This window comes from Methylophilus sp. (assembly GCF_052173275.1).
Taxonomy (GTDB): Bacteria; Pseudomonadota; Gammaproteobacteria; order Burkholderiales; family Methylophilaceae; genus Methylophilus.
This window is the reverse complement of sequence record NZ_JBQMUL010000002.1, coordinates 1,084,410-2,007,155: the sequence shown is the minus strand read 5'-3', so window position 1 is coordinate 2,007,155 and position 922,746 is coordinate 1,084,410. Positions and strand designations below refer to the sequence as shown.

842 protein-coding genes, 9 tRNA genes, 6 rRNA genes, 1 other RNA gene, 2 pseudogenes and 1 riboswitch (2 of these 861 running past the window's edge) are annotated in these 922,746 nt (G+C 51.1%); of the genes and pseudogenes, 301 read left to right on the top strand and 559 right to left on the bottom strand.

The genetic code is table 11. From position 1 onward, the window contains the following. From edd to ACTS9Y_RS10930, 3 genes are all read right to left on the bottom strand, one after another. Positions 1–122 carry the 5' portion of a phosphogluconate dehydratase gene (gene edd / locus ACTS9Y_RS10940; RefSeq protein WP_442585959.1) on the bottom strand. It extends 1,693 nt beyond the left edge of the window, so only the first 122 of its 1,815 coding nucleotides appear in the window; it begins with the start codon at positions 120–122; its stop codon lies beyond the left edge, outside the window. A 219-nt stretch (positions 123–341) separates the two neighbouring features. Next, a complete protein-coding gene (locus ACTS9Y_RS10935; RefSeq protein ID WP_442585958.1) occupies positions 342–2,060 on the bottom strand; it encodes a carbamoyltransferase family protein in 1,719 nt (572 codons plus the stop codon). A 20-nt stretch (positions 2,061–2,080) separates the two neighbouring features. Continuing rightward, complete coding sequence (locus ACTS9Y_RS10930; protein WP_442585957.1) at positions 2,081–3,559, bottom strand: lipopolysaccharide kinase InaA family protein; 1,479 nt, start codon at positions 3,557–3,559, stop codon at positions 2,081–2,083. A 159-nt stretch (positions 3,560–3,718) separates the two neighbouring features. Here ACTS9Y_RS10930 and ACTS9Y_RS10925 point away from each other — a divergent pair, with 159 nt between their 5' ends. Further along, a complete protein-coding gene (locus tag ACTS9Y_RS10925) occupies positions 3,719–4,603 on the top strand; it encodes a lysophospholipid acyltransferase family protein (protein WP_442585956.1) in 885 nt (294 codons plus the stop codon). A 13-nt stretch (positions 4,604–4,616) separates the two neighbouring features. Here the strand turns inward: ACTS9Y_RS10925 and ACTS9Y_RS10920 are convergent, their stop codons facing one another. Continuing rightward, the gene (locus tag ACTS9Y_RS10920; RefSeq protein WP_442585955.1) at positions 4,617–5,327 is read right to left on the bottom strand and encodes a type 1 glutamine amidotransferase; all 711 of its coding nucleotides are present in this window, start codon (positions 5,325–5,327) and stop codon (positions 4,617–4,619) included. A 45-nt stretch (positions 5,328–5,372) separates the two neighbouring features. Next, a complete protein-coding gene (locus tag ACTS9Y_RS10915; RefSeq protein WP_442585954.1) occupies positions 5,373–5,903 on the bottom strand; it encodes an rRNA large subunit pseudouridine synthase E in 531 nt (176 codons plus the stop codon). A 10-nt stretch (positions 5,904–5,913) separates the two neighbouring features. On the opposite strand from ACTS9Y_RS10915, the gene icd reads away from it, so the two are divergent. Further along, a complete protein-coding gene (icd, locus tag ACTS9Y_RS10910; protein WP_442585953.1) occupies positions 5,914–7,149 on the top strand; it encodes an NADP-dependent isocitrate dehydrogenase in 1,236 nt (411 codons plus the stop codon). A gap of 117 nt (positions 7,150–7,266) precedes the next feature. Here icd and ACTS9Y_RS10905 read toward each other — a convergent pair whose 3' ends face one another. Then, on the bottom strand, positions 7,267–7,470 hold the full coding sequence (locus ACTS9Y_RS10905) for a cold-shock protein (protein WP_015831543.1): 204 nt from the start codon (positions 7,468–7,470) through the stop codon (positions 7,267–7,269). Between the two features lie 341 nt (positions 7,471–7,811). On the opposite strand from ACTS9Y_RS10905, the gene pilB reads away from it, so the two are divergent. Continuing rightward, entirely contained in the window at positions 7,812–9,533 is a 1,722-nt protein-coding gene (pilB, locus tag ACTS9Y_RS10900) for a type IV-A pilus assembly ATPase PilB (protein ID WP_442585952.1), read from the top strand. Between the two features lie 35 nt (positions 9,534–9,568). Next, entirely contained in the window at positions 9,569–10,792 is a 1,224-nt protein-coding gene (locus ACTS9Y_RS10895; protein ID WP_442585951.1) for a type II secretion system F family protein, read from the top strand. 81 nt (positions 10,793–10,873) lie between these two features. Here the strand turns inward: ACTS9Y_RS10895 and ACTS9Y_RS10890 are convergent, their stop codons facing one another. From ACTS9Y_RS10890 to ACTS9Y_RS10865, 6 genes are all read right to left on the bottom strand, one after another. Next, a complete protein-coding gene (locus ACTS9Y_RS10890) occupies positions 10,874–11,638 on the bottom strand; it encodes a DsbC family protein (RefSeq protein ID WP_442585950.1) in 765 nt (254 codons plus the stop codon). A 29-nt stretch (positions 11,639–11,667) separates the two neighbouring features. Next, positions 11,668–12,894 (bottom strand): FAD-dependent monooxygenase, encoded by a 1,227-nt coding sequence (locus ACTS9Y_RS10885; RefSeq protein WP_442585949.1) that lies wholly within the window; start codon positions 12,892–12,894, stop codon positions 11,668–11,670. After that, positions 12,884–14,098, bottom strand: a complete 1,215-nt coding sequence (locus tag ACTS9Y_RS10880; protein ID WP_442585948.1) for an FAD-dependent monooxygenase — start codon at positions 14,096–14,098, stop codon at positions 12,884–12,886. The genes ACTS9Y_RS10885 and ACTS9Y_RS10880 overlap by 11 nt, the downstream gene beginning before the upstream one ends. After that, positions 14,091–15,416 carry a Xaa-Pro aminopeptidase gene (gene pepP, locus ACTS9Y_RS10875; protein WP_442585947.1) on the bottom strand — a complete coding sequence of 442 codons (1,326 nt, stop codon included), beginning with the start codon at positions 15,414–15,416 and terminating at the stop codon, positions 14,091–14,093. The genes ACTS9Y_RS10880 and pepP overlap by 8 nt, the downstream gene beginning before the upstream one ends. Positions 15,417–15,502: 86 nt before the next feature. Next, positions 15,503–16,276 carry a DUF2927 domain-containing protein gene (locus ACTS9Y_RS10870; protein ID WP_442585946.1) on the bottom strand — a complete coding sequence of 258 codons (774 nt, stop codon included), beginning with the start codon at positions 16,274–16,276 and terminating at the stop codon, positions 15,503–15,505. Beyond that, on the bottom strand, positions 16,269–16,499 hold the full coding sequence (locus ACTS9Y_RS10865) for a DUF3820 family protein (RefSeq protein ID WP_442585945.1): 231 nt from the start codon (positions 16,497–16,499) through the stop codon (positions 16,269–16,271). The genes ACTS9Y_RS10870 and ACTS9Y_RS10865 overlap by 8 nt, the downstream gene beginning before the upstream one ends. A 172-nt stretch (positions 16,500–16,671) precedes the next feature. On the opposite strand from ACTS9Y_RS10865, the gene ACTS9Y_RS10860 reads away from it, so the two are divergent. Then, entirely contained in the window at positions 16,672–17,706 is a 1,035-nt protein-coding gene (locus tag ACTS9Y_RS10860) for a GGDEF domain-containing protein (protein WP_442585944.1), read from the top strand. 28 nt (positions 17,707–17,734) lie between these two features. Here ACTS9Y_RS10860 and ACTS9Y_RS10855 read toward each other — a convergent pair whose 3' ends face one another. From ACTS9Y_RS10855 to ACTS9Y_RS10845, 3 genes are read right to left on the bottom strand one after another with little or no spacing between them, the layout of a single operon-like run. Beyond that, on the bottom strand, positions 17,735–18,163 hold the full coding sequence (locus tag ACTS9Y_RS10855) for a phosphate-starvation-inducible protein PsiE (RefSeq protein ID WP_442585943.1): 429 nt from the start codon (positions 18,161–18,163) through the stop codon (positions 17,735–17,737). Beyond that, positions 18,160–18,843: an N-acetylmuramate alpha-1-phosphate uridylyltransferase MurU gene (gene murU / locus ACTS9Y_RS10850; RefSeq protein ID WP_442585942.1), complete on the bottom strand. Its 684-nt coding sequence runs from the start codon at positions 18,841–18,843 to the stop codon at positions 18,160–18,162. The genes ACTS9Y_RS10855 and murU overlap by 4 nt, the downstream gene beginning before the upstream one ends. Before the next feature lie 2 nt (positions 18,844–18,845). Further along, positions 18,846–19,817 (bottom strand): aminoglycoside phosphotransferase family protein, encoded by a 972-nt coding sequence (locus ACTS9Y_RS10845; RefSeq protein WP_442585941.1) that lies wholly within the window; start codon positions 19,815–19,817, stop codon positions 18,846–18,848. 201 nt (positions 19,818–20,018) lie between these two features. Here ACTS9Y_RS10845 and ACTS9Y_RS10840 point away from each other — a divergent pair, with 201 nt between their 5' ends. The 5 genes from ACTS9Y_RS10840 (at position 20,019) to adk (ending at position 26,296) form a co-directional block, all read left to right on the top strand. Next, complete coding sequence (locus ACTS9Y_RS10840; protein WP_442585940.1) at positions 20,019–22,400, top strand: LPS-assembly protein LptD; 2,382 nt, start codon at positions 20,019–20,021, stop codon at positions 22,398–22,400. After that, positions 22,397–23,716 (top strand): peptidylprolyl isomerase, encoded by a 1,320-nt coding sequence (locus ACTS9Y_RS10835; protein ID WP_442585939.1) that lies wholly within the window; start codon positions 22,397–22,399, stop codon positions 23,714–23,716. The genes ACTS9Y_RS10840 and ACTS9Y_RS10835 overlap by 4 nt, the downstream gene beginning before the upstream one ends. A 21-nt stretch (positions 23,717–23,737) precedes the next feature. Next, complete coding sequence (gene pdxA, locus ACTS9Y_RS10830; RefSeq protein ID WP_442585938.1) at positions 23,738–24,733, top strand: 4-hydroxythreonine-4-phosphate dehydrogenase PdxA; 996 nt, start codon at positions 23,738–23,740, stop codon at positions 24,731–24,733. Between the two features lie 44 nt (positions 24,734–24,777). Then, positions 24,778–25,560 (top strand): 16S rRNA (adenine(1518)-N(6)/adenine(1519)-N(6))-dimethyltransferase RsmA, encoded by a 783-nt coding sequence (rsmA, locus tag ACTS9Y_RS10825; RefSeq protein ID WP_442585937.1) that lies wholly within the window; start codon positions 24,778–24,780, stop codon positions 25,558–25,560. 82 nt (positions 25,561–25,642) lie between these two features. After that, entirely contained in the window at positions 25,643–26,296 is a 654-nt protein-coding gene (adk, locus tag ACTS9Y_RS10820) for an adenylate kinase (RefSeq protein WP_442585936.1), read from the top strand. 79 nt (positions 26,297–26,375) lie between these two features. On the opposite strand, the gene ACTS9Y_RS10815 is transcribed toward adk, so the two are convergent. After that, the gene (locus ACTS9Y_RS10815) at positions 26,376–28,574 is read right to left on the bottom strand and encodes a TonB-dependent receptor family protein (RefSeq protein WP_442585935.1); all 2,199 of its coding nucleotides are present in this window, start codon (positions 28,572–28,574) and stop codon (positions 26,376–26,378) included. Positions 28,575–28,877: 303 nt separating this feature from the next. On the opposite strand from ACTS9Y_RS10815, the gene leuS reads away from it, so the two are divergent. The 5 genes from leuS (at position 28,878) to nadD (ending at position 35,138) form a co-directional block, all read left to right on the top strand. Beyond that, entirely contained in the window at positions 28,878–31,493 is a 2,616-nt protein-coding gene (gene leuS, locus ACTS9Y_RS10810; protein WP_442585934.1) for a leucine--tRNA ligase, read from the top strand. Between the two features lie 35 nt (positions 31,494–31,528). Beyond that, complete coding sequence (locus ACTS9Y_RS10805; RefSeq protein WP_442585933.1) at positions 31,529–32,062, top strand: LPS-assembly lipoprotein LptE; 534 nt, start codon at positions 31,529–31,531, stop codon at positions 32,060–32,062. A 3-nt stretch (positions 32,063–32,065) separates the two neighbouring features. Next, positions 32,066–33,109 (top strand): DNA polymerase III subunit delta, encoded by a 1,044-nt coding sequence (gene holA, locus ACTS9Y_RS10800; protein WP_442585932.1) that lies wholly within the window; start codon positions 32,066–32,068, stop codon positions 33,107–33,109. Between the two features lie 39 nt (positions 33,110–33,148). Continuing rightward, positions 33,149–34,405: a glutamate-5-semialdehyde dehydrogenase gene (locus ACTS9Y_RS10795; RefSeq protein ID WP_442585931.1), complete on the top strand. Its 1,257-nt coding sequence runs from the start codon at positions 33,149–33,151 to the stop codon at positions 34,403–34,405. Positions 34,406–34,496: 91 nt separating this feature from the next. Continuing rightward, complete coding sequence (gene nadD, locus ACTS9Y_RS10790; RefSeq protein ID WP_442585930.1) at positions 34,497–35,138, top strand: nicotinate-nucleotide adenylyltransferase; 642 nt, start codon at positions 34,497–34,499, stop codon at positions 35,136–35,138. Positions 35,139–35,246: 108 nt separating this feature from the next. Here nadD and ACTS9Y_RS10785 read toward each other — a convergent pair whose 3' ends face one another. Further along, positions 35,247–35,816, bottom strand: a complete 570-nt coding sequence (locus tag ACTS9Y_RS10785; protein WP_442585929.1) for a hemerythrin domain-containing protein — start codon at positions 35,814–35,816, stop codon at positions 35,247–35,249. A 381-nt stretch (positions 35,817–36,197) separates the two neighbouring features. On the opposite strand from ACTS9Y_RS10785, the gene ACTS9Y_RS10780 reads away from it, so the two are divergent. Next, positions 36,198–38,450 (top strand): EAL domain-containing protein, encoded by a 2,253-nt coding sequence (locus ACTS9Y_RS10780; RefSeq protein ID WP_442585928.1) that lies wholly within the window; start codon positions 36,198–36,200, stop codon positions 38,448–38,450. A gap of 79 nt (positions 38,451–38,529) precedes the next feature. Here ACTS9Y_RS10780 and ACTS9Y_RS10775 read toward each other — a convergent pair whose 3' ends face one another. Together ACTS9Y_RS10775 and ACTS9Y_RS10770 are read right to left on the bottom strand one after the other, a co-directional pair. Then, a complete protein-coding gene (locus ACTS9Y_RS10775; protein ID WP_442585927.1) occupies positions 38,530–38,979 on the bottom strand; it encodes a YaiI/YqxD family protein in 450 nt (149 codons plus the stop codon). After that, positions 38,979–40,532 (bottom strand): DEAD/DEAH box helicase, encoded by a 1,554-nt coding sequence (locus tag ACTS9Y_RS10770; protein WP_442585926.1) that lies wholly within the window; start codon positions 40,530–40,532, stop codon positions 38,979–38,981. Before ACTS9Y_RS10770 ends, ACTS9Y_RS10775 begins: the two co-directional genes overlap by 1 nt. Before the next feature lie 311 nt (positions 40,533–40,843). Between ACTS9Y_RS10770 and ACTS9Y_RS10765 the strand changes: the two genes are divergently transcribed. Both ACTS9Y_RS10765 and ACTS9Y_RS10760 read left to right on the top strand, forming a co-directional pair. Further along, positions 40,844–41,041 carry an AbrB/MazE/SpoVT family DNA-binding domain-containing protein gene (locus ACTS9Y_RS10765; RefSeq protein ID WP_442585925.1) on the top strand — a complete coding sequence of 66 codons (198 nt, stop codon included), beginning with the start codon at positions 40,844–40,846 and terminating at the stop codon, positions 41,039–41,041. Further along, positions 41,038–41,415 carry a type II toxin-antitoxin system VapC family toxin gene (locus ACTS9Y_RS10760; protein WP_442585924.1) on the top strand — a complete coding sequence of 126 codons (378 nt, stop codon included), beginning with the start codon at positions 41,038–41,040 and terminating at the stop codon, positions 41,413–41,415. Before ACTS9Y_RS10765 ends, ACTS9Y_RS10760 begins: the two co-directional genes overlap by 4 nt. 5 nt (positions 41,416–41,420) lie before the next feature. Here the strand turns inward: ACTS9Y_RS10760 and ACTS9Y_RS10755 are convergent, their stop codons facing one another. From ACTS9Y_RS10755 to ACTS9Y_RS10740, 4 genes are all read right to left on the bottom strand, one after another. Next, on the bottom strand, positions 41,421–43,613 hold the full coding sequence (locus ACTS9Y_RS10755; protein ID WP_442585923.1) for an OsmC domain/YcaO domain-containing protein: 2,193 nt from the start codon (positions 43,611–43,613) through the stop codon (positions 41,421–41,423). 146 nt (positions 43,614–43,759) lie between these two features. After that, positions 43,760–44,014 (bottom strand): RlmF-related methyltransferase, encoded by a 255-nt coding sequence (locus ACTS9Y_RS10750; RefSeq protein WP_442585922.1) that lies wholly within the window; start codon positions 44,012–44,014, stop codon positions 43,760–43,762. 276 nt (positions 44,015–44,290) lie between these two features. Next, a complete protein-coding gene (locus ACTS9Y_RS10745; RefSeq protein WP_442585921.1) occupies positions 44,291–45,133 on the bottom strand; it encodes a DNA adenine methylase in 843 nt (280 codons plus the stop codon). A 20-nt stretch (positions 45,134–45,153) separates the two neighbouring features. Next, positions 45,154–46,848, bottom strand: coding sequence for an AAA family ATPase (locus ACTS9Y_RS10740; RefSeq protein ID WP_442585920.1), 1,695 nt, complete (start codon positions 46,846–46,848; stop codon positions 45,154–45,156). Positions 46,849–47,208: 360 nt separating this feature from the next. Here ACTS9Y_RS10740 and ACTS9Y_RS10735 point away from each other — a divergent pair, with 360 nt between their 5' ends. Then, positions 47,209–47,421, top strand: coding sequence for a hypothetical protein (locus ACTS9Y_RS10735; protein WP_442585919.1), 213 nt, complete (start codon positions 47,209–47,211; stop codon positions 47,419–47,421). Between the two features lie 97 nt (positions 47,422–47,518). Here ACTS9Y_RS10735 and yfaE read toward each other — a convergent pair whose 3' ends face one another. From yfaE to ACTS9Y_RS10655, 16 genes are all read right to left on the bottom strand, one after another. Next, positions 47,519–47,932, bottom strand: a complete 414-nt coding sequence (yfaE, locus tag ACTS9Y_RS10730; RefSeq protein WP_442585918.1) for a class I ribonucleotide reductase maintenance protein YfaE — start codon at positions 47,930–47,932, stop codon at positions 47,519–47,521. A gap of 24 nt (positions 47,933–47,956) precedes the next feature. Next, positions 47,957–49,090 (bottom strand): class Ia ribonucleoside-diphosphate reductase subunit beta, encoded by a 1,134-nt coding sequence (nrdB, locus tag ACTS9Y_RS10725; RefSeq protein WP_442585917.1) that lies wholly within the window; start codon positions 49,088–49,090, stop codon positions 47,957–47,959. 276 nt (positions 49,091–49,366) lie between these two features. After that, positions 49,367–51,646 (bottom strand): class 1a ribonucleoside-diphosphate reductase subunit alpha, encoded by a 2,280-nt coding sequence (nrdA, locus tag ACTS9Y_RS10720; RefSeq protein WP_442585916.1) that lies wholly within the window; start codon positions 51,644–51,646, stop codon positions 49,367–49,369. Positions 51,647–51,779: 133 nt separating this feature from the next. Further along, a riboswitch (cobalamin riboswitch) is annotated at positions 51,780–52,001 on the bottom strand. 348 nt (positions 52,002–52,349) lie between these two features. Further along, complete coding sequence (locus ACTS9Y_RS10715; RefSeq protein ID WP_442585915.1) at positions 52,350–54,821, bottom strand: TonB-dependent siderophore receptor; 2,472 nt, start codon at positions 54,819–54,821, stop codon at positions 52,350–52,352. Positions 54,822–54,940: 119 nt separating this feature from the next. After that, on the bottom strand, positions 54,941–55,909 hold the full coding sequence (locus tag ACTS9Y_RS10710; RefSeq protein ID WP_442585914.1) for a FecR domain-containing protein: 969 nt from the start codon (positions 55,907–55,909) through the stop codon (positions 54,941–54,943). A gap of 10 nt (positions 55,910–55,919) precedes the next feature. Continuing rightward, entirely contained in the window at positions 55,920–56,459 is a 540-nt protein-coding gene (locus ACTS9Y_RS10705; RefSeq protein WP_442585913.1) for a sigma-70 family RNA polymerase sigma factor, read from the bottom strand. A gap of 208 nt (positions 56,460–56,667) precedes the next feature. Next, positions 56,668–58,062, bottom strand: a complete 1,395-nt coding sequence (locus tag ACTS9Y_RS10700; protein ID WP_442585912.1) for an efflux transporter outer membrane subunit — start codon at positions 58,060–58,062, stop codon at positions 56,668–56,670. Next, complete coding sequence (locus ACTS9Y_RS10695; RefSeq protein ID WP_442585911.1) at positions 58,055–60,010, bottom strand: MacB family efflux pump subunit; 1,956 nt, start codon at positions 60,008–60,010, stop codon at positions 58,055–58,057. The genes ACTS9Y_RS10700 and ACTS9Y_RS10695 overlap by 8 nt, the downstream gene beginning before the upstream one ends. Positions 60,011–60,012: 2 nt before the next feature. Then, positions 60,013–61,179: an efflux RND transporter periplasmic adaptor subunit gene (locus ACTS9Y_RS10690; RefSeq protein WP_442585910.1), complete on the bottom strand. Its 1,167-nt coding sequence runs from the start codon at positions 61,177–61,179 to the stop codon at positions 60,013–60,015. Then, positions 61,180–61,806: a hypothetical protein gene (locus ACTS9Y_RS10685; protein ID WP_442585909.1), complete on the bottom strand. Its 627-nt coding sequence runs from the start codon at positions 61,804–61,806 to the stop codon at positions 61,180–61,182. Between the two features lie 237 nt (positions 61,807–62,043). Continuing rightward, positions 62,044–64,500: a TonB-dependent siderophore receptor gene (locus ACTS9Y_RS10680; protein ID WP_442585908.1), complete on the bottom strand. Its 2,457-nt coding sequence runs from the start codon at positions 64,498–64,500 to the stop codon at positions 62,044–62,046. 86 nt (positions 64,501–64,586) lie between these two features. Further along, positions 64,587–65,603 carry a FecR domain-containing protein gene (locus ACTS9Y_RS10675; RefSeq protein ID WP_442585907.1) on the bottom strand — a complete coding sequence of 339 codons (1,017 nt, stop codon included), beginning with the start codon at positions 65,601–65,603 and terminating at the stop codon, positions 64,587–64,589. After that, positions 65,579–66,130 carry a sigma-70 family RNA polymerase sigma factor gene (locus ACTS9Y_RS10670; RefSeq protein ID WP_442585906.1) on the bottom strand — a complete coding sequence of 184 codons (552 nt, stop codon included), beginning with the start codon at positions 66,128–66,130 and terminating at the stop codon, positions 65,579–65,581. The genes ACTS9Y_RS10675 and ACTS9Y_RS10670 overlap by 25 nt, the downstream gene beginning before the upstream one ends. Positions 66,131–66,342: 212 nt before the next feature. After that, positions 66,343–68,742 (bottom strand): TonB-dependent siderophore receptor, encoded by a 2,400-nt coding sequence (locus ACTS9Y_RS10665; protein ID WP_442585905.1) that lies wholly within the window; start codon positions 68,740–68,742, stop codon positions 66,343–66,345. Positions 68,743–68,827: 85 nt separating this feature from the next. Next, the gene (locus ACTS9Y_RS10660; protein ID WP_442585904.1) at positions 68,828–69,808 is read right to left on the bottom strand and encodes a FecR family protein; all 981 of its coding nucleotides are present in this window, start codon (positions 69,806–69,808) and stop codon (positions 68,828–68,830) included. Positions 69,809–69,812: 4 nt separating this feature from the next. After that, a complete protein-coding gene (locus ACTS9Y_RS10655) occupies positions 69,813–70,340 on the bottom strand; it encodes a sigma-70 family RNA polymerase sigma factor (RefSeq protein ID WP_442585903.1) in 528 nt (175 codons plus the stop codon). 458 nt (positions 70,341–70,798) lie between these two features. Here ACTS9Y_RS10655 and ACTS9Y_RS10650 point away from each other — a divergent pair, with 458 nt between their 5' ends. Then, positions 70,799–72,046, top strand: a complete 1,248-nt coding sequence (locus tag ACTS9Y_RS10650; RefSeq protein WP_442586943.1) for an OmpP1/FadL family transporter — start codon at positions 70,799–70,801, stop codon at positions 72,044–72,046. A gap of 29 nt (positions 72,047–72,075) precedes the next feature. Here ACTS9Y_RS10650 and ACTS9Y_RS10645 read toward each other — a convergent pair whose 3' ends face one another. Then, positions 72,076–73,302, bottom strand: coding sequence for a PepSY-associated TM helix domain-containing protein (locus ACTS9Y_RS10645; RefSeq protein WP_442585902.1), 1,227 nt, complete (start codon positions 73,300–73,302; stop codon positions 72,076–72,078). Between the two features lie 51 nt (positions 73,303–73,353). Further along, positions 73,354–75,588, bottom strand: a complete 2,235-nt coding sequence (locus ACTS9Y_RS10640) for a TonB-dependent receptor domain-containing protein (protein WP_442585901.1) — start codon at positions 75,586–75,588, stop codon at positions 73,354–73,356. 228 nt (positions 75,589–75,816) lie between these two features. Here ACTS9Y_RS10640 and ACTS9Y_RS10635 point away from each other — a divergent pair, with 228 nt between their 5' ends. From ACTS9Y_RS10635 to ACTS9Y_RS10625, 3 genes are all read left to right on the top strand, one after another. Next, positions 75,817–76,323 (top strand): sigma-70 family RNA polymerase sigma factor, encoded by a 507-nt coding sequence (locus ACTS9Y_RS10635; protein ID WP_442585900.1) that lies wholly within the window; start codon positions 75,817–75,819, stop codon positions 76,321–76,323. A 3-nt stretch (positions 76,324–76,326) separates the two neighbouring features. Next, positions 76,327–77,280 (top strand): FecR domain-containing protein, encoded by a 954-nt coding sequence (locus ACTS9Y_RS10630; RefSeq protein ID WP_442585899.1) that lies wholly within the window; start codon positions 76,327–76,329, stop codon positions 77,278–77,280. Positions 77,281–77,381: 101 nt separating this feature from the next. Further along, the gene (locus ACTS9Y_RS10625; protein WP_442585898.1) at positions 77,382–79,823 is read left to right on the top strand and encodes a TonB-dependent siderophore receptor; all 2,442 of its coding nucleotides are present in this window, start codon (positions 77,382–77,384) and stop codon (positions 79,821–79,823) included. A 66-nt stretch (positions 79,824–79,889) separates the two neighbouring features. On the opposite strand, the gene ACTS9Y_RS10620 is transcribed toward ACTS9Y_RS10625, so the two are convergent. From ACTS9Y_RS10620 to metE, 3 genes are all read right to left on the bottom strand, one after another. Beyond that, a complete protein-coding gene (locus tag ACTS9Y_RS10620; RefSeq protein WP_442585897.1) occupies positions 79,890–80,735 on the bottom strand; it encodes a FecR family protein in 846 nt (281 codons plus the stop codon). Then, positions 80,732–81,244 (bottom strand): RNA polymerase sigma factor, encoded by a 513-nt coding sequence (locus ACTS9Y_RS10615; RefSeq protein ID WP_442585896.1) that lies wholly within the window; start codon positions 81,242–81,244, stop codon positions 80,732–80,734. The genes ACTS9Y_RS10620 and ACTS9Y_RS10615 overlap by 4 nt, the downstream gene beginning before the upstream one ends. 198 nt (positions 81,245–81,442) lie before the next feature. Then, entirely contained in the window at positions 81,443–83,734 is a 2,292-nt protein-coding gene (gene metE / locus ACTS9Y_RS10610; RefSeq protein WP_442585895.1) for a 5-methyltetrahydropteroyltriglutamate--homocysteine S-methyltransferase, read from the bottom strand. Between the two features lie 107 nt (positions 83,735–83,841). On the opposite strand from metE, the gene ACTS9Y_RS10605 reads away from it, so the two are divergent. Then, positions 83,842–84,738, top strand: coding sequence for a LysR family transcriptional regulator (locus ACTS9Y_RS10605; protein WP_442585894.1), 897 nt, complete (start codon positions 83,842–83,844; stop codon positions 84,736–84,738). Between the two features lie 40 nt (positions 84,739–84,778). Here the strand turns inward: ACTS9Y_RS10605 and ACTS9Y_RS10600 are convergent, their stop codons facing one another. The 17 genes from ACTS9Y_RS10600 to ACTS9Y_RS10520 form a co-directional block, all read right to left on the bottom strand. Continuing rightward, on the bottom strand, positions 84,779–85,111 hold the full coding sequence (locus ACTS9Y_RS10600) for a hypothetical protein (RefSeq protein ID WP_442585893.1): 333 nt from the start codon (positions 85,109–85,111) through the stop codon (positions 84,779–84,781). A 1-nt stretch (position 85,112) separates the two neighbouring features. Then, positions 85,113–85,916 (bottom strand): DUF3325 domain-containing protein, encoded by an 804-nt coding sequence (locus ACTS9Y_RS10595; RefSeq protein WP_442585892.1) that lies wholly within the window; start codon positions 85,914–85,916, stop codon positions 85,113–85,115. Beyond that, positions 85,913–86,227, bottom strand: coding sequence for a hypothetical protein (locus tag ACTS9Y_RS10590; RefSeq protein ID WP_442585891.1), 315 nt, complete (start codon positions 86,225–86,227; stop codon positions 85,913–85,915). The genes ACTS9Y_RS10595 and ACTS9Y_RS10590 overlap by 4 nt, the downstream gene beginning before the upstream one ends. Beyond that, complete coding sequence (locus tag ACTS9Y_RS10585) at positions 86,224–87,843, bottom strand: PepSY-associated TM helix domain-containing protein (protein WP_442585890.1); 1,620 nt, start codon at positions 87,841–87,843, stop codon at positions 86,224–86,226. The genes ACTS9Y_RS10590 and ACTS9Y_RS10585 overlap by 4 nt, the downstream gene beginning before the upstream one ends. 293 nt (positions 87,844–88,136) lie before the next feature. After that, complete coding sequence (locus ACTS9Y_RS10580; RefSeq protein WP_442585889.1) at positions 88,137–90,551, bottom strand: TonB-dependent siderophore receptor; 2,415 nt, start codon at positions 90,549–90,551, stop codon at positions 88,137–88,139. A gap of 103 nt (positions 90,552–90,654) precedes the next feature. Next, entirely contained in the window at positions 90,655–91,518 is an 864-nt protein-coding gene (locus ACTS9Y_RS10575; RefSeq protein WP_442585888.1) for a FecR family protein, read from the bottom strand. After that, a complete protein-coding gene (locus ACTS9Y_RS10570) occupies positions 91,515–92,093 on the bottom strand; it encodes an RNA polymerase sigma factor (RefSeq protein ID WP_442585887.1) in 579 nt (192 codons plus the stop codon). The genes ACTS9Y_RS10575 and ACTS9Y_RS10570 overlap by 4 nt, the downstream gene beginning before the upstream one ends. A gap of 212 nt (positions 92,094–92,305) precedes the next feature. Then, a complete protein-coding gene (gene hflX, locus ACTS9Y_RS10565) occupies positions 92,306–93,646 on the bottom strand; it encodes a GTPase HflX (RefSeq protein ID WP_442585886.1) in 1,341 nt (446 codons plus the stop codon). Positions 93,647–93,869: 223 nt separating this feature from the next. Further along, positions 93,870–94,046, bottom strand: coding sequence for a hypothetical protein (locus tag ACTS9Y_RS10560; protein ID WP_442585885.1), 177 nt, complete (start codon positions 94,044–94,046; stop codon positions 93,870–93,872). After that, entirely contained in the window at positions 94,043–95,188 is a 1,146-nt protein-coding gene (locus ACTS9Y_RS10555) for a PepSY-associated TM helix domain-containing protein (RefSeq protein ID WP_442585884.1), read from the bottom strand. The genes ACTS9Y_RS10560 and ACTS9Y_RS10555 overlap by 4 nt, the downstream gene beginning before the upstream one ends. 36 nt (positions 95,189–95,224) lie before the next feature. Further along, positions 95,225–97,666 (bottom strand): TonB-dependent siderophore receptor, encoded by a 2,442-nt coding sequence (locus tag ACTS9Y_RS10550; protein WP_442585883.1) that lies wholly within the window; start codon positions 97,664–97,666, stop codon positions 95,225–95,227. 97 nt (positions 97,667–97,763) lie between these two features. After that, positions 97,764–98,726: a FecR domain-containing protein gene (locus tag ACTS9Y_RS10545; protein WP_442585882.1), complete on the bottom strand. Its 963-nt coding sequence runs from the start codon at positions 98,724–98,726 to the stop codon at positions 97,764–97,766. Further along, positions 98,723–99,220, bottom strand: a complete 498-nt coding sequence (locus tag ACTS9Y_RS10540) for a sigma-70 family RNA polymerase sigma factor (protein WP_442585881.1) — start codon at positions 99,218–99,220, stop codon at positions 98,723–98,725. Before ACTS9Y_RS10540 ends, ACTS9Y_RS10545 begins: the two co-directional genes overlap by 4 nt. 221 nt (positions 99,221–99,441) lie before the next feature. Continuing rightward, entirely contained in the window at positions 99,442–100,956 is a 1,515-nt protein-coding gene (locus tag ACTS9Y_RS10535) for a tetratricopeptide repeat protein (protein ID WP_442585880.1), read from the bottom strand. A gap of 245 nt (positions 100,957–101,201) precedes the next feature. Continuing rightward, on the bottom strand, positions 101,202–102,584 hold the full coding sequence (locus tag ACTS9Y_RS10530) for an efflux transporter outer membrane subunit (protein ID WP_442585879.1): 1,383 nt from the start codon (positions 102,582–102,584) through the stop codon (positions 101,202–101,204). After that, on the bottom strand, positions 102,581–105,682 hold the full coding sequence (locus tag ACTS9Y_RS10525) for a multidrug efflux RND transporter permease subunit (protein ID WP_442585878.1): 3,102 nt from the start codon (positions 105,680–105,682) through the stop codon (positions 102,581–102,583). Before ACTS9Y_RS10525 ends, ACTS9Y_RS10530 begins: the two co-directional genes overlap by 4 nt. A 28-nt stretch (positions 105,683–105,710) precedes the next feature. Then, positions 105,711–106,868 (bottom strand): efflux RND transporter periplasmic adaptor subunit, encoded by a 1,158-nt coding sequence (locus tag ACTS9Y_RS10520; RefSeq protein ID WP_442585877.1) that lies wholly within the window; start codon positions 106,866–106,868, stop codon positions 105,711–105,713. Positions 106,869–106,990: 122 nt separating this feature from the next. On the opposite strand from ACTS9Y_RS10520, the gene ACTS9Y_RS10515 reads away from it, so the two are divergent. From ACTS9Y_RS10515 to ACTS9Y_RS10440, 16 genes and pseudogenes are all read left to right on the top strand, one after another. Beyond that, the gene (locus ACTS9Y_RS10515) at positions 106,991–107,587 is read left to right on the top strand and encodes a TetR family transcriptional regulator (protein ID WP_442585876.1); all 597 of its coding nucleotides are present in this window, start codon (positions 106,991–106,993) and stop codon (positions 107,585–107,587) included. A 423-nt stretch (positions 107,588–108,010) separates the two neighbouring features. Beyond that, positions 108,011–109,708 carry a YbaL family putative K(+) efflux transporter gene (gene ybaL, locus ACTS9Y_RS10510; RefSeq protein ID WP_442585875.1) on the top strand — a complete coding sequence of 566 codons (1,698 nt, stop codon included), beginning with the start codon at positions 108,011–108,013 and terminating at the stop codon, positions 109,706–109,708. Between the two features lie 201 nt (positions 109,709–109,909). After that, the gene (locus ACTS9Y_RS10505; RefSeq protein WP_442585874.1) at positions 109,910–111,103 is read left to right on the top strand and encodes an efflux RND transporter periplasmic adaptor subunit; all 1,194 of its coding nucleotides are present in this window, start codon (positions 109,910–109,912) and stop codon (positions 111,101–111,103) included. 56 nt (positions 111,104–111,159) lie between these two features. Continuing rightward, positions 111,160–114,303: an efflux RND transporter permease subunit gene (locus ACTS9Y_RS10500; protein ID WP_442585873.1), complete on the top strand. Its 3,144-nt coding sequence runs from the start codon at positions 111,160–111,162 to the stop codon at positions 114,301–114,303. Further along, positions 114,300–115,760, top strand: a complete 1,461-nt coding sequence (locus ACTS9Y_RS10495; RefSeq protein WP_442585872.1) for an efflux transporter outer membrane subunit — start codon at positions 114,300–114,302, stop codon at positions 115,758–115,760. The genes ACTS9Y_RS10500 and ACTS9Y_RS10495 overlap by 4 nt, the downstream gene beginning before the upstream one ends. 128 nt (positions 115,761–115,888) lie before the next feature. Continuing rightward, complete coding sequence (locus ACTS9Y_RS10490; protein ID WP_442585871.1) at positions 115,889–117,163, top strand: nitrate- and nitrite sensing domain-containing protein; 1,275 nt, start codon at positions 115,889–115,891, stop codon at positions 117,161–117,163. 334 nt (positions 117,164–117,497) lie between these two features. Next, positions 117,498–118,820 (top strand): CmpA/NrtA family ABC transporter substrate-binding protein, encoded by a 1,323-nt coding sequence (locus ACTS9Y_RS10485; RefSeq protein WP_442585870.1) that lies wholly within the window; start codon positions 117,498–117,500, stop codon positions 118,818–118,820. 18 nt (positions 118,821–118,838) lie between these two features. Beyond that, the gene (gene ntrB, locus ACTS9Y_RS10480; RefSeq protein ID WP_442585869.1) at positions 118,839–119,765 is read left to right on the top strand and encodes a nitrate ABC transporter permease; all 927 of its coding nucleotides are present in this window, start codon (positions 118,839–118,841) and stop codon (positions 119,763–119,765) included. 16 nt (positions 119,766–119,781) lie between these two features. Then, positions 119,782–120,588 carry an ABC transporter ATP-binding protein gene (locus ACTS9Y_RS10475; protein ID WP_442585868.1) on the top strand — a complete coding sequence of 269 codons (807 nt, stop codon included), beginning with the start codon at positions 119,782–119,784 and terminating at the stop codon, positions 120,586–120,588. 84 nt (positions 120,589–120,672) lie between these two features. Further along, the gene (locus tag ACTS9Y_RS10470; protein WP_442585867.1) at positions 120,673–122,109 is read left to right on the top strand and encodes an alginate export family protein; all 1,437 of its coding nucleotides are present in this window, start codon (positions 120,673–120,675) and stop codon (positions 122,107–122,109) included. Positions 122,110–122,142: 33 nt separating this feature from the next. Then, positions 122,143–122,913: pseudogene (gene cobA / locus ACTS9Y_RS10465) on the top strand (uroporphyrinogen-III C-methyltransferase); the annotation flags it as partial. A gap of 116 nt (positions 122,914–123,029) precedes the next feature. Further along, positions 123,030–124,241: a nitrate/nitrite transporter gene (locus tag ACTS9Y_RS10460; protein WP_442585866.1), complete on the top strand. Its 1,212-nt coding sequence runs from the start codon at positions 123,030–123,032 to the stop codon at positions 124,239–124,241. A gap of 63 nt (positions 124,242–124,304) precedes the next feature. Beyond that, positions 124,305–125,993 carry a protein kinase domain-containing protein gene (locus ACTS9Y_RS10455; RefSeq protein ID WP_442585865.1) on the top strand — a complete coding sequence of 563 codons (1,689 nt, stop codon included), beginning with the start codon at positions 124,305–124,307 and terminating at the stop codon, positions 125,991–125,993. A 494-nt stretch (positions 125,994–126,487) separates the two neighbouring features. After that, positions 126,488–129,070, top strand: coding sequence for a nitrite reductase large subunit NirB (gene nirB, locus ACTS9Y_RS10450; protein ID WP_442585864.1), 2,583 nt, complete (start codon positions 126,488–126,490; stop codon positions 129,068–129,070). A gap of 16 nt (positions 129,071–129,086) precedes the next feature. Further along, positions 129,087–129,473: a nitrite reductase small subunit NirD gene (gene nirD / locus ACTS9Y_RS10445; protein WP_442585863.1), complete on the top strand. Its 387-nt coding sequence runs from the start codon at positions 129,087–129,089 to the stop codon at positions 129,471–129,473. Between the two features lie 23 nt (positions 129,474–129,496). Next, entirely contained in the window at positions 129,497–133,681 is a 4,185-nt protein-coding gene (locus ACTS9Y_RS10440; protein WP_442585862.1) for a molybdopterin-dependent oxidoreductase, read from the top strand. Here the strand turns inward: ACTS9Y_RS10440 and ACTS9Y_RS10435 are convergent. The 6 genes from ACTS9Y_RS10435 to ACTS9Y_RS10410 all read right to left on the bottom strand — a co-directional run bounded on the left by ACTS9Y_RS10435 (position 133,678) and on the right by ACTS9Y_RS10410 (position 139,439). Beyond that, a complete protein-coding gene (locus ACTS9Y_RS10435) occupies positions 133,678–133,848 on the bottom strand; it encodes a hypothetical protein (RefSeq protein ID WP_442585861.1) in 171 nt (56 codons plus the stop codon). The two genes, ACTS9Y_RS10440 and ACTS9Y_RS10435, sit on opposite strands and share 4 nt — an antisense overlap. Positions 133,849–134,124: 276 nt before the next feature. Continuing rightward, positions 134,125–136,467 carry a TonB-dependent siderophore receptor gene (locus tag ACTS9Y_RS10430; protein WP_442585860.1) on the bottom strand — a complete coding sequence of 781 codons (2,343 nt, stop codon included), beginning with the start codon at positions 136,465–136,467 and terminating at the stop codon, positions 134,125–134,127. Positions 136,468–136,592: 125 nt separating this feature from the next. Further along, complete coding sequence (locus ACTS9Y_RS10425; RefSeq protein WP_442585859.1) at positions 136,593–137,447, bottom strand: FecR family protein; 855 nt, start codon at positions 137,445–137,447, stop codon at positions 136,593–136,595. A 52-nt stretch (positions 137,448–137,499) separates the two neighbouring features. After that, on the bottom strand, positions 137,500–138,012 hold the full coding sequence (locus tag ACTS9Y_RS10420) for an RNA polymerase sigma factor (protein ID WP_442585858.1): 513 nt from the start codon (positions 138,010–138,012) through the stop codon (positions 137,500–137,502). Positions 138,013–138,154: 142 nt separating this feature from the next. Further along, positions 138,155–139,018 carry a DMT family transporter gene (locus tag ACTS9Y_RS10415; RefSeq protein WP_442585857.1) on the bottom strand — a complete coding sequence of 288 codons (864 nt, stop codon included), beginning with the start codon at positions 139,016–139,018 and terminating at the stop codon, positions 138,155–138,157. Positions 139,019–139,124: 106 nt separating this feature from the next. After that, complete coding sequence (locus tag ACTS9Y_RS10410) at positions 139,125–139,439, bottom strand: ArsR/SmtB family transcription factor (RefSeq protein ID WP_442585856.1); 315 nt, start codon at positions 139,437–139,439, stop codon at positions 139,125–139,127. A gap of 106 nt (positions 139,440–139,545) precedes the next feature. On the opposite strand from ACTS9Y_RS10410, the gene ACTS9Y_RS10405 reads away from it, so the two are divergent. Beyond that, positions 139,546–140,736, top strand: coding sequence for an MFS transporter (locus ACTS9Y_RS10405; protein ID WP_442585855.1), 1,191 nt, complete (start codon positions 139,546–139,548; stop codon positions 140,734–140,736). 33 nt (positions 140,737–140,769) lie between these two features. Further along, positions 140,770–141,876: an NADH:flavin oxidoreductase/NADH oxidase gene (locus tag ACTS9Y_RS10400; protein ID WP_442585854.1), complete on the top strand. Its 1,107-nt coding sequence runs from the start codon at positions 140,770–140,772 to the stop codon at positions 141,874–141,876. Between the two features lie 68 nt (positions 141,877–141,944). On the opposite strand, the gene ACTS9Y_RS10395 is transcribed toward ACTS9Y_RS10400, so the two are convergent. From ACTS9Y_RS10395 to ACTS9Y_RS10375, 5 genes are read right to left on the bottom strand one after another with little or no spacing between them, the layout of a single operon-like run. Then, a complete protein-coding gene (locus tag ACTS9Y_RS10395; RefSeq protein WP_442585853.1) occupies positions 141,945–145,019 on the bottom strand; it encodes an efflux RND transporter permease subunit in 3,075 nt (1,024 codons plus the stop codon). An 8-nt stretch (positions 145,020–145,027) separates the two neighbouring features. Then, entirely contained in the window at positions 145,028–146,266 is a 1,239-nt protein-coding gene (locus tag ACTS9Y_RS10390) for an efflux RND transporter periplasmic adaptor subunit (protein WP_442585852.1), read from the bottom strand. Then, entirely contained in the window at positions 146,266–147,654 is a 1,389-nt protein-coding gene (locus ACTS9Y_RS10385; protein ID WP_442585851.1) for a TolC family protein, read from the bottom strand. Before ACTS9Y_RS10385 ends, ACTS9Y_RS10390 begins: the two co-directional genes overlap by 1 nt. A 39-nt stretch (positions 147,655–147,693) precedes the next feature. Further along, positions 147,694–149,055, bottom strand: coding sequence for a sensor histidine kinase (locus ACTS9Y_RS10380; RefSeq protein WP_442585850.1), 1,362 nt, complete (start codon positions 149,053–149,055; stop codon positions 147,694–147,696). Further along, positions 149,052–149,711, bottom strand: coding sequence for a response regulator (locus ACTS9Y_RS10375; protein WP_442585849.1), 660 nt, complete (start codon positions 149,709–149,711; stop codon positions 149,052–149,054). The genes ACTS9Y_RS10380 and ACTS9Y_RS10375 overlap by 4 nt, the downstream gene beginning before the upstream one ends. 412 nt (positions 149,712–150,123) lie before the next feature. Here ACTS9Y_RS10375 and ACTS9Y_RS10370 point away from each other — a divergent pair, with 412 nt between their 5' ends. The 3 genes from ACTS9Y_RS10370 to ACTS9Y_RS10360 all read left to right on the top strand — a co-directional run bounded on the left by ACTS9Y_RS10370 (position 150,124) and on the right by ACTS9Y_RS10360 (position 152,041). Further along, positions 150,124–150,885: an SDR family oxidoreductase gene (locus tag ACTS9Y_RS10370; protein WP_442585848.1), complete on the top strand. Its 762-nt coding sequence runs from the start codon at positions 150,124–150,126 to the stop codon at positions 150,883–150,885. Between the two features lie 37 nt (positions 150,886–150,922). Further along, on the top strand, positions 150,923–151,330 hold the full coding sequence (locus ACTS9Y_RS10365; protein WP_442585847.1) for a cupin domain-containing protein: 408 nt from the start codon (positions 150,923–150,925) through the stop codon (positions 151,328–151,330). A 75-nt stretch (positions 151,331–151,405) separates the two neighbouring features. Beyond that, complete coding sequence (locus ACTS9Y_RS10360) at positions 151,406–152,041, top strand: FMN-dependent NADH-azoreductase (RefSeq protein ID WP_442585846.1); 636 nt, start codon at positions 151,406–151,408, stop codon at positions 152,039–152,041. Here the strand turns inward: ACTS9Y_RS10360 and pdxR are convergent. The 12 genes from pdxR to ACTS9Y_RS10300 all read right to left on the bottom strand — a co-directional run bounded on the left by pdxR (position 152,038) and on the right by ACTS9Y_RS10300 (position 168,573). Next, positions 152,038–153,477 carry a MocR-like pyridoxine biosynthesis transcription factor PdxR gene (gene pdxR, locus ACTS9Y_RS10355; protein WP_442585845.1) on the bottom strand — a complete coding sequence of 480 codons (1,440 nt, stop codon included), beginning with the start codon at positions 153,475–153,477 and terminating at the stop codon, positions 152,038–152,040. The genes ACTS9Y_RS10360 and pdxR overlap by 4 nt on opposite strands. 102 nt (positions 153,478–153,579) lie before the next feature. Beyond that, positions 153,580–154,731 (bottom strand): LLM class flavin-dependent oxidoreductase, encoded by a 1,152-nt coding sequence (locus ACTS9Y_RS10350; protein ID WP_442585844.1) that lies wholly within the window; start codon positions 154,729–154,731, stop codon positions 153,580–153,582. Between the two features lie 27 nt (positions 154,732–154,758). After that, positions 154,759–155,871, bottom strand: coding sequence for an LLM class flavin-dependent oxidoreductase (locus ACTS9Y_RS10345; protein ID WP_442585843.1), 1,113 nt, complete (start codon positions 155,869–155,871; stop codon positions 154,759–154,761). Between the two features lie 82 nt (positions 155,872–155,953). Further along, positions 155,954–157,771, bottom strand: coding sequence for a dipeptide ABC transporter ATP-binding protein (locus tag ACTS9Y_RS10340; RefSeq protein WP_442585842.1), 1,818 nt, complete (start codon positions 157,769–157,771; stop codon positions 155,954–155,956). After that, complete coding sequence (locus ACTS9Y_RS10335) at positions 157,764–158,681, bottom strand: ABC transporter permease (RefSeq protein ID WP_442585841.1); 918 nt, start codon at positions 158,679–158,681, stop codon at positions 157,764–157,766. Before ACTS9Y_RS10335 ends, ACTS9Y_RS10340 begins: the two co-directional genes overlap by 8 nt. Before the next feature lie 31 nt (positions 158,682–158,712). Further along, positions 158,713–159,843, bottom strand: coding sequence for an ABC transporter permease (locus tag ACTS9Y_RS10330; protein ID WP_442585840.1), 1,131 nt, complete (start codon positions 159,841–159,843; stop codon positions 158,713–158,715). Between the two features lie 8 nt (positions 159,844–159,851). Continuing rightward, positions 159,852–161,450 (bottom strand): ABC transporter substrate-binding protein, encoded by a 1,599-nt coding sequence (locus ACTS9Y_RS10325; RefSeq protein WP_442585839.1) that lies wholly within the window; start codon positions 161,448–161,450, stop codon positions 159,852–159,854. After that, entirely contained in the window at positions 161,450–162,667 is a 1,218-nt protein-coding gene (locus tag ACTS9Y_RS10320) for an LLM class flavin-dependent oxidoreductase (protein ID WP_442585838.1), read from the bottom strand. The genes ACTS9Y_RS10325 and ACTS9Y_RS10320 overlap by 1 nt, the downstream gene beginning before the upstream one ends. 43 nt (positions 162,668–162,710) lie before the next feature. Then, positions 162,711–165,404 carry a TonB-dependent receptor gene (locus ACTS9Y_RS10315; RefSeq protein WP_442585837.1) on the bottom strand — a complete coding sequence of 898 codons (2,694 nt, stop codon included), beginning with the start codon at positions 165,402–165,404 and terminating at the stop codon, positions 162,711–162,713. Between the two features lie 176 nt (positions 165,405–165,580). Then, a complete protein-coding gene (locus tag ACTS9Y_RS10310) occupies positions 165,581–165,952 on the bottom strand; it encodes a hypothetical protein (RefSeq protein WP_442585836.1) in 372 nt (123 codons plus the stop codon). Positions 165,953–166,488: 536 nt separating this feature from the next. Beyond that, a complete protein-coding gene (locus ACTS9Y_RS10305; RefSeq protein ID WP_442585835.1) occupies positions 166,489–167,679 on the bottom strand; it encodes an ammonium transporter in 1,191 nt (396 codons plus the stop codon). A gap of 219 nt (positions 167,680–167,898) precedes the next feature. After that, positions 167,899–168,573 carry a hypothetical protein gene (locus ACTS9Y_RS10300; protein WP_442585834.1) on the bottom strand — a complete coding sequence of 225 codons (675 nt, stop codon included), beginning with the start codon at positions 168,571–168,573 and terminating at the stop codon, positions 167,899–167,901. Positions 168,574–168,688: 115 nt separating this feature from the next. On the opposite strand from ACTS9Y_RS10300, the gene ACTS9Y_RS10295 reads away from it, so the two are divergent. The 3 genes from ACTS9Y_RS10295 to hslO are packed head-to-tail and all read left to right on the top strand — an operon-like array spanning position 168,689 to position 170,769. Further along, positions 168,689–168,997, top strand: coding sequence for a DUF3301 domain-containing protein (locus ACTS9Y_RS10295; protein WP_442585833.1), 309 nt, complete (start codon positions 168,689–168,691; stop codon positions 168,995–168,997). Beyond that, positions 168,998–169,900: a tRNA glutamyl-Q(34) synthetase GluQRS gene (gluQRS, locus tag ACTS9Y_RS10290; protein WP_442585832.1), complete on the top strand. Its 903-nt coding sequence runs from the start codon at positions 168,998–169,000 to the stop codon at positions 169,898–169,900. Next, positions 169,897–170,769: an Hsp33 family molecular chaperone HslO gene (gene hslO / locus ACTS9Y_RS10285; protein WP_442585831.1), complete on the top strand. Its 873-nt coding sequence runs from the start codon at positions 169,897–169,899 to the stop codon at positions 170,767–170,769. The genes gluQRS and hslO overlap by 4 nt, the downstream gene beginning before the upstream one ends. A gap of 72 nt (positions 170,770–170,841) precedes the next feature. On the opposite strand, the gene ACTS9Y_RS10280 is transcribed toward hslO, so the two are convergent. After that, entirely contained in the window at positions 170,842–171,633 is a 792-nt protein-coding gene (locus tag ACTS9Y_RS10280) for a TrmH family RNA methyltransferase (protein ID WP_442585830.1), read from the bottom strand. Between the two features lie 100 nt (positions 171,634–171,733). Here ACTS9Y_RS10280 and ACTS9Y_RS10275 point away from each other — a divergent pair, with 100 nt between their 5' ends. Further along, entirely contained in the window at positions 171,734–172,447 is a 714-nt protein-coding gene (locus ACTS9Y_RS10275) for a pseudouridine synthase (protein WP_442585829.1), read from the top strand. Positions 172,448–172,522: 75 nt separating this feature from the next. Continuing rightward, positions 172,523–172,843, top strand: a complete 321-nt coding sequence (gene sugE / locus ACTS9Y_RS10270; RefSeq protein ID WP_442585828.1) for a quaternary ammonium compound efflux SMR transporter SugE — start codon at positions 172,523–172,525, stop codon at positions 172,841–172,843. Positions 172,844–173,011: 168 nt separating this feature from the next. Here the strand turns inward: sugE and ACTS9Y_RS10265 are convergent, their stop codons facing one another. Next, positions 173,012–173,455 carry a glycine zipper domain-containing protein gene (locus tag ACTS9Y_RS10265; protein WP_442586942.1) on the bottom strand — a complete coding sequence of 148 codons (444 nt, stop codon included), beginning with the start codon at positions 173,453–173,455 and terminating at the stop codon, positions 173,012–173,014. A 158-nt stretch (positions 173,456–173,613) separates the two neighbouring features. Here ACTS9Y_RS10265 and ACTS9Y_RS10260 point away from each other — a divergent pair, with 158 nt between their 5' ends. Beyond that, positions 173,614–174,147 (top strand): lipocalin family protein, encoded by a 534-nt coding sequence (locus ACTS9Y_RS10260; RefSeq protein WP_442586941.1) that lies wholly within the window; start codon positions 173,614–173,616, stop codon positions 174,145–174,147. A 69-nt stretch (positions 174,148–174,216) separates the two neighbouring features. Here the strand turns inward: ACTS9Y_RS10260 and ACTS9Y_RS10255 are convergent, their stop codons facing one another. From ACTS9Y_RS10255 to ACTS9Y_RS10245, 3 genes are all read right to left on the bottom strand, one after another. Then, positions 174,217–174,615 (bottom strand): BON domain-containing protein, encoded by a 399-nt coding sequence (locus tag ACTS9Y_RS10255; protein WP_442585827.1) that lies wholly within the window; start codon positions 174,613–174,615, stop codon positions 174,217–174,219. A gap of 141 nt (positions 174,616–174,756) precedes the next feature. Next, the gene (locus ACTS9Y_RS10250; protein WP_442585826.1) at positions 174,757–175,272 is read right to left on the bottom strand and encodes a BON domain-containing protein; all 516 of its coding nucleotides are present in this window, start codon (positions 175,270–175,272) and stop codon (positions 174,757–174,759) included. 151 nt (positions 175,273–175,423) lie between these two features. Further along, positions 175,424–176,773, bottom strand: a complete 1,350-nt coding sequence (locus ACTS9Y_RS10245) for a sensor histidine kinase (protein WP_442585825.1) — start codon at positions 176,771–176,773, stop codon at positions 175,424–175,426. Between the two features lie 459 nt (positions 176,774–177,232). Here ACTS9Y_RS10245 and ACTS9Y_RS10240 point away from each other — a divergent pair, with 459 nt between their 5' ends. The 5 genes from ACTS9Y_RS10240 to ACTS9Y_RS10220 all read left to right on the top strand — a co-directional run bounded on the left by ACTS9Y_RS10240 (position 177,233) and on the right by ACTS9Y_RS10220 (position 179,854). Next, positions 177,233–177,649 (top strand): glycine zipper domain-containing protein, encoded by a 417-nt coding sequence (locus ACTS9Y_RS10240; protein WP_442585824.1) that lies wholly within the window; start codon positions 177,233–177,235, stop codon positions 177,647–177,649. A 75-nt stretch (positions 177,650–177,724) separates the two neighbouring features. Beyond that, positions 177,725–178,156: a phage holin family protein gene (locus ACTS9Y_RS10235; RefSeq protein WP_442585823.1), complete on the top strand. Its 432-nt coding sequence runs from the start codon at positions 177,725–177,727 to the stop codon at positions 178,154–178,156. 13 nt (positions 178,157–178,169) lie between these two features. Beyond that, entirely contained in the window at positions 178,170–178,802 is a 633-nt protein-coding gene (locus tag ACTS9Y_RS10230; protein ID WP_442585822.1) for a response regulator, read from the top strand. 118 nt (positions 178,803–178,920) lie between these two features. Beyond that, on the top strand, positions 178,921–179,301 hold the full coding sequence (locus tag ACTS9Y_RS10225; protein WP_442585821.1) for a response regulator: 381 nt from the start codon (positions 178,921–178,923) through the stop codon (positions 179,299–179,301). A 58-nt stretch (positions 179,302–179,359) separates the two neighbouring features. Then, positions 179,360–179,854 (top strand): hypothetical protein, encoded by a 495-nt coding sequence (locus tag ACTS9Y_RS10220; protein WP_442585820.1) that lies wholly within the window; start codon positions 179,360–179,362, stop codon positions 179,852–179,854. Here ACTS9Y_RS10220 and ACTS9Y_RS10215 read toward each other — a convergent pair whose 3' ends face one another. Continuing rightward, positions 179,855–180,703, bottom strand: coding sequence for a TraB/GumN family protein (locus ACTS9Y_RS10215; RefSeq protein ID WP_442585819.1), 849 nt, complete (start codon positions 180,701–180,703; stop codon positions 179,855–179,857). Positions 180,704–180,917: 214 nt separating this feature from the next. Here ACTS9Y_RS10215 and ACTS9Y_RS10210 point away from each other — a divergent pair, with 214 nt between their 5' ends. Both ACTS9Y_RS10210 and ACTS9Y_RS10205 read left to right on the top strand, forming a co-directional pair. Continuing rightward, entirely contained in the window at positions 180,918–183,383 is a 2,466-nt protein-coding gene (locus ACTS9Y_RS10210) for a patatin-like phospholipase family protein (protein WP_442585818.1), read from the top strand. Between the two features lie 75 nt (positions 183,384–183,458). Further along, on the top strand, positions 183,459–184,502 hold the full coding sequence (locus tag ACTS9Y_RS10205) for a DUF2235 domain-containing protein (RefSeq protein WP_442585817.1): 1,044 nt from the start codon (positions 183,459–183,461) through the stop codon (positions 184,500–184,502). Between the two features lie 35 nt (positions 184,503–184,537). On the opposite strand, the gene ACTS9Y_RS10200 is transcribed toward ACTS9Y_RS10205, so the two are convergent. Further along, a complete protein-coding gene (locus tag ACTS9Y_RS10200) occupies positions 184,538–186,760 on the bottom strand; it encodes a YgiQ family radical SAM protein (RefSeq protein WP_442585816.1) in 2,223 nt (740 codons plus the stop codon). Between the two features lie 212 nt (positions 186,761–186,972). Here ACTS9Y_RS10200 and aat point away from each other — a divergent pair, with 212 nt between their 5' ends. The 3 genes from aat to ACTS9Y_RS10185 are packed head-to-tail and all read left to right on the top strand — an operon-like array spanning position 186,973 to position 188,980. Continuing rightward, positions 186,973–187,707: a leucyl/phenylalanyl-tRNA--protein transferase gene (aat, locus tag ACTS9Y_RS10195; RefSeq protein WP_442585815.1), complete on the top strand. Its 735-nt coding sequence runs from the start codon at positions 186,973–186,975 to the stop codon at positions 187,705–187,707. After that, positions 187,694–188,422 carry an arginyltransferase gene (locus ACTS9Y_RS10190; RefSeq protein ID WP_442585814.1) on the top strand — a complete coding sequence of 243 codons (729 nt, stop codon included), beginning with the start codon at positions 187,694–187,696 and terminating at the stop codon, positions 188,420–188,422. The genes aat and ACTS9Y_RS10190 overlap by 14 nt, the downstream gene beginning before the upstream one ends. A gap of 39 nt (positions 188,423–188,461) precedes the next feature. Next, complete coding sequence (locus tag ACTS9Y_RS10185) at positions 188,462–188,980, top strand: hypothetical protein (RefSeq protein WP_442585813.1); 519 nt, start codon at positions 188,462–188,464, stop codon at positions 188,978–188,980. 10 nt (positions 188,981–188,990) lie between these two features. Here the strand turns inward: ACTS9Y_RS10185 and ACTS9Y_RS10180 are convergent, their stop codons facing one another. From ACTS9Y_RS10180 to ACTS9Y_RS10145, 8 genes are all read right to left on the bottom strand, one after another. Beyond that, entirely contained in the window at positions 188,991–189,641 is a 651-nt protein-coding gene (locus tag ACTS9Y_RS10180; RefSeq protein ID WP_442585812.1) for a class II aldolase/adducin family protein, read from the bottom strand. Further along, positions 189,638–190,726 (bottom strand): S-methyl-5-thioribose-1-phosphate isomerase, encoded by a 1,089-nt coding sequence (mtnA, locus tag ACTS9Y_RS10175; RefSeq protein WP_442585811.1) that lies wholly within the window; start codon positions 190,724–190,726, stop codon positions 189,638–189,640. Before mtnA ends, ACTS9Y_RS10180 begins: the two co-directional genes overlap by 4 nt. A 273-nt stretch (positions 190,727–190,999) precedes the next feature. Continuing rightward, positions 191,000–191,800, bottom strand: coding sequence for a TatD family hydrolase (locus ACTS9Y_RS10170; protein ID WP_442585810.1), 801 nt, complete (start codon positions 191,798–191,800; stop codon positions 191,000–191,002). 12 nt (positions 191,801–191,812) lie between these two features. Further along, a complete protein-coding gene (gene ribD, locus ACTS9Y_RS10165) occupies positions 191,813–192,913 on the bottom strand; it encodes a bifunctional diaminohydroxyphosphoribosylaminopyrimidine deaminase/5-amino-6-(5-phosphoribosylamino)uracil reductase RibD (RefSeq protein ID WP_442585809.1) in 1,101 nt (366 codons plus the stop codon). Positions 192,914–193,996: 1,083 nt separating this feature from the next. Then, positions 193,997–194,374 carry a hypothetical protein gene (locus ACTS9Y_RS10160; protein ID WP_442585808.1) on the bottom strand — a complete coding sequence of 126 codons (378 nt, stop codon included), beginning with the start codon at positions 194,372–194,374 and terminating at the stop codon, positions 193,997–193,999. A gap of 32 nt (positions 194,375–194,406) precedes the next feature. After that, entirely contained in the window at positions 194,407–194,856 is a 450-nt protein-coding gene (gene nrdR, locus ACTS9Y_RS10155; RefSeq protein WP_442585807.1) for a transcriptional regulator NrdR, read from the bottom strand. Between the two features lie 25 nt (positions 194,857–194,881). After that, positions 194,882–196,129 carry a serine hydroxymethyltransferase gene (gene glyA / locus ACTS9Y_RS10150; protein ID WP_442586940.1) on the bottom strand — a complete coding sequence of 416 codons (1,248 nt, stop codon included), beginning with the start codon at positions 196,127–196,129 and terminating at the stop codon, positions 194,882–194,884. 418 nt (positions 196,130–196,547) lie between these two features. Then, entirely contained in the window at positions 196,548–198,623 is a 2,076-nt protein-coding gene (locus ACTS9Y_RS10145; RefSeq protein WP_442585806.1) for an AsmA family protein, read from the bottom strand. A 151-nt stretch (positions 198,624–198,774) separates the two neighbouring features. Here ACTS9Y_RS10145 and iscX point away from each other — a divergent pair, with 151 nt between their 5' ends. The 3 genes from iscX to ACTS9Y_RS10130 are packed head-to-tail and all read left to right on the top strand — an operon-like array spanning position 198,775 to position 200,936. Further along, entirely contained in the window at positions 198,775–198,969 is a 195-nt protein-coding gene (gene iscX / locus ACTS9Y_RS10140) for a Fe-S cluster assembly protein IscX (RefSeq protein ID WP_379035354.1), read from the top strand. After that, positions 198,970–200,370, top strand: a complete 1,401-nt coding sequence (locus ACTS9Y_RS10135) for a phosphomannomutase/phosphoglucomutase (protein WP_442585805.1) — start codon at positions 198,970–198,972, stop codon at positions 200,368–200,370. A gap of 11 nt (positions 200,371–200,381) precedes the next feature. Continuing rightward, the gene (locus ACTS9Y_RS10130) at positions 200,382–200,936 is read left to right on the top strand and encodes a retropepsin-like aspartic protease family protein (RefSeq protein ID WP_442585804.1); all 555 of its coding nucleotides are present in this window, start codon (positions 200,382–200,384) and stop codon (positions 200,934–200,936) included. Here ACTS9Y_RS10130 and ACTS9Y_RS10125 read toward each other — a convergent pair. From ACTS9Y_RS10125 to ACTS9Y_RS10115, 3 genes are all read right to left on the bottom strand, one after another. Further along, a complete protein-coding gene (locus ACTS9Y_RS10125) occupies positions 200,933–201,205 on the bottom strand; it encodes a hypothetical protein (protein ID WP_442585803.1) in 273 nt (90 codons plus the stop codon). The two genes, ACTS9Y_RS10130 and ACTS9Y_RS10125, sit on opposite strands and share 4 nt — an antisense overlap. Before the next feature lie 118 nt (positions 201,206–201,323). After that, positions 201,324–202,877 (bottom strand): M48 family metalloprotease, encoded by a 1,554-nt coding sequence (locus ACTS9Y_RS10120; protein ID WP_442585802.1) that lies wholly within the window; start codon positions 202,875–202,877, stop codon positions 201,324–201,326. A gap of 149 nt (positions 202,878–203,026) precedes the next feature. Beyond that, a complete protein-coding gene (locus tag ACTS9Y_RS10115; RefSeq protein ID WP_442585801.1) occupies positions 203,027–204,661 on the bottom strand; it encodes an alpha-D-glucose phosphate-specific phosphoglucomutase in 1,635 nt (544 codons plus the stop codon). A 236-nt stretch (positions 204,662–204,897) separates the two neighbouring features. Here ACTS9Y_RS10115 and pqqA (ACTS9Y_RS10110) point away from each other — a divergent pair, with 236 nt between their 5' ends. Next, entirely contained in the window at positions 204,898–204,969 is a 72-nt protein-coding gene (gene pqqA, locus ACTS9Y_RS10110) for a pyrroloquinoline quinone precursor peptide PqqA (protein WP_081624291.1), read from the top strand. 73 nt (positions 204,970–205,042) lie between these two features. Here the strand turns inward: pqqA (ACTS9Y_RS10110) and ACTS9Y_RS10105 are convergent, their stop codons facing one another. After that, on the bottom strand, positions 205,043–205,858 hold the full coding sequence (locus ACTS9Y_RS10105; RefSeq protein WP_442585800.1) for a sulfite exporter TauE/SafE family protein: 816 nt from the start codon (positions 205,856–205,858) through the stop codon (positions 205,043–205,045). 182 nt (positions 205,859–206,040) lie between these two features. Between ACTS9Y_RS10105 and ACTS9Y_RS10100 the strand changes: the two genes are divergently transcribed. Continuing rightward, complete coding sequence (locus ACTS9Y_RS10100; RefSeq protein ID WP_442585799.1) at positions 206,041–206,670, top strand: LexA family protein; 630 nt, start codon at positions 206,041–206,043, stop codon at positions 206,668–206,670. Positions 206,671–206,723: 53 nt separating this feature from the next. On the opposite strand, the gene pqqA (ACTS9Y_RS10095) is transcribed toward ACTS9Y_RS10100, so the two are convergent. Next, positions 206,724–206,795, bottom strand: coding sequence for a pyrroloquinoline quinone precursor peptide PqqA (gene pqqA / locus ACTS9Y_RS10095; protein ID WP_081624291.1), 72 nt, complete (start codon positions 206,793–206,795; stop codon positions 206,724–206,726). Positions 206,796–206,928: 133 nt separating this feature from the next. Between pqqA (ACTS9Y_RS10095) and ACTS9Y_RS10090 the strand changes: the two genes are divergently transcribed. Then, positions 206,929–208,263: a Y-family DNA polymerase gene (locus ACTS9Y_RS10090; RefSeq protein ID WP_442585798.1), complete on the top strand. Its 1,335-nt coding sequence runs from the start codon at positions 206,929–206,931 to the stop codon at positions 208,261–208,263. Positions 208,264–208,316: 53 nt separating this feature from the next. Here ACTS9Y_RS10090 and ACTS9Y_RS10085 read toward each other — a convergent pair whose 3' ends face one another. Then, entirely contained in the window at positions 208,317–208,610 is a 294-nt protein-coding gene (locus tag ACTS9Y_RS10085; protein WP_442585797.1) for a DUF1330 domain-containing protein, read from the bottom strand. Next, on the bottom strand, positions 208,607–209,299 hold the full coding sequence (locus tag ACTS9Y_RS10080; RefSeq protein WP_442585796.1) for a type 1 glutamine amidotransferase domain-containing protein: 693 nt from the start codon (positions 209,297–209,299) through the stop codon (positions 208,607–208,609). The genes ACTS9Y_RS10085 and ACTS9Y_RS10080 overlap by 4 nt, the downstream gene beginning before the upstream one ends. A gap of 125 nt (positions 209,300–209,424) precedes the next feature. Between ACTS9Y_RS10080 and ACTS9Y_RS10075 the strand changes: the two genes are divergently transcribed. Continuing rightward, a complete protein-coding gene (locus tag ACTS9Y_RS10075; RefSeq protein WP_442585795.1) occupies positions 209,425–210,321 on the top strand; it encodes a LysR substrate-binding domain-containing protein in 897 nt (298 codons plus the stop codon). 23 nt (positions 210,322–210,344) lie between these two features. On the opposite strand, the gene ACTS9Y_RS10070 is transcribed toward ACTS9Y_RS10075, so the two are convergent. The 17 genes from ACTS9Y_RS10070 to ACTS9Y_RS09990 form a co-directional block, all read right to left on the bottom strand. Further along, the gene (locus tag ACTS9Y_RS10070; RefSeq protein ID WP_442585794.1) at positions 210,345–210,983 is read right to left on the bottom strand and encodes a response regulator; all 639 of its coding nucleotides are present in this window, start codon (positions 210,981–210,983) and stop codon (positions 210,345–210,347) included. Continuing rightward, a complete protein-coding gene (locus ACTS9Y_RS10065) occupies positions 210,980–212,374 on the bottom strand; it encodes an ATP-binding protein (protein ID WP_442585793.1) in 1,395 nt (464 codons plus the stop codon). The genes ACTS9Y_RS10070 and ACTS9Y_RS10065 overlap by 4 nt, the downstream gene beginning before the upstream one ends. A 230-nt stretch (positions 212,375–212,604) precedes the next feature. Next, positions 212,605–213,567, bottom strand: coding sequence for a beta-propeller fold lactonase family protein (locus tag ACTS9Y_RS10060; RefSeq protein ID WP_442585792.1), 963 nt, complete (start codon positions 213,565–213,567; stop codon positions 212,605–212,607). A gap of 226 nt (positions 213,568–213,793) precedes the next feature. Continuing rightward, on the bottom strand, positions 213,794–214,792 hold the full coding sequence (locus tag ACTS9Y_RS10055; protein WP_442585791.1) for a YVTN family beta-propeller repeat protein: 999 nt from the start codon (positions 214,790–214,792) through the stop codon (positions 213,794–213,796). 132 nt (positions 214,793–214,924) lie between these two features. Beyond that, positions 214,925–215,314, bottom strand: a complete 390-nt coding sequence (locus ACTS9Y_RS10050; RefSeq protein ID WP_442585790.1) for a thioredoxin family protein — start codon at positions 215,312–215,314, stop codon at positions 214,925–214,927. 3 nt (positions 215,315–215,317) lie between these two features. Then, positions 215,318–215,695 carry a hypothetical protein gene (locus ACTS9Y_RS10045; RefSeq protein ID WP_442585789.1) on the bottom strand — a complete coding sequence of 126 codons (378 nt, stop codon included), beginning with the start codon at positions 215,693–215,695 and terminating at the stop codon, positions 215,318–215,320. Positions 215,696–215,727: 32 nt separating this feature from the next. Beyond that, a complete protein-coding gene (locus tag ACTS9Y_RS10040; protein WP_442585788.1) occupies positions 215,728–216,321 on the bottom strand; it encodes an SRPBCC family protein in 594 nt (197 codons plus the stop codon). Between the two features lie 30 nt (positions 216,322–216,351). Further along, positions 216,352–217,446: a vWA domain-containing protein gene (locus ACTS9Y_RS10035; protein WP_442585787.1), complete on the bottom strand. Its 1,095-nt coding sequence runs from the start codon at positions 217,444–217,446 to the stop codon at positions 216,352–216,354. Continuing rightward, on the bottom strand, positions 217,446–218,048 hold the full coding sequence (locus ACTS9Y_RS10030) for a hypothetical protein (RefSeq protein ID WP_442585786.1): 603 nt from the start codon (positions 218,046–218,048) through the stop codon (positions 217,446–217,448). The genes ACTS9Y_RS10035 and ACTS9Y_RS10030 overlap by 1 nt, the downstream gene beginning before the upstream one ends. Next, the gene (locus ACTS9Y_RS10025) at positions 218,045–219,079 is read right to left on the bottom strand and encodes a vWA domain-containing protein (protein ID WP_442585785.1); all 1,035 of its coding nucleotides are present in this window, start codon (positions 219,077–219,079) and stop codon (positions 218,045–218,047) included. The genes ACTS9Y_RS10030 and ACTS9Y_RS10025 overlap by 4 nt, the downstream gene beginning before the upstream one ends. 2 nt (positions 219,080–219,081) lie before the next feature. Continuing rightward, positions 219,082–220,011: a hypothetical protein gene (locus tag ACTS9Y_RS10020; protein WP_442585784.1), complete on the bottom strand. Its 930-nt coding sequence runs from the start codon at positions 220,009–220,011 to the stop codon at positions 219,082–219,084. Beyond that, positions 220,008–220,955 carry a DUF58 domain-containing protein gene (locus ACTS9Y_RS10015; RefSeq protein ID WP_442585783.1) on the bottom strand — a complete coding sequence of 316 codons (948 nt, stop codon included), beginning with the start codon at positions 220,953–220,955 and terminating at the stop codon, positions 220,008–220,010. The genes ACTS9Y_RS10020 and ACTS9Y_RS10015 overlap by 4 nt, the downstream gene beginning before the upstream one ends. A 28-nt stretch (positions 220,956–220,983) precedes the next feature. Further along, complete coding sequence (locus ACTS9Y_RS10010) at positions 220,984–222,003, bottom strand: AAA family ATPase (RefSeq protein ID WP_442585782.1); 1,020 nt, start codon at positions 222,001–222,003, stop codon at positions 220,984–220,986. A gap of 271 nt (positions 222,004–222,274) precedes the next feature. Then, positions 222,275–222,550 carry a methanol dehydrogenase gene (locus ACTS9Y_RS10005; RefSeq protein WP_442585781.1) on the bottom strand — a complete coding sequence of 92 codons (276 nt, stop codon included), beginning with the start codon at positions 222,548–222,550 and terminating at the stop codon, positions 222,275–222,277. Between the two features lie 83 nt (positions 222,551–222,633). Next, entirely contained in the window at positions 222,634–223,209 is a 576-nt protein-coding gene (gene moxG, locus ACTS9Y_RS10000; RefSeq protein WP_442586939.1) for a cytochrome c(L), periplasmic, read from the bottom strand. A gap of 69 nt (positions 223,210–223,278) precedes the next feature. Continuing rightward, on the bottom strand, positions 223,279–224,121 hold the full coding sequence (gene moxJ / locus ACTS9Y_RS09995; RefSeq protein ID WP_442585780.1) for a methanol oxidation system protein MoxJ: 843 nt from the start codon (positions 224,119–224,121) through the stop codon (positions 223,279–223,281). Between the two features lie 95 nt (positions 224,122–224,216). Continuing rightward, on the bottom strand, positions 224,217–226,013 hold the full coding sequence (locus tag ACTS9Y_RS09990; protein WP_442585779.1) for a methanol/ethanol family PQQ-dependent dehydrogenase: 1,797 nt from the start codon (positions 226,011–226,013) through the stop codon (positions 224,217–224,219). Positions 226,014–226,435: 422 nt separating this feature from the next. Between ACTS9Y_RS09990 and ACTS9Y_RS09985 the strand changes: the two genes are divergently transcribed. Genes ACTS9Y_RS09985 through ACTS9Y_RS09965 form a run of 5 tightly spaced genes read left to right on the top strand, consistent with a single transcriptional unit; the run spans position 226,436 to position 230,961 of the window. Further along, positions 226,436–227,806, top strand: coding sequence for a histidine kinase (locus tag ACTS9Y_RS09985; protein ID WP_442585778.1), 1,371 nt, complete (start codon positions 226,436–226,438; stop codon positions 227,804–227,806). After that, complete coding sequence (locus ACTS9Y_RS09980) at positions 227,793–228,146, top strand: hypothetical protein (RefSeq protein WP_442585777.1); 354 nt, start codon at positions 227,793–227,795, stop codon at positions 228,144–228,146. Before ACTS9Y_RS09985 ends, ACTS9Y_RS09980 begins: the two co-directional genes overlap by 14 nt. A gap of 12 nt (positions 228,147–228,158) precedes the next feature. Further along, positions 228,159–228,791: a response regulator transcription factor gene (locus ACTS9Y_RS09975; protein WP_379035294.1), complete on the top strand. Its 633-nt coding sequence runs from the start codon at positions 228,159–228,161 to the stop codon at positions 228,789–228,791. Between the two features lie 21 nt (positions 228,792–228,812). Continuing rightward, on the top strand, positions 228,813–229,559 hold the full coding sequence (locus tag ACTS9Y_RS09970) for an ABC transporter permease (RefSeq protein ID WP_442585776.1): 747 nt from the start codon (positions 228,813–228,815) through the stop codon (positions 229,557–229,559). Continuing rightward, positions 229,552–230,961, top strand: coding sequence for a DUF4350 domain-containing protein (locus tag ACTS9Y_RS09965; RefSeq protein ID WP_442585775.1), 1,410 nt, complete (start codon positions 229,552–229,554; stop codon positions 230,959–230,961). The genes ACTS9Y_RS09970 and ACTS9Y_RS09965 overlap by 8 nt, the downstream gene beginning before the upstream one ends. Before the next feature lie 234 nt (positions 230,962–231,195). On the opposite strand, the gene ACTS9Y_RS09960 is transcribed toward ACTS9Y_RS09965, so the two are convergent. The 12 genes from ACTS9Y_RS09960 to ACTS9Y_RS09905 all read right to left on the bottom strand — a co-directional run bounded on the left by ACTS9Y_RS09960 (position 231,196) and on the right by ACTS9Y_RS09905 (position 245,649). After that, entirely contained in the window at positions 231,196–232,179 is a 984-nt protein-coding gene (locus tag ACTS9Y_RS09960; RefSeq protein WP_442585774.1) for an EpsD family peptidyl-prolyl cis-trans isomerase, read from the bottom strand. A gap of 122 nt (positions 232,180–232,301) precedes the next feature. Then, positions 232,302–232,988 (bottom strand): CAAX prenyl protease-related protein, encoded by a 687-nt coding sequence (locus ACTS9Y_RS09955; RefSeq protein WP_442585773.1) that lies wholly within the window; start codon positions 232,986–232,988, stop codon positions 232,302–232,304. A 51-nt stretch (positions 232,989–233,039) separates the two neighbouring features. Next, positions 233,040–233,711 (bottom strand): hypothetical protein, encoded by a 672-nt coding sequence (locus ACTS9Y_RS09950; protein ID WP_442585772.1) that lies wholly within the window; start codon positions 233,709–233,711, stop codon positions 233,040–233,042. A gap of 9 nt (positions 233,712–233,720) precedes the next feature. Then, a complete protein-coding gene (locus ACTS9Y_RS09945) occupies positions 233,721–235,358 on the bottom strand; it encodes a putative porin (protein ID WP_442585771.1) in 1,638 nt (545 codons plus the stop codon). 81 nt (positions 235,359–235,439) lie between these two features. After that, entirely contained in the window at positions 235,440–236,156 is a 717-nt protein-coding gene (locus ACTS9Y_RS09940) for a TonB C-terminal domain-containing protein (protein WP_442585770.1), read from the bottom strand. 3 nt (positions 236,157–236,159) lie between these two features. Then, positions 236,160–236,564, bottom strand: coding sequence for an ExbD/TolR family protein (locus ACTS9Y_RS09935; RefSeq protein WP_379035278.1), 405 nt, complete (start codon positions 236,562–236,564; stop codon positions 236,160–236,162). Between the two features lie 2 nt (positions 236,565–236,566). Further along, positions 236,567–236,977: an ExbD/TolR family protein gene (locus ACTS9Y_RS09930; RefSeq protein ID WP_442585769.1), complete on the bottom strand. Its 411-nt coding sequence runs from the start codon at positions 236,975–236,977 to the stop codon at positions 236,567–236,569. Positions 236,978–236,986: 9 nt separating this feature from the next. Then, positions 236,987–238,624, bottom strand: a complete 1,638-nt coding sequence (locus ACTS9Y_RS09925) for a DUF2341 domain-containing protein (protein WP_442585768.1) — start codon at positions 238,622–238,624, stop codon at positions 236,987–236,989. Positions 238,625–238,845: 221 nt separating this feature from the next. Beyond that, complete coding sequence (locus tag ACTS9Y_RS09920; protein ID WP_442585767.1) at positions 238,846–239,367, bottom strand: PEP-CTERM sorting domain-containing protein; 522 nt, start codon at positions 239,365–239,367, stop codon at positions 238,846–238,848. 30 nt (positions 239,368–239,397) lie between these two features. After that, positions 239,398–241,695 (bottom strand): 5'-nucleotidase C-terminal domain-containing protein, encoded by a 2,298-nt coding sequence (locus tag ACTS9Y_RS09915; protein WP_442585766.1) that lies wholly within the window; start codon positions 241,693–241,695, stop codon positions 239,398–239,400. A 48-nt stretch (positions 241,696–241,743) separates the two neighbouring features. Then, positions 241,744–242,511 carry a PEP-CTERM sorting domain-containing protein gene (locus ACTS9Y_RS09910; RefSeq protein ID WP_442585765.1) on the bottom strand — a complete coding sequence of 256 codons (768 nt, stop codon included), beginning with the start codon at positions 242,509–242,511 and terminating at the stop codon, positions 241,744–241,746. Positions 242,512–242,610: 99 nt separating this feature from the next. After that, a complete protein-coding gene (locus ACTS9Y_RS09905) occupies positions 242,611–245,649 on the bottom strand; it encodes an ExeM/NucH family extracellular endonuclease (RefSeq protein ID WP_442585764.1) in 3,039 nt (1,012 codons plus the stop codon). A 394-nt stretch (positions 245,650–246,043) separates the two neighbouring features. Here ACTS9Y_RS09905 and ACTS9Y_RS09900 point away from each other — a divergent pair, with 394 nt between their 5' ends. Continuing rightward, a complete protein-coding gene (locus tag ACTS9Y_RS09900; protein ID WP_442585763.1) occupies positions 246,044–247,120 on the top strand; it encodes an alpha/beta hydrolase in 1,077 nt (358 codons plus the stop codon). 71 nt (positions 247,121–247,191) lie between these two features. On the opposite strand, the gene ACTS9Y_RS09895 is transcribed toward ACTS9Y_RS09900, so the two are convergent. From ACTS9Y_RS09895 to epsA, 5 genes are all read right to left on the bottom strand, one after another. After that, positions 247,192–257,349, bottom strand: a complete 10,158-nt coding sequence (locus ACTS9Y_RS09895) for a filamentous haemagglutinin family protein (protein WP_442585762.1) — start codon at positions 257,347–257,349, stop codon at positions 247,192–247,194. 39 nt (positions 257,350–257,388) lie between these two features. Further along, positions 257,389–259,026, bottom strand: coding sequence for a ShlB/FhaC/HecB family hemolysin secretion/activation protein (locus tag ACTS9Y_RS09890; RefSeq protein WP_442585761.1), 1,638 nt, complete (start codon positions 259,024–259,026; stop codon positions 257,389–257,391). Positions 259,027–259,290: 264 nt separating this feature from the next. Further along, positions 259,291–260,703 (bottom strand): hypothetical protein, encoded by a 1,413-nt coding sequence (locus tag ACTS9Y_RS09885; protein WP_442585760.1) that lies wholly within the window; start codon positions 260,701–260,703, stop codon positions 259,291–259,293. Positions 260,704–260,789: 86 nt separating this feature from the next. Further along, positions 260,790–261,608 (bottom strand): PEP-CTERM sorting domain-containing protein, encoded by an 819-nt coding sequence (locus ACTS9Y_RS09880; RefSeq protein ID WP_442585759.1) that lies wholly within the window; start codon positions 261,606–261,608, stop codon positions 260,790–260,792. Positions 261,609–261,908: 300 nt separating this feature from the next. After that, positions 261,909–262,739 carry an XrtB/PEP-CTERM-associated transcriptional regulator EpsA gene (gene epsA, locus ACTS9Y_RS09875; protein ID WP_442585758.1) on the bottom strand — a complete coding sequence of 277 codons (831 nt, stop codon included), beginning with the start codon at positions 262,737–262,739 and terminating at the stop codon, positions 261,909–261,911. A gap of 279 nt (positions 262,740–263,018) precedes the next feature. Between epsA and ACTS9Y_RS09870 the strand changes: the two genes are divergently transcribed. Continuing rightward, positions 263,019–263,684: a lytic transglycosylase domain-containing protein gene (locus tag ACTS9Y_RS09870; protein WP_442585757.1), complete on the top strand. Its 666-nt coding sequence runs from the start codon at positions 263,019–263,021 to the stop codon at positions 263,682–263,684. A gap of 11 nt (positions 263,685–263,695) precedes the next feature. Here ACTS9Y_RS09870 and ACTS9Y_RS09865 read toward each other — a convergent pair whose 3' ends face one another. From ACTS9Y_RS09865 to htpG, 24 genes are all read right to left on the bottom strand, one after another. Beyond that, positions 263,696–264,217, bottom strand: coding sequence for a type II secretion system protein (locus ACTS9Y_RS09865; RefSeq protein WP_442585756.1), 522 nt, complete (start codon positions 264,215–264,217; stop codon positions 263,696–263,698). Positions 264,218–264,220: 3 nt separating this feature from the next. Further along, positions 264,221–264,619, bottom strand: a complete 399-nt coding sequence (locus ACTS9Y_RS09860) for a type II secretion system protein (protein ID WP_442585755.1) — start codon at positions 264,617–264,619, stop codon at positions 264,221–264,223. After that, positions 264,606–265,136, bottom strand: coding sequence for a type II secretion system protein (locus ACTS9Y_RS09855; RefSeq protein WP_442585754.1), 531 nt, complete (start codon positions 265,134–265,136; stop codon positions 264,606–264,608). Before ACTS9Y_RS09855 ends, ACTS9Y_RS09860 begins: the two co-directional genes overlap by 14 nt. Continuing rightward, positions 265,136–267,169 (bottom strand): secretin N-terminal domain-containing protein, encoded by a 2,034-nt coding sequence (locus tag ACTS9Y_RS09850; protein ID WP_442585753.1) that lies wholly within the window; start codon positions 267,167–267,169, stop codon positions 265,136–265,138. The genes ACTS9Y_RS09855 and ACTS9Y_RS09850 overlap by 1 nt, the downstream gene beginning before the upstream one ends. Before the next feature lie 18 nt (positions 267,170–267,187). Continuing rightward, positions 267,188–267,841 (bottom strand): hypothetical protein, encoded by a 654-nt coding sequence (locus ACTS9Y_RS09845; RefSeq protein ID WP_442585752.1) that lies wholly within the window; start codon positions 267,839–267,841, stop codon positions 267,188–267,190. Continuing rightward, positions 267,831–268,457: a hypothetical protein gene (locus tag ACTS9Y_RS09840; protein ID WP_442585751.1), complete on the bottom strand. Its 627-nt coding sequence runs from the start codon at positions 268,455–268,457 to the stop codon at positions 267,831–267,833. The genes ACTS9Y_RS09845 and ACTS9Y_RS09840 overlap by 11 nt, the downstream gene beginning before the upstream one ends. Then, complete coding sequence (locus ACTS9Y_RS09835) at positions 268,454–269,071, bottom strand: PilN domain-containing protein (protein WP_442585750.1); 618 nt, start codon at positions 269,069–269,071, stop codon at positions 268,454–268,456. Before ACTS9Y_RS09835 ends, ACTS9Y_RS09840 begins: the two co-directional genes overlap by 4 nt. Next, entirely contained in the window at positions 269,061–269,912 is an 852-nt protein-coding gene (locus tag ACTS9Y_RS09830) for a hypothetical protein (RefSeq protein WP_442585749.1), read from the bottom strand. The genes ACTS9Y_RS09835 and ACTS9Y_RS09830 overlap by 11 nt, the downstream gene beginning before the upstream one ends. Further along, on the bottom strand, positions 269,893–271,578 hold the full coding sequence (locus ACTS9Y_RS09825) for a GspE/PulE family protein (RefSeq protein WP_442585748.1): 1,686 nt from the start codon (positions 271,576–271,578) through the stop codon (positions 269,893–269,895). Before ACTS9Y_RS09825 ends, ACTS9Y_RS09830 begins: the two co-directional genes overlap by 20 nt. After that, entirely contained in the window at positions 271,575–272,750 is a 1,176-nt protein-coding gene (locus tag ACTS9Y_RS09820) for a type II secretion system F family protein (RefSeq protein ID WP_442585747.1), read from the bottom strand. Before ACTS9Y_RS09820 ends, ACTS9Y_RS09825 begins: the two co-directional genes overlap by 4 nt. Positions 272,751–272,755: 5 nt before the next feature. Beyond that, positions 272,756–273,178 (bottom strand): type II secretion system major pseudopilin GspG, encoded by a 423-nt coding sequence (gspG, locus tag ACTS9Y_RS09815; RefSeq protein WP_442585746.1) that lies wholly within the window; start codon positions 273,176–273,178, stop codon positions 272,756–272,758. A 187-nt stretch (positions 273,179–273,365) separates the two neighbouring features. Continuing rightward, complete coding sequence (locus ACTS9Y_RS09810; RefSeq protein ID WP_442585745.1) at positions 273,366–275,195, bottom strand: ABC transporter ATP-binding protein; 1,830 nt, start codon at positions 275,193–275,195, stop codon at positions 273,366–273,368. A gap of 2 nt (positions 275,196–275,197) precedes the next feature. Beyond that, complete coding sequence (gene ispF, locus ACTS9Y_RS09805; RefSeq protein WP_442585744.1) at positions 275,198–275,683, bottom strand: 2-C-methyl-D-erythritol 2,4-cyclodiphosphate synthase; 486 nt, start codon at positions 275,681–275,683, stop codon at positions 275,198–275,200. 33 nt (positions 275,684–275,716) lie between these two features. Next, positions 275,717–276,409 carry a 2-C-methyl-D-erythritol 4-phosphate cytidylyltransferase gene (gene ispD, locus ACTS9Y_RS09800; protein ID WP_442585743.1) on the bottom strand — a complete coding sequence of 231 codons (693 nt, stop codon included), beginning with the start codon at positions 276,407–276,409 and terminating at the stop codon, positions 275,717–275,719. Between the two features lie 363 nt (positions 276,410–276,772). After that, positions 276,773–276,886, bottom strand: a 5S ribosomal RNA gene (gene rrf / locus ACTS9Y_RS09795). Positions 276,887–277,128: 242 nt separating this feature from the next. After that, a 23S ribosomal RNA gene (locus ACTS9Y_RS09790) occupies positions 277,129–280,017 on the bottom strand. A gap of 371 nt (positions 280,018–280,388) precedes the next feature. Continuing rightward, positions 280,389–280,464: transfer RNA gene (locus tag ACTS9Y_RS09785), tRNA-Ala, on the bottom strand. A 9-nt stretch (positions 280,465–280,473) separates the two neighbouring features. Next, positions 280,474–280,550 (bottom strand) — tRNA-Ile (locus tag ACTS9Y_RS09780). Between the two features lie 86 nt (positions 280,551–280,636). Beyond that, positions 280,637–282,175: ribosomal RNA gene (locus ACTS9Y_RS09775) — 16S ribosomal RNA — on the bottom strand. Together the 16S, 23S and 5S rRNA genes with 3 tRNA genes alongside form the textbook arrangement of a ribosomal RNA operon. A 328-nt stretch (positions 282,176–282,503) precedes the next feature. After that, a tRNA-Met gene (locus ACTS9Y_RS09770) sits at positions 282,504–282,580 on the bottom strand. 184 nt (positions 282,581–282,764) lie between these two features. Continuing rightward, positions 282,765–283,511: a DUF4197 domain-containing protein gene (locus ACTS9Y_RS09765; RefSeq protein WP_442585742.1), complete on the bottom strand. Its 747-nt coding sequence runs from the start codon at positions 283,509–283,511 to the stop codon at positions 282,765–282,767. A gap of 119 nt (positions 283,512–283,630) precedes the next feature. After that, positions 283,631–286,132: a glycogen/starch/alpha-glucan phosphorylase gene (locus tag ACTS9Y_RS09760; protein WP_442585741.1), complete on the bottom strand. Its 2,502-nt coding sequence runs from the start codon at positions 286,130–286,132 to the stop codon at positions 283,631–283,633. A gap of 206 nt (positions 286,133–286,338) precedes the next feature. Continuing rightward, the gene (locus ACTS9Y_RS09755) at positions 286,339–287,601 is read right to left on the bottom strand and encodes an OmpP1/FadL family transporter (protein WP_442585740.1); all 1,263 of its coding nucleotides are present in this window, start codon (positions 287,599–287,601) and stop codon (positions 286,339–286,341) included. Positions 287,602–287,756: 155 nt separating this feature from the next. Continuing rightward, the gene (gene htpG, locus ACTS9Y_RS09750; RefSeq protein WP_442585739.1) at positions 287,757–289,670 is read right to left on the bottom strand and encodes a molecular chaperone HtpG; all 1,914 of its coding nucleotides are present in this window, start codon (positions 289,668–289,670) and stop codon (positions 287,757–287,759) included. A 256-nt stretch (positions 289,671–289,926) separates the two neighbouring features. Here htpG and ACTS9Y_RS09745 point away from each other — a divergent pair, with 256 nt between their 5' ends. Then, the gene (locus ACTS9Y_RS09745) at positions 289,927–290,562 is read left to right on the top strand and encodes a diguanylate cyclase (RefSeq protein WP_442585738.1); all 636 of its coding nucleotides are present in this window, start codon (positions 289,927–289,929) and stop codon (positions 290,560–290,562) included. Between the two features lie 1,000 nt (positions 290,563–291,562). Here ACTS9Y_RS09745 and ACTS9Y_RS09740 read toward each other — a convergent pair. Further along, a complete protein-coding gene (locus tag ACTS9Y_RS09740; protein ID WP_442585737.1) occupies positions 291,563–292,261 on the bottom strand; it encodes a hypothetical protein in 699 nt (232 codons plus the stop codon). Positions 292,262–292,434: 173 nt separating this feature from the next. Here ACTS9Y_RS09740 and ACTS9Y_RS09735 point away from each other — a divergent pair, with 173 nt between their 5' ends. Together ACTS9Y_RS09735 and ppx are read left to right on the top strand one after the other, a co-directional pair. Further along, on the top strand, positions 292,435–292,707 hold the full coding sequence (locus tag ACTS9Y_RS09735; protein ID WP_442585736.1) for a hypothetical protein: 273 nt from the start codon (positions 292,435–292,437) through the stop codon (positions 292,705–292,707). An 18-nt stretch (positions 292,708–292,725) separates the two neighbouring features. Further along, entirely contained in the window at positions 292,726–294,204 is a 1,479-nt protein-coding gene (gene ppx / locus ACTS9Y_RS09730; RefSeq protein WP_442585735.1) for an exopolyphosphatase, read from the top strand. Positions 294,205–294,297: 93 nt separating this feature from the next. On the opposite strand, the gene ACTS9Y_RS09725 is transcribed toward ppx, so the two are convergent. Then, positions 294,298–294,543 carry a hypothetical protein gene (locus ACTS9Y_RS09725; RefSeq protein ID WP_442585734.1) on the bottom strand — a complete coding sequence of 82 codons (246 nt, stop codon included), beginning with the start codon at positions 294,541–294,543 and terminating at the stop codon, positions 294,298–294,300. A 101-nt stretch (positions 294,544–294,644) separates the two neighbouring features. Beyond that, positions 294,645–295,268: a nucleotide-binding protein gene (locus tag ACTS9Y_RS09720; protein ID WP_442585733.1), complete on the bottom strand. Its 624-nt coding sequence runs from the start codon at positions 295,266–295,268 to the stop codon at positions 294,645–294,647. Between the two features lie 141 nt (positions 295,269–295,409). On the opposite strand from ACTS9Y_RS09720, the gene ACTS9Y_RS09715 reads away from it, so the two are divergent. After that, positions 295,410–295,778 (top strand): hypothetical protein, encoded by a 369-nt coding sequence (locus ACTS9Y_RS09715; RefSeq protein ID WP_442585732.1) that lies wholly within the window; start codon positions 295,410–295,412, stop codon positions 295,776–295,778. Positions 295,779–295,893: 115 nt separating this feature from the next. Here the strand turns inward: ACTS9Y_RS09715 and ACTS9Y_RS09710 are convergent, their stop codons facing one another. From ACTS9Y_RS09710 to pdxJ, 8 genes are all read right to left on the bottom strand, one after another. Further along, complete coding sequence (locus ACTS9Y_RS09710; RefSeq protein WP_442585731.1) at positions 295,894–296,358, bottom strand: SixA phosphatase family protein; 465 nt, start codon at positions 296,356–296,358, stop codon at positions 295,894–295,896. Between the two features lie 8 nt (positions 296,359–296,366). Then, positions 296,367–298,409, bottom strand: coding sequence for a polyphosphate kinase 1 (gene ppk1 / locus ACTS9Y_RS09705; protein WP_442585730.1), 2,043 nt, complete (start codon positions 298,407–298,409; stop codon positions 296,367–296,369). A gap of 80 nt (positions 298,410–298,489) precedes the next feature. Further along, positions 298,490–299,317: a triose-phosphate isomerase gene (tpiA, locus tag ACTS9Y_RS09700; protein WP_442585729.1), complete on the bottom strand. Its 828-nt coding sequence runs from the start codon at positions 299,315–299,317 to the stop codon at positions 298,490–298,492. Positions 299,318–299,459: 142 nt separating this feature from the next. Beyond that, the gene (fba, locus tag ACTS9Y_RS09695; RefSeq protein ID WP_442585728.1) at positions 299,460–300,500 is read right to left on the bottom strand and encodes a class II fructose-bisphosphate aldolase; all 1,041 of its coding nucleotides are present in this window, start codon (positions 300,498–300,500) and stop codon (positions 299,460–299,462) included. Positions 300,501–300,511: 11 nt separating this feature from the next. After that, positions 300,512–301,489, bottom strand: coding sequence for a class 1 fructose-bisphosphatase (locus tag ACTS9Y_RS09690; RefSeq protein WP_442585727.1), 978 nt, complete (start codon positions 301,487–301,489; stop codon positions 300,512–300,514). Positions 301,490–301,741: 252 nt separating this feature from the next. After that, complete coding sequence (locus tag ACTS9Y_RS09685; RefSeq protein WP_442586938.1) at positions 301,742–302,527, bottom strand: tRNA threonylcarbamoyladenosine dehydratase; 786 nt, start codon at positions 302,525–302,527, stop codon at positions 301,742–301,744. A gap of 2 nt (positions 302,528–302,529) precedes the next feature. Beyond that, positions 302,530–302,919 (bottom strand): holo-ACP synthase, encoded by a 390-nt coding sequence (gene acpS, locus ACTS9Y_RS09680; protein ID WP_442585726.1) that lies wholly within the window; start codon positions 302,917–302,919, stop codon positions 302,530–302,532. A gap of 121 nt (positions 302,920–303,040) precedes the next feature. After that, on the bottom strand, positions 303,041–303,769 hold the full coding sequence (gene pdxJ, locus ACTS9Y_RS09675) for a pyridoxine 5'-phosphate synthase (protein ID WP_442585725.1): 729 nt from the start codon (positions 303,767–303,769) through the stop codon (positions 303,041–303,043). A 226-nt stretch (positions 303,770–303,995) separates the two neighbouring features. On the opposite strand from pdxJ, the gene ACTS9Y_RS09670 reads away from it, so the two are divergent. Both ACTS9Y_RS09670 and ACTS9Y_RS09665 read left to right on the top strand, forming a co-directional pair. Then, positions 303,996–305,645, top strand: a complete 1,650-nt coding sequence (locus ACTS9Y_RS09670; protein ID WP_442585724.1) for a hypothetical protein — start codon at positions 303,996–303,998, stop codon at positions 305,643–305,645. Positions 305,646–305,728: 83 nt separating this feature from the next. Then, the gene (locus ACTS9Y_RS09665; protein WP_442585723.1) at positions 305,729–306,214 is read left to right on the top strand and encodes a PEP-CTERM sorting domain-containing protein; all 486 of its coding nucleotides are present in this window, start codon (positions 305,729–305,731) and stop codon (positions 306,212–306,214) included. 178 nt (positions 306,215–306,392) lie between these two features. Here ACTS9Y_RS09665 and recO read toward each other — a convergent pair whose 3' ends face one another. From recO to rpoE, 10 genes are all read right to left on the bottom strand, one after another. Next, positions 306,393–307,145 (bottom strand): DNA repair protein RecO, encoded by a 753-nt coding sequence (recO, locus tag ACTS9Y_RS09660; protein ID WP_442585722.1) that lies wholly within the window; start codon positions 307,143–307,145, stop codon positions 306,393–306,395. Between the two features lie 23 nt (positions 307,146–307,168). Further along, entirely contained in the window at positions 307,169–308,074 is a 906-nt protein-coding gene (gene era, locus ACTS9Y_RS09655; RefSeq protein ID WP_442585721.1) for a GTPase Era, read from the bottom strand. Then, positions 308,071–308,742, bottom strand: coding sequence for a ribonuclease III (gene rnc / locus ACTS9Y_RS09650; protein WP_442585720.1), 672 nt, complete (start codon positions 308,740–308,742; stop codon positions 308,071–308,073). Before rnc ends, era begins: the two co-directional genes overlap by 4 nt. 5 nt (positions 308,743–308,747) lie before the next feature. Continuing rightward, positions 308,748–309,113 (bottom strand): DUF4845 domain-containing protein, encoded by a 366-nt coding sequence (locus ACTS9Y_RS09645; RefSeq protein WP_442585719.1) that lies wholly within the window; start codon positions 309,111–309,113, stop codon positions 308,748–308,750. Positions 309,114–309,160: 47 nt separating this feature from the next. Further along, a complete protein-coding gene (gene lepB / locus ACTS9Y_RS09640; RefSeq protein ID WP_442585718.1) occupies positions 309,161–309,976 on the bottom strand; it encodes a signal peptidase I in 816 nt (271 codons plus the stop codon). A 78-nt stretch (positions 309,977–310,054) separates the two neighbouring features. Continuing rightward, a complete protein-coding gene (gene lepA / locus ACTS9Y_RS09635) occupies positions 310,055–311,848 on the bottom strand; it encodes a translation elongation factor 4 (protein ID WP_442585717.1) in 1,794 nt (597 codons plus the stop codon). A 138-nt stretch (positions 311,849–311,986) separates the two neighbouring features. Then, the gene (locus ACTS9Y_RS09630) at positions 311,987–313,411 is read right to left on the bottom strand and encodes a DegQ family serine endoprotease (RefSeq protein WP_442585716.1); all 1,425 of its coding nucleotides are present in this window, start codon (positions 313,409–313,411) and stop codon (positions 311,987–311,989) included. 292 nt (positions 313,412–313,703) lie between these two features. Further along, positions 313,704–314,657: a MucB/RseB C-terminal domain-containing protein gene (locus ACTS9Y_RS09625; protein WP_442585715.1), complete on the bottom strand. Its 954-nt coding sequence runs from the start codon at positions 314,655–314,657 to the stop codon at positions 313,704–313,706. A gap of 17 nt (positions 314,658–314,674) precedes the next feature. Next, complete coding sequence (locus ACTS9Y_RS09620) at positions 314,675–315,136, bottom strand: sigma-E factor negative regulatory protein (RefSeq protein WP_442585714.1); 462 nt, start codon at positions 315,134–315,136, stop codon at positions 314,675–314,677. 99 nt (positions 315,137–315,235) lie between these two features. Then, positions 315,236–315,865, bottom strand: coding sequence for an RNA polymerase sigma factor RpoE (gene rpoE / locus ACTS9Y_RS09615; protein WP_379057947.1), 630 nt, complete (start codon positions 315,863–315,865; stop codon positions 315,236–315,238). A 207-nt stretch (positions 315,866–316,072) separates the two neighbouring features. On the opposite strand from rpoE, the gene nadB reads away from it, so the two are divergent. The 3 genes from nadB to ACTS9Y_RS09600 all read left to right on the top strand — a co-directional run bounded on the left by nadB (position 316,073) and on the right by ACTS9Y_RS09600 (position 318,700). Continuing rightward, a complete protein-coding gene (gene nadB, locus ACTS9Y_RS09610; protein WP_442585713.1) occupies positions 316,073–317,683 on the top strand; it encodes an L-aspartate oxidase in 1,611 nt (536 codons plus the stop codon). 1 nt (position 317,684) lies between these two features. Next, positions 317,685–318,158 (top strand): thermonuclease family protein, encoded by a 474-nt coding sequence (locus tag ACTS9Y_RS09605; protein ID WP_442585712.1) that lies wholly within the window; start codon positions 317,685–317,687, stop codon positions 318,156–318,158. Positions 318,159–318,220: 62 nt separating this feature from the next. Then, a complete protein-coding gene (locus ACTS9Y_RS09600) occupies positions 318,221–318,700 on the top strand; it encodes an FKBP-type peptidyl-prolyl cis-trans isomerase (protein WP_325241464.1) in 480 nt (159 codons plus the stop codon). Positions 318,701–318,714: 14 nt separating this feature from the next. On the opposite strand, the gene ACTS9Y_RS09595 is transcribed toward ACTS9Y_RS09600, so the two are convergent. The 7 genes from ACTS9Y_RS09595 to ybeY form a co-directional block, all read right to left on the bottom strand. Next, on the bottom strand, positions 318,715–319,377 hold the full coding sequence (locus tag ACTS9Y_RS09595) for an ATP-binding cassette domain-containing protein (RefSeq protein ID WP_442585711.1): 663 nt from the start codon (positions 319,375–319,377) through the stop codon (positions 318,715–318,717). Further along, the gene (gene modB / locus ACTS9Y_RS09590) at positions 319,377–320,066 is read right to left on the bottom strand and encodes a molybdate ABC transporter permease subunit (RefSeq protein WP_442585710.1); all 690 of its coding nucleotides are present in this window, start codon (positions 320,064–320,066) and stop codon (positions 319,377–319,379) included. The genes ACTS9Y_RS09595 and modB overlap by 1 nt, the downstream gene beginning before the upstream one ends. A gap of 21 nt (positions 320,067–320,087) precedes the next feature. Then, positions 320,088–320,882: a molybdate ABC transporter substrate-binding protein gene (gene modA, locus ACTS9Y_RS09585; RefSeq protein ID WP_442585709.1), complete on the bottom strand. Its 795-nt coding sequence runs from the start codon at positions 320,880–320,882 to the stop codon at positions 320,088–320,090. 108 nt (positions 320,883–320,990) lie between these two features. After that, positions 320,991–321,338: a winged helix-turn-helix domain-containing protein gene (locus tag ACTS9Y_RS09580; protein ID WP_442585708.1), complete on the bottom strand. Its 348-nt coding sequence runs from the start codon at positions 321,336–321,338 to the stop codon at positions 320,991–320,993. A 7-nt stretch (positions 321,339–321,345) separates the two neighbouring features. Beyond that, positions 321,346–321,894, bottom strand: coding sequence for an SMC-Scp complex subunit ScpB (scpB, locus tag ACTS9Y_RS09575; protein ID WP_442585707.1), 549 nt, complete (start codon positions 321,892–321,894; stop codon positions 321,346–321,348). Beyond that, positions 321,894–322,691 (bottom strand): segregation and condensation protein A, encoded by a 798-nt coding sequence (locus ACTS9Y_RS09570; RefSeq protein WP_442585706.1) that lies wholly within the window; start codon positions 322,689–322,691, stop codon positions 321,894–321,896. Before ACTS9Y_RS09570 ends, scpB begins: the two co-directional genes overlap by 1 nt. A 37-nt stretch (positions 322,692–322,728) precedes the next feature. Beyond that, positions 322,729–323,163 carry an rRNA maturation RNase YbeY gene (gene ybeY, locus ACTS9Y_RS09565; protein ID WP_442585705.1) on the bottom strand — a complete coding sequence of 145 codons (435 nt, stop codon included), beginning with the start codon at positions 323,161–323,163 and terminating at the stop codon, positions 322,729–322,731. A 64-nt stretch (positions 323,164–323,227) separates the two neighbouring features. On the opposite strand from ybeY, the gene tpiA (ACTS9Y_RS09560) reads away from it, so the two are divergent. Beyond that, positions 323,228–324,010 carry a triose-phosphate isomerase gene (tpiA, locus tag ACTS9Y_RS09560; RefSeq protein WP_442585704.1) on the top strand — a complete coding sequence of 261 codons (783 nt, stop codon included), beginning with the start codon at positions 323,228–323,230 and terminating at the stop codon, positions 324,008–324,010. Between the two features lie 84 nt (positions 324,011–324,094). Here the strand turns inward: tpiA (ACTS9Y_RS09560) and ACTS9Y_RS09555 are convergent, their stop codons facing one another. From ACTS9Y_RS09555 to ACTS9Y_RS09535, 5 genes are all read right to left on the bottom strand, one after another. Beyond that, positions 324,095–324,313: a hypothetical protein gene (locus ACTS9Y_RS09555; RefSeq protein WP_055827555.1), complete on the bottom strand. Its 219-nt coding sequence runs from the start codon at positions 324,311–324,313 to the stop codon at positions 324,095–324,097. 210 nt (positions 324,314–324,523) lie between these two features. Then, positions 324,524–325,681, bottom strand: coding sequence for a JmjC domain-containing protein (locus ACTS9Y_RS09550; protein ID WP_442585703.1), 1,158 nt, complete (start codon positions 325,679–325,681; stop codon positions 324,524–324,526). Between the two features lie 9 nt (positions 325,682–325,690). Further along, a complete protein-coding gene (locus ACTS9Y_RS09545) occupies positions 325,691–326,401 on the bottom strand; it encodes a hypothetical protein (RefSeq protein ID WP_442585702.1) in 711 nt (236 codons plus the stop codon). 26 nt (positions 326,402–326,427) lie between these two features. Next, positions 326,428–327,726: a phosphate regulon sensor histidine kinase PhoR gene (phoR, locus tag ACTS9Y_RS09540; protein ID WP_442585701.1), complete on the bottom strand. Its 1,299-nt coding sequence runs from the start codon at positions 327,724–327,726 to the stop codon at positions 326,428–326,430. 94 nt (positions 327,727–327,820) lie between these two features. Then, positions 327,821–328,909: a TIGR03790 family protein gene (locus tag ACTS9Y_RS09535; protein ID WP_442585700.1), complete on the bottom strand. Its 1,089-nt coding sequence runs from the start codon at positions 328,907–328,909 to the stop codon at positions 327,821–327,823. A 124-nt stretch (positions 328,910–329,033) separates the two neighbouring features. Between ACTS9Y_RS09535 and ACTS9Y_RS09530 the strand changes: the two genes are divergently transcribed. Then, positions 329,034–329,729 carry an SDR family oxidoreductase gene (locus tag ACTS9Y_RS09530; protein WP_442585699.1) on the top strand — a complete coding sequence of 232 codons (696 nt, stop codon included), beginning with the start codon at positions 329,034–329,036 and terminating at the stop codon, positions 329,727–329,729. Here the strand turns inward: ACTS9Y_RS09530 and ACTS9Y_RS09525 are convergent, their stop codons facing one another. Continuing rightward, positions 329,730–330,935, bottom strand: a complete 1,206-nt coding sequence (locus ACTS9Y_RS09525; protein WP_442585698.1) for a GNAT family N-acetyltransferase — start codon at positions 330,933–330,935, stop codon at positions 329,730–329,732. A 131-nt stretch (positions 330,936–331,066) separates the two neighbouring features. Continuing rightward, the gene (locus ACTS9Y_RS09520) at positions 331,067–331,633 is read right to left on the bottom strand and encodes a hypothetical protein (protein WP_442585697.1); all 567 of its coding nucleotides are present in this window, start codon (positions 331,631–331,633) and stop codon (positions 331,067–331,069) included. A 452-nt stretch (positions 331,634–332,085) separates the two neighbouring features. Between ACTS9Y_RS09520 and ompR the strand changes: the two genes are divergently transcribed. Both ompR and ACTS9Y_RS09510 read left to right on the top strand, forming a co-directional pair. Next, positions 332,086–332,811: an osmolarity response regulator transcription factor OmpR gene (ompR, locus tag ACTS9Y_RS09515; RefSeq protein WP_442585696.1), complete on the top strand. Its 726-nt coding sequence runs from the start codon at positions 332,086–332,088 to the stop codon at positions 332,809–332,811. Positions 332,812–332,838: 27 nt separating this feature from the next. Then, positions 332,839–334,152 (top strand): ATP-binding protein, encoded by a 1,314-nt coding sequence (locus ACTS9Y_RS09510; protein ID WP_442585695.1) that lies wholly within the window; start codon positions 332,839–332,841, stop codon positions 334,150–334,152. Positions 334,153–334,211: 59 nt separating this feature from the next. On the opposite strand, the gene cysG is transcribed toward ACTS9Y_RS09510, so the two are convergent. Beyond that, positions 334,212–335,603 (bottom strand): siroheme synthase CysG, encoded by a 1,392-nt coding sequence (gene cysG / locus ACTS9Y_RS09505; protein ID WP_442585694.1) that lies wholly within the window; start codon positions 335,601–335,603, stop codon positions 334,212–334,214. Positions 335,604–335,721: 118 nt separating this feature from the next. Between cysG and miaB the strand changes: the two genes are divergently transcribed. Beyond that, positions 335,722–337,059 carry a tRNA (N6-isopentenyl adenosine(37)-C2)-methylthiotransferase MiaB gene (miaB, locus tag ACTS9Y_RS09500; RefSeq protein ID WP_442585693.1) on the top strand — a complete coding sequence of 446 codons (1,338 nt, stop codon included), beginning with the start codon at positions 335,722–335,724 and terminating at the stop codon, positions 337,057–337,059. 2 nt (positions 337,060–337,061) lie between these two features. Then, on the top strand, positions 337,062–338,012 hold the full coding sequence (locus ACTS9Y_RS09495) for a PhoH family protein (protein ID WP_442585692.1): 951 nt from the start codon (positions 337,062–337,064) through the stop codon (positions 338,010–338,012). Positions 338,013–339,078: 1,066 nt separating this feature from the next. Here the strand turns inward: ACTS9Y_RS09495 and ACTS9Y_RS09490 are convergent. Together ACTS9Y_RS09490 and ACTS9Y_RS09485 are read right to left on the bottom strand one after the other, a co-directional pair. Then, positions 339,079–339,693, bottom strand: a complete 615-nt coding sequence (locus ACTS9Y_RS09490) for a glutathione S-transferase (RefSeq protein ID WP_442586937.1) — start codon at positions 339,691–339,693, stop codon at positions 339,079–339,081. 129 nt (positions 339,694–339,822) lie between these two features. Next, on the bottom strand, positions 339,823–340,848 hold the full coding sequence (locus ACTS9Y_RS09485) for a quinone-dependent dihydroorotate dehydrogenase (RefSeq protein ID WP_442585691.1): 1,026 nt from the start codon (positions 340,846–340,848) through the stop codon (positions 339,823–339,825). A gap of 155 nt (positions 340,849–341,003) precedes the next feature. On the opposite strand from ACTS9Y_RS09485, the gene ACTS9Y_RS09480 reads away from it, so the two are divergent. Next, positions 341,004–341,126 carry a DUF3149 domain-containing protein gene (locus ACTS9Y_RS09480; RefSeq protein WP_442585690.1) on the top strand — a complete coding sequence of 41 codons (123 nt, stop codon included), beginning with the start codon at positions 341,004–341,006 and terminating at the stop codon, positions 341,124–341,126. 289 nt (positions 341,127–341,415) lie between these two features. Beyond that, positions 341,416–342,639 (top strand): phosphoglycerate dehydrogenase, encoded by a 1,224-nt coding sequence (gene serA, locus ACTS9Y_RS09475; RefSeq protein WP_442585689.1) that lies wholly within the window; start codon positions 341,416–341,418, stop codon positions 342,637–342,639. 84 nt (positions 342,640–342,723) lie between these two features. Here the strand turns inward: serA and dld are convergent, their stop codons facing one another. Beyond that, entirely contained in the window at positions 342,724–344,424 is a 1,701-nt protein-coding gene (gene dld / locus ACTS9Y_RS09470; protein WP_442585688.1) for a D-lactate dehydrogenase, read from the bottom strand. Between the two features lie 341 nt (positions 344,425–344,765). Here dld and ACTS9Y_RS09465 point away from each other — a divergent pair, with 341 nt between their 5' ends. The 8 genes from ACTS9Y_RS09465 to ACTS9Y_RS09430 all read left to right on the top strand — a co-directional run bounded on the left by ACTS9Y_RS09465 (position 344,766) and on the right by ACTS9Y_RS09430 (position 350,456). Continuing rightward, positions 344,766–345,272, top strand: a complete 507-nt coding sequence (locus tag ACTS9Y_RS09465; RefSeq protein WP_442585687.1) for a TlpA disulfide reductase family protein — start codon at positions 344,766–344,768, stop codon at positions 345,270–345,272. Continuing rightward, on the top strand, positions 345,272–345,682 hold the full coding sequence (locus ACTS9Y_RS09460; protein ID WP_442585686.1) for a CopD family protein: 411 nt from the start codon (positions 345,272–345,274) through the stop codon (positions 345,680–345,682). Before ACTS9Y_RS09465 ends, ACTS9Y_RS09460 begins: the two co-directional genes overlap by 1 nt. A 3-nt stretch (positions 345,683–345,685) precedes the next feature. Beyond that, positions 345,686–346,447, top strand: a complete 762-nt coding sequence (locus ACTS9Y_RS09455) for a hypothetical protein (RefSeq protein WP_442585685.1) — start codon at positions 345,686–345,688, stop codon at positions 346,445–346,447. A 93-nt stretch (positions 346,448–346,540) separates the two neighbouring features. Then, positions 346,541–347,107, top strand: coding sequence for a TetR/AcrR family transcriptional regulator (locus ACTS9Y_RS09450; protein WP_442585684.1), 567 nt, complete (start codon positions 346,541–346,543; stop codon positions 347,105–347,107). Positions 347,108–347,214: 107 nt separating this feature from the next. Further along, positions 347,215–348,186, top strand: a complete 972-nt coding sequence (locus ACTS9Y_RS09445) for a carbohydrate kinase family protein (RefSeq protein ID WP_442585683.1) — start codon at positions 347,215–347,217, stop codon at positions 348,184–348,186. A 44-nt stretch (positions 348,187–348,230) separates the two neighbouring features. Continuing rightward, the gene (locus tag ACTS9Y_RS09440; protein WP_442585682.1) at positions 348,231–348,689 is read left to right on the top strand and encodes a glycine zipper 2TM domain-containing protein; all 459 of its coding nucleotides are present in this window, start codon (positions 348,231–348,233) and stop codon (positions 348,687–348,689) included. 152 nt (positions 348,690–348,841) lie between these two features. Beyond that, the gene (locus tag ACTS9Y_RS09435) at positions 348,842–349,645 is read left to right on the top strand and encodes a GNAT family N-acetyltransferase (protein WP_442585681.1); all 804 of its coding nucleotides are present in this window, start codon (positions 348,842–348,844) and stop codon (positions 349,643–349,645) included. A 1-nt stretch (position 349,646) separates the two neighbouring features. Further along, the gene (locus ACTS9Y_RS09430; protein WP_442585680.1) at positions 349,647–350,456 is read left to right on the top strand and encodes a lysophospholipid acyltransferase family protein; all 810 of its coding nucleotides are present in this window, start codon (positions 349,647–349,649) and stop codon (positions 350,454–350,456) included. On the opposite strand, the gene ACTS9Y_RS09425 is transcribed toward ACTS9Y_RS09430, so the two are convergent. From ACTS9Y_RS09425 to ACTS9Y_RS09405, 5 genes are all read right to left on the bottom strand, one after another. Next, positions 350,457–351,218: a sulfite exporter TauE/SafE family protein gene (locus ACTS9Y_RS09425; protein WP_442585679.1), complete on the bottom strand. Its 762-nt coding sequence runs from the start codon at positions 351,216–351,218 to the stop codon at positions 350,457–350,459. 12 nt (positions 351,219–351,230) lie between these two features. Then, entirely contained in the window at positions 351,231–352,067 is an 837-nt protein-coding gene (locus ACTS9Y_RS09420; RefSeq protein WP_442585678.1) for a symmetrical bis(5'-nucleosyl)-tetraphosphatase, read from the bottom strand. 130 nt (positions 352,068–352,197) lie between these two features. Beyond that, entirely contained in the window at positions 352,198–352,701 is a 504-nt protein-coding gene (locus ACTS9Y_RS09415; protein WP_442585677.1) for a c-type cytochrome, read from the bottom strand. A gap of 167 nt (positions 352,702–352,868) precedes the next feature. After that, positions 352,869–354,353 carry a choice-of-anchor I family protein gene (locus ACTS9Y_RS09410; RefSeq protein ID WP_442585676.1) on the bottom strand — a complete coding sequence of 495 codons (1,485 nt, stop codon included), beginning with the start codon at positions 354,351–354,353 and terminating at the stop codon, positions 352,869–352,871. A gap of 155 nt (positions 354,354–354,508) precedes the next feature. After that, a complete protein-coding gene (locus tag ACTS9Y_RS09405; protein WP_442585675.1) occupies positions 354,509–355,648 on the bottom strand; it encodes a sugar phosphate nucleotidyltransferase in 1,140 nt (379 codons plus the stop codon). 156 nt (positions 355,649–355,804) lie between these two features. Between ACTS9Y_RS09405 and ACTS9Y_RS09400 the strand changes: the two genes are divergently transcribed. The 3 genes from ACTS9Y_RS09400 to ACTS9Y_RS09390 all read left to right on the top strand — a co-directional run bounded on the left by ACTS9Y_RS09400 (position 355,805) and on the right by ACTS9Y_RS09390 (position 357,218). Further along, positions 355,805–355,881, top strand: a tRNA-Arg gene (locus ACTS9Y_RS09400). A gap of 338 nt (positions 355,882–356,219) precedes the next feature. Continuing rightward, positions 356,220–356,615, top strand: a complete 396-nt coding sequence (locus ACTS9Y_RS09395) for a YccF domain-containing protein (RefSeq protein ID WP_442585674.1) — start codon at positions 356,220–356,222, stop codon at positions 356,613–356,615. 27 nt (positions 356,616–356,642) lie between these two features. Next, entirely contained in the window at positions 356,643–357,218 is a 576-nt protein-coding gene (locus ACTS9Y_RS09390; RefSeq protein ID WP_442585673.1) for an MOSC domain-containing protein, read from the top strand. A 131-nt stretch (positions 357,219–357,349) separates the two neighbouring features. On the opposite strand, the gene ACTS9Y_RS09385 is transcribed toward ACTS9Y_RS09390, so the two are convergent. From ACTS9Y_RS09385 to ACTS9Y_RS09375, 3 genes are read right to left on the bottom strand one after another with little or no spacing between them, the layout of a single operon-like run. Continuing rightward, positions 357,350–358,000 (bottom strand): phosphatase PAP2 family protein, encoded by a 651-nt coding sequence (locus tag ACTS9Y_RS09385; RefSeq protein ID WP_442585672.1) that lies wholly within the window; start codon positions 357,998–358,000, stop codon positions 357,350–357,352. 4 nt (positions 358,001–358,004) lie between these two features. After that, positions 358,005–358,802 (bottom strand): metallophosphoesterase family protein, encoded by a 798-nt coding sequence (locus tag ACTS9Y_RS09380; protein WP_442586936.1) that lies wholly within the window; start codon positions 358,800–358,802, stop codon positions 358,005–358,007. Positions 358,803–358,804: 2 nt separating this feature from the next. After that, positions 358,805–359,818, bottom strand: coding sequence for a diacylglycerol/lipid kinase family protein (locus ACTS9Y_RS09375; RefSeq protein WP_442585671.1), 1,014 nt, complete (start codon positions 359,816–359,818; stop codon positions 358,805–358,807). A 268-nt stretch (positions 359,819–360,086) separates the two neighbouring features. On the opposite strand from ACTS9Y_RS09375, the gene ACTS9Y_RS09370 reads away from it, so the two are divergent. The 10 genes from ACTS9Y_RS09370 to ACTS9Y_RS09325 all read left to right on the top strand — a co-directional run bounded on the left by ACTS9Y_RS09370 (position 360,087) and on the right by ACTS9Y_RS09325 (position 370,313). After that, on the top strand, positions 360,087–360,326 hold the full coding sequence (locus ACTS9Y_RS09370) for a hypothetical protein (RefSeq protein WP_442585670.1): 240 nt from the start codon (positions 360,087–360,089) through the stop codon (positions 360,324–360,326). Positions 360,327–360,363: 37 nt separating this feature from the next. Further along, on the top strand, positions 360,364–360,600 hold the full coding sequence (locus tag ACTS9Y_RS09365) for a hypothetical protein (RefSeq protein WP_442585669.1): 237 nt from the start codon (positions 360,364–360,366) through the stop codon (positions 360,598–360,600). Positions 360,601–360,710: 110 nt separating this feature from the next. Continuing rightward, positions 360,711–361,145, top strand: a complete 435-nt coding sequence (locus ACTS9Y_RS09360) for a GlcG/HbpS family heme-binding protein (RefSeq protein ID WP_442585668.1) — start codon at positions 360,711–360,713, stop codon at positions 361,143–361,145. A 237-nt stretch (positions 361,146–361,382) separates the two neighbouring features. Then, positions 361,383–362,486, top strand: coding sequence for a ligase-associated DNA damage response exonuclease (locus ACTS9Y_RS09355; RefSeq protein ID WP_442585667.1), 1,104 nt, complete (start codon positions 361,383–361,385; stop codon positions 362,484–362,486). Continuing rightward, a complete protein-coding gene (locus ACTS9Y_RS09350; RefSeq protein ID WP_442585666.1) occupies positions 362,483–364,231 on the top strand; it encodes an ATP-dependent DNA ligase in 1,749 nt (582 codons plus the stop codon). The genes ACTS9Y_RS09355 and ACTS9Y_RS09350 overlap by 4 nt, the downstream gene beginning before the upstream one ends. Positions 364,232–364,233: 2 nt before the next feature. Then, positions 364,234–367,002, top strand: coding sequence for a ligase-associated DNA damage response DEXH box helicase (locus ACTS9Y_RS09345; protein ID WP_442585665.1), 2,769 nt, complete (start codon positions 364,234–364,236; stop codon positions 367,000–367,002). 283 nt (positions 367,003–367,285) lie between these two features. After that, the gene (gene pdeM, locus ACTS9Y_RS09340) at positions 367,286–367,975 is read left to right on the top strand and encodes a ligase-associated DNA damage response endonuclease PdeM (RefSeq protein WP_442585664.1); all 690 of its coding nucleotides are present in this window, start codon (positions 367,286–367,288) and stop codon (positions 367,973–367,975) included. 169 nt (positions 367,976–368,144) lie between these two features. Then, positions 368,145–368,792, top strand: a complete 648-nt coding sequence (locus ACTS9Y_RS09335) for a pyridoxamine 5'-phosphate oxidase family protein (RefSeq protein ID WP_442585663.1) — start codon at positions 368,145–368,147, stop codon at positions 368,790–368,792. Between the two features lie 283 nt (positions 368,793–369,075). Beyond that, positions 369,076–369,618, top strand: a complete 543-nt coding sequence (locus ACTS9Y_RS09330; RefSeq protein ID WP_442585662.1) for a hypothetical protein — start codon at positions 369,076–369,078, stop codon at positions 369,616–369,618. A 32-nt stretch (positions 369,619–369,650) separates the two neighbouring features. Beyond that, positions 369,651–370,313 (top strand): hypothetical protein, encoded by a 663-nt coding sequence (locus ACTS9Y_RS09325; protein WP_442585661.1) that lies wholly within the window; start codon positions 369,651–369,653, stop codon positions 370,311–370,313. Between the two features lie 30 nt (positions 370,314–370,343). Here ACTS9Y_RS09325 and ACTS9Y_RS09320 read toward each other — a convergent pair whose 3' ends face one another. From ACTS9Y_RS09320 to ACTS9Y_RS09300, 5 genes are all read right to left on the bottom strand, one after another. After that, positions 370,344–372,350, bottom strand: coding sequence for a hybrid sensor histidine kinase/response regulator (locus ACTS9Y_RS09320; protein WP_442585660.1), 2,007 nt, complete (start codon positions 372,348–372,350; stop codon positions 370,344–370,346). Positions 372,351–372,570: 220 nt separating this feature from the next. After that, entirely contained in the window at positions 372,571–372,996 is a 426-nt protein-coding gene (locus ACTS9Y_RS09315; protein WP_442585659.1) for an RDD family protein, read from the bottom strand. A 199-nt stretch (positions 372,997–373,195) separates the two neighbouring features. After that, positions 373,196–374,341 carry a tetratricopeptide repeat protein gene (locus tag ACTS9Y_RS09310; RefSeq protein WP_442585658.1) on the bottom strand — a complete coding sequence of 382 codons (1,146 nt, stop codon included), beginning with the start codon at positions 374,339–374,341 and terminating at the stop codon, positions 373,196–373,198. A gap of 164 nt (positions 374,342–374,505) precedes the next feature. Continuing rightward, a complete protein-coding gene (locus ACTS9Y_RS09305; RefSeq protein ID WP_442585657.1) occupies positions 374,506–374,874 on the bottom strand; it encodes a DUF6232 family protein in 369 nt (122 codons plus the stop codon). Between the two features lie 214 nt (positions 374,875–375,088). Then, positions 375,089–375,508: a DUF6232 family protein gene (locus ACTS9Y_RS09300; RefSeq protein WP_442585656.1), complete on the bottom strand. Its 420-nt coding sequence runs from the start codon at positions 375,506–375,508 to the stop codon at positions 375,089–375,091. A gap of 237 nt (positions 375,509–375,745) precedes the next feature. Between ACTS9Y_RS09300 and ACTS9Y_RS09295 the strand changes: the two genes are divergently transcribed. The 3 genes from ACTS9Y_RS09295 (at position 375,746) to ACTS9Y_RS09285 (ending at position 377,072) form a co-directional block, all read left to right on the top strand. Then, positions 375,746–376,135: a hypothetical protein gene (locus tag ACTS9Y_RS09295; protein WP_442585655.1), complete on the top strand. Its 390-nt coding sequence runs from the start codon at positions 375,746–375,748 to the stop codon at positions 376,133–376,135. Between the two features lie 287 nt (positions 376,136–376,422). After that, entirely contained in the window at positions 376,423–376,596 is a 174-nt protein-coding gene (locus tag ACTS9Y_RS09290; RefSeq protein WP_442585654.1) for a DUF1328 domain-containing protein, read from the top strand. Positions 376,597–376,700: 104 nt separating this feature from the next. Continuing rightward, positions 376,701–377,072 (top strand): YidH family protein, encoded by a 372-nt coding sequence (locus tag ACTS9Y_RS09285; RefSeq protein ID WP_442585653.1) that lies wholly within the window; start codon positions 376,701–376,703, stop codon positions 377,070–377,072. A gap of 24 nt (positions 377,073–377,096) precedes the next feature. On the opposite strand, the gene ACTS9Y_RS09280 is transcribed toward ACTS9Y_RS09285, so the two are convergent. The 6 genes from ACTS9Y_RS09280 to ACTS9Y_RS09255 all read right to left on the bottom strand — a co-directional run bounded on the left by ACTS9Y_RS09280 (position 377,097) and on the right by ACTS9Y_RS09255 (position 386,096). Continuing rightward, positions 377,097–378,272 carry an efflux RND transporter periplasmic adaptor subunit gene (locus tag ACTS9Y_RS09280; RefSeq protein ID WP_442585652.1) on the bottom strand — a complete coding sequence of 392 codons (1,176 nt, stop codon included), beginning with the start codon at positions 378,270–378,272 and terminating at the stop codon, positions 377,097–377,099. Beyond that, positions 378,262–381,441 carry an efflux RND transporter permease subunit gene (locus ACTS9Y_RS09275; RefSeq protein ID WP_442585651.1) on the bottom strand — a complete coding sequence of 1,060 codons (3,180 nt, stop codon included), beginning with the start codon at positions 381,439–381,441 and terminating at the stop codon, positions 378,262–378,264. The genes ACTS9Y_RS09280 and ACTS9Y_RS09275 overlap by 11 nt, the downstream gene beginning before the upstream one ends. Then, positions 381,434–382,402 carry a VTT domain-containing protein gene (locus tag ACTS9Y_RS09270; protein WP_442585650.1) on the bottom strand — a complete coding sequence of 323 codons (969 nt, stop codon included), beginning with the start codon at positions 382,400–382,402 and terminating at the stop codon, positions 381,434–381,436. Before ACTS9Y_RS09270 ends, ACTS9Y_RS09275 begins: the two co-directional genes overlap by 8 nt. Before the next feature lie 114 nt (positions 382,403–382,516). After that, entirely contained in the window at positions 382,517–383,641 is a 1,125-nt protein-coding gene (locus ACTS9Y_RS09265) for a calcium:proton antiporter (protein WP_442585649.1), read from the bottom strand. A 220-nt stretch (positions 383,642–383,861) separates the two neighbouring features. Continuing rightward, the gene (locus ACTS9Y_RS09260; protein ID WP_442585648.1) at positions 383,862–384,929 is read right to left on the bottom strand and encodes an NAD(P)-dependent alcohol dehydrogenase; all 1,068 of its coding nucleotides are present in this window, start codon (positions 384,927–384,929) and stop codon (positions 383,862–383,864) included. A gap of 213 nt (positions 384,930–385,142) precedes the next feature. Continuing rightward, positions 385,143–386,096 carry an AraC family transcriptional regulator gene (locus ACTS9Y_RS09255; RefSeq protein WP_442585647.1) on the bottom strand — a complete coding sequence of 318 codons (954 nt, stop codon included), beginning with the start codon at positions 386,094–386,096 and terminating at the stop codon, positions 385,143–385,145. Between the two features lie 185 nt (positions 386,097–386,281). Here ACTS9Y_RS09255 and ACTS9Y_RS09250 point away from each other — a divergent pair, with 185 nt between their 5' ends. The 3 genes from ACTS9Y_RS09250 (at position 386,282) to ACTS9Y_RS09240 (ending at position 390,533) form a co-directional block, all read left to right on the top strand. Then, positions 386,282–388,231 carry an SMP-30/gluconolactonase/LRE family protein gene (locus ACTS9Y_RS09250; protein WP_442585646.1) on the top strand — a complete coding sequence of 650 codons (1,950 nt, stop codon included), beginning with the start codon at positions 386,282–386,284 and terminating at the stop codon, positions 388,229–388,231. A gap of 175 nt (positions 388,232–388,406) precedes the next feature. Continuing rightward, on the top strand, positions 388,407–388,694 hold the full coding sequence (locus tag ACTS9Y_RS09245) for a PsiF family protein (protein WP_442585645.1): 288 nt from the start codon (positions 388,407–388,409) through the stop codon (positions 388,692–388,694). A gap of 225 nt (positions 388,695–388,919) precedes the next feature. Next, the gene (locus tag ACTS9Y_RS09240) at positions 388,920–390,533 is read left to right on the top strand and encodes a putative bifunctional diguanylate cyclase/phosphodiesterase (protein ID WP_442585644.1); all 1,614 of its coding nucleotides are present in this window, start codon (positions 388,920–388,922) and stop codon (positions 390,531–390,533) included. A 13-nt stretch (positions 390,534–390,546) separates the two neighbouring features. Here ACTS9Y_RS09240 and cyoE read toward each other — a convergent pair whose 3' ends face one another. Genes cyoE through ACTS9Y_RS09220 form a run of 4 tightly spaced genes read right to left on the bottom strand, consistent with a single transcriptional unit; the run spans position 390,547 to position 393,762 of the window. Then, positions 390,547–391,443: a heme o synthase gene (gene cyoE, locus ACTS9Y_RS09235; protein WP_442585643.1), complete on the bottom strand. Its 897-nt coding sequence runs from the start codon at positions 391,441–391,443 to the stop codon at positions 390,547–390,549. A 19-nt stretch (positions 391,444–391,462) separates the two neighbouring features. Next, positions 391,463–392,437, bottom strand: a complete 975-nt coding sequence (locus tag ACTS9Y_RS09230) for a COX15/CtaA family protein (RefSeq protein WP_442586935.1) — start codon at positions 392,435–392,437, stop codon at positions 391,463–391,465. Positions 392,438–392,439: 2 nt separating this feature from the next. Further along, on the bottom strand, positions 392,440–393,057 hold the full coding sequence (locus tag ACTS9Y_RS09225; protein WP_442585642.1) for an SCO family protein: 618 nt from the start codon (positions 393,055–393,057) through the stop codon (positions 392,440–392,442). A 12-nt stretch (positions 393,058–393,069) separates the two neighbouring features. Next, positions 393,070–393,762 carry an SURF1 family protein gene (locus ACTS9Y_RS09220; RefSeq protein ID WP_442586934.1) on the bottom strand — a complete coding sequence of 231 codons (693 nt, stop codon included), beginning with the start codon at positions 393,760–393,762 and terminating at the stop codon, positions 393,070–393,072. A 111-nt stretch (positions 393,763–393,873) separates the two neighbouring features. Here ACTS9Y_RS09220 and ACTS9Y_RS09215 point away from each other — a divergent pair, with 111 nt between their 5' ends. Further along, the gene (locus ACTS9Y_RS09215; RefSeq protein ID WP_379034886.1) at positions 393,874–394,074 is read left to right on the top strand and encodes a twin transmembrane helix small protein; all 201 of its coding nucleotides are present in this window, start codon (positions 393,874–393,876) and stop codon (positions 394,072–394,074) included. Positions 394,075–394,195: 121 nt separating this feature from the next. Here the strand turns inward: ACTS9Y_RS09215 and ACTS9Y_RS09210 are convergent, their stop codons facing one another. The 27 genes from ACTS9Y_RS09210 to ACTS9Y_RS09080 all read right to left on the bottom strand — a co-directional run bounded on the left by ACTS9Y_RS09210 (position 394,196) and on the right by ACTS9Y_RS09080 (position 425,483). Further along, positions 394,196–395,128, bottom strand: a complete 933-nt coding sequence (locus ACTS9Y_RS09210) for a cytochrome c oxidase subunit 3 (RefSeq protein WP_442585641.1) — start codon at positions 395,126–395,128, stop codon at positions 394,196–394,198. A gap of 192 nt (positions 395,129–395,320) precedes the next feature. Continuing rightward, complete coding sequence (locus tag ACTS9Y_RS09205; protein WP_442585640.1) at positions 395,321–395,860, bottom strand: cytochrome c oxidase assembly protein; 540 nt, start codon at positions 395,858–395,860, stop codon at positions 395,321–395,323. Positions 395,861–396,072: 212 nt separating this feature from the next. Next, entirely contained in the window at positions 396,073–397,665 is a 1,593-nt protein-coding gene (ctaD, locus tag ACTS9Y_RS09200) for a cytochrome c oxidase subunit I (protein WP_442585639.1), read from the bottom strand. A 29-nt stretch (positions 397,666–397,694) separates the two neighbouring features. Then, the gene (gene coxB, locus ACTS9Y_RS09195; RefSeq protein WP_442585638.1) at positions 397,695–398,861 is read right to left on the bottom strand and encodes a cytochrome c oxidase subunit II; all 1,167 of its coding nucleotides are present in this window, start codon (positions 398,859–398,861) and stop codon (positions 397,695–397,697) included. A gap of 21 nt (positions 398,862–398,882) precedes the next feature. Beyond that, positions 398,883–399,344, bottom strand: a complete 462-nt coding sequence (locus ACTS9Y_RS09190) for a DUF2244 domain-containing protein (protein WP_442585637.1) — start codon at positions 399,342–399,344, stop codon at positions 398,883–398,885. Between the two features lie 459 nt (positions 399,345–399,803). Beyond that, positions 399,804–400,613, bottom strand: a complete 810-nt coding sequence (locus tag ACTS9Y_RS09185) for a TonB family protein (RefSeq protein ID WP_442585636.1) — start codon at positions 400,611–400,613, stop codon at positions 399,804–399,806. A 42-nt stretch (positions 400,614–400,655) separates the two neighbouring features. After that, entirely contained in the window at positions 400,656–401,069 is a 414-nt protein-coding gene (locus ACTS9Y_RS09180) for an ExbD/TolR family protein (RefSeq protein ID WP_442584493.1), read from the bottom strand. 10 nt (positions 401,070–401,079) lie between these two features. Next, entirely contained in the window at positions 401,080–401,718 is a 639-nt protein-coding gene (locus tag ACTS9Y_RS09175) for a MotA/TolQ/ExbB proton channel family protein (RefSeq protein ID WP_442585635.1), read from the bottom strand. Between the two features lie 278 nt (positions 401,719–401,996). After that, positions 401,997–402,488, bottom strand: a complete 492-nt coding sequence (locus ACTS9Y_RS09170) for a type II secretion system protein (RefSeq protein ID WP_442585634.1) — start codon at positions 402,486–402,488, stop codon at positions 401,997–401,999. Continuing rightward, entirely contained in the window at positions 402,475–402,861 is a 387-nt protein-coding gene (locus tag ACTS9Y_RS09165) for a type II secretion system protein (protein WP_442585633.1), read from the bottom strand. Before ACTS9Y_RS09165 ends, ACTS9Y_RS09170 begins: the two co-directional genes overlap by 14 nt. Continuing rightward, entirely contained in the window at positions 402,851–403,321 is a 471-nt protein-coding gene (locus tag ACTS9Y_RS09160; protein WP_442585632.1) for a prepilin-type N-terminal cleavage/methylation domain-containing protein, read from the bottom strand. The genes ACTS9Y_RS09165 and ACTS9Y_RS09160 overlap by 11 nt, the downstream gene beginning before the upstream one ends. A 25-nt stretch (positions 403,322–403,346) precedes the next feature. Continuing rightward, on the bottom strand, positions 403,347–405,278 hold the full coding sequence (locus ACTS9Y_RS09155; RefSeq protein WP_442585631.1) for a type II and III secretion system protein: 1,932 nt from the start codon (positions 405,276–405,278) through the stop codon (positions 403,347–403,349). A gap of 47 nt (positions 405,279–405,325) precedes the next feature. Continuing rightward, complete coding sequence (locus ACTS9Y_RS09150) at positions 405,326–405,826, bottom strand: hypothetical protein (protein ID WP_442585630.1); 501 nt, start codon at positions 405,824–405,826, stop codon at positions 405,326–405,328. Then, complete coding sequence (locus ACTS9Y_RS09145; RefSeq protein ID WP_442585629.1) at positions 405,823–406,374, bottom strand: hypothetical protein; 552 nt, start codon at positions 406,372–406,374, stop codon at positions 405,823–405,825. The genes ACTS9Y_RS09150 and ACTS9Y_RS09145 overlap by 4 nt, the downstream gene beginning before the upstream one ends. Beyond that, complete coding sequence (locus ACTS9Y_RS09140; protein ID WP_442585628.1) at positions 406,362–406,883, bottom strand: hypothetical protein; 522 nt, start codon at positions 406,881–406,883, stop codon at positions 406,362–406,364. The genes ACTS9Y_RS09145 and ACTS9Y_RS09140 overlap by 13 nt, the downstream gene beginning before the upstream one ends. Further along, positions 406,883–407,785, bottom strand: a complete 903-nt coding sequence (locus ACTS9Y_RS09135) for a hypothetical protein (protein WP_442585627.1) — start codon at positions 407,783–407,785, stop codon at positions 406,883–406,885. Before ACTS9Y_RS09135 ends, ACTS9Y_RS09140 begins: the two co-directional genes overlap by 1 nt. Next, positions 407,766–409,466, bottom strand: a complete 1,701-nt coding sequence (locus ACTS9Y_RS09130) for a GspE/PulE family protein (protein WP_442585626.1) — start codon at positions 409,464–409,466, stop codon at positions 407,766–407,768. Before ACTS9Y_RS09130 ends, ACTS9Y_RS09135 begins: the two co-directional genes overlap by 20 nt. Positions 409,467–409,593: 127 nt before the next feature. Next, complete coding sequence (locus ACTS9Y_RS09125; protein ID WP_442585625.1) at positions 409,594–410,787, bottom strand: type II secretion system F family protein; 1,194 nt, start codon at positions 410,785–410,787, stop codon at positions 409,594–409,596. A gap of 43 nt (positions 410,788–410,830) precedes the next feature. Then, a complete protein-coding gene (gene gspG / locus ACTS9Y_RS09120) occupies positions 410,831–411,262 on the bottom strand; it encodes a type II secretion system major pseudopilin GspG (protein ID WP_442585624.1) in 432 nt (143 codons plus the stop codon). Positions 411,263–411,283: 21 nt separating this feature from the next. After that, complete coding sequence (locus ACTS9Y_RS09115) at positions 411,284–412,630, bottom strand: TolC family outer membrane protein (RefSeq protein ID WP_442585623.1); 1,347 nt, start codon at positions 412,628–412,630, stop codon at positions 411,284–411,286. Further along, the gene (locus ACTS9Y_RS09110) at positions 412,630–413,994 is read right to left on the bottom strand and encodes an HlyD family type I secretion periplasmic adaptor subunit (protein ID WP_442585622.1); all 1,365 of its coding nucleotides are present in this window, start codon (positions 413,992–413,994) and stop codon (positions 412,630–412,632) included. The genes ACTS9Y_RS09115 and ACTS9Y_RS09110 overlap by 1 nt, the downstream gene beginning before the upstream one ends. Positions 413,995–414,004: 10 nt before the next feature. Beyond that, complete coding sequence (locus tag ACTS9Y_RS09105) at positions 414,005–415,714, bottom strand: type I secretion system permease/ATPase (RefSeq protein WP_442585621.1); 1,710 nt, start codon at positions 415,712–415,714, stop codon at positions 414,005–414,007. After that, positions 415,711–417,435: a type I secretion system permease/ATPase gene (locus tag ACTS9Y_RS09100; protein WP_442585620.1), complete on the bottom strand. Its 1,725-nt coding sequence runs from the start codon at positions 417,433–417,435 to the stop codon at positions 415,711–415,713. The genes ACTS9Y_RS09105 and ACTS9Y_RS09100 overlap by 4 nt, the downstream gene beginning before the upstream one ends. 96 nt (positions 417,436–417,531) lie before the next feature. Next, a complete protein-coding gene (locus ACTS9Y_RS09095) occupies positions 417,532–419,589 on the bottom strand; it encodes a calcium-binding protein (protein WP_442585619.1) in 2,058 nt (685 codons plus the stop codon). A 78-nt stretch (positions 419,590–419,667) separates the two neighbouring features. After that, entirely contained in the window at positions 419,668–420,654 is a 987-nt protein-coding gene (locus ACTS9Y_RS09090; RefSeq protein WP_442585618.1) for a hypothetical protein, read from the bottom strand. Between the two features lie 182 nt (positions 420,655–420,836). Further along, entirely contained in the window at positions 420,837–421,799 is a 963-nt protein-coding gene (locus ACTS9Y_RS09085) for a hypothetical protein (protein ID WP_442585617.1), read from the bottom strand. Positions 421,800–421,979: 180 nt separating this feature from the next. Then, positions 421,980–425,483, bottom strand: a complete 3,504-nt coding sequence (locus ACTS9Y_RS09080; protein ID WP_442586933.1) for a TonB-dependent receptor domain-containing protein — start codon at positions 425,481–425,483, stop codon at positions 421,980–421,982. A gap of 251 nt (positions 425,484–425,734) precedes the next feature. Between ACTS9Y_RS09080 and ACTS9Y_RS09075 the strand changes: the two genes are divergently transcribed. After that, positions 425,735–427,726 carry a tetratricopeptide repeat protein gene (locus ACTS9Y_RS09075; RefSeq protein WP_442585616.1) on the top strand — a complete coding sequence of 664 codons (1,992 nt, stop codon included), beginning with the start codon at positions 425,735–425,737 and terminating at the stop codon, positions 427,724–427,726. Positions 427,727–427,834: 108 nt separating this feature from the next. Here ACTS9Y_RS09075 and ACTS9Y_RS09070 read toward each other — a convergent pair whose 3' ends face one another. The 3 genes from ACTS9Y_RS09070 to ACTS9Y_RS09060 form a co-directional block, all read right to left on the bottom strand. Further along, positions 427,835–428,812 (bottom strand): FecR family protein, encoded by a 978-nt coding sequence (locus ACTS9Y_RS09070; RefSeq protein ID WP_442585615.1) that lies wholly within the window; start codon positions 428,810–428,812, stop codon positions 427,835–427,837. Between the two features lie 18 nt (positions 428,813–428,830). Continuing rightward, positions 428,831–429,334 carry an RNA polymerase sigma factor gene (locus ACTS9Y_RS09065; protein ID WP_442585614.1) on the bottom strand — a complete coding sequence of 168 codons (504 nt, stop codon included), beginning with the start codon at positions 429,332–429,334 and terminating at the stop codon, positions 428,831–428,833. 331 nt (positions 429,335–429,665) lie between these two features. Continuing rightward, a tRNA-Leu gene (locus tag ACTS9Y_RS09060) sits at positions 429,666–429,750 on the bottom strand. A gap of 54 nt (positions 429,751–429,804) precedes the next feature. Here ACTS9Y_RS09060 and queA point away from each other — a divergent pair. Together queA and ACTS9Y_RS09050 are read left to right on the top strand one after the other, a co-directional pair. Continuing rightward, positions 429,805–430,884 carry a tRNA preQ1(34) S-adenosylmethionine ribosyltransferase-isomerase QueA gene (gene queA / locus ACTS9Y_RS09055; protein WP_442585613.1) on the top strand — a complete coding sequence of 360 codons (1,080 nt, stop codon included), beginning with the start codon at positions 429,805–429,807 and terminating at the stop codon, positions 430,882–430,884. A 160-nt stretch (positions 430,885–431,044) separates the two neighbouring features. Continuing rightward, a complete protein-coding gene (locus ACTS9Y_RS09050; RefSeq protein WP_442585612.1) occupies positions 431,045–431,917 on the top strand; it encodes a hypothetical protein in 873 nt (290 codons plus the stop codon). A gap of 72 nt (positions 431,918–431,989) precedes the next feature. Here ACTS9Y_RS09050 and ACTS9Y_RS09045 read toward each other — a convergent pair whose 3' ends face one another. The 9 genes from ACTS9Y_RS09045 to tsaB all read right to left on the bottom strand — a co-directional run bounded on the left by ACTS9Y_RS09045 (position 431,990) and on the right by tsaB (position 439,279). Further along, a complete protein-coding gene (locus ACTS9Y_RS09045; protein WP_442586932.1) occupies positions 431,990–432,592 on the bottom strand; it encodes a lytic transglycosylase domain-containing protein in 603 nt (200 codons plus the stop codon). A gap of 94 nt (positions 432,593–432,686) precedes the next feature. After that, positions 432,687–434,396: a proline--tRNA ligase gene (locus tag ACTS9Y_RS09040; protein ID WP_442585611.1), complete on the bottom strand. Its 1,710-nt coding sequence runs from the start codon at positions 434,394–434,396 to the stop codon at positions 432,687–432,689. A gap of 278 nt (positions 434,397–434,674) precedes the next feature. Beyond that, a complete protein-coding gene (locus tag ACTS9Y_RS09035) occupies positions 434,675–435,271 on the bottom strand; it encodes a hypothetical protein (protein ID WP_442585610.1) in 597 nt (198 codons plus the stop codon). A gap of 19 nt (positions 435,272–435,290) precedes the next feature. Continuing rightward, positions 435,291–435,800 (bottom strand): TPM domain-containing protein, encoded by a 510-nt coding sequence (locus ACTS9Y_RS09030; protein WP_442585609.1) that lies wholly within the window; start codon positions 435,798–435,800, stop codon positions 435,291–435,293. Further along, the gene (locus ACTS9Y_RS09025) at positions 435,800–436,678 is read right to left on the bottom strand and encodes a TPM domain-containing protein (protein ID WP_442585608.1); all 879 of its coding nucleotides are present in this window, start codon (positions 436,676–436,678) and stop codon (positions 435,800–435,802) included. Before ACTS9Y_RS09025 ends, ACTS9Y_RS09030 begins: the two co-directional genes overlap by 1 nt. Before the next feature lie 6 nt (positions 436,679–436,684). Continuing rightward, positions 436,685–437,278 (bottom strand): LemA family protein, encoded by a 594-nt coding sequence (locus ACTS9Y_RS09020; RefSeq protein ID WP_442585607.1) that lies wholly within the window; start codon positions 437,276–437,278, stop codon positions 436,685–436,687. Between the two features lie 112 nt (positions 437,279–437,390). Further along, positions 437,391–438,065, bottom strand: a complete 675-nt coding sequence (locus ACTS9Y_RS09015) for a hypothetical protein (protein WP_442585606.1) — start codon at positions 438,063–438,065, stop codon at positions 437,391–437,393. A 40-nt stretch (positions 438,066–438,105) separates the two neighbouring features. Then, positions 438,106–438,567 carry a ribosomal protein S18-alanine N-acetyltransferase gene (gene rimI, locus ACTS9Y_RS09010; protein ID WP_442585605.1) on the bottom strand — a complete coding sequence of 154 codons (462 nt, stop codon included), beginning with the start codon at positions 438,565–438,567 and terminating at the stop codon, positions 438,106–438,108. 10 nt (positions 438,568–438,577) lie between these two features. Next, complete coding sequence (tsaB, locus tag ACTS9Y_RS09005) at positions 438,578–439,279, bottom strand: tRNA (adenosine(37)-N6)-threonylcarbamoyltransferase complex dimerization subunit type 1 TsaB (RefSeq protein WP_442585604.1); 702 nt, start codon at positions 439,277–439,279, stop codon at positions 438,578–438,580. A gap of 280 nt (positions 439,280–439,559) precedes the next feature. Between tsaB and ACTS9Y_RS09000 the strand changes: the two genes are divergently transcribed. Continuing rightward, positions 439,560–440,252 (top strand): PEP-CTERM sorting domain-containing protein, encoded by a 693-nt coding sequence (locus tag ACTS9Y_RS09000; RefSeq protein WP_442585603.1) that lies wholly within the window; start codon positions 439,560–439,562, stop codon positions 440,250–440,252. Between the two features lie 124 nt (positions 440,253–440,376). Here ACTS9Y_RS09000 and panB read toward each other — a convergent pair whose 3' ends face one another. The 5 genes from panB to ACTS9Y_RS08975 form a co-directional block, all read right to left on the bottom strand. Continuing rightward, positions 440,377–441,186, bottom strand: coding sequence for a 3-methyl-2-oxobutanoate hydroxymethyltransferase (panB, locus tag ACTS9Y_RS08995; RefSeq protein ID WP_442585602.1), 810 nt, complete (start codon positions 441,184–441,186; stop codon positions 440,377–440,379). Positions 441,187–441,261: 75 nt separating this feature from the next. Continuing rightward, the gene (locus ACTS9Y_RS08990; RefSeq protein WP_442585601.1) at positions 441,262–441,900 is read right to left on the bottom strand and encodes a deoxynucleoside kinase; all 639 of its coding nucleotides are present in this window, start codon (positions 441,898–441,900) and stop codon (positions 441,262–441,264) included. A gap of 26 nt (positions 441,901–441,926) precedes the next feature. Then, positions 441,927–442,424, bottom strand: coding sequence for a 2-amino-4-hydroxy-6-hydroxymethyldihydropteridine diphosphokinase (folK, locus tag ACTS9Y_RS08985; RefSeq protein ID WP_442585600.1), 498 nt, complete (start codon positions 442,422–442,424; stop codon positions 441,927–441,929). After that, positions 442,424–443,788, bottom strand: coding sequence for a polynucleotide adenylyltransferase PcnB (pcnB, locus tag ACTS9Y_RS08980; RefSeq protein ID WP_442585599.1), 1,365 nt, complete (start codon positions 443,786–443,788; stop codon positions 442,424–442,426). The genes folK and pcnB overlap by 1 nt, the downstream gene beginning before the upstream one ends. Positions 443,789–443,818: 30 nt before the next feature. Continuing rightward, positions 443,819–444,370, bottom strand: coding sequence for a cob(I)yrinic acid a,c-diamide adenosyltransferase (locus ACTS9Y_RS08975; protein ID WP_442585598.1), 552 nt, complete (start codon positions 444,368–444,370; stop codon positions 443,819–443,821). Between the two features lie 62 nt (positions 444,371–444,432). Between ACTS9Y_RS08975 and murI the strand changes: the two genes are divergently transcribed. Continuing rightward, a complete protein-coding gene (gene murI, locus ACTS9Y_RS08970; protein WP_442585597.1) occupies positions 444,433–445,245 on the top strand; it encodes a glutamate racemase in 813 nt (270 codons plus the stop codon). Between the two features lie 53 nt (positions 445,246–445,298). Here murI and ACTS9Y_RS08965 read toward each other — a convergent pair whose 3' ends face one another. Both ACTS9Y_RS08965 and ACTS9Y_RS08960 read right to left on the bottom strand, forming a co-directional pair. Further along, positions 445,299–445,487, bottom strand: a complete 189-nt coding sequence (locus tag ACTS9Y_RS08965; protein WP_379034784.1) for a zinc-finger domain-containing protein — start codon at positions 445,485–445,487, stop codon at positions 445,299–445,301. A 37-nt stretch (positions 445,488–445,524) separates the two neighbouring features. Then, the gene (locus ACTS9Y_RS08960) at positions 445,525–446,442 is read right to left on the bottom strand and encodes a branched-chain amino acid transaminase (protein ID WP_442586931.1); all 918 of its coding nucleotides are present in this window, start codon (positions 446,440–446,442) and stop codon (positions 445,525–445,527) included. A 129-nt stretch (positions 446,443–446,571) separates the two neighbouring features. Between ACTS9Y_RS08960 and ACTS9Y_RS08955 the strand changes: the two genes are divergently transcribed. The 6 genes from ACTS9Y_RS08955 (at position 446,572) to ACTS9Y_RS08930 (ending at position 450,316) form a co-directional block, all read left to right on the top strand. Beyond that, entirely contained in the window at positions 446,572–447,162 is a 591-nt protein-coding gene (locus tag ACTS9Y_RS08955; RefSeq protein WP_442585596.1) for an SCO family protein, read from the top strand. A gap of 169 nt (positions 447,163–447,331) precedes the next feature. Further along, on the top strand, positions 447,332–447,823 hold the full coding sequence (bfr, locus tag ACTS9Y_RS08950; RefSeq protein WP_442585595.1) for a bacterioferritin: 492 nt from the start codon (positions 447,332–447,334) through the stop codon (positions 447,821–447,823). 9 nt (positions 447,824–447,832) lie between these two features. Next, positions 447,833–448,309 (top strand): bacterioferritin, encoded by a 477-nt coding sequence (gene bfr / locus ACTS9Y_RS08945; RefSeq protein ID WP_442585594.1) that lies wholly within the window; start codon positions 447,833–447,835, stop codon positions 448,307–448,309. A 134-nt stretch (positions 448,310–448,443) separates the two neighbouring features. After that, complete coding sequence (locus ACTS9Y_RS08940) at positions 448,444–448,671, top strand: (2Fe-2S)-binding protein (protein ID WP_442585593.1); 228 nt, start codon at positions 448,444–448,446, stop codon at positions 448,669–448,671. A gap of 161 nt (positions 448,672–448,832) precedes the next feature. Beyond that, entirely contained in the window at positions 448,833–449,741 is a 909-nt protein-coding gene (locus ACTS9Y_RS08935; protein WP_442585592.1) for a DMT family transporter, read from the top strand. 68 nt (positions 449,742–449,809) lie between these two features. After that, the gene (locus ACTS9Y_RS08930) at positions 449,810–450,316 is read left to right on the top strand and encodes an SRPBCC family protein (RefSeq protein ID WP_442585591.1); all 507 of its coding nucleotides are present in this window, start codon (positions 449,810–449,812) and stop codon (positions 450,314–450,316) included. Here ACTS9Y_RS08930 and ACTS9Y_RS08925 read toward each other — a convergent pair. Next, positions 450,300–451,184: a LysR family transcriptional regulator gene (locus ACTS9Y_RS08925; protein WP_442585590.1), complete on the bottom strand. Its 885-nt coding sequence runs from the start codon at positions 451,182–451,184 to the stop codon at positions 450,300–450,302. The two genes, ACTS9Y_RS08930 and ACTS9Y_RS08925, sit on opposite strands and share 17 nt — an antisense overlap. A gap of 104 nt (positions 451,185–451,288) precedes the next feature. On the opposite strand from ACTS9Y_RS08925, the gene ACTS9Y_RS08920 reads away from it, so the two are divergent. Next, entirely contained in the window at positions 451,289–451,888 is a 600-nt protein-coding gene (locus ACTS9Y_RS08920; RefSeq protein ID WP_442585589.1) for a short chain dehydrogenase, read from the top strand. 24 nt (positions 451,889–451,912) lie between these two features. Here the strand turns inward: ACTS9Y_RS08920 and ACTS9Y_RS08915 are convergent, their stop codons facing one another. The 12 genes from ACTS9Y_RS08915 to phoB all read right to left on the bottom strand — a co-directional run bounded on the left by ACTS9Y_RS08915 (position 451,913) and on the right by phoB (position 463,898). Further along, positions 451,913–452,626, bottom strand: coding sequence for a M48 family metallopeptidase (locus ACTS9Y_RS08915; protein ID WP_442585588.1), 714 nt, complete (start codon positions 452,624–452,626; stop codon positions 451,913–451,915). Between the two features lie 10 nt (positions 452,627–452,636). Beyond that, entirely contained in the window at positions 452,637–453,353 is a 717-nt protein-coding gene (locus ACTS9Y_RS08910) for a lysophospholipid acyltransferase family protein (RefSeq protein WP_442585587.1), read from the bottom strand. Further along, a complete protein-coding gene (gene gmhB / locus ACTS9Y_RS08905; RefSeq protein WP_442585586.1) occupies positions 453,353–453,895 on the bottom strand; it encodes a D-glycero-beta-D-manno-heptose 1,7-bisphosphate 7-phosphatase in 543 nt (180 codons plus the stop codon). Before gmhB ends, ACTS9Y_RS08910 begins: the two co-directional genes overlap by 1 nt. A 42-nt stretch (positions 453,896–453,937) precedes the next feature. Further along, a complete protein-coding gene (gene glyS / locus ACTS9Y_RS08900; RefSeq protein ID WP_442585585.1) occupies positions 453,938–456,037 on the bottom strand; it encodes a glycine--tRNA ligase subunit beta in 2,100 nt (699 codons plus the stop codon). After that, positions 456,034–456,975, bottom strand: coding sequence for a glycine--tRNA ligase subunit alpha (glyQ, locus tag ACTS9Y_RS08895; RefSeq protein WP_442586930.1), 942 nt, complete (start codon positions 456,973–456,975; stop codon positions 456,034–456,036). The genes glyS and glyQ overlap by 4 nt, the downstream gene beginning before the upstream one ends. Positions 456,976–457,061: 86 nt before the next feature. Next, positions 457,062–457,466 carry a hypothetical protein gene (locus ACTS9Y_RS08890; protein ID WP_442585584.1) on the bottom strand — a complete coding sequence of 135 codons (405 nt, stop codon included), beginning with the start codon at positions 457,464–457,466 and terminating at the stop codon, positions 457,062–457,064. 29 nt (positions 457,467–457,495) lie between these two features. Continuing rightward, entirely contained in the window at positions 457,496–458,974 is a 1,479-nt protein-coding gene (gene lnt, locus ACTS9Y_RS08885; RefSeq protein ID WP_442586929.1) for an apolipoprotein N-acyltransferase, read from the bottom strand. Positions 458,975–458,985: 11 nt separating this feature from the next. After that, complete coding sequence (locus ACTS9Y_RS08880) at positions 458,986–459,816, bottom strand: ChbG/HpnK family deacetylase (protein WP_442585583.1); 831 nt, start codon at positions 459,814–459,816, stop codon at positions 458,986–458,988. Further along, the gene (locus tag ACTS9Y_RS08875; protein ID WP_442585582.1) at positions 459,809–460,183 is read right to left on the bottom strand and encodes a GtrA family protein; all 375 of its coding nucleotides are present in this window, start codon (positions 460,181–460,183) and stop codon (positions 459,809–459,811) included. Before ACTS9Y_RS08875 ends, ACTS9Y_RS08880 begins: the two co-directional genes overlap by 8 nt. A 5-nt stretch (positions 460,184–460,188) precedes the next feature. Further along, complete coding sequence (locus tag ACTS9Y_RS08870; RefSeq protein ID WP_442585581.1) at positions 460,189–461,211, bottom strand: glycosyltransferase family 2 protein; 1,023 nt, start codon at positions 461,209–461,211, stop codon at positions 460,189–460,191. Between the two features lie 233 nt (positions 461,212–461,444). Further along, positions 461,445–463,088: a hypothetical protein gene (locus ACTS9Y_RS08865; RefSeq protein ID WP_442585580.1), complete on the bottom strand. Its 1,644-nt coding sequence runs from the start codon at positions 463,086–463,088 to the stop codon at positions 461,445–461,447. Between the two features lie 105 nt (positions 463,089–463,193). Continuing rightward, positions 463,194–463,898 carry a phosphate regulon transcriptional regulator PhoB gene (phoB, locus tag ACTS9Y_RS08860; RefSeq protein ID WP_379057720.1) on the bottom strand — a complete coding sequence of 235 codons (705 nt, stop codon included), beginning with the start codon at positions 463,896–463,898 and terminating at the stop codon, positions 463,194–463,196. Between the two features lie 171 nt (positions 463,899–464,069). On the opposite strand from phoB, the gene ACTS9Y_RS08855 reads away from it, so the two are divergent. The 3 genes from ACTS9Y_RS08855 (at position 464,070) to nusB (ending at position 466,858) form a co-directional block, all read left to right on the top strand. Next, positions 464,070–465,737 carry an OFA family MFS transporter gene (locus tag ACTS9Y_RS08855; RefSeq protein ID WP_442585579.1) on the top strand — a complete coding sequence of 556 codons (1,668 nt, stop codon included), beginning with the start codon at positions 464,070–464,072 and terminating at the stop codon, positions 465,735–465,737. A 147-nt stretch (positions 465,738–465,884) separates the two neighbouring features. Beyond that, on the top strand, positions 465,885–466,334 hold the full coding sequence (gene ribH / locus ACTS9Y_RS08850) for a 6,7-dimethyl-8-ribityllumazine synthase (RefSeq protein ID WP_442585578.1): 450 nt from the start codon (positions 465,885–465,887) through the stop codon (positions 466,332–466,334). Continuing rightward, a complete protein-coding gene (gene nusB, locus ACTS9Y_RS08845) occupies positions 466,331–466,858 on the top strand; it encodes a transcription antitermination factor NusB (protein ID WP_442585577.1) in 528 nt (175 codons plus the stop codon). The genes ribH and nusB overlap by 4 nt, the downstream gene beginning before the upstream one ends. A gap of 110 nt (positions 466,859–466,968) precedes the next feature. Here nusB and ACTS9Y_RS08840 read toward each other — a convergent pair whose 3' ends face one another. The 5 genes from ACTS9Y_RS08840 to ACTS9Y_RS08820 all read right to left on the bottom strand — a co-directional run bounded on the left by ACTS9Y_RS08840 (position 466,969) and on the right by ACTS9Y_RS08820 (position 471,275). Next, positions 466,969–467,715, bottom strand: a complete 747-nt coding sequence (locus ACTS9Y_RS08840) for a UDP-2,3-diacylglucosamine diphosphatase (protein ID WP_442585576.1) — start codon at positions 467,713–467,715, stop codon at positions 466,969–466,971. Next, positions 467,716–468,210, bottom strand: a complete 495-nt coding sequence (locus tag ACTS9Y_RS08835) for a peptidylprolyl isomerase (RefSeq protein ID WP_442585575.1) — start codon at positions 468,208–468,210, stop codon at positions 467,716–467,718. 82 nt (positions 468,211–468,292) lie between these two features. Further along, on the bottom strand, positions 468,293–468,862 hold the full coding sequence (locus ACTS9Y_RS08830) for a peptidylprolyl isomerase (RefSeq protein ID WP_442585574.1): 570 nt from the start codon (positions 468,860–468,862) through the stop codon (positions 468,293–468,295). Further along, positions 468,862–470,109, bottom strand: a complete 1,248-nt coding sequence (locus ACTS9Y_RS08825) for a L,D-transpeptidase family protein (protein ID WP_442585573.1) — start codon at positions 470,107–470,109, stop codon at positions 468,862–468,864. Before ACTS9Y_RS08825 ends, ACTS9Y_RS08830 begins: the two co-directional genes overlap by 1 nt. 83 nt (positions 470,110–470,192) lie before the next feature. Continuing rightward, positions 470,193–471,275: a tetratricopeptide repeat protein gene (locus tag ACTS9Y_RS08820; RefSeq protein WP_442585572.1), complete on the bottom strand. Its 1,083-nt coding sequence runs from the start codon at positions 471,273–471,275 to the stop codon at positions 470,193–470,195. 257 nt (positions 471,276–471,532) lie between these two features. Between ACTS9Y_RS08820 and cysS the strand changes: the two genes are divergently transcribed. Both cysS and argJ read left to right on the top strand, forming a co-directional pair. Beyond that, positions 471,533–472,894 carry a cysteine--tRNA ligase gene (cysS, locus tag ACTS9Y_RS08815; protein ID WP_442585571.1) on the top strand — a complete coding sequence of 454 codons (1,362 nt, stop codon included), beginning with the start codon at positions 471,533–471,535 and terminating at the stop codon, positions 472,892–472,894. A gap of 43 nt (positions 472,895–472,937) precedes the next feature. Continuing rightward, positions 472,938–474,164, top strand: coding sequence for a bifunctional glutamate N-acetyltransferase/amino-acid acetyltransferase ArgJ (argJ, locus tag ACTS9Y_RS08810; RefSeq protein ID WP_442585570.1), 1,227 nt, complete (start codon positions 472,938–472,940; stop codon positions 474,162–474,164). A 1,049-nt stretch (positions 474,165–475,213) separates the two neighbouring features. Here the strand turns inward: argJ and arfB are convergent. Further along, a complete protein-coding gene (gene arfB / locus ACTS9Y_RS08805; protein ID WP_442585569.1) occupies positions 475,214–475,615 on the bottom strand; it encodes an alternative ribosome rescue aminoacyl-tRNA hydrolase ArfB in 402 nt (133 codons plus the stop codon). A gap of 5 nt (positions 475,616–475,620) precedes the next feature. Continuing rightward, positions 475,621–477,585, bottom strand: coding sequence for an ATP-dependent DNA helicase (locus ACTS9Y_RS08800; protein WP_442585568.1), 1,965 nt, complete (start codon positions 477,583–477,585; stop codon positions 475,621–475,623). Positions 477,586–477,758: 173 nt separating this feature from the next. Between ACTS9Y_RS08800 and ACTS9Y_RS08795 the strand changes: the two genes are divergently transcribed. Then, positions 477,759–478,313, top strand: a complete 555-nt coding sequence (locus ACTS9Y_RS08795; protein ID WP_442585567.1) for a C40 family peptidase — start codon at positions 477,759–477,761, stop codon at positions 478,311–478,313. Between the two features lie 28 nt (positions 478,314–478,341). Here the strand turns inward: ACTS9Y_RS08795 and ACTS9Y_RS08790 are convergent, their stop codons facing one another. Next, complete coding sequence (locus ACTS9Y_RS08790; protein WP_442585566.1) at positions 478,342–478,638, bottom strand: SelT/SelW/SelH family protein; 297 nt, start codon at positions 478,636–478,638, stop codon at positions 478,342–478,344. A 185-nt stretch (positions 478,639–478,823) separates the two neighbouring features. Here ACTS9Y_RS08790 and ACTS9Y_RS08785 point away from each other — a divergent pair, with 185 nt between their 5' ends. From ACTS9Y_RS08785 to ACTS9Y_RS08775, 3 genes are all read left to right on the top strand, one after another. Beyond that, complete coding sequence (locus tag ACTS9Y_RS08785) at positions 478,824–480,332, top strand: S41 family peptidase (RefSeq protein WP_442585565.1); 1,509 nt, start codon at positions 478,824–478,826, stop codon at positions 480,330–480,332. A 67-nt stretch (positions 480,333–480,399) separates the two neighbouring features. After that, positions 480,400–481,044, top strand: a complete 645-nt coding sequence (coq7, locus tag ACTS9Y_RS08780; protein WP_442585564.1) for a 2-polyprenyl-3-methyl-6-methoxy-1,4-benzoquinone monooxygenase — start codon at positions 480,400–480,402, stop codon at positions 481,042–481,044. A gap of 38 nt (positions 481,045–481,082) precedes the next feature. Then, positions 481,083–481,400, top strand: coding sequence for a DUF2322 family protein (locus ACTS9Y_RS08775; protein WP_442585563.1), 318 nt, complete (start codon positions 481,083–481,085; stop codon positions 481,398–481,400). A gap of 76 nt (positions 481,401–481,476) precedes the next feature. On the opposite strand, the gene ACTS9Y_RS08770 is transcribed toward ACTS9Y_RS08775, so the two are convergent. The 5 genes from ACTS9Y_RS08770 to bioA all read right to left on the bottom strand — a co-directional run bounded on the left by ACTS9Y_RS08770 (position 481,477) and on the right by bioA (position 485,687). Further along, the gene (locus ACTS9Y_RS08770) at positions 481,477–481,890 is read right to left on the bottom strand and encodes a VOC family protein (RefSeq protein WP_442586928.1); all 414 of its coding nucleotides are present in this window, start codon (positions 481,888–481,890) and stop codon (positions 481,477–481,479) included. Between the two features lie 3 nt (positions 481,891–481,893). Beyond that, entirely contained in the window at positions 481,894–482,319 is a 426-nt protein-coding gene (locus ACTS9Y_RS08765; protein ID WP_442585562.1) for an OsmC family protein, read from the bottom strand. A 77-nt stretch (positions 482,320–482,396) separates the two neighbouring features. After that, entirely contained in the window at positions 482,397–482,849 is a 453-nt protein-coding gene (locus ACTS9Y_RS08760) for an FKBP-type peptidyl-prolyl cis-trans isomerase (RefSeq protein WP_442585561.1), read from the bottom strand. 100 nt (positions 482,850–482,949) lie between these two features. Beyond that, a complete protein-coding gene (dacB, locus tag ACTS9Y_RS08755) occupies positions 482,950–484,371 on the bottom strand; it encodes a D-alanyl-D-alanine carboxypeptidase/D-alanyl-D-alanine endopeptidase (protein WP_442585560.1) in 1,422 nt (473 codons plus the stop codon). Continuing rightward, a complete protein-coding gene (gene bioA, locus ACTS9Y_RS08750; RefSeq protein ID WP_442585559.1) occupies positions 484,362–485,687 on the bottom strand; it encodes an adenosylmethionine--8-amino-7-oxononanoate transaminase in 1,326 nt (441 codons plus the stop codon). Before bioA ends, dacB begins: the two co-directional genes overlap by 10 nt. Before the next feature lie 89 nt (positions 485,688–485,776). Between bioA and ACTS9Y_RS08745 the strand changes: the two genes are divergently transcribed. From ACTS9Y_RS08745 to ACTS9Y_RS08725, 5 genes are all read left to right on the top strand, one after another. Beyond that, a complete protein-coding gene (locus ACTS9Y_RS08745; RefSeq protein WP_442585558.1) occupies positions 485,777–487,711 on the top strand; it encodes a peptidase U32 family protein in 1,935 nt (644 codons plus the stop codon). An 82-nt stretch (positions 487,712–487,793) separates the two neighbouring features. Continuing rightward, entirely contained in the window at positions 487,794–488,429 is a 636-nt protein-coding gene (locus tag ACTS9Y_RS08740; protein WP_442585557.1) for a MarC family protein, read from the top strand. A 157-nt stretch (positions 488,430–488,586) separates the two neighbouring features. Next, entirely contained in the window at positions 488,587–489,018 is a 432-nt protein-coding gene (locus tag ACTS9Y_RS08735) for an NUDIX hydrolase (protein WP_442586927.1), read from the top strand. Then, complete coding sequence (mnmA, locus tag ACTS9Y_RS08730) at positions 489,015–490,109, top strand: tRNA 2-thiouridine(34) synthase MnmA (protein WP_442585556.1); 1,095 nt, start codon at positions 489,015–489,017, stop codon at positions 490,107–490,109. Before ACTS9Y_RS08735 ends, mnmA begins: the two co-directional genes overlap by 4 nt. Positions 490,110–490,202: 93 nt before the next feature. Next, positions 490,203–490,535 carry a hypothetical protein gene (locus ACTS9Y_RS08725; protein ID WP_442585555.1) on the top strand — a complete coding sequence of 111 codons (333 nt, stop codon included), beginning with the start codon at positions 490,203–490,205 and terminating at the stop codon, positions 490,533–490,535. Between the two features lie 57 nt (positions 490,536–490,592). Here ACTS9Y_RS08725 and ACTS9Y_RS08720 read toward each other — a convergent pair whose 3' ends face one another. The 4 genes from ACTS9Y_RS08720 to ACTS9Y_RS08705 all read right to left on the bottom strand — a co-directional run bounded on the left by ACTS9Y_RS08720 (position 490,593) and on the right by ACTS9Y_RS08705 (position 495,039). After that, positions 490,593–492,887 (bottom strand): TonB-dependent receptor domain-containing protein, encoded by a 2,295-nt coding sequence (locus ACTS9Y_RS08720; RefSeq protein ID WP_442585554.1) that lies wholly within the window; start codon positions 492,885–492,887, stop codon positions 490,593–490,595. A 253-nt stretch (positions 492,888–493,140) separates the two neighbouring features. Further along, positions 493,141–493,812 carry a PEP-CTERM sorting domain-containing protein gene (locus ACTS9Y_RS08715; RefSeq protein WP_442585553.1) on the bottom strand — a complete coding sequence of 224 codons (672 nt, stop codon included), beginning with the start codon at positions 493,810–493,812 and terminating at the stop codon, positions 493,141–493,143. A 149-nt stretch (positions 493,813–493,961) separates the two neighbouring features. After that, positions 493,962–494,156, bottom strand: coding sequence for a hypothetical protein (locus ACTS9Y_RS08710; protein ID WP_442585552.1), 195 nt, complete (start codon positions 494,154–494,156; stop codon positions 493,962–493,964). A gap of 259 nt (positions 494,157–494,415) precedes the next feature. After that, positions 494,416–495,039 (bottom strand): glutathione S-transferase family protein, encoded by a 624-nt coding sequence (locus tag ACTS9Y_RS08705; RefSeq protein WP_442585551.1) that lies wholly within the window; start codon positions 495,037–495,039, stop codon positions 494,416–494,418. Between the two features lie 151 nt (positions 495,040–495,190). Between ACTS9Y_RS08705 and nadC the strand changes: the two genes are divergently transcribed. Together nadC and ACTS9Y_RS08695 are read left to right on the top strand one after the other, a co-directional pair. Beyond that, positions 495,191–496,063: a carboxylating nicotinate-nucleotide diphosphorylase gene (gene nadC / locus ACTS9Y_RS08700; RefSeq protein WP_442586926.1), complete on the top strand. Its 873-nt coding sequence runs from the start codon at positions 495,191–495,193 to the stop codon at positions 496,061–496,063. Positions 496,064–496,150: 87 nt separating this feature from the next. Further along, positions 496,151–497,941: a GspE/PulE family protein gene (locus ACTS9Y_RS08695; protein ID WP_442585550.1), complete on the top strand. Its 1,791-nt coding sequence runs from the start codon at positions 496,151–496,153 to the stop codon at positions 497,939–497,941. A 30-nt stretch (positions 497,942–497,971) separates the two neighbouring features. Here the strand turns inward: ACTS9Y_RS08695 and ACTS9Y_RS08690 are convergent, their stop codons facing one another. The 7 genes from ACTS9Y_RS08690 to ACTS9Y_RS08660 all read right to left on the bottom strand — a co-directional run bounded on the left by ACTS9Y_RS08690 (position 497,972) and on the right by ACTS9Y_RS08660 (position 504,833). Continuing rightward, positions 497,972–499,198 (bottom strand): ABC transporter permease, encoded by a 1,227-nt coding sequence (locus tag ACTS9Y_RS08690; RefSeq protein ID WP_442585549.1) that lies wholly within the window; start codon positions 499,196–499,198, stop codon positions 497,972–497,974. 42 nt (positions 499,199–499,240) lie between these two features. Next, a complete protein-coding gene (locus tag ACTS9Y_RS08685; protein WP_442585548.1) occupies positions 499,241–499,951 on the bottom strand; it encodes an ABC transporter ATP-binding protein in 711 nt (236 codons plus the stop codon). 13 nt (positions 499,952–499,964) lie between these two features. Continuing rightward, the gene (locus ACTS9Y_RS08680) at positions 499,965–501,239 is read right to left on the bottom strand and encodes an efflux RND transporter periplasmic adaptor subunit (protein ID WP_442585547.1); all 1,275 of its coding nucleotides are present in this window, start codon (positions 501,237–501,239) and stop codon (positions 499,965–499,967) included. Between the two features lie 14 nt (positions 501,240–501,253). Then, positions 501,254–502,678 (bottom strand): TolC family protein, encoded by a 1,425-nt coding sequence (locus tag ACTS9Y_RS08675; RefSeq protein WP_442585546.1) that lies wholly within the window; start codon positions 502,676–502,678, stop codon positions 501,254–501,256. Positions 502,679–502,934: 256 nt separating this feature from the next. Then, on the bottom strand, positions 502,935–503,480 hold the full coding sequence (locus tag ACTS9Y_RS08670; RefSeq protein WP_442585545.1) for a cytochrome b/b6 domain-containing protein: 546 nt from the start codon (positions 503,478–503,480) through the stop codon (positions 502,935–502,937). 15 nt (positions 503,481–503,495) lie between these two features. After that, entirely contained in the window at positions 503,496–503,774 is a 279-nt protein-coding gene (locus ACTS9Y_RS08665) for a PepSY domain-containing protein (protein WP_442585544.1), read from the bottom strand. Between the two features lie 18 nt (positions 503,775–503,792). After that, a complete protein-coding gene (locus ACTS9Y_RS08660) occupies positions 503,793–504,833 on the bottom strand; it encodes an alpha-hydroxy acid oxidase (RefSeq protein WP_442585543.1) in 1,041 nt (346 codons plus the stop codon). Positions 504,834–505,064: 231 nt separating this feature from the next. Between ACTS9Y_RS08660 and ACTS9Y_RS08655 the strand changes: the two genes are divergently transcribed. Next, positions 505,065–507,302, top strand: coding sequence for a TonB-dependent receptor (locus tag ACTS9Y_RS08655; protein ID WP_442585542.1), 2,238 nt, complete (start codon positions 505,065–505,067; stop codon positions 507,300–507,302). Between the two features lie 87 nt (positions 507,303–507,389). On the opposite strand, the gene ACTS9Y_RS08650 is transcribed toward ACTS9Y_RS08655, so the two are convergent. From ACTS9Y_RS08650 to ACTS9Y_RS08545, 22 genes are all read right to left on the bottom strand, one after another. Further along, a complete protein-coding gene (locus ACTS9Y_RS08650) occupies positions 507,390–508,070 on the bottom strand; it encodes a Fe2+-dependent dioxygenase (protein WP_442585541.1) in 681 nt (226 codons plus the stop codon). Positions 508,071–508,078: 8 nt separating this feature from the next. Continuing rightward, on the bottom strand, positions 508,079–510,271 hold the full coding sequence (locus ACTS9Y_RS08645; RefSeq protein ID WP_442585540.1) for a TonB-dependent receptor: 2,193 nt from the start codon (positions 510,269–510,271) through the stop codon (positions 508,079–508,081). Between the two features lie 116 nt (positions 510,272–510,387). Next, positions 510,388–511,653, bottom strand: a complete 1,266-nt coding sequence (locus ACTS9Y_RS08640) for a HAMP domain-containing sensor histidine kinase (RefSeq protein ID WP_442585539.1) — start codon at positions 511,651–511,653, stop codon at positions 510,388–510,390. Further along, positions 511,646–512,320 (bottom strand): response regulator transcription factor, encoded by a 675-nt coding sequence (locus tag ACTS9Y_RS08635; RefSeq protein WP_442585538.1) that lies wholly within the window; start codon positions 512,318–512,320, stop codon positions 511,646–511,648. Before ACTS9Y_RS08635 ends, ACTS9Y_RS08640 begins: the two co-directional genes overlap by 8 nt. Positions 512,321–512,323: 3 nt before the next feature. Continuing rightward, positions 512,324–512,620 (bottom strand): hypothetical protein, encoded by a 297-nt coding sequence (locus ACTS9Y_RS08630; protein WP_442585537.1) that lies wholly within the window; start codon positions 512,618–512,620, stop codon positions 512,324–512,326. Then, positions 512,586–513,890 carry a PepSY-associated TM helix domain-containing protein gene (locus tag ACTS9Y_RS08625; RefSeq protein WP_442585536.1) on the bottom strand — a complete coding sequence of 435 codons (1,305 nt, stop codon included), beginning with the start codon at positions 513,888–513,890 and terminating at the stop codon, positions 512,586–512,588. Before ACTS9Y_RS08625 ends, ACTS9Y_RS08630 begins: the two co-directional genes overlap by 35 nt. A gap of 17 nt (positions 513,891–513,907) precedes the next feature. Then, entirely contained in the window at positions 513,908–516,124 is a 2,217-nt protein-coding gene (locus tag ACTS9Y_RS08620) for a TonB-dependent receptor (RefSeq protein WP_442585535.1), read from the bottom strand. A 191-nt stretch (positions 516,125–516,315) separates the two neighbouring features. Next, on the bottom strand, positions 516,316–518,397 hold the full coding sequence (locus ACTS9Y_RS08615; RefSeq protein WP_442585534.1) for a TonB-dependent siderophore receptor: 2,082 nt from the start codon (positions 518,395–518,397) through the stop codon (positions 516,316–516,318). Between the two features lie 202 nt (positions 518,398–518,599). Next, on the bottom strand, positions 518,600–520,708 hold the full coding sequence (locus ACTS9Y_RS08610; RefSeq protein ID WP_442585533.1) for a TonB-dependent siderophore receptor: 2,109 nt from the start codon (positions 520,706–520,708) through the stop codon (positions 518,600–518,602). Positions 520,709–520,879: 171 nt separating this feature from the next. After that, positions 520,880–521,680 (bottom strand): ATP-binding cassette domain-containing protein, encoded by an 801-nt coding sequence (locus ACTS9Y_RS08605; RefSeq protein WP_442585532.1) that lies wholly within the window; start codon positions 521,678–521,680, stop codon positions 520,880–520,882. A gap of 2 nt (positions 521,681–521,682) precedes the next feature. Next, entirely contained in the window at positions 521,683–522,750 is a 1,068-nt protein-coding gene (locus ACTS9Y_RS08600) for a FecCD family ABC transporter permease (protein WP_442585531.1), read from the bottom strand. Then, positions 522,747–523,679 (bottom strand): heme/hemin ABC transporter substrate-binding protein, encoded by a 933-nt coding sequence (locus ACTS9Y_RS08595; RefSeq protein ID WP_442585530.1) that lies wholly within the window; start codon positions 523,677–523,679, stop codon positions 522,747–522,749. The genes ACTS9Y_RS08600 and ACTS9Y_RS08595 overlap by 4 nt, the downstream gene beginning before the upstream one ends. Next, entirely contained in the window at positions 523,667–524,758 is a 1,092-nt protein-coding gene (locus ACTS9Y_RS08590) for a hemin-degrading factor (protein WP_442585529.1), read from the bottom strand. Before ACTS9Y_RS08590 ends, ACTS9Y_RS08595 begins: the two co-directional genes overlap by 13 nt. Before the next feature lie 17 nt (positions 524,759–524,775). Further along, complete coding sequence (locus ACTS9Y_RS08585; protein ID WP_442585528.1) at positions 524,776–525,324, bottom strand: HugZ family pyridoxamine 5'-phosphate oxidase; 549 nt, start codon at positions 525,322–525,324, stop codon at positions 524,776–524,778. Positions 525,325–525,744: 420 nt separating this feature from the next. Then, complete coding sequence (gene azu, locus ACTS9Y_RS08580) at positions 525,745–526,218, bottom strand: azurin (RefSeq protein WP_442585527.1); 474 nt, start codon at positions 526,216–526,218, stop codon at positions 525,745–525,747. A 116-nt stretch (positions 526,219–526,334) separates the two neighbouring features. Beyond that, a complete protein-coding gene (locus ACTS9Y_RS08575; RefSeq protein WP_442585526.1) occupies positions 526,335–526,520 on the bottom strand; it encodes a hypothetical protein in 186 nt (61 codons plus the stop codon). A 5-nt stretch (positions 526,521–526,525) separates the two neighbouring features. Continuing rightward, entirely contained in the window at positions 526,526–527,662 is a 1,137-nt protein-coding gene (locus ACTS9Y_RS08570) for a PepSY-associated TM helix domain-containing protein (RefSeq protein ID WP_442585525.1), read from the bottom strand. 36 nt (positions 527,663–527,698) lie between these two features. Continuing rightward, entirely contained in the window at positions 527,699–528,118 is a 420-nt protein-coding gene (locus ACTS9Y_RS08565) for an ExbD/TolR family protein (protein ID WP_442585524.1), read from the bottom strand. Beyond that, entirely contained in the window at positions 528,115–528,858 is a 744-nt protein-coding gene (locus tag ACTS9Y_RS08560) for a MotA/TolQ/ExbB proton channel family protein (protein ID WP_442585523.1), read from the bottom strand. The genes ACTS9Y_RS08565 and ACTS9Y_RS08560 overlap by 4 nt, the downstream gene beginning before the upstream one ends. Positions 528,859–528,889: 31 nt before the next feature. Then, positions 528,890–529,705: a TonB family protein gene (locus ACTS9Y_RS08555; protein ID WP_442585522.1), complete on the bottom strand. Its 816-nt coding sequence runs from the start codon at positions 529,703–529,705 to the stop codon at positions 528,890–528,892. A 765-nt stretch (positions 529,706–530,470) separates the two neighbouring features. Beyond that, positions 530,471–531,085, bottom strand: a complete 615-nt coding sequence (rpsD, locus tag ACTS9Y_RS08550) for a 30S ribosomal protein S4 (protein ID WP_442585521.1) — start codon at positions 531,083–531,085, stop codon at positions 530,471–530,473. A gap of 78 nt (positions 531,086–531,163) precedes the next feature. Continuing rightward, the gene (locus ACTS9Y_RS08545; RefSeq protein WP_442585520.1) at positions 531,164–531,472 is read right to left on the bottom strand and encodes a hypothetical protein; all 309 of its coding nucleotides are present in this window, start codon (positions 531,470–531,472) and stop codon (positions 531,164–531,166) included. Between the two features lie 200 nt (positions 531,473–531,672). On the opposite strand from ACTS9Y_RS08545, the gene ilvB reads away from it, so the two are divergent. The 4 genes from ilvB to asd all read left to right on the top strand — a co-directional run bounded on the left by ilvB (position 531,673) and on the right by asd (position 536,089). After that, complete coding sequence (gene ilvB / locus ACTS9Y_RS08540; protein ID WP_442585519.1) at positions 531,673–533,436, top strand: biosynthetic-type acetolactate synthase large subunit; 1,764 nt, start codon at positions 531,673–531,675, stop codon at positions 533,434–533,436. Then, positions 533,436–533,927, top strand: a complete 492-nt coding sequence (gene ilvN, locus ACTS9Y_RS08535) for an acetolactate synthase small subunit (RefSeq protein WP_055828089.1) — start codon at positions 533,436–533,438, stop codon at positions 533,925–533,927. The genes ilvB and ilvN overlap by 1 nt, the downstream gene beginning before the upstream one ends. Positions 533,928–533,983: 56 nt before the next feature. Further along, positions 533,984–535,000: a ketol-acid reductoisomerase gene (ilvC, locus tag ACTS9Y_RS08530; protein ID WP_442585518.1), complete on the top strand. Its 1,017-nt coding sequence runs from the start codon at positions 533,984–533,986 to the stop codon at positions 534,998–535,000. 240 nt (positions 535,001–535,240) lie between these two features. Next, on the top strand, positions 535,241–536,089 hold the full coding sequence (gene asd, locus ACTS9Y_RS08525) for an archaetidylserine decarboxylase (RefSeq protein WP_442585517.1): 849 nt from the start codon (positions 535,241–535,243) through the stop codon (positions 536,087–536,089). Between the two features lie 69 nt (positions 536,090–536,158). On the opposite strand, the gene pepN is transcribed toward asd, so the two are convergent. The 4 genes from pepN to ACTS9Y_RS08505 form a co-directional block, all read right to left on the bottom strand. Continuing rightward, a complete protein-coding gene (gene pepN / locus ACTS9Y_RS08520; protein WP_442585516.1) occupies positions 536,159–538,765 on the bottom strand; it encodes an aminopeptidase N in 2,607 nt (868 codons plus the stop codon). 382 nt (positions 538,766–539,147) lie between these two features. Next, entirely contained in the window at positions 539,148–540,986 is a 1,839-nt protein-coding gene (locus tag ACTS9Y_RS08515; RefSeq protein ID WP_442585515.1) for a YbhB/YbcL family Raf kinase inhibitor-like protein, read from the bottom strand. A gap of 66 nt (positions 540,987–541,052) precedes the next feature. Further along, positions 541,053–541,313, bottom strand: a complete 261-nt coding sequence (locus tag ACTS9Y_RS08510; protein ID WP_442585514.1) for a hypothetical protein — start codon at positions 541,311–541,313, stop codon at positions 541,053–541,055. Between the two features lie 62 nt (positions 541,314–541,375). Continuing rightward, positions 541,376–541,555, bottom strand: coding sequence for a hypothetical protein (locus ACTS9Y_RS08505; protein WP_379057618.1), 180 nt, complete (start codon positions 541,553–541,555; stop codon positions 541,376–541,378). A 695-nt stretch (positions 541,556–542,250) separates the two neighbouring features. On the opposite strand from ACTS9Y_RS08505, the gene ACTS9Y_RS08500 reads away from it, so the two are divergent. Continuing rightward, on the top strand, positions 542,251–543,534 hold the full coding sequence (locus tag ACTS9Y_RS08500; protein ID WP_442585513.1) for a reverse transcriptase domain-containing protein: 1,284 nt from the start codon (positions 542,251–542,253) through the stop codon (positions 543,532–543,534). Here the strand turns inward: ACTS9Y_RS08500 and ACTS9Y_RS08495 are convergent. After that, entirely contained in the window at positions 543,531–543,866 is a 336-nt protein-coding gene (locus ACTS9Y_RS08495; RefSeq protein WP_442585512.1) for a zinc ribbon domain-containing protein YjdM, read from the bottom strand. The two genes, ACTS9Y_RS08500 and ACTS9Y_RS08495, sit on opposite strands and share 4 nt — an antisense overlap. Before the next feature lie 194 nt (positions 543,867–544,060). On the opposite strand from ACTS9Y_RS08495, the gene ACTS9Y_RS08490 reads away from it, so the two are divergent. Further along, complete coding sequence (locus ACTS9Y_RS08490; protein ID WP_442585511.1) at positions 544,061–545,479, top strand: phospholipase D-like domain-containing protein; 1,419 nt, start codon at positions 544,061–544,063, stop codon at positions 545,477–545,479. 73 nt (positions 545,480–545,552) lie between these two features. On the opposite strand, the gene ACTS9Y_RS08485 is transcribed toward ACTS9Y_RS08490, so the two are convergent. Together ACTS9Y_RS08485 and tkt are read right to left on the bottom strand one after the other, a co-directional pair. Then, a complete protein-coding gene (locus ACTS9Y_RS08485; protein WP_442585510.1) occupies positions 545,553–546,428 on the bottom strand; it encodes a PA4780 family RIO1-like protein kinase in 876 nt (291 codons plus the stop codon). 143 nt (positions 546,429–546,571) lie between these two features. Further along, the gene (gene tkt / locus ACTS9Y_RS08480; RefSeq protein ID WP_442585509.1) at positions 546,572–548,554 is read right to left on the bottom strand and encodes a transketolase; all 1,983 of its coding nucleotides are present in this window, start codon (positions 548,552–548,554) and stop codon (positions 546,572–546,574) included. A 272-nt stretch (positions 548,555–548,826) separates the two neighbouring features. Between tkt and fae the strand changes: the two genes are divergently transcribed. After that, positions 548,827–549,378 (top strand): formaldehyde-activating enzyme, encoded by a 552-nt coding sequence (fae, locus tag ACTS9Y_RS08475; RefSeq protein WP_442585508.1) that lies wholly within the window; start codon positions 548,827–548,829, stop codon positions 549,376–549,378. A gap of 159 nt (positions 549,379–549,537) precedes the next feature. On the opposite strand, the gene ACTS9Y_RS08470 is transcribed toward fae, so the two are convergent. The 11 genes from ACTS9Y_RS08470 to ACTS9Y_RS08420 form a co-directional block, all read right to left on the bottom strand. After that, positions 549,538–549,885: a c-type cytochrome gene (locus ACTS9Y_RS08470; protein ID WP_442585507.1), complete on the bottom strand. Its 348-nt coding sequence runs from the start codon at positions 549,883–549,885 to the stop codon at positions 549,538–549,540. A gap of 120 nt (positions 549,886–550,005) precedes the next feature. Next, positions 550,006–550,854 (bottom strand): quinol dehydrogenase ferredoxin subunit NapH, encoded by an 849-nt coding sequence (gene napH, locus ACTS9Y_RS08465; RefSeq protein ID WP_442585506.1) that lies wholly within the window; start codon positions 550,852–550,854, stop codon positions 550,006–550,008. A gap of 14 nt (positions 550,855–550,868) precedes the next feature. After that, the gene (gene napG, locus ACTS9Y_RS08460; RefSeq protein ID WP_442585505.1) at positions 550,869–551,549 is read right to left on the bottom strand and encodes a ferredoxin-type protein NapG; all 681 of its coding nucleotides are present in this window, start codon (positions 551,547–551,549) and stop codon (positions 550,869–550,871) included. Beyond that, a complete protein-coding gene (locus ACTS9Y_RS08455; protein ID WP_442585504.1) occupies positions 551,506–552,009 on the bottom strand; it encodes a methylamine utilization protein in 504 nt (167 codons plus the stop codon). The genes napG and ACTS9Y_RS08455 overlap by 44 nt, the downstream gene beginning before the upstream one ends. Positions 552,010–552,030: 21 nt before the next feature. Then, a complete protein-coding gene (mauG, locus tag ACTS9Y_RS08450) occupies positions 552,031–553,032 on the bottom strand; it encodes a tryptophan tryptophylquinone biosynthesis enzyme MauG (protein WP_442585503.1) in 1,002 nt (333 codons plus the stop codon). 41 nt (positions 553,033–553,073) lie between these two features. Continuing rightward, positions 553,074–553,637 carry a methylamine dehydrogenase (amicyanin) small subunit gene (gene mauA, locus ACTS9Y_RS08445; RefSeq protein WP_442585502.1) on the bottom strand — a complete coding sequence of 188 codons (564 nt, stop codon included), beginning with the start codon at positions 553,635–553,637 and terminating at the stop codon, positions 553,074–553,076. Positions 553,638–553,674: 37 nt separating this feature from the next. Further along, on the bottom strand, positions 553,675–554,310 hold the full coding sequence (mauD, locus tag ACTS9Y_RS08440) for a methylamine dehydrogenase accessory protein MauD (protein WP_442585501.1): 636 nt from the start codon (positions 554,308–554,310) through the stop codon (positions 553,675–553,677). Next, the gene (locus tag ACTS9Y_RS08435; protein ID WP_442585500.1) at positions 554,303–554,875 is read right to left on the bottom strand and encodes a MauE/DoxX family redox-associated membrane protein; all 573 of its coding nucleotides are present in this window, start codon (positions 554,873–554,875) and stop codon (positions 554,303–554,305) included. The genes mauD and ACTS9Y_RS08435 overlap by 8 nt, the downstream gene beginning before the upstream one ends. Before the next feature lie 7 nt (positions 554,876–554,882). After that, a complete protein-coding gene (gene mauB / locus ACTS9Y_RS08430) occupies positions 554,883–556,103 on the bottom strand; it encodes a methylamine dehydrogenase (amicyanin) large subunit (RefSeq protein ID WP_442585499.1) in 1,221 nt (406 codons plus the stop codon). Positions 556,104–556,156: 53 nt separating this feature from the next. Further along, the gene (locus ACTS9Y_RS08425) at positions 556,157–557,017 is read right to left on the bottom strand and encodes a methylamine utilization protein MauF (protein WP_442585498.1); all 861 of its coding nucleotides are present in this window, start codon (positions 557,015–557,017) and stop codon (positions 556,157–556,159) included. A gap of 284 nt (positions 557,018–557,301) precedes the next feature. Further along, positions 557,302–558,141, bottom strand: coding sequence for a TorF family putative porin (locus ACTS9Y_RS08420; RefSeq protein ID WP_442585497.1), 840 nt, complete (start codon positions 558,139–558,141; stop codon positions 557,302–557,304). A 528-nt stretch (positions 558,142–558,669) separates the two neighbouring features. Between ACTS9Y_RS08420 and ACTS9Y_RS08415 the strand changes: the two genes are divergently transcribed. Further along, the gene (locus ACTS9Y_RS08415; protein WP_442585496.1) at positions 558,670–559,680 is read left to right on the top strand and encodes a helix-turn-helix domain-containing protein; all 1,011 of its coding nucleotides are present in this window, start codon (positions 558,670–558,672) and stop codon (positions 559,678–559,680) included. A 61-nt stretch (positions 559,681–559,741) separates the two neighbouring features. On the opposite strand, the gene tatC is transcribed toward ACTS9Y_RS08415, so the two are convergent. The 4 genes from tatC to ACTS9Y_RS08395 all read right to left on the bottom strand — a co-directional run bounded on the left by tatC (position 559,742) and on the right by ACTS9Y_RS08395 (position 562,033). Next, the gene (gene tatC / locus ACTS9Y_RS08410; protein WP_442585495.1) at positions 559,742–560,485 is read right to left on the bottom strand and encodes a twin-arginine translocase subunit TatC; all 744 of its coding nucleotides are present in this window, start codon (positions 560,483–560,485) and stop codon (positions 559,742–559,744) included. A 10-nt stretch (positions 560,486–560,495) separates the two neighbouring features. Beyond that, the gene (gene tatB, locus ACTS9Y_RS08405; RefSeq protein WP_442585494.1) at positions 560,496–560,816 is read right to left on the bottom strand and encodes a Sec-independent protein translocase protein TatB; all 321 of its coding nucleotides are present in this window, start codon (positions 560,814–560,816) and stop codon (positions 560,496–560,498) included. Then, entirely contained in the window at positions 560,809–560,982 is a 174-nt protein-coding gene (tatA, locus tag ACTS9Y_RS08400; RefSeq protein ID WP_442585493.1) for a Sec-independent protein translocase subunit TatA, read from the bottom strand. Before tatA ends, tatB begins: the two co-directional genes overlap by 8 nt. A 262-nt stretch (positions 560,983–561,244) precedes the next feature. Beyond that, entirely contained in the window at positions 561,245–562,033 is a 789-nt protein-coding gene (locus ACTS9Y_RS08395) for an SDR family oxidoreductase (RefSeq protein ID WP_442585492.1), read from the bottom strand. Positions 562,034–562,166: 133 nt separating this feature from the next. Here ACTS9Y_RS08395 and ACTS9Y_RS08390 point away from each other — a divergent pair, with 133 nt between their 5' ends. Then, on the top strand, positions 562,167–563,090 hold the full coding sequence (locus ACTS9Y_RS08390; RefSeq protein ID WP_442585491.1) for a LysR family transcriptional regulator: 924 nt from the start codon (positions 562,167–562,169) through the stop codon (positions 563,088–563,090). Positions 563,091–563,153: 63 nt separating this feature from the next. Here ACTS9Y_RS08390 and ACTS9Y_RS08385 read toward each other — a convergent pair whose 3' ends face one another. Together ACTS9Y_RS08385 and ACTS9Y_RS08380 are read right to left on the bottom strand one after the other, a co-directional pair. After that, positions 563,154–564,170: a Gfo/Idh/MocA family protein gene (locus ACTS9Y_RS08385; protein WP_442585490.1), complete on the bottom strand. Its 1,017-nt coding sequence runs from the start codon at positions 564,168–564,170 to the stop codon at positions 563,154–563,156. A 72-nt stretch (positions 564,171–564,242) separates the two neighbouring features. After that, the gene (locus ACTS9Y_RS08380; protein ID WP_442585489.1) at positions 564,243–565,241 is read right to left on the bottom strand and encodes a HEAT repeat domain-containing protein; all 999 of its coding nucleotides are present in this window, start codon (positions 565,239–565,241) and stop codon (positions 564,243–564,245) included. A gap of 691 nt (positions 565,242–565,932) precedes the next feature. Between ACTS9Y_RS08380 and ACTS9Y_RS08375 the strand changes: the two genes are divergently transcribed. Beyond that, positions 565,933–567,060: a hypothetical protein gene (locus ACTS9Y_RS08375; RefSeq protein WP_442585488.1), complete on the top strand. Its 1,128-nt coding sequence runs from the start codon at positions 565,933–565,935 to the stop codon at positions 567,058–567,060. A gap of 227 nt (positions 567,061–567,287) precedes the next feature. Next, positions 567,288–568,502 (top strand): NnrS family protein, encoded by a 1,215-nt coding sequence (locus ACTS9Y_RS08370; protein WP_442585487.1) that lies wholly within the window; start codon positions 567,288–567,290, stop codon positions 568,500–568,502. Here the strand turns inward: ACTS9Y_RS08370 and ACTS9Y_RS08365 are convergent, their stop codons facing one another. Continuing rightward, entirely contained in the window at positions 568,503–569,054 is a 552-nt protein-coding gene (locus ACTS9Y_RS08365) for a thioredoxin family protein (RefSeq protein ID WP_442585486.1), read from the bottom strand. 261 nt (positions 569,055–569,315) lie between these two features. Between ACTS9Y_RS08365 and ACTS9Y_RS08360 the strand changes: the two genes are divergently transcribed. From ACTS9Y_RS08360 to ACTS9Y_RS08305, 12 genes are all read left to right on the top strand, one after another. Continuing rightward, entirely contained in the window at positions 569,316–570,050 is a 735-nt protein-coding gene (locus ACTS9Y_RS08360) for a 16S rRNA (uracil(1498)-N(3))-methyltransferase (protein WP_442585485.1), read from the top strand. Then, entirely contained in the window at positions 570,050–570,685 is a 636-nt protein-coding gene (locus ACTS9Y_RS08355; protein ID WP_442585484.1) for a hypothetical protein, read from the top strand. Before ACTS9Y_RS08360 ends, ACTS9Y_RS08355 begins: the two co-directional genes overlap by 1 nt. A gap of 53 nt (positions 570,686–570,738) precedes the next feature. Beyond that, positions 570,739–571,668: an AEC family transporter gene (locus tag ACTS9Y_RS08350; protein ID WP_442585483.1), complete on the top strand. Its 930-nt coding sequence runs from the start codon at positions 570,739–570,741 to the stop codon at positions 571,666–571,668. Between the two features lie 146 nt (positions 571,669–571,814). Next, positions 571,815–572,987, top strand: coding sequence for a cyclopropane fatty acyl phospholipid synthase (cfa, locus tag ACTS9Y_RS08345; protein WP_442585482.1), 1,173 nt, complete (start codon positions 571,815–571,817; stop codon positions 572,985–572,987). Positions 572,988–573,111: 124 nt separating this feature from the next. Further along, positions 573,112–574,683 (top strand): amino-acid N-acetyltransferase, encoded by a 1,572-nt coding sequence (gene argA / locus ACTS9Y_RS08340; RefSeq protein ID WP_442585481.1) that lies wholly within the window; start codon positions 573,112–573,114, stop codon positions 574,681–574,683. A 279-nt stretch (positions 574,684–574,962) separates the two neighbouring features. Then, positions 574,963–575,847, top strand: a complete 885-nt coding sequence (argB, locus tag ACTS9Y_RS08335; RefSeq protein WP_055828162.1) for an acetylglutamate kinase — start codon at positions 574,963–574,965, stop codon at positions 575,845–575,847. Positions 575,848–575,897: 50 nt separating this feature from the next. Beyond that, positions 575,898–576,569, top strand: a complete 672-nt coding sequence (locus ACTS9Y_RS08330) for a pyrimidine 5'-nucleotidase (protein WP_442585480.1) — start codon at positions 575,898–575,900, stop codon at positions 576,567–576,569. 51 nt (positions 576,570–576,620) lie between these two features. Then, positions 576,621–577,214: a nucleoid occlusion factor SlmA gene (gene slmA / locus ACTS9Y_RS08325; protein ID WP_442585479.1), complete on the top strand. Its 594-nt coding sequence runs from the start codon at positions 576,621–576,623 to the stop codon at positions 577,212–577,214. Positions 577,215–577,253: 39 nt separating this feature from the next. Next, complete coding sequence (locus ACTS9Y_RS08320; RefSeq protein ID WP_442585478.1) at positions 577,254–577,478, top strand: DUF2788 domain-containing protein; 225 nt, start codon at positions 577,254–577,256, stop codon at positions 577,476–577,478. A gap of 19 nt (positions 577,479–577,497) precedes the next feature. Then, positions 577,498–577,872, top strand: a complete 375-nt coding sequence (locus ACTS9Y_RS08315) for an excalibur calcium-binding domain-containing protein (RefSeq protein WP_442585477.1) — start codon at positions 577,498–577,500, stop codon at positions 577,870–577,872. 24 nt (positions 577,873–577,896) lie between these two features. Beyond that, positions 577,897–578,538, top strand: coding sequence for an SGNH/GDSL hydrolase family protein (locus ACTS9Y_RS08310; protein WP_442585476.1), 642 nt, complete (start codon positions 577,897–577,899; stop codon positions 578,536–578,538). A 74-nt stretch (positions 578,539–578,612) separates the two neighbouring features. After that, complete coding sequence (locus tag ACTS9Y_RS08305; protein WP_442585475.1) at positions 578,613–579,551, top strand: GGDEF domain-containing protein; 939 nt, start codon at positions 578,613–578,615, stop codon at positions 579,549–579,551. Positions 579,552–579,655: 104 nt separating this feature from the next. Here ACTS9Y_RS08305 and ACTS9Y_RS08300 read toward each other — a convergent pair whose 3' ends face one another. From ACTS9Y_RS08300 to mraZ, 22 genes are all read right to left on the bottom strand, one after another. Continuing rightward, entirely contained in the window at positions 579,656–580,294 is a 639-nt protein-coding gene (locus ACTS9Y_RS08300) for an outer membrane beta-barrel protein (protein ID WP_442585474.1), read from the bottom strand. Positions 580,295–580,537: 243 nt separating this feature from the next. Beyond that, on the bottom strand, positions 580,538–581,752 hold the full coding sequence (locus ACTS9Y_RS08295; protein WP_442585473.1) for a multifunctional CCA addition/repair protein: 1,215 nt from the start codon (positions 581,750–581,752) through the stop codon (positions 580,538–580,540). A gap of 34 nt (positions 581,753–581,786) precedes the next feature. Beyond that, on the bottom strand, positions 581,787–582,746 hold the full coding sequence (locus tag ACTS9Y_RS08290; RefSeq protein ID WP_442585472.1) for a complex I NDUFA9 subunit family protein: 960 nt from the start codon (positions 582,744–582,746) through the stop codon (positions 581,787–581,789). A gap of 61 nt (positions 582,747–582,807) precedes the next feature. After that, on the bottom strand, positions 582,808–584,808 hold the full coding sequence (locus ACTS9Y_RS08285) for a transglycosylase SLT domain-containing protein (RefSeq protein ID WP_442585471.1): 2,001 nt from the start codon (positions 584,806–584,808) through the stop codon (positions 582,808–582,810). Positions 584,809–584,915: 107 nt separating this feature from the next. After that, positions 584,916–585,098, bottom strand: coding sequence for a hypothetical protein (locus ACTS9Y_RS08280; protein ID WP_442585470.1), 183 nt, complete (start codon positions 585,096–585,098; stop codon positions 584,916–584,918). A 15-nt stretch (positions 585,099–585,113) separates the two neighbouring features. Continuing rightward, positions 585,114–586,049 carry a UDP-3-O-acyl-N-acetylglucosamine deacetylase gene (gene lpxC, locus ACTS9Y_RS08275; protein WP_442585469.1) on the bottom strand — a complete coding sequence of 312 codons (936 nt, stop codon included), beginning with the start codon at positions 586,047–586,049 and terminating at the stop codon, positions 585,114–585,116. An 80-nt stretch (positions 586,050–586,129) separates the two neighbouring features. Further along, positions 586,130–587,299 carry a cell division protein FtsZ gene (ftsZ, locus tag ACTS9Y_RS08270; RefSeq protein ID WP_442585468.1) on the bottom strand — a complete coding sequence of 390 codons (1,170 nt, stop codon included), beginning with the start codon at positions 587,297–587,299 and terminating at the stop codon, positions 586,130–586,132. Positions 587,300–587,361: 62 nt separating this feature from the next. Then, positions 587,362–588,600 carry a cell division protein FtsA gene (gene ftsA, locus ACTS9Y_RS08265; RefSeq protein WP_442585467.1) on the bottom strand — a complete coding sequence of 413 codons (1,239 nt, stop codon included), beginning with the start codon at positions 588,598–588,600 and terminating at the stop codon, positions 587,362–587,364. A 26-nt stretch (positions 588,601–588,626) separates the two neighbouring features. Then, complete coding sequence (locus tag ACTS9Y_RS08260; protein ID WP_442585466.1) at positions 588,627–589,331, bottom strand: cell division protein FtsQ/DivIB; 705 nt, start codon at positions 589,329–589,331, stop codon at positions 588,627–588,629. A gap of 11 nt (positions 589,332–589,342) precedes the next feature. After that, complete coding sequence (locus tag ACTS9Y_RS08255; protein ID WP_442585465.1) at positions 589,343–590,260, bottom strand: D-alanine--D-alanine ligase; 918 nt, start codon at positions 590,258–590,260, stop codon at positions 589,343–589,345. A gap of 4 nt (positions 590,261–590,264) precedes the next feature. Then, positions 590,265–591,146: a UDP-N-acetylmuramate dehydrogenase gene (murB, locus tag ACTS9Y_RS08250; RefSeq protein WP_442585464.1), complete on the bottom strand. Its 882-nt coding sequence runs from the start codon at positions 591,144–591,146 to the stop codon at positions 590,265–590,267. Further along, the gene (gene murC / locus ACTS9Y_RS08245; RefSeq protein ID WP_442585463.1) at positions 591,143–592,537 is read right to left on the bottom strand and encodes a UDP-N-acetylmuramate--L-alanine ligase; all 1,395 of its coding nucleotides are present in this window, start codon (positions 592,535–592,537) and stop codon (positions 591,143–591,145) included. Before murC ends, murB begins: the two co-directional genes overlap by 4 nt. Beyond that, positions 592,534–593,631, bottom strand: a complete 1,098-nt coding sequence (gene murG / locus ACTS9Y_RS08240) for an undecaprenyldiphospho-muramoylpentapeptide beta-N-acetylglucosaminyltransferase (RefSeq protein ID WP_442585462.1) — start codon at positions 593,629–593,631, stop codon at positions 592,534–592,536. Before murG ends, murC begins: the two co-directional genes overlap by 4 nt. Beyond that, on the bottom strand, positions 593,628–594,794 hold the full coding sequence (gene ftsW, locus ACTS9Y_RS08235) for a putative lipid II flippase FtsW (protein WP_442585461.1): 1,167 nt from the start codon (positions 594,792–594,794) through the stop codon (positions 593,628–593,630). The genes murG and ftsW overlap by 4 nt, the downstream gene beginning before the upstream one ends. Further along, on the bottom strand, positions 594,779–596,149 hold the full coding sequence (gene murD / locus ACTS9Y_RS08230) for a UDP-N-acetylmuramoyl-L-alanine--D-glutamate ligase (protein ID WP_442585460.1): 1,371 nt from the start codon (positions 596,147–596,149) through the stop codon (positions 594,779–594,781). Before murD ends, ftsW begins: the two co-directional genes overlap by 16 nt. Positions 596,150–596,186: 37 nt before the next feature. After that, positions 596,187–597,290, bottom strand: coding sequence for a phospho-N-acetylmuramoyl-pentapeptide-transferase (gene mraY, locus ACTS9Y_RS08225; protein WP_442585459.1), 1,104 nt, complete (start codon positions 597,288–597,290; stop codon positions 596,187–596,189). Positions 597,291–597,298: 8 nt separating this feature from the next. Continuing rightward, positions 597,299–598,660, bottom strand: coding sequence for a UDP-N-acetylmuramoyl-tripeptide--D-alanyl-D-alanine ligase (locus ACTS9Y_RS08220; protein ID WP_442585458.1), 1,362 nt, complete (start codon positions 598,658–598,660; stop codon positions 597,299–597,301). Continuing rightward, on the bottom strand, positions 598,657–600,084 hold the full coding sequence (locus ACTS9Y_RS08215; protein WP_442585457.1) for a UDP-N-acetylmuramoyl-L-alanyl-D-glutamate--2,6-diaminopimelate ligase: 1,428 nt from the start codon (positions 600,082–600,084) through the stop codon (positions 598,657–598,659). Before ACTS9Y_RS08215 ends, ACTS9Y_RS08220 begins: the two co-directional genes overlap by 4 nt. Next, positions 600,081–601,808: a peptidoglycan D,D-transpeptidase FtsI family protein gene (locus tag ACTS9Y_RS08210; protein WP_442585456.1), complete on the bottom strand. Its 1,728-nt coding sequence runs from the start codon at positions 601,806–601,808 to the stop codon at positions 600,081–600,083. The genes ACTS9Y_RS08215 and ACTS9Y_RS08210 overlap by 4 nt, the downstream gene beginning before the upstream one ends. Positions 601,809–601,832: 24 nt before the next feature. Further along, a complete protein-coding gene (gene ftsL / locus ACTS9Y_RS08205) occupies positions 601,833–602,132 on the bottom strand; it encodes a cell division protein FtsL (RefSeq protein ID WP_442585455.1) in 300 nt (99 codons plus the stop codon). Positions 602,133–602,141: 9 nt separating this feature from the next. Further along, positions 602,142–603,128 (bottom strand): 16S rRNA (cytosine(1402)-N(4))-methyltransferase RsmH, encoded by a 987-nt coding sequence (rsmH, locus tag ACTS9Y_RS08200; RefSeq protein ID WP_442585454.1) that lies wholly within the window; start codon positions 603,126–603,128, stop codon positions 602,142–602,144. Then, the gene (gene mraZ, locus ACTS9Y_RS08195) at positions 603,125–603,571 is read right to left on the bottom strand and encodes a division/cell wall cluster transcriptional repressor MraZ (protein ID WP_379058004.1); all 447 of its coding nucleotides are present in this window, start codon (positions 603,569–603,571) and stop codon (positions 603,125–603,127) included. Before mraZ ends, rsmH begins: the two co-directional genes overlap by 4 nt. A gap of 331 nt (positions 603,572–603,902) precedes the next feature. Between mraZ and ACTS9Y_RS08190 the strand changes: the two are divergent. Further along, a pseudogene (locus tag ACTS9Y_RS08190) lies at positions 603,903–604,181 on the top strand (glutaredoxin family protein); the annotation flags it as partial. Between the two features lie 107 nt (positions 604,182–604,288). Here ACTS9Y_RS08190 and rnpB read toward each other — a convergent pair. After that, an RNA gene (rnpB, locus tag ACTS9Y_RS08185) (RNase P RNA component class A) lies at positions 604,289–604,654 on the bottom strand. Positions 604,655–604,746: 92 nt separating this feature from the next. Between rnpB and ung the strand changes: the two genes are divergently transcribed. Further along, a complete protein-coding gene (ung, locus tag ACTS9Y_RS08180; RefSeq protein WP_442585453.1) occupies positions 604,747–605,430 on the top strand; it encodes a uracil-DNA glycosylase in 684 nt (227 codons plus the stop codon). Positions 605,431–605,573: 143 nt separating this feature from the next. Here ung and pyrC read toward each other — a convergent pair whose 3' ends face one another. Continuing rightward, positions 605,574–606,608, bottom strand: coding sequence for a dihydroorotase (gene pyrC, locus ACTS9Y_RS08175; protein ID WP_442585452.1), 1,035 nt, complete (start codon positions 606,606–606,608; stop codon positions 605,574–605,576). Between the two features lie 25 nt (positions 606,609–606,633). Continuing rightward, positions 606,634–607,482 carry a 16S rRNA (cytidine(1402)-2'-O)-methyltransferase gene (rsmI, locus tag ACTS9Y_RS08170; protein WP_442585451.1) on the bottom strand — a complete coding sequence of 283 codons (849 nt, stop codon included), beginning with the start codon at positions 607,480–607,482 and terminating at the stop codon, positions 606,634–606,636. Positions 607,483–607,594: 112 nt separating this feature from the next. Here rsmI and ACTS9Y_RS08165 point away from each other — a divergent pair, with 112 nt between their 5' ends. The 3 genes from ACTS9Y_RS08165 to ACTS9Y_RS08155 all read left to right on the top strand — a co-directional run bounded on the left by ACTS9Y_RS08165 (position 607,595) and on the right by ACTS9Y_RS08155 (position 608,988). Beyond that, a complete protein-coding gene (locus ACTS9Y_RS08165; protein ID WP_442585450.1) occupies positions 607,595–607,951 on the top strand; it encodes a YraN family protein in 357 nt (118 codons plus the stop codon). Positions 607,952–608,079: 128 nt separating this feature from the next. Next, positions 608,080–608,664, top strand: coding sequence for a BON domain-containing protein (locus ACTS9Y_RS08160; protein ID WP_442585449.1), 585 nt, complete (start codon positions 608,080–608,082; stop codon positions 608,662–608,664). Positions 608,665–608,694: 30 nt separating this feature from the next. After that, positions 608,695–608,988 (top strand): DUF3579 domain-containing protein, encoded by a 294-nt coding sequence (locus ACTS9Y_RS08155; RefSeq protein ID WP_379034482.1) that lies wholly within the window; start codon positions 608,695–608,697, stop codon positions 608,986–608,988. Here ACTS9Y_RS08155 and ACTS9Y_RS08150 read toward each other — a convergent pair. Continuing rightward, entirely contained in the window at positions 608,975–609,481 is a 507-nt protein-coding gene (locus ACTS9Y_RS08150) for a TlpA disulfide reductase family protein (protein ID WP_442585448.1), read from the bottom strand. The genes ACTS9Y_RS08155 and ACTS9Y_RS08150 overlap by 14 nt on opposite strands. Before the next feature lie 259 nt (positions 609,482–609,740). Here ACTS9Y_RS08150 and trxA point away from each other — a divergent pair, with 259 nt between their 5' ends. From trxA to ACTS9Y_RS08130, 4 genes are all read left to right on the top strand, one after another. Continuing rightward, positions 609,741–610,067, top strand: a complete 327-nt coding sequence (gene trxA, locus ACTS9Y_RS08145) for a thioredoxin TrxA (RefSeq protein ID WP_019883507.1) — start codon at positions 609,741–609,743, stop codon at positions 610,065–610,067. Between the two features lie 83 nt (positions 610,068–610,150). Next, positions 610,151–611,410 (top strand): transcription termination factor Rho, encoded by a 1,260-nt coding sequence (gene rho / locus ACTS9Y_RS08140; protein ID WP_379034478.1) that lies wholly within the window; start codon positions 610,151–610,153, stop codon positions 611,408–611,410. Positions 611,411–611,514: 104 nt separating this feature from the next. Next, positions 611,515–611,715 carry a 50S ribosomal protein L31 gene (gene rpmE / locus ACTS9Y_RS08135; protein ID WP_379034476.1) on the top strand — a complete coding sequence of 67 codons (201 nt, stop codon included), beginning with the start codon at positions 611,515–611,517 and terminating at the stop codon, positions 611,713–611,715. Between the two features lie 127 nt (positions 611,716–611,842). Further along, positions 611,843–613,510, top strand: a complete 1,668-nt coding sequence (locus tag ACTS9Y_RS08130; protein WP_442585447.1) for an ArnT family glycosyltransferase — start codon at positions 611,843–611,845, stop codon at positions 613,508–613,510. A 21-nt stretch (positions 613,511–613,531) separates the two neighbouring features. Here the strand turns inward: ACTS9Y_RS08130 and ACTS9Y_RS08125 are convergent, their stop codons facing one another. The 5 genes from ACTS9Y_RS08125 to ACTS9Y_RS08105 are packed head-to-tail and all read right to left on the bottom strand — an operon-like array spanning position 613,532 to position 619,673. Beyond that, positions 613,532–613,750 carry a formate dehydrogenase subunit delta gene (locus ACTS9Y_RS08125; RefSeq protein WP_442585446.1) on the bottom strand — a complete coding sequence of 73 codons (219 nt, stop codon included), beginning with the start codon at positions 613,748–613,750 and terminating at the stop codon, positions 613,532–613,534. Between the two features lie 59 nt (positions 613,751–613,809). After that, positions 613,810–614,709, bottom strand: coding sequence for a formate dehydrogenase accessory sulfurtransferase FdhD (gene fdhD / locus ACTS9Y_RS08120; protein ID WP_442585445.1), 900 nt, complete (start codon positions 614,707–614,709; stop codon positions 613,810–613,812). After that, the gene (fdhF, locus tag ACTS9Y_RS08115) at positions 614,709–617,630 is read right to left on the bottom strand and encodes a formate dehydrogenase subunit alpha (RefSeq protein WP_442585444.1); all 2,922 of its coding nucleotides are present in this window, start codon (positions 617,628–617,630) and stop codon (positions 614,709–614,711) included. The genes fdhD and fdhF overlap by 1 nt, the downstream gene beginning before the upstream one ends. Positions 617,631–617,647: 17 nt before the next feature. Beyond that, positions 617,648–619,213, bottom strand: a complete 1,566-nt coding sequence (locus ACTS9Y_RS08110; RefSeq protein WP_442585443.1) for a formate dehydrogenase beta subunit — start codon at positions 619,211–619,213, stop codon at positions 617,648–617,650. Then, complete coding sequence (locus ACTS9Y_RS08105; RefSeq protein ID WP_442586925.1) at positions 619,206–619,673, bottom strand: formate dehydrogenase subunit gamma; 468 nt, start codon at positions 619,671–619,673, stop codon at positions 619,206–619,208. The genes ACTS9Y_RS08110 and ACTS9Y_RS08105 overlap by 8 nt, the downstream gene beginning before the upstream one ends. A gap of 133 nt (positions 619,674–619,806) precedes the next feature. Between ACTS9Y_RS08105 and moaA the strand changes: the two genes are divergently transcribed. The 8 genes from moaA to lplT all read left to right on the top strand — a co-directional run bounded on the left by moaA (position 619,807) and on the right by lplT (position 628,332). Beyond that, a complete protein-coding gene (gene moaA, locus ACTS9Y_RS08100; protein ID WP_442585442.1) occupies positions 619,807–620,817 on the top strand; it encodes a GTP 3',8-cyclase MoaA in 1,011 nt (336 codons plus the stop codon). After that, positions 620,818–621,366, top strand: coding sequence for a molybdenum cofactor guanylyltransferase MobA (gene mobA / locus ACTS9Y_RS08095; protein ID WP_442585441.1), 549 nt, complete (start codon positions 620,818–620,820; stop codon positions 621,364–621,366). 136 nt (positions 621,367–621,502) lie between these two features. After that, positions 621,503–622,786 carry a molybdopterin molybdotransferase MoeA gene (gene moeA / locus ACTS9Y_RS08090; RefSeq protein WP_442585440.1) on the top strand — a complete coding sequence of 428 codons (1,284 nt, stop codon included), beginning with the start codon at positions 621,503–621,505 and terminating at the stop codon, positions 622,784–622,786. Between the two features lie 88 nt (positions 622,787–622,874). Beyond that, entirely contained in the window at positions 622,875–623,660 is a 786-nt protein-coding gene (locus ACTS9Y_RS08085) for an energy transducer TonB (RefSeq protein WP_442585439.1), read from the top strand. 11 nt (positions 623,661–623,671) lie between these two features. Continuing rightward, positions 623,672–625,150 (top strand): ATP-binding protein, encoded by a 1,479-nt coding sequence (locus tag ACTS9Y_RS08080; protein WP_442585438.1) that lies wholly within the window; start codon positions 623,672–623,674, stop codon positions 625,148–625,150. A gap of 124 nt (positions 625,151–625,274) precedes the next feature. Beyond that, positions 625,275–625,736, top strand: coding sequence for a peroxiredoxin (locus tag ACTS9Y_RS08075; protein ID WP_442585437.1), 462 nt, complete (start codon positions 625,275–625,277; stop codon positions 625,734–625,736). Between the two features lie 11 nt (positions 625,737–625,747). Next, entirely contained in the window at positions 625,748–627,142 is a 1,395-nt protein-coding gene (locus ACTS9Y_RS08070) for a PhoH family protein (RefSeq protein WP_442585436.1), read from the top strand. Positions 627,143–627,162: 20 nt separating this feature from the next. After that, positions 627,163–628,332, top strand: coding sequence for a lysophospholipid transporter LplT (gene lplT, locus ACTS9Y_RS08065; protein WP_442585435.1), 1,170 nt, complete (start codon positions 627,163–627,165; stop codon positions 628,330–628,332). A gap of 108 nt (positions 628,333–628,440) precedes the next feature. Here the strand turns inward: lplT and ACTS9Y_RS08060 are convergent, their stop codons facing one another. The 5 genes from ACTS9Y_RS08060 to ACTS9Y_RS08040 all read right to left on the bottom strand — a co-directional run bounded on the left by ACTS9Y_RS08060 (position 628,441) and on the right by ACTS9Y_RS08040 (position 634,193). Beyond that, positions 628,441–629,766, bottom strand: a complete 1,326-nt coding sequence (locus ACTS9Y_RS08060; RefSeq protein WP_442585434.1) for an NAD(P)/FAD-dependent oxidoreductase — start codon at positions 629,764–629,766, stop codon at positions 628,441–628,443. Between the two features lie 69 nt (positions 629,767–629,835). Next, positions 629,836–630,348, bottom strand: a complete 513-nt coding sequence (locus ACTS9Y_RS08055) for a c-type cytochrome (RefSeq protein WP_442585433.1) — start codon at positions 630,346–630,348, stop codon at positions 629,836–629,838. A gap of 145 nt (positions 630,349–630,493) precedes the next feature. Further along, a complete protein-coding gene (locus tag ACTS9Y_RS08050) occupies positions 630,494–630,976 on the bottom strand; it encodes a c-type cytochrome (RefSeq protein ID WP_442585432.1) in 483 nt (160 codons plus the stop codon). Positions 630,977–631,196: 220 nt separating this feature from the next. Further along, positions 631,197–632,075 (bottom strand): quinoprotein dehydrogenase-associated putative ABC transporter substrate-binding protein, encoded by an 879-nt coding sequence (locus tag ACTS9Y_RS08045; protein WP_442585431.1) that lies wholly within the window; start codon positions 632,073–632,075, stop codon positions 631,197–631,199. Between the two features lie 252 nt (positions 632,076–632,327). After that, positions 632,328–634,193 (bottom strand): PQQ-dependent dehydrogenase, methanol/ethanol family, encoded by a 1,866-nt coding sequence (locus ACTS9Y_RS08040; protein WP_442585430.1) that lies wholly within the window; start codon positions 634,191–634,193, stop codon positions 632,328–632,330. 322 nt (positions 634,194–634,515) lie between these two features. Between ACTS9Y_RS08040 and ACTS9Y_RS08035 the strand changes: the two genes are divergently transcribed. From ACTS9Y_RS08035 to ACTS9Y_RS08005, 7 genes are all read left to right on the top strand, one after another. After that, the gene (locus ACTS9Y_RS08035) at positions 634,516–635,559 is read left to right on the top strand and encodes an alpha/beta fold hydrolase (RefSeq protein WP_442585429.1); all 1,044 of its coding nucleotides are present in this window, start codon (positions 634,516–634,518) and stop codon (positions 635,557–635,559) included. A 28-nt stretch (positions 635,560–635,587) separates the two neighbouring features. Next, the gene (locus tag ACTS9Y_RS08030; RefSeq protein ID WP_442585428.1) at positions 635,588–636,874 is read left to right on the top strand and encodes a YhjD/YihY/BrkB family envelope integrity protein; all 1,287 of its coding nucleotides are present in this window, start codon (positions 635,588–635,590) and stop codon (positions 636,872–636,874) included. Between the two features lie 156 nt (positions 636,875–637,030). Then, positions 637,031–638,536, top strand: a complete 1,506-nt coding sequence (locus tag ACTS9Y_RS08025; RefSeq protein WP_442585427.1) for a tetratricopeptide repeat protein — start codon at positions 637,031–637,033, stop codon at positions 638,534–638,536. Between the two features lie 166 nt (positions 638,537–638,702). Further along, complete coding sequence (locus tag ACTS9Y_RS08020; RefSeq protein ID WP_442585426.1) at positions 638,703–639,419, top strand: YfiR family protein; 717 nt, start codon at positions 638,703–638,705, stop codon at positions 639,417–639,419. A 6-nt stretch (positions 639,420–639,425) separates the two neighbouring features. Then, on the top strand, positions 639,426–641,501 hold the full coding sequence (locus tag ACTS9Y_RS08015) for an EAL domain-containing protein (protein ID WP_442585425.1): 2,076 nt from the start codon (positions 639,426–639,428) through the stop codon (positions 641,499–641,501). 49 nt (positions 641,502–641,550) lie between these two features. Continuing rightward, entirely contained in the window at positions 641,551–642,801 is a 1,251-nt protein-coding gene (locus tag ACTS9Y_RS08010; RefSeq protein WP_442585424.1) for an OmpP1/FadL family transporter, read from the top strand. Positions 642,802–642,978: 177 nt separating this feature from the next. Next, positions 642,979–644,451, top strand: a complete 1,473-nt coding sequence (locus ACTS9Y_RS08005; protein ID WP_442585423.1) for a porin — start codon at positions 642,979–642,981, stop codon at positions 644,449–644,451. A gap of 95 nt (positions 644,452–644,546) precedes the next feature. On the opposite strand, the gene ACTS9Y_RS08000 is transcribed toward ACTS9Y_RS08005, so the two are convergent. From ACTS9Y_RS08000 to ACTS9Y_RS07990, 3 genes are all read right to left on the bottom strand, one after another. Next, positions 644,547–645,458, bottom strand: a complete 912-nt coding sequence (locus ACTS9Y_RS08000; protein ID WP_442585422.1) for a choice-of-anchor A family protein — start codon at positions 645,456–645,458, stop codon at positions 644,547–644,549. A gap of 136 nt (positions 645,459–645,594) precedes the next feature. Further along, positions 645,595–648,201, bottom strand: a complete 2,607-nt coding sequence (locus ACTS9Y_RS07995; protein WP_442585421.1) for an EAL domain-containing protein — start codon at positions 648,199–648,201, stop codon at positions 645,595–645,597. 344 nt (positions 648,202–648,545) lie between these two features. Then, positions 648,546–649,187 (bottom strand): hypothetical protein, encoded by a 642-nt coding sequence (locus ACTS9Y_RS07990; protein ID WP_442585420.1) that lies wholly within the window; start codon positions 649,185–649,187, stop codon positions 648,546–648,548. A gap of 370 nt (positions 649,188–649,557) precedes the next feature. Here ACTS9Y_RS07990 and ACTS9Y_RS07985 point away from each other — a divergent pair, with 370 nt between their 5' ends. After that, positions 649,558–651,642, top strand: coding sequence for an EAL domain-containing protein (locus ACTS9Y_RS07985; protein WP_442585419.1), 2,085 nt, complete (start codon positions 649,558–649,560; stop codon positions 651,640–651,642). Beyond that, a complete protein-coding gene (locus ACTS9Y_RS07980) occupies positions 651,626–653,710 on the top strand; it encodes a diguanylate cyclase domain-containing protein (RefSeq protein ID WP_442585418.1) in 2,085 nt (694 codons plus the stop codon). Before ACTS9Y_RS07985 ends, ACTS9Y_RS07980 begins: the two co-directional genes overlap by 17 nt. Before the next feature lie 12 nt (positions 653,711–653,722). On the opposite strand, the gene ACTS9Y_RS07975 is transcribed toward ACTS9Y_RS07980, so the two are convergent. Continuing rightward, on the bottom strand, positions 653,723–655,021 hold the full coding sequence (locus ACTS9Y_RS07975; RefSeq protein WP_442585417.1) for a diguanylate cyclase domain-containing protein: 1,299 nt from the start codon (positions 655,019–655,021) through the stop codon (positions 653,723–653,725). A 361-nt stretch (positions 655,022–655,382) separates the two neighbouring features. Here ACTS9Y_RS07975 and ACTS9Y_RS07970 point away from each other — a divergent pair, with 361 nt between their 5' ends. Together ACTS9Y_RS07970 and ACTS9Y_RS07965 are read left to right on the top strand one after the other, a co-directional pair. Then, on the top strand, positions 655,383–655,883 hold the full coding sequence (locus ACTS9Y_RS07970; RefSeq protein ID WP_442585416.1) for a cupin domain-containing protein: 501 nt from the start codon (positions 655,383–655,385) through the stop codon (positions 655,881–655,883). A 292-nt stretch (positions 655,884–656,175) separates the two neighbouring features. Beyond that, positions 656,176–658,068: a PAS domain S-box protein gene (locus tag ACTS9Y_RS07965; protein WP_442585415.1), complete on the top strand. Its 1,893-nt coding sequence runs from the start codon at positions 656,176–656,178 to the stop codon at positions 658,066–658,068. Positions 658,069–658,106: 38 nt separating this feature from the next. Here ACTS9Y_RS07965 and ACTS9Y_RS07960 read toward each other — a convergent pair whose 3' ends face one another. From ACTS9Y_RS07960 to ACTS9Y_RS07945, 4 genes are all read right to left on the bottom strand, one after another. Continuing rightward, on the bottom strand, positions 658,107–661,241 hold the full coding sequence (locus tag ACTS9Y_RS07960; protein ID WP_442585414.1) for an efflux RND transporter permease subunit: 3,135 nt from the start codon (positions 661,239–661,241) through the stop codon (positions 658,107–658,109). Between the two features lie 10 nt (positions 661,242–661,251). Then, on the bottom strand, positions 661,252–662,484 hold the full coding sequence (locus ACTS9Y_RS07955) for an efflux RND transporter periplasmic adaptor subunit (protein ID WP_442585413.1): 1,233 nt from the start codon (positions 662,482–662,484) through the stop codon (positions 661,252–661,254). A gap of 13 nt (positions 662,485–662,497) precedes the next feature. Next, the gene (locus ACTS9Y_RS07950; RefSeq protein ID WP_442585412.1) at positions 662,498–663,799 is read right to left on the bottom strand and encodes a TolC family protein; all 1,302 of its coding nucleotides are present in this window, start codon (positions 663,797–663,799) and stop codon (positions 662,498–662,500) included. A 72-nt stretch (positions 663,800–663,871) separates the two neighbouring features. After that, positions 663,872–664,219: a hypothetical protein gene (locus tag ACTS9Y_RS07945; RefSeq protein ID WP_442585411.1), complete on the bottom strand. Its 348-nt coding sequence runs from the start codon at positions 664,217–664,219 to the stop codon at positions 663,872–663,874. A 240-nt stretch (positions 664,220–664,459) separates the two neighbouring features. Between ACTS9Y_RS07945 and ACTS9Y_RS07940 the strand changes: the two genes are divergently transcribed. Further along, entirely contained in the window at positions 664,460–664,687 is a 228-nt protein-coding gene (locus ACTS9Y_RS07940) for a hypothetical protein (RefSeq protein ID WP_442585410.1), read from the top strand. 71 nt (positions 664,688–664,758) lie between these two features. On the opposite strand, the gene ACTS9Y_RS07935 is transcribed toward ACTS9Y_RS07940, so the two are convergent. Together ACTS9Y_RS07935 and ACTS9Y_RS07930 are read right to left on the bottom strand one after the other, a co-directional pair. Then, positions 664,759–664,929 carry a DUF3309 family protein gene (locus ACTS9Y_RS07935; protein ID WP_442585409.1) on the bottom strand — a complete coding sequence of 57 codons (171 nt, stop codon included), beginning with the start codon at positions 664,927–664,929 and terminating at the stop codon, positions 664,759–664,761. Positions 664,930–665,132: 203 nt separating this feature from the next. After that, the gene (locus ACTS9Y_RS07930) at positions 665,133–665,324 is read right to left on the bottom strand and encodes a hypothetical protein (RefSeq protein WP_442585408.1); all 192 of its coding nucleotides are present in this window, start codon (positions 665,322–665,324) and stop codon (positions 665,133–665,135) included. Between the two features lie 342 nt (positions 665,325–665,666). Here ACTS9Y_RS07930 and ACTS9Y_RS07925 point away from each other — a divergent pair, with 342 nt between their 5' ends. Continuing rightward, on the top strand, positions 665,667–665,843 hold the full coding sequence (locus ACTS9Y_RS07925) for a hypothetical protein (RefSeq protein ID WP_442585407.1): 177 nt from the start codon (positions 665,667–665,669) through the stop codon (positions 665,841–665,843). A gap of 50 nt (positions 665,844–665,893) precedes the next feature. Here the strand turns inward: ACTS9Y_RS07925 and ACTS9Y_RS07920 are convergent, their stop codons facing one another. Both ACTS9Y_RS07920 and ACTS9Y_RS07915 read right to left on the bottom strand, forming a co-directional pair. After that, positions 665,894–666,202, bottom strand: a complete 309-nt coding sequence (locus tag ACTS9Y_RS07920; protein ID WP_442585406.1) for a hypothetical protein — start codon at positions 666,200–666,202, stop codon at positions 665,894–665,896. Positions 666,203–666,204: 2 nt separating this feature from the next. After that, the gene (locus ACTS9Y_RS07915) at positions 666,205–666,357 is read right to left on the bottom strand and encodes a DUF3309 family protein (protein WP_442586924.1); all 153 of its coding nucleotides are present in this window, start codon (positions 666,355–666,357) and stop codon (positions 666,205–666,207) included. 285 nt (positions 666,358–666,642) lie between these two features. Here ACTS9Y_RS07915 and ACTS9Y_RS07910 point away from each other — a divergent pair, with 285 nt between their 5' ends. Further along, positions 666,643–667,122, top strand: a complete 480-nt coding sequence (locus tag ACTS9Y_RS07910; protein ID WP_442585405.1) for a DUF421 domain-containing protein — start codon at positions 666,643–666,645, stop codon at positions 667,120–667,122. A 348-nt stretch (positions 667,123–667,470) separates the two neighbouring features. After that, positions 667,471–669,063: an EAL domain-containing protein gene (locus tag ACTS9Y_RS07905; protein WP_442585404.1), complete on the top strand. Its 1,593-nt coding sequence runs from the start codon at positions 667,471–667,473 to the stop codon at positions 669,061–669,063. A gap of 85 nt (positions 669,064–669,148) precedes the next feature. Here the strand turns inward: ACTS9Y_RS07905 and ACTS9Y_RS07900 are convergent, their stop codons facing one another. The 3 genes from ACTS9Y_RS07900 to ACTS9Y_RS07890 all read right to left on the bottom strand — a co-directional run bounded on the left by ACTS9Y_RS07900 (position 669,149) and on the right by ACTS9Y_RS07890 (position 670,799). Beyond that, positions 669,149–670,114 carry a PA2778 family cysteine peptidase gene (locus ACTS9Y_RS07900; protein WP_442585403.1) on the bottom strand — a complete coding sequence of 322 codons (966 nt, stop codon included), beginning with the start codon at positions 670,112–670,114 and terminating at the stop codon, positions 669,149–669,151. Between the two features lie 47 nt (positions 670,115–670,161). Then, on the bottom strand, positions 670,162–670,554 hold the full coding sequence (locus tag ACTS9Y_RS07895; RefSeq protein WP_442585402.1) for a PA2779 family protein: 393 nt from the start codon (positions 670,552–670,554) through the stop codon (positions 670,162–670,164). Positions 670,555–670,643: 89 nt separating this feature from the next. After that, the gene (locus tag ACTS9Y_RS07890; RefSeq protein WP_442585401.1) at positions 670,644–670,799 is read right to left on the bottom strand and encodes a DUF3309 family protein; all 156 of its coding nucleotides are present in this window, start codon (positions 670,797–670,799) and stop codon (positions 670,644–670,646) included. Positions 670,800–671,011: 212 nt separating this feature from the next. Between ACTS9Y_RS07890 and ACTS9Y_RS07885 the strand changes: the two genes are divergently transcribed. From ACTS9Y_RS07885 to ACTS9Y_RS07875, 3 genes are all read left to right on the top strand, one after another. Further along, positions 671,012–671,464 carry an RrF2 family transcriptional regulator gene (locus ACTS9Y_RS07885; protein ID WP_442585400.1) on the top strand — a complete coding sequence of 151 codons (453 nt, stop codon included), beginning with the start codon at positions 671,012–671,014 and terminating at the stop codon, positions 671,462–671,464. Between the two features lie 80 nt (positions 671,465–671,544). After that, complete coding sequence (locus ACTS9Y_RS07880; protein WP_442585399.1) at positions 671,545–672,726, top strand: globin domain-containing protein; 1,182 nt, start codon at positions 671,545–671,547, stop codon at positions 672,724–672,726. A 224-nt stretch (positions 672,727–672,950) separates the two neighbouring features. Next, positions 672,951–674,798 (top strand): GGDEF domain-containing protein, encoded by a 1,848-nt coding sequence (locus ACTS9Y_RS07875; RefSeq protein ID WP_442585398.1) that lies wholly within the window; start codon positions 672,951–672,953, stop codon positions 674,796–674,798. 351 nt (positions 674,799–675,149) lie between these two features. On the opposite strand, the gene ACTS9Y_RS07870 is transcribed toward ACTS9Y_RS07875, so the two are convergent. Beyond that, positions 675,150–676,145, bottom strand: a complete 996-nt coding sequence (locus ACTS9Y_RS07870; RefSeq protein ID WP_442585397.1) for a hypothetical protein — start codon at positions 676,143–676,145, stop codon at positions 675,150–675,152. A gap of 92 nt (positions 676,146–676,237) precedes the next feature. Continuing rightward, entirely contained in the window at positions 676,238–676,450 is a 213-nt protein-coding gene (locus ACTS9Y_RS07865; protein WP_442585396.1) for a DUF3309 family protein, read from the bottom strand. Positions 676,451–677,124: 674 nt separating this feature from the next. Between ACTS9Y_RS07865 and ACTS9Y_RS07860 the strand changes: the two genes are divergently transcribed. Then, complete coding sequence (locus ACTS9Y_RS07860; protein WP_442585395.1) at positions 677,125–677,634, top strand: DUF6232 family protein; 510 nt, start codon at positions 677,125–677,127, stop codon at positions 677,632–677,634. A gap of 84 nt (positions 677,635–677,718) precedes the next feature. Here ACTS9Y_RS07860 and ACTS9Y_RS07855 read toward each other — a convergent pair whose 3' ends face one another. Both ACTS9Y_RS07855 and ACTS9Y_RS07850 read right to left on the bottom strand, forming a co-directional pair. Then, complete coding sequence (locus ACTS9Y_RS07855) at positions 677,719–678,132, bottom strand: CBS domain-containing protein (RefSeq protein ID WP_442585394.1); 414 nt, start codon at positions 678,130–678,132, stop codon at positions 677,719–677,721. Between the two features lie 164 nt (positions 678,133–678,296). After that, entirely contained in the window at positions 678,297–679,502 is a 1,206-nt protein-coding gene (locus tag ACTS9Y_RS07850; protein WP_442585393.1) for a zinc-dependent alcohol dehydrogenase, read from the bottom strand. A gap of 297 nt (positions 679,503–679,799) precedes the next feature. Between ACTS9Y_RS07850 and ACTS9Y_RS07845 the strand changes: the two genes are divergently transcribed. Then, a complete protein-coding gene (locus tag ACTS9Y_RS07845; RefSeq protein WP_442585392.1) occupies positions 679,800–680,327 on the top strand; it encodes a DUF4142 domain-containing protein in 528 nt (175 codons plus the stop codon). A gap of 145 nt (positions 680,328–680,472) precedes the next feature. On the opposite strand, the gene ACTS9Y_RS07840 is transcribed toward ACTS9Y_RS07845, so the two are convergent. The 4 genes from ACTS9Y_RS07840 to ACTS9Y_RS07825 all read right to left on the bottom strand — a co-directional run bounded on the left by ACTS9Y_RS07840 (position 680,473) and on the right by ACTS9Y_RS07825 (position 683,345). After that, positions 680,473–680,964, bottom strand: coding sequence for a TIR domain-containing protein (locus ACTS9Y_RS07840; protein WP_442585391.1), 492 nt, complete (start codon positions 680,962–680,964; stop codon positions 680,473–680,475). A gap of 142 nt (positions 680,965–681,106) precedes the next feature. Next, the gene (locus ACTS9Y_RS07835; protein WP_442585390.1) at positions 681,107–681,694 is read right to left on the bottom strand and encodes an SLOG domain-containing protein; all 588 of its coding nucleotides are present in this window, start codon (positions 681,692–681,694) and stop codon (positions 681,107–681,109) included. A gap of 2 nt (positions 681,695–681,696) precedes the next feature. Next, the gene (locus tag ACTS9Y_RS07830; protein ID WP_442585389.1) at positions 681,697–682,839 is read right to left on the bottom strand and encodes a toll/interleukin-1 receptor domain-containing protein; all 1,143 of its coding nucleotides are present in this window, start codon (positions 682,837–682,839) and stop codon (positions 681,697–681,699) included. A gap of 350 nt (positions 682,840–683,189) precedes the next feature. Next, a complete protein-coding gene (locus tag ACTS9Y_RS07825; RefSeq protein ID WP_442585388.1) occupies positions 683,190–683,345 on the bottom strand; it encodes a DUF3309 family protein in 156 nt (51 codons plus the stop codon). A gap of 598 nt (positions 683,346–683,943) precedes the next feature. On the opposite strand from ACTS9Y_RS07825, the gene ACTS9Y_RS07820 reads away from it, so the two are divergent. The 7 genes from ACTS9Y_RS07820 (at position 683,944) to ACTS9Y_RS07790 (ending at position 691,112) form a co-directional block, all read left to right on the top strand. Further along, positions 683,944–684,516, top strand: coding sequence for a hypothetical protein (locus ACTS9Y_RS07820; protein WP_442585387.1), 573 nt, complete (start codon positions 683,944–683,946; stop codon positions 684,514–684,516). A 522-nt stretch (positions 684,517–685,038) separates the two neighbouring features. After that, entirely contained in the window at positions 685,039–685,902 is an 864-nt protein-coding gene (locus ACTS9Y_RS07815; protein ID WP_442585386.1) for an STAS domain-containing protein, read from the top strand. Positions 685,903–685,911: 9 nt separating this feature from the next. After that, the gene (locus ACTS9Y_RS07810) at positions 685,912–686,265 is read left to right on the top strand and encodes an STAS domain-containing protein (protein ID WP_442585385.1); all 354 of its coding nucleotides are present in this window, start codon (positions 685,912–685,914) and stop codon (positions 686,263–686,265) included. A 40-nt stretch (positions 686,266–686,305) separates the two neighbouring features. After that, complete coding sequence (locus tag ACTS9Y_RS07805; protein WP_442585384.1) at positions 686,306–686,722, top strand: anti-sigma regulatory factor; 417 nt, start codon at positions 686,306–686,308, stop codon at positions 686,720–686,722. Then, positions 686,719–687,732: an ATP-binding SpoIIE family protein phosphatase gene (locus tag ACTS9Y_RS07800; protein WP_442585383.1), complete on the top strand. Its 1,014-nt coding sequence runs from the start codon at positions 686,719–686,721 to the stop codon at positions 687,730–687,732. Before ACTS9Y_RS07805 ends, ACTS9Y_RS07800 begins: the two co-directional genes overlap by 4 nt. 6 nt (positions 687,733–687,738) lie before the next feature. After that, a complete protein-coding gene (locus tag ACTS9Y_RS07795; protein WP_442585382.1) occupies positions 687,739–689,571 on the top strand; it encodes an ATP-binding protein in 1,833 nt (610 codons plus the stop codon). A gap of 26 nt (positions 689,572–689,597) precedes the next feature. Continuing rightward, positions 689,598–691,112, top strand: coding sequence for a response regulator (locus ACTS9Y_RS07790; RefSeq protein ID WP_442585381.1), 1,515 nt, complete (start codon positions 689,598–689,600; stop codon positions 691,110–691,112). Positions 691,113–691,174: 62 nt separating this feature from the next. Here ACTS9Y_RS07790 and ACTS9Y_RS07785 read toward each other — a convergent pair whose 3' ends face one another. The 12 genes from ACTS9Y_RS07785 to ACTS9Y_RS07730 all read right to left on the bottom strand — a co-directional run bounded on the left by ACTS9Y_RS07785 (position 691,175) and on the right by ACTS9Y_RS07730 (position 699,111). Continuing rightward, a complete protein-coding gene (locus ACTS9Y_RS07785; RefSeq protein WP_442585380.1) occupies positions 691,175–691,828 on the bottom strand; it encodes a hypothetical protein in 654 nt (217 codons plus the stop codon). A gap of 103 nt (positions 691,829–691,931) precedes the next feature. Next, positions 691,932–692,075, bottom strand: coding sequence for a hypothetical protein (locus ACTS9Y_RS07780; protein WP_442585379.1), 144 nt, complete (start codon positions 692,073–692,075; stop codon positions 691,932–691,934). Between the two features lie 355 nt (positions 692,076–692,430). After that, positions 692,431–692,985, bottom strand: a complete 555-nt coding sequence (gene pal, locus ACTS9Y_RS07775) for a peptidoglycan-associated lipoprotein Pal (RefSeq protein ID WP_442585378.1) — start codon at positions 692,983–692,985, stop codon at positions 692,431–692,433. A gap of 86 nt (positions 692,986–693,071) precedes the next feature. After that, positions 693,072–693,425 (bottom strand): hypothetical protein, encoded by a 354-nt coding sequence (locus tag ACTS9Y_RS07770; protein ID WP_442585377.1) that lies wholly within the window; start codon positions 693,423–693,425, stop codon positions 693,072–693,074. 68 nt (positions 693,426–693,493) lie between these two features. Continuing rightward, the gene (locus ACTS9Y_RS07765) at positions 693,494–693,649 is read right to left on the bottom strand and encodes a DUF3309 family protein (RefSeq protein WP_379034328.1); all 156 of its coding nucleotides are present in this window, start codon (positions 693,647–693,649) and stop codon (positions 693,494–693,496) included. A gap of 326 nt (positions 693,650–693,975) precedes the next feature. Further along, positions 693,976–695,622, bottom strand: a complete 1,647-nt coding sequence (locus tag ACTS9Y_RS07760) for a hybrid sensor histidine kinase/response regulator (protein ID WP_442585376.1) — start codon at positions 695,620–695,622, stop codon at positions 693,976–693,978. Further along, positions 695,622–696,248: an MEDS domain-containing protein gene (locus ACTS9Y_RS07755; RefSeq protein WP_442585375.1), complete on the bottom strand. Its 627-nt coding sequence runs from the start codon at positions 696,246–696,248 to the stop codon at positions 695,622–695,624. Before ACTS9Y_RS07755 ends, ACTS9Y_RS07760 begins: the two co-directional genes overlap by 1 nt. A 268-nt stretch (positions 696,249–696,516) precedes the next feature. Continuing rightward, on the bottom strand, positions 696,517–696,936 hold the full coding sequence (locus ACTS9Y_RS07750; RefSeq protein WP_442585374.1) for a hypothetical protein: 420 nt from the start codon (positions 696,934–696,936) through the stop codon (positions 696,517–696,519). A 73-nt stretch (positions 696,937–697,009) separates the two neighbouring features. Then, the gene (locus ACTS9Y_RS07745; protein WP_442585373.1) at positions 697,010–697,720 is read right to left on the bottom strand and encodes an MBL fold metallo-hydrolase; all 711 of its coding nucleotides are present in this window, start codon (positions 697,718–697,720) and stop codon (positions 697,010–697,012) included. Between the two features lie 148 nt (positions 697,721–697,868). Beyond that, positions 697,869–698,126, bottom strand: coding sequence for a hypothetical protein (locus ACTS9Y_RS07740; protein WP_442585372.1), 258 nt, complete (start codon positions 698,124–698,126; stop codon positions 697,869–697,871). Between the two features lie 123 nt (positions 698,127–698,249). Beyond that, positions 698,250–698,624 carry a hypothetical protein gene (locus ACTS9Y_RS07735; protein ID WP_442585371.1) on the bottom strand — a complete coding sequence of 125 codons (375 nt, stop codon included), beginning with the start codon at positions 698,622–698,624 and terminating at the stop codon, positions 698,250–698,252. A 151-nt stretch (positions 698,625–698,775) separates the two neighbouring features. Continuing rightward, the gene (locus tag ACTS9Y_RS07730) at positions 698,776–699,111 is read right to left on the bottom strand and encodes a hypothetical protein (protein ID WP_442585370.1); all 336 of its coding nucleotides are present in this window, start codon (positions 699,109–699,111) and stop codon (positions 698,776–698,778) included. Between the two features lie 377 nt (positions 699,112–699,488). Here ACTS9Y_RS07730 and ACTS9Y_RS07725 point away from each other — a divergent pair, with 377 nt between their 5' ends. After that, positions 699,489–700,328 carry an EAL domain-containing protein gene (locus ACTS9Y_RS07725; protein ID WP_442585369.1) on the top strand — a complete coding sequence of 280 codons (840 nt, stop codon included), beginning with the start codon at positions 699,489–699,491 and terminating at the stop codon, positions 700,326–700,328. Positions 700,329–700,392: 64 nt separating this feature from the next. On the opposite strand, the gene ACTS9Y_RS07720 is transcribed toward ACTS9Y_RS07725, so the two are convergent. The 4 genes from ACTS9Y_RS07720 to ACTS9Y_RS07705 all read right to left on the bottom strand — a co-directional run bounded on the left by ACTS9Y_RS07720 (position 700,393) and on the right by ACTS9Y_RS07705 (position 702,543). Then, a complete protein-coding gene (locus tag ACTS9Y_RS07720) occupies positions 700,393–700,908 on the bottom strand; it encodes a class IV adenylate cyclase (protein WP_442585368.1) in 516 nt (171 codons plus the stop codon). Between the two features lie 148 nt (positions 700,909–701,056). After that, positions 701,057–701,533, bottom strand: coding sequence for an acyloxyacyl hydrolase (locus ACTS9Y_RS07715; RefSeq protein ID WP_442585367.1), 477 nt, complete (start codon positions 701,531–701,533; stop codon positions 701,057–701,059). A 2-nt stretch (positions 701,534–701,535) separates the two neighbouring features. Further along, on the bottom strand, positions 701,536–701,955 hold the full coding sequence (locus ACTS9Y_RS07710) for a CBS domain-containing protein (protein ID WP_442585366.1): 420 nt from the start codon (positions 701,953–701,955) through the stop codon (positions 701,536–701,538). A 354-nt stretch (positions 701,956–702,309) separates the two neighbouring features. Beyond that, complete coding sequence (locus ACTS9Y_RS07705; RefSeq protein WP_442585365.1) at positions 702,310–702,543, bottom strand: hypothetical protein; 234 nt, start codon at positions 702,541–702,543, stop codon at positions 702,310–702,312. 397 nt (positions 702,544–702,940) lie between these two features. Here ACTS9Y_RS07705 and ACTS9Y_RS07700 point away from each other — a divergent pair, with 397 nt between their 5' ends. The 14 genes from ACTS9Y_RS07700 (at position 702,941) to ACTS9Y_RS07635 (ending at position 717,121) form a co-directional block, all read left to right on the top strand. Beyond that, positions 702,941–704,590 carry a histidine kinase famiy protein gene (locus ACTS9Y_RS07700; protein WP_442585364.1) on the top strand — a complete coding sequence of 550 codons (1,650 nt, stop codon included), beginning with the start codon at positions 702,941–702,943 and terminating at the stop codon, positions 704,588–704,590. A 628-nt stretch (positions 704,591–705,218) separates the two neighbouring features. Next, positions 705,219–706,358, top strand: coding sequence for a diguanylate cyclase domain-containing protein (locus ACTS9Y_RS07695; protein ID WP_442585363.1), 1,140 nt, complete (start codon positions 705,219–705,221; stop codon positions 706,356–706,358). A gap of 360 nt (positions 706,359–706,718) precedes the next feature. After that, entirely contained in the window at positions 706,719–706,901 is a 183-nt protein-coding gene (locus tag ACTS9Y_RS07690) for a Flp family type IVb pilin (protein ID WP_442585362.1), read from the top strand. Between the two features lie 50 nt (positions 706,902–706,951). Continuing rightward, a complete protein-coding gene (locus ACTS9Y_RS07685; RefSeq protein WP_442585361.1) occupies positions 706,952–707,401 on the top strand; it encodes a prepilin peptidase in 450 nt (149 codons plus the stop codon). Further along, positions 707,398–707,889 (top strand): TadE/TadG family type IV pilus assembly protein, encoded by a 492-nt coding sequence (locus tag ACTS9Y_RS07680; RefSeq protein ID WP_442585360.1) that lies wholly within the window; start codon positions 707,398–707,400, stop codon positions 707,887–707,889. The genes ACTS9Y_RS07685 and ACTS9Y_RS07680 overlap by 4 nt, the downstream gene beginning before the upstream one ends. A gap of 26 nt (positions 707,890–707,915) precedes the next feature. Beyond that, positions 707,916–708,824: a Flp pilus assembly protein CpaB gene (gene cpaB / locus ACTS9Y_RS07675; protein WP_442585359.1), complete on the top strand. Its 909-nt coding sequence runs from the start codon at positions 707,916–707,918 to the stop codon at positions 708,822–708,824. A gap of 22 nt (positions 708,825–708,846) precedes the next feature. Beyond that, positions 708,847–710,199, top strand: coding sequence for a type II and III secretion system protein family protein (locus ACTS9Y_RS07670; RefSeq protein ID WP_442585358.1), 1,353 nt, complete (start codon positions 708,847–708,849; stop codon positions 710,197–710,199). 3 nt (positions 710,200–710,202) lie between these two features. Then, positions 710,203–711,411, top strand: a complete 1,209-nt coding sequence (locus ACTS9Y_RS07665) for an AAA family ATPase (RefSeq protein ID WP_442585357.1) — start codon at positions 710,203–710,205, stop codon at positions 711,409–711,411. Next, a complete protein-coding gene (locus tag ACTS9Y_RS07660; protein ID WP_442585356.1) occupies positions 711,398–712,687 on the top strand; it encodes a CpaF family protein in 1,290 nt (429 codons plus the stop codon). The genes ACTS9Y_RS07665 and ACTS9Y_RS07660 overlap by 14 nt, the downstream gene beginning before the upstream one ends. Beyond that, the gene (locus ACTS9Y_RS07655) at positions 712,684–713,601 is read left to right on the top strand and encodes a type II secretion system F family protein (RefSeq protein ID WP_442585355.1); all 918 of its coding nucleotides are present in this window, start codon (positions 712,684–712,686) and stop codon (positions 713,599–713,601) included. Before ACTS9Y_RS07660 ends, ACTS9Y_RS07655 begins: the two co-directional genes overlap by 4 nt. 2 nt (positions 713,602–713,603) lie before the next feature. Beyond that, positions 713,604–714,521: a type II secretion system F family protein gene (locus tag ACTS9Y_RS07650; RefSeq protein ID WP_442585354.1), complete on the top strand. Its 918-nt coding sequence runs from the start codon at positions 713,604–713,606 to the stop codon at positions 714,519–714,521. Then, the gene (locus ACTS9Y_RS07645; RefSeq protein ID WP_442585353.1) at positions 714,518–715,207 is read left to right on the top strand and encodes a tetratricopeptide repeat protein; all 690 of its coding nucleotides are present in this window, start codon (positions 714,518–714,520) and stop codon (positions 715,205–715,207) included. The genes ACTS9Y_RS07650 and ACTS9Y_RS07645 overlap by 4 nt, the downstream gene beginning before the upstream one ends. Before the next feature lie 17 nt (positions 715,208–715,224). After that, on the top strand, positions 715,225–715,515 hold the full coding sequence (locus tag ACTS9Y_RS07640) for a DUF3613 domain-containing protein (protein WP_442585352.1): 291 nt from the start codon (positions 715,225–715,227) through the stop codon (positions 715,513–715,515). Continuing rightward, a complete protein-coding gene (locus ACTS9Y_RS07635) occupies positions 715,493–717,121 on the top strand; it encodes a TadG family pilus assembly protein (protein WP_442585351.1) in 1,629 nt (542 codons plus the stop codon). The genes ACTS9Y_RS07640 and ACTS9Y_RS07635 overlap by 23 nt, the downstream gene beginning before the upstream one ends. Before the next feature lie 49 nt (positions 717,122–717,170). Here the strand turns inward: ACTS9Y_RS07635 and ACTS9Y_RS07630 are convergent, their stop codons facing one another. Next, a complete protein-coding gene (locus ACTS9Y_RS07630) occupies positions 717,171–717,572 on the bottom strand; it encodes a VOC family protein (protein ID WP_442585350.1) in 402 nt (133 codons plus the stop codon). 77 nt (positions 717,573–717,649) lie between these two features. Here ACTS9Y_RS07630 and ACTS9Y_RS07625 point away from each other — a divergent pair, with 77 nt between their 5' ends. Next, on the top strand, positions 717,650–718,390 hold the full coding sequence (locus tag ACTS9Y_RS07625) for a hypothetical protein (protein ID WP_442586923.1): 741 nt from the start codon (positions 717,650–717,652) through the stop codon (positions 718,388–718,390). Between the two features lie 73 nt (positions 718,391–718,463). On the opposite strand, the gene ACTS9Y_RS07620 is transcribed toward ACTS9Y_RS07625, so the two are convergent. Both ACTS9Y_RS07620 and ACTS9Y_RS07615 read right to left on the bottom strand, forming a co-directional pair. Further along, positions 718,464–719,444: a GlxA family transcriptional regulator gene (locus ACTS9Y_RS07620; RefSeq protein WP_442585349.1), complete on the bottom strand. Its 981-nt coding sequence runs from the start codon at positions 719,442–719,444 to the stop codon at positions 718,464–718,466. A 106-nt stretch (positions 719,445–719,550) separates the two neighbouring features. Continuing rightward, entirely contained in the window at positions 719,551–721,653 is a 2,103-nt protein-coding gene (locus ACTS9Y_RS07615; protein ID WP_442585348.1) for a putative bifunctional diguanylate cyclase/phosphodiesterase, read from the bottom strand. A 166-nt stretch (positions 721,654–721,819) separates the two neighbouring features. On the opposite strand from ACTS9Y_RS07615, the gene ACTS9Y_RS07610 reads away from it, so the two are divergent. Beyond that, a complete protein-coding gene (locus ACTS9Y_RS07610) occupies positions 721,820–722,029 on the top strand; it encodes a hypothetical protein (protein WP_442585347.1) in 210 nt (69 codons plus the stop codon). A 478-nt stretch (positions 722,030–722,507) separates the two neighbouring features. Here ACTS9Y_RS07610 and ACTS9Y_RS07605 read toward each other — a convergent pair whose 3' ends face one another. Further along, positions 722,508–723,605 carry a mechanosensitive ion channel family protein gene (locus ACTS9Y_RS07605; RefSeq protein ID WP_442585346.1) on the bottom strand — a complete coding sequence of 366 codons (1,098 nt, stop codon included), beginning with the start codon at positions 723,603–723,605 and terminating at the stop codon, positions 722,508–722,510. Positions 723,606–723,908: 303 nt separating this feature from the next. On the opposite strand from ACTS9Y_RS07605, the gene ACTS9Y_RS07600 reads away from it, so the two are divergent. The 3 genes from ACTS9Y_RS07600 (at position 723,909) to ACTS9Y_RS07590 (ending at position 727,061) form a co-directional block, all read left to right on the top strand. Next, a complete protein-coding gene (locus ACTS9Y_RS07600) occupies positions 723,909–724,427 on the top strand; it encodes a DUF4823 domain-containing protein (protein WP_442585345.1) in 519 nt (172 codons plus the stop codon). 190 nt (positions 724,428–724,617) lie between these two features. Then, positions 724,618–725,424, top strand: a complete 807-nt coding sequence (locus tag ACTS9Y_RS07595) for an alpha/beta fold hydrolase (RefSeq protein ID WP_442585344.1) — start codon at positions 724,618–724,620, stop codon at positions 725,422–725,424. After that, the gene (locus ACTS9Y_RS07590) at positions 725,421–727,061 is read left to right on the top strand and encodes a hybrid sensor histidine kinase/response regulator (RefSeq protein WP_442585343.1); all 1,641 of its coding nucleotides are present in this window, start codon (positions 725,421–725,423) and stop codon (positions 727,059–727,061) included. Before ACTS9Y_RS07595 ends, ACTS9Y_RS07590 begins: the two co-directional genes overlap by 4 nt. Before the next feature lie 1,149 nt (positions 727,062–728,210). Here ACTS9Y_RS07590 and ACTS9Y_RS07585 read toward each other — a convergent pair. From ACTS9Y_RS07585 to rpsU, 6 genes are all read right to left on the bottom strand, one after another. After that, positions 728,211–728,786 carry a hypothetical protein gene (locus ACTS9Y_RS07585; RefSeq protein WP_442585342.1) on the bottom strand — a complete coding sequence of 192 codons (576 nt, stop codon included), beginning with the start codon at positions 728,784–728,786 and terminating at the stop codon, positions 728,211–728,213. 95 nt (positions 728,787–728,881) lie between these two features. After that, positions 728,882–728,960, bottom strand: a tRNA-Ile gene (locus ACTS9Y_RS07580). A 20-nt stretch (positions 728,961–728,980) separates the two neighbouring features. Beyond that, on the bottom strand, positions 728,981–730,927 hold the full coding sequence (rpoD, locus tag ACTS9Y_RS07575) for an RNA polymerase sigma factor RpoD (RefSeq protein ID WP_442585341.1): 1,947 nt from the start codon (positions 730,925–730,927) through the stop codon (positions 728,981–728,983). A 159-nt stretch (positions 730,928–731,086) separates the two neighbouring features. Continuing rightward, the gene (gene dnaG / locus ACTS9Y_RS07570; protein ID WP_442585340.1) at positions 731,087–732,826 is read right to left on the bottom strand and encodes a DNA primase; all 1,740 of its coding nucleotides are present in this window, start codon (positions 732,824–732,826) and stop codon (positions 731,087–731,089) included. 81 nt (positions 732,827–732,907) lie between these two features. Further along, on the bottom strand, positions 732,908–733,351 hold the full coding sequence (locus ACTS9Y_RS07565) for a GatB/YqeY domain-containing protein (protein WP_442585339.1): 444 nt from the start codon (positions 733,349–733,351) through the stop codon (positions 732,908–732,910). Between the two features lie 113 nt (positions 733,352–733,464). Then, on the bottom strand, positions 733,465–733,677 hold the full coding sequence (rpsU, locus tag ACTS9Y_RS07560) for a 30S ribosomal protein S21 (protein WP_055828694.1): 213 nt from the start codon (positions 733,675–733,677) through the stop codon (positions 733,465–733,467). Positions 733,678–733,816: 139 nt separating this feature from the next. Here rpsU and tsaD point away from each other — a divergent pair, with 139 nt between their 5' ends. Beyond that, positions 733,817–734,839 (top strand): tRNA (adenosine(37)-N6)-threonylcarbamoyltransferase complex transferase subunit TsaD, encoded by a 1,023-nt coding sequence (gene tsaD / locus ACTS9Y_RS07555; RefSeq protein ID WP_442585338.1) that lies wholly within the window; start codon positions 733,817–733,819, stop codon positions 734,837–734,839. A 1-nt stretch (position 734,840) separates the two neighbouring features. On the opposite strand, the gene plsY is transcribed toward tsaD, so the two are convergent. Continuing rightward, entirely contained in the window at positions 734,841–735,458 is a 618-nt protein-coding gene (gene plsY, locus ACTS9Y_RS07550; RefSeq protein WP_442585337.1) for a glycerol-3-phosphate 1-O-acyltransferase PlsY, read from the bottom strand. A gap of 115 nt (positions 735,459–735,573) precedes the next feature. Here plsY and folB point away from each other — a divergent pair, with 115 nt between their 5' ends. After that, a complete protein-coding gene (folB, locus tag ACTS9Y_RS07545; RefSeq protein WP_442585336.1) occupies positions 735,574–735,924 on the top strand; it encodes a dihydroneopterin aldolase in 351 nt (116 codons plus the stop codon). 1,079 nt (positions 735,925–737,003) lie between these two features. Here folB and xerD read toward each other — a convergent pair. The 22 genes from xerD to ACTS9Y_RS07435 form a co-directional block, all read right to left on the bottom strand. Further along, positions 737,004–737,918, bottom strand: coding sequence for a site-specific tyrosine recombinase XerD (gene xerD / locus ACTS9Y_RS07540; protein ID WP_442585335.1), 915 nt, complete (start codon positions 737,916–737,918; stop codon positions 737,004–737,006). Between the two features lie 8 nt (positions 737,919–737,926). Beyond that, positions 737,927–738,403 carry a methylated-DNA--[protein]-cysteine S-methyltransferase gene (locus ACTS9Y_RS07535; protein ID WP_442585334.1) on the bottom strand — a complete coding sequence of 159 codons (477 nt, stop codon included), beginning with the start codon at positions 738,401–738,403 and terminating at the stop codon, positions 737,927–737,929. 103 nt (positions 738,404–738,506) lie between these two features. Continuing rightward, complete coding sequence (rplS, locus tag ACTS9Y_RS07530; RefSeq protein WP_379057305.1) at positions 738,507–738,896, bottom strand: 50S ribosomal protein L19; 390 nt, start codon at positions 738,894–738,896, stop codon at positions 738,507–738,509. A gap of 67 nt (positions 738,897–738,963) precedes the next feature. Further along, positions 738,964–739,707, bottom strand: a complete 744-nt coding sequence (gene trmD / locus ACTS9Y_RS07525) for a tRNA (guanosine(37)-N1)-methyltransferase TrmD (protein ID WP_442586922.1) — start codon at positions 739,705–739,707, stop codon at positions 738,964–738,966. An 18-nt stretch (positions 739,708–739,725) separates the two neighbouring features. Beyond that, positions 739,726–740,262 carry a ribosome maturation factor RimM gene (gene rimM, locus ACTS9Y_RS07520; protein ID WP_442585333.1) on the bottom strand — a complete coding sequence of 179 codons (537 nt, stop codon included), beginning with the start codon at positions 740,260–740,262 and terminating at the stop codon, positions 739,726–739,728. A gap of 36 nt (positions 740,263–740,298) precedes the next feature. Continuing rightward, positions 740,299–740,754, bottom strand: coding sequence for a 30S ribosomal protein S16 (gene rpsP, locus ACTS9Y_RS07515; protein ID WP_442585332.1), 456 nt, complete (start codon positions 740,752–740,754; stop codon positions 740,299–740,301). 92 nt (positions 740,755–740,846) lie between these two features. Next, positions 740,847–741,560 carry a 7-cyano-7-deazaguanine synthase QueC gene (gene queC / locus ACTS9Y_RS07510; RefSeq protein ID WP_442585331.1) on the bottom strand — a complete coding sequence of 238 codons (714 nt, stop codon included), beginning with the start codon at positions 741,558–741,560 and terminating at the stop codon, positions 740,847–740,849. A gap of 1 nt (position 741,561) precedes the next feature. Next, positions 741,562–742,203 (bottom strand): 7-carboxy-7-deazaguanine synthase QueE, encoded by a 642-nt coding sequence (gene queE / locus ACTS9Y_RS07505; RefSeq protein ID WP_442585330.1) that lies wholly within the window; start codon positions 742,201–742,203, stop codon positions 741,562–741,564. Positions 742,204–742,285: 82 nt separating this feature from the next. After that, positions 742,286–743,149 (bottom strand): YbgF trimerization domain-containing protein, encoded by an 864-nt coding sequence (locus ACTS9Y_RS07500; protein ID WP_442585329.1) that lies wholly within the window; start codon positions 743,147–743,149, stop codon positions 742,286–742,288. Next, complete coding sequence (gene pal / locus ACTS9Y_RS07495; protein WP_442585328.1) at positions 743,136–743,687, bottom strand: peptidoglycan-associated lipoprotein Pal; 552 nt, start codon at positions 743,685–743,687, stop codon at positions 743,136–743,138. Before pal (ACTS9Y_RS07495) ends, ACTS9Y_RS07500 begins: the two co-directional genes overlap by 14 nt. Positions 743,688–743,729: 42 nt before the next feature. Then, positions 743,730–744,980: a Tol-Pal system beta propeller repeat protein TolB gene (tolB, locus tag ACTS9Y_RS07490; protein WP_442586921.1), complete on the bottom strand. Its 1,251-nt coding sequence runs from the start codon at positions 744,978–744,980 to the stop codon at positions 743,730–743,732. A gap of 185 nt (positions 744,981–745,165) precedes the next feature. Next, a complete protein-coding gene (locus tag ACTS9Y_RS07485) occupies positions 745,166–745,984 on the bottom strand; it encodes a TonB C-terminal domain-containing protein (protein WP_442585327.1) in 819 nt (272 codons plus the stop codon). 20 nt (positions 745,985–746,004) lie between these two features. After that, positions 746,005–746,397: an ExbD/TolR family protein gene (locus ACTS9Y_RS07480; RefSeq protein ID WP_442585326.1), complete on the bottom strand. Its 393-nt coding sequence runs from the start codon at positions 746,395–746,397 to the stop codon at positions 746,005–746,007. Between the two features lie 11 nt (positions 746,398–746,408). After that, positions 746,409–747,095, bottom strand: coding sequence for a protein TolQ (gene tolQ / locus ACTS9Y_RS07475; protein WP_442585325.1), 687 nt, complete (start codon positions 747,093–747,095; stop codon positions 746,409–746,411). Further along, the gene (gene ybgC / locus ACTS9Y_RS07470) at positions 747,092–747,487 is read right to left on the bottom strand and encodes a tol-pal system-associated acyl-CoA thioesterase (RefSeq protein ID WP_442585324.1); all 396 of its coding nucleotides are present in this window, start codon (positions 747,485–747,487) and stop codon (positions 747,092–747,094) included. The genes tolQ and ybgC overlap by 4 nt, the downstream gene beginning before the upstream one ends. 1 nt (position 747,488) lies before the next feature. Continuing rightward, on the bottom strand, positions 747,489–748,535 hold the full coding sequence (gene ruvB, locus ACTS9Y_RS07465; protein WP_442585323.1) for a Holliday junction branch migration DNA helicase RuvB: 1,047 nt from the start codon (positions 748,533–748,535) through the stop codon (positions 747,489–747,491). A 152-nt stretch (positions 748,536–748,687) separates the two neighbouring features. After that, positions 748,688–749,263 carry a Holliday junction branch migration protein RuvA gene (gene ruvA / locus ACTS9Y_RS07460; protein ID WP_442585322.1) on the bottom strand — a complete coding sequence of 192 codons (576 nt, stop codon included), beginning with the start codon at positions 749,261–749,263 and terminating at the stop codon, positions 748,688–748,690. Further along, complete coding sequence (ruvC, locus tag ACTS9Y_RS07455; RefSeq protein ID WP_442585321.1) at positions 749,260–749,820, bottom strand: crossover junction endodeoxyribonuclease RuvC; 561 nt, start codon at positions 749,818–749,820, stop codon at positions 749,260–749,262. The genes ruvA and ruvC overlap by 4 nt, the downstream gene beginning before the upstream one ends. Before the next feature lie 26 nt (positions 749,821–749,846). After that, on the bottom strand, positions 749,847–750,575 hold the full coding sequence (locus ACTS9Y_RS07450) for a YebC/PmpR family DNA-binding transcriptional regulator (RefSeq protein ID WP_442585320.1): 729 nt from the start codon (positions 750,573–750,575) through the stop codon (positions 749,847–749,849). 167 nt (positions 750,576–750,742) lie between these two features. Next, positions 750,743–751,654 carry a DMT family transporter gene (locus ACTS9Y_RS07445; RefSeq protein WP_442585319.1) on the bottom strand — a complete coding sequence of 304 codons (912 nt, stop codon included), beginning with the start codon at positions 751,652–751,654 and terminating at the stop codon, positions 750,743–750,745. Between the two features lie 42 nt (positions 751,655–751,696). Beyond that, entirely contained in the window at positions 751,697–752,074 is a 378-nt protein-coding gene (locus tag ACTS9Y_RS07440) for a YybH family protein (RefSeq protein ID WP_442585318.1), read from the bottom strand. 28 nt (positions 752,075–752,102) lie between these two features. After that, positions 752,103–752,615: a MarR family winged helix-turn-helix transcriptional regulator gene (locus ACTS9Y_RS07435; RefSeq protein WP_442585317.1), complete on the bottom strand. Its 513-nt coding sequence runs from the start codon at positions 752,613–752,615 to the stop codon at positions 752,103–752,105. A 110-nt stretch (positions 752,616–752,725) separates the two neighbouring features. Between ACTS9Y_RS07435 and ACTS9Y_RS07430 the strand changes: the two genes are divergently transcribed. Further along, on the top strand, positions 752,726–753,157 hold the full coding sequence (locus ACTS9Y_RS07430; RefSeq protein ID WP_442585316.1) for a CBS domain-containing protein: 432 nt from the start codon (positions 752,726–752,728) through the stop codon (positions 753,155–753,157). Positions 753,158–753,237: 80 nt separating this feature from the next. Here the strand turns inward: ACTS9Y_RS07430 and ACTS9Y_RS07425 are convergent, their stop codons facing one another. The 7 genes from ACTS9Y_RS07425 to ACTS9Y_RS07395 all read right to left on the bottom strand — a co-directional run bounded on the left by ACTS9Y_RS07425 (position 753,238) and on the right by ACTS9Y_RS07395 (position 758,560). Next, complete coding sequence (locus ACTS9Y_RS07425; RefSeq protein WP_379057272.1) at positions 753,238–753,657, bottom strand: secondary thiamine-phosphate synthase enzyme YjbQ; 420 nt, start codon at positions 753,655–753,657, stop codon at positions 753,238–753,240. Positions 753,658–753,800: 143 nt separating this feature from the next. Then, complete coding sequence (locus ACTS9Y_RS07420; protein ID WP_442585315.1) at positions 753,801–754,604, bottom strand: quinoprotein dehydrogenase-associated SoxYZ-like carrier; 804 nt, start codon at positions 754,602–754,604, stop codon at positions 753,801–753,803. 105 nt (positions 754,605–754,709) lie between these two features. Beyond that, positions 754,710–755,141, bottom strand: a complete 432-nt coding sequence (locus ACTS9Y_RS07415) for a VOC family protein (protein WP_442585314.1) — start codon at positions 755,139–755,141, stop codon at positions 754,710–754,712. 64 nt (positions 755,142–755,205) lie between these two features. After that, entirely contained in the window at positions 755,206–755,733 is a 528-nt protein-coding gene (locus ACTS9Y_RS07410) for an adenine phosphoribosyltransferase (RefSeq protein ID WP_442586920.1), read from the bottom strand. Positions 755,734–755,844: 111 nt separating this feature from the next. Then, positions 755,845–757,635 (bottom strand): aspartate--tRNA ligase, encoded by a 1,791-nt coding sequence (aspS, locus tag ACTS9Y_RS07405; RefSeq protein WP_442585313.1) that lies wholly within the window; start codon positions 757,633–757,635, stop codon positions 755,845–755,847. 31 nt (positions 757,636–757,666) lie between these two features. Then, positions 757,667–758,266: a DUF502 domain-containing protein gene (locus ACTS9Y_RS07400; protein ID WP_442585312.1), complete on the bottom strand. Its 600-nt coding sequence runs from the start codon at positions 758,264–758,266 to the stop codon at positions 757,667–757,669. Between the two features lie 18 nt (positions 758,267–758,284). Beyond that, on the bottom strand, positions 758,285–758,560 hold the full coding sequence (locus tag ACTS9Y_RS07395; protein WP_442585311.1) for an FmdB family zinc ribbon protein: 276 nt from the start codon (positions 758,558–758,560) through the stop codon (positions 758,285–758,287). Between the two features lie 130 nt (positions 758,561–758,690). Here ACTS9Y_RS07395 and ACTS9Y_RS07390 point away from each other — a divergent pair, with 130 nt between their 5' ends. Then, a complete protein-coding gene (locus ACTS9Y_RS07390) occupies positions 758,691–758,885 on the top strand; it encodes a hypothetical protein (RefSeq protein ID WP_442585310.1) in 195 nt (64 codons plus the stop codon). A 45-nt stretch (positions 758,886–758,930) separates the two neighbouring features. Here ACTS9Y_RS07390 and ACTS9Y_RS07385 read toward each other — a convergent pair whose 3' ends face one another. Next, on the bottom strand, positions 758,931–759,290 hold the full coding sequence (locus ACTS9Y_RS07385; RefSeq protein ID WP_442585309.1) for a glycine cleavage system protein H: 360 nt from the start codon (positions 759,288–759,290) through the stop codon (positions 758,931–758,933). A gap of 240 nt (positions 759,291–759,530) precedes the next feature. On the opposite strand from ACTS9Y_RS07385, the gene pbpG reads away from it, so the two are divergent. Beyond that, a complete protein-coding gene (pbpG, locus tag ACTS9Y_RS07380; RefSeq protein WP_442585308.1) occupies positions 759,531–760,595 on the top strand; it encodes a D-alanyl-D-alanine endopeptidase in 1,065 nt (354 codons plus the stop codon). 811 nt (positions 760,596–761,406) lie between these two features. Here the strand turns inward: pbpG and ACTS9Y_RS07375 are convergent. The 3 genes from ACTS9Y_RS07375 to ACTS9Y_RS07365 form a co-directional block, all read right to left on the bottom strand. After that, positions 761,407–761,802, bottom strand: coding sequence for a DUF3106 domain-containing protein (locus ACTS9Y_RS07375; protein ID WP_442586919.1), 396 nt, complete (start codon positions 761,800–761,802; stop codon positions 761,407–761,409). Between the two features lie 160 nt (positions 761,803–761,962). Beyond that, on the bottom strand, positions 761,963–762,334 hold the full coding sequence (locus ACTS9Y_RS07370; RefSeq protein ID WP_442585307.1) for a DUF3619 family protein: 372 nt from the start codon (positions 762,332–762,334) through the stop codon (positions 761,963–761,965). Next, positions 762,331–762,915 carry an RNA polymerase sigma factor gene (locus ACTS9Y_RS07365; protein ID WP_442585306.1) on the bottom strand — a complete coding sequence of 195 codons (585 nt, stop codon included), beginning with the start codon at positions 762,913–762,915 and terminating at the stop codon, positions 762,331–762,333. The genes ACTS9Y_RS07370 and ACTS9Y_RS07365 overlap by 4 nt, the downstream gene beginning before the upstream one ends. Positions 762,916–763,191: 276 nt before the next feature. On the opposite strand from ACTS9Y_RS07365, the gene ACTS9Y_RS07360 reads away from it, so the two are divergent. Both ACTS9Y_RS07360 and ACTS9Y_RS07355 read left to right on the top strand, forming a co-directional pair. Next, positions 763,192–764,805, top strand: a complete 1,614-nt coding sequence (locus ACTS9Y_RS07360; protein ID WP_442585305.1) for a two-component system sensor histidine kinase NtrB — start codon at positions 763,192–763,194, stop codon at positions 764,803–764,805. Beyond that, complete coding sequence (locus tag ACTS9Y_RS07355; RefSeq protein ID WP_442585304.1) at positions 764,805–766,310, top strand: sigma-54-dependent transcriptional regulator; 1,506 nt, start codon at positions 764,805–764,807, stop codon at positions 766,308–766,310. The genes ACTS9Y_RS07360 and ACTS9Y_RS07355 overlap by 1 nt, the downstream gene beginning before the upstream one ends. A gap of 92 nt (positions 766,311–766,402) precedes the next feature. Here ACTS9Y_RS07355 and ACTS9Y_RS07350 read toward each other — a convergent pair whose 3' ends face one another. Then, a complete protein-coding gene (locus ACTS9Y_RS07350; protein WP_442585303.1) occupies positions 766,403–767,413 on the bottom strand; it encodes a sodium:calcium antiporter in 1,011 nt (336 codons plus the stop codon). Positions 767,414–767,539: 126 nt separating this feature from the next. On the opposite strand from ACTS9Y_RS07350, the gene ampD reads away from it, so the two are divergent. Further along, a complete protein-coding gene (gene ampD, locus ACTS9Y_RS07345; RefSeq protein ID WP_442585302.1) occupies positions 767,540–768,088 on the top strand; it encodes a 1,6-anhydro-N-acetylmuramyl-L-alanine amidase AmpD in 549 nt (182 codons plus the stop codon). A 64-nt stretch (positions 768,089–768,152) separates the two neighbouring features. Here the strand turns inward: ampD and ACTS9Y_RS07340 are convergent, their stop codons facing one another. The 7 genes from ACTS9Y_RS07340 to purM all read right to left on the bottom strand — a co-directional run bounded on the left by ACTS9Y_RS07340 (position 768,153) and on the right by purM (position 776,704). Beyond that, positions 768,153–769,091 carry a DMT family transporter gene (locus ACTS9Y_RS07340; RefSeq protein WP_442585301.1) on the bottom strand — a complete coding sequence of 313 codons (939 nt, stop codon included), beginning with the start codon at positions 769,089–769,091 and terminating at the stop codon, positions 768,153–768,155. 1,289 nt (positions 769,092–770,380) lie between these two features. Beyond that, complete coding sequence (locus tag ACTS9Y_RS07335) at positions 770,381–770,908, bottom strand: GNAT family N-acetyltransferase (RefSeq protein ID WP_442585300.1); 528 nt, start codon at positions 770,906–770,908, stop codon at positions 770,381–770,383. 10 nt (positions 770,909–770,918) lie between these two features. Next, complete coding sequence (locus ACTS9Y_RS07330; RefSeq protein ID WP_442585299.1) at positions 770,919–772,163, bottom strand: dicarboxylate/amino acid:cation symporter; 1,245 nt, start codon at positions 772,161–772,163, stop codon at positions 770,919–770,921. A 365-nt stretch (positions 772,164–772,528) separates the two neighbouring features. Continuing rightward, the gene (locus ACTS9Y_RS07325) at positions 772,529–773,836 is read right to left on the bottom strand and encodes an RsmB/NOP family class I SAM-dependent RNA methyltransferase (RefSeq protein WP_442585298.1); all 1,308 of its coding nucleotides are present in this window, start codon (positions 773,834–773,836) and stop codon (positions 772,529–772,531) included. A 29-nt stretch (positions 773,837–773,865) separates the two neighbouring features. Continuing rightward, positions 773,866–774,933 (bottom strand): DUF3108 domain-containing protein, encoded by a 1,068-nt coding sequence (locus ACTS9Y_RS07320; protein WP_442585297.1) that lies wholly within the window; start codon positions 774,931–774,933, stop codon positions 773,866–773,868. A 26-nt stretch (positions 774,934–774,959) separates the two neighbouring features. Beyond that, positions 774,960–775,658: a DUF3108 domain-containing protein gene (locus tag ACTS9Y_RS07315; RefSeq protein ID WP_442585296.1), complete on the bottom strand. Its 699-nt coding sequence runs from the start codon at positions 775,656–775,658 to the stop codon at positions 774,960–774,962. Continuing rightward, positions 775,658–776,704, bottom strand: a complete 1,047-nt coding sequence (gene purM / locus ACTS9Y_RS07310; RefSeq protein WP_442585295.1) for a phosphoribosylformylglycinamidine cyclo-ligase — start codon at positions 776,702–776,704, stop codon at positions 775,658–775,660. The genes ACTS9Y_RS07315 and purM overlap by 1 nt, the downstream gene beginning before the upstream one ends. Before the next feature lie 174 nt (positions 776,705–776,878). Here purM and ACTS9Y_RS07305 point away from each other — a divergent pair, with 174 nt between their 5' ends. Beyond that, positions 776,879–778,009 carry an AI-2E family transporter gene (locus tag ACTS9Y_RS07305; RefSeq protein ID WP_442586918.1) on the top strand — a complete coding sequence of 377 codons (1,131 nt, stop codon included), beginning with the start codon at positions 776,879–776,881 and terminating at the stop codon, positions 778,007–778,009. A gap of 26 nt (positions 778,010–778,035) precedes the next feature. Next, entirely contained in the window at positions 778,036–778,641 is a 606-nt protein-coding gene (locus tag ACTS9Y_RS07300; protein WP_442585294.1) for an HdaA/DnaA family protein, read from the top strand. Positions 778,642–778,645: 4 nt separating this feature from the next. On the opposite strand, the gene ACTS9Y_RS07295 is transcribed toward ACTS9Y_RS07300, so the two are convergent. After that, a complete protein-coding gene (locus tag ACTS9Y_RS07295; protein ID WP_442585293.1) occupies positions 778,646–779,746 on the bottom strand; it encodes a diguanylate cyclase domain-containing protein in 1,101 nt (366 codons plus the stop codon). Between the two features lie 187 nt (positions 779,747–779,933). On the opposite strand from ACTS9Y_RS07295, the gene ACTS9Y_RS07290 reads away from it, so the two are divergent. Continuing rightward, positions 779,934–781,565 carry an NAD(P)/FAD-dependent oxidoreductase gene (locus ACTS9Y_RS07290; protein ID WP_442585292.1) on the top strand — a complete coding sequence of 544 codons (1,632 nt, stop codon included), beginning with the start codon at positions 779,934–779,936 and terminating at the stop codon, positions 781,563–781,565. A gap of 73 nt (positions 781,566–781,638) precedes the next feature. Here ACTS9Y_RS07290 and ahpF read toward each other — a convergent pair whose 3' ends face one another. The 4 genes from ahpF to ACTS9Y_RS07270 all read right to left on the bottom strand — a co-directional run bounded on the left by ahpF (position 781,639) and on the right by ACTS9Y_RS07270 (position 786,419). Continuing rightward, entirely contained in the window at positions 781,639–783,204 is a 1,566-nt protein-coding gene (gene ahpF / locus ACTS9Y_RS07285) for an alkyl hydroperoxide reductase subunit F (protein WP_442585291.1), read from the bottom strand. Between the two features lie 186 nt (positions 783,205–783,390). Continuing rightward, positions 783,391–783,954, bottom strand: a complete 564-nt coding sequence (ahpC, locus tag ACTS9Y_RS07280) for an alkyl hydroperoxide reductase subunit C (protein WP_055828833.1) — start codon at positions 783,952–783,954, stop codon at positions 783,391–783,393. A 158-nt stretch (positions 783,955–784,112) separates the two neighbouring features. After that, positions 784,113–784,919, bottom strand: a complete 807-nt coding sequence (soxZ, locus tag ACTS9Y_RS07275; protein WP_442585290.1) for a thiosulfate oxidation carrier complex protein SoxZ — start codon at positions 784,917–784,919, stop codon at positions 784,113–784,115. A gap of 18 nt (positions 784,920–784,937) precedes the next feature. Next, a complete protein-coding gene (locus tag ACTS9Y_RS07270) occupies positions 784,938–786,419 on the bottom strand; it encodes a beta-barrel assembly-enhancing protease (RefSeq protein WP_442586917.1) in 1,482 nt (493 codons plus the stop codon). Positions 786,420–786,613: 194 nt separating this feature from the next. Here ACTS9Y_RS07270 and moaC point away from each other — a divergent pair, with 194 nt between their 5' ends. Further along, the gene (gene moaC, locus ACTS9Y_RS07265) at positions 786,614–787,105 is read left to right on the top strand and encodes a cyclic pyranopterin monophosphate synthase MoaC (RefSeq protein ID WP_442585289.1); all 492 of its coding nucleotides are present in this window, start codon (positions 786,614–786,616) and stop codon (positions 787,103–787,105) included. A gap of 1,136 nt (positions 787,106–788,241) precedes the next feature. Here the strand turns inward: moaC and ACTS9Y_RS07260 are convergent. Next, on the bottom strand, positions 788,242–789,252 hold the full coding sequence (locus ACTS9Y_RS07260) for an NAD(P)/FAD-dependent oxidoreductase (protein WP_442585288.1): 1,011 nt from the start codon (positions 789,250–789,252) through the stop codon (positions 788,242–788,244). A gap of 97 nt (positions 789,253–789,349) precedes the next feature. Next, positions 789,350–791,326 (bottom strand): cation:proton antiporter, encoded by a 1,977-nt coding sequence (locus ACTS9Y_RS07255; protein WP_442585287.1) that lies wholly within the window; start codon positions 791,324–791,326, stop codon positions 789,350–789,352. A 219-nt stretch (positions 791,327–791,545) separates the two neighbouring features. On the opposite strand from ACTS9Y_RS07255, the gene ACTS9Y_RS07250 reads away from it, so the two are divergent. Genes ACTS9Y_RS07250 through ACTS9Y_RS07230 form a run of 5 tightly spaced genes read left to right on the top strand, consistent with a single transcriptional unit; the run spans position 791,546 to position 796,213 of the window. After that, positions 791,546–792,547 carry a KpsF/GutQ family sugar-phosphate isomerase gene (locus tag ACTS9Y_RS07250; RefSeq protein WP_442585286.1) on the top strand — a complete coding sequence of 334 codons (1,002 nt, stop codon included), beginning with the start codon at positions 791,546–791,548 and terminating at the stop codon, positions 792,545–792,547. Between the two features lie 20 nt (positions 792,548–792,567). Beyond that, the gene (lptC, locus tag ACTS9Y_RS07245; RefSeq protein ID WP_442585285.1) at positions 792,568–793,209 is read left to right on the top strand and encodes an LPS export ABC transporter periplasmic protein LptC; all 642 of its coding nucleotides are present in this window, start codon (positions 792,568–792,570) and stop codon (positions 793,207–793,209) included. 32 nt (positions 793,210–793,241) lie between these two features. Continuing rightward, positions 793,242–793,895, top strand: coding sequence for a lipopolysaccharide transport periplasmic protein LptA (lptA, locus tag ACTS9Y_RS07240; RefSeq protein ID WP_442585284.1), 654 nt, complete (start codon positions 793,242–793,244; stop codon positions 793,893–793,895). Between the two features lie 11 nt (positions 793,896–793,906). After that, the gene (gene lptB, locus ACTS9Y_RS07235; RefSeq protein WP_442585283.1) at positions 793,907–794,653 is read left to right on the top strand and encodes an LPS export ABC transporter ATP-binding protein; all 747 of its coding nucleotides are present in this window, start codon (positions 793,907–793,909) and stop codon (positions 794,651–794,653) included. A 6-nt stretch (positions 794,654–794,659) separates the two neighbouring features. Beyond that, positions 794,660–796,213 (top strand): RNA polymerase factor sigma-54, encoded by a 1,554-nt coding sequence (locus tag ACTS9Y_RS07230; protein WP_442585282.1) that lies wholly within the window; start codon positions 794,660–794,662, stop codon positions 796,211–796,213. A 67-nt stretch (positions 796,214–796,280) separates the two neighbouring features. Here ACTS9Y_RS07230 and tyrS read toward each other — a convergent pair whose 3' ends face one another. Then, entirely contained in the window at positions 796,281–797,507 is a 1,227-nt protein-coding gene (gene tyrS / locus ACTS9Y_RS07225) for a tyrosine--tRNA ligase (RefSeq protein WP_442585281.1), read from the bottom strand. A 130-nt stretch (positions 797,508–797,637) separates the two neighbouring features. Here tyrS and ACTS9Y_RS07220 point away from each other — a divergent pair, with 130 nt between their 5' ends. Both ACTS9Y_RS07220 and gltA read left to right on the top strand, forming a co-directional pair. Beyond that, positions 797,638–798,765, top strand: a complete 1,128-nt coding sequence (locus tag ACTS9Y_RS07220; RefSeq protein ID WP_442585280.1) for an anhydro-N-acetylmuramic acid kinase — start codon at positions 797,638–797,640, stop codon at positions 798,763–798,765. 185 nt (positions 798,766–798,950) lie between these two features. Next, complete coding sequence (gene gltA, locus ACTS9Y_RS07215; RefSeq protein ID WP_379058937.1) at positions 798,951–800,240, top strand: citrate synthase; 1,290 nt, start codon at positions 798,951–798,953, stop codon at positions 800,238–800,240. A gap of 91 nt (positions 800,241–800,331) precedes the next feature. Here gltA and erpA read toward each other — a convergent pair whose 3' ends face one another. The 6 genes from erpA to rplM all read right to left on the bottom strand — a co-directional run bounded on the left by erpA (position 800,332) and on the right by rplM (position 803,577). Further along, on the bottom strand, positions 800,332–800,694 hold the full coding sequence (gene erpA, locus ACTS9Y_RS07210; RefSeq protein ID WP_442585279.1) for an iron-sulfur cluster insertion protein ErpA: 363 nt from the start codon (positions 800,692–800,694) through the stop codon (positions 800,332–800,334). 52 nt (positions 800,695–800,746) lie between these two features. After that, on the bottom strand, positions 800,747–801,142 hold the full coding sequence (locus tag ACTS9Y_RS07205; RefSeq protein ID WP_442585278.1) for a bactofilin family protein: 396 nt from the start codon (positions 801,140–801,142) through the stop codon (positions 800,747–800,749). Between the two features lie 58 nt (positions 801,143–801,200). Then, complete coding sequence (locus ACTS9Y_RS07200; RefSeq protein ID WP_442585277.1) at positions 801,201–801,500, bottom strand: hypothetical protein; 300 nt, start codon at positions 801,498–801,500, stop codon at positions 801,201–801,203. A gap of 62 nt (positions 801,501–801,562) precedes the next feature. After that, a complete protein-coding gene (argC, locus tag ACTS9Y_RS07195) occupies positions 801,563–802,609 on the bottom strand; it encodes an N-acetyl-gamma-glutamyl-phosphate reductase (protein WP_442585276.1) in 1,047 nt (348 codons plus the stop codon). Positions 802,610–802,733: 124 nt separating this feature from the next. Further along, positions 802,734–803,126 (bottom strand): 30S ribosomal protein S9, encoded by a 393-nt coding sequence (rpsI, locus tag ACTS9Y_RS07190; RefSeq protein ID WP_379034087.1) that lies wholly within the window; start codon positions 803,124–803,126, stop codon positions 802,734–802,736. Positions 803,127–803,148: 22 nt separating this feature from the next. Further along, positions 803,149–803,577: a 50S ribosomal protein L13 gene (gene rplM, locus ACTS9Y_RS07185; protein WP_055828872.1), complete on the bottom strand. Its 429-nt coding sequence runs from the start codon at positions 803,575–803,577 to the stop codon at positions 803,149–803,151. Between the two features lie 427 nt (positions 803,578–804,004). Here rplM and ACTS9Y_RS07180 point away from each other — a divergent pair, with 427 nt between their 5' ends. After that, on the top strand, positions 804,005–805,522 hold the full coding sequence (locus ACTS9Y_RS07180; protein WP_442585275.1) for a type IV pilus assembly protein FimV: 1,518 nt from the start codon (positions 804,005–804,007) through the stop codon (positions 805,520–805,522). Here the strand turns inward: ACTS9Y_RS07180 and ubiA are convergent. The 6 genes from ubiA to thiS form a co-directional block, all read right to left on the bottom strand. After that, complete coding sequence (gene ubiA / locus ACTS9Y_RS07175; RefSeq protein WP_442585274.1) at positions 805,514–806,377, bottom strand: 4-hydroxybenzoate octaprenyltransferase; 864 nt, start codon at positions 806,375–806,377, stop codon at positions 805,514–805,516. The genes ACTS9Y_RS07180 and ubiA overlap by 9 nt on opposite strands. A gap of 4 nt (positions 806,378–806,381) precedes the next feature. Next, positions 806,382–806,954, bottom strand: coding sequence for a chorismate--pyruvate lyase family protein (locus tag ACTS9Y_RS07170; RefSeq protein WP_442585273.1), 573 nt, complete (start codon positions 806,952–806,954; stop codon positions 806,382–806,384). A gap of 5 nt (positions 806,955–806,959) precedes the next feature. Further along, a complete protein-coding gene (gene mltA / locus ACTS9Y_RS07165) occupies positions 806,960–808,231 on the bottom strand; it encodes a murein transglycosylase A (RefSeq protein ID WP_442585272.1) in 1,272 nt (423 codons plus the stop codon). A 55-nt stretch (positions 808,232–808,286) separates the two neighbouring features. Then, positions 808,287–808,670 carry a Co2+/Mg2+ efflux protein ApaG gene (gene apaG, locus ACTS9Y_RS07160; RefSeq protein WP_442585271.1) on the bottom strand — a complete coding sequence of 128 codons (384 nt, stop codon included), beginning with the start codon at positions 808,668–808,670 and terminating at the stop codon, positions 808,287–808,289. 2 nt (positions 808,671–808,672) lie between these two features. Further along, on the bottom strand, positions 808,673–809,455 hold the full coding sequence (locus tag ACTS9Y_RS07155) for a thiazole synthase (RefSeq protein ID WP_442585270.1): 783 nt from the start codon (positions 809,453–809,455) through the stop codon (positions 808,673–808,675). A 68-nt stretch (positions 809,456–809,523) separates the two neighbouring features. Then, positions 809,524–809,727 (bottom strand): sulfur carrier protein ThiS, encoded by a 204-nt coding sequence (thiS, locus tag ACTS9Y_RS07150; protein ID WP_442585269.1) that lies wholly within the window; start codon positions 809,725–809,727, stop codon positions 809,524–809,526. 313 nt (positions 809,728–810,040) lie between these two features. Here thiS and ACTS9Y_RS07145 point away from each other — a divergent pair, with 313 nt between their 5' ends. Further along, a complete protein-coding gene (locus tag ACTS9Y_RS07145) occupies positions 810,041–810,226 on the top strand; it encodes a hypothetical protein (RefSeq protein WP_442585268.1) in 186 nt (61 codons plus the stop codon). 215 nt (positions 810,227–810,441) lie between these two features. Here ACTS9Y_RS07145 and gndA read toward each other — a convergent pair whose 3' ends face one another. After that, positions 810,442–811,956 carry an NADP-dependent phosphogluconate dehydrogenase gene (gndA, locus tag ACTS9Y_RS07140; protein ID WP_442585267.1) on the bottom strand — a complete coding sequence of 505 codons (1,515 nt, stop codon included), beginning with the start codon at positions 811,954–811,956 and terminating at the stop codon, positions 810,442–810,444. A 141-nt stretch (positions 811,957–812,097) separates the two neighbouring features. After that, positions 812,098–812,838: a dienelactone hydrolase family protein gene (locus tag ACTS9Y_RS07135; protein WP_442585266.1), complete on the bottom strand. Its 741-nt coding sequence runs from the start codon at positions 812,836–812,838 to the stop codon at positions 812,098–812,100. A gap of 150 nt (positions 812,839–812,988) precedes the next feature. Here ACTS9Y_RS07135 and ACTS9Y_RS07130 point away from each other — a divergent pair, with 150 nt between their 5' ends. The 5 genes from ACTS9Y_RS07130 to hemE all read left to right on the top strand — a co-directional run bounded on the left by ACTS9Y_RS07130 (position 812,989) and on the right by hemE (position 823,303). Then, positions 812,989–814,005, top strand: a complete 1,017-nt coding sequence (locus ACTS9Y_RS07130) for a trypsin-like peptidase domain-containing protein (protein WP_442585265.1) — start codon at positions 812,989–812,991, stop codon at positions 814,003–814,005. Between the two features lie 80 nt (positions 814,006–814,085). Continuing rightward, complete coding sequence (hemL, locus tag ACTS9Y_RS07125) at positions 814,086–815,366, top strand: glutamate-1-semialdehyde 2,1-aminomutase (RefSeq protein ID WP_442585264.1); 1,281 nt, start codon at positions 814,086–814,088, stop codon at positions 815,364–815,366. A 498-nt stretch (positions 815,367–815,864) separates the two neighbouring features. Next, positions 815,865–820,535, top strand: coding sequence for a glutamate synthase large subunit (gene gltB, locus ACTS9Y_RS07120; RefSeq protein ID WP_442586916.1), 4,671 nt, complete (start codon positions 815,865–815,867; stop codon positions 820,533–820,535). An 88-nt stretch (positions 820,536–820,623) separates the two neighbouring features. Then, positions 820,624–822,051 carry a glutamate synthase subunit beta gene (locus tag ACTS9Y_RS07115; RefSeq protein WP_442585263.1) on the top strand — a complete coding sequence of 476 codons (1,428 nt, stop codon included), beginning with the start codon at positions 820,624–820,626 and terminating at the stop codon, positions 822,049–822,051. Positions 822,052–822,238: 187 nt separating this feature from the next. Continuing rightward, complete coding sequence (hemE, locus tag ACTS9Y_RS07110; protein ID WP_442585262.1) at positions 822,239–823,303, top strand: uroporphyrinogen decarboxylase; 1,065 nt, start codon at positions 822,239–822,241, stop codon at positions 823,301–823,303. Positions 823,304–823,361: 58 nt separating this feature from the next. Here hemE and ACTS9Y_RS07105 read toward each other — a convergent pair whose 3' ends face one another. After that, positions 823,362–823,955 (bottom strand): cytochrome b, encoded by a 594-nt coding sequence (locus tag ACTS9Y_RS07105; protein ID WP_442585261.1) that lies wholly within the window; start codon positions 823,953–823,955, stop codon positions 823,362–823,364. Between the two features lie 91 nt (positions 823,956–824,046). Here ACTS9Y_RS07105 and ACTS9Y_RS07100 point away from each other — a divergent pair, with 91 nt between their 5' ends. The 8 genes from ACTS9Y_RS07100 to ACTS9Y_RS07065 all read left to right on the top strand — a co-directional run bounded on the left by ACTS9Y_RS07100 (position 824,047) and on the right by ACTS9Y_RS07065 (position 833,615). Continuing rightward, positions 824,047–824,976: a quinoprotein relay system zinc metallohydrolase 2 gene (locus tag ACTS9Y_RS07100; RefSeq protein WP_442585260.1), complete on the top strand. Its 930-nt coding sequence runs from the start codon at positions 824,047–824,049 to the stop codon at positions 824,974–824,976. Between the two features lie 112 nt (positions 824,977–825,088). Continuing rightward, positions 825,089–825,772: a two-component system response regulator CreB gene (gene creB / locus ACTS9Y_RS07095; protein ID WP_442585259.1), complete on the top strand. Its 684-nt coding sequence runs from the start codon at positions 825,089–825,091 to the stop codon at positions 825,770–825,772. Between the two features lie 8 nt (positions 825,773–825,780). Further along, on the top strand, positions 825,781–827,220 hold the full coding sequence (gene creC, locus ACTS9Y_RS07090; RefSeq protein WP_442585258.1) for a two-component system sensor histidine kinase CreC: 1,440 nt from the start codon (positions 825,781–825,783) through the stop codon (positions 827,218–827,220). A gap of 97 nt (positions 827,221–827,317) precedes the next feature. Beyond that, positions 827,318–828,646, top strand: coding sequence for a cell envelope integrity protein CreD (gene creD / locus ACTS9Y_RS07085; protein ID WP_442585257.1), 1,329 nt, complete (start codon positions 827,318–827,320; stop codon positions 828,644–828,646). 73 nt (positions 828,647–828,719) lie between these two features. Further along, positions 828,720–829,226, top strand: coding sequence for a M23 family metallopeptidase (locus ACTS9Y_RS07080; RefSeq protein WP_442585256.1), 507 nt, complete (start codon positions 828,720–828,722; stop codon positions 829,224–829,226). A 224-nt stretch (positions 829,227–829,450) separates the two neighbouring features. After that, positions 829,451–831,157, top strand: coding sequence for a phosphoethanolamine transferase CptA (gene cptA, locus ACTS9Y_RS07075; RefSeq protein WP_442585255.1), 1,707 nt, complete (start codon positions 829,451–829,453; stop codon positions 831,155–831,157). Further along, complete coding sequence (locus tag ACTS9Y_RS07070) at positions 831,127–831,852, top strand: phosphatase PAP2 family protein (RefSeq protein WP_442585254.1); 726 nt, start codon at positions 831,127–831,129, stop codon at positions 831,850–831,852. Before cptA ends, ACTS9Y_RS07070 begins: the two co-directional genes overlap by 31 nt. Continuing rightward, on the top strand, positions 831,849–833,615 hold the full coding sequence (locus tag ACTS9Y_RS07065) for a phosphoethanolamine transferase (RefSeq protein ID WP_442585253.1): 1,767 nt from the start codon (positions 831,849–831,851) through the stop codon (positions 833,613–833,615). Before ACTS9Y_RS07070 ends, ACTS9Y_RS07065 begins: the two co-directional genes overlap by 4 nt. Here the strand turns inward: ACTS9Y_RS07065 and ACTS9Y_RS07060 are convergent. Together ACTS9Y_RS07060 and ACTS9Y_RS07055 are read right to left on the bottom strand one after the other, a co-directional pair. Further along, complete coding sequence (locus ACTS9Y_RS07060; protein WP_442585252.1) at positions 833,589–834,041, bottom strand: hypothetical protein; 453 nt, start codon at positions 834,039–834,041, stop codon at positions 833,589–833,591. The genes ACTS9Y_RS07065 and ACTS9Y_RS07060 overlap by 27 nt on opposite strands. A gap of 35 nt (positions 834,042–834,076) precedes the next feature. Beyond that, positions 834,077–835,099 carry a hypothetical protein gene (locus ACTS9Y_RS07055; RefSeq protein ID WP_442585251.1) on the bottom strand — a complete coding sequence of 341 codons (1,023 nt, stop codon included), beginning with the start codon at positions 835,097–835,099 and terminating at the stop codon, positions 834,077–834,079. 61 nt (positions 835,100–835,160) lie between these two features. Here ACTS9Y_RS07055 and ACTS9Y_RS07050 point away from each other — a divergent pair, with 61 nt between their 5' ends. Next, positions 835,161–836,819: a sensor histidine kinase gene (locus tag ACTS9Y_RS07050; RefSeq protein ID WP_442585250.1), complete on the top strand. Its 1,659-nt coding sequence runs from the start codon at positions 835,161–835,163 to the stop codon at positions 836,817–836,819. A gap of 29 nt (positions 836,820–836,848) precedes the next feature. After that, positions 836,849–838,204 carry a sigma-54-dependent transcriptional regulator gene (locus ACTS9Y_RS07045; protein ID WP_442585249.1) on the top strand — a complete coding sequence of 452 codons (1,356 nt, stop codon included), beginning with the start codon at positions 836,849–836,851 and terminating at the stop codon, positions 838,202–838,204. A gap of 40 nt (positions 838,205–838,244) precedes the next feature. Here the strand turns inward: ACTS9Y_RS07045 and ACTS9Y_RS07040 are convergent, their stop codons facing one another. The 3 genes from ACTS9Y_RS07040 to ACTS9Y_RS07030 form a co-directional block, all read right to left on the bottom strand. Continuing rightward, a complete protein-coding gene (locus tag ACTS9Y_RS07040; protein ID WP_442585248.1) occupies positions 838,245–839,015 on the bottom strand; it encodes a DODA-type extradiol aromatic ring-opening family dioxygenase in 771 nt (256 codons plus the stop codon). Between the two features lie 54 nt (positions 839,016–839,069). Next, on the bottom strand, positions 839,070–839,459 hold the full coding sequence (locus ACTS9Y_RS07035; protein ID WP_442585247.1) for a DoxX family protein: 390 nt from the start codon (positions 839,457–839,459) through the stop codon (positions 839,070–839,072). 206 nt (positions 839,460–839,665) lie between these two features. Further along, positions 839,666–840,076, bottom strand: a complete 411-nt coding sequence (locus ACTS9Y_RS07030; protein WP_442585246.1) for a DoxX family protein — start codon at positions 840,074–840,076, stop codon at positions 839,666–839,668. 265 nt (positions 840,077–840,341) lie between these two features. On the opposite strand from ACTS9Y_RS07030, the gene ACTS9Y_RS07025 reads away from it, so the two are divergent. The 8 genes from ACTS9Y_RS07025 (at position 840,342) to ACTS9Y_RS06990 (ending at position 848,828) form a co-directional block, all read left to right on the top strand. Then, positions 840,342–840,968: a TetR/AcrR family transcriptional regulator gene (locus ACTS9Y_RS07025; RefSeq protein WP_442585245.1), complete on the top strand. Its 627-nt coding sequence runs from the start codon at positions 840,342–840,344 to the stop codon at positions 840,966–840,968. Next, the gene (locus ACTS9Y_RS07020; protein WP_442585244.1) at positions 840,961–842,037 is read left to right on the top strand and encodes an efflux RND transporter periplasmic adaptor subunit; all 1,077 of its coding nucleotides are present in this window, start codon (positions 840,961–840,963) and stop codon (positions 842,035–842,037) included. Before ACTS9Y_RS07025 ends, ACTS9Y_RS07020 begins: the two co-directional genes overlap by 8 nt. Next, a complete protein-coding gene (locus ACTS9Y_RS07015; protein WP_442585243.1) occupies positions 842,037–845,213 on the top strand; it encodes an efflux RND transporter permease subunit in 3,177 nt (1,058 codons plus the stop codon). Before ACTS9Y_RS07020 ends, ACTS9Y_RS07015 begins: the two co-directional genes overlap by 1 nt. A 115-nt stretch (positions 845,214–845,328) precedes the next feature. Then, positions 845,329–845,985 (top strand): protein-L-isoaspartate O-methyltransferase family protein, encoded by a 657-nt coding sequence (locus ACTS9Y_RS07010; RefSeq protein WP_442585242.1) that lies wholly within the window; start codon positions 845,329–845,331, stop codon positions 845,983–845,985. Between the two features lie 13 nt (positions 845,986–845,998). Next, positions 845,999–847,342, top strand: coding sequence for a TolC family outer membrane protein (locus ACTS9Y_RS07005; RefSeq protein ID WP_442585241.1), 1,344 nt, complete (start codon positions 845,999–846,001; stop codon positions 847,340–847,342). 12 nt (positions 847,343–847,354) lie between these two features. Next, positions 847,355–847,909 (top strand): isochorismatase family protein, encoded by a 555-nt coding sequence (locus ACTS9Y_RS07000; RefSeq protein ID WP_442585240.1) that lies wholly within the window; start codon positions 847,355–847,357, stop codon positions 847,907–847,909. A 58-nt stretch (positions 847,910–847,967) separates the two neighbouring features. Then, complete coding sequence (locus ACTS9Y_RS06995; RefSeq protein WP_442585239.1) at positions 847,968–848,306, top strand: tRNA-binding protein; 339 nt, start codon at positions 847,968–847,970, stop codon at positions 848,304–848,306. Positions 848,307–848,327: 21 nt separating this feature from the next. Beyond that, the gene (locus ACTS9Y_RS06990) at positions 848,328–848,828 is read left to right on the top strand and encodes a GNAT family N-acetyltransferase (RefSeq protein WP_442585238.1); all 501 of its coding nucleotides are present in this window, start codon (positions 848,328–848,330) and stop codon (positions 848,826–848,828) included. Between the two features lie 57 nt (positions 848,829–848,885). Here the strand turns inward: ACTS9Y_RS06990 and ACTS9Y_RS06985 are convergent, their stop codons facing one another. The 4 genes from ACTS9Y_RS06985 to ACTS9Y_RS06970 form a co-directional block, all read right to left on the bottom strand. Then, positions 848,886–849,410, bottom strand: a complete 525-nt coding sequence (locus ACTS9Y_RS06985; protein WP_442585237.1) for a GNAT family N-acetyltransferase — start codon at positions 849,408–849,410, stop codon at positions 848,886–848,888. Between the two features lie 164 nt (positions 849,411–849,574). Continuing rightward, the gene (gene pnp, locus ACTS9Y_RS06980) at positions 849,575–851,695 is read right to left on the bottom strand and encodes a polyribonucleotide nucleotidyltransferase (protein WP_442585236.1); all 2,121 of its coding nucleotides are present in this window, start codon (positions 851,693–851,695) and stop codon (positions 849,575–849,577) included. A gap of 294 nt (positions 851,696–851,989) precedes the next feature. Continuing rightward, positions 851,990–852,259: a 30S ribosomal protein S15 gene (gene rpsO, locus ACTS9Y_RS06975; protein WP_379034001.1), complete on the bottom strand. Its 270-nt coding sequence runs from the start codon at positions 852,257–852,259 to the stop codon at positions 851,990–851,992. Positions 852,260–852,437: 178 nt separating this feature from the next. Then, a complete protein-coding gene (locus tag ACTS9Y_RS06970; protein WP_442585235.1) occupies positions 852,438–853,331 on the bottom strand; it encodes a PfkB family carbohydrate kinase in 894 nt (297 codons plus the stop codon). Positions 853,332–853,709: 378 nt separating this feature from the next. Between ACTS9Y_RS06970 and ACTS9Y_RS06965 the strand changes: the two genes are divergently transcribed. From ACTS9Y_RS06965 to ACTS9Y_RS06955, 3 genes are all read left to right on the top strand, one after another. Beyond that, positions 853,710–853,785: transfer RNA gene (locus ACTS9Y_RS06965), tRNA-Phe, on the top strand. A gap of 41 nt (positions 853,786–853,826) precedes the next feature. Beyond that, positions 853,827–854,144 (top strand): rhodanese-like domain-containing protein, encoded by a 318-nt coding sequence (locus tag ACTS9Y_RS06960; protein WP_442585234.1) that lies wholly within the window; start codon positions 853,827–853,829, stop codon positions 854,142–854,144. Between the two features lie 27 nt (positions 854,145–854,171). After that, positions 854,172–854,405, top strand: a complete 234-nt coding sequence (locus ACTS9Y_RS06955; protein WP_442585233.1) for a sulfurtransferase TusA family protein — start codon at positions 854,172–854,174, stop codon at positions 854,403–854,405. A gap of 75 nt (positions 854,406–854,480) precedes the next feature. Here the strand turns inward: ACTS9Y_RS06955 and ACTS9Y_RS06950 are convergent, their stop codons facing one another. Continuing rightward, positions 854,481–855,596 (bottom strand): YVTN family beta-propeller repeat protein, encoded by a 1,116-nt coding sequence (locus ACTS9Y_RS06950; RefSeq protein WP_442585232.1) that lies wholly within the window; start codon positions 855,594–855,596, stop codon positions 854,481–854,483. Positions 855,597–855,764: 168 nt separating this feature from the next. Next, positions 855,765–857,276, bottom strand: a complete 1,512-nt coding sequence (gene ilvA / locus ACTS9Y_RS06945; protein WP_442585231.1) for a threonine ammonia-lyase, biosynthetic — start codon at positions 857,274–857,276, stop codon at positions 855,765–855,767. 89 nt (positions 857,277–857,365) lie between these two features. Between ilvA and rpiA the strand changes: the two genes are divergently transcribed. Beyond that, complete coding sequence (gene rpiA / locus ACTS9Y_RS06940) at positions 857,366–858,034, top strand: ribose-5-phosphate isomerase RpiA (RefSeq protein WP_442585230.1); 669 nt, start codon at positions 857,366–857,368, stop codon at positions 858,032–858,034. Between the two features lie 85 nt (positions 858,035–858,119). Continuing rightward, positions 858,120–858,824 (top strand): phosphate signaling complex protein PhoU, encoded by a 705-nt coding sequence (gene phoU, locus ACTS9Y_RS06935; RefSeq protein WP_442585229.1) that lies wholly within the window; start codon positions 858,120–858,122, stop codon positions 858,822–858,824. 50 nt (positions 858,825–858,874) lie between these two features. Here phoU and ACTS9Y_RS06930 read toward each other — a convergent pair whose 3' ends face one another. Next, the gene (locus ACTS9Y_RS06930; RefSeq protein ID WP_379033986.1) at positions 858,875–859,147 is read right to left on the bottom strand and encodes an oxidative damage protection protein; all 273 of its coding nucleotides are present in this window, start codon (positions 859,145–859,147) and stop codon (positions 858,875–858,877) included. 76 nt (positions 859,148–859,223) lie between these two features. Between ACTS9Y_RS06930 and ACTS9Y_RS06925 the strand changes: the two genes are divergently transcribed. Next, complete coding sequence (locus ACTS9Y_RS06925; protein WP_442585228.1) at positions 859,224–859,619, top strand: diacylglycerol kinase; 396 nt, start codon at positions 859,224–859,226, stop codon at positions 859,617–859,619. A gap of 89 nt (positions 859,620–859,708) precedes the next feature. Here ACTS9Y_RS06925 and ACTS9Y_RS06920 read toward each other — a convergent pair whose 3' ends face one another. From ACTS9Y_RS06920 to ACTS9Y_RS06855, 14 genes are all read right to left on the bottom strand, one after another. After that, a complete protein-coding gene (locus ACTS9Y_RS06920) occupies positions 859,709–861,745 on the bottom strand; it encodes a TonB-dependent receptor (protein ID WP_442585227.1) in 2,037 nt (678 codons plus the stop codon). 111 nt (positions 861,746–861,856) lie between these two features. Further along, the gene (locus tag ACTS9Y_RS06915; protein WP_442585226.1) at positions 861,857–862,174 is read right to left on the bottom strand and encodes a hypothetical protein; all 318 of its coding nucleotides are present in this window, start codon (positions 862,172–862,174) and stop codon (positions 861,857–861,859) included. Between the two features lie 59 nt (positions 862,175–862,233). Further along, a complete protein-coding gene (locus ACTS9Y_RS06910; RefSeq protein WP_442585225.1) occupies positions 862,234–863,265 on the bottom strand; it encodes a histone deacetylase family protein in 1,032 nt (343 codons plus the stop codon). 44 nt (positions 863,266–863,309) lie between these two features. Beyond that, entirely contained in the window at positions 863,310–864,209 is a 900-nt protein-coding gene (truB, locus tag ACTS9Y_RS06905) for a tRNA pseudouridine(55) synthase TruB (RefSeq protein WP_442585224.1), read from the bottom strand. 6 nt (positions 864,210–864,215) lie between these two features. Continuing rightward, complete coding sequence (gene rbfA, locus ACTS9Y_RS06900; protein WP_442585223.1) at positions 864,216–864,602, bottom strand: 30S ribosome-binding factor RbfA; 387 nt, start codon at positions 864,600–864,602, stop codon at positions 864,216–864,218. A 127-nt stretch (positions 864,603–864,729) separates the two neighbouring features. Continuing rightward, on the bottom strand, positions 864,730–867,447 hold the full coding sequence (gene infB, locus ACTS9Y_RS06895; RefSeq protein WP_442585222.1) for a translation initiation factor IF-2: 2,718 nt from the start codon (positions 867,445–867,447) through the stop codon (positions 864,730–864,732). 141 nt (positions 867,448–867,588) lie between these two features. Further along, the gene (gene nusA, locus ACTS9Y_RS06890; RefSeq protein ID WP_442585221.1) at positions 867,589–869,055 is read right to left on the bottom strand and encodes a transcription termination factor NusA; all 1,467 of its coding nucleotides are present in this window, start codon (positions 869,053–869,055) and stop codon (positions 867,589–867,591) included. Between the two features lie 38 nt (positions 869,056–869,093). After that, positions 869,094–869,582, bottom strand: a complete 489-nt coding sequence (gene rimP, locus ACTS9Y_RS06885) for a ribosome maturation factor RimP (RefSeq protein ID WP_442585220.1) — start codon at positions 869,580–869,582, stop codon at positions 869,094–869,096. Between the two features lie 490 nt (positions 869,583–870,072). Beyond that, positions 870,073–870,186: ribosomal RNA gene (gene rrf / locus ACTS9Y_RS06880) — 5S ribosomal RNA — on the bottom strand. Positions 870,187–870,428: 242 nt separating this feature from the next. After that, positions 870,429–873,317 (bottom strand): 23S ribosomal RNA (locus ACTS9Y_RS06875). 371 nt (positions 873,318–873,688) lie between these two features. Beyond that, positions 873,689–873,764 (bottom strand) — tRNA-Ala (locus ACTS9Y_RS06870). 9 nt (positions 873,765–873,773) lie between these two features. Further along, positions 873,774–873,850 (bottom strand) — tRNA-Ile (locus tag ACTS9Y_RS06865). Between the two features lie 86 nt (positions 873,851–873,936). Then, a 16S ribosomal RNA gene (locus tag ACTS9Y_RS06860) occupies positions 873,937–875,475 on the bottom strand. Between the two features lie 356 nt (positions 875,476–875,831). Then, complete coding sequence (locus ACTS9Y_RS06855; protein WP_442585219.1) at positions 875,832–876,158, bottom strand: cupin domain-containing protein; 327 nt, start codon at positions 876,156–876,158, stop codon at positions 875,832–875,834. A 116-nt stretch (positions 876,159–876,274) separates the two neighbouring features. Here ACTS9Y_RS06855 and ACTS9Y_RS06850 point away from each other — a divergent pair, with 116 nt between their 5' ends. Together ACTS9Y_RS06850 and ACTS9Y_RS06845 are read left to right on the top strand one after the other, a co-directional pair. Then, positions 876,275–877,222, top strand: coding sequence for an L-threonylcarbamoyladenylate synthase (locus ACTS9Y_RS06850; RefSeq protein WP_442585218.1), 948 nt, complete (start codon positions 876,275–876,277; stop codon positions 877,220–877,222). A gap of 79 nt (positions 877,223–877,301) precedes the next feature. Continuing rightward, positions 877,302–877,661, top strand: coding sequence for a hypothetical protein (locus tag ACTS9Y_RS06845; protein WP_442585217.1), 360 nt, complete (start codon positions 877,302–877,304; stop codon positions 877,659–877,661). Between the two features lie 30 nt (positions 877,662–877,691). On the opposite strand, the gene ACTS9Y_RS06840 is transcribed toward ACTS9Y_RS06845, so the two are convergent. From ACTS9Y_RS06840 to ACTS9Y_RS06830, 3 genes are all read right to left on the bottom strand, one after another. Next, positions 877,692–878,276, bottom strand: a complete 585-nt coding sequence (locus ACTS9Y_RS06840) for a hypothetical protein (RefSeq protein ID WP_442586915.1) — start codon at positions 878,274–878,276, stop codon at positions 877,692–877,694. Between the two features lie 143 nt (positions 878,277–878,419). After that, positions 878,420–878,941: a single-stranded DNA-binding protein gene (ssb, locus tag ACTS9Y_RS06835; protein WP_442585216.1), complete on the bottom strand. Its 522-nt coding sequence runs from the start codon at positions 878,939–878,941 to the stop codon at positions 878,420–878,422. A gap of 5 nt (positions 878,942–878,946) precedes the next feature. Next, a complete protein-coding gene (locus ACTS9Y_RS06830) occupies positions 878,947–880,347 on the bottom strand; it encodes an MFS transporter (RefSeq protein ID WP_442585215.1) in 1,401 nt (466 codons plus the stop codon). Between the two features lie 99 nt (positions 880,348–880,446). Between ACTS9Y_RS06830 and uvrA the strand changes: the two genes are divergently transcribed. After that, entirely contained in the window at positions 880,447–883,281 is a 2,835-nt protein-coding gene (gene uvrA / locus ACTS9Y_RS06825) for an excinuclease ABC subunit UvrA (RefSeq protein WP_442585214.1), read from the top strand. A gap of 118 nt (positions 883,282–883,399) precedes the next feature. Here uvrA and mtgA read toward each other — a convergent pair whose 3' ends face one another. Genes mtgA through ACTS9Y_RS06810 form a run of 3 tightly spaced genes read right to left on the bottom strand, consistent with a single transcriptional unit; the run spans position 883,400 to position 885,416 of the window. Next, positions 883,400–884,086 carry a monofunctional biosynthetic peptidoglycan transglycosylase gene (gene mtgA / locus ACTS9Y_RS06820; RefSeq protein WP_442585213.1) on the bottom strand — a complete coding sequence of 229 codons (687 nt, stop codon included), beginning with the start codon at positions 884,084–884,086 and terminating at the stop codon, positions 883,400–883,402. A 28-nt stretch (positions 884,087–884,114) separates the two neighbouring features. Next, on the bottom strand, positions 884,115–884,939 hold the full coding sequence (gene aroE / locus ACTS9Y_RS06815; RefSeq protein ID WP_442585212.1) for a shikimate dehydrogenase: 825 nt from the start codon (positions 884,937–884,939) through the stop codon (positions 884,115–884,117). 27 nt (positions 884,940–884,966) lie between these two features. Beyond that, positions 884,967–885,416, bottom strand: a complete 450-nt coding sequence (locus ACTS9Y_RS06810) for a rhodanese-like domain-containing protein (protein WP_442585211.1) — start codon at positions 885,414–885,416, stop codon at positions 884,967–884,969. Positions 885,417–885,762: 346 nt separating this feature from the next. Between ACTS9Y_RS06810 and glnA the strand changes: the two genes are divergently transcribed. The 4 genes from glnA to ntrC all read left to right on the top strand — a co-directional run bounded on the left by glnA (position 885,763) and on the right by ntrC (position 890,492). After that, positions 885,763–887,172 (top strand): type I glutamate--ammonia ligase, encoded by a 1,410-nt coding sequence (glnA, locus tag ACTS9Y_RS06805; protein ID WP_442585210.1) that lies wholly within the window; start codon positions 885,763–885,765, stop codon positions 887,170–887,172. A 139-nt stretch (positions 887,173–887,311) separates the two neighbouring features. Further along, positions 887,312–887,803 carry a DUF4124 domain-containing protein gene (locus ACTS9Y_RS06800; RefSeq protein ID WP_442585209.1) on the top strand — a complete coding sequence of 164 codons (492 nt, stop codon included), beginning with the start codon at positions 887,312–887,314 and terminating at the stop codon, positions 887,801–887,803. 108 nt (positions 887,804–887,911) lie between these two features. Next, a complete protein-coding gene (glnL, locus tag ACTS9Y_RS06795; RefSeq protein ID WP_442585208.1) occupies positions 887,912–889,006 on the top strand; it encodes a nitrogen regulation protein NR(II) in 1,095 nt (364 codons plus the stop codon). Positions 889,007–889,100: 94 nt separating this feature from the next. Continuing rightward, positions 889,101–890,492 carry a nitrogen regulation protein NR(I) gene (ntrC, locus tag ACTS9Y_RS06790; RefSeq protein WP_442585207.1) on the top strand — a complete coding sequence of 464 codons (1,392 nt, stop codon included), beginning with the start codon at positions 889,101–889,103 and terminating at the stop codon, positions 890,490–890,492. Positions 890,493–890,697: 205 nt separating this feature from the next. Here the strand turns inward: ntrC and ACTS9Y_RS06785 are convergent, their stop codons facing one another. Continuing rightward, on the bottom strand, positions 890,698–891,930 hold the full coding sequence (locus ACTS9Y_RS06785) for a porin (protein WP_442586914.1): 1,233 nt from the start codon (positions 891,928–891,930) through the stop codon (positions 890,698–890,700). A gap of 396 nt (positions 891,931–892,326) precedes the next feature. Here ACTS9Y_RS06785 and ACTS9Y_RS06780 point away from each other — a divergent pair, with 396 nt between their 5' ends. Continuing rightward, positions 892,327–892,815: a hypothetical protein gene (locus ACTS9Y_RS06780; protein WP_442585206.1), complete on the top strand. Its 489-nt coding sequence runs from the start codon at positions 892,327–892,329 to the stop codon at positions 892,813–892,815. A 16-nt stretch (positions 892,816–892,831) separates the two neighbouring features. Here the strand turns inward: ACTS9Y_RS06780 and mutY are convergent, their stop codons facing one another. From mutY to katG, 4 genes are all read right to left on the bottom strand, one after another. Continuing rightward, positions 892,832–893,872, bottom strand: a complete 1,041-nt coding sequence (mutY, locus tag ACTS9Y_RS06775; RefSeq protein WP_442585205.1) for an A/G-specific adenine glycosylase — start codon at positions 893,870–893,872, stop codon at positions 892,832–892,834. 1 nt (position 893,873) lies between these two features. Continuing rightward, on the bottom strand, positions 893,874–896,630 hold the full coding sequence (locus ACTS9Y_RS06770; RefSeq protein ID WP_442585204.1) for an AsmA family protein: 2,757 nt from the start codon (positions 896,628–896,630) through the stop codon (positions 893,874–893,876). Positions 896,631–896,661: 31 nt separating this feature from the next. After that, entirely contained in the window at positions 896,662–897,465 is an 804-nt protein-coding gene (locus ACTS9Y_RS06765) for an undecaprenyl-diphosphate phosphatase (protein ID WP_442585203.1), read from the bottom strand. A gap of 1,302 nt (positions 897,466–898,767) precedes the next feature. Beyond that, positions 898,768–900,954, bottom strand: a complete 2,187-nt coding sequence (katG, locus tag ACTS9Y_RS06760; RefSeq protein WP_442585202.1) for a catalase/peroxidase HPI — start codon at positions 900,952–900,954, stop codon at positions 898,768–898,770. A 333-nt stretch (positions 900,955–901,287) separates the two neighbouring features. On the opposite strand from katG, the gene ACTS9Y_RS06755 reads away from it, so the two are divergent. After that, a complete protein-coding gene (locus tag ACTS9Y_RS06755; protein ID WP_442585201.1) occupies positions 901,288–902,193 on the top strand; it encodes a hydrogen peroxide-inducible genes activator in 906 nt (301 codons plus the stop codon). Between the two features lie 11 nt (positions 902,194–902,204). Here the strand turns inward: ACTS9Y_RS06755 and ACTS9Y_RS06750 are convergent, their stop codons facing one another. The 8 genes from ACTS9Y_RS06750 to cutA form a co-directional block, all read right to left on the bottom strand. Beyond that, a complete protein-coding gene (locus ACTS9Y_RS06750; RefSeq protein ID WP_442585200.1) occupies positions 902,205–903,146 on the bottom strand; it encodes a DUF3426 domain-containing protein in 942 nt (313 codons plus the stop codon). After that, positions 903,137–904,039 carry a 50S ribosomal protein L11 methyltransferase gene (gene prmA, locus ACTS9Y_RS06745; RefSeq protein ID WP_442585199.1) on the bottom strand — a complete coding sequence of 301 codons (903 nt, stop codon included), beginning with the start codon at positions 904,037–904,039 and terminating at the stop codon, positions 903,137–903,139. The genes ACTS9Y_RS06750 and prmA overlap by 10 nt, the downstream gene beginning before the upstream one ends. A 2-nt stretch (positions 904,040–904,041) precedes the next feature. Further along, a complete protein-coding gene (gene accC, locus ACTS9Y_RS06740) occupies positions 904,042–905,391 on the bottom strand; it encodes an acetyl-CoA carboxylase biotin carboxylase subunit (protein WP_442585198.1) in 1,350 nt (449 codons plus the stop codon). Positions 905,392–905,398: 7 nt separating this feature from the next. After that, positions 905,399–905,851: an acetyl-CoA carboxylase biotin carboxyl carrier protein gene (accB, locus tag ACTS9Y_RS06735; protein ID WP_442585197.1), complete on the bottom strand. Its 453-nt coding sequence runs from the start codon at positions 905,849–905,851 to the stop codon at positions 905,399–905,401. A gap of 26 nt (positions 905,852–905,877) precedes the next feature. After that, entirely contained in the window at positions 905,878–906,315 is a 438-nt protein-coding gene (aroQ, locus tag ACTS9Y_RS06730; RefSeq protein ID WP_442585196.1) for a type II 3-dehydroquinate dehydratase, read from the bottom strand. A 194-nt stretch (positions 906,316–906,509) separates the two neighbouring features. Further along, positions 906,510–907,043, bottom strand: coding sequence for a TlpA family protein disulfide reductase (locus ACTS9Y_RS06725; RefSeq protein WP_442585195.1), 534 nt, complete (start codon positions 907,041–907,043; stop codon positions 906,510–906,512). Next, the gene (dsbD, locus tag ACTS9Y_RS06720; RefSeq protein ID WP_442585194.1) at positions 907,036–908,847 is read right to left on the bottom strand and encodes a protein-disulfide reductase DsbD; all 1,812 of its coding nucleotides are present in this window, start codon (positions 908,845–908,847) and stop codon (positions 907,036–907,038) included. The genes ACTS9Y_RS06725 and dsbD overlap by 8 nt, the downstream gene beginning before the upstream one ends. 47 nt (positions 908,848–908,894) lie before the next feature. Then, a complete protein-coding gene (cutA, locus tag ACTS9Y_RS06715) occupies positions 908,895–909,224 on the bottom strand; it encodes a divalent-cation tolerance protein CutA (RefSeq protein ID WP_442585193.1) in 330 nt (109 codons plus the stop codon). Between the two features lie 30 nt (positions 909,225–909,254). Here cutA and ACTS9Y_RS06710 point away from each other — a divergent pair, with 30 nt between their 5' ends. Together ACTS9Y_RS06710 and ACTS9Y_RS06705 are read left to right on the top strand one after the other, a co-directional pair. Continuing rightward, positions 909,255–909,710 carry an FxsA family protein gene (locus ACTS9Y_RS06710; RefSeq protein WP_442585192.1) on the top strand — a complete coding sequence of 152 codons (456 nt, stop codon included), beginning with the start codon at positions 909,255–909,257 and terminating at the stop codon, positions 909,708–909,710. A 50-nt stretch (positions 909,711–909,760) separates the two neighbouring features. Further along, a complete protein-coding gene (locus tag ACTS9Y_RS06705; RefSeq protein WP_442585191.1) occupies positions 909,761–910,771 on the top strand; it encodes a CDP-6-deoxy-delta-3,4-glucoseen reductase in 1,011 nt (336 codons plus the stop codon). A gap of 787 nt (positions 910,772–911,558) precedes the next feature. On the opposite strand, the gene hemB is transcribed toward ACTS9Y_RS06705, so the two are convergent. The 8 genes from hemB to rpe all read right to left on the bottom strand — a co-directional run bounded on the left by hemB (position 911,559) and on the right by rpe (position 918,731). Further along, the gene (hemB, locus tag ACTS9Y_RS06700) at positions 911,559–912,563 is read right to left on the bottom strand and encodes a porphobilinogen synthase (RefSeq protein WP_442585190.1); all 1,005 of its coding nucleotides are present in this window, start codon (positions 912,561–912,563) and stop codon (positions 911,559–911,561) included. An 89-nt stretch (positions 912,564–912,652) separates the two neighbouring features. After that, positions 912,653–913,441, bottom strand: coding sequence for an indole-3-glycerol phosphate synthase TrpC (trpC, locus tag ACTS9Y_RS06695; protein ID WP_442585189.1), 789 nt, complete (start codon positions 913,439–913,441; stop codon positions 912,653–912,655). Then, positions 913,434–913,916: a DUF3465 domain-containing protein gene (locus ACTS9Y_RS06690; RefSeq protein ID WP_442585188.1), complete on the bottom strand. Its 483-nt coding sequence runs from the start codon at positions 913,914–913,916 to the stop codon at positions 913,434–913,436. Before ACTS9Y_RS06690 ends, trpC begins: the two co-directional genes overlap by 8 nt. Then, positions 913,913–914,938, bottom strand: coding sequence for an anthranilate phosphoribosyltransferase (gene trpD / locus ACTS9Y_RS06685; RefSeq protein ID WP_442585187.1), 1,026 nt, complete (start codon positions 914,936–914,938; stop codon positions 913,913–913,915). The genes ACTS9Y_RS06690 and trpD overlap by 4 nt, the downstream gene beginning before the upstream one ends. Next, entirely contained in the window at positions 914,938–915,504 is a 567-nt protein-coding gene (locus ACTS9Y_RS06680) for an aminodeoxychorismate/anthranilate synthase component II (RefSeq protein WP_442585186.1), read from the bottom strand. The genes trpD and ACTS9Y_RS06680 overlap by 1 nt, the downstream gene beginning before the upstream one ends. 1 nt (position 915,505) lies before the next feature. Next, positions 915,506–917,014, bottom strand: a complete 1,509-nt coding sequence (gene trpE, locus ACTS9Y_RS06675; protein ID WP_442585185.1) for an anthranilate synthase component I — start codon at positions 917,012–917,014, stop codon at positions 915,506–915,508. A 172-nt stretch (positions 917,015–917,186) separates the two neighbouring features. Further along, a complete protein-coding gene (locus tag ACTS9Y_RS06670) occupies positions 917,187–917,900 on the bottom strand; it encodes a phosphoglycolate phosphatase (protein WP_442585184.1) in 714 nt (237 codons plus the stop codon). 123 nt (positions 917,901–918,023) lie between these two features. Further along, on the bottom strand, positions 918,024–918,731 hold the full coding sequence (gene rpe / locus ACTS9Y_RS06665; RefSeq protein WP_442585183.1) for a ribulose-phosphate 3-epimerase: 708 nt from the start codon (positions 918,729–918,731) through the stop codon (positions 918,024–918,026). Between the two features lie 391 nt (positions 918,732–919,122). Between rpe and hemA the strand changes: the two genes are divergently transcribed. From hemA to ACTS9Y_RS06645, 4 genes are all read left to right on the top strand, one after another. Then, complete coding sequence (gene hemA, locus ACTS9Y_RS06660; protein WP_442585182.1) at positions 919,123–920,382, top strand: glutamyl-tRNA reductase; 1,260 nt, start codon at positions 919,123–919,125, stop codon at positions 920,380–920,382. 128 nt (positions 920,383–920,510) lie between these two features. Then, on the top strand, positions 920,511–921,593 hold the full coding sequence (gene prfA, locus ACTS9Y_RS06655) for a peptide chain release factor 1 (RefSeq protein WP_379033722.1): 1,083 nt from the start codon (positions 920,511–920,513) through the stop codon (positions 921,591–921,593). Positions 921,594–921,613: 20 nt separating this feature from the next. Beyond that, a complete protein-coding gene (locus ACTS9Y_RS06650) occupies positions 921,614–922,030 on the top strand; it encodes a GFA family protein (protein WP_442585181.1) in 417 nt (138 codons plus the stop codon). An 8-nt stretch (positions 922,031–922,038) separates the two neighbouring features. Continuing rightward, positions 922,039–922,746, top strand: partial view of a DNA alkylation repair protein gene (locus tag ACTS9Y_RS06645; protein WP_442585180.1) — the 5' portion only. The gene runs 141 nt beyond the window's last position; the window shows 708 of its 849 coding nt (coding positions 1–708); its start codon is at positions 922,039–922,041; its stop codon lies beyond the right edge, outside the window.

Genomic DNA, 922,746 nt, shown 5'->3' with positions numbered 1-922,746 from the left:
CCCAAGCGATCCGGACCTTTTTCACGGTTGAGATAATCATCAATGCGCTGCAGATAAGCCTTGCGGGTCGGTCGACTGCGCTCGATGATGCGTTCTGTTACTTCAATGTGAGATTGTTTCATTGACTATCGCTCAACTGTGTTTTAACTACTGAACTACCCTGATGAACTGCTTTGACTTGCTTTTAATCACAGTTTGGGGATTTATTGTATATGAGTCCAAACCGAACTCTATTCCCGATTATCGCTAAACTACTGGAATCAGTCAAACCTAAAAGAGGGTCCACCTCTATTTTTTTGAATGATTCCAAACACTTAAACCGGAATAAGCGATTGATGGATTTAACTTTTGGTCACCAGCACATCTTCCAGCATCAGGTATTCCAGATCACAGCCATAAAACATATTCAACGCATCGGTCGGGCTGCAAATCATAGGCTCGCCACGGCGATTCAACGAGGTGTTCAACACCACGCCGTTGCCACGCAGGGTTTCCAGATGCTCAATCAGCGCATAGTAACGCGGATTAGTGGCCTTCGTGACCACCTGTGCCCGCGCGGTACCATCTTCATGCACCACTTCCGGGATACGAGATTTCCAGGCCGGGTTCACATCAAAGGTGAAGGTCATATAAGGCGCCGGATGGTCCGTTTGCAGAATGTCTTTTGCGACACGATCCAGCATACTCGGGCAAAACGGCCGCCAGCGCTCACGGTATTTGATTTGCGCATTGATACGGTCTGCCACGCCAGGAAAGCTCGGGTCACCCAAAATACTGCGGCAGCCTAATGAGCGTGGGCCAAACTCCATACGCCCCTGGAACCAGGCCAATGGATTACCTGCCGCCAGTAACTCAGCTGCTTTTTGCGGGCCATTCTCAACCCGTGTGAATGTGGGCTTTTCCGGATGCGACTCACAGGCGGCGATGCATTCTTCATTGCTGAATGCGGGCCCAAGGTAAGCATGTTCCATTTTATGGATGGTTTCACCGGCCTGGTGAGCAGCATAAGTCGCCGCACCTAAACTGGTGCCGTTATCACCGGCCGCCGGTTGCACGAATAATTCTTTCACATGCGGCAGGGAAATGATGCGCTGATTCAGTTTGACATTCAGCGCCACGCCACCTGCCATCACGATCTTGCCGGTTTCGCGGATGATGTCGCCCAGGTAATACTCAACCATCTGCAGCGCCAAGTCTTCCAGCAACTGCTGCACGCTCGCGGCATAATGGATATAAGGATCATCGATCTCATCGCCAGAGCGCTTGGGTCCTAACCATTCAATCAGTTTCGGTGTGAAATAAAAGCCTTTGCCGTTTTCTTTATACCGGCGCAACCCGACTACGTTCACATATTCGGTGTTGATCACCAGCTCGCCATTTTCAAATTTGGCCAGACGACTTAAATCATATTTCTTGGCGTCGCCATACGGCGCCATGCCCATGACCTTGAATTCGCCATCGAGCATTTCAAAGCCCAGGTACTCGGTAATGGCACCGTAGAGGCCACCTAACGAATCCGGGTCGTAGAATTCCTTTATTTTGTGAATCTTGCCGTTTTCGCCATAGCCAAAGAAAGTGGTGGCGTATTCGCCTTTGCCATCAATGCCGACAATAGCGGTTTTTTCTTTAAAGCCACTCAGATGATAAGCACTGGAAGCATGCGCCAAATGGTGCTCAACCGGCACGAATTTCGCCTTGCTCAAACCTAGATCCTGCATCAGTTTGAGGGATTTATCACGATTGCGGCGGAAACGGCGGTTACCGTTAAAAATCGCATCCAGTGCGCGGTCCGGCGCATACCAGTAACGCTTGGCGTAGTGCCAGCGCGCAGGCGAAGCCAGGGAGATCTCGCCATAGGGAAAAGCCACGATATCGACTTGCTCAGGCGTGATACCCGCTTGCTTCAGGCAGAATTTAGCTGCCTCATACGGCCAGTGATTTTTGGCGTGCTTGTCGCGTATAAAACGCTCTTCTTCGGCCGCGGCAATGATTTTGCCATCGACCAGAATAGCTGCAGAAGCATCGTGCCCCAGTGCGCCGGATAACCCTAATACAATCATTCAGTGACTCTTTAGTAGATTTAAATAGAAATGCCTGCCAGTTTTAGCGGTGTGTGATCTGCATACACCGTCTGAAAACTTTGCAACAGCGCATTATACAGCGAAGTATCGTCTTTCCAATTTTGCAGCAATCGGCGGATGTCCCTCGCATGTGCACGTAGAGCGCGTCTGGCACAGCGGTGTTCCTGCATGCTATCCAGGTCCATCACTACGATCTGGCCTTGCGGATCCACCTGTAAATTACTGGCTTTCAGATCTCCATGCGAAATCTTCAACAGGTAGAACTGGTAGCAGGTAAGCGCCAATTGCCTGAGCGTTTCTGCGCGTAAAGTATCGTTTTTAACCGTCTGAAAAAAAGTCAGTGCATCGGGCAAGGCGCTGATGGCAGACACAAAATAGGCTTCACCACGCAAGCCAAGAAAGCGTTTTTCCAGCATCGCCAACGGTTGCGGCGTTAAAAATCCATAATACTGCAAGCGATGTGCGTTAGACCATGAATGCGCCGCCCGGCTTGGGCGCCAGCATCGGCCAAGTGCATGCAGCAGGTGTTTGATATTGTAGCGCTTGATGACCACATCCAGTTGCGCCAGCCGGGCGCGTACCACGGTACTGGTATTGCCGTCTTTGAGGATACTGCCCGCGTGCATGGCCGCTTCCAGTAAATGCGGGTTCAAATCAGGCAAAGTCGCATGTGCATTGCGCGCCAATACAAATGTAGAGGTTTGCTGCCACAACACATCGCTACAGTTACGGAAGATTTTGCGCTCTACATATTCACGCACCGCATTGGCTTTGTCACGGGCGGCCCAGGCCAGTATCTGCGGTGGATGGCAGTCAGCCGACCATAGTCGTGCTTGCTGATAAGCGCTTAGCAACGGTGCCTCCCATGCCTGCTGGTCAAGTACCGCAAGCTTGCCTATCAGTGCCGCAAGCTGCTGGTAAGCAGCGCGTTTGGATAACGTTTTTTGGCGTATGCCATCGCCATCAATCGACCATACCTGCTCATGGGCGAGCATAAAGTTTTTCAGATGCAGATCGGTCTGCACCAAACCCGCCGCATGTTGCTGCGCCAGTACGCGGACGACTTTTTCAATCAGTGCCAATCGTTGACCAGCATCGCTGTGCGCATAAACTTGCTGCACGTTCTCGGCCTGGGGGATCGCAGCATAAATCAATACCTGCGCCTGCCCGTTTTGCGCATGGCCTTGCCATAGCAAGGCAGGCGTGAGCAGCTGAGCCTCAGCCAGCCACAAAGCCCCTTGCGCATCCCGTTGCGCATATCTATCTGCCTGCGGGCCAGTAAACACCTTGGCGAATACGGCCTGTCCTTGCCACTGCGCGCTGAATACCCAACGGCGGCCAGGTAACATACGGTGCACCACTAACTGCGTCAAGGCACTGCCATCTGACAGTATCACTGCACCCTCAGTGACCACCGGGCATGCTGCAGGCGCTATATCAGTCGTTAAAGGATGAGAGGTCGTTTCCAGGTCCGGCATGCAGAGTGTCGTTTCAGAGTAATGGTCTATTTTACTGCAAACCGCGCCTGATGCATGCCGCAATAGCAAAGCATAAAAACTTGGCGGCCAGTTGCGGCTTGCCCGCCAGAGTTTGTTAAGATAGGCACACCTTCAAATTTTGGTTGTGATTGATCATTCATGCTGTTTTACTTTTGCAAATGTATTGCCTGCCTGCCCCTGCGCTGGGTGCATAGACTGGGGGCCGGATTAGGCACGCTGTCCTATTGGCTGGATGGCAAAAGCAACCGCATTGCGCTTACCAATATCGAGCAAAGCGGCCTGACCGAAAACCATGATCAGGCCAGACAATTAATGAAGCGCAGCCGCATAGAGGCTGGCAAAGCCTTGCTGGAAACTTTTTTTATCTGGGGGCAATCCGCTGAACGTCTGTTACCGTTGATTCAGGAGGTAAATGGCTGGGAAGCCGTGACGCAGGCGCAACAGGAGGGCAAAGGGCTGATCTTCTTGACGCCACATCTGGGCTGTTTTGAAATCACCTCGGTTTATTATGGCTCACGCCATCCCATTACCGTGTTGTACCGTCCACCCAAAATGCAAGCGCTCAGCAACCTGGTGGTGAATGGGCGGCAAAAAGGCCAAGTGTCCATGGCGCCAGCCAATGCCAGCGGTGTCAGAAAACTATTGCAGGCGCTCAAAGCCGGGCAGGCGGTAGGCATATTGCCTGACCAGATCCCCCGCAGTGGCGAAGGCGAATGGGCGGATTTTTTTGGCAAACCGGCGTATACCATGGGGCTGGCCAGCAAACTGGCCAGCAAGTCTAATGCAGTGGTGGTGATGGCATTTGGTGAACGGCTAACCGACGGTAGAGGCTTTAATATCCACCTGTCCCGTGTCGACGATATTCATACGCCTGCCCTGCTTAACCAGGCGATTGAACGGCAGATTGCACAATGTCCGGCACAATATCTATGGCAGTACAACCGCTTTAAACAGCGGCGATACGCCATGCATAAGCTTGAAAAGCACTCTTCTGATACAACAGCAGATATACCAGACCAGTAACCCTTAGCGCATATTAACTATGTACCAAACCCTGGATCCAGCGGCTATACACTTTATCGGCCACCGTGTGTAATTGATCGCAACCCGATTCGACTTCTGCCAGCATGGATTCGGCAGATTGCACAGCCGGGCTTGACGAAGACTCGGCAATATCCGTTTTCCACTTATCAGTCCACATCCTGACCATTTCCGGCATCATTTCAATATGGCACTGAAAGCCGATATGTTTACCAAAGGCGTAGGCCTGATTTTCGCAATACGGGCTAGCCAGCACACGGCTCGCACCGTCAGGGATGGTAAAAGTTTCGCCATGCCAGTGAAAGCTGTTAAAGCCGGATAACTCGCCAAACCATTCTTGCGCTAGCTGATTATCCAGCACCGACACCTCACCCCAGCCTATCTCTTTGACCGGGTTTTTGCTCACTGTACCACCTAGCGCCTTGCTGATCAGCTGGCCACCCAGGCAATGCCCTAGCAAAGGGATATCCTTATCGACAGATTCACGGATCAGATCCAGCAAAGGTGGAATCCACGGCAAGTCATCATTGACACTCATAGGGCCGCCCATCAGCACAATACCGCTATAAGCCTCGACTGAGTCAGGCACTGCTTCGCCTTTATCAATACGTACTTCGCACCACGGAATGGCATGTTGCGCTAAAAAAGTGCCTAAATAGCCTGCACCTTCGCAGCAGGCGTGCCTGAAAACAACCACCGGTTTCATACTGACCCTTTTCGCTTCCTTTGCTTGCGACTATATTTGCTTAAATTAAACTGCTTTATATTTACCAAGCAAGATTCCGTCCAGATTGTATGGCCCGATGGCATAACGTATCAGCCGCAAGGTCGGAAAGCCCACATGCGCCGTCATTCTGCGTACCTGGCGGTTCTTGCCTTCGCTTATCTTCAGCTCTAGCCAGGTGGTTGGGATGGCTTTGCGTTCACGGATAGGTGGCTCGCGCTGCCACAAATGGGCAGGTTCAGTGATGATTTTCACCTGTGCGGGCTGCGTCACAAAGTCACCTAAATCAACACCCTGCTGCAATGGCATCAAATCTGCTTGTGTAGGAGCACCTTCGACCTGAACCCAGTAGGTTTTGATTTCTTTGTGTTTGGGATGGCTTAAACGATGTTGCAAAGCACCGTCATCGGTTAAAATGAGCAATCCTTCAGAATCGGTATCCAGCCGCCCGGCCGCATATACGTTGGGAATCGGAATATAGTCTTTAAGCGTCGCATGTTTCTCGTGAGGAGTGAACTGGCAGACGACGTTAAAAGGTTTGTTAAACAGTAACAACATGGAAAGCGCTATGTCAAAAATCAAGGTGCCAGCGACTGGCAGCAAAATCGTCGTGAATGCCGATAATACCCTAAATGTTCCCGACCAACCTATTATCCCCTTTATTGAAGGCGACGGTATCGGGATAGATATTACGCCACCAATGATTAAAGTAGTCGATACCGCCGTAGAAAAAGCCTATGGCGGCAAGCGCAAAATTTCATGGATGGAAGTCTACGCCGGTGAGAAATCCACCGCAGTCTACGGCAAAGATACCTGGTTATCGGATGAAACCATGGCGGTGCTGAAAGACTATGTCATCTCCATCAAAGGCCCACTGACCACGCCAGTCGGCGGCGGCATTCGTTCACTCAATGTGACCCTGCGCCAGGAACTGGACTTATACGTCTGCCTGCGCCCGATTCAGTATTTTGAAGGCGTACCTAGCCCAGTCAAACATCCTGAAAAAACCGACATGGTCATTTTCAGGGAAAATACTGAAGATATTTATGCAGGGATCGAATGGGCTGCCGGGTCTGAAGAGGTCAAGAAAGTCATTAATTTTCTGAGCGACATGGGTGTGCGCAAGAAAATCCGCTTCCCTGAAGCGTCTTCTATCGGTATCAAACCAGTTTCTATCGATGGCAGCAAACGCCTGATTCGCAAAGCGATTCAATACGCGATTGATAACAACCGTACCTCGGTGACCATCACCCACAAAGGCAACATCATGAAGTTCACCGAAGGTGGCTTCCGTGACTGGGGCTACCAATTGGCTAAAGAAGAGTTTGGCGCGGAGCTGATCGACGGCGGCCCTTGGTGCAAACTGCCTAATGGCATTGTGATCAAGGATTGTATTGCGGATGCGTTCCTGCAGGAGATTTTGCTACACCCGGAAGATCACGATGTAGTTGCTGCCCTCAACCTTAACGGCGATTACATCAGTGATGCGCTGGCGGCACAAGTGGGTGGCATTGGCATTGCACCAGGTGCTAACCTGAGCGACACCATCGCCATGTTTGAAGCCACGCATGGCACGGCGCCTAAAATCGCCGGTAAAAACCTGGCCAATCCGAGCTCTTTGATTCTGTCAGCAGAGATGATGCTACGCCATATGGGCTGGGTAGAAGCCGCAGACCTGGTCATCAGTGGCGTGGGTAAAGCCATCGCCAGCAAGCGTGTGACGGGAGATTTCTCCAGCCAGATGGAAGGCGCGACGCAAGTGAGCTCAGCCGAGTTTGGCGATGAGATCATCAAGCAGATGTAAGCCACCATATGCGCTACATAAGCGTCATGCGTTAAAGTAACGCCATTAAACAATGGCGTAACAAAAAACGGCTCACCAATGTGTGAGCCGTTTACATTTGGTGCCCCTAAACGATCATTATGCTTTTTGGATATTGCTTGCTTGCTTGCCTTTTGGGCCTTCCGTCAAATCAAAGCTGACGCGCTGACCTTCTTTTAAGCTTTTGTAGCCAGACTCAACGATTGCGGAAAAGTGCGCAAATAAATCGTCACCGCCATCATCAGGCGTAATGAATCCGAAACCCTTAGAGTCGTTAAACCACTTCACGGTACCTGTTGCCATTTTACTTCCTTACTTTTTTTACTTATTTAAAGGGAGGCGCCCCAAAAGTTTGTCTCAAGTACTTAAGTCGCAATAAACAAGCGTTGCTTTACTTAAAGACGGCTACAAAAAACCTGAACGCAAACGCCTTGAGGACTTTATACATTCAGCATTATTTAAATGTCAAGCGTAATTTTTCATCTTTTCGCGAATTGGCGTAAATCTGATTAAAATTTGTATAAATGCTGCATGAGAGTACGTCTTTTCTTTGATTTGATCAAAGGCCATACAAAGTATACTCAGGAAAAAGTATTGTTGTATCAATACATTAACTGGATTAACTCGAGCTCAGATATCACTTTATGGCAACGCTTGGCAGTACACAAAAACTTGGCGGTATGGCGCGTACACTGGTGCAATCTGCGCTCATTAGCGAAGATGAAGCGGGTGAGCTTCAGCTAAAAGCACATACGCAAAAAATAAGTTTTGTGGCGGCGATCCTAGCGCAGAAAAAAATCTCCTCGCGGCTGATCGCACAGGCTGCTTCAGACGCGTTTGGCTTTCCATTCTTTGACCTGGATGCGCTGGAACAGGAGTCGTTACCGGCGAAAACCATCGATATCAAACTGATGCAGTCGCAACGCGTGTTGCTGCTGCAACAAAAAAGCAATGTGGCCTACATTGCGATCTCCGACCCGACCAACCTGCAGGCACTGGATACCATACAGTTTCAAATGGGGGCGACCTTATCGCCACTGGTGGTGGAAGACGACAAGCTAGGCAAATGGATAGACAGGATTGTTGAGTCTAAAGACACCAGCATGGCGTCATTGAATGCGGGTAGCGATGACTTTGATTTAGGGCTGGAAGAAACGAATCAGGAGCAGGAAGCCGAAGTCACGCAAGAAGTTGACGACGCGCCTGTGGTTAAATTCCTGCAAAAAATCTTGATGGATGCGATCAATATGGGCGCCTCTGACCTGCATTTCGAGCCTTACGAAAAGTATTACCGCATCCGCTTCCGTATTGATGGTGTGCTCAGGGACATGGCGCAGCCGCCTCTGGCGATTAAAGACAAACTGGCGTCGCGTATCAAAGTGATCTCCAATCTGGATATCTCCGAGAAAAGAATCCCGCAAGATGGCCGCATGAAGTTGCTGCTCTCGAAAACACGCTCGATTGACTTCCGCGTCAGCACCTTGCCACTGATTTATGGTGAAAAGATCGTGATGCGGATTCTGGACCCGACCAGCGCCACGCTGGGCATTGAAGCGCTGGGATATGAGCCTGAGCAAAAAGAAGCCTTGCTTAAAGCGGTTCAGCGCCCTTATGGCCTGGTGCTGGTCACCGGTCCGACCGGCTCAGGCAAAACGGTTTCGCTTTATACCTGCTTGAACCTGCTCAATGACCCAGGCGTGAATATCTCCACCGCTGAAGATCCTGCAGAGATCCCGCTAGCGGGCATTAACCAGGTTAACGTTAACGACAAACAGGGCCTGACGTTTGCCGCGGCACTCAAATCGTTTCTGCGGCAAGACCCGGACATCATCATGATTGGTGAGATTCGCGACCTGGAAACGGCCGACATGGCGATTAAGGCTGCCTCTACCGGCCACATGGTGTTATCTACCTTGCATACCAATGATGCACCGACCACTTTGTCTCGTTTGGTAAATATGGGCGTTGCCCCCTTCAATATTGCCTCGGCAGTGACGTTAATAACAGCACAACGTCTGGCCAGGCGCTTATGCAAACATTGCAAAGTGCCTTTAGATGTACCCAAAGAAGCGTTGCTGAGCGTTGGTTTTAAAGAGGCTGAGCTGGATGGCAGCTGGCAGTTATATGATGCGAAAGCAGGCGGCTGCGAGCACTGCAATAATGGTTACAAAGGCCGCGTGGGCATTTACCAGGTGATGCCGGTCAGTGAAGAAATGGCGCGCATCATCATGGCAAGCGGCAATGCCATGGATATCGCTGCACAGGCCAAACGCGAAGGCGTGAGGGACTTGCGCGAGTCAGGCTTGCTCAAAGTGAAACAGGGCCTGACTTCTATCGAGGAAGTGGAAGCTGTTACCAACGAATAATGCACCATTTGATGAATCATCAGTAAGAAAACATTATGGCAACTGCAAATATCAAACAATCTGTCTTCCTTTGGGAAGGCAAAGACCGCAAAGGCAAGGTGGTCAAGGGTGAAATGCGTGCCAACGGCGAAGCCGTGGTCAACGCTACTTTACGGCGCCAGGGCATTGCCGTGACTAAAGTCAAAAAACAGAGCTCGCTGACCATTAAAGGGCGAGTGACGGATAAAGACATTACGTTATTCACCCGCCAGCTGGCGACCATGATGAAAGCCGGTGTGCCTTTACTACAGGCATTTGATATCGTCGGCAAAGGTCACCATAACCCGGCAGTGGCCAAATTGCTGGCTGATATTAAAGCGGATGTTGAAACCGGCAGCAGTTTAAGTGCTGGCTTCCGCAAATACCCCTTGTACTTTGATAACCTGTTTTGCAACCTGGTCGCGGCCGGTGAGCAGGCCGGTATCCTGGATGCCTTGCTCGACAGGCTGGCCACTTATAAAGAAAAAATCCAGGCCATTAAAAGCAAAATCAAATCCGCCCTGGTGTATCCAGTCTCCATTATCGTGGTGGCATTTGTCATCACGGCCGTGATCATGATTTTTGTGGTGCCTGCATTTAAAGATCTATTCAGCAGCTTTGGCGCCGATCTCCCCGGGCCAACCGTGGTTGTGATTAATATCTCCGACTTTTTTGTACACTACTGGTGGGCCATCTTTGGCACGCTCGGCTTTGGAATCTGGTTTTTCCTCTACACCTGGAAGCGCTCAGAAAAACTGCAAGCCTCCATGGACCGCCTGATGCTGCGCCTGCCTATTTTTGGCGCGTTGATACGCAAAGCCACCATCGCGCGCTTTGCCCGCACCCTTTCCACCATGTTTGCGGCCGGGGTGCCGCTGGTAGAAGCGCTGGATTCCGTGGCCGGTGCTTCTGGCAACAAGGTCTATTATGACGCCACTAAAAGGATACAAAGCGAAGTCAGCACCGGCACCAGCCTGACAGTTTCCATGCAAAATGCCAATGTGTTCCCCAACATGGTGATACAGATGACAGCGATTGGCGAAGAATCCGGTTCGCTGGATTCTATGCTGACCAAAGTGGCTGATTTTTACGAAGGCGAAGTAGACGACGCTGTCGCGTCTATCTCCAGCCTGATGGAACCGGTGATCATGGTGGTATTAGGCGTCCTCATTGGTGGCCTGGTCGTAGCCATGTATATGCCTATCTTCAAAATGGGTAAAGTGGTCAGCGGCGGCGGTTAAAAGCCAGTCTGAAAGGATACGATCACACAAACAAAAGGCCGGGGAAACCCGGCCTTTTGCCTATCATCAATGCGCGAAAAACTATTTCTTGGCAGTCTGCAGCGCTTTTTCGATCTCGTCAGCAGGCTGCGCACCTAACATACGTTTGCCGTTTTCAAAAAACAGGGTCGGCGTGCTGTTTACGCCAATCTTGTGGGCCAGTTCACCTACTTTTTCCAGCGGCACTTCGCATTTAGCGGTGGTCGTTGGCAATTTATTATTGAATATCCACTCTTGCCAGGCTTTGACGCGGTTGCTGGCGCACCAGATGCTGCGTGACTTATTGGCGGCATCCGGATGCAATTGCTCGATCGGGTAGAGGAAAGTGTAAATAGTCACATCATTGATCTTGGTCAACTCGTTCTGCTCCAGGCGTTTGCAGAAGGGGCAATCCACATCGGAGAACACCACCAGCTTACGCGCACCATTACCCTTCACTACTTTGATGGCTTGGTCCAGTGGCAAGCTATTGAAGTCGATTTTAGTCAGTTCATCCATGCGTTCGCCGGTGATGTCTTTTTTGGTTTTCGGGTCAACCAGGTGGCCTTCAGCGATCAGGAAACTGAATTTGTCATCGGTGTAGATGATCTGCCCACCCATGAAGATTTCATATAAACCGGAATAGCTGGTTTTAGTCACGCTATCGACCTTAATTTTCGGATAAGCCGCTTCAATGGCTTTTCTGACTGAAGCTTCATCTGCAACACTGTTCACTGCACCCAGCAAACCGACGCTGAGTAAGCCTGCGCTGAGTAAAACCGGTAAGCTCAGCTTGCGAATGGCAGAATGCCAAAAACCTTTTTTCATAAATCACTCTTTCTTAGCGTGCACACCACTTAACCTTGTGTGGCGGTGCGAATTAAAAATCGTTTTAGCATAGCACTGTTTTCCAACCCGCGTAAACCCAGGATAGCGGCATGCGTCCATGCCGATTCCGGCCGGGAGAACAATTTATCCAGGCCGCGCGTCAGCGCATGCATTTTCAGGATATCCATTTGCCGCATGCGCATGACGTGACGCAGAAACCCTGCATCGCCCATCGGGCGCAAAGCTGGCAGCTTGGCCAACTCACTGCACAAGGCCTGCACATCCTGGAAACCCAGATTAACGCCTTGCCCTGCCATCGGGTGCACCTGATGTGCAGCATCGCCTAATAGTAGTACCCCAGACAATGCCATGTCATCCGCTGTCTGCTGGGTCAGTGGGAACCCCAGCACAGGTCCATGTGGCCGCAGTTTGCCCAGCACATGGCCACAACGTTGCTCGACCTGTGCGGCCAATGCTTCTGGCGACAGCGCCTGTTTCATAGCGGCTTCATCTTCTGGCAACGCCCACACCAGGGAGACCTGCTGTTGCGGCATGGGCAGCAACGCCAGTGTCTCATGCGCCCCAAACCATTGCCTGGCGATATTGCCATGCGCTTGTTCAGCCAGGTAATTAGTCACCAGGGCGGTCTGCTCAAAATCTACGCCGCTGACCCTGATACCGCTTTGCTCACGTACCCATGAACGGGCGCCATCAGCACCAAGCAGCAACTGTGCTTCAATGCGATGTTGCGGCAATATTAACTGCACAATATGACCAGATTGTTGCATTGACTGCGCCGGGGCGTCAGTGATGATGGTCACTTCTGACTCATTCAATCCTTCTAATTCTGCCAACACCAGCCAGCAGGCATGTATCAGCGCCTGGCTTTCGACTATCCAGCCCATATGCGCCAGATGCGCATCTTCAGCATCCAGGCGCAGGCTGGGGCTAGCGTGCATGGCGGTAGGTGACCACAAATGCATACTGTTCATGACATTGACGCGACTGGCAGGCACTTGCTGCCACACGCCTATTTCACTCAGCCACTGTACTGTTTCATTGGTTAAGGCGTAGATACGGGCATCCCAGCGCGTGGTGTCTTCGGCCCAGCCATCAGGCAGCTGCGGGCGTGGTTTGGCATCTGTCAGCACCACTTTTTTACCCAGCCTGGATATAGCAATGGCGGCCGTCAGGCCCACCAGCCCAGCGCCGACGATGACCACATCGCTACTGATCAACGGTTTACTAGCTGCCATAACTCATCTTATTGACCAGAAAGCGACGCGCAACCGGCAACAGGCTAAGTGCGCCCAGGCCTGCCCCGCGTAGCAGCCCGACCCCAATCAGGTCATTCGAAAACACATTGACCAGGAAATCGGTAAACAGCAATCCGCGGCTGGTATCACGCGCGCGAGACTGATGATATTCGGTGAGTCTGTGCGCAGCGCCCCACTCTGCCGCTGTAGTGCTGGCGATATTCTTAGCCAGCGCCATGGCGTCCCTGATACCGACATTAAAGCCTTGCCCGGCCACGGGATGCATGGTTTGTGCTGCGTTGCCTATCACCACGCAATGTGCAGGGAAAGTCTGTTCCAGCTTGCTGAGTTTCAGCGGAAACCTGCCGCGTTTGCCTATCTGTAAAAACTTGCCGACACGATCGCCGAACGCCTGGTGCAACGCCTGTAAAAAGGCATCATCATCCAGTGCGGCGATCTGGTCTATATATGCCTGTTCACCGGTCCAGACCAGGGAAAACTGCTCGCCGTTCGGCAACAGTGCCATCGGGCCATACGGGGTAAATCGCTCGTAAGCCATATTTCGGTGCGGTAGCTCGCTTTGCACCAGGCCAACTAATGCATCATGGCCGTAATGTTTGGTTTCCCTGATCAAACCGGGGATAGCTTCCAGGCTGCGCCCACCATCAGCAATCACCGCCAGTGGCGTCACCAGTATCTCAGAACTAGCGGCAGTAGCAGTTTGAAAAGTCACTTCTGCCGCAATGGCATCCACCTGCAACTGCTGAACTGGCACCTGGTAACACACTTCTATGCCAGACTTCGTTTCAGTGATGCGTGCATCCAGGGCTTGCATCAATGCGCCGTAGGAAACCACATAGCCAAGCGCTGGCAGCTGATGTTCGCCCGCCTTAAGTAAAGCGCGGCCAAAGCCTTTCTGCTGCGAGACATGAATCGTTTCAATCGCTGTCACGGTAGATTCCAGCTGATGCCAGACACCCAATTGCTCAAGCACCTGCCGCGTGCCATATGACAAAGCCAATGCGCGGCCATCGCCGTACATGGCACCCGGCTGCTGTGCCTCAAGCACAGTCACCGGCACGCCGGACTGTTGCAATGATAATGCCAGCACCAGGCCCACCGGGCCGCCGCCTATCACTACGGGATGCGTCAGAGTTTGCTTCAAATTTGTGGGCTTCCCTGTATATACATACTTATCATGCATTGCGCATCAACGCTTCAATATCACTCACAGATTTAATCGCTGCCGCTGTCAGCACGTCATGCCCGGTGGCAGTCACCAGCACATCGTCTTCAATCCGGATACCGATATTCCAGAAATGGGCAGGCACATTTTCCGCAGGCCGCACATAGCAACCCGGCTCCACGGTCAGCACATTGCCTGGCTGCAACATGACCCAGTCGCCGGCCGCAGTTTTGTATTCCCCGGCATCATGCACATCCAGGCCCAGCCAGTGGCCGGTCCTGTGCATGTAAAACTGGCGGTAACTGCCATTCTCCAATACCTCGTCACGGCTGCCCTGGCACAATCCATAATGGATAAAGCCATCCACCAGCACATCAAGCGCAGCTTCATGCGGCGCATTCCAGTGATATTGGGGACTGACGCTGGCAATCGCGGCTGCCTGCGCGGCCAGCACCAGCTCGTACAAATCCTTTTGTGGACCGCTAAAGCGCCCGTTGACCGGGAAAGTACGTGTGATATCAGACGCATAACCGTCCAGCTCACAACCGGCATCAATCAGCAGCAAATCGCCGTCTTTCAATTGTGCATTGTTAGCGTTGTAATGCAGGGTGCAGGCATTGGCGCCGCCAGCCACAATGCTGGTATAAGCCGGTGCCTGCGCGCCGTGGCTATAGAACGCATGCAGAAATTCCGCCTCGATTTCATATTCCCATTTGCCTGGCTTCGCCACCTGCATGGCGCGGTTGTGTGCACCGGCAGCGATTTCCGCCGAGCGGCGCATCACTTCTATTTCCCAGGGGGATTTAATCAGGCGCAAGGTATCTATGTGTTGACGCACATCAACCACTGCCGCAGGCGCCTGTATGCCGCTGCGCGTTTGCGCGCGTACCGTGTTCAGCCAGCCGGTGACTTTGGCATCCCAACCGGCATCGTTGCCCAGGCTATAGAACAGCGCAGGCTGGTTCGCCATCAGTTTAGGTAATACTTCATCCAGCTCGTTGATGGAATAGGCTTCATCAAATCCGAATTCATCCTTGGCCGCTTGCGGACCATGGCGGAAACCATCCCAGATCTCGCGCTCAATATCCTTGTCACGGCAGAAAAGAATACTTTTGTTTTCTGCACCGGCCACCAGCACCAGTACTGCCTCGGGCTCTTTAAAACCGGTGAGGTAGTAAAAATAGCTATCAAAACGATAAGGGTAATGGCTGTCGCGATTACGCGTGACTTCTGCCGCCGTGGGAATCACCGCGACACCGGCCTGCATGCGGGACATCAGTTGTTGACGACGCTGGGAAAATTCTTGCCGCGAAGATTCGTGCATGGAAAAACTCATGAAAAAACTCAAAGTGATCCTGGATGGTTGGGCATTTTAGCTTATTTGGTAGGCATTTGCTGGAATGGTTCAACGCCTGGCAGACTTCAGAAACCCATCATTTCATACAGTTCTGATTGCCTGACATTTTTTTCCGCCTGTTGAATAGTGCCATCCAGTTGCCATTTTTGCAGGATATTCGCCAGGAAAGGTTTAACTTGGCTAGCACGCATGCCTGGTTTGATAGCGGGCTGATAAAGCATTTTCAGCAACAAGGCATCCAGGCCGGTTAATAGTGACTCCGGCGTATGGTCGTTAAAAATCGAGGGAAACACTTTATCTGAATCACTAGGCAGCCCCATCGCTTGTGTCGTCTCTTCCACAATGCAGGACAATAACTGGCGGTGCTCCTGCGCATAATCCACCGGGATCACCACCCAGGCTTTGCGGATGGCTTTTTTATCATCCAGGTCTAGGCCAAACATACAGGCGGCATCAGGCGGTGGCTTGAGGGATAAATTACCGCTGACCAGGGCAATGTCATTGCGCCAAAGCTGCAAGTGCGAAAACACCACCACAAAGTTGGCCTCCTGCCGCGACCTGGCAAAACTGATGGGGTGACCGGTGATTTTAGCCAAATGCTGAAAGTGGTATTTGGTGAGCAGGCTATGCTGCTCGGTCTGGTCAGTATGATGTTCCAGCCAGACTTTGACTGGCTGCAACCATTTGCGCACCGGCTGCTCGCCCACCGCATATTCACTGCGCAAGGCAATCTCAATAAACGCCTGTTGCAGGTATTCCGGCGATTGCCACGCTTCGTCTGCGCTCACCGAGAGCGTAACCATTAGACAGCACAGCGCCAGCCAGCAACGATTAGCCATGCTTTACCCCGGCATTGCCACGCAAAGGCTCCAGCAACCCGGACAGCCCGTTATGATCAATCTCCTGCATGAGTTGCAGCAATCGCCCCAGCTCTCCTGGCGGAAACCCTTCCCGTGCAAACCAGTTAAGGTAGTTACCGGGTAGATCGGCAATCAGGCGATCTTTATATTTGCCATAAGGCATTTTGAGCGTTACCAGTTGCATGAGGTCATTTGTATTCATAGTTATCTTTAATGGCGATCAAAGACTTGTTTATCGTGAAAAATACTTTTTATATAAATATTTTATTTTTACTCTCAACAAATCGCTTTCAGCGCCGTTAATCACATTAGGTAATCACATTTAGTCATTAATAAAAAGAAATTGCGATGGATTCTAACATCGCGAAAGAGACATGATGCAATACGAAATCAGTAAAGAAAAGAGTGCAGAGTATCTACGACAAGCCATCCAGCATATGTCCATGCAGGATGCTGCCTTCCATCCGGTCAGTTACGCCGTTTGGTACGAATATTCATCGGGTGAGCACGCGCACCTGATAGATGAAGTTAACTCATTGATCGAAAAAGAAAAAAAACTCAATGAAAAAAGCACTGCCCAGCTATTTAACAAACACATTGCCAGCCTGGACGCTGACAGTGCGCAAAGTATCGTTGATCGCTTCAATCATGTGGTGTCGGATATCAACGCTTCAACAGAGAAAGCCGGCCAGGATACATCCCAATTCAGGAAAACGCTGGACGCCTGGTCTGGCGAACTGCAACAACTGGATGGCGAAGTCGCCCGGCATATGGGCGAGCTGTTGTCTGAAACGGCCAATATTCAGCAATCCATGCATACCTTGCAGAATCAGCTGCATTCCAGTTTGCAAGAGATTGCCGATTTGAAAAATGAAATCGTCAAAGCCAAACAGGAAGCGATCTCAGATGGCCTGACCGGGTTAATGAACCGCAGAGGTTTTGATCTTGTGCTGAACCAGAGCCTGGAATCAGCCTCTGCGCACGAAGACACCTGCCTGATCATCGGCGACATCGACTTTTTCAAACGTGTGAACGATACCTATGGTCATTTGTTTGGCGACAAAGTCATTCAGGCGGTCGCCAGGATCATGAAGGCGGTCTCGGGTGACATGTACACCGCAGCCCGCTATGGCGGGGAAGAATTCGTGTTGTTATTGCCTCACACGCCGCTGGAGACCGCCAGGGAAGTGGCAGAAGCGATCCGTCAGCACGTAGCCAACATCAGCATTAAAAACAATGTGACCAGCAAACTGATCTCAAATGTCACGATTTCGCTCGGCGTCACTGCCTACGAACCCGGTGAATCGATTGATAGTTTCCTGAATCGCGCAGACCAGGCCCTGTATACTTCCAAGGCGAATGGCCGCAATCAGGTCACCATGATTGCTGAAGAACTGGCTGCCGCTTAGCGAGACACGGCCTCAGGCTGTCTCTCGCTTATAGCAAATCACGCTTTTGCTCGGGAATATCCTCATACGGATACCGGGCATGGCCAAATCGCATGACCAGTACGGAAATGGCTAAAATTAAAATCGCTGCCGAGACCGCCAACATATGCGTCTCGGTCATTTCCTTCATATCCAGCAACAGATACCGCGCTAAAGCCACCATCGCAATATAGATCGGATAGCGCATAGGCAGTTTTCCGGTCCCAAAATAGCTATTGATCATGGAGAAAACTTCCAGATACAAAAATAGCTGTAGCAAATCTCCCAACCCCACCATGCCGACATTCCACATTCTGGCCAATTCGTGTGCCAGCGAAAAAAACGTGGCGATGGTCACCAGTGCCAGCCCCAGTCGCTCTATCCACATCAATGCCTGATGCGCGATTTTATCGGTTTTATGTTCATATGGTGGTCTCATGATTTCCCCTGGTTTTTTGCTGTGTTTAGCCACTCATCCAGCTGCGTTAAGCGTTCTGGTGTGCCTATATCATGCCAGATCCCGGTGTGATGTTGCCCGCTGACCAGCCCCTGCTGCATGGCACTGATAAGCAAGGGTGCCAATTTGGCTGCCTCGCCACGCTTTACTGATTGAAACAGGTCTGGATGATAAACACCGACACCTGAAAAGGTCAGTTTATGATCCCCCGTTTGCTGAAGCAATCCTTGCTGTAAAGCAAAGTCACCTTGCGCATGCTGTGGCGGGTTATCTACCATCACCAAATGCGCCAGCTTGCCTGGCGCCAGGCCTACGCTCGCATAGTCGATATCGGTGAACACATCGCCGTTCACCACTAAAAAAGGCTGTTCGCCCAGCAATGGCAAGGCGTTGGCGATGCCGCCTGCGGTTTCCAGTGCGCTTTGCTCAGGGCTATACTGGATATGCACCTGCCACTGCTGGCCATCACCCAACGTCTGCTCGATCTGCTGCCCCAGATGGGCATGGTTGATCACGATCTCACTGATACCCGCCTTTGCCAGCCGCTCGATATGCCAAACGATCAGCGGCTTGCCACCCACTTGCAACAAGGGTTTGGGGGTGTGATCGGTTAATGGCCGCATACGTTCGCCACGCCCGGCCGCCAGGATCATGGCCCGCATGCCTAGTCAGCCTTTTCCAGTGACTGCAGCAACCTGAGAAAAGGACGCAGCTCTACATAACGCTCGCAGGCTGCTTGCAGATACTGCATGACCAGAGGCATATCTTTGAGATAACCGTCTTTGCCATCGCGGTGATACAGCCGCGCAAAAATACCCAGCACCTTGATGTGCCGCTGCACGCCCATCCATTCAAAATCTTTATAGAACGCGCCGAAATCTTCATTCACCGGCAGCCCGGCTTTTTTAGCCGATTGCCAGTAGCGCACCACCCAATCCATCAGGTCCTCTTCATCCCAGCGGATATAAGCGTCTTTGAACAGCGAAGCTAGGTCATAGGTAATGGCGCCTATCACGGCGTCCTGAAAGTCGAGCACGCCCGGGTTATTTTCTGTCGTGACCATCAGGTTGCGTGAATGGTAGTCGCGGTGCACAGTCACCTGCGGTTGCTGCAAAATATTGTCTATCAACTGGGCGAAGGTCTTATCCAGCACCGTCTGCTGCTCTGCTGACAATGTTTTACCCAGATGTTTAGTCACATACCAGTCCGGGAACAGCTGCAACTCGCGCATCAGTAAGGCGGCATCATACGGTGGCAACGCGTCTTTATCGGTTGCCAGTTGCATCTTGATCAATGCCTGGCAGGCATCGCCATATAAGGCCTTGGCGTTCTGCGGATTGAGTTTAGACAGGTAAGTATCGTTGCCGAGGTCGCTCAATAGCAGAAACCCTTGCGTGATATCCTGGGCGATCACTTGCGGCACATTGATACCGGCGGCCAATAACAGGCCGGCAATATTCACAAACGGGCGACAGTCTTCCTGCGGTGGTGGCGCATCCATGGCGATCAGCGTTTTTTGCGGCAGATGCACGCGGAAATAACGCCTGAAACTGGCATCGGCAGAGGCGGTGGTGAGCGTGTAAGGCTGGTCTAAAACCTGTGCCAGCCATTGTTCAAGTTGTTGTGTTCTATCCACAAATTTTCCCGGATCATGAATAAGCGATTCAAGTGCACTCGCTTGCTGTTAAAATGCGGCTCACATTTTAAGTGAAAAATGACTTTTTAAGCGTTTTAATGAATAATATAGCCCAAATGAATGGGGCATCCGGCCAGGTGGCACGAATTGCATGCATATAACAACTCTGCGAGCCGCAGAGCCTACTGAAACTATCACTCTTTGACTAATTTGCAAGTTCATTCCTCCACTTCACGGGAGCGCGGCATTCGCCTGATACTGGCGCTGGTGGCAACCGGCACCCTGACGTCCGCGCATGTGCAGGCGGACGAGAGCAACACGCCGCCTGTGGTGGTGGCTGAAAACGCCAGCCTGCCTGGCGCAGTCGAGATTGAGGGCGACACGCTCAAACTGCGTATGGACAGGCAGATGTGGGCCAGCGGCAATGCCGTGATCCGCAAAGATGGCCAGCAGGTCACCGGCGATGATATCCGTTACGACATGCAAAATGATGAGTTGCAGGTTGAAGGTAACGCCGTGATCTCAGCCGGACTCACTACCATCAAAGGGCCGATGTTGCGCATGCGCCTGAGTGAGAATATCGGTGAAATGCGCGATGTGACGATTGAGTTTCAAAGCGCCCCGCCAAGGCCTAGCAACCAGGATACCAATACCCTGCTTGATGACCAGGCGATTCTGATCAGCGATCCTAAAAGATATATTGATGATAATGCCTCCTACAGCAATCAGGAGAAAAAGAGCTCTTTTGATAATATCCGCGCGTCAGCAAAACAGGTGTTTTTTGAAGGGCAGAACATCAAGCGCCTGAAAAGCGCCAGTTACACTTCGTGTGCTGCCGATGTCGATGACTGGTATATCAAGACCGGCAGCCTGGAGTTGAATGATTACACGCGCACCGGCGAAGCGACCAATGCCTATGTCGAATTCAAAGGCGTGCCCATCCTGTATACGCCATGGATGAGTTTCTCGTATAACAATCAGCGTAAAACCGGCTTGCTGGCGCCGTTGTGGGGGACGACTTCACGCAGTGGTTTCGAGCTGCTGACGCCCTACTACATCAATATCAGCCCGGATAAGGATGCCACGCTGGCCACACGCGTGCTGAGTAAACGAGGCATACAATTCCAGGGTGAGTTCCGCTATTTGGGCGAGAACTACATGGGCTCGAATAACTTCGAGTACCTGGACAATGACAGCATGACCGGCCAGGACCGTTTTTACGCGAAACTGGCGCACCGCCACCAGTTTAGTGACCACTGGTCTGGCGGCTACAGCCTGGAAAAAGTCTCGGATGATAAATACTTCTCTGAAATGGCCACCAGGATCCAGGTGACGTCGCGAGTCAACCTGGGGCAGACGGCGTTCGTGAATTATTCGGACGAACATCTGACCTTTAACGGCACCATACAGCGCTACCAAAACCTGGATAATCTCTCGTTCGTCTACCAGCGCTTGCCGCAACTGACCGCTACCTACACCAACGACTGGAAAGGCTTTACCACCAACACCGGTGCGCAATTCGTCTATTTTGACGCCATGAAAGAAATGGTGAATGCGCCTAGCGGCAGCCGTTTTAGCTTATATCCATCGATTTCTTATCCGATGAAAAATTCTTATGGCTTTGTCACGCCGAAAGTCGGCGTACAAACCACGCATTACAACCTGACCGGCAATGTGCCGCTGGGTTACACCGAGGAATACAACCAGCTCACCAGAACGTTACCGATAGTCAGCCTTGACTCAGGGCTGTATTTTGACCGGCAAACCAACCTGTTTGATAACAGCTACACGCATACGCTGGAACCACGTGCTTACTACGTATATATCCCGTATCGCGACCAGAGCAAGATCCCTATTTTTGATACCTCGCTCAACACGCTGAACCAGAACTCAATCTTCTACGAGAACCAGTTCAGTGGTGATGACCGCATCAACAACGCCAACCAGGTCACATTGGCGGTGACCAGCCGCCTGATCGACAGCGAGACCGGCATTGAACGCCTCAGCGGCACCCTGGGCCAGCGTTTTTATTTTGATGACCTGGAAGTGTACATGCCGACCACAGCGCCGAGTACGCGCAAGTCGTCTGATATCCTGGCTGCATTCACGGCACGCCTTTCCAGCCGCCTCAACCTGGATACTTACTGGCAGTACGACCCTGACCGCGGCAATATGGAACGTAACAATTACTTGCTGCGTTATAATCCCGAGCCTGGCAAATCATTCAGTTTTGGTTACCGCTACACTGCCAACACCCTGGAACAAATCGATACCGCTGGCCAATGGCCGCTGGGTAACAGATGGTACGGTGTTGGCCGCCTGAACTACTCCATCCGTGACGGCAATGCGGTACAAATGCTAGCCGGGCTGGAGTATGATGCAGGGTGCTGGCAAGGCCGGGCCGTGATGCAAAGGGTACAAACCGCGACCGCTGACGCGAACTATGCCATGTTTTTTCAACTCGAACTGGGTGGGCTGACTTCCATCGGCGCCAACCCATTAAACGTCATCAAGCGCAATATCCCGACGTATATGCGCACTAATGACATCCCGGGAATTTACAGAGACCAGAACACCCAATGATGAAATACTTATCAACATTCTTAAAATCTGCTGTTGGCCTTGCGCTATTGCTGGGCGTAGCAGTGCCTACCAGCGCCGCTGAAAAATCCTCTATCGAAAAGATGGACAGAATCATCGCGGTAGTGGATCAATCGGTGATCACTGAGCGAGAAATGCTGGACCGCATGGAATCGGTCAGAGCACAAATGATCAAAAAAGGCGTGGAGTTGCCGCCGGACGATGTGCTGCAAAAGCAGATCCTGGAACGCCTGATCGTCGATAACCTGCAATTACAACTGGCCGGACAAACAGGGATTAAAGTAGACGATGCACAACTGGATAAAACCATAGAGCGTATCGCCGAACAAAACAAATTGACCATGCCCGCCTTTAAAAAAGCGCTGGAAGAAGACGGCACCAAGTTTTACAAATTCCGTGAAGATATCCGCAATGACATCATTCTTACCCGCCTGCGGGAGCGTGATGTGGATAATAAGGTCAATATTTCCGAAGCGGAAATTGATAACTACCTGACCACACAGGAAAAAGAAGGTGACCTGGACGAATTCAATATCTCCCAGATCCTGATCCGCCTGCCGGAAGACAGCTCACCGGAAGATATCCAGAAAGCCAGAACCCGTACTGAACAGGCGATTAAAGCCATGTCCGAAGGCATGAGTTTTGAGAAAGCCTCAGCCAACTTTTCTGACGCACCTAATGCGCTCGAAGGTGGTGAACTCGGCTGGCGCAGTGGCCAGCAAATGCCACCCCAGTTTGTTGACCTGATTAAAACACTGGATGTGGGCGGCGTTTCACGCCCCATCCGTAGTGGCAGCGGCGTGCATATTTTCAAACTGAATGAAAGACGCGCTGGAGCCAGCACGTTGATCGTAGACCAAACGCATGTGCGCCACATTCTGCTAAAGCCGAATGAAGTACTGTCCGACAAAGAAGCCCAGCAAAAAATCGAATCGATCAAGGAACGTATCGATCACGGCACGCCTTTCCAGGATATGGCGCGCCAATATTCAGATGATGGCAGCTCTTCCAATGGTGGTGACTTAGGCTGGATCAATCCGGGCGACACGGTGCCGGTATTCGAAAAAGCCATGGCCGAACTGGCACCTAATGAAGTCAGCTCGCCGGTACGCAGCCAGTTTGGCTGGCATATCATCCAGGTCATCGAGCGCCGCAAGCAGGATATGTCCAAAGAATCCAAACGCCTGAAAGCACGCCAGGAAATCCGCGCCCGTAAAGCTGAAGAAGCTTACAACGAATGGATACACGAGCTGCGTGACAAAGCGTTTGTAGAATTGCGCCTGGAAGACAAGTTTTAAATACAAGATAATTCTCACTGGATGAACACCCTCCCCCGTATTGCGATTACCGCTGGTGAGCCTGCCGGGATAGGGCTGGATATCTGTGTCAAACTGGCACACACCGCGGTGCCCGCCGCATTGGTGGTTTTGGCCGATCCGCATGCCTTGCAAGCCAGGGCAGCGCAATTAAATATCCCCCTGACACTGCATTGCTATGAAGAGGCTGCGCCTGCCCATGCGGGCGATGGCAGCTTGTGTGTATTGCCGGTGCTGGCCGGTGCCACGGTCACCGCAGGCACGCTGGACCCGAAAAACAGCCCATATGTCCTGGCCATGCTCGATCAGGCGCGCGAAGGCTGTGAATCGAACGCATTTGACGCCATGGTGACCGCGCCGGTGCATAAAGGCATTATCAACGATGCAGGCATTGCTTTTACCGGCCACACCGAATACCTGGCCGACACTACCGGCACCCCACAAGTCGTGATGATGCTGGTGGGCGGCGGTATGCGGGTCGCACTGGCCACCACCCACTTGCCATTGACGCAGGTGAGTAGCGCGATCACCCGCGAGTCATTGGCCACCACTCTGCGTATTTTGCATCAAGACCTGGTGCAGAAATTCGGTATTGCCAACCCGGTGATTTATGTTGCCGGGCTTAATCCGCATGCCGGTGAAGATGGCTATCTGGGGGACGAAGAAATCACCACCATCAACCCGGTCCTGGATGCTTTACGCGCAGAAGGCATGCACTTAATCGGCGCATTACCGGCAGATACCATGTTTTCACAGAAAAACCTGGCCAAGGCAGACGCGTTTCTGGCGATGTATCATGACCAGGGCCTGACGGTGCTCAAACACGCCAGCTTTGGCGAAGGCGTCAATGTCACCCTGGGCCTGCCTATCATCCGCACTTCGGTTGACCATGGTACGGCGCTGGATATTGCCGGGACTGGCAAAGCCGAGATAGGCAGCATGCTCAGCGCTATCAACCTCGCCATTGAAATGGTAAACAAACGCGTCGCAGCTGACTAATCCAGCCTAATGGCGAATCACCTAATCCACGAATATTCGAGTACATGAAACACCTAGCAAAAAAACGCTTCGGGCAAAACTTTCTCACCGATCAGGGCATCATCGGTAGCCTGATCACAGCGATTATGCCCGCGGCAGATGACCTGATGGTGGAAATCGGCCCTGGCCTGGGCGCCATGACGCAGCCGTTGCTCAAACAGCTTGATCACCTGCATGTGGTAGAGATCGACCGCGATATCATTCAGTGGATGCAATCGTTTTACCCTGCTGACAAAATCACCATCCATAACTCGGATGTGCTCAAATTTGACTTCAGCACCATAGGCGAACGCATACGCGTCGTCGGTAATCTGCCGTATAACATTTCCAGCCCTATCTTGTTCAAGTTGCTGGAAAACACCGCGCAGATTATCGATATGCACTTTATGCTGCAAAAAGAAGTCGTAGAACGCATGGTGGCAGCACCCTCTACCTCTGAGTACGGGCGCCTTTCGGTGATGCTGCAATACCGTCTGCAGATGGAATATCTGATCACCGTGCCTCCGGAAGCATTTGAGCCTGCGCCAAAAGTGGAATCCGCCTTTGTGCGTTGCGTGCCACATGCACAATTACCTTTTCCAGCCAGTGATGAAGCCCTGTTTGCCAAAGTAGTGATGGCTGCTTTCGGCCAGCGCCGTAAAACCTTGCGCAACACGCTTAAAGGCCTGCTGAATGATGACGGCTTTGTCGCCCTGGATATCAACCAGCAATTACGGGCCGAAAACCTGAGCGTGGCCGAGTTTGTGACTATCAGCAATTATGTTGCCGCAAACCCACTCACTGAATAAGTTTCAAGCAATCGCGTTAGGCCAGCTTTTTTTAGCCTGATATAATCTTTCTTTCCTCAAAAACAATCTTTTGGAGCATGACATGCGTTTGATTCTGCTGGGTGCGCCCGGTGCCGGTAAAGGTACTCAGGCCACTTTCATCAAAGAAAAATACAACATTCCGCAAATTTCTACTGGTGATATGTTACGAGCAGCCGTGAAAGCGGGCACTCAGCTTGGCCTGGAAGCAAAAAAATTCATGGACGCAGGCGGCCTGGTACCTGATGAAGTGATCATCGGCCTGGTGAAAGAGCGTATCAAAGACGCAGATTGCGCCAATGGTTTCCTGTTTGATGGCTTCCCGCGCACCATTCCACAAGCAGAAGCCATGAAAAACGCAGGCGTAGCGATCGATTATGTGGTTGAGATCGATGTGCCGGATGCCGCAATCGTCGAGCGCATGAGCGGCCGCCGCAGCCACCCTGCTTCTGGCCGCACCTATCATGTGAAATTCAACCCGCCTAAAGTCGCCGGTAAAGATGACACCACCGGTGAAGAACTGGTACAACGTGAGGATGACAAGGAAGAAGTCGTGCTTAAACGCCTACAGGTCTATCACGACCAGACCGAACAACTGATAGGCTACTACTCGGACTGGGCGAAATCCGGCATCGCTGGCGCGCCACAATACGTCAAAGTGAATGGCCTGGGTGAACTGAATGCAATTAAAGAAGAAATCTTTGCTGCATTGAAATAACATACGCTCTGTTAAATAAAAAAACCCGCCGTTCACTGAACGGCGGGTTTTTTGTTGCTTGTACGATGACTAATAAACCCTAGAAATCGTAACGGATCCCACCGAATACCTGGCGCTGACGTCCTGCAACCTTACCGTCAACACGGCTGATCAAATACTCTTTATCCGCCAGGTTGTGGCCGCTCAAGAAATAAGTGAACTTGGAACCCACAGCTTTAAAGTTGACCGATGCATTGAGCAAGGTATAAGCAGGGATTCTGCCTTCCTGGCCGTCCAGACTCTCAACTGTGCTGTTATCAGGGTCCACATATTGTGTACTCACATAGTCGACGCCAATACGTGCGTTAATGCCGACTGGATGCTGATAACCAAAGTTGATGGAAGCGATATCGCGTGGCGCATATGGCAAACGGTTACCACTGGTAGTTTCATCGGTGTTTTTCTTGAATTTGGCGGTAAACAAGTTTGTATAATTACCGGCAATGTAGAAATTATGCGGACTGTCATAAATCCTGCCAAAATCTACACGTGCTGCTAATTCCAGACCAGTTTGCTGTGATTTACCCGCATTGATAAAGTCACCCGCGTTTCTTTGAATCACAATCTCATCAAAGTCGATATTGAACAATGTCGCTTCAAAACCAACCCCTTTGAAATAAGAAGAACGCACACCGACTTCTGTGTTGGTGCTTTCCTCTGCACGCGTGCTGCTGATCGCGTCCAATCCGGCCAAGTCATCAAAGTTGATATCACGTGATGGCCTTGGTGGAGCGAACCCTCGATGAATACCGGCAAACAAGGTGGTATTCGCAAGCCCGTTCCAGGTCGTACCAATGCCTGGCAACCACACTGTCTGGCTGTTGGTTTTAGCAAACCCTTGTGGGTCTCCTTCTGCCTGTAACACATTGATTTTCTTTTTGTAATCTTCAACACGCAAACCTGGCGTCAATGTCCAGTCACCCAGGTAAAAAGTGTTTTGCGCATAGTAGGATTTAGCTTCAATATCAATGCGGATATCTTCGCGGAAAGAACCGAATGCCTTGGCGTAAGACAAACTTTGCGCACGTGGATCACCATCCCTGAACTGTTGGCGCTTGTTGCCTTCCTCATGATATCTAAAGCCAACGACCGCACTACTGTCTATGCCGAACAGGCTATGTTTGATATCTAAACGCGGCTCAAAACCGTAGTAATCATAACTTCTTGGACGATGGCGGCCACCACACTGAGCTGCATTTGCGACTGTTGCCGGACCTAAACCCTGGCATCGATCCATGACAGAGACACCTGTTTGAACATCAGGTGTGCCGCTTATAGTGCCAGGTGCATTGATTTGCCTGAAGGAAGTCCTGAATGCATCTACATAATAAGCATTGGTAGTTAAAGTCGCATTGGCATTGATATCAAAGATATGTTGCAACTGCAATGACTTGCGCTCGTACTCAAACTTGTCATTTTTGCCAGTCGGTGCCTGGTACTTGTCCTGTGCGTATTCAATCGCGCCTAAACCTGTTTCGGATACATGCGAATTTTCTTCATAGTAACCAACTTTCGCAATGATGCGCTGGCTTTCAGTCAGGTTCAACTGACCTTTCACCATCAGTTCACGCATTTCAAAATCATGGTTCTTGCGGATACCATCGCCTTTTTTCTGTATCGCATCAATCATGATACCGCCTTGCTCACCACCTACCCCCAGGTTTGCGGCAAAGCCGGTAAAGTCATTGTTACCAACCATACCAGTCACGCTACCTTCAAACCCGTTTTTCGGGACTGGCTTGGTCACAAAGTTGATCATGCCGCCCACCGTCTGTGGGCCGTATAAAATCTGGCCAGAACCTTTGACTACTTCAATCCGTTGTACGCGTTCGATAGGCGTGGTGTAATGCGCTGAAGGGTCTCCATAAGGACCCAGGAACAATGGCATCCCATCTTCCATTAATAGCGTGCGAGATGTCCTTCGTGGATCCATGCCTCTGACCCCGATATTGACGCCTAAACCAAACGTATTTTCGCCAACAATATGTACGCCCGGCACATTATTAATCGCCTCCTGAATTGAAAACGGCCTGCGTTCATTCAGCGCTTTTTCATCCACTACGCTATATGAACCAGGCACTGTCTCCAGGCGGTCAGGCAAAATGCCTTTTACCACAACTGAATCTACTTCTAAAGAATCGTTTTTATTACCCTGTGTTTCTGCTAATACATGTGTCCCATTGACACCCATCGCTAGTGCTGTCGCAGCCACTATGATGTTTTTATTATATGTGTACATCCTCTTTGTCCTCTTGTTGTAAAAAAATGACGGGGAGTACTAAGCAACATCTACACCACCATTAGCTCACTAATGATTATCTCGTTGATTTATTTATGCATATATATATTTTCAGAATCAATCACTTAGAAAAAGCATGCATATTCACAAATGAACATCGGCTTATAAAAACCAACATGGTTGTAATTGGTTTATATCAGCCAATTACAACCATTCATCTGATGTCGTCGTTACCCCTCACACACAACCAGCCGCAGGGTTCTCAGGTATAATTACGCTTTTCGTCATAGCGTCCCAGTCCCCATGCAACAGCAGTATCCATATAAAGAAGTCGAACAACAGGCACAGCAATTCTGGGGCGCCAGACAGAGCTTTTTAGCCAAGCCGGAAAGTAGCAAACCCAAGTACTACTGTTTATCCATGTTCCCTTACCCCAGCGGTAAGCTGCACATGGGCCATGTGCGTAATTACACCATTGGTGACGTACTCAGCCGCTATCATCACATGAAGGGTTTCAACGTGTTGCAACCCATGGGTTGGGATGCGTTTGGTTTACCTGCGGAGAATGCGGCGATCCAGAACAAAGTACCGCCAGCGCAATGGACGTATGACAACATTGCCTATATGCGCAAACAATTACAGTCACTCGGCTTTGCGATTGACTGGAGCCGCGAACTGGCCACCTGCCAGCCTGAATATTACAAATGGAACCAGTGGCTGTTCCTGCGTATGCTGGAAAAAGGCATTGCTTACAAAAAAACCCAAGTGGTGAACTGGGACCCGGTTGATCAGACAGTCCTTGCCAATGAGCAGGTGATTGACGGCCGCGGCTGGCGCACTGGCGCACTGGTCGAGAAACGCGAAATTCCGGGTTATTACCTGAACATTACCGGTCATGCCCAACAACTGTTGGATGATCTGGATAAATTGCCTGGCTGGCCTGAGCGTGTCAAAACCATGCAGGCCAACTGGATAGGCAAAAGTGTGGGCGTGCGTTTCGCGTTTCCACATACGGTGCAAAATAACGATGGCAAGCTGATTGATGACGGCAAACTGTGGGTATTCACCACCCGTGCCGATACCATCATGGGCGTGACTTTCTGTGCAGTGGCTGCTGAGCACCCGCTAGCCACACATGCAGCGCAAAACAACCCGGCCCTGCAAGCGTTTATCGATAAATGCAAACAAGGTTCTGTCATGGAAGCCGATATGGCGACCATGGAAAAAGAAGGCATGGATACCGGCCTGACCGTGACGCATCCGGTGACAGGCGAGCAGGTGCCGGTGTGGGTAGGCAACTATGTGTTGATGACATATGGCGAAGGCGCCGTGATGGCCGTGCCCGCACACGACGAACGCGATTTTGGCTTTGCCAAAAAATACAACCTGCCTATCAAGCAGGTGATCAGCGTCATTGACCAGATCTTTGATAACAGCGCCTGGCAAGAGTGGTATGGCGAGAAGAGCAAAGGCGTGTGCATCTACTCCGGCAAATACAACGACCTCAACTATGCGCAAGCCATCGATGCCGTGGCTGCCGACCTCGCCGAAAAAGACCTGGGCGGCAAACAGACTAACTGGCGTCTGCGTGACTGGGGTATTTCCCGTCAACGCTACTGGGGCTGCCCTATCCCTATCATCCATTGCGAAAGCTGTGGCAGCGTGCCGGTGCCGGATGACCAGTTACCAGTCAAGCTACCGGAAGACTGCGTGCCTGACGGTTCAGGCAACCCGCTCAACAAGCGCGAAGACTTTTTAAACTGTACTTGCCCTAGCTGCGGCAAACCGGCCAAGCGCGAAACCGACACCATGGATACCTTTGTCGATTCCAGCTGGTATTACGCACGCTATGCGTCCGGCTTCAGCGCAGACGCCATGGTCGACGCACAAACCAATCACTGGATGCCGGTAGACCAGTATATCGGTGGCATTGAGCATGCGATTCTGCATTTGCTGTACTCGCGCTTCTGGAGCAAGGTCATGCGCGACCTCGGCCTGGTCAATTATGACGAGCCGTTTGCCAACCTGCTGACGCAAGGCATGGTGCTTAACCATATCTTCTCGCGCCGTACAGCAAAAGGCGGCATTGAATACTTTGCGCCCGAAGAAGTCGAGCTGATCCAGGATGAGAACGGCAAAACGACCGGTGCCAGACTGGTTGCCGATGGCTCCACCATTGATTACCAGGGCATAGGCACCATGTCTAAATCCAAGCGTAACGGCGTGGACCCGCAATCACTGATCGAACAATACGGCGCAGATACTGCACGTTTCTTCATGATGTTTGCCGCACCACCGGAACAAACGCTGGAATGGTCTGACAGTGGCGTGGAAGGCTCTCACCGCTTCCTGAAACGCGTATGGAATTACGGCTATGGCCTGTCTGAAACACAAGCGTCTGAAATGCCGAACAAACTGACTGGCGAATTGGCCAATCACAGACGTGAGATCCATACCGTATTGAAACAGGCCAATGTCGATCTGGCCAAGCTGCAATTGAACACCGTGGCTTCGGCCTGCATGAAGATACTCAACACGCTGGAAAAACTGCAGAAAGACGCAGAAAAAGACTGGTCCGCCGTAGCGTTTGAAGGCTACAGCATCCTGTTACGCGTGCTGTCACCGATTGCCCCGCACATTGCGCAGGTCATGTGGCAAACCCTGAACCTGGGTGAAGACATCCTGGCTGCCAAATGGCCAGAGCCTGCCAATTCGGCCCTGGTGCAGGACGAGGTAGAATATGTGGTGCAGGTGAATGGCAAATTGCGCGGCAGCATCAATATTCCCAAGAGTATGGCAAAAGAACAGATTGAAGCGACTGCCGTTAACCAGGACTTTGTGCAAAAATTCCTCAATGAAGGCAGCGTCAAAAAAATCATTGTGGTGCCAAACAAACTGATCAACATTGTCGTTGGCTAGCCATGCCAGCGTTGAATATCGTAGAAAGGATGACCATGCTGCTTTCCCGCCTGACACCATTGTCACTGAACCGGCTTTCATTGGCCCGGGTTCTGCAAAATTGTGGCTGGATGGTATTACTGGCAGCGTTGACCTCCTGCGGTTTTCAACTGCGTCAGCCTTCGCCGATTGCGTTCAAGAGTATCTTTATCTCGGGCAGCTCCACCATTTCCGTCCCATTACGCAAAGCACTGACTGAGCAAGGCATCAAACTGGTAGAAAGCTCTGAAGATGCCGAGTTACAACTCGAATTGTTGAAAGAAGAAAACGAGCAGCGCATCCTGTCTCTGAGCGGTACCGGTGTGGTGCGGGAATATGAACTGTACTACCGCGTGCAGTACCGCACCAAGGCAGCGGATCAACCTGTCTGGACCCCGCCCCTGGTCATGGAAGGCCGCCGCGATTACACCTATAACGATGCTAATTTGCTGGCTAAACAGACAGAGCAAAAACTGCTGACTGAAAGCATGCAAACCGATGTGTTGAATGGTATCTTGCGCCGTCTTTCAGCATTGAAAAAAGCCGAGTAACACATGCGCATTCAAGCTGCGCAACTGTCACAGCACCTGCCACCCAAACAGCACCTGTTCGTACTGGCGGGTGACGAGCCGTTATCCATCACTGAGTCTTTGGATCAGATCCGGGCTGCCGCCAGGCAACATGGCGCGCAGGAACGCGCCAGCTTTTCTGTCGAGCGCTATTTCAACTGGGGGCAAGTCAGCCAGTTTCTGCAAAGCTTCTCCCTGTTTGCAGAGCAACGCATACTCGAAATCAACATCCCGACCGGCAAGCCCGGTGTTGAAGGCGCGAAAGCCCTGCAACAATTGGCCGAGCTGCCTGCGGCAGATACCACCATCATCATTACCCTGCCCGCGCCTGACCGCGACATGACCAACAGTGCCTGGTATGAAGCCCTGTTACAACAAGGCGTGGTCTTGACCCACAACCAGGTGCCGTTAACGCAACTGCCAGACTGGATAGGCCAGCGGCTGGCCTTGCAACAACAATCGGCAGATGAAGTATCGCGCCGCTTTATTGCCGAGCAGGTGGAAGGTAATTTACTGGCCGCACATCAGGAGATCCAGAAACTGGGATTGTTATACCCGCCGGGGCCATTACCTGAAGAAGCCATCCGCCAATGTGTGCTCAATGTCGCCCGTTTCGATGTATCACAATTGGGCGAAGCCATGCTGCACGGCGATCAGAGCCGCATCCTGCGTATCATTGAAGGCCTGCGTGAAGAAGGCGAAACTGCCGTCACGGTCATGAACCCGCTGGTGTGGTTATTCCGCCCTTTGCTGCAAGTACGCATCGCCATGCAAAACGGGCAATCACTGCAAAATGCGATGACCCAGGCCCGCCTGTTTGGTGACCGCCAGCAATTAGTTAAACGTGCGGTGGAATTTTTACCGCAAAAACATATCGAAGCAGCACTACAAAAATTGTCAGATATCGACCGCATGGCAAAAGGTGTAGGCGATGGCGATGCGTGGCTGGAGTTATCGCGCTTGTGTACTGGCATTGCACGTATGGCAGCCAGCAGATCAGCAAGAACTGGCGCATCAAGAGCACGCTAACTTTTAGGGTGAAGCTGGTTTAGGATAAAATAACAAGTTATGGACATTCAACACTATATGAAACAGCTGGGAGAGCAGGCGCGCGCCGCCTCCCGTTTGATGGCTAAGGCAGATACCAACACCAAGAACCAGGCCCTGCGCAATATCGCCAGCCTGATCCGCCATCATGAAAAAGCCCTGCTCGCCGCCAACCAGCAAGACCTGGACGCAGCCAAAGCCAGTGGCATGGAAGCCGCCATGCTGGACCGCCTGGCCCTGAGCGAAAAATCCGTGGCCACCATGGCAGAAGGCCTGGAGCAGATCGCCAGCCTGCCAGACCCTATCGGCGAAATGAGCAATTTCAAATACCGTCCTTCCGGCATCCAGATCGGCCAGATGCGTGTACCACTCGGTGTCATCGGCATTATTTACGAAGCCCGCCCAAATGTGACGGTGGATGCAGCCGGCTTGTGTATCAAATCCGGCAATGCCTGCATTCTGCGTGGCGGTTCTGAAGCCATTCATTGCAATCAGGCGCTGGCCAAGCTCGTCCATCAGGGTCTGCAACAGGCAGGCTTGCCACAAGCCGCCGTGCTGGTGGTTGAAACCACAGACCGCGCCGCGGTGGGTGAACTGATCACCATGAAACAATATGTGGATGTGATCGTGCCACGCGGAGGCAAAGGCCTGATTGAGCGCATCAGCAGTGATGCACGCATCCCTGTCATCAAGCACCTGGATGGCAATTGCCATATCTACGTTGATGATGAAGCCGACCTGGACAAAGCGGTACGCATTCTGGAAAACGCCAAAACGCAACGCCTGGGCACCTGCAACACGGCAGAATCATTACTGGTCGCGCGTAGCATCGCCACAAACGCTCTACCTAAATTAGCTGAGATGCTTATCAGCAAAGGCGTGGAGATCCGCGGCTGCGACGAAACACGCGCCATCGTTAAAGAAGCCAAGGCAGCGACTGAAGAAGATTATTACACCGAATATCTGGATGCGATCATCTCATGCAAAGTCGTCAGCGGGGTAGAAGAAGCGATCGCCCATATCAACCAGTATTCCAGCCAGCATACTGAAGCGATCGTCACCGAGAACTACACCAAGTCACGCCAATTCCTGCGTGAAGTGGATTCCAGCAGCGTGATGGTCAACGCCTCTACCCGCTTTGCGGATGGCTTTGAATATGGCTTTGGTGCTGAAATCGGTATTTCTACCGACAAACTGCATGCGCGCGGGCCTGTGGGCCTGGATGGGCTCACGTCGCTGAAATATATCGTGCTGGGTGACGGCCACGTTCGCGCCTGACAAATGGCATGAAACAAGCACTACACGGCGTTAAGCGGTGCTCGATTGATGCAATTTGAACATTGACTGATGCGCCGAAAGAATCATTAAGATGGAAATCATCGGACTATTTGGCGGCACCTTCAACCCCATCCACAATGGTCATCTTGCGCTGGCGCAAAGTGTGCTGAATACCATGCATTGCAGCCAGATCCGTTTTATCCCGGCTGCCATTCCACCGCACAAAGCCATACCAGCAGTCACGGCACAGCATCGTGCAACCATGGTACATCTGGCCATCGCCGGCCATCCGCAGTTTGTTCTCGATACCTGCGAACTGGATCGCCAGGGGCCTTCGTACACCATAGAAACCCTGCACCTGCTGCGGCATCGCCTGCCAGAGCAATCACTCTGCCTGATCATGGGGCAGGACAGCTACCTCAAATTGCCCACCTGGCACCGCTGGTTAGAGCTGCTTGATTACTGCCACCTGCTGATCGTGCACAGAGCCGACTCAGAACATCAATTGCAACTGCACGCTGCGCACGCAAGCAAGCTGGTGGATATCGCCCAGGCACCACAGCAATTTGCAGCACAAGCGTATGGCTTGATCAGTTACCTGAAAGTGACGCCGCCCGATATTTCATCCACCCGCATACGCGCTGCCCTAAGTCAGGCCGACCATACCGTCGTGGATGGCCTGCCCGAAAAAGTACTGCATTACATCCAAGAAAATCACCTATACCAATCGTAGGCTGCACTCGCTTTAGCAAACCATCAACCTGAATAGCAAAAAAGACCCGGCGATGGTTACGCCGGGTCTTTTCACTATTCGCTTGCAGGCACAAAGCCGCCAGGTGCATTAGTGCCTGGATGGCACGCCAATCAAAGCCTTTAATTGCTGCGGGTCTATTTCACCTTGGGCGCCTGTGAGTTTACCCAGTATCTCTTCCTTGCGCGCGGTAAAGGTCACTGCCAATTCACGCAGATCCAGCTCCTTGGACTTCCTCACCTCAGGAAACATCTCCTCCTCCTCTTCGTCCACATGGTGATTAATGTACTCACCGAGCACAGTCACCTTGGCATCGTACATAGGGTCTGAAGCATCCATAGCCTGGATCTGGGCGATCAGGTCTTTTGCACTCTCATGTTCAACAATGCCTTCATTGATCATTGCGGCGTCATCGGTAGCGGCAAGCGCACGTGGATAAAAAATCTCTTCTTCAGCGATGGTATGCGCAATCAGTTCGGCACAGATTTTATTGGCGATCTGCACCTTGCCTGAGATATCTTGTTTTTCAGCCAGCTTGTCGAACTGTTTGAACATTTTTTTGACTTCAGCGTGGTCATTTTTCAGTAACACGATAACATCGTGCTTTACTGTCGTTACTGGTGCAGATTTCTTTGCTGGTGCATTTGCGGCTGTTCTCATGGTAAATCTCCTGGTAAGTAGTGTTGAATCCGTTTATCAATCCAGCCATCCGTCTATCGAATGACCTTTTTTAGTAGCATCCATCATGCGGATTTAGCACTGAACACACCATGCATTTTCGGCTGAATTTATTGTAGGAAAAATCGCACTTTTGCATTTGTCCTACAAATCCTCATCACGGCTGTCATTCCAGTGTTATCAATAACACTTCCTGATAACACTTTTTTACATAAAAGGAGTATTGTTAAATATCGTTATCTCAAGATAGAAATAAATATAATGTCGCACATATAACCAACCCATACGCTTACTCACTCATTACGGGCATTGTGATCAACACAGCCTGAGGGTAGTGGCCGCACTGCTAAGGATTTTAAAAAAGTGGGATCAGATCGCTGCAGCACATCTCGTTTACACCGGCTTACACAGCTGGTGTTGGCCATTGGTACATTTGTTTCAATGCTGGCCTGCGCTGAAGAAGTGGTCCCTGACCAGGCACCGGAAGTGAGCCTGGCTTACCCTCTCCCGCTATCGCAAGAAGAGAGGGCATGGGTCAGACAGCACCCCAGTGTCAGGGTCGCCGTCAAGAGCGGCTGGATGCCGATAGAGTTTATGTTAGAGAACCAGAAACATACTGGCATCTCGATTGATTACCTCAAGCAAATCAGCCTGCTCACCGGGCTAACGTTTAACGTTGTGGATTACCACTCAAACATGACTGCCGATGACGTCGAACTCATCACCGGCGTGCGTGGCGACAACTACCCGAAAGGGTTTCAATTAGTGGCCACGCCCTATCTTGAAATCACCAATGCGATTTATGTGGCATCCGACAATCCGCTTTCTCTGGAAAACCTGAATCAGCTATCGCACAAAACGGTGGCTGTGTTCAAATACGGCCCGCTGGCACAAGCGCTAAAGGCTTCAGTGCCAGATATAGACCTTCAATTGGTGGATATCGCTGACGATGCTTTTGAATCCCTGTATGCGCACGAAGTAGACGCGTATATCGGTAACGAACTGGTGCTGGATTACCATATTGATTACCACAGGATCAAATCAGTTAAGAAAAACGGCCTTACGCCCATCACCAGCAAAGTATTTATGGCTGCCAGCGATAAAAATCCGTTGCTGCAAAGCATATTGAACAAAGCTATCCTGCAAATCGGCACTAACCCACCAGCGATTTTGAATACCTGGAAGATCAAAGACGAAAACCCATTCTTCAAGTACCTGATCGCCACCATTTCATTTTTTGCAGTGATGCTGCTGTTTCAACTGCTCAAGCTGTATCAATCCAGTAAAGAGCAGGCGCAGGCATCAGAGCAGACGATCTGGTTCCAGGCAAATCACGACTTTCTCACCCAGCTGCCTAATCGTTATTTTCTCAAAAGCAAACTCACGCAGGCTTTACTTGAATCTGAAACCAGCCAGAGCAACATCGGCGTCATTATTATCGACCTCGATAATTTCAAAGAAATCAACGATACGGCCGGCCATGCGATTGGTGATGAGGTGCTGGTGAAAGTGGCCGCACGTATCAACACCATCATCACACCGCCCAATATCATCGCCCGTTTTGGTGGCGATGAGTTCTTGATCCTGATGCAGGGAAACCCGGACGCGCAGGCCTTGCATGCATTCTGCGCCCAGCTGATCGAGATCATGGAAGCGCCTTTCAAGATTCAGCAAAAGTCATTTCTGGTTTCCTCAAGCATAGGCGCTTCACGCTTCCCGGAAAACAGCCGCAATGTAGAAGAACTGATCATGTTTGCCGATGAGGCCATGTACCAGGCCAAACGTACAGGCAAGAATAAATTCATCCTGTTTAATGAAAGCATGCATGACGTGTTTACCAAACGCACCCAGTTGGGCAATGAATTGCGCCATGCGGTGGAAAGACACCAGCTCTACCTGCAATACCAGCCTATCTTCAATTTGCACAACCTGCATTGTGAGAAAGCAGAAGCCCTGCTGCGCTGGTATCATCCTGAATTCGGCACCGTGCCGCCCAATGTATTTATCAGCATCGCCGAAGAAAACGGCTGCATTATCGAGCTAGGTGAGTGGGTGTTCCAGCAGGTGCTGAGTGACTTTACCAAACTGACAAAATACTTTGGCGAGATTGAAATATGCATCAACCTGTCGCCCATCCAGTTTGCGCAGTCAGAATGTATTCATCAGTTTATTAGCGACATCACCAGCCGAAATATCCCAGGCGCGCATTTTTGCTTTGAGATCACCGAAGGCCTGTTACTTGAGCCTTCCAACCACGTGATTGATAACCTGAACAAGATCAATGAACACGGCATCCGTCTGGCGCTGGATGACTTTGGCACTGGCTACTCATCGCTGGCCTACCTGAATAAATTCAAGATCGATTACATCAAGATTGATAAATCGTTTATTAGCAACATCACAGAAAATGCCAACGACCTGGCTTTGTGCAAAACCATTATTTATATGGGTAAACAGCTCAATATCAGGCTGATTGCCGAAGGCGTGGAAACGCTCGCGCAGGAAAACCTGCTAAAAGAAATGGCCTGTGATTACTCACAAGGCTTTTACCGCGCGCGGCCCATTACCATCCGTGACCTATCGACGGCAGATAGAGAAACTCACGCAGCTTTTTGATATGCACGCAGGGTGAATGCCGGCACCGGATTGGTGTGGCGCCAGATTAACGGACGAATACGGTTAATCTGGTATTGGATTAACGTGCGTAGCGTGCTAAAAACTGGTCCAGTTGCCGGGCAAACGCGTGACGGTCAGACGACTGCATGGCACTTGGGCCTTCGGTTTGCACACCGCTGGCGCGTAACGACTCCATAAAGTCACGCATCGCCAGCCGTTCTCGAATATTCTCCGCCGAGTAAAATTCCCCGCGCGGGTTGAGTGCATGACCGCCCTTTGCTATCACCTGTGCTGCCAGCGGAATATCGGCAGTAATGACCAGGTCACCCGCCACCAGCAACTTCACAATCTCGTTGTCTGCCACGTCAAAGCCTTGGCCAACTTGCATCGCCTTCAGGTAAGGCGATGGCGGCACAAACAATAACTTATTAGCCACGAGTGTGGTGGCTATTTTGGCGCGCTCGGCTGCCCGGAACAGGATTTCCTTGATCACCACCGGGCAGGCATCGGCATCCACCCAAATATGCATTAGCGGTCTCTGGGTTTATTCCTGTTGCCTTGGCCGTTTGCAGGCGATAGTCTGCCCGCGGAGCTGGCACCTGGCTTGGGTGTGAACAAAGCGCCCGCAGGCTTGTTGCCTCCCTGGCGGTGTGCAGGCGGATTGGCCTGATTGCCATTGGCGGCATTCCCTTGCGCAGGCCGGTTTTGCTGAGGCTGACCAGACCTGTTCTGGCCTTGTGCCGGGCGCTGACCATTTTGTGGTTGCGGTGGCTTGCCAGCATTACCGGCTGGCTTGCCCTGTGTCTGGCGGCCCTGACTTTGACGACCCTGCCCCTGGTTCTGGCGACCATTATTTTGTCCGCGTGGACTCTGGCCACGGGGCGGCCGGTCCGGCTCTTCACTGCCTTTTACCGGTGGCTCAAAGCCTTCTACCGCTACGCGCGGGATCTCGCGTTTGATCAAACGCTCAATGTCTTTCAACATTTTGAGTTCTTCACGGTCCACCAGTGAAATCGCAGCGCCGCTGGCACCTGCACGGCCGGTACGGCCAATGCGGTGTACATAATCTTCCGGCACATTCGGCAACTCAAAATTCACTACTTGCGGCAGTTGGTCGATATCCAGCCCGCGTGCGGCAATATCTGTCGCCACCAGTGCCGGAATCGTGCCCGCTTTGAACTCTGCCAATGCCGCCGTACGCGCATTCTGGCTCTTGTTGCCATGAATCGCCATCGCCGGGATGCCATCCTTGACCAGCTTTTCAGCGAGCCGGTTAGCGCCATGTTTGGTGCGCGTGAATATCAGCACCTGTTTCCAGTTATTCTGCTTGATCAGGTGACTGACCATCTCGCGTTTGTGCGCTTGCGGCACCATATGCACGCTCTGCTCGATCAGCGCGTTCGACGCATTGCGGCGCGCCACTTCCACCAGGTCAGGCGCATTCAGCAGGTTATCTGCCAGTTGCTTGATCTCGTCAGAGAAAGTCGCCGAAAACAGCAGGTTCTGACGTTTTTTCGGCAGCAGGGCCAACACTTTTTTAATGTCATGGATAAAACCCATATCTAGCATACGGTCGGCTTCATCCAGTACCAATATTTCAATACCGGATAAGTCCAGCGCCCGCTGCTGCACCAGGTCAAGCAAACGGCCAGGCGTGGCCACCAATATATCCACCGGCTTTTTCAGGCGGGCGATTTGTGCATTCACGCTCACGCCGCCAAACACTACCAGGCTTTTCAGTGGCAAATATTTACCATAAGTCGTCACTGACTCACCGATTTGTGCCGCCAGCTCGCGGGTAGGTGAAAGAATCAGGCAACGAGGTTTTCCAGTGGCCGTGTTTAATGGGGTTTCAGATAACCGGTGCAGAATCGGCAAGGTAAACCCGGCCGTTTTACCGGTACCGGTTTGTGCACCCGCCAGCAGATCGCCGCCGCGCAACACATAGGGGATCGCCTGCGCCTGGATAGGCGTTGGCACGGTGTAACCCGCATCGGCGATTGCGCGCTGTACAGGCGCACATAAGTTTAAATCAGCAAACGTCACGCTTGCAGGGGTATTGTTTTCTATGGACAAAGTCATTCACTTATAGAACGTGCGCGGCCCATATTAAAAAGGCCACGCAACAAATTATTGGGCGCTGGTCTGTTGCGAGTCGCAACACCAATCTGGACAAACGAAGAGGATATTTCTAGAGGTTTGCTAGGCCGCTGTGATGATTGGAAGGTCACAGGGTGCTGGCATTATACGGGATTTATTAAAATAAAAACGTATTACATAATATTTATGGTATTACAAAATATAAAATGTAATACTTTATAAAAATAGGAATACCTATTAAAATAAAACCACCTTATTGATTTGTAATACCAGAAAGGATGACGATGGACATTGTGACCGTATCCCCAAAGTTTCAAGTGGTCATTCCTAAAGATGTACGCCAGATACTGAATATCCATGTTGGCCAGAAGCTTCGCGCTCGAGTTCAGGGTGAGCACATAGAACTGGTGCCGGAACAACCGATGACTGCAGCACGCGGATTCTTACAAGGCATAGATACCAGCGTTGATCGTGAAGAGGATCGCCTATGAATTTGGTCGACTCCTGTGGTTGGCTGGAGTATTTTGCGAATGGCAATAATGCCGACTTCTTTGCACCAGTACTAGAAGATACTGAACACCTTTTAGTACCCGCGCTAGTCGTTTATGAAGTCTGCAAACGTGTGGCATTACAAAGAGGTGAAGCAGCCGCATCATCAGCCGCAGATTTTATGTCACAAGGCATGCCTATCACCTTCGATGCAGACACAGCGCTAAGTGCCGCTTTATATGCTGCCAAGCACAAACTAGCCCTAGCTGACAGCCTGATCTTGCAAACCGCTAAAGAGCATGGCGCGTTACTGTGGACACAAGATGTTGATTTAAAAGATCACGATGGTGTGAAGTACATCGCTAAAACCGTGTAATTCTTTTAATTTACTCTCGCCCGTGCCGTATGCAACTTCCTGTAGCTATCAATCAAGCGATGATGCCTGTCCAGGCCTTCCAGTTTCATACTGGTTGACGTCAAGCCGTAAAAACGCACACTGCCATCTACAGAACCAATCACGGCATCCATCCTGGCATCGCCAAACATCTTGCGGAAGTTAACTTCGTAATCTGCCAGTTCCAGCTCATCATCCAGCATCACTTCCAGCACGACATTCAATGCCTGGTAAAACAAGCCGCGTTCCAGCGTATTGTCGTTGTACTGCAAAAATGCCCCTACCAGGTCCTGTGCTTCTTCAAATTGCTGCAAGGCCAGGTTGATCAATAGCTTTAATTCCAGCACGGTGAGCTGGCCCCAGGCTGTATTCTCGTCAAACTGAATGCCAATCAGCGTGCCGATATCGCCATAATCATCCAGTTCGTTATTCTCCAGGCGATCCAACAGCGCTTCCAGGCTGGCATCGTCCAGTGTGTGCAGGTTCAGGATGTCTTCGCGGAACAACAGCGACTTGTTGGTGTTATCCCATACCAGATCTTCTACCGGGTACACCTCAGAATAACCCGGCACCAATATACGACAGGCAGTCGCACCTAGCTGGTCATACACGGCCACGTACGCTTCTTTGCCCATGTCGGCCAACATGCCAAACATGGTCGCGGCTTCTTCGGCGTTAGCATTCTCGCCTTGACCGGAGAAATCCCACTCAACGAATTCATAATCCGATTTGGCGCTGAAAAAGCGCCACGACACGATGCCGCTAGAATCAATAAAGTGTTCGACAAAGTTATTCGGCTCGGTCACCGCTTCGCTGGCAAAAGTCGGTTGCGGCAAATCATTCAGGCCTTCAAAACTGCGCCCTTGCAGCAATTCGGTCAGGCTGCGTTCCAGCGCGACTTCCAGTGACGGGTGCGCGCCAAACGAGGCAAACACACCGCCAGTGCGCGGGTTCATCAAAGTCACGCACATCACAGGATACTCACCACCTAGTGATGCATCTTTCACCAGCACCGGGAAGCCCTGCTCTTCCAGGCCTTTGATACCCGCCACAATGCCAGGATATTTCGCCAGCACTTCTTGCGGCACATCCGGCAAGGCAATTTCACCCTCAATAATCTCGCGCTTCACTGCCCGCTCAAAAATCTCGGATAAACATTGCACCTGCGCCTCGACCAGCGTATTCCCAGCACTCATACCATTGCTGGCATACAGATTCTCCACCAGGTTAGAGGGGAAATACACCACCTCGCCATCTGACTGGCGCACATAAGGCAGCGAACAGATACCACGCGCTGCATTGCCGGAATTGGTGTCTATCAGGTGCGAACCAAGCAGCTCACCATCGGGGTTATAAATCTCCAGGGTGTATTCATCGAGAATCTCTTTCGGCAGCGCATCTTTACGGCCAGGCTTGAACCAGCGCTCGTTCGGGTAATGCACAAATTCCGTATTGGCAATCTCTTCGCCCCAGTACGACCCGGCATAAAAATGGTTGTTACTCAGCCGCTCGATATACTCGCCCAAAGCCGACGCCAACGCGCTCTCCTTGGTCGCACCTTTACCGTTAGTGAAGCACATAGGCGAATGCGCATCGCGGATATGCAGCGACCACACATTAGGCACAATATTGCGCCACGAAGCGATCTCGATCTTGATACCCAGGCTCGCAAGCAGGCCAGACATATTGGCAATGGTTTGCTCCAAAGGTAAATCTTTGCCGGTAATGTAAGTGAGCGCATCCGCCGCCGGATTCACCATCAGCAACGCCTGTGCATCGGCATCCAGATTAGCCACTTCTTCAATGATAAATTCAGGCCCGGCTTGCACCACTTTCTTCACCGTACAGCGGTCAATAGAACGCAAAATCCCCTGACGGTCTTTGTCGGAGATATCAGAAGGTAACTCGACCTGAATCTTGAAAATCTGCCCGTAACGGTTTTCAGGGTCAACAATATTGTTGTGTGAAAGACGGATATTCTCAGTAGGGATATTGCGAGTGCTGCAATACAACTTCACAAAATAAGCTGCACATAGAGCCGATGAAGCCAGAAAGTAATCGAACGGCCCCGGCGCCGAACCATCGCCTTTATAACGGATAGGCTGATCGGCAATCACCGTGAAGTCATCGAACTTGGCTTCCAAACGTAGCTTATCGAGAAAATTGACTTTGATTTCCATGGGGGAGAATTCCAAGAATGCTGCAAAAAATGCTGAGGGCGCTATTATCTCTCAACACGATGGGGCTGCCTAAGGATAAATTGCAAGCTGCTGATTAAAATCACTTTTTAGAAGATACCGACAGAGGCTTTCATTCCCATAAACAGCTAACTATAGGCATGCGTAACAATTATCGGATAAACCAGACTCTTACTGATACCGATGTTCAGCAAGCGTAAGTTTTCCGGTTTTAGATTCGGACGGAGCTCTGCCAACAAAGCCAAATAAGACACGAAATCAACCCTTCCAGAAGTGGCCAGACATAAGTAATTATTTGGAATATCCCATACCGCTACGCCATAATACTTTTTAAGCAAAGTATCGTTAAAGTCTTTACTGATTGTGGGCTTGATTTCTGGCAATAGGTATTCGGGCGAACAAATTAAAATAGTATTGGCTGGACTAGCACCAGCACAGACAATTCATATTCTGCAGGGTGTTGGTTAATTGAATGTAGAGTTGAGAAAGTTTCAAACATCGTAGCAATTGATATTTGCAGGTACCTGATAAACTAAATAATAACTAAAAACCACCTGCCGTCATTAACTGGTATATCCAAAGTTCTTATTAAAACATGCATTATTTTATTTATTGCAGCATCAATATTTTACGAACTATTGATAGATAAAAATTCCTATCTAGGATGCAGGGGTAATATTTTTACTAAAAATAATAACTTCCGAGCCTTTCACTTTTTGATGCGCACAATAACTTAACCCATATTCAACTTGATGATAGTCTGAATATATTTTCTTTATTTCTGGACAACTATCATAAGAAACGAGCCATGCCTTATTCAAATTATTAAGAGCATCTCTTATCTGCACATGATCGTTATGATCATAATAGTTTCTATATAGACCTTTTCCCTTTACGTAATATGGTGGATCCAAATAAATTAATGCATTTTCTGGGAGTACAGATGCTTTTGTAAAAATTAAATCGACTGCATCCATATTACAGACTTCAATTCGTGAAGAAAAAGAAGCCACTCTTTTAATCCTTTTTTCCAAGCCTTCCTTGTTAAATCTAGCATCTAGTTTATAGTCCCCTGATTGCGCTTTCCCCCCAATCACTCCTCCTTTAATGATTCCAGAACGGTTAGTTCTGTTAAGAAAAAAAGTAGCAAATCCATGTTCAAGAGAAGTATAGTTCTCGGGTGCACTTAAGATATTTTTTTGTATATACCATTGGTCAATAGTAACTGGGGTTTCCTTTAACAACTCCAGAAAGTGTTCTGACATATCAGTAATAGATTTCCAAAAGTTATAAATGCCTAAATCCAAGTCATTAATAACAATTCTTTCGCAAATATCATTAAATAACAAATCTAATCCCACGGCGGCCCCGCCAGCGTATGGCTCCATATAAACCCCACCACGAAGATTATTATTTTCAATAATTGACTTAACATAAGGCGCAAATGAACTTTTGCCGCCAGGATATCTTAAAGGAGTCAACGGATTAGAGTTACCAGCCATATAAATATTATTTGTAGTTATTATTTAGACTCATCGAAAGTCCAATTATGGGGATTAATATCATGTAACGGGGCTGTTTTCTTGAATAAAATATTTAAATTCCTAAAGAATTTATTTATCTGAGCTGTGTTAATTGGGTTTTTTAACCACTCCCCAAAAATCAGTAAAAGGAAATCTTTATGAGTTGAATAAAATCTCTTATTTAACTCTCGCTGTTTCGCACCGGCTTCAATTTTGGCTTTATTAGCTTCAATATCAGATTTAATGTTTTCTAGAAAATATTGTTTACTGTAACCTTGATTTATAAGGTCATCAGAATCCCAGAATTTTGTATCTTTTGAATTATAAAGATTTAATGCATATTCAATTAGAAAATTTTCTGGTGACTGCCCACCTGGCAAACAAATAATTTTGTTAGAAAAATCTTTGCTGTCACAAGACTTATCTCCATCAAGTATACAAATGGCTTGTATAGTTGAAGACTGCAGGCACCTATCTTCAAATATATTTCTTAAATTCTCAGCCCCTAAATTAGCTTTAACTAAATGATAAAACCGACGTACCTGATGAAATCCATCTGCTTTATTTGAACTTTGATCAATATCAGCTTGATAACTGAATAAGAGTTCAATTAAGTCACGTGCCTCTTGATCTTCTGTATATATAGGCAATGATTTATCTTTATAAATCTCAGCATGATTTTTTTGGCTAAGATGCATTTTTATTTTGTAAATATCTGGACTATCTAACTCCTTAAGAGTTAGTACATTATTTACAAAATAGATTACTTTTTGCTTATGTTGAAAAGCATATTCGAGTAAAGAGAGGCTATGAGTAGTAGCAAAAACTTGCACCCTAGACTCTTCAGAAAGCTCTTTCAATTTTTTTAATAGCTTATTCTGAACGCTTGGATGAAGTGTTGCGTCTATTTCATCTATCAAAAGAACGCTCTGGGGAGTATCGTTGTCTCCTAAATTAGCCTTGCTGATTTCATAATAGTATTTCAAAGAGAGCATAGCATTAATAATAACGCTCAGATTGTCTTCTCCAGAAGAGATCGTATTTGAATCCACCCCTTCTTGCTCGCTAATAAACTCCATCCGCGTTTTCAATCCACCCATTTTTTGAGTTGTAATTGTATTTATTGACAATCCAGTAAGATCTTTATAGATTTCACAAGCCTCATGCATATAGCTTTCGGGTAATTTTATTTTTGATAATTTAATATCGTCATCATTTTCATATTCTCCAAAAGGGAGTAGACGAGATAGGCTTAAGTAAATAACAGGGCAAAATGGTAATGATGAGGCACGCCCCTCTTTATACTGAGGCTTTATGTAGTATCTTGGGGTATCACTATTTCGTGTATTGTGTCGACGAAACTCTAACGGCTGCTCCGCATCACTGTTGAAATAAGAAACACCGAATAAATTACCTTTTATACCTGAGGCTGGATCATTAAACTTTTTATCACCTCGAGCGAGGTTTTCCATTTTTGGGTTAATTTGATGATTTACACCCTTTAGTATCTTTAAGAAGTCAGCTTCTATCCATGCACATGCACCTGTAATCGCCTGAAATGAATTACTAACAATGTGGAGGAGTGTCGTTTTACATGTACCATTTGTACCGGAAATTAAATTTACATGTGGAGAAAAGCTGATTGATTGATTTTCGAATTTTTTGTACTTTATAAAATTTATCGCTTTTATCATTTCCACCCCTCAAAGTAATTATTTTTTAGGTAATATTAGTTAATTAACAATTTAACTCATGATACTAATATTGAGTAGATGGATTCAGTGCTGTTTTCACAAAATATTGAATTAGCATTAAATAATGTATACAAAATTGCATAAGTAGTTGCCAAGACATTTGTAATTCCTCCTTTAACTTCTAGCTTTACTTATCGTTGATATCGAAGTTAATTTATGCAAATCACCCTTTAAAGCATTGAATTAAATATGAAAACACTATCTTCAATGTATATACATGTTTAAAAAACTCTGATATCGTGCAAATTATTAAAAAATTACTGTGATTTACACAGAGCGAGACTCGGGGTGACATTAAAAATGTTAGAGCATAATTCTGGGAAATATTTGTATACGATACGCAGCGCGAATGGCGTGCTGGTTGAGAACTTGCAGGTGTATGGCAAATCCCGCACTGAGGCGGATAAGAAGATTCGGCAGATGTATTTGCGTTGTGACATTATCAGCTGCGGGCTGATTGAAGATATCAGGGCACGTGTGCCGAACTTGAAAATGAATTGGGTACGTCCATAACGGTTAGATAAGACTGGCTCTAAGAACCAGGCATGTTTTTAAACTCTAAAGGCGCTTTTTATAAGCGCCTTTTTTATTTGTGGTTTGCCGCTATGATTTAAAACAGGCTTAGATTGCGCGCGCGGACATTGGTTTTGGCGGCCCTTTTTCTGGCTGGCTTTTTCACTGGTGCGTGTGTGGGCGTGAGCGAAGGTTCGTCAAACAGGGATTGCTGCGCCGGGAACATGTCGCTTTGCAGTTGCGCGTTTTGCACATCGAGCCTGAGCTCGCAATCTATGCGGATACCTGATTTGGGTACGCAGCAACAAGGCAGGATTTCATCGGCGGCGATAAATGCCAGGGGTTGTTCAAGATACTCTACTTCGCCCGCCAGCAGGCGCACGCGGCAACCTCCGCAATAACCGCTCCGGCATTGGTACTCTACTTCGTGCCCGGTGCGTTCTAGGCCTTCGAGCAGTGTTTCCTGCGGGATGAGGTTAAAGCGGATGTGCTGGCTTTGTACAACGCTCACGTTGTAATTTGCTCACTGCAGCAATTAAAGTTCGAAATCATTTAGGTCGTCTGCCGACATTTCCGAATCAATCTGACCGATCAGGTAGGAGCTGAGTTCTACTTCCTGCGGGGCGACTTGCACGGTGTCTGACGACAGCCAGGTATTGATCCATGGAATCGGGTTGCTTTTGGCAAGGGGAAATGCAGGTGCCAGCCCGACTGAAGCCATGCGGCTGTTGGTGATGTATTCCACGTACTGGCAGAGGATGTCTTTGTTGAGGCCTATCATGGAGCCATCTTTAAACAGGTATTCTGCCCATTGTTTTTCCTGCTCGGCAGCGGTTTTAAACATCTCGAAGCATTCTTGCTGCAACTCGGCGGCGATCTCGGCAAACTCGGGGTCGTCTTGTCCGGAACGCATGATATTGAGCATATGCTGGGTGCCGGTGAGGTGCAGGGCTTCATCACGCGCGATCAGGCGGATGATCTTGGCGTTGCCTTCCATCACTTTGCGCTCGGCAAAGGCGAATGAGCAGGCAAAGCTGACGTAGAAACGGATCGCTTCGAGGATGTTGACGTTCATCAGGCAGCGGTAGAGCAGTTTTTTCAGCTCGCGCTTGTTGACCGATTTGGTTTCGCCATTGATGATGTGCTCACCTTCGCCCAGCTGTGAATACAGCATGGTCTGGTGGATCAGTTCATCGTAATAATGCGCGATATCCGATGCGCGCGCGGTGATGTTTTCATTGCGCACGATGTCATCAAAAATGATGGAGGGATCATTGACGATGTTGCGGATGATATGGGTGTACGAGCGCGAGTGTATGGTCTCGGAAAACGCCCAGGTCTCTATCCAGGTTTCAATCTCAGGCAATGACACCAGCGGTAGCAAAGCCACGTTAGGGCTACGGCCCTGGATGGAATCCAGCAGCGTCTGGTACTTAAGGTTGCTGATGAAGATGTGCTTTTCATGCTCGGGCAGGCCTTGGTAATCCGAACGGTCCTGTGACACATCCACCTCTTCCGGACGCCAGAAGAATGACAGTTGTTTCTCGATCAGTTTTTCGAATACCGGGTATTTCTGCTGGTCATACCGCGCCACATTGACGGGTTGACCAAAGAACATCGGTTCTTTGAGCTGTTCGTTGTCGATTTTGGTAAAGATGCTGTAGGCCATGGCCGTGTTCCCTGAGTGATAAATGGCTGCGCGGGCGAATTACCTTCATCCCGTTTGCTCACTTATTCCGTTTTTTGTTCAAACCTATTCAACCCATGCGCCTCAGCACATGGATCGTACTACTAATAACTAACGCGCTACTCCAAGAAATGCTGAATAAGCGAGCGAGTGGGATAAAGTGCAAGGCACCCGGAACACAAAAACCGGAATGTACAAGTAGTACATGAGGATTTCGCGTACCGCGTAACGCCGCAATTTGCCCGCGTAGCCGCTTATTTAAATCTTGCAAGCGCCACTCGCACAACCATCATCCTCCGCTTCAGTGCCGCCTTCTGTCGCACCGTCACGCGTGTTATGGTAGTACAGCGTTTTGATGCCCAATTTGTACACTTGCAGCAAGTCTTTCAACAATTGCTTCATAGGCACACGGCCACCTTCAAAACGGGTCGGGTCGTAGTTGGTGTTGGCAGAAATCGATTGGTCGACAAATTTCTGCATGATGCCCACCAGTTTGAGGTAACCCTCATTGTTTGGCATTTTCCACAGCAACTGGTACTGGTCACGCAGGCGGTCTATCTCAGGCACGACCTGGCGCAGGATGCCGTCTTTGGATTGCTTGACGGAAACCAGGCCACGCGGTGGTTCGATACCATTGGTAGCGTTGGCGATCTGGCTGGAAGTCTCTGACGGCATTAAGGCAGTCAGGGTCGAGTTGCGCAGACCATCTTTTTGAATCTCGGTACGCAGGCTCTCCCAATCCAGCAGCAATGGTTCGCTGCAGACGGCATCCAGATCCTTTTTATAGGTATCGATAGGCAAAATGCCTTTGGCGTAAGTGGTTTCCTGGAAGGCACCGCAAGGGCCAAACTCACGTGACAATTGGACCGAAGCCTTGAGCAGGTAGAACTGGATCGCTTCAAAGGTGCGGTGCGTTAGGCCCAACGCTTCATCGCTGGTGTAGTTAGTGCCATTTTTCGCCAGGTAATAAGCGTAGTTGATTACGCCTACGCCCAGTGAACGGCGTTTGTCGGTGGCACTCAGCGCGGCTTTTACCGGGTAATCCTGGTACTCAAGCAGGGCATCCAGTGCGCGCACCACCAGGTCGGCCAGGCCTTCCAGCTCGTCCAGTGATTCCAGCGCACCCAGGTTGAAGGCGGATAAGGTACAAAGCGCGATTTCGCCTTCGGTATCGTTAATGTCATTCAGGGCGTTGGTCGGCAGCGCGATTTCCATGCACAGGTTGGATTGGCGCACTGGTGCAACAGCCGGGTCAAACGGGCTGTGCGTATTGCAATGGTCTACGTTCTGGATGTAGATACGGCCAGTACCGGCACGCTCCTGCATCATCAGCGAGAACAACTCAACGGCTGGCAACGTGCGTTTGCGTATGCTGTCATCGGCTTCGTACTGGGTATACAGGCGCTCGAATTCATCCTGGTCGGCAAAGAAGGCGTCGTATAAGCCGGGCACATCATGTGGCGAGAACAAGGTGATGTTCTGGCTTTTGATCAGGCGCTGGTACATCAGGCGGTTGATCTGCACGCCGTAATCGAGGTGGCGCACGCGGTTTTCTTCCACACCACGGTTGTTTTTCAACACCAGCAGGGATTCGACTTCCAGATGCCAAAGCGGATAGAACAAGGTTGCCGCACCGCCACGCACACCGCCTTGCGAGCAGGATTTCACGGCAGACTGGAACAGTTTGTAAAACGGCAGGCAGCCGGTATGTTGCGCTTCGCCGCCACGGATCTCACTACCCAGGGCGCGGATACGGCCAGCGTTCACGCCGATACCGGCACGTTGCGACACATATTTCACAATGGCGCTGGTCGTGGCATTGATACTATCCAGGCTATCGCCACACTCGATCAGCACGCAAGAGCTGAACTGGCGCGTGGGTGTACGCACGCCGGACATGATAGGCGTAGGCAGCGAGATCTTGAAAGTAGATACGGCGTCATAAAAACGCTTGATCAGGTCCAGACGCGTTTGGCCTTTGTAGTTGGCGAACAGGCACATCGCGACCAGGATGTACAGGAACTGCGGGCTCTCGTAGATCTTCTTGGTGACGCGGTTCTGCACCAGGTATTTACCTTCCAGCTGCTTGACCGCCGCATAGGAGAAGTTCATATCGCGCCAGTGGTCGATATAGCCATTCAGCACATCGAATTCTTCACGGCTGTAATCACGCAGCAAGTGCTGATCGTATTTGCCAAGCTCAGTCAGGTTGGTGACATGGTCAAACAGGTGCGGTGGCTCAAACTGGCCATAGGCGATCTTGCGCAGGTGAAAAATCGACAGGCGGGCTGAAAGGTACTGGTAATCCGGCGTTTCTTCCGAGATCAGGTCAGCGGCGGATTTAATGATGGTTTCATGAATGTCGTCAGTACGAATGCCATCGTAAAACTGGATATGGGAGCGCAACTCAACCTGCGACACTGACACATTGTTCAGGCCCTGTGCTGCCCAGTCAATCACACGATGAATCTTATCGAGATTGATAGGTTCCTTGCGGCCATCACGCTTGGTGGCTTGCATGGATTCGTATTGTGACATTGATGGCTCCCAAATTCAGGAAGCGGAAGGACTACAGCAAAGACGCAAACGCAACACATATTCAGGCCGGGCAAAACCCGGCACCATGATGATTGCACTGCTACTGCCGAGGACACCCCGCCTCTAACGTTAACAAGTAAAAAAACAGACGGTCGGTCTCCTGGCTCTCAGGTCATGATTATTTGCGGTCGCCTTCCCGAATCTCTTCAGTGGCTTAAGTGTTCGCAAACAACTCGCTGATCACAGTTGCGGGGGCAGCCCTGGCTTGATGACCGCTGCGCGGGTTCACGCACCAGATTCCCTTTTAAATGCCGAAGAAGTGTTTCTTCTGCAAACCGTATGGGCACGACTATAAATCAATATCTATGGCTTTTCAATCAGACAAAACACAAGATATAGTTGTGAAGTCTAGCTTTGCTATACAAGGTACTGTTTCTATTAAAGAATATATTCAAAGAATTTTTTTAATATATTTTTTGCGAATATGCATTGCATTTTTAGTTGAATTGCGCATTGAATGTTACAAAGCTGAAACATATTCATCAGCACAGCTAAAATGAAAACCGGCCATGATGGCCGGTCTTTAAATGATCAACAATGGTGTGTATAAACATTAGTCGCTATTGATCCGTGATGACTAAACGCTTACATCAAAAACACCCGCTGTAAGCTTGATAAAGTGTCATCTTATTCAAGTGTCATTTTATAAAGTCCCACGTATCGTCAGCATGAAGTTTTGCGGATCACCGTAAAATGTTTGCAATGCATCCAGGTAGTAATGCTTGTCGAACAGGTTGTTGATATTCAGTGCCGCTGTCCAGCGGTTATCAATCTTGTAGCTGGCCTGCGCGCTCCAGATGGCATAACCACTTTGCTCACGCTTCACATTATCGACTGTCGTGGTGAATCCGGTCCTGCTTTGCATGACGACCCCGCCGCCGATAGAGAATCTGTCCCAATCACCGTGCAACTTGTAGGTGTTCCAGGCACGGAACAGGTTGCGCGGGTTATGATCGCCGTTCAGACGCACGCCATTCAGGTTGGTGTCGCCAGCCATGACATATTTGGCATCGTTAAAGGTATAGCCGGCAAATACTTGCCAGCCTGGCAATACTTCACCGCTGATCTCAGCGTCTATGCCCTGGCTTTCCTGCTTACCTGCATTGATGTAGCAAGCACCGCCGGAAGGTGAGCCCGCACAAGTGACTGAATTCAACGGGTCGATAATGGCGCCGTTAGACTGCTCAATTTTAAATAGCGTCAGTGCCGTATTCAGTTTGCCTTGATAAAACTCGCCCTTGATGCCCGCCTCGTAGTTTTTGCCAGTGGCAGGCTGTAACGCGCCACCCCCTGCGGTGAAGGTATTACTTTGCGGTTTAAAGATCTCCGTGTAGCTACCATAGAGTGACCAGTTGTCATTCACACTATAAATCAGCGCAGCATAAGGCGTGACCTCGTTGGATTGCTTGTAAGCACCATTGAATGAGCTTTCATAGTCATACCAGCTGACTCTGCCACCCAGGATCAGCTTGAGCGGATCAGCCAGTTGCAACCTGACATTGCCATACAGGCCCTGCCTGGTTTCCCTGGAATCCAGCGCAGCGGCGTAAACGCCTGGGTACACACGTGGCACTTGTGACAGGTTCAGGTTATTGTAGTCAATGGGATATTGCGGCGTATAGGCGGTGCGGGCCGTCCTGCTGGATGGCATTTCATTTTGCTGCCAGTTGGCACCGGCAAACACTTCGTGCGTCTGCCCGAACGCGTCAAACTTGCCGACCACCTGCGCGTCCAGCGCGGTTGTTTCATACAACACCCTGGAGAACTCCGCACGCAAATAACGCTGGCCAGCCAGTGTCTGCGGGTTGATCCTATCATCCGTAGGGCGGATGATCTGGTCTTCCCTGTCGTTGCGCTGATACAGCGCACTCAGCTTGAACTTCCAGGCATCATTAAAGTGGTGCGTGATATCGGCAAACACTTCTTGCGTCTGGCTTTCATACCCTGTCCAGCTCGGGCCTAGCGAGGTAGAACGTGGCAGGTTCAAATTGCTGCCATTGGTAGACATCGGCAAGCCACCGCGCCAGCGCCCGCCATACTGGTGGAAATCCTGGTAACGCATGCCGATGGCGGCGACCGTGTTTTCACCAAGGTCAGCTTCCAGCATGCCATAGAGCAGCGGCAATTTGCTGTGCGCTTCATCATAGAAATAATGCCTGTCTTCATAACCGGCAATCAGGCGGCCACGCAGTGTGCCAGCAGCATTGAGCGGGCCGGTGATATCCGCATCCAGGCGATAATAATCCCAGCTCCCTGCCCGTCCGGTCACCTGCAACTGCTGCTCGGCCAGCGGGCGTTTGCGCACCATGTTCACGGTACCACCCGGGTCACCGTTGCCGATCAACAGGCCAGGCGCGCCGCGCATCACTTCGATACGGTCTAGCATGATGGTATCCGGCGGAGTGCCTATGCCGCCATACTCGCCCATGGGCACACCATCGACCATGAAATTGCCGATCTCGAACCCGCGTGAGAAATAAGAAGAATGGCCATAGCCGCGCAGTTGTTTGGTCACACCTGTCGTCTGCGTCAACACACTGTCCAGCGTAGTCAGGTTCTGGTCATCCATGCGTTGACGCGTGATCACACTGACTGATTGCGGTGTTTCACGCAGGGTCTGCTCACTTTTACCTATGCTGACAGCTTTTGCAGTATATGACCTGGTGCCTTCACTGATGGCTGCGGATTCGCGTACCTTGCTGTCAATAACTTTGACTTCAGGCAGGATGGCATGGCCACTCTCATCGCGCACGGACGCCGCCTTGCGTAACTTCCAGTTGCCGCTACGGTCTGCAACCGCTTCCAGGCCACTGCCGTTGAGCAATCGCTGGAAACCCTCATTCACGCCATAAGCACCCTGCAAGCCTTTGCTTTGCAGGCCTGTGGTCAGCGTCGGGTTCAAGGAAAGATTGATGCCGCTGGCACCAGCGAAGGTGGCCAGGGTCTTATCCAGCGTACCCGCAGCGATATTGTAAGTTTGCCTGTTTTCGATCGCCGTTGTGTCGGCAGCACAGGCATGCATGCTGGCGGTACCAGTCATGACCACCCAGGCCAGTTGCAATGCGACGCATGCTGCTTTGCGTTTCAGCCGCGGCCCTTGATTACCTTGTTGCATATGAATTCCTGTTCATTGGTTTTTGATTGTTACATTCCCAATGTCAGGCGAAATTTAAAAAGGGGACAAGCCAGGTACATCGCTACCAAAAAAATTGAAAGTATCCAGGGGTAGAAGAACTATGCGCGGCCACTTAAAGTGACCCAGTAGGGGGTACGTTGCTGCACGACCACAGGTAACGTATCTTCCAGCGCGGCCAGAATACTGTCTGTGTTATTGAGCTGGAAGACCCCGGACACTTGCAGATGCGCGATGTCCGCATCGCAACGCATGATACCGGGGCGATAGCGTGCAAGTTCATCGACAAACTCGGCCAACGGCATTTTCACCACGTACAACATGCCTTCAGTCCACGAAGTCAGCGTTTCATCCAGTGGCCGCGGTGCCTGCAGTGCATGTGCGGTCAGGCTGCTCTGCATGCCAGCCTGAATAATACCGTCCTGTTGCCGTGCAGCGACTGGCGTGGCTTGCACTGCCCCTTCCAGCACGGCAAGCCGGGTCAGTTCAGGCTGCTGGCGCACGGTAAATCGGGTGCCCAGCGCACGCAAATGGCCTTCAGCCGTTTGCACGATCAATGGCCGGTGTGCAGGTGCGGTATCGGGTGCGGTTTGAATGAGGATCTCCCCTGCCAGCAGGCGGATCATCCTGAAGTCACGTGTGAATTCCACATTGACGGCACTGGCGGTATTCAATAACATGCGGCTGCCATCCGCCAGCACGATCTGGCGGCGCTCGCCGGTGGCCGTGCGGTAATCTGCCATCCATTGCCGCCACGGGCTATAGCGATACGCCAGCAAGCCGCCGGGGATGGCGACCATGCATGCCGCCAATGGCTTGATAAAATCTCTGCGGCTCATTGTTTGGCTCATGGGCCTGTCCAGCACCGGCATGGCGATACCTGCCGGCACTTGCGCCAGCTTTTGTGTCAGCAACCCGGCATGCTGCCAGGCCTGTTCATGCTCAGGGCTGGCGGCGCGCCAGTCGGCAAGTTTGCTTTTTTCTGCTGCTGTCATGCTGCCGGAATGCCACAACGCCAGCCACTTGGCGGCCTGGCGGATGGTCATTTTCTGCGTAGTCTCCATACTCATCTCAGTACGCCTACAGCATGGCCAGCAGGCATTGTTCAAATGCCTGCGCCATGTAACGTTTCACGGTGCGGGTTGAAATATGCAGCTGCTGCGCGATCTGGTCATAGGGCAGCCCTTCCAGTTGCGAGAGCAGGAAAGCCCGCCTGGCGTTTTCAGACAGCCCATCCAGTATCGCGTCTATCTCATGCAGGGTTTGCAGAATCAGCAAGCGTTGCTCAGGCGAGATAGTCTCTGGTTCAGGCAGCACGGCCAGGGCCTGCATATACGCCTGCTCCAGAGAAAGCCGCTGATAGTAATTAGCCAGTAATCGCTTGGCGATGGTAGTCAGGAAAGCCCGCGGCTCTTTGATCTCGGCCACCTCACTGCGCGAGGAGAGTATGCGGGTGAAGGTATCCTGTGCCAGGTCATCCGCCTGATGACTACAACTGAGTTTGCGCCGCAGCATAGTCACCAGCCAGCCATGGTGCGCCTGATACAGTTCAGCCAGGGTTAAATGCCTGGGATTTAAATGTGAGGAATTTAAATGCGAGGGCGCTTGTTGGTCTGACATGGGTATTGAATGGACGTAGGAGTCATATGAAAAAATGCAGGCCCTATGACTGATATCCGGGAACCAGCAAGCATGATACATCAAATGATAATGGTTCTCATTATAACCCAAAATCTCGCACTACGTGAATGCAGTCTGAGTATGACAGACTGAATCAAACTGTGAGTGCTCATTCACAGCGGCTACAGAGCCTGTCCGCCGGACCTAATCAGCTGGCTGGCCGCGCCCATCCTCCACCGAGTGCGCGATACAAATCAATCGACGCCTGCAACCTTTGTTGCCTGATCTGCACGTTGACATCCTGCGCTGTAAACAGCGTACGCTGGGTATCCAGTAAAGTCAGCATGGTTTCCGCCCCGGCCTGGTAGCGGGACTGGGCGAAGCTGAATGCGCGTTCAGCATTTTCCAGCGCTTCGGACTGGGCCACCGCCTGTTGCTCCAGGCCGCGGATACGGTTCAGTGCAGCCTCCACATCGGCAAACGCCGCGATAATGGTCTGCCGGTAATTGGCGAGCAGTTCCTGCCTGCGTGCTATGGCCACGTCACGCTGCGCCGCCAGCCGCCCCGCATTAAAAATAGGCGCGGCCAGGCCAGCGGCCAGGCTGTAAAGCGGGTTATCCAGCACATTGCTTAAATGATCACCGCGGCTCAACACACCGCCACTCAGCGTGATGCTGGGCAGCATGACTGCACGCGCTACCTGGATATCCGCCTGTGCAGCCAGCAATGCGGCCTCAGCACTGGCGATGTCCGGCCTGCGCACCAGCAGGCTGGCGGGCAAACTGGTGCTGGCCGGCGGCACTTGTACCTCTGCCAGCAAGCTATTACCAAGCGGCAATTCAGTGAGCGGCTGGGAGAGCAAGGTCGCGAGAATCGCCTCGGTATTGCCCTGCTGTTGTTTAAGTAATGCCAGGATACGGCGTTGTGAGGCCACCAGCCCTTGTTGCTGGGCCAGCGCCAGCTGATTGACCGCACCCGCACGGTAGCGCGATTGCACCAGGCCAAGCACTTTTTCAGCATTTTCAAGATTCTGCTGCGCAATCAATATCCGTTCGCGCAGGCCGGTGAGTTCCATCCAGGTATTGGCCACACTGGCAGTAATAGACAAGCGCACACTGTCGCGGTCAAACACCGTGGCATCCACCCTGGCCAGCGCACCTTGATAAGCCGAGCGGTTCTTGCCCCAGAAATCAATTTCGTAACTGGCCACCAGGGCAGCAGAATAGTTGCTTAAAGCAGACGCATCACTCCCGCCCCCCAACCTGCGCTGACGCCCGGCACTGGCGGTGGCTGCCACTTCAGGCAACAGGGGCGCGCCTGCCACTACGGCCAGCTTCTGTGCCTGCGTCACGCGTGCGACCGCTGCGGCAATATCGTAATTGGCTGTTTGCGCACGCTGCACCAGATCATCCAGCGCTGTATTTCCAAATGCCTGCCACCAGTCGCGCTCCAGCTTTGCATCCGCAACATCCGCCTGGTGTCGCCATTGAGCAGGCACCACGGTCAGGCCATCGTCCGCATTCAGTTGCAAAGGCTTTAACTGGCTGCATGCTGCGAGCAGCATTGCCAGGGGTATCAACAGAGTAGAGTTCATATTATTCATTCGCTAGCGCCACCACAGGGTCCAGGCTGGCGGCCTTGCGTGCTGGCATAAAACCAAATACCAGGCCGGTCACCACTGAACAGAAAAAAGCACCCAGTATCGCCGTCAGTGAAAAAATCACCGGCATGCCAAACAAGACCAGTGCGATACCTATGGATAAACCGATGACTACGCCTGTGACACCACCCACCGTGGTCACCAGCACCGCCTCGGTCAGGAATTGTTGCAGGATGTCACGCTGGCGGGCGCCCGTTGCCATGCGGATACCGATCTCGCGCGTGCGCTCGCGCACCGTCATCAGCATGACATTCATCACGCCTATGCCGCCCACTACCAGTGACACGACAGCGATCAGGGCGAGCATAAAACCCATGCTATCCTGGGTTTTGGCTTGTGCCGCGATCCAGGCCGCCGCGTTCTCGATTTGAAAATCACGCACACCATGACGGCTGAAAAGCAAGCTTTCCACACGCTCTGCCACTGCATCTATCACCGCCATGTCTTTGACTTCCAGCGTGACATAGCTGGGCTCACGTTCACCGAACACGCGCAGGCTCGCTGTTGAATAGGGGATAATGACCAGGTCGTCATCACTTTGATCACCGGTGACTGCACCTTTGGAAGCCAGCACACCTATTACCTGAAACGGCACATTGCCTATCAGTATGGTTTCACCGATCGGGTTTTCGATATCCGGCATCAGGTTCTGCACCAAGCGCTGTCCCATCACCGCGACCGTGGCCATGCGTGCATCATCTTCTTCGGTAAAAAATGAGCCTTTGATCACCGGCCACGACAGCATGCGTGACATGGCAGCGCGTGACCCTTTAATGCGCGTTTGTGCATCTTCATTGCCAAACCGCACTACTTTACTGCCGGAAAAATTAGGTAATACATAACTGATCTGCGGCAAATCCCCCAGTGCTTCTATATCGGTCGCACTGATGCCGCGCCCCGGAATACGCGAGCTCTCGCGCTTGGGATAGACATAGATGTGGTTGGTGCCAAACGCGCCCAACTCAGCGACTACCCGCTCTTTGGTGCCCATGCCTACGGCCAGCATGACGATCACCGAAGCGACACCGATAATAATGCCTAACAGTGTCAGCCCGGTACGGAAGCGATTGACCCACATCACGCGCCAGGCCGCGCGACAGGCTTCCAGTATGTCGCCACGCCATTGAATGCCGCTATCCCCGGCGGCAAAGGTCAGTGCAGGGATTTTCCTGGTTTCAGTCGTATCGTCTGCCGTTGTGCTGGCAAACCCTGTATCACTGATCACATGCCCATCACGGATCTCAATCACACGCCGGGCGCGTGCAGCCACATCACGGTCATGCGTGATCAGGATAATGGTATGGCCTGCGTCTGCCAGCTCATTCAGCAGGCACATGACTTCTTCGCCACTGCGTGAATCCAGCGCGCCGGTTGGCTCATCTGCCAGAATAATATGCCCACCATTCATCAAGGCGCGGGCGATGGAGACACGTTGCTGCTGGCCGCCGGACAATTGCTGTGGCCGGTATTGCAAGCGCTCTTCCAGCCCAAGCCTGGTCAGCAAAGTCTTGGCACGCTCAGCGCGTGCAGATTCAGTCATGCCAGCATACAGGGCTGGCATTTCCACATTCTCCTGCGCTGTCTCGGTAGTGATGAGGTGATACCCCTGGAACACAAAACCAAATGCCTCGCGTCGCAGCCAGGCCAGCTCATCTGAATCCATCAGCGCAACATTCCGTCCGGCAAAGTGGTAATGCCCGCTGCTGGGTTTATCCAGGCAACCGAGGATATTCATCAGGGTGGATTTTCCGGAACCCGATGCACCGACGATGGCGACAAATTCACCGGCATGGATATCCAGTGAAATACCGTGCAAGATCTCTACGCGCGGCTGGTCAACGCCGCCGTAATGCTTGCGGATATCACGCAAGGAGATCAATGGCTGGGCCATATTCAAAACTTGAACTTCCAGGGGCTGGCTTGTGGCGGCTTATCCGCAATGATCAACTGCTCACCCTCTGCCATGCCGGAGACGACCTCCGCACGTAGCCGTGTCCGTACCCCGGTCTGCACTTCATGCCAGTCTACTTTGCCTGCTTTATTCAGCACCCGTACTTTGAATTTACCCGGCTGACCCTCAACCGCAGCCAGGGCATTGGTAGGCGCCAGGACCACCTGTTTTGCCTGCGCCACCACAAATGAAACCTGCGCGGTCATTTGCGGCATTAACTCACCATCCGCGTTATCCACATCAAACAGCACCGTATACAAAACAACCTTATTGCTTGCTGTTGCCTGACTGGTCGCGCCGCTGGTCGTCTCCGGTTTGGGCGGCGCTGGCAACACCTGCCGCACGGTACCGTTCCAGCGGCGCACATCGCCGCCCAGGGTTTTAAAATAAACCGCCATGCCTGGCTTCACATAGCGCACATCCGCCTCGGAGACATCTGTCCACACCGTCATGGATGACAGATCAGCAATACGCAACAGCGTAGGCGTCTGGTAAGTCGCGTTCAGCGTCTGGCCGGTTTTTGCCTCTATGGAGACCACTGTGCCCGACATGGGCGCATAGATGCGTGTGAAGCCAAGCAGCGCCTCGTTCCCCTGCAAGGTGGATTGTGTTTGCACAATCTGCGCCTTGAGGTTTTTGATACGCGCGGCAGCGGTCTTCATGGTCGCTTCTGCCTGCTGCACATCTTCGGCACGCGTCGAGCCATCTGCATGCATGCGCTGCTGCCTGGCCTGCTGTTGCAGGGCAAACGCATATTGCGCCTCCTGCTCTTCAAGTTGCGCCTGCAGCCCGGCCAGCGCTGCCCGTCCGGCATCTACTGTCGCCTGCGGCACCCGCGGGTCTATCTCTGCCAGCAGTTTGCCTTTTTCTACCGCATCCCCAGGCTGCACATGCAAGGCCAGTATCTGCCCCGATACCTGCGCACCGACATCGACATAGCTGCGCGGTTGCAAAGTGCCTATTGCCGTAACGTTATGCTCGATATCCCCACGCTGGACCACTTCTGTTTCGAACGGTGACTCAGCCCTGACCTGCCACCAGCGCCAGGTGAAACCCAGCAGGATGATCAACACCAGCAATGCTGGCCATTTGTATCGACGCAATGTCATTTATGGCAACACCTCAAAACTCAATGTGGCGGTATGCCGCACATCTTCATATTTCTTACCCTGGTAAGTGGCGCTGCCGTTCACGCGCGCAGTCACTTCCAGTACATACAAACCAGGGAACAACGGTTTTAAAGTCACTGCCCCGTCTTCTGCCGGTTTCAGTGAGCGCACCCAGCCCTCACTGGTGCTCACATTGACTTGCGAGGCGGCCACGGCATTGCCTTTCCAAACCAGTTTGAATACATTGCCATTCGGCTCTGTGGGCACCAGTTCCAGATCATTGACTGCCTTGGTCTCACTGCGCCCCAGTTTTGCCTGGTAAAAATTCAATACTTCACCCTGGCTGACCACCTGCGCAGTGAATCTGACATCGCCTGCTGCCGGCGCGAGCAAAAAATGGTTTTTTTCTTTTTGTAATAGCAGTTCTTTGCCATCAGCCACAAATGCGCGGCTGCTATTCAGTGCCGCGACATCTGCTTGTACATTCGCTTCATGCATGCCAACAAAAGCACGCACCCCTTCCTGCCCGGGTTCCAGCCAGACATAATCTGCCTTGGCGGTCAGGCTGCTGATCAGGCACAGAACCACCATGGCCTGCACACTGGTTTTAACGATTGCGGTGTTCATATGAAATAGCTCCCTGCGATCTTATTATTATCAAAAATTGACGCTCTTACTGGTAATGACACGCGAGAATGGAAAAGGGGCACCTTTAAGTGCAAAAAAAATGATGCAGTGCATTTTTTCCCCCGATCACCGCCTTGCTTGCCATCCAGTAAAAAAACAGGGCGATGGCATCTATCACCATCGCCCGTGAATGCTCACCTGAAAACAGCGAGTCATACGCTGTTAGCAGATGCCTGCTTAGAACTGGTACCTCACGTTAGCCATCATCTTGCGCGGCTCCGCAAAAGTGGTGTAGTTCAGGCTATCCACCGTGGCATAGTAACGGCGGTCAAACAGGTTGTTGACGATCAGGTTAAGCTCTGTTTGCTTGTTGATCTGATATCTGGCTGATAAGCCGACCACCGTCAAACCGCTACGCTTGATGTCATAGTCGGCAGCATCATGGTTGTAAATCTGGCTATAGGTACGGATATTGCCGCCCAGGCTCCAGTCTGTGCTCGGGATACGATAGTAACTGACCAGGCTCAGACTGTGCTTGGGAAGTGTTGTCATGTAGCGGTTACCTTTTTGCTCACCATTGGCAAACTCGCTATAGACGTAGGTATACCCGGCAGATATATTCCAGCCTTCAGCGACTTCACCATTCAGGCTGAGGTCAACGCCTTCGCTCACGATCTTGTCTGCCGCTTTGTAACAGCTGCCCTGGCAAATATTGCTCGGGTCAAAAGGGACGGATGTATCAACCCTGGCAAGATTGGTTTGCTCCAGCCTGAACAGGGCAGCAGACACATTCAATCGTTTGTTGAGCAACTCGCCCTTGATACCCGCTTCGTAATTTCTGCCCACTACCGGGTCTACCCGTCCCCCACTGGCATTCCGGAAATCCTGCGGCTTGAAAATATCGGTATAGCTGGTGTAGATGGAATACTGGTCATCAAGATCATAGACCAGCCCTGCATACGGTGTGACCACACCGCTTTCGGTCTGTCTCGCAGGACCTGCCAGATCGGTAAAGCTATACCAGCTGACGCGTGAGCCCAGAATCATCTTAAGTGTGTCACTCAGATTAAAACGACCTACGGCAAACATGCCGTGCTGACGCGTCACATCATCACTGCCGTAGGTGCCACCAGGCGCAGGCGTCACTATGCTGGCAGGATCAAACGCATAAGCATTGGGAATGGTGGCGGCCAGCATATAGTCCGTGCCCTTGGTTTCAGAACGCAGCTTGGAGCCGTTCATCCCCACGGTCAGTTCGTGCGTACGCCCGAAGAATGTCGCCGGTCCGGAAGCATGCACATCCAGGGCGTCCGATTGTATATCACGCGTCAGCTTAACGTTTTGGAAGAGACGTAACCCCGCACCTGTTGCGGGATTGAGCCGGCCACTCAGCCAGCTATCTTTGGATTGGTATACATCAGTCATACCGCGCATATAGGTGGCTTTCAATCGCCAGTCATCAAACAGTTTCTGCTCTATCCCCACCGTATAAAGTGTGTAACCCTTATCGTTATGGCTATCAGGATTACCAAAGAAGGACGAGCGATTGAGGCCTGCATCCCTGCCGTTTGCCGCATAAGGCACTCCCAGATGGTTGCGTCCCAGGTCTTTCTGGTATTGCACACTGGCCGTCAGCAAAGTGGTGGGGGTGATCTCCGCTTCCAGCACGCCGTAGATGCCTTGCCTGTTATTAAAGGCATGATCAACAAATGAATTACCGTCATCCACTACCGCGACCAACCGTCCGCGTACATTGCCGGACTCAGTCAATGCCCCTGACACATCGCCTACCAGACGGCGCTGATCCCACGTGCCCAACTGCACCTCCGCCCGCGCCTGGAACTCCTGTGTGGGGCGCTTGCGTACCAGGTTGATGGTCCCACCGGGAGAGCCTGCGCCATTCAGTAAACCAGTGGCGCCCTGCAACACTTCCACCCTATCCAGAAACGCATTATCGATCAGCGGGTTACGGTTAGAGTCACTGATCCCCGTTGGGTTAAGCATACCGTCATACTGTGATTGCATGACAAAGCCGCGGCTGTAATAGTCATTGCCGTTCGCGCCCCGTTCATAGACAAACACGCCGCTGGCTGTCTTCAGCGCATCATCCACGGATGTCATGCCGAAATCGTCCATTTGCTTACGGGTGACTACCGCAATGGTCTGAGGCGTTTCTCTTGGCGACAATGCCAGTTTGGTCGCCGTGCTGGTGTATTTTGCCTGGTACGACTTGCTACCTTCTGTGATGCCATCACGTTCGACACGGTCAGCCACTTTTACTTCAGGCAAGGTATCTACTGAAGACTTCTGCCATTGACTGGCTGGCACAGCCTTGAGCGTAAAGCGCCCAGGCTGCACATCAATCGCCTGCAAGCCACTGCCTTGCAGCAATACGTCAAACCCTTGTTTTGTCGTGTAATGGCCTTTTAACCCTTTTGTAGTGAGGTTTTTTGCCTGATCGGCTTCAAATGACAACACCACACCGGCCTCACTGGCAAAGTGTCCCAGTGCACTATCCAGTGGCCCTGCCGGAATATCATAACTGTGTGTCGCTTCGTTTTCCGCGGCTACGGCAAATGACCAGTTAGCCGACAAAGGCAGAATAGCCGCTCCTAATGTGGTTGCCAGCAATGCATGCAACACACGTTGCTGTATGTACGCACACGGTCTGCGGGTTGATTGTTTGATACGCATTTCGTCTCCCTGTTGAATGAATGTTTTCATCACATAGGTCGGACGAGAAATAAAAAGGGACAATGCAAAAATGATTTTTTACAGTTTTATTGAGAAAAGACTGATACAGCGGGGCGTAAATTGACCCAATAACGAGTGAAATATTCGACACGCACTTGCGGCAACGCGGTCTGGATGGCTTCGAGGGCTACTTCTGGCCGGTCCAGCGGAAAAACGCCTGAAATCCGCTGCGCTGCCAGTTGTGGATCACAACGCAAGACGCCAGGACGATAGCGGCTTAATTCAGTGACCAGATCAGCCAGGCGCCAATCAGTAATGATCAGCATGCCACGTAGCCAGCTGGCTTCCTGCCCGCTCAACGCTTGTCGGGTCACATCCCCCTGTGCATGTACTGTCACTTGCTGACCGGCATCTACACGAAACACAGGAGACCCATTGACCGGAGTCACTTCCACGGCATGTTGCTTGACACCCAGCCAGGTAGAGGCTGTTTGCTGCCGCACCAGGAATTGGGTGCCCAATGGGTGTAGATGCGCTTGTGCCGTGCGTATGATCAATGGTCTGCGCTGCGGATCGGCATGGCCGGTTTCAATATAGATTTCACCGCGCACCAGATGCAGCATGCGTGTCTGTGCATTGAAAGAAACATTGACCACACTATCGGTGTTGAGCACCAGTCGCGTGCCATCCTCCAGCAGCCATTCGCGTCGCTCGCCTGTTGCGGTACTGTAATCAGCCAGCATGGGTTGCCATGGTTGTGTTTGCCAGCCGACCCAGGCCAGCGGCATGGCCAGGCCAAATGCGCCCAGACTTTTCAGCAGCGTGCGCCTGCGTGCCTGCATGGCAGCATTACCGGCCTGCAATACCTGACGCGTCATAGGCGCAGGTGCCAGTTGCATCTGTTGTTGTAAATGTTCTATGCGTGACCAGGCCCATTGCTGCTCCCAGCCTTGAGCCAGCCAGTGCTGCCAGGCAGCATTTTGCTCTGGTGTCACCTCGCCTGCGCAAAGCTGGCTATACCAGCCTGCGGCTTCACGCAGTACCCGGCGGGCAATCTCAGGATGCGGGATAGTGGGTGTCATACCATGGAAAATAACAGGCAATGCTCAATGGCTTTTGCCATGTATTTCTTGACTGAACTGACAGACAAATTCATCTGCACGGCAATTTCGGCATAGGTTAAGCCGTCCAGCTGCGATAACAGGAAAATCTGGCGCGCTTTCGCGCCTAGTGCATCCAGCATGGCATCGATCTCGCACAGGGTTTCAATCAGGATAGTGCGCTGTTCAGGAGACATCTGCACCGACTCCGGCATGGCTGCCAGCGCTTCGAGATAAGCGCGTTCCAGTGCAGCGCGGCGAAAATAATCCATCATGACCCGGCGGGCAACCGTGGTGAGATAAGCGCGAGGCTCCACGATATGACTGGCATTACGCGCAGCCAGTACACGCAAAAAAGTATCCTGCGCCAGGTCTGCTGCACTTTCAGTACAACTTAACTGCCGCCGCAACCAGCTTTTTAACCACGACTGATGATTTAAATAGAGCGTTTCTATTGATTGCTGCAGGACAATCTCGCTTGCTGACATACCGACTAAACCGTTAAAGCCATTAATGATAATGATTCTCATTTTATCACATGAATGACAAAATGATATTGATCAATCTTTAAAAACGCGCATGCGTCATGGCGACGCTAAGCATAGGCCAGCCCTAGCCAGGTATAGATTTGATATGAAAAAGCAGATCAAGCAAGTGCTGGATCATGGTGGATTGAATAGCTGCCATCTCCCGGCACAGATCAAACGCCGGGAGACTTCATTGTGCAGATGAAAACAATGTGTTAAAAACTGCCGCGCAAAGTCAACATCACACTACGGGGTTCGCCAAAATAGGTTTGCCGCGACCAGCCATCCAGGCGCGAGTAATATTTTTTATCAAACAGGTTATTGCCGGTAAGGCTCAAGTCCCATTTCGGGTCGATACGGTAGCTGACTTGTGCCGATGCCAGCGTATAGCTGCCCTGCTCCCATTTATTGGTGCCATCATAAGCATAGACGCCACTGCTCATATCCAGCCCGCCGCCAATCGCCCACAGGTCAGACAGACGGTATTTGTTCCATAGTTTAAAACTATGTTTTGGGGTGGCAGTGGCGAACACAAGCCCCTGCAAGCCATCTTCCGCCTTCAGGTATTTGGTCTCGAGATAAGCATAACCGGCGAATAATTCCCACTGCTCACTCAAGCGGCCGCTGATTTCCGCTTCGGCACCCTGGCTGCGGACTTCACCTACCGAGATCGAATACAGCGGGTTATTCGGGTCTGTCATGGCACGGTTTTCGTCATCAATGCGGAACAAGGCGGCATGCATATTCAGTTTCCCGCCATCGAGCTCGCCTTTGACACCCACTTCATACTGTTTGCCGGTACGCGGTTTCAGCATCTTGTTATCCGCACCCAGGCTATACTGCTGCGGCTGGAAGATATCGCTGTAGCTGGCGTACACTGCGTAGGTTTCATTCAGGCTTTGTACCAGACCGACATACGGCGTGAACTGGTTGGTGAACTCGTCGCTGCCATCCGGGTTGCCTTTGACGGTCGTTTTCCAGTTGCTGAGACGCCCGCCTAAGATCAAGCGGGTATTTTCCAGCAGTTGCAAGCGGGTCTGGCCGTATAAGCCGGTTTGCCGGGTTTGATACTCATCTGCCGGGTCATAGACAAAGTCTGGTTTGGCGATGTTGTGCGTCGGTGTAAAGATATTTTGTGTCGCGCCAAACACCTGTGCGTAGGCGGTGCTGGAATTAAAGACCCGCGTATTAAACCCCACCAGCACATGATGCTGTTTATCAAAGGCATTGAATGGCTGGCTCAGGTAAGCGTCCAGGCCATAATCGCTGGTTTTGCCCTTGCTACCGAGCAGGATACGGTCAAAGTTGCCTGAGCCATCGATATATGAATCGCCAAAGGCACTGGTTTCCAGGCCAAATTTACGATCAATGGCACTGGCGCGCAGTTTGAACTCACCGCCCTGGTCAAGATGATGTTCCAGCTCGACAAAATACTGGTTATTGTTTTCGTGCTTGTTGTCCCAGCCAGAGCCAATAAAAGTCGCCCGATTGATGTCGGCTGTCCGGCCATCGGCATAGGTAGGCAAACCAAAGGTGGGGCGCGAATCCATACTGGTAATGGTTGCGCCAACTGACAGGGTTGTTCTGGCAGTCAGGTCTACTTCCAGCGTGCCGTACAGCAGTGGCTTGCGCATGTAGTCAGAATCCACGAATGAGTGTTTATCCTGGTACATCGCCACTACGCGGCCACGCACTTTACCTTCACTATCCAGCGCGCCGGAGACATCCAGCTCGCCACGGTAATTATCCCAAGAGCCCGCTTGCATGCGTGTTTTCACCGCAGTGTCCGCCAGCGCACGTTTTCTTACCAGGTTGACTGTGCCGCCGGGCTCACCGGTACCTTGCAGCAAGGCAGCCGCGCCACGCAACACCTCAATGCGGTCGTAAGTGGTCAAGTCTTGCGAGCTGGTACCCCAGGCGCCCTGGCTATCTTGCACCGGGATGCCATCAATCTGTATGGTATCCAGGCCGTAACCGCGCATGGAAATACCGGCCGTATTGCTGCCATAGTTCACCACAGTGATGCCGGTGGTCTGTTGCATGGCCTCGGCAACTGTGGTCAGGTTCTGGTCTTCGATCCGTTGCCGGGTGATGACAGAGATCGATTGCGGGATATCGCGCAGGCGCTGTTCACCTTTGCCTATGGTCACCACGTTTGAGGTATAGGAGCGACTGCCTTCGGTGGTCGCTGTTTTTTCCTGCCTATCCTTCACCAGCACCTCAGGCAACACATCGGCTTGCGAGGATATATTGCCCACTGGCGACTTCTTCAGCGTGTAACCGCCATCTGCTGCCAGCGTGGCCTGCAGGCTGACAGGCTGTAGCAGTGAGTCAAAGCCCTGTTTGAGCGTATATTTGCCTTTGAGCCCTTCGCTGGTTTTGCCAGCTGTAAGCGCCGGATCAAACGAGAGCACCACACCGGCAGTCTGCGCAAATTTGTTCAGCACCTGCGTGAGCGAACCGGCCGGAATATCGTAGGCCTGCGCACTGTCAGCCTGGCTGCCAGTGTCGGCATAAGCCTGTGGTGATGCACTGAGTAAAGTCAAAGAACTGCATGCCAGCAACAACTGCAAGGCAACCACCACCGGCTTTTGTTTGAAATGAAACCACTGCATAGAAATAAAAACTCCCTGATGAATTGTTGTGTGTACTAGTCATGACGCACAACACAGGGAGTGAGACAGTGGCAAGGCCATATTTTTAATCTACGCGCTTTGGCACCGGTTTAATCAAGGTTAACCAGGGCGTGTACTGGGTGATGGTGACAGGCGTGGTGTCGGCTAATAAATTCAGGGTGTGCGCCGTATCATCCAGCGCAAATACGCCTGAGACATGTACTTGTGCCAACGCAGCGGCATCAAAATGCAGATGACCGGAGTGATAGCGCTGTAATTCGCCCAGCAGGACAGGGATAGGCATATCATCCGCCACCAGCTTGAAATGCGTCCATGCCGTTTCATTCTGGATATCGGCCACACCTTTGCGCAAAGGCATGCCGCGCTGCAATTGCACAGACTCGCCAGGCACTAAGGTCACACATGCAGACTGCGCAGCACACGCCTCTACACTGGATTCGATCACCATCACCCGCGTGACCTGGTGCTGGCGCTGGACGGTATATTGTGTGCCCAGTGCGCGCGCAGTACCTTCCACTGTTTCAACGATGAATGGGTGCTGTTTATCCTTGGCCACCTGTACCAGTATCTTGCCTTGCAGTAACTCGATACGGCGCTGACCATGGCTGAAATGGATATTCACTGCACTCTGCGTATCCAGTGTCAGCTGGCTGCGATCCGGCAGCTCAATCGTGCGCTGTTCACCTGTACCCATACGGTAATCTGCCAGCATCACGCGCGCAGGCAAGCTATTTGCAACGATCCCGCCAACCAGAATCACCGCTAATAAAGAGAGTACCGTGGCCGCTGCTTTGATGCGTTTGCGTTTTGCTGGCTTGATGACGGCAGTCAATGCCTGTTTGCTCGCGCTATCCTGCACCTCATCAAAATGGGTCCAGAGTTTTTCCATTTGCGCAAAAGCAGTGGCATGACGGCTATCTGACGCCAGCCATTGACTAAACGCGAGACGATCAGCTTCACTGACATCCTCCGCATGTAACTGCGTGTGCCATTCCGCTGCCTGCATGATCATGTCGGAGTAAAAAGAAGGCGCCGTATGTTGCATCTGCTCAGGCATCCTCACCATAAAAAATGTGATGGCAATGCACCATGGCCCTGGCGATATATTGTTTCACCATGCTGACGGAAACGCCCAGCATCTGGCTGATCTCAGGATAAGTGAGATTCTCAAGGCGGCTCAGCATAAAAGCCTGTCTGGGCTTATCCGGCATGCTTTCCAGCATGGCAGCAATCAAAGTCAGCGTTTCGATGACTTCCAGATGATCTTCAGGCGAAATCGCAAAATTATCTACTTGCGTCAGTGCCAGCGCCTCAAGATACGCCCGCTCGATTTTTTGCCGGCGTGCTCTGTCTATCATCAGGCGTGTCGCGGTGGTCGTCAGATAGGCACGCGGTGTCTGCAATGCCGCCAGGTCAGTGCGCGAAAGCGATAGCAGCCGGAAAAAGGTGTCCTGCACCAGATCGGCAGCCTGCTCGCCACAACCCAGTTTCCTTCGCAGCCAGTTTTGTAACCAGCCGCGATGATCACTGTAAAGGCTATGTAAGGTTTGCTGCAATACACGCTCGTTTGTTGACATACTTAAAATCAGACTTTACGTCACAGATGATAATAATTCTCATTTTAACATGTACAATCAGTTTGCATAGTCTCTACCCAGGCACGCGCTGACTTACCTTTACGGACAACGTATGACGCTTTCATATACCGTAATCACCTCCATAGCCGCGTTACGCCGCTCAGACGAATGCAACCCGAAAAGCAGCTCGGCAAAAAAGACGTTCCCTCGCTGGGGCAAATCGCCAGGGATCAATACAAACTATTGGCCCCGCCACGCTGATTGATCTGGCATTGAGCCAGGATGCCAGGAAAAACCTGTACTGACCCGCCACCTATCAGCAAATCTTTATTGCTTTGGTATAAATACAGTGTAATCACCGCTCTGTTATCACAACGCAGCGTTAATCGACTGTGCGAAAATAATATTTATCGCAATAATTGAAGTTCGCAATGACTCCGCACGCCACTTTAAGCCTGATGACGGGACGCCTGATAACAGGCCTGACCATGACTATCTTCAGTCATGCTGCATACGCTACCAACGGCATCAACCTGATCGGCTTTGGTGCCGAATCCAGCCTGATGGCCGGTGCCGATGTGGCAGTGGCGCGGGATACCAGCGCCCTCAACACCAACCCGGCCGGGCTGACACAGATCAAGGCACCGCTGCTGGACATGTTCGGCTCGATATTGCGCACCACTGATCTGGTACACAAAGACGCGCTGAACGAAGAACATGCTTCTAACCGTTACACCCCGCTTGGCGGTGGTGGCTATGCGCGGCCTTTGGAAAATTCATCCTGCACGGCAGGCATAGGCTTTTTCGCACAAGGTGGTGCCGGGGGCGTGTTCGATAAAATCCGCACGCCATTTGGCAACCGCGATGATCTTTCTTCACTGTTTGGCATTGCCAAAATCATCCCTGGTTTCGGCTGCGAAGTAACAGACAAACTTTCACTAGGCGCCAGCCTGAACATCGTCTATGCCAGCATAGAGCAGGACTTTTTCGCCAATACTTCAGTCGGCAATGCCTTTGCCGGTTACAAACTGGAGGACGCCTCCGCGTTGCGCACCGGGTTCAAACTCGGGATGCAATATCGCGTCTCGCCGACCCTGACCCTGGCTGCCACCTATACTGAAAAAACCGAATTACCACTGACCGGCGGCACGCTGGTGGCTGATTTTACAGGGGCAGGATTAGGCAAAGTAAAGTATTCGGATGCCTCGGTCAAAGGCTTTGCCCTGCCGCGCGAAGTGGCTGTAGGCCTGGCGTTTAAACCAGCGGATGACTGGCTGCTTTCATTCAAACTAAACTGGCTCAATTGGGACGATGCCATTGATGACGTGAGGTTGCGCGCGACTAAACCGAACAATCCGGCGGCGCCGTCTGTATATGGTTCCCCATCGGCTGCCGATTGGAAAAACCAGTGGGTGATCGCCACCGGCGTGGCTTACAACTGGGATGACCGCACCACCATTTATGCCGGCCACAACTATGGCAAAAACCCGATCCCACGTGAAAATTCCAGTCCTTTACTGGCAGGTATACTTGAACATCACCTGACTTTCGGCGCCGCGCACAAGATCAACCAGCAATGGCTCATGACCGGCGGCGTAGAATGGATGTTGCCGGTCAGCGTTAAATACAACAGTGCATTGCTGGGTGACTCTGAAATCCGCAATGAGGCAATCGTGCTGCACTTTATGCTGAGCCGCCGCTGGTAGCTTTGCGCCCAGGCCTTATCTCTCTGATCCTATCTCTCCGGCCTTCTGAGCTGGCGAACCAGCCTGCGCGAGCGGCGTTTTTTCAGCCAGATACGCACACCGGTCACCGTTAAACCGACGACGCCCAAGCCCATGGCGCTGACAAATATCTGCATAGGCAGCCCCCATACTTTAGCAGTATGCAAGGCGAGCAACCATTGCGTCACGGTATCACCTGCCGCCTCACCCGTTGGTAAATAAACAGCTAACTGTTGTCCGCTATCAGCATTAAACATCACGGCAGTATTAGACGACTGTTCAGACACATCGCGGCTGGAGTTCACGATATAGGTATAAGTGCCTTTACCGGCATCATAGTAGATCTTGGTTTCATAATGAATGCTGAATGCATGTGCAACACTGACTTTCTGCATGAGCGCACGACCTGTTATGAGTGCAGCGTTTACATCCAGCGTGGGCTTGATTAAAGGCTTGGGCAACCTGGGGATATCTTCGCCAAAATGCTGTTTGGCGAATACCGCCCCCATCACCGGGTAATAGACATCGCGCAGGTTAAAGGCCACACTGGACCAGGCAAATACAAACAGCATGGCCCACAGCCACAAACCACCGGCGCGGTGCAGATCAAAATTCACTTTGGCTGCGCCGCCCTGCCAGCGGACTTTCCAGGCTTTCCACCAACGTGTTAACCAGGAATGACTTTTTGATTGCGATCGGACGCTCGCTCTGCGCGGGCTGGAAGGGAAAGTTAAACAGGCACCGATAAAGCAATCCAGCGTCCAGATCAGTGCCACTATCCCCAGTACCCATCGGCCGGTTTTGTCCAATGCCAGCGAGAAATGCAAGCGGTACAAAAAGGGCAGCAAGTTGATACTGCCTTGTGAAATATCGCCCCATTTACGTTCGGCCAGCACTTGCCCGGTATACGGATCGACGAAGATCTCATCATTCACCAATCCGGTTTTGTTACCGGGCCGGGGTTGCAGATAGAAGGAAGTGGATTCTCCGGCTGCCTGATGCAGGTTGATACGATTAAACATCGCTTCTGGATATCTCGCCTGCAAAAGACCGGCCAGTGCGACTGCGCTGATTTTCGTTTGCCCAGGGTGCGGCTCTACCAACCTGAATGCAGGATGGAAGGCTTTTTCAAGCTCATCATAAAATGCGATGAACATGCCAGTCACGCCCGCCAGGATCAGAAACAGGGCCAGGACCAGCCCTGTATAGCGATGGATCAGCACAAAAAATTGACGCATTAAATCACTGCATTCAATATCGGGTTTGCGATGCTGCTTTGCCAGCCTTGATTAAAACGTGGCGGCGACACTGAATAGCACACTGCGCCCAGGTTGAAACAGCGGGGTCACGGTGTTAAAGCCCTGGTAGGTGGCGCGGTCTGCGTAGGTGTCATCAAACAAATTGCGTACATCTATGCGCCATTTGGTTTTGACTGCCCAGCCTGGCTGGTATTCGGCATAAATATTGAATACTTCATACGATGGGAAATCCAGGGTGCCATTGCTGACTTTTTTGTATTTCTGCGCAAACTCCGCATCGCCACCCAGCGTCAGGTTCAGAGATGGGAAATGATGCCCAACCGTCAGGTATAAAATCTCACCGACCGGTGTGGCCAGGTAATTACCCGCATCGCTATCGGTAGCGGCACCATCTATGGTGACATCAATATCCGCCAGGCGCGCACGCGCAAAGCTTTGCTCCCATTGATAAGCCAGGCCCAGTTCGTAGCCGCGTGTGCGTACATCGCGCGCTAAATTGGCGCTACCGGGAGCGAATCTTGCGACGCGCGCATCGTCTATATTTGTTTCAAAGACTTTGGCATCGGCAGTAAAGCCATAGAAACGGCTTTGCAAACCCACAAAATAGTTATCCGCTTTAGTCGCTCTTGGGCCACGGCCGTAGTTCCACAACGGGTTCATGATGAAGTTTTCTGCCATCTGGCTACCGCTGAACACTTCTGAATAACCCGCCTTCAACGTTAACAGCTCAGGGATGACTGATAACTCACCGGAAGCGTTGGAGCTAAAACCGGAGTGTTCCCAGCTTTCACCCCGGGTACCGGTCAGCTCATGACGGTCATTACGGATACCAAAGGAAAGCTGCAAAGGCTGCCACGGGTTGATCCGCGCCTGTACATAAGCACCGTTATTGCTGGCTTTTTCATCTGGTCGCGTTGACGGATCACGGTATTTTGCCTGGTCACGGTAGAAATCTACACCCGCAACAATAGTGCCGATCTCCAGGGGGAATTTGTTCTCAAACTTACCGTTAAAACTGGCGGTTTTACCGGTGCCATCGTAAAGCTCTTCGCCAAAACGCGTGATGATAGGTACGGTGATTTCAGTTTTGCTGTAGGCAAGCACGGCTGTCGGGTTCCACCAGTGATCCGGATTCACCTGTGTATATCGCAATACCGTATTGTCGCGGATCATTTCATAATCACGCACACGCGGTTCTGTGGCTGGCCTGTCTGAAATGAACCCGATATTGCCACGGAATGGTCGCACCGCATTGTCACGCACACGCTCATGGCTTAATTGCAGGCGATGGCCACCTTCGGCCTCCGCACCGATTTTGAAGAAACCACTGACCAGATCTGTCGCAGTACCATCTACCCTGTCACCATTGCCCGCTTCAAAGCGGTTACCGTTGGCAACAGTTAAATAAGCCAAGCCATCCAGTTGCTCTGTAGCACCATAGCCTGCCAGTGTCTGGCTGAACACATCGCCATTGGTGTTGTAGCTGGAGCGGATATAAGCGCCCATGCCAGGAGAAGTGAGGAAATCACGTGCATTCTTGGTTTCATAGGCGATAGAACCCGCAATCGCCCCTGCCCCGGCATCTGCAGGTGCCACACCCGCGTTCACGCTCACGGCTTTCATGAATAATGGATCGATCAAGGTCGTCCCGTTATGGTGGAAAACCTTATTGTTCTGGCGGCTGCCATCTATCGTCACCGCCAGATTGGTTTCCTCGATACCGTTGACATAGACTTTTTGCGACATGGGCGTGGCCCCGCCGACTTTCACCGAAGGCTGACCATTGAAGATACCACGCACATCACTCGGATTATTGCGTGCCAGCGCGGCTTCATCAATGATCAAGGTGCCCGCTTCTTTGAATGGCAACGCTTTTTCACCTTTGGCGGTCACCGCTACCTCTGGCAATGTGTCTGCATGACTTTGTGACTGTGTGGATGACTTTTTAACCACGGTATAGCCTTGCGCGGCATCACCTTGCAAGACCAGGCCGCTATTCTTCAACAGCGCATTTAATGCTTCACGGGTATTTAAATTACCTTTTACCGCAGGGGCGGCGATGTTTTCAGTGAGGTCGGTCGAGAATAGAATACGCTCGCCGGATTGCTTGGCCAGGCTGTTTAACGCTTTATCCAAAGGTTGCGCAGGAATATCAAAATCTGCCGCCTGCACTAGCCATGCCTGGCTGAGCATGACTGCCAGCAGGCTGGTGCGCTTGAGGGTTGCTGAGAAATTGTGCTTAGTCTGTTGAGTGCGAAATTGCATTAAAACTCCCATATTTAAGAGATTGAAATCAGTCTGATATGGGTATGTCGTTTGAGCGCTGAGAAATGTTGAGGTGCCTTTGGATATTTTTTACATCAAACACCGTAAAGTCAAAAATCCATGTTGAGAGCCCAGTATTTTCAATGCTCTTCTGATTGAATCGCTCAATATACAAAACTGCAGACACTCTTTATAATTGATAATGATTGTTATTCATAAATTATAGCTATGTCTGCTTCACCTACCTCTAATCATGTTTTTCACAAGCTTTACAGTGACCACTACCGCTGGTTGCTAGGCTGGTTAAGGGGAAGAGTCAGGGAAAGCGAACAAGCGGCAGATTTGGCGCAAGATACTTTCTTAAATATCCTGCATGCCGATAATGTGAAGGAAATTCGCCAGCCCAGACCTTTTCTTGCCACAATTGCGCGACGCCTGGTTTCAAACTATCACAGAAGAAAGCTGATTGAAGTAGCCTATCTGGAGGTATTGGCCGGCTTACCAGAAAGCGTTGCCCCTTCGCTGGAAGAGCATGCCATGGCGTTAGAACTGTTACAGCAAATCGACCATGCATTAAGTGGGTTACCGTACCGTGTCAAACAAGCGTTCTTGCTCGCTCATCTTGAAGAGCTGTCTTATGCAGAAATCGCCAGCATATTGAAAGTCTCCACCAGTTCAGTCAAACAATATATCAGCCGGGCTAACCAGCAATGCTTTTTTTCCATGGCTGAATAACGTATGCCTACCCCTCCATTTTCTGAAGATGTGGCGAAAGCTGCTTCCGAATGGCTGACACGCTCTATGGATGAAAAATTCGCGGCCTCTGATGCAGAACGCTTGCAGCAATGGCTGAGCGAAAACCCGGAGCATGCACGCGCCTGGCAACATATCCATCGCATAAGCGCCTCATGGCATCGTCTGCATGGAAAAACGGCATATCAAACCTTATCAACGCTGCATAAGCCTTCCAGACGCACGGCATTAAAAGCATTGCTTGGTTTTGGGGTCGTAGCGGGGGGCGGTTTACTCGCCAGCGACACAGACGCATGGCGTCTGCAAATGGCAGATTACACCACCGGCACCGGTGAAATGAAAGAAATGACGCTGGCAGATGGAACGCAGATTGCTTTGAATACCCGGACTGCAGTAGATGTGCACTTTACGGACCAGGCCCGGATGCTGCACCTGCACATCGGTGAAATGATGGTGACGACCGGACATCGCCCCAGCGAGCAGCGTCCACTTCATGTCTACACAGCGCATGGCAGCATTTACCCGATGGGCACCAGGTTTAATGTCTATCACACTGCCCACAAAACAGCAGTGAGCGTTTTGGAAGGTGCAGTCAGGATAGTGACCAAACAAGGTCATACCCGTGTTGTGCATGCTGGCGAACACACTTCTTTCTCTACTGACCAGATACAAATGACTAGTCAGGTACCTGCCCAGGTTAGCGCCTGGCAAAAGGGGTTGTTATTTGCAAACAATATGCGGCTGGCTGACCTGGCCCAAGAACTGGCACGTTACCGGACAGGCTTTATTGATTGTGATGCAGCGGCATCTGAATTGAGAATCTCAGGTGTTTTCACGATTGCCGACACCTCACAGGCATTGGCTGCACTACCAAACTCCTTGCCCGTCAAACTTGTCTATTACACGCGCTACTGGGTGCGCATCATGGCTGCAAATTGAGCGAAGAAATAGTTACAAAAATTTACAAGCCACAGACTGCCCGATGTTAATTTTCACGTGACCTCTACTGGTAATTCATTCAATCACCGTTAGGGATCATCATGTATCACCCCCAATATAAGCAAAAAACATTGCAGCTGGCTTTGATGCTGGCATTTAATACCGGCCTGACTTTTTCAGCATTTGCTGCAGACGCAACCCAGGCATCTCAGCCAGTGACCAGGCAGTATCATATTCCTGCAGGCGAGCTTGCCACCAGCTTGCAGATCGTAGCCAGCGAATCAGGGTTGACCTTGACTTTCACGCCTGAACAAACGGCGGGCAAGCAATCCCGGCCATTGCATGGTAGCTACACTGCAGAACAGGCCTTTGAAATATTGCTTGAAGGCTCAGGACTGGCCGCCAAAAAGAACCAATCCCAGCAATACTCGTTAATCAAGACGCCGGCACCAGCTGTAGCACCTGCCAATAACAGCCGCAATAGCCATGAACCGCAAACACTGCCTGATGTACAGGTATCGGATAAGACCGAAACATCAAGCACTGTTCAATTGCAACAAGAAGGCAAAGCAGCGAAGGGATACAAAGTGGATAGTATTTCTTCAGTGGGCGTGTTGGCTAAAATGAAACTACAAGACACGCCATTCGCCATCAGTGTGATGCCGCAGGAGTTAATTCAGAATATCCAGGCGCAATCGCCAGATGATATCTATAAACTCAATCCCTCGACACGAACAACCACACCTCAAATCACCGGTTTCAGTCCTAATGTCAATATTCGTGGCTTTGATGGTTACAATACCGCTGAAAATGGCCTGCGTCGCCCATACAACCACGCCGCGACCATGGAGGACAAAGAACGCGTAGAGATACTTAACGGCCTCTCAGGTTTTCTGTATGGTGCCGCCAGCCCCGGTGGCATGGTTAACTTTGTTTATAAACGGCCGACTATCGCGCGTTTAAACAATGTCAGTGTGGGTAATTATGGCGGTGACCAGTATTACGTGCATGGTGATTTTGGCGGGCGTATTGACGAGGAAGGTAACGCAGGTTATCGCCTTAACATCGTCAAGCAGAATGGCGGCACCGCCATTGATCATCAAGGCATACAACGCGAACTGGTCAGTGGCGCGATTGACTGGCAGGTGACTGACAAACTGCTGCTGGAACTGAATGCCATCTACAACCATTACCGGACTGAAGCGCCTTCTGCGTACTGGTTTGTCGCGCCGGGGCTCTCCCGCCCGTCAGCGCCAGATGCCGATAGACTATGGGCACAAAAATGGGGGAGTGATGAGTTTCACAATATCAAACTGTTGAGCAAGATTCACTATCAGCTGAACGATAATGTCAGTTTGCGAGGCGCTTACATGCGTGATTATATTGACCGTAAAGCATCTGCCGGCGTTTATAACTACCCGTCCTCAGCAACGGCTTATACCCAACTGGCACTCGCTGGTGATGATTCTAGTGATGTGTTCAACGCCGGCCAGCTATTCGCCGATATTCACTTTGACACCTGGAATGTCGCGCACAAGGTAACCACCGGCTACTACATGAATTCAGACCTGTTTCGCGGATCTAATTACAACAGCGGATCCTTCAATTTTGGCCCATTCTCGTTTGACCGCCCAAGCTATGTGACCAAGCCTGCATTCGCTGCAGATACCTCAGGCAACTTTACCAAAGGCCGGGATATCAACGAGAACTTTGTCATTGGTGATTTGATCACCTTGAACGATCAATGGTCTGTACTTGCAGGCGTCAATCGCAGCCGCCTGTTATCCTATAGCTATAGTGACCCGGGTGTGCAATCTTCGTCTTACGATCAGAGCCGCACCTCCCCTGTCACCTCGCTGCTATATAAGCCAGCACCATGGCTGACCTCCTATTTGAGCTACATCGAAGGCCTGGAGTCAGGTGGTCGCGCGCCCAATGACGTCAGCTATATAAACCGTAACCAAACGATGTCACCTATGGTCAGCCGCCAGCAGGAGTTAGGCATTAAAGCCAGCGTTGGCAATCTGCTACTTACTTCAGCCATTTTTGAAATTGAGAAAGCATATCAATATACAGAGATTACCGGGGCAGGTAATCTGTATCGTCAAGATGGCAGGCAAAATCATAAAGGCATTGAATTTGGCGCGACAGGAAAACTGACAGATCAATGGACCATCATCACCGGGTTGACCTTGCTAGACCCAACCATTAAAAAATCAGCGTTAGATGGCAAAGAACCTATCAATGTCGCAAAACAGCTGGCCAAGATATATAGCGAATATACCTTAGATGAGATGCCTGACCTGACCCTGACAGCGGGTGTGTATTTCACTGGCAAGCAATATGCCGATGATGCCAACACCGACCGCCTGCCCTCAGTAGTAACGGCCGATATAGGCGCGCGCTACAAAACCATGCTGTCTAACCACCCGCTCACATTACGCCTGAATATCAACAATATGTTTGATAAAAGCTACTGGTTGAATTCGTACTACATAGGCGCTCCACGAACCGTTGCCTTCTCGGCAAACCTGCAATTCTAAAAGCTAGTTGCTGATCAGATTTCATCCGTCCATCACGCGCTTTCGACGGATGAGATCCTCAAGTTTTTAGTGGTGTCGAATCACAATGGTGTCGTCACTTTGCCTTGCGACACGCAGCGGCATGATCTCTGGCAGCGTATCAATCAATGCATCAATGGCATTGATATCGTATTCACCAGACAAGCGGTATTGCGCCACACGGGCATCGGCGATCTTTATTTTCCCGCGATGATAACGTTGCAACTCTAGGACAACATCGGCCAACGGGGTGCCATCAAACACCAGACGCCCCTGTTGCCAGGCAATATTGGCCGAAGTACAACGGCTTTCAGAAATCATACCGGCTTGCGTGGTGACAGAAATATCCCTGGTCAGGATGCGCTGTGCGTGGGTAGTGCGCACCTCTACACTGCCTTCCACCACAGTCACCACCGCGCCTTGTGCCGTGTTGCGCACATTAAAGATCGTGCCGATATCCCTGATCTGGGTCTGGTTGGCATATACGGTGAGCGGCCGCCAGCCATGATCTACCGTGAACAAGGCTTCACCCTGTTTTAAATGCAGGCGTCGCGAATACAGGTGTTGCTCGACCACCAGCACACTATTGGTGTTTAACGCGACATGGCTGCCGTCTTTGAGGGTGTAGCTCGCCTGCTGGCCGACCAGCGTGCGCATATCTTCACTGTGCCATACCGGGTCTATCACCCAGCTCATGGCCAATGTGAGTGACAAGGCCATGCCAGCGCCGACTTTTTTCAGCAGGCGTTGCCGTTTTGTTTGCTGTTTGGCTTCCTGCAGCAATGCTTCACGGGTAGGGAAATGCTCGCGCAATGCTTCCTTGTACGGATTCAACGCATCATTTGCAGCGGAAGCGGTGGGCAATGCGGCCAGTTCGTTCGCGGTGGCTTTCATGCGGTTTGCCCCCAGTTCAGGTTGATCGCTGCCATGGCCTTGCTGAAATGCTGCGTCACCATATTGCGCGAAATACCGAGCTCGTCGGCGATTTCCTGTTGCGGCATATCATGCAGCTTATGTAACAGGAATACTTGTCTTTGCCGGGATGGTAAAGCCTCGATCATGCGTTTCAGCGCTTCCAGCCGTTGCACAAAATGTAGTACCCGTTCGCCATCGATATGATGTGCATCCACGGTGGTTTCCTGCAAAGTCTGCAGGTGTGCCTGCTGGGTCTGGTACTGGCGGTAGCGGTCAATCGCGCGGTTGCGTGAAAGCTTGCGTAAAAATGCCATCGGCGTATGCACTTGGCTGACTGGCGGGCGTTCCATCAACTCTATGCAGACATCATGCACCACATCCTGTGCAAAATGATGGTCACCAAAGCGGCGTTTCACATAGCTGACCAGTTCGTCATAGTGATAAACCAGGGTGACTACAAGTTTGGAATGTTCCGGATGAAGCAGCACGGTAAATAGGCGGGAATGAAATAAACGGCTATCTTAGCGTCCTCATCATAAAATTACAAATGAAAATCATTCTCAAATAGGTGAAGAAACGCAAATTTCATGGCAGTGTCAGTTTTAAGCGAAAAAACGCTGGCACCCCTTTTCAGGATGCCAGCGCAATCGCACTTGCAGCTGTTTTTTAATTAAACAATGCAGGAGTTATGCTGTTGCCCGCAATGTTTTCGCCGCTGCGACCATATTAGTGAGCGCTGGTAACACTTCTGCCCACTGGCGGGTTTTCAAACCGCAATCGGGGTTTACCCACAACCGTTCTGCCGGCACACGCTCAGCCGCCAGTTGCATCAACTTCACCATATAGGCCTGGTTGGGGATATTCGGTGAGTGTATGTCATACACACCCGGGCCGATCTCGTTCGGATACTTGAACGTCTTGAACGCATCCAGCAACTCCATATCCGAGCGTGAGGTTTCAATGGTGATCACGTCGGCATCCATGGCGGCAATCGACTGGATGATATCGTTGAATTCCGAATAGCACATATGGGTATGGATCTGTGTTTCATCGGCCACGCCATTGGCGGTGATACGGAATGACTCCACTGCCCAGTCCAGATACGCCTGCCATTGTGCTTTACGCAACGGCAGCCCTTCACGCAGCGCCGCTTCGTCGATCTGGATGACGCTGATGCCGGCTTTTTCCAGGTCAAGCACTTCCTGGCGGATCGCCAGCGCCAACTGGTAACATGAGACAGACCGTGGCTGGTCATCACGCACAAATGACCAGTTCAGTATCGTCACCGGGCCGGTCAACATGCCTTTCATCGGCTTGCTGGTCAGGGATTGTGCATACTTGATCCATTGCACCGTCATGGCTTTGGGGCGGCTGATATCGCCAAATAAAATGGGTGGTTTCACGCAACGCGAACCGTAAGACTGCACCCAGCCAAACTGGCTGAACGCATAGCCATCCAGCTGCTCGCCAAAATATTCCACCATGTCATTACGCTCGGCTTCACCATGCACCAGCACGTCCAGACCCAGGGCTTCCTGCTCTTTCACGCTACGCGCGATTTCAGCTTCCATCGCTGTTTTGTAGCCAGCGGCATCCAGGCGGCCTGCCTTGAATTCACTGCGGGCATGACGGATATCAGCGGTCTGCGGAAAAGAACCAATGGTAGTGGTCGGGTATTTAGGTAACTTGAGCAATGCCGCCTGTTTGCTCGCACGCACACCATAGGCATGCTGGCGCTGGCTCAATTGTGGTGTCAGGGTTTCTAATGCGGCTTTTACCTGCGGATTATTCACGCGCTGTGAAGTACGGCGCGCTTCGATCGCTGCATGGTTACTTGCCAGTGCGTCTTTCACAGCGTCACGGCCTTGGTTGAGGGCGATCGCCAGAACACTCAATTCTTCCAACTTCTGGGTGGCGAACGCCAGCCAGGACTTGATCTCGCCATCCAGCGTTTGCTCACTGTCTAAATCCACAGGCACATGCAGTAATGAGCAGGATGGCGCGGTCCATAAACGGTCGCCCAGGCGCGCTGCAATCGGTTCCAGCCAGTCTAAGGTGGCGTTTAAATCGGTCTTCCAGATATTGCGGCCATTGATCACCCCCACAGAAAGTACTTTGTGCGCAGGCAACATGCCTATCAGCGGTACGATTTCACTACGCGCGTTGATCGCATCCACATGCAAACCAGCCACCGGCAAATTGGCGGCCAGATACTGGTTATCCGCCAGTTGGCCAAAATAAGTGGCCACCAGCAGCTTCACGCGGCTGCTCTTCAACTGGTGATAGGCCAGGTTAAACGCGTGCTGCCACTCTGCATCCAGCTCTGTCACCAGAATAGGTTCATCAATCTGCACCCATTCCACGCCTTGCGTGGCCAAGGTTTCCAGCAACTCGGTATAGACCTGCAACAGTTGCGGCAACAAAGCCAGCTGATTCGAATCATCTTTGGTTTTACCGATCGCGAGGTAAGTCACCGGGCCAATAATGACCGGCTTGGCCTTGACGTTTTGCGCTTTGGCTTCAGCCAGTTGTTCCAGCAGGCGGGTCGCATCCAGTTTAAATTGCGTGTCAGTGGTGAATTCAGGCACGATATAGTGGTAATTGGTATCAAACCATTTGGTCATTTCACCGGCGGCCACGCCACCACAGCATTGGGCGTGATCTTCGCCAGATTGCACGGAACGGCCACGCGCGACACGGAAATAGTTATCCAGCGCATCACCATGAAAATCTTGTACCCGTGCTGGCAAATTACCCAGGGTGAAGCTCATGTCCAGCACCTGGTCATAAAACGCAAAGTCCGCCACTGGCGCTAAATCGAGGCCAGCTTGCAACGCCCAGTTGCTTGCGCGTAAATTTTTACCGGTCTGCTTTAAAGCTTCTAATGAAGACTGCCCTTTCCAGTAAGCTTCTAAAGCAAATTTCAATTCACGTTTTGCGCCTATGCGCGGAAATCCAAGATTGTGTGTGGTGACCATGCTAGCCTCGTTATTCATCGTTTGAGAACACGCATTCTAGAAAACACCAATCATGAAGTAAAATGGTATTATTTCAACTATCGATTAATTTTATTCATACATTAACCATGATAGAACGTATTCATTTAGCGATTATTCGCGAGGTTGAACGGCAGGGTTCACTCACAGCCGCCGCAGAGAAGTTATTTCTGACGCAGTCTGCATTAAGCCATTCCATGAAAAAACTGGAGCAACAACTGGGCACGGATATCTGGCTGCGCGAAGGCCGCAGTTTGCGCCTGACCCAGGCCGGGCAATATATGCTGGCGGTCGCCAACCGGCTGTTGCCACAACTTTCACTGGCTGAAGAACGCTTGCGCCAGTTTGCCCAAGGCGAGCGTGGCACCTTGCGCATAGGCATGGAGTGCCACCCGTGTTATCAGTGGTTACTGAAAGTGGTGTCCCCTTATCTGGCGGACTGGCCGGATGTGGATGTAGACGTGAAACAGAAGTTCCAGTTTGGCGGCATAGGCGCGCTGTTTGGCTATGAGATTGATATGCTGGTCACACCGGACCCGCTGTATAAACCCGGCCTGGTGTTTCAACCCGTGTTTGATTATGAGCAAGTGCTGGTGGTGAATAACCAGCACCCACTGGCAAAGGCTGCCTATGTGGTGCCAGAACAGTTAAGCAACGAAACACTGATCACTTACCCGGTCGAGATAGACAGACTGGATATTTATAACCAGTTTTTGCAACCGGCCGGCATTAGCCCGCACGTGCACAAACCGATAGAAACCACCGACATCATGCTGCAAATGGTCGCCAGTGGCCGGAGTGTCGCGGCGTTGCCGCGCTGGCTGGTGGAGGAATATCAAAGCCGCTTTGATGTGACGCCAGTACAACTAGGGAAACAAGGCATCGCCAAACAGATTTACCTGGGCATACGCGAAACAGATGTGCAGATTGATTATGTGCAGGCGTTTATTCAGCTGGCGAAGACCAATGCCACACACTCAGCATGACTGAAGCGCATCCGCCGCCATATTCAAACAGGAAAAGGTATTAAATCCCTTTGATATCTTTCCAGTCCAGCTCGATCACCTGGCCGGGGCCGGCATCAATCAAGATATAGAATGGCCCTGCCGGACGTGGAAAGCGGATACGGGAATGGTCATCCAACTTGCCGGAGAACAATGTTTTTTCGTTATAGCTAATGGCTTCTACCAGGGCATCGTCCAGCGGATGGCCATCCGACTCGCCGCCTTCGCAGACGATATTCTTGGCCTCGACCCAGCATTTTCCAATCGGGATATGTACACCATGCGCCTGCACAGGCAAGCACACCATCAGCGCGAATAACATACCGATACCGGCATACAGGGAGACAAGCCGCATATTATTTTTTCTCCTGAATAAATCGCGCGGTGGCGGGTGACAAGCGTTCGATCGCGAACGCCTGCTGGTAAACCTCGCCCGTTTTGCTCTCTACCGTGAGCCAGAGTTGATCTTGCAGCCTGGCTGCCGGCGGAATGTAAATGGCCACTTCACGCGTCCATCTTGCACCATGGAAAGCTAGCCCGGCCGCACGCAGTGAACGTGGCTTGCGGATCTTGAGATAAGCGGCTCGGATCTCGCTGTCACAAGACTCACAAAAACGCAGGTGAAACTCCTTGACCGGGGTGTTGCCTGCAAAAAACTCGGGGCCGTCGTGGTTTTCTTCGGCGATGACAAAGGTCCAGGGACCTATCTGTCCATGGATGGCATCTTCACGCAATACCGCCTGTTCGGACATTTTCCAGGCATTGAATACTACCCAGGCGGGCAACCCGATTAATGCCAATAGCAATACGACACGCGCAACCCCCGGCAACGGCCAGTCAGGATAAGGCGGCAACGGTTTTTCTTTACGGGCAGCGTGTTTGGGTTGCAGCGGCCACCACGGCAGCAGAAATACCAGCAGCATACCGGCAGCACTCAGTGAGCCTAACAGCAGCACCGGGCCGATATTCCAGTGCCAGCCTGCCACGCCTAGCCCCAGTGCGACCGCCAGCAAGCCCCAGCCCAGCCAATAAAGTATGTTTCGCTGAGCAATATTCAGCATATGCCCGGTCAGTTCGCGGCTATGTTTTTCCATACTCATCGCCAGCGCGGCAAACCCGGCCAGGGCAAACAAGAACACACCGATGTAAGCCATCATCATGATGCTGCTCCCGGCATCAGCCACCAGCATAACAACCACGATGGCAGCGCAGCCCCTATTAGCCACAGCCAGATATGCATGACGCTACGCGCTGCAAATACCCAGAGCACCACCGCTGCATAGAGGACAAAACTCAGCATGGTAGCCGCCAGTGTCGCTTCTGAACGGGACACAGGCAGCAGCAAGGCCAGGAGCACAGATAATGCAGAGGTGAGCGCATAACCCCCAATGATGGCGGCCAGGATACGCGAGGCCACCATCAGCCGATAGCGCGCCAGCTTGCTGAGTTTCATGGCAGTGATTTTCTTCATGACCTGGCTTTCTGCTGCAACCAGCGCTTGTTGAGCTTATAGGCGATGTAGGCAAAAGCAGCGGCGAATCCCAGCATGGTCAGGTCGAAGCCTGCCAGCACCCAATCGCCGTGCGGCAGCGAAACGCCCAGGTGTTTGTCTGTGGTCAAAACATTCAGCACAGGGATCAGCCCGAACGCCGCGGCTGCGATCAGCAGACTTTCCAGCCAGGCACGCTTGAGCGGGCGCAAACCCACGTAGATAAACATCCAGCCCCAGGCGGCAAACAGGCAATGGATCTCCCAGTTGGCGCGGTCTGCCATCTCTACCGGCAATAATCGGTTCGCCCAGAAATACATGGCCACGGCCACTGGCAGGCCGACGATGGTGCCTACATTCAGCGCTTCTACCAGGCGATGACCCAAGCCTGGCAGGTTTGCTTGCTTTCCAGTATCACCATGTTTCCCTACATATTGATTGCGGCGCTTGACTGTCCATAGCACCAGCCCGGTGCCTATCATCGCGCAACCCAGCACGCCAGAAAGGAAATACAGCCAGCGCAACCACCAGCCGGCGAAGTGCCCCTCATGCAAAGCCAGCATCACATTGCGTGTCAGCATGGTGGCATTCGTTGCATGGTCGAATGTGACAGGTGCACCGGTGACCGCATCAAAGCGCAACTTGGGCGGGAAGCCACGATTCAGCATAGACGAGTACCAGGCCATGACTTCTACATAAGGGCCTTCATTGACCGGGTGCCGCAATGTCACCATCGCCACTGGCATCTCCGGCCCCCAGGCAGCCTGGGCAGTCGCGATCATCTTATCCACGTCAGCCACAGGGCGTGTGACCGGTGTGAACACCTTATCGACTGAGTCGCGTTTGAATAGCTCGTCATATAACTGGCGCAATTGCTTTTCTGAACTGCCATACATGACATCTTTCACCGTAGGCATGTATTGAAAGGTGTAAAACACCAGCCCGCTGTAAGTGATCATGATGAAGAACGGCAACGCCATCACGCTGATGACATTGTGCGCATCCAGCCAGCTACGCTGCCCCTTGCCGGGACGAAACGTGAAAAAATCCTTGAAGATTTTTTTGTGGGTGATGATGCCGCTGATGATTGCCAGAAACATGAACATGGTACACACGCCGACAATACGGAACGCGATCTCGTAATCGATGTAATGCAGCGCATAGTGCATCTCATACAGCTCCCAACCGCCGCCCGTTTCTCTGCCTTCTACCGGCTGCTCATGCGCCCCGGTGAGCGGGTCAATATTCTCGTTGCCATTACGCCCGCGCTCCTGGCCAGGGCGTGGCATCTCCTCCCAGCCTATCGCGGCTTCCCGGTCGTTACGCTCGGCGACGCCACGATGTGGCAAGGTGACACTCCACATCCTGGCATTAGGCGCCACCTGCGCCAGCCTGTCGAACGCCACTTTCAGCACCTGTGCCGCGGGCACTTCTACCACTGGTTTGGCTAAGGGCAGCTCCGGCTGCATCCAGCGCGTGATCTCGGCGTTCATGTAGCCGGTGGAACCGGTCACGAACATAAAAAACAATACCCAGCCGACCAGCAAGCCTGCCCAGGTATGTAGCCAGGCCATGCTCTGGCGAAAACCATCTTTCACAACAAATCCTTGTTCTTTTCAATCAAAAAGCGGATAGCAATCCTATCCGCCTGAATCTCTCACTGCTGCCCGCCACTTCAGCCGGGGCAACAAGTTAAATTTAGCCTTCTTACATGTAATGACACGCGAGAATTAAAAAAGGACACCTCAACCTGCAAAAAAATTAATTTTTATCTGGTTGATTGATTATTCAGTACCTGTTGCTGACAAAACCAACACTGGTACACAGATCGTCTTCCATAAAAATGCCCTCCTGATGTCAGCCAGGAAGGCATGTTTACCCACATGTGCGACTAGAAAGTATATCTGGCCGTGACTCTGGCGCTTCTGGGTTCACCATAGCTTTCCCAGGCCCAGTTGGCAGAGGAAACGCCGCGGTAATAAGTCTTATCCAGCAGGTTGTTGATATTGAGCTGGAAATCGAGCGCCTTGCTGGCTTTGTAGCCGACGATCAGGTCTACCAGCGTATAGGCTTTCTGTTCAACATCATCCGTGGTGCCTGCTTCTGAGGCGATGGTGTAAATGCGGCTTTGACGGTATACGTTAGCGCCTACCCGCCAGTCTGACCAGTCGCCAAGCAAACGGTACATGGTGGTTAATTTGAACATATGCTCGGGCGATAAGGTATTGAAGCGGTCACCTTTATCATAGCTGTCATCCTTGATGTACTCGGTATTGGTGTAAGTATAGCCAGCGCCGATCTGCCAGTTGGGCTGCAATGCGCCCTGCACTTCCATGTCCACGCCGCGGCTGCGTACTTCGCCACTGGCTTCGGCACAGCTGGTGCCTACCGTACACTGGCTGACATCCCTGACCGCGCGCGAGCGGTTGTTCTGGTTGATCTGGAACACGGCCACACTGGTGTTCAGCGCCCCATTCAGGTATTCACCCTTGAGCCCCAACTCGTAGTTTTCGCCATCGATAGGTCTGATTACATTGCCATCGCGCCCGAGACTGCTTTGCGGGCTGAAAATATCGGTAAAACTGGCATAGAGTGAATGCTGCTCGTTGATATCGTAAATCAGCCCGGCATAACGTGTGACATTGCGCACCACTTCATAATCCGAGTTGTTGCGGTAGTTATCGAAGTCATACCAGTCCAGCCGGCCACCTAATATCAGTTTCCAGTCATCGGCCAGATTCAGGCGGGAGGTCACATACACGCCGTCTTGCTGTATGCGTGTATGCCCGGTGTTCGCATAAGGCAGCGCCGGTTTGGCCAGGGCGCTGCCACTCCAGTTATAGATATCGGTATTGCTGCCGAAGTAGGTGGTCCGGTAATTGTTAGGGCTGGCGTCGAACTGGTTACGGTTGCCGCCAAATGCCAATTCATGCTGGCGCCCGAACAAATCATATTTGCCGTTCACCACCAGGTCATAGCTGGAGGCTTTGTTCTCCTGGTCGCCACGCCAGGCCATCAGGTCACGGCTGATCGTGCCGCCAGTGTTGGTGGTGCGCATAAAAGTACCAACGCCATCGGTGTGGTTCCACATATAAGTGGTGCTTAATCTGAACTTCCAGTCCTGATTGAAACTGTGTTCCAGAATAGCGAAAAGACTCTTGTTTTCCTGGTCCAGGTATTCCCAGTTATTCGCCAGGCTGACGGAGCGGTTCAGCCTAACATGGCTGCCATCCGGGTTGACTGGCAGGCCGCCCCACCATGATCCGTCGGTCCGGTCTTTCTGGGTAAAACTACCCACTGTCAGTTTAGTTTTGTCAGAAAGATCGATCTCGCTGATGCCATACAGCAGGTGGTTTTCATAGCCCTGCCCGTCACGGAAACTGCCCGAGTCCTGCACCGAAGCCACTACACGCCCGCGTACCGAAGCGGCTTCGTTCATCGCGCCGCCCAGGTCGAGGATGCTGCCATAGTTATCCCAGCTGCCAGCGTAGGCAGTGACAGAGCCCTTGAATTCGCTGGTCGGCCGTTTGCGTATCAGGTTAATGGCTGCCGAAGGATTGCCTGCGCCCTGCATCAAACCAGTTGCGCCACGTACGACTTCAACCCTGTCATACATGGCCAGGTTAGCTTGTGCACTGGGGATGTAAGAGGACCATGGCGCCAGCGAACCGTCATACATGATATTGCTGACACCAAATCCGCGCGCCTCGAAATTGGGGCGCCCGGTACCATCTGCATTGCTGAGAAACACACCAGGCGTGCTTTTGACGACATCCGTGATATTGAGCATGCCCTGGTCATCCATACGCTGGCGTGTGATCACGGTCACGGCTTGCGGTGTCTCACGGATAGACAGTGGCAGGCGGGTCGCAGTACTCATGGACTGGGTGGTGTAAGAGTCGCTGCCTTCGGTCAGTGACTCGTCCTGCGTTTTATCTGCCACCAGGACTTCCGGCAAGGTACTGACTTGCTGGTCAGCCGCCCGCACGACAGTGAAGCTGTTGTTACCGGTGTCTTTGAGGATCAGGCCAGAACCTTGCAGCAGTTTTTCCAGCGCCCGGCGCAATTCATATTTCCCCTTAAGCGCAGGTGCTGTGTGCTTTTCAGTCAGGTCAGTAGAAAAAGAAATTCTTTCGCCTGATTTCAACGCCAGTGCGTTAAGGGCCTGATCCAGCGACTGGCTCGGGATATCCAGTTCCAGCGGTGCCGCCTGGGTGTGCATGGCCGCTGATAACAGCAGGCCTGCCAAGGTTAATTTGAATCCGGCCAGATTGTTTTGCCGGGCATGTTGATGCATAGAAAACATGAAACTCCCCTATCGGTTCACCTTCTGAATGAAGGTTTCATTAGGGTTGGCACTTGAAACAAAAAAATGTGTAGGTCGTTGCAGAATTTTTTTTATTCAGCACTCAGGAGGGCTGCTTGTGGACTTTCCTGATCAGCACTTCGCCATCGGCTGTATGGGCTATTTCAACCGGCAGGCTCTGTACCAGATCCTGAATCAGTGTTTCCACTGCTCCGGTGTCATAGACGCCAGAGACACGTATGCCTGCCGCGGCCTGATCAACCTGTATGGTCATGGCACTGTAGCGCTGAATTTCGTTGACTACCTGGCGCAATGGCGCACCATTGAACACCAGCTTGCCCTGTTGCCAGGCTGCTTCATGATCCAGGTTGATAGGGTGCACATGGCTCAGGGTGCCCAGTTGTGATTCTATCGCCTGCCCGGTGGTGAGGATCTGGTACTGGGCTCCGGCATTCACCTCAACCGTCCCCTCCAGCACCGCCACGCGCACACTGTCGGCTTTCAAGCGGACGTTAAAACGGGTGCCTATATCTTTCACGCGTACATCTCTGGCCAGCACGCTGAAAGGCCGCCAACCATGACTCACGGCAAAAGCCGCTTCCCCCTGAACCAGCTGCAATTGTCGTGTGCGTATATGCTGCTCCACCCTGAGGACACTATTGGTATTCAACACCACGCTGCTGCCATCCGGCAGCACATGGCTGGCTTGCTTGCCTATAGAGGTGGACAGGGTTTCTACCTGCCAGGCCGGATCTATCACTAACGTCGCGATGGCCAGCAATAAAACCGCCGTGCCGATGCTGCGACTCTTGGCTTTTTTACGCTTGTGGCTCAGTTGCTTTGCTTCCTGCAAGATCGCATCACTTGAAGGAAACAACGCCCGTAATTCGTCTTCGTAAGGTGAAAAAACATCTTTACGTACAGCGGATGCTTGCGGAGATGCCGCTTGATTTGCAGGTTTGCTCACGATTGATCCCCCCAGCGCGATTGATAATACTGTTGCAGTGGCGGCCATTTTTCGGCGATCTCACGTATCGCCCGGCGATAATGCTGGGTGACCATGGTTCTAGAAATATTTAGTTCTGTGGCAATTTGCTGCTGGCTGAAGTCATACAGCCGGTGCAGTAGAAACACCTGGCGGGCACGCGGCGGCAGGCCTTCAATCACCGCATGCAGGCTGAGCACATTTTGCTTGAGGGCCAGCAGATACTCACCTGACTCTGCATGCGCATAATCAGGCAGTTCGTCGACCACATCGATATATTCGGCACGCAGGTTTTCGCTACGGATGCGATTGAGCGCGCCATTGGTGGAAGCTTTGCGCAGATAGGCCAGCGGCTGCTGGATCTCGAGCAGGATAGGGCGTTCAATCAATTTGACGCACAAGTCATGCACCACATCCTGTGCAAACTCACGACCGCCGAACTCACGTCCTCCAAATTTGCGCCTGACATAATCGATCAGGTCATCGTAATGGGTGGTTAAGGCATGGAGCAAAGAAGGATATTTGGGCTGTTGCGACAACGGGAGATGGCCAATCATGGATAATCAAAACAGCCTTAAATGATAACGATTATCGTTTAATATATCCAGCTTTTCTTCAGAGTGCCGCCATAACGATCAATATCACGAGATCATATTCAGCAATATTGTCATGATGGCCTTGGATGAAAAACACCTGCGCTGTGTCTATCCATGCTAAGCAAAAACCAGGCAGCGCCGGCATATCCGGCCACCATCACATCTCTAATTATTTATTGCACCTGCAATAATTGCGCTCGCAAACTATCAATGTCATTTTGCTCGCCACGCACGGTGAAAAAAGCACCCTCGTCTTCTGAGCGCTCATTCAATACCTGGCAAGTGGCGTAGATTTTTCCGCGTAACTGTTGTGCTGTCCAGGGCAGGAAAATCTCGGTTTCTACCAGGTCCTGCTGGAAAAAATCAACAATCTTCTGGCGCAGGCTCGCCACTTCATCGGGGCGGCGCGCACTCATCACGATGCAATCCGGATATTTCAGGCGCAGGGCAGCCTCGCATTCGGCTTGCGCCGTGGCGTCACCAACAAAATCTATCTTGTTAAATACGCGGATACGCGGCACCAGATCAGCGTCGATCTCTTCAAGCACTTTATCTGTCACTTCCAGCTGACGCTCAAAACCAGGGTCGCTCGCATCGATCACATGTAACAACAGGGAAGCATCCAGCGCTTCATCCAGCGTCGATTTAAAAGAAGCCACCAGGCCATGCGGCAGGTTTTTGATAAAGCCGACAGTATCGCTGACCAGCACGCGCGGCACACTTTCCGGATACAAAGCCCGCACCGTGGTATCCAGCGTGGCGAACAGTTTATTCGCTACCAGCACCTCGCTACCTGTCAGTGCGCGCATCAAGGTCGATTTGCCGGCATTGGTATAACCCACCAGGGCGACACTCGCCATGGTCTGGCGCTCCTGGCGGCGTGCGCGTTGTGTTCTGCGTTCGCCGTCCATGACGATGATTTCCTGTTGCAGATCGGCGATGCGGTCACGGATCTTGCGTCTATCCAGTTCTGTGTGCGATTCACCTGCCCCGCGGCCACCCGCCCCGCTGCGCTGACGCCCTTGCGGACCTGCCAGCTTGGCTGCCTCGCGTAACCGTGGCGCCATATAGCCAAGGCGGGCAATCTCCACCTGCGCGCGTGCGGCGCGTGAGCGGGCATTGCGGTGAAAAATCTCCAAGATGACCATGGTACGGTCCATCACCTCACAACCCACTTCGATTTCAAGATTGCGCGCCTGAGCCGGCGAGATTTCGTGGTCTACCAGTACGGCTTCTATCTCGGGCAAGTCTGCATCCGGCGACAGTGACGCTTCTTCTACCGATTCATTATTTACATAATGGCGAATTTCTTCGCGCTTACCTATCCCAAGATAACCGGTGGTATCAAAGCTAGCGCGCTTCTGCACAAATGTGTTTACGATTTTGTAGCCCAGCGTTTTTGCCAGCTCGCGCAGTTCGTTGAGAGAGGCTTCAAACTCCACATCGCTGACATTTGGCAGTTGGACAGCTGCAACAACGGCATGTCTGACGGGCTCTTTTACTTCATTTTGCATTAGGGGATAGCATCGCTTGAATGGGAGAGGCTAGATAGTACCCGTAAATGCGAGCGTCACCATCATGCGGATTTAGATAAAGTCGAAAAAATGACTTTCACCAATGTCATGGCAGACAAAACGTTGGGCGCATTCAGCTTAGTCAACTTTAATAAGATGGATTAACAATGTATTGAAACAAAAAAGACGCACTGTTACCGCGTCTTTTTTACTAAGCCATCATTTATCTGGTTTTATCGATTAGCCAGTAATACCCCATCATCAACAGCGGGGTAGCGATGGCGGCCCATGATAGCCAGTGCCAGATGCCTGTGCCCAACAAGGCAGACAATAAACCAAACCCGGTCAGCAGGGCGAGCACGATGGGCCAACCCCATATGTGGATAAAGCGTTTATTCATGATGTCCCCCTAACTGCTTGCGCATGCTTTTGCTCCAGCTCGCTGATGCGCTGTTCAGTATGCTGTCGCCGCTTGATCCAGAGGTATAGGCCACTGACCAGCACCACGATCGTCACCAAGTCTAATAATGTCCACAAGACTTTCAGCGGCAAACCACCGTAATCACCAAAATGCAGGGGCTGTGAAAGCAACAGGGTTTTCACGTACCAGGGCATTTCTCTGGTATCGGTCAATTTTGCCGTTTGCGCATCAATCAATGCCGGGCGTAACAAACGTGAAGTGACCGGTGTGTTACCTTTTAAGAACACGGTGTAGTGATGCGGGCTGGAGAACATGCTGCCGGGAAAAGCGACAAAACTGACATGCATCTCCGGAACCGCCGCTTTGGCGGTCTCTATAGAGTCTTGCAGCGAACCCAATTGCGTGGGTGGCGGTAACCCTTTGTAAGGTGCAATCATTTCTGCCATCTGGTCACTTTGCCAGACAAATATCACGATCTGGCTCAGGGTATTGATCGCGCCTGTGATCCCCACCACCAGTGCCCACACTAACGTAGCTACCCCCAACAGGTTATGGATATCCAGCCATTTCAGCCTGGCCTGTTTCTCCCGGCGGATTGTGCCAAATGCCAGGCGCCGCATGAACGGGTGATAAAGTACGACTCCGGAGACGATGGCAGCCACAAACAGCAGCCCCATCAGGCCCAGGAACAGCATGCCGGGTATGCCGGCAAACATATCCACATGCAGTTTAAGCATCACATACATGAACCCACGGTCAGGCGGTGGTGCGTCCAGCACTTTGGCAGTGCGGGTATCTATCAGCACGATATTGGAATCATCAGGCGCAGCATCCATGGTTTTTGCCATGGAAACCAGGGTGACATTGGGGTGTTCATCCTGCTCCCAGAACATAAATCGGATCACATCCTGAGGCCGCTGCTTTTTGGCGGCCTCCGCGACTTTGTCCAGACTGATATTCGGCGTACCTTCCGGCATGGCTGGGGCTTCCACCACACCAACCAGGTGCTCGATTTCTTCGTGAAAGATCAAGGGCAAGCCGGTGATGCACAGCATCAGTAAAAATGCTGTGCTGATCAGGCTGGTCCACTTGTGAATCAAATACCACTTGCGGATACTCATAAGATGACTTCTTTAGCTGAACCTGACACCGTGTGATTAAAAGTCTGCCGTTGCCGACAACAGCAGCGTGCGCGGCATGCCGAGGTAGATATAACCTTCATTCGAAGTATTCCAGTAATCGCGGTTAAACAGGTTCTCGATATTGGCACGTATGGTCACAGGCGTGTCATGCAGTTTGGCTTTGTATCTGGCACCGATATCAAACCGGGTAATGCTTGGGATAGACAGGTTATTCGCCTGATCCACATACTGCTTGCTGGTGTAAATCACCCTGGAAGTCAGTGTCAGACCGCTGACAGGTACCGGATCCCATTCGCCACCCAGACTGACCTGCCAGTCAGGCACTCCCACTGCCGTATTGCCATCAAAGGCACCGCCCTGGGTTTTGACCAGTTTGCCTTGCGTAAAGGCGCCACCGCCAAGTAAGCGCACCCCTGGCACGACTTCGCCAAACACGTTCGCTTCCACACCGCGATTGCGCTGCTCGCCACTGACGCTGAATGTGTTCGCAGTCGTCACCGCACTTGGGCGCTCTATTTCAAACACACTGACGGTGGTGGCGATTTTGCCCCAGTCCATTTTCACACCAGCCTCTTTTTGCTTGGTCTTATAGGGTGAGAATGTTTGTCCGGCATTGGTAGTACCTACCGGCGCGACCTGACCCTGGCTTAAACCTTCAATGTAATTGGCATACAAAGAAACGCGCTCCCACGGCTTGAAAACTACACCCGCCACTGGTGTGACTTCGCCCTGATCATACTTGGCACCTGATTTATCACCAGTCGGCAGGCTATAAGCCTGTTGCTCTACATTCTGGTGCCTAGCGCCCAGGGTGATTTGCAGAGTGTCATCGAGGAAAGACAAGGTATCTGCCAGAGCATAACTGGTCAGTGTGATAGCACCGAACCTCACCATATTGTCACTCAAGCCCGAGGTGCTGGGCGTGCTGATATACACGGGTGAAAAAATATTGTTATTGATATTGCCAGAGACCGGCACAAAATGAATGTTGGTGTTTTGGCTGACCTTGGTGACACCGGCACTGACCTGATGTCCTACCGGACCGGTGCTGAATTTGAAGCGGCCACCGCCTTCAAACGATTCTGATTTCACTTCAAACAATTGCCACATGGCCGTAGAATTAAAGTTGCCATTCGCACTGGTCAGTACCGGGTTGCCGGCAACGGCATCCATCTGGCTATTACGGCTACCTATGCCGGCATAGACCATGATCGCATCCGTGATGTCATATTCACCACGCAAGACCATGGAGCGGTCTTTCATTTGCGAATGGCCATAACCCGGGTAGTTCAATTTATTGTCAGGCGCCCTTGGCATGCTGGCCAAAGCGGCATCTGCCGTAAACTGGCGTACCACCACGTTAATGGTTTCCTGCTGGTTGATAAAATCAGCAGTCACCCGTAGCTTTTCCCCGCGATAATCCAGCGCCAGGCTACCCATGAATTCTTCCAGCTTCTGGCGATCGATCGCGGTATCGCCTTTGCGGTACATGCCGTTCAGGCGGACGCCAAAGGCATTATTTCCACCAAAACGGCGGCCTAGATCGGCGGTACCGCCAAACACTGAGTCACTCATGTAGGTGACACCAAAGCGGCTCAAAGCCTCATCCGCAGCACGTTTGGGCACGATATTGATACTGCCGCCTACGTTGCCACTTGGCGGCATGCCATTCAGCAATGAGCTAGGGCCTTTGAGTACTTCAATACGTTCTGCCATTTCGACCGGCACGCGGAAATACGGCATCAATCCATACATGCCATTTAAAGCGATATCCTGGCTGGCAACCGTAAAGCCGCGGATGGAGAAATCTTCATTGATATTGGTACGCGCACTGGTTTGCCTGACCGAAGGGTCATTCTGCAATACATCGCCGATACTGCGTGCCTGCTGGTCAGCGATGATGTCTGCGGTGTAGTTGGTGACATTAAACGGGACATCGAGGAAATCACGCTGCCCCAGTATGCCAGCCTGGCCCTGACGCGCGACCTGTGCCCCGGCATATACTTTGTTTTCTTCTTTCACTTTTGCATCCGCCACCACCACTTCGGGCAATGTATCGACGCCGCTGGCCACAGGTGATGGTAGTGTCGCTTTCTGTAATTTATAGCTGCCATTCTCCTGCGTGACTGCCTGCAGGCCACTGCCGCCCAGAATGGCATTCAAGCCAGGCAATACGTCATATTGCCCGTGCAAGCCACGGCTTTGCTTGCCCTGGGTCAGCTTGGCATCAATCACCAGCAATATGCCGGTTTGCTTTGCATAAGCATTGAGTACCTGATCCAGCGATCCGGCGGCGATATCGAAAGCCTGGATAGATGCCTGCGCCTGTTGCGCCGCTTCCGCATAGGCACGTGGCATATACGCCACAGAGACCAGGCCGGAAAGCAGGAGCAAACCAGCAAGCTGGCGGATACGGAACACAGGCAATGTCGCCTGATGTTGAACTGAGTGGGGCATGGATATTTCCTCGTTGAAAAAATAGTCTTCTCTCCTATCCCGAACGAGAAAATAAAAGTGCTACACCTGAAGCGATTTTTTTTGTATCAAGGCAGATCTAAACCGCATGTACCGTCACCCAATAACTGGAAAAATAATCTATCCGCAATGGCAAAGCTTGTAATAAAGATTGCAATACCCTATCTGTATCAAGCAACGGGAACACACCTGAAACCGCCATATCCGCCACAGTTTGATCATAGCGGATCACGCCGGAACGGTAGCGGCTCAACTCATCGAGGAAAGCACCCAGGCGCATTTGTTCTGCGACCAGCTTTCCATCCAGCCATGCGCTTTCATTGGTAGTCGGCGTTAGGTTTGTAACGCTGTCGTTGGAAAACCCTGCCTGGTGGCCACTGGCAATGACCAGGCTAGGCGCCCCGCGCTCAGGACGCAGTTTCACTTGCCCTTGGTGTACCGAAACCCTGGTTTCATGCGGCTTGAGACGTACATTGAACTGTGTGCCCAATGCCTGCGCTGTGCCATGTGGCGTCTGCACCAATAACGGCCTCAGTTCATCAGCCGCGGTGCTGATAAATATCTCGCCCTGTCGCAAAATGAGCCTGCGCTCATGGTCGCTGTAGGCAATATCAACAGAAGTTGCCGTATTCATCATCAGCTGACTGCCATCCGCCAGCATGATTTTTTCTTGCTGCCCGGTATGTGTGCGGTAATCAGCCACCAGCGTTTGCCAGTTTTCACTATTGCGCACCAAGGGTACTGTACCGGTGGTGACCACAGCCAGCCCCAGCATCTGCAATAAGCGACGTCTTTTGGCGGAATGTGTTTCATCTTTGAGTAATGCAATCGCGCGGTCAGGCACCAATTGCAGTTTTTGCTGCATCACCGCGATTTCACGCCAGGCCTGTTGATGCAAGTCACTGGCAGTCAACCACTCCTCAAAAGATTGCTGCTCAGCCGCAGTCACTTCACCAGACCACAACAGGACCTGCCATTCCAACGCCTGTTGTTGCACACCTGCATAATCGCCCGAGTGATTCATGGCACGGGGTTGGTTCATACTAACTCCATGCAGGCGAGTGTGGCCTTGAGCATATATTTACGGACGGCGGCGACAGAAATATCAAGCCGGTCGGCGATTTCACTATAGGTGAGGTGTTCGAAGCGAGACAGCATAAATGTCTCACGGACTTTGCCTGGCAGTTGCCCCATGACCTTGTCAAACTGGATCAGTGTTTGCAACACGATTACCTGTTGTTCGGGAGAAGGCGTATCGACTGATGGTAGTTGCAACAGCCACTCCTGGTATGCCAATTCAAGGCGCTGACGCCGGTAGAGGTCTATCATCAGGCCTTTGGCGATTTGCGTGAGGTAGGCGCGAGATTGCTCTGGCAAAGGTCTTTTTTCTGAAACGATCAGGCGTACAAAGGTATCTTGCGCCAAATCAGCCGCCGCGTGCTGACAGGAGAGCTTTTTTCGCAACCAGGCTTTTAACCAACCATGATGATGACTGTACAAATGATGCAATTGCTGTTGTACAGTTGGGTCAGACATTGACATAACTTGCTTTTAATAAGAATCATTATCAATGATACTTAACTTTAGCCAGTCTAAGCAATAGTTACCACAGCAACAGAACACCTGCTTACATATTTGATCAACGAATTAACAACATCACCGATTTATCAGCAATGCGTTTAACCCGGGCTCTTGGCAAGAATAGAGCACTCGGAGAGAACACACGAACGCATGCAGGCAAGCGCCGCTTCTTTCTGTCAGAAGGCTGAGGTGGCAGGAAAAATCGCCTGCAAGCTTGTACACACGTCTTGTACCACAGCTTGCCAGTCACCAACGTCTGCCTGCCTAAACAATCTGGCCTGTGGATACCAGGGCGTATCATGCCTGTGCAACATCCAGCGATAGTCTGGTACAAAAGGCAGCAATATCCACACTGGCTTACCCATGGCCCCGGCGAGATGCGCCACAGAGGTATCTACACTGATGATGATATCCATGGCATTGATCAGCGCAGCCGTGTCGGTAAAATCACCTATGTTTTGTTGATGGACGGTCAAACCTGGAACATTTGCCAGTTCGGCAGCATCGGCAGGGCGGATTTCTTTTTGCAGGCAATGAAACTCGTAGGGCAATTGCAGCAATGGCATTAATTGTGCCAATGCCAGGCTTCGTCTGTGATCATTATGATGTGTATTTGAACCAGACCACACCAAACCTATGCGCGGGCGTTTCGCATGAGCTGCCATGGAACTGGAAATCTGTGGCTGGTTGGCATAAAGATAAGGCGTTTCTGCAGGGATACTGTCTACCGTGGTATTAAAAATCATAGGCAGACTCATGAGCGGCGTATGCAGATCGTAATCGGTAAAATCGTCACCTTGCGCCACGATTTCGAATGGCAGGCCGCCATGTTGAGGCTGCAAAGTCTGTAACAGATTCACCAGTGCGGGTTGTACTTCAAGTATCACTTGCGCACCAAGGGCTGCGACCAGTGAGGCATATCGGCAAAATTGGATGGTGTCGCCAAGACCTTGCTCGGCATACAACAGGACGCGTTTGCCACTGATTTCAGATTGGCCTAACCATTCCGGTTTGGATGATGGTTTGCGTAGCCCTCTTGCAAACCCGGCGATGCCCATGCCCGCCTCGAATAAAGGCCAGCCCTGCGCGTACTCCCCCAGGAGAATATGCATCAATGACTGGTTCCAGCGAAATTGGGGGGATTCCGGCTCCAGCGCAGCGGCAGAAGCGTAATCCTGCAACGCTTGCTGAATCAAGCCACGATCCAGATATAGATTGCCGCGATTGTTATAAGCCATTGCATAGCCGGGAGACAGCGCAATCACATGATTATAAAATCCCAATGCTTGTTCGAACTTGTCTTGCTCCGCCAGTGTATTCGCAAGATTAAGCGTAGTGAAAACGCTGTTGGGATCTAATGATAATGCTTGCTGGTGATCGAGGATGGCCTCATCGAAGCGTTTAGTATCGTGATAGACCAGGGCACGATAGTGGTAACCCACCATGGACCCAGGCTGTAATGCCACCGCATAATCAAAGTGCGCAAGGGCAAACGCATATTGTTTCAACGCTTTGAGCGCACGGCCACATCCGACCAGGGCATCGAAATGCTCAGGCTCCTGAGCGAGCACACGCGTATAGAGTGTTAAAGCAGCATCGGGATTGTTTTGGCGTAATAAATGATCAGCTTCTGCTAACCATTTATACAGCGCTGCGTCCTCATTTTTTTCTGCGTCCGGGTTACCCATCATGATCTGTTAATGCATGTACGCTCATATTGCAAAGAGCTCTTAATTTAGCATAGACAATGATGGCTCAAACGCCGAATAACCGCTGGTTACAGGTGCATATTCATGAAGCAAACATAAATATCGCCCACACTAAAAGCGCTTCAAAGACTCAGCCTATGCAATCAGATGCATACTGCAAGTCAATTTGTGCAGATACCCATCATACGAACTCGCAGTGATGCCCCACCGGAAGCCGTGCCAGTGCTTTAATTCCCGCCTAATGCTTTATACAAACCAGCCTGATTCTGTAATGCCAGCTGCCGTATCTGCAACGCCTGTGATTGCGCATCCAGCACACTGCGTTGCGCATCCAGCAATTCCAGGTAAGTGACCAAGCCCTGATCCAGTTTGCGTTTGACCAGTTGCAGGCGACTGCTTTCCAGGTCACTTAATCGTGTCCTGGAGGCTGACTCATCCGCGATGGCCGTGCGGGTGGACAATACATCCATCACCTCCCTGAATGCGGTTTGTATGGTTTTTTCATAATTGGCCACTTCAATATGCTGGCGTGCTTCGGCCAGGTTGAGGTTGGCTTTGTTACGCCCATAATTAAAGATAGGGATCACCAGTTGCGGGCTGAATGCCCAGTAGTTGCTGCCGGTATCAGAGAACAGTTTTGAAAACTCCGAGTTGACCAGGCCGACATTGGTGGTCAATTGCAGGCGCGGGTAAAACGCGGCTCTGGCAGCGCCTATATTGGCATTGGCGGCTTTGAGCTGATGTTCAGCCGCGCGGATATCGGCCCGCCTGGTGAGCAGGGTCGAAGGCAAACCAGTGGGCGCAGTGCCTAGCTGCAAAGCTTGCAGCGGCTTGACCGTGAAAACCGTGCGCTGTGCAGGTTCCCCCAGCAATAGATACAGCGCATTTTTGGTGGTTTCCAGCTGGCGTTGCCATTGCGCGTATTGCGCCTGCACTTGCTCGACCTGGATCTGCGCGGCTTTCACATCCAGGATCTGGTCCAGGCCGGCCTCAAAACGGCGCTGCGTGCGTTGCAAAGTCTGTTTTCTATCCTCCAGCGTTTGCAGTGCCAGTTTGAGTTGCGCGTGTATGGTCAACAGATTGACATACTGGGTAGCGATTTCGGTGACTAGTGTCGCCTGTATCGCCTGCCGGTTTTCAGTGACGGCCAGGTATTGCTCCAAAGCCGCCTGAGACAAACTTTTCACGCGGCCAAAAATATCGACTTCGTAATCGGAGATGCCTACCCCTACCCTGAATAACTCTGCTTCAAACGCCTGGCTGGAACTGAATACGGTTCTGCTGCGGTCGTATGCGAGGTTGCCTTGTACGGTAGGCAAACGGTCGGCCTTCTGGATGCCATAAGTCGCCTTGGCCTCATCCATGCGCAACACAGCGGTTTTCAGGTCACGGTTATGTTCCAGACCGACCTGTATCAGTTTTTGTAAGTCCGCATCCGGGAAATAGCTTTGCCAGGTCAATGGCGGCGCTTCGGTCACCGCATCACTGGCAGCTTGTCCGGGGTAGGTTTCAGGCACCGGCGCTGCCGGCCGGAAATATTCGGGAATCATCGAGCAGCCACTGATAGAAAGCAGCATCCCCAGCAGCAATGTGAGTCGACTTAACTTCATGCAACATCCTTGGTAGTCGCTGGTTTGCGCATCCAGCGCCCGACCACAATAAAAAACAGCGGAACAAAAAAGATGGCCAGCAAGGTCGCTGCAATAATGCCGCCAAGCACGCTGGTGCCAATCGCAACTTGTGCACCAGAGGCAGCGCCGGTTGAAAATGCCAGCGGCAATACACCCACCCCGAATGCCAGTGAAGTCATCACAATAGGGCGCAAACGCTCTTTGGCAGCCAATAGACTCGCTTGAATCAGCGGCATGCCTTGCAACACGTGTTCGCGGGCAAATTCCACGATCAGAATGGCGTTTTTGGCAGATAAACCTATGGTGGCGATCAGGCCTACCTTGAAGTAGATATCATTCGGCAAGCCACGGATGGTCACGCCTAATACCGCACCTAACACGCCCAGCGGCACCACCAACATGACAGCGAACGGGATCGCCCAGCTTTCATACAAAGCCGCCAGTACCAGGAACACCACCAGGATGGATAAACCAAACAGCAAGGCGGCCTGGCTGCCGGATTGTTTTTCTTCCAGCGATTGCCCTGCCCATTCAAAGCCTATGCCTTTGCCCAGGCCCTGCACGATTTTTTCTATGGTCTGCATGGCTTCACCACTGCTGTAGCCAGGCCCTGCGCCGCCATTGATGTTATAGGAGGGGAAACCGTTAAAACGCGTGCGTTGCGGCGAGCCCATGCCCCACTCCAGCGTCATGATGGAAGACAGTGGCACCAGGCTGCCATCAGCCGCTTTCAGGCGTATCTTCTTGATATCTTCCAGCGTCTGGCGCTGTTTGCCATCGGCTTGTATCAACACCCGGCGCACCTGGTTGCCATAGACAAAATCACCCAGGTAATCAGAGCCGAGCAAGCTGGCCAATGTCGTATTGATTTCATCCAGAGAAATACCCAGGGCATTGGCCTTGCTGCGGTTCAGCTGCATATTCACCACCGGCGTATCGTACAAACCGGCAAATAATACATTGGCCAATTCAGGGTGCCTGGCTGATTCGGCGATCAAAGTATCGCGCGCTTTCATCAGCGTCTCGTTACCCACGTTGGCTCTGTCCACCAGTTTCAGGTCCAGCCCGCCTACACTACCCAGCTCGGGCAAGGGTGGCGCATTCATGGCAAAAATACTTAAATTGGGTCTGCCATAAAACTTCTGGTTCACCCTGTCCACAATCGCCTGCACCTGCTGCTCGGCTTTGGGTCGCTCGGACCAGTCTTTCAGGGTAATAAACAGCATGCCGCTATTGGTACTGGTGCCGTAAAAGCTAAAGCCTCCGACCTCAAAGATAATATCCACCGGTTCATTCTTCTGGATATAACTGCTCATATCGGCCAGCACTTCTGCGGTTTCTGCCAGCGTCGAACCTTGTGGCAGCGACACCATGACCATAAAGTTACCCTGATCTTCTTCCGGCAGGAAGGCGCCCGGCAAACGCATGAATAACCAGCCGACCAACCCCACAATCAGGGCGAAGATGGCTAACCAGCGCAATGGCTTGTTGAGCAAGCCACCGGTCAGGGAGGTATACCGTTCAGTCAGTCGCTGGAAGCTGCGGTTGAACCAGACGAAGAAACCGGCTTTGGCACCAGACTCATGGCGCAACAGGGTCACACACAACGCAGGGGTCAGCGAAAGCGCAAGGAATGCGGAAAACGCGATCGACACCGATAATGACAATGAAAACTGGCGATAGATATTGCCGACTGCACCACTAAAAAATGCCATCGGGATAAATACCGATACCAGCACCGCAGTGATGCCGACCACGGCACCGCTGATCTGCGACATGGCCTTCACGGTCGCGTCATAGGCTGAGAGGCCTTCATCGACAATCAGGCGCTCTACGTTTTCTACCACCACGATGGCATCATCCACCAGGATACCAATCGCCAGCACTACGCCGAACATGGTGAGTACGTTGATGGAATAACCCAGCCAGTACATGACAGCGAATGTCCCCATCAGGGCAATCGGCACGACGATGGTCGGGATCAGCGTGGCGCGCAGATTCTGCATAAACAGGTACATGACCAGGAACACCAGCACCACAGCTTCTATCAGCGTTTGAATGACTTTTTTGATCGAGATAGAGACGAAAGCAGACGAGTCATATGAAAGCTGATACATGACATTCGGCGGAAAGTAAGGCTGCATCTGTTCCATGGCGACTTTGACGCGCTTGATGGTTTCCACCGCGTTAGAGCCCGGCGCGAGTTTGATCGCCATGCCGGCAGCGTTTTTACCATTCACTTTGGAGCTGAAGTTATAGTCACTGCTGCCCAGTTCTACACGCGCCACATCCCTGACCAATAATGCTGACCCATCCGGCTGTGTGCGGATAGGCACACTTTCAAAATCTGCCACTGTTTTGAGTGTGGCTTCGGCTTCGAGCGAAACACTCAGCGGCGAGCCTTCCGGCACACCACTGGCGCCCACCTGGCCTAGCGTGAGCCTGGCATTGTAGCTACGCAAGGCGTTGGAGATCTCCGTCACGCTGACATTCAGGCCGGCCATTTTCTGTGGGTCCGGCCAGATGCGCATGGCATATTCAGGGCTGAAAGACTGCACTTTGCCCACACCCTGCACGCGCTTGAGGGTGGGCATGACAGTGGCTGACGACAACTCGCCAAGATCGATTTCGCTGTAGCGGTTATCTTCAGAAGTCAGCGATACGATCAGCTGAAAGCTGTCTGCCGATTTTTCAACCGAAATGCCGCTACGACGGACGATCTCCGGCAAACGTACTTCTACACTTTTCAGCCGGTTCTGCACATCTACTGCGGCCAGGTCAGGGTTAGTGCCCTGGCGGAAAGTGACGCTGACAGACGCCGTGCCCAGGTTGCTGGTGGCCGACACATACATCAGGCCTGGCATACCGTTCATTTCGCGCTCGATGATAGAAGTCACGGTTTCTTCCACCACTTTGGCAGAGGCGCCGGGATAACTCGCGGCAATATTCACCACCGGTGGCGCGATATCGGGATACTGCGCGATCGGCAGCTGTTTGATGGCGATCAGGCCGGCCAGCACGATCAGGATGGCAATCACCCAGGCAAAAATCGGTCTATCAATAAAAAAACGACTCATGGCTTAACTTTCTGCATGCGGGCGGCTATCAAGGCGCAACAGCCCTGGTGATTTTGTCTGTCGCGTTCACCTGTTTAGGCGTCACTTTGGTGCCCGCTGTTTGCGTGGCGGCATTGGTCACCACCACCTGCTCACCCGGTTTCAAGCCCTGCTCTATCACCCATTGTTTGTTCACCACGCTGCCGGTTTGCACCTCACGTGACTCCAGCTCGTTTTTGGCATTCAGCACCCACACACGGGTAGAAAACTGGTCGCGGATCAGTGCATCTCTGGGGATCAGAATGGCATTAGGGTTGGTCGCCTGGCGGATCTTCAACCTGACATAAGCCCCCGGCATCAGTTCTTGCTGCGGATTCTCAAAAATGGCACGCATGACCACCGAATCCGTAGTCTGGTTGACAGACACATCAGAGAAAGAGAGTTTTCCGGCGCTTGGGTAAGCCGACCCGTCTGGCAGGATCAATTCGATCTTAAATGAGCCATCGCTACCCTTGAGCTGCCCATCCCGCAGTGCTTTGCGCAAAGCAAATACTTCCGACGAAGATTGCGCGAAGTTTACATACACCGGGTTTACCTGTTCCACCGTGGTCATATGCGTGGCTTCATCCTTGCCCACCAGCGCACCCTCGGTCACCAGCGCACGCCGCGCGACGCCATCGATAGGTGCGGCCACATTGGCATAGCCTACATCCAGTTTGGCGCGATTCAGCTTGGCTTGCGCCGCTGCCACTTCTGCTTTGGCCAGTTGCACCTCGGCCTGGGTTGCACGGTAATCGCGCTGGCTCACCGATTGGTCGCTCACCAGTGCCTGATAGCGCTGCAACTTGTCATTGGCATTGGCCAGGTTCGCTTCAGTCCTCGCCAGTTCGGCTTCGGCTTCCAGCCGCGCCGCCTGCAATTGTTCGGGGTTCAGAGCGAACAAGGTCATCCCGGCTTTGACGGTTTGCCCTTCCTGGTATAACCGCTTGGCGACGATGCCAGTCACGCGTGCCCGCACTTCGGCAATACGGTAGGCTTCCACCCGCCCCGGCAACTCCACTTCAGCAGGGATCTCGGCATATTGCACCTTGACCACTTCAACTTCAGGCGCACCTGCTTGCGCTTCGGCAGCGTTTTCCTGCTTGCTGCAGGCGGCTAACAATAAGGCCGTAAATAGAAAAGTGGAGCCAGACCGGAATAGCGACATACACATGCCTTTGAATACAGATGGCCCTTATTCTAACTGCAGCCATTTAATTAATCAATCGTGACTGATTAATTATTTTTTGCTATGATAGCAGATATTATTTTCTATGCATTGCATTTGCCATGGCCAGAAAAACCAAAGAGGACGCCCAAAAAACCCGTGACCAGATTCTGGACGCAGCGGAATCGGTGTTCTATCGCCAGGGGTTCACCCTGACGACGATGTCGGATATCGCCGGGACGGCGACGCTGTCGCGCGGCGCCGTCTACGGGCATTACAAAGGCAAACTGGAAGTCGCCACCGCCATGGCAGAACGCGTGATCGACCAGGTGACCCCGTTTCAGGGGGATGCGGCATTAAGCCCGTTAGTCAACCTGAAAGAATATTGCCTGCAAGAAATCTGTAGTTACATAGAACCCAGCTCTACCCAGAAAGTATTGTTTTTTCTGTATGTCGGCATTGATGATTCCCCTGAACTATTGCAACTGCGCTATGCATGGGAGAAAAAACGCATTGCGCAGATTGATGCACTGCTCAGACAGGCCATCGCAGTTGGCGAGATCAAACCTGACGTAGACTTTGAGTTGGTCAGCCTGTATTGCCAGTCGATTATTGAAGGTGTTTTCAGCATCGTGCATTTTGGCAATCTGCCGGAAGAACAACGCTGGCAGAAGGCTGAACAATTGTGTGAATACGGTCTGCAACGGCTGTCCAGCTAGAACAATCCCGCATCGTCCTGAGCATGGATCAGGGCTGTCTTACACATATAAAACATTGACGGTTTGCTACCGCATGCGGCAAGATGTGCGCTAAATACATTTATGTAAATTTAAGAATGCTTTGCTTAAGTGCGACTTCGTAAGCCTTATTGGGCGCGCATCAAATGATGTGATGCCTTCTCTGTACAAGACAGCAGGCATGCTTTTTGTTAGCCTCAGTATCACGGATTGCACCTTTTAGATGAGTAGCAACGTACGATAGCGAAGAAGCAGTTAAACAGAAATTCCTTGAAAAAATGTTCAACTTTTTAAGATGACCATGGTCAGTCATTCAAACTTATAATAAAAGCCTTCATCTAAAAGGCTACAACAAAAGCCTTCAATAAAAAGCCTTATCAATTTGCCAGAAGAAAAACACGCCTTATGGATCATAACCTCTCCCTGATAACCACCATCGCCGCTGCCTTTGCACTGGCGCTGGTGTTTGGACTCATCGCCGAAAAACTCAAACTGCCGGCACTGATCGGCTATCTGTTCGCCGGCATACTGATAGGCCCGGCCACGCCTGGCTTTGTTGCCGACCTGGAAATTGCCTCACAGCTGTCTGAAATCGGCGTGATGTTGCTGATGTTTGGCGTAGGTCTGCATTTTTCGGTTCAGGATTTAATGTCCGTCAAACGCATTGCACTACCCGGCGCCCTGGTGCAGATGACGCTGGCAACGCTGCTAGGCATGCTGGTCGCTCATTACTGGGGCTGGAGCATGGGGCACGGGCTGGTGTTTGGCCTTTCACTGTCATGTGCCAGTACCGTCGTACTGCTGAAAGCGCTGGAATCCCGGCGCATCCTTGAAAGCATGAACGGCAAGATCGCCGTTGGCTGGCTGGTAGTGGAAGACATGGTCACCGTGCTGGTACTGGTGCTGATGCCAGCGCTGGCGGGTGTATTGGGTGGCCAGGGTGAAGCGGCCAGTGCCAGTTCCATCTGGGAAACCATAGGCATGACCATGCTGGAGATCGCCGGTTTTGTGGCCGTGATGCTGGTGGTAGGCCGCCGGGTATTACCGTGGTTGTTGTGGTATGTGGCAGGCACAGGCTCACGTGAGCTGTTCACCTTAACCGTGATCGCCGTGGCGATTGGCGTGGCCTTTTTTGCATCGTCACTCTTCCACGTATCATTCGCACTGGGTGCGTTCTTTGCCGGCATGATCATGCGCGAATCCGAATACAGCCACCGCGCTGCGGAAGACTCCCTGCCTTTCCGTGATGCGTTTGCGGTGTTGTTTTTTGTCGCGGTGGGCATGCTGTTTGATCCGAGCATCCTGATCAAGCAACCGATGCAGGTATTAGCGGTGGTGGGCATTATCATCGTCGGTAAATCACTGGCAGCGGTCGCCATCGTACTGGCCCTTCGCTACCCGTTGAATACAGCGCTGACAGTCGCCGCCAGCCTGGGGCAGATCGGTGAATTCTCGTTTATCCTGGCGGGCCTGGGCGTGTCACTGGAGTTGCTATCCCAAGACGCCATGAGCCTGGTATTAGCTGGCGCCCTGATTTCAATCGCCTTGAACCCACTGGTGTTTGCGTCGATCAAGCCGTTCTCCAGATGGCTGGTCGATAATTCGGATGTCGCGCGCCGCCTGGCGCAACGCATGGACCCGTATGGTGAATTGCCGATGACCACTGAAAGAAAATTCCTCGAAGGCCAGGTAGTCTTGGTCGGTTATGGACGGGTCGGTAAACGCATCGCCATGTCGCTGGAAGCGTCCAACATCCCTTTTGTAGTGGCTGAACAGAACCGCGAACTGGTGGAAAAATTGCGCAAAAAAGGCCAGCCTGCAGTCTCCGGTAACGCGGCTGACCCCATGGTGTTGATCCAGGCGCATATCGCCAATGCCGCCATGCTGATCATCGCCACGCCTGATTCTATGGATATCCGTAAAATCGTCGACATCGCCAAGCAGTTGAAACCGGATATTGAAGTGGTGATTCGTACCCATCACGAAGACGAATATCAGCGCCTGCAAAAAGAAGTCGGCGATACGGTGTTTTTTGGGGAAGAAGAGCTGGCCAAGGGCATGTCTGCCCATGTACTGCAGCGCTTTGAGCGGCATATCCTCTAAGACTATTTCTCTTTAAAAAACCGCATCCGGGCCAATACCAAGGCCCGGATTTTTTATTCCCGTTGCTATCCCAGCAAATTCTGCTAAATTGTATCCCGCAACAGGCGCGGATACGTATCGTTACATTTATATATAATAAAAAACCGTAGAATCTTGTCAGATTGAAATAACGATTGAAATAACGATTTGAAAACAGTTTCTATGAACCCTTCCCCACCCTTATTTTCATGGCGCCGCTGTAGCAGCTTGTGTCTGATCAGCTTGAGCCTGATCGCCTGCTCCAGCAACGACAACGCCAAGAATCGTACGCCAAAAACGCCTGAAGTCGGCGTCATCACCTTGCAGCAGGTGACCCAGCCTATTGTGGCAGACCTGCCTGGGCGTACTAACGCTTTCATGATCTCGGAGATCCGCCCCCAGGTCAGCGGGATTATCCGCCAGCGTGCGTTTACCGAAGGCGCGCGCGTCAAGGCGGGCGACCTGCTTTACCAGATCGAACCAGCGCCCTACCAGGCCAGCTACCAAAGCGCATTGGCAGCGCTACAAAAAACCGAAGCCACCCTGATCACCCTGAAACTGAAGGCGGACCGTTATAAAGAACTGGTCAAAATCAACGCGATCAGCCGCCAGGATAATGACGATAGCCAGGCCGCACTGCAACAAGGTGCAGCTGATGTTGCGGCGGCCAGGGCCGCTCTGAGTACGGCCAAGATCAACCTGGACTTCACCAGGCTGGTGGCGCCTATCACCGGTTTCGTGTCTACTTCTGCCTTTACTCCTGGCGCACTGGTCACAGCCAACCAGGAAGCCGCCCTGACCACCGTGCAGCAACTGGACCCGATTTATGTCGATGTGATCCAGTCCAGCAGTGATCTATTGAAACTCAAGCGCGATATCGCCGCCGGAAAGCTGACTGGTAATGCACAAAAAGAAGTCGCGGTGCGGGTAGTGCTGGAAGACGGCACTCCCTATGCACATGCCGGTAAACTCAAATTCAGCGGGGTGAGTGTGAATATGGCTTCCGGCGCGGTGACGTTACGGGCGGTGGTGCCTAACCCGGAAGGTATCCTGCTACCTGGCATGTATGTGCATGCCCTGATAGATATGGCGCAGGACAAGGCCGCGATTCTGGTACCGCAACGCGCCGTGACACGCAATACGCGCGGTGAGCCAACGGTATTAGTGGTGGATAACGAGCAGAAAGTCCAGCAAAAAACCATAGAAACCAATGGCACGCAAAACGATGAATGGCGCGTGACTAAAGGCCTGCAAGCCGGTGAGCGCGTGATTATGGATGGCGTACAAAACATCTCCATCGGCAATGTGGTCAAGGCGGTGCCTTTTACTTCGCCCGCAACGACTGCCTCGCCAGCTACCAGCAACCAGCCGCGTTAAGCGATTCCCAGACACTGACTCACAGCGCGCTGACTCCATACTAAAAGACTGTATACATGGCTGCTTTTTTTATTCAACGACCGATTTTTGCCTGGGTGATTGCGATTGTCATCATGCTGGCAGGGATAGGCTCGATTCAATGGCTGCCACTGGAGCAATATCCGGATATCGCCCCGCCGCGGGTGTCGATTAGCGCGACTTACACCGGTGCCGCTGCCGATACCATAGAAAACTCGGTCACCCAGGTGATAGAGCAATACATGAAGGGTATTGATAACCTGACTTATATGTCGGCCAGCAGTACATCTTCCGGCACGGCCAGCATCAGCCTGACCTTTGATGCCGGGACTAATCCGGATGTGGCGCAGATGCAGGTGCAGAACAAACTGCAACAAGCCATGCCACGTTTGCCGCAGATCGTGCAAAGCCAGGGCGTGACGGTGGCCAAGACCGGCATCGACTTTCTGATGATGATTTCATTGATGTCTGATAGCCCGACCGTACGTGCTATTGATATCGGCGACTATATCTCCAGCAACCTGATAGACCAGATCAGCCGCCTGGATGGCGTGGGCGATGTGCAGACGCTAAGTTCAGGCTATGCCATGCGTATCTGGCTGGACCCGGCCAAGCTGCAAAAATACACACTGATCCCTTCTGATATCTCAGCCGCCGTACAGGCGCAAAATACTGAGGTGTCTTCCGGCCAGTTAGGCGCGCTGCCTGCCGTGCAAGGGCAATCACTCAACGCCCCGATCACCGCACGCAGCAAATTGCAGACGGTAGACCAGTTCAAGCAGATCATCGTCAAGTCTGGCGCAGATGGCTATGTCGTGCGTTTATCTGATGTTGCCCGCATTGAATTAGGCGCCGAGAGTTACACGCCGGTGGCTAACCTCAATGGCAAGACATCGGCCGCCTTTGGCGTCAAACTGGCTTCCGGTGCCAATGCGTTATCTACGGCACAAGCCGTCAAAGATAAGCTGGCCGCGCTGACCCCTTACTTTCCGCCTGAGTTAAAGCTCAGTGTGCATATCCCGTATGACACCACGCCGTTTGTGCGCATTTCTATCAAGGAAGTGGTCAAATCTCTGATTGAGGCGATCCTGTTAGTGGTGATCATCATGTATGTGTTCCTGCAAAACCTGCGCGCCACGCTGATCCCGGCGATTGCAGTGCCTGTGGTATTGCTGGGTACTTTTGGGGTGCTGGCCGCATTTGGTTTCTCCATTAACACCCTGACTATGTTCGGCCTGGTGCTGGCGATCGGCTTACTGGTCGATGATGCCATTGTGGTGGTTGAAAACGTCGAACGCGTCATGCGTGAAGAAGGCCTTGCGCCCAAGGAAGCCACGCAGAAATCCATGCGTGAAATCACCAGTGCCCTAGTCGGGATCTCGCTAGTGCTGTCCGCGGTGTTTATCCCCATGGCGTTTTTTGGCGGCGCTACTGGTGTGATCTACCGCCAGTTCTCCATCACCATCGTCTCCGCCATGCTGCTGTCTGTGGTGGTCGCGCTCACCCTGACCCCTGCGCTGTGCGCCACCATGCTCAAGCCGTCACATCAGGGCCATGACGCAACCGGCGGCCTTTTCGGCTGGTTCTTCCGCTGGTTCAACCCGGCATTCCAGAAGTTTGCTGATGGCTATCAGGCAATCGTTGAGAAAATCCTCAATAGAAAAACCTTCACCATGGTGATCTATGCCGCGATCATTGGTGTGCTGGTTGTGTTGTTTATGCGTTTGCCGAGTTCTTTCCTGCCCACTGAGGATCAGGGCGTACTCACGGCCCAGATTCAACTACCGGTGGGCGCGACCGATACCCGCATGCAGCGCGTACTCCGGCAAATCGAGCACCACCTGGATAGCCAGTCTGAAGTGATTGATGAGTATTTAACCATCGCCGGCCTGGGCCAGGGCGGCGGTGGCAGCCAGAATACCGGGCGGGCGTTTATACGTCTGAAAGACTGGTCACTGCGTGGCGAAGGCCAGGATGCCGCCTCACTGGCGGACCAGATGACCAAAGCGTTCTCGAAAATCCGGGATGCCAAATTGTTCGTCAACCAGCCATCTCCCGTACGTGGTCTCGGCCAGGGTTCAGGCTTTACGCTGGAGTTGAAAGATGTCGGCAGCCTGGGGCATCAGGCCCTGCTGGAAGCCAGGAACCACTTTATCAAAGTGGCGGCAGATAATCCCAAGCTCAATCGCGTGCGTCCCAGCGGGCTGGATGATACGCCTATGTTCCGCCTGAATATCGACGACCAGAAAACTGGCATTTACAACCTGACCACGGCCAATATCAACTCGACCTTGTCTATCGCCATGGGCGGCACCTATGTGAATGACTTTATCAACAAGGGCCGCGTGAAAAAAGTCTATCTGCAAGGCGATGCGCCGTTTCGCATGCAACCTGAGGATATCGATCGCTGGTATGTGCGTAACACCACTAACGAAATGGTGCCGTTCTCCTCCTTCTCCAGCACCAGGTGGGTGACGGGCTCGCCTTTGCTCGAAAGGTTTAACGGTATCTCTTCCATCGAAATCGTCGGTGAAGCCGCCAAGGGCGTCAGCACTGGCGAAGCCATGCGCATTGCCGAAGAGATCATTAAAGAATTACCTGCAGGCATAGGCTATGAGTGGAGTGCGCAATCCTACCAGGAACGATTATCCGGCTCGCAAGCGCCGCTGCTGTATGCCGTCTCTGTGATATTTGTGTTTTTGTGCCTGGCTGCGTTGTATGAAAGCTGGGCGGTGCCATTCTCGGTGATCCTGGTAGTGCCACTTGGTATTCTGGGCGCTGTGCTGGCCACTACGTTGCGTGGTATGACCGCAGACGTTTACTTCCAGGTGGGTTTACTCACCACCATAGGCCTGGCGGCCAAGAATGCCATCTTGATCGTCGAATTCGCCAAGCACCTGCAAGAACAAGGCAAACCCTTGCTCGAAGCAACCCTGCAAGCCGTGCAACTACGCCTGCGTCCTATCCTGATGACTTCGCTGGCCTTTATCTTTGGTGTGATTCCGCTGGCCTTTAGCCATGGCGCTGGCGCAGTCAGCCGCCAGGCGATTGGCACCGGCGTGCTGGGTGGTATGCTGACTGCGACTTTCCTGGGTGTGTTTTTTGTGCCCTTATTTTATGTGTTGATACGCACGCTGTTTCCTTACCAGGCTGAAACTGGGCAAACGGGGAATACCGCATGATCAAGCTGATTAAACTGAATCTTATGCTGCCTGTAAAATACTTGGCCTTGGTCGCTGGCACGCTGTTGCTGACAGCCTGCATCAACCTGGCGCCGTTTTACAGCCCGCCAGAAGCGCCAGTGCCTGCAACCCTGGGCACGCCTGCCATTAAGCAGAAACCATTGACTGAAGTCGGCTGGCAATCGTTTATTACCGATAAACGCTTGCAGCAGGTGATAGACCTTGCCCTGAAAAATAACCGTGACTTGCGCGTGGCTGCTTTAAATATCGAAAAATCCAGGGCGCAATACCAGGTGCAGCGCGCGAATCTGTTTCCTACCGTGGCTGCCACCTTGTCTGAAACCGCTTCCAAAGGCATGTCGAATGTCGGCAATAACGGCAATGTGTCAGCCGGTACGGTCGCAGCCAGCAACAATAGCAGCGGCAATGTATCGCACGTCTATCGGGCCACGGTTGGGTTTAGCGCTTATGAGCTGGATTTGTTTGGCCGCGTGCGTAATTTAAACGAACAGGCATTACAGACCTTTTATTCACAGGAAGAAAACCGCAAAAGCACGCAGATCAGCCTGGTGGCTGAAATCGCCACTGCCTGGCTGACGCTGGCAGCTGATAAAAAGCGGCTGGAGATTGCCCAGCAAACGCTGACAAGTCAGCAAAATACTTACGAGATCAACCAGAAAATGTTTGACCTGGGCGTGGCCAATGCACTGACCCTGAAGCAGTTGCAGACCAGCGTGGATAATGCGCGGGTGGCTGTCGCCACTTACAATATCCAGATCAAGCAGGATACCAATGCGCTTAACCTGCTGGCTGGCAGCATGGTGCCGGCTGCCTGGTTGCCGGATAGCACGCTGGCAAACGTGGCACTTGTCACACAATTACCACGCGGGGTGACTTCTAAAACCTTGCAGCAACGGCCGGATGTGCGTGCCGCCGAGCATCTGCTTGAGGGCGCCAATGCCAATATCGGCGCCTTGCGTGCGGCGTTCTTCCCCACCATCAGCATGACGACGACTGTGGGCACTGCCAGCACCGAATTGAATGGCCTGTTCCGCACCGGCTCCGGGATCTGGACGTTTGTGCCGCAGATCAGTCTGCCGATTTTCAATGCTGGCCGTAACCGCGCCAACCTCACCATAGGCGAAAAAGACCAGCAGATCCTGCTGGCGCAATATGAAAAAACCGTACAAACCGCGTTCAGGGAAGTGGCTGACGTGCTGGTGCAACGCGAAGGCTTGCAAAGCCAGCTGGAAGCACAGAAATCACTGACCGATGCCGCAGCCGCAGCCTTTATGCTGGCGGATGCCCGTTTTAAAAACGGCGTCGATAGCTATCTGGTAGTACTCGATGCACAAAGAACCCTTTATACTGCCGAGCAATCTTTGGTCACCTTGCAGTTAAGTGATGCTGCCAGCCAACTGACTTTGTACAAAGTGGTGGGTGGCGGCTGGCATTAGTTTTTTTGCCAGCGCATGCGCGCCAACGCTAGTCCAAACACCCTATTTTCACCAGCCTGCCTGACCCGTTTTAAATAAACACCTGTGCACGCCCGAAACGTGCACATTTTTTGCTTAGATTTATTGTGATGAGTACAGATATCTCCCCCGAAAAAACCATAGTCCTGGCAAAAATCAGGCATATCGAAGAGCTTGAACGCCTGGACACCTGCATCCAATTTGTCGAAAGCATAGGCCAGATCATTCACCAGATCCAGGCAGAACGTGGCGCCAGTTGCCTTTACCTGGCGTCTGCCGGCAAACGATTTGCGCCTGAGCGTGCCGATATCATCACCCACAACCAGGCCACAGAAGCAGATTTCAGGCAGGCCTTGCAACAACATTTACACCTCGACCTGTTGACTGACGCCAGGCAGCTGACATTGATTTCATGGATATTGCTGGGCTTTGACGAGCTGACTTCCTTACGGCACCAGGTGACGTTGCAGAAAATCTCGTTTGCAGATTGTATTGAATCTTACAGCCGCTTGATCAGCAGCCTGATCGCGCTGATCTTTGAAATCTCGGATAGCTCGGTCAACAGCAAGATCTCCACCTGTCTGCTCACGCTGTACAACCTGGTGCAAACCAAGGAATTCGCCGGTCAGGAACGCGCAGTAGGTTCTTATATCTTTGGTTCCGGCAGTGTGCAACTGGCGCATCAGCAGCGCTTACTGGAACTGATTGCGCAGCAAGACCGCCATACCGAATTATTCTGCCAGTTTGGCAATGAGGATTTACGTAGCGCCTGGGCTGCCTTAGAGGCCTCCAGCTTTTACCAGCAGCATCAGCAACTGCGCGGCAAGCTCACTTCTGCCAAAGACCAGCAGCCGCTAAAACCCAGTGATGCAGATATCTGGTTCGACTTATGCTCGCAAAAGCAGACCAGCATCTGGCAACTGCAATGTGCACTGATCGAGAAAATGCATGACATGCTGGAAATATTAGCGCACAAAGCCAAGCACGACCTTGAATATACGCAGGAATATTTGCAGGCGATCACCAATAAAGCTTCCCCCAGCGCGACCCTGGATGGCACCTTCTTTAATCTATCTATCCCGGTCGAAAGTGCGCTCAGTTTTCAGGCGCATGACAGCGCACAAGCGTACCCGATGACTTCCATGATCAGCTTGTTACAGCAGCAATCGCGTCAGATCGCCGATATGGAGAGTGAACTGTCGGATACGCGCAAAGCCCTGTCAGAACGCAAGCAGATTGAACGCGCCAAAGGCCTGCTGATGAGCAAGCTGGGCATTGATGAGATGGAAGCGTACAAGACCTTGCGCAACCTCGCCATGGAGCAAAAACGCAAGATTATCGATGTCGCTGAAAATATACTGACGCAACAAAAACTCCCCTCCTGAGCGCTCTATTTGATGGTGCATGCGCACTGAATAAGTGCGATGCATCCCGCTCAAAACGGCCTTCTCCCGCCCTTGCAGCGGGTTTTTCTTTCTGAATCCCGCACTTTTCCCACATTTTTGCAGTTGGCATACCGCTTGCTAGATGACACTTAAGCACCACGGAAACGGGTGCCATTGTCAACGGCGATAATGGCTCTGGGATGTGACCAGGTGTGAAACTGAATTGAATGGACTTCAAGGACAAAGGCGTCCTGATGGTATCGCGAAAGCAATGCCATCAGGACGCCTTTTTTGTTTTTCACTTTCCATATTCATTTATTTTCAAGGAGCAGAAATGAGCAGTTCCGATCACAAAAAACCAGAAGCGAATGATCACCTTGTGCCTACCACTACACTGCCTGAGCCCGAAGCTGTAGATAGCCAGCGCCGTCATTTCTTTATGCATACCCTGGCCGGCGCGTTTGGTGCTGCCGCCATGATGAATATGGTGCCCTCCGGCATCCGCAGCCAGGCGTGGGCAGCTGGCTCGGACGCGCCGGAGATCACTGAAGTGAAAGTCGGGTTTATTCCGCTCACCGACTGTGCGCCTATCATTGTCGCCGCTCAAATGGGCTTCGATAAAAAATACGGCATCAAGATCGTGCCTTCGAAAGAAGCTTCCTGGGCCGGGGTGCGTGACAAGCTGGTCAACGGCGAGTTGCATGCAGCCCATGTGCTGTATGGTCTGCTCTATGGCGTACAACTCGGCATAGGCGGCCAGCAAAAAGACATGAACCTGCTGATGACGCTGAACCACAACGGCCAGGGCATCACGCTGGCCAACCAGTTGAAAGAAAAAGGCGCCACCACCGGCGGCACCCTAAAGCGTCTGCTGGATAACGAAAACCGTGACTTCACCTTTGCCCAGACTTTTCCCACTGGCACGCACGCCATGTGGCTGTATTACTGGCTGGCCTCTTACGGCATCAACCCGATGCAGGATGTGAAAACCATCGTCGTGCCGCCACCGCAAATGGTCGCCAATATGCGCATTGGCAATATGGATGGCTACTGCGTGGGTGAACCGTGGAACGCACGTGCGATTTACGACAAGATAGGTTTTACGGTTGCGACCTCGCAGGATATCTGGACCGATCACCCGGAAAAAGCCCTGGGCACCACTGCCGACTTTTCAGCCAAACACCCGAATACGGTACTGGCACTGACCAAAGCCATCCTGGAAGCCTGCCGCTATATTGACGCCACCAAAAATCGCCCTGAAGTCGCCAAGCTGATCGCTGGTAAAGCTTATGTGAATGCGCCGGAAGAAGTGATTGAAGGTCGCTTCCTCGGCCATTACGACAATGGCATCGGTAAAAAATGGGAAGACCCGAACTACATGAAGTTCTTCAACGACGGCAAGGTCAACTTCCCTTACCTGTCAGATGGCATGTGGTTCCTGACCCAGCACAAACGCTGGGGCTTGCTGAAGTCTGACCCTGACTACCTGGCCGTGGCGAAAAAGATCAACCGGATCGATATCTATACCGAAGCCGCCAAGGCGCTGGGCATTAGCGTGCCGACCGACCCTATGCGCAGCAGCAAGCTGATTGATGGCGTGGTGTGGGATGGCAAAGACCCGAAAGCCTATGCCAACAGCTTCAAGGTTAAAGCTTAATTCTTAAGGAGAGTCACCATGAGTGTCGTCAGCTTTAACAAGGAAAACATGATACAAACCAGCGAGGACGCTGTGCAAGCAGCGCCTGCTCAACCCGTTGTTGCTGTGGTTATCCCTCTCTCGACCACAGCTACAGCAGCCACTCAGTCGTTGCAGCTGCGGAGCACATGGGCGGCAACCGCCAAACGCATGTTTGAATGGTTGTTGCCGCCTGTGATCGGCTTGCTGATATTCGGTGCCATCTGGGCCACCGTGGCAGCCCTCACACAAGGCTTGCCTGGGCCGGTGAAGACCTGGCACTCGGCTGTAGAACTGTTTAGCGACCCGTTTTACATCAACAACCCTAACGACATGGGCATAGGCTGGAACATCCTCAGCTCACTGAAACGCGTGGCAACCGGTTTTGCCCTGGCTGCGATCGTCGGCATCCCGATGGGCTTTGTGATTGGCCGTTATGTGTTTATGTCGCGCATGGCCGCGCCCATCATCAGCCTGTTGAAACCGGTATCTCCCCTGGCCTGGCTGCCGATCGGCCTGCTGGTGTTCAAAGCGGCTGATCCGGCCGCGATCTGGGTGATTTTCATCACCGCGGTATGGCCAATGATCATCAACACCGCCGTTGGCGTCAGCAAAGTGCCGCAGGACTATATGAACGTGGCCAAAGTGCTCAACCTTTCAGAGTGGAAAGTCGTCACCAAAATCCTGCTGCCTTATGTGATGCCCTACATGATGACCGGCGTACGCCTATCGATAGGCGCGGCCTGGCTGGTGATCGTGGCGGCTGAAATGCTGACTGGCGGCATGGGCATAGGTTTCTGGGTGTGGGATGAATGGAACAACCTGAATGTGGAACATATCATCATCGCCATTTTTATCGTCGGCATTGTCGGTTTGTTGCTCGAACAATTGCTGGTGCTGATCGCAAATCGCTACAGCTACGAATAACCGGATAGGACTCATCATGACCCATTTAATGCAAGACCGTTATGTGCTGATTGAAAACGTCAATATGACTTTTCCAACCAAAAATGGCAGTTTCCAGGCCTTGAAAGAGATTAACCTTTCTATCCGTGAAGGCGAATTTATCTCCATCATCGGCCACTCCGGTTGCGGCAAATCCACTGTACTTAACCTGATTGCGGGGTTGTTGCAGCCGACGGATGGTTATCTGTTCTGTGCCGGGCGTGAAATCTCGCAACCCGGTCCGGAACGGGCAGTTGTATTCCAGAACCATTCCCTGCTGCCATGGCTGACCTGTTTTGAAAACGTTCACCTGGCAGTCGAACGTGTGTTTGGCGACAGCGAAAGCAAAGCACAACTGGCAGAACGCACCAGCGCAGCACTGGAGCTGGTCGGTTTAAGCCATGCCATGGAAAAACGCCCGACTGAAATCTCGGGCGGCATGAAACAGCGTGTGGGTATTGCCCGTGCGCTGTCCATGGAACCGAAAGTGCTGTTACTGGATGAGCCGTTTGGCGCGCTGGATGCATTGACCCGCGCCGGCTTGCAGGACGAGCTGATGAACATCATGGCGCGCTCGGGTTGTACTGCTGTGATGGTCACTCACGATGTGGACGAAGCGGTGCTGCTCTCGGACCGCATCGTCATGATGACCAACGGCCCGGCAGCCACCATTGGCGAAATCCTGGAAGTGGATCTCCCGCGCCCGCGTCAGCGGCTAGCGCTGGTGGAAGACGCGGCTTATACGCATCTGCGCAGTGAAGTATTAAAGTTTTTATACGAACGGCACGCCAAAAAGGCAGCATAAGAAATGGTGCTGACAGGCGGCCACCCATCAGCACCGCATACCTCATCGAAGTATGGTTACCCACTTAAGCAAAGGAGCAACAACATGAAAACTAACGCTTACCAACGATTGCGTCAAGTCACATTAGCAGTATTGATGGCGGCAACGAGTATGCAAGTGGTGGCAGAAGAAGAAATCCTGCCTGAATACACTTTTCTGGATGCCATCAAAACCGGCAAGAACATGACCAGTTTCAGATTACGTTATGAGTATGTAGACCAGGATGGTTTGCAACCAGGCACGTTTAGCAATGCGGCCAATACGCCTAACCCGACAGCAGCACGCGAACTCAGGGATGCCAATGCACTGACCTTGCGCAGCCTGATCGGCTGGCAAACCGCGCCATACCATAACTGGAGTTTTGCCGCGCAGCTGATCAATGTCAGCCAATTAACAGATGACTTTAACGATGGCAGTAACAGTTACCGTATCAATGGCGCTTCTAACAACAATGGCAAAATCGAATATGCCAAAGTGGTAGATCCTAACCACACGGATATCAACCAGCTCTACGTAGACTGGACCGGCATCAAGAATACCCGTGTGCGTGCTGGCCGCCAGCAGGTCAACCTGGATAATGTGCGTTTTATCGGCGACATTGCTTTCCGCCAGGTCATGCAGGTATTTGACGGCGTTTCCGTATTCAATAAAACCATCCCGGATACCGAATTATTCGTTGCGCATTTTAACAAAGTGAACCAGATCTTCACGACCGAACGCAGCGGCAACCTGGAAGTGGTCAATGCGCGTTACCGTATCTCACCTACCGAATTCCTGGTTGGCTATGGTTATTTCAGCAATTTTGAAAACCTGGGCATGGGCAATGCCTGGTTCGGTGCCGGCGGCACCAATCTGCTGGCCGATCAATCCAATAAAACCATAGGCGTCCGCCTGGATGGCACGCATATTTTCACGCCTAACTACCGCGCGCACTACACCGCGGAATACGCGAAACAGTCCGACTACAAAGATGGTGATAGCCGCATTGATGCGCACTATTACAAACTGGGTGGCGGCTTTGGCATAGACAACTTCAACCTGCGCCTGGACCAGGAACTGCTTTCCAGCAATAACAACACCTATGCTTTCCAGACGCCGTTTGGTACTAACCACCTGTTCCAGGGCTGGGTAGATAAATTCCTGGTCACGCCACGCGCCGGTATCAAGGACAGCTTTGTGACCGCAACCTACCGTTACGGTGATTTTATGTTTTTTGCCGACTACCACGTGCTGGATGCCGACGAAGACTTCTTCACTGTCAATGGTGGCACCAGCCGTACTGGAAATCGCTACGGCACCGAGTGGAACGCAGCCGTGACCTGGAACGTGGACAAGCACTGGATGACCAAATTCGAATACGGAAAATATAGCGAAAGTGATGAGTTCGCCGCGACTGCAAACACCACCAGTAATGCGGCCGGTACGCGTGGTCGTTATCACGACACCGAGAAATTATGGCTGACTGCCATGTACACGTTTTAATTGTTTTAATGTAAGGAAGAAATCATGACTACAGCCGGAAAAATTTATTTGGTAGGTGCCGGACCCGGTGACCCAGACCTCATCACGCTCAAAGCCATCAAGGCCTTGCAGCAAGCTGAAGTGGTACTGGTCGATGACCTGGTCAACCCGGACCTGCTCACGCACTGCCCGCAGGCACGCATTGTGCACGTGGGTAAGCGTGGCGGCTGCAAGTCTACCCCGCAACACTTTATCAACCGCATGATGATCGCGTTGGCTGAACAAGGGCAAATAGTGATACGTCTCAAGGGCGGTGACCCGTTTGTGTTTGGCCGTGGCGGTGAAGAAATGCTGGCTTTGCGCGCCGCTGGGGTTGCTTATGAAGTGATTCCCGGCATGACCAGCGGCCTGAGCGCCTGCGCCAGCATGGATGTACCCGCTACCCATAGAGGCCTTAATCACGGTGTGACCCTGGTGACCGGGCATACGCAGGATGGCGGGCCATTGCCATGGCAGGCACTGGTAGCAAGCAATACCACGCTGGTGATTTACATGGGTATGCAGCACCTAGCCGATATCAGCCGCGAACTGATCGCCGCTGGCATGTCACCGGCAATGCCATGCATGATAGTAGAAAGTGCTACGCGCATTGATGAACGTGCGCTGGTCAGCACCATTGAAGCCATGCCTATGCTTAGCCACCAGCACCAGATGCAAAGTCCGGCCATGATCGTGGTCGGCGAAGTGGTGAAAATGGCGAATAGTGCCAAGACATTGCAGGCACTGGAGCAGTTTGAATACTTGCAGGCAGTGAATGCCAATTAAAAAAAGAATTGATCTGTATTTGCGCTGACCGATATTTACCTAGAGCGATATTTAAGTAGATCTTAAGTGCAGATACCAGTGACAGATATGCTATTTTGAATTAACCGGAGATAAACATGAAAAAGAGTTTTTGGGAGGTAGGCCACAAGCCTACGTTGTTTTCAGCGTTCTTTTATTTTGACCTGAGCTTTATGGTGTGGGTCATGCTCGGGCCGCTGGCCGTGCAAATTGCCGCAGACCTGCAACTAAACCCGGCGCAAAAAGGCCTGATGGTTGCTACACCGGTGCTCACAGGCGCACTGCTGCGTATTGTGATGGGCGTATTGGTTGACCAGCTCAAACCTAAAAAAGCAGGCCTGATCGGCCAAGTGATCGTGCTGGCTGCATTAGTCATCGCCTGGTTGCATGGCATACACACTTATCAGCAAGCCTTGCTGCTAGGCGTATTTCTTGGCTTTGCCGGTGCCGCATTTGCCGTGGCCCTGCCGCTGGCTTCACGCTGGTATCCGCCTGAGCATCAGGGCACGGCCCTGGGCATTGCTGGCGCGGGTAACTCAGGCACGGCTTTAGCAGCATTATTTGCACCAGGCCTGGCAGTCGCTTTTGGCTGGAACAATGTATTTGGCCTGGCACTGATCCCGTTATTGCTGGCATTGATCGTATATAGCGTATTTGCCAAAGATGCGCCGGATACCCCGGCACCAAAATCACTATCGCAATATATGGCGGTGCTGAAAGACAAAGATGCCTGGTGGTTCATGCTGTTTTATTGCGTGACTTTCGGTGGCTTTGTCGGCATGGCTTCTTCGCTGACGATTTACTTCCACGACCAGTATGGCCTGGACCCGGTACATGCTGGTTACTTCACGGCTGCCTGCGTATTTGCCGGTTCACTGGTGCGCCCGTTTGGCGGCCTGCTGGCTGACCGCATAGGCGGTATCCGCACCCTGAGCACCATGTATATACTCGCCGCCATTTTCCTGTTTATACTGAGTTTTGGCATCAGCACCCAAATTGCAGGGCTGGGCGTGGTTGTATTGGCGATGGCTTCCCTGGGCATGGGCAATGGCGCGGTATTCCAGCTGGTACCGCAGCGCTTTCGTAAAGAGATAGGCGTGATGACTGGCCTGGTCGGCATGGCAGGCGGTATAGGCGGCTTTTACCTGGCTTCCAGCCTGGGTTACTCCAAGCAGATCACCGGCAGTTATCAGACAGGCCTGATCATTTTTGCCGGATTAGCCATTCTGGCGCTGGTAGGCCTGACCGGTGTGAAAAACCGCTGGCGGACTACCTGGGGCGCTTCCAGCGTGACGGCGGCCAAGGTATAAGCTGAGCCAAGGTATAACCAAGGCCAAAATTCAAACCTCAATATCGATTAAAATAACTGGCTTATGAGTCTTGTTTTTAAAGTGGGTGAGCATAGCGTGATCGGCCCGCGGCCGCGTAACGAGGACTATGTCACGGTCGTCACCCCGTCTGAGTCACAACTGGCCATCAAAGGCGCACTCATGCTGGTTGCCGATGGTGTCAGTGGTGGCGCGGGCGGTGCTGAAGCGTCAGAAATGACCGCCAGAAGCATCTCGGCTGATTACTATGCCACCCCGGAAACCTGGACCATACAACATGCCCTGGACAAGGTCGTGCAAGCCGCCAACCTGTGGGTGCTGTCGCAGGCACGCAAGGATAGCAAGATGGCTGGCATGGCGACAACCTTGTCCATGCTGGTCTTGCGCGGTCAACGCTATGTGCTCGCGCATGTGGGCGACACGCGTATCTATCGCCTGCGTGAACAATCCTTGCAATGCCTCACCACAGACCATGTCTGGGACAGGCCGGATATGCGGCACGTACTTAAACGCGCCGTTGGCCTGGATGACCAGCTGACAGTCGATTACGCCGAAGGCCTGCTGCAACCCGGTGACGTGTATGCGATTGTCAGCGACGGCGTATGGGCCGCGCTGGGCGATGCTGAAATCCACCGAGCGCTGATGCTTTATCGCTCACCGCAAATGGTCGCTGAATACCTGACGGCGCTGGCGGTTGAAAAAGGCGGCCAGGATAATGCCTCAGCCGTCATCGTCAATATTGAAAGCGTGGGCCAGGATCACCTGACCGATATGCTGGCCGATGCCCTCAGCCTGCCGTTGCCGCCCAGGCTTGCAGTCGGCAGCCAGATCGACGGCTTTACCGTCACCAAAGTCATTCATGACTCGCGCCTGAGCATCCTCTACCAGGTCAAAAATGGCGCCGGGCAACTGTTCGTATTAAAAACCCTGCAACCCTCACGTGCCGATGACAAGGAAAGTTGCGAAGCCTTATTGAATGAAGAATGGCTGGCCAAGCGCGTGGTCTCGCAATGCGTGCCACAAATCTTGCCGCTCACACTTGATCAACGCAGCGCGCTTTATTATGTGATGACCTGGCATGAAGGTTCGACCTTGCAGCAAAGGCTGGATGCCGGGCACCATTTCACCATGAATGGCGTGGCGAATATCGGGCAGGATCTATTGCGCGGTTTAAGCATGCTGCACCGCCTGAATATCGTGCACCGCGATATCAAACCGGCCAATATTCATATCGGCAGTGACACCCGATTGCGCATCCTCGATTTGGGTGTCGCCCTGAACCCTACCCTGCCCATGCCTGAGCAAATGGAAAATCCGGGCACGCCCAGTTTTATGTCGCCAGAGTTATTTGATGGCAAAGTGGCTGACCGCCAGGCAGACATTTATGCGGCCGGTGTCACGCTGTACCACTTGCTGACACGCAAATATCCCTACGGTGAGATCGAGCCTTTCCAGACACCGCGCTTCGGCGAGCCGATCAAACCCAGCCGTTACCGGCCCGAGATCCCGGCCTGGCTGGAAAACGTCATTCTTAAAGCGATTGCCAGAAAAACTGACGACCGGTTTGAAACCGCAGAAGAAATGTTGCTGGCACTGGAACATGGCGAATTGAAGCCATTAGTGATTCCCCGCACACCCTTGATCGGCCGTGCAAGGCTGGTGAAATGGCAATGGCTGGCGATCTGCTCACTGTTTGCAAACGTCATCCTGATCTACCTGCTGTTTATTTCCTGATAAGAAACCACTCTTCTGCACCAGAAAAACGCCTTTTATCGGCGAAGACCCATTCTGGTGCAATCGCCTTTTTTTGCATCATAACCGTGCGTCTGGCTATTGGTGCAAGTAAGGATTGTCGCGATTAACAGTTCGAAAGCCCATCGCTCCCGATTAAATTAAATATATATAAAACAATCACTTATATTATTTAAGAAATCCGTCCAAATAACACTCTTCACCTTGGCATATCAATTGCTTATCAGGTACTAAATCTCGTTCATTTCGATGAGTATTTTTAGTAAAAGAGAATTCCTGATTCTGGGAAATCTCTTTATGGACAACGGCGTCCATAGCTTTTTTACGCAGTGCATCAGGCAGTTGCGGAATAAGCTATGGACGCCTTTTTTCGTCTTTAGGCTTTAAAAATAGTGCTTAGTAAATAGTTTAGTTAAACCGCAAGCATGTGCATGAAAGAACGAGTGCCATGCTTGCAATCTGATGGGGAACATACGATGAATCAACACACCCGCATAGTAGTTGTCGGCAACGGCATGGTGGGACATTATTTTATGCAGGAGCTGGTGAAACGCCATCCGGATCTGGAAGCCGCACAGCTGCAAGTCACGGTTTTGGGCGAAGAACCACGGCCTGCTTATGACCGTGTACACCTTTCCAGCTTTTTCTCCGGCAGCACGGCTGAAGACCTGTCATTGGTCGAGCCTGGTTTTTATGACCGCCCCGGACTGGAACTGCGCCTGAATGCGCGCGTGAGCCATATTGACCGCCATCAGCATATCGTGACCCTGACAGATAACACCACCCTGGCGTACGACAAACTGGTCTTGGCAACTGGCTCAGTCCCTTTCGTGCCTTCAGTCGCCGGGCGTGACCGCGAAAACTGTTTTGTGTACCGCACGATAGAAGACCTGGAAGCCATGACCGCGGCAGGTAAAACTGCCAAGAGTGGTGTGGTCGTCGGCGGCGGTTTGCTGGGCCTGGAATGTGCCAAGGCATTGCGCGATATGGGCCTGGATACCCACGTGGTTGAATTCGCGCCGCGCCTGATGGCGGTGCAAGTGGACGAAGCTGGTGGACGAGTACTGCGCAGCCAGATCGAGAACCTGGGCGTACATGTACATACCAGCCGTAATACCACCGCGATTGTGGATGGTGCGACTGCGCGCCACCGCATGGTGTTTTTTGATGAAACCTGGCTGGAAACCGACATGATCGTGTTCTCCGCCGGTATCCGCCCGCGTGATGAACTGGCGCGTGAATCTGGCCTGGCGATAGGCGCCCGTGGCGGTATCGCGATTGATGATTTCTCCCGCTCCAGCGACCACGACATTTACGCCATCGGCGAGTGCGCCAGCTGGAACGACGAAATGTTCGGCCTGGTCGCGCCTGGCTATGACATGGCACGTACCGCTTGCGCACATATGGCAGGCGAAACTGCATCTACTTTCCAGGGTGCAGACATGAGCACCAAACTCAAATTGATGGGCGTAGATGTGGCCAGTGTAGGCGATGCGCACGGCAAAACCCACGGTTGCCGTAGCTACCAGTACACAGATGAAGTGCGCAATATCTACAAAAAAATTGTCGTCAGCGAAGATGGCAAAAAACTGCTGGGCGCGGTGCTGATCGGTAATGCCGATGAATACGGCACCTTGCAGCAAATGACTGTCAACGACATGGCATTGCCGGAAAACCCTGAGTTCCTGATCCTGCCTGCCAGCGATGGTAAGGAGAAACCTGGTCTGGGCGTGGATGCGTTGCCCGATACTGCGGTGCTGTGTTCTTGTAACAACGTCAGCAAAGGGGCGATCGGCGAAGCGGTGGCTGCTGGTCATTGCAGCATAGGCGCAATCAAGTCATGCACCAAAGCCGGCACCGCCTGCGGTGGCTGCGTGCCGTTAGTGACACAAGTCATGAAAGCACAAATGGTCAAGCTGGGCATGACCGTCAACAATCACCTGTGCGAACACTTCCCCTACTCGCGCCAAGAGCTGTACCACCTGGTACGCGTGGAACAGATCAGGACTTTTGGCGACCTGTTGCACAAGCATGGCAAAGGCCTGGGCTGCGATATCTGCAAACCGACTGCCGCCAGTGTGCTGGCTTCCGTCTGGAACGACTTTATTCTGAAGAAAGACCTGGCTTCGCTGCAGGATTCCAATGACTACTTCCTGGGCAATATCCAGAAAGATGGCAGCTATTCAGTGGTGCCAAGGATGCCAGGCGGTGAAGTCACGCCTGACGGCCTGATCGCCATCGGCCAGATCGCCAAGAAATACAAGCTGTATACCAAAGTGACTGGCGGTGCACGCGTGGATATGTTTGGCGCCCGCGTCGAACAATTACCGAATATCTGGGAAGAGCTGATCGCCGCCGGATTTGAATCCGGCCATGCCTACGGTAAATCATTGCGTACCGTGAAAAGTTGTGTCGGCTCTACCTGGTGCCGTTATGGCGTGGACGACAGCGTCGGCCTGGCCGTGCAGCTGGAGAACCGTTACAAAGGCCTGCGCGCGCCGCACAAGATCAAGTTCGGTGTCTCAGGTTGCACGCGTGAGTGCGCCGAAGCACAAGGCAAAGACGTGGGTTTGATCGCCACCGAGAGCGGCTGGAACCTGTATGTATGCGGTAACGGCGGCATGAAACCACGCCATGCAGAGTTGCTGGCAAGTGACCTCAGTAAAGAAGATGCGATCCGCATGATAGACCGCTTCCTGATGTTCTATATCCGCACTGCCGACCGTTTGCAACGCACCAGCACCTGGCGCGACAACCTCGAAGGTGGGCTGGATTACCTCAAGCAGGTCGTGATCAACGACTCACTTGAACTGGGCGCCGAGCTGGAAGCACAGATGCAACATGTGGTGGATAACTACCAGGACGAGTGGAAGACCGCCGTCAATGACCCTGAAGTGCGCAAGCGTTTCCGCAGCTTTGTGAACAGCATGGCTGGCGATACCAATATCGTCTTCGTCAAGGAACGCGACCAGATGCGTCCCGCCACGGTAGAAGAAAAGCAGCAGGCACAGGGAAAGAAACCGGCGAAAGTCATTCCTATCCTGGCGCCAACAGAGTAATTCACGGAGTAGAAACATGAGTCAAATACAACAAACAGCTTCCTCTGATAGCACAGGCAACTTAACGGCGTTGCCCACCGCAGGTGCATGGCACGCGGTGTGTGCGCTGGATGATATCTGGCCGAATACCGGCGTATGCGCCCTGGTTGATGGCCGCCAGATCGCGATCTTCCGCTTGCAGGACGACCTGCTGTACGCCATCGATAACTACGATCCGCACAGTGATGCCAATGTCATTTCGCGCGGCATCGTCGGTGATCTCGGCGGCGAACGTGTCGTTGCCTCGCCCATCTACAAACACCACTACCAGCTGAGTACCGGCATCTGCGTGGAAGATGCCGATATCCGCTTACACACCTACCCGGTGGAACTGCGCGATAGCGCAGTCTGGGTGCAGGTTTAACCGCAGGTCGAGACCAGGCTAGCATGACGACTAAAGTCAAATCAGTCTGCCCCTACTGCGGTGTTGGCTGCGGTATCGTGATGGAAGTTGAGGATCACCCGGCAACTAAAACCCAGCGCGTGATCAAGGTCTATGGCGACAAAGAACATCCCACCAACTTTGGTCGCCTGTGTACCAAGGGCAGCACCTGTATACAGGCTATTGCCGAATCAGGCCGGCTGGAATACGCCTATGTCCGCCAGCATCGCGGGCAGGAATCAGTACGCACCGGGATAGACGCCGCCATCAAGGAAACGGCGCGCCGTTTACGCGCCATTCTGGACGAGCATGGCCCGGATGCGATTGCGCTTTATGTCTCTGGCCAGATGTCGATTGAATCGCAGTATCTGGCGAACAAACTGGTCAAAGGCTACCTGGGCAGCAACAATATTGAATCCAATTCCCGTCTGTGCATGGCCAGCGCCGGTAGCGGCTACAAGTTGTCATTAGGTGCCGATGGCCCGCCAGGCTCTTACCAGGACTTTGACCAGACCGATGTATTTTTCGTGATCGGCGCTAATATGGCCGATTGCCACCCTATCCTGTTCCTGCGCATGATGGATAGAGTCAAAGCCGGTGCCAAACTGATCGTAGTCGACCCTCGCCGCAATACCACGGCCGATAAAGCCAACCTGTTTATGCAGATCAAACCAGGGACTGACCTGGCTTTGCTCAATGGCCTGCTGCACCTGCTGGTGAAGAATGGCCATACCGATGCTCAGTTCATCGCCGAATTTACCGAAGGCTGGGAAGTCATGCCGGACTTTCTGCAAGACTATTCACCGGAAAAAGTCGCCGAGATCACCGGCCTGAACGAAAGCGATATCCGCACGGCCGCAGACTGGATAGGCACCAGCAAAAACTGGATGAGCTGCTGGACCATGGGCCTGAACCAGAGCACCCACGGCACCTGGAGCACCAATGCGATTTGTAATCTGCACCTGGCCACAGGCGCGATCTGCCGCCCGGGCAGCGGCCCGTTCTCACTGACCGGACAACCCAATGCCATGGGTGGCCGTGAAATGGGCTATATGGGCCCTGGCTTACCTGGCCAGCGCTCGGTGCTGGTAGAACAAGACCGCCAGTTTATCGAACAGTTATGGCAAGTGCCGGAAGGTACCCTGCACACCCGACTCGGTGGCGGCACAGTTGCCATGTTCGAGCAGATGATGGCCGGCAAAATCAAAGCCTGCTGGGTGATCTGTACCAATCCGGTCGCCAGTATGGCAAACCGCAAAAACGTGATCGCCGGTTTGGAAAAAGCCGAGCTGGTGATCGCCCAGGATGCCTTCCTTGACACCGAAACCAATCGCTATGCCGATATTTTGTTGCCAGGTGCGTTATGGGCCGAGGCCGAAGGCGTGATGATCAACTCCGAACGCAATATGACGCTGACGCAACAGGCGGTGAACCCACCGGGCGAAGCCATGGCAGACTGGCAGATCATTGCCAGAGTCGCTTGCGAAATTGGTTTTAGCGAAGGCTTCAGTTACAACAGTGGTGCCGAAGTCTTTGCAGAGATCACACGCACAACCAACCTGAAAACAGGCTATGACATTCGTGGTGCCAGCCATGACAAGCTGCGCGAAACATCACTGCAATGGCCTTGCTCACCAGATAGCCAGGATGACAGACACCCGATTCGCTACCTTAACGATGGCGTCAGCCAGGTATTAAAAGTGCGCGAAGACGGTAGCCAGCCACGTATTGCTTTTGCAACGCCCAGTGGTAAAGGCATTTTCTTTGCCCGCCCGCACATGGCACCTGCTGAACTCCCGGATCACGACTTTCCGTTTGTGCTCAACACTGGCCGCCTGCAACACCAGTGGCACACCATGACCAAAACCGGCAAGATCCCCACCCTGAACAAACTCAACCCGGGGCCATTTATAGAGCTGCATCCTGAAGATGCCGCCGCGCTGGCCATACAGGATAAGGATCTGGTTGAAATCCGTTCGCGCCGTGGCCGCGCCGTGTTACCCGCGGTGGTGACTGACCGTGTGCGGGCCGGTAACTGCTTTGCCCCGTTTCACTGGAATGATGTGTATGGCGAAGACCTGACCATTAATGCCGTGACCAGCGATGCGATTGACCCCATCTCCCAACAACCCGAATTCAAGTTTTGCGCCGTGACCATGACACGCGTTGCCAGCGCCCCTGCGCCGCTGGGCAAAGATACAGAAGAGCTAGCCCTCATAGCAACCGGTGAGGCAAGCACGCACAAAAAGGAACTTTCCATGAAAGATATCGATGCTTTGGCCAGGTTACTGGGCCTGGATAACGCGCCTGAAATCGTCCTCGAAGCGCAGGAACAACTTTATTTGCAAGGCTTTATCAGTGGCCTGCGCAGCGAAGAATCACGCAAAATGGGGGGCGTACCCATGCTGCCGGAAGGCGCACCACTTGCCCCGGCCAAACACTTGCTGGTCAATGGCATGCTGGCCGGATTATTTGCGCGCAGCTGGTTACCGCATGGTGACCAATTCCCTAGCGGCTTGCCTGATTTTTCTGCTAGCCCGGCAACAGCTGCTGCCACCGTGGCTATTCTTTGGGCATCGCAAACCGGCAATGCTGAAGGTTTTGCCGAAAAATGTGCGGAGCGCATCCAATCCAGCGGTCTGCACGCATCAGTAATGGCGATGGATGCTGTAAAAGTGGCAGATCTGGCTAAATATACGCAAGTACTTCTGCTCACCAGCACCTTTGGCGACGGTGACGCGCCAGACAACGCCAGCCAGTTCTGGAACAGCCTGCAAGCGGAGAATGCACCCTCGCTGTCGAATACCCATTTTGCCGTGCTGGCGTTTGGCGACTCCAACTATGACCAGTTCTGCGGTTTTGGCCGCAAACTGGATGCCAGACTGGAAGCACTGGGCGCACAACGCCTGAATGACCGCGTGGACTGCGAACCGGATTTTGAAGCACTGGCCTTAGCCTGGCTGGATAGCACAGTGGCAGCATTGGCGCATGTTTCTGCCACCGTCACCCAGCCAGCGCTGGCGATGGCAAATACAGTGGATGAAGCGGCCAACGATGTCGCAACCATGCCAGCGGCACCGGCCTACACGCGCCAACACCCCTTGCGTACCAGGCTGATCATCAACCAGCGCCTAAACGCCGAGGGTTCAGATAAAGAAATCCGCCAGTTTGGCTTTGATTTAAGTGATACACACTTCCAGTATGAAGCGGGCGATGCACTTGGCGTCTGGCCAACGAACTGCCCGGAGCTGGTGGGTGACCTGCTGCGTGCGTTAAAGCTTTCCGCTTCTACCATGGTGACAGTCAAAGACCATGGCCAGCTGCCGCTGGGAGATGCCCTGTTACATCACTATGAAATCGCGCGCATTACACCGGATATATTGAAGTTTGTACAGCAACGCAGCGCCAGCCCGGCACTCGCACTATTGATGGAAGATGACACACGGCTGAAAGACTGGTTATGGGGCAAACAGCTGATAGACCTGATACTTGACTTCCCCATCAAGGTAGAAGCGAGCGACTGGCTGGCTGTTCTAAAGCGCTTGCAACCACGGTTGTACTCGATTTCGTCCAGCCCGAAAGTCCACCCCGACCAGGTGCATTTAACTGTCTCTACGGTGCGTTATGGCGACAATCTGACCCGTGGTGGCGTCTGCTCGACCTTTATGGCTGACCGTGCCCAAGAGGTGGATGTACCTATCTTCCTGCAACGCTCAGCCCACTTCCGTCCGCCAAAAAACCCGGATGCACCGCTGATCATGGTCGGGCCTGGCACTGGCATCGCCCCATTCATCGCCTTTTTGCAGGAGCGGCAAGCGACTGCCGCCAAGGGTCTCAACTGGCTGTTTTTTGGCGAACAGCATGCCGCAACAGATTTTTATTACCGTGAACAACTGGAAACGCTGCAAAAAGAAGGCGTATTAAACAGGCTGGATACCGCGTTCTCACGTGACCAGGCCGAAAAGATTTATGTGCAACACCGCATGCTGGAACAAGGTGCAGAACTCTGGCAATGGCTGCAACAAGGCGCACATTTCTGTGTGTGTGGCGATGCCAGCCGTATGGCTAAAGATGTAGATGCGGCATTGAAAGTCATTGTGCAAACGCATGGCAATATGAGCGCTGAAGCCGCGGCTGACTATGTCTCAAACATGGCGAGTGAGAAGCGCTATGTGCGCGATGTGTACTAATTCATACGCTTATTTTTATCGGCCACAAAATTCAATACAGCTCTATTAATGCCATAACGCTTGCCGGTGGGTGGTGGGCCATCGTCAAACAGAACAATTGTAGGCATAGCCCATAAAGGCGCTTTCAATGCCCAGCCAGCAGGGGCCTGAATTCTTTTGATTAACATCGTCATCATTCCTTATGCCTTGACGTCTCGGCCTGCATGCCAAAAACTAAAGGCGTTTACCTTGTCCCAAGTATGATTGAAATGCAATATTCACAATCCCTACTTGCTTGTAAGCTGCGGCTCTGTGATTGGTTAGTGAGAGTGATGAAATGACTAACTATTTTCTGCAAGTTTCTCCTGGTTTAAGCACTTTAATGCCTTACATGCTTCACAAAAAAGGGAAGGTGTTAAACCTTCCCTATCCACTACATCCCTGTTTATAGCTGTTTAATCCACTTAAAAATCAGCCGTCACAGAAAACAATACAGTTCTTGGCGCTCCCACTGATAACCCCTCACGGGCGGCGGAGAGCCAGTAGTTTTTATCAAACAGATTCTCTATTGATCCTCTTACAGTCACAGGTACTTTGCCGGTAGTAAAGGCATAACGCGCACCCAGGTCATAGCGATTCCATGATGGGATTTTTTGCGTGTTATTAACATCCAGATACTGCTCACCGGTATGCAGCATCCGCGCAGTAAGTGTTAATCCAGGCAGTATCGGCGTGTCCCATTCAGCTGCCAGATTAAATTGCTGCCGCGGTACAGCAGGTGCTGTATTGCCATCGTTGGTGCCGCCTTCTGTCTTAACCAGCTTTCCATCAGTCAATGCAAGACCGCCTAATAACCGCACATGCTCAATCACTTCGCCTTGCGTCAGTAATTCAATCCCGCGATTACGCTGCTGCCCATTTACCACCAGCCGTGAAGTAGCTGGGTCAGTAAAGCTGGTAGCACGCTCAATCTCGAACACACTCACGGTCGTAGCAAATCGTCCAAAGTCATATTTCACACCTGCTTCGCGCTGTTTGGAAACCGTTGGTGCAAATACCTGTCCTGCATTTGGTGCCGGAGGAAGGGCGATGGGTCCTTGATTCAGTGCCTCAATGTAGTTTGCATACAAAGACAGTTGCTCAGTGGGACGAATCATCAAGGCTACGGTAGGCGTCAATTTAGACTCATCATAATGTTGATCAAGCCTGCGGCTACCTGTAGCTGGATCATAACTATCCACAATCACCTCTTGATGGCGCACACCCAGCGTGAGTTGCACTGCGTTATCAAGGATAGACATAGTATCGGCCAACGCAATACTGCGCAGCGTGGTTTCCGAAGTTTTCGGAACATTGCCTATTAATGAAATAGCTGGTTTAGCTGCGTTTTGTGGTGAGTAGATATTTGAAAAAGTAAATCCGGTAGTGCGATTTGATAAAAATCCAGATTCCATAAAATAACTGGTCATGCTCAATACTGGCTGGTGATCCAGGAATCCTGTACTGAATTTACCTCTGACCCCCACCTCACCGGTCACGGTTTTGACATATTGTTGTGTGCGGGTCGGTCTGGTCCTGATATCCCCCTGCTGACTGATCAACTGCCAGCTAGTTTGCAAGCTGTTGAAATCATATTCTGAAGCACCCAGTGCCCCATAGACCATCCAGTCTTTGGCCAGGTCAAACTCAGCACGCGCAGTGCCTGAAATCTGGTTACTGTCCCAGTTAGTCCAACTGGGGAAATAGTTACTTCTGGCATCTGGCGCTGAACCAATCTGGACGCCAGGCGCCACAAACAGCAGGCCACTGCGGGCATAAGTCAGGCGATTTTGATAATTCAGGTCACCTTCGAGACGGAATCCCTCCCCCTGGAAATCGACACCAATTGCAATGGCATCCAGTCTTTCCTTAGAGCCATCTACAGGCGTATCCCCCGAACTTTTAATGGCATTCACACGCACACCCAATTGCTGGTCTGCGCCAAAGCGTCTAGCCACATCCGCATGGGCCGCCAGCTGGCTATCGTCGATATAGGACAAGGTCAGGCGGTTTAATGGTTGATAAGCTGCACGTTTGGGCACCAGGTTGATCGCTCCACCCACTGAGCCGCCAGGCGCAATCCCGTTCAACAAGGCATTTGGTCCCCTGAGTACTTCAACTCGCTCAATGCCTATCATGGAGCTGGAGTCACGCGGTGAAATACCATACAGGCCATTGAACATGGAATCATAGTTAAACAGCGTAAAACCGCGGATATTGAACTCGTCACGGCCCGAGCCACGCGAATAGGTATTACGGATGGAAGGATCATTCACCAGTACATCGCCGAGGTTCTGTGCCTGCTGGTCTGCGATCAGTTTGGAGGTATATTGCGTAGCACTGAACGGGGTATCCATCAAATCCTTGTTACCCAGCAAACCAACCTTACCGCCACGGGCAACCTGGCCACCCGCATATGCAGCAGGAATCTCCTTAACTGCCTGATCTTTCACTTCCACTTCAGGCAACGTTTCTGCCTTGCTTTCGACTTGCTTGACGACTGAATAACCGGCTGGTGTCTTTTGGGTAGTCAGTCCGGTGCCTTTTAATAGCACCTCCAGCGCTTGCTCAACACTGTAATTACCTTTGATAGCAGGGGCTTTAAGCTTGCTGGCAAGTTCAGATGGAAATGCAATATTCTCACCGCTTTGTTTGCCCAACGTTAGGATGGCCTGATCTAGTGATTGGGCGGCGATATCTAAATTGGCTGATGCCGCAAAGACATTGATGCTGACTGAAAGCAATGCTGCGATGGATAACTGTCTCAACTTAGCTCGATGACTAAGTTGGAAATTGGAACGTGCTGTCATGGTTTCCCTTAATAAAATCAGCGATCGAGTCTGTCGCTATATCTATAAGGCGATTAGCTAAAGAGAAACTAGCACGTCACACATTAATTTTTTTGAATTTTTATTTCGCCGTCACTTAACCTGACTACTTTCACCGGGAACATTGAGTCCATACTGTCTATTAATTGTCCAACGCTGGATACGTCATAGATGCCAGTAATGAGCAAGTCCTCAACGCGGCTGTCTAACTGAATTGGCTCTTTTATATACCGCTGGATATTCGCGACAGCTTCTTTTAATGCCGTGCGGTTAAATATTATCTTCCCGGTTTGCCAGGCAGTCACCATGTCCATATTGGCTTCATATGGCACGCCAAATCCAAGATCGGAAACCTTTAGAGACTGCCCTGAGGTTAACCTCAATTGATGATCTCCAGTTTGTAATTCAACTTCGCCCTCAAGCACGGTTGCTATGAAGGCATGATCCCACCTGGCAATATTGAATACGGTACCGATATCAAGCACTTTTGTTTGATCGACTGCGACTGTAAAGGGCCTTATCCCATGTTGCACAGAGAAAGATGCCTCGCCCTTATCCAAATATAATTCCCTGGAGAAGAGTCTGAATTTGGCAGTCAGATGCGTATTTGAATTTAAATGAACGCTGCTGCCATCAGGTAGAGAAAATTGCTGACTCTCAGCATATTGAGTCGTGTAAGTTTCACTCGAAATAGTAGGGTTAACTTTCCAGAGTCCTAAAGTACAAAATGCGACAGCAACCGCATATTGGATTGCTTTTATCTTGTTCTTGCGACTATCCCTATCTTTATTTACTTCAGCGAATAGCTCTGCTTGGGAAGGAAACTTATCCTTAGCCGCTTTTATATAGGGCAATAAATCCGAAATATTCGGGTCAGATTCAGCAATGAAGTTTGGGTCTTGCTTGTGGTGAGTGTTCATCTCGATGAAGCTTCGAAAGTAATTGGTCTTGCGGGACACAGCTACATTTATTCTAAATGGATAGCTGCTTTCTGGCTATGGTGATGTTAGCAAGCGCCTTTGTGAAATGCCTGGAAACCATGTTTGATGATATGCCCATTTCAATTGCAATTTTTTGCTGTGGAATCTCGTATAACTGATGCAGCAAAAACACTTGCCTTTGTTTCTTAGGTAAAGCATCAATCACTTTTTTAATTTGCTCAATTTTCTGGGTGAACGCTAACGCAGCTGCACCATCGTAAAAATGGATGTCGTCTTCTACAGGTAAATTAGCCAGGTAATTCTGGCTTACTTTTTCATGCCGAGCCAGGTCTAACGCCCTGTTCAGGCTGGTTTTTCTGAGATAGCTTAAAGGCGAGCCGATCTCTGTCAGAGGAGGATTTTCGGCCAATTGGATGTAGACATCATGCACAACATCTTCTGCGAAATGACGATTGCTGAAATAACGATTCACATGATTAATCAGCTCACTATAATTCAAGATTAATGATGATAAAAGCTTAGTTTTTGTGAGATCAATCTGCAAGGAAGAGCTTCTACAAAAGGTTGTTTCAACAGAGCATTTATTATATTGATAATGATTCTCATTGGCAACATACACCCTCTGAACACAACAAACTTTAACCTTGGCATTTGATCACAGTTTCAAACGCAGAATAAACACTCAATCAGTTTTTAGAGAGTGAAACCGAGCTGAAAGTCACTGCACTGATCACCAGCAGTGCGCCAAACAATTGCGCAGGCGTGGGTGGCATATGCTCAAACGCGGCAATGATCATGGTGGTGACTGGCACCAGGTTCATGAAAATGGCCGCTTTGGATGGCCCCAGATGCGAGATGCTGGCATTCCAGAAAAGATAGGCCAATACACCACCGCCTAGCGACATCGTCAACAAAGCTGCGCCACCATGCAGGCTAGGTTGTACAAAATGATCACCATGCCACATTGCGGCTAAGGTCAATGCAAGTGCACCCACGGTCATGATGCCAGCAGTATTGGTGATGCCACTCACGTTTTTCGGCATCATCTTTTTCACCAGCACGTTATAAAGCGCCCAGTTGAGCGTGGCAATCAAAATGTAGATATCGCCGGTGGAAACTCTCAGCTGCGCGCCCGCACCCAATACCACGATCACCACCCCGGCGATCCCCACCGGGAAGGCGATCAGTTGCCGGTTGGTCGGCCTGTCACCAAGAATAAAATAGCCCAGCACGGCGGTGAGCAATGGGTTCAATGCCATGATCAAGGCACCATTGATGGCAGAGGATGTTTCCATTCCGAGAAAGAAAAACAGGTTAAAGCCGAACACACCAACGACACCCAGGGTCAGGTAGGCTGGCCAGTGGCGTAATGAAAAAGCTTCTTTTCTGAACTGCGCGATCAGCACCATCACGGCAGCCGCCAGCAGATAGCGGCTGGCCCCGGCGATATAGGGGCTCATTTCAGCGAGTACCGGCCTGGCCAGATTAAAATTGGCGCCCCAGAACACTGCCGCCATGGTTGCCATCAAATAGGTTTTAAGATTGCCCATTATGTTTCTCGATACAGTGTGTTATCCAAAGCGCAGGTTTATGTATGTCATGCTTGAGGAGTCTTGAAAGGCAAGACGATGATTTATCCTGACAGGCGGTAAAAACTTATGGCGCTTGCTTAAGCGAACGCAGAACTGCGTGCAGTACACCCGGAAACTTCTGTTCTATCTCGGCTTCCCTTAGTGCATTCAAATGCTCGGTGCCTTCAATTAAGGTTTCTACCAGACCGGCTGCGCGCAGGATCTTAAAGTGATGCGACATGCTGGATTTCGGTCGATTGAGGTCGAATTCGCCGCAGGTCATCTTGCGACCAGCCTTTGCCAGCCGCCCGACGATCTCAAGGCGCGTGGGGTCTGACAGTGCATACATGATGTCTGTCAGCTCTACCTGTTCCAGGCTGGGGTGTTTAATTTGCCGCATGTTTAAAATTTATCACAGTGCTTGATATTATTCTATAGTTCGATTATATTCGAACTATAGAATTTCATCTAACTCTTTTTAAGCAGGCACTATTTAAGCAGCTACTATGAAAAAAGAAACTTCGTCGCAAGGTATACCACTCGCCTTATACGCACTCATGGCGGGCGCATTTGGCATAGGCACCACTGAATTCGTGATCATGGGCTTGTTGCCAGAAGTCAGCCGTGACTTGCAGGTCAGCATCCCCATGGCAGGCTTATTGATCACGGGTTATGCACTGGGTGTGGCTGTGGGCGCGCCTGTCATGTCGATATTGATGGCAAAATTCTCACGCAAAAACTCCCTGCTCTGGTTAATGGGCATTTTCACCGCCGGTAATTTGATCTGCGCGATTGCACCTGATTACACCACGCTAATGATCGCCCGGGTGGTGACCTCATTTGCGCACGGTACTTTTTTTGGCATAGGCGCGGTGGTGGCCACCAGCCTGGTGCCCAAAGAAAAACGCGCCCTGGCGATTGCTTTGATGTTCACCGGGCTGACGGTGGCTAATGTGGTAGGTGTGCCTGCAGGGACCTGGCTAGGCCAGATGCTGGGTTGGCGCTCAACCTTTTGGGCCGTGACCCTGATAGGCCCGGTTGCGCTGGCTGCGCTGTATTACCTGGTGCCTAAAGATCATCATGCAGAAAAAGTGGACGTAAAATCTGAAATCACCACCCTGTTGCAACCGCAGGTGATTGCCGGACTACTGCTGACCATCATCGCAGATACCGGCCTGTTTGCCGTGCTGACTTATCTGGCACCGATACTCACCGATGTGGCACACTTCTCTTCTGCTGCCATCTCCCCCGTGTTTTTATTATTCGGCGTCGGCATGGTGCTCGGCAATATCATCGGTGCCAAACTCGCCGATATCCATCTCGATAACACCCTGATAGGCGCATTGATTTTCATCATTGCCATTCTGGGCTCGTTTTCATTCTTTGCTCACAATCAGATCGCGGTCGTCAGCCTGGCAGGGCTACTGGGCATTGCCGGTTTTGCGGCGGTGCCTTCATTACAGATCAAGATCCTTGAAAAAGCCAGTGGCGCGCCGACACTGGCCTCGGCCATGAATATAGGTGCATTCAATATCGGCAACGCCGCCGGTGCCTGGGTAGGCGGCCTGGTGATCTCACAGGGTCTAGGCCTGACTTCTATCGGCTGGATCGCCGCGAGCATCGTCTTTGTCGGGCTGGTACTGGCAGTGATCGAGATGCAACTCGTTTCAGGCAGCACACATTCAACTCCCGCATAAACAGCATTTAAAACTTACTTAAAAGGACTCCTTATGGCTGATTTGTTTTCTAGTTACCAATTAAAAGATGTCACCCTCAGAAACCGCATCGCAGTCCCGCCCATGTGCCAATACATGGCCGAAGATGGCGTGGTCAATGACTGGCACCTCGCGCATTACACCAGCCTGGCCAGAGGCGGCAGCGGCCTGGTGATTGTAGAAGCCACCGGTGTCGCGCCCGAAGGCCGCATCACCCCGGGATGCCTGGGCATTTGGAATGATGCGCAGGCAGACAAATTGCGCGAGATCGCCGCAGCGATCAAAGCGGCAGGCGCCGTGCCCGGCATCCAGATCGCGCATGCAGGCCGCAAAGCCAGTGCCAACAAACCATGGGAAGGCGATGACCACATCCCTGAAAATGACGCGCGCGCCTGGCAAACCATAGGCCCTTCAGCGATTGCGTTTGGCGGCGATTTACCACGCGTGCCAAGAGAAATGACCATTGCTGACATCAACCGCGTAAAGAATGACTTTGTCGCAGCTGCCAAGCGTGCGCTGGATGCAGGCTTTGAATGGCTGGAAATCCACTTTGCCCATGGTTACCTGGGGCAAAGCTTTACTTCTGCGCACTCTAACCACCGCACAGATATTTACGGTGGCAGTTTTGAGAACCGTTCACGTTTCACCATAGAAACACTGGAAGCGATCCGCGAAGTGTGGCCGGAAAACCTGCCGCTCACCGCGCGATTCGGCGTGATTGAATATGATGGCAAAGACGAAGAGACCCTGAACGACTCGATTCAATTGGTCAAGGCCTGGAAACAGCGCGGCCTGGATATGCTGAGCGTCAGTGTTGGTTTTACTATTCCTGAAACCAATATCCCGTGGGGGCCTGCGTTTCTGGCGCCGGTGGCTCAACGCGTGCGTAACGAGGCCGGCATCCCGGTTTCTTCTGCCTGGGGCTTTGGTGCGCCTGGGCTGGCAGACAATGCCATCCGTCATGAAGAATTAGATTTAGCCATGATAGGCCGCGCACATTTGGAGAACCCGCATTGGCCCTATTTTGCAGCCAAAGCACTCAAGCAGGACAACCCGGCCTGGGTATTGCCAGCGCCTTATGCGCACTGGCTCGCCAGGTATAGAAGCCCGACTCAGGAGTAAGCTGCCAGCGTGGAAGTGTCATGTGCATGACACTTCCGGCCAGCCCTCATAGGATGAAGGTCAAAGTTTTAAGCAATTGCTGGTTTGTGTTTACCAAATGCCAGATAGAGCGATGGCAATAACAGCAGATTGAGGATGGTTGAAGTGATTAATCCGCCAAAAATCACAATGGCCAGCGGATACTCGATCTCGTGACCGGGTTTGTTGCCGCTAATGATCAGGGGTAACAGTGCCAAGCCAGTTGCGAGGGCAGTCATGAGAATAGGCAGCAAACGTTCCTGAGCACCGCGCATCACCAGGTCCAGGCCGAATGGCATGCCTTCAGTTTGCTCAAGATGTTTGTAGTGGCTTAACAGCATGATGCCGTTGCGGGCCGCGATGCCAACCACTGTCACCAGGCCAACCACTGAACCCAGCGACATGGTGCCGCCACTGACGAAGACCGCGATGACGCTGCCCACCAATGCAAACGGCAAAGTGGCAAATGCCATGAGTGATAGCCGCAGCGATTTAAAATCGCTGTAAAGCACCAGGAATATCCCGATCAGCGCTAATAGACCAAAGCCAAACAGCCTGTCACTGGCCTCTTTTTGCGCCTGGTACTCGCCTAGCAGAACCGGGTAGTAGCCTTGCGGAAAATGCATGGCCCGCACGCTGCTCTCCACTTGCTGCGCCACTTCGCTCAGGGATTTGCCTTTAACATTAGCGGTGATATCTATCCGGCGCGAGGCCGCTTCTCTTTTGATTTCATTAGGCATGGGGATCACCTGGATATCGGCCACGTCCTTAAGGCGGACTTGCTGACCCAGCGGCGTATCCAGCGCCAGATGACTGATCGCAGACAAATCGACGCGATGCTGTTCGGCACCCCAGATCACGACATCTATGCGTCTCTGGTTTTCGTAGATCTCGCCCACTTTCAAGCCTTTCAGCAGAGTGGTCGTGATCCGCCTGACTTGCCCTGCAGTCAGACCATATTGCGCGAGCGCCTGCGCTTTGAGGCGGATCTCCACTTGTGGCACCAGGGTTTGCGATTCTACTTTGAGGTCAGCTATGCCATCGATAGACGCCATGCCTGCCTCAATATCGTGCGCTTTGTCCCTTAATACCTCAAGGTCGGGACCAAACAAACGCACAACGATACTGGCGCTGGTGCCGGTCAGGACTTCTTTACTTCGCTCTTTTAGATAGGTTTGCACATCGGTAAAAATGCCGGCATAACCATCCATCACTTTTTGTATCTGGCCTAGAGCCTGCTCATAGTTCACGCTTTCATCCAGGCTGATCCATAACTCTGTGAAATTTGGCCCGACTACTTCGTCAGCCACTTCTGCCCGCCCGATATGCGAGCCAAAATTCCTGACGCCTGCCACCGACATCAGATCTTTATTTGCCCGCAAGGTCATCAGGCTCATTTGCTCCAGCGAGGTCCCTGGCCGCTCGACAAAATGCATGAGGAAATCAGTTTCTTTAAAGGCTGGCAGAAACTCCTGGTTTAAGGCCAGCGACCCTAAGCCGGCACCCGCCAGACTCACAGCAATGATCACCATGGCCTTTTTAGGATAAGGCACAATGCGACTCAGCCAGCGGCGGTAGTGCCTTTGTAGCCAGACAGCCAGCCGGGTGTCGTCATGCGCAGATGTATCATTTTTTAGCAGGAAATAAGCCAGTGCAGGCGTGATCAGCATGGCGACCGCCAGAGAAGCCGCAATCGCCGCAATATACGCCAGCGCCAGTGGCTTGAAGAATGCCCCGGCGATGCCAGTCAATGCCAGCACCGGCAGGAAAATGATCATGACGATGAGCGTAGCGAACACAACCGCGCTCCTGACCTCCACAGAGGCATTCACCACGACCCGCAACCGGGTCAGCGGCTGATCCAGCAATGCATTCAACTTTAAGCGCCTGGCAATGTTTTCAACGTCTATGATCGCATCATCCACCACCTCGCCCAGGGCGATCACCAATCCGGCGATCACCATGGTATTTAAGCCTACGCCAAAACCAGTGAGCACGAGCACCGCAGCAAGCAACGACAATGGAATGGCCGCCAGACTAATCAGTGCGGCGCGCTTGTCGCGCATGAATGCAAATAAAATCAGCGTGACCAGCAGGCAGCCTATCAGCATGGCATTGGATAAATTATGGATGGCACGCTCGATAAATGTCGCCGGGCGGAAAATATGCGTATCCACATGCACGCCTGCCAGCGCGGGTGACATCTCTGCAATCGCAGCTTCTACCCGGCGCGTCACCTCCAGGGTGTTTGCGCCCAACTGTTTTTCTACGATCAGCAACAGCCCTTCGCGCCCATTGATAATGGCATTGCCTATCATGGGCGGTGAACCGACCTGCACCTGCGCCACATCAGCGATCTTAACCGGAGTCGCTTGCCTGTAATCAATGATGGCTTCAGACAGTTTGGCCGGATCGACCTTGTTGCTTTGATAACGCACGGCCAAGCGCTGGTTGGGCGTGTCCAGAAAGCCGCCTGAATCCAGGGCCATCGCCTCATTGGTGGCACGTGCCACTTGCTCGACCGTGACTTTTGCACTGCGCAAACGATCCGGGTCTATCAGCACCTGTAGTTGCTTGTCTTTTTGCCCCCAGATCGCGACGTTCGCCACACCGGGAATGGACATGATCTTAGGACGCATGGTCCATAAGGCCAGTTGCGTCATCTCCATTTGCGACATAGAAGTAGCGCTGAGCCCGATTTTCATCACGCGTGACAATGACGAAAGCGATTGCAACATCACCGGTGGTTTGGCAAGCGCAGGCAATGTCGGCGTGACCATTGCCAGGCGCTCTTGCACAAACTGACGCGCTTCTTTAAGGTTGCTGCCTGGTTCCAGCAACAGCACAACTGAAGATAAGCCGAGCACGGATTTTGACCGGATCGCCGTCATGTGCGGCATGCCATTCAGCGCATTTTCCAGCGGCATGGAAATCAACGCCTCTACCTCTTCGGTCGACAGCCCTTGCGCTTCTGTCTGGATCTCGATTTTTGGCGGGGCAAACTCGGGGAACACATCTAATGGCGCCTGTGCCACATGCTGCGCGCCGATGATGACCAGTAATATGGACAAAGCGAGCACAACGACCCTGGCTTGTACTGCAAATGTAATGATTTTCTTAAACATAATGAGCGCTATTTGGCATATCCGGTTTCAAGCGCAAACAACTCTGACGCGCCCTGGTGAACAATCTCTTTACCCTGTACCGGGCCATGCTGTAGTGCGGCATCCTGGCCGCTGACATGGTCAACGACGACACGCCTGCGGTTGTAGGTGAGCGCGGCGGTTTTTTCATATACCCAGGTATTACCGTAGATATCAAAAATCACCGAGCGCCAGGGCACGGTTTCAAACACTGCTGTTCCCCTGGTTTTTAATGCAACGCTGACTCGTTGCCCAGGCGTGAATAAAGCGGCGTTATTGTTCAACGCGTGGTACACGTCTACCGTCAAGGTGTTGACCACCGCAGTTGGTGGCGCCTTCATCGGCAGCGCCGTCACGCTGGCAGATTGATGGTTGGAAAAGTTTTGTATGACGGCGATATCGTGGATGGCCATTTGGTCAATGTCACCCACAGGCACAGCGGTGCGTATCCAGGCTTTCGATTGATTAGCGACCGCAAACAAAACCGCCCCTGCAGATACTACTTGGCCAGGCTGGAAGTTCAATACCGTCACGACACCGCTTTCAGGCGCATTGAGGGTGGTTTGAGTGCCTTTGTTCTCTAATGACCTTATGATCAATTGTTGTCGCTGCTTCAAGGCATGCAAGGTGTCATTCGCCTGCGCATGCGCTGCCTGTGCCTCTTGCAGCGTGCGTTGACTGCCCGCTTTATCTTCAAACAGCCTTTGCGCACGCGTGGCTGCGATCTTTGTCAGGTTGACCTGGGTTTCTGCATTGCTTAACTGGCCGCGCATATCGGTTAAGGTGACTTCAAGATTGGTCTTGGCTTCTGGCGACAGCATAGGCGTCAGTGCCAGGATCGCCTGCCCTTTCTTCACCTGTTCTCCGGGTCGCACAGGTTTGCCTACCGCTGACACGCTGCCGGTGAATGGCGCTTGTATGGTTAAAGACTGGTCACTTGGGATCATGACCTCACCTGTGTATAGCCGGGAGGTGGCAAGTTCCCGCTTGGCCACCTTGGCGGTACTGACTCCCAACCGCGCCTCGGCCTCTGCGGAGAGCACGATATTATTTAATGCAGATTCTTTCACCGGCGAGGCAATGGTTGCGTTGCCCGCTTTGTTTGAGGTGGCGTCAGGACTGCCAGCCTCTGAATGCTGCTGCAATAAAATGCCAAAAATAACCATCAATGCCATGCAAAGCTTGGGGTATTTAAAAGCGGAATAGAGTGTTTTAATAGTCATCATCATTACTTATCTGTTGTCAGGTTGCTCGCGGCAAACCCGGTTAATTGGTCAGCCTGAATGTGTTTCGATAGCTGATTGCCACTCCCGCGATCCATCTCGGCCCAGGCCTTGTAAATCGCCCCGTTTAAAATGGCCTCCTGAATGTTGGCATCTATCAATTGCTTGCTGCTTTCCAGCATGGTCAGGTAGGAGATATCCCCTTTGTCATAAGAGACCTGAGCCGATTGCAGCGCCTGGTCTGCCAAGGGCTTGAGTTGTTGTGTCAGGATGTTCAGCTCGGTACAACTTTGCTGGTAGCGGGTGAATTGTTGCCGTAATTCAGTCTGCGCCTGTTGCAGCAACGCTTGCCGCTGCCTTTCCGCTTTTTCCACCTCGGCTGTCGCGCGATTGATATTGCCCTGGTTGCGGTTGAATAGTGGCACTGTGACCCTGACTGCCGGACTCAGCACATGCCCACTATCGCCACTGGTCGCATCGCCTATGCCTAACAGGCGCAACCAGCTGAATCTGGAGAGTGTTTCCTTGGCCTGGTTAGTCTCAATTGTGGAAGCAGCGGCCAACAAATCCGGACGGTTATCTAAGGTTGCGGCAATCACTTTATCAATGTCCAGCAATGCGGTTTCACATGCCGGATAGGCATCCGCCTTGATTTTCAGCGGCTGCGTGTGCGTTTGCAGACCTAACAACAGCAATAGCTTTTGTTCAGCGAATGCAACCTCATAACTGGCCCGTTTTTCATTCTGGCTGGCGCGCGATGCCTCAACTCGCGCCAACAAGGCTTCAGGTTCAGAGATATCCCCGTGTTCTAAACGCTTGTCGGTGAGGCTAGCGATTTCACCTCTCAGGGATTGCGACTGGCGCTGGATAGCCTGCTGATCGCGCAAGGCGATTAAATCAATACTTGCCTGGCGTACATCGCGTATCAAATCCAGGCCCGCTTGCTGGATCACATTGTTTACCCGCTTGGCATCGGCTTCAGCGACTTTTAAGCGCATAGGCCGCAACCAGAGCGCTTCTATGGGCAGATCCAGCGCATATTTAAATGGCTTGTTTGCTACCTGAAAGCTATACATCAGTTCCGGGTTTGGCAGTAAACCCGCCTGCTCCAGATCCGCTTGCGCCAGCTGCATATCTACCAGCAGCGCTTTGAAATTCGCGTTGTTCCATAGTGCAATCAGCGCTAGCGCATTGACGTCCAGCGCTTGTTCCAGGCGGATACCTTCAGGCAGGACTACTGAAGAAACGGGTGATTCGACTGGCAGCTGGAAGCCGGTTCTCTGCTGCAGGTCATGCGCAACCGTTGCCCGGTTGAATGAACCCACCCCTGCCGTGCAGGCGCCCAGGCTCAGTACCGTAGCGACGCTGGCTACACATTTAAGAAAAGGATGCATGGTGATTTATTCCACTGTCTGATTTATCTGACTGATGCTTTATTTCAATGGCGATTTGGGCAAGTGTGCGTTGGGGAAAGAAATCTCAAATACGTTGCCAGGGAAATCTGGCTTCGATTTAACCCTGATCTGCCCTTGGTGTTGTTCAATGACGTCTTTCACAATGGCCAGCCCTAGCCCGCTGCCACTCACGCCATGGCTGGCAGCCCCTCGGTAAAACCGGTCGAAAATACGTTGTTTTTCCGGTTCCGGAATCCGTTCAGCGCCGTCCTGTATCTCGATCACGAGACTGGAATCAGTGGCATAAGTCATGACATCGACTTTACTGCTATCGACAGAATAGCGAATGGCGTTATCGATCAGGTTACGCACGGCAATACCTATCGCTTCGGCGTTGCCATTGAGATAAAGCGGCTGTGTTTCATAAAAACCGACATCGATGTTTTTAGCGGCAGCCTGGTCAAGGTGAGCCTCCAGAATCGGTTTGACGATCTGGTTCAGCTCAATCACAGATTGATGGGTAGATTGCTCCGACCCCAGCCTGGCTAATGTCAGTAATTGCGCCACTAAATTACTGGCACGCACTATGCCGGTTTGCAAGGCACTCACCGCCTCCATCCGCTCCTGCTCGTTTTTACAGCGGGCGAGTACATCGATTTGTAATTGCAATGCGGCAAGCGGCGTTCTTAATTCATGCGCAGCATTGGCGGTGAAGTTGCGTTGCAGGGCGATGGAGTTTTCCAGGCGCGTGAGCAGGCTGTTCAGTTCATTGACCACGGGCTGGATTTCTTTCGGGGTCACCTCGATATCCAGATGCTCCAGGCTTGCGGCCGAGCGCGATTGAATGGCTTTTGAAAGCTTATCCAGAGGTTTCAGGCTTCTGCCGACCGCGATCCAGATCAGTAATCCTATCAAGGGGATCTGCAGCAACAAAGGCAGCAACAAACCGGTGGCGAGTTGCCAGATATAAATATGCCTGGCTGCCTGAGGTTGGGATATCTGAATCACGCCTTGTGCACTTTCCAGGGTAAACACGCGCCACTTTTGGTGTTGATAATTCACCGTGAAGAACTTGCGCTGAGCCTGTAGCGGGAATTCAATGCGCGGATGCGTGGTATAGATCCTCTCACCAGCGGGATTCCAGACCTGGATCAGGAAATCTTCCTCTTCAAAGATCGCATCCCGATTAGCCTGCATGCGACTCTCAATCTCTGCCGAGCCTATGGATGTGGGCGCATTGAACTGTGTGCTGATCACATGCGCCAGTTCTTTCATATTGCTGTCGTACAGTTCGTTGATCTCTTCCGCTGACTTGCTGTACAGAAATAAGGCCACCAGCAAAGTGCCAATTGCCAACGCGGCGATCAGCGACAGCAATAGATAGCTATGGATGGATTTCATGATTTTTTTACCCGATAGCCGAGACCGCGGATATTGATGATGGCCTCAGTGCCCAGTTTTTTACGCAACTGGTGGATGTGGTACTCGACCGCGTTGCTCTCCACTTCTTCTTGCCAGCCGTAGAGCCGCTCTTCAAGTTGCGCCCTGGACCAGACTTTGCCGGGGCTCTCCATCAGGGCGTATATCACTGCATATTCACGGGCAGACAAAGTGAATGCCGCCTCGCGGAAATGCAGGATTTTACTCACCGTATCTAAAGAAATCTCGCCATTGGATAAGATTGAATTTGTGTGCCCGGTGGTCCGGCGCAGCAAGGCCCTGACCCGCGCTTCCAGCTCGGCCAGCGCGAATGGTTTCACCAGATAATCGTCCGCCCCGGCATTCAGGCCTGCGACCCTGTCATCAATCGCATCGCGTGCAGTGAGGATAAGCACCGGCGTCATGATTTTTGCTGCACGGATATTGTTTAATACTTCCAGGCCACTGATGTCTGGCAGGCCCAGGTCTAACAACACCAGTTCATAGGTTTCCACCTTGATTGCCTCGCTACCGCTTTTGCCATTCTGGCACCAGTTCACGGCATAGCCTTCGCCTTTGAGAAACTGGCTCAGGCTCTGGCCTATCATCAGGTCATCTTCTATCAATAGGATTTTCATACATCATTCTCAATCAATTGCGTTGGCCGAATCACTGCTAGAGGCCACTTTGCATCACATGGTGGCCAGCTTACTTAGTCAATCTTATGTGAATCTTATAGCGATCAATTTCACGTGAAATACACCATGGATTTCTGCATGACATGTGCCTGCATATAGAAATGCTCATGGCATTGTAGAGATTAACGCACAAAAATAGCTGGTGCAGTGATGGCATGCATCGTAAAACCCGTCAGTAACCGTGTGGCTACTTTCAATGCGCCCGCTCCGCTTGAACCCTGCCCTGGAAATACCCTCATCATGGCCCATACATTTCTGCAAATGATGGCTCTGTAGCCACTCTCTCCTTTTCTTTACCATGCTTCTTGTCGTGCAGTGTGATGCATTCAAATCATAATTTTAGGAGAGACACATGAAAGCAGTTGTATTTGGCGGGTCAGGGTTAATTGGCAGCAAAGTAGTTGCAGCACTGAAAGCGCAAGGGCACGAGGCCGTGGTCGCAGCGCGTAACCTGGGCATAGATGTCGTCACCGGCGAGGGGCTGGACGCCGTGTTGCAGAATGCCGATATTGTGATCGACACCACGGATGCCCCGAGTTTTGAGGATAACGTGGCACGCAGCTTCTTTGAAACAGCCACGGGCAATATCATTGCGGCGGCAAAAAACCAGGGCATCAAGCACTACATTGCGCTGTCTGTCGTCGGCACCCACAAGCTGCAAAACTCGGGCTATTTTCAAGGAAAACTCAAACAGGAGAGCCTGATCCAAGCCTCCGGCATTCCTTACACCATTGCGCGTGCGACCCAGTTTTATGAATTTGTGTTGCTGATTGCGCAGGCCGCGACGGCTGACAATGTGGTGCGCCTGCCTTCGGCAAAATTGCAGCCGCTTGCGGCAATCGATGTGGCAACTGCCATCGCTGAGCTCGCCAGCGGCACACCCTATAACGGCATTGTCGATATTGCCGGGCCGGAAAAAATCGCCCTCAGTGAATTTGCCAGAAAAGCATTAGTCGCGCAGAAAGATACGCGTGAAGTGGTGACGGATGAAAGCGCATTGTATGTGCAGACGTTCAAGATTGATGACAGCACACTCACGCCTGAGTACCACACGCTGCTGGGCAATACCGGTTTTGACGCGTGGCTGGCCGACCCTGCCAAAACATTCAAATAATGACCTTTACACTCACCTCTCGAAAAGGAGTCTGATCATGCAACTGTTTAAAACCTTATTCGTTTCACTGGCTTTGCTCACCACTACCGCTGCGATTGCTCACGAAGGCAGCCATGACCAGCCTGACCTGACCATGGTCATGAATAAAGACCTGGGTGATATTCCAGGCAAAGAAGTCATCATGTTGACCGTCAATTACAAACCGGGCGAAGTTGAAACACCGCACAAACACGAAGCACACTGTTTTGTGTATGTGCTGGAAGGCAATATCGTGATGGCAGTCAAAGGTGGCAAAGAAATCGCCTTGAGCCCAGGGCAAAGCTTTTACGAAGGCCCGCAAGATATCCACACCGTAGGCCGAAACGCGAGCAAAACCAAACCGGCAAAATTTGTTGTGTTGCTGCTTAAAGACAAAAACAAGCCACCAGTCATGCCAGTAGATTAATCGCTGATAGCTGCCGGATGCGCTTGAAAAACCATCCGGCAACTTGCCTGAGTACTTGATAAAAGGATAGCCAGCATGAGAGTGATGCAGGTAGATGCCAGCCCGAAACGCGCGCATTCCAGCTCAAAAATGCTGTCAGCCTATTTTATCGAGCGGCTCAGGAAAAGCATGCCAGATATCGACGTTGACTATATGGATACTTCGATCGAAGCCCCGCCACATCTGACACCTGCTTTTATCGAGGCCATGTATACCCCGGCGACAGATCGCAGCCTGGCCATGAAACAAGTACTGTCGTACTCTGACAAACTGTGCGCACGTGCCCTGATGGCGGATATGCTGGTGTGTGCCATGCCTATGTACAACTTTTGCATGCCTTCGAGTTTCAAGGCTTTCATCGATCACCTGGTGCGGTTAAACCTAACCTATACCCTGAATGCAGATGGCACCACCACCGGCAATTTATCCCGCCAGAAAATACTGTTTATTACCACCAGAGGGGCAGATCTACGGCCAGGCAGCCCTTGGCAAAAGATGGATGCATTGCGCCCGGCACTCACAGCAGCGTTTTCATTTATGGGTGCCGATGACCCGGTGTTTGTCGATGTACAACCGCTGGAAAGCCACGACGCGGTGTTAAAAGCAACCGTGTTAGACCAGGCGCGCCTGAGCCTGGATAGCATCGCCCAGCGCTGGCTGGCCGATATCTAATCCGCCAAAAAGCTGTGCCTGAGCTTGACCGCCGTTTCTTCAGCGACTTTCTTGTTCGGCACGTTGGTAAAACCAATGATCAGGCCATTGTGAGTGGTGTCTACAGTCCATTTTGAAATGGGGTGTATGCCATAACCAAGCTGGTTAAAACTGGCACAGACCGCAGTATCTGCATATTGTTTATCCAGTGCAGCGACAAAGTGCATGCCATTCTTATGCGAGCTGACCTGAATGTGGTCTCCCAGCACATCAACCAGCGCCTTGCTGGTGAGCTCGCGCCTGTGCGCATATAAATCCCGCATTTTTTTCAGGTGACGGGAGAAATGCCCCTCGGTGATAAAGTCATTCACCACCATCTGCGAGGTGATGGAAAAACCGCGTTGATAGATGAATGCTTTTTCCTGGCAGGCATCGACCAGGCCGGGCGGCACCACGATATACCCGATTTTCAGAGAAGGAAAAATGGTTTTACTGAAGCTGCCGGCATAGATCACCCTGTCGTATTGGTCCAGACTTTTCAGTGAAGGCAGCGGATAACCGGAATAACGGAATTCGCCATCGTAATCGTCTTCAATGATCCAGGCATTGCGCTGGCTGGCCCATTCCAGTAACTGCATGCGCCGCGCGGCAGATAGCGGCAAACCCAGCGGGCTGTGATGCGACGGCGTCACGATCGCCAGTCTGGCATCCGGGCACTGCGCAATGCCGGCACTGACGATCATGCCCTCTTCATCAATCGGCACATGCACGATATGCGCGCCCAGGTCTTTGAGCAACATGGCTGCCAGCAAAAAACCGGGGTCTTCCATCCAGATACTTTCACCCTGGAACTTGAGCACTTTGCTTAAAAAATCCAGCGCGCCCTGATAACCATTGGTGATAAATATCTGGTCAGGCTCACATACCACGCCGCGTGCCAGACGCAGATAGGCGGCGATCGATTGCCTGAGTGGCGCATAGCCTTGCGGTTCTTTCAGGCGCATTTCTTCCGCCGATAGACTGCGCATGCGGTGACCGCTTAACCGCGCCCACACTTTTCTGGGGAAGGCATCAAATGCCGGACAACCGGGCATATACACCTGCGAAACAGACGGCGCTAATTCAACATTGGCAGTCTGCGTTAATCGTGTAGAGGTTGGCGGCGCGACCGTGCGCAGTTTTTTGGTGGCCGTGTTACGCAACAGGCTGGAGACATAGGTACCGGATTGCCCTCTGGCGACAAATATCCCTTCGCCCAGCAGCATGGCATAGGCACTTTCCACCGTGCCCCTGGCAACATCCAGCTCGCTGGCCAAGGTGCGGGTAGAAGGGATACGGTCGCCGTCTTTGAGCAAATTGCCCTCAATCGCAGCTTTAAACCGGTTGTAGATCTGCAGATGTATGGGCTGGGTGGCGGAAACATCCAGTTGTATCAGTTTTTTTGCCGGGGGTTCCATCGATCAGCCGTCTGCACCGTTTATGATGCTCTGATCATACCTGAGCGATGAAACCCTCAGGAAATACTTTTTTTGGCAGCCACCGCTGTTGCGGAAATGATGCTAAATCAGGAGGCCCTTGCGCAACAATGGCAGTACATGTTCACCCAGGCGATAGGTTTCTTCAAGATGCGGATACCCGGCCAGAAAAAACATGGAAATACCGATATCCTGATATTCTTGGATGCGTTTGGCCACGTTTTCATAACTGCCCACCAGCGCGCATCCTGGCGGGATGCCTATATAGCCAAAGCCGGACCAGACATTGGGGTGGATGAAGAAATCCTCAAATTTTTTGACTTCTTCGCTGACATATTCATGTTCATGACTGAGCCGACGGGCTGAACGCAAGCCTGCGTGCGCAGCGACCGATTGCACTGCTTTTGTGCGCACGCCATCATCAAAGAAACGCCTGGCCTCTGCGATCGCTTCTTCTTCAGTCGCCCTGGTGATCACATCGATAGACAGCCCAAAACGGATCTCGTCCCTGCCATACTGTTTGGCTCTTTCTTTCACATCGGCGATCAGCACAGCGATTTCAGCAGGTGTTTCAGCGCGCATCAAATAGTAATCGGCATGCTTGGCGCCAAACTCGCGGGCCGGGATGGATGAACCGGCGGTACAAATCAGTGGCAATGCCGCTTTTTTGTGTGCGCTTTTGCGGCCACCGCCTTCGGCAGTATAGTATTTGCCGGAAAAATGGAATGACTCGTTGTGCCAGTAACCTTTGACCACCTGCAAAAACTCATCGGCGCGCGCATAACGGTCATCGTGCGCGACATTGTCGCCCACCTGTTTTTGCACTACCTCAGAGCCACCATTGATGATGTTCCATACCAGGCGGTTCTGGCTGGCACGTTGGTAAGTAGCGGCCATCTGCACCGCTGCCCACGGTGAGAAATGATAAGGCTGGAAGGCAGAAACGAATTTCAGGCGCCGCGTTTCCCTTGCCAGCAACGAGCAGACTGTCCATGGCTCCTCACCGCCAGGCGCATTGACCATCAGCACGCCATCAAAGCGATTGATCTCGGCCGCACGCGCGATCTGTGATAAATAATCGATATAGCTAAAATCGTCTTCTACCTCGAACTCGGACACCGCACCGGTGCCCTCGCCCGGGCTTCTATGCCAGTCACCACGATTCCTCGGGTCACCGGGTAAATATTGCGTATCGCCATGCAAAGGCAGGCGAGTGAAAAATAAAGGTTTACTCATGTGATTGCTCTGTCTTGTCCACTGTTCTTATAACCCAACCACTTTGCTGGCTGACTGGCTGGCTAGTTCGCGTTTGCGCACTTCTTCCCTGACGGCGGGGATGATGTAACGGCCGTAATCAATCGCGTCATATAAGGGGTCATAACCGCGATTCAAAAAGGTAGTCACGCCCAGGTCGTAATACGCCAGTAGTGATTCAATGATCGTATCCGGCGTGCCCACCAGCGAGGTGGAATCTGTGCCGCCACCGATGGCGGTAGAAGTCGCCATATATAGTGCCTTGTCATGCACATCGCCTTTTTCGGCAATAGCCAGCTGGCGCTCGGCACCGCCGCTATTGCCACGACCACTGGTGAACGGGTTGGGCTGAAAATTCTGCTTTAGTGAAGCGACGATGTGATTGGCTTTTTCCCAGGCGAGTGTTTCAGTTGCGCCGATGATCAGCCGCACCGACATGCTCACCCGGGGCGCCACTACGCCTGCGGCTTTGGCATAGCCATTCAGCTTGCCTATACGCGCGGCAATATCTTCCAGCGGCTCTGCCCATAGCGCATATAAATCGGTATGTTGCACGGCGACCTGATAGGCACCATCAGATGACCCGCCCAGTGAAATCGGGATATAAGGCTGTTGCACAGGTTTGATCGGCGAGAAACCACCTTTCACCTGGAAGTATTTACCTTCAAAATCAAACGGCGCCTCGGAGGTCCAGGTTTTTTTCACGATCTCCAGATACTCTCCGGCGCGCTCATAACGGGCGGCTTTATCGGTCAAGTTCTCACCATGTTCAGGCTCTGCCGCATGGCCGGTGACCGTATGCAGTCGGATGCGGCCGCCGGTGGTATGGTCCAGGGTAGCAAAGGCTCTGGCCGCCAGCGTAGGCGCGGTCAGCCCGGGGCGGTGTGCCAGCATAAACCCTAATTTTTCGGTGTGAGCGGCGGCATAGGCTGCCAGAAACAAGGGGTCTCCGCCGCCATTGGCGATCAGCACCCGATCAAAATCGGCCTGTTCATGCGCCCTGGCAAGGTCGCGTAAATATTCAAGATCGATTTTTCCTCTATTCGCCGCCCCAGGGGCTAACTGATTTTTGGGGAACAGGCCACCAACAAACTCTACCGGCATACAATGCTCTCTTTCCATAGATTATTTTAATAGTTCACACACGTGAAGTACTTGCTCAGGCCAATGGCTGCGCAGTGCGACACGCTTATTGCGTGTTTTCTCAGACATCAACGATAGATGGTGAATCGTTGATTAACTCTTTTGTATACGGCTGGCGCGGTTGATCCAGCAAAGTATCTACTTCACCGGATTCGATAATGACGCCGCTTTTCAACACCAGCACGCGGTCTGAAATGGACCGCACGATGCCCAGGTTGTGGGTGACAAAAATGATCGCCAGCCCGTTTTTTTGTAAGGATTTAATCAGCTCCAGAATCGCTGCCTGTACCGAGACATCCAGCGCAGAGGTGATCTCGTCACAAATCAGCAAACTGGGTTCACACACCAGCGCCCTGGCAATCGAGACTCTCTGCAACTCGCCGCCGGATAATTCTTTGGGGTATCTGTCGGCGATGGCCGGGTCCAGTGCGACGCGTTTCAAGGCGGCGTTGACGATGTCGTCTTTTTGTTTGAGCCTGGAGGGGAAATAATGACCCACCGCATTGACCAGTGTTTGCCGTACCGAATGCCTGGGGTTCAAGGACTGGTACGGATTCTGGAAAATATATTGAATCTGGTGGCTGACTTCGGCAGGCCTGCGTCTGGCCGCAAAAGCAAGAGCCTCGCCATTGAAGGAAAGGCTACCGCTGGCATTGGCATTCAGCCCCGCCAGCACGCGTGAGATGGTGGTTTTACCTGAGCCGGACTCACCGACCAGCGCCAGGCATTCACCACGTTTCAAGTGGAAGGAAACCGCTTTTAACACTGGCTTGCCGTCATAACTGGCTGACAGGTTCTTCACGTCTAACAAGGCCAGTTGATTGCCAAATGGGATCACCCGCGGTTTCACGGACTCAGCCTGACTGACCAGTTTTAATGGCGGTTGCGGCTTGACGCTGTGAATGCAGGCAACCGCATGTTGTGTGTGTGCGTTGACATGCGCCAATGCTGGCACGCTGGTTTTGCATTCGCTGGTTGCCAGCTTGCATCTGGATTCAAATACGCAACCGCTGCCCCTGGATTGCAACGAAGGCGCATTGCCCACGATAGGAATGGGAATGCTGCGCAAATGAATATCAGGAATCGCGCTGATCAAACCCTGGCTATAAGGGTGCAATGGCTGCGAGAACAATTCAGTGGCGCTGGCCTGCTCCACAATGCGGCCACCGTAAAGCACAATCACATGGTCAGCGATTTTTTTAACCACTGCTAAATCATGCGATACATAGATAGCAGCCACGCCGTAACTCTGGCATAACTTCTTTACCGTCAACAGCACTTTAGCCTGCGTGGTCACATCCAGCGCCGTGGTCGGCTCATCCAGCACGATCACACCCGGCCGGGTGATAAAAGACAGCGCCAGCATGACGCGCTGCTGCTGCCCGCCAGAAAGCTGGTGCGGATAACGATTGAGGAAGGCATCATCGTGCAATAGCTCTACATCTTTTAAGGTGCTGATGATTCTTGCGCGCTGTTGCGTCGCATTTAAACCCGGCTCATGTGATTGCAGCACATCCTCTAAATGCGCCCTGATGGTGATTAACGGGTTTAGGGCCGTGGATGGATTCTGCGGGACATAACTGACCTGCTTGCCTCTGACCCGGCGTAATTGCTGTGCATCCAGCGCCAGTATATTCAGCCCGGCAATCTTGATTTCGCCAGCGACAATCGTTGCACCCACCCGGGTATGTTTGAGCAAGGCCGTGGCGATGGTGGTTTTGCCTGAGCCTGATTCCCCGACCAGCGCCAGGATCTGCCCTTGCACCACCTGGAAACTGATCTCGGAAACGATGGCCGTGCCATCAGTCAGACTGACGGCCAGGTTGTTCACCTCCAGTGCCAGACTGGCTTCTGGCTGGGCCTGAACAGAATTAAGCATGCCCGTTCCCCTCACTTTTGCCTGCGTCTTTTTGGCTTAACTCGTTCTGGCTAGGCTCATTGTGATTTGACTCGTTGTGATTTGATTCGTTAATCCGGGAAAATCTGCGGCCAAAGCCTTCTGCCAGCAGGTTGGCGCCTAACGCAAAAACGGCGATCAACACGATAGGGATCAAAATAGAGAACGGCTGTATCTGTAATCCACCCTTGTTTTCGTTGACCATCAGGCCCCAGTCAGCCTCTGGCGGCGCGACGCCATAACCCAGAAAGCTCAGGCCTGAGAGGAGCGCCACCGACCATGACAGCATGGTGCCCAGATGTATCAGTAGCGGCGTCAGGATGTTAGGCAGTATCTCGCGCAGCAAGATCTGGTGATGCGGATAACCCATCATTTCTGCGACTTCTATATATTCGTGTTTTGAGACTGACAGCGTCAGGCTACGGGTTAAGCGGATCACGCCAGGCACAAAGGCGATCGCTACCGTGATCGCGATCAACCACTTGTCACGCCCCAACATGGAGACCACCAGTAACACCAGGATCAGGTGCGGAAATGCCAGGAAGATATCAGCGATCCAGATAATGACCTGGTCAGTTCTATTTTTAAAAAAACCGGCAATCAACCCAAACACAATACCGATGACCAACCCCAGCAATGAAGAGACGATAGACATCCAGACGATAGAAATACCGCCATGCAACACACGTGAAAGCACATCCTGCCCCAGGTAATCCGCGCCCAGCACAACGCCGGTCTCAGGGCCGCTATATCTGGCGGCCACCATTTCTGTGGCCTCGTAAGGTGCAAGCCACGGCCCTAACAGGGATACCAGTAAAATAAAAATGGTGAGCAAAAGCCCTGACTTGATCTGGCTGTTACTGGAAGCGAAAAACTGTTTGAGTGCGTGCATGGGGTTATCTGTCTATGTTCACTATTTTTATTCAGGCTGTCCTGAGTTTTGGTGTTAATAGCACCGTCACAATGTCGGCCAGCAGATTGATCGCCATCACGCCGGAAGCTAAGAACACGACCACCGCCTGGATCACCGGGATATCCCGGATATCCACCGCCGCGTTGAGGGCGCTGCCTATGCCGGGATAAGCGAACACCACCTCAACCACCAGTGCGCCACCCAGCAGCACACTGGCGATCAGGGCGATCGCCTGTATGGTCGGGATCACGGCATTGGGGATGGCATATTTCCAGATGACCTGGGTTTTATTCAGGCCGCGCAAATGCGCAGAAATAATAAAATCCGATTGCAGCACTTCAATTAAAGACCCCCTGATCAGTCGCACCAGGTAAGGCAGGCTGGTGAGTACTAATGTCAGCATGGGCAGCACCATAAACTCTAATTGTCCCCAGATGGACTGACTGGACTGGATTAGGGACACCGCGGGAAAAATATGAAACACCAGGGTAGAGAGCAGCATGACCAGGCCATAAGCAATGGCAAAACTGGGCACTGCCTTCACGAAAATGAGCAGCGAAATAGAGACGCGGTCCAATAAGGCATCTTTATGCAAAGCTAGATAGATACCGATCACAAAAGCAGCCGGGATCAATACCGCCAGCGTAAAGCCTAATAAAATCAGGGTATTTTTGACCTTGCCTGCCACCAGGGTGATGACTGGCATTTTGGAATCTATGGAAATGCCAAAATCGCCCTGCATTGCCGGCGTGATCCAGTGCAGGTACTGACTGGCCAGCGATTGATCCAGCCCTAGTTGATGATGCAGTATCTGTATGGCTTCTTCTGAAGCTTCTGGCCCCAGGATGACGCGCGCGGGGTCGGAAGGTAGGGCTTGGGTCGCGATAAACACCAGTATGGAGATAGCGAACAAGCCCAGCATGCTGGAAAGCGTACGCTTGACTATCCACTTGAATAAATAGGATGAAAAGAAGCTTTTCTTACCTTCTTTACCCGGCAGCGTATCAACTGCAGCTGCCGGCATCTCGGCGATTTTTTCCGCAACAACCGCCAGCCCCAGGTCTTTGAGGTTGGCTTTTGCCGTGCCCTGCACGTCATCCTGCGTTGCCGTTGGAAAGTCCTTGAGTTCCAGATTTTGCATACTGTGTTTTAACCCGGTTGATTCAGCCATAACTTGTCAAACCGCCAGGTAGGGAAGTGTGATCGCTCAGGTTTCAAGCCCCCTACCGCGTGGGATGCCAGATCCAGCGTATTCACATAAGACCAGATAATGAGGCCGCCTTTGTCATGCTGGATCTGCTGCGCTTCGTGCACGAGTGGCGTACGTTTTTCAAGATTTTTGGTGGAGATCGCCTGCCGGAACAGCGTATCAAAACGCTCATTGTGAAAATGCGTTTTATTGGCGCTGGAAAGGTAGCTATCAACACTTGCAGCCGTGTGCAGGAACTCGCCACCCAGACGGCTATTGGTGCTTAATTGCCAGTCCGCGCGTTTTGGCCCGCCAAAAGTGGCCGCATCGACCTGGTTGATCTTGATATTGACGCCGGCTTTTTTTGCCTGCGCCGCAAACACCTGGGCGACAGGCGAGCCCCCTGCCACCGCAGACAAACCGGGGCCTACGGTCAACTCCACGGTCAAGCCTTCGTATCCGGCCTGTTTGATTAGCGAACGGGCTTGCTCGGGATCGTATGGGCGTTGTGCGATGCCGTGATTAAAAGTGGGGTCCAAAGGAGAATAGATATCGTTGGCGATTCTGCCCTGACCAGCCAGGGCGCGGTCTATCACTTCCTGGCGGTCTATCATCAACCTGAACGCCTGCCGGACGCGGTCGTCTTTAAACGGTTCCACACTGAGGTTGAGGTCTATGGACTGGAAACCATGCGTCTGGTTGGTGATCACCTGGATCGCCTGATTACGTTTCAATGCCGTCACCTGCTCGGGTGCAACGCCATTGGCCATATCGATCTGGCCGCTCAATAACGCTGAGATACGCGCGTATTCATCCTTGAAATCGATGATCTCCAGTTCATCCGGGTAGGGCTGGCCAGACTTGTAAAAATTCTCGAAGCGGGTGAATACCGAGCGTTGGCCAGGCACAAATTCTTTCAGTTTGAATGGCCCGGCGCCTACCGGATTGGTCACCGGATGGTAATCCACCGGCACGATGCCGCCAAAGTTGACCCACGCATCTGGCAGGGACAGCAAACCACTGCCGCCGCGTATCGGAATCTGCACCGTGCGCTCATCGAGCTTGACCAGGTTATCCCTGTCTATCCACTTCACATAACCTAAATAAGGTGAGGCGAGTTCAGGGTCGGATAACCTGCGTGTGGAATAGATCAGGTCATCCGCAGTGATGGTTTTGCCATGGTGGAATTCCAGGTCTTTTTTCAGCCGCATCGTCCACAGGGTGGCATCCTCATTGACCTCCACTTCCTCGGCCAACGCCAGGTCCGGCGTCATATGCTCGCTCCACTCCCACAATTTACTGTAGAGCGCAAAGCCACGGATGATCGCACTCGAAGTCGTTGGTTTATGGGCGTCCAGGTCACCCGCCTTGCTGCCATCAATAATGCCCATACGCAGCCTGCCGCCATATCTGGGGGTCGTGGATTGGATGAAGGTGCCGCTATTGCTGTCAGCCTTCTGGTCAGAGCAACCTGTCAGCAGTCCGCCGCCCAACAGCAGGCTACCGCCCAGGGCCGCGCCCTGGATCAGAAACCCTCTTCTGGATAATTCACTGCTCATTATGCTGCCTCCTGTTGATTCACGGATTCATTGCGTTCGCCGCGCGTCGGGTAGCTAGACCTGCGCACTGGTGATAACAGCGGCACCTCAAACCCATGGTCGAGGTCCAGCAGCGGGAACAGCAAGTCGGCCACGCGTTGTGCCTCTTCGATCAATGGCCAGCCGGATAAAATAAAGGCATGTGCGCCGTTCGCTTCAAACTCTTTGATCCTGGCGGCCACATTTTTGGCGCTACCAACCAGGGTGGTGCCTGAAAGCGGCGCGACGATATTGAAACCATGCAGGGCTGGGCCAGTCCAGACGTTGGGATAAATCTCGTAGTCTTTGGCTTTAGGCAGATAGCCAGCGCGTACGGCTTCGATATTTTTCTGCACCTGGGGATTGTCACTTTTGAAAGTTTCAAAGGTTTCCCCGGGCGGCAGCTGGCGGATGATGCAATCTTTGGCGTATTGCACCGAGGTACGATCGACCAGATATTGCGCATACTCCCAGGCCTCTTCTTCCGTCTCGCGCACGATGACTTGCAGCCGCGTACCAAATGTGAGTTTTCTACCTTTCTTCTCGGCTTCAGCGCCTACACGTTTGAATTTCTCGCCGAGTAAATGCGGTTTATCCGCAAAGCTCAGGTAAACATCCAGCAGTTTGGCTGCCTGCTCAACGCCTGGCGCCGAGGTGCCTGCCCCCCATAAGGGAATATTAGGCAGCGGCTGGTTTTGCGGCCCACGGTTAGGCGTCAGTAATGGCGAAGGCTTGGGCGCGATCTTGATATATTGCCCGTCATAGCCACTGCTATCGCCGGCGTACACTTTTCTGAATGCATCCCAGTACTCATAACTGAACAGGTAGCGCTCATCATGCTTGATATGGAAACCCAGCGATGGCAGCACGCCGTCATTGCCGTTAATCACGTTATAAATCAAACGGCCATTAGAAAAGCGGTCTATGGTCTGGGCGATTTGCGCCAGCTTGGCCGGTGCGATCAACCCCGGATGCACGGCCGCCACGAACTTCATGCGTTTGGTGGTCGCCAGCATGGCGGAGGTCAATGTGTGCACTTCATCCACGCCGGTGGCAAGCAAGGCGCCGTAATAGCCTAATTTATCGATAGTGCCCGCCAACTGCTGCAGGTGATCAAACCCGGTATTCCAGCGTCCGTCTGCCTCCCACGGCACCGGGCCATCAGGGGCTGTCAAATACCATAAAATCTTCACTGCCATATTTATTCCTCTTACTTAACTAATTTAATTTTTAATGCGGCATTTAAAAGCGATACGCGTAAGTCGCCTGTATCGCGAACGGCGCTGTCGGCGTAATGAACTCCGAAGTACCACCAGTCAACCCGGTGACATAGTTCTTCTGGTTGGTGATATTCAGGAACCTGATCGCGCCATCCCATTTAGGCTGGCGGTAATACAGGGTAAGGTTCAGGTTATGTTCATTCGGCACTTTGACGGTACGCGCGATATTGGTATACCAGCTGCTGGTCCACCACCCTGAAAGCTCAGCCCCCAAGCCGGAGGGCAGGCGATAATCAATAAATGCATTGGCTGAATATTTAGGGATCGCAGGTGCAGAAATTGAGCCTGGCGCGGTCGCCCTGGTCAGTGAGTTACCATCTGCAAACACGGTCGCGTTATCGGCGACAAACCCCACTGGTGAGAAGAAGCCTGCCGGGTAAGAGATGTTGCTGAACCTGGCATTGATGGATGACAGATTGGCACCGGAACTCAGGCGATCAGTGGCCTGGAAGCGGATGGCTGATTCAATGCCTTTCACTTCCAGATAGGTGATATTGCCTGAGGTATCCGGGCTTAGATCACGCGTTTGACGATAGCCAGCCAGTGACACAAACAGTCGGTTGGGGATAGGCTCGGACTTGATGCCTAATTCGCGCAACTCGCTCAGGCTTTCAAAGGCCAGCGGGTTCAGCGTGTTGCCTGAGGGTGCCCAGGTCAGCACATCGGCAAAACCGCCGGTGTTCAAAGCGTAGGATCTGTCATAGGTGTAATAAATCGTGGTGTTTTCCAGCGGTTTGACATACACCGATGCCTGCACGCTAGGCAATACGAAGTTCTGCTCGTCGCTGCGCTCCTGGTCTGGCGTGATCACCAGCGGATTTTTGATCTTTGCATTGATATGGGTTGAATTTAAGCCCAGGTTAAAGCCCACCCGTTTATTGATAGCGATATTTTGCTGGGTGAAAATGGAGGTGCTGGTCCAGCTACCCTCCCCCGTATACACCGCGCCACCACTGGCAGGTGAACCACCGACCTCGGAATAAAGCCCGTCTCCCGCAGGGTACATACGCGGCAGGTTCAAATAGCCAAAGTAACTCGAAAGCTGCGGCACACCGGCAGTGCCTATCCATGAGCCTGAACCACCAGGCACCGGCAAGCCATACAACCCGGCTGGCGATTTGAGCGATAACGGTGCCGTCAGGTCATAAGGGGCTACTGTAAAACTGTTATTGGCGGCCAGTGATTTAAAGCGTTCGTGACGGATAGAAACACCGGTATTGCTGTTGTCCTGGATATCCAGGCCAAACAGCTCAAAGTTGGTTTTGCCTCTGAGCTCAAAGCGGTTGTCAAAAATCTTGTCTTCAAATTGTGCCAGAAAGCTACCGACTGAATCGGTGGTATCTTTTGAATACTGGAAGAAACTGCTGTTCAAAATCGACCAGTTCTTGGATAAATCGACCGCCACGCGTAATTGAGAAGTACCGCGTTTGGCCGTGTTTTCATCATTTGGGTTGGAGAAATCCGAGCGTGACAACGAAGTCAGGCCATTACCTGCCAGCGTGGGGTCATAGACCCAGCCACGCACCGTGCCGGCCTGGCCGGGCGTGGTAAACGGTGCCGCCACGTTGGCACCGGCGATAAACTGACCTTGCGCGTTACGTGTCCGCTGCTGCCATGCCACTACCTGTGAATTCGGGCTGCCATTGGCGTAAACAGGTGAGAAGTACTGCGTGACGCCGCCGACCACCTTGCTGATGATAGGCGTCGCCCGGCCAGCATAATATTTGCCTTTATCGATCAGATCCTGGGTGGCGCGGTTCCAGCCATGGGTGACATTAAAGTCATAATCATCGTAACTGGCGTTCCAATCTATGCGTACATTCTCGGTAGGCTTAAAGGCCAGGGCGCCATACACCGAATTAAAATCGTTGCTGATATTTTTGTAGTAATCGTTTGATCGCTGTGGCGTGATGCTGACGCGGTAAGCCACCTTGTCATTGATAGGGCCAGTAGTGTCGTAAGTCACTTTGCCGGAAAAATAGGAATCACCACTAGGGATAAACGTACCCAGCTGCACATTCACCTGGTTACGCTGCTTCTCAAAATCAGGTTTTTTGCTGATGTAGTTTGCATAACCGCCGCTGCGTGAGCTGGGGCCAAACACCTGTGAAGGCGGCCCGGCCACAATATCAACAGACTCAAAAGCATTCAGGTTAAACGGGTGCCGCACATTGTAGGTACGCTGGCCATCCTGGAATATCTCCGAGTTCTGGCCCCTGATCAGCGGTGCGATGGACACGTTCTGGCCACCATTCCTGGTAATACCTGGCGCATACTTCACCAGATCATCCGCCGTTTTGATAGGGTCTCGCTGTAATTGCTCCTCAGAGATCTGCGACACAGAGCGCGAAGTATCCAGCACTGAAGTATCTGTGCCATACACCGAACTACTCGGTCTTTTAGGCAGGACGGTTTTGACCTTTTTGCGCTTGACTACCACCGCACCCAACTCGCTATCGCCGTCTGCACGGCTATCGTCTTCTTCCAGGTTGTCATCCACCACCCCGACCTCCTGATTGTTGAGCGCCTCGCTGATACTGCTATCGGGTTTTTCCTGCTCCTCTGCAAATGCACCTGTAGTGACGATGAAATTAAGGATAGTGGCACTGGTAATGAACTGTTTGAACGCGAATGAGCGCTTCTTCTTGACTAACATTCTCTTCCCTTACTTTTTTATAAAAACTGGCCTGGTAAAAAATAATTCAGTGCAATTTTTTTATTGCATCATTGCAGGGGAAGATGGCAATTCACGTGCCAAACATATTTTCAACAGTTCTTACAAATCAAAAAGAATGTCGTGCATTGATTTACAAATCGCGCGCTGGTTTCACGTTAAAGTGCGTTCACGCTGACCTGACTTAACAGCGCTTTATTACGACGGATAAAGCTATAAACGTATGATGTTGAGATGCTTTTTCCCAGGTATTTCTCCAGCGATTCTTTTAAAAGTTTGGCATCGACATGACCGTTCAACGGCTGTGCTTCTTTGTAATGCGCGATAAACAGGCGCTCTTGCTCAACGCTCATCACCACGTGATGGCGCCCGCCACGTGAAGCGTGTTTCAAGGGCTTGCCATGCACGAATCTGGAACGTAATTGCGACACCCAATTATTGGAAAAACCCAACACCTTGGCGGTTTCATCAATATCCATCTGATGGGCGACCGGTAAAATAAAGGCTAACGCCTGTTTTAACTGATCCACATTTTTCGACTCTTTTATAATTTGGTAAGCCGTCTTTTTCAGTCTTTCGTATTCCTGGTCATCCACAATTTCACCTAAGCCTTATTCTTTAGTTTTGATTTGCAATTGAAATTCCCTGGCAAAAATGAATGTTTATTAATGAGCATTTTTTTGTCTCACCAGAAACATACTGTTTATAAAAACACAGTGAATCACCCGGAAATCTCATGACTTTTTTGGATGGAAATGCATGACTGCTGGCTCACTCAAGCTTGCGCGAGATTCAAAGCTTAATGAGTGGCCGATGAATCATTCATTTACCAGTGATTAATTCGCAATATATATGCCAGATGCTTTGTAAAGCTTTGTTTAATCTAAACTCATGGGGCCAGATACATATGCGTGCCGGAGGAGAGAGAAGGAATAGCGCGCGACAGGCTGGCTGCAACCGCGGTGAACTGAGGAAAGAATTGGAAAGTTATTCCATCACGCAAAAACAAAAAGCCCTCAATTTCACTTGAGGGCTTTTTTGTGTGTAGCGGTGAATGGCTAGAGTGCTAATCCCCGGACACTGACGGGATTTTATGGATACTCAGATCCGCGCCATCAAACTCTGACTCTGCATCCAGGCGTATGCCGACCAGTATTTTCAGCAAGCCATAGACCATGCCGCCGCCGATCAGGGCGATCACGACACCGGTCGATGTGCCTATCAGCTGGCTAACCAGACTGACGCCACCCATGCCGCCCAAGCTGGCGCTGCCAAAGATGCCTGCGGCAATGCCGCCCCAGGCGCCACACAAACCATGTAGCGGCCATACACCCAACACGTCATCGATTTTCAGGCGGTTTTGCGTCATGGTAAACGCCCAGACAAAGATGACACCTGCTACGCCGCCGGTGACCAGCGCGCCCAATGGATGCATCACATCTGAACCGGCACAGACGGCTACCAGACCAGCCAACGGGCCATTGTGTACAAAACCGGGGTCGTTTTTACCCAGGATCAATGCAGCCAGCGTGCCGCCAGCCAGTGCCATCAGCGAATTGACAGCCACCAGGCCGGAAATATTCTGGATAGACTGCGCGGACATCACGTTGAAGCCAAACCAGCCCACGGTGAGTATCCAGGCGCCCAAGGCCAGAAAAGGGATATTGGAAGGCGGGTAAGCATGCAACCTGCCCTCTTTGGTGTAGCGGCCATTACGCGCGCCTAACAGGATAACGGCGGCGAGGGCGATCCAGCCGCCCATGGCATGCACGACGATAGAACCTGCAAAGTCATGGAAACCGGCACCAAAGCTGGTTTTTAACCAGTCCTGAAAACCGAAATGATTGTTCCAGGCCATGCCCTCAAAAAAGGGATAGACAAACCCGACAATCAGGAAGGTCGCGGCCATTTGCGGATTGAATTTAGCCCGCTCGGCAATACCACCGGACACGATTGCCGGGATAGCGGCCGCAAAGGTCAGCAGGAAAAAGAATTTGACCAGGTCGTAGCCATTTTTTGCCCCCAGCACATCTGCGCCGCTAAAAAAGCTGATGCCGTAGGCGATGCTATAACCAATGAAAAAATAGGCGATGGTAGACACACAAAAATCCACCATGATTTTGACCAGGGCGTTGACCTGGTTTTTTTGACGTACGGTGCCGACTTCCAAAAATGCAAAACCGGCATGCATGGCCAGCACCATAATGGCCCCCAGCAATACAAACAAGACATCATTAGCAGACACTAATGCTTCCATTTCGCTCTCCGAATTATTTTTTAATGAATCGCGCTTTGCCCTGAGGACGCGCCTTTTTCTAAAATTCGCAGAAGATAAGCAATTATCAGACCATTATCAGATGGTTGATTTTAAAGGAATTATTTTTTAATCAGCAATAAAAATGCACCAATATTGAACCATCCAAAGTGCATTGCACTTTTTTGGTGCATATAACTTTAATTGATTGAATAGCAGTGATTACATGATTTCTGAAGGCTGCAATTGTTTAAACATCTCTTCCGCTTCCGGGTGTGCCGCCCAGAAATAATAAAATTCACGCACCGCATTCAGGAAGAGGTGCCGGGTATGTTTGAGGTTGAACAAAGGCAATGTCGCATCGGCAGTAATGCGGTAGGCGTTTTTTTCGGAGAGTGGGGCATCGCGCAAACGTAACAGCATCAGCTTGGCCATGCGTGTACGTACTTCAATATCCATTTCAACTTTCTGATCCATGGATTTCAATGCCTTAACATAACCATTAAGCGCCCATAGCTCAGAGGTGGCGAATTTCTCAGCCTGCAAGGCAGGCCAGACGGACTGCAAATCGATCACTGCCGGTTGCCAGCCTATCAGGTGCAATTCAAAGCCCACCGTGTCTGCATATTGCATGACGGCTTTGACATCGCCACGCCAGAAAGGATAAAACTCGCGGATGATGGTGAGCAGCTCCGGCCAGCGCTGCGCGGTTTGATCTTCAAGGAAATCATCGACTGCTTTGCGATAAACCGCACTGCTACACTCTTGATTTTTCAGCATTGGGCACAATTCACTCAGGAGGGCATCGCGTTGCGCCATGATGGCAGCATCCGCCCCCTTGCCATGCAATAAATTATAATAAGCCTGGATTGCGTCTGTTTCGCGTGATGAACTCATGGCACACTGTAGTAAAAGTATTAGTAGTGAAAATATAAATAAGGAATGTAAATGTTGACACTGACTCACTTGCATCATACACCGAAATGCGGCTCCGGCTTACAGGAGAAATCGAATGGCTGAATGGACATTACTGGCGCTGATGGTCGCTGGCGCCTGGTTCTGGCTGGACTCCGTTTCCAAGCGTGAAATTGCCCTCAAACTAGGGCGGCAGCTGGCTGAACGCTGGCAATTGCAATTTCTCGATGAAACGGTCGCCTGCTCGCGCGTGGGGTTTGCCAGGGATGGAAATGGCCGTGTGCAATTACTGCGCACCTATACGTTTGATGTCTCCAGCCAGGGGCTGGAACGCATGGCCTGTCACTTGCAATTACGTGGCGGGCAACTGTTGTCCTGGCATATTCCGCCCTACGCTACGCAATAAATGAGCATAGGCCGCTTTGCCCCTTCGCCCACCGGGCCTTTGCATTTTGGCTCACTGGTCGCGGCAGTGGCCAGTTATTGCGATGCCAGGCAGCGTGGCGGGCAGTGGCTATTGCGCATGGAGGATGTGGACACCACACGTAGCATTAAAGGTGCCAGTGACGACATTCTGCGTACGCTGACCCGCTATGGTTTTGTCTGGGATGGCGAAGTGGTTTATCAAAGCCAGCGTAGCGTGCTGTACCAGCAGGTGCTGGATCAGTTACGTGATAAGCAGATGGTGTACGCCTGTACCTGCTCACGCAAAGAAATCGCTGATTCCAGCATCCTGCAAGGCATAGAAGGCGCTATTTACCCGGGGACTTGTCGCGCACAGGCTGCGCAAGTAAACACCCCTGCCGCATGGCGCTTAAAAACACGTGATGCAGAGATTCGCTTTGATGATGTGATCCAGGGCCACCAGCAACACCACCTGTCTACTGCCGTTGGGGATTTTGTGCTCAAACGGGCAGATGGCGTTTTCAGCTACCAGCTGGCAGTAGTGGTGGATGATGCCTTGCAAGGCGTGACGCATGTGCTACGGGGCGCCGATTTGCTTAACTCCACCACCCGCCAGATTCACCTGCAACAGTTACTGGGCTACGCCACGCCGGTGTATGCGCATATTCCATTAGTCATCAATAGCGATGGCCAGAAACTCAGCAAGCAAACGCTTGCGCAAGCATTGCCTGCTGACAATATCAAAGCCACATTGATTGCAGCGCTGGCTTTTTTGCAGCAGCCGCTGCCAGAAAATATGCATCTGTTTTCCCTGAATGATATCTGGCAATGGGCGATATCACACTGGCAATTACCGCTGAACACGCAAGCGAAGTGTGCCATCAATGGTAAAATGGCGACATGAGCCAAAACCCTATGCAAGACCAATTACACCCGTTTATTTTTGAACAATCCGCGATTCGCGGTAACTGTGTGCACCTGGACCAAAGCCTGTTCACCGCGCTTGAACACCAGCCATTGCCGCCAGCCTTGAAAAAGGTCATCGGCGAATTCACTGCCGCCAGCGTGCTGTTAACCTCTACACTTAAAATGCAGGGCAAACTGATTTTGCAATTGCAGAGCCAGGGCGCATTACAGTTGCTGGTGGTGGAATGCACTTCGGAACTGGATATCCGTGCCACGGCAAAAGTGCACGAAGAACTGCATGGCGACCACTTGAGCGACTGGCTGGAGCAAGGTCAATTGGTGATTACGCTGATGCCGGAAGACGGCGAGCCCTACCAGGGCATCGTGCCCCTGGAAGGCGATAATATTGCCAGCATGCTGGAGAACTACATGCTGCGCTCACAGCAGATCGATACCAAATTGTGGCTGGCGGCTGAAGGTGACCGCGCTGCCGGATTACTGGTGCAGAAATTGCCACAGCAGCAAGAATCTGACCTGGATTGCTGGAACCGGATACAACATCTGGCAGGCACAATAACGGATAGGGAATTGCTGGACCTGGACACTGAAACCTTATTGCAGCGCCTGTTTGCCGAGGAGGATTTACGCCTGTTTGACGGCCGTCAGGTACGCGCATTTTGCAGTTGCTCGCAAACCACTGTGACCAATATGCTACAAATGCTGGGTCTGGCCGAGGTTAGAAGCATCCTTGATGAACAAGGCAGCGTGCAGATTCAATGTGATTTTTGTAACAAGCAATATGTGGTCGATGAACAGGAAGCGCTGGCTTTATTTGACGGCAACGATGACCACGAGATCACGCACTAACGCTACAGGACTAACACTCAAGTTATTCACCCAGCCTGGTACGTGCCAGGCGTCTGTTCAAAGTAGATCGAATCAAGCTGTAATGCGCTGGCGTCTGCACTCAAACAGTGCAATCGCCGTAGCAGCCGCGGCATTCAGTGATTCCAGGGCCAGTACATCCTGATGTGCCATCGGGATGCTCACACAGGTTTGCACGGCGCGTTGCAGCGCTGCCGAAATACCCGCCCCTTCGTTACCGACAGCAAACAGCACCGGTTCTCGCAAGGGTTGCGCAAACAGGCTATCCCCTTGCATGGTCAGCGCCAGCGTCTGACCATCAAATCCTTTTACGACTTCCAGCGCATTCATATTTTCAACCAGCGGCAATATCAGTTGCGCACCCTGCCCACCACGTAAAGCCTTGGGCGACCAGGCATCGGTACAGCCCTGAGTCAGGTATACGACCTGCACACCTGCCGCAGCGGCAGTACGCAATATGCTGCCCATATTGCCAGGGTCCTGGATATCTTCAATCAACAAAGCAAAATCCGCACTAGCCGGCAAAGGGATCTCCGGCACGGGCACCAGCGCCATAATGCCGCTACTGCTGGTGACTGGCGCTAAATCGGCAAACATCAGCGTCGGCAACATGATGGTATCCACATCCACCAGTTGTTGCATGAGATTAGTCGCTTCCAGGCTGCTTTTGCCTTCAGGGATAATCATCAGTTGCGGCTCGCCCTGCATTTGCACATAGGCCTCAATCAGATGCACACCTTCAAGCAGGGTCAACCCGCTCTTTTTACGTTCACGGGCGTTATCCGCCAGCTTGCGCAAGTGTTTGTAGACAGGATTATCGCGTGAGGTGATGTGTTTGAAAGCCATGGCGGCATTGTACGTGAGTCGGAGCCCGCATGACAGACATCGCCGCAATAAGAGGATCACTGAAAAAAGCCAGGCGCCAGATTCGCGTATAATTCCCGCCATGGCTAAAAAACTCAATCTCGAACGTATCCTGCAACGACAAGGCTTTGGCACGCGAAAAATGTGCCGCATCCTGATCATCAATGAACAAGTCACCGTCAATGGCGAGCTATGCAATGACCCTGACGCGCTTTTCTCACTTGAAAACCTGCACTTCACGATTGAAGGCGAGGCCTGGGAATATCGCGAACAGAGTTACCTGATGATGCATAAACCGGCACACCACGAGTGCTCACACAAAACCCAGTTTCACCCCACCATTTACTCCCTGCTACCGCCACCGCTGGTGGAACGCGACATACAATGCATAGGCCGTCTGGATGAAGACACCACCGGGCTGATCCTGTTATCGGATGACGGCCAGTTTATCCATAAAGTCAGCTCGCCCAAGCATCATGTGCCAAAAGTGTATGAAGTGACGTGCAAACATGCGGTAAGTGACGCCGATTTGCAGGCGCTTTTGTCAGGCGTCAAACTGATAGATGAAGAGCAAACCATTACTGCGTTGGAAGTCACCCGTCTTTCTGACACTGTGCTGCATATGACGCTGGCAGAAGGCAAGTACCATCAGGTCAAACGCATGATAGCTGCAATGGGCAACCGGGTGGAATACCTGAAGCGGATCAAGATCGGCCGCCTGGAGTTGCCACAGGATTTGCAGCCCGGTGAATGGCGCTGGTTATCCGAGCCGGATCTGGCGGCGCTCAAACCCTGATACTTCCCTCGCCGCAGTACCACTAACTGCTGTTGCGAATAGATTCAAAAGACATCCATAGACTAAAGGAACGATATGACCTGGCTTGTATTGGTAGTTGCCGGTTTGTTTGAAACTGCCTGGGCAATAGGCTTGAAATATACCGATGGCTTTAGCCGATTTTGGCCCTCGTTCTGGACCATTGTTGCAATGGTGATCAGCGTCTGGCTACTGGGCTTGAGCGTTAAAACCCTGCCAGTAGGCACCGCGTATGCCATTTGGGTAGGCATAGGCGCAGTCGGCACCGTGATTCTTGGTATCTGGCTGTTCAACGAACCGGTTTCGCCGTTGCGGATCATCAGCCTGTTATTGATCGTCGCGGGGATTATCGGCCTGAAACTGGCTTCGGCCGGTTAAGTAAAGCAGGGTTCAGTAATGCACCCTGCCTTCACATGGCAAGCCTGACGGCCGCCGCTTTTTTAATGCATAGCGCTTGCTGACTAGGTAACAGCAAAGTAAACATCCAGTGGCCTACTGAATGTTCACCTCACCCCGGTTTGAAAATTCAGCGAAATTTAGCCTGGCTTAATCATGCTTATGATGACCGCGGCCATGGCGATGACCATGTTTCTTGCCTTTTTTGCCACGATAGCGTTTAGCGTCAGGCTCATCGATCTCTTTACCTATCACTGCACCACCAGCACCACCCACACCAGCACCTATCACAGCGCCTGCGGTGGTGCCGCTAACAGTGCGACCCACAGCCGCGCCCGTGGCGCCACCTGCGGCACCGCCGATAATGGCGCCAGTTTTACCAGCGCGCCCGGTGGTGACGGCACCGCCTAATCCACCACCCACAGCGCCGCCGACAATCTCACCGGTACTACCGCCCAAAACACCGCCGACTGCGGTACCAGCCGCCGCGCCCAACCCACCGCCTAGCCCGGTTTCCAGGTTATCCGCCAAGGCCGGGGTTGCAATCATGGCCATCGCAGCCACTAATACGCATGCATTCAAATATTTCGTCATCATGTTATTTAAAACCACTCTGTTTAGAATGGTGTTATTTTAAACGCTCAGCAAATTTATTATTAAATTAATTTATGCCTATTCAATACCTGTCCGTATTTAAACACTATTTTCTTTATTCACTGGTGATTGCGGCTCTGGCAGGCTGCTCTGAGCCCATGCCGCCACAGGCAGAACAAGCCATCGTTCGCAGTTTTAACCCGGAGCTTTACCTCGGCAAATGGTACGAGATCGCGCGGTTGGATAATGCTTTTGAAAAAGGGCTGGAACAAGTGACTGCGCATTACAGCCTGCAATCAGATGCCACGATCAAAGTGGTGAATCGTGGCTTTAATCCACAAGAGAAAAAGAGCCATGAAGCAGTGGGTATCGCTAAATTTGTGAAGGACGCAAATGCTGATGGTAACCGTAGCGGTAAATTGAAGGTGTCTTTTTTCAGGCCGTTTTATGGCGAGTACAATATTCTGGAATTAGACCAACCACAGTTAGCGCAACCGGGAGCACAGAAGCGCGATTACCAATACGCACTGGTGAGTAGCGGGCGCCAGTATTTATGGATTTTGTCACGCACACCACAGCTTGATGATGCCATCAAACAGCAATTAATAGCTAAGGCAAAACAGCTTGGCTTTGCCACTGAACAATTACTGTTTATCAGACAAGTCAACGAGGTCGAGAACAAACCCGGTTGACATATGATGTTCCAGCAACATTAATTCCTGCTTGGAAGACCCTCGGGAGGGTTGCCCCTCCCGATCTGTTCATTGTGTTTCAGATTGTGCTGCCTCAGCACCGCTGGCAGGAGAAGATTTTTCCTGAGCAGCGTCTGAATCGACTGGCACTGCTGCCAACTCATAGCGCCATTGACCCAGCACGGCATAGACACCGTCAGACTGCTTGGCGATTTGCGTGGCGACTTCGGCATCCTGTTTCGAGGCTACCAGTCCGGATAATTGCACCACGCCTTTAGCATCAGAATCAACTTGCAATTTTGAAGTATCAATACCGTGGTTCTGCAGGCTTGTTTTCACGTTTTCGACCACAGTGTCGCTAGGCAAAAAGTTATACATAGGGTCGGCGCTAGGCACTGCATTGACATTCGCACTCATTAACATGGCAACAAGTGCACCAGCGGTCATATAAAATTTAGTATTTTTCATGATGCTTCCTTTGGTTGAGATGGCAGACTGTCCAGGTCGTCGAGGATGAATCGTCAACACATGTTTCTTTTAGACAGCCCACCGAAAAAAAAGAGCAAGCTACATCCTTGGGAGTAATATAGCCTGCAAAGGGTGTTTCCATTAACCTTTGACTACGATCGCATTTTTAACAGATTTCACACCTTCCACGCTGGAAACCAATTCTTCAGCTTTGGATTTCAGGCTTGAATCTCCCACAAAACCGCTCAGCAATACTTCGCCTTTGTGTGTTTCTACGCTGATCTTCAGTGATTTCAAGGCCTCTTCTTCCAGCAGGCGTGCTTTCACTTTAGTCGTGATCCAGCTATCAGACATCGCCGTTTTAATGGCTTTCTGGCCGGTTTTTGTTTTTAGCTCTGCATACTCTTCATAGGTGAGGCTGCCATCATTGTCGCCATCAAAGGTTTTAAAATCCTTTTGCTTGACGCCTTTGTCAGCCTTGGCTTCAGACCAGTTCAATGTCTCATTGGCATTTTTGTCCAGAGAATTAAACTGTTCCAGGTAAGGTTTATCGCCATTTTGAACTTCGTTGAGATCAAATGCGAAGGCGTTCAAGGTAATTGTTGCTGCTAATAAGCCACCAAAAATAGTCGCTTGTTTGAATGTTGTGATCGACATGCCTGTCTCCTTTTTTACTTTTATTAAGTGCCCACATACACATGTGGTGTCATGTAGAGCCATGATAAAGAGGTGGAGAAAGCGGGTCAGTCGTCCAATGACTGAATTGATTGTCAGAATATGACTACATTAAACTGACGGGAGGTACAGACTAGAAAGAAGCTTCTTCTTTGAGGTAGGGCAATAGCACACGGGTGCTGGCGCCTTGTTGCGGCGAACTGAAAATTTCGTAATGCCCACCTATGGACTCAACGCGGTTGCGTAGGCCATTAATACCGGTAGAAGTATTATTCAGGTGGCTGGTGTCAAAGCCAACGCCGTTATCGACGATTTCGACTTTTATATACTGGTCATCATGAAGCAAGTGCACGGCGACCTTGGTTGCCTGGGCATATTTGCTGCAGTTGTTAAGGCTTTCCTGCACCACACGATAAATAATCAGGCTCAGCGTTTCATTAATCAGTAATTCACGCTCGGGCATGATGACATCCATCTGCCATTGATTGCGTCCGCCCGCCTCATCCAGCAGGTTTTGCAGCGAGGCGTTCAGGCCAAACGTTTTAATCATGGACGGATGCAGGTTCTGCACGATCTCCCGTTTAAAATTGATACTACGGTCCAGATACTGGTTGGTCTTTTTGAGTTTTTCCGTGACTTGCGGCAACTCATCTTTCAGATGCTTGATGGCCCAGGAAATATCCATTTTAATCGCCGTCAGCAACGAGCCCAGCTCGTCATGCAACTCGCGGGATAACTGAAAGCGTTCGCGCTCGACATTGGTTTGCGCCTGCAATGCTTCACCTTGCAGTTTGGTACGCAGGCTTTGTATATTGCGCTCGTACTCTGTGTTTTCATTGGTGAGCCGCTCGTGCAATTTGGCTTTTTCCGCCAGTTCACGCAATAAGCGTTTGATTACCAGCACCACCAGCGACACAAAAATCAGTGGGCATGCCATGACGAACCAGCGCATCATGCGGTGCGTGTTATTACGCGTATCGGCCAGTTCAGCCCGGTAGTTCATGACCTGTTTTTCAAACTGACGCGACAGCATCTGTATATTACGGCTTTCCTTCATGCCTGAATCGAGCTTCACCACCGCCAGTGCTTTATCAAACTGGCGTTTCTTGGCTAAATCAATGGTCACACTCATCTCGGCCGATTTTTTTGCAATACTGTTGACCATTTCAGTCATGATGGTCTGAATTTCAGGGTGTTTGGTCAGGTTGGTGCGGCCCAGCAGCTTGTTGATATTATGGATATGTACGGTGATTTGACCGGTCGCTTCATCGTAAGGCTGGAAATAGGCATCTGAACGTGTCAGCAGGTAACCGCGTTGTGCGCTCTCGGCAATCGCCAGGTGCGCACGCGTCTGCCAGGTTTCCATGATCAATCGGTCCAGCGTAGACAAGGCATCCGTTTTTTCGCTGGTATTGACAATCAATCTATCATTGAACACCAGCATGGCGGCAGCCAGTACCAGGCTAACGGTTAATAATGCCACAGTGTTCCCGCCGAAGGTTTCACCAACCTTTTCCATCCGATCAAGCAGCGCGATAAGATAAACTCTAATATTTTGCATGGCAATTATTTGATGCTGGATGTGTTAAATCAGCAGTATAGACACCTGTTTTTTAAGTTGTATTGATTAATAAACGATTGAGTGCATCATAACGGTGTTAGCCTTTATCAGCAATGTATAGATGCACGCCGCAAGGAAGCATGCGCTTTGTCAGACGATTCTGACTTGCATATCGGTCACCAACTGATAGGGCGTCATCCAGGCAATGCGTAACATGGCTCCATGTAGAAAACGCAGTGAGCAGATTAATCGCTTTCGTTTGAAACCTTGTGTAGGCTTGGCTTTCTAAATTAATAGCGTTATTCAAGCTTTTGCTAAACACTAGCCAGATTAACCGTGTGTTTTCTTTGATTTGTAATCACTATTTTAATAGGAGTTCATATGTTTAATTTTTCAAAAGACAATGTAGAGCAGACCACTGACCGTTTGGCACAACAATCTGACCAGGCGATTGAAGATATTGCAGCGCAGGTGAAAACCACTGCCAATGACTTGCTGGAAGCGGTGCAAGATACTGCAGACACAACGCAGGATAAAGCAAAAGAGCTGATCCGCACGCTGAAAACCAACATTGATCGCTTAACGAATGAAGAAAGTGCTTCTTCGATTGCTTCCAAACTCAGTTCTGGTGCCAGCCGTGTGAAAGATCACGTGCAGGAAGAGTTCAATGAGACATACAATAGCCTGAAAGACAGAACTGCTGATACAGTGCATGATCATCCATTAGGCACTGTGCTGGTAGCTGCTGGTGTTGGTTTGCTGCTAGGCTATCTGTTGGGCAACAAACGTCGTGATTAAGTAAGAAGGAAAAGTATGTGGGTTAACCTCCTTAAATTTGCAACCATGTTATTTTTCAACCGGAAAATAACCTCAATGACAGATAACTTGTTGCACCTGCGCCATCATGTTGCAGAATATACCGAAGAACGTGCAAAACAGATCAAGCAGGATTTTCAGGGGGAGACCGAACGGTTAGCCACCAGTCTCATCGGTATACTGGTGGTATTTTCCATGTTCATCTTTACCGGATTATTGGGACTGATGTGGTTATTTTCGCTATTATGGGAGCATCCGAACCGCACCCTGATTTTAGCGGTAGCCATGTCGATTCCGGCACTGATAGGCGTGATCGCCTATTTTGCGGTGCGCCGGGTGTGGCAGAAAAAAACGCTGTTTGCGAGCTCAATCTCGATAATCAGTAGTGACTGGAAATTGTTTAGAACTGAACTGGCAGATGAACAGCCAGAAGTGGATCAACCTGCACCAGCGAACGATGCTGATGCTGTACGCTCTGCAACCCGATAACGAGAAAATTATAATGAAAAGAATTCTTCTGGTGGATGACCACAGTATCGTGCGCGATGGTCTGCGCAATCTGATTGAACTGGAATCTGATCTGCAAGTGACTGGTGAAGCCAGTTCAGGGGCAGAAGCAATACAACTCGTACGTGAAAACGAATACGATGCCATGGTGCTGGACATCTCCATGCCAGACAAGAATGGCGTCGATACCCTGCATGAACTCAAACATGTGTCACCGACCTTACCCGTGCTGGTGCTGAGTGGTTATGCAGAAGACCAGTATGCGCTGAACCTGATGCGTAACGGCTGTAAAGGTTACCTCTCCAAAAATGCGGATTCTGACGAGATCATCCAGGCGATCCGCACTGTTGCGGCTGGCAAACGGTATATCTCGGCCGAGCTGGCTGAGCTGATGACTAACGAACTCAGCCACCCTTCCGAGAAACAATTGCATGAGACCTTATCTGACCGCGAATTCCAGGTATTTGTGAAACTCGCTGCCGGCCAGACACCGACTGCGATTGCCGATGAATTATTTATCAGCATTAAAACAGTCAGTACTTATCGCAGCCGTATCCTGGAAAAGATGGCCATGAAATCGAATGCCGATTTAACTTACTATGCGATCAAATATGGTTTACTTAACTAAAAATCGCAGCTGTTCAGTCTACACGACGATGCACTCAGAACTTGTAGGCACGGGGCTTACAGCCAGACAGAATAAAATTTCATACAATGCTTACAGGGTTGTGATTGGCTAAATGCTCATGTATAAATTATTGTTAGTTGAAGACTCTGCTCTGATTCGCGATGTGATTGTCGAAATGCTGCACGACTGTGAACAGCTGGCGATAGAAAATATCGCCACCACCAGTGACGAAGCGATTGATTTCCTCAACACTGGCGAATACGACATGATTGTGCTTGATATCGAGTTAGCCAAAGGTACCGGCTTTGATGTGGTACGCCACACACAGCAGCAGAATTTCCCATTTAAAATTCCAGATATCGTCATGCTCACTAACCATGGCAATGGCTATTACCGTAACCTGGCCCGCGATATGGGTGTGGAATACTTCTTTGATAAATCATTACAGTTTGATGAGTGTATGGAAGTCATTCAGCAACGCGCCGGCGTCCCAAACTAAATTAGCCTTCTGACGTATCCTCTTCTTTAAATCACGTTTTCAGGGCAGTATGGTGCCTATGAATATTCAAACCTGGGAAATGCTGAGTTATATAGTCACGGTGGTCGGCTTACCGCTGGCCATACTCACCTTTATGCTGGAACAGCGTAAAGAACGTGAAAATGAAGATGAAGAGGTCTATCAGCTATTGGCCGATAACTACACTGATTTCCTGAAACTGGTGATGGCAAACCCGGATTTGCAATTACGTTCACTGTCACAATCCAAAGCCATGTCCGAAGAACAGGAGGAGCGCAAGCTGGTCTTGTTCGAGATTCTGATTTCACTGTTTGAACGCGCGTATTTACTGGCTTATGACGAAGATATGCGCGGCAAAGCCTTGCGCCGCTGGATGTCATGGGAGGATTACATGCGCGAATGGTGCGGGCGCAAAGACTTTCGCCAGCACCTGCCAAGATTACTGGTCGGCGAAGATGCCGACTTTGTGGCGCATATCAGCAAGATCGCCCGCGAGCTGGAATCAACAGCAGTACACCAGCAGACACAGGCCTGATTATTTTTTGATGGGTGTCAGTTTAAAACCCGCCTGTTTGAATGCCTGAAGCAACCCGGTCGGCCCGGCCAGATGCGCTGCACCGACGGCAATAAAAACCCTCTCCTGCTGCGCCTGCGCAATCCCGCGCGCAGCCATGCTGACATTGCGTTCATCCAGTAATTTCACCCGCAGGCGCTGCCACAACGCCGGTGGTAAAATACCACCCGTAAGTGCATCATCTATATGTGCAACACGTTCAGGATCGCCTGACAGATAGGCGCGCATCAGGCGCTCAAAATCCTTTTCTTTTTGCGCTTCGCTGCGTTTCAAAACTGCGCGTAACATCAATAACTGTTCATCTATAGTCAGGCTATCCATCACGGCAAAATGCGCCTGTGGCGTTTCCAGGCCGAGGATATTTTTATCTAGTTCTTCCGCCCTGGCCTTGAGCAAAAAATCCTGTGCAAACGGTGTTTGTGGTTTCGGCAGATCAAAAACCACGGCCAACAACCAGGGCTTCATCTGCAAGACCGTAGACAATGGCATCACATGTTTATCTGCCAGCACAGTCACCTGATCCAGCTCAGTTTCAGTCAGCATCTGTTTTAAATCACCCTGCGGCATGCGCAACAATTCTGTTTTGGGTGATTCAGCGACTTCCAGCATAAACGTATCGACATTTTTCAATGCATTGAACACCACGGGCGGGAAATCAGTCACCCGGTTATCATCGGTGTGCATGGTGCCAAATAAATAGCTGATATGCCCGGCAGGCGACTGCAATTGCCAGAAAAGACTCTTTTCGGCTGCCTGTAACGAACTACAGGTGAGCAAACAGAGGCAGATAAATAGCCAAATAATACGCATGCATGACTCCAGATTGAGGTTCGATTAAGCGCAGACGGCTTGTTTCTTGCGTCAGGCCGCCCCTATGCTCTCATACAATGCTCGTGAATGCGAATCGTCGATTTCGTGTTCATAAGTCTTATGGTCAGTATAAGCCTCCGCGGTGTTGTCACTTTTATGATACAGCGCTACCATGCCTTACATAACGATCAATATAAAGCTCGGGGAGACTGCCATGACCCAACCGTGTAACCAGAAGCCGTATAAAACGGATACGTTCGACCATGTGCTGGAAGCTGAAATCCAGGGCATGTCGGCATTGCGTAAGGACATTCACCCACACAACCTGATCGGCCTGGCTTTCTCGGGTGGCGGCATTCGCAGTGCCACACTCAACCTGGGTATTTTGCAGGGCTTTGCCAAAAAAGGCCTGCTCAACAAGTTTGATTATCTCTCCACCGTGTCTGGCGGCGGCTATATCGGTGCCTGGTTCAGCAGCCTGATTAAACATAGCAACCATATCAACACGGTACAAGCGGAACTGGTGTTATCGACGCAACCCAATGTGCCGGAATCACGCCAACTTACCGCCACAGAGAAAGCCATCCTCTGGCTGCGCAGCTATAGTAATTACCTGACACCCAAAACTGGCTTGTTCACTGGTGACACCTTGTCCGCCATCGCGCAATGGATGGCCAATACCTTGTTAAACCAGGTTTTGCTGTTATGCCTGCTGGTGACCATCATGATGAGTGTGATCTTCCTCAGCCATTCGGATATCCAGGGCACATTATTGCCAGCCTTTACGCTGGATGGCGGCTTGATCTGGAGTTTATTTGTGAATGCATGGCAGACTGGCACAGGCAAATTCGGCACCGGTCTCGCGGCTGGCAGTTTGCTCGCCTCTCTCTACCTTAGCCGTCAAAGCTGCCTGAGTACAGCCCACGCGCTGTTTCCTGTCGTGGCTTTTTTATGTGGTGTGGCAGGGTTTGCCATATTGTTATCAGCAGTGCCGCTGCAAAGCTGGCAGCAGATATTTATCACCTATGACACACAGGGCCACACCAGCCATGTCAGCCCTAACTACTGGATAGGGCTAGGCGTGCCAGTGATCTCATTGCTGATTTCTGCAGCACTGGTCGCACTAATGGGCATCGGTGGCCGCAGTATCAATGTCAGCACCCGCGAATGGTGGCATCGCATAGGCGGCATCAATATCGGGTTTTGTGTGATCTGGCTGGCGTTATTCACCGTGGCTTTATACCTGCCCTACTATATTCATGATTGGCTGGGCGACATGGACCCCACCGAGAAAAGCATGACCGGGCTGGGTTCATGGTTACTGGCTTTTTTAACTTCGCGTCTGGGTAAAAGCCGCGTCACCGGCACCGAACCACCGAATAGTTTAAAAGGCAATCTCACGCATTTTTTGCCTTACATCGTCATTGCCCTGATCCTGATTGTTTCCGGTTACCTCAGTTACAGTCTTTATCTCTCGCCGCAGCGCGGCTTCTGGTTTTTCGGCGCCCTGCTCATCGTCATACTCGGTAGCTGGCGGGTAGATATCAATGTGTTTTCGTTGCACAATTTTTATCGCAACCGGCTCACCAGATGCTATCTCGGCGCGACCAACAACAACCGCAAACCCAACAGTTTCACCGGCTTTGACAATCATGATGATCTGGCCATGTCTGCCTTGCGTGGACAGCGCCCTACCCATATTGTGAACACCGCGGTGAATATCAGTGATGGCTCGCAACTGGCCTGGCAACAACGCAAAGCGGCTTCATTTATGTTCAGCCCTTACTTTTGCGGATTTAAATTACCTGAGAGCGAAGTCTGGTATGACACGCATTACTACACCGGTGAAGGCGGCCCTGAACTGGGCAGCCTGGTCTCAACCAGTGGCGCAGCCGCCAGCCCGAACATGGGCTACCACACCAACCCGGTGATGGGTTTCATCATGACCATCTTCAACGCACGCCTGGGCCGCTGGTTTGGTAACCCGCTGCATGAGAATTACCTTAACCGCTTATTCATCAAATGGGGATACCGATGCCGCTTGCCTAACCCGCCTGAGCGCCAGTCCCCTTTCTGGAACCTGTTTTACCTGATTAAAGAACTGATCACCAATACCGGCCCCACCTCGGGCTATCTGTATTTATCCGATGGCGGTCATTTTGAGAACCTGGGCATTTACGAACTGGTACGCCGCCGCTGCAAACTGATCGTGGCGGTAGATGCCGGTGCCGATGGTTGTTATGAATTTGAGGATCTAGGCAACGCGATCCGCAAATGCAAAGTGGATTTTGGCATCACCATCAAACTGGATATCAGCGACCTGTTACCGGTCAAAGATTGCAAATATGGCATGTTCAAATGCGGCGCACGCCACTTTGCCATAGGCACCATTGATTACCTGGGCGATAGCAACCCTGACCATATGGGTTACCTGGTGTATGTCAAAAGCTCACTTACTGGAGACGAACCCAGTGACCTGATCAACTTCAAGTTGCAGGAGCCCACTTTCCCGCATCACAGCACTGTAGACCAGTTTTTCAGCGAATCCCAGTTTGAAAGCTACCGCCGCCTGGGTGAGCATATCGCGCAAAACCTGAAGCTGCCTGCCGGGTCGGTAGATAAAGTCCTTCTCGACCAGTTGCAAAGTCTGATGCCCGGTTTAATCACGCAATCGCTTTGACCATCAGTCGCCTTTCGACTAAATATTTAAGCATCGCAGCGCCTAATAACAACGCGTTTCAACTGGAGTAGCCGCATGAGAAAAAAAGAACGTCAGATTGTGCTGTTTGACGGCACCTGGAACGATCCGGAAGATATCACCAATGTCTATCAGCTATCCACCCTGATTGAGGAGGACGATGGCGAGATACACCAGCGGTTTTTTTATGAGCCCGGCGTGGGCACTTCTACCGGCAGCAAACTGCGCGGCGGCGTGTTTGGCTATGGACTGAGTAAAAACCTGCTGCAAGGCTATGACTGGCTGGTCAAACACCATCAGGCCGGTGATGAAATCTGGATTTTCGGCTTTAGCCGTGGTGCTTATACCGCCAGGAGCTTGGTCGGCCTGATTCGGAAATGCGGCCTGTTGAAAACCAGCACCCCTGATCTATTACAACGCGCAGAGAAACTGTACCGCGATAAATCCGCCAGGCCGGATGGCGAGGCATGCCTGGCATTCAGGCAAACTTATAGTAACGAGGTAGGCGTACATTTTATCGGCGTGTGGGATACGGTGGGCGCATTGGGCATCCCCGGCACCATGATTTCAGAGAAAAGCCTGTATTCGTGGCACGATACCGAGCTGTCGAAAATCGTGGCTTATGCTTATCACGCCATGGCGCTTGATGAACATCGCGAAGCCTACAATGTCGCCATGTGGACCAGCGATGATGGCCACAAAAAACCGGAAAACACCATGGTTGAGCAACGCTGGTTTATAGGTGCACATGCCAATGTAGGCGGCGGCTATGGCAAAGATCCGCTGGCTGGGGTTGCCCTGTCATGGATGCTGGAAAAAGCGCGTGATGCAGGCCTGAAGCTGAAATCTTACACGCCTGCGGTGGACGCTTACCTCAGCCCGCCGACGGATTCTTACAAAGACTTTGCTTATGGATTGTATGGCTTGTTCAAGGGATTATTCAAAAAAGGCGATGGCCGCGTCTATCGGCCTTATGCAATGAACCAGGGTAAGTTGCCGGCCGTCAATGTGACGGTGGATGCTTCCGTCAAATTAAAATGGCAGGCACAGCCTGATTATCGTCCGCCCACCCTGACCGATGCCAAGGTAGACCTCTCGTAAGTTTTCATCCGCTGGCAGATAGCCAGCAAAAAACACTAGTGCTTTCGTCCGCCCGGGCCTTTTTTCGGGCTGGCAAAACTTCTGGTCTGATTAAAGCCTTTGGGCATGGCTTTGGGCACAAAACGGCTGCCGTCAGACTGCACGATCTTGGTTAACACGGCCGGTTGATAGGCTGGTATCAAATGCTTTTTACCATTGCCGATCAAGTCTGCCCGGCCCATTTTCTTGAGCGCCTCGCGCAGCATGGGCCAGTTTTGCGGATCATGGTAGCGGATAAAGGCTTTGTGCAATTTACGCACATTGCCTGCCTTAGGCACCGGCACCGATTCTGAATCATGCGTCACTTTGCGTAAGGGGTTTTTACCGCTGTGATACATGGCGGTGGCCATCGCCATCGGCGTGGGCGTGAAGGTTTGCACCTGGTCCAGCCTGAAGTCGTTACGTTTCAGCCACAACGCCAGGTTCAGCACATCTTCATCGGTAGAGCCCGGGTGCGCCGCAATAAAGTACGGGATCAGGTATTGTTTTTTACCGGCTTCGGCACTGAATTTTTCAAACATGCGCTTGAATTCATCATAAGCGCCCATCCCTGGCTTCATCATCTTGCTCAACACGTTTTCTTCAGAGTGCTCAGGTGCAATCTTCAGGTAGCCGCCGACATGGTGCTGCACCAGTTCTTTCACATACTCTGGCGATTTCACCGCCAGGTCATAACGCAAACCGGAGCCGATCAGGATCTTCTTCACACCACGCAGGTTACGTGCCTTGCGGTAAAGCTGGATCAGCGAAGAATGGTCGGTATTCAGGTTTTCACACACGCCGGGGTAGACGCAGGAAAGCTTGCGGCAGTTTTTCTCGATCTCTTCAGACTTGCAAGAAAGGCGGTACATATTGGCGGTCGGGCCACCCAGGTCTGAAATCACGCCGGTAAAACCATCCACCTTGTCGCGGATCTCTTCAATCTCGCGCAGGATAGACTCTTCGGAACGGCTCTGGATAATGCGGCCTTCGTGCTCGGTGATAGAACAGAAGGTACAGCCACCAAAACAGCCGCGCATGATATTAACCGAGAAACGGATCATCTCCCAGGCAGGGATATTGGCGCCTTTGTAAGCCGGATGCGGTTTGCGTGCGTACGGCAAGTCATACACGTAATCCATCTCTTTAGTGCTCAGCGGAATCGGCGGCGGATTGAGCCAGACTTCACGCTGGCCATGCCGTTGCACCAGCGAACGCGCATTGCCCGGGTTCGCCTCCAGGTGCAACACACGTGAAGCATGCGCGTACATCACCGGGTCGCTGGCCACTTCTTCATAAGACGGCATGCGGATGACCTGGCGGTCACGCGGCACCTTGGCCGCTTTCAATGGCAATGGCAAGTTGATGACAGGCGCAGCGTTTGCGGCATCATCTGTTTTTTCATCAGTAGCACAGCTCGCATCGCCCTTACCCATTTTCATGGCGTACGGGTCTTCATGCTTGTCGACCACACCAGGACGGTCCAGACGTGTGGAAGGCACTTCCACAAACTCATCCGGCACAAACTTGCGTATAAACGCAGTGCCACGGATATCCTGCACCTCACTGATATCTTCCCCGCGCGCCAGGCGGTGCGAAAGTTCGATAATGGCGCGCTCGGCGTTGCCATATAACAAGATGTCTGCTTTAGAGTCGATCAGGATGGAACGGCGTACTTTGTCTGACCAGTAATCGTAATGCGCGATGCGGCGCAGGCTGGCTTCAATACTGCCTATCACCAGCGGCGCAGTCGGGTAGGCTTCTTTACAGCGTTGCGAATAAACCAGTACGGCGCGGTCCGGACGTTTGTCCGAGGCGGCATTGGGTGTGTAGGCATCGTCAGAGCGGATTTTACGGTCAGCCGTATAGCGGTTGACCATGCTATCCATATTACCCGCCGTCACGCCGAAATACAGGTTGGGTTCACCCAGGGCCTTGAACGCTGCGGCTGATTGCCAGTCTGGCTGGGCGATGATACCGACCCGAAATCCTTGCGCTTCCAGCAAGCGGCCGATCAAGGCGACGCCGAAACTGGGGTGATCGATATAGGCATCGCCACTGACCAAAATGATGTCGCAACTGTCCCAGCCGAGTTCATCCATCTCGGCGCGGCTCATCGGCAGCATGGCTGCAGTGCCGAAGCGTTTGGCCCAATAAGGGCGATAGCTGCTGACAGGTTTGGCAGTAAGGGAAGTGTAGGTTTCCACGCGAGTGACCGGCGATGCTTGAGGATTGCGCATTTTACGCGTTAATCAATTGATTTGAAATCATTTTTTCAAAAAATCCAGTTTATTTACTATCCTCTACGCAGCGGGATTCAATGCGCGGCAAACATCTCTGGCAAACAGCGCTTTTCAAGCTGCACTATTTGGATTGCCGCTTGTATCACCTTGTGGCAACAAGGTTGTAGAATAAGTACACAACATTATCCGCATTCATTTGATTAGGCTTTATGCAAGATAGCTATTACCCGTTACCGGGCGGGCCAGTATTAATACTGGACGAGCAAACACCCTTCCCGCCATTGCAACAGGCACTCACGGAGCCCAACGGGCTGATTGCGATCGGTGGTGACCTGACGGCACAACGGCTGCTGGCGGCTTATCAGCGCGGGATTTTCCCCTGGTTCAGCCCCGGTGAACCTATCTTATGGTGGAGCCCTGATCCGCGCATGGTCTTGTTTCCTGCGGAAGTCACCATCAGCCGCTCCCTGCGCAAAGTGATACAGCAGCAACCATTCGAGATCCGTATCAATACGGCCTTTGCAAGCGTGATCGCAGCATGCGCCAACACCGCCCGCCCCGGCCAGGATGGCACCTGGATATCTGCCGAGATGGCACAAGCTTATGACCAGCTACACCAGCTTGGTTATGCGCACAGCGTAGAAGCCTGGCAAAACGGCACGCTGGTCGGCGGCGGCTATGGCGTGAAGATAGGGCGCATGTTTTATGGGGAAAGTATGTTTCACCATGTCAGCAATGCGTCCAAGGTGGCGTTTGCCCATCTGGTGCAATGGCTAAACACCCAACAAGTCGGTATGATAGATTGCCAGATGCACACGCCTTTGCTGGCCAGTTTTGGCGCTTATGAAATCACCAGAGACCGCTTTATAGAAACAATGAACCACCTGCACACGACGACTTCCGCCACCCCTTTGGTCTCGCCATCCACACATGACGCTGCCTAACGATGCCTCGCTGCAGAAATTGCAGTTTTATGTGACCACCGCGTATCCCTGCGGCTACCTGCCAAAAAAACTGGCGCAAAGCCTGATCGCCACGCCGCAAAACCTGGTCGATGCCAGCGTCTACAGCGGCCTGATCCAGCAAGGGTTTAGACGCAGTGGCAAATTCGCTTATCGGCCGCATTGCGAACAATGCAATGCCTGCATTTCGGTACGCTTGCCGGTCAATGCGTTTACTGCCACCCGCAGCCAGCAACGTGCGCTTAAAAAGCATGCCGATCTGCAAATCACCATTATTGAAGCGGGCTATCACCAGGAACACTTTGCCTTGTATCACGCCTATCAGAAAAACCGGCATGGCAATGGCCCCGACCACATAGGCGAACTTGAAGATGAGGCCTCGCAGTACCAGCAGTTTTTATGTCAGACCAATGTTGAAAGCATCATGATCGAATTCAGGGATGCGCAACAGGTGCTTAAAATGGTGAGCGTGATTGACCTGGTCGCTGATGGACTTTCGGCCGTGTATACATTTTACGATACCAGCGACAAGGCCAGTTATGGCACCTATAGCATCCTGTGGCAGATCGAGTGGGCCAAACAACTGGCCTTGCCCTACCTGTACCTGGGTTACTGGATCGCCGATAGTGAAAAAATGACTTACAAGCAGCAGTTCCAGCCGCAGGAAAAACTGATCGATGGCGAATGGGTCATATAAGTGGTGACTGCGCTTTAGTCCGCATGTCTGCTCTCCCGCATGATTAAGCATTCCCTACACTCACTCGCCAAACAGTTTTGCAGCGGCATTTATGTCAACAGTACCGATGCGGCACTGTGGCGTGAAACGTTTACATATCTCGCGGATGCCAACGACGACGCCATCTTTCTCAAAAATAAAATTCAATCGTTATGGCTGACCTATGGCGGGGATGTGCGCGCCAAAATCAAAGACGATGCACTGGTGCTGAAAGTATTGAAAAAAGCACTTGCTGGCTATGCCGGTGAGGGCGTGACCCTGTACCGTGGCGAGAGCTGGTTCCTGTTTGACCAGAATGCCATCGGTTTCTGCTGGACGCTCTCTGAAGAAACTGCCAGCAACTATGCCAAAGGGTTGAACGCGGTAGAGTCTGGCGGGGTGTTATTAAAATGTTATGCGCCGGCTGAATCCATTCTAGCCGCGCCGGAAGCTGATCAAACAACGCACGGCAATGTGTTTATCTGTGACCCGGGCAAATTATTGCGCCTGACTACGTTGGCACTTTTCCCCAAGCCTTAGCCATTCACCGTTAACGCGGCTGCTTGCTCCACTGGCCGTAGCCTTTAAATTGCGCCTGCACTGACTGCATTTGCTCCGCGCTCAACAATGGGGGTTCGCCCAATTGCAATAACCGCCAGTATTGCTCGCACAGGCTTTCCACTTCCACCGCGATGGCCAGCGCCTGCGAGACATCCTGCCCTAACGCAAGCATACCGTGGTGCGCCAGCAAACAGGCTTTGCGCTCTTGCAAGGCTGGCAATGCCGTATCCGACAGTGCTTGAGTGCCAAACAACGCATAAGGGGCGCAGCGTATGCTATCGCCACCCACCACTGCGATCATGTAATGAAATGGCGGCACATCCCGCCCCAGACAGGCAATGGTGGTGGCAAACATGCTGTGGCAATGCACAATGACATTCACTTCTGGCCGTGCCTGAAAAATATCTCTATGGATACGCCATTCACTGGAAGGTTTTTTTCCGGCTTCTGCAGTGCCATCCCACTGCATAAACACCATGCTTTTTTCTGATAATTGCTCGGCGGGCACGCCAGAAGGCGTCACCAGCAAGCCATCACTGAGACGGATACTGGCATTGCCGGAGCTGCCTTTATTCAAACCCAGGGTGGCAAGGCTACGTGCGGCATGTAACAGTTGTGCGGCGGGTGCTGGGCTTGTCATTGGGCGTGCTCCATGGCGTTGGATTGTGCTAACTGTAATTGTTCAGGGCGATATACCCCGCGCTCGGTAATGATGCCGGTGACTAACCTGGCGGGCGTGACATCAAAGGCCGGGTTCAAAGCCTGGCTTTCATGCGGGATCACCCGCACCCGCCTGAGCTGCCCATCCTCATCCTGTCCTTGCATGTAGGCCACTTCGTCTGCATCGCGCATTTCTATCTCGATCGCAGCGCCTTGCGCCAATTGCCAGTCTATGGTCGGTGTAGGCACCGCCGCATAAAATGGCACCCGCTGGTCATAGGCCGCCAGCGCTTTAAGGTAGGTGCCGATCTTATTGCACACGTCGCCATTATGAGTGACGCGATCTGCACCGACAATCACCATATCCACCTGCCCATGCTGCATCAAATGACCGCCTGCATTATCGCTGATCACCGTATGCGGCACGCCATGCTGCGCGAGCTCCCAGGCCGTCAAACTCGCTCCCTGATTGCGTGGCCGCGTCTCGTCTACCCACACATGCACCTGCAGCCCGGCATCGTGCGCGGCATAAATCGGCGCCAGCGCCGTACCGCCATCGACAGTGGCTAACCAGCCTGCGTTGCAGTGCGTGAGAATATTGACTGCGCGGTCAGGGTCCGCTGTTACCACGGCAGCAATCAGCCCTAATCCATGCTGGCCTATCGCCATGTTTTGCACCACATCTTCATCAGCGATGGTTTGTGCAAATGCCCATGCAGCCTGCGCCCGTTGCGCAACGGGGATGACTAACAGCTGTTGCAACATGCGCTGTACCGCCCAGGCCAGGTTGACAGCCGTTGGCCGGGTGGCCATTAACTGTTTGGCGACACTTTGCAGGGTTTGGTCATCTGCCTGCTGCTGGCAGCCTAGCACCATGCCATAAGCGGCAGCAGCTCCGATCAGCGGCGCGCCACGCACCTGCATGCTGCGGATGGCATGGCACATTTGTATATGCGTTTGCAAACGTCCAATCACTAGCGCGAAGGGTAATTGGGTCTGGTCTATGATACAAACGGTGTCTGCATCACGCCAAATCGTACGGTAGTGCTGGTTGTGGATTTTCATGAATTCAAAAACGATATGGTTTATTTTTATTTACAAAAATGTGTGTAAAAGCGCTTGCATTTTTTTGTAGGACCAAGCCCGAATTTTCCATCCACAAAAACTGTGGATAACTTTGTGGATTGCTGTGTCTTAAAAGCGTAACTTACCAATTTATAAGGGTTTTTTCCAAAAGTTCATTTTTTAATCTATTTTTTTATCCTTTAAAATCAATAACTTAATTAGCACCACTATAATTGAAACACTTTCGTGACATTCTTAATGTGTCACTTTAAGTCATGTGCATAAATGCGCTAATTTAGGAAAAACTTGCAAAGAATTTTTACCTGTCATTTCAATGAGTTGCGAAATTTCAATGCGCCGAATTGACGCCAATTCTTCAGCTATTCTTTTTAATTGATCGGGGCTGTTGCGACCCTGATGTCCGATCCAGACTGGCTGAATATCCGGCGCATCTGTCTCCAAAACGATATGTTCCAGCGGCAATTCGGCGGCCAGTTTTCTTATCCTCAATGCACGCGGCCAGGTCATCGCCCCGCCAAATCCCATTTTCAGCCCCTGCGCAGCCATCGCATCGGCTTGTTGGCGGCTGCCATTAAATGCATGGGCGATGCCCTGATGGATATCATGCTTGCGTAAGTATTTGAGAATGGTGTCTATAGAACTACGCACATGCAGAATCACCGGTAACTCAAATTGTTTGGCCAGTTGCAGCTGGCCTTCAAGCATGGCGATCTGCTGCGCTTCATTGTCGCGTGTGATATAGAAATCCAGACCGATCTCGCCGATGGCAACCAGCTGATGCGCCTGCGGGCCTGCCAGCACCTGCGCTATGGTCTGTTGCAAGTCATGCAACGCTGATGCAGGCGCCTGATCGACAAACAACGGGTGCCAGCCAAGGGCGAACACCGCCTGCGGATGGTCTGCGCACCATTGCATGATCGGCTGAAAGGTCGCTGCTGTCACACCGGGGATGACGACCGCGCGCAGCCCTGCCTGTAATGACGCTTGCCAGACCGCCTCGCGGTCAGCATCAAATTCAGGCGCATCCAGATGGCAGTGGGTATCAATCAGCATAGGGTTGGTTAATTAACGTAGTGTGGCCTGAATGCGGATATCCTGGTCAAAATGGCGGACATCCACAATATTCAAGGCCAGCGATTGCGACATGGCTGTGTAAGCAGGTAGCGCAAACATGCCTGCACTGGCATCACCCATCAGCTTGGGCGCGTAGTAAAGCAGCAACTCATCGACCAGGCCGGTTTGCAACAAGGCCCCATTCAGTGCAGCGCCCGCCTCTACCATGACTTCATTGATTTGCTGCTCTGCCAGCTTGTGTAGCAAAGCAGCGACATCCACCTGCCCGTCAGCATTTGGCAACGCCACCGTTTGGACACCCAGTGACTGCAATCGTGCCAATTTATCTTGCAATGCCTCTGTAGGCGCCGTGGCATAGGCAATGATGGCCTGGCCTTGCTGCAAGACTTTCGCCGCCAACGGGATACGTAACTGGCTATCCACAATCACGCGCAATGGCTGCCGCGTGCTTTCCACATCACGCACCGTCAGCGAAGGGTCATCGTGCAACACAGTACCTATGCCGGTCAGCATGGCGCAACTGCGGGCGCGCCAGTGATGCACATCACGGCGGGCCGCCGGGGAAGTAATCCATTGACTGACGCCATTTGCCAATGCAGTTCTGCCGTCCAGGCTGGCAGCCACTTTTAAACGCACATAAGGCCGTTGCTGCATCATGCGCGAGACAAAGCCAGGGTTGAGTCTCAGCGCCTGCGTCTCCAGCAAACCAGCACTCACTTCAATACCGTGCGTTTGCAGGTAAGCGATGCCTTTACCCGCCACCAGCGGATTCGGGTCTTGCATTGCCACGACCACACGGCTGACCCCGGCCTCCACCAGCGCATGCGCACAAGGCGGCGTGCGCCCGTAATGGCTACAAGGCTCCAGCGTAACGTAAGCGGTAGCACCTTTGGCGTTGATGCCCGCCTGACGCAAGGCATGCACCTCAGCATGCGGCTCACCGGCCTTAAGATGCGCGCCCTCGCCAATCAACTGCCCGTTTTTCACGATCACGCAGCCTACATGCGGATTTGGGGAGGTCGTATACAAACCGCGTTCGGCCTGTCTAAGCGCCTGCGTCATCCATTCAAAATCTTGTGTTATCCATTGCATAGTCAGATGATACAAAAAAACCCGCGACTACGGGTTTTTGTCTGTGGTTATGGTGTGTCAGTAAACAAAGGAGAAAAGTGCAAGCGGGAGGGATTTTCTATGAGGTGAGGGAAGAAACGCTGATTCTCAATGTCGTAACTCTTGATGCAATTAAAGAATTTTTCTAAATGAAAGCAGGCTTTTAGATGCAATTTTTTCGCCTGTAGACGACTTTCTTCTATGTTTGTCCTGTTGCACGCGCTGAAGGATGTAATCGGTATTTCTTCGGATGGTTAAGCATTCATTTTTTTCTGCTTTTTTGCACCATTCCTTTTCGCCCCTAGGCGAGTGACTTTTCTTTGCTTGCCCAAAGAAAACGTAACCAAAAGAAATGCACCCTAGCTTCCGCTTGTTTCCTGCGTTGCTCGTCAACGTGGGCGTCCAACGAAACTCGCCCTGACAAGCCACACAGAGCGTGGCTTGTTGCGGAACTCGAACAGCCGCTGGCCGAAGGCTCCCACGCTGACTACGCTACTCGGCGCGTCAGATAGGGGCCCGTGAAAAACACCACGCGGTTACTTAAGTTCGAACTCTCACATTGATTCCCGCCAAACCGCTGAAATAAAACATAGCAACAAAATAAAGCAATAAAGCCCACCAAAACAATGGACTTGGTTTGGTGGGTTTAGTCTTAGGAGTTAAATTAGGTTGCTTAGCGCGCTCAGCCCATTGCGTTCCACTACTGCTTCATCGTGGTGGCTTTAACCGGGCCCCTATCTGACGCGCTGAGTAGCGCAGGCAAAATAAGGAGGAAGGGAGCGACTGTCTGAGTTCCGCGGTGGCTTGCGTTTTTTGCAAGCCGCTAGGGCGAGTTTCGTGACCGCTTATGCCTAAGTCCGGCAAAGCAACGGACGAAAGTCCTAATTCGAGCAACGCAGGGAACAAGCGGAAGCTAGGGTGCCTTTTCTTTTGGTGACTTATTCTTTGGGCAAGCAAAGAAAAGTCACTCGCCTAGAGGCGAAAAGGAATGGCTAAATAGAAAGCCGAACCATCCAAAGAAATACCGATTAAAGCTTCTAGCAAAGCCTATCTAAAGGTAGATATTTAATGCGAGGAAATCTGGCTATGCGTCAGCCTGCTGTCCTGATCAAAATAAATACGCAGAGCATGATACACATGCATGCATTTGCCAAGGTCATATTCCAGCGCATTGGCATCTTCAAGGCTAGGGCGGCCAAGCAATGCCATGACCGCTTCCTTTTGTGCGCCACGAATGAGGATATGATTTTTGAGGTCATAAGCCATATCTCCGCGACGACAGTCTTTTTGCACGGTGTTGGATAGTTCTATCCAGTGGGTCTGGTCAAATTTTTCACTGCCAAACACCGCCTGGTCTTTAAAGGCCCACCAGGTGAAAAATACGATGGTCAGGATAAGCGTAAATACCGAAAGCACGATCGCAGAGATTTTTATCAGTTTCATGCGCCCACCTTTAGGGTTATTTTTGTGACTGGTTAATTGTCCAGATCCCGGATGGCATTATGGAAGTCATCCACATCCGAAAAGCTCCGGTAGACGGAAGCAAAACGGATATACGCCACCTGGTCCATTTGTTTCAACTCTTGCATCACTGTTTCACCCAGCAAGCGCGCCGGTACTTCACGCGCGCCCAGGCCAAGTATTTTCTGCATAATTCTGTCGAGCGCTTTGTCCACATACTCGGTTGGCACCGGGCGTTTGTGCAAAGCGCGCGTAAAAGAAACCCGCAGCTTTTCACGTTTGAACTCTTCACGCGTGCCATTTTGTTTCACCACTTGCGGCAGGTGTAATTCTGCCGTTTCATAGGTGGTAAAGCGCTTGTCGCACGCCGGGCAGCGCCTACGCCTGCGGATGGAGTTCCCCTCTTCATTCAGACGGGAATCCACCACTTGTGTATCGTCAGCACCGCAAAACGGACACTTCATATCAAGCTGTCACGATCAGGCTAGCTTATTTGCCGTAAACCGGGAATTTATCCGCCAGGGCATGTACTTTTGCCTTGGTCGCCGCAATCACATCAGCACTTTCAGGGTTATCAAGCACGTCGGCGATCAGGTGCGCGACCTGCTCTGCTTCGGCTTCCTTGAATCCACGTGTCGTGATCGCTGGTGAACCGATACGGATACCGGAGGTGACGAACGGGCTTTCCGGGTCATTCGGGATCGCGTTTTTGTTCACGGTGATATGCGCCTGGCCCAGGTAAGCATCAGCCGCTTTACCAGTCAGGTTTTTAGGACGCAGATCAACCAGGAACACATGTGACTCGGTGCGGCCAGAGATAATGCGCAAACCACGCTCTGCCAGTGTTTTAGCCATGGCACTGGCGTTTTTCAACACTTGCTCCTGATACACCTTGAATTCAGGCTGGGCAGCTTCCAGGAAAGCAGTCGCTTTACCGGCGATCACGTGCATCAACGGGCCGCCTTGCAGGCTAGGGAACACGTTGGAGTTGATGGATTTCTCAAACTCGGCTTTGGCCATGATGATACCGCCGCGTGGACCACGCAGCGTTTTGTGCGTGGTAGACGTCACGAAATCTGCATGTGGCACCGGGTTAGGGTACACCCCTGCGGCGATCAGGCCGGAGTAATGCGCCATATCGACCATGAAATAAGCGCCGACTTTTTTAGCGATCTCAGCCATGCGTGCCCAGTCAAAACGCAGCGCATAAGCAGAGGCACCACCGATCAGCAACTTGGGTTTGCACTCTAGGGCAATACGCTCCATCTCGTCGTAGTCGATCTCTTCTTTATCGTTCAGGCCATAAGGGACGATATTGAATAATTTACCGGACAAGTTGGCTGGAGAACCATGCGTCAAGTGGCCGCCGTGGCCCAGGTTCATCCCCATGACGGTGTCACCTGGTTTCAGGATAGAGAAATACACTGCCTGGTTAGCCTGTGAGCCGGAGTGTGGCTGCACGTTGGCATATTCAGCGCCGTACAAGGCTTTCAGGCGATCAATCGCGATTTGCTCAACTTGATCGACAAACTCACAGCCACCGTAAAAACGCTTGCCAGGATAACCTTCGGCGTATTTGTTGGTCAGTTGCGAACCTTGCGCTTCCATCACTGCCGGGCTGGTGTAGTTTTCTGAAGCGATCAATTCAATGTGCTGGTGCTGACGCTCAACCTCTTGCGAGATCATTTTGGCTAAAGCCGGGTCGGCAACATCTAAGTTTCTTGAAAAGCTAAACATGACGATCAAGTTTCCGTTGACATAAAAATTAAAGCCGGATTTTAACATGATGCGCCCCTGGCTTGCACTTTTCTGCTGAAGTGACTTCCGTGAAAACTAGTCATTGGGTCAACGCGATTGCATTGTTTCCACGGATAGGAAGATCAGGCTAGGTAATTTTAATCATGCGCCAGCATTGCCCATGACGCACCAAACATGTGCACATAGCAAAACAGTTGTTGAATTGGCAACAATTAAAACGGCTTAAAATTAGTCTATGTGCATGATTTAAATAACATTTAATATTCTGGCACAACTTATGCTAAATATAATCCGTAAGCGTATCTCCAAAATCGCTCCCTAAGCCCAACTTCGGTTGGGCTCTTTTTTTGCCTGCGTTTTATTGCAGGCTGGGAAACACTCACGGATTAAGTACAGATTAACGCTTGCCTGAAGACTTTAATTTTTGCAGGGTTTGCTGGCAGCCTTCATTGGCAGGTTGATCACCACTACCAGGGTCGAGGAAAGGCAGGATGGCAGCAAATGGCGTCACCAGTGCCAGCAGCACGCCGCCCGCCACGCGTGCCGCAATCGGGCCCGGGCTGACGGACACGGCAGGGGCAACGAAGGGGCCAGTCACCAGGATAGGCGAGCGTACGGTAAACGGCGAGAAGTTTTTCGGATTGGCTTGCAGCTTGAGGTTAAACTGCTCTTCGCCCAAATCCATATTGCCATGGATATACACTGTGGTCACCGGAGTATCGATCAATGCCGCCTCCGGTGTCAGCACACCCTGTTTGGCATGCCAGCCCATGGCAGCACATTGCATGGGGATAGAGTGATCGCCCCTTAATAACAGGCCTACGCTTTGCGCGATATCCAGACCAGCCGCTTCCACCACCAGGTGCGAGATTTCGCCATCACGCACCATCAACGCCAGCTGGCCATCCAGCGTTTTCAACAATGCAGCGGTAGAACGGCCCTGCCCTGTCAGTTTTGCCCTGGCGTTTAACTGGCCGCTAATATAGGCGGGCGCATCCTTGGCGGCCTCTTTCGCTGCTTTGTCCTTGGCGGGCTGATCTTCCGGTTTAACCTTTAACCATTTCTCAAGCTGGATATTTTTCAAGGCCAGCTGGATATCCCACTTCGGCGCTGGAAGACTGACAGATTCCGCTTCGGAAGTCGCTTCTGGCGCGTCGATCAACAACGCACCGGACAAGCTACCTTGCTCAGTACCCGCATGCAGCTTTGCCACCGTCAGCTTGCGGTCTTGCAAGGTCAATTGAAAATCCAGCGGCGAGATGCGTTCTTTAAATATGCTGCCGAGGTCAACCGCATCGAAATGGATTTTGATATCGGCGTTCATACGGTCGTAGGTCGCAAAATCCAGCGACTCATCCGGGAATACTTTGCCCGGTTTTTTATTAGGCGCGCCTGTTGCTGTTGGCGCTGGCGCACCGAATGCCGGGGCCAGGTCGGCCAACACAAGCAATGGGCCTTTCACGTCACCGGTCAGCTTGGGTTTTAAATCGCCATAGTCATACACGAATTGCCCGGCCAGGCGGCTCTGCCCTATTTTTGCATCTGAGACATTCACTTTCCATTGATCAGTGTTTTTTTCAACTGCGGCAGCGATCTTGAATGGTGGCGTACGCGGAAAAGCCAGGTCCAGCAGATCACCTACATCAGCTAATGAAGGGCCGTCCACGCTTAACTTGCCTTTTATGCGCTGGGTGCCGAACAAGTCATAAACAGCGCCGTCAAACTTGAGATTGACCGCGCCATATTTCAACCAGCCCTTGGAGTTGATAGGCGCAGAGTCTTTGCCTTGCGTAGCGACAGGCAAAAAGCCTTGAGTGACCAGTTCCCCCTGCAGCGGGCGTTTGCCAAACTCGCCTTTCACCTTGAGGCTGGATTCAGGCGTTTTCAGATGCGCCCCTTCCTCAGTATAAAACGTCGTGGTCAGGGATGCTTTGCTCACGGCGTCATCAATGCTTGCCTGGCCTTTGTTCACAGACAATTCTTCAATAAACGGGAACGGACGCGAAGGGCCGGAATCATCCAGTTCAAAATCCCATGTCGCATGTTTTTTATTATCGCGCTTCATATAGGCATCAAGCTGTTCTGCGCGTATGGTTTTGATGCGATATGGCTGGCCTTCTTTTAACTCCAGCAGATCGCGATAGCGTAACTTAAGGTCCAGGCCTTGCGCATCGACCAGATAAGGCACCTTGAATTCTTCAGGCGCTGAAATCCTCAGATGCCCGACTTGCAGTCGCGGCCCGCCCAGTAATTGCAGATGAAAAGGCCGTTCGATAACCACATCCCGCTTTAATGTCTTGCTGGTGAAATCCTGCAAGGGTTGACGCAAAAACGGCCAGCCTGCCAGTTCGCAGCACACGATAATGACGACGAGTGCCAGTAAAATGCCAGCCACCCACCGCAGTATTCTGATGCCTGTTTTTTTGACGGATGATGGCCTGGCTGAAGTATTGTTCGTAGATTGATCATTCATACCAACATCTTGCCACGCTCAAGCAGCATGACCAGTCAAGCCAGTCTGACAAGGCTGTAGGAGGATTCTTTCAAGCGCTATGCTTTACCCATCATATCGCCGGCAGTCAGTTATAATTTGCACCATATAAACCCAGAAGGACGAAATTGAAATGAAATGGACTGACAGCCAACGGATTGCCGAAGAACTGTATGACAAATATCCTGATATCGACCCAAAAACCATACGATTTACCGATCTGATGCAGTGGGTCATGGCACTGGACGGCTTTGATGACGATGTCTCGCGTTGTGGCGAAAAAGTGCTGGAAGGCATTCAACTGGCCTGGATAGAAGAAGCCGAATAAATGCATTTGCCAGGCTCTATTTTTAAAGCCTATGACATCCGCGGCATTGTGGATGACACCCTGACCACCGACATTGTTTACCAGATAGGCCTGGCACTGGGCACGCAAGTGCACGCCCTTGGCGAGCAGGCCATGTGCGTAGGCTACGATGGCCGCTTATCCAGCCCCGCGCTGGCCGCAGCCCTGACAGAAGGCATATCAAGCACGGGCATACACGTCATTTCGCTAGGCATGGTCACCACGCCCATGCTGTATTTTGCGACGCACCATTTGCCGCAAATCAGCAGCGGCGTGATGGTGACCGGCAGCCACAATCCACCGCAATATAACGGCCTGAAAATAGTCATCGCCGGGGAGACGCTCAGCAGTGCTGCCATACAGGCGCTCAGGCAGCAGATCGCCCAGCAGCAGTTTCATCGCAGCGCTCATCCCGGCCAGATTTCTACTCACGACATCTATCCGGCCTATCAGCAAACCATAGTGGCCGACATCCAGCTGGCGAGGCCCATGCACGTGGTGGTTGATTGTGGCAACGGTGTGGCGGGCGCCTATGCGCAATCTTTGTTTGAAGCACTAGGCTGCAAGGTTGACCCCTTATTTTGTGAGGTAGATGGCAACTTTCCCAACCACCATCCTGACCCGGTAGAAGCCAAAAACCTGCAGGATGTGATCGCAAGACTACGTATCGGCGATGCCGAAATAGGCCTGGCGTTTGATGGCGATGGCGACCGGCTCGGTGTCGTCACCAAACAAGGACAGATCATACGCAGTGACCGCCAGCTGATGCTGTTTGTGGCTGATGTACTCAAGCACCAGCCGGATGCCAATGTAGTCTTTGATGTGAAATCGACCCGTCATTTACGCCATTGGATACAGCAACATGGCGGCACACCGGTGATCTGGAAAACAGGTCATTCTTTAATGAAAGCGAAGATACGCGAAACCGGTGCCGCCATTGGTGGCGAGTTATCCGGGCATCTGTTTTTTAACGATAGTAAACTGGGCAGGCAACGCTGGTTTGGCTTTGATGATGGCCTATACAGCGCCGCACGTTTACTCGAAATCGTCAGTCGCGTGGCAGATGCCAGTGCCTTACTGGAAGCCTTGCCGGACAGCGTCAACACCCCGGAACTACAGATCGCCATGCCTGAAGGTGAGCCGCACGCATTGATTACGCGATTACAACAATCCGCCCGCTTTCCAGCGGCGACCGAAGTCATCACCATTGATGGCTTGCGAGTAGAGTATGCAGATGGTTTTGGCCTGATGCGCGCATCGAATACCACGCCGGTACTGGTGCTGCGTTTTGAAGCCGATGATGAAACCGCATTACTGCGCATACAAGAGCTGTTTAAAGAAATATTACTGAATGCCTACCCCGACTTGAAAATTCCTTTTTGAGTCACCATTGAATGAGCATGTCTAATCCTCAACGTATTACCCAACGACTACTTTCCCGTGGCCAGAGCCTGTTATATATCGTGCTATGGCTGGGCCTGGCCGCACTGGTCTGGCTGCTGGTCGATCGCGTACAGCACCCCAATACGCTGGAGCAAGTCGGCAAACTCAATGTCGCCACGCTTAAACGCGGTCCAGATGGGCATTACAGTGCCGAAGCGCTGATCAACGGCGAGCGCGTGCGCGTACTGGTGGATACCGGCGCCACCGGTGTCGCCATCTCCCAGCATGTGGCAGACCGTCTCGGGCTGGCCAGCACGGATGCGATCAATACACACACCGCCAACGGCAACGCCGTTTCTTACCTGGTGAGACTGAAAACCGTACAACTGGGCGGCATAGTCGCCAACGATGTCGCGGCTACGATTACGCCAGGGCTGGAGGGCGATGTACTGTTGGGAATGAGCTTTTTGGGGCGTATGGATGTCAGGTTATACCGCGGGAAAATGACCATACGCGAAGGCGAAGACAGCACAACACTTTCTTCAGACACTGAAGCAAAGAACTAGCTGCGTCTAAAACCAAATTCCAGCACAAAATACTGCGGATTCAGTGGCGCCAGTGATCCGCGCAATTTGGCTAACTCTTGCTCCGCCCCATGTATTTCTATTTTCACCAGTGTTGAGACTTCGCCCATCTCATGCAATATGGGTCGCAGGTTATCCAGATGGGCTAACAAGGCATCGGCATCCTGGAAGCCTTCGCGGCAATGCGCAAAGTCGCCATCAAAACTAAATCCGTAATATAAACAGCCGGCCTCACGTGCCGACCACTGCACGTACTTTTCGCAAATAAGGCGAAAAGTGCCAGCCTTACCGGGATGGATTTGAAAATAAGGGGCTACAGAACAACAGCGATCTTGAGTTGCCATGATTAATTTCTCGAATCAGCACGGCTTAGCGAGCCAGTTCAGCCCCTTCAACCACTACCCGGAAAAACTGTAACGCGGCCTGGTCCTGGATGCGGATGCCAGTTTCTACCGTCCCGCGTTTGCCGGGTGCAATCCCGCCGGTAATCAGCATGGAGCGCGTCTGATTGACCAGGCGGCCATGGCTATCGTATTGCAGCATCCTGACCTGCACGCGTCCGACCGTCACATTACTGTTGTTCTGGACTGCGGCATAAACCTGGCCGGTATTATCGGCGATCGGGCCAGAAGGCAGGTAGCGGGCTGGATTGCGTGGCAAATCGATGCGCATGGCACGGGCGGCGGAATCCTTGCCGATATCTGAATCAGAGCTGGCGGCCAATTGATAATGTTGCAAAGCCAGGCCGGTTTCGCCACGGCCTTCGGCAATTTGCCCAAGCAAGGCATAGCCGGGTGCTGTCGGCAACAGCACATTGGCTTTTTTCAGGAACGGTTCGGCCTGTTCTTTTTTGCCTGCATTAAACAGCGCAATACCGCTTTGCACATAAGGTTTGAAATAATCCGGTTGCAACTTGATGGCCTTGTCATACAAAGCCAGCGCTTCAGTGGTATTTTTCTGTGTCAGCGCGATATCGCCTAACAACTCCTGGAATCTGGCCTCCTTGGGTTCTATGCTGATGGCCTTTTTAGCTAAAGACTTCGCTTTGTCGGCATCGCCTTTCTGCAGGGCGGTTTTGCCTTCATCGTAGGCTTTATAAGCCTCCCGCGTCGCCATCAGCTTGCTGACTTTCTCGGCGTACACTTGTTTGCCCATTTCACCACCAGCCCCCAGTTCAGCCAGCGTTTTCTTGTTCTCATCGACGCGCTCTTGTGAAGGCGGGTGACTGGCAAACAGGCCAGTGATAAAGTCTTGCCGCTTGCCTTCGCTCAAGCGGACGAAGGTTTCCTGCAAAGTCACGGCCGCTGCCGGGTCATAGCCGGCCAGTTTCATATATTTCATGCCATAAGTATCAGACTCTGACTCTGCATCGCGGCCATATTTGCTGGTGATCAGCTGGCCGCCCAGCTGCGCGCCGCCGACCACCAGATTGGCATAATTTGAATCGCGGGTGGCCAGTCCTACCGCCAGCATCGCCCCCTGCATAAATATGCCCCGTTCCATGCCTTTGGCACCATGGCGCGCAGCAGCATGCACGATCTCGTGACCAAGCACTGCCGCCAGTTCGGCCTCACTATGCAACTCATAAAGCAGGCCGCGGTTGAACGCGATCTTGCCCCCTGGCATGGCCCAGGCATTGGGGACAGAGTCATTCAACACCACAAACTCATAGGGCAAATCCGGGCGATCAGACACCGCTGCCAGCTTTTGCCCTACCTGCTGCACATAGCGGGTCAGCTCAGCATCAAGAACATAATCGCCGCCTTGTGACTGCCGCGCAGGACTGTAATTCTGCTGTCCAATCTGGATTTCCTTGTCCTGTGAAACGAACTGGAATTCGCGCTCTTTAGTCACGGGGTTGATACCGCAGGCCAGCAAACCCGCAGACAACAAAATCGGGCAAAGAATGGTTTTTTTAATCATTTTTATTACCTCCTGAGCATGAGCCTTCACCATGTGCGTGCGGAATAATCTGCAAGGCGAGCAGCACGTAGCGCCCAGCATGCAAATTGAGTACATAAGGGCTTTGAATACTGATCAACACCGCAACTTCCCCAAGCCGCCATTGTGATTTAAGTAATGACAGTCGGCTGCTGCCTGCCCGTCAACTGTGGCAACTGCGATATCTGGTTTGAGACCGTGATCAGTTCGGCTAATGCGTCCTGCGCATCCAGCTGCTGTTGGGCAGGGTCTTCAGTAAACGCTTCCAGATAGATTCGAATGGTTGCGCCTTCGGTGCCGGTGCCGGACAAACGGATAACGACGCGTGAGCCGCACACGAACAGGATACGCAGGCCCTGGCCGGTACTGACGGAGGCATCAATCGGGTCGGTGTAACTGAAATCATCGACCGTGTTGACGGTATAACGACCAAACGCCTGCCCCGGCAAGCTGGCAAACTGTTGTTTGATATGATTGATGACGGCCTGCGCCGGTGCGGTGGGCACGGTTTCATAATCATGACGCGAGTAGACATTGCGGCCATATTGCTGCCAGTGCTTGCGCACCAGTGACTCCACGCTTTCGCCAGTGGCGGCCAGCAGGTTCAGCCAGCACAGCACTGCCCATAAGCCGTCTTTTTCACGCACATGGTCGCTGCCGGTGCCAAAACTTTCTTCACCGCACAAGGTCACTTTGCCGGCATCCATCAGGTTGCCGAAAAACTTCCAGCCGGTGGGCGTTTCGTAACAATCTATACCAAGCTTTGCTGCGACACGGTCAACCGCCCCGCTGGTCGGCATGGAACGCGCCACGCCTGATAACCCCTGGGCATAGGCCGGGATCAATCTGGCATTGGCCGCGATCAGCGCCAGGCTATCAGAGGGAGTGACGAAAAAATGGCTGCCGAGGATCATATTGCGGTCACCATCGCCATCCGAGGCGGCGGAGAAATCAGGTGCTTGCGGGCCGTAGGCGACTTTTACCAGGTCTTCGGCATAGGTCAGGTTAGGGTCTGGGTGACCGCCACCAAAATTCTCTGAGACTTCGCAGTTCATCAGGCTGTCTACCGGCGCGCCCAGCCGATTGACGAACACTTCTTTGGCATACGGGCCAGTCACTGCGTGCATAGCGTCAAACTTGATAGTATGCCCTGCCGCCAGCCAGCGTTTGATGGCGGCAAAGTCAAACATGCTTTGCATCAGATCGGCATAATCAATCACCGAATCAATGACTTGCACCTCAAAGCCATCCAGCGTGGTGATGCCTATGGCAGACAAATCGACTTCTGGCAGTTCATCAACGATTTTGTAGTGACTGATCTGTTTGCTATTGGCAAAAATGGCATCGGTGATTTTTTCCGGCGCCGGGCCACCATTGCTGGTGTTGTATTTGATGCCGAAATCATCATCCGGACCACCAGGGTTGTGGCTGGCAGATAAAATAATGCCGCCAAACGTCTCATATTTGCGGATGATATTGGACGCAGCCGGCGTGGACAGAATACCGTTTTGCCCGACCAGCACTTTGGCAAAGCCATTGGCAGCGGCCATTTTGATGATCACCTGTATTGCTTCTTTATTGTAGAAACGGCCATCACCGCCCACCGTTAAGATGGCGTTGGCAGGTATCTCCAGCGTATCAAAAATACTTTGTACAAAATTGTGCAGGTAATGCGCTTGTTGAAATACGCGTACTTTCTTACGCAGGCCGGAAGTGCCGGGTTTCTGGTCAGCAAATGGTTGGGTCGCTACAGTTTGAATCAGCATGCACATACACTCAGGTGATTAATGGGTTGCTTTGATTGTATTACAGATTGATGTCAGTTTTTTTGCCATTTCAGCGATTATCCATGACTTTTTTGCGATTCCCCCGCGCTTAAACTACGTAAAATCATGAGCCGTTTTTACGTGATCGCTTCAGGGTCATTTTGCAACGACGGCGTATAGTGGGAGTCATACAAGTACATCACTGAGATGCACTTAATCACCAAAAGGAGATTATCATGTGGACTAAACCAGCTGCTACTGAAATGCGTTTTGGCTTTGAAGTGACCATGTACGTCATGAACAAATAATTCAGCGCTTGTAACACACAAGCTAAGCTGAATAACAAAAACCCGCCGATGGCGGGTTTTTTGTTGCCTGCGTTTAACCGAGTTGCGACCAGAGCAGGTTGAGACTCACACCCATCAGGAAAATAGCAAACGTGCGCTTGAGTACTTTTACCGGCAAGCGCCTGGTCAATGCCACGCCTGCCGGGGCGAACAACACACTCAGCGGAGTAATCAGCATAATGGCTGGCAGGTAGAGCAAACCAAAGGTATCCGGCGCATGTGCAGACTGGCGAATGGCATCTTGCAGATAGCTGACGGTACTGGCCAGCGCAATGGGGAAGCCCAAAACCGCCGAAGTGCCTATGGCTTGCTTGACCGACACATTGCGCATGGCAAGATAAGGCACCGTCAATGTGCCGCCACCAATCGACACCAGCGCAGAAATGACGCCTATCAACAAGGCCACCAGGCTGATTTCCACTTTGCCGGGGACTTTGTGCTGGCTGGGTTTACGGTCTGCAAATAACTGGATCGCCGCATAAAAAGTAAATGCAGCAAAAAACAGCGTTAAATAAAGGGCGTTCAGGTGTATCGCCACCAGCGTAGCCAGCAGCGAACCGACAAACGCCATAGGTACCATGGCCCACACATACGGCCAGACGATATTCTGGTTTTTATGATGCGCGGCAATACTGGAAAGCGAAGTAAACACAATGCAAGCCATAGACGTCGCCAGTGCCATATGAAAAGCGACATCTGCCGAAAACCCTTTTGCCACCAGAATGGCATGCAGCATAGGCACCAGCACAATGCCGCCGCCGATACCGAGTAAACCGGACAACACACCCACTACCACGCCTATCAGGCAAAACAATGCATATTGCTCAATAAAAAGTTGAATCCACTCCATTACCTGCACCAGCCATGACAAAGCACAACAGTATAACTGCTAGCCTGGCGCAACTCCATTAGCAAAAACCCATGCAGTGGCCCCAACACGGCTAGCAGAGATTGAAAATAAAAAAGAATTAAGTTTTCGTAAACGCCAAACAAATCACTTACTCCAGATTGATTATTTGTTACAATTAATCAATGAGCAATCAAATTCAAAAACTAAAAGGCGGTAAAAGGCCAGGCGCAGGGCGCAAACCGGGCTCTACCACACGCCTGGAGGAAACCATCGTTATCCGCATTCCTGCCAGCCAGAAACCTGTGGTGAGCAACCTGATGGAAGCGTATGCAAAAAAACAGCGCTTTGACCAGGCCAGAGAGAACCTTGATCCTGTCGAAGTATTTACGCTACCAGCGCAGCATTTGCATCGCATCAGCCTGCCGTTGTTTGAATCCAAAGTCCCAGCGGGCTTTCCTTCACCAGCCGATGATCATATGGAAGGCCGGCTGGACCCGAACGAATACCTGATTGACCAAGCTGACACTACTTTTTTTGTGACCATCCAGGGTGACTCCATGATTGAAGCGGGACTGATGCCGGGCGACAAGGCGGTGGTCGATAAAGGCAAAATAGCCGTGGTGGGCGATATTGTGCTGGTGATGATTGATGGCGGGTTCACCATCAAAACGTTGGCGAAACAGAAAGACGGCAGCCCAAAACTGCTACCGGCCAACTCCTCCGGGAAATATATGCCTATCCTGATCCAGGAACCTATGCAGTTTCAGATATGGGGTGTGGTGACTGGCTCGTTCAGGCGTTTCAGGCAATAAAAAAACCGGCACCATAAGACATTGGCAACCGGTTTTCTTGATGACAGAACTGATTACTTGTTCATCACGTACATGGTTACTTCAAAGCCAAAACGCATTTCTGTAGCAGCTGGTTTAGTCCACATGTTGATCTCCTTGTTTGATTCACCGACCTGACCCAATGTCTGGCGGGTGTGAATGTATTATCGGCCTGGGGTTTAAAAAACATGCTATTGCAGATCATGAACAACCTTTAAAGAATTTCATGAAACACCCCTCATGCAAATAAATACATCAAACCTGGAACAGCCCTCAACACGCGCCATCGCCCTGGTGGACGTGAATAATTTTTATGTCAGCTGCGAGCGTGTGTTCGACCCGAAACTGCGTAACCGGCCCGTGGTTGTTTTAAGCAACAACGATGGCTGTGTGATTTCGCGCAGTGCAGAAGCGAAAGCATTAGATATTGCCATGGGCGCGCCCTGGTTTCAGATTCGCAAATTTCTTGAGCAAGAGAACGTGTTTGTTCTATCCTCAAATTATGCCTTGTATGCCGACATGAGCCAGCGCGTGATGTCGATTTTGCGGCGATTCAGTCCGTCCCAGGAAATCTACTCGATTGACGAATCGTTTTTGGATTTAAGCGGATTCACGCATGTTGACCTCACGGAGTATGCACAAAAGCTTAGGCAAACAGTGCTGCAGGGGACTGATCTGCCGGTATGCATCGGCATAGGCAGCAGCAAGACTCTGGCAAAAATGGCTAATCACTGTGCCAAACACCAGGCTGCTTTAAACGGCGTGTGTAATTTTAATGCAATGCCTGAAAGTGATGTAGATGCCAATTTGCGCGAAATTTCGGTGGGCAAGGTTTGGGGAATTGGCCGGGGATTATTCAAAAAAATGAATGACCTTGAGATTTTCACCGCTTATGACCTGAAGCGTAGCGAGGCCGCCACCATGCGCAAAAAATTCAGCGTCGTGCTGGAAAAAACCGTACGTGAACTCAATGGCACTACTTGCCTGGAACTGGAGCAGCTACGCGGCCCGCATCAGCAGATCCTCAGTACGCGCAGTTTTGGCCAGACTGTGCGTGACATGCAAACCTTGCAGGAAGCGGTCACCCTGTTGACCACGCGCGCAGGCGAAAAACTACGCCAGCGCCAGATGTTTGCCGGCAGTGTGTATGTCTACATCCGCACCAGCCCGTTTCGCGACAGCAAGCAACAATACGACAATGGTTTCAGCCTCCCCTTGCATACACCGACCAACAGCACCATGCGGCTGGTCGAGGCTGCATTTAAAGCACTCAAACAGATTTACCGGCCGGGCTATGATTACATGAAAGCCGGTGTTTCATTGGGGGATCTGGCGACAGCGCAGGCGCAGCAACAGGATATGTTTGAGACTTCCGGCACGCCTGACAAATCGGCGCGGCTGATGCAGACGATAGATCATATTAATCAAAAAATGGGCCGGGCCACTATTAAACTCGCCAGTGAAGGTGTGCAAAAATACAAACAGACAGAGATTAAACAACCCTGGCGGATGAAGCAGGAAATGATGAGCCCCCGCTATACCACGCATTGGGACGAACTACTGCAAGTCAATTAAGCTGATAGCTTCTCGATTCAGGCATGGCCTCTTTGCCTGACCTGGATGCAAGGTCAGGCATCCACCCCTTCGACAATAAATACCCGATATTGCGCCCCTTGATGTCGATGTTTGACTGCCGCCTGATATTCGGGACTGTGGTACCAGGCTTTAGCCGCTTCAGTGCTAGGAAAACGATGGATCAGGCACCCTTCAAATGATGGGCCTTCGAGGATATCCAGCGCGCCATATCTCGCCAGCGGCGTGACAGAATGCCCCTCGCGTGCGAGAGGCGCCTGGCTGGCATAGATATCCATTTCTGCCTGGTTGATGGTGTCTTCACGCATCATGACCACATACGCACTCATGATGATTGTGCTGCTTTTAAAAAGTGGCCTAGCGTCTCTGCAGCAAGCGCTGAAGAAGCCGGGTTTTGCCCCGTGATCAACAAGCCATCCTGCACTACATAAGGTTGCCAGTCAGCCAGTTTTGAGAAAAGACCGCCATGTTTGATCAGTTCATCTTCGACCAGGAAAGGCACCACATCGGTCAATTCCACTGCGGCTTCTTCAGAGTTGGTAAAACCGGTGACTTTTTTACCAGCGACTAAGGGACGACCATCCGCATTTTTGGCATGCCGCAATACGCCTGGTGCATGGCATACCAAAGCGACTGGCTTACCTGCCGCCAGCGTGGATTCAATCAGGCGTATGGAATCCTGGCTCTCGGCCAGATCCCAAAGCGGGCCATGGCCGCCTGGATAAAAGACGGCATCAAATGCCTGATGTGAAACCGAATCTAAAGGGACGGTATTCGCCAGAGCCTGGGTCGCTTCCGGGTCACTTTCAAAGCGTCTGGTATCGTCTGTTTGAAAGGCCGGCTCGTTACTTTTTGGGTCTAGCGGTGGTTGCCCGCCTTTGGGCGATGCCAGCGTTAACTGCGCACCCGCTTGCTTGAAAGCGTAATAAGGCGCGGCAAGCTCCTCCAGCCAGAAGCCGGTTTTACGGCCGGTATTACCCAAGGTGTCATGCGAGGTCAGTACAATGAGTATGTTCATATGATTGCTCCAGTCTTAAATTAATGAATGACTCTAGTTGTTTCGGTAGAGAAATAATGAACGCTTTGATTCCATTTATGAAATTTATTATGTATATTTTAGTTATTCATATTGCGAATAACTAAATGCGTTACGACCTCAACTTATTACGCGTGTTTCTGGCACTGATGGAAGAGCGCAGCGTCACCCGCGCTGCTGACCGGCTGGGCATTACGCAACCGGCATTGTCCAATTCACTCAACAGGCTGCGGGATATCCTGCATGACCCATTGTTTATCCGCGAACGCTATGGCATGCAACCAACGCCAAAAGCTGAAGAACTGGCCCCGGTGATCATGGAAGCGATTGGCCAGCTGGATGGTGTAGTGTTCGGCCAACAAGCGTTTGACCCGATGCAATCGAATATGTTGGTGACAATTGCACCAAACAGTTATGTGGAATATGTGCTGATTCCGGCCGTGGTGGCCAGGTTGCAAGCATTGGCACCAGGAATCAAATTACGGATCACGCCCTATGGAAACGATCTCGCCGAGACAGGCGTGATCTCGGGTACAACTTCACTGGTCATGGGCCGGTTTGTCGACCCGCCTGACAATCTGGTGGTCCAGCATTTAATGGATGACAGCCTGGCCTGTGTCGTCAGGACCGATCATCCGGACATTGGCGACAGCATGACAAAATCGCAATACGAAACAATGAAACATGTGAATGTCATGCCACCAGGGAAAATGCGCGCAGGTCTGTTCCAGGCCCTGGACCGTCATGGTTTGAAACGTGAGGTCGCAGTTTCAGTCACGCATTTTCTTTCGGTGCCGGAAGTCATTGCGACTACTGATTACTGTACTACCTTGCCCAGCCAGATATGTCGTCGCCTGCTGGGCGACACACGCCTGAAGATTCTGCCTACGCCGGTAGACCTGGGTACTTTCCCGATTGATATGGCGTGGCATGTGCGATACCGGCATGATCCCGCGCATCGCTGGCTACGGGCTATGATTGAAGAAGTGGCGCGCTCACTTTAGCGCCGGGGATGAAGCTGGCGAAATTACTCTGAATCAATCAGGCCGTGTTTCATGGCCAAACGCACCATCTCCACCGGGCTGTTGACCGACAACTTTTGCTTGATCAGCGTATAGTAGTTGGCGACGGTTTTCTGGCTGATTTTGAGCATGTCAGCCACTTCCTCCACCCGCTTGCCTTCAGCTAGTAAACGAAACACTTCAAATTCGCGTGAGGTCAGTTGTTGCAGCGGATTACTCTCACCTATCAGGGTTTGCAGCGCAACTTTTTGTGCCACGTCCTGGCTGAGGAAAGTGCGGCCTTTGGAGACATCAAGCACGGCTTGCAGCAAATCATCCGCCACCCCGGTTTTAGTGACATAACCTTTGACACCCGCCTTGAGTGCCTGTGCCGCAAACGACACGGCCTCGTGCATGGAGAAAATCACAATCTTGGCATGCGGATAGCGTTGCAAGATACGCTTGGCCGCTTCCAGCCCGCCCATGCCCGGCATGGAAATATCCATCAGCACGACGTCGGGAGAGACTTCGCCATAAATCTGATAAGCCATCTCGCCAGTATCTGCTTCAGCCACGATTTCGATTGATTTGTGGCTTTCTAGCAGCCGACGCAGGCCTGAACGCACGACAGTGTGATCATCGACTAAAACAACTTTAACGGTCATGGTGCGGTGCCTCTGAGTCTCTCTTCTTTAAACTGCGCTGTGTTATGAAAGCGTATTTCTATGCGTGTGCCCTGCCCGGGCGCACTGCTGATATTCATGGTACCCATTAATCCTTCGACCCTCTCCTGCATGCCTGCCAGGCCGTAACCACGGCTGGGGAGCGCGGCATCAAAGCCACGGCCATCATCTTCTACCCGCATATATAGGCCACCATCAGCATCTGTCACCGCGATCGTCACCCGGCTGGCCGCCGCGTGCTTGCTGATATTGGTCAGGCACTCTTGCAATATGCGGTAGACCGTTACTGCCACCGATTCATCCGGTTGCGAAAGATGGTTGGAAATCTCGTTGACCACCATGATATTGCGGTTCCTGTCATGCCAGTGGTGTATCAGCTCCGCCAGCGCCAGGCTCAGCCCCAGCTCATCCAGCACGCGTGGACGCAAGCGGGCCAGTAAATCCTGGATGGTAAACATCATTTGCCGGGTGATTTGTGCAATCGCTTTTGCGCTTTCGCGCGCAACCGTGAGTTTTTTAGCCGCCACCATGGCACTGGCATCGATATGCACGGCGGTCAAATACTGTCCGATCTCATCATGCAGGTCGCGCGCCAGCTTTTTACGCTCCTCTTCCTGCAAATGTATGATCTGTTGCGTCAGCCGGTGGTTATTACGTATGCTTTGCTCCAGCGTACTCGCCATGCGGTTAAATTTATCGCTAATCTCGCTGAGTTCAATCTGCTCAAAACTCGGCAGCCGGCTTTGATATTCGCCATGCTCAATCTGGTTCAAACCTTGAATAATCTGTTTGACCGGCTTGAAAGTGGCTCTCACCGTCCAGTACACAAACAGCAACACACTCAACCCGAACAAGCCTACAATCGCCAGCAGGCCGGAAGTATCCTCCCAGATTTCGCGCAACTCAAAACTGGGGTCAGGCGTGATCACCAGCTCACCTATTAACCGCCCGTTCAAAATAATATTCTTACGTTTGGGTTCATTCAGCACACTGGAGATATCCAGTAACTTTACAAACCAGGTTGGCGGGTCTTCACCAGCATGCTTCTCGCGTGTAGAGCGGTTAGACTCACGCAGATGACCGGTCGGGTCAAAAAAATCCACTTTTAAATGCCGGATATTGGTCAGTTCATCCAGACGAAAAATATTGATTTCGCCTTTTTCCCCGCGGTTAAGCCAGCCGAAATCCGTCATGTAGTGCGCGATTTCGGCATCCAGCAAATGGATCACCAGATTGGTCGTAGACTCGACTTCTGCCAGCACATCTTCCCGCGCGTTTTTAACCACAGAAACTGCCCAGGTGAGCAACAACCCAATCAATAACAGGGTAATAGTCAGATTGAGTTTGAACTGTAGACTGAAGGATTTCATCATGCTCAGAGGATTGTAAGGTTTATTCAGCAAAAACTTTCGGGAATTTTTCCCAATCCATGCGCAGGCATAATGAGAAAACCAGCTTATTATAGGACGGTAGTGCGAGAAGTGTAAGCTACCAGAGGCATGCGGCTAGCGCAGAAAACATCAGGATGCCAACCCGCTGGATCAAGCTGGCATAAAAAATAATGGCGCTAAAACCTAGGGATTCAGCGCCATCCCATTGAAACTTAATGTATCACCACACCCCAGGGCAAATTGCCCACCGGGATATCTTTGAGCTTTGTGTTGGTTGTGGTATTGATCACAGACACATTGTTGCTGCGGCCATTGGCGACATATAACTTCTTACCATTCCGGGTCAATGCCATATTCCATGGCCGTTGCCCAACGGCGATTGTCGCAATCACTTCGCGGCTGGCGCTATCGATCACACTTACATTATGATCACCACCATTGCTGACATAAATGCGGCTGCCATCAGCACTGACTTTCACGCCATTCGAGCGTAAGCCCACCTTGACATTGGCCTGTACTTTCCAGTCTGCGGTTGACACGATTTCCAGCAAGCTGGCAGCCTCATTCGCCACATATGCCCACTGGCCATCCGGGCTGAAACCAATGCCGCGCGGGTGCTTGGTGGCGGCAATCAGATGCTCGGACTTGAGCGATTTTAAATTGATGACATCGACGTCATTGCTCTCTTCATTGCTGGCCAGCAGCCACTGCTGGTCCGGAGAAAACATGCAATGCTCCGGGTTTTTACCTTGTGTCTTGATGGTGTGTTTCACCTTATTGGTTTGCAGATCCACCAGAGCGACGGCGTTTTCTTCTTCCAGGCAGGCTGCGAGTAATTTGCCATCCGGGGAGATATCTATGCCTTCCGGCTCATCCCCTACTTTAATCAAGGCCGTCTGCTTGTTTTGCACGGTATCGACAACCGACACCGCATTTTTATCACGCACCACCACATACAGTTTTTGATTGGTGGGGTGTATGGCCGCGGCCTGGACTTTTTTACCCAACCGGCCTTTGGCTGGCAACAGTTTCACTACCTCATCCGTCTGCGTATCAATGACAGATACGGTGCCATCTTTTTCATTAGGCACATAAGCAAATGGCTGGGAAAACACCGGAGAGCAGAAACAGGCGAAGAGAATAGCGATGAGGGTGTGTTGTCGTTTTTTTTGCATAATGCATCCTAAAAAAATCGGCCGGTTGCTGCAACAACCGGCCTGAACATGGAGATATACTTTATGCAAATCAATCAAATTTAAAATTTAAATTGATAGCTGCATCTTATGCGTTCAGGTTTTCAATCAATAGCGGCATGCTTCCCGATTTATCAGGGAAAAATTCCCGATTCCGCACTACTGTTTCAATGCTTTTGACCTGCTAGTTGCGCCAGTCATTACCGGCTTACTTTTGCTTATCAGGGACACTGCCGATAAACTGGCCGAATGCTCGCGGCTGTGAGCCAACAGCAATGGCAGGCTTTAACGTCAGGCTTTGGCCGTCAATCACCGCCAGCACATTGTCCATCCAGCTTGCCACCAGTACTTGTTGCCGTGCAGCATCGTAAGCGATGCCTTCCGGCGTTCCCGGCACGCGTATTTTGCGCATTACTTTATTGCTGTGCAGGTCAATCACGGTCACCGAATCTTCACCGGTATTGGTCACATATAAATACTTTCCCGTGCTGTCTGTGGTCGCGCAATAAGGGTGCTCACCAACTGCCAGCGTACTTACTACCTCGTGGCTCGCTATGTCTATCACACTGATGCTGTTTGAATACACATTCACTACGTACAATTGTTGACCATCCGGACTTAAACTCAGCCCGAATGGATGCTGCCCCACTTTGATCCGCTGCAACTCCTTGCGTGAGCGCGTATCAATCACACTGACATCATTGCTGTCGCGGTTAGCCACATACAAAATAGCATCACCATGCCCCAGCTGCATGCCACCAGGTGCGTGACCAACTTCTATTTGCGCCAGCACCTGGCCACTTTCGGCGCCCAGCACCAGCAAGTGATCGTGATACCAGTCAGCGACATAAACCTGATCACCCGTTTCGCCAACCGTGAGCCCGACTGGCGCAATCGGCAACGCCATCGTATTTGTGACTTGCTGGCGCCGCATATCAATCACAGATAGTGAATGGCCTTCTACATTGCTCACATACACCAATTGATTGCGGTGATCGACGGTGACACCCACCGGCGCTTTGCCGACTGCGATGGTGTTGACTACTTTCTGCTGCTGAAGATCAACCACAGATACCGTGTGCGCACCCTGGTTAGTGATATAGGCGTAGTCTGCCGCCTTTCCACAAATTGGCAGGCAAAGGCTAAGGCCACAAAAGAACAGCACTTTGAATGTCTGCGACACCGACTTTGCTAGCACTAGTTGCATATGAGAAGGATAGGCTGTTGTCTGCAGCAGGGCTTGAGAGGCCGTCCCGCAATGGGTCAGGAATTTTTCATCCCTGATTCGGGATAAATGTTCCACCAGAAAGAGGGATAAATCGTGCAATGCACTTTAATTTCAAGTGGCTGATTTTTGGTCAAAATGCGCTGAAAAAGCCGTCATATCAAACGCCTGCCACATTTGCACATGGTGCGTAAGTTCATGCGCATGCATGGCGCCACTGACCATATCGATGACCACACGGTCACGTACCACCATCAGGGCAGGCACCTGTGTCACGCGAAAGTTGGTAGCTAAATCTTTCGCCACATCAATATCTACCGTGGCAAACAGGACTTGCGGATGCTGCGCTGCCACCTCGGCAAACACTGCCGCAAACGGCTGACACGGTTCACACCACTTGGCGCTGAATGAAATCACAAGAAAATCATGCGCCGTCACACGTTGGTTAAACTGCAACTGACTGTCTATGGTCACTGGCGTATTGTGTATGGCTTCTGTCGTCATGGGTTAATCCTTTTGTATGGTGGAGCCCGCCACTGGCAGGCGTTTGATTAAACTCAGCGTCCAATGCTGGGGGCCTGCCAGGCTTTGTGAGCACCCCAGTTCTCTTTCCGGCATTTCAGAGGTCAGCACATGTTTGGTATGGTCCGCCGTTTGCACCTGCATAAACCAGCGATCTACCCAGACTTCTACCGGCTCTTCTGCCTCAGCCAGGGCTGCCTCGGTCAAGCGGACTGAAATCAGCTGGCCGCCATGTGCCAGGCACAGTGAATCATCGGTTTCCACCAACGCGACCAAGGCTTGCTGTTCAGCCGCATGGCCAGACTGACAGGCGGCCACGACAGTGAGTGCCAGCAAGCCACTTTTAAATGAACGCCATCTCATGGCAGACCTGGTTGATTTAAGCATCCTTTGGCTCAAGCACACACAGACATGCCCAGGCTTTTAAACACCGGGCGCATGGCTACGCAAATCTTTGTGCGCCAGCCAGTCTTGCCTGCTGCGGCATTCTGGCGGCCGTCTTTCAGCCCTTGCAGGCCTTCTTTGACAAACGCATCCACCGCGTTTTTAGCGGATTCATCATCCTGTCCTGCCGGTGGCTCATTGCCGGTAAAAGCTCGGTAGTAGCGGGCGGTCCAGGTCACTTTGGCATTAGCGCCGTCGGCTGCGACCTTGATTTTGCCATTCAGCGAGCTGACCGGCAGCGCTTCCAGATCGATATCGCCTGACAAGCGGTAAGAAACTGTCATGTCGCTTGCTGACACTTCATCAATCTCTTGCAGCAGCTGTTTGCCATTTTTAAGGGTGATTTTTTGCTGTTTATCATTCACCGCTACACATGCCGTCACTTGCGGATGCCACTGTGCGATACCACAAGCGGCGCTGACACGTTTCCACACGGCGTCTGCTGCTGCATTCACCTGAATGGATTCGTCGGTTTTTTGCGGTGTCGGGCCATGCGCCCAGACATTTGCACTCATTAATCCAATCAGTAATAAAGACCACTTCATTGTTGCTCCTTCTCTAAAAAACTAAACACGTTACTTACTTAAAATCTTTGATGACCGCATGGCCTGTCTGGCGCCAGACCAGCGTTGCACTACCCACTGAACCCAGGGGCTACCGGCAAATGTCAGTAGCAGGTACAGCAACCAGCACGCAATCGCTGGCAACGCCAGCCAGGGCCTGAGGTCTGTATCGGCCCAGCGCCAGGCCGTCATGCCCAGGCCTGTAGCCCAGCCGCTGCTTTGCGCAGATTGCTCCAGACGCACATAATTCAGGCCGGTGATATTCGCCAGACGTTGCAGATTCTGCTCATCTAGCGCAGAGAGATGCGCATTATTCAGCAGATCAGTCCCGGGGCCGTGACCGGCATTGCGGTCATGCTGGCCCTGTTCCATCGCCAGCACCGACAAAGTCTCGGCCATGCCGAAATTGCCGAACCGTTGCACCTCTTCCTGTTCCCAATAGCCAGAAACTGCATTCTTTTCATCCAGCTTGGGGATCTTGCTGGCGACCGGCTTGCCCATGCCGACCAGGTATCCCTGCACATCGCCCGGCTTACCGGCATAACCTGGCATATATTTCGGGTTTGCTGGCGGGGCCTGCTGGCCATCGGTAAAAAACATCACGCGTATCTGTTTGCCTAATTTCGGCGCCTGCTCCAACGCGTTGTACAGCCCATGTGCGATAAACGAATCTGCGGCCCAGGCCATACGCCAGTCCATGCTGGCAACGGTTTGATCCAGCGCGGCGAAATGGGCACAGACTTCAACTGGTTCCACCACATTTACCACATTGCGCTCGGTAAACATGCCCAATGCCACCTGCGAACCACAAGGCAAGGCCGATAAGCTTTTGCGTATACTTTGCTTGGCCATCTGCAAGCGGCTGATACTTTTGCCAGCCACCTGGTAATCGGGCACGTTCATACTTTGCGTGATATCCACCACGAAATACCAGTCATACACACGGTTAGGCAACATCAAATGTGGACGGAACAAAATAATGGTGAGCAATAAAAATGCTGCGATGAGACAGAATTTGCGCCAGGCATGCAGCCTGGAACCTTCACTAGGCAAAGCTCCCAACATTTGTTTAAAGCCACGCCATCCCTCAGAAAACCGCAACTGCATCAGGGCATGCCTCGCGGATTACCCGGCATGGCTGGCCAGCCGCTTGGTTCCTCTTCTGCCTTGATCTGCTCATCCTCATATTGCTGCGGGCCAGACATACCATGCGTGGTCGGGGCCAGCCGCAAAGCCAAATGGTAGTTATATTTCACTTCCGACCAGTCCGGCTCTACCCGTAATGCTTTTTGATAGCTTTCCTTCGCCAGGGCCACTAACGGGCCAGCCTCGTCCCAGGCGGGCAATCCACGCTGTTCCAGCAATCGGATCGCTGTACGCAGATAGATATTGCCCGAGTTAAAATAGGCTTGCTGGCGCAAAGGATCCCCTTCCGGCAACTTGCTGATAAGTGCGGCAAACTCAGACAGCGCCTGCTCAGGCTTGACCTGGTGATCGTAAAACAGCGCATTGGCGAACAATGCCTGCGGTGTCTGGTTCGCGCCCAGCAAGGTGTTTTCAACCAACACATGTGGTTGCAAACTGCTACGGTAGACCTCCGCCTGATAGATATCGATGACTTGCCTGATCAGCATCACCACTGAGATTAATATCAACAGCCCTGCCCACAGCACAGCACGCCGCAGGGCGCCTGCCAGTTTTTCATTCATGCCTGCCACCGTTTCAACTCCAATGCATACAAACAGATCAAACACACAGATGCCAGCCACGCCAGGCCATAGGCATACTGGCTCAAATCCTGCCGCGAGACGGGTTCCAGATATCTGGTCGGTTTATTTTTCAGTGTGGAAATATCGCGCACCGCGGCCATCACCGCCGCCGGATTTTCAGCTTCATAGACGCGATAAGGCACATTCAGGGTCTGGAAATATTCATGCAAAGCGTACTCAGGATAAGCATCAATATTTTCACCTTCTGCCAGACTCTGCTTCAGGCTGACGCCACTTTCAGAACGCAGGTAAATCCAGTACAGCGAGGCCTTCTGCCGCATAAACATGGCGCGCAGCATATCCTGCGTTTTGCCATCCAGGTGTGCACCGCCATCCGACACCAGTACCATGGCGCGAGCACCGGTCACTGGCTGGTCAGCAAAATAATCCAGTGCCATGCCCAGACCGCGCGCAACCGCAGTAAAGCCCATGCCGCCGGCCTCGGTGGCATCCAGTGCGGCCTGCACAAACGCCCTGTCATTACCCAACGGTGCCGCCAGGATAGGCGAGGTACTAAAAGTGACCATACCCATTAAATCATCATGCCCTTGCGCGACCAGTGTTTTCAGTACCTTGCGCGCCACTTCCATTTTCGGCACGCGCGCTTGCGCATCGTCACTTTTCTTCACAAACGGCTCGTTCATGCTGGCACTGCGATCCAGCACAATCATGACATGCGCGCCACGCCCTACTTTTTCGACGTATTGAGATTTCAGGTAAGGGCCGGTGAGTGCCAGGCTGAGCGCCAGTATCAACAGGCTGAGCGCCATTTTCCACACGCGATCGAGCCAAGCTGAAAGCGGGTCTTCAGGCAAGCCTTGCAACGCCGGGTGCGGGAAATTCATCTGCCCGCGTAACACCCATGGCAGTACGGCCAAAGGAAACAACAGCAACGGCCAGAAATCCGTGAGCGCCCAGTGCTCATTAAAGCCTGAAGCCTGCAATACCGCCTGTGCGCCCTCCTCCCACATGCTCAGGAAACCTCCATGTGGCTCAAGTTTTTGGCGAGCTGCGTTAATTCATTCAGTGATAAAGCGACTGGTTGCCCGGCAAAAAAAGTGTGTTGCACCTCCTGGTAAAAATGCTGCAACGCTTCGCGGTATGGCGTCAGCGCTGATTGGCTGGCAAGTAGCCTGGGTAGGTTTTCGGCGGTGACAGCGTAACCGGCAAATTGATCTAGGGCACGGCTCATCAGGCGCATGGCCTCCATACGCGCCTGGTTTTGGTCTTGCTTGAACTTGCGAATGCCACGCCACGCCTGCCTGAACGGCATGCGTTTCTCTTGTGGAAACTGAATCCAGCCCATATACCAAGCCATATAAACCAAACCTGACCCTAGCAAAAATAGCCAGCCAGCCAACTTCCACAACTGAGCAGAGAGCGGCCACTCGGGTAATGGTGCATCCGGGTAAAGTTTGACGTGCTCGGCATCAATACGCGCAGGCAGCAGGCTGGAAACAATGACCTTGTCAGCAGGCACATCAATGGTCAGGCGTTGCTGATCGCGTTTGAATTGCAGGTGCAGGCTCTTCAACGGCAGGGTTTTCACCGTATCGCCCGCCACAAATATTTGCCAGTCGATATCCAGCTGGATCAGACGCTCTGTTTTATTGTTGGTGTTTGTCCAGTGGGCTTCCCTGAGCTCTATGGCTTCATTTTGCGCAGGCGCCGGCAAACTGGCCGGATCGAGTTCAAAACCGGGTGGCACATGCAGTTTAATATGTTGCCTCGCGATGCTGCCCAGCGTGTAATCGGCTTCACGGGTATAACTCTCAGCACCCGGCTGAAAATGGCCATCTGCAGCATTGGCGCCCTGCATACAAGCCAGCCACAGCAGGCCAACCACGAGTTTCACCACTTTTTTTTGTGTTTGCCCATGCATTAAATACACCCCCATAGTCATGACATGGTCTCCATCAGATGACGACTTACTTCTTCGGCACGCCAGCCCGGGGTCAACCACAAGGGTGAGCGCGTGCCTGCTTTTAAAAATCGTGCATCGAGTGCCTGTTTTTGCTGTTCGGCATGGCTGGCGATTTGCTGATGTAACCTACGCCGCAACATCCAGCTACGCTCTGCGCCGGTTTCCATATCCCGCAGGCGCGCCCAGCCAAAAGTGGGTAAGCCAGCAGTGGCGGCACGGTCGCGTAACACAACAGGAATCACATCGTGATGCTGTGCGGCTTGCAGGGTTTGTTGCAACAAAGCATCGGGCCAGTAAAAATCAGACAGCAGGAATACCAGCGCACGCTGCGGGCCTAGCGACATGAGCGTTTCGGGCATGGCGTTGGCACTGCGGCCATCTGAATGATTAAATGATGCCTGTTGCCAGAAGCGCGTGATTTGTTGCGCCACTGCCTGCGCCGTGCCGGGCTGAAAACTGGGTAGCACTTGCCAGGCTGCTTGCTCGTGATCATCCGCCGCGCGCATTCCGAAAGCATCGCCCTGGCGGTTGGCAGACCAGGCCAGGGATGACACAAACTCTGTCACCTGCTGGCGCATATTAGCCTCACCCTCAAAGAACATGGAGCTGGAGACATCGACAATGGCATACACACGCACGGCGGCACGCTCCAGGTATGTTCTCACCAGCCATTGCCTGGGCACGGTACGCACACTGGCGCGGATATCGATGCGTTTCGGGTCCGGGCAAGCCAGTAGCGAGGCAAAACCGGCAAAGTCGCTACCATTGCCATGGTGCGTGGTCAGGGTTGCCCCGGCATGGTAGGTTTTGGAGCGCCAGTTGATATTGTAAAAAAACTGGCTGGGCTCAAACACTGCGTGCACGCTTGTAGAGGATGAGGTCATCTCGGAGGCATTCACCGGAGGTGCTGACAAAGTAGCCATAAGGATTAAGAAAAAACTGCCACCAGACTTAAGGGGCAGACACCTTGTCCAAAACCGCTTGCAACAGCAAAGGGGCCAGTCGCGCATGTTGCAGGGCATAAGCGCCATTGAAAAAGACTCTATGGGTCATCACAAATGGCCACACGGCACGGATATCATCCGGCGTTAAATAATCACGGCCTTCTATCCAGGCACGGGTACGCGCGCTGCGCATCAACATGGCGGTTCCGCGCGGGCTGGCGCCACCAGCCAGCAAGCGCGACATATCCACATCGGGCAACTGGATACCGGCGGCTACCGGGTCTTTCAGCGCACGCCATAAATCGACGGCATACTCCTGCAAGGCGATTTCGGCCCTGACTGAGTCCTGTATGGTTTCCGCAACCAGGTTTAACTGGTCATAAGGCGTTAATCCGGAAGGCAATGTAGCGATCAGTGCATCCACATCGTAGAAGCGGGTATCGAACATCAATGCCCGTTGCAGCTCACGCGCATCTGGCGCCTGCACCGAGATCTCCATCAGGAAACGGTCACGTGCGGCGGCCGGGATTTCAAAGGTTTCTTCACGTTCGAGGCGGTTGCGGTCAGCAAACACGGTCAGGTGCGGGAAACGGTATTCGCGGTTAAATGCATTGACCGAGCGCTCAGCCATCAAGCGCAAAAACAAGGCATGTGCCTGCGGACGGGCGCGGTTGATCTCGTTAAAGAAAAACACTGCCAGGGCTTCATCATGCTGCAATAACGGGCCAGGTTTAACGGCTGCCTGGCCTTGCTCATTGATATAGGCATGATAGAGAAAGTCGCTGGGCATCAGGTCAATGGCGCCCTCTATGCGTTGATAGCCACCACCCAATAATTGGGCCGCAGCACGCAACAGCGTGGTTTTACCAACACCGACATCACCCTCCAGCAACACGTGGCCACGTGAAAAGATCGCAATGGTCAGTGCACGCGTTTGTTCCGGCATGCCCACCACTACGGTGTTGAGGGCTTGCTCAAAGGCCAGGGCACGCTCACGCCAGGCGGGTAATTCAATTTTATTTTCCATACACAATCCATGATTCAGGATGAAGCAGACCATTGTCGACTGCGCACAATCGACACCGGTTTGCTACATAACACAGGGGGATGAAACTGACCTCTAAAACGATCCCAGTTTCCTGGGAAAACACTGAATAATTGGCTACACGAACACATTGCAACGTTGCGCGTTACTCGAAACCCTCATGCGATTAACATTTAGGATTTCTAGATTGCGTGCGCTTGCACTTTGCCCGTTCACTCAACTACCCAGCATTTCCTTTTGGGGGGAATTAAGATTACTTCACGTCAAACACGAAATTGCCGTTGGCTTTTGCATTCGCAATACGTTTTGCATTGCGTGCATCCATCAATTTGATGGATTCCTCCTGCTTGTTGAGTTCTACCGGATCATGTTTTGGGTCATATTTGGAACCCGCAATTTTTTCCGGATAGCCAGGTTTGGCTTCCCAGCAGTTTCCTGGCTCTTTACAACTTTGACCGTCGTAAGCCAGAGCCTGATTTGACACCGCAAACACACTGGCGACAGCCAGCAATGCCAATACGTGTTTCATCACTTTCTCCTTAATCACAAATTAGCTGGTGTATTGTTTTCGATTAACGGATTGCCCACCAGCCTAACAATCCGATAATGGGTTTAACCGTGCGGGGCTGCGCCACCGTTTTTGAAGTTTTCATCTGCCTGATGACGGATCCAGGCGATCACATGCAAAATCTCGTCTATGGTCATACGGCCCTGTTGCGGGCCCATCATGCCGGCAGCGCCGCCATAAATGGTCTCAAAAATACCTTTATCGGTTTCATTCTTGGGGTAAGTCCAGTAATCGTCAGCCAGTGCAGGCCCTAACTTACCTTCAGCCAGGTGACCATGGCAGCCGGAACACGCGGTAGAAAAAATGGTATAGCCTTTCTTTACCTCTTCCGCATTGCCGCTGTAGGGGTTTTCACCAGTGGCCATGAAATGCTTGGCTTCAGGGGTAAAGGTTTCATCTTCCATAGGTGAAAGATCCAGCACATCGCCCGACAGCGTCCCGCGGAACTCAATCGCAGGGCCATCCTTGAGGACGACTTTGGCCGGTGCAGTTTTGCTGCTACCCGCTGCTTGCGCAGGAGTGTCATCCTTGGCGCAGGCCACAGTGAAGAAAGTCGCCATGACCAGGCCAGAGATACCAAACACCATAGCCAGCTGTTGTTTCACACGACGCAATGGCATGGCATGCGGCTGAGATTGTTGAGATTCTTTCAATTCAAACTCCAAAAACTAATTAATCAAGATTGCGATTTACTGAAGGTTCAGCAGAGGAATACCTTCCTCTTTGAGGATGGCGGTGATTTCTGCCTCATGTTTGCTGATGACGCCGTTCAGGGCTTCTACCAGCTCAGGGTGCTTTTTGTTGACGCCCATCACCACGTTGTAATGCATGGGGATTTTTTCACCATTGGTTTTTTTGGCGTTATCTTCCACATTCACCATTTTCAATGGCACTTCCGAGGCACGCACATAACGCGCAGCTTCAGGCGCCCACAACATCGCCATATGCAGATGCATATTGGCCACATCATTCACCAGGCGGGAAGGCTCGACATGCACATAACGGTTACGTGTCGACTGGAAATTCTGGATCTCGGTGAAGTAATCAAACATGTCATCAAAGCGGTTAATCTGCAGCAACATGTTTTTACCCGGGCTATCCGGCATCACGCCGATGCGGAAGTTCTTTTCCTTGAGGTAAGGGTGATCCCAGGAAGTCACATCGATTTCGCGATCGACACGGGTGACAAACACATAGGCAGAACGGTAATAAGGTTTGGTGACCAGCACGCGCGGGTCATTAGGGTCAGTGCCTATCAGCACATCACATTTCCCTTCTTCCATGTCCTTTTGCAGGGTTAACGGGTTGGTCCACCAGAAATAATTGACGGGCACATTCAATGTTTTGCCAATGAGCGCGGCGATTTTGTTTTCAAAGCCTTGTTTCTGGTCATTGGAAAAAGGTAATTCGGATTTACCGGCACAGATATTCAGTGCATCGGCAGCAAGTGTGGGCAACGCAAACACACTTAATGTCAGGGACAAGCAGACGCTCAACCAGGTACGACTATTTTTTTTAACTTCAGCAAACATTTGTTCTCTTCTCCATTAGAGAGAACAGGATGACCGGCCATCCTTGCGTCTGACGGCCATCCTGTACACTACATCAACAGGTTTACTGTATGAAATTACAGGCTAAACACCATCAGGCCACCGCCCATTTGTGTGTGGTTTTGCAGTTCTTTGAACGCACCAACCGCACCCAAACCAGCGCTAGGGTCTGTCAGGTCAAACACCAGACCAACACCTGGCCAGCCGCCTACACCATACATGCTGCCAACGTACTGTTTACCCTTGAAGGAGTAAGTCATAGGAGATCCGATACCACCGGATGGCATCTTGAAGTTCCACAGCTCTTTACCGTCTTTGTTATCCAAAGCTTTCAGGTAACCGTCAAGTGTTGCGTACCAGACCAGACCGCCTTTGGTGTACAAAGTACCGCCCCAGGCTGCGAACTTCTCCCACTTGGTCCATTTTGCTTTACCAGTGGTCAAGTCAAACGCACGGATCTGACCCATTTCTTTCTTGGTCGGGCCGTTAGGTCCTGGGTACATCGCCAGCGTTGCACCAACGAAGAACTGACCTGCACGGTATGGCAGCATGAACGGCTCCCAATCCATACAAATGTGGTTCAGACCTGCGTACAAGGTACGGCTTTCAGGATCGTAAGAGTCAACACCCTGGTTGTGGAAGCCCATCGCTGATGGACAAATGTTGGTACCTTTGTGGTCCATACGCGTTGCAAATTCAGGATCACGTACTGGCGTACCGGTTTTCAGGTCCACTTTTTTGAACACGTTCACCGCCGGATCCACTTTTTCAGCAACGATCAGGTTGCCGTTTTCACGGTTCAATGTGTACAAAATACCGTTACGGTCGATGTGGCTCAGCAGCGGAGTCACTTTGCCGTTGACTGGTTGATCAGTCAGCACCATCTGGTTCACACCAGCAAAATCCCACTCATCGTGAGGCGTTTTTTGGTAACCCCATTTAGCCATACCGGTGTCCAGATCGCGGCCCCAGATCGTCATGGTCCACTTGTTGTCGCCAGGACGCATGGTTTCGTTCCATGGAGCCGGGTTGCCAGAACCATAGTAGAACAGGTTCAATTTAGGATCGTATGCATACCAACCCCAGTTTGTACCGCCACCGATTTTCCAGGCATCGCCTTCCCAGGTTTTTGTACCCAGGCCGAATTGACCGTAGTGTGGATTGTCTTTGTTGAAGTCTTTAGCCAGACGTACAGAGTCATCAGAACCGGTCGCGAATGCACGCCATTTCAGCTCACCTGTTTTCAGGTCAAAGGCGTTTACTGCACCACGTACACCCAGCTCAGCACCTGAACAACCCATGAGAATGGTGTCTTTAGCCACAAACGGTGCTTGTGTCAGGGTAGAACCCACTTTTGGATCACATACTTCCACTTCCCAATTGATCTTGCCGGATTTAGCATCCAGCGCCAGCAAGTGGCCGTTCGCTGTTTTCTTGACGATCTGACCAGCGCCGTATGCCAGGCCGCGGTCAACCACGTCACAGCACATCACAGCTTTGGTAGAAGCATCTTGCTTAGGCTTGTGTTGCCAAACGATTTTGCCTGGATCGTTCAGATTCAGAGCGTATGTATTGTTTGGGAAAGCGGAGTGGATGTACATCATGTCGCCGATGACCAATGGCGCACCTTCGTGACCATTCAGTACACCGGTGGAGAATGACCACGCAGCTTTTACATTTTTAACGTTGGATTTGTTAATTTGAGCCAATGGGCTGTTGTGCTGGCTATAATAGCCACCAGTTGCGATTGGCCATGCGCCAGGAGTATTCACCTGCTTGTCCAAATCTGCATCTGCCATGGCCAGGCCAGAAAAGCTTGCAAACAAGCCCCCGACCAAAGCGCCTAAAATGGCACTAGATGATGTTACTTTCATACTATCTCCTAATCTCTCAAGAATGAGTTTCACGTGGTGTTGCGACATCCCCCCGAATGCCGCACTGCACGACCTGAATTGTTAATAATTTGTAACAAAGGCAATAGATGAATGATTCCCTATCATTGCTTCAACAATTCATTCATGCAGACCGGCCATTAACGGGAATTTTTCACGGGGCAGTTGAATGGGATGTGGTCTATAGTGGCGCTACGTTTAGTGTCACTAATGTGAAAGCGGCGCTACGTTAAGTGTCGCTGATAAAAGTAGCGTTACATAAGTGCCACTAATGAAAGTCGCGCTGAGCTTAAGTACCGCTATCTTTAAGTAGCGCTGAATTAGCGGGGTCGGTGATGCCTGCCCCAACCTAGGCTTCCTGAAGCATTGCGTCATTCATACATCCTTACTAACTGGTCCACCCTGTGATTGCTGTTATTCAAAAATTTGGCAAGTTAAGCCGCCCTGGTCAGGACACGCTCATTGTGATGACGGGCGTGGCGCTGACCTTTGCGCTGTCATCCGAGTTTGACTTGGCTGAGCATGTCACGGCCTGGTTATTGACGTATGAATATGCGCAGCTGGATGAAGTCCCGCTCACACTATTTGTATTTGTATTGTTCAGCGCCTGGTTCAGCCAGCGCCGCATCCGTGAAATACATGCCGAAATTGAGCGTCGCCAGTTAACTGAAGCGCAATTAATGAGTAGCCAGCAGCTGTATAAAACCTTGTTCGATGGTGACCTGACCGGAAACGTGGTGCTGGATACGAATGGCAATATCGGCATGCACAACCGCGCCTTTGACCGTATCTGCCGGCCACAGAACAACGACCGCAATGCCAGAAGATTATTTGATTTCGACTGGCCCGAGTTTGTGACCCAACTTCAACACCATCAGGAAATCAATTTCAACAAACTGCACATCTGCAGGCCGGATGGGCTACCCTGCTATGTCGGCGCGAGGTTTGTCTATGTGCCTGCCGAAAAAAACAACACCAGCGCGCAGATACATGGCTACCTGGTGGATATGACAGAACAATGCCTGGTGGAACTGGACCTGGAGCGCACCCTGAAAGAAAACCGTGTACTCGCACGCCATGCCATGCAGGTGCAAGAGCAGGAGCGCAAATATATCGCCAGCGAGATTCATGATGAAACCGGCCAGTATTTAACCGCCATCCGCATGGACGCGCTGGCATTACAGAAAAGCACGCCTGCCCAGGCTAATGTGATCGCGGTGAGGATCGCGTCCAATACACAACATGTACAACAATCCATACGCGTATTGATCAAACATCTGCGGCCACCGGCGCTGGACTCTCTGGGCCTGATCGGTGCCGTAGAAAGACTGATCAATGACTGGCAAAAACTCAACCCGCAGGTGGAATGCCATGTACAGCTGGATACCAGTGACTATGTATTGAATGAAGACATCAATATTGTGGCGTTTCGCGTCGTGCAAGAGGCTCTAACCAATATCACCCGCCATGCACAGGCCAGCGAGGTATGGGTTGATATCCACATCATCAAGCGACAAGGCGCGTCATTGCTGCAAATTGAGATACGCGACAATGGCCTGGGCATGGACACCACGCAAGCTACCGAAGGCGTAGGGCTGGTAGGCATGCGCGAGCGCATTGAATCCCAACAAGGCAGCTTCAAACTGATGAGTGGTTTGCAAGCGGGCACCATGATTACCGGACTGATCCCATTACAGGAGCAGCAGCGAAAGATACTGCCGCAGCCATCCCCTTCACCCTCAGCATCAGGAGTAAATGATTATGCAACATCCTAAATGGTTAGCCTTGGTCGCACTGGCCTTCCCTTTGATCGTTTCGGCCAAGGATTTACAGACCGAAGAGCGGCTTTTCCTCGATGCTTACAGTGGAAAATCGCGCGACTATGTAGAAGAGAACTTAGGCAAACCTGTCAAAAAGGAAAGCGCCATCAAACCCCAAAATGCCGACCAGATTCTGCAGGAAAAAGGACAGGCAGTGTCAGGCAATGGCGACAATGTAGAGATGTGGTATTACCGCGGCAAAATACAATACGCGCCGAAAAAGTATTTCAACACCGCCGAACTGACATTTGCCAATGACAAATGTGTGAATATCACTTTTGCGAACAAGAAGTAAGGAAACAGGTGTATGGCAAAAGTAATGATTGCTGATGACCACGCCATGCTCAGACAAGGTCTACGCACATTGCTTGAGCAGGCTAACCATCAGGTGACCACCGATGCACTCAATGGTGAAGAAGCCTGTTTGCTGGTGGAAAAACACCATCCTGAACTGCTGATACTGGATCTGGACATGCCAGGCATAGGCGGGCTGGAGACACTCAAACGCATTTTGCATCGCAAGCCGCAAATGCGCGTGCTGGTGTTCAGTATGCATGACGATTGCATATACGCTACGCGCGCCATCCAGGCCGGTGCGCGCGGCTATGTGACCAAAACTGAACCGCCGGAAGTGGTGATGGAAGCCGTGCAGAAAATACTGCGTGGCGGGCGGTTTATCAATAATGAACTGGCACAGAATCTTTCCATGTATCACCTGGAAAGCCAGGAAAACCCTATCCAGAAACTTTCACCGCGTGAATTCGAAGTGTTTCGCCGCATTGCCCAGGGCGAGGCCTTGGCGGCGATCGCCAAAGGCATGCACATAGGCTACAAAACGGTGGCCAATATCCAGACCAGCGTACGCCAGAAACTGGGGGTGGAAACCACCGGCCAGCTAGTGCATATCGCAGTGCGCTTTGGCATTATCAAAGGGCTTTAACGCAAGTCACTGGAAGTCCGCATGATCCTGATTATTGCCCGTAAAGAACTCCGCAGCCTGTTTGCCACGCCTATGGGCTGGCTGGTGCTGGCTATTTTCCAGGCCATCGTCGGCACTTACTACAGCCTCAGTTTTAACCAGTATTTTGAAATCATGCAAAGCGCGCAATGGCAGGTGCAAAAGGTAGGCCTTACACAATTTATGGCCGAAGGCGTGTTTGGCGTTGCCGCGGTGCTGATGCTATTTGTGGTGCCCCTGGTCACCATGAAACTGATCAGCGAAGAACGAAAAAACCAGACCATGGCTTTGCTGATGAGCGCGCCATTGTCTATGAGCGAACTCATCCTCGGCAAGTTGCTGGGTATCGTCAGCTACCTCAGCCTGCTGATAGCGACCATGGTAGTGATGATCGCCATGATGCTGCCATGGGCTGAAATAGATATCCCTTACCTGCTCACGCACGCGCTGGGGCTGTGGCTGTTAGTGGTCGCCAGCAGTGCGCTTGGCCTGTATGTCTCCTGCCTGACCGCCAACCCGATTCTGGCAGCGTTTGGCAGCCTGGCTGCGCTGACGGTCTGGCTATTGCTGGACAAGTTTTTTGCCGATAACAACCAGATCCTGTTCCATGATTTTTCACTGATGCAGCACTATCGCCAGTTCGCCCTTGGCATGCTCAACAGTTATGATGTTTTATTCTTCGTGCTGTTCTCGGCGTTCTTTGTGCTGCTGTCTATTCGCCGCTTACATGCTGATCGGTTGTATGGCTAATCCACAACATTCCAAATCTGCCAAGTCATGGCTATCACTCACCGCACTGGTATGGCAGCATCGCCTGGTGGTGCCGGGATTATTACTGGTGACGCTGGTGTTAGGCGTGCTCGCCTGGCACTTTAATATCATCACCGATCACACCAACAATCGCCGCAACACCCTATCTAAAGCCAGTATTGAAGTGTTGCAGGCACTGCCAGCGACGATTGAAGTGACCGCCTTTTGCAGCAACACCCCGTTCAAAGGCCGCTATTTCAGAAAGTCCATTTTGTCACTGGTGCAACGCTACCAGCATGTACACCCTGATATTCATTTGCAGTTTGTAGACCCATCCATTTCACCCACGCTGGCGCGTGAACAGCAAATCAAAAAAGAAGGCGAAATGATTATCCGCTATCGCGGGCAACAGACACGCATGTACCTGCCTTATACCGAAGAGGCTTTTACCAACGTGTTGCTGCAACTGCAACATGGCGAGCGGGCGCCCTTGCTGTTCGCGGCCGGGCTGGGCGAAACGGCGCTGGAAAGTAGTACCGGCAATGGCGGCAGCCAGCTGGCACAAGCCATCCGTAGCGCCGGTTTACAGGTGATCAGTAGCACAACTTTTGCACTCGCTACCAGCGCGGATAAAAAACTGCCCACACTGGTACTGGCAGGCGCAACGCGTCCTTACTCCCAGGCACAGGTGCAGGCTATCCAAACGCATATCAGCAAAGGCGGTAACCTGGTGTGGCTGGTAGACAATATTCAGTCGCAAGGCCTGCAAACCCTGGCAGACACGCTGGGGCTCACCCTAAGCCCGGGGGTAGTGGTAGACCCGGCTAACCGTCAGTTCGAGATTCCATTGCATGCATTGAGTACGCAGCGGTATTCCGGACAAGGGCCGACACAGGAATTTTCATTGCGCACGTTTTTTGACCAGGCGCATGCCATTGTGCGTCATCGGCAGCCTGAAGACCCATGGCGTGTCATGCCACTGGTTGCTGCCGCTGAAAGAGGCTGGGCCAGTACTGCATATCGCGTAGACCAGCCGGAAAAACTGCCTGCTTTCAACGCGCAAACAGATACCCAGGGGCCAGCCACCATTGCGCTGGCGCTTGAAAAAAAACAGGCCTCAGGCGAGTTACAAAGAGTGGTTGTGGTTGGCAGCAACAGCTTCTTCACGAATGCCCAACAACAAAGAGGCGGCAACCTGGCATTTAGCATGCAGACCCTGCGCTGGGTGGTGAACAATCAGCCTAGCATCACCTTACCGGTGGCACCGTTACGCGATAGCGTTGTGCTACTGCCCTCTCAGCAAACCTGGCTGATGGTGCTGTTTAACGGCTTCCAGTTTGGCTTGCCTGCCATACTCACTTTTGCCGGTTGGCTAAGATGGCGCAGGAAACACCAGCATTAGACTTTCAGTCACCGTTGTAACATTACAACCCTGTAGGGCGACTCAATCTGCATATCATAACCATCTAGTCTCTGATTAAAATTGAGTCACCAAGGTTGGTGATTCAGCGACCTGTCTTCTGCCATGCAAACCCAAGCTGGGTTAAGGATCGCCTGCAATAAAGTCATTCTTATAAAACCCAGGCAAAGAAAAAGCCCCGGCATGCCGGGGCTTTGTTCATTACTGCATCCGCAATTACAAACCTGATAAGCCTTTTTCAATGGCTTTATCATGTGTAGGTTTAGGCGCTGCCTCGGCCGGCGCCGCAGGTAGTGCTGCTGGTGCCTCTGTCTTGGCGGCAGCCGGAGTTGCGCTGGCCGGCACGGCTGTTTCGCTGCTATTCAGTGTCAGTTTAGAGAAGTCGCCATAGAATTCTACTTTAGCTTCTTTGCGCAAAGCGGCTACTTCATTTTTGATCAGTGTCTGCTGACCGGAGTTGACCAGGTATTGCTGGATCACCGGTTTGGCTTTGTCTACATCAACAGGTTGTCTGTCTACTTTGGCCAGGAACAACAGCACCAATGAATCAGGACCTTTAACGATCAGCGTATCACCGGTTTTGAGTGTATTCAGTTTTTTCAATAAATCGAGCGGCAATTGCTCGGCGGCTTTTTTGCTGGCATTGGCATTAAAAACGTAGTTATTGTCTTTCAACCACTTGCCAATGTCATCACCGGTCTTGGCAGCATTGATACCGGCTTCGATCTCGCTGGTGTGCTGGTTGCCGTCTTTTACGACGAACTCCTGAATCACATAGACATTACGCTCGCTGAATAACTCAGGGTGCGTATCATAGAATTTCTTGATCTGATCACTGGTAGGCGCGGCTTGTTTGGCAGCCACTTTTTGCATGTAAGCTTGCGCTAACAGCTGTTGTCTGGTCGCTTCCAGTACCTGCAATACATTGGGGTCACGGTCCAGCTTGGCATCCAGTGCTTTTTGCTTGAGCAGCTCGATATCCACCATTTGTTGCAGGACTTTTTCTGAGGCAGGTTTTAGCTGTGCCTGATCGATCTTGCCCGCTTTGGAAAGTGCGAAGTTCAGCTGATGCACTGTGATTTCATCGCCATTCACTTTGGCCACCACTTGTGTAGAGCCTTTAGCGGACTCTTCGTGCTTGCTGCACCCTGCCATGACCAGCATCAGTGCCGGTACAATTAATGCAATTTTTTTCATCATCACCCTTTAATAAAATTCATCTAAATTGTGCTTATGCTTTAATAGCGCGCAAGAGATATTTTCTGTACGTCACCTGAGTTTTGGTATGCTCTATTGTTCACAATATATGTTACCACAATCAATTACCAGTATTGCCACTGCCCGCTAGCCAGCACCCATGCACCCAGCACGGCATTGGTCACCATGTGTGCCAATACAGGGATCCACAGCACCTGAAAGCGACGGTATAACCAGGCATAGACCAGCCCGGCCAACAACCCAGCAAACCAGAGCTGGTGTTCGATGGCAAATAATACGCTACTCACCACCACTGCATAAGTACCCACATGGGCCGGTGAGACTGCCATAAATTCAGGCTGTTGCAGCCTGCGCATTAAATAGGCGCGCCAGAACAGTTCTTCGATGACAGGCACCACCAGCGCAGACCCGCTCCAGCGGCAGATCAGCCAGAATATATCCGCCGCATCGGCCATGGGCATTGCTTTACTATCACCCGCCACATAGCCACCCATCCATTCGGGATAAGGCAATATCCATATCGCAAACACCAGCAGCCCGCTCAAAATGGCGATCACGCCCTGGTTGAAACCTGGCGCCACCGACAACTCTATATAGTCGCGGCGGTAATACAGCAATAAGGCGATGGCTGCCAGCGTGCGCAACAGATAAGTCGGCTGCGTACTTAAGCCAAGCCAAGTAAGGGCTGAGGCCAGCAATGGTTCACAGGCAAGCAGCAGGATAAATCCGATAAACGGGTAAATCCTGGCGCGCTCATGCAAGGTAAACAGGGATTGCAATTGGAGAAACATGGAGTCAGCCAATACTTAAAATCACGAAACCTCCTGAACCACCTTACATGGTCAGGGGCTTGCTATTGTATCAACTTTATTTTCAATCAGCTGGCTGCGTTTGTTTTGTAAAAGGTTCTCAAGCTCGACACGTTTGAGTTGAAAGAAAGGCTCATCGCGCATGGCTTTGCGGTAGGCACCCGCATCTGCATACAGGCCGACCAAATCATTCCCATAGGTGTACAGGCGGCTATTCTTCTCTTCACACGACACTAGCTGCTGATGTTCTGCACTCACATGGCTGACCAGCTTCTTGCGCTGCATGTCATTGACTTCCAGATCTGTCCTGGCAGTTTTAAGTTGCTGCTCGGTTGTCTCCAGGCGTTGTGTCTGCTCCGCCAGTTGCGATTGCAATTGCTGCAACTGGGTGGTCAATGCCGCTTTTTCACTGCCCAGTTTCTGCGCTTCAGCTTGCAGTTGCTGCGCGCGCTTTGCCTGGCCTTGCAGTTTTGCAGAATGCGCACGCTCCGCACTTTGAGCGTGGCTTAGCGCGTCAGACATGGTTTTCTTTTCCTGCTCAAACTCCGTCTGCAGGACGCTTTTCTCGGCTTCCATATCCTGCTTCATCTTTTGCATCAAAATCGCAGCGCGTTTAGCTGCCTTGTCCTGCTTTTCAGCCGCCAGCACCGATACATGCATGCCAGCCAGAAAAACACCCAAAATGATCGCTGTGATGAGTTTCATGTCACGCTCCTAGAATCTGCCATTCAAGTCGACAAAGAACGTATCCACGGAGAACGGCAAGCCAGAGATTTCATCCGTGCTGATATATCTTGAGGATAACCAGGCGTTTTTGCCTATGCCATATTGCGCGCCGATAAAGTAACCTTTGGCGTCTGTACCACCCAGGTGGAAGTTGGAGTCAGTAAATCCATCCATGACGGCATCCGCTTCCAATCTGCGATAGCCACCAAACACTTGCCAGTCATGCAGTTTTTTAATGGCCGGATGACCTACCATCAGTGAGACTTCGTAGCCTTCGTTTTCTTCTTTGTATGTATTCAGCGCAGTCCCTGTGCGGCGCGCAATTTCCTGTGCATCAAAGCCAATGTTTTTTACATAGGCGCCATGCAAAATCACATGTACCGGATCGAATACGGCCAGGTCCACCTCACCTGTGAAATTAATCAGCTGGAATTGTGAAGCCAAACCACAAGGGCCGCCCGAACCACATTGGTTCGCATTCAAACCATCAACACTAAAGGTGTTATTGCCTTTTTGGCGCCAGAGCGGCACCGTGCCTGCATATCTGTCCCGATCACCAACTGGGTTGAGTTCACCCTCTACATTTTTAAAGTCATAGAAAGCAGCACCCAGTTTGACCTTGCTATTATTGTTTGAAGTCCACTCCACACCGCCCTGGGCAGCATAGAGCCATTTATCTTTCGCTTTGTTGATGTTAGAGCTTTCAATTTCTTCAATTGGATACGCCCCCACGTTGGAGAACAGCTTCCAGTTTTTGTTAATGACAGGGTTTGCACTGACAACGAAACCATCAAATGCCAGATCCGGATCCCAGATCAGATCCGTGCCAAAGGTGCGGTTGCTGGTGAAAAACGGATTGGCAAAACGGCCGCCAGTCAGTGTTAACCAGTCATACGGTTTCGCTTCAAGAAACGCTCTATCCAGGCCAAATACAAACTTGCCCTGCGAAAAACCTTCTGTCTGGTTAGGTGTCACCGGGGTCTGTAGTAAACCAGTCTGGAAACGGATACCGCCGGTCAACCAGTCATTGATATGCAGATTTGCGCCGAACAGTGCGCGTATACGCTGGCGTTCACGGTCTTCGGTTGAGTTATTGACGACCACATTGCGCACAGCCGAGGATGACAGCACGCCAGGAATCACATTATTCTCGCTGAACATATCTTCCTGATAGCGCAGGCGCAATTCACCGGTCCACTCAATGCGGTCTATCCACTCGGGCACACCCAGGCGTTCACCCGCCTTGTAATTGAGCTTCTTCATCACTTCCTGCTCAATTTCAGCGCGCATTTCGTTTTTGACATGCTCGGGCACATATTGCACACGAATCGCTTTAGGCTGGCCTTCCGCCGCTTTTTCCGCGATAGCACCCTCTTGCGAAGCGACTGCCGCCGCCTCAGCCTCTTCTTTGGCTTTCTGCTTTGCCAGCTGCGCCTGTTTTAGCAAGGCATCTGCTTTTTCTTTTGAAAGCACGCCTTCCTGCACCAGCAGCTCAATCAGGCTCATGGTGGTCGCACGCACTTCTTCCAGTGACTCACGCTCACTGGCACCTGCAATATCGGTCTGCGAGCCGAATATGGCCGCCACCATCATTGGAATCACCCAGTTTCTAGCTTTCATTTTCATTATCTTTCCCTTGTTACCCTTATCTTTTGCAACTGCCTTGCGCTTGATAGCCATGCCTGCATTTATCCCCGCAGCACGCGATCAAGACATATTTTGTGAAGTCACCCGGATCACCACTTTTCTTGGCATATCTTCAGGTGCTGATTCCCCTATCGGACGCACACCGACCAATGCCTTGCGGATCAGGGCATCCGTTTCCTTATCACCAGTGGAATCAATCAGTTCTGCATGGTCTATATCGCCATGTGCATTTAAAAACACCCTGACTTCTACCTGGTACTTGGTCTTATTCAACCCACTCTCGGCGGCCAGTGTTTTCTTAACCTGTGCATCCACCTTGCTGGTAAACCAGGCAAACGCAGCCATATTCTTTTTGCCGCCGATTTTGGGGCCGGTGGTGACATCGCCGCCTTTATATTCATTGTTGACTGCCCCTGACTGAAACGGGCTAGGGCCATCGCCAGCCGCACCTTCCATTTTCAGGCTCTCCGCAGGCGGCGCTTCTACTGGCTTGGGCTCAGGTTCTTTTGGTGCTTCTTTAGGCTGCTCTTTGGGCGTTTCTTTCGGCGGCTCTTTTGGCGGTGGAGGTGGTGGAGGCGGCGGTGTATCCGGCAGCAGCTTCACGGTCGTGATCTGTTTTTTATGTGGCTGGCCGCCAGAAAACAGTTTTTTAATGCCATAACCTATCCCGGCCAATACTGCGATCACCAGCAACACGATCGCAATACGCGTGATCCAGACACGGGTCGCAGAGGGCGGCAGCGGCTCTGACATCTCATTTATTTCATGTAATGCCATGGCTTAAGTCCCGATCTTGCCCGTGACCAGGCCGACGTTTTCAATCTGCAAACGGTTGACCAGGTCAATCACCGAGATCACGCCTGCATACGGCGCCTGCGCCTGGCCCTTGATCATAATATTCACCTTGGGGTCCATGGCCTTGGCCTGATTCAACTGGGTTTCCAGTTCAGCCATGTTCACACCGACACCGTTAATGGTCAGCGTTCCACCCTGTTGTACCTGCACGATCTTGAGTTCGTGTTTCTCGGTACTAGGTTTGTTGGAAGGCTTGGGCAGATTCATGGTCAGCCCCTGTACGCCTGCCGTCGTCATCAGGATAAAAATCACCAGTAACACATAGGCCAGGTCCAGCATAGGCGTAATGTTGATGGTGTCGTAGGGTTGTGCGTCGTTTTGAACTTGCATGCTTATTCCACAACCTTTTTGGTGACCAGGCCGACTTCAGTGATATCCAGCCGCTTACAGATTTCCAGCACTTCGGAGATCTTTTCGTAATGCGCGGCGGCATCGCCTTTGAGGACGACCGGCAACTCAGGGTTGCTACCTTTATATTCCGCCAGACGCTGCTCCAGTTGCGCCATATCGACCGGGAAAGCATCCAGGTAGACACTGCCGTCACTGGTAACAGTAATCGCGCGCATTTGCGGTTTGGCCAATGCGGTAGAGTTCACGGTATGCGGCATCTCCACTTTGACGCCTTGCACTGAAGCAGTGGTCATGATGATAAAAATCACCAGCAACACATACGCCAGGTCCAGCATGGGCGTAATGTTGATTTCATCGTAAAGCTGGTTCTCTTCCTTGACGCCTTCTGACATCGCGCTGCCTTATTCCTTACCGTACAGTTCAGCGGTACGGGTAATGAATTCATCGACAAAGATCTGCATGGCGATAGTGATATTTTTCACACGGCTGGCCAGGTAGTTGTAGCCAAACAGGGCTGGAATCGCCACCGCCAGACCGGCAACAGTCGCCAGCAACGCAGCTGCAATACCCGGCGCAATCGCGTTGACGTTCACATCACCCGCGGCGGCAATCGCGGCAAAGGTGATCATCACACCCACTACCGTCCCTAGCAGGCCCAGGAAAGGACCGCCGGAAATCGCGATGGTCAGTAACACCATCAGGCTGTTCATGCGCTGGGTTTCGCGAACCTGGTCAGCATCTACGGCTGCCTTGATCGCATCGATGGATGCACCGCTCAATGACACTTTGCCATCATGCTCACGCTTCCTGATCTCACGTAAACCCGCCTTATACAAACCAAACAGGGTGGAATTCGGATAGTTGCCTGCTTTATCCAGGGTGAGCAAATCTTCGGCAGAGGCTTTCTGGAAACGTTGTAAAAACAGGGCATTGTCTTTGTCAGTGCGCACAACCAGCAGAGTCTTGCTAAACATCACCCAGACACTGATCAAAAACATCACAGCCAGAATGCCGATCACTACTTTGGCATCGACGGTCAAACTGTCGATGAGAATGCCCATGTAGTTGACTTCACCACCTTCTTCAGCGTCACTCTCGCCCGCTGGGGTAACAACCACCAGGTTGGCATCTGCCCCTTGCGATTGCGCCACCAGGCCCAGCCAGGCCGCACTACGCGCCGTCGATGCCAGTTGCAATTCATCAATCTCGGCATTCAGTGCTTCGCCTACGGTAAAAGTCGCCGCAGCTTGTGCATCACTGGCGGCTACCTGGGTAACCGATTGCCCATTAAGATAAACAATGGCCTGACCACCCTGGAACACGAGCGCCACATGTTGCCACTGGCCTGGTTTTAATTCGCCACCGCGCGTATTGGCTGCACCCGCCTGCAACGCCAGCGTGTTGCCGTCCAGCTTGAGGCTGATATTGCCGGTTTTAAATACTGTGGCGGTTTGTGGCAGGCTGGCCGTTTTTAACCATACTGACCAGGTCACACCATCGGCTAACTGCGGTGCCGCTGGCAAGGTAATGGTCAGCGGGCTGTTATTCAGGACTGCACTTTCGGCGATCAGCCCGGCTTTTTGCTGGGTCGCATTGCCACTCGCGGTTAACTGGCTAGCGCCGCTATCTTTCAGCAAAGCGTTTTCCGAGAAGGCGAAGCGTGCTACCAATGCCGGGTCATTCAGCGCCTGCGTATCACTACCAGCCTTGGCAGATTCATTGCCGGTATACAGGCTGATCGCCAGGTCCTTGTTGGCAGATGACAATTGCGGCAGTACCACCCAGGCAACACCCAGCTCGTTTACCGCATCATATTTTTCAAGTGAGAATTTGAGTTCAGTTTTGTCATCCGCTGCGATAAAACGGATATCAGAGCCATCTACATTGGCACCGGTGAAATCGAAATTCCCCGAATGCAAACGTATCAGCACAGGTGCCTGGTTCACGGCTTCCTTCACATTGGCTGTATCTATGGTGATTTTTTGTTGTGTGGCCCAGTCTGCATTCCAGGCGGCTTGCACTGGCAACGCAAGGGTCATTAAACAGAGGCTGGCTATTAAACCAAAGGTAGACTTCTTCATATCCATCGCAGTCGAGTTAATTCGAGGTGCAAGTCTATAGAGTGAATGTTGCAGAGAAATTAAGAACGGACTAGCCGGACTAGTTTTTTAATTTTCATAAAAAAACAGCCCGGCAAAGCCGGGCTGAGATGAGCGTTTCTGCCTGCTTAACAGGTCGGAGTAAAAGTGCGTTAAACCGGTTATTTTGGCTGACGGCGCGCTGCAATGTAACCCATCAGACCCAAACCAACCAGGATCATGCCGGACTGGGTCGGCTCTGGCACTGCAGACAATACGTAGTTCACGTTACCGGCACCGGACAAGCCCAGTGGGGTGTCGTAAGCAAAGAATGCTTCTGATGTATTTGAAAAACCTGCGATCAGGCTAAAACCGATCGCCGGGCTTGTCGCATCCACTGACCACTCGATACCGGTGAATACGCCATCCTGAAATACCGCAATCGCATCTGCCAGCGCAGGTGTCGTCAGGTCAAACAGGTTGCTGCCAAAGTTGAATTGCAGGCTGTTCAGGTTCACCAGTTCGGTGCCGGAGGCCAGCAGGCTTGCGTCATCAAAACTGAATTGACCGCTGTAGTTAGTGCCGTTGAAGTGACCGGAATCAACCTGGCCAGATACTTGCCAGGCCTGGATGGCCGCTTGTGCAGGTAACACGCTGCTCAACAACGCAATCAGTGCTGCTTTTTTAATCAAAGATTTCATCATATGTTCCTCTTAAAGAATTAATCGTAAAAATTAAAGAATAAAGTCTCTGGCCGGCGCCACTTGCTTGGCGGTCAGGCCTTTCAGGGTCACCAGTGTTTTAGCCGTGGCCGGGCCTGCGGTACCATCGGTATCCACCAGCACCTGTACGCCACCGGTCACATCCAGCAGCGTGATATAGGCTTCGGCAATCGCTACATTGGCGGAGATACCCAGTGAAGCCAGCAATGCGCTTAACTGTAATTTGTCGGCATAAGGGGTAAAGTCGGTGATGGTGTCACCTGCATCACGGATGCTGTTGTAGACGAATACATCATTACCCACGCCGCCAGTCAGCGTATCTATGCCCAGGCCACCAGTGATGATGTCATCACCAGCAGTGCCTACCAGTACATCGCGGCTGGCAGTACCAGTGCGTGTCACGCCCGGGGTGCTGGTCGCAATCGCCAGATCGATCAGGCGACCACCTTTGTCATACTGGTTTTCCAGGCCGTAGTAGTTCACCGTGATTTCATCGCCATCGGCATTGCTCAAACGACCCAGGCCACCTTCTGCTTTTGGTGACTGGATGTAGTTGGCTAATGCTTCCTGGTAAGTGATGGTGAACGGACTATCTTCAAATACCACGTTGTTAGCAGCGAAAGGGAAACCATCGCCACCCGCTGCGGTGAAGTCAATCGTGGTGAAAGAGAAACTGCGGCTGTTGTTGACCACGACACCGTTATCAATCAGCACAGTGCCGTCATCCAGTACCACGCGTTGCACGCGGCTGCCGGTGCCTTTAGTGGTTCTGGCAACGTTAGTACTGTTGTAAACCACTTGCATGCCGGAAATCTGCGGGTAACGGCCATTGGCACGACCAGTCGGGCTGGTGTCGCCATAACCATGCTCAAGCAGATCTTTCAATTGCGTTGCATTCACAGCTGGTGCGCGTTTGACCAGGTTGGTGAATGGCAGGATATTGAAAGTATCACCGACAGACACATTCCCTGCGGCAGCGATATTGGTACGGATACCACCACTGTTCTGGATGGCGACATCAGTTTTACCGGCAAAACGCATCGCATCGGCTACCAGGTCACCCAGACCAGTTTCGGCGTTACGCACACCGGCAACAAATGTACATGGCAAGGCGGCGCAGGTGGTATGTGTCGGGCCATTCAACTTGACCGCAGTGGTGCCTATGATTTGCGCGTTCAGCACAGAAATATAGTTTTGCACCGGCGTAATCACCTGGGCTTTGATCGTTGCATCGCCGGCAACACGGTCTGCATCGGCAGCGGCACCGGTCACGCGCATCATCTTGCTGGATTCGATCGCCACAAATTTACCGCTGGTGTCATCAATGCTGAAGTTGACCTGGCCCACATAACGATTACCAAAGTGGCTGGTCAATACCGGCACTGTTTTACCATGTGCATCAACAGCGTTCACGGGATGTGAATTAAAAGTCGCAGCAACGCCGCCATTGATCAGCGCGTCATCCGGGTCAACCATCAACTCATGGCCACCACCAGACAATGCCAGGTCAACGCCTGTCAGTGCCGGGATCACTACATTGATTTCATTCGCCGCATTTTGCAGGTGGCTCATCAAAATCACGGTTGTGACACCTTCTTCGCTACGCAGGCGGTTGACTTCAGCCTGGATGATAGGGATCAGTGCTTGCAGGTTCTGCGCTTCAGTATTATTCGCGTCATAACCGATCACAGTCACCGCACCCGGGGATGAGATATTAGGCAGCAATGGGGTTGTCGCACCGATCAGGCCGATTTTATGACCAGCTGTCGTTGTGATGACTTTTGAAGGCGCTACTTTGCCGCTGGCTTTCAAGGCGCTGAATTCAGATGTCGCGTTAAAATTCAGGTTGCTGGAAAGATAAGTGCTGCCGGATACTTTGGCAAAACGGGCAGCCACTTGCGGGCCGAGGTCAAACTCGTGGTTACCGAACACCATGGCGTCAAAACCAATCTGGCGCAGGGCGATAGCATCGTAAAAGTCCTGGCCACCATCAGTAAAACTATTGGCCAGATTATTCAGGCTGGCCGTAAAACGCGGGCCAGGCAAAAATGCATCACCGGCATTCAGTTTCAATACGGTGCGGTTTTGAGCCACGGCTGCTGTTTCAGCATTTTTAATCACAGAGGCCAGGCGGTCCACACCACCGTAAAATGAAATGGCCTGACCAGCGTCATCGCGCAAGTTACCTTGTGCAGACAACAACCAGCTCTCCTGGTCACCTACGTGCAATACAGTCACACCTTCTGCCCAGGCACCACCGGCAGTGAATGCCAGCGCCACGCACGCAGTTAATTGTTTCAGTTTAAACATAATTCTTCTCCATGGAGTGCCGCGCAATCACACGACACTCATTCAGTATTAACGTGATTGACGGCGACGTACCAGGCCCAGTACACCCAAACCAGCCAGCAGCATCGCAACGCTGTCTGCTTCTGGCACAGGCGTCACGGCGCTCACGGTGAATGCGGTCGTGTTAGGCACAATGCCTGCTGAAACGGTGGCAGGCTCAGTGTCTACATTCCAGTTATTCACGTTGGCGACCTGTGCTTTGTAATCAGCAAAGCTGCTTAAGCCACTGCGTACACCGTTGTATTCGGCATAGTCTGGCTCGCTGGAAGCACCAGGTTTAGCAGTCAGTTCAATGGCGTTCACGCCTTTGCTCAGGCCAGTGTTGGTCAAAGGGCCATTCGCGGCAAAAGTACCGTTAGTGATGGCCGACAGAAATGTCGTAGGGGCAGTGGCGCCAGTACCAAGGTAGGCATACACGGTTTCACCTGAGTTTGAGAGACCCCAGTTGCTATTGCCGCTCACAGTGGCACGCGTTAATACGCCGGTAGAAGCTGCCAGCGTATTTTTGTCATAGTCTGAAAAACGGACCACGGTACCAGCGGTCACGACGCTGCTGGAAACCCACTGGTTGTAGCTTTCGCCAGTGTTGAATGCGTTGCCGGTCCACTCGTTATCGCTGAAATAAATACGGGTGTTGGCTGCAATATCAACAAACGTCACAAATGACAGGCCATCTTCATCGGCGTTGAATGAGGTGAACATGATGTCCCCGGCATTCAGGGCCGCGTTAGCCTGGGTAGACAGCAACAAGGCTGCGATTAAACTGAATTTTTTCATGATTGGATCTTCTCTCACAGTAAATTTGGATAACGACTTTTTTCCATGGTTTTTATTTGCCGGCGCGATACTTTAGTCACGCCGGCTTATTGCTTCTAGTTACCAGCGCACATCACGCTGCGCATTCAGATTGGCCGGAGTCACCCCTCTCAAGGTCACCAGCGGCTTGGCTGAAATCTGCAATTGTGTGCCGCCGCTGACGCTGACCCAGCGTGCTACGCCATCATCGAATGGCTGCGAACCCTGGTAGCCTATGCTTTGCAGCAGTTCACGGATATCCAGTTGATCCTCATTCGGCGTAAAGTCAGTGATGGTATCGATCGCGTCACGCATGCTCTGGTACACAAACAGGTCGCGGCCAGCACCACCGGTCAGGGTGTCAGCACCGATACCGCCAGTCAGCACATCGTCACCTGGCGTACCGATCAAGGTGTCACGCTGGTTACCGCCTTGCACGGATTTCACCAGTTGCAGACCGACAATCACCGGGTCATGGTCAGAAGAACGGTATGGCGTATCGGTGTACAGGTCTTGCGGTTTGAACTCGGTGTTGTAATCGATGACGAACGGCTCATCAGCGTTGATATGCCAGTGCACGGTGCCCGTCACTTGTGCTGCCAGCGCGGTATTGGCCAGTGCGTGGTCCAGGTAACCAGCTTCACCATCAAACACATAGGAGTAACCGGCCTGATCGTTGAAACGTGCGATCTGATCTTGCAGACCGGCGTTTTCCAGCACCAGCACAGGGTCTTCCTTACCATAGGCATTCAGGTCACCAATCACCAGTACATCCGGGTCGTTGGCCTGGTTTTTAACGGTCTGGATGAATTGCACCAGCTGGTTGGCTTGGGCGAGTCGTTGGGCGTTGTAACACCCCTGGCCGTCGCCCTGGTCAGCATCTGCGCCACCTGAATCGGAGCAGCCTTTGGATTTGAGGTGATTGACCAGCACGGAGAACTTCTCGCCATTGGCGGCCTGGAAGGTCTGCGCCAGTGTCGGACGGTTATTGATGCTGTTGTTGTCAGATAGCGCACCTGCCGTTGGCGTCAAGCGGGCTGGCTTGTAAATCATCGCCACCTTGATCGCATCGGTACCAGTACCACTGGCCGGGTCAGCGACCACCGCATAGGTATTGGCACCCAACACGGCATTCAGGCCATCAACCAGGTTCTGTGCTGCAACTGTGCCGTTATTCTGAATCTCCATCAAGCCAACAGCATCGGCATTGATGGCTGTCAGTGCGCGGATGATTTTGTTACGTTGACGATTAAACTCCACCAGGTTATTGGCACCACGGCAGTTTGAAGCAGTCACGCTGCTGCCCAGACGGCAACCCTGCCCGGTCTGGCCACTGGCGGTAGCACCATTGGTAAAGGTAGTGAAGTAATTCAGCACGTTGAAGCTGGCCACTTTGTAGTTTCCGCCAACAGGCGCAGGTGTCGCCGTGCGCACATTGTCACGCGTGAAGGTCACGGCCTGGGTTGGATGCAGTTTGTAATCGCGTGGGCCTGGGTTAGAAGCCGTGATCAAACCATGGTCGATCACACCGACCAGGTTTTCGACGATATCACCGGCGCGCAAAGTATTGTCCTCACCAATAAATGGAATCGGGTTCGGGTTTTGCACGCTGCTGCCGTCATCCAGCACCAGGCGTCTGCGCGCATTGTCATCAGCCAGCTGTGCCGCAGCCGTTGAGTTGGCCGGGTGGATATTGGTCGGCTTGATCATGCGGCCTTCAGCAGACAAAGTCACCTGACCATAACGGCCCTGGAAGTAATTCTGCGAAGCGGTCAGTGGCGAAGTGATACGCACCAGCATGCCTTCGTAAGCTTCCAGATCGCCTTCAGTGACTTCCGGCAGGCTGATATCGGCTGGCAGGATGACATTGTTGTTGCTCAACACTTGCAAGCCGCTGACATTGATGAGCTCTGTAATGGTATTGAACTCGGTGACCGTAGCCGCCAAACGTACTTTTTGGCCAGTAGTCACAGTTGGTGTCACACCAGAGCCCAGGTAGACAAAAATACCGTCTGAAGTGAGCGGGTTACCATCGCCGGTGGCATCCTGGATATAAAACCCATTCAAACCAGGGAACACAGCAGTCACCACACCTTCAGTAGTGACGCTTTGACCATTCAGCGGGCTGACTGAAGCCACGCCCAGTCCGCTACCCTGGATATCGTAAATACGGGTGATGCTGCTGTTTTGCACGGTGACATTGACACTGCAAGTGGCGGTTTGCGCTTCGTTGTTGTCAAAGCGCACGTCTACTGCGTAAACACCGGCTGGTAAGCTGCCATCCAGTTGCAGGCTGGCGCTGGCTGACTGGCCATCGCTACCGGCAGCCATAAAGTTATTCAAAGTGACACCTGCCGGGGCAGAGGCTAACAAGGTCGCGGCATTGACGATGCTGTCTGCATCTGTCGCTTGCAGTGATACCGAACCGGCTTCGCCGACTTGCAAGGTGACTGCCGGGCAGGAAGTGACGATAGGCTGGTTACCCACCGGGCCGCTACCGCACACATTTACAGCACTGCTGGTATTGCGTGGCGCAGGGGTACCGGTTACAAAATCGCTGCCGTTCTGGTTGGTATCCTGGCAGCCATTACTTTTTCTCAACAATGCTGTGCTGCCGTTGATGGCCGGTGCCGCTGCACCTTCAAAGAAATTGGCGCTGCCGTAACCGACCAGGTCTACGATCTGTGCCAGTTGTGCCGGGCTGCAAACAGCTGAACCGCCATTACAGGCAAGCCCGGTGCTGCTATTCACCAGCACGACTTTGCCGTTAGTACCGCTCATGTCGGTGGCATTGTTGCTGACATCCGCTGTGAAAGTTAAACCATTGGTCGCGCTTCTCAAGCCCACCAGGTAATACTGGCCCGGTTGCAACAGGCCGTTCAAACCGGTCACACCGTTGGCAGAAAAGTTACCAGTGCCGGTTGCACTGCTGTATTGCACAGACCAGCCGCTGATATTGACCGCTGCGGTGCCGTTATTGAACAGCTCCACATAATCCTGGTTATAGATATTGCCCTGGCCACCGTAAATCTGGCTGATGACAACACCCGCCTGTGCTGTCAGGCTCATTTGTACCAAGCCCGATAAGGCCAGCACCCACTGTAGTTTTTTTAATTTCATTTCTCAGACTCCGCAAGTTTTTGACTTGAATAAAAGCCTGATTAATTTATCAATTTAGATGCGGGCATTTATTAAGTTTGCCACCACAACACTAGGTAGGTCGGACTAGGGAATGCTCTAAAAACAGCTGGGATTGATACATTTTCGGGTCAATGACCAGACTTGAAGACTAGTCATCTGCCCTATTGCCCTAGCTCACCCATGCGCTTCACGACTCAAATTTGACCTCGTGGAGTTCACGCTTTGAAAAAACAATGATCCATATGACAGGTGCAATGCTTGTAAAGCTTGTCCTACAGCAAATTGGTGCGATGCCTGATAGGAGCAGGAAAAGTATGCGGCTAAGGTAGGGGTTCATACGATTACCTACTAGATTAAATAAGAAAGGCAAACCATGACAACGACCTCAAAAAGCGATCCTATCCTCAACAAAGTTGCTGGAATCATTCCTGCCATTGAAGGCTCCGCCCCGGTTGAGGCGATTAAAAAAGCCATTGGTGGAGAGCCACCCAAGGCAGACCCGGATATGCAATCAGTGATAGATGCGCTGGTTTCCCTGAACGGTAAGCCGATTGAAACCTTGTCACCGGAAGAGGCGCGCCAGCAACCTACGCCTACAGATGCCGTTAAAAAGATCCTGACCGATAATGGTCATCCGCCACGGGCGCAACTATTTACTTCTACCACCATCAGCATCCCTGGTGGTCCGTTAGGCAGTGTACCGGCCCAGGTCTATACGCCATTGGTCGGTGATGGACCATTCCCGGTCATCCTCTACTTTCACGGCGGTGGCTTTGTGATTGCCGATACCAAAACCTATGAAGGTTCTATCATCGCGCTGGTGCAAGGTGCACAGGCGATTGTGGTGTCACTGGATTACCACCAGGCCCCGGAACACCAGTTCCCTACCCAACCGAATGAAGCGTTTGCCGCTTACCAGTGGCTGCTCACGCATGCCGAAGAACTCAATGGTGACCGCAAGCGTATTGCCGTGGCCGGTGAAAGTGCCGGTGGCAACCTGGCAGCAGTGGTGTCATTGATGGCGCGTGATAAAGATGTGACGTTGCCAGTGCACCAATTGTTGATTTATCCGGTGGTGAACAACAATGTGTTTAATTCATCCTACATTGACAATGCCAACGCCAAACCGTTGAACGCTGCCATGATGAACTGGTTCTTCAAGCACTACAGCGAACCACTGGATGCCTACAGTGCTTATGCGTTGCCAGACAAAGCCAGCTCACTGGCAAACTTGCCACCTGCCACGGTGATCACAGCCGAAATCGACCCGCTGTATGAAGAAGGCAAAGAGTTTGCCGAACGTCTGGAAAGTGAAGGTATCCCGGTCGCATACCGCCATTACACCGGCGTCACCCATGAGTTTTTTGGCATGGCCGATGTCGTTGCCAAAGCCAGGGAAGCGCAAGTGTTTGCCATTGCTGAATTGCGCAAGGCGTTTGCAACGGCTTAGCCGCTTGAACTTGGCCTCAGAAAAAAAAGCGCCCACTCTGAGTGGGCGCTTTTTCTCATCCGTTTAGCTTATCAATCCTCTAAACGAATCGTCTTCACGGTCACGATAGGTGGCAATTCTTTAGGCGCCACATTCTGGTTACCCATCTGGTTAGCCAGACTCTCAGTCATGGCATTGCTGACACCCGCCGCCGTGCTGGTGACACCTGCCAGTGAACCGGCCAGGCTGCCAGTATCCGCGACCGGAACACCGGCAGAGGTACCTGCCGCGGTGATGTTGGTCGCGTTATTAATGACCTGCGCCCCGACAAACAAGTCGCCTCCAGAGGAAACCCCCGCCTCGCCGGCATCCAGTGCCCCTCGCGGTGCAGCCAGATAAACAGTGCCAGACTTAGGCGCTACCATGCCTCCATTTGGCCCATCCGGATCATAGGTTTCTGTCGCCAAGCCGCTGCCTGAAGCAACCCCTTTTACTTCCACAGTGACATTACCCTGGTTATCGATAATCGGATTACGTTCAGGAATAGACACCGCCGTTTTGGAGCCTCGCCCGGCGTCAATATCACCGTTATTCACCCAGGCAATCAAGTCACCACCAAACAGCGTTTTCACTTTGGACTGGTTCACCTCAAAGCCTTTTTCAGCATAGACATTAATGTAACCGCCACGCTCAGTGATGATCCCGATACCATGCGGGAGGTTAGCCGGGTCTGCGGCCACACCGGCATTCAGCAATCCGCCCGGCAGCAGCAGATTGATATTGCCATCACGTGCAGTCACTATCTGGCTCTGATACATTGAAATATTGCCATTGTAGGTACGTTGTGAGGGGAATAAACCACTGATGACTGCATCGCCTCTTTCAGTATTGGCAGTCTGAACATAATCCTTGATCGCAAAGACCATTTCTTTGCTGAATACGTCATACACCAGGGGCGACTGCTTGTTCACATCCAGTGCTAGGTAAAGCTGCATCGCCTGATCAACGGTGAGGGTTTTACCTGTCATTTTTTGCATATAGGCATGCACACTCGCATTAACCTTGGCGCGATACTCACCCAGCGCAGATGCTTCTTGCAGGCTCACTGGGCCACGGCCTTGCGGGTCTATATACAGGCTGATAAAACCTGCAATATCAGCACCTAGCTCACCCACCCCAGCCAGTACCGTAATGTTGGCCCCGTTGGTTGCCAGGTTAGGGTTGACGTTGTTAGCGCGAGATAAGATACCGGCAGAATTGCCCAGGTTGATATCTCTGCCTGCCTGCACAATCAGATCACCCGGGCCGTTCACCTCTATTTTGGCGAGTGGCTGATTGGCTTTCATCACAATGTCGTTACCCGCCTTCAGATAACTCAGATCATTTTGATTGTTATGCTGAATCGAGGCATTCAGGGTCAGGTTTTTACCCGCAGAAATATAGGCGGGCATAGAGGTCTTGAGGCCAAATGCGCCAGCACCTTCTGCTTGCGAGACCAGGCTGGCAGGCGGGTCGCCAGGCAGGTCAATACTGCCTGTTTTCGAGACGATCACTGCGGTGTTGGCTGTGCCCGTATTCACAGAGCTAGGCTTATTGCCATACTTCAGGTCACCAAACAACACCAGGTTATCGGTAGGCCTGCCTGCAAACGGGTTCTGAATACTTAAGTTAGTGGCAGTATCAGCATTGGACATCAGGATCTGGGCCACGGGCTTATCACGCTCGGCGGAAGACACTGCACCGACAATATCTGCGTTTGCCAGCAAATTCAACCCGCCATTTTTTGAAGGTGCAACAATGATCTTGTTCACTGTGATGCCCCCGCCAAACGCCGTGGCTTCTACCAGGCCAGGATGGATAGCGGCCATATCATTTTTGATGACGGCGCCCAAAGAGTTGTTGTCATCATTAAATAAAGTGCCTTTATTTAAACTTCCCGGATCACTTTGGCCTATGGTCAGGTTACCCAAGAGCGCTGACAGGCTAAAACCGCTGTTATCCGTGTAGGTATTGAAAAACGTCAGGTTGTCACTGTTGGTGACATTGGTATTCTGCATCCACAAGGTTGGGTTATAGACGGTTTCAATCAACGCTGCACCCGTGGCGCGCACATCTGCTTTAGCATCCTGCAAAGCGATAGTGGTGCCGGTGGTACCGGTTTTCTTGATATCGCCATCCACACGGATATTCAACTCGCCACGGCCATTGTAATAAATACCGTTGGTTAAATCGCCACCCGAATGGATATTGATATCGCCGCCGCCATTGACCACAGAATTACCTGTTGCAGGCGTACCTGCATTATCAAATTGTGCATTGGTCGCGGAGGCTACCGAAAAGTCTGTGATATTGCCGCCCGCTTTCACCGTGACATCGCCACCCGCCAATGCTGCCACACCCTGGTTAAACAGGTCAGCCCGGATCCACCAGCTGGTATCCCTGACCGCGCCTCGGGCCCCTATTCTGGTCAGGGTGCCCTGACGTGAAAGCCACTCGTTGACAGTCTGCCCGGACAAACTTCCGGTAATGTCTTTCCCAGCGCGCAACTCGATATCACCGCCATTGTTTACGTAGCTGCCGTTCACGTTATAGGAGTTTCCATCACTGGAGTTAGCCACCGCACGAGGTAATGTAAAGCCATCCACATTGGCAACGGTTTTGCCTAGCGTATAAATATTCGCATTCGGCGCAAGGTCAATATTACGCCCGGCAACCACTGTGATATCGCCTTCGCCAGTACGGATCAGCTTGCCAGTTGCCAGACTAAAATTACCCACTTCATTCTTAGTCGCATACTGGTTAGCCGCAGTGTAATCTGCTCCGGCAATGAAGTTTAAATTAAAGGTTTTGGTGTTTGGCTGCAAAACGCCGTTGGTGGCTGCCGTGCTGAATCCATCACTGAGAGAACCATTGAGTGCGAGATCGCCACCTGACATCAATGTCAGCGTCCCGCCCTTACCCACCTGCAACAGACCAAATACGCGCAGGTTTTGGTCGGCATCAGAAGTCATATTGCCAGTGCTTTTCACTTCGATGTGTGGCAATACCTGAGCCACCAACCCATCTTTCGTCTTGGCATAGCTGCCCGCATCCGGGTTTGCATTGTAGAAATTATTGGTGTCTGTCACCAGGCCAGCAATACCGCTATTAAAGCTGTCACTGGTGTAGGTTTTGACACCCTCTACCCGCACCTCAGCTGCGCCTTTAATGGCACCAGTCGTGTTAAACGCGACGTTCACCGTATTGGTGTTGCCTGTGGTGCCGCGGCGTCCACGCAACGTCACACTGCCATCGGCGCCATCGAGGCCGACATTATTGTTGGCCGTTTTATCGTAACCACTCACGTCTATGGTGGCGCCAGCTTCGGCAGACACGGCATTGACGCTACTCAGGCTATTCGATGAAAGCAACACATCGCCGCCAGAGCCCGTTTGCACATCGCCCGCAGATTGATTGGCCTGCAAGCCGCGGGCGGTGATCACGGCAGTATTCGCCAGTTTGACCAGGCCATTTGCGTAAATGGCGACTTCACCACCTTTATTACTATCTGCATTGATCCTGCCGGCAATATTGGCATCACCCGCATCCACACCCAGAACAAACTGTTTTGATGTGACGGTATCCGTTGCCTGAATATCGACATTACCGGTTCTGACACGAATATCCCGTGACTGATTGAACTTGCCGGTTTCCAGCGCCTTGTTGACCTGGCTGAAGTTGTTTAGTGCCTTCACATCTAACTTGAACTCACCTGCCTGCTCATTGGCAGATGCACCGCCTTTGAGCGCGCCGTCAGCCACCACAAACTGGCCATTCTTTGCATTGACAGTCAAAGAACCGGCGTCACCTTGCTGGCTACCTCCAGACACATCAATCAAGGCATTTTCTGCCACCTCGACGTTGCCTGTCGCAGAAGTCAGGGTCACGTCACCTGCATCTGTATTTTTGACGTGTGTCTGGTCAAATTGTACAGTTGTCGAACGCGTAATGATCTTGCCGTTTGAATTCAGCTTCAAATCTGCATTCGTTGATGTCGCGTTAAATTGACCAGCCAATAACTCCACCGTACTGTTGATGACGGTTTCACTGGCGGTCACGGCGAGCTTGCCACCAAAGCCTTTGGTTTCAGCTAACGCCTGGCCATTGCTGGTGGTTTCAAGTTTGCCGGTGGCATTCAGGGCATAGTTAGCGCCGGTATCCGCCGTGATTTTTGCCGCACTCAATTGTGTGGAAGTGGCTTTCACATCCACCTGGCCTTTACCAGACACCGTGATGGCTTCTTGCGCATTCACATTGACATGATCAAAGCCCTGAATATCAAAGCGCTGCTTATTGCCTTTGACCGACTGCGTCTCGCCGAGTACGGTATTCTTTGTATTCAAGACCAGTGTGGCGTTGTTTGAATCAGTGGGCGCATTGAATACACTGCCATCCTGCGTATTTTTCAAGGTCAGCGTATTGGCATTGATTTGAACATTGCCATCCCCATGATGGGCCAGGCCACTGGTATTCAGCGTTAAGTTCAGTTGATCACTGCCCAGGCTTACCTGGCCATAAATATCAATATTCTGGTAGCTGTTAAGACTCAACCGGCTTAAATCACCAAACGAGAGTAAGGTTTGCTGGCTGAGTTTGGTGCCATCAATACCTGAAGCGGCGTCACCCAGCAGGAAACGATTTGTCCCCAGGGTTAGCGAGCCGCCTTGTCCGACAGCAAGCGTGCCATCCAGCCTCAAACTGCGGCTGGCATCAACCACCGCAGAGCGCGTGGCCCCCAGGCTGGCGCCATTTTCAATCGCCATTACGCCAGTCAGACTAGACGCATTACTGCGATCGAACGACAAGGTGTTGAACGCGGAAACCGCAAGAAAAGCACCTGCACCTTCCGTTTGCAATTCACGCACGCCCACGCTGCCATTTGCGGATTCATCGGCTTGAATGGAAGCACCTTCACGCAAGCGCACTTCATCTTTTGCAGCCACCAGCAACTCGGTGGTGCTGACCGAATTCGTCGCATCATTGGCGAAAACCACCTCAGACGCATTGGTCGTAATCGTTTGCTTATTGCCCTGTACCGTCCGGCTACCACCCAGCAAGATACTTTCAGCATCAATATTGTTTAATTGCTCTGCAGTTAAAGTCAGCACACCTGTTTTTGGCGGGCTCACAGCAGAAACCACTTCGATCCGGTTTGAAGAAATATCGACGAGCGCGCCTCTGCCCCCCGCCACGGCTTTACCCGTGATTTGACCGTTGAGCTCCAGTTGATTCAGTGCCTGGATTGAAAGCTGGCCAGCATCTTTTGGCAGGTTCAATGTCGTGTTATTAGCTGAGGCCTGCTTGCTGTAAAAGTCGTTCAGATAAGTCAGCAGATATTCTGCAGGGCCCTTGTAGTCTTTGGTTGCTGCATTGACGGTAAACACATTGCCATTGTAAACACTGAAACTATTGAACTGGCTGCGGCTAGTGTCATCCAGACGCGTGAAGTAACCCGACATCAATGTGCCACCATCCAGCTGCCCGAGTGCTGCATTGATAGGCACCTGAGTAGCACTCGCCTTAACCAAGTAAGCGCCTGGCAACAAGGCATAATGTGCTGGCAACAGCGTATATTTGCCCGCTGCCAGGCCATTGCCACCCGCCAGATAGATGGCCTGACCGAGCGCCACATCCGAGTTGCTTTGCATATTAAAATCATAAGGGGCGTACTGATTGCCCAGGCCAGGCATGACGGCGTAGTAGCCACTCTGGTTCAGGACATCCACCGTACCGCCTATCCCCTGAATCCACTCATATGCCAGCATATCGCCGCCGCCGGAAATATCCACGGTCGACCCTTCTTGCATATCCACGTTTTTACTATTCAGCGAAATCTTCTTGCCGGCGTATGGGCTGGCGTCACTTTGCACACTATCTTTGTCCGCCACCAATCGGCTGCCGCCTAAAGTTGTCACCAGGTAAGGGATCAAACTGTTCTCGGCAGACACGGACGTCAGGCTACGCTCACCCATCACCAGCGACTCTGCTGCATTCAGGCTGATCTGCCCCAACGGTGCACGTATCGTGCCTAATTGAGAAATGTGGTCTGCCGTCAATGTCAGCTTGCCTTGTGCTGAAAGTGGTACCTGGCTGCTAGCGTTGCTGCTGTTTCTTACTTCAATCACAGTGTTGTTGCCAGTCGGCTTCACTTCAAAAGCATGCGCCGTGACAGGGTAAATCTGTGCCGCATCCATAACCACTTTGTGTGGGGTGACCAATGACCCGGTACTGCTAGACCGGCTCCTGATACCACCTAGTCTGATATCGCCCTTGCTCTTGATCTGCAACTCATTGATGTTGGTGAAAGCGACATTGCCGATCACATCGACAAAATCAGCATTGAACTGCAACTGCCCGGTGCCCAGCGTTGGGTTCACCAATGCAGTCGCATTACTGTTCGTGAGCACCAATGCGGCACTATTCACCGTGGCAGCGCCAGAAATAGAGGAGGCATCTAAGGTGAGCACTGAAGGGACATTCAGCGTCAGCCCATTTTCAAACACCAGGCCACTTGCGGAATTTTCCTGTACATAATCCACGCGCAATGCCACATTATCAAAACCACCTTTGGTGATTTGCTCTGCAGAAATCTGTCCTTTGCCCACTGCGTTGGTCAGTGGTTTTTGCGGGCTTGAAGTGTCAATCAGATTACTGGTGAGTGACCCGGCACTATTACTGCCTGATACCACCTGATGCTGCTGGGTGACAGTCAATATCCGCTGTCCGCCAGCATAAAACAAGGGGTCATTGCTATTGCCTTCTGTGCCGACTGCATCAATACCCCCCAACCTTAATTCGAGGGTACCGGCCGCACCCGTACCACTGGCCTGGCCTTGCAGATCACCATCCAGCGCCAGGCCATCTCTACCAGCAAGTTTAATGCTGCCAGCATTACCATCTACCTGCTGGCGCGCAAAACCGCCACTGACTGGCAAATCAACTGCACCAGAAACGGCTGACACATCCAGTTTGCTGCCTTCTTTTAAGATCAGCACACCATTTTCTGCAGAAAGAGAGATATTGCCGGCATTGGCAACTGCGTTTTGACGCAAGGTACCATCGGCTGAAGGTGGCGCAATATAGGCACCGCGTGCATTGATGTACGCCTTCTCCCCGACAAATAAACTCAAGGTATTATCAAATTTTGAGTTAGGAATGGTTGCACTGCCCGGCAATGCTTTGATCGCCAGTGTCACATTGGCAGAGGGTGCATCTATGCCGCCCAAGATCGACATCTGCCCTAAAGAAGTAATGCTGACATTGCCTTTGGGACCATTCACGGCGGTCGGTGCGTCAGTACTCAATAATGCATTTTCGTGCAGCGTGAACTGATTGCCAGCATTCAGGCTGATGGAGACAGGCTGCCTGGTATCCGCGGGTCTCATCACAGGGGTAGTGATGTTATCCGGCATCAGCCCGTTAGATATGCCACGCGAAGCGCTAGATAAGAAACGAGTCGCTTGTTCCGGGTGGATCACCGTCTGGCTACCAGAGGCATCGCCCACGGAAATAGACCCTAACACATTGTTTTGATTATCAATCGTGTACTGAGAGAAGCCGCCTGACTTGAAAAACCCTTCTGATAAATACAGCGTATTAGCGGCTTGCGTATTCTTGCCACCAAGCTGGATATCTTTGACGCCACTGGTGCCGGTGACGCCTTGCAGATGCACAGCCAGTTGGCCGCCACTGGACTGGGTGCCATTAGTGACCAGGCCATAGGAAGTGATGGCGCCATCGGCAATCGAGTTTTGCGCCAGGGTGACATCAACATTGCCGCCTTGTGCAGAGGCCACCTGGCCATTGCTTTTGATCCAGGCACCAGAGTTTGCATCAATGCTTGAGCCGTTTTTCATGACCAGGCCGTCTGTGACGGTGACATTGCCACCACGCGTGACAACCTGGCCTTGCATTGCGCCGCGAATCCCCGGCAAATCATTGGTGAGTAAGCCTGCGGTGCTGATTTTGACATTCTCAGCGAGCACCACATCGGCGGTACTGCTCGCAGCCAGCTTCACATTGCCACCTGCCACCGTGATATTACTGGCCACATTCACGCCGGCACCGCCGTCTATGCTGATATTGCCAGCTGGGCTGGCATTGATCGCACCATTGACATTGATCTTGGCAGAGTTTGCGTTCAGTGTGAGGTTATTAATCCCTTTAGAAAATACCCCGGTACTTAATTCGCTTTGCTGCTTTTGCTGGTCACTCAGGCTAGATTCGCTGGTGAATTCCGTTGGTAAAAGACTCACCTGGTCAGTGATATTGAAATCGCCTGCACCAAGGTAGTTAATATTCAGTGTGCCGCCTAGTGGCGTGCTCACGTGCGCATAGTCACCACGCTGGAAAGTCCCTATGGTTTTGTGTGCGACAAGATCACCCTGCAAGGCCAGCGCAGTCGCATCTACAGTTAATTTGCCTGCATTTGCGCCTTCCACATAGCCAGCCTGAAACTGTCCTGTTGCCGTTGAAGCCAATGCCCAGGTTCTGGTCACACCAAAGCGTTCATTGGTAATGCTATATTCATCATTAATCGCGCTGTAAGGCACGCCGGCAATGGCGTCTGAAGCATTGATCCATTTGCCGTTATAAAACAACCGGCTTTCCCTGATGTTACCCGCTGCATAAGTGGTGGTGCCAGAGGAAAGATCAATCACTGAGCCCTGCTTGGTCACAACAGTATCCGCGACTAATGAAACGGAACCGCCTGAGGTCATGCGCTCCGAGACCGTACGGTCCTGGGACAACAATGCATCATCAATCACTGCCTGACTGATAATGCCGGTTCCCTTTCTCGCATCCAGGTATAGCTTTTTACCAAACAGCGCGCCACCCCTCAAAATAGGGGAGTCGTTTAACTGTTGAGAATAAAGATCAATCGCCAACTGATTACGCGACATCGGCGCGGTGGCATCCACGCCTGAGACATCGATCACCGCTTTATCACCCACATAGATGGAGGTAGTGCCGGAGTTAGTTTTGCCAGTGACATTCACCACGCCGCTATTGGCAACCACAGTCCCTTCAATGGCAATATTCTGGCCAGTGATTTCAATGTTGGACTTGGCAACTGTCTGCGCATTCTTGACTGTCTCATTGTCTCCTTGAGCAACCGTGACTTCTGTCAGGCTGCCCTCTCCCAGTTTGACTTGACCATAAATATCCGTCAGCGGCGTTTCAAATTGTGTGATCGCCTTGGCCTTGAGGAAAATCGATCCATTAGAGCGCACTGTCGTGGTCGCAGAAATACGCCCGCCCTGATTCACAGACAAACCAATCATGCTGGCATTGCCGTTCTTCACCAAGATATCACCCAGGTTGGTGGCAGTGCCGCCTGAGTTCACTTCCACCAGGAGCCCGGCAAATTTATCCAGCGTACTCAGGTAAATGGTTTTACCTGCCGCCAGGATCACTTGGCCGTCGTCCGCCCTGATCACGCCGCTGTTTTTCACATCCGGCGCCAACAGCATCACCCTGCCGCCATCAGCAGCTTTGATATTAGCGGCCTCTTTGACGACTTCACCTTTTTCATTGAATTCCTTACCTGCCACATCAATCACGCCTACGGCGTCGGCAAAGGAAAATACGGGGGCGGTTTTATTCGATAAAATGCCCTGTGTATAAATATCCTCAATGGCTTTATCGCGAATGTTATCCAGCGTGGTTGCCGTTAACGAACCAACGTTGACCTGTGAACCAGCACCAAAGTAAATACCATTATGGTTCACAATATAAACATGACCGTTGGCATTAAGCATGCCTTGAATTAACGAGGCGGAGTCACCCATCACGCGATTGAGCACACTGGCAGCGGTACTCGGCATGACGAAGTTAACCGTTGCATTGGCACCGATACTAAAACTTTCCCAGTGGATAATCGCCTGATTGGTGGTGGTGGTCACGCCCAGGACATTGCCATTAGGGTGATATTCAACATTACCGGAAATAGTCGTTGGATTAGTTGGTACGGTATTCACATCCAGCGCGAAGACGGGCGGCGCGATCAGACCTAGACAGCCGGCCAGCAGCAACACTGCACTGCCTGATGATATTTTCCAGAAATGCTTTTCTGACACAGAGTGCTCAACCACCGCTGATGAAACTGCAGCAGGAGTGACCGTTTTTTGATGGCTGCGTGAAATTTCGGCAATAGGCACCAACATGCCCAGTCGTTTGCTGAAAACGAGTTTAAAACGTAATTTATTCATTTCTTCACCTCAACAACCATCTCAATTTACTGAAAACAACTACCAGTCAAAACCTACTCTAAAGTGCAAACGGATATCACCATCATCCACCGTGCCAACCGTACGCAAGGCCTGTGCTAAATCCAGCCTGGCGAATGAGCCAAAACGCCCTTTCACATCCAGACCAAAGCCATACGATGACAGGATGTATTGCTCGATCTGGCGCGGCAATGGATCGCGGATCTTGGCAAAGCCATAATCATAAAAAGTCAGGAAACGCATATCGGTGAACCAGTCACCCAGATACTTGTGTAACGACGGGGTTCTCAATTCAGCCGTGGCATTCACGCCCTGATCACCCAACGCGCTGGCTTCCAGATAGCCTCTGACTGTATCCAGGCCACCAAGGAAGTATTGCTCGTTCGAGATCAGTGAATCGCCTGTCGTCTGGCCACCAATGGAACCGTAGACCTGCCACTGAGATGGCAAGGTTTCCGTGTGTTCAAGCTGTCCGCGCAGGTAGGAGAAATTAGGCCGGGCCAGGAATCGTTTATTTGCAAACTCTTTTTCGTCGTTCACCAACCCACGTGTGCCGAAAATAAAATTCAAATCCAGCTTGGTGTTGCTGCTTTTGGTCACCAGATTGCCGGTATAACCTATGAGGAATGGCATGTAGGTGATAGGCGTATTAAAACTATCGGCACCAAGTAGTGTGGTTGTTTCTTTGAAGTCTTTATAATCAGCACCCAGTGTCAGGTTGTGGTTATAAGACTTAACCGGGCTGGGCATGGGGTGTATGTAGCGCATGCCATAAATGCTACCGTTACCTAAGACACTGACATCGCCTACGGCACTGATATCACTGTCAGACACAACGCCATACAACGCCCAGTAATCTCCGGCATAGGGGATCACGTAAGTGGCCGAAAACACTTTTACTTCATTGGTGTCTTCAGGTGTGACCTGGAAGCCCAAGCCAAGACTATGGTCGCTTTGCCAGAGGTTGTCGTATCTCAGGTTGCCTGAAAGACGTGTTCTGCTCGTATTGGGTGTGTATCTGTCATTGAGTTCCATACTGGCGTGCAAGGGAAACTTGTCGTCTACTTTCAAGTCGACTTCCACCATGCCAGGTGATTTACCTGGCCGCAGCACCGGTGCCACCACACGGTCACCATTGATATTGACCGAGGCGATTTGTTTTTGCACGGTAGGGAAATGTGGCACGTGGCCTTCTTCAAATTCGGTCACGCTCTGTTTGATTTTACCTAGTGAGTAATACCTGGAGCCTTCAACCGTCAGCTTTTCAATTTTGCCTTCCAGTACGTCCAGCTTGACCACACCGGCATTGACTTCCTGTTCCGGGATATTCACAAATACAGTGAGGTAGCCTTCGTCGTGAAAAGCTTTTTCGAGCGCGCTGCGGGCCTTTTCCACATCATCAATCGTGCGGCTTTCACCTAAAAAGGGATAGACGGCTTTCTCAATCTGGGTGACCGTCAACACACTGTTGCCATTCACCACGTATTCATAAATGTTGAAGGGTTCACCCTGGTCCTCCGCTGCCGGGGCCTGTTGCTCACTCGCAGCAGTCCCCCATGCATTGCGCTTTTCTGGCGATGGCTGGGTTTGCTCTTCCGCGTGCAAGGCTAAAGACCACAAACAACTCAACATACACAGCACACGAAGAAACAATTGCATCACCTTTCAAGGATTAAGGTAGGGCTAAAAACACTCTACTAACGGCTTGCCATTTTGAAAGAGCCGCGTGTCACAAAGATGAAATGCGGACTAGTCCGTTGACCATTTATGCTAGCCAGAATGGGCTATTGCCAGCCAGTTTCAACACCAGCCCAGCGCATGCCTGTGAGTAAGGAGATATAGAAATACAAATAAAAAAGCACACCCGGTAAGGTGTGCTTAGTAAAAGATTTATGTCGCTTTTGGCGATAATTAAATCATTAATTAGAATTTCCAGGTCAATGGACGGCAGTTGTTACCTTTGCGTGTTGCCTTGGTAATGTGTGTGCCGGAGTTTGTAACTGGACAAGCAGTTGAAGCGGAGTTCAGTACTAGGCCACGTGGCACTGAGGTACAAGACACTGTAGAAAGGCCGCTAATGATATTGTTGATGATGGTTTCGCCAAATGTACCTTTTGCTTCATTAGCAACAAAGGCTTTCAATTCAATTTGGAAAGGATACTGACCTTGCGCAGAAGTATAGCGAGCAAAGCTATCTACCGTATTGTTAGGACCGGCTTCAGGATGCACACCTTCCACTTTCAGGTAACGTCTGCCTGTTGCAGCTGCGTTTTCAAGCGAAATCACACCAATAGCAAACTCGTCATTAGCAGAAGCGCCGGAGATGGCAGTACGAACATCATTTGTCTCGCCGCCTTCAATCACATTAACAAAGCCTGGGTCGCTAACATCTGCACCAATTGGAGACAATTTGCCAAGTGTTGAAGGATTACCTACACAAGGGTTGCCCAAAAAGAAAGCATTAGATGAAGCTTGTGTACCCGAAGTATTCACACGACGTGCAACAATCACTTCTTTATTGATATCAACACCTAGTGGCGCCCAGCTTACCAATGGGTCAGACACTAAAGAAGCATATTGCTCCCTGCTAATTGAAGGTGCATTGCGCGGCAAAAAGCCAGCATCGCCTGAGTTTGCTAAAGCTACTGTAGTGTAAATACCTTGTGCCACTTGCATTGCACGGTACAGAGGCTCTGAGGCCATCACACCAAATACTTGTGTTACACCTGCATTTTTCTCTTCACCGTAGCCAGCTGCATTCACCCCAAACAATGCGGCCTCAACATCAGAGAAACCACCTGCTGGTTTTTTCGGTGTATTGTCAGTGGCTGTGAAACCATTGATAACAGCACTTTCACATTTGTACACTGGTGTGCCACCTTGGTTGGTTACAGTGATGGCGCCAACATTTGAGCAGTTTGCACTAGCCACGTTAGCTAAGCGGTTCAAAGTTGTGTTAACACCAAAACCAGTACCTGCGACATCATTAGGCACGTGTGCAGAGTAAGCATTTAATGAACCACCCTGATTGGTGTAATACAGTACAGAAACTACGCCACTACGTTTGCAAGCATATGCAAACGCATTACCCGTATTACTAGCACCAGGAACAACAGCACCTGCAGTACCACCGTGGAAAACAGCCAATGTATTCGCTTCACAACCTGCGGCAAAACCCAACATTACGTTCTGTGTAGGCGCAGATGCACCTGAAAGCCAAGCTTGATTTAATGTTGTGGCATTCAGAATATCTGTTGGTGTCACTGCAGCGGCAAAAGCTGTTGTTGCAGAGAAAGTTACCGCTAATGCGATGGCCAGTTTATTTAGTTTTAACATGTTCGCTTCCTTAAGCTAAAAGTTTGATTGGCGACCAGCTTGTGGCTGGCCGTTATTCATGGCTTAACTATTATGATGATGAATGATTAAGCTTTACGACGGCGGGCAACCAGGCCGATTACACCCAAACCAGCCAGCAACATGGCATAGCTATCAGCTTCCGGCACTGGAGTAGTTACATTGCCGCCAACAGACAATAAGCCTGCTGAAGATAATGTAAATGTATAGTTTGTGCCTGTAGCATTTGCCATAAAGCTGGCTACAGGTGGTAAATTTGTACGGCCTGATGAACCACCTGAAAGTATATGCAACACCTGCAGACTGCCGCCAAGCACTGCACCGGCTGCAGGGCCTGATCCACCCGCTGCACCAGTACCGTAAACACTACCTGCACCTGCGATTTCATTTAATGTCGCTGCGCTTGCACCATTGGCAACAGCGTTGTGATTACCAAGGTTATTGTTGGCCTTGACGTAAACATCCATGTTAGATACAACAGTAAATACAGCGCCTGTATCAAGGATGTTCTCGAAACCGTTCAAGCTGTTAGCAGTGGTGTAGTAACCGTAAGCACCTGCTGTACGTGCTGTTTCACCGTTAAGGAAACCACCATCACCAGCATAAATAGCCCATGAGGTAGTGCCAGTTGTTGACGCACTAGTAAAAGAGTTCCATGCAGAAGCATAGTTACCAGAAGCCAGATTGAATGAGCCGTTTGCCAAATCGCTGAATGAGCTATAGTTAACACCAAGATCAAATGTCGCTGAAGTGCCGCTAGCCTGGTTCCACAAAGAAAGAACAAAGCTACCGTTACCAGTAGAACCTAAATCCATCGCAGCTTGAGCTGACATAGATGCAGCAGAGAATGCCAATGCAGCGACCATTGCTTTTAATTGAAATTTCATAAACTTCTCCTCAAATTTCTAACAAAAATAATAAAAAGAACAAACTACAAACTTGCTTTAAAAAGCATCAAATCTCGTTCCAAAAAATTATGGGTGACTCACATGACAGCGTGACTTGAAACCCTAGTCCGCCAAGACTAGCCAATTCGGGCTAATCGCTGCACAGGTGGTACATGCATAAAAATCCCGTTTATTGTAGAAACCGAAGATGACAGTTTTGAATTTAAGACTAGTCCTAACGGACTAAAAGAAAGGCGTGTCAGAATAAGTTTTGGTGACAACGCAGGGGAATAGCGAACGTTATTGCTTGCGGGTAATCAACCCCATCTTGAGCGCTTTACTGGCAGCCTGGCTGCGATTTTCCACATCCATTTTCCTGAGGATGTTTTGCACGTGGTTCTTGATGGTGAGCGGACTTATTTCCATGATGCTGCCGATCTCCCAATTGGTTTTGCCGGCCTGCAACCATTCAAGCACTTCAAGTTCACGTTTGCTCAGGGGTTTGACACGACTGTTGCGGGTGGTGGTAGAAAGTACAGAGGGACATTTGTTAGCAGTGACTTTCTCAATCGCACAGTGCAAGTGAGGCATCAGCAACTCCAGCAGATGCGCGGTTTGCGCATTGATGGGGGAACTCAAACGGCCAAACATGACTAGGGTGGCGATGCGACTATGTTCGTTGCCAAAACCATGTACGACAAAACGTTTGAGTTCAGAGGCGCTCATTCTGTCGGCCTCTATTTGTTCAATGGCAAAGTGGCTGTTTTGCTGGCTGGGAATATCGGTATGGTAAAACACCGGCATGCTGAGTTTGCTCCACTGGTCAAACGCCTGACTGACCAGGCCATCTGCCTCATGCAACACCTGATCAAACTGTGTATCGCCAAAATAGCGGCTGGAAGTTAAGTACTCGTAATCATAGCTTGGGCGCTCTGTGCCGCGTACGCCGACAATCACGACTTCATGTGCCATCAAACATTGAAACCCGCGCTGCAACCAGTTAAAGAAGTGGGATCTATGCTGCAAGCGCAATGACTCCTCAATCACCTCCATAAATAGCGAGCGTTGCTCCTCATTCAGCGCCAATCCCCACTGGTCATTGGCCTGATCCGTCCCTGTTATTGTGCTCATGTCTTTATACTATTTATATAAATGCAGCATAGTTTGCGCAGAATTTGTGACAGAAAAATGATTACGGTGTGTCAGTAGGTTGATGAATTGATGACAATGGATCAATAAAAAGAACCATTCTGATGGGTAAATGTATTGTCGATGGAAGCCGACGCCAACGCGTCGGCGCGCGAACAGTAAGTCGAGGTGGAGTATGTCTTTGATACGAGGCCATGTGACTACGCTATAAGGCCGGCTGTCTTGTCCATGTCATAAAACTTAGGCATTATTTTCTGCACCATGGCACGCATGATCCCTCTGCATATCCGACATTTACTGGCACTGCTGCTGTTAGCCAGTGCGGGTGCGACCTATGCTGAACCTGCCGTGGAAGTGCAGCATCTGGCCAATCATATTTGGCTCGATGATTCGAGTGAAACTGAGTTGGTCATCAGCAATATTAGCGAGGATGACACCTTGCCCGAAGGGAATATGGCGACTCGCCAACCAGCATTCAAAAAACTGCGCTGGCAAACCGGAAATATCCCTTACCAGGCAGAGGTGCAGGCGGTCGCACAGTCTATGCAAGTAGACCCGGCATTAATACACGCGGTGATCGCCACTGAGTCTGGCTACAATCCGCAGGCACAATCCAGAAAAGGCGCCTATGGCCTGATGCAGGTATTGCCTGCAACGGCAAAGTCCCTGTCTGCCATCCCGGTCAGGCAATGGTCTGTTCGTCAGCAGATTTTATGGGGTTCACGCTATCTTAAAAACATGCTTGAGCTGTTTGAGGGAGATGTGACACTGGCTCTCGCCGCTTACAATGCCGGGCCGAATGCCGTCAAAATGCGCCAAAATACCATGCCGCCATTTGCCGAGACGCGCCAGTATGTGCCTAAAGTATTAAGTTATTATCGCGCGTTCAAAATCCGCTTGCCGCACGAGACAACTTCGGCTGAATAAAGCCCATTTCACTAGCGCTTTGACCAGGCTTCTTCCAGGTCTGCCAAGGTATTTGGCTCATAGATAAACTGCCAGTCACGATAGTGCTTGGCGCTTTTAAAGCTGGATTGAAACTCCTGGTAGCCTGTACTCCGAATAGGCACCTGTAATGACTGGCTGTGCACACCGATGATACGTCCATCACGTACTATCGTTACCATGCCCTGTTTAGTGGCAAACGGGTCTGCATACACTCTGCGCAGATGCCTTTTCAGCACCGGGAACCGCTTATCTTCCGTCAACTCACTCAGTGTCAGCGGATATTGCTTTACCGGCTGCGGGGTGGATTCATAATAGCGCCCTATCGCCAGCCGATAAGCCTCGCCCACCTCCAGCAATAAGGCTTCATTGGCACGCTGGGTCTGTTGCTGCCACATGACGGCCGCCCCTTGCATGCCGATAGCGGCAATCACCAGCGTCACCATCACGCCGATATAGGAGAAGCCACGTGGTGCCCTGAGCAAACTCCTGTATTGTTCATTAATCAGCCGCACAGCCTACCAGTCCGTGTACAGCGTGCCATCAGCAGCCTGACCAGTGGCACTGCTGTGCAGTGAATACACGCCACCGACCAGGGGCAATTCCGGCGCAGCAATCGTCCAGACATCATTGCGTTCGGTCATCGCATCCCACGGCAGTTTATCCAGATAATGCTTGTCGACCAGCTCTTGCAAGGTCTCGGGATATTGCCCCTGGTCGGCAAAAAATTCATCCAGTGCCTTGCGGGTGGTGGCCAGCTGTTGTTTCAGTGCCTGCTCTTTGGCGCGCTGCACACCGTAAAAATAACGCGGCACTGCCAACGATAACAATAAAGCCAATATCGACAATACCACCAGCAACTCCACCAGGGTAAAGCCTGCCCATCGTTTGAGTAGATCAGGCTTACCACTGCGCATAAGGCACTCCATTGATCCCGGTTTGCGTGCTTAAGGAGTACACATCATAAACATCCTGACCAGCGCGCGGCGCTTCCGGCGGGCTATCATAACTGCGCAACCCCCAGCCTATGGCTGAGCTTACCCCGGCAATTTGCTGGACTTTAAGCATAGGGTCTTGCGGCACCCGACGCAAAAAGCGTAATACCTTGCGTTTAGGGTCTTTGATGTCCTGTACACCCTCTGCCAGGATTTCCAAACTGGGCGGATAACCGGTGGCATCGGCACTTTTCTTGATGCGCCCGTCATCGGCGGCTTTTTTATATCCATCAATGGCGCGACGAATCTCGCGCAGGTCGTCGCGCAGTTGCTGTTCTTTCTGCCGCTGCAATGTGACTTGCACCATAGGCGTAGCAACGCTGGCCATGATGGCAACAATCGTCAGCGAAACCATTAATTCAATCAGGGTAAATCCGCCCTTCCTGGCGCAACGCCGTGCAGATAAGCGCCGACCTGCTGACTGTTCAGCCAGCCACATTACGGGATCACCTTGGGCGATGGTAAGGCGGTGGGGGATTGTTCTTGCACACCACTACCATTCACATTATTCGACATACCCGGCACCGTCGGAGTGACGTTTGAAGAAGGGAATGAGGTGGCTGGCGCTGGCGGTGGCGGCAGCGCATCCGGCGCCGGTATACTTGCTTCGGGTGGCACAGGCGTTTCAGGAGATTCAATCACTGGTGGCTCTATCGGCTCATTCAGTTCACGCTGACGCTGTAACTGCTGTTCACGCAATTGCTCTCCACGCGCCGAAGTCGGGGCCACCGGTGTCGTGTTCAACAGCGGCTTATCAGAAATGATGGTTTCGGTGCCGCTCCAGTATTCAGAGAAAGTCGCTTCCGGCAAGGTGACATTGCTGATCACTTTGGGCGTGATCGCCAGCACGATCTCGGTCTTTTGTTTCTCATCATTATGGCGGGAGAACAATCTGCCCAGGATAGGGATTTCACCCAGCCCAGGTATCTTGTCCGCATTCTTGCGCTCCGAATCCTGGATCAGGCCCGCCAAGATCTGTGTCTCGCCATGTTTGAGTCTGAGGATGGTGCTGGCATTACGCGTACCGATGTTAAACACCCTGGAGTTATTGCTCAGGGTCACCGCTTCACCCAATGAACTGACTTCCAGATTGACTTTGATGCTGACGAAGTTATCCAGCATGATACGCGGCTCCACTTCCAGTTTGAGCCCGACGTCGACATAAGACACACTCTCAGACGTGCCGACGTTAGCCGTGGTATTGGTGGTGATCACCGGGACTTTGTTGCCGACCAGCACCTTGGCTTTTTCGTTATTCTTGACGCGGATACGCGGATTGGACAGCAGGTTCAAATCCGTATCTGTGGTCCTGAACTGTATGCTGGGGTTAGGGCTGACGCCGATATCAGAAGATTTCAGGCTTTTGAGTGCCTCCAGCGTCAACGGGCTGTTGAGTACGGTCAATGAGCTAGGATAAACGATGCCCAGGTTTTGCAGCTTGCCGCGCGTGACTTCCATCACTTCGATCTCCAGCATCACTTCCGGATCGGCAATATCCTGCGCCTTGATCATTTTCTCAGCCAGGGCCAGCACTTCCGGCCTATCCCTCAATACCAGCATATTCAGGCGTTCATCGACATAGACATCGCGGATCTTAAGGATGGTGCGCAACATATCGGCACATTGCTTGGCGCTGGTGTTGGCAAAGTAAAAGTTGCGAATCAGCAGATCCTGGTAATCCTTATTCTTTTGCTGGGTAGCCGGGTATACCAGCAGGCTGTTAGCCGACAGCACTTTTTTCTGCAAACCGTTGCTGGTCAGCACCATATCAATCGCATCCTCAATCGGCATTTTCTTCAGGAATACCGAGGCTTTCATTTCCGGCTTAATATCTTTGTCCAGGATAAAGTTGACGCCGGTGGCGCGTGACAACGCCTCGAACACGACTTTGATATTGGCCTCACGCAGTTCCAGCGTCACCGGTTTGCTTAAGCCGGTTTGCAGCTGTGGCAACGCTGCACGGGCACGGGTTTCCATCGCGATCAGTTGCTTTTCCAACGCCAATGCCTGCTCGTTGGCCGGCTGTTCGAGCAGGATATCGCGCACCAGCTTGAGCGCTTCCTTGGGCTGATCCATCTGTTGTCTGGCGGCTTCCAGTTGCTTGCGCAAGATCAGTTCGCGCTCCCCCGCTCTTTCATAATCCAGGGCCTTGGGATGATGTGCATCCAGCGTCAGTACCCGCGCATAAATCTGTTTCGCTTCAGCGATATTGCCGTTGGCATCCGCGGCTTCGGCTTCAGTAGAAAGCGCATTGATCGCCTGCTCGCGTTCGCGGTACCAGCGGTTACGTAGCTGCACATCACCTGGTTGCTCGGCCACCTGTTTGGCAAGTTCATGCACCTTGCCTTCAGGCGTGGTCGCCGTCAATCTAGGCGGGAAAAAACTGCAGGCAGCCAGCGCAAACGCAGCAGACAACAGCAATAGGCCGGTGCGCAAACGGGTAGGCAGTATGGTTGAACGAAGGGATGTCATGTAAGAGTGACTCATGAATTATTGTTCTAAAGGAATATTGTCTTCAGCATCCGCCGCAGACTGACGTTGCCCTGCTGCTGCGGTTTTGGCTTTGCTCAACACCACCGCCTGATTAAGCGGCAGATAGGTAAAATACACAGATTGTTCATCCTCACGCTCAAGCCGCCATTGCGGGGTCACCTGGCTCTTCAGTTTTGGCATAATGACTTTTTTCTGCTGCATTAAAATCACCGTTGTGCCATCGGGCACATCCTGCATGCTGCCAACGTAGGTGTAAGGTAGCGGTGGCGCTTTCGGCGGTGGTGGCGGTTGCGGCCTGGGGGGGGGTGGCAACCACTCGTGCGCGGCAAACAATGCATGACTGACCTTGGCAGGTAACTTGCGTGGCAGCACGACAGGCGTGGCTGCCTCTGCTACGACCGCTTGCGTCACTTGATCTTGCGCACTATCCACTTGTGGTTCAGTCACCGTAGCTGTTGCTGGCGTAGCCGCTGCCGTTACACTCAGACTTGCAGGGCCAGGTTTAGCCAACGTGCTGTCTGCCACTACCGGCGCATCAGCGGCCTCCTGTTCGGCTGACCATTGCCAATACACCAATGCAAATGTCAGCAACAGAGCACCCCACAACAGCGGCTGCCGGTATTTTTGTGCACTAGCTGCTTCAGGTCGCATGCTCACGCCCTCCGCGGATAAACATGGAGAATGTCAGCGTGGTCTCGATCACCTGCTGCAAGGTTTCGTTCTTACGCAATTCCAGCCCCGTTAAGGCCATGGTCGGGTAACGGCGCAGTACTTCACTGATAAAACGGCGGCAAGTGACATAATCAGACTGGATAGTGAAACGCATATCAAACTGCTGTATAGGCTGCGGGCCAACAGCGGCCTGGTGTGCCTGCCACTGATAATCGCCCACATTGAGCGGGATATGATGCTTCTGCGCCAGTGCCGCAACTTGCAACATGCGTGGTGAGAGTTCGCTACTGGCCGGCAGCTGTTGCCACAATTCAGACAAGGTGACGGGTTCGCTGGCTTGCTCCGGCGTTTTTGCTGTCGCCAGGTTTTTTGTAGCAGGCAGCCTGGTTTCAACAACGCTGGCGGGCCGCAATTTCAGTTGCTGGATATCTTGTTCAAGTGAAGCAAGCTGAGCCGCTTTTTCAGGTTGTTGCTGTAACAAATATAGCCAGACGACAATAAGCACGCTGCAGGCCATCATGGGCATCCAGCCCAGGTACCAGGCGCTGCGTCTGGCAAACCAGATCAGCCCGGTCATGGAAGGTAATCGGTTCATGGCTGCCAGCCTCCCTGGATTTCAAAGCTGACCGGGCGTTGTGGATGCGTTTCAATGACCTGGTGTTTTTGCAGGTGCACTTGTGTGAGCACCGTTGCTTCCTGCAAATGGCCCACGTATTTCAGCAAGGTGTTGTAATCCTTGGCTTCACCGGATAAGGTGAATTGTCCGCGTGTGGCATCAGGTAACAATTGCAGCAAGGCGATGTCTCTGATCTGCCTGGCTTCCAGCGCCTGCAGTAAATCGAACCAGCGGATATTCAGTTGTTGCGTAATCGTTTCTGCTTCTTTCTCTTGCGCCTGGGTGAGGGCGACAGCCGCCTTCTTTTGTGCCGCCGCATGCGCATGCTGCTTGGCTTCTTCCGGGTTTCTCGCCGGCGCCACTGGCGTTACAACTATTTTTTGTAACTGGCTGGCTGCGTCATTCGCCTGCACCAGTTGTGCTTTGCGCTGCGCCATTGCCAGTAATTGCGCATTGGCATCGTCATCTGTTTGCCAGGCAGTCAATACCAGCACAATGCAAACCACGAGCAGCAATAGCCCTGGCCAGCGCACCTTCTGCCAGGCAAACGGTGCCTGTGAAAACTCAAAATGGTAGTTTGGGTTAGGCCACATGTGCCACCTCTTGCCACAGCGAAGTCATCGCTTCAGCGGAATACAGGTTTTTGCATGTCAAACGGCCTGCCAGGTGTTGTGACAGCCTGCGCCCCGCCGCAGCCACAGGCTCACATGCGGGCTCGCTCAACCAATAACAAGCAGAATCCTGCACGCCCAATAGAGTACGCTCACGCAACAACCATGCAGCCATGCTCTCCACATCATTCAACGCCGTCACTAGGCTGGCGACATGGGTGATTTTGGCTTGCTGCAACTGCAATAAGCGTAGCATATGCGGTTCGGCAGTCACTACCGTGCCATCCGCTGGCAGGCGTGTTTGTGCCCATAGCGCGCACGCATAAGGCTGCACTGACAACTGTAGATACTTGCGTGGTGCCAGCAAGTTTTTTGCGGCCATATTTTGCAGGACGGGTGTAGTAGCGAGTAAGGAAGCATGGTTTTGCAGCACATCCTGCATGCGCAAGGGCCATTGCACAGCGGCTTCACCATAAGTATTGAGCAGCGTGGCGCGTGCATACGCTTGCAGCTCAGTGCCGGATAACGCCTTCGCCTGGGCGGATTGTTGAATAGCAGGCAGTAACATCAGGTGCACATGCTGGTCTGCCAGGTAAATTTCGATACGCTGCCAGTCAGTGGCGGGCAGTTGAGCCATCACTTTAGTCATGGCTGTCTGCAAGGCCACAGACTGCGTGCTTTCCAAACTCGCATGGGCAACGACTTTGCGGGACTGAACCCCGGCTGGCCAGTGCTCGGCCAGCACGCTATCAGCCGTCACCAGCATGCGCGTCAGGCCGCACCACCGTATCTGTCTGAGCATATCAGGCAATAAACGTGACACGGTTGATCTCCTGCAAACTGGTCATGCCCGCGCCAGCAGCGCTGACTGCCGCTTCACGTATGGTGCGCATGCCATTTTTGGCAGCGGCTTCTTTTAACTGGCGGATAGGCTCACGCGCAATGATCATTTCGCGCAGCTCATCATTGAGCACCAGCACTTCTGCCACCGCTTTACGGCCTTTATAGCCGGTGCCACGGCAATGTCCGCAGCCTTTGGCATGTTTAAAAGTCATGCCTTCCGCCTGTTCCGGCGTCAGTCCTGAGGCTTCCAGCAACTCGGCATCCGGAATAAATGGTTCGGCACATTGCGGGCACAAGCTACGTACCAGGCGCTGCGCAATAATGCCATTCACGGCAGACACAAAGTGATAGGGGTCTACGCCCATGTGCATAAAGCGGCCTATCACATCGAGCACGCTATTCGCATGCACGGTGGAAAACACCAGGTGGCCGGTCAACGCGGCCTGCACCGCGATCTGTGCGGTTTCCGCATCGCGGATCTCACCGACCATGATCTTGTCAGGATCATGACGCAGAATAGACCTCAGCCCGCGCGCGAATGTCAGGCCTTTCTTTTCATTGACGGGGATCTGCAGCACGCCTGGCAATTGATATTCCACCGGGTCTTCAATGGTGACGATCTTGTCAAAGCCAGTATTCACTTCGGAGATCGCCGCATACAAAGAAGTGGTTTTACCGCTACCGGTCGGGCCGGTCACCAGTACCATGCCATACGGCTCACTGGCCAGTTTCCTGAATCTGGCGATCACATCGTCATCAAAACCTAACGCTTTCAGGCTCAGGCCCTGCGCCTGTTCGGTCAAGGCTTTACGGTCCAGCACCCTGAGGACGGCGTCTTCGCCAAACGCACTCGGCATGATAGAAACGCGGAAATCGATCAGCCGGTTCATGGCATGTACTTTAAAGCGACCATCCTGCGGGATGCGGCGCTCGGCGATATCCAGTTGCGCCATCACCTTGATACGCGAAATCGCTTGCTCTGCGCTATCTAGGCCCGGGCTATTGGCAATGCTGGCCATCACGCCGTCAATGCGGTACTTCACGGCTAGGCCGCCGGGATGCGACTCCAGGTGGATATCGCTGGCGCCGGTTTTCAGGGCATCATATAAAGTGGAGTTGATCAGCTTGATGATGGGGTTGGCATCTTCGTGGATGGATTTCAGCGAAAGCTGCATCACCACTTCTTCTTCACCCTCTGGTGCCTGCTCTTCATGCAAGCCCATGCCATCCATGGCGCGCATGGTTTCTTCTTCACCCGCAAGATAGGCACTGATATCCAGCCGGTGTGCCAGCCGCCATGCATAAGATTGCGGCACCGCATGCTGTGCCCATAACGGTAGCTGGCGATCAAACGGGTCAGCAAACACCAGTATCAACGCCTGGTTTTCATCATAAAAAGCCAGGCATTCTTTTTGTTGCGCCTGGTTATAACTGATGACATCAAACGCGACCTGCCACTCGCGCATTTCACGCATACTGGCTACCGGGTAATGCAGCAACTGCCCCAGTTGATTGACCAGTGCTTCGCTATCTAATGACAGTAATTCTTCCAGCACTTCGATGACGCGACGTTGTTGCTGTTGCGCCAGCGTTTGTGCCTGCGCGAAAACATCCGCCTGTATTGTGGTGGGTAAAGGCTGATTCATTGGATCTGCCCTGCCAGTTCAAAGATAGGCATATACAACAGGAGCACAACGACACCAATCACCAGACCAATAAACAACATCAGCAAGGGCTCGAATAGTTTGGTAAACCAGTCTATCCAGCGCGCCAGTTCTTCGTCATAAAAACCGGCGATGCTATCCATCATTTGCGCCACGTTGCCACCGCGTTCGCCGACCAGCAGCATGCGTTCACCAATCGGTGTGGTCATGCCCGCAGTCTTGAAAGCATGCGATAACGGCTGCCCCTGGCTGATCATGGTTTGCGCCTGTTGCAGGCTGAGTGCCATGCTGCTATCCAGCAGGCCACCCAGTGAATCAATCGCAGTCATGATGGGTGTACCGCCCGCCAGCAACATGCCCAAGGTACGGTAAAAACGTGCCAGCTGATAGAGTTGTAACTTTGCACCTACCGCCGGAATACGCCAGATCGCCCGCATCATGGCCTGGCGCATGGCTGGTGTTTTAAATAGTACGACCAGGCCGATGATCATGCCTACCAGAATCGCCAGCATGGTTTCGCCATGTTGTGAAATCAGCGTGCCCCACTGCAACATCATTTGCGACATCCACGGCAAGTCAGCACCGGTCCCTTCATACACACTGCTGAATTTAGGCACCACGAAACCCATCAGAAACGCAATCACCAGGCCGCCGACGATAATAAGCAGCAACGGGTAAATCGAAGCACTGACGATTTTTTTCTTTAATAGTGAGACCTGATTGTCGTAAGCGATGTAGCGCGACAAGGCATTGCCCAGATCGCCGGTACGCTCAGCCGCTTTGACGGTGGCAAAATACAGCGGCGGAAATACTTCCGGCTGACGCTCCAGCGCAGCAGAGAACGACTTGCCTTGCTGCAGCGATTGCAAGATGCCTTGTAAAACGCTGCGGGTATGATCTTGGCGTAAGGAAAGCGCTTCAATCGCCTCGACCAGATTGAGGCCAGACTGCAATAAGGCCAATAACTCCTGGCTGAACAAGGCAAGCGGGAAGGCTTCCTTTTTTAAACGTGCCTTGCCGGATTTATCCACTTGCAGCGAGACTGGCAGCAAGCCTTTAGACTTCAGCTGCGCATAGGCATCCTGCTCGTCGTCGGCCTGCAACTCGACCATCGTCAGCAGTGAGCCATTCAATACTTTTGCCTGGTAGCGCATGCCAATTACCAGCTGGTAATGTCCTGCGACTCATCCGTGCCGCCAACCTGGCCGTCTTTACCCAGGCTGAATAAATCATACTCGCCATGCTGGCCTGGGAAACGATACTGGTAAGGCTTACCCCACGGGTCATTCGGCACCCCCTTCTTCAGGTATGGGCCACTCCAGCGGGTATCATTTTCGGTGTTAGCCATCAGCGCATTCAGGCCCTGCTCGGTAGTCGGATAATGGCCGAGATCAAGACGGAACTGGTCCAACGTCTGCTCAAGCGCGGCGATTTGTGCCTTGGCTGTCTTGACCTCAGACTTGCCGATCTGCTGGAAATACTTGGGACCAACATAGCCTGCCAGTAAGCCGATAATCACCATGACCACTAAGAGCTCTAGTAAAGTAAAACCGGCACTGCCTCTGACCGAACGCTGCGTCATCCAATATTGCTCCATGAAAAATTGATGACAATATTAAGCAGTTCAGATTGCAGAAAAGTGGCAGCAATGTGACAGACCGTCAAAATTGTAAATCTGTATTAACAGCTTTGACGGTCAGTGATGTCGCAGGTGGATGGCTTTAGAAGTGGCCTAGCCAGGTGGCAGGAATAAAAGGCTTACAGGGTAGCTATTCACCAAGAAAACCGCCACTCTGGTGTGCCCATAGTTTGGCGTAAATACCATTCAGCTGCAGTAGCTGATGATGGGTGCCGGTCTCAACGATACGGCCTTTATCCAGCACCACCAGTTTATCCATTGCCGCAATGGTCGAGAGCCGGTGCGCGATCGCAATCACGGTTTTGCCTTCCATCAACTGTGAAAGATGATGCTGAATAGCCTGCTCAACTTCAGAATCCAGCGCACTGGTCGCTTCATCCAGCACCAGGATAGGCGCATTTTTAAGCATGACGCGGGCAATGGCGATCCGCTGGCGTTGACCACCGGAGAGTTTCACGCCTCGTTCACCCACATGGGCATCGTAACCGGTGCGACCTTTGGCATCGCGCAGCGTCTGGATAAAGTCATGCGCTTCAGCCCGCCTGGCGGCGGCGATCATGTCTTCTTCTGTCGCGTCCGGACGGCCGTAGAGGATATTCTCGCGCACTGAGCGATGCAGTAAAGAAGTGTCCTGCGTCACCATGCCGATCTGCTGCCGTAAAGAATTCTGTTTAACCGCATCAATAGACTGGCCGTCTACCTTGATATGGCCGGACTGGATATCAAAAAAGCGCATCAATAAATTCACGATGGTGGATTTACCGGCACCTGACCTGCCGACCAGGCCTACCCGTTCGCCGGGCTGGATAGTCAGGTTAAAGTTTTCCAGCAAATGCGCCTGTTTTTCATAGGCAAAATACACCTGCTCAAACTTCACTTCCCCACTAGGTACCGTGAGCGCTTTTGCTTCTGGCGCATCAACGACTTGGTTAGCAACCGACAGAGTATTGATACCATCCTGGACGGTACCGATTTGTTCGTAAAGCGAAGTCAGTTCCCACATCACCCAATGCGAAATACCATTGAGGCGCAAACTCATGGCCATCACGGCTGCCACTGCACCGGCAGCGACCAGGCTTTGCGACCAAAGCCAAAGCACCAGGCCGCCGCTGGCGATGATCAGGCACATATTCAGGAAGTGGTTGATGGTCTCTACTCCGCTGACCATGCGCATTTGGCCATGCACGCTATCCAGGAACTCCTGCATGGCAGATTGGGCGTAATCCGCCTCGCGGCCTGCATGTGAAAACAGCTTGACGGTAGAGATGTTGGTATAAGCATCCGTGATGCGTCCGGTCATTAATGCACGTGCATCTGCCTGCTGTTGCGATACCTTGGCTAACCTTGGGATAAAGTAAAGCAGTGCACAGCCATACAAAAGCAGCCAACCGAGAAATGGCAGTACCATCCACGGGTGGAAACTCCCCACCACGGTGACGATGGTGGTGAAATAGAGCAGTACGTAGACCATGATGTCGGCCAGGATGAACCACACTTCCCTAACTGCGAGTGCCGTTTGCATGACCTTGGCCGAGACGCGGCCAGCAAACTCATCCTGGTAAAACACCATGCTTTGGTTCAGCATATGCTGATGAAACTGCCAGCGTAAGCGCATGGGGAAATTACCCGCCAGCGTCTGATGTTTCATCAGTGTTTGCAGCGTAATGATCAGGGTGCTACCGATGAGGATGGCGATCACCCAGGTCAATGTTTCCTGATGGGTAGTCCACAACTGCTGGGGAGCAATGGCAGTCAGTTTATCCACCACTTTACCCATCAATGCAAACAGCAAAGCCTCAAAAGAGCCGATACAGGCTGTTAGTATGGTCATGCATAGGATGTATTTGCGCATGCCATACGAACAGGCCCACATAAATGGCCAGAAGCGCGTAGGCAGGTTTTGAATAATCTCGCGCGGAAATGGAGAGACTAAACCCTCAAACTTGGAAAACAATGACATGGTTAAACTTGTGTATAGATCAGGGCAATAGCTTCGGCGGCGATGCCTTCACCACGGCCGGTAAAACCCAGTTTTTCAGTGGTGGTGGCTTTCACATTAATCAAATCAAGGGCGACCTGACAGTCGCTGGCGATGTTCTCGCGTATGCTGAGGATATGTGGCCCTAGTCGCGGCGCTTCACAGATCACGGTAGCATCGACATTGCCAATGTTAAAACCTTTATCGCGCAGCAACTGAACTACATGGCGTAGTAACTCACGTGAATCTATGCCCTTGTAGCGCATATCGGTGGGCGGAAAATGCTTGCCGATATCACCCAGGGCGGCTGCACCTAGCAGCGCATCGCAAATGGCATGCAGCAATACGTCTGCATCGGAATGGCCGTCCAAGCCCAGTGGATGAGGAATGTGTACGCCACCGATGATGCAATCGCGGCCGCTGACCAGCGCGTGCACATCAAAACCATGGCCGATTCTAAAAGGCGTCATATATTTTCAGCTTACTCAATGTTTACTAAAGGTTTAATCAGGTGCAGCCAACATCAGCGCTGCCACGACTGTTAAGTCATGCGGATAAGTGACTTTCATATTTTTTAAATCTCCCAGCACCAGTTTGGGTTTATGTCCCATCCACTCCATGGCTTGTGCCTCATCGGTGGGTTGACGCTGCAAATGCATGCTCAATGCCTGCTGCAACTCAGCGTGGCGAAACATCTGCGGCGTTTGCGCCTGCCACAATCGTTGCCGCGGGATCGTCTCGTCTATCGCCCCATGTGCATCTGCACGTTTTAATGTATCAGCCAGGGGTAACGCAAGCAGCCCGCCGATCTCATTTGCTGAGATCGCATCAATCAACCGCGCAATCATGGTCGGATCAATCCCCGGCCTTGCGGCATCGTGTACCAATATCCAGTCATCAGCAGCGACGATATCCGACATGGATTGCAACCCGTTTAGTACGCTGGCAGCGCGTGTTTCTCCACCACAGTGCATGACCCGGGTCTTTTTACAATGCGACAACAGTGAAGGTTGCCAGAATGCATCGTTCTCGGCGACGACGATCACGATGCTATTGATTTGCTGCGTTGCTTCAAATATATCGATAGCATGCTGCAGGATTGGTTTCCCGTTCAGCATCAAATATTGCTTGGGCGTTTCTGACTGCATGCGTGCGCCATGCCCGGCACTAGGTATTAAGACATGATATCTAGCCATTTCAATATTCTAACATGTCACATGATGTCTCTTTCCGTCTCATTAGCCCCAATGGGCCAATGACAGTTGGCGTGAGATTTCTTATGATGCTTGCAAACGAGGGAGAAGACTCAAACAACAGCCGTACACGCAGACCAATACTGCCTCAGCGGCGTGAATCACAAGGTAGCAAGCAATTCAGCAAGACAGATTTCATGGCAGTCTATTAAATGTTTTATCCTAATAGACTTTGATAGCCCGGTGCGTGCACCGGGTTTTTTTATGCGTGTTTTGTGGTGAGTGGGCGTCAGCCAGGTCGCTGATGCGCTGTGACAGCGTAAAAGCAAAAACCCCGCTATTGCTAGCGGGGTTTTCTTATAAGGAGCTTGGGGATGACCTACTTTCGCATACGAAGAGTACACTATCATTGGCGCAAGTTCGTTTCACGGCCCTGTTCGAGATGGGAAGGGGTGGTTCCAAACCGCTATTGTCCCCAAACATAACTGGTAATGTTATGCATGGTGCTGAGCCTGGTGTTACTTTGGCATCAGCCTGCTTTAACAAATTGGAAGAAGTAAAGGATGCAAGCGTTTTACGCTTGTTTTCAATGGGATTTAGATGTTGAAACAACGTGTTGTTTCAGTATTTCTAGATGATTGCCAAATCATATTGCTTTGAACTACACCTTACAGATTTTCATCTGTTAGATTCCGGTTAGGGATTCTAAGTTTTAAGGTTATAGGATCAAGCCTCACGAGCAATTAGTATCAGTTAGCTTAATGCATTACTGCACTTCCACACCTGACCTATCAACGTCCTGGTCTTGAACGACTCTTTAGCTGGCTTAAAGCCAGAGGCAAGTCTCATCTCGAGGCGAGTTTCACGCTTAGATGCTTTCAGCGTTTATCTCTTCCGCACTTAGCTACCCAGCTATACCATTGGCATGATAACTGGTCCACCAGAGGTGCGTCCACTCCGGTCCTCTCGTACTAGGAGCAGGTCCCCTCAAACTTGCAGCGCCCACGGCAGATAGGGACCAAACTGTCTCACGACGTTTTAAACCCAGCTCACGTACCACTTTAAATGGCGAACAGCCATACCCTTGGGACCGGCTACAGCCCCAGGATGTGATGAGCCGACATCGAGGTGCCAAACTCCCCCGTCGATATGAACTCTTGGGAGGAATCAGCCTGTTATCCCCAGAGTACCTTTTATCCGTTGAGCGATGGCCCTTCCATACAGAACCACCGGATCACTATGACCTGCTTTCGCACCTGCTCGACCTGTCCGTCTCGCAGTCAAGCAACCTTTTGCCATTGCACTATCAGTACGATTTCCGACCGTACCTAGGTTACCTTCGCACTCCTCCGTTACTCTTTGGGAGGAGACCGCCCCAGTCAAACTGCCTACCATACACGGTCCCCAGTCCGGATTACGGACCTAGGTTAGAACCTCAACAACATCAGGGTGGTATTTCAAGGTTGACTCCACGATATCTAGCGACACCGCTTCATAGTCTCCCACCTATCCTACACAAATCTTGTCAAAGTCCAATGTAAAGCTGCAGTAAAGGTTCATGGGGTCTTTCCGTCTAGCCGCGGGGAGATTGCATCTTCACAAACATTTCAACTTCGCTGAGTCCCGAGAGGAGACAGTGTGGCCATCGTTACGCCATTCGTGCGGGTCGGAACTTACCCGACAAGGAATTTCGCTACCTTAGGACCGTTATAGTTACGGCCGCCGTTTACTGGGACTTCAATCAAGAGCTTGCACCCCATCATTTAATCTTCCAGCACCGGGCAGGCGTCACACCCTATACGTCCACTTTCGTGTTTGCAGAGTGCTGTGTTTTTATTAAACAGTCGCAGCCACCTTTTCACTGCAACCCCATCACGCTTCTAGAGCAAGTCTATACACGTTACCGGGGCGCACCTTCTCCCGAAGTTACGGTGCTAATTTGCCGAGTTCCTTCTCCCGGGTTCTCTCAAGCGCCTTAGAATTCTCATCCTGCCCACCTGTGTCGGTTTGCGGTACGGTCTTATACAACTGAAGCTTAGTGGCTTTTCTTGGAAGCATGGTATCAATCACTTCGTCTGCAAGCAGACTCGTTATCACGTCTCAGTCTTAGCTCTCCGGATTTGCCTAAAGAACCAACCTACACGCTTGAACCGGGACATCCAACACCCGGCTGACCTAACCTTCTCCGTCCCCACATCGCATTGTATAGAGGTACAGGAATATTAACCTGTTTCCCATCAGCTACGCATCTCTGCCTCACCTTAGGGGCCGACTCACCCTGCGCCGATGAACGTTGCGCAGGAAACCTTGGGCTTTCGGCGAGGGAGCTTTTCACTCCCTTTATCGCTACTCATGTCAGCATTCGCACTTCTGATACCTCCAGCGCCCCTCACAGGACACCTTCGCAGGCCTACAGAACGCTCTCCTACCATGCACATCATAAATGATGGCATCCGAAGCTTCGGTTACGTGCTTAGCCCCGTTACATCTTCCGCGCAGGACGACTCGACCAGTGAGCTATTACGCTTTCTTTAAATGATGGCTGCTTCTAAGCCAACATCCTGGCTGTCTATGCCTTCCCACTTCGTTTTCCACTTAGCACGTCATTTGGGACCTTAGCTGTCGGTCTGGGTTGTTTCCCTCTTGACCACGGACGTTAGCACCCATGGTCTGTCTCCCGTAATTGCATTTCTCAGTATTCGGAGTTTGCAATGGTTTGGTAAGTTCTTATGAACCCCCTAGCCATAACAGTGCTCTACCCCCGAGAATGATATACGAGGCACTACCTAAATAGTTTTCGGAGAGAACCAGCTATCTCCAAGTTTGTTTAGCCTTTCACCCCTATCCACAGCTCATCCCCAAATTTTTCAACATTTGTGGGTTCGGACCTCCAGTACCTGTTACGGCACCTTCATCCTGGCCATGGATAGATCACTTGGTTTCGGGTCTACACCCAGCGACTAAAACGCCCTATTCGGACTCGATTTCTCTACGCCTCCCCTATCGGTTAAGCTTGCCACTGAATGTAAGTCGCTGACCCATTATACAAAAGGTACGCAGTCACGGAACAAGTCCGCTCCCACTGTTTGTATGCATACGGTTTCAGGATCTATTTCACTCCCCTCCCGGGGTTCTTTTCGCCTTTCCCTCACGGTACTTGTTCACTATCGGTCGATTACGAGTATTTAGCCTTGGAGGATGGTCCCCCCATGTTCAGACAAGGTTTCTCGTGCCCCGCCCTACTTTTCGTTACCCTAGTTCCACAGACGGGATTTCGTATACGGGACTATCACCCACTACGGTCGGACTTTCCATTCCGTTCTACTATCGCATCTGCTAAAAATAACAGGCTATTCCATGTTCGCTCGCCACTACTTACGGAATCTCGGTTGATTTCTTTTCCTCGAGCTACTTAGATGTTTCAGTTCACTCGGTTCGCCACCATCTCCCTATATATTCAGGAGCGGTTACCCTTGCGGGTGGGTTTCCCCATTCGGACATCTCCGGATCAAAGCTTATTTGCCAGCTCCCCGAAGCTTTTCGCAGGCTATCACGTCCTTCATCGCCTGTAATCGCCAAGGCATCCACCATATGCACTTATTCACTTGACCCTATAACGTTAAAACCTAAACCCTTTTTAAATCTAGATTTCGTCGTGCATGAGACACGCGTTACAGGTAATTCTAAAGCACTATCAAACCTCGTTAGATTTGCTTAAATCATTGATTACTCAACAACCTAAGCCTCTCAACTTGCGTTTAATATATTTATGATTTTGCAATCAATCGATATTGTTTCCGGTTAAAAAACAATATCGCCCATTGAATATAAGTTGTCATCACACAACCTATATTCCTTTACTTCTTCCATTTTGTTAAAGAGCAGTCCAGTTAAAAAACTAGAAGCAAGCACTACGCAAGTAACGCTTGCTTCTAATCTCTAATCTACAACAAAGATCCATTAACCTAAACCATCATGAAGGTGGTGGAGGATAACGGGATCGAACCGTTGACCCCCTGCTTGCAAAGCAGGTGCTCTCCCAGCTGAGCTAATCCCCCAATATAGAGTGGTGGGTCTGGTTGGGCTCGAACCAACGACCCCCGCCTTATCAAGACGGTGCTCTAACCAGCTGAGCTACAGACCCTAAGGCGGTTTGCCTAAATCTTTGTTGCTGCTTAATTTTAGATGACTGATAAGAGTGAATGCTTGAAGCCGAGTGATCTTCTCTAGAAAGGAGGTGATCCAGCCGCACCTTCCGATACGGCTACCTTGTTACGACTTCACCCCAGTCATGAATACTACCGTGGTAAGCGTCCCCCTTGCGGTTAGACTACCTACTTCTGGTAAAACCCACTCCCATGGTGTGACGGGCGGTGTGTACAAGGCCCGGGAACGTATTCACCGCGACATGCTGATCCGCGATTACTAGCGATTCCGACTTCATGCTCTCGAGTTGCAGAGAACAATCCGGACTACGATCGGCTTTCTGAGATTAGCTCCCCCTCGCGGGTTGGCAACTCTCTGTACCGACCATTGTATTACGTGTGAAGCCCTGGCCATAAGGGCCATGAGGACTTGACGTCATCCCCACCTTCCTCCGGTTTGTCACCGGCAGTCCCATTAAAGTGCCCAACTAAATGATGGCAATTAATGGCAAGGGTTGCGCTCGTTGCGGGACTTAACCCAACATCTCACGACACGAGCTGACGACAGCCATGCAGCACCTGTGTCCACTTTCCCTTACGGGCACCTAATGCATCTCTGCTTCGTTAGTGGCATGTCAAGGCCAGGTAAGGTTTTTCGCGTTGCATCGAATTAATCCACATAATCCACCGCTTGTGCGGGCCCCCGTCAATTCCTTTGAGTTTTAATCTTGCGACCGTACTCCCCAGGCGGTCTACTTCACGCGTTAGCTGCGTTACTCATGGATTTTACTCCACCAACAACTAGTAGACATCGTTTAGGGCGTGGACTACCAGGGTATCTAATCCTGTTTGCTCCCCACGCTTTCGTGCATGAGCGTCAATATTATCCCAGGGGGCTGCCTTCGCCATTGGTATTCCTCCACATCTCTACGCATTTCACTGCTACACGTGGAATTCTACCCCCCTCTGACATATTCTAGTCTGGCAGTTTCAAACGCAGTTCCCAAGTTGAGCTCGGGGATTTCACATCTGACTTGCCAAACCGCCTGCGCACGCTTTACGCCCAGTAATTCCGATTAACGCTCGCACCCTACGTATTACCGCGGCTGCTGGCACGTAGTTAGCCGGTGCTTCTTATCAAGGTACCGTCAGCCTCACACTTTATTAGAATGTAAGTTTTCTTCCCTTGCGAAAGAGCTTTACAACCCGAAGGCCTTCTTCACTCACGCGGAATGGCTGGATCAGGCTTTCGCCCATTGTCCAAAATTCCCCACTGCTGCCTCCCGTAGGAGTCTGGACCGTGTCTCAGTTCCAGTGTGGCTGGTCGTCCTCTCAGACCAGCTACTGATCGAAGCCTTGGTAGGCCATTACCCCACCAACTAGCTAATCAGATATCGGCCGCTCTTATAACGTAAGGTCCGAAGATCCCCTACTTTCCCCCTCAGGGCGTATGCGGTATTAGCTAATCTTTCGACTAGTTATCCCCCATTACAAGGCACGTTCCGATATATTACTCACCCGTTCGCCACTAATCCCCCTAGCAAGCTAAGGTTCATCGTTCGACTTGCATGTGTAAAGCATTCCGCCAGCGTTCAATCTGAGCCAGGATCAAACTCTTCAGTTTATTCCTAACTATTACTTTATACCTCTTTCGAGGCGGTATTCGTTTCGCTTAATTTCTCAAATTCATTTCAAGGTATGTGTGTCAAAAACACTGTACATACTTGTCATAAATCTAAGTGTAAAGCATTTGTATTTTCTGAGTTTCTACGCATTAAATGCGCTTCACTCAACTACAAACACCCACACTTATCAGTCATCCTAATTTTTAAAGAACAGGGCCACCAGGGCCTTCATCGCTTACGTTGCTTCGTAACGAGGTGCGCATTATACAGCGCTTTTTACTTCGGTCAAGCAGGAAATTTATTTCAATTAAAACGAATTTATTTGCTTGGTTGCGGGAACAGGATTTGAACCTGTGACCTTCGGGTTATGAGCCCGACGAGCTGCCAGACTGCTCCATCCCGCGTCCGATTCGACTGGTAAAACTTGTGTTGCGTCGAGAGGTGAGACTATAGCAAGGAAGCTGAAGGTGTGTCAACACCAATTCGAAAATACTTACTGGACTAAGGCGATCAATAGCAGGGAATAAACTAAAAGGCGCCGCTTGTCAGCGGCGCCTTTTAGTTTTCAGGCTTTATATTATTGTTTGCTTACTGGGCGGCACCAAATACTTTTTTCAGCAAATTGCTGGCCTGACCCATCGGGTCTTGCCGAATAGCTGCTTCTTCTTTTGCCACCATCAGGTAAACGCCATCCAGTGCTTTTTGTGTGACATATTGATTGATATTGGCATTTTCTTTTTTCACCACGCCAAACTTGCTGCCCATTTCTGCATACTGATTATAAGTATCAGCCAGTTTGACATTAGCAGTCGCCTTTTGCACTACCGGCAGGAACTTGGCCGCCATCTCGGTCGAGGTGGTTTTCTTGAAATATTGTGTCGCCGCATCTTGCGGGCCAGTGAGTATGCCTTTGACATCAGCCAGGCTCATTTGCTTGATGGAGTTCACCAGCAGGGTTTTGGCTTCCGGCACCGCTTGTTCTGCGGCACGGTTCATTTTTAAGATGAGCTCATCGGCCTGATCGCCCATGCCGACCAGGCGCATGCCTTTCTCAACTTTCTTCAGGGAGTCCGGCAAAGGGATTTTCACATCTTTATTACCCAGGAAGCCATCGGTGGCGCCCAGCACATCAACGGCTTTGGTCACGCCTTGATTGAGCGCCAGTTTCAGGCCATCATTGGTTTCCTTATCTGTCAGGCTGCTGACAGCGCCGCTATTGTCACTTGCCGAATTACCACTGACTTTATTGACGACATCTCCCAGGCTTTTGAGATCCAGCGCTTGCGCATCCGAAAACAGCAAGCCTATCAGTATCACCCACGCAGTTTTTTTCATTATTTATCTCCTCGCGAAACTGAGATCAGTGTACCGATAAATGCCTTGGCAAGAAAGCACAAAAGCAAGCCCTTGCGGGCCTGCTTTATCATTTGTTGCTTCACTGCTTAATGCATCAATTACGCTTTAAATTGTTCGACCTTCCAGATACGGTTTGCATACTCGCCTATGGTACGGTCACTGGAAAATTTCGCCATGCGCGCTACATTCAAGATAGCCACGCGCGACCATGCTTCCTCATCCTGATACAAGGCAGCCACTTTTTCCTGTGCCTCGACATAGGCGGCGTAGTCTGCGAGCAGCAGATAATGATCGCCTTTGTGCAATAAGGTATCGACAATCGCCTGATAACGATTCGGCTCACCAACTGAGAAGAAGCCATTGCCTATCATGTCTATCACCTGCTTCAGCTCGGCGTTTCCGTTGTAATAATCCCACGGGTTATAGCCGCTCGCCTTGATTTGCGCGACTTCAGGCGTGGTCAGGCCAAAAATAAAGATATTCTCATCGCCGACTTCTTCCTTGATTTCGACATTGGCCCCATCCAGCGTGCCTATGGTCAGCGCACCATTCAGCGCCATCTTCATATTGCCGGTACCACTCGCCTCAGTGCCGGCGGTAGATATCTGCTCAGACAAATCAGCCCCGGGGAACAATATTTCGGCAGCGCTCACCTCATAGTTAGGGTAGAACACGACTTTCAGCTGGTCACCCACGACCGGGTCGTTGTTAATCAGCGTTGCGACATCGTTGATCAAACGAATGATCTGTTTGGCCAGCCAATAGCCTGGTGCGGCCTTACCAGCAAAGATCACCACCCGCGGTGCATGGTTTTTGGCCTGGCCACTGCGAATGCGGTTATATAAAGTGATCACATGCAACACATTCAATAACTGGCGCTTGTATTCGTGGATCCGTTTGATCTGCACATCAAAGATCGCTTGCGGATTGATGGCCACGCCAGTTTTCTGCAGTATCTTATAGGCCAGGCGCTGCTTGTTGGCGGCCTTCACCGCTCGGAAAGCTTTCCTGAACGCGGCATTGTCTGCCAGCGGCTCAATATTTTTAATCAGGCCCAGGTCTTTCTGGAAGCCGGTGCCTATGTGCTTGGTTAACAGCTCGGTGAGCAAGGGGTTAGCCTGGTTGAGCCAGCGGCGCGGCGTGATGCCATTGGTGACATTGGTAAACTTGCCTGGATAGATCTTATTAAAATCGGCAAACAACGTTGTGCGCAACAATTCACTGTGCAAAGCAGCCACACCATTCACGGTATGACTACCGACCACTGCCAGGTGGGCCATGCGCACCCGGCGCCCATGCGTCTCATCAATGATGGAGACGCGACTGAGCAAGGCGCTGTCGCCGGGGAAATGCTGGTTCACCATCTGCAAGAACCTATGGTTGATTTCGAAAATGATCTCCAGATGGCGTGGCAACAGCGATGAAAACAGATCCACCGACCAGGTTTCCAGCGCTTCCGGCATCAGCGTATGGTTGGTGTAGGCGAATATCTGTGTGACCAGTTTCCAGGCCCTGTCCCAAGCCAGATGATAATGATCGACCAACTGATACATCATTTCCGCCACCGCAATCGCAGGGTGGGTATCGTTTAACTGGATGGCGACCTTTTGCGGCAAGGTATCCCAGTCCTGATTACTTGTGATGAACCGATGCAGGATATCCTGCGTAGAGGCACATACAAAAAAGTACTGCTGTTTTAAACGTAACTCTTTGCCAGACTCTGAAGTATCGTTTGGATAAAGCACCTGCGAAATCGTCTCTGCGCCATGGCGGCCTTCGACAGATTTATCGTAATTGCCCTGATTAAATGAGGTCAGATCGAACTCTTTGGCCGCTTTGGCAGACCACAAGCGCAGGTTATTGACCGTTTGTGTGCCATAACCAGGCACAGGCACGTCATACGGCATGGCGACGACACTCTCGGTATCTATCCAGTGACGTTCTGTACCGCGCTCGGTATGCACTTGCACGACACGTCCATAAAATTTGACTTCGCACGTATGCTCCGGACGCTGCACTTCCCAGATATTCTGGTAGCGCAACCAGTTATCCGGGTTTTCAACCTGCTGCCCCCCCTCGATACTTTGCCTGAACATGCCATAATCATAGCGAATACCATAACCAGTGGCGGGAATATCCATGGTTGCCATAGAGTCCACGAAACACGCAGCCAACCTGCCCAGGCCGCCATTGCCCAGCGCAGCGTCCGGCTCCATCTCGGCCACACCTTCCAGTTGCTGGCCGATTTCCTGCAGGCCGTCGCTTAGTTCCGGTGCAACGCCCAAATTCAGTGCCGCGTTTGACAGCATGCGGCCGATCAAAAATTCGAGTGATAAATAATAGACGCGCTTGGTATCCGCATCGCGATAAGCATCCCGGGTAATCACCCAGCGGCTCATTAAGTGGTCACGTACGGTAAAGGCAGCGGTTTGGTACCAGTCCCGCGTCGTGGCCCAGGAGTTGGATTTACCCAGGGAAAATGTCAGATGGTTGCGTAAAGCTTGCGAAATCGGCAACTGCGTCAGCAAAAAGTCTTCGGCGTTATGGATGGTTTCTATTTTGTTAGTCTTGGAACGTGTGGATTTGGCATTAGTGGCCATGCATCTTCCCCTGAAATAATCAATAACGGATGTGATTGTCTAACTTAAAAGCAAAAAACAAGCCTGTCGCGGCAATCAGCCTGTATGACAAAAAGCCACGGCGAAGGTGCCATGGCTTTTATTATAAACAGGATAAATGTAAAGATGATGACTAAAATAGCGGCCGTGCGCGCAAACCTTGCAGCGGCCGGTTGGATGGTAATAAGCTATATCGCCCAGCCATAAGCAACGCCAAGCGAATTCTGGTTCATGCGTACATCCGCCTCGCCACCACCGAATGGCGCGGCCGGAATCGAGTTACTGCCGCGTACTTTGTTTTCAAAGGCATGCGCAAAAAAGAAAGAAAGCTCAGACTTGTTCGGCAATGTATAAGTCGCCCCTAAAGTAAGGTGGTCTTGCACCACGGCAGGTGCCAGGATATTGAACAAGGTCTCGCTACTGCGCACAGGTTGCGAACTATGATTATAGCCAGCACGCAAAGTCAGGCTATCGCTATAAGCATACTGTGCACCGACCTTGAGCACCGTGACATCGCGCCAGCCAAACCCGGGGCCACTGGATGCACCCAGCCTGGCCGACAGGTTACTCAGCGACAAATTACCAATCGCGTTCACATCAGAATACAAGATGCGTTGTGCATCGGCAGCCAGCGTCAATGCAGGCGAGGTTTTAATGGCGATGCCGACCCCATAATTGGCAGGGATATCAATATCGCCCCCTTCTGCAAACAGGCCTTTATATTTATCAAACTTGCTGGCGTAGGTTTTGGTCTGGTAAGTCGCCCCCAAGGTCACTGCATCACTCACCTGGCCAATCCAGCCGAAACGCAAACCTGCCCCATAGGAGTTGTCGTGCCCGTTATTGGTCACATTCCCCGGCGAGGTTGTGAAGCCAGCATTATCAAAGTTCTGCAAGCCCTTGGCCTCAAAACGCTGGTATGCCAGATTGAGTGAGACACCTAATATATGCTGCTCAGTCACGCGCCAGGTCGCGGTGGGCGCCACCACGACTTGCAGGTAATCGATACCGACCCGGCTGCCGGCATTATTAAAATAAGGGATGCCGTCTTTGTAATCGGTGTTCATGCCACCATTGCCATAAACGCTGACGCCCAGAGTAGTACGGTCATTGATCACCCGGTTATAGCCAAACTCCGGGATAAAAAAGTGCTCGGTATCATTGCCATCGTAGCGGCCATCCAGCGCCCCGCTGCCACCGGCGGTATTACTGAGACGCACATCCCGGTCTGGCTTGAACCAGGTCACGCCAAAATCAATGCGGTCGCCTACTATGCCCAACCCAGCCGGGTTGGTAGCTGCCGCCAGTGCATCTTGTGGCAGTGCAATGCCAACGCCACCCAGACCCAAACCCTTCACGCCGTAGCCGTGGGCAAAGTAACCATCGGTGGCAAAGGCCTGGCCTGCCAGCATTGATAACAGCCACGGCAACAATTTTACGGTAGTGCGCATATCCAGCCCTTTCACAATGATTGAGGGGTTTAATCTACCAAGCCTGATTAATAACTGAAAAGAATTTTGGATTATATTGATATAACCATAAAAAATATAAAACCCGCTTTCGCGGGTTTTATATTTAAAACGCATTGCTGATTATTAATGCATACTTAAAGAATCAAGCTATTGATACGCTTCACAAAGCTGGCCGGGTCTTCCAACTGGCCGCCTTCTGCCAGCAAGGCCTGATCAAACAGCACATGCGCATAATCGGCAAATTTCGCATCATCGCTTTCAGCCTGCAGTTTTTCTACCAGCCTATGCGCAGGGTTCACTTCCAAGATCGGTTTACTCTCAGGCGCCTGCTGACCAGCCGCCTTGAGGATACGCGCCAAGTTACCGGAAAGATCATGCTCGCCGGCCACCAGACAAGCCGGTGAATCGGTTAATCTATGCGTTACTTTCACTTCTTTCACCGTATCGCCCAGCGCCGCTTTGATGCGCTCCACCAGGCCTTTGGCGTTTTCTTCCACCTGTTTTTGCGCTTCTTTATCCGCTTCGTCTTCCAGTTTGCCTAAATCCAGGTCACCTTTGGCGATGGATTGCAGTTTTTTGCCTTCAAATTCGGTCAGGCTACCCAGCAACCATTCATCAACTTTGTCAGATAACAGCAACACTTCAATGCCTTTTTTGCGGAAGATTTCCAGGTGCGGCGAGTTCTTCGCAGCGGCAAACGTATCTGCCGTGATGTAGTAAATCACTTCCTGCTCTGGTTTAAAGCGAGCGATGTAGTCTTTAAATGACACATTTTGCGACTCATTATCGGCATGGGTAGAAGCAAAACGCAGCAAGCCGGCGATTTTGTCTTTATTAGCAAAATCTTCGCCCGGGCCTTCTTTCAGCACACGGCCAAACTCGTTCCAGAACTTGTTATATTCTTCCGGTCTGTTTTCTGCGATATCTTCCAGCAGGCTCAGCACTTTTTTCACCGAACCGTTTTTAATCGCTTCTACATCGCGGCTGTCTTGCAAAATCTCACGCGACACATTCAATGGCAAGTCAGCAGAATCAATCACCCCGCGCACAAAACGCAGGTATTGCGGCATCAGCTTTTCGGCCTCTTCCATAATAAATACGCGTTTTACGTACAGCTTGATGCCCTGGCGGCGCTCCCTGTCATACAGATCAAACGGCGCTTTATTTGGCACATAAAGCAGGGAAATATATTCCTGCTTGCCCTCTACACGGCTATGCGTATACGCCAGCGGGTTTTCATAATCGTGCGACACGTGTTTATAAAACGCGTTGTACTCTTCTTCAGTGATATCGCTCTTGCTGCGCGCCCACAAGGCAGAAGCGGTATTGATGGTTTCGTCCTCATCGGTCGCCACCATCTGGCCGCCTTCACCATTCTCGCCATCTTTCCATTCGGATTTCTTCATCACAATAGGCAAAGTGATATGGTCAGAATATTTGCGGACGATGGTTTTGAGTTTCCAATCATTCAGAAACTCCTCTTCGCCTTCGCGCAGATGCAGAATCACTTCAGTACCACGACCGGCTTTTTCAGTCGTCTCAATCGTGAAATCGCCTTCACCACCGGACTCCCATTTGATCGCTTCTGTCTCACCCGCACGGCGCGTGATCAGCGTGACTTTGTCAGCGATGATAAAACTGGAATAGAAACCGACCCCGAACTGACCGATCAGGTTGGCATCTTTAGCCTGGTCACCGGTCAGGTTCTGGAAGAATTCTTTAGTGCCGGATTTGGCAATGGTACCGATGTTATTGATCACCTCTTCGCGGCGCATCCCTATGCCATTGTCAGAAATGGTCACCGTACGCGCGTCTTTATCAAACGCGATCTTAATGCTGAGTTCGCTGTCATTTTCATACAGGCTGCCATTAGAGATCGCCTCAAAGCGCAATTTATCCGCCGCATCAGACGCGTTAGAAATCAATTCACGCAATACGATTTCTTTATTGCTATACAGCGAATGGATCATCAGCTGTAGTAATTGTTTGACCTCGGCCTGAAAGCCCATGGTTTGTTTAGATGGCGATTCTGCTGTCGCTGTCGTCATAACGTTTCTCCAAATAACAGGTGTTAAACACAAAACTTTTGTGTAGATGGGGAAAACAAAACCGTTTTTCAAGAGGGGGAAATGACCGAGGCAGGAAATCATGCAGCTAACTCATGATTACACCATAAGTCCCCACAAGGCATTCACCCATCGAATCACTGGTTCATCGCGCTGCTTGCTGATTCAAAAAGTGTCTTTCAGCACGCTTCTTGCTAGCTATTTAACTGAACCGGCTTTGTTAAGTAATGAGGAGTGGATGATGAATATTTTTCACACTTTAATTGAGCAAATGCAAGTCATGCAATTGCCATTAACCGCAGTCACACTTACAGCAGTGCCGCGAGCGGACACTCCCTTGCTATTGATGCTGCACTGGCATGGCTTTCGCAAGCAGCCGATGGTGGCGTTACCCATGCTAAAACCCGTGCTGCAACCTGTGCCGGGCTCAGCTCTGCAGATCAACGACCGCTGGCGTCAACCTGAAATGGTGGAAGAAGCCGTGCTGGATGCCGCGTGGCAGTTAGGCGCCTGGGATGTGCAGCGCGAAGAGCACCGGGCCTGCACTTATATCGGGGCAACAGATCAGGAGGCTCTGGCGTGCAAACAGGCGTTTGGCAAATATGATGAAGAACTGGAGAACGAGCTGCTTGTGAGTGAAGCACCGGATAGGGACGAAATGCTGCAATTAGGTGCCAGAGTCGGGTACATCCGCTGGCAGTTCAGGCCAGTGAATGGCGGGGTTTGGCAATCGACAGCGGAGGATGATACGTTGATGGAAGATGGCAGGCGAATTCCGCCATGCCCGATCAGGCCTTTGGCGTTGAAGGGTGGGAAGATGAGTACCACGGCGTTTCGATTGGGGCAGATTAACCGGATTATTTTGTTGAAGTAGGGTTATCTCTAAGGATGGAATTGAGTAGCTCACAAAGCAACGTATAAGATCATATGAGGCATCGCTTTTCGCCTCTAGGCGAGTTACTTTTCTTTGCTTGCACAAAGAAAACGTAACCAAAAGAAATGCACCCTAGCTTCCGCTTGTTTCCTGCGTTGCTCATCAACGTGGGCGCCCAGCGAAACTCGCCCTGACAAGCCACACACACCGTGGCTTGTTGCGGAACTCGAACAGCCGCTGGCCGAAAACTCCCACGCTGACTGCGCTACTCGGCGCGTCAGATAGGGGCCCTGGAAAAGCACTACGCGGTTACTTAAGTGAGAGTTCTCACATTGCATCCCGCTCATCCAGTGAAATAAAAATCAGCAATAAAAAAAGAAGAAAGCCCAACAAAGCAATTCAATTGTTTTGTTGGCTTTTTTGCTTTAGAAATTAAAGGAGCTCCTTAGCGCCCTGAATGCCGTGCTGTTAACCAATATTTCATCGTGGTGGGTTGTAACGGGCCCCTATCTGACGCGCCGAGTAGCGCAGTCAAAATAAGAAATAAGGGAGCGACTGTCTGAGTTCCGCAGCGGCTTGCGCAGTGTGCAAGCCGCTAGGGCGAGTTTCGCGACCGCTTATTTTGATGAGCAACGCAGGAAACAAGCGGAAGCTAGGGTGCATTTCTTTTGGTTACTTATTCTTTGTGCAAGCAAAGAAAAGTAACTCGCCGAGGTGCGAAAAGCAACGGTTCAATTAAGCAGCAAATTCGAATGCTTAACCATCCAAAGAATTACCGAGTACGGCATTATGCAAGGGCAGCATTCACCCTTCTATTGCAACTAAGCTAAACATGAACCCTGCCTGGATTCTGGCCTGCGCCAGAATGACGGCGTTTTGTAGAGAGTAGCTACTTCGCATATTGGCCAGCCGCCTGGCAGAAAGCATGCTTCGCCCCCTGCTACACCTTCTCTCAGAATGACAACCCTTTACGCCCCACCAGCTTTCACAAAACCAGCCCCTACGGTGTCCATCTCAACCCAATCGAAAACCACTGACTCTCGCTACTCCCATTCACCTGCTGCCCTATCGTGCCATCCACCTGAAACACCTCCGGCACCAATGAATACCGCACACCCAGCTGATAAAACGGATTTTGCGTATTATCCCCAAACACTTCAGCAATGCCTTTAAACGGCCCACCCAGTTTAAACTCGGCGCCCAGGCCCATGCTGGCTTTCAGTTCCGAGGCCTCTTTGTCGCGTAACATGCCTATATTCAGATGCACCACGACATCATCATCGCGCATGGAGAAAGAGACTGGGACATAAAAGTAGGTATTCCCCAACTGGTTAGGGCCAGGCTGAATATCGGTGTGTTTGACATGCCCGGCGGCAAATCCCCAGCCCCAGCCATTGGTTTCCAGTGGTTTGAACAGGGTTTTGAACTGCACTATCCAGTCTTCGGTACGATAGTGTTCGTCCTGATTGTGGTAAACACCGCCGCCCAGGGTGACTTCAAAATTTTCACCCAGGTTGCAGGCGGGTAGCGCCCACATTTCGCGGCCACCTTCATAGGCGCGCACCCAGCTTTCCAGTTGGCAGCTATGGGCATTGGTCAGGCGTGCGTCATCCGTGACTAATGGACGTGCGGCATGGGCGCTGCAAGACAGGCACAGCGCGAATACCAGGCTAAAGGATGTGAGGAGCAGTTTAGTCATTTTTTATTTTTTATTTTAATTTAAGGCGATGACAGTTTAATGAAATTTGCAGCCGATCAGCGCGGCAATATTATATTGGTTTCCGTCATATTAGTTTCACTGGCCTCTGCCAACATAACGATTTATACTGTTTGCAGGGGTTGCCTATAGAGGCAAACAAGGCGGAGGTGATCGTGGCGACTATTGAGGTGACTGAAACCAGTCCTAATTCTTTTTCTGTCACCGTGCATGGGTCGCAAGTCACCACGCACCAGGTCAGTGTCAAACCGGAGTATGCTCAGCAGTTATTGAATACGCCGCATACGACCACTGAACTGGTGGCGGCTTCGTTCAGCTTTTTACTTGACCGCGAGTCCAACTCCAGTATTTTGAGAAGTTTTGATTTGAGTGTGATTGAACGCTATTTTCCTGAATACCCCAAGGCCATTTCCCGTTATCTAAAGTAATTTCTTCAGTGGTATCGCATGCTAACTATTACCCATGACACCCAACTCGCTGCTGTAGACCTGGGCTCCAACAGTTTTCGACTTGAAATCGGCCGTGTGGTCGACGGGCAGATCCTGCGCGTCGATTACCTGAAAGAGGCGGTCCGCCAGGGCGGCGACCTTGATGAAGATCGCAACCTGAAGCCGGAAGCGTTTGAACGCGGGCTGAAATGCCTGGCCCGCTTTGGCGAGCGCCTGAAAGGCTTTCCGCCTGAGCATGTGCGTGCTGTGGCCACGCAAACATTGCGGGAGGCGACCAATAGCGCCGACTTTATCAAGCAGGCGCAGAAAGTGCTGGGGTACCCGATAGAGATCATTTCAGGCGTGGAAGAAGCGCGCCTGATTTACCAGGGCGTCAGCCGCATGCTGCCGCAGTCAGATGAAAAACGCCTGGTGATCGATATCGGCGGCCGTTCAACGGAGTTTATCCTCGGCCAGCATTTTAAAGCCAATGTCACGGAGTCACTGCGCTTAGGCTCAGTCGGCTGGTCACAAAAATACTTTGCCGATGGCCAGTTAAGCGAACGTAACTTTGAACGCGCCGAAATCGCCGCAGAATCTATTATCGACATGATTGCCAGCCGTTACAGCGGCAACTGGCAGGTTGCCTATGGTGCCTCTGGCACGGTAGGCGCGGTGGCCGATGTACTGGCCGGCTCAGGGTTTTCAGCCAATAAAATCGAACGTAGCCAGCTGGAATGGCTGAAGCAAACATTGATCAAAGCCAAAACGCCTGACCGCTTGAATATGGAAGGCCTGAAAGATGATAGGCGCGCGGTCATCGGTGGTGGCCTGGCTATCCTAACCGCCGTATTTGATACGCTGAATATAGACACCATGCTGGTGGCCAATGGCGCATTGCGTCATGGTGTGCTTTACGACATTCTAAGCCCTGCGGATGCGACTGAAGATTTGCGTTCTGCCTCTATCGCCAGGCTGTGCAAACAGTTTGGGGTAGAACTGGAACATGCGCAGAATGTCAGCAAAGTAGCATTGCATTTTTACGATGCGATGCAGGCCTGTGATACACAAAAACCGTTGTTGCAGTGGGCGGCGCTTTGCCACGAAATCGGTTGGGCTATTTCACATACCGACTGTAACAAACATGGCGCGTACATTCTCGATAACACCGAGCTGATGGGTTTTGCGCAAAGCGAGTTACACACCATCAGCCTGCTGGTATTAGGGCATCAGGGCAAGCTGCGCAAATTGCCTGCCGATTTCGATAATCAGGACCTGGTTTGCCAGTTGATGGCATTGCGGCTGGCGGTGATCTTTTGCCATTCCCGCCGATTACCCGTGCTCAAGCATTTACATTTATCGCATGACAAGCAGCAATTTACGCTGGCACTGCCTGCGCAATGGGTCAGCCAGCATCCGCAAACGCATTACCTGCTTGAAGAGGAGTGCCAGCTGTGGCAAAAACTGGGCTGGCAACTGGAAGCGCATTACGATTAAAAGCGCGGATTAAAAACTGGAATGAAAAACGGGCCGATCAAGGCCCGTTTTATTTAGGCGGCAGATGCGCCGCACTTGTACATCTTCAGCAAACTAATCTTTTTTCTTCTTGGTTTGCTTTTCATCTTCTTCACGCAGCTTGGCCACTTTCTCGCGCCATTCGTTCAACTGCTCATCTTCAATTTCCAGTTGCAAAGCGAGCGCTTCTTCCTGCGACAGCTTTTCCTTGATGAAGCGTTTAGGCAGCTTGCCGCCCATGCGTGATAATACGCGCTCAGCTTCGGCCGGGCTGAGTTGTTGCACTTTTTCCAGATACACTGGATTCGACTTGTCTTTCATATTGCTCCTTTGATTTACTGCTAAATGCCTGCCTTGCCAGGCATCCTTGATTCTCGACCTATGATTCAGGTGACTTTCATTGTTACCTGCTTGCCAGGCCTTTATTCACTATTTTGTAAAACCCAGTCTGTCACCGGGTTCCACTGTGCGATATCGATCTCTTTAAGTGAGCCCGACAACTCAAAAATACTCAATCCTTCTTCAGCCGCAGTGACGTATATCTGGGACGACCGCAGCATGGATAACACAGCAAAGCCGGATTCATCCATAAATGTGAGCAGCCGTTCGGCAGATTTGGTGCGGGGCATCACGCGCATACCCACCAGCCCGACAAAAGTCTTGTGCTTGCGTACTGCTTTTTCTTCAGACAGCAAACCCAGAAAATCCTGGGTAGCACCAATATCAAAGGCAGATGGCGCAACAGGCACCAGGATCAAATCCGTCTCGGTCACTGCATCAGAGATTTTCTTGTCGCGCAAACCGCCTGGAGAGTCGGTAATGACCCAATCGGCTTTTTGCAGCGCGGATTTGCCCAGGTCTTCGGCATTAAATACAGTAGACACATGCTGCGGGCGGCGTGCCAACCAGGAAGCCGTCGATTGCTGGCGATCAATATCTTCCAGTACAACCTTGTGCCCCAATTGCGCCAGATAACCGGCAAGATTGGTAGCGAGCGTCGTTTTACCGCTACCGCCTTTGGTGTTTGCCACCAATATCCTGCGCATCTCATGCTCCCTGTTTTAAGGTGTTGAATTCTGTCATGAAAAACAGCCTCTATGACACCACAACAATATGAAATTTTTATGACAATTGACGCAAAATAAAAACGGTATAAACTGTTTTCACGTAAAACTCAGGAGAGCGACATGGCCACTAAACAGGCAGCCAAACCTGCGGCAAAAAACAAGCCAGCAGTAACGACCACCACGGCAGCATCCAAAGCAGCAAACCCGGTTGCAGCAAAACCTGCAGCACATGCAGCAAAACCAGTGGCTGCAAATGACAAGCCAAAAGCGCCTAAAGTCAAAATGGAACGCGATAGCTTTACCATGCCAAAAGACGAGTACGCCCAAATTGCAGCCTTGAAGAAACGTCTGGAAGGCGTGGGCAAACCGGTCAAGAAAAGTGAATTACTGCGTGCCGGCTTAAAACTGCTCTCAGCGCTGAACGACACCGCATTGAAAGCCGCGCTAGCCGCCGTGCCTACCATCAAAACAGGTAGACCAAAGAAGTAAGTTCCCAAGCTAAGGGCATTCAATCAGCGCATAAACGCTGATTGAATGCCGGACTGCTGAATGTCATATGGCTGTTGCCTATACAGCGCAAATCAGGCTTGGGAATATGCTTGCATTATTCCACTAGGTCTGGCGCCTGCACGCTATATAGTTTGTAAGGCAGACCGGATTTGGGCAATCGCAACCACCAGATCGCGCCTTTTTTGATGCTCAGCTGCGCATCTTCCATGCCCAGGCATTCCGCAGCCAGTTCGCCGATCCAGGGCTGATGCCCGACCAGCATGATGTGTTCAAACGGGCTTTGCGCCAGTAACTGTAAAATCGGCTCCAGAGGACGTTCCGGCGCCAGCCGGTTTTCCTCCTGCCAGTCTTCACCCCAATAAGCGGCGGTTTCTTGTGTGCGGAGCGACGGGCTCACCATGGCGTAGGTTTGTTTAGGCAGGTATTTTTTGAGCCATGCCGCCATCTGCTTGGCCTGCTTGTGGCCTTTTTTAGTCAGTGCCCGCTCCAGGTCTGAATGCCCGTGCTGCAGGTCTTCTGCTTCAGCGTGCCGCCATAAAATCAGGTTACGTACTGACATCACTTAGCCTATAAGGAATGATATTGTTTTAACAATATCTGCTGGCAAGATTGTAATGGTGTATCCCCGGCTGATTCACGCACGGCTTTATAAACGCCCTGCTCAGCCAACTGCCAGGCATCCAGGTTATCATCCAGGTACATTTGCAAGCCTTCCTGCATAATACGCAGCTGCATTTTCGGGTCAGTGATCGGCCATGCCAGCTCGACGCGTCTGATCATATTGCGGCTCATCCAGTCGGCACTCGACAGCCACATCTGCACGTGCCCATCTAAATTAAAGTAGAACACACGCGAATGCTCCAGCAGGCGGCCAACAATAGACCTGACGCGGATACGGCCTTTGATGGCAGGTAAATCGACTGGCAGGATGCAGGCACCGCGGATGATCAGGTCGATCTCCACCCCGGCTGCTGCGGCCTTGATCAGGGCTTCTGTTAATGGCACATCGGTCAGGGCATTCATTTTGGCAATCACACGTGCCGGTTTGCCTTGTCTGGCGAGGCGTTGGGCTTTGCCCAGCTGCTTGATCATGCCGGAATGCAGCGTGAATGGCGCGACCAGTAAGTGCCGCATGCGTGTCAAAGGCAGCTCGCTGGTCAAATGCCTGAACACCGCTTCCATTTCCTTGGTCAGGTCAGGGTTGGCGGTGAGCATGCTCCAGTCGGTGTATAAGCGGGTGGTTTTCGGGTTGTAGTTGCCGGTTGATAAATGCCCGTAGCGATGGATGGTTTTACCTTCGCGACGCATGATCAATAACATTTTAGCGTGGGTTTTCAGGCCGACAACACCGTACACCACTTGTGCGCCAACTGATTCCAGCGCCTCTGCCCAGTTGATATTGGCCTCTTCGTCAAAACGCGCTTTTAGCTCAACCACCACCAGCACCTCTTTGCCGCGGCGGACGGCTTCCTGCAATAATGCCAGCATACGCGGGTCAGCGCCGGTGCGGTAAATCGTCATGCGGATGGCCAGCACATGATCATCTTTGACGGCTTCTTCCAGTAACTGGATCACCACATCAAAGCTTTCATATGGCTGGTGTATCAGTAAATCGCGCTCGCGCATTTGCGCCAGCAACAGAATGTTTTTATTGATGTGTTTTGGCCATTGCGGCTGGAAAGGCGTGAACTTGAGATGGTCGCCTTTTGCCATATCCGGCAACTGGATCAAGCGGCCCAGGTTGACCGGCCCATTGACGCGATAAAGTGCGAGCGCCGGTAAATTAAACTGCCTGAGCAGGAAATCAGCCAGCGCATCATCACACTCATGCGTCACTTCCAGCCGCACTGCTTTACCATACTGGCGGTGTGCTAGTTCTTCACGCAAAGCCATGCGCAAGTTACTGACATCGTCTTCATCCACTTCTAGGTCACTATTACGCGTGACGCGGAACTGCGAAAAATGCAGGATCTTCGCACCTTCAAATAACACGTGCAAATTAGCGCGGATAATACTGGTCAGCGAAACAAAGCATTGTTGACCCTTGCTGATGTTATGCGGCAACTGCAGCAGGCGAGGCACCACGCGCGGCACGCGCACAATGGCAATCTTCTCTTCTTTATCGATGGCGATGCGGACAATGAAATTTAATGATTTGTTGGCGACTTGCGGGAAAGGATGCGAGGGATCTAAAGACACCGGCATTAAGAATGGCAGCACTTCACGCTTGAAGTAACTGCTCACCCACGCGGTTTGTTCGGGTGTACGCACTGTGCCTGAAACCAGGTGTATCGCCTGCTCGGCCAGGGCTGGCATCAGTGCATCGTTAAACAGTTCATACTGTTTTGCCACCAGCGCATGCGCCATGCTGGCAATTTGTTCGCAACCACTGGCGGTGACCGGGCCATGCGTGACCCCCTGCTGGTGCGCCTCCATCTGCAAAGGCATACGCACTTCAAAAAACTCATCGAGATTATTGGAAACGATACACAAAAAACGCAGGCGTTCGAGCAGCGGGTAATCTTCACGTTGCGCCAGGGAAAGTACACGTGCATTGAAACTGAGGATACTTAGGTCACGGTCTAGCAACACAGAGGGGTTATTTTTCATGCCGACTATTGTAGCGCCTGGCGCTCAGCCATTTATGACAGTTTTGTGAAATTGCGTGCCGACACTAAACGCACAGCCGGCTAAACCACCACTGCCGGTGACTGCGCCTGTGCTTTTAATTTCACCTGTTGCTGCCAGCAATGTGAGGCAATCCGGCAGGTATCAATGAAATCTTCAGCCACCAGCGCTGCGCGCCCAAGCAGGCCACCATCGATATCCGGCATGATCAGCAGGCTCTCGGCATTTTTAGGCGCCATACTGCCGCCATATAAAATGCGTATCTGTTCGGAAAACTCCCTATCGCGCTCAGCGATCATCATGCGGATAAACGCGTGCATGCGTTGTGCTTGTTCGGGTGTGGCGTGTTCGCCAGTGCCAATCGCCCATACTGGCTCATAGGCGATCACCATATTGAGTTTCTTCGCCAGGGCGAACGCTTCATTATCCAGCCCATACACCACATTCAGCATCTGGTTTCTGACAATCAGTTCGGCCATGCCACCGTCGCGCTCATCCAGTGTTTCACCCACACAAAAAATAGGCGTGAGGCCAGCGTGCAAGGCATTGAGCAGACGTTTGGTGGCGACCTGGTTACTTTCCAGTTTGAGCGCGCGGCGTTCAGAATGGCCGACGATGGTATAGGTGCAACCGAACTCGGCTACCATTTTTGCCGAGATGCACGAGGTGTAAGCTCCCTCAGTGAACTGGCTGACATTTTGTGCGCCCCAGGCAATGGCTGAGCCCTGCAAGGCAGATTGCGCCTGATATAAATACACATAAGGCAGGCAGACAGCTGCATCCACGCCATCCAGATGATGTAATTCTTGTTTGAGCCGGTTGAGCAGGCCCTGATTTTCCAGCAAGCTGCCATGCAGCTTCCAGTTACCGATGACTAATTTTTTGCGCATGATGTCAAACCTTTCTATCATGCCCCCTCGATGAAATTATATTTTTTGTTTAAACATGAGCGGGTAAGTGGGTGAGTTGCCTGACGTGCCCAGGGACGGGCAACATTATCTTCTATGGCAGCTTTACCTGGTAACCGTTCAATCATTTTTCATAAATGGCGGCCATTTTTTCCAGGGAAACCACTTTGATCTTACCCGCCTGGCCCGCACTGCCAAAGGCTTCAAATCGCTCTTTACACAACTGTTGCGCCGCGTTGCTGGCTTCTTTAAAGTAGCCGCGCGGGTCAAATTCTTCCGGATGTTCAACAAAGTATTCACGGATGGCGGCTGTCATGGCAAGGCGGATATCGGTATCAATATTCACTTTGCGCACCCCGCTCTTGATGCCTTCCACAATCTGCGAAACCGGCACGCCATAGGTTTCCTTGATATTACCGCCATAATGCCGGATCCGCTCCAGAAATTCTTGCGGCACACTGGAAGACCCATGCATGACCAAATGGGTATTGGGGATTTTGGCGTGAATCTCACGGATACGCTTGATGGATAAAGTATCGGCTGATGGCGGGCGTGTGAACTTATAAGCGCCATGACTGGTGCCGATCGCGATTGCCAGTGCATCCACTTTAGTCGCCTCGACAAACGCGGCTGCCTCGTCCGGGTCAGTCAATAACTGCGACTCATCCAGCTTGCCTTCAGCGCCTACACCATCTTCCTCACCCGCCATACCGGTTTCAAGTGACCCCAGTACACCTAATTCACCCTCTACCGAGACACCCACCGCATGGGCAAACTCGACCACGCGGCGTGTAACATCCATGTTGTATTCATAACTGGCCGGGGTTTTGTGATCTTCCTTTAACGAGCCATCCATCATGACACTGGAAAAACCGCTGCGGATGGCCATCTGGCAGATCTTTGGCGAAGTACCATGATCCTGGTGCATGCACACCGGGATATGCGGGAACTGTTCGATCGCCGCTTCTACCATCTTGCGCAGAAACGACTCACCGGCATAGCCACGCGCACCGGCCGATGCCTGCAAGATCACCGCGCTATCGACCTCGTCAGCGGCTTTCATAATGGAGATGATCTGCTCCATATTATTGATATTGAATGCCGGATAGCCATAGCTATGCTCGGCTGCGTGATCGAGTAACTGCCTGAGGGAAATCAATGCCATGCAAAACTCCTTTATTCTGTGGCTTGCTGATGGTATTCACGCAAGCGCTGGATTTCTTGTCTGGACCCCAGCAATACCGGGACGCGTTGGTGACAGGACGTGGGTTGTAATGCTAGCACCTCTTCCAGGCCATCTATACTTTCACCGCCCGCCTGCGTGACCAGCAGACTCATGGGGTTGGCCTCGTACAACAATCTCAAACGCCCGGCCTTGACCGGCTGTTTATGATCACGCGGATACAGGAACACACCACCACGCGTCAAAATACGATGTACATCCATCACCATACTGGCGCACCAGCGCATATTAAAATTACGCCCGCGTGCGCCTTCTGCCCCCTGCTTGCATTCGTCTATATAACGCTGCATAGCAGGCTGCCAGTAACGCTGGTTACTGGCGTTAATCGCATATTCAGACGTCTCTGACGGAATTTCAACGGTTTGCTGGGTGAGTACAAAGGTGTCGCTCTCCTGATCGAGCGTAAACACATGCGTGCCTTGGCCTATGGTCAGCACCAGTAAAGTCGCCGGGCCATACATCACATACAGTGCGGCGCGCTGCGCCTGCCCAGGCTGTAAAAACGCTTGCTGTCCCTGGATCGCCACACCGGTATTAGGCAGGACTGAAAAAATACTGCCGACCACACCATTGATGGCTAAATTGGAAGAACCGTCCAGCGGGTCCATACTGACCAGAAATGGTGCATCCACCGTTTCAAACACAATAGGCTCATCGGCTTCTTCAGACAAGACGGCGGCAACAACAGCTGAAGCGCGTAGTTGTGCGAGCGCGACTTCATGGCTGCGGATATCCAGCTGCATCTGCGTCTCGCCCTGCACATTGGTGGTGGTGGTTTTTTCGGTCACCCCTTGCAAGGCACCCTGCTTCACCAGGGCAGCGATCTCAATGCCAGCCTGGGCTGCGTGCCATATCAATACGTTCAATGCATGATTCAGCGAAACCTGTTTCAGAAATACATCCAAGTGCATGGCAGATACCTTTTTTATGGTTTTAGCGATACTTGCAGCGAAACTGTAACCGACAACACAGCGACGCAAAGTGGCGATGACAGGCTGGAAACACCTGCATTTAAACTCAATCAGGCGTTTAACTAGGGTTAGCTATGCAATGTCCATGCCTGTTTTTCTATTAAAGTAGACGTCACATCTCAGAGATTGTTCAACAATCTTATAACAGTAGCATGACAATTGTCGCCAAGCAGGCGACTTAAAAGGAAAGGATCAATCAGCAAACACTAATTGTTGCAGCGCATGTTGTGCAGCCACGAAGCCAAAGCTGGCGGTGACGCAGATACTGGAACCGTAGCCCGCGCAATGCAATCCGGTCAGCCCGGTTTCGGCTTCACATGCCTCGGCAGGCTTTTCTACCGGCTCGTCTGAATAGACTGCCGTGATGCCAAATTTGGCAGACTTTTTGGTATCACTGGCTTTAGCAAAGCCATGATCGCGCCGCAACTGGTTGCGGACTTTCGCCAGCATGCGGTCACCTTGCACATGTGCCAAATCTGCCAGGCGTATGCGTGTGGCATCCAGCTTGCCCCCGGCACTGCCGACAATCACCAGCGGCAATTGCTGCAACTTGCAATACGCGGCCAATGCAACTTTGGCTTTGGTGTCATCCATGCAATCTATGACAACATCAGGGCGGGCTTCTAACAAAGATGTCATGTTATCCGCAGAGATAAAATCCTCCACCTCCACCACTTCACAGCGCGGATTGATCTGCGCGATGCGCTCACGCATGGCCGTCACTTTGGCTTTGCCCAGGTTCGCATCCAGCGCATGTATCTGCCGGTTGATATTCGATTCGGCAATATTATCCAGATCCACCAGCGTTAACTTTGCCACCGCATTACGCGCCAGTGCTTCTACCGTCCACGAGCCCACCCCACCTATGCCTATCACCAGCACATGCCCGGCTTGCAGCCGCTGCAAGCCTTGCTCACCATACAGGCGGCGCACGCCGGAAAAACGGCGTTCGATATCCAGACCAACAGGCGTGGGCAAATTCACTTGGTGCTCACGGTTTCCAGCACCACATAGGCCAATGCCAAGTTTTTCTCATCGCTGATACTTATATGGGATTGATGGATGTGATGCTGTTTGAGGAAAGCCTGCAAGGTGGGCGCCAGTTGCAACAATGGCCGACCCAGCGCATCGTGGGTGACTGCGATATTGTGGAAACTGACATCACCGCGTATGCCAGTGCCTATGGCTTTGGCAAAGGCTTCTTTGGCGGCAAACCGTTTGGCAAGAAAACGCGCTTTTAACTGGCTGGCCTGGTAATCTTCCCATTCGGAATCCGCCAGTATCCGCTTGGCAAAGGGTTCGCCAAACTGATCCAGCGATGCTTGTATGCGCTCGACTTCAACGATATCTGTCCCAATTCCAAAAATCATATGGCCACCTCGCAAACTCATTCCTTGCATTTATCTGCGGCGTTGAGGGTGCTCGTCAAATCGCCGGATTTGTTTTCTATCACTGTTGTGTCTTGCTTTGAGTATTGCAGTAATACTCAGCCTACCTGGTTGAGAACTCTTTCATCAGGGCTTTCATCTCGCGCACAGCATGATCCCAGCCGACAAACAGGGCATGTGCCACGATGGCATGGCCGATATTCAACTCTTCAAAACCAGGCAAGCGCGCGATGTGATGCACGTTGTGGTAATGCAGGCCATGCCCGGCATTGACGACCAGGCCACCAGCTTTGGCATGGTACAGCGCCGTCTCGACCCTGCGTAACTCTTCCATTTGTGTTTTGTCGGTTTCAGCATCGGCAAAGGTACCGGTATGGATCTCTATCACCGGTGCACCGATTTTGATGGCCGCATCGATCTGCGCCAGATCCGGCGCAATAAAGAGGGAAACGCGTATGCCCTGGTCAGACAGTTTTTTAACGGCATGTTCCACTTTTGCATAATGCGTGAGCACATCCAGGCCGCCTTCTGTGGTGCGCTCTTCGCGGCGCTCGGGCACCAGGCAGACATCCTGCGGCTTGACCTGGATCGCAATATCCAGCATTTCGTCGGTGACTGCACACTCGAGGTTCATCTTGGTTTGTAGCAAAGGGCGCAGCGCAAAAATATCGGCATCCTGCATATGGCGGCGGTCTTCACGCAAATGCAGGGTAATGCTATCCGCACCGGACTGCTCGGCGCGCAGTGCGGCTTGCACCACACTTGGGTATTTGGTTCCGCGCGCCTGGCGTATGGTGGCGACGTGGTCGATATTCACACCTAATTTCAACATATCTGGCTTTTATGAGATTTGATAAAAACGCTATTTTACCTGCTGTCTGTGCAAAACCATACCATTAAGCACCTACCGTCAGGCCACGGTAGGCATAGGCTGATGTCATGCAAATATATTTTGCCAGTCATGAAAGATTAATCTGCTTCACCCATCATCGCCGCACAGTAAAAGCTTTCATTTTCAACCACCTCCCTGACGGGGACTTTCATTTAGCGGGATTCTTGTGAATAAATTAAAAATAGTTAAATCGACCTCTATGGTCATCGCAGCACTGGGACTGTCGATAGGTGCAGTTTCCTTAGTCTCAGGGTTGGAAATCAAGCCAGCGCTCTCAACACCTGATGACAAAGGAAGCTGGACGACGGGTGACTTGCATACCCATACCGTCCAATCTGATGACTCACGCACCACACAAACATTAGATTATTTGCTGGATAAGTCACTGGACACTTACAAACTGGACTGGATGATACTGAGTAATCACTTGCGCTCATCCAGGTTTGATAAGAATGGCAATTTATTGCCTAAACCGGTGCCTTTTTCCTACGCCATGGAATCCATAGAAATCCCGCACGTGAAAGATCTCCAGGCAGGCGGCACTTACGCAGACAAGATGATCATCTCCGGTGCCGAATGGGATATGCCTACGCACGATCACGTCAACGTGGTGATGTTTGACAATGAAGCTACGCTTGATGCTTCAACCAGAGGTGCGAAAGAGTTTCAATATCTGTTTACGACGCTTGCTGAGTCAACGTTTGACCCGGTCGATGTCGCTGCATGGAAAAATAGAAACGGCACCACCAGGCCGAACGCAACCGGCGCCGATGCTTTGGCCGCTTTTTCATGGTTGAAAACAAATTATCCGACCACCAGCTTTGCCACTATCAACCATCCCTCGCGCAACCCGAGCAAATATACGATACAGAATCTGCGCCAAATGAATGATCTGGCACCTGATATCGTGTTTATGATTGAAGGCATGGTCGGTAACCAGATGGAACCAGACCGTGGCGGTTATACATCCGCTTATACCAATGCTAACCTGCCCAATCGCACTTATGGTGGTGTGGATGCCATCGTCGCCAAGGTAGGCGGGATGTGGGATGCGCTGTTAGGGGAAGGTCGTCACGTATGGAACATCGCCAACTCCGATTCACACTTTAAAATTGATACAGCCAGCAACAGTAGCGGTTACTATCCTGGCGAATATTCCAAGAACTATGTGTGGACACCAGACAGCACCAAGGGCACAGCGACTGGATTCATCTCAAACCTGCGTGAGGGCCGCATGTTTGTTGTGTATGGTGACTTGATCAATGCCTTAGACTTCAGGGTAGTGGGCTCTACAGGCACGGCCTTTATGGGTCAGGAAATCAAAGTCGGCACAGGTGAAAAAATCAAGTTAACCATCCGTTTCAAAAGTCCGGATTTAAACAACTACCTCAAGCCGGTGGATGGCAAAACCCTGGCTAACATGAAACCTGTCGTCAACCACGTGGATTTGATTGTAGGCGATGTCACCCCTAAAGCCAGTCCCGATTCTCCGGCTTACAACGTTGCCACAAATGCATCCACACGCGTTCTCAAGCGATTCACTGCTGCCGACTGGAAGGTAGGCAAAGATGGCTTTGCATCTGTCACCGTCCAACTGGTTGCCAGCAAGAACCAGTACTTTAGATTGCGCGGCACCAATCTGGCTGTGGACGTACCGGGGCTCAGTTTCAACGGCGAGCCGTTGGCCGACCAGAAAACCACAGTAATCAATAATCAAGGCGGTGTTGATAATAATGGTCGCGTGAATGCAATTAATGACCGCAATTACAGCAGCCTGTGGTTTTACTCCAACCCGGTGTTCGTTTCAGTCAATTGATACCAAGGATGAGGCGCACCCGCACCTCATCCAAACGATATTATTGCGACTTATTTATTCACTTATATATTTCAGGATTTTTTATGCAATTCATTAAATTTTTAGTGTTGTTACTGGCGCTCACTTTCGCTGGCAGTGGCGCAGCACTTGCAGATTATCGTTATGACATTATCGCTGTGGATGATGTAGACGGAGACCCTACGTTTTCTGGCACGATGACCACGAGTGCACCCTTCTCATTAGAGTACAACTTCAGCGTTTTAGGCTTTGTGCTGAATAACCCTTTAGACAACGTCACTTATCGCGACACAGACGCCAGCATTACCATCGATAGACAGGGGTTTACGTTTGTTGCAAACAACAACGCCTCCTCATTCATCTTGACGCTATACCCGGATAATAGCTATTTCTCCGAATTCACAGCCTTCGGACAAACCACAGTCAATAATTCAGGCTATTTTAGTTTTGTACAACAGACCACAGCAGTGCCAGAGCCTCAAAGCAGTGCCATGCTCTTAATTGGCTTTGCTTTGCTGGGATGGGTAGCTAGTCGCAAAAAGAATATTTGACATCTGCACTGAGGCCTCGCCTCAGTCAGCCGCGCAAGCTGATGATTATGTTGGATCAGATACTGCAAATGCGTAAATGCGTTTATTTAATGACTCACACTGCGAGACCGGGCAAGACGGTTAATACATTACACAATGTATCTTCAGTCATCACAAGCTAGATAACGCCTGCTTTTCCTTAAAACCCTTGCAGATCCACCAGTAACTGGCGGGTATGCAAGGGTTTTTCACCCAGGTAATGCTGTAGCAGATAGCGCATCAATTGCTTGCTTTGCGCTTGTGTGGTTGTGTTGCTGTAACTGCCACGTGCCATATCCAGCAATGACCGCCCTTGAATCAGCACGCCATTTTTAGTCACGTTTAAGGCACACGCGCCATAGTCCGCTTCAAATCGATACGTTTCTTCGGGATGGATGATCTCGCCGTTTTCATCATGCGTCAGTGGCACGGCATAACCTAACTCCTGCAACATTTTCAACTCAAACCTGCGCATGATTTCCGCCAGCTGGCTGCTGCCGGTTTCTTGGGTAAGCGTAGAAAGTATTTGTACGGTTTCGGCGTAATACTCAAACAGTTGCGCATGCGCATCATCGCGAGGCAGCAAGCGTAACAGTAATTCATTCATGTAAAACCCGCACATTAGTGCATCGCCTTTAAGCAGCGTCAGGCCGGTCAGCCATTCCAGGCCGTGCAAGGTTTTCAATTCATTTTTGCCAGACCAGGTGCCTGCCAATTGCTGGAAAGACTGCAACATACCGCGCATGGCGGAGAGTGGCCGGCGTGCGCCTTTGGCGACACCGGCGATACGTCCGAAATCGCGGCTGAACATCTCAACCACCAGGCTGGTTTCTTTGAAGGGATAGGTGTGGAGAATAAAGACTGGCTGTAGCGATTGCTTGAGTGCAGCAACGTTAGGGATGCTCACAGCCATGATGCGACCGCCAGTTCAGGCGTCTAGAAACCCAAGCTTTTTAACGCCCGCTCGTCATCTGCCCAGCCACCTTTAACCTTGACCCAGGTTTCCAGGTAGACTTTGGAGCCGAACAGTTTTTCCATGTCCTGGCGTGCTTCGGTAGAGATTTGCTTGAGCTTCTCGCCACCCTTGCCAATGATCATCGGTTTCTGGCTATCTTTATCGACGATGATTACAGCAAAGATGCGCCGTAGTTTTTTAACAGTTTCAAACTTTTCAATTTCTACCGTCATCGAGTAAGGCAGCTCATCGCCAACCAACCTGAAGATTTTTTCGCGGATAAGCTCGGCGGCTAGAAAGCGTTCATTCTTATCTGTCAATTCATCCTCACCATAAACGGCTGGTTGCTCTGGTAAATGCTCACGCACTGCATCCAGCAACCCGTCCAGATTCTGGTTCTTTTTCGCACTGACCGGGATAATGCCGGCAAAATCAAACAGCAGATCAAAGTCCTGGATCAAGGGCAATAAATTACCTTTATCGCCCATCAGATCTGCCTTGTTAACGACCAGCAAAACAGGTTTATTTTTAGGCAGCAGTTTCAACACCAGTTCATCTGCTTCACCCAGTTTCATAGGCTCGATCACGAACAGGACGACATCGACTTCAGACAATACCTGCGTGACTGTTTTGTTCAGCGTTTTGTTCAGGGCGTTGATATGTTTTTGCTGAAAGCCAGGCGTATCCACAAACAGGAACTGGGTATCTTCAGTCGTATGTATACCCAGCAGACGGTGGCGGGTGGTCTGTGCCTTGCGCGAAGTAATGGCTAACTTCAGGCCCAGAATATGGTTAAGCAATGTCGATTTGCCTACATTGGGGCGACCGACGATGGCGACCGTGCCGCAACGAAAGTCTTCTGTAGGCTCAATATTTTGTTCTGTCATGATTGAATTTTTTCCATGGCGAGCTTGGCCGCCTGCTGTTCCGCCACGCGGCGGCTAGTGCCGGCACCGGTGGTGGTGAGTTTAAGTTTTTTGATAAAGCATTGCACGGTAAAGGTCTGTGCGTGCGCCTCGCCTTCGATAGTCACCACCTGGTATTCAGGCAGGTCCATCTTTTTGCTTTGCAGGTATTCCTGCAACTGGGATTTGGCGTCTTTATCAATCGCGTTCGGGTTGATAGTGGTCAGCGTTTCGCGATAGAGCAACGCGACCACTTGCTCGGCAGCGGCAAAGCCGCCATCCAGGTAGACTGCGCCTACAATGGCTTCCAGCGCATCTGCCAGAATGGAAGGCCTGCGCCAGCCTGCGCTTTTCAATTCGCCTTCGCCTAGCTTCAGCGCATCGCCAAGATTAAGCGTAATCGCTATTTCAGCCAGGCTAGCCTCTTTGACCAGTTTGGCACGTAAACGGCTGAGGTCTCCCTCGGGTAAATCAGGGAATAAGTTGAACAGCTGATGGGCAATGATAAAGTTGAGTACGCTATCGCCTAAAAATTCCAGCCGTTCATTATTATTGGCCGAAAAGCTGCGATGGGTGAGTGCTTGCTGCAGCAAGACTGGCTGCGTGAAGCTGTAACCAATACGGGTTTGTAATACCGGAAGCGCGCTCATCTCACCTACTGCGATGCCTTGCTGGTCGCATCAAAATCGATCAGCAAACTGATAGTATCTGTGAGCGGGATGGTTTTTTGATAGCGCACGGCCACCACGCCACCAACAACACTAAGATCGCGGCCTTGGACGGTTTTGATCATGTCGACGTGCATCTGACGGTCAAATGCAGTACGGATATCAGCGTCACTTTGCAGCATGGGGTCATGCGCAATACGATTGACTGTCGATTGAATGGAGAAATATTCCATATAGGAAGGCAGCGCTTTTAAAGCCACCATGCCAAAAATGCCGACCGCGGTTAATACCAGCAGGAAACCAAGTAAGCCGAGCCCATGTTGTGCGCGTGCTGAAATCCTAGAACATTTCATCTGCCATCTCCTCACAAATTGCGACTGCCAATACGGTAAACCCGCGCTTAGCCTATACTTTGCCCGATACGGCGCCACTGGTCAAAGTTAAACCAGATAAAGAACGCCCTGCCCACCAGGTGTTTCTCTGAGACAAAGCCCCAGACACGGCTATCCGAACTGTTATCGCGGTTATCACCCATGGCATAGTACTCACCTTCCGGCACAGTGATCACTTCGCCCTGCATCAGGCGATCACCCAGGCTGCCGGGGCTGTACTGGTTCATGATGTCGTGAATCAATACATCATGTTTGACGGTACCCAGCTGCTCACTCAAGCGCGACGCGGTGACATCTACGGCACGTGAACTGCCGCTCTCGTCATTCACATTCAAGGCATACTTGTATGGCTCAATGAAATCCAGGTTGATGATTTTATCGTTAATCGTCAGCTGTTTGTCACGGTATTGAATTTTGTCGCCTGGCAAACCAATGACGCGTTTGATGTAATCAATCGATGGGTCAGGCGGAAAATGAAACACGAACACATCGCCACGCTTAGGCTTGTCGACCGTATAGAATACGTTGTTCAGGATAGGCACACGCAGGCCATAAGTGAATTTATTGACTAGGATATAATCGCCAGCCAATAGCGTCGGCATCATGGAGCCGGAAGGAATCTTGAACGGTTCTACAATAAACGAGCGTACGGTAAACACCAGCAGGATGACAGGGAAAAAACTTTTACTGTATTCCACATACCACGGGTCTGGCACTTCACCCAAAGCACTATTCTGGCGTTGCTTGCGCAAAATCAGAATATCCAGCAACCAGATGGCACCGGATACCAGCAAAATCACTAACATAAAAATTGCAAAATACATGCTCGTTCCCTGTAGAAAGCGGGTTTTCCCGTTTTATTTAGCTTACTTTTATTCAGCCGGCTTTTATTTAGCCTACTTTTACTTATCTTCGACGCGCAGAATCGCCAGGAATGCTTCTTGTGGAATTTCCACATTACCGACCTGCTTCATGCGCTTTTTACCTTCTTTTTGTTTATCCAGCAACTTGCGTTTACGTGAGACATCACCACCATAACACTTAGCAATCACGTTTTTGCGCATGGCCTTGACCGTTTCGCGCGCAATGATATTGGCGCCAATCGCTGCCTGGATTGCGATATCAAACATCTGGCGCGGAATCAGTTCGCGCATTTTAGACACCAGCTCACGCCCGCGATATATGCTATTGGCACGGTGCACGATCAGGCTCAAGGCATCGACACGCTCACCGTTGACCATGATATCCAGTTTCACCAAGTCAGCAGCGCGGAACTCGAGAAACTCATAATCCATGGACGCATAACCCCTAGACACGGATTTCAGTTTATCAAAGAAATCGAGTACCACCTCGTTGAGTGGCATTTCGTAATTAAGCATGACCTGGCGGCCCATGTACTGCATATTGCGCTGGAGGCCACGCTTGTTATTACACAAGGTCATCACCGGGCCGACATAATCTTGCGGCATCAACAGATTGACCACAATCATAGGCTCGCGGATTTCTTCCACACGAGAAGGCTCAGGCAGGCGGGACGGGTTTTCAATCTGCACCACTTCACCGCTTTTCAGCAACAACTCGTAAATCACGGTCGGCGCAGTGGTGATCAGGTCCATATCGTACTCGCGCTCTAAACGCTCTTGTACGATCTCCATATGGAGCAGGCCTAAAAAGCCGCAACGGAAGCCAAAGCCCAGCGCAGTAGAATTTTCCGGCTCGAATTGCAGGCTGGAATCATTCAGCCTAAGTTTCTCCAGCGCGGTACGCAGGGCTTCAAACTGATTGGATTCAACCGGGTATAAACCGGCAAACACCTGTGGTTTGACTTCTTTAAAACCAGGCAATGGCGCACTGGCCTGCCTGCCAGCCAGCGTGACGGTATCGCCAACTTTAGCCGCTGCCAGCTCTTTAATACCGGCAATAATAAAACCTACTTCACCAGCGCTTAATTGCGGACGTTGCAGCGACTTGGGCGTAAACACACCGACTTGCTCGCATAAATATTCAGCACCGGTCGCCATCAGGCGAATTTTTTCTTTAGCACGCAAAACACCATCAATGACGCGCACCAGCATCACCACGCCAACATAATTATCAAACCAGGCATCAATCACTAGTGCTTTTAATGGCCCATCGATATCGCCTACCGGGGGCGGCACTTTGGCGACCACTTCTTCCAGCACGTCACGTACGCCCTCACCAGTTTTGGCTGAGCAACGCACCGCATCGGTGGCATCCACGCCAATCACATCTTCAATCTCTTGCGAGACGCGTGCAGGGTCGGCAGAAGGCAGGTCGATTTTATTGAGCACAGGCGTGACTTCAACGCCCAGCTCAATGGCTGTGTAACAGTTTGCCACGCTTTGCGCTTCAACCCCTTGTGAGGCATCCACTACCAGCAATGCACCTTCACAGGCAGACAATGAGCGGCTGACCTCATAGCTGAAGTCCACATGCCCAGGCGTATCAATCAGGTTGAGATAATAGGTTTCGCCATTATTGGCTTTGTATTGCAGGGCAGCAGTTTGTGCTTTGATCGTAATGCCACGCTCACGCTCGATATCCATGCTATCCAGCACCTGCGCTTCCATTTCGCGCGCCTCCAGGCCACCGCACACCTGAATGATGCGATCAGCCAGTGTCGATTTGCCATGGTCGATGTGGGCGATAATCGAGAAATTACGAATATTCTTCATGTTCAGCTATAGGTTGATTACAAGCAAGAAAGGCGCTTTACGCGCCTTTCCGAATTTGCTGGCATTTTACAGCAAACGCCTATTTATCAGGGATTTATTTTAAATCACGCTAGCTGCAGCGCGCTTTAAAACCGCCCTTTACTTGCTCACCTTGATTGGGACATACAAGGTATTTTCACCTCTGAGCACCAGTACAGCGACCGTTTTTCCGGCAGCGACAGCGTTGATCTGCTTATTAAACAACTCTACGCTTTGGGTTTCGCTATTGTTCAGCCCCAGGATCACATCCCCGCGGCGGATACCTGCCTGGGCAGCTGCGCCCACGCTTTCTGCCACCAGCAGGCCATTTTTGCCGTTCAGTTTTTTCTTTTGCTGCGGCGTCAGTTCGCGCAAAGTCAAACCAATCTTATTGGCTTCTGGCTTGGCAGGCTCTTTGCTCGAAGCCGGAGCATCTGCCTGCTCATTCGGCATTTCACCCACGCCGAGTTGCAAAGTTTTGCTGGCGCCTTTACGTACAATCTCTACCGCAACGACTTTGCCCGGCTTGATAGAAGCAACCACACGCGGCAAATCGGCGGAAGTCACAATTGGCTTGCCATCAAATTTGAGGATAATATCGCCTACTTCCAGGCCACCTTTGTCAGCCGGGCTGTTTTTCTCCACGCCGGCAATCAACGCGCCACTGGTTTGCTTGAGGCCGAATGAATCCGCCAGGTCTTTAGTCACTTCCTGGATACCGATCCCTAACCAGCCACGCGAAATGCGGCCCGTTGTCTTCAACTGGTTAGAGATTTCAATGGCAACATCAATCGGGATACTGAAAGACAAGCCCATGGAACCACCGCTTTTACTGTAGATCTGCGAGTTGACACCAACCACTTCACCACGCAGGTTGAACAGCGGGCCACCGGAGTTACCAGGGTTAATGGCAACATCGGTCTGGATAAACGGCACATAATTTTCCTGTGGCAACGCGCGGCCTTTAGCACTCACGATCCCGGCTGTCATGGTGTTTTCCAGGCCAAACGGGGAGCCGATTGCGGCCACCCATTCACCCACTTTCAATGCTGTCGGGTCACCGATCACAACCTTGGGCAAGCCAGTTGCCTCAATTTTAATCAGCGCTACATCGGTACGTTTATCTGCACCAATGATTTTCGCCTTGAATTCGCGCTTGTCAGACAGTTTGACCAGCACTTCATCCGCCTCACTCACCACATGCGCATTGGTCAAAATAAAACCATCGCTACTGATGATAAAGCCTGAACCCAATGACTGTGTTTTGTAATCCTGCCCACCCTCTTGTCCTGGCATGCCGGGCATTCCCGGAATGCCGAAACGGCGCAACAACTCTTGCAGGTTTTCATCATTAGGCATGCCGGGGAAACCCATCCCGCCACCACCGTGCACGACTGAAGTGATGCTGATATTGACGACGGTTGGTCCTTGTTTTTCTGCCAGCTCAGTAAAGTCAGGCAAATCCTTGGCCTGCACTGGCATGACAAACATACTTAATGACACAGTGCATGCGAGCAGCACGCCAGAAATTAATTGCTTCATCATGATTTTTCCTATTATTTAATCAATTCAAAACTTCAATCTTTAAAGATTTATTCAAAGCGCAAGAACATTTCAACTGCCTTCACACTTTGAACATTGTTAAAACACTTTCTTCACATGGTGCCTGTTAAGGCAAATACAAGGGGCTGAATTCACTGCCAAAAACACACTATTCCAGACGCAATCAGGGTATTCAAAATTCATTACAGAAAGTTGTCATAAATGAAAAAGTCAGGGATTGAAGTAACTGGTGAAGTGCATGGCGCATGCATTGAGGCAGAAATTGGTGGATTTATTATTTTTTAAAAGTAACCTGCTGCGCAATCTGCTCAACGGTGAGTGCAGGCACTTCGCCGACCACCACTAGCTGGTAGCCATTTAACACATGGGCATAGACATTGGTAGAACCCATGGTTTTTTTACCAATGCGGGGCTGCATGCCTTTAATCACGGGCTCGACAAACAGGGACACCGAAGCCAGACCATCAGAAAAAATCAATTGCTGCACCGGCACCGCCCTGCCAGGTACGCGCAGGCGAATCTGATCTACTTTTTTGTAACCAGCAGGCAGGTTAGCGATCACCAGATTATTTTCGACGTGGGTCAGATCGGTGGTGTCATCCATCACATAAGGTTTGGAAGCGTCAATCTTGGGCTGGAACCAATCCAGGTCTTTGGTCTGCAACATGGAAACTTGGTTAAAACCAATTTGCTCCAGCGTATGGCCTTGCGTATCCAGCATACTCATTTTAAGCAGCAAGCCATATTCGCTATCAGACCACACGCGGTACTGGTAACGCAGATTGTCATTCGGGATCATATCGATCACTTGCGCCAATCGCCCGGCGATGCGCTCCTGACCGATAAATTTCAGCTTGTAGTTTTGCTTGAGGGGTTGCAGCTGGGTGGGCAACATGGCCGGGAACAGGTTCTGGCCACGGCGTTTTTCGATCACGACTTTGTCATTTTTAGCATTGAAAATGACGATATCATCACCTTCGCTAAACACTTCACGCGGACGGCCATCCAATACGACATTGCGGGTGAATTCACGCCCGGCTTCATTGATATGGGTAATTTGAACGGAGCGAATAATCGCTCCGTTGTGATAGATGAATAAGCCCTGGTAATTCAGCTCCCTGGCGGCAGAAGCGGTTTTCTGCATGGTGGGCCATAAATCTTCTTCCGCCCATGCCTGCTGGCAGAGCACACACGCGAACAGCACACCAATTACAGACTGCACAGACATACCAATCACAGTTAAATTTATTCGCCAGCGTTGTAGGTTACATTGTGGATGTAGTAAGTCGCACTATTAGGGGAATAGTTGTGATGCGCCATGACATACTGGTCAGTTTCGCTATCAGCAATCTGCACCGTTTCAACCGCAGTTGGCTGATTGAGCACAAACATGCCTACAAAAAAAGCAGCTGCTACAGATGCCGCGATGGACCAGATGTATTTGCTCGGTCGCGGGCGTATTTGTGTCACCTTAGGTTGAGCAGTCACTTGCGGCGCCAGTACCACAGGTTCATCGTTCAACGCAGCCATGATGCGGCTGGTCATATCGGGCTGCACCCAATGTTCTTCACGGATCACATCACGGATGATGTGATAATCCTGCCAGGCCTGCGCTACTTCGCCGGTAGATTTTGCCGCGAGAAAGATATGTTCACAGCGCTCAAGATCGGCTTCGCCGTCAATTAAAGCGGACAATTGCTGCTTCATAATAACCCCAAATCAATCAATGTTTTTATGTTAGCACTTAACAAATTATTTGTCATAACACCTATATTTAAATAAATAATTGCATCAAAATGGACTGGATTACCAACGCTTGTGCTGCGGTGTATCCAACAATGGTCTCAGTTTTGCAGCAATGGTTTCGCGTGCACGGAAAATACGTGAGCGCACAGTACCAATCGGACATTGCATGACCGTGGCAATGTCTTCATAACTCAAGCCTTCCAGTTCACGCAGGGTAATCGCCGTACGTAATTCTTCTGGCAATGCGCCAATCGCATCGTTCACTGTTTGTGCGATTTCTTTTGTCATCAGCGAGGTTTCAGGCGTCTCCATCGTACGCATGTCCTGGCCTTCATCAAAGTTCTCGACGTCTTCGATTTCAACGTCCTGCATCACTTGTGGCTTACGCCCCATAGAGACCAGGTAATTTTTAGCAGTGTTAATACCTATCCGATACAACCAGGTATAGAAAGCACTGTCACCCCTAAAGCTATGCAAAGCGCGATAGGCTTTGATAAAGGATTCCTGCACCACATCCTCGACTTCGGCCTGGTCACGGATCATACGCGACAATAGACGCCCAAGCTTGCGGTTGTATTTCTCGACCAGCAATCCGAATGCGCGTTTATCGCCCTGCTGGGCACGTTCAACCAGCAACTGGTCGAACTCTCTATTCTCTATCTGTTTGGCGTTTGCCGCCTGAACAGTCATATCGCGATGACTCCCTTGGGTAATTTTCTGATTGGGAGTAGTATACGCTTTTGTATTGTTTTCGACGAACCCGGTGCGTGTTAACGCCTCTAATTTTGTTGTGTTTAACATCGTCTCATCCCTTATTTTTGCCTGCCAATGCAACATGCAATACAGACATCTGTCCGACACCGCTTTATCTGCAAAGTTCCCACGACTTAACAACATATGAATAAAGTCTTTGATGTCCTGATCATTGGCAGTGGGTTGGCGGGGCAATCCCTCGCTTTGCGGCTGGCTGACAATTACCGCATCTGCATCCTGAGTAAACGCGAATTATCCATGAGCGCCAGCAACTGGGCACAGGGCGGTATCGCAGCAGTGCATAATAGTGAAGACTCCATAGAAGCACATATACAGGACACCCTGGATGCGGGCGCCGGCTTATGCGATAGCGAAGTCACACGCATGGTGGTCAACAATGGCCGCGCCAGCATCGAATGGCTGTTGCAGCAAGGCGTTAATTTCACACGCGAAGCAGAGGATGACCGCCTGCACCTGACGCGTGAGGGCGGCCACAGCCACAGGCGCGTTGTGCATGTGGCCGATGCCACCGGCCAGGCCGTGCAGACCACGCTGACTGACCGTGTGCGCGAGCATCCGAACATCACCATTCTTGAACACCACATTGCGGTGGACCTGATCACCACGCACAAACTGTTTCAGCAGACCGCCAGCGACGGCCCTAACCGCTGCCTGGGGGCTTATGTGTTAAATAGCCAGACCGGCCACGTGACAACACTGTCGGCACAATACACCGTGATGGCGACTGGCGGCGCAGGTAAGGTTTACCTTTACACGACCAACCCTGACATCAGCACCGGTGACGGCATTGCCATGGCCTGGCGGGCCGGTTGCCGGGTCGCCAATATGGAGTTTGTGCAGTTTCACCCGACCTGCCTGTACCACCCGCATGCAAAATCTTTCCTGATTTCAGAAGTCCTGCGTGGCGAAGGCGGTTTGCTGACGCTACCGGACGGCACCCGCTTTATGCATTTGCATGATGAGCGGGCTGAGCTGGCGCCCCGCGATGTGGTGGCACGGGCGATCGACTTTGAAATGAAAAAACGCGGGCTGGATTGTGTCTACCTGGATATCAGCCATAAACCGCTAGATTTTATCCAGTCGCACTTCCCCAATATCTATAAACGTTGTTTGCAATTAGGTATAGATATCAGCAAGCAGCCGATTCCTGTGGTGCCTGCCGCGCATTACACCTGCGGCGGCGTGATGACAGATATGCATGGACGCACTGACATTGATTGCCTGTATGCCATCGGTGAGACTGCCTGTACTGGCTTGCACGGCGCCAACCGCCTGGCCAGCAACTCCCTGCTGGAATGCCTGGCCTTTAGTCAGAGCTGCGCAGAAGATATCCAGGCCTCTGGCCAGCAACCGACCATTTCACTGCCAGATTGGGATGAAAGCCGCGTCACCGATGCCGATGAAGAAGTGCTGATCACCCATACCTGGGATGAGTTGCGCCGGTTTATGTGGAACTACGTCGGCATTGTGCGCACCAATAAAAGACTGAGCCGCGCATTGCACCGCATCCATATGCTGCGTGATGAAGTACATGAGTTTTACAGCAACTTTAAGGTCAGCCATGACCTGATCGAATTGCGTAATTTGTTGCAGGTGGCAGAACTGATCGTGCGCTGCGCGATCGAGCGCGAAGAAAGCCGCGGGCTGCATTACAGCAAAGACTATCCGGAGTTATTGCCGGAAGCAATCCCCACCGTTCTAACCCCAGAAAACTACACCAGCCTGCTCGATTAACATGCCCGCACGTTTACTGTTCTGCCTGTTATGCATCATCAGTACAGGCAGCCATGCCGAGCCGCAGCTGCAAAAAGTCATTGATGGTGATACCGTGATCATCCGTGACAACGGCACCACTTATCGCCTGCGCCTGCTGGATATCGACGCCCCTGAATCGCAACAAACCTATGGCAAACAGGCAAAACGTAGCCTGATGGCCCTTTGCAGCGGCAAGATTGCAGTACAACTGGCCGGGACGGACCTTTATGGACGCACACTGGGCCACCTCGCCTGCAACAACATGGATGCCAGCCAATATCAGGTCGCCCAGGGCATGGCCTGGTTCAACAGCCGCTACTCCACACGCGCAGAATTAGCGTCATTGCAACTCCAGGCACAACAACAGGCATTGGGCCTGTGGCAACAGCCTGACCCTACACCACCCTGGGTTTGGCGCAAGCATTTTGGGCAACATTATCGACAGCGAGAATGACCATATCCCGCCAATATCCTTTAGAATAATGCTTTATTACCGAACAACTTAGGACATTTCACATGCAAGTAGCAATGAACACCGTAGTCAGCATGACTTACAAACTACAAAACACCGATGGCGAAACACTGGAGGAAAGCCAGCAACCGGTCGCTTACCTGCATGGCGGTTACGACAATATTTTCCCTAAAGTTGAAGAAGCCATGCATGGCAAAAACGTCGGTGATGTGATTGAAGTGAGCCTGGACCCGGAAGATGGTTTCGGAGAATATGATGATGGCCTGGTGCAAATCGAACAAGCCAGCGCTTTCCCGGCTGAAGAATTAAAAGTCGGTATGCAATTTGAAGGTGAAGACGAAACCGGCGACGTGATCTTGTATACCATCACTGATATCGCCGATGGCAAAGTCGTGGTGGATGGCAACCATCCATGGGCTGGTCAACGCCTGCTGTTTACTGCAACGATTAAAGATGTGCGTACAGCCAACAAAGAAGAAATCGAGCACCAGCATGTACATGGTGCCGGTGGTCATCACCACTAAGCATTAAACAGACTTTAAACCGGCTGGCGCAATTGCCCTTGCGCCAGTTGTAACACCTCATCGGCGATTTCCGCCACCTCTTCACGCACATGGCTGACATATAAAGTTGGCAGGCCAAATGTGGTGATCACTTTCCGGATATAAGGCAGCACTTGCTGCTTCAGCGCTTCATCCAGCCCACTTAATGGTTCATCCATCAACAATACGGCGGGCTGGCTAAGCAGAGCGCGACCTATAGCGACCCTTTGTTTTTCACCACCGGATAGCTGGCTGGGCTTGCGTTGTAGCAAAGCACCGATATCCAGCACGCCGACCACTTCTTGCTGTGAAATAGAAACTGACCCTTTGGGCATGCCATAGACCAGATTCTGTTGCACATTCATATGCGGGAATAGCCGTCCATCCTGAAACACGATACCCACTTGCCGCTGCCATGGTGGCAGCTGAATGCCCTGGTTTGAGTCAAACCAGATATGCTGATGACTTTGAATCACGCCAGCAGCAGGCATTAACAGCCCGACCAGGCTATGCAACAAGGTCGTCTTACCGGAACCTGAGGCGCCCATGATGCCCAGGCAATGGCCAGGTTTCAAATCAAACCGGGCTTGCAAGGCAAATGCAGGTGCGGTTGCCACCACGGCATAAGGCTGTTTGATCTGGATATCGACTTGCAGCATCAGCGCTGGCTCCTGATCAGCCGTCTTTCCAGCCATTGGCTGGCAAGCAAGGCAAACACGGACACCAGCACACTGAGGATCACCAGCCTGAGTGCGGCGGCGTCGCCTTCCGGTGTTTGAGTCAGGCTGTAGATAGCCAGCGGCAAGGTGCGGGTTTCGCCTTCGAGGTTACCAGCAAAGGTGATAGTGGCACCAAACTCGCCCAGGCTGCGGCTAAATGCCAGAATCGCGCCAGTCAGCAAGCCGTGATAGGACAAAGGCAGTGTGATGGTAAAAAATACTTTGACTGGCGAAGCGCCCAGCGTTTGCGCAGCCTGTTCCAACAACGGGTTCACCTGATACAAAGCCTGGCGGATTGCACGCACCATTAACGGAAACGCCATCACTGCCGAGGCAATCACGGCGCCCCACCAGTGGAAAGTGAACTGGATCTGGAAGTGCTCATATAACCAGGCCCCTATCCAGCCCCTACGCCCAAGCAGCACCAGCAACATATAGCCCAGCACCACCGGCGGCAACACCATGGGCAAATGCACCAGCGCATCCAGCAGTGACTGTCCCCAGAAACGTTTTTTGACTAACAACCAGGCCATCAGCATGGCTGGGATAAGCAAAATAAGTACGCAAAAAGCAGCCACTTTCAGCGAAAGCAGCACGATGGCGAGTTCGGCAGGTGACAACGTCCACATAGGGATTACGACAGCAACAGTTTAATCAAGTGGTTTGAACCCATAGGTGGCGAGTAGCTTTTTGGCTTCAGGTGTTTGCAGATACTGATAAAACGCAGTGGTGGCCGAGGAAGCCTGTGGCAACACTGCCATAGGATATACGATAGGCACATGACTGTTTTCCGCAAACTCGCCAGCCAGCTTCACCTTGCTGGAAGATTGCGCGTCACTGGCATACACAATACCGACATCACATTCATCGCGCTCGACCAGATTCAAGGTGGCGCGCACATCCTGCGTGCTGACCAGACGGCCCTTGAGTTTTTCCCACCAGCCCAGACTGGTCAGCGACTGTTTGGCATAAATGCCGACCGGCACCGACAGCGTGTCACCCGTGCACCAGTAGCCAGGCGCTTGCTGGTTCACATCAGCAGCGGCCTCAGTCTTGATGTTCAATGGTTTTGCCAATGGTGTGATCAGCACAAGGCGATTAGTCAGCCAGGGTTTGATGGTGGCGGTTTGCACCAATTGCTTGTCTTTCAGGTATTGCATCCACTTTTCATCGGCAGAAATAAACAAGTCTCCTGGTGCGCCTTGCTCCAGTTGCTTGGCCAACGTGCCAGAGCCACCATAGACCGGCACGATTTGCACGCCGGCTTGCTGGCTGTATTGCTTAGCCAGTACATTCATCACGTCAGTCAGGCTGGCGGCGGCAAATACCTTGACCTTGCCTTCTTCCGCTTGCGCCAATCCACTGATCAGGCACAGGCTGACCAACACGCCCAGATAAGATAATTTGCCTGCACCAGCCAGGTGCAGCCCACCCCATTTTTTCATGTTTGCATTCCATTCAATTGATTAAGCACCGACGTCTGACAACACATCGTCAAAAACAATGATGCTACCATCGTTATATCCACACGCGCATTACGAGAGCCAAAAAAATTACGTTTTTTTCAAATGTCTGGTGATCAGGTCCAGCTCATCCACCGCTGCCTGTGCCGATTTTTGCAGAATCTGCTGATAAGCCTCTATGAGCGATTTGCCAAATGCCGTGACTTGCGCGCCGCCACCATGCGTGCCGCCGGCACTACTCAGCACCACCGTCTGGTCAAAACAGCGATTCATCACATCCACCAGCTCCCAGGCTCGTCGATATGACATCTGCATCTGCTTGGCTGCCGCAGAGATAGACCCATGCTGCTCTATCATCTGCAACAGTTCGATTTTACCCGGCCCCAGCGCAGTATTGCCTTCATGATTGATTCGGATCTTGAGTAAGGTGGGCGACATCAGTCTATTATTCCAGCGGGATTTCGGCTTGGGCAAATGCTTCAAATGGGGGCAGCTCAGCCAATGAGCGCAGATTCAAGTCATCCAGAAAATGTTTGGTGGTTGCGTATAACGATGGCCGCCCTGGCACCTCGCGTTGACCGACCACGTCTATCCAGTCACGCTCCTGTAACTGGCGGATCACATTCGGGTTCACGGCCACGCCGCGGATCTGCTCGATATCGCCTCGGGTGACCGGCTGCCGGTAAGCAATAATCGCCAGCGTCTCCATGACGGCGCGCGAATATTTCGGCTGCCTTTCAGGGTTGAGCCGCGAAAGATATTCGCTGTAGTCCGGCTTGGCCTGGAAGCGGTAACCACTGGCTACCTGCACCAGATCCAGCGTTCTATCCACCCAATCTGTTTTCAGTTCGTCCAGCAGCATGCGCAAGGTTGCGCGCTCCATGCGGCCAGCAAACAGTTTCAGCAGATCGTCCAGTGCCAGCGCCTGCGGCGAAGTCAGCAAGGCTGCCTCCAGAATCTGCTTCATTTCCTGGATATTGTCCGGCTCGCGCATTATGAGGCCTCCTCAATAGAAGCGTGTGCCTGCAGATAAATCGTGCCGAACGCTTCCTGCTGCGTAATGCGGATCAGGCCTTCTTTTGCCAGCTCCAGCATGGCCAGGAAACTCACTACCAGCTTGGGGATGCCATCACTCTCCAGATCAAACAACTCATCAAAGCGCAACACGGTTGCCGTGCTCAAGCGCCGCAATAACATACTCATGTGTTCTCGCACCGAAAGTTCCGCGCGGCCCAGTTTGTGATGCTGGTTTAATTTGGCACGTTTGAGCACATTGCGCCAGGCCTCGACCAGGTCATCCAGGCTGACTTCCGGCGGTTTGACCTGGCTGATATGCTGGTAATAAGCAGCAGCCACATCGATCTCTTCCCCTACTTTAGGCAAGGCATCCAGGCGTTGCGCAGCCAGCTTGATGGCTTCGTATTCCATCAAGCGCCTGACCAGTTCCGCACGCGGGTCATCCTCTTCTTCAACTTCAGCAGGTTTGGGCAGCAGCATGCGTGATTTGATTTCAATCAGCATGGCGGCCATCAACAGATAATCGGCGGCCAGCTCGAGTTTGATGGCTTTCATCTTTTCGACATACGCCATGTATTGGGCAGTCAGCCGCGCCATCTGGATATCCAGGATATCCAGATTATGTTTGCGGATCAGGTAGAGCAATAGATCCAGCGGGCCTTCAAAGGTATCGAGATAGACTTCCAGCGCGTCTGGCGGAATATACAAGTCTTGCGGCAGCTCGGAGAGCGTTTCACCTTTGATTTTGACCTGGCTGAGTTCCGGGATATCCATACTGGGATTGTAACGATTTGCGCGCGCGGATTAAAGGCTATTCGGCATACGGGTTGTCAAAGCCCAGTTTTTGCATGACTGCCATTTCCATAGACTCCATCAAATCGGCTTGTGCATCTACCTCATGGTCATAGCCATGCAGGTGCAATACGCCATGCACGGTCATATGTGCATAATGCGCCAGCAAGGTTTTACCCTGCTCAGCAGCCTCTTTCGCCACCACTGGGGCACAGATCACAATATCGCCCATCAACTGAGGTTCTTCGGTTAATGGAAATGTCAGCACATTGGTCGCATAATCCTTGCCACGATAAGTCGCATTCAACAAACGCCCTTCCTCGGCATCGACAATGCGGATGGTGACACTGGTATCCACACGTAACGCGGCACGCACCCAGCGCCTGAAGTCGGCCTCGGCTGGCAGGCTGTTTTCTTCTGAAGCGAGTTGCAGGGAAAAATCTAGTTGCGGCATACGGTCAAGTTTTCTGAAAAATATCCGTCATTATAAGAAGAAAACCCTTAAAGGAAACCGTGGGATGTCGAATCGGCCGAAACTGGTGGTTGCCAATCGCAAAATGCATGGCAACGTACCGGATAATCATCAATTCATGCAAAGCCTGTTGCAGCAAACGCAGCATCACCAGGCGCGCTACGCCGTGTGCCCGCCACATCCCTACCTCTACCAGGCGCAACATATCCTGCAAAACAGCCACATTGCCTGGGGTGGGCAAAACATGAGCCGCTTTGAGAAAGGCGCTTATACCGGCTCGGTTTCTCCCGTCATGCTGAAAGAGTTTGGTTGCACTTACGTGATCATTGGCCATTCAGAACGCAGGCAACGCGGCCATGATAGCGATGAAAGCTGCGGTGAACGGTTTGAAGCGGCAATCAAAGCCGGGCTTACGCCTATCTTGTGTATTGGTGAAACGCTGGATGAATATGAACAGGGCGAAACCGACCTGGTGGTCGTACGCCAGTTAAATCCTGTGATTGCGCATGTGGGGATACAGGCATTATCACAAGGTGTGATTGCCTATGAACCGGTATGGGCGATTGGATCTGGCAAAGCGGCCACACCGCAACACGTGCAGGCGATTTTGTCATTTATACGCGGACACATAGGCTTGCTCGACGAACAGGTCGCAGAAAAAATCGATTTGCTTTATGGCGGCAGTGTGAACCCTGGCAACGCCGCACAACTACTCAGCATGCCGGATGTAGATGGTGGCCTGATCGGGGGAGCGTCATTGGTCGCAGAAGATTTTATCCGCATCTGCCAGATCGCCAACGAGCTCACTGCCCTGAAAACCGCCGCTTAATCGTGAGCACGAGCTGACAGGCAATAAAAAAAGCCGACTTGCGTCGGCTTTTTTACAACCAGGTAATCCAGATTACTGTCTGAATTACTTAGCTTCTTCAGCAGGAGCAGCTTCAGCTGGTGCAGCTTCAGCAGGAGCAGCTTCAGCAGGAGCAGCTTCAACTGGTGTTTCAGCAGCTGGTGTTTCAGCAGCTGGAGCTTCAGCAGCAGGAGCCTCAACAGCAGGAGCCTCTTCAGCTGGTTTTTCACCACAAGCGGTCAAAGCCAAAGCCAACAATGCAGCCAACAATGCAGAACGTGTCATCTTTATTTCCTTAGTATGTATGAGCAAAATTTTGTGTACGGCACAATTCTGATATCCAAGAACCCGCCGAGTGGAAAAATTGTATCAGTAATTTATTAAAAAAAGAATGTAAGTGCAATTAAAAACACAGGATTTTTTTGCATAAGAACAACAACTCTGCATTTTTTGACAAAAATAGGCCATAAATGGTTCAAATTAGCACTGCCAAGCTCAGATTTCATCCAAATGCAGGTACCCAAGCAGATACATCTCACGTAGCCAGGGTAGTAAATGATGGCTACTTTCGGCCTGTAATAATGATGCGTCAAGTTGCCGCTGGTTAGCCAATGTATTCAGCAAACGCTCCCCTTCCGGCGCGACATGTACCACCTCACCATTGATAAAATATTGCCCCTGCCAATGCAACATTTGCGTTTGCAGGTCTAGTGCAATGCCCTGAGCGCATGCTGCATCGGTAAACTTTGCCTGGCTGAGCTTGCGGTTGGGTGTAAAAACCACATAGGCTTTCGGCTCAGTGAAGTAGCGCGCCAGGAAAGGCCCCAGCGCGTCAGGCTGCCAGGTCAACCGTTGCAGCATGCCACTGACCCTCTCCACCATCGCCTGGTCAATCGCCGCAGCATCAGTGACAGGCTGCAATTCAGGGTCTTGGTATAGCTCATCTGGCAAGCTTTCTTGCCTGCAGGCATCGAGAAACTCCACTGCCAATTCCCTGGCTGCCGGTGCGCGGAACCCGATGGAATAGGTCATACAATCATCATCTTCGGCCACGCCCCAATGCGCCACATTGGGTGGCAGGTAAAGCATATCGCCGGGTTCCAGCACCCACTCCTGCTCGCTGACAAAATGGGAAAGAATACGCAAGGGTGCATTCGCGATCAGGCGGGTATCCTGTTGCTGGCTGATAGACCAGCGGCGCTTTCCCGCGCCTTGCAGCAGAAACACATCATAACTGTCGAGATGCGGGCCGACGCCGCCGCCCGTTGGCGCATAACTGACCATGACATCATCCAGCCTGGCGGTGGGAATGAAAGCAAAGTGGTTTAACAAGGCTTGCGCTTCCGGCAACAGGTGGTTCAGGCCTTGCACCAGTAGCGTCCAGTGTTGTGCAGGCAAGGCTGAAAAGTCTTCTTCATCGAACGGGCCTGGCGTGACCTGCCAGCCTGCCCCTTCTTGCGCATGGTCAGGATCAAACTGGATCAGGCGTGAGGGCACTTCAGTTTCGCAGGCCAACCCTGCCAGCTCATCCGGGCTCAGCAAGCCGGTGAATCCGGGGATGGCGCCACGGATCAATAATGGTTTTTTTTGCCAGTATTCCGCCATGAATTCGGCTGGCGTCAGGCCATTGAGTAAAGTCAGTGCTTGTTGCATGAATAATGTTTATCTAAAAGGGAGGAAAGGCGTCGTAGTGATACTTTGCGTTAAGCGGGAAATAAAACGCTGCGATTTTTCCGCCAGCATCAAGGCCAGTAGATCAGTCCGCGCGATCAGTTTGGTGAACTCACGTTCAAAACTCAGGTTCTGTCCATCAGCCTGTATGCTGTTGGTGAGCAATAATAGCTCACCGCGTGCATTTCTGGCGGTGCCCAGCTTCCAGACGGCGATCTCTACATTGCGTGCTGCATTGTACAAGTTTTGCGGCTCTATGCTATCCATGAGGAAGAATGCGGATTTATTGCCATGTGCACGGTATAACATTGATTGTAACCCGACAATCAGCGCCAGCACGCGGTCGCCACTAAATTGCGGGTTCAACGCCAGCTTGATCGCTGCCGTATCCTGTGCGCCGCCCAGGGCGTCAAACTTCCACTGATGCGTAGCGACCTGGTCAAACACCTGGCTTGCAATCTGGTCCGCTGTTCCCAGGCCAGATTTTTGCACTTCGGCAGGGTTACGTTTGTATAACTTGAGCATCAACAGGCGCAAACTGGCGACATTTTCGGCGTACTCAATATCTGCCAGCCGGTCGCTATCGCTTTTCACTAACTGATGGAAGGTGTTGCGGTCTTGCCGCATCGGCACTGGCTTGCCATTGGGTGAATCCACATAGCCGCCACTGGGGCTAGTGCTGCAGGCGGCAAGCAACAACATGCTTATCCAGCTGCAGCCTCGCCATGTCATGCCACGAGCACCCTTTGCGCCGGGAATACGATACTGAAACGGCTGCCTTTTCCTGGCTCGCTTTCCACTTTCAGGATCGCCTGGTGATGATGCAGGATATGCTTCACAATCGACAGGCCAAGACCGGTGCCACCCGTGTCGCGGCTGCGCCCGCTGTCCACCCGGTAAAAACGCTCAGTCAGCCTGGGCAAATGCTGAGGCTCGATACCGATGCCGGTATCCTGCACACTGAATATCACCTGATCCTCCTGCATCTGCCAGAAAATATCTATCTTGCCATTTTCCGGGGTATAACGCACGGCGTTACTGGTCAGGTTGCTCATGGCGCTCAGCAATTCATTATAGCTGCCGCGGAGATTCACATTGGCGTCCATATGCAGGGTCACCGTGTGCTCACCCTGGCTCAACGCTTTGGCATCTTTCAGCAACTGGTTGAGCAGGGGTTCCATGGCAATATCGGTTTCATCCTTGAGCAGCACATTATTTTCCAGACTGGATAATGTCAGCAAGTCCTCAATAATGCGCCGCATACGGGTAGTTTGCGATTGCATCATATCGAAATAGGGTTGAATGTCAGGCGAGACTTCGCCTTGCATATCGCTGATGGTTTCCAGGAAACCACCCACCACTGTCAACGGTGTGCGCAACTCATGCGACACATTGGCAATAAAATCCCTGCGCATGATTTCTGTTTTTTCAATGGCAGAGATATCGCGGCAGATCAGCAAGCGCTGTTTGCTGGCAAAAGGAATAATCTGTAATTCAAGCGACACATCCGGGCTACGCCAGGATTTCAGTTTTAGCGGCTCGCTGTAATCTTCGCTCTGCAGATACTGCACGAACTCGGCCTGCCGCAACAAATAATAGATAGGCTGGTTTTCATCATGGTGACGCTTCAGGCCCAGGCGTTGCACTGCCGGTTCATTGAACCATTCGATTTCGTTACGGTGATTGAGCACCACCACGCCATCCGGCAATGCACTGGTTGCGTGGCGTAACCTTTCCAGTGTGCTGCTTAGCTGGCTCTGACTACGCGAGTGCCTGCGCATTTCCTGGTAGAGGTTGGCAAAGATGTCTTCCCAGATGCCTTTGCCATTGGGCATGAAATTAAGGCCAGGTTTTAATGACCATTGATAGAGCCTATGCATCCAGTAAAGATGCCCGCCCAGGTAGGCAATGATGCCTGCTGTATAAATCAGCCAGGCGGTCTCGGCACTGGTGGCCCACCCCAGGATCAGGCAGCAGAACGCCCAGAAAACCAGTAGCCAGAACGCTTTCCAACGAATATCTTGCACAGGCAATACCCAAAATACAGATGGCTGGGATTATACGACACATCCGCGGCAGGATTGTGACGCGACGGCGAAGGTGCGGATCACTCCGCAGCCCTTAGTCCGGAGTGAAGGGGGCGCTTCTGGCATAAGGTTTGGCCAGCGGCTCGCCTACGAACAAGCCTTGCATCGGCCATTTAACGCTTTTCCAGTAAGACTCTATCAATGTTTCGCCTGCCAGGTAATGCCCCATCACCACTTGCGGATTAGGGAATTTTTGCCAGTAATTACATGGCTCTGACACCGTACCGTAGCTGCCGGTGACCCCCGCATCCAGCCAGCGGGAGGCAGGCATCTGAAAGCTGCTGGTCAACAGGCCGCCAAAAGAAGTCAGGTGATCGGCAATCGCGCCGGGCAGGTAGCTGTTGGTCAGCAGGTAATCAACCTGTGCCTGCCCGGTGAAATAAAACATGACCGCCTGGCCTTTCTCAAGCGCTTCCTGATTTGGCGTATGCAAGGTCAACCGTTTGGATTTGACTGTCATGCCATCCGGCGGGAAGAAGGGTTCGCGCGGCTTGGAGCGCGCGGCATCTTTGGTTTTCAGGAAATAACCATTGCCTTCATTGAGGCTGAACTCGCTCAATGTACCGCGATCGATCAATGCTTTTGCGGCATCGACACTGGTAATCGGCAGCAACATTGACAGGCGGATATGATGATCTGCCCACGGGCGCAATGAGGTGCTATTAAAATAAGGGCTATCGCGGCCGGGATCACAGGTTTTTTTACACTGCTCGAGGTCCAGCCCCAGTGTCAGCGCGCCGGTCAGGCTGTTGCACTGCACGGCGAACGGTGTCTTCCACACCAGTAACAACACCTGCTGGTTGCCAAGCTTGGCTTCGATCTGGCTTTTGAGTGACTCGAATTCCGCAACGGTCAGCGTATCCTTGCTTTGTCGTGGCAGCTCGATGCCGATCAGGTTTTCGGCAGGCACCTGGCGCGCCTGCAAATAATAACGGGCGACTTCTTCACTGAGTGCATCATTGATATTGTAAATAACCGCCACATCTTCTGGCTTGAGTAGTGACGGCCGGGTGCGTAATTGCCGGCTCATATCCACTGCGCCGGCCAGCACTTCATTCACCATCAATACAAAAAAAAGACACAGCCCAAGACTGAAAACACCCCATGTTCGATTAAAACCCATCAATACTCGCCACTTCCATTCATGGTTATAAATATACAGCTCAGGCAAAAGAAACCGCGTAAAATTCAATCATATCCCAGATTGCCTTATATACCTGAAACATTGATTTAAGGAGATGCATGCCATGACAACCTCTCAAACTATTCTGATCACCGGCGCCAACCGTGGGATCGGGCTGGAATACGTCAGGCAATATGCGCAGGCAGGCGACACGGTGTATGCGACCGTCCGCGACATCGCCAGCGCTGATGAATTGCAATCGCTGGCGGCCAGGCATGCACATATCCATGTGCTGTCACTCGACGTTGCAGATGTCGCCGCTATCCGTGCCATGGCTAAGCAGTTATCTGAGGTGACCATTGATATTTTGATCAGCAATGCAGGTATTTATCCGCCCAGCCGTTTAGGCACGACTGACCCGCAGGAATGGCTGCACGCTTTCCAGGTCAACACTCTCACCACCTACTATCTGGCAGAAGCGTTTTTGACGCATCTAAAAGGCGCAAATCAAGGCAAGGTGATCGCCATGACCAGCAAAATGGGCAGCATCGCGGATAATGGCAGTGGTGGTGAATACATTTACCGCAGCACTAAAACAGCCCTCAATATGGTGGTGAAAAGTCTGGCGCTGGACCTGCAGCCATTCAACATTGCAGTCGCCTTATTGCATCCGGGCTGGGTACGCACCGATATGGGTGGCCCGAACGGATTGATCAATACCGAAACCAGCGTCGCCGGGTTGCGTAAAGTCATTACTGACCTGAGCCTGGCACAGTCCGGTGAGTTTATTGCCTATGACGGCAAGCCTGTGCCGTGGTAATCATGCAGGTTCATCATTGACTGAAAAGTCACTCATCGAACCCTCACTCGCCGGGTGGGCCACCACCTTGTAAGGGCTACGTTCTTCCAGCTCATTCACGTAGTGCTGCATGCTGGGTTCCTCCCTGGCTAAAAAGCGCGCCACACTCTGGTGAAAATCCTCGTGCGTTAACCAGTGGTATGAACAAGTGGTATAAGGCGCAAACCCGCGCGCCAGTTTATGCACACCTTGCGCGCCACCTTCAAAATAACGGATGCCCTGGCTGATGCAAAACGCCTGTGGCTGGTAATAACACAATTCGAAATGCAGGCATGAGATATCGCGCAAGCTACCCCAGTAGCGGCCATATAGCGATTCCGGCCCTGATATGCACAGACTTGCGGCGATATCCTCTCCCGCATGCGTGGCAATAAACAGCAAAATGTTATCCGGCATATCGCGGACAATATGTTCAAAAAACGCCATGGATAAATATGGCTGGCTGCCGTGCCTGTGGTAGGTATTGCTGTAGCACTGATAAAACAATGCCAATTCATCCGCAGTGAGTTGCTGCCCATTGCGCACGCGGCAAGTCACACCTTGTTGCGTGACTTTGTTTCTTTCCTGGCGGATTTTTTTACGCTTGTCGCGGCTGAGCACCGCCATAAAGGCTTCCCAATCGGCATAGTCCTGGTTTTCCCAGCGAAACTGCACGCCGTCACGGCGTAACAGGCCCTGCGCCGCGCACTGCGTGGCTGATAAGGCATCTGGAAACAGCACATGCGTGCCTGATAAGCCATGTTGTTCACACAACGCCCGCATGTGCTGCAACATGGCGGCTGCGAGCTGTTCCGGCTCAGCGTAATCAGGGTGGATCAGTAAACGCGGGCCGGTGACGGGCGAAAAGGGAATCGCAGAAATCAGCTTGGGATAATAGGTACCACCCGCCTGTTCATAGGCATCCGCCCAGGACCAGTCAAATACATATTCCCCATACGAATGCGTTTTTATGTAGCAAGGCGCGGCGGCGATCAGTTGCTCGCCATCGAATACCGTCAGATGATAAGGCACCCAGCCGGTCTGGTGATCCACTGAAGCCGAGGATTCAAACGCATGCAAAAACCGGTAATCCAGCATCGGGTGGGGCCCGGCCAGGGCTTGCCAGGCGGCAGGTGCAATATCCTGCAACCCTCGGGACCAGTTAAATGATAAATGACTGAGAGGCATGATCAATTTATACCATGCTAACGCGAAATCGGGTGAGCCTGTGCAAGGTCAGTTCAGGATAAGCAGTCTATCGCCATACCTAGAAAACATTGCTGCAGGGACTGACACAGCGTGTCATGAGCTGGGAAAAATTAGCTAGGGCGCTTGCGCAGGCCAGCGTTATCCTTACCGGAAGAGTTCACAGAACTGCTGGCGGGGATAACAGAAGGATTAGATTTTGACTTATTTTTGAGTTTGGCATCGATGTCGGCATCGGCCGCTGCGGCTTGCTGTGCTTCCGTTTTAGATTCTGCCTCGCGCTGGCGCTCGGTCATCTTGGCATAAGCATTTTCGAGTTCTTCCAGCGTGATCACACCATCGCCATCCAAATCAACATAAGAGAAATGTCGTGCCACCTGTGGCAGGCACAGGGTGGCTTCTTCCCTATCCAGCGTTTCATCGTTATCGCGGTTACATTCATTAAAGCGCTGCGAAATGCTGTCGTGCATGGCTTTGCGCTTTTGTAACATCAATTGGTGGTCGGGATCGGTATTACGGGCATACTCGGTAAGCGCCTTGCGCAAGCGCGCACGGTCTTCAGGGCTGAAGTTGTGTTCCAACGTTTTGGCAAGTCCGGCGTCATCGTTGTCTATCACGCGGTTATCACTTAACCTGATAGGCAACTTAAGATCGGCACAGGCAGGCAATGCTAGCAACATGGTCGTTGTTAGCAAAAAAACCTCATTTAAATGTTTTATCGCTCTAAACATCCACACCTATACATAACATCGTGTTTTCATCAAAGAAAGCCCCGCTTTGTTTGATAAAGATCACTTGGAAAAATGCCAGCTGACGACAAAAAAGTCAGGCTGCATACCATAACGCAACTGTAGCAAGCACATCAACAGTTTTAACACAAAATAGCGTTTTTCAAACCGTCGTTTTGTGTAAACGGGCACTCATGATGCCTAAGGATTGTAAATGTAATATTTCATCTTAAACGCTATTTGTAACCAATTTGTAACAGACCCATTTCATGCTCTGTGCTGCTTGGAGTATAATGCCAGCTAATAAGTTTAGTCCCCCCAGCCGTTTTATCACGTGGTCTCATGACCGTGTTATTTCGGCTTAACGCGTTAACCAAGACGCCAGCTTTAGTGTGAAGGTTCGTATGGCAGAACAGTTTAAAAAAATCTTGATGGTCGATGACGACTTGCGCATGCGCGAACTTTTACAGCGTTACCTGACAGAACAAGGGTTTAATATCAAATCTGTGTCTGACGGCAAGGAACTGGACAAAGCCATGGCCGCCGAGAGCTTTGATTTACTGATTCTCGACCTGATGCTGCCTGGCGAAGACGGCCTCGCCATTTGCCGCCGCTTGCGTGGCTCTAACCATGTGACACCTATTATCATGCTGACCGCCCGTGGTGACGAGGTCGATCGTATCGTCGGCCTGGAGATGGGCGCGGATGACTACTTACCCAAGCCGTTCAACCCCCGCGAGTTACTGGCACGCATCAATGCCGTACTGCGCCGCCACGAGATCATGCCCAAACTGGCGACTGAAGATAAAAGTGCCGCCTTCCAGTTTGGTGAATTTGTGTTTGACATCAACACCCGCAGCCTGAGCAAAAATGGCACGCAGATCACCATCACCAGTGGTGAATTCACTTTACTAAAAGTGTTTACTGAGCATCCGCGCCAGCCACTTTCACGCGACCGCTTGATGCAACTGGCACGCGGCCGTGAGCTCGATGTATTTGACCGCAGCATTGATGTACAGGTCTCGCGCCTGCGCCGGATCATTGAACCGGATCCAGCACATCCACGTTACTTGCAAACCATGTGGGGCTTTGGCTATGTGTTTATTCCTGATGGCGAATCCCCGCAGTAACGCGCCTCATCCCAAGCCTTAGCTCTCGTGCGCCTACTGCCCCGCAGACTGCTCTCCCGCATCATGTTACTGATTGCCATTCTATTGGCCGTCAGTATCTATGCATCGCTCAAAATCTTTGATTATTTTGACCGCGAACCCCGCGCAACTGCAGCGGCGTTGCAAGCCGTCACCATCGTCAACTACACGCGCGCCTCCCTGATCGCTTCGCATGAAAACCGCCGCCTGGCACTGCTTTCTGAATTGTCTGGTAGAGAAGGTGTACGCGTATATGCGGCCGACTTTCTGGAAGACATTGAGCCACTGCCGCTTGATCCGTTCATCGGCCTGATGGCGCAAAAGATTCGCGATAAGCTGGGCGAAGAAACCATTATTACCGTCAACCACTATGATATTCCGGGTTTATGGATCAGTTTTAATGTCGGCCAGGATGACTTTTGGGTGGTGATTCCCAAGATCCAGGTTGATAGACCTTTCCCCTGGCACTGGCTGGGCTGGGCCGCCGTAGTTGGCCTGTTGTCACTGATCGGTGGTTACTTGCTGACTGCCCGCATCAACCGCCCTTTAACCATGCTCGTGCATGCGGCAGAGCGTCTGCGTAATGGCGAACCGGCGCCAAAACTGCCTGAAGACAGCGTAGAAGAACTGCGTGAAGTGACGCATACCTTTAACCAGATGGCGGAATCATTGGCGAGGCTGGATGCAGAGCGCACCTTGCTGCTGGCCGGGGTATCGCATGACATACGCACCCCGTTAGCCAGGTTGCGGCTGGCAGTGGAAATGTTGCCGCAAGAAGCCGATTATATGAAGCACGGCATGATTGAAGATATTTCCGATATGGACAACATCATTCACCAGTTCCTGGATTTTGTCCGCGGCGTGGAAGGCGAACCGACACGCATGATGGATATCAATGACCTGTTGCGCGCCTTGTCTGAAAGACAGTTACGCGCCGGCCGTGAATTAAAGATATCGCTGGGCCCCAAGTATTTCATTCCTATCCGTCCATTGGCCATGCAGCGCTTGCTGGATAACCTGGTCGGCAATGCCTATAACTATGGCAAAGGTAAAGTAGAAGTGCGTAGCCAGGTGATGGCGGATAAGATCGTGGTCAGCGTGCTGGATAATGGCCCCGGCATTCCGCCAGAGCACGCCGAGCGTTTGTTACGTCCGTTTGAACGCATGGATAGCGCGCGCAACAAATATGAAGGTGGCAGTGGTTTGGGGCTTGCCATTTGCAACCGCATCTCCAAATTGCATGGCGGCCAGCTTTACTTGCTTAACCGCCCCGAAGGCGGGCTGGAAGCCAGGCTGTCACTGCCTATCTTGCCGAATACTTAAGTCAAGTATCTGCGTTTTTCCGGGTGTTAAACTGCCCATCAATTTACCCACTAAACAGCTTACTCTTCGGCTGGCGTAAACCAGTTCAGGCGTGACCGCAACTGCACTACTTCACCGATAATCGTCAGGCTAGGCGGTTTCAATCCGGCAGCCGCCACATCGATTGCCAATGTCGCTAGGGTGGATTCCACCACACGTTGCTTATGGGTGGTACCTTGCTGTATCACTGCGGCAGGCATTGTTGGTGAGACGCCATGCGCGATCAATTGCGCACAAATCTGTTCCAGGCCGACTAACCCCATATAAATCACCACCGTTTGCCGCGGGCGCGCCATCGCCTGCCAGTCCAGGTCTACCGTGCCATCTTTAAGGTGGCCGGTGATAAACAAGCAAGCCTGCGCATAATCCCTATGGGTCAAGGGGATACCGGCATAACTGGACACCCCATTCGCCGCAGTAATACCGGGCACCACCTGAAACGGCACACCATGCTGCATCAGCGTTTCGATCTCTTCGCCGCCACGGCCAAAAATAAACGGGTCGCCGCCTTTCAAGCGCAACACACGTTTGCCCTCCAGCGCCAGCCTGGCAAGCAAGGCATTGATCTCTTCTTGCGGCAAAGTATGCTGGTCTCGCGACTTGCCGACATAAATCAGTTCAGCATCGCGGCGCACCAGCTCCATCACTTCTTTGCTGACCAGTTTGTCATACACGCACACATCGCATTGCTGCATCAAACGCAGCGCCCGAAACGTCAGCAGATCAGGATCGCCCGGCCCGCCACCCACCAGATAGACCTCTCCACGCGCTGGCGCATCGTCACTTTGCGTTAATAGCTCGCCAAGTAACACGCGCGCAGCCTGCTCCTGACCGGACAATACACGCTCGACCAGCGGGCCATTCAACACATCCTCCCAAAACCGTCGCCGTGCCTGGGTGGTGGAGAATTTGGCTTTCACCTGATCCCTAAACTCCCCGGCGATGGTCGCGATGTGCCCATAAGCAGCGGGCAGCATGGTTTCGATTTTGCTGCGTATATGCCGCGCCAGCACGGGCGCATTGCCTTCACTCGAGATTGCGATCACCACCGGGCTACGGTCAATGATAGAGCCCATGGTGAAGGTACACAGCGCAGGCGCATCCACCACATTGACGGGAATATTCAAGCGCTTGGCCGCCACGGAGACGGCCTCATTCACCGCCTCATCATTGGTGGCCGCGATCACTAGGCAAGCGCCAGTCAGCTGTTCGGGTGCAAAGCAGGTTTTCACATACTCTATCTCGTTTTGCGCCAGCAGTTCATGCAACTGGTCACTTAACTCAGGCGCAATCACAACCACACTACCCTGCGCCTTGCGCAGCATGATGACTTTGCGCGTGGCCACGTCACCACCGCCTATGACCAGACAACGCCGCTGTGCAATATTAAAAAAGATCGGTAAGGCTTGCATGCAATAAGGCTTTTTAAAAGATCAGCCATTTTACCGCAGTCACGAATTGCGTTGCCGATTATCATGCCAGCCACAGTCAAATACGCTAAAATACTGTTTTGATTTGAAAAAATGCTAGATGAAGCAGGACAGCGGTAAAAAAATATTCATTAAATCGTTTGGTTGCCAGATGAACGAATACGATGCTTCACGCATGGTCGACCTGATGCGTGAACACGACGGCATGACCCAGACCGATAATATGGAAGAAGCCGATGTCATCCTGCTCAACACTTGCTCGGTGCGCGAAAAAGCCGAAGAGAAAGTATTCAGCCACCTTGGCCGCATGATTCCGCTCAAGGAGAAGAACCCCAACCTGGTCATCGGCGTGGGCGGTTGCGTCGCCAGCCAGGAAGGTGACGCGATCATCAAACGCGCGCCTTATGTCGATGTAGTATTTGGCCCGCAAACCCTGCACCGCCTGCCCGAGCTGATCAAAGCCAAACGCGCAGAGAACAAACCGCAGGTGGATATCACCTTCCCCGAGATTGAAAAGTTCGACCATTTGCCGCCACCGCGCATCGAAGGCGCGACTGCTTTTTTAAGCATTATGGAAGGCTGCAGCAAGTACTGCACTTTTTGCGTAGTGCCTTACACCCGTGGCGAAGAATTTTCGCGCCCGTTTGAAGATGTGCTGACCGAAGCCATTCAACTGGCCGAACAAGGCGTCAAAGAAATCACCCTGCTTGGGCAAAACGTCAACGCTTACCGCGTGCAATATGAAGGCATAGAAGCCGACCTGGCCATGCTGATCGAAACCGTGGCCGAGATCCCGCAAATCGAGCGCATCCGCTATACCACCAGCCATCCGAATGAAATGAACGAGCGCCTGATCGCCTGCCATGCCAATGTGCCTAAACTGGCCAACCAGTTACACTTGCCGGTGCAGGCTGGCAGCGACCGTATATTGATGGCGATGAAACGCAATTACACGGTGCTGCAATACAAAGGCCTGATCCGCAAACTGAAAGCCGCCAATCCGGCACTGACCATCACCAGCGACATCATTGTCGGTTTCCCCGGAGAAACCGAAAAAGAATTCCAGGCGACGCTCAAGTTGATGAAAGATGTCGGCTTTGATTACAGTTTCAGTTTCTTGTACAGTCCGCGCCCCGGCACCCCGGCCAGTTATTTGCCGGATGAAACGCCACAAGAAAGCAAAGCCGCCTGGTTAAAACAACTGCAAACCGAGAACGAAACCAGCGGTGACGCCATCAGTCGCGCCATGTTAGGCACTGTGCAACGCGTCCTGATCGATGGTCCGTCATGGAAAGACCCCAACCTGCTGGCCGGAAAAACCGACAATGGCCGCGTGGTAGATATTGCCGCCGATGCCCGTTTTATCCACCAGATGGTGCAAGTAAAAATCACCGATGTCTACAACCCGCATCGCCTGGTAGGCGAAATAGTGAATTAAGCATGGAAATCACCCTAAAACCTGAAGACAACCTGATGCTGGCCAATTTATGCGGCCCGCTGGATGAAAACATCCGCCAACTGGCGAATGGCCTGGATATTGATATCAACCGCCGTGGTAGCACTTTCCACCTGACCGGCACAGAAACCAATATGCGGCTAGGCGCGCAGATGCTGGAGAATTTTTATGCCCGCGCGAAAAAACCGATCGAACTGGAAGATATTCAACTCGGCCTGGTGGAAATCGACAAACTAAAACCGGAAGAAGTCAGCACCAGCACCATGCCGACGCTGATGACCCGCCGTGGCGACCTGCATGGGCGCACACCGCGCCAGGTCAGCTATCTGCAACAGATCCAGGATTACGACATCACCTTTGGCATCGGCCCTGCCGGTACCGGTAAAACTTACCTGGCAGTTGCCAGCGCGGTGGATGCCATGACACGCGACCGCGTCAAACGCATCGTGCTGGTCCGTCCTGCGGTAGAAGCAGGCGAGCGCCTGGGTTTTTTGCCAGGCGATTTAAACCAGAAGGTAGATCCGTATCTGCGCCCCTTGTATGACGCGCTATATGACCTGGCGGGTTACGACACAGTGAACAAAATGTTTGAACGCGGCGCGATCGAAGTGGCGCCACTGGCGTATATGCGTGGCCGTACATTGAACCAGAGCTTTATTATTCTGGATGAAGCGCAGAATACGACGCCGGAACAAATGAAGATGTTTTTGACCCGGATCGGCTTTGGCACGAAAGCGGTGATTACAGGCGATGTAACGCAGATCGACTTGCAGCGCCACCAGAAAAGTGGTCTGGTAGAGGCACAGAAGATCCTCAAGGATGTGAAAGGCATTGCCTTTACGCAGTTTATGTCGCAGGACGTGGTACGGCATCCGTTGGTGCAGAAGATTATTAATGCTTATGAGAGATATGAGCAGACTAACGAGAAAAATTAATTCTTACTTGAGTTAGTTTTTATTTGGAATTGATGCGCTGCTTGATTTGATGCGCGGCTTTTCGCCTGTAGGCGAGTTACTTTTCTTTGCTTGCACAAAGAAAACGTAACCAAAAGAAATGCACCCTAGCTTCCGCTTATTTCCTGCGTTGCTCATCAACGTGGGCGTCCAACGAAACTCGCCCTGACAAGCCACACACAACGTGGCTTGTTGCGGAGCTCAAACAGGCGCTGGCCGACAACTCCCACGCTGACTGCGCTACTCGGCGCGTCAGATAGGGGCCCATTAAAACCCACCACGCGGTTACTTTAGTGAGACTTCTCACATCGTGTCCCGCTCAACCATTGCAATAAAAACAACAAAGCAATAAAACAAACCACGAAAGCCCCACAAAACAATTGACTTGGTTTGTGGGGCTTTCTTGGTTTAGAAATTAAAGAAATGTCTTAGCGCCCTGAATGTCATGCTGTTAACCAACGTTTCATCGTGGTGGGTTTAAATGGGCCCCTATCTGACGCGCCGAGTAGCGGAGTCAAAATAAGGAGAGAGGGAGCGACTGTCTGAGTTCCGCGGTGGCTTGCGTCTTTTGCAAGCCGCTAGGGCGAGTTTCGCGACCGCTTATTTTGACGAGCAACGCAGGAAACAAGCGGAAGCTAGGGTGCCTTTTCTTTTGGTGACTTATTCTTTGGGCAAACAAAGAAAAGTCACTCGCCTAGGGGCGAAAAGGGCTGGGGCAACAGAACATAAAAGTCGAATCCCTAACCATCCAAAGAAATACCGATTTGAACCTCCAACAAGTGCGAGAACAGTTCACTTATTGTCATAAAGCTAAGCATTAGCGTCGTCTGGATTCTGGCCTCCGCCAGAATGACGAGTGGGAGTGCACCCCTACTGGAGGGCGAATCAACTGTCCCATAAACCAGCCGTTACTCAGGCTCAGAGCACGCACTGAGAAACCCCTGCTGCATCCTGCGCAAGAATAACAAATAATGCGCCACCCAACCGGCATGTACGCTCTGCAAAATTGCTACTACCCCTCCGCGATAACGATAGACCCTCTCAACACTTAACCTTCAATATAAGTCGGAAACTTCTGCATCACCTCAGCAAACAACGCACTCTCTAACCACCCCTGCAACCACACCCTCAAATGGACATAAGCACTTTGCGCAAACCACTCACCATCCACCGCCGCAAACTGTCTGATAAACGGAAAAATAGCCACATCCGCAATACTCACAGAATCACTGACCAGATAGCGATGCCCTGCCAGTGCAGTTTCCAGCTTGTGTAAAAACTGCTCGCCCTGCTGGCGATAAAACAATTGCGATTGCTCGGGATAACGGTCAGGGTATTTATAGCGATCCAACGCTCGCTTGAACTCACCATCATTCAGGCTAATCAGGGCATTGGCAGTCTCCGCATCTCCACTTAACCACCCCTGTGCATCATTCTGCTGCAATGCCCAATACATGATGTCCAGGCTTTGCTCCAGCACAGCACCATCCGGCAATTGCAAGACCGGGACTGTGCCTTTTGGGGAGATCTGCAACAAATGTTGCGGCTTTTCGCGCAGGGAAACTTCGCGCAGTTCGACTTGAATGTTTGCAGCCCATAGCGCCATACGGGCACGCATGGCATAAGGACAGCGGCGGTAGGAATAGAGGATGGGCAGTGCCATTATGCTATCGGAGGCTTTAAAATTGAGCGGGATGATGTGCAAGGCACCCGGCACGCTGAATCTGGAATGTACATTAAGTGCATGAGGATTTTGAGTACCGCGTAACGCAGCCATTTGCCCGCACAAGCACTAGTTAACGCTTGCCAAAGCTTTGCGGCAATCCTTGATCAACTGTGGACCTCTGTAGATCAACCCGCTATATAACTGGATCAGGCTGGCACCAGCATCGATTTTTTCTTTCGCATCTTCGCCGTTCAAAATACCACCCACGCCAATAATCGGCAGGCTGTTTTGCAGGGAGGTTGCCAAGGTACGGATCACGCGGGTAGAACCATCTTTCACTGGCGCGCCAGATAAACCACCCGCTTCATCTGCATGCGCTAAACCAGCGACCGCATCACGCGCCAAGGTGGTATTGGTGGCGATGACGCCATCGATGCGATGCTGCATCAGCAATTCTGCGATTTCCACCACTTGCTCGGTCGTCAGATCAGGCGCGATTTTTAATGCGACCGGCACATATTTGCCATGCACTTGCGACAGGATATTCTGTTCAGATTTTAGCGTTGCCAATAACGCACCAAGTGCTTCTTTTTCCTGCAGGGCGCGCAAATTCTTGGTATTGGGTGAGGAGATATTCACCGTGATATAACTGGCATGTGCATACACTTTGCGCATGCAGGTCAGGTAATCCTCGCCCGCGCGTTCGTTAGGTGTATCAAAGTTCTTGCCGATATTGATCCCCAGCACGCCTTTGAATTTAGCGGCCTTCACATTCTGGATCAGCTGGTCTACGCCCAGGTTATTAAAGCCAAAGCGGTTAATAATGGCTTCTGCTTCTGGCAGGCGGAACAAGCGTGGTTGCGGGTTGCCCGGCTGCGGGCGCGGTGTCACGGTGCCGACTTCAAGGAAGCCAAACCCCAGTGCGGCCATGCCGTCTATGACCATGGCATTCTTGTCCAGGCCAGCCGCCAGCCCTACCGGGTTAGGAAAATGCAGCCCCATCACCTGCCTGGGTTGATCAGGCAAGCGCCCAGCCGCCAATGCCAGCAATCCCAGTTGCTCTGCGCGTTTAAGCGACTTCAGCGTCAGGTCATGCGCCTGTTCGGCATCCAGCTTGAACAGTAGCGGTTTTAATAAAGGGTACAAATTCATCAACTATTTCCTGTTAGTGGTGCGTGAAAATGTGATTTCACAGGATGCAGCATGCATCAGGTTTGCGTTATATCAAAAACCATGTCGGCGTAAGGGTTCAAAATCATCATCAGATACATTGTTTGCAAGTATTGATACTTACAGGAGGACATACGATGAAAATTCTGATTGATTTATTTTCTACCGATTATGGTTTGATGAGCTTGATCGTGATTGCCGTCATGGCCATAGTCATGACATGGGCAGGCATCTATGTTTACGTTAAATCGCGAAAATAAGATGACTTTTTAAACGACAAAAACAATCAAGTTCTGGTTGATCACGCTTTAAAGCCCTGCACATGCAGGGCTTTTATTTAATTATAGCAGCCCCGGTTCGATACGGGCACTCTCAAACACGGTTAGCGCTGCACGGCGCGCCCAGAAACAATCTACCGACCCAGCCACGTTTGAATCCGGTTATGAATAATCAGCCAGCTTAACCCGCTTTTACGCAATAACAGTATTTCATTTATGCTATACTCACGAGCTTATTTTTCCTCCACTGATTCATTTCTTTAGGTAGCGTATGGAATCAAATATTAAAGAATCTGCCCGGTTTTTATTGTTAGAAGGTGTGCATCAAAACGCCATCGATACCCTTAACAATGCAGGCTATACCAACATTGATTATGTCAAAACGGCTTTAGACGAAGATGCCTTGATCGAAAGAATCAAGGGCGCACGTTTTGTGGGCCTGCGCTCACGCACGCAAATCACCAAGCGTGTCCTGGAAGCGGCTGACAGGCTGGCCGCAATCGGCTGCTTCTGCATAGGCACCAACCAGGTTGACCTCGACGCGGCACGCGACAAAGGCATTCCTGTGTTCAATGCGCCTTACTCCAACACACGCTCTGTTGCCGAACTGATCATTGGCCAGATCATTTTATTGCTGCGTGATATCCCGAGAAAAAGCGTTGCCGTACATCAGGGCTCCTGGCCGAAAACAGCGGCGAACTCGAATGAGGCACGCGGCAAAACACTGGGTATTGTCGGTTATGGCAGCATCGGTTCGCAGTTATCCGTGTTAGCGGAAAGCCTGGGCATGAAGGTCATTTACTTTGATGTGATCACCAAACTGCCGTTAGGAAACGCGCGCCAGGTAGGTACCATGAAAGAACTGCTCAATCAGTCTGATGTGGTGTCTTTACACGTGCCTGAGCTTGAGACCACCAAGAACATGATGTCGACCGCCGAGTTTGAAGAAATGAAGCCGGGCTCTATCTTTATGAACGCCGCACGCGGTACTTGTGTGGATATTGAAGCCCTGGCGGTTGTCCTGAAAAACGGCAAACTGCGTGGCGCGGCGATCGATGTATTCCCGACCGAGCCAAAATCCAATGACGAACCGCTGGAATCTCCATTGCGCGGTCTGGACAATGTGATCTTAACGCCGCACGTGGGTGGTTCAACTGAAGAAGCGCAAGCCAATATCGGTATTGAAGTGGCAGAAAAATTTGTGCAGTTTGCGGGCGCGGGTACGACCGTTTCCGCCGTGAACTTCCCGCAAATCGCCATGCAACAACAGCCGAATACGCACCGCTTGCTGCATATCCACCATAACCAGCCGGGCGTGTTATCCAATATCAACCACTTGTTTGCCGAGCAAAACATCAATATCGTGGCGCAGAGCCTGATGACAAGCAATGACATTGGTTACCTGGTGATGGATGTGGCCGATATCGACTCCAAACTGGCATTTGAGCAACTGGATAAAGTGGCTGGCACGATTAGACTAAGATTGCTCTACTAATCAGCTCTTTAGCTACAAACAAAAAAGCCTTGCAGTGATGCAAGGCTTTTTTTGTTATTGACTCAGCCAAAACACACTAAACCATTAGCGCTCAGCCCAGCCCTTCAATTTGCTGGTTTTACCAATGCCAGGGTTAAAGCTGTTGGTCGGGTCCAGCACACGATAAAACTTGCGTAGCGGCTCCTTGGCAATGTATTCATGGCCAACATTGTGCTCGGCGGGATACTCGGCACCACGCGCATCAAACGAGGCCAATATCCGCTGCTTCAACGCTTTGGCATCTACGCCTTTTTTCAGCACGTAGTTCTGGTGCATCACATGGCAAAATAAATGCCCGTAATAAAACTTGGCGGCGATCAGGTCATCAATCTCTTTCGGCAACTCTTCAAACCATTTAGCCTCGTTTCTGCGCAGCGCCACGTCCACTGTCATCATCGCTCCCAGTGATTCCTTATGCAGGGCGTGATAGCGGCCAATCGCGCCTCCGGCGACAAAGCGATGCAAAATGGCTTTATCCCCTTCTTCTTGCGTACACTCGAAGTAATCGCCCTGGTGATTCTCGAAAAACTGCTTCAAATAGGCACGTGCCTCTTCGATTCCCTCACCACTCATTTCGATGATCCAGTGATGCTGGAATTGCTGGTGATACGCTTCCATGCGGCTAGGCAAATGGCTGGGCAGCAAGTAGCTGAACCATTGCATGATCACTTCAGACAACTTAGCCGGCAGGAACTTGAAATTGCTGGCGATGCGGTCTACCGTGCGCTTCATGCTAAACAGGTTGGGGATGACTTTAGAGCCTAAAGTATTGATCACCCAAAAGGTGTCTTTGCCATATTTCTTGGTCACGGCATAGCAATCACGGTGCAGATATTCACCGGAGACTGGCAACGATTTAAATTGCGTCAGGATCTCGCGACGCATGGTCGCCAGCACTTGCGCATCATTAGTGCCCACGTAAAACACTTGCTGTTTCTGAATCGGGTAAGTGTCCAGGCGCACGGCAAACACCGCCAGCTTGCCCGCGCAGCCAGATGACTCATGCAGCCGGCGGCCGTCATTATTAAAACGTGCTGGCGTATCGGCATCGACTTCGCGTACGCGCTCGTGATACACATTGTCGGAAGCCAACTTGTCAGGATGCTCAATATCCGACTGGCGATAATGCTTGTGCTGCAGATTAGTCAGTATTTCTTCAGGCGTATTGCCTAATTGAATGCCTAAGTGGTTCACCAGTTGCAAGCTGCCATCTGCGATAATCTGCGCATACAGTGAGAGCTCGGTATAAGCCGGCCCGCGCTGTACCAGCGCGCCACCAGAGTTATTACATACGCCACCGATGATAGAGGCCCCTATGCAGGAAGAACCAATCACCGAATGCGGCTCGCGCCCATATGGTTTCAAGGTTTCTTCCAGGCCAAACAAGGTGCTGCCTGGCAAACCGATGATCTGCTTGGCGTCATTAATCAGGTGGATATCATTCACACGCATGGTGTTAATAATGACTATCGGCCTGTCATAGTCATTACCATCCGGGGTTGAACCCCCGGTTAAACCGGTATTGGCGGCTTGCATAATCACGGCCACATCCGCTTCGACACAAGCTTGTAACAGCTGCCAGATCTCTAACAATGTTGCCGGCCTTGCTACCGCCAGCGCCTCACCTGAACCAAAGCGGAAACCTTTGCTATAGGGAGATATTTTTGTTTGAGTGGTCAACACGAATGACTTGCCGACGATGGCTTGCATGTCGCGAATTAACGTTGCGCTGGCTGGATGTGTCATAAGAAACCGAGGGGAATGATCGTTAAATGAGGCAGCAGAATTATAGCATGTTCATTTTTATGACATGGTGGTGCGAATAGCAAAGCACATCACTTCCCAAATTGGCTGACTGCGAAACCGAATCAGGATTTGATGGTCTGATCATTGCAAGATAGTCACAAGGAATTTCGCTTAACCGCGCAAGAATACAGATAACAAGAGTAGAATCCGAGCTGAGTCATTGAGCACGATTAGAGATATATTTGCGATGCATTGATCTCAAGCCATGTTGAATGGCAACATGCCGGAATCAGGCCGGATACACAGCCGCTTTAAGGTTTTTTAATCTAGATTTAAACATCATGTCTAAATACGCTTTTAAATACAAAAAATGGATCATGCCACTGGTTGCACTGGCTTTGTTTATTGGCCTGGCAATGGCTGTGATGCAGAAACCACAAGCACCGGAAGTCACTTTCACCACGCTGGATGGCAAGAAAATCACCATGGCATCGCTGCGGGGAAAAACCGTGCTGGTCAATTTCTGGGCCACCGATTGCCCGGGCTGTATCAAGGAAATGCCCACCCTGATCGAAACCTACAAACGCTATAAAGACAGCAATTTTGAAGTGATCGCGGTGGCCATGCCTTATGACCCACCCGCCCAGGTACTGAATTACAGCCAGGAAAAAGCGCTACCATTCGCGGTGATGCACGATGGTTTTGGCGAAATGGTCAAGGCGTTTGGCAATGTCAACCTCACTCCCACTGCCTTTGTATATGATCCGCAAGGCCGCCGCCTGCAAAAAGTCATAGGCGAGCTGGATTTCCCCAAGTTGCACGCATTGATAGAACAGCAGGCCCACTAATGTTATGGATTAAAGCGTTTCACATCCTGTTTGTCACCAGTTGGTTTGCCGGGCTGTTTTATCTGCCGCGCATTTACGTCAACCTGGCCATGGAGACTGACCCGCAAGCATATGCGCGCCTGGTGCTGATGGCACAAAAGCTGTATCGATTTATGCAGCCACTCTCGATACTGGCATTAGGCTTTGGCCTCTGGTTGTGGCTAGGCTACGGTTTTACCGGCGGCTGGTTGCATGCCAAATTGACGCTGGTGTTTCTACTGCTGGGCTATCACCATTATTGTGGAAAATTGCTGAAACAGTTTGCTGCGAAGGCCAGTCAGCGCTCGCATACCTGGTTTCGCTGGTTTAACGAGATCCCGGTGTTCCTGCTGCTGGCGATTGTGATCCTCGTGGTGGTCAAACCATTTTAGAACATGCTCGAAAGCCTGCTGCAATCTGAATGGTTAATCCGCATGCTGGATAAATCCGGCAAGCAACCCGTGCAAAAATTGCTGGGCTTATTTTCCATTCTGGATGATTTACTTTCCAGCCCTTTCGCCAGCCAGCCACACTCGCACAACCCCACTGCGCAGGCCGGGCGTCTGCAAAGTTACCTCACAATACAATCACACAAAGCTGGCGCGCGCCTGCCAGAGATGCTGGCTAACCAGCTGTATTTTATGGCGATCAGCGCCTGCCAGGAAAAACTGACCCATCCTGAGTCCACAGCCCTGCACCATGCGCGGCGTGCGGCGCAAGCCTTGATTAAGGAACAGACCAGCCGCGAAATCAACTGGCTGGCGGTGCGCAACTACAGCATCGTCGCTATTGCACTGTTCAGCGGCGTGCTGGCTGGGCATTTCTGGCCGACTTCGCAACCGATTGAGATCAGCACGGCCAGTGCGGCTGAGCCACTTGAACGAGCAGAGCCACCAAAACCCACACCCAATCCGTTTTCTTTTGAAGCCAGCCCGTCTGAAACCGCAGCCATCTACGGCCGCCTGGAAACCATGAAACATGGCGATTGCCGATTGATAGAAGCGCTACATCTGCCGGAAAGACTCAAAAGCGTGTATATCGAAAATGTGATTAACGGTCATGTCACCACCAAAAGGGATGAACAGGTGCTGGTCAACCAGCTATTGGATCAGGTGCAATGTAATTACACGCCCAAATTAATGGCTAACTCCAGGTAATCTACATCGCCAGAACACTCAGTCTGGCCGCCAATTGCATTGAATGCAATATGCATACTATACCGTTTAGTATAGGGTGCTATAATCCAGCACATGAGTGTGCTCAAGCAAAAAATCCTGCAGGTATCAACGGACTTGTTCCAGACACGTGGTATCAATTCCACCGGCGTGGATACGATAGTGGCAGTCGCAGGCACCACCAAAATGACGCTATACAAGTACTTTGAAACCAAAGAAGAACTGATACTGGCGGTCTTGCAGCAAAGCCATCACGACTTTCAAAGCTGGATGAATGAGAAACTGGCGGGCTTGAGCGACAAGCCTGATGCCAAGATCCAGCAATTATTTGATTTTATTGAGGAATGGGTCACGTCACCTTCGTTTGTCGGCGTGGCGTTCATCAAAGCTTCGGCTGAATTCCCCAACGAAGAAAACCGCATTCACCAGCTGTCATCGCAGCAATCGCGCGACTTCCGTCAATTTATCCATCAGCTGGCGCAAGAAGCGCAGATTAAAGATGCCGATGGCCTGGCCCTGCAACTTTCCATCCTGTTTGAAGGCGCAGTGCAGGCTGAACAGATCAAACGTGGTTCCGGCGCCATCAAGTCGGCCAAAAAAGCAGCTAAAACCCTGATTGATATGGCGATCAGGCAATCCTGAAGCCATATCACCCTTGCCGGAGCCAACTAAGGCTTGCCAGCAGATAAGCTGGCGGCAATAATAGCGCTCATTCTCAACGCGACATTTAACCTAACCTCAAACGACACATGAAGATTCTAATTTGCGGCTCTTTGGCCTATGACACCATTATGGTGTTCCCCGACCAGTTTAAAAACCATATCCTGGCGGACAAAATCCATAAACTCAGCGTGGCATTCCTGGTACCGGAAATGCGTCGCGAATTTGGCGGCACTGCCGGCAACATCGCCTACAACCTGCAATTGCTGGAAGGCCAGCCGCAGATCATGGCGACAGTGGGTGACGACTTTGCGCCTTACCAAAGCTGGCTGGAACAGCACAAGATCGAACGCCAGCACATTAAAACCATCAATGGCGCGTTTACTGCGCAAGCGTTTATCACGACCGATATCGACGATAACCAGATCACGGCTTTTCACCCTGGCGCCATGCAACAGGCGCATGCCAATAGCGTGAACGATGCCAAAGATGCGGTGCTGGCGATCATCGCCCCCGATGGGCGCGATGCCATGTTCCAGCATGCTAAAGAATGCCACGAAGCTGGCATTCCGTTCATGTTTGACCCTGGACAAGGCCTGCCGATGTTCAATGGTGAAGAATTACTTTATTTTATTGAGCTGGCAGACTACCTGGCAGTGAACGATTATGAGTCTCAGGTCATCCAAGATAAGACAGGGCTGACACTGGAGCAACTTGCCGCCAAAGTGAAAGCCTTGATTGTGACTTTAGGCGGTGAAGGGTCACATATTTATGCGGATGGTCAACGCCATGACATACCGTGCGTTAAAGCAGAAGCAGTAGTAGACCCGACTGGGTGTGGCGATGCTTATCGTGCAGGCTTGCTTTACGGCATTGCACGCGGTTGGGACTGGAAAACCTGTGGTCGCTTGGCAGCCACGCTGGGCGCGATTAAAATCGCACATCGCGGTGGCCAGAACCACACTGCCACCAGAGAAGAGATTGAAAGTATTTACAGCCATGCGCTGGTACAAGATGCGATCAAGGAAGACCCTTCATTAAGTCGTCCGGCATCGAGTTAAACGATAGTGAGTTGATAAAGAGAAAATAGGACAGGAGAAAACACATGAAAGTGCATGCATTAAAGTGGGTTGCTTTGGTAGTCATAGTAGGCTTTTTAGGCGCTTGCGCCAGCTCTAACTCCGGTAGTGTCTACTCGCGCGACGAAGCGCGTAAAACACAAACGGTGAAAACCGGCGTGGTGGAAAGTGTGCGTAGCGTCAAACTGGAAGGTACCAAGTCTCCGGTAGGTACTGTGGCTGGTGGTGCCGTCGGTGGTATTGCCGGTAGTAGCATAGGCGGCGGCAAAGGCAGCATCATTGCCGCGGTGATCGGTGCAGTTGCCGGTGGTTTGGCAGGTTCAGCGATTGAAGAAGGTGTGACACGCAAAAACGCCTATGAGATCACCGTCAAACTGGATGGTGGCAACCTGGTGTCTATCGTGCAGGAAGCTGATGAACAATTTGCACCCGGCGACCGTGTACGTATTGTAGAGAATGGCTCTACTTCACGCGTCAGCCATTAAGTGAAGCAACATTTGGCAGTTAAAAGAGCGACCTGGTCGCTCTTTTTTATTGTCTGCAGGTTGCCATTTTCGTCACAGAATTGTCACAACATCGTCACCAATCATTCACATCGCAATCCTATCATCTCGCTAAATCACTAAGGAGAAGCGTGATGTTTGAGCAAGATTTGCAACAACCTGGCATGGGTCATTCTGGCATTTCTCAGTCTGACATTCAAAACAACATCCACCCTTCGCGTAAGCAGGCTGCGTCACTTAGCGTAGCACTTGCAACCACCGCAGAAGAAATCACCGAAGCGCAACGCCTGCGTTTCCAGGTGTTTTCCGAAGAAATGGGCGCACACATCAGAAGCACTAATGGGCTGGACGTGGATGGTTTTGATGCTTTTTGTGACCACTTGCTGGTGCGTGACGATGCGACACAACAAGTGGTTGGCACCTACCGCATTCTCAACCCGATGCAAGCCATGCTGGCGGGTGGTTATTATTCCGCCGGTGAGTTTGATCTAAGCAGATTGTCGCCACTGAGTGATCGTACTGTAGAAGTCGGCCGTGCCTGCGTACATGCAGATTACCGCACCGGTGGCACCATCACTTTGCTGTGGGCTGGCCTGGCCAAATACATGATGGCCCGCCAGTATGAATACATGATAGGTTGCGCCAGCATCTCCATGCATGATGGCGGCCATATGGCGGCTTCACTATTCAGCAGCTTGCGTGAAGAATATCTCTCACCGGCTGAATATCGCGTGTTCCCGCATAATCCATTGCCGATCGAAGCGCTGGATCAATCTCTGCCAGTCACCTGCCCACCATTGATCAGAGGCTATCTGCGTCTGGGCGCTTACATTTGTGGCGAGCCAGCCTGGGACCCGGCTTTTAATACTGCGGATATGCTGGTATTGTTACCTCTCTCACGTATCAACCCCAGATATGCAGCGCATTTCCTGAAATAATTTGAGCCATCCTTCTTTAACAAAAACACCATTTCTTATCCGCGGCTGGCGCATTGCCCGCATCAGCCTGCATGTATTGATAGGCCTGACACTGGCAACGCTGGTGTTGCCAGTGTCCAGTCGCAGTGTACGCATGTCTATCATTCAATGGTGGTGCCGCCGTTTATTACACTGCTTCAACATCAGGTTAACGACCAGTGGCACCTTGCCAGGCAAAGACACGCATGGCGTGTTATTTGTCGCCAACCATATTTCCTGGGTGGATATACACTCCATCAACAGCCTGTTACCGGTGCGCTTTGTCGCCAAGCTGGAAGTCAGGAACTGGCCGGTGTTTGGCTATCTGGTCAGAAAATCCGGCACCATTTTTATTAACCGTACCCGCCAGCGCGATGCGGCGCGCGTAGTACAGATCGCCAGCAATGCCTTGAAGCTCAGGGATAATTTATGTGTTTTCCCGGAAGGGACGACCACAGAAGGCGTGCAAGTATTACCTTTTAAAAGCAGCTTGATCCAGGCCGCCATTGACGCCAATACCATTGTGATCCCGGTCGCGATCCGCTACGCGCAACCGGATGGCAGCCTTAACCTGGCCGCGGCGTATGCCGGCGAAACCACCATGGTTGAATCCATGCTGGCGTTTATTCATATGCGTTCACCGACAGTACATCTACATTTTTGCCAGCCGATAATGGCCAGGGAAATGAGCCGCCAGGCACTGGCCGAATTCGCACATACTGAAATCACACAGGTGCTCTACCCTGCGCCACAAATAAATCAACAAACACAAAGCCAGCAAGCAGTTGCCTGATCATGCCGCATAGGCTTGCCAGCCCGCTTTCATAATCAGCAGTACCACCATCACAATAAATACCCGCCGCACCAGCACTGCGCCATGTTTGAGTGCCAGTGCCGTGCCCAGCAAGCTGCCCGCCACATTGGCGGCGGCCATCGCCAAACCCACCTGCCACCAGACATGCCCGGTTGCCGACAGCAACAATACGGCAGCCAGGTTAGAGGCAGCGTTTAATACTTTTGAGGAGGCGGACGCATGCAGGAAATCGACACCGAGCAGGCGTATCAACAGGAAAATAAAGAAACTGCCGGTGCCTGGGCCAAAGAATCCGTCATACCAGCCGATCAAGCCGCCGATAGTCATGGCCAGTAACAACCGGGCCCGCGGCGTGCGTAAAGGGCTATGTAATAGGCCGAACTGGCGATGCAGCAATGTATGCAACAACACAAACAACAAAATCAGTGGCAGCAGTTTGCGCAGGAATTGCGGATCCGTTTTAGTTAAAGTCCAAGCACCCAGCCAAGAACCGGCAAAAGCGACCAGCGCCGCCGGCAGCAACCAGGCCCAATCCAGTTTGACCCGTTGCGCATAACGCATCGCAGCTACTGCTGTGCCAAATACGCTGGAACATTTATTGGTGCCCAACAGCAACGAAGGCGGCAATGAAGGATAAGTGGATAACAGCGCCGGCACCGTGACCAGGCCACCGCCACCGACCATGGCATCCATGATGCCAGCCAGGAATGAAGCCACGACCACCAGCCAGAGATCCATCATGCGAACAACCCGCTAATCACCACCACCGGCCGCTGGCCTGTCGCGTTCATCCAGCGCCACTTGTACCACCTGCTGGCTATCAAGATTGTAAGCCGTGAGCTGGCGCCCCCATAGACAACCGGTATCCAGCGCCACAACGCCATCGCCCTGGTGCAGACCTAATGCCGACCAGTGGCCGAACAAAATCGTTTGTGCGCCAGCGGAATGCCGGTTGGGGATTTGAAACCAGGGGTAATAGCCCGCAGGCATATCCGGCACTTCGCCTTTAAAGCTGAACTCCATCTCGCCCTGCGCACTGCACAAGCGTATGCGGGTGAACGCGTTAACGATGGCGCGCAACCTATCCATACCCACCAGCGCATCATTCCATTGCGCCGGAGCATTGCCATACATGGCAAATAAAAAAGTGGCGTAATCTGCATCGCGCAACACTGCCTCGACCTCTTCCGCCAACCGTTTGGCTTTACTGAGCGTCCATTGCGGATACAAGCCGGCATGCACCATGGCATAGTCGTCTTCCAGCACCATCAAGGGTTGCTGGCGTAACCAGTGAAAGAGTTCACCGCCATCGGGCGCAGAGAATATCTCGGCCAGCGTGTCAAAGCGATGCGGGGGACGCACACCATGCGCCACGGCAATCGCATGCAACTCATGATTACCCAGCACCAGCTTGATCTGCGCTTTATGTGCATAAGCCCAGCGCAACACCTCTAGCGAGCCGTTGCCGCGATTGATAATATCGCCCACCAGCCATAGCTGGTCATGCGCTGGCTGAAAGTTTATTTCTGCCAGCAATTGCATCAGCGAGTGATAACACCCTTGTATATCACCAATTGCAAATCTTGCCATGCGTGTCACCTATGCCTGTCACTTTATCTGCCACGTAGAATACCTCAGCCTCTATTCTGCCCTATAAATAAAGCGCCGCCGGAAAATAAAAAAGCCGCTTGTGACAAGCGGCTTTTGCATGTGCTGGCGTTTACTCTTTCAAGCTGGCAGCATCAAACTTTGCCCCGGCCTGGTTCGCCATATAAGCCACCGCATCGGCGACTTCGTGATCGGTCAGGTCCGCGCCGCCTCCACGTGGTGGCATGCTGCGGATACCTTCAATCGCGTGTTTCACCAGTGTTGCGTAACCTTGTGAGATACGTGGACCCCAGTCACCAGCATTACCGATTTTTGGCGCGCCCAAAGCACCGGTGCCATGACAAGCTGCGCAGGTGACTTTTACAATTTCTTCACCACTTTTTTCTACATGTTCACCCGCCTCTGCCGCGACTTCAACGGTCGCAACCGGCTGGATATTAGCAGCTATTTTTTGCTCAGCCGCTTCAGCGACCTCTTTGGCTGGCGCTGGTTTCTCACTGCCAATCACGCCAAAAAGATACGCTAACAGTGACACTAACAGAGTGAATCCGATAATTGTGCCTGGTATCACAATGATTAACTCTTTGATGCTTGAACCTTCCTTGTACCCCGACATATCTGTGCCCCATTGATTTTGAAATTACCTGCGCGATTATAACGCAGAACCCAGTGTCATGAAACGTAACCTGGCTTTAGGAGGGTCGCACATGTGCAATCGCTGCTATGAAAACAAAACAGCCAGGCACTGCAATGCCTGGCTGTTTGTGATGCTGCAGTAAATGATTACTTCTGGCGGCGGCGCATAACGCTCAAAGCCAGCACACCCAGGCCCAGCATAGCTGCTGAGGTTGGCTCTGGCACTGCGCTGATGCTGTAAAGCGAAGTGGTGTTAGAGCCTTCGTTGGCAAATGCCAGGTAAGATTTTCCACCAAATGTAAATGCGGTCAATCCTTCCGGTGCCAGATCGTTCGCAGACACGATCATGTCGATAAAGCTGACTTTAGTCGGGTCAGTGATATCAAACAAGGCAATAGCACCAGTCAAGGTTCTTTCCAGGCCAACTGCGGCAATGGTACGGCCAGCCAGTGTAAACAACTCCACACCTTCAGGCTCTACGCCTTTGTCACGGCTACGGCCATCATCGTAAATGCCACGCGCAGCAGCTTCTTTATCCAGAATATCACCACTGTCGTAGACCAGCGCACCATTCGCATCACGGATGCTGAATGAACGTGCGCCCGCGGCATATAAATCACCCGGTGAAGAATCGGTATTTGAAATACGGATATTCGCCAGCACACCAGTGCCTCCTATCGTACTAGCCGCAGAACGATCAGCATCATCCTCGCGGAAATCACCTTCATTCGCTGTGACCAGATAAGTCTGGCCGCCTGCGGAATAAGCAGCGATACCATCAGGCATATACAAGCCTTTGACGTTGGCACTGATAAAGTTAACGTTGCCATCATTCAATGGATCGATGGTATTGCCAGGCTTGCTGAAATCTTTTGCACCCAGGCCAACCACATTGGTAAATGTATTGGTGTGCAGATCCAGAATACCGATCGCATTCGCCTCTTGCAGCGTGACATAGGCCTTGCTGCCATCCGGGCTCACCGCGATGTATTCCGGCTCAAAATTCATGCCGGTATTGGTGCGGATATGCGTGCCAGAAGTAGGCACGCCGTTGAATGTCGCTGTTGCTGCCACGGTACGTGTCGCCACATCAATTACAGTCACGCTACCGATAGGGTCATTCACTGCCGGGTTGTAATTGCGCGGGGTGGTGTTGCCAGCACGTGTACCGTAAGTATCCGGCGTGCCTTCGTTAGCCACCAGGATTTTTGAACCATCAGGCGTAAACGTCACCATGTCAGGCAAGGAGCCAACGGTAAAGCTGTTCGTGCCTGCGGCCAGGTTTCTGCTCGAAGTATCATACAGTTTTACAACACCCGCGTTAGTACGCGTGTTATTTTCAATGGCGAATGCCGCCAGGCCATTGCTGATACTTACGCTGTTGATGCTGCCGTAAGCGCTAGTATCGATACGTTGCACCAGGCTACCGGTGCTGGCGTTCAATACATCCACGCCTTTCACCCCGGCAACCCAGATAGTGTTAGTGATCGCATCATAGGCAGGGATCTCCGCCAGATAGCCGTTACCACTGTGGGCAAACGTCCATTCCTTGCTGATCTGATAATTGCTTGCGGCTTGTGCAGCACCGATAGAGCTCAGCGCTAATGCCAGCATTAAAGTCATTTTTTTCATTGTAGCCTCTCCTCAAAAGTCCCTAGAGGATACGTAGCGAATATGACAAATCCTTTAAACTGGCGTGTCAAACAGAAGTCAGCAGACTATAGAGTGACTTTGTTTATCCACATCATCAAACCGAAAAACAATAAAATTGTGAGTACATACTCTCTCTATAGCCGCGCGTATGCGTAGTTCTGCGGATACACCACTTTTTCGCGTGCATCGGTCCAAATGATGTCGCAGTTCTCGTCATCAATATGGATCATGCGGCCATCGCGGTCCACACAATACTCGCCACACACAATCCGCTCTTCCACCTGGTAACCCTGCGCAATGCGCGTGTAATCAAACAGAACCGAACGGATCACTGTGCTATCGCGCTGCACATGGCAACCGTTGCTGATCCAGGTCGGGCCAATAATGCGTGCGTTCTTATCCACCCGCGAACCGGAGCCGATATATACCGGCCCTTCAATATGCGTATGCTCCCAGTCGATGTGCACATTCAAACCCACCCATACCCCCGGCTTGATCTGCTTGCCAGGAATTGGCATCGAAGGGAAAAAACCCTGCATCATCTGTTGCATCACCAGCCAGTAATCTGCCACCACGCCAATATCTATCCAGTTAAACGGATGCTGGATCGCGTAAAAAGGCAAGCCGCGCTGCACCAGCAACGGGAACAGATCCGAACCGATATCAAACTCACTCCCGCCAGGGATCAGGTCCAGCACTTCCGGTTCAAAAATATAAATACCGGTACTCGCCCAGTTAGAGCGCGCCTCCAGCTGGCTAGGTTTTTCCTGGAAAGAAATAATCCGCCCCTCCTGATTAGTCACCACCACGCCATAGCCGGAAACCTTATCCATAGGCACCTGCATGGTCACTAGGCTCGCCAGCGCACCCTTCTCTTTATGCTCCTTCACTGCACGCGTGATATCCAGGTCAATCACCGCATCGCCGCACAGCACAATCGTCGTCTCATCAAAAAAACCGCTGAAATCCTGGATCTTGCGCATACCACCCGCCGAACCAACCGCATGCGGTACCACCTGGCCATCGACAATATCGCCTTCAAATGAATAACCAATATTCACTCCAAAGCGATGGCCATCCTCAAAATAATCCTGGATCTTTTTGTGCAGGTAACTGACGTTGATCATGATATCCGCCACGCCATGCAAAGCGAGATGCTCAACCAGGTAAGCCATCACCGGCTTGCCCAACACGGGGATCATGGGTTTGGGTAATTCATAAGTGAGCGGTCTAACACGTGTGCCTTTACCAGCAGCCAGAATCATGGCTTTCATAATGCAATATCCTTAAATAACTTTAACGTTTTTCAAGAGCTAGCATAGTCAGGCACTATGACAAGATTATTTCAGGCGACTTATGCCCACACAGGCAGACAAAAAGACTGCGCTCACACAAGGGCAGCGCGACTTATTTGCTATAATGGCCGGATTGCGCCCGTAGCTCAGCTGGATAGAGTATTGGTTTCCGAAGCCAAGGGTCGTGAGTTCGAATCTCGCCGGGCGCACCAGTCAGAAAAGCAAAGCCAAGATAGTGATAACTAACTTGGCTTTTTTTGTGCTCAATCCGCGCCCAATTTATTCCTCTCTTCGCCAGACTTTTTCATTTTTAACCTGACAGCTTAAGTAACTATACTGAGGATTTACTTCAAAGCGCATGGTATTTCTCGTATACCGTAATCGGGAAATTCAACAACTTGTAGAAATTTGCTTTACGGGACGAATTTAATTTTGAGAGAGCGCATTTAAAGTCGGATATTCTATTAAGAATGAAGACACGCTCACCTAAAACAGAATCCACGTTACACAAAAAGGTTAAACTGACAGACAGTAAAACAGGGGGATAAAAATGCGTTCACTAGGCAATTTTCTTTGGTTCATCTTTGGCGGCTTTTTCATGGGCCTGGCATGGTGGTTTTTCGGCATTCTGGCTTTCATTACAATCATCGGCATCCCTTGGGGTAAGGCCTGTTTTGTCATTGGCCAATTTACCTTTTTACCATTCGGTCGAGAAGCAGTGAGTCGCAATGTGTTAAATCAGAAGGATGATATTGGTACCGGTGTGCTTGGGTTTATTGGAAACGTCATCTGGTTTATCTTTGCCGGTGCATGGCTGGCAATTGGCCATCTTGTTTCTGCACTTGCTTGTTTCATCACCATTATCGGCATTCCTTTTGGGATTCAGCACCTCAAACTTGCTGGCATTTCACTCGCGCCAATTGGTAAAACAATCGTAAGTAAATAGCTTTAGCAGCGATCCGTACTAGCATTCATGCAAACCTTCGACCTGCGTCAATTGACCCAGACCTTTAGCCAGCCAGGACGACTGGATGCCATTTACCTGCGCCCAGGGCGTGGTGAGCCTTGTTTGCGACAAGATCAAACCCATGCGATTGCCAACCTTGGATTAGAGGGAGATCGCGCAAGTTTGCGCCAGTCGTCAGCTCCGAATGGAAGTAAACGACAGGTGACATTGCTGCAAGCTGAGCATTTACCAGTGATCGCAGCGCTCACGGGGCATTCCCAGATTAATCCGGCTTTGCTGAGGCGTAATCTGATCGTTTCCGGCATCAATCTGCTGGCGACAAAATCACTATTTAAAGATCAGCCGCTGCATTTATTGATTGGCAATGTGCTGCTGGAGGTCACTGGCCCTTGTGAGCCCTGCTCAAAAATGGAACAAGTACTAGGCAGAGGGGGCTACAATGCCCTACGGGGCCATGGCGGTATCACCGCACGCATCCTACGCGGTGGTCTGTTAAGTATTGGAGATACAGTACAGATCGTAGTAGGGACTGACGTTGATAAACTTCAGCAATCCTCCCTACCTCTTTTCGGCAACGACTAGCAAACTGGGTGATCGTTAAGGCGAATCTGCCAACTATTACTTATCGCTGTTGCACAGGCTTAACGATGTTACGGAAAGACTTTGGCTTTAACGCACAAAGCTAAGCGAGATCGTTAGGCCATCACTTAACGCTATTTCTTTGCATGATGCACACGATAGCTTTGAACTGCCATTAAACACAGTGCTAACCAGGCAATCGCTTCTAAAAAGGCCGCCAGCACATCGCTCAAATAATGCGCGCCTAAATACATACGGCTAAATGCAACGAGTACCACCATTGCAAAAGCTGTCATGAGAATATAAACAGCCCGACGCCATGAACGTGTTTGTGAAATCAGCAGTGCTACTAGTACGCCATAAAAAACCGTGCTGGCAACGACATGACCACTGGGGAAACTGTAGGTTGTGAGTGTAACAAGTGGGTCATCAAAGGATGGGCGCGCCCGGTGAAACGCTTGCTTAGCCAGCAAATTCAATAACATGCCGCCTTGTATACCGAGCACGACGGCCCACATTGCATACCACTGCTTTTTCCAGATGAAATAAAGTGCTATGAGAATGGCTACAGGACTAATGACTAAAGGATCATGCAAGTGCGTGACAACCAGCAAGATTTCTGTGAGCGCTGGTGTGCTGTTCGTATGCAACCATTGAGCTAGCTGGACATCGATGATTGTCAGCGCGCCACCGCTGACAACATTCGCGGCAATCAACCCAAATAGCAATCCTGCGACAGCCAACACTAAAATGCCAACCGTTAAATGCAGACGCAGTGATTGCATAAAACTACGACAGCTCCAATAGTTTGGTTTCGGCAACAACAAATCGCGAAGATGCTGCATCAAAATCCCAACGTTCTGCCTGGCAGCTACGCGACTGCGCTGCGTCATAGCGGATAAGATTGACTGAGTTCGGTTTGCCTTCGCGTACCCGTTTGGAAACGGCAGTACCCGCGGAGATGGTCCACAGCGAACGCGTGACATCGGGCAAAGCTTCGCCCAGATGACGCATGTATGCCAGATGGATATGCCCGCTTAAGATCAGGTCCGCCCCGGCCGCAGCCCAGGCCGCTATGGCTTGTTGATGGCCGTGTAGCAGATTCTCTTTATCACTTTCGCGCTCGACGAACACCGGCTGGTGGACAGCCACGATGCGTAATTGGCCGGGTGAAGCGCGCTGCAATTGTTGTGAGATACGTTCTATCTGTTTCGCAGACACTTCACCATCCGCATGGCGCCATGGCCGGGTGGCATTGACGCCTATCACCATGACATCTTGATTAGAAAATTGTGGCTCAAGCTCACGCCCGAAGACGCGGCGGTAATTGCCATACGGGTTAAAAACACGGGCGAAAATATTAAACAGCGGAATATCATGATTACCAGGAATCACCAGCTTGACTGGCGCAGCCAGTGCATCGAGAAAGCGGCGAGCGGCAGCAAACTGGTCGCGTCGTGCACGCTGGGTGACATCACCGGATAAGATAGCGATATCCGGGCGCACCTCTTGCGCGAGCTGCAATAGCGCTGCTACCACTTCTGGTTGTTCAGTCCCGAAATGGGTATCGGAAAGATGCAGGATCACACTCAAGTTTCGTCTCCTGGCGAAACAGCAGCGATCAGCCGCAAACACTTAGGTCCAACGCGGAAGGTCAGAGGAGGCTGCATGTGGGAAACTTCTCCATCCATCGCGACTTTTACTAAACGCTTTTTGCGACGCGACAGCGGTTCAACCACCAGCTGACGACAGGCAAAATGGGTGACTTCCGGCGCTTTGCTTAACACCCCCAGCATGCCGTGAAATGCCACGCCTATCCGTTTGCCAGCGCTCATAGGCGGCAGCGCGATGATGGCAAGCTGCCGATTTTTAACGCTTTCAGATTCAGCAGCCAACCCTATATCCGCCAACTGGAGTGCATTGTTACCCACAAATATCGTGGAAGCAGGAATGACTTTTTCGCCACTCTCCTCTTCCCCGCCGCTATGTTCCATGCGCAGCAACATCTGGATATCGCGTTTTAACAAGGTAAGGAATGCAGCAAGCTTTGCAACAATGCGGCTGCGGCCATGCTGCTTTTTGAGCGCTTCCCGGTCCACCAGCAATTGTGGGTAAAGCCCCAGGCTGGCATTCACCAGAAAAACCTGTTCATTCAACTCCCCGACCTGTATTTGCCGTTCACTTCGGGCGCGTATACCCGCAAGCAACGCTTTGGCGGCTGGATCCAGTTCCAGCGGCACACCATTGTCACGCGCAAAATAGTTGAATGTGCCCAGCGGCACGATGCCAAAAGGCAAATCGGCAGCGATCACTTCCTGTGCGACAAAGCGGATGGTGCCATCCCCGCCCGCTGCGGCGACCACGCCATTACGCTTGCTAGCTTGCTGGATGGCCTGGCTTGTCATTTCAGGCAAGTCACCCGGCTGACGGCAAAAAAACAGCTCATAAGGTTGCTCTGCTTCGGCAAATAATGTTGCCAGCTTATCGGCAACAGTCTCTGCATTTGTATCACCAGAACCGGCATTCATGATGACAAATAATGGAGGAAGCTGATCGGCTGGCTGTTCTGCAGCAGCAGACTGTGGCGTATGTGAGTTGGTCATGATATTGAATATACATAAATTCCTGCATGAAGTTTCATTTGGCCTGAAACTAATCTCACGGCAGGACTTTTCTCCCGTAAAGCCTAGGCAAAAAAACAATTCAGCGCGACGCAGCACTGGCGGTACGATTTTTCCTACAGTCATTTCAGCTTTATCAGTCTGTCGCAACAAATGCATACAGGCGATGATTCGAACCATATCGTTTCAAAAACTTGTGGGCTGACAATGGCATGCCCCGTGTTGAATTTCAAATCGTCTGGAGAGAGAGATGGCTTTAAATAAAGATACCAATGTCCACAGCGTACATCACATCGATGAAAGTCGCCTTGACCCCTTGAATCCGGACTCGATAGATCCGGCCAATACTGACCCGGCGGATGATTCGCGTGGCTATGAGAGAAGTAAATCGAAAGCTGTTCATGAAGATAAGGCGTTGAATAAGCAAAATATCGATGACAGAAACAAGCAGTTTCCCAACGATATCAGCAATCCGGATGCAGGGATCTAGCCCTAGTGCTGGCGTTGTTCTCAATACGGAGTCACAGATGACGAATAAAAAATTCAATCGGATCGCCACTATTGTTTTTTATGTGATTGGCATGCTGGTGGTCGGTCTGATGCTGATCAGCTGGAATGCCGCCGACATTCCTCCAGCCGCAGAGCCGCTGAGTGATGCGGTAGAGTCAGTTTCAAAGGCAGAAGCTGCCAACCCCCTGCCTATCAATGACAGGGAACCGCAAAACTTTGCTCAGCCAACCACGCAAACTGCACCAGGAAAATAATCGACTAGTTTTACTGGCCTTAGCGCAGCCCTTAGTGAATAAGCGCAACCCACAGTGAATTTTAATTTGCTGACAATGTCGTATGTGTTCCATTCAATTTAGGAAACAATATGCACGTAAGCTTTGAAGTCGCACAAGAAATCATAGAAAAAGCAGTTGAGAAGTCCAAACAGATAGGCGTGAAGATGTGTATCGCCGTGCTGGACTCAGGCGGCAATCTGAAAAGCTTTACCAGAATGGATGATGCGTGGGTGGGCAGTATCGATATCGCCATCAAAAAAGCGAAAACCGCCTGTTATTTCGCGATGCCATCTGGCGAAATCGGCAAACTTTCTATCCCTGGCTCCCCGCTGTATGGCATTGAGCACTCCAATGACGGATTGATTACTTTCCCGGGTGGTTTGCCTATCGTCGATGAAGAAGGCATTCTGATCGGCGCTATCGGGGTTAGCGGTGACACGGTGGAGAATGATCATCTGGTGGCACAAGCCGGTGTGAATGTTGCCGGTGTCTGTGATGTGCCTAAGCACCCTTGGCGTACATAATTTATACGTTATCAGCATCACCTGGCAAGCATGCGAATTGTGACTTGCCAGGTGGCTCCATCACCACCCTCCCTGCATCTTAGACCCATCATCCTTTCCTTTTGTCAGATATTGCCTGACCTGCTTGTAGGCAGGTATTTACTATTCCATTTTTTCTTCAAATAAGCGGAATCGAATGACATTGCTGCTGTCACATTTGCATGTTTAATCATCAATATCAGACAGGCCTTTAGTCCTATGGAACTAGTCATCGCACGCCCGGAAGGTTTGTATTGCCCGCCCGGCGATTTTTATATCGATCCCTGGCGGCAGGTAGAGCGCGCTGTGATTACGCACGGGCATGGCGATCACGCGCGCACTGGCCACCAGCACTATCTGGCAGCGGCGGCTGGTGAAGGCATTTTGCGCAAGCGTTTGGGTGCGGATATCAATCTGCTGACGCTGGAATATGGCGAAACCATCAACCACCATGGCGTCAAGCTCAGCCTGCATCCGGCTGGCCATGTGCTGGGCTCTGCCCAGGTGCGGCTGGAATATAAGGGCGAAGTGTGGGTGGCTTCGGGCGATTATAAAGTGGAAGCTGATGGCACCTGCGCGCCATTTGAAAGCGTGCGTTGCCATACCTTTATTACCGAATCCACCTTTGGCCTGCCGATTTACAAATGGCAACCGCAGAATGAGATTTTCGCTGACATCAACCAATGGTGGCAGAGCAATGCCGATAACAATCGCGCCAGCGTGCTGTTTTGCTACGCATTCGGCAAAGCGCAGCGGTTATTGTCGGGGCTGAATCCGCATATTGGCCCGATACTCGTGCATGGCGCGGTAGAGCCGCTAAACAAGGTCTATCGCGAGGCGGGCGTTTATCTGCCTGCGACCCAGTATGTCGGCGACATGCAGTACAAATCGCAGATAGGCAAAAGTATCGTGCTGGCGCCGCCTTCGGCGCAAGGTACGCCGTGGATCAAACGCTTTGGCGATTACTCGGATGCATTTGCCAGCGGCTGGATGCAATTACGTGGCACGCGCAGGCGGCGCGGTGTGGACCGCGGTTTTATCATGTCCGACCATGCCGATTGGCCAGGCTTACAGACGGCCATACAGGCCAGCGGTGCCCAGCGCGTGTTCGTCACGCACGGGCAGGTGCACCCCATGGTGCGCTGGTTGTGCGAGCAAGGCCTGGATGCGCAGGCTTTTGTCACCGAATACGGTGAAGAGGCGGCCGAGGCAGAGACAGATATATCCCCTGAAACTGATGCGACAGGTTTGCCACCCGAAGCCGAACTGCCTGCCGAGACTGAAGGCAGCCAGCATATGAATATGGCAAAGGCGACCGTTTGAAAGCGTTTGCCGACCTCTACAGCAGGCTGGACGCCACCACCAGCAGCAATGCCAAACTGGCGGCATTGCGCGATTACTTTTTTGTCGCCACCCCTGAAGACGCCGCCTGGGCGGTGTATTTTCTGGCGGGTGGCCGTCCGCGTCAGTTAGTGCCCACCAAACTGTTACGCGCACTGACACTGACGGTAGCAGGCCTGCCGGAATGGTTATTTGAAGAGAGCTACCATGCCGTGGGCGACCTGGCGGAAACCATGGCGTTGCTGTTACCCGAATCTACTCATACTTCAGAAGAGGGTTTGGCCACATGGGTAGAGAACAAACTATTACCCTTGCGCGGCCTGGCGCCCGAAGTATTAACGCTGCAATTGACGCCTTTATTGCAGCAACTGGACCAGCGCAGCAAACTCGTGTGCATCAAACTGATCACCGGCAGTTTCCGCGTGGGTGTTTCCAAACTCCTGGTCACGCGCGCCTTGTCTGCCGTCGCCGACATAGACGCCAAACGCATCGCCCAGCGTCTGGTCGGTTATACCGATTTATCTGCCCGCCCAACGGCGGCGCATTACCTGAAACTGATCGCACCGGTGAATGAACAAGGTGACGAGCGCAGCGAAGGCCAGCCCTACCCGTTCTTTTTAGCGCACCCCTTACAGTTGCCGACTGACGAATTTTCAGCGGCGATTGGCGACCCGGAACAATGGCAGGTGGAATGGAAATGGGATGGCATACGTGCACAACTGGTCAAACGCGATGGCCAGTTATGGGTGTGGTCGCGCGGTGAGGAATTGGTGACTGACCGTTTCCCTGAATTACAGGTGCTGGCAGATAATCTGCCGGATGGCACGGTGATTGATGGCGAACTGGTGGTGTGGAAATATGCATCTGACAAAACAGTCAATACGAACCAGATAGAAGATCAAATCAATGGCCCTAAAAATCTCGCAGTAAATCAGGGACAAGTACAACCATTTGCCCTGCTGCAACAACGCATAGGCCGCAAAACCTTAACTGCCAAAATCCTGGAAAACCTGCCGGTGGTGATACTGGCTTATGACCTGCTCGAATGGCAGGGAGAAGATTGGCGCGAACAGCCGCAATCTGCCAGACGCGAGCAATTGGAAAAAGTGGTTTTGTCGTGTGGTCAGCCGCAATTACAGCTATCGCCGCTAGTCATCGGGGATAGCTGGCAAGACCTGGACCGCCAGCGCGAAGCTTCGCGTAGCCTGGGCGTAGAAGGGTTTATGCTCAAGCGCAAAGATGCATTGTATGGCGTGGGGCGGACCAAAGATGTTGGCGTATGGTGGAAGTGGAAGATAGACCCTTACACTGCAGATGCCGTGCTGATCTACGCGCAAACTGGCCACGGCCGCCGCGCCAGCCTGTATACCGATTACACTTTTGCCGTATGGGATACGCCTGAGAGTAATCCCGAGCGCAAACTGGTACCCTTTGCCAAAGCCTACTCAGGGCTAACCGATGCTGAAATGCGCGAAGTGGATGCGATTATCCGCAAAACTACAGTCGAGAAATTCGGCCCGGTACGCAGCGTAAAGCCAACCATGGTGTTTGAGCTTGGGTTTGAAGGCATCGCCCTCAGTAGTCGCCACAAAAGCGGGATCGCCGTACGCTTCCCGCGCATGCTCCGCTGGCGTCAGGATAAACCGGTGTCCGAAGCAGATACCTTGCAGACTTTGCAGGCCTTGTTGCCCGAAGCGTCACGCATTGATAATAAGAGTGCCGCTTAGCCATGACCTTGCAAGCTGACCCAACATTGACGTTACCTATGGAAACGGTTGAAAAACCAAAGCCTGGTCACTTCAAATTAAGCCGCCAGTGGTTTGCTGCACATCAGTGGCAACCGTTCGCCTTTCAGCAGCAAGTCTGGCAAGCCGTGGCAAACGGTCAATCCGGTCTGCTGCACGCCACCACAGGCGCAGGTAAAACCTATGCGGTGTGGATGGCCGCCATTGAGCGCTTTGCCTTAAAAAAACCGACAGCGGCATCTGCTAAAAAATCGGCGGATGCGATGGCTGAAAAACCAGCAAAATGCAAAGTCGTGATGCAGCCGCTAACCGTTTTATGGATCACCCCTATGCGTGCACTGGCTGCAGATACCGAACGTGCATTGATAGCGCCGGTCGAGGAGTTAGGCCTGGATTGGAGCATAGGGTTACGTACCGGCGACACCACGAACGCCGAACGTTCGCGGCAATCCAAGCGCCTTCCGACCGCACTGATCACCACGCCGGAAAGCCTGACACTGTTGCTGACGCGACCAGACGCTGCCGACACTTTTGCCAGCCTGAAAATGGTGGTCATCGATGAATGGCACGAGCTGATAGGTAACAAGCGCGGCGTGCAGCTGCAACTGGCCGTGGCCAGATTATGCCGCTGGCAGCCGCAGCTGATTACCTGGGGATTATCGGCAACGCTGGGTAATCTGCAGCACGCCATGGAAGTGCTGATTCCAAACCCACCCCAGAACTGCGCATCCAACCCCGTATTGGTGCAAGGCCAGCTGGCCAAAGATTTATTGATAGACACCCTGTTACCACCAGGCATTGAACGCTTCCCGTGGGCCGGCCACCTGGGTTTGCGCATGCTGCCACAGGTAGTGGCGCAGATCGAAGCCAGTCCCAATAGCCTGATCTTCACCAATACCCGTTCGCAATGTGAAATCTGGTACCAGGCCTTGCTCGAGGCGAGACCTGACTGGGCAGGATTGATCGCGCTGCATCATGGCTCATTAGACAGGCAAGTGCGTGAGTGGGTAGAAGCCGGCCTCAAACAGGGTACATTGAAAGCGGTAGTCTGCACATCCAGCCTGGATCTGGGCGTGGATTTCCTGCCGGTGGAACGAGTATTGCAGATCGGCTCACCTAAAGGCGTGGCGCGGTTGATGCAACGAGCAGGTCGTTCTGGCCATGCGCCCGGACGCGCTTCGCGCCTGACCGTGGTGCCTACGCATAGCCTGGAGCTGATCGAATCGGTCGCCGCGCAAGACGCGATCGCCGCCCGCAATGTCGAGCCACGTGAATCGCCGCAAAAACCGTTGGACGTGCTGGTGCAGCACCTGGTGACGATCGCGCTGGGCGGCGGCTTTATCGCCGATGACTTGCTGGCAGAAGTGCGCAGCTGTTATGCCTACCGGCAGTTAAGCGATGAAGAGTGGCGCTGGGCGCTGGCGTTTGTGCAGCACGGCGGCGAATCGCTGGCCGCTTACCCGGATTACCGCCGTGCCATTCCCGATGCACACGGCATCTGGCACGTGCCGGATGCACAGCTGGCGCGTCGGCACCGCATGAGCATAGGCACCATCGTCAGCGATTCCAGCATGGTGGTTAAATTCTGGAGTAAAGGTGCGTCGGGTAAAAGCCTGGGTTCAGTAGAAGAAAACTTTATCGCCCGGCTGAAACCCGGGGATCATTTCCTGTTTGGCGGACGCTTGCTGGAGCTGGTGCGCGTGCATGAAATGACCGCATTTGTGCGTAAAGCCAGCGGTAAAAAAGCCGCTGTGCCACGCTGGAACGGCGGACGCTTGCCACTTTCTACCGAGCTGGCCAATGCGATGGTGGCACGCATGGATGCCGCGGCGCACGGCCATTTTGACGGCCCGGAAATGCAGCTGATCAAACCGCTATTGCAGGTGCAAAGCGATTGGTCAGCACTGCCGACCAATACTAATCTATTGGCCGAAGCCATGCACTCACGCGAAGGCTGGCATCTGTTCCTCTACCCTTACGCCGGGCGCAGCGTACACCTGGGCTTAGCCAGTTTATTGGCCTGGCGCGCTGGCAAACACCAGCCGAACACGTTTTCCATCGCGGTGAATGATTACGGCCTGGAATTACTTTCTGCCACGCCGGTGGATTGGGACACGATATTGACGCGAGAGATTTTCACTAGTGAAAATTTGCTACAGGATGTCATCGGCAGCCTGAATGCGGGCGAGCTGGCGCAAAGACGCTTTCGCGAGATCGCACGTATCTCTGGCCTGGTGTTTGCCGGGTTTCCCGGCGCGCACAAAAGTGCCAGGCAAGTGCAGGCGTCCTCCAGTCTGTTTTTTGATGTGTTCCGTAAATACGACCCGGCTAATTTATTGCTGACGCAAGCGCAGGAAGAAGTGCTGCAACAAGAACTGGAAATCGCGCGCCTGTCAGCAACCTTGCAGCACCTGCAAAGCAAACAGATCCAGTTAATGCATATCAAACGGCCAACCCCGTTTGCCTTCCCCTTGCTGGTAGAACGCTTTCGCGAAAGCAGCAGTTCGGAAAAACTGGCCGACCGTATCGCACGCATGGTGGCTGACCTGGAAAAAGCTGCCGGTGCGGGTGCTTATACACCAGAAGAAACCGTCAATGCGCAGGCGAAATTCAATGTGCAGGAAAAGGTGTATAAAAAGCGAGAACGTGTACGCAAAACCGGCTTGCCCAAAGCAGAAGATAATGAAAGTGAATCAATAGCCAAACGACCGCGTAGCAGGATTATTCCGCCTAAAGCGAGGCACGGATTTTGAATAACTTTGTATTTTATTCGTCAGACTGGTGCAGCCCAGTATCCAGGCAAGCTAAGATTTCAACAATAGTTGAATAAAAGTAACATAGCCTGGATAACAACTCGCCTGAAGGCTGGCTGCGCCAGAATGGCGGTGTAATGTAAGTGATTTACAAAATTCACACGCATTTAGCTTGATCTACCGGCGAGAGCGCTGGATTGAAAACATGCATTTAATTTTTTTGTAAAACCGCCGGGTTCCACACTACACATCCCCTGTAAATTAAGTAACAGGTAATCACTAAATGGAAAATGCATTTTCTTTGAACATCGGTGCCAATACCTTATTGTTACTGGCCGACAAAGCGATTTACTGGCCGCAGCAGAAAGCCATGCTGATCGCAGATGCGCACTTTGGCAAGGCGGCAGCCTATCGGGCGTTGGGGCAGCCAGTACCGCAGGGTACCACCAGCCACAATCTGCAGCGCCTGAACACGTTGCTATCCGCATACCCGACAGAACGGCTGATTTTTCTCGGTGACTTCCTGCATGCGCCCAAGTCTCATGCGCCAGCCACACTAGCAGCTTTACGCGAATGGCGCGTGCAACATAGCGCCATGCGATGTCTTCTGGTGCGCGGTAATCATGATAAAAGTGCAGGCGACCCGCCAGTAGACCTAAAGATTGAAACGGTGGATGAGCCTTATTTGCTGGGGGATTTTGCCTTGCAGCACATGCCCGCAGCACATGCCACCCATCATGTGATTGCCGGGCATATCCACCCCACATTCCGTTTGCTGGGCAAGGGTCGGCAACGCCTGGTGTTACCATGCTTTCACCACAGTGCAGGCATCACACTCTTACCTTCTTTCGGCGATTTTACCGGTGGTTTTATGATGGAAAATACGCCAGGCACTTCGATTTTCGTCACCGATAGTCAATGTATCTGGCCAGTCACTGCGTCATCTCCTGTCTCTTCAGCAGAAAATCGCTAGTACAAGCAGCTTTTGAGAGCTCCGTTTATGATTGGGGGCCTATGGTGCTGCCTTGCTCTGGCCGAGAACATTTCTCCTGGTGAAATAATGTATTGCGACTAGCCAGGTTTTTCTCACGCGTGTGCTTCATTAATATTCAATTGTTGTTTCACACATTGAGGAGAAGATCATGAATGCACGCCCAACCTGGATGTCAGCTTTGGTTTCACCCAGCGATATCGCGTTTACGCCAGCCGTCAAAGCAAGACAGGAAGAAATGGGGTCGCGTGCTGGCTATGCAAAATTTGAAAGTACACGTGGGTGGGAATCCCGCGTAACGCCAGTGCTGGCAGATTTTATCGCTGAACAAACCAGCATGTATATCGCGACGGCCAATGCGCAGGGGCAACCTTATATGCAGCATCGTGGGGGCCCGCGCGGTTTCTTGCAGGTGCTTGATGAGCAAACGCTGGCCTTCGCCGACTATGCGGGCAACAAGCAATACATCACAGCGGGCAATCTGGATGAAAACCCGAAAGCACAGTTATTTTTGATGGATTATGCCAATGCACAACGCGTCAAAGTCTGGGGCGAGGCCAAAGTTGTCACAGGCGATGATGCGCTTATCGCACGCCTGTCTTCGCCCGAATATCCAGCCAGGATAGAGCGTGTCATTATCTTCACCATCACCGCCTGGGATGCCAATTGCCCTAAACACATTCCCAAACTACTCAAAGCAGAGGACGTGATACCTGCTATTCAGGGGCGTGATGAGCAGATTGTGGTGCTAGAAGCGCGACTGAAAGCGCTGGAGGAGAAACTTTCCGGGCGGAGATAAATAACGCTTTCACCTGCGCAAACTTTGATTGTTTGTCCTGCTTTGTTTGCGCTTGTGATTCATCTCGGCACAGTTGAAATAATCAGCTGTGCTGCTTTTTTTGCTTGCGTATATTGAAACAACATCTGCCCTGCCCTCTGATGCACTTGCCTTTTAAAGCAATCCAGCTGTCAATGGCGGGCATGTTGCTTTTTATCAACCTGCAAGGACTCACTGGCTGACACATACTGTTGTTAATTTAAGTAAAACAGAGTTATGATGTCGAAAAACTCCGGGGGGAATTATGACTGACTATGTGAGCATGCTGAATGACCTTGCACAATCAAACAGCAATTCAATTATAAGTAGCGTAGATGAACACCATGCCGCTATATTAATCGTCAAGCTGTTTGAAATCGCAGATCAGACGGTGACCATCTTTGCCGGACCACAAGACGAATATATATATACATCCCCTGAAGTTGTGCATGCCGCTGCTAGATTTCTACAGACAGCCTCTGCAAAACTTAACTTCATTTTTGAGGATTTAGAAAAATCGTCAGTCACTCAAAAAATCAGCAATCCATTTTTAGAGCAGTTACACCACTCAATTGGCGCATCAGTAGCCAGCAAAATCGCTATTTATCCTGCAGATATGCAGGCGAAAAACTTGCTCTATCATTTTATTTTGGTCGATGACAAAGCTTTCCGTTTTGAACCCGACAAAATGACGCGTGAAGCGTTTGCCACGTTTAATAACACGGCAGCCGCCGCATGCATCAAGACTGTGGTTGACAGGATGTTACTAAGAATAGCCCCTATTGCACATTTTGAATTAACACAATAACGAGGCTATCGGGACTTTAACAGGGGAAAATAATGGATTCAGGCTTGGTCAGCCTCGCCTATCTGGGCGAGTTGGGAGTGGCATCCAATCTGGCATACATCACACTCAATAAATCGATTTATTTTGAGTACATACGAAAAAACATCAGACTGACGCTGCTCAAATTTCAAGCGTTCCCCAGGCAGGACTCCAAGGCGATGCAGCAGCAAGTACGTATCCTGCAACATCTCATAGGCATGCTTTCATCGCACAGTGCACAAAGGAAAAACGCGTGGGTCAGGTATAAACTCGTGAAAAATACAACCGACTCACATGCTACTTACTTTACATTTACCGCTGGCAAGCTGTATGACTTTTTTGAAACAGAATCAGATACATTGATCTCTCAATACATGTTGATCACAGCCGGAATATTCATCTTACTGACGCTTATGATGGGGTTCAAACTGGTTCCGCATGGATTCGATCACTATGCAGCCATCTGGTACTGGATATTCGCAGTACTCCTGATCACAAATCTATATCCGCTTATTTGCATTCTGTTATGGAGATGGATGCGATCTTCTGCGAAAAGCTGTACAGATTCATTTGAAGTAGTGTTGACGGTTCAGTTTCTGCACCAGATAAAAGCTTTAACGATGGACATTCATCAAAGGATGCAGAATCGAAACAGCCCTTTCAGGCATCTGATATAAAAAAAATATCTATGCGCTCTGTGACAGCATTCAAGCGGCGGCTTTATCCGCCGCGTCATTGATTAACTTCATTAACTGTTCAAAATCTACGGGTTTCACCAGATGGTAATCAAAGCCTGATTGCAATGCCATTTTTTTGTCATCTTCTCGGCCATAACCGGTGACAGCAATCAATGTAGCATCGGCCATCGCGGCATTGGCTTTGATACGTCTTGCAAGTTCGTACCCATCCATTTTTGGCAGCCCGATATCCAGCACGCACACCGCTGGCAGTACTGACTCTATCAAAGCCAGCGCTTTCAGGGAGTCATGCTCAACCAGCACTTCATGACCATACAACTCTATAAAGCTCGCTAGTGTGGTTGCGGCATCGACATTGTCATCAACCACCAGCACAGACATTTTCTGTTGTTGCTGCTCAACGCTATCAGTATTGTTTTCTGCTGCGACTTGTTCAGTCCATAAAGGCAGGGTAATCGTAAATACACTGCCTTTATCCAGGCCTTCGCTGAAGCAACTGATGGTGCCATCATGCAGTTTCAGCATGCTTTTCACCAATGCCAGGCCTATGCCCAGCCCGCCTTGAGAACGGTCTGAGCTGCGTTTCGCCTGCGCAAACAACTCAAAGATGGATTCCTGCTCTTCACGCAACACGCCTATGCCATTGTCGGCAACCGTAATGATGACAGCGCCATGTTCGACCTTCATGGCAAGTTTGATCTGGCCGCTGTTTTCTATGTATTTAGCGGAATTATTGAGTATGTTGGAAACGACTTGTACCAGCCGCTTGTGGTCGCCCAGCACTTTGGCAGGTAGTGGCGTGAGGTCAACAATTAACGCGTGCTGCCGGGATTCGATCAAAGGGCGCACCTGCTCCAGCGAGCTGGCAATCACGGCCGCCATATCCTGCGGCAATTTCTCGATGTTGACTAACCCGCGCGTCACGCGGGAAACATCCAGCAAATCATCTACCAGCCCGACCATATGTTTGACTTGCCGCTCTATGATCTGGCTGGATTTTCTAACCCGCGATTCTTCATAATTGCTCAGCACCATGATCTGGGTCGCGGCGCTAATCGGCGCTAAAGGGTTTCTCAACTCATGCGCCAGCATGGCGAGGAATTCGTCTTTTTTCAAATCCGCCTCTTGCAAGGCTTCCTTGTTTTTCTTGAGCATTTCCTGGGCATCATGGCTTTCCGTCACGTCGCGCGTGGTCCCAGCCACGGCCACCACTTCGCCATTGCTGCCAAATACCGGGGCAAAGATATAGTCGTAGATCCTGCGGCCAAACGTGCCGGTAAAAGCGACTTCGCCACGTATCGGTTTCTTGGTGGTGCGTACGATGTCGATTTCTTTGTGATGCATTTCGGCATGCCAGTCTTCATAGCCTAACTCGCGCAACGTCTTGCCAACGATTTCGTCAAACGGCCTGCCCAGCATTTGCACCAAGCCGGCATTGACATACGAAAAGCGCGGCTCTGGCACGGAAAAATCAAAGTTGTAAATCAGGTCCGGGGTGGCAGAAAGAATGGTTTCGTATAACTGCGTGAGGGTTTCAGATTTGCTAGAAATGGCATTTTTTTGCTGTTGTAGCTGTTGCAGCGCTGCGGTCTCTTGTGCAAGCCTGGCTTCAAGGTCTTTGCGTTCCTGAATGATCACGCAACTGCCAACAAATCCAATGAAAACGCCTTGCTCGGAATAGGTGGGTACGCCGTTATCGGCCACCCAGTGGAATGTGCCATCATGGCACTTTAAACGGTATTCGATGGTGAATGCTTGCTGGGCATCCAGCGCCTGCGTATAAATATCCCGGCAGCGTTCAATATCCTCGGCATGCACGCTTTCTGCCCAACCGCTATCCCCGGCCTGCGCGAATTCACAACCCGTGAAATCACGCCATTGCTTGTTAAACCAACCAAAAAGGGTTTCCTTACCAGAGATCCACATCATCACCGGCGCATACTCGGCAATGGCACGAAAGTGCATTTCAGGATGATCTGGTTTAAAAGGCGTCGCTTCGGATGATGTCGTTGGCATGGCAGCTCTTGTTAATAATGATGGCTGAGTAGATCGGATAACTTACATAGCTGCTTAGCGTGTGGGTCAATTTCAAGTGATCACTATAGCACTGAAGCGGCAGGATAATTGGTCGGTCATGGCTAAAAACATCATGCTTGAAGCCTCGCGCCGTGCACACACTGCTAACGTCACTCATAGCCGTTAGCGCGCCAACTACCCAGCTAACAGCCAGCGTCCATTATTTTTCCCGTATCACCACGGTGCCTGCCAGTTTGTCATGCCAGCCTTGCTTGCGCTTATCGAAAGCGGCCCAGATAAAGCCCAGCCCGAATGGGATCACTGCTAGGTAGTAGGCCAGATACCGGCCTATGGCTTGACCTGGGGTCAGCGGATTGCCAGTGTCAGCATCCACCACTTTTGCCGAGAAAAGCATCTTGCCGGGCGTGGCTTGTTTGGTGACCCAAAAGATCACCACCGCCACGGGGAAAAGCAGCCAGGAAAGTACATCACCGATGGGACCAAGCACAAATCCATCCGCCCAGAACGCTTTACCATAAAACACCTGGATAAAAGGCAATACGACGATGATCGCTAAAATCGTGTCGACTACTGAAGCCACGAAGCGTGTCCAAAATCCTACATATTCTATTTCGTCTGCCTGCATTTATCGCCCCTTATTATGTTGTTTACTTATGTGTTTAAAAATTGAAAGCATACGCATTTAATAGTTAGCTCGACCTGAAACATGCGTCAACCCTGTGGCTGGCAAACTGACCTGCCTTTAATAGATTTTGATGCGAGCAAATGCAATCTCCATCATAAGCGGGGCTGGCTGTGTTCAATGCTAACAAGATCATAGTGGCTTATTCACATTGCGCATAGTTGCTTGATTTACAGAGTGCAATCAATGTTTCAGCCTGCGTTTTTTGTTTGGCCGTCATCTCGTGCAAAAAACTATCTCTCAGCCCGGCTTCAACACCGTTTTCAAAGCTCAGGTTTTCCCAGACTTGTGCTTTCACCAGATCCGTTTTCCTGCCTTGCCCTTTGCTGTAGATTGCCTTTAGATAATATTGGGCAGTGGGCTCTTTTTGTTTCGCTGCTTTTAAAAACCAGTGATAAGCCTGCTGATAATCGACCGGCACCCCTATCCCTTTGTAATAGACCACCCCCACGTTTAATTGCGCATGCGCATGGCCGAGTTCGCCCGCGCGTTGCAGATACCACAGTGATTTTTCAGTATCTTTAAACGCATTGTCATCCATGCCATATATCACGCCTATGTTCTCCAGCGCCAGGGCATTGCCTTCCATTTCTGGCTTGGATAACCAGACAATGGCTTCCTGGTAGTCTTTAGGCGCAGTAGTAAAGTAGAACTGCGCCAATGCCATCATAAATGCCGGATCGCCTTTGTCGGCGCCTTTTCGATACATGCGGATCACTTCATACCTGTTTTTTGCCACACCCTGACCTAACCTGTACATATCCGCCACATTACGGAATGCAGGCGAATAATCCTGCTTAACGGCCAGATCGAACCACTTTAAGGCTTCCTCATAATTCCGGTTCACACCCAGCGCATCCCGGTACATGATACCCAGGTTATTCTGCGCCGCTGCATCGCCCTGGTTAGCCGCTTTGAGCATCCAGTCAACGGCCTTCCATACATTTTGCTCTGTGCCTTCACCATACAGATACATGGTAGCCAGATTGGTTTGCGCTATCGCCAGCCCTTGTTCGGCCGCTTTTAAAAACCAGAATACCGCTTTCGGCAAATCTCGGAGCACGCTGTCATCCGTGTTGTAAATCTCGGCCAGGTGGGCCTGCGCCTCAGCATTACCGGCCTCGGCCAATGGCAGATACAAGTCTTTGGCCAAAGTGTGATTGCCGCTGGCAAATGCCCTATGCGCATCATCTAATGGCGTTGCCAACGATAAATGTGTAGACAGAATATAGGCCGAAAGCAGCGTGACAATGTTGAGGATGACTTTAATGAACGGATACTGACGCATTGCTGACTGCCTTATTTTTATTGGTATTTGTTTTAACGTATATTGTAACTAATTATATTGATACTAATTTTCTGCGCTAGCCACGGTTGATAATAGAAAGCCCCTTTTGAAAGGGGCTTATTGTCATCTTCACGCATGCTGGCACTCTGAAACCTATCCGAAAGTTATTCCCGGTGAATGATCGCAGTATTGAGCGCCCGAATCACTCTATCAATGTCATGGCTATTTTCGCTCTTTAATGCCTGGTGCTCTCCGGTGGGTGTATGGATCACCACTGAATACTGCGTTTTTGCAGTAAACCAGGCCACTATGCCCAGCGCGATGGCAAAACCACCGACAAACATGAACACATCTTCGAAAATAAACAGGAACGCGCCTGTCAGTATACAAAACGTGGCGAAGACCCGGCTGGGCTCTGTCATCCCATGCTCTACGGCAATCACATCCTGCAAGGCATAAGTAAAGCCATCAGCTATGAACTGGATATTGCTGACTTTAATGCCTTCAAGACTGAAGAATATAAACTCCTCCATCAGGTGTCCTTTTTAATATGTCATCAACATCGCACGCTCAGAGCAACGGCATATGTGCCTTGCCCTGTAAAAACGCGCGCTTTGTTTCTGATATGCCCAGGGTTGATCGCAAGGCACATCACGGAGAATCAAATTTTCCCGACAAAAAACACTTTTGCGGGGGCTTTGGTGCCGTTGCAGTCATCATGAGGACATCAGCTGTTAGGCCGAACTGTCAGCTTCTGCTGATTATAGCGGTATTCAGGGCACGAATTACCCTGCTGATATCATTACTGTCCGTACTTGTCAGCGCCTGCTTTTCACCTTCTGCGGTATGAATGACAACAGCATACAGCGTTTGTGCGCTAAACCACGCCAACATGCCAAGTGCGATTGAAAAGCCACCGACGAACATGAACACATCCTCGAATATCATCAGGAAAGATCCCGATAACATGCAGAATGTGGAAAAGCCCCGTTTAGGCTCGATCAGGCCATGCTGGACTGAAGTGACTTCATCAAGCGGGTATGTTTGCCCTTCAGCAATAAACTGAGTGTCACTGACCTTGATTCCTTGAAGGCTGAAAAATACTTGTTCATGCATCATTCTGTCCTTAAACAATGCGAGTATTGTGGTCGCAACAGCATTAATCATTTACATAAACATACTTTACTACAAATTAATAATTCTTGACATCGGGAAAACCATGATTTTACAGTCTAATTCCGGCAATGACAAAGCCGCATTGTTTTAAGCACGCTGCCTGTAAAAACAAGGAAACACCTGACATTTATCTTCTAATGTGTATGATTAGAGCAAGGCGGTCACGTTGCTGCCGCACCTATACAATGGTTTTATAAAGATAAAATGGCTAAAAAGGGGCTAGGCGTTATGCATCAAAAAGAATTTGTCGCGAAAGATGGTTTAAGCTACACCATCACCATCAATGCCACCGGCGAGGAGATCACACTCTCACAAGGCAGTGATCGATTAGGCGTGATAGACCTGAAACGCGTGATCAATCCACGCGGCCCAAACTATTATCTGATCACCGTGCTCGACCTGGAAAAATGTAAAAGAATAGGGTTGGGCGAAGCGAGCCTACGATATCACCAGGAAGTGTTTCGCCTAGCATTGACCGCCAATGGCGATGTGCGCGAAGGCAGGCGCTCCAACGAAAGCCAGCTCACACGCGAAGGCATTATTTTTATCCAGAAAATGCGCGCCAAAGCGGTGGTCGAAGCAGAAGATTTTCATGATGCTTTTAATGAAGATGAATAATCCACGTATCACGCATACTCAGTAAACAGCCCTGTCATCAGGGTCAGTGTCAGATAATCACTATGCATCAGCACACTGGCCCCCTGTGTGCCAAAGGGCTTGAAACCAGCCGCCTGAATGGATTACCGGCATGGCACCGCTCACCCTTTCAGACTTTTTACTCCGTATATCGCATCGCCTAATGTAGGTTGATTCCTACCTGCAATCCAGTCAATCCCCTATACGCAAACGGGGGGCTGCCTTTTATGATTTCATCACATTCACTTTCCAACTAAGGGGTCAGAAAGATGCTTTACTATGCATTGGTATTTTTTGTGATATCCGTCATCGCGGGTTTTTTAGGTTTTCGTAGCGTGGAATCTGGTGCTGCCACCATTTCAAAAGTCTTTTTCTTTATCTTTTTGATTTTAGCCATTGGCGTTGTCCTGCTGGCCGTACTTGGCATCAGCCTGTTTGCCTGACGGTATAAAGCATCTCAAACCCTATACACGACTGCGACTTACTTAGGCACAACGTCTGGGTAAGTCGTAGAATGGTCACCTCGATTATTAAATAAGTGACCCAGATGTCTTATCTTGACGATCCGCGTGTTTATTTTGCTGCCGAACGCACCTTGCTCGCCTGGCAACGTGCTTCTATCGCATTGATGGGGCTGGGGTTTGTGATTGAACGCTTCGGCTTGTTTATCAAGCTGATGGCGCACGAGAGCCCGCTGTCTGACTCACAAAGCACCTTGTCTTTGTATATAGGAGTCGGTTTTATCCTGATAGGCGCGGGCACAGCCTTACTGTCTGCGTGGCAGTTTGCGGTGTTCTGTAAAACACTGGGCGCACAGGAAAAACCGCGCGGCCATATCTTCTGGCTGCCACCGGCAGTGAATATATTTTTAAGTGTATCAGCTGCGGCACTGAGTGCCTGGCTGATATTGTCACGTTAATCTCTGCCAGCCCAGAACTAAACGCTACTTATTAACCGCTTTTGGCGCCTCAGGAGCGGTTGCTATATTGACTGAATCACCTTCTACCACGCCATCCGGCGGGTTTTCAATGACCCGGTCATCGGCCGTCAGGCCGGACTGGATTTCCAGTGTTTTACCAAGATCGCGCGCGATGATGATAGTTTTCAGGCTGACCTGATTGTCGGCATTCACAGTCGCCACTTTTAAACCGTTCTGGTCAAAGATCAGCGCACTGGCGGGAATACTTAAAATACCGGCCGCTTCTTTTAGCTGTACATTCACATTCGCAAACCCACCCGGCAGAAATTTACCGGCGGCATTGTCCACCAGCAATTGCACCAGCGTGGTCCCCGACGATGCATTGATCGCACCAGAAGTGGATTGTATGGTGGCTTCAAAGCGGCCCTCAGGATATTCGGGCACATTAAAAGTCGCTTTGTTGCCAGCGCGGATATGGCTGACATAGTTCTGCGGCACATTAATGTATAAACGTAATTTGCGCGTGTTGGAAACTTCAAATAAAGGTTGTGCAGTGCTACCGCTGCTACCGGCATTGATCAACGCGCCGGTATCGGTGTTACGCGCGGTGACGGAACCATCAAACGGCGCAACGATGCTGGCAAAGCCTTTCAACGCTTGCAAACGCTGTACATTCGCTTCAGCTGCTTTTACGAGGGCCTGTTTGCTTTTGTAGTCGCCCAGTTTTTCATCGACTTCCTGGCGAGCGATGGATTGCGTTTTTAACATATCCTGCCAGCGTTTGGCGGTGGTTTCTGCCAGGCTGACATTGGCTTGCGCACTGGCCAGATCGGCCTTGGCCTGCAACAACTCCTGGTCTAGGTCAGGCGTTTCTACCTCTGCGAGCAACTGCCCGGCCTTTACCGTGCCGCCGATATCGACTTTCCAGCTCTTAAGATAGCCACTGACACGCGCATAAATAGGTGCACGTGCAAACGCCTCGAATCGCCCTGGTAATATCAGCTGACTGCCTTCAGCAGCAACGCCTGGCTGGCTGACATTGACGGTAAGCACGGCTTGCTGATCAGTCCAGTCTTTGAGTTTGGCGTGATGGCTGGCACGTGTGGTGACACCGATGATCACGATGGCGATCGCCAGCAATACAAGTAGCAGGCCACCCAACTTTAAGCGGCGGGAAGGGCGAGGTGCATCAATGGTCATCAGTCTCTCCTCTAGCACTGTTGACAGGGCTAAATGGCGTTTTCTTGTGAATGGCGGCAAACACCACCGGTACAAACAATAAGGTAGCAATGGTGGCAAAAATCAGGCCGCCGATCACTGCGCGGCCAAGTGGCGCGTTTTGCTCGCCGCCTTCACCCAGACCCAGCGCCATCGGCGTCATACCTATCACCATGGCCAGGGCTGTCATCAGCACCGGACGGAAACGGACAAACCCGGCATCGATGGCAGCAGCGGTTGCGTCTTTGAGTTCATCCAGCCGCTCGCGGGCAAAGCTGATCACCAGCACACTGTTAGCAGTCGCCACGCCCATACACATAATCGCACCGGTCAGTGCCGGCACTGAAAGTGGGGTATAGGTCACAAACAGCATCCAGACGATGCCTGCCAATGCTGCCGGCAAAGCCGTGATGATCACAAACGGATCACTCCAGGATTGCAGGTTGACCACGATCAACAGGTAAATCAGCACGATGGCGCCGAGCAGGCCAAAGAATAGGCCGGTGAACGCGTGGTCCATGGTATATGCCTGCCCCAGCATCACCACATTGGCGGCTTTTGGCGCCTGGTCTTTAGATGCATCAAGTATCTCGCGAATATCTTTGGCGACTGCGCCCAGGTCCCTGCCCTGTGTGCTGGCATTGATCTGCACCATGGGCTGGATATCGTACTGGCTGACCACCGCATTGCCGACATTGCGTTTAAACGTCGCCAGGCCGCCCAGGGTTTGCGTTTGCCCGTTGCTGCCGCTGATAGGCAGGTTCGCCAGCCTGTTCAGGCTGTCTAACTGATATTGCGGGGTTTGCAGCACGATGGAATAAGTCACGCCGTTGGCCGGGTTCAACCAATAGGTGGGTGAAACCTGCGAGCTGCCTGCCATATTGATCACCATGCTGTTGGTGACATCTCGCGTGCTGATACCGATTTCTTGCGCACGGGTTTTATCCACGGCAATATCAAATGCAGGGCGGCTGCGTGACTGCTGGATACGGGCATCGACCACGCCGGGCACGCTGCGGATCTTTGCCAGCAAATGGTTGGCATATTCAAAATTGTCCGCCAGTTTGCCACCGCGGATCTGAATGTCTATCGGTGCAGGTGAGCCAAAATTCAGGATCTGGCTGACGATATCGGCAGGCGGAAACGAAAACGTGGTATCCGGGAACTGCCTGGGTAACACTTCACGCAAGGTGCGCACATAATCTGCCGTCGGTGCGTGATGCGCTTTCAGTGCGATCTGGATATCGCCATCCTGTGAACCGATGACGCCCGTATTGTTGTACGTCATGTTAATACTACTGATAGGCATGCCGATGTTATCGACAATGGTCAGGATTTCATCCGCAGGAATGACTTTTTTAATCGCATTCTGGATGGTCGCAAAGCGGTTGGCCGTCTCCTCAATGCGCGTCCCCACCGGCACACGCGCATGCATCAGGATCTGGCCGCTATCCACCGCCGGGAAGAAGTTACTGCCCAGCATGGGCGCCAATAGAAATGACAGTAACACTACCGCCATAAAGCCACTCATAAACAGGCGGCTGTGGCTAAGCGCCAATATCAGCAAGGCTTTGTAAGAGGCGCGTATGCGTTCGAACCCGGCCTCAAACCCTTGTTGGAAACGCACCAGCGGGTTACTGCTCACCTGCGCATGCGTATCTGCGTGCACATGCGGCTTGAGCAAGTAATTGGCCATGGTGGGCACCAGCGTACGCGACAATATAAATGAACTGGCCATGGCGAACATCACCGCTTCAGCCATGGGCACAAACAGAAAGCGCGAAATGCCCTCGAGAAAAAACATGGGCACGAACACGATACAGATACATAACAGCGAGACAAATGCAGGGGTGACGATTTGCGCGGCACCATCAAGAATGGATTGCTCTACCGGTTTGCCTTGTTCCAGGTGCCAGTTGATATTTTCTATGGTCACTGTCGCTTCATCCACCAGCAACCCGACCGCCAGCGCCAGCCCGCCCAGGGTCATGATATTGAGGGTTTCGCCAATGGCGGATAAGCCGATAATGGCGCCCAGTACTGACAGCGGGATGGACGTGGCAATAATCAGTGAAGAGCGCCAGCTACCGAGAAACAGCAAAATCATCAGGCTGGTTAAAATCGCTGCCAGCACGCCTTCAAACACCACGCCATCAATCGCGGCGCGCACAAAAAGTGACTGGTCGTTAATCGGCGTGGCGATCAGGTTCTCCGGCAGACCGGGTTTGATTTCTTCCAGCTTGCTTTTGATGCCTTCCACAATCGCCAGGGTAGAAATAGCACCATTCTTCAAAATGGTCATTAATACCGAACGATTGCCATCCACATGCACGATATTGGTCTGCGGCGGGCTGCCATCGCGCACTTGTGCAATATCCCGCATATAGACCGTGGCGCCATTGACCACTTTGACCGGGATATTGGCCAGGTCTTCAATCTCGGCGGCGGCATTGTTGAGGTTAAGCGTATATTCAATGCTGCCGATCTTCTGCGTGCCCACCGGCACGATCATATTATGCGCGGCCAAGGCGTTGGAAACATCCTGCGCCGACAGCCCGCGCGCCTGCAAGGCACCAGCGTTAAGGTCGATTTGCACCTGGCGACTTTTGCCGCCATAAGGATAAGGCACACCCGCCCCGGGCACAGTGACCAGCCGGATGCGAATAGCGTTCAGGCCAAGGTCGGCCAGATTTTGTTCGGTGAGCCCTTTACCAGACAGCGCAATCTGCATGATAGGCACGGTAGATGCGTTGTAATTCAGGATCAGCGGCGGTGTCGTGCCGTTAGGCATCTGCCGGGTGACGGTTTGGGATAAGGCGGTGACCTGGGCATTGGCGGTGGCGATATTCACGCCAGGGTGGAAGAAGATCTTAATGATGGAAAAGCCAATATACGAGTTGGCTTCGATATGCTCGATATCGTTGACGGTGGTGGTCAGGCTGCGCTGGTACAGCGTGGTGATGCGCCCGGCCATATCATCCGGTGGCAGGCCGGTATATTGCCAGGCAACGGCCACAATCGGGATGCGGATTTCAGGGAAAATATCCACCGGGCTGCGCAGCGCGGACAACGTGCCTGCGATAAGGATCAGCAGCGCCATCACTACAAATGTATAGGGGCGCTTGAGTGCAATGCCCACTACATTAAACATGGCTTTCCTTTGCGACTGCTTCCAGGTCTTCGACTTGCACGGTGACGACCTCAAACCCGGCATCGCGCCAGGCGTCTATGCCGCCCGTGAGTGGCCGGATATTGCGATAGCCACGGTTAAGCAGTTTTTTGGCGACTTTGGCGGCAGTGACTTCATTGGGGCACGAGCAATACAGCACCACAGGTGCATCTTCATCAATATCCAGCACCAGGGAATCAGCACTTTCCAGCGTGATAAATTGCGCACCAGGGATCCAGCCGTCATCGATCAGGTGAGGGGCGCGCGTATCGAGAATCACCGGCGCGGCGCCGCTGTTCAGCATCTCGTTCAACTCTTCTATGCTGATACGCGCCATACGCAGGCTTTTGATAAACCGCTGTCTATCCCACCATTTATAGGCAATAAACGCAGCCAGCAATACCAGCACCAGCAAGGTGCCCCACTTGCCCATTTGCACCAGTGTCAGCATCAGCTCATCGATCGCAGAACTGAATAGATTACCTAACCAGAGGGCAGTGCCGGCCCAGAGTGCGGCGCCCAGGCCATCCATCACCACAAATACCAGGTAACGCGTGCCGGAAGAACCCGCCAGGGCGCTGGAAATAGAAGCAAAGCCAGGAATGAATTTACAGACCAATAATGCCGGCGGGCCGAATTTCAGGTACAGCGATTCGGTTTGCCTGACACAGGTATCCGGCGACAGGGAGATCTTGCATAACTTGCCCATCACCTTTTTGCCATATTTGCGCCCGGCCATGTACCAGATGGAATCAGCGATTAAGGCGGCGATCACCGCCACCGCCAGCAGTGTCCCTAAACTGTATTGCCCGTTGCCTATCAGCACACCCGCCAGCAATAAGGTGGGATACGCTGGCAAGGGTAAACCCAGCTGTTCGAGAAGCACGTTGGCGAACACGATCACCAGGCCGAATTGTTGCAGTAATTCCAGAAGAGTACTCATGATTCACTTATACAAAAGCCAGTTGGAAGGCTGTTGGTCTTTATAAACAGCAGGGATTCCCCGAGCCAGCTTGTCGATCAAGCCAGTCGGTTGATTAGCCAGCCATGCAGGCGACTACATGCCCAAAGTGGCCAGCATGGCAAATGCCATAAACAATACAAAATGCGTCATGCCTTCAATGGCGTTGGTTTCACCATCATGCAAGTTAATGGTTGCGACTGCCAAGGTTAAAAACGTCATCACCATTTGCGTCGGGGATAAGCCGACAATCAGCGGTTTATTCTGGATCAAGGCAATCGCCTCGATCACCGGCACGGTCAGGATCACCGTTGACAGCGTTGCGCCGAGTGAGATATTCACCACCGTTTGCATGCGGTCATTCACCGCGGCCTTCAGCGCAGTCAGCACTTCGGGGCTGGCGGCGATAACCGCCACCACAATCGCCGCCACAATCGGTGGCACGCCGCTACCGGTCAGACCGGCATCCATATGCATGCTCATTTCCTCTGACAGCAGGCCAATGGTGATAATCCCCACCAGGATATACACAATCGCAAGCCTGACATCGACGATGGTCTTGCGGGTGGCCAATTCGCCTAGTTGTTCCTTGCTATGCTGGTCACTGTAACTAAAATAATTACGGTGACGGCCAGTTTGCATCTTGAGGAACAGCGCATAAAACACACTCATGGTGATGATGGTGAACATCGAATAAAGCCGCCAATGTTCTGGCGGCAAAAACGCGGGCAACACCATCGAGATCCCCAGCGCCGTCATGATCATGACAATATAAGTATTGCCGGAGTTGACGTTGTATTCCACTTCACCGTATTTGATACCGCCCACAATGGCACACAAGCCGAGAATGCCATTGATATCCAGCATCACCGCCGAATAGATCGCATCTCGCGCCAAGGTGGTTGAAGCCGTATGGCTTAACATCATCACAATGATCACCACTTCAATGATCACCGCACTGATGGTCAGTATCATGGTGCCATACGGCTCTTTCAGCCGTTCTGCCACATATTCCACCTGAAACGACAGCTGGAAGGCCAGGTTGATAATCAGCAGCACAAACACAATGGAAACCACCAGCGATTCCTGCTGGCCAATGTGCATCACCTTGTCAATTTGGGTGAGGGAGAGATACGCAAGAATCGATATCACCAGTGACATCAGGCCTTGGGGAGGTTTTTCTGCAAGCATGCGCTGAGTGAGAAATGAACAGATAACCATCTTAACACCGACCTATCGTGTTATGCGTTCAAACCCGCCAATTTGTATTACTTTCCGCGCAAACCTTTTGCCTCCAAGCAAAGCCAGCTATTTCTAACCACATTCAAATGGCTGTGCATTCCCCTTTTTGTTGATATACAGGGCTGGCAACAGCGTCAGCCAGGTTTTTCAGACAGATGAAATCCCAAACCCGGCTAGCCACTGCCACCCATGTTTGCGGCTAAGCGTTCACCGTGGATTTCAATGAGGCAATATCAATCACAAAACGGTATTTCACGTCGCTCTTGAGCATGCGCTCGTAAGCATCATTGATATAAGTGGCATCGATCATTTCTACATCACTGACGATATTGTGCTTGCCACAGAAATCCAGCATTTCCTGCGTTTCTGCAATCCCGCCTATCAGTGAACCCGCCACCTGGCGACGTTTAAGGATCAGGTTGCCACCATGCACATCTACCGGGTCTAACGGCCCCACCAGCACAATGGTTTTATCACGTTTAAGCAAGCCGATATAAGGGTTTAAATCATGCGCAACGGGTACCGTATCAATAATCAGGTCAAAACTGGCTGCATGTTTAGCCATGTCATCAGCATCTTTGGAGATCAGCACTTCATGCGCGCCCAGCTTGGTCGCATCAGCTGCTTTGCTGGCTGAGGTAGTAATCATCACCACATGCGCACCCATGGCTGCAGCCAGTTTCACACCCATATGGCCCAAACCACCCAGGCCGATAATGCCAACTTTCTGGCCAGGTTGTACGTTCCAGTGTTTAAGCGGTGAATACAAAGTGATTCCGGCACAGAGTAATGGTGCAACTGCTTTGGTGTCCAGGTTTTCAGGCACGCTGACAACAAAGTTTTCATCAACCGTGATGCGCTCGGCATAGCCGCCAAAGGTCAGGCCGCCGTGTCTGGGGTCTTTAGCGTTATAGGTAAATACAGAGCCATCACAGTATTGCTCTTCACCGGCATCACAGTCTGCGCAGTGGCGGCAGGAGTCGACCATACAGCCGACCCCGACCAATTGCCCCAGCTTGAACTTGCTCACATGCGCACCGACCTTGCTGACGCGACCCACGATTTCATGGCCTGGCACCATAGGATATAAAGAACCACCGCCCCACTCGTTCCTGGCCTGGTGGATATCGGAATGGCAGATACCGCAATACTCGATATCGATCAGCACATCGTGCGGACCAGGCTCGCGTCTGTCTATGCTCATAGGTGCAACCGGGGTGGTCGCATTTTGTACACCATAGGCGGCTGTTTTAAAAGTTAATGCCATATTGCGTTCTCCATGTCCTTTTTAGTGAAGCTCTAATTTATTGCAGCTTTAAAAATCAAATGCCGGAAGATAAACTCAAACCTGCCAGCATTAACCACTTAAGTCTAAAAGAATAACCATCAATGTAATTGCCAGCTTTTCTTGAATGATTGCCTAAAGCTATGAGTTTGTCTGCCAGGTTAGCGTTATTGTTGGCGGGTTCGTGGTGACTGCTTACTGCTGCACCGTGACATATTTCGCCGCTACCTCACTCGGCGTTGTAATCAGGGCGCTGCGTACGGCGCTGACCTCCTCCATCGGGCTTTTACCAAACATGCGTTTGAATTCGCGGCTAAATTGCGAAGCACTCTCATAGCCCACTTTATTGGCTGCCAACGTGGCACTCAAACCATCCTGCACCATCAGCAAGCGTGCCTTGTGCAAGCGGGTCATTTTCAGGTACTGGATAGGCGAAGTCGCAGTCACATCGCGAAAAGCAGCATGAAACGAAGGCACACTCATGGTCGATTCTGACGCCAGTTTGTCTACATTCAGCTCTTTGTCATACTCGGCATGAATCAGGCGCAATGCCTTGCTGATCTTGCCCATATTATTGTGCGTGCTATGTGCCGCCAGGATGGCGGATGCCTGCGAGGTTTGCAATATGCGGTAATGGATCTCGCGGATGATAGCCTGGCCCAGTACCGTCGCATCGCTTTTGGATGGAAGGCACTCCAGCAGCCTGACCACGGCGTTGGATAAGCGCGCATCCAGCGGCGTCGAGGTAATGCCACTTTTGCCATTGATCTTCATCGGCGTGTCATGTTCCACGCTTAATAATAATTCCGAGATCATGGAAAGATTAATGCGGATTGAGATCGCCAGCAGAGGTTCTTCCAGCGTAGCGATGGTTTCACTCTCAAATGGCAGCGGCACCGATAGAATCAGGAATTGCTGCGGATTGTACTGATATACCTCACCACCCAGGTAGCCGATCTTCTTGCCCTGGCAGACAAACACGATGCTGGGTTCATAAAACACCGGGCTGCGCGGGATGGCCCGATTCCAGCGCATCAGTTTGACGCCTTCGAGTGCGGTGAGGGTAAACCCTTCGTTCGGCGTCTGGCTGGATAACAGCGCAATGGTTCTATCCCTGTCGTGGGCAGAGCAGCAATCAAGGTTGCTCATATCATTTAAATACCAAAGTGATTAGGCATAAATATAACACCTAATTAGCTATATTAAGCATTTATCAAATAGAAATAGGCAATCATTTCATATTTTTTAAACTTACGGCAGAACCTCACACTGCGTAGACTACTCATACCAAACTTGCATAGGTAATCATTTTTTTGGAGAAGAGGATAAGCTTGATGAACAATCAATTGATAAAAGGTCTGATCGGTTCCATATTCGCAACACTGTCATTCAGCGCTTTGGCAGATATTCAGGATGTGCGTGACAACCTGAGCAAACTGCGCGTACCTGACGGTTTTAAAGTCGATGTTTACGCTGAAGTGCCAGGGGCGCGCCAGATGACGCTGGGTACCAATGGCAATGTCTATGTCGGCACCCGTGGCAGTAAAGTGTATGCCGTGGTCGATAAAAACAAAGACCATAAAGCAGATCAGGTCGTGGCGATCCTGGATGACCTGACGGTAGGCAATGGCGTTGCCATGGTTGACGGGCATTTGTATGTGGCCGAACAACACCGTATCACGCGCTATGCCGCACCTGATTTTGACCTGACCTTGCCATTTAAAGCCATGCGCGAAGTGGTTTACGACAAACTACCGAACAAAGCCCATCACGGCTGGCGCTATATCGCCGCCGGGCCTGACAACAAGTTATACGTCACCATAGGGGCACCTTGCAACATCTGCGACCCGACCGGCATCGAAGCTTCCATCATCCGCCTCAACCCCGATGGCAGCCAGGTAGAAACCTTTGCCAAAGGCGTGCGCAATTCAGTCGGTCTGGATTTCCAGCCAGGCACTAACACCCTGTTTTTTACCGACAACGGTGTCGATTTGCTGGGCGCGGATATCCCGCATGACGAGTTGAATGCAGCACCTAAAGCAGGGCTGCATTTTGGCTTCCCTTATTTTGCCGGTGGCGATGCGCGCGACCCGAACTGGAAGAACAAAACCCCACCAGCAGCGGTGACCAAACCGGTAGTCGAGTTTCAGGCGCACAGTGCCAACCTGGGCTTCAAGTTTTATACCGGCAAGCAGTTCCCGGCGGAATACCAGGGCAATGCAGTGATCGCACAGCATGGCTCATGGAACCGTAAGGAACCAGTCGGCTACCAATTGGTGCGCGTCACTTTTGACGAGCAGAAACAAGTGAAAGAAACCAAAGTCTTTATTGACGGCTGGCTCAGTGCCGAAGGTGAAGTCTGGGGTCGCCCGAACGATGTGCTGCAATTACCTGATGGCTCATTGCTAGTGTCTGATGACTACAATGGTGTGATTTACCGTGTCAGCTACGATGGCAAAGCAAAAGGTAAATCTGCCGCTACCGCTGCAACGACCAATACAGGTGAAACAACATTAAGCGGATTTGCCATGCCGGAATCTGTATTTGCTGCCCCAAATGGCGTCGTGTATGTGTCAGAAATCGGCGAATTTGGTAAAGCGGGTGATGGCAAAATCACCCAGATCGCCGCAGACGGTACCCGCAAAACGTTGGCGGATGGCTTGAATGACCCTAAAGGCCTGGATGTATTCAATGGCCAGTTGTATGTCGCTGATGTAGACAGAGTGGTACGTATCGATGCACAAAGCGGTCAGCAAACCGTGATTGCGGACACTTCTGCATTTCCACGCAAACCGGTTTTCCTGAATGATATTGAAATCGATGGTCTGGGCAATGTGTATGTCTCTGACAGCGGCGATGACAATGGCAAAGGTGCTGGCATCTTCAAGATCGCATCCGGCAAAGTGACTGAAGTGCTGAAAGGCAATGCTGGCATCAAACGGCCAAATGGCTTGCTGATGGATGGCCCCGACACTTTGTTAGTGGCTGACTTTGGCACAGGCAAATTGTTCAGGGTGCAGCTGGGTGCTAAAAAAGCAGCAGTCTCCTTGCTCAACCAGGGCTTTGGTGGTGCAGACGGCCTGGTCCGCGATGCGCATGGTCACCTGTATGTGAGCGACTGGGCGGGCGGTAATGTCTGGCAATTAAGCGAGCCGAAAGCCACGCCGCAACGTATTATCGAGGGCTACCAGTCAGCAGCAGATATCAGTCTGTCTGCGGATGGACAGTCTTTACTGGTGCCGGATATGAAAGCAGGCACATTGCATAGCGTGCCTGTTCAATAAGCCTTTATCACTCTCTTTCAAGCCCGGCTAATCGCCGGGCTTTTTTGTTTAACTTTATTGTTCAATTTTTTTGTTTACCTAGGTATTCTGCTCTGTGTCAGAATGGCATGACAGGCTAGCCTCCGGCAACCTGGATCACTTAATTATCTGTTTATTTTTTTGTTTGGAGACTTTCATGAAAAAACTGGTTCTTGCTCTGTTGCTGTCCTCTGTCTGTCTGTCAGTATCTGCAGGCCCGCAACAGGAGAAAATGAAAACCTGTAATGCCGATGCCAAAACCAAAGCATTGCAAGGTGACGAACGTAAAGCCTTTATGAAAGACTGTTTATCGGCCAGTAGCGCAGATTCCGGCCTGACTGCGCAACAGAATAAAATGAAAACCTGTAACGCTGATGCCACAACCAAGGCATTGAAAGGCGATGAACGTAAAGCCTTTATGAAAACCTGTTTGTCCGCTAAATAATTTAGCAGATCAGCATCAGATACTAGCCTCACACACCTGCAGCCACGCTGCAGGTGCCTGCTCAAAATAATCCGCAGCAAAATAACCTGCACACCGCCTCAAGTTTTTCCCCAGCCTGCCGTTAACCCAGTTAGCTCTTGGTGTGGGGTCTAACAGACGACAGCTTTTCAATACTGTTACCCGGATACCAAGCCATCATTGCAAGGAACGCAAAGATAGAATGGTATGGATAACCCACTTAGAAGACTACCTGTAACACTATTATTGTTTGCGTTGGCACTCACGCAGCAGGCATCGGCCGCGACGCTGGCACAGCTTTCACCGGTCACTGATCCCAAGCTGGTCAGCCATCTGGCCATTGAGGCAGGTATGACGGTACTCGCACTGGCATGCATGTTACTGGTCTATCAGCTATGGCGTTTTTACCAGCGTGCGCAACGGCGTGAAACCGAAGTGCGCCAGCAAATCTGGCGCCAGGCCAATTATGATTACCTGACGCAATTACCCAACCGCTACCTGTTGCAGCAGTGTCTAGAAAGCGCGATTCTGGATTGCCAGCAGTCACAACAACAACTGGGCTTGCTGCTGATAGACCTGGATGGTTTTAAAGATGTGAATGATATTGCCGGGCATGCGGTCGGCGACCGCCTGTTGCAGAATGCGGCGCTACGTATTCAATCCTGCGTGCGGGATGGCGATACCACGGCAAAACTGGGTGGTGATGAGTTTGTGGTGGTGATCCCCAGGTTAAAAGATATCAAAGTGTTGCAAGATATAGGCGCCAAGATCGTTGAGACGGTGCGCTCGCCTTTTCATATCGATGATAATCAGTACTTTGTCACTGCCAGCATAGGTATCGCTGTGTTCCCGGATCATAGTGATTCTGCCGAAACTTTGATGATGTATGCCGACCAGGCCTTGTATGCCGCCAAACGTGCAGGTAAAAACCAGTACCAGTTTTTTACGCAAACCATGCAGCAGGAAATCAAGGAGCGTATTTCGCTCACACACGACCTGCGCTCAGCTGTTGAAAATGGCGAGTTGCACCTGGTGTATCAGCCTATCTACCGCCTGCATGATATTGCGCTGATCAAAGCAGAAGCGCTGATCCGCTGGCAGCATCCGACACGTGGCAATATCCCGCCCAGCCTGTTTATTCCGCTGGCAGAAGATTCAGGCATTATTATCGAGATCGGCAAATGGATTTTTAACGAAGTGTTGCATGACTTATCCACCATAGACCCCATGCGCCTGCAAGGCATACAGCTCAGCCTCAATATATCGCCAGTGCAGTTTTCCCATCCGCAGCACCTGATGGCGTTTATCAAACGCCTCGAACGGTCTAATATCCCTTGTGAATTATTCTGTTTTGAAATCACAGAGGGCTTATTACTCGAACCTTCACGTGTGGTTCAGGATACCCTGAAAGCGCTCAAGCAAGCCGGTATCAAACTCTCTATCGATGACTTTGGCACCGGCTATTCAGCCCTGGGCTACCTGAAGAAATACCATGTGGATTATGTCAAGATCGATAAGTCATTTATCAATAACCTGGGCGTGGATAACTATGACTTTATATTGTGCCGCTCTATCATACAGATGGCGCATGAGCTGAACATGCAACTGATTGCCGAGGGCGTGGAAAATGCCCAGCAGGAGAATATTCTCAAGGTGATCAACTGTGACTTTATCCAGGGCTTTCTGCATGGCAAACCTGCCATGTTCAGTTCGCTATTGCAGCAGATAGACGAGCAAACGCTTGCGCAACTCTCACAACCATTGTTAGGCGTTGAAACGAAAGTGGCAGCATTGCAACATGCTGCCACTAAACTTTCTTGATGCTTGCAGCGCGTTAGATCACGTAATGATCCAGTAACAAAGCTGCGAAGATCAGGCTCAGGTAAAGAATCGAGTATTTGAAAGTCGTCTTGGCCAGCTCGTCGGAGTAACGACGGTAAAGGCTGACCACATAGTACAGAAACACAGCGTTCAGGCACACCGCAGAAGCCAGGTATAGCCAGCCACTCATGCCCAGGCCATAAGGCATCAAAGACACCACAATCAGGATCACGGTATACAGCAAGATATGCAGCAGGGTAAATTGCTCACCATGCGTCACTGGCAGCATAGGCATGCCGACTTTTGCGTATTCTTCACGGCGATATAAGGCCAGCGCCCAGAAGTGCGGCGGTGTCCAGGCAAAAATAATCAGGAACATCACCAGTGCTTCTGGCGAAACGGTGTTGTTGACGGCTGCCCAACCCAGGATAGGTGGCATGGCACCCGATGCGCCGCCGATCACAATATTCATCGGGGTCGCCGGTTTCAGGAAAACGGTATAAATCACGGCATAGCCTACAAACGTCCCCAGTGTCAGCCACATGGTGAGCGGGTTTACCCAGTAATACAAAATACTCAGGCCCAGGCCACCCAGCACACTGGCAAACAGCAATGTTTCCATTTGTGATAACTGGCCAGTCGGAATAGGCCGCGCGCGCGTACGCGCCATCATGGCATCGATCTTGTGCTCGATTAAGCAATTAAATGCTGCCGCCGCACCCGAGGCAAAGGCAATCCCCACTGTCGCTGCCAGCAATATCTGTAGCGACACCATGCCGGGCGTGGCCATGAACATGCCTATGATCGCCGTAAATACAATCAATCCCGTGACACGCGGCTTGCACAAGGCATAAAAACTACGCAAGCTCATTTTGGCCGATGTCAGTTGTGTAACCCAAATACTTTGCATGACTAATCCCCCAACTTTTCTAATAAGACGTATTTATTAATCTTGCATTCACAGCCACCAGGCAGATGCCCAGCAGCGCAGCGCCCGCGTTATGCAACACTGCCAGCACCAGCGGTAACTGTAGTAGCAGGTTGCCTATGCCGACGCTGATTTGTAACAACAACACAAACAACAGTGTCCATGCCAGGCTTCTGGCAGTTTTGCGTTGTAACAAAATCTTGATGCTGACCATACCCCAGGCAAGCACCACCAAAGCCCCCAGCCGGTGCACCCATTGGATCGCTGTCAAGGCATCCAGATGCAATTGACCACCATCTCGGCTTTCACCAAGCGCACGCGTGAGGTGAAAGGCATCATGCATATCCATGCCCGGCCACCACAAGCCATGACAAGTTGGAAAATCCGTACAGGCCAGCGCCGCATAATTACTGCTGGTCCAGCCACCCAGCATGACTTGCAGCAACCACACCAACAATGCCAGCCGCAACCACCACTGCTGCGGCGCTGGCAAAGCGATGGATGGCTGTACCGTATTGCGTACCGCTATCCAGCATAACACTGCCAACGTGCTCATCCCGCCCAACAAATGCAACGTGACGATGACTGGCTTGAGTAACAGGGTTACTGTCCACATACCCAGTAATGCCTGCAATACGATCAACACTACCAGGGCTGCAGACAACTGCCAGCTGGTGCGGATTGTTTGCCGGTGTTTATACGCCAGCCAGGCCAGGCCAACCACGACTAGCCCCAAACTACCAGCCAGATAACGATGCGCCATTTCTTTCCAGGCTTTAGCATGCTCCAGTGGCCTATCCGGATAAGCGTGCTGCGCAGACTGAATCGCCGACTCACTTTGCGGCACAGACAAGGCGCCATAACAGCCTGGCCAGTCAGGGCAGCCTAAGCCGGCATCAGACAAGCGCACATAGGAGCCCAGCACTACCACGCAGAATGCCAGAATGACGGCTAACACACTTAATGGTTTAAACATCATCAACCAGCCCAGGAAGCCTTCAGCAATTTCATCAGGTCTTTACGTATCCATTTTGCTTCTTGCTCAGAGGCATACTGCATCATGATATTGCCCAGCGGATCAATAAAATAAACCCGTTGCGCTGCCAAAGTATTCTGCCCGCCGCCACTCAACATGCGACCCAGAGCAGCCACCTGCTCAGACTCACCATTGATGATCAGCAAATCAGGATAACGCGCACGAATCTGTTGCGTGTCGGCCTGTTGCGTGATCAGGACGCGCTGCACGCGTATCATGTCTTTATAGAGTGAGACATAGACTTGCCTCAAATCGTACAGACGCTGCATGCAACGTGCATCGCATTCGCCAGCAATCAGCACCATGCTCCATTTATCCTGCCAGAATGCCGGCGCAGCTTGCTGGTCATCAGTGACCCAATGAGTAGTAGAAGCGATTGAAACCGGTGGTTGAATCAGTTGGCCGTAGCTTTTGCCACTGGGGCGCCAATCAAATTTGATCATCGCTACTACCACTACCAAAGGCACAGTGAAGAAAATCGCCAGCAGTAAAAAAATCATGCGCCCTTTGCGCTGCTGTGCGGTATTCAATGAAACGTGCGTAGTTGAATTCTCTTGCATGAACCTGCCTGACTAATCTTTTTCCTGCCGTTTTTCCAGCATTTGATACACACCAATCAGGATGCTTGCCAAAGCAAAACCAAACCATTGATAGGCATAACTTAAATGTTTCTCGACCTGCCCGGCGGGTACGTCCCAATGCCTGACAAATCCATCTTGCGCGACTGCAGGATCCAGCTTCAATATAGCATGCGGCACTAACGGCTTAGGTAGCTGCTGCAAATATTCAAAATCGATCACCTGTTGTACTTTACTCCATGTTGCATCTGGCTTACTCAATTGAAAACCAGTTTTCTTCTGGTGCCACAACATGCCTGTCACGGTCTGCTCGGCAGGGTTAGTTGCAATCACGGGCAACTGCTGGTGATCAGTGAACCCTGCCACCCAACCTCGATTCACCAGAATGACCGTGTGCTGATCATTTAACAAAAACGGCGTCAGCACATGAAAGCCTGCCTGCCCCTGCTCCACCTGATTATCAAGAAAAAAACTTTGTTCAACCAGATAACGCCCGGTCAGTTTCACCGTCCGCGTATGCAATGCCTCTATACTCTCTTCGTCCAGCTTACCCTGCGCCGCCAGCTCGACCACATTGAGTTTTCCATCAGCCAGGGCAAGCGTAATCGCCTGCTTTTGTTCGGCTTTGTGCAACTGCCACATGCCCAATTTCAAACAGCCAAAAACCAGGAGAGCCACGACCAACATCACCACCGGCCGCACCCTCAAAACATACGATCCTAAAGGTATTTGCATTTTCTTACTTACAGCCCATAATGTGCCTTCACTATTTGCTTTCACTTAGCGCAGGATCACACCATGCTTATTAAAATCGCAACAGTTCTTATACTACTTGTCATCATAGGCAGTTTGTTTTCAGCCCTGGTATTTCTACTCAAGGATAAACAGGGTTCTGACCGCACAGTCAAAGCCTTGACTATGCGTATTGGCCTGTCCATTACCTTATTTCTGCTGCTGATTATTGCCGCCCACTTTGGCTATATCGGCCACACGCTTTAATGAACTGCCATTAGAACTTTGCACCTGCTGATTTTTTTGTTTAACTGAACTGCCTTTGATTACTAACAACTAAATATCTGCAGTGACAGAAAAGGGCGCTTTTGGCGCCCTTTTTGTATTGCTAGAGCATGTAGACAAAGATATATAAGCCTAACCACACCACATCCACAAAGTGCCAGTACCAGGCCACGCCTTCAAAACCAAAATGATGTTCTGGTGTGAAGTGGCCTTTCATACTGCGCAGCAAAATGACGATCAACATCAATGTACCAATCGTCACATGGAAACCGTGAAAACCGGTCAGCATAAAGAAAGTGGCACCATAAGCCCCGGACTTCAGTGTCAGCCCCATTTCAGTGTAGGCATGGTGATATTCTGCAGCCTGGCAGATCAGGAAAGTAATCCCCAAAGCCACTGTCAGAGCCAAACCCACAACCAATTGTTTGCGGTTGTTTTTAATCAGCCCCCAATGCGCCCAGGTAATGGTTGCGCCAGAACTCAACAGTAACAAGGTATTGATCAGAGGCAAACCACTCCAAGACATCGGGTGGAATTCAGGGTTAGGCTTAAACGTCTCGCCCAGCACTACACCGCCTGGACCCTGTGATGGCCAGCTATTGAGAAAATCCTTATAGGGCGTAATATCCGGCGCATAGGAAGCCAAGTCAGGCACCGACAATACCCGCATATAAAACAGCGCGCCAAAGAACGCCGCAAAAAATGCCACTTCGGAACAGATAAACACAATCATGCCGATGCGGAATGACTTGTCTTCCCATTTTTTATACTGCCCGGTCAGGCTCTCGGTGACGACATCGCTCAGCCATTTGAACATCATGAACAGAATAATCGCCAAGCCCAGGTACATCATGTATTTGCCTGGCGTCGCCAGATAGTCTAGTGAGGGATTCTTGAGGGAACCATCACCGCGCAAATCAGAGCCGGTCACGTTAAATACAAAACCGCTGGCCATAGAGAGCAGGCCTATAGAAATGAATGCAGGGTAAATACTGCCATGTGGTACGAAATAATGGTTATCTGAATGACTTGCCATGCCTAACTCCCAATCATTTGATTTTTATAATTACGTAAGCTTTGCCTAAGCCCCTCTTCGTCGCCATACGTTGTTGCTCATAAAAAATTGATCCTTATATATCAATATATACTGCGTCAAAATTTTTTACTCACGCCACGTCTGGCTTAGAAGTTGCCCTTAATCAAAACTTCCTAATACACACATCAATTATTAATTTGAATCATTGCTCGCCGGAAAAAATGAGTACGATAACGTTAACTCATGCACATCTGGCGGCAGATCCGCACTGATAAAAAACCTGAGTGGCAGCTGTTTCACCTGACCTGGATTGAGGGATTGCCGCACAAAACAAAAACACTCAATCTTTTTCAGGTGGGCCGAGGCTTTACCCGGTGTGACACTCGGGATCGCCTGCCCGGCCACCACTTCACTCGTAATATTTTTTGCTTCAAACATCACCACGGTCACTTGCCCGGGGTGTACTTTGACACTGCTTTGTTTGGGATAGAAATTCCAGCCCAACCCTGGCATCACAGAAGAGACGAATTGCACTGTCACCTCACGCGAAGCATCTACCTTTTGGGCAGTTGCCGTCTGTGCGATATTGCTTGTTTTGCCATTCAAACCGGTCACAGAGCAGATCACGTCATACAGTGGCACCAATGCAAATGCAAACAGCAAAGCACCGGCAACAATCCACACTAATTTGAGTGCCAGTTTTTTATTGGCCTGCGACTGTTGCTCGTTCACGATTACATACTCAACAACATTATTTCCACATGGTAAACATTGAAATCACATACCATGCGATAGCCACACCAGCCAAAATCCAGGCAATCTTTCTATTGTTACTTTGCTTCGGTTTGTTGCTCAAAATCTTTTTCCTGTATTTCTCTCTGCCAGTATGCTTTTGCTACCAGTGCCATTTCACTATCGTTGAATGACACTGGCCTCAAGCAAGATTACTTAACGATCGGTTGCTCGGTGAAGCTGTGATAAGGCGGCGGTGACGGCAATGTCCATTCCAGGCCAATTGCGCCTTCCCACACTTTGTCCGTCGCTTTTTGGCCGCCTCTGGCGCAACTGATGATGTTGTAAACCAGCAGCAGTTGTGACAAGCCCAATACAAATGCACCCACTGTCGAAATCATATTGAATTCGGCAAACTGCAAGGCATAGTCAGGGATACGACGTGGCATGCCTGCCAGCCCGACAAAGAACTGCGGAATGAAAGTGACATTGAATGAAATGGCGGTTAACCAGAAGTGCAGCTTGCCCAGCTTCTCGTTGTACATATGGCCAGTCATCTTTGGCAGCCAGTAATACACACCCGCCATGATGCCCATGATGCCACCGGCAAATAAGGTGTAGTGGAAATGTGCAACCACGAAATAACTGTTGTGATATTGCGCATCGGCGGCCACATCAGCCAGCACTAGGCCTGTCAGACCACCAACACCGAACAGGATGATCCAGCCCACGCTGAATAGCATAGGGGTTTCAAAACTCATCGCCCCTTTCCACATGGTACGGATCCAGCAATAGAATAAAACAGCGAGTGGCAGCGAAATCGCCATGGTGCTATACATAAAATACAGCAGCGCAGGGACTGGCATACCAGCAGTAAAGAAGTGATGCGCCCACACGACCACTGACAGTGCGCCGATAGACCACAGTGAATATACTTGCGCTTTGTAGCCATACATTGGTTTACGGCTGAATGTTTGCAGAATCTGTGGAATGAACCCCCATACCGGCAACAGCAGAATATAAACTTCCGGATGGCCGAAGAACCAGAATAAATGCTGGAACATGATCGGGTCGCCACCCCCGGCCGCATCAAAGAAGTGCGTACCAAAATGACGGTCGGTCAGTAGCATGGTCACAGCACCTGCCAATACAGGGATGGTTGCAATCAACAGGAAGGCAGTGATCAGCCAGCCCCAAGCAAACAATGGCATTTTCATCAAGGTCATGCCTGGGGCACGCATGTTGAAAATGGTTACGATGACGTTAATGGAACCTAAAACTGAAGAGATCCCCAGCAAGTGCACGGCAAAAATAGCGAAGTCCACGCCTATGCCACCTTGTACTGAGAGCGGCGGGTAGAAAGTCCAGCCGGTTGCCAGCGCGCCATCACCGATACCAAACAGTGCCAGGGTAAAAGGCAGTGTCAGCAAAATGGCAGAAGGTGGCAGAATCCAGAAGCCCCAGTTGTTCAACCGCGGCAATGCCATATCAGGTGCGCCAAGTTGCAACGGCAACATCCAGTTAGCGAAACCAGTTGCGGCAGGCATCAGCGCCGCAAAAATCATGATCAGCGCATGCACGCCAATCAACTGATTGAAGAACTCAGGGTTCATCAATTGCAGGCCTGGCTTGAACAGTTCGGCACGGATGCCGAGAATCATACAGCCACCGACCAAAAACATCACCAGTGAAAATGTCAGGTACATGGTCCCGATATCCTTGTGATTGGTTGTCGTCAACCAACGCATGATCCCGGTAGGATGCTCCTGGTGCTCGTCGTGATGTGCTACGGAAGTAGTACTCATCGTTGCTCTCCTAAAAATCTCTTAAAGTATTATTCACGTGCTGCTTTGACTTGTGGCGGCTGCACCAGGGCATCTACCGAAGCGGTATTCCCCAGGGCATTACGCTCATAAGTGATCACTGCAGCAATTTCAGTGTCATTCAAGGTCCCTTTCCAGGGTGGCATCACGCCTTTACCGTTCAGTACGCGATCAAGATGACTGTCTTTTTGATATTTGCCGTCCGCCCCGAAAATCGGCCCCACGGCAATTTTGCTGCCTGTCAGTGCAGGGAATGCAGGAGGCAAGCCTGCCCCTGTCACCTGGTGGCAAACCGCACAGTTTTTCTCGTAAACGACTTTGCCTTGTGCCAGCAATTCCTCTTTGGTTAACTCTTTGACATCGCCTGCAGCTTTTTGCTCATCTTGTTTCTTGCCTGCCCAGGCAGCGAATTCCTCTTTAGAAACAGCGTTCACTACCACTGGCATATAACCATGGCCTTTACCGCATAACTCTTTACATTGGCCTCGATATACACCGGCTTTTTCAACCTGCACCCAGGTCTCACGGATAAAGCCCGGCACTGCCACACGTGAAGAACCAAACTGTGGCACCCACCAGTTATGCAATACGTCGGATGCGGTCATCAGGATGCGGACTTTCTCGCCCACAGGCAACACTAGTGGATTATCAACCTCCAGCAAGTAGTTTTCGCCTTTTTCTTCTGTATTGTTCAACTGCTCATTAGACGTCGCCAGGTTGCTGACGAACTTGATGCCTTTGGCATCGCCGTCGAGATACTCATACTGCCAGCGCCACTGTGAACCAGTGATTTTGATCACCATGGTTGACTGGTCACGCGTATCTTCCATCATCACCACACTGTGGTAAGCCGGGATGCCCATGATGACAAAGTCAATCAGCAACAAAATGACAAATGGGATCAGAGTCCAGAAGATCTCCATGGTGGTGGAGGGTGCCTTATCAACAACGGCTTTATAACCCTTGTTGTGGCGATGCTTCACAATGGAATAAATCATGATTGCCAACACCACCACAAAGATCACGGCGGTAATCAGCATGAACTTGTTATGCACATGCAGCGTGTCCAGCGCCATAGGTGTCACTGGCTCTGGGAAGTTGAACGTATAATCAGCGCGTGCGCTTAATGAATAAAACAGTGCAAAAGCACTAACCCCGAGTTTCTTCATTCCTTGCATCTAATCTGCTCCAAAATCTAGTTATTTAGTTTTGAGAAGTGTGCGTCTGAGATGAGACACCAGTTCATCGCGTTGCGCGTTGTTCATGGTGTCACGTCCAAACTCGACTTCTTGATTATGGGACCCGATCCACAGTGACGTTTTACCGTTCTCACCTTCTCTGAGCGTTATACGGGTCCAATATCGTTGAAAGCGAACGTGTTTTATTTTGCCCAATACACTTTGTTCTATCTCAACATGATCCTCGGCGAACGTGATTTTTTCGTAATCACTGCTGTGTCGCAACACCAACACAAACGCCAGAACCACTAACACTAATTCCAAACCAGCAAATGGCAACACCATCCAGGCACCGATATGCAAAAAAGCAATGGCTATCAGCCCTGTTAATACGCCCAAACTCAGCAACAACCTCCAGACACTTTCAGCAGAAGCGGAAGCGTTTGGCTTTGCAATGCATTGTGTTTCGCAGATGGATAACATGTTTGCCAACCCAGAACTGAATCTGTAGCAACTAAATTACGTTTAGTTACAAATTTGTTACACATTGAAAGGTAGCATAAGACAACCTGAGTGACAAGAAAAAAGAACATGGCCGCTCAGGAAAAAGTAGCTGATTCACCAACCGCGCGAATTTGATTGTCGATACCTGCATGGCCTTCGAATAGCGCGTGTCGATTAAAAAAATTAAAAAAATCAGTAAGATGGCGAACGATTTCTTTACAAACGTAAACGGTCAGCCGGTGATTTTTCCAGCCAGAACTTTGGGGTTATGCAATGAAAAAATCAATCAATAAAGCGGGGTTATTTCTGCATTTTAAAAAAATCCCCTGCACTTACCGGAGGAAGTTGGTAAGTACAGGGGGTGAAATGCAGGCATCATCGTTTAGAAAGTGCGGGATTGGCTTTCCGAGTATGCCTGCTGCAGAGCGGTGATAAAACTTATTCCAATCTAAAGGAAACCGGGATGGTGATCTTGAAGGTTTTGCTTCTTAAACTATCTTTGGTGCCGAGTTGCGCGATCGCTTTTTTCACCATGCGTACGGCTTCTTCATCGAGCGGTGCATGCTTGCTGGTGTCCACCAGTGATACTTGCACCAGTTCCCCGCGCACAAACTGCGCCAGGATAGTCACATCACCTTCCAGATGACGCCTGACTGCGATAGCCGGATACTGTTTACTTTTATTGACCAGGGAGCGTAACTGATCGCCATAATCGCCCCACGCATCACTATCGCTGGCGGTAAGTTCATCCGACTCATTACTCGCCGATGCATTGACCGCAGGCGCCGAGCGGGCATCTTTGGCGACTGACTCAGTCGCCGTATGGTTTGCCGCATCGCTATGACTGGGTGAAGGCGTCGTATTCACGGCTGGAGCCGGTTCCACCCTTGCAGGCAAAGCCTGCTCTGGCACCTGGTAATTCGCCTCGTTATGCGAGGGGGCCGTGATGACCGACTTCTGATTCTCCACCGGGGGTGCTGTACGTGGCTTGACGGTTGTAGTCGTCGTTTGTGGCTCTGGTGGGGCCGAGGTCACCACCGGCGGAGAAACCTGTTGCTCACTGGGCTTTGAAGCAGGCATTTTCATGGTGAAGAATTCGATTTCCAGCTTATCTGGCAATGCTGGCAGTGTGATATGGCTGAGTGTCGGGTAGACAGCAACCACCAACAAATGCAGCCCGATCGAGATGCCGACTGCGCGCCAGACCTTGGCATGGCTCTCATCCTCCATCAACACCAGGCTGGTCATGGTAATCGCCTCATTTGCAATGGCCTCATCTGCAGCATCGACTTACTTGCCCGCTTCCGGTGACATCACAAAACTGAACTTGCTGATGCCTGCCCGCTGTATCGCCGCCAGTACCTTGGCCACAATGCCATACTCGGCATGCTCATCGGCGTAGATCTCAACAGCCGGGTCTTGCTGCTGTTTCAAGGTGCCCAGGTTGCTGGTCAGGGCGTCCAGGGCCAGCTTTTGCTGGTCGAGGAAGACATCGCCCGCATCGGTGATGCTGATATGCGCAGTCTTAGGTACGGTGATGGCAATTTCAGCACTAGCCTTTGGTAGTTTGACCTTGACTGCATTCATGAGTAAGGGGGCGGTGACGATAAACACCGTCAGTAATACCAGCATGACATCCACCAGGGGCGTGACGTTAATCTCGCTCACTAGGTCTTCTTGCTCTGCATCGCCTAAGATAGCCATTTGCCTGTGCCTAGCTTTCTACGCCGGATTGGGTGAGTAAGGACTGGAAGCGGCTGGCGACTTGCTCCATATCAGCACGGTGTACTTTCTGTCTGCGCATAAAGTAGTTATAAGCGAGTACCGCTGGTACAGCGGTGGCAATGCCGATGGCGGTGGCGATCAGGGCTTCGCCGATCGGGCCGGCAACGACATCCAACCCGGCAGAGCCAGTGGCGGTGATGGTCTTGAGGGCATTCATGATGCCCCAGACGGTACCAAACAGGCCGATGAAGGGGGCTGTGGAGCCTATGCTGGCTAAGACAGCGACACCGCCATCCATGCGTTTATGTTCAAGATACGCTTGTTGCTTGAGTGAAAGCAAAATGACTTCCTGGCGTTCGTTGCGGCGCAGCACTGAATTGGCCATGACTTCGTTCATGGCATTCATGCCGGCATTACAGAGGCGGGCAAAGCTGCTTTCGCTTTTGGAGATGAGTAAAGGTAATTCGTAGATGCTGCGTGTTTGCTGCCACTCGGACAGGAAGTCAGTGGATTCACTTTGTGCCTTGTACCAGGCCCAGCTTTTGATAATGATGATGGCCCACACCACCACCGAAAGCACGCCCAGTAAATACAGCACTAAATCTACGATGTCAGGTACTAAGTCCACGAATGACCCCTCAAGCTAAAAAATCAATCTTTTTTGAATACAATCGCAACATCAGGAAAAACACCCATTGACATGAGGAATTTTTCCTTTTATTGCGTCTACATATATTCATCGCTGGGGCAGCAAAAAACCTCATGTTTTTAACATATTTTTACATTTAAGGTTAAAAAAGCGTCACATTTTGAATTGATAGATATAGCGACTCATGGAGCAACGAGAAGTAGAAGGAGACAACACCTTAAGAATGCTTACTTTAGATGGAATAATGACTAAGGCAGTTAAAGCGGATTCTGCCCGGAAATCGCAGGCGGCACATACACAAAATACCATTCGCCGTAATAGCGTTTGTTATTCAAATGCTGTAAGTCTCCGCGATAGCCCTTGATTTTGAATGGTGGTTTATCAGACAAACTGTAAATGCCCATGATGCCGCCACTGGGGGCTTCCACAATGCCCCAGCCTTCCCGTTGTGTGATCGGGTCGAGATAAGGCCTGCGCAAATGACGGCGCGGACTTGGAAACCGCTCATCATTGAGCAGCGCTTCAAAGGTATGTGGAAACATTTTCACCACGCCTGGCGTCTGGTTGTAATAACGCCCAATGGCGTCTCTGTAGGCCAGGCCGACGCGAATCAGCTCCTGCTCCCTTTCGCGCAACACCTGGGTCTGCCAGCGCATGGCAGCCTGCGCCATGACCAATCCGCTCAGCATCACCAGCATAAACATGCCGATCAGCACGAATCCGGCGCGTGATCGCTTACCAGATGGCATAGGGCGTGCCATCCCCCGACAGTTGGTTGGAACCGCTATGCACATCGAATACACTGCCCTGCTCGTCTATGTTAGGCGGCAAAGTGATCACCCAGGTATCACTACGCTCTGTCATCGGGTCGGGGGGGATTGCCTTCAGGTATTGCCGTTCAACCAGTTCTTCTAGGACTTCAGGGTACCGGTTTTTGTCGCTATAAAACTTGTCGATAGCGTCGCGCATGGTCAGCAGATCATGCCGCAAAGTCGTCTCTTTTGAACGCTGCAACATATGCATGAACTTGGGGCTGACGATGGTCAACAGCATGGCCAGGATCGCCAGCACCACCAGCATTTCAATCAGTGTGAATCCGCGTTTCATCTGCTTACCACTCACTATAGGGTTGCTGGTTGATGCCTATGGCTCCCGAGCGGGAGGCCACGTCATATACATCTTTCGCCATCTCATCAAGGGCACCGTCATAAGCACGTATACGCCAGGTCTGCAGATTAGTCAGCGTGATATCCGGTGCGAACGGGTCACGCGGGATACGTCTTAAAAAAAACATTTTTTTCTTTTTCGGGTCTTGTGCATTTTCAACCCCGGTCACCAGTATCCTCAGGTTAGGCGGATAGCCACTGCCATCGGCAGTTTTCTTGATCAAACCCTGGTCCACGGCATCCTTGTAAGCATCCAGTGCATCGCGGATCTGCCATAACGCGCGTTTCAGTTCGCGCTCTTTTTCACGCTTGCTGTTCAGTTGCACCACCGGGCTGGCCGAAGTCACCAACAATGCCAAAAGTGCCAGCGTCACCAGCAATTCCACCAGCGTGAATCCGTTTCTGCGACGCGGCACAAATATCCTCATGCTTTTCACAAACCTATGGCTGCACAGTGCCAGTATCAGTGCTGTTCATGATTTGTGCACCAAAACCGCCATCAGTGCGGGCATTACTGCTTTGGGTCGATTGCGGCGTCACAGGTTGCGCCGTCACGGGCTCTGCTGCTTGCACCGTACGCGCGCCACCCGCCCCCACCGGATTGGCAGTCGCCGCCACGCCGGAAGGGATCAGGCTATAAACCGAATTGGCCGGGGTGATGTTGTGCATGATGCGCGGCGTGATCAAGAGCACGATTTCATTCTTGCGCTTGTCCTGGTTATCGTTACTGAAGAACTTGCCTATGATAGGCAGGCTACCCAGCCCCGGCACCTTGCGCCGTACTTTTTGCTCGTCATCGCGGAACAGGCCTGCCAGGATCTGCGTTTCGTTATTGCGCAGTTGCAAGGTGGTATTGGCATTACGGCTACCGATGGTGTAAGCCAGCACCCCAGTACTGGTAGTGACCTGGTCGGTAATATTACTCACCTCCATCGCGACCTTGATACTGACCTGGTCCTGCATCTGGATCACCGGCTCTACGTCCAGTTTGATGCCCACCTCGATATAGTTCACATTCTGGCTGACGAAGCCCTGGGCACTGGCAACACTGGTCAATACCGGTATCTTATCGCCGACATGAATCTTGGCCCGGTCGCGGTTCTTCACGCGTATCTTCGGGCTGGCAAGTAAATTAGTATCTGTATCCTGATGCAGCAGGTTCAACACAATGGCCGGATCATTGATCGTGAATACGCCCAGATTGCCGTTAAAGTTGCGCAACTCTGTCAGCGTTAATTCGCCCGCCTGTGGCTGAAGACCACTGGTACTGCCCTGGGCATTCCCCTGCACGCCGACCCCAAGCTGGCTCGGATACTGTATGCCCAGATTTTCGAGGTTGCGGCGGTTGATCTCCATGACCTCCACTTCCAGCATCACCTCGGGCTCGTTCAGGTCTTGCGAGGCGATCAGCTTCTCGGCGACTTTGATCCTGTCCATGGTGTCGCGTATCACCAGCGTATTCAGCTTTTCATCGATATAGATATCACTGGCACGCAAGACAGTTTTCATAAGGTTCAATGCCCGCTTGGCATCCATATGCGTCAAATAAAAACTGCGTACAAACAGCTCTTCATATTGCGCCGCGCGCGAGAGCGGGTAGATCAGCAAGGTATTATTATTGAGGACTTTCTTGCCCAACTGGTGACTGGTGAGAATCACGTCCAGCGCCTGCTCAATCGGCGTATCCCGTAACAACACACTCACACGTATGCCTTCATTCAACTCCTGGTCGAACGAAAAATTCAAGCCCCCGGCTTTGCCCAGGTACTCGAAGGCGCTTTTAACCGGCGTGTTTTTCAGCTCCAGCGTGACTTTCTTTTTCAGTGACGATTGCACAGGCCGCACTATGCCTACGCGCTCGCTTTTCTTCTGCTCCAGCTGCTCGAACAATTTGCGCGCTTCTACATGCGCAGGCTGCTCAGCCAGCACATTGCGCAACAGAAACTCGCCCCCGGCGAAATCTTCTGCCGCAATGGCGGTTTTTACCTGCTCTATTTGCGCGGCATGTTTACGCATCAATTGCACTTTTTGCAAGCCATCGCTGGCAGCGCGATTGGTAGATGAGGTTTGCAACATCTGCTGATAAATCACCGCAGCCGCGTCATATTGTTGTGCTTCCAGCAAACTGTCCGCCTGTTGCACCTGCTTTTGCAGCTTTTTCTCTTGCAGCAGCGTCAGCCAGTTTTTATATTGCGGTTGCCGCGGGTTGGCATCTACCAGTGGCTGTAAGAGTTTAATCGCTTCATCATCTTGCCCGCGCGCCGCGTAGATCCGCGCTTGCTCGAGCGTGGCATCGCCAGGTGTCGCTGTGGGGAACAGGTTGCCGCAACTGGCCAACAACAACGGGCTTAATAGCCACATCGGCTTTGTCATTGCAAACACCCGTTGCCAACTATTTTTTCTATTGATTATTTGCTGATTCAAAACACCACCCCGTTATCCACCTTATTATCCAGCCTGATCTCAAAGCGCTCAGCCGCATGTTGCAAAATGACTTTTTGCTGATCGAGCACCGCCACCTTCCATCCCTCGGCAAAGCGGTCGCCTTCACGCAATACATATTGTTGCTGTCCATCCGTCAAAAACACCGTCCAGCGCCCGTCTTCCTGCAGGCGGCCAGCATAGGTATAGGGGCTCATCGGCACAGACACCGCCGCCGCTGTTGTGTCTACGGCAGGCATAACCATCGCACTGAATAAATTCACCCCGGCCTCCTCCTCGGCAACGACCACGGCAGCTTCAGTGACTGCCTGGTTTTCAGCTTTCAGCATCGGCATGATTTGTGCCACAGGCACGCGCCGTTGTACGCGGGGAGAAGCAATGGTGACTCCGGTATCCGACGGTTGCTCCGCTTGGTCAACCCACCAGCAGGCCAACAACGTCAGCCCCAGTGCGCACAACATGATCCAGCGCAGTATCATGTTGGCTCCCGTTTGCGCGTATACAGACTGAATTCGACATAGGCTTCAACAGCCGTTTGCATGACATCGCTACGTTGCAATTTGAACTGGCTCACAGCCAGGCTGGGGTAGGCCTGCAATACCCGGTTTAAAAATTGCCGCACTTGCAGGTAATCGCCTTTCAGCGGCAGTTTGATACGTTGTATTTGCAAAGTGGCATGTTCGATGGGGATAGATTGGAATTCAGCGCGCTCGAAAATCATGCCCAAGGCATCAGCCTGCGCCAGTATTTCACCACTGATGCGGTCCGCCTCTTCTTCTGACGGCCATTGCTGTAGCGAATGTGCCGCAGTAGAAAGAACAGGCTTTACAGGTGCGATGGCTAAGGTAGAAGGCGCAGGTAGTTGCTGTATAGCCTGTTGCAATTGATGCCGGGTAAAAAAAGCATGGCTCAACAGTGCCGCCAGTATCAGCGCGGCCATGAGCAAAACCGTCACCCAGCGGTGCCCCAATGGCCCTTGTTGCCAGCGAAACAACAGACGCTGCATGGCATGATTCAATACAGCCATCCTGCCTCCAGCTGCAAAGTCGTCATCATTAATCCGTTCACGTCGGTGGATTCACTGGCATTTAATTTGACGTCTGCCAGCGCGGATTGCCGCTTTAAACGCGCCACCAGCGCCCAGCCCTGCTGGCGATGTGGTGCCAGCACCGTCATGCGGATATGTTTCCGTTTGGCATCTGGCGCCAGTTGCATCCAGTAAAGTTGCGGCTGCTGTACTTTTTCCAGCGTATTCAGCAAAGCGATCCACGGCGTTTGAATCTGTGCTTGTGCTTCAGCTATTTCTGTAGTGATCGCCTGATTGCTGGCTAGCGACAGGGTTGTCTGCTTATTTACAACTGGGGAAATCGCTACTTGCCGTGCCTCTAACTGCTTTTGCAAAGCTGCATTGTCCTCTGCCAACTGGCTATAAACAGCAATCAATGCACCCGAAATCAGCAGCAACACCAGTCCTGAGACCAGCGTACCCGGCCCCGGTACCTGACCGCGTGCATGGTTTAATTTTAACCTTCGCATCAGGCCAGCCTCCTGCGCAGTTGCTGGTGAAAAGCTTCACCCAGCCAGTGCCCTGGCTGGACATCGACCAGTGCAAATGGCGCCAAAGATGTCGCCGTCACACCACTCCATTGTGCCTGTGGCAAATACACCGGCAACGCCGCCCAGTCAGGATGCATGACCTGCTCGCGCAACAAGTACTGGCTCAGGCTCTCCCGCCATTGTGTATCGACAGGCACATAGCGGACTTGCTGCCACTCACCCCCTACCAGGCAGCCTATGGTCAAGCTGTCAGACTCACGGCTGACGATCCAGCCTGCATGCGCTAGCTTTTGCTGACGCATGCTGTGCAGCGCCTGATTCACAGACAACATCCAGGCCGGGGCAATCATGCCCGGCGTTAAACGCGCTTCTACAAATAACGCATGCAGTTGCTCTGCGAGACCGGGCGGCACGGCATTGACCAGCGTATTCTGTCCATAGCCGCTAGCCTGCGCAGCAATGTCCCAACCCTGCATCTCAAACCCAAATGATTGTTGCAGGCCATGGCTGTAATACGCCTGCTTTTCGGCGACGCTACGAACCTCGACTTGCCAGGGCAAGATCAGCCAGCGCGTATATTGATCGGAAAGCACAATCACCACATGCCAGCGCTGCTGTTTGAACGCGGCAAGTGCATCGCGTAATGTTTGCCATAATGCTTCGGGCGGCAGCGCATCCTGCGGTTGCCCTGGCAGGGGATATTGTTGATGGCTCAATAATGCACGTGGCCCGCCCGGCCACCACTGGCGTTCAAAGGTGAATACTTCCAATGCGTCGCAAGTGATGACGATCCTTAACTCAGGCGCACTCAGTGCCTGCCACCAGCGGCGGCTATCAGCGACATGGCAATCTATGCCGGGATCAGGATAATGCTGTAACACGATTGATCTCCTGCAAGGTAGTTTCACCGGCCTGCACCAAGGCCATGCCCGCTTCACGCATGGAGCGGGTGCCGGATTTGGCTGCCAGCGCCTTAATCTGGCTGATAGGTGCTTTGGCTACTATCAACTCGCGCATGCCATCATCAAACAACAGTAATTCGGCAATGCCTTTGCGGCCCTTGTAACCGGTGCCATGGCATTGACCACAGCCCTGGCCTTTTTTAAACTGGAAGTGAGCGCTAGCACTGGCATCCAGGCCGGACTTTGACAGAAGCTCAGGATCCGGTTGATCATCCACTTTGCAAAACGGGCAGATCACACGGATCAGGCGCTGCGCCAGAATGACGTTCACCGCGGATACAAAGCTATAGGCATCTACCCCCATATTGGTAAAACGGCCTATCACATCGAATACATTGTTGGCATGCACGGTGGTTAATACCAAATGGCCGGTCAACGCCGACTGCACGGCAATTTGTGCGGTTTCGCCATCACGGATCTCACCGACCATGATCTTGTCCGGGTCGTGCCGCAAAATCGAGCGCAGGCCGCGCGCAAAGGTGAGGCCTTTTTTCTCATTGACGGGGATTTGCAATACACCGGGTAATTGGTATTCGACCGGGTCTTCAATGGTGACTATCTTGTCCTGGCCGGTATTGATCTCGGAGATCATGCCATACAAGGTCGTTGTTTTGCCGCTGCCGGTCGGGCCGGTCACTAGGAACATGCCATACGGCGCCTCGGCCTGGGTGCGGATCTGCGTGAGCATGGCCGGGGCAAACCCTAATACTTCCAGGCTGATGCCTTGTGCCTCGCTGAGCGCCTTGCGGTCCAATACCCGCAGCACGGCATCTTCACCGATCACGCTCGGCATTATGGATACCCGGAGATCGATTTCGCGGCCCAGCGCATGCACTTTGCAACGCCCGTCCTGCGGGATACGGCGCTCGGCGATATCGAGTTCCGACATGACCTTGATCCGGGAGATTGCCTGCTCTGCCTGCATGACGCCACTCAGGCCACCAACTTCGTTGAGCACGCCATCAATGCGGTATTTGACGCGCAGGCCATGCACGGTGGATTCCAGGTGGATATCACTCGCGCCGGCTTTCAGCGCGTCGTACAAAGTAGAACGGACAAACCGCACCACCGGGCTGCTATCCTCGCTGATGGATTTGAGTGACAGCTGCTCGACAGGTACCTGGTCATCACTGGCGGATCCGTCTTCAGTGTGCATCTGGTCCAGCGCACGCATCTGCGATTCGTGGAACTGCAAGCAGGTGGCAATATCGTTGCGGTGCGCCAGGCACCATTGCACTGGCAAGCGCACGCTGTTCTGCAAGCGTAATTGCAGGCCATGATCAAACGGGTCTGCAATCACCAGCCGCGTCTGGCCTTGCTCGTTTTGCATCAATACTGCCTGCAAGGCCGTCGCTTCATTAAAGCTCACGCGGTCGAACAGGGGCTGCATGGCATTCAGATCCAATGCGCTCAATGGTGGATAATGCATGAGGCGGGCCAGGGCGAGCACAAACGCATCTGGCGATAAGGCAGATAATTCTTCCAGCACTTCAATCACAGGGCGCCCGGTCTGTGCTGCCAGGCTTTTGGCTTCAGCCAGCAAGTCTGCTGTCAGCGCGTGCTCTTCTGTGCCGGCCATTGGCAAATCCTGCATATTCATTCAATGGCTCCTTTGCTTTGCATAGCCATCACTTGATAGCGCTTTTGGTTTTGGGGTGCCATCATTCGATGGTTTTTTTTGCTTTGGGCAGCCATCATTCAATGGTACTTTTTGTTTTGAGGTGCCATCATTCGATGGCTCCTGCCAACTCAAAAATTGGCATATACATCAACACCACTACCAGCCCGACAATCAGCCCGATCAACACCATCAGCGCCGGTTCCAGCAGTTTGCTCAACCACTCGACACGCCGCGCCGTATCTTCGTCATAAAAAATACCGATCCGCCCCAACATGTCATCCATTTGCCCTGTGCGCTCACCCACGCGCAACATACGATTGGCGATCGAGGTGGTCAGGCCGTGCGCTTCCATCGAGGCAGAGAGTTGTTTGCCTTCGCGCACTTCAGCAATCACTTTTTGCAGCACCTGTTGTAATTCTTGCGGCAGCAGAGATTGCACCATGCCGAGTGCGGTGAGCAAGGGAATTCCTCCCTGCAACAACATCCCTAAAGTGCGGTAAAACCGCGCCAGCTGGTAAATGCGCAATGCCTCACCCAGGCTAGGGATGCTCCACACGCGTTGCATGACCCAGATTTTGCTGGCCGGGCGCGAAAAAATCAGCCATAGCAACAGGCTGATGCCTACGGTGCCCAACAACACTAATTCACCATGGCCTTGTAGCAATTGCCCCCAGCGCAATAACATGCGGCTGGCCCAGGGCAGGTTATCGCCGCCACTTTCATAAATCGTGCTGAAGCGTGGCACCACATACCCGAGCAGGAACAATACGACCATGCCGCCAACGACAATCAGCAACACCGGGTAGATGGAAGCAGAAATGATTTTTTTGCGGATGGCCTCCACTTGCGCTTGGTAGGCCACATGCCGCCGCAAGGCTTGCGCCATATCACCGGTGCGCTCGCTGGCGCGTATCAATGCGACATATAAGGCACTGAACACTTCCGGTTGCATCGCCAGCGCCTGTGACAATGGCAGGCCTTCATATAAAGAAGTACTGAGACGTGTCAACACATAGCGTGACTGGTCGTGCTGCTCTTTTTCGGCCAGGCCTTCAATCGCTTCAATCAGGCTGAGCCCGGATTCCAGCAATGCCAGCAACTCCTGGCTAAATAAGCTCAGATTAAAACGTTGCTTGTTGAACGGCCATTTCGGCAGCCAGCCTGCGGCATCCGCCTGGCGGATCTGCAAGATGCCATAGCCTTGTGCCTGTGCCTGCTGACGCGCAGATTGCTGGTCTGCCGCCTCCAGCGACAGCCAACTCACCTGTGTGCCTTGCATGACTTTTAGCTCAAATTTCATGCATGCCTGCTTTCTTGACTGGCATGGTTAACAATGACTGTTATCACCAGTTACCAACATCACTATCCGCATCCTGCCCGCCCGCGACGCCATCGCTGCCCAGACTCCACACATCATAATCACCATGCTCACCGGGATAACGATATTGATATTGCCTGCCCCAGGGGTCAGCCGGCACGCCTTTTGCAAGATAGGGCCCCTGCCATTTAGGCTCGTTATCAGGGTTACGATTGAGTGCGGCCAGGCCTTGCTCGCTAGTTGGGTAATGCCCGACATCCAGGCGATAAGTATCCAGTGCGCGTGACAACGCTTCGATCTGTGCCTTGGCGGTTTTGGTTTCTGATTTGCCGATCTGGGCAAAGTATTTGGGGCCGACATAGCCTGCCAGCAAACCGATGATCACCATCACCACCAGCAATTCCAGCAAGGTAAAACCTGATTGTTTAATTGTTTTCAAGACACTGATTTTCTTCAAGATATAGCCCCTTCATAAAGCTTATTTTTTTGCTATAAATAACTGGCTGACACGACTTAATGCGTCCAGCGTCAGCAGCCCACTGCTGAACTGCAGATTTACCCAGTCGCTGATGAGGCTGTAGTAGGCTTTGGTCAGCGACAGTTGATTGGTAAATAACTTCTGTTGTGCATCCAGCACCTCATGGTTAGTTTTAAAACCAGCCTGAAACCCTTTTTGTGTACCGTCCAATGCCACTTTGGCGGATTGCACCGCCTGCTGGTAAGCCGTGATGGATTGCTGCTGTGCGATCAGGTTTTGGTAATATTTTCGCACATTGAATTCGATCTCGCGCGACTTGGCGGTCATGGTTTCTTCACTGGCGGTGAGGCGGCTGGCGCTCTGGCGCACATTGGCGTTCACATAGCCTCCGGCAAACAAAGGCACGTTCATCTGCAAGGCAATGGTCGAGGTATCAAAGCGTGAACCCAGCGTATTGTTACTGTCATTCTGGCTATAAGAACGCACACCGACCAGGTCCAGCGTCGGATAATGCCCGGCCTGTTTTTTTTCTACATCCTTCCTGGCGACATCGATATCCAGCGTCGCCGCCATCAGTTCCGGATGATGTTGCCGCGCAGTGTCTATCCAGCGTTCCACACTATACTCGCTAGCCGAGAGGGTATTTAAGCTACCCACCATCAACTCGGCCGACAGTGCATGCGTATTGCCTGTCAAAATCTGCATACTTTGCTGGTTAGAGAGTAAATCGTTCGCCGCCTGGATCTTCTCAACTTTGGCAATATCCAGGTTAGATTGCGCTTCATTCACCTCCACCACCGTGCCACTACCACGGTTATAACGTTGCTCCGCCTGCCGCAATTGCTGGTTGACGGCTTCCAGCTTGTTGGTCTGCAAATTCACCCGCTCCTGCGCATATAGGGTTTCCAGATACACCGACACCAGCTTGAGGATCAGCTTGGCGTTCTCCTGTTCCAGCAATGATTCCTGCGCGGTGACATAAGACTTGGCGCCGCCATAAATGGCAAAGGTTTCCTTATTGTATAAAGGCTGGCGGACGGTCAGGCTGTAGTTTTCAAGCTCATAATTGATGTCCGAATTTATAGAGCCGATACTGGTCTGCGTGGTGCGATCTGTATTACCGCGCCCTTTCATCAGCCCGAGTTGTACCTTGGGGTAGAACAGCGCTTTGGCCTTGGTCAGCTCTTCACGTTCGGCTTCGGTATTGGCGAGTGCCGCGCGAAAATCCGCATTATGGATAACCGCTAACTGGTATAAACCATTGAGGTCATCTTGCGCCTGTGCAGGCATAAGACACAGCAACAGAGCAAAAACAGGCAATCCTTTAATCGCGGGACACAAACGCATCACTCTTCCTTCATCGAAGCAGCCAGACGCTTGCTCAGGGGATGCATCCAGTAATCCCATAGCGTACGCTCGCCGGTTTTGATGACCACCTGTACCGGCATGCCGGGTTGCAACTGACGGCCTTGCAAAGCTTTGGTGCCTTTTTCCGTCAACACTATCCTGGCCAGGTAGTAGCTTTGGCTGCCTTCAGCAGTTGCTGCAGGCTTGCTCAGCAAATCTTTTGAAAGCGATTTCAACTGGCCTTCCGCCAGCAGTTGCGGGCTATTGGCAAAAGTAGAGAAGCGTACATCGGCGGCCTGGCCAGTATGTATCTTGTCGATCAGATGCGGCGGGATCTGCGCATCGACGATCAGCGCTTCACCAGAAGGCACGATATCCATCAGCTTCTGGCCGGGCTGGATGATTGCGCCCAGGGTATGCACCTGCAAACCGACCACCTGTCCGGAGGCAGGTGAGCGAATCTCGGTACGGCCCAATTCGTCCCGCAGCGCCAGCACCTTTTGCGCATCGGCTTCTACCTGCAATTTGACCTGTGCCATTTCGGCATCCATCTCTTTGCGCTCGAGCTGGTTGCGCTGATTGATTTGCTGTTGCAATTCCATGATCGCGCGTTGGGCACGGATGATATTCGCCTGCGTATTAGCGCGTTCACCGTGCAGGGCCGCCACGCGCTGTTCAAGGTCATTCTGCTGGTTACGCGGGGCGTACCCTTCAGCCGTCAGGCCGCGCACGCCCTGCAACTGGTCTTCGAGCAGCACCAGTTGTGACTCGTGGCTGGAGAGCATGCCCTGGTATCCCTGCACCATGGCCTGGTAGCCGGCGATGGATTCACGCTTACCGGCAATATCAGCCGCCAACGCTGCTGTTCTGGCTGCCAGTAGTTGTGTCTGGTTACGCATTTGCTGCTGTATCAGAGGGTCATTCTGCTGTTTCAGCAAATCCGGATGAAAATCAATCACGCTGTGATGTAACTGCTCGGCACGCAAACGGTCTTCCTGCGCCCGCAAACCGGCATAGCGCTGGCGTACTTCTTCATAGCGCGCTTTGCTGGCCATATCATCCAGCTTGAACAGCACATCGCCGGCTTTGACTTCTTTGCCTTCGTGCACCAGCAAGGCACTGACGATGCCGCCAGATAAATGCTGCACCACTTTGTGGTTGCTCTCTACACTGATCTGCCCTTCGGTCGGCACGCCTTCATCAAGCGGCGCATACGCGGCCCAGACGACAAAACCAAGCAGGCCGGCCAGCAGAATAAACGCGCCTTTTCTGGTGTGGCCTGTGTTCTGCGCATAGCTTTCAATGGCATGCACATTGCCTGGAGCAGGATTATTAATAGCTGAAAGCTCTGGATTTAACTGCATAGAAGTAAGCTCATGTGGATTCTGCAGGCATGCTGGTAGCAGACTGCAATTGATTCAGGTAGGCGATACCAGCATCTCGCGGGCCGTGGTGTACCACTTCGCCGCGCTTGAGGATCAGTAAATCATCGGTGACTTTCAGCACGCCTGAGCGATGCGTCACCACCACAATCGTGGTGTGTAATCCTTTTAGCGCTTGCAGCAACTCCATCAGCCGCGCCTCGCCAAACTCATCCAGGCTGGCATTCGGTTCATCCAGCACCAGTAATGGCGGCTCTTTATAAATGGCACGCGCCAACCCCAGCAACTGGCGCTGACCACCAGACAATGGCAGGCCTTGTTCATCCAGCCGGGTATCGTAGCCATGCGGCAAACGTAAAATAGCTTCGTGCAAACCCACGCGCTGGCAAGCCTGGATAATAGGCTGGCTTTCCAGTGTGCCGAACCTGGCCACATTTTCGGCGATCGTGCCTTCCAGCAATGACACCTGCTGTGGCAAGTAACCCACGTGAGTGAGCAAAGTGCGTGCATTACTGGCTTGAATGGCCGACTGGTTGATCTGATAGGTGCCTGCATGTGGCGAAATCACACCTACCAGCAAACGGGCCAAGGTACTTTTGCCGGAACCTGATGGCCCCATGATGCACAGCAATCTGCCGGGGGAAATACCCAGGTTCAGGGCATTCAGGATACGGCGCGACTGGAGCTCTACAGTCACAGCTTCCAGTTTTAAATGGTAAGGGCGCTGTAACGGCTGTATAACAGTCGACGCTTGCAAGTACGTTTGGCGGCTATTCAGGATCAACTGCAAATCACTAGCTGCTGCATTGGCTTGCAACCACTGGCGCCAGCTATGCACAATCACATCAAACGGTTGCAGGGCGCGGGCGATCAGTACATTCGACGCGATCATGGAACCGACACTGATCTGCCCCTTGATGGTCAACCAGGCGGCAATCGCCAGCATCAGAGATTGCATGGTGTAACGCACCCATTTATTCACAAACTGGCTGCGGTCACTGGCGGCCAGCCACACGCTTTCGGCTTGTGACTGCTCGGCCAGCAAGTCCTGCCAGCGTAGTCTTAGCGTGTGCGACATGCCCAGCACATGGCTGGTCTGCAAATGACGGATCTTTTGCTGAATAAAGTTTTCGGTTAATTGCTTGGTGTGTTGCGCCTGTTGTGCCGGCGCAGCAATGACCTTCTGGTTCCACAATGCAACCACGCATTGCACCAGGCAAAACGCGATGGCCGTCATCCCCAGCACAGGGTGCAGCACAAATAACACGGTGATATACACCAAGCTCCAGGGCATATCCAGCATGGCGAACAAGCCTTGCCCGGTCATAAACTGCCTGACGGTGGTGAGTTGCTGTAACGACTGCACCGGTGACTGACGCTGCGTAGTGCGTGTATCAAAAATAGCCGAAAAGATTTGCTTGCCGTAAGTAAGGTCAAACTGCACGCCGGTTTTGATCGCGTATAAATTGCGCAGCCAGTCCGCGCCTGCCATCAGCAACAACAAGCCAGCCGTCAGCGCGGTGACCGCCACCAGCGTCAGGGTGTTCCTGCTTTGCATGACCCGGTCATACAATTGCAGCATATAGAGGGTGGGCACCAGCATCAGCACATTGGTCAACAGGCTTAGCCATGCCATCTGGATAAATTGCCGCCGGAATGGCTTGATCAACACCCAAAGTGAAGGCTGGTAGGCTGGCTTCATGGCTGTGCGACTTTCACTGCTTTAGGTTTCGCTGTTTTTGCCTGTAATGCTTCAGACGTTGCTGCCTCTGCCTGAAAGCTCGCCAGCACATCATTCGGTTTGCCATAGCGGATCATCTGCCCCTGGCACATCACCAGCATAAAGTCAGCGATATTCAGGATATGCTGCAAATGGCTAATGATAATAAAGGTGGTGCCCTGCTGTTTCAGGCGCGCAATCGCATGCTGAAAAATGCGCTCGGCAGCGGTGTCGAGATTGGCGTTAGGCTCATCGAGCACCACAATGCGCGGCTTACCATACAGCGCGCGGGCTAAGCCCAGCAATTGCCGTTCACCGCCAGACAAAGGCACGCCAGATTGACCGATCAGGGTATTCAACCCTTGCGGCAGCTGGTTAAGCCAGTCGGACAAACCCAACAGATCAACCACTTCAGATAATGCCTGCGGGTCCGGGCTTTTAAAGCGGCAGATGTTATCAATGACACGGCCATCAAACAGATCCACTTCCTGCGCCAGGTATCCCACATAAGGCCCCAGTCTGTTTTTATCCCAGCCATGCACATCAACGCCGTCGTAACGCACGCGGCCGCTGGTTGGTGCCACCAGGCCCACGAGTAATTTTGCCAGTGTGGTTTTGCCAGATGCCGAAGCTCCGGCTACTACCAGCACATGCCCGGCAGGTAAGCTAAACTGCACCTGGCGGATAAACACATCCGCTTGCGCCTTGCCCGCTTGTGGTTGCGCATAAGCCAGTTGGTCTACAGATACTGCGCCCGTAGGCGGAGGCAACACCAGGCCCTCTCCTTTTTGCGCTGCGCCAGCGAACAGGCTTTCTATACGCTGAAAGGCCGTCCACGCCTGTTCGTAGGTTTTCCAGTTGCCCACACATTGCACCAGTGGTGCCAGTACCCTGGCTGCCAGAATAGAAGCGACGATCATCATCGCGCCGCCATTAAATAACTCGCCCGCAATAAACAGGTAACAAGCCAGGCCCAGAATCAGGCTGGTCTGCATGGTCTGCAACCAGCGCGAGGCCGCCGCGTTTTTACCCGCCAACTCGGAAGCCTGAGCCTGTTGCCATAAAAATCCATGCTGGCTTTGCAACCAGCGTTGCTCCACCGGGGCCATCATTTGCATGGCCTGCATCACATCCGAATGGCGGCTGATGCTGGCAAAATAACGGTGCGATTCCATTGCATGCTGGTTCGCCTGTTTCATCATGGGCGCCACACGGGCCTGGTTTTGTACGGTTAACACCAGCTGGATAAACAAGCCTAACAGCGTCAGCACACCTAGCGCCGGATGGATCAGGAACACTGCCACCAGGAAAATCAGGCAGAAAGGGGCATCCATCAAACCTAGCAAGGCAGAAGAATGCAACGTACTTTTGAGGGTAGAAAAATCAGAAAACACTTGCTGCGCAGGAAACTCCGGCATGGATAATTTGGCGGTAAACACACGCTCAAATAAACGTTGTTGCAGTGATTTCTCAAAATGGTGAGAGGCAGCTTGTAGAAGGCGCCGGCGTTGCCACTCGAGCGCTTCCATCACCAGGTACGCAAATGCAGCCATTAAGGTCAGCATCAATAATGTAGAGACATTACGGCTGTTAATGACACGGTCATACACCTCCAGCATATACCAGGAGGGCACTAAAATCAGCAGGTTGGTCACGACGCCAAACAGCCACACTTTGCGCCAGATGGGCCAAAGTTCAGACATGACTTGTTTAATGGTTTCGGATTGCGACAACATTGTTCACCAGGGTATTTCTTTAACAAAAAACTGCGGACGCTAGGTCGCCCACAGCTATCGCAATTAAACGATGATGAAGTCTGAAGTAGACAGAGTGTTAACACCAGTCAGAATGGCAATATCTACCTTAGCACCGCTACCATTACCATCAGCGTCATAGCTCAGGGTTTTGGTTGTGGTGTTGTAAACCAGGTAGTCATTGGCATCTTGTGGTGTACCAGTTGAGTTCACACGCAGCATGCTGGCGTTAAAACCAGCCAGTTTGCTGTACTGATCAAGGTGCAATTCCAGCTTGTCAGTGCCACGTGTAAAGTCAGTGATGGTATCTACACCAGTCAGGTTGAACGCAGTGTTGGTGTAAGTTTGCACAGTGGTTGCAGAGCCTGTCACCACTTGCTCATACACTTTACCAAATACAAACTTGTCAGCACCGCCACCACCAGTCAGCGTATCGTTACCACCATTGCCAACAAACACGTCAGCTTTGCTGGTGCCGATAAAGGTCTGCTGGTTAGCATTACCTTCAAAACGCAGACCATTGGTTGTCACGCCAGAAGCATCAACCACCACATTGTTGATGGTGCCGCCGTTGTTACCCAGGGTGTTGGAGAGGTCAGCCACTGTACCGTTGGCTTTAAAGTAGTAGTGGTCATTCAACAGTTGTAAATCTGTATTTTCAACGTTCAAACGACCAACTGTACCGCCCACTTGCACGACTTCCATAGACTTGAAGTTGTCGTTGTTAAGCACAACAGTACCGTTTGCTTTGGTGTTTGCGCCAATACCGGTTGTGATACGCAGCGTATCTACGCCATCACCACCAACGATCACATCGTGCTTAGCGCCAGTAGCGATCCACTCTTTGTTACCGTCATCTGCTTTAGAAGTAGTGCCTTGCACACCACTGCCGAAGCCGCCAATCACGAAAATGTCATTACCTGTACCACCATCCAGGTAGTCAGCACCGCCATGACCGATCAACAGGTCATTGCCGCCATTACCATAGACAGTGTCATCGCCCAAACGCATGGTCGCGTAATCAACACCTTCGCTACCCAGCACGATTTCGTGCGCATCGCTACCTTCATTCGCACCGTCGATACGAGTGAAACTACCAGCTACGCCTTCTGAGGCGTCGTATGTAACATCTACGTTGTGGTACAAGTGAGCAACAGAGAAATCATCCACCTCAAATACCGCTTTGTCGTATGTAACCGGAGTGGCACCAACAATGGAAGCTGCTGGTTCAAACTCTTCTTCTTCAAACTCAAGTTCCAGAGTAACGTTTTCAACATCTCCGCCGGCAACACCGTAGATGTGAGTGCCTGGGTTGATTTCACCTAAAGCAAGAGACTCACCGTTTTCTTCTAATTGCTCGGCTTCCAAAGTGATACTTACGCCGCTTGATAACTCAATACGCTCGATACCAGAGAAAATGATTTCTTCAAATTCACCAGACTCAGTGAATGCAAGCGTATCTACTGCGTTGTAACCAGCAATTGATGATGCAAATGTACTTATAGCCGAGGAACCTGGGCGTGTAACAAAATTCAAACGCACATCAGTTTCAACTTCTCCCGCTATATCATCATCCAATTCAACAAACTCACCTGTCACAGTATCAAAGACGAGAAAACCAGCATCTTCATTACCTTCTTCAGCTTCTACTTTGCCGATATATCTTGCGACGTTGCCTTCATTATCGAGCCCAGACACGCCGCCAGAGACCATTACGCCTGTTGCATCATCCTCGCTACCAATCACAAAGGTATCATTCCCTTTATCACCTAGCAAAAAATCATCTGATGTCGCAATGAACAAGTCTCCATCGACCGTTTCGTCTCCGAGCGTACTTGATCCTCCAACCAGAAAGTCTTGTCCAGCACCACCATAAAGTATGTCATCTCCAGCCCCACCAAATAAGCCATCATTACCATCTCCACCAATGAGAATATCGTTTCCATTACCACCAGTAAGACTATCATTACCACTACCACCCACGATGATATCGTTACCGTCGCCACCATCGATATAATTACCCAGGTTATTACCTATAATTAAATCAGCGTTCGCAGTACCCGTATACTCAATTTCGGTAGTATTAAAAATTTTCACAGCCATGATTTTTACTCCTAATTTTAGGAACAAGGCAGTTTAGCTGCCTTGCTATTGTTTAATAATTAAATACCACTAAATCCACTATGGCGTGGTTGCACTGATTGCATAGCCAGTCATATCAATCGTTTTCAATGTTGCATTTTCTTGACCTGTTTGACGCAGTCTGATGGCACCTGCTTGCTCTGTCGGCTCAGCATCGCAAGACGCCTCTACATATGCAACTGCAGAGTAAGCGTTTGTCGTTCCATCATCATCAGCAAATACAGCATCCATAGTGAAGTCGACGTGATTGCTTCTAACGACAGCATCTTGTGTAGCAGTTGAGGTCGATGCCGTTGTAGTAGCGTCAATCCCAGTGGCCTCACCACTAGTTGCTGTATTCACGCTAACCGCTGTTGGCAAATCGAGATAATTGATGCCATTTTGGCCTTTATTAGTATTGTTGTTATAGGCCAAAGCGCGATGTTGAACAGATGTATAAGTCCTACCTACTCGGTAAACTGGGGACATTACTGTAATTGGCGTAAGGTTAGATGGAAATGCATAAGCAATATAGACATTAGTGGATGCACTAAAGCCACTACGTACCACATCATTCACTTCAAATAGTTGCTTATTAGCAGCATCATCAGAATCTACATCATACATTCTTACGCGCGTTGCAATTAAACACACATTAGTTGTAGGGTTACGCCAGTATTTATCAACAACTTGGCCAATCACTGCACCGCCAGAAACGGGATTAGGAATTGAGCGAGTTGTAACTGCACTTTGTGTAAATCCAGAGAATGCAGAACCTGATCGACTTACCGGGGGTAATGCCACCTCAGTAGATGGTGCGCTAGTCCAACACGTATCGCTTACGCCCGTTGACGGATATTGAGCTGCTACAAGTGGATATGAACCAAAGTTTCCTTTGGGATTCCCTGCTGTACGTCCAGCGTTATAACAATTTGTATATGCTGAACCTGTAAAACCGGTCGATGGTACTGTGACCCAACCTGCATGTGCTTGCCCCGTAACAAATAATGCTCCAATAACTGCTAACTTCAATGTTAAGTTTTGCATTTTTAACTCCAGAATTAAAGAGGTACAATTAGCAGGCATTTGTGGCTGCCTGCAACACCAATTCACCACAATCGTTAGTCCCTAGTGAGTTCTAGTCGCTTGAGGAGAATTCTTAAATTCATTTTTAAGATAGGCAGCTCACAAATGCCACCCAGTTGTTCAATAGGCAACAATCTCAGATGCTAAGGCGTGTCAACCGCATAGCCAGTCATATCAATTGTTTTCAATGTTGCATTTTCTTGACCTGTTTGACGCAGCCTGATAGCACCTGCTTGCTCTGTCGGCTCAGCATCGCAAGATACTTCAATATATGTAATTGCCGAGTAAGGGTTTGTATCGAAATTAATTCCAGTGGTGAAATCCAGGTGGTTACTATTCACGACAGCATCTTGACTGGCAGCAGTGGTTGAGGCTGCAACACCAGCCCCGATACCAATGGGCTCGCCGCTTGTGGCAGTTACCACAGTATTTGTGGTTGGCAAGTCTAGGTAATTAATTCCATTTTGAGATTTATTAGCAAGGTTGTCATATTTAAGTGCTCGGTGTTGAACCGAAGTAAAAGTTCGACCAACACGGTAAACAGGTAACATTATTGTGATAGGGGTTAGATTGGTTGGGAATGCATAAGCAATATAAGTATTATTAGCCCCACTAAAACCACTCCGTACCACATCATTCACTTCAAAAAGCTGGGTTCCAGAAGCAACATCCGAATCAGCATAATACATCCTAAGACGGGTAGCGATTAAGCATGTGTTAGTTGTTGGATTGCGCCAATACTTATCAAAAACTGCTCCAATTGGACTACCTCCAATTGGATTGGGAATTGATCGTGTCACACTCCCTGTTTGAGTAAAGCCTGTGAAAGCTGCTCCTGACTTATCAAAGGGAGGTAAAGATGCCTCTGTAAGTGGCCCATTAGTCCAGCATGTATCGCTAACACCGGCTGAAGGATATTGAGCAGCAATTATTGGATATGAACCAAAGTTTCCTTTTGGATTAGGTGCAATGCGCCCGGCATTGTAGCAATTGGTATAGGCTGAACCTGAGAAGCCGGTAGCTGGAACATTTAGCCAGCCCGCGTTTATTTCTACCGATACAAATAATGCACTTACAATCGCAAACTTCAATGCTATTTTTTTCATTTTTAACTCCCTAAACAAAGAGATACGATTAGCAGGCTCTTGTGGCTGTTGAAACAAAAAATCGCCCATTTAATTGATCTTTGTAAGTCCAACTCTGATCGAGGCTAAATTCTTTGAATTTCACAAATACAATATTCTTACAAAATCCACATAAGACTCCTCAGGAATTTCTCCCGACAATCAATCCGGCACAAAATGCCAATTCAAACTAAACCAAACCCCACGCGGTGCCCCTGGCGCAATGAAGTTAGTACTTAACCAGTCTCCAGAATTATGGTTATACCCATCCGGGCCAATAGCGCCATTAATACTCGGAGAGAATGGATTACGACCTAGGCGACCAGCACTGAAATACTCTTTGTCAAAGAGGTTGTTAATCAACATGGTGGCCGTCCACTCTTTATTAAATCGATAACTCGTCTGAAAATTAAATGTTGTATAGCCAGACACTTTGCCAGGGTTGCTCGTTGGTGGGCGAATCACAGTCACCGGTCCGTTCGCAGGGTCAGTGTAGGTAATTGAACGTGCAACGCCTTGTTGATGTTGATTATTTTCATTCCCCCGCAAGAAACTCTCTGAATGAGCCACAGCAGTGAGGCCTACAGTCCATTGATTAGTCATGTCATAACTCAGGTTTGCGTTCATGTTATGCAATGAGACCCCTGGCATTTTGCTGCCCGGTTCTACATCAATCGCTTCGCCATACCCATCGTTCTTATTGACGGAGCTACTGTTATCTATGCTAATCATGCGGAATCTGTCTTCAAAAGTGGCGTCCGTTAACGCATAGTTCAGGCGGAAACCCCATCGATCCTTTTTACCAGACAACCCTGCTTCAACACCTCTCCTGCGTGTCCTGCCTATACTGTCAAAAAAGCCGGCTCCGTTACCCACTGCCACAAAGTAAATATCATCTTTTAGATCAGTTTGATAAGCTCCCAGATTCCATTGCAAACCATCAATACCAAGTAAGCGTGATAGATTTCCACGAAAACCAATGTCGTAAGTGGTCGCCTGAATTTGGGGTAAGTAAGGGTCACCAGACAAGCTGGTAGGAAGGGTGCACTGTCTATTTTCAGCAAGACTTCTCGGAATCATTTTGCCACCAGCACCCAAGGTAGGCGTTTTATCAAAAGCGCAGCCCAACTCAATAACACTTGGTACACGCGTGCCTTTCGCCCAGTTTGCATAAACGTTCAAACTCTCTTTTGCTTGCCAGCTGACGCCTAATGAAGGATTGAAAGAATAATAACTAAACTTCTCAGTTTCGGGTTTATCCAGCACTCGGTTCAAATTTAGAGGACGATAGCCCAACGGGATGCCAGCGCAATCTGCAGCTGTCACTTGCCCGTCGCCATTGGTATCACCACATATGTTGTATCTGTCTGGCTCGGCGATTAGGTCACCAATGCTGTAATTCGCAAATCCACTTCTAGTGGCAATTTTATTTTTTGTAAAAGTTTGGTTGTACCTACCAGATGCACTCAGATGCAGCGTCTCAACTGGAGTCCATGTCTCACTAAAGTAAAGGCTTTTGGTAATACTAGTGCCTTCAAAATTATTATTTGCTAGTGGGACAAATGCAGCCGCAAATTGTGGGTGTGCTTGTGCTGGGTCTAGGTAGCCATTACGTTCAGCATCCAAAAAGCCTAAACGTTGATAATTAGTGTAATCAGCATTCGCGGAATCAATAGAGGCACCCACCATAAATTTGTGCTTTTCAAAATTCCAGTTGAATTGAACTGAAACTCCATCTTTGACTTGATCAATGTTGTTGTCTGTAATTAGGGCAGTTGGTGTGCCCGCTACCACCCCCGGCTGACCTAATGACACGCCATCAACGTATATAGGTACAAAATTATTGAAATCAAATTCATCCAAGGGAGCAGGATTTAAACAGTCTGCAGAGTTTAGCGGCGCCAACACCATCACATAATTTTTGTAAATAATATTAGCGTTGCCTGGATCCCTACTAAAAAAATAATTACCAGCAGTTCCGTCATATACGACACCACCGACATCGCTAGGTGTGCGTACATAGGAAAAATCTGTTGTATAACTAGCCTCATTAAAATAACCCGGATCATTCGCTCCAACGAAAGGAGGGGGAGTATTACCCCTGCTATAAATATTTTCCTCACTAAAGTTTTTCCATTGTTGATATACATACTGATAAGCTCTTAACACTTCTGCGGGGAGCTCCGTATTAATGAGGTCGGTATAGTTATTAATATCTAAAGTGCCATTGTTATAATCTTGAGCAAAATTACTAGCCTCGAAGTCGAGATTCGTTCCTGGATTGTTATATAAAACTGGAATCACCACATAGTCCGGCAATCCATAACGGTTAGCTTGACTGATTGCGCTATACGCACCCGCCGGGCTTGTTCTGTATAAACACGTAAATTGCTCTGAAGCGGACGGCGTGCGCTTTGCGGTCAGAGAGTCACTATAATCCGTCATCACATCCGTGCCTTTTTGATGACGCCTGCTGTTTCTACGATGTACTTGACCAGTAATGGTGAAAGTCTCATTTACAAAATAACTACCGCTTAGCTGAAACTGACTTAACCTGTTCTTAGTCTCATCAGGGCTAGTAAAAACATCAGTCTTGTTTCTTTCATACATCTCGCTGGGAATCAATCCATTACCAGTTAAATCATTACCTACCAACAAAGTGCTAAAGTTAAGATCCAGTTTTTCGCCACGGAAACTGGCTTTAGTAAACAGTTGATTCACTTTACTTGGAGAGTTTTTCCGCCAACCATCCTCGAGAAAGAAGTTACCAGCTGCAAATAAACCAATAGTGCCGTTGTTCCAGCCACCCTCTGCCTGCAATTGCTTTCTTCCAAATGAACCCGTCAGTACTTCTGCATCTGCGCCTGAATTGCTAAATCCATCTTTAGTTTTCATGGAGAATGCACCACCCAAGGTGTTTAAACCAAAGATTGGGTTTGAGCCAGGGAAAACGTCCAATCCAGCTAATGCATTCATGGGAATCATGTCCCAGTTCACGACATCCCCGAATGGCTCGTTGACGCGGATGCCATCGAAAAACACCGAGAGCCCTTGAGGTGTGCCAATCTGTGGGCCTGCAGTGAATCCCCTATATTGCACATCCATCATGAATGGATTGCCTTGGTAGTCATTCACTGTCACTGATTGCAGTTTTTGATTCATTAAATCGGCTAGGCTTATTGAGTGAGCCTCTTTAATTTCTTTTGCTGAAATACTTTGAACATTGCCGGGAATTTCTTCTTTGGTTAGACCTAAACCAGGAAGTGGGCCAACTTCATAAAAACGCTTGGCACGTACTTCAACTTTGTCTAACTGCACATTTTTGTTATCTGTTTTAGGCGCTTTTTGGATATATACATTCTCACCTTCGATCTTCGGGACTAAGTCATTCCCCCCGAGAACCCTACGCAAAGCCTCACTACGCGTCATCCGGCCTCGCACCTCCGGCGCAGTTTTGCCAGAAACAATATCATTAGGAAAGGAGATACTCATTCCTGTGGCTTTGCCTAAAGCATGCAACGAGTTAGCCAACGGCTGCTGAGGGATATCAATATTGATAGGTACACTGAACGTTTCCTCCTGTTGTTTTGGCAGTTGTTTATTCAATGCTTCAGCACACACAAGCTGTACTGAAAGCCCCCCCCAAATTACAAACAATGCGTACATTGCACATTGTTTAATATTTTTTGTTTTACTCACCTGAATCTCCCTCCATATAGACTCATCTCTGGGAGAGAGAAAAACCTGACGTTGTTTACTCAACTTTACATTTATGGTCGGGTGAGAATTTTAAAAAAACTCATTACAGAATCATTAAAACCAACACCGCAGGTTTTTAATATTCAAAAAATCGGTTATAAATAAAAAAGAAATCGCAGATTTCCCCGTATTTCGATCGCAAATATTTAGGGTATTCAATGAACGATTTACAACAAGATTTACAATTTAAACAAGCACTTGCCTTTCATCAGAGCGGGAATGTCGCTGATGCTAAAAACTTATATCTCATCCTGCTGAGCACATATCCCAATGCCCCTCGCCTCTTGAATAATTTGGCGATGATTGAATTTCAGCAAGGTAAATATGAATCGGGATTGGTGTACGTAGAAAAATCATTAGGGATAGACGCTAACCAATTTACTGCTTATGGCAATCGTGGTGCCGCCTTGTTTGCGCTTGGGCGATTGAATGATGCTTATGATGACTACAATAGAGCGATAGCCTTAAATAAAAATTACGCAGAGGCTTATTACAACCGTGGAATTTTGCATGAGAAGCATGAAAGATTTGCTGAAGCGTTAGCGGATTACGAGAAGGCAATCGAGTTAAGGGCCAACTATACAAACGCCTACAACAATCGAGGGAATATACTCAAAGAGCTGAAAAAATATGAGGAAGCACTCTTAAGTTACGACCATGCAATCAGTCTGAATCCTCGTCATGCAGAAGCGCATTACAACCGTGGCGTTATATTAAATGAGCTTAAACGCTTTAGAGATGCCTATGAAAGTTACCATCAAGCCATTGCGCTTAACAGCCATTATGTAGATGCATATAACAACTGTGGCAACGTTGTGATAGAGCTCAAAAGATTTGAAGAAGCCTTGGCCTGCTTTCAAAAAGCCATTGAAATTAATCCTAATTATGCTTATGCCTACAATGGTCAAGGCAACGTATTGATGGAGCTTAAAAGGTTTGATGAAGCCCTTTTAAGCTATGAAAAAGCAATCGCACTTAATCAAAGCTCCTCTGATGCCCACAATGGTAAAAGCAATGCCTTGCAGGAGCTTAAACGCTTTGACGACGCGGTATCTGGATATGAGCAAGCAATCGCATTAAACCCAGACTCTGCGGATACCTATGCTAACCGTGGTCTGGCATTACAGGGGCTCGAAAAGTTTGACGAAGCCATCGAAAACTTTGATAAAGCCATTGCGCTTAATCCCGAATCAGTTGACCCCTATTGGAATAAAGCACTTTTAAAAATATTGATGGGTGAATGGGAAGAGGGTTGGCAGTTATACGAATATCGCCGCCATAGAAAAGGACAAAAAGAATCTTACCCTGATTACAAGCAACCTTTATGGATAGGTAATGAGGCTATCGCTGATAAAGTTTTATACATTTACCCTGAGCAAGGTTTAGGGGATTTTATTCAGTTTTGTCGTTATGTGCCTTTGGTAGAAAAGCTGGGTGCAAAAGTCATTCTCAATGTGCCAGCGCCATTGATTTCTATGATAAAAACAATGGGACTAAATGCCAGGATTGTGACGAAAGATGAAAAGGTAGATGCATTTGACTTGCATTGCCCGATCATGAGTTTGCCGCTGGCATTGAAGACAACAATAGAAAACGTACCTAATAGCGTGCCCTACTTTTATGCTGATAAAACGAAAAAACATTATTGGGAAGATAAGCTTGCTCACGCCTCTCAACAACTAAAAGTAGGCTTGGTCTGGTCTGGTTCTAAAGACCATAAAAAAGATCATGATCGCAGCCTTCGATTAGAACAATTAGCACCTTTATTCAACTTGCCAATAGCGCTTTACTCGCTACAGAAGGAAGTGAGAGATCAAGACCAGGTGACTTTATCCAGGCTGAATCAAATCAAGCAATACTCAGCGGAATTAGTTGATTTTTCTGATACCGCAGCGCTGGTGGATTGTTTGGATTTAGTGATTACGGTGGATACTTCAGTCGCGCATTTGGCGGGGGCGCTGGCGAAGAATGTCTGGATACTGATTTCATACTTACCAGACTATCGGTGGATGCTAGACAGGGATGATACGCCTTGGTACCCGACAGCGACGTTGTTCAGGCAACCTGAGGTTGGTGATTGGGAGAGCGTGATTCTTAATGTTAAGGAAGGATTGGAGTCGCTGCTAAGCGCAAAAATGCAAGCTTCATAGCATGCGCTAAAGAATTGAATTGATAAGCTAAATACAGAATTTTCAGCTGATTAGCTGATGTAAAAAAAGGTGCCTAAACAGCACCTTTGTCTTTAGGTAACGGCCTGATCACTGACCTTTAACCAAGGTATATTGCGGTGTTTCTTTAATGGTCACCGGGGCGATATTTGGCAAGCCGCGCAAAAACTGGTCTATATCCCGGATATTGATATCTGCTGAAATATTACGGATATCTTTGCCTAATGAATGCACAGGTTTTTGACGATACCGTGAGACAGTGGCCGCGACTTCATTGATATCTGCACGATCAAACACCAGACGACCATTGAGGAAAGAGAAGGCATCTGATGCAGGGCGGTTGACGAGTACAGTCGCATGGTTTGGATAGACTTCGACCACCTGGCCATTAGTGATGATGCGCGGTTCGGTGGCATTGAGTTGCGTGTCATCTGCTTTAGGCTCTACTTTTACAGTGCCATGGTCTACGCTGACGCGCACTAACTGTTCTAATTTGTTCACAGCGAAACGCGTACCTAGCACGGTGACACGCGCAGTATCAGTTTCTACAATAAATGGGCGATCAGGGTCTTTGGTGACTTCAAAGATGGCCTCACCCTCTTTAAGCAGCACGTGGCGTTCATGGCGATAATAAGTGACTTCCATATCACTCTTGGCACTGAGTGCCACACGGGTGCCGTCATCCAGGGTTTTATAGGCGATCTGTCCCACCGGATTTTGCGCAGCCAATTGCATGACAGGCGTTGCCTGCCAATCGAGGTATTGCTGGTGGAAGACAAAGCTCATGATGCAAAGCAGAGAGACAAGAAACAGCTGCCCGACACGGCGTTGCTTGTTCTTACGCTTGGCTTCCTGCGCTAAAAAGGCATGTTGCTCTGCTTCATCTGCGAGCGTGGATAAGGACTCAGGTGAGCTCATCCGGTGCATGGCGCGCGTGATACTTTCGTATTCGGAAGCGTGACGCGGATCATCTGCCAGCCAGCGTTCAAAAGCGTCGCGTTCAGGTGTACCTTGAGAATGCTCCCGCATCCGCAGATACCATCTGGCTGCCACTTCGCTGACTGTCATTGATTTAAGCATGTAAGATTAATGTGCCATTTTTTGCTGGAACGCGCGGATATCTAGCATAGCACGAATAAGGTGTTTTTCGACCATACTGGTACTAATACCCAAGTGGGTAGAAATGTCGCTTTGTTTCATTTCATCCACATGATACAACCAGAACACCTGCCGACACTTTTTTGGCAACAAATCGACAATACGCTGCAGGTTGTAAAGCATCTGCCGCGTTTCGTAGATCTGCTCAGGCGAACACTCAAGGATCATCGCCGTTTCGTCAATTTGATCTTCTTCGACAAAACGGGTGCGATAGCGATATTCATCCACCATCAGATGGTTAACGATGCCGTTCAGATAAGCTTCAGGAGAGGATTCACGGGCGGGATTACTCGACACCGCAAAAAACACCAATGCATCATGCAAAATATCCTTGGCACGCTGCACGCACGCCGTCCTGCGGCCAATGCGTCTCAGCTCCACTGTATAAGCCCACTTTAAATCAATTCCGCACCATGCAAGTGTATCGCTCATATCCCATCACCAAAATTTTACATTTTAGTAAATATGTGCAAAACGCGTGCCATTACATTCTTTTGCATTAAGAGACTGATTCTCAATTATAAAAATCTTTACTAGGGAATTTTTCCCGAATTAATTCGGGTTGAATACAGCCATTTTGGATAAAAATGGTTTTTTACAGCCAATTTCAACCAATTTTTAGAAATACTAATTGCCACTGCCATTTAGCTGGCAGGCCTTATTGAACTGAACAAATATGAGGTGATTTTGTGGGCAGTCGATAGACGTAAAAATGGCTTTAAATCAATGATTTAAAGCCATTTTCAACTGCCGTTTATATCAGTGGTGCCGGGAGCCGGAATCGAACCGGCACGCCTTGCGGCGCTGGATTTTGAGTCCAGTGCGTCTACCAGTTCCGCCATCCCGGCATGGGATATAATGTAGGACTTCAAAGACCGCTATTATAACCATAATTTTGCTTTATGAGAACTCTAGATTTCGATTTTTATCTGCCGCCACACCTGATTGCACAACATCCGCTTCCTGATCGCTCCGAAAGTCGCCTGCTGGAGGTCAATGCGATTACGGAGTCGATTCAAGACAATTTTTTCCGCCAGATCGGTGACCATTTTGAAGCCGGTGATGTATTGGTGCTTAACGATACCAAAGTGATTAAAGCGCGGCTGTTTGGGCAAAAGGCCACCGGCGGCAATATTGAGGTGATGATAGATCGCGTATTCGAGCCGCAGGAGGCTTATGCGCAGATCAAGTCTTCGCGCTCACCCAAAGCGGGCGGCCTATTGCATTTAGCGGATGGCTATCAGGCGGAGGTGTTGGGGCGTCATGCAGATATGTTTCATATTCGCCTGTTAGGCGATGCTTCCTGGTATGACTTTCTGGAACGCTATGGTCAATTGCCGCTGCCGCCTTATATCGAGCATGCGGCGGATGCTGCCGATGATACGCGTTACCAGACCGTATTTGCCAAACATGCGGGCGCAGTCGCGGCGCCAACCGCAGGCCTGCATTTTGATCAAGCACTGCTTAACGCGCTTACCGCTAAAGGCGTGCATGTGCGCTATGTCACCCTGCATGTGGGCGCTGGCACTTTTCAACCGGTAAAGGTGGACAATATTGCTGAGCATCATATGCATAGCGAGGTGTATCACCTGCCGGAAGAAACCATCGCCGCGATTCTGCAAGCCAGATCAACTGGCAAACGCGTCACAGCAGTGGGCACGACTTCTTTACGTACGCTGGAAAGCGCCGCGCGCGCAGGTAAGCTGTTTGCGCACCATGGCGAAACGGATATTTTCATCACGCCCGGTTTTGAGTTTCAACTGGTAGACAGGCTTATTACTAACTTTCATCTGCCGAAGAGCACGTTGATGATGCTGGTTTCTGCGTTTGGCGGCTATGATTTGCTCAAGCGCGCTTATGCCCATGCCATTCAGGAGTCATATCGTTTTTTCAGTTACGGTGACGCCATGCTGATTACGCGTGTACCATCACACAAAATCATAGGAAGTGCTGGTTCGGTGTCATTTCTAAGTCAGACCTAGCGCGAGTTGAAAATTTGACGAAGTATATATTTGATATACAAGGAGAATTTATTTACGAGCAACAACGTATGGCGACAAAAGCGGACAAAATCAGCGCTTTCGTAAACTTGCCGCTTAAAATAGCGTCTATACAACACTTATAAAACAGGATCACGGAGATATGCAATTGAACACAAATACACTGGGCGGACTGGCACTGCTATGCCTGTCCCTCACCAGCTACGCAGAGATCCTGCCGGAGGCTGAAGTCGGCATTAAAATCCCGCTGGTGAAAAAACCGACCACGCGCCCGATGACGGTGGCCTATTTACCCGGCAACCAGCATTACTACATTGCGGATGGCGGCCTGGCGCCTATGGGCACTGAGTTCGAGGCGCCTATCTCAAAATCGGAAGTGCATGCGTACACAGGCAGCGGGCAATATGTGAATTCCGCCAAGCCTGGTTTTGATAACCGCTCACTGTATTACAACGCCAATTCCAACAAGCTGGAAACCATCACTTATAACATTTCCACCGCCGCTGGTTTTTCACCTAACACGGGCATTTTCAGCCTCGAAGTGAATGACAAGGGCGAAGTGCTTACCAGCTCAAGTGACATTTCGCAGTTCAACCCGGCTTTTGGCGATGCGGGCACCATGCCCAGCTACGACCCGGCGACCAATCACTACTATGCCAAGCAGGAGCATGGCAACCTGGTATTTGTGGTGGATGCCAAGCAGCGCGAAAAGCTAAAAGAGATCAAACTTGATTTCAGCAAGGCGCAAGTGGCTTACGACGATGTCAGCGACCACTTTATTGGTTTTACCGGTGTGGCTGGTAATGAGCTGGCCTTGCTCGACGTTGACCATAAAGCGGTATTGATTTTTGACCTGACAGGCCAATATGTCGGTAAAAGTGCATTGCCAAAAACCATGAAGCTGCGGTCACACAATCACTTTAATGGCGCCGGTTACAGCAACGGCATGCTGTTCGTTTATCACGAGAACGAAGGCGAGTTTGGCACTTATTACGGATTTAAAGTCGTAAAATAAGTATCCTTATAACATATTGCCAGCAATAAAAAACCGCGCTATTGCGCGGTTTTTTATTGACCAAGTCAGTGCTTACTGACTGGCGATATTCAGCTTCAAGGGGGTATCGTAATGCCAGTGATGACGCCAGGCCCCCACTACCAGGTTAGGGTACTCTGGCTTGCCCAGGCTACCGTTATAGCGCCCCAGCGCACGGTAGTAATCCCCGCGCTCAATATCCAGGTAGTGGCGTAAAATCGTGCAGCCGTACCGCAGATTCAGGCGCATATCGAACAAGTTATGTTCGTTGGCACCTATGCTTTTCACCCAGAATGGCATCACCTGCATATAGCCGCGCGCACCGACGCTGGAAAGCGCATATTTTTTGAAACCACTTTCCACCTGTATCAGGCCCAGCACCAGTTGTGGGTCCAGCCCTGCACGGGTGGCTTCGTAGTGCACAGATTTCAGGAAGTCTTCACGATACTGGATATCCGGCATGCGCTTCGCCAGCCTGACCGACATCTCCTGCAACCATTGCTGCGCCGTCTGCTCAGTGTCAAATAACAAGCGCGGTGCCGCCAGATCACTGACAGACTTTTGCATCAGCGATTTAACGCTGTTGGCTAAAGGCTCTTCTTTCTGGTTACCGGCAACGGCCATCGTCGACCACAATAACAGGCCGACCAACACCATCGCAGAAGGTAAAACATATGCTTTGTTCATCTTACCTATTCTATCTATTCCAGAAGCGGTTCAGACGCCAAACAGAATGACTAAACGCTTTCAGTTACTGACCAAGTTTGTCACGTAAAAACGCAACACTGTCAGCTACTTGCAAGTTTTGTGCCTCAGTATCAGTGCGCCCTTTATATTCCACTTTACCCTCGGCCAGGCCACGGTCACCAATCACGATACGATGCGGGATACCCAGCAAATCACTTTCGGCAAACATCACACCAGGACGCTCGCCCCGGTCATCCAGCAACACATCCACGCCGGCTTGCTGCAACTGCTGGTAAAGGTCAAATGCCGCCTGTTTCACTGCGTCACTTTTATCCAGGCCTATCGGGCAGATCACCACATCAAACGGCGCCATACTGCGTGGGAAGATAATGCCTTTATCATCGTGGCCCTGCTCAATCGCCGCGCCAACAATCCGTGACACACCTATGCCGTAACAGCCCATTTCCATCACTTGCGACTGACCGTTTTCGTCCAGATAAGTCGCCTGCATCGCCTCTGAATACTTGGTACGCAACTGGAAAATATGCCCGACTTCGATGCCACGGCACAAACTCAGCGTGCCTTTGCCATCCGGGCTGATATCGCCCTCTACCACATTGCGGATATCGGCGACGATCACTGGCTCCGGTAAATCACGGCCAAAATTGACACCTGCCAAATGGAATTTCGGCTTATTGGCGCCACAGACAAAATCGCTCAATACGGCAACGGAGCGATCTGCGATCACGCGCACATTTCCACTGACACCGACCGGGCCGATAAAGCCAGGCGGGCAGCTCAGGTTGGCGCGAATCTCTTCTTCGGTCGCCAGGCGGAAGTTCTGCACACCTTCTACTTTGCCGAATTTCACTTCGTTCAATTGATGGTCACCGCGCAACAAGGCCAGCGTAAACACTTCATCTACTACCAAAGCCACAGATTTCACGGTTTTGCTCACTGGTATTTCCAGTAATTTCGCGACATCTACACAGGTGGTTTGTTTAGGTGTATCCACTTCACGCATGGTTTCAGCCGCCGCCTGACGGCTACCGTTGGCAACGCCCTCCGCCATCTCGACGTTGGCCGCATAATCGGATTGCTCACAGTAAGCCAACGCATCTTCACCGCTATCGGCCAGCACATGGAACTCCTGCGAACCATCGCCGCCGATCGCACCGGAATCGGCCTTCACCGCGCGGAATTTGAGGCCAAGGCGTGTAAACACGTTGCTGTAGGCCGTGTGCATGCCGTTATAGGTATTCACCAGGCAATCCACGCTGGTATGAAAAGAATAAGCATCTTTCATCAAAAATTCGCGTGCGCGCATCACGCCAAAACGGGGGCGGATCTCGTCCCTGAACTTGGTCTGCACTTGGTAAAAATTCAGCGGCAACTGCTTGTAGCTACTAATTTCTTTACGGGCGATGTCGGTAATCACTTCTTCATGCGTTGGGCCAAAGCAGAAATCGCGTTCATGCCTGTCCTGGATCTTCAGCATTTGCGGGCCAAACACCGCCCAGCGGCCAGTTTCTTCCCACAATTCTTTTGGTTGTACCGCTGGCAGCAACAACTCCAAAGCGCCAGCTTTGTTCATCTCGTCACGCACGATATTCTCTACTTTGCGCAACACGCGTAACCCCAGCGGCATCCAGCTATACAAGCCACTACCGAGTTTTTTGATCAGCCCGGCCCTGACCATCAGTTTATGGCTGATCAGTTCGGCATCTGAAGGAGCTTCTTTTTGGGTAGCTATGAAAAATTGTGAGGCGCGCATAAGAATGGAGTTCTAACAGAATTCTAAAGGCCGAATTTTAGCCTTAATTGCGGTGGCAGTCAGCAAATAAGCTGGGGAAACGCGGAATTTGTGATCGCGTTGAATGCAGCGGGAGGCGGATGACAGGCAGCAATCGAGACGCCACAGAAACCCAAACCATGCTGTCCCCATACAAAACCACAATCGGACCATGCTTAAGGACGGCGAGGATGCGAAGCAGTATCTGAAAATGTACGCTGCTTTAAACATATCCCCCGGGCGGACTTACGTGTAGATACTTACTCTGCGTTTTCCTGATTGGATTCGCGCTGATGGATAGGGCTATCCTGCGGAATATAGCCGTCTTTCCATTGTGCTATCGGCACAATCACAGCCGCATGGCCGTTGTCGTAAAACCAGCTATCGACAGCGAACTCGGCCTGGCTGTCATTTTCACGGATCACCGCCGCCGTATGCGGCCAGCCGGTAAAGAAGAATTTGCGGGTACGTGTATCCAGAATGGTATGCCAGCGTATCAGGCCAGCCTGTTGCATCAGGCGTATATAGGTGGTGCTGTTGATGGCTTCATCGTTACAGTCTTGCTGATGCTGGTATTCGCGATTGCCAAAGGTGCCAGCGCGGTCTGCGGTGGTGCCTATCTTGGTGCCTATGATGTCTTCGAGCATACCGATGGCATTGGCGATCTGCGTGCGCTCCTGCTCGGCAGTTTCAGCCTGGGGAGTGAACAGTTGCACTACGTTTTCCCACTCGGGTGTGGTTAGTTGCAATTGATCAGACTGGGTACAGCCGCCACCCTGGCAGATTTCAAAGGCTTCCAGGCTGGGCTGAGTGTGGTAGATGCGATATATATCTTTAAGGTCAGCCTGGGCGAGCATGCTCCAGGCCAGCAATATACTAGAGCACCAGCACGTGATTGCACAGCTCGTTGCGCGGGGTCGCTTCGGGAGGGAATTGTGCGGCCAGATGCTGGCCAATCGCGGTAATGCCGTGTGTGACGCCTTCTTCAAACTGCCCACTTCTGAACATCCCTTCCATTTGCTGGCAAATCTGCTGCCAGCCCTGCTCACGCACATGCCGGTGTATGCCACGGTCAGCGACAATTTCTACATCTTTGTCCGCCAGCATAAGGTAGATCAGCACGCCGTTGTTGTGTTCAGTATCCCAGATATTCAGCTGCCCGAACAGTTGTATCGCCCGTTGACGTGGCGATATGCCTTGCAGAATGGCAGAAAGTGGTAGGCCTGACTCAATAACGACGCGCACTTCGCCAGCGTGCAAGTGCTCACTTGCCGCGATCGCCTGTTCGATCTGTTGCAAAGCATCCTGCGAGAAATGACGCTTGACCTGCCATGGATGACTGGTGAGATGTCGGAAAAATCGCCTGAAAGGATGTACGGGTCTCATTACCAATCTCCTGACGCGCCACCGCCACCAAAGCCACCACCACCGCCGCTGAATATATCGCGGCCGCCGCCTCCGCCACCAAAGCCGCCCGGGAACCCGCCTATAGGCAAGCCGCCCTGGCCACCACCCATGGCTAAGGTGAATATAAATGCGGCCAGCCCGACCAGGCCCATGATCAACAGCGTTGCACCGAGGAAACCTGCCAGCACGGCAAGCGCGCCGCCAGTAAGGGCACTACCAAAAAATGAGCCCAGCATGCCGCGCAGAATGGCGCCGAGGAAAATAGCAGCAAACATCAGGATAGGCAATAAGTGCATGAAGCCTTGCTGCCCGGCTGCCGCCTGGCCTTTGGCTGGGGCGGGCAATTGTTCGCCCTGGATCAGTTGGATCAAAGTATCTGTTGCCACGTGCAGGCCCTGGTAAAACTGGCCCTGCTTGAATGCCGGTGTGAGCTGTTCGGCAATAATGCGTTTGGCGACGGCATCGGGGATAGCGCCTTCAAGACCATAACCGACCTCGATCCGCATTTTACGGTCTTGTTTGGCCACAATTACGATCACACCATCATCCTGCTTCTCGCGGCCTATCTTCCATGCGTCTGCCAGGCGGATACCAAATTGCGCAATATCTTCCGGCTGCGTGCTTGGCAATAACAAGACGGCAATCTGTGAGCCGCTCTGTTGCGAAAATTGCGACAGCTTCTCGTTGAGCGCCGTCTGCTCCTCAGCCGAAAGCGTCTGCGTCAGATCAGTGACGGCACTGCTGAGTGGCGGGATATCGACTAGCCCTTTGGCGGCATGACTGTTCATGCCTGCCATCAGCAAGCCGCAAATCAGCAGCGTGCGCAGCCAGACCAAGCCCATAGACTTCAACCCCATGAACAATTACTTATCGCCAAAATCTACTTTTGGTGCAGATGAAATCGCTTTTTCATTTTCTACAGTAAAGGATGGTTTTGGCTGGTAGTTAAACATCATGGCGGTCAGATTATTCGGGAAGCTACGCACCGTCACGTTGTATTGTTTCACTGCTTCGATATAGCGGTTTCGCGCTACCGTCACACGGTTCTCGGTGCCTTCCAGCTGTGCCTGCAAATCGCGGAAGCTGGCATCGGCTTTCAGGTTAGGATAATTCTCTGAAACCACCATCAAGCGTGACAGTGCGCTGGTCAACTGACCTTGGGCGGCCTGGAATTTCGCGAATGCTTCCGGGTCATTCAGCAATTCCGGCGTCACTTGCATGCTACCCACTTTGGCACGTGCTTCAGTCACTTCGGTCAGCACTTTTTCTTCATGGTTGGCATAGCCTTTGACGGTAGAAACCAGGTTAGGCACCAGGTCGGCACGGCGCTGATACTGATTCAGCACTTCGGCCCAGCTCGCCTTGGCTTCTTCATCCAGGGATTGAAACTGGTTATAGCCACAGCCAGACAGGGTTAACACCCCGGCCAACAGCACAATCTTGAAAATTTGACGCATCAGAATATTCCTCTCAAATGGATGTCATTGATATGGGGGCTTGGTGCCACGCTTCAACCAGCCCGGTTTTATATTTTTGCCGTGTTATTGCTTTGCTAATGGTATTTTTAGATTAGTCTTGCTTTTGCGCGAGTAGCAGACACAAATCATGCCAGACCTGTTTTTTTAGTAAAGGATTTTCGAGCATGGCCTGCGGATGATGGGTAACGATATAAGTCAGGCCTGCGTGCGTCAGCAATTGGCCCCTGACAGAAGCGATCTCGGCATGATTGGTTCCCAGGAAGCGATTAGCGGCTTGCAGGCCAAACAGGATACCAAAACGACTTTGCACTTGCGTGACACTAACTTGTTCATAAGCAATATGTAGCGCCTCAGTCGGCAATTTCAGGGCTTGCACTATGTTTTGCAACAACTGCTGTGCCGTGGTATCACTGGCTTGCGGACACAACAAAAACCAGGGTGATTCAATCATTGGCCCTGCACTGATTTGCTCGGGCTGAATTTCAGTCGTGGTTAATTGCGGGGTAGCAATTTCTTCAACAGGTGGTAATGCGATCACAGGCTCAGAGAAAACAGACTCAGCGATCACAAACTCATTGATGACAGGCTCTGCGATCATGGCCTCGGGTAATAACTCAGCAGCTTTTTCTAAAGGCGGCTCAGCAACAAGGTCGACTGGCGCCAGTGCGACAGTGTCGGGCAAAGTAATCGCCGCTATCGGGGTGCGCAAACGCCAGACAGGCAATAACTCCAGTTCGCGCAGCATATCTTCGCGCACCAGACTCATGCAGTACCCCAAACAACTATACGTTTCACTGTGCTGCCCTTCATAATGCTACTCCCATCAACACAGCGTCTTCACGCCCCTGTCTGGTCGGGTAATAATGGCGACGGATACCCATTTCACAAAACCCCATCGCCTCGTACAAGCCTATCGCTTTCGTATTGCTCGCGCGCACTTCCAGAAACATGTTTGTCGCCAGGCGCCGCCTGGAAACCGCTATCATGTGCGCGAGCAATGCCCGTCCCAAGCCCTGGCCCTGGTAATGCTGACTGACGCTGATATTTAACAAATGCGCTTCGTCCAGCACCATCATGATCAGCGCATAACCGACGATCTCACCCGACATTTCCATGACCCAGGCACTGTAGCCGGAGTCCAGTGAATCCTTGAAGTTACCATAAGTCCAGGGATGGCTGTATATCGTCGGCTCAATGCGGCAAATGGCGATCAGGTCCTCATAGGACATCACGCGGAATTGCGGCTGATGCTGGGGCAGTGCGCTCATGATCTCAGCTCTACAAAGTTTGTCCTTGCGCGCGCTCGGCAGCCGTTAGCGCCACGCGGTTGCGTATATACAACGGGGCAGCCTGTTGTGCCGGTTGTGCGTCACCCGCCAGAAACTGTGGCGTGGCAATCGTCAGCATGGCTTGTGCAGTCGGCATCATATCGGCGCGCACCTGGCTGATCTGTTGCGAATATTGTGCAGATAATACTTCACCAAATACGCCCCAGCCAGCACCGGCAGCCAGCCAATCGCCACCTTCAACAGCAGGCACTTCATGGGGTTTACACACCATAGTTGGTGACACTTGCAGCCAGCCATCTTGCTGCCGGATGAATGCTGCATGATACACCTCGCCCATGCGCGCATCGAGGCAAACGATGACTTTTTCAGCGCGTGTTTCCAGCCATACGGCTTGCGCGACCGCCTGCACAGAGCTCACACCGACTACGGATAAATCAGCACCAAATGCCAGCCCTTGCGTAACGCCGACCGCCACCCGCACGCCAGTAAACGCGCCTGGGCCCGTGCCATAGACCAGACCATCCAGTTCAGCCAGCTGAATGCCTGCTTCTGCCAGCAAGCGCTGGATCTCGGGCAGGATAAGCTGTGAAGCGGCAGGCCCGGTGGCCTCATGAAAAGCAGTTACCCCGGCCGCGGTTTGCACGGCCAGTGACAGAAATTCAGTGGAAGATTCGATTGCGAGTAAATTCATGATGTACAGCCCAAGGCGACATTTTGCCATAAGCAGTGACACGGGGGAGAAATTTGCCGTGCTTGGCAGAAAATTACTTCACACGCTGTTGATGATGAGAAGGCTTGGGCGCACGCTATCCGGCCCCACATCACAACTTGCAACTACCCGAAAGGACTAATCAGGCACGAATCAATACATTGAATGAATGAGGTTTTTTTTGATAAAATTAAATAGTAGTAAATATCATTATCATACTGATAATTAATATCATTATAAATTTTCTCCGAGGATACAAACGATGTACCATCATTTCATGGCCGCTTTGGCCTTTATTGCAACTATGGCATTTGCCGGACAAGCCGCCGCGTTAACGACCCCATATACAGAGACTTTCTCAGATGGCATTTCCGGCTGGTCTACCGGCCCTAACGGAACGATTAGCACGCCCCTTCAAGTGATTGGCACTGGCGGTGCGGATGGTGGGGCTTACCTGAGCACAGTAGCAACGCCGGTGGCAAGCACGATGGGCGCTGTCTCTATCCTGTTCAGATGCGAAAGTGCTGCTTGTAGCGACGGTGGCTTTCAAGGCGACTGGCGTGGCGGCGATCTGGTATTGAGCTGGTACTTCCGTCATGATGCCGATGTGGCGCTAGAAGCCTATGCCCGTATTGCTGCACCAAGCAATAACCCGGGCGCTAGCGCGCAAATCTCTACAGTGGTGCTGCCAAACACATGGACACGTATCGACTTAGTTATTGATCCAAGCAACCCTGCTTTTATCAGCTATTCTGGTCAAAGTTTTGATAACGTTTTCGATGAAGTAGGTCGCATCCAGCTTGGCTTGAGTATTCCTGGCGGATTCACAGGCTCAAACATTAAATTTGACCTGGACTCAGTGAGCATTACAGCCGTTCCTGAACCTGAGACTTACGCGCTTTTTGCTGCTGGCCTGGCATTACTGAGCATCGCCGGTCGCCGTCAACGTCGTTAATAAAAAACGGGATAGCATGTGCTTATCCCGTCCAATCGATATTGCGCCGCGTGCTAAACCTGCGGCGCAATCACTTCACTACTGCAAACTCTGCCGCTAGAAACCAGCAAGTGCTTTCAGTCACTTAATAACTATGCTTTTCCTCAGGGAATTCCCCTGATTTCACAGCTTGCACATAGGTGACTATCGCCTGCTGTATATCGCCTGACTGACCCAGGAAATTCTGAATGAATCGCGGCGCTTTGTATGCCTGCGGTGTTTTCTCGGCGGGACCGGTATAGATCCCCAGCAGATCCTGCAAAACCAGCACCTGGCCACTACAACCTGCCCCGGCGCCTATGCCTATGGTCGGCACTGAAATATTTTGGGTGATATGCGTCGCCAATGCCGCTGGCACCATTTCAAACAGCACTAGGCTGACGCCGGCATTTGCCATGGCCTGCGCATCAGCCAGCATGGCGCTGGCCGCCTGTTCGGTTTTACCCTGGATTTTATAACCGCCTAATTTTTCAACCGACTGCGGCGTGAACCCCAGATGCGCACACACAGGAACCCCCTGCTCAACCAGGTAGCGCGCGGTGTCTACCATATGACCTCCGCCCTCAATCTTGACGATATGCGCACCGGCCTGGATCAGCGCCTGCGCATTGGCCAGCGCCTGCGCCAGGTCATACTCATAGCTCCCAGCCGGCATATCGCTCATGATCACCGCTTGTGGCGCCCCTTTGGCGACAATGCGAGTGTGGTACAGCATGTCCTGCATGTTTACAAGCAGCGTGCTGTCAGCGCCCTGGATCACCATGCCCAGCGAATCACCGACCAGCAACACATCTACCCCGGCCAGCGTCATCAGCTTGGCAAACGTAGCGTCATAGCAAGTGAGCATGGCGATTTTCTCGCCGGCTTTTGCGCGTGTAAGAAGTGCGTTCAGCATAGTGTTAGCCATGATAATGTGAGGAACGAAATACGCAAAGCCGCCACTGCGGCATGCTGGCATTGGCTTGTGCGGCTAGAAATTGGGATTGAAGTACTCGCGACTGCTCTTGATCTGGTTGATCCGCTCAATCAGAAGATTGAAAGCTTCTGGGTCTTTGATGATATTGAGTTTTTCATTATTGACGATCAGCAGCGGTGACGCGTCATAGGTATGGAAAAACTCGCTGTAAGCTTCGGCCAGACGCGCAATGTATTCGCGCGGCATATCCTGCTCGTAACTGATATTGCGCTCTTCAATCCGGTCCACCAACGCATCGATCGGCGTCTGCAAATACACCACCAGATCAGGCTTGGGCGCTTTCAGTTGCAGGTGGTGGTAAATCTGGTGATATAAAGAATACTCTTCATCATCCAGGTTGAGACGCGCGAACAACGGGTCTTTTTCCAGGAAAAAATCCGACACCGTGGGCTGGCCAAACATATCGCGTTGCGCCATGTCTTCAATCTGGCGCGAACGCTGAAACAAAAAGAACAGCTGTGTCGGCAAGGCGTAACGCTGGGCATCCTGGTAAAAACGGGTCAGAAAAGGATTGGCTTCAGCTTTTTCTGAAAGCAGCTCCACCGAAAACTTGTCTGCCAGCATACGTGCCAGCGTGGTTTTGCCACTGCCTATCGGGCCTTCAATTACAACATAAGGAAAACGGGTAAACATTGTTATTGCTCGTTCAGCTAATTTAATCAGTGATCCAGTTTTTGCGCGTCCAGTTTTCGCACATCATCATGCGGGAATTCTGTTGCCCATTCTACAACAGTCTTTCCTTGCGGCAGTATAAAGTCGGGCACTATTTCAGCCAGTGGCAAAATAACGAAACCCCGCTCATGCATGCGCGGGTGCGGCAATGTGAGTTGCTCTGTTGCCATTTGCAGACCGTCATAATCCAGCAGATCCAGGTCCAGAATACGTGGCGCATTAGGGAATGGCCGCTCACGGCCAAAGGTTTGCTCAATGGTGAGCAATAACTGCATCAGTTCAGGCGCAGGGATATTGGTCGCCACTTGTATGACTGCATTGATGAAATCAGGCTGGTTGTCATAGCCTACAGGCGCAGTGGCATACAGGCTGGAAGCTTTGAGCAGAGCCAGCCCCGGCGTTTCGGCAAGTACCCGGATAGCGTTAGATACTTGTTGTTCAGGCTGCTGCAAATTGCTGCCCAGCGCAATCAAGGCCAGGGCCATTATGCCGACTCACCGTTCGCAGCTGCCGGTTTTTTCTTGCGCGGACGGCGGCGGCGTTTTTGCACACCGCTGTCTGGCAGCAACATATTGGTACGCTCTTCGGTGCCGGCATCGGCAAAGCGTGTCCACCATGCACCCAGTTCTTCAGGCAATTCGCCAGAGGCGCAACGCAATAGCAAAAAGTCATAGCCGGCGCGATATTTTGGGTTGGTCAGCAGCGCATAAGGGCGCTTGCCAGAACGCTGCTCGAATCGCGGCTGCATGGCCCAGATTTCTTTCATGGTGGCCGTATAGCGATTGTGGATCGCCATTTTCTCGCCCTGCTTATCGATGATTTCATTCATGGCGGCATGTAGCGCCGGAATCAAGGGCTCGCCGCGCTTCTGGTTTTCCAGCCACGCCTGCAATACCTCATGCCAGAGCAAGGTCGCAAACAGGAAACTAGGGTTAGACGACTTGCCTGCGAGGATGCGATCATCGGTATTTTTCAGCGCCAGCATGACGAATTTTTCGCCTAATGGCTGTTCCAGCACCACATCCAGCAGCGGTAACAAACCGTGATGCAAATGCTGGGCGCGCAGTGCGCCTATGCTTTCAATCGCATGCCCGGATAAAAACAGTTTGAGCATCTCATCAAACAGGCGGCTGGGCGGCACATCTTCCAGCAGATCGGCCAGCTTGCGGATAGGCGCTTCAGTGGTTTGTTCGAGCTTAAGGCCCAGTTTGGCCGAAAGGCGGACGGCGCGCAGCATGCGCACCGGGTCTTCCTGGTAGCGTTTTACCGGGTCGCCAATGATGCGCAAGGTTTTGGCACGAATATCCGCCACACCATTGTGAAAATCCAGCACTTCATGGCGCTTAGGGTCGTAATACAGCGCATTGGCGGTAAAGTCGCGCCTGACAGAATCCTCTTCGATCGAGCCAAAAATATTGTCGCGGATGATACGGCCGCTATCGTTGGTCTCGCCATCGCCATCGCTTTGGTGATGGCCGCGGAAAGTCGACACTTCTATGGTTTCCTGCCCCCACAGCACATGCACCAGGCGGAAACGGCGGCCAATGATACGTGAGCGGCGGAATGATTTATGCACCTGTTCCGGCGTTGCATCGGTGGCGATATCAAAGTCTTTCGGCGGATGATTGAGCAGCAGATCGCGCACCGCACCACCGACGATATAAGCCTGGAAACCGGCTTTTTGCAGCCCATCGCAGGTCTTCAATGCCGCCTGGCTGATCAGCTTGTGGTTGATTTTATGTTTGCTGGCAGGAATCACCAGAACAGCTGACGATTTGCCATGCTTGGGCGTTGGGCCTGTAGGCTGACCACGCTTGCCAAATACTTTTTGCAGAAATTGTTTAATCATTACTCAGTGCACACAGGCGCCTATCGCGCATTACAGTTTATGTTGGTTATTCCACAGCACATCCGGAATCCCGGCATGCCTATTCAAGGTACGACATAGTACAAACAGCAGGTCAGACAATCGATTCAGGTATTGCAAATTTACTGCCGTCACCGGCGATTGCGCGTGCAAGGCATGCATGACGCGCTCGGCGCGCCTGCAGACGGTGCGTGCCAGATGGCACACTGCCGCAGCACGACTGCCACCCGGCAATATAAATTCTTTTAACGGGCTCAACTGAGCATTCCAGCCATCCAGCGTTTGCTCTAAAACAGTCACCCGTCCGGCCTGCATAAAGGTGTGGCCCGGCATACTCAACTCGCCACCCATATCAAACAGGTCATGCTGGATGGCCTCCAGACTCACACGCACATCCTCTGGCAACGCTTCTACCAGCAACATCCCCAGCACGGAATTCAGCTCATCCACCTCGCCCATGGCCTGCACGCGCAGGTCAAACTTGCTGACGCGAGAACCATCACCCAGGCCAGTGGTGCCGTGATCTCCGGTGCGTGTGTAAATCTTGCTCAGCCGGTTGGCCATTCCGATAACCCGTTTGAAATCCTATATAATCCGTCCATTATAAATCATACCGTGCCATTTCGATGTGCCCAGCGATTGCAGTGAACGCCCCGGTCGGCGTGATGGATTCAGGTGTAGGCGGATTGACCGTGCTCAAACACCTTACACGCCAGCTTCCGCACGAGCATTTTATCTATTATGCCGATAGTGCCTATGCACCTTATGGCAATCAATCTGCAATAAAAATCCAGCAACGCTGTTTTGCCATCGCCGACCTGCTGATCGCACAAGGCGCCAAAGCACTGGTGGTTGCCTGCAATACAGCCACTGCAGCAGCCATCAGCCCGTTGCGGGATCACTTTTCTTTACCCATCATAGGCATGGAGCCCGCCGTGAAACCGGCAGCTGCGGCCAGTAAAAACAGCATCATTGGCGTGCTCGCCACCACCGGCACCTTGCAAAGCGCACAATTTGCCGCCTTGCTCGAACATTATGGCCACGGCGTACAAGTCGTGACGCAAGCCTGCGTAGGGCTGGTGGAATGCATAGAACAAGGCCAGCTGGACCATGCACACACGATTGCTTTACTTGAAACTTATTGCCAGCCGCTGATTGCCGCTGGCGCGGATACCATCGTCCTCGGCTGCACACATTACCCTTTTGTGCGCGCACACATCCAGCACATTGTCGGGCCGCAAGTGACGCTGATCGATACAGGCGCAGCGGTAGCCAAGCGCTTACAACAGATACTGGCTGAGAAAAACTTGCTTCAGGCCGACACCGAAACTGTTTCCGGCAACGCTCAGGATGAAGCAACCAGTTTAAAACCGGTGTTTCTTACCAGCGGTTCTGAAGACACACAGCGTGTCATGCAGCAGCTCTGGCAAATACTTTAAACAATATAAACAAAACCCACGCATTGCGTGGGTTTTGTTCTGGTAGTCATGCTTTAGTGATGATGCACTTGTGTGCCAGGCTTGAGCTTGAATTTAGTCCCGCAATAAGGGCATGCTACCTGCCCGGTTTTTGCCACATCCAGAAATACGCGTGGATGTGATGCCCATAAAGCTACTTCTTTAGTCGGGCAATGCAATGGCAGATCGTTGCCATCCACTTCAAACTCTTTTACATCAGACATTCAGCTTCTCCCGCACACAGCCATTCAAAACAGTGACTTAAACCAAGGTCAGCCAATGCTGATACTTGGCGTTTTTGCCTTTGACCACATCAAAATACAGGCTTTGCAGTTTTTCAGTGATCGGGCCACGCGTGCCTTCACCAATGGCACGATTATCCAGTTCACGGATAGGCGTGACTTCCGCCGCTGTACCAGTAAAGAACGCTTCATCCGCGCTGTAGACTTCATCACGCGTAATGCGTTTTTCAATCACTTCCAGGCCCAGTTCGTCTTTTGCCAGGGTGATGATGGTGTCGCGGGTAATGCCTTCCAGCGCAGAGGTTAAGTCCGGGGTATACAGCTTGCCATTACGGATAATGAAAATGTTTTCGCCGGAACCTTCAGCCACGAAGCCATCCACGTCCAGCAACAGCGCTTCCTGGTAACCATCTTGCGCGGCTTCCTGATGTGCAAGAATACTGTTCATATAGTTGCCGTTCGCCTTGGCCTTACACATGGTGATGTTGACGTGATGGCGGGCAAATGAAGAAGTCTTGACGCGGATACCCTTGGTGATCGCCTCTTCACCCATATAAGCACCCCAGCTCCAGGCACCAACAATCACGTGTGTCGATAAGGTTTTGGCAGAAATACCCATCGCTTCGGCACCGTAAAACGCCATCGGGCGCATGTATGCTGATTCCAGGTTGTTTTCGCGCACAGCCGCTTTTTGCGCTTCTACCAGGGTCGCTTTATCAAACGGCATTTTCATGCCCAGGATATGTGCACTGCGGAACAGGCGGTCGGTATGCTCTTTCAAACGGAAAATAGCCGCGCCTTTATCTGTTTTGTAAGCGCGCACGCCTTCAAATACGCCCATGCCATAATGCAAGGTGTGGGTTAATACATGGGTAGTGGCATCACGCCAGTTGACCATTTTGCCGTCGTACCAGATAACGCCGTCACGGTCTGCCATCGAACTCGGTATTGCCATTTAAACTCGCCTCTAATCCGTCTATCGTCAAAAACCATTATTGTAAACCAATCTGTACCCTTTTCGCCTATGCTAAAATCCATTTCAATGATGATTTACAAGGATTTTTGTATGCGCGCTCGTTTCCTGTGGCTTTGGTTTATCGCAGCATTGCTGGCTGGCGTGCTAACGGGGTGCCAGCCTGGCAAAACTGCCAGTTTTATCGGCACCGACTTGACCGGCACCCAATTCGGCAAACCGCTGAGCCTGACTGACCATACCGGCAAATTGCGTAGCATCGATGATTTCAAAGGCAAGGTGATTGTGCTGTTTTTTGGCTACACTCACTGCCCAGACGTGTGCCCGACCACCATGAGCGACCTTAAACAGACCATGAAACTGCTCGGCGACAAGGCAAATGATGTGCAGGTATTATTTGTCACCGTAGACCCGGAACGTGACACGCAAGAAGTCCTCGCGCAATTCGTGCCAGGGTTTGATGCGCGCTTTATCGGCCTGCGCGGCACGCCGGCTGAAGTCGCGGCTAACCTGTCGGAATATAAAGTCTATGCCGCAAAAGTGGCTGAACCGGGCAAGTCTGGTTACACCATGGATCACAGCGCCGGATTATATGTATTTGATAAAACCGGTGCACCGCGCATTTACCTGGGCTATGGTGAAAAGCCTGCGAATATCGCCCATGACCTGCAATTACTGATGTAACTGGATTCACTGGTCGACATTGGCTTTCATAGCGAAATCACGAACGATTCTTGTTTAGATTTTTATTTAAAAACTCATTTTAAATCAATAAGTTACGCAATATTTTTTATTGCATACTTTGGATTTTCCTGTATCATGCACAGCATTAAAGTGCATACAGGAGCCGAAGATGAAAGGCGATAAAAAAATTGTAGATATTCTGAATGATTTGCTGGCAGGCGAGTTAACCGCCACCGACCAGTACCTCATCCACGGTGAAATGTATGCCGACCTGGGCCTGGGTGTGATTTCCCAGCGCATCCTGCACGAATCCCTGCATGAAAGAGAACACGCCCGCGCGCTGATACAACGCATCCTGTTTCTTGAAGGCACCCCCAACCTCGCCAAACGCGATCCTATCCATATTGGTAAAGACGTTAAATCCATGCTGGAGTCAGACCTTGACCTGGAATATGCGGTGGTCAAGCACCTGAAAAAAGCCATGGATGCGTGTGAACAGGCACAAGACTTTGTCACCAAAGAAATGTTGCTGGTGCAACTGGAAGATACCGAAATGGACCATGCCTACTGGCTGGAAAAACAATTAAGCCTGATCAAGCTGATCGGGATTGAAAACTATTGCCAGAGCCAGATGGGCGACGGCCCTGCTGCTGCAGTATAAGGAGCCCGTATGAAAGGCGAAAAACAAATTATCAGCACTTTGAACAAAGTGCTTAAAAACCAGCTGACCTCGATCAACCAGTATTTCCTGCATGCGCGCATGTTCAGGAAATGGGGCCTGGAAAGACTAAACGATTACCAATATAAACAATCGATCCGCGTCATGAAAGAAGCTGACGAAGTGATCGAGCGCATCCTGTTTCTCGATGGCCTGCCTAACCTACAAAACCTCGGTAAACTGCTGATTGGTGAAGAGGTGGTCGAATGCCTGCAAGGTGACCTCAGTTTTGAAAAAGATGTACAGCGTCCACAACTGATTGAAGCGATTGCCGAAGCAGAAAAACTGCAGGACTATGTGACGCGTGATTTGCTGACCGAACTGCTGGAAGCCTGCGAAGAAGCCATAGACTGGCTGGAAACCCAGCAACGCCTGATTTCAGACGTGACCTTGCCGAACTACCTGCAGACCCAGATCGAATCCGATTAATCTTTGCACTGCTGTTGAACACTTGAATTAAGCCGCTTTCGCGGCTTTTTTCATGCCCTGCCGGAACCAATATGACCTTGACAGAATCTCAATAAATGATAATAATTATCATTAGTAACTTAACTTGAGAACATATGTACGTTTGCGTGTGTAATGCAGTGACCGAGCGCCAGGTGCATCAGGCTGTTAGGCAAGGCGCCAAAACCGTTAAGCATTTGAAAGAACAGCTGGGGGTAGGTGCAGAGTGCGGCAAATGTGTCAGCTGTGCTAAAGCCTGCCTGAAAGAAGCGCATGCCGAGCAGCATCCTGGTCTGGTCAAGAAACTGATTCAGTTAACGCCTGTGCAATTGGGCGCAGTCTAGTCACATCCATCACATCGAAATATTTAAAAAGGGGCTTTTAGCCCCTTTTTGCATTTCATAAGTTAAGCTTTGCAGCGCATTGCGCAGGCCCTTACAATCACAAGCTTGCATGCTTATGCTGTGCAATGTTTACAACCTCAGAATGACCTTGAAATAACACTATGCCAGCCAGCCGATTACATGGGCGCATCTTATTCTTGTTATTGCTGCCGCCGCTGTTGTGGGCAGGTAATTTTATTGCAGGACGCGCGATCAACGCCGCAGTGCCGCCGGTCACTTTATCGCTGATCCGCTGGAGCATTGCTTTGCTGTGCCTGCTGCCTTTTGCCCTGCGGCCTTTTTTACGCGACCGCGTGCATTACTATACTTATCGCTGGCATGTGTTCGGCACCGCCATTACCGGGGTCGCTGCCTTTAACTTGCTGGTGTATTGGGGTTTGCACACCACCAGCGCGACCAACGGCATCATCCTTAATTCATTTATCCCGTTCCTGGTGGCGATATTCGGCTTTTTGTTTTACCGTCAACTCCTGGCTCCCGGTCAATTGATTGGCCTGCTGGTGTCGCTCACCGGGGTATTGGTCGTTGTTTCCCACGGCGATTTGCAAGTGCTTTTAACGCTGGCTTTTGCAGAAGGAGATGTGATCATCTTTCTGGCCATGGTGTTCTGGGCCTTATATACACTATGGGTGAAAGAGATCCCCCCCACCATCAACCGCACCGGGCTGATGCTATGCCAGGTGATGATTGCGTTAGTCTTTCTGTTGCCGCTGTACCTGTGGGAAAGCCAGACCACCTCCGTGCATCTAGAAAACCCGCAAACATTGTGGATACTGGCCTATATAGGCATCTTCCCGTCTGTGATCGCCCTGCTGGCTTACTCAAAAGCCGTCACATTGGTGGGCTCTGTGCGTGCCAGTGTATTTATACACGCCATGCCCATCTTTGGTTCAGTCCTTTCCACCCTGCTGCTGCACGAAGCATTCCACTTATATCAACTTCTGGGTATGCTGACGATTTTTACTGGCATCTGGCTGGCGAACAGAACACATCGCCCTGCTGGACTTTAAAGGTTAGAACAGGCCTGCACGTCTGGCTGTGTATGGCGTTGTATAAAGATATTTAAAGGAGAAGCGACATGACTATACCAATCAACCCGGTACTGGATTTGATGCTTGAAAGAGAAGTGGATGTATCGCCTGAAGAAATATGGCATGCGTGGACCACGCCTGAGCATCTCAAGCAATGGTTCTGCCCATTGCCATACAAAACAGTGACATGCGAGATCGACCTCAAACCGGGCGGGCGCTTTTATACCGTGATGCAGTCGCCGGAGGGCCTGCAGTTCCCCAATACCGGCTGTTACCTTGAAGTCATCCCCAACCAAAAACTCAGTTGGACAAATGCACTGGAACCCGGATTCCGCCCAGCAAAAAGCCCTGAACAATCACCGGGGCATGAGTGCGCAGAGTTGCTGATGACGGCCACCATTACGCTGCAAGCAACCGCCAACGGCACGCGCTATACCGCATCTGTGTTACACCCAACGGCTGAATCAAAACAGCGGCATGAAGCCATGGGTTTTGAGCAAGGCTGGAGCATGGTGCTAGACCAGCTGGTGGCGGCCATCAAACAGGCGCGCTAAACGCCGAAATCAGGTAATCCACAAACGTGGTCAATTTGGGTAGCGACTGGCGGTTACGCGGATAAACCGCGTGTATAGGCCTGGCTGGCGGGGTGTAAGCGGGCAGCAACTCTGTGAGCCGGCCAGCATCTATGTCTGCTTGTAACAATGCCCTTGGCGTTAAAATAATCCCTAGCCCTTTGACCGCGGCCACACGCAAGGCCTGACTATTATCTGATTCAAAACGCAGTGCTGAAGAAACGTTTAAATAGGGACTGATCTGTTTCCAGCCACCTTGGCTATGCCAATTACTGAAACCCAGGCATTGATGCTGTAACAGATCCTCAGGCGTTTGCGGCACCCCATGCTGCTGCAAATACTCGGGAGAAGCACAAATAGCGACTTCAAACATGCTCAGCTTGCGCGCAATCAGTGACGAGTCAGCCAGGTTGCCGATGCGGATAGCCACGTCATAGCCTTCATCGACAATATCCACATACTTGTCCGATAACGACAGTTGCAGATTCACCTCCGGATAAGCGTTCAGGTAATCACATACCAGCGGCGCCAGTGTCAGCGAGCCAAACCACACGGACGCGCTCACACGCAACATGCCTTTGGGATGACTGCTCATGGCTTCGACCCCCGCCTCAGCCGCCGCCAGTTGTGCCATGATCTGCTTGCACTGCTCGTAATAGGCCAGACCTGCCTCGGTCAAATGCTGGCGACGGGTGGTGCGTTGCAACAGCGGCGTGCCCAGGCGCTTTTCCAGCGCACTGATATGCTTGCTTACCATAGAAGGCGTCATCTTCAGCAGGCTGGCAGACACGGTAAAACTTCCACTCTCCACCGCAGTCACAAATACTTCCATACTTAAAAATCTATCCATATTGATGAGTTTAATGACTATATATTTTTAATATTACCTTATTTATCCGCATCAATTAATCATAGACAATGCGTTCACACCTTTTTATTCAAATGGAGAAACACATGAAAGTCTTACTCATAGGTGCCAACGGCACCATAGGCAAACTGGTTAAACAGAATCTTGCACCCCGTCATGAGCTGATTGAAGCGGGCAAAACCAGCGGCCAGTTTCAGGTGGATATCAGCAGTGAAAGCAGTATCCGGCAGCTATTTGCGCAGGTGGGAAAAGTCGATGCGATCGTCGTGACCGCCGGTGATGTACATTTTGGCGCCATGAAAGAGATGACTGCCGAGCAGTTCACACTGGGCTTGCACAGTAAACTGTTAGGCCAGGTCAATGTCACCTTGATTGGCCAAAATTATCTCAACGAAGGCGGCTCAATCACCTTGACCAGCGGCAGTTTGAGCCACAACCCGACCTTTGGTGGCACCAACTTCTCAACTGTGAATGCAGCAGTGGATGGCTTTGTGAAAGGTGCTGCGCTGGAGTTGAAGCAAGACCGCCGTATCAATGTGGTCAGCCCGACCGTGCTGGAGGAGTCGTGGCATATCTATGGCGCGGCGTTCCCGGGTCTGGAAGCCGCCCCTGGCGCCAAAGTGGCACTTGCCTACCAGAGAAGTGTGGAAGGCTTTGAGACAGGGCAGGAATATCGCGTCTGGTAATGTCGCTGGCAAGAGCCTGTTGGCTCACGCCATGCGATGCAAAATCGCTGACAGTGACTTTAATTCATTTTCCGCTTGCTCATGGTTAGGGAACAAACTGGCCTGCACCGCATAAAATCTGGCTGAATGGTTCATCTCCCTGAGATGGGCCATTTCATGGCAAATCACGTATTGAATGATATGAGGGGGTGCCTGGATCAAGCGCCAGTTCAGGCGTATCTGCTTGCGGCTATTGCAACTGCCCCAGCGCGAACGCGCATTCGACAGCGCCACACCGCTGACTTTCTCGCCCATTTGTGCCGCAATCAGCTCTACCCGCCGTTTAAAATCCGGCAAGGCCTGCTGCGCAAACCACTGCAATACTTTGCGGGCGACAAACGCTGGCTGATCGATCTGCGGCGAGCGGACCAGCAACTGATTGCCTTGCAGAATGACCGCCTTATTGGTGGCATGATGTTGCAGGGACAACACGATATCCTGCCCCATAAATAGCAATGGCTCGCCATCCACCCACTGCATGGGGCTGACCTGATTACTTTCCCGCAAGGCGAGTTTTTGCTGTATCCAGCGCGCTTTTTCCAACAACACCTGTTGCAGCTGGCTGGCAGCGATGCGTTTGGGCGCATGCACCACCAGGCCTTGCGCAGTGATCTTAAGGCCTATGGTCCTGCGCACCCGCAGATCAAGCTGGTAGGGAATCGTTTGCCCATCAGGCAATTGCAACACCTGGTCTATCATGTCGCGGCAATCACAGAGACTGCATCTGCGTTTCTATCCATTCTTCCACCAGTTTATTGACGGCATCCGGTTTCAGGCCTGTGGTATCAATCGGCGCACCGATCACCACCTGGATCACGCCTGGATGTTTAAGGATAGAACTCTTGCGCCAGAAACGACCGGCATTATGTGCAACCGGCACCACGGCGCTACTGCTATGCGTAGCCAGCCAGGCACCACCGATATGGTATTTGCCGCGTGCGCCCGGTGCTGTGCGTGTGCCTTCAGGGAAAATAACCACCCATAAGCCACGCTTGAGCCTGTCTTTGCCGTGATTGACCAGTTTTTTCAATGCCTCGCGGCCTGAACTGCGATCGATGGGGATAGACCCCACTGCCCACAGTGCCCAGCCCAGAAATGGCAGCAGCAACAACTCTCTTTTCAGCACCCAGACTTGCGGCGGGAAGATGCATTGCAAGGCGATGGTTTCCCATGCTGATTGATGTTTGCACAGAATGACTGACGGCGTGGCAGGGATATGTTCGCGGCCTGTGACTTCGTAACGCAGATTACAGGTGACTTTCAGCCACCACAACACGCCGTTGGCCCACAGGCTCACCCAGCGTGAGCGCGTCACGGCTGAGGGTAACGGGATCAACACCAGCGCAAGTAATGAGAAAGGAATCGTCAGTGCGAACAAGCCAATGTAAAACAGCAAGGCACGCACATAGAGCAAGGCATGGCCCATTATCTATCCCCTGCGATGATATCTTGCACGGCAGCAGCCAGGTCGGCCACCACGATGGTATTCGGCGGCACAGTGGAAAGGTTATTGGTTTCCTCACCCTTGCCGGTGCGCACCAGGTAAGGCTGGCAGCCGGCATCGGCGAAAGCCTGCAAATCGCGCAAGGCATCGCCAACACCAGGCACTTTTTTGAGCTCAAGATTAAAGCGCAGGCCGATCTCTTCTATCATGCCGGTTTTAGGTTTGCGGCAATCGCAACGGTCATCGGCAGCATGTGGGCAATAGAATACCGCATCTATCCTGCCGCCTACTTGCGCCACGGCTTTATGCATTTTCTCGTGTATGGCATTAAGGGTAGCCATATCAAAATAGCCACGGGCGATGCCTGACTGGTTAGTGGCGACGGCTACACGGTAACCGCGCTGGTTCAATAAGGCAATCGCTTCCAGGCTACCGGGAATCGGGATCCACTCGTTGGGATTTTTAATAAAGGTCGCACTGTCCTGGTTAATCACACCATCGCGATCAAGGATAACGAGTTTCATCTAGGCTCTCCGGCATTCCCGCAGCCACGGGAATGTCTTAAATTAACTGGCTAATTTCGATAAATCTGCCACGCGGTTCATGGCCTGATGCAAGGTGGCCAGTAAACCCAAGCGGTTAGCTTTCAAGGCTGGGTCTTCAGCATTCACCATCACCTCATCAAAGAAAGTATCCACCGGCGCTTTAAGGGCCGCCAGCGCTTGCAGCGAGGCCGCATAATCACCCGCTTCAAATAACTGGTCTGCTTGTGGCTTGGTGTTAGCCAGCGCCTGATGCAATGCTTTTTCGGCAGATTCTTGCAGCAGGTCAGCCCTCACTTCGGCTTTGACTTCGTCCTCGACTTTTTTCAGGATATTACTGACGCGCTTGTTGGCAGCAGCCAGAGCCGGTGCTTCCGGCAGGCTGGCAAATGCCTGTACAGCAGCTAGGCGGCGCGGGACTTCAGACAAGTGATTAGGTGACAGCGACAATACCGCATCGACCTCCTGCGCACTTGCGCCCTGATCACGCAGATTCACCGCCAGGCGGTCAAAACAGAAGGTCTGTATCGCCTCGGCAACCTCGGCACTACCATTAAATACGCTCAGCGTCTGGGCAATCAATGTGTCAAACGTCAATGGCAAATCGGTTTCCATCAACATACGCAAAATACCCAGGGCCTGGCGGCGCAAGGCAAAAGGGTCTTTATCCCCGGTCGGTTTTTCACCAATGCTGAACAGGCCGACCAGCGTTTCCAGTTTATCAGCCAGGGCAACCACGACACCGACCTGGCTGCGCGGCAGATCATCCCCGGCAAAGCGTGGGCGATAATGGTCTTCGATCGCATAGGCGACATCATCTGCCAGCCCTTCATGCTGCGCATAATAACGCCCCATGATGCCTTGCAACTCAGGGAATTCACCCACCATGTCGGTCAGCAGATCCACTTTGGATAATCGTGCCGCTTGCGCGACTTTGGCGACAAAGCCTTCCGCGCCCAGTTGCTGGGCGATGGCACTGGCAATGGCGACTACGCGCTCGTTACGTTCACCTTGTGAGCCCAGCTTGTTGTGGTACACCACTTTTGCCAGCCCAGGCAAACGGCTGTCCAGCGTCTTTTTACGGTCCTGGTCAAAGAAGAATTTGGCATCTGCCAGACGTGGTCGCACCACGCGCTCATTGCCGCCTATCACTTTGCTGGCATCGGCCGGATTGATATTGGACACGATCAGGAACTTATTGGTGAGTTTGCCTTGCGCATCCAGCAGCGGAAAGTATTTCTGATTGGCCTTCATAGTCAGGATCAGACATTCTTGTGGCACCGCCAGGAACTCTTCTTCAAACTGGCCCAGCAATACATTAGGGCGTTCCACCAGCGCAGTCACTTCATCCAGCAAGGCATCGTCATCAATCGGCTTGAGGTTCTGTTTGGCTGCTGCGGCTTGCAGTTGTCTGACGATCTCGGCACGACGCGCATCAAAGCTGGCGATCACCGCGCCTTCGTCCGCTAGTTGTTGCGCATAGCTATCGGCAGAACTGAGCGTCACCAGCGGCGTTTTTGCCTCAAAGCGATGGCCCTGCGTGGTGTTACCCGCCGTCAGGCCCAAAGTGGAGACAGGAATGACTTCACTGCCGTGCAAGGCAACCAGGCCATGCGCCGGGCGCACAAAATTCACACTCTCCCAGCCGTCATTGATCTGGTAAGTCATGACTTTAGGAATCGGCAACTTGGCCAATGTTTCGTCCAGGGCTTTTTGCAGGCCTTCCTGCAGGCTGGCACCAGCCTGGGTGACATCCAGAAACAGGATATCTGCCTTGCCATCATGTTCTTTACGCAGCTTGGCAACCGCAGACTCATCCTCACCCAAAGCCTGCAATTTTTTCAACAAGGCGGGAGTGGCGTTGCCATTGGCATCCAGGCCTACCGTGGCAGGCATCAGCTTTTGTGCTACCTGCTTGTCTGCCGCTTTGGCAGAGACATTTTCAATATGTGCAGCCAGGCGGCGCGGCGATGCAAATGTCGTTACCGCATGGCCTTCACCCAGCAAGCCGGACGCTTTCAGGCTATCTGCCAAGACGCCGCTAAATGACTCACCCAGCTTGCGTAACACTTTAGGCGGTAGCTCTTCTACAAATAATTCAACTAACAGGTTGCGGGTACTCATGCGGCGGCTTTCTTGTTTTGTTCGGCTTTATCGCTTTCTAATTTAGCGATGACTTCGTCAGCCCAGGCTTTTGGGGCCATCGGGAAACCCATGCGGGCACGGCTATCCAGGTAACTGGCTGCCACTGCGCGGGCCAGGTTACGGATACGGCCGATATAGGCAGCCCGCTCGGTGACCGAGATCGCACCACGTGCATCCAGCAGGTTAAAGGTGTGTGCGGCTTTCAAGACTTGTTCGTAGCCAGGCAGGGCCAGTTTTTCTTCCATCAGGTGCTTAGCCTGCTTTTCGTGGGCGTTAAAAGCAGTCAGCAGGAAATCGACATCGCTATGTTCAAAGTTATAGGCAGACTGCTCTTTTTCATTCTGCAGGAACACATCACCGTATTTCACGCTTGGTGAATATTCCAGGTCGTAGACGTTTTCCACGCCTTGTAGATACATGGCCAATCGTTCCAGACCATAGGTGATTTCGCCAGTGATAGGCTTGCAGTTGATGCCGCCTACCTGCTGGAAGTAAGTGAACTGCGTGACTTCCATGCCATTGAGCCAGACTTCCCAGCCCAGGCCCCAGGCGCCCAGGGTCGGGTTTTCCCAGTCATCTTCGACAAAACGGATATCGTTTTCCTTGAGGTTAAACCCCAGGGCTTCGAGGGAGCCCAGGTATAGCTCTAGAATATTGGCCGGTGCTGGTTTCAGCACTACCTGAAACTGGTAGTAATGTTGCAAACGATTGGGGTTTTCGCCGTAACGGCCATCTTTGGGGCGGCGGCTAGGCTGTACATAAGCAGCTTTCCACGGCTCAGGGCCCAGTGCGCGCAGGAAGGTGGCAGTATGGCTGGTGCCGGCACCGACTTCCATGTCATAGGGTTGCAGCAAGGTACAGCCTTGTTTATCCCAGTATTCTTGAAGTTTTAAAATGATTTGTTGAAAGGTCAGCACCATTTTGCCTGATCCGATGAAATGCAAAAGGCAGATTTTACCTGAATAACAGGTCGCCATGAAATGATTCGACCCGCCGAGACCGGCTAAGTCTTTACAGTGACAGGATGCGCTTTATGCTGATAATCCACATAAGCGGGGAGGGCAATCGCCGCCACAATGCCTATACCAAAAACGCCCACCACCAACAGCACGCCCCAGAAAGACCACTTTTTCTGCACCTGGTTAAAATGCTCAACACTCTGCCAGCGCTTGTTGCGCCAGGCCCACTCGCGGCCTTTTGCGCCAAGGAAGAAAGACATGATAAAGCCTACGTAGGGAATCAAACATAACAATCCTATCCAGGTTTTATTATTGATGGCCCAGATCCAGTTCAGGAAAAACGCACCCCAGCTCCAGCCTTTGACGCCTTCAGGGATGACAGCATCTTTGCCCGTACCGGAAGTATTGGCATCCATGCTTTGAAGTGGTGAGTCAGTGGTGTTTTGCATTCCTTACCCGTTATCGTTGATGATGCACTCTACGCTTTAGCTTTATAGCGAACAGCGGCGATTAGCCCTATCCCACTCAACACAATAAACAGGTAATTGCCCCACCAGACATAGGGGGTACTGCCCTGATAACTCTGCGCCTTACCAACCAGGATCAAGCCTTCATCATGTGGCGCATGTTGTCTGACTTGCCCATCGTGACCAATAATGGCGGTGGCGCCGGTATTGGTGCTGCGCAACACCATACGCCCGGTTTCTATCGCCCTCACCTGGCTGAATTGCATATGCTGTTCTGCCGCGAATGATTGCCCGTACCAGGCGTCATTGCTGATATTCACCAGCAATTCGGCTTCTGGCAGCTGTTGTGCGATCTCTTCACCAAACACATCTTCATAGCAGATATTCACGCCTATCTTTTGCCCGGCAATATGTAGTGGTTTTCTGGATGTACCGCGTGACAGGTCACTAAGCGGCATATGCAACAAGTCCTGGTATATCCAGCCAAAAATACTTTTTAGTGGAATATATTCGCCAAATGGCACCAGATGACTTTTGGAGTACGCTTGCGCAGGCGACTTCCCTACGCTGATGGCGCTGTTGTAATAACTGTTATTTTTGGCCTCTACCACACCGAGTAAGATATCGCCTTGCTGGCTGACGGCATGCTGCTTCAGTGCTGCCAGATAGGATGGATCTATCTGCTCGGCGAGCATAGGCAACGCGGTCTCGGGCAACACGATCAATTGCGCTTCCGCCATGTGTACCATATCCAGATATTGCCGCAAGGTACGCTCTGCCTGCTCGGGTGACCACTTGATGTTTTGGCTGATATTGCCTTGCAAGAGGGCGACACTGACAGGCGGGCCGACCGGACGGCTCCATGGGATCACCGCCAATACACTCCCGACCGCCAATAGCCCCACCGGCAATGCGAACGCACGTAAACGGTTGGCGGTGTTCAGCCATGCATAGGCAAGACTGGCGGCGATGACTGCCGTCAATGCAGAGACACCATAAACGCCGATCACCGGTAAAAACCCCACTAACGGACTGGATGGCGCTTGCGAATAACCTAAAGTGAGCCAGGGGAAACCGGTAAAAATCCAGCTGCGAACCCAGTCTGAAAGCGCCCACAGAATAGGGGCTGCCCACAATACATTGCCCAGTCTTTTCGACAAATAGCCGGCCAGTGCCGGGAACAATGCCATAAACGCACACAGGCAAAACGTGCAGAACCCGGCAAACCACCACGGCATGCCGCCGAAATCGTGCAGGCTGATATAGATCCAGTAGATACCTACGCAATATAAACCGATGCCGAATGCCAGTCCCAGTTTAAATACCTGGCCTGCAGTGCTGGCTTGCTGCCATAGCACTAACAAAATGGCTAGCGATACCCAAGGCGTCCAGAACAGGTAATAAGGCGCAAAACCGGAGACGGTGAGTGCCCCCAATATTATCGCCAAAATCGCTCGTTGCCAGAGTGGCGCATATTGCACCCATTGCATCACCTTGTTCACTACGACCCTTTCACAGGTTGAATATCGGCTTTCGACAGCCAGGTTTTAAAATCAGGCGACTGCATGACTTGCCATTCAATCACCCGCGCCTTTGCAATCGGGTCACTGTCATCGGCTTTATCAGATGGTTTTGCCGGATGGCACATCAATACAGGCGGCAGGCTATGTTCATTGGGGGCTGAAGATTGCTTCAACTGACTGGCCCAGGTTAACCAGTGTGCCTGATAGGCGGCAGCATCACCTTGAAAATCATAAACCCCCAGTAATCGGGGAGATACCCGAAACCCTGATTCTTTAGCGTTGGTTTGCAACGCTTTTGCGCCTAGCCAGTGAATGATGCGCGCCTTGAAACCACTCCCGGCAGGCGGGCTGGAAACCCGTAACCAGGGGCGTTCAGCGACTGGAAGCTTCCCATAGCGCTGTTGCATTTCCGCGAGCAATGCGTCGCGGATCACGGGCAACTGGTGTACATGCAAATGGCCATCCACATAGTCTGGTGCTGTGCCAGTTGCCTGTTCAAAGGCATTTAACTGTTGCTGAATATTAGTGCGAACCGCCTGCTGCTCGAGCAAACCAAGCAGGCTGCGTATCACCAGAAGCGGATGCGACAAACGGAGTGATTGCGAAAACTCGGTGAAATCCAGATGCAGGCCTATATCCGCTTTAGCGCGAATCGCCGGCGTTAGCTGAGTCGCGCTTTCAGCCCAGGCTGGACTAAGCGTCATACAGGAGGTCGCAGTGAGCACACCGCGTTGAATCAAATCCAGAATGGCGTCATCAATCGCTGCAGACTGTGCAAAATCATCGGCACATATGATCACGCTAGCCATGCTTAAACGCCCAAAAACGACTCAGCAGCCAGGTGCTGACTGCCACGATCACCATCACCACCCCCAACACAAACCAGAATGGCAATGGCGTGTAAGTGAGCGCCAACCACAACAACAATTGGTTACCGAAAAAGCCCAGCAAGGCAACCGCCAGAAACTTTGGGAAAGCCTGTTGATGGCTGGCCTGCGTGCCGCGAAAAGACCACCAGCGGTGGCCGATATAACTGACAGGGAAGGCGCCAAGAAACCCCAGCCAGTTGGCATTAGCCGGCTGCCAGCCTAACGCATGTGCCAGCAACGCCACCACATAATGCATAGCGGCCGCTACTGCGCCGACGCTGATAAATCCTAATACCGAAGCCCGCATGTAACTCAGGCTTCAGCAGCCGGTTTGCGGCGGCGGGCGGGCTTGGCCGCCTGCTCAGGCTGGGCAGCCACTGCCGGCCGCACCACATCGGCCACAATAAATGGCGGCCGCCCTTTCACTTCGTCATAGACGCGCGCTAGGTATTCACCGAGTATGCCTATGAACAATAGTTGCACCCCGGCAAAAAACATCATGCTGGCGACCACCGTTGGCCAACCGGGCACAGATTCATGAAAGAACAGGGCATCGATGACGACGACGGCACCATAGGCAAATGCAATGATGGCGAGAATCGCACCGGTCAGGCTGGAGAGTCGCAATGGCAATACCGAGAAGCTGGTGATCCCTGTCCACGCCAGCGCGATCAATTTGAGTTTTGAGTAAGCACTTTCACCATGCAGCCGCGGCAACGGGGTATACGGAATGCCGATCGACTTGTAGCCTACCCAGGCATAAATGCCTTTCATAAAACGATTCCGCTCAGGCAGTGCGCACAGCGCATCGACCACTTTACGGTCCATTAAGCGAAAGTCACCGGCGTCACGCGGGATCTCGATATGGCTGCTAGCACTCATCATGCGGTAAAACGCGCGTGAGCCCCACAGTTTGAATGACGACTCCTGTTCGCGGTCCTGGCGCACGGCGTAGACCATATCATAGCCTTCGCGCCATTTTTCCAGCATGGTAAGCATCAGTTCCGAGGCATGCTGGCCATCAGCATCCATACAGATGACGAAGTCGCCTTTGGCGTAACCCAGCCCGGCGCTGATGGCATTTTCCTTGCCAAAATTGCGTGAGAATTTAACCAGCGTGACATGGTGGATGTCCACCAGCGTTTGCACCACTTGCGCGGTGTTGTCACGGCTGCCATCATCGACCACCACGATATCCCAGTGCGGCGACATTTGCTGCAAGACACCGCTGATATTCTGCAGTGTCTTGGCGATATTTTTTTCTTCGTTATAGGCCGGCACCATCACCGTGATATGCGGTTGTGCGGTCGGGCGTGCTGAATCTATGATTGTCATGGCATTACATCTGGTAATGAACTGATAGGATTGTAGCGGATTACATCTCGGTAAACACGGAATAAGTCGTTGAGCGGGATGAAGTGCAAAGCACGCGGAACGTAACAGCCGAGGCATGCATAATATAGCGAGCTTGTGACAACGCAGTTGCGCTGCAAACTAAGCGATAAGCGGGACCCAAAAAACCGCAACCCAGCAACTCGCCCGCGTAGACACTTACTTCCGTATTTCCGCTAGTTTTTAGCGGGCGTTGCCAGTCTATCCTTGCCTTGCAACATACGCCGGTCTTTCACCACCGCCAGCGACATGCCCTGCCGCTCAATATTGATGACCACTTTTCCCTGCATGACTTCATGGCAGTGCATATTGGTGGTGGACAGGTAAAAATCGGCTTCTTCCCATTTGCGCGTGACGCTAAAACGGCCATCCAGATAAGGCTCGATTTGTGGTGTATCCACGCAGGCACCTACCCAGTAAGGACCGGATCGGGCAGGCAGTTTCAGATCAAGCAGCTGGTCGGCCGCTGCACGCAAGGCACTAGACCAGTAATCATCCTCCCACTTGAACTGGGCCTGTTTCTGGTCACCCGCCAGCCGGTTCAGACGCACGTACTCATATGGATGCAATTGTACGATATCCACCAGGGTCACCAGCATGAGCCCGGCCACGACGCCGGCCCACAGGGCTTGGTAGGCGGCACGGCCAGCGAGTCTGCTATTCGCCAATGCCTGCCACACAGCCAGCAAGCCCCAGGCCGCGAGCAGTGCCAACAATGGCAGCAAGAAAGTGAAATGGCGCACGCCGTTGTAGAGGGCAGGTTTGTCATTGAGCACAAAGGCCAGAGGAAACACGATGCCCAATAACAAAGCGTGCAAAGTGATGCGTGTTTGCATATCTGCTGTTTTAAAAGCTTTCCGACACAGCAGCCATAATACTGGCAGTGCGGCTAAACCCAACAAGGCGGCTTCCGGCAGTTTCACTGCCAGGTATTGGAACAGGTAGCTGCGCGGCACATCACCGATGTTGTACATGACACCGTTAACCATGGTTTGCATATTGAAATCAAAATGCGAGAACGATTCGGCGGCTTCCAGCATATTGTCGATATCGATCACGCTCCAGGGCCAGCAGATCGCCATAAACACAAATGCCAGCACTGCGGCGGGCAGTAACACCAGCACCATGCGCAGCAAGCGGGAGAAGACTGGCGACCCGTTTTGTTGATGATCCAGCCAGGCGCGCCATATCACCAGCAAAATCAGGTAGATCACGGCAAAAGCACCACCTACGCGCAAGCCCAGCGCCCCGCCAACGGCAAACCCCAGCAACACAATGGCCTTGCCACTGACATTTTCCATATCGCGCACCACCAATGCCGTGGCATATAGCGCCCACAACATGCAGGTGGCAAATGGCACATCTTTGGTATGGGTGAACATGGTGCCCGACCAGGAGACGGTCAGCAGCAACATCGCCATCGCCAGCAACGCCAGGCGCTGACCGCCTAACAGATGCGCAAAGCGGGAAACGCCATAGAAGCCAAGCAGGCCAAACAAAGAAGACAGCAGGTGACGGATATCCCAGATCATAATGGGGATATAAGGGTCTAGCGCGGCGGCGATGATATCGAACAGGCCGCCATACAGGTAAAGATTGCGGTAATGAAACGCGTCCTGGTCAGTAAAGCCGGAACGGTACCAGTCCAGTAGCATCTGCCCGTAAGTATGCTGCACATACTCGTCATTACTGATGCCATGCTGCCTGAAAGTCAGGGCGACCCAGACGGTCAACCCCAGCCAGAACAGTCGCGTTAACCAGGTAAGCGTTGAGGCAGAAGATAATTGGGCAGGCACAGGTTGCATAGGCATGGCGAACATGAAAAACGAACTCGCAAGCGTATCACGACACTAAGCCTGAGGATAGAGCACACCCACTCCTATGCCCAAATTTCATTTAAACAATTTGGGCATCAGGCGGTTTTACTAATTGCCTGGATCTGTGTGTACCGAAAAACGGTAGCCGGAACCACGTACCGTTTGTATCATATCCTGATGGTTAGACGCGACCAGTGCATTGCGCAGGCGGCGGATATGCACATCCACTGTCCGGTCTTCTACGAATACGCGGTCGCCCCAGACCTTATCCAGCAACTGCGTACGGCTATGCACGCGTTCAGGGTTGGTCATGAAAAAGTGCAGCAACTTGAATTCGGTCGGGCCTAGCGGGATATGCACATTATGACCAGTGACGCGGTGGGTGGTCGGGTCTAGGTGCAGGCCGGCGATTTCAATCGGGTCATCCGTCATTTGTGGCGCACGGCGACGCAAGACTGCCTTGATACGCGCATTCAACTCACGTGGGCTAAATGGCTTGGTGACATAGTCATCGGCCCCGACTTCCAGGCCGCGCACTTTATCAAACTCGTCGCCACGGGCGGTCAACATGATGATCGGCACTTCCTTGGTCAGGCTATCGGATTTCAGGCGGCGCGCAAACTCGATACCACTCATGCCTGGCAACATCCAGTCGAGCAAAATCAAATCCGGCATGGTTTCACGCAATAGCATCTGCGCATGTTCAACACTGGTTGCGCGAATGGCGTGATGGCCGGCCTGTTTGATATTCAATGCAAGCAATTCCTGAATCGCCGGTTCATCTTCTACAACCAAAATATTTGCTGCTGCCATGACACTCCCTTTTAAGCAATATTCAACAAAAGTACTTCTGTATTTGCTCGCCAGTTTATGAATGTATTATGACATTTTAATGACATACTCACATAAATTTAAATTGTTCTGGATTGCCTTTTAAGCCAAATTGTAACAAGATGTAACCGCTTAAAATAAAAGGGGTGTTACATGTTGTTCAATCTGTCAAAAGAACATATCACGGCAGGTAAAAGGTTTAATCGCTGGCTGGTTCCGCCAGCCGCACTAGCAGTACATTTATCAATCGGCATGGCTTATGGATTCAGTGTGTTCTGGAAGCCTCTGGGCACCGCGCTGACTGGGCCAGATGGCGCGCCACTCGCCGCGTGCGCCGCAGGTGCCACCACCTTTGCAGACAAACTGGCAGGCACAGGCGAAGCCCTGTTCGCTACCGATTGCAACTGGACCCAGTTTGACCTCGGCTGGATGTATACCTTGTTTTTTGTGCTGCTTGGTTGCTCGGCTGCCCTGTGGGGCGGCTGGCTGGAGCGCGCAGGCCCGCGCAAAGCCGGGCTGGTCGCCACGCTCTGCTGGTGCGGTGGCTTACTGATTTCTGCGTTTGGCGTTTATCACCACCAGCTATGGATGATGTGGTTGGGCAGTGGCGTCATAGGCGGCATCGGCCTCGGTCTTGGTTATATCTCGCCAGTCTCCACCCTCATTAAATGGTTTCCTGACCGCCGCGGCATGGCCACCGGCATGGCGATCATGGGCTTTGGTGGCGGTGCCATGATAGGTTCACCGTTAGCGACCAAGCTGATGAGTATATTTTCCACGCCAACCGATCCCGGTGTCTGGCAAACGTTTGTCGTGTTGGCTGTGGTCTATACTGTTTTCATGGTCTGCGGCTCTTTGGGCTACCGCATTCCGGCCGCCAACTGGAAACCGGAAGGCTGGACCCCGCCAGACCAGCAACATAAACGCATGGTGGTGAATAAGCATGTACACCTGAAAAATGCGCATAAAACACCGCAATTCTGGCTACTTTGGCTGATCCTGTGCATGAACGTGTCTGCAGCCATCGGCATTATCGGCGCCGCCGCACCCATGCTGCAGGAAACGTTTGGCGGGAAACTGATAGGCCAGCCATCGTTAACTTTTGCTGATATCAAAACAGAAGAATCGCTGACGGTTGCCGCAGCGGCGGTGGGTGCCGGATTTGTTGGCCTGATCTCTGTCTTTAATATCTTTGGCCGCATAGGCTGGGCCACTTCTTCAGACAAGCTGGGGCGGCGTAATACCTACTTCATCTTTTTCGTACTGGGCGCACTGATGTATGTCACGGCCACTTATGCCGCAAATCACCATCAGCTGGCGTTATTCCTGGTCTCATTTTGTGTGATCGCCTCCATGTATGGCGGTGGTTTTGCCACCATCCCTGCCTATCTGGCCGACTTGTTTGGCACCCAGTTTGTCGGCGCCATTCATGGCCGTTTGCTGACTGCCTGGTCTACCGCAGGCATCGTCGGGCCAGTGATTGTGAACTACATGCACGATGTGCGCCTGGAAGCAAAAACACCATTTGCGGATATCTATGCGCCTATTTTCCTGACACTGGCGGCATTGCTCGGCATAGGGTTTATCGCCAACCTGCTGGTCAGGCCGGTTGCCAGCAAATACTTTATGACCGATGCCGAACTTGCCGCTGAACAATCACTGGGCAAATCCAAAGACGCAGGCGCAAAAGTGGTGAAGATAGGCAGTGACGGCAAACCGAGTTCACCATGGCTGGTGAGACTAGCCTGGCTGGCAGTCTTAATCCCTATCACTTACGGCATTTCCATGACTGTGCAAAAGGCCTGGGCGTTATTCGCATAGCGTAAATTATCCAGGAATCTATGGCATTCTCCCGGCTAAAAAGTGATGTGAATGCACACTTTTTAGCCGGGCCTACATTCAATCAAACGCGAGGCGGGCCGTTTGGGTTAAAATAGCGGTTTTAAGCATTAGCCCACGGATTCCCAAGTGAACAAAATCTCTCCAAATCTGGATGGCACCGGCAAAAAAATCGGTATCGTTCTCTCACGCTTTAATGAAAACATCGGTGCTGGCCTGTTGCAGGCTTGCGAGCAAGAACTGCTGAAACTGGGCGTGAAAGCCGAAGACATCACGCTGGCTACCGTGCCTGGCGCGCTGGAAACCCCTCTGGTGTTACAGCATATGGCACTCACTGAATCGTACGATGCGCTGATTGCACTGGGCGCCATCATCCGCGGTGAAACCTATCACTTTGAAGTCGTTTCCAATGAATCTGCACGCGGTATTTCTGAAGTGCAGCGTGATACAGGTGTGCCAGTGGCCAACGCCATTCTGACCACTGAAGATGATGAACAGGCAGAAGCGCGTGTCGCGGTTAAAGGTGCTGAAGCAGCACAAGTCGCGATTGAAATGGCCAACCTGGTAAACGCACTATGAGTCAGGATAAGGCCACAGGGACTCAAGACCAGGCCGCAGGCAAGCCACAGGCGTCGGATAAGTCGTCATCCTCGGCAGCAAAAGGCAAAGGCAGAAAAAACCGCCGCAAATCACGCGAACTGGCCCTCAAAGCGCTGTATCGCAACCGTATGAATGCGGGCGATGTGAAACAGTTACGACTGGATAGCCTGGATGACCCGGATTACAACAAAGCGGACGAAGCTTACTTTAAGCAATTGCTGACTGGTGTGCTCGACCACACCGCTGATGTAGATAATACGATCAGCCTGTTTATTGACCGTCAGCTGGACGAACTCAGCCCAATTGAACATGCCATCCTACGCATCTCTGGCTATGAATTGATGTTTGACCAGAGCATCCCCTATCGCGTGGTGATTAATGAAGGCGTAGAGCTGGCAAAAACGTTTGGCGGCATCGATGGCCACAAGTATATCAACGGCGTACTGGACAAAATCGCTGCCCAGGCGCGCCCGAATGAATTTGGTCAGCAATTGAAGAAGTAACAAAAAAAGTATTTCCTGTAGCGTTACCTTACTCAGGCAACGCTACAAAAAACAGCGCCCGATGTGAATCGGGCGCTGTTTTTTTTATTGACCGCTCTAATCTATCCAGCTCACTCATCCAATTGCAATGTGACTAACGCTATCGTATTGCCATCAAGACGGCAAACCACGGCTGTGTCATGCCAGTCCCCCAGCACCCATCGTTCACATGCATGCCCATCCACCGACAGTGCATGCACATCTGGCCTGTGCGTATGGCCGTGCAGCAATACCTTCGGGTAATCGTATTCGCGTAGCAGTTGTACCACCGCAGATGGATTGACATCCATGATATCAACCGGCTGCATGGCTTTATTTTGCGTGCTTTGGCTACGTGCCTGTTCGGCAAAAGCAATACGGGCTGCCAGCGGTTGTGCCAGGAAAGCCTGCTGCCACTGCGAACTGCGCACCTGGGTTCGGAATTGCTGGTAAGCAAGGTCATCAGTACACAAGGCATCTCCGTGTGACAAAACAATACGCTTTTCACCAGGTTGGATCAGGGCTGGGTCAGCCAGCAATTGCATATCACAGGCTTGGGCAAAGCGTTCGCCGATCAAAAAGTCGCGGTTGCCATGCATGAAGTAGAGTTTGACACCGCTGTCGGACAAACGGCGTAGAGCATCCACCACTGGTTGGAATTCGGCACCATGCACAGCGTCATCCAACACATCATCACCGACCCATACCTCAAAGAAATCACCCAGAATATAGAGCGCTTCAGCATGTGCGACATCCGTCGCTAGCCAATGCAAAAAAGCCTGCGTTACCGCAGGCCTTTGCGCACACAGGTGCAGATCAGAAATGATCCAGGTGGTCATTTACGCGACAACAACCGCTTTTTCAATGATCACTGGTTCTACAGGCACATCCTGATGACCGGCACGGTTACCGGTAGCTACGGTTTTGATCTTATCAACGACATCGGTGCCTTCAACCACTTTAGCGAACACACAGTAGCCCCAACCCTGGGTTGTAGCGGAGGTGAAGTTGAGGAAATCGTTATCTTTGACGTTGATAAAGAATTGCGCTGAGGCAGAATCCGGCACCATGGTGCGCGCCATTGCCAGCGTGTATTTGTCGTTGGATAAGCCATTATCTGCTTCGTTCTTGATGGTGGCATCGGTCGCTTTTTGTTTCATGTTGACATCAAAACCACCGCCCTGAATCATAAAGTCATTGATCACGCGATGAAAAATCACGCCATCGTAAAAGCCTTTTTCAACATAGCTTAAAAAGTTAGCCACTGTGATGGGCGCTTTATCAGCAAATAATTCGATAGTGATATCGCCAAAGTTGGTAGTAAGTTTTACCAAAACATTCTCCGTTTATTGATTTGAAAAGCCACACCTGGCGATTTGGATAAACACCAGCTGCGACTTGAATTGATACTGAAGATTACTTGGCGCTGACGATTGTCGCGCGCTTGATAATCACAGTCCGAATAGGCACATCAGAAAAACCGCGCTGGTTGCCCGTGGGCAGGTTACTGATTTTAAATACTACGTCCATGCCGGAAACGACTTTACCAAACACGCAATAGCCGATCAGGCTGGCTTCCGGGCTGGTGTAATTCAGAAACTGGTTGTCTGCCACATTGAGAAAAAATTGTGCGGTGGCAGAATTAGGGTCTTGCGTACGTGCCATGGCGATGGTGCCAGTCTGGTTGAGCAGGCCATTGTTAGACTCGTTCACAATCGGTGCGCGGGTTGGTTTTTCGACTAACTCACGGTCAAAGCCACCGCCCTGAACCATAAATCGGCTAATCACGCGATGAAAAACGGTATTGGTATAAAAACCATCTTTCACATATTGCAGAAAGTTTTCTACTGTTTTGGGGGCTTTGTCGGCATAGACCTCAACCGTGAAGTTGCCCTGGTTGGTTTCAAATGTCACTTGCGTGGCGGCATGTGCGGATGACATCGCTGTCATCATGCACAATAAAAATAGCCCTATCAGTTTATGCATCAAGCTGACCCTTCATATAAGATTTTCCATTGTCCGTTTTCCTGTACCCAGTACTGGCGTTTTTTCATCACGTTCCGTAAAGCCGGGCTGATGTACTCTTGCTCAAAATCAACCACCACCATGTTTTTGGCCGAATTCGGATAAGTAAACATGCTCACTTCAGACAAGTTGATATTCACTTTAGGCTTGGTCGCCTGTATCTGACGTTTATAGCCCGACCACTTGCTCAAGCCGCCCTCTGAATAGAAGAAATCACCCGCGTAATGCGATAAATACGCATCCGTATTTTGTGAAACCCAATCCTTGCGCCAATCTTCAAGCGCTACTTTTAAGGCAGACTTTGCCTGCGCCTGCTGTTTGAGCGATTCCGGGCTGATCCACTGAAAATTGACACCAATCACCACTGGCGTATTACCCAGCTGCAAAATACCCTGCAAAGCTTTCATGTCCGGGTTCGAGAGTACAACACAACCATCGCTGGCACGTGGCGGACGGCTATAGGTATCACGCGGTGTGCCATGAATCCAGATGCCTGAGCCAGTCTTGCGCTCGTAGCTATCGATCTCATTCGGGTAGTTCAGCGGGTAAGCCGCGTCACCATATAGATCAGGCAAAGGGCGATTAAGTTTCCGCGAGGCGAAGTAAACCCCGATTGGCGTACGTTTATCGCCCTGGTCTTTTTTACCGATGCCGTTCTTGCCAATAGTCACATAGTAATCAGCCAAGTACTTCAGCGTATCGTTCTGGCTTTTTTCGTAAACATACAAACGGGAGCGCGCAGTATCCACGAACAATACATGCGTCTGCTTTTCCGACAGCTCCACCAGCAAATTCGGCTGGGTTAGGCCACGATTCTGGTCAAAGTAATTACGGATGCGGATTTCCGCTTCGTCTTTGAGGTCCTGGATGCGGTTCAGATTGGCGGGATTTGCATCACCAAAGCCATTGAGGATGCGGGCTTTAGCGGAGAGTAAATCGCCATGAATCAGGTGGGCAAGCGCAAAGTTTGGGGAGATCGCCAGTAGCTGATCTACGTAATCCAGCGCCTGTTGCAGGCGGCCTTCTTTGATGGACTGTAGTGTTTGCACCAGCATACGCTCTACGCTACCGGTGTTTTTATTTTGTATGAACAAGCGTGTGGTTAACGCTTCATGGTTCACCGCTGTTGCATTCCATGGCAATAGCGCAGCACTCACAAATGCGATACAGCAATATTTTCTCAAACTTCTCATGCCGATATTATACATTCGTTAATTCAAAAACTGCGTGCAACTCGCTGAATTCGCTGGCTATTCCTGATGTTAACCCCCAAATTCAGCTGGTACATGCATTAAAACTTGCCAACGCGCTCCTGCTTGATCAACCAGCGTGAACCTTCTTTGACCAGATTCAAGGTTTTATTGGAGTTAGCATCCAGACCTGTCGCCTTATAAACCTGCCTGAAAGTGACTTTTGCAGCAGTCTGGCTTTCCATTTTCACCGCAATATTCTGCAGACTCACTGAAATCTTGGCCGGACGGCTGACCCGGTCGCGGCGGGTGGTTTCCCATTGTTTGCGTGTCTCACCAGTTGGTGTTTTGAAATCCTTGGCATAACTATCCAGATAGCGGTCTACGTTTTGCGCAGCCCATGCATCTGCCCAGGCATTCACTGCGTCGGTCACCGCTTGCTCTTGCTGATCAACGACTGGTTTAGATTCAACGGGTTTAGCTTCTACAGCAGTTGGCTTTTTAGTTTCAACCACAGGAGGCGGCGTTGCCGCAACCGGTGCCGGATTCGCTGGCGGGGTGACAGTCGGCGTACTGCTGCCTGGCGGCATCACAGGCGCAGTGGAGGCTGGCGGGGTGACAGGAATGGTAGTCGCCGGACGCGCAACAGCACGTTTACCACCAAACAAATCGGTGATCATCGCCAGTTTGTTTTGTGCGCGGCTGTTTGAGGTATCCAGCTTGAGCGCCTTGTCATATGCTTCAGAAGCCATACGCGCATAAATATCACCCAGGTTTTCATGGGCGGTGGCATAGCTTGGGTGGGTTTTAATGGCAGATTCCAGCGCTTTCCGGGCTTTGTCATACTGGCCCTGGTCTGCATACAACACAGCCAGGTTATTATATGGCTCTGGCAGGCTAGGAAATTTTTCAGAAAGATCGGTGAATGCTTTAATCGCCTCATCCCGTTTGCCGAGTTCGACCAGGATCACACCACGCATAAAAAGGGCTTCAGCATTTTTAGGGTTAGCCGACAAATAGGTGTTCACTTTATCCAGCGCAGCCGCCTGATTACCCTGTTCTGAAAGCTGATTGATTTCGCGAAGTTCGACGTTTGTTTGACCAGCCATCACCACATTTGAAACGGCGGCCTGACTGAAAATGACACTTAATACCAGCAAATATTTTTTTAATGTTGCATTCATGAGTTAATTACCTGAGCAATCGTTGATTTTTAGCAGTATGTTATACTTGAATTGTACAAGAGACAGTGCAAATTTAGGTGATTATTAAGCAATGATTTTTATATCAATTCGCGTTTTAATCATTTGCCTGACAACATAACAATTCGGATTGTCATCAATGTTAAGCCCAGCGCCTAGGCTATTCACTTAACATTAGCCAAACATTCCCTTACTTCTGCTAATTTTATCACGCATTAATCCACATTACATTTGTTAGCATGTTAAAACTACACAACACCCTTACCCGCAGCAAGCAAGATTTCAAGCCAATCCAGCCCAATAAAGTACGCATGTATGTCTGTGGAATGACAGTGTATGACTTTTGCCATTTGGGCCATGCACGTGTGATGGTGGTGTTTGACATGGTCGCGCGCTGGTTTCGCGCCAGTGGCTACGAAGTCACTTATGTGCGTAACATCACCGATATTGATGACAAAATCATCAAACGTGCGCAAGAAAACAGCGAAACCATCCAAAGCCTGACCCAGCGATTTATTGAAGCGATGGACGAAGATTCAGCCAAACTTGGCATCATCCGTCCTGATATTGAGCCACGTGCCACCGAGCACGTGCAAGGCATGCTGGAGATGATCAGCCAGTTGATTGCCAAGGGCTTTGCCTACCAGGCTGATAATGGCGACGTGTTTTACAAAGTGCGAAGTTTTAATGACTATGGCAAATTATCTGGCAAAACGCTGGATGACTTGCGTGCCGGTGAACGCGTGGATGTAGATGGCCACAAACATGACCCGCTGGATTTCGTGTTGTGGAAATCCGCAAAAGCAGGCGAACCTTACTGGGAATCCCCCTGGGGCAATGGCCGCCCGGGCTGGCATATTGAATGCTCAGCCATGAGCGCCGAGCTGCTGGGTGAACACTTTGATATCCATGGTGGCGGCCAGGACTTGCAGTTTCCGCACCACGAAAACGAGATCGCGCAATCTGAAGCCACCCATGGCTGCACCATGGCTAACTACTGGCTGCATAATGGTTTTGTCCGTGTGGATGACGAGAAAATGTCCAAGTCACTAGGCAATTTCTTCACCATCCGCGAAGTGCTGGAAAAATACGACCCCGAAGTGGTGCGCTTCTTTATTTTGCGGGCGCATTACCGCAGCCCGCTGAATTACTCAGACAAACATCTGGACGATGCGAAAGCTTCTTTGACTCGTTTATATACAGCTTTGCGCGGCGTGAAGGTGCCTGATACCGAGATTGACTGGCAGCAACCGCAAGCCGCCAAATTCAAATCAGCCATGGACGACGACTTTAATACTGCAGAAGCCCTGGCGGTATTGTTTGAACTTGCGAATGATTTAAATAAAGACAAATCGGACCAGACCGCCGCATTGCTGAAACAATTAGCCGCTATTGTCGGCCTGTTGCAGCGCGACCCGGAAGCCTTTATGCAAGGAGAAGAGGTGAGCGGCGAACTGGATATCGACAGCCTGATCACCGCGCGCATCGCTGCCAAAAAAGCCAAAGACTTTGCCGAAGCAGACCGCATCCGCAAAGCCTTGTCGGATGCTGGCATCGTGCTGGAAGATACGGCACAAGGCACCACCTGGCGCCGCGCCTGACATTATTAAAAACCCATTCTTTTGAAATACTGAAGGAAAACGGATGCCCGTTAAATTAACCGCCCCCCTAGCTCAAGATCTACTCCCTGTGCCAGGCGTACAACTTGGCTACACGCAAGCCCATATCCGCAAACCCAATCGCAAGGATGTACTGGTCATCACCGTGCCAGAAGGCAGCAGCGTCTCAGGCGTGTTTACCTTGAATCGTTTTTGTGCAGCGCCGGTGACGGTCTGTAAAGAGCATTTGCAGCTAGGCAATGGCATACGTGCCTTATTGGTGAATACCGGCTGTGCCAATGCAGGCACCGGCCAGCAAGGGCTGGATGATGCCCGCGCAAGCTGTATCGCCGTTGCCCAAGCGCTGAATATCAGCCCAACCCAAGTACTGCCATTTTCCACCGGGGTGATTCTGGAAACCCTGCCTATGGAAAGATTATTGGCCGGCATCCCGAGTGCCGTCGCCAACTTGCAGACAGATAGCTGGCTAAATGCCGCGGAAGCCATCATGACGACCGACATTGTCGCCAAAGGGACCTCCCGTACACTGACCATAGCCGGCAAAGCTGTGACGATTACCGGCATCAGCAAAGGCTCAGGCATGATCCACCCGAATATGGCGACCATGCTGGGCTATATCGCAACCGATGCGGCGATTAGCCAGACCGCTCTGGACAAGATCATTCAACATGCAGTCAACAGATCGTTTAACTGTATCACCGTGGATGGCGACACCAGCACCAACGACAGCCTGATCCTGATGGCGACCGGCGAGGCTGGCAATGCGGCAGTCACTGAAGACAGCACCGAATTCATCACCCTGCGTGATGCGCTGACAGCAGTAGCAACAGAACTGGCACAAGCCATTGTGCGCGATGGCGAAGGCGCGACCAAGTTTATGACTATCCAGGTCGAAGCGGGTGAAGATGAAGAAGAATGCCGCAAAGTTGCCTACGCGATTGCGCATTCACCACTGATCAAAACGGCATTTTTTGCTTCAGACCCTAACCTGGGCCGTATTCTGGCAGCAATCGGGTATGCCGGGATTGATGACCTGGACGTCAACACTTTGCAGCTATACCTGGGCGATGTCCTGGTGGCTGAAAAAGGCGGGCGTGCAGCGGCTTATGTTGAAGAGCAAGGCGCGGCGGTGATGAAGGAAAGTGACATTCTGGTGCGGGTGGTGCTTAATCGTGGGGATGCGAATGCTACGGTTTGGACGTGCGATTTTTCATATGATTATGTGAAGATTAATGCGGATTACAGGTCGTAAACTATTCGACACGACAACTTTGCATTAATAAGCGACCTCATTCATCACTAAGCTAGATTCTATTTCGCCACTAGGCGACCCTCTTTCTTATGCTTGTCCATAAGAAAGAAGGCAAAGAACAAGACACCCTAGCTTCCGCTCTCTTCCTCCGTTGCTCATCAACGTGGGCGTCCAACGAAACTCGCCCTGACAAGCCACACAAAACGTGGCTTGTTGCGGAACTCGAACAGCCGCTGGCCGACGACTCCCACGCTGACTGCGCTACTCGGCGCGTCAGATAGGGGCCCGGGAAAAGCACTACGCGGTTACCTCAGTGAAGATTCTCACATTGCGTCCCGCCAAGCCGTTGAAGTAAAACATCGCAATAAAACAAAATAAGAAAGCCCTACAACCTAATTCAATTGGTTTGTTGGGCTTTTTGCTTTAGAAATTAAAACAGTTTCTTAGCGCCCTGCATGCCATGCTGTTAACCAACATTCCATCGTGGTGGGTTACAACGGGCCCCTATCTGACGCGCCGAGTAGCGGAGTCAAAATAAGGAGGAAGGGAGCGACTGTCTGAGTTCCGCGGTGGCTTGCGGGGTGTGCAAGCCGCTAGGGCGAGTTTCGTGACCGCTTATTTTGATGAGCGACGCAGGGAACAAGCGGAAGCTAGGGTGCCCTTTCTTTTGGTGACTTATTCTTTGGGCAAGCAAAGAAAAGTCACTCGCCTAGGGGCGAAAAGGAATAGTGCAATAGAGCGACGAACCACCCAAAGAAACACCGATTAGAACTTCCAGTAAGTGGAACGCTTGCTCCTCATTGCAACTAAGTTACGCATGCACCCTGCCTGGATTCTGGCCTACCCCAGAATGACGGTCCGGCGCTGTACCCAGCTGCTTTCAAGAAAACAATTTTCTTCACAGACTCAAAGCATATCTAAAAAATCTTTGCCACACCTCCGCCGGAATAACGACTTCTCAATAGCACACATATTTCCATACAACCAATTCTTGGAAGCAATATACGGCGGACTTAAAACTCAACGCCATATATGTAAGAATCTCTTTGCTAATGATCCTCAACCACTCTCCCCCGCCCCTGCTTAATCACCCCCCGCTGCATCTTCCCCGCCACTCTGCGCTTCTGTGACGCCCGCGTTGGCCTTGTCGCATAACGCGTGGCATGCACATGGCAAGCCGCTTCCACGATGGCCTGCAATCTGGCAATGGCATCTTTTTTATTCGCCTCTTGGGTACGGTATTGTTGCGCCTTGATAATCAATACGCCTTCTGCAGTGATGCGCTGGTCTTTGCTGTTTAACAACCTGGCTTTGACCGCATCATTCAGGCTTGAGGCAGGAATATCGAACCGCAGATGGATGGCAGAAGACACTTTATTGACGTTTTGCCCACCAGCGCCTTGCGCACGGATGGCGGTCAACGTGTATTCATTTGCAGGAACATTCACCATGTGGATCAGCTACTTTGGACTGGCTCGGACTTTTCATCTACGCGCTCGAAAAATGCCTGCACTTCATCCAGTTTGCGTGTACGTTTAAAGGGCGGCAAACTTTGCCAGATGCGCCGCCCGTAAGGCTTGTCGACTAGTCGCGGGTCGCAGATTACCAGCACGCCTGAATCACTTTCATCGCGGATCAAGCGCCCGGCGCCCTGTTTAAGCGTGATCACTGCGTAAGGTAATTGATATTCCATAAAAGCATTTTTGCCTTCGGTGTTCATTTTGTCGATGCGCGCGGCCAGCACCGGGTCATCTGGTGGCGCAAACGGCAGTTTATCGATGATCACGCAGGAAAGCGCTTCGCCACGCACGTCTACGCCTTCCCAGAAACTTTGCGAGCCGACCAGCACCGCATTGCCATGCGAACGGAATCTATCCAGCAGCTCGGTACGGTTACTTTCGCCCTGCATTAACAAGGGGTATTCCATGCCGTTTTCTACAAACGCCTGCTTGAGCAATGCATGCACTTCGCGCATGGCTCGCAGCGATGTGCACAGCACAAACGCCCGCCCGCGGCTGGCTTGTAGTACCGGCAAGGCAATCGCGGCCACCGCTGCCGGGTAGGCGATGCTATTTGGCTCAGGCATGCCTTCTGGGACGTATAGAAGTGCTTGCTGATCATAATCGAACGGGCTTTGCCAATGCCGGGTTTGTGCGGCGAGCAGGCCCATCTGGCCCTGGTAGTGATTAAAATCGCTTTTCACCGCCAGGGTCGCGGAAGTGAAGATCCAGGCGCGTGGCTGCGCATTCAATTGTTTGCCGAAGCCATCCGCCACACTGAGTGGCGTCGCATGCAATTGCACGCTCTGGCTGAACACCTCTACCCAACGCACCAGGTTGGCCTGATTGCCTTTGTGCCAGGCTTCGAGCAAAGCGAGCAAGGTTTCGCCACGCTGCCAGCACTTTTCCAGCAATGGGTCACGTGCGGCCTGGGTTTCCAGTACTTTGGTCAACATTGCCAAGGTTTCCAGCATATGCTGATAAGCATCGGCAAAATTCTTTAATGACTGCGCTTTTTGCACCGGCATGCGCGCGCCTTCAAACTGGAACACCAGACGGAAATCACGGCAGGCTTTTTCCAGCGGCGTCACGGCTTCAGTCAGCGCGATGCAGTCTTTGGCAATCGTCAGGTAGGCCATCTGGCTATCGCGGGCCAAGTCCATCAATTGCGAGGTGGAAATATCCTCACCAAAAAACAAGCCGGCCACTTCCGGCAGTTGGTGCGCTTCGTCGAATACCACGGTGTTGGCACTAGGCAAGAGTTCGGCCACGCCTTCGTCCCTGAGCATGACATCGGCAAAAAACAGGTGATGATTCACAACCACGACATCGGCCGCCAGCGCCTGTTTACGGGCTTCCATGACAAAACATTGTTTGTAAAACTGGCAATCCTGGCCGACACAATTATCGCGCGTCGATGTCACCTGTTGCCAGATGGTAGCCTGCTCGGGCACCTCAATCAATTCGGCCTTGTCACCGGTTTGGCTGTTCTCGGCGAAACTTTGCAGAATAGGAATATATTGCGCATCTTCGCGAGACTGGAAGCGGCCTTCCTGGCTGGCACGCAGCAGGTGGTAATGGCAAATGTAATTCGCACGGCCTTTAAGCATGGCGACTGACACTGGCACTTTGAGGGCTTCACGCACGGCGGGCAGATCCCGCTGATACAGCTGGTCTTGCAGGGTTTTGGTGCCGGTAGAAATAATGACTTTTCCGCCTGACAAAAGGGCGGGCACCAGGTAAGCATAGGTTTTACCGGTACCGGTGCCGGCTTCAGCCACCAACTGTTGTTGCTGGTCAATGGCCTGTGCAATTGCCTGGGCCATTTCCTGCTGTTGCGGGCGACTTTTAAAGCCCGGCATGGTCTGCACCAGACTTCCGTTCTCTGAAAATGCTGTCGTGACTTGCTGCATTAAGGACATGCCTTAATTATCCCATGCACAACCACAAATGATGCAGTTTTTTAATGATTTACCCAGATGAATGACGTATAAAAATAGCTGAAAACTTGCATCTGCGATTGAAGTATGGCAAGGTTTAGGCCGTAATACATATTCCTGACACAAAAATAACCTTTACCAACCTTTTGATTGTGATGAATAAATCAGTCTTTCAACTTGCTGTATTAATGATTAGCACACTGCTTTACCACTCCCAAAGCTTCGCCGCCCCAGGTGATGACAGGCGTTGGCAAAGTGCGTACAGCTATTCGCAGGAAGAAGTATTGGAAAGCCAGTCCGGCCTTTCCGGCTCCTGGTCAGAAAAAGTGGAAGAGATCATGATCCGGGCCTTGAGCCTGACCGGTGTTGGCTATAAATATGGTGGTCGCAGCCCTGAGACTGGTTTTGATTGCAGCGGTTTTGTGCAATATGTGTTTAAACATGCCGCGCAGATTTCACTGCCCCCTTCTGCCCGTACCATCAGCGAACTGGGTGATGCCGTTAAACGTGAAGATCTCCAGCCTGGAGATCTGGTATTTTTTAATACCCTGAAATCAGCGTTCTCGCATGTCGGCATCTATGTTGGCAACAACCAGTTTATCCATGCGCCAAGAGCCGGTGCCAAGGTTCGGGTTGAGAACATGGATGAACGCTACTGGCGCACCCGTTATAACGGCGCCAAGCGTATGGAAGTCGAAACTGGCAATTAATTCAGTTGCTTTTTCACCTGCAACAACCTTATTCACCAGCCCCTTTGACCGGGGTATCACTATGTCCCAGTGACCGTTCCGGGTCGATCAAATCCCTGATATGTTGTTTTAACTCTTTGGCCTCAGGAAAGCGCCCCGCTTCTTTGCGTGAAAAAATAACCTTGCCATCACAACGCACTTCCAGGATACCGCCAGTGCCAGGCACCAGATTGACGGACCCTAGATCTGCATCAAAAGTGGTCAGCAACTCTTGCGCCAACCAGGCGGCACGCAGCAGCCAACGGCACTGTGTACAAAACTCGATTTCTACGATAGGCTTTTGCATATTGCACTCTAATAACTTATTTGCGTTGAGAGTATAGTCAATTTTACTGAAATAGCGGAAAATGAACTTAACACTGTACTTTCCACTCTCTGAAAACAGGCTGTCATCAACAGATGCAACTTGACTCTGAATACAGTAATATTCCAACTGTAATCTTCTTCGCTTAATTGATCACAAGGCATTGTATGCGTTCCAAATTTGAAAAGTTCAGCTTGCTTGGTGCAGGCGTTTTTGTAGGTATTCTCGTCAGTATCAATATTTCTGCCTGGGCAGACAGAACTTCCGTCTCCCAATTGCCGATCGATGAATTGCGTGTCTTTGCCGAAGTGTTCGCCAAGGTTAAATCTGACTATGTCGAACCCGTTGAAGACAAAAAACTGATCAATGAAGCACTTGCAGGCATGCTGCAAGGCCTTGATCCACACTCCACCTTTATGGATGCCGACGCCTACAAAGAGCTACAGGCAGGTACGCAGGGCGAGTTTGGCGGCCTGGGTATAGAAGTAGCGATGGAAGATGGCCTGGTCAAAGTAGTCACCCCGATTGAAGATAGCCCGGCTTATAAGGCAGGCCTGAAATCTGGCGATCTGATCATGAAACTGGATGACACACAGGTGCGTGGCCTGACACTGAATGATGCCGTCAAACGTATGCGCGGCGTGCCAGATACAAAGATCACACTGACCGTAGTGCGTAAAGGCGAAGACAAACCGCTCACCTTCACCCTGACGCGCGCCATCATCAAGGCACAAAGCGTCAAGAACAAATTGATCGAGCAGGATTATGGTTATGTGCGCATCACACAGTTCCAGGAACGTACCGGTGAAGACCTGGCCAAGGCCCTGAAAACCTTGCGTGCTGATAACAAGACTCCGTTTAAAGGCCTGGTATTAGACCTGCGTAACAACCCTGGTGGCTTGCTGGATGCAGCGGTCGGTGTATCTGCCGCCTTCCTGCCTAAAGATGACCTGGTGGTGTATACAGAAGGCCGCGTGGCGGATTCTAAAATGCGTTTGAATGCGACGCCTATGGATTATGCGCGTCGTGGCAAGTCTGACTACCTGAAAGACCTGCCGGAAGAGTACAAATCTGTACCGATTGTGGTGTTGATCAACGCAGGTTCTGCGTCGGCTTCCGAGATCGTGGCGGGTGCATTGCAGGATCACAAACGTGCCACCATCATGGGTATCCAGAGCTTTGGTAAAGGCTCTGTACAAACCATCTTGCCGATGAACAATGGCAGCGCGATCAAGTTAACCACTGCGCGTTACTTTACGCCTAATGGCCGCTCTATCCAGGCCAAAGGTATTGTGCCGGATATTATTGTGGATGATGGTTCAGACCCAAGCCTGAGCCTGCATGAAGCTGACCTCAAACGCCATTTATCCAACCCGAGTGATATTGCAAAAGCAAACGCTGAAAAAGCGACTGAAGATGCAAAAACCCGCGTCGGCGGCGACAAGCCAAAAGATGAGAAGTTTGCTGAAACCCGCGGCCCGATCGAGCCTGCCAGCAAAGATGACTTCCAGTTTGTACAGGCAATGAACCAGCTGAAAGGCCTGCCAGTGCAGAAAGCGCCTGAAGCGGTAAAAGCCAGTGCCGACAAGCCTGCCAGCACTGAAAAACCAGGTTCAGACAAACCTGCTGACAAACCAGCAGCGACAGACAAACCAGGAAAAACCAAAAAACCATGATGACTATGCCCTTGCCTGCACCATGTACAAGCGCCTGCAGGCAAAGGCGATTCACAGGGAGTAAGCAATGACGACTTTGCCACCACTCACACTGGACAAGGCGATCGCAGTGCTGGACATGGGCTTACGCACCGTGTTCAGCCAGGCAATCCCGACGCGCCCATACCCGCAAGCAGCAACATCAGACGACAGTGCCCTTTCTGACAGCGAACGCAAACATGCAGCCGCCTTGATGCGTATTAATCACGTAGGCGAAGTCTGTGCCCAGGCTTTATACAGTGGCCAGGCACTGGTTTCGCGCGACCCTGCCAATATTGAAGCGCTGAAAGAAGCTTCTCGCGAAGAAGTCGATCACCTTGCATGGTGTGAGCGACGCATCAGCGAACTCGGTGGCCGTAAAAGCCTGCTGAACCCGTTGTGGTTTGGTGCCAGCTTTGGCCTGGGAGTCACAGCAGGCTTGCTAGGCGACAAATGGAATTTGGGATTTCTGGCCGAAACCGAACATCAGGTCGCTAGCCATTTAGGCAAGCACTTGCATGAATTACCCGCGCAAGACCATGCGTCGCGCGCGATTGTCACCCAGATGAAGGAAGACGAAGAGCACCATGCCGAAACTGCGGAGCATCTGGGCGGCGCCACGCTACCAGCCCCGGTTAAACTGGCTATGCGACTCGCTTCTAAAGTGATGACGCGTACCGCGTATCATTTATAGTACTCCCATATCGTATTCGTAGTCACCTAGAGTCAACCATGCAAAAATTTAGTGATAACTTACTCGCCCTGGATAGCGCAGATCATGTGAAACGCATTGAGCTATTCGATGAGAAAAGCCAGCCAGCCGGCCAGATTGAAAACAAACCGGGTACCCAGGGTTCTATCAAGGTATATCATCATTTGTTCAAGATATATGGCGAGATCAACAGCGATGCTGCTGTAGAAGGCCTGGCGCTGTATGCAGAGCACACTGAAGATGCCGAGAACCACCCTGGCAAACATCCCAACATTGATCGCTTGCTGACTGTGCTGGATAAAGAGCAAACACTCTCGATCAAAGTGGTTAGCGAATAAAAGCGCTTACCTCAAAAAGCATAAAGCCTCCTGAATGGAGGCTTTATGCTTTATAAGACGCCTAATATGCTAAAAATCATGCACTTAGCTTATTGTTAATATGACGACTGATAGGCGGATGATAAATAAATTCAAGCAAATGCCCGACACTATCCAGGCAATAAAAGCCCCGTGAACCATCTCTATGTGTTTTAGGCGCTTCGGTGATACGTACTCCGTGTTTGACCACATGCGCATACCAGCCATCCACTGCCTCTTCATCGGTCAAGGCAAAGCCGATATGATCCAGGCGCTGTAAAGGGTCTGCCTTGTAATCCACGCGATGCAAGGCAAACACATCGCCATGATTGGTTAGGTAGACATTGTCCGGATCAGGTTGCCATTCGATCTGCATGCCGACTATGCGCGTATAGAAATCGACCGCTGACTCCAGGTCCTTGATAAACAGCGCCACATGGCGTATCCCTAACATGCCGGCAGGAGTTGTCATCATTTACTCAACACCAGGTGCTCTGATTTCAAAGTCATGCGTGATCTCGCAGGCTTTTTGCAGCATGATGCTGGCTGAACAATACTTTTCAGCCGACAGGCTGACGGCACGCGCCACTTGCTGCTCGTTGAGGTTTTCACCGGTGACCACAAAGTGCACATGAATCTTGGTGAATACCTTAGGGATCGTCTCGGCACGCTCAGCCGCGATTTCAGCCACACAATCGACAATCGGCTGACGGGATTTCTTCAAGATCGTCACCACATCAAATGCGGTACATGAGCCCATGCCGATCAACAGCATTTCCATGGGCCGCATGCCGATATTACGGCCGCCATTTTCCGGCGCGCCATCCAGCACCACCGCGTGACCGGTTTCAGACTCGCCAACAAAACTGACGCCGTCTATCCATTTCACTGTGACTTGCATTGTGACTTTCCTATCCTTCCATTATTTAAAGCGATATGGATGCGGCAAAAATCCTTACCGCTTCCCAAGAATGACTTTTATTTGACGTTGAGCAACTCAACATCAAACACCAATGTCGCATTTGGCGGGATCGCGCCGCCGGCACCACGTGCGCCATAACCTAACTCAGAAGGGATAATCAGCGTGCGTTTGCCACCGATCTTCATGCCTTGCACGCCTTCATCCCAGCCTTGAATGACCTGGCCACCACCGAGGAAGAAGTTGAATGGTGAGTTACGGTCAAGGCTGCTATCAAACTTTTTGCCTTTGAAATCTTTGGCATTGGCATCGTACAACCAGCCAGTGTAATGCACGGTGACGTTAAAGCCGACTTCCGCTTCACGACCACTACCAACAACGGTATCAATCTTTTGCAACTCGGTGATATTGGCAGACATTTGTGTATTTTCCTTAGTGTTAGAAGAGTTAGATTGCGCCTGGCAACCCGCTATCGCTAAAAGCAATACCATGCCCAAGCTTACTTTTTTCATTCCTGATTTCACATGCGCTCCTAGAAAACGACCATTATCATACGCGTTTTTAATTGAAAAACGCTGACTTAAAAACACTTGCTAAAAAATTCGCTGCTGACTAACGCCCTTCAATCACGGCCTTGATCAAGCCATCCTGAATCGAGCGCGCTGCCGATGCCAGCGGGTGATTCACCAGCATGACGACGACATAGCGTTTACCCTGCGTATCCTGCACATAACCGGCAATGCTGCTGACGCCTTCCAGCGAGCCGGTTTTCAGGTAGGCCATGCCCTGACTGGGTGATTCAGGCAGACGCTTCTTGAGCGTTCCATCCAGGCCCAGAATCGGCAGCGAAGCCATCAGTACCGGCATCGTCGGACGCTGATAGGCTGTGACGAGCAATTGCGCCAAATGTTCCGCGCTGATGCGCTCATTGCGCGAGAGCCCGGAGCCATTATCCAATACCAGTTCAGGGAACAACAAGCCTCGTTTACGCAATACTTCTTTAAGCGCCACCGCACTGCTGTTTTCATCCACCGGCGTCTGGCCTGTCTCCATGCCTATGGTCAGCATTACCTGCCGCGCCATGACGTTATTGCTCCATTTATTGATGTCGCGTATCACCACATCCAGCGGAGCAGACCACCAGGTAGTGACTAAACTGGCGGTCGCTGGTAACACGGCAGCAATGGCATTGCCATCCAGCCGCCCGCCTAGTTGCGTCCATATTTTTTTGAAGGTGTAGACCGCGTATTGCTGCTGACTGAGCACACTCAACTCAAGATAACGCTCATCACATTGCTCAGGCAAGGTGCCGCTAAATGTGACGGTTGCACCTTCAGTAGTCGCCGTCACCCCGTAACGCAGGCTGCTACGCCAGTCACCGCAAGCGCCTTTGCTGACCTGCATGGTATTCACTACCTTGATCTGCGGCAACTCGAATTCTTGCGTGACACTCGCTAGCGGCTTGCCGCTCTCTCTGGAGACGCCGAAGCGGAAACTGCTATGGCCGCCATTCACCAATAATGCATGCGGATTGACGTTGTACGCGCGCCATGGCTCATCATCCAGTATGGGACGCTGGCTGAGCTCCGGCGCATAAATAGAGGTATCCAGCAGCAAGTTGCCTTTGATGTGCTTGATACCCTGTTGCTGCACCTGCTGTAACAATCGCCAAAGTTCAGCATTATTCAGGGCCGGGTCGCCATAGCCTTTGATGATGAGGTCGCCTTCAAGCACACCATGATTGACCGGGCCGTTTCTGTACACCTCTGTTTTCCAGCGATACGCAGGCGTCAGTGCTTCAAGTGCGGCATAAGTGGTCACCACTTTCATCACGCTGGCCGGGTTCATGGCCCTGGCCTGATGATGGCTGATGAGTGGTGGCTCACCATTCAAGGGTTGCACGACAATGGAGACGCTATCCAGCGGCAATTGTGCCTTGGACAAGGCTTCTTGCAGTGAAACCGGCAAAGCCGCCTGCGCAACACCTGCCCACACGCAACAGCAACACAGCCACCAGCGCAGCATTAACGGCATGCCATACTTTCTACAATCGTGGCGTGTGTCGCCTGCACCAGATGTTCAATGTCTGCCGCATCCAGACAATAAGGCGGCATCCAGTAAACGGTGTTAGCGATCGGGCGCAACAACAAGCCATGCCGCAAAGCGGCCGCATAACAATGCTGGGCAAATTGCGGATGATTGATATCCACCTCAAACGCAGTGATCATGCCGCGCTGGCGGATATGTCGTAGCGGAAAATCGTAAGCCTGTACGGCCGACCAGAGCTGCTGCGCGGTTTTATGGTTATTGCCCAACACGTCAGACGACTCAAACAGTTTCAGTGTCGCTAGCGCAGCACTGCAAGCCAGCGGGTTGCCGGTATAACTATGGCTATGCAAAAAACCTTTGGCAGTTTGGTCATGGTAAAACGCCTGGTAGACGTGATCGGTAGTGAGCACCACCGACAACGGCAAATAACCGCCGGTAATGCCTTTGGAAAGGCAAATGAAATCGGCAATATCACTGACCTTGCCACCCGCCTGTTCACAGGCAAACAGGGTGCCGGTGCGGCCAAAACCAACGGCGATCTCGTCAGCAATCAGGTGGATATCGTAACGACTGCAAATCTCGCGTGCACGGCACAGATACACAGGATGGTACATGGCCATGCCTGCCGCGCCTTGCACCAGGGGTTCAATAATAAAAGCAGCTAACTCGGCGTGGTGTTCTGCGACATACGCCTCCAGCGCTTCGGCACAGCGCAAGGCAAACTCTTCTTCAGATTCACCTGCTTCAGCAAGTCTGCTATCCGGGCTGGGCATGTGTGCTGACTGCAAAATCAGCGGCGCATAAGTGTCTTTAAAAATGGCCACATCAGTGACACTCAGCGCACCCAAGGTCTCACCGTGATAACTGTTCTGCAAACTGATAAACCTGGTTTTTTGCGCTAGCCCGCTATTGCGCCAGTAATGAAAACTCATCTTGAGCGCAATTTCAGTGGCACTGGCGCCATCCGAACCATAAAAGGCATGCCCTAGCCCAGTCAGCGCAGACAGCTTTTCTGAAAGCTCCACCACCGGTGCATGAGTAAATCCCGCCAGCATTACATGCTCTAACTGCTCCAGCTGAGTTTTAATTGCCTCTTTAATCGCAGGCTGGTTGTGCCCGAATAAATTAACCCACCAGCTGCTGACGGCATCCAGGTAGCCTTTGCCATCGCTATCAAATAGCCAGGCGCCCTCACCGCGCGCAATCGGCACCAATGGGTAACGTTCGTGGTGCTTCATCTGCGTGCATGGGTGCCAGACTGCATGCAGGCTGCGTTGTAATAAATCCTGATTTCCACTCATGCCGCTATTTTAAACCAAGCGTAAACAGCATGCTTGGTTTAAAATAGCGCCTTAAATCAAGTTGTTACACTGTATATACTCATTCCGTCATGCAAAAAACCCGCAAACACCTAGAACTGCTTGCCCCGGCCAAGAATGCTGATTTTGGCATAGAGGCCATTAATCACGGTGCTGATGCCGTGTATATCGGTGGCCCGGCGTTTGGTGCGCGCGCCAAGGCCCCGAATACCGTGCAGGATATTGCCAGGCTGGTACAACACGCGCATAAATTCCATGCCGAGGTGTTTGTCGCCCTGAATACGATTTTTCATGACAATGAGTTAGAGGGTGTATGCCAACTGGTATATCAACTATATGACTCGGGCGTGGACGCCCTGATCGTGCAGGATATGGGCTTGCTGGAACTGGATCTACCGCCGATTCAACTGCATGCCAGCACGCAGACAGATATCCGCACCGTGCAAAAAGCCCAGTTCCTGGACCAGGTAGGGTTTAGCCAGATCGTGCTGGCACGTGAACTGGATATTGCCACGGTGAAAAAGATCGCCGACGCGACTACAGCCAACCTGGAATACTTTATCCACGGCGCCTTGTGTGTCGCTTTTAGCGGGCAATGTTTTATCAGTCATGCGCATACTGGCCGTAGTGCCAACCGCGGCGAGTGCTCGCAAGAATGCCGTTTACCTTACACGCTGGAAGACCAGAAAGGTCGCATCCTGGGTAAAGACAAACATTACTTATCGATGAAAGACAACGACCAAAGTGCCAATTTGCGGGCATTGATCGCTGCCGGTGTCAGCAGCTTTAAAATCGAAGGCCGCTACAAAGACTTGCCATATGTGAAAAATGCCACCGCGCATTACCGCCAGTTGCTGGATGAAATCCTGGAAGAGATGCCGGAGTACGCCAAGTCTTCTGCCGGATATGCCAGTTACACATTTACGCCGCAGCCGGAGAAAACCTTTAACCGTAGTGCCACCGACTATTTTGCCAATGGCCGCCAGGCCGATATCGGCGCGTTTGATACGCCTAAATTTTCCGGTGAAGCGCTGGGTAACGTGCGCAAGGTTGGTAAAGATTTTATTGATGTGACGACGGACATTACATTACACAATGGTGACGGCGTGTGCTTTTTCGATGTGCATAAAGAGCTGGTCGGCCTGCGTGTGAATACAGTACAAGCGCTGGATAAGCATACGCAACGTCTGTTCCCGAATGAAATGCCTGCGGATATCCGCAACAACACCCAGCTCTATCGCAATCGCGACCACGTCTTTATGCGCTTGCTGGAAAAAGACTCAACGTCCCGAAAAATCGCATTGGATATCGTGCTTTACGAAACGCATGACGGTTTTGCACTGACACTGACGGATGAGCAAGGCTTCAGCGCTACCACCCAGTGCACTGCGGAGAAACAGCCTGCGAACGATGTAGAAAAGGCAGAAGTCTCGCTGAGGGAAAATCTGGCAAAACTGGGAAACACCGACTTTTCAGCCAGGGATATCGGCCTGGAATTGACGCAGTTGTGGTTCCTGCCCGCCTCTATTGTGAATCAACTGCGCCGTGATGCCGTGGAAGAATTAATTGCGATCAGAGCATTAGGCTATGACCGCCCTCCGCTGCGCGCGGCTGCCGAACCGCCTGCGATTTACCCGCAAGACAGCCTGAGTTATCTCGCCAACGTTTACAACCAGAAAGCACGTGACTTTTATCATAAACACGGCGTGAAACTGATCGCCAGCGCCTATGAGTCAAATGAAACGCTGGACGAAGTACCCGTGATGATCACCAAACATTGCCTGCGTTTTAGCCATGGCTTGTGCCCGAAAGAAGCCAAAGGTGTCATCGGTGTGCAAGGCACAGTCACCGCCGAGCCCATGACGTTAATTAGCGGCAACGACAGGTATACACTTAAATTCGACTGCAAACCTTGCGAGATGCACGTGATGGGCAAAGTGCGCAAACATATCCTGCAGATGGCACCTCCGCAGCCCATTGCCTTTTTTGACAAGCGCCCGGCATAAACAGAGCTCCCCGGACAAATTGCCAAGGTCATTGTTTTCAGGCAAGCTTGGCGGCAAACAAAGCTGCTAAAAAGTGATGGCCATGAACGAATACACCTACCTGCTTAAAGTCGCGATCGCCTTGCTGGCGATTGTGAACCCCATCGGCAGCCTGCCTATCTTCATCAGCGCCACCAGCGGCTGGAGCAAAAAGGAACGCGCCCGCACTGCGCGTACGGTAGGCATGACCGTCATGATCGTGCTCTGTGTCTCGGCGTTTATCGGCGACAAAGTGCTGGATTTTTTCGGCATCACCATTCCGTCATTCCAGGTAGGCGGCGGCATTTTGCTACTGCTCATTTCAATTTCCATGATGCATGGCAAACAGAGCGGCACACGCCAAACCGTTGAAGAAGCACAAGACCTGTCGGAGCGTGAAGTGATTGCCATTGTGCCACTCAGCATTCCGTTGCTGGCCGGGCCAGGCGCCATTTCCAGCATGATACTCACGGCACAACAACATCCCGGCTTTTGGGGGCACCTGAGCCTGATCATCCCGGTCGCCTTGATTTCATTGTTTATCTGGGGCTTGCTACTGCTTTCTGACGCCATTACTGATTACCTGGGCATCATAGGCATTAATATCGTCACCCGCCTGATGGGGCTGATTTTAGCGGCGATGTCGGTAGAGTTTATAGCGCACGGATTGACTGGTTTATTTCCGCAATTGGCGGGTTGATCAGCGCAGTCAGCAACGCATGATGTTAGCTTCCCGCTTTACGTTAATTACCCTAATCAATCACTTAGCGTTAAAATAACGCTTTTAACGAAACCCGCGCATTTTGAATTCACCCGCCTCTTCCAAGTCCTCCCAGCAGTGGAAACCTAATGTCACCGTGGCTGCGATTGTCGAGCAGGATGGCAAATTCTTACTGGTGGAAGAAACCACAGACCGTGGCAACCGTTTTAACCAGCCAGCCGGGCATCTCGAAGAAAACGAGACCATCATCGAAGCCGCAATCCGTGAAACACTGGAAGAAACTGCCTACGATTTTACGCCGCAAGCCCTGGTGGGCATTTACCACTGGCAGCATCCGGTCAATGGCATCACCTATTTGCGTTTCGCCTTTAGCGGCACGCTGGGCGCGCATTACCCGGAGCAGTCGCTGGATGACGGCATCCTGCGCACCGTGTGGAAAAGTGAAGCCGAGATTGCTGCGGATGGCGAGCTGATGCGCAGCCCGCAAGTGCTGTTATGCGTGCAGGACTACCTCGCGGGCAAGCGTTATTCTTTAGACATTTTGAAGCATTTAGGCCAGGCATTATGAGCAAACCACATGTGATCGTCGGCCTGTCCGGCGGTGTTGATTCTTCCGTTACGGCGTTGCTGTTGAAGCAACAAGGTTATCAGGTGACCGGTTTGTTCATGAAAAACTGGGAAGACGATGACACTGACGAATACTGCTCCTCAAAGCAGGATCTGATCGATGCGGTGTCTGCCGCCGATAAAATCGGTATCGATATCGAAGCCGTGAATTTTAGCGAAGAATACAAAGAGCGAGTATTCACTAACTTTCTGCAGGAATATCAGGCAGGTCGTACGCCTAACCCGGATATTCTGTGTAACGCTGAAATCAAATTCAAGGCTTTTCTGGACCATGCCATGAGTCTGGGTGCCGATTTGATCGCTACCGGCCATTATGCACAGGTGCGCGAAAACCCGCTTCAAGCAGGCAATTATCAATTGTTGAAAGCAGACGATGGCACCAAGGACCAAAGTTACTTTTTGTCACGCCTGAACCAGGCCCAGCTTTCAAAAACATTGTTCCCATTAGGCACTTACCTCAAACGCGAAGTGCGTGAAATTGCACGCGAATACGGTCTGGCCAATGCCGAGAAAAAAGACTCTACCGGTATTTGTTTTATCGGCGAGCGACCGTTCCAGGAATTTCTGCAGCGCTACCTGCCGAGGCAACCCGGCGTGATGCGCACCCCCGAAGGCAAAGTGGTGGGTGAGCACGACGGCTTGATGTATTACACGCTAGGCCAGCGCCAGGGACTGAAAATCGGCGGCAGCCGTGACAGCAACGGCGAGCCATGGTTTGTCGCCGCTAAAGACATGGTCAACAATGAGCTGGTCGTGGTGCAAGGGCACGACCACCCGCTACTGCAAAGTGACGGCCTGGTTGCCGGGCAGTTACACTGGATCAGTGGTCAACAACCACGCACTAACTGGGTCTACGCGGCCAAAACCCGCTACCGCCAGCCGGACGCGCCGTGTGAAGTAGATGCAGTGAATGACGAGGAAGCAACCATACGCTTTGGCCAGCATCAATGGGCTATCACCCCGGGGCAAAGCGTTGTGGTCTATGAGAGCAATGTCTGCCTGGGTGGCGGTATCATCAATGGTGCGATTTAATGGCACCTTGATCATGGCCAAAAGGCATAGTTATTGCTTCTACTTTCTGAATAAACAATAACTCACTGCCAAAGTGACAAGGAATGACACCTCATGGCCTACATACTTAAAAATAAACAAGGTGCAATTATTGCCGCAAGCCCAGATACGCAAGTATCGGCTGACTGGATAGAAGTAGACAATGCAGATGCTGACTATTTACTGTTTCTAGGTGAAGAGCTGCAGAAAAACCACACCTTCCGTGAAAGCGATATTCAATTAGCCCGCGTGCTGGAAGACCTGATCAGCATCCTGATTGAACGCAGCCTGATCAGTTATACTGATTTCCCGAGTGCCGCGCAAAAACGCCTGAACGAACGCCAGACCTTACGCCACAAGAATACTTTACATACCTTGCTGGGTGACGATGACGTAGCGCCGCTTTGACCAAATAGATCATGTCAAATATACAAAAAGCCTCAGAATGCCTGAGGCTTTTTTGTTTTAATACATGAGCTCGACAAAGAATTTAACATTCCTGCCCGGCCCAAGAATTCCTAGCCCCCCCATCGTACCGTCTATACGATATTGCTCATTTTTCAGGTTTTCTCCTATGAGCCTTAAGGTAAGCTGTTCATTGGCTTTCCAGCGGATACCTGCATTCCATAGTTCATAACCCTCCTGCTCGCCGAACTGCGGGTTAAACGCTGCAGTCCCACCAATAAGTACATCCCTGTTAGACACTTTTCTGTATGTCAGATTGAAATCAACGTTCTTGGAAAATTCTTTTCCAATATTAATATTGAGCGCATTACCCGGGACCGTGAATAATGGGATCTGTGCCACCCCATTAAATAGTTCACCGTTGATCCTTGAGTATGCTCCACGCATGTACATACCTTGATACTGGACCATGCTTTCAACCTCTACACCGTTTCTGCGCTCCCATCCATTCTGAGTGATACGCCCGTCAGCTTCTTGCCGCAACGATAATAGTAAATGGGAGGTGTAAATATGATAGAAATTAAGTTTTCCGGAAAACCAAACATCTGTATTTAATAAGTGCGGATTCTGATAGCTAATGCCTGCTTCAGTCGATTCAGACAATTGAGGTTGGTATAGATCGCCACAAATTTGTGAAGCAGGGCCATTTGGCATCGCCCCTGCAGTACAAAGACTGAAGTTACCCTGTGTAAAGTATTCATCAATCAGAGGAGGGCGAAAACCCTGTCCATAGTTTGTATACAACGTTAATTTTTCTGGATTATTTTTATCAAAAAAATCGTAAGCCAGGCCCAGGCTCCACGTTTCTTCCTTAAATTTTATTTTGTTTTTTTGATTAAACGGCTTGAGCAATGCAAGTGTTCCCCCATCAGCCTGCACTTCATAGTTGTCCTTCCGATAGCCAGGCGTGATACTCAGCTTACCTATCTCAAACCTTGGTTGTAGATAGATAGCGTCGAATGCCTTGCTTCCTGGCGGGGCAGAGGCGTTAAAACCGTTAGGATATTGTGTCGTCTGAATGACACTGTTGCGGTTATCGAAAAAACGCTCAATTTCTCGTTCGCTAGAGTTATATTGATACCCAGCAAGCAAGGAAGCTGAAAATGCATCCTTTTCAAAAATCAATGTACGGTTACTGACATCAATTGTTTTTGTTTTGTATTGATAAGTATCTGTCAGATTTCCTCTACAGATACTCGTATTCGCTGGGTTAGGCCTGTATACCAGTCCATCACACAGGGGCTGTAAAGAATTAAACGAAGACATTCCCGGACGCATTAAATCTTCCAGGTTTGTATGTCCGGCGCCAACTGCAGCCTTCAAGTTGACCCAGCGGTTTCCCGGGTTATAACTGAATGATTCTGACCACGTCAAATCATCAATTGAACGAATGACATTGCCAAAAAAACCTGGTTGTCCACCTGTCGCATCATAAGGCTGTAAACCACTATCTTCAAATTTAACGATAGAAGTGACTAACTGAATACTCTCTGTCGGAAAAAGGCTGAGTTTCAATAAATGTGAAATGGATTCTATCGCCGAATCATCAAGCTTTGTTCCATCCCCCAATGTGATGTTGTTCGAATGACGATTGGAGTAGTTGTACAGGATATCTACACGTTCATCAGGGCGCCCATAAAGCATGTAAGACCGTGAATATTCATCATTATTATTACCGTACCCGAATTTGACTTTAGCGCCGTATTTTTGGCCCGGCTTTAAGAAGTCTTCTGCATTTTTTGTAGAGGCAATAATCGTACCTCCCAGAGAGCCTGAACCGCTGGTAATTTGCGGACCTCGCTGAACTTCAATGCTCTTGAGCAGTTCTGGCTCGATAAAAGTACCGCCCATTCTGTACTTCTCAAATCCTTTAGGCACGCCATCCACTTTAATCATGACATCTTCATTATCGGCATAGCCACGGATACTAAATGTCATGCCACTGGGCCGGGGCCCACCAGAAATAGATACTCCCGGGATCGCCCGTACCGCATCAAAAATACTGCTGGGCTGATTACGGGCAAGCTCCTCTGCAGTCACGCTGCTGATTGATTGCGTGGGATTGAATGGGGTTTCTATTATCCTGCTGTCTTTTACATTAACCTCTGGCAATGTATCGACTTCCGCGTCTGCTTTATTCACCGGTTTTTTTTGGATAGGCGGATTAGGCTCTTGAGATTGCTCTACAGTTGTCACTGCTGCATTTGGAAAGTCTTCCGCATAGCTCGCTTTATCAACAAAAAGGAGGCTGAAGCACGACAACAGTAAACTGCGGAATAAAATGCTCGATGGCATGGATGAATAAAATACGTGAATTTAGAATTGAAATGATCAAGCTTAGAGCCACTTGCCGATCACTGGGCCTTTACCAATATGACCAGAAAACTGGTAAAAACTTAATTCCAAACATTGATAACTCAGTGAAAGGGGAAGCGCAGGCAGACGCAAATCTGGTTTTGTAACAAGAGCGTCTTGCTTGCCACATTCACATACTGCTACCTTTAAATGCCAGGTAACAGTATGTAAGCCAGATATTAAGCGCTTAAATTTAAGCTTGTTTTTTTGCTTGACGACGGCGCATGAATGAAATCACACCTAAACCCAGTGCCATCATTCCATAGGTCTCAGGTTCTGGCACTGCTGTCGCTGCTTTGGCAACAGTCGCTAATGCCACTTGATCTAGGCTCAGGTGCGGTGCAGATGCACTAAAAGCAAAGGTATACAGATTAGCGCCTGCGACATCAGTCCACTTCCAGTACAGCTCTTGCTCGGCACTGGCACCACCCATCACTGTAGTGATTGGGCCAATAGTACTCACTACTGCAGTTGCAGCATTACCATTTAAAGTCGCTGAAGTATTGGCTATTGAACCTAATGTACCGATACGAAGATAAACATCATAGAAACCGCCTGTAGCACCACCGGCCAGTGTGGTGGTGAACTGCATGCCAACTGCGCCTGGGAATATGCCAAGACCGTAGATATTAGTACCGTTTGAATAACCACCAGATTGTGCTGGATTATTCAGCACCAGTCCTGCTGTAGCATTAGTTAAAACCTCTGGGGTAGTATCATTAATACTTTCAATATCTGTCCACTCTGCGTATTGAGCCAGTGTGCTACCAGCCCAAGGAGCCGTTGTATCCCAGACATTTGCAGTAGCAAATGCAGACCCACTAAAAGTAACGCCTAAAACCAAAGCCAATGTTGATAATTTCATTTTATAAATCTCCTCGTGGAACGCGTGAGCCCTTCCTCTCGAAGGTGATGCGTTTCAATTTCTAATTTAAGTCTCACGGACCCGCTCCGTCGAGTATTCCAATTTCCATGCATCGCATGGACTGACACCTGCATGATATGCAGTTGATTTTAGGCCTGCTTCTCCAAACTGCCTTCAAAATCAACGACATATCGATATTGCTTGCCGCAATCAATAATGACTTCTTTTTGACCACGCTTTAAAAGACGAATATCCACCCTGATACTGCCAAAGCCATCGTGTGCAATGAGCTCATCGACTAATTCAAGCAATCTTTTTTTTACTGGCATGCTGGCATCTGACATGAAGGTTTAACCACTAGTGAATACTTTATTCGCAAATGATAACAATTATCATTTGGATTATCAATGCGAAATCATGAACTTATTGTGATCAATGAACCTTTTTACATGATTTAACGTAAAAGGTTGCTAACAGACTGTCTGGAAAGGCTAAATTGGAAAATGACTCATTCAATTTTTGCCAGAAGGTGCTGCGATTTTTTCGCAGCCATGAGGAGGGTATAGCGATTACATAGCGTCCTCGTGAAAGAACGCTGCCTGGTTAAGGTTGCGGCATGGTCTGTTTAAAGCTTGGGCGTTTGACTAACACACCATAATGCTTGGCCAGGTTAGGAAACTTCTCTTGCCAGTATTTACCCTCTAATTGCGTGCTTTTGAAACGCAAATCGATGTAACCCAGCGCAGTCCCTAGCGCGACATCAGCCAGGCTGAATGTTTCGTTGACACACCATTTCTTCTTGAGCAGATCGTTATCCAGTGCCGTCAGTCCAGCAATGACTTTCGCCATTTGCTTTTCTATCCACGCACCCGATTGCAAAGTTTCCACTTTGCGCTGTTCCTGCATGACGGCGACCGCTGCATCACAGACACCATCCGCCAGCGCCTCCCAGCGGCGCACTTTGGTTTTGGCCAAATGATCCTGCGGAATCAAATGCGCGACTGGCGTGCGGTGATCCAGATACTCGACAATCACACGCGAATCGTACAGCGCTTCGCCATCATCCAGCACCAGCACCGGCACTTTGCCTAACGGATTATATTGGCTCACCGGGCAATCAGGGTCAGACAGCACTACACTGGTCAATGTCAGTTCCACATGTTTTTCGATAGCGACAATGCGGACCTTACGTGCATAAGGACTGTTTACCGTATATAAAAGCTGCATAGTGAGTTAACCAGAGTGATGGAGATTGTTTTTTGGGAAAAAAGCCCCTAACGAAATACTGCTGTTTTTGGGCCGCTATTTATTATAATAGGTTTTGGCATTGGCTTAGAATGGTCACATGCAGAATTTTACAAATCATGTAGATAGCCTCATGACACAATCCAAGCTCTATCACACCTTACCCGCTTACCTGAATGCCAGTTTGATCGCAGAACAGGTCAAATCCACCTTGACTGAAGATATGGGTGCTGGCGACCTCACTGCTGCACTGATTCCAGAAGGTACACGCGCCTCCGCCACCATCATCAGCCGCGAAGAAGCTGTCATTTGCGGCTGCGCCTGGGTACAGCAATGCTTTGAGCAGCTAGACCCCAGCATCACCCTCACCTGGCAAGTCAGCGACGGTGACCATGTAAAACCAGACCAGCCACTGGTAGTGATTCATGGGGACGCACGCGCCATGCTCAGCGCCGAACGCCCCGCTTTAAACTTTTTACAAACGCTATCCGCCGTGGCCACACATACCCAGCAATATGTAGCAGCCATTGCCGGCCTGCCCACCCAGATTTTAGATACGCGCAAAACACTACCCGGCCTCAGGCTGGCGCAAAAATACGCCGTCCTCACCGGTGGCGGTGCCAATCAGCGCCTGGCACTGTACGATGGCATACTCATCAAAGAAAATCATATTGCCGCCGCCGGCTCTATCGCCGCTGTGCTACAAGCAGCTTTTGCATTGCAGCGCACCAATAATATCCAGATCGAAGTCGAAACGCTGGACGAGTTACAACAAGCGCTGGATGCAGGTGCAAAAAGCATACTGCTGGATAACTTTACACTGGAAGATCTACGCCAGGCAGTGGCAACTAACCAGAAGCGCGCCTTGCTGGAAGCCTCAGGCAATGTGGATATCACCACCGTGCGCGCGATTGCTGAAACAGGTGTTGACCGTATTTCCATCGGTGGATTGACCAAGCATTTACAGGCGATTGATTTGAGTATGCGTATTCAGATGCAATATTGAAACGCATGCCCCGAAAGTGACCATTCCTGCCACTTTTCCATGGCATGAGTCTTGCATCACCTGCAAGTCCCCCTGCCTGCATGTGACATGAATAGTCCAACCAAATTTTTACTGCCAAAAGTAATCCACACCCTACGCCTCTCTGACTTGTTGCGTTTATTAGTCACGCATGGCCGGGTTGAAAAGTCATTGGCAGAGAAACTGCATCAGGACCGCAAGCGGGATAGCTCTAAACTGCACCCGATTGTGATCGTGGCAGAGCAAAAATGGCCCGATTTGCAAAAGCCATCACAGCTACTAACCATAGACGCACTCACGCGCTTTGTCGCCGAAAAAGCGGAAGTCCCTTTTTACCAGATCGACCCGCTGAAGCTGGATTTTAGCGCAGCGGCGCAAATTGTTTCGCAGGCTTATGCCGAGCGCCTGCGTATTATGCCTATTACCGTGAAAGCGGGCGTGGCGACCATTGCCACCGCAGATCCGTTCCACCAGGAATGGCTGCCTGACCTGGAGCGCATGCTGAAGCTGCAGATCCAGGTGGTGATGGTGAATCCGCTGGATCTGCAGCGTTATTTACCCGAGGTCTACCAGCTTTCTGCCGCGATCAACTCTGCCAATGCGGCCAAAGCAGGGCAGATCATCGGCGTACAGAATTTTGAGCAGTTGATCGAGTTGGGTAAAGACCGCCAGCTGGATGCCAACGAGCAACATGTGGTCAACATTGTGGACTGGCTGTTTAAATACGCCTTTGAACAACGCGCCAGTGATATTCACCTGGAACCGCGCCGCAATATGGGGCTGATGCGTTTTCGCATTGATGGCGTGTTGCACCAGGTGTATCAACTGCCCAGCAATATCATGAATGCGATCACCAGCCGTATCAAGCTGCTGGGGCGCATGGATATGGTAGAAAAACGCCGCCCGCAGGATGGCCGTGTCAAAACCGTGAGTGGCGATGGCAAGGAGATCGAATTGCGGCTCTCGACCATGCCAACGGCTTTTGGCGAGAAACTGGTGATGCGGATTTTCAAACCGGATATCCTGGTGCAGGATTTCCAGTTGCTGGGTTTCTCTAAACGCCAAAGTGATCAATGGGCGCAATGGACGCACCAGCCGAACGGTATCATTCTGGTCACCGGGCCGACCGGCTCTGGCAAAACCACTACGCTGTACACCACCCTCAAACAACTGGCGACTGACGAAGTCAACGTCTGCACGGTGGAAGACCCGATTGAGATGATAGAACCTGCATTTAACCAGATGCAGGTAACACAGAATATTGGCCTGGGTTTTACCGAAGGCATACGCACGCTGATGCGGCAGGACCCTGACATTATCATGGTCGGTGAAATCCGCGACCAGCAAACCGCTGATATGGCGATTCAGGCAGCGCTGACCGGACACCTGGTACTTTCAACCCTGCATACTAACGATGCGCCGTCTGCCATTACCCGTTTGCTGGACCTGGGCGTGCCTGCTTACCTGATCCACTCCAGCTTGCTCGGCATTATGGCGCAGCGCCTGGTGCGAACTTTGTGTCCGCACTGCAAAACTGAAGGTGAGATTACTGATGACGAATGGGCCAGCATCACCCGTCCATTTAAAGCTGCTAAACCGCACAAAGTGATGAAGGCAGTCGGTTGCCAGGAGTGTCGCCACACCGGCTATCGCGGGCGTACCGGCATTTATGAAATGCTCACGCTTACGCCAGCCATCCGTAAACTGATTACGCCGGAAACTGATTTGTTACAACTGCGCCAGTCGGCTACGCAAGCCGGGCTACAACCATTGATGCTAAACGGCGCTGAAAAGGTCGCCGCTGGTATGACGACCGTAGACGAGGTGTTAAAAGTCGCACCACCGATAGAGATGGATTAAACAATAATTCTTATGCTGCATTGGCCAGGATTACTGGTAACGCAATGCTTCAATCGGGTTTAACCTGGCCGCTTTTCTGGCAGGGTAAAAACCGAAGAAAATACCTATGCTCACAGCCACACTAAAGGCGATGAGCACCGACTGGCTGGAGACAATCACTTCTGCTTGCGTGAACACACTCACCAGCACCGCGCCCCCAACACCGATCACGATACCTATCAGGCAACCCACAGTAGAAATCATGATGGCTTCCAGCAAAAACTGCATCAGGATATCGCGCTCGCGGGCACCGATAGCCATACGTACGCCGATTTCGCGGGTACGTTCAGTCACCGAGACCAGCATGATGTTCATGATGCCTATGCCGCCCACCAGCAGCGATACCGAGGCAATCGCACCCAGCAATAAAGACATGGTGCGCGCGGTTTCTGCGGCCGAGTTGGCGATGGCGGTCAGGTTACGCACCGAGAAATCGCTATCGGCACCCTCGCGGATATTATGGCGTTGATTGAGTAGGCTATTCAGTGACTCTTCTACCATACCCATCACCGCATCAGATTCTGCCTGCACAATGATCTGCCGCACTGAACCGGGTAGCTGGTTGCCGAATAGCTTTCGCTGTGCTGTGGTCAGCGGCACGATAATCGTGTCATCCTGATCGCGACCATCCAGCGTTTGACCCTTGCTATCCAGCACCCCCAACACGACGAATGGCCGCTGGTTGATGCGTATGGTTTTTCCGATAGGGTCTACATCCTCATCGCCAAACAGGTTCTGCACGACGGTTTTACCCAGCAGCGCCACGCGGGTCGCAGAACGGGTATCAGAATCGAGAAAGGGATATCCGGCTGACAAACTCCATGACCTGACGTCCAGGTAACTGGCAGTGGTGCCTATGATATCGGTGTTCCAGTTACTGCTGGCATACACCACCTGTCCCTTGCCGGTGGTCACCGGTGCCACACCAGTCACACCGTACAACTCGTCTATGGCATTCGCGTCTTTAACATTCAGTGAAGGGGCATTACCCGTGGCTGAACGTGCGCCGCCTATTCTGGGCGGCCCAGACAACACCACAAACAAATGGCTGCCCATCGCATTGATAGAACGTTTCACCGAAGCCTCGGCGCCCTGGCCTATCGCCATCATCAACACCACCGCACCTACGCCTATCACCATGCCCAGCATGGTCAGGAAAGTGCGTAGACGGTTAGCACCCATGGCGTGCCAGGCCTCGCCCAGCATCGCGCTAAACATGGCAAACCCTGACGAATGTGCAGTGCTGGTAAAGGCGCATCGTTAAATCTCGCTTCCAGTCTGTAATTGATGGCTGGTATCTTCCACCACCTTGCCATCCAGAAAGCGGATCTGGCGTCTGGCATGCTCGGCAATATCCGTTTCATGCGTCACCAGCACGATGGTAATGCCCTCCTGGTTCAGGCCATCAAAGATCGCCATGATCTCTTCACTGGTGGTGCTATCGAGATTGCCGGTAGGCTCATCGGCGAGAATCAGGCGTGGCTGGTTGACCAGGGCACGGGCGATGGCCACGCGTTGCTGCTGACCACCCGAAATTTGATTGGGACGCGATTGCATATGTTTGCTCAGGCCCACCTTTTTCAGTAACTCACTGGCCCGCGCATGTCGCTCTTCTTTGCCTAGCCCGGCATATACCAGCGGTAACGCAACGTTATCCAGCAGGCTGGAACGCGCCAGCAGATTAAAACCCTGAAACACAAAGCCTATGGTTTTATTCCTTACTCTGGCGACTTCGTCTGCGGCCATGGTGGCGACCGCATAACCATCCAGCACATAACTGCCTGCGGTCGGCATATCCAGGCAGCCTAATATATTCATAAAAGTCGATTTGCCGGAGCCGGATGGCCCCATGATGGCGACATAGTCACCCTGCGCCACTTGCAGATTCACATCTTCAAGCACGGGGAATGGTCCGGCGGGTGTTTGATAGGCCTTATACAGATGACTCACTGCTATCACATGCTGCTGCATAGTGCGGGCCAACCTAAAACATTCTCGGGCCGCGCGGGCCGTTATTATTGGCTGGTGCTTTGCCCTGGCCATCAGCCTGCAACTCGCTGACAATGACCTTGTCACCCGCCGCCAGCCCCTCACCGGTGACCACGGTGGAGCGTCCATCGGTCATGCCGATATGCACGCGCACCATTTCAGGTTTGCCTGCTTTTAACACATACAGTTTACCCATCGCCAGTTCACGGCCGCCGTGGTGTTTCTCCCTGCCGCCTCGGCCTGGGTGGCCTTCTGCGCCTTCTTTACCAGGGCGGTTTTTCCAGTCTTTTTTAACTCCGGCAGCGGCACCGGCCTGTTGTTGATCCGCTGTTTTTTGATCAGCCTCCGCCAGTTTTGGCTTATAGCGTAAAGCCGCATTGGGCACCAGCAAGGCGTGGCGCGCGCGGTCAACAATAATATTCACATACGCCGTCATGCCCGGCAGCAATGTCAGGTCGCTGTTATCTACCGAAACCACTGCGTTATAAGTGACCACATTGGAAGTGTTGGTCGAGTTCAACCGGAGTTGCTTCACCACACCATCGAAATTCCTGTCAGGGAAAGCATCGACATTAAAACTGACTTTCTGGCCTTCTTTGATCTTGCCGATATCGGCTTCGGCAAAACTGGTATCGATCTGCATTTTTGCCAGGTCCTGCGCAATCTGGATCAAGGTCGGCGTCTGGAAGCTCGCCGCCACTGTTTGCCCGACATCCACCACGCGATTGACCACCACACCAGATACCGGCGAACGGATGATACTGAAGTTCAGGTTAGTCATATCACGCGCCAGCAAGCCGCGCGCGGTTTCCAGCTGGGCTTTGGCGGATTTGAGTACTTGCACCGCCGTATCCAGCTCCTGTTTGGAGACATATTCCTGCCCATATAATTCACGCATGCGCTTTTCATTAGCCACGGCCAGTTCCACTGCTGCCTCGTTGTTTCGTACGCTGCCTTTGGACTGTGCGATCTGCGCGTTGAAGATCGCGTTATCCAGTTCCATCAATACCTGGTCTTTTTTAACCACGTCGTTAAAGTCGACATAGATCTTACGCACAATGCCGGAAACTTGCGTACCCACGCTGATCAGGCTGACCGGGTTCAACGTACCATTGGCGGCAACGGTCTGCTCGATATTGCCTTCGGTGATTTCATCCAGCCGATAAAGGTCTTCCGGCCGGGGTTGGTGCGTCTGCTTGTAATACAGGTAACCAGCAGCGGCAACGCCAAGCAGCAATAGCACGCCCAGTATTTTCTTGATGTTTTTCATAGTGTCTAATCCGCTTAATTATTAGAGGCCGCTGTGCCCGGTAATGACTGGATCATGGCATGATCAAGCGAGCCCATCGCCTGTGCCAGCGTTGCGCGCGCCACATTCGAGTTGAGTCCGGCCTGGATATTCTGCTGACGCGCGGTGGCCAGCGCACTCTGTGCATTCAGCGTATCAATAATATTGCCGACGCCCGCTTTGTAACGTCCCAATGCGACGCGGTAGGATTGCTCGGCACTTTCCAGCAAGGTGTTGCTGGCAGTCATCGATTGCAAAGCGGTGCGCAAATTCTGGTAAGCGCTCCAGACATCCAGTGAAATCTGCAAACGCAGGCGGTCACGCTGGGCCGTACGAAAGTCAGCAGTCGCCTCCGCCGCACGGATACGGTAAGTGGGCGCGTAACCGGCAAAAATAGGGATAGCCACCGTCACACCCAGCGTGGTTGCACTGTTACCAGCCAGTTGCGAACCATCCTGCAAACTATTGGAAACGCCAATTGAAATGGTCGGCTTGGTCAATGCCTTGCTGGCATCAATACTCGCTTCAGCCGCTCTCACCTGCGCTTCGCTGGCCACTAGGTCAGGGCGCCGCTGCCCGGCTTGTTCAATAAATATCTGCACATCCTCAAGAATATGCGGCGGGGCTTCATTGGCGTTGCTAGCTAATACAATGTTGCGGTTGGCAGGCAAGCCCATGATATTCGCCAGGTTGCCGTAAGCGATCTTAAGGTTACCCTCAATGGTGATGCGCTGCAGGGTCAATTGCGCATAAGCGGTCTGCGCCTGCAACTTATCTGCCGGTGTGGCCACACCCGCTGTATAGCGCGCATTGGCTGCCTTAAAACTTTCTTCTCCCGCCCGCTCGGCTTCGCGCGCCGCAGCAAGCGCGGCAATATTGGCCTGCACCTGATAATAAGAAACAATCGCCGTCAGCAATATAGTTTGCACCGTGCTACTTTGCGTAGCGCTGGCCGCCAGCAACAATTGCCGCGCATTTTCGAGATTGGCTTTACGATTGCCAAAATCATACAGCAGGTAACTGGCCACCAGATTGTTTGACACCGTCATATTCGGGTTGCTACGGGTAGCCAGTTGCGGGCTCAACACGCCCACATTGCTGCCCAGGGTATCGGTCACCACCGGCAGATAAGCCGATTTAGCCACGCCCAGTTGCGCCGCCTGTATGCGGGCGCTGGCCCACACTTCATTGGTCTGCGGATTGTTGCACAGGCTGATATCGGCCACGTCCGCCAATGTTAACGCCTGGTCCAGCCGCACCTGGCCACAAGTATTACCAGCGTAGCCTTCAGGTATTTTAGGCAGGGTGTTTAGTTGCGTATCCAGCGGATCGCCATCGTTGTACCACAGCGACTCCTGCGCCTGCGCCCATCCGGTCACGCACAGCAATATCAAGCATAAGAACCTGCTCGCACAATTCAAAGCATGACTCGATGAAATTTAGTGATGGATGTTGCCATGACAGGTGACGTGTCGTTAGAGATAAGATGCATCATCTTAATGGAGAGGGATGACGACTTAAATAGGGAGATACATTTTGATACGTTACTACCCATTTGATCAGCCTGCCATTTCTGCCTGATAGATGAGTGCTTCGTCACAGAGATCATCCAGAACCAATCCGGCTTAAACGCACGGCCTCAACCCATACAGGTCTTAGCGTACTCAGAGGAATGGCTTACTTTTTTACGATTTTTTGTTTTAATTGCGCATAACGGCCATGTATCATTTGTGACAATAAATCTTGGCCGGATATTTTTGAAATCCAGAAAATAGCCAGCACATGCACAGCAACCAGCCCCATCAGGCAGTCGCTTAGGATAGCGTGCGCGTCCACCGGCCAATCCTCTCCCCACAATGCATCAGTACGGCTTAGCCATCCAGTGATCGCCAGTGCTGCAATTAAAACCCACATCAGGTAGACCGCCCACTGCCCAAGCGGGTTATGTCCCCTGTGTGGTTGCACCTGCCCGCGGCGTATCTCTGTGATGTGCAAACTAATGGCAGCGACGCCAGGCCAATAAAATCTTGCTGGCTGAGATAGCGTGATACTGCCTAGCAATATCCGCCCCAGAACAACCCCCACAATCACATAGCCAAGTGAGCGATGGACCCAGTCTGTTTCATACCAAAAATAGCTCATCAGCCATAAGGCAATCACTCCACCAGCCACCAGCCAATGGCTGAGGCGGACCCACCATGGCCATATGGTATGAGAATCCACGGGCAAGACCTTGGCCTATTCTTTCAAGCCTATGGCCTTAACGATGGCCAGCGTTTTCGTATCGAAATAAATCTCGACTTTCTTGCCTTCTTTATTGCGCCCGTAAATCTCGTAACAATTACCATCAATCTTGAATTTCTTAATGGTATAGCCTTCTGCTTCCAGGGCTTCTTTCAGGCTTTCTTCAGAAGCCCATTCTTCTTTTGGATAAGACTTACAATCAGCTGCAGCAAATGCCGCAGTGGTAGTGAATAAACAGGCACCCATCAGCACACACAAACTTAATTTTTTCATCGTTTTTTCCTTCTATGATTAATACAAGTCAACCTGACGGATATCGTCCAGACTGGATACACCAGTCAACGCCATCGTCATCTCCAATTCATCCCGCATCCAGCGGATCACTTTCGCAACCCCCATCGCCCCTTCCGTGGCTAGCCCCCAGACGTAGGGACGGCCTATGCATACCGCGTCTGCCCCCATTGCCAGGGCTTTAAACACGTCCTGGCCGCTGCGGAAACCGCTATCCACCAGGATTTTGCATTGCCCACCGACTGCATTCACTAGCTGTGGCAAGACCGCCGTGACAGTAGGCGTATGATCAAGCACACGCCCACCATGGTTGGAAACGACAATGCCGTCACAACCTGCATCAACTGCGCGTTTTGCATCATCAACATGCATCAAGCCTTTGACCAGCAATGGCACTTTCACTTGTTGACGAAGCCACTGCACATCTTCCCAGGTCGGCGCCTGTGACATCCAGCCATCAAATACATTGCTTTGTCCGGGGGTGATAGGCCGGGGGGCCAGCGCTTGCGCCAGGTTGACTGCCGAAATCCCCTCAGGCAAATCCATCAGTGACTGTTTCACTGGCGCGTCTACCGTAAATACAACTGCACTTGCGCCGCTGGCAAGGGCTTTCTGCAATAACACCGCTGTACGGGCGCGATCGCCTTGCCAGTAGAGTTGAAACCAGAGGGGTTGTTGTGCCTGTTGAATAATCTGTTCAATCGTTTGACTGGCAAGGCTGCTGACCATCATTTGCCCTTGCTGTGCATTACAGGCAATGGCTGTGCCTATTTCACCATCTTCATGAAATAACCTTTGATAAGCCACTGGCGCCAGCAAGATAGGGTGCGCCCAACGCTCGCCAAACATTTCGCATACAGTATTGGCATGATGCAGCGTCTGCAGCGGCCTGGGCATCAGTTTCAGTGCCTGCCAGGCAACTTCATTGGCATTGCGTTGACGCCCGTCGCCCGCATCAGATTGCAGGTAATGCCAGACAGTAGCGGGCAATTTTGCCTGCGCTTGCTGTATGTAATGGGATAAAAGTGGCAACGATTGCATGGCGTATCGACTAAAGACGCAACGAGTAAGATGCGGTCATTTTAACAGCAGGCCTTGATGTGGACATTTAGTTTATTTCATCAATTCATGCACCCGGATCCGCATTATACATCCTTGATCTATTGATAATAATTCTCAATTAAAATAAAATTTAACTTTTGTAAAAAGGCTGATTATTTCAACTTTTTTTATAAAAAATACAAACCATAATATTTATAAACAGGGATACATATGAAGAAACCGTTACAACCATCACACTTGCGTGATTCACACAGGCTAAAACCTGTGTATCAATCCGTTTTTCAGGCGTTCGGGGTATTTGTCAGCGCCCAGATGCTTTCATTCAATACTTATGCAGCGGAGCCTATCAGCCAGTTGCCTGAGGTTGCAGTGACCGACAAAGCCCATGCAAAAGAACCAGAGGCAGCGGGATACAACCCTAAAAAATCTGCGAACCAGAAGTTTGTTGCGCCGTTGATCGACACGCCCAAATCTGTCACTGTCATCACCAAGGATGTGATTGAAGACACCGGCTCACTGAGCATGCAAGATGCATTGCGCACAGCACCTGGCATCACCTTTGGTGCAGGTGAAGGCGGCATTGCGGTAGGTGACCGGCCATATATTCGTGGCTTCGAAGCCATGGGCTCGATTTATGTCGATGGCCTGCGTGATATCGGCCCGCAAGTCCGTGAAGTATTTGCCATCGAACAAATGGAAGTGATCAAAGGGCCCAGTGGCGCTTATGATGGCCGCGGTTCTGCTGGCGGTAGCATCAACATCAATACCAAGCAGGCGAGAAGAGGCGATTTTGTAAAAGGCTCCATCGGGCTAGGGACAGATAGTTTTAAACGCGCTACCGTCGATGGCAACTTTATGCTGGGCGACAACTCGGCACTGCGCCTGGTCGCCATGGGTCATGATGCTAATGTGCCTGGCCGTGATCATGTTGAAAACAAACGTTTTGGCTTTATGCCTTCCATCACATTAGGCCTGGATGGCCCAACCCAATTGAATGCAAGCTGGTACCACATGGAATCGGATGACACGCCTGACTGGGGCATCCCTTACTTCCAGCCTAATGGCAATCCGGTGGGCAAACCTGTTGGGGATAAAGATAACTGGTATGGTATAAAAGGTCGTGATTTCGCAGAGTCTTCTGCAGATATCGGTACACTCAAGATTCAACATGCATTCAATGAGAATCTCACCCTGCGCAACACCACGCGTATTGCAAAAACCAGAAATGATTATGTGGCTACCCGTCCGACCATAGGCACAGCGGCACTTCTGCAAAACAGACAGGTCACACGCGACTTACGTGGTCGTGATGCCAGAGTAGATACGATTGCTAACTTGACCGATGTGACTGTGAATTTTGATACGGGCACACTGAAGCACCATGTGAATGCCGGCATTGAGTTTTCAAGCGAAAAACTGGATAACTACACCTATACTGGCGGGCTTCCGACACCAAGCACAACCAGCCTGGATAACCCAGATGCGAACAGCGCAACAACAGCCACCTCAAGAAACAACCATCCTTCATTCGAAGGTAGAACACTCAACCGATCCGCTTATGCCTTTGATTCGATTGACCTGTCTGACAACTGGATTGTGAATGCTGGTTTGAGAATAGATAGTTATCGTACCGAAATCGAAAACAATAACGTTATCACTGGGGCACAAACCTCTCGGTTTAAAAATGATAATACATTTAAAAACTATCAATTAGGTGCTGTGTATAAGCTGCAACAGAATGCGAATGTATATGCCACATATGCGACTTCAAGTTCACCAGTAGGGTTGAATTTGGGTATGTTTGATTATGCGGGCGGCCAATTGATCGCGGGTACCCAAAGCCTCTCTCCAGAGAGAAGCAAAACAGTTGAAATAGGTACCAAATGGATAGTACTCAATGATTTATCAGTGAATGCTGCCATCTTTAAAACGGTTAAAGATAATGCACGCGTACCAACCACCACTGGTTTTGACAATGCAGGCGAAGTTGAAGTAAAGGGTTGGGAATTTAGCGTGGCAGGCAATATCACCGACCAATGGAAAGTATTTGGTGGCTACACTTATCTGGATGCCGAGCAAACCAAAGCAGGCACGGTCGGCGACCTCAATGCTGCAGGTGGCCAGGCATCAAGAGGGAAGCAGTTGTATGGCGTGGCGAAAAACAGTGCTAGCTTGTGGACTACATACCAGGTGCACCCAGATTTCACCATTGGTGGTGGCGCATTCTATGTAGACAAGGTTTATGCTGACCCGGCCAATAATGCCTACATTCCATCCTACGTTCGCTGGGATGCGATGGCCAAGTACAAAATCAACAATCACTTTGACTTGCAACTTAACGTGCAGAACCTGACTGACGAAAGATACTACAGCGCGACTTACTTCAGACATAATGCCATTGTTGCACCTAGCAGATTGAGCTTTTTGACACTGAATATTAAATACTAAGCTGCTCATTTAAAGTAAAAGCCCTCATGGTTTTCCATGAGGGCTTTTTTTATACGATTAAATACATTGCTCAATGACAGCGCATTTCTACAATGCCCATTCACGTAGTAAATTGTGGTACACCCCGGTTAACTGCACGACTTCTGCCAGCTCGCCATGCTGCTGGCGCAACTTCACTAACGCCATATCCATATCAAACAACATGCGCCTGTGAGCGGCATCACGCACCATGCTCTGGATAAACATAAAACTGGCCAGACGTTCGCCCCGTGTCACCGGCGTAACCGCATGCACAGAAGTCGAAGGATAAATAACCATAGACCCGGCCTTGAGTTTCACGCGCTGCTCACCAAACACATCCTGTATCACCAGTTCACCACCGTCGTACTCATCAGGCTCATTCAGGAACAATGTCGCTGACACATCAGCACGCACGCGGGCACTGCCATCCGGCATGCTGCGCATGGCATTATCTACATGGAATCCATAATGATTGGTGCCGCCTGAGTAACGATTCACAAAAGGCGGCAGGATCTTATCCGGTAGCACCGCCGAAAAAAACAAAGGATCGCGATGCAATGCCTGCATCACGATCCTGCGGATTTGCGCCAGCAACTGATCCTGTTCGGATAGTTGCTGATTGTTTTTGACCACTGCTGCCTGAATACCGGCGGTTGTACGTCCATCCACCCAACTGGCCTGCTTTAGCAAGCCGCGTATGGATGTTACTTCTTCATCAAGTAAAACACCCGGTAAACTCAGCAGCAAATTAACTCCTAAAACTTATATTCAGTGGTCACGATAGCCTGACGACGGTTACCTGGGGTGACCAAGCCGCCATTGTCATATACTGCGTCATAATACTCTTTATTCAGCAGGTTTTTAACATTCAGTCGCACCGCCCATTTGGGTTGCTCATACGCAGCCATCAAATCTACACGTGTATAACCTGGGGCCGAGTTGGGGTTAAAGTGTCCGCCGACAAACGATCCACCAAGGTTTGCTGAACTTGGATTATATGCATAGCGCTCACCTTTAGCCTCAATACCGCCACCAATTTTCCATGCATCCGTTAATGCATAGGTAGTCCACACGTTGAGTGTAGCAATTGGGGTGTTTCGCGCACGTTGGCCTTCAACACGTGGGTCAGCATAAGAGTAAACATTGCCAGCAGCAACGTTCTGAGCTGCTTTAATCACACGTGCGTCCAGGAATGCAACGCCGGCAAAGACATCCCAGCGATCGGTGACTTTACCGGTCACTTCAAATTCAACCCCATTGGTACGACGCCTTCTGGTCAGAATGGCAGAGGTCGCCTCCAGGTCTGAGTTACGTTCCCAGTTCTTGGTGGTTGTAAACAATGCTGTTCTTACCGCTAAATCGCCATCATTAAATAACCACTTCGAACCTATCTCTACCGTGTTGCTACGCTCTGGGTCTTGAGGAACCGCAGTCAACTGATACAAGTCTGCAGTAGGGCTGAAAGAGTCACTCCAGGTAGCGTAGTAATGCCTGTCTGGCGTTGGCTGCCAGGATAAACCACTACGGTAGCTGTATTCCCCATAACTTAACTTAGGTGAAGTCGCACTTGTGTATCTGGCGTGCAATTCATCACGACGAATCCCTGCCAGCACTGTCCAGTTTGGCACAAACTCAACACTGTCCTGCACGTATACAGCATAGTTATCTGCATTAAATGCGTTTTGCAGGTTGCCTTTGGCATGCCGCTCATATAAAGCACCAGCTGTAGGATCCAGATCCGCCAATTGGCGACGTACAGAATCTTCTTTCAACCATTCAACGCCTGTGACCACTGCGTGCTTCATACCAGCAAGATCAAACTTCGTACTAAAGTCTGACTGCAAGTTAACAGTGTTGTAGTTTAAATACCTGGCCTGGTTTTGCCCCACACTGCTATTAACAGTTGGGAGCGCTGGTGAGACCCCTCCGGCACCAGGTAATTTTGCCCAGTAGGCACGATTGTAAGTACCACTACGCAGTTGGGTTCTCAGCTGCGTATCGTCAGTAAATTTATGAGTAAAGATACCGGTAGTTACCCGTGTGTCGCTGTCATCAAAGTTGTTACTGGCGCCCCAGAATGTACGGTCGCTTGCGCCATTAGGTGCATTATTTTGCGGATGCGTCGCTATAAAGCGAATACCGAAGTCAGGTACATCACGCGTTTGGGTATAGATGTGATTCAGGTAGAATTCGTTTTCTGTCCCTATACCGGCACCGAAACTGACAGCGATGCCTTTACGGTCAAATTCAGGTCTGTCGCCAGTGGTTGGATTCTTACGATATGTCTCATCGTGTCTATCCATTACATTCACGCGAATGGCAGCAGTTTCAGTTAACTGTTTGTTGAAATCACCGGTAAATTGGTGATAATCGTATTCTCCTGCGCTACCAGTAATGGTATTTTTATCACGCAGTTCAGCCATTTTAGAAACCTGGTTGATAACGCCACCAGCCTGGCCACGACCAAACAGCATGGCTGCAGAACCACGTAAAACGTCTACTTGCTCCAGGTTAAAAGTTTCACGGTTGTATTGTGCGGTATCACGCATGTTATCCAGGTAGATATCACCAAACGTGTAAAAACCGCGCAGGTTAAAGTTATCGCCGGCACGGCCACCTTCAGCCGCGTTGAAAGACAAGCCAACGACATTACGCAAAGCCTCACGCAAGGAGCCCACTTGCTGGTCGTGCAATAACTCTTTAGTTAACGTGGTCACCGCTTGTGGCACATCTTGCGGATCCTGATAGGTTTTACCAACCCGTGTTTTAGACGCTTGATAGCCCTTGTTTGGCAGATCCTGAATACGCTGCGATTTAACATTCACTTCTGTCAATGTTTGCGCTTTCGGATCTTCACCTTCAGCATGCGCTATTTGCCCACCCAAGCTAAGCAAGCTAACCATCACTGCTATCGGCCGCATGCGTAGCGTATTGTCTTTTATCATCATATCCCTTTTATTTATGCTAACCATGATTGCTAATGAGAATACTTCTCATAACCAGTCATAATAAATAAAGTGCTATTGGGATTTCGTTGGCATTTTGTGATTTTTTTGTGAATTCTTTAAAAACTGATGGTAAAAGTAGAGCCGTGACCTGGTTCTGAAAAAAAACTGAGTCGCCAACCCTGGCTTTCGCAAATACGCTGAATCAAAGATAACCCCAGACCCAGCCCTTCCAATGGCAGGTCATTGCTGCGTACAAATGGTTTCAATACCTGTTGCTGCTGTTCAAGATCAATGCCAACCCCTGTATCAATGACAGAAACAGAGGTTTTATCAATGATTAATTCCACCTGACCATGATGGGTGTAGTTCAGTGCATTCTTGAGCAAGTTCGACAATGCAGTGAGTAATAAATCCGCATTGAATAACTGTGCTGTTGGCGCTTCTTTTACAATCAGGCGGAATAAAATATTCTTCGCCTCAAAACCTGATTGCCAACGATTGAATGCGTCCTGCGCAATTTGCTCCAGCATGAGTGTTCTTGCGGGGTTGGTAGCCGTATGTTCAGCACGGGCTACAATGATTAATGACTCGATCAACTGCTGCATTTCCAGGCTTGCCCGGGCAATGCGTTCAATCCGCTCGTAATCAGGGTCATCTTTCGCTTTGGCCTGTATCAACAGCTCACAACTGGAAGAAATGATCATGAGTCCACTGCGAAACTCGTGGCTGACATCACTCGTAAATAGCCTTTCTCGCCATAGCGCATCTTTAAGTTTGGCATATGCGTCCTCGAATGCCTGCGCAAGACTGCCGATTTCATCATCGGGAAAAATATGCGCGCTTGGCACTTCGTCCAAAGCACCTACTTTACGCTGCGAAAATGCGTCAGATAGCTTAATGATGGGGGAGATGATTTGCCTGGCCAGCAACCAGCCTACCAGCACGCCCAGCAGCGTCGTTAATAAAAACCCTGACTTTAAGGCGATAAATAGATTTCGCTCGAAACCATCCTCATACAAACTTTCGTCCTGCACCAGAATGTAGTCTTTACCATGCAGTGATTGACGATATAAGTAGTAACTGAATGGATGATCTTCTACTTCAGTAAATCCGGGCCTGAGATTGACAAGATATTTTGCAAACTGAGGGTCTACAGGCGAGCCTGAAGTGAACAGATGCAAACCAAGGTCGTTCAGGGTTGCTTGTGGATAGGCCGGATTTGCAACGATGAGCTCGAGTTTCGCATGCATCTCTTTTGAGAGCAATTCATCTTCGATGGCGTGGGCAATTTTGTAAATGGCCAAAGTAAAGACCCCCGCCACAAAAAGTGTGATCAGCGTAAAAGCAATCACGATCCGCCATCTGATCGAAACCTTATGCATGCTCGATGCCGATGCGATAGCCGATGCCGTGTATTGTGTGTACTAATGGCACATCAAAAGGCTTATCAATTTCATTGCGTAGTTGATGGACATGTGCGCGCAAATTATCGGCGCGGGTAGCGGCGTCACTCCAGAAGTGCTCTTCCAGAAAACTACGTTTGACGGTATTGGGGCTGTTTTGCATCAGGCATTCCAGAAGTTTTAAACCCAGAGGCGGGATCTTCAGGACGGTGCCGGCACGCGTGACGACCAGGCTTTCACGATCAAATATCAAGTCATGCACAATTAACTTAGAACGCACCAGGCCTTTGCTACGGCGGTGTACAGCCAGCGCCCTGGCTTCAAGTTCTGACAGTGAAAATGGCTTCACCAGATAATCATCCGCCCCGGATTCAAATCCCTTCAGGCGGTCATCCAGCGTGTCACGCGCAGTGAGCATGATGATAGGCGTAAAGATATTGCCATCCTGACGTAACCGTTTGGTCAGTTGCAAGCCGTCCATGCCGGGCAGCATCACATCCAGGATAATCAGGTCAAACTCATGCGTGACTGCCAGATGCAAGCCGGTCAGACCGTCTTGTGCACAATCGACTTTGTGGTCTTTGGCCAGGTAATCGACGATATTTGCCAGGATATCTTTATTATCTTCAATCACTAATATGCGCATTTTTCAGTTTCCATGCCCAATAATCTGGTAAGGCCCACTTTCAATATCAGAGATAACGGTATTTGTAGCAGCAAAGCCACCAAACTTAAAGAGTGCGCATTGACTGCTGGTTTCATATTCGATTGTAGCTATTTTCTGGCTGAATTTAACATTCACTGGGTGGAAATATCCAGAAAGGTTGGCGATAGATGCCAGAGGGGAAAAATCAGCTCTGGTCATCTGACTAATGACTGAGCTGATATGTATTTCTTTAATTGTTAAATCACTACCGTGGCATAGAGCGGATACGATCAGTCGCAAATACCTGCTCTTGCACGATCTGCGATGACACTTTACGTGCTTTACGTTTTTTCAACCATAAATACACACCGGTCACCGACAACATGGCGACCACCAGGCCCATGACAGAAATCAAAACACGCCCGGGAACACCCAGAATACGGCCGGAGTGTAAAGGAAACTGTGCCTGCACTATCATATCGCCCGCCGTGCCTTGCCAGGGAATACGCTGGCCCAGCGGGTGTGCGTCTACCGCATCGTAATACAAGCGCTTGTGCCCGGCACCTGCGACACCATGGTCTGCTTCAGGGTAGTAAAAGTCTACGCTAAACAACTGGAAAGCCGGGCTGAAGCCGATGCGCCCTGCGGGTTCTTTCCAGCCTTTGGCGGCAGCATCGTTCACGGCCATATCCAGCACATGCTTGAATTCAATGCGGGATGACACCTGTTCCGACTTTGGCAATGGCTTACGCAAATCGGTTGGTGTTGGCGTCAACGTGAATGCCGATTTCATCACCGGCATAAAAATCTCCCGCCGCAGATTGAGTGCCATGGCAGAAAAAGCCAGGATAATCAGCAACAGCCAGGTCCACAAACCAAACGCGCGATGCATATCAAAATAACGTTTATGGGTGCTGCTGTTCCAGCGCATCTTCCAGGCGGGCCACCAGCGCTGGCCGAAAGAGGCCTGGTTAGCAGCGTGCGTCGCTTGCGCCTTGTGCAAGCGTGTCTGCGGCTTTCTGGCCGCTTTTGGCAGGGTGAGGTAAAAACCCACAAAGCTATCGATCAGCCAAATAATGGCCACGCCGCCCAACAGCCAGATGCCCCAACGGTCTATGCCCCACATTTCTGGCAGGTGCAAACTGTAATGCAGTTTGTAGAGGAAAGAGACTGCATTAGTGCGGGTCACCGGCCATACTGCGCCCCACTCACGTTTGCCTAGCTCCTGCCCGGTCACAGGGTTAACGAACACCTGATTAAAAGTCACAGGCTCAAGCCCCTGGGGCGGGTTAGGCAAAGGCCTGACACCAATCGCCAGCGTATGCCCCTCTTCAACCTTTAACGGGATGGAAGTGACTTGCACCTGTGGGTAGCGCTCGGCGACTTGTTTCGCCAGCACCAGGCTGGATTGATGCAAACCGGTAGACTCACTATGCATGAGCTCCGGGTTCAATAATTCATCAAGCTCATGATCCCAGGAGATGATAGCGCCGGTCAGGCCGGTGATGAGTAAAAATAAAGCACTCGCGAGACCCAGCCAACGGTGTATTAATAACAAAGACGAACGCAAATCAAATCACCTCATACTTAGAAATCGAGTTGTGCACTAATGGTCACAGTTCGCGGAGCGCCCATCACCAAATAGCCACTACCAGGTGAACCGCCGCTGGAAGCCCAGTAATCACGATCGGCCACATTATCTACGCGACCACGCACAGTGAACAGTTTACCTTTAATATCTGTCACGTAGCGAGCACCGATATCCAACCTGGTCCAGCCAGGCAATTCCAGCGTATTGGCCGCATTGGCGTACATACTATCCGTAGCAATCACACGTGCATCCAGTGTCAGCCCTGTCAGGCCTTTAATATCCCACTCCACACCAAAGTTTGCCTGCTTGTCTGGCACGCCAATAGTTTGTTTACCTTCGGTGGCAGCAATTTTGGTATCCTTTTGTTTGGTATCAAGAAAAGTCACGCCACCCAATATACGCAGCCCCTGAAATAGCTCACCATAGGTCATCAACTCAATACCTTGATGATCTTCCCTGCCTTCTGTCGTAAACAGATTGGTAGTCAAATCTGAAACACCGCGCGGTTTCTCGGTAGTGAAATAGGCAGCAGATAACCTTACTTTACCAAAATCGACCTTGGCACCTACTTCCTTTTGTTTTGACACGAATGGAGCCAGGGTCTGCCCTGCATTGGCCAACGGCGCTCCTAGCACCGTGTTAGCTAATGATGCAGTATCACCTTGAGTCAACGCCTCGATGTAGTTTGCATACAAAGAAACATTTTCCAGAGGTTTCACCACGACACCGAATACCGGGCTCAACTTGCTCTCATCATAATTTGTAGTCGTAAGACCTGTTGCACTCTTGTTCAGGTACTTCAAGTTCTGGTGACGCGCGCCTAAGGTAACCAGCAAACGTTTGTCAAACATAGCGAGAGTGTCGCCAAGTGAAACACTTTGAAAGTTTGCCTCGTAGTTTACATAATCATCAAAAGGTGCAGCATTGGCTCCGGTAAAGGCTGGCTGATTATAGTAAGTCGGGGAATACAGATTGGTGGCAAGGGTGAATTGCGAAGCAAAATCAATTTTACGAATGGCAGAGTAAGAATTGGTTGAAAGCACCCAGTCATGTTCAATAGATGCTGTATTAAAATGTCCTTTTAACCCTGCTTCGCCCGTCAACACTGAATCCTGGCGAATGTTATCGAACCTGTTGGTTGTACCCGCCCCAGTAGTTGAATTCAAGACTGTCAGGTTTGCCAGGGAATTGGCTTCGTGCGAATGCCGCGAACCAAGTGCAGCATACGCTGTTAACTGCTTGTTAATATCCCATTCACCCCTTACCGTACCAAATAAATCGCGCTCATTGGAATAGGAGTATGGCTGCGCCCAGTTGTGTTTGCTATCTGGCGCTTTAGGTACCCGGAAATTCTGATTTCCGGCAGCGGTGCTTAATGTCACATTGGTTCTGGTTTGATCAAGTTTGTGGCTTTGGTATCCCACATCTGCAGACAAGCGGAAATCGTCACCCCGCCAGTCAAATGCCAGAGAAACCAGACCAAGTTCCATACCTTCTTTATTAATGGCGGTACCGCCGTCTCTATGAGAAACATTCAACCTTACACCGGCACGGTCATCAGGCCCAAAGCGACGTGCCACATCTGCCGAGATAAATTGCTGATTGCCTGAACTCCATCCAGCGGTCACCACATTGAGAGGATCATTGGGTGCACGTTTTGGCAATAACGAAATAGACCCGCCAACACCATCGCCGTTGGGGCTGGATCCGTTCAAAAATGCAGTGGCTCCTCGCAATACTTCTACACGCTCAAATAACTCGGCTGCAATATATTGCCTGGGTAATAAGCCATATAAACCGTTATAAGCAACGCTGTCTGAAAAAACCAGGTATCCACGGATAAAGTACGACTCCTGGAAGTTACCAAACCCTCGTGCAACACGCACAGAAGGGTCATTCAACAAGACATCCCCAACACTTTTGGCTTGCTGGTCCTGAATCAAGGTATTGGTATATGCATTAATTGAAAACGGTGTATCCATCGCGTCCTGGTTACCCAGCACACCCACACGGCCGCCTTTGGCAACCTGGCCACCGGCATAAGGCTTCATCAGCCCTTTGGCTGAAGCATCTGCTGAGGCATTGACTTTGACTTCTTCCAACGTTTCAGTGGTTGAAGTCTCTGCATTACTTTTCTTTTCCTCTGCCACTGCATGACCAAAGCTCAATGCACAAATCACAGCAACGACCATTTTCTTCCGGGTAAACGACATCAAGACTCTCATTTAATATTGAATTAAATCAAAAGAAAAAGGCTGTTGAAATTCAACAGCCTTTTATAAATATACTTATAAATCAGTAAGTTGTGATGATAATGATTATTATTAAATAATGCAATTTATTTTATATGAAACTATCGTACTACATCGCATTTTAACCACGCATCATCACTACTACTTGCTTCTTACCAAAGGTAACTAAGCTGCGCATCAACAGTCCGTGAAGTACCGTAGTAGCAATAGAAATCACACGCACTGAGATACTCTTTGTTAAATAGGTTGGTCGCATTTACTTGCAAGCTCCAGTGTTGTGAAACCGGATAGCTAGCCATGGCATCAACCAGTGTGTAAGAAGCGACTTTCAATCCAGGATAGTTAGATTGATCCTCAGTGCTGCCGTTGTAACGGACACCAAGACTCAACTTCAGGCCATTCAATATTTCACTTTGAATATGCTTATAATTGACTCTGATGGCAGCCTGGTTATCAGGAATCAATGGTGCTCTGATTGTGCGTGTCGTGCTCAAATCCTGATCCGCGTTGTTTCGCGTATAGCTGAGCCTGGCAGAAACACTATCACTGATGCGCAAGTCAGACTGCAGCTCTATGCCTTTATTACGTCTTTCACCAGCTTGCATCTGAACATTTGATGCATTTGAAATTAAGGCATTTTTCTCTGTCAGGTCAAACAGTGCTAAGTTGAAACTTGCTCTCATCCATGTTGGTTCATACTTCACGCCCACTTCCAATTGCTCGCCTTCAAATGGCTTATAACCTCGGCCAGCGGCATCTGCGCCTAATAGCGGATTAAATGAAGTTGAATGACTGATATATGGTGACACACCAAGGTCAGTACGCAACATAATGCTCGCATTGTGTGTATTTTTGCTGCCATTTGCAGTGTTGGCAGCTGTACCAATAAACGAACGGCTATCGTAATTGTCGTTTCGCAAACCTAAATTGAATAATACGGTATCGTTCCAATCGAATTTATTGAAAATATAAGTACCTTGTTGTTTTAAGCTGAGCTCGTAGGGACTACCCGTGACGATGAAAGGTGCTCCGTACACTGGCTCAAACAAGTCGATCTGAGGCACGCCGCCGCAGCAATTATTTTGCGCATCTGCTTTACTGCGTTTGTAATCAAGGCCAAATAGAACGGTATTTTTAATATCGCCGAATTCAAACGTTTTACTCAACCGATTATCAATACTGTGTACTTTGGATTGACCATTCAGATAGGAATAACCACGATTGGCAAGCCTGTCGTTATTGGATCCGAAAGCATATATGCCTAGGAAATCGTGATCCATCTTGCCGAAACGATAGTTTTGCGTGAATTTGAATTCACGCCCAAAATCATGGCTAAATTCATAACCCAGAGAATATTGTTTACGGTCAAAATAATCGCGCCCAGGCTCACCAAGGTTTGTGTCGTAGCCTATTTTTCCGTACTGGGTTCTAATGAGAGATCCATAGCCAGGCATAAAACCATTGGTTGGCGTGCCTTTTTTCTTCAAGATGCTGGCTAGCACTGTCAGGCTGGTGCGGTCTGTAATATCCCATGTGAGGCTAGGTGCAAAATAGAATTGCTCCATGCCGGTATGGTCAATGGGGTAATCCATTTTTGAATATAAGCCAACCAGGCGATAACTGACTGAATCGCTGATGACGCCATTGTAATCCCCACTGATCGTTCTTCTGTCAAAGTTACCAACACTCACATTCAATTCACCAGCGACATCCCTCATAGGCCGTTTGGATACCAAATTAATAGTCCCCCCTGCGTCGGTAGCACCGTAATTAAATGAGTTGGCGCCTTTAAGGACCTCTACTTTTTCCAAACCATAAATTTCTTGTTCCCATACGAAAAAGCCATTATTTGAAAGGGATGTGCCATCTAATGTGGTATTGGCATCGAAACCTCTGACCTTAAACCAATTTGCTTTATTGTCAGCACCGAATTGTTTTGATAAGACGCCTGCCTCATACCCTAATAAATCATCTAATTTTTTATTCGCGCCTATGTTTTTGATATCTTGTTCAGTAATGATCGAAACTGATTGTGCTGCCGACTTAAAATTATCTCCTGACTTATCGGCAGACCCGACAACCGTCACTTCATTGAGCGTCACTGTACCGTCTTTTTCAGACTTCGCATCTTGTGCAAACGCTGCGCCAGTAGCGAACGCTAACATGACGGCTATTGCGGATTTCTTAGGCAGCAGGTTGATTGTGGTGCTGCTACGTTTAGTTGTTAAGATCATCAAATCTCTCATTATTGAATAAAAATGCACCAGCAATAAATAAAGGCCACTGATTTCTCAGCAGCCTTTTATTAAAACTTCATTGTGCGGCTATAAGCTAAATAAATGATAATAATTATCATTTATTTAGGCAACTTATTTCATACAGAAATGTCTGCCACGACAATCAATGTTGTATAAACCGCAAATTAATCAAGTGCTCTTAGAACTTATAATTTGCAGAAAGAACAGCATTCTGACGCTCGCCATAGCCGCAATCTGTACCAGCACTGCGACACCAGGACAGGAATTCTTTGTCTGCGATATTACGCACGGTCAAACGCAGATCCCATGGTCCGGTTGTATACCCTATCATGGCATCGAATAAGGTGACTGACGGAAGCTTTGGTGTTTCACCAGCAGCCACATTCGAACCGATATAACGCGTACCAACACCAGCACGGATATTAGGTGTGATATGGTATTGAGCCCAGGCCGAGCCGATCTTCTCGGCCACATATGGCACCCTCAGCTTGGTGGTATCGTTAAAAGCGTGCATACGCGTATAGTTGCCCAACAATTCAAAATCGCCTATGCGGTGACGCACATCGGTTTCCCAACCCTGAATAAACGCACCTATCTGCTGTACACCGCCAGGGGTAGCCCCTTGAACGATACGATTCAATTGTTCAATCTCAAACCAGGCAAAGTTCGCAGAAGTGTTGCCATCGTTCGCCAGATATTTAACGCCTGCCTCACGTTGCTCACCTTCAGTTGGCTTCAAATAACTATTTGTTGCAGAACCGTCTGTGCCTAAATTCGGGATGAATGCTTCTGAGTAATTAACATAAGGTGAAATGCCATTCTCAAAGCGGTACATCAGGCCGATACGGCCGGTAGTTGCTGAGTTGCGCACATCAGAATCCGGGATGGCAGTATTGGCAGTCAACAATGAGTTGGTTGCATGATCGCGTCTCAAGGCGGCCGACACTACCCAGGCACCCCATTCCATATGCTCAGAGACATAGAAACCGGTTTGTACGATTTTACTGTCGTCACGGTCCGCGTTTCTCAACGATGCATAGTCAACTTGCCCATAGACCGGGTTGTAAAGGTTGATGCCGAAAGCCGAGGTGGTACTGGTGTAGTTGTCCTCTTTCCATAAGGCATTCTGGTAGTCCATGCCCACAGAAACCAAGTGCGAAGTTGGCCCCAATAAAAAGTTACCCTGCAGGCGGATATCACTTGCAAAAACCTCAGTACTGCGGTCAGCGGTGTGTATCGTACGCTGCGCATTCCCTGCAGCATCCGGCGCAAACCCTACACGTGCCCAATGCTCACGTGTACTGCTTGAGGACCATGACTGTTTCAGGTTGGCAACTAACTTCAAATGGTCGGTCAACGCCTGATCTACAAACAAAGCGACTTCATCTTTTTTGGTGTTATAACGATCCCAGCCTGGCTCGCCTACAAAAGTGCTACTGGAAACGCGTCCTTGAGGGCCTGGCAATACCGTCCCTTGGGCAGGTAGAAACTGTGCCGAGACCTGGCTGTCAACTTCCTGGTGCAGATACTGCATAGTGATACTGGTTTTATCGCTTGGTTGCCAAGTCACAGAAGGCATAAATAACACTGCGTCATCATGCACATGATCAACTTGCGTGCCGCTATCGCGTTTGAGAGCTACGACGCGGTAAAGCCACTCGCCATCTGCAGTGATTGGCCCGGTAAAATCCAATCCGATCTGCTTGCGGTCATACATGCCATATTGCAGGTTAATTTCTTTAGAGGCTTCTCTTTTAGGCTTTTTAGTCACGGCATTGACGATACCGCCTAAATCCGACTGGCCATATAACACTGAAGATGGCCCTTTTAACACTTCAATACGCTCTAATGTATAAATGTCCGGGCGGGTATTATTGTATGAGCCATATAAATTACGCAGTCCATCTACAAACATGGATGGATTCAGGCCACGTACCGAGGCCGAGTCACCACGCGTATCAAAACCAAATGCGCCTGCATAGACCCCGGAGGTATAAGTCAATGCTTCCTGAATATTGATGGCACCCATCTCACGCATTTGCTCTACATCTATCACTGAAATGGATTGCGGTGAATCCTGCACACTGACAGGGCTTTTGCCCACAGAGGCTGATTGCTCCTGCGTGATGAACCTGTCCTTCTTTTTACTACTCTTGCCAGCCTTCACAGACACTTCCGGCAAGGTTTCCGCACTATTTGTTTTAGCAGGTTCATCCGCTAAAACCGACGTTGATGGGAAAGCAAGTATTAAAGCAAGAGAGATCGTATTAATACGGAAAGAGTGCATGAAGGCTCCAATAAAATGACTGCTGGCTACTGGAGTCAATGCTCTTTGGCTGGCAAAACTAACAACATTGAATGATAACAATTATCATTCAATTATTCAAGATGTTATTTAGAATGAATACCTTAGTATTCAGTGACTTGAAAAAGAAATAAGACTTCAAACGTGGATGAATTAGGCACTTGCCTGAATTTTACTTGGCGCCACAATCACTTCGCCACTCTCGCTGACGGCGCTGATCAGGCTGACATCGTAAAGGGCTTCCAATAAAGGAATGGTCATCTGCTGGCTGGCGTAGTCGCCAGTCATGATGCCATTTTTGATAAAGATCAGTCGCTCGAATCCCTGCAACGCCTGATTGATATCGTGCAGAATCGCCAGAATGGCATGGCCGCGCTGGGCAGCAAACATATAAATCGCATCCATTAAGCTGAATTGCAGGCCGGGGTCCAGCGCAGCGAGTGGCTCATCTACCAGCAACAGGCCGTTTTCAACATCCCATAATTGCGCAAACACTCTGGCCATTTGTACCCGTGCTTTTTCTCCTCCGGATAAGGTATCGAAACGGCGTTCCAGCAAGTGCCCGGCGCAGGCCAGCGCGGCTGCCTGCTGTACTATTTTCTTGATGTCAGGATCATAGGCTCTGGCGACCCGGCCTAGCCCGATGACCAGCTCAACCGGCAGGCCAAAAGCGACTTCGTGTGATTGCGGCAAAATGGCGCGGCGGCGGCTCAGGTCAATCAGCGACCATTCTTTGAGGTTGCGCTGGCAAAATATTGCCTGGCCTGTGGCAGGTGTTAATTCACGGGCCAGCAATTTGAGTAGTGTCGATTTCCCCGCACCGCTAGGGCCAAGTATCGCGACCCGTTCGCCCGCTGTAATCGATAGCGTAAAAGGCCCGAAAGTGCGTTTGCCCAGGTTGATAGTGACATTCTGCAGGGCAAGCAGCGTCTCGTTTGCAATTGGGAGAGACATGTTTACATGCCCTTCCGGATACCGGCCAGCAATACCAGGAAGAAAGGCGCACCCAGCAAAGCGGTGAAGATTCCCACAGGGATCTCGGCTGGAATCGCCACTGTACGTGCTGCGGTATCAGCGACCAGCAGGATGATGGCGCCAACCAGCATGGCCAATGGCGCCAGGCGGCGCTGGTCGGGGCCGATCACCAGCCTGACGATATGGGGGGCTACCAGGCCGATAAAGCCTATCATGCCGCACCAGGCGACAGCAAAGCCGCATAGTAACGCGACCAGCGTGATCACACGCGCACGCAGGTGTCGCACATTGACGCCGACATGGGCGGCGGTGGCTTCGCCCAATGCCAGGGCGTTCATCTCGTTGACCAGGCGGCGCACATACCAGATAGCCGCCAACAATAGCGCGAGCAATGCCAGCAATAATGGCCAGCTGGCACCCGCCAGTGAGCCCAGGGTCCAGAAGGTCAGGCTACGCAGCTGTTCATCGGTCGCCAGGTAAGTGCATAAGCCGATCACCGCCGTGGCCAGCGCATTGAGCGCAATACCGGTTAATAACAGCCCGGCGATCGAATCTGCCGTTAGCCAGCGTGCCACGGTATCCAGCAGGAAACACACGCCGATCGCACCAGTAAATGCTGCAACCGGTAATATCCAGTAGCGGAGTGAAATAGGGATATCAATGCCACTGTTAGCCAATAAAACAATGGTTAAAGCCGCAGCGCAAGCAGCACCGCTGGTGACGCCCAGCAAGCCGGGGTCCGCCAGTGGATTGCGGAATAAGCCTTGCGTCAACGCACCTGACAAGCCTAATGCTGCACCAATCAGCGCAGCAAAGAAAATGCGCGGTAAACGCAGATTCCACAGCACATATGCGCCGCCGGTCAACGGTTGGTCATCGCCAGATTGCAGCAAAGCCAGCCAGTCAGCAGGCAATACCGAAACAGCCCCTGCCCACGCCGCAACCCAGACACACAGAATTAGGGTCGCCCATAAAAACAAAGCTGGCCGAGTCATCAAGCCAGCCGTTAAACGTGATGCTAATGGCATCACGTTAATTGATGCACTCATCCGTTCATCGCTTTCACCAGTGCATTATCCAATGCGGCGACTGCTTGCGGCAGGCGCGGACCGAAACCCAGCATAAACATGGCTTCAAGCGAGGCGATGCGGCGTTTCTGTCCGGCCGGGGTTTGCGCCAGGCCAGGCAGTTTCAACGCGCCATCGATACCGCCTACGATACCCAGACCCTGATCAGTAAACAGCACGACATCTGGTTGTGCCGCGATCACTGATTCTGGCGTCAGCGGTTTGAAACCATCAAAACCCTGAATCGCATTATGTGCGCCTACGTAATGCATCATGGCTTCGGCACTGCTGCCTTTGCCACCCACCATAATTTGGCCTGGGCTGTGTGACAACACGAACAGCACGCGTGGCATCGGCGTTTTACGCGCCAGAATCGGTTCACGTACTTTTTGCCAGTCTGCTTTCATTTTTTCAATCAACTGGCTGGCCTGCGCAGGGCGGTCTATCAGGGTGCCGATGCGGGTGATACGGTCCAGCACACCCTCAAACTTATCATTGGCGGGCAACACGGTCACCGGCACACCGGCAGCATTAATTTGCCGCAAAACGGCTGGCGGGCCTGCATCTTCAGTCGCCAGCACATGGTTGGGTGCCAGCGCCAGTATGCCTTCACTGGATAAAGTTCTGGCATAACCCACGCTAGGTAGCTTGGTCGCGGCTTCAGGATAGAGCGAGGTAGTATCGACACCAACCAGCTCGTTATTAGCGCCCAGCGCATAAATAATCTCAGTCAGGCCACCGCCGATACTGACGATGCGGCGTGCAGTCTTCTTCTGTGTTTCAGCCGCCCACAGCATGGTTTTCGGCATACACGTGGCAACAGCCAACGCGCCCATCTGCAACAGGAATTTACGGCGCACTGCCGTTTCTGGTGATTCTAAATCATGCATAGGGTTATTTAATTCAGACATAGTTCGTGATCCTTAAGCAGCGTGTCTGCCAGTGCGCGCCACTCAGCAAGTTCAGGCTTTCCAGGCTTGCGTTCACCAAAGAACATGGCGATGACATTGCCGTCAGCGTCAAACAACTCCAGCGAAGTGACCAGGCCATCCACCGTCGGCTTACGTACAATCCAGGCGCTGGCAATATGGTCTTCACGCAAATGCAGGTTAAAACCGGGGTCCAGCACATTCAGCCAGGGGCCCATGACAGCCACTTTTTTAATGATGCCGGAATGAATCTGCACCATACCAGGGTTGGCGACAAATATCATCAGGGCAACGCTGTCATTGGCTGCAGTTTCCAGCAGTTGGCGAGCGCTTTCAAGGGTTAGCTGCTGCACGTATTCTGGCTCTGCCAGGCGCATGCTTTGCAGTCGAGAAACACCATATTTTTTGAGCAATCCAAAAAAGTCATGCGTGTCTTGCAGTGCGCGCCATGCGGACTGGAACCCTGTCACATCGACTTCGCTGTCTGGTTTATCTGCTGGCACGGATGGTGCATGCTTGGCCGTCATGCCCGGCGCCTGATCAGCATCGGCAAACTGTTTGACGAAGGCTTCATAAGCTTCGACATGGCTTTGCGGCTTGATAAACACCTTATGAATGGCGGTGCCTTCAGCATCAAAAAACTGCAGGCTTTGCTGCACGCCTTTTTCAACCGTTTCTGTGACTGCAAACCCATGCGCCCAATAACCATAAAACGCACGCAAATCGATATCGCCACCGAGCACCAGCCCGACATGCCCGGTTTCGCTGACATTTTTGTAGACGCCAGTTTTTTCATGCACGCACGAAATGTTACGCGTCAGCGCCATCACTTCGCCCAATGGCTCCAGCGCTTTGATGAGTGCGGGCCAGTCAGCCTGCAACCTGGTCGCGCGCAGCAACGCAGCTTCTTCCTGCACTCCGGCATGCGCAGCGATCAGCTCGCCTTCTGAAATCTGCAATTTGTCAGCGATATCCCGATGGCGTGCTTTGGCCGACTGGCGCTCGAAGGCAAATTGCTGACGTATGGTTTCCAAACTGGGGGTGGCTAACTGAGCACTCATCACTGCATCCGTCACTATCAGGCCAGCTCGTCCAATTTCTGTTGCGCAGAGGCATCTGGCGCTGCATGGCCCTGATCATTGCGATGCGTGATCTGCAATAGATCCTGACCATTCAGGTGGTAGGCTTTTGCAAAACCGGCGACATAACTACCGTGTGATGGCGTTAACTCAACCATGTGGAAATCGGTCAATTTACCGATCGCATCCATAAATTTGCCAAACTTCTCGTAGAAAAGCGCCATCACTTCATCAAATTTGGCGGTGCTTCTTTCCACTTCTTGTGCGGTGCATTTGAACACCAGGCGTTTTCTGGCAAACAGGTGGCCAGCGTCTTTTTCACTCTCGACAAACATGGCTGAGCACAAGCCGGTCTCGCGCAAATTGGCACAATGCGTGGCCAGTTCACTCACGTAAATATAAAACTTGTTATCGCGTTCGACATAAGCCGCATAACTTGCTTCTGGCACGCCTTGCGCATTCACACTCGCCAGTTGTACAGTTTTGAACAAGCCTTTAAACGCAATGGCTTCTTCGCCCACTGATTGAAGTTTTTCCTGATCGGTCATAAGTCTATTTCCTTAAAGTTTATACATTGAAGAGGCACGACGTGATAACAAGGACTGCAGGAGTTACTTTTGCGTAAATTGCTTTACACGCCCCTGCTTCAGATTGTTTACGTAGCGATCTTTGGACTGGCTTGTCGGCACAACAAAAAACTCTACCATTGGACCGCAGAATGTTCTGATTGATGCTTTAAAGTTATCAATTCTTACAACGGACATTCTACATGAGAAGCATTCCCATTTTCAAGTAGAGGGCGGGTATCAGCGCCCGTCTTTGCTTGAGTTAACACTATGTGACGACTTTAAAAAGAGAAAAGCAAACATCCCTCAGACAGAAAAAACAACTCCGCTACCTTGCGGATAGCGGAGTGTTGATGGTACCGATCATTGAACCCTGATAGAAACCGGGTGAAGTCTAAAGACTTAGATCAATTTAAGTGTGCCCTTCATCAAGGCAGCATGGCCAGGGAAAGAACAGAAAAACACATAGTTACCCGCAGCGTCTAACTGAGAAGGAGCAAAAGAAGCAGTTGCGCTCTCGCCACCACCGATAACAGTGGTTGCCGCCACTACGCGTGCATCCTGTGGTTTAACATATGATTGCGCTGCACCAGCTTTGCTGCCATCTTGCAATACGCCTTGCTCATCAGCTTGTTTGCTGACGACTAGGTTGTGACCCATGATTGTTTTTTTCATGGCGCCTACATGCTTCAGGTTGATAGTGAATGATTTGCAGGCTTTTGGCACAGCGATTTCTTTCACGCTGAATGTCATCTGGTCTGTCGCATCTACAGACACATCACATTTGTCAGCCGCTTGTGCAGGCTGTTGCAGCAAACAGATTGCGCTACCAGCAACAGCGATTAATTGTTGCCATTGTGTACGTTTTAAATTCATGATTTCTCCGTTTCATCCATAACAAAAAATAGCTGGCTACTGAAGTTTTCACTCGTTGGCTGGCTCGGGTTTTAAAACTGCCTGAGGCATACCTGTTTCAGGCAAGATTAACTGGTTCAGGCTTTCGCGCGCGGCTTTATCCAGTAGTAATAAGCGGCGATGACTATTGGCAATGCGACTGCGGCATCGGACAACAGTTCCCGTGCATCATCTACCAGCAAGGCTGTCACCAAGCCGGCGAAAGACACCACGGCGATGACGGCAGGCCATAAAAAAATATGTGTTAATGAATGATTGCGCATATCGCTTAGCTCGCTCTGTGCAATATAGGACGCGGGCTCGACACTGGTAAGTATTGATGGCGTTTTTTCCACCACAACTTCAGCCCGGTCCATAACACGATGATGCTCAAAATATCGAGTATGGCCCATATGCCTTTCAGGCTCATGCCACCATAATCGCCAAAATGCAGGGGCTGAGAAACCAGCAAAGCAACCAGATACCAGGGCAAAGGCCGGCTGTCTGTCAATGTTGCGTTCTGCGCATCTATCAACACTGGCTTGAACAAACGTTTGGTGAGTGGACTATCACCACGCATGAAAATGCCATAATGGTGCTGGCTGGTGTAAGCCGTGCCGGGGAAAGCAATAAAACCTAATTGCATGTCGGGCTCGGCTTTCTGCGCGACTTCCAATGATTGCTGCAACGATGCAAACTGTTTCGGCGGCGGCAGATTTTTATAAGGAGCGATCATTTGTCCCATCTGGTCAAATTGCCAGTACTTCACCAGCAAATCAGACCAGGCGTTGATCACGCCAGTGGCGCCCACGACAAGAAACCAGCTCAAAGTCACGATACCCAGCATATTATGAATGTCGAGGCGTTTGAGCTTTTCGCCGCGCTGGTGGCGTATTTCACCGAATGGCAATTTGCGCATAAAAGGCGCATATAGCACCACACCCGAGATGATGGCGATCACCAGTAAAAAACCCATCAGGCCTAAAAACAGCATGCCAGGAAAACCCGCAAATAAATCTACATGCAGCTTGAAGACGATGTACATAAAGCCTTCTTCAGCGGGCGGCTCGCCTAAGACCTTGGCGGTACGCGCATCCATCACCACATATTTAAAGCCACTGGTGGCGTCTGTCGTTTTGGCCATGCTGATGGTCCATTGCAACGGCTCATCATCGTCGCGGTACATGTACAAGGGCACAAATCCGGGATTCTGTTTTTTTGCGGTGGCCACCAAGCTGTCCGCACTCGCCATCGGCCCGTTATGCTGTATGGTTGGGGTGACGATATGATCACCCAGCACGTCGTGGATTTCGTGACTGAAGATCAGCGGCAATCCGGTCAGGCAAAGCAGCAACATGAATACCGTGCAAATCAGGCTGGACCATTTATGTATCCATGCCCAACGACGAATAGATTGCTGCGTCATATCCAAACTGCCTGCGCTTTTATTTAAAACGGTTATTTACGGCTGTGGCTGGCTGACGAAACCGACTTTTTTCATGCCTGCTGTTTGCGCTTGTGCTAACACTTCTGCCAGAACCTGGTAGCGTGTATTCTTATCGGCGCGTATCTGCAATTCGGGCTGCTGCTGTTTAACGCTTTCGTCTTGCATACGCGTCACCAGTGTTGCCTGGTCAATTTCCGCATCGTTCCAGAACATCTTGCCGTCAGCATCCACAGCCAAGTCTATCACTTCCGGTTTTTCTTCGAGCGGTTGTGAGGTGGCTTGCGGCAGGTCGATTTTCACCGCATGCGTGAGCAAAGGTGCAGTAATAATAAAGATCACCAGCAGCACCAGCATGACATCCACCAATGGCGTCGTGTTGATCTCGCTCATTGGCTGTGTGTGCTCACCGGCACTGAATGGATTCTGGCCTATCATGAATTGCCACCTTTATTGACCACGCGCGCGTGTATGTCAGTCACATTGGCTGACTTGCTACCTAGCTTTATCATAAGCGGCGCCCCCGTCGTCAGCAGCGTATGCAGATCTTGAGCAAAGCTTTCCAGCTCAGCCATGATCACACGGTTCGCCTTGATGAACGCGTTATACGCCAGCACTGCCGGGATAGCTACAGCCAAACCGATCGCCGTCATAATCAAAGCCTCACCCACTGGACCGGCTACTTTATCGATGGTGGCAACGCCGGATTGGCCAATGGCGGTCAGGGCGTGATAGATACCCCACACGGTACCGAACAAGCCCACAAATGGCGCCACACTACCGACCGAGGCCAGTACGGATAAACCGCTATCCAGGGTCGCCTGTTCTTGCGACAAGGTGCGGCGTAATTGACGCGCGATAAACTCATCCTGGCTACAGGCAGCACCTAATGATTGTGCTGCATATTGCTGATGGTGCTGTGTGGACTCAACCGCAGTCAGCGCTAACCGGTATGCAGGAGAAGGCAGCTTGGACTCTTGCAACGCCTCTTGCAAGGTTGCTTTACGCCAGAACTGGCTCACATAAGCACTCACCTCGCGCTTGTGTTTAAGCACTTGCCAGGACTTAACCACCACAAAATACCAACTCAATACCGACATGGTCAGTAAGATCAGCGCCACGATCACTGACACTACGCCGCCTTCAGTGATAAATGCCAAACCGCTTGTAGATTCCATTAAAAAACTTCCTTTCCAGTCAAACTCATATTTAATTTAATGTAAATGCTAATGGCACCATGACATAAGCACTAATTGTTTTTTCGCCTTTGCGCGCAGGCACAAATCGCCATTGTTTCACTGCATTCAGGGCCGCTGTATCAAGCCGCTCGAAACCACTGCCTTTTGAAATCTCCACCGAGTCCGGGCGCCCTTCAGTCGATACCAGTACTTTCAACACGACGCGACCTTCCTCACCGGCGCGCTTGGCCAGTTTGGGATATTCCGGTGCCGGGTTATTCAGGTAAGCCACACCAAACTTGGGCGGTTCTTCTTTTTCTTCAACAATTTCTTGCTTGGGTGGCGCTGCAGGTGCAGGCGCAGGTTTGGCTGCGGCGGCCGCTGCCGGGGCTTCCATGGGTGGCGCTGCTGGCTGGGTACTGGCTTCAAAACGCGGGGTATCGGCAGTCGGCTCAACGATGCGCTCAACCACAGGGGTTGGCCTGACAACAGGTTTTACCGGTATTTCTTTTGGTTTGATGACAGGTTTTTCAACAGGCTGTTGCTTGATGATAGGCACGACTTCGGGGGCGGGCGCCTCCTCTTTTTTGGCCGGCAAGGTGATCAAAGACACCGTCATTGGCTCCGGCTTAGGCTTAACCACTGGCACTTCTGCATGGAAAAACACCCACCAGATCAGCGTGGCATGCAATAGCACAACCACCAACATGCCAGCCCATGAGCCGCGCTGTTGTTTGTCACGTTTCAGCCAGGCTTCTGTTGCCAATGTGGGCCAGCGGAAAACACCCGCTAACGGCTTGGGTTGACGATGATGCAAGCTCAGCTCAGGAACCTTGGAAGCTTGCACCCGCGCAGGCCTTAGGGGCAATCCCGCTATTGATTCACGCTGAAACATCCACACACATCCTCATACTTTTAAAAATAGCCAGAAGGCAGTTAATGCGCATCATTATCATATCAACTTACTCAAACCCTAAAATTTGAGTGTATAAAAGTGTTTCAACACTATAGCGCCGTATGACGATGAATGGCAATTCACTGCCAACTCATCAGCACTTTACCAGCGCAAGACCTTTTTACCGGCACAAGCCTTAAAGTGATAAAACACCAAGAATATAGATCAGATGATAAATACTGATAATCACCATGCATCATGATAATTTTCAGCATTAATTAGTTTAAATTCAGTACACGCTAATGACAGCAACCGCTAATTATTAGTGCGCGACAATCTAATCAAATGTTTGGCAGCGTTGCATTTGATGTTATCACTAAGCAAGACAACCAGAACTCTGACATCTCCCAACAATGACTTAGCATCAACCCTGCCGATTACATACCAAAACAAATTGCACCACGACTTTACGCAAACGCAAAGACATTGGTTGCAATTAGTTATGCATTCCTATATGATTGGACCCCAAAAAAAAGCCGACTTACATGCAAAAGCACAGCGGCATCAGATTTCAAGGAACACCCTTACCAGGGGTAATTTGGCGCATAAAAACAACGCCTATTTGAGCAATGACATGTTGGGGTTAGGAGCATTGCTCAAACTCTTTATCGAGCAGCCTCAGGGCTGCTCGAAATTCTTCACTACACTCAGTTAAACTTACACTCGGTTAGCGTAATATTCAACAACCTGCTGAACATCCAGCGGGAACGGTACATCATCAATCGATGGCAAATGTCCAACTTTCACAGAAGCAGTTGTCGTATCTACAGACACCCATTCAGGAAGCGCTAAACTTGGTGTAGCCAAAGCTTCAACCACCATTGGAATCTTGCGGCTTTTCTCTTTCAGAGTCACCACATCACCCACCTTCAGACGGATAGATGGAATGTTGGCTGACTTGCCATTCAACAAGATATGACCATGGCTTACCAATTGGCGCGCTGCAATACCAGTTGGTGCAAAACCTGCGCGGAACACGACGTTATCCAAACGGCGCTCAAGCAAAGACATCAATTTTTCACCAGTAGGCTCATTACCTTTACGGGCTTCCAGCATCAAACCACGCATTTGCTTTTCGCTCACGCCGTAGTTAAAACGAATCTTTTGTTTTTCCACCAATTTCACCGCAAAGTCAGAACGGCGACGACGCGCTGCCTGATTGCCATGCTGTCCAGGTGGGTTTGGACGATTCTCAATAGACTTGCGTGACAAACCAGGTAATTCGATACCCAATGCACGCATAATTTTCAGTCTTGGTCCTGTGGTTCTCATTGTTTCAAAGCCTTTCCTTTAAAATCTGAAGTTAAATATTAGTCGCTACTAAATTAGTGAACCCTATATTGTAGCGTATTATTGTATTGTTGAAGAGGGGGTAACAAAATCCGTGACGGATTGTTGCAAAGAAAATTCACGATGCGCCTGTAAAAGCGCCTGCCAATCTTGCAACAATTGCTTGGCTGCCGACTCAATCAAATGACTTTCCGCATACTCTGGCGCATTTAATGTCTGCGCCAAACTGCACCCCAACAATGCAAGGTCTTCGGAAGGATTGATTGCGTAGCGGGTGGCCACACAACTTAACGATACAAGCACAGCACTCGCTGTTGGCAAATCCGGATCAAACAACTCACTGGCTTTGATAGCGAAATCGGCTTGCATTGTTTTGTTAACTTTCCTCAATCAGTTCGCAAATGATAATGTTTCTCATTTAGGAAGTCAACAATTATTTGCAAACTCTTTTTCAAATAAACAAATAGTTTTTATTACCATCCAGCAGCAACCGCGATAATCTTGACCAAAACAACAAAGCAAGCTAATGTATAGGGTTCAACATTAATTAGCATAATAATCAAGATTTTATGGACTCTTCAGCCCACTCTGCGACCGACACTCACGCCAAATCTATGACTGGCGCTGATATCGTCATCAACTGCCTGAATGAAGAAAAAGTCAAATTCGTATTTGGCTATCCAGGTGGTGCTGTCTTGCATATCTATGATGCACTCTATAAACAGAATGGCTTCAAGCACATTCTGGTGCGTCATGAGCAGGCTGCCGTGCATGCAGCAGACGCGTATTCGCGTGCAACTGGTGACGTTGGCGTGGCTTTGGTGACCAGCGGCCCAGGTGCCACCAATGCCGTGACTGGCATTGCCACTGCTTATATGGATTCCATTCCACTGGTCGTGATCAGTGGCCAGGTACCGGTGCCGGCGATTGGCATGGACGCCTTCCAGGAAGTCGACATGGTTGGCATCACCCGCCCCTGTGTCAAACATAACTTTTTGGTCAAGCACGTAAAAGATATCGCGCCCACCATTAAAAAGGCATTCTTTATTGCCAAAACCGGCCGTCCAGGCCCGGTAGTGGTCGATATCCCTAAAGATATTACGGCGCACATTGCTGATTTCATCTACCCGAAAACGGTAGAGATGCGTTCTTACAGCCCGATTTTGAAAGGCCATAGCGGCCAGATCAAAAAAGCCGTTAAATTACTGCTGGGTGCAAAACGTCCGATGATCTACACCGGCGGTGGTTTGGTATTGGGCAACGGCGCAGCCGAGCTGGTAAAACTGGCAAAAGCGCTGAATTTCCCGGTGACTAACACGCTGATGGGATTGGGCGGCTACCCTGCCACCGACAAACAATTTGTTGGCATGCTGGGCATGCACGGCAGTTACGAAGCGAACATGGCGATGCAGCACTGTGATGTGCTGCTGGCGGTTGGCGCGCGTTTTGATGACCGCGTAATCGGCAACCCGAAACACTTTACCGGCCAGAAGCGCACCATTATTCATATCGATGTGGACCCTTCCAGCATTTCCAAACGCGTGAAAGTAGATGTGCCTATCGTAGGTGACGTGCAGTCTGTACTCGCCGACATGGTAGAAATCCTGGCGCAGGAAGAAAACAAAACCACCGATACCGCTGACTGGTGGGATCAGATCAACGAGTGGCGCGGCGTGCAATCTCTGGATTACACCTACTCCGACACCGTGATCAAACCGCAATACGTGGTGCAGAAGCTGTGGGAAGTCACCAATGGCGATGCTTACGTGACCTCAGACGTTGGCCAGCACCAGATGTGGGCAGCGCAATATTACAAGTTTGACAAACCTCGTCGCTGGATCAACTCCGGTGGCCTCGGCACCATGGGTGTTGGCTTACCTTACGCCATGGGCTGTCAGTTCGCTGACAAACATGCGCAAGTTGCCTGTATTACCGGTGAGGGCAGTATCCAGATGAATATCCAGGAGCTCTCCACCTGTGCGCAATACGGCCTGCCGATCAAGGTGATCCTGTTGAATAACCGTTACCTGGGCATGGTGCGCCAATGGCAGGAATTCTTCTACGAGAACCGCTATTCCGAGTCTTATATGGATAGCCTGCCTGACTTTGTCAAACTGGCAGAATCCTATGGCCACATTGGCATGCAGATCACCAATCCGGCCGATGTAGAAGGCGCGTTGAAAGAAGCCTTCGCCAGAAAAGATAAATTCGTGTTTATGGACTTCTTAACCGACCAGACCGAAAACGTGTTCCCTATGGTTGAAAACGGCAAAGGTTTGTCAGAAATGGTCTTAAGCCCATTGAGCGGTTCACGCCTGAAGGGAGAGCAATAATGCGCCACATTATCTCCCTGCTGATGGAAAACGAAGCCGGTGCGCTGTCACGTGTGGCAGGCCTGTTCTCGGCACGTGGTTACAATATTGAATCACTCACCGTGGCCGTGACAGAAGATCCTACGCTGTCGCGCATGACGATAGTCACCACCGGTTCCGATGACGTGATTGAACAAATTATCAAACAACTCAACAAGTTGATTGACGTGGTCAAAGTGCTGGACCTCAACGATGGCAAGCACATTGAGCGCGAATTGATGCTGGTCAAGGTTAAAGCCACCGGCGTTTATAAAGACGAAATGAAGCGTATGTGCGACATTTTCCGCGGCCGTATTATCGATGTGGCCGACAATAGCTACACTATTGAGCTTACCGGCTCTTGCAGCAAACTGGATGCATTTATCGAAGCCATAGACCGCAGCGCGATTCTGGAAACCGTGCGTACCGGCGCGTCCGGCATCGGTCGTGGCGACCGCATCCTCAAAGTTTAAACCATTATTTATTTACATATATACCAAAGCATTTGTATTGAAAGGCAAAAGCAGACATGAACGTTTATTACGACAAAGACGCCGACTTAAGCATTATTAAAGGCAAAAAAGTGACTATCGTGGGCTACGGTTCACAAGGTCACGCACACGCAGCAAACTTGCGCGACAGCGGTGTAGACGTCACTATCGGCTTGCGTAAAGGCGGCAGTTCATGGGCTAAGGCAGAAGGCGCAAAGCACACCACACTTGAAATCGCCGCTGCTGTGAAAGAAGCTGACGTAGTGATGGTATTGCTGCCAGATGAAACCATGGCAGAAATTTTCCATGCCGAGATCGCCCCTAACCTGAAAAAAGGCGCTGCATTGGCATTCGCGCACGGTTTTAACATCCATTACAACCAGATCGTGCCACGTGCTGACCTGGATGTGATCATGATCGCACCAAAAGGCCCAGGCCACACCGTGCGTTCAGAATACCTCAAAGGCGGCGGCGTTCCTTCACTGATCGCCATCTATCAGGACACTTCTGGCAAAGCCAAAGACATCGCATTATCTTACGCAGCTGCTAACGGCGGCACCAAAGGTGGCGTGATCGAGACTGACTTCCGTGAAGAAACAGAGACTGACCTGTTCGGCGAACAAGCAGTACTGTGTGGTGGCGCGGTTGAACTGGTGAAAGCCGGTTTCGAAACTCTGGTTGAAGCTGGCTATGCGCCAGAAATGGCCTACTTCGAGTGCTTGCACGAGCTGAAACTGATCGTTGACCTGATGTACGAAGGCGGCATCGCCAACATGAACTACTCCATTTCCAACAACGCGGAATACGGTGAGTACGTGACTGGCCCACAAGTGATCAACAGCCAGTCCAAAGAAGCAATGCGTCAATGCCTGGCTAACATCCAGAACGGTAACTATGCTAAACAGTTTATCCTGGAAGGCCGTACCAACTACCCTGAGATGACTGCACGCCGTCGTTTGAACGCTGCTCACCCAATCGAGCAAGTCGGTAACAAACTGCGCGGCATGATGCCTTGGATTGCAAAAAACAAACTGGTTGATCAATCTAAAAACTAATTTTAGATATTGATCGACAATTAACAGATCAATCTAAAAACTAATTGTTTTTGGTTCATTGGTTAAAGCCTGAAGGTTTGATCTAAATTCCGATTCAACCATCGTAGGCAAAAAGCACAGGCAGATGTAATATCTCCTGTGCTTTTTTATTTGCCAATCAACATAAGCGCGAAACAAGGCGCAGATTCTCACCTGACACCAGGTCAGGAAAATCCATCAACACCGAATTAAGGGATAGAAGTGAAACTCTCCATTCTGCTGCAATACATCGCACCCAAACAACTATTGACGGCAGCAGCCGGCAAACTGGCGCACTGGCAAGCAGGTAGCCTGACCACCGCTTTTATCGGCTGGTTTGTACGCAAATATCACGTCAATATGGAAGAGGCGCTGAACGGCAATATTGAAAGCTACAAGACGTTTAACCTGTTTTTTACCCGCCCGCTTAAAGCAGGTGCCAGACCACTCGCAGACAATGCTTTTGTTTGCCCGGTAGATGGCGCGATCAGCCAGTTTGGCGACATCAAAAACGGCCAGATATTCCAGGCCAAAGGCCATCATTACACCGCACAGACGCTGATTGGCGGTGATGCAGCATTAGCTGCCAATTTCGATAGTGGCTCTTTTGCCTGCCTGTACTTAAGCCCTAAGGATTATCACCGTATCCACATGCCCTGCAACGGTAAACTATTGCAGATGACCTATGTACCAGGTGATTTATTCTCGGTGAACCCCAACACTGCCGCCAATGTGCCAGGCTTGTTTGCGCGCAATGAGCGCGTGGTGTGTACGTTTAAATCTGAGCAACACGGAAAATTCGTATTGGTACTGGTAGGTGCGACGATAGTCGGCAGCATGGCGACAATTTGGCACGAAGCCAAAGACCATATCATCAACCCGCCACGGCCCGGTAAAGTGTTGCACTGGGATTACAGCGACCGCAACATCACCCTGAAACAAGGTGAAGAAATGGGCCGCTTTTTGCTGGGTTCTACCGTCGTCATGCTGTTTGAACAAGGTGTGCTGGACTTTAATGCCAACTGGCACCCTGGTAAACCGATTCGCCTGGGTGAAGCTATGGGCCGCTAGGCGATCGATTCAGCAATAAAAAGGGCGAGAACATCTCGCCCTTTTTATTTAACTCGGTTAATTAACAACTTAACCGTTCAAGCTTTTACTCACGATCTCAAACACATCCCCGGACAAGTTTGGCGTTGCCAAAATGGCTTCCAAAGCGGCTTTCATCTGCACCTGTAATGCAGGTGTATAGCGCTTCCACTCACGCAATGGGGTGACCATGCGCGCGGCGATTTGCGGGTTGATCGTATTCAACTCAATAATCACATCGCGCAGGAAAGCATAGCCTTTGCCGCTAGGGTCGTGGAATTTCACCGGGTTGTTAATGGCAAACGCGCTGTAAAGTGAGCGCACGCGGTTAGGGTTTTTGATATTGAAATCTGTATGGCTGCGCAGCATGGCCAGGTCATCAAAAATCTGTTCACGGTTGGCAATCGCTTGCAGCGAGAACCACTTATCCACCACCAGCGGATAGTTTTTAAAACGCGCATAAAAATCAGCAAACGCTTCCGCACGTTGTGGCTGGCTGCTATCGGCCAGGCAGGCTAGCGCAGTCACGCGGTCAGTCATATTATCTGCCGCATCGTAATGCGCTTTTGAGCGTGCCGCGCAGCCAGTGCCGTTGGTCACAGTCAGGATATCCAGCACCGCATGCTGCAAGGCGCGGCGCCCCATGGCTTCTGGCGTGATGGAAAACTCACCTGTATTGCTATTCGCATCGTATAAAGCTGTCAGTGCGTCTTTATGTGTGCTTTTGATTTGTTTCAGGATGGCAGTACGCGCTGCATCAATCGCCGCCGGATCCACAACGGCCTGATGCTGTGCAATCACACCTAATAGCGGCAAGCTTAACGCACGCGCCAGCAAGGCTTTGTCGCCCTGCCCGGCTAACCCTTGTGCTATCAGGGTACCGACATCGGCGACAAACTGCGAAATATCGGTATCGGGCGTTTCCATCACGCGTTGTATCGTGCGTAGCGCCAGCGTCTGGCCCGCTTCCCATTTATTAAAGCCATCGGTGTCATGCACTTGCAGCAAGCGCAAATCATCGTCGCTCAAATCGGTTTCCAGTTTCACGGGTGCCGAGAAGCCACGCAAAATCGAAGGTACAGGCTTGCCCGGAAAATCAGCGAAAGTGAATGTTTGCTCACGTTCGGTGACTTCCAGCACACGGGTCGGCAGAATCTCTTTGCCTTGCGCATCCAGCAAGCCAAACGCGACCGGGATATGCAAGGGCTGTTTATTGGTTTGCTCAGGCGTATCTGGCTGCGACTGCCTGAAGGTCAGTGTGTACATTTGCTGTGTCGCATCGTACTGGCTGCTGACCTGCAGCGTTGGTGTACCCGCCTGCTTATACCAGCGGAAGAATTGCGATAAATCACGGCCAGAGGCATCCGCCATACACTGCACAAAATCATCGCAGGTCACGGCGTGGCCGTCATAGCGGTCAAAATACAGATCGGTGGCTTTGCGGAAAGTCTCGCCCCCCAGTAAGGTATGCTGCATGCGGATCAGCTCAGAGCCTTTTTCGTAGATCGTTTTAGTGTAAAAGTTACTGATCTCGATAAACTGATCAGGCTGCACCGCGTGCGCCAGCGGGCTGCCATCTTCAGGGAACTGTAACCGCCGCAGGCCATTGACATCGTCAATACGCTGCACCGCACGTGAGTTTAAATCAGCGCTGAACTCCTGGTCGCGGAACACAGTAAAACCTTCTTTCAGTGACAGCTGGAACCAGTCACGGCAAGTCACGCGGTTACCAGTCCAGTTGTGGAAATATTCGTGGCCTATCACGCCTTCCACACTCATAAAGTCGCTATCAGTCGCGGTCTCCTGATGCGCCAGCACCAACGCTGTATTGAAAATATTCAGCGAAGTGTTTTCCATCGCGCCCATATTAAAATCGCTCACCGCGACTATATTGAACAAGTCTAGCTGATACTCGCGGCCATAGATTTCCTCATCCCATTTCATGGATTTCTTCAGCGATTCCATCGCATGGTCGCACTGCTTCTCATCACCGGCGCGCACATAAATATGCAAATCCACCTTGCGGCCTGATAGCGTGGTAAAAGTATCCGCCACGCGCTCCAGATCACCGGCCACCAGCGCAAACAGGTAGCAAGGCTTGGGGAAAGGGTCGTGCCAGACAGTGTAATGGCGGCCATCAGGCAAGCTGCCCGCATCCTGCAAATTACCGTTTGAGAGCAGCACCGGATACGCCTGGGCATCTGCCTCAATACGCACCGTAAACACACTCAGCACATCGGGCCGGTCCTGGTAATAAGTGATACGCCTGAACCCCTCCGCCTCGCACTGCGTGCAATAGTTACCCTGTGATTGATACAGGCCCTCCAGCGCCGTATTCGCCGCCGGATCGATCTCGCTGATGATGGTTAAGGTGAATGCATCGCCGGGGTTCACTAGCGTCAACTGCCCATCGGCAACCGAGTAACTATCAAAACGCTGACCATCCAACGCCAGCGAAAGAATACTTTGCTCTTCACCATCCAGCACCAGGTCATTTGAAACACCGGCCGGATTCTTCACATATTTCACTTCAGACGTGACAATGGTTTTACCCGGCAACAGGTTAAAACTCAAATTGACCTGCGAGGCTAAATAAGGCGCTGGGGTGTAGTCTTTAAGGTAAATGGTTTTTGGCGCAACTGCGTTTTCTGTTCGCATGGGGATGACCTGAGTTATAGAAGTTAACAAGGATTATATTTGAGAGTTGGGCCGTGCGAATTGGTTTAATCGGATTGGCTACGGCTTTTCATGAAATTATTGCACAGCGTATGGCAAGCGCAATAGCCCATCTGCTTGCGCAACCCTAAAAGCGATGCGGCTGCCTGCGAAAAACAGTGTGGATTAAGTGTTAAATCTGAGAGTAACGCGTTGAAGCAATCCTGCTAACATCAATGTACTTTTGCCATACTAAGCATGTGATGAGTACAGGGGTAGCGTTGCGCTAGCCAGTGTCTCCGACAGAACCCATGTCGCTGACTTCGACAGTTCTGAAGTCAGCGGCACACAGCTTAAAAATGCGCAACAGGCGGGTGAATATGCACTAAGGTCTGGCAGGCTTCTCAGGTCGCTGAAATCTACCAACCAGCTCACCTTTGGCAACCACATGCCCTGCCATTGCTTTTAGCACTGTGTCGCGATTTGCACCTGGCGGGATTTGCAGCACTGTATCCAGGGCAAACACCTGCACATGGTAATGGTGCCAGGAATCGCCTGCGGGTGTTCTGGGGCCGACATAACCTATCTTCCCGGTGGTTGCCTGGCCTTGCATCAGCCCTGCCATCCCATCAGCTTTATCTTCCAGCCTATCCTGTTTTTGCAGGCCTTCACGCAAGCTGGTGATATTTTTTCCAATATTCCACGCCACCCAATGCACGACAGGCGTGATGGGCTTGGCATCCGGGTCTTCCATGATGATGGCATACGATTGCGTTGCAGCAGGCCCTTTGCTCCACTGTAGTTCAAAGCTGGCATCCTGGTCATAGCTGGAATGCATGTCAGGGATTTTTTCGCCATTGGCAAACGCAGTGCTGCTTACCTTCAAACTGCTGGCTTGTTTTCCTTTGATTTCCGTTTCGCTGCGTAGTGAGGCAATCGGCACGCCGCTGCCTTGCGCCGCCTGTTGCTTCATGCTGGTTGCAGGAACCAGCACTGGCGGGCCGGAAGCTGTGTTGCCATCGCCTTTGTAACTGACCTGATAAATAGCCCCATTCACATCATCACTGAATAAAAGATTTCCTTGCTTATCAATGGCCAGGCCAAATGGACGACCGCTCTGGCCTTTGGGGCTGACAAACCCGGTGAGGAAAGGCGCGATGGCAACCGCCTTGCCGCCTTCAAAATGGATACGTACGATTTCATAGCCAGAAGGTGTCTGCCGGTTCCACGATCCATGCATGGCGACAAAGGCATCGTTACGGTATTCCGCAGGAAACTGGCCCGCATTATAAAACGCCATCTGCATAGGCGCAGCGTGGCCGGTGTAGCCCAGCGTCATGGGCACACTGGTTTTTTTCCATTCCGATTTTTCCAGCTTGCCGGAAGGGATCAGGCGCGGATTTTCGACGTTATTACCAAAAAAATAGGGCCAGCCGTAGCGCTTGCCCTGCTCGATCTTGTTGACCTCCTCAGGCGTCACATCGTCGCCCAGCCAGTCTATGCCGTGATCCATGCCCCACAACTCACCAGTCTGCGGGCTCCAGTCGAACCCAATGGTATTACGCAGGCCAGAAGCAAAAATGACGCGCTTTTTGCCATCCAGCGTACTGCGCAGCATGGTCGCATTTTCAATATTGGTTTCTATGCATTCATTACAGGTAGAGCCGACAGAAATATACAGCATGTCATCTGGCCCGATCGCAATCGTGCGGTCATGGTGTTGGCCAGCGTCTGGCAAGTCCGCGATGATCATTTTCAACGGCCCGAAATTGCCATCCGGCAGCACAGGCGCAGTAAACACCTCTTTCACAGTCACCATATATACCGTGTCGCCACGAAAAGCGATGCCATGCATGCCTGAACGGCTGGCAACACGCACCGGCTTGGCAAACGTATCACCGCGCTTTTTCAGCATCAACACATCACCCTGCTCGCGCCTGGTGACATATAAATCCCCCTGCGGCGAAATAGCCAGCACGCGCGTATTGCCAAGGTTTTCCGCCACTTTGGTCACAGCAAAGCCTGGCGGCACCTTGAGGTCACTGATGGCAGGCGGTGGCAGTTCAGTGGGCTGCACAATATGGCTTTGTAACGACACATTCACTTTTGCAGATACATTCGCATCTGCTGCATGGATAGTCGGTGCACATAGCAAAGACAGGTAAAAAGCGATGCCTAATTGGTTGAATGCCACTGTATTAGATGGCCTGGATAGCAATAGCATTGGGGAATCCTTAACAGGGAATGATCAGGGAATACAGCACCAGCATGGCTTCAGGCCAGGTAGTGATTAGCGTTTTGCAACTTCAAGCTCATCCACAACGCCCTCGTTAACAACAAACTCAGACACAGGATGCCCGCCCTGATACAGCAATGCCACATTGGCTTCAGTAGCAGGCACAGTAATGCGCGAATTGTTAATCATAAAAACAGTGAAGTATTTATTGGCGTTTTTATCGAAGTGTTCCCAAACAGAAAATACATCTTCAAGATACAATCCCGCAATCTCCAGCCCATCGAGCTGGAGATCAGTTTTATTTAAATTGTTCATTACATTCGATTCAGAGAGTTAGTTTTGCTGCGGTGAAGCTTGTTGGATAACAAAGAAGGTACTTAGTTGCGGGAAATATCTTTAGTTCTGGTATGTGACACCGCTTTTAATATGCCGATACCTGTGAGAATCACGGATGCAATAATGATGTACAAATGCGGCACACCCGCTTCAACCAACGCCCATGCAATCCCGCCAATCAGAATAGCGAACCCGATTAGATACAAAACGAACGATGACATACAGCCTCCTCAATAATTAGATTTTTAGTAATTAAATGATAGTTTTTAAGGAAGATAGTGGTATCAGACTGTTGCTGAAAACTGTGTAGGAAAAGTGGAAAATTGAAATTTCCTGTAAAAACTAATTTACCTCTTGAATTTTATATATCCATCACTATCTTATAGTTATCCTTGTTGTTGTGCTTTGCGGGCTCCCGTTTGGAAGTGCCGATGTAAGTTCCGATGACGCCGTAGCAGGCAACTTCTGCGACGGTCTGGCTTTAGCTAATAGCCTATCGCTAGATGGATGTAACCCAAGCTCTGTATCGCAATTAGCCGGAGCAAGGCCTGTAAATGGCTCTTATCGGACGGCTGCGAGCTTTTATTTCAGGGTGAGGGTGGACGCCGCTTTCGAAGGTTGCGCAGACCCGCAAAAACGTTACAATTGGAGTGGAGTATGCGATTTATCGTCGAAAGCAAAAACGTGCCAGCTTTGTGCGGGTAGCCGCACGGCAATTATTTACTGGCCTTGTCCTTGTTGTTGTGCTTTGCGGGCTCCCGTTTGGAAGTGCCGATGTAAGTTCCGATGACGCCGTAGCAGGCAACTTCTGCGACGGTCTGGCTTTAGCTAATAGCCTATCGCTAGATGGATGTAAGTTCTCTTGAGCGGGGTTGCTTGCCGATAAGAGCCCCAACCACAACAATGAGTAAATACATTGAATACTCACTACCGTAAACTTCACAGTCCCAAAAGGCTTAGAAAAGCTTGGCAAGTTGTTTATAGAAACGGTATATCCTCAAAGTCTTTCATTACCAAAAACGAAATTGAAGAGTTTTCGATAGATATTGAAAGGCACTTAACTAGAATTGCCAATCAATTAAGAAAAAAAACCTTTAAGTTTTCCCCTTCCCACGGCATAGCGATACCAAAACAAAGTAATCCCAAGAAAAAACGCCCCATCGTTGTATCACCCGTCGAGAATAAAATTCTTCAACGTGCCATTTTAGAGGCTGTAGTTGATATCCCCGAAATAAAACAAAAACTGAATTCAAAGTATAACTATGGTGGAGTCGAAGATGCTGGCGTACCTAAAGCAGTCAAAGCAGCATTTGAAGCTATGTGTCAGAAAGGTTATTTCATTAGAACCGACATTGCCGCTTTTTTTGACAATGTTCCCAGAGACCAGGCTTTGAATATTATTTTTAACGTTTGTGATGACACAGACTTTAATAAGACACTCAAAGAGGCCACCAATACTGAACTTGATAACATTGTAAAACTAGGCAGAGATAGCGAGCTTTTCCCTCTTGAGGATATTGGCGTTGCTCAAGGTTCATGTCTGTCTCCCATGATATGCAATCTTCTGTTGCACGACTTTGATGTAGAAATGAATCAAAAGGGAATAATCTGCATTAGATATATTGATGATTTCATTCTTTTTGCTAAAGATGAATCCGCAGCATTTAAAGCCTTTGCCACCGCCAAAAGACTACTTAACGAGTTAGGATTAGAGGTATACGATCCAAGAACAAAAGCTGATAAAGCCGAACATGGTTTAACTAAGGATGGGTTCCAATTCTTAGGATGTCATATACGCCCAAACAGAGTCAGACCTTCAGACAGCAGTGTCAGAAAATTCAAGGAAAGAGTTAAAGGAATATTAAAAGAGTCTTTATTAGCCTTAAAAGACCCTCTCAAAGCAGTGCTACAAGGAAACTCTTACAAAGACACCTTAACTAAACTAAGCAATACTATACGTGGGTGGGGAAACACTTACTCTTTTTGCAGTGATGATCATTTAATGCTTAACATTGATAAGGATATTGATATTTTAATAGCTGAGTTTAATCAAAACTATCGAAGAAAAGTCAGCACCTTATCCGCTAGTGATAAGAGGCGGATGAATGGCGTTTTTTTACTGTCCGACTGCAACAAAGAAGACGAGAAAAAATCAGGAACTATTAGAAATCAGATTAAGTTAGCCACCGGGCTCCATTAAGCCTTCTTTACAAACTCCGACTTCAACTTCATCGCGCCAAAGCCATCGATCTTGCAGTCGATATCATGGTCACCATCGACCAGGCGAATGTTTTTCACTTTAGTGCCCACCTTCACCACTGATGAAGAGCCTTTGACTTTAAGGTCCTTAATCACCGTAATCGTATCGCCATCTTGCAGTACATTGCCGTTGGCATCGCGGATGACTTTCACTTCTTCCGAATCAGCCGCAGCCGTCTTGCTCCACTCATTTGCGCACTCCGGGCAAACATAATTGTCACCATCTTCATAGGTATATTCGGATTGGCATTGTGGGCAGGCTGGGTAAGACATAGCGGCTTTCATTAGGCAAATAATAAAGCCGCATATTTTACAGGGTTATTATTGAATGACTTTGTTGTTTATCAATTCAGCTTAAATCTTATCAATCATTTGTAGGAGCCGCTCCGACTTTCTTATTAAGCTGCTTCAGCTACACTTCAGCAATTCTAAATCTCGGTTTATTGCGACCAATGATTTTTGCAAACATGCGTTTGATGTCCGATTTAAGTTTTCCACGGAACATCGCCACACTTATCACATTGCTGATTGGCCTGCTCACTCAAAGCTGTGCGGTGATCCCTGACCACGAGCGCACCCTTGAGAAGATCGATCCACAATCCCAGCAAGTTGAGATCGTTGGGGCAAAAGATACTTTATCCCAAGCCAAGGTGGATAAGGCTCTGCAAAAGCTCTCGCCTGACGAGCAGATTCGGGCGTCGCTTGAGAATCACCTTAAAATTGAGCAAAGCATCTCTGATAGCCACTTGTTTGCCGATAATGCATTTACTTTGCTGGTGGATGGCGAATCTACCTTTGGCAAAATAAAAGAATTGATCGGCCGCGCCGAGAAAAATATCCACCTGGAATATTTCACGTTTGAAGATGTGGATCTGGGTGGCGTGACGCTTAAGGCTTTACTGCTTGAAAAGCTCGCCAAAGGGGTTGAGGTGCATGTGATTTATGATGCTTATGGCTCCCAGCAAACGCCGCCCGAGTTCTTCGAAGCACTGAAGAAAGCTGGGGCGAAAATCACAGTATTTCACCCGCTGGAAGGCGCATCACTCAAGCAAATCAATCAGCGAGATCATCGCAAGATTCTGATTGTGGATGGTAAGGTGGCGATTATCGGCGGTGTGAATCTGAGTAAAACTTACCAGAGCAAAGGCTCATTTAAAACCTATAAAAAGGAAACGCCCAACCCTTTAACCGATGCGGCCTGGCGCGATATGGATGTGATGATTCAAGGCCCTATTCTGGGCGACATTCAGCGCGTATTTCTGGAAAACTGGGATCAAACGCAACCATTAGACCAGACACACTTCTTCCCCAAGTTGAACAAACAGGGTACCCAGTTTGCCCGTGTGATCGCCACTCCAGCTATCAAACGTAAAGAGACAGACTCGCCCTATTACCTCTCCATGCTTTCAGCCATTGAAAGCGCGGAAGACCGCATCCTGATCAACGCCGCCTATTTCGTACCGACCAAGGCGCAATTAGAAGCGTTAGTGAAAGCGGCCAACCGTGGCGTGCGTGTGGAGTTAATGGTGCCAAGCTTTACGGACTCCACGTTATCCCTATTGGTACAGCGCTCCAGATACAGCCTGCTACTGAAAAACCACATTGCCATCTACGAAATGCAGGGACAGGTGTTGCATGCCAAGACCATCACGATTGATGGCGTATGGTCTGCCATTGGCAGTTCAAATTTTGATTACCGCAGTGCCGGGATCAATGCGGAAGTAGACGTGGTGATCCTGGGCAAAGAAATTGCCAAGGGGCTTGAAGACCGTTTTAAAGAAGATATGAAAGATGCCAAAAAGATCGAGATTGATGCATGGAAAAAACGCAACTTGCTCGACCGATTAAAACAATTATCGGCACGGTTGTTTGAAGGCTTCCTGTAGCTATCAATACGAAGTGCCCGTAAAAAAATCGCCTCAGAAGAGACAATTTCCGTGCAACAACAGCGCTAAATCTTCAGAATCGTTTCGGCTTGGGTAAGGTTGCTTTCGCTTCTGCCAGGCGCATTTGCCGCGCAGCCTCTTCATCGCGTACGGCGTCTATCACGCGCACCACACTTTTCAAATCCACCGGTTTATTGTCTTGTTTGAAATGGCCGGTTAAGACCGTTTCAGGCGTGAGTTCGCCATGCGCATACAGTGCCCAGATCTCTTTGCCATATTGGGTGTTGAGTAGCTCGGGCGCGAACTGGCCGAAGAAGTCGGCCAGATTCCTGACATCGCGCTCCAGCATGCTCATGGCGTGATTATTACCTGCGGCATCCACGGCCTGCGGCAAGTCGATAATGACCGGGCCATTAGCGCTAAGCAGGATATTGAATTCGGAAAGATCGCCATGCACGATGCCTGCGCACAGCATGCGCACGACTTCTTTGAGCAACGTCTGGTGATGCTGGCGGGCTTCTTCAGCCGTGAAGGTGACGTCATTGAGCCTGGGCGCGGCGTTGCCTTCGGCATCAGCCACTAAATCCATGATCAATACGCCTTCGTAGAACTGATAGGGCGTAGGCACAGTGACGCCTGCTGCGGCAAGTCTGTACAGGGCATCGACCTCGGCGCTTTGCCAGGCTTCTTCTTGTGCCTGTTTACCGTATTTTGAACCCTTGGCCATGGCACGCGCCTGGCGGCTGCTTTTGACTTTGCGGCCTTCGGTGTAATCGACACTCTGGCGGAAGCTGCGTTTGTTGGCTTCTTTATAGACTTTGGCACACCGCGTTTCTTCACCGCAGCGCACCACATAGACCGTGGCTTCTTTGCCACTCATTAACTGGCGGATCACATCGTCAATAATGCCATCTTCAATGAGGGATTCTAATCTTTGCGGGGTTTTCATAAGGCTGAATAATAAAAGGTCTGCTCAGGGTAACATTAAACCTGTGGCATCGGTAACTAGGCGTTGTATTACGTACTCCTACACATAGATATAAAAAAACCGCTTCACTAGGAAGCGGTTTTTTACACTGCGAATCTGTTTAATTACAGAACAGATTTAACAGTAGCAACTACATTCTCAACTGTGAAACCGAAATGTTTCATCAGTGCGCCGCCTGGAGCGGATTCGCCGAAGGTATCGATACCAACAACTGCACCTTCCAGACCAACATACTTACGCCAGAAATCTGGGTGAGCAGCTTCAACCGCTACGCGAACAACGCCTGGAGTCAGCACGCTGTCTTTGTAAGCCTGGTCTTGGCGGTCAAATACGTTAGTAGATGGCATTGAAACCACACGCACTTTAGTACCGGCAGCATTCAGTTCAGCAGCCGCTTTAACAGCAAGATCTAACTCTGAACCGTTAGCGATGAGGATCACTTGTGCACCAGCAACATCAGAGAACACGTAGCCACCCTTACGGATCGCTTCGAGTTGTGATGCTTCGTGCTTGATACCTGCCAGGTTCTGACGGCTCAGTACCAGGCTGGTTGGGCCTTCTGTACGCTCAACGGCAGCTACCCATGCTACGGTAGTTTCTGTCGCTGAACCTGGACGCCATACATCCATACGAGGGATGTAACGCAGGCCAGAAGTGTTTTCAACTGGTTGGTGAGTCGGGCCATCTTCGCCTTGACCGATAGAATCATGGGTCAGCACGTAGATCACGCGTTGATGCATCAACGCAGACATACGCATGCCGTTTTTCATGTAGTCAGAGAACATGTGGAAGGTACCGCCGAATGGCAACAAGCCACCGTGCAATGCCACACCATTCATGATCGCAGCCATACCGAATTCACGTACACCGTAAGAGATGTAGTTACCTGGTTTTTTCGCATCTACGTGCACGAAGCTGCCAGTTGAAGTCAGGTTAGAACCTGTCAAGTCAGCTGAACCGCCCAGGAATTCTGGCAACAATGGCGCCAAGGCACCGATCGCGTTTTGTGACGCTTTACGGGAAGCATTGCCTTCCGCTTTTTCGTTCACTGCAGCGATGATCTTGTCTGTTTCTGCTTTCCAGTTAGCTGGCAATTCGTTAGCCGTACGGCGTTTGAATTCTGCAGCTTCTGCCGGGAATGCTTTTTCATAAGCAGCGAACTGCTCATTCCAGCTAGCTTCTCTTGCAGCACCTTTTACTTTTTGGTTCCAGCCTTCGTATACGTCAGCAGGAATCACGAATGGCTCATGTGGCCAGCCGATTTCAGCACGTGTGGCCGCAACTTCAGCGTCGCCCAATGCAGAACCGTGGCAGTCATGTGAACCAGACTTGTTTGGTGAACCTTTACCGATGATGGTTTTACAGCAGATCAGTGATGGTTTGTCAGTCACTGATTTAGCTTCGTCAACCGCTTTTTGAATCGCAGCCTGGTCGTGACCATCTACTGAAACAACGTGCCAGCCGTAAGCTTTAAAGCGGCCTGCGGTGTCGTCTGTGTACCAGCCTTCAATGTGGCCATCGATAGAAATACCGTTGTCATCCCAGAAAGCGATCAGTTTGCCCAGACCCCAGGTACCAGCCAGTGCACATGCTTCGTGAGAAACACCTTCCATCATGCAACCGTCGCCCAGGAACACGTATGTGTAGTGGTCAACGATGTTGTGGCCTGGCTTGTTGAATTGGTCAGCCAGCAGTTTTTCTGCCATGGCGAAACCAACACCGTTAGCGATACCCTGGCCTAATGGACCAGTGGTTGTTTCAACGCCTGGCGCGTAACCGAACTCAGGGTGGCCAGCACAGCGTGAATGCAATTGACGGAAAGTCTTGATGTCGTCGATCGTCACATCGTAACCAGTCAGGTGCAGCAATGAATAAATCAGCATTGAGCCATGGCCGTTAGACAGTACGAAACGGTCACGGTTAGCCCATTGTGGATTAGTTGGATTGTGGCTCAAATTGTGGTTCCAAACCACTTCAGCAATTTCCGCCATGCCCATAGGTGCGCCTGGGTGACCGGAGTTTGCTTTTTGTACAGCATCCATGCTCAAAGCACGGATAGCGTTGCACAAGTCGACACGTGTTGCCATTGTTTTCTCCCAAATGAAAATAAGAGCGGTCTTACACAAAAAGCTGCAAAACCTTGATTGAATTCTTTAAAAAGGGCGAGAAACCGGCCCTTTTACGGAAAGGGTAGATTATTCCTTAGAACCCGTTTTTCATCAAGGGTTAAAGCCATTTAATTGTTGCGGGCAACGGTAGCGCTGAAATCTAAAACCTGTTAAATCCACAGGCTTGGATAGCGCAGCCCGACGTTTTCCCCTACCATGTAAAAAAACATTGATCACAAAGGAGTATGTAAATGTCTGACGATAGAATCATTATGCGTGTCGGTGAAGCCCTGGTCGCTGGCGGCCCGCCGGGAACCGCCGCCGAACCGGAAGTGGCGATCGGGGAAATGAATGGCCCTATGGGCACTGCGTTTGCCAACCTGCTGGGCGACCAGGTCAAAGGTCACACCCGTGTGCTGGCGATCATGAATACTGACATCATGGTGCGCCCAGCGACACTGATGGTCAGCAAAGTGACAGTGAAAGATCCGCGTTACACCAATATCCTGATGGGCACCGTGCAAGGCGCGATCGCCAACGGCGTGCTGGATGCTGTGCGTAGCGGCGATATCCCAAAGGAAAAAGCCAATGACCTGGGCATCATCGTTTCAGTCTGGTTAAGCCCGGCGATTCTGGAACAGGATAAGATAGACCATAAAGCCTTGTTTGATATTCACCGCGAAGCGACTTTCAAAGCGATCCAAAAAGCCCTGCGCAACGAACCTAGCATAGACTGGTTGCTGGAAAACCAGGAAAAGATTGTGCATAAGTACTACCAGATGGGATTAGATAACAAGCTCTAAAAATAAATGGCTGCGCGGGCGAAAGGCGTTGCGCAGCTTTGTTGTTTGGCTTTATGAGTACAGGCAACATGCACTAAAAGCCACGATGCCTGAGCCCGGCTTTTTGATAAAAAAAGGGGCTTACGCCCCAGGAGACTCATAAATCAGCAAGTTAACGATTTACAAGGAGGTGATCCATTGCACGACTTCCTTAAACTCTTCGTCGCTTAATTTTCCTGCATTGGGCGGCATAGGGAGTACACCCCAGGTACCTCGCCCGCCAACTTTAATTTTTTCAATCAACGTAGCCTGTACGTCCTGGTCTTTATATTTGGCTGAAATATCTTTGAATGCCGGGCCTACTTTCCGGCTATCTACATTATGGCAGGCCAAACAGCCACCTTTATCAGCGATCGCTGCCCCATCAGCCATTGCCATCTGCGCTGAAAAACCTAGTGTTGCGGCTAAAAGACAAGTCATCGTCGGTTTAGCGATGCGACCAAACGAATTGAATGATTGGGTAACCATAATAATGAATCCAGTAAATGTGGTAGTCGAATTCTAAGTTTGAGGGCGAATAACGGGTGGCAATAATCGGCAGTACGTAGCGAAGCGCCTAGCAAAAAACGGCAAGACTGTGATTAACAGTTAATCCTGGCTCACCACTGGGATACCCTTAAACACGCTGGCTTTTTTAAAGCTTAAACGCATCGCTAACGCGCCGGTGGTGCATTGATCCAGGCAAGCCCCGCAACGCGTGCAGTCCCCAGACGTCACATAGTCGGTTTTGTTTGACACCACAGGGGCAAGCACATGGGGTTCCGGACAGACCTTGATACATGCTGAACAGCCATTGCAAGCCCTGGATTCTGTGGCTTTTACTATTAATCTGCCATAGCGGCCAAGCACTGAATAAAATGCGCCTACCGGACATATATGGCTACACCAGCCCCTGCGGGTGACAAAAATATCAAACAGGAAAATACTGGCCAGTACCATCATCCCGGCCCTGGAACTCCACATCAGTTCCCGTTGCAGCATGGTGATGGGATTCACCGCCTCCCACGCCAAAGTACCGCCAATTAATGACAGGATAAGTGACAACACCAATATTGAGATACGGATATCTTTGGAGAGGGTGAAATTACTTTTGATGTTTAACTTCTGGCGTATCCAGTAAGACGCATCCGTCAGCAAGTTGATTGGGCACACCCAGCTACAATAAATACGGCCACCAAACAAAGCATATACACTGGCCACAATGAGCATGCCTATCAACGCGCTTTTACCTAACGACGCCCCTGCCAGCATGGATTGCAACCAGATATAGGGGTCAGTCAATCCAATACCGAACCAGACACTGGAGGATAAATTACCTTGCGCGAAATAACCGCCATCAGGGAGTTCCACGGCAAATGCCAACATGATGAGCACTTGCAACACTCGCCGGCTGACCAGCCAACGATTGCGATACAGCATGTCACGAAAACGGCGCATGGTTACCCCCCTGCTTACCAGCGCCCAACAGATTGTGCACCAGACACACCCAGGCCAAGCTCACGTGGCAGCACACGAATCGCCGCCTCAGATAACACGCAGTGTTTCTCACAAGTGCCACAACCGGTACATTTGGTGCTATCCACAGTGGGGATCTGCAATACACCGCGCTCATTTTTAATCGGCTTGAGCGAGATGGCTTCCCCAATAATCGGGCACACGCGCACACAAATACTGCAGGTCAGGCCTTTGTAATTGAGGCATGTCTCATGGCCTACCAGCACCGCTACGCCCATATCGGCTTTTTTGATATCCGTCAGCAACGGGCTGAGCGCGCCGGTCGGGCAGGCACGTGCGCAGGGAATATCGACACACATGCGGCAAGGGTCATCCCGACCAACAAAGTAAGGCGTGCCAGTAGGCGCTGGATCGCTCCATGTGGCCAGGTGCAAAATGTCATAAGGACACGCTTCAACACATAACCCGCAGCGGATACAGGCAGCATTGAATTCCATCTCAGGCAAAGCACCAGGCGGCCTGAGCACACTGGCCGCACGTGACGGGCGTGATTCCAGAATGGCTTTGCCGAATACCGTGATCACGGTGGCAGCGCCTAACTTGCGGAATACTTTGCGAAAGACTTTGCGTCTTTCAGGTTCGGCGATTTCTGCTGCTACAGATATTTTGTCTGCCATTGAATATCTCCTGGCTGGTAAGTGCCGATGAAGTCGGTATAGACGATGAAACAGAAGAGGAAACGTGTGTGACGTTGACAAACAGTTGTGCGCGGATGATGGGGTGGATCCAGCATTGCAGCAAAAACTCACCTTGGGCACCTTTGGGGATCACCCAGGTACGCTTGGCACCAGGCAATTGCACGCCCAGATTGACGACATTGCCATCCGGATAGGTCACATAAATACTGTGTGCGATATCCGAGCCGTTGATGATCAGGATTTTTTCACCCGCTTGCGGCACAAAATCAACCGCTGCGAACTCGTGATGCGATAAGGTCATGGTGTGTGTAGTGACCGCGCCAGAGTGGCCTGCGCTGGCACAGCCTGCCAGATACAATGCCAGCAACATCAGCAATGCATACATCACAACCCAGGAGGATAGTTTGCGTGACATAGCGACTAATATTTGTACTCTCATAAACAACTCATCATTCTCTTTTTATTGCGGCATCGCCGGTGGCTGAATATTCAGCGGCCCGCCATCCAGGCTTTTAATAAACGCAATCAAATCGCTTTCTTCCAGTTCCGAAAGCTCAAAGCGACGCATTTCTTTGGACAGGCTCTGGCGTTGTATCGCCTCACGCTTGTAATGCTTGATGACAGTGTTCAGGTCATGCATGGAACCGTCATGCATATACGGCCCGTCTATCGGCAAGTCGCGCAGCGACGGTGTTTTGAATGCATGCTGCATCAGGGTGATTTCCGCGGGCACTTTGGCGCCACGGCCCAAGTCTTTGCTGGATAGCCCGATGTCATGGAAACTATCATCGGTAAAACGCCATGTCGTATGGCAAGCCGCACATTTGGCTTTATCGTTAAACACGGCAAACCCGCGTTTCGCATCAGCACTGATCGCCTGCTCATCGCCGTTGATCCAATGATCAAACGGGGCTGGATTCGAGACTAGCGTGCGCTGAAAGCTGGCCAGTGCTTGCGTGATTCTTTTTTGATCAATGGTTTCATCGCCAAACGCCTGCTCAAATAGAGGGCGGTAACCTTGAATCTGGTTTAAACGACTCACCAGGCTGGCAAGATCGAAATTCATTTCATGTGCAGTGGTAATGGGCAAGACTGCCTGCGCTTCCAGTGAGCTGGCACGGCCATCCCACATCAGTGCGCTTAACCAGGCACTGTTTAATACGGTAGGTGTGCGACGGGCATTTTGTACGCCGTCGGCTTGCAATGGCAAAATGCGCGCATCACTCCAGCGTTTATCGGGTGAGTGGCAAGTCGCACAAGCCATCTCCCCTGACCTGGAAAGGCGCCTATCGAAAAACAAGGTTTTACCGAGCGTTGCTTTTTCTAATGTCAGGGGATTGGACAGGGGCGCCGGAATACTGTCCGGCCGCTTGAATTTTTCCCTGGCAGGAAGTTCAGCGGCATAGACAGTACCCATCGCCATCAGCGTGCTTGCGATTAGAACCAGGCATCTAAACAACATACTGATTTTCTTCTACAACAAGACTTTTTGCTTACCAGCCGTTAGCTGGCTTTACCAACGATAGGTGAAATGGTGCAGTGATAAGTCATTGCATCATTGTCCGCGCCGAAGCACCAAACGATATCGTTGTTGAACTCCGGACGGTAAACCGGCAACTCACCTTGTGTGTTCACGCAGTTACAACGGCCACAAGTTTGTTTACCACAGCAATCGCGGTAAGCAATCAGGTAAGTCTGCTGGTCGCCAGGGTTAAAGCAACTGGCTACCCAGGAGCTTGGGGACAAACTGCTGCCTGGCGGGCAAGAAGTCAAGGTACCGCCGCAGCAGTCACACAAGTTGCCGTCAATCGTACAATGGCGCCAGTAGTCACATGCCCTTGGATCTTTATCCTGCGGTTTAAAACCAGCCCTGGTCAGGTTACCCGTGGTTGCCGCCTGTACTTCACCACCCAAACGGGAACGGCGATCTACTGGCAACAGTGGCAGTAAAGTTGAACCTGCGATAAAGGCGCCAAGGCGGCCGATAAAACTACGTCTGCCTGTCTTGCTGGCCGTACCACGTGCCAGCTTCTCAATTTTTGAGTCAAACCCAGTGTTGTTTTTCATTTCGTTTACTCTCTCCGTATTGATCGCGAATGGGTGCTTAATGCACTTTGTTCGCGGTTACTTTTTTGAATTTAGTCGCAGTGGAATCATCTTTCAGGTAATTCTGCAACGTTGAGTGGCCATGACGAATGGTTTCAAACAGGCTTTCTACGTGCTCCCTGGTGTTGCACAGGCCTTTGGCCAGAATCTTGCCATCCTGATCCAGCAGCACGCCGTAAGGCACTTTGGAAACCTGGTAACGCATCCCGATTTCAGCAGAGACGACATACAGCTCACCATCTAATGGATGGTCTTGCAGGAACTGGCGATGCTCGGCCTGTGTACCATCACTGATCAATACAACATCAGTCTCTTCAATACCCGCGACTGAGCGGATGATAGGCAACAGCTTCTGGCAGATCGGGCAGGACGGGCCGGTAAACATCAACAAGCTTGGACGGCCTGGCGTGATAGAACGGCCAACCATGACAGACTCGCCATCAAAAGTATTGGCATTAAAGACAGGGGAACGCTCGCCCACATCCGGTCCGTTATCGATCATCATTGCGCCTAGTGGTGCAGACCTTTCATGCAGCAAACCGATTTGGCGGATAACCCCCAGCATCAAGGCAGCCAGTGCCAGAAAAGAACCCCACAACAGTACATTTGAAGCAATCAAGATTCCGTTACTCATTTGTATTTCCTTTATAAATATCTAAATTGTTTTTTGCAGCTGGGAAACCGACAATCATGTCAGCACCCAGATAGAGCAAAGAAAGCATGACCGCCGACACCAGCCCGATCAGGCCAGTTTCAAGCGTGATGCCACTTGCCTGTAATGGCACAGCAACGGCATACAGGCTCACTCCCGACAGCGCGAGTGCGCGCAAGACATGGAACATGCCTATCCGGCTCATGCTGGTCGGACGTCTGACGCACCCGCAATCAATATGCGTACGTCCTCTGCCGACATTGATGGCAATCGCAATCGCAAACAGCATGAACAAGCCAGCAGCCACGCTGGCAGCGACTGGGCGCAGTGTTGGCACCAGCAAGGCAATCGCGCATCCCAGTTCCACCCATGGCAATAACTTGGCAAAGGGGGCGACCAGAAAGCCTGGCAACAGCTTGTAGTTCGCCACCACGCCCAGGAACTCATCCTGGCTGCGTAGTTTGGGAATAGCTGCCGCTGCGAGGATCAGCGCCAGAAACAATGACGCAAATATCGCAACCGTAGGATCATTCAGCATAGTGTCCATAGCGATCTCACTTATCCGCAATGAAAATCATGGAAGGCGCACGACCCAGTTCATCCAGGCTGGACAATGCCTTACCGTTGACTGCATCAAAGGTGAACAGTGTTTTCGCTTCTTCAGACACGGCGTACAAGTACGGCTTGTCATCCTGGCTCACAGCGATAGAGTTGATTTCATGCTTCAGCTCGATACGGCGCAAACGTTTACCTGAAGTCGCATCCACCACGAACACAAAACGGCTAGGCAATTTGTGCGTCCACTTTTCGCGTTGATCTGCCAACAAATAGAGCTCGTTACGTGCTTTGTGGAAAGCAATGGTTTGCCAGCCACCCGGACGCCATTTATCGGCTTTTTCCTTATCCGTAAACACTTCTATCGTTTTCAGGAATTCGGCGCCGGATTCAGACAACTTGGCCTGGAAAATCTTGCCTTCATAGGTAGGCCATGCCAGATGATTGTTTGAATTGGAATAGTACGGGTTATTCAGCAGATACTCTTTTTCGGTGTGGAACACCTTGGTTGGCTTCTGCTTGGTCGCGCCCTTGTTGTCATAGGTGAATTGCATCAAAGAACCATCTCTACAGTGCATAAAGAAGTTCTGATTTGCAGTCGGGAAAATATGGTAACAATCAGGCACATTCATGATTTTCACGAAAGCCTTTTGCTGCAGATCGACCAGGCCTACGCCTGGAGAAGGTGAGAACTGCTGGAACAACAGGTGCTTGTTATCGACACTCAAACCCGCAGTACGCTCAAACACGCCAGTCAGAAAACGACCTTCAGGAATATCGATATCGGCGATAGGCTGATGCGTTTGCGTGTCTATCAATTCCAGATAGTCATCACGTTTGCCACGCGCCACGCGGGAGTACATGGTGTTGGCGATGGCCAGGAACTTGCCATCCGAAGCCACCATGACGTTAGGCAATTTACCGGCATCTGTCATGCCCAGCAACTTGCTGGATTTGCCATCTACCGTGTAAACAGTAGAGGTCATATGAAAGTTGCCTGGGTCCAGCACGTAGACACGTTTGGCATCGCTAGGGGGTGCGATCGCGATGGAAGTCTCGTCCTGTAACTTGGCGGTAATTTCCGAGCCTAATTGATTTGGCGTTGCATCCGCCCTGGCCATACCGCTGGATAACATGAGTGCTGCGATTACAAGTCCTCCGGCGAAGCCTGCTGCCTGCTTCGATTGACGAATCATCGATGGATGATCGAGTGTTGTCATAAATCCTCCTGATATTTTTAAAATGGATGACATCTTCTGATTTCCAGCCAGGCTTACAGCGCCAGCAGCATCAATGCTGCGGAACCGATTGCCAACAACAGGAAACCATCGATTTCTACTGCGCTTTCCTGCCAACGGGCCAACCAGGCTTGAACTGACTGATCCTTAACAGGTAAGAAGTTAACTGCCACTGGCAAACAGCGGCCGATATTGAATATGGCAATGGCGATCACGGCTGCTTTCACGCCACCGCTGAACAATGCAACGCCGGTCACGATATAAAGCATGGGCGTTTGCACATAGGTCAGGTAATTCATGCCCAGGGAAAAGCCATACAACAAGCCAATGACAGAGGACCTGAAACGGAAACGCGCATCATGTGGTACCTGTGCGCGACGTTGCGGGTAAGGCATGCTCAAAAAGCCGAACTGGTGCGCCCCGTAAGCAATCGCCAATATCGCCAGGCCTGCAATTGAATATTGCGTAGGTACTTCAGAGAACAGCAGCCAGCCGGTAAAGCCCAACAGGCTGCCTAGAACCACGGCACCGATGGCATAGCCCACTGCATGGGTGAAAAAGGTCGGAGCCCAACGGAAAACCGCGCCCAGTGAATAACGACCGGCAGGCCTTAACAGGCTCAGGCTGGAATAACCACAAGGAGACCATGTAGATAACAGCCCCCCTACAAATGCCAGCAATACAAACATGCCGGTGAAGGCTGACTGCATGGACAGGGTGTCATGCATGAGCTTGCCTGCAAATAAACCCGTCACAATCGCAATCACCATCATGACCAATCGAGTGCCTGTGGATTGCGATTTTGAAAAGTGATATGCATCTGGGACACAAGTCTCGGCTGCATAAGTGTGTGATGGCCGGCTGCTACCAACGGTTGCCCCCATGTTCATACCCATATTTCCTCCTTAGGCCTGTTGGCCTGGCAATGTTTTAAATGAAGCATGAATATAGCGGCCTTGATGAGCGCGCTTTAGCAATAATCGGCATATCCCCTTTCACAGCCATTCAACAGGGCCAAGTCATGCCGGTTTTTACTATTTGAAAAAAAAGCCCCTTTCCAAGTGAAGGATTTCTGGAGATGAAAGGGGCTTGTAAATTGATTTTTGATAGAGATGAAATATCGTGGAATGAAATCGATCCCACGCATTGCGTGATCGATTGCGAAGTGAAAGCAGATGACTTACATATTCAGGCGGATATAACCAAAGAACTTATTCTCGGCCGTTTTATAGCCATCACTTGCCACATACCAGTCATGATCGGCATCCAGTGCGACATAACTGATGCCGGCATTCCATCCCTTCACATTAGCGAAGGTGAAATCTTTGTTGAGGCCGATTGAATAGTCGGTGTAATCAGCGATGTGGTAATTCTTCACCGATTGATGGCCGACATGAATGACACAGTTGATATTGGTATTCGGGAGTTGCGTCGTGTAACTGCCTTCCCAATAGTGGCTACCTTTTGAGTCACCATCCCCCATCTCATGGCTACCTATCATCCCGTGTCCCATAGAGACGGTGTTAACCCCGAACCAGTCCGTCAATGAGTGGGAATATTTAACATTGAATTGGCGATAATCAATGGCGAGATTCAATTCCGCCACATGGGGATGCTGCCCCACATAATGGTTATTTTGCGGGTAATAGTAGGTAATAAACCCTGCCGTCACAGCCAGGTCGCTGGTGAATGCTTTCTTGAATCCTGCATAAACATCTGTTTCATAGGTATTGCCATAAATGGCGTCTTTATCCACATTGGTATAGCCCAAACCAATAAAAAACCCATGATCATTTGAGTAATCAATCGCCGCCTGAAACGCGCCCCTACCCCTGCCGTATGAAATCCCTCTAAACAAGTAATCGGTATAAATACCCACATTGCCATTGATATGATGTATCGATGGAGTCACTTCCGACGAGCCAATGACATTTGTTCCACTTGCCTCCTCAGCTTGTATCAGCGAGGTCGTTGCTAATAAAAATACTGACGCCAGCAGGCGCCCTCCGTTGCGTGTCATACAAACCCTCTCAACTTGTTATAAATGTTTTAAGTCATTTATCACCAGGTCAGCTTGAAAGGTGCGGAATATATAAGCGTGGATGACGCTCAATCACAGCGAGCTAATCACAATAAAACTTTAAAATGCTGAATGCTTGCGACACTGACGCCCGTTACTTGACATCCATCCACCCGATTCTTATACCCCTCACCCAGATTCTTGCGTCTGGTCGATAAATAAGAATTGCAGCGATGCGACAATAACTTTGTTCACGGGGAGGGTTTAGCAAGATTTGGCAAAGCCGTATTTTTGATGGAAAAATATAGATTGGTTATGCCATTTATTGCTATTCATAAGCATATTTCAGGTCTAAAGTAGGATTTGGATCATCATATTCAGAACAAAAGCATAAAACTGAATAAAAACGGGCACTTAAAAGCCTGAAAAAACAATAAAAACATCAAATTAGTCCTTTAAAGCTGTCATAAATGGACTTTTGAGAGGTATTACCACAACAAGTTGATGGTGAATATCAGGAGCGATAACATGGGGTTTAGAGAAATACTATTGGGGATTGACTCGTCGGTCAGTCCTGGCTTTCACGTGGTTAAACGAGATACCACAGACGTACTTGAGCAAGCGGATGCGGTGCCTTTTTGGTCCCAGGACTATACACAGCTAGCTAAAGGTTCCTTTACGGGATCGGTGAACAGTATCAGTTACAACGGGATTCAAATATTCACCGAAACGATGAATCGGGCGGTTGATCAAATCGCCAGTGCACCACAGGACTGTTATGTGATCGGCTTGCCCACCATCATTGAAGGTGAGGCGAGCTGGGGTTTATTACCGGTCAGGGCCCATTCACTGATCACGCTTGATAAAAATGCCGAGCTTTATTTCAAGACATCCATGATCTCAGAAATCACGGTGGCGGTGATCCCTGCAAAACGCCTGGAAGAATATGCAGAAAAGATGGACTGGATAGACTTCAGGATGGTCATGAATACCATTAAACCGGTTGAATCGCTGAACCCTCATGTGGCCAAGCTACTGCTTACCACCCTGATGTATGGCATGGAATTCGATACCAGTAACGAGCAGGATATCAACCTCAAAGAAAAGTGGGAAAGCTTTGAAGATGATCTGATGTCGGCGTGTTTGCATGCGTTATTTCATGCCAGCGCAAATACGCACCCGCATTTTGATCATCGCATCCCGCGCTATATCGTCAACCGTGTGAGGAGCTCTACCCTGACCAATGCCGCTTTTCCGCTTTCGATCGAAGAGCTTTGCAAAGTCTTAAAGGTGAGTCGCAGAACACTGAACCATGCGTTTATCAGAGTGCTTGGCATCACGCCAGTCACCTATATGCGCAACGTGCGTCTACAACGCATCAGGCTGGAATTGATGAGCGCACCCAAGGATTTCTCCAGCATTGCGCATGTTGCCTCCAAATGGGGCTTCTGGCATATGAGCCTCTTTTCACGGTATTACCGTGAGTTGTTTGGTGAATGCCCGATTGATACTTTGCAACGCGCAAAAAGCCTGAAATGACTTATAGCGCCGGTCTATCACGATCGGCGCTACTCAAATAAAAATCAATCTAGGGGGTTGGTCATACTGGCGCCACTTCCCGATCACGCTTATGAATCAACACACTGGCCACCAGTACCCCGAGTTCATACAGTATCCATAACGGGATCGCCAGCATGAATTGCGAAATGATATCCGGCGGTGTAAAAATAGCGCCGATGACAAACGCCCCAACAATTACGTAACTTCGGATTTCCTTTAAGGTGTTGACCTCAACGACGCCCATATAGGCGATCGCTACAACAATAATCGGGGTTTGAAATGAGATGCCGAAAGCCAGTGTGATCGATACCAGAAAGTCCAGGTAATTACCGATCTCGGTCATCACCGCTACCCCTGCAGGTGCGCTGCCAATAATAAATTTGAAGATGACCGGGATGACAATATAGAAGGCAAAACTGGCCCCCAGTATGAATAGAACGATGCTAGACAGAACACCAATCAAACTGATCAGCCTTTCCTTTGGGTAAAGGCCTGGTTGAACAAATTTCCAGAGTTGATACAGGGTGTTTGGCAGGCTGAGTGCGATCGCCACATACAATGCAATTTTCAGAGGGATCAAAAAAGGGGAAGTGACCGAAGTGGCGATCATTTGCCCGCCAGCAGGTAACTGGCTAAGCAAGGGCCTCACGAAAAATTCATGTAGCTCATTCGCGAAAGGGAGCGTCACCCCCAGCGCTAGTAACAACCCGATGACGATGCGTATGCATCGGGTTCTTAACTCATAAAAATGGCTGAGCGTATCACCTTGTGTTTGTTGTGCCATCACCGATCACTCACTTTACTGTTTCTGGCGTTTGAGCGCGTGCTTTCGCCTCTTCCAGTGGTAGTTCAGAAACAACCTCAGCCTCGCCTTCAAGCGTGATCATTTGTGATTGGAATGCGAGTAGTTTCTGCTGCGCCTCGGCGGTGGCTTTTTTCATCTGATCAAGCGCCACTTCACGTTCCATATCTTGTTTGATGCCAGACACATAGCGCTGCACCCGGCCATAAAGCAAGCCATAGGTTCTTGCCAGCTTGGGCAGTTTTTCCGGACCAATGACGATCAATGCGACCACCACGATTACAATGATCTCAGAGAAGCCGACCTCAAACATTCCTCGACTGGTCCTCAATGGATGCAGGCTGCTCGTTCATTGCCTGTTTGAAGTTTTTAACAGCGCCACCCACATCACCGCCTATATTACGCAAGCGTTTGGTGCCGAAAATCATTGTGACGACAGCCAATACTATTAACCAATGCCAGATACTGAAACTTCCCATTTGCCAATCTCCATGTTTTCACTGCACTCATCATCCTCTTAATGGATGCATACAGTTAGTAAAAAATGGCACAACTTTAAAACATCAAAGTGCGTCACGTTGTAGGGCATACCTACAGCCTATCAATTGGCCTTCTGGAGGGATTCAACATCAAATGTTTTGGGTGCACTGATGCACCCAAAACGGCTCGTTAAATGCTACGGCTGCTTTCCCAAGTGGCCTCTTACTCTATTGACCTGCCAGTGTGGAAAGAGGCAAACACTTAAGTTCTATTAACAGACAAGCCACCATCCACCAGCGAAGCGGTACCCGTCACAAACGAAGCATCATCAGAAGCCAGGTACAACACAGATTGTGCGATCTCTTCTGGTTTACCGACCCGTTTCAGCGCGTGCATATTAGTCAGGAACGCTTGTGCTTCTGCGGTATTGTTTTTTTCGCGGTACATATCGGTATCGACGGCGCCTGGTAAAACGGCATTCACCCGTACGCCTTTTGGGCCATATTCAGTTGCCAAGGCCTGGGTCAAACCGATCAACCCTGCTTTACTGGCGGCATAGGCGGCAAACTCAGGGAAGGCCGCACTGTAGCCGACAAAAGTAGAGGTGAAAATGATGGAACCGCCGCCTTGTTTCGCCATTTCTGGGATCTGGTATTTAGCACCCAGGAACGCACTGGTTAAATTGATGGCCAGCGTATCGTTCCAGCCTTGTTGCGACACCGCATGCGTCGGGCCGGTTTCGCCCAATGTGCCTGCATTATTAAAGGCGATATCCAGTTTGCCGAAGCTATTGACTGCCAGCGCGACCAGCGATTGGTTAAATGCTTCCGATTGCACGTCACCGGCAAACGCAATCGCTTCGCCACCGTCGGCAATAATTTCAGCCACCAGGGTGGCTAACTCTGATTCACGGCGTGCGGCAACAACGACTTTGGCACCGTGCTGGGCAAATAATTTGGCAGTGGTGCGGCCTATACCTGAACTGGCACCCGTGACGATGGCGACTTTACCGGCCAGACGTTGGTAAGTGTTATTTGTAGTATTTGTCATGATGAATTCCTTTAATTGATGAAAGATGTATTGCAACGACGAGTGCAGTATGCACTTTCTATTCGATTACAATTAGTCATCAATAAATACAAATACTTTATACTAAAGGTATAAAATAAAACGGATTATTCCTATGGAAACATTAAGCAGTATTGAATCGTTTGTCCGCAGCGCTGAGTTCGGCAGCTTCTCCGCAGCAGCACGCAGGCTCAGCCTGACACCAGGTGGCGTGAGCAAGAACGTGGCGAAACTGGAAACGGATTTAGGGGTGAGGCTGTTTCATCGCAGCACACGCAGCCTGACGCTGACCGAAGCCGGGGAGCAATTTTTAGCGCAAGTGACAGGCGGGCTGGACGCCATACAATCCGCCATTGCCAACACCAGCACAGTCGCCGGCCAGCCAGCCGGGACACTCAAGGTAGGCATGGCGATGGCATTTGGTCGCGACCATATATTGCCTTTACTGGGGCAATTTCTGGCAGCCTACCCGGCGATCAAACCAGATTGGCGCTTTGATAACCGCCAGGTCGATTTGATCGGGGAAGGGTTTGATGCGGCGATTGGTGGCGGCATTGATATTGCACCTGGTGTGGTGGTGCGAGAACTGGCAAAGATCCATTTGGTGCTGGTCGCTTCACCTGAGTATCTTGCGAATACATTTAGCCCGGAAACGCCTGCTGATTTATCCAAACTGGATGCACTGATACGCTACTCTCAAACCACAAATCGCGCCACGCCCTGGCATCTTAAAACAAGTGCCGGCGAGCAAGTGACGATAGAGCTGCCGCCGCGCGTGACCTTGAATGACCCTGAAATGTTGTGCAACGCCTCCATCGCGGGCCTGGGCGTCGCGCACGTGCCGATGCCACACGTATTACGCCATCTGGAAAGCGGCGCGCTAGTCAGGGTGTTACCGGACTGGTATACAGAAAGTGGTGTGATTTCTTTGTATTTTGCTGCGAAAAAGCTGATGCCCGCCAAAACCCGGGTATTCGTAGATTTTATTGTCGAGCAATTCCGCGCGCAGCGATTATCGGAAAAGTGGTCAGCGCTTTAGTGGAGTTGCACCGGTCTGCCAGAAAGTAAAATTGCTGACGGGGCCAACCGCCCCGTTTTTGAATTATGCTTTTAATGCGGCAATGACCATTTCAATGGCACGACAATTACCTTTTGCATCATCAAAAGTCAGCAACGGCGCTTTGCCATTGAGGATACAGTCGCCGAAATGCTCAATCTCAAGATTAAAGTGATTGGCTTTGGGCAACACGATGGTTTCTGATTTGCCGCCTGCCTCCCAGCTGATCACCGGGTCGTCGCTTGGATAGCTCCACATGTTGTGGCACTTGATCCAGCCTTTGTCGCCTATCAGCTCATATTCGGCTTTACGGCTACGCTCGAAGCTGACATCAAAATGGCCATAACGCGCACGGCCTTGTGCATCTGCGCCAAAATCCAATACACCGCTGGCGACCACATCGGCGCCATGCTCGTTTAATTTGCCATACGCCACGACATTGGTGGGTTCCGCAGGGGCAGCGCCGCCGCCCAAACACCAGCGCAAGGCATGGATGGCATAGGGCCCGATATCCCACATCGCGCCGCCGCCGTTCGCCATGCTACGGTTGATACGGTACATGCGCGCAGGGGGCATCAGGAAAGAAAAACTGGCACGGCAGGACAACACATCACCGATCAGCCCGCTATCGATCAGTGCTTTGACTTTTGCGTGCTGCGGATGAAAGCGGTACATAAAGCCTTCCATCACGATCACGCCTTTGGCTTTGGCTGCTGATTCTATCCTGGCGATATCTGCCAGGTTGGTCGTCATCGGCTTTTCAATCAGGATATGCTTGCCGGCATTGATGGCTTTCAAGGCCCACTCGGCATGTTCCTCGTTCGCCATCGGGCAATACACTGCTTGCACGTTGCTGTCGTTGATCAGGCTATCCATATCGTCATAACAGGTGACGCCAGTGGCAGCGGGCGCATATTTATCCAGAATGGCTTTGGCCGCACCTTCGCGACGGCTGGCAATCGCCACCAGTTGCGAATTGTTCGCCTCGACGATGGCAGGCAGTAAGCGCTCATTGACGCGCGCGGCACCTAAAATGCCCCATTTAACTCGTTGAGTATCCATCAAGTGCTCCTAAAAAACCGTTTATTAAACTATAACTAAGGGCCAGGTGATCCCGGCCCTTTTTGCTCACCCTTACAAATACAAGGCAATGATTTCTTTAGTCCATTTTGCTTCTTTATCAGTACGACTCTGTAACTGCGTCAATTGTTCTTGCAAATATGCACGCGTTTCTGGCGTATCGATATCTCCCAGCGCTTTCAGCGCCATCGCACGGTCCTGCCATAAACCAGATTTAGTGGAGAACAGTTTTTTCAGGAACTCGACTTGATCAGATGCTTTTAAGATGCCCAGCGATGAGATGGCAGACAAACGCACATATTCATTTGAGCTAGAGGTGTACTTTACCAGCTCTGGAATGGCGAGTGGATTATTACCAAACCCTAATTGATACACATCCAGATAGGCGCTGCCTTCTTCCTTGCCTACATTCTGGTTGATTTTCTGTACCAGGCTACGCACTTGCTCATCGCTGATGGCGGTATTAAATAACTGCTGATTCAGCTTGGCTGCGAGTTCTTTAGTGAGCAAAGCCAGCGGGGCATTGTAAGTCGGCTCGATGATCTCATCAAAGCTCCATACCGGCACCTTGCCGCGCTTGATGTAAGCAGTGATGCGGCGATTGCCTTGTGGCGTTTCTATCTCGGCACGCAGAGAGGTGAATGTGACGAAAGGTGAAAAGCCACTCGCGCGATGGTTCTCAATGTGCAGGCGTTTGATCAGCACATTAGGGCCTGCTGCCGGCTGGGTGGCAAGCGCGACCGGCAAGCCTCTGGCAACCATTTCTTTCACAGTGTGCTCAGCGATCCATGGTACGGCATCAAAAGGTTTGTTGCCGTAAACCAGTTGCATGGGGATAGTGCCACCAAGTAGCTTGGTTTTGTCCTCTGCAGCTTGTTCATCTTTAAAGAAAAGCGCCACCGGCTTTGCCGCGCTGACCTGGTGCAAGGTATTTGATGCAGCGGGATCCGTGATAGGTACTTTCATGTTGAGCGCGCAGCCGGACAACAAAAGCAGTGACAGGCTGATAAATATCTTAGAGCTGGATTTAAAAGCAGAGAAAAACATGTGCATCGTACAGTCCTTTTTTAGTATTTTTATCGAATGATTTATGCGCTTTGAAAAACTGGCGCGGTCACATTATATTGACTGCAAACAGTACGCACAACCAAGACATGGCAGGGGATTACTAAGCCATTTAGCGCGTGCTCGCTTTCGCCTGTCGGCAACATTTCACTATCATTCACTCCAATAACTAATGCACTTAAAATGTGCCTATCCTCTTTAAAAATGCAGTCAAAAACACACATTTTTTTTGGTAAGTGCTTATACGGCTGATCCGCTGTCATCTGGCAGTCTTTAATCTGTCGTTATAATGACAATTTCCTGGCTTAGCAAAAACCAGCCAGACGCGGGCAATATGATTTGCATAAATAATCGCAATATCAGAAAAGCTATGGTGTAATACTTCACCCAGCCGCAGCTAAAATACTCGCGTACCTAAATATAGAAAAGCAGCTTTGGTTGACTGCTGCGCCAGCATTTAAAAAGTGACCAAATAAAAAAGCTCGTCGTACACGCCCGCAAACGGGTATAAAAACTAACAATAAGAATTGCCCGCGTGATGTTTAACCGATTGAGCTACCCCCCAGAGATTTCCCGATCCGCTTTCATGATTGCATGCACATCGTGCTGCCTGATCTCAACCGCCAGCGCTTTTGCTGATGACACCATACCCACAGCCTCCTACTTTGCAATGGACAGCATGGCGCCCGAAAGCAGCTGGGCGGTGCGCTTTGAGCAACGCAGCAGCCAATTCGACTCGCGTTATGACAACCACGGCAACCGATCTGAACTGGGCAGCAGTTTTAACGGCGCGAATCTGAATGCACGCTTATTCCCGGCCCTGTCACCATTAGGCGCTGCAGCATCTTTGGGCACAACGCGCTTTGATCACGAGACGCAAAACCAGATCAGCATTTTGAGCATAGGCTACGGCCTGGCACCGGATGTGACGATAGGCTTGGTGATCCCCTACGCCATCTCGCAGACGCGTACGCGCTTTGCGGTCGATGGCGGTAATATTGGCTACAACCCGGCATTTAACGCCAACCAGCCGATAGGGGCTGGCAACTTTCCTTTCGCACCTGTCGGTGGCGCTATCCGGCCCATGGGTACCGCCGGCGTGCAGAATATCCTCACGAATCCGGCATTTGGCTATCAATACAAACCTTTGCAGGACAGCCGTAGTGAAGGCTTTAGCGACCCGACCGTGGGTGTGTTGTGGCGCGCCATGAAATCGCCCGGTGAAAGCCTGATATTAGGCCTGGGTTTACGTGCAGGCCTGGCCAAAAAAGATGACCCCGACAATCTGCTGGATGTCCCACTGGGCGACGGCAGCACCGATATACGCACTAGGCTGGAATACTTTCGTGACCTGAGCGCGAACTTTGATTTGCGCCTGCTCGCCGATTACAACTGGCAATCGCCTGACAAGGCACGTATGCGTATCCCTGCCCCAGGGCAAATGCTGGCACCTGCCAGCTCAAAGCAAACCCTGCACAGGGCTCTGGGTGACTATTATGAAACCGATATCGAATTAGGTTATCGTTTATCTAACTGGCGTTTTGCCACCACCTGGCATCGCTTTGAAAAGAAATCGGATGAATATCGCTCCAGCTTGGGCGCTAACACCTCGGCGCTGGAAAGCTTCACTGATAGACGGTCTGACCAATACCGTATCAGTGCGACATGGAGTGGCGTACCCGCCTGGCAACAAGGCAAGTTACCCCTGCCTGTAATCATTAAACTGGAATTTCAGGATACCTTTGCCGGGCGTAACTTTGTCGATATACAGGACATCTACCTGCAAGTTATTACCCTGTTCAAATAAAAACCCGCTCGCTTTACATCAGCGTTGAGCAATTCCTCGCGGTCTTTTTCTAGCATCACCCACCGCATTAAACACCAATGCCAATTGCTTCTGGCCTTGTGCCAACACCAGGAGTGAACCTCAACCTGAACACCTGAATTTTCACCCGGTTTGCGTTGCATCAACCATGCGATTCAGAATCCACGTTATATTGAGTTATTTGCTTTTGCAGGATTTCAGGGTGTCATATGCAACAATTCATTCAAATTTCGCCGCCGCATAAAAAAGCCTCTGCCAAGAGATACGCTTTATTCAATCTTGGCTTTCGCCCGTTTTTCCTGCTTGCCGCTGCATTTGCCGCCATTTCCATCGCCGCCTGGATGTGGTCATACCTGCGCTTCACACTGCCTCCCTTATTCTACGTCTCAGCCTCGCAATGGCATGCGCATGAAATGCTGTACGGTTTTGCCTTTGCAGTGATTGCCGGTTTTTTACTCACCGCAGTGAAAAACTGGACTGGTATCCAGACCTTGCAGGGCAGCGCTTTAATGGGGTTAGTGGCCTGCTGGGCAGGTGCGCGTGGCGTCATGTTGGTCGCCCCCGATCTGGTCATCCTGGCCGCGACTCTGGACCTGTCGTTTAACCTGTGGCTGATGTTAGCGATTGCACGCCCTATCATTAAAGTGAAACAGTGGCGACAACTGGGGGTGCTTTCAAAAGTGGGGATACTCACACTGGGCAATGCGGCTTTTTATGCACAGGCATCAGGCTGGTCCATGAGTGGTGCACGCGCCGCATTATGGGTGGGCCTGTTGCTCAATGTGAGCCTGATCCTGGTGATCAGCCGCCGCATCTTGCCGGGGTTTATTGAGCGTGGCGTAAAAGAAGAAATCTCGCTCAAAAATTCGGCCTGGTTAGACCGGCTATTAATGTTATCGCTGGTGGCTTTACTATTGAATATCCTGGTAGCTGATTCGTCCATGACTCACATTGTGTTAGCGCTTACTATTACCACAGCCAGCAGCATACGCTTGTGGCGCTGGCACACACCGGGCATATGGCGGGTGCCATTGCTATGGAGTTTTTACTGCGGCATGTGGCTGATCACTGCCGGTTTTTTACTGTATGCGTTAAGCTATACCCGTAGCGGCGTGTCACTTATTCTTGCGATCCATTGCTGGGCCATTGGTGGCATCGGCGTCATCACGCTGGCGATGATGGCGCGTGTATCGCTAGGCCACACGGGCCGCAATATCCATGCCCCGCCACGTAGCGTCTCCTGGATATTCGGCTTGTGTATTGCCGCGACGTTGTGCAGAGTATTTTTGCCGCTTTGGATACCAGAGACTTACCGCATCTCTGTCATGCTGGCAGCGGCTTGCTGGATAGTCGCGTTCACCTGGTTTTGTATCACCTATTGGCCGATACTGAGCAAACCTCGCACTGATGGAATGCCAGGTTAATCATTCTTTCCACTTCATTGAACAACCGATACCTGCCACCTGTTCTTTCGGCCCATGCCCGGTTTGAGAGACCTGCTTCATCGCCTTGAATAAATCGCGTGTGCTCTCGGGCGCCGCTTCTTTGCGGCTTTCATCAAACCGGCCACGGTATTGCAGCGCAAAGTCTTTATTCAACCCAAAAAAATCAGGGGTGCACACGGCATCATATGCCTTGGCAACTTGCTGGGTTTCATCAAACAGATAGGGGAAAGGCAGCGCCAGTTCTTCAGACAACCTTTTCATATTCGCCGGGCTATCTTCCGGGTAATCGGAAGGGTCGTTGGACATGATGGCAACAGTGTGAATGCCTAAGGCGTGCAACTCGCTGACATCGGCGATCAGACGCGGCAAAATCGCTTTAACATATGGGCAGTGGTTGCAGATAAACATCACCAGCAGGCCTTTGGGACCCATGCTGGCTTGCAGATTCACCAGCTTGCCGTTCACATCTGGCAGGTTGAATTCTGGGGCTTTCCAGCCAAAATTGCATGCCGGGGGATTGATACTTGCCATGTGATTCCTTTCAGAAACTTTCTAGACCGTCACTATATAACTTTGTGCGATTTCGGCGAAGGCTGACTTGGTGAAACCGATGTTAAGCGTAGCGGCCGTAGCCAAAATCGCACACGGGTGGGCTAATACTCGCCATGGTCACTCTCCGGCAAAATCACAACCAAAGCCCTATGGTACGTCATTCAGTCTGTTGCGTGTATGCCAGTAGTGAATGCCGCTTACTGAATGTCACTCGCCAGCATTTTGGTTACAATGTCATGCATGAGTAACTTACGTTTTTACAGCCCCACTCCTCTCACCATAGGCCAAACCACCGCGCTCAGCGAAAACGCTGCCGCACACGCGATTCGTGTCATGCGCCTGAAAGCCGGTGATACATTGAGTTTGTTTTGCGGCGATGGCTTTGACTACCAGTGTGCACTGACCAGCGTTGAGAAAAAAGCGGCGTATGTTGAGGTGCTTGGCCGCACGGCGGTGAGTAATGAATCCCCCCTCAATATTCGCCTGCTACAGGGGGTCTCCAGCGGCGATCGCATGGATTACACCATCCAGAAAGCAGTTGAACTGGGGGTCACCGAGATATTCCCGCTGACCACAGAGCGCAGCGTGACGAAACTGAGCGGCGACCGTGCCGAAAAACGCGTAGAACACTGGCAAGGCGTGGCGATAGCCGCCTGTGAACAAAGCGGCCGTGCCGTACTGCCTACAGTGCATGCGCCAGTCACCCTGGCCCAATGGCTGGGGCAATATGAAACACACTCCAGCCTGAATATTCTGCTAAACCCGGTTGGGGCAAAACAACTGGCGCAACTCGAAAAACCATCCGCGCCTATCCACTTGCTGATCGGCCCGGAAGGCGGCTTAAGTGGCAACGAGATTGCGCTGGCGACCCAACACAACTTCCAATCGATTGTGATCGGGCCAAGGATACTCAGAACCGAAACTGCCGCAGTGACCGCGATTGCCAGCATGCAGACATTGTGGGGCGATTTTTAATGTATAACCAGCATCCTTCGCTCGCGCTTCGCAACCTTTTCAAAGAGAAACCATATCAAGGCGCAAATCCAGAAAAGGCAAGATTTATCTTCATGGGATTAGATGCGAACTATGCGGCCAACATTGATAGCTCATCAGTTTATGACAAGATACTTGAGTACCATACTGACGGTGTAGCATTTTGGAAAAAGTACAATGTTCATCATCCATTTTTACTTGGAAACTACTTTGGTGACGGCAAAAAGTATCATAAGAATTTCACAAAGATCGGGCTACTTTCTACGCATGCAGATGACATTTCCTTTATCGAATTAATTAATGTTCCAACTGTTGGAAGAAGCATGCTTACGAAAGAAGATTTGAACTCACACCATTTAAAATGGCTAGGTCATTTAATTGAATCAAAACAGCCCAAATCCATTTTCATTTCAAACTCTGTTCTTAATCTGCTATTAAAAACAGAGCTATCAAAATACCTATCCAATCAATTAGTCAATAAAAATCCTCTTTCAAAGGTCTCCATTTTTAATGACACGACCTTTTATAAGCATCTGCATTTTTCTAATTATGGGAAATTTCAACTGCAAATGGATATTGAAGCCAAACTGATTTCACAACTTATTTTGAATAGCTGAGCCGTCAAAGATATAAATACTTATTTAACTATATTTTTTGGATTGAGAGCTTGATGTTTCAAGTGATGCTACAAATGGCGCTGCTGATCATCGCAGGTATCGCGTGGCAACGGTTCGCGCCTGACCATATCTCTGCCACTTCGCATCGCCGGGCGCTGACAGACCTGGTGTTTTACATTCTGCTGCCAGCCTTAGTGATAGATGTGCTGTGGCTAGCACCTTTGGATGCGGATACTTTCAGCATCCAGCTCACGGCAATCACCAGGCTGGCGACAGCGGCAGGGTTGATGTGGCTGAGCCTGCAAATATTCAACCGTTTTAAGCCGCTCTCAGGTGCGCAGCAAGGCGCACTGATGTTGGCAGCTACGTTTCCGAACGCTACTTACCTGGGCCTGCCTGTGACTAGCGAAGTGTTGGGTGACTGGGCGCAGGAGATGGTGCTTAAATTTGATTTATTCGCCTGCACCCCGATTTTGTTATCTGTAGGCATGCTGATGGCGCAAGCCTATGGCAAGGCCGAGCTGTGTTCTAACCCACTCAGGGAACTGCTGCGTGTACCGCCACTGTGGGCACTGCTGGTCGCCTGCGTGCTCAACCTGGCACACGTACCACAGCCCGAAATGCTGGGCCATGCACTGCATACTTTGGCAGGCGGCGTGGTACCACTGATGCTGATCGCGCTAGGCATGAGCATACGCTGGGATACCTTCAGGTTTGCACTGCTCCCCAAATTATTACCGGTCTGTCTTATCGGCCTGTTGATTGCACCGCTCACAGCCATGCTGGTGGCAGAAGCTTTAGGACTGGGTGGGCACACACTCACTGCCATCACCTTGTTAAGCGCCATGCCGACCATGGTCTTTGGCGTCATCATCTGCGAGCGCTACCATTTAGATGGCGCGCTGTATGCCGCCGCCGTGTTTTCTACCACCTTACTGAGCATGTTCACGTTGCCGGTGTGGTTCCAGTTCCTCTCCCATTGATCATCACCTGCCGCCGGTAGAACAAATCACGTCATTGCGGGTCAATCTTCATATGTAATATGACGAGTGTTCAGGCATTCTTACCCTGTTTAAGATATGCCTGAGTGCTATGCAATCTGTACGCGTTTTGGAGGAGTGTGACCGCGATGCCAAAAACTACATTTAATCATTTCGCCACGCAGCAGCCTGCGCCACCAGAAACCCTGGTCAAACTACTGGGCAAAACTGGCATCACCATTAATGGCGATGCACCTTGGGATATCCAGGTTTATGACGAAAGCGTCTATCGCGATGTGCTGGCCCGCGGCACACTGGGGTTTGGGCAGGCCTATATCGAGGGACGCTGGGACTGTGCCCGCCTTGATGAGTTTTTCAACCGGGTGATGCGCGCTGACATCGATGAAGAAATGGGTGGCTGGGGCAAACTGCAACTGTTAGGCGATGTTCTCCGCCATGCGTTATTTAACCTGCAGGCACCTCATCGTGCCTTTCAGGTTGCGCAACTGCACTACGATATCGGCAATGATGTGTTTGAGGCGATGCTCGACTCTAGCATGAGTTACTCGTGCGGCTATTGGCAACACGCCCATACGCTGGAAGAAGCACAGACCCACAAACTGGATATGATCTGCCGCAAACTCGACCTCCAGCCTGGTGAGCGCGTGCTTGAAATCGGGTGTGGCTGGGGTGGGCTGGCCAAACATATGGCACAGCATTATGCGGTCAATGTGGTTGGCATCACCGTGTCTGTGGAACAACAAGCGGTAGCAAAAGAGCGGTGCGCTGGTTTATCTGTCGATATCCAGCTGATGGATTACCGCAAGCTGCAAGGGCAGTTCGACAAGATAGTCTCAGTCGGCATGTTTGAGCATGTAGGGCCAAAAAATTATCCTATTTATTTTGAAACCGTGCATCGCCTGCTTAAAGACGATGGGCTATTTCTGCTGCACAGCATAGGCAACCATAAAACCGCGTTGTACACCGATGCCTGGATAGACAGGTATATCTTCCCTAACGGTAAATTACCTTCTGCAAGCGAAGTGAGCAGCGCCATAGAAAAGAAATTCCTGATTGAAGACTGGCACAATTTCGGCACGGATTATGACCGCACGCTCATGGCCTGGTGGGATAAATTCAGCCGCGCCTGGCCAGAATTACAATTTAAATATGATGAAAGTTTTTACCGCATGTGGAAATACTACCTGATGTGTTGTGCCGGGTATTTCCGCTCGCGGCAAGGTCAACTTTGGCAACTGGTACTGAGCAAGCGGCAGAGCAACCGCATTTACCGTTCAGTGCGGCCAGGGGCCATCAGTTGAAGTAAACGTCGCCTCTCTCTGACTTATTTAACATGACGGCTCAGGCCGTCATTTTTTATGTTTAATTTGCATAAAAAACCAAATTGAATTATTGTTTTGCAAATTAAATTTAATAAATACTCAAATGATAGGCTCAAATATCAGGAATTTGCGAAAATCGCAAAATTTAACCTTGCAGCAGCTTGCGCTACGCATGGGCACGGATACCAGCAATCTGTCGCGCATAGAACGTGGTGAAATCGGGATCTCGGACGCCTTGTTACGCGCTGCTGCCCAGGCTCTGAGCACCACGCCTGGCCGATTGTACGATGCCGATTTAACACCCAGCAACCTGACCAATACGCCGCCGGCGATCCTTTCCAGCGCCAACAGCAAAGACTTTGTGCACTGGTTTCGCTCCGCCGCGCCTTATATCCACGCGTTTGGCGGTAGCACCTTTGTGATCGCCTTTGGCGGCGAAGTGGTCAGCGAACAACAGTTTATCGCCCTTTCGCACGACTTGAACCTGCTTGCCAGCCTGGAGGTGCGCTTGGTGCTCGTGCACGGCGCACGCCCGCAAATCGAACACAGACTCAAGCGCGACCACCTGATCCCCAAAATGCATAATGGCCTGCGCATTACCGATGACACGGCGATGGAAGCGGTAAAAGAGGCCAATGGCACGGTGCGGGTCGAGATCGAATCGCTGTTATCCATGGGCATTTCCAACTCGCCGATGGCAGGCAGCGATATCCGTGTCGCCAGTGGCAATTTTGTCACCGCTAAGCCGTTGGGCGTGCGAGATGGCGTAGACCTGCAACATACCGGTGAAGTACGCAAGATCGATGCGGTGGGCATCCAGAAGCGGCTGGACGATGGCGAACTGGTGCTGCTGTCGCCCATGGGTTATTCGCCTACTGGTGAAATATTCAACCTGACGCTGGAAGATGTGGCAGTGAGTGCCGCGATTGCGCTGGACGCAGAAAAACTGATCTTCCTGATGGGTTCTGAAGGCATACATAACTTGCGTGGAGAATTATTGCGCGAGATGACCTCTGCCAAAGCGAAAAACATGCTGCGCAATGTGCAGGAAAGTGATGACCCGATCAACTTCTCGGAAGATGTGAATTATTACCTGCCTGCTGCCGTGCGCGCCTGTGAGCATGGCGTCGCCAGGACGCACCTGATCTCGAGGCATATCGATGGCGCCATTATCCAGGAACTGTTTACCCGGCAGGGTATAGGCACCATGATTACCGAGCTGCCGCTGGAAACCATGCGCCAGGCCAATATTGATGACGTAGGCGGCATCCTCATGCTGATTGAGCCACTGGAAAATGAAGGTATTTTGGTGCGGCGCGGGCGTGAACGTATTGAGATGGAAATCAACTATTTCTACGTGATGGAACATGATAACCGGGCGATTGGTTGCGCCGCTCTGTATCCGTTCCCTGCCGAGAAAATGGTGGAGTTTGCCTGCCTGGCCATAGACCCGGCCTACCGTGGTGGCGGACGCGGCGACAAACTGTTTAACTTTTGCCAGGAACAGGCGAAAGCCATGGGCCACCAGTTTTTGTTTTGCCTGACCACACGTACCGAACACTGGTTTCTGGAGCGTGGCTTTACTGAGCAGAGTGTAGACCAGCTGCCGCAAGAAAAGCAGCAACTGTATAACCTGCAACGGAAATCCAAAGTGTTTGTGAAAGTACTGGCCTGACCTAGCGCCAGGCGATGATAAAAATGACGTACCCGGTTTAAATGGCGGGTGCTAAACACCAGCCATTTAAACCACTCACACATCATTCCTTCTTCTCCCTGGCACTTCGCTCTGGGCCGCGCGGGCAATGTCTTAATTACTTCATATCCAGCGAATAAAGTTGAACAAAGTCGGCGAATCGCCTTCTTATTAAACATCCTGAACAAAATTAACCCGCTAATGCATTCACTGTTTAACTATCAGCAGATAGAATACGCATATCCTTAATTGCATATCCATATGATGAATATTTCAAAAGCCGCTCAAAAAGCGCAAACCCTGTCTGAAGCCCTGCCTTACATCAAACGTTTTTTTGATAAAACCATCGTCATTAAATACGGCGGCAATGCCATGACTGATGAACGCCTGAAAGAATGTTTTGCGCAAGATGTGGTGCTGCTGAAACTGGTTGGCATGAACCCGGTAGTGGTGCACGGCGGCGGCCCGCAAATTAACGAGATGCTGGATAAGCTGGGCAAAAAAGGCGAGTTTATCCAGGGCATGCGCGTGACTGACGAAGAAACCATGGACGTAGTGGAAATGGTGCTCGGCGGCCAGGTGAACAAAGAAATCGTCAACCTGATCAACCGCCACGGTGGTAAAGCGGTCGGCCTGACCGGCCAGGACGGTAACTTCATCCACGCGCAAAAATTGCTGATGGAAGACCTCAAAGACCCGACCAAAATGATCGATGTCGGCCAGGTGGGTGAGATCACAGCGATTGACCCCAGCATTATCACCTTCCTCGATAGTGGTGACTTTATTCCCGTTGTCGCGCCTATCGGCGTTGGCCGTGAAGGTGAAACCTACAATATCAATGCCGATGTAGTGGCTGGCAAACTCGCAGAAATCCTCAATGCCGAAAAACTCATCCTGCTGACAAATACGCCCGGCGTACTGGATAAAGAGGGCCAACTGCTGACCGGGCTGACCCCAAGACAGATTGATGACCTGGTTGCGGATGGCACCTTGAGTGGCGGCATGCTGCCAAAAATCAGCTCAGCCCTGGATGCCGCCCGTAGCGGCGTGAAAACCGTGCATATCATCGATGGCCGCGTAGAGCATGCTTTATTGCTGGAAGTGCTGACCGATGAAGGTGTTGGTACTTTAATCAAAGCAAAATAAAGCTCAAAGCCAAATAAGCCGTAAGCAAACACTTACTTTAGTTATATTCTATGTCTCGCAGGGTGTGGGTTTTCGATCTGGATGACACCCTGCACAACGCTTCCGCACACATCTTCCCGGTCATGAATCAATCCATGACGCGCTACATCATGGATCTCCTGGCGCTGGAAGAGCCTGCAGCCCACCAGTTACGCCAGCATTACTGGCGCATTTACGGCGCCACCCTCAAAGGGCTGATGCGCCATCACCATGTCGATCCGCATCACTTTCTGGCGGAGACGCATGCGTTTCTTACCGACGACATGGTGCAGACCACCAAGCAATTGCGCCAACTGCTACAACGCCTGCCGGGCCGCAAATGTGTGTTTACCAACGCGCCGCGTGCCTATGCGGTACGCGTGCTGGAAGTGCTGGGCATCAGCGACTGCTTCAGCGTGGTATTCAGCGTTGAGTCTTCACGCTTCCATGCCAAACCTTCTGTACGCGGCTTTCGCATGTTATTACGCCAGCTGCGATGCTGTGCTGCCGATTGCACCCTGTTTGAAGACAGCCTGCCAGCCTTGATGACTGCAAAGCGACTTGGCATGCGCACCGTGTGGATCAGTCGGCGCCTGCACAAACCAAACTTTGTGCAATATAGATTGCCGCATGTGTTGGCACTCACTCACAGTGGATTGAAAAAACACGCTGCATGCATTCCCGCTCCTGGCGAATCCGGTTAAAATAAGCGCAAAACGACAACAACCGCATTATCAGGGATTCCAGAATACATCATGGCGACTATCAACAAAGAAGTAAGAGCAAACCGCAAACAACAGATTCTGGAAACACTGGCGAGTATGCTGCAAACCCCGCGTGGTGAAAAAATCACTACCGCCGCACTAGCAGCCAAACTGGAAGTGTCAGAAGCAGCGTTGTACCGCCACTTTGCCAATAAAGCCAAAATGTTTGAAGGCCTGATCGAGTTTATTGAAGGCGCATTGTTTGGGGTGATCAACAAGATCACCAGCGATGAAACCGACGGCCTGAAACAGGTGCAACTGATGCTGCAAACCATGCTGAAATTTGCCGAGCGTAACCCCGGCATGTCTCGCGTGCTGATAGGCGATGCCCTGGTGAATGAAAACGAAGCCTTACAGGCGCGCATTAACCAGTTGATAGACCGCCTGGAAGCTAGCGTGAAACAATCGCTGCGCATCGCCGAGGCACAAGGCAACCAGATCACCAATGCCGGTATCGCAGCAAACACCATGATCAGCTTTGTTGTTGGCCGCTGGCATGCGTTTGCCAAAAGCGGCTTTAAACGCAAGCCTAGCGATAACCTCGAGCAACATATTACACAACTGATCACCGCCAGCCTGCAATAAACGGCTGGCCCTTATTTTATCCACTGAAAGTCTTCATTCATGGAAAACACGATTTTTGGCCTGACCGAAGCACAGCTGACTGAAGTTGGCATGACTTACGGCCTGGCCGCACTGATACTTTTTCTGATTTTTATCGTTGGCAACCTGGCCTGGAAAGCCAAAGCCGGCAAAGTAGGCACATTTGCCCTTTTCCTGGCGCTCACCTTAGGCATGGTAGGCTTTCTGGCCAAGCTGGTGATCCAGCACTTCCTGAATATCCAATAACGCAAAACGACAACAGCCCATGAATATCCTCAAGATTTCCGGGCTGATTTTCTTAGTGTGCGGGGCGTATCTATTATTTGATCACCTGATCTTGCCGTGGGTGATCGCTGACCAGCCTCAGCACAGCATCAGCCCTGCTGAAGAAGTACCGCTTCGTTTTAGCCGCCCCCGCAAAACTGAGTCAGCATCTCCCGCGCAAACCTCAAATCCAATGCAGACAAATAGTCGCTGCGATGGCCGTACCCATTGCTCGCAAATGACATCCTGTGTTGAAGCGCACTACTTTCTGGCAAATTGCCCTGATACCGAAATGGATGGCGACAACGATGGCATTCCTTGTGAACATCAGTGGTGCCAGCCACCTCCGGGCAAACGCTCACACAGCTTTAGATGAATGACTTTTAATCAGGAGCACACCATGCAGCACATCCTGGTATATTCAGATTCACTCACCTGGGGCATTATCCCCGATACGCGCCAGCGCCTGCCTTTTGTACAACGCTGGCCCGGGGTCATGGAGATTGCACTTAACCAGCAAGGTCATTCTGTACGCGTAATAGAGGATTGCCTGAATGGCCGACGCACCGTGTTCAATGATCCATTCAAACCTGGTCGCAATGGCCAGCAAGGCCTGGCGCAACGCATAGAAATCCACTCGCCGCTGTGTTTGGTCATATTGATGCTGGGCACTAATGACTTTCAATCCATGCATACGCACACGGCCTGGCACGCCAGCCAGGGCATCGCCAGCTTGATCCACACCATACGTACTGCGCCGGTTGAACCAGGCATGCCGGTGCCGCCCATCCTGGTAGTGGCGCCACCGCCTATCTTGTCGCCCAAAGGGCTGATCGCAGCCAAATTTAAAGCAGCAGAAACCAAATGCATAGGCCTGGCAGCCGCTTACGAGGCGGTGTGTGCGCAGTTGAATTGTGCTTTCTTTGATGCGGGCAGTGTGATCAGTGCCAGCCAGGTGGATGGCGTACATCTGGATGCCGATCAACATGGCGTGCTGGGCCTGGCCATCGCCCAAAAAGTTAACGCTTTCTTACCTGAATAAGCCTGGCGGGCTATTGCGTAGTATTTGTCACTTATGTAACCTGATTATCATATTGTGATAAATAAGTTCGCGAAATGAATACACCGCCTGTTGATAGCGATAGCTCCATTTATAAAACCCTGCTGGAATCCACCAAAGCCATCCCGTGGAAAATCGATTGGGCAAGCAAGCAATTCGCCTACATTGGCCCGCAGATCGAGCAGGTGCTTGGCTGGACACAGGATAGCTGGAAAACAGTGGAAGACTGGGTCAACCGCATCCATGAAGAAGACCGTGAACGCGTGTTCAACTTTTGCGTGCAACAATCGATACAAGGGCTGGATCATGAAGCAGACTACCGCGCCCTCACCGCAGAAGGCGGCTTTGTCTGGATACGTGACGTGGTGCATGTGATGCGCACACCCAGCGGCGAACCTGAGGCATTGATCGGTTTTATGTTTGATATCAGTGAACGTAAAAAGACCGAAGAGCAATTGCTCATCATGCAAAAAAAACTGGAAGAGCTTTCTTACAAAGACGGTTTGACCGGTGTCGCCAACCGGCGCATGTTCGATACGGTGTTGGAACGCGAATGGCTGGAAGCCAGACAACACCAGCACCCTTTGTCATTAATCATGATTGATATCGACTATTTCAAGCAATTTAATGACTTTTACGGGCATTTACAAGGCGATGAAGCACTTAAGCAGGTAGCAAACACACTTACGCAAGCGGGTGTACGTGCCAAGGATTTTTTTGCCCGTTTTGGCGGTGAAGAGTTCGCCTTGATACTGCCTCAAACCAACGAATTGTCAGCCAGCAAGATTGCTGAACGTTGCCACAATCTGGTGTTCAAGGAGCAGATCCCGCATGCCAAGTCTGAAGTCAGCCAGATACTGACTATCAGCGTCGGCGCCAGCAGCATCACGCCCAACCGCAATGACGACTTTAAAACATTCGTTGAATCTGTGGATGCGCTGATGTATCAAGCCAAACGGAGTGGCAGAAACCGCACGGCAATCAACAGTCGCTAAATACCAGAGCGGTGAAGGTATATACCACTCGATATACGGATGGAACATAAAAAAGGAGGCAGTTGAAACCGCCTCCTTTTTACCATGGGTGCAGCAAGCGCTGCTTAAAAAAAGTAATTGGCGCCAATCGTAAATGCACTCACCTCGATATCTAGGGATTCGCCTGCTGCTTTTGCCAGCGTTGCGCTACCGACATCGCGATACTCAGCGGTCAACTGCCAGTTTTTAGTCAGATTGTAATTTGCACCTACACCTAATAAAGGCACTACATCCGACCTGTTTTGACGCGCACTAACCAATTCATTATCGCTGTCGAGATAACGTACTTTGGTACGAGTTTTAGCAATCATCAAACCTGTTCTGGCAAACACACTAAACGTCTCATTAAACGGGTAGCTCCATAAGGCACTGATGGTGGCACCTGAAGCACTGGCCATTGCTTTATTCTGAGAGTCTGCTTTGGCTGTGTAATCGCCTAAATCCAGATAACCGACCTCAGCCGAAATATAGTCATTAAATCGGTAGCCAACAACTGCATCATAAATGGTGTCCCTGCGATCAATAGATAATTGCCGGCCTAGTCTCTCCTCCGCGGCACCAATGCTGCCACTGGTCAGGTCATAACTGACATGAGAGCGACCGATTTTGCCTCCCACATACAAATTGTGATGCCACTCATCTTCAGCCCACACCGTATTTATTACCAGTGAAAGTGAATATACCAAACAGATTACCGACTTCATAAATAACACCCTTTTCAATTGTTAATTTAGGTAATCAGAATGCTAACACAAACATAAATTAACAATAAAATACAATTTGGGATTTTGCTATTAAGAAGTCGGACAGAAACTTAAAAAATGCGATTAGGGGTAAAGCCCGGATTACAAGTATTTGGGAAAGTTTAAGACGTGTGATGAAGGCATCTCATCCATGACTAAGGATGAAGGTCACCAATACAAATTGATCAGGGAAGTGCGCCTGAATTAAGCAGAATCACTATTTAAAATTGCCTGCAATCGCGCTTCAAAAATGGCCTGTTTAATCGACTGCGGGTTGGTATGCTGTCTGGCGATGGCACCCGCATCAACCGTAAGGGCGGCTTGCAAGGCGGCGGCCAGATACTCAGCATCATGCAGCGGGCTATCCTCCAGCCCCAGTCGCCCCCGGCTATCACTCTCGCAGGCCAGCAGGAAATCTTCAAAACGTGTGCGCTGCCTGAACGCATCCAGTTCTTCCAGAAAGCTTAACAGGGTACTGGCTTTCATTTGCCTGGCGGCGTGCAGTTTGCCGTGGTATTTAGCCACCACCAGCGCCAGGTCTTTGCAATCATTGGGCACTTTGAGCCGCGCGACGACATCCCGGATCTGGTCTACGCTACGCAACTCATGTCCAATGTGTCGCGGTAGCACCTCTGCCGGTGTCGTGCCTTTACCGAGATCATGCGTGAGGGCAGCAAAGCGCACTGGCAAACTGAAGCCCTGTTTGGCGGCGTAATCAATCACCATCATGACATGCACGCCAGTATCTATTTCGGGGTGATAGAGGGCCGTCTGCGGGACGCCCCATAAGCGGGCCAGTTCGGGCAGGATGACCTGCAGCGCACCGCAATCTCGCAGCATTTCAAACATGCGGCTAGGCTGCTTTTCCATCAGGCCTTTGGCGATCTCCTGCCAGACACGCTCCGGAACCAGGGCATCGACTTCGCCTGCTGCGACCATCTCGCGCATCAGCGCCAGCGTTTCAGGGGCAACGGTAAACTCAGTGAAACGGGCCAGAAAACGCCCTGCCCGCAAAATGCGCACCGGGTCTTCACTAAACGCTTCAGTGACATGCCGTAACAGTTTTTTCTGGATATCCTGTTGCCCGTGAAAAGGGTCAATCAGCGTGCCATCTTCGGCTTGCGCGATGGCATTCATGGTGAAGTCACGCCGGGCAAGGTCTTCTTCTAGCGTGACTTCTGGCGCGGCATAGACACTAAAGCCTTTGTAGCCTTTGCCGGTTTTACGCTCGGTACGCGCCAGTGCATGTTCTTGCTGCGTGTCAGGATGCAGGAATACCGGGAAATCCTTGCCGACTGCACGATAACCAGCCGCCAGCATCTGCTCCGGCGTGGCGCCGACGACAACGTAGTCGCGGTCTTTGACCGGCAGGCCCAGCAGGCCATCGCGAACGGCGCCGCCTACCTGGTAGATTTTCATGTGCAGGTTCGCATTGACTAGAGAAAACGAGGTATTAACGCCTGGCGTTAATCACGCGCCCTGCCGCTGCACGAAACTGATCGTAGGCACCGCGTGGATTATTTTCTACCAGGTAGCCTGAGATCACCGCAAACATATCGGTAGGCACGACGCCCAGTTCATTCGCCATCGGCTGCTGGCAGACATTATCCACCTGCATGGATTTCACATTGTCACGCGACAATAATTTGATAGGCAGCAATTGCATAAAGCTGCCTTGCAACAACGAAAGCCGGGTGCTCAAGCCTATGATGGGGCGTTGCACGCCTGTGGTTTTCATCACGGCTTCCATCACCTGTTGCAAGGTCATGATCGCCGGGCCGCCCAACTCATAGATCCTGCCATAAGTCGCAGGTTCATCGACCGCATTCACCATGGCAGCGGCCACATCCTCTACCCAGATCGGCTGGAATTTCGCTTGTGGCATGGCCAGCGCCAGTACCGGAATGTATTGGATCAACTTGGCAAACAGGTTGATAAAACGGTCGCGCGCGCCAAAGATGACAGAAGGACGGAAAATGGTGACATGCAGTTTTTTACTGGTCTCCATCACCGCCTCGTCGCCAGCCGCTTTACTGCGCAAATATTCACTCGGCGCACTGACTGAAGCCTGCAATGCGCTCATTTGCAGCAGCCGCGGAATGCCCAGCTCCACACAGAGTTGCGCCACACGACGTGGCAACTGGTGATGCATTTTTTCAAAGCCATTGTCACTGGTCTGGTGCAAAATGCCGATCAGGTTAATCACGACATCACTACCTGCCAGTTGTGCCCGCAACGCGGCCTGGTCGTTGACATCGCACTCAACTACTTGCACATAAGGTAACAGAATCAGGTGTTTGGCCTGCTCTCTGCGGCGCGTCAATACTTTTACCTGGTAGCCTGCCTGATCCAGCCCGGCCACTACACTGCTGCCGACAAAACCGCTACCACCCAATACTGTGACTGTCTTCATATTGCTCATTCCCAATGCATTTTGGTATTAAAGAGATTGTACAGAAAAATGCCGCACCAGCTTACTCTTGCTCTGAAATGGTGATGGTGGTCGTCACAGTTTCTGTCTCTGCAAGACCAGAACTGCGGGCCGGAATCGTCCCCAGACGCTTTTTGAGCGTAATGACAGGCAAGCCCAGCCGGGGCGCATACATATGCGCATTCGCCAGCACTTTTTTCACGTAATTCCGTGTCTCACTAAAAGGAATCGTTTCGGCATAAATGGCCCCTTCCAGTGGCGTGTTGCCCGCCCAGCGTCTGGCGCGGCTAGGACCCGCGTTATAGGCGGCAGTCGCCATCGCTTCCTGGCCATTGAAAGTATCCAGTGTATAGCGCATGTAGTAGGTGCCGAGATTCACATTGGTATCTATATCATGCAGCATGGCATCGCTGTAGCTGCTCCAGCCCAGTTTCTTGGCTATCCACTTGGCGGTGGCAGGCATCACCTGCATCAACCCGCCGGCACCGACTGACGACTTGGCATAGTGCATAAAACGGCTTTCCTGGCGGATGATGCCGTACACCCAGGCTTCATCGATCTCACGCGCTTTCGATGCTTTCTGCAGGTAATCTCTATAAGGCGTGGGGTAGCGCAACTCAAAGTTATGCGTGCGGCTGGTTTTGTCGGCGGCAAGCACGGTTAAATCGTACCAGCCCTTGAGCAAGGCATATTGCGCCGCGACTATGCGCGAAGAGTCATCCAGCGCTTCCAGCAGATACATCCATTCCAGTCTCGCTTCATAACGTGCGTCGGCGTCAAACAAGGCTTCCATACGCTTGATGGTTGGCAGCCTTGCAAACTGGCGCACCTCTTCATCGGCAGGTTGATAAGTCGCCATCGGCTCGCCGGCGACCGGCCCCAGTTCTTCTGCCGCCAGCCAGCCATAAAAATGACGTTCCTGCGACAGTTTTGCCAGCAGCAGGTTGGCTTCTGCGACCTGGCCTTTGTTCTTGAGCGCGCGGGCTTTCCAGTAGCGCCAGGTGTGCTCGTCTGATAATGCATTTGGCATATTGCCTATGATTTTCAGCAGCACTGGCCAGTCCTGCTCACGCAGCGCACTGCGCGCATACCATTCCCATTGCTCGTTACTCAGGGTCGCCGGCTCCACTTTGGCAAAAGCACGGATGGCCTCAGGCTCGTGTTTACGAGCAGATTCCAGCGCGATATATGCTTGCATCAGCTGCTTTTCTTCGTTGCTGAGCAGTCCGCTGTATTTTTGATAGCTGCTGAGTGCCAGGGCAGTATCGGCCTTGGCCTGGCGATGGATGGCATATAAATACAGCGCACGACCATAGGCTGATTTATCCTGCACATTATTCTTTTTAAGTATCAGCGCCGGGTTCTGCGCTACGTCATCAATCTGTTTGAGCAAGGTGGCATCGGTTTTCCTGCTGCGTTTCGCCAGGACTTTAGCCATGCCGGGTTTATTTGCAAACAGCGCATTGCGGTAAATCGTCAGCAGAAAAGCCTCATCCAGCACACCCACCTGCTGTAATGCTTCCAGCATGCCCTGACAATCGGCAGGCAACTCCTTGCCTGATAACAATAGGGTTTTACCGTCTTCGTAAGCCACCGGATCATCCAGCGCAATGCCTGCCTGCACCTGGAAGCACTGGTTACCGGTGTCGTTCAGATTGTAATAATTGGGAATCTGCGCACGCATCTCGACGAACTGATCCCAGAACTGCACCCGCCCCAGCCGCTTGAGCCATAGCTCGCGTACGCGCTGGGATAACAGTGACTCGTTATTTTCCTGCAGGAAAGCCTGCACCTGGTAATAAGAGAGCTGATCCATGGTCAGGATCATTTGCCAGTATTGCAGATAAGGCGCGAGTGGTGATTTACGTTGCTTGAGCGTCTCCAGCGACTCGGTCAGCAGCGGCAGGTTTCTGGTCTGGTAGGCCTGTTTTGCCTGCAGATAGATTTCCGTATCGCCAGCATGTGCGGGCGTTGCCAGCATAAACAGGCACGTTACCAACACATAGGCAGCGATCGAAAGGAGATGACGGAGTTTAGTCTTCATGAGTCAACAATCACAGGGTCTTGCTCAATTTGAGCTCACGTCCGTTCGAATATTTATGTGCACTTCACAGTGCACCCGACGCATCACGTGGATTCAGAGGGTAACAATCAAATTCTGGCCAGGCGACTCAGAAAGAAAAACAGTAACAAGAGCAGCAAGACGACGAAGCCGCTCTTCCATACTTTTTTAAGCCATTGCCAATAGCGCGCATTACCGGTTTGCCAGCCTAGCAGGGCCAGCACCAGGGTACTCAGCACCAGCACCGCAAATAATATCCGTATCCACCACATAATCTTGGTTTACCTTTAAGCTGCAGGCAAAAATGGCGCCGGACTAAAGTAGTCGCGTTGTCGTACAAAGCCTACCGGTGCCTGGCTATCATCAAAAGTGCAGTATTCCCAGGCGCTGTCGTCCTTGAGCAAGGCGCGCAGCAACTGGTTGTTCAGGGCATGCCCGGATTTGAATGCCGAAAACTGGCCGACGATGGGGTAACCGAGAATATATAAATCGCCAATCGCATCCAGCACTTTGTGCTTGGCAAACTCATCCTCATAGCGCAGACCGCCGCCATTGAGCACTTTATATTCGTCGAGCACAATGGCGTTATCCAGGCTGCCGCCTTTGGCCAGGCCGTTGGCGCGCAGGTATTCCACTTCGTGCATAAAACCAAAGGTACGTGCGCGACTAATTTCGTCAACGTAACTCTGACTATCGTAATCTATGGTCACGGTTTTACCGGAGAACTCGAACACGGGATGTGCGAAATCGATGGTAAATTCGGCTTTAAAGCCATGGTGCGGCGTAAATTTTGCCCATTTATCGCCTTCTTGCACTTCTACCGGCTTCAGGATGCGCACAAATTTCTTAGGCGCTTCCAGCTCGGCTAATCCGGCCGTTTGCAATAAATAGATAAACGGCCCCGAGCTGCCATCCATGATGGGCACTTCGGCTGCCGTTAACTCTATCATTACATTATCTACCCCCAGACCGGCGAGGGCAGACATCAAATGCTCCACAGTAGCAACGCGCGCACCTGAAAACTCTAGGGCGGAGCTCAGGCGAGTATCGTTCACTGCCGTCGGGGTGACCCGCATGGCAGGCGTATCGGGCAAATCGATGCGCTTGAACACTACTCCATGATCAGCAGGCGCAGGTTTGAGCGTCAGCGTGACTTTTTCACCGCTGTGCAGCCCAACCCCGGTCGCGCTAATCTGTTGTTTAAGCGTGCGTTGCTTTAACATGGTTTTCTCTTTTATCAGTGTCTGACGACTATTATAAGCCAATCCCACTTCCAAGCCGACAAGCAATCACTGCCTGCAGGTTAATCAGCCTGCTTACGCAAGAAAGCCGGGATATCATATTCTTCAATCCCTGAATTCTTCATGGCTTCAACCTGGGCACGACGGCTATTGCTGGTAAACACGGCCGGCTCATCTTCTTCAACTACGTTCTGGAAGATAGGCTGGTTAGTGGTACCGTCACGCAATGTAGTCGTGGTCATGACTTTCAATTCAGGCTTGGCCTGACGCTTGCCGATGGAGCCGTTCAAGCCGGTGGCAACCATGGTCACACGCAGGTTGTCGCCCATGTCTTCGTCAATCACATTACCGATGATCACGGTCGCATCTTCTGCAGTGAACTCTTTGATGGTGTTCATCACATCATAGTATTCACGCATTTTGAAGCTGGTACTGGCGGTAATATTTACCAGTACGCCACGGGCATTGGCCAGGTTCACGTCTTCCAGCAATGGGCTGGCAACGGCTTGTTCGGCCGCGATACGTGCACGGTTAGGTCCGGTGGCTTCAGCAGAACCCATCATCGCCATGCCCATTTCAGACATCACGGTGCGTACATCGGCAAAGTCGACGTTGACCGTACCAGGGCAATTGATGATTTCAGCAATGCCAGAAACCGCATTCTGCAATACATCATTAGCCGCGCGATAAGCTTCAACCACGGTCACATCTTCACCCAGTACATCCATCAGTTTTTCGTTAGGGATAACGATCAGAGAGTCCACGTACTGTGAAAGTTCTTCCAGACCTTCTTGTGCGACTTTGGCGCGCTTGCCTTCAAAGGCGAATGGCTTGGTCACGACGGCCACGGTCAGGATACCCATCTCACGTGCGACTTCCGCAATGATAGGTGCAGCGCCGGTACCGGTACCGCCACCCATGCCTGCAGTGATAAACAGCATATCTGCACCATCAATGGTTTCCGCGATACTGTCACGGTCTTCCAGTGCAGCTTCACGGCCGATTTCCGGCTTGGCGCCAGCACCCAGGCCCTTGGTGATATCGGCACCGATTTGCAGTACGACTTTGGCATTACTTTTCTTTAATGCCTGCATATCGGTGTTGGCGCAAATAAATTCTACGCCTGGCACCATCTTGGTCATCATGTGTTCAACGGCGTTACCACCGCAACCACCGACACCAATTACCTTGATGACAGCACCTTCATTCTCTTTATCAAAAATTTCAATCATACTAACCCTCCATTGCCTATTATTGAGTGATTGGTTTGCCCCGCACACTCGCCCTAAAAAAATTAAAAATTACCTGTAAACCAACTCTTCATTCTCTCAAACAACCGGCCAACCGAGCCCGACTGCAAATTACCTACCATTTGTTTTTCTACCTGCTGTTTAGCCATCAATAACAAGCCTATGCCGGTGGCATAGCGCGGATTACCGACCACTTCCGACAAACCTTCCACATAACGCGGCACACCCAGGCGCACCGGCGTATGGAAAATCTCTTCGCCCAACTCGACCATGCCGCGCATTTGCGCAGCGCCACCGGTAATCACGATGCCGGAAGCAATCATCGATTCCATGCCGCTGCGGCGTAACTCCTGTTGCACGAACTCGTAAATCTCTTCGACGCGATCTTCGATCACCTCGGTCAATGCCTGGCAAGACAACTGGCGCGGCTCGCGGCCATCCACTGCCTGTACTTCCACCACTTCACGCGGGTCTGCCAGTTGACGCAGGGCACAGCCGTGCTTGACCTTGATTTCTTCGGCCGACTGGGTCGGTGTACGCAAAGCCACCGCGATATCATTGGTGATCTGGTCACCGGCGATAGGGATCACTGCGGTATGACGAATCGCACCATTTTTGAACACCGCGATATCCGTGGTACCACCACCGATATCCACCAGGCAAACGCCAAGCTCTTTTTCATCTTCGGTGAGTACCGATTCACTGGAAGCCAACGGCTGCAAAATCAGGTCACTGACTTCCAGGCCACAACGCTTGATGCACTTGACGATATTCTGTGCCGCTGCAATCGCGCCAGTCACAATATGCACACGCACTTCAAGGCGGATACCGCTCATACCCAATGGCTCGCGCACATCTTCCTGGCCATCGATAATAAATTCCTGGGTCAGGATATGCAGGATCTGCTGGTCGGCCGGTAAAGCGATCGCACGTGCGGTATCTACCACGCGGTCTATATCACTTTGCGAGACTTCGCTTTCTTTGATTTTCACCATGCCATGCGAATTCAGGCTTTTAATATGGCTACCGGCAATGCCTGAATACACGGTATTGATCTTGCAATCCGCCATCAGCTCGACTTCTTCAATTGCGCGCTGTATGGCCTGCATGGTGGAATCAATATTCACCACCACGCCTTTTTTCAAACCACGTGATGCATGCTGGCCAACACCAATCACTTTCAATGTGCCTTCCGGCAATATTTCAGCCGCGATCGCCACGATCTTGGATGTCCCGATATCCAGACCGACGATTAAATTTTTATCTTCTCTAGCTCTACTCATGTTTTTTCCTTGCTTCTGGCTATCCCTTAAGCGCCATTACGTGGCATACGTAATGCAAAACCATTGGGATAACGTAAATCTGCATAGCGCCAATCACTCTCAGCGATGGCTGGCTGCTGGCTATAAGCGGCCACAAACTGCTGTAATCGTTGCTTGGCGGCTTCGCGGCCCAGCATCATTTGCCGCTTATCGGTGGTCCTGATCTCCCACGCACGCCGTGAAGACAGGCTCAGCTGCTGGATCTGCAGCGATGTCACCGACAACGTCTGTGCAAAACTGGCATAGCCTTGCGCGAGTTCTTTCACCGCATCGCCCGGCCCATAAAACACTGGCAATTGCGCATCAGAAGCCGCCTGGAACAATTCGCCATGCCGGTTGACCAAAGCCACGCCGCCCCAGCGGCCTAATGCCTGGTGTTCTTCAATCTGTACCACTATGGTATCCGGCCACTGGCGACGGACACTGACCTTGCGCGCCCACGGCAGTTTCTCAAAGGCCGTGCGGGTGCGCTGTAAATCCAGCGTATAAAAATTACCTTTTAAATACTTGCTTACGATCAACTGGATCTGTTCATGATTCACATGATCCAGATTGCCTTCTACCTGTACATGCTTGACCGGGAAGATAGGCAAATGCAGCACGACAAACAACAAGGCGTACAACAGCAACACCACTGCCAGTGAAAACAGCAGGTTGGCGGTCCAGTTCAGCAATGTTGGTCTATTCCACATCGTCTATTGCCTTAAGCCTTCAATGTCTGTTGCAAAATACGCACGACCAGCGCATCGAAATCCAGCCCGGCGGCCTTCGCAGCCATAGGCACCAGGCTATGGTCCGTCATGCCCGGGCTGGTGTTCACTTCCAGAAAGTAATACTTGCCAGATTCATCCATCAAAAAGTCCACCCGGCCCCAGCCGCTGCAACCCAGCACCTTGAATGCCTGTAAAGCCTCGGCCTGGATCTGTTGTTCCTGCGCGGCAGACAAGCCACTTGGGCAGCGGTATTCGGTATCGTCACGCAGGTACTTGGCTTCGTAATCGTAATATTCGTTTTTTGGCACAATGCGTATCACAGGCAGCGCGGTATCGCCCAGAATGCCAACCGTGTATTCGCCACCGCCAACAAATTGTTCGGCGATCACCAGCGGGTCTGACACTTTGGCCAGCGCATAAGCTGAAGCCAGTTCATTGGCTTGCTTGACCTTGCTGACGCCTATGCTGGACCCTTCATTGGCCGGTTTTACAAACAGCGGCAAACCAAGTTTCTCAACCACTGTGGCGACAGATGTGCTGTCATCCATCAACACATAATCAGGCGTCACCACACCTGCAGCCGTCCATAACAACTTGGTACGCCATTTATCCATGCCCAGGGCAGAGGCCATCACACCGCTACCGGTGTATGGGATATCCATCAACTCCAAAGCACCCTGGATGGTGCCGTCTTCACCATAACGGCCATGCAAGGCGATAAAGGCACGGTCGTAGGCTTTCAAGGCTGAGAGTTCCTGTGTGGCCGGGTCAAATGCATGCGCATCGACGCCCTGGCGTAGCAGAGCAGCCAGCACCGCGGAGCCGCTCTTGAGCGACACCTCACGTTCACCTGAACGACCACCGAATAACACGGCCACCTTGCCAAAATCTTGCTGTGTCGCACTCATACTTCTAAACGCTTTCCCCAATGACTTTCACTTCTTGTATCAATTCCACGCCCTGTTTTTCATGCACGGTGGTTTTCACGCGCGCAATCAGTGCCTCAATATCAGCTGCACTCGCATGACCCAGATTCACAATAAAATTGGCATGCTTTTCTGAAACCTGCGCGCCACCTATGGTGGTGCCTTTCAAACCTGAAGCCTCGATCAACCGCGCCGCAAAATCACCTTCCGGGTTGCGGAAGGTAGAACCAGCACTAGGCATATTCAGCGGCTGACTCGCCAGACGCTTGGCCAGCAACTGCTTAATCTTTTCGGCAGAGGCTTTGCCATCGCCTTGTGGCACGGCAAACCAGCCACCCAGGAACCATTCATCCGCCACCGGGTGTGTCACATGCCGGTATACAGGCTGGTACTCTGCCCGGTCGCGTACTTGCACCACGCCACTGCGGTGTATGGTTTTCACCTGGTCTACCCATTGCCAGGTTTCACCACCATAGCAACCGGCGTTCATCGCCAGTGCGCCACCCACCGTGCCGGGGATGCCCGCCATAAACTCGGCACCGGCGCGGTCATGGCTGGCTGCAAAGCGGGCCAGTTTGGCGCAGGTGACACCGGCATCGGCATACACGCGCTCGCCTTGCATCTCCAGCTGTTGCAAGGCCTGATGCATAACTACCACGGTGCCACGCACGCCACCATCGCGCACCAGCAGGTTGCTGCCCAGGCCGATAAACGTCAGCGGCTCACTGGCTGGCAGTTGCTGCAGAAACTGCTGCAACTGTTCGACGTTGTCCGCCAGCACCAGTTGATCAGCCTCGCCACCTACGCGCCAGCTGGTGTAGCGGGTCAGCGGCTCATGTTTCAGCACTTGTAATGCAGACGCGTTCATAGCACTGCCAGCTCCCGTGTTTTTGCAGCCACGCTACCGATATTGCCTGCGCCCATGACGACAATCACATCATCCGGCAACAGGCTTTCCAGAATCGCCTGCGGCAACTCTTCTGAAGTTTCTACAAAACGCGGTTCCACTTTGCCATTCACGCGCACGGCGCGAATCAGGCTGCGGGTATCCGCCGCCACAATCGGCGGCTCGCCTGCCGCGTAAACTTCGGTCAGCAACAAGGCATCCACGGTGGAGAGCACTTTCACAAAGTCTTCAAAGCAGTCACGCGTGCGGGTGTAACGATGCGGCTGGAAAGCCAGCACCAGACGACGCCCAGGGAAGGCGCCACGCGCTGCGGCAATCACTGCCTGCATTTCAACCGGGTGATGGCCATAATCATCCACCAATGTCGCATGCCCGCCCGTGACAGGGATCTCGCCATAACGCTCAAACCGTCGGCCTACGCCCCTGAACTCGGCCAGCGCTTTCAGGATGGCTGCGTCTGGCACACTCAGCTCAGTCGCAATCGCGATTGCAGCCAGTGCATTCAATACATAGTGATGGCCCGGAAGATTCAGTGTCACTTCATTGCGCACTGTGGTGCCGTTCTTGCGTATCAGCGTGAAATGCATCTTCCCGCCATCGGCGACGATATTCTCGGCGCGGATACTGGCTTCTTCATGCGTACCGTACGTTGTCACCGGACGCGTCACGCGCGGCAGGATCTCACGCACGTTGGCGTCATCTATGCACATCACCGCCATGCCCCAGAACGGAATCTGCTGTAAAAACTCAACAAAAGCCGTCTTTAACTTATCGAAGCTATGCTCGTAAGTGTCCATGTGGTCCTGGTCAATATTGGTGACCACGGCCAGCACCGGGTTCAGGTGCAGGAAAGAAGCATCTGATTCATCGGCTTCGACGACTATCCACTCACCCGTCCCCAGACGTGCGTTGGCACTGGCCGCTTCCAGCTTGCCGCCAATCACAAAAGTCGGGTCCATATCCGCTTCGGCCAGAATGCTGGCGATCAGGCTGGTGGTGGTGGTTTTGCCATGTGTACCCGCCACAGCAATACCTTGTTTAAAGCGCATCAACTCAGCCAGCATCAGGGCACGCGGAATCACCGCCACCTTGCGCGCGCGGGCGGCAATGATTTCTGGATTTTCTTCATTAATGGCACTGGACACCACCACTACATCGGCATCACCCAGATGCTCAGTCGCATGACCTTGATACACGGTGGCGCCAAAGCCTTGCAGGCGCTTGGTGGTCACATTGCTGGCCAAGTCAGACCCGCTGATTTCAAAGCCCAGATTCAGCAACACCTCGGCAATGCCGCTCATGCCTGAACCGCCTATGCCGACAAAATGAATTTTTTTGACTTTATGTTTCATAGCGCACTTTGTTTCATATCTTTATTTGCTGCCAGCTGTTGGCAGATTTCCGCCACCCGGCGTGTCGCATTCGGTCTGGCCAGGGCACGCGCCTTTTGCGCCATCGCCAGGCAAGTGATGCGGTCCAGCGTTTTTAATGTATTTGCCAATTGCACTACATCCAGGTCGCGTTGCTGGATCAGCAGCGCGGCCCCCGCCTGTTGCAGATAAGCCGCATTGGTGGTCTGATGGTCATCGACCGCAAACGGGAACGGCACCAGGATACTGGCCGCGCCTACATTCGCCAGTTCGGCCACTGTCAGCGCTCCGGCTCGGCAAATCACCAGGTCTGCCCAGGCATAGACGTCTGCCATGTCATGGATAAAGGCACGGCAATCAGCCGCCACACCTGCCTCGGCATAAGCCTGTTTAAGTGCATCAATATGTTTCTCGCCTGCCTGGTGGATGACCTGTGGCCGTTCATTGGCTGGCAGTTGTGCGAACGCCTGCGGCAATAATGTATTCAATGCCGCAGCGCCCAGACTGCCGCCTACGACCAGCACACGCAACACACCATGATGCTCGGCAAAACGCGCTTCCGGCACCGGTAAAGTCGTAATCGCATCGCGTACCGGATTACCGACCATCTCGCCTTTGCTACCCAGCGCTTGCGGGAAACCCGTCAACACACGGTTGGCAATTTTTGCCAGTGATTTATTGGTCAATCCGGCCACAGAATTCTGCTCATGGATCACCAGTGGCAGGCCTGCCAGCTTAGCCATCACGCCCCCCGGGAAAGCAGCAAAACCGCCCATCCCTAATACCACATCCGGCTGGTGCTGTTTAATAGCCTGCCTGGCCTGGGCAAATGCCCGCACCAGTTTCACCGGCAATGTCAGCCAGCCCAGCAGGCCTTTGCCGCGCACGCCCTGCATGGTCATCATGGCTTTGTCATAAGGCTTATCGGCAATCAGGCGATTTTCCATGCCACCTTCGGTGGCCAGCCAGACGATTTTCCAGCCTTGCGTATGTAGGGCATCTGCCACGGCAATAGCCGGGTAGACATGTCCACCCGTACCGCCAGCCATCACCATCAATGTGTACTGACGGCTCATGTCTGTAACCCTTTTTGCAGCCGTCTATTTTCAAAATCAATACGCAGCAACACCGCCATGGCGATGCAATTGGCCAAAATACCACTGCCGCCATAAGACAACAGGGGCAAGGTCAGCCCTTTGGTTGGCAGCAAACCCATGTTGACGCCCATATTGATAAAGCCCTGCACACCGATCCAGACACCAATGCCTTGCGCCAGTAACGCGGCGTAATAACGTTCGTTGGCCACGGCTTCCTTGGCGATACTGAAAGCGCGTATCACCAGCCAGGCAAATAGCAGCACAACCACCATGACGCCGACATAACCTAATTCTTCAGCCACCACTGCCAGCAGGAAGTCAGTGTGTGCTTCCGGCAGGTACAGCAGTTTTTCTACACTGCCGCCCAGGCCTACGCCCCAGAATTCACCGCGGCCAAAGGCGATTAAGGCGTGTGACAACTGGTAGCCAGTATCAAACGGGTCATCAAATGGATTCAGGAAGCCTTTCATGCGCTCAAGGCGATAGGGTTCCATCACTACCAGCCCGACCACTGCCAACGGTAACGCCGCGAGCATGGCCAGGAATATCTTGATATGCACGCCACCCAACCACATGATGGAGAAGGCAATCGAAGCAGTCACGGCAAAGGCGCCGAAATCCGGCTCACGCAGCAGCAATACGCCGACAAATACCATCACGCCCAGCATAGGCAAAAAGCCTTTAGTGAAACTATGCATGCTGCTGGCTTTGCGCACTGCGTAATCAGAGGCATACATGGCAATAAACAGTTTCATCAGTTCAGACGGTTGCAGATTCATGACCAGCAACGAGATCCAGCGGCGGCTACCGTTGACTACTTTGCCTATGCCGGGGATCAACACCAGCACCAGCAACACAATACCGAACACAAACAGGTAGGGCGACATTTTTTGCCACCAGGCCATAGGCACCTGGAACACGATGACAGCAGCCACCAGCCCGACCACGATATACAAGGCCTGGCGCATCAGGAAATAAGTACTTTTATGGCCGAACATTTTGCTCGCATCGGCATAGGCGATCGATGCCGAATAGACCATGACCATGCCGAACGCCAGCAATGACAGCACCACCCACAGCAGCGACATATCGTAGCTGGGGGAGTTGTAGCGCTCGCGCGTCATCATCAGCGGACCAAGCATGCGGCCTCCATGGCTTTGACGGCTTCAACGAATACCTGCGCGCGGTGCTCGTAGTTCCTGAACATATCGAAACTGGCGCACGCTGGTGACAGCAACACCGCATCGCCGGCTTCGGCCAGCGTTTTTGCGATATGCACGGCGGCGGTCAAATCCACCGCATCGACGACTGGCACCTGAATGTTTTGCAACACCTGCTGGATCTTTGGCCCATCACGTCCGATAAGCACCACGGCCCTGGCATGCCTGATCACAGCCTCTCGCAAGGGGTTGAAATCCTGGCCTTTGCCATCACCACCGGCGATCAGTACCACTTTCTGCGGTTTGCCCTGTTTGAGCATGCCGCTGATGGCAGCCGTGGTCGCGCCCACGTTAGTGCCTTTTGAGTCGTCATAAAAATCGACTTCTTCAATATTGGCGACCCATTCCACACGGTGTGGCAATCCTGCGAAAGACTGCACGGTATGCAGGATAGATACCTTGTCTACGCCAATGGCCTGGGTTAATGCAATAGCTGCCAGCGCATTGGCAATATTGTGTTTGCCACGGATATGCAAGCTGTCGGCTTCGATATAGTGACGGTGCCCGGCGCATAGCCAGCCGAGGTCATTCAGCCCGTAATCGTTAATGCTAGGCGCGGGGTTTACACCAAACGACACCTGCGGTAACTGGCCTGCCAATACAGCGCTGGCAGGGTCATCGCGGTTCACGATGGCGATACGGGCATGCTGATAAATACGGGCTTTGGATTGCGCATAATCTTCCATGCCTGAATATCTATCCATATGATCTTCAGATAGATTCAGTACCGTGGCCGCATCCACCACCAGATGATGGGTGGCTTCGAGTTGAAAACTGGACAGTTCAAGCACGTAGACATCCGGCGCCGTCATCTGCAGGGTATCCAGCACCGGCACACCGATATTGCCCGCTACTATGGTATTCAGCCCGGCCTGTTTGCAGATTTCACCCACCAGGGTGGTCACCGTGGTTTTGCCATTAGAACCAGTGATCGCAATCACTTTGGCATACGGCGCACGGAAACGGGCAAACAATTCGATATCGCCGATCACGCTTTTTCCCTGTGCCAGCAGTTGCTGCAACACCGGCTCTTTCAGCGAAACGCCGGGGCTGGTGACGATGGTATCCATGCTGGCCAGAAGTGCAGCATTGAATGGCCCCAGGTGACATTCCACGGTCGGGAATTCTTCGTGCAGTCTATCCTGGCCTGGCGGATGCAGGCGTGAGTCAAACATCACCACTTCGGCGCCCATTTGACGCAGCCAGCGCAAAGCGGAGAACCCGGTGTCACCCAGTCCTATTACGCCTACTCGCTGTTGTTCAAATTGTTTTTTCATGGCTCACGTTTGAATGAATTTTTTATATCTACAGGGGTTATCTCAGTTTCAAAGTGGATAAACCCACCAGTACCAGCATCATGGTGATGATCCAGAAACGGACCACTACTTGTGTCTCTTTCCAGCCCTTTTGCTCATAGTGGTGATGCAGAGGCGCCATCAGGAAGATACGTTTGCCGGTGCCTGTCATTTTCTTGGTGTATTTGAAATACAGCACCTGTGCGGCCACCGAGAAAGTCTCGACCACGAACACACCGCCCATAATGAACAGCACGATCTCCTGGCGCACGATGACGGCCACTACGCCTAGCGCAGCCCCCAGCGCCAGCGCACCGACATCGCCCATAAATACTTCGGCCGGATAGGCGTTAAACCACAGAAAGCCGAGGCCTGCGCCTGCCATGGCAGCACAGAACACCATCAGTTCACTGGCACCCTCAACGTAAGGGATGCCCAGGTATTTCGCGAACACGATATGCCCGGCCACATAAGAAAACAGTGCCAGTGCCGCAGCCACCATCACCGTAGGCAAAATCGCCAGGCCATCCAGGCCGTCAGTCAGGTTCACGGCATTGCTGCTACCCACGATCACCAGGTAAGTCAGCACAATGAAACCAACTGCGCCTAGCGGTAGTACCAGATGTTTAAAAAATGGCACGATGAGTGTGGTTTCAACCGGTGTGGTAGAGGTGGCATATAAAAACACCGCCACGCCGAAACCGATCAGACTTTGCCAGAAGTATTTTTCTTTAGCGGCCAGGCCTTTCGGGTTTTTATAAACCACTTTACGGTAATCATCGACCCAGCCTACCGCGCCAAAACCCAGTGTGGTGATCAGCACTACCCAGATAAAACGGTTATGCAAATTGCCCCATAGCAGGGTAGAGATCGCAATCGCCACCAGGATCAGTGCGCCACCCATGGTCGGGGTACCGGCTTTCACCAGATGCGTCTGTGGGCCGTCATCACGCACGGCCTGGCCGACTTTGTATTCTGTCAGCTTGCGTATCATGGCTGGCCCGACCAGGAACGAAATCGCCAGTGCGGTGAGCGTCGCCAGCACTGCACGCAGCGTGATGTAATCAAATACATGGAAACCACGTACATCTGACGACAGCCACTTTGCCAATTCCAATAACATAAGCTTCCCTATTTCCCCACCAGTTCGGCGGCTTGTGTTTCCACCAGCGCATTGACTACCCGTTCCATTTGCATGAAACGCGAGCCTTTCACCAGTACGATGTCTTCTGCGGATGTATTTGCCTGTAATGCGGCAATTAAGTTTTCTATCGCGTCAAAATGCTGGGCCTGGCTGCCAAAGGCGTTGACGGCGGCTTTGCTGTGGTTACCAAGTGCATACATGGCATCCACGCCATGGTCTTTGGCATAGCGGCCGACCTCGGCATGCATGGCCTCCGCATCATCGCCGAGCTCGCCCATATCACCCATGACAAATACCGTGCGTTGACTGTAGTTGCGCAACACATCCAGCGCTGCTTTCATTGAATCCGGATTGGCGTTATAAGTGTCATCAATCACTTTGGCGCCATTGGCAGCCGTTTTCTGTTGCAAACGACCTTTCACGCCGCCAAAGCCTTGCAGACCCTGCGCAACTTCATCCAGGCTGGCGCCTGCGGCCAGGCTGGCAGCCGCCGCAGCCAGTGCATTCATCATGTTATGTACGCCTGGCACGGCCAGTGTCAGCGTGACCGTAGACTGCTGATAATGCAGTTTGAAGGCATCATTGACTAACACCTCAGCGCGGACATCCGCCTCAGCGCGCAAGCCAAACGTCAGCACGCGGCGTGAGGTATTCAGGCCGCGCCAGTAGCTGTAAAACTCGCTGTCGGCATTAATCACCGCAATACCGTCATCGGCCAGTCCGGCGAAAATCTCACCTTTGGCTTTGGCAATGTTTTCACGCGAGCCCAACTCACCAATATGGGCAGTGCCGGCATTGTTGATGACAGCCACATTCGGCCGCGCAATCCTGGTCAGGTAATCAATCTCACCCAGATGATTCATGCCCATCTCGATCACAGCAGTTCTGTGGAACGGACGCAGGCGCAGCAAGGTCAATGGCATGCCGATATCGTTATTAAAGTTACCGGCAGTCGCCAGCACCTTGTCAGCCCCGCCCACATGCCACTGCATGATCGCGGCGATCATTTCCTTGGTAGTGGTTTTACCGTTGCTGCCAGTCACCGCAATTAAAGAGGTGCCCAGATGCTGGCGCCAGTAAGCGGCTAGTTGCCCCATCGCCAAACGTGTATCTGCAACAGCTACCGTAGGTAATTCTGTGGTCACGACGTGTGACACTAGTGCTGCAGAGGCGCCCAGGGCAGTGACTTGTGGCAAAAAGTCATGGCCGTCAAACTTGTCACCTGGCAGGGCGACAAATAACTGGCCTGGTTGCGCGCGACGGCTATCGGTATCTACCGATGTGACCATCACATCAGTACCAGTCAAGGTTCCGCGCAACACTTCTGCGATAGTGTGTAAGGACATCATGCTTGCGCCCTCTTTTTCAGCGCGTTGAGTACCCACTCGGCATCGCTGAACGGATAGCGGATGCCTTGAACTTCCTGGTAATCCTCATGGCCTTTGCCTGCGACCAGCACGACATCGCCCTTGTTGGCGCGCGACACAGCCAGCGCGATCGCTTTGGCACGGTCGGTTTCCATGGTGAATTCGCGGGTCAGGCCTTCAGAGATCGCGGCAATAATCGCGTACGGGTTTTCGCTACGCGGATTATCGTTGGTCACAATCACGTGATCGGCCAGCGCACCGGCAATACGGCCCATTTCGCTGCGTTTGCCGGTATCGCGGTCACCGCCGCAGCCAAATACGCAGCTTAGTTTGCCACGCGCCTGTATCCGCAGGGTATCCAGTGCTTTTTCCAGCGCATCTGGCGTGTGTGCATAATCGACCACCACCAATGGCAGATCACCGCCACCAAACATCTGCATGCGGCCCGCGACTGGCACCAGCCCGGATACCGCTTGCAAAGCGGCGGGCAAAGCGATGCCGTTGACGAGCAAACTGGCCAGCACCGCCAATACGTTATACACATTGAACTGGCCGAGTGCATGCAACTGCACGGTGCCATTGCCTTGCGGTGTACGCACCTGTATCTCAAAGCCGGTGGCATGCATGGTCACTGCCGTGGCACATACATCGGCCTCGTGCATGCCGTAACTCAGCACCTGCTTACCTTGTTGACGCAAGTGGTCAATCAACGTGACGCCAAAGGCATCATCCGCATTGATCACGGCTGCGGTCAAGGTTTGCCAGTCAAACAGCTTTTGCTTGGCTTGCTGGTAGGATTCCATCGTCACGTGATAATCGAGGTGGTCGCGTGTCATGTTGGTGAACACTGCCACGTCAAACGACACGCCATTCACACGCCCCTGGTCCAGGCCATGCGAAGAGACTTCCATGGCGACCATCTGTACGTTTTCCAGCACAAAATTGGCAAGGATCTTCTGTACTTCCACCGGGCCCGGCGTGGTGTTCTGGGTAGGCTGCAAATCATCCAGCGTGCCATTGCCCAGGGTGCCGACCACTGCTGATTTCTGCTGCAGAAAACGGTAAGCCTGCGCCAGCCAATGGGTGACGGTGGTTTTGCCGTTAGTGCCGGTGACGCCCACGCACCACAACTGCTCTGAAGGGTCTTTATAGAACTGGCTGGCAATATGGCCGACCTGGAATTTCAGGTCAGGGATGGCGATATTGTGTACCGTCCAATCCGGGTTCCAGTCGAATCCCAGACTATCCCAGATCACTGTATTGGCGCCTTTGCCAATGGCATCAGGGATATATTCACGGCCATCGCCATGCTGGCCCGGATAAGCCAGGAACAAGCCATGCTTTTCCACCTGGCGGCTATCTGCGGTGATGCCATGTACCGGCGCTGGAATAATGTATTTACTCACATCGCCTCCGGTACAGCATTCGCTTCTGCCGGCGTTGCCAACGGTACGGCATTGCCATCTTGCGGAATAGCCAGCATGCGCAAGACATCATTCATCACCGCGCTAAATACCGGGGCTGCGACGCTGCCGCCGTAATATTCGCCATTGTTGGGCTCATCTATCATCACCGCCATGATCAGACGCGGATTGGACGCAGGCACCATGCCGACAAACGAACCGACATATTTGTCATGCTCATAACCATGTGGGCCAAGTTTGTGCGCGGTGCCGGTTTTGCCGCCGACGCGGTAACCAGTGACTTGCGCTTTCAGGGCGGTACCACCCGGCTGCACGACCAGTTCCAGCATGTCTTTCACCGCATTGGCGACCTTGGCAGAAAATACCTGGCGGCCTACTGGCGGCTCAGGCAATTTGGTCAGCGTCACAGGCAACAATTCGCCTTCGTTGGCGAATACGGTATAGGCACGGGCCAGTTGTAATAAAGTCACGCTAATGCCGTGACCATAGGACATGGTGGCCTGCTCGATAGGACGCCAGGTTTTGTAATCGCGTACCTTGCCGGAAGCTTCACCCGGGAAACCGATTTTTGTCGGCGAGCCAAAACCGAGCTGGATATAGGTATTCCACAATTGTTCACGGTTGAGTTCCAGCGCCATTTTGGCTGAGCCGACGTTGGAAGATTTCTGGATGATCTGCGACACGCTCAACATCTGGTTAGGGTGCGCGTCGTGTATGGTGGCAGTACCTACACGCAAATAACCGGGCGCGGTCTGGACTTTGGTATCCGGCTGATAAGGCCCGAACTCCATCGCCGCCGCCGCAGTGACCGGCTTCATGGTAGAACCTGGCTCGAAAATATTCACGATGGCTGAGTTACGCAGCTTGCTGGCGACATTGCCCGGATTATTCGGGTTATAGGTGGGGATATTCACCAGTGCCAGCACTTCACCGGTTTTGGCGTCCAGCACCACTGCCGCAGCGGCCTTGGCTTTGTGTTTTTCTACTGCGCGTGACAGTTCGCGATGCACCACATATTGCACGGTGCGGTCTATGCTCAGCACCAGGTCCTGGCCATCGTGTGGCAATTTAATGGCCACCAGGTCTTCCACCACATGGCCTTTGCGGTCACGCACGAAGTCGCGCTTGCCGGAAGTGCCGGAAAGCACGCTGTTACGGTAGAGTTCCATGCCCTCTACACCGGTATCATCTACGCCCGTGAAACCGACGATATGCGCCGCCACTTCTGCCGCGGGGTAGAAGCGTTTGTATTCCTTCTGACTGAATACGCCGGGCACTTTCATCGCCATCACCAGTTTTGCCACATCGGGCGCCACTCTCCGTTTGATATATACAAATTCTTTTTTCTTTTGCTGCACTTTTTGCTGCAACTCTTTTGGCCGCATCTCCAGCAACTTGGCCATTTGTTTCAACTGCGCCGCCGAAATATTCACATCGGTCGGGTTCATCCATAACGACTCCACCGGCAGGCTGATCGCCAAGGGCTTGAAGTTACGGTCATAAATCTTGCCGCGGTGCGGCATCAATTCCACTTTGCGACGCGAAAACGCTTCGCCTTTTTTAATCAGATAATCCTTATGCAGGGTTTGCAGGTAAAACCCGCGACCCAGCAGCAGCACAAAACTCAGCAGCACCAATACCAGCAGCGTTCTTCTACGCCAGGTAGGTAACTTCACCAGCTTGTGTTGACTCTCTTTAAGCAGCATGCGCGTTCACTGGTTCACACCACTTCAAGGCGCAACCGGCGCAACAACAGGCGCCGCTGGCAGGTCGACAACGATCACTTGCGTCTGCTGCATGCTCGGGCTGTGCATATGCAACCGCGCCGTGGCAAACTCTTCCAGGCGCGAATGCATGGCCCAGGTACTTTGCTCGATCTGCAACTGGTCATACTCGGTCATATATTGCTTGGTCAGCATCTCCTGCCGATCCAGCTCAAAATACAACTTGCGCGCCTTGTACTGCGCGGTCACCACACCCAACGCCATGGCAATGGTGACTGCAAATAAAATCAGGTTCAGGCGTATCATTTGTCACCACTACTGCACACTGGTACGCTCGGCCACGCGTAACACCGCACTGCGTGAACGCACATTGGCAGAGACCTCAGCCTTACCCGGTTTGACCGCCTTGCCAATCGCATTCAAGCGCGGCTGCGGCAAATCCTTGGCGCGTACCGGCAAGCCGCTAGGCAAGTTATCCCTATCCATTTCGGACTGGATAAAGCGCTTGACGATGCGGTCTTCCAGCGAGTGAAAACTGATCACCGCCAGGCGGCCACCTTGTCGCAGCATGCGCAAACAGTCGGGCAACACTAGCGAGAGTTCCTCAAGCTCTTGATTGACGAAAATCCGTAAAGCCTGAAATGTGCGCGTTGCAGGGTTCTGGCCCGGCTCAACCTTGTGGATGGCGCCTGCCACGATCTTGGCAAGTTGTCCCGTAGTGGTGATGGCATGCCCATCTTCGCGCTCCTTAACAATCGCCCTTGCAACCTGCTTAGCAAACCGTTCTTCACCATAATCCCTTATCACCTCACACAATTGCTTCTCTGAAATAGTCGCCAACCACTCTGCGGCGGTTTTGCCACGACTCTGATCCATACGCATATCCAGTGGCCCGTCAAAACGGAAACTGAAACCGCGCTCGCCTTCATCAATCTGCGGCGACGAAATGCCCAGATCGAGCAAAATACCGTCTACCGCGTCTACGCCCAACTCAGCCAAGACCGCTGTCATGCCGGAAAAATGGACATGGGCAATGCTAAACCGTGCATCGTCTATGGTTTGCGCATGCGCAACCGCAGCCAGATCGCGATCCAGCGCAATCAGGCGGCCTTTAGCTCCCAGCTTTGAAAGTAACAGACGACTATGACCGCCGCGCCCGAAAGTGCCATCGACATACACACCATCGGCCCGCACATTGAGCGCAGCGACAGCCTCATGCAATAACACCGTGATGTGGCTGGCGGCTGGCGACACAGACGTTTCCGTCGAAGACGCGGGCGCTGACTTCGCGCCCGTCATCATAGTGAGAATCCCTCTAGTTCTTGCGGGATCTGCAGTTGATCAGTGGACATCAGCTTCTCCAGCTGCTCGTCCCAGGCGGCGACATCCCATAACTCAAAATGACTGCCCTGGCCGACCATCATCACGTCTTTATCCAGGTGGGCGAATTTGCGCAGCACAGCATTCACCAGCAAGCGGCCGGCAGAATCGAGATGCATCACATCGGCCTGGCCGACGATCATGCGTTGAATACCACTGATTTGAGGGTTAAAACTGGACAAGCTGGTCAGCTTGGTTTCGATGGGTTCCCAGGCTGCCTGGGGGTAAAGGATCAGGCAACGGTGTGGATGCGCGGTCAACACCAACTCACCTTGCCCACCCGCGGTCAGGGCGTCACGGTGCTTGGCTGGCACACTGAGCCGACCTTTTGCATCCAAACTTAACTGTACCGCACCGCGAAACATGGTTACCTGACTGTCCTTTTTACACTTTGCGTTGGTTTATGAGAAAATTTCCCACAATTCAACACAAAATCACCCTTTTGCACACTATAGATAAAATAAAAGTGCTTGGCAAGCACTTTGGTGGAAAAATTTCTTTAAAGACAAAGACTTACGCCATTTTAACAAGTTACTTTAAATCAATATATTGGCGCACTAAACAAACAAATTCGTTTAATAAAAATAGCTATCTCATTGAAAATATTGAATAATTAAAAAATGTTAGTTTTACTGCTATTTTTTGCATGAAAACTGGTCGAATATTCAGCACTTAATCAGGATTATCCGCAAACTGATGTCACACAAATTGAAGTTTTTCCTGATAGGGATAGGCATTTTATTAGTCATGGAATGGCGCTCGCTTTCCTATTACCTGTTTCCACCACCGGATTTTGGCCACGGCACAGTCACGCTATATGCCACCGACTGGTGTCCCTACTGTGAAAAGACCCGACAATTACTCGAGAGAAAGCAGATCACATATAAAGAATACAACATAGAGACTTCAGAAGAAGGCAGAAACCAATACCAGCGCCTGGCCGGAAAAGGCGTGCCGGTCTTGCTGATAGATGGAGAAGTGGTGCGCGGGTACAACGAGAGAACCATCATTGCCGCACTGGCGCATTGGCAAAGCAGCCAGACGCAAAGCAACAAACGCAGACTGAAAACAAAACAGAAGGAAAGTGAAGCCAACCGATAAGCCGGGTTCTGTAACTACTTGCGTAGACGACAGTCATTCCTCTAGGCGTGCAATTACTCACACACTCAAGCTATCTACCCGCTGGCAGCGCGAGCCACGCCTTATTACTTGCGTAAAATGCCAGCCTATTTGATATTGCTGCAGATGGAGGTTACCGCGTTTCACCCGTTTCGACGCAAGCTCGCAACAAGTTGCTCCCAGGTCGAACCGACTCGTCTCTGTGGCCCTATTCCTCACCTTATACTGTTACCAGCTTTCAGCGTACGGCCGTTAGCCGTCATCCCGCTCTGTGCAGCCCGGACTTTCCTCCCCTTGCTTGCACAAGCGGCGACTGTCTGGTTGGCTTCATATCCATTTTAACATGCCGCAAGCTTGCGACACTCCTCATCTGCAAGGCATCGTATAATTTCAGAATCGAATCCTTTACAAACCATATATTATGTCTCAAGAAAAAACCGGCCAACTCGATCCTTCATGGCAAGCCAAGATTGGTGATGAGCTTGATAAGCCTTACATGCTATCACTCAAGACTTTTTTGCAGCAGGAGAAAGCAGCAGGCAAAACGATTTACCCGCCCGGATCGCTGATTTTCAATGCTTTTAACCATGCCCCATTTGACCAGGTACGCGTCGTGATCATCGGGCAGGACCCTTATCACGGACCCGGGCAAGCGCATGGCCTGAGCTTTTCTGTGCAGACAGGCGTCGCCTTGCCGCCATCGTTGATGAATATCTTTAAGGAAATACAAGCCGATATAGGCATCCGCATGAGTGGCAGCGGAGATTTAACGCCCTGGGCAGACCAGGGGGTTCTGTTACTGAATGCGACGCTGACTGTGCAGATGGCAACGGCAGGTTCACATCAGAACCGTGGCTGGGAGCAGTTTACCGATGCCGCCATCGCCGCCCTGAATGCAGCGCGTGAAGGAATCGTGTTTGTATTGTGGGGAAGTTATGCGCAAAAGAAAGGGGCCATGATAGACCCCAATAAACATTTGATTTTAAAGTCAGTACACCCGTCACCGCTCTCGGCACATCGTGGCTTCTTTGGTAACCGGCAGTTTTCCCAAATCAATGACTATCTTGTTTCGCGCGGTCAGACACCAATCAACTGGCAACTCTAGATGTTAGCAGTTTGGGCCGACTGACTGTTTACATGCTTTAAGCCGCCAACGCGAATCTGTTCTGTTGCATACAGTCACCCTTAAGGGTTAGTGAACATGCGCAAGCTTGCGTGACTCATCACCGATGATCCAAAATTAAGGCGTTATACCAATTTCCAGGCGATGGTTTGCCCGGCACGTAATGGCACCAGCACATCGCCTGCAAATGGGATACTTTCCGGCACCAACCAGCTTTCCTTGTGTAAAGTGACCTTGCCAGTGTTGCGCGGTAACTGATAAAAATCAGGCCCATAAAAACTGGCAAATCCTTCCAGCTTATCCAGCGCGCCGGCTGCTTCAAAGGCTTCAGCATATAACTCAATCGCAGCATGGGCGGTATACATACCGGCACATCCGCAACTGGCTTCTTTGGCGGATTTGGGATGCGGTGCGCTATCGGTGCCCAGGAAGAATTTAGCCGAACCCGAAATCGCTGCTTTTACCAGCGCCTGCCTGTGCGTTTCGCGCTTGAGCACTGGCAAGCAATAGTGATGCGGGCGAATGCCTCCGGTAAACATGGCATTGCGGTTCATCAGCAAATGGTGCGCAGTGATAGTCGCAGCCAGATTGGCTGAACCTTGTGCGACAAATTCGGCAGCATCTTGCGTGGTGATATGTTCAAACACTACTTTCAGGCCAGGAAAATCCTTCAGCAGCGGCTGCAAATGGCGCTCGATAAACACCTTTTCGCGGTCAAACACATCAATTTCGGCATCCGTGACTTCGCCATGAATCAATAACGGCAACCCCAGCTTTTCCATTTCTGCCAATACGGCGGCACATTTGGCCAGGCTGGTGACCCCGGAATCGCTATTTGTGGTGGCACCCGCCGGATATAATTTCACCGCTTTAACGACACCATCCTGATGCGCGCGCGTGATTTCTTCCGCCGCCATATTGTCGGTCAGGTACAAGGTCATCAGCGGCTCAAAATCCAGGCCTGCCGGCAATGCCTGCCGGATGCGGTCATAATAACTACGCGCGGCCTCGGCTGTGGCGACCGGCGGACGCAGGTTGGGCATCACGATGGCGCGGGCGAACTGCCTGGCGGTATCAGGCAATACGGCTTTTAAAGTGTCGCCATCCCTTAAATGCAAATGCCAGTCATCGGGGCGGGTGATTGTCAGTTGGGTTGTCATCTTGTAAGTTATCGTCTTAAAAAGTTTATACGGCAGCCTTGAATGCCAGTGCTGCTTCATAGAGTTCGTTTTTCTTATGGCCGGTAATATCGGTGGCAAGGGCAACCGCCTGCTTCAACGGCAGTTCCTGTAACAAGCGTTTGAGGATGCGCTGGGTATTTTCGTCCAGCCCCTCTTGTTTTTCAGCGGGTGCCGGATGGATCAGTAGCACGAACTCGCCACGCTGCTGGTTGCTATCCGCCTCTAACCAGCTTACGGTCTCGGTCAAGCTGCTGGTGTGTATGGTTTCAAAAGTCTTGGTCAGCTCACGCGCCACGGTCAGCAAACGCTCACCGCCAAAGACGGTGAGCAGGTCTTGCACACACTCAACGATACGATGCGGGGCTTCATATAACACCAGGGTCATCGGGGCAGCTTTTAAGGTTTCCAGCCGCTTGCGGCGTTGCGACCCGCTGGCTGGCAAAAAACCTTCAAAGCAGAAACCGGATTGCGTAATACCGGAGGCAGATAAAGCCGTAATCACGGCACTGGCGCCGGGGATGGGCACCACTCTCAGCCCTGCCGCTCGCACCGCCTGCACCACTACGGCACCGGGGTCACTCACAGCCGGCGTGCCAGCATCTGTCACCAGCGCGATCGACTCGCCTGCCTGCAAGCGTTTGAGCAAGGCTTCTGCCGAATACTGCTCGTTGTGCTCATGCACTGCGACCAAGGGCTTGCTGATGCCAAAATGACGTAGCAAGCCTACGCTATGCCGGGTATCTTCAGCCGCAATCGCATCTACCTGTTTCAGGGTTTCCAGCGCGCGCAGGGTGATATCCCCCAAATTGCCGATTGGTGTTGCCACCACATATAATGTACCCAACTCACTCATGCCGCTATTTTAAGGCATAGAGGGCTTTTCGCTAAGTAATATACAAATGCGCATATAGAATTAAAGATTAAAGAAGTAAATACCATAGAAAGTTAACCAGAGCCTGGCAGAGATGAAACTGAACCTGAATAATAAAGGCATTGCGGCTGAAGCAGCGGCTGCCAGTTTTCTCAAACAGCAGGGGCTGATCCTGCTGGAACAAAACTATAGTTGCCGCTTTGGCGAGATCGACCTGATCATGCGCGACCAGCAGTCGCTGGTGTTCGTAGAAGTCAGGCTGCGCAGCAACCTTAAATTCGCCAGCGCCGCCGACAGCATCCACTCGCACAAACAGCAAAAGCTCATACGCGCTGCCCAGCATTATCTGCAGAATCTGGCCTCCAGCAGCCCGTGCCGGTTTGATGTGGTGCTGTTTGACAATGCGAGTTACGAGTCGCCCAACTGGATTCGTAATGCAATCGACACATAAAAAGCGTAGAATTTTATTTATTACCTGCTGTCACACTACACATCGTCACGACTTGCCTCCTGAACCCAAGCAGTCTCGTGGACCCAAGTTTTTATCGTAGAACGTTTTATCGCAGAACAAGGAACCTCATGAATCAAAAAATTCACGCCAAAAAAATCTCCGTTATTGCCATGTTATTGATCAGCACACAACTGAGCGGCTGTTTCCCCGCGATTGTAGGCGGTGCGGCAGCAGGCGGCGCCATGGCAGCAGATCGCCGCTCTTCGGGTATTTATGTAGAAGATGAAAATATCGAGCTTAAAACCTTGAAACGTATTTCCCAGTACATGGATAAGTCTTCGCATATCAATGTGACCAGCTATAACCGCATTGTGCTGCTGACCGGTGAAGTGCCGAATGCGGGCCAGCAAACACAGGCCGAGACACTGACACGCGAGATTGCCAATGTGCGTGATATCCATAATGCCATTACTGTCGGCTTTACTTCTTCTATCAGTGATAGAAGCAATGACGCTTACATCACTACCAAAGTGAAAGCGCGCTTCCTCAGCGAAAACCTGTTCCCGGCCAACATCGTGAAAGTGGTCACCGAAGCGGGCGTGGTCTACCTGATGGGCATTGTCTCAGAAAAAGAAGCCACTGATGCGGTGGAGATTGCCAGAACGACCGAAGGCGTGAGCAAAGTGGTAAAAGTCTTTGAATACTCCAAATAAATTTTAATACCCAAGTTTTAAGGAAACTGAATGGAAGACCAGGAAATCATCATTCAAGGCATCACGCTTGCCGGAAAACCCTTTCGCCCCAGCGATTGGGTGGACCGGATGTGTAGCACTTATGCCAGTTTTGGTACCGATAAAAAATTGCGCTACTCGCCTTATCTCAAACCAAAACTGGTGAATAATGTGCGCAGCCTGTCAGTAGATATGAAGCTGAAGCAGGTCAACCCTGAAGGCTTTGAGCAACTGATCCAGTTTGCCAAGGAGAACCAGTTGAGCATCATTAACCCGGCTGGTGAAGCGGTGACTATCGAGTCTTAACAGCCTTGATATCCGCCAGCGCGGCGTCTCTCAGCAACTGCTCTAACCAGTGTTTGCTGACAGCGCCGCGTTTTACTTTATATAGCCGCCCATCCGGGTGGTATATATAAGTGGTCGGTAATACTTCAGGCTGTGGCAAGGGTTGCTTTTGTGCGTCCCCCAGAATAACCGGGTATGAGATCAGCATGTCCTCGGCAAAATCCTTTACGGATTTTTCGCTTTTGTACTGCACGGCCACACCCAGCACCATGACATTTTGCTGGCGGTGCTCATCATAAAATGCCACTAGTTCCGGCATTTCTTCCAGGCAGGGTGGGCACCAGGGTGCCCAATAATTCACCACCAGCCAACGGCCTTTGTACTGAGACAGCTGGTGGGATTTGCCTGCCATGTCCTGCATGACCAAGGTAGCGGAAGATTCAGCCATCAGGCTAGTCACGCACAGCAATCCAAGCAAGCCCATGATCCATTGCCGGTAAATGTTATGTTTCATTAAATCCCATCAGCCGATATTAACGGCCTGCTCTTGAAAACCACACTATGGGCACCATCATAGTATATGTATAGAAAAAGACTTGATTCTGCTGGAAATGTGTTGCTATACTTATCGCAAACACATTTAGTAATTTCATATTTTCAGCAAATTACTAACTCAAACAATTTAAGCCAAACAATTTTTTAGCACCAAATAACCAGAATTATTCTGTTTAATTCCACTCTATTTATTCTCCACCCATTCTTACGAGGCAATAATGAGCGACAACATTACCCATTTAAGCGATGCCAGCTTTGAACAGGAAGTTTTACAATCGACGGTTCCCGTATTGGTTGATTACTGGGCAGAGTGGTGTGGCCCTTGTAAAATGATTGCACCTATTCTGGATGATATCAGCAAAGAATACGCTGGCCGCCTGAAAGTTGCCAAACTGAATATCGATGATAACCAGAATACGCCGCCTAAATACGGCATTCGTGGCATCCCTACTTTAATGCTGTTCAAAAACGGCAATGTAGAAGCCACCAAAGTAGGCGCATTGTCCAAGTCCCAACTCAGCGCCTTTATCGATAGCAATATCTAAGACATCCTACCCGGTTTCAAACAGCCTCGAAACCGGGTTTTTCAATCCCACTCTCCGGCGTCTCTCAATCTAGCGAGTCACTCATGCACTTATCCGACCTCAAACACCTCCCTGTTACCGAACTGGTAGAAATGGCCACCAGTAACGAAATCGAAAATGCTAGCCGCATGCGCAAGCAGGACCTGATTTTTGCCATCCTGAAAAACAAAGCAAAAAAAGGCGACAGCATTTTTGGAGATGGGACGTTAGAAGTCTTGCCTGACGGCTTCGGCTTTCTGCGTTCGCCAGATACTTCTTACCTGGCCGGTCCGGATGATATTTACGTTTCGCCTTCGCAGATCCGCCGTTTTAACCTGCATACCGGTGACAGCATTCAGGGTGAGATCCGCACCCCTAAAGATGGCGAGCGTTATTTTGCATTAGTCAAAGTTGACAGCGTTAACGGTGAAGCGCCAGAGAATACCAAACACAAGATCCTGTTCGAGAACCTGACACCCTTGTTCCCGACTGTACCGTTGACCTTGGAGCGTGAGATCCGCGGTGAAGAAAACATTACCAGCCGCATGATCGATATGATCGCGCCTATCGGCCGCGGTCAGCGCGCGCTGTTGGTTGCCAGCCCCAAGAGCGGTAAAACTGTCATGCTGCAAAATGTGGCGCACGCAATTACCGCCAACCATCCAGACTGTGTACTGATCGTATTGCTGATCGACGAACGTCCGGAAGAAGTGACCGAAATGACCCGCTCTGTACGCGGCGAAGTAGTGGCCTCTACCTTTGATGAACCAGCCACGCGTCACGTGCAAGTGGCTGAAATGGTGCTGGAAAAAGCCAAGCGCCTGGTGGAACACAAAAAAGATGTCGTTATTTTGCTGGACTCCATCACCCGCCTGGCCCGTGCTTACAACACAGTGATTCCTTCCTCCGGCAAGGTATTGACCGGTGGTGTGGATGCCAATGCGCTGCAAAAACCCAAACGTTTCTTTGGTGCAGCCCGTAACGTTGAAGAAGGCGGCTCACTGACCATTATCGCGACCGCGCTGGTAGATACCGGCTCACGCATGGATGATGTGATTTACGAAGAGTTTAAAGGTACAGGCAACATGGAAATCCACCTGGATAGACGTATGGCCGAGAAACGTATCTACCCTGCCATCAACGTCAACAAATCCGGTACCCGCCGTGAAGAACTGTTGCTGGATAAAGATGTACTGCAAAAAATCTGGGTGCTGCGTAAATTGCTTTACCCGATGGACGACCTCGAGGCGATGGAGTTCTTGCTCGACAAAATCAAGGCCACTAAAACCAATAACGACTTTTTTGACAGCATGCGCCGGGGCTAACCCGCCAGCGCGCAAAAATTATTTCCATGCATCTATTGATTAATAGAATGAATTGGGTGATAATCGCGCGCTTACCGCAACTGCTTAAAGATTAGAGAGAAAGCATGAAAGCCGACATTCACCCAACATACCCTGAAATTAACGTCACATGTAGCTGTGGCAATAAATTCAAAACCCGTTCTACCAGCAGCAAAGACTTGAACATTGAAGTATGTTCACAGTGCCACCCTTTCTACACTGGCAAACAGAAGATTGTGGACACCGCTGGTCGCGTTGAGAAATTCCGCCAAAAATACGGCATGTAATTGGGTGGAATGTATATCAAAAAAGGCAGCATGGCTGCCTTTTTTGTTTTCAACGCATGCTGGCGAGTCTTAATGTTTGCGTTAAGATAACAGCATAAAATACCTTACACGAGCACACCGCTGACACATGCAGTTTTTTATTGATCACGACTGGCAGGAAAACATGGCAACCCCGCGCGCCAAAGTGGGGGAACGCGCCAAAACACACTTGCTGATTCTGCTGTGTGCCATCTGGCTGTGTGTAGGCCTGATCGGCCATTCACCGTGGAAACCGTTTGAGTCGCAATCTGCCAGCATTATTCAGAGCCTGATCGAGCATCCATTCCTCTCTACCCTCAGTTGGACAGATGGCCACTGGATTGCCCCAGTCTCTGCCGGCCATCCTGCGCTCGAGACACCCCCCCTGTTTTACTGGGTCGCCACCGGATTCTCACAAGCACTCTCTCCGCTATTACCCATTCATGATGCCGCACGCCTCAGCGTGGGTATCTGGATGCTTATCACACTGTTGATGATGGGCTTAAGTGGCCGTGAATTGTGGAACCTGGGTGCCGGACGCCAGACCAACTTCATTTTCATTGGCTGTCTGGGCCTGGTCGTCAGCGCACATACCATCATGCCGGAGGTGTCGGCGCTCAGCGGCATCAGCATGGCATTTTATGCACTGACACTCGTGCTACGCAAGCCAGTACGCGCGATGTGGTTACTTGCTGGCGGCTTGCTGATCGCCTTTTTATCAGCAGGCCTGCTCCCTGCCGCCATGATTATCGGCAGCACCATAGGCGTGCTGTTTTTACCCGTGATGTGCCAGCATGCAGGGGCAAAACGCGCCTTATTGTCAGGCCTGGCACTGGCACTGCCAGGTATTTTATTGTGGTGCTGGTTATGCCAGCAGTGGGCACCCGGATTGTGGGCGGGCTGGTGGCCGACGCAGGTGAGCATACAGATACCAAGCAAACACTTATACTTTTTGCGCACACTGGCCTGGTATGCCTGGCCAGCTTTGCCGCTTGCCATGTGGGGCATCTGGCGCTTCAGGCATGCTGTGCTGCACACCTATCGCTTCCAGTTGTGCCTGATTTTCTTTATCGTTGCATTCATCCTGATCGGTTTTTTTAGTGACCGCAGTGAAGTCAATGCGCTACCGCTGCTGATCCCACTCACCGCCCTGGCGGCAGGGAGTATAGAAACGCTTAAACGCGGCGCGGCTGGCGCCTTGAACTGGTTTGGCCTGATTCTGTTCGGCCTGTTGATAGCAATCGCCTGGCTAGGCTGGTGGGCAATGCTCACCGGCAACCCGGTCAAACTTTACCAGCGCCTGGTTTACTTATCTGGCCTGCAAACCATACCACTGAGCGTGTTATACGGGACGATTGCGGTAGCAGTGACGCTGATCTGGCTGTCTGGCGTCATCCGTTCCAAGCACTCTAACCGTTCCAGCGCCACCAACTGGGCGATCGGCATGACCTGCGCCTGGACAGTGTTTATGAGCTTGTGGTTACCGATGATAGAAGCCGCGCGCACTTACCAGCCGATTTTTGAGGATTTGCGGCAGCACTTGCCAACGCACTATCGCTGCATCAGCAGCCATAATATCGGCTCTTCACAATCTGATTTACTGCATTATCACGCGGGCATCCGCCTGGCAGCGGAGCCTGCCGCCTGTGACTTGTTATTGATTGAAGACCAGCCTGGCAAACGGCACGCATCACCGGGTGCAGAATGGTCGCTGATCTGGGAAGGCGAGCAAAGTCGCCAGAGCAAAGAGTCTTACAGGTTGCTTCAGCGCCGTTAATCGATTAACGCACGCGCAGATTCAAGCCTGTATATGCTGTTGAATGGCAGCGAGCACCCTGGGGTGCAACCCGGCGCCCTGCTGTTGTTGCACATAGGCCACCAGCGATTTAATCATCACCGAGTTCCAGAATTTTTTAAGATGCCCGGCGATCTCCAGCTTGGCATCTTCTACATCCGGATTCGCCTCAAAAAAATCACCGATCTGGTTGGCCATTTTGATTAATTTGTCTACTTCCATCTCGCACTCTTTTCAACTCAACAATAGATGACCAACACCTGGGCACCCATAAAAACGTATTAATCAGAGGGTGCCAATACGCCGTGATACACCACACACTGTGTTGGCCTGGCAAAACCGACCAGTAAAAAATCGTAATCCTGTGCCAGGCTGACGGCCAGTGCCGTCGGCGCCGAGATAGCAACCAGCGCCCGCCCGCCTGTCATCGTCACTTTCTGCACCATTTCGTAGCTGGCCCGGCTAGTGGTTAGCACCCAGTGCTGGCGCCATAATCCGCTGAAATCATGCGATTGCCGCAACAATGTTCCTATCAGTTTATCCAGGGCATTATGCCGGCCTACATCCTCACGCACCTGCAACACCTGCCCCTGATCATTGGCGATTGCACAGGCATGGGTAGCACCGGTGAGCTGCTGCAGTGGTTGCTGGGATTTCAACTGCGCCATGGCGGCATCAATGACTGGCAATGACAAAGAAAGCATAGGCGCTTTAGCCTGCGCAGGCATTTTGAATACCTGTTCCAGGCTTTCGGCACCACACAAACCACAACCGGTACGCCCGGTTAAGTTACGCCGCTGCTCTTTAAGCGCCGCAAACTGCGCAGTGGCTAGCTCGATATGCAACTCAATGCCACGCAACTCGCCGTTGCCATGGTGGATCGCTTTTGCATCTATGCCATAAATCTGCGCCCGCTCGCTAATAATGCCTTCGGTGTATGAAAACCCATAGGCAAAATCTTCCAGATCCGCCGGGGTGGCCAGCATCACCACATGCGAAATGCCGTTATAGACCAATGCAATCGGTACTTCTTGCGCGAGCGTATCAATAATGCTGCTTGGTTCTTGTGCATCTCGCCAGCGCGTAACTGTGAATTCACGCACCGTTTCATCGGCAGTGACGGGCTGCCAGTCACTGCTTGCATCCTCAGAGAGGCAACTATCCACTTCAACTTGCGCCATCAGGAAACAACCGTCTGCGGATCCATTCCGGACAATTCAATCTGAGTGTCGCTAAAGTTGCGATACTCTTTCTGCCAGTCAGATAACTGATTCACTTTAGTGACTTGCACAGCCGTGACTTTATATTCAGGGCAATTGGTCGCCCAGTCAGAGTTGTCGGTGGTGATCACATTGGCACCAGATTCCGGATGGTGGAAAGTGGTATAGACCACGCCCGGCTGCACTCGCTCGGTGATCTTGGCACGCAACACGGTTTGACCGGCGCGACTACTGATCCCGACCCAGTCACCTTCTTCGATACCGCGATCCTGAGCATCATGCGGGTGGATCTCGATCTTGTCCTCAGGATGCCACACCACGTTTTCAGTACGCCGGGTCTGCGCGCCGACGTTGTATTGCGACAGGATACGACCAGTCGTCAGGATCAGCGGGAATTTGCGATTGACCCGTTCTGTAGTCGGCACATATTGCGTCACAAAGAACTTACCTTTGCCGCGCACAAATTCTTCCACATGCATGGTAGGCGTGCCAGCGGGTGCTTCATCATTACATGGCCACTGGATACTGCCCATTTCGTCGAGTTTCTTAAAGCTGACGCCATTGAAGGTTGGGGTAAGCGCTGCGATCTCATCCATGATATCGCTGGCGTGCGTGTAATGCATGGGGTAACCCAATGCCTCTGAGAACCTGGCTGTAATTTCCCAATCTTCCAGGCCGGCCTCGTGTTTGCCATCATCTCTGAGGCCATTTTTTGGCGACATGACTTTGCGCACCGGCGAAATACGGCGCTCGGCATTGGTAAAAGTCCCATTCTTCTCCAGGAATGAAGCACCGGGGAAAAACACATGGGCAAATTTGGCGGTCTCGTTCAGGAACAAATCCTGCACGATGACACATTCCATGCTTTCAAGCGCATGTGTGACGTGCTGGGTATCCGGGTCAGATTGCGCAATGTCTTCACCTACGCAATAGACGGCTTTAAAGCTGCCTTCTGCCGCCAGGTCCAGCATATTCGGGATACGCAAGCCAGGGTCAGCACTTAATGTCACGCCCCAGGCGGCTTCAAACAATGCGCGGGTTTCGTTATCCGATACATGGCGATAGCCGGGGAATTCGTGCGGCATGGAACCCATGTCACAAGAGCCTTGTACGTTGTTCTGCCCACGTAGCGGGTTGACGCCTACACCTTCGCGACCAATATTGCCGGTCGCCATGGCCAGGTTGGCGATGCCCATCACGGTAGTCGAACCCTGGCTATGCTCGGTCACACCCAGGCCATAGTAAATAGCGGCATTGCCGCCGGTGGCAAACAGGCGTGCCGCTTCGCGTATTTTCTGTGGGTCCAGCCCCAGATCTTTCGCCAATGCTTCGGGGGAGTTTTCTGGTTTGGCGACAAAATCACGCCAGGCGACGAAAGAATCCCACTCACAGCGGGCTTTGACAAAGTCTTCCTTGACCAGGCCTTCGGTCACCACCACATGCGCTAGGGCGCTGATCAATGCCACATTGGTGCCCGGACGCAGATTCAAATGATAGTCAGCACGGATATGCGGTGAGTTTTCCACCAGGTCGATCGCGCGCGGATCGGCTACAATCAGCTTGGCGCCTTCACGCAGGCGGCGTTTCATCAGTGAGCCGAACACCGGGTGACCATCGGTGGGGTTGGCACCCATCACAAAAATCACATCGGATTTCATCACTGAGTCAAAGGTTTGCGTACCGGCCGATTCACCCAGCGTTTGCTTGAGGCCATAACCGGTAGGGCTGTGGCAGACGCGTGCGCAGGTATCTACATTATTACTGCCGAAGACGGCCCGTATCAGCTTCTGTGTCACATACACTTCTTCATTGGTACAGCGGCTGGAAGTAATGCCACCGACCGCATCCTTGCCATATTTGGCCTGGATACGTTGAATCTCGCTGGCGGCATAGTTGATTGCCTCATCCCAGCCGACTTTTTGCCAGGGATCATGGATACTCTTGCGTATCATAGGGGTAGTAATGCGGTCCGCATGGGTGGCATAACCCCAGGCAAACCGGCCTTTAACGCAGCTATGCCCATGATTGGCCCCGCCTTCTTTGGTCGGCGTCATACGCACGACTTCTTCGCCTTTCATCTCGGCATCAAAGCTACAACCTACGCCGCAATAGGCACAGGTGGTGGTCACGCTATGTTCTGGCGTACCTGCCTCAATCACGGTTTTTTCCATCAGGGTGGCGGTAGGGCAAGCCTGCACACAGGCGCCACAGGAGACACATTCAGATTCAAGGAAATTCTGGTTACCGGCGGATACCTTGCTGTCAAAGCCGCGGCCCTGGATCGTTAATGCAAAAGTGCCTTGTGTTTCTTCACAGGCGCGCACACAACGCGAGCAAACAATGCATTTTGACGCATCAAACGTAAAGTAAGGGTTGGATTCGTCTTTCGCCTGGCCGAGGTGGTTCTCACCTTCATAACCGTAACGGACTTCACGCAGGCCGACTGCACCCGCCATATCCTGCAACTCACAGTCACCATTTGCGGCACAGGTCAGGCAATCCAGCGGATGGTCGGAAATATATAATTCCATCACGCCGCGGCGTACATCGGCCAGTTTTGGTGTTTGCGTTTTGACTTTGATACCAGAAGCCACCGGTGTGGTGCACGAAGCCGGGTAGCCGCGCCGCCCTTCGATCTCGACCAGGCACAAGCGACAGGAGCCAAAGGCTTCCAGCGAATCGGTGGCACACAGTTTAGGCACGGTCACGCCACTCAATTGCGCGGCATGCATGATAGAGGTGCCTTCCGGCACGGTCACTTCCACACCGTCAATGTTCAGCGTCACCATCACATCACTGTCAGACCTAGGCGTGCCATAGTCTTTGTCCGCATCGTATTTCAGGACTGTTGGGTGGGTAGGGGTATATTTGATGTCATCCATAATGTCACCTCTGCTGCCTAGGCAGCCGCTTCTTTATTACTTAGACCAAAATCTTCAGGGAAATGATTGAGGGCGCTTAACACCGGATAAGGCGTCATGCCCCCCAACGCACATAAAGAACCATTTAACATGGTGTCAGACAAATCACGCAGCAACTGCACATTCTGCGGATGGTTTTTACCCGCGATGACTTTATCCATCACTTCTACACCACGTGTAGAACCTATCCGGCACGGCGTACATTTGCCGCAACTTTCTATTGCACAAAACTCAAACGCATAGCGGGCCATTTTGGCCATATCCGCGGTATCATCAAATGCCACAATGCCGCCGTGCCCCAGCACCGCCCAGATCTTGCTGAACGCCTCATAATCCAGTGGCGTATCAAATTGTTCTTCTGGCAGATAAGCGCCTAATGGCCCACCCACCTGCACAGCGCGGATCGGACGACCAGACGCTGAACCACCGCCATAGTCATACAACAGTTCACGTAAGGTCGCGCCAAAAGCCAGTTCAACCAAACCGGTTTGCTTCAGGTTACCCGCCAGCTGGATAGGCAGCGTGCCGCGTGAACGGCCCATGCCGTAATCGGCGTAATACTGTGCGCCTTGATGCAGAATGATAGGCACGGTCGCCAGTGAAATCACATTATTCACAATGGTCGGCTTGCCAAACAGGCCTTCAATGGCTGGCAATGGCGGTTTAAAACGCACCAGGCCACGCTTGCCTTCCAGGCTCTCGAGCAATGAAGTTTCTTCACCGCAGACATAAGCGCCTGCAGCCCTGCGGACTTCCAGGTGAAAAGCCTTGCCCGATGCCAGGATGTTTTCACCCAGATAGCCGGCCAGAGTTGCCTTGCGTATGGCTTCATTCAAGGTGTTGAGCGCATGTGGATACTCACTGCGCAAATAGATATAGCCTTGGGTGGCACCGACAGCCATACCTGCGATCGTCATCCCTTCAATCAACACAAAGGGATCATTTTCCATGATCATGCGGTCAGAATAGGTACCAGAATCACCTTCATCAGCATTGCAGACGACATACTTCTGTTCGGCTGGCGCATTGAGCACGGTATTCCATTTAATACCGGTAGGGAAAGCCGCACCGCCACGGCCGCGCAAGCCGGAATCAGTCACCGCCTTGACGATCTCCGCACCGCTGAGCGCCAATGCATTTTTCAATCCTTGGTAGCCGTCATGCGCTAGGTAATCTTCCAGCGAGACTGGATCAGTAATGCCTACACGGGCAAATGTCAGGCGTTGCTGTTTTTTCAGCCACTGTAGTTCTTCAGTCAGTCCCAGATACAAAGGATGTGCTTGGGCTGATTCGAAGAGCGCATGAATAAAATCGGCATTGAACAGGCTGGCGACATCTTTGGGCTGTACCGGCCCAAATGCGACACGGCCTTGCGGCAGCTCGACTTCGACCAGGGGTTCCAGCCAGAACAGGCCGCGAGAACCGTTGCGGATCAACTGGATTTCAATACCGCGCGCCTGTGCTTCATTCACAATGGCTTTGGCAGTGCGCCCGGCACCTAGCGATAGCGCTGTGGAGTCAATCGGCACATAGATTTTAACCATGGCACACCTCGGCAATCAGTTCAGCGACTTTTTCGGTATTCATACGGCCATGCACTTCGTCATCCAGCATCACCGCCGGTGAACAGCCACAGTTGCCCAGGCAATACACTGGCAGCAAGGTGACCTGGCCGTCTTGAGTGGTTTGGTGGTAATCCACACCCAGCCTGGATTTAAGTTCGGCCTCAAGTTTTTCAGAGCCCATGGCCTGGCAGGATTCGGCGCGGCAGATTTGCAGTACGTGCTTGCCTATGGGATGCGTGCGGAAGTGATGATAGAAGCTGACAACCCCATGCACCTCGGCGACCGACAGGGCCAGTGCGTGGGAAATATCAGGATAAATGGCTTCTGGTACATAGCCGATATCATCCTGTATCGCATGTAAAAGCGGCATTAAACCGCCCGGTACAAGACGATGTGCTTGAATATGCGCTTGAATGCGCGTTTGCTGCTCATGGCTCAGTATCTGGTTCAAACCAACCTCGCATTTACAATTCAGTTACATTCTATCACCATCGAATAATAACCTCTATTTATGCCTTGTTAAAGCAGGAAAAGGGCATAATATATTGATTACTTTAACATTCATGAGTTTCATGACCTTTGCGAATAATATGCCTGCCCAGTTGATCGACCAGTTTGGCCGTCGCGTGGACTATATTCGCCTGTCGATCACGGACCGTTGCGATTTCCGTTGCCAGTACTGCATGGCTGAAGAAATGACCTTTCTGCCGCGTCATGAAGTGTTATCGCTCGAAGAGTGCGCACGTCTGGTTAAATTATTTGTGCGCATGGGCGTCAGCAAGGTACGCATCACCGGTGGCGAACCCCTGGTGCGCAAAAATGCGATGTGGTTATTTGAAGAGATCGGCCACCTGCCTGGTTTGCAAGAATGCCTGCTTACCACCAACGGCAGTCAGCTCGACAGGTTTAGCCTGCCCCTGAAAGCAGCCGGGGTGAATCGGATCAATATCTCGCTCGACAGCCTGGATGAAGCGCGTTTCCGCAAAATCACCCGCGTGGGTGACCTGGCAAAAGTCCTGTCTGGCCTGGAACATGCCATTCAGGCCGGGTTCAGTAATATCAAGCTTAATAGCGTGCTCATGCGTGGCATCAATGACGACGAAGCATTCGATCTGGTCAATTTTGCCATCAGCAAACATATCGACATCAGTTTTATTGAAGAGATGCCTTTGGGCGTGGTCAATCATGACCGCGAGAACAGCTGTGTGAGCAATAATGAAACACTGACGCTATTAAAAAGTAAGTTCTCACTCACCCCCAGCACCCACAAAACGGGCGGTCCAGCCCGCTACTGGCAAGTCAATGGCCAAAAAACCAGAATCGGCTTTATTTCGCCGCATAGCCATAACTTTTGTGAAAGCTGCAACCGTGTGCGCATCACCTGCAAGGGCGAACTCTTTTTATGCCTGGGGCAGGAACACAATATAGACCTGATGCCGATTTTGCGCGCCCACCCACATGATGATGGCCCGCTGGTGGAAGCCATATTGCATGGCATGCGCATCAAACCCAAAGGGCACGATTTTGATCTACAGCGTGCCGCACCGGCCGTGATCCGCTTTATGTCGCATACTGGCGGTTAAATGCAGATCACTGCAGTTATTCTTGCCGGTGGCCGCGGCATGCGTATGGGTGGCGTTGATAAAGGCCTGGTCGATTATCAGGGCAAGGCGATGGTGGCGCATGTGCTGGCACGCATCCAGCCGCAAGTGGATCAGGTCATTATTAATGCCAATCGCAATTTCGATATTTATCCAAGCTATGGCGCTCCGGTAGTGACAGATGCCACTGACCAGTTTAATGGGCCTCTGGCAGGCTTTCAGGCCGGTTTAGCGCATGCGCAGACAGACTGGATACTGACAGTGCCATGCGACTCGCCGCTGTTACCGCTGGATTTAGCCGCACGCTTGTCACAGGCTATCCGTGACTCTAATACTTTAGTGGCCATCGCCCGTAGTGCCAGCGGTGACCACCCGGTTTTTTGCCTGCTGCATCGCTCATTAAGTGCTGACCTGGATGCATTTCTGAATGACGGCCAACGCCGTGTCAGTGGCTGGCAAGCCAGACATTCACCCGCCTTTGTTGATTTTGAAGATGAGCAAGCATTCACTAACATCAATCATCCGCAGTAAGCACTCTCCTCTATTAAAACAATGCGTCTGACTGAGCACATCAGTGCCTGTCTCAAAAAATACCTGACACTTTGAAGATGGTGATAGCCTGTTTAGTATGTAAAAATAATGTTTTCGCGACTGGTGAATATTTGTCATGCAACCACAATTCCCTGAATTTCCTGATTTAGACCTTTCTGCTTTAGCGGCCAATGCCTCTTGCCTGGATGACTATGATCCAAACGCCATGTCGGTCACGCAGGCGCGCCATTACATTCAACAGTTTTTAAGCCCGGTGAGCGAGACAGAAATAGTGGCGATTAAGGCCAGCCTGGGGCGTGTATTAGCGGTGCCGGTGACTTCGGGCATCAACGTGCCAGGCCATGATAATTCGGCCATGGATGGCTTTGCCTTCCGGCATGCTGAAGCAGGCAATGCGCTCAACATCGTAGGCACTGCGTTTGCAGGTGCGCCTTTCACTGCCGATATCCCGCATGGATGCTGCATCAAAATCATGACTGGAGCTGTGATTCCGCCAACCGTGGATACAGTGATCATGCAGGAGCACACCACCACAGAGGGCGAGTGGGTGACCCTGATAAAATTACCGGCGGCGGGAGCCAATATCCGCCTGACCGGTGAAGACATCGCGACTGGCCAAACCGTGCTGGCGCGTGGACATCGCATTGAACCCGCGGATATGGGCCTGCTGGCTTCTCTGGGCGTGGCGGAAATTGAAGTCTACCGCCCGTTAAAAGTCGCTTTCTTTAGCACCGGTGATGAGCTGGTTAGCTTGGGCCAGCCTTTGCAGCAAGGGCAAATCTATGACAGCAACCGCTATAGCTTATGGGGCGTGCTGCAAGCGGCAGGAGTTGATATGTATGACCTTGGCAATGTGACAGATGACCCGGACGCCCTGGAAAAAACCCTGTTGCAAGCGGCGGCTGAACATGATGTGGTGATCACGACAGGCGGCGTTTCCGTGGGCGAGGCAGACTTTATGAAAGCACTGTTAGCCAAGCACGGGCAGGTATTGTTCTGGAAGATCAATATGAAACCTGGCCGCCCGCTGGCTTATGGAAAAATTGGCAGCGCCCATTATTTTGGCCTGCCTGGCAACCCGGTTTCAGCCATGGTGACGTTCTACCAGTTTGTGCAGGATGCACTCAAGCACCTGATGGGCGCAGCCAGCCAGGCATCGCCTACATTCAAGGTCGAATGTGTCAACGCCATCAAAAAAGCCACCGGCCGGACTGAGTTTCAGCGCGGCATCTTGTTTAAAGACGGCGCAGACTGGAAAGTGAGAACCACCGGCCAGCAAGGCTCCGGCATTTTAAGCAGCATGAGCCTGGCCAATTGCTTTATTGTACTTGATGAAAAAACTGGCTCACTGGCAGCAGGCACGCTGGTAGAAGTGCAACCTTTTCACGGCGTGTGCTAGGTAAACAAACCTTTTCGCACTGGCAAGAATGCTAAAAAATAGCTTATAGTGTCGGGTCGTGATGGGGGTTTAAGGTTAGGATTTAGGCGTGCAAGCCGTACTGAAAGAATCAACACAATTAAAACATGCATTGGAGTGGTGCCTGATAGGCTCACTGTTGATACATGCATTGATTGTAATATTCATTCCCAAGCCTACCTATGAAAAACCACCTGTGCTCAAACAGGAAATTCAGATCGAGCTGGTAAAAGAAACGCCGCCTGCGGCGGTGTTACCGGCTGCAGAACCTGAGCCCACCCCACCAACGCCTGAGCCACCCAAACCACAACCGGTGAAACCACCACCAAAACCCGAGACCAAACCGGTTGAACAAAAACCGGTGCCGCAAAAAGCATCACCCATCGTGGAACCACCGTCAGAACCAACACGCGCTGTGGCAGAAGCGCCTGCCCCGGCAGTGATCACCGCGAAACCAACGGCAAGTGAAAGTAAATCCGAAGTGGTGGTGCCACCGCCAGCGCCACCCGCGCCGCCAGCCGAACCACCCAAAGCCACCGGCCCGAGTGACGGCGATATTGAAGCGGCGCGTAATGCTTTTAAAAATGCCGCGCATCGCGAGCTCAAGAAAAACCAGCGCTACCCCAGAATCGCGCAGGACAGGGGTATTGAAGGCGATGTAAAACTGAAGATTAATATTGACGACCACGGCGAGATCACCGGCATAGAAGTGGTGGAGTCCAGCGGCAATAAAGCGATTGACGATGCAGCCCTGGCGGCGGCGCAGAAGTCGCAGCTAAAGCCGCACTTTAATGAGATTTTGCGCGGTAGAATCAACAATATTATTGTCACCGTCAGTTTCAAACTGTCGAGCTAAGCCCGCGGCATATGGCATTTTTCAAACGAACATTCAAAACAGCATTCACGCAGCGGGCTTATGGCAAATCGCTCAGGCATTTATTGCTGTTTCATGACCTGTACTTTATTGCCCTGATCATCCTGGCGGTGGCCAGTGGCGGCTACGGTATTTACCTATGGGATAAAGCTTCCAAGCAATCGCAGCGTATCAATATGGTGATCCAGGAGATTTACCTGGTCAGGGGTGACTTGTACCGCCAGGTCAAAGAATTATTCGATGCTTTTTTTCTGCAGGAAGAAAATGCGCTCAATGAATACAATCAATACACCACTTCCATCCTGGTGCATTTACAGCGTTTGCAAAGCATTGCCATTGATGAAGAGGAACGCACCGCGCTGAGCGAGATCGAGAGTAAATACCGCAAGCTGGTGAATGAAGCGCCTACCCTGTTCTACCGCTACCAGCACAACCCCAACAAGCAGGCGCAAAAATCCATTTACCAGGATATCGAGACTGGTATTTTCTCGCACTACGAAGAAGTCTCCAAGCGTGCCGAACACCTGCTGATGATCAAACAGAGTGAGATCAAGAATCGCCTGGATGATGCCAGGAGTAGCTCTATCGCTGTGCTCTCGCTGCCGCTGTTGCTGGCCTGCGTGTTGATACTCTACTCACGCCGCATTCTGAAACGGTCTATCGTCAAACCCATTAATGACATCATGCTCGCCACTAATGCCATCAGTGCGGGCAACCTGAGCCATCAGGTGCCGGAAGCGGGCGCTGAAGAACTGGCGGTGTTATCCAAAGAGATCAATAAAATGGCCGAAGACCTGGCGTTGAGCCGGGACGCACTGGTCAAAAGTGAGAAGCAGGCGGCCCTGGGCCTGCTCGTGCCTATGCTGGCGCACAATATCCGTAACCCGCTCGCCAGCATACGCGCTACCGCACAGGTGATTGATGCCCCGGATAAAGATACGCAGGAGTCGGTGCATGGCATTATCCACACGGTGGATCGCCTAGAAAGATGGACTGGCAGTTTGCTTTCTTATTTGCACCCGATCAAACCGATGCTGAACCAGTTGATGCTTTCTTCGATCGTGCAGGGCGCCATCATGACGTTGCAGCCCAAACTGAATGAGAAAAAAATAAAAGTCATTGAAGACAGCGCCAATATCAAACGCCTGATCCTGACGGATGAACATCTGCTGGAGCAAATGCTGTACAACTTGCTGCTGAATGCCTCGGAAGCATCGCCCAAAGGCACAGATATCCAGATTCAATGTTCGCTACTGGATAATATATTGACCCTGGTAATTATCGACCAGGGGCCAGGCATGCCATTTAAACCTGACCCGCATGCCATCACTCCCGGCCCCACCACCAAGCGCTTCGGGACTGGCCTGGGCATCCCGTTTGCCTTTAAAGTCTGCGAGGAGCTTGCCGGGTCCATGCAATTTGAAAGCCAGGCGGGTAAAGGCACGCGCATCACTATTTCTCTGCCGCAATAAGGCGGCCACACCGCATATCGGTGTTTATGAGCGACTTGCACAGCGGCTTGGAAAATTTTCTTTTTGTGCTTGCTTAATTTTGGTTTTTTATCAACAATGTGGTTAAGCATCTGCCACGAATATTATGTTGAATTCACCTGCTCCCGCATTATCCTTACCGGCAACCTCCGGCCTTCAATTCAAAGTCAGTGACTATTTGGGAAAATTCGTTGTTTTGTATTTTTACCCCAAAGACGCCACCCCTGGCTGCACCACCCAAGGCGTTCAGTTTCGAGACATGCATGCCGAATTCACTGCCGCCAATGCCGTAGTGTTCGGCATTTCGCGCGACAGCCTCAAATCGCATGAGAATTTCAAGGCCAAATATACTTTCCCGTTTGAACTGATCTCAGACGTGGATGAGGTCGCCTGTCAGTCATTGAATGTGATCAAGATGAAAAACATGTACGGGAAACAGGTACGTGGCATTGAGCGCAGTACGTTTTTAATAGACCCAAAAGGCACCATTGTCCGCGAGTGGCGTGGTGTAAAGGTCGATGGCCATGCCGCTGAAGTACTGGCCAGCATCCAATCTTTCCACTCATAAAGTGATTTCTTATGGCACGTGCTCCGCAAACTAAGTTGTTCGTTCTGGATACCAATGTACTGATGCACGATCCTTCATCGTTGTTCAGGTTTGAAGAACATGATGTGTATTTGCCGATGGTGACCCTGGAAGAGTTGGACAATGGCAAAAAAGGGCTGACCGAAGTTGCCCGCAATGCGCGCCAGGCCAGCCGGTTTCTTGAAGAAATCATGGGTGGCGTCGACACCGACAATCTGGAAGCTGGCTGTCAACTGGCAATCAAGGGCAATCGCCACCTGAGCGGGAAACTGTTTTTCCAGACCGAACATGTCCCTACCGACCTGCCAGGGTTGGCGGGTAGTAAAGCAGATAACCAGATCATCAGTGTCGTCCTGGCACTCAAAAAACAATCCCCGGACCGTAATGTCATCCTGGTCAGCAAGGATATCAATATCCGTATCAAGGCACGCGCCATGGGTGTGCCGTCTGAAGACTACTTTAATGACAAGGTGCTGGAAGACAGTGAGTTGCTATACACCGGCTTGCGCGAGCTACCGGAAGACTTCTGGGAAGCGCATAGCAAGGATATGCACTCCTGGCAGGAGGCAGGCCGCATGTTTTACAAGATCAACGGCCCGATTGTGAAATCGCTGCTGATCAATGAGTTTGTGTTTTACGAATACAACAAACCATTTCACGCGATTGTGCGCAAACTTGAAGATAACTCAGCGGTGCTTGAAGTGGTGCAGGATCACGCTATCCCCAAACACAATGTGTGGGGCATCACGGCGCGCAACCGCGAACAGAACTTTGCCCTGAACCTGTTGATGGACCCGGAGATAGATTTCGTCACTTTGCTGGGCCAGGCCGGTACCGGCAAAACATTGCTGACACTGGCTGCCGCATTGACGCAAACGCTGGATAAAAAACGTTATTCTGAAATCATCATGACCCGTGTCACGGTGCCGGTGGGTGAAGATATCGGCTTCTTGCCAGGCACTGAAGAAGAGAAAATGGCACCATGGATGGGTGCGCTGGAAGATAACCTGGATGTCTTGAACAAGACAGATGAGGATGTTGGCGAATGGGGCCGTGCTGCAACGCAGGATCTGATCCGTACCCGCATCAAGATCAAATCGCTGAACTTTATGCGTGGCCGTACCTTCCTCAACAAGTTCCTGATTATTGATGAGGCACAAAACCTGACACCAAAACAAATGAAAACCCTGATCACGCGTGCGGGTCCGGGTACCAAGGTGGTCTGTTTGGGTAATATCGCCCAAATTGATACGCCTTATCTGACTGAGGGCAGCTCAGGCCTCACTTATGTGGTTGACCGCTTCAAGAACTGGCAGCATAACGGCCATATCACCTTGATTCGCGGCGAGCGCTCCCGTCTGGCGGACTTTGCGGCAGAGGTGTTGTAGACGCAGGTCTGCCCTATGTTATGGTCAAAGGCTTTTATACATTACTGATTGCTCAGTTTTTATCGGCAATCGCCGATAATGCCCTGCTGTTTGCGGCAATCGCCCTGCTCGCCCAACTGAACGCGCCAACCTGGCACGAACCGTTGTTGCGCGAGTTTTTTGTCATCTCCTACATTGTGCTGGCGCCGTTTGTCGGCCCGTTTGCAGACGCCCTGCCCAAAGGCCGGGTCATGTTTTTGAGCAACGGCCTGAAGTTTATAGGCTGTTTGCTGGCCTTGGCGGGCGTGCCGCCGTTATACGCCTACGCGGTGGTCGGCATTGGTGCTGCGGCTTATTCCCCGGCCAAATACGGCATCCTGACGGAGATGCTGCCCTCGCACCTGCTGATCAAGGCTAATGCCTGGATGGAAGGCACCACCGTTACTGCGATTATCTTAGGGCCGGTGTTTGGCTCTACCATTGCTGCAGCGACCAGCCCTTATGTAGGCATTGCTTTTATCACCTTGCTTTACCTGCTGGCCGCGGCATTTAATTACTTTATTCCTAAAGTGCCTATCGACCATAAGGTAGAACAAAAGACGCTGCGATTTCTGCTGAAAGATTTCTGGCACGCGTTTATTACTTTATGGAAAGACCCGCAGGGACAAGTTTCATTGGCAGTAACGACATTGTTCTGGGGTGCAGGTGCGACCTTGCAGTTCGTGGTGCTGAAGTGGGCGGATGTTAAGCTGGGCTTTACCCAGCAGGAAGCGACTTACCTGATCGCCATCCTGGCTGTGGGTATTGCCGCTGGCTCAGTCATCGCCTCGCGCTATGTACAGCTGGAAAATGCCGTTAAAGTGCTACCAGCCGGTATTTATATGGGTATCCTGGTGATCAGCATGGTATTGATCACCAACCCTGTAGTCGCGGCGGTTTTACTGTTTGTGATCGGCGTGTTATCGGGCTATTTCCTGGTGCCGCTCAACTCCCTGCTGCAACATCGAGGCCATCATTTACTTGGCGCCGGGCACTCGATTGCCGTGCAGAATTTCAACGAAAATATCGGCATTCTGTTGTTGCTGGGTGCTTATACCTGGATGGTGGGTGCGCAGTTCGAGATCAATACCATTGTTGCCATCTTTGGCGTGTTTATTATTGTAAGCATGTCGCTGATTACATTTTTCTACCGTAAACATATACAACGCTGAGTGCTTTGAATAGGATCAATCCTTAGAATGCATGCTGAGTTTCCAGCATAACAAAAGGGCGCTTTAAGCGCCCTTTTGTTATCTGAACCTGATCTACATGCTACAACATTAGTGCAATTTTACATGCGGTTCCGTACGTCTGGAAATGAGGCGGCCTATGCTATGCACAATCACAGCCAGTACGCCATGCAAAGCCATCAGGTGCATTTTATACAGGCTGCGGTACATCACTCTGGCAAACAAGCCTTGAATATACATGCTGCCTCCAGCTACCGCACCCATCAAGCTGCCAACTGTGGAGTATTTGCCCAGGTTGACCAATGAGCCATAATCGCGATAATGGAACTCTGGCAGCGTCTCTTTACCGGCTACGCGTGCTTTCACCGTTTTTACCAGCAAGGAAGCTTCCTGATGCGCAGCCTGTGCACGTGGCGGCACCGTTGTATCGTGTCCCAGCCATGGGCAGGCAGCACAATCACCAAAAGCAAAAATATGCTCATCGCGCGTGGTCTGCAAATGCTGGTTAACGACTAACTGATTGATCCTATTCGTTTCCAGGCCATCAATATCCTTGAGAAAATCCGGTGCCTTGATGCCCGCCGCCCATACCACTAACTCCGCGGGAATAAAACGGCCACTGTGCGTGGTGATGCCTTTAGGAGAAACTTCTGTCACGCGCTCACCGGTGAACACATTGACACGCAATTTGCGCAACTCGACATCCACCGCATAAGAAAGCTTGTTCGGCAACGCAGGCAAGATACGATCACTGGCTTCTATCAGTGAGATCTTCACATCGCGGTCAGGGTCGATCTTGTCCAAGCCATAAGCGGTCAATTCGCGCGTGGTATTGTGCAACTCAGCTGCCAGCTCTACGCCGGTGGCGCCTGCGCCGACAATAGCCACTTCCAGCTGCCCTGGTTTCAATGGCTCTGGTTGTGTCTGCGCGCGCAACAATGCGTTATGCAGGTAACGGTGGAATTTTTGTGCCTGGGAGTGTGTGTCCAGCGCCAACGAATATTCACGCGCGCCTTTGATACCAAAGTCGTTGGTGGTACTGCCAACGGCAATAATCAGGGTGTCGTACTTGAATGTACGGTGCGCAATGACTTCATTGCCATCTTCGTCCAGGAAAGGCGCCAGGCTGACCTCGCGCGTCGCACGATTCAAGCCATCCATGCGCCCCAGACGAAATTTAAAATGATGCCAGTGCGCTTGCGCAAGGTAATCCAGTTCATGGCGATCCGGATCCATGCTGCCGGCAGCGATCTCATGTAATAACGGTTTCCATACATGTGTTCTGGTACTATCAATCAGCGTGATGCGAGCCTTCTTCTTTTTTCCGAGAGAATCTCCCAACTTTGTCGCCAATTCCAGGCCACCTGCACCACCACCTACGATGATGACATGGTGTAAATTATTTTCATCCGTCACACTTATATCCTTCAATAAAAAAGCGCGCCTGCCGTACAGCCAAGCGCGCACAACAACTACATTATACAGCTATTCGTTACCTGTGATTTTTGCATGGCTACGAATAAAAGCGATCACTTTCAATACATCATCAGGCTTTAAGCCATCATCAGGCGCCATCAAGCCAAAACCTTTAGCACCCATACCACCGTTAGTGCCGTGCCAGATGGTTTCAAACATCCCTTTATTGGTCGCATTTTTGGCATAACGGAAGTTATCACCAATCAGACCAGGCCCAACCGCACCTTCACCGTGACCACCATGGCAGGCTACGCAGGAGAACAGGTTGAATTTCTTCTTACCTTCTTTGATGGCGTCTTCTTTACCGATGTAAGGGTTCTTGCCTGTGCTTAAAAACTCTTTCGCACCCGGTGTATCAAACATTTTGAGGTCGATTTGCAGAGGCGATCCATCCTGGGTCGCTTCAAATTTAATCGCTTTAATATCCTCAGATGACTCAGCACCAGCGCCTGATGATTGACCACTATTACCACATGCGGCCAGCAGTGCTGCCAGAACTGACGTTAACAACAAACTTCTCATGATTGCCCCCATACCTTTAAGTAAGAATTTTCCTTGAAATAAAACAGTTTTTTCTTGTTTTTATTATTGATAAAACTGACTGAATCATTGTGCCATAAAAACAAAAAACGGTCACCAAGGTGACCGTTTTAAGTTGGTATTATTATTATTCGTTACCAGTAGCTTTTACAACACTATTACTACGGATGAAAGCAATCACTTGCAATACTTCATCTGGTTTCAAGCCATCATCTGGAGCCATCAAGCCATAACCTTTAGCACCCATGCCACCATTAGTACCGTGCCAGATGGTTTCGAACATGCCTTTGTTAGTGCCGTCTTTAGCATAACGGAAGTTAGCACCGATCAAGCCTGGACCAACCGCGCCTTCACCTTTACCACCGTGACAGGCAACACATGAATACAGGTTAAATTTCTTTTTACCTGCTTTAATTGCAGCTTCGTTACCGATATATGGGTTTTTACCTGTCGCTAAGAATTCTTTAGCTGCATCGGTATCAAACATGGCTTTATCAATATTGATGGTAGATCCGTCTTGAGTAGCCGAAAAAGTAATATCAGCCACTGCACCTGTAGCAAAAGCCAACAGGGAAATCATCACAGCTGATTTAATTTTGTTGCCTAACATGTTGTCTCCTAATCCTAAACAAAATGAGCGGCGTTAATTGAAAACCTAATAATTAACGCATGCTCATTTAACGAATCGTTTCAGAAACGGTTGACGAATATTTCCGAATAATCTTCAGAATCTTTCACGTGGCCATTTCAAAACAAGTGCTCGATTTTACTGGGTTTTTTTTCCATTGTCATTAATAGAGCCCTGTTTATAATATTTTTTCAATTGAGTGTTATTTTTTGTACACACTGTCACCCTCAACCACCGGGACGGTCGGGATACCATAGTCTTTCAGGATCGCATCGATCTTGTCCTTATTGCGCTCTAGCGCTTCGTTGATCATTTTGATGCGGTCTTTATCTTTCATTCTGACGGCAACAGAGATATTCCAGTACTCTTTACCTTTCAGGTTCACCTTGTTGTATTCAGGAATCATGCGCAACTCAAGCGGCACTTTGGATTGCTTTGCGTAATAGCCAGCAATCGGCGCCCACATAATCGCCACATCGATCTTGCCGGCCACCAGATCATCAATCATAAAGCTGGTCGGCAAATTCAAATCGCGTTGCATGCGGTAAGGACGTGCATTGGTCATCAGGTTGTAATCATTTAAAGGAATGGTTGCAGGGCTTTGGCCAACAATCCCGATGATGCCTTTTTTCAGGTCAGGAGAATCCCAGTTGGTAATGTCGTAGTTACTATCTTTGCGCCAGACAAATACATGACCAGAACGGTAATAAGGTTTGGATGTACGCAGACCGTCAAAATCAGAGGTCATGCCGATAATGACATCACATCGCATGGCATTAATGGTATTACGCAAAAAGCCCTGGCGGTTATAGGCATACTGGTAGGTCAATTTTTTACCAAGATCATCTGCCAGCACTTTGGCGATCTTGTCCTCAAACCCTTCCAGTTTGATGTTGGAGTACGGCATGTTGTCAGGGTCAGAACAGACCTTGAATTCTGATTCATCGGCCACGCGGCGCACTTCACCAATCCTGCCTTCATCAGGGTTGATGGAGGGAATATCAATTTCCTCGGCAAACACCGTTGTTTGCGCTACCCACATTAACCCAATCACACCCAGTAACTTCCATGTCATTTTCATCTTGATTTCATCCTTTTATATATTTTCAACCTGTTGTTTTTTGAACTTTCGATATATGAAAAGTTCTCTTAAATCGCAACAAAGTTTCCCATATTAACTTGAATCAGTACGCATTTGTAGCCAACGTTATGTTTTTTCATAAATCATGTCAGGCACACACAAAATGCCATGATTTATAAAAAAACACCCTGCCGAAGCAGGGTGTTAGAGGAGTCAACGTATTTCTTAAGTTAACTTGAGATAAATCCCAAATTACAGTGAGAATACATTCAAACCACCGCCGCCAGGAGCAGCGTTGTACTTGGTCAACTCTTTGTAACCACCAGCAGCACCCAGTGCGTCTGTGTCGTTAGTCATACCCAGGTTCATCGCAACACCAGCCCATCCACCGATACCGGAGAATACGCCAACGTATTGTTTACCTTTGTTGCCGTAGGTGAATGCGTTACCGATCACACCTGAACCAACTTGGAATTTCCACAGCTCTTTACCGTTTTGTGCATCAACAGCTTTGAACCAACGATCCAAAGTACCGTAGAACACAATGTTAGTAGAAGTAGTTAAAGCACCACCCCAAGCAGAGAACTTCTCTTTGTTGTACCAAACTTTTTTGTTGGTCAATGGATCATAAGCGCCGAAGCCACCCATTACGCCGTCAGGACCAGCAAACATAGTCAAAGTAGCACCAACCCATGGTTGACCAGCAACGTACTTGGATTCAACTGGCTCGTATGTCATACACACGTGGTTCAATGGTGTGTATACCAAACCTGTTTTTGGAGAGTAAGCAGCAGGCTGTTGGTCTTTAGTACCCAAAGCAGCTGGGCAAACACCCTTAGCATTGTAGTCTTGGTGAGTAGAAGCAGATGCCAGTTTGTCAGGCACGCCTGTTTTCAGGTCAACGTTGTTAGCCCAGTTAACAAATGGATGCACTTTTTCAGCTGCAACCAATGTACCGTTGTTAGCTTGCCATGTGTACAGGAAGCCGTTACGGTCATGGTGCCATGCGTATGTTTTGCCACCTTTGTCGAACAGGATGACTTCGTTAATACCATCGTAGTCCCACTCATCGTGTGGAGTCATTTGCATGCCCCATTTAGCCACGCCAGTGTCTAAGTCACGAGCAAAAATAGTCATAGACCATTTGTTGTCGCCTGGACGTACGTCTGGGTTCCAAACGGATGGGTTACCTGTACCGTAGTAAACCAGGTTTGTTTTTGGATCATATGGCCACCAGCCCCATACGGAACCACCACCATGTTGCCAGCCGTCTTTAACAGCTTGTGGTTTCAACCAGGTACGTGTACCCAGTTCTTTTTCGCCAGTTTTGATTTGGTCGTTAGCTAATTTTTTGAAAGAACCACCTTCTTTGTTACCGCCGTTTACGTCTTGGTAAACTGACAGCGCGCTGTATTGTGGATTTTCTTTGTTAAAGTCAGCACCGATCAGAACTTCAGCATCAGGACCTGTAGAGTAAGCTTTCCAAGCAACTGAACCATCTTTGATGTTGTAAGCCTGGATAAAGCAACGTACGCCGAATTCAGCACCTGAACAACCGGTCAATACTTTGTCTTTAATTACGTGTGGAGCGTTAGTGTTAGTTGCACCGACTTTAGGATCAGTGTTTTTAACATCCCATACTTTAGCACCGGTTTTTGCATCCAAAGCAATCAGAACGCCGTCGTTCTGTTGCAGGAAGATTTTACCGTCGCCGTAGCCCAGACCACGAGATACGTTGTCACAGCACAAAACTGCTTGAACGCTAGGGTCTTGTTTTGGGAAATAGGACCAAACGATTTTTTGATTATCGTTCAAATCCAGAGCGTATACGTTGTTTGGGAAAGCTGTGTGCAGATACATCATGTTGCCCACAACTACTGGAGAACCTTCGTGACCACGGTTTACACCGGTAGCGAATGTCCATGCAGCTTTCAGGTTTTTAACGTTGCCTTTGTTAACTTGTGACAGCGCGCTGTAACCTTGGTTATTGTGTTGACCACGTGGGTGAACCCAGTTGTTTGCATCTTTCATTGCTGCTTCTTGGTCTGCTGCAGCAAATGCCACTAAAGGCAACGCTGCTACCAGGCCCAAAGCCAGTTTGATTTTATTAACTTGCATATTGATCTCCAAAGTTGATACTAAGGGTTTAATATTAAGTACACATTCAATTTGCATCCACTAGGATTGGAGTACTAAATTGTCCGCATACTTTACACAATGCCGACTAGGGAAAATTTCCCGACTAACTGTAGAAATTCACACTTTGCCGCATATGAGGATTGCAATATAGAACAATTTGTTTTCAATTGCAACACTTTCGTTACAAATTGGTTACACTTTTTTCATCTTTGATTTTGTTATTTTTTTTAAGCAAAATCTGCTTGAAAAAATAGCCTAAAAATCAGATAGTTAATTCACCAGCCCAGAAAAAATATACTTCATGAATGATTTAAGTCTTTATCCAGAATGTACGCCCTACCAGCATGAACTGTTAAAAGTCAGTGCCACGCATGCGATTTATATTGAACAATGCGGCAACCGCGATGGCGTGCCTGTCATCTTTTTACATGGCGGTCCCGGCAGTGGCTGCAATCCTGCACAACGCCGCTTTTTTGACCCGGCGTATTACCGCATCATTCTGTTTGATCAACGCGGATGTGGCCGCAGCCAACCTGCCGGCGAGACGCAGGACAACACCACCCAGACATTGGTTGAAGACATTGCGGCGATACGCAAGCACCTGAATATAGGGCAATGGCATGTTTTCGGCGGCTCATGGGGCAGCACACTGGCGCTGGCTTATGCCACCCAGCATGCAGGCGACATTATCAGCCTGACATTAAGGGGGATATTTTTAAGCAGGCCGCAAGAAATCAGGTGGTTTCTAGGCGAAGTGGCCCTATTTTTCCCGGAAGCCTGGCATACACTGCTGGAAGGGGTGCCATTAAGCCAGCAGGAAAATATCCTGGGCCACTACGCAAACCTGGTGTTCAATGCGGATACGGCGATCAGTATTCCGGCAGCGATCCGCTGGAATGCGTTTGAATCCAGCATCATGAGCCTGGTGCCTAAATCAGATAGTTCGAAACAAGAGCGTCGGGAAACGGTTAACCAAAGTCAAACCAATCTGGCGCAAACTGAATCCGTTAAAGCAAGTCCAGCCAAAGATGCTTCCGCAGTAGACGGCGCCACTGAGCTGGCCCGTGCGCGCGTACAGATTCACTATATCCAGCACTTATGTTTTATTGATGGCGAACAGCTGCTCAAGTCAGCAGCGACGACATTACGCGATATCCCGACGACCATAGTGCAAGGCCGCTATGACATGGTGTGTCCGCCACAAACGGCCTGGCAACTCTCCCGCGCCATGCCGCACGCCACACTGGTCATGGTGCCGGACGCAGGGCATTCTGCCATGGAGAAAGGCACTTGCCAGGCATTACTGGCGGCAACTGAACGCTACAAAGCGCTGGTAGCTTTATAAACACAAATAAGGTAATGGGACCCCGTTAATGCTGACAAGCAGTTTAATCAGACTAAAAAGTCACTGGCACGCGTTGCGACAGTACTTTTTGCCTTATGTGTATTCCACGCCGCTCTTTGTCATTAAAACCACCCTGCAAGGGGTGAACAAACATCGCCTGATGGGTTTGTCTGCCGCATTGTCGTTTTATGCTCTGTTTGCGCTGATTCCGCTGATCATCCTGATCTTCTTTCTGATTAGCCACATGGTCTACTCATCAGACTATGCCATCGTCAAACTGGCCATACTGACCAGTAATTTGTTACCGGAATTCAGCCAGCGCATCATGATTGAGGTCTACAACAACACACAGACCAAAGCGGCCTGGGGGGCGGTGGGCTTTTTTATCCTGTTATGGACCATTACCCCACTGGCGGCGGCCATGCGCTCCAGCTTTTACCAGATCGCCAGCCGCCATGATGTGCCGTCTTTCTGGAACAAGAAATTCCGCGATGTCATGGCCGTGCTTGGTGTGCTGCTGGTTTTCTTCCTGTTTACTGCCGCAGGTTTTGTGCTGGAATCTGTCATTGTATTTCTGGCCGTACATTTACCCTCTGCGCTGATTAATTTTGTCGGCGGGCTGCTTTCGCTCTTGCTCACCACCCTGCTGATCGCCGGGTTTTACCGCACTTTTTGCCCTTTGCATGTACAGTGGCGCCACTTGTTACTCTCGGCATTATTGACTGCCGGCTTATGGCTGCTGATGCGCCCGGCCTTTGGCTTGTTCCTGAGTGTGAATAAAAACTTCGGTGCGGTGTTTGGCAGCATGAAAGCCATGTTCGTTTCCATTAGCTGGCTTTACCTGAATTTTGCGATCTTCCTGATCGGCTTTGAGTTGATGGTCACCCTCAGACAAAAAGATGTGTTGCTGCTGAAAGGACTATTTGATGACATCCCCAACCAGCAACATTATCTGCAGACACTGATGCATAAATACGGCAAAACTTACACCAATGGCAGTTACATCTTCAATCAGGGCGACGCCAATCATCACTACTACATGGTGGTGGAAGGCACGCTACACCTGATTCAGCGACTGCCGGATGGCACAGACAAAACCATACGCACCCTGCAATACGGCGATTTCTTTGGCGATATCGCCCTGTTTTCTGCCCAGCCGGTCACCGCCAGTGCGGTAGTGGTGTCTGAGCAAGCAGCGGTAATTGAAATCGATGCCGAATGCATAGAAGATCTATTGCAGGAAGACCCCAAGATCGCCGTACGCCTGTTGAAACAATTATCCAACCATGCGCAGATCAATAGTACGCCAGCCTGATCTAGATTAATGACGCTTTAAACTTTGGACTTTAAAACGCCAATCCCGTCATTTTTCTGTTCTAACTCAAAGTGCCTGAACCTTGCAGAATTGCCTGAACCTTGCAGAATTGTAAGATATGTTACAAAATTGTAACAACCTTAGGAATGACGCATCATGGCACTCTCCCTCCCGCAAGAAATCAATGCACTGATCCAGCAGCTGAATGCGCAACAATTCGCCACTGTCGCGAGCCGTGCGCGCCAGCTGGCCGCTCAATTTCCACGTGAGTTCATCTTGCACCACCTGCTTGCGCTGGCATTAGACCAAAGCCAGCAATACCCCGAGGCAGCCCAGGCCTATACGCAAGCATTAAAGCTGCAACCCAATAATGTGGAACTCTGGTTTAACCAGGCCATTGTATTAACGCATTTAAATCAGCTGCCGCAGGCAGAACAAGCTTACCGCAAAGCCATTGCGCTTAACCCGCAGTTTTTTGAGGCGCACGGCAACCTGGGTACCTTGTTACAAAAGCAAGGTCGCCTGGATGAGGCGATCACCAGTTATCAAACCGGCTTGCGCATACAACCTCAAGATGCGCGCGGCCACTTTAATCTAGGCACCGCCTACCGCGACCAGGGGCATTTGAATGAGGCCGTGCGCAGCTACGAACGTGCCATTGCATTGTTCCCCAATTACACTGATGCCTACAATAACCTGGGCGAAACCTGGCGTGACCAGGGCGATATGACAAGGGCGGTGCAGCATTACCAGCAAGCACTGCAGCGATATCCCGAGCATGCGGGCGCCAACTACAATATGGGCGAGTTTCTTTACCTGGCAAAACGCTATGAAGAAGCGATCCCTTACTTTCAACGCTCGCAACTCGATGACTGGCAATCGCGGGTGCTGTATTGCCTGTACCAGGCTGAAAAGTTTGAAGCTTTTAAGCAGCTACGCGCCGAGGTGATCACGCAAGGCCCGCACACTGCGCCGTTTATTGCTACCTTATCCAGCCATTACAGTATCAATCACGGTGAGGCTGACCCCTACCAGTTTTGTGCCAACGGGCTGGAATTCGTTTATCACCGGCGCATCCCTGAACTGGCGCCTGGCAGCGCGCTACTGGCCGAGCTGCTGCATAATATCGCGCAGACCGATATCGCAGAGCGCAAACAGGCGCGGCTGACGAATGGCAAGCAATCCGCAGGTAATTTGTTCAAGCGACCGGAAGCGGCTTTCCGCACACTGGGTGAATTGGTTAAACGCGAGTTCCGGCTTTACCAGCAGCACTTCCAGCAGGCGCAATGCGCGCTGATCACGCACTTTCCTGAAGCGCTGGAATTTACCAGTTCGTGGTACGTCAATATGCAAAAGGGCGGTCACCTGGATGCACACATCCATGAAATAGGCTGGATCAGCGGCGCGGTTTACCTGGCCATGCCGGAGACCGCAGACCCGAAAGAAGGCGCTTTTGAATACGGCACACATGGCGACGGTTACCCGAAGTTACATGACAATTTCCCCACCAGTTTTATCAAGCCTGGCGTGGGCGATATTGTGCTGTTCCCTTCTTCTCTGTTCCACAGAACCATCCCCTTTCATGCAGAGGCAAACCGCATCTGTGTCGCCTTTGATTTAAAACCCGCCACCCACCTGCAAACAGCACGCAGCCAGTACTGATTGTGCACCGGCAGCGATGGCCTAATCCACACATAACACTAAAATAATTTGATTATCATATACATACAGAATTTATCAGTGTTTTAGATTGTAGATTTTGCGCCACAAGGTATGATGTTTCATTGTTAAGCGCTAATTGCCTGCACCTGTCGCAAAAGGATAGTCAGTGGCGCTCCCCGATGACACTTCAAGGGAGTTCAGCCTGAAAATGAAACCTAGCTTTTGCAGGAGAACGCAGCGACTCAGCCTGGTGATGTCACTTTTCCCCGGCTATGTCTCCCATCATTTACCCGTTATGTTGCAGCCTGGCCGCCGTGAGAAAATAAAACCACGACATGCTTCAAGCACAACCATCACCACTGCCCTGACCTTGCTGCTGTTATGCCTTGGGCTGGCAACCGCCAATATCGGCTGGGCCGCTTCAGCGCCACATGACATGCGGGAAACGACCTCTGAACTGATTTACAACTTTGCCCTGCTGAGCCAGACGCCAAATCGCCTGCCGCAAGAGGCCTATAACATCTGTGCGTTTGAAGAAGATATAGGTTATCTGCAATCCACCACCCTGGAATCACAAAAACTACAGAATTTGCCGGTGTTTTTAGTGTCATTGAAAACAATCGCTGACGTGAAACGCTGCAATCTGTTGTATATTCAGGACTTTATTCCACAAAAGCCGCTGGAATTGCAACAGTTCATTCAAAAAGAGGTCGTATTGACCGTGGTACATGCCGGGAACAAATTTGCCGACTATGGCCATGTGGTGATTAACGCCCAGGATAAACGTTACCAGTTTGATTTGCGCATACAACCGGCAAAACAGACCGGGATCATGTTTGATGCACGACTGTTGAAATTGGCGACCAATATTATTAACGATTAAGCGTGTATGTTGAGACTGTTTCGTAACCTGAAAATCGCCGAGAAATTACTGCTGACAGAATTGGCAATGACCTTGAGCATGCTATTGGTATTTAGCATATTCGCGCTTGGTAACCACTATCACGACCTCCGCTCGCATCTCATTCAAAACATCCTGGTGCAGATGAATGTGGTGGCCACCTCGATCGGGCCCGCCGTGATGTTTGACGAGCTGAACTCTGCGGCTAAAACCCTAGAACCACTGACAGATAACGAGAATATCCGCACCATAGTCATCCTCAACCAGCAGCAACATACGCTGGAGAGCCTGCATCCACAACATGTATCCACGGCTTCTGGCTGGCAGTGGCTGTATCCCTTCTTTGGCGACATGGAGCTCACCGCGCCTATCATCGTCAATGAAAAAGCCGTCGGCACCTTGCGTGCCATCATCAAACAGGAACAGATCGTCGATATGCTGATCGGCTTTGCCTGGTCGAACACCATCGCCGCCATTGCAGCGGCGCTGTTCGGTTATTTAGTGATGTGGCGATTGAATCGCTACATCGTCGGCCCTATCCACACCCTGCAAACCTTCGTCAGCAACATCACCAAAAACCACCATTACGATCAACGCATTTACAGCACCAGCCAGGATGAGATCGGCCTGCTGGGCAAAGACATCAACAACATGCTGGAAAGCATCAGCCAACGCGATGCCCAGTTGCAGAAAGAGTTGGAACACCGCAAGGAGATCGAAGAAAAACTGCAATTCCTGGCGCATTACGACAAAAGCACGCTGCTACTTAACCGCCATGCGTTTGAAGAAATCATCACCAAAAAAATCACCACGCCTGCGGATGAGCGCAAACGTGTTTACCTGCTATTGCTGGACCTGGACCGTTTTAAAATCGTGAATGATACGTTTGGGCATAATACCGGCGACAAATTGTTGCAACAGGTCGCCCATAGGCTGCGCGGCAATATGTCGCAGGAAGATGCGATCTTCAGGCTGGGCGGTGACGAATTCGCCGTGATTCTCGAAGCGCCCAAGCGCAGCACCATAGAGCAGGTTTGCAACCGGGTGATTCAAAACATATCCACCCCGTTTATCGTCGATGACCATGAGATCCATATTGGCGTCAGTATCGGTATTGCTACCTTAAGGCCTGGTTTTGACTCGAAGACAGAAGTCATGAAAAACGCCGACATGGCGCTTTACCAGGCCAAAGATGCCGGCAGAAACACCTTCCGCTTTTACAGCGATGAAGATGAAGTCAACACCTCTGAACTGCGCACACTGCGTGAAGAACTTCATTTTTCATTGCAAAACCAGGAGCTGGAGCTCTATTACCAGCCTATCATTCATACCCAGCAGATGAAGACCATAGGCTTTGAAGCCTTGCTCAGATGGCGCCACCCGACCAAAGGCGTGCTCGCGCCGGACCAGTTTATCCATCTGGCAGAAGGCTCCGGCCTCATCATCAGTATAGGCGCCTGGGTCATCCACCAGTCACTGAAACAACTGTCCATGTGGCAGCAAACGTTTGATAGTGAGCTGTTCATGAACGTCAATATTTCCTCCCGTCAACTGGATGATGACAGCCTTTCGGGCACCATACGCCACGCGCTGGATTTTTATCACATTGCGCCACGCACCCTCAATCTGGAGATCACCGAATCCATGGTGATGCGCAATATCGAATCTGCCAAGCATATCCTGTATGCCCTGAAGCAGCTGGGCATAGGCATTGCGATTGATGATTTTGGCATTGGCCATTCTTCCATGAATTACCTCAAACAGCTGCCGGTTGATATCCTCAAGATCGACAAGCAATTCACCGCAGGCATTCCGCACGATAAAGTGGATATTGCCATTGTGGATGCATTGGTGGCACTGGCGGTCAGCCTCAACCTGAAAGTGGTGGCTGAAGGCGTAGAAAGCGCCATCCAGTTTGAATACCTGCAATACAAACTCTGCCACCATGTGCAGGGCTATCTGTTCAGTGCTGCGCTGTCTGCCAGCCAGACCACCGCTTTCCTGGCAGATTTTCCGGAAAGCATCCCGGCCGGTTTCCGCAAAGTCGTGCAACCGGAAGTCTGATGTTGCGGTTGAGATCATTTAAAAAATAGAGCACGTTTTAGGGGGATCCATGTCACGTTTTTCGTCGCCACTCATGCTTGGCATTTTACTGTCCGGTTACCAGCTCACAGGCCACGCGGCCGGCTTTGCCCTTTCCGAGCAAAGTGGCAGCGGCATGGGTAACGCCTATGCGGGCGCAGCCGCAGTGGCTGAAGATGCCAGCACGATTTATTTCAACCCCGCCGGCATGACCTATATCGAGGGACACCAACTGGTAGGCGCTTTGCATACCATACGCACCTCAGGTGACTTCAATAACAAAGGCAGCACCGTGGCAGGGGGCGAAGGCGGTGATTTTGGTGGCTGGGCTTTTTTACCTAATTTTTATTACAAACAGGATCTGACAGAGCAGGTCAAATTCGGTATCGGCATGGGCACACCGTTTGGCCTAAAAACTGAATATGACAAAAACTGGCTGGGACGTTTCCAGGCAGTGAAATCCGAACTTAAAACCATCAACATCAACCCGTCACTGGCCTGGAAAGTGAATGAGCAATGGTCATTAGGCTTCGGGATTTCTGCCATGTGGGCAGAGGCTGAACTGACCAGCGCAGCCAACCTGGGCCCGGCAGGGGTGACGACGGTTAAAAACAAAGGCGATGACTGGGGCTTCGGCTACAACCTGGGTGCGATTTACCAGGTCACGCCAGCCACCCGTCTTGGCGTTGCTTATCGCTCAAAAGTCGAGCAGCATTTAAAAGGCGATGTCCGTTCACCTTCCACTGTCACCAGCGCCAGCCCGACGCAGACGTTGAATACCGACATCACCGCAGACCTTACTCTGCCGGAAACCTTTTCTTTCAGCACCTTCAGCCAGCTGAATGACCGTTGGGACTTACTGACAGATATTACCTGGACGCGCTGGAGCCAGTTTAAAGAGCTGACCATACGCCGCGATAATGGCTCTAACTCCGTGGTAGGCTCCACCGTTGAGCACTGGAACAACACGCTGCGCTATTCTGCCGGGTTGAATTATCGTTATACAGATACGCTGAAACTGCGCACCGGTATCGCTTACGATGATGAAGCGATCGATAATGAGCACCGCACCGCACGCATCCCTGGCAATGACCGCATCTGGCTGTCTTTAGGCGCTACCTGGCAATATAGCCCTGCGACCAAGCTGGATATCGGTTATACGCACCTGTTTATCAAAGATGCGCGTATCAATGATGATCAACGGCCCACAAGAGGATTGCTGTCAGGCACCTATGAAGGCAGCGCGGACATTCTAAGCCTGCAATTTGCGCATAATTTTTAACCGGTTACCTGGCTTTAAACAATAGCCGTGAGTGCTTTGCCTCACGGCTATTTCATTTCCCTCAGTGCCGATTCTGGCATGTCAGGTCGGTGTAAGCAGGCTGTCATCTAACATTCACACACAAAAACGAGAATTGCTGCTTTGTAATCACAGCAACGTCGCTTTCAAGGATACCGGATGACCATCAGACATTTTTTTAAACTCGCACTCCTGCCACTGACCATACATCAGGCGTTTGCCGCCCAGGCGCAAAGCGCGGCTGACCAATCCAGCATGGCCCCGCAAGATCCGCCTTCCCTGGTGTCACGTTTTATGAATGACGATAACCCGTTCCGTATCAATTTTGACCTGGGCGACCATCCTTCTTATTTCCAGGTCTATGGCCTGGTCGATATCGGCCTCACCCATATCAATCACTCCTTACCTGAAAACTACGAATTAGCGAATAACTTCTATCCTTACTCCGGTGCAAAAAAGACGCCTAGAACCACTTCAAGAACCAACTGGGTGAATGGTGGCTGGCAAGGTTCGCGCCTGGGTTTCAAAGGTGAAGTTGCCAAACTGCAAGCATGGGAGCATGACTTTAAATTCATTTATCAATTTGAATCCGGCTTTAATACGCTGGATATGAAACTGCATGATGCTGCGCAAACACTGGCGGATAACTCCGGCACCAATGCCAACTCCAGCGTCAGCGCCAACTCTTCCATGAACGGTGAATTGTTCACACGCCAGGCGTGGGCGGGGATAGATGGCGGTTCATTGGGCAAACTGACCTATGGTACCCAATACAACCCGTTTTTTGAAATCACTGTGACTTATGACCCTAACGGTAAAGCGGACAGTTTTTCACCATTGGGTGAAAGCGGCACGGTGGGCGGTGGCGGTGGTGTGTCTGAAAACTCGCGCATGAAAAACTCGATTAAATACGCCAATGTTTATGAGCTGGAAGACCATGACAAAATCAATTATGCCGTGATCAACCAGTTTGGCAATTCGGCAGGCACATCGCACGGCAATGGCTTTACCACGCAACTGGGTTACGAAAGCAGTGCATTTGGCGTGCAGTTTGCCTATGATAAATTCTTCGACTCGGTACGTTCGGGCACTGCCGCGCCTGGTAATCCTTTAGCCAATGACACCATTGCCGTAGCCCTGCTGAATACCGAAGCCGCCTTGCTGACCGGCAGATGGTCACCCACCAAAGACCTGAAGATCATCGGTGGCATGGAGTGGTATCAGTTAAAACCTTCCTCATCGCCTACCATCAGTTATCACAACATCTATGATCAAACCGTGTTTGGGGGCGTGGCTAGCTCATCATTACGGCCAGGCTTTAAACAGGATAATCATGTGTATTACCTGGGTGCCAACTTTGACTTTGCGCAACGTGTGCCGGTACTGGCTGGCCTGACCACTTCCATCGGCTTTTATGAAACAAAAGCCGACGCCATTGAAGGCCCGACAGTTTCAACCAATTCGCAGGGCAAGATCGACACCTGGACGGCGATGGCTGATTACCGGTTTAACAAGCGCTTTGATACGTATGTGGCTTATACCACCAACCATTTCTCAGGTGACAAATACCCGAGTGCGACTACTTACCGTGATGTCAGCAGTGTAGGGGCAGGTTTGCGTCTCAAGTTTTAACAGCGGTATCTGAGCCAAGGCTCAAACAAAAAAAGACTCAAGCTGTGCTTGAGTCTTTTTTATTGACCACACTTATTCAGTGCAACAACGTGCGATCAAACAATGGCGTTACGTCTGCGTACTGACAAGCCAATCAGGCCTAATCCCACCAGCAACATGCCATAGGTTTCTGGTTCTGGCACTGGCGTTACTGTTAAACCAGCCACGTTGGTAGCCTGGAAATAATTACCGGTCCCCACAGTACCTGCATTCCAGTTATTGGCAATGACATTGCCGAAAACGGTGCCTGACCCCGTAATGGTCGCCACTGGTGCCAGCAAGGTGCCATTGGCACTACTGGTGGTATTGACGCTAACGGCTTCGTAGAAATTGAACAATGCGTTATAACCGGAGAAATTGGTACCGGTGCCGCCATTGAAAATCCCACTGGTCCCAGAGATATTCAGGATAATGGTTTGACCCGCCTGAAAGCCGGTGAAGTTAATATAAGTCGCACTTGAATAATCTGCACCGTTCAGGTTGAACACTTGCGCGCCCGTGCCGATGGCGGTTAAATAAATACCACCCCATTTAGCTTCGGCAGTCCCAGTGTCTTGTACTTGCTTGAGGCTGGAAGATAACGCGGTCAGGCGTGCCTGCTCGCTCGCAAAGTTGACCGGGTTGCTGGCGCCATAAGTGCCACCATTAGTAGTAAAGCCACCGCTGGCAGTGCCACCCGCATACATATTGCCATTGAACACGTCGCCGCTGCTGAAATGCAGGTCATTACCAACCACCAGAGAATAGCCGTTCACTGCTTTATTACTGGTGTTGATGGAGTAGCTGGTGATATCCAGGTTACGGCCTACCGCCAATGCGCCCTGGACAGTACCGCTCGGGTCTATGAAATCATTAAAAATAAACGCGTTAAATTGGCCGGCAACGCCTAAATCAAGCACCGCTGCTGAAGCACCAAACGCCTGCACCGACAATGCGGTGATCACTAACGACTTCATAAATAATTTCATATTGCCTTCTATTTGATTTGTTGGAATATATTCAGGTTGGCATACTAATAAATAACGCTGCAATTAGCATGTGTTTTTAACTACTTTTACGTTGTGGTTTTATCGTCGTCAGGCGAGAGCAGCTATGCGCCAGGTGCTAGCAAATATCCGCTTTAGGCGCAGCAGGGTCTGCTTTTTGGGCTTCGGCTTCTAGTAATTGCTCAAACGCTTCTGCCGGAACAGGCGGGGAATAGAAGAATCCCTGAGCATAATCGCAATGGATGTCACGCAGCAGGTCGCGCTGCAAGGCGGTTTCCACGCCTTCGGCAATGACTTTAAGGCCCAGTTTATGCGCCATGACGATGATGGCCTCGCATAACACATAACTTTCGTTGCCTTCGTTCAGCTCGCGTGTAAACGATTGGTCGATCTTGAGGAAATCAATATCAAACTTGCTCAGGTAAGATAAAGATGAATAGCCGGTACCAAAATCATCAATGGCGACCTGAACGCCCATATCCCTGAAGTGCAGCAGACGTTGCTCAACCACCGGGTCAGGATTCAGCAACAGGCCTTCAGTGATTTCAACCACGATACGCTTGCCTTCCAGGCCAAGCTCTTGCATCAGTTGCATCCAGTCGCTGCTCATGGCTGAGGGCTCGATAAACTGCATCGGGGACTTGTTCACGCTGATGGCAAACTCATCGCCCACCAGTGCCTGCCATTTCAAGGCATTTTGTGCCGCTTGCCTGAAAATCCAGTCGCCCATGCGGATGATTTCGCCGGTTTCTTCTGCCACCGGGATAAATAAGGCCGGGCTGATCAATCCGCGCTTGGGGTGCTGCCAGCGCATGAGTGTTTCAGCTTTGACGATTCTGTCACTACGCAGGCAGATGATAGGCTGGTAAAAATCACGTAACTCATTGTTTTCTACCGCGGTGCGCAAATCCCTTGCTAACGAGGTACGCTGCGTTAGTGCTTCGCGCATCGCTACTGAGAAATAGCACACATTATCGCGACCGCGGCTCTTGGCTTCGTACATCGCCTGGTCCGAGTGCTGGATCATCTCTTCCGCATTAGCGGCATCATCGGGAAACTGGCTAATGCCGATGCTGGCAGTGACAAAGATGCGTTCACCGCCCAGGATATAAGAATGAGAGATATGCTGCAGCAACTGCTTGCATAGCGTTTGCAGGTCGGCCACTTCATCCGGCAGGATCACGGCGAACTCATCGCCCCCCAGGCGGGCCACGGTCGCGCTATCCACCAGGTTCTGCCGGATGCGGCGCCCGACTTCGATCAGCAGATCATCGCCTCTGTGATGGCCCAGCGTATCGTTCACATCTTTAAACTGATCAAGATCGAGAAACAGCAGGGTCAGCCGCTGCTGTTTTAGTGCCGCTTCCTGAATCGCTTCCACCAGCCGCTTGTTGAAGTAATGGCGATTGGGCAACTGGGTCAGGCTGTCATAATTCGCCTGCCGCCAGATGGCTTCTTCGGCGGCTTTTTTCTCGGTGATATCGAAATGCGTGCCATGCATCACCAGCGGCTCGCCAGTCGGGGTGCGCGAGATCAGGCTGCCACGGTCAGACACCCAGATCCAGCGCCCGTCTTTGTGGCGCATACGGATATCGCACTCATAAAAATCCATTTCCTGGTTGAGATGGCGTTCAATCAGCTGCATGGCCATCTGCAAATCATCGGGGTGCATCAGGGTCTTGGCAGTTTCAAGCGACAGCGGTTTGAGTTCGTCTAGCGTGTAGCCCACGATCTCGGCCCAGCGTGCGTTAAACTGGCATTCGCCGGTCTGCATATTCCACTCCCAGGTGCCTGCCCGGGTCGCATCAATGATCTCTGTCAGGCGCAAACGCTGGTTTTCTATCTCCTGGCTTTTACTCTCGATCTCGGCGGTTTTCCGCCTGACAGCCACACGCAAAGTAAACACCAGCAATGCCAGCACCACCGCCACCACCAGCACAAATACCAGCGCCAGAATCACCTGTCTCGAATAAGGGTTGCGCGGCACACGGCTACCTTTCCATTTGGCTTCTATGGCCTCCAGCTCCGCGGCAGTGATGCTTGCAGCTCCCTGCTCAATCAGGGCGAGTATCTGCGGATTGTCTTTTTTGACTGCGCGATGGAATTTGCCGTGATACAGGGTGAATGAGCGCAGAATGCTATCCTCCGCGCCCAGGCGGTACAGGTAGTAGCGCGCAGGATAATCATCCATGCAACTGATCATGACTTGCTGGTTCAGGGTCGCGTGGATAATCTCGTCATAACTGTTATACACCCTGAAAGACTTCACCCCGGCCTCTTTCAGCTGAAAAATGCAGCCATCTCCTTTTTGCACACCAACAGTAAAACCGGCCAGCGACTCGGCAGAGATCAACCCGCCCATGCTGGCATGTGAATAGATGCCGACAGAGACCGTGGCATAAGGCGCTGAAAACGCATATTTCGTTTCACGCTCGGGATTGCGAAAAATCATTTCAATGACATCCGCATGGCCGCTCAGCAATTGCTGTTGCGCCATCTCCCAGGTGGTAGAAACCAGTGTGACATCGACACCGGTTTTCTGCTCCCACAGTTTCCAGTAATCCGCCACGATGCCGACGGTATTGCCCTGGTCATCGCGGAATAAATAAGGTGGATAATTATCATCACTGATGACAGTGATGGCATTTTCCGGCGTGGCAATAGCCTGACAAACACTGGTCAGACTAAAGAATAAAAAGAGTGAATAGCGGATAAAGGAACACATGTCGAATAGGTGTGACCACTTACATCAATTCAACTTTCGTCACATGAAATAACTATTGTTTGGATTGTGGAACCGATTATGCAGGATATGAAAAATTAAAACCATCTAAATACAATTAATTAAATCTTAATGATTACAATATATTTTTTACCTTAGGCAAAAATCAGACATCCGGCGATCAGCCTGGAGAAAACCTGAGTCCTGTGTCCGTCTGGCATGCACTTCTGACAGTGCATTCTGCATCAACTGCCAGCCTTTACATTTCGGCAAGTGGCGTTTGGCATGGCACATACCGGGATTGCCTTTCTAACGCATAACAGTGCGTATCGCGCGGGCAACTGCCACTAAAACACGCGTATCAGCCTGAAACTCCATAATTTTTCAGTTTTACCAGTCGCATTGAGTGTGGAAGTCGCAGCCCCCGCCTGTATGGTGTAGTGCTGGTTGATATCATAGTGCAGTTGCGGCGTCAGCCGGTAACGCCACGACCCGCCGCTACTCACTTCCTGGTTCAGTTCCAGCCCTAACGTCAGCCTAGGAGAAACATCATAGAACACAGTGTTGTTCAGCAGATACTCGACCTCGGCACTGCGATTAATGCCATGAATGCGCACTCCCAGCATACTGAGTGAAGACCAGCTATCCGCCCAGCGGATAGCGTGAATATACGTCGCGTCACCAGAAAGGGTCTTGGTATGTTTATTGAGGTCCACAAATGCCTGCCAGCCATTCGCCATGCCCAGATGGTTATAAATACCTAAGGTTTTTTGAATCGCCACCTTGTATCTTTCATGGCTGGCATCTTCAAATGGCAATTCAAGCTCCAGCGCCAGGTCATCTGCCAGGCCATACTCAACCTCAGGTGCCCAGTTGACATCGTTGGTTTGCTGGTTGATATCCACCAGCGCATTGATTTCCATATCGCCCTGCCTCACCCCTAACGGACGCACCAGGTCATACACCATAGGTTCGGGGATTCTTAGCAAACGATCGCTGTGTGCCGCGTCGGTCTCTCGAAAAACGGGTTCTTCTGAGGCCTGGGCTACCGGCAGTAAAAGTGAGGAACAATAAACCAATGTAAAAATATTTCTCTTCAACTTCATCATTGAATTGATATAAATAAAAATGCAATGCTATCATGGCAATCAGGAGATGAGGTTACACAAGCATTTATAGCCTGGTCGGCATAGGTTTTAAATGCGCAATCTCTGAGTGAACAAGTAACACCCTTGCAAAAGATGAACTTGAACCAGCTTAGCGAGTCACTAATGCTAATCAGCATCTTTGCATTTATCTGATTTTTTTAACGTTTTCCTGGATTAACGTTTCCTAGATTAGGATCAGAGCAAGGAACCTATGTCGACACTTGGCTACTTTCTGACGGGCCAGAATAACCCGTTTGTAGTTTTGCTCTCACTGCTGATGTCGTGCAGTATCTGGTGGGGGGTGCTCGTCATCGAGTCCACCATCCGCAGCCTGGATTACCTGAATGCCCGCAAATGGCGCATCTGGCAGACATTGCTACTCGGGTTTGGTATCTGGGCTTTTCACTTTATCGGCATGTTAGGCTGGCATCCGGGCTTCACGCTTTACTTTGATACCACACTCACCTTCACCTCGCTGATCATTTCCATACTCGCGGCTTATTCGCTGATCTCGGCTTTCAGAATGAAGGCGCCGCTATTTTCCACTTATATCCTGTTGCGTACGCTGGGCTTCACGATCGGCCTCGGCATCATGCATTATCTGGGCATTTTTTCTGCGCAGACCGTGCCGGGCGCCAAGTGGGATTGGGCATGGGTGCTGACATCGCTGGTGCTCGCCATCGTGCTCAGCTTGGGCGCCGTGGCATGGACGCAATGGAAAACCAAACTACCCGCTTCTAAAAAACGGAACGTGCGTTTTTTTGTTGCCCTGGCGCTGGGCGTGGTTTTATTTTTTGTGCATTACACCGGGGTGATAGGCGCCAGCTTTCCGCAAGGCAGTTTTTGCATCAACAACGCTGCTTTCTCTACTGGCACGCTGGCAACTATAGTAATCATCTGCGGGCTGATCCTGGCCGCCAGCATGATGTTTACCAGCAATATCGAAGCGCGGATCGAATCGAAGCTGCAAGAGCAAAACCGTAACCTGACCAATAAAACAGAGTTACTGGAACAACTGCTGTTTGTAGACACCATTACCGAGTTGCCCAACCGCAATGCGCTGGACCAGAAGTTGCGCGAGCTGGTCAAAACCAACCACAACCATGCCCACCTGATCAAAATCCTGCTGGTCAGTTATGAGTCGATTTGTGACTCGTGGGGACAGGAGTTCGGCAATAAAGTCATTCACCTGATAAAAGACCGTATCAACGAACACAAACTGCAAAGCAGCACGCTTTATCGTGTGTCGGAGAATGTATTCGAGATATTGTCCACCCATTACATCCCTGAGATTCCGGCATTTGCCTCGCATCTGAGCGAGCACATTTCGCAGTCTTTTGAAATCGATGGCAAGTCTATTTCGGTAGGCTGTCAGATTGGTTTTGCCACCGCCAACTCTTATGGTGAGCTGACGCAACTGCCTTCCATGGCGCGTTCGGCCTGTGACTATGCGCAACGCAGCAGCGTCAGCTGGTTAAGCTTTGAACCACACATGCTGAAAGATACCCGCGACGAACTGGAGATCCAGGGCCAGCTGCGTAAAGCCATCCATGACTCGGAATTTAAACTGGCTTTCCAGCCCAAAGTGGATGCCAATTCGGGCGAGTTGATCGGTGCCGAAGCATTGCTGCGCTGGAGCACTGGCGACAACCAGTTTATCAGCCCGGCCAAGTTCATCCCCATCGCCGAAAAATACGGGCTGATCAATGCCATCGGCCAGTTGATCCTGCATCAATCCCTGGCACAACAGGCACGCTGGATCGCTGACCACTTGTATCTGCGGCTGTCGATCAATTTATCGCCTTTCCAGCTTGAGCAACCCGACCTGGTTGAAACCATTGCCGCCTTACTGAACAAATACAAAGTGCCGCCTGCGTCTATCTGTTTTGAAATTACAGAATCAGCCGCCATGCTGCGGCCTGAGCTCACCATTGAAAAGCTGAAAAAACTCAGACAACTAGGGGTTGAGCTATCAATTGATGATTTTGGCACCGGTTATTCGTCACTCAGCCTGCTGCATACTTTACCCATCCATGAGCTGAAAATTGACCGTAGCTTTGTACAAAGCATACGCACCGGCAGCCTGCCGATCATCCGCGCCTCTATCCAGATGGCAAAAGACCTGCGTATCAGGACAGTGGCCGAGGGCATCGAATCGGAAGATGAACGGATCTGCATGGTCGCCTGCGGCGTAGATGAGCTGCAAGGCTACCTGATCTCCATGCCCTTGTTTGGAGATGCCTTTACCACTTTTGCCCTGAACCATACGCAGGTGACCCATGAAGGCATTTTTTAGTTTAAGAAACCTTGTCGCAGCCGCCATGCTGCTGACACTGACCGTGTATGTGGTGCCACAACAGGTGCTGTCGCCCATCGTTTCCGAAGCGCTGATGGAAATGCAATTGCTTGCCGAACTGTTTGTGATCGTGATTTCAGCACTCATTGCTATCACCGCATGGAACAGCCTGCCTGCAGAATTAGGGTTTGCGCGCGCCGGGGCGGAAAGGAATGTGAACCACATTCTGCTGACCGGATTTTCGCTGGTGTTTATCATGCATGCCGCCTACCTGTATGGCTTTGTCGATGAACACACGTTCGACCCGACGCACAAAACCACGGTGTTTTTGTTTTACGCCAGGGTGTTCGAGATCATGGTGTTTGCCGCATTAACCTTTGGCATCAAGCTGCGTGCCAGCCGCAAAACATTATTGATGGCAGGCTTGAGTTTTGCAGCAGTGCTGGTCCTCATTACTGAACCCTACACGCCTGCCGCGCATGTGCAATCCGCCAATTCTATTTTTGCATATGCAGTGGCCGGGTATATGGTGGCTTTGCTGTATTTCGGGCTGGCTTATTTATTGTTCTCACAACCCACAGCCACCTTGCTGCAACACGAGCGCGCTTGCCAGCTGGCTTATACCTGTGTCTTTTCCGGCTTGAGTTTGCTGTGCCTGCAATCGCACGAAACGGCTTCTGACCTTGGTGAACTGGCCAGCCATGTGTTTACACTGGTGGCTTATACCTTGTTGTCCAAGCTGACCTTTGTTTTCACATTTGAGCAATATTCGCAGAACCTGAAGCAAATCCAGCAGCAAAACCAGACCGAACTGAATACCTTGATCCAGGCACTGCCACTTTCGATCGCCCGGCTGGATCACAGTCTGCGTTACCGTTATGTGAACACCACGCATGAGAAAGTCATGGGCTTTCACCTGGATGACACCATAGGCAAACATGTGGATGAGATATTGCCGCATGAGATCCGCGAAACGGCCAGGATGCACCTGGCAAAAGCGCTCGAGGGCAAGCATGGCAACTTTAATTATTCGATAGAAAAAGTCGATTCCAAAATGGCTTACCGGCATGTACAGGTGGTGCCCGAGCCGGATGAACACAATGATGGCGGCGTGCTGATGATTATCCTGGACACCTCCGACCAGGAGATCATGCAGCAAAAAGTCCGGCAGTTTGTGCGTGAGTTAACAGAGCTGAACGCCGCCCTCGATGCCCATGCGATTGTGGCATTCACTGATCGCAACGGCATCATCACCAAGGTGAATGACAAATTCTGCGAGATATCCAAGTTCTCGCGGGCAGAGCTGATTGGCCGCACGCACAAGATCATTAACTCCGGCGTGCATCCCACTGCTTTTTTCAAGGATCTGTGGCAGACGATCTCATCCGGCCAGGTGTGGAATGGCGAGATCTGCAATCGCGCCAAAGATGGCAGCCTGTATTGGGTGCATACGACGATTGTGCCTTTTCTAGGCCCGGATAATAAACCCTTGCAGTATGTCGCTATCCGCGCCGATATCACTGAACGCAAACTGGCCGAAGAGCGTGCCAACTACCTGGCATTACATGACGTGCTCACCGGGCTTGCCAATCGCAGGCTGATGCATGAACGGCTGGAAATCACCATGGCGAATTGCCAGCGCATGTCTGTGCACGGGGCACTCATCATGCTGGATCTGGATAAATTCAAGCATATCAATGACACTTACGGCCACGCCAGCGGGGACGAATTATTGAAACAGGTGGCCAAGCGCCTGCAACGCTCGGTGCGCGGCAACGATACAGCGGCCAGATTGGGGGGCGATGAGTTTGTGCTGATCATCAGCGACACCGGCACCGACTTTCAAACCGCCAAGGAAACCACGCTGCAATTCTGTGCTCGCATGAAAACCCTGCTCAACCAGCATTATGAGATCGATGAACATGTATTCAAGGTCACCGCCAGCATGGGGTTTGTACTGTTTAATGGCAACCAGGTGTCGGTGGATCATTTGTTTGAACGCGGTGATGCTGCCCTGTATGAAGCCAAAAACCTGGGCAAAGACCGTTACGTCTTTTCAGAGGTGTAAGCGCCGCAACCGTTAATTTTTAAAACTGTAAGTGTTGCGGCCTTTTTGCTTAGCGCGATACAGCGCAATATCTGCCTGCTTGAACAACTGCTTCAGGGTAAATTCAGAAGTGGGTTCAAACAAAGCCAGACCTATGCTTAACTGCACGGTAATCTCATGACCATGGATTTGCATCGGCTTTTTAAATACATTGAGCAACTTGGTTGCCACCTTGACCAGGCTTTCTTCTGAATGCTGGTCCCTCACCACAATCACAAATTCATCGCCGCCGATGCGGCTGACCGTATCCACATCGCGGATATTGAATTTAAGTACATCCGCCACCTGCTTGATCACCTCATCACCTACGTCGTGGCCGTAATTGTCATTGATACTTTTAAAGTGATCGACATCCAGCGCCATCAGGCCAAACATTTTGCTAAAACGTTTGGCTTCAGAATGCACATAGTTCAGGCGATTCTCCAGCAAGCGCCGGTTGGGCAAACCGGTCAGGCTATCCATCAAGGCACCTTCAGACAGGTAGTAGCGTTCTTTAGCAAAAAAATAGGCAAACACGCCGACCAGTAGGCTAAAAAGCAGGCTGAGTGAGACGCCGAACCTGCGGTCATGCAAATCATGGATTTTTTTGTTCTCAATCGCCCATTCCCACTTGCCATTGGGCACCAGACTTTCCTGGATATACACGTGCTTTTGCTTGAACAACGCCGGATCGCCATAAAACACGTGCTTGTTATCGGCGGTCCTGATCGCAAACGTGAATTCCTGGCGCAGGTGATCTTTAAATGCGTCCTCTAAAAAAGCATGCGTATCAATCACGGTGGACATGATCCCCCAGTACTCGTCATCGACAAAGATCGGGAAGCGGTAAATCATGCCGCTACCGCCCTGGATCAGTTCCAGCGGGCCATCCAGCACGCCCTCTCTGGAATCGATCGCCAGTTTGACTTTCTCCCACTGCGCAGGCACATCACGGTAATCGATACCGACGATTTTCTCATTGGATTTTTCGGGGTAGACATAGGCCAGTTTGTAATTGACGGCCACTGCCAGGTTTCTCACATGTCGGGCCTGTTTCCACAGGTCAGCCAGGATCGCCTGTACTTTTTTAGTCTCTAACTCATTGCGGTAGACTTTGATAAAGCTGGATAAGCCGTTGGAGATAAACAGCAGCGCGTTCAACTCGCGGTCCATTTCAGAACGCAGCACACTGCCGTAGGACGCCGCTTCAAGATAGGCTTCACTCTCATCTTTCTGGCGCTGGTATTCAAAAAGGAAATACCAGAACAAAAAAGCGAAGAGTGTAGCCAGCATAGCAACACAAAAGCTTTTTAAGGTCTGACTGGGTTTACGAAACACTGGTTTTTGATCACTGAGTGGTTTGTAAAGATTTTATTTTAACAAGCCTGGCTTGTTTTGACGCAAAAACAATGTTTTTATCGGTTAGTTTCTGAATTAATTGCCGCGATAAAGATAAACTCGCCAGCATTGACTGTAGACAATGTTGCCATATACCAACCGCCTCTAAAGATTTATCGCAGGGAGGAATCAGCATTTCCCTTAGTAGGCGCTCATGAATAAATACAGCCGGATAATCCTGGATTGCGCAAAAATACCTTACGCATATACAGATCTGTATATGCCAAGAAATATTTCATTATCTGAGAGGAAATCCATGAAAAATCTACTACTCACCACATCCCTGACTTTCGCTGTGGCATCCGCTGCTTTTGCGCAAGACAATATTGAGCGCATGCATGCCAGCACCATGCAATCTTTCACACCCGCCACTGTTAAATGGCAAGATGAACCCATCTTGCCCAAAGGGGCCAAGAGCGCCATCCTGGTCGGTGACCCGACTAAAAAGGGCGTGTTTATTGCCTGGCTCAAGTTTCCTGCCAATTACCCGATCCCGCCGCATACGCATCCCTTTACTGAAGTAGTGACTGTGCTCAGTGGCAAACTGGGCAATGGCATGGGTAACGTGCTGGACAAAACCAAAGGCGAAGTGCTGAATGCGGGCTCCAGTTTTGTATTACCTACCGGCCATACACACTATGTGTGGACAACCGACCAGGAAACGATTGTTGAACTGATAGCCACCGGGCCCTGGGACATCACTTATACCAACCCGGCGGAAGACCCAAGAAAACACGCAGCACCATCTAAAAAGTAACGCTTTCTGCAGATAATCAGGGAGTCCAGGCGTGATTGCCTGCTGACTCCCTATTGATCATAAAACCCTGTTACCTTAAACAATCCTGATTCGATTGATTGCTCCTCTATAGCGTAGCCATGCCCGAAATCATGGTGTCTTGCCTGCAAGCGTTCATTTAAAACGAACGTCCCGGTTTCACAGAGGTCTGAATGTAAAGCGAAGAAAAACGCTCTCAAACTGACTCTTTTATGACTATATATTTTATGAACATTTTTATATAGTTTGAATGAAATCATTCCCGGGAGACATTGTGACCAGTCATGAAAAATTAAGACTCGCCAAATTAAGGTCATTGGGATTACTGGATTCTGACCCGGATGAATTCTTTGATTGTATTACCCGTGTCGCCTCAACCATTCTCGGCACGCCCATCTCTGTCATTTCCCTGGTGGATGAAAACCGGCAATGGTTTAAATCCAGGCACGGCATAGAAGCGACAGAAACAGCCCGCGATATCTCCTTTTGTACCCACGCAGTCAGTAGTGGCAAGGAGCTTATCGTTGAAGACGCCAGTAATGATGAACGCTTCGCCAGCAACCCGCTGGTGGTGAATGCCCCGAATATCCGCTTTTATGCGGGTATTCCCATTAAAAGCGTAGAAGGCTATTCACTCGGCACCTTATGCGTCATCGACAATAAACCCAAACGCCCCAGCGTCAGCGAATTAAAAGCGCTCAATGACCTGGCGCAACTGGCGACCAAAGAAATCCAGTTCCGCGAGCGTATGCTCAGCGCGCAAGACTCTATTGACCTGGCCAAGAGCAAATTCAAAAGTGTGTTTGAAAGTGCCGGCGTCGGCATTGCGCTGGTCAACCCGGTTGGCAGCTGGTTGCAGGTCAACGATGAGTTATGCAAGATTGTGGATTACACACAAACAGAACTGCTGGACCTCACTTTCCAGGACATCACCCATCCTGAAGACTTGAATACCGACCTCAATTTACTAGACCAGTTAGTGGCCGGGAAGATAGACCGCTACCAGCTGGAAAAAAGATATATCCGCAAAGACAAAAACATTATCTGGGTTGAAATCACGATCACCAAACATACATCTGAGAACGGTGAGCTGGATTACTTTATCGCCATTGTGAAGGATATCCAGGCCGCCAAAGAAACCGAGTTTGCATTGACTGCGCTGAGGAAAACGCTGGAGGAAAAAGTAGCGCAACGCACCGATGAACTGCACCGGGTCAACCAATCCCTTTCGAAGGCCTATCAGGAAAAGATCAATTCCGAGCAAGAGTTGCAGAATAAAGAACTGGAGTTGAGGACCATCCTCGACAATGCCAATGAGGCTTATATCTGTATGGATGCGGAAGGGCTGGTCACGGCGTGGAACAAGCAGGCGGAACATACCTTTGGCTGGCTGGAACACGAGGCCATCGGCAAAAAACTGGAAAAACTCATTATTCCGACCGAATCACAAGATGCCCACCACCATGGCATGCACCGCTACCTGACTGAAAAAAAATCGAGGATCGCGGGCACGCGCATCGAACTGGAAGCGGTGCGCAAAGATGGCATCCGCATCCCCATCGAATTGCAGGTCAATGCGCTGGAGATCAACAAGCAGATATTGTTTACTTCTTTCCTCAGGGATATTACCGAACGGAAACAGCTTGAAAACCTGCTCAAGAATGAAGCCAGGAATGACCCCCTGACCGGCCTTGCCAATCGGCGGAAACTGGAAGAGATACTGCCGATAGCCTTCCAGCGCGCCAGGACGAATCACGTTTACCTGGCACTGGTGTTTATTGACCTCGATGGTTTTAAACTGATTAATGATACCCATGGCCACCAGGCGGGTGACCAATTATTGAAAGAGGTCGCCAACCGTATCAAGCACTGTAGCCGCTTGTCGGATACCGCTGTCAGGTATGCGGGTGATGAATTTGTAATCGTGCTGGAAAACCTGAAAACCAAGGATGACACTAATCGCATCTCGGATAATATCCAGAAAATCATGGCCGAACCGGTCATGGTCGGTGAGACGCAACTGCATATCACCCTCAGCATAGGCATTGCCTATTATGGCGGGCCAGACCCGCAATCCATAGAACCGCTGGAGCTGATCAGGCTGGCGGACAAAGCGATGTATACCGCCAAAAAGAACGGCAAAAACGGGGTGGTGATCATTGATTAAGCGCCTCAAATAACTGCCCCCGCCCATGCCGGTTAGAATCAAGGCGTCTGGTTCACAGGCGGGATTCCTTTGCCGGATTCCATCCAGTCATAGGCGACTGGCAGAAAAATCAGGGTGAGTACGGTGGCAGTCAGCAACCCGCTGATCACCACAATCGCCAGTGGCCGCAGGATCTCTGAGCCTACACCGGTTGCGAGTACGAATGGGATCAGGCCAAACACTTCCACCAGTGCAGTCATCATCACCGGCCGTAAACGCAAGGCCGTCCCCTCTAATACGGCATCGCGGACTGTGCGCCCTTCTGTGCGCAATTGATTGATAAATGACACCAGCACTATGCCGTTCAACATCGCCACGCCAAACACCGCAATAAAGCCGATCGCAGCAGGCACCGACAGGTATTGCCCGGAAATCGCCAGCGCGAAGATACCGCCCATGGCAGCGAAAGGCACGTTGGCGAGTATCAGCCCGGCATAGCGCAGCGAGTGGAACGCGGTATACAGCAGCACAAAAATCAGGCCTATGGTCAACGGCACGATCACTGCCAGTTTGCCCAGGGCGCGCTGCTGGTGCTCAAATGCACCGCCCCACTCTATCCAGTAGCCACTCGGCAATTGAATCTGCTGCGCGATGCTGGCTTGCGCCTGTTTCACAAAGCCATCAATGTCGCGCCCTTGCACATCCATCTGGATCACGGCATAGCGTTGCAACTGCTCGCGCCGGATAAAAGCATAGCCTTCTTCTGTGCTTAAAATCGCCACTTGTGAAAGCGGGATCAACGCCCCTTGCGCTGTCGGGATGGGAATCTCGCCTATGGCTTTGAGGTTGGCACGGAACTCGGGCGCAAACCAGACCTGGATATCAAAACGCTTCACGCCATCGATCACCGCCGAGACCGGCTTGCCGCCTATGCCGGACTGCACCACTTGCAACACATCATCGGCATTCATGCCGTAACGGGCAATGGCTTCCCGGTCTACCGCGATCTTTAATTGCGGTTTGCCCAAATTCGCTTCCAGCGATAACTCTGTCACGCCCTCCACGCTGGCCAGTGTGGCTTTCACCTGGTTGGCAATGCGGTCTATGGTGGCTAAGTCTTCGCCGTAGACTTTGGCAGATAAAGTCGCACGCACGCCAGAAATCAGTTCTTCCACCCGCATCTGTATCGGCTGCGTAGCAGCAATCACGACTTCAGGCACGGCTTTTTCCAGTTCTGACTGCAATTTTTGTGCGAGTTGTGCATAACTCATTTTTTCTGGCCAGTCGGATACCGGCTGCAAATGCACCAGGATTTCCATGTAGTTCACATCGGCGATCTCGCCTTTTTCGGCGCGCCCTATCATCGCGACACTGCCTTTCACTTCCGGCATCTTTTTCAGGCTGGCATAGACGCGGTCAGACACAGCCAGTGACTGATCCAATGACGCGGAAGGAATACTGGTCACCCGGAACAGGATGTCCTGCTCTTGCAGATTGGGCATAAACTCCTTGCCCAAAAACGGGAACAGGATGAGTGAGGCAATAAATGCCAGTGCGGTCACCGCCACTATGCCTTTTTGATGCCCCAGGCTCCATTGCAAGCAGCGTTGGTAACCCGGTTTACATCTGCGTATCAGCCATGGCTCTTTTTCTGCGGCTGGCTTTAATAGCAGCGAGGCCAGCACAGGGATCAGCGTCAGTGTCAGCAGCATGGAGCCTAGCATGGCGAATGTCATATTGATCGCCAGCGGCTTGAACAGCTTGCCTTCCAGCCCGGACAGGGAAAATATCGGCAGGAACACCACGGTGATGATCAACACGCCAAAAGCGATCGGGTGGATCACCTCTTTGGCAGCCGCCAATACCACCTGCATTTTATTCACCTCAGTTTGACTCTCACTGTGCTGACTACCCGCTTTCCCCGCAAACTGCGACAGCCGCCGGTAACAGTTCTCCACCAGTACCAGTGGCCCATCTATGGTCATGCCCAGGCCGATAATCAAACCGCCCAGTGACATGAGATTGGCCGAGACACCGTAATATTCCATCAATATAAAAGCGAACAGCCGCCCCAATGGGATGGCGACTACAACCACCAGCGCGGCGCGCACTTCGCCCAATAGCAGGAAAAGCACGGCGATCACCAGCAAGGCGCCTTCTACCATTGCCCGGTCTGCCATGCGGATTGCTTTGTCGATAATCTCGGTGCGGTCGTACACTGTTTCCAGCGTCACACCTTTCGGCAGAGTCGCTTTGATCAATGCCAGTTTCTGCTTGGCGGCATTCACCACTTGCTGTGCATTCTCGCCCAGGCGCGCCAGCACCATGCCCATCACCACTTCTTTACCGTCCTGCGTCACGGCGCCCACGCGCAAGCCTGGGCCTTCGATTACTTTGGCAATATTTTCGACATACACCGGCGTGCCATTGCTTTCGGCAACGACGATTCTTTCAATATCACGTGTATTCTTTACCAGGCCCAATCCACGCACCAAGAACTGCTCCTGGCCGACATTGATAAACTGGCCGCCGACCTGCCGGTTATTGGCCGTCAGACGCTCGACCACCTGCGTAAAAGTGAGCCCGTATTTAAACAGTTTTTGCGGATCAATCTGCACCTGGAATTGCTTTTCCTGCCCGCCCCAGGAGGTAATATCATCGACGCCCGCCGTGGTCCGCAACACCATACGCACGGTCCAGTCCTGCAGGGTGCGCAGCTCCATCGCGTTCAGGGTGTCAGACTTCAGCGTATACCAAAGTACCTGCCCCAGTCCGGAAGTATTCGGTCCCAGGGTTGGTTCGCCATATCCTGGTCCACCATCCACCATCGTCATGCGTGCTTTGATATCCGCCAGTTTTTCGCTGACCAGGAACCTCGCCTGCTGAATATCAGTGTGATCTTTAAAATAGACGCTGACATACGATAGGCCGAACAGCGATACCGAACGGATATGTTCTATGTCTTTGAGGCCAGCCAGGGCACTTTCCACCGGGAAAGTGACTAACTGCTCCACATCTTCAGAAGCCAGGCCGGGCGATTCGGTGTAGATATTCACCTGGGCTGGCGTCACATCTGGGAAAGCATCCAGCGGCACACTCTGCCATGCCCTCACCCCAAAAAACATCAGCAGCAAAGCGGCCAGAATCACCAGCAATCTATAACGCAATGCAGTTTCTAATATCCAGTGCAACATGGTGTTTCTCCTAATGCTCGTCGCTGATCTGGGATTTAAGCTGTCTGGCTTTCAGGGCATACACACCTGATTGCACTATGTGCTCGCCCTCACGCAAACCGCTTTTGATTTCAACCTCGGCATTCACCCGTTGACCCAGTGCAACCGGGCGCGCTTCAAAAGTCGCCTGCTGTACTGGGTTTTGTTGCGTGGCGTGTTGCTGTACCGTTTGGGGCAGCGCAATATACACATGCGGAATGCCTTGTATCATCACGATGGCCTCTGCAGGAACCACCAGTACGGGCTGGCTGGCGGCATGGCTTAATACGGCGGTGGCAAACATATCGATACGCAACTTGTGCTCAGGGTTGCGCAGCTCTATGCGGGCTTTCACCGTCCGCGTGGTTTTATCCACCACACTTGCCAGATAGCTGACTTTGCCTGAAAACACTTCTTCAGGGTAAGCGCTCACTGTCACGGCAGCGGTTTTGCCTATGGCTATATCCTTCAAGTCCCTTTCCGGTACATCAGCTTCTATCCAGACGGTAGACATATCAGCGATAGTGAAAATACTGTCTGTGGTTTTAGCCAGTTCGCCTATCACCGCGTTCTTTTCCAGCACTATCCCGGCAAACGGCGCGGTCAGCACATAAGTGGAGCCATTCTCTTTACTCAGGCCGCCATACATGCGCAAGCGCTCTGAATCTGCATAAGCCGCTGACTTGGCTCTTTCGAGCACAGATTGCGACTCTAGCAACTGCTTTTGCGGCACCACTTTGTCTTCATGCAGGCGCGAGATGCGTTCAAAGTTGGCCAGTGCCAGTGCCAGTTCACTTTGCGAACTGCGGTATTGCGCACGCGCCTCTCCCATCTGGATACTGTCGATCTCCGCCAGGCGTTGCCCGGCAGTCACCTGGTCACCCAGGTTGGCGATCACTTTGGATAATTTGCCTTCTATGCGCGGCGTGACGTGGGCCAGCTTGTTCTGGTTGGCAACGATATTGGCGGTGAGTGTTAGCTGATCCTGCAGCGGCCGCGAGGTCACCGCGATTATAGAAATACCAAATTGTTTGAGCTCTGCCTCTGTGAATGTGAGTGCATCTATCTCTTCATGCTGCGCACTCTGCTGCTCTGCTGTCCCAGTATGCCCTGATTGCGGGCTTTTATCAGCGGTGCAGGCGCTGAGCATCAGTAGTGCCATCAGGGTGACTATGACCTGATTAGAGGCCTTCAGCGGTACTGGTAGTTTGAATAGTTTATACATGTGTTTATCCTGATTAATTCGCGGGCAAAGTGGGCAATAACCAGCCAGAGACATACTCCAGTTCAACCTGGACCAGCCTGATATCTTTTTGGGCATCGATAATGTCGCGTTGGGCATCGACTGTTTGCCGTTGCAGGATCAGCAATTGTGGCAAGCCGATCTCGCCATTTTCAAAGGCGATTTTTGCCAGCTTGAGGTTCTGTTCCAGCCTCGGGTACACCTCTTTATCCAGGCGGCTGACCCGTTCGCGTATATTTTCACGGCGTAGCCAGGCGGCCTGGATGGCGGCTTTGGCATTGCGTGTGAGTGCGGCACGGTTGATTTCAGACTGGGTAAATTCGGCTGTGGCACGGCCTATGCCGGCACCATTGCGGCGAAACAGCGGCAGCGGGAGTGAAAAACCTACCGACGTGATATTGTCATCGCCGGCCATGGTGGCTTCACGGCTATTGACCAGGCTGACGGTCAGGTCGGGGTATTTGAGGTTTTGCTGTAGTTCCAGCCGTGACCTGGCAGCGGACTCTTTGATATTGAGTGATTGAATAGCAGGCCTGGCCGCTAACTTCTCCAGTAAATCAGTGAGGGTGTAACTGGTGGCAGCAGGCATCAACTCGCCCGCAACCATGGGCAATTCGGTTTCACCCAACTGCAAGGTCGCGGCCAGTTGCGCCCGCGCGCGTACCAGTTGCTCATTCAAGCCACTTAACTGGTTGCGGGCTCGCTCGGTATCGACCACCGCCAGGTTGCCATCCAGCAGGCTGTCTTCGCCAGCCTGCACCCGCTTGCGCGATAAGGCAGTGTTTTGCTCTATCAGCGTCAGGATGCGTTGCTCGACCTCTATGCGCTTCTGGATAGCCAGCACAGTGACGAACTGTTCTTCCAGTTGTGCATGCAGGAGACGGTATTCTTCAGCGATATCCAGCGCAATCGCCTGCTGGCTTTGCTGGGCAGCATTTCTGCGCAAGCCTTGCTGGCCAGCGATCTCAAAGGTTTGCGCTATGCCAGCACCCCATTCCCCCCGCCGTGTATCGGCACCAGGCGATTGGCTAATATTGCGCTGCCGCACGTCCAGGTTGAGCACAGGATTGTAGTAAAGCAGCCCTCTGGCATCTTGGAAGTCGCCGTCGGGGATACTCTGATTGGCCATCTGGCGCTGCAAATCGGCATTATTGCGGATGGCAAACAGCCAGGCCTGGTCCAGCGTGAGTGGCGCTGCATGTAACGCGGTTATTGAAAAGCTTATCGTAAGCCATAAGCCAAAGCCGACAATGGCTGCAACCCGTTGCAGCCGTGTCATTCTCGTAGGGATAAACACAGTGGAATCCTCTTCTGTAAATCAATCATGTGCAGAGGCGCGAACTGATTGCACCTCTGCATGGCTATTGATTTAAAGGAGAATAGGCGGGCGGTACAAGCCTTTTAAGAAGGGAAAGCTGATGGAATCCAGCGCTTCAACACTGTAAGCACCGGTATCCAACCGCGGCATGGCATGCGCAATATCGTCTGAAATCAAGCCGAGCAGATGGGCTGAAAAATGGCAGGCATGATTGCAGGTGGATTCTTGATGCGGCGGACGGCTGTCATCCGCGCTTTGCTGCATATGCGCATCGACAGTGGTGTTTTCGGGGGCAAATACATCATCTACCAGTACCTGCGGCGAAACCGCCCACGCTGACGAGCTCAGCAGCGAAAGCAGCGCGATCAAGGCAAATAGTTTTTTGATAAATGGATGCATGCCAAATTGAATTTATCAATTACCTGCAAAATAGTCAAGAAACCGCCTGCGTTCAGATTACTTCAATCAGATCACTTTAAATAGTGGCGATGCCGTTTTATAACTGCATTTAACCGCATGCTTAAAAAATATTATTTAGATAAATATTTAACAAAGATTAATAAAGGAGTAAGCTGGCTTTTCAGCCAGTTAATTGTGATTTTCCTACAGGTTTTTTTCACGCTGAGGAGGTAAAGCAGCATGCGATTTGAAACCATAGCCACAGAGGAATTGATACGCATCGCGCATGCAGGTCTGGGCTTTAAACTGAGTGTGACGAGTAAGTCACTTGATGACCTGATCAGAATCGCCGATGCTGCCAAAGATAAAAGCGCGAAGATCACTTTTACAGGATTTGATCACTTGAGTGATTACGATATCAAACGCATTGAAATGGCCAGCCAAGGGCACGTGTCGTTTGAACATTAGCCCACCGGCACAAGCAGACCATATTCTCACCTGCCAGCGGATACCAACATGTGCATGCAGTGAATACACAATTAAACCTCAATAAAACCAGCCGTAAACGACAGAATAATCAACACCGCAATCACCACACCAATCACACCTTTATTAGAGTGGTATTCACCCCATTGGATGTTATAAGGCAAGGTGCGGGCGGCACTAATGGCAGCCAGCACGACAAACACAATAAGCAGAGTACTAATCATGGCGTTCTCCTGCAAATCATTCAGGCATTGCCAGTTAACCTGGCGATTGGGCCTTGAATTCTGAAAGATTAATGATGATTCATCATCCAGAATTCAAAGAAAATCTGCTATACAATTTTTGCTGAATATTTTGTAGGAAAGTTCAGACAAGCCTGCTTGATGCCAATGCCTGTCAGCGCAACCTGCATCACTCAAGGCAAATGTTACCCAGCCTTGCGCACTTTCAAATGGTCAATTGCAAGCGCCTGCTTCACTGTACGTGAACATGATTTTCCCTCACGGTTTTGCAATCTTTCTTCTCGCACAGCAGTCTTCCTGGAAGTTGTTTCGCCATCACAGCCATCCAGGCTGATCGGTTCTATCCATGTAATTTCTGAGCGGTTTTTGTCTAACATCGCGTTCTCCTTGCATGCGGTCTCTGCGGTATACAACACCTCATTGCATCTAGGGAGTGATTTAAGTTGGAACAACAGAGACAGTGGATGTCTTGATAAACACATCACGATAGATTGTAGTTTGAGTACTTGTTGCTCAGCCTACGCGAGGCTGGCCAGGCACTCTGTCGGCGGTTTCAGGAAACCGGCGTAGGAATTTTCATCGGCGGGAACCGTCATCCCATGCATCAAGAAATTCTGACAGGTTTATCAGGTAATCACCGATAAAAAAGCATGCGCCAGGCAAGTATCTTTGAATCTGTATTTAAATACATTACTTGAAATATTTGCCTGGAGAAAAGCATGCCGCAGTCACTGATCGCACAACACTTTTTTGGCTTGGCGGATGAAACAACGCATCCGGCATTCCCAGAAGAAACACATAAACCAATCAAGCCAGATCCTGATACACCTTATCAGCCGACCGAGCCTGCTGAACCGGATGTGCAGCCGGATATCATAGGGGATACTGAGGGATAAACTCGCCCTCAGTGATCAGCTGAATTATGCATTATGTGCAGGTTGCATGGTCACTCAGCCATGTGACCTGAAGCCGCGTTAAAGCCGGCCTCTGTCAGCCGGAAGGCTTCATCCAGCGGCACTATCCACTCCTGTGCTTTGGCATATTCAATGCCATTAACCAGGTCTTCCTGACTCTTCTGTTTATCGTACCAGACACTACTTAACTTGGTTGCCAGCAAAGCCTCGCCAGTGAGTAGCTTGAAATGGTTAACAAATATATCCATCACTAGATGCGCACTCACTTCATCGGTATGCAGTGTGTCTTTCTCTACTTGCGGATTCGGGTCCGCCTGGTTGATTTGTGTCTCACTGGTCATGGTTACCCTCCCGTAAGTGCCAGAATAATCAGGATCAGCAACACCAGTCCCAAACCACCGCTTGGGTAATAGCCCCATTTGGCGCTGTGCGGCCAAGTTGGTAGAGCGCCAATCACGGCCAGAATCAATATCACTAACAATACAGTACTCAGCATTTCACTCTCCTCACTTAATCTGTAAACATAAACGCCACCATGTTGCAGCTTGTTGGCAGAAAGCGTTATGTCACTGAGACTGAAATCCCTGTAGGAATGGTCGGACACGAGAGCGATGACATGGGGTGTCGCCATGATTTACTGGTGGTTTGCAAAAAGGCGGCCTCACTTTCAGCCTTTTCCTACATGCTTTTCATCTACATCTGACAAATTAAATCCGGATATTTTTGTAGCATTCACCCCAAGCTTGCGCTAAGTATGCATGCATTTAAAGGGGCGATTCAGATGGATTTCTCAACATTTCACTTAACCATTCCGCTATGGGAAATCATCCTGCGCGGATCAGTGGTTTACTGGTTCCTGTTCATTATCTTCAGGTCTATCCTGCGGCGCAGCATGGGCAGTGTCGGCGTCAGTGACTTCCTGTTTGTGGTGATCATAGCCGATGCATCGCAGAACGCCATGAGTGGTGACGCCAAATCGATTTCAGATGGCCTGGTACTGATCATCGTGCTGGTGTTCTGGAACCTGTTGATCGATTTCCTGAGTTTTAAATACGCCTGGGTAAGGAGGATGGTCGAGGCGCAACCGCTGGTGCTGGTTAAAAATGGCATCTTGCAAAGAAAACAGATGCGCAAAGAATTCGTCACCAAAGATGAAATCATGGCCAAACTCAGGGAAGAAGGCATAGGCAACATCGCTGAAGTCAAACAAATGCAAATAGAAATGGATGGTGAGATCAGCGTGGTTCGCTACGATAATTAAACCTTATGATAATTATTCAGGTCGCAGCCAGATTTACCATCTCAGGCCATAAAATAAAAAAAATTAACATTTAATCGCTTTTCACTCTACAGACTCACCATCTCGCGCCGATAACTACCCTATAGAAGATAATTAATATAAATTTAATTACTTTCCATACAGCTTCAAGATCGATATCCAAAACAACATTAACGAAAAAAATAAATTATGTTTATCACTCTTGTATCGCGCGCGTATTTAACCATTTCCAGATCACAAGCGCCTATCCCGTAACGCTCATCGGCCAGTTAATGGCTGAAAAATCGACGAAGCAGCGATAAGAATGACCTTCTGGAAGGGTGTATCAATATGAATAATCTGTTAACAATGGGGTGGCGTAACAACCGGGTGCTGACTGGCGTCACCATCCTGCTGATCGTTATCACCGCTTTTGTTTCTATCTTTTTATCTCTGATGATTGCGCAGAACCAGGCCATCTCAAAAGAAACCAAACGCCTGCGCGAAATCACCAACGGCGTGTTGATGCGCATGAGTTCTACGCGGGCGCAGTTTACCAATGTGGTCAACCATTTCGCACACGTGGCAGAAAAAGATGCCTGCGCACCACAGCATATCCAGAAGATGCAGGAATTCAATATTTCAGGCTTTTTCCTGCAGGCGGTCGCCCACGTCAAAGACAACCGCATCGTATGCTCCTCCATTTCTGAGGTGTTCGATGGCGTGACCCTCGGCACACCGTTCAGAGTAGAGCCGGACGGCACTCGTCTATGGGCCAATATCAAAGTGTCCGACTGGCAAAACCACCACCTGGTGGTGATGGAAAAAGCCGGCTGGGCCATCGTGATGGTCCCCAGTCATGCGATAGAGGCATTGGGTAACTCCGGGGTGTCAGTCGGCATTTTCGGTATCCAGTCGCACAGGCTGTATACCGCCAGAGGTGAAATCGCGACTGAGTGGCTGCAGAGGTATCAAGGCAAGCAAGCACTTACTTTTATTGATAAAGAACGTCACATGCTGGTTTATATGGCGCCCAACCAGCTGAACCTGACCGGGGTGGTCGCCGCCATGCCACTCAAGGATATCAACGACGACCTGGTCTCTTTTATCCAGATACTGATTCCACTAGCCATGGTGGTGGGCATCTCGCTAGGCGGCATTTTCGTTTACATGCAACGCACACGCTATTCGACAAAATCAGCCATTTTACGCGGGCTGGCAAAGAACGAATTTTACCTGGAATACCAGCCCATCATGAACCTGCAGAACAACCAATGCGTAGGTGCAGAAGCGCTGATCCGCTGGAAAACACCAGACAATAACTTTATCAGCCCGGACACCTTTATCCCTGCCGCTGAAGCTTCCGGCGTCATCTGCCAGATCACCCAACGCGTGTTTGAGTTAGTGGCAAAAGATATGCACACTGCGCTGAACATGCATCAAAACTTTCATGTCGGCATCAATATCTCTTCGCTTGATATCCGTTCAGGCAAGCTATTACCGATGATAGAACATCTGAAAAAAACCACTGGTGCGCAAGGCAAACAGATTGTCATTGAGGTGACCGAACGCGGCTTTCTGGATGATGACGAAGCGCTGACCACGATTAAAAACATACGCGCCTGTGGCGTGATGGTGGCGATTGATGATTTTGGTACCGGCTACTCCAGCTTGTCTTACCTGACCAAATTCCAGCTCGATTACCTGAAAATAGATAAGACATTTGTCGATTCGGTGGGCACCGATGCCGTGACCAGCCATGTTGCTTTCCACATCATTGAAATGGCAAAAACCTTGCAGCTGGACATGGTGGCCGAAGGCGTTGAAACCGAGCAGCAGGCAAAGATACTGCGCGAGCGCGGCGTGAAATATGTGCAGGGCTGGCTATTCTCCAAGTCGCTCAAGCGCAAGGATTTTTATAGCTATCTGGAAAAACATACCTAACACCCTGATCGAAGAACTTCCCTTTAATTCAGCCATAAAAAAACGCAGCAGCGCTGCGTTTCTATCACTCATCGTATTTTTCAGATCACCTCGATGATGATTGCTTTTGCTGCCGGATCTCTGCCAGCGTCTGGCTGATTTGCGACTTCAATTTTTCATTCTCGCCCGCTAGCGCCAGCCCCTGTTTAGCCACCGTTTCGGCCTGGGTGATTTGCTTCTGCGCAAGTAATACGTTGGCCAAATTATTATAGGCGGCAGCAGAGTTCGGGTGCACTTCAGTCACGCGTTTAAAACTGCTGGCTGCCAATGGCAGGTCACCCACAGCATAAGCGGCATTGCCTAACCCCATTAATAGCACCAGGTGATCAGGCCATTTTTGCACGGCAACCTGATAAGCGGTTTTTCGCGCCGGAGCAGGCGCATTTCTTTCATAGGCGACTAAGGCTTTCGAAACTTCATCCGCATTGGCACTGGCGGGCAATTGCCCCGGAGCCAGCGCCACAAACGCCCAGTGCTCGCTACGTGCCCAGGTGCGTTGAAAAGCACTGAGGGACATCTCCTGACGTTGATAAGGCCCTGAACGCAACCAGATCAACTCTTTATCGGCATCGTAGCCCACCACCACCGCATAGTGCCAAGAAGGTACCCAGGAAAAGCCCAGGTTCTGCATCACTACCACCACATTGCCAGCCGCAATCTCCTGCATGACAGCTTCCAACTGTGGCGGGATTTGTACGGCGATAGCACCATGACGTCTTGCGGCGGCCAGCATCTCGATTTGCAGGCTGCCTTGCCGGCTAGGCACATACACTTCAGGCGTTAATTGTTCGGGGGTGACCGGGATATGCACCGCGTTTAACGCAGTTGCCAGCGCGGCGGGACCACACTGGTATTGCTCTTGCGGGAAGAAAGGCGTTTGCGTGAGCTCGGCATGGCGTGGCAGCTGGGTGTTTTGCGTGGCTTCACGCACACCGGTGGCAGCACACGCAGTCAGCAGGCACAAAAAAGCCAGCATGCAATAACGATACAGTCTGGCTTTTAAGCTGCTCATATATTCAATGTTCCATCTCGCAAAGTAATTTGCGAGATGATAAAGCATTAACGTACTGAACGTGTGAACGGGAATATCTTGGTGAAACCTAGGATATCAGTCAGCAACAATACCAGGAACACCAGCACGATCGCACCGATGATACCGCCGCCAGCTGGTGCTTTATCCAGTTGTGTCGCCAGTTTATTGGCTTCGTCATCGTTCAGCGCTGCCACGCGCGATCTGGCTTCCACCGGGTCGATACCGCGTGCGACCAATGCAGATTGCACTTCGTCACGTGTCAGCATATCCACGATTTTTGCGCGGTCCTGCTCGCCTTTAGCGGTGACTGCTGATTCAGCCACTTGCTCGGTCGCAATCATGGCTGCCTGTACGGTCTGGATAGAGCCAGTGAAGAAAATTGACATTGCCAAGAAGGCGCTTAAAAAACGTTTTGCCATGATCATGATGTGCTTCCTTATAAAAAATTAAACCAGAGAGATAAAAATTGGCTTAGATATTTCTATCCAAGCCAATCGAATACGTTTTCCTACAACCTGCCGGTCAATGCAAGGATAAGCAGGATCAACACAACCAGTCCCAGCCCGCCACTTGGGTAATATCCCCAACCAGAGCTATAAGGCCAGGCAGGCAAGGCGCCGACTAAGGCAAGAATCAGAATAACAAGCAGGACAGTTCTAAGCATAGGGTTCTCCTTGACTTCAAACTATTGCCGAAAATCGAGCAATTTTGTTTTGAATTATTAAAATTAATTGAGGCTCAATCATGCAGGCAAGGCAATTAGCTTGCTATGCAGTTATGGCTGAATTAAGTGTAGGAATATTCTGATAGCAAAAAATCTGCTTGACCTGTTTTAATGTGCATCTATAATGCACATTAAATAGACGAAGGATTCTTGTGCAACTCACGCGCTTTTCAGATTTAGGTTTACGACTGCTGATGTACCTGGCAGTGAATGACCGAGAATCACCGCCAGTGACGGTGGCAGAAGTCGCACTGCAATTCAAGATGGCGCGCAATCACCTGGTGAAAGTGTCTGCCACCCTGACCAGACATGGCTATATTCGCTCGCTGCGCGGCAGGTCTGGTGGCATTGAACTGGCCCGCCCGCCTGAGCAGATCAAGGTCGGCGACCTGGTCAGACTGCTGGAAGGCTCGGAGCATCTGATCGACTGTGAAGCCCTGCATTGTGTGCTGAACCCGGCGTGCGGCCTCAAGGCGGCCTTGAGTCATGCACTGAATACTTTTTACGATACGTTGAACACTTACACCCTGGCGAGCATACTCAAAGGGAAATCGACCGGTTCAATCCAGACATTGCAGTACGACTATATACGACTTGTTGGGTAACAAAATGCGTGGGCAGTGATGCCCATTTTTTTGACATTTAAATATGCATTTTTTATGCATAATATAAAAAGGAGAAAGACATGTTTTCTGAAACCGCAGTACCTTATATCAAAGCCAGTGTGCCTGTGTTACGCGAGCATGGTGTCCAGATCACCACCGTGTTCTATGCCAATCTGTTCAAGGCGCACCCGCAACTCTTGAATGTATTCAATATGCGTAACCAGGCCGATGGCACGCAGCAACAATCACTGGCGGCAGCGGTGTTTGCCTATGCCGCCAACTTCGAGAATCCTGCAGCGCTGGCCCCGGTAATCACCCGCATTGTGCATAAACATGCTTCGCTAGGTATCACTGCCGATCTTTACCCGATTGTAGGCACCCATCTACTAGGCGCCATTAAAGAAGTATTGGGCGACGCGGCAACCCCGCCGCTGCTGGACGCCTGGGCTGAAGCCTATGGCGCACTCGCCAATGCCCTGATCGCTGAAGAAAAAAACCTGTATGGCAACACCACTGCACCGGGCGACCTGACGCAAATGCGGGTGGCAGACATCATCACGCAAAGCCCTACCGCCAAAACGTTCAGGTTACAGCCGCTGAACCAGGCTGCGCTACCCGCTTATATTCCCGGGCAATACATCAGCGTCTATGTCACTTTTGCCGATGGTCAACGCCAGCCACGACAGTACAGCCTGTCTGATGCGCCGGGGAAAAACAGCTTGTCGATTACGGTCAAAAAAGAATCACTCACCGGCGCGGCTGCAGACAAATCCGTCTCCAACTGGCTGCATGACAATCTCAAAGTTGGGGATAGCCTGCAAATAAGCCACCCTTACGGTGAGTTTGCAATAAATGCGCTGCACGACAAGCCTGTCGTCATGCTGGCGGCAGGCGTTGGCATCACCCCCATGATCGCGGCACTGAACCATCTGGCCACAGTGAATCCACAGCAGGTGGTCCATTTGTTGTACGCAGTGCGCTCGCCAGAGGAATACTTGCACCGCGCGGATATTGAACAGGCGATCAAAGCGATGCCGCAGTTGAAATTCAAGCTGTATACCAGCCAGGCAGCAGATGATGCCCAGGGCAGGCTGACCATTGACGATATTCCGCAGGCAGTGCTGAAAAGTGCAGAGATTTATATGTGCGGGCCAACAGGCTTCATGCAGACGCAGAAGCAGCGTCTGGTCGAAGCGGGCGTAGCCGCCTCGCGTATCCATAAAGAAGTATTCGGGCCAGATTTATTAGAAGCTTTGGTGTAACGCTCAAGACAAAGGCCTCTCAACCGGGGCCTTTGTTTTGTCCAGCGATCACCCTGGGGGCGTGCTTTCAGGCATTAACATATTCGATGCAATTTTGAATCTTTTGTGAAAACGCCAGAAATACCGGTTTTCGGTTTAAGTTAACGGACTTTCCTTACGTTATTGCTAGTGGATTGTAATCAAAAGACAAGTCAGCAATGCTCGCCCTCAAAAAGAATGCCCCTATGGATAGAACAACACAATCAATTGCAAACCTGGCTTACAGCTGGGGCGCCAAGTGGGGCGACGATCAGCGCAGGTTATTTGAGAGTAGCCGTGATGAGCACTCGCGGGTCATTCTGGATATCCTGATCAATCGCAACCTGACCTCGGTCTACCAGCCCATAGTGTCATTACAGAGCGCGGATATTTATGGCTTTGAGGGCTTGGTTCGCGGCCCGGCGACAACCAGCCTGCACGCGCCACTGGATTTATTTGATGCGGCCAAAGAACAACTTTTTTTGCCGGAAATGGAGCATCTGAGCCGCCAGATCGTGCTGGAAAATTATGCGGCCACCTGCAAAACGCGTAAGTTATTCCTCAACAGCACACCGGAAATGCTGTTAATGTCGGCACCTAACAAAGGTGAAACCCTGGCCTATCTGGCTACCCTGGGGCTGGAACCCAAGCAGATCATCATTGAAGTCACCGAACAAACGCGCAATATGGATTATGGCCTGTTGCGCGAGGCGGTACAGTACTACCGTAATATCGGCTTTGAGATCGCGATGGATGACCTCGGCGAGGGTTTTTCCAGCTTGCGTTTATGGTCTGAGCTCAAGCCGGACTACGTCAAAATTGATAAGCACTTTATCCGTAACATCCAGCAGGACCAGGTCAAGTTCGAGTTTGTCCGCTCTATCCAGCAGATCGCACAGAACTCCGGCGCCAAGGTGATCGCCGAAGGCATAGAAGCCTATGAAGAACTCTGCATTATCAAAGACCTGAAGATTGATTTTGGCCAAGGCTATTACCTGGGCCGGCCGGAGCCTGAGCCGATACTGTCGATTGATGCAGAAGTCAAAAAACAACTGGTGAGGAACACGCTGCACCTTTACCAGAATAATTATGTGGCACTCGACCACCGTTCCAACGTGAACAAGTTACTGAAATACATCCCGCCGATTCCGGCCGATATGACCAATAATGAAGTCATGCGCCTGATTGAAGCCGACAATAGCATCCATATGCTGCCAGTGGTGGATGGCGAGACCCCGATCGGGCTGATTACCCGCTATGCCATGATAGACAACCTGGCGCGGCCTTTCCGCCGCGAGCTATATGGCAATCGCCGCTGTTCAGATACTTTTATGGATGCCCATCCGCTGATCGTGGAAAAGTCCATGAGCCTGAAGGCACTGAGTGACATCATCGCTGAAGAAGCACAACACTTCAGCAATGGCTTTATTATTACCGACAACGGCCGCTATCTGGGCATTGGTCGCGGGCAGGACCTGCTGCGTGAAGTCACGCAAATGCAGATCAACGCCGCCCGCTATGCCAACCCGATCACCCTGTTACCCGGCAACGTGCCTATCAATGAACAGCTCGAGCGCCTGCTAGCCTCTGAATGCAAATTCAGTGTCTGCTATTTTGATCTGGACACCTTTAAACCCTATAACGATATTTATGGCTTCCGCCGTGGCGATGAAATCATCAGCTACACCGCCAAGTTACTGCTCAACCATGTCGACCAGCATTTTGACTTTGTCGGCCATATTGGTGGTGATGATTTTATTGTGATCTTCCAGAGTGAGAACTGGCAGGAACGCTGCAAACAGATCCTGGCCAGCCTGGAAACTGACATTCCGGAATTTTATGATGCGGCGCACAAAGCCGCCGGTGGCATTGTGGCAGAAGACCGCCAGGGCAAAGTGGTGCAATACCCGTTTGTCAGCCTGTCTATTGGCGCAGTGAAAGTGAAACCCGGCAAATACAGATCACAACATGAGTTGTCTTCTGCAGTCAGCCTGGCGAAGAAACAGGCCAAAAAAATCATGGGTAACAGCCTGTTTATAGAGCGGAGAACTTAAAGCAATAAAGGCGAAGCATGCTTCGCCTTGATGAGTGAAGTACGTAATTAACGTACGAATAAAGCAATCAGGATAATGATTGGAATTGGGATACCAATAAAATACAGTAGCAATGAGCGCATATAACCTCCAGGTAAACAATCAATTTAGTTAAACAATCCATTTATTAAGATCGCCGTCAGCTAGTGCTTAAGCCCAAGACCCTCAGGCATAAGCACTTGAATCAGTTAGCGGACAAACAAGGCAATCAGAATAATCAGTGGAATAGGCACACCTAAAAAAAACAGTAGTAATGAACGCATGTTAGATCTCCTGCAAAAATTAAAATATCAAGTAGGCTGATGATGACAATTACGCATCACGGCAGCGGCCACCCCAAGTAGCAGCCAGGCTGGCTGAGAACGCACCGATCAGCAATGAAACAAACAACCACAAAGCAATGCCTACAGAAGCTTTGCGTGCTTTATCTGCAGCTTCTTTAGCTTTGGTTTCTACTTCTTTCGCTTTAGTCTGCACATTGGTATAAATCTCTTTCACTCGTGTTTCAGCTTCTTGCTGGGTCAGATTCGTGTGCTGTGAGATCAATTGCGCAACATAGGTGGCATCTTCAGCAGACAAATCACCATTAGCCAGTGAAGTGGCAAAAATACGGCCAACTTCAGCAGTTGGTACTTCTTGTGACTGCGTTGTGTTGGCTACTGCATGTGTATGTGCAGTATTGTGGCGGTCAGTCGCTGGGTCATGGTCAGGTGAATCTGTCACCGCCGCAGCATTTGATCTGAATAAGGCATCCACAAAATAGGCAGAGGCATCATTAGCCTGGTCGCCGGCTTCTTTACCGGCGCCACTGTGGACTGCTGCAACAGCACCGGCAGTCGCCGCACCACCTGCAACACTCGCCGTTGCCTGTACACCGGTGCTAACTACCGAGCCAATCACACTGGTCAACAGCGCAGCTGTAGCCAAGGTAGCAATGCCCCAGGCAATAAAGCCATGCGCTGTATCACGGAAGTAGACTTCATCCGCGTCAGTATCTTGCCATTTGACACGCAAGCGGCCAGTCAGATAACCACCCAAGCCTGAAGCTAGCGCTTGTGTCACGGTGATCCAGATAATGGCAGCAATACCAAAAGTCGCGGCTGTCACACCATCATGCGCCCATGGCGAAATGGAAGATAAACCCAGTCCGGTGCCAAGCAGGAAAAGAATCAGGGAAAGTACCGCAGCGGCGACCGCCCCCAGCAGGATGGCAGACCAGGAAATGGCACTGCCATTGACCGTACTCACAGGAGTGAGATTATTTGTGCGACCCGCTGACGGGTCAGTGGATAAGATAGCTTGTGCCATGATGTAGCTCCATAAATTTATAATTAAGTTTTTCTTTCAACCTGATACATCTCACTTCAGCACCTGAATAAACCGGAACAATTATCCCAGTATTAAATCAGGCCTATCAGCGACAAAATCAGCAATAGAACAAGTGCTGAACCAATAATCCCAATCGGGTAATAACCCCATTTGGTGTTGTACGGCCATGCTGGCATTGCAAAAAATAAAGCTACGATAAGTAGCCCGATCAACACATCCCCAACCATGATCCCTCCACAAATCACATAAATTAATAGAAGATTGCACTGTTTGGTTGCGGACATGACACAAGGTAAAAACCGCAACCATTTCACTACTTATTTCATCGCCAGGTATCGTGTTTCATACCCGTTTGAATGAATCTCAATCATGCGGATTTATAAGTGGGGGCTCCATAGAATTTATACTGAATTTTTTGTAGGAATCGTCGGACGCGCGCAGCGGCCTTAGAGTTAAATAAGCGACGAGTGAATGGCTCGCGCTTAAAGTTTGCTGAAAGTCATTGTTGGAAAATAAGCTAATACTCGAGGACGTGCACTTTGGTTTGCTGACGAGATAATTTTAGAAAACTACGGCAGCCTTAGTATTTCGTGTCGCGTTGTGCTGATTTGGCTTTGGAAAAGGATTAAAGCTTCATGTGTATGTCATAAACGCCATGCTAAATAATGGTTCATGCTGCTTACGTCGTGCAAAAAACAGGAAAAATCGCCCTTCCTGCAATTTATGTATTAAAAGAAGGTGTGCTTGTTAAAAAATAGGCGTATATTAAGGATTCACTTCTCGAAAGCAGTACTGAAAATTCTCCTCTTTGTAGCCGTGTGAGGCCTTCCACCTGAGTAGTTGTCCTAAGTATTCGTTTTAAATTTCCCTCTCGTGCTCCCCTAGTAGTTCGTTTACTTCTGCAGCATGCGATTGATTTCGCTGATTAACGTAACACGCTGTGCGCGTGGGCGTATAAGTGGTTGCTGCTTTATTCATCCATTCTTCTCCCCCGCTTTCACCTAGTAAAGGTCAAGTTATGGATGAAAATATATTGTTTAATCATGCTGATATAAAAATCAGCCCCCAGCGGCTAAATGTGCATGGCAAAACCTATGCTATTTCAGATATTCATTTCGTTGAATCACGATTGGTAGAACCAAAGCGAATCGCTGCGCTGATTTTGTTTTTTACCGGCGTGGCATTGTTGCTTGATGAAGGCAGTTTATTTGCCCTGGGCGGCTTTTGTGTTTTGCTAGGAGTGGTATTCTGGGTTTCTGGTGGCACCAAGTATTCAGTGCTGATTCACACAGCGGCCGGAGAACATCGCGTGGTCACCAGCAATGACCGTTTGTTCACTGAAAAAGTGATCCATGCGCTGGATACAGCCATGTTGAATGATGCCCAGCCTAAAGTGATCAATGTGCCATCAGCGGCTGAAACGACTTTCAGGGAAAGCAACAAAGATATTAGCTTTGGCGCTTCGTAAAAACTTTATCTGAAGCCAGCTTTAGCTCAGGCCTGTGCATGCTTAAGACAGACCTGAGACTTATGCGAGTCAGCGCTTACCGCTTCAAGCGGGTTCAGATATACCGGCTAACGCTTCTGTGGCTGCATGCTGATCAGTCAAAGCCAAGTCTGCCAGCGAAACAATCCCCACCAGGTGATGCTCATGATTGAGCACCGGTAATCTGCGCACCTGAAACTGCTTCATACAACGCGCAGCATCTTCTACCGTCTGGTCTTCAAACATATATCTCGCTTCAGTGCCCAACAACTGGCTAATACGGGTGTCATCCAGTGACAAGCCTCTCGCTACCGCACGAATGGTGATGTCGCGATCTGACAACATGCCGATCAATTCGCCATTGTCACAAATAGGCAAGATGCCTAAATCATGTTCCAGCATGGTTTTAGCCGCAGCGCGCAAAGTGTCATTGGGGGAGGCGACAATCACTTCCGGGGTCATTATCTGGCCTATCAGCATATTATTTCCTTATCAAATGTCTATGTGCCAGCTTTTAGAGGTAGAAGTTAAAGCACCGTTAAGCAATAGTTTAATGGCCAAAGCGCCGACAAATTATCCGTGCACGGCTGATAGCCGCGTCAGACATTGATGTAAATGCACGCAGATTCATCTGACAAAGCCACTTAATCGACCGTCACCAGTTGCTTGCTATCCATGGCTTTCGCACCGGGGATCAACACCACTTTGCGGCAGTTCTCTTCTTTTTTGTTAAAGATGTCATAGCCTCTGGCAGCATCTTCCAGCGACATTCTGTGGGTAATGATATCGGCGGGTTGCAACCTGCCCTCTTCAATATCCTCTAGCAACTCGCCCAGATATTGATGCACATGCGTCTGGCCCATTTTGAAAGTAATGCCTTTATCAAAAGCATCGCCTAATAAAAAGCCATGGATAAAGCCTGAGTAAACACCAGGGATGCTGATAATGCCGCCACGGCGGGTGGCTGCGATACATTGACGCAAGACCTGGCCGCTGCTGGTTTCGAGTTTTAGCGTAGTCAGCGTGGTTTCAATCAAACTGCCTTTGGCCTCAAACCCCACAGCATCTATGCAGGCATCTACGCCCCGGTAGCCGGTCTGCTGGATGATCAGATCAGCGGGGTCCTCATTCTCATCAAAATTAATGCTGATAGTGTCATAAGCTTCCTGGGCAAAATCCAGGCGATACTGGTGATGGTCAACCATGAATATGGTTTCTGCCCCCATCATGCGAGCACAGGCAGCCGCCATCAGCCCGACTGGCCCGGCGCCAAAAATGGCGATGGTAGAACCTGGCACAATGTCTGCATTCAATACCGCCTGATATCCGGTAGGCAGAATATCGGTGAGAAATAACACCTGTTCATCGGCCAGCGAACCAGGCACTTTAAACGGGCCGACATTGCCATGCGGCACACGCACCAGCTCAGCCTGCCCGCCAGGTACGCCACCATACAGGTGGCTATAGCCAAACAACGCAGCTGGCGGTTTGATATCTTTTTTATTGAGCGATGCGCCCTGATCAGGATTGGTGGTTTCGCACGCAGCATACTGGCTTTTTTCACAGAAAAAACAGTGACCACAGGCAATCACAAACGGGATGATCACACGATCGCCTTTTTTCACATTGGTGACCGCAGGCCCTGCATCTTCCACTACCCCCATAAACTCATGGCCGAGAATATCGCCCTCTTTCACTTCGGGGATTTTGCCGCGGTACAAGTGCAGATCAGAGCCGCAAATAGCGGTTGCTGTCACGCGCAAAATCACGTCATCTTCGCTGGTGAGGATAGGGTCAGGGACGTTCTCTACTCGAACATCGTTGCTTCCATGGTAGGTCAGTGCACGCATAGTGGATCCTTTAAAGTTGAAATGTAGGTGTATGGCGAGAAGTAATGCTTCACCATGCCGAATGAATGGCTCAACTTTAAAGAGCACAAGAAATATGCAGAAGCCTGTTATCTCTGATTGTTTTGTAGGTATCGCTAATTCACAGAGCGGATTGAATGGCGACAAAAATGCATCGTTAGCGCTTCTGTGAGCCCTTGATTCAAACTCGCTGACAAGTGAATCAGAGTGGCACTGACGTTGTACTCACAAGTTTCGACTTACACTGATTTCCAGTTCAACCATAAAAAGGAAATCGCCATGCATTCAGTTAAACGTTTAATGTTGGGTTCAGCTTTATTAGGCTTGCTGTGTATGAGCCTGCAGGTGAATGCCAAAGATATTACTTCTTCCGATAAGCGGTTTTTGAAAAATGCTGCCGAGGCGGGTAATTATGAGGTGGAGGGCAGCCAGCTGGCGCTTAAAAAATCCAAAGACGCAGAGATACAGAAATTTGCAAAAATGATGACGGAAGACCATACACAGGCTGCTGCCAAAGTGAAAGCGCTCGCCGCCCAGCGCGGTGTGGAACTGCCCAAAGAACCTAGCCTGATACAACAGGCAAAACTCAAATACCTGGAAACCAGAGAAGGCAGCAAATTTGATAAAAGTTATGCTGCTGGCATAGGCGTGGCTGCGCATGAGCAGGCCGTAAAACTATTTGAAGACGCAGCAGAAGATGCAACCGATACGGAAATCAAAAAGTTTGCGGCGGATACTTTGCCGGTATTGAAAAAGCATCTGGAAGAAGCCAAAAAAATTGATGCCCGCGTGAACAAAGATGATTAACACGCAAAGTTAAAAACATGTTTAATTCAGCATACGCTGACTTTTTAATGCGTTGACTTTTCATCATCAGCGATACACGATTGCCCTTACTTCATGCATTTGAGTCAGGGCAATTGTTTAAGCGCAAGAGCACAGCAAGCAGTGGTTATCTTGGCCTGGCGGCAATGGCAGCCTCAATCCAGCCCTCCAGATGCTCACTGATATAGGCATAGACTTCTTTACTATCCGCACCCGGCGGATCGTAAGTCTGGATGGTGGCAGATAATGGCCTGCCATCCGGCAAGGTCAGGGCAGCGAAAGGATCAGGCCCGGCCTTGGAAACCTGCTGTTGCTGATCGAGCAACTTGTGGATGCGTATGCCTAATATGCCTTTGCCACTATTCAACGACTGTTCAATCTCGTAACTCACCCAGCGGCTAGCGGCAGTGTCGGCGCCAATGAGCACAATCGTGCAGCTACGTCCATTCAGCTGGTCGTCGATCCAGCGCATGATGGCTGCCTCATCACCGCGCTTAACGCTTTCCCATGTGTTATCCCTGGCCGCCTGATTGCCTTCCACTACGCCGATATTGCGTACCATGGAAGCACGCCAGCAATCGCTGTCGTAATCGAAACTATAAAAAACCCTGCGCGCCATACCCAACCCTGTGAAATTTAAAGCTCTAGTAGCATAAACCGAATGGCGCTGAATATCTAATGGAAGATATTGTATGTGGCCGGTGAAAGCCATAGCGAAAATGAAAGTTGTGAATACTGTGGATGATTAAATACAGCAGGCGTTACTGCATCGCCCGGATATTAGGATAAGAAAAATGCGTATGAAACAGGCGTGCAAAATCGATATCGGCCAAATCTGTCTGTGTGCCATAGCCGTGGTCTAGTGCCAGCGTTAAGGCCGCACCGCCAGGAGAGGGGACCGGTAACACGCTGGCGTCAGGATGGTAATATTTAAAGATCGCATGTTCGGTTTCCACCCCCTCCATACCACCGATAAACACGGCACCGGTCAGGTCCTGGCGAGAAAGCATTTCCTTGCGCATATGCAATACGCTGGCTTCACGGTCACCGGCCACCGCATCAGTAAAAATCACATTCCCGAATTTGCGGTTCTCTTCAGGATAATCATCTGCAAAAAACCTGCTCTGGTATAACACTACCGCTTCGGCATAATCTACGCCCAGATCTTCACAAATGCTCCATAGCATGGGCGTGATCGCCGGGTGCCCGCCCCAGATGATTCGATGCTGGCGGATCACCGAGATGACCATTTCACGTACCGCGCACTGGATCAGGAAAGGATTGGCGGTCTCGTGATAGGTGCCGCGGTGTGTCAATGGCACGCTGGCGGAAAGAAAAATCGCCCCCATGTTTAATGCCCCCACTTTGCAAATTGTGTGCCGGCTTCCGTGGCCTTGATCCAGCTGGTAGCGCGCGCATGCGTCTTTAGCCAGTCCAGATGCTGCAGCCCCTCCTGATTCAGGCCCACCGGGTCGTAAATCACTGCGGCCGACTGACTTGGTGTATGCGTGTATGCTTCCTCAAGATTAAAGGGGATAGGCACCCCTGCGGTTGGGTACACGGTCAATTGTTCGCGGTTAGGTAATTGCACATGTACGGCTTTGTGTGCACTCACGCCCAGTATTTTGCCGCCTATGGCCTGGATAGCGATGCGGATACTGCTCAGCAGGTTGACCGAGCGCACCGCATGGTTCTGGCTGCGGACTTCTTCAAGTTGCTGGCAGATACGAGCCAGCGCATCCTCAGCCAAGCGGCGGGGATCAGCTGTCATATCGGTTGCCGACAGTTTTACGATGCTCGCGGTCGCTGACCTTAGCGTAGCCACCGCATCGGGCCAGCTCACTTTCAGCACACTGATGCCTTTGGCTAGCACCCGGCCAAACTCGGCATTGGTCCAGCGGTTGTCAAAATAGGTAGGCGTGTCCAGCATCAGCAATACATCTGAATCGTACAGGCGATGCCAGGAAAGAGCTTCCACCTCTGCAGCTGGTGCCGTGCCCTGACTATCAAGAAAAACATCAAACTGCCGCTCCACCAGCGCATTAAACAGTTGCGTGGCGACTTCAGCAGCCTCATCGCGACGGTAACTGATGAACACCCGGCGTTGCCGGGCCAACAGACCGACACTTTCCAGCAAGGTAGTCGCAATCATTTCTGCGCCTGCAGCAGCATAGTTCAGGTAATTAAGGGGCCGTAATATTTCAGGCAACTCAATAGGTGCCTGATCCGCGGTGGAAACGACTGGCAACACTGGCACCCCGCGTTCTAGCAGCTCCTCAAGGTTGGCCATATTCGCTTGAGGGCCAGCAAAAAAGACAGCCGCAGCAGGTTGCAGTTGGTGCGGTTTAAAGGTGGCTGGCAAAATTTCCCAAGCCACATCTTGGCCCAATCGGAGATTAAACGTTGCTAAAATTTGAGCAATCACTTCACTGAGCGCACTGATTTGAGTCTGTGACGGCGCGCCAAGCACCGCGAGTTGATACAGCAAAGTCATAGCAGGGCATTCATTTTACTGATCGTTCAAAGGAGTAATGCAGCGACCTGATCTTCTTAATGCTTACCATCTTAATGCTTGCATGAATGCTTATCATCATATTTCACACCGTTTATTGATTAATTACACCCACTTCACGACGCGTTTGCTGAACGCTACACTTGCAAAATCTACCTCACAAAAATCAACAATCTCTAGTCGCGTACAAAATGATTCCATGAAACCAATCATGCTAGTTTCACTTTGGCCTAAATAGTCACTCAATGCTGATACACGCGTAAGAATCGTCAGACAAGCCTCAAGACGCACGTACGACCAGGACCATGACATGCTGGCAGCACCCTGCAGGCTTAGATCACACCCACCACGGCCAGGGCGATCAACAGGATCAATAAAGCACTTGTCACCCAAGTCGGGCAATATCCCCACTTTGCGCTATAAGGCCAGGCCGGCAACAATGCAAATAATGCGACGATATTACTTCCGATCAAAAGAGTACCCAGCATGATGTGCTCCTGATATCAAGCCATCACTCCCGATTGCACGAGAAATTTTAGCTTTTTATTCAAATGGATAGCTATGAAGTATGGATAAAGGCAGCAGAAAACTCTATCCAGCAATCACTGAGACTGGTGTAAGAATCGGTTACCGGCATAGTGAAAAAACAGGATTCAGGACTTTTTATCAATGTTGCTACACGCTTAAAATACTTTGGGTAAAAAAAGACTCGAGGGGTGGGTCTCGAGTTTAAGGTTGCTTTTTACTTATTTAAACTTTGAACTCTAAACATGCATGATCCAAGCAATTTGTGATTTCATATGCTGCCTCGAAAGCTCACGTACTCCCTCTTAAACTTTTGCAACGTTTAGATGCTCAAGCTTAAATTCCCGCAAGCATTCTGTCTATTCCACAAACATGGAATAGACCACCCCTCGGCAAGATGGTGTAATTGCCATCAATCAGCGCTGACTGTGATATCTCAGCCATTTTATTTTTAACTTTCAAACCCGTTTTCAATTTCATTCCGGCAACACTAAAAGCTAAACCAGTCCATGATTGCGATGGCAGTCAGGCATCAAAAAAAGCGTACAGGATGAATGCACTATGAACGAATTACGCATCACACAGGATAAGCGCGCGTTAAACACATTACCAGTATTGGCACTTTCGCTATTTACTTGCCCCACAGTCGCGTTTTACTTGATCACGGGACTCTCTTCTCTCACACAGGCAGCCGTCATTTCGACCCTGGTGACAACCGCGTGGGTGGCTTGGGAGGCATATATTGCCTCTAACAGATATGTTTTAATCAGCCGATCGCGCAGGCAAATCACCATCGTCAGCATGAATCTTTTTGGCACTCCAAGAATGAGACTGTTCCCTGTTAATCATTTCAATGCGGTCAGGTCTTACATCACGGCAGGCAATACAGCGAGAAATGTGGTTGAACTTGTCACCAATGATGGTAAGCGTGGCTTGGTCTTATGCAGTTTTTCCAACGCTAGTGGCAAAAAACCCTGGTCATTTGCGTTTGAGACTGAAAATCCGCATGCGGCAAATTTGGCAAATACGGTGTCAGCATTTATGCCTGTGAAAAACCTTGGCTTCCTTGGGCGGAAGTTGGAAAGCCCTTCTGTCGAAAACAATGAGGGCAGTTTTTTCAGCAGGATTTTCTAGTGGCGTGCATCGCACTGAACAAGCTGCTTCATGGTTGTTATGTAAACATTGCCTGTCTTTAAATAGTGATCTAGTCCTTTTAAGCGCTCACCTTCTTTAAAATAGCAGAAATGAATGCCAGGCTTTTTCCTGCCAATACTACCTGTGCCGATGGCTGATTATCTGCAATCCGGTAGATAAAACACCCAAGCCTATCATCGTAAAAACACTTGCTGTCTTAAAACGGGTTTCGTTTACATAGCCAGTATCAGCACGGGCAGCACAATTCTGCCAACGCAAAAGATCACACGATTAGAGCAATATGCGTGATCAAAAACCACCTGCTAAAAAATAAATCATGACACATTCATTATCGCGTGAATAAATAATGAAGCATGGGGAATTTCAATAATTCCCTTAAAGGGACAAAACCAGATAGACTGCCTGTTTAGCAGTTATTTTTCAGTCTAGAAATAAAAAAATTTAGTGCTTTTTTAAAGATCGGGTAATCCATTTACCGGCAACCGAACAACGGAGATAAAAATGAGTCAGGACTCAACATTGCAACTCGCACAAGTGATTAAAGGGAATGAAGAAGCCTTGGTTGATGAATTGATTTTAGCCATGAAAGCCAAGATCATTCGCTTCGACAAATTGGCAGAATCAGAAATACGCCAGCAGGCAGCACAGCTATTAAACCTGCTGGAAACCAACATCCCAAAAACGACGATTCATAATCTGAACGAGGCAATTTGGGCGGAAACAAAACAGTTATTGACTGAGTTTTCACAGTCCAGGGTGAAACAGGGATTTTCACCGGCTGAAACCGCCGGCTTTATCTTCTCTTTTAAAGAGCCTATTTTCAAACTGCTGCGCAAGGTGCTTTCAAATAATGCCCAGCAACTGGCTGAGGAGATGGCCACCACCACGGCCTTGTTTGATAATCTGGGCCTGTTCACCATTGAGGTCTATCAAAAAGCCCGTGAGCAAATCATTCTGCGCCAGCAACAAGAACTGCTAGAGCTATCCACACCCGTAGTGCAACTATGGCAAAACGTGCTGGCCTTGCCACTGATTGGCACCCTGGATAGTGCAAGGACCCAGGTTGTGATGGAAAACCTGCTGCAAAAGATCGTCGAGACCGGCGCACTGATCGCCATTATTGATATCACTGGTGTGCCGACTGTCGATACCCTGGTCGCTCAACATCTGCTCAAGACCATCGCCGCTGCCCGCCTGATGGGTGCAGATTGTATTATCAGTGGCATCCGTCCGCAGATTGCCCAAACCATCGTGCATCTGGGTGTGAATCTGGAAGATGTGATCACCAAAGCCACCCTGGCGGATGCGTTTGTCATCGCGCTGAAGAAAACCGGGGCCTCTGTCACTAATCCGTTAGCGGTTTAAGGGGAAACCATGGAACGCATTCCAATCCTGAGGATGGGCACATTGTTGCTTGTCACTATTCAGGTCGATATGCATGACCGTCTGGCCATGACATTGCAGGAAGACCTGACCGATCGCATTGTGAAAGACCGCGCCAAAGGTGTATTGATCGATATTTCTGCGCTGGATATCGTTGATTCATTTATTGGCCGCATGATCAGTAATACCGCGGCCATGGCTAAGATCCTGGATGCAAAAACCGTGGTGGTTGGCATGCAGCCTGCGGTTGCCATTACGCTGGTTGAGCTGGGGCTTGCTTTAGAAGGCGTGATCACCGCGCTCAATATTGAACGCGGTATTGCCATGTTAGAACAAAACGCATGAAAGGCGTTTTCTATGTAAAAAACCAACGCATGGTACTTCAATGAAAACAGCAGAGTCAGGCACCGTCGTGATGCCGTTGTACAGTGACGAAGATGTGGTCCGTTTACGAAAACTGGTACGTGAAGAATTAAGCGCTTTAGGCTTTGGTATTGTCGACCAGACCAAAATGATCACTGCCGCGAGCGAGCTCGCCCGTAATACGCTGAAATATGGCAAGGGTGGCGAATGTCATTTAAAAAAGCTGACTGAGTCTGTAAAAACGGGGGTTGAACTGTTATTCACAGACGATGGTCCAGGTATTGAGGACGTTGAACTGGCATTGACTGATGGCTATACCAGTGGTGGCGGTTTAGGGCTAGGCCTCAGTGGTGCAAAAAAACTTTCTGATGAGTTTCATCTGGAAACCCAACCCGGCAGCGGGACCCATGTAATCATTAGAAAATGGAAGTTCGCATGATGATTTTAGGAACACAGAGTTGCCATAATATTGGTGAGCTCAGCGAAGTTTCCTCTGTACGCAGAGCAGGCGCCGACATGAGCCGTAAACTGGGATTCGATGATATCCGGTCTGGTGAATTGGCGATTATCATCACTGAGGCGGCGACCAATATTGGCAAACACGCCAAATCGGGACAGATTTACCTGCGGCCGATTTCTGAAGGTAACAATCATGGCATAGAGGTGCTGGCAGTCGATTCCGGCCCTGGCATGCATAATGTGGCCATCAATTTTGAGGACGGCAATTCGTCCACTGGCACCTCCGGCACCGGCCTGGGCGCAATTAAACGCCTGGCCCATTTTATCGATATTTATTCTGAACACGATAAAGGGACGGTGCTACTGATGATCTTGTGGGCTGACCCTGAAATCATTTCGGAAAATGTCTGGGAGATTGGCAATATGTGCCTACCCATCGCGACAGAAGACGTTTGCGGCGACTCCTGGGTTGCCGTCGGCTCCAGAAATGAATTGAGCGTACTGATCGCCGATGGCCTGGGCCATGGCCAGGGCGCGGCGGATGCGTCTTTATTAGCGGTGAAAGCCTTGCAAGACAGTCCGGAATCGTTTCCAAATCGCATCATGCAAACCAGCCATCAGCTGATGCGTGGCAGCCGCGGCGCAGCGGTGGCTGTCGCCAAAGTGGATGTGGCCGCCAATGAGTTGCGCTATTGCGGCGTGGGCAATATTGCCGGCTGCATCATCGCGCCGGCAAGCCGCCAGCATCTGATCAGCCACAATGGTATTGTTGGTAACAATATGCATAAAACGCAGGAGTTTTTGCATAAATGGACGGAAGATGCCATTGTGATCATGCATTCGGATGGCATAGGCACAAAATGGTCGATGGATCAGTATCCTGAGCTAGAAAAACGCCATTCGTCAGTGATTGCAGCGGTGCTGCACCGGGATTTCACGCGCGGCAGGGATGACGCGACGATTGTGGTTTTCAAGCGCATTTTAAATTAGGCTCACATGTCGATTAGATTTCTCGCACTTGGTATCGAAAACGAATTTGATGTCCTGGCCGCCAGGCAGCGTGCGCGGGATATCGCGGCCATCTGTGGCTTTGCCTTGCAGGATCAGGCACGCATTTCAACCGCGGTTTCCGAGCTGGCAAGAAACGTCTATAACTATGTCGGCAAAGGCAGGATCGAGTATTCGATTGAAGGCTCAACTGCGCCGCAGCTATTAAAAATAGTGATCGAAGACAAAGGCCCCGGCATCCCGCATATCAAGGAAGTCCTGTCTGGCGGTTATCAATCGCCAACGGGCATGGGCCTGGGCGTGATAGGTGCAAAAAGGTTGATGGACAGGTTTGACATCACCACGGATAGCAGCGGCACAACCATTACATTGCGAAAGTTCCTGCCAGCCACTGCACCGTTGCTCACACCAGTCATGGTCGGCAGCTCTATCTCGGGGCTGGCTGAACTGGCGCCTAATATCTCATTATCTGAAGTACAGCATCAGAACCGCGAGTTATTGCGCACCCTGGATGAATTGAATGCCAGACAAAAAGAGCTGTTGTCACTGACGCAGGAACTGGAAGATACCAACCGTGGTGTGGTGGCGCTGTATGCAGAGCTGGATGAGAAAGCCAGCCATTTACGACGCGCAGACGAGTTAAAATCCAGATTCCTTTCCAACATGAGCCATGAGTTCAGGACGCCACTCAACTCGATCCGCGCACTGGCAAAACTGTTGCTGGATAAAATGGATGGCGAACTGACCACCGAGCAGGAAGTGCAGGTCCAATACATCCTTAAAGGCGCCGTTTCTTTAAGTGACCTGGTGAATGACCTGCTGGATATTGCCAAGATCGAAGCAGGCAAAACCGAAATAAAACCGACCACATTTTATGTCAGCGAAATGATCAGCGCCTTAAGAGGGATGCTGAAACCGCTATTAGTTTCTAACAAGCTGGCCCTCAATTTCATCTACCCTGAAGAAGATATCGAGCTGTTTCAGGATGAGCCCAAGATCTCGCAGATCCTGCGTAACTTCATCTCCAACTCGCTGAAATTTACCGAGGCTGGCAGCATTGATGTCAGCGTCTCCATCGCTAAAGATCAATGTGTGACTTTTGCGGTGAAAGATACCGGCCTGGGCATCTCCGAAGAACACCTGGAGCTTATTTTCGAGGAGTTCTCACAGGTAGAAAACCGCTTGCAAAAAGGAGTCAAAGGCACGGGCTTGGGCTTGCCACTGTGCAAAAACCTGGCCACTTTGCTCAAGGGAAAAGTCTCGGTCGAAAGTACGCTTGGCCTAGGCTCTACCTTTTCAGTGACGATACCCGCCCATTTCAAAGTCATCACTCCCGTTGAAGAGTCTATGCCGGTAGTCACGATTGCGGACAATCGCTTGCCGGTCATGATTATCGAAGACGAAGCCTACGAGCAACTCTTGTATGAACGCTACCTGGCAGACAGTGAATTTAAAGTCGTGCCCGCTCGCTCTTTGCGCGAGGCCAATGCCTTATGGGGCCACGTAAAGCCTGCAGCGGTGTTACTGGATATTCTGCTTAAAGGTGAAGATTCATGGCGCTGGTTATCAGACATGAAACAGGATGACCAACGCAAACATGTGCCGGTGATTATTGCCTCCAGCGTTGAAGATGAACGCAAAGGCCTGGCGTTGGGCGCAGATGCTTATTTTCACAAACCCTTACTCAAAACTGATTTGCTGGCCAGCTTGCGGGAGTTACTGCATCTGCAGCAGAGTGATACGATGGAGGCTTTAGTCAGCGCTAAAACTTCTGCCATAGACGCCCAGCATATGACATCAACATCGGACACCACAAAATGAGAGATTCTCAACCAAAAACGGTTGGAATGATCAGAAATCACACATTCAGTGATTTCTTAATCTTAAATGTGGATGACACCGATGCCACCCGCTATGCAAAATCACGGGTGCTGATTAAAGCCGGATTCAGGGTGATAGAAGCAGCCAACGGCGCAGATGCGCTGGCCATGGCTAAAAGCGAGCAACCTAACCTTATCTTGCTGGATACCCGCTTGCCGGATATCAATGGCTTTGAGGTGTGCAGGAGATTAAAGTCAGAAGCTGCAACTGACTCGATTGCCATCCTGCAAACCTCGGCTTCTTTTATCACACTGGTAGATAAGATCAACGGCATTGAGTGCGGCGCGGATAATTACCTGTTTGAACCGATAGAGCCTGAAGAGCTGGTGGTCAATATCAAAGCCCTGCTCAGGTTAAGCCTGGCAGAGCAGGATGTGCGCGAAATCGATAAGCGTAAGGATATCTTCCTCGCCACGCTTGCGCATGAACTGCGCAACCCTTTGGGCCCGATCAGGAACTCCATCAAGCTACTCAAGACCATCAACTCAACGCTTAATGCCAAAGAGCTGGGGCTGCTGGATATCATTTCGCGGCAAACAGACCAGATGGTGAAACTGGTAGATGATCTGCTCGACGTGTCAAGAATCTCGCAGGGCAAGATATCTCTCGATATTGAGACGCTGAATGTATGCGACTTTGTGGAAGCCGCCGCTGAAAGCAGCAGCAATCTAATTACAGACCGTGGCCATCAACTTACGATCAACATCGTTTCTGAACCTCTATGGGTATCAGGCGATAAGGTGCGCCTGATCCAGATCATCAGCAACCTGATCAATAATGCAGCCAAGTTCACGCCTTCTGGCGGGCTGATTACGATTGATGTGGTCAGGGATGCGCACTGTGTGCTGATCAAAGTCTCCGATAACGGCATCGGCCTGGATGCAGATCACCTGCAAAATATTTTTGAGCTGTTTGTGCAGCATGCCCATACCGAAGAACGCGCACAGGAAGGCCTGGGCATCGGGCTGGCGCTGGTTAAAAACCTGACTGACCTGCATCACGGCGAGATCCGTGTTTCCAGCCCTGGCACTCATCAGGGCAGCACTTTTACCGTGGCACTCACACTGGTAGAAGCACCACAAAGCGAAGCACAATCGGTAGCAACGCAATCCTCACCCAGAAAAAATGCACGCGTCCTGGTGGTTGACGATAATGAGGATGCTGCCAGCACACTCTCAACGCTATTAGAATTAGCGGGTAATGAAGTGAGAAGCGCCAATTCGGGTAAACAAGGCCTGGCCGCTGCCAAAGAGTTTCAGCCCAGTATTATCTTTCTGGATATCGGGTTACCGGATATGACAGGCTACGAAGTCGCGCAAGAAATCCGCAAAACCGAGCACATCAGCAAATGCTATTTAATCGCGTTGACGGGCTATGGCACCGAGGCTGACCGTAAGATGGCTCTGGATGCTGGCTTCGACCTGCATCTCACCAAACCGCTGGATTATGAAAAGATAGAGTCTATCAATCTCGGGCTGTAAAGCCGGGCTTGCGCATTTCACGGCCTGTTTCAGCTTTGTGCATCACAATGCTTTGATCAAATCTAAGCAAGATTTGAGATCACAACCCGCTGCTGTTCCTTTAAAAATTGCGCGTCCTCGCAGATCAGCTGAATAGCCTCCCAATCCACAAACACGCCCTCGCAATTCACCGTTGTGGCCTCACCCTCGGTGGGCTGCAGAGTCATCTCTATCACTAAATCCTCTGCCACTTGTTTCGTTGATAGGGTCACTTTTGCCGTTTTTTCAGTGGTGTCTATATAGGTTAAAACACAAGCAACAAACACCTGCCTGACTTTGCTCACCTTGACCAGCGACTGTGAGTCGATCAGGTTGTGAAAAAAGACATTGCTGGTATAAATATCCATTTTAAGCAAATCCAGGCACTCTTCTACAACTTCATTTAAAGCCTGAACACTTTCATTATCTGGATTCAACCAGCTGAAAAGATCTAAGGTGGCGGCGGTAGCGGCGTTCAATGATGCCTTCATTTCTTGTAACCGGTTTAAGAGAAACTCAGGTTCAGTTTGACCCGCCTGTATTTTTTTACTCAGTAAATGCGAGAGCAATGCAATCGGTTGCATACGCCCCAGCATACGATGACGGAATCCGGGTGCGAGACGTTTAATGATCTCAAAACGAAGTGCAGTCGCTGAGAGAGGCGCCGTGGCTGAGACATGATTAGGAATGACGGTCATGTGATTTTCAATCTTGTGTGCATGCTTTTTGGGGTCTTGACTTGGGGGTTTGGCTAATGCTGGCATTGGCCAAGTGTGTGTATATTTTCCTTTAGACGAACAGTCAGCTCAGCACTATTCCTATCATCAGGATGGTGGTAATAAAAATAATAAACATCATTAATACAGACGCAGCCACCGCCCCTGCTGAAATAGCCATGGTGGCAATGGTGTTTAATTTTTCTTTACTGAGATAAGCTTTTGCCATAGCGAGCCTGATATTTCACTTTCTAATACGTTTAATTTTCTAAACCGAATCATGCTGCATACCATCATCGTGGTGTAGCGCACTCCGGCTGAGTTTACTGTAAGAATATATGTACTAAGTAATTGATTAATTGGATATTAATGCAAGATTTTTTATAAAAAAATCCCCACCGGAGTGGGGAGTAAGATTTGGGGGTCTCAGGGAACACAGAAGCGCTCTAAGCCAGCCACTTCTGCTAACGCTATATTCTCAGCTTGCATGGCTTTGCAATATAGATAAAGCGCTGATTCGAAAGTAGGCGCTATCTGACAAGACTACGCGAACGCAATTTTAGGCGCCCTTGATCTTAGATATGTTACTGGCCCGAATACACCACATCCACGCGTCTGTCATGCTGGAAGCACTCCTCCTCGCCACAATTTTGCTTGGAGCGCTCTTCACCGTAGCTCACTGTTTCAATCTGTTGCTCACTCACGCCTTCAATGCTGAGTGCATTTTTTACAGCGACTGCACGACGCTGACCTAAGGCCAGATTGTATTCATGGGTACCGCGCTCGTCGGTATTACCCTGCACCACCACTTTGGTTTGGGGATGTGCCACTAGGTATTTTGCGTGATTGGAAATCAGAGCACGATATTCATCACGAATGGCATCACTATCGTAATCAAAGAAAATCTGGCGTTTTGCCAGCTCAGAGGCGCTGAGCTGATCTTTGCTTGAATCTACCTCTACCGTTTTGATGGTGATCTTATTCGGCGCCGCAGGTGTTTCAGCGCTGCGATTGTCCTGCGTGGCAGGGATGGGGCGCGTCACGCTGGAACCTTCATTGACGGCCGGATTCATAGGCGTGCTTTTACAAGCAGATAACACTAGCGCCAGTGCAGCTATTTTCCACAGATCATTTGTCATGTTTTTTCCTTGAAATAGATCGTTATAAAATCATCAGAAGCCATCGTCATTCAACGCTCAAGGCGCAGATAAAAAACGGCCAGCAGTCAGGTAGGTTCAGCAAAAGAATTCATGAAATCTGCACTGTATAGCGCATCCGAAAAATGCGCTGCTTCGTCTTTTTGTGACTGGGGTTGAATACTCTTCACTTTTTCAGGCACGGGTGTTTCCCATGCGTTTCCTGACAAATCATTCCCTGTCAGGCTGGTGGAAACCCAGGCCCTGTCACTGGGAATATTCCAGTTGGCATCGTTAGAGACATAGGAAGAGATCAGCAGGAACAACAGCGCGGCGATAATGCCAACGGTAACACTTGCCAAAGAAACACCACTGCGCACTTCAGTAGGACCATTGTGGACTTCGCCTGAACGATATCCACCAACACTATCAGCTTGACTCATGATGAAACCTCCCTGATTGACTTGGTACCGGATTGATTTGGTATTAGCGACAGCCGATTTAAGGGTAATTACGCTCCGCCTGTCAGCGCCAGAATAATCAATATGAGAAGCACCAGACCAAGACCGCCACTTGGGTAATAACCCCATTTAGCGCTATGTGGCCAGGTTGGCAAGGCTCCGATGAGAGCAAGAATTAACAGCACGATCAAAATGGTATGCAGCATAAACTTCTCCTAAAACCTCATCAACATGTGTAAAAGATTGGGGTATCGATTCGATTGATAAATCAACACATCCGCCCAATGTCTGGAGGCTTAATCATGCAGGCTTTGCCATAAACCCTCTATACCGTTTCAGCTGAATTTGACGTAGGAATCTTCGGACAAGAAAACAAAAGACCCAACGCATTCGCATTGGGTCTTTTGTTTGTTTTTTCGGGCTGGAGCATCACTTTACGTTGTGATCGCTATATTAGATTCTCTTACAACATAACTAAGTGACAGAGCGGCTCATAACAATACAGGGTGGCACTAAGCTAATACATCATGCCTTACATAGGCTGGTCATCCAGATTAGAAAGTGCTTCTTCCAATGCCTCTAGCGCAATCGGTTTGGTCAGGTGGATATCAAAACCGGCCTGTTTCGACATGGTAATGTCTTTTTGCTGGCCGTAGCCGGTGAGCGCGATCATGAACGGTGCCTGACGTGCGTTTTTCTTGATCAGGGTGGCCAGCTCGTAGCCGGTCATGCCTGGCAAACCGATATCGAGGATCACAATATCGGGGTCAAATTCGGGCATCACCAATAGCGCATCGTTGGGGTGCGTAGCGGTAGTAGTGACGTAGCCTATCAGCTCCAGGTATTCAGCCAGGGTTTGCACTGCATCGACATTGTCATCGACCAACAGGATTTTTTTCGGCGATACCGTATGAATAGATTTCTCAGCGATGACTTCCATTGGGTCAGCATCATGCGCGATAGGCAGCAGCACTGAGAATTTAGCACCATGCCCTTCCACACTTTCAACCTGCACCCGGCCATGATGCAATTCGACCAGGCTTTTCACCACCGACAAACCGATGCCCAAACCGCCTTGTGACCTTTCCAGGGTTTGCCTGCCTTGCTCAAACATATTGAATATATTGGGCAGCAGCTCGGCCGGAATACCGGGGCCTTGATCCTGGATGGCGATTTCAATCATGTTGCCGCTAAGCATGGAGCTGACATAGATATGTCCGCCTTCTCCCATGAATTTAGCGGCATTATTCAACAAGTTGCTGAAAATCTGGATCAAGCGGTAAGCGTCACCACGGACAAAATGCGGATGTTCGCCGGATAAGCTTTTGCTAAAATGATGCCGCTTTTCATTGAGCAGTGGCGTACAGTTTTCAATGGCCCTGGCGAGCACCTCATACAAGTCCACCAAGTCATTGTTCAAAGTGGTTTTACCCGCCGTAATGCGCGAGATATCGAGCAAATCATCCACCAGCTGCGCCAAATGCTTGGCTTGTCGGTCAATGATCTGCAGTTCGTTAGGCAAATCCCCTTTGTTTTTGATCTTCAGGATATCCAGCGACATCATGATAGGCGCGAGCGGGTTTCTCAGCTCATGGCCGAGAATCGCCATAAATTCATCTTTGGCGCGGTTGGCTCTTTCAGTTTCCTGCTGCGCCCTGGCTGTCAAAATGCCAGTGCCTGCCAGCGTGATAGCTGCGCGGATAAATGCCAGGTCAGTCAATGAAGGGAAATCAGGTTTCTCCGAACCAAACCAGATGGTGCCCGCCGTAGGCCCGTAACCAAGCCTGAGTTTGATCAACTGCAGCGTCTCGCCACGCAACGCATGCGCATAAGGCTTGGCTTCCTGCATGGGGAGCACTTTGAGATCATTTAATACTGACTGCCAGGCACCGAGTTGATGACCTGATTCAAACTGGTGACCCCACATCAACGAGGCGTAGCTTACATTTGGCTCTAGCTGAACCTCAGAGTAAATGAACCGTATCGGTAACGTGCGCTCAATCGCTTCAAACGTTAACTTGAGAATAGCCTGCCCACTACGACCTACCCATAAGCCAGGCAGCGCGAGCAAACCCATCATATTGCGCAAGGTGTCAGATAATTCAGAAGGAATGACCTGGTCACCAGGCTTTAATGGCGAGTTTACCAATTTGAGGTAACTGACCTTATTCTCTTCCATTATGCGTAAGGAGCGCTGCGGGCGTTTAGTTCTTCAAGCATTTGAGACGCAGGCGTGTAGAAAGGGTTTTCCTGAACCACACCATTTACCAGTGTTAAGGGATGCGTCCTCAACAAATCCATCATCATGGAGCCAGACAATTTGGCGATATCGTAGACACAGACCGCAGGTTGCTTATTCACAATTAAAAACTCATTCACTTCCGCCTCATACGAAAGTATGCCGCTGAAATCCATATCTTCCAGAAACACCCAATCCATATCACCCACCACTCTCAAGCGTGGGAAACCGGCTTCAGTGGCTGCATCGCGCGCATCAATCAACTTGGTCAGCATACTTGAGCGTTCAAACCTGCCCTCGCCATTCAGGTATGAGCTTTGCCACGTCATCACTTCCAGCTGACCGGATTCTTCAAGCTCAGGCACATTCATTCCATAGGCATTCAAGCGCGATTTATGACTCTCTTCGTTGGCTGGGTTGACCAGATGTAATGTCTTTTCGCCTTGCCCATGTGCTTCAGCATAAAAAGGCAGTAACACGTCATACTCATCTGCCTTGCTGTTAAAAAATGCACAGACATGAAAATGGTCTGTTAGGGGCGTGCCTGCTAATGTAAAACTGCTCATGATGTGACCCCTGGTTGAGATATGGAAATCTAAGCTTTTTTTAGCTAATTAGCAAGCCAAACCAGCCAGGTTCAGCAGTAGTAAAGTATTGATACTAAAAATAAAAGATGCATTGTGCATGCCGATCAAGCATCGTTGAAACCAGAGCTTTCATAACAGCAATGGTCTCTTGGGAGGGCAAGTGTTTTCTCTCTAAGCATCTTGCCATGAAGAATAGAAAAAACCCAAAGTATCACCTTTGGGTCTGCGTTGTCATGATAGCTAGCAATTACTCTGCCCTCGATTTCAAGTTCTCCAGTAAAGAATACTTTTCCCTATCTATCTCATCTTGCGTTCTGATGCCCATACGCCGTAACACAGGTAATGGCGGACACCATCCTTGCAGGCCGTGTTGCAATAGAAACGGCAACACGATGGCGGGTAATGCCAGCCATTTTTTGTTGATGGTTAAGCCCAGAAACAAGCCGGTCAATGCCAGTGTGGATGCATTCACTTCCAGTACACGTTCCACATCCCACTCTTTCTCTAACGCCAGAATGCGCTTTTTCACTTCCCAGGCTGGCCGGGTTGAAAAGTACTGGATATTACGGTTGGTCACCAGATCGATATGGATATTGATTTCGGCCGCGGTGGAGTTTCTTACCCGGTCGAACTGGTTGGTGTTTCTCACTTGATAATTCACGTCCATGGTGTACTCCTAAATGTTTATCTCTGTGTATGAATAGGCAAACAATGTTTTTAAGCAAAGCGCCAAAATCAGTTCAACTGCCTGCCGCGTGCCTAAGATTGAGCCCCAGCTTCATATTGGCCGGGATGGCTTTATCGATCATTTTTGGTGGGGGCAGATCCAGGGCATCCATGATGCGGATGAATTCTTCGCGGCTTCTACCGGCGATACGCTGATTGTGGCGCCGCTCATGACCTATGGTTGAAAAAGTGTTGCCATCATAGTCATGGCAAGGATAGACCAGTGTTTCATCGGGATAGCTGAATAGCCGCCGTGTGATGCTGTCATAAAGCGCACCCGCATCGCCATTCTGGAAATCGGTTCGACCACAGCCATTGATCAGCAGGCTATCGCCGGTGAACAGTTTTCCGTTCCAGAAATAAGTCATGGCGCCAGCAGTGTGGCCAGGTGTATGGATAGCCTGGATCACCTGCTGCTTGCCAAAGATTAAGGCCTGGCCGTCAGCCAGCTGGATTTCAGCCGCAGTGATTTTGCAATGGGCTGGCGTGGCCGCCCTGGCGCCAGTCAATGAACAAAGCGCGCCTGCAGAAGTAATGTGGTCAGCATGCGCATGCGTTTCAAGGACTAGCTTCAGCTTGAGATGTTCGTTCGCAAGCAGAGTCATATATTGATTTAAATGCTGGTCTACAGGGTCTATGATGACGGCTTCCTTTGTGTCAGCGTCTATCAATAGATAAGTGTAAGTGCTGGATTCATCATCAAAAAATTGATAAAGGTCCTTCATGCCTCATCCCCAAATTTTTCTTGATATCCCTGCTTTTATTTAGCATGGGTTTTGACTTAGCCTGGATACACACCATGTTGTGTCAGGCGTTTTTAATGTGTCGTTCGCAGGCTGTAAATTTAACTGAACAATCACCTGCAAGCTCTACTTACTTTGCAGCAAGCTCATTTGGACTGACTTGCTCGTTTGACGTCAGCTGGATTTCAGTCTGGCTAGTCTCAGACAAAAAAGGTGACTCTGTTTGCGTTTGATTTCCAAACATTGAACCGATCAGCATATCTATTGCAATCAAGCCAATCAGTATGGCAATCAATACTGGCAATACTTTTAATACAGACCAAGCAATCACATTGATGACGCCATTAATGGCACTGGCAACTTCATTAATCACAGTTGAATATGGCATGTTGAAATCCTCTCGAATCAAACGTTCTTAATGAGGTGCATTACCAGTTGGATTAACTCACATGCAGTTTTGACCCATCTCACAGGTGACAAGTTCTACACTGGTAATGCCTCGCCTTTGACCTTAGTGTGTCGTGGCTGGTGGAGCCGCTTCATACTCGGTAGGTTGCACCGGGTTGCCTTTGGTCGTGCCGGCCTTGTCGTCCTTGTTATTCAACACTTTGTTTTTCTTTTTCTTGAACTGAGGGTCAGCGGAACCTTTGTCTGTGCGTTTGTTTTGCTCTTTTACTTGTGGGCTATCTGCATTGCCCAGATTACTGGCATCGTTTGGCACACCATTCTGATTCACATCAGTCGGGCCCTTGTCGGTATAGCGTTGCTGTCTTTCGACTTGCGGCGTCTGTGAAGTGCCCAGTTTGGCGCCGTCATCTTTACTTTCAGCGGCATAAGCAGTCATAGAAACAGTTGAAACAAGCAGTGCAATCAGTAGTTTATTCATTTGAATATCCTTTTAAAATTGAGCGTTAGTTGACTGAAAGTCAGTTCTTTTTAAGCTTGGCTCATTAGATAATGATTTCTCACGCGCATCTATCAGTTCGGCGCCCATTCCATTGTAGGAAGTGACTGACTTGCGCTGACGCAAGCCCTGTTCAAACGCCTTTACTGGAATGACTGATCTTTCTGTCCGGTTGGTCTGAATCAGGCAATTCGGGATCACCTTCCGGATCGATTTCAGGTTCCACATCTTCATCCGGATCAATCTTTCCATCAGGCTCGATGACATCATCCGGGTCTACCACGGCGGGGTTGATGATATCCGGATCGATAGGGTCAGGATTCGTAGGATCCGGAAAGGTGATTTCCGCATCGGTTAAATCGTCAACCGGGTGAGGGTTTGCTAAGTCAATTGACACGACCTTATTTGTGTCTAATCGATACTCGTTTAAGTCCGCCATACGATTGTTTAATTCCTGATTTAAAACCATGACTATCTCCTTTTATTTCCAGACATACTTGCGCATAAAGTAAGTACCCAGAATAAAAGAAGCAACCAACGAAGGTTATCGGTAGCAGGCTGATAACGACGTAAGAATGCCGCTTAGCACATGCATCAGATGCGTATTTGTGAGACTAATCTGACATTAAAATCAGCCTTAGGCCATTGCCACACCAAGGTATTAGAATTACATTTATATCAATTATAAATAGTTGCATATGCTCAAGCCGCTTTAGCAGTGATGAGTACATGTGCAACAGGCGATATTGACTTTATGCTTCCGTATTTTTTATCAGACTATATTTTTTATCAGACTTAACAGCGCTCACCTTTAAGAGCGCTGTGAGGCTTTTTTAAAGGGTCATAATGATGAGTATCGATAGCCACTCCCCTGATGAGTTAATCAGAAAAAACCACGCCGCTAGCGCGCTGGTTCCTAGCGAATCCACCTTAAACAATGCCATTGAGAAGAAGCAGTTTGCATTGTATTACCAGCCACAAATAGATTTACCAACCGGCGAGGTGGTGGGCTTTGAAGGCTTGCTCCGCTGGAAGCACCCGGAACAAGGCATGAAGCTCCCGGAAACCTTTATCCCCGCAGCCGAAGAAACCGGGCAAATCGCCCAGCTCACCCATCTGGTGATAGATACCGGTTTTAAATTCATAGAGAAGCTCAGCCAGAGCTTATCTTTTTCGCTCAACATCTCATCGCAATGTATCAAGGATAATCATCTGGTGGGCACCCTTGATCATTCCTGCCACGAATTCCATATCGATCCGCAACGCGTTGTGCTGGAATTCACCGAAACGGCCACGCTGGAAAACCCGGTTCAGGCAGAAGATATTCTCGGCCAGTTAAAAACCAGCGGCTTCAGACTCGGCATCGATGATGCCGGCACAGGTTATTCGAGTATGCCCAATTTAGGCAGGCTGGCTTTTTCAGAGCTGAAAATCGATAAATCACTGGTGGCCACCATGGAGACGTCATCACAATCGCGCAAATCGATTATCTCCACCATAGAACTGGCAGAAAGCCTAGGCATTGCCACCATTGCCGAAGGCATTGAAAATAGCCTGGAAGCGATTGGTTTGAGGGAACTGGGATGTCAATATGGCCAGGGCTTCTTTTTCGCCCGGCCTATGAATGAAACAGACACTTTGCGATGGCTGGAAAACTGGAATAAAACTCTTAGCCTGCCAATTTAAATTGTGCGCTATGATTGGTGCAGTGGTTAAACACACGACGGCTTGCACCAATCAGCGGCTGGCGTTATTTTTTGCGTGCCAGCATATCCACGTATGAATCTTCAATCAGTTGTTGCGGCGACACGCCTAAATCTGCCATCAGCAAGTAAGCTTCTGCGATGGCATTTTCAGGGCTTTCATCTTCTTCGAGCACCACTTCCAGCTCTAAAAACTCACCCAGGTTTTCAACCCGGTCGAGGTGGATACGTGTCCTGCCACACATGATCAGGGTGCGTTGCTTGATCACACGCCCAATCACACCCTGGCCTGCACTCAATACATTCCTGAGGGTATTCGGTTCACTGGTGGGGGTGACCAGGTAAAAGGATTCTTTAGGCCCGGACTGGTGAGCACGACGATAAAAGATCAGTTCGCCTTTCGCATGATCAAACATGCGCAACTTCAACCGGCCATTGTTACACTGGAAAAAAGTATCGTCCTGGTAAATTTCTACCGGCTTTGAAGTCGCTTGTGCAAGTGCTTTGGGAAGTATTGAACTGACACTTTCGATATTTGCTTTTATTTCTATATTGCGTGCCACTTGTTGTTACCAGAGTTGTCCATGAATAGCGCTAGAGTATATCAAAGACCATGTATATAAATATGGCAAAACATCACATAACGCCTTACTAAATGATGGATTTGCAACACCAGTGCTTAATGTGTGGAATCAGGTTGAGCTGCCACCACTAAAACCGGTAGTGCCAATACAGGCTCACTACCTCTACACCGGGGTTGATGCTATCCAGGTTGGCGTTAGATAAATGACTGACCGCCAGGCCCAGGCTGTTGTTCGGGTTGATGTCTTTGGCGACTTCGAGCTGGGTACGAAACTCCACCGGGTGACCTAAATCAAGGTCACTGCTGCCGCGGCTGTAATAACCCACGCCGACCCCAGGCTTCAGATGCCAACTATCAGCAAATTGCCAATCGTATAGCAGGCCGCCACCTAGCCACACGGTGCCATCGGTCGTGGCCTGCACACCAACCCACGGCTTGAGGTCATCCAGCCATACTGAAGTATCGTATTCATAATCCAGCCTGAAATCGGTGGCTGAATTGGAACCGTCAAAATCATAACTACCCACTGCAAAGCCCAGTGTATCGGCATGTGCATAGCAACAGGTGGCGAAAGCCAGCACTAGAGTCAGCGTGATTTTTTTCATTATTAGCAAGCCATTGAAGTGAGTTGTTGTTTGACGGCGAAGATCCCCTTGATTTTGTTGGTGATGGCCAGATCATCCAGCGACACGATCCCCACTAGGTGATAGCCGCGATCCAGCACCAACAATCTGCGTAGCTGATGTTCAGCCATAAACTGAATCGCATGTTCAGTCGATTGATCAGAGAACACGTATTGGGCTTCAAATGTCATGCATTGCGAAATCTTGATTTCATCGAGTGACAGGCCGTTAGCCAGTGCTTTCACTGCAATGTCACTCACACTCAGCATGCCTATCAACCGATTGTGTTCACAAATGGGCAGCGCGTCATAATCATGTTGCTCCATGATGAGTGCTGCAAATTTAAGGGTTTCGTCTGGCGCTGCAATCAAAACATCCTTGCTCATTACCTGGTTGATGATCATATGTAATCCCTTTATTTAGCATCAGAAATCATTGATGGGCATAAATATGGCGGCCTGTTGAGAGCCACCGCATTGCTGACAACCAGGCGAGGGATCCAGTATGGTTTCCACAGGTGGCATCAACGCTTGTAGATTAATGAGATTGCGTGTCAGGGTTTATCAGAGAGGCGCTGCAAATGGTGTAGGATTTGTCGGACTTGAATTCATGTTTATTAAAATTTGGCAGGCATTAAAAAAGACTCAGCAATCAAGATGAGTCTTTCTAACTAGCACTTTGTTAACTGGCGCTATGTGAGGATGACTAAATATCTGACACTTGCCATAAAGTGCCAGCGTATTTTTCTCAGCAAATCACTACACTGACTTATGCGGAATCAAACTGTCATCCAGAATTTTCCCGGGCTCGATTTCCGGTTCAATGGCCGGGTCTTTCTCTGGATCAACACCTGGAATCTTGCCGGGCTCAATCTCTGGGGTGGTCGGCGGGCTGCCAGTGTTTCCGTCATTACTTCTGTTAAGGTTGAGATCATGGTCATTGGCAGGGTTTTTACCTGCGCCTTCGATCACACTTTTGGGGTCTGTTGCCATTTTTTATCTCCTTGTTCCAGGTCATTTGCTATATCAACTCTTGGCATATTCGCCAATGTGAATGCATCATAAAGACAGGTGCAGGAAACCTTTATCAGCTAACGGCTGAAAGCGTTGTAAGAATTTAAGCGGATGGCGCCGGGCAGACTCTGCGCCGAACTTTGGAAAATATACCGGGTCTTTATCGGTAAGTGCATATTGATAACTGCGTTATTTATAGTCGCGTATTCACGACTTATAGTCCACCGCTTCTGACAGAAAAATAGCGGCTTTATCTGTAATATACCGACGCTGATATTTACAAAAATCAAGTATTAATATACGCAAGCCATTGATTAATTGAATAAATAATACAAATATCCATCAATAATTACCGCAATAAATACTAATAAATTTTATGAGCAAACACCCAGAAAAGCCTTCGCATTCGCAAGGCGCTACTATCGAAGTCACCGAATATCACAACGACGCGATCACCGAGCATAAAGACGACATCTTTTTTGCGGCGATTGAAAGCACGCGCATGCCCATGCTGGTGACTGACCCCAGGCAGCCAGATAATCCTATCGTGTTTGCGAATAAGGCGTTTATCTCTATGAGCGGGTACACGGCGGAGGAAATCTTCGGCCATAACTGTCGCTTTCTGCAAGGGCCGGACACTGACCCGCATACAGTGACTTCGATACGTGAGGCGATCGCTTCACGCACCGAAATCACTACAGAGATCCTCAATTACCGCAAGGACGGCTCTTCGTTCTGGAATGCCTTGTTCATTTCGCCGGTATATAACAAGAAAAAAGAACTGGTGTATTACTTTGCCTCGCAACTGGATGTGAGCCGCCGCCGCGACGCTGAAGATGCCTTGACGCAAGCACAGAAAATGGAAGCACTGGGCCAGCTGACAGGCGGCATTTCGCATGACTTTAATAACTTTCTGCAAGTAATGTCTGGCCATGTTGATATCCTTAACCTGAAAATCAGCAGACAACAAGCCGATGACGCCACTATCCTGCGTGGCCTGGACAGCATACGTAGCGCAGTGACCAAAGCCTCGGCACTGACGCAGCAGTTGCTGGCTTTTGCCCGCAAGCAACGCCTGGAAGGCCGTATTGTTAACCTGAACAACGTCGCGCAAGGCATCAGTGACCTGGTACTCAAAACCTTGGGGCATGAGATCTCCCTGCAACGTGAACTCGAGCCTGACCTGTATAACTGCCAGCTGGACCCTACCCAGCTGGAAGCCTGCATGATCAATGTGCTGGTCAATGCGCGCGATGCCATGCCTAAAGGCGGCAAAGTCACACTCATTACTGAAAATGTCATTGTGACGCCGCAAGATATCAGCGCCTATGCGGGTTTGCCACCAGGACGTTATGTCTCTATCGCCATCACTGACACCGGTACCGGTATTCCGCCAGAAATATTGAATCGTGTCATGGACCCGTTTTTCACTACCAAAGAAGAAGGCAAAGGCACTGGCCTGGGCCTTTCCATGGTGTATGGCTTTGCCAAACAATCCGGTGGTACCGCCACGATTTATTCAGAGCTGGATGTAGGCACCACAGTGCGTATGTACTTCAAGGCGACTGACCAGACGCGTCACCCTGACCTTGCCGCAGGCAAAAGCCCGATCGACCGTGGCGGCAAAGAAACTGTATTGGTGGTGGATGACAGGCCGGAAGTCTCTGAACTGGCGATGGAAATGCTATTGACGCTGGGTTATGAAGTGATTGTGTCTAATAGTGCAACCGAAGCCATCAACACCACCAAAAAGCTGATAGAAAAAAACCAGCCACCCCAATTGCTGTTTTCTGACATCATCATGCCGGGCGGCATCAACGGTATTTTGCTGGCAAGAGAATTACGCAAACTGATTCCTAACTTACCAGTACTACTGACCACCGGTTATGCCGGATCACCCGATAAAGAGCAGGATCAGGGCGTAGAATTTGAAGTGCTGACCAAGCCATACAAAATGACAGACCTCGCCAAAAAAGTACGCACCGTGCTGGAAGGGCCCACGGTATTACAAAAACGCGGCCGATAAGCTGGCATCAGCATTAGCCTGTCATTAATCAACACCGGTGATGACTATCTTGTCATACCATAGACCACTGCATGATGATTGCAAGTGATAGGCTAACTCGTGTAATGGTCGCTCACGTTCAATGCCTGAATCAGTCATTCTTTCGTCTCATAAGCATCTCCCAGTCGCTTAAATAACGATACGCCAAACTAAGCGGGATCTGGCCTGCAACATATTTTTCCATGCGGATATCAGCCCTTCACGGCACTGTGCAAGGTGATTTGCCTTGAATAACTGAGCCAACGCATAGTGTATCAGCCGCACAGCAAACATCTCCCCGACTGCCACCGATACCGCCCGTTGCAGCACCGGCACTCAAGCTTTTGTCTCATCACTCAACGCACACAACGCAGATCAGGCAAGCACCTCAAGCGGCACCGCACCTGGCAGCATGGATTTGAAGCATAGGCGCATCATTCAAGCTATATAAAAGAATAACCTTCAATTCTCACAGGGTGACAGGCATAGCCTTAAAAAATGCAGCATAATAACCACAATCCTTAACATATCGGGAATCATCTTCAATTTATTTTACCCCGTCAGAAAATCGTCGCCCACCTTTAAAAGCCTATAAGAACAGGATTGGATTTTGATCAAAAAAACAAGAGAAAATGCTATCAAGAACCTGGAATTCGATCCGCATGCGCTTGCCTGCGAAGAGTTGCGTCATGTCTACCGCGGTAAAAATAGCAGCAAGTTAATCGTGCTGTTCAGTGGCTTTATTGCCGCAGCGATGCTGGCCTGGGATATCGGGATTATTTATGGATGCGCATGGTATGCCTGGTTGCTGGTGGCCCATGCCTGGCACTGGTGGCTGGGACGCCTGGATTTTGCTTCTGCCAATATCAGTGCCGAATTGGCGCGGATCAACCGCCATGTCACCGCCGCTGCGTTTGCCGGGCTGGGCTGGGGTGCGCTCTCGATCGCGCTGCCTTTATTAAGCCGGCCAAGCAAAGCGGCCATTCTGATCATCATGCTCATCGGCGTGATTGTGGCGCTGCCACGGCTGGTCGTGTTCTTGCCTATCTTTTTTGCCTTTGCCGCTGGCGTATACGTGCCACTCCTGCTGGCGACACCGTTCCTGGATTTTGAAACCTTGCACATGGTAATGGTGATGCTGGTCGTGGTGGGTGCGGCCTTGTCGGCATCGGCCAGCGAGGTGCGCAAGATATTGATCGACGTTCTGCTGAAACAAGTCTCGTCAGAGCAGGCATCTTGGGAGGACAAGCTGACCGGCATTGGTAACCGGCGGAGCTTTGATGTCAATTTTACCAATCATTGGGCGCAGGCCTGCCGCTCTAAAGTACCGCTGTCACTGATGATGGTGGATGTGGATTTTTTCAAAAAATTCAATGACAACTATGGCCACCAGGCAGGAGATGACTGCTTGCGTCAGGTGGCGCAGGCACTGGACGGTTGTGCACGTCGCGCGGGCGACTCCGTCACCCGTTATGGTGGCGAAGAATTTGCCGTGGTGCTTTTTCACACCTCGTTAAACGAGGCGCAACACATCAGCGACAACATGCTGAACGCCATCCGTAAACTTACGATTCCACACGCACAATCCCCGCATGAGATCGTCACTATCTCTATGGGCATCGCCACGATATTGCCTACCCCGCACGGCGACATGCAACAGTTTGTAGAAGCAGCAGATAAATGCCTGTATCGCGCAAAAGAGCACGGCCGTAACCGCGCGGAGTGGCAAATAGTGAATCAAGTCAAATAAACAACCGTCCCCACGCCACAAAAAATGGGATGCATTGTCATAATTTGTCATGTTTGAGACAAAATATGTGAACACGCGCATGCCATTACTGTGGCGAACTCCCAATAAAATTTAAACAAAATATATTTAAATCAATTAGTTACCTCGTTTTTGACGAATATTTACATTCATGGCACGCAAGTTGCTAATTACATTGAGAGCAATATATGCTCGGGCAGAAAAAAAGTAGCAAAGTGTCGTTTTTCAGGGTTCCACTTTTGCTTGCCGATCAAAGTACCTTACGAGTACTGACTTTTTTCAAAATTGTATGAATGGGGGTATTTAACAATACCTCGTAAACCAATTTCTCGGGGAATCCAGATGTTAAATTCGATCAAAACAGCTTTTGTAAACTTCATTTCTGACGAAGAAGGTGCCAGCGCCATCGAGTATGCATTGATTGCAGCCATGGTTGCGATTGCGCTTATCAGCTTTATCACACCGATTAATGACGCGATCAAAGATATATTCGATCGAATCTCGACTGCACTGGGTACTGTTTAGCGCCATGACATAGCCAGTAGCCTCTGGGAATCAATCACAGCATGCATAGTATGACTATCGCAGAAATGGTTGTGGTTGCCTGGTGCCTGTGTGTCATTCTGACCGACATGCATGCCAGACGCATCCCGAATAGCCTGAGTTTAGGGATGTGCCTGATCGCCCTCTGCTGGCTGCTGATTACCAGCCATTCCATGCTCAATGCCACTGTGCAATCTGCCGCACTTGGGGCAGCCATTAGCCTGCTATTGACACTACCCGCCTATGCCGCCCGCCTGCTGGGTGCTGGCGATGTCAAATTATTGCTGGCGATTGCTCTGGTGAGTGGTGGCTATTTCACGCTGTTTGCCTTTGTCATTGCAGCCTTTCTTGCAGTGACCTTAGGCGCAGTTTGCTTCCTTGTTACCCGGTTACGCGCACGACCTCTCACCCGCAGAAAGTGGTTGCCGTTTGGCGCTGCCCTGAGCGTGGGCCTGCTAATGGCAATAGGAATAACCAAATGATGATCACCAAACGAAACACTCGCCGTCTGCAAGGTTTACAGCCACAACAGGGCGCCGTAGCCATCGAATTCATGATGCTATTCATGCTGTTTTTTGCGCTGTTTTATGCCATGGTCAACTACGCCATGGTGATGCTGATGCAATCTGCTTTTGCCCACGCGGCAGAAGAAGGCGCGCGCGCGGCCATCGCGGTAGACCGCCTGGCGTTTGCCAATAACCTGGCTTACCTCAGCAGTGGTGTAGACCCCAAGGTACGCAGTGTGGTGGGCGACGCGCTGAATTGGTTACCAGCAAAGCCCAAAGACAAAGTACTGGGCGCTGGTAACAGCCGGGTGCAACTGAGCATGAGCGGCAACCAGCTGACAGTCAGCGTTGTTTACAGCGGTTATGCCGCTGATCCGTTGATCCCTATGCTGACCTTGCCCATCATCGGCCAGATCCCCAAAGTGCCGGCCGATCTGGCGGGCAAAGCAGTGATCGAACTTTAAATGTATTCAGTAAAGGATTAGGCACTGTGAACAGTACATTTTTGCGCATACTGGCAATATTGATGGTGATCGCTGCCGTCGTGACCGCTTATGTCGGCTATCGGCTGAGCCAGAAAAAACCGGCCGCCAGCGTGGCAGTCGTAATGCCGAGCTACACACAAGTGATCGCGAAAAACACGCTTGCCGCCGGACATGTGCTGGTCATGGAAGACCTGGAGACGGCCACCACCCCGCACTTCGACTCACATGCGTTCAACGACACGCAGGCGCTGGTTGGCAAGGCAATGGCCACCCCTATCATTAAAGGTGCGCCATTCAATGCTTCCCACTTCCCCGTTCACAGCGCGCTGGGGCAGGCATTGGCAGCCAACGAGCGTGCAGTCGCCATCAAGGTCAACGAGGTGATAGGTGTAGGCGGATTTATCAAGCCTGGCGACCGTGTCGATGTATTGCTGTACTTGCGCCAGGAGCGTGAAACCGGTGAGGTAAGTTCTGCACAGGTCGTGCTCACCAATGTCAAAGTGCTGGCCTACGGCACACTCACCGCCGAAACGGAAGCCAGCCAGGACGCAGCATTAACGCCATCCGCGCCTGGCAAACTGGGCACCGGCAGCCGGTCTGACAAAAATGCGAAAGAAAGTCGTTCTGCCATCCTGGCGGTACCGGCACACGAGATGGCAAAGCTGATGCTGGCAGACAGCACAGGCAGTTTGCGTTTGGCTTTACGAGGTGAGGCATTGCCTGACACCAGCACTACTGCACCAGCGCAGAACCAGTTGATCCGCCTGGGAGAAGTTTCCCAGGCATCCGCCGCCAGGCCGGTTGCGGTTAGCCAGGTCACCGTAAACAAGGCCCCAGCCTCACCTGCGCCCAAACAAGCGCGTGTGATCGTGCACCGTGGTGAAAAAACAGAGGTGATTGATGTCGCGAAGTAATCATGGAAACCAAAGGTCGATCATGTCAGATTTGAAGTTTATCTGCTGCATGCTTTTCAGCTGCCTATGTGGCCTTACGCTAGTTGCGCAAGCCGAAGAGGCCAATACACTGCGCCTGACAATTGGCGAGCAGCAGGTATATGTGAATGCCAAACCGGTCAAGCGCATAGCGGTAGGCAACCCGGAGATGCTAAGTATCAGCATGCTGACTTCACGCAATATCCTGATCACCGGCAAACAAGCCGGGGTGACAGAAATCGCCATCTGGGAGAGTGAAAAAGCAGCCGCGCCAGCCAGGCAATTAAAAGTAGCCGTGAGTGTGAACACAGCGCTTGAAAAGCAGCGTTTGCAGTTTTCAAAATCCATCAAGGTACAGCCGGCAGGCAACCAAGTCGCGATTTCTGGCGAGGTGGATTCCCTGGAGGAGCACGCCTTGGCGGCACGGGCGATAGACCCTAAACCGACCCCTATCGATGCCACCATCAATAGCTTTAGCAACCAGGTTCAAATTGATATCAAGGTGGTAGAAGTGAGCCGCCAGAATATGATGCGTGCCGGGTTTTTCCTGGGTAAAAACAGCGGCAACACCACGCTTGGTATTGGTGGTCCCGGCAACCTCAGCGGTGTGCGCAATGAAGGCAACGGCTTCACGCTGGACAGTGCTTCCGGATTTTTACCGGCGGCGAGTGCATTCAACTTTGTGGCGGGCAATGCCAGCCGCGGCTTGCTAGGCACACTCAGTATTCTTGAGCAAAACGGATTTGCCTATACGCTGGCAGAACCCAGCCTGACTGCCCTTTCCGGCCAGAGCGCCAGCTTCCTGGCCGGGGGTGAATATCCGGTGCCTATTCGCGCAGGGGCCGGTGGCGACAGTACGGTCACCATCCGCTATAAAGAATATGGTGTGCGCCTGATGCTGACCCCTACCGTACTGGATAGCAACAGAATCTACCTGAAAGTGTCACCTGAAGTCAGCGAAATTGACTTTACCAACGCGGTGCAAAGCGGCGGCGTTGCTGTGCCTGGCCTGCGCGTGCGCAGAACCGACACCAGCGTATCACTGGGTGACGGCGAAAGCTTCGTCATCAGTGGGCTGGTCAGCCGTAACACGCTGCAAAACGTGGACAAGTTTCCCGGGCTGGGCAACCTGCCTATCATCGGTGCTTTTTTCCGTTCTACCCGCTTTGATCGCGAGGATAAAGAATTACTGATGATAGTCACCCCTCACCTGGTACGGCCTATCGCCAAGGATGCGGCGCTGCCTGCAATGCCGGGCGGCAACCTGCGTGAATATAACCCCAGTTTCAGTGACCTGTTCTTTCAAAAAGGGCCCAAGCCGGATACCGGCATCCCTGCAACCGGCTTTTCGAGGTAACCCATGAGCGAACGCAACTGCTTTATTGCCATTACCCACAGCCAGGAATGCCTGCAATGGTTAGGTCAATCGCTGAGAGATGAAGGCGACCTGATCCCTGCAGATTCGCCCTCGACCGAGCGCGTGATACAACTCGCGGATGCGATTGGTGCCTCTATCATTTTTGTACAGCTGAACCCGGCTGACTACAGGCAGGAAGCGTTACTGATAGAGGGCATTATTGCCGCCAAGCCATTTTTGCCGGTGATTGTGGTGGCAGACTCCTTTGACCAGAACCTGCTGTTGACCGTGATCCGCCTGGGCGCACGCGATTTTATCAAAAGCGGCAGCCGGGCAAGTGAGGTGGTGGCAGAAGTCAAACGCCTGACGCCCCGTGATGGCGGTTTGCAAGCCACGCAAAATGACCAGAACGGCAAGATCACTTCGGTGATCAGTGCGCGACCAGGCAGTGACTCACCCATGCTGGCGCTGCACCTGGCGCTGGCGATCCAGGAGACTGAACCCACCCTGCTGCTTGACCTGGGCGTACCGCATGGCGACGCCATGCTCTATCTGGGGCTGACTTCATCCTATAGTTTTATTGACGCTATCCGCAGTTTACGCCGTATCGATTCCACCCTGATACAGACCGGTTTTGGTCGGCATAAGAGCGGCCTCACCGTATTGTCCATGCCTGAAGATTCGTGGACTGGCGCCCAATTCACCGCCGCAGATGTCTGCGTGTTGTTACGCAGCTTGCGCCGGCATTTCTCCAGGATAGTACTTAACCTTGGCGGTATGGTCGATTCGGATTTCCTGCTCCTGCTGCTGGGCAATGTAGATCAGATCGTCCTGCTGGTAGAACAAAGTGTGCCTAGTTGCCGGCAGAACATGCAGTTGGTCAAACATTTGCGTGAAGAGAAAGTTTCACTGGTGAACACCGGCGTGGTGGTTGATCGCTACCTGTCGAAAATGCCTCCCGACGCCGAGAGCATCGCGCAATCATTTGGCCTGCCGCTGCTTTCCACCTTGTCATCCTCAGGCATGGCGCGCCTGGCCACCATGAACTCGGGTGAAAGCATGTTTGAGCTATCCGCCAATGATCCGTACAGCATCAGTGTGCGCAAACTGGCTGAAAAACTGGTCGACGGCCAGGCGGCACCTGCAGAAAAGAAACCTGGCCTGCTGCACAAGCTGATCTCGACCATGATCCCGGCACATGAAAAATCCTAAAGGCAGCATGATGAACTTTCAACTAGGTGGATTTGATTACGGCCTGAAACAGGCACAAGACTTCCAGGAGTTGAAGTTTCAACTGCATCAGCACCTGATCGCAGAAATCGAACGCGACCATCTGGGCTTGCTGGACCTGGCTCGTGACGACATCGCAGACTATGTACGCGAGAAAGTGATTGTGTATGTGGCTGACCGGCATTTGCCTATCAGCGGCTATGACCTCGACAACCTGGTCGAAGAAGTCGTCGATGAGCTGGCCGGCTATGGCCCGCTGGAGAGTCTGATCAAGGACGACCGCATTAACGATATCCTGGTCAACGGCCCCAAAAAGATCTTTATCGAACGCGATGGCAGGCTGGAAACCACCAACTTGCGCTTTATTGATGATGAGCATGTGTTGCGAGTGATCCGGCGTATCCTCGCCCATCTGGGACGCCGCATTGATGAAGCCAGCCCCATGGTCGATGCAAGGCTGCCCGATGGCAGCCGTGTCAACGCCATTATTCCTCCGCTGGCGCTGGATGGCCCCTGCCTGTCCATCCGTAAATTCCGCAAGCAGCCATTACTGTCGGCTGACCTGTTGCAATATGGCACGCTGGACGAAGAAATGCTGACCTTTCTCACCACAGCGGTAGAGCGCCGTTGCAACCTGATCGTGAGCGGTGGTACCGGTGCAGGCAAAACCACGTTGCTGAATGTGCTGAGCCGGTTTATCCCGCCGAATGAACGCATCGTCACCATTGAAGATGCGGCCGAATTGCAGCTGGAACACGAGCATGTGGTCAGGCTGGAGACCCGGCCTTCCAATATTGATGGCAATGGCGAGATCACGGCGCGCGAGCTGGTGAAAAACTCCCTGCGTATGCGGCCAGACCGTATCGTGCTGGGCGAGGTGCGTGGCGAAGAGGTGATGGACGTCTTGCAGGCCATGAATACCGGCCATGATGGTTGTATGAGTACTGTGCACGCCAACACCCCGGAAGATGCCATGTTGCGCTTTGAGATGCTGGCTGGCCTGGCCAAGTTCCAGGGTACCGAGGGCACTTTGCGCAAAATGATCACGGCCGCAATCGAGCTGGTGGTGCAGATTGCCCGCATGCCGAACGGACAACGCAAAGTGGTGTCCATCACCGAAATTGCAGGGGTACGTGATGGTCACTTTGTACTGAATGAGCTGTATGCCTATGACGCTGCCAGCGGCAGTTTTGCGCACCCAGGTGTGCAGCCCTGCAACAGAAAATTGCAGAATTTACCGTTCAGGCGGCAGGCATGAATACCCTGCTGATACCGTTTGTGTTGCTCCCGGCAGGTATGCTGTTTTTAGCCATCTGGATGTTGAGGCACAGCAAACAGGCACGCATACGCGAGCGTATGATACGTCACTTCAGGGAAGTACTGCCTGATGGCACCACCGTTGCCGGCGTGGCTCCGGGAGTGCAGCAGACGCGATGGCACCAGTGGCTAACGCGCGCGTCTATTTATATCGGTTTTGAGCTGCAAAAGAAACACGCGCTACTGATCCCGCTGGTATTGCTGCTGTTAGGGCTGGTAGGCTGGCTGATCTATGGTTTGACAGGTGCGGTACTGATTGTTGGCACCAACCTGTTTTTATTTGGTTTTTTATTGCCATACAGCCGCTTGCGTCGTCGCCAGGCGCAAACCATCGCGCAGATTCCATTGTTTATTGACCAGCTGTTACGCAGCCTGAGTACCGGCCGCAGCCTGGAAAGTGCCATCCGCTTCGCCTCGAATGAGTCACTGCCGCCTTTGCGTTATATCGTGGACCGCGTCACCCGCGCCGCAGATCTGGGCGCCGATATGGTGGAGAACCTGACCGAGGCGGCCAAACTGCATAATCTGCGTGAACTCAACCTGATCGCCTTATCCATGCGTATCAGCAACCAGTATGGTGGCAGCCCGCGTGACATGCTGGAAAGCGTGGTCAAAATGGTACGTCAGCAAGAACTGGCGCGCCGGGAATTGGCCGCCATGACCGGCGAAACCAGAATGTCGGCCTGGGTGCTGGGCATGACCCCGCTCGCCATCGCGCTTTACATCATGGTGATGAACCCCAACTACCTGAGCATATTGCTGGAAGATGCCACCGGTAAAACCTTGCTGACGACCGCACTGGGCTTGCAAGGGCTAGGCGCATTTATTCTTTGGCGCATGCTGCGGAGCGTGTAGCGATGAGTCTGCTATGGCCGATTTCGATTGTGTTGATGCTGCTGGCGGCAGGGCTATTGCTATACGGCGCACAGAAAGGCAGCCATCCCAGATATATCCAGCGCCGTTTTCGTGAAGCGTTGCAGCAGGAGGGCATCCATATTTCTGCACGGCTGGGGCCACTGGACCTGGAAGAAATGTTGCACGAGCTGCTGGACAAGGTTTCCCGCAGCGAAATGGAAGAAATACAGCGTCTGCTGATTCAGGCTGGCTGGCACGGGGCCAAGGCAAAAATGACTTTCCTGCTCACTGCATGGGTGCTACCGGCGCTACTGGGCGGGTTGGCAGCCGCTTATGCGATCGCGAATCAGGATACTTTTATCAATGTGCTGTTTCACTTGCTGTTTGCGTTTGCCGCCAGCTTTGTCATGGTACGTCGATTACTACGCTGGAAAGCGCAAAACCGGCGCGATACCATCCGCAAAGAAGTGATTCCCTTTTTGCATCTACTGCGCATGCTGTTTGAAGCGGGCCTGTCGATGGAACATATTTTATTGGTCATAGAACAACAGGGTCAGGCGCTGCTGCCCAACCTGGCGGATGAATTACATCTTGTGATCAAACGCATACAGGCCGGGCAGGACCGCGCAGATGCGCTAAATGAAATGGCAGCGCCACTGGAGGTGATGGAGTTGAACGACACCATCGCCATGCTAAAACAGGTGACGCGCTATGGCGGCAATATCCGCGATTCGCTGGCGGAATATACGACCATGGTCGAGCAGCGCCAGGTATCTGACCTGCGCGAATATGTCAGCAAACTTTCTGCCAAAATGACGGTGATCATGATTCTGTTCTTGTTCCCGGCGTTGATGATATTCCTGGCCGGACCGGGATTTATGGGCTTATCTAAAGCATTAAAAGGAGTCAACGGCTTATGAGATCAATCACACTATTCATGACATTTGCATGGCTATGCATGCACAGTTTGCCAAATGCAATGGCCGCCGACAGCATTACAAAGGCAGCCCCACCGATTAAAACCGTTGCTGACAAGGCCTGCGCGGATCTTTCCCCCGAGGAAACGACCAGGCTGGCATTGATACAGCAGATGCTGGCAGAAGGCAAACCGCACGCGGCCCTTGCGCATCTCGATGCCGTCAAAGTCAAAAGCGAGCGTGCAGAATTACTGCGTGCGCATGCCTTGCGTCAAACCGGGCGCGCGCCGCAGGCACAGGTGATTTATGAACAACTGGCCAGCAGTTGCGTTTCCGGGCACGCCTACCGTGGCCTGGGGCTGATCGCCAGCCAGGGCGGCAACCTGCAGGAGGCTTTGCGTTATCTCAAGGCAGCCAGCAATACTCTGCCGACTGAACATACCATACGCAATGATTATGGTTATGTGCTGATGCAAGCAGGCCAGAACGACCCTGCCCTGCATGAATTCCTGACTGCGGTAGAACTGGCACCGGATTACCGCCAGGCAGCCCACAACCTGGTGTTGCTGCTTTACAAGCAAGGCGATATCGCTAAAGCAGAGGCATTTTCCAGGCAGTTTGGCCTGGTTGAGGATGAAATGCAGCAACTGAAAAAAATGACGCAAGCCAGTAACAAAGCTACCCCCTAACCGCGCAAGGAGTCGTCATGAAACCTATTCTTATTCTCATGCTGAGTGGCATTTTCAATCTGTCTGCCGCCCTGGCGGACGATGTGCAGCGCCTGCCAGTGCCATCTGTGACGGCGCCGCAGCAATCCCCTTCTACACAATCACCGACCCAGCAATGGCTGGAGTTGCAACGCTCGGGAAAATCAGCGTCAGCCCAGGCACAGCCATTCTCGGGCGAAGTGATGGATAAAGTACATACGCGCTATCTCAAGAGCTTTGAAAAACCGATTCCGGAGTTCTTTGAGCATGAGATGCGGACCGCTCGCTAACTACCGTTACCAGCGCGGGGCGATTGGTCTCGCTGGCAGCTTTGTATTGTTGCTGGCAATATTATTGACTACCCTGGTAGTGGATAGCGGGCGGCTGTGGATGCAACAGAAAAAACTGCAATCCATCGCCGATATGACCGCTATCCATACCGCACGCCATCTCGCTTGTAATACCAGCCAGCAGGGTGTCACACAAATCGCGCAACAAGCCGCCGTGAATAATGGCTTTGAGGGCCAGCTCTCGGCAAGCCCTAACCAGGTGCTGCTGGGCAGGCTGGATACCGTGCAGGGCATACGCCAATTTACGGCCGATGGCAGTGCTGGCGCTGTCTATATCAGGGCAACCAACGAGGTGCCCAGTAGCATGATAGCGGGCGGATTATTTGGCGATACGGTCACGTTACACGCAGAAGCGGTATCGATGTCTGACCCGCTCTTAGCCACTTTTAGCGTGGGTAGTTTTACAACCAGCCTCTCCAGCCAGCAATCCGTATTATTGAACGGCCTGCTGGGCGGCATGCTGGGCGGGCCACTCAATCTGGATGCGCTGACTTACCGCGGAATTGCAGCGACCACCGTCACCTTGCACGATATTCTGGCAGTTTCAGGGCAAGCTGGCACGGTGGAGGAGTTGCTGAATACCAATATGCAAGTGGGCGATTTACTCGACCTGATCGCCAGCGCTGCCGCGCAAAACAGTGTGGCGGACCTGCAAGCGATTTCAGGCATACAGACCATTGCCAATATGGTCGTGAAAAATGTGCCGCTTAAACTGGGCGATGTGCTGGCCTTGGCGACACCTGACACCAATGCTGCGGCCACCGTCGCGCTGAATGCATTATCCATCATTACCACCACGGCCATGATCGCGAATGGCGCCAATGCCATCACGCTGCCTTTGGGCATCAGCATCCCTTCGCTGACCAGTATCAATGCGCAGGTGACAGTCACCGAACCACCGCAACTGGCCATAGGCCCGGCTTGTGGAAGCGGCGCTTTACGAACTGTCGCACGTACGGCACAGATCAGGGCGCATGTGGCTGTACTGGTCAACATTCCATTGCTGGCCCGCATCGACCTGGCACTTGGGGTCGAAGTAGCACAAGGGTCCGCCAGCCTGCATACCATTCAAACCAACGACGGTGAAACCGAAGTGACTATTGAAGCTACCCCGGGCATCGCAGCGCTGACGCTGACCAATATTGCCGGCACACAACCGGCCAGAATCTCAACTTTATTGAATATCCCGCTGGCGGATATCGGCCTCAATCTCCCGCTACAACCCTCCAGCGCGCAGACCGTTGAATTTACCGTCGCACACCCGGTGAGGCATCACCTGCCCTTGGCACAAACCGTCAGCAGCCCGCTGGGCAGCAGCCTGGAAAATGCTCTGGGAAGACCCAATACACTCACCGTGACGGTGTTGAGTATATTAAACCTGGGGCTGATCAACAATGTACTGTCTTCCATCGTGAGCCCGCTACTGGCGGAGATAGGCAGGGTGCTGTTGGACCCACTGCTGGAATTACTCGGCATCCGTTTAGGCGGGATGGATATCACACTGGATGATGTGCAATACCGCCAGGCCAAACCGCTGGCTATTTAAGTCATTGGTAATGAAAACCGGCTCCGTCATGGCCACTTGATTGACCATGCTAATGGTCATGCTGCCAACTTTTGTAAACAAACTCCAGGCTATAGCCATCTAAGTCTGTGACCTGGGCCGCGTAATAACGCGGATCGTAATGCAGCTGCGGACCTGGCGGGTGAATAACACTCGCGCCAGGAGCCAGGGCAGCATCAAAAGCTTGCACGACCATTGCTTCCGAATCTGCCACCAGCCCGATGTGCACAGCCCCAGATGCTGCCTGCCCCTGTCGTAACCAAAAGAACATGCGTCCTTTTGCGCCGAACCCTTTCAAGTCAGGGTGCCCGGCCGGGCCGTCTTTGCCGTCATAGTCGTGGCGCAAACCTATGCCCAATACCGGTAGCACCTGCTCATAAAAGGCGATTGCGCGCACGGTGTCGCTAACCGTTAAAAAGATGTGATCTAACATTTGATGTTCCTCAATGGCATAACATAAGTGGAGTTGGCACGGCGATGGCTAATGATTCATAATGATTTGAATTGACCGTGGTTTTTATTAAAATCGTGAAGCGCCTTATTCAGTTGAAAAGAAAAATGCATAAAACCCTGACCTACATTTTATCTGTCACTTTTGGAGCAATCGCCGTGATGACGAGTGCCAGTTCAGTTGCCGAAGAAACGCCTGAACCCTCTACAATCAGACTGCCCGGCATTTCCCACGTGTGGGGAGTCGATACGAAAAACATGAACACCATCACGTTTGAAGAGTTAGAAAAGTGCATAGGCTCTGATGCAGCGATCAAGCAGCAATTTGATCACTTTCAACTTGAAACCAGACAGATCAACGAAGAGGTATTAAACGCCGGCAACAGGGTGGAAGAAAACCAGAATGCCAGGCTTGCTTTGGAGGAAGAAGCAAGCAAAGTGCAATCAGAAATCTCTGAAATGAATGCTTTGAATGATAAGCTCTCTCAAAGAAGCCAAGAACTCTCCAAGCTTACCAGCAAAAAGGTCGATGCTGCAGCCGCAAAAAAAATCACCCAGCAAGTCGACCAGTTCAATAAAGACATTATTCAGTTTAATGCGGACTCATCTGCATTAAAAGAAAAAACTCAGCAGCTAAAGTCAAAACAAAACACCTTCAATGACAGCTTGGAAGGTTTGAAAACCCAGCTGGATCAGTTAAATAACAAGATCAATGGGTTTAATGAACGGAAAAAATCTTTTGATGTGAGCCTGTTGGCTTATAAAGACAAATGTACGGGAACGCACAAGCTGGAAAAGTAGCGCCAAGACGATGACTTTGCAAAATTAAAGTTTGGCCTACTTTATGAAAGGTCTCGGACTGACTATTCACCTACTATTTAAACCGTGATTGATATTGTTGTGGCGTCACTTTGAATGTCCTGGCAAACGCTTGGCGAAAATGATCGTCTGAACTAAATCCACATTCAGAACTGATTCTGGCGATAGATTTTGTGGATTCTTCCAGTAACCTGACAGCGACCTCCAAGCGGATTTTCTCTAAAAACTTGGTAGGTGTAATCCCCAATTCTTGCTTGAACACTCTTACGAAATTTCGAGCACTCATAGAAACACGGTCAGCCAGCGTGGCTGTATCAATTTCATTTTTATAATTTTGTCGTATCCAGTCGATGGCGGCTGAAAGTCGGCTTTCACAAAGCTCTGAGATCAGATGCGAACTGAATTGCGATTGACCACCTGGGCGTTTGCCAAAAACGACCAGCATTCTTGCGACATCCAGCATGAGCTTTCTGCCGAAATCCTCTTCAACCAACGCTAACGCCAGATCAATACCCGCGGTAACCCCTGCCGCTGTATAAATATCGCCATCCTTGGTATGAATGGCATCCGCCATGACTTCAATGGGGGGATAGTGCTGACTCAGCTTTTCAGCCCTCGCCCAGTGGGTCGTTGCCCTTTTGCCATGTAACAAGCCTGCTTTGGCTAAAATAAACGAGCCGGTACACACTGAGCAAAGCCTGGAGACTTTTCCATGGACAGAGGAAACTGCGTCGATCAACTCGTCTGGCGCTTCTTCGGCACTAGGGCCACCAGCGATAAACACGGTGTGTGCATCCAGCGGATCTGTCCATGCCAAATCCGACACCAGGCGTATCGCCGAAGAAGTTTGGATATGTTGCTCTTTACACTGGGCTGCAATACTGATTTTGTAGAGCGCTTGCCCGTAGATAGCGTTTGCAGTAGAGAAGACATCTAGTGGGCCTGTGACATCCAGCACGCCTGACCCATCATAAGCGAACATGACAATATGCTTTTGTTGTATCAGCTCATTACTACTTAATTCAGACTTAACCATAACGCTCTTTTTCTTAAATAAATCTCGATTCCTTCAGCAGAAACTCGTTCGGAACCTCTGTACCATATATGTTACCAAAAGCCCTTCAATTCATCACTATCAAGAATTAAGTTTTAACGTCTTCAGTAGTGCCAAGGTGATTTTTCAGCTCGGTTTCCACATCTGCAGCCGACATGGGTCTGCCCAGGAAATATCCCTGCAGGTGGTCGCAACCTTGCTCAGTTAGAAAAATGCATTGCCTCTCCGTTTCAACCCCCTCAGCAACGACTCTCAAACTCAATGATTGGCCTAAAGAAATGATAGAAATGACAATAGCGGCATCTACGCCTTCTTCAGCATTCAGATTAGCGATGAACCCGCGGTCAATCTTTAACTCGATGGCAGGTAGTTCTTTCAAATACATCAGACTTGAATAACCAACACCGAAGTCGTCTATCGATATCGAAACACCTAGCTCTACTAATTTATGGAGGATATTTAAGCCTTCATGAAAATCCGACACCGCCGTTGACTCTGTCACTTCGAGAACTAAGCGTTTAGGGTCAATATTATGCTTTTTAAGTGCTGATCTCACTGTCTCAACCAGTGCCGCACTTCTAAATTGCACTGCGGAAAGATTCACTGCTATCGTAAAATCATGATACCCCCGCTCAGTCCAGGCGCTAATCTGCCGGCAAGCCTCATCTAGCACCCACTCCCCGATTTTGATGATCAAGCCATTTTTTTCTGCAATCGGAATAAATATATCCGGCCCGATTAGGCCATCCTCAGGATCTTTCCACCGAATCAAGGCTTCAATACCCACCAGTTTTCTCGTTTTGGCATCGAATTTAGGTTGGTAATTTAAATAGAATTCCTGGTTGGACAATGCACGTTTCAATTTTTGCACCAATTCAAGCTGACTCTTCACCCTGGTGTTGGTTGTACTTTCAAAAAACTGACAACCATTTTTTCCATTACTTTTTGCACCGTACATGGCAGTGTCAGCACTGAGAACCAGATCGTGGGCACTGGTCCCATTTTCAGGATAAATGGCGACACCTATGCTGGCTGAAATCTGGATTTCATGTTTGTTGATGATAAAAACTGTACTCATCAAGGCATTTATTTTTGCGGCTACTACGCCTGCGTCTTCAGGCTCATCGATTTCAATCAAGGCCACAAACTCATCACCGCCCAAGCGGGCGACCGTATCTTGCGCTCTCATGCCATTTTTAAGCCTGGATGCTGCGGCTTTGAGTAATAAGTCTCCAATAATATGCCCTAGCGAATCATTCACGAGCTTGAATCCATCCAGGTCAATGAATAAAAGTGCAAACTTGTTTTCTTCACGTTCTGCTCTACTCAGATAAAGCTCCAGTTGATTTTCAAATAATTCGCGATTGGCCAAACTCGTCAAACGATCTTTCAACGCTGATTCACTCAGTTCTTTATTGACTCGTGCCAATGACCTTAGCAGGACATTTGTTTCTGACTCATATCTCGCATCCATCAAAGAAGTTAAGAGCGCCGTGACCAGTACCAGAAATGTGATGACAATGACAAACTCGACCAGCCACACATTGTTAAAACTAAAATCGCTATTGGCAGCAGTACACACACTCCCAACCGGGAAATCAGCTGCGGACATCCCGGTGTAATGCATGCCAGCAATCGCAAACCCCATCACGATGGCAGCACAAATCTTGAGGATTCGGATATTGACATTGCTACTTCGTTGAAGCTTAAAGGTGATCCACATTGCAGCGAATGAAGCCAGAATCGCAATCCCTATCGATAACAGTACTCTGGGGATGTTGTATTGAATCTCTGGAGACATTTTTAAGGCGGCCATGCCCATATAATGCATCCCGGCAATAGAGATACCGATCCCGATAGAAGAAGTGATGAGGTCCAGCCGGGTAAGCTCTTTCTGGCTCACTCGATTAAGTGCAAAAGCTGCAGCTAATATAGCGATTAACAATGAAACTAACGTGAGCTTTATGTCATAGCCTAAGGGGATGGGCAGGTCGAATGAAAGCATGCCGGTGAAATGCATGGACCAGATACCAAAACCCAAAGCAAATGAACCACCAAACCACCATAAGTAAAGTAATTTGCCGCGGGCAGCATACATACGATTAGCTAAATCCAGCGCCGTATACGAGGCGAATACCGCAATCAGGATTGAAACGGTAACAAGGTGTAACTCGTACTGTGCTGATAACATTCGAATCAATCTAATTAACTAATATTAACGTAAGTAGACATGAGTTAATGTCGTGATTGTTGCCATTTAACAAGGTATTTATGCCAAAGCTTATGAGATTATCAAGGCAGCGTTAGTAATTGCTTAAAATTTAAGCAAAAATATATGGGTGGGTATTACAGAAAAAATGAGCACCTTAAAAAAACCGGTGCTTGCATTATCAAGAGGCTTGAACGATGCGGCTATCTACGCTGGTTTTATGATGATTAAGTCAGTGGCATCAGGTCTGGAATTGCCTGCAGTAAGGCAATCCAATGCCATGTTTATCTATCTATTAGAGATGACAGACACTGTAGGTTTGAAGCTGCGTGATGTATCAGGTCACTGTGACCTGTGATTTCACTCTTTGCTTTTCTATAAACCGTACAACTAAAAAGACACCCCCGAAGAGATGTCTTTTTAGTTTTGGAGCAATATGCAAATCATGGAATGCAGGCAGGGATTGATTCGCCCCGCCAAACCAGATGTCTCTGATCCTGACGGTCCTAGTGGCAAAGCAAGCCCTAGCTGAACAATAGTTGAATGATTCCCGGTTTGATATAGGAGTTTTTCCCGATTATTGACAAACAGGGGTGGCATCTTTGACATGGAATTATTAATTATCTATATTTAATTTACATCAATTCCTTTCCCGAGGATCCAGATGACTAAAGCCCGGCATTCCTCCGAATGTTGGGCTTTTCATTTACTAAGATTAGATACTCCCGGCTAGTGAGTCAAACTTCCACGCCAAGCCATCATCACGGCCAATAACGTTTGTCGTGATGCACCTTCACAGCCTTCAGCGCCAGTGGCTAGAGGGTGAGCTGCAGAAGCTAATGGTAATTAGCAGCATCCACTTCTGGCATCACAATTTTCAGGTCAGCATTCTTAGCAAAATTGAGTGTCATCGATGGGAATGCGAAATTGACTTTCATCGCTTCCAACTCTTCCATCAAATATAAATTGATAGATTGCTGTATGTCCATATAGACGTTGTAACTGCTATCCAAAACGTAATAAACCACTTCAAAATCCAGAGAGCTCAAACCAAACCCTTTAAAATGCGCACGGTCAAATCTGGCTTTGGATTCGGCAGCGACCGCTTTTTTAACGATCTCAGGAATTTTCCTGATGACGTCTGACTTTGTGTCATAGGTCACACGGAATTCAAAAACGACCCTTCTTTCTGCCATGCGCTTGTAGTTATGAATGGTATTTTTCAGTAGCTCTGTATTGCCGCATACAATCTGCTCCCCGCTTAGGCTGCGGATATGCGTGGTCTTCAAACCGACACGCTCAACAGTCCCCAATACATTACCAAAAATAATGAAATCGCCGATCACGAAAGGTTTGTCCAACCCGATAGCGAGGGACGCAAATAGATCACTCAGTATATTTTGAACAGCCAGCGCCACCGCCACCCCGCCTACCCCTAAACTCGCGACAAAAGCGGTGATATTGACTCCGGTATTTGCCAAAATACTCAGCAACGCAATCGACCAGACTATCGTTTTAAAGATCCAGGACAACATAGTGGTGAGGACTGCATTCTCGGCGGAGCCATCCGTGGCGACCACTTTCGCTTTAGCCCAAAGCGTGATGCCCTTGCTCACCCAGATGGCTATTTGAATCCCGATAATCAAAAAAGAAAGGTAATCAAGACGCGTGACCCACTTTGCGCTCAACTCGAGGAAGTACATCGCAAGCAACAATGAGAACAACGCAAACGTGAATTGATTGGTACTGCGCATGACTTCGATGATCAAATCACCAAATTTCGTAGGGGCTTTGGCAGAAAGATAAGAGAGTTTTTTGATTGCAAATTTCCACACCATCAAAAAACCGACATAGGACAATATGAAGATTAATAATATGTAGAGCCACTCATTAACCGTGAAACTTAGAAATTTAAGTTGAAGCCAGCTATTCATTTTTATCCTTTATACAAGGGTTAGATGATTAGTCAGGATATTGATATTTGAACTTACAGAGAGACAAACGATGTTTTGAGTACTAGCACGATTGAAACAACAAGCAAGCAAATTCCTAACAAAGACTGATTAGTATAAAAATCTGGCTTGTAAGTTCAATATAATTGGCGCAGTGAGTAGTGCGTTTCATGAACGCTTGAATAGAGCAGTGAACATTGGATCAGTCAATCGCATCAGTTATGTTTACCTCTTGCTAGTGATAAAATAAATAACAAATATATGTCTAAAAAAAAGGGGGAACATATGATAAAAAATCTCAGTATTATTAGCGCAGGGTTATTGCTCACTGCATGCGCTGACACGCACCATCTGATCAAAAACAACCCGGTAGAAACACGTCTGTCAGCAGAGGCCACTGTCTATATTTCTGTGCCCAATGATGGGATATACGGTGCCAAAACTTATCACGGATCAGGTCAGAATACTGCGCAAATCATATATTCAGCGTTTGCCAAACATACGCGTGCGGTTACAGTAGGGCGCACTATTCAAAGTTTCAATGAAGCATTGGCGACCGCCAGAGAGACGGGAAAAAACTATCTAGTTTACCCAACGATCCTTCAGTGGGAGGACAGGGCAACAGAGTGGTCAGGCATTCCAGATAAGGTAGAGGTAAAAGTGGAAGTCATCGACGCTACCACAGCAAGTACGGTTACATCTGCTGTCGTAAAAGGCAAAAGTGGGCTAGCTACTTTTGGTGGTGATCATCCGCAAGACCTACTGCCTAAACCTGTGGAAAAATTTGTATCCTCTATCTATTAACAGGTAAAGATTCGTTGTATCAGCCGGCCCCTGATTGCTCAGGGATGGCGCATGGTGTGCGGGTATGGACGGCATTCAAGGTGATGATGGGATAGCGGCTAAAGCGTTGATTAAATGAGCGATATCCCTTTATACGTGTAGGATGATGTAAGATGAGTATTTCCATTGGTGCAGAATAGTTATTAAGTTTATGTTGAGTATCGCTACTCGAAACAATGTGCATATCCACGGCAAGGGCAGCAAAACCATGGTCCTGGCGCATGGATTTGGATGCGACCAGAACATGTGGCGGTTTCTCATACCCATATTTTCTGACGAATACAGAATAGTTATCTTTGACCTGGTTGGAAGTGGTTTATCAGAAATATCAGCTTATGACCCTGATAAATATAAAACCTTAGAAGGCTATGCAGACGATTTAATAGAGATTATTCAGGCGTTTTCTGAAAGCCCTGTGGTTTTCGTCGGCCATTCCGTCAGCGCCATCATTGGCTTGTTAGCGACCATAAAAGCCCCAAAATACTTTGCTGCAAATATCATGGTTGGGCCTTCACCAAGTTACATCAATGAAGGTGATTACATTGGTGGATTTGAGAAGGAAGATATTGCCGAATTGATCACTGCTGTAGAAGAGAATTATCTCGGCTGGTCAAGTGCCATAACACCGGCAATCATGGGCCCCTCCGTCCATCCTGAACTGACTGCAGACTTGACTAACAGTTTCTGTAGAACAGACCCCGTCATTGCCAAGCATTTTGCAAAGGTCACCTTCCTGTCAGATCACAGGGGAGATCTATCAAAGTCACTGACCCCCACACTCATCATTCAATGCAGCGATGACTTTATTGCGCCTATACAGGTCGGGGAGTATATGCAGAGAATGATGCCGAATGCCCAATTAGAGATCATAGAAAATATTGGCCATTGCCCACATATGAGTTCCCCGGAACAAACCGCGAATGCGATTAAAGCCTTCCTGGTGCGACTCACTCAATGACGAATGACTTCATTAATTCACAGGTCACCGAGTGCTACGAAAACGCACCTTGTGGACTGATGATCACCGACTTGAATGGCGACATACTGCATGCGAATGCTACATTCTGCAAGCTCCTCGGATATAGGCTAGAAGAATTAATCGGGCAATTTAGAGTGCAGGATCTATTCTCCATGGGGAGTAAATTGTTTCATCAAACCCACTGGGCGCCCCTGTTACACATGCAGGGGTTTGTTTCTGAAATCCAGCTGGAACTAGTCAGTAGCGCTAGGCAAAAAATACCTGTTTTACTGAATGCGACTCGAAAAACCCGAGATGACAAGCTATATCAAGAGCTAGCATTTTTTGTTTCATACGATAGAAGTACATACGAAAGGGAGTTACTCAAGGCTAAACAGTCGGCTGAATCGTCCCTGGAAGAATTGCGTGCTGCACAAGTAAAATTAAAAAACACAGAAACAGAGTTGTTGGACCTGAATAAACAGCTTAGCCTTGAGGACCTGCGAAAAAATGAGTTTTTAGCCACACTTGCTCATGAGTTGCGCAATCCTCTTGCACCCATGAGGAACGTCCTTGAAACGCTCAAACTGCGTAAACTGAATGATCCGCAGATCGAATGGTCCAGACAAATCTTAGATAGACAAGTTGTTCATTTGACTCATTTGGTTAATGATCTGATGGAAGTTTCCAGGATCACACAAGGTCGGATTGAACTCAAAAAGACTCATTTTGACATCTCGGATGCCATCAATAACTCGATAGAGGCGGTATTACCTGCTGTATTAAGCGCCAATCACAAACTTGACGTTCATCTGCCTGAACACCCCGTGATGGTTGATGCTGATACAACACGTATTGTTCAAATGATTTCCAACCTGCTGAACAATGCCATTAAGTACACACCACCTGGCGGCGCGATTTTTGTACAAGCCGATGAAAAGGATGGCAATGTTGTAATCTCTATCAAAGACAATGGGATTGGATTAGCAAAACACCAACTGACTTCCATTTTCACGATGTTTTCCCAGGTTGAAACTGCAATTGACAGATCTCAGGGTGGCCTGGGTATCGGCCTGGCATTAGTCAAGGGATTGGCAGACCTGCATGGTGGAACGATAGTCGCTGAAAGCGAAGGTCTGAGTCTAGGTAGCAAATTTGTGCTTGCATTACCAATGAGCCTCAATACAGCCATTACAAGTAAAAATCAGCATGTGGATCGCTCTGCCGCTTTAGATTTTGTTGCTGGCCGTAAGGTATTAGTGATCGATGATAACCCGGATATTACTGAGAGCCTCTTGATGGCTTTAGACCTGCTAGGCTATGAGGCAAAGAGCGCAAACGATGGCTTCAAGGGCATCGAACTCGCCTCATCGTTTTTACCTGACATTATCCTGCTAGATATCGGACTGCCAAATTTAAATGGTTATGAAGTCGCCAGACTTATTCGGAAAGAGCCCTGGAGCAAAGAAATGACACTCATTGCTGTTACGGGATGGGGTCACCCTGAAGATCAGGAGAATGCTATTAAAGCAGGCTTTGACTTGCATCTCACCAAACCAATTGATTTTGAAGAACTCGATAATTATTTAAAAAATGTGATCATATCTACGAAGAACTCTGATTCTGAATCGCCGTAGCTAACCCAACTTGAAAGTTCTGCGCAGTGACATGTCGGTCCGGGGAATATTTATTGCTGCACTAGCTTACCTCACAACAAAACAAAAAGACCCGTGACCGGATAAGGCATTTCCTACGAATATATAAGAGAAATTCGGATTCTCCCAAAAATGAGAATGCCTTCTAATGTATAGGCAGTCTTAATGCTTGAATTGAGACTAACCCATATTTTGAAAGGATGTAAAATGAGGAAATTCTTATTACTTTTAGCTTTATCTGCAATTGCTCGGAAAGTGGTTGCTGCTATCAAGAGTGATCAATCAGGTACTGCAGCGGATAGACCTTCCGAAAATCTAAATTCCGCCGCCCACTAGTATTTATAAGAGACTGTTAGCAACAGTCTCTTTTTTAATGTCCATAAAAAAACTGATTACTTATTTTCCACTCTATCAGCGAATCCATGGTTAACGTCACGCTGCTTGGCCTGCGCCTCTGGCACAGCTTCAATTTTATTTGGCAATATCGTTCAAAAGGTAGAAATCACAAAATTAAATGACGGCACTGGAATTCCAACTGTTTAGTGAAAGTGCCAACTTAGCCTTAACCTATTAGTAACAGGCTCACTTGAACTAATCCCAACCTCCACACCAAGCCAACATCAGGCCAACGATTGCCACCGGGATTACCCTCGTGTTAGCGAGCCCCGGATTGCTTGGCTATGGCTCAAAACGTGCAACTATGGGCCGGGTTTGGGACTGCGTGGTGGTGAATTTCTGAGTAAAGCTGATTTGAAGCGATTCGACGACTTGACGAACTCAAAATCAGCCAGAAAGCCATATAGTCCATCGAAAGGCGCCAAGTCGTCGAGTACGTCGAATGAATTTGAGGAATTAGTTAAATCGTAACTCGGGCGTTATGTCTTGATAGCTTAACTGTAGCTGGTAACGCTTGAATTACAGGTCAGAGCACATCACTCGGTTCCTTAGGTGGTTATGTTTTTCTAGTGGGATCCTCTCTTTTAATACTAGGCTTCATGTCTCGGATAATTGACTTCAAAGACAAAAAATCTAATTCCCAAGCCAAGCCAATATAACGGCCAACTATCGCCAATGGGATTACCGTCGTATCAGCCAGCCCTAGTTTGCTTAGCTATGGCTCAAGACGTGCGGCTATGTGTAGGATTTGAAATAAAGCGTTGGCGCTTTAACAGATGCAATTTCTAAATTGAATTGATGAGAAGGCTCATAGTCACCAACATACGTCAAAGCAATCTTGCCATTCCATTGAATTCTAAAGTTGTCAGTCCTTTCAATACGAAAAAATTTAATACAATGATCTACTACGGTATCGTGGCCTAACAGGTAAATCTGAAATGCTTTTGCATCATGATCATTAAGGTCACATGGCAAAGCATCTACACTAAGCTCTAATTCATCTAAAAAATCCAATGAGTATTCGTCAATCTCGCAAACTTTAAAGCCCCCTTCGTGCCAATCAGTTGTAGAGATAGTGCATCGATGAAAGTTGCCCCATACAATAGGCGCATTCCAATCCGACGGATAATCTAGATTTTCATCATCTTCAATATCCCGCTCTGCATAATAATCATCTGTTACCAAATGGAAGTGGAACCAGACCTCAGCGTCTATTATCTCTAATCTCCACTGAAAATCTTTAATCTTATGTCCTTCAGGCCAAGGGTTCCCTTGAAAGTAAATACGATTAGAACTTATTGAAGCGGTCATCTGATTAGAATTTGAGATTGTTATTCTTAATAGAAAGATATTAGCACCACAAAACAAAAAAGACCCAAGGCGTTAACCTTGAGTCTCTCTATAAATGGTGGCCCCTCTGTGAGTCGAACACAGCACCAACGGATTATGAGTCCGCTGCTCTAACCAAGCATGAGCTAAGGGGCCGGAAAGCGAGTGATTATAAACTAATCTTGTCCGTTTTCTAAGAAGCTGCGCAGGCGTTCCGAGCGGGTCGGGTGACGCAATTTACGTAGTGCTTTCGCTTCGATCTGACGGATACGTTCACGGGTCACGTCAAATTGTTTGCCCACCTCTTCCAGCGTGTGGTCGGTGTTCATTTCGATACCAAAGCGCATGCGCAGTACTTTTGCTTCGCGCGGCGTCAATGATTCCAGCACTTCACTGGTGGCGTCACGCAGGCTGGCGTACACGGCAGCATCCATTGGCGCCAGGGTGGTGTTATCTTCGATAAAGTCGCCCAAATGGGAATCTTCGTCGTCACCAATCGGGGTTTCCATCGAGATGGGCTCTTTGCTGATCTTGAGGATTTTGCGGATTTTTTCTTCCGGCATTTCCATTTTTTCAGCGAGAGTCGCCGGATCAGGTTCCAGACCAGTCTCTTGCAGAATCTGGCGACTGATACGGTTCATCTTGTTGATGGTTTCGATCATGTGAACCGGGATACGGATGGTACGTGCCTGGTCTGCGATAGAACGCGTGATAGCCTGGCGGATCCACCATGTGGCGTAGGTGGAGAATTTGTAGCCACGGCGGTATTCAAATTTATCCACGGCTTTCATCAGGCCGATGTTGCCTTCCTGAATCAGGTCGAGGAATTGCAAACCGCGGTTGGTGTATTTCTTGGCAATCGAGATCACCAGACGCAAGTTGGCTTCGATCATTTCGCGTTTGGCACGGCGTGCACGCGCTTCGCCTGTGGTCATTTGCTTGTTGATATCGCGCAGCTCTTTGATAGGCAAGCCAACACGCACTTGCAGGTTTTGCAGGCGTTCTTGCTGATCAAGGATAGAGTGTCTGAAACGTGACAGGCGTTCGGTGTAGGCCGGGTTGCCCGCCAGTTCACCATCCAGCCAGTTCAGGTTGATTTCGTTACCGACAAAACTCTTGATGAATTGCTGGCGCGGCATGCCGGCTCTGTCGACACAGAACTCCATGATTTTACGTTCATGCGAGCGCACTTCTTCAACCATGTTACGCACCTGGTCGCACAAGGCTTCTACTTGTTTGGCCGAGAAACGGAAGGTAGTCAGCTCATCCAGTACTTGCTGGTGCAAGGTTTTGTATTCGTCATTTTGTGTGCCTTTTGCTGCACGGATTTCGTTCATTTTGGCATTGGTGGCACGAATCACTGAGAAGCGGTTGAGCACTTCTTCCTTGAGTTTAGCCAGCAATTCGGCAGACATGGAAGACGCTTTAGCTTCGTCATCTTCTTCGTCTTCTTCTTCCTCTTCTTCGCCAGCTTCTTCTTCGGCTTCTACCGCAGCCAGGGCGTCATCCAGGCCTAAATCACTGTCGATCAAGCCATCCACCAGCTCGTCGACGCTCATTTCGTCTTTTTCGACTTTATCTACCATCTCCAGCAACTGGGCGATGGTGGTCGGACAGGCGGCAATCGCATGCACCATATGCTTGAGGCCGTCTTCAATACGTTTAGCGATTTCAATCTCGCCCTCACGGGTCAGCAGATCTACAGTACCCATTTCACGCATATACATACGCACCGGGTCGGTGGTACGGCCAAATTCTGAGTCTACGGTGGCCAGGGCTTGCTCGGCTTCTTCAGCAGCATCTTCATCGGTCACAGCCGGCGGAGCATCAGACATCAGCAGTACTTCGGCATCAGGCGCCTCTTCGTACACCTGGATACCCATGTCATTGATCATGCCGATAATGCTCTCGATCTGCTCGGAGTCTTGCACATCATCCGGCAGGTGGTCATTAATTTCGGCGTATGTCAGGTAGCCACGCTCTTTACCCAGAACAATCAGGGTTTTAAGGCGGGTACGGCGTGCTTCGGCATCCATTGCCTGTGTAGCTGGGTCTTTAGGGGATTCGACTTCTTTGATTCCGAGTTCTTTATCTAAACTTTTATCTGCTTTGGGTCTGGCCATGGCCGATTCCACCTCTAAAATGATTGTTGTCGAGCGCCGACCAACTCTTCTGACACGCCACTCGCTATAACATTACGGGAAACCCTACATTTTACCTGATTTTTACATTTTCTTTAAGCATACCCATGACGCTTTTTGTGGGTATTTGGAAAAAACAGGCTAGCGTTTACTGGTTAACTGTCGTAACGACTCTCGTTCAGCATCAGAGAGTGTAGAAAATGGCTTTTCTGTGAGTTTGCCAAGCAGCGATTTGTCGCGCGCTGCCAGCGCCATATCGGATAATTGGGTACACGCTCCCTCAAATTCAAGAGTGAAGTCCAGGCTTTCATCCAGTAAAGACAGCTCTCTGTGCAATTGATTGCTGAATACTTGGGAAATAGCAGGGCTGATGATCTGCAACAGCACCACCGGACGCGACTCAGGGTGCGCTATCGCCGTTTTGACGATCTCGCGCAGCATATGCTCTTCATCACTTTCACCCAGGATCTGTTCAAGCAAATCCTGCCTGGCCCATTGCGGACGCATGAGTAATATCAATGCCAGGCGCAGATGTAACGATGACGGTGTTCTTGAGCGTTGCCGTGGTGCTTTTTGCTGGGTTTTTGCCGGGTTGGGCAATTTCAGCATGCGCTGCATTTCCCCCTCGCCCAGGCCGGTCATTTCGGCGACTTTTTTTCGCAACAGCATGGCAAACCGTGGCGCTTGTATCTGCTTGAGGATAGGCTCGGCATCATTCAGGAACTGCACTTTATCCTCCTGCGACGCCATAGCGTTATGTTCGCTGAGGTGCTGAATTATATATTGCGAGAGCGGCATGGCTTTATCCATTTCGGCCTCGAATGCCTCTTTGCCAAATTCGCGCACAAAGCTGTCGGGGTCATGTTCGGCAGGCAGAAACAGAAAGCGCAATTTTAGACCATCTTTGATCGCGGACAAGGCATTCATCACCGCGCGCCAGGCGGCTGTGCGCCCGGCCTTATCGCCATCGAAGCTGAATACGATCTCATCAGTCTGGCGCATTAACTTGGCAATGTGGAACGGCGTAGTTGCCGTACCCAGCGCAGCCACCGCATACTCAATACCATATTGCGCCAGCGCCACCACATCCATATAACCTTCAACCACCAACACGCGACCGGCGTCACGAATCGCCCGGCGCGCCATAAATAAGCCATACAGCTCATGGCCTTTTTGAAATAAAGGCGTCTCCGGCGAGTTGTAATATTTTGGCGTATCCTCAGGATTGATCACGCGACCACCAAAGCCGATCACTTCTCCCTTTTGATTATGGATAGGGAACATGATGCGATCACGGAAACGATCATAGCGCCGCCCCTGTTCGTTCTGCACCACCAACCCGGCAATCTCCAGCGCTTCTGCTTCATAGCTTGGGAACACTGTTTGCAGGTTTTGCCAGCCAGCGGGCGCGTACCCGACCTGGAACTTGGCAGCCACCTGCCCACTCAAGCCGCGGCCTTTCAAATATTCAATGGCATGTGGTGACTTTTTAAGCTCAGCCTTATAAAAAGCCGCCGCTTGCTGCAAGGTCTCCTGCAAGCTAAGCATCACTGCCTTGCTGGGTGCCTCGGGCTGGCTCGGATCCCGTTTGTCCTGCGGCACAATCATGCCTACTTGCCTGGCCAGGTCATGAATCGCTTCAATAAAACTCAGCCCGTTATATTCCATCAGGAAACTCAGCGCTGAGCCATGCGCGCCGCAGCCAAAGCAATGATAAAACTGTTTGGTCGGGCTCACGGTAAAACTGGGGGATTTTTCGTTATGGAACGGGCAGCAGGCCGAATAATTCGCACCGGCTTTTTTCAGTGGAACGACCTTGTCGATGACTTCGACAACATCTACGCGATTAAGCAGTTCTTGAATAAAGCTTTCGGGGATCATAAATGCAAGTATCGCTTATGCGGGGCAAAAAACAAAGGGCGCTTAATGCGCCCCGTCAGTCTCTTGCTACCGAGCACTGGCTTAACCTAAAGCAACCTTGATCAGGCCAGATACCTTAGCCATATCCGCTTTACCTGCGACCAGCGGCTTCACGGCACCGACTACTTTGCCCATATCTTTGGCGCCAGCAGCGCCGGTGTCAGCGACTACTTTGGCAATGATGGCGGTAATCTCTTCTTCGCTCATTTGTGCTGGCAAATAACCTTGCAGCACAGTGACTTCGAATTTTTCCTGGTCAGCCAGGTCCTGGCGGTTAGCTCCTTCATACGCTGCGATAGAATCGCGGCGCTGCTTGAGCATTTTCTCAATCGCGGTGATCACTGCCGCATCATCCAGCTCGATACGCTCATCCACCTCGCGCTGCTTGATTGCTGCCAGCAATAGACGGATCACGCCCAGTGTGGCCGTATCTTTGGCACGCATAGCGGTTTTCATGTCTTCGGTGATTTGTGCTTTTAAGCTCATAAAGGACCCAACAAAAAGGCTGACTATAAATAGCTAAAGGTTGTGGCACGCCACAACCTTTGCAATATCCGGTTAACCAACGATCCGGTTAACCGCAGAACACACTCTAAGAATTAATAGAGTTTTGTCGGCAACTGTTGGTTGCGCAGACGGCGGTACTGACGTTTTACTGCAGCAGCAGCTTTACGTTTACGTTCCCATGTTGGTTTTTCGTAGAACTCGCGTGCACGCAAGTCGTTCAACAAACCTGTTTTTTCAATCAAACGCTTAAAGCGGCGCAATGCAACATCAAACGGTTCGTTCTCTTTCACACGAATAGCGGTCATGTAAATCCCTATCCTTACAATTATTTGGTTAGACTAATGGTGCATGCGGATTGATGCAGCACTGAAAACCGCGTATTCTAGCGCGCTTATTTGGATTTATCAATCTTTTCTGTAAAAATCATCTACGGGACATGTGTGAATGTTGGTATTGGGCATTGAATCTTCTTGTGACGAAACCGGGGTGGCGTTGTACGACACGCGCCGCGGCTTGCTGGCGCACGCCCTGCACTCACAGATAGACATGCATGCCGCTTATGGCGGCGTAGTGCCCGAGCTGGCCTCGCGTGACCATATCCGCCGCGCGCTGCCACTGACTCAACAGGTGCTCGCCCAGGCAGATAAAACCCTACAAGATATTGAAGGCATTGCTTATACGCAAGGCCCTGGACTGGCCGGGGCACTATTAGTGGGCACCAGCATTGCACAATCCCTGGCATTTGCCTTGAATGTGCCTTCCATAGGCGTACACCATCTGGAAGGCCACTTACTTGCCCCCTTGCTTGAAGAAAACCCGCCAGCCTTCCCGTTTGTTGCCTTACTGGTGTCTGGCGGCCACAGCCAACTCATGCGCGTAGATGGCATCGGCCAGTATGAATTATTGGGCGACACCCTGGATGATGCCGCAGGCGAAGCTTTTGATAAAACGGCAAAGCTGATGAAACTTGGTTATCCAGGCGGTCCGGCACTTTCCAGGCTGGCAGAGTCAGGCAAACCACGCTTTCAGTTACCGCGCCCCATGCTGAACAGCCCGGATTTAAACTTCAGCTTTAGTGGCCTGAAAACAGCAGTCCTGACGCTGGTGAACAATCAGCCGCAACTCGATGAAGAAACGGTGCAAGATATTGCCTGGGAGTTTCAGGAATCAGTCACCGAGATTTTGACACTCAAATGCATGAAAGCACTCAAGCAGACCAAACTGAAAAGACTGGTGGTTTCAGGTGGCGTGGGCGCCAATAAGCGCTTGCGTGAACGCCTGAACGAAGCGGCAACCAAACGCGGCGCGAGCGTCAGTTACCCACGGCTGGAGTTTTGCACGGATAACGGCGCCATGATCGCCTTTGCCGGTGCCATGCGCCTGCATGCCATGCAGCAAAACACACCCGATTACAGCTTTAGCGTGCGTCCGCGCTGGGATCTAGCCGAGCTCAAAGCACCAGCTTGATTCACTTTTTACCGAACCGTGTTTCGGTGCCCGCCAGTAACTTCTCAATATTGGATTGATGGCGGATAATCAAAAATGCCGTCATCACCACAACCACCGCGACATATACCGGATAAGGCGACAGGTACTGCCAGGCAATCACCGGCGCCAATACCGCAGCTGCCAATGCGGATAAAGAAGAAATCCGGCTGATCAAAAACACCACCAGCCATACCGCGACCACACTCAACGCCAGCCAGCCGGAAAAGGCAATCATCACCCCAAGCGCTGTGGCCACCCCTTTACCGCCTTTGAATTTGTGATAAATCGGGTATAAATGCCCCAAAAACACTGCCAGGCCGACCAAGGCCACCACATCCATCAGCATGCCAGCCTGCAAGGCCAGCCATACTGGTAACCACCCTTTAAACACATCACCTAGCAAAGTTAAAATGGCTGCCGATTTTTTACCGCTACGTGCCACATTGGTCGCACCGATATTGCCACTACCGACGGATCGCGGGTCTGGCAGGCGATATAGTTTGCTAACAATGATGCCGAACGCAATTGAGCCGATCAAATAGGCAGCCACCACCCAGATCAGCGCCTCTACCTCAAACCCGAAACCAAATTCACTCATGCTCAAACTCTCAAGAGATGCGCAGCAGGCGGTATGTCAGCCACTGCGCGATGTTGTATGATGCCGAATCATACTGGATTCCGGCCCGCGCGGAAATAACAAAGGACGCATAGCGATGGACACGATTTTTCTCGAGCAAGTCAAAGTACAAACCAAACTCGGCGTGCCGGATTGGGAGCGCGCCGTGCCGCAAACCATTATTCTGGATATTGAAATCGGCTACGACCTGAGTAAAGCCTGCCAGACAGATGCGATTGAAGACACCGTTGATTATGGCCAGGTCGTGGCGCGCATCCGCGAGACATTGGCAGAGCGAAGTTTTAAATTGGTGGAGGCGCTGGGAGAGCATATTTGCCAGTTGGTTTTGCAGGAATTTAAAGTGCAGAACGTGAAGCTGAAGGTGAGTAAGCCGGGGATATTGCCGGGGTTGAAGGCGTTGGGGGTTACGATTTATCGGGAAGGTTAAGATTGCTACACCGTAGTGCTGATGGAAGGTTGCTTTTCGCCTCTAGGCGAGTGACTTTTCTTTGCTTGCACAAAGAATAAGTAACCAAAAGAAATGCACCCTAGCTTCCGCTTATCTCCTGCGTTGCTCGTCAAAATAAGCGGTCGCGAAACTCGCCCTAGCGGCTTGCAAAAGACGCAAGCCACCGCGGAACTCAAACAGTCGCTCCCTTTCTCCTTATTTTGACTCTGCTACTCGGCGCGTCAGATAGGGGCCCGTTGTAAACCACCACGATGAAATCGTTGGTTAAACGCATTGCATGCAGGGCGCTAAGACACTTCTTTAATTTCTAAAACTTCTAAAATAAGAAAGCCCAACAAACCAATTCAATTGTTTTGTTGGGCTTTCTTGTTTGGTTTTATTGTTTTGTTGTTTTATTTCAATGGTTGAGCGGGAAGCAATATGAGAGGCGTCTCACAAGTAACCGCGTAGTGTTTTTTCACGGGCCCCTATCTGACGCGCCGAGTAGCGCAGTCGACGTGGGAGTTTTCGGCCAGCGGCTGTTCGAGTTCCGCAACAAGCCACGGCGTGTGTGGCTTGTCAGGGCGAGTTTCGTTGGACGCCCACGTTGATGAGCAACGCAGGGAACAAGCGGAGGCTAGGGTGCCCTTTCTTTTGGTGACTTGTTCTTTGGGCAAGCAAAGAAAAGTCACTCGCCTAGGGGCGAAAAGGAATGGTGCAATCAAGCAGCAAAGTCGAATGCTGAACCACCCAAAGAAATACCTACTAAAACTATCAGCAACGGTGACACTTGCTTTTTGTTGCGACCAAGCTAAGCATGAAGCTGGCCTGGATTCTGGCCTTCGCCAGAATGACGAGTGGGCGTATATCCCTATTGCAGGGCGGATCAACTGTCGCATAAGCAAACCATTACGCAAGCTCAGAGAATGCTCTGAGAAAATCCTGCAACCCCCTCCGCCGGCATAACGCCCTATTGCTACACGTCATTACCTTCGCGAAAGCCAGCCGCGAGCTAGTTGCACAGCGTGATCCGCCTCAACCCTGACCCACTGCACGCCGAAGTGCATACGTCCAAACACTCATCCCCTCGGATGATGCATCTTATGCAATTGCTGCAACCTCTCCCTCGCCACATGCGTATAAATCTGCGTCGTCGAAATATCCGCATGCCCCAACAACATCTGCACCACCCGCAAATCCGCGCCATGGTTCAGCAAATGCGTGGCAAACGCATGTCGCAATACATGCGGGCTGATATGCTGCGAAATGCCTGCCTGTAGCGCATACCGCTGAATCAAATGCCAGAAGGCATGCCGCGTCATGGCATCTCCCCGGTTAGTGACAAACACCGCGTTGCTTAAGCTGCCTTTTAATATCCCCGCCCTGGCCTGCGCCAAATAACGATCTATCCATTCAGCGGCTTCCTGCCCCATAGGTACCAGCCTTGTTTTGCGGCCTTTGCCAGTCACGCGCACCACGCCATCCTGGGTGCTGACTTCTGCAATCGAGATATTCACCAGCTCGGAAACGCGTAGCCCGCTCGCATACAACAGTTCCAGCATGGCCCGGTCGCGCATGCCTAGCGGTGTATCCACATCTGGCGCATGCAGCAAATCCTCCACTTGCGATTCACTCATGGTTTTTGGTAGCTGCTTGGGCATTTTTGGCGCTTCAATATGCAGCGTCGGGTCCTGCTTGATCAGGTTCATCAGCAAGGCATAGCGGTAAAAGCGGCGCAGGGTGGCAATCAGCCGGTTGATGCTCCTGACTTTCACCTGTGGGAAGCGATGGGCCAGATATTCCTGCACATGATGCGATTGTACTTCCCACAGGGTGAGCGCATGTTTGCTGGCCCACTCGGAAAAACCTTTGAGGTCGTTGCGGTAGCTGGCAAGGGTATTTGGTGACAGCCCGTCTTCCAGCCATAGCTGATCGATAAAACTATCGATCTCGGGAAAAGCGGCAGCTGACGTAATCTCTTTACTTTGCGACATGGGGTTAGTTATCTGGTACGTTGCTCGTGCGCCAATAACCAGCGCTTGATGTCCAGACCACCCTCTATGCCTTGCATAAAGCCTCCCAGACCGTTGCTGGCAACGATTCGGTGGCATGGGTTAAACAAGGGCAAGGGATTGGCGCCACAGGCGTTGGCGACGGCACGGGGGCCAGACTGGATTGCGGCAGCCAATTGGCCGTAGGTGCGCGTTTCACCGACCGGGATCTCGCGCATGGCTTGCCAGACGCGTTGCTGAAAAGGCGTGCCGCGATTTGGCGTGATTGTTTGCCAGGTGATATGCGGGTTTTCCAGATAAGCAGATACTTGTGCAGCCACTGCTCGCGCGCGCGGATTTGGATTGGCCTTGAGTGGCAAGGCATGCAGCAAGAACTGGAGTTCTTCACCGTTTTCGTCACAGCGCACACCGACAAAACCGAACGGGGCGGGAATCAGGGCATCGAGCGCATCATAAAGGCTTTTCATACATCTATTAAACTGTAATCCTGTGCCTGGCGCAACCAGCGATCAGGCACATTAAGCAATAAAAAAACCCTTCCGGAGAAGGGTTTTTTGAGCAACGCTTAAATTAACTGTTGTCTGCAGCGATGTCTTTCTCACGCGCAACCAGTTTTTCTTTAATACGTGCAGATTTACCTGAACGCTCACGCAAGTAGTACAACTTGGCGCGACGTACGTCACCACGGCGTTTCACTTCGATAGAAGCGATCTGTGGAGAGTAAGTCTGGAATGTACGCTCTACACCTTCACCTGAAGAGATTTTACGTACGATAAATGAAGAGTTCAGACCTCTGTTGCGTTTGGCGATGACTACGCCTTCGTAAGCCTGCACCCGTTTACGTGTACCTTCGACCACGTTCACACCGACGATGACTGTGTCTCCTGGTGCAAAGCTAGGGATAGTTTTGTTTAAGCGGGCGATTTCTTCCTGCTCTAACATTTTGATAATGTCTGCCATGATATTTCCTTTCGTTCCTTTTAATTGTAAAGAGCTCGTTCCTACTCCCAAACCCACTGTTCAAAACTCAGTGGTCTTGGCTATCATCTTTGAGTAGCCTAGCTTCTTCCTTCGTCAACTGCCTTGCGGCGAGTAAATCCGGGCGTTTAGCCCTTGTTAGCAGCAGCGATTGTTGTAACCGCCACTGTCTAATCTTTGCGTGGTGCCCCGACAATAACACCGGTGGCACCGCTAATCCTTCAAATACTTCCGGGCGTGTGTAGTGCGGGTAATCCAGCAGGCCGTTCACAAACGAATCTTCCTGCGCGGAATCGGCATCACCTAACGCACCTGGTAACTGGCGGATAATCGCATCCAGTAATACCATGGCCGGTAACTCGCCACCACTTAACACATAATCACCGATAGAGATTTCCTCATCTACCAGTGACTCCAGCACGCGCTGGTCTATCCCTTCATAGCGACTGGCCAACAGCACCAGCCCCTCACAATCTTTGAGCGCCATCACCTTTGCGTGGGTGAGTGGCTGTCCTCGTGGTGAAAGATGTATCACCCTGGGCGTTAACCCGTTTGCCTGCAAGCTTGCCTTGGCATCGCCGATCGCAGCAGCCAGCGGCTCCGCCATCATCACCATACCGGGGCCACCGCCATAAGGCCGGTCATCCACCGTGTGATGCACATCCTGCGTATACTGGCGCGGGTTGATCAGGTTTAGCTGATACAAACCACGCTGTCTGGCACGGCTGGTAATGCCATGCTCGGTCAGTGCTGCAAACATCTCAGGAAACAAACTGATGACTTCAATCTGCATCATGAGCGCTGTTTCCTTTTAAAAATCGGCATCCCAATCAACCAGCACCGTACCGGCTTTGATATTCACATCCGGCACTGCATCACTGGTAAAAGGGATCAAGCGCTCGCGGTATTCCTCATGCACTTTGCCATCTTTACCCTTGACGCTGACAGCTTGTTCTTCACGCACGACCAGCACATCATTGGCACCGGTTTCAAACACCTGGGTGATCTTGCCGAACGCGATGCCTTCGGTATTTGTCACACTCAAACCAATCAGGTCAGACCAGTAATACTCACCTTCATCAGGTTCCGGCAGTGCTGTGCGTGGTACGGCGATTTGCTGGCCTTTCAAGCTGAATGCGGCATCGCGGTCTGCGACACCAGCAAGCTTGATCAGCAACACATCGTTGTGAATCTTGGTTTGTTCTACCGTGCATTCACGCCAGTTTGGCGCTTTGCCTATCCACCAGGCCTTGTAATCCAGCAGCCCATCCAGATGTTCGGTATCGGGGACTATTTTAAGCCACCCATAAACGCCATATGGGGCGACAATGCGCCCCATTACAACCATATCTTCAAACGCCATCTGAGTTAGGCGTAAGAAAAATTATTCAGCAGCTGGTGTTTCAGCAGCAGCTGCGGCGGCTGCAGCATCCGCTTCAGCTTTAGCGTCGGCATCAGCTTTCGCCTTGGCAGCGGTTTCTGCAGCGGCGGCGTCAGCTTCAGCTTTCAACTTGGCAGCAACTTCAGCTTCTTTTTTCGCTTTGGCAGCATCCGCTTTAGCAGCGTCTTTAGCTTTAGCAGCAGCCATGCCATCCACGCCTTTAGCGTGAAATTTGACCAGACGGGCAACAGTGTCAGACACCTGAGCACCAGTACCGATCCAGTATTGCGCACGCTCTTCATTGATACGCAGGCCTTCTGCACCAGCACGCGCTGATGGATTGTAAAAACCGATGCGCTCAACGAAACGACCGTCACGACGGTTGCGGGAATCTGCCACAACTACGCTGTAAAACGGGTTCTTCTTAGAACCACCGCGTGATAAACGAATAACGACCATAATCTTTGTTCTCTTAAAAATGAATTCTTAGCAGAAAGGCGCGGATTATACTTGATAACCGCAGGCAGTGGCAAGTGTTTTTCACTTACCTGTCAGGCATTCCGATACGGGGTTGGATCTTCCACCCCTGCTTGCACGAAACCTGTTTTGCGGAACCGGCAGGAATCACAGACACCACAGGCAACCCCGGCATCATCTGCCTGGTAGCAAGAAACCGTCAACCCGTAATCTACGCCCAATGCATGGCCAGTTCGGATAATATCAGCTTTGGTCATATCGATCAGCGGCGCATGTACTGTGATAGGCTGCCCTTCAACTGCTGCCTTGGTCGCCAGATTGGCCATTTGCTGGAAGGCCTTCACATATTCGCCACGACAATCAGGGTAGCCGGAATAATCCAGCGCATTTACGCCTATAAAAATGTCATTAGCTTTTAATACCTCTGCCCAGGCCAATGATAATGACAACATAATGGTATTTCGCGCTGGCACATAAGTGACCGGGATACCTTGTGTTTCATGCTCAGGCACCGCGATGGCGTTATCAGTGAGCGCAGAGCCGCCAAACAATGACAGATCCAGCTGCACGGTTTTATGCGCTGCTGCGCCCAGCGCTTTGGCGACGCGTTGCGCAGCCAGCAGTTCAACATTATGCCGCTGATGATAATCCAGGCTCAGGCAGTAGCATTCATAGCCTTGAGATTGCGCAATCGCCAGCACGGTGGACGAATCCAGCCCGCCGGACAATAAAATCACGGCTTTGGGTTTATGGCTGGATATATGGTTATGTTGATTGGAATCCGTCACCTTATACCCCCTGCTTCTCGCCCCACAGAATTTTATGTAATTGCAGCTGCATTCTGACATGCAACTGATCCTGCAATATCCAGCTGGCCAAGGTCTCGCCGCTCACCTGGTTAAAGCTGGGTGAGAACAAATGATCACAATCGGCCGGAAACGGCTGCTCTGCTATCATCTGCCTGGCCCAATCGTAATCCTCACGACTACAGACCACCCATTTCACTTCGTCACCGATTTTGAGCAGCGGCAGGTTTTCCCAGCGATTTTTTGACATCTCGCCGGAACCAGGGGTTTTTACATCCATGATCACTTTGACGCGGGTATCTACCGGCGTCAGATCCATGGCGCCGCTGGTTTCCAGTGATACCTGATAACCGGCATCGCACAGACTAGTCAGCAATACACTGCAGCCTTTTTGCGCCAGAGGCTCGCCCCCGGTCACGCATACATAGCGCGTGCCGTGCTGTTTGATTTCTTGCATGATCTCGTCCACCGACATATTGCCGCCGCCTTTAAACGCATATTCGGTATCGCAATACACGCAACGTAACGGGCAGCCGGTCAGACGAATAAAGATGGTCGGCAAGCCGACGCGCGAACTTTCGCCCTGCAAAGAATAAAAGATTTCGAAAATTCTGAGTGTGGTCATGGGAGTATTAAAGTAAACGGGCAGATATTGCTATCTGCCCGTTATTATCGCCCAAATAAGGCAATTTCACTCATACAAACTGCTATTTAATGCTTTCAAGCACCTTCAGGCGTTTTTGCGCGCTAGGTGTGACTTCCGCAGAAGGGTGGGCTGCGATCAGGTCTTTCAATGTCTTCTTGGCCGCTGGTATCTGCCCTAACTGGATCTGGCTATTGGCCAGACTGAGCATGGCATTTGGTGCCAGCGGATGTGAAGCATAGCTATCCAGAAACTTCTGCTGGGTCGCCACTGAAGATTTGTAGCTTTTGAGCGCAAACTGGGCGTAACCCATGCCATACAAGGCATCAGGCGCCAGCTTGCTGCCCGCGTAAGTTTTCAGGAAGTTGTCATACGCAGTAAACGCTTCCTTGTACTTGCCAGCCTGATTCAGCGATTCGGCTTCAGAGAACGCACGTGCTTCCTGCTGAGAGGCATCAGGTTTGGCATCACCACCGTTGGCGGATTGCGCGGCTCCTGAGCCCAACTGCCCGGTCACTTGTTGTGCAAGCGATTCCAGACCTTTCACACGGGTATCCAGATCAGTGTACTGGGCATTTTGCTTGGTACGCATATCTTCCAGTTGATGATTGACCACTTCAAGGTCACCCTTCAACTGTGCAACGTCCTGGCGAATCTGCTCCAGCTGGTTCTGCATATCCAGCAAGCCCTTGCCATTGATCATCGCCTCCAGACTTTGCACCCTTTTATCCAGGGATTGCTGGGTGCGTGTCAGATCGCTGATGGCTTTTTGCTGGGCATCGTGCTCAGAAGTCTGTTTGTTTTCCAGTTCGAGGATCCGTTTTCTGGCCTCACCATCATCAAACAGCGCCGCGTGACTGACTGCCGGAACAGTCAGCCCCATTGCCAAAGCCATCAAGATGGCTGAACGCAAATTACTGGCCTGCATACACAACATCTACGCGACGGTCATGCTGGAAGCAATCTTCATCTGCGCAATTTTGCTTGGAACGCTCTTCGCCGTAGCTCACTGTTTCAATCTGGCTATCGCTTACGCCCAATACGTTCAACGCGTTTTTAACCGCAACTGAACGACGTTGACCCAATGCCAGGTTGTATTCGTGCGTACCGCGCTCATCGGTGTTACCTTGCAATACCACTTTAGTTTGTGGATGTGCAGCCAGGTATTTCGCGTGATTAGCAACCAGGCCTTTGTATTCTTCACGGATCGCATCGCTATCGTAATCAAAGAAGATCTGGCGTTTTGCCAACTCGGCAGCACTCAGCTGATCCTGGCTGTTATCTACATCTACTGTTTTGATGTCGATTTTGTTGCCATTTGCAGAGCTGTCAGCACCATTGCTCTGTGAGTTAGAAATCGGCTTGGTCACGCTTGAGTCTTCAACCTTGGCCGGGTTCATCGGTGTGCTTTTACAAGCAGTTAACACCAATGCCAGTGCAGCAATTTTCCAAATATTGTGGTTCATACTTTCTCCTTAAAATTGAGTTAAAAAACTAAAAACTGATGACTACTTGGGAGATGCCTGAGCAGGCCCCCATGCAGGTTCACGAATATCACCGCCAGCTTCAGACAGGCGTTGTCTCACCAGACCATCCACAGCCACTGTGGCCAATGTTCCTCTACCACCAACGCGCGTGGCATACATCAAGGTACGTGAATTCGGTGCGAAGCTAGGGGATTCATCCTGTGAACCGCCGCTGAGTAATTTGACGGCGCCAGTGCCCAGATCCTGCACAGCGACTTTGAATGAACCACCCTCATTGCGGATGTATGTCAGGTATTTGCCGTCTGGAGAAAAGCGTGGGCCATCGTTATAACCACCTTCAAAAGTCACGCGTGAAGGCGTGCCTCCTGAAGCGGACACTTTGTAGATTTGCGGGCGTCCGCCGCGGTCAGAAGTAAAGTATATCCATTGCCCATCGGGTGAGAATGCGGGTGAAGTATCAATCGCACTGCTTTTTGTCACCTGTTGCAGGTTAGACCCATCCGCCGAGATCGTGTACAGCTGCGAGTTTGCGCCATATGTCAGCACCACTGCCAATTTGCTGCCATCTGGTGACCAGGCTGGCGCACTGTTATTTCCTTTAAAGTTGGCAACCACTTTGCGCTCACCGGTATAAAGTGACTGCACAAACACAATCGGTTTCTTTTTCTCAAAAGACACATACGCCATTTTGCTGCCATCCGGCGACCAGGCTGGGGAAATGATAGGCTCGTTAGAAGACACCAAGGTCTGGGCATTAAAGCCATCAGCATCAGCGATCTGCAAGGTAAACCGTTTGCCTGCTTTAGTGACATAGGCAATGCGGGTAGCAAACGCACCCGGCTGGCCAGTGAATTTCTCGTAGATCTGGTCGGCGATCAAATGCGCCACATGGCGGTATTGGCTGGCTGGCACGGTGTAAGTCGATTGCAATAACGGCGTTTGACGCAACACGTCTATCACCTGCACATTGACCTTTAAATTGCCATTGGCCGCCTGCTGCACTTCACCAATGCTTAAGCCCTGGGCTTTCAGTGCAGTCCAGTCGGTATATTTGATCTGTGCCGCAGTGGTGGGTAATGAAGGGATGCCACTGGTGTTCAGGATGCGGAACATGCCGCTGCCTTTTAAATCGTTACTGATGATCTCATGCAGACGGTTTTTGCCTTGCACATTGGCAGGCTCGGTGAGTGGCAGGATCGCGATAGGGATCTGGATAGCACTACCGCCACTGATTTCGATGTCGAGTGCGGCATATGCAGGGCCTGCAACCATGCAGGCGAAGGCACTGGTACACAATACTTTTACGAATACCCTACCAGACTCGGTCAGGCGACTTTTAACAGTTTTCATGGTCACAATATTATTCACTTTAATATAATTGTCCTGTTAGTTGAAGAATTATAGCGAAAAGCCCGCTCAACGTCATTGTTACGCTAAGCCGCTCTTACCGCGCCAAGCTAGCCGCGCGGCTTAAACTTCAAATGCAGCAAATCAAGCAAGGCTTTACGTGCTGCCGGGTCATCAGGTAAATCAAACGGTTTGCCAGCCAAAATTGCGCGAAACACGGCATCATCACAAACAGAGTCACCAGAACCTTTAATCATTTTTGGCATGCCGGACAGATCTCCGGTATTGGTTAACTGTATGTCAAACAATAATTGCGGATTGGAAACCGGGCATAAGCCAGGGTTCACATTACTCCTGATTTTGCGATTCATCAGCCCAACGTAGTAGCTCAGCACTGAAGGATCCACGGGGCCTGTGGCCGCCGCCTGTGCGTCCATATCCTGCTGGCGCATCGCATCCTGTATCTTCTTCAGCTTCTCCTGCTCTTCTTCCTTACGCAGTGCTTCCTGAATCTTCTTCAGTTTTTCTTCCTGCTTTTTCTTCTCTTCTTCTTTCTTTTTCTCTTCCTCTAGCAGGCGTTTTTTTTCATCGTCCCGCTTTTTGAGTGCAATTTCCGCTTCTTGTTCCGCTTTATTCACTTGCGGCTCAGGTGGTGTGACCTTTTCAGGCGGTTTTGGCTTGGGTTCCGGCTCAGGCTCGGGCTCTGGTTTAGGCGGCTCCGGCGTTGGAGGTTCCGGTGCTGGTTTTGGCGGCGTTTTGCTGGGCAAACTATCCCACAAAGTCGCCTCCATCACGGATGGATTCACATGCACGGCTTTCCAGTCGATCATAAAGATCATCGCCAGAAATAGCACGACATGCATCAGCACAGACAAGATTGCTGCACGTCTGCGGAAAACCTGATCCTGTGGGGAATGTGCGATTTTCATCTAAATATGCGACCTGTCGCTTATTTTTCGTTCTGGAACAACAAGCCAACCTGGTTGACTTGCGCCTGCTTCAACAAATCCATGACAGACACCACTTCACCGTAGGGCGTATTTTTATCGGCCGACACCACCACTGGCTTCTCTGATTCGGATAACTTCTGGCGGATCAATGCCAGCATGTCGTCACGTTCCATTTCCCGGCCATCCATGGTCACGGTGCCCTCTTTTTGCACGGTGACCACAATCGGGTCGCCACTCTGCTTTAAGGCCTGGCCGACTTTGGGCAGTTCTACCATGCCCGGGTTAGTCATAGGCGCGGTCACCATAAAGATCACCAGCAATACCAGCGTCACATCAATGTAAGGCACCACATTGATCTGGTTCATCATGCGCCGTTTACGCGTTCTGCTCATAAGCGCTCCGATCAGGCTCTACGTTGCAAAATGTTGGTGAATTCTTCCATAAAGCTTTCGTAACGGACCAATAACCGGTCTACGTTGGCCGCAAAACGGTTGTAGGCGATCACCGCCGGAATCGCGGCGAACAGACCAATCGCGGTCGCGACCAGTGCCTCGGCAATCCCCGGGGCCACCTGGCTCAACGTAGCTTGTGCCACATTCGATAAACCGCGGAAGGAGTTCATGATGCCCCACACCGTACCGAACAGACCGATATACGGGCTGACAGAACCCACAGATGCCAGGAACGGCAGATGCGAATCCAGGTAATCCAGTTCGCGGTTATAGGCTGCACGCATGGCACGGCGGGTGGCTTCCATCACGTCGCTGACTTCAGCATCTTTTTGTGTATCTTTCTGCTGTTTGTGGCGGATAAATTCTTTTAACCCGGCCTGAAAGATGCTGGCCATGCCTTGCGGCGTTTTGCGGCCGGAACCGATACGTTCATACAGCTCGTTCAAGTCACCGCCGGACCAGAACTGTGCTTCAAACTGATCCACATTTTCTGCAGCAGCCTTTAATGAAAACACCTTAATGAAGATATACCACCAGGAGGCCAGCGAGGTCAGCAGCAAGATCAGCATGACCACCTGTACGGGCAGACTTGCGCCGCTCACCAGGGTAAAAATCGACATATCGTTTGTGACATTCATGAAGACTCCAGTGCTATTTTGATACGGGCCGGAATACCCGTGGGTTTAAATGAATCCGCATTGACACAGGCAACTTTTACCTGTGCTTCTAATAAAATCAGTTCGTCCCGCATGATCTGCTGCTGGCAGCTAAAGCTGCCACGCCCCATCTCAGTGACATGCGAGACTATTTTTAATTCGTCATCCAGCCTGGCTGGTTTTTTAAACTGTATCTGCATGCTGTGCACCACAAACAGCACCTGCTCATTTTGCCGCAACACGGTCTGCGCAAAGCCCAGCGCGCGCAACCATTCAGTCCGTGCGCGCTCCATAAAGTTCAGATACTGGCTGTGGTAAACCACGCCACCCGCATCGGTATCTTCGTAATACACACGCACCGGCAATACAAACATGCTATTGCCCGGCCTCCTGCCACAGCTCGCTGCTGGCCATGCTGGCCGGGGCTCGCAAGCCAAAGTGCTGATAGGTCAGCAAAGTCGCCACGCGGCCACGCGGCGTACGCATCAGATAGCCCTGCTGGATCAGATAAGGTTCGAGCACATCCTCTATGGTATCGCGCTCTTCGCCAATCGCAGCGGCCAGGTTATCCAGCCCGACTGGGCCACCAGCAAACTTCTCCACCACTGCCTGTAACAGTTTGCGGTCCATCACATCCAGCCCCTGCTGGTCGACATCCAGCATCTTCAGGGCGGCATCGGCAATCTTATCTGTGACCACGCCATCTGCTTTCACTTGCGCATAATCGCGTACACGGCGTAGTAAACGATTGGCGATGCGTGGTGTGCCTCGTGCTCTACGGGCGATTTCAACCGCACCCGCTTGCTGCATTTCAACTTCCAGTAGCTTGGCTGAACGCGCCACAATGCTGGACAACTCTTCATGACTATAAAACTCCAGCCGCGCCACGATGCCAAAGCGGTCACGTAGCGGATTAGTTAACATGCCTGCACGTGTCGTCGCGCCAATCAGCGTGAATGGCGGCAAATCCAGGCGCACACTGCGCGCCGCAGGGCCTTCGCCTATCATGATATCCAGCCGGTAATCTTCCATCGCCGGGTACAAAATCTCTTCCACTACCGGGCTTAAGCGATGGATTTCATCGATAAACAGCACATCATTAGGTTCAAGATTGGTAAGCAGCGCGGCCAGATCACCGGCACGTTCCAGTACCGGGCCGGAAGTCATGCGCAGGTTGACGCCCATTTCTTTGGCAATAATATGGGCAAGTGTGGTTTTACCGAGGCCAGGCGGGCCGAACAGCAGCACATGATCCAGCGCTTCCTGGCGACCCCGGGCGGCATTGATAAAGATTTCGAGTTGACCGCGTGCCTTTTCCTGCCCGACGTATTCATCGAGCAACTTGGGTCGAAGTGCCCGCTCCAGCGCTTCTTCCTGAACGCTGACTGTAGCTGGGGCAACAAGTCGATCGGTTTCTATCATGGGATGGTCTGGGACGAGGTCATGGAACACTTAAAATTGGTGCAAATTTAATCAGTGCAGGACGTCATTGCCACTAATTAAAGAAGTTATTTTTTAGGCATCATACCATGGTGTGCCTGACTATGGCAGGCATAGTCAATCGCGATTTGGGATTATTTAGAGAGATACTTCAGCGCTTGCCGGATACCATCACTGACACTCACACCCGGCTCCAGCAGCTTGACGGTCGCAGCCGCTTCGCGCTCATGATAACCCAGCGCCACCAGCGCATTCAGGATATCATCGGTCGCCGCTTTGGCCACTGGCTGTGCCGAGGTAGAGCCGGTCACCACAAACTTGTCTTTCAGTTCCAGTAACAGGCGTTCTGCGGTTTTCTTACCAATGCCAGGCACACGCGTCAGCATGGCAACCTCTTGCTGGCTGACCGCCAGCATCAAATCATTGACGCTGACACCGCTTAAAATCGACAGCGCCGATTTAGCGCCTATGCCATTCACTTTCAGCAGTTGCTTGAAGGTGTTTTTTTCCTGTTCGCTGCCAAAACCATATAACAACTGCGCATCTTCACGCACTACCATATGGGTGAGCAACTGCACCGGCTGGCCGAGCTCAGGCAGGTTATAAAACGTGCTCATCGGCACTTCAACTTCATAGCCTACACCATTGCAATCCACCACAATCAGCGGCGGTGATTTTTCCAGCAAACGACCATTCAGACGCGCAATCATACTAACCTTCCATTTTTGACCCTGAAGCCGGCCGTTGCCAGCGCACCCAAGCCTTGGCCGCCATGTGCATGACAGATGGCGCATGCCAGCGCATCCGCCGAATCAGGGCTTGGGTTTGCGGGGAGTTTTAACAGGCGCTTGACCATTTCCTGCACCTGTTCTTTTTGGGCGTGCCCGTTGCCGACCACGGATTGTTTGACTTGCAATGCGGTGTATTCCGCCACCGGCAACTGCTTGATGACCGAGGCTGAAATCGCCGCACCCCTGGCCTGGCCCAGCAGCAAGGTAGATTGTGGATTTACATTCACAAACACCTTTTCTATCGCCACCTGGGTCGGCTGGTAGGTGTCAATCACCTCAAACAGGCCGTCAAGAATGACCTTCAGGCGTTCGGGCAAGGCTTCTTTTTCTGCTTCACCAGCGACACTTTTTTTGGCTGATGCGGTTTTGATCACGCCGCTGGTGACATAACTCAGTTTGCCACCCAGGGTTTCTATCACCCCAAAACCGGTGACGCGCAAACCGGGGTCTATGCCCAGGATCCGCTGCACTGTCATGGCAAGTTTGCCGCAGAAAAAATCAATTAGCTCTCTTCAATCACGGCAGAGGTATACACATCCTGCACATCATCGAGGTCTTCCAGCATGTCGAGGATTTTCTGCATTTTGACCGCATCGTCACCGGTAAATACCACTTCATTGAGTGGTTTCATGGTCACTTGCGCCATCACCGCTTTCAGGCCTGCGGCTTCCAGCGCTTCTTTCACGCTGACAAAATCAGCAGGCGCAGTAATCACTTCAATACTGCCATCTTCATCGGTAATGACATCTTCCGCACCGGCTTCCAGCGCCGCTTCCATTACGGCATCTTCTGATACACCTGGTTCAAATACCAGTTGTCCACAGTGCTTGAACATAAAAGCCACGCTGCCATCGGTGCCCAGATTGCCGCCATGTTTGGTCAGTGCATGGCGCACATCCATCACCGCGCGCTGCCGGTTATCGGTCAGGCAATCCACAATGATAGAGGCTCCATTAATGCCATAGCCTTCATAGCGGATTTCTTCATAGTTAACACCTTCCAGCTCGCCCGTGCCTTTTTTGATTGCACGTGTAATGTTGTCCGAAGGCATATTTTCTTCTTTGGCAGCGGCGACAGCTGCACGCAGACGCGGGTTCATGGCAATATCACCACCACTCAGCCTGGCTGACACGGTGATTTCTTTGATCAATTTGGTGAAAATTTTGCCGCGCTTGGCATCTTGGCGCCCTTTACGGTGCTGGATATTGGCCCATTTACTATGTCCCGCCATGTTGTCTTCCTGTATTTTTTGACAAGGTTATTGAATAATCCGAATCTGGCGATTTTACCACAGGCCAGCATCGTCTTTGCGGCCTTGCCTGACGCGCCCGACAACATCCTGAAAGCAAAAAGCCTGACAGCGTCAGGCTTTTAATTCACTCTTCAATGATTGCGCTTTTATGGGGGCAGCGTATTGGTTTTATTCACAGGCCGCATCATAAGCACTGAAATCAGCACCAATGAAAAGATAATCAAGCCCATGCCGGTGATTTCCATCTGGTCCGGCACTTCATTCAGCTGTATCCAGGCGGCGACCACGCCTATCACCGGCGCCAGCATGGAACCCATACTCGCAACACCGGCTGGCAGCCGTTGCAAAGCAAACAACCACAACAGCCAGGCAAATGCGCCACACAGGATGACATTGAATAATACGGCACCTATCAGGTAAGTCGTCCACAAAATAGGCGGCGCGGGTACCCAGAATGCAATCGCCACCATGGGCAATGACCCCAGCAGCATGGGCCAGGCTGTCAGATTGATCAGATCCAGTTCAGGATGACGTCTGTGCAATTTTTTGGTCATGATCACAGACAACGCCCACGAAATACCGGAGATCACCGCCAGCACCATGCTGAAGGCATCAGCCCGGATATGCAGCGGATCAAAAATCAACACCATGCCCATCACGGCAGCAATCACGGCCAGCCATTGCCAGCCATGCACACGTTCGCCCAGCAATGGCCAGGCAAACAATAATGTCCAGAACGGCATGGTATAAGTCAGCACCGCAGTTTTACCGGCGCCACCTTCTACCAACGCCCACATCAACACGCCGGTAAAGCCTACATTTTGCAGCAGGCCCAGCACCAGCATGGTCGGAAACTCCGTCAGCCGCATGGAACGCCGCGTGACATATAACACCAGAAACAACACCAGCGCACCGAAAAATGTGCGCATGGCGGCAAACTGGAACGGCCCTGCATAATGCAACGCACTCTTCATCACTACCCAGTTGTAGCCCCAGATAATAGCGAGGACTAACAAGGCGGTGAGTGCCTGAGAACGTTGTTTAACCAGTTGATCCATATGTTTGTCTCTGGATGATTTCTTGTGGAAAAGTGCTTTTGATTAATTCCAGATGTGCGTCACCGCCAGCCACTGACCATCAGCCTGTTTCTGGAAAACCACTTGCACATTGCCGCCAAACTGCTGTTTGACGCCATCTTCACCCACCAGCGCGCCTGCCCAGTTACCAGTCTGTGTGGCCAGGGTATCCGTCACAATCGCTTCTTTCATGGTCAGCGCGTGTTCAATCACACCGGCTTGAATCAAACTGCCAAAGAAATCGGCAATCGCCTGGCGGCCTTTAACTGGCTGGCCGGCAGGCGCTGGTAATACAATGGCGCTTTCGGCATATAAAGCGGCAATCGCTTGTGTGTTTTTGCTGTTGAATGCAGCATCAAATTGCGTGTTCAATGTTTTTAAAGTCTCTACTACTGTCGTCATGGCTAAACTCCTTTATAAAATCTATGAATTACTGATTGAAATCCCAGGCGGACATTCCATCGTCAATCACGCCTAAAATACTTTGCAAGTCGTTGCGCTGACGCTCTGACAAGCCCTGCATGCACAAGCGCAAACGGCTGTAATAATCCGGCATCACCGCATCCAGCTTGGCCTGCCCGGCAGGCGTCAATTTAATCTGCACACTGCGCCTGTCCTGCGGCGCAGAAACGCGTTGCACCAAGCCACTTTGCTCAAGGCCATCCAGCAGGCCGGTCATAGTGGCGCGCGTGATACCGAGCTTTTCCGCCAGTACCGAAGGCTGAGACGTCAAATCGCGCTCCCGCATCAGCAAGATCAGCACCCACCAGCGCCCCTGTAACAAATCATGCTTGGTCAGGCAGGCATCCAGCGCCACGGATAAGTCCGTCGCCACCCTCAACAACATTAAAAAGCTGGCAATCGCTGTCACGTCGGCCGCAGGGTAACGTTCAGCAAAGCGCTGTAATACTTCTGGAGTGGGAAGGTCTCTAAGTTGCAACATGATTAGCAACATTATAGTTAGCCACCTAACTATGTCAAGTGTTATCAACAGTTTTGCTTAAGCACACATGGGTGTATATTAGTTATCCGAGATGATGGAAGGAGGAAGCGATGAAGACTCTTCAACAAGTACTCAACCTGAAAACACACCAGGGTATCATCAGCATTGCGCCTAACCGGCCGGTGTTTGATGCATTGGTGATTCTTGCCGAATATAAAATCGGCGCACTGGCAGTGATTAAAGACGGCGAGTTAGTCGGCATCTTCTCAGAGCGAGATTATGCGCGGGAGATCGTCCTCAAAGGCCGCTCATCCAAAACCACAGAGGTCGCTGAAGTCATGACGCAAAAAGTCATCACCGGTAAGCCTGACGAACTGGTGGAATCGGCTATGAACACCATGCTGGAAAAACGTTTCCGGCATTTGCCGGTAGTCGACAAAGGTAAAATGCTGGGCATGCTGTCTATAGGCGATATCCTGAAGGAAACCATCAGCTACCAGCAAGAACTGATCAAACAACTGGAAAGCTATATTCATAGCTAAGCAACACTTTTACGCGCTGACTCAGGTTGAACACCTGGGTCAGCGCGATGAAACTGACTTATAAAACCTGGCGATAACACTTACTCGCCAATAATCTTTACCAGCACGCGCTTATTGCGCCTGCCATCAAACTCGCCATAAAAAATCTGTTCCCAGGGGCCAAAATCAAGCTGGCCTTCCGTCACCGCTACCACCACTTCACGGCCCATGATCTGGCGTTTGATATGCGCATCGGCATTATCCTCGCCGGTATCATTATGACGATAACCGCTGACAGGCTCGTGCGGCGCCAATTTTTCTAACCAGATCTTGTAATCATGGTGCAGGCCACGCTCATCATCATTGATAAACACGCTGGCGGAGATATGCATGGCATTGATCAATACCAGGCCTTCTTTGACGCCGCTTTCGCGCACGCACGCCACCACATCCTGCGTGATATTTTTAAAATCCATACGTGCCGGAATGTTGAACCACAATTCTTTACGAAAACTTTTCATGCTTTTTTCTCCTGTCCCCAAGTGAATTTATTTTAACACCGAGCATGCACAGTTCACCGATTGCTGCATGTTAAATGCCATAAAAACAAAAGGGCCTCATCGAGGCCCCATGCAATCTCATGCTACCGCCATGTCATGTCAGCTTAGCTATGAACGTCTACCGTTTGCGTAAAAGACTTACCTTCATTATCCGTGGCGACGACTTCCAGCTTGCCCGGCGCATCAGGGATAAAACTGAACTTCATATAGGGGTCTTCACTGGTACCCACACCCACATCCACCGTCATCAACTCTTTGCCATTGTAGGTAAAAGTGGTTTTATTGATATAAAACGCAGGCACATAGCCTTGTGATACGAGGTCACGTTGAAGGCCGGTGCGCATCACGTGCTTGATATTAAAAGTCGCAGTGGCTGGCTCACCCATTTTTGGTGACTCTACATTGAATTTGATTTTTCCCGCCGCAGCGCGCACTTCGGATTCATTATTATCCACCGTGCCACCACAGCCACCCGCCGCGCGGATTTCGCGCTTGGTCATATACAATTTTCCATCCGCTGTCTCGCCTATCAGACGCACGAAAGAGTCTGACTCCTGGCGTATCCTGGTCGCCATCTGGAAGCCATTCAAACCATCGGTTAAATGGTAGGTTGAAGCCAGTTGAATCGGGTTGGCATCGACGATCACATACAGTTTTTTGATGGCTATGCCATTGGCCGCCGCTTTGTCATAGATCAGCGTCACCGGCACCTGCGCACCACTTTCGGCTCGTCGCGGTGCTTCTATCTTCAGGAAATCCACTTCCTGGATATCGCGCTTGGGGAAGAATGCTTCTTTCACCACCGTCCACAATTTGGGGTCTGCCTCAGCTTGCGCCAAGGTACTGAAACACAAGTTAGTTAAACACAAGGCAGAAATGCCTGCTACCAATATCCATGCTTTTTTCATCGTATTCCCCATTTATCGCTTTGTACTTATTTGTTGTGCATCAAAGCCATTCTCTACCGAAAACACAATTCTAATCTGTGATTTCTATCACACATGATCGACTACTCAGGCAAGCTTGCTTGGGTCGCCGGAAGGGCGCATCTCATAGGTGGGGTCGGCAAACTCTTCAAAATTCAGCTCAACGCCATTGCCTGCCGGGTCCCGCATATTGATCTGGTGGATGCCATTTGCCAGGACGCGGGTGGTATAGGTCAACGCATGCGCTTGCAGGCGCGCTTCCATTTCCGGCATATCGGTGCAGGTAAATGACACATGGTCGAAAGTGCCATGCACATGCAATTGCGGTGCTTCAGCGGTTTTAAATTCCGCCAGGTGTATCACATCGTTATCGCCGATATACAGCCAGTAACCATAAGTGGTACTGGCCACGCGCTTGCCAACTGTGAGCCCGAGCACATCGCAATAAAAATCACGCAGCTTGTGCATGGTGTCGCGGTCAGAACGGAAATTAACATGATTGATTTCGGTCAGTGGCATGATTACCTTATAAATTCATTGTGGCAAGTCGGCAACTATAGTACAAAATTTCTTGCGTACAAAACTAATGCCCTGCAAATTGACATAAGGCAAACCCCTCTACACGCGCAGCAGCTAATTGTTGCATGCCGCCGAGCGCTGGCAGGTCAATCACAAAAGCCGCCTGTTCGACCACGCCACCTAACTGGCGAACCAGCGCTACCGCCGCAAGGGCAGTGCCGCCGGTAGCGATCAAGTCATCCACCAACAGGATGCGCTCACCGGACTGGATGGCATCTTGATGCACTTCTAATGCATCGCTGCCATATTCCAGCTGATAGGGTTGCGCAATGGTTGCCCAGGGCAGCTTGCCGGGTTTACGCGCTGGCACAAAACCAGCCCCCAACTTTACCGCCAGCGCCGCGCCGATAATAAAACCACGCGCTTCCATAGCGACTACTTTATCGAAAACCTGGCCTTGATAATGCTGGCCCAGGGCGTCAATGGCGGCGGCAAACCCCTGCCTGTCCTGTAACAAGGTGGTGATATCCCTGAACTGGATACCCGGTTTGGGATAATCAGGAATCGTGCGTATCAAAGTTTCAAACATAATCACCTTAAAAATGAACGGTTGGATTGCAAATAAAAAACGCGCCCGGATGGACGCGCTTTAAATGACTGCTTTGCTGATCTGGCATAGAGAACAATGCCAGCACACACATGCTTAGCTGGTCGCCGTATTTTGCTGACGTACGCGTATATGTAATTCACGCAGCTGCTTCTCATCTACCTCGTTAGGGGCATTGGTCATCAGGCACTGTGCGCGTTGCGTTTTCGGGAAAGCGATCACATCACGGATAGACTCTGCACCTGTCATCAATGTCACCAGACGATCGAGGCCGAAAGCCAGGCCGCCGTGCGGTGGCGCACCGTATTGCAACGCGTCGAGCAAGAAGCCGAATTTTTCCTGCGCTTCTTCCTTGCTGATCTTCAACGCATCGAACACTTTGGATTGTACGTCCTGCTTGTGGATACGCACGGAACCGCCGCCCACTTCCCAGCCGTTCAACACCATGTCATAGGCTTTGGATAAGCATGCACCTGGGTTGCTGACCAACAGGTCTTCATGACCGTCTTTAGGCGCAGTGAACGGGTGATGCAGGGCAACCCAGCGGTCATTCTCTTCATCATGCTCAAACATCGGGAAATCAACTACCCACAATGGTGCCCACTGGCGGCCATCCAGGTGGCCTTTTTCGTGACCGACCTTGGTACGCAAAGCACCAAGCGCTTCGTTGACGACTTTGGCTTTATCGGCACCAAAGAACACGATATCTCCGTTTTGCGCGCCGGTACGATCAATGATCGCCTGCAACGCGTTGACGTGAATGTTCTTGACGATAGGACTTTGCAGGCCTTCTTCGTTCAGCTTGGTGATATCGTTGATCTTGATATACGCCAGACCTTTGGCACCGTAGATTTTGACAAACTCGGTGTAAGCATCGATCTCTGAACGGCTGATAGCAGCACCGTTAGGCACGCGAATCGCCGCCACACGGCCACCCGCCATATTGGCAGCACCGGCAAATACCTTGAAATCGACGTCTTTCATGACATCACTGAGTTCGGTGATTTCCAGCGTCACTCGCATATCCGGCTTGTCTGAACCGTAACGGTTCATCGCTTCACTGAATGGCATACGCGGGAACTGCGCTGGCAAGTCCACGTCCTGCACTTTTTTCAGCATGCGGCGTATCATTTCTTCCACCAGGTCCATGATGTCGTTTTCTTCAAGGAATGAAGTTTCGATATCGACCTGGGTGAATTCTGGCTGGCGGTCAGCGCGCAGATCTTCATCACGGAAACATTTGGTGATCTGGAAGTAACGGTCAAAACCCGCCACCATCAACAATTGCTTGAACAACTGCGGTGATTGCGGCAAGGCAAAGAACTGGCCATGGTGCACACGTGAAGGCACCAGGTAATCGCGCGCGCCTTCTGGCGTAGAACGCGTCAGCATCGGTGTCTCTACTTCAATAAAACCGTTCTCATCCAGGTAATCACGCAGATTTTTGGCCACTTTATAACGCAGCATCAGGTTTTTCTGCATGGCCGGGCGGCGCAAATCGATGTATCTATGCTCCAGGCGCACGGTTTCTGTCAGCGTGTCATCATCCAGCATGAAAGGTGGCGTCAATGAAGCGTTCAACACTTCAATCTCGGTCGCCAGCATTTCGACTTCGCCGGTAGGCAAGTTGCTGTTCACGGTGCCTTCAGGGCGGGCACGCACCTTACAGACGACGCGCAACACAAATTCGTTACGCACGGTTTCTGCGATAGAAAACGCTTCTTTGGTATCCGGGTCAATCACGATTTGCGCCAGACCTTCACGGTCACGCAAATCAATAAAAATAACACCCCCATGGTCGCGACGCCTGTGGGCCCAGCCACACAGGGTCACGGTTTGTCCAATATGTTCGCGGTTCAAGTGACCGCAGTAATGTGTACGCATCATATATATTTTATTAAAGTTAAAAGGGTTGCGATTAATGCTGCTTGGGCAAAGGCGCCACTGTACCCATGCTGATAATGTATTTCAAGGCTTGATCCACACTCATATCCAGCGTGATCACATCCGCCTTGGGCAACATCAGGAAAAAGCCCGAGGTCGGGTTAGGCGTAGTCGGCACGTAGACGCTGACATACTCACCTTGCAGGTGATTGGCGACATCACCTCCCGGCGTGCCAGTCAGGAAAGCGATGGTCCATACGCCCTGCCGTGGGTATTCAATCAACAGCGCCTGACGGAAAGCATTACCAGAATCTGAAAACAAGGTATCTGATACCTGCTTGACGCTGGAATAAATGGATTTCACCACCGGCACTCGGATCAGCAGGCCTTCCCACAACTCGATCAGTTGCTGGCCAAAAATATTGGTCGCCACCAGACCGGTCGCCAACACAATAACGACCGTCAGAATCACGCCAAAACCGGGGATATCAACGCCCAGCAACGCCACCGGACGCCAGGATGTTGGCAGCAAAAACAGGCTCTGATCCAGCGTTTGCACTAAAGTTTTGAGCACCCATACCGTAATGAATAACGGGACCAGCACCAGCAAGCCTGTAATGAAATATTTTTTCATGGTGATTACTTTTCGCGGTTAGTGACAGGCGCAGCCGGTAGCGCACTTCGCTGGACTGGCAGCTTCTGTACTGGCAGTGCTGGATTCAGCCGCTTTGCTGCCAGAAGTACTGCCGTTTTTAAAATCTGTCGCGTACCAGCCACTACCGGTCAGCTGAAAGTTGGGCGCAGACACTTTTTTAGAAAAAGTCTGCTGTTTGCATTGTGGACACTCATCCACATTGGGGGCAGAAACTTTGCGCATCAGCTCTTGCTGATATCCGCATTCGCTACATTGGAAATCGTAGATAGGCATATGTAAACGCAACCCGAAGGACAACTTGCTGAAAAAGATTTACTAAGCGGCAAATTATACCTGATTCGCGCTGTAAAACATCAAAACAGCCGCGATGTAATTGAATTAGAAAGACTTTAAGGATATTTGCATGCAACAAACAAATACTAGAACCGTGGCACTTTCCACCTTATTTGTATTTTTGGGATTAGTCAGCCGCGACCTGAATGCGCATCATCAACCACTATCACTGCACAGCACCTCGCAAAAGCCGCGCACTTTTTCAGTCGTGGTCACGGATTTACTCTATGCAGAACCCACGCTGACTATCCGCAAGTTGAAATAAGCAACAGCGCTCACCAGCCGCCAAGGCTGGTTGCAATTGGTTTGGTTAGACCTGCGCCTCGTATGCAGCTTGATCCAGCAACGCCTCAGCGCCGCTGGCATTGGCTTCCAACTTGAAAATCCAGGTGGCATAAGGGTGATCATTCACTTTTTCTGGTGAAGACAGCGCCTCTTCATTGACCGTCAGCACGGTGCCGCTCAGCGGCGCATAAATATCAGACCCCGTTTTCACCGACTCAATCAGGCCGCAAACAGCAAATTGTTCTACTGACTGACCGACCTTGGGCGGGTCAATAAACACTACATCACCCAGCATGTTTTGCGCATATTCACTGATGCCAACCAGCCACGCGCCATCTTCTGACTGCGCCGCCCAAGTGTGTTCTTTAGAAAAGAGGTATTTCAAGCCTGTTGACATAAGATTAGAAATCAAAAAATAAGGTGATAATGATTGTGCCATAGTCTATTAACCACACCAACGCTTATTCAGTTTTCACTTACAGCACCAGTTGTTGTAAAGGTTTAACTTTTTACACTAAAAAATTGCGATAAGTGATTGACGATGAATAATAACTGGGCAATAATAAAACTGGTTTGTGGAAGGTGGATTATGAGTTTTTTCAAGCATTGTCTTAAAGTTTTACTGGTGAGTTCCATCGCATTTGCGCCAGCAGGTCAAGCGATTGCAAAATCTCCGTCTAAAAAGCACGCGGTTGCTACCAGCAAGCAGAAAAAATACAGTCCACGTATTTCTTCAGAATACCGGATCAATCCGAATAAAACCAAATCCATGCGCCCAGCCAAGGTGCACGCGCGCAAACCTGCCGTAGATGCAGAAATGTTTGATTCGTTTGTCGGCAAATCCAGCAACAGCAACTTGGCGATTGCCTCGACCAAAGCGCTGGTGATGAACCAGAACACGCACGAAATCATTTACTCAAAAAACCTGGATACCCCGACCCCGATCGCTTCTGTCACCAAACTGATGACAGCCATGGTGGTACTGGACGCCAAACTCAACCTGAATGACGAAGTTTCCATCACCGAAATGGACGTGGATTACCTGAAAGGCACGTCTTCACGCCTGCCAGTAGGCACTACCATGACGCGTGAAGATTTGCTGAACCTGGCATTGATCGCTTCAGAAAACCGCGCCGCTTCCGCATTGGCCACGCATTACCCAGGTGGCAAACAGCGTTTTATCCAGGATATGAATGCCAAAGCCGCCAGCCTGGGCATGATGAACACCCATTTTGAAGATTCCACAGGTTTAAACAGCAACAACGTATCTACCGCGATGGACCTGGCAAGAATGGTGCATGCGGCATACCAATACCCCATGATTCGCCAGATCACCACCACCTCAGACTACGACCTGGACGTTCACAGAAGACAACCACTGCATTTTCATAATACCAATGCCTTAATCAGGGAAAACACACGCAGCAGCTGGGAAATCGGCTTATCCAAAACCGGTTACATCAGCGAAGCCGGCCGCTGTTTGGTCATGCAGGCAACCATAGCCGGCGAACCATTGATTTTAGTACTCCTGGATTCTGTCGGTAAACTGACCCGTATCGGCGATGCCAAGCGCATCAAAAAATGGATGGAACATAATTACAGCACACTGAGCTCCCAGAATAACGGCCGCGGTGACATCGTGTTAACCGGCTTATCGATGAGCAAAACCCTGGGCGAAGACGCCAACTGATCAACAGAGTTGCACAAAAAAGTCCGCGAAATCCGCGGACTTTTTTATTTTACCCGGCAAAACAATATAACCAAGCGTGATGAGCTGCGCCGAACTTCATCCAAACCCACAACATGGTGGTTTTAAACGTGCCCTATCTGACGCGCCGAGTAGCGCAGTCAGCGCGGGAGGTTTCGGCCAGCGGCTGTTCGAGTTCCGCGGTGGCTTACGTAGTATGCAAGCCGCTAGGGTGAGTTTCGTTGGACGCCCGCTTTAAGTCCTGCAAAGCAGCGGACGAAAGTCCTAGGATGAGCAACGCAGGGAACAAGCGAAAGCTAGGGTGCCCTTTCTTTTGGTGACTTATTCTTTGGGCAAGCAAAGAAAAGTCACTCGCCTAAGGGCGAAAAGGAATAGTGCAATAGAGCAGCAAAAATGGAATGCCCAACTATCCAAAGAAATACCTATTACAACTATCAACAAAGGCGACACTTGCTGTTAGTTGCAACCAGGCTAAGCAGGAACCTTGCCTGGATTCTGGCCTACGCCAGAATGACGACCAACTGTAGATTTCATCATTTGACACGTAAGCCATAGGTTACGCTGGCACAGACATGCCAGGGAACACATGCCAGACTGCCGAAAATCTCATTGAATAGCACCCTCAAGAAGATAACGAGAGTGGATAGTATGTGTTTGTACAGTGTTTGGGAAAAAGAAGGAAACTCGCCTAGGTGCGAAAAGAAACTCCCCCAGGCGCTTAAAACGTCATAATGAAACCAGCCAAAAAACCAATTCAATACGTAGTCTTCAATTGAATCGTTTTAAATTGAGACTAAGGCTCCGCCCCATCAAACTCAGGATCATAACCCTCACTTGCGGCGGCTTTACGCTGATGTTCTTTCCACTGCTTACGTAGCGCTTCTTTTTTGTCAGGCGTCAAACTCTGGAATTGCTGGTACCGTTTACGCGCGTTTTCACGCTCATACGGGGTCATGCGACTCCACTTTACCAGCTGCTTTTGCACACGCTGTTGTTTCTGCGCATCCATTTTCGGATACTCGCGCGCGATATCGAGCATTTTCTCGCGCTGCCACGGGCGCAGTGTATCCCATTCGGTTTTTAACGGCGCCAGCACCATACGTTGCTGATCCGTTAGTTGCGCCCACGTCACATTGGCTGCAGGGTCATCCGGTGACAGATCATTTTTGATGGCACCGATATCCGCCATTGCCAGCAAGGTGGCGCCAGGATAAACATCAGCTGCGACCGCTGGTGCCAAATGCACACTGGCAGCGACACTCAAAGACAAGACCACCCAGCTTAATACAAACGAATGATTCCGCATCACTTCTCATTGTTCCAGTAATTTAATACACATAACCTGAACCTCAGATATGGTCTGAATAGTGCCAGGGTTCAAAGCCATTATCGACAAATGCTTCTATCGGCAAATCTGCACTCAATAGCATGGCATCATCGTTGTGCTGCGCAGAGATCATGAGCACACCGACTACCAGGCATAAAGACAAAGCGGCCGCGCCCATCATGCGTGGATGGCCGAACGACGCCCACGACAAGATATCACCAACCGCGGGTGACGTTCGTTTCGTTTCGGCAAAGCGCCTTAAGGCAGCCTGCCTGGCTTCATTTAAACGGGTTTCAACCTCTGCGGATAATGGTCGGACATCATTTTTAAGTAAATCCACACATTCGCGCAGAGGGGGTGACAAGTCGTCTTCCGGATGACGTTGTTTCCTCATGGCTTTACTCCTCTTTTTTGCAACTTCTGGACGCCGAGACCGGCCTGCCCTAGTGACAGCGACAAAGCACCGACCGCGCGTGAGCAATGCGTTTTAACACTTCCCTCCGAACAACCCATCGCGGCCGCAGTTTCGGCAACATCCAACTCTTCCCAATAACGCAATACGAATGCTTCTCGTTGACGTGCTGGTAATTTTTCTAACGCTTTTCCGATCAAGGCCATGGTTTGCGAGCGCTGTAACTGTTCAGCAGGGTCGCTTTCAGGGCCTTCTACATCGATGGTTTCGAGTAGATCGAACTCTTCATCGTCCTGCGAGCCAAAAGATGAAAACAAAGAGGTCCACAAATTACGGACCTTTTGCCTGCGCCAGAAATCGCGTGTGGTATTTTGCAAAATACGCTGGAATAGCATCGGGTATTCTGCAATCGGTTTATTGGCATATTTATCCGCCAATTTCAGCATCGCGTCCTGCACTATATCCAGCGCTGCATGATCATCACGCACGGCATAGGCGGTTTGCCTGAATGCCCGCTTTTCAATCTGACGTAAAAAATCTGATATTTCTTGCGCACTTGCCACTACGGTTCCTAATCCCCGAGATAATCAAAGTTTTCAACTTGACGATCACTACGACTTTGCTGCATTTGTGTTTGTTTTTAGCAGTCAAAGAAATAGGCATCGTTTATCTCCCTGTTGAGCGGAGTATATCAGTTTTAATTTTATTACTGATAGAATAAGCCTTGATGGCTGCAAAACGATGGTTTACCACATGACACTCAAACAAGAATGCGCTTCACTCCCTGGCATGCAGTCGCATCGCTTGAATATAATGACGGCCTCCTGGGAGCGTCAGTGATGGCTACTGCCCTGCCTGCCGATCTACTTGAAAAAACACCCGACGTACAACACCTCAGGCTATACAGCCTGTACCGCCTTTGCGCATCCGGCATGTTGCTGGGTAGCCAGTTGTGGCCATATTTAAGGCATACATTTGCAGAGCCGGCCTATGTTTTCGGCGCGTTAGTCGTGTTCTTCGTTTATGCGCTGACTGTGAGCATTGGTTTCAGACACCTGCAGTCCAAAAGCGGCCTCGCGCTGAAACTGCAAACCAGCCTGGATATCGTGTTTATTGTGGTCATGATGCACTTTCTGCAAAGCGGCCAGAGCGGCATTGGCCTGCTGCTGATCATTAATATTATCTTTGCTGGCCTGATCAGCGACGGCCGCTTTGCCATGTTTTATGCAGCGATCGCCACCATAGGCATCTTGCTCGAAAACACACATCAGGTGATGAAACACAACCTGCTTGGCAATAGTTACAATGACTACAGCAGTGCGGTGCTACTCTCGTTAAGTTGTTTTGCCACCGCCTGGCTGGCGCAAACGCTGACCACGCGCATGCAAAGCAGTGAAAAGCTGGCGACTGAGCGTGGACAGGATATCGAGCAGCTGGCCAGGACCAATGCGCTGATCACGCAAGAAATGCCCAATGGCGTGCTGGTGATAGACCAGCACCAGCGTTTAAAACATTACAACTTTCAGGCATGCAAACTACTCGGCCTAGAAGACAGCCAGTGCCAGGAAGCCGTGCGTTCACAATCGGCGCTAAGTATGCTCACACCAGCCATCACCTCGCTGCTGCTCACCGCGCCCGCGAACAAACTCGCACCACAGGATGCCACCAAACTCACCATCAACAACCGTGACCTGGGTATCCGCTTTCATGCGATCTCTGAAAACATTAACAATGGCGTAGTGATTTTTATTGAAGACTGGTCACAGATACAGACGCAGGCGCACCAGGTGAAACTGGCGGCACTAGGCAGGCTGACTGCCAATATCGCGCATGAGATCCGCAATCCCTTAAGTGCCATCAGCCATGCCACACAGCTGTTGCAGGAAGACTCAGTGGAGCCAGGGACAGAGCGCATGCTGCAAATTATTTCAGACAATGTGCAGCGGCTGGACCAGATCATTAAAGATGTACTGGAACTGAACCGCCGTGACCGGACCAATCAGGAACAATTCAATATCAAAACGTTTATGCAGGAGTTTTACCAGCAATTTTGCGCGGTAGAAAAGATAGACCCGCAAAACTTTACCCTTAGCATCCCTGAAAGACACGGCACTATCGTGTTTGACCGCCGGCATATCAACCAGATACTCTGGAATTTATGTAAAAATGGTTGGCGGCATAGCAAGCAACAGTCGCGCAGCCTGCAACTCAAAGTGTCTGGCGATAAAAGTGGCCAGTTCATCCATGTGCTGATCAAAGATGATGGCAGCGGCATAGACCCGAAAATCCAGCCGCATTTGTTTGAGCCATTTATGACGACCGAAAAAACCGGCACTGGCCTCGGGTTGTTTATTGCACGCGAACTGGCCGAAGCCAATGGCGCCAAACTGGATTATTCGAGCACGGCCAGCGGCACACAATTTTCACTGACAATTAAGAAGGTAATCGTTTAATGGCAAACTCCTATCGCTGTCTGGTGGTCGACGACGAGACCGATATCCGTGAATTAGTCGTCCTGACGCTGGAACGCATGGGCATACAGGCCGAAAGCGCCAGCAACGTCACTGACGCCAAACATATGTTGCACTCTTTCAGCTATGACTTGTGCCTGACCGACATGCGCCTGCCAGATGGTCTGGGGCTGGAACTGGTGCAACATATCAATGCGCAATTCCCTGGCTTGCCAGTCGCCGTCATCACCGCTTATGGCAGTGCCGAAAATGCAGTCTCGGCTTTAAAAGCCGGGGCGTTTGATTACATCACCAAACCGATCTCATTGAAGCAATTGCGGCCACTGGTGGAATCTGCCTTGAAACTCGCCTCGCAAAAAGAATCGCACGGGGCCAATACCGTCGATTTGATTGGCGGCTCTCCGGCCATGAGTTATGTGCGCACCATGATTGCCAAGCTGGCACGCAGCCAGGCGCCGGTATATATCAGTGGCGAATCAGGTAGCGGCAAGGAACTCGCCGCCAGGCTCATCCACCAGAACAGCTCACGCAAGGACCAGGCTTTTATTGCCGTCAACTGTGGCGCCATCCCCGAAAACCTGATGGAAAGCGAATTTTTCGGCTATAAAAAAGGCGCGTTTACTGGCGCCATCCAGGACACACAAGGCTTATTCCAGGCGGCCAATGGCGGCACCTTGTTTCTGGATGAAGTCGCCGATTTACCATTAGCCATGCAAGTGAAATTATTGCGCGCCATCCAGGAAAAGAAAGTACGCGTGGTCGGTAGCACGGTGGAAGAAACAGTCGATGTGCGCATCATTTCGGCTACCCATAAAAACCTGAATGCCATGATGGAGAAAGGCGAGTTCAGGCAAGACTTGTATTACCGCCTGAACGTAATCCAACTCAAAATGCCTTCCCTGCGCGAACGGCCAGAGGATATCCCGGAACTGACCGAGCGTTTACTGGGCAAGCTCTGCCAGAACCAAAGTATCAGCAAGCCCGGCATTGCGCCCGAAGCCAAAGTCTATATCCAGCAATTACAGTTTCATGGCAATGTGCGTGAACTGGAAAACATGCTGGAACGCGCACTGGCGTTGTGTGATGGCATGAGCATCGCAATAGAGGATCTATCGCTGGAAGACATGCCTACGGCACCCATCAGCGACAGGCAGGTGATGCCATGGAACACCTCTGCCATAGAAGATCACGCTGATGCACCTGCCGGCACTGCGCTGCATAGCGAATTGATCGCGCCACTGGAAGGGGCACTAAGTGCCTCAGCCACGGCTGGCAATACCATGCTGCCTATGGATGTGAGCTTGTCTGATTATCTGGAAGATATTGAGAAACGCACCATCTTGCAGGCGCTGGAGAAAACCAACAACAATAAAACCGCTGCTGCTAAATTGCTAGGCATCAGTTTCCGTACTTTGCGCTATCGCTTATCAAAACTTGGCTTGTCAAAAGAGCAGGATGTTGAAGATAGCGACGGCGAAGAGGAATAAGGTTTAACAGACTTGAAACAGAGGTCAGGAAGAAGATATAACGATTTGAATCACCGTTTTACCCTCTTCCTAAAAAATGCTTTATTAACTGACTAACTCAGCACAATTGCCAGATATAAAATATAGAACAGGCCATTGACCAGCAGGTGCCATACCAGCAAACCACCCTTGGCTATACGGTAGCGCATCCATATCGCAGCCAGCAAGGTGATCAAAATCCCCAGCGCCACTTCTGTTCTTGGCGCCCAGTCTGTCAGCATGATGCCAATGGCTGGCAACAATGTGCCTTGAAACACCATGGCTCCGGTGATATTGCCAAACGCCAGCGTATCCTTGCCTTTGCGTATCCATAAAATGCTGTTTACTTTTTCTGGCAGCTCAGTGGCAATCGGGATAATCAGCAATGACAATAACAATGCTGACACGCCCAGAATCGCGGCGGCCGTTTCGACCTCATTGATAAAGCCTTTGGCGCCTGCGATCAGCAAACCAAGCCCGATCAACAATTGCAGCACAATGGTGAAGATATTGGTTGGCAAGCCAAGTTTGGCCAGCATCATGACATCTTCGGCCTCGGTGGCATGGCCTTCCTCAACCAGGCCGCGAGAAGCCTTGATGGTCATCAGCACATACACAAAATAGATCAGCACCATCAGTATGCTGATGGCATAGCGCACCATGGCTTCGGTGTGTGGCACGAACATGGCGATCGTGGCAAAGATAAAGGCCAGGATAAAGAAATTCAGATCACGCACCAGCCCGGTACGCTCAGGGCGGATATGCCCGGTGCTGCCACGTCGTTTCCAGACTGACAAGGCCATCAAACTGATGGAAAGTGTGGCCAGCATCAGCGGCGCACCCAGGATCGCCCCTACGCCAATATCATGGCCGGCATGGCTATCACCAGTCGATGAGGTGTACGAGAAAATGGCCAGCAAAGGCACCAGCGTTTCAGGCAACGCCGTGCCCACTGCTGCAAAAATAGATCCGGTCACGCCTTCTGAAATCCCCAGTCGCTCACCCAGATGCTCCAGCGCATTGGTAAACACTTCCGCTGCGATCAGTATCACCACCAACATTAAGAATAACTGTAAGAAAACCATGACTCGTTCCTGTCTGGCGGCAATCAGTTTTCCATGCGGCCTCCGCCAAAACGGCATGGAACGACAAACGTGTGGTTGCGGGCGGAATCATAACGCAATTCGCGCAAATTCACCTACAATGTTGGCATGTCGCCCCCGCTTTCTCACACGATTACAATTGATGACCAGGGCATGGCCAGCCACTGCCAGGTCATACCGTCACCTAATACCGATCCCCGCCCGGCGGATACCGGTATCGACATGATTGTTATCCATAACATCAGCCTGCCGCCCAACCAGTTTGGCGGCCCCGGCATTGTCCAGTTATTTACCAACCAGCTAGATGCCAGTGAGCACCCTTATTATGCAACGATTGCACATTTAAAAGTATCGTCGCACTTCCTGATCCGCCGCGACGGCGAGTTGCTACAGTTCGTCAGCTGCAACCAGCGCGCCTGGCATGCCGGGGTGTCTGCCTGGCAGGGAAGAGAACGCTGTAATGATTTTTCGATAGGCATAGAGCTGGAAGGCAGTGATGAATGCGCTTTTAACAATGCCCAATACCTGACTTTGCAAGCGCTGATCACTGCGCTGCAACGGCGCTATCCCATCAAGCATATCGTCGGCCATTCGCAGATCGCGCCAGGACGAAAAACAGACCCCGGCCCTTTTTTTGATTGGCAACGGATTAAATAGCGCTCATCTCCGGGGAGTAACGGCGCTTTACCCGCAGAAACTCCCCCAGATTGCCCACACCTGTTTAAACCTCCGGATCTGTCGCCCGCGCTGACGGCGTGGTGTCCAGACTCACCGCAATCACGCCGCTCATCACCAGCACCGTACCAACGCCCTGCACCCATGACATCTGCTCATCCAGAAAAACATAAGCCAGCACAATCGTCGCAACCGGCCCGATTGCGCTGATCAGCGACGCCTTACGGCTACCCAGTTGATGGATACCCAGATTCATCAGCATGGTAGGCAATACCGTGGCGATCACAGCCATCAAAAATGCCAGCACATATACCTGTTGTGGCAACACTGTCAGCGCCACAAAAGAAGCATCAGCGCCAAAATGGCATGCACTCGCCAGCGTGGTTAAACTCATGACAATGGCAGTAAACCGTGTGGCACCCAACTTGGGGATGAGCTGCCCGCTACCTAACAGATAAGCGGCAAAAACAATCGCGCTCAGCAACACCAGCCAAGCACCATACAAAGTATCGGTAGAAGCCAGTGCCGCAAACTCAACATCATGCCAGACCACCAGGATCACACCGGCATAACTGGTCACCATGGCGAGCCACTCACGCCGGGTGATATGGTGCTTTAAAAAGACGGCGCTCATGACAACCACCAATGTCGGGTAAAGAAACAGAATCACTCGTTCCAGCCCGGCCGAGACATAATGCAGCCCCTCAAAATTCAGCCACATCGAGCCATAACCGCCTGCCGTGGCCAGAACCACCAGAAACACCCAATCTTTAGCTGTCATCGTCATGGGTGATTTCTGGCGCATGGCCCACCAGCCCAAGCCAAGAAAGAAAGGCAGCGCGAATGTCATGCGCAATGCGATCAGGCTAGCCGTGTCTATGTGATAAACATAGGCGAGCTTGGCCATGATCGCTTTTGAAGAAGCAAAAACAGACGAGAACAGCACCAGCATGGCGCCGTAATAAGGGTGTGTAGCGTGTTTCATATCAGCCCTGAATTTCATGGGCTCAACGGGAAGGGAAATGCAAGATCAACCGCGGAGAGCCCACGGTTGCAAAAGTTTAAGACAAGCAGCAACCGCGACAGGATGTGGCGACCAGCCACAATGCCTTTCGGGTCATCGTCACAACAGGAAGTTGGGAAAAGTGCTTGTGCATAAGGTTGCGGAATTTACGCGGAATCGGGAGCATGGTCAAGCATGCGTTGTGATTAGTTTTGAGCGTACTGGTGAGAGCAGAAAGCGTTTCTGGTAACGAAAAGGGTTGCATGCTGCATAAGCCTTTCATTCTCGCGCAGGCTGGAATTCAGGCAATGCTTGTGCTTAGCTTTGTTGCATTGGAGAGCAGTTGGCTTACTTGCTGGAAGGTTTAAATCGGTATTTCTTTGGGTGGTTCGCGCTCTATTGCAATATTCCTTTTCGCCTCTAGGCGAGTTACTTTTCTTTGCTTGCACAAAGAAAACGTAACCAAAAGAAATGCACCCTAGCTTCCGCTTATTCCCTGCGTTGCTCGTCAACGTGGGCGTCCAACGAAACTCGCCCTGACAAGCCACACACAACGTGGCCTGTTGCGGAACTCGAACAGCCGCTGGCCGAAGACTCCCACGCTGATTGCGCTACTCGGCGCGTCAGATAGGGGCCCATTAAAACCACTACGCGGTTACTTACGTGAGAACTCTCACATTGATTCCCGCCAAGCCGCTGAAATAAAGCAGAGCAACAAAACCAAACAAGAAAACACGACAAAACAATTGAATTGGTTTGTTGGGCTTACATGATTTAGAAATTAAGGTAGTTCCTTAGCGCCCTGAATGCCATGCTGTTAACCAACATTCCATCGTGGTGGTTTAAATCGGGCCCCTATCTGACGCGCCGAGTAGCGCAGTCAAAATAAGGAGGAAGGGAGCGACTGTCTGAGTTCCGCAGTGGCTTGCGTAGTGTGCAAGCCGCTAGGGCGAGTTTCGCGACCGCTTATTTTGATGAGCAACGCAGGAGACAAGCGGAAGCTAGGGTGCCCTTTCTTTTGGTGACTTATTCTTTGGGCAAGCAAAGAAAAGTCACTCGCCTAAGGGCGAAAAAGAATGGTGTAATGTAATAGCAAAATCAAATGCTTAACCACCCAAAGAATTACCTTCTAAGGATACAGAGCGTAGTCTCTGAAAACTATACTCAACACGTCACCGGAATGACGAACATAAAAATCATGTTTTTAAAGCAACATACGGATTACACATCGTCGAAGAGCCTAAAACACAGGCATAGTTATCAAGACTAAATCACAAGGTCTTCTGCAAAACAATCAACTGCATATCCTCAACATGCGTCTGCCACATATCCGGCTGGTGCGGAAACGGCACCGTCTCCCCTGTTGCCTGATAGCCCAGCCGCTGGTAAAACGCTATCAATTCCTCACGCAGACTGATCACCATCATTTCTGCGCGTTGCACCTCCCACTGCGCTTTCGCCAGTTTCTCTGCGGCGAGTATCATGGTTTTTCCATAACCGCGATTTTGCAATAAGGGCGAAACGGCGATCATGCCCAAGTGCACAATGCCGGCAGAATCAGGATGCCGCTCCAGGCAAATACAGGCAGCCACTACGCCGCCAGCCTCTTCACCTAGCAAAATACAGGCGTCCTCGCTTGCGATCAGCGCCTGTATGGTGCGCTCACTGGTGCGTACGCCGGTCAGTAAATCGGCTTCTGTGGTCCAGCCTGCACGGCTGGTTTCGCCGCGATAAGCGGCATTCACCAATGCGCAAATGACGGGCGTATCTGATACCTGAGCAATGCGTTGTTCTAACATGGGATGAATTTTAGCTTGAAGAGTGGGATTCCGTCACGTGTTGTACCACCAGGCTGCCTATCATGTCGCCTTCGACATTGACCGCGGTTCTGACGGTATCCAGCAAGCGGTCTATGGGCAATAATATCGCAATCGCTTCTGCCGGCAAGCCCACACTTTGCAGCACCATGACCATGGTGACCATGCCAGCGCTGGGGATGCCAGGCGCACCCATGGCGGCAATCATGGTGGTAAAACACACCACCAGTTGCTGGCCCAGCGATAGGTCTATGCCCGCCAGTTGCGCCACAAACAGGGCAGCAGAAGCTTCGTACAAGGCGGTACCATCCATATTGACGGTGGCGCCTAAGGGGACGACGAATCCGGCAATCTCAGGCTTCACCTGCATATTCTGCGTGGTGCAGCGCATGGTGACCGGCATGGTCGCGTTGCTTGAACTGGTGGCAAATGCCGTCAACAATGCTTCACGTGCATTGCGCAAAAACCATAACGGCCGCTTGCGGGTGAGTAGATATAACAAGGCGGGCAGCACCACCAGCCCATGCAGCAAGGTGGTGCCCATGACTAACAGGATGAATTTAGTCAGCGTCGCAAATAAACTGACGTCTTGTGTGGCAACCAGTTTAAACAGCAACGCCGCAATACCAAAAGGGGCCAGCCGCATGATCCAGTTGATCATCTGCATGCAAACCGTCATGCCTTCTTCAAACAAACCCAATAGCTGCGGATAACGGTCTGAAGCCATCACCAGCGCAATGCCCAGCACCAGTGCAAATGCCACAATCGCGATGATATTGCCATCGGCCAGTGCCTTGAACGGGTTCATGAAAATGCCATGCAGAAACTGGGTAAAGAATTCCGGCAAGGTAAGTTGCCTGGATTCAAACTGCTGCATGGCATCGGCAAACATATCCAGATGCAAGCCGGCGCCTGGCTGCACAATATGCGTGGCGCCCAGGCCAATCACAATGGCAATGATAGTTGTTGTCGCAAAAAACAGTAAGGTGGTTTTCCAGACCGTATTCATCTGGCTATGCTGTCGCAGGTTGGCGATGCCAGTCACGATGGCGCAAAACACCAGTGGGATCATGACCATCTTGAGCAGGTCAATAAACAACGTACCGATGAGGTTGGCAGTATAAAGACTCCACTGCACGGTTTCTGAATCAGCGGGCAAGCCATGCATGGCCCAACCACCAGCGACTCCCAGCAATGCCGCGATGAGTATTTGCAGATTCAGAGTGAGTTTTATCATTTCTATACTTTTAAGAATTGGTCAGCCGTACTGGATTCAAGAATAACCTAAAAGCCTGACATTGACCTATACGTATAGAACTGATGATGCTTTATGCAAAGTATATTGGTCAACATACATTCTGGCGTTTCGGCAAATACAAAAAAGCGAGTGGCCATGATTGGGCAACTAACCAGAAGTGATGAAGTACGCGATATTACGCTGGAGTGAACGAGCAAAACAATGTGGAGACTACATCAGCATTGGGCGTCAGCAGAGCGTTGGATTCGCCCAAGTGGTAGCTAGCCAACTTGGACGAAAGGTTTCGGTTTTAACGCTATAGAGCTGGGTGACAAGACTGGAGATACTGCTAGTGATATTAGCAATCAGGCACTGGTTTCTTCGGCAGTCTTTGATTGACTTGTCTTCTCAAACACCGCCGCAAAAAACCCATCCGTGCCATGCAAATGCGGCAGCTGTTTTAAATACTCGCCAGTATCCAGTTCAATGTTCTGCTGCGCCAATACCTCACTCGCAGGAATCAATTTGAAGTCTGGGTGTGCCTGTAAAAATGCTTCGGCAATTGCTTCATTTTCATCACGCAGCAGACTACAGGTTGCGTAGATGACGCGGCCACCGGCTTTGCACAGCTTGGCGGCACGCGCCAGGATGTTGGTTTGTTTGACATTTAACTCGGCGACATCCTGCTCGGTCTGGCGCCATTTCAAATCGGGGTTACGGCGTAAGGTACCCAAGCCACTACAGGGCGCATCTACTAGCACGCGGTCAAACTTGCCGTTCAGGCGTTTGAGTTTCAAATCGTTTTCGTTGTTGATCAACTGCGCTTGCAGGTTAGATAAACCGCTACGTTTCAGGCGATGACCCAGATTGTTCAGGCGTTTCTCAGAGACATCAAACGCATATAAACGACCGGTGTTTTTCATCAATGCACCTAAGGCGAGTGTTTTACCACCAGCACCGGCACATAAATCAGCCACCATCTGGCCACGTTTTGGCGCAACTAAATAACTTAATAGTTGGCTGCCTTCGTCCTGCACTTCGATTTTGCCTTCGGTAAACAGGATATGTTTGCCGATATTCAGGCGTGCGCCCATGCGGATACCGACCGGTGAATAGGGCGTGGTGGTGATCACGTTGTCTTTCACGGTGTTTTCGGCCAGCATGCGTGCCATTACTTCTTCACGCGTTGCCTTGATGGTATTGACGCGTAGGTCGAGGCTGGCTTGTTCAAACATGCTGCGGCAAATGGTCATGGCTTCGGCTTCGCCATATTGCGCGACCAGCTTGTCCCAGAACCAGTCGCGTACGTCAGCCAGAACGGCGGGGGCAAATCCTTCGCTGGTTTTGCTTTTAATTTGCACTGCCCATTCTTTTTGGCGCTCATCGAGCATGTCATCGAGGTCACGTATGCTTTTACCTTCGATCTTGATCAGATAAGCCAGGATCAGTTTACGGGTATCTTCCTGTTCATCCGCTTCTGTGATGCTGATTTCGCGCAGGTAGCGGTAGCGGCGCAATACACCATAAGCGGTTTCGGCAATCCAGGCGCGCTCTTTGGTGCCTAGCTCTCTATGCTGGCGGAAGAACTCACTGAGCTTGCCATCGGCCGGGCTCTCGAATTGCAGCATGTCGTTTAATAAAGCCGCCGTTTGGCGCATAAGTGTTGAATTCATAATGTCTTTCAAAGATGTTGCGTCTTGCGTTATTCAGTGATCAACCGCGTGGCGACTTGCTCAATCACCATGCCGTTTTTTTCCTGTTTTCTGATTTTGACTGGCACATAGCGGTAATCACTGGCCAGCCATAACTCTATTTTTTCGTCCGTCTCGCCACGGCTGTGGGCGATGTGTACGGTGTGTATAGTCTGGTCGGCAATCACCATCGTATCCTCGCCTTCAAACGCGTACTGGTAAGTGTTGAGGCGCCGGCCGTTAGTGAGTGCGACTTGCATCTCCTGCAATGGCGGCACAAACATAAACTGGTACATAAAACTCAGGATATCTTGCGTGTTTTGTGGCAGGTCAGTCCGTTGCTCGCCTTTGGCTGTTTTCAGGGTAATCGAGTTGGTTTCCCAATCTAAATTAGCTTCGTATATCTTGTCTGTCTTGTTGCCAAACGCGTACCGGTAAAAATGCGGTTTTAATCCATGCGGGCCAATATCACCGCGGCTTTGTTGCTCCAGCGTCGTGTAGAGCAATTTTAACAGGCCACGCCCTTCAACTACCCAGCGCAGCGCGTATTGCCCGGAGGGCTGCTGCGCGTATTCAATGCTGGCACTGCCGGCAGGCTGCTTTTCGCCATTCACATAGACTGAAAACTCGGTACTGACGCGCTGATAAGGCGGCGGTAATGCTTCTTCTGGCTCGTCTACCGGATTGTCAGTGTCATGCCAGGCGGCGATTTCTGCCTGACGGGCTTCCTCAGCTTTCCCTGCGGCCTCTTCACTCGTTTCTATTGTCTGCGACACATCCGGCGCTTCGGTGACTGACTGCGGCGAATGTGTCACTGGTGTCGATGGTTCAGGTGTGGTCGCAGGCGATTTCTTCTGCCGGTCTGGTTTAACGGGTGCTTTTAATACCGGTTTGGCAGGTGCTACTTGCAACTGCGCGCTTAATAAGGTGGGTGGCGGTGCATCCTCTGCAAACCAGCTTTGCCAGGCAGCTTCTTTCAATACAAACATATGCACCAGCAAGGAGATGAACAACGCCAACCCTAATGACCAGGAAACGTGTTGCCGTATCCACTTGTGCAGGCCTTGTCTGTTAATCACGTGTTTCCCGATGCAGAGAATACCCGTTACTGACCAGTGATGCTGGTGATCACTTGCTCCATGCGCTTGCCATCATCCATGACCACCAGTTTGACTGGGAGATAGCCTTTGTCCTTGGCAAGATAAAGTGTTTTTTCACCGTCACTATCTGCCAGTTTAATCACGTTAAACGTACCAGCCTCAGTCTGTAGCGGCGTACTTTCTTCAGTGACCACAAAGGTATGCAGTGCCAGCTTTTTACCGTTAGTCACAGCTAGCTTCACCTGTTTTCCTTTAGGTGGTTGCCACATCCAGCAGTACATCACACTCAGCAGGTCTTGCGTGCCTTTGGTCAGCTTCTCGCTTTGTTGCTCGCCTTTCACCTGCATTTTCAATACTTTTTTGCCCCAGTCAAAATCATTGATTAATGCTTTATCTGCATGCTTGGATTGACGGGATTCAAAGTGCGCAGGGCGTAAAGCATTCTCAGCCACATCGCCCTGGCTGGAGAGTGTGCGCTCACCCATCAGCTTGTAAATGCCTTTGCCTTCTGCCAGCGAATCAATCTGGTATTTATTGCCAGTCACTGTCAGTTGGTCTTTCACGCTGGCAATGGGCACGCCCTGTTGCAACAAATCGTATTTCAAATTGAGTTGCTTGGGTGCTGCCGATAAGCCGGTGCCAGTCAGCAACAGGACTGCCGCGAGGCTATTGACGACCATACGATGAAAGCGCAATGGCTGCATTACACCACCACAGTCGGCGCTTCACCGGCCTGTTGCGCACGGATCTGGCCAATGCGGTAAACGGTTTCACCCGAAGAAGCCAGTACGCTCTCTGCCTGCTCGGCATGTTCGGCGGCCACAATAATCGCCATGCCGATGCCGCAATTAAAAGTACGGTACATCTCTTGCGGCGCGATATTGCCTTGTGCCTGCAACCATTGGAACAACGGTGGCAATGTCCAGCTGGATTTCTGCACTTCAGCAGTCAGGCCTTCTGGCAATACGCGTGGAATATTCTCGGTGATACCACCGCCGGTAATATGCGCCATGCCTTTGACTGGCAGTGTTTCCAGCAATTTGAGCACGGATTTCACATACAGCTTGGTTGGTGCCATCACCACATCTTTGAATGTACGGCCATGGAAGTCAGATTCCATATCGATGCCTGAAGTTTCAATCAGCTTGCGGATCAATGAATAACCATTGGAATGCGCACCGCTGGAAGCCAGCCCCAGCACTACATCGCCCGCCTTGATAGTCGTGCCATCAATGATATTGGCTTTATCGACACAACCGACCGCAAAACCCGCCAGGTCATATTCACCAGCCGGGTACATGCCTGGCATTTCAGCCGTTTCACCCCCCACAAGCGCACACCCGGATTCTTCACAGCCTTGTGCAATGCCCTTGATCACGGCAGCCGCAGTGCCGACTTCCAGTTTGCCACAGGCAAAATAATCCAGGAAAAACAGCGGCTCGGCACCTTGTACCAGAATGTCGTTCACGCTCATGGCGACCAGGTCAATACCTACGGTATCGTGCTTGTTGAGCTGGAAGGCCAGTTTGAGCTTGGTGCCTACACCGTCGGTTCCGGAAACCAGTACGGGTTCCTTGAATTTTTTCGGCATGGCGAACAATGAACCAAAACCGCCAATGCCACCCATGACTTCCGGGCGCATAGTGCGTTTTGCAAATGGCTTGATCTGCTCGACCAGCGCATCACCAGCTTCCATATCTACACCGGCGTCGCGATAGGTGACAGAAGTTTTATCAGAAGAAGTCGTCAAAGTGCTCTCGTTTCTTTCTATGCTATGAATATTTAATTCAATATAAATTCATGGATATTGCAACAAAGCGCGTGACATCCACGAAATTCAGTATAATTTTAGGAATAACCATTATTTTAACGCATCTTGCCAGTTCGACCTATGCCGGATTGAATGGATACATTACAGGCGCCCATGTCAGATCACGAGTATCAAAAGTCCAGTGTGACTCAGTTTGTCAGCGACAATCGCTGGTGGATAGTGGCAGCGCTTTTCATCTACCTGTTCTATTTGCTGGAACCGGTGCTGACGCCCTTTCTGGCGGCCATGGTGATTGCTTACATGCTGGACCCGCTGGTAGACCGTCTCAGCGAAGCCGGATACCGCCAGTGGCAAATCGGCCGTACCTTGGCGACTTTGCTAGTGATGGCTGGCGTGATCCTGGCGCTGATAGGCTTGATGCTGATCATCATCCCGCTGTTACAACAGCAATCCATGCTCATCGTGCAACGCCTGCCTGCCTTGGTGGATCATTTTCACCAGCAGGTAGAGCCCTGGCTGCAACAGCGCTTTGGCATCCGCTTCAATGTGAACCCGGCTTATATACAAAAACTGGTCACCGAGCACTGGCAAACCGCGAGCAGCTTTGTCGGCAGCGTATTACTAAGTGCAGGCCAAAAAGGTCTCAACCTGATCGGCATGCTGGCCAATATTCTTTTGTTACCCGTGGTGCTGTTTTATTTTTTGCGCGACTGGGACGACATGATGACCGAGATCGGCGAGTTGATTCCCCGCGACCTGATCGGCCGTGTCAAAAAAATCGCCAAAGATATTGACAGTGTCGTCGCCGAATTCCTGCGCGGACAGCTATCCGTCATGCTGTCACTTTGTGTGTTTTACAGTGTGGGGTTATGGCTGGTAGGCCTGGATATGGCGTTATCTATTGGCATGATTGCCGGCTTGCTTAGTTTTGTGCCTTATCTTGGTTTTGCGCTGGCATTTATTTTGGCCATCATGCTGGCGTTATTACAATTCGCCTCATTGCCAGAAGTGGTGCCAGTGTTGCTGGTATTCGGTGTCGGCCAGTTTGTAGAAAGTTTTTTCCTGACGCCTATCCTGGTCGGTGACCGTATTGGCCTGCATCCTGTACTGGTGATTTTAGCCTTGATGGCCGGCGGCCAATTATTTGGCTTTACCGGCGTGTTACTGGCCTTGCCAGTCAGCGCTGCCATTGCGGTTGGTTTACGTTATGTGAAACAAAGTTATTTGCGTAGCGAGACCTATTTGCACAGCCAGGCATCCGTGATTCACCTGGCGGATGACTGACCCCGAAACAAACTAAACTATTTGCTGTGAAACAATTACTGCTTAATATCCAGCCGCCTGCGGCACCGGGGTTTGACAATTTCATCCTCGGTCAGAACCACGAAGCCTTGAACAGTTTGAAGACTGTTCTGGCAGGGCAAGCCCCCACACAATTTATGTTTTTGTGGGGCGCGCCAGGCAGTGGCAAGAGCCATCTGTTACTCGCAGCGCAAGCCATGGGTGCGCATATTGCAGACGATGTGCACACCCTTGATGCAGAATCGCAGATCATCCTGTTTGATACCTTTAACCATATTAAAGCCGAAGGCGGCGTGCTGGTCACTGCCGGTAATCATGCACCCACGCAAATGGGATTACGCGATGATCTGGCGACCCGTCTGGCCTGGGGCTTGGTCTATCAATTGCAGCCTTTGAGTGATGGCGAAAAAGCGGATGCCTTGCGCGCGCATGCGCAAGATCGCGGCATGAAACTGCCAGATGAAGTGATCGCTTACTGCCTGAAATATCTTCGCAGGGACTTACCTACTCTGGTATCGGTGCTGGATGCGCTGGATGAATGGTCACTCATCACCAAGAAGCCGGTCACGGTGCCACTGCTGAAGAAAATGCTGCAGCTAGAGCTGACAAATTAAAACATTATTCACCATCAAAACTGAATGAGTTTTTTCCGTTTTTCTTGGAAACATACATCGCTTTATCCGCCGCATGCAGCAGCTGTTTCACTTGTTTGCCATGCCGGGGATATTCGGCAATGCCTATGCTGACACCGATATTAAGCGCCATGGTCCTGACGATCACTGGCCGTGAAAATAACTTGATCAGGCGTTGCGCCAGTTGCACCAGCTCCATCCGGTGCAAATAACTACCCACCACCAGCACAAACTCATCACCGCCTTGCCGCGCCAGAAAATCCGTTTGCCTGAGCACTTTCTGAAACATATCGGCCACTTCCACCAACAGGGCATCGCCAATTTCATGCCCATATTCATCATTGACCTGCTTGAAACCATCCAGGTCCATAAAAAAGATCGCGAACGGTTTTGAAACGTGTTTGGCGCGCTGGTACACCGTTTCCAGATGCTCATCGACACTGCGCCGGTTGGGTAGACCGGTGAGCAAATCGTGATCGACCTGATGGCTCAGTTGCTCGGTGACGGCCTGGGTTTTCAGTACCTCATCTAATAAGTCAGTGGTACTTCGGTATGAAAATAGCAGTACGCCAATGATCAGCATGCATAACAGAATAGCGCCTATGACAGCTTCAATCACACGCTGTCGTATCTCCTGTTCATAGTCGCCCCTCAGATGTTCCAGCTTGGCATCCATCTCGCCCAGGCGGTCGTTGATCAGCTTCATCAACTCACGGCCCTTGTCTCTGCTCAAGGTCAGATGTGAGGCATAAGAACCGGCTCGCATTTGCACCTGGATGCTTTTATCGATGGCATCGAATTTTTGATGGACTAACTGCTTGACTCTTTCGAGTTCCGGGCGGATTTCGTCACCTGCCCTGGCCGCGCGTTTATCCAGCCGGGCAAGCATCTTGTGCGTATCTACACGCCCCTGCTCCATGGTGTCGAGAAATAGCGTATGCCCGGTGAGCAAATAACCGCGCTGGCCACTCTCAGCATTGGTGATGGCTTTACCCAGGGCGGCGATATCATAACGCTGGCGGTCTACCGAATCTTTTTGTTCCGAAAAAGACACAAGCTGGTACATGGCGATAAATAGCCACATCATTGAACCGCACAGAATGGTTGCGGCAATGATTAACGGGATAAGTACTCGTCGCTTGTAATTAAACATACACTATATAACGACCGACTCCGATACTAATTAAATAGAACCGATGTGAAAATCTACCATAGCTTGGGGCCGAATGTAATAAAATACGCTTTTGATAGATAACCACTATCCGCGAGCCTTTATGTTACGAATCACAGAAATCAAACTGCCCCTTATTGAAGCCGAGTCGCTGATCCATCAGGATGAGCAGATCAAGGCGGCCCTGCTTAAACGCCTGGAAATCCCGGAAGTTGACTTGATACGGTTTGAGATTTTCAAACGCGGTGTAGATGCACGCAAAACCCATGCGATTTTGTTTGTGTACAACATCGATGTCGAAGTCAGGAACGAGGCGAAGATCCTCGCCCGCTTTAAAAAAGACCCACATATCAAACCGGCGCCGGATACCAGTTACAAATTTGTCGCCACCAGTAAGCAGGATTCAGAGCACAGACCAGTTGTCGTCGGCTTTGGCCCGGCAGGCATCTTTGCGGCTTTGATACTAGCCCAGGCCGGATTTAAACCTATTGTGCTTGAGCGTGGTAAAGAGGTACGCCAGCGCACGCAGGACACCTGGGGCTTATGGCGTAAACGCAAACTGGACCCGGAATCCAACGTGCAGTTTGGTGAAGGCGGCGCAGGCACCTTCTCTGACGGCAAACTGTATAGCCAGATCAAGGATCCTAAACACTACGGGCGCAAGGTATTACAGGAATTTGTCAAAGCCGGCGCGCCGGAAGAAATCTTATACGTTAGCCATCCGCATATCGGCACCTTCAAACTGGTCAGCATGGTAGAAGAAATGCGTAACACCATTACCAGCCTGGGCGGTGAGATACGCTTTGGCAAGCGTGTCACCGAGATCGATATCCAGGACCAACAGGTGCAAGGCGTGACCTTGCAAACGGGCGAATACCTGCCTACCCGCCACTTGGTGCTGGCAGTGGGGCACAGTGCGCGTGATACGTTTGAAATGGTATACAACAAAGGCATTTATGTTGAAGCGAAACCGTTTTCGATAGGCTTCCGTATCGAGCATCCGCAAAGCCTGGTCGACCGTGCGCGTTACGGAAAAAGCTATAGCGACGACATCTTGCGTAAACTGGGGGCGGCCGATTACAAACTTGTACACCATGCGCAAAATGGCCGCAGTGTATACAGCTTTTGCATGTGCCCGGGCGGCACAGTGGTGGCAGCGACTTCCGAACCTAACCGCGTGGTGACCAATGGTATGAGCCAGTACAGCCGTAACGAGCGCAACGCCAATGCGGGCATCGTAGTCGGCATAACGCCTGAGGTAGATTACCCTGACCATCCATTGGCCGGCATTGAATTACAACGCCAGCTGGAAAGTCATGCCTTTGTGCTGGGTGGCAGTAATTACTCTGCCCCTGGCCAACTGATAGGTGACTTTCTGGCTAACCGCCCTTCGACTGAGTTTGGTGAAGTCACCCCTTCTTACACGCCTGGCGTGCACCTGACTAACCTGGCATCAGCATTGCCAGAATTTGCGATCAACGCTATCCGCGAAGCGATTCCGGCGTTTGCCAAACAGATTCCTAACTTTGATTTAGCCGATGGCATTCTGACCGGCGTGGAGACCCGCACTTCCAGCCCCATACGCATCAAGCGCGATGATGATACTTTGCAAAGCATTAATACCAGGGGCTTGTTCCCCTGTGGCGAAGGCGCTGGCTATGCTGGCGGGATTTTATCAGCCGCGGTTGATGGCATTAAAGTGGCGGAAGCAGTTTCAATGTCGCTGATCCCCTAACTACATCTAAACTACAGCGAACACCCAGATATAAAAAAAACCTGCCGAGGCAGGTTTTTTTATTGCAACAGGATTACTGACGGATCAGGTAATCAAACGCACCCAAAGCGGCATTCGACCCTTCACCCATAGCAATCACGATCTGCTTATAGGGGATCGTAGTCACATCCCCTGCGGCAAACACACCAGGCAGCGAAGTAGCATTATGGTTATTAATCTCAATTTCACCATATTTGCTGAGGTCTACTGTCCCTTTCAGCCAATCCGTATTCGGCACCAGGCCAATCTGGATAAATACACCTTCCAGGGCCACATGCTTGCTCTCGCCACTAACACGGTCGGAATAAGTCAGGCCATTGACGCGTGTGCCGTCACCGGTGATTTCACTGGTTTGAGCACTGGTCAAAATCGTGACGTTTTGCAGCGTGCGTAATTTTCGTTGCAACACGGCATCGGCTTTCAGCTCGGTATCAAATTGCAGCAAAGTGACATGACCCACCACACCAGCCAGGTCAATCGCAGCCTCTACGCCGGAGTTACCACCGCCAACCACCGCCACGTGCTTGCCTTTAAATAACGGGCCATCACAGTGCGGGCAGTAGGCCACGCCTTTGTTTTTGTACTCGGCTTCACCAGGCACATTCAGGTTTCTCCAGCGTGCACCGGTTGCCAGGATCACTGACTTGCTGCGCAGGATAGCGCCACTTTCGAGTTTGACCTCGATCAGGCCACCGTGTTTATGGTCGGCCTGTTTCGGCTCACTCAAGCCTACTGCACGCTGCAAAGGCATGATATCCACGTCATAAGTCTTCACATGCTCTTCCAGCGCTGCCACCAGTTTTGGCCCTTCTGTTTCTTTCACAGAAATAAAGTTTTCAATCGCCAGTGTGTCATTGACCTGGCCACCAAAACGGTCAGCCACAATACCTGTACGTATGCCTTTACGGGCGGCATAAATCGCGGCTGAAGCACCGGCCGGGCCACCGCCCACCACCAGCACATCAAATGACTCTTTGGCGTTGAGTTTTTCAGCTTCTTTGGCAACCGCACCGGTATCCACTTTAGCCAGAAACTCTTCCACCAGCATACGGCCAGAGGCAAACATCTCGCCATTGAGGAAAGTCGCAGGCACGGCCATCACATTGCGCGCGTTGACTTCGTCCTGATACAAACCACCATCAATCACCGTCACATTGATGCGCGGGTTGAATACCGTCATCAGCGTAGTCGCTTGCACCACGTCCGGGCAGTTATGGCAAGACAGACTCATATAGACTTCAAAATTCAAGTCACTATCCAGTACCCTGATCTGGTCGAGCACATCCTGCTCCACTTTTGGCGGGTGACCGCCAGTCCACAGCAAGGCCAGTACCAGTGAAGTAAATTCATGGCCGAGCGGGATCGCCGCAAAGCGCACGCCATGCGTTTCACCTTCTTTGGCGATCACGAATGAAGGCTTACGTGCATCATCGCCGGTCTCATCCAGGCTGACTTTGTCTGACAAGGCGGCAATCTCTTGCAGCAATTCACGCATTTTTGCAGCATTGTCACTGTTATCCAGGGATGCGATCAGACGGATAGGCTGACGCAGCATACCGAGGTAGGTTTGCAGTTGTGTCTTAAGGGTATCGTCTAACATTTTTATTCTCCAAAATGACAACTTGTCTGAATGTTGCGGCGACAAGAAGCCGTGGCCATTCGCATGGCAATCAAAAGTTGGTTGGGGGAGGCTCAGGTAAAGCCACTGCCAGGCACAAAACCTTTTAGTGACCTTACCTGAGCGCCCTGCTTTCGCAGGGCTTTACTCAAGCTAATCTCAGAGAGATTAAATCTTACCTACCAGGTCCAGTGATGGTGTCAATGTTGCAGCACCGTCGTTCCACTTGGCCGGGCAAACCTGGCCTGGGTTTGCAGCTGTGTATTGAGCAGCTTTCAACTTGCGCAAAGTTTCTTTTACATCACGGGCGATTTCGTTGCTATGTACTTCAGCAGTTTTAATCACACCTTCGTTGTTGATCACGAACGTACCGCGCAATGCCAGACCTTCTTCATCAATATGCACGTCAAAAGCGCGTGTCAATTGGTGCGTCGGGTCACCCACCAATGGGAATTTCGCTTTGCCCACTGCTGGTGAAGTCTCGTGCCAAACCTTGTGGGAGAAATGCGTATCGGTGGTCACGATGTACACTTCAGCACCAGCCTTCTGGAACTCTGCGTAGTTATCAGCCGCATCTTCAACTTCTGTCGGGCAGTTGAAAGTAAACGCTGCCGGCATGAAAATCAGCACAGACCATTTGCCCTTTAACGACTCTTCTGTCACTTCGATAAATTTACCGTTGTGAAATGCCTGGGCCTTGAATGGTTGTACTTGTGTATTAATCAATGACATGTAGCTCTCCTTATAAATGATTAGAATGAATAATTAAAATCATGGTTAACGAAAAATGGTGCTGTGTTTCCACAGCGAATGGATGCATTTTAGACAACTATATTGTATATGTATAATTGATTGTTTTAATTTTATTGATAAAAATTACTTATTAAAAACTATTGCGTTACGGTGACTTGTCCATGCCCTTCAAAACCGCGGTTATCCTGCCAGTTTACCGCAATCACATCGCCCACCCTGGCTTCTTTGATATAAAAAGTAAAGTAAGGGTTGCGTGAAATACCGGTGCCGGTTTGCGCATCGACGATGACCTGGCCATTCAGCACCACTTGCATCAGCTGCATGAAATGCGCTGGCATTAATACACCGTCATCATTTTTACTGCGGCCGGTACGCATAGGGTGCACGATAATGATCTTGAGTTCAACGATGCCCTTGCCCAAAGGCCCGTCTTCGAGCGGGCGCGCACGCATTTTCATACTGCTGGCAAACGGCTCTTCGCGCTCGCTGCCCGCGCAGCCATCTTCGAGCACAATCACAAAACGGCGTTGCTGCTGAAATTGCCCGTCAGCTTGTTGGATCAGGGCAATCAATTCGCCCGATTGCGCCAGCTTGATGCGCGTCACCAGTTTGGGCAATACCTGTTTACCCAACTCAAAACTGGCGATCAGTGGTGTTGGGTTGGCATCCGCCAGCAAACGCAACGTACGGATACTGCCTGCTGGTTGCGCGCTGGCCACTTCTACCTGCACCACTGCGCCATTCTCAGCTTTTTGCGGCGCCTCAATTTGAATATTTTGCGAAACCGGTACGGCCTTAGCCTGCAATGCAGCCATCACTTCAGAGATCTGCTTGGCTTCAAACGCCTGTACAAACCAGCTCGCGGCCTGCACCTTCTGCACCACCGCCCAGAAAGGCAGCGTTGCCAGTGCCAGCCAGCCTTTTAACACCGTTCTTCTTTGCATTAAACGCTCAGCCCCCTATCAGCTTTTATCATCATCTTTATCCCGCGCCTGTTGCAGCCTGAGCGCCTTTAACCGCGCCTCTACCTTGGATTGCAGATAAAAATCACCATCTTTCGCTTTGCTGGCGATATCGAACTGGTCTATCGCACGTGGCAGATCATATTTGCGCACATACGACTCGCCCAGTGCCTGATGCCGCAACATTTGCCTGCCTTGGCCCTGATAAGCAGCTGCCAGCCAGTCATACAGTTTTGGATCCTCAGGAAACATGGACAACTGTTTCTGGATAAAAGTCACTGCTTGTGCCCACTGATTACTGCGGATCAGTAATTCTGCTTCGCCTTGTGCCAGCATCCGGTGCTGCGTATATTTTTGCAACCCTTGCACAAACTGCTGCTCCGCCTCGGCGACCTGCCCCAGTTTTGCTAGAGTCAGTGCCTTTAATGTCACCAGGTAAGGGCTGACCATGCCATGCTGTTCCAGCCATTGCACTTGCTGCTGGGCATTTTTCGCCTGGTTCGCACGCAAATAAGCATACGCCAGCCCGTAGTGCTCTGACTGTTCATTCTGGAAGCGGCCTTCCTCCAGATTATTTTTAAACTCCTCCACCATTTGCGTAGGAGCCCCTTCAAACGCGCGGATTTTTGCCCGCATCAATGAAAAAGCCGGGTTTTCACTCACCTGCTTATAAGGCAGGTTTTGCACGCGGTTACCCATATCGGCGATGCGCTCACTGGTCATCGGGTGGGTACGTAAATAACTGGGCATATTGCCGTCAGAAAAACGGGTGGCACGCTGCAAGGTATTAAAAAAAGCCGGCATGGCGCGCACATCAAAACCCGCATCCTGCAAAATGGTCAGCCCCACGCGGTCAGCTTCCCGCTCATGTTCACGCGTGTAATCGATCTGTCGCTGAATGCCCGCAGCAGACGCCGCCGTCATCGCTCCCATACCCGCTTGCGGATTCGAGCGCATCACCAGCAACGCCAGCGCAGTCGCGGCAATATTTTTAAACATATCGTATTTTTGTGACGCCAGCATACGTGCCAGGTGATGCTGTGTGACATGGCCGATCTCATGCCCCAATACGCTGGCCAACTCCGATTCACTATTAGAAGAAGTGAACAACCCCGTATGCACGCCAATCACACCGCCTGGCATGGCAAACGCGTTGATGCTTCTTTCCTGCAATACAAAGAAATAAAACTTCTGTTGCTTGTCCGGGCTACTGGCCCCCAGCCGCATGCCCAACGCCTGCAAATAATCAGTCACTTCGGCATCATCGAGTACATCTTCACTGGTCGCCACCTGCTTGAGTATCTGGTTAGCGATCTTCTCCTCATCGCGCGCCGACAGCACGGTTTGCGATGCATCGCCCAGTTCAGGCAACTGATTGGAAGAATCCGCTGGCAAACTCAAGTCCAGGTCGGGCTCGTAAGGCTTGCCGGAAAACTGGCCCACCGCACTCTCTGCCAGCATGGGGAAACCCGATGGCATCATCAAAGCCAATGCCACCACGCAGCGCCTGATTACCAGGCGCGGGTGCCGATCAACATATTTAAATGGATGAAAAACCATGAGTCTGTGAGCGAAAAAGCGTTTCCTTAAACGACATTATTCCCGGATCAATATAAACCGCTGAGCCAAACTTGTTATGATAACGACTTCACCGCCTGAGTTCATCATTTTTCACCATGTCCGAATTAACGCATTTCAACGCCCAGGGCCACGCCCATATGGTCGATATCGGCGACAAAGCGCACAGTAAACGTGTCGCCATCGCTGAAGGTCGTATTCACATGCAAGCGGCCACGCTGCAAACCATTTTGCAAGGCAACGCCAAAAAAGGCGATGTGCTGGGAATCGCGCGGATCGCTGCCATCCAGGCAAGCAAAAAAACCAGCGACCTGATCCCGTTGTGTCACCCGCTTAGCCTAAGTCGTGTGGACGTGAGCTTTGTAACTGATGAGGTGAATCACAGCGTGATTTGCCGGGTGCAATGCGAAACAACCGGGCAAACCGGAGTGGAAATGGAAGCATTGACTGCCGTTCAGGTCGGTTTGTTGACCATTTATGATATGTGTAAAGCGGTTGATCGTGGCATGGTGATGCAGGGGATACGATTGTTGGAGAAACATGGTGGCAAGAGTGGAGACTGGATAGCCACTGAGGGAAATGGTAATTAAGATTTTTTATGATCGAAGCAACATGTTGTCTCTGGGCTTTGTAGGAAAATGATTTAGGAAGAAACTTCCTTTTTTAGTTTGACTAGATTTAGTCAACCATTGAAAAATCTGTCGGGAGGTTTGAATAGGTATTTCTTTGGATGGTTCAGCGCTCTATTGCAGCGTTGCTTTTCTTTGCTTGCATAAAGAAAACGTAACCAAAAGAAATGCACCCTAGCTTCCGCTTGTTTCCTGCGTTGCTCATCCTAGGACTTTCGTCCATTGCTTTGCAGGACTTAAAGTGGGCGTCCAACGAAACTCGCCCTGACAAGCCACACACACCGTGGCTTGTTGCGGAACTCGAACAGCCGCTGGCCGAAACCTCCCACGCTGACTGCGCTACTCGGCGCGTCAGATAGGGGCCCATTAAAATCACAACGCGGTTACTTTAGTGAGAACTCTCACATTCATTGCCGCCCGCTCGACCATTGAAATAGAACACAGCAATAAAGCAAAATAATAAAGCAAAGCATGAAAGCCCAACAAAGCAATTGAATTGGTTTGTGGAGCTTTCATGTTTTTAGAAGTTAAAGAAGTCCCTTAGCGCCCTTCTTGTAGTGCAATTAAACAATCTTCCATCGTGGTGGTTTTAATCGGGCCCCTATCTGACGCGCCGAGTAGCGCAGGCAAAATAAGGAGGAAGGGAGCGACTGTCTGAGTTCCGCAGTGGCTTGCGTTGTGTGCAAGCCGCTAGGGCGAGTTTCGCGACCGCTTATGCCTAAGTCCGGCAAAGCAACGGACGAAAGTCCTACTTCGAGCAACGCAGGAAACAAGCGGAAGCTAGGGTGCCCTTTCTTTTGGTGACTTGTTCTTTGGGCAAGCAAAGAAAAGTCACTCGCCTAGAGGCGAAAAGGAATGGGGCAATTGAGCAGCGAAATCGAATGCTGAAGCACCCGAAGAATTACCGATTTAAACATCTAGTAAATTAAACACTTGTTCTCTGCTGTAACAAAGTGATGCATGAACCTTGCCTGGATTCTGGCCTTCGCCAGAATGACGAGTGAGAGTGCATTCTATTGCAGGGCAGACCAATTGTCTGCATAAACCAACCGTAACGCTGGCCACAGTGATTACCCTGCTACACAATGGCTCACACGTCACGAAATCAACGCTACTATCCTGCGCGCGCACTCCGGCGCCATCGTCACCCCATACCTGAAATGCCCGGTATTCAAATACAAATTCTCAATCTGCGGATGCCGCCCTATCATCGGAATATTATGCGGCGTCCCCGGCCGCAGGCCGCTCCAGTGTTTGATAATGGCTTGCCCACGCAACGCTGGCAATATGGCCTCTGCCTTGGCCTGCATTTCCTCGCGCATGCTTTCGGTGACACCGGTATCAAAACCCACATCTTCCAGGCTACTGCCTGCCAGCAAATGGCCATCCGCGCGTTGCAACATATAAAAACCATCCCGATAAACGATATGCGGCAACAGGCCGGGTTGCAGTTGGTATAACAACATCTGCCCACGCATGGGCTTGATATCAAGCGTGAGGGCCGTTTGTTCCAGCAGCTCGAAACTCCAGGCGCCGGAAGTGACGACGAAGGTATCCGCATGCAAGGTTTCGCCTTCGGTGGTTTGCCAGCCATTGATGGGCGACTGCCCTTCTGGCAATGGCATTAAGCGGGTTTGCTCGCGTAGGGTGACACCGTGTTTGATCAACCAGGCTTTCAGGGATTGCAACAAGCGTGGATTACGGATTTGTACCACTTCGGGGATGAGCAGGTTTTCACCTTGCGGTTCTACTGCCAGGCCAAACTTTGCACACCAAGCCAACGCCTGTTCGCGTTCAAACGGCGGCTGGATCAGCATGCCGCTCTGGATACATTCAGGGTCTATGCCGGTTTCTGCGTATAGCTCGCCGCTGATGGCGGGGTAAGCCCTGGCACCTGCCAGCGCTAACTCGTTGACTACGTCCTGATAGAACCATGGCAATAGCGGAAATGCGATGCCTGCCCCGGCCCACGAGGATTCGCCCGAGGTTTGGGCGGCGATGATATTGCGCTCGACTACCGTGACCTGATGGCCTTGTTTGCGCAATTGCATGGCGGTTAAACAGCCGACGATGCCACCACCGACGACCACTACCGAAGTGTTTGCCATAATGAATTTTTCAGGAAAAAACGCGTGCTAACTAAATCCAAACAAGCTGCCAACTGTACACGGTTAGCAGCCTGTTTGGAATCAAGAGGGAGATGATTTAAGGCTTGCGGCCGGAGATCAGATAGACTTCCATGGCGATCAGGGCAGCATTACTGCCTAGCAGCACCAGCACATCGCGTTCGCCTAATACGATATCCCCGCGTGGGACGATGGGCTCTGGCATATTAGGCCTGCGCAATTGTTTGACTTCAACGGCAAAATCTTCAAACGGGATATGATCCAGCCGCAAACCGTGTGCATAGAAGTTTTTATACATTTCTACCGAATGCAGCTGCGGTAACGAAGCGGTTGAAGCATCGGCGTCACTGACCCCGCGGAAGTAACCTTTGAACATTTTGTAGCGCTCTTCGCGGAACTGGCGGATACGTTTCACCACACGGTTCAGCGGCACACCCAGGGTGACCAGCGCATGCGAGGCCAGCATCAGGCTGCCTTCAAGGATTTCGGGCACCACTTCGGCCGCACCGGCCGCGCGCAACTCATCCATCTCGCTGTCATCATGCGTGCGCACGATCACCGGCAGGTTAGGATGGCGTTCTTTGATCACGTCCAGCACCTTCATCGAAGCACGCGTTTCGGCATAACTGATGATGACGGCTTTGGCGCGTGCCAAGCCTGCCGCTTCCATCACTGAGCGTCTGCTGGCGTCGCCATAGATCACATTTTCACCGGCAGAAGCGGCTTCCTGCACGCGGCTGGCATCCATATCCAGCGCCACGTAGGGGATATTCTCTTCGCGCAGGAAACGACCCAGGTATTGGCCGCTACGGCCATAGCCACAAATAATGACGTGATCCGATAGCTCCTGGCTATGCTCCTGTATGGTATCGACGCCTTTGATACTGTTGCGGGTATAGCTTTTGACCAGGTAGCGCGCGATGCGGCCGTTGTACTGGATAATAAACGGGGCCACCAGCATGGAAAGCACGGCAACGGATAACACGAGCTGCAAGGCATCACCATCAATCAAATGTGTTTGTAACCCCAGTGCCAGGATCACGAATGTAAACTCACCCGCCTGCCCCAAAATAATGCCGGTACGCACGCCGACGCCCATTTCAAAACCATAGAACTTGGTCAGGAAAGCAATCAGCGCGATCTTGAACAGCAGGTATACCGCAAGCAGCAAAACAATCAAGCCAGCATGCTCAAGGATCACCCTGACATCCAGCAGCATACCCACACTGATAAAGAACAAGCCAAGCAAGATATCGCGGAAAGGCGCGATGTCGGATTCCACCTGGTACCGGTATTTGGTTTCTGAAATCAACATCCCGGCGACAAACGCACCCAGCGCGTAGGACAAACCAGCAAAATTGGTGGCTGCAGACATCAATAAAGTGACCATCAGCACGTTTAATACAAACAGTTCGCGCGAACGTTGCTTGGCCACCAGTTCAAACCAGAAGTTGAGGATGTTTTTGCCGAATTTGAATAGCAGGAATAACAGGATTGAGGATTTAAGCAGCGTCAGGCCCAGCACATCCAGCCAGTTATTGCTATGCGCGCCCAGTGTCTGGATCAACACCAGGATAGGGATCACGGCCAGATCCTGGAACAGCAATACACCTATGCTGAGCCGGCCGTGGCGGGAGTTAAGGTCTACGCGTTCCATCAGGATCTTGGAAACGATGGCGGTGGAGGACATGGTCAGTGCGGCGCCGATAATAAAGGCAGTTGTCAGGCTTAAGCCGGCGACCTTGCCTAGCAGCAGGCTAACCAGCAGCGTCAGGATGACTTGTCCGCCGCCCAGGCCGAACAGGGTTTTGCGCATGGCATATAACTTGGGCAGACTGAACTCCAGGCCTATGCTAAACATCAGGAACACGATGCCGAACTCCGCCACCTGGCGACCGGTTTCTTCATCCTCGAGCAGGCCGAGCGCGTGCGGACCGAGCACAATGCCGATGGCGAAGTAAGCCAGTATCGCGGGCAGACCCAATATGCGGAACAAACCGACGGCGAATACCGAACTGGTGAGCAATAAAAGTAAATGGATTAGGGAGTCAAACATGCAAAAGTTCTAAAGCAATTAATTCAGACCACGTTGCTAAACTGTTAACGAAAACACACCGCGTGGCCAATTATTTATTATGAATCTGGATTGTGTCAGGTTAATTATGCTGCCACAAATCTTTGTTTAATGCAAAAAATGTGCCTGATATTAAAAAATCATTAAAAAAGCCGTGTTTTGCTTTCTTGCCGGGGCGGTCACTTGCTATACTTAGCGACCATGAGTATAGCAAAATCAGGTGTCAAACTTGCTGAAAGTTCTGACATCGTGGAAAAAGCGCGCAATGTGTTATTGCACGAAGCAGATGAAATCCGCCAGCTGGCAGGACGCTTAGGCGTTGCGTTTGAAGCTGCGGTACATATGATTCTGGATTGCCGTGGCCGTGTCGTGGTGACTGGCGTGGGGAAATCCGGCCATATCGGCGGCAAAATCGCCGCCACTTTTGCCAGCACCGGAACCCCGGCATTTTTTATGCATGCGGCTGAAGCCAGCCACGGTGACCTGGGCATGATTACGGCAGAAGATGTGGTGATTGCGCTTTCCAACTCAGGTGAAAGCGATGAAATCATCAATATCCTGCCTGCGATCCGCCGCCTGGGTGCGCGGATTTTAAGTATCACCGGCAGCGAAGACTCAACCTTATCGCGTGAATCGCAAGTGCATTTGAGTGCGGCCGTCAGCCATGAGGCCTGCCCATTTGGCCTGGCGCCGACAGCAAGCACCACTGCAGCACTGGCTCTGGGTGATGCACTGGCTTTATGTGTGCTGGAACTGCGTGAATTCACCGCAGAAGATTTTGCCCACTCACACCCTGGCGGCAGCCTGGGGCGGCGTCTGCTGATCAGGATTAAAGATGTGATGCGCACCGGCGATGCGATCCCCAGCGTGAAAGAAAACGCAACGGTGCAGCAAGCCATCCAGGAAATCACCAGCAAAGGCATGGGGTTCACCGCCATTGTCAATGCGGCACAAAACCCGGTCGGCGTGTTTACAGATGGTGATGTACGCCGCCTGTTTGTGCAAGGCCTGACCGACCCTCAGGCGCCTATCACCAGCGTCATGAGTCATCAGCCCAAATTGCTGGGTATACAGCAAATGGCTGTTGAAGCAGTGAGCCTGATGGAACACCATAGGATCAATGGTTTTCTGGCAGTCGATGAAGAGCAGCAATTGGCAGGCGCATTTAACATGCATGACTTGCTGAAAGCGAAAGTGGTCTAGGCTGATCGGGGTGAATATCCATGCTTAAATATCCGATCCTGCTGCCGATAGGCCTGATGCTGTTTCTGGCACTGCTGACCTTCTGGATCAACCAGACAGTACAGGAGGAAGCCTCGCGCATGACCAGTATCAATCGCAATGCGCCGGATTACATGCTGTATAACTTTGTCAGCACGCGTACCGACGCCAGTGGCCGTACAAAATATGTGCTGGCTGCGGCGCAAATGCGCCATTACCCGGACAGCGACTATACCGAACTGGACCGCCCGCGGTTTACCCAGTTTGGCGAAAATATGCCTTACACCCAGATTTATGGGCAGCGCGGCAAAATATCCGGCAATGGTAAACTGGTGGAGTTTGTAAAACAGGTCAAAGTGATACGCCAGGCGACTGCTGAAAAAGGTGAGATGCAATTAAAGACAGAACAGTTATTTGTGGAACCGGACACGGATATCGCCTATACCGATTTACCGGTGACCATCCACCAGCAACCGGGTAGCGTGGTTACAGGTACTGGCATGCGTTTTGATAAAAAATCAGAAACCATGCAATTATATAACCGGGTGCATGTACATTATGAGCGCGCGCCGGAGCCAGTGAATGCACTGCCTGCCGCCAAACCGGCCAAAACAAAAAAGAAAACCACGCCTGACAAAGGCTAATGATCAAGGATCGATGATTCTGGAGAGATGAGTTGAAAACGCACAAGCAATTATTTTATGTGGCCTGCCTGGTACTGGGTACGCTGTTGCATTGGACTGGCGCTGTCAGGGCTGAAGAGTCTGACCGTGAACAACCGATCGAGCTGGAAGCCGACACTGTGAGTGTCAACGATGCAAAAAAGATCAGCACCTATACCGGCAATGTCATCCTTAACCAGGGCACCCTGCAAATCAAGGCAGACAAAATGATTGTCCGCGAAGACCAGGACGGGTTCCAGCATAGCACCTGTATCGGCAGCCCAAGCACGCCAACCACCTTCAAGCAGAAGCGCACCGGTAAAAACGAGTGGATGCAAGGCAGTGGCCAGCGTATTGAATACAATGGCCGCATGGATAAAGTGCAACTGTATACCAATGCCTGGGTCAAACGTGGAGAAGACATCGTCACCGGTGATTACATCAGCTACGACGCCAATGCCGAATATGCAGAAGTGATTGGTGGCACCAAAGCCAACCCTAATGGCACTGCCAACAGCCGGGTCAAGGCTATCATTCAACCCAAGAGTAAAACAACGCCGCCTGTGATCGATAATAAAGCCAATGCACAGCAAGGGCTGCGCATGAACCGCTCATTGCAGCTCAGGACTGAACCGGCAGCCAACGAACCCAAGAAAGAACCACAGTAAAGACTGGCAATATGCAAACAACTGCTTCACCAGATAATAGCCATTTACGCGTCAGCCATTTAAAAAAAGCTTACCAGGGTCGCACAGTCGTCAGGAACACAACGCTGGAGTTGCATAGCGGCGAAGTCATAGGCTTACTGGGTCCGAACGGGGCAGGCAAAACTACCAGCTTTTATATGATCGTCGGCCTGGTCGCCCTCGATGACGGCCACATCACCCTGAATGGCACCGATGTCAGCCATGCGCCCATGCATGAACGCGCGCGCATGGGCCTGGCCTACTTGCCGCAAGAGGCCTCGATTTTCCGCAAAATGACGGTAACCGATAATATCCTGTCTATCCTGGAAACCCGTCCTTATACCGCCGAAGAGCGCGAAGCCAAACTGGAGTCGCTGCTGGATCAGTTGCATATCCAGCATATCCGCAACAGTCAGGCGGTCAGTTTGTCCGGTGGTGAACGCCGCCGTGTTGAAATCGCCCGTTGCCTGGCCACTGACCCTAAATTTATTTTGCTGGATGAACCATTTGCCGGGATCGACCCGATCGCAGTGATAGAGATCCAGAAAATCATCCGTTATTTGAGCAGCCAGAATATCGGCATCCTGATTACAGACCACAACGTCCGTGAAACGCTGGATATCTGTGACCGCGCCTACATCGTGAACGAAGGCGCAGTGTTTGCGGCCGGCACGCCCGATGAAATCATTCAGAATGAAGGTGTGCGTGAAGTCTATCTGGGCAAGAACTTTAGGCTGTAATTCGTTATGAAGCAAAACCTGCAATTACGCATGTCGCAAAACCTGGCACTGACGCCGCAGTTGCAGCAGTCTATCCGTCTGTTGCAGCTGTCGACGCTGGAACTGAGCCAGGAGTTGGAAGCCATCTTGCAGGAAAACCCCTTGCTCGAGATGGCCGATAATAATGAAGAAGGTGAATTTGAAGACAATACGCCCGACGCCCCGTTATCGGCGCAGGCCGAAGTCGAAGACGCCAGTTCTTTTGATGTTGCCATGCAGCAGCAAGACATCCCTTCGCCAGCCGACACCTTGCGTGAAGAGTTGCGCGATGACCTCAGCGGCAACGAAGGTGAATTGCCCAACCTGAATGAAGAATTCACCCCGCCGGAGTTTGAAGATGACTACGGCGAGTTTGGCAGCACCAGCAACTGGGATGAAGCAGGTCGCAACAACAATGATGATGAAGACAGTGATTTTTCGCGTCAGGATGCCACTAACATCAGCCTGCGTGACCATCTCATAGACCAGATACAACTGGCGCACCTGTCGCATCGCGATATGAGCCTGGTCAAACTGCTGCTGGACAGTATTAATGACGATGGCTATCTTGAACAGGATCTGCAGGAGGTAGTTGAGAACCTGCCACTGGAACTGGAAGTCGATTTGCTGGAACTGGAAACGGCACTCAAGCTGATCCAGAATCTGGACCCGATAGGCATAGGCGCCCGCGACTTGCGTGAATGCCTGTTACTGCAACTGTATGCCCTGCCAGCAAGCACCCCTTACCTGAAAGTCGCCATCGCCCTGGTCAAAGACCATCTGGCGCTACTGGCCAATAAAGACTTTATCAAACTGCGCAAACAACTCGGTTGCGATGAAGCCTCACTCAAAGGCGCACAGCAACTGATCCGCCAGCAAAACCCCAGGCCGGGCAGCGAGTTCTCCAACTTTAGTCATGACCACTTCATCCAGCATGATGTGGTGGTGAAAAAGATCAAAGGTATCTGGGTCGCTACCCTGAATGATGGCGTGATCCCGAAACTGCGCATCAACCAGATGTACGCCGATATCCTCAAACGCAACCGCGAAAGCTCAGGCCAATATCTGCAAAGCCAGATGCAGGAAGCCAAGTGGATGATCAAGAATATACAGCAGCGTTTCTCGACCATTTTGCGCGTGTCACAAGCGATTGTAGACAGGCAGCGTAACTTTTTTGAGCACGGCGATATCGCCATGCGCCCGCTGGTATTACGTGAAATCGCAGAAGAGCTGGATTTACATGAAAGCACCGTTTCACGTGTCACCACGCACAAGTACATGCTCACTCCACGTGGTGTTTATGAACTCAAATACTTCTTTGGCAGTTCAGTCGCGACCGATGCAGGTGGTTCCTGCTCAGCCACGGCCATCCGGGCACTGATCAAGCAAATGGTGGCAGAAGAGAACGCGAAAAAACCGCTGTCTGATAACCAGATCACCGACACCCTCGCGCAACAAGGCATCGTGGTGGCGCGGCGGACGATAGCCAAATACCGTGAATCACTGAGTATCCCGCCAGCGAATTTGCGCAAATCGCTTTAACTTTAATTGTTTCGAGAATTAAAAAGGCCGCTGATCAAGCGGCCTTTTATTTTTACAAGGGCGACGATTATTGAATCGTGATCCTGGCGAATTTGCGCTTGCCCACCTGGGCAACCACGACGCTTTTTGCCAATTGCAGGTTCTTGTCTTCGACCTTGACGCTATCAAGTTTCACGCCGCCTTGCTGGATGGCACGCATGGCTTCACTGGTGCTTTCTACCAGGCCAGCCTGCTTCAATAACTGGCTGATACCAATACTGTCACCTTCTATCGTCACTGCGATTTCCGGCACGTCATCCGGGATACCGCCTTTGGCACGCGTCTGGAAATCTAGCAGTGCTTTTTCAGCCGCCGCCTGGCCGTGAAAACGGGCCACGATTTCCTGCGCGAAGCCGACTTTGATATTGCGCGGATTTTCGCCATTGGCGATGCTTGCTTTCCATTCTGCAATGGTTTCCAGCGATGCGAAAGACAGCAAATCAATATAGCGCCACATCAGTTCGTCCGAGATCGACATGATCTTGGCAAAAATACTCTCTGGCGCTTCGCTGATCCCGATATAGTTGCCCAAGGATTTGGACATTTTATTGACGCCGTCCAGGCCTTCCAGCAATGGCATCATCAGCACGCACTGCTGCGCCTGACCCGCCTGCTTTTGCAGCTCGCGCCCCATCAGCAGATTGAACTTCTGGTCAGTGCCGCCCAGCTCCAAATCTGATTGCAAGGCAACCGAGTCGTAACCCTGCAATAGCGGATAGAGAAATTCGTGGATGGCAATCGGCTGATTGCCTTTAAAACGCTTGGAGAAGTCATCGCGTTCCAGCATACGTGCAACGGTATGACTGGCTGCCAGCTTGATCATGCCTGCCGCACCCAACTCGCTCAACCATTTGGAGTTAAACACGATCTCTGTCTTGGCCGGGTCCAATATTTTAAACACTTGCTCGGCATAGGTATCGGCATTGATTTTAACCTGCTCTACGGTGAGCGGCGGACGGGTGGTGCTTTTGCCCGTGGGGTCGCCTATCATGCCGGTGAAATCACCGATCAGGAACAATATTTGGTGACCCAGATCCTGCAGCTGGCGCAATTTGTTGATCAACACGGTATGCCCAAGATGCAGATCAGGTGCGGTCGGGTCAAAGCCAGCCTTGATACGTAACGGCTTGCCGGTTTTAAGTTTTTCTATCAGCTCCTGCTCAATCAGCAGCTCATCTGCACCACGCCTGATAATAGCGAGTGCTTTAGCAATTTCCGGGCTGATGGCTTCAGAAGAGGGTTTTGCGTCTGTCATAAATACGATTCTGTCTGCTGCGTGGCCGAGTTGGTATCGCATAGCAGCGGTTAAAATGAAAGCGACTATTTTAACGTAATCTGCCGCTTAACTGTAGGCATATCCCGGCACAGTGTTACCATGTGGACCTATGAATACGCAGTCAACCGCCCACACTAGCCGTTATTTTATTGGCATTATGTCTGGCACCAGCCTGGATGGTGTCGATGCCGCATTGGTGGCGTACACGGGTGATGATATCCAACAGATCAACCAGGCATTTGTGCCATATCCAGCCGCGGTCAAACAAACGCTGCTGGACTTGCATCACTCTGCGACGAATGAGTTGCATGCAGCAGCCGTCATAGCCAACACACTGGCAGCGCTTTATGCAACGGCGGTGCAGAAAGTCTTGCAGCAAAGCGGATTACCAGCATCGGCGATCACCGCGATTGGCTGCCATGGACAAACCATACGCCACTGCCCTGACCTGCCAGACGGACAAGCCTACACCTTGCAGATCGGCAACCACGCCCGGCTGGCGGAACTGACGCAGATTGCTGTGATCGGGGATTTCCGTAGCCGCGATATTGCTGCGGGCGGCCAGGGAGCGCCTTTGGTACCTGCCTTTCACCAGGCAGTATTTGCCAGCCCGACCAAAAATCGCGCCATTATCAATATCGGCGGCATCGCCAATATTTCCTGGCTACCGGTGGATGGGCAGGTGACAGGTTTCGATTCCGGCCCCGGCAATATGTTGCTGGATCAATGGACACAGCAGCATACCGGCCAGGCTTATGATGCCAACGGTGACTGGTCTGCTAGCGGCCAGGTGAATAGCACCTTGTTGCAAGCCATGCTCGCTGAGCCTTATCTGGCGCAAACTGCGCCTAAAAGCACAGGGCGGGATCTATTTAACCAGCACTGGCTGGCACAACATTTACAGGCGATCAATGATCGTCCGGAGAATATTGCCCGCACCTTGCTAGAACTGACCGCAATCAGCATCGCCGACGCGATCAGGCGCTTTTGCCCTGATATCAAAGAAGCCTATGTCTGTGGCGGCGGCGCGCACAATGGCCTGTTGATGCATAGATTATCCGCATTGATTGACTGCACTATTGAACCCACCGACACACTGGGCGTGGATATAGACTGGGTAGAAGCAGTCGCGTTTGCCTGGCTGGCGCAACGCTGTGTCGATGGCCTGAGCGGTAACCTGCCAGCAGTCACTGGCGCGCAAGGACCGCGTATCCTCGGCGCCATCTACCCTGCATAAGGTATTTCTTTTTTAGCTGGTTTTTCACTTATGCAGTGCAACTGCACCATGTGCAAGGTTAATACTGGTGCATGTTTTAGTGGCATTTTCTGTGTTTTCACTGTCAATCTCCCGGCAAGTGCGCTTTTTAAGAGTTCATTGCGTATAATTTAGCCTTAACCCCGTCTATCTATTTTGAGCATGTCATGGCAACCAAAGCGACCATTTCTTTTGACAACGACACCCCCGCGATTGAACTCCCAATCTTGAAAGGCTCGTTAGGCACCGATGTCATAGACATCCGCAGCCTGGGCAAACATGGGATTTTCACTTATGACCCCGGGTTTATGTCCACGGCGGCGTGTGATTCCGGCATCACCTTTATTGATGGCGAAGAAGGGCTGCTGTATTACCGTGGCTACCCTATCGAAACTCTGGCCGAGAATTGTGATTTCCTTGAAGTCTCCCATTTGCTGCTGCATGGTGAGTTACCCAATGCCACTCAGAGTGAAGAGTTTGGGCGTGCCATCCGCAAAAACAGCATGCTGCACGACCAGATGAGCAATGTATTCCGCGGCTTCAGACGCGACGCACATCCGATGGCAGTCATGATTGCCGTGGTGGGTGCGATGGCCGCGTTTTACCCGGACAACAATGATGTGACCAACCCTGAGTCACGCAAGCGCGCAGCGATGCGCCTGCTGGCCAAAGTGCCTACCATCGCCGCCTGGAGCTACAAATACAATATGGGCCAGCCGTTCATGTACCCGAAGAACGATTTGGGCTACGCCGAAAACTTCATGCACATGATGTTTGCCACGCCGTGTGAGGAGTATGTACCTAACCCTATCCTGGCGCGTGCGTTTGAACGCATTTTGATCCTGCATGCAGACCATGAACAGAATGCTTCGACCTCTACCGTCCGCCTGGTAGGTTCCAGTGGCGCCAACCCGTTTGCCTGTATCGCGGCTGGCATCGCCTCGCTGTGGGGCCCGTCGCATGGCGGTGCTAACGAGGCCACGCTGAACATGCTGGAAGAGATGGGCGACATCAGCCGTATCGGCGAATTCATCAATCGCGCCAAAGACAAAACCGACAGCTTCCGCCTGATGGGCTTCGGCCACCGTATCTATCGCAATATGGATCCGCGCGCCTCTATCATGCGCAAGACTTGCCACGAAGTATTGAATGAACTGGGGCTGCAGGATGACCCTATGTTCAAACTGGCGATGGAACTGGAGAAGATTGCCCTGGAAGACGAATACTTCGTCTCTCGCAAACTGTATCCTAACGTCGATTTTTACAGCGGCATCGTCATGCGCGCGATGGGCATTCCTAACTCCATGTTCACGGCTATTTTTGCGCTGGCAAGGACTGCCGGCTGGATTTCACAATGGTGTGAGATGAACGCAGACCCGGAACAGAAAATCGGCCGCCCGCGCCAATTGTACGTCGGTGAAACGCGCCGGGAGTTTGTGCCGCTGCATCAACGCTAGTCATTCGCCTGTAAAAAACAAAACGCCGGAAATTTCCGGCGTTTTTTATTTGAAACTGTTCGAGCTAACAATCAGTTTAGGCTAGCGAGCCTTAAACTGAGAAAGAGCTACCGCAACCACAAGTCGTGGTGGCATTCGGATTACGAATCACAAACTGCGACCCTTGCAGGCTATCGGTGTAATCGATTTCTGCACCAGCCAGGTATTGCAGGCTCATCGGGTCTATCAACAAGATGACGCCATCCTTGTCGACTTGTGTATCGTCTTCATTCACCTCTTCTTCAAAGGTGAAACCATACTGAAAGCCTGAGCATCCACCACCGCTCACGAACACGCGCAATTTCAGGTCAGGGCTGCCTTCTTCATCAATCAGTTCTTTCACTTTTTTGGCGGCATTATCGGTAAAAACCAACGGGGTTGGCATTTCAATATCAATCATAGCTTCTGCGGTCATCATAGACTCCTGTCAAACTCTCAAAACCAATATGGCGGCGAAATAATATATTTCAAGTCAATTCGGGAACAGTCACTTCTGGCGGCTGTTCACCCAGATAAATCAACTTGCCTTCAATCACCGCGCCGGTATGCATTTCCAGTGATTTGTAATACAAATCACCCACAATACGTGCCTTGCTTTGCAATTCAATAAAGACCGAAGCTTTCACCGGTCCGCGTATCAATCCGTTCAATACCACCTTAGACGCTTCGACCGCGCCGTTAATGGTGCCATTTTCACTGATAATCAAGGTGCTCGGGTGCTCACGCTTTTCAATCACGTTACCTGCAATCAGGCCATCTACGCGCAGGCCACCGGCAAATTGCATATTGCCATGTATCTGGGTCTCATGACCCACTAAAGTATCAATATGGCTGTCGATATGAACGCTTTTTTTGAAAAACATGGCACTTCCTAACTTTTATCGCTGCTAACGCCTGCACAAGCTCACATCATGCATGCAGTTAACGCTTGGTTATTTTCTTGTAAAACACCAATTCTTCTTTCAGTTTGATGTTTTCATCCTGCTGCGCGGTCAGTGTTTTTGCCAGGTTGTTGCTGGTGGCCAGCTCTACCTGCAATTCACGCTGCGATGCAATTAACTTTTTCTGTAGCTCTATATTTTCTGAGGTGACCTGGCTCAAACGCTGGCGCACATAGTCACTATTATCATCATGCAGCGCCCAGTAGGCCAACGCAAAGCCAAGCAATAAGTTGATCACCGCCAGTATGCCCTGAAAATACCAGGGCCGGTGTGAGCGCACTGCAACTTGCTTGGCGGTTAATCCAAAATGGTTTCTTAGTCTTCTGCGTATAGGTCGTATCATTATGGCAATAATGGCAACACTTGCAAACCGGTATCTGACGCCAGGCCAAACATCAGGTTCATATTCTGAACCGCCTGTCCTGAAGCACCTTTTACCAGGTTGTCTTGCACCACAACGATTGTGACATAATCATTTGCCTGTGGATACAAAGCCATCCGCAAAACATTGGAACCGCGTACCGACCGCGTTTCCGGCAAAGCACCTGCTGGCATCACATCGACAAAATAATCATTCTGGTAACGTTGCTCATAGACCTGCTGCAATACCTGTTTGCTACCCTCAGCGTTCAGTTTTACATGCAAGGTGGTCAACATACCGCGGATCATGGGAATCAGATGAGGCACAAAGATTAGATTGACCGCATCATTACCGGAGAGTTTCTTCAATTGCGCCAGAATTTCAGGATGATGCCTGTGCCCGGCAACACCATAGGCTTTGAGATTGTCGCTGGCTTCGGAGAACAAGGTGCTGACTTCAGCTTTCCTGCCTGCGCCGGAGACACCGGATTTGGCATCCGCAATAATCGGCACTGCATAATCAATCCAGCCATTTTCCAACAGTGGTGCTAATCCAAGCAACACGGTGGTTGGATAACAGCCAGGATTACCAATCACTTGTGCCTGGGCTACCTGTTCACCATACAGTTCTGTTAGACCATACACAGCCTGCTGCAAAACATCGGTACAGCTATGCGGCAATTTGTACCATTTTTCAAATTCGACTGCATCTTGCAGGCGGAAATCTGCTGCCAGATCAATGACCTTCACACCCGCGGCGACTAGCGCAGGCGCCTGGCTCATGGCAACGCCATGCGGCGTGGCAAAAAACACTACATCACACTGGGTTAAATCGATGGTTGCCGGATCACTGAACGCCAGATCGACCACGCCACGCAAGCTTGGGAACATGTCAGCCACGGGCAAGCCAGCTTCGCCGCGCGAGGTGATGACTTGCAATTGCACTTCTGGATGCCGTGACAGTAACCGCAATAATTCGACACCGGTATATCCGGTACCACCCACAATGCCGACTTTAATTTTTTCCATAGACTTCAACCAGACTCGCGTGTTATTCAGAAACTTGCAATTTATTGAGAAGAGGTAAAACAATAAATGAAAAAGGCCGCCAATGCGACCTTTTTGCACAACTCTCTTTGTAACAAACGTGAAATTAACGTTTGGAGAATTGCTTCCGGCGACGCGCTTTGCGCAGGCCAACTTTTTTACGTTCAACTTCACGGGCATCACGTGTCACGAAACCAGCGTGAGACAAGGCGCTCTTCAAAGCGGTATCGTAGTCGATCAAGGCACGGGTAATACCGTGACGTACTGCACCAGCCTGACCGGATTCACCACCGCCATGCACGTTGACCAAAATGTCAAAAGTACCGGTGTTGTTAGTTAATTCCAGTGGTTGACGCAAAATCATGCGAGATGTCTCGCGTGAGAAATAAACGTCAACAGGCTTGTCGTTTACTACGATGTTGCCGCTACCGGACTTCAGGAACACACGTGCCACGGAGCTTTTGCGGCGGCCTGTGCCATAGTTGTATTTACCGATCATGCTTTATCCTAATCGTCTAATATTAGATGGTTAATGTTTGCGGTTGCTGAGCAATGTGCTCATGCTTGTCACCAGCATACACTTTCATTTTCTTGATCATGGCATAGCCCAAAGGACCTTTTGGTAACATGCCTTTAACCGCTTTCTCCAACGCGCGACCTGGGAAACGGTCCTGCATTTTGGAGAATGTAGTGGTTGTAATACCACCTGGATAACCGGAGTGACGGTGATACAACTTACCACCAGCCTTGTTACCAGTTACTTTAATTTTGTCCGCATTCACGACAACGATGTAGTCACCAGTGTCTACGTGTGGGGTGTAAATAGCTTTATGCTTACCGCGCAGGCGATGGGCAATAGCACTGGCCAGACGACCCAAGACTAAATCTGTGGCGTCGATCACGAACCAATCACGTTGAACTTCATGCGATTTTGCTGAAAATGTTTTCATTTTATAACTACCGAGTTATAGCGTGTAAATTAAGAGGGCGGATTATAAGCCAGCTTGAGAAAGCTTGTCAACGAATTAATCCGAAAAAGAATCGTTGGATCTGAACAGATAACAATCTGCAGGACAGATAGCAGCCATGCCGGCTTTAGTCTCGTCAAATATGCAAATTATTCGAAAAAACTTTAAATTCTGGCGTTTTCCCTTTGATTTTTAGGGACTTTCTTCAGCCAAGTGTTATATTAGGCCATTCATTAAGTTTCTGTGCAAGCTCAATTTAAAAAAACGATATTCTTGTATCATGCTTTTTGGCACTCACAAGCAAAAACAAAAAAGTAAACACTACGCAACGGCTTTCCGGTTGCGATTACCTGCTTTACTGCTAGGCTTATTTATTTTCGGCCTGGTACCGGCATCATATGCCGCTGAGATGAATGCACTTAGTATCGAATCTGCGCCAGGACAGCCTTTTCTGGCACAACTACCTATTGACCAAGCTCACCCTAACGCCGATATCAGTTGCTTCACACTGCAACAGCCACCGGCCACGGACCCTATCCAGCTTGAATACACCACATTAGGCAGCCAGCAAGGCGTGCTGATGTTATGGTCTAACAATGCCATTACAGGCCCGCTGAGGCTTACGCTGATAGATCGCTGCCTACATCACAGCCAGACCTTTACCATCCAGGCGGACAACACAGTGACGACCCCAGCATCGGCAGTCACTGCGCTAACCGCTCCTGAGGTAACATCCACAGAAACGCCTGTTCAAACACCTTCACCGGCGCAGCCAGCGATATTGGCTGAACCAGCCACAGCAAGCCCGGTCATTCCAGCCGAAGCATACGATGCCTTGCAGCAACAAATTAATGCCTTGCAAACAGACTTTAAACAATTACAAAAAAAATCAGACATTCTTTACGCCAGCAATCTTGCCCAGGCCAGCATTCTAACGTCAATGAAACAGCAACTGACCCAGTTGCAGAATGAAAACCACTTATTGCGCACATTGGTGCTGACGTTAAGCCTGGCACTTATCATCACCGGTTATTTCTTTGCCGACTGGCTACGCCGACATGCGGCCGTGCCTAAAACGCCTAAAGTGCGCGAAAAAGCGAAAGCACCTGGCAGCCAGTCGCAACCGGGCAATACTCAGCCACCGCATAGCCATGCGCCGACACAGCACCCGTCAGCAATACCTACCGGTAATCATCAGGCGCCCCACACACAATCACCTTACCAGCCGGCGGCTGGCAGGCTGCAACCAGTCCCCATGCATGCCAATGACGATGCGGTTTCACTGAGCAGTGCACCACAAAAAGTCAGCTCACAGCAAAGCACCAACGCCGTTATGCAAGATGCCTCGCGTTTATTTACGCATGGCCGCATCAATCAGGCGATTGAGCACTTACAGCAACATTTATACAGGCACCCTAAATCGTCGCCGTGGATGTGGCTTTACTTACTTGATTTATTATCCAAGGAAGGCAAGCAGCAGGACTTTGACATCGTCGCCGCGGATTGCCGGAAACATTTCAACCTCAGCGTTGAGCGCAATCCCGACTTTAAACAGCAGGGCATAGAATCTTACCCGCGCATTATGAAAGCCCTGCAGCAGACCTGGGGTACGCCGCAGGTGATTTCGCTGATTGATGACCTGGTATACAACACCCGCCTGGTGCCACGCATGGGGTTTGAGCGCTGTATCTTTGAAGAATTGATGATGTTGAAAGAGATCGCCTGCCAGACGCAGAATCTGCCTACGTCTCAACCATCAGTCAAGCCGTCAGCAGAAGCAGATTCCATGCAGGATAACTTGCGCGAGTTGCAAAAATTGTCCGGCGATATCTATGTGCTGGCACCGGTAGACCAGACACCATTCCAGTACTGGACCGATTTCACATTCGAACTGGATGCGCCTGCGACCGTGCGCAAATCAGCCTAGCCAGTACGCAAACGCCAACCCGGCCGTTAGTGCCGCACCGATCCAGACATTTTCCAGAAATGCTTTAAAACACTGCCCGGGATGCCGTGTGCGAATCAGTTGATACTGGCGGAGGATCAACATGACTGCCGCACCCCAGCCTAACCAGAATGGCCACCCCAAGCCCAGAGAACACGCCACCTTGGCCAGAATGACCAGCATGACCACAAAGCAGACCATGATCGCCAGCACATCCAGGCGCCCAAAAGTAATGGCCGAAGAGCGGATACCGATTTTAAGATCATCGTCCCGATCAACCATGGCGTAGGCAGTATCATAAGCGACCGACCAGCTCACATTCGCCAGCAACAACCACCAGGCCAGCGCAGGCACTTGCCCTTGCAAGGCGACAAACGTCATCGGGATACCAAAACCGAATGCCACGCCCAGATAGGCTTGCGGGATAGCTAAAAAGCGCTTGGTGTAAGGGTAGCTGATGGCTAGAAACAAAGCGGGTACCGACCAGGCCACCACTCGCCACCCCAATGTACACACCAACACAAAAGCGATCAACGCCAGGCCAAGCGCTATCAGGTAGGCCTCTTTCACGGAGATTTCACCAGTTGCCAGCGGGCGCAAGCGCGTACGGGCCACCGCGCCATCCCAGTGTCGGTCAGCAATATCATTCAGTGCACAACCTGCCGAGCGCATCAGGAGTGTGCCCAGCACAAACACGGCAGCGACACGCAGGTCTGGCTTGCCTAGCCCGGCGACCAGCAGGCCCCACAACGTCGGCCACATCAATAGCCAGATACCGATAGGCTTATCCAGCCGTGTCAGGCGGTAGTAGGCATTCCATTTTGCCAGCGACAACATTGCTTTATTCCACCCTCTTTATCAAAGCATCCGTCTGATTGGCAGAAGCTGGTAAAAATACTTCTGTCACCAACAGGTGATGACGTTGCAGGCAGAATAATGATCGCCGCGCCCACAAAGGCTGGCGCGACATCGATGGCAAATGTTTTGAGACTGTTTTGTACAATGGATGCGCGGGAGACAGCTTACGGAAATGCAGCACGCCTCTTTCGACGGCCGGGTTGGCAAATAAGGCCGCGCCCAAAGGCAAGCGTCCCATTTTGCGCAAACCATACCAGGGTCCGCGCAAGTCCTTGCGCGCAATTACACTATGCGCGAACACACGCGGCTGCCCATCGCCCATCAGCCACACTTCCCGCACCCAAGCCTGGGTGGTCAGCGGCAATTGCAGCAGCTGCCTTTCATCTATATGCGGCTTGCTCCACGACTCACGTAACAACTGTACAGAAAAATCCGCGTAATGCCGTTTCAGGCGCGCAGTGAGTGAGCCGCGCTCCTGCAGCCACGGGCGCAAAGCATGCTTGGCGATTGGTGTTGCCAGCCAGCCAGCGTCATCGCAATAGTGCTCGCGGTGCATGGCAGTCACTGCTGAGGAAGCTTAAAGGTTTTAGGTAGCCAGACCCACAATTGCCCTTGCTGGCGCATGGCACCTGCAAGCTTGCCGGCAGCCTCACCCTCGCCCCAATAGATATCAGCGCGCACGCCGCCCTTGATTGCGCCGCCGGTATCCTGCGCCAGCATCAACTGTTGTAGGGGCGTTTCGGTATTGGGGTAGGGTTGCGTTGTCGCCATAAATACAGGCGCGCCTAAGGGAATATAGAAGGGATCGACGGCGATACTGCGGGCTGCCGTTAACGGCACACCAAGCGCGCCCAGCGGGCCGGATAAACCTGTGGGTAATAATTTAAAAAATACATAGCTGGGGTTGGTATTGAGCAACCCTTGCAATTGCTCAGGGTGCTGCTGGCCCCAGGTTTTAATGCCTTGCATGGAAGCCTCACTGGCCGTCAACTCACCCCGCTCGACCAGCACTTTGCCTATCGACTGATAGGGATGGCCATTCTGGTCTGCATAACCGACTGGCACACGCTCGCCGTTTTCCAGCTCTACAATGCCAGAGCCTTGCACCTGCAAGAAGAATGCTTCTACAGCGTCATTCACCCACAGCAACTCATTGCCCAGCAAGGGCGACTGCTGTTGATCAATGTCGGTACGTGTGTAATAAGGCACTAATGTTTGGCCTTGTACACGTCCACGTACACGCTTGTATTTCAGGTCAGGGAACAAGTTGGACAGGTTGACCGTGATCAGGTCAGCAGGCACTTTATACAGAGGCACCGGGAAACGTTCGCTGGCAGCTCTCGCCCCTTTTAATACCGGCTGATAATAACCGGTGATTAACCCTTGCGGCGCGCCATCTACTTGTTGTGTGGCATAGACATTGAAATACTGCTGCCAGTAAGTCTGTATAGAGGTGGCGTCATCAGCCTTCACCGTTTGCGCCGCCATACACACCGTTTGCCAGTCAGGCTTTTTCTTTAGCCCCTGACAGCTTTGTAACCATGCCGACCAGCTGGCAGGCCAGTTTTCATTTTCCATGCCAGGCATTTCTGCCCAACTGACTGGCTTCAGCAGTGCGTATGGCTGGGTAGGTGGCTTTTGATCGACTGAAGAGGCGTCTGGCTTCTGCGGCACCACCGGCACACTTCCCGGGACTTTGGGTGGAGATTTTTTTGGCGGGAGAGGTGCAGCGGACTGGCAGCCAGCCAGCAACAATATGCAGACCAGCAGCCCGAACTGGCGCATGCTGAATTTTTGTCTTGCCACTAAACCATCAACCAATGTCGCACCCATTCACTTCGTTTCAGTCATTTAACTTTAATTCTTTTTCAGCCCTGATTTTTCAGCGCTAATGCAAGCCCGCAGCCTGGTGCAGCCAAAAAGTGGGGATATCGACTTCAAACCAATGGCCATCGACGGCTACCATTTGATAGGTGCCGTACATCTCGCCGCTGGGCGTATTGAACATCACGCTGCTGGTATATTTGTATTCGGCATCCGGCGCCAGCAACGGTTGCTCACCGATGACGCCCAGGCCTTTGACTTCACGCACCTGCTGCATGGCATCGGTGATCACCCAGTGGCGGCTGATCAGTTGCGCCGCGGTGGTGCCGGCATTCCGGATAGTCACGGTATAGGCATAGACATACTGTCCTGCTTCCGGGGAAGATTGGTCCTGTAGATACTCGGTAATCACCGACACCTCACATGCGTATAAGCCGCTATCCGTCACATTTACCCTATCATGCCTGTGGTGGGAGAACTGGGGCTGGCAGAATAAAGTTTTTTCGCCATCCGCCCCGCTAAAAATGATTCGCGCCCTGCTTCGACCGCTTTTTTCATGGCGCTGGCCATGAGTACCGGATCACGTGCAGCCGCAATCGCAGTATTCATCAACACACCGGCACAGCCTAACTCCATGGCAATAGCAGCATCCGAAGCACAACCGACACCGGCATCCACCAGCACAGGGATCTTGGCGCTCTCGATAATGATTTGCAGGTTCCATGGGTTCAGTATCCCCATGCCGGAACCTATGAGTGACGCCAGCGGCATCACGGCCACACAGCCGATGTCTTCCAGCTGCCTGGCGATAATCGGATCATCAGAGGTATACACCATGACGTCAAATCCTTCTTTCACCAGGGTTTTGGCAGCTGCCAGGGTTTCTGTGACATTCGGGTACAAGGTATTCGGGTCACCGAGCACTTCAAGCTTGACCAGCCTGTGGTCATCCAGGAGTTCGCGTGCCAGGCGCAAGGTACGCACCGCATCATCTGCACTATAACACCCGGCTGTGTTCGGCAAATAAGTAAATTCCGCAGGCGGCAAATAATCCAGCAGTGAAGGCTCGTTGGCATTCTGGCCAATATTGGTACGCCGGATGGCGACCGTAATGATCTCAGCCCCACTGGCGTCAATCGCCGCGCGCGTTTCCGCAAAATCTTTATATTTACCAGTCCCTACCAGCAGGCGGGATTGATAACTGTTACCGGCAATTACCAGTGCATCACTCATGTCATGTATTCTCTAAATTGATAGGATTCGCAAAGCAGGGCTTTGGTTGCAGCAGATTGACGTTTGGCTCAACCGCCACCGACGGCGCCAACGATTTCCAGCTTGTCATCCCCTTGCAGGTGTACCGCCGGAAATTGGCTGCGGGGCACGATATCACCGTTACGCTCCACCGCGATACGTTTTCCGGTCAACTGCATATGTTCCACCAGGGCCAGCACTGTCATCGCCTCGGATGGCAGCTGCATGACATTCCCATTCACAAAAATTTGCATCCCACTCTTCATTTTTTATCAAACCAGCCGTTATTTTACGAAATATTGACGTATTTGGCTTTTAGTTTTTAAGTGCTGACGCTGCTGTCATCCATTGGTCATCGTTGCGCGTTACAGTAGGCAAACATGGCATCATGTTTGCTTTGATGTTGTAGCGGCGCAAATACAGCATCATAACAGGACCAAATTGGGCACTTTATTATTTAACCCTTTGCTCAATCAGGAACTTTTTGTTAATTTTGTCGCCACAGACACGACGAACACAATTCGTCATGTCGTACTGGAAATATTGAATCCCAAAAGGAAAATTGAAATGCAAATTGTAGAATCTTACCAACCCGCTTCGTCTATCCATATTTTAACTGACGAAATTTATTCCCCAGGCTTGAACACTGTGGCTGATGTGAGTGCTTCAAAAGCTTCACAAAAAGCGCAGGAGCATAAAAAAGCCATTCTTGAGCTACATCGTTTTCTGGAATCCAGTTGCGATTGCGTTTAACGCTTTAAACCAAGTAACACCCTGACCCGGATTGGGTCAACATTTATACTGGCTATACCGAATTGAAAGCATTGAACAGTGCATGTGGCACTGTTTCCGCTTTTTCTGCAGGCAGGCAGCTATAAAACAAAAAAGATGGCAATTAGCCATCTTTTTATTTTTACAGCACCCCATTATGCAGATGCCGATATGGCATCTGCACTTCAGGCATTCAATTATTCAATCACCAACTCAGGACGACCTTTTTCTGGCCAGTCCAGATGGAAGAATTGTCCACGTGGCTGATCTTTGCGCTCATAAGTATGCGCACCGAAGAAGTCACGCTGGCCTTGCAACAGGTTAGCCGGCAAATCGGCACTTCTGTAACCATCATAATAAGCCAGCGCCGCAGCAAAACCTTGCGCAGGGATACCATTGGTCACCGCCAGCGCAATCACTTTACGCCAGCCAGCCTGGCCTTCATTCATGGCATTGGTAAAGTAAGGGTCCAGCATCAGGTTTTTCAGGCGGGAATTCAATGCATAAGCATCAGTGATTTTTTGCAGGAAGCGGGCACGGATAATACAACCGCCACGCCAGATCTGGGCCAGCTCACCAAAGTTGAGTTTCCAGTTATAGGCCACTTGTGCTTTATCAATCAGCTGGAAACCTTGTGCATAAGCGCAAATTTTGGAGCAATACAAAGCGTTTTTAATCGCTTCAATAATCGCTGGCTTGTCAGTTTCCTTAACAATCTCAGGGCCTTTCAGAATGCGGCTGGCTTCAACACGCTCTTCCTTCAGGCTGGACAATGCTCGCGCATACACTGCAGCGGCAATCGCGTTGGCCGGGGCACCCAGTTCCAGGGCGTTGGCTGCGGTCCACTGACCGGTGCCTTTCTGGCCTGCGGTATCCAGGATCTGGTCAACCAGGAAGCCTTTGCCGCCCGGGTCTCTTTGTTGCAGGATGTCTGCCGTAATCTCGATCAGGAAGCTGGACAGTTCACCTTTGTTCCACTCGGCGAATACTTTACCGATCTCATCCGCTGGCATGCCCAACAGGTTTTTCATCAGCCAGTAGGCTTCGCAGATCAACTGCATATCGATGTATTCGATACCGTTATGCACCATTTTCACATAATGGCCGGCACCATCGGGGCCAATGTATTCCGCACATGAGAAACCGCCCACTATAGGCTTGCCTGGTTCGCCACCTTCCAGCGGCGTGCCGGTCACCGGGTCTACCTTGGCGGCAATATCACGCCAGATAGGCTCAAGGCTGGACCATGCTTTACGGGTGCCGGAAGGCATCAGGGAAGGGCCAAAACGGGCGCCGGTTTCGCCACCGGAAACGCCGGAGCCAATAAACTCGATGCCTTTGGCAGCGAGCTCTTTTTCACGGCGGATAGTGTCTGTCCACAACGCGTTACCGCCATCAATAATAATGTCGCCCTGCTCGAGGAAAGGCAGCAGTGCATTAATGGTCACATCGGTGGCGCTGCCGGCTTTTACCAGCAATACGATTTTACGCGGACGCTTGATACTCAATACAAAAGAAGCCAGATCGGCATGGCCGACCACACGCTCATGCGACGGCTCTTTGGCTTTGCATTCCTCAATAAAATTCAGCATTTTTTTCGGATCGCGATTGTAGACCGCGATGGTGTAACCATGATCGGCAATGTTCAAGGCCAGGTTTTGGCCCATCACTGCAAGGCCCACCAGGCCGATGTCAGCGTTTTTTGTAGTCATATCAGTCTCTTAAAATTTTTGATTAGGTTAAAAAAAAGCACAGGCTTGTGGCCTGTGCTTGGACTTGAGGTGCAATTGAACGTTCAATGCTTGCTGAAAAACCATATTTATCAACATCCATTTATCGTTCAAGCCTATTAGTTATCTTAATGCGTTACCCAACAATTGCAGCGCCAGTTGATATCCGATACCAGCGACCTGCGCATCATATCTTTCACCCTCATCGCGCATAAAGGCATGCTGCCCATTCACTTCATGCCAGGTGTAATTCAAACCGGGGATATTGGCGAATCGGTTATATAACTCGGCACGCTTATCGCCAGGAATATGCGGGTCCTGCTTGCCCCAGATCATCAGCAACTCACCTTTGATCTCGTTCACACGTTCCATGCTGTGCTGGCCAGGTTTATTAGGAATAAGATTGGTATGCAAATCGGTCGCGTAGAAACATGCGGTCGCTTTCACTTCTGGCTGCAAAGCAGCACGGAATGCCAAATGGCCACCGATACAGAAACCGGCTGCGCCCAACTTACCGCTATACCATGGCTGCGCATTGAGAAACTCGATCATGGCACGGTTATCCGTGTCGTAAGCCTGCACGTCTTTGGCAAACTTATCCGCATTACCTTTATCGCGACCGGCATCGTCGTAACCAAGCACGGTACCAATCGGGTTCAACTCATGAAACACTTCCGGCACCAGCACCGCATAACCATGGCTGGCTAAAAAACGTGCTGCACGCTCAATCGGGCCGGTTTGCTGGAAGATTTCCGAATAAAACAAAACCGCAGGCACTTTACCATCCTGCTTGGGACGGTGCACATACGTGCGCATCACCCCGGTCGGCGTGTCCAAATCAACGATTTCGCTTGTAATCAGCATAACTATCCTTCAACAATCAAAAATATCGGCTATTCTAGCGCTGTTTTGCAGGCTTTTCACTGTTATTCATTGTCTGCAGCAGAATTTTTTGCATTTCATTGGGTTAAATGCACCCGGTTATTCCTGAGTAAACCGTCACAAGGAGTCAGCATGCGCACACTGCTTCATGGCTTGATCGCACTTCTACTGGTTTCATCCATAAGCCCTGTGCTTGCAGAGCCCGACCGCGAACTGGTCTACCGTTTAAAAGCATCGGTCGTCAAAGTACATGTCATGACACAAACTGGCGGCCATGGCGTGGGCACCGGCGTGGTGGTTGCCAAAGATATGATCGCCACTAATTGCCATGTATTGGCCAACAGCAACGGCATCAGCATTTCAAAATTCGGCGAAAGCATCAGCCCGGTTGGCATGGTGGCAGACTGGGCGCATGACGCCTGTATCCTTAAATTCCAGTATCTGGAGCTGGCGCCGGTGAAACTCGCTTCAGCGGCTTCCCTGCATTACGGCGACGAAGTCTTTTCAATTGGTTTTCCCGGTGGGCCGCCCAAACCACAAACCATTGCCGGCAAAGTGCGCGCGCTTTACCCGTTTGACGGCAGCACTGTGGTGCGTTCGGATGCGGCTTTTATCATGGGCTCCAGTGGCAGCCCGACTTTTAACGGCGCAGGTGAGCTGGTGTCGCTGAGCACGTTTAAAAGCCCGGGCAAGCATGCTTATTTTTACAGCATTCCGGTCGAATGGGTGCAAGCGCTGATGCAACAGCAAACCGCCTCTACGCCCATGCCAGATGCGACACCATTTTGGGATCTGCCATTGATTGAACGGCCTTTCTGGATGCAAGTGGTGCAACCTTACCAAACTGGCGACTGGCCAGCGCTGGAAGCGATTGCGCGCGGCTGGGTGAATCAGCAGTCAAAATCTGCAGAAGCTTATTTTTACCTGGCGAGTGCTTTACATGGCCAAGGACAGCTGGACGCGGCACTACAGGCTTATCAGCAAGCCGTTGCTTTGCAACCCGCACATATTGACGCCTGGACAGGCTTGGCGATTCTTGCTCAACAACAAAAACAGCCAGCGCTGCTCACCGATGCCAAAGAGCACATCAAGCAACTGGACACACAGGCGTATGCAGAGCTGGAGCAACGCCTGCAAGAAGCACGTTAACCCGTAGCACAACTGGCAGCACGCATGCAGCACATGCCTCTGTTAGAATAACGTTTTTGATGTGTTGACTATCAAGGCTTATGACTTCTCGCAATCAGCAACTGTTTGAACAATCCCAAAAACTGATCCCGGGCGGGGTGAACTCACCGGTTCGCGCTTTCCGCAGCGTGGGCGGCACGCCGATCTTCTTTAAAAAAGGCGTCGGTTCCAGATTATGGGATGCCGATGGCAAAGAATATATCGATTACATCAACTCCTGGGGGCCTATGATTCTGGGCCACGCCCATCCGGAAGTGGTTGCAGCGGTACAGCAAGCGGCTGCCAACAGCCTGAGTTTTGGCGCACCCACCGGTTTAGAGCTGGAAATGGCCGAGCTGATCAATACACTGGTGCCTAGTATGGAACAGGTACGCCTGGTCAGCAGCGGCACTGAAGCCACCATGAGCGCCATCCGTGTGGCGCGTGGCTTTACCAAGCGCAACAAAATCATCAAGTTTGAAGGCTGTTATCACGGCCATGCCGATGCCTTACTGGTAAAAGCCGGTTCAGGATTGCTGACCTTTGGCGAACCAAGCTCGGCGGGTGTGCCCGCCGATGTCGCGGCCCATACCCTGACACTGGATTACAACAACGTGCAGATGCTGAAAGACACCTTTGCCAGCATCGGTGATGAAATCGCCTGTGTGATCCTGGAACCCGTAGTCGGCAATATGAATTTAATCGTGCCACACCAGGAATTTTTGCAAACCCTGCGCAGCCTGTGTACCCAGCATGGCACGGTATTGATTTTTGACGAAGTGATGACCGGCTTCCGCGTGTCACTGGGCGGCGCACAAGCGCTGTATGGCATCACACCGGACATGACCACGCTGGGCAAAGTCATTGGTGGCGGTTTGCCAGTAGGCGCCTTTGGTGGCCGTAAAGATATTATGAGCGTGCTGGCACCGCTGGGCGCGGTCTATCAGGCCGGCACTTTGTCTGGCAACCCGGTGGCTGTCAGCGCTGGCTTAACTACCTTGAAACTGGTGCAAGCCCCTGGCTTTTACGACAAACTTGCTGCACAAACCAGCAAACTAATGGATGGCTTAAAAGCCGCCGCACAAAAAAGCGGCATTGCCTTTAATGCGCAAAGTGTAGGCGGCATGTTTGGCTTGTATTTCAGCCACAACATCCCGACCAGCTACGCAGAAATGATGCAAACCGACAAAACCGCTTTTAACAGTTTTTTCCACAGCATGCTAGATAGCGGCATTTACCTCGGCCCTTCAGCCTTTGAAGCAGGCTTTGTTTCAGCAGCCCATACCGATGCAGATATTACAGAAACGGTTGCGGCGGCAGAAAAAGCGTTTGCTGCTTTGTAAGCATCACCGTTTAAAGCACTGACACCAGCCGCTTTAAATTTGCAGCTATATGGCCCCGCCTGGTTAACCAGGCGGGGCTAATTACTTTTACCAGCCCGCTGAATTCCTGTTTAGCAGCTATCTCCGGCCGTTTGCATGTCTGAACTTGCATCAGCTAATCGCATAAGCGATCTGTAAATAGAGTTTACGAAATCATGCGTCTCCAACGACCAACTATTTAAAGTCACTTAACCGCGCGCTGAAATTGACCTGGTTTAATGGCGCGCAATATTCAACTGAAAGCCGCACGGTATCGCCTTAATTTAATATCGAGCGTTGCCTGACTTCCGCATGATTTCCACCCACGACAATCAACAAATGAAAATGATTCTCAATTATGTGATTAAAAAGTGATGCTGAGTTATTTAACGCAGGCTAAACGATTGAAATTGCTAAACTTTAACGGTATCATTGAAGGTTCCTCCAAATGTTTTGTAAGTGAAGAATCTGGCAATGGATATGCAGTCCGACAACAACGTGATGAGTGTTTCTCAAGATACCGCAACCGCTCTGGACAACCAGATCGGTTTGGCCCCGCAATCGCAGGGTTTATACGACAGACGCCACGAAAAAGATAGCTGTGGCGTGGGCTTTGTTGCCCATATTAAAGGCCAGAAGAGCCACGACATTGTTGCAAAAGGCCTGCAACTGCTCGATAACCTGACCCACCGTGGTGCCACTGGCTATGACCCGAAACTGGGTGACGGTGCTGGCTTGCTGATGCAAATGCCTGACACCTTTATGCGTGAAGAAGCCGCATCATTAGGCATGACATTGCCTGCTGCTGGCCAATATGCTGTTGGTCAGGCGTTTCTGCCGCAAGGTGCGGATAACCGCGCCAAATGTGAAGCCATTTTTGCGCAGATCATCGCTGAAGAAAACCAGACATTGCTGGGCTGGCGCGATGTGCCAGTCGACAACAGCAATATTGCCGATGCTGCCCGTGCAGTAGAACCCGTGATGCGCCAGGTATTTATTGCCAGCACCTCTGCTGACAGCAATACTTTTGAACGCAAATGTTTTGTTATCCGCAAACGCATCGAGCATGCCATCCGCAAACTCAGCTTGCAGGATAACGCGCAGTTTTACATGCCTTCATTCTCTTCCCGCACCATTGTCTATAAAGGCATGCTGCTGGCGAATGAAGTCGGTGTTTATTACAAAGACCTGAAAGACGCTCGCGTGGTGTCTGCACTGGCTTTGGTTCACCAGCGGTTCTCTACCAATACTTTCCCGGCCTGGGATCTTGCCCACCCATTCCGCATGATTGCGCACAACGGCGAGATCAATACCGTGCAAGGCAACGTCAACTGGATGACGGCCCGTCACGAGACCATAAAATCCACAGTGCTGGGTGAAGACCTGGAAAAACTGTGGCCACTGATTGTAGAAGGCCAGTCTGACTCAGCCTGCTTCGACAACTGTCTGGAGTTGCTGGTGGCTGGCGGTTACAGCCTGCCACACGCCATGATGATGCTGATTCCGGAAGCCTGGAACAACAATCCGCTGATGGATGAAGACCGCCGCGCTTTCTACGAATATCACGCTGCCATTATGGAGCCATGGGATGGACCGGCTGCGGTGGCATTTACCGACGGCAAAATGATAGGTGCCACACTGGACCGTAACGGTTTGCGTCCTGCGCGTTACCTGGTGACTGAAGACGACATCGTCATGATGGCATCTGAGATGGGTGTGATCACCTTCCCGCAAGAAAAAATCGTGAAGAAATGGCGCTTGCAACCAGGCAAAATGTTGCTGATCGACATGGAGCAAGGCCGCATCATTGACGATGAAGAAGTCAAACAAGAGCTGGCGCAGGCCAAGCCTTATCGCCAATGGATCGAGCAGACGCGTTTCCACCTGACTGAGTTGCCTGCTGCAGGCACTGGCGAAGTCGCCTTGCAGGCGAATCTGCTGGATACCCAGCAAGCCTTTGGCTACTCGCAGGAAGATCTCAAATTTGTTCTGCAACCGATGCTGGATAACGGTGAAGAAGGTGCTGGCTCTATGGGTAACGACGCGGCTTTGCCAGTGTTATCCAACAAAGCCAAAACCCTGTACAACTATTTCAAACAGTTGTTTGCGCAAGTGACCAACCCGCCAATCGACCCGATTCGTGAAGAGTTGGTGATGTCACTGGTCACCTTTATTGGCCCCAAACCTAACCTGCTGGGTATAGATGAAACCAACCCGCCTCTGCGCCTGGAAAGCAGCCAGCCGGTGATCAGCCTGGAAGGGCTGGAAAAACTTAAAAATATCGACACCTTGACCCAGGGCCAATTCAAGTCCATCGTGTTGGATCTGACTTACGATGCGGCCTTAGGCAAAGACGGCATGAAACAGGCGCTGGACATCCTGCATGACCAGGCTGAAAAAGCCGTGCACGATGGTTACAACGTACTGATCTTGTCTGACCGTACTGTTTCCGCAAGCCGCGTGGCGATTCCTGCCTTGCTGGCCTGTTCGGCCACACACGAGTTCCTGGTGAAAGCCGGCTTGCGTACCAGCACTGGCCTGGTGATTGATACCGGTTCTGCACGTGAAGTGCACCACTTTGCCTTGCTGGCAGGTTACGGTGCCGAAGCGGTGTGTCCATGGCTGGTATATGAAACCATGAAGACCTTGACCAGCGACGTTGAAAAAGCGGGCAAAAACTTTGTCAAAGCAGTTGGCAAAGGCCTGTATAAAGTCATGTCAAAAATGGGCATTTCTACTTACCAGTCTTATTGTGGCGCGCAGATTTTTGAAGCGATCGGCCTCAACAGCCAGTTCGTGAATGACTACTTCACCGGCACTGTCAGCCAGATCGAAGGCATAGGCCTGGAGCAGGTAGCTGAAGAAACCATGCGCATGCATGACCAGGCATTCGGTAACGACCCTACTTTGTTGAACGCGCTGGAAGCCGGCGGTGAATACGCTTTCCGTGTACGCGGTGAAGAGCATTTGTGGACACCGCAATCGATCAGCAAACTGCAAAGTGCGACCCGTACTGGTCAATATGATACTTACAAAGAATATGCTGCGCTGATCAATGACCAGAGCCGTCGCCATATGACTTTGCGTGGCCTGTTTGAAATCAAACCAGCCGCCGCGGCGATTCCGCTGGATCAGGTTGAGCCAGCTAAAGAGATCGTTAAACGCTTTGCGTCAGGCGCGATGTCACTGGGCTCTATCTCTACCGAAGCGCATGCGACGCTGGCCGTAGCCATGAACCGTATCGGCGGCAAATCCAATACCGGCGAAGGTGGTGAAGACGTTAAACGCTTTATCCCGGTACAAGTGGATTCCAGCATTGCTGAAGTATTGGGCAGCGAACTGATTGAAGCGGATGTGCCGCTCAAAGCAGGTGATTCCTTGCGTTCACGCATCAAGCAAGTGGCCTCCGGCCGCTTTGGTGTGACGGCGGAATACCTCAGCAGCGCTGATCAGATCCAGATCAAGATGGCACAAGGTGCCAAGCCAGGTGAAGGCGGTCAACTGCCAGGGCATAAAGTCTCGCCATACATCGCGAAACTGCGCTTCTCAGTGCCTGGCGTAGGTTTGATCTCACCGCCACCGCACCACGATATTTATTCGATTGAAGATCTGGCACAGCTGATTCACGATTTGAAAAACGCCAATCCAAAAGCGTCTATTTCAGTCAAACTGGTGTCAGAAACCGGCATCGGCACAGTGGCGGCAGGTGTGGCAAAAGCCAAATCTGACCATATCGTGGTTGCAGGCCATGACGGCGGTACTGGTGCATCACCATTATCCTCAGTCAAACACGCAGGTACGCCATGGGAACTTGGCCTGGCTGAAACACAGCAAACCCTGGTGCTTAACCAGTTGCGTGGCCGTATCGTATTGCAAGTTGATGGCCAGATGAAAACCGGCCGTGACGTACTGATTGGCGCCTTGCTGGGTGCAGATGAGTTTGGTTTTGCGACCGCGCCGCTAGTGGTTGAAGGCTGTATCATGATGCGTAAGTGTCATTTGAACACCTGCCCGGTAGGCGTGGCGACACAAGACCCGGAACTGCGCAAGAAATTTACCGGCCAGCCGGAACACGTGGTGAACTACTTCTTCTTTGTGGCTGAAGAGTTGCGCGAATTGATGGCCAGCATCGGTATTGCGAAAGTAGATGACCTGATTGGTCGCGCTGATCTGCTGGACATGAAAGCCGGCATAGCACACTGGAAAATCAATGGCCTGGACTTCAGCAAGATTTTCCACCTGCCAGACATGCCAGCCAGTGTTTCGCGCAAAAACAATGACATTCAGGACCACGGCATTGCCAAGGCGCTGGATAACAAACTGATTGAGCTGTCACAAGCCGCGCTGGAAAAAGGTGAAAAAGTCACCTTGAACCTGCCGATCATGAACACCAACCGTACTGCGGGCACCATGCTGTCGCATGAAGTGGCACGTCGTTACGGCAATGATGGCCTGCCAAACGGTACCATTCATGTCAATTTCACCGGCACTTCAGGTCAGAGCTTTGCCGCTTTCCTGGCCAAAGGTATCACCTTTGAGCTGACCGGTGAAGGTAATGACTACGTGGGTAAAGGCTTGTGTGGCGGTCGTATCATCATCAAACCACCAACCACTTTCCGTGGCTTGTCTTACGAGAACATCATTGTCGGCAACACCGTCATGTACGGCGCAACTACCGGCGAGAGCTTCCTGAGTGGCGTGGCGGGCGAGCGTTTCTGCGTGCGTAACTCTGGCGCGACGGCGATTGTTGAAGGTGTGGGCAACCATGGTTGCGAATACATGACCGGCGGTACTGTACTTGTACTCGGCCCAACCGGCCAGAACTTTGCAGCCGGCATGAGTGGCGGTATTGCTTACATTTACGATATCGATGGCCAGTTCGCCAAACGCTGCAACATGAGCATGGTCTCACTGGAAAAAGTCGAAACCGCCGAAGCGGACGTGGGCAAAGTACAGCATATGGGCCAGCCTGATGAAGTGTTGCTGAAAGGCTTGATCGAACAGCACGCAGCGCTGACCGGTAGCCCACGTGCCAAAGACATCCTGGCGGACTGGCCAGCCGCACGCGCAAAATTCGTCAAGGTGTTCCCGAACGAATACAAACGCGTACTGACCGAAATGGCTGCGGCTTCTGCCAAACAAGCTGCTTAATCGTTTTTGTTTATTGAATACCCCGCGTACGCGCGGGGCCTAGTTAAGGTTGCGCCTGAGTGGTGTGATAGGGAAGAGATAATTTAACATGGGTAAAGTCACAGGTTTTATGGAGTTTGATCGCCTGGCAGAAGAAAATCTGCCAGTGCAGCAACGCGTCAAAAACTACAAAGAGTTTGTTCTGCATTTGACAGACGACCAGGCCAAACAACAAGGTGCCCGTTGTATGGACTGTGGCATTCCGTTCTGCACGACCGGCTGTCCTGTGAACAACATTATTCCGGACTGGAATGACCTGGTATACCATCAGGACTGGCGCAATGCGATCGATGTGCTGCATTCAACCAACAACTTCCCGGATTTTACCGGCCGTATCTGCCCGGCCCCATGTGAAGCCGCCTGTACGCTTAATATCAATAATGACCCGGTGGGCATCAAATCCATAGAGCACGCGATTATCGATAAAGCCTGGGAAAACGGCTGGGTCACCCCGCAAATCAACCCGAACAAGACCGGTAAGCACATTGCTGTTGTTGGCTCTGGCCCTGCCGGCCTGGCAGCCGCACAACAATTGGCGCGTGCCGGTCACAGCGTGACTGTGTACGAGAAAAATGACCGTATCGGTGGCTTGCTGCGTTACGGCATCCCCGATTTCAAACTGGATAAATCCGGTATTGACCGCCGTGTGGCACAGATGGAAGCCGAAGGCGTGACCTTCAAGGTCAACCAATACGTAGGCGAAAACGTCAGTGCGACCGACCTTGAGCGCGACTATGACGCGGTGATCCTGGCTGGTGGTGCAGAGTTGCCACGTGACTTGCCAGTGACTGGCCGTGAACTGGATGGCGTGCATTTCGCCATGGATTTCCTGACACCGAACAATAAAATGGTCGCGGGCGATAACGTGCCTGACCAGATCAAAGCCACCGGCAAACACGTGGTTGTGATCGGCGGCGGTGACACTGGTTCTGATTGTGTAGGTACTTCTAACCGTCACGGCGCGGCCAGCATCACTCAATTCGAGTTGATGCCGCAACCGCCAGAAAAAGAAAACAAAGCCATGGTATGGCCAAACTGGCCGCTGAAAATGCGTACTTCCAGCTCGCATGAAGAAGGCGCAGCGCGCGACTGGTCTATCACCACCAAAGAATTGATAGGTGAGAATGGCAAACTGACCGCACTGAAAGGTGCGCGCGTAGAGTGGAAAGACGGCAAGATGACTGAAGTGCCGAGCTCTGAATTCACCATTAAAGCCGACCTGGTATTTTTAGCGATGGGCTTTGTCTCACCTATCCAGAAAGTGCTGGATGCGTTTGGTGTGGAAAAAGACAACCGTGGCAATGCCAAAGCCACCACCGATGGTGCAGGCTGCTACAAAACCAGCAAAGCCAAGGTATTCGCTGCCGGTGATATCCGCCGCGGACAATCGCTGGTGGTATGGGCAATACGCGAAGGCCGTCAGTGTGCGCGTGAAGTAGATGTGTTCCTGATGGGAGATTCTACCCTGCCACGTTAATGCGTCACCGGGTAAGTAAGCGCCGATGAGTCATATCATCGGCGTTTTTGTTTGCGCTGACGCAAAAAAACACCATTCTTTCAGGTGAAAGCAGGCGGCGCACTTTATAATGCTATTTTGATTTTTGACTGGTCAAACTGAGTATCCAACCGTTTACGCCTGGATACGAATCAAGACCCTGCCACCCATGAGCCAACTGCAAAACGATACTTTTTTACGTGCATTACTGCGCCAGCCTACCGACTACACGCCAGTCTGGATGATGCGCCAGGCCGGGCGCTACTTACCTGAGTATCGCGAGAGCCGTAAAACTGCCGGCAGCTTTATGCAGCTGTGCCAAAGCCCGTCGTTTGCCACGGAAGTGACCTTGCAGCCGCTGGACCGTTATCCGCAGCTGGATGCCGCTATCCTGTTCAGTGACATTCTGACCGTCCCGGACGCCATGGGCCTGGGGCTTTATTTTGAAGAAGGTGAAGGGCCGAAATTTGAGCGCACTTTGCAGGACGAGGCCGATATCCTCAACCTGGAAATTCCGGATATGTCCAAGCTGCAATATGTGTTTGATGCGGTCAGCAGTATCCGCAAGGCACTCAATGGCCGTGTGCCACTGATAGGCTTTTCCGGCAGCCCGTGGACACTGGCGACCTATATGGTGGAAGGCAAAGGCGGCACTGATTTCCTGAATACCAAGAAAATGGGCTATGCCAGGCCGGAACTGTTACACCGCATCCTGGAAATCACCGCGCAGACCGTGATCCAGTACCTGAATGCGCAGATTGCCGCTGGTGCGCAGGCAGTGATGATTTTTGATTCCTGGGGCGGCGCGCTGTCACACAACGCCTATACCGAGTTCTCGCTCAACTATATGCAGAAAATTGTGGCTGGCCTGACTAAAACCGCGGAAGGCCGCCAGGTGCCCTGTATTGTGTTCACTAAAGGTGGCGGCTTATGGCTGGAAGCCCAGGCCGCAATTGGCGCAGATGCGTTGGGCCTGGACTGGAGCATGGACGTAGGCAATGCCCGCCGGCGCGTGGGTGACAAAGTCGCCTTGCAAGGCAATATGGACCCGGCGATTTTACTCAGCTCACCCGCAGCGATTGAAAAAGAAGTCGCCAGTATTCTGGCAAGTTACGGCCATGGCCATGGCCATGTGTTTAACCTTGGTCATGGCATCACGCAGTGGACGCCGCCAGAACACGCGGCCTGTATGCTAGAGACGGTGCGCAAGCTCAGCCCGCAATACCACCAATAACAGGCTGTATAAAAAATCCCGCTCTTAAATAAAGCGGGATTTTTTTATTGTGCAACGCTTACTTGAGCGTCATGCGCGATAAGGTTTTATCCTTATCAATAAAGTAATGTTTAAGCGCACCGATGACATGCAGGGCAATAACGACCAGCAAAATAGTCGCAAACAACTCGTGCGAGTCTTTGAAAATATCGCGCAAATCCGCATTATCCAGGCCACCAAATACTTCCAGCCCAAACCACTTCAAGCCATATTTGCTATATAGCGTCATTAATACGCCAGTCAGCGGCATCGCTACCATCAGCACATACAGGAAATGATGTGCGGCAGTCGCCAGCTTACGCTCAAAGGTAGAGTTGCTTAGCATGGCAGGCGGTGTATGGCTCACGCGCCAGAACACGCGGAACACCACCAGCCACAACAAGGTAAAGCCCAGTGATTTGTGCAAATTAAAATACAGGGTACGTGCACTGCCCGGTTCATCCATATGCCAGCTATAAATGCCCCAGCCAAATAAATCAAACTCGGTTTGTTTAGGGCCATCTTTCGGCAGCCCGCCCATATACCACCCCAGTGCAAACATTCCGGCGATCGCCAGTGCAATCAGCCAATGCAAAATAACGGCAACTTTGGTATATCGTTGCGTAGAACTCATGTCTTCTCCTTGAAATCCCCTGTGACAACTGTCACTTTGTACTCATGAATATATTGATTATGATGTATGAAACATTCATGGGTGAGTCAGCATGTTATCAAAAATCAGGCGAGTGTGTGTCGGTGTTACATTCGGCTTTGTAACGTTTTGTAGTCATGTGTGGGCAGACAGTTTTGAGTTGAAGAAAGTTGCCGATGGCGTGTATGTCCACCATGGCAAGCATCAGGATATTGACGATGGTTACCAGGGCGATATCTGCAACCTGGGCGTGGTGGTTGGCCGCGACGCCATCGCCGTGATTGATAGCGGCGGCAGCAAACATACCGGCGAGCAATTACTGCAAGCCATACGCGGCATCAGCCAGTTGCCAGTGAAATATGTGATCAACACCCATGTGCACCCTGACCACACTTATGGCAATGCGGCTTTTCAGGGCGAGCCCGTGCACTTTGTCGGCCATGAAAAACTGGCCAACACCATGTTGCTGCGCAAAGAGCAATACGAAAAACTCAATGCCAGCCTGCTCGGCGATGCAGGCAAAGCCAGTACCACCATCCCGCCTGACACTGCCGTACATAGTCAGTTATCCCTGGATTTAGGCGATCGCGTATTGCAACTGCAATCGCAAACCGTAGCGCACACGCATACCGACCTGACGGTGCTGGATAGTAAAACCAATATCTTATTCACCGGCGACCTGGTCTTTGCACAACGCACTCCGGTGGTAGAAGGCGATATTAAAGGGCTGATCTCGGTACTGGAGAAAATCAACCAGACGCAATATGCCCTGATCGTACCTGGCCACGGACAAGAAAGCGCAGACCAGAAAACCATGATTGGCGATGAACTGCGTTACCTGAACCTGCTGCTGGCCGATGTGCGCACCAGTATCAAAAAAGGCATTAGCATGGAGCAGACCATGGACACCGCCGCCGAATCGGAACGCAAAAAATGGCTGCTGTTTGAGATCGCCAATCGCCGCAATGTGAATGTGATCTACCCGCAACTGGAGTGGGAGTAATCAGGCGTGCCATGAGCATGCCCGGTTAATCAGCGTATGCCCTCCTCACAATGAATGAAAGCCTGCATTGAAGCGCTGGTGGTGGCTGAGCATTCTGCTCTAGAATAACAGCATGCCATTACATATTCTGATTGTTGAGGATGAACCCTCTATCGCTGAAACGCTTATTTATGCCTGTCAGTCTGAGCAAATGCAGGCCAGACACGTCACCTTAGGCCAGCAGGCGCTGGACCTTCTGAAACAGCAATCCTTTGACATGATCATCCTGGACATAGGCTTACCGGATATGACAGGCTTTGAGGTCTGCAAGCAACTACGCCGCTTTTGCGAAACGCCGGTCATTTTCCTGACTGCGCGTGACCATGAAGTCGACCGCATACTCGGGCTGGAGATTGGTGCAGATGACTACGTGCCTAAACCATTCAGCCCGCGCGAGATCATTGCCAGAATTAAAGCCATACACCGTCGCTTGCATCCGGAAAACACCCATCTGGTGGCAGGCTTCCAATTAGATGAACTGGCTAGCAGGATCTATTACCACCAGCATTTGCTGCAGCTCACGCGTTATGAATATCTGCTACTCAAAACACTGGTGCAGCAACCACACCGCGTATTCTCGCGGACTACCTTGATGGATACCATCTGGCAATCCGCTGAAGAAACCATGGAGCGCACGGTGGATACCCATATTAAAACCCTGCGTAACAAGCTCCGTGAACTATCCCTTACCCATGCATTGGCCACCCAGGAGTTGATAGTGACACACAGAGGCATGGGATATAGCTTGCTGCCATAATCGCCCGCATGAAAATCAGCCTGAAAATTTTTCTTGGTTATTTTTTGCTGGTCGGCCTGGCCGCATGGTTTGTCCTGGTGGTATTCGTCGACGAGGTGAAGCCCGGTGTACGGCAAGCGATGGAAGATACGCTGGTAGACACTGCCAATGTACTCGCCGAACTGGCAAAATATGACTTGAAACAAGGCACTATCCAGCATGGCCAGTTTGCAGAAAGCCTGCAGAATTACCAGGCCAAATCAGGCGTTGCCAGCATCTGGGGCATTCCTAAATCTACGGCAGATTACCGTGTTTACATCACCGATCGCCAGGGCATCGTGGTGTTTGACTCTCAGGCACTGGCGACCGGCCAGGATTATTCGCACTGGAACGATGTATATCTCACGCTGAAAGGCCAGTACGGCGCCCGTTCTACGCCTACCAACCCGGCCAATCCCGATGGCGACACCATCATGTATGTAGCAGCGCCTATTTTAGACATGGGCCAGACCATAGGCGTGTTAACCGTGGCAAAACCCAATAGCACCATGCAGCCATTCATCCGGCGCGCACAACAGAAAATCATGGGCTGGGGCGCGTTATTGTTTGTATTATCGCTAGGACTGGGCGTTGCGTTTACCTGGCGCTTTACGCGTGCCATTCACCGCCTGCGTGACTATGCCATAGCGGTGGCGCAAGGCAAAAAAGCAGTAGCGCCGGATTCCAGCAATGATGAGCTGGCAGAGCTGGCACAAGCGATGAAAACCATGCGTGACGAGCTGGATGGTCACCAGCATCTCCAGCACGCCATCCAGCAGTTAACGCATGAGTTGAAAAGCCCGATCACGGCGATACAGGCAGCCGTTGAATTGATAGAACCCGAGATGCCGGTGCAAGACCGCACGCACTTTCTCAATAGCATCAAAACGCAAAGCCATCGCCTGCAACACATGGTACAAAACATACTGGGGCTGGCTGCGCTTGAACAGCAACAGATGCTGGCGCTTCCGGTCAACATCACGCTTGCAACATTGGTCACGCAACAAACCCAGCTCGTCAAAGACCGTGCCGATCAACGCAACATCAAGCTGATCACCAGCCTGGACCCCGCACTATCCATACAGGGGGATGCTTTTTTGTGCGGGCAGGCCCTCAGCAATCTGCTGGAAAATGCGCTGGATTTCAGCCCGGATAACAGCAAAATCCACATTCGTTTGAGCCATACGGTTGAAGGCGTCTGTTTACAGATCAAGGATGAAGGCAGTGGCATTCCCGATTATGCCCTCAGCAGGGTCAGTGATAAATTCTATTCACTTGCCAGGCCAGCCAACACCCCCAATGCCGGACAAAAAAGCACCGGGCTAGGCCTGAACTTCGTCCTCCAGATCATGGCATTGCATCGCGGCAAATTCGCGATTGCCAATGCAGAAAGCGGCGGAGTGATTGCCAGCCTGCTTTGGCCTGGCTAATATCTGACCCGGCCACTTCACACTCGCTTCACATTCACCACAACATCGCTTCACGCACGCCCTCTAAGCTGCAAACTCTTTCATCAAGGAGTTTGCCATGCAAAAACCACTGTTATACAAATCGCTGGGGATGTTGGGGCTGATACTGCTCATGTCGCTGGCCATAGGCTATGTCAATGATTTGATTATCGAACGTCAGGCCAGGCAAGTCGCGGTAGAAAGCGATATCGCGCAATCTTCCACCGCAGCACAAACGTTGACCGGCCCTATCCTGATCATCCCTTACGCAGAACATTACTCAGAAACACGAGGCAGTGGTGACTCGCAAACCCTTGTTGAATATAAAGATGAGAAGCGCCTTTATTTGCTGCCCAGCACACTGGATATCGCCGGCGGTTTTACCCACAATGTGAAACAAAGAGGCATTTTCAAAGCCTTGATGTATCGCTTCAATGGGGATGTTTCCGGCTCATTCAATCTGGATCAGATCAAACTCGAACCACAGCATAAAAATGGCAAACTCATCATGGGTCGCCCTGTGTTATCGATAGGGCTCAGTGACACACGCGGTATTGATGGGCAACCGGTATTAAACTGGGATGGTCAAAAAATCGCCTTGAAACAAGGCAGCCAGTTGCCTTTATCAATGGCCGGCATTCATGCTGACCTTGATAGTTTAAAACCGGAACAGCATAGCGTTGCTTTCAAATTGAACCTGCATATCCGCGGCATGCAGCAATTCAAGGTGATCCCTGTGGCTGACAAGAATACAGTCCAGTTACACTCCAGCTGGCAGCACCCGCATTTTGATGGCAACTTCTTACCTGATGCTGCCAGCCAGAAAATCGACCAGCATGGCTTCCAGGCAACATGGGAAGTTTCTTCACTGTCCAGCAGTGTGCAGGCGCTACTGCTCACTCAACTGGCCCACAACGCTGACGCACTTGACTTAGCAGCCATCAGCGTTGGTTTTGTCGAGCCCATCAATATCTACAGCTTATCGGACCGTGCCACCAAATATGGCCTGTTGTTTATCGGCCTGACGTTTGCTGGCTTCTTTATCTTTGAAATCCTGAAACAGCTACGCATACACCCGGCGCAATACACCCTGGTCGGGCTGGCCATGGCCGTTTTTTATCTGTTATTGATCTCACTTGCCGAGCATATCGGCTTTGCCTATGCCTACGGCATTGCCAGTGTTGGCTGCGTCAGCCTCATCGGCTACTACCTCGCAAACATCATGAAAAACGTGCGTTTCGGTGTCGTATTTTCACTCAAACTCGGGCTGTTATATGCCACTTTATACGGCATTCTTATCTCGGAAGACAATGCGCTGCTCATGGGTTCGATACTCATATTCAGCTTGCTGGCTTTCACTATGGTGGTGACGCGCAAAGTTGACTGGTATGCCCTGCGCCAGGACTAATCTGCATCATGGGCGGGAAACCGCCCATTAAAAGGCGAGCGGCCCAGGCCGCCGGTTTTTGAAAGGTCATTTCATGAAAAAAATCATTTATGTGTTCATCAGCTGGATCCTGCTCAGCCCGTTCATCCCTGAGCAGGTCATCATCCCGGTATTACATGCTTCTGCCAAAGACTGGAACCGTGATAGCTACTGGTTTGCGCCCTGGGGAAAATCCGGGGTGCATAAAGGGATTGATATATTCGCCAATAAAGGCAGGCCGGTGCACTCTGCCAGCAAGGGGCTGGTACTGTATGCAGGAGCGCTGGCAAGAGGTGGTCATGTCGTTGCCATCATTTCTCCTAAATGCCGGATTCACTATTATGCGCATCTGGACACCATTCAGGTCAGCCCTTTTGCTATCGTCACCCAGCACAGCGCCGTCGGCACGGTAGGCAATAGCGGGAATGCCATCGGCAAGCCGCCACACCTGCATTACAGCATATTCAGGTTTTTGCCTGACCTGGCTGATATCACATTGGAAACGCAGGGATGGAAACGCATGTTTTACGTGAACCCTCACGTGTTATTGACAAACACATAACTCCCCCCCGCCCATCAAACCCTGCATCTTTTGCAGAGTTTGATGTTCTGTGTACCCCCTGCTTTCTGCAATGTTTGCAGTGGCTCTTCACTGATTTATTCATCACACCAATAAAAAACACATTTAAATCATATAGTTAACCATATCTCCACACTTCATCGCCACATGGCATAACGCTTGCAAAGACATACCCGTATTGATTCAAAATAATAAGGGAAGTCTTTGTGAAGCATCCATTTTTACGCGCCTATGGCCTGTTTTTACTACTGGGCGGATTAACGCAATTTCTGCTGTGGCTATTTGGCGCTTCATCACTGGAGGGCTTTAAAGACGCAGTGATCGTGTCCACTTTATGGCTGATCCCGCTTTGGTGGCAACCGCAACGGTTGCGCGCATGGAGCGCGGGTATCGCCGCATTTATCGGTGCATCTGCTTTACCCGGCCTCGCTTACTTCCTGGTGTATCGCCAGGAGCTGACCCAAAGCCTGATGATGATCCTGTTTGAATCGAATAAAAGCGAATCACAGGAATATCTGCATAACTACTTCTCCTGGTGGATCTTGCTGGTTTTGCTGGCATTTATCCTGATTCCCGCTGTGTACTGGCGTGCATTGAAACCGGCCGTGCTCTCAAAATCGCGAGCGGCGGTGTATACCCTGATCACCGTGCTGATCGCGTTTTCATCGCCGATCAAACCGGCCCTGCAAAATGAGTGGGGTTACGCCTATAAAAGCTTTAACAAGCACTTTAGCGGCGTGCCGCCTTACCAACTGGCGCTGGGTTACCTCAACTACCAGCAGCAACTGGACGAGGTGAACCGCACTTTGCTGACCATGAACAGCATCCCACCGCTGGCGCAGTTCTCGGAACAAGCCAAACCGGGGCCGACCACCGTGGTGCTGGTGATCGGTGAATCGACTTCACGTCTGCACATGGGTTTGTACGGCTATGGCCGCGATACCAACCCCGAGTTAAACAAAATCAAGCATGAACTGACAGTGTTTGAAAATGTGTATTCGCCACGGCCGAATACCATTGAAAGCCTGCAGCAGGTGCTGACTTTTGCTGACCAGAAGCACCCGGATGATTACAAGACAAAACCCTCGCTGGTGGCGATGATGAAGCAGGCGGGTTACCACACCACCTGGATCACCAACCAGCAGACATTGACTGGCCGCAACACCATGCTGACGACGTTTGCCAAGCAGGCGGATAAACAATATTTCCTTAATAACGAGCGTCGCCAGAATGCCTACAGCTTTGATGAAAAAGTATTGGCACCGTTTGCCGAAAGCCTCAACGACCCGCATCCGAAAAAGCTGATCATCGTGCACCTGCTGGGCACGCATATGAAGTACAGCTACCGCTACCCGGAAAAATTTGACGTGTTTAAAACGGCGCAAGGCTTACCCGCAGCCGGGCTGGATGAAGACAAAACTGCCTTGATCAACAGTTATGACAATGCCATCCGCTACAACGACTGGATCATGGCGCAGCTGATTTCGACGCTGAAAGCCAAACAGCAACATAGCCTGCTGATGTATTTCTCTGACCATGGCGAGGATGTGTATGACACGGCACCACACGATTTCCAGGGGCGGAATGAAGCCGCGCCTACATTACCGATGTACAGCATCCCGCTGATTATCTGGCACTCCGGCAACTGGTTCAACGCCAAAACACTGCTCGCGAACGTAGATACGCATCAGCAGTATGACAATGCCGATTTGATCTACACGCTGGCAGACCTGGTGGGGCTGTCGTTCGATGGCTTCCGACCTGATGAAAGCATCGTCAACGCGAAATTCATGCCAGACAGCATCCTGGTCGGCGACCCCTATTTAGGCAAACTGCAAACCTTGCCTGGCACCATCAACTTTCCTGAGAATGAGGTCGCGACATGGAGCGCTGGCTTGCCAACACGCGACTAGGCTGGTTGTGGAGCTTGCTCGGCGCGAGTGCTTTGGGCATTGTCGCCCTGGCAAATTACACGACGCTGGACTTGACACTGGCCGACCGCATGTTTGATGCCAGCCGCGGACAGTTCACCTATCAGCACGTGTTTTTCTACGACACGGTGATGCATGACTATGCCAGACAGCTATTCACTGTGGTGTGGCTGATGCTCCTGGTGTTAGCACTACTGCCTCAACAATTGCGCCCAAGCTGGCTGTTAGCGACACATCAATACCGCCTGCGCTGGGTGACCCTGCTGGCTGTCACCCATAGCGGGCTGGTGTCGTGGCTCAAACACCAGATGCCACATGCCTGCCCATGGGATGTCACCCGCTACGGCGGCAGCTTACCGTGGTTTCCTGCATTTGCTGCACATATCCCAAACATGGCCGGACACTGCTTTCCGGCCGGGCATGCCAGCAGCGGCTTATGGCTATCCGCCTTGTGCCTGTGCTGGTTACCGCATGCGCCACGTAAAGCGCTGGCAGTGGCCATTGCCGGGCTGGCAGTCGGCCTGTTACTTGGCTGGTGCCAGCAAATGCGCGGTGCGCATTTCCTCTCCCACACGCTGACATCGGCATGGCTGATGTGCGCTTTGCTGTTGTGCGTGTTGTCATTTTCCCGTAGTGGCTACGCCAATCGCTCTTATTTAAAAGACAGTTACGCATGAAAAACTTTTCCTTTCCGGCAGCATTGCGCCAGCTATTCACACCGCAGATTTTATTGATCTGGGGCGTGACACTGTGGCTGATGTTTTTTGATAACTATGCTCTGGTGTCACACCTGACTCAGCTCTACCCTCCACTGGGCGGGCAAAGCGGTTTGCTACTTAGCCTGTTATTGTTTTTTACGCTAGTCACTGCCTTATGGCTATTGCTGATCAGCCATGGGCGCAGTGCACGCTGGCTATTGGCACTGGTGCTTTTCAGCAGTGCGTTTGCCGGGTTTTACATGCAGGAATTCGGCATCATCATCGATACGGTGATGCTGGATAACCTGTTGCAAACCGACCAAAAAGAAGCGGTAGGTCTACTTTCGTGGAATATGGTCGCATTTGTCAGTGTGCTCGGTGTGTTACCTGCTTTTTGGTTGCTGTTTAAAGCGCCACAGCACTGGTTTCAACGCGACAGCCTGCGCATGCGGGCCTTGCACATCGGGTTGTTACTGGTGGTGATGGTGACTTGTGTATGGCCTTATTCCGCTGGCTATGCCAGCTTTATCCGCGAACACAAACTGGCGCGCATGTATGCCAACCCAAGCTTTATGCATTATTCGATCCTTAAATGGGCGAATCAACGTCTGAGCATCCCTGAGAGCCAGGCGCTTGAACAGGTGGCAACCGATACGCAAAAAATAGGCGCCAGCTCCAGACATGAACTGGTGATCATGGTGGTGGGTGAAACGGCGCGCTATGACCGCTTCTCACTCAACGGCTACCATAAACTGACTAATCCGCGCCTGCAGCAAGAAAACGTGGTGAGCTTTAAACAAGTCACTTCATGCGGCACATCCACCGGCGTGTCGGTGCCTTGCATGTTTTCTGTGCTCGGCAGGCAGCAGTATTCGGCAAAAAAAGCCAGGCATATGGAAAATGCGCTCGATGTATTGAAAGAACACAACATCAGCGTGTTATGGCGCGATAACAACTCCGATTCAAAAGGCGTGGCCACGCGCATGGCGTATGAGGACTTTCAGTCTCCGGCCATGAACAAGGTGTGTGATACCGAGTGCAGGGATGTCGGCATGTTGGACGGCCTGGACACTTACATTCAGGCCCATGCGAACAAAGACATCATGATCGTATTACACCAGATGGGTAATCATGGCCCTGAGTATTATCGCCGCTACCCGAAAGCGTTTGAGAAATTCACGCCGGTGTGCCGCAGCAGCGATCTATCCCAATGCAGCCAGCAGGAAATTGATAACGCTTATGACAACGCGATTTTGTATACCGATTATTTTTTGAGTGAGGTGATTCAATTACTGAAGAAATATGACAACACCCATGAAACGGCGATGTTGTATGTGGCTGACCACGGCGAGTCGCTGGGTGAACACGGCCTCTATCTGCACGCAGCGCCTTATATGATCGCACCCAAGGAGCAAACCCATGTACCGGCCATTTTATGGCTGGGAAAACAGTTTGATTACGCCATCAACCAGGTGCAGCCTTACCAGGACTACCCCCTGAGCCATGATGATTTGTTCTGCACCTTGCTGACGGCCTATGAGTTGAAATCAGACACTTGCCACTCACACTACAACTGGCTGATTGCCAACCCTGAGGTACGTGCAGAACTCAAATTGCCGCCGTTGCCTGTGTTACCGCAAGTCCCTCAGACTGCGCCAACGGTGGTCCGCCAGGAAGCACCGCCAGAAACAGCGAAAGCCATCCGCAACGCAGCGTTAAGGCGTAGCAGCGCTGCAACGTAGGCTGGGCGGGTCGCTGAGAACCTTATTGCCGGCGACCCACAAAATGGCGCGCACGCGCTCATCCAGTTTGCAGGCATCGATATAGCCTATCGCACTTTCGGTATATGCCACGTAGCGGATCATGGCCTCTTGTGACTCCACCGTGTAGGGCGGTTGCGTGCCGTGGAAGTAAAGCTCGTTCCAGTAGCCCACCTGTGACCTGGGGCTGCTATGTAACACCTGCTGCGAAAAGCGCAGGCGTAAAGGGTGGTCACTGGATAAATTGGCCGGATGCAACGGTTTGCCATGGTTGTCGTATAACTTTTTGCGCCAGTAAACCGGTGCCAGGTCATTGGTTGCCACCGGCACGCTGTACGCGGGTTGTGCCGACACAATGACGGCGATCACAGCGTCCTCCGCCATGCCAACGGCAGGCGATAGCGCCATGAGCAACAAGCAATATATGCGGCAATGCAAACGCATCAATACATCATCGCAAATGAAGTTGTAAATCCACGCGGAACATCTTCGTAGTCGCCGCTCCCGCCCACCACTTCAAACTTTAGCAACTGATTCGGTTTAAGCCGCTTGGTTAAACCGATCACCCAGCGGTCTGCATCCTGATCAGCTCGCTGATGCAGGCTTTCAAACCTGGTGATCCAGTACCAGTCATCCTTGATCAGGAAGGCACTTTGGAGATAGGAGCCTTTGCCGCCGATTTTTCCTTGCTCTGATTTACGGGTATAAGCTTCGCCGCTGAACTCCCAGCGACCAAATTCCAATAGAAAATCCACCCCAATTAACTCGTATTTTGGTCCGTTCGGTTTCTCGTTGCGGAACCTGGAAACATTAAGACCTATCGTATTCAGACCAGCGTTCTCATCGGTGAAATTAAAAATATTATTAATGGCAATGCGGGCACCCTGCATGTCCTTGTATTGTGTCTCGCCACGGCTTTCAGGCTGTGCATTCATGGTCGCCATATACAGTTGGTAGTCCAGCGAACGCTCTTGAAAGGGGAGGTTACCAAACAGCTGCAGACCACTGGTGAAACTCGGGAATAACTCAGTGGTCGCCAGCGGCCTACTCGCCGTCCACACCAGCGGAGAGGCATGCAGCTGGTTCCAGCGGCCCAATGGCGTTAAAAACCGCCCAATGCGCAGGTTAGCGCTTTGATTCAGATTGACATCAAAATACAAACGCTCGGGATTGATATACACATCGCGGAAATCCAGGCCTTGCCTGTGGGTATAAGTGGCGACATTTTCCAGGTCCAGTTCGCCAAAAAACTTGATGCGCGAGTTCTTATCCCAGGTGACGATCATGCTCAGCTCATTCCAGTTCAACCGGGTAGATTCCGTGCGCGGCACATGCAAATCCACGCTGGTGTATCCTCCAATGCGGAAGCCGTCCCAGAACGACGACTCCTCCTCTGCCAGCAGTGGCTTGCACATCATGCACAGGCTGATTACACTGACCGCGCAACGCAGTAAAATAGTGGACATAAACACTTTCCGATTAAGCTGATGCAACACCAATGATTGAGCCCGTATTTTCTCATATTCCATGCCAAAACACGCCCCTTTAACCATCCGCAAAATGCTGTTGATCGCATTTTTGCTGGCAGGGCTACTGCCCGCACTGCTGGTGAGTGTACTCAGCTTTTACCAGGCACGCACGGCATTGCGCACCGAGATCAAACATGACCTGCAAACCACCGGTAAAGCGGTCGGCGAACACATAGATCGCGTGCTGTTTGAACGCGTGCAAAACGTGCGCAGCTGGAGCCAGCTGGCTATTATGCAGGACATGCAGATTGGCGATATTGACAAGCGGTTGTCGGTATTCCTCGAAGAGACGCGCGTCAGTTACGCCGCACAATATATCTCGATTGATGTGGCCGACCTGCAATCCACGATTGTTGCTTCTAGTGATCCGCGCCATATCAACCAGCGGCTCAGCAGCCCACCAGTATGGTTTTCGTTTAAGGAAGATGACCAGCCGATTACCATCTACCATTTGCAAAATGATCAGTTGATGATATCGACGCCTATCAACTCTGACTTCACCTTGCAGCCTATGGGCCACCTGATCGCCACGTTTAACTGGTCAGTGATCCAGGATTTACTCAACCATGCCGCACAGCATGCCACTGAACTGGCACTGGTGGACGAACATGACCGCCTTTTGGCGCAATCCAGAAACTGGTCGCAGCCCCGTTACAACTTGCATACCCACATTCCCATGCAAAGCACATTGCCCATCTATGGCTGGGAAGTAAAGCTCAATAAAGAGCACGATGTAGCAGTCGCCCCGGTGCACCGGCTGGGGCTTATTTTTCTGATTCTGCTAGTCGTGATTCTGCTGTTTTCACTGATCCTGGTCAGGCCGATTGCCAGGCGCATCACCCAGCCACTAGATAATCTGCTTGAGTTTGTAAAAAAACTTCGACAGCCGAACGTGGTGAGCCCGCCACTAAGCGGCCCGGTCGAAGTACAGGCGCTGCACCAGACGTTTACCAAGATGGCGGCAGATCTGGCTGAATCAGAACAGCAACTGACACGCGCAGCCAAACTGGCGGTAGTGGGTGAAATGGCCGCAGCCATGAGCCACGAAGTACGCACGCCCTTAGGCATCATGCGTTCTTCTGCCGATGTGCTGAAACGCGAACCGACACTCAGTGACGACGGCCGTGAAGTATTAGGGTTTATTATTTCCGAGACCGAGCGTCTGAATAAGCTGGTCACCTCCCTGATTGACTCGGCCCGTCCACGCTTGCCCAGCAAAATCCCCCTGGAAATGCAATCGCACCTGCAACACGTATGCGATATGTTGCAAAAACAGGCGCAGGACAAGCATATTCAGTTGTCCCTGCATGCGCCCGGGCCAGTGACCATCCCGGTAGACCAGGACCAGATGACGCAGGTGATGGTCAACCTGATCATCAATGCCATCCAGATATTGCCCGAACACGGTCAGGTGGCTGTCTCGCTCGCGCATGATCAGCAATTCGCGCATATTTCGGTGGCAGATAACGGCCATGGCGTGCCACCAGCACAGCAAGCCCATTTATTTGAAGCGTTTTTTACCCAGAGGGCTGGCGGTGTCGGCCTGGGGCTGGCAGTGGTCAAACAAATCGTGGAAGCGCACGGTGGTACAATCACCTACAGTACCAGCCCATGGCAAGGTGCCCAATTCAACCTGGCACTGCCGTTAAACCCTTAACCACGCATTCAGCAGACCCCAGATAACCCATGTCTACTCCACCACTGACCATACTCGCCGTTGATGATGAACCGAATATGCGGCGCCTGCTGGAGATCAGCCTGCGTCAGGCCGGTTATCGCGCGCTTTCAGCGGGCAATGGCCGTGAAGCGCTGGAGATTATCCGCCAGCAACAGATAGACCTGGTAGTCAGTGACCTGCATATGCCGGGCATGAACGGCCTGCAACTGCTGGAGGTTTTGCGTAACGAGCACGAGCATTTACCCCTGATCATGGTCACGGCACAAGGCGAGATCAAAACCGCGGTGGAAGCCATGAAACTGGGCGCCAGTGATTATATTTTGCGTCCGTTTGAATTGGAAACACTGGAAATCGCCATTGAAAAAGCACTGACCGTCAAACGCATACACCAGGAAAACACTTTCCTCAAGCAAAACCAGCAGCCGGATGTGACCGGGCTGATCGGCAGCAGCCCGGCCATGCAATCTCTGAAACAGATGATCCAGCAAGTCGCGCCTGAGCGGGCCACGGTATTTATAGTGGGTGAAACCGGCACCGGCAAAGAGCTGGTGGCGAAAGCCTTGCATGAAGCCTCTCCCCGCCATGCAGCGCTGTTTGTCGCCATCAACTGCGCGGCGATTCCGGCGGATATCCTGGAATCTGAATTATTCGGCCATGAGAAAGGCGCTTTTACTGGTGCGGTGAAAGAGCGTATCGGTAAATTTGAACTGGCGAATGGCGGCACGCTGTTCCTGGATGAGATCACTGAAATGCCAATCCAGTTACAGTCAAAACTATTGCGCGTCCTGCAGGAAAACGTCGTGGAAAAGCTCGGTGGTAACCGGCAGATCGCGCTGGATGTGCGCGTGGTGGCCGCCACCAACAGGGACCCGATACAAGCGGTTAAAGAAGGCAAACTGCGTGAGGATCTGTATTACCGTTTGAACGTCCTGCAATTACAGATCGCGCCATTGCGTGAACGTCATGACGACATCGGCTTACTGGCGGCGTTTTTCCTGGGTAAACGTCAATGCGAATTAAGCGAAGAAGCGCGCTTATGCTTGCAGCATTATGACTGGCCAGGCAATGTGCGTGAGCTGGAAAATATTCTGGAACGGGCAGCGATTCTGGCAGGCAACCAGATGATACAACCGCAACATTTACCGGCCGATATCGGCCAGCACCAGGCGCATGCTCCTGCCGAAATAACAGCCGTTGCGGAAACAAATATGCTTTCTATCCCGCGCACCACAGAAGCCATGGAACGCAGGTTGATCATACAGGCGCTGGATGCCTGCCAAGGCAATAAAACCAAAGCCGCCAAGCTGCTGGAGATCAGTGAGCGTTCACTCTGGAACAAACTGAATCAATATGAATTACGTTAGGCAGGTTTTTATCACTGCCCGTGTGGGGCGTGCTTTTTAACTAATTTTGCCAAACATAGGCATCCATCGCCAGGATGCCGTAAGTGGTTTCCGGCGTGAATCTTTTGGGCACGCCTTGCCCACTGCCTGCGGCAACAAACAACGGCATCAGATGATCCTCACTTGGGTGCGCCTGTATGCCATGATCACTTTCCTGCCGGTAATTCAACAATGTCTCTGCCTCTTGTGCACTTAGCTGGCCAGCCACCCAATCGGCAAAGCTTGCCACATATGACAGCGGTGCTGCATCCCGGTTGGCGCTAAAAAAATCTGACAGATTATGGGTGACCGCGCCAGAAGCCAGTATCAGCACATTCTGCGCATGCAGGGGCTGTAACGCCTGGCCTAAAGCAAACTGTTGCGCCGGAGTACTGCGGCTTTGTATCGACAATTGCGTGACCGGAATATCGGCGGCTGGATACATGAGCGCCAGTGGCACCCAGGCACCATGATCTAAACCCCGCTCGGCATGGGCATGCACCGCTATTCCGCTTGCTTGCAGCAAGGCAACGACCTGATGAGCTAACGCTGGTGCACCCGGTGCCGGATACTGAATCTCATACAATGGCGCCGGGAAGCCGGAAAAATCATGAATCGTGGCCTGGTGTGACGCCAGGCTGACGGTCGCGACGCGAGTATCCCAGTGCGCGGAAATTACCAGAATCGCATCCGGCTTGGGCAACGACGCCGCCAGGTGCACCAGCATCTGGCCAGTTTCACCCGGCTCCAGTATTAACGAAGGTGCGCCATGTGAGACAAACAGGGTGGTCATTCAATAACTTCCGGCAAATATCTACAACTGAAAGCCGCGATCTGCGGCTAAAGGTTAACGGCGGCGATTATCCAGGCTGTAAGCACCCGCGCCAAATGCCACCACAATCAGCAAACCACCGGCAATGGTCAGGTTTTTCAGGAACATGATCTGCTGAATCTGATCTGCCAGGTTGAAATGAAACAAAAATGCCGTGGCAAACGTAAACAGTGCAATCCCAGCAGCAGCCCAGCGTGCCTTAAAGCCCACCAGCAAAGCGATACCCAACCCCAGTTCAACAAACAAGGCGATGGCATAAGCAACTTCTGGCAACGGCGCACCTACGCTCTGGATGTAGCCTATCGTTCCTTCAGGATCAGCGGCCTTGCCCACACCACTGATAATAAAAATCTGCGATAACAAAATGCGGCCAATCACGCTGACAATGGCTTGAAATTGAGTCATGTTGTACTCCTCCAGTTTAATTTTATTGGGATGACCAGCCACTTTGATAGCAACTGGTAAGGCGTATTGTATGCCCGAATCCATAATTGGGAATCCCTCATCATATCGGGATAATTGCCTGACGTTAAGTAGCTGCGCCTGTTATTGATTAAAACCTGGCTCACTGCCCGGATCAGGCGCCACCACTTCCACTACGGCACTGACCTTCACTCGAGTGCGCTTAAGCGCCTGCCACCATCTACGCTATAGCCGCCAGGACCGAATGCAATCACCACCAGCAAGCCGCCAATAATGGTGGTGTTTTTCAGAAACATCACCACCTGTACCGGGTCAGCCATATTGCTGTGAAACATCAATGCCGTGATAAAAGTAAAAATCGCAATCCCGGCAGCAGCCAGTTGCGCATGAAACCCCACCAGCAACGCAACACCCAGGCCCAGCTCGACAAACAAGGCCACCACATAAGCCACTTGTGGCAGCGGCAGGTGGGCGCTTTCGATATAAGCGATAGTACCCACTGGATCCAGCAATTTGGAAATACCACTAATGATGAAAATCAAAGATAACAAAACCCGCCCCACTAAACTGACCCAACGTTGCCGCACATTCATATTCATCGCTCCTGATCATGATTGGACTCGGCGCCCGCGCGTCTCTGTGGACACTACGGACAGCGGTATGACGCATGCCGGTGATGGACTGGTACTGATTAGCACTCAGCAACTCAGCCTTGCCTGACTACCGGTGTATCACATTTGTTACTCTGCACCATTCTGCTATTAAATACCAGCACATAAATCTGCTGACGTTGACTTTATAAATTAACAGTGTTAAGTTAACGATGTTAATGTTTAAAAACCGTATTTTTCCATGCCGCCAAAAGTGAAAACAGAAGCAGAAAAGCAAGTCCTGCGCACCGTGATTATTGATGCCGCGCGGGAACTGTTTATTCACCAGGGCGTAGAAGCGGTGACCATGCGCGCCATTGCCACCAGGATCGGCTATTCTGCCACTAGCCTCTACCTGTACTTTAGCGACAAGGAACAATTACTGCGTGCGGTGGTAGATACCGATGTACTGAAACTGGCACAGGCGCTGCAATCTACGTTAACGATCAATGACCCTTTACAACGTTTTCTGCAATTCGCGCAGCATTATGTGCAATTTGCACTGACCAACCCCAATCACTACCGCATGATGTTTATGACCCAGCATCCGCCCTGTGACCCGGCACTCTCCAGTATCGAGCAGAACAATCCCGAGCAGGACGCCTATTCGCAACTGATAGGCGTAGTCAGCAGCGCTTATGAGGCCGGCATTTTCAAACCGGCTTTTACCGATGCGACCTTGATTGCCCAAACGGTGTGGGCCGCCATGCATGGGTTATGCTCATTGCAGATCAATATGGCGGAAGATGCCTGGATCAATTGGCGGCCGCTGGAAACCCGCATCGATTCCATGGTGCAGATGTGTACGCATGGACTCCTGAAAGAAGCGAAACATGCATAAAATAATCATGATGATGGCGGTTGCTGCGTTGCTTGCCGCCTGCCACAAGGAAAGCCAGGAAGTCGCTGCGCCACGCCCGGTGTGGGTGATGACAGTTGGCGCTGCCGATCATCAGGTGGGCGGCAGCTATACCGGCGAAGTGCGTTCACGTTACGAATCAAACATAGGCTTCCGTATCGCAGGAAAAATCACTGAACGTGCAGTCAATGTCGGCGATCAGGTAAAAAAAGGCCAGCTTATTGCCCGACTGGACCCGAATGATTCCAGGCTCAACGCACAGGCAGCCACTGCCGATGTGCAAACCGCACAGGCCAACCTGGCACTGGCACAATCTGAACTGGAGCGTCGCCAGCAACTCTACCGGCAACAATTCATTTCTAGATCTGCCCTCGACAGTTACGAGACCCAGGTCAAAACCGCCCAGGCGCGCGTGACGCAAGCCCAATCGCAAGCGGCCGTCAGTCATCACCAGACCGCTTATACGCAACTACTGGCTGACCGCGCGGGTGTGATAGGCATGATCCAGGCAGAGCCAGGGCAAGTAGTCGCAGCCGGACAAACCGTGGCACAGATCTATGACCTGCAAACGCTGGAAGTGCAGATCGCAGTGCCCGAAACCTCAATTGATCGCTTGCAGGTCGGGGATCACGCGCAGGTGACGCTGACGGAAGCGGCACAGGCATATGCAGCACGTATCCGCGAAATCTCACCAGCCGCCAACAACCAGACCCATGCGTTTGATCTGCGTATCCAGTTATTACAGCCTGACCCGCGTATCAAACTGGGCATGACGGCGCAGGTGGCTTTTACGCAGACAAACGCGACACAAAAAATCATCGTCCCCGCCACAGCCGTCACGCAACAGGGCGGCCAGGCCATTGTTTGGGTGATCACTAACAATAACCAGGCGCACAAGCGCGTGGTCACCACCGGCGCACTTGATGAAACCGGCGTCGAAATCACTAGTGGCCTGCAAGCGCAGGAAACCATCGCCACCATAGGCGTACACACCCTGACCGAAGGCATGCAGGTACAAGCAGTCACGCCCGGGCCTGAGGTGCTCCGCTGATGCACATGCCACACATGCCGGACGAGCCGCCTCACCATCGCTTCAACCTTTCCACCTGGGCACTCAAAAACCAGGCGCTGGTGCTGTATTTTATTATCCTGACACTGTTAGGCGGCATGCTGGCCTACACCCACCTTGGCCAGTCTGAAGACCCGCCGTTCACATTCAAGGTCATGCTGATCCGCAGCAGCTGGCCAGGGGCTTCGGCGCAAGAAGTCGAGCAGCAGGTCACCGACAAGATTGAGAAGAAACTGCAGGAGATCCCGTCTATCGACTACATCAACAGCTATTCGCGACCCGGCGAATCGGTGGTGTTTGTGGTGATCCGCGATGACACTTTCTCAGAAAAAATCCCCGAGCTGTGGTACCAGATCCGTAAAAAAATCGGTGATATCCGCCATACTTTCCCTGGTGATCTGCAAAGCCTGACCTTTAACGATGAGTTCAGCGATGTCTACGGCACCATGTATGCCATGACCGCCGATGGCCTGACGCCGCAACAACTGAAACGCCAGGCAGAATGGGTGCGTGCCCGCCTGCTCAAATTGCCGGATATTGAAAAAGTCGACCTGTTTGGCGAGCAACCGCAAAAAATCATTATCGAGCTGTCTAACCAGAAACTCACTTCTTTAGGCATCAGCCCGGCGCAACTGGCGCAAATGCTGCAACAGCAAAATGCAGTCACAGGCGCCGGCACGTTTGACGCAGGCCCCGAGCGCATCCGCATGAGTGTGAGTGGTCGCTTGCAAACACTGGAAGACCTGCGCAACTTCCCTATCCGCACGGCTAACCAGAACCTGACCCTGGGCGAGATTGCGACTATTAAACGCGGTTATGCCGACCCGCCTGCGCAACGTATCCACTTCAATGGCAAGCCAGCCTTGTTGATAGGCGTCAGCATGCAACAGGGCGGCGATGTCATCGCGCTGGGCAAAGCCTTGCAACAAAACATCACCAGCGTACAAAAACAGTTACCGGTAGGCGTGCAGTTACAACTGGTCACCTCACAACCCGAGATCGTGCAGCATTCGGTGCAGGATTTTGTCCACTCACTGACAGAAGCGCTGCTGATCGTGCTGGCGGTCAGCCTGCTGTCGCTGGGCTGGCGCACCGGCATTGTCGTCGCCGTGGCCATCCCGATTGTACTGGCCGGCACTTTCCTGCTGATGGACTGGTTCAACATCGGCCTGCACAAGATCTCACTCGGCGCATTGATTCTGGCCCTGGGCCTGTTGGTCGATGACGCAATCATTGCCGTCGAGATGATGGCAGCAAAAATGGAACAAGGCTGGGAGCGCATGCAAGCAGCTTCATTTGCATTCACCTCGACCGCCATGCCCATGTTGACCGGCACGCTGGTGACTGTGGCCGGTTTCCTGCCGATCGCGACTGCGGTGTCTTCCACCGGCGAATACACGCGTTCGATTTTCCAAGTGTCAGCTATTGCGCTGACATTGTCCTGGGTGGCGGCGGTGATTGTGGTGCCATTTTTAGGCTATCACCTGCTACCTGGTGCCTTGCAGCACGCCAACTCCTCTCCGACTAGACTCTCAAAAATCAAGCAATCTTTAGGCTGGAAATCAAAGCCTGCAAGCGAAGCAAGTACTCACCACACCGCACTTTACGAAACGCGTTTTTACCAGCGCCTACAAAGCATCGTCAGCTGGTGTGTGCTGCATAAAGGCAGCGTGATCATCGCCACCATTATCCTGTTCGTGGTGTCCATGCTCAGCTTCGGCAAAGTACAACAACAGTTTTTCCCTGACTCCACGCGGCTGGAGATCGTAGTCGATTTACGCCTGGCTGAAAATGCCAGCGACCAGGCGACGGATGATGCGGTCAAGCAACTGGAACACTGGCTGCAACAATGGCAACAAAACCATGCGCGCCTAGAAAATGTGGTGTCATATGTCGGTTCCGGTGCACCGCGTTATTATCTGCCGCTGGATGTGCAACTGCCACATCGCGCGTTTGCACAACTGGTGATCCTTTGTAGCGACCTGCAACAACGCGAAGCCTTGCGCAATGACTTGCTCACGCTGTTTGAACACGACTTCCCGCAATTACGCGCGTCTATCCTGCGGCTGGAAAACGGCCCGCCGGTGGGATTTCCTGTCCAGTTCAGAGTCAACGGCCAGGATCTGCAGGCCATCAGGAGCGTATCCAACCAGATTGCGGATGCCATGCGCGCCAATCCGCACCTGCGCAATGTGCAGCTGAGCTGGGAGGAACCAAGCAAAGTCATGCGGGTGGACGTAGACCAGCACAAAGCACGTTTGCTCGGCGTCAGTTCTGCCGACATCGCGCAACTGCTGAATACCCAGTATTCCGAGCAGGTGATCAGCGAATTCCGCGAAGGCAACGAACGCATAGACCTGGTCATGCGCAGCACTGCTGCCGAGCATGCCAAACTGTCCCAACTGGCGCAATTGACGGTACTGAGCCAGCGCGGTGAGCGCGTGCCATTAGCGCAAGTCGCCAATATCCATTATGGGTTTGAAGAAGGCGTGATCTGGCGCCGCAACCGGGTGCCGTCGATTACCGTCAGGGCCCATCTGAGCGGCAATATGCAGGCGCCGGTGGTGTCGGAGCAGATTCAGCAAGCTATCCAGCAGGCACTGCAAAAGCTCCCGGCTGGCGTGACGGTAGACACTGGCGGCGCGATTGAGGAATCCGCCAAAGGTGCTTCATCGGTGGCCAAAGGCGTACCGCTGTTTTTAGCAGCCGTATTCACCTTGTTGATGCTGCAACTGCGTAGCATCAGCAATGTGCTGTTAGTGGTGCTCACCGCGCCTCTGGGGATGATAGGCATTACTTTCGCGTTGCTGATATTCAACATGCCATTCGGCTTTGTCGCCATGCTTGGCAGCATTGCGCTGTCGGGCATGATCATGCGTAATTCCGTCATTCTGGTGGATCAGATCAACCAGGATATTGCTGAAGGCTCTTCTTTGGAACAGGCAGTGGTGCAATCCACCGTACGCCGCTTCCGGCCTATCGTGCTGACGGCAGCGGCAGCGATCCTGGCCATGATCCCGCTGACACGCAGCGTGTTTTTCGGGCCAATGGCAGTGGCGATCATGGGTGGCCTGGCAGTGGCAACGGTGCTGACCATCTTGTTTGTCCCGGCCCTGTATACATTCTGGGCCGGATTGACCGCCAGAGCCTCGAAATAAGGGCGCAATAAACTATAATAGTGAGTGAAACAGGCATTAAATGCAGGGCAGCATGCAATGGCGATGGCCTTGCGTTCTGCAAGATGGACATTGAACTTATAGACAGGACTAGACCATGACAGACCAGGCAACCGCACGTTTTAATATGATTGAGCAGCAGATCCGCACCTGGGAGGTGCTGGACCCCAAGGTATTGGCCACACTCAATAGTCTCCCGCGGGAAAACTTTGTGCCGGAAGCCTATCGCGGGCTGGCCTTTGCCGATATTGAGATCCCGTTAGCGCACGAACAGCAAATGCTGAGCCCGAAAGTGGAAGGCCGCTTTTTGCAGGCATTACAACTACAAGCGACTGACAAAGTATTATTGATTGGTGCCGGTAGCGGCTATCTGGCGGCGCTGATGGCGCAGCATAGTGCGCAAGTGACCGCGCTGGAGATCTTCCCCGATTTATGTGCCCTGGCCAGCCAGAATCTGAGCAAACAAGGCATACAGAATGTACAAGTGATTGAAGCAGACGGGCACAGCGGTTATGAATCGCATGCGCCGTTTGACGCGATCGTATTCACTGCCTCCAGCCCGGTCGAAGCCGAAGGCGTACGCCGCCAGCTCAGCATAGGCGGCCGCATGCTGATCGTGCTCGGCAAAGCACCGGTGATGCAGGCAACGCTGATCCAGCGCCTGGCTGAGCATAGCTACAAACAGGATGTGCTGTTTGAGACCAGCCTGACCGAGATGCAGAATGCGCCGCAAGCACAGGCGTTTTCATTCTAGGTTATCAGCAACCATGCCAGTCGCCAGGTTCATCCGCTGCTTGTTGCTGACAGGGCTTACACTGGCACTCCCCGTCTGCGCCTCGTCACAAAGCCTGCTGGATATCTACCAGGAAGCCAAAGCCAATGACCCGGTACTGGCTTCTGCCGGCAGTGCCAATCAGGCAGCGCAAGAAATCATAGAACAGGCCAAAGCCGGTTACCGGCCTTCGGTGAATTTTCTGGCCGGGGCCAATGCCAACCGTACTGATTTGAAAATAGTCGGCAGCCCGGCGCCTTTCCCTGGCGGGCGTAATACTTTTGAAGGTTACCAGGCCCAGTTGCAAGCCAGGCAGCCCATTTTCCGCAAGGAAAACCTGGAGCGCATAGACCAAAGCAAAGTGCAGGTAAGCATTGCGGACAAACAATATCACCTGGTACAGCAAAACCTGATGTTACGGACCACGCAGGCTTACTTTGACATGTTGCTGGCGCAAGACCGCATGACGTTGATAGATGCGCAGAAAAAAGCCATTCAACGCCAGTTTCAGCAGGCAAAAGCCACGTTCGATGTCGGTTCCGCCACCATCACCGATGTCAATGAAGCACAGGCCCGTTATGACCTGATTGCCGCGCAGGAGTTTTCTGCGCTGAATGATATGGAAATCGCCAGGCGCAGCCTGCAGGCGATCACCGGCAAATTGCCGGAACATCTGGCCAGTGTGCGTGCGGATATCCAGGTCACGCCCAGCCTGAAACCCATGCAGGAATGGCAGGACGTGACCAACGCCAGCAACCTGAATATCCAGATCCAGCAGGAAACCATACAAGTCAGTGAAAAAGACATTGAAATCGCCCGCGCTGGCCATTACCCCTCAGTAGACGCCGTTGCCAGCTATCAGGATAGTTACAGCAATGGCGGCCAGTACGGATTTGGTGGCGACCTGAAAAGTGCCAGCATAGGCGTGGAAGTCTCCATGCCGTTATATCAGGGCGGCGCTGTGACTTCGCGCGTGCGACAGGCCGCTTTTAACCGGCAAAAAGCACTGGATGATTTGCAGAATGCCTTGCGCCAGACCACCCTGGAAACCCAGCGTGCCTATTTGAATCTGAATACCAGCATCGCCCAGGTCAAAGCTTTGGAACAGGCACTCAAAAGCAGCCAGAGCCAGGTGGACTCTACCCAGCTGGGCTACGAAGTCGGCATACGCACCAGCGTAGATGTACTCAATGCGCAGCAGCAATATTTCAGCGCCAATCGCGACCTGTTGCAGGCGCGCTACAACTACCTGGTGAATATCATCCGCCTCAAAACAGCCAGTGGCATCGTGTCAGAAGCTGATTTGCAGGATATTGATCAGCAACTCGCCAAAAAGTAAAAGGTCATCAGTATGAATCATGTCATTGCCAGCACAGACGCCGTCTGGATGTTAATCGATGTGCAAACGCGCTTGTGCTCGGTCATGCCGGAAGCGCATATGGCCACCGTCATCCGGAATATCCAGCGCCTGTTACAAGCCGCGCAACTGCTGAATATTCCGCTGTGGGTCACCGAACAGTATCCGGAAAAGCTCGGCGAAACGCTGCCGGTATTGCAGACACTGTTGCCGGATTACACCCCACGTTACGGCAAACTGGCATTCTCGGCCTGGCACGAAGCCGCGTTGCAGGAATCTTCCGTCAGCGTCGCCCCGCAGGTGGTGCTGTTCGGGTTAGAAGCCCATATCTGTGTGCTGCAAACCGCGCTGGATGCGCTTGCGGCAGGCAAACAGGTATTGATTGTGGAAGACGCCATCATCTCCCGCACCGAGGTGAATCGCCTGAATGCCATCGCGCGACTGCGTGACGCCGGTTGCATAATCACCAATACCGAGTCTATGTTGTTTGAGCCACTGCAAGGCGCAACGCATCCGCAATTCAAGGCGATTTCGGCGTTGATCCGTTAACAAAAGCGCGTTGCTTTTCTGCATAATATTTTGTTGCAACCACGGGCTGATCGCAAACATGAATCAAATAGAATGGAATGATTTCACCAAAGTAGAACTGCGCGTCGGGCGCGTGATCTCTGCTGAAGCTTTCCCCGAAGCGCGGAAACCAGCGTACAAACTGCACATAGACTTTGGCCCCGAGATCGGCACACGAAAATCCAGTGCGCAAATCACTGCGCATTACACACCGGAAAACCTGATAGGCAAACTGGTCGTCGCCGTGGTGAATTTCCCCAACAAACAGATAGGCCCGTTTGTCTCCGAATGCCTGGTCACCGGCTTTCACGACGCTGAAGGCAATGTCACGCTTTGTATTCCCGAACACGCAGTGCCACCAGGCACCAAACTACTTTAAGCCATCAAGAAAACTGTATTCATGCATATCCGTGAAGCCACCCTGGCCGATTTTGACCAGATATGGACCATCTTCCAGCCCATTGTCGCCGCTGGCGAAACCTACGCCTATCCGCGTGATACCACCCGGGCACAGGCCATTACCTTCTGGATGGAAATGCCTAGAAAAACCTTTGTTGCAGAAGAAAACGGCACCATCCTGGGCACTTATTACATCAAAACCAATCAACTCGGCGGCGGTGATCACGTCTGCAACTGCGGCTATATGGTCTCCCCTGCCGCGCGCGGCCTGGGCCTTGCGAGCAGCATGTGCGTACACTCACAAGAAATTGCAAAATCCTTGGGTTACAAAGCCATGCAATTCAATTTTGTCGCCTCGACGAATGAAGGCGCGGTGCGATTGTGGACTAAGCTAGGCTTTGAAACTGTAGGCAGATTACCAAAGGCATTTCACCATCCAAGCAAAGGTTATGTCGATGCCTTAGTGATGTATAAATGGCTGTCAGCAGTAGCAGGCACGTGAGAAATATTTGCATGCGCTAAATAATTAGCAAATCCTGTGCGGGAAATGATACTCACGCTAAAAAATCAATGACGTTAATACGTGGTCTTGCCATTGCCCATTAATCTTTAAATACGCCTCAGCGTATCCCTCTTTCTTGAAATTCAAACGTGCCAATAACCCTTCACTTTTATTGTTATGCGGCATGTAATTGGCCATGACACGGTGCAGGTGCAATTCATTTTTCACGTATTCAAGCGTCTGTTCTAACGCAGAAAACATATACCCTTTGCCTTCAAAATCCCGGTCAATCGAAAAACCCAGATGGCAAGCCATGAATGGCCCTCGAATGATATTCGTATAATTAATAAAGCCAATCACTGCTTGACCATGAAGAATTACGAAATGCAGCGCATTGCCACTCTGCATGGCCGACAGCATATTGAATACTCGGCCTTCTGCGCCAGCATGAGAAAAATAACTTTCTTCTCTTAATGGCTCCCACGCTTGAAGATGCATACGATTTTTGAGTGCGTACTCATACACAGAATGTGTATCCTCGTGAGTGATTGCACGTATCGATATTTGTTGCGTCTCGCCCATGTGAGGGTCATCCTTCTCTTTTTTTGAATGATCAATATACTTGCATGCCACGGCATCAATATGGCGTGAGCAAAGGCCTTAACCGGGTGGTAGGCATATGATAGTAAAGCAAAGGTCTGCCAACAAAAAAGCCCGCTTGCGCGGGCTTTTAATTGATTGCAACCTTACTCAGCAGAAGGTGTTTCTTCTCTTGCTGGTGGTTCGATCAGGGCTTTGATGCTTAAACGCACTTTGCCCTTGTCATCAATTTCGACCACTTTCACTTTTACAACGTCGCCTTCTTTGAGGTAGTCACCTACCGCTTTGACGCGCTCGTGGGCGATTTGTGAGATGTGTACCAGGCCATCTTTGCCTGGCAACAATGTGACGACTGCGCCAAAATCAAGGATCTTGACCACTGGGCCTTCGTAAACCTGGCCGATTTCAACTTCAGCGGTGATGGCAGCGATACGGCGTTGTGCTTCAGCGCCTTCTTCTGCACTGGTGCAGGCGATTTTCACGGTACCGTCATCTTCAATATCAATGCTGGTGTTGGTTTCTTTGGTCAGTGCCTGGATCACAGCGCCGCCTTTACCAATCACGTCACGGATCTTGTCCGGATTGATTTTCATGCTGATGATACGTGGTGCAAATTGTGACATCTCGGTGTTTACACCAGACACAGCCTGCTTCATCAAACCAAGAATATGCGCGCGACCTTCTTTGGCTTGAGCCAGTGCGACTTCCATGATCTGTGCAGTAATCCCGGTGATTTTGATGTCCATTTGCAGAGCGGTAATGCCCTGGTCGGTACCGGCTACTTTAAAGTCCATATCACCCAGGTGATCTTCGTCACCCAGAATGTCGGTCAATACGGCAACACGGTTACCTTCTTTGATCAGGCCCATCGCCACACCCGCCACGTGCGCAGTTAATGGTACACCAGCATCCAGCATGGACAGGCAACCACCACAGACAGATGCCATGGAGCTTGAACCGTTAGATTCAGTGATCTCAGACACTACGCGGATAGTGTAGTCAAACTCACCTTTAGGTGGCAGAACTGCTTTCAATGCGCGTTTTGCCAGGTTGCCATGGCCGATTTCACGACGTTTTGGCGTACCGACACGGCCAGTTTCACCAGTAGCGAACGGAGGCATGTTGTAGTGCAGCATGAAGTTTTCGTAGTATTCGCCACCCAGCGCATCAATCAATTGTTCATCTCTGCCGGTACCCAGGGTAGTAGCAACCAATGCCTGTGTTTCACCACGGGTAAACAGGGCTGAACCGTGCGTGCGTGGCAATACACCTGAGCGGATAACGATAGGACGCACAGTGCGTGTATCGCGGCCATCAATACGTGGCTCGCCGTTCAAGATCTGGCTACGGACTGTTTTGGCTTCCAGTTTAAAGAACTCATCTTTAATCTTGTTGGCTTCCAGCGTAGAGGTTTCTTCAGTGATCAATGTGCTCATGACGCGGGATTTGACTTCGTCCAGCTTGGCAGAGCGCTCGCCTTTTGATTTGATCTGGAAAGCGGCATTGATGTCAGCAGCAGCAATGGTCTCGATCTTAGCGATCAGCGCAGTGTCTGGCTCTGGTACTGTCCAGTCCCATGCATCTTTACCGGCTTCATTGGCCAGTTCGTTAATGATTTTAATCACAGACTGCATTTGCTCGTGGCCGTAAACAACCGCGCCCAGCATTACGTCTTCCGGCAATTCTTTTGCTTCTGATTCCACCATCATCACAGCAGTTTCAGTCGCTGCAACCACCAGGTCCAGTGCAGACTCTTTCAGTTGTGAAGCGGTTGGGTTCAATACGTATTCACCATTGATGTAACCGACGCGGGCAGCACCCATAGGGCCGTAGAACGGAATACCGGACAAAGCGATCGCTGCAGAGGCACCGATCATGGCAGGGATGTCTGCATCGATCTCAGGGTCGTAGGACAATACGGTGGCAACGATTTGCACTTCGTTGTAAAACGCATCTGGGAACAGAGGACGCATTGGGCGGTCGATCAAACGCGCGGTCAGTGTCTCTTTTTCTGAAGGGCGGCCTTCACGCTTGAAGTAGCCACCGGGAATACGGCCTGCAGAATAGGTTTTTTCCTGGTAATCAACCGTCAGAGGGAAGAAGTCCTGGCCTTCTTTAACGGTGGTTTTTGCAGTGGCTGCGACTAATACGACGGTATCGCCGTAGCTCACCATCACAGCACCGTCTGCCTGGCGCGCGACTTCCCCGGTTTCAATAGTCAGGGTATGCGCACCAAACTGGACGCTTTTTTTAGTAATTTCAAACATTGTTTTTCCTTTATCTACCATGGCTATTCACTACCTAATAGCCAATCTCAACAATAGAAACATCGAATGACTGCTTTATTCAATGTTTCGCGATATGCGGTGACTTCTATCAGTACGCTATTTGTTTGGGGTATCAAACAAACGCACTCACAGAAGCCACCCCGTTAGTGATTTAAACCCCGTTCTTTCAAACAAAATCTCAGGATTTTTAAAACAAAAAAGCCGAGGCAATCACCATGCCATCGGCTTTTATTTCGTTAAAAGTGCGTTGTAACTTTCGTCACTTTAACCAAATTATTTACGCAGGTTCAGACGCTCGATCAATGTCTGATAGCGGCTGACATCTTTACCCTTCAGGTAATCCAGCAAGCTACGACGTTGGCTAACCAGCGCCAGCAGACCACGACGTGAGTGGTTGTCTTTTTTGTTGGATTTGAAGTGCTCTGTCAGGTAAGTGATGCGGTTGGTCAATAAAGCAACCTGCACTTCTGGGCTGGCAGTATCGTTAGGACTGCGTTGGAAATCTTTGATAATTTTTGCGGATTGTTCTGCGGTAACAGCCATTTTCTTTTCCTAATTAGCGTCAATATCGTTGCAGCCAGACAACCTATTTGCCTTACCGCTTCGATAATCAATTTACTCGAACCCAGCATTATAGTGACAATGCCCCGCCTTGCAAAGTGATTTATACAAGTAAGTTTCTGTTTTTGCTAATTTTTTGTCGATTTCTGCGCAAAGCCGGCTATGAAAAATCCTGATAAAACCCGGCATCTTCAGGTACCGCGCCACGCACACCGCAAATGGCCGCGGCAAATCTGGCAGCCTCGGCCAGCATGGTTTGCCTGGGCATATCGGCCAGCAGGCCACGTATGACTATCGAAGTGTAAGCATCCCCTGCGCCCACGCTATCCACAAACGGCACTCTCAAAGGCACTGGCGCCTCGCGGAAGCTGCTGCCATGTTCATCCAGCCAGAAGCTGCCTTGCTCGCCACAGGTGACAAACATTTCGCGCAAACCGAATGCTGCCAGCAGCTGCCTTGCTTGCGCGTTCAGATCCGGTTCAGCAGGCAAACCAAGCAACTTGCAAACTTCGGGCAACTCTTCATGGTTGATCTTGAGGATATCCGCCGCATTCAAAGCCAGCATCAGGCTGCTTTTGTCATACCAGGGCGCGCGCAGATTAATATCGCAAAAAACAGTCGCGCTATGGCAAAGCTTCAGCCACTGCTCAGCCACGCCCTGCATGGGCGCATGCCTGAGCGCGAGCGTGCCAAAATAGACCAGTTCCGGCGCATATTGCTCGGTCAACACCTCCACCGGCAGCCAATCCAGCGCATCATATGCCTGCCTATCCAGGATTTCAAATCTATGACCATGCTGCTCAAAATGCACTTTTACCTGCCCGGTAGGCAAGGTTGCGTGCTGTTGCACGCCCTTGGTGGACAAGCCAGCCTCATGCATTTCATCCAGGATACGCTGCCCCAAGGCATCTTTGCCTACCGCCGTTAACAAGTGCACGTCCAGGCCAAAAGCATGGCAATGGCGGGCAACGTTATAAGGCGCACCACCAATAATGGTTTGCTCCGGGAAAACATCGCCCAGCACTTCGCCTAAAATCATGACTGAATTCGACATACGTTTTTTCCTATTTTTTTATTGAGCCACGCATACATGCCGGAGATGAAACGGCACCAGATATATCAGTGCGTGCATTTAAACACCACACTGTGTACCCGCGAGGCGCTTATTTTCACTACCCTGCGCAAGGGTTCGAGGTTTGACCGTATACATAAACCATTGTTGCATTGAATTGCGTGAACGAGCAATGTTAACCGTGCAGAAACGCCAAACGCTATACCGGTTACCAAGCGATGAGCGTAATCGCTCATGAAATCACCCTCTAAAAGGGGGCCATGAAATCCGGCCAGGAATTTTTTTATCTTTTGTGTGCATTCCCGAATATCTTTGCTATAATGCGCCTCTTGCAATTCGGGGCTAACTCGAATTGTTGTTGGCCAGATAGCTCAGTCGGTAGAGCAGAGGATTGAAAATCCTCGTGTCGGCAGTTCGATTCTGCCTCTGGCCACCACTTCTTCCATGCCTCTCGGCATATTATTCCTGGGTTTGTTGATGTCATTAAAACACTTAACACCGGATGAATTACACCCCTTATTGAATGACCCATCCTTATTGCTGATTGATATCCGCAATGATCACGAGCTTGTTTCCGGCATGTTACCTGGTGCATTGCATGTGCCTTTGGGTTATCTGGCCAGCGCTTTTCATCAATTGCCGCAAGATAAAAAACTGGTGTTTTATTGCCGCAGTGGCGTACGCTCTGTTTCAGCTGGTGAATTTGCCATCGCACAAGGCGTGGCGGATGTCTCGCACCTGGCAGGCGGCATATTGGCATGGGCGAATGCTGGTTTGCCCATTAAAGCAATATAGTCAGCGCGACATTCCAGGATATTTAATATGGTGAGTGATAAAGAAGTAGATGCCCGTAACTTGAATTGCCCATTGCCCATCTTGCGCTGCAAAAAAGCCCTCAATGATATTGGCCCGGCCCAGGTGCTGAAGATCATGGCCACCGATCCCGGCTCAAAAAAAGATTTCGATGCATTTTGCCGCCAGACCGGCCACACACTGCTTGAACTGCAAGAAGCCGATGGCGTGTTTACCTTCTGGATCAAAAAACGCACGGATTAACTGCGCAGTATTAAAATCAAATTAAAATAAAAAGCCCGCATGGTTGCGGGCTTTTTTGTTTGTAGCGCTTAATGGTTACTTCGCGTTTTCCAGGCTACCCATGGCTTTCGGGAATGTCACGACACCCCAAGGCATGTTTTTCACTTCCACCTGCTTGGTCACTTCGAGCTTTTCAGCATCAATCACAAATACCGCATCAGATTTACCGCACGCCAGCAGAATGTCTTTGTTATCCGGCGTAAAGCTGAAATGCCAGCAACGATTGCCGGTTGGCACTTCTTTGATCTTCTCAAAGGTTTTAGCATCAAACACTTGCAGCAACTTGGCTTTATTCGTAGCTACAAAAATACGCTCACCTTTGGCATCATAGGCAATGCCGTAGGGTGTTACAGCCGTATCTACTGTGCGCACCACATTGAACTCTTTATCAAGCACCAGGAATTTATTGCCGAATTCCAGCGTTGCCAGGTAAGTGTTACCGTCCGGTGAAACCTTGATGCCACGCGGGCGATCGCCATGTGCATGCGTCTGCACGGTTTTGATCAACTCGCCGGTTTCAATGTTATGCACCGTCACGGTATTATCGGCTTCGTTAGTGATCACCAGCTGTTTGCCATCTGCTGAAAACTCAATGCCTTCGGTTTCTGGCCCGCCAGTGATTTCGCGTACTTTTTCACCTTTGCTTAAATCAACCACAGCGATTTTGGCCGGGATTTTTTCTTCATCATCGTCATCGTCGTCTTCCTCACCTGCTTTAGGTGGTGGGCCGCCTTTTGAACTAGGTTCTGAAGACACAAACGCAAAATTGCCGCTTACGCGCACAAACTCAGGGTTTTTGCCGACATTGATCTGCTGCAGGACTTCGCCCGTTGCCGTATCGATCACCGAGATACTTTCGTTATCCTTGGTCGCAACAATCAGTTTTTTACCATCATCAGTCACTGCCAGGCCGCGCGGGCCGGTTGCCTTGACGTCAAAATGTTTGGCCACTTGCCAGGTAGCCAGGTCGATCACTTCCACGCCAGCATCTTGCGTAGACACATAGGCCACAGCGCCAGCAGGCGCAGTTGCAGCAGGCGCCGCAGCTTCTGTTGCAGATTCATCTGCTTTTTGACAGGCAGCCACGCTGGCAACCAATGCCAGCAATAGCAAACTGATGCGCGTGCGACGCGCGAAAGGTGAGTTCAACATGCAATGTATCTCCTGATTATTATTTAAAGTCTAATGACACCAGCAAGAACCATTCTCGCCCATGAAACGGGTGCACAGCACCGCTTATTGCTGATTGATACCAATACACGGGACAATTCGGCTGATATAAACCACCACAACGGCTGATATCAGCCACTCAAAAGCACATTACCCCAAGAATAATTGATAGGCGGGGTTGTCGCTTTCATCCCAGTAAGGATAGCCCAATTGCTCGAGAAACTGCTCAAAAGCAGCTTTCTCTTGCGGCGGCACCTGCATACCCACCAGCACACGGCCAAAATCGGCGCCATGGTTACGGTAATGAAACAAACTGATGTTCCAATTGTGACCCATAGATTCGAGAAAGTTCATCAACGCGCCAGGTTTCTCGGGAAACTCGAAGCGGTACACCACCTCATTCTGCGCTTGCGGTGCATGGCCGCCGACCAGGTGACGCAAGTGCAACTTGGCCATTTCATTGCCGGTCAGGTCTAATGCTTTCAAGCCAGCGGCATCCAGCGCACGTGTGATTTCCGCTGGCTCGGTCATGCTTTGCACCGAGACGCCGACAAAAATATGTGCCTGATTGGCATCTGCATAACGGTAATTAAACTCGGTGATATTGCGGTTGCCCAGCAAGCGGCAAAATGTTTTGAATGCACCCGGGGTTTCCGGGATAGTCACCGCAAAGACCGCTTCCCGGTGCTCGCCGAGCTCGGCGCGCTCGGCAATAAAGCGCAGGCGGTCAAAATTCATATTGGCACCGGAGGCGACCGCAACCAGGCTTTTGCCTTGCAGCTGATGCTGCGCGGCATAGGCTTTTAACCCGGCTAATGCGAGCGCGCCGGCTGGTTCTAGTATGCTGCGGGTATCCTCAAATACATCTTTGATGGCGGCACAGATCTCATCGTTATCGACCACAATCATCTCATCGACAAATTGTTGCACCAGCGAAAATGTATGCTCGCCCACCTGCTTGACCGCAGCACCGTCGGCAAATAAACCCACTTGTGTCAGCATGACGCGCTCGCCGGTTTTCAGGGATTCGGTCATGGCTTCGGCATCTTGTGCTTCTACCCCAATAACCTTGATCTCAGGCCGCAAAGCCTTGATGTAAGCAGCCACACCGGCCAGCAAACCGCCACCGCCTACACAGCAGAAAATCGCCTCGATCGGTTCAGGATGATCCTGCAACACTTCCATGGCGATGGTGCCCTGCCCGGCAATCACATCCGGGTCATCGTAGGGGTGCACAAAGGTCAGGCCTTCGCTTTTCTCCACTTCCAGCGCATGGGCGTAAGCGTCGGAATAACTGTCGCCAAACAACAGCACTTCTGCACCTCGCGCCCTGACGGCATTGATCTTGATCGCCGGCGTAGTAGTGGGCATCACAATCACGGCGCGACAACCCAGCTTTTGCGCACTCAGCGCCACCCCTTGGGCGTGGTTGCCAGCACTTGCGCAGATCACGCCACGCGCAAGCGCCTCGGCCGGGAGATTGGCCATCTTGTTATAGGCGCCGCGCAGTTTGAATGAGAATACCGGTTGCATGTCCTCACGCTTGAGCAAGACCTGGTTTCTTAGCCGCCCACTGAGGTTAGGCATGAGATCCAGCGGCGTGTGGCGGGCCACGGCATAGACTTGGGAGTGTTCGATTTTTTCGCGGTAGTCGGTGGTCATCAAGTGCTTTAAGGTTTTAAAACCGCAAGGTTGCAGTGTATGATAGGAAATTGTTTGTATTATAAAGAATTAATCAAGGATTGAAGCAGATGGCATTGGATAAAGCACAACAAGACGCACTTAAACTGGAAGTGGCAAAAGCAGCGATTACCTACGTAAAAGACGGCATCATCGGCGTGGGCACCGGCTCAACCGCCAATTTCTTTATTGATGAGCTCGCCAAAGTCAAACATAAAATCGAAGGGGCTGTAGCCAGTTCAGAAGCCACAGCGCAACGTTTGCGTGACCACGGCATTGAAGTATTTGACTTGAACAGCGTAGACAGCCTGGATATCTATGTCGATGGCGCGGATGAAATCACCGAGCACCTGCATATGCTAAAAGGCGGCGGCGGCGCGTTGACGCGTGAAAAAATCGTCGCGGCAGTGGCAAAATCATTTATCTGTATCTGTGACGAAAGCAAGTTTGTACCGGTGCTGGGTAAATTCCCATTGCCAGTGGAAGTATTACCTATGGCCCGTAGCCACGTCGCGCGCGAGTTAGTGAAACTGGGTGGCCAGCCCAAACTGCGTGATTTCACCACCGACAATGGCAACCTGATTCTGGACGTACATGGCCTGACCATCAGTGACCCAATCGAGTTGGAAACCAAAATCAATCAAATCGTCGGTGTAGTGACCAACGGCTTGTTTGCGTCACGTGCTGCCAATGTGTTGCTGCTGGCGACGCCAAACGGTGTTAAGACCGTGACCAAATAATTGAAAACTATCACGCTAACAACTATCATAAAGTTGTCATATTGTACTGGTAACCTAGCGGGCACAATAATTAGGAAATTACGTCATGCAATTTGAACATACCTCAAAACAATATGATGTGGAACTGGAATCAGTACGCGCCAAGGTTTTGGAAATGGGGGGGCTGGTTGAACAGCAAATTGTAAATGCGCTGGAATCACTTACGACTGCCGATGTCAACCTGGCCAAAGACGTGATGGCACGTGATGCACGCGTCAATGCCCTGGAAGTACAGGTCGATGAAGACTGCAGCCATATCATTGCCCGTCGTCAGCCTGCGGCTCGCGACCTGCGCATGATCATGATGATGGTGAAAACCATTACCGATCTGGAACGTATCGGCGACGAAGCGACTAAGATTGCACGCACTGCTCAGCGTATTTACGAGCAGGACCGCATGTACAAGCCTCGTTTTAACGAGATTAAATCCATGGTCGGCATCGTGCGCGAGATGCTGCGCACTTCGCTGGATTCATTCGCGCGCCTGGACGTGAGCCAGACCGTAGAAGTGGCTAAGCAGGATGAGCAGGTGGATGAACAATTCCGCGCCGCCATGCGTCAGCTGATCACGTTTATGCTGGAAGATCCACGCACCATCTCCATGTCACTCGAAGTGCTGTTCGTGGCCAAAGCGATTGAGCGCATTGGTGATCACGCAAAGAATATTTCCGAATATGTGGTCTACATGGTGAAGGGCAAAGATATCCGCCACACCAGCCTAGAAGACATCAAACGCGAAACAATGTCTTGATCAGCCAAACAAAAAGCACTCCAAGGAGTGCTTTTTTTCAGCCCGGTGATTCAAGCACTGGGTGGGACATAACCCGTGGCCACATCCGCACCATCGCCAAAGAAATATTTTTCCGTTTGCTCAGACAGATACTTCCTGGCACTGGCGTCAGCCAGACTCAGGCGATTTTCATTGACCAACATGGTTTGCTGCTTTAACCAGCCTGCCCATGCTTCCTTGGACACATGCAGATAAATCTTTTTACCCAGTTCGCCAGGATACGGCGGGAAATCCAGTCCGTCCAGCTCTTTCCCCAGTTTCACGCACTGCACCAATCTTGCCATGTTAAACCTCATTCCACTGCTAAAAGCGTTATCATAGCGCATGTTAAAATGTGATGTAGATTTTTAGAGAGTATCCATGCAAAACAAACCTTCACCCACTCACGAAGAAAGCCCGTTTAAGGGCAAAACCGGCCTTCGCCGCCTGGTCAACGCTTTTGGCTATTCCATGGATGGTTTTAAAGCCGCCTACCAGCATGAAGATGCTTTCAGGCAAGAGGTATGGCTATCGCTGGTATTGATTCCACTGGCTTTTTACCTGGAAGCAGAAGCCTTGCACCGCATCTTGATGGTAGGCAGTGTGCTACTGGTCATGATAGTAGAGTTACTGAATTCTGCCGTGGAAGCCGTGGTAGACCGTGTATCGATAGAGCGGCACGCACTGGCTAAACGCGCTAAGGATATCGGCAGTGCCGCAGTGTTGCTGGCACTCATTAACCTGGGTGTGGTCTGGGGTCTGATCCTGCTCAGTTAAGCTGCTCGATTCATATTGGCGGCAAATAAAAAAGGTTGGCAATTGCCAACCTTTTTTATTACATCGTGTTGATTGAATCAGGCTAAATGCTAGAAATCAGCCCTGGCGCCTATGAGTACCGAACGCGACCCGGCTGGAGAAATATCCTTGAGGAAAGACGCGTGCTCGCGGATCTCATCATTGAGCAGGTTATTCGCTTTGGCAAATAATTCTACGTGATATTTCACGGGTAGCTTGTAAGCCAGCAAAGCGCTCAGATTGGTATAGCCATCTGTTTTCAATTCATTCTCGGCGACGTCATTTTGCTTGAAGGCACGCAACACATCTACGCGCGCATTCCAGTTACCCAACCGGTAATCCAGGCCGCCGCCCACACGCCATGGTGAAATACGCGGCAAATACTCATTGTTCCGTGTATCTTTGGCATGCACATAGTCACCGCGTAATTTGAGCGTCCATTCATCGTTGAGGGCGAATTTTCCGTCCAGTTCCAGACCTTTAAATAAGGCAGGGACGGCCTGAAAATTGGCAATTGGTAAGCCAGAAACCGGATCCGTTGCACCTGAATCAAACAGGCCAATGAAGTTCTGGAAACGGGTAACATAGCCACCAAAGGTGACGCTATGCCCGTTCGCCTTCCACTTCAACTGCGCATCAATGCCGTTCGATACTTCTTTATCCAGATTCACGCTACCGACTTCGAATTGGCCAGTGGCTACATGCTCGCCATTGGCATATAACTCAAAGTAACTAGGTGCACGCTCGTTATGCGAGAGGTTGGCAGTCGCACTCCAGGCATCATCAATGGTATACAAGCCGCCCAAAGCAAAACTATTCGGATTAAAACGGTTGTTGAATGCCTGCGTAAATTTGTCGTCCGCAGTCGAATTGACCGAGGTTTCACCCAGGCGTCCGCCAAAAGTGATTTTGTGTTTATCTATCGGTAATTCTTCATACACGTACAGTGCCTGGGTTTGCGTGACCACATTAGGCACAAAAGCTTCTTCGCCCAGAGCCTGGAAACGCGTATTCTGGAACTGATAGCCGACCACGCCATTCACGCCCGCCCAAGGCACGTGTGTCGCTTCCAGGCTGCCTTCCATACCGCGGTTCTTGAAGGTCGTGCCTACTTCACCATCTTCCAGCTCGACGTGCTGGTAATCGGTATGCGCCAGCCGCAACTTCAATTTCTGCAGCGGGCCGCGCAGTTCTCTGACTTCGCCGGCCAGCTCCCAGCGCTGCTGATCCATATCGATACGCACATTTTCCTCGGCCACCACACCATAATTGTTATTCATATTGGCGTAGGAGATACCCAAATAACCGGTATCGAATGTCCATGCTGCGCCCAATGCTGCACCATCGGCATTGGCGCTACTGTTGGCCAGCTTGCCGTTATTGGTACGTGCACTACCGTCAGCCAACGCCTTACGCTTGGAAACGGCATAGCCAGGGATATCCAGATTGCTGGTTTCACGCGTATAGATATCTGCATGAATCGCAAAGGTGCCATTACCCACATCTATCACCGCTGCGCCATTGCGTGTGTTATCTGGCCCGCCAAAACGCGCTTCAGCACGCCCGGTGGCACCATTTAAAGACTCTTTGGGGATACGGTGATCAATGGCATTGACCACACCACCGACCGCACTGCCGCCGTAGAGCAAGGCCGCTGGCCCGCGCACCACATCAATCTGTTCAATGATCAGTGGATCAATCGCTACCGCGTGGTCAAAACTCAGTGAGCCTGCGTCCAGAATACCGACACCGTTTTGCATGATGCGTACGCGTTCGCCATCCAAGCCTCGAATAATCGGCCGCGAAGCATTAGGGCCAAACTGGGTGGCGGTGACGCCAGGGATACCATTCAGCGTTTCGCCCAGCGTGCCCTGGCGACGCAAACTCAGTTCACGCCCGCCCAGCACTGAAACTGGCACCACCATATCATCAGAAGCAACCCCGAGTGGATTACCCGTCACTGGCACATTGTCTATATCCAGGGTATGACTGTGTTCCTCGGCATGCAGGGTTGTCATCGGCAGCGCTAGTGCGGCCGTCAACGCGAGCCAGACAGGGTTTAGTGTTAACTGGGCCAGGTGCGCAGTGCGCTTCACTGTGTTTATCATAGTTCTTTCTCAACAATTATCCGTCCACAGACAAATGCTCACGCCACACGCAAGTGGCAGCAGTCTCTGCAAACAATGGTTCAAACGCGCACAAGCGCGGTGATAGGGAGGTTAAAGTTGAGTGAGAACGGGTGGGGCACGTGCAGCGTAGGCGCTGGCAAAGGGCTGCACAAAGGAAGGCGTATTGAAGCTATAGGTAGACCGAGTGCCGACGGCAACCGGGCAAACAAACCCCGCTGTCGGTAGGACACCCGCCATGACTGACAAGCCCAAACAAAGCGTACACGGCTCACTGCCGGTGTGTTTGGAATCAGGCTGTGATTGACTGGCAAGCTCGTTTAAGTGGCTGATTTCATGCGCAGCCAGACTGATTTGCGAAGCCGCAAACAGCATGGAAAGGAGCACGAAAATATAAAACCGCTTTAACATGTTGAATATATTAACATATTTAACAGCACCATAAATGCAATTTTGTTGCAAAAATATGACTACCGTACTATCAAGGTCTGCAATATTGATTCAACCGCATGGGCGTTATTTGCTGGCACATAACCCCCTTCCAATACCCAGACCGTCTTGCCTTGCGCGTATTGATCGGCCAGATTGATCAGTTTCTGTGCAATGGCGGCATAACCGGCATCTGAATAATTCAACCCGCCAAGCACATCACCCTGATGCGTATCCAATCCCGCCGAAATTAAAATCAGCTCTGGTTGAAAACGCTGCATGGCAGGCCCCAGTTGTTTTTCAATCGCTGCCAGCACTATCGCTTCGTCACTGCCCGGGGCAACATCTACATTCATGGTGTAACCTTTGCCCTTGCCATGCCCGATCTCATCTGGCCGGCCAGACCTTGGATAAAGCGGGTGTTGATGCGCGCTAAAATAAAACACGCTATCATCCTGCTCAAAAATAGCCTGGGTGCCGTTGCCGTGATGCACGTCGATATCTACGATCAATAACTTGCGCACACCATATTGCTTTTGCGCATAGCGCGCGGCCACCGCCACATGGTTATAAATACAAAAACCCATGCCGCGATCGGCCGTTGCGTGATGCCCGGGCGGCCTGACCAGTGCAAACGCACTTTTGGTTTTGTTTTGCATGACGGCATCGATCCCCGCCATCGCGGCACCGCTTGCCAGTTTTGCGACTGCGAGCGAATCTTTAGAAATCACCGTGTCGCCGGTACTTAGTGTGAGATAAGGCTGGGCGGCGGTTAGCTGTCGTTGCTCGGCTTCTAGCAAATCAAGATAACTGGCTTGATGCACAGTCAGCAAATCCTCCCTCGCAGCCGCAGAAAAAGTCGGCCATCGCAGGTGTGGGCTAAGTGTTTTGTGTTGTTTAAGATGTTGGATGATCGCTGCAAGCCGGTCTGGCTTATCGGGGTGACCGACACCAGTATCATGTTGCAGGAAGCGATCGCTGTAGAGGATGGTAACCGGTGCGGCTAGCGCTTCAACCGGGAAAATGGACAGTAACAAGAAACTCAGAAAATAGCGGCTTATCCAGAAATGCATGTCACCCTCCTCAATCACTGTTTAGAAGGACACTCTTAAAGGGCTTATAAGTTAACGATGCGTTTAGGTGCGATGCGTCCATTCGCAAGCTGCACACCCAGCCCTAAAAATAAGCCTGCCTCACTATAAACCCGCAAATCGCCCTCGGGAATCAGCCCCGGTAACCATACCGGGTTTCCCTGCTTGAAATAATACGCAGCATCCGTAGAAAGCTCTAGCTTAGGCAGGGCGGTAATGGCGGTGTCCACTGGCAACAACAGGGCGTCCCGCGCTTCCATGGTCATGGCTTCCAAAGCGTCCAGCGTCACCGTGTGTGTGATCTGGTAAGTCGCCGTTGCCGTTCTGCGTAAATCGATCAGGTGGGCACCTACATTCAGTGCATGGCCAATATCTTCGGCCAGCGTGCGGATGTAAGTGCCTTTGCTACAAGTGACTTCTATGCTCGCAATATTATCCTGGCAATCCAGCAATTGCATCGCGTAAATCGTCACCTGGCGTGGCTTGCGCTCCAGCTCTATGCCTTCCCTGGCATACGCATACAAGGGCTTGCCATCTACCTTAAGGGCAGAATACATGGGAGGAATCTGGGTGATCTCGCCCGTCAGTCCAGGCAATACCGCGTTAATTTGCTGTGCCTGCACATCACAGGCAACCTGTTGCAAAATATCGCCTTCTTTGTCGCCTGTCGTGGTGGTGACGCCAAATTTGACTGTGGCGATATAGGTTTTATTTTCGTCAGTCAGGTGTTGTGCAAATTTAGTCGCTTCACCCAGGCAAATGGGTAATACACCAGTGGCCAGCGGGTCCAGTGTGCCGGTATGGCCGGCTTTTTGTGCCTGGTACAGCCATTTGACTTTTTGCAGTGCCTGGTTGGATGAGTAGCCATGTGGCTTATCAAGCAGTAACACGCCGTGAACGGCGCGTTTGATGCGTTTGGTTTGCATAGAAAGTTATTCTTGCGAGGGAGTGTCAGGTGTCGCTGGTTCAGGCACCGGTGTTTCGGAGACGGCCTGATTGATCAGCTTATCCATATGCATGCCGCGGTCTATGGATTCGTCATAGACAAAATGCAGTTGCGGCATGGTACGCAGCATCATGCGCTTGCCGAGTTGCGAGCGCAAGAAACCGGCCGCTTTCTCCAGGCCTTCCTGCAGGCCTTTACTGCTTTTAGATGCAGTGTAAAACACTTTGGCGTGCGCCATGTCCCCAGCCACCTCAACATCGGTCAAGGTCACCATTTGCACGCGTGGGTCTTTCACCTCGAACATCAGCAAATCCGCCAGTTCGCGGCGTATTTGCTCAGAGACGCGATCGTTACGTGAGAATGCTTTAGCCATATATTTCTCCTGACTTCAAAAGCCTAAACGAGGCCAAGCGGCACACAAAAAATGGAGCACGGCATATCTTGGATATGTAAGCGAACATTTTTTGGGTGGCACCAAAGCATCATGACGGATTTTAAAGTCAAAGCGTACGCGCCACTTCAACGACTTCATAGATCTCCAGCGTGTCGCCGACTTCGATCTCGTTGTAGTTCTTGAGTGACAGACCACATTCCAAGTTGTTTTTCACTTCCTTGACATCGTCTTTAAAGCGTTTCAATGAATCCAGCTCGCCGGTATGAATGATCACATTGTTACGCAGCAGGCGGACTTTAGCGTTACGTTTGACCACGCCATCCTGTACATAACAACCAGCCACAGAGCCGACTTTGGAAATACGGTACACTTCGCGGATTTCCACGGTACCAATCATTTGCTCTTTCTGCTCTGGTGCCAGCATGCCACCCAGTGCGGCTTTGATTTCGTCTACGGCTTCATAAATGATATTGTAGTAACGTAAATCTACACCCAGGGTTTCGACCAGCTTGCGCGCACCGGTATCGGCACGTACGTTAAAGCCGATCAATACAGCTTTAGAAGCGGCCGCCAGGTTGACATCAGATTCACTGATGGCACCCACAGCGGTGTGAATGATATTGACGCGCACTTCGCTGGTAGACAGTTTTTGCAGGCTGGTCGTCAACGCTTCGAAAGAGCCCTGAACATCTGATTTCACAATCAGGTTCAGCGTTTGCACAGCGCCTTCACCCATATTTTCAAAAATATTTTCCAGCTTGGCTGCATGCTGTTTAGCCAGTTTCACATCACGGAACTTGCCTTGACGGAACAATGCGATTTCACGCGCTTTACGCTCGTCGTTCAGCACAATGGTTTCTTCACCGGCACTTGGCACATCAGACAAACCGAGCACTTCTACCGGAATAGAAGGTCCGGCTTCTTTAATATCATTGCCGTTCTCATCCAGCATGGCACGTACACGGCCATAAGCAGTACCTGCCAGCAACATGTCGCCACGACGCAAGATACCGGATTGCACCAATACGGTAGTGACCGGACCACGGCCTTTATCCAGACGGCCTTCAATCACCAGGCCAGTAGCCGGCGTATTTACTGGAGCCATCAGCTCAAGCACTTCGGCCTGTAACAGTACCGCTTCCAGCAACTCATCAATGCCTTTACCCGTTTTAGCGGATACTTCACGGAACATGGCTTCACCACCATATTCTTCCGGCACCACTTCATGGGTAATCAGCTCGCTCTTCACGCGTTCAGGCTGCGCTTCTGGTTTGTCGATCTTGTTGATCGCCACCACGATAGGCACATTACCCGCTTTGGCGTGGTGAATCGCTTCAATCGTTTGCGGCATGACGCCGTCATCGGCAGACACCACCAGAATGACAATATCGGTCGCCTTGGCACCACGGGCACGCATGGCAGTAAACGCCTCGTGGCCCGGAGTATCCAGGAAAGTCACCATGCCACGTGGTGTTTCCACATGGTAAGCGCCAATGTGCTGGGTAATGCCACCCGCTTCGCCAGAAGCAACGCGGCTACGACGGATATAATCCAGCAAGGAAGTTTTACCATGGTCAACGTGACCCATGACAGTGACGACAGGCGGACGTGATTGCAGCACAGCTTCCGTCATGTCGGTTTCTTCGAGGAAACTCTCAGGATCGTTGGCAGCAGCGGCCTGGGCTTTATGGCCCATTTCTTCTACCAGAATAATCGCAGTGTCCTGATCCAGCACCTGGTTGATGGTGACCATCATGCCCATTTTCATCAAGGCCTTGATCACTTCAGCCGCCTTGACCGACATCTTGTGTGCCAGGTCAGCTACTGAAATGGTTTCAGGGATCATGACTTCTTTGATCACAGGCTCAGTGGGCGCATTAAATGCGTGCTGATCATCTTTGTTAGACTTGTGATGCTTGCCTTTAGGCGTACGCCAGCCTTGAGAGGCGCCACCAGCTGCATCACCGCGTGTTTTGATACCGCGTTTTTTGTTTTCGTTATCGTTCCAGTCACGATTACCAGGTTTGCTCTTTTTATCTTTGCTTTCTGCTGGTTTGTCAGCGACTTTGTTCGCTGGCTTGTGCAGTGTGCCTTCAGATAATTTGGTAGGTGCTGGCTTGTTCTTGGCGGCTTCAGCATCAGCCTGTCGTTTCGCTTCTTCTTCTGCACGACGTAGTGTCAATGCCTGCTTGCGTTGTACATCTTCGGCTTGCAGGGCCAACAGTTTTGCATGGCGAACCGCTTCGTTTTCACGCAACGCGATTTCCTGCACAGATAGTACGGCGCCTTTGGCTTTCGCAACCGGTGCGGCTGGTGCATCTGCTTCAACAGCAGGCTCGGCAACTTCAGCTACAGGTGCTTCTACTACTGGCTCAGGCTCGGCCTCGACCACCGGCACTTCGATTTCTGGCACTTCAACTTCAGGCTGAGTCTCAGCCACGATGACCTCTTCCAATTCTTCAGGCAGTGCGATACCTGGCTCTTCAACGGCAGCAGCGTCCACTGCAGCTTCGTAACCGCCTTCTTCGGAGCGCTCTAATACACGTTTTTTGCGCACTTCAACCTGAATGGTGCGTGCTTTACCTGAACTATCCGTTTTTTTGATTTCGGTGTTCTGTTTGCGCATCAGGGTGATTTTGTTTTTTGGGGCATTGGCAGCGCCATGCTCTTTACGCAAGTAATCCAGCAGTGCAGCCTTGTCACCTTCTTCCAAAAAATCATCCACAGACGTTTTATTGACGCCTGCGCCTTTCAGTTGCTCGATGAGCAGGGTCGTTGGAAGACCCAGCTCTGCGGCAAATTGTGCGACGGTTGAAAGTGCCATGTACTGCTCCAGTTCAATTACTTTATATTCTAATTTAAGGTGTACGCATGATTCTTGCCTGGCGGGTTATGAGAACCGCTGATTACTTAAACTCAGGTTTGCAAATCCAGACTGTTTAAACCACGATTGCTTCAATCGTGATTATTTAAACCAGGGTGCGCGTGCAGTCATAATCAATGACTTGGCACGTTCCTCATCTATTCCAGTCAACTCAACCAGCTCATCCACCGCCAGTTCGGCCAGATCTTCACTTGAATGGATGTTATTCGCTGACAGCTTGTGTGCAGTGTCAGCATCCATGCCTTCAAGCGTCATCAGGTCATGCGTGTCTTCTTCAACTTTCTCTTCTTTGGCGATCGCCTCAGTCAGCAAAGCGGCACGCGCACGTGAACGCAATTCATTGACTGTGTCTTCATCAAAGGCGTCGATCTCGGCCATTTCTGCAATCGGCACATAGGCGATTTCTTCCAGCGTACTGAAGCCTTCCTGCACCAGAATGTCCGCAACTTCTTCATCCACATCCAGTTTTTCAATAAACAACTGGCTGATTTTCGCGTATTCGTCCTGGTTCTTCTGGGCGGCCGCTTCTTCAGTCAGAATATTCAGACTCCAGCCAGTCAGTTCAGAGGCCAGGCGCACGTTTTGGCCATTACGGCCAATCGCTACAGCCAGTTGCTCTTCACTCACCACTACGTCCATACTGTGCGCATCTTCATCAACAACGATAGAGCTCACTTCAGCTGGGGCCAGTGCATTAATCACAAACTGTGCCGGGTCCATACTCCACAATACGATATCGACACGCTCACCACCCAACTCGGAAGTCACTGCCTGTACACGTGAACCACGCATACCTACACAGGTACCTACCGGGTCCAAACGCTGGTCATTGGTTTTAACCGCGATTTTGGAACGCAAACCAGGATCACGTGCTGCAGAGCGAATCTCCAGCAAACCTTCTTCAATCTCAGGCACTTCCAGCTCAAACAAACGCTTGAGGAAATCCGGCGCAATACGCGACAAAATCAATTGCGGGCCACGGCCACCACGGTCTACGCGCGACAAATAAGCACGTACGCGATCACCGACGCGCAGATTTTCTTTTTGGATCATCGCCTCACGCGGTAACAGGCACTCAATACGGCCTACCTCGATAATGGCATTGCCTTTTTCCATACGCTTGATCACGCCAGTGACCAGGCTTTCGCCACGACCCAGAAAGTCCTGGATCATTTGCTCACGTTCAGCTTCACGTACTTTTTGCAGAATGACTTGTTTGGCAGCCTGTGCGCCAATACGGCCAAAAGAGATAGACTCTAACGGCTCTTCAACATAATCGCCGATCTGGCGGCCTTCTGCGCGCGCGTCTTCCTCATCGAACTGATAAGTCGAGCTTTCAAGTAAATCGTACTCCACATATTGCCAGCGCCTGAAAGTGCTGTAATCGCCACTTTCGCGGTCAATCTCCACACGAATATCGGCACCTTCTTCATGGTTCTTTTTAGTTGCCGAAGCCAATGCCAGCTCCAAAGCCGTAAAAATCACTTCTTTACTGACATTCTTTTCATGTGCCAGCGCATCAACCAACAACAATATTTCACGACTCATCGTAATCTCCAACGCACCGTACGAATTAACTAAACAAATTAATCAAAAACCGGGCTCAAGCGAGCCTTGTCTATATTATCCAGCGATAAACTGTAGTTCCAGCCATCACACTCAATCTTTACTTTACCTTCTTCAACGCCGTGCAGAATCCCCAAAAAAGTTTTTCTCGGCAGCGTTGTTGGCGTGGCTTTAGGGCCATCATCCTTAATCCCGATGCGCAACTTGATCTGAACGCGTTCACCGGCAAAGCGGATGAAATCGTTCTCTTTGCGTAATACACGGTCCAGCCCGGCAGAGGAAACTTCCAAGCGGTCATAATCGATATCCAGCTCGACCGTTAACACGTTACCCAGCTGATTACTGACCAGCACGCAATCATCAATATTAACGCTGTCTTTAATATCTGTAGGCGCCAGCTTGTCGATAAACACGCGCAATAACTTACCGCGGTTGGATATTTCAAAATCAACCAACTCATACCCCAATTGGGTAACTGTCTTTTCAACAACCGAATGCAAATCTTGCATGGCGACCCTTATTTCCCAAACATATCGACCAGAAACGAAAAATGGGCGCAAAGCCCATCAATCCACAACATTATACCAAAATTCCTTTTAAATTTAAAGCCATAACTTGAAGCATGCTCCTGCCACCTGCTTGCCACATCGCGCAAAATAAAAGCTCGCCTAGTCTCATTAGCCCCAATGGGCCAATGACAGTTGGAGTAAGATTTCTTATGATGCTTGCAAACGAGGGAGAAGCCTCAAACAACAGCTGTACAACGCAGACCAATACTGCCTCAGCGGCGTGAATCACAAGGTAGCAAGCAATTCAGCAAGACAGATTTCATGGCAGTCTATTAAATGTTTTATCCTAATAGACTTTGATAGCCCGGTGCGTGCACCGGGTTTTTTTATGCGTGTTTTGTGGTGAGTGGGCGTCAGCCAGGTCGCTGATGCGCTGTGACAGCGTAAAAGCAAAAACCCCGCTATTGCTAGCGGGGTTTTCTTATAAGGAGCTTGGGGATGACCTACTTTCGCATACGAAGAGTACACTATCATTGGCGCAAGTTCGTTTCACGGCCCTGTTCGAGATGGGAAGGGGTGGTTCCAAACCGCTATTGTCCCCAAACATAACTGGTAATGTTATGCATGGTGCTGAGCCTGGTGTTACTTTGGCATCAGCCTGCTTTAACAAATTGGAAGAAGTAAAGGATGCAAGCGTTTTACGCTTGTTTTCAATGGGATTTAGATGTTGAAACAACGTGTTGTTTCAGTATTTCTAGATGATTGCCAAATCATATTGCTTTGAACTACACCTTTTTAGATTCTCTCAATGGTTTCCCATTCAGGTCGTCTAAGTTTTAAGGTTATAGGATCAAGCCTCACGAGCAATTAGTATCAGTTAGCTTAATGCATTACTGCACTTCCACACCTGACCTATCAACGTCCTGGTCTTGAACGACTCTTTAGCTGGCTTAAAGCCAGAGGCAAGTCTCATCTCGAGGCGAGTTTCACGCTTAGATGCTTTCAGCGTTTATCTCTTCCGCACTTAGCTACCCAGCTATACCATTGGCATGATAACTGGTCCACCAGAGGTGCGTCCACTCCGGTCCTCTCGTACTAGGAGCAGGTCCCCTCAAACTTGCAGCGCCCACGGCAGATAGGGACCAAACTGTCTCACGACGTTTTAAACCCAGCTCACGTACCACTTTAAATGGCGAACAGCCATACCCTTGGGACCGGCTACAGCCCCAGGATGTGATGAGCCGACATCGAGGTGCCAAACTCCCCCGTCGATATGAACTCTTGGGAGGAATCAGCCTGTTATCCCCAGAGTACCTTTTATCCGTTGAGCGATGGCCCTTCCATACAGAACCACCGGATCACTATGACCTGCTTTCGCACCTGCTCGACCTGTCCGTCTCGCAGTCAAGCAACCTTTTGCCATTGCACTATCAGTACGATTTCCGACCGTACCTAGGTTACCTTCGCACTCCTCCGTTACTCTTTGGGAGGAGACCGCCCCAGTCAAACTGCCTACCATACACGGTCCCCAGTCCGGATTACGGACCTAGGTTAGAACCTCAACAACATCAGGGTGGTATTTCAAGGTTGACTCCACGATATCTAGCGACACCGCTTCATAGTCTCCCACCTATCCTACACAAATCTTGTCAAAGTCCAATGTAAAGCTGCAGTAAAGGTTCATGGGGTCTTTCCGTCTAGCCGCGGGGAGATTGCATCTTCACAAACATTTCAACTTCGCTGAGTCCCGAGAGGAGACAGTGTGGCCATCGTTACGCCATTCGTGCGGGTCGGAACTTACCCGACAAGGAATTTCGCTACCTTAGGACCGTTATAGTTACGGCCGCCGTTTACTGGGACTTCAATCAAGAGCTTGCACCCCATCATTTAATCTTCCAGCACCGGGCAGGCGTCACACCCTATACGTCCACTTTCGTGTTTGCAGAGTGCTGTGTTTTTATTAAACAGTCGCAGCCACCTTTTCACTGCAACCCCATCACGCTTCTAGAGCAAGTCTATACACGTTACCGGGGCGCACCTTCTCCCGAAGTTACGGTGCTAATTTGCCGAGTTCCTTCTCCCGGGTTCTCTCAAGCGCCTTAGAATTCTCATCCTGCCCACCTGTGTCGGTTTGCGGTACGGTCTTATACAACTGAAGCTTAGTGGCTTTTCTTGGAAGCATGGTATCAATCACTTCGTCTGCAAGCAGACTCGTTATCACGTCTCAGTCTTAGCTCTCCGGATTTGCCTAAAGAACCAACCTACACGCTTGAACCGGGACATCCAACACCCGGCTGACCTAACCTTCTCCGTCCCCACATCGCATTGTATAGAGGTACAGGAATATTAACCTGTTTCCCATCAGCTACGCATCTCTGCCTCACCTTAGGGGCCGACTCACCCTGCGCCGATGAACGTTGCGCAGGAAACCTTGGGCTTTCGGCGAGGGAGCTTTTCACTCCCTTTATCGCTACTCATGTCAGCATTCGCACTTCTGATACCTCCAGCGCCCCTCACAGGACACCTTCGCAGGCCTACAGAACGCTCTCCTACCATGCACATCATAAATGATGGCATCCGAAGCTTCGGTTACGTGCTTAGCCCCGTTACATCTTCCGCGCAGGACGACTCGACCAGTGAGCTATTACGCTTTCTTTAAATGATGGCTGCTTCTAAGCCAACATCCTGGCTGTCTATGCCTTCCCACTTCGTTTTCCACTTAGCACGTCATTTGGGACCTTAGCTGTCGGTCTGGGTTGTTTCCCTCTTGACCACGGACGTTAGCACCCATGGTCTGTCTCCCGTAATTGCATTTCTCAGTATTCGGAGTTTGCAATGGTTTGGTAAGTTCTTATGAACCCCCTAGCCATAACAGTGCTCTACCCCCGAGAATGATATACGAGGCACTACCTAAATAGTTTTCGGAGAGAACCAGCTATCTCCAAGTTTGTTTAGCCTTTCACCCCTATCCACAGCTCATCCCCAAATTTTTCAACATTTGTGGGTTCGGACCTCCAGTACCTGTTACGGCACCTTCATCCTGGCCATGGATAGATCACTTGGTTTCGGGTCTACACCCAGCGACTAAAACGCCCTATTCGGACTCGATTTCTCTACGCCTCCCCTATCGGTTAAGCTTGCCACTGAATGTAAGTCGCTGACCCATTATACAAAAGGTACGCAGTCACGGAACAAGTCCGCTCCCACTGTTTGTATGCATACGGTTTCAGGATCTATTTCACTCCCCTCCCGGGGTTCTTTTCGCCTTTCCCTCACGGTACTTGTTCACTATCGGTCGATTACGAGTATTTAGCCTTGGAGGATGGTCCCCCCATGTTCAGACAAGGTTTCTCGTGCCCCGCCCTACTTTTCGTTACCCTAGTTCCACAGACGGGATTTCGTATACGGGACTATCACCCACTACGGTCGGACTTTCCATTCCGTTCTACTATCGCATCTGCTAAAAATAACAGGCTATTCCATGTTCGCTCGCCACTACTTACGGAATCTCGGTTGATTTCTTTTCCTCGAGCTACTTAGATGTTTCAGTTCACTCGGTTCGCCACCATCTCCCTATATATTCAGGAGCGGTTACCCTTGCGGGTGGGTTTCCCCATTCGGACATCTCCGGATCAAAGCTTATTTGCCAGCTCCCCGAAGCTTTTCGCAGGCTATCACGTCCTTCATCGCCTGTAATCGCCAAGGCATCCACCATATGCACTTATTCACTTGACCCTATAACGTTAAAACCTAAACCCTTTTTAAATCTAGATTTCGTCGTGCATGAGACACGCGTTACAGGTAATTCTAAAGCACTATCAAACCTCGTTAGATTTGCTTAAACCATTGATTACTCAACAACCTAAGCCTCTCAACTTGCGTTTAATATATTTATGATTTTGCAATCAATCGATATTGTTTCCGGTTAAAAAACAATATCGCCCATTGAATATAAGTTGTCATCACACAACCTATATTCCTTTACTTCTTCCATTTTGTTAAAGAGCAGTCCAGTTAAAAAACTAGAAGCAAGCACTACGCAAGTAACGCTTGCTTCTAATCTCTAATCTACAACAAAGATCCATTAACCTAAACCATCATGAAGGTGGTGGAGGATAACGGGATCGAACCGTTGACCCCCTGCTTGCAAAGCAGGTGCTCTCCCAGCTGAGCTAATCCCCCAATATAGAGTGGTGGGTCTGGTTGGGCTCGAACCAACGACCCCCGCCTTATCAAGACGGTGCTCTAACCAGCTGAGCTACAGACCCTAAGGCGGTTTGCCTAAATCTTTGTTGCTGCTTAATTTTAGATGACTGATAAGAGTGAATGCTTGAAGCCGAGTGATCTTCTCTAGAAAGGAGGTGATCCAGCCGCACCTTCCGATACGGCTACCTTGTTACGACTTCACCCCAGTCATGAATACTACCGTGGTAAGCGTCCCCCTTGCGGTTAGACTACCTACTTCTGGTAAAACCCACTCCCATGGTGTGACGGGCGGTGTGTACAAGGCCCGGGAACGTATTCACCGCGACATGCTGATCCGCGATTACTAGCGATTCCGACTTCATGCTCTCGAGTTGCAGAGAACAATCCGGACTACGATCGGCTTTCTGAGATTAGCTCCCCCTCGCGGGTTGGCAACTCTCTGTACCGACCATTGTATTACGTGTGAAGCCCTGGCCATAAGGGCCATGAGGACTTGACGTCATCCCCACCTTCCTCCGGTTTGTCACCGGCAGTCCCATTAAAGTGCCCAACTAAATGATGGCAATTAATGGCAAGGGTTGCGCTCGTTGCGGGACTTAACCCAACATCTCACGACACGAGCTGACGACAGCCATGCAGCACCTGTGTCCACTTTCCCTTACGGGCACCTAATGCATCTCTGCTTCGTTAGTGGCATGTCAAGGCCAGGTAAGGTTTTTCGCGTTGCATCGAATTAATCCACATAATCCACCGCTTGTGCGGGCCCCCGTCAATTCCTTTGAGTTTTAATCTTGCGACCGTACTCCCCAGGCGGTCTACTTCACGCGTTAGCTGCGTTACTCATGGATTTTACTCCACCAACAACTAGTAGACATCGTTTAGGGCGTGGACTACCAGGGTATCTAATCCTGTTTGCTCCCCACGCTTTCGTGCATGAGCGTCAATATTATCCCAGGGGGCTGCCTTCGCCATTGGTATTCCTCCACATCTCTACGCATTTCACTGCTACACGTGGAATTCTACCCCCCTCTGACATATTCTAGTCTGGCAGTTTCAAACGCAGTTCCCAAGTTGAGCTCGGGGATTTCACATCTGACTTGCCAAACCGCCTGCGCACGCTTTACGCCCAGTAATTCCGATTAACGCTCGCACCCTACGTATTACCGCGGCTGCTGGCACGTAGTTAGCCGGTGCTTCTTATCAAGGTACCGTCAGCCTCACACTTTATTAGAATGTAAGTTTTCTTCCCTTGCGAAAGAGCTTTACAACCCGAAGGCCTTCTTCACTCACGCGGAATGGCTGGATCAGGCTTTCGCCCATTGTCCAAAATTCCCCACTGCTGCCTCCCGTAGGAGTCTGGACCGTGTCTCAGTTCCAGTGTGGCTGGTCGTCCTCTCAGACCAGCTACTGATCGAAGCCTTGGTAGGCCATTACCCCACCAACTAGCTAATCAGATATCGGCCGCTCTTATAACGTAAGGTCCGAAGATCCCCTACTTTCCCCCTCAGGGCGTATGCGGTATTAGCTAATCTTTCGACTAGTTATCCCCCATTACAAGGCACGTTCCGATATATTACTCACCCGTTCGCCACTAATCCCCCTAGCAAGCTAAGGTTCATCGTTCGACTTGCATGTGTAAAGCATTCCGCCAGCGTTCAATCTGAGCCAGGATCAAACTCTTCAGTTTATTCCTAACTATTACTTTATACCTCTTTCGAGGCGGTATTCGTTTCGCTTAATTTCTCAAATTCATTTCAAGGTATGTGTGTCAAAAACACTGTACATACTTGTCATAAATCTAAGTGTAAAGCATTTGTATTTTCTGAGTTTCTACGCATTAAATGCGCTTCACTCAACTACAAACACCCACACTTATCAGTCATCCTAATTTTTAAAGAACAGGGCCACCAGGGCCTTCATCGCTTACGTTGTTTCGTAACGAGGTGCGCATTATATAGGGCTGAGCTTTGCGGTCAACCCTTATTTTTCCATTTTTACATTTTTGTTACAAATTACTAGAATTACCTTTTTCAGCAGCTGTGATCAAGCGAGTTTCAAGGCTGCTTTCAGGCGTCTCCATGCCTGGGTTAATGCATTGCCATCCAGCTTGTAATGTTTATGCAAGGGCTGTTTGACTTCCCACTTCACTTTTAGCCCAGCAGGGAATATCACGAAGTCACCTTTGCCAAAAGACACCGGTGCGCCATTGGTCGGTGTTACTACACATTCGCCTTCTAATATATAGGCCTGTTCTTCTTCATGGAATATCCAGTCAAAGACGGAGACTTCTTTTTGCCAGGTAGGCCATTTGGAAACACCGAGGCTGTTTAATTGTGTTTCGGCAGGATTGTGTTGAACTTGAATTTGCATGATGAAAATCCCATGATATAAATCGTTAGCTAAAACGCGCATTTTATAGGAAGCCGATATTCAGCAGTAAAGTTGTTCAGTAGTAAAATAGCTTTTTTGTATTTATAGAGTGTGTGATGCGCATATCCTTGACCAAGGCGATTGAACTGTTAAAGCAGGGCGAGGTGGTCGCTATCCCGACAGAAACGGTCTACGGGCTGGCGGCCGACGCCCGCGATGCGCAGGCAATTGCCAAGATATATGCTACGAAAGAGCGGCCAGCCAACAATCCACTAATTGTGCATATTGCTAGCAGCGAGCAGGTAGCAGATTGGGCAAGTGAATGTTCACCCTTGGCGCAAAAGCTGGCCGAGGCATTCTGGCCCGGACCGTTTACATTGGTGTTGCTTGCCCGCGAGGATGTCTGTTCTGCCGTGCGTGCAGGTGAACCTACCGTTGCCCTGCGGGTGCCTGCGCACCCGGTGACCCAGCAATTATTGCGCGAAAGCGGATTGGGGCTGGCGGCACCCTCCGCCAATAAATACACGCAATTAAGCCCGACCACAGCTGCGCATGTTGAATTTAGCCTGGGAGAAGGCATTCCCGTGCTGGACGGTGGCGCTTGCCAGGTCGGTATCGAATCCACCATTGTCAGCGTCTCTGGTGACCGCTGGCAATTACTGCGACCGGGCATGATTGCTGAGGCGGCCATTGCACTAGTCGCAGGTTCACCAGCCAGCCAGATAGCACTTGCGGAAACACCGAAGGCGCCGGGACAGCACCTGCTGCACTATTCACCCCGCACGCCATGCTTGCTGTTTGATTCGCGCCAGTCATTGCATGACTATGCGGCAAACAGGTCTGATGCTGTCGCTTTATTGATAGGCAACCATGATTTGCCTGGCATTAAGAATATAGCCCTGGCAGAAGACCCTGCCTTGGCCGCCGAACAACTTTATGCGGCATTGCATACACTGGATGCCATGCATGCGGCAGTCATCCTGATCGAGTCGCCCCCGGACACACCGGCCTGGACGGCCCTGAAGGACAGGCTGCAGCGCGCGGCTTACCAGCCACCCGCGTAAAAAGATTGAGTCTGCCTAGCATGACTGGCACAATGCTAGGCATTCACCTTTTCCAATGACATCAGAACACCAATACATAATGAAGAACGCTTATCACTTTTTAATCCTGGCTGCAGTTTCAGCTTTATTGTTTGGCTGCAAAAGTTTTGAAATGCCCAGCGTGTTTGAGAAAGGCACCAGGGAAACGCCACGCTATGGCAAGGATGCCGTTCATTACCAGTGTGAGAACTACCAGTCGTTTGGCCTGAAGCTATCGCAGAACGGGGAGGATGCCTGGGTGATGCTGCCTGATCACGAAGTAGGGCTGGTCAGGGACGCGAATGACAAGCAGCTTTACCATTATGGCACCATGGATTTGCGTTTGAATGGTGACCAGACGACGCTGGATGATAGCGACCACTTACACCTTAAAGGGTGCAAGCCACCGGCTGCCAGCTAGTCGCTTTATTTTTTCCAACAACCCCATGAGTCAGCAGCTGATATGGGCGACTTTCTGATCAGAAAATTGGCCACGGATGCGCTGAATAATTGTTTGCAATGCCTGCTGAATCAGCTGCAGTGAAGCGGGCTGACTCAATGCAGTGACTTGCTTTGCATTAGTTTGCACCGCTTTCTGCAAGCTTTCCAGCTCGCAAGCAACTTGCGCCAACGGCTTATCATCGACACTCACCGGAATCTCATATTCATTCTTGCCGCCATAGGCATGAAATAACAATGTTTCCAGCCCCACCACCAGCGCCAGAATATGGTCCCCCGTATAATCTGGGTCAAAAATCAATGCGATTGCTTCAGATTGCTGCGTACGCCGGATCGCATCAAACTTCCAGCTGGCTTTGCCATCAAACACCCACTCCGTCATTTCGCGCGCGCCTACCTGGGTACTTTTGGCAAGTTCTTCAGGATGTAGCTCGTACAGCGTTAGCATGAGTGCGCGCAAATCATCAGTGTGCTGACTCATCACCTGTTTTGCTGTTTGAGCCTGACTAGCCGGAACGGCCACCTGGTTTTTCTTTTTAGGTTGCGCTTGCGCTGCACCCGCCATCAAAGAGAGCATCACCAGTACACTTGCCCATTGAAATATCTTCCCCCAACCTATTCGATACTTGTGCCCCATACCCACCTTGCATCCACGATCAATCAACAATAAAAAAGCCCGAAAATATCCGGGCTTTAGATGCTATCGCGAAAATGAAGCAATTAGAATGGGATATCGTCATCAAAATCGTCAAAATTGCCTGCGGGTTTGCTGGTTGCAGGCTGGCTGAACGCATTACGGTTACCGCCAGCATTCGCGCTAGCTGCGGGTTGGCGAGCAGGCGCCTGATTGTAATTATCTGAGCCGCCGCTTTGATCCATGTCGCCGCCATCATAAGAGGTACTGCCACCTTCGCGGCCTGAACCCAGCATTTGCATCTGGTCAGCGACGATTTCAGTGGTGTAGCGGGTGACGCCGTCTTTTTCCCACTTGCGGGTTTGCAAACGACCTTCGATATAGACCGGACGGCCTTTTTTCAGGTATTCACCGGCGATCTCGGCCAGTTTGCGATAAATCACAATATTGTGCCATTCGGTTTTTTCCTGCTTGACGCCTGACTTGTCTTTCCAGTTTTCAGTCGTCGCAATACTGAAGTTGGCAACCGCTTCACCATTCGGCATAAAGCGCACTTCTGGGTCACGCCCCAGATTACCCACCAAAATAACTTTATTCACTGATGCCATGACGACTAGCTCCCTATCCTGTTCATAATTGCTTGCGACAATGCCGCCTGAAATTCTTTACTGCGCTGATTTTCTAACTTTACCATGAGCATGGTTTCCGATGGAATGGCCACTGCTTCATAGACACCTTCCATCGCACGCACATCTTGCGCTAACTGCGCGGCCTGGTCGTCATTATACCCTTGAATATGAAACATCTTAGTCTTCACGCTAGGCGGGGGTTGCATGCCAAATGCAAGCACCAGCCAAATCAACATGGCAATCGCGCAAATTAAGAATACGGCGCCGCCAGCATTGCTGCCAAAGTAATTGGATAAGCAGCCACCCATGGCCGCGCCTAAAAACATGCCGAAAGATTGCGCAGTATTATGCACGCCCATGGCAGTGCCTTTGGCGGCAACCGGCGCCATTTTGGAGATTAACGAGGGCAGGGTGGCCTCGAGGATATTGAACGCCAGGAAATAGCTGAACAGGGCGAGCACGATGCCGGTCAGCGAATTCAAGCTAAAAATAAAGGCGATTTGCGTGAACATCATCAAAGCGACAGCGCTGACAAACACCGGCTTTAATTTGGCTTTTTTTTCTGCATAAATAATCACCGGCACCATCAGTAGGAATGACACCAGCAAAACCGGCAGGTAGATTTTCCAGTGCAGGTTTTCATTAAGCCCGGTGCTGTGCTTGATGGCGAACGGCACCACCATAAACATAGCCATCTGTGCCCCGTGCAAACAGAAGGTGCCAAAATTCAAGCGCAGCAATTGCTTGTCTTTAAGGACTTCGCGCATTCTGGCAGGCACGGCTTGCGCATCGGAGTGTACATGCGCATTCACCGGTTGCGGCACGCCGAATTTCACTACCGCAATCGCGACAATCGATAACGCCGCCATCAGCCAGAACATGCCTGGCACACCGATATACTGGTTTAGCACCGGGCCCAGCACCAGCGAAACGGCAAACGTCAAGCCTATGGTGGCGCCTATCATAGCCATGGCTTGCGTGCGATGCTCTTCACGGGTGGAATCTGCTACCAATGCGGTGATCACGGCAGAAATCGCGCCGGCACCCTGGATAGCACGGCCAAAGATCACCATGTAGATATCAGTTGCAGTGGCAGCAAACAGACTGCCGATCGCAAACAATATCAGTCCGACATAAATCAGTTTTTTGCGACCAAAACGGTCAGAGGCGATGCCAAAAGGCAGCTGAAAGATCACCTGCATAAAGCCATAGGCACCCAGCGCCAAACCGATCAGGGTATGGTTGCTACCACCTTCGAGTTTTTCAGCGTAGATGGCAAAGATAGGCAGAATTAAAAACATGCCAAGCATGCGTAAGCCGTAGATGGAAGCGAGTGCGACGGTCGCACGGGTTTCCAGTCTGGTCATTTTTTCAGAGAACTGCATGGCAATAGTGATAAGAAACGTTGGCGCCGGAAGAAACTTTGGCTTAATTCAGAATAATTGCGTATATTATCAGGTTGGCTGTCAGTTCGTGAAAGTATCATGGAATTTATCAAAATTCGCGGGGCGCGCACCCACAATCTGAAGAACATCAATCTGGATATTCCGCGCAACCAGTTAGTGGTTGTCACTGGCCTCTCCGGCTCAGGGAAATCCTCACTTGCCTTCGATACCTTGTATGCTGAAGGGCAGCGCCGTTACGTCGAAAGCTTGTCTGCTTATGCCCGCCAGTTTCTGGCGCGTATGGACAAGCCGGATGTCGACCTGATCGAAGGCTTGTCGCCTGCGATTTCCATCGAGCAAAAATCCACTTCGCATAACCCGCGTTCGACCGTAGGCACCGTCACCGAAATCCATGATTACCTGCGCCTGCTGTTCGCGCGCGCCGGTGACCCGGAATGCCCTGACCACGGCATCAAACTGGAATCGCAAACCGTCAGCCAGATGGTGGACAGCATCCTCAAGCTGCCGGAAGACACCAAGCTGATGATACTGGCGCCGGTAGTGGCCAACCGCAAGGGCGAGCAGCTGGACCTATTCGATACGCTAAAAGCACAAGGCTTTGTGCGTCTGCGCATCGATGGCAAAGTCTATGAAATGGACGAGTTGCCCCAGTTGGCCAAAACTACCAAACACAGTGTGGATGTGGTGGTCGACCGCCTGAAAGTGCGCGAGGACATGAAGCAGCGCATTGCCGAATCACTGGAAACGGCGTTGCGGCTGGCGGATGGCAAAGTCATCGCCCAGGAAATGGATGACGAAAAAGAGCATTTATTCTCAGCCAAATTCTCCTGCCCGGTATGTGACTACTCACTGGCAGAGCTTGAGCCGCGCCTGTTCAGCTTTAACAACCCGATGGGTGCTTGCCCCAAGTGCGATGGCCTGGGTAACGTCACCTTTTTTGACCCGAAACGCGTGGTTGCATTTCCTCATTTATCTTTAGCCAGTGGCGCCATCAAAGGCTGGGATAAACGTAACCAGTTTTACTTCCAGATGCTCGCCAGTTTGAGCCAGCATTATGATTTTGACCTGGAAGCACCGTTCGAGAGCCTGAGCGAAGAAGTCCAGCAAACCCTGTTATTCGGTTCCGGGCGAGAGCAGGTGACATTCAAATACCTGAATGAACGCGGCACCTTCTTCAGCAAATCACATACTTTTGAAGGCATTATCAATAATCTTCAGCGCCGTTATCGCGAGAGTGATTCCAGCGCCGTGCGTGATGAATTGGCTAAATACATCAATGCCACCACCTGCCCGGAATGCGCCGGCACGCGCTTGCGTAAAGAAGCTCGTCACGTCAAAGTCGGTGACAAAAACATTCACCAGATTTGTGAAGTGCCGCTTAAACAGGCACTCAATTTCTTTGAAAGCCTGCACCTTAGCGGCCAGAAACTGGCCATTGCAGAAAAAATCGTCAAAGAGATCGAAAACCGTCTTAAATTCCTCACCAATGTCGGCCTGGATTATTTATCGCTTTCACGCTCGGCAGAAACCTTGTCCGGCGGTGAAGCGCAGCGTATCCGCCTCGCTTCACAAATCGGTAGCGGCCTGACGGGCGTGATGTACGTGCTGGATGAGCCTTCCATCGGCCTGCACCAGCGCGACAATGACCGCCTGCTCGAGACCCTCAAGCGCTTGCGTGACCTGGGTAATAGCGTGATTGTGGTCGAGCATGACCAGGACGCGATTTTACTGGCCGATTTTATTGTGGATATCGGGCCCGGCGCTGGTGAACATGGCGGCAATATTGTGTCGTTTGGCACCGCCGCCGAAATTCAAGCCGACCCGAATTCATTGACCGGGCAATATATCAGCGGCAAAAAACAGATCACCTTCAAATTACCGCGTACAGAGCCTGATCCGGCGCGCATGGTGAAACTGAATGGCACCACCGGCAACAACCTGAAAAATGTCAGTATCGAAATCCCGGTTGGCCTGCTGACTTGCGTTACCGGCGTCTCTGGTAGCGGTAAATCGACCCTGATCAACGATACACTTTACCGTGCCGTTGCCGCGCACTTATACGGCAGCACCACTGAACCAGCGCCTTACAAAGATATTGAAGGCATGGAGTTTTTTGACAAAGTGGTGGATGTAGACCAAAGCCCGATTGGCCGCACGCCGCGCTCCAACCCGGCGACCTATACCGGACTGTTTACGCCGATCCGGGATTTATTTGCCAGTGTCCCGGATAGCCGCGCGCGCGGCTATGGCCCAGGGCGCTACTCGTTCAACGTCAAAGGCGGCCGCTGTGAAGCCTGCCAGGGCGATGGCGTACTGCGCGTCGAAATGCATTTCTTGCCTGATGTGTATGTGCCGTGTGATGTATGTAAAGGCCACCGCTACAACCGCGAGACGCTGGAGATCCAGTTCAAGGGTAAAAATATCCGTGAAGTGCTGGAGATGACGGTAGAGCAAGCGCATGACTTCTTCAATGCGCAACCGGTGATTGCGCGCAAACTGAAAACGCTGCTGGACGTGGGCCTTGGTTATATCACGCTGGGGCAATCTGCTACTACGCTATCCGGTGGTGAAGCACAGCGCGTGAAACTGTCACTGGAGTTAAGCAAGCGCGACACAGGTCGCACCTTGTATATTCTGGACGAACCTACGACTGGCCTGCACTTTGCCGATATTCAGTTGTTGCTGGACGTGATTCATCGCTTGCGTGATGCGGGCAATACAGTGGTGATTATTGAACACAACCTGGATGTGATTAAAACGGCAGACTGGCTGATCGACATGGGGCCGGAAGGCGGCGATGGCGGCGGGATGGTAGTCGGTGTTGGTACACCGGAGACACTGGCAAAAAATACGGCCAGTTATACCGGCCGTTACCTCACACCCTTGTTAAAACATCTCGCTGTAAAGAGCTAAGGTCAACATGCAACCTTTAATGCGTACACATTGCAAATACGCGTACCACATACAATTAATCTGATACTCATTGTATGTGCATCAATTCGTGATTGATTGCTGAAACAGAGGCTTTAAGTCAGGGTACTTTTACCAATCGCATGCGCGCCTGAATGGTTGCGGCATGTCGGTTTAGAAAGCGCGTGCTGCGGTGTTTATCATAAAAGCGGGGGTTAGGGATCATGGCCGCCTGGCGCGCTGCTTCTGCGGGGCCCACTGCGCGGGCATTGGCATGGAAGTAATGCTTTGCCGCCGCTTCTGCACCAAACACCCCATCTCCCCATTCAATGACGTTCAGGTAAATCTCCAAAATACGCCGCTTGCTCATCAGGCTTTCCACCATAAAGGTGATGATGGCTTCCTGCGCTTTACGCCACGGCGTGCGGTGGCCGGACAAAAACAGGTTCTTTGCCAGTTGCTGGCTGATGGTTGAACCGCCGGCAACGATCTTGCCTTTTTTCAGATTCTTTTCAAACGCGGTTTCTATGCCGTTCCAGTCAAAGCCGCTGTGCTCAACAAACTTGCTGTCTTCGGCCGCAATGACTGCGCGTTTTAAATGTGTGCTGATGCGTGCATAAGCAACCCACTGCTGCTGCAATCTGGCGTTGGGGTTAGCCTCTTGCATCGCCTCCAACCGGGCTTCCATAAACGCGGTTGACTCAGGGTTGTGATCTACCCACCAAAGGATGTGTAGCAACACCCAGATCTGGTAAAGAAAAATCCACAACAACAGAATGCCGAAAAACAGTTTGATGGCGCGCTTCATGGGGTGGATGACGAATCGTGTTTAGTCATCAGGATGGGCGGAATGACTGAATGACGGGCGCAGTCTCGGGGCGCAACCCATGCCAGATGAAAAAAGCTTCGGCAGCCTGCTCCACCAGCATGCCCAGACCATCGGCCACTTGCGCACCGGCCGCATGGGCCTGCTGCATAAAGCGTGTTTCACGCCCATACATCATGTCGTAGGCCAGGCTGTGAGCATAAAAAATCGCATCACTGACAGGCAAGGCCTCGGCTTGCAAGCCGGCAGAAGTGGCGTTGATGACCACGTCATAACCTTCGGATAATTCAGCAAAGGTTTTCACTTCCAGGCTGACCTCGTGCAACTGTGCATCGGCCTCAAATCGATCGACCATCACTTGCGCCTTGTCCAGGCTGCGATTAGCCACTGTCAGCACCGCTGGTTGTTGTGCCAGTAGCGGCAATATCACGCCTTGTGCGGCACCACCTGCACCCAGCAACAATACTTTCTGACCATCAATCGTGCGCTGCCAATGTTTGAGAATATCATTGACCAGGCCGCAGCCATCCGTGTTATCGCCGCTGATGTGCTCACCCTGAAAACTCAAGGTATTGACTGCCCCTGCCGCGGTTGCGCGTTCTGAAAGCGCCTGGCTGACCTCAAATGCTTCAAACTTGAATGGCACGGTCACATTCACGCCCTGATAGCCCTCAAGTTGCAATTGTTTAATCGTTGCGACAAAGCCATCCAGGGGTGCCAGCAGTTTTTCGTAAGTCATTGTTTTGCCAAACTGCCGGGCAAATGCCTGATGTATCAAAGGCGATTTGCTGTGTTCGATTGGATGCCCAATCACTGCGAATTTTTCAGTGGTCATGTGTGTCTGTCAGTTGCGCGGTGCCAGTTAGTTAGTCCATGGCAATCCGGCGTGTTTCCAGCCGTTAATCAGCGTGCGCTGCTTATGCTCGTTGGCTTCACCTTCAAAGCCTTCCAGCATGTTGTAGGCTTTGCCGTAGCCTAACTGTTGTGCCAGCAAGGCTGCATTGTGGCTACGGCCACCGGTGCGGCACATGAACACAATGGTGCTTTCCTTATCGACCTGCGCCTGCAATTGCGCGCCGAAATCAGGGTTAGCCACCATACCCGGATAAAAAGCCCACTCGATATGCGTCGCTAAAGGCACGCGGCCCACCAGCTCCAACTCAGCGCGCGAGCGTACATCGACCAGCACCACTGACTGAACCTCGCTGATCAATTGATATGTTTCTTCTGGAGTAAGTGCTCCGGCGTAGGGCAGGTTATTTTGTGTACCGCGCGTTTGGGCACTGCCTAAAATATTTTCTACATTACTCAATGTAATACCTTTAATGTTGATATGACTTGATAAAATAGCGAGTATACCTTTGAAAGGTAGCGCAGGAACGCATGCACCACTTTTGTGCTTAATTTGTTGCAATGCACACAAATGGTGCTTGGCGTTTTTACTATTTTATGCAGGTTACGTGTAAACCACGTAAAATGCATATTTTTGGGTGGCATGCTTCCTGCTAATATTACACACTAAGATTTAGCGGGATTCAATGCTGAGCAGAATCCCAAATCATTATTTGTATTTGCCCACGTTCCGGGACATCCGCAACATGTCCCGTTTTTTGTGTGTGCAACTTAAAATTTAGACCTTGCTCACTGAGGAGAATGTAATGTCCGTTGCAAACGTAATGAAATTGGTTGCTGAGAATGACATCAAATTTGTCGATTTCCGTTTTACCGACACCAGAGGTAAAGAGCAGCACGTGACCGTGCCGGTTTCTCACTTCGACGAAGATAAATTTACTGAAGGTCATGCATTTGACGGCTCCTCCATCGCTGGATGGAAAGGTATTCAAGCGTCTGATATGCAATTGATGCCTGATGCAAACACTGCATTCATCGACCCGTTTTTTGACGAGCCAACCCTGGTTCTGACCTGTGACGTTGTTGACCCTACCGATGGTAAAGGTTACGACCGTGACCCGCGTAGCCTGGCTAAACGTGCAGAAGCCTACCTGAAATCCAGCGGCCTGGGTGACACTGCTTACTTTGGCCCAGAGCCAGAGTTCTTCATTTTTGACAGCGTACAATGGGATGCCACCATGGGTGGTAGCTTCGTTAAAATCAACTCCGAAGAAGCTGCCTGGTCATCAGGTGAAAAATTCGAAGGCGGCAACACTGGCCACCGTCCAGGCGTTAAAGGTGGTTACTTCCCAGTGCCACCAGTCGATTCATTGCATGACATCCGTTCTGCCATGGTATTGACGCTGGAAGAGCTGGGCGTGCCAGTTGAAGTGCACCACCATGAAGTGGCGACTGCTGGCCAATGTGAGATCGGTACTAAATTTGCAACGCTGACACAACGTGCTGACTGGACGCAAATCCTGAAATACGTAGTGACCAACACAGCACATGCTTACGGTAAAACAGCCACGTTTATGCCTAAACCAATGTTTGGCGATAACGGTTCTGGTATGCACGTGCACCAATCCGTATGGAAAGATGGCAAAAACCTGTTTGCCGGTAATGGCTATGCTGGTTTGAGCGATTTCGCCCTGTACTACATCGGCGGTATCATCAAGCATGCGCGCGCATTGAACGCGATCACCAACCCAGGTACTAACTCATACAAGCGCCTGGTGCCACATTACGAAGCACCAGTAAAACTGGCTTACTCTGCTAAGAACCGTTCTGCAGCTATCCGCATTCCATTTGTGCATTCAGATAAAGCACGCCGTGTTGAAGCGCGTTTCCCTGACCCGATCGCTAACCCATACCTGGCGTTTTCAGCCTTGTTGATGGCCGGCCTTGATGGCGTTCAGAACAAGATTCACCCAGGTGAACCAGCGACTAAAGACTTGTACCATCTGCCTCCAGAGGAAGATGCACTGATCCCAACCGTATGTTCATCACTGGAACAAGCGCTTGAGTATCTGGACAAAGACCGTGAATTCCTGACACGCGGTGGCGTTTTCACTGATGACTGGATCGATTCTTACATTGCATTGAAAATGGAAGAAGTCACGAAACTGCGTCAGACACCACACCCGGTCGAGTTCGGTCTGTATTACTCATGCTAAATCACTCCTGCTAATCGCAAGAGCACGCACCAAAACAGGGCAGCTTCGGCTGCCCTGTTTTTTTATTGCCCTTGGCAGCGTCAACCGGTTTAATTTTTGCGTCGTTGATAAGCATCACAATCTACTCTAAACTGTTGCCATGAAAAGACTTTTTTACTTTATTGCCACGCTGCTGGCTGCCAGCCCAAGTCTTGCGGATATTTATAAATATACCGACAGCAACGGTGTCACAACCTATACCAACATCCGGCCAGATGGAAAACAAAAACCCGAATTAGTCATTAGCGGACCCCGGGAAACCGAAGCGCCGCCTGTTGCCCGGGAAAAAAAGCCAGCCGCGAAAACGCCTACGCCAAACAACTTTCCCAAGGTGGATAACCAGGTACAAACGCAACGCGACATGAAGCGCCGTGAAATATTGCTAGCTGAATTAGATCAAGAAAAACAAGCACTTGAGAACGCCAAAGTACTTTATGAAGAAGCTAAAAATACACCTGAAGTGTATAGAGGCGCCAACGGAAAAACCTTCAGGAATGTCGCCAAATATGAAGAGAAACTGCACATTATCGAGGCCGAAATCCAGGCGCATGAACGGAATATCGCGCTATTAAACAAAGAGCTGAATCAGTAAATGCACCATTTTGGGAATTTTTAATTGAGAATGAGACAAATCATATAGAATTGGCTTGGCTTTTGCTTTAAAACAGGGCGTCATCACTTATTTTAACAAGCTAAGGATATGGTTCAGATATCTCCTCATGGGTTTAACGGTTTAGAGCATATTGCCACTGCGGTCATTTTGCTCAATAACCAGCTCGAAGTGACTTATGCCAATTCCAGCGCAGAGATTCTGTTCGCCTTTAGCGCCAATCAAATCCAGGGCCTGCACATACACGATGTATTCGTAAATTGCGAAATCCTGCAAATGGCGGTCACCAACGCGATCCAGACTCAGGGCCCTTTCCGCGAACATGAATTCACCTTAACCACCCAGCGCGGACATACCACCGCGGTCACTTGCACGGTGACGCCGATTTCAACCAGCATCAACCAGACCTCTGAAGATATGCTGATCCTGGAGTTTGTCCAAATGGATCAGCAATTGCGTATCGCCAGGGAAGAGCGCATGCTGATCCAGCAACAGGCCAATTCTGAATTATTACGTAATCTGGCTCACGAGATTCGCAACCCTTTAGGTGGCCTGCGCGGCGCGGCACAGTTGCTGGAATTTGAATTGCCGCAACCCAGCCTGAAAGAATACACCCAGGTCATTATTAAAGAGGCCGACCGTCTGCATAGCCTGATGGACCGCTTGCTGGTGCCGCATCGTGTGCCCAAATATGAACCGACCAATATTCATGAAGTGCTGGAGCGCGTACGCAGTTTGTTGCTGGCGGAATCGCCTAACAATATTCGTGTGATACGCGACTATGACACCAGCTTGCCTGAGCTGATTGGTGACCGCGAAAAACTGATACAGGCAGTACTCAATATCGCGCGCAACGCAGCGCAAGCCATGCAACAGAACCATACCAAAGATGCCAGCATCACCTTCCGCACACGTGCCGAACGCCAGATCACCCTGGCGAGAAAACGTTACCGGGTCGGCATCCATCTGGAAATTATTGATAATGGGCCCGGCATTCCGTCCGATATTAAAGAACGCATTTTTTACCCGCTGGTCTCCGGCCGCGAAGGCGGCACCGGCCTGGGCCTGGCGCTGGCGCAAACATTCATCACCCAGCATCACGGCATGATCGATTGTGACTCCCAACCGGGTAAAACCATTTTCCATATTTTGTTGCCTATTGAAAGCACGCTATTTAAATCATAACCATGAGATTTTTGCCGAGAAAATGGACAACGCGCTTTCAGCATCTGCCTCAGCCTAACATTCACCAAACAGCAATAATTCAAAGAGAAATGCCATGAAGCCAATCTGGATCTTAGATGACGATAAATCAATCCGCTGGGTGTTTGAAAAAGCCCTCGCCCGCACCGATTTTGAATTTAAAACCTTCTCATCACCTGCTGAGGCGCTGAATGCCCTCAACCGTGAGCAGCCACAGGTCATCGTCAGTGATATCCGCATGCCCAATGGCTCAGGGCTGGATTTTTTATCCGAAGTAAAACAGCACTATCCTGAAATCCCTGTCATTATCATGACGGCATATTCCGACCTGGAAAGTGCCGTCGCGGCGTTCCAGGGCGGCGCATTCGAGTATCTGGCTAAACCTTTTGACGTCGACCAGGCGATAGAAATCATCAAACGTGCGGTTGATGAAAGCATGCGCCAGGCGGTGGAAAAAGTGGAAGATAACGAACCCACGCCGGAAATTATCGGCCAGGCCCCCGCCATGCAAGAAGTTTTCCGCGCCATTGGCCGCCTGAGCCGTTCGCACTCAACTGTGTTGATTAACGGTGAATCCGGCAGTGGTAAAGAACTGGTCGCCAGCGCCTTGCACAGGCATAGCCCGCGTGCTGACAAACCGTTTATTGCGATCAACACCGCCGCCATTCCTAAAGACTTACTGGAATCAGAACTGTTCGGTCATGAACGTGGCGCATTTACCGGTGCCGCAGCCGCCAGGAGAGGGCGTTTTGAGCAAGCAGATACTGGCACCCTGTTTCTGGATGAGATCGGCGATATGCCAGCAGACTTGCAAACCAGGCTGTTACGCGTGCTTTCGGATGGCCAGTTTTATCGTGTGGGCGGCCACCAGCCAATCAAGGTCAATGTGCGTGTGATTGCCGCGACGCACCAGGACCTGGAAGAGCGCGTTAAACAGGGTCTGTTCCGGGAGGACCTGTTCCATCGCCTGAACGTCATTCGCCTGCGCTTACCCCCTTTACGTGAACGTAGAGAGGATATTCCTTTCCTGACCAAGCACTTCCTGTCACACAGCGCCCAGCAACTAGGCGTTGAGCCGAAACAGCTTTCTCCTGCAGCACTAAAATATCTGATGTCGGTGAACTGGAGCGGCAACGTCCGCCAACTTGAAAACGTCTGTCACTGGCTAACAGTGATGGCACCGGGCCAAAATGTAGACGTCAACGATTTACCACCGGAATTAAAAGAAGATTCGAGCAAACACAGCAGCGGCGGCTCCTGGCAAGAAGCCCTGGCACAAGAAGTCACCGATGCGCTCAACCGTGGCGAAACCAATATCCTGGATGCAAAAACCAAAGAATTTGAGCGTATTTTAATCACCCGCGCCTTGACGCATACCGATGGGCGCCGTATCGAAGCGGCTAATCAATTAGGCATGGGTCGCAATACGCTTACCCGCAAAATCCAGGAGTTAGGGATTGATGATTGATAGTTAAACATTGATTTTGGGGCGTAGCCAGATGAGAAATACGCAAGCTTCTATAAAAAGATATCGCTGACAAAAACCTTTGTGAAAGACGAGCGCCCCTTTGACAGTCGCTTAATTGATTACACATTTCAATAGATAAAAAAACGGCAACCGAAGTTGCCGTTTTTTACTGATTCTAACTTAAGCAGAACAATCTGCAGTTAAACTAGAAGAACAGAATCGCGCCCAGAGAAACTGTTTTAGCATTAGCTTCAGCTGTTGTTGCACGGTTGTCATACTCACGCTCTGATTTAGAGAATTCTGCAACCAAATTCAGGTGCTTGGTCAGTGGGTGATAAGCACCAACTGTCCACAAGCTGTCTTTGATTTCATCCAAAGCTACATCAGCAGAGTTGCCTTCAAGTTTAGATTTACCATAGCTCAGGCCCAATTTAGTGCCTACGCCTGGCAATGTGTATGTACCTTGAACGTAGTAACCATCTGAGTCACGACGATTGCCAGCAGCATCTAAACCACCTGCATATTGGAAAGTTTGACCGATACCTTTACCGTTGTAGTAGTAACCAGTCAAGCCAAAACCAGCCAGGTTAACTGTTGTACCCAAGTCCCATGCATAGGCTCTTTCTTTGCCACCTGCACCAGTAACACCTGAGATATTTTGGCTAATTGCAGACGCCCAAACTTTACCTGCAACATCACCTGTCCACTCGTAAGATGCTTTACCTTCGTAACCAGTACCGGCACCTGCACGGTCTGTTGAAGTAGCGCCCAGAGCTGCTGTAGGAATACCAGTGTTAGTTGCATTCCAGCCTTGTGTAATACCAGCTGTGAATTGGAAACCGTTCCAGTTTGGTGAGGTATAAGCAATTTGAGATTTCCAGTCAGCGTAGATATAGCCTGCGCCGATACGACCCAAAGTTGTTGTGTTGCCTGCTAATGAACCTGCGCCAGCACCAACGCCCAACAATGTCATGTCGTTCAAGATAGCATCAGAAGCAAAGATACCCAGATCTTTACCAACTTTCACAGAACCCCATGAAGCATCACCGAATGTCAAGAATGCCTGACGGTTTTCGTTACGGCCACCACCATCTGAATCACGTTGAATACCAGAGTTGGTTGATGATGAACCTGGGTTGATGCTGATTGTGAAGCCAACATCCAGATCGTTTTGGCGAGTTTTACCAGAAACGCTCAGGTAGTTTGGTAACAAACCAGTTGTAATATTGCTTTGTGAACTACCATTACCATCGCCTAAACCCAAAGCAGCTGTACCAGCAGCGCCATCACCACCAAATTTTGTGTTTGTGTAGTAAGCGTTAACCACACCGCCGATGTCCAGTGTCCAGTCACCAGCTGGGATAACGATACCAGCTTGAGCGCCAGTAGCTGCAGCGAACAGAGCTGCTGCAACTGCAACGTTTAATTTTGTATTCATACGAATCTCCAAAAATGTTGTTTTTACAACTTGTGTAAGGATATTGCTTTTGGCCGGATGATTTAAAAACACCCTGACCTCCAGTAACTCCCTCGGAATCTGCCATGCATTTCCAAGAAGGTCAGTGCAATTTTTGCAAAATGCGCCTGTTTGGCGCAAGTGAATACGTCAAATTGCTTACTCCAAGTTGAGATTGTTGCAGATTTGCAACAAATTCGCGTCATAAGTTGAATGGATTTTTTAAACAGTGTGTATGCTCACTCAAACTTTCGTACTGCCTTTATGAATTGGTTTCTGCTAGCATACTGGTGGCTTCCGATTTTCTGGATGCCATAGTCATATTCAATAACTATAAATATATATACAATCCTTAATAAATATATATAGAGGCCGCTCATGATTTCCGATATTCAGTTATGTAGTCGATTTATAGATACATTAGACTGGATTTGCCAGGTGTTGGTCAGACACGCTGATGACTTTAATATCGCTCTGGTTAAAATCGCCTATGGCGATGACAATAGCCTGGGGGAAGCTTACGGTGCGCCGGAGGCGCTACGTCAACTTTCATCGTTGACACATGACTTGCAAAACTCTTTCAGGAAGTCTGACCTGGTTGGCCGTGAGGGCACCGATTTCTGGATACTGTTTCCGTATACCCGCGTCACAGACAATGTGTATGACAAACTGATGGATGTATTGCAGGGGTCTGCGCATCACAACCTGAATATTGTGGAACGCGAAATCGCGATTTTTGAATTACCGGTGATTTATCAGAAAGCCGCCGTCAAGCCTGAAGATGGGCTCGCTCTATTGCATTACGCAAAAGCCAACCAGGCAGAATTAGCCAGCCATATTTTCCGCCTGGCGAATGCCACGGCCTAAATCGCGCACAACCTCACTAGCGTGATTGTTGCAGCGTTTTAAGTAATGTCCGCACCGGAGTAGGCAAGGCTGCTGCAATCGCATCTGCAAGTGGCAACCATTGCAGATGCGGCGGCAACGCTGGCCGCTTGCCAGTGAGTTGTAGTGGCTGCGGTGTGATTTCCAGCTTAAAGTGCGTAAAGGTATGCCATAACACCGGCAAATCTTCCAGCGATTCTGTCTGCATGCCATACCTTTCCTGAGTCTGCTGCACAGAAATCTGCTCTGGTGTACATTCAGGGAAGCTCCATAACCCACCCCAAACCCCCTTGTCAGGCCGCTTCTCTAACAATATCTCTCCGGCATCCATAATCATCAGCATGGTCGTCTGCCTTTCGGGGATGGCCTTACGCGGCTTGGCAGCGGGCAGTTGCGCGACGCGCTGTTGCTGGAAAGCCTGGCACTGGTCCTGCATCGGGCAATCGTGACAGCGCGGTTTGCTGCGGGTACATAAAGTAGCACCAAAATCCATCAGCCCCTGGATATACGCTGGCAGATTGTTTGCGGGCAACAAGCTTTCCGCCAGGTTCCATAACCGTTTTTCAATCAGTGGCAGCCCTGGCCAGCCTTCAATGGCATGTAGTCGTGCCAGTACGCGCTTCACATTCCCATCCAGAATCGTCTGAGGTAGCTGAAAAGAGAATACCGAGATGGCGGCAGCGGTGGAGCGCCCGATGCCTTTCAGGCTTTGGATCTGGGAGAAATCTTGCGGAAACACGCCACCATGCTCACGCACAATGGTTTGGGCTGCATGGTGCAGATTGCGGGCGCGGGAGTAATAGCCTAGCCCGCTCCAGTGCTGCATGACGTCATCCTGTGAGGCTTCAGCCAAACTGGCAATGGTAGGAAAGCGTGCCATAAAGCGGCCATAGTAGCCGATCACCGCACTGACCTGGGTTTGCTGCAACATGATCTCAGAGACCCAAACTGCGTACGGGTCACGTGTTTGCTGCCACGGCAAATCGTGCCTGCCGTGCACTTGTTGCCAGGCGATCAGTTTTTCTGCAAAAGCACTCACGTTAGAAATTGAGCAGCTTTTTCAAAGCCTTTTGTTTTAATTTGTCCGCAGGCTTTTCTTCTGCGGGTTTGGCTTCTTCATTCGTTTTTTCGGATTCGGATTTTGCAGCATCGCCCTCAGCATTTTTTGAAGAAGACTTACCGTTTAACAGGCCTTTCAAAGCGTCTGCCTTATTTTCACCACCGATCAGAGATTTCACCGCACCGGCCTTGTCACCACCCAGTTTGTCCGTCAATGCATCCAGTGCGGCAGATTTGGCTAGCGCCTGACCCAGGGCGGCCATATCTATGCCAAACTTGGGCGCAGCAAATGTACCGGTGACTTTGATGGGCACGCTAATCCCGGCTAGCTGCTCGGCGTCTTTACCGCCTTGCCCTTTAAGCGTATTGACCAATGCAGGTTTGGCCAGGTAGTTGATTTGTTCTTTGCCGATATCAATGTCGCCCTTGCTCTCACCTTTAGGCAGGCGGAAAATCGGCGCTTTCATCGCCAGATCTTCATTGCGGGCAACACCATTCTTGATATTAAAGGTCGCAGTCAGCTCACTGAAATCCGTTTTTTTGCTTTGGTCTGCCTCAGCGCTGGATTGTCCTTTTAACAGGTTCAGCTTACCTTTAGCATCGCGTATCGTTCCCGCCAGATCAAACCCTTTGACGGCGCCATCGGCCATACGTAAATCAACCGAGCCGCCCAGTGACTTTTTTAGCGCAGTCACCGTATTACCTTGTGCAGTGATATCCAGAGTGACATTGCCGGTGCCGGAAAGCATGTCGTTATTAATGGTATCCACCAGCAAAGGGCCCACTGCGATATTTTGCAGGGTTTGCTTAATGGCAATGGCAGGGGCGGCACGGGCATCCACCTTTATCGCGCCGCGCACAGTGCCTTGGTAGACATCCACATTCAGTGGATCCAGACTCGCCAAGCCATCTTGCGCTTTCAGGCCGATATTCAAGTTTTTGGCTTCGGTTTTGCCATACTTTAACCAACCGATACGGATGTTACCCTGCGCATTCAGCGCTTTTAACGCTGACAAATCCAACGGTTGCTCTTCATTAGCCGCTGTTTTAGCAGCAGGTTTAGGTTCAGCCGTAGCGGCAGTTTGTGGTTGCTGCGGTAAATACCGGTTCAGATCCAGCTTGTCGATATTTAAATCAAAGGTATACAGCGGCTTGTTAAATTGGCTGATGCCAACATTGCCGTGGATACGCGAGTCGTCCAGTTTGACATCCAGTCCTTGTAACGCCAGCTTTTGCCCGTCGGCTTTAATACCTACATTTAACCCGGTCAGCGTATATGGGCTATATAAGATCTTGCCGATATTGATGCTGCCATCAAGGAATAGTGTTTTTAAGGCGCTAAGATCAGCAGCTTTGGCCGGTTTTGTGTCTGCTTTGGCTGTGCTGGTCGTGGCAGGTGCACTCTTTTTGGTATTGGTGTTTCCAAGCAAGGCATTCAGGTTCAAGGTATCCGCATGCACTTTAAAACCGATATGCGGTGTTTTAAACCCGGCCACGCTCACATCGCCGTTCAAGCGGGTTTCTGCCAGGTTTAAATCAAAACTGGTTTTTACTTTCTCCTGCTTGACGTCAGCATTAGCAGAAAGCTTGAACTGGCCTTGCATGGCGCCGTTCGGCAATGCCGGGTCTTTGATATCAAACTTACCCGCCAGCGCTGGCACATCAAACACCATCTCAGCCAGGTTCGCTTTCACCGGCGATTCAAAGTGGCCATCTACCTTACGAGCGCCGGCATTGACTTTCACATCGGCAGTGATGCCTTTGCTTTCAACCGCCTGCTGATTGCCTTTCAGTTCAGCCAGCACCACTTCCAGATTGATGTCGCCTTGTGCATCCTGTTGTTTCAGCGCTAATAAAACCTTCTCGCTGGAGATCTGCTTGGGGTTTACCAATAGCGCAGGGGCCTGCAAACTGACATCACGCTTGGCGCCATTAAAATCACCCTGCATGGCCAGTTTCAAACCAGAGATATTCAGCGCTGTCTGCGCGACATCAATATCCACTGCACCCAGTGCGGTGACATTCACATCCTTGCCGTCCAGCAACGCGCCTTTGATACTGGCGTCCAGGCCCTTCACTACAAAATGTTTGGCCTCAGGATCTACCATCACATTGGCTTTGAGTTTGGCCAGTGCATCCACCACCGGTTGATTCGCCACCAAATGGAAATCGGCAGCCAGGTCAAACGGCGTTTTCAGCGCGACTTGTCCGGTGGTCAGATTAAACTGGTCTACGCTATATTTCGCACCGCTGGCCTCGTTGATAAAACTGGCCTGGGTGTTGGTGATTTTCACGCCCTGCACATCAAAATTAATCTGCTGTGATTCTTCCTCTTCCTTGCTCAGCAAGTCGTCAAAGTTGAAACTGCCATCCGCATGCTGGATCACATTCACCTGCGCACCATCCAGGTAAACAGTATCGACGACGATTTCTTTTTTCAGCAATGGCAGCACAGCCAGCGCCACTTTAGCACCTTTGATAGCGGCAAACTGTTTATCTGACTGATGCTCGGACAAAGTGATTTCACCTAGGTCAGCACCGATCTTGGGCCAGAAACTCAGCTTGATATCGCCTTTGATATCCAGCGTGCGTTGCTTTTTGTCTTTCACCAACTGGATGACGGTCGACTTGTAATCGTTAGGATCAAAAGTCACGGCCAGGTAAACAACCAACAGCAAGACCAAGCCGATAATAGCGGCCACTGCGTAGAGGATTTTTTTCAGAAGTGTACTTTTCATGCATTACACCTTTAAGTGAAGACCGGACAAATTAATGCGCAAAAAACAGCAAAATCAGGATGCCAAACACAATGCGGTACCAGGCAAACACAGCAAAAGAATGCTGGCTGACAAACTTGATCAACGCCCGTATGACCACCAGCGCAGATAAAAATGCCGTGACAAAGCCAACCAGGAAAATAAATGCATCATCCAGAGAAAGTAAATCACGCGCCTTGAGCAGATCGTAGCCAGTCGCCGCAAACATGATAGGCAGCGCCAGAAAGAAAGAAAACTCAGTGGCCGTTTGCCGGCCCAGACCAAAACACATACCGCCAAGAATAGTTGCACCAGAGCGAGAGACACCCGGGATCAGCGCCAATGCCTGGGCAAAACCGATCTGCAAAGCCTGCTTGGCACTGATATCGTCGATATCCTGCACCTTGCCAGCCGGAACAAATTTCTCGATCAGTAAAATCAGCACGCCACCCACAATCAAGGCAATACCAACGGTGAAAGATGAAAACAGGAATTCTTTGATTTGGTGATGAAACGCCAGGCCAAGGATAGCGGCAGGCAGGAAAGCGATAAACAGGTTGCGCACCAGGTGTTGCGCATTGGGGTCGGTTTGTATGCGCTGCACCGTATGCACCAGCCGGTGCCTGAACTCAACGCAGACAGCCAGTACCGCGCCCAGCTGGATCATGATTTCAAACACATCACGTTTATTTTTATCCAGAAAATTCAGCCATTCACCTGCAATAATCAAATGTCCGGTGCTACTAACGGGTATAAATTCGGTCGCGCCTTCGACCAGGCCCATGATGATGGCCTTCAGCATTAAGTAAATATCCATGGCTGTATTCTAGCAGACACTGGAAACTAGATTCGCCATGTTAGTGAAATTTGAGGTATTTGCAGCAGGGGGTGGGGGTGTTGTTTGTGGGCTATAGCCGTTGATGGGATTAGTCGCTACTGGGAATAGCAAAGATTTTTTATACTTTGCTTTTCGCCTCTAGGCGAGTTACTTTTCTTTGCTTGCACAAAGAAAACGTAACCAAAAGAAATGCACCCTAGCTTCCGCTTATTCCCTGCGTTGCTCATCAACGTGGGCGTCCAACGAAACTCGCCCTGACAAGCCACACACGCCGTGGCTTGTTGCGGAACTCGAACAGCCGCTGGCCGACAACTCCCACGCTGACTGCGCTACTCAGCGCGTCAGATAGGGGCCCGTTGAAAAACACTACGCGGTTACTTACGTGAGGCTTCTCACATTGCTTCCCGCTCAACCATTGAAATGAAGCACTGCAATAAAAAAGAAGAAAGCCCAACAAAGCAATTCAATTGTTTTGTTAGGCTTTCTTGATTTAGAAGTTAAAGAAGTCCCTTAGCGCCCTTCTCGTAGTGCAATTAAACAATCTTCCTTCGTGGTGGTTTTAACCGGGCCCCTATCTGACGCGCCGAGTAGCGCAGGCAAAATAAGGTGGAAGGGAGCGACTGTCTGAGTTCCGCGGTGGCTTGCGCCGTGTGCAAGTCACTAGGGCGAGTTTCGCGACCGCTTATTTTGATGAGCAACGCAGGAGATAAGCGGAGGCTAGGGTGCCTTTTCTTTTGGTGACTTGTTCTTTGGGCAAGCAAAGAAAAGTCACTCGCCTAGAGGCGAAAAGGAATAGTGCAATAGCGCAGCAAAAATCAAATGCTTAACCATCCAAAGAATTACTTTCTAAAACCACCTGTAAATGAAACACTCACTCTCTACTGTAACCAAGTGATGCATGAACCTTGCCTGGATTCTGGCCTTCGCCAGAATGACAAGTGGGCATATATCCCTATTGCAGGGCAGATAAACTGTCGCATAAGCCAACCGTTATGCAGGCACAGAGCATGCTCTGAGAAGCCCCTGCTACACCCTGCGCCAGAGTGACGATCTTAGTACAGGTGGCTATACACCAGCCACCTCAGAGGCATAATGCATGCGCGGTGAAACCCATCCTCCCCCTTCAAAGCAATGCCGCTATGTCACAACAACTAACCATTGCCGCATAGGCGAACACGACACAAGTGCAAAGCGCCCATGCTCAATCAAAGTTAGAGCACTTATCAACAAATAAAAAAAGCGCCTCGATTCCTCAAGGCGCTTCTTCTTGCTACATAACAATTACTTCAAATCAAACCGATCTGCATTCATCACTTTAGTCCATGCCTTTACAAAATCCTGCACAAACTTTTGCTTGGCATCATCCTGCGCATACAATTCTGCATATGCGCGCAGGATAGAATTAGAACCAAACACCAGATCAACACGGGTTGCAGTCCATTTCAGCGCGCCACCAGTGCGTTCGCGTACTTCATAAAGGTTGTTTCCAACCGGTTTCCAGGTGTACTGCATATCCGTCAGATTGACGAAGAAATCATTGCTGAGCACGCCTGGCTTATCGGTAAACACCCCATGTTTGCTACCTCCATAATTGGTGTCCAGCACGCGCATGCCACCAATCAACACGGTCATTTCCGGTGCGGTTAATCCCATCAACTGGGTGCGGTCCAGCAATAGCTCTTCTGCCGTTGGCACATAGTCTGCTTTTTGCCAGTTACGGAAACCATCGTGCAAAGGTTCCAGCACTGCAAAAGATTCCGCATCTGTCATGTCGTCTGTGGCATCGCCTCTGCCTGGTACGAACGGTACTTCAATCGCTACACCAGCGGCATTGGCTGCCTGTTCGACGGCAGCAGAACCACCGAGTACGATCAAATCTGCCAGGCTGACTGGCTGATTAAATGCCGACTGGATGCCTGCAAGTACCGCCAGCACTTTCTGCAACCTGGCGGGCTCGTTTCCTTGCCAGTCTTTTTGTGGTGCCAGGCGAATGCGTGCGCCGTTGGCACCGCCGCGATAATCCGATGCACGGAAGGTGCGTGCACTATCCCAGGCAGTCGCCACCAGCTCAGCTGTGCTTAAGCCACTCGCCAGGATCTGCGCTTTTAATGCTGCAATATCCGCCGCGCTCAGGTTGGCATTGCCAGCTGGCGTCGGGTCTTGCCAGATCAGGTCTTCCTGCGGCACATCCGGCCCCAGGTAACGAGCTTTAGGGCCTAAATCACGGTGCGTCAGTTTGAACCAGGCACGCGCAAACACTTCGGAGAAATACGCCTGATCACGGTAAAAGCGCTCGGAAATCTCACGGTAGATAGGGTCTTTTATCATCGCCATATCCGCATCGGTCATGATGGGGTTGTAGCGGATCGAAGGGTCCTCCACATCCACCGGTTTGTCTTCCTCTTTAATACTTACCGGCTCCCATTGCCACGCGCCGGCCGGGCTCTTGTTCAGCGCCCATTCGTGCTCGAACAACATCTTGAAATAGCCGTTGTCCCAGCGGGTAGGGTGTGTGGTCCAGGCGCCTTCGATGCCACTGGTGACTGAATCGCGACCCACTCCGCGCCGGGTATGGTTGTTCCAGCCCATACCTTGCTCTTCTACGCTCGCGCCTTCCGGGTTAGGCCCAAGGTGCGCGGCATCGCCATTGCCATGCGCTTTACCCACGGTATGGCCGCCAGCCGTCAGTGCTACGGCTTCTTCATCATTCATCGCCATACGGGCAAAGGTCTCGCGGATATCTTTCGCCGTACGTATCGGGTCAGGGTTGCCATCCACGCCTTCAGGGTTCACATAGATCAGCCCCATCATGACGGCTGCCAGCGGGTTTTCCAGCTCGCGTTCACCGGAGTAACGGCTGCCCTGTGCCCCGGTTTTAGCCAGCCACTCTTTTTCATTGCCCCAGTAAATATCTGTTTCCGGATGCCAGATATCCGCACGGCCGCCTGCGAAACCAAAGATCTTCAAACCCATGGATTCATAAGCAATGGTACCGGCCAGTACGATCAGGTCCGCCCATGAAAGCTGGTTGCCATATTTTTTCTTGATCGGCCATAACAAGCGGCGCGCTTTATCCAGGTTGACGTTATCCGGCCAGCTGTTCAGCGGCGCAAAGCGCTGGTTGCCGGTGCCAGCACCACCACGGCCATCTGCCACCCGATAAGTACCTGCCGCATGCCAGGACAAGCGAATCATCAAGCCGCCGTAATGGCCCCAATCAGCAGGCCACCATGACTGACTATCCGTCATCAGCGCATGCAAGTCGGCTTTCACTGCCGCTAAGTCGAGTTTTTTAAACTCCTCGGCATAATTAAAATTTTCACCTAAGGGATTGGTTTTGCTATCTTGCTGATGCAGGATATCCAGATTTAAGGCGTTCGGCCACCAGCTGGTATTTGATTTCTCTGTCGCGGTATTGCCGCCATGTGCAAATGGACATTTGCCGGTTGTGTTTTGTTGGTTTTCCATTTTTTTAAGCTCCTTTTCTTATTGGCTGGCCAGCCTTGAATGGCCAGGCGTCAAATATACTACTGGTTAAATATCGTGATAATATTTTTCTAGATAACGAATGTAGTTTTACCTAATTGCTCGCAGCATAAGCTGCTAATATTTCCTGTAATTGCGATAAGTCCTGAAACCATCTTGTAATCATTTTTTTCTCCATGAATCAATGTTGTCTGATGCATGAAAGCCATTTTAGGCAAGCCGATACAATTTGTATAATTGTAAGTTTTGATATTATTGATAAATAAAATTAATAGAATTACACTAGCCACTTAATCCGCGTTTGATGAGAAAAACATGACCCTGATTGAATTGAAATTTGTGCTGGCAGTCGCGCAGGAACGTAACTTTCGCCGGGCGGCGGACAAATGTTTTGTCACGCAACCGGCATTGAGCCTGGGCATTAAAAAGCTGGAAGAAGAATTAGGGCTGTTGCTATTTGAGCGCAACCGTAACGATGTGACGCCGACGCCGATCGGGGAGCAGATCATTGCGCAGGCCAATATCGTGCTGGAACAGGCAGCCAAGATCAAGGAAATGGCCAAGCTGGGCAATGACCCGCTCAATGGCCCTTTTAAACTGGGTATGATTCACTCAGTTGGACCTTACCTGCTGCCGGAGATGATCCCGCCGCTGGTAAAAACCGCACCCAATATGCCGCTGGAAGTAGAAGAAAACATCACCGCGACGCTGGAGCAGCAGTTGCGGAATGGTGTGATTGATGCGGCGGTAGTGGCTTTACCGTTTAACGTGCCAGGCATTGAAATCACGCCGCTGTACGATGAAGACTTCAATGTCGTCGTTCCGGCCAACCACCCCTGGGCACAACGTAAGACCGTCAATCCGGATGAATTGGGCAATGAAAAAGTGTTATTGCTGAACAGCGGCCACTGTTTCAGCAATCAGGTCACGCAGGCGTGCCCGGAATTAGGTCGTAAAGGCGAAGTATTACAAGGTAATTCTTTAGAAACCATACGCAATATGGTGGCTTCTAACCTTGGGATCACCGTATTACCGGCCATGGCGACCGTCGCGCGCTACCAGAACCCGCTGATCCGGGTGATCCCTTTTACCAAGCCGGCACCTAGCCGCCGTATTGCCCTGGCCTGGCGTAAAAGTTTTGTACGTACGGCTGCGATAGAAGTATTGGAGAAGGTGATGTCAGAGATCGGGGCACAGGCAAAACTCAGTAGCAAAGCCTGATTCACAATAAGCTAATAGGCTATTGCGACCCGGAAGCCGGTGACGGCTTTTTCTGCAATGCCTAACGTGGTTTTCACCGCTTGCTCTTGTTGCGCTGCTAAACCTTCAGTGGCTTTAGCAGCGGTGGGTAAATACTCTGCAGGCTTGAGGATTTTGCGCAGTACCGGTTCATCCGCCATATTGGTCAGGGTCAGCTCTATCATCGGATAGGCTTGCGCGACCGCACCGTGATTGATTAGCACACTGGAAAATACCAATACGCCTTCGCGTTCCCGATGCTCCTGGATATCGGCATCATCAATCGTCAATTGGGTAATATCGTTAGGCAGGGCCACCGCGCAATGCAAGACTTTGCAGGCGGACTGCAACAACGGTTTGGTGGATGGATAATTGGCAGCCAGGCTGGTGCGTGTGAAATACACCAGTTGCAGCAATATGGCGATCAACAGCAGGCCGGATAACAGCGGAAATATCCAGGGCAGCGTTGTTTTCTCAGGGGCAGGCGGGCGGTCATCGGTTAATGAGACATTGCGTAAAAATGCCGGGATGGCCGGATCATGCGCTTCTTCATAACCAAGATTCCATGACAGCGCAGGCGCTTGCTCTAATTCTTCAGGTTCGGCGTATTGCGGGGTCGGGCTGGGTTCTAATACTTCTGTGGGACTGTCTAGCGTGGCTAGCGGGGCGGTTTGGATTTCTGGGGCATTCTCCGCTAACGTAGCGGCCTCTGAAATATCAACTTCTGAAGTCTCAGCTTCTATAGTACTTGGCTCTATTACCTGTGGCGTGGTTTCAGCTGGTTCAGCGATTTCAGCCTCGGTAACCAGCGCAGATTGCGCATCAAACACATGGTTGCACTCGCCACAACGTACTTTGCCAGCGTAGGCTTGCAGTTGTTCGTCGTTGACTTCAAATTGTGTAAAGCAGGCAGGGCATTCAGTTATTAGAGACATTTTCTGCTTCCCGTCAGCAAGACCCATCCATCTTGCTGGATGGGGGCATCCATTTCAAACCATTCTGAGTAACGCGCCAGCAGCATTTCCTGCTGGCTATCCAATATGCCGGATAATGCAACTTTACCGCCATTTTTGCAAGATTTAGCAATCACCGGTGCCAATACCATCAAGGCACTGGAGAGAATATTGGCGACCACGATATCAAACGGTTCATGCAGATAATCTGCCGAATCATAAAACACCGCGTCTACCTGGTTATTGGCGGCATTGTCACGGCTGGCGATCACTGCCTGCGTATCAATATCCACGCCTATCACCTGGCCTGCGCCCAGCTTTTTGGCAGCAATGGCCAGAATGCCGGAGCCACAGCCGTAATCCAGAACATTGGCTTGCTGCAACTCGGTTTTAGGTAATTGTGCCAGCCAGCTCAGGCATAAATGCGTGGTTGGATGGCTGCCGGTGCCAAATGCAAGGCCGGGGTCGAGTACGATATTGATCGCCTCAGCATTCGGTGCCTGGTGCCAGGAAGGGACGATCCATAAATGATCAGTCACCCGGATCGGATCAAACTGGGCTTGTGTCGCACGCACCCAATCCTGCTCTTCGATCTGCTCTAACTGATATTTCAGGCCATCCAGCTGTAACTCAGCTTGTACAGTCGCCAATAGCGCCTGCACATCTGCTTCATCATCCAGCATGGCAGTGACGATATTCTGTTGCCAGATGCCGGGCGGTGGATCACCCGGCTCGCCAAAAATAGCCTGTTCGGCCAGCGTGTCGGCATGTGCATCTTCAATGCTGACCGACAATGCACCATGTTCCATCAACACATCGCTGAGCGACTCCGCCTGAGGCTCGGTCGACTGAATTTTAAGTAACAACCAATGCACAATTACTTCGAGCTGATACCCAGCTTTTGCTCCAGGTAGTGAATGCTGGTTCCGCCTTGTTGAAAGGCCAGATCAGCCATCAGGTCAGAATGCAGTGCAGTATTGGTTTTAATGCCTTCTACATTCATTTCTGACAAAGCTACGCGCATTCTGGCAATCGCCTGTTCACGCGTTGCGCCATGGGTGATCAGTTTGCCTATCATCGAATCGTAATGTGGCGGCACGGTGTAACCGCCATAGACATGAGTATCCATGCGCACGCCAGGGCCGCCAGGCATATGGAAGCGGTTGATAAAACCAGGTGACGGTACAAAGGTGTATGGGTCTTCTGCGTTGATCCGGCACTCAATGGCATGGCCATTCAACACGATGTCACGCTGACGGAACGGCAGTTTTTCACCGGCGGCAATAAATATCTGCTGTTGCACCAGGTCAATGCCGGTAATCATTTCGGTGACGGTATGCTCAACCTGCAAGCGGGTATTCATTTCAATGAAGTAAAACTCACCGTTTTCATACAGGAACTCAAAGGTGCCAGCGCCGCGGTATTTGATTTTGCGGCAGGCTTCGGCACAACGTTCGCCTATCTTGTCGCGTAATCTTGCTGGCAACAAAGGCGAAGGCGCTTCTTCAATGATTTTCTGGTGGCGACGCTGCATGGAGCAATCACGGTCACCCAGGTAAACCGCGTTGCCATGCTCGTCGGCCAGGATCTGGATTTCGATGTGGCGCGGGTTTTCCAGGAATTTCTCCATGTAAACCACAGGGTTGCCAAACGCGCTTTGCGCTTCGGCCTTGGTCATATTGACCGCATTCAGCAATGCCGCCTCAGTATGCACCACGCGCATGCCACGACCACCGCCACCGCCAGCAGCCTTGATAATCACCGGGTAGCCAACACGCTTGGCGGTTCTGATGATTTCAGCCGGGTCATCGGGCAAGGCACCATCGGAGCCTGGTACACAGGGCACACCGGCTTTTTTCATCGCATCCTTGGCGGAGACTTTGTCACCCATCAGGCGGATAGTGTCGGCACGCGGCCCGATAAACACGAAACCGCTTTGCTCCACACGCTCGGCAAAATCGGCATTTTCAGACAAAAAGCCATAACCAGGGTGGATCGCTTGCGCATCAGTGACTTCAGCAGCGCTGATCACAGCCGGGATATTCAGGTAACTTTTCGCAGACGGTGCCGGGCCGATACAGACAGATTCATCAGCCAATTTGACGTACTTGGCATCACGATCAGCCTCGGAGTGCACGGCAACGGTTTTAATCCCCAATTCACGGCAGGCACGCTGCACGCGCAGGGCGATCTCACCGCGGTTGGCAATCAGAATTTTTTCAAACATAGGCGGCTTAACCAATCAGGAATAATGGTTCGCCGTATTCCACAGGCTGACCGTTTTCAACGAAAATCTTTTTAATCACACCAGCATATTCACTCTCAATTTCATTGAGCAGCTTCATGGCCTCGATGATACATACGGTTTCACCAGCATTGATGCTGCTGCCTACGTCCACAAATGCTTTCGCATCAGGAGACGAAGCACGGTAGAAAGTACCTACCATAGGTGATTTAACGATTTTGCCTTCCAGCTCAGGTGCCGGTGCGCTGGCAGCAGGCCCGGCGGCGGCTGGTGCATACGCAGGGGCGGCTGGTGCAGGCGCAGCTACATATTGTGTGACTGGCGCAACGCCAGTGATAGTGCGGCTGATACGTACTTTTTCTTCACCTTCAGTCAGTTCCAGTTCGGAAATTCCCGATTCCTCGACCAGATCAATCAGTTTTTTAAGTTTGCGTAAATCCATAGAAACCTCGATTTAAGATATTTTAGTTATAGTTGTTGGATATGGCGATAAGCGGCGTAATAGCCTTCTGCGCCCAAACCGCAGATCACGGCCGTCGCAATATCGCTGAAATAGGAGTGATGCCGAAATGGCTCTCGTGCGTGTACATTTGAAAGATGTACTTCAATAAACGGCACTTTGACCGCTGAAATTGCATCACGGATCGCCACCGAAGTATGTGTGAAAGCCGCAGGATTGATAATCACATAATCCACGCGGTTAACAGACAATGTGTGTATTTTCTCAATAATGTCCGCTTCAGAATTGCTCTGAAAGGTTTCAAGCCTTGCCTGATCAGCGCGCGCGAGCGTTTGCAAGCCCTGGTCGATATCTGCCAGGGTTTGGTTGCCATAATGCTGCGGCTCGCGTGTGCCAAGCATGTTGAGGTTGGGTCCATGAATCACCAGGATAGATTTGGTGCCCATTTCACATGCCTTTTAAAGAGAAATATACGACCTTCATGGCGCGAAGTTTGCCGAAGTTATTGCATTTTGTCCAGCAGAATTCGTGATTCGGACAAAAGTGAAAAATCGCTAATCCTGCCGTTAAGTGTTGTATTTCTGCACCTAACATGCAGTCATCCAGGCACTGTCACGGGTGTGAAAACGGTTGAAATATCCTACAACTTGAGCGCTTTTTGCAGCATGTCGCGGTTAACGCGACCAAAGAAAATATGCGTGATCTCACCTTGTGCAGACACGATCACGGTATATGGCAACACGCCTTTATTATTGCCCAAAACCTCTGCCAGTGGCATGCCTTCGTTCTCTGCGATCAGCAATGGATAGGAAACCGGCGTGCTTTCAATAAACTCATGCACGGCTGCCGCTTCGTCAATCGCCACGCCCAGGACAGCAATTTCGGGATGCGCGGTAGCAAGCTCGGAAATTTCTGGCATTTCATCACGGCAAGGTTCGCACCAGGTCGCCCAGAAATTCAAAATCATCGGCTTGCCTTTAAATTGCGCCAGCGGGTAAGCCTTGCCTTTTTGATCACTTAGAGTCGTGTTCCAGAGCGTAGCCACTGCCGATTGATCGGGCAACGCCGTGTCCGTGGCCAGAAACTGGTGCCGGTTCAGGTAGAGCCAGCGGAAACCACTGCCGAGCACGACGATGAGTAATATCGTCATGACGATACGTGCCACGTTACGCATGGGCCTGGCCTCCCAGTGCACGCAGAATATTCAGGAAACGATCAGCACCCTGGTAGCCTTTGATAACAGGCTGTAATGGCTGGCCCTGCGCATCGAAAAATACGATGCCAGGCGGGCCAAACAAATCGAATTTTTTAAGTAGCGCAGCATCTTGCGCATTGTTAGCCGTCACATCTGCCTGCAACAATACTATTTGATTCAATTCGGCCTGCACCTTGGGGTCGGTGAAGACGAATTGCTCGTATTCTTTACAAGAGACACACCAGTCCGCGTAGAAATCCAGCATGACGCGCTTGCCCTGTGCCGCTTGCACCGCCTGCTCCAGCTCTTGCACGCTATGCACACGTTGAAAACGCACCGCCTGTTTGCTGGTGTGCTCGCCAGAGGCAAGATTTTGCAGCGGCCTCAGCGGTGAACTTGCGCCTGACCAGGCGCCTATCACTAGCGCCACGCCATATAGCAGCAAAAAGACAGCTGCACCTTTACTTAGCCTTTGTGCAGTGCTGGCAGTCGTTGGCAGCGGGTCTAACGCACGCAAATAAATCGCCGGAACGATGCACAATAGTGCCCACAATAGCAATTGCACTGTCACCGGCAATATCGGGCTGATCACCCAGATGGCGACGGCCAGCATCAACACCCCGAACAGGCGGCGTATGCTATTCATCCATTCGCCTGCTTTGGGCAGAACAGACCCCGCAGAGGCTCCAATTAATAATAACGGCACGCCCATACCCAAAGAGAGTGAAAACAGCGCGACAGCACCCAGCACCACGTCATGCGTCTGGCTGATATAAAGCAAAGCTCCCGCTAATGGCGCAGCTACGCAAGGGCTGATGATCAGCGCAGAGATGGCGCCCATCAGAAAATCACTGAGCAGATGCCCGCCTTTAAAGCGGTGGCTCCAGTTAAAAAAAGCATTTTCTATTGCGCTTGGCAGTTTTAGCTCATAAAAGCCAAACATGGAAAAAGACAAGGCCACAAAAATCAATGCACCAGCGGTCAACGCCAGCGGTGTTTGCAGGGCATTGCTTAATAGCTGGCCAGATAAGCCGGCCGCCACGCCCGCCAGGGTATAAGTCAGGCACATGCCCAGGGTGTAAGCGAGCGATAAAGTAAACGCTTTGGCGCGTGAAGATTGCGCGTTTTTACCGACTATGATGCCTGACAGGATCGGGATCATGGGGAACACGCACGGCGTGAAAGCCAGCAACAGACCGGCACCGAAGAAACCGGCCACAATTTGCCACCAGCGGCCGGAAGACAGCAGTTTTTCAGAGACGCCGTCCTCAACCTCTATCACAGGCGGCGTGCTGGCACTGACAGGCGCAGATGACGTAGCTGAGGCCGCCAGCGGGGCTAATGGCAGTGATCTGGTTTGCGGCGGGTAGCACAGCCCTTTTTCACTGCAGCCCTGATAGCGTATTTGCAACGTGGCTGGTGCAGCATCGGCAAAAGCAACGTCAGCCGCCGTATCATGATGAAACACTTGCTGCGGGCCGAAATTGGGGTCGTTCTTGGCTTCGCCAGGCGGCAATGTGATTTGCGCAGTTTCACCGGCGGGCAATACCAGCTGTATGCGCTCTCTATATAAATAATGCCCAGGCGCAATCACGAATTTAATCTGCGCATGCGTCTGATCCACCAACGCAGCTTCTACTTTAAAGGCCTTATCGACAGGCAAGAACTCTTGCGCATCATCATTGGTGAACAGTTGGGAAAATCCCGAGTCTGCCTGCACCGGCGCCACCGTTGCCAGCAGCATCGCCAAGGTCACCCACGCTCTGATCCAGATGGTCATCATATTTTTCTGCATCTTTATCTCACCAGCCTTTATGTATTTCACCAGTCTTATGCCAGCGTTTCAGCCGCTACCCAACGCAGGTATTCCGGCAAACCCTCGTTCACATGGATAGCTACAATCTCGGGAAGTTCATAAGGATGCAAGGCGCGTACTCTTTCAGCCACTTTGGCATAGCCACGACGTGGAGTTTTGATGGCTAGGGCGATCTCTTCCGCCGTCTCGATTTTCCCCTGCCAGCGATAAACCGATTTGACGGGGCTTGAAATATTCACACATGCCGCCAACTGTTCATTAACCAGCGTGTGTGCCATGCTTTCTGCGCACGCCATGTCCGGCACATGGGTAAACACGATTATAATTTCCTCTTCTGGCGTCATGGGCGCTGACTCTTCAACAGGATTACTGACATGCGTTTTATCATCTTTGCTATTTTACTGGCTTTTCCGTTTCTGGAGATAGCGATCTTGATTGAACTCAGCCAGCGTTACGGTTGGTGGGTACTCGCTTACCTGTTGATCATTGGTTACCTTGGCCTGAAACTCATCCGCAGCGAAAAAGACCTGATCGCCGCACGCATGTTCCAGCAATTAGGCGCAGGCGGCAACCCGATCTCGGCCATGTTTTCAACCGCTCGCAATATGTTTGCCGGTGTATTACTACTGATTCCCGGCGTGATCAGTGATGTGATTGCAGTGGTATTACTGTTGATGCCGGGCAATTCACCGACCACAGGCAAAGCCTCCAATCAAGCCAACTATGATTACCGGGCCAGTGCGAATGACGAAGCCATTGAAGGCGAATATACTGAAGTCAATGAAACCAAACCTAAAGACAACGTAGTGCGCCTGCCGGGTAAAGACTAGGTCATCTAGCACCCTTTACTTTAAAAAGAACACGCTGACGATAATAAGCCATGAACCGTGTATTGATAGAAAACAGCGGCCACACCTTTGATGTGCGCCCCAGCCAGACCGTACTGGAAGCGGCGATCGAGGCCGGCATCAACATGCCTTATGGCTGCCGCAACGGCGCCTGTGGTGCCTGCAAAGGCAAAGTACTCACCGGCAAAGTCTTCCACGACGATTATCAGGGCAGTGCCATGAGCGACACAGAACTGGCGAGCGGGCAAGCGCTGTTTTGTTGTGCCAGACCGCTGGAAGACCTGGTCATTGAATGCCGCCAGATCGATATGGTGCAAGGCATCAAACCACGGATACTCCCAGTACGTGTGCAGAAAAAAGAACAGCTAAGCGACGATGTCATGGTGTTGCACCTGCAATTACCAGGCACTGAACCGCTGACGTTCATGGCCGGGCAATATCTTGAATTTTTACTCAAAGACGGCCGCCGCCGTGCTTTTTCGATTGCCAATGCGCCGCATGAAACTGGCTTTATCGAATTGCATATCCGCAAGATCACAGGCGGGCACTTTACGGAACAGGTGTTCAACGAGATGCCCCTGAAAACCATTCTGCGCACAGAAGTCCCGCTGGGGAGTTTTTTCTTGCGTGAGCAAAATGACAAACCTATCATCATGGTGGCGGGCGGCACCGGTTTTGCGCCGATCAAGGGCATGATAGAACATATGATTTACCAGAATATCCAGCGGCCAGTGTTGTTGTATCGTGGTGCCCGTCATGTGACGGATTTGTATATGGATGAGCTGTGCCAGCGCTGGGCGGAATTTATGCCTAATATTACTTATATCCCGGTGATTTCAGAGGTTGATGCGAGTGAAGGCTGGCATGGGCGACGTGGCTTGGTCCATCAGGCGGTGCTTGAAGACCATGCGGATCTAAGTAAGTTTGAGGTGTATGTATGTGGCGCACCGGGGATGGTAGATATTGCGAAGGAAATGTTTGTGGCGCAAGGATTACCGGAGGAAGAGTTTTATAGTGATGCGTTTACGTTTGCACCGAAATAAGCTGGCTTTTATCGCTCAGAATTAAAGCTTGGGTCACTAAGTAGTATTCCTTTTCGCCTCTAGGCGAGTTACTTTTCTTTGCTTGCACAAAGAAAACGTAACCAAAAGAAATGCACCCTAGCTTCCGCTTATTTCCTGCGTTGCTCATCAACGTGGGCGTCCAACGAAACTCGCCCTGACAAGCCACACACACCGTGGCTTATTGCGGAACTCGAACAGCCGCTGGCCGAATACTCCCACGCTGACTGCGCTACTCGGCGCGTCAGATAGGGGCCCATTTAAACCCACCACGCGGTTACTTTAGTGAGCACTCTTACATTGCTTCCCGCTCAGCCGCTGAAATAAAGCAGAGCAACAAAACAACAAGAAAGTCCCACAAAACAATTGAATTGGTTTGTGGGGCTTTCTTGTTTTAGAAATTAAAGAGGTCCCCTTAGCGCCCTGAATGCCATACGTTTAACTAACATTCCATCGTGGTGGTTTAAATCGGGCCCCTATCTGACGCGCCGAGTAGCGCAGTCAAAATAAGGAGGAAGGGAGCGACTGTCTGAGTTCCGCAGTGGCTTGCGTAGTGTGCAAGCCGCTAGGGCGAGTTTCGCGACCGCTTATTTTGACGAGCAACGCAGGGAGATAAGCGGAAGCTAGGGTGCCCTTTCTTTTGGTGACTTGTTCTTTGGGCAAGCAAAGAAAAGTCACTCGCCTAGGGGCGAAAAGGCGCGCATCATCAGACCTTAAAAATCTCCGATAATACTCACCAACCTTGCAATGCCAAAAAAATCTTAAACAATTACTCTTTTAACCACTTCGCGATATCCATCGCATAGTATGTCAACACCCCATCCGCCCCTGCCCGTTTAAACCCAAGCATCGCTTCCAATACACAAGCTTTCTCATCCAGCCAGCCATTCTGCGCTGCGGCTTTCAACATCGCATACTCGCCACTCACATGATAAGCATACGTCGGCACGCCAAACTCATCCTTCACCCGCCGCACAATATCCAGATATGGCATACCCGGTTTTACCATCACCATATCCGCGCCTTCTTCAATATCCAGCGCAACTTCTTTCAAGGCTTCGTCAGAATTGGCGGGGTCCATCTGGTAATTGTATTTATTGCTCTTGCCGAGGTTGCCTGCTGAGCCGACAGCGTCACGGAATGGGCCATAGAAGGCAGACGCGTATTTAGCGGAATAGGCCATGATGCGGGTGTAGATGTAGCGCTGATCTTCCAGCGCATCTCGGATAGCGCCGATCCGGCCATCCATCATGTCGGATGGTGCGACGACGTCGGCACCTGCTTCAGCATGGCATAGCGCCTGTTTGACCAGCACTTCAACTGTTTCGTCGTTGAGCACATAGCCAGTGTCTTCTATCAGGCCATCCTGGCCATGGGTGGTGTAGGGGTCGAGGGCAACGTCGGTGATCACGCCCAGTTCAGGGAATGCTTTTTTGAGTGCACGGACGGTGCGCGGCACCAGGCCTTCGGGGTTGTAGGCTTCTTTGGCATCCAGGCTTTTGAATTGTTGTGGCACCACCGGGAATAGCGCCAGGGCCGGGATCCCCAGTTTTACGCATTCTTTGGCGGTTTTCAGTAGCACATCTATACTTTGGCGCTGCACGCCGGGCATGGATTTCACTTCTTCGATTTTGCCTTCGCCTTCGAGGACGAAGACCGGGTAGATCAGGTCATTCACGGTGAGGACATGTTCACGCATCAAGCGGCGCGAAAACTCATCTTTACGCATGCGGCGAGGGCGGATAGCTAGAAATTGGCTCAAAATAATCTCCATATGTGCCTGACCGCCAGGCAGTGTCAGGCGGAGGATGAAAGATAGAACAGGTTGACAGAATAACCCTGATCACAACTCGATGAAACGGTTTAGGCAAACACCTTGGCGAGTTCGGCGCCCGGGTTTTCCTGGCGCATAAATGCTTCGCCGACCAGGAAAGTATGTACGGCATGGTCGCGCATCAGTTTGACGTCATCCGCAGTGAAAATACCGCTTTCGGTCACCACGATTTTGTCGTTGCCTATGCTATCCAGTAACCCCAGGGTAGTATCAAGCGTGACTTCAAATGTGCGCAGGTTACGGTTGTTAATGCCGAGTAACGGGGTGCTTAACTGAATGGCCTGTGCCAGTTCTTCAGCATTGTGCACTTCAACCAGCACAGCCATGCCTAGCTGATGCGCCAGCGATTCCAGCTGCTGCATTTGTGCCAGTGTGAGCGCAGCGGCGATCAGCAGGATGCAATCGGCGCCCATGGCGCGCGCTTCATAGACCTGGTAATCATCTATCATAAAATCTTTGCGCAATACGGGTAACTGGCAAGCCGCACGGGCCTGTTTCAGGAACTCGGCAGAGCCTTGGAAATACTGCTCATCCGTCAATACCGATAAACAGGCGGCGCCACCTTGCTCATAGCTGGCGGCAATCTCGGCCGGTTTGAAGTCTTCGCGGATCACACCTTTGGAAGGGCTGGCTTTTTTAATCTCCGCAATCACTGCCGCTTTGCCTGCAGCAATTTTGTTGCGGATAGCAGCGACAAAATCACGCGCGGGCGCTTGTTGTGCAGCAAGCGCTTGCACCTCGGCCAACGGCAGCTTTGCTTGTGCGGCAGCGATTTCTTCGGCTTTGGTGGCCAGGATTTTGTTTAAAATATCACTCATAGATTTTTCCGTTAACCTTGATCCAACCACCTTGACGACCCTGAGGGTCATGATGCGTCCAGTGCATGATGCCACCTTTGGGGTTGTAAATATATTCACCTTTAAACTGCACCTGGTCGCCCACACTCAAATCCGCCACACGCGGTGCCAGATCAATATTATGGGCAAATAACAATGTTTGCTCAGGCGAGACACTGACCAGAAAGCGCTGGTGCCTGGCGCCCTTGGTATCGTCTGCCAGCAGTTTTTTGACACTACCATTGCCCTGCAGCCAGACATGGCTTTGCTTTTTTGCAAATGCCTGCTTAACCGCTGCGTTATCTTCTGTACTTAACCCGCTAGAAAGTGATTGCAGGTTAAGCGTCTGCACCTGCGATTTCACTTCAACCACTGATTGTGAGTGATTACTTACGCTTTGTGGTGCTTGCTCGCAAGCCGTTAACAAAACGCTGAGCGTAATCAGCAAACGTTTCATGCGGCTTGGCTCAACGTCTTCAATTGCTGCAATTTACTCAATGCAATGCCTGAATCGATCGATTGTGCGGCTTGTGCAATGCCTGATGCCAGGTCACTGGCCAGACCAGAGACATAAATGGCGGCGCCTGCATTCAACAATACGATATCGCGTGCCGGGCCTTTTTCACCTGACAGCAAGCCAAGAATAATACTGCTGGAATGCTCGGCACTTTCAACGCGTATGCTGTTGATATCATGTAATGGCATGCCAAACTGGGTGGGATTCAAGGTGTATTCCGTGATTTTGCCATCTTTCAGTTCAGCCACATAAGTGTCGGCAGAAAAAGATATTTCATCCATTTCGTCGGCACTATGCACCACCATCACATGCTCGCTACCCAGGGTTTGCAGGGTCTGCGCCAGCAAAGGCACTAAATCGCGATGAAAAACGCCCATCACCTGCCGTTTGGCACCTGCGGGGTTGGTCATAGGCCCCAGCAGGTTAAACAGGGTACGCACGCCAAGTTCACGGCGTACCGGCGCTGCATATTTCATGGCTGCGTGATGGTTGGGCGCAAACATAAAGCCTATGCCGGCCTGGTTCACACAGTGGGCGACTTGTTCGGGCGTGAGGCTGATATTGACGCCCAGCGCTTCGAGCACATCGGCAGAACCACTTTTAGAAGAAGCCGCACGGCCGCCGTGCTTGGCGATCTTTGCGCCAGCGCCCGCAGCGACAAATGCCGAAGCGGTAGACACATTAAATGCTTTATTAGGCGCACCGCCGGTGCCACAGGTATCGATCAAATGGCGCGCATCGTTAATGGTGACTTTGCTGGAAAGGTCACGCATCATTTGTGCAGCGGCAGCGACCTCGGTCACGGTTTCACCTTTGACGCGCAAAGCAGACAGAAAACCGGCGACCTGGATCTGGGTGAATTCGCCGCTCATGATCTGGCGCATGATTTCCAGCATTTCTTCATGCGTGAAATCAGTATGATCGATCAGCCGCTGCAAGGCAGTTTTAGGCGTGATGCTCATCAATAACCCTTCAGGAAATTATCCAGCAACTCGTGCCCGTATTCCGTCAGGATAGACTCCGGGTGAAACTGCACGCCTTCGACGGCCAGGGTTTTATGCTTGACGCCCATGATCTCGCCATCGTCCGTCCAGGCAGTGATCTCCAGGCAGTCAGGGATGGTTTCCCGCTCAATCACCAGCGAGTGGTAACGCGTTGCCGTATACGGATTAGGCAAATCTTTAAACACGCCGGTATTGGTATGGTGGATCAATGAAGTTTTACCGTGCATCAGGGTTTTGGCTTTGATGATGTTGCCGCCAAACGCCTGGCCTATGCTCTGGTGACCCAGGCACACGCCAAGCAACGGGATCTTGCCGGCGAACTCATGGATCAATGGCACTGAAATACCGGCTTCATTCGGCGTACAGGGGCCGGGTGAAATCACGATTTTTTCCGGCTGCATCGCTTTGATCTGTTCCAGCGTGATCTCATCGTTTCGATGTACATGGACGTCTTGCCCCAACTCGCCTAAATATTGCACGAGGTTATAGGTAAAAGAGTCGTAGTTATCAATCATTAACAACATCTCAGGCTCCTTTTCCTGCATTCAACTGGACAGCGCTATCCAGGCCGTCTTGCACCAGCTCGGCGGCACGGATGACGGCTTTGGCTTTGTTCTGGGTTTCATCCCATTCATTTTGTGGAATCGAATCCGCCACAATGCCTGCGCCTGCCTGTACATATAGTTTTTTGTTTTTAATCACAGCCGTACGAATGGCGATCGCCACATCCATATCGCCGTTAAAGCCCAAATAACCCACGGCACCAGCGTAAATACCACGTTTGGAAGGCTCAAGTTCTTCAATGATTTCCATGGCGCGGACTTTCGGTGCGCCAGAAACGGTGCCTGCGGTAAACGTCGCTTTCAGCACGTCAATCGCATCCAGCCCCGGCTTTAATTGGCCTTCGACATTGCTGACGATATGCATGACGTGTGAATAACGCTCAATCGTCATATTATCGGTGACTTTCACCGTGCCGGTGAGCGCGACACGGCCAACATCGTTACGGCCCAAATCCATGAGCTGCACATGTTCGGCACGCTCTTTAGGGTCAGCCAGCAACTCGACTTCCAGCGCCAGGTCGTGGTCACGGTTTTTGCCGCGCGGGCGGGTACCGGCAATCGGACGTGAAGTGACGGTGGTATTATCCAGCCGCACCAGGATTTCCGGCGAGGCGCCCACCACATGATGGTCACCCATATCGTAATAAAACATATACGGGGACGGGTTCAGGCTACGCAACGCGCGATAAAGGCTTAATGGCGAGGCGTCAAACTCCTGTGACATCCGCTGGCTGAGCACCACCTGCATGATGTCGCCTTCCAGGATATATTGCTGGCCTTTTTTCACGGCTGCCTTGAAGTTTTCTTCGCCAAATTCTGACACTGCTGCTGTCTTGGTGGTTGGTAAGGCAGTGGGGATCTCCACTTGCGTACGCAGTTTTGCCAGCAATGCCTGCATGCGATCACGCGCGGCTGCATAGGCATTCGCCTGTGCCGGGTCGGCATAGACGATAAAATATAATTTACCGGTCAGGTTATCGATGACGGCGATTTCTTCAGACACCATCAGCAGGATATCCGGCGTACCGATCGCATCCGGCTTTTTCTGCTTGCCCAGACGCTTTTCGATATATTGAATGGTCTCGTAGCCAAAATAACCGGCCAGGCCACCGGTAAAACGCGGCAAGCCTTCATAAGGCGGCGTTTTAAAGCGCGCCTGGTAGGCTTTGATAAAATCTAACGGGTTCTGGTCGGTGTGCGATTCAATGACGGTGTCGCCCTGGATCACCTGTAATTGCTGGTCGCGGACTTCAATACGGATAGTGGCTGGCAAGCCGATAATCGAATAACGGCCAAAGCGTTCGCCGCCTTGCACGCTTTCCAGCAGATAGGAGTAGGGTTGGTTAGCCAGTTTGAGATACAGCGACAGCGGCGTGTCGAGATCGGCAAAGGTTTCAAGCACCAGCGGGATACGGTTGTAACCTTGTGCCGCCAGCGCGTCAAATTCAGTCTTGCTTAATGTGCTTAACATGATGCTTTTTTCCAGTTTGATTCGTTGAGTGTGTCGCGGTAAACACCACGACAGATCAGTGCTAATAGCGTGTGCGACTTTTCAGAGTAGCGCGCTTGCAGGCTGAGTTAGCCTCGCCACGAACGACGCCAGCTTAACACCGGCCAACTGGAAGAATGATCAGTACAAAACATCATGATATTGGAATCGTTTTTTCTAAACCCCGCTTTAAGAGAGCAGGTAACTCAAGCAGGTTTACCAGTTCGGTTAACTGCTGCACCGTGGCATCCACGGTTGCCACATCAATGGCGCGCCCCTGATTATACCCATAAGGCACGGTCACGACAAAGCACCCTGCAGCATGTGCGGCCTGGATATCGGTTTCCGAGTCACCTACCAGCATGGCTTCGGCTGGCAACACAGCTAGTTTTTGGCAAATATGCAACAGTTGCATCGGGTCTGGTTTCTTTTTGGGCAAACTGTCGCCGGAGACGACTATGGCAAAAAAATCGGATAGTCCTGCTTTTTCCAGCAGCGGCAGCGTGAAGGCTTCTGGTTTGTTAGTCACACAGGCAAGCAGATAGCCATGTGCTTTCAACTGCTGCAATGCCGGCACTACGCCGTTGAACGGCTGGCTGTCATTGGCATGCGCGACATAAAAGTCATGATACAAAGGCTGCGCCTGATCGAATAAGGCAGCTTCGGGTTCTGCATGCATATCACCCGTCAGGCAGCGCTTGATCAGTGTTTGCACGCCTTCACCAATATAGCTGCTGATCTGCGCCTGCGGTAACATGGGTTTGCCCAATCCCACCAGCATACGGTTGGCGGCTTCAGCAATTTGCGGGGCGGTATCCAGCAAGGTGCCATCCAGGTCGAACATCACCAGCTTGACTTGAAACCGCATCTATTACCCTTTAAACAACATGATCTTAAGTAGGCCTGCATAAAAAACAGGGCTTAGCCTATACAACATAGGTAAGCCCTGAATTTTTATGCCGCTTGCGTGCATAGTGAAAAACGAATGTTGTTACACAGTCGCCAATGCAGCGCGCATAGCTGCTACAACAGTATCGTAACGGTTAGCATCTGATTCGTTAGGCGAACCAAAAATCGCGCTGCCTGCCACGAATGTATCGGCACCGGCTTTAGCGATCTCAGCGATATTGTTCGCGTTGACGCCGCCGTCTACTTCCAGCCAGATCTGACGGCCGGTTTTTTCATAGTAGGCATCAATACGTGCACGCGCTTCTTTTAATTTGTTCAGTGTTTCAGGAATAAACTTCTGGCCGCCAAAACCCGGGTTGACCGACATCAGCAAGATCATGTCGACTTTGTCCATCACGTGGTCCAGGTAATGCAACGGCGTTGCCGGGTTGAATACCAGGCCAGATTTACAGCCGCTGTCACGCACCAGGGCCAGGCTGCGGTCAATGTGGTCAGACGCTTCCGGGTGGAAAGTGATGATATCGGCACCGGCTTTGGCAAAGTCGGGAATGATGCGGTCAACCGGTTTTACCATCAGGTGCACGTCGATCAGCGCGCCCACGTTGTGGGATAAATCGCGAATGGCGTCGCAGACTAATGGTCCAATAGTCAGGTTAGGCACATAATGATTGTCCATCACGTCAAAGTGGACGATGTCGGTACCGGATTTGATGACGTTTTCAATTTCCTGGCCTAATTTGGCAAAATTGGCAGAAAGAATACTGGGGGCAATGCGAAAAGTTTTGTCCATGCTGGTGTTCCGTATCTGAAGTTCAATGAATAAATCTAAGAAAACACATCATCAGCGGCTACGCGTGCAAATTGCTGCGTTGCACGGTACTCATAAGCAAGCCGTACATATGTACTGCCTTGCTTCCTGCGTTCCGTGCGCCTTGCACTTTATCCCGCTCGCTCGCTTATTCCGGGTTTTCTGAATAATTTTTATTGTAAAACCAATATTTTAACGCCATTCCGGGTCAAATTGCCATTCTGTGCCAAATTGACAGGATTCTTGATTGCAAAGCACTAATGTAAGAAAATGTCGGCACCTTTGCTACAGGCACTATCCGAATCAACCATGAACGACTTGCACGCGCTAGTTAATTTATCCTTTTGCCTGATCTCAAAGGTAAAATAGCGTCATGCAACTGTTTACCATTGGTGTAAACCACACCACCGCCCCTATCGCTATCCGCGAAAACGTTGCGTTTAACAACGAAAATCTGCCGCATGCGCTGGAAGACCTGACGCGCCACAATGTGGCCGAAGTGGCGATTCTGTCTACCTGCAACCGCACCGAAATCTACGTGCAATCTATCCGGCCGGAAGTCGTGATCGACTGGCTGGCAAATTACCACAAGCTGGAAACCAACAAACTGCTGCCTTATACCTACACCTTAAGCAGCCATGAAGCGGTCAAGCATGCTTTCCGTGTCGCCAGCGGGCTGGACAGCATGGTGCTGGGTGAAGCGCAGATATTGGGCCAGTTCAAGCAATCAGTCAAAATCGCGCAGGACGTGGGTACATTGGGCACCATGTTGCACAAATTGTTCCAGCGTACGTTTGAGGTGGCCAAAGAAGTACGTACCAACACCGACATCGGCGGCAGCTCGATCTCGATGGCAGCGGCAGCGGTGAAACTGGCACAGCGTATTTTCGGTGATTTGAGTGCGCAAAGTGTGTTGTTTATTGGCGCCGGTGAAATGATAGAACTGTGTGCCGACCACTTTGCGGCGCAAAAGCCGAGAAAAATCACGGTTGCCAACCGTACATTAGAACGTGGCGAACAACTGGCTGAAAAGATCCGCGGCCAGGGGTTGAATATGCAGGCCATTTTGCTGAATGACCTGCCTGAGCGTTTTCACGAATTTGATATTGTGATCACCAGCACGGCCAGCCAGTTGCCTATGGTCGGCCTGGGCATGGTCGAGCGCGCGATCAAGATCCGCAAACATCGGCCGATGTTTATGGTGGATCTGGCGGTACCACGCGATATCGAGCCAGAAGTCTCTGCACTGGATGATGTGTTCTTGTACACGGTGGATGACCTGGCGCAAGTGGTTTCCGAAGGCATAGGCAACCGCCAGGAAGCAGCGGTGAATGCCGAACTGATCGTCAACGCACGCGTTGAGCACTTTATGCAGTGGCTCAAACAGCGCGAAGCGGTGCCGACCATTAAAGCCCTGCGCGACCAGATAGACGCCGTGCGGCAGGCCGAACTGGAAAAAGCACTCAAACTGCTGCAAAAAGGTGAATCGGCGGACAAAGTGCTGGAATTCCTCAGCAACGCCCTGACCAATAAATTTTTGCATGGCCCCAGCCATGCACTCAACAACAGCAATGGCGACGCGCATGCCCACCTTGAACATCTGGTGAAACAACTGTTCCAGTTGAAAGAATAAGTTTTTAACACACACCTTTTCATGATTCTTGCCTGCGTATGCGGCAATGAAGGCCAGGAAAAGCGTGGCAGAAATAAATTGAAAGAAATAAATTGGCGGAAATATTCCGCCAGCATTTAGGGTAACCAATGAAACCAAGTATGTTGCAAAAGCTCGCTAACTTAAGCGAGCGCCTTGAAGAGATCAACCGCCTGCTGAGTAGCGAAGGCGTGACTGACAATATGGATAATTACCGTAAGATCATGCAGGAACATACGGAAATCACTCCTATTGTTGAGCAGTACCATATCTATGTGCAAACCGAATCCGACCTCAAAGAAGCGCACGCCATGCTCTCAGACCCGGAGATGAAAGAGTTTGCGCAGGAAGAGATAGAGAGCGGCAAGCAGCGCCTGGAAGAAGTGGAGCTGGCGCTGCAAAAATTATTGCTGCCCAAAGACCCCAACGACGATAAAAGCATTTTCCTGGAAGTGCGCGCCGGTACCGGTGGCGATGAATCCGGCCTGTTTGCCGGTGACCTGTTCCGCATGTATTCGCGCTACGCTGACCGCCAGGGCTGGAAGGTAGAGATCGTATCTGCCAACGAAGGTGAAGTCGGCGGTTATAAAGAGATCATCGCCAAAATCAATGGCTATGGCGCTTATTCAAAACTCAAATTCGAATCCGGCGGTCACCGCGTACAACGCGTGCCGGATACTGAAACCCAGGGCCGCATCCATACCTCGGCCTGTACCGTGGCGATTTTGCCTGAGGTAGAAGAAGTCGGCGATGTAGAGATCAACCCGGCCGATATCCGTATCGATACCTTCCGCGCCAGCGGTGCCGGTGGCCAGCACATCAACAAAACCGATTCTGCGGTGCGTATCACCCATGCACCTACCGGCATCGTGGTGGAATGCCAGGATGGCCGCAGCCAGCACGCCAACAAGGCGCAAGCCATGCAGGTATTGGCGGCACGCATCAAAGCCAAGCAGGTGGATGAGCAACAAAGCAAGATCGCCTCGGAGCGCCGCAACCTGATTGGGTCAGGTGACCGCTCTGAACGTATCCGTACCTACAATTACCCGCAGGGCCGCATCACCGATCATCGCATCAACCTGACCCTGTACAAGATCGAAGCGATCACCGAAGGCGATATGGACGAGCTGATAGGCGCGCTGTCAAATGAGTATCAGGCTGACTTGCTGGCGAGTCTGGGTGAAGATAATTAAGGTTGCCATCTCACTACGCAATGACAAAAACTTCTGATAAACATCTAGGCGGTTGCCTTTGCGAAGCGGTACGCTACGAGATTGCCTGCACGATAGACAAAGTGTTCTATTGCCATTGCCGCCGCTGTCGTAAGGCCAATGGTTCCGCGTTTGCCGCAGTAGCGCCAGTGGCAAAAAGTCATTTTGTCATTACAAAAGGCCAGCAACATTTAAAAAGTTATCGCAGCGAGGCTGGCGTGCACCGCGCTTTCTGCGACCAATGCGGCTCTCCTATCATTGGTTACCGCGAGAGTGACCCGGAGACCATCAGACTCAGGATAGGGTCACTGGATACGCCTGTAGCGGAAAAACTAACCGCGCATATCTTTGTCGCCTCTAAAGCCGAATGGTATGACATTCATGATGATGCTCCGCAATTTGATGAACGGCCTGTATAGAGTCCACCATGCATTCTTTCCGTCTGCCCACTGCGCCGCGCAGCATTCAAAAAGACCAGCCGATCAAATTTATCCTGGATAGTGAGGCCATTGATTGCCTGGCGCATAATATTGCGCTGGTGCATGCCGGGTTCGATGCGCAATTATTCAAGCAGCTGGCGTTGACCAATATTGCCCCCCTGGGTTTTATGGACAGATCTGCCCATATTGCCGCGGCATTGAAGGCAACCTTACCGGCCAAGTTCGCAGAGGCGACTGAAGTCTTAATCAATACGCTGACACCGCCTAACCTCCATACTGAACGCTTGGGGCTGGGTGTGTTTTTCTATTTGCCGCACACCCGTTTTATTGCGGAATATGGTCGTGATGCATTGCACAATGCGGGTGAAGACCCATTTGCCGCTGCCATGCGTGCGCAATATGAGTTGACTCGCCGTTTTACTGCCGAATTCTCTATCCGCCCATTTTTAACGCATGATTTTGAGCGTACACTGAACCAGCTCACGCAGTGGCTGGATGACCCGGACCCGCATGTGCGGCGTTTGTGTTCGGAAGGCACACGTTCGCGTTTGCCCTGGGGCGCTCGTATCCCGCAGTTGATCAAAGACCCAACGCCGACTTTACCTATCCTTGAAGCATTGAAAAGTGACCCTAGCCTGTATGTGCGCCGCAGTGTGGCCAACCATGTCGGCGATATTGCCAAAGACCATCCCGAG

What these genes read in the sequence shown, in the direction of transcription:
- coxB (WP_442585638.1), bottom strand. Translation starts at nt 398,861, where the DNA reads ATGCAAGGAATGAAGAAACTCGGGGTTAGTGCTTTTGCACTGTTTTAT.
- ACTS9Y_RS09345 (WP_442585665.1), top strand. Translation starts at nt 364,234, where the DNA reads ATGACCTTGCAAGCTGACCCAACATTGACGTTACCTATGGAAACGGTT.
- ACTS9Y_RS08070 (WP_442585436.1), top strand. Translation starts at nt 625,748, where the DNA reads ATGGCACGTGCTCCGCAAACTAAGTTGTTCGTTCTGGATACCAATGTA.
- ACTS9Y_RS07805 (WP_442585384.1), top strand. Translation starts at nt 686,306, where the DNA reads ATGAAAACAGCAGAGTCAGGCACCGTCGTGATGCCGTTGTACAGTGAC.
- ACTS9Y_RS10815 (WP_442585935.1), bottom strand. Translation starts at nt 28,574, where the DNA reads ATGTACACATATAATAAAAACATCATAGTGGCTGCGACAGCACTAGCG.
- ftsL (WP_442585455.1), bottom strand. Translation starts at nt 602,132, where the DNA reads ATGATACGCCTGAACCTGATTTTATTTGCAGTCACCATTGCCATGGCG.
- ACTS9Y_RS10590 (WP_442585891.1), bottom strand. Translation starts at nt 86,227, where the DNA reads ATGAAGAAAATCACTGCCATGAAACTCAGCAAGCTGGCGCGCTATCGG.
- ACTS9Y_RS08910 (WP_442585587.1), bottom strand. Translation starts at nt 453,353, where the DNA reads ATGGGCCATGCCTTGCTCTATGTGCGTGCCTTGCTGTTTTACATTGGC.
- tkt (WP_442585509.1), bottom strand. Translation starts at nt 548,554, where the DNA reads ATGGCAACACGTGTCGACTTGTGCAACGCTATCCGTGCTTTGAGCATG.
- ACTS9Y_RS09185 (WP_442585636.1), bottom strand. Translation starts at nt 400,613, where the DNA reads ATGACCAGCCTGGTGTTGATGGAGGATGAGAGCCATGCCAAGGTCTGG.
- ACTS9Y_RS09225 (WP_442585642.1), bottom strand. Translation starts at nt 393,057, where the DNA reads ATGCAAGAGAATTCAACTACGCACGTTTCATTGAATACCGCACAGCAG.
- ACTS9Y_RS08495 (WP_442585512.1), bottom strand. Translation starts at nt 543,866, where the DNA reads ATGTCTTACCCAGCCTGCCCACAATGCCAATCCGAATATACCTATGAA.
- folK (WP_442585600.1), bottom strand. Translation starts at nt 442,424, where the DNA reads ATGGCCCTGGCCTTGATTGCGCTGGGCAGCAATTTGCAGCAGCCTGAA.
- ACTS9Y_RS10515 (WP_442585876.1), top strand. Translation starts at nt 106,991, where the DNA reads ATGGCCAGAAAAACCAAAGAGGACGCCCAAAAAACCCGTGACCAGATT.
- ACTS9Y_RS08330 (WP_442585480.1), top strand. Translation starts at nt 575,898, where the DNA reads ATGTCTCGCAGGGTGTGGGTTTTCGATCTGGATGACACCCTGCACAAC.
- aspS (WP_442585313.1), bottom strand. Translation starts at nt 757,635, where the DNA reads ATGATGCGTACACATTACTGCGGTCACTTGAACCGCGAACATATTGGA.
- ACTS9Y_RS07925 (WP_442585407.1), top strand. Translation starts at nt 665,667, where the DNA reads ATGCCGCAGTCACTGATCGCACAACACTTTTTTGGCTTGGCGGATGAA.
- tpiA (WP_442585729.1), bottom strand. Translation starts at nt 299,317, where the DNA reads ATGCGCAAAAAATTAGTCATCGGTAACTGGAAGCTGCATGGCAGCTTG.
- ACTS9Y_RS10280 (WP_442585830.1), bottom strand. Translation starts at nt 171,633, where the DNA reads ATGGCTTTCAAACACATCACCTCACGCGATAATCCTGTCTACAAACAC.
- ACTS9Y_RS07015 (WP_442585243.1), top strand. Translation starts at nt 842,037, where the DNA reads ATGCACATGCCACACATGCCGGACGAGCCGCCTCACCATCGCTTCAAC.
- ACTS9Y_RS09835 (WP_442585750.1), bottom strand. Translation starts at nt 269,071, where the DNA reads ATGTGGCCTAACCCAAACTACCATTTTGAGTTTTCACAGGCACCGTTT.
- ACTS9Y_RS09335 (WP_442585663.1), top strand. Translation starts at nt 368,145, where the DNA reads ATGAATGCACGCCCAACCTGGATGTCAGCTTTGGTTTCACCCAGCGAT.
- ACTS9Y_RS06985 (WP_442585237.1), bottom strand. Translation starts at nt 849,410, where the DNA reads ATGGGCGAGACGCAACAAATATCGATACGTGCAATCACTCACGAGGAT.
- ACTS9Y_RS10375 (WP_442585849.1), bottom strand. Translation starts at nt 149,711, where the DNA reads ATGAAAATCCTATTGATAGAAGATGACCTGATGATAGGCCAGAGCCTG.
- ACTS9Y_RS10640 (WP_442585901.1), bottom strand. Translation starts at nt 75,588, where the DNA reads ATGCAATTTCGCACTCAACAGACTAAGCACAATTTCTCAGCAACCCTC.
- ACTS9Y_RS06830 (WP_442585215.1), bottom strand. Translation starts at nt 880,347, where the DNA reads ATGCAGTTCTCTGAAAAAATGACCAGACTGGAAACCCGTGCGACCGTC.
- ACTS9Y_RS09665 (WP_442585723.1), top strand. Translation starts at nt 305,729, where the DNA reads ATGCAATTCATTAAATTTTTAGTGTTGTTACTGGCGCTCACTTTCGCT.
- ftsZ (WP_442585468.1), bottom strand. Translation starts at nt 587,299, where the DNA reads ATGATTGAAATTTTTGATAAAGAGAATGAAGGTGCTGTCATCAAGGTA.
- ACTS9Y_RS07145 (WP_442585268.1), top strand. Translation starts at nt 810,041, where the DNA reads ATGCAAATTGTAGAATCTTACCAACCCGCTTCGTCTATCCATATTTTA.
- ACTS9Y_RS09920 (WP_442585767.1), bottom strand. Translation starts at nt 239,367, where the DNA reads ATGATGAAATCTTTGATTAAAAAAGCAGCACTGATTGCGTTGTTGAGC.
- ACTS9Y_RS09415 (WP_442585677.1), bottom strand. Translation starts at nt 352,701, where the DNA reads ATGTCGGGGTACAAGGAAGGTTCAAGCATCAAAGAGTTAATCATTGTG.
- ACTS9Y_RS07745 (WP_442585373.1), bottom strand. Translation starts at nt 697,720, where the DNA reads ATGAAGGACCTTTATCAATTTTTTGATGATGAATCCAGCACTTACACT.
- ahpF (WP_442585291.1), bottom strand. Translation starts at nt 783,204, where the DNA reads ATGTTAGACGATACCCTTAAGACACAACTGCAAACCTACCTCGGTATG.
- ACTS9Y_RS08560 (WP_442585523.1), bottom strand. Translation starts at nt 528,858, where the DNA reads ATGGAATCTACAAGCGGTTTGGCATTTATCACTGAAGGCGGCGTAGTG.
- ACTS9Y_RS07995 (WP_442585421.1), bottom strand. Translation starts at nt 648,201, where the DNA reads ATGTGTTCCTTTATCCGCTATTCACTCTTTTTATTCTTTAGTCTGACC.
- ACTS9Y_RS10580 (WP_442585889.1), bottom strand. Translation starts at nt 90,551, where the DNA reads ATGTTTTCTATGCATCAACATGCCCGGCAAAACAATCTGGCCGGATTC.
- ACTS9Y_RS07660 (WP_442585356.1), top strand. Translation starts at nt 711,398, where the DNA reads ATGAAAAATCCTAAAGGCAGCATGATGAACTTTCAACTAGGTGGATTT.
- bfr (WP_442585594.1), top strand. Translation starts at nt 447,833, where the DNA reads ATGAAAGGCGAAAAACAAATTATCAGCACTTTGAACAAAGTGCTTAAA.
- ACTS9Y_RS06705 (WP_442585191.1), top strand. Translation starts at nt 909,761, where the DNA reads ATGAACCGTGTATTGATAGAAAACAGCGGCCACACCTTTGATGTGCGC.
- glnL (WP_442585208.1), top strand. Translation starts at nt 887,912, where the DNA reads ATGGTTCAGATATCTCCTCATGGGTTTAACGGTTTAGAGCATATTGCC.
- lptB (WP_442585283.1), top strand. Translation starts at nt 793,907, where the DNA reads ATGCAAACAACTGCTTCACCAGATAATAGCCATTTACGCGTCAGCCAT.
- ACTS9Y_RS08470 (WP_442585507.1), bottom strand. Translation starts at nt 549,885, where the DNA reads ATGGTTACCCAATCATTCAATTCGTTTGGTCGCATCGCTAAACCGACG.
- ACTS9Y_RS07680 (WP_442585360.1), top strand. Translation starts at nt 707,398, where the DNA reads ATGATGATCACCAAACGAAACACTCGCCGTCTGCAAGGTTTACAGCCA.
- mraZ (WP_379058004.1), bottom strand. Translation starts at nt 603,571, where the DNA reads ATGTTTCGCGGTGCGGTACAGTTAAGTTTGGATGCAAAAGGTCGGCTC.
- ACTS9Y_RS10625 (WP_442585898.1), top strand. Translation starts at nt 77,382, where the DNA reads ATGTATCACCCCCAATATAAGCAAAAAACATTGCAGCTGGCTTTGATG.
- ACTS9Y_RS09395 (WP_442585674.1), top strand. Translation starts at nt 356,220, where the DNA reads ATGCGTTCACTAGGCAATTTTCTTTGGTTCATCTTTGGCGGCTTTTTC.
- ACTS9Y_RS09035 (WP_442585610.1), bottom strand. Translation starts at nt 435,271, where the DNA reads ATGCTCGCCCAGGCTGACCTTAAAGATATATATCGCATCTACCACACT.
- nrdB (WP_442585917.1), bottom strand. Translation starts at nt 49,090, where the DNA reads ATGGCCTACAGCATCTTTACCAAAATCGACAACGAACAGCTCAAAGAA.
- ACTS9Y_RS10495 (WP_442585872.1), top strand. Translation starts at nt 114,300, where the DNA reads ATGATCAAGCTGATTAAACTGAATCTTATGCTGCCTGTAAAATACTTG.
- ACTS9Y_RS07725 (WP_442585369.1), top strand. Translation starts at nt 699,489, where the DNA reads ATGATGAGTATCGATAGCCACTCCCCTGATGAGTTAATCAGAAAAAAC.
- ybaL (WP_442585875.1), top strand. Translation starts at nt 108,011, where the DNA reads ATGGATCATAACCTCTCCCTGATAACCACCATCGCCGCTGCCTTTGCA.
- ACTS9Y_RS06750 (WP_442585200.1), bottom strand. Translation starts at nt 903,146, where the DNA reads ATGTCTCTAATAACTGAATGCCCTGCCTGCTTTACACAATTTGAAGTC.
- coq7 (WP_442585564.1), top strand. Translation starts at nt 480,400, where the DNA reads ATGACGACTTTGCCACCACTCACACTGGACAAGGCGATCGCAGTGCTG.
- ACTS9Y_RS08705 (WP_442585551.1), bottom strand. Translation starts at nt 495,039, where the DNA reads ATGCAGCTTTTATATACGGTAAACAGTCCTTATGCACGTAAGGTCCGC.
- ACTS9Y_RS10305 (WP_442585835.1), bottom strand. Translation starts at nt 167,679, where the DNA reads ATGGAAGCATTAGTGTCTGCTAATGATGTCTTGTTTGTATTGCTGGGG.
- ACTS9Y_RS08220 (WP_442585458.1), bottom strand. Translation starts at nt 598,660, where the DNA reads ATGATGTCCTTACACACTATCGCAGAAGTGTTGCGCGGAACCTTGACT.
- ACTS9Y_RS09845 (WP_442585752.1), bottom strand. Translation starts at nt 267,841, where the DNA reads ATGCGACCTGAAGCAGCTAGTGCACAAAAATACCGGCAGCCGCTGTTG.
- ACTS9Y_RS10775 (WP_442585927.1), bottom strand. Translation starts at nt 38,979, where the DNA reads ATGCATATTTGGGTGGATGCCGATGCCTGCCCGGTGGTGATCAAGGAA.
- ACTS9Y_RS09090 (WP_442585618.1), bottom strand. Translation starts at nt 420,654, where the DNA reads ATGCAAAACTTAACATTGAAGTTAGCAGTTATTGGAGCATTATTTGTT.
- ACTS9Y_RS10530 (WP_442585879.1), bottom strand. Translation starts at nt 102,584, where the DNA reads ATGAAGTTAAGTCGACTCACATTGCTGCTGGGGATGCTGCTTTCTATC.
- murU (WP_442585942.1), bottom strand. Translation starts at nt 18,843, where the DNA reads ATGCGGGCCATGATCCTGGCGGCCGGGCGTGGCGAACGTATGCGGCCA.
- ACTS9Y_RS07630 (WP_442585350.1), bottom strand. Translation starts at nt 717,572, where the DNA reads ATGTTAGATCACATCTTTTTAACGGTTAGCGACACCGTGCGCGCAATC.
- ACTS9Y_RS06990 (WP_442585238.1), top strand. Translation starts at nt 848,328, where the DNA reads ATGCATATCCGTGAAGCCACCCTGGCCGATTTTGACCAGATATGGACC.
- ACTS9Y_RS10340 (WP_442585842.1), bottom strand. Translation starts at nt 157,771, where the DNA reads ATGCTTAATTCTGTTCAGGCCCAGCCAGAAGCCAGTCTGGCACTGGAG.
- ubiA (WP_442585274.1), bottom strand. Translation starts at nt 806,377, where the DNA reads ATGTTGTCGCTGGCAAAATGGAATGCCTACTACCGCCTGACACGGCTG.
- ACTS9Y_RS07635 (WP_442585351.1), top strand. Translation starts at nt 715,493, where the DNA reads ATGAGATGCGGACCGCTCGCTAACTACCGTTACCAGCGCGGGGCGATT.
- ACTS9Y_RS10090 (WP_442585798.1), top strand. Translation starts at nt 206,929, where the DNA reads ATGCAAATAAATACATCAAACCTGGAACAGCCCTCAACACGCGCCATC.
- ACTS9Y_RS10040 (WP_442585788.1), bottom strand. Translation starts at nt 216,321, where the DNA reads ATGAAGTGGTCTTTATTACTGATTGGATTAATGAGTGCAAATGTCTGG.
- ACTS9Y_RS08315 (WP_442585477.1), top strand. Translation starts at nt 577,498, where the DNA reads ATGAATATCCTCAAGATTTCCGGGCTGATTTTCTTAGTGTGCGGGGCG.
- ACTS9Y_RS07360 (WP_442585305.1), top strand. Translation starts at nt 763,192, where the DNA reads ATGGCTACTGCCCTGCCTGCCGATCTACTTGAAAAAACACCCGACGTA.
- ACTS9Y_RS09045 (WP_442586932.1), bottom strand. Translation starts at nt 432,592, where the DNA reads ATGGTGTTGGTCGGCCTGTTATTGTGGTCGACGATGGCCGTTGCCGGT.
- ACTS9Y_RS08655 (WP_442585542.1), top strand. Translation starts at nt 505,065, where the DNA reads ATGAAGAAACCGTTACAACCATCACACTTGCGTGATTCACACAGGCTA.
- ACTS9Y_RS07370 (WP_442585307.1), bottom strand. Translation starts at nt 762,334, where the DNA reads ATGAGGAAACAACGTCATCCGGAAGACGACTTGTCACCCCCTCTGCGC.
- ACTS9Y_RS09945 (WP_442585771.1), bottom strand. Translation starts at nt 235,358, where the DNA reads ATGAAAATGAAAGCTAGAAACTGGGTGATTCCAATGATGGTGGCGGCC.
- ACTS9Y_RS06960 (WP_442585234.1), top strand. Translation starts at nt 853,827, where the DNA reads ATGTCATTAAAACACTTAACACCGGATGAATTACACCCCTTATTGAAT.
- ACTS9Y_RS09600 (WP_325241464.1), top strand. Translation starts at nt 318,221, where the DNA reads ATGCAAGTAGCAATGAACACCGTAGTCAGCATGACTTACAAACTACAA.
- ACTS9Y_RS06970 (WP_442585235.1), bottom strand. Translation starts at nt 853,331, where the DNA reads ATGTCGAATTCAGTCATGATTTTAGGCGAAGTGCTGGGCGATGTTTTC.
- ACTS9Y_RS09620 (WP_442585714.1), bottom strand. Translation starts at nt 315,136, where the DNA reads ATGAAGCAGCAATTGTCCGCTTTAATTGACGGCGAAGCCGATCTTGAG.
- ACTS9Y_RS10145 (WP_442585806.1), bottom strand. Translation starts at nt 198,623, where the DNA reads ATGAATGATCAATCTACGAACAATACTTCAGCCAGGCCATCATCCGTC.
- hslO (WP_442585831.1), top strand. Translation starts at nt 169,897, where the DNA reads ATGAGCCAAAACCCTATGCAAGACCAATTACACCCGTTTATTTTTGAA.
- ACTS9Y_RS06915 (WP_442585226.1), bottom strand. Translation starts at nt 862,174, where the DNA reads ATGTTAAAGCGGTTTTATATTTTCGTGCTCCTTTCCATGCTGTTTGCG.
- ACTS9Y_RS10350 (WP_442585844.1), bottom strand. Translation starts at nt 154,731, where the DNA reads ATGAGTAAACCTTTATTTTTCACTCGCCTGCCTTTGCATGGCGATACG.
- ACTS9Y_RS10010 (WP_442585782.1), bottom strand. Translation starts at nt 222,003, where the DNA reads ATGGAAAATAAAATTGAATTACCCGCCTGGCGTGAGCGTGCCCTGGCC.
- ACTS9Y_RS10755 (WP_442585923.1), bottom strand. Translation starts at nt 43,613, where the DNA reads ATGGAAATCAAAGTCAATTTTCTCGATAAGCTACGTTTGGAAGCCAAG.
- ACTS9Y_RS07815 (WP_442585386.1), top strand. Translation starts at nt 685,039, where the DNA reads ATGAGTCAGGACTCAACATTGCAACTCGCACAAGTGATTAAAGGGAAT.
- ACTS9Y_RS07820 (WP_442585387.1), top strand. Translation starts at nt 683,944, where the DNA reads ATGAACGAATTACGCATCACACAGGATAAGCGCGCGTTAAACACATTA.
- ACTS9Y_RS08435 (WP_442585500.1), bottom strand. Translation starts at nt 554,875, where the DNA reads ATGGACACTATGCTGAATGATCCTACGGTTGCGATATTTGCGTCATTG.
- ACTS9Y_RS10380 (WP_442585850.1), bottom strand. Translation starts at nt 149,055, where the DNA reads ATGAAATCCATCCATAGCTATCTATTGCTGTCGCTGATCGCCGCGTTG.
- ACTS9Y_RS10330 (WP_442585840.1), bottom strand. Translation starts at nt 159,843, where the DNA reads ATGCAAAATCTGGAACTCAAGGACTTTCCAACGGCAACGCAGGATGAC.
- ntrC (WP_442585207.1), top strand. Translation starts at nt 889,101, where the DNA reads ATGAAGCCAATCTGGATCTTAGATGACGATAAATCAATCCGCTGGGTG.
- ACTS9Y_RS07740 (WP_442585372.1), bottom strand. Translation starts at nt 698,126, where the DNA reads ATGCCATATTCAACTGTGATTAATGAAGTTGCCAGTGCCATTAATGGC.
- ACTS9Y_RS10200 (WP_442585816.1), bottom strand. Translation starts at nt 186,760, where the DNA reads ATGCGCAATCCTCAAGCATCGCCGGTCACTCGCGTGGAAACCTACACT.
- ACTS9Y_RS07620 (WP_442585349.1), bottom strand. Translation starts at nt 719,444, where the DNA reads ATGGTTAAGTCTGAATTAAGTAGTAATGAGCTGATACAACAAAAGCAT.
- ACTS9Y_RS07910 (WP_442585405.1), top strand. Translation starts at nt 666,643, where the DNA reads ATGGATTTCTCAACATTTCACTTAACCATTCCGCTATGGGAAATCATC.
- gluQRS (WP_442585832.1), top strand. Translation starts at nt 168,998, where the DNA reads ATGAGCATAGGCCGCTTTGCCCCTTCGCCCACCGGGCCTTTGCATTTT.
- ACTS9Y_RS09305 (WP_442585657.1), bottom strand. Translation starts at nt 374,874, where the DNA reads ATGGAGGAGTTTATATTCTTCAGTCTTGAAGGCATTAAAGTCAGCAAT.
- ACTS9Y_RS08030 (WP_442585428.1), top strand. Translation starts at nt 635,588, where the DNA reads ATGCTGACAAGCAGTTTAATCAGACTAAAAAGTCACTGGCACGCGTTG.
- mltA (WP_442585272.1), bottom strand. Translation starts at nt 808,231, where the DNA reads ATGGGTGCGACATTGGTTGATGGTTTAGTGGCAAGACAAAAATTCAGC.
- ACTS9Y_RS08645 (WP_442585540.1), bottom strand. Translation starts at nt 510,271, where the DNA reads ATGATGATAAAAGACAATACGCTACGCATGCGGCCGATAGCAGTGATG.
- argJ (WP_442585570.1), top strand. Translation starts at nt 472,938, where the DNA reads ATGCCCGTTAAATTAACCGCCCCCCTAGCTCAAGATCTACTCCCTGTG.
- ACTS9Y_RS07955 (WP_442585413.1), bottom strand. Translation starts at nt 662,484, where the DNA reads ATGTATAAACTATTCAAACTACCAGTACCGCTGAAGGCCTCTAATCAG.
- ACTS9Y_RS09365 (WP_442585669.1), top strand. Translation starts at nt 360,364, where the DNA reads ATGACGAATAAAAAATTCAATCGGATCGCCACTATTGTTTTTTATGTG.
- ssb (WP_442585216.1), bottom strand. Translation starts at nt 878,941, where the DNA reads ATGGCATCAGTGAATAAAGTTATTTTGGTGGGTAATCTGGGGCGTGAC.
- ybeY (WP_442585705.1), bottom strand. Translation starts at nt 323,163, where the DNA reads ATGCCGCAACTAGATTTTTCCCTGCAACTCGCTTCAGAAGAAAACAGC.
- ACTS9Y_RS07735 (WP_442585371.1), bottom strand. Translation starts at nt 698,624, where the DNA reads ATGAATAAACTACTGATTGCACTGCTTGTTTCAACTGTTTCTATGACT.
- ACTS9Y_RS10225 (WP_442585821.1), top strand. Translation starts at nt 178,921, where the DNA reads ATGTATAAATTATTGTTAGTTGAAGACTCTGCTCTGATTCGCGATGTG.
- ACTS9Y_RS06950 (WP_442585232.1), bottom strand. Translation starts at nt 855,596, where the DNA reads ATGTTGAACTCACCTTTCGCGCGTCGCACGCGCATCAGTTTGCTATTG.
- ACTS9Y_RS06800 (WP_442585209.1), top strand. Translation starts at nt 887,312, where the DNA reads ATGAAAAGACTTTTTTACTTTATTGCCACGCTGCTGGCTGCCAGCCCA.
- ACTS9Y_RS07840 (WP_442585391.1), bottom strand. Translation starts at nt 680,964, where the DNA reads ATGGCGCGCAGGGTTTTTTATAGTTTCGATTACGACAGCGATTGCTGG.
- ilvB (WP_442585519.1), top strand. Translation starts at nt 531,673, where the DNA reads ATGGACTCTTCAGCCCACTCTGCGACCGACACTCACGCCAAATCTATG.
- ACTS9Y_RS07605 (WP_442585346.1), bottom strand. Translation starts at nt 723,605, where the DNA reads ATGAATAGCTGGCTTCAACTTAAATTTCTAAGTTTCACGGTTAATGAG.
- bfr (WP_442585595.1), top strand. Translation starts at nt 447,332, where the DNA reads ATGAAAGGCGATAAAAAAATTGTAGATATTCTGAATGATTTGCTGGCA.
- ACTS9Y_RS07590 (WP_442585343.1), top strand. Translation starts at nt 725,421, where the DNA reads ATGACGAATGACTTCATTAATTCACAGGTCACCGAGTGCTACGAAAAC.
- ACTS9Y_RS09020 (WP_442585607.1), bottom strand. Translation starts at nt 437,278, where the DNA reads ATGCGTCAAATTTTCAAGATTGTGCTGTTGGCCGGGGTGTTAACCCTG.
- ACTS9Y_RS07010 (WP_442585242.1), top strand. Translation starts at nt 845,329, where the DNA reads ATGACAGACCAGGCAACCGCACGTTTTAATATGATTGAGCAGCAGATC.
- ACTS9Y_RS10205 (WP_442585817.1), top strand. Translation starts at nt 183,459, where the DNA reads ATGAGAAAAAAAGAACGTCAGATTGTGCTGTTTGACGGCACCTGGAAC.
- argA (WP_442585481.1), top strand. Translation starts at nt 573,112, where the DNA reads ATGATAGGCTCAAATATCAGGAATTTGCGAAAATCGCAAAATTTAACC.
- ACTS9Y_RS07830 (WP_442585389.1), bottom strand. Translation starts at nt 682,839, where the DNA reads ATGACTTTGCTGTATCAACTCGCGGTGCTTGGCGCGCCGTCACAGACT.
- ACTS9Y_RS10385 (WP_442585851.1), bottom strand. Translation starts at nt 147,654, where the DNA reads ATGCATCCTTTTCTTAAATGTGTAGCCAGCGTCGCTACGGTACTGAGC.
- ACTS9Y_RS09465 (WP_442585687.1), top strand. Translation starts at nt 344,766, where the DNA reads ATGTCTAAATACGCTTTTAAATACAAAAAATGGATCATGCCACTGGTT.
- ACTS9Y_RS07060 (WP_442585252.1), bottom strand. Translation starts at nt 834,041, where the DNA reads ATGGCGCTATCGCCTGCCGTTGGCATGGCGGAGGACGCTGTGATCGCC.
- ACTS9Y_RS10870 (WP_442585946.1), bottom strand. Translation starts at nt 16,276, where the DNA reads ATGGCTAATCGTTGCTGGCTGGCGCTGTGCTGTCTAATGGTTACGCTC.
- ACTS9Y_RS08025 (WP_442585427.1), top strand. Translation starts at nt 637,031, where the DNA reads ATGGCACTCTCCCTCCCGCAAGAAATCAATGCACTGATCCAGCAGCTG.
- ACTS9Y_RS08280 (WP_442585470.1), bottom strand. Translation starts at nt 585,098, where the DNA reads ATGTGGTGGATACGGATATTATTTGCGGTGCTGGTGCTGAGTACCCTG.
- ACTS9Y_RS10860 (WP_442585944.1), top strand. Translation starts at nt 16,672, where the DNA reads ATGATGCAATACGAAATCAGTAAAGAAAAGAGTGCAGAGTATCTACGA.
- ACTS9Y_RS08800 (WP_442585568.1), bottom strand. Translation starts at nt 477,585, where the DNA reads ATGTCCTTAATGCAGCAAGTCACGACAGCATTTTCAGAGAACGGAAGT.
- ACTS9Y_RS08050 (WP_442585432.1), bottom strand. Translation starts at nt 630,976, where the DNA reads ATGTTAGGCAACAAAATTAAATCAGCTGTGATGATTTCCCTGTTGGCT.
- ACTS9Y_RS09485 (WP_442585691.1), bottom strand. Translation starts at nt 340,848, where the DNA reads ATGAATTTGTACCCTTTATTAAAACCGCTACTGTTCAAGCTGGATGCC.
- ACTS9Y_RS08600 (WP_442585531.1), bottom strand. Translation starts at nt 522,750, where the DNA reads ATGAGTGCATCAATTAACGTGATGCCATTAGCATCACGTTTAACGGCT.
- gltB (WP_442586916.1), top strand. Translation starts at nt 815,865, where the DNA reads ATGCAGTCCGACAACAACGTGATGAGTGTTTCTCAAGATACCGCAACC.
- ACTS9Y_RS08035 (WP_442585429.1), top strand. Translation starts at nt 634,516, where the DNA reads ATGAATGATTTAAGTCTTTATCCAGAATGTACGCCCTACCAGCATGAA.
- ACTS9Y_RS08155 (WP_379034482.1), top strand. Translation starts at nt 608,695, where the DNA reads ATGGAAGACCAGGAAATCATCATTCAAGGCATCACGCTTGCCGGAAAA.
- ACTS9Y_RS09885 (WP_442585760.1), bottom strand. Translation starts at nt 260,703, where the DNA reads ATGTTAAAACTAAATAAACTGGCCATCGCATTAGCGGTAACTTTCTCT.
- azu (WP_442585527.1), bottom strand. Translation starts at nt 526,218, where the DNA reads ATGAATTTAAAACGTACACAATGGCAACAATTAATCGCTGTTGCTGGT.
- hemE (WP_442585262.1), top strand. Translation starts at nt 822,239, where the DNA reads ATGAGCCAACTGCAAAACGATACTTTTTTACGTGCATTACTGCGCCAG.
- bioA (WP_442585559.1), bottom strand. Translation starts at nt 485,687, where the DNA reads ATGAGTGGAAATCAGGATTTATTACAACGCAGCCTGCATGCAGTCTGG.
- ACTS9Y_RS07800 (WP_442585383.1), top strand. Translation starts at nt 686,719, where the DNA reads ATGATGATTTTAGGAACACAGAGTTGCCATAATATTGGTGAGCTCAGC.
- ACTS9Y_RS10160 (WP_442585808.1), bottom strand. Translation starts at nt 194,374, where the DNA reads ATGAAACTGATAAAAATCTCTGCGATCGTGCTTTCGGTATTTACGCTT.
- ACTS9Y_RS08075 (WP_442585437.1), top strand. Translation starts at nt 625,275, where the DNA reads ATGTTGAATTCACCTGCTCCCGCATTATCCTTACCGGCAACCTCCGGC.
- ACTS9Y_RS07355 (WP_442585304.1), top strand. Translation starts at nt 764,805, where the DNA reads ATGGCAAACTCCTATCGCTGTCTGGTGGTCGACGACGAGACCGATATC.
- ACTS9Y_RS09965 (WP_442585775.1), top strand. Translation starts at nt 229,552, where the DNA reads ATGGCTAATCCACAACATTCCAAATCTGCCAAGTCATGGCTATCACTC.
- ACTS9Y_RS07100 (WP_442585260.1), top strand. Translation starts at nt 824,047, where the DNA reads ATGTTATCAAAAATCAGGCGAGTGTGTGTCGGTGTTACATTCGGCTTT.
- plsY (WP_442585337.1), bottom strand. Translation starts at nt 735,458, where the DNA reads ATGAGTGAATTTGGTTTCGGGTTTGAGGTAGAGGCGCTGATCTGGGTG.
- nadC (WP_442586926.1), top strand. Translation starts at nt 495,191, where the DNA reads ATGACACAATCCAAGCTCTATCACACCTTACCCGCTTACCTGAATGCC.
- ACTS9Y_RS08990 (WP_442585601.1), bottom strand. Translation starts at nt 441,900, where the DNA reads ATGTTTACCCGTTTTCCTTATGTTGTAATTGAAGGCCCGATAGGCAGT.
- ACTS9Y_RS06780 (WP_442585206.1), top strand. Translation starts at nt 892,327, where the DNA reads ATGATTTCCGATATTCAGTTATGTAGTCGATTTATAGATACATTAGAC.
- ACTS9Y_RS10035 (WP_442585787.1), bottom strand. Translation starts at nt 217,446, where the DNA reads ATGCAGTTGCGGTTTTCTGAGGGATGGCGTGGCTTTAAACAAATGTTG.
- iscX (WP_379035354.1), top strand. Translation starts at nt 198,775, where the DNA reads ATGAAATGGACTGACAGCCAACGGATTGCCGAAGAACTGTATGACAAA.
- ACTS9Y_RS10170 (WP_442585810.1), bottom strand. Translation starts at nt 191,800, where the DNA reads ATGCTGATTGATACCCACTGCCATCTGGATGCGCCTGAATTTGATGCT.
- ACTS9Y_RS08610 (WP_442585533.1), bottom strand. Translation starts at nt 520,708, where the DNA reads ATGCACTCTTTCCGTATTAATACGATCTCTCTTGCTTTAATACTTGCT.
- ACTS9Y_RS07850 (WP_442585393.1), bottom strand. Translation starts at nt 679,502, where the DNA reads ATGCGTGCACTGACCTACCATGGAAGCAACGATGTTCGAGTAGAGAAC.
- ACTS9Y_RS09910 (WP_442585765.1), bottom strand. Translation starts at nt 242,511, where the DNA reads ATGAAAAAATTCAGTTTAATCGCAGCCTTGTTGCTGTCTACCCAGGCT.
- ACTS9Y_RS08505 (WP_379057618.1), bottom strand. Translation starts at nt 541,555, where the DNA reads ATGTCATCGTTCGTTTTGTATCTAATCGGGTTCGCTATTCTGATTGGC.
- ppx (WP_442585735.1), top strand. Translation starts at nt 292,726, where the DNA reads ATGCTAACTATTACCCATGACACCCAACTCGCTGCTGTAGACCTGGGC.
- ACTS9Y_RS09855 (WP_442585754.1), bottom strand. Translation starts at nt 265,136, where the DNA reads ATGTGGCTGGCTGAACAGTCAGCAGGTCGGCGCTTATCTGCACGGCGT.
- ACTS9Y_RS07450 (WP_442585320.1), bottom strand. Translation starts at nt 750,575, where the DNA reads ATGGCGGGACATAGTAAATGGGCCAATATCCAGCACCGTAAAGGGCGC.
- ACTS9Y_RS08935 (WP_442585592.1), top strand. Translation starts at nt 448,833, where the DNA reads ATGCCAGCCAGCCGATTACATGGGCGCATCTTATTCTTGTTATTGCTG.
- ACTS9Y_RS10605 (WP_442585894.1), top strand. Translation starts at nt 83,842, where the DNA reads ATGATAGAACGTATTCATTTAGCGATTATTCGCGAGGTTGAACGGCAG.
- ACTS9Y_RS09130 (WP_442585626.1), bottom strand. Translation starts at nt 409,466, where the DNA reads ATGAATATGCAGGATTTGCCAATGGCCGGCACAGAAGAGCACGCGCTG.
- erpA (WP_442585279.1), bottom strand. Translation starts at nt 800,694, where the DNA reads ATGACCGCAGAAGCTATGATTGATATTGAAATGCCAACCCCGTTGGTT.
- ACTS9Y_RS10425 (WP_442585859.1), bottom strand. Translation starts at nt 137,447, where the DNA reads ATGAACACTCACCACAAGCAAGACCCAAACTTCATTGCTGAATCTGAC.
- trmD (WP_442586922.1), bottom strand. Translation starts at nt 739,707, where the DNA reads ATGCAGATTGAAGTCATCAGTTTGTTTCCTGAGATGTTTGCAGCACTG.
- mobA (WP_442585441.1), top strand. Translation starts at nt 620,818, where the DNA reads ATGCAGATCACTGCAGTTATTCTTGCCGGTGGCCGCGGCATGCGTATG.
- ACTS9Y_RS10700 (WP_442585912.1), bottom strand. Translation starts at nt 58,062, where the DNA reads ATGAATAATATGAACTCTACTCTGTTGATACCCCTGGCAATGCTGCTC.
- ACTS9Y_RS08880 (WP_442585583.1), bottom strand. Translation starts at nt 459,816, where the DNA reads ATGGCTAGCGTGATCATATGTGCCGATGATTTTGCACAGTCTGCAGCG.
- ACTS9Y_RS07730 (WP_442585370.1), bottom strand. Translation starts at nt 699,111, where the DNA reads ATGGTTTTAAATCAGGAATTAAACAATCGTATGGCGGACTTAAACGAG.
- ACTS9Y_RS08720 (WP_442585554.1), bottom strand. Translation starts at nt 492,887, where the DNA reads ATGCCATCGAGCATTTTATTCCGCAGTTTACTGTTGTCGTGCTTCAGC.
- ACTS9Y_RS10715 (WP_442585915.1), bottom strand. Translation starts at nt 54,821, where the DNA reads ATGCAACAAGGTAATCAAGGGCCGCGGCTGAAACGCAAAGCAGCATGC.
- hflX (WP_442585886.1), bottom strand. Translation starts at nt 93,646, where the DNA reads ATGCAAAATGAAGTAAAAGAGCCCGTCAGACATGCCGTTGTTGCAGCT.
- pdxR (WP_442585845.1), bottom strand. Translation starts at nt 153,477, where the DNA reads ATGGAACCCCCGGCAAAAAAACTGATACAACTGGATGTTTCCGCCACC.
- ACTS9Y_RS09860 (WP_442585755.1), bottom strand. Translation starts at nt 264,619, where the DNA reads ATGCGCAGTGGTAAGCCTGATCTACTCAAACGATGGGCAGGCTTTACC.
- ACTS9Y_RS09645 (WP_442585719.1), bottom strand. Translation starts at nt 309,113, where the DNA reads ATGAAATGTTCTAGGATTTCAGCACGCGCACAACATGGGCTCGGCTTA.
- ACTS9Y_RS07035 (WP_442585247.1), bottom strand. Translation starts at nt 839,459, where the DNA reads ATGACTCAATTTCAAGCCATTGTCAGCGTGATTGGCCGCATTTTGTTA.
- ACTS9Y_RS08255 (WP_442585465.1), bottom strand. Translation starts at nt 590,260, where the DNA reads ATGAGTGCGACACAGCAAGATTTTGGCAAGGTGGCCGTGTTATTCGGT.
- ACTS9Y_RS10435 (WP_442585861.1), bottom strand. Translation starts at nt 133,848, where the DNA reads ATGTTAATCAAAAGAATTCAGGCCCCTGCTGGCTGGGCATTGAAAGCG.
- ACTS9Y_RS07940 (WP_442585410.1), top strand. Translation starts at nt 664,460, where the DNA reads ATGCGATTTGAAACCATAGCCACAGAGGAATTGATACGCATCGCGCAT.
- ACTS9Y_RS08725 (WP_442585555.1), top strand. Translation starts at nt 490,203, where the DNA reads ATGGCCTACATACTTAAAAATAAACAAGGTGCAATTATTGCCGCAAGC.
- ACTS9Y_RS07415 (WP_442585314.1), bottom strand. Translation starts at nt 755,141, where the DNA reads ATGCCACTGACCGAAATCAATCATGTTAATTTCCGTTCTGACCGCGAC.
- ACTS9Y_RS08685 (WP_442585548.1), bottom strand. Translation starts at nt 499,951, where the DNA reads ATGCAGCAGCATGTGATAGCAGTGAGTCATCTGTATAAGGCCTATCAA.
- ACTS9Y_RS08015 (WP_442585425.1), top strand. Translation starts at nt 639,426, where the DNA reads ATGTTGAGACTGTTTCGTAACCTGAAAATCGCCGAGAAATTACTGCTG.
- ACTS9Y_RS08420 (WP_442585497.1), bottom strand. Translation starts at nt 558,141, where the DNA reads ATGACACGCAACGGAGGGCGCCTGCTGGCGTCAGTATTTTTATTAGCA.
- pal (WP_442585378.1), bottom strand. Translation starts at nt 692,985, where the DNA reads ATGACAAATGATCTGTGGAAAATAGCTGCACTGGCGCTAGTGTTATCT.
- ACTS9Y_RS09115 (WP_442585623.1), bottom strand. Translation starts at nt 412,630, where the DNA reads ATGCGTTTGTGTCCCGCGATTAAAGGATTGCCTGTTTTTGCTCTGTTG.
- ACTS9Y_RS10520 (WP_442585877.1), bottom strand. Translation starts at nt 106,868, where the DNA reads ATGTCGCTATTCCGGTCTGGCTCCACTTTTCTATTTACGGCCTTATTG.
- ACTS9Y_RS06770 (WP_442585204.1), bottom strand. Translation starts at nt 896,630, where the DNA reads ATGAAAAGTACACTTCTGAAAAAAATCCTCTACGCAGTGGCCGCTATT.
- ACTS9Y_RS07750 (WP_442585374.1), bottom strand. Translation starts at nt 696,936, where the DNA reads ATGGACGTGAATTATCAAGTGAGAAACACCAACCAGTTCGACCGGGTA.
- ACTS9Y_RS07065 (WP_442585253.1), top strand. Translation starts at nt 831,849, where the DNA reads ATGAAAAACTTTTCCTTTCCGGCAGCATTGCGCCAGCTATTCACACCG.
- rpsU (WP_055828694.1), bottom strand. Translation starts at nt 733,677, where the DNA reads ATGACCGCTATTCGTGTGAAAGAGAACGAACCGTTTGATGTTGCATTG.
- ACTS9Y_RS08515 (WP_442585515.1), bottom strand. Translation starts at nt 540,986, where the DNA reads ATGCTATTGCTATCCAGGCCATCTAATACAGTGGCATTCAACCAATTA.
- ACTS9Y_RS08855 (WP_442585579.1), top strand. Translation starts at nt 464,070, where the DNA reads ATGTTGTTCAATCTGTCAAAAGAACATATCACGGCAGGTAAAAGGTTT.
- ACTS9Y_RS10620 (WP_442585897.1), bottom strand. Translation starts at nt 80,735, where the DNA reads ATGAAAGCCACCGCGAACGAACTGGCCGCATTGCCCACCGCTTCCGCT.
- ACTS9Y_RS09425 (WP_442585679.1), bottom strand. Translation starts at nt 351,218, where the DNA reads ATGATGGATCTCTGGCTGGTGGTCGTGGCTTCATTCCTGGCTGGCATC.
- dacB (WP_442585560.1), bottom strand. Translation starts at nt 484,371, where the DNA reads ATGCCGTTAATGCTGCGCTGGTGGCTGTGTTGCTGTTGCGTGTGGGCA.
- ACTS9Y_RS09495 (WP_442585692.1), top strand. Translation starts at nt 337,062, where the DNA reads ATGGAAATCACCCTAAAACCTGAAGACAACCTGATGCTGGCCAATTTA.
- ACTS9Y_RS08320 (WP_442585478.1), top strand. Translation starts at nt 577,254, where the DNA reads ATGGAAAACACGATTTTTGGCCTGACCGAAGCACAGCTGACTGAAGTT.
- serA (WP_442585689.1), top strand. Translation starts at nt 341,416, where the DNA reads ATGGAATCAAATATTAAAGAATCTGCCCGGTTTTTATTGTTAGAAGGT.
- ACTS9Y_RS06955 (WP_442585233.1), top strand. Translation starts at nt 854,172, where the DNA reads ATGGTGAGTGATAAAGAAGTAGATGCCCGTAACTTGAATTGCCCATTG.
- ACTS9Y_RS08890 (WP_442585584.1), bottom strand. Translation starts at nt 457,466, where the DNA reads ATGCAAAACACCACTGACTCACCACTTCAAAGCATGGATGCCAATACT.
- ACTS9Y_RS08040 (WP_442585430.1), bottom strand. Translation starts at nt 634,193, where the DNA reads ATGCAAGTTAATAAAATCAAACTGGCTTTGGGCCTGGTAGCAGCGTTG.
- ACTS9Y_RS10740 (WP_442585920.1), bottom strand. Translation starts at nt 46,848, where the DNA reads ATGATAAAAGCGATAAATTTTATAAAGTACAAAAAATTCGAAAATCAA.
- nirD (WP_442585863.1), top strand. Translation starts at nt 129,087, where the DNA reads ATGAGTCAAATACAACAAACAGCTTCCTCTGATAGCACAGGCAACTTA.
- ACTS9Y_RS09970 (WP_442585776.1), top strand. Translation starts at nt 228,813, where the DNA reads ATGATCCTGATTATTGCCCGTAAAGAACTCCGCAGCCTGTTTGCCACG.
- ACTS9Y_RS09455 (WP_442585685.1), top strand. Translation starts at nt 345,686, where the DNA reads ATGCTCGAAAGCCTGCTGCAATCTGAATGGTTAATCCGCATGCTGGAT.
- glyA (WP_442586940.1), bottom strand. Translation starts at nt 196,129, where the DNA reads ATGTTTAGCTTTTCAAGAAACTTAGATGTTGCCGACCCGGCTTTAGCC.
- ACTS9Y_RS06690 (WP_442585188.1), bottom strand. Translation starts at nt 913,916, where the DNA reads ATGAAACGTTTGCTGATTACGCTCAGCGTTTTGTTAACGGCTTGCGAG.
- ACTS9Y_RS10500 (WP_442585873.1), top strand. Translation starts at nt 111,160, where the DNA reads ATGGCTGCTTTTTTTATTCAACGACCGATTTTTGCCTGGGTGATTGCG.
- ACTS9Y_RS08110 (WP_442585443.1), bottom strand. Translation starts at nt 619,213, where the DNA reads ATGGTTAAAATCTATGTGCCGATTGACTCCACAGCGCTATCGCTAGGT.
- ACTS9Y_RS10705 (WP_442585913.1), bottom strand. Translation starts at nt 56,459, where the DNA reads ATGTCAGACCAACAAGCGCCCTCGCATTTAAATTCCTCACATTTAAAT.
- ACTS9Y_RS06910 (WP_442585225.1), bottom strand. Translation starts at nt 863,265, where the DNA reads ATGCATTTCTGGATAAGCCGCTATTTTCTGAGTTTCTTGTTACTGTCC.
- ACTS9Y_RS09070 (WP_442585615.1), bottom strand. Translation starts at nt 428,812, where the DNA reads ATGACAGTCAGCGAAGTGGCAGCCAGATGGTATCTGCGGATGCGGGAG.
- ACTS9Y_RS07710 (WP_442585366.1), bottom strand. Translation starts at nt 701,955, where the DNA reads ATGATCATCAACCAGGTAATGAGCAAGGATGTTTTGATTGCAGCGCCA.
- rho (WP_379034478.1), top strand. Translation starts at nt 610,151, where the DNA reads ATGCACTTATCCGACCTCAAACACCTCCCTGTTACCGAACTGGTAGAA.
- ACTS9Y_RS09810 (WP_442585745.1), bottom strand. Translation starts at nt 275,195, where the DNA reads ATGTCATTGTTTTCCAAGTTTGAGGGTTTAGTCTCTCCATTTCCGCGC.
- ACTS9Y_RS08490 (WP_442585511.1), top strand. Translation starts at nt 544,061, where the DNA reads ATGCGTTTGATGTCCGATTTAAGTTTTCCACGGAACATCGCCACACTT.
- ACTS9Y_RS09075 (WP_442585616.1), top strand. Translation starts at nt 425,735, where the DNA reads ATGAACGATTTACAACAAGATTTACAATTTAAACAAGCACTTGCCTTT.
- ACTS9Y_RS09440 (WP_442585682.1), top strand. Translation starts at nt 348,231, where the DNA reads ATGAAAGTGCATGCATTAAAGTGGGTTGCTTTGGTAGTCATAGTAGGC.
- ACTS9Y_RS09385 (WP_442585672.1), bottom strand. Translation starts at nt 358,000, where the DNA reads ATGCAATCACTGCGTCTGCATTTAACGGTTGGCATTTTAGTGTTGGCT.
- ACTS9Y_RS09900 (WP_442585763.1), top strand. Translation starts at nt 246,044, where the DNA reads ATGACAACGACCTCAAAAAGCGATCCTATCCTCAACAAAGTTGCTGGA.
- ACTS9Y_RS10180 (WP_442585812.1), bottom strand. Translation starts at nt 189,641, where the DNA reads ATGACAAGCCCAGCACCCGCCGCACAACTGTTACATGCCGCACGTAGC.
- ACTS9Y_RS08425 (WP_442585498.1), bottom strand. Translation starts at nt 557,017, where the DNA reads ATGGGTATGAACATGGGGGCAACCGTTGGTAGCAGCCGGCCATCACAC.
- soxZ (WP_442585290.1), bottom strand. Translation starts at nt 784,919, where the DNA reads ATGCAAAGAAGAACGGTGTTAAAAGGCTGGCTGGCACTGGCAACGCTG.
- pdxA (WP_442585938.1), top strand. Translation starts at nt 23,738, where the DNA reads ATGAACACCCTCCCCCGTATTGCGATTACCGCTGGTGAGCCTGCCGGG.
- ACTS9Y_RS09545 (WP_442585702.1), bottom strand. Translation starts at nt 326,401, where the DNA reads ATGTTGTTGCTTGCCGCCTGCAGCACTAGCCCCAGTGGCGGCTATGTG.
- ACTS9Y_RS07340 (WP_442585301.1), bottom strand. Translation starts at nt 769,091, where the DNA reads ATGAAACACGCTACACACCCTTATTACGGCGCCATGCTGGTGCTGTTC.
- ACTS9Y_RS07170 (WP_442585273.1), bottom strand. Translation starts at nt 806,954, where the DNA reads ATGCACCGCGAGCACTATTGCGATGACGCTGGCTGGCTGGCAACACCA.
- ACTS9Y_RS06920 (WP_442585227.1), bottom strand. Translation starts at nt 861,745, where the DNA reads ATGATAAACACAGTGAAGCGCACTGCGCACCTGGCCCAGTTAACACTA.
- ACTS9Y_RS10410 (WP_442585856.1), bottom strand. Translation starts at nt 139,439, where the DNA reads ATGCGGCAAATTAAACACCCCAGCCTGGAACAGGTAGAGCTGACAGAC.
- ACTS9Y_RS09065 (WP_442585614.1), bottom strand. Translation starts at nt 429,334, where the DNA reads ATGAGCGATACACTTGCATGGTGCGGAATTGATTTAAAGTGGGCTTAT.
- ACTS9Y_RS08285 (WP_442585471.1), bottom strand. Translation starts at nt 584,808, where the DNA reads ATGAAGACTAAACTCCGTCATCTCCTTTCGATCGCTGCCTATGTGTTG.
- ACTS9Y_RS09285 (WP_442585653.1), top strand. Translation starts at nt 376,701, where the DNA reads ATGTCTTATCTTGACGATCCGCGTGTTTATTTTGCTGCCGAACGCACC.
- ACTS9Y_RS09840 (WP_442585751.1), bottom strand. Translation starts at nt 268,457, where the DNA reads ATGAACCGATTACCTTCCATGACCGGGCTGATCTGGTTTGCCAGACGC.
- ACTS9Y_RS10320 (WP_442585838.1), bottom strand. Translation starts at nt 162,667, where the DNA reads ATGGCAGTGAAGATTTTATGGTATTTGACAGCCCCTGATGGCCCGGTG.
- ACTS9Y_RS09480 (WP_442585690.1), top strand. Translation starts at nt 341,004, where the DNA reads ATGAAAATTCTGATTGATTTATTTTCTACCGATTATGGTTTGATGAGC.
- ACTS9Y_RS07445 (WP_442585319.1), bottom strand. Translation starts at nt 751,654, where the DNA reads ATGGATCAACTGGTTAAACAACGTTCTCAGGCACTCACCGCCTTGTTA.
- ACTS9Y_RS09535 (WP_442585700.1), bottom strand. Translation starts at nt 328,909, where the DNA reads ATGGGTTTTAATCGAACATGGGGTGTTTTCAGTCTTGGGCTGTGTCTT.
- ACTS9Y_RS10005 (WP_442585781.1), bottom strand. Translation starts at nt 222,550, where the DNA reads ATGAAACACGTATTGGCATTGCTGGCTGTCGCCAGTGTGTTTGCGGTG.
- rpmE (WP_379034476.1), top strand. Translation starts at nt 611,515, where the DNA reads ATGAAAGCCGACATTCACCCAACATACCCTGAAATTAACGTCACATGT.
- ACTS9Y_RS10770 (WP_442585926.1), bottom strand. Translation starts at nt 40,532, where the DNA reads ATGACTTTGTCCATAGAAAACAATACCCCTGCAAGCGTGACGTTTGCT.
- ACTS9Y_RS07760 (WP_442585376.1), bottom strand. Translation starts at nt 695,622, where the DNA reads ATGGAAGAGAATAAGGTCAGTTACCTCAAATTGGTAAACTCGCCATTA.
- rsmH (WP_442585454.1), bottom strand. Translation starts at nt 603,128, where the DNA reads ATGATGACGGGCGCGAAGTCAGCGCCCGCGTCTTCGACGGAAACGTCT.
- ACTS9Y_RS08165 (WP_442585450.1), top strand. Translation starts at nt 607,595, where the DNA reads ATGAAACTGAACCTGAATAATAAAGGCATTGCGGCTGAAGCAGCGGCT.
- era (WP_442585721.1), bottom strand. Translation starts at nt 308,074, where the DNA reads ATGACAGAACAAAATATTGAGCCTACAGAAGACTTTCGTTGCGGCACG.
- arfB (WP_442585569.1), bottom strand. Translation starts at nt 475,615, where the DNA reads ATGGTGAATGTTCCTGCAAATGAATACACGTTGACCGCCATCCGTGCG.
- mauD (WP_442585501.1), bottom strand. Translation starts at nt 554,310, where the DNA reads ATGAGTAACGGAATCTTGATTGCTTCAAATGTACTGTTGTGGGGTTCT.
- murG (WP_442585462.1), bottom strand. Translation starts at nt 593,631, where the DNA reads ATGAGCCGTCAGTACACATTGATGGTGATGGCTGGCGGTACGGGTGGA.
- ACTS9Y_RS07500 (WP_442585329.1), bottom strand. Translation starts at nt 743,149, where the DNA reads ATGCAGGCCAGTAATTTGCGTTCAGCCATCTTGATGGCTTTGGCAATG.
- pnp (WP_442585236.1), bottom strand. Translation starts at nt 851,695, where the DNA reads ATGTTTGAAATTACTAAAAAAAGCGTCCAGTTTGGTGCGCATACCCTG.
- ACTS9Y_RS06925 (WP_442585228.1), top strand. Translation starts at nt 859,224, where the DNA reads ATGCAAAACAAACCTTCACCCACTCACGAAGAAAGCCCGTTTAAGGGC.
- ACTS9Y_RS07655 (WP_442585355.1), top strand. Translation starts at nt 712,684, where the DNA reads ATGAATACCCTGCTGATACCGTTTGTGTTGCTCCCGGCAGGTATGCTG.
- ACTS9Y_RS09290 (WP_442585654.1), top strand. Translation starts at nt 376,423, where the DNA reads ATGCTTTACTATGCATTGGTATTTTTTGTGATATCCGTCATCGCGGGT.
- metE (WP_442585895.1), bottom strand. Translation starts at nt 83,734, where the DNA reads ATGGTCACCACACACAATCTTGGATTTCCGCGCATAGGCGCAAAACGT.
- holA (WP_442585932.1), top strand. Translation starts at nt 32,066, where the DNA reads ATGCGCATTCAAGCTGCGCAACTGTCACAGCACCTGCCACCCAAACAG.
- ACTS9Y_RS07835 (WP_442585390.1), bottom strand. Translation starts at nt 681,694, where the DNA reads ATGGGGGCGATTTTTCTTTCCGCCAGCGTGCCATTGACACACCGCGGC.
- ACTS9Y_RS10905 (WP_015831543.1), bottom strand. Translation starts at nt 7,470, where the DNA reads ATGGCAACAGGTACCGTGAAGTGGTTTAACGACTCTAAGGGTTTCGGA.
- cyoE (WP_442585643.1), bottom strand. Translation starts at nt 391,443, where the DNA reads ATGCAAAGTATTTGGGTTACACAACTGACATCGGCCAAAATGAGCTTG.
- ACTS9Y_RS06670 (WP_442585184.1), bottom strand. Translation starts at nt 917,900, where the DNA reads ATGCGGTTTCAAGTCAAGCTGGTGATGTTCGACCTGGATGGCACCTTG.
- ACTS9Y_RS07945 (WP_442585411.1), bottom strand. Translation starts at nt 664,219, where the DNA reads ATGCATCCATTTATCAAAAAACTATTTGCCTTGATCGCGCTGCTTTCG.
- ACTS9Y_RS10115 (WP_442585801.1), bottom strand. Translation starts at nt 204,661, where the DNA reads ATGCTGATTCAAACTGTAGCGACCCAACCATTTGCTGACCAGAAACCC.
- ACTS9Y_RS08210 (WP_442585456.1), bottom strand. Translation starts at nt 601,808, where the DNA reads ATGCTGCTTAAAGAGAGTCAACACAAGCTGGTGAAGTTACCTACCTGG.
- ACTS9Y_RS08930 (WP_442585591.1), top strand. Translation starts at nt 449,810, where the DNA reads ATGACTATACCAATCAACCCGGTACTGGATTTGATGCTTGAAAGAGAA.
- ACTS9Y_RS07790 (WP_442585381.1), top strand. Translation starts at nt 689,598, where the DNA reads ATGATCAGAAATCACACATTCAGTGATTTCTTAATCTTAAATGTGGAT.
- ACTS9Y_RS07755 (WP_442585375.1), bottom strand. Translation starts at nt 696,248, where the DNA reads ATGAGCAGTTTTACATTAGCAGGCACGCCCCTAACAGACCATTTTCAT.
- ACTS9Y_RS08290 (WP_442585472.1), bottom strand. Translation starts at nt 582,746, where the DNA reads ATGAAGACAGTCACAGTATTGGGTGGTAGCGGTTTTGTCGGCAGCAGT.
- ACTS9Y_RS10540 (WP_442585881.1), bottom strand. Translation starts at nt 99,220, where the DNA reads ATGTCTGACCCAACTGTACAACAGCAATTGCATCATTTGTACAGTCAT.
- ACTS9Y_RS09595 (WP_442585711.1), bottom strand. Translation starts at nt 319,377, where the DNA reads ATGCTGCAAGTCGATATCCAGATCAAACAGCCTTATGCCGTGGTGGCA.
- ACTS9Y_RS09280 (WP_442585652.1), bottom strand. Translation starts at nt 378,272, where the DNA reads ATGACCATTGATGCACCTCGCCCTTCCCGCCGCTTAAAGTTGGGTGGC.
- ACTS9Y_RS10795 (WP_442585931.1), top strand. Translation starts at nt 33,149, where the DNA reads ATGGACATTCAACACTATATGAAACAGCTGGGAGAGCAGGCGCGCGCC.
- ACTS9Y_RS08585 (WP_442585528.1), bottom strand. Translation starts at nt 525,324, where the DNA reads ATGACCGATCAGGAAAAACTTCAATCAGTGGGCGAAGAAGCCATTGCG.
- ACTS9Y_RS08825 (WP_442585573.1), bottom strand. Translation starts at nt 470,109, where the DNA reads ATGTATAATATCGGCATGAGAAGTTTGAGAAAATATTGCTGTATCGCA.
- ACTS9Y_RS09030 (WP_442585609.1), bottom strand. Translation starts at nt 435,800, where the DNA reads ATGAGACCCGTACATCCTTTCAGGCGATTTTTCCGACATCTCACCAGT.
- ACTS9Y_RS10315 (WP_442585837.1), bottom strand. Translation starts at nt 165,404, where the DNA reads ATGTTAGTCAAGAAGAAGCGCTCATTCGCGTTCAAACAGTTCATTACC.
- ACTS9Y_RS09015 (WP_442585606.1), bottom strand. Translation starts at nt 438,065, where the DNA reads ATGAGTCTGGTGCGCGAAGATATGCTGCGCGAACTGGAGTTATTGCCT.
- ACTS9Y_RS07880 (WP_442585399.1), top strand. Translation starts at nt 671,545, where the DNA reads ATGTTTTCTGAAACCGCAGTACCTTATATCAAAGCCAGTGTGCCTGTG.
- ACTS9Y_RS09410 (WP_442585676.1), bottom strand. Translation starts at nt 354,353, where the DNA reads ATGAAAAAAATGACTTTAATGCTGGCATTAGCGCTGAGCTCTATCGGT.
- ACTS9Y_RS08775 (WP_442585563.1), top strand. Translation starts at nt 481,083, where the DNA reads ATGCAAAAATTTAGTGATAACTTACTCGCCCTGGATAGCGCAGATCAT.
- ACTS9Y_RS07295 (WP_442585293.1), bottom strand. Translation starts at nt 779,746, where the DNA reads ATGATGTGGCTATTTATCGCCATGTACCAGCTTGTGTCTTTTTCGGAA.
- moaA (WP_442585442.1), top strand. Translation starts at nt 619,807, where the DNA reads ATGACCTTTGCGAATAATATGCCTGCCCAGTTGATCGACCAGTTTGGC.
- ACTS9Y_RS10555 (WP_442585884.1), bottom strand. Translation starts at nt 95,188, where the DNA reads ATGAGTATCCGCAAGTGGTATTTGATTCACAAGTGGACCAGCCTGATC.
- sugE (WP_442585828.1), top strand. Translation starts at nt 172,523, where the DNA reads ATGACCTGGCTTGTATTGGTAGTTGCCGGTTTGTTTGAAACTGCCTGG.
- lplT (WP_442585435.1), top strand. Translation starts at nt 627,163, where the DNA reads ATGGTCAAAGGCTTTTATACATTACTGATTGCTCAGTTTTTATCGGCA.
- ACTS9Y_RS09080 (WP_442586933.1), bottom strand. Translation starts at nt 425,483, where the DNA reads ATGTACGCATTGTTTGTAATTTGGGGGGGGCTTTCAGTACAGCTTGTG.
- uvrA (WP_442585214.1), top strand. Translation starts at nt 880,447, where the DNA reads ATGGAATTTATCAAAATTCGCGGGGCGCGCACCCACAATCTGAAGAAC.
- ACTS9Y_RS07115 (WP_442585263.1), top strand. Translation starts at nt 820,624, where the DNA reads ATGGGTAAAGTCACAGGTTTTATGGAGTTTGATCGCCTGGCAGAAGAA.
- ACTS9Y_RS09765 (WP_442585742.1), bottom strand. Translation starts at nt 283,511, where the DNA reads ATGAAAAAAACTGCGTGGGTGATACTGATAGGCTTGCTGTTTTCGGAT.
- ACTS9Y_RS10025 (WP_442585785.1), bottom strand. Translation starts at nt 219,079, where the DNA reads ATGTGGGAGGAGGGCGCACAGGCGGTATTGCAGGCTTCAGGCTTTAAT.
- ACTS9Y_RS10230 (WP_442585822.1), top strand. Translation starts at nt 178,170, where the DNA reads ATGAAAAGAATTCTTCTGGTGGATGACCACAGTATCGTGCGCGATGGT.
- pepN (WP_442585516.1), bottom strand. Translation starts at nt 538,765, where the DNA reads ATGCGAACAGAAAACGCAGTTGCGCCAAAAACCATTTACCTTAAAGAC.
- napG (WP_442585505.1), bottom strand. Translation starts at nt 551,549, where the DNA reads ATGGCAGACAAAATATCTGTAGCAGCAGAAATCGCCGAACCTGAAAGA.
- ACTS9Y_RS07135 (WP_442585266.1), bottom strand. Translation starts at nt 812,838, where the DNA reads ATGCTGATTACAAGCGAAATCGTTGATTTGGACACGCCGACCGGGGTG.
- ACTS9Y_RS08715 (WP_442585553.1), bottom strand. Translation starts at nt 493,812, where the DNA reads ATGAAATTATCAACATTGGCTTTGGTTTTAGGCGTTACTTTTAGTGGG.
- dsbD (WP_442585194.1), bottom strand. Translation starts at nt 908,847, where the DNA reads ATGATGACCATCTGGATCAGAGCGTGGGTGACCTTGGCGATGCTGCTG.
- nusA (WP_442585221.1), bottom strand. Translation starts at nt 869,055, where the DNA reads ATGAGTCGTGAAATATTGTTGTTGGTTGATGCGCTGGCACATGAAAAG.
- ACTS9Y_RS07485 (WP_442585327.1), bottom strand. Translation starts at nt 745,984, where the DNA reads ATGAAAATCGCACATTCCCCACAGGATCAGGTTTTCCGCAGACGTGCA.
- ACTS9Y_RS07670 (WP_442585358.1), top strand. Translation starts at nt 708,847, where the DNA reads ATGTCAGATTTGAAGTTTATCTGCTGCATGCTTTTCAGCTGCCTATGT.
- epsA (WP_442585758.1), bottom strand. Translation starts at nt 262,739, where the DNA reads ATGAGCACAATAACAGGGACGGATCAGGCCAATGACCAGTGGGGATTG.
- ACTS9Y_RS09580 (WP_442585708.1), bottom strand. Translation starts at nt 321,338, where the DNA reads ATGTCGCCCACCTTACTCAAGATCCGAATCAATCATGAAGGCAATACT.
- ACTS9Y_RS08785 (WP_442585565.1), top strand. Translation starts at nt 478,824, where the DNA reads ATGCGTTCCAAATTTGAAAAGTTCAGCTTGCTTGGTGCAGGCGTTTTT.
- ACTS9Y_RS10630 (WP_442585899.1), top strand. Translation starts at nt 76,327, where the DNA reads ATGCCTACCCCTCCATTTTCTGAAGATGTGGCGAAAGCTGCTTCCGAA.
- ACTS9Y_RS08680 (WP_442585547.1), bottom strand. Translation starts at nt 501,239, where the DNA reads ATGAAAAACATCAAGAAAATACTGGGCGTGCTATTGCTGCTTGGCGTT.
- ACTS9Y_RS10185 (WP_442585813.1), top strand. Translation starts at nt 188,462, where the DNA reads ATGATTAAGCATTCCCTACACTCACTCGCCAAACAGTTTTGCAGCGGC.
- ACTS9Y_RS10690 (WP_442585910.1), bottom strand. Translation starts at nt 61,179, where the DNA reads ATGACATTGCGTCGATACAAATGGCCAGCATTGCTGGTGTTGATCATC.
- rpoD (WP_442585341.1), bottom strand. Translation starts at nt 730,927, where the DNA reads ATGGCCAGACCCAAAGCAGATAAAAGTTTAGATAAAGAACTCGGAATC.
- rpe (WP_442585183.1), bottom strand. Translation starts at nt 918,731, where the DNA reads ATGGACAAAACTTTTCGCATTGCCCCCAGTATTCTTTCTGCCAATTTT.
- xerD (WP_442585335.1), bottom strand. Translation starts at nt 737,918, where the DNA reads ATGTCGCAAAGTAAAGAGATTACGTCAGCTGCCGCTTTTCCCGAGATC.
- mauG (WP_442585503.1), bottom strand. Translation starts at nt 553,032, where the DNA reads ATGTTGTTTAGATGCCTGGTTCTAATCGCAAGCACGCTGATGGCGATG.
- ACTS9Y_RS09530 (WP_442585699.1), top strand. Translation starts at nt 329,034, where the DNA reads ATGACAACCTCTCAAACTATTCTGATCACCGGCGCCAACCGTGGGATC.
- ACTS9Y_RS10100 (WP_442585799.1), top strand. Translation starts at nt 206,041, where the DNA reads ATGAGCAATCAAATTCAAAAACTAAAAGGCGGTAAAAGGCCAGGCGCA.
- ACTS9Y_RS09930 (WP_442585769.1), bottom strand. Translation starts at nt 236,977, where the DNA reads ATGTCAGAAGGCGTCAAGGAAGAGAACCAGCTTTACGATGAAATCAAC.
- ACTS9Y_RS10050 (WP_442585790.1), bottom strand. Translation starts at nt 215,314, where the DNA reads ATGACGACAGAAGCCATACACAATACGCCAGTGACCATAGACAGTCAG.
- acpS (WP_442585726.1), bottom strand. Translation starts at nt 302,919, where the DNA reads ATGATTTTTGGAATTGGGACAGATATCGTTGAAGTCGAGCGCATACAA.
- ACTS9Y_RS08710 (WP_442585552.1), bottom strand. Translation starts at nt 494,156, where the DNA reads ATGTCAGATGCCAGCATGCCAGTAAAAAAAAGATTGCTTGAATTAGTC.
- trpC (WP_442585189.1), bottom strand. Translation starts at nt 913,441, where the DNA reads ATGAGTGATATTTTAAACAAAATCCTGGCCACCAAAGCCGAAGAAATC.
- ACTS9Y_RS07905 (WP_442585404.1), top strand. Translation starts at nt 667,471, where the DNA reads ATGAATAATCTGTTAACAATGGGGTGGCGTAACAACCGGGTGCTGACT.
- ACTS9Y_RS07795 (WP_442585382.1), top strand. Translation starts at nt 687,739, where the DNA reads ATGTCGATTAGATTTCTCGCACTTGGTATCGAAAACGAATTTGATGTC.
- ACTS9Y_RS09155 (WP_442585631.1), bottom strand. Translation starts at nt 405,278, where the DNA reads ATGACAAAGCCGATGTGGCTATTAAGCCCGTTGTTGTTGGCCAGTTGC.
- phoU (WP_442585229.1), top strand. Translation starts at nt 858,120, where the DNA reads ATGCAATTTGAACATACCTCAAAACAATATGATGTGGAACTGGAATCA.
- ACTS9Y_RS10260 (WP_442586941.1), top strand. Translation starts at nt 173,614, where the DNA reads ATGCCGCCACAGGCAGAACAAGCCATCGTTCGCAGTTTTAACCCGGAG.
- ACTS9Y_RS07335 (WP_442585300.1), bottom strand. Translation starts at nt 770,908, where the DNA reads ATGTTAGAACAACGCATTGCTCAGGTATCAGATACGCCCGTCATTTGC.
- creB (WP_442585259.1), top strand. Translation starts at nt 825,089, where the DNA reads ATGCCATTACATATTCTGATTGTTGAGGATGAACCCTCTATCGCTGAA.
- ACTS9Y_RS10080 (WP_442585796.1), bottom strand. Translation starts at nt 209,299, where the DNA reads ATGAACATACTCATTGTACTGACCTCGCATGACACCTTGGGTAATACC.
- ACTS9Y_RS06755 (WP_442585201.1), top strand. Translation starts at nt 901,288, where the DNA reads ATGACCCTGATTGAATTGAAATTTGTGCTGGCAGTCGCGCAGGAACGT.
- modA (WP_442585709.1), bottom strand. Translation starts at nt 320,882, where the DNA reads ATGAAAAAATGGGGTGGGCTGCACCTGGCTGGTGCAGGCAAATTATCT.
- gltA (WP_379058937.1), top strand. Translation starts at nt 798,951, where the DNA reads ATGGCAACCAAAGCGACCATTTCTTTTGACAACGACACCCCCGCGATT.
- phoB (WP_379057720.1), bottom strand. Translation starts at nt 463,898, where the DNA reads ATGGCAGCAGCAAATATTTTGGTTGTAGAAGATGAACCGGCGATTCAG.
- ACTS9Y_RS09880 (WP_442585759.1), bottom strand. Translation starts at nt 261,608, where the DNA reads ATGAAATTTCAATTAAAAGCAATGGTCGCTGCATTGGCATTCTCTGCT.
- ACTS9Y_RS07890 (WP_442585401.1), bottom strand. Translation starts at nt 670,799, where the DNA reads ATGCTTAGAACTGTCCTGCTTGTTATTCTGATTCTTGCCTTAGTCGGC.
- ampD (WP_442585302.1), top strand. Translation starts at nt 767,540, where the DNA reads ATGTCGCCCCCGCTTTCTCACACGATTACAATTGATGACCAGGGCATG.
- ACTS9Y_RS07610 (WP_442585347.1), top strand. Translation starts at nt 721,820, where the DNA reads ATGAGCACCTTAAAAAAACCGGTGCTTGCATTATCAAGAGGCTTGAAC.
- hemB (WP_442585190.1), bottom strand. Translation starts at nt 912,563, where the DNA reads ATGGAGATTATTTTGAGCCAATTTCTAGCTATCCGCCCTCGCCGCATG.
- ACTS9Y_RS06855 (WP_442585219.1), bottom strand. Translation starts at nt 876,158, where the DNA reads ATGCAAATTCAAGTTCAACACAATCCTGCCGAAACACAATTAAACAGC.
- cysS (WP_442585571.1), top strand. Translation starts at nt 471,533, where the DNA reads ATGTTAAAACTACACAACACCCTTACCCGCAGCAAGCAAGATTTCAAG.
- ACTS9Y_RS09955 (WP_442585773.1), bottom strand. Translation starts at nt 232,988, where the DNA reads ATGTTTCTCCAATTGCAATCCCTGTTTACCTTGCATGAGCGCGCCAGG.
- ACTS9Y_RS08925 (WP_442585590.1), bottom strand. Translation starts at nt 451,184, where the DNA reads ATGGATAGATTTTTAAGTATGGAAGTATTTGTGACTGCGGTGGAGAGT.
- ACTS9Y_RS09300 (WP_442585656.1), bottom strand. Translation starts at nt 375,508, where the DNA reads ATGATTAATGCTGTTGCGACCACAATACTCGCATTGTTTAAGGACAGA.
- ACTS9Y_RS08870 (WP_442585581.1), bottom strand. Translation starts at nt 461,211, where the DNA reads ATGACAATCATAGATTCAGCACGCCCGACCGCACAACCGCATATCACG.
- dnaG (WP_442585340.1), bottom strand. Translation starts at nt 732,826, where the DNA reads ATGATCCCCGAAAGCTTTATTCAAGAACTGCTTAATCGCGTAGATGTT.
- ACTS9Y_RS07050 (WP_442585250.1), top strand. Translation starts at nt 835,161, where the DNA reads ATGCCAAAACACGCCCCTTTAACCATCCGCAAAATGCTGTTGATCGCA.
- ACTS9Y_RS07330 (WP_442585299.1), bottom strand. Translation starts at nt 772,163, where the DNA reads ATGATAAAACTCACTCTGAATCTGCAAATACTCATCGCGGCATTGCTG.
- ispD (WP_442585743.1), bottom strand. Translation starts at nt 276,409, where the DNA reads ATGGCTAGATATCATGTCTTAATACCTAGTGCCGGGCATGGCGCACGC.
- ACTS9Y_RS09550 (WP_442585703.1), bottom strand. Translation starts at nt 325,681, where the DNA reads ATGCAACAAGCACTGACTTTACTCAATGGCCTGACGCCAGCCGAATTC.
- ACTS9Y_RS09095 (WP_442585619.1), bottom strand. Translation starts at nt 419,589, where the DNA reads ATGGCTGTGAAAATTTTTAATACTACCGAAATTGAGTATACGGGTACT.
- ACTS9Y_RS10460 (WP_442585866.1), top strand. Translation starts at nt 123,030, where the DNA reads ATGAAAAAGAGTTTTTGGGAGGTAGGCCACAAGCCTACGTTGTTTTCA.
- ACTS9Y_RS08055 (WP_442585433.1), bottom strand. Translation starts at nt 630,348, where the DNA reads ATGAGAAGTTTGTTGTTAACGTCAGTTCTGGCAGCACTGCTGGCCGCA.
- hemL (WP_442585264.1), top strand. Translation starts at nt 814,086, where the DNA reads ATGACTTCTCGCAATCAGCAACTGTTTGAACAATCCCAAAAACTGATC.
- ACTS9Y_RS09270 (WP_442585650.1), bottom strand. Translation starts at nt 382,402, where the DNA reads ATGAGTACTCTTCTGGAATTACTGCAACAATTCGGCCTGGTGATCGTG.
- cutA (WP_442585193.1), bottom strand. Translation starts at nt 909,224, where the DNA reads ATGACGCCAGAAGAGGAAATTATAATCGTGTTTACCCATGTGCCGGAC.
- ung (WP_442585453.1), top strand. Translation starts at nt 604,747, where the DNA reads ATGTCTCAAGAAAAAACCGGCCAACTCGATCCTTCATGGCAAGCCAAG.
- ACTS9Y_RS09905 (WP_442585764.1), bottom strand. Translation starts at nt 245,649, where the DNA reads ATGAAATTAAAAAAACTACAGTGGGTGCTGGCCTTATCGGGCTTGGTA.
- ACTS9Y_RS08415 (WP_442585496.1), top strand. Translation starts at nt 558,670, where the DNA reads ATGGGGTTTAGAGAAATACTATTGGGGATTGACTCGTCGGTCAGTCCT.
- rpsI (WP_379034087.1), bottom strand. Translation starts at nt 803,126, where the DNA reads ATGATCGGTAAATACAACTATGGCACAGGCCGCCGCAAAAGCTCCGTG.
- ACTS9Y_RS10490 (WP_442585871.1), top strand. Translation starts at nt 115,889, where the DNA reads ATGAGTACAGATATCTCCCCCGAAAAAACCATAGTCCTGGCAAAAATC.
- fdhD (WP_442585445.1), bottom strand. Translation starts at nt 614,709, where the DNA reads ATGGCGCAAGTTGAAGTGGATAGTTGCCTCTCTGAGGATGCAAGCAGT.
- ACTS9Y_RS09000 (WP_442585603.1), top strand. Translation starts at nt 439,560, where the DNA reads ATGTACCATCATTTCATGGCCGCTTTGGCCTTTATTGCAACTATGGCA.
- ACTS9Y_RS07565 (WP_442585339.1), bottom strand. Translation starts at nt 733,351, where the DNA reads ATGAGCTTAAAAGCACAAATCACCGAAGACATGAAAACCGCTATGCGT.
- ACTS9Y_RS07770 (WP_442585377.1), bottom strand. Translation starts at nt 693,425, where the DNA reads ATGAGTCAAGCTGATAGTGTTGGTGGATATCGTTCAGGCGAAGTCCAC.
- aroQ (WP_442585196.1), bottom strand. Translation starts at nt 906,315, where the DNA reads ATGGGCACCAAATCTATCCTGGTGATTCATGGACCCAACCTCAACATG.
- ACTS9Y_RS07960 (WP_442585414.1), bottom strand. Translation starts at nt 661,241, where the DNA reads ATGTTGCACTGGATATTAGAAACTGCATTGCGTTATAGATTGCTGGTG.
- ACTS9Y_RS10365 (WP_442585847.1), top strand. Translation starts at nt 150,923, where the DNA reads ATGCAACTGTTTAAAACCTTATTCGTTTCACTGGCTTTGCTCACCACT.
- tatA (WP_442585493.1), bottom strand. Translation starts at nt 560,982, where the DNA reads ATGGGAAGTTTCAGTATCTGGCATTGGTTAATAGTATTGGCTGTCGTC.
- tsaD (WP_442585338.1), top strand. Translation starts at nt 733,817, where the DNA reads ATGTTGGTATTGGGCATTGAATCTTCTTGTGACGAAACCGGGGTGGCG.
- miaB (WP_442585693.1), top strand. Translation starts at nt 335,722, where the DNA reads ATGAAGCAGGACAGCGGTAAAAAAATATTCATTAAATCGTTTGGTTGC.
- ACTS9Y_RS07870 (WP_442585397.1), bottom strand. Translation starts at nt 676,145, where the DNA reads ATGGCACAAGCTATCTTATCCACTGACCCGTCAGCGGGTCGCACAAAT.
- ACTS9Y_RS06995 (WP_442585239.1), top strand. Translation starts at nt 847,968, where the DNA reads ATGAATCAAATAGAATGGAATGATTTCACCAAAGTAGAACTGCGCGTC.
- ACTS9Y_RS10345 (WP_442585843.1), bottom strand. Translation starts at nt 155,871, where the DNA reads ATGGAAAGAGAGCATTGTATGCCGGTAGAGTTTGTTGGTGGCCTGTTC.
- ACTS9Y_RS09170 (WP_442585634.1), bottom strand. Translation starts at nt 402,488, where the DNA reads ATGCCATCTGGTAAGCGATCACGCGCCGGATTCGTGCTGATCGGCATG.
- ACTS9Y_RS07395 (WP_442585311.1), bottom strand. Translation starts at nt 758,560, where the DNA reads ATGCCTATCTACGATTTCCAATGTAGCGAATGCGGATATCAGCAAGAG.
- queE (WP_442585330.1), bottom strand. Translation starts at nt 742,203, where the DNA reads ATGACCACACTCAGAATTTTCGAAATCTTTTATTCTTTGCAGGGCGAA.
- gmhB (WP_442585586.1), bottom strand. Translation starts at nt 453,895, where the DNA reads ATGAAACTCGTTATCCTTGATCGCGATGGTGTGATTAACCAGGACAGT.
- ACTS9Y_RS10890 (WP_442585950.1), bottom strand. Translation starts at nt 11,638, where the DNA reads ATGAAAAAAGGTTTTTGGCATTCTGCCATTCGCAAGCTGAGCTTACCG.
- murB (WP_442585464.1), bottom strand. Translation starts at nt 591,146, where the DNA reads ATGAACGCGTCTGCATTACAAGTGCTGAAACATGAGCCGCTGACCCGC.
- ACTS9Y_RS07855 (WP_442585394.1), bottom strand. Translation starts at nt 678,132, where the DNA reads ATGCTGATAGGCCAGATAATGACCCCGGAAGTGATTGTCGCCTCCCCC.
- ACTS9Y_RS10760 (WP_442585924.1), top strand. Translation starts at nt 41,038, where the DNA reads ATGAATTTGGTCGACTCCTGTGGTTGGCTGGAGTATTTTGCGAATGGC.
- ACTS9Y_RS07130 (WP_442585265.1), top strand. Translation starts at nt 812,989, where the DNA reads ATGCGCACACTGCTTCATGGCTTGATCGCACTTCTACTGGTTTCATCC.
- creD (WP_442585257.1), top strand. Translation starts at nt 827,318, where the DNA reads ATGCAAAAACCACTGTTATACAAATCGCTGGGGATGTTGGGGCTGATA.
- ACTS9Y_RS07980 (WP_442585418.1), top strand. Translation starts at nt 651,626, where the DNA reads ATGAAGGCATTTTTTAGTTTAAGAAACCTTGTCGCAGCCGCCATGCTG.
- moeA (WP_442585440.1), top strand. Translation starts at nt 621,503, where the DNA reads ATGCAACCACAATTCCCTGAATTTCCTGATTTAGACCTTTCTGCTTTA.
- ACTS9Y_RS07975 (WP_442585417.1), bottom strand. Translation starts at nt 655,021, where the DNA reads ATGCTGGCTACACTCTTCGCTTTTTTGTTCTGGTATTTCCTTTTTGAA.
- ACTS9Y_RS06850 (WP_442585218.1), top strand. Translation starts at nt 876,275, where the DNA reads ATGCGCATATCCTTGACCAAGGCGATTGAACTGTTAAAGCAGGGCGAG.
- ACTS9Y_RS10935 (WP_442585958.1), bottom strand. Translation starts at nt 2,060, where the DNA reads ATGATTGTATTAGGGTTATCCGGCGCACTGGGGCACGATGCTTCTGCA.
- ACTS9Y_RS08920 (WP_442585589.1), top strand. Translation starts at nt 451,289, where the DNA reads ATGAAAGTCTTACTCATAGGTGCCAACGGCACCATAGGCAAACTGGTT.
- ACTS9Y_RS08390 (WP_442585491.1), top strand. Translation starts at nt 562,167, where the DNA reads ATGGAAACATTAAGCAGTATTGAATCGTTTGTCCGCAGCGCTGAGTTC.
- gndA (WP_442585267.1), bottom strand. Translation starts at nt 811,956, where the DNA reads ATGACTACAAAAAACGCTGACATCGGCCTGGTGGGCCTTGCAGTGATG.
- ACTS9Y_RS10710 (WP_442585914.1), bottom strand. Translation starts at nt 55,909, where the DNA reads ATGAGTATGGAGACTACGCAGAAAATGACCATCCGCCAGGCCGCCAAG.
- tatC (WP_442585495.1), bottom strand. Translation starts at nt 560,485, where the DNA reads ATGGCACAACAAACACAAGGTGATACGCTCAGCCATTTTTATGAGTTA.
- accB (WP_442585197.1), bottom strand. Translation starts at nt 905,851, where the DNA reads ATGGATTTACGCAAACTTAAAAAACTGATTGATCTGGTCGAGGAATCG.
- ACTS9Y_RS08635 (WP_442585538.1), bottom strand. Translation starts at nt 512,320, where the DNA reads ATGCGCATATTAGTGATTGAAGATAATAAAGATATCCTGGCAAATATC.
- ACTS9Y_RS09570 (WP_442585706.1), bottom strand. Translation starts at nt 322,691, where the DNA reads ATGGATATCCCGGAACTCAGCCAGGTCAAAATCAAAGGTGAAACGCTC.
- ACTS9Y_RS10120 (WP_442585802.1), bottom strand. Translation starts at nt 202,877, where the DNA reads ATGATTAAAAAAACCATTCTTTGCCCGATTTTGTTGTCTGCGGGTTTG.
- ACTS9Y_RS09940 (WP_442585770.1), bottom strand. Translation starts at nt 236,156, where the DNA reads ATGGCATTACATGAAATAAATGAGATGTCAGAGCCGCTGCCGCCCTCT.
- ACTS9Y_RS08605 (WP_442585532.1), bottom strand. Translation starts at nt 521,680, where the DNA reads ATGTCTCTCCCAATTGCAAACGAGACGCTGCTTGCCCTGCAGAATGTC.
- ACTS9Y_RS10680 (WP_442585908.1), bottom strand. Translation starts at nt 64,500, where the DNA reads ATGCGTATCAAACAATCAACCCGCAGACCGTGTGCGTACATACAGCAA.
- ACTS9Y_RS07080 (WP_442585256.1), top strand. Translation starts at nt 828,720, where the DNA reads ATGAAAAAAATCATTTATGTGTTCATCAGCTGGATCCTGCTCAGCCCG.
- katG (WP_442585202.1), bottom strand. Translation starts at nt 900,954, where the DNA reads ATGGAAAACCAACAAAACACAACCGGCAAATGTCCATTTGCACATGGC.
- ACTS9Y_RS08590 (WP_442585529.1), bottom strand. Translation starts at nt 524,758, where the DNA reads ATGAGTGCTCAGTTAGCCACCCCCAGTTTGGAAACCATACGTCAGCAA.
- ACTS9Y_RS10670 (WP_442585906.1), bottom strand. Translation starts at nt 66,130, where the DNA reads ATGAGAATCATTATCATTAATGGCTTTAACGGTTTAGTCGGTATGTCA.
- ctaD (WP_442585639.1), bottom strand. Translation starts at nt 397,665, where the DNA reads ATGAGTACTACTTCCGTAGCACATCACGACGAGCACCAGGAGCATCCT.
- ybgC (WP_442585324.1), bottom strand. Translation starts at nt 747,487, where the DNA reads ATGTTTGTATTGCCGGTGCGTGTGTATTACGAAGATACCGATGCGGGT.
- ACTS9Y_RS09420 (WP_442585678.1), bottom strand. Translation starts at nt 352,067, where the DNA reads ATGGCAAGATTTGCAATTGGTGATATACAAGGGTGTTATCACTCGCTG.
- ACTS9Y_RS08620 (WP_442585535.1), bottom strand. Translation starts at nt 516,124, where the DNA reads ATGTCGTTTACCCGGAAGAAAATGGTCGTTGCTGTGATTTGTGCATTG.
- ACTS9Y_RS07030 (WP_442585246.1), bottom strand. Translation starts at nt 840,076, where the DNA reads ATGAATATGAATGTGCGGCAACGTTGGGTCAGTTTAGTGGGGCGGGTT.
- ACTS9Y_RS07780 (WP_442585379.1), bottom strand. Translation starts at nt 692,075, where the DNA reads ATGGCAAAAGCTTATCTCAGTAAAGAAAAATTAAACACCATTGCCACC.
- ACTS9Y_RS10550 (WP_442585883.1), bottom strand. Translation starts at nt 97,666, where the DNA reads ATGCCCCACTCAGTTCAACATCAGGCGACATTGCCTGTGTTCCGTATC.
- ACTS9Y_RS10070 (WP_442585794.1), bottom strand. Translation starts at nt 210,983, where the DNA reads ATGACCGTTAAAGTTGTTTTAGTCGATGATCACACTGTCGTGCGTTCA.
- murI (WP_442585597.1), top strand. Translation starts at nt 444,433, where the DNA reads ATGTGCCCAGCGATTGCAGTGAACGCCCCGGTCGGCGTGATGGATTCA.
- folB (WP_442585336.1), top strand. Translation starts at nt 735,574, where the DNA reads ATGGACACGATTTTTCTCGAGCAAGTCAAAGTACAAACCAAACTCGGC.
- ACTS9Y_RS08375 (WP_442585488.1), top strand. Translation starts at nt 565,933, where the DNA reads ATGGCGCCCGAAAGCAGCTGGGCGGTGCGCTTTGAGCAACGCAGCAGC.
- ACTS9Y_RS10045 (WP_442585789.1), bottom strand. Translation starts at nt 215,695, where the DNA reads ATGAGATGGCGTTCATTTAAAAGTGGCTTGCTGGCACTCACTGTCGTG.
- ACTS9Y_RS09435 (WP_442585681.1), top strand. Translation starts at nt 348,842, where the DNA reads ATGTTTGAGCAAGATTTGCAACAACCTGGCATGGGTCATTCTGGCATT.
- ACTS9Y_RS09555 (WP_055827555.1), bottom strand. Translation starts at nt 324,313, where the DNA reads ATGACACGTTCTGCATTGTTGGCTGCATTGTTGGCTTTGGCTTTGACC.
- nadB (WP_442585713.1), top strand. Translation starts at nt 316,073, where the DNA reads ATGAATAAAGTCTTTGATGTCCTGATCATTGGCAGTGGGTTGGCGGGG.
- rpoE (WP_379057947.1), bottom strand. Translation starts at nt 315,865, where the DNA reads ATGACTGTTCAGGCGGCAAACGCCAAACAGATAGAGAATAGAGAGTTC.
- napH (WP_442585506.1), bottom strand. Translation starts at nt 550,854, where the DNA reads ATGCGCCGTTTTCGTGACATGCTGTATCGCAATCGTTGGCTGGTCAGC.
- ACTS9Y_RS07700 (WP_442585364.1), top strand. Translation starts at nt 702,941, where the DNA reads ATGAGCAAACACCCAGAAAAGCCTTCGCATTCGCAAGGCGCTACTATC.
- ACTS9Y_RS09310 (WP_442585658.1), bottom strand. Translation starts at nt 374,341, where the DNA reads ATGCGTCAGTATCCGTTCATTAAAGTCATCCTCAACATTGTCACGCTG.
- ACTS9Y_RS09375 (WP_442585671.1), bottom strand. Translation starts at nt 359,818, where the DNA reads ATGACCAACTCACATACGCCACAGTCTGCTGCTGCAGAACAGCCAGCC.
- ompR (WP_442585696.1), top strand. Translation starts at nt 332,086, where the DNA reads ATGGCAGAACAGTTTAAAAAAATCTTGATGGTCGATGACGACTTGCGC.
- pdeM (WP_442585664.1), top strand. Translation starts at nt 367,286, where the DNA reads ATGGAAAATGCATTTTCTTTGAACATCGGTGCCAATACCTTATTGTTA.
- ACTS9Y_RS10085 (WP_442585797.1), bottom strand. Translation starts at nt 208,610, where the DNA reads ATGAGTGCGTATGTGGTCATGATGCGTGAAGACACCATCAACCAGGCA.
- ACTS9Y_RS09140 (WP_442585628.1), bottom strand. Translation starts at nt 406,883, where the DNA reads ATGCGAAGGTTAAAATTAAACCATGCACGCGGTCAGGTACCGGGGCCG.
- ACTS9Y_RS07685 (WP_442585361.1), top strand. Translation starts at nt 706,952, where the DNA reads ATGACTATCGCAGAAATGGTTGTGGTTGCCTGGTGCCTGTGTGTCATT.
- ACTS9Y_RS10650 (WP_442586943.1), top strand. Translation starts at nt 70,799, where the DNA reads ATGACGGGACGCCTGATAACAGGCCTGACCATGACTATCTTCAGTCAT.
- ACTS9Y_RS08575 (WP_442585526.1), bottom strand. Translation starts at nt 526,520, where the DNA reads ATGCGCAATCATTCATTAACACATATTTTTTTATGGCCTGCCGTCATC.
- ACTS9Y_RS08595 (WP_442585530.1), bottom strand. Translation starts at nt 523,679, where the DNA reads ATGTCTGAATTAAATAACCCTATGCATGATTTAGAATCACCAGAAACG.
- ACTS9Y_RS09850 (WP_442585753.1), bottom strand. Translation starts at nt 267,169, where the DNA reads ATGACATCCCTTCGTTCAACCATACTGCCTACCCGTTTGCGCACCGGC.
- ACTS9Y_RS08080 (WP_442585438.1), top strand. Translation starts at nt 623,672, where the DNA reads ATGGCATTTTTCAAACGAACATTCAAAACAGCATTCACGCAGCGGGCT.
- ACTS9Y_RS07970 (WP_442585416.1), top strand. Translation starts at nt 655,383, where the DNA reads ATGAAAAATCTACTACTCACCACATCCCTGACTTTCGCTGTGGCATCC.
- ACTS9Y_RS07585 (WP_442585342.1), bottom strand. Translation starts at nt 728,786, where the DNA reads ATGACCGCTTCAATAAGTTCTAATCGTATTTACTTTCAAGGGAACCCT.
- ACTS9Y_RS10235 (WP_442585823.1), top strand. Translation starts at nt 177,725, where the DNA reads ATGACAGATAACTTGTTGCACCTGCGCCATCATGTTGCAGAATATACC.
- murD (WP_442585460.1), bottom strand. Translation starts at nt 596,149, where the DNA reads ATGAAAAAACAATTTGAACAACAGCGAGTAGGCGTAATAGGACTGGGT.
- ACTS9Y_RS10455 (WP_442585865.1), top strand. Translation starts at nt 124,305, where the DNA reads ATGAGTCTTGTTTTTAAAGTGGGTGAGCATAGCGTGATCGGCCCGCGG.
- ACTS9Y_RS10695 (WP_442585911.1), bottom strand. Translation starts at nt 60,010, where the DNA reads ATGGCCCAGCCATTGATCTCCTTGCGTGATATCCGCAAGCATTACGGC.
- pal (WP_442585328.1), bottom strand. Translation starts at nt 743,687, where the DNA reads ATGAACCACAATATTTGGAAAATTGCTGCACTGGCATTGGTGTTAACT.
- tolQ (WP_442585325.1), bottom strand. Translation starts at nt 747,095, where the DNA reads ATGAATGTCACAAACGATATGTCGATTTTTACCCTGGTGAGCGGCGCA.
- ACTS9Y_RS07825 (WP_442585388.1), bottom strand. Translation starts at nt 683,345, where the DNA reads ATGCTGGGTACTCTTTTGATCGGAAGTAATATCGTCGCATTATTTGCA.
- tatB (WP_442585494.1), bottom strand. Translation starts at nt 560,816, where the DNA reads ATGTTTGAGGTCGGCTTCTCTGAGATCATTGTAATCGTGGTGGTCGCA.
- ACTS9Y_RS10525 (WP_442585878.1), bottom strand. Translation starts at nt 105,682, where the DNA reads ATGAGTCGTTTTTTTATTGATAGACCGATTTTTGCCTGGGTGATTGCC.
- ACTS9Y_RS10325 (WP_442585839.1), bottom strand. Translation starts at nt 161,450, where the DNA reads ATGAGCAGTGAATTATCCAGAAGAGGGTTTCTGATCCAGGGCGCGGCC.
- ACTS9Y_RS10255 (WP_442585827.1), bottom strand. Translation starts at nt 174,615, where the DNA reads ATGAAAAATACTAAATTTTATATGACCGCTGGTGCACTTGTTGCCATG.
- ACTS9Y_RS10060 (WP_442585792.1), bottom strand. Translation starts at nt 213,567, where the DNA reads ATGCAAAAAAAACGACAACACACCCTCATCGCTATTCTCTTCGCCTGT.
- ACTS9Y_RS09825 (WP_442585748.1), bottom strand. Translation starts at nt 271,578, where the DNA reads ATGAATCAGCCTTTACCCACCACAATACAGGCGGATGTTTTCGCGCAG.
- ACTS9Y_RS08545 (WP_442585520.1), bottom strand. Translation starts at nt 531,472, where the DNA reads ATGCAAGCCGATTTCGCTATCAAAGCCAGTGAGTTGTTTGATCCGGAT.
- glyS (WP_442585585.1), bottom strand. Translation starts at nt 456,037, where the DNA reads ATGAGTACCCGCAACCTGTTAGTTGAATTATTTGTAGAAGAGCTACCG.
- ACTS9Y_RS10865 (WP_442585945.1), bottom strand. Translation starts at nt 16,499, where the DNA reads ATGAATACAAATGACCTCATGCAACTGGTAACGCTCAAAATGCCTTAT.
- dld (WP_442585688.1), bottom strand. Translation starts at nt 344,424, where the DNA reads ATGACACATCCAGCCAGCGCAACGTTAATTCGCGACATGCAAGCCATC.
- ACTS9Y_RS08565 (WP_442585524.1), bottom strand. Translation starts at nt 528,118, where the DNA reads ATGATAGGCCAGAATCCATTCAGTGCCGGTGAGCACACACAGCCAATG.
- ACTS9Y_RS07290 (WP_442585292.1), top strand. Translation starts at nt 779,934, where the DNA reads ATGTTACGAATCACAGAAATCAAACTGCCCCTTATTGAAGCCGAGTCG.
- ACTS9Y_RS07640 (WP_442585352.1), top strand. Translation starts at nt 715,225, where the DNA reads ATGAAACCTATTCTTATTCTCATGCTGAGTGGCATTTTCAATCTGTCT.
- ACTS9Y_RS10250 (WP_442585826.1), bottom strand. Translation starts at nt 175,272, where the DNA reads ATGTCGATCACAACATTCAAACAAGCGACTATTTTTGGTGGCTTATTA.
- ACTS9Y_RS07350 (WP_442585303.1), bottom strand. Translation starts at nt 767,413, where the DNA reads ATGGTTTTCTTACAGTTATTCTTAATGTTGGTGGTGATACTGATCGCA.
- ACTS9Y_RS06765 (WP_442585203.1), bottom strand. Translation starts at nt 897,465, where the DNA reads ATGGATATTTACTTAATGCTGAAGGCCATCATCATGGGCCTGGTCGAA.
- ACTS9Y_RS06785 (WP_442586914.1), bottom strand. Translation starts at nt 891,930, where the DNA reads ATGAATACAAAATTAAACGTTGCAGTTGCAGCAGCTCTGTTCGCTGCA.
- ACTS9Y_RS10020 (WP_442585784.1), bottom strand. Translation starts at nt 220,011, where the DNA reads ATGACTATGGGGGTGTATTTAATGCATGGGCAAACACAAAAAAAAGTG.
- rbfA (WP_442585223.1), bottom strand. Translation starts at nt 864,602, where the DNA reads ATGGCTAAAGCATTCTCACGTAACGATCGCGTCTCTGAGCAAATACGC.
- ACTS9Y_RS10735 (WP_442585919.1), top strand. Translation starts at nt 47,209, where the DNA reads ATGTTAGAGCATAATTCTGGGAAATATTTGTATACGATACGCAGCGCG.
- ACTS9Y_RS08915 (WP_442585588.1), bottom strand. Translation starts at nt 452,626, where the DNA reads ATGATAGACCAGGTGTTGCAATTGCCTGATGGGCAAACGATTCCCTAC.
- trpD (WP_442585187.1), bottom strand. Translation starts at nt 914,938, where the DNA reads ATGAGCATCACGCCTAAAACTGCCTTGCAGCGGCTGATCGATCATACT.
- mnmA (WP_442585556.1), top strand. Translation starts at nt 489,015, where the DNA reads ATGAGCAAACCACATGTGATCGTCGGCCTGTCCGGCGGTGTTGATTCT.
- ACTS9Y_RS10570 (WP_442585887.1), bottom strand. Translation starts at nt 92,093, where the DNA reads ATGATTGGCCATCTCCCGTTGTCGCAACAGCCCAAATATCCTTCTTTG.
- ftsA (WP_442585467.1), bottom strand. Translation starts at nt 588,600, where the DNA reads ATGAGTAGAGCTAGAGAAGATAAAAATTTAATCGTCGGTCTGGATATC.
- ACTS9Y_RS10240 (WP_442585824.1), top strand. Translation starts at nt 177,233, where the DNA reads ATGTTTAATTTTTCAAAAGACAATGTAGAGCAGACCACTGACCGTTTG.
- ACTS9Y_RS09820 (WP_442585747.1), bottom strand. Translation starts at nt 272,750, where the DNA reads ATGCGCTACCAGGCAAAAGTATTGAATGGCTCACTGCTGACGATGGTC.
- ACTS9Y_RS08690 (WP_442585549.1), bottom strand. Translation starts at nt 499,198, where the DNA reads ATGTTTAGCGCGATGCTGGGCGAGGCCTGGCACGCCATGGGTGCTAAC.
- recO (WP_442585722.1), bottom strand. Translation starts at nt 307,145, where the DNA reads ATGGCTGTGAGCATCCCTAACGTTGCTGCACTCAAGCAATCGCTACAG.
- ACTS9Y_RS09085 (WP_442585617.1), bottom strand. Translation starts at nt 421,799, where the DNA reads ATGAAAAAAATAGCATTGAAGTTTGCGATTGTAAGTGCATTATTTGTA.
- ppk1 (WP_442585730.1), bottom strand. Translation starts at nt 298,409, where the DNA reads ATGAAAAATAACCCCTCTGTGTTGCTAGACCGTGACCTAAGTATCCTC.
- ACTS9Y_RS10055 (WP_442585791.1), bottom strand. Translation starts at nt 214,792, where the DNA reads ATGCAACTAGTGCTAGCAAAGTCGGTGTCGCAGACATTCAAAGTGCTG.
- ACTS9Y_RS10215 (WP_442585819.1), bottom strand. Translation starts at nt 180,703, where the DNA reads ATGCGTATTATTTGGCTATTTATCTGCCTCTGTTTGCTCACCTGTAGT.
- infB (WP_442585222.1), bottom strand. Translation starts at nt 867,447, where the DNA reads ATGGCACTTTCAACCGTCGCACAATTTGCCGCAGAGCTGGGTCTTCCA.
- ACTS9Y_RS07480 (WP_442585326.1), bottom strand. Translation starts at nt 746,397, where the DNA reads ATGAGCAGAACGCGTAAACGGCGCATGATGAACCAGATCAATGTGGTG.
- truB (WP_442585224.1), bottom strand. Translation starts at nt 864,209, where the DNA reads ATGCAAACCAAACGCATCAAACGCGCCGTTCACGGCGTGTTACTGCTT.
- ACTS9Y_RS10295 (WP_442585833.1), top strand. Translation starts at nt 168,689, where the DNA reads ATGGCTGAATGGACATTACTGGCGCTGATGGTCGCTGGCGCCTGGTTC.
- ACTS9Y_RS07715 (WP_442585367.1), bottom strand. Translation starts at nt 701,533, where the DNA reads ATGAAAAAAATCACGCTGACTCTAGTGCTGGCTTTCGCCACCTGTTGC.
- ACTS9Y_RS07935 (WP_442585409.1), bottom strand. Translation starts at nt 664,929, where the DNA reads ATGATTAGTACTCTGCTTATTGTGTTTGTCGTGCTGGCTGCCATTAGT.
- ACTS9Y_RS06725 (WP_442585195.1), bottom strand. Translation starts at nt 907,043, where the DNA reads ATGCGTAACGTGGCACGTATCGTCATGACGATATTACTCATCGTCGTG.
- ACTS9Y_RS10595 (WP_442585892.1), bottom strand. Translation starts at nt 85,916, where the DNA reads ATGATGATGGCTTACATCGGTGTGTTCTTGTTTGCCCTGGCCGGGTTT.
- rpsD (WP_442585521.1), bottom strand. Translation starts at nt 531,085, where the DNA reads ATGAGAACCACAGGACCAAGACTGAAAATTATGCGTGCATTGGGTATC.
- ACTS9Y_RS10105 (WP_442585800.1), bottom strand. Translation starts at nt 205,858, where the DNA reads ATGGAGTGGATTCAACTTTTTATTGAGCAATATGCATTGTTTTGCCTG.
- ACTS9Y_RS07435 (WP_442585317.1), bottom strand. Translation starts at nt 752,615, where the DNA reads ATGTTGCAACTTAGAGACCTTCCCACTCCAGAAGTATTACAGCGCTTT.
- ACTS9Y_RS08160 (WP_442585449.1), top strand. Translation starts at nt 608,080, where the DNA reads ATGAATCAAAAAATTCACGCCAAAAAAATCTCCGTTATTGCCATGTTA.
- ACTS9Y_RS07055 (WP_442585251.1), bottom strand. Translation starts at nt 835,099, where the DNA reads ATGTCCACTATTTTACTGCGTTGCGCGGTCAGTGTAATCAGCCTGTGC.
- ACTS9Y_RS07005 (WP_442585241.1), top strand. Translation starts at nt 845,999, where the DNA reads ATGCCAGTCGCCAGGTTCATCCGCTGCTTGTTGCTGACAGGGCTTACA.
- moxJ (WP_442585780.1), bottom strand. Translation starts at nt 224,121, where the DNA reads ATGTTTGCTGAAGTTAAAAAAAATAGTCGTACCTGGTTGAGCGTCTGC.
- ACTS9Y_RS06840 (WP_442586915.1), bottom strand. Translation starts at nt 878,276, where the DNA reads ATGCTCTCTTTGATGGCGGGTGCAGCGCAAGCGCAACCTAAAAAGAAA.
- ACTS9Y_RS08260 (WP_442585466.1), bottom strand. Translation starts at nt 589,331, where the DNA reads ATGTGGAATAGACCAACATTGCTGAACTGGACCGCCAACCTGCTGTTT.
- ACTS9Y_RS10505 (WP_442585874.1), top strand. Translation starts at nt 109,910, where the DNA reads ATGAACCCTTCCCCACCCTTATTTTCATGGCGCCGCTGTAGCAGCTTG.
- ACTS9Y_RS07270 (WP_442586917.1), bottom strand. Translation starts at nt 786,419, where the DNA reads ATGATGCCATCGGGTTTCCCCATGCTGGCAGAGAGTGCGGTGGGCCAG.
- ribD (WP_442585809.1), bottom strand. Translation starts at nt 192,913, where the DNA reads ATGCAATGGATAACACAAGATTTTGAATGGATGACGCAGGCGCTTAGA.
- ACTS9Y_RS08660 (WP_442585543.1), bottom strand. Translation starts at nt 504,833, where the DNA reads ATGCAATCGTTGCCACTTTTATCCCATTACATACAGCAAGCGCAGGCA.
- ACTS9Y_RS10880 (WP_442585948.1), bottom strand. Translation starts at nt 14,098, where the DNA reads ATGCATGATAAGTATGTATATACAGGGAAGCCCACAAATTTGAAGCAA.
- ACTS9Y_RS08350 (WP_442585483.1), top strand. Translation starts at nt 570,739, where the DNA reads ATGTTTCAAGTGATGCTACAAATGGCGCTGCTGATCATCGCAGGTATC.
- hemA (WP_442585182.1), top strand. Translation starts at nt 919,123, where the DNA reads ATGCAACTGTTTACCATTGGTGTAAACCACACCACCGCCCCTATCGCT.
- ruvA (WP_442585322.1), bottom strand. Translation starts at nt 749,263, where the DNA reads ATGATTGCGCGTCTGAATGGTCGTTTGCTGGAAAAATCACCGCCGCTG.
- leuS (WP_442585934.1), top strand. Translation starts at nt 28,878, where the DNA reads ATGCAACAGCAGTATCCATATAAAGAAGTCGAACAACAGGCACAGCAA.
- rplS (WP_379057305.1), bottom strand. Translation starts at nt 738,896, where the DNA reads ATGGCAGACATTATCAAAATGTTAGAGCAGGAAGAAATCGCCCGCTTA.
- cysG (WP_442585694.1), bottom strand. Translation starts at nt 335,603, where the DNA reads ATGCAAGCCTTACCGATCTTTTTTAATATTGCACAGCGGCGTTGTCTG.
- ACTS9Y_RS09220 (WP_442586934.1), bottom strand. Translation starts at nt 393,762, where the DNA reads ATGTTGGTCGTGGCTCTCCTGGTTTTTGGCTGTTTGAAATTGGGCATG.
- ACTS9Y_RS08640 (WP_442585539.1), bottom strand. Translation starts at nt 511,653, where the DNA reads ATGCATAAGGTTTCGATCAGATGGCGGATCGTGATTGCTTTTACGCTG.
- ACTS9Y_RS09460 (WP_442585686.1), top strand. Translation starts at nt 345,272, where the DNA reads ATGTTATGGATTAAAGCGTTTCACATCCTGTTTGTCACCAGTTGGTTT.
- ACTS9Y_RS10930 (WP_442585957.1), bottom strand. Translation starts at nt 3,559, where the DNA reads ATGCCGGACCTGGAAACGACCTCTCATCCTTTAACGACTGATATAGCG.
- ACTS9Y_RS07255 (WP_442585287.1), bottom strand. Translation starts at nt 791,326, where the DNA reads ATGTTTGACTCCCTAATCCATTTACTTTTATTGCTCACCAGTTCGGTA.
- ACTS9Y_RS08760 (WP_442585561.1), bottom strand. Translation starts at nt 482,849, where the DNA reads ATGAAAAAAGTAAGCTTGGGCATGGTATTGCTTTTAGCGATAGCGGGT.
- pilB (WP_442585952.1), top strand. Translation starts at nt 7,812, where the DNA reads ATGGCAACGCTTGGCAGTACACAAAAACTTGGCGGTATGGCGCGTACA.
- ACTS9Y_RS08130 (WP_442585447.1), top strand. Translation starts at nt 611,843, where the DNA reads ATGCAGTTTTTTATTGATCACGACTGGCAGGAAAACATGGCAACCCCG.
- ACTS9Y_RS09915 (WP_442585766.1), bottom strand. Translation starts at nt 241,695, where the DNA reads ATGTTTAAACTGAAACAATTAACTGCGTGCGTGGCGCTGGCATTCACT.
- argC (WP_442585276.1), bottom strand. Translation starts at nt 802,609, where the DNA reads ATGGAAAAAATTAAAGTCGGCATTGTGGGTGGTACCGGATATACCGGT.
- ACTS9Y_RS09870 (WP_442585757.1), top strand. Translation starts at nt 263,019, where the DNA reads ATGGCACGCATGATCCCTCTGCATATCCGACATTTACTGGCACTGCTG.
- ACTS9Y_RS09405 (WP_442585675.1), bottom strand. Translation starts at nt 355,648, where the DNA reads ATGAAAGCCATGATTCTGGCTGCTGGTAAAGGCACACGTGTTAGACCG.
- ACTS9Y_RS07900 (WP_442585403.1), bottom strand. Translation starts at nt 670,114, where the DNA reads ATGAGCAGCTTAAAAGCCAGACTGTATCGTTATTGCATGCTGGCTTTT.
- ACTS9Y_RS08740 (WP_442585557.1), top strand. Translation starts at nt 487,794, where the DNA reads ATGAACGAATACACCTACCTGCTTAAAGTCGCGATCGCCTTGCTGGCG.
- ACTS9Y_RS08840 (WP_442585576.1), bottom strand. Translation starts at nt 467,715, where the DNA reads ATGACCACCTGGATCATTTCTGATCTGCACCTGTGTGCGCAAAGGCCT.
- ACTS9Y_RS10665 (WP_442585905.1), bottom strand. Translation starts at nt 68,742, where the DNA reads ATGCAGTGGTTTCATTTCAAACAAAAGCCGGTGGTGGTTGCCTTGCAG.
- ACTS9Y_RS09050 (WP_442585612.1), top strand. Translation starts at nt 431,045, where the DNA reads ATGCAATTGAACACAAATACACTGGGCGGACTGGCACTGCTATGCCTG.
- ACTS9Y_RS08965 (WP_379034784.1), bottom strand. Translation starts at nt 445,487, where the DNA reads ATGTCTGATGTAAAAGAGTTTGAAGTGGATGGCAACGATCTGCCATTG.
- trpE (WP_442585185.1), bottom strand. Translation starts at nt 917,014, where the DNA reads ATGTTAAGCACATTAAGCAAGACTGAATTTGACGCGCTGGCGGCACAA.
- ACTS9Y_RS07305 (WP_442586918.1), top strand. Translation starts at nt 776,879, where the DNA reads ATGTCAGATCACGAGTATCAAAAGTCCAGTGTGACTCAGTTTGTCAGC.
- ACTS9Y_RS09215 (WP_379034886.1), top strand. Translation starts at nt 393,874, where the DNA reads ATGCTTATTAAAATCGCAACAGTTCTTATACTACTTGTCATCATAGGC.
- ilvC (WP_442585518.1), top strand. Translation starts at nt 533,984, where the DNA reads ATGAACGTTTATTACGACAAAGACGCCGACTTAAGCATTATTAAAGGC.
- ACTS9Y_RS09390 (WP_442585673.1), top strand. Translation starts at nt 356,643, where the DNA reads ATGCAAACCTTCGACCTGCGTCAATTGACCCAGACCTTTAGCCAGCCA.
- ACTS9Y_RS09625 (WP_442585715.1), bottom strand. Translation starts at nt 314,657, where the DNA reads ATGTCTGTGCAGTCTGTAATTGGTGTGCTGTTCGCGTGTGTGCTCTGC.
- aat (WP_442585815.1), top strand. Translation starts at nt 186,973, where the DNA reads ATGCAAGATAGCTATTACCCGTTACCGGGCGGGCCAGTATTAATACTG.
- ACTS9Y_RS09630 (WP_442585716.1), bottom strand. Translation starts at nt 313,411, where the DNA reads ATGATGAAGCAATTAATTTCTGGCGTGCTGCTCGCATGCACTGTGTCA.
- ACTS9Y_RS10360 (WP_442585846.1), top strand. Translation starts at nt 151,406, where the DNA reads ATGAGAGTGATGCAGGTAGATGCCAGCCCGAAACGCGCGCATTCCAGC.
- ACTS9Y_RS09450 (WP_442585684.1), top strand. Translation starts at nt 346,541, where the DNA reads ATGAGTGTGCTCAAGCAAAAAATCCTGCAGGTATCAACGGACTTGTTC.
- ACTS9Y_RS09760 (WP_442585741.1), bottom strand. Translation starts at nt 286,132, where the DNA reads ATGGCCACTAATGCCAAATCCACACGTTCCAAGACTAACAAAATAGAA.
- panB (WP_442585602.1), bottom strand. Translation starts at nt 441,186, where the DNA reads ATGCTGAACGCACTTCTTACACGCGCAAAAGCCGGCGAGAAAATCGCC.
- ACTS9Y_RS08000 (WP_442585422.1), bottom strand. Translation starts at nt 645,458, where the DNA reads ATGAAATTATTTATGAAGTCGTTAGTGATCACCGCATTGTCGGTGCAG.
- ACTS9Y_RS10220 (WP_442585820.1), top strand. Translation starts at nt 179,360, where the DNA reads ATGAATATTCAAACCTGGGAAATGCTGAGTTATATAGTCACGGTGGTC.
- ACTS9Y_RS08010 (WP_442585424.1), top strand. Translation starts at nt 641,551, where the DNA reads ATGTCACGTTTTTCGTCGCCACTCATGCTTGGCATTTTACTGTCCGGT.
- ACTS9Y_RS07600 (WP_442585345.1), top strand. Translation starts at nt 723,909, where the DNA reads ATGATAAAAAATCTCAGTATTATTAGCGCAGGGTTATTGCTCACTGCA.
- mauA (WP_442585502.1), bottom strand. Translation starts at nt 553,637, where the DNA reads ATGAAAAACAACACTGGGTTTGACTCAAAAATTGAGAAGCTGGCACGT.
- ruvC (WP_442585321.1), bottom strand. Translation starts at nt 749,820, where the DNA reads ATGACAGTGCAGCGGATCCTGGGCATAGACCCCGGTTTGCGCGTCACC.
- ACTS9Y_RS10685 (WP_442585909.1), bottom strand. Translation starts at nt 61,806, where the DNA reads ATGAACACCGCAATCGTTAAAACCAGTGTGCAGGCCATGGTGGTTCTG.
- ACTS9Y_RS09490 (WP_442586937.1), bottom strand. Translation starts at nt 339,693, where the DNA reads ATGGCACTGCCCATCCTCTATTCCTACCGCCGCTGTCCTTATGCCATG.
- ACTS9Y_RS08960 (WP_442586931.1), bottom strand. Translation starts at nt 446,442, where the DNA reads ATGGCAGACCGTGACGGCGTTATCTGGTACGACGGCAAAATGGTCAAC.
- ACTS9Y_RS10655 (WP_442585903.1), bottom strand. Translation starts at nt 70,340, where the DNA reads ATGTCAACAAACGAGCGTGTATTGCAGCAAACCTTACATAGCCTTTAC.
- ACTS9Y_RS09105 (WP_442585621.1), bottom strand. Translation starts at nt 415,714, where the DNA reads ATGAAGCCAGCCTACCAGCCTTCACTTTGGGTGTTGATCAAGCCATTC.
- ACTS9Y_RS10545 (WP_442585882.1), bottom strand. Translation starts at nt 98,726, where the DNA reads ATGAACCAACCCCGTGCCATGAATCACTCGGGCGATTATGCAGGTGTG.
- ACTS9Y_RS08005 (WP_442585423.1), top strand. Translation starts at nt 642,979, where the DNA reads ATGACCATCAGACATTTTTTTAAACTCGCACTCCTGCCACTGACCATA.
- ACTS9Y_RS09890 (WP_442585761.1), bottom strand. Translation starts at nt 259,026, where the DNA reads ATGCAATTGTTTCTTCGTGTGCTGTGTATGTTGAGTTGTTTGTGGTCT.
- cfa (WP_442585482.1), top strand. Translation starts at nt 571,815, where the DNA reads ATGCCAAAAACTACATTTAATCATTTCGCCACGCAGCAGCCTGCGCCA.
- nadD (WP_442585930.1), top strand. Translation starts at nt 34,497, where the DNA reads ATGGAAATCATCGGACTATTTGGCGGCACCTTCAACCCCATCCACAAT.
- ACTS9Y_RS09295 (WP_442585655.1), top strand. Translation starts at nt 375,746, where the DNA reads ATGCATCAAAAAGAATTTGTCGCGAAAGATGGTTTAAGCTACACCATC.
- ACTS9Y_RS07250 (WP_442585286.1), top strand. Translation starts at nt 791,546, where the DNA reads ATGAGTATAGCAAAATCAGGTGTCAAACTTGCTGAAAGTTCTGACATC.
- ACTS9Y_RS09445 (WP_442585683.1), top strand. Translation starts at nt 347,215, where the DNA reads ATGAAGATTCTAATTTGCGGCTCTTTGGCCTATGACACCATTATGGTG.
- ACTS9Y_RS09710 (WP_442585731.1), bottom strand. Translation starts at nt 296,358, where the DNA reads ATGTCAGTACGTAACCTGATTTTATGGCGGCACGCTGAAGCAGAAGAC.
- ACTS9Y_RS07400 (WP_442585312.1), bottom strand. Translation starts at nt 758,266, where the DNA reads ATGAAAAAATATTTCATTACAGGCTTGCTGGTGCTGGTCCCGTTATTC.
- ACTS9Y_RS09325 (WP_442585661.1), top strand. Translation starts at nt 369,651, where the DNA reads ATGGATTCAGGCTTGGTCAGCCTCGCCTATCTGGGCGAGTTGGGAGTG.
- ACTS9Y_RS09315 (WP_442585659.1), bottom strand. Translation starts at nt 372,996, where the DNA reads ATGCAGGCAGACGAAATAGAATATGTAGGATTTTGGACACGCTTCGTG.
- pyrC (WP_442585452.1), bottom strand. Translation starts at nt 606,608, where the DNA reads ATGACAACCCAACTGACAATCACCCGCCCCGATGACTGGCATTTGCAT.
- ACTS9Y_RS07865 (WP_442585396.1), bottom strand. Translation starts at nt 676,450, where the DNA reads ATGTCCGCAACCAAACAGTGCAATCTTCTATTAATTTATGTGATTTGT.
- ACTS9Y_RS08875 (WP_442585582.1), bottom strand. Translation starts at nt 460,183, where the DNA reads ATGCGGGCTTCGGTATTAGGATTTATCAGCGTCGGCGCAGTAGCGGCC.
- tpiA (WP_442585704.1), top strand. Translation starts at nt 323,228, where the DNA reads ATGTCGAATCGGCCGAAACTGGTGGTTGCCAATCGCAAAATGCATGGC.
- ACTS9Y_RS07220 (WP_442585280.1), top strand. Translation starts at nt 797,638, where the DNA reads ATGAATACGCAGTCAACCGCCCACACTAGCCGTTATTTTATTGGCATT.
- tolB (WP_442586921.1), bottom strand. Translation starts at nt 744,980, where the DNA reads ATGGTTGCAGGCCCTGCATATGCCGCACTCGACATCGAAATCAGTGGC.
- ACTS9Y_RS07785 (WP_442585380.1), bottom strand. Translation starts at nt 691,828, where the DNA reads ATGACCGTCATTCCTAATCATGTCTCAGCCACGGCGCCTCTCTCAGCG.
- ACTS9Y_RS08695 (WP_442585550.1), top strand. Translation starts at nt 496,151, where the DNA reads ATGAATAGTCCAACCAAATTTTTACTGCCAAAAGTAATCCACACCCTA.
- ACTS9Y_RS07000 (WP_442585240.1), top strand. Translation starts at nt 847,355, where the DNA reads ATGAATCATGTCATTGCCAGCACAGACGCCGTCTGGATGTTAATCGAT.
- ACTS9Y_RS09525 (WP_442585698.1), bottom strand. Translation starts at nt 330,935, where the DNA reads ATGCCTCTCAGTCATTTATCATTTAACTGGTCCCGAGGGTTGCAGGAT.
- ACTS9Y_RS09975 (WP_379035294.1), top strand. Translation starts at nt 228,159, where the DNA reads ATGGCAAAAGTAATGATTGCTGATGACCACGCCATGCTCAGACAAGGT.
- ACTS9Y_RS10135 (WP_442585805.1), top strand. Translation starts at nt 198,970, where the DNA reads ATGCATTTGCCAGGCTCTATTTTTAAAGCCTATGACATCCGCGGCATT.
- ACTS9Y_RS09990 (WP_442585779.1), bottom strand. Translation starts at nt 226,013, where the DNA reads ATGAAAGTAACATCATCTAGTGCCATTTTAGGCGCTTTGGTCGGGGGC.
- ACTS9Y_RS09370 (WP_442585670.1), top strand. Translation starts at nt 360,087, where the DNA reads ATGGCTTTAAATAAAGATACCAATGTCCACAGCGTACATCACATCGAT.
- rimP (WP_442585220.1), bottom strand. Translation starts at nt 869,582, where the DNA reads ATGCAAGATTTGCATTCGGTTGTTGAAAAGACAGTTACCCAATTGGGG.
- ACTS9Y_RS10475 (WP_442585868.1), top strand. Translation starts at nt 119,782, where the DNA reads ATGACCCATTTAATGCAAGACCGTTATGTGCTGATTGAAAACGTCAAT.
- ACTS9Y_RS07390 (WP_442585310.1), top strand. Translation starts at nt 758,691, where the DNA reads ATGCAACAAACAAATACTAGAACCGTGGCACTTTCCACCTTATTTGTA.
- ACTS9Y_RS08865 (WP_442585580.1), bottom strand. Translation starts at nt 463,088, where the DNA reads ATGTTCGCCATGCCTATGCAACCTGTGCCTGCCCAATTATCTTCTGCC.
- ACTS9Y_RS07535 (WP_442585334.1), bottom strand. Translation starts at nt 738,403, where the DNA reads ATGAAAAGCCTTTATGATGCGCTCGATGCCCTGATTCCCGCCCCGTTC.
- ACTS9Y_RS09275 (WP_442585651.1), bottom strand. Translation starts at nt 381,441, where the DNA reads ATGTTTAATGTAGTGGGCATTGCACTCAAGCGCCCCTATACATTTGTA.
- ACTS9Y_RS08940 (WP_442585593.1), top strand. Translation starts at nt 448,444, where the DNA reads ATGTACGTTTGCGTGTGTAATGCAGTGACCGAGCGCCAGGTGCATCAG.
- ACTS9Y_RS10395 (WP_442585853.1), bottom strand. Translation starts at nt 145,019, where the DNA reads ATGTTTAAGAAAATCATTACATTTGCAGTACAAGCCAGGGTCGTTGTG.
- ftsW (WP_442585461.1), bottom strand. Translation starts at nt 594,794, where the DNA reads ATGCTTGGTCCGCTGATGATGACGCGCGAGCGCTACAACTCCCCCAGC.
- icd (WP_442585953.1), top strand. Translation starts at nt 5,914, where the DNA reads ATGTCAAAAATCAAGGTGCCAGCGACTGGCAGCAAAATCGTCGTGAAT.
- ACTS9Y_RS09960 (WP_442585774.1), bottom strand. Translation starts at nt 232,179, where the DNA reads ATGATGAAAAAAATTGCATTAATTGTACCGGCACTGATGCTGGTCATG.
- ACTS9Y_RS07440 (WP_442585318.1), bottom strand. Translation starts at nt 752,074, where the DNA reads ATGACGACAGTAGTAGAGACTTTAAAAACATTGAACACGCAATTTGAT.
- ACTS9Y_RS10600 (WP_442585893.1), bottom strand. Translation starts at nt 85,111, where the DNA reads ATGCGGCTTGTCTCCCTGTATGCCGGTATCGGTATGTTATTCGCGCTG.
- ACTS9Y_RS07930 (WP_442585408.1), bottom strand. Translation starts at nt 665,324, where the DNA reads ATGTTAGACAAAAACCGCTCAGAAATTACATGGATAGAACCGATCAGC.
- nusB (WP_442585577.1), top strand. Translation starts at nt 466,331, where the DNA reads ATGAGTCAGGATAAGGCCACAGGGACTCAAGACCAGGCCGCAGGCAAG.
- pdxJ (WP_442585725.1), bottom strand. Translation starts at nt 303,769, where the DNA reads ATGTTGAAATTAGGTGTGAATATCGACCACGTCGCCACCATACGCCAG.
- ACTS9Y_RS09190 (WP_442585637.1), bottom strand. Translation starts at nt 399,344, where the DNA reads ATGTTATCCATCTGCGAAACACAATGCATTGCAAAGCCAAACGCTTCC.
- murC (WP_442585463.1), bottom strand. Translation starts at nt 592,537, where the DNA reads ATGAAACATAAAGTCAAAAAAATTCATTTTGTCGGCATAGGCGGTTCA.
- ACTS9Y_RS08365 (WP_442585486.1), bottom strand. Translation starts at nt 569,054, where the DNA reads ATGGCAAGTATCAATCCCCCGGCATGCAATTTTGGCTGGAAAGCCCCA.
- ACTS9Y_RS07230 (WP_442585282.1), top strand. Translation starts at nt 794,660, where the DNA reads ATGAAGCAAAACCTGCAATTACGCATGTCGCAAAACCTGGCACTGACG.
- ACTS9Y_RS07615 (WP_442585348.1), bottom strand. Translation starts at nt 721,653, where the DNA reads ATGTTATCAGCACAGTACGAGTTACACCTTGTTACCGTTTCAATCCTG.
- ACTS9Y_RS10415 (WP_442585857.1), bottom strand. Translation starts at nt 139,018, where the DNA reads ATGGGCAATCTTAAAACCTATTTGATGGCAACCATGGCGGCAGTGTTC.
- ACTS9Y_RS09745 (WP_442585738.1), top strand. Translation starts at nt 289,927, where the DNA reads ATGATGAATATTTTTCACACTTTAATTGAGCAAATGCAAGTCATGCAA.
- ACTS9Y_RS07105 (WP_442585261.1), bottom strand. Translation starts at nt 823,955, where the DNA reads ATGAGTTCTACGCAACGATATACCAAAGTTGCCGTTATTTTGCATTGG.
- ACTS9Y_RS10660 (WP_442585904.1), bottom strand. Translation starts at nt 69,808, where the DNA reads ATGCAACATACGGCGCCTTCTTTTTACTCCGACATGATCATGCAGGCA.
- ACTS9Y_RS10210 (WP_442585818.1), top strand. Translation starts at nt 180,918, where the DNA reads ATGACCCAACCGTGTAACCAGAAGCCGTATAAAACGGATACGTTCGAC.
- ACTS9Y_RS10885 (WP_442585949.1), bottom strand. Translation starts at nt 12,894, where the DNA reads ATGGCAGCTAGTAAACCGTTGATCAGTAGCGATGTGGTCATCGTCGGC.
- ACTS9Y_RS09725 (WP_442585734.1), bottom strand. Translation starts at nt 294,543, where the DNA reads ATGAAAGACAAGTCGAATCCAGTGTATCTGGAAAAAGTGCAACAACTC.
- ACTS9Y_RS09210 (WP_442585641.1), bottom strand. Translation starts at nt 395,128, where the DNA reads ATGGCAAGTCATTCAGATAACCATTATTTCGTACCACATGGCAGTATT.
- ACTS9Y_RS08830 (WP_442585574.1), bottom strand. Translation starts at nt 468,862, where the DNA reads ATGCATAAACTGATAGGGCTATTTTTATTGTGCATGATGACAGCGATG.
- ACTS9Y_RS10745 (WP_442585921.1), bottom strand. Translation starts at nt 45,133, where the DNA reads ATGGCTGGTAACTCTAATCCGTTGACTCCTTTAAGATATCCTGGCGGC.
- ACTS9Y_RS09230 (WP_442586935.1), bottom strand. Translation starts at nt 392,437, where the DNA reads ATGTTTAAACCATTAAGTGTGTTAGCCGTCATTCTGGCATTCTGCGTG.
- ACTS9Y_RS08615 (WP_442585534.1), bottom strand. Translation starts at nt 518,397, where the DNA reads ATGATCTTAACAACTAAACGTAGCAGCACCACAATCAACCTGCTGCCT.
- ACTS9Y_RS10015 (WP_442585783.1), bottom strand. Translation starts at nt 220,955, where the DNA reads ATGGCTACTTTGTCAGCACCTCCGGTGAATGCCTCCGAGATGACCTCA.
- ACTS9Y_RS10065 (WP_442585793.1), bottom strand. Translation starts at nt 212,374, where the DNA reads ATGATGAAATCCTTCAGTCTACAGTTCAAACTCAATCTGACTATTACC.
- pcnB (WP_442585599.1), bottom strand. Translation starts at nt 443,788, where the DNA reads ATGATTAAACAATTTCTGCAAAAAGTATTTGGCAAGCGTGGTCAGCCT.
- lepB (WP_442585718.1), bottom strand. Translation starts at nt 309,976, where the DNA reads ATGTATTTTGCAATTTTTATGTTAGTGATTTTGCTGGTATCCGGTGCC.
- rimM (WP_442585333.1), bottom strand. Translation starts at nt 740,262, where the DNA reads ATGGTTGTAATGGGGCGCATTGTCGCCCCATATGGCGTTTATGGGTGG.
- rsmA (WP_442585937.1), top strand. Translation starts at nt 24,778, where the DNA reads ATGAAACACCTAGCAAAAAAACGCTTCGGGCAAAACTTTCTCACCGAT.
- ACTS9Y_RS07895 (WP_442585402.1), bottom strand. Translation starts at nt 670,554, where the DNA reads ATGGCAAAACGTTTTTTAAGCGCCTTCTTGGCAATGTCAATTTTCTTC.
- ACTS9Y_RS10190 (WP_442585814.1), top strand. Translation starts at nt 187,694, where the DNA reads ATGACGCTGCCTAACGATGCCTCGCTGCAGAAATTGCAGTTTTATGTG.
- ACTS9Y_RS06650 (WP_442585181.1), top strand. Translation starts at nt 921,614, where the DNA reads ATGACAAAAACTTCTGATAAACATCTAGGCGGTTGCCTTTGCGAAGCG.
- moaC (WP_442585289.1), top strand. Translation starts at nt 786,614, where the DNA reads ATGTCCGAATTAACGCATTTCAACGCCCAGGGCCACGCCCATATGGTC.
- rimI (WP_442585605.1), bottom strand. Translation starts at nt 438,567, where the DNA reads ATGAGCGCACTGCCCCAGCATCAGCCGCAATTCCGCGTGATGTCCTAT.
- ACTS9Y_RS09320 (WP_442585660.1), bottom strand. Translation starts at nt 372,350, where the DNA reads ATGCCAACGACATCATCCGAAGCGACGCCTTTTAAACCAGATCATCCT.
- ACTS9Y_RS10300 (WP_442585834.1), bottom strand. Translation starts at nt 168,573, where the DNA reads ATGAGTTCATCACGCGAAACAGACGCAATCCAGGCTTATTATAATTTA.
- creC (WP_442585258.1), top strand. Translation starts at nt 825,781, where the DNA reads ATGAAAATCAGCCTGAAAATTTTTCTTGGTTATTTTTTGCTGGTCGGC.
- ACTS9Y_RS10335 (WP_442585841.1), bottom strand. Translation starts at nt 158,681, where the DNA reads ATGCACGCACTCAAACAGTTTTTCGCTTCCAGTAACAGCCAGATCAAG.
- lnt (WP_442586929.1), bottom strand. Translation starts at nt 458,974, where the DNA reads ATGCAATGGGTGCAATATGCGCCACTCTGGCAACGAGCGATTTTGGCG.
- ACTS9Y_RS09980 (WP_442585777.1), top strand. Translation starts at nt 227,793, where the DNA reads ATGCAACATCCTAAATGGTTAGCCTTGGTCGCACTGGCCTTCCCTTTG.
- htpG (WP_442585739.1), bottom strand. Translation starts at nt 289,670, where the DNA reads ATGACGACAGCGACAGCAGAATCGCCATCTAAACAAACCATGGGCTTT.
- ACTS9Y_RS07845 (WP_442585392.1), top strand. Translation starts at nt 679,800, where the DNA reads ATGCATTCAGTTAAACGTTTAATGTTGGGTTCAGCTTTATTAGGCTTG.
- ACTS9Y_RS09720 (WP_442585733.1), bottom strand. Translation starts at nt 295,268, where the DNA reads ATGCGCAGGATATTGGTGGCAAACACCAAAGGCGGTAGCGGTAAAACG.
- ACTS9Y_RS08300 (WP_442585474.1), bottom strand. Translation starts at nt 580,294, where the DNA reads ATGAAGTCGGTAATCTGTTTGGTATATTCACTTTCACTGGTAATAAAT.
- ACTS9Y_RS08125 (WP_442585446.1), bottom strand. Translation starts at nt 613,750, where the DNA reads ATGGAAGTAGACAAATTAATCAAAATGGCCAACCAGATCGGTGATTTT.
- rsmI (WP_442585451.1), bottom strand. Translation starts at nt 607,482, where the DNA reads ATGAGTGAGTTGGGTACATTATATGTGGTGGCAACACCAATCGGCAAT.
- ACTS9Y_RS08305 (WP_442585475.1), top strand. Translation starts at nt 578,613, where the DNA reads ATGAATACACCGCCTGTTGATAGCGATAGCTCCATTTATAAAACCCTG.
- ACTS9Y_RS07985 (WP_442585419.1), top strand. Translation starts at nt 649,558, where the DNA reads ATGTCGACACTTGGCTACTTTCTGACGGGCCAGAATAACCCGTTTGTA.
- ACTS9Y_RS08510 (WP_442585514.1), bottom strand. Translation starts at nt 541,313, where the DNA reads ATGAACAATTTAAATAAAACTGATCTCCAGCTCGATGGGCTGGAGATT.
- ACTS9Y_RS06930 (WP_379033986.1), bottom strand. Translation starts at nt 859,147, where the DNA reads ATGGCAAGATTGGTGCAGTGCGTGAAACTGGGGAAAGAGCTGGACGGA.
- queA (WP_442585613.1), top strand. Translation starts at nt 429,805, where the DNA reads ATGAGAACTCTAGATTTCGATTTTTATCTGCCGCCACACCTGATTGCA.
- rplM (WP_055828872.1), bottom strand. Translation starts at nt 803,577, where the DNA reads ATGAAAACATTTTCAGCAAAATCGCATGAAGTTCAACGTGATTGGTTC.
- ACTS9Y_RS09100 (WP_442585620.1), bottom strand. Translation starts at nt 417,435, where the DNA reads ATGTCTGAACTTTGGCCCATCTGGCGCAAAGTGTGGCTGTTTGGCGTC.
- ACTS9Y_RS07645 (WP_442585353.1), top strand. Translation starts at nt 714,518, where the DNA reads ATGAGATCAATCACACTATTCATGACATTTGCATGGCTATGCATGCAC.
- ACTS9Y_RS08355 (WP_442585484.1), top strand. Translation starts at nt 570,050, where the DNA reads ATGTATAACCAGCATCCTTCGCTCGCGCTTCGCAACCTTTTCAAAGAG.
- ilvA (WP_442585231.1), bottom strand. Translation starts at nt 857,276, where the DNA reads ATGACCACCGACTACCGCGAAAAAATCGAACACTCCCAAGTCTATGCC.
- ACTS9Y_RS09250 (WP_442585646.1), top strand. Translation starts at nt 386,282, where the DNA reads ATGAACAATCAATTGATAAAAGGTCTGATCGGTTCCATATTCGCAACA.
- ACTS9Y_RS10855 (WP_442585943.1), bottom strand. Translation starts at nt 18,163, where the DNA reads ATGAGACCACCATATGAACATAAAACCGATAAAATCGCGCATCAGGCA.
- ACTS9Y_RS07875 (WP_442585398.1), top strand. Translation starts at nt 672,951, where the DNA reads ATGGATAGAACAACACAATCAATTGCAAACCTGGCTTACAGCTGGGGC.
- ACTS9Y_RS07020 (WP_442585244.1), top strand. Translation starts at nt 840,961, where the DNA reads ATGCATAAAATAATCATGATGATGGCGGTTGCTGCGTTGCTTGCCGCC.
- ACTS9Y_RS09715 (WP_442585732.1), top strand. Translation starts at nt 295,410, where the DNA reads ATGGCCACTAAACAGGCAGCCAAACCTGCGGCAAAAAACAAGCCAGCA.
- ACTS9Y_RS09925 (WP_442585768.1), bottom strand. Translation starts at nt 238,624, where the DNA reads ATGACCCTTGCGTTGCCAGTGCAAGCCGCCTGGAATGCAGACTGGGCC.
- ntrB (WP_442585869.1), top strand. Translation starts at nt 118,839, where the DNA reads ATGAGTGTCGTCAGCTTTAACAAGGAAAACATGATACAAACCAGCGAG.
- ACTS9Y_RS08485 (WP_442585510.1), bottom strand. Translation starts at nt 546,428, where the DNA reads ATGAAAACCCCGCAAAGATTAGAATCCCTCATTGAAGATGGCATTATT.
- mtnA (WP_442585811.1), bottom strand. Translation starts at nt 190,726, where the DNA reads ATGAAAATCCACAACCAGCACTACCGTACGATTTGGCGTGATGCAGAC.
- gspG (WP_442585746.1), bottom strand. Translation starts at nt 273,178, where the DNA reads ATGACGCAGCGTTCGGTCAGAGGCAGTGCCGGTTTTACTTTACTAGAG.
- ACTS9Y_RS10075 (WP_442585795.1), top strand. Translation starts at nt 209,425, where the DNA reads ATGCGTTACGACCTCAACTTATTACGCGTGTTTCTGGCACTGATGGAA.
- ACTS9Y_RS08795 (WP_442585567.1), top strand. Translation starts at nt 477,759, where the DNA reads ATGAATAAATCAGTCTTTCAACTTGCTGTATTAATGATTAGCACACTG.
- rnc (WP_442585720.1), bottom strand. Translation starts at nt 308,742, where the DNA reads ATGAGCGCGCTTCCGGTATTACAAACCCGTATTGGTTACAGCTTCACG.
- ACTS9Y_RS08295 (WP_442585473.1), bottom strand. Translation starts at nt 581,752, where the DNA reads ATGAAAATCTACCAGGTAGGCGGCGCCGTTCGCGATGGCCTGCTGGGC.
- ACTS9Y_RS10275 (WP_442585829.1), top strand. Translation starts at nt 171,734, where the DNA reads ATGGCTAAAAAACTCAATCTCGAACGTATCCTGCAACGACAAGGCTTT.
- ACTS9Y_RS10635 (WP_442585900.1), top strand. Translation starts at nt 75,817, where the DNA reads ATGTCTGCTTCACCTACCTCTAATCATGTTTTTCACAAGCTTTACAGT.
- ACTS9Y_RS10920 (WP_442585955.1), bottom strand. Translation starts at nt 5,327, where the DNA reads ATGAAACCGGTGGTTGTTTTCAGGCACGCCTGCTGCGAAGGTGCAGGC.
- ACTS9Y_RS08310 (WP_442585476.1), top strand. Translation starts at nt 577,897, where the DNA reads ATGCAGCACATCCTGGTATATTCAGATTCACTCACCTGGGGCATTATC.
- ACTS9Y_RS10645 (WP_442585902.1), bottom strand. Translation starts at nt 73,302, where the DNA reads ATGCGTCAATTTTTTGTGCTGATCCATCGCTATACAGGGCTGGTCCTG.
- ACTS9Y_RS10030 (WP_442585786.1), bottom strand. Translation starts at nt 218,048, where the DNA reads ATGAATGAAAAACTGGCAGGCGCCCTGCGGCGTGCTGTGCTGTGGGCA.
- ACTS9Y_RS10560 (WP_442585885.1), bottom strand. Translation starts at nt 94,046, where the DNA reads ATGAATAAACGCTTTATCCACATATGGGGTTGGCCCATCGTGCTCGCC.
- ACTS9Y_RS09895 (WP_442585762.1), bottom strand. Translation starts at nt 257,349, where the DNA reads ATGAATAAATTACGTTTTAAACTCGTTTTCAGCAAACGACTGGGCATG.
- ACTS9Y_RS07665 (WP_442585357.1), top strand. Translation starts at nt 710,203, where the DNA reads ATGAGCGAACGCAACTGCTTTATTGCCATTACCCACAGCCAGGAATGC.
- lpxC (WP_442585469.1), bottom strand. Translation starts at nt 586,049, where the DNA reads ATGTTAAAGCAACGCACGCTTAAACAACAGATTAGCGCGACCGGGGTT.
- trxA (WP_019883507.1), top strand. Translation starts at nt 609,741, where the DNA reads ATGAGCGACAACATTACCCATTTAAGCGATGCCAGCTTTGAACAGGAA.
- ACTS9Y_RS10130 (WP_442585804.1), top strand. Translation starts at nt 200,382, where the DNA reads ATGAGCATGTCTAATCCTCAACGTATTACCCAACGACTACTTTCCCGT.
- rpiA (WP_442585230.1), top strand. Translation starts at nt 857,366, where the DNA reads ATGGCATTGGATAAAGCACAACAAGACGCACTTAAACTGGAAGTGGCA.
- ACTS9Y_RS09180 (WP_442584493.1), bottom strand. Translation starts at nt 401,069, where the DNA reads ATGGCTATCTTAGGCGATGCAGAGCAAGAAGACCTAGTGAGCGAGATT.
- rpsO (WP_379034001.1), bottom strand. Translation starts at nt 852,259, where the DNA reads ATGGCTGTTACCGCAGAACAATCCGCAAAAATTATCAAAGATTTCCAA.
- ACTS9Y_RS06680 (WP_442585186.1), bottom strand. Translation starts at nt 915,504, where the DNA reads ATGTTGTTAATGATTGATAACTACGACTCTTTTACCTATAACCTCGTG.
- ACTS9Y_RS07765 (WP_379034328.1), bottom strand. Translation starts at nt 693,649, where the DNA reads ATGCTGCATACCATTTTGATCGTGCTGTTAATTCTTGCTCTCATCGGA.
- ACTS9Y_RS08665 (WP_442585544.1), bottom strand. Translation starts at nt 503,774, where the DNA reads ATGAAAAAATTAAGTTTGTGTGTGCTGATGGGTGCCTGTTTATTCACT.
- ACTS9Y_RS09245 (WP_442585645.1), top strand. Translation starts at nt 388,407, where the DNA reads ATGAAAAAACTGGTTCTTGCTCTGTTGCTGTCCTCTGTCTGTCTGTCA.
- ACTS9Y_RS06710 (WP_442585192.1), top strand. Translation starts at nt 909,255, where the DNA reads ATGCGTTTTATCATCTTTGCTATTTTACTGGCTTTTCCGTTTCTGGAG.
- ACTS9Y_RS09740 (WP_442585737.1), bottom strand. Translation starts at nt 292,261, where the DNA reads ATGACTAAACTGCTCCTCACATCCTTTAGCCTGGTATTCGCGCTGTGC.
- ACTS9Y_RS09935 (WP_379035278.1), bottom strand. Translation starts at nt 236,564, where the DNA reads ATGCAAGTTCAAAACGACGCACAACCCTACGACACCATCAACATTACG.
- ruvB (WP_442585323.1), bottom strand. Translation starts at nt 748,535, where the DNA reads ATGATAGAAACCGATCGACTTGTTGCCCCAGCTACAGTCAGCGTTCAG.
- ACTS9Y_RS10400 (WP_442585854.1), top strand. Translation starts at nt 140,770, where the DNA reads ATGGCTGATTTGTTTTCTAGTTACCAATTAAAAGATGTCACCCTCAGA.
- ACTS9Y_RS07325 (WP_442585298.1), bottom strand. Translation starts at nt 773,836, where the DNA reads ATGAATTCAACACTTATGCGCCAAACGGCGGCTTTATTAAACGACATG.
- ACTS9Y_RS10390 (WP_442585852.1), bottom strand. Translation starts at nt 146,266, where the DNA reads ATGATGATGACTATTAAAACACTCTATTCCGCTTTTAAATACCCCAAG.
- nrdA (WP_442585916.1), bottom strand. Translation starts at nt 51,646, where the DNA reads ATGTCACAATACGAATCCATGCAAGCCACCAAGCGTGATGGCCGCAAG.
- ACTS9Y_RS10925 (WP_442585956.1), top strand. Translation starts at nt 3,719, where the DNA reads ATGCTGTTTTACTTTTGCAAATGTATTGCCTGCCTGCCCCTGCGCTGG.
- modB (WP_442585710.1), bottom strand. Translation starts at nt 320,066, where the DNA reads ATGTGGACGTTGTCACCTGCCGAACTCGCCATCGTGCTGCTTTCGCTG.
- ACTS9Y_RS08150 (WP_442585448.1), bottom strand. Translation starts at nt 609,481, where the DNA reads ATGAAACATAACATTTACCGGCAATGGATCATGGGCTTGCTTGGATTG.
- ACTS9Y_RS10405 (WP_442585855.1), top strand. Translation starts at nt 139,546, where the DNA reads ATGAAAAAAGAAACTTCGTCGCAAGGTATACCACTCGCCTTATACGCA.
- mtgA (WP_442585213.1), bottom strand. Translation starts at nt 884,086, where the DNA reads ATGAAGCGCGCCATCAAACTGTTTTTCGGCATTCTGTTGTTGTGGATT.
- ACTS9Y_RS07040 (WP_442585248.1), bottom strand. Translation starts at nt 839,015, where the DNA reads ATGACCACCCTGTTTGTCTCACATGGCGCACCTTCGTTAATACTGGAG.
- ACTS9Y_RS07375 (WP_442586919.1), bottom strand. Translation starts at nt 761,802, where the DNA reads ATGGCGGATATCGGTGCCATCAAAAATGATCTGTCACCGGATGACCCT.
- tyrS (WP_442585281.1), bottom strand. Translation starts at nt 797,507, where the DNA reads ATGACAGACGCAAAACCCTCTTCTGAAGCCATCAGCCCGGAAATTGCT.
- ACTS9Y_RS10370 (WP_442585848.1), top strand. Translation starts at nt 150,124, where the DNA reads ATGAAAGCAGTTGTATTTGGCGGGTCAGGGTTAATTGGCAGCAAAGTA.
- ACTS9Y_RS09040 (WP_442585611.1), bottom strand. Translation starts at nt 434,396, where the DNA reads ATGCGCGCCTCACAATTTTTCATAGCTACCCAAAAAGAAGCTCCTTCA.
- lepA (WP_442585717.1), bottom strand. Translation starts at nt 311,848, where the DNA reads ATGAAGAATATTCGTAATTTCTCGATTATCGCCCACATCGACCATGGC.
- ACTS9Y_RS08045 (WP_442585431.1), bottom strand. Translation starts at nt 632,075, where the DNA reads ATGAAAATGACATGGAAGTTACTGGGTGTGATTGGGTTAATGTGGGTA.
- aroE (WP_442585212.1), bottom strand. Translation starts at nt 884,939, where the DNA reads ATGACCACTGAAAAATTCGCAGTGATTGGGCATCCAATCGAACACAGC.
- ACTS9Y_RS09260 (WP_442585648.1), bottom strand. Translation starts at nt 384,929, where the DNA reads ATGGCATTAACTTTTAAAACAGCCGCCTATGGTGTACAAAATGCGACC.
- ACTS9Y_RS08765 (WP_442585562.1), bottom strand. Translation starts at nt 482,319, where the DNA reads ATGCAAGTCACAGTGAAATGGATAGACGGCGTCAGTTTTGTTGGCGAG.
- ACTS9Y_RS07690 (WP_442585362.1), top strand. Translation starts at nt 706,719, where the DNA reads ATGTTAAATTCGATCAAAACAGCTTTTGTAAACTTCATTTCTGACGAA.
- ACTS9Y_RS07915 (WP_442586924.1), bottom strand. Translation starts at nt 666,357, where the DNA reads ATGCTGAGTACTGTATTGTTAGTGATATTGATTCTGGCCGTGATTGGC.
- ahpC (WP_055828833.1), bottom strand. Translation starts at nt 783,954, where the DNA reads ATGTCATTGATTAATACACAAGTACAACCATTCAAGGCCCAGGCATTT.
- ACTS9Y_RS06845 (WP_442585217.1), top strand. Translation starts at nt 877,302, where the DNA reads ATGAAGAACGCTTATCACTTTTTAATCCTGGCTGCAGTTTCAGCTTTA.
- argB (WP_055828162.1), top strand. Translation starts at nt 574,963, where the DNA reads ATGATGAATATTTCAAAAGCCGCTCAAAAAGCGCAAACCCTGTCTGAA.
- ACTS9Y_RS07260 (WP_442585288.1), bottom strand. Translation starts at nt 789,252, where the DNA reads ATGGCAAACACTTCGGTAGTGGTCGTCGGTGGTGGCATCGTCGGCTGT.
- nrdR (WP_442585807.1), bottom strand. Translation starts at nt 194,856, where the DNA reads ATGAAGTGTCCGTTTTGCGGTGCTGACGATACACAAGTGGTGGATTCC.
- ACTS9Y_RS07650 (WP_442585354.1), top strand. Translation starts at nt 713,604, where the DNA reads ATGAGTCTGCTATGGCCGATTTCGATTGTGTTGATGCTGCTGGCGGCA.
- ACTS9Y_RS09110 (WP_442585622.1), bottom strand. Translation starts at nt 413,994, where the DNA reads ATGCAGTTAAATCCAGAGCTTTCAGCTATTAATAATCCTGCTCCAGGC.
- ACTS9Y_RS07315 (WP_442585296.1), bottom strand. Translation starts at nt 775,658, where the DNA reads ATGCAGCCATTGCGCTTTCATCGTATGGTCGTCAATAGCCTCGCGGCA.
- ACTS9Y_RS07810 (WP_442585385.1), top strand. Translation starts at nt 685,912, where the DNA reads ATGGAACGCATTCCAATCCTGAGGATGGGCACATTGTTGCTTGTCACT.
- ACTS9Y_RS09605 (WP_442585712.1), top strand. Translation starts at nt 317,685, where the DNA reads ATGCCCGCACGTTTACTGTTCTGCCTGTTATGCATCATCAGTACAGGC.
- ispF (WP_442585744.1), bottom strand. Translation starts at nt 275,683, where the DNA reads ATGACGCCTTTTAGAATCGGCCATGGTTTTGATGTGCACGCGCTGGTC.
- rpsP (WP_442585332.1), bottom strand. Translation starts at nt 740,754, where the DNA reads ATGGTCGTTATTCGTTTATCACGCGGTGGTTCTAAGAAGAACCCGTTT.
- ACTS9Y_RS10915 (WP_442585954.1), bottom strand. Translation starts at nt 5,903, where the DNA reads ATGTTGTTACTGTTTAACAAACCTTTTAACGTCGTCTGCCAGTTCACT.
- fdhF (WP_442585444.1), bottom strand. Translation starts at nt 617,630, where the DNA reads ATGGATGACATCAAATATACCCCTACCCACCCAACAGTCCTGAAATAC.
- ACTS9Y_RS07595 (WP_442585344.1), top strand. Translation starts at nt 724,618, where the DNA reads ATGTTGAGTATCGCTACTCGAAACAATGTGCATATCCACGGCAAGGGC.
- ACTS9Y_RS10535 (WP_442585880.1), bottom strand. Translation starts at nt 100,956, where the DNA reads ATGATGGGTAACCCGGACGCAGAAAAAAATGAGGACGCAGCGCTGTAT.
- ACTS9Y_RS07430 (WP_442585316.1), top strand. Translation starts at nt 752,726, where the DNA reads ATGAAGACTCTTCAACAAGTACTCAACCTGAAAACACACCAGGGTATC.
- ACTS9Y_RS08360 (WP_442585485.1), top strand. Translation starts at nt 569,316, where the DNA reads ATGAGTAACTTACGTTTTTACAGCCCCACTCCTCTCACCATAGGCCAA.
- ACTS9Y_RS09255 (WP_442585647.1), bottom strand. Translation starts at nt 386,096, where the DNA reads ATGAGCAACCTTGATTGCTGCTCTGCCCACGACAGGGATAGAACCATT.
- ACTS9Y_RS10805 (WP_442585933.1), top strand. Translation starts at nt 31,529, where the DNA reads ATGCTGCTTTCCCGCCTGACACCATTGTCACTGAACCGGCTTTCATTG.
- ACTS9Y_RS08395 (WP_442585492.1), bottom strand. Translation starts at nt 562,033, where the DNA reads ATGACAAATACTACAAATAACACTTACCAACGTCTGGCCGGTAAAGTC.
- ACTS9Y_RS07205 (WP_442585278.1), bottom strand. Translation starts at nt 801,142, where the DNA reads ATGTTTTTCAAAAAAAGCGTTCATATCGACAGCCATATTGATACTTTA.
- ACTS9Y_RS07425 (WP_379057272.1), bottom strand. Translation starts at nt 753,657, where the DNA reads ATGAAAAGTTTTCGTAAAGAATTGTGGTTCAACATTCCGGCACGTATG.
- ACTS9Y_RS07180 (WP_442585275.1), top strand. Translation starts at nt 804,005, where the DNA reads ATGAATGCACTTAGTATCGAATCTGCGCCAGGACAGCCTTTTCTGGCA.
- ACTS9Y_RS10265 (WP_442586942.1), bottom strand. Translation starts at nt 173,455, where the DNA reads ATGACGAAATATTTGAATGCATGCGTATTAGTGGCTGCGATGGCCATG.
- nirB (WP_442585864.1), top strand. Translation starts at nt 126,488, where the DNA reads ATGAATCAACACACCCGCATAGTAGTTGTCGGCAACGGCATGGTGGGA.
- ACTS9Y_RS07155 (WP_442585270.1), bottom strand. Translation starts at nt 809,455, where the DNA reads ATGAGTGATGCACTGGTAATTGCCGGTAACAGTTATCAATCCCGCCTG.
- tsaB (WP_442585604.1), bottom strand. Translation starts at nt 439,279, where the DNA reads ATGAATTTACTCGCAATCGAATCTTCCACTGAATTTCTGTCACTGGCC.
- ACTS9Y_RS08455 (WP_442585504.1), bottom strand. Translation starts at nt 552,009, where the DNA reads ATGAGAGTACAAATATTAGTCGCTATGTCACGCAAACTATCCTCCTGG.
- ACTS9Y_RS09355 (WP_442585667.1), top strand. Translation starts at nt 361,383, where the DNA reads ATGGAACTAGTCATCGCACGCCCGGAAGGTTTGTATTGCCCGCCCGGC.
- thiS (WP_442585269.1), bottom strand. Translation starts at nt 809,727, where the DNA reads ATGCAAATTTTTGTGAATGGGAATGTCATGCAGCTGCCATCCGAGGCG.
- scpB (WP_442585707.1), bottom strand. Translation starts at nt 321,894, where the DNA reads ATGCGCGAGCCGGACAATATCCAGGAAATGAAGCAGATTCTGGAGGCA.
- ACTS9Y_RS08385 (WP_442585490.1), bottom strand. Translation starts at nt 564,170, where the DNA reads ATGGATACTCAACGAGTTAAATGGGGCATTTTAGGTGCCGCGCGCGTC.
- ACTS9Y_RS07920 (WP_442585406.1), bottom strand. Translation starts at nt 666,202, where the DNA reads ATGACCAGTGAGACACAAATCAACCAGGCGGACCCGAATCCGCAAGTA.
- ACTS9Y_RS09755 (WP_442585740.1), bottom strand. Translation starts at nt 287,601, where the DNA reads ATGCGCACTACCGTAAAATTGTTGCCGTGGCTGTTATCAATGCTGGCA.
- ACTS9Y_RS08745 (WP_442585558.1), top strand. Translation starts at nt 485,777, where the DNA reads ATGCAAAAAACCCGCAAACACCTAGAACTGCTTGCCCCGGCCAAGAAT.
- ACTS9Y_RS09025 (WP_442585608.1), bottom strand. Translation starts at nt 436,678, where the DNA reads ATGGGGTTGAAGTCTATGGGCTTGGTCTGGCTGCGCACGCTGCTGATT.
- ACTS9Y_RS09950 (WP_442585772.1), bottom strand. Translation starts at nt 233,711, where the DNA reads ATGAAACTCATCACAGCGATCATTTTGGGTGTTTTTCTGGCTGGCATG.
- mraY (WP_442585459.1), bottom strand. Translation starts at nt 597,290, where the DNA reads ATGTTATTGGAATTGGCAAAGTGGCTGTCGTCAGATGTACGTGGTTTC.
- ACTS9Y_RS08955 (WP_442585596.1), top strand. Translation starts at nt 446,572, where the DNA reads ATGCGCGCTCGTTTCCTGTGGCTTTGGTTTATCGCAGCATTGCTGGCT.
- ACTS9Y_RS08370 (WP_442585487.1), top strand. Translation starts at nt 567,288, where the DNA reads ATGCAACAATTCATTCAAATTTCGCCGCCGCATAAAAAAGCCTCTGCC.
- glnA (WP_442585210.1), top strand. Translation starts at nt 885,763, where the DNA reads ATGTCCGTTGCAAACGTAATGAAATTGGTTGCTGAGAATGACATCAAA.
- ACTS9Y_RS09690 (WP_442585727.1), bottom strand. Translation starts at nt 301,489, where the DNA reads ATGCACTTGGATGTATTTCTGAAACAGGTTTCGCTGAATCATGCATTG.
- fba (WP_442585728.1), bottom strand. Translation starts at nt 300,500, where the DNA reads ATGGCATTGATTTCCCTCAGGCAGTTACTCGATCACGCAGCCGAGCAT.
- ACTS9Y_RS09360 (WP_442585668.1), top strand. Translation starts at nt 360,711, where the DNA reads ATGCACGTAAGCTTTGAAGTCGCACAAGAAATCATAGAAAAAGCAGTT.
- ACTS9Y_RS09125 (WP_442585625.1), bottom strand. Translation starts at nt 410,787, where the DNA reads ATGAAATTTGAGCTAAAAGTCATGCAAGGCACACAGGTGAGTTGGCTG.
- ACTS9Y_RS08820 (WP_442585572.1), bottom strand. Translation starts at nt 471,275, where the DNA reads ATGAATGCAACATTAAAAAAATATTTGCTGGTATTAAGTGTCATTTTC.
- ACTS9Y_RS07420 (WP_442585315.1), bottom strand. Translation starts at nt 754,604, where the DNA reads ATGAAAAAAGCATGGATATTGGTAGCAGGCATTTCTGCCTTGTGTTTA.
- ACTS9Y_RS08975 (WP_442585598.1), bottom strand. Translation starts at nt 444,370, where the DNA reads ATGGCCAACCGGCTGAGCAAGATTTACACACGCACCGGAGATCACGGC.
- ACTS9Y_RS08770 (WP_442586928.1), bottom strand. Translation starts at nt 481,890, where the DNA reads ATGACAACTCCTGCCGGCATGTTAGGGATACGCCATGTGGCGCTGTTT.
- ACTS9Y_RS07705 (WP_442585365.1), bottom strand. Translation starts at nt 702,543, where the DNA reads ATGGCAACAGACCCCAAAAGTGTGATCGAAGGCGCAGGTAAAAACCCT.
- pepP (WP_442585947.1), bottom strand. Translation starts at nt 15,416, where the DNA reads ATGAGTTTTTCCATGCACGAATCTTCGCGGCAAGAATTTTCCCAGCGT.
- ACTS9Y_RS07070 (WP_442585254.1), top strand. Translation starts at nt 831,127, where the DNA reads ATGGAGCGCTGGCTTGCCAACACGCGACTAGGCTGGTTGTGGAGCTTG.
- ACTS9Y_RS10485 (WP_442585870.1), top strand. Translation starts at nt 117,498, where the DNA reads ATGAGCAGTTCCGATCACAAAAAACCAGAAGCGAATGATCACCTTGTG.
- adk (WP_442585936.1), top strand. Translation starts at nt 25,643, where the DNA reads ATGCGTTTGATTCTGCTGGGTGCGCCCGGTGCCGGTAAAGGTACTCAG.
- ACTS9Y_RS10440 (WP_442585862.1), top strand. Translation starts at nt 129,497, where the DNA reads ATGACGACTAAAGTCAAATCAGTCTGCCCCTACTGCGGTGTTGGCTGC.
- mauB (WP_442585499.1), bottom strand. Translation starts at nt 556,103, where the DNA reads ATGACAACACTCGATCATCCATCGATGATTCGTCAATCGAAGCAGGCA.
- ACTS9Y_RS07045 (WP_442585249.1), top strand. Translation starts at nt 836,849, where the DNA reads ATGTCTACTCCACCACTGACCATACTCGCCGTTGATGATGAACCGAAT.
- ACTS9Y_RS09240 (WP_442585644.1), top strand. Translation starts at nt 388,920, where the DNA reads ATGGATAACCCACTTAGAAGACTACCTGTAACACTATTATTGTTTGCG.
- ACTS9Y_RS10785 (WP_442585929.1), bottom strand. Translation starts at nt 35,816, where the DNA reads ATGAGAACAGCCGCAAATGCACCAGCAAAGAAATCTGCACCAGTAACG.
- ACTS9Y_RS08380 (WP_442585489.1), bottom strand. Translation starts at nt 565,241, where the DNA reads ATGCACATGTTTTTCTCTGCTTTTAAATCCAGCTCTAAGATATTTATC.
- prfA (WP_379033722.1), top strand. Translation starts at nt 920,511, where the DNA reads ATGAAACCAAGTATGTTGCAAAAGCTCGCTAACTTAAGCGAGCGCCTT.
- ACTS9Y_RS09145 (WP_442585629.1), bottom strand. Translation starts at nt 406,374, where the DNA reads ATGGCTGTATTGAATCATGCCATGCAGCGTCTGTTGTTTCGCTGGCAA.
- ACTS9Y_RS09330 (WP_442585662.1), top strand. Translation starts at nt 369,076, where the DNA reads ATGACTGACTATGTGAGCATGCTGAATGACCTTGCACAATCAAACAGC.
- lptC (WP_442585285.1), top strand. Translation starts at nt 792,568, where the DNA reads ATGCTTAAATATCCGATCCTGCTGCCGATAGGCCTGATGCTGTTTCTG.
- ACTS9Y_RS10835 (WP_442585939.1), top strand. Translation starts at nt 22,397, where the DNA reads ATGATGAAATACTTATCAACATTCTTAAAATCTGCTGTTGGCCTTGCG.
- ACTS9Y_RS10470 (WP_442585867.1), top strand. Translation starts at nt 120,673, where the DNA reads ATGAAAACTAACGCTTACCAACGATTGCGTCAAGTCACATTAGCAGTA.
- ilvN (WP_055828089.1), top strand. Translation starts at nt 533,436, where the DNA reads ATGCGCCACATTATCTCCCTGCTGATGGAAAACGAAGCCGGTGCGCTG.
- fae (WP_442585508.1), top strand. Translation starts at nt 548,827, where the DNA reads ATGTCTGACGATAGAATCATTATGCGTGTCGGTGAAGCCCTGGTCGCT.
- ACTS9Y_RS08790 (WP_442585566.1), bottom strand. Translation starts at nt 478,638, where the DNA reads ATGCAAAAGCCTATCGTAGAAATCGAGTTTTGTACACAGTGCCGTTGG.
- accC (WP_442585198.1), bottom strand. Translation starts at nt 905,391, where the DNA reads ATGTTTGAAAAAATTCTGATTGCCAACCGCGGTGAGATCGCCCTGCGC.
- ACTS9Y_RS09150 (WP_442585630.1), bottom strand. Translation starts at nt 405,826, where the DNA reads ATGATACTGCGCTGGATCATGTTGTGCGCACTGGGGCTGACGTTGTTG.
- ACTS9Y_RS08570 (WP_442585525.1), bottom strand. Translation starts at nt 527,662, where the DNA reads ATGACGCAGCAATCTATTCGTCGTTGGGCATGGATACATAAATGGTCC.
- slmA (WP_442585479.1), top strand. Translation starts at nt 576,621, where the DNA reads ATGGCGACTATCAACAAAGAAGTAAGAGCAAACCGCAAACAACAGATT.
- moxG (WP_442586939.1), bottom strand. Translation starts at nt 223,209, where the DNA reads ATGCCATTGCGTCGTGTGAAACAACAGCTGGCTATGGTGTTTGGTATC.
- ACTS9Y_RS09520 (WP_442585697.1), bottom strand. Translation starts at nt 331,633, where the DNA reads ATGTTGCTAGCATTGCCTGCCTGTGCCGATCTTAAGTTGCCTATCAGG.
- ACTS9Y_RS10895 (WP_442585951.1), top strand. Translation starts at nt 9,569, where the DNA reads ATGGCAACTGCAAATATCAAACAATCTGTCTTCCTTTGGGAAGGCAAA.
- ACTS9Y_RS09265 (WP_442585649.1), bottom strand. Translation starts at nt 383,641, where the DNA reads ATGGTTATCTGTTCATTTCTCACTCAGCGCATGCTTGCAGAAAAACCT.